The following is an 884,210-nucleotide window of genomic DNA, read 5'->3' as shown; positions in this document are numbered from 1 at the left end:
CGTGGCCTCAACTAGCGGGTAGATCGGTAGTGGAAACCCAATGCATCCCCTGAGTGCCATCTGCGGGGGAGCATGACGCCGGTTGAGGGTCACAAAAACGCCCATCTTCTCCCACAGCGCCGGAGGCGTGTCCCCGGGCGGTTTTATCGTCCTGCCGTTTCTAACGTACTCCTCCACAGCCCTCCTCGCGAGCCTGACGAGGAACTCCCCCCACTCATCCCGGATTTTGTACATTCGCCTCACCCATGACATGTGTGTTGGAGTTATTGTTATTTATCTTTCCCGCAAAGCTTAAAAAATTGCCGAAAAAAGTTAAGTCGGGTGTCGAAGATGGTGATAGTTGAGTTCGTTATCGTCCCCCTCGGCGAGAAGAGTCTCAGCAGGTACGTCGCCGAGGTGGTAAAGCTTTTAGAGAGGAAAGGTGTTAAATACCAATTGACACCGATGGCAACTATAATGGAGGTTTCAACCGTAAGGGAGGCTTTCGAGATCATAGAAGAGGCCCACGAGCTTATGTTCAAACTGGGGGTGGAAAGGGTTTCAACTACGGTGAGAATCGATGACAGGCGCGACAGGCGGGTTCGTATGGAGGACAAGGTAAAATCAGTCCTCGAAAAGGCCAGGGGTGGTTGAGATTAAGGCACTGATTCTCGCTATAGACCGCGATGACGACTTCGGAGAAAAGGCGGGTGTTGAGGGGCCCGTCATAGGGAGAGACGCATGCGTTGAGGCAGCCCTAAAGCTCAGTCTGGCCGACCCCGAGGACAGCGATGCTAACGTTGTTTACGCCGCGGTTAAGCTCTACGACGAGCTGAGGGAGAGCGGGGAGTTCGATGGGGTTGAGGTAGCCCTCATAACCTGCCATCCAAAGGTGGGGGTAAAAAGCGACCTGGAGCTGGCCAGACAGCTTGAGTCAGTCCTTGAGAGGTTCCCCGCCGAGGGCGTGATCACGGTGACCGACGGGGCGGAGGACGAGCAAATATTTCCAATAATAACCTCAAAGGTTCCCATAATAAGCTCCCACCGCGTCGTTGTTAAGCAGAGCGAAGGCATAGAAACGACGTACTACATCATCTACCGCTACCTGAGGGAGATACTCAGCGACCCGGAGGTCGCAAAGGTAGTCCTTGGGATTCCGGGGATGATACTCCTGCTCTACGGCATCGCAAGGCTGATAGGGGTCTGGTATCCGGACAGCGTCAAGATAGTCTCCGCCACGATAACGGGGACAATACTCCTCCTCATAGGCGGATACTTCTTCACCAAGGGCTTCCGGTTCAACCTCAGGGAGACCATCGCAAAGCAGTTCGTGTTCATAATCTCGGTGGTTGCCGGCGTCCTCATAATCAGCGGCGGCGCCATAAACGCCTACTTCCGGCTTGAGGAGTACGCAAAGGAGATAATAGGCGGCTGGCCCGGAACGCCGCTCTTGGCGACCCTCATCTACATAAACGCCATAGGCGCCCCGCTGATAATAGGGATATCCGTGATGATAATGGGAAAAACCATACAGGCCTACCTCCGGAAGGACTACCACATCTGGTACTACGTCTCGGCCCTGCTCCTGATGCCCGCGCTGTGGATAACGATAGACCTGACTACGAGGTACGCAATGGCCATACTCACGATATCCGACATAGATGTCTTTGCGAAGCTCCTCATAGCTATCGCCGACGTTGCCGTGGCGATTCTGGTTGGAATCTACATGAGAGGAAAAGTTAGGGGATGGGAGAGAGTTGAAGCTGGGGCAAGCGCTTGAAGAGTATGAGAAAAGGAGAAAGAGGGCCGAAAAAGAGGTCGAGAAGATAAGGAAGAAGTACAGCAAACGCCTGGAAAAGAAGATACGGGAAGTTCTGAAGAAAATAGATGCGCTGGAGAAAAAAGAGGTCCCCAAAAAGGTAGACGAAAATATAAGAAAAATAGTCACGGCGGAAAAGAAGAACTACGTCACCGCGCTGAGAAACGCGCTGAGCAGTATAGATGACATGGACGACCTCGGAAAACGCCTTCCAGATTTGGCCAAGCTCCACGTGGGGCACGGGAAGTACCTCCTGATAATATTCGAAAAGGACGTTTATGCCATAAACCGACTGCTGAAGGAGCTGAACGAGGATTACGTGAGCTACTACAACGAGCTGAGCAAAAAGGGCCTGCCAGACCTCAGGCTGAAGGAAATCCTCCGGGAAGAGGAAGAAACCCGGGGACACATACAGCAAATTGAACGGGAAAAGCTGGAGCTTGAAAGGAAAATAAAAGCCAAGGAAGAAGAACTTGATGAACTCTACAGCAGACACGGGCTTCGGGAGCTCGAAGAGGACATAAAGCGCCTTTCTTCATTGCTCCGGAGTGCCGAGATGGAGGTTCGCTCAAAGGCGTCAAAGCTCCAGAAGCCCATAAAGAGGATGCGCCTCCACGAGCCGATAGCCGATGAGCTCATAAAGGACAGCGGGGTGGCCCTCAGAAAACCCGACGAGTTCATCTCCCTGCTCCAGAGGATATACCCGAGGCTGGAGGGGAAGTACAAAAAAACCGCCCAGTGGCTGGTAGAGAACCTCAAGGAGAAGTCCGAGGCTATCGGACGGGAGAAAGAAAGGCTCTCAGAGCTTGAGAAGAAAAGGGACGAAATCATAGCCCGGGGAGAGGTCAAAAAGAAGGAGATATGGGAGCTTCAGCGCCTCATCAAGGAAAAGGAGGCAGAGATACGAAAGCTCAGACACCAGCTGGAGCACCTTGAAAAGGATCTGAAGGAAAGCCTCGCGAAACTTGAGGAGATACTCGGGCAGAAGGTTGAGCGATAGGTTTATGAATTAGGCTTCCCTAATTCTTTTGGGTGGTGAGCATGTTTAAAGTTGACAGGCTGCGCTTCGGAACGGCTGGAATACCCATCTCAACCCCAAAGCGCTCAACGCTGGACGGGATAGTCCACGTTAGAAACCTCGGCCTGGATGCCATGGAGCTTGAGTTCGTCCGGGGGGTCAACCTCAAGCCGGAGCTGGCGAAGAAAATAAAATACGTCGCCAGAAAGCACGATATTCTGCTGAGCGCCCATGCGCCGTACTACATAAACCTCAACGCCGCGGAGAAAGCCAAGGTTGAGGCCAGCAAGAGGAGGATAATCCAGAGTGCGGAGAGACTCCATCAGGCCGGAGGCTGGAGCGTCGTCTTTCACGCCGGCTACTACCTCAAGCAGGACCCCGGCAGGGTTTACGAGAAAATACGGGGGGAGATCAAGGACATCGTAAAGAACCTTCAGGATCGGGGCATCGAGGTCTGGGTAAGACCCGAGCTGACGGGCAAGCCGACCCAGTTCGGAGACCTGAGGGAGCTCGTGAAGCTCAGCGAAGAGATTGAGATGGTTCTGCCAACGATAGACTTCGCCCACTGCCACGCCAGGAACATGGGGAAGTTCAACACCGCCGAAGAGTGGCGCGAAATGCTGGGCTTTATGGAGGACAGGCTCGGCCGGGAAGCCCTGGACAACATGCATATCCACATAAGCGGCATAAACTACACATCGAAGGGCGAAAGGAACCACCTGAACCTCCAGGAAAGCGACATGAACTGGGAAGACCTCCTCAAGGTTCTAAAGGAGTTCAGGGTCAGGGGTGTGGTCATAAGCGAGAGCCCGAACATCGAAGGCGATGCCCTCCTGATGAAGAAGAAATACGAGGAGATACGGGTTTAGGCCTTCTCAATCCTCCCGTACCTCTCCATGATTTCCACGAGCCTATCAACCGGAAGGGCGTACCTCACGTGTCCGTTTCTTCCCTCCGTCGTCTTCGCCTGGAGGAGGGAGTTGATTATCGCCTCCTCGGTGGCCTCGGCCGTCCCAACGAAGAGCCTGTTCAGGGCATCGTCGGGGAGGAAGCCTATCGGGTGCACTTCCTTCCCCCGTGGGACCGTCTGTGCCGTCGAGAATGCCAGAACGATGTCGCCGCTGCCGTTGTACGCGTAGCCGCCGGTTCTGGCGAGGCCCACAACCGCCCTCTTTGCGAGCCTCCCTAATTGGCGGGACGTCAGCGGGGCATCAGTCACGACCACTATGGATATGCTCCCGCCGAGGGAAAGGCCCCGCCCCGGGTAGTCCCTCAGCTCGTAACCAACTGGGACCCCGGCAATGGTTAAGTCCTCCCTCTTGCCGAAATTGCTGAGAACCAGGGCGGCAACGGTGTATTCCTCGCCACCGATTTCAACAACCCTCGATGACGAGCCTATCCCTCCCTTGAACTCGAAGGCACTCATCCCTGTGCCGGCGCCAACGGAGCCCTCTTCGAAGTCGAGCGAAGCCTCCTTAACCGCCTCGAAGACGTGCCCCTTCCTCACGGCGCGTCTCTTGATGTCGTTCAGGTAGCCGTCGTTGCACTCCATGACGAGCGGGTTTACAGATATTGCCTCCGGGTTCCCCTCGGCCCAGAGGTCTATAAGGGCATCCGCCACGGTGTAACCGCTTAGGGTGCTGGTCAGGGCCACGGGCGTCTCAATGTAACCCAGCTCCTCGACTTGGGTAAAGCCTATCGGCTTGGAGAAGCCGTTCATGACGAAAGTCGAGGCAAAAAGCCTCTCCCTGTAGGGGTTTTTTACCGGGGGCAGGAGAACGGTAACCCCCGTTCTGATGTCCTCCCCCTCGATTATCGTTGAGTGGCCGACCTTGACCCCCAGGTCAGCGATGGAGTTCCTCTTTCCACGGGCATAGCGGCCGATTTTTATCCCAAGTTCAGGGGCCTTCATGGTATCACCAACACCCCCTACGCTCTCTGGCTTTTAGGGTTTTGGAGGCAATTTTCATGCTGGATTAAAAATCCATCGAATATTTTCTGCTTCCAATTACTACTTATCAAAGTTCGTAGTGATATAATTCAGTTATTACGAAGAAAAGTTTAAAATATATAAACGTGCGTCTAATACGGCGATTCCATGGGCTGGCGTAGGTTTGCTACCTTCGTCTTGATTGTGTTCTTCCTTGGAATGACAGTTAGTGGAGCAAATGCCACTGCGAGCCTCGTCAATTCACCCCCCAACAGCACAGTGAAGCTTCCGTCAGGATTCAACCCAGAGGGAAAACCCGGAGACGAGGTACAGCCGCAAGTAGGCCCAATGCTCATCTTTGTCGGGATGATTCTGCTGGATTTGCTCCTCAGCTGGGCGCTTGAGAAATATGTTTCTCCAGAAGCGGCAATGGTTTATGATGCGGTCTCGCTCTTAATCCCGGACCCCGGAGATGGTCTCAAACTCGGCATCAAAGTCCTGGCCAAGCACGGAGATGAAATTACAAAGTATGCCATTGTAGTAGTTAAAAAGGACTGGTGGCATACCAAAGTCGTCAGAAAGATTACCGATGTAAGTGCCAGCAGTGCCAAGTGGGTAAAGAGCGCCCTCGGCGAGAAGTACATCAAGGAAATCGCGGAGAAATACGTCGTAAAGAAGAGTAAGAACTTCGATGATGTTGTTAATAGCCTCAAGCGAATCCAAAGCCTGGGGATAACCAGCGCAAAAGCCCGGAGACTAATCATTGACAGGAGCTGGGACGTTAAAAAGCTTGAAAGAATACTCAGCGACGCAAAAAGCGTTAAAAAAGGAGGGAGCAAACTAATTAAGAGAATCAATGCAGAGCTGAGAGATTATAAAGAAGGAAGAATAAAAAAGTTAGGTGGGCATCTTTATGAGGCAGAGGTCGTCAGTCACCTCAAGAGGAGCGGGTGGAAGATAAGGGAGGTAGAGAAGGACGCGATAACCTCAGTCGGAAAAACTGAGATTGACATAATCGTCGAAAAGAACGGGAAAGCAGTCTACATCGAGTGCAAGAGGAGCTTTGATGAGATAGATTTTGGACAAATAGCAAAACAGGCCAAATATGCCAAGAACCACGGGGTAAGGACAATAAAAATTTATTATGCAAAGGGTCCGTCATATCCACCTACTTACACCCTCTGGAAGTTTAGGGAAATCAGTTCAAAATACAACGTTGATATAAGCTTGGTTTATCTCGGGTCAAACTTCAACTAACGTTTTTATTTTTCTCCAAACTACAGCAAGGAGGTGAGGACATGGGTGTTGATAACTACATTTACTTCGTGTTTGATGGAAAGCCGGAAGAGGTTGGAGACTTCCTTAAAAAGGAGTTTGAAGTTGAGATTCGAGATGAGGAGTTCGGTGATCCTCGAATGGATTACCTCAGGGAAAAGGGCCTTTTAGGAGAGGATTTTCAGTTAATCACCTCAGGCGAACTGCTCTTTGACCCACCGCTGAGGACTACGGAATGGGGGGTTATAATCAATGCAGACTTCTGGATTTATACCGTCAAGGGCTACACAATCCTCGAAATTCATCCAGTTCTAAGAAGTAGGTGGGGGTTCGTCCTCAGCTCGGAAGTCATCAGGCTCTTAAAACAGTTCATGAAGGAGGAACCCCTCCTAATATGCGGTTACCGAGACGATGTAGAACTGACGGGACTCGGCTTCGAACACGACATGTCGTATCTGTTCATAAACTGGCTTCCAGAGGCAATTAAAACAGGAAAGCTTGAAACCCTACCCTCATCCCTCACAGTAGTGAAGAAGGAATTCATAAGGCTGGGGGAGGGCTTGTATGAGGTTCCGATCCCCTGGCGCCCTAGTGAGAGGGGGTTCCTGTTCGTAGGAGGGTTGGATGGCTATGCTGTTATTTGGTTCTTCGGGATTGTGGACTTCGATGACCCGGAGGACGTTAAGGAGTCCCTAATGGAACCCTGGGAAATGGCGTGGGACTTAGTAATACCGGTTAAACTACCGCTAGAGAATGCCAAGAGAGTGCAGAGCAACAGGTGGCAGGAGATAGTAAGAGAAATATTTAACGCCCACACCTCAGGGGATTATTCCCGGCTCAAATGCATGGGAGATTAACCTCCCAGCCTCCGGGAGGGATGGTAATGGGGACTACGTATTATACACTTGCGTGTTTGATAAGCTCTGGGAGGAAGTGCTTGATAAAGCTCTCTCACGAGTTCAAATACAACTGCACTACGAATTAAAAAACCACTGAGCAGAGCACTGTTGGCTGGTTCGAGGTCGAGACATACCCAAAGGAGAACATGATGCTCCTCCAGATTGGAGTCCCCACCAGCAGTTGGCTGTTCGTCCTGAGCTCCGAACTTATGAAGTTCCTTAGAAAGCTGATGAGGGCTGGGACGGTTCTCATCTGTGGCTACACGGACGACAACGACCTCAGAAAGGCAGGCTTTGAAGAGGACAACCAGTTACTCTTCTACGAGCAGCTGGTTGAGACCATAAAACGGGAAAGCTCGAAGTCCTTCCCTCTAGCGTTACTATTGTGGAGAAAGAACTCTTAGACTTGGAGAATGGTCTTTATACCCTCAAAAAGAGGAATCCGGAAGAATGGGACGCTGACAACTTAACGGAACTAAGCGGGCTCCTTACGTTAACAACTCTTGCCCGATCTCTAAGCGGATAGAAGATGAAAAGCTACTCAAAAAGGCGGAGGAAATTCTCAAGGTGCAGATTACAGCAAGGAGGTGAGTTATGGGCGTTGATAACTACATTTACTTCGTGTTTGGGAAGGTTTTATTGTTAATCAACACTTATAAACCCCCAAAACCGAATTTTGCCCATGAGGATGAGGCCTTCGAAGCTCCTCCTGCTCATTCCTCTGATGTTCCTGCTCATCTTCTTCTACGTCCCGTTAGCCAGTATTCTAAAAGCCGGCCTCTGGGAGAACGGCTTCACCCTCAAACACATCTCAGCAGTCCTGGCCAACGACTACCACAGGCGCGTCATCCTCTTCACGATAGGGCAGGCAATAGCTTCAACCCTCCTTACCCTGGCACTCGGCCTACCCGGCGCGTACATATTCGCCAAGTACGACTTTCCGGGGAAGGGCACGGTAAAGGCGGTTTTGACAGTCCCGTTCGTCATGCCCAGCGTGATGGTCGCGTTGGGCTACATACTCCTCTTCGGAAAGAGCGGGCTCATAACCGGCCTCATCGGCCGTGATCTGAGTATAATCTACTCCTGGAAGGGCATCCTTCTGGCACACGCCTTCTACAACTTTCCGATAGTCATACGCATGGTCTCGTCGCTGTGGCAGCGTGTGAATCCCCACTACGAGGAGGCCGCGATGGCCCTGGGGGCGAGGGGCTGGACGCTCTTCTGGCGCGTTACCCTGCCGATGATTTCCCCGGCGATTTTTGCCTCGGCGATGCTTACCTTCGTGTTCTGCTTCCTGAGCTTCTCTATTCCCCTCATAATCGGCGGCTACCAGTACGCCACGATAGAGGTGGACATCTTCACCTCGATAATGGTGCTCCTGGACTTCAGGACAGGCTCGGCCCTTGCCATAATCCAGATACTCCTCAGCATGGGCTTCATGTACCTCTACCTGAGGGCGCTCGACGCCTACGCCAAGCGCGAGGAGCAGCGCGTGTTTAGAAAGCCCCGTCCCTTCACGAGGCGCGACTGGCTGAGCCTCAAGGGACTGCTCGTTGGGATATACTCCCTGATCGTCTTCCTCTTCATAGTTTCTCCCCTCCTGGCTGTCCTCTACGACTCCCTTCGCTTCAACGACGCCTGGAGCCTCGAATGGTACAGGAGGATATTCTCAACGGAGTACAACCCGATGTTCGGGGCGACGACGCTCGACGCCGTCAGGAACTCACTCACCTTCGGTCTGGCGACGGTGTTCCTTTCGGTTCTCGTGGCACTCCCCATAGCCTACGCCCTCCACCGCTGGAACTTCAAGGGGAAGAGGGTCTTCGACGTCCTGGTGATGCTCCCGCTGGCCAGCTCTGCCATAACCCTCGGTCTGGGATACATAAGGGTCTTCCACACCACGCCCCTGTACTTCACCGCCTGGATAATCATAGCCGCCCACACCGTCATAGCGTATCCCTTCGTGCTCCGCGCCGTTTCGACGTCCCTGAAGAAGATAAGGCCCAACCTGTTCGAGGCGGCGCTGAGCCTGGGAGCCAAGGAGTGGAGGGCCTTCCTGAGGGTGGAGCTCCCGCTGGCTCTGGGAGGGGTCATCGTCGGCGCGATATTCGCCTTCGCCATAAGCATAGCCGAGCTGGGGGCGACCTACATGCTGGCCAAACCGGAGTACACCACGATGACTGTGGCCATATACAAGTTCCTCGGGGCGAGGCAGTTCGGCTCGGCCTCCGCTCTGGCCGTTCTCCTTATGGCTGTCTCAACTCTGAGCTTCCTGGTAATCGAGAGGGTGGGTGAGGATGTATGGTGAGGGTGGAACTGAAGGGGGTCCTCAAAGAGTGGGAGGATTTTCGGCTCGAGATAAGTGAGTTGGCAGTTAAGGACGGCGAGTTTCTCACGCTCCTGGGCCCGAGCGGCTGCGGAAAGACCACAACGCTCAGGATGATAGCGGGCTTTGAAAAGCCGGATAGGGGTGAGATACTCTTCGACGGAAGGCGGGTGAACGATTTACCTCCCTACGAGCGCGGGATAGGCATAGTCTTTCAGGACTACGCGCTGTTTCCCCACATGACGGTCTTCAAGAACATCGCCTTCGGCCTTGAGATGAAGGGACTTCCAAGGGGGGAGGTGGATAGGAGAGTTAGGTGGGCGCTTGAGCTGGTCGGTCTGGAGGGCCTCGAAAACCGCTACCCCGAGCAGCTGAGCGGCGGCCAGCAGCAGCGCGTAGCCCTCGCGAGGGCTTTAGTGGTCGAGCCTGACGTCCTCCTCCTGGACGAACCCCTCAGCAACCTCGACGCCAAGATAAGGGAGCGCCTCAGGGGAGAGATAAAGAGGATACAGCGCGAGCTTGGAATAACGACGATATACGTCACACACGACCAGGAGGAGGCGATGGCGATAAGCGACAGGATAGCCGTCATGAACGTCGGCCACGTTGAGCAGGTGGGAAAACCGCTGGAGCTGTACTACCGCCCGAAGACGGAGTTTGTGGCGCGCTTTCTGGGTTTGAGCAACATACTGGAGCTTGATGCCGAGAATGGAATGGCCTGCATCGGAGGGCTGTGCTTCGACGTCGGAAGAAATGGCAGGGTCAGAATCTTCTTCAGACCGGAGAGCGTGTACGTAAAACCCGGCGGCACCGCGGAGGTTCTCGACTATGAGCTCCTCCCAGGAAGGATACGACTGAGGCTCGGGATTGGGGGAAAGGTAATCCTCGCTGAGCGCTTCCTCGATGAGCTGCCCTTCGGCGTCGAGGCTATGCCCGGGCGGGTAGGTGTCGAGGTGAGGAACTTCTCGGTGCTCGAAGCAAAGTGAAGTGTGGTTTAAATCAACGCTATAATTCATCAAGCCAGGTGGGGCTGAACGCAACCTGCACCCCGACAGAAACCGTTCTTGAAAGTTCACCGCAGTCTATGGCCAGGAACACGGACCTTTGCCTTCCCTGTTCTTCATATTGTCCGCACATTATCCCCCCATATTTTAACATATTTCTGTCAAAAAAACCTTTAAAAAACTAAGTTATTAGCAAAAATCAGTCAACTCAAGGGGTGAAGCTCATGGGATGGTTTGAGAACTACTTCGAGTTTGAGAGGCACGGGACGGACATAAAGACCGAGGTTCTCGCCGGAATGACGACCTTCATGACCATGGCCTACATCCTCTTCGTAAACCCGGCGATACTCAGCGATGCCATGGGGAAGGAGGCCTTCAATTCACTCGTGGCAGTCACTGCCCTGGCCGCGGGCTTTGCGACTATTCTCATGGGTCTCTACGCCAAGAAGCCCTTCGCCCTTGCCCCGGGAATGGGACTGAACGCCTACTTCGCCTACAGCGTGGTCATCGGAATGGGCTACGACTGGCGGGTTGCCCTCGCGGCGGTCTTCGTTGAAGGTTTGATCTTCATAGTCCTCAGCGTCACCAAGGTCAGGAGCGCGATAATCCACGCGATACCGCTCAGCCAGAAGTACGCCGTCGGGGCCGGAATAGGACTCTTCCTGACCTTCATAGGCCTCAACGACGTTGGTCTTCTCACTGCCTTCGTCACGGACACCGGGGTTCTCAAGTTCACCGGTCTCAACACCTCCGCCCTGGCCAGCAAGGAGATAATCCTGTTCTTTTTCGGGCTCTTCCTTGCGGGGGTCCTCATATCCCTCCGCATCAAAGGAGCGCTGCTGATATCGATCATAACCACCAGCATTATCGGCTGGATCACGGGCGCCGCCCCCTGGCCCGACCACCTGTTCTCAACGCCAACCATAAGCTACACCTTCATGCAGATGGACCTCCAGGGACTGCTCAACGTCGGGGCGATAGGGGTGGTCTTCGCCTTCTTCATGGTGGACTTCTTTGACACCCTGGGGACGGTAACAGGCTTAAGCGCCAAGGCGGGGTTCCTGACCAAGGACGGGAAAGTCCCAGACGCCGAGAAGGTGCTCCTCACGGACGCAGTAGGAACTACCGTCGGGGCAGTCCTTGGAACGTCCACAGTCACGACCTACATCGAGAGCGCGGCCGGAATAGAGGAGGGCGGAAGAACCGGAATGACCGCACTTGTTACCGGTCTGCTCTTCCTCGGCATAGGCCTCTTCATAGCACCGCTCGCCCAGTCAATACCGGCCTTCGCAACGGCGCCGGCCCTCGTCATTGTCGGCTACTACATGCTCAGCGCCATCAAGGAAGTTGACTTCACCGACCACACCGAGGCAATTCCGGCTTTCCTCGTCCTCATAACGATACCCTACACCTACTCGATAGCAGACGGAATCGGTGCCGGCTTCATCAGCTATACACTGCTGAAGCTATTCAGCGGCCGCGGAAGGGAGCTCCACCCGCTGATGTACATACTGGCAATAGTATTCGTGGCATACTTCGCATACCTCGGCGGGGTCCTCTAAACCCACCTTTTTATTTCATTCAGAAGGGCAAAAACTTATGGGCTGAGAAATCACTCCGATTCCGCGTTTTCGGCCAGCTTCTCCCTGATGAACTGCTTCAGCACGTAGGGGCACTCATCCTGAATAAACTGCGCAAACTCCCTTATCCTCTTCACGGTTATCTCGCTGACGTAGTGCTCGAACTGGCAGGCATCCCTCTCCGCTATCTCCGGGGGAATCCCGAGGATGTCTATGAAGAACTTCGTGAGGAGCAGGTGCTTCGAGTAGGTTCTCTCGGCGACCTCCCTGCCCTCAGAGGTCAGCAGAATCCTGTCGTACTTCTCGTACTCAACCAGCCCCTTTTCGTTGAGCTTCTTGAGGGCATCCACAACGCTCGGGGGCTTGACCCTCATCATTTTGGCTATGTCCTTGACCCTTATCACGCCCTTGTTCTTGTGGAGGATGTACATCGTCTCAAGATACTCCTCTTCCCTCTTGCTTATCTCCAACGCCCTCACCTGCCGTTAGGTTGGCCAAAAATGTTTAAGTAGTTTTCGCAGCGGGGGAAACTTTTGTCGGGCAAGCCTTTGGGAAAGCTCTACCAAGAAGGGTTTCATTCCATAAATTGCCGGCTGGAAGTGGCGTACACACACGAACTGCCCCTGAACACGGGTCTGAATCCGCTGAAACCCACCAACGGGAGAACGAACCCAAAACGGAGAATTTTTAGAAATGATATTTGTTTTCTGGCGGGCCGGACGGGATTCGAACCCGCGGCCACGGGGTTAAAAGCCCCGCGCTCTAACCAGGCTGAGCTACCGGCCCACACCCGATGGGAAGTTTAAAGGGGATTTTATAAGCTTTGCCCTGAACCCCGCCAGAGGTTAGCCAGAACCACGCCGAAACGGGGCCACTAAATAGAGGGAATTCAAGAATCAAAGACGGTAGAATGGCGCCCGGGTCGGGATTTGAACCCGAGTCACGGGAGTGACAGTCCCGTATGATGGGCCTGGCTACACCACCCGGGCGTTTGAGTGGCCGGCGGCGTCCCCGGCTTCCCGCCCCCTCCCGGAGGGCAGTACAACCGGGATCGCTGGCGGGCTTAACTTCCGGGGTCGAAACGAGACCGGGTGTGACCCCGCCGCTATGACCGCCGTACCGCTGTTAACCTTTCGGGTTGAGTTTATAAAGATTACGGTCGCTGCACAGTCCACACTCACTCCAAAGTCCCCACACAGTAGCCAAAGCTTTTTATAGGAGCAGAACACAAATTAACAGCTGGACACACCGGGAGGGTCAAGATGAACACCACGCTCCTCATGCTGGGCCAGTTCTCCAGCCTCTCCGCCAAACTTGTTGTCTCGGCGGTACTCTTCACCGTCTACCTAAAATCCCGAAGAAGGTCCGCACTCATATGGGCATTCGCATGGCTCGTGGCGGCAATGAGCATACTCTCCGATGCACTGGGCGTACTCCAGCTCATTTCCCTGACGGAGGCTACTTTTTCGTCCATGCTCTTCCTGGGGTCGCTGACTTTCCTCTCGGAGGAGATTGGAAGGGATATCAGGTATCCACTGGTGTGGGCCGCACCACCCCTCGTTGCAGCCATGTACGGGATACTCCTCGGAAAAGACTGGGATTCTGTTGTCGGAATACCTTACGGGGTTGCTGCGTTTTTCATCGTTCTCTCGGGCATCATGATCCTCACGAGCATAAGCGAAGAGTTCACGAACGCCAGGAGGACAGCGTTCGCCCTCTGCCTGCTGGGACTCCACAAGATGGACTACGCGTTCCTCAGGGACGTGGCATGGTTTGCACCCATCGGGTTCACCCTCGGGGCTGTCCTAACAGTCCTCTCAGCGTACTTCATGGCGAAGATGGTTCTGTCCAGCGGGTTCACCCACCTGAAGGGAGGGACGGCGATATCCGTCAAACCCGGCATCGAGCTGGTCACCAGTAAGGATTACCGGAGGGTCAAGGAAGAATTCAACGGCTATCCCGTTTTGGCGTTTATACGGGAACTCAGCGCCCCGGACAAGTGGAAGGCGTACTTCCTGACCAGCCTGCCCGGAAAAGACACGATCCCCCCAACGAGCCTTCCACGGGTGCTCGAACTGTCGGGGAGGTACCTCAGAGAGGCCGAGATGCAGGGCATTACGGGGATCGTGGTGATAGACGGAATCGAGTACCTGATAGTCCACAACGGGATAACGGCGGTTACGAAGTTCCTCGGAACCCTCAGGGACCTTGTCATACTGAGGGACGGCCGGTTAATTGTCGTCGCCGATGAGAACGCGCTGGACAGAAAGGACTACCTGACGATCCGGCGCGTTCTCATGGGAGGGTAAACCCTATAAGAGAGGGCCCCAATTTTCAATGTGGTGGTAATAATGGGACTCCTTGAGGACAAAGCCCTTGTCGAAGCGGCCCTTTTCGTTTCTGGGAGGCCGCTCAGTGTGAAGGAACTTTCAAGGGCACTGGGAATAAGGTCTCTGGACTACCTTGAGAAGCTGATAGAGCTTATAGCAGCCGAGTACGCGGAGAGAAAGAGCGCGATAGAGGTCGTGAAGGTTCTGGGGGATAAGTACGTCATGCAGGTAAAGCAGGAATACAGCCAGCGCGTCGTCCACCTCATGCCAAGACCAGACCTTAGAACCGGCGAGCTGAAGACCCTCGCACTGATAGCCTACCTCCAGCCGATAGAACAGAGCAAGGTGGTGAAGCTCAGGGGCAGCCAGGCATACGAGCACATAAGGAAACTCCTTGAAATGGGCCTTATCTATGCCGAACCCTACGAGAGGACGAAGCTTCTTGGGACGACACCAAAGTTCGCCGAACTCTACGGCTTCCCCGAGAACGACCCCAACATTATAAAGGAGGCCTTTAGAAAGGTCGTCCACGCGGAGTACAGCGACCTGATATCCAAGCTCGACGGCAGGGGAGGGGAGGCGGAGGGTTCAGCCGAGCCGGAGGGAGAGGTCGCTGCGGAAGGCGAGGAGTAATCCCCTGACCCTCCAGCCACCTCATTTCCCCTCAAGAGATGAAATTACGCCTCTTTTCTGAAAACTCGGCCTCCGGAGAGAGTTTGGAGAAAGGTTTAAATAGTCCGAGCTATCATTACCATTAAGGTGAGTGTTATGGGAGTGCTGACAAAGGAGCAGATTATCGAGATGATTGAGGGGCAGAAAGGCCTCTCAAGAGATGAAATCGAGAAAAGGATATCCGAGATAGCCTCACGCGAGGGAATCTCTGAGCACGCCGCCGCGCTCATGCTTGCAGAGGAGCTCGGCGTGAATCTTGAGGGCAGGGAGGAGCTTCTCCACATAGCCGACCTCGTTCCCGGGATGACCGGGGTCAACGTTGTTGTGAGGGTTCTGAGGAAATACCCGCCCAGGGAGTACCAGAAGAGGGACGGCTCCACCGGACAGGTGGCCAACGTAATAATCTACGACGCCACAGGAAAGACGAGGCTCGTTCTGTGGGACGGCCTCGTAACCAAGTACTACAACGAGCTCAACCCGGGAGATGTCATCAAGATCATAGACCCCAGCGTCAGGGAGGGCAGGAGTGGAGTCGAGCTCCACGCCAACTTCAGAACGAGGATAATTCTCAACCCGGAAGACCCGCGCGTGGAGGAAATCCCACCAATAGAGGAGGTCAGGAGCTACAACTACCAGAGAAGGAGGATAGGAGACCTCATGGGCGGGGAGCGCTTCGTCGAAGTCCGCGGAACGATTGCGAGGCTCTACCGCGTCACAGTTTACGATGCCTGCCCTCAGTGCAGGAGGAAGGTCGACTACGACCCCGCAACGAACGCATGGGTATGCCCGGAGCACGGGGAGGTTCAGCCGGTGAAGATAACGATAATCGACTTCGGCCTTGACGACTCCACGGGATACATAAGGACAACCCTCTTTGGGGATGAAGCCGCCGAGCTGGTGGGCAAGGATCCGGAGGAGATAGCCGAAAAGCTCAGGGAGCTCGTCGAGAGCGGTCTGACGCTCAGGGAAGCCGGAAGGAAGCTGGCGGAGTATGAGTACTACTACCTGCTCGGCAGGGAGATAATAGTCAGGGGGAGCGTCGTGGACGACAAATTCCTGGGTCTCATACTGAAGGCATTCGGCTGGGACGATGTCGATCCAAAGCGCGAGATTGCCAGGGTTAGGACCGAGCTGAGGGAGGTTCTCAGGGAGTTCATGTGAGGTGTTGAAAATGGAGGAGGTTAAGTTCAGACGCAGGAAGCCCGCCGTTGAAAGGAAGATCGGAGAGATAAGGGAGGACGACACGAGGGTCTCTCTCATCGGGAAGGCCTTCAAGGTTGACAAGATGGACTACACCTTCTGGATCGACGACGGAACCGGCGTCATACTCATCGAGAGCGAGGAGAACGTCCTTCCAGAGAACGGCCAGATAGTGAGGGTCATCGGCAGGGTCATCCGGAACGAGGAGGGGGTGCACATCTACGGTGAGGTCGTCCAGGACTTCAGCGGTGCAGACCTCCAGGCGCTGGAAGAGATCAGGGAGCTTGAGAAGAAGGTTCTGCCCAAAGTTGAGGGCATCATAGAGTTCTTCGGAGGTGAGGAGCTATGAAGAAGCGCCTCCCAGCGAGCAGGGTCTACATCAAGGACATCATAGATGGCTACTACGTCAAGAGCGAGGGCGACTTCGAGCCGAACTATCTGATAACTAGGGACGCCAGAAAGGTCTACCGTGTCAAGGTCGTTGCCACCGTTGTCAGGGAGCCCATAATGAGTGAAGACGAGACCTATGGGAGGTTCCAGATCGACGACGGCACCGGAACCCTGTGGGTTTTCGGTTTCAGGGAGAACACCCGCTTCATAAACCTCGTGAAGAAGGGAGACCTGGTTCAGATAATCGGGAAGGTGGCAGAGTGGCGCGACGACAAGCAGATACTCGTCGAGGGAGTAGCGAAGGTCGATCCGAACATGTGGATACTCCACCGCTTCGAGACGCTGAAGGAGAAGGCCGAGCACGCCAAGAAGGCCAAGATAGCCTTCGAGATATACGACCGCTACGGAATAACCGCCAAGGCCAAGGTCATAGCCAAAAACAAAGGGGTAAGCGAGGACATGCTCACGACCATAGACGAGCTCTACACCATGATGCTCGAACAGAGAAGCACTGAGGAGGCACTCTTTGAGGAAGAAATCACGGAGGAAGAGCCCAAAGCAGAGAACCCCGAGCTTGAAAGGGCTAAGAAGGCCGTCCTCGACCTGCTCCGCGAGAAGGGAAAAGCTCTATCCCACAAGTTCATAGTCAAGAAGCTCTCGAAGGAAATCGATGAGGAACTTATCGAGGAGGCGATAACACAGCTCCTGGCAGAGGGCGAGATATACGAGCCCGAGATCGGCTATTACGAGCCGCTTTAAGGGCCTCCGCTCTACCTTTTTCCTGAAAAAAGAGAAAAGCTCAGTACTGCTCCCGCATAGTTCTTATGACCGGGTCATAGATCAGCGTCGAGGTTATGCTGTCCACCATGCGGAAGAACTCGTCCTTCCCCTTCTCAAGGGGCATGTTCTCGACACCTATCAGTTCACATTTTGAGCCGAGTATCCACTTCCCGAGCACTATTTTTTCTCTGCCGCCTTTCCGGGCGTCTATTCTCGCGAGCCCGTAGGGTATGTCCGCGGTCCACCAGTTGGCCTTGAAGGTAACGCGCCAGCCGGATCCTTCCACGATTTCAATGAGCTTTTCAAGAGTTTTGGCGGGCCCGTACGGTGTCTTAAATGTAATGACCGTCCAGAGTTCTTCAGATTCAAGGTTTCTCACGAGTTCATCTTTAAACTCCATAAATCCCACCTCCTCACACTATCGCGGCTATTATGAACGCCATAACGGCGAGGAAGATGCTCGCCTTGAGCAGCTTCTGCGCCCTGTGTGCCGATTCCCTGTCCTGGTTCTTAAGCATAATGTATGCGGCGTAGAGTATGATCAGGTCAACCGGCACCATTGCGTAGTAACCGAGGCCGACACCGGCTCTCACCGGCAGAAACGAGGCCGCAACGGTAAGAAGGGCGAAGAGGGCCCCGACGTAAGCTGCCCTTTTCTCTCCCCATATTATGGGGAGCGTTCTGGCACCCTTGGCAACGTCGCCCTCGACGTCCTCTATGTCCTTTATTACCTCCCTGGCGGCGTTCACCAGGAAGGCACAGAGAGCGAGGTAACCGGCCAGGCCGATGTGCTCAACGGCGAGAGCACCGTAGAGCGGCGTCGCACCGGTGAGGCCTGCGACAACGATGTTCCCTATAAACGGAAGCGGCTTGAGCCTCCAGGCGTAGAGAACCATCGCCGCATAGGCGATAACTGCCAGTATGAAGGCCTGAATGTTAATGAAATAAGCGAGAATCAGTCCCACTGTGAGCAGGAACATCGAATAGTAAAGGGCGGTCTTTCTACCCATCGCGCCCCGGGGGAGTGGTCTCTCCGGGCGGTTGATTTTATCTATCTCGTAGTCGAAGTAGTCGTTTATCGTGTTGCCCCCTGCACAGCCAAGCGTAACGACGAGAAACACCAGAACCGCGGTGAGCGGATCCGGGAAGTGCCCTACGGCAACTATCGAACCTAGGACACCCACTATTCCGGCCAGGATGCAGTTGTGGGGCCTGGTAATCTCCACGAAGGCTTTGAGTTCCATTAGGGACACCTAATTCGATTAGGTCATTGCCTTAAAAATCTTTGCTAGAGCTCCTCCCTCCGGAGGAGGCCAAGCTCCTCACCTGTTTCAAGCACCCGTATCCGGCCAAAACGGAGCTCAACCGCTTTATCAACTTCATGGGCAGGGAGGGGCGTCAAAACCTGCGCCTTCATCTCACCGAAGTTTATCCATTTCAACACCCCCACCCCGAGGCAGAGCCCCTCCCCATCGATGAAGCCCACAAGAAGGTTGCTCAGCCTTTCAAAATCGACCGCATGGATGACCTGGCGGTCGTACCCTCTGAGTCCACCCTCAGTCTCCGCCTTGACAACAACGTAGCGCTCTCCCTTCCAGCCGGCTATGACGAGCCACCGGAAGAGCTCCGACAGCAGTTCCCTCTCCTCCAGGGTCAGAGGCCTGCCCCTGAAGAGCTCCGTCCCAGTGGGGATCGTCTTCGAAAGGTCAACCTCAACCTGTGAAGCATTCGAGAAGTATGCCCTCCATTTCTCTCTTCTGACCTCCCTGCGCTCGCCTCTCGAATGCTCCCTCGCCTTCTCACTGATGGAAAGGCTCACAGCCTCCCCATAGGGGGAGAGAATCCTCCGGAGGTAGGAGAGCTCGCCGTTCCTTTCGAGGAAGACAATTAGAGCGGGCCTCACGAGCTCGGCCTTAAGGCGCTTCATCTCAGTCCCCTGGCCGGTGACGAAACCCGTCGTGTCTATGAGGACAACGTCAGCCCTTTCGGCGGCCATATCGGCCAGCCTCTTGACTCCGGCCGCCATCTCTCCAGTATAGCTTCCGGGGGTTATGGTGCCTATGAAGTAGTGGGCATGTGCCTGAAGCTCACCGATCGACTCAAAAGACCCCTCCGGGAAGGCGAGGCTTATCGTTGCGGGAGGCAGTATCCCCTTCTGGCCAACATCGCTGTCAACCACCGCAACCCTGAGGCCCTCCTCAATGAGACGGTTGGCCAGAAAGGTCAGCAAAGTTGTCTTTCCGCTATCGGTCGGGCCTATCAGCATGACCCTTGCAGGTTTCTCCAGGTTCATTATCCGTTCAAGGAGCTCAAACCTATCGGGTGGAACGTCCTCCGTGTAGGTCGCTTTGTTCATGTGAGTTTCTAGGAGGCTGGAATTAAAAAGCTAACTTTTAGAAAGACTTATAAGAGTGGTAGTGGCCATAATTTATGGACTATGAAAAGTTGACATAAGACTTAAAAATAGTTGGTTTAATAAAGTTGTAAACGCTAATCTTGCAAAAAGGAGGTTTCGAAAATGGAAGGGAGGCCGACCCTTACCCCGAGGCAGATAAGGCTGCTCAGGAAGTTCTACGAGGAAGGAAAGACAATTGAGGTGCACACCGTTGAAAAGACTCAGGACGAGCTTGCGGAGGAGCTCGGAATCACCAGACAGGCCCTTAGCAATCACCTCAAGGTGCTTAAAGAGCTCGGCTACATAAGAACCGGAAGGGGCTTTATAGACCTCACAGACAAGGCCCTTGATCTTCTCGGTGAGAAGAAGGGCGACGTCTTCGTCTTCGTGAAGATAGAACCCACAAAGAGGAAGCACGTCTATGAACACATAAAGGAACTCAAGATAAAGAAGATATACCGCGTTACCGGTGACATCGACCTCATCATAGAGGCCGACAAGACCAAGCTCGACGAGATACTCGAGGAGATAGCCTCACTCGACGGCGTCAAGGAGACCATCACCCACATCGTCCTTGAGGTCCTCTGACTCTGGAGAGGGCCTCCTGCCCTCCCTCAGCTTCTTCTCCATGAGCTTTCTGAGTTCTAGGAGGTTCTTCCCGAACTTCGCGGATATCGGGATAAAAGTCCCGTTAATTTCAGAGTAGGGAACGCCGAACTTCTCGGCCAGAAAGTTTATCGTCCTCTGGAGGTTCTTTATCTTGTCCATTTTGTTGACCGCTACTATCGTGGGTATCCCCAGCTCCCTGAGGAACTGGAAGAACTCAACGTCTATCGGTATCTCCCCGCGCTTCTCCCAGCGTTCTATTATCTCCGGAGCGGCTTTGCCGTCAACCACCAGAACTGCCAGCTCGATGTCATCGGCGTTGTTCTCTATGAAGTGCACTATCTCGTCCTTGATCCTCTCCTGCTTCGCCTTTGGGACGCCGCTCATGAACCCAAAGCCCGGCATGTCCACTACCAGCTTCCCGCGCCAGTTTATCTCCACGGGCCTCCTCGTGACCCCCGGCCTCTTGCCCCTCTTGACCCATTTCCCCGTCAGGCGGAAGATGAGCGTGCTCTTGCCAACGTTCGAACGTCCCACGAATATTATCATCCCTCTCACCGTAAGCGATGAAGCTTTTTCGCCTTATAAGCGTTGGCGGAAAAGTTAAGTAGGCGAAGGGATAAGTCTCAACGGTGGTGTTTTATGGTAGAGGGTGGAGAAGCTAAAGCCAACCAGCTCATCAACAAATTCGTCATCTCCCTGACGGACGGGAAGATACTGGGCTTTGTTACAGATATAAACGTCGAAGTTGAGGGCGACCAGTTCTATTTTATCCTCAAGATGAAGGAAGTGGAGAACCTGGGGAAGGGCCAGAGCATGTTCTCCAGCGAGCGGAAGCTCAAGATAAGGCCGGGCGATATAGTCAACGTCGGTCCTGACGTTATAATCCTCGGAAACGGCAAGGTTCCTCCCCTCAGGGAGATAGAGAGGCTCAACCAGATCGCCGAGGAGTACAACTCCCTGGTCAGGGAGCTTGAGGCCAAGGAAAGGCTCATCGAGAAGCTCAAGGAGGAGAACTACGAGCTGACAAAGAAGCTCGACGAGATACAGAGGGAACTGAGAAAGCTCCAGGTGATGAAGGAGGACTTCGAGCACCTCAAGGAACAGCTTGTGAGGCAGGAGGGACAGCTTGAAATGGCTAAGGACTACATAAGGCTCCTCGAAGGGCTCAGGCACGACATAGACAAGATAAAGGACGACGTGGATAAGCTGATCCAGACACAGCTGGAAGAAGTGGTTAGGGCAATAATCAACGAGGAGCTGAACGCAAGAGGGTTAAAGAAGACGAGCTTTATTTAACCGCCGAAAAGCTGCGGGCCGAACGCGTGGAGGAGTATCTCAAGGGCCACCAGGATGAGCGTAACCGCTATAACACCCCTGGGGCTTATCTTTATTGCCCTCGTGTCCTCGTCGAAGAACCTCATGAGACCGGCACCGGTGGGGGGTAGTGTAGTCTTCTCCCTTGCCATCTTTTTCACCTCTCAGGAGATAGGGCTCGCTCAACATATAAAAAAGTTGTGATTGATGTATGCTCCCGTTCCTTCCGCAGGTTTTTTGCCAGTTTTGGCAAGCTTTTTCTTAATGAATAGCAAATAATTTGAGCAAAAATCTTTATATATAATAAACCCAAGACCCGACATAGTAGTTCTAACCGGGTGAACCAAAGAGGGGCACCTAGAGACCAGCGACGGTTTTCACCCTCCGGTGCCCCCTCTGACAGCAACGTATGAAGCTTTATTTATACATCGGAGGTGTTCGCATGCCGATGTACCACATAACCCACCGCTGGTCGGATGAAGAGAGCATCAAAGCCGCCAAGGAGGCGGCGGACTTTTTCGGAAAGCTTCCACTAACGGGAGACGTAGAGTTTGCTGCATCGTACAACTTCGACGGCGGGAGCTACACCATATGGAAAGCCCCCAGCAAGGATGCCCTGGAGCGGTTCCTCAAAAACATAGACGCTCCAACGTTCAGGAAGGACATGGAGATCACCGAGATAGTCCAGAGTTATCCGCCAACGGTCGAGTACATAGTCAGGCTCTGGTACTGGCTATACCGCCTGGGAGGGGACTGAATCCTCCATTTATTTTTAGAGGAAACTTTTTAAAGGCCAAGCCACACCGCTCACTGGATAAGGGGTTTACCCAATGAATCCCGCTAATGACACAGGAGGTGGGAGGAAATGGCTACTTTCAAGCTTGTAATATCCAACCCGAAGACCGGCATAGCAAGGCAGGTCGAGATAAGCGGCGAGGAGGCCGAGAAGCTCGTAGGAAAGCGCATAGGAGAGGAGATACCTGCGAGCGAGCTCGGGCTCAACCTCACCGAGATATTCGGCGAGGAGATACCGGGCAACGTCAAGCTCAGGATAACCGGTGGAACCGACAAGGACGGCTTCGCCATGAGGCCCGACGTCCACGGCCCGAGGAGGGTCAAGATCCTCGTCTCCCGCGGTCCGGGCTTCAGGCCGAAGGAGAAGGGTGAGAGGAGGAAGAAGACCGTCAGGGGCAACACCATCAGCCCCGAGATCGTCCAGATCAACATGAAGCTCGTCTTCTGAGCTTCAAACCTTTTCTTTGACCCTTCTACGGCGTTTGAGTTCTTCCGATTGCATCACTATGCAGCTCTTTTACTCGGGCTTCTTTTGAACTGTTCTAAACGGAAAACTCACGTTAGAATAAATTTATACTTGTAAGAAAGAGAAAGAATTTTTACTTTAGCAAAAGGAAAAGCTTATAAAGGTGGATTGGATAAAAGATAATGCAAAAACCTCAAAGAGGTGAACCTCGTGAAGTGGAAGCCTTTGCTAGCAGTCCTGCTCGGACTGCTGATGGTTGGAGTGACGGCAGGAAGCGCGACAGCAGCACCCCCTGACAATCGGATTGCTCCAACAAGTGGTCTTGGGTTAGGCTCTTATGTATCGATGTCGATAAAAAATGCCAAGCACTATTCCATATCACTAAACGGCCCGATAAGAGTGCTAGATGCCTGGAAAGTTCAAAGAAACAAGTGGTATACTGTGGAGGTTAAGTACTACAGAATCCCCCTCAGTGGCCAGTATCAGTTTGCCGTGATATTCCCTGAAAGTGCCCACGTAAACCTCGAAGAAGCAACAGACCTGGATGGGAAGAGAATACTCTCAGATGAATACAAAAAGGTCGAGTATCTAGGTCCATGGTTAGGAGAAAACAGTTTTCACTTTAAAAAAGAGGGATGGCTAACATGGAAAGTCGGTGTCAGGCTCCCCACAAAGTTCACCAAGAGAGGATGGACAACAATCGGCACAGTCGGAACATCGATGTCATCTTTCGGAGATTCCGGAAGACTCATAGCCAGTTTCTACGGGATCAAGAAGCTAGTTGAATCTCTTGGTACCAAGTTCACATTAAGCGCCCTCAAAAATCTGGCCCTAAGATCAAATTTCGTGGGATTCATTGTCACAATCATCGAAACGGGAGTTAATGCAGATATTGGATTCATCTATGTGGGGTGATCATGTGCGACCCTCAGGCTATTTTTTTGTTTATTCTTTTCTCTCCATAGCACTTCTGAGTGAAGTGACCTTTGGTAAGGGAAACTTGAAGGATATTTTGGGCGATACTCTCGTATACGCTGTGTTAATCCCCTTGGGTGTTGTGGTTATGCTCATGGTCATTGCCATAGCACATGAACGCCGCAACTCCCATAGGATCAAAGAAGACAGAATAAAATGGCCGCTTCTTAACCTACTCAGGACTGCAGGGTTCATAGGAGCGGGGGCATTTCTCTCAATGACCCCTCCCGTGGCTGTTCACTATTTAAAACAGCCCTTAATAGGATGGGCACTGCTCCCCGCTGTGCTCATCTTCCTGTACTTCCTGGACAGAAAACTGGAGGGAAAATAATGTCCAAAGCACGCTACTGGATAAAAATCCCTGTGTATGCGTGGATGTTTTACCTGCCTCAAATATTTTCTATTTCAATGTGGGGTGTGTTGCTGGGCAACGTAGGACTTTTTCTGATGTTTATTGCATCGAGCATTGGGTATCTGATCAGAGGTATTGTATTTCTAACATCCCCCTTGATTCTCTTGAAGATTCTCCTGAGATCCAACCTTAAAATGACTCCAAACGTTGTGGACTACTTTAGACCTCTCGCCTTTTATGGAATCCTCGCATTTCTTATGAGAATCGCCAACATGCTGTTTCCCCAGTTTTTCTTGGTTAGGGGTCTTCTAGAGCAAACATTGCTCTTCCTAGCCCTTGCGTTTTCATATTATAAACTGGGGAGCATCATATCTTACAATTTTCCAGAAAGGCGGATCCCGGTTAAAATAATGGGGTTTATGGTGGGGGCGACAACCTGCTTAATACTCCCCCCGCCACTCTAAACGTCGGAGAATAATGTTGAGTAGCTTTGAACATAAGCTTGAGTGAAATTTATATTGAAGTCTAAGGAGACATGAAAATGAGAGCCGGTACAAAGCGTTTCACTTTATCTTTTTTAGATTTTTTAGAGGGGGCACTAACCGCCTTAAACCCCTGAGTGCCCTGCTCGTGGGAATTTGGGTATACGCAAACAAAAACAAACGCCCATACTATTCAGCCGTGAGCACAAGCGTGTTCTTTTTGCTTGGAGGAACTGCCGGCGTACTCTCTGGGTATTTCCTTCTCAGAGACACGTTTCTAACTTGGTGGGCTCCCTCAAAAGGGATATCCTCAATGATTATCGGCATAAAGCTGTGGGTTCCCGCAGTGCTATTCGGTGCTGCCGTGATTGGAATGTCGAGGGGCAAGTTTCGGAAACGGCACCGAGAACCTCAAAGACAGACAACACAAATGCCACATATTCGGGGGTATAAACATGAATAAAGTTGTTCGAATGGGAGGCCAAAGAATACTGATGATAGTCTTTCTCTCCTTACTTATTTCCTCCTCCGCCCTTGGCTGGACAACGGTCTCCATAGCATTGGGGGAAATGGAAAAAGAAGGAACTTCCATGTTAGCCGGCATCTTAACGGGCCTGTACCTAGACATCCTTATTCCCGCCGCTGTGTTTCTGTCCCTCGGATATCTCCTTGGAAAATTCCTGGGACGGGAGAACCTCGAGGGAATCGGAATACCCGTGCTCGTCGGTTCTTTTCTGGCCTTTCTGGTGCTGATCACACCGCTGGACGCCATCTTGACACCATGGGAGGTCTCCCCCGAAGGGGTATGTCAGAAGGCACCTTATATGCCTGAGGGATATCTCCTCACGATGGCTTTTATGACAACTATCTCAGCGCTTTTCATGGTGGGCTGGGCCTTAGCAGGTGAGAGAGCTCCAGGGAAATAAAGTCAACAGAGGTTGGGAGAAATATTTAACCGGGAGACATCCAGCCCTTCCCCTCCAACGTGAAGGAGCGCCTACATCGGCACGTGAAGAAACCTTAATAAGTGCCGGTCGTTTCTACTTCTTAGGGGTGAGAGAAGATGGCAAAGAAGAAGGAGTTTAGGCAGGCCGAGGTTAACATCGGAATGGTCGGTCACGTTGATCACGGTAAAACGACCCTCACAAAGGCTCTAACCGGAATCTGGACTGACACCCACAGCGAGGAGCTGAGAAGGGGAATTACAATCAAGATAGGCTTTGCCGATGCGGAGATAAGGAAGTGCCCGAACTGCGGCAGGTACTCCAACTCGCCGGTCTGCCCGTACTGTGGAGCGGAGACCGAGTTCGAGAGGCGCGTTTCTTTCATTGACGCCCCCGGCCACGAGGCGCTGATGACCACCATGCTCGCCGGTGCTTCCCTCATGGACGGTGCCGTCCTCGTCATAGCGGCCAACGAGGGGGTCATGCCCCAGACCAGGGAGCACCTGATGGCCCTCCAGATAGTCGGCAACAGGAACATCGTCATAGCCCTCAACAAGATCGAGCTCGTGGACAGGGAAAAGGTCGTGGAGCGCTACCACGAGATAAAGGAGTTCGTCAAGGGGACGGTAGCTGAGAACGCCCCGATAATCCCGATCTCAGCGCTCCACGGGGCCAACGTTGACGTCCTGCTCCACGCCATAGAGGAGTTCATACCAACGCCGGAGCACGACCTCAACAAACCTCCAAAGATGCTGGTTCTGAGGAGCTTTGACGTCAACAAACCCGGAACCAAGCCGGAAAAGCTCGTCGGCGGCGTCATAGGCGGCTCGATAATCCAGGGCAAGCTCAAGGTCGGCGACGAGATAGAGATAAGGCCCGGCATCCCCTACGAGGATCACGGAAGGATAAAGTACGAGCCGATAACCACCGAGATAGTCTCCCTCCAGGCGGGCGGGAGGTTCGTTGATGAGGCTTACCCCGGCGGACTCGTCGGAGTGGGAACCAAGCTCGACCCGTTCCTAACCAAGGGCGACCTCATGGCCGGAAACGTCGTCGGAAAGCCCGGCCAGCTGCCACCGGTCTGGGACGACATAACCCTCGAAGTCCACCTCCTTGAGAGGGTCGTCGGAACCGAGGAGGAGCTCAAGGTTGAGCCGATAAAGAGGCGCGAGGTTCTCCTCCTCAACGTCGGAACCGCCAGAACGATGGGCCTCGTCACCGGCCTTGGAAAGGACGAGGTCGAACTCAAGCTCCAGATACCGATATGTGCGGAAGTCGGCGACAGGGTCGCCATCAGCAGGCAGGTCGGCTCGAGGTGGCGCCTCATCGGCTACGGCTTCATAAGGGAGTGAGCTCTTCTTACCCCTTTAATTTCGGTGAGGTTGATGAGCAAAAGAAGAGAGTGGCTGGTGATTCCGGACACGAATTTCCTCCTCGTCCCGGGGCAGTTCGGCGTGGACATAATCTCCGAACTGAGCAGGATTCTCGATGTGAGGTTTAAAATCACGGTCCCCAACGTCGTCCTTCAGGAGCTTGAGGTCATAGAGAGAAAGGCCAGGGGAAAGGACCTGATGGCCATCAGGATGGCCAAGAAGCTTGCAGAAAGGTTCGAGGTCATCGACATAGGGGAGTTCGGGAAGAGACCGATAGACGACCAGATTTTTGACTTTGCGGTGAAAAACGAGCGAGTTATAGTCTGCACCAACGACAAGGGACTGAAGAAGAGGTTGAGGGAGAGGGGAATTCCCGTCGTCTACCTCCGCTCAAGAAAAATCCTCGAGCTTGAGGGAATGCTGGGGTGAAAATCCTTAAAACCCCTTCCTCCCCACGTCATTGGGTGGAAAAGATGTATACGGAAGAAGAACTGCTGGGTGAGATTAGGGAACTCCTCGAGGATGAGGACCTCTACGAACTCTACGAGAGAACTTTCAGGGAGTACCACTACTATTTCGAGACCACCAACTACATCGTCCTGAACGTCTACGGCTTCAACGACCACGGGCCGATCCACGTCCTCCTCACGACCAGACGCGCGCTGGAGCTTCTGAACATCATCAGAAAGTTCGGGATTCAGACGACAGCGGAGAGGCTCAGCAAGCCCTTCCGCTGGAGCAAGTTTATAGTGGCCTTTGGAGCGCTGTTCCACGACACAGGGAACATGATACACAGGGTAAACCACTACGAGTTCAGCGTTTTCCTCGCGGAGCCGATAATAGAGAAGCTAGTGAGGGAGTTCGGAACCGACGACCCTCTCCTCCTCAAGGCGCTCACACTGAACGCCGTCTACACCCACGATGAGGCAGTCCCCTGTACAACCGTCGAGGGCTCGCTGGTCACAATAGCGGACGGCTGCGACATGGAGGCCGGAAGGAGCAGGCTGGTGCACAAGAAGGACAAGGTCGACATCCACGCAGTTTCAGCTCTGGCCATCGAAAAGGTCGAGATCATGGAGGGGGACGATGAGCAGCCGATACTCATTGAGATATGGATGAAGCACCCTGCAGGAATCTTTCAGGTGGATGAGATACTGACGAAAAAAGTCAAGAGCTCACTCCTCGGTGGGAAGGTGAAGCTGAGGATACACACCGGCACCGAAGTGGTGGAGAAGGTTATTTAACCCTCCACCGTTTCTTTATCCATGCTCGATGAAGCATACCTCGATCTAAAGTACCTCCTCAACAGGGGGTACAGAAAGGCGTATGCCCTTGAATTCGTGGCCAACCACTACCGGCTTACCGGAAGAGAGCGCCATCTCCTGGCGAGGTGCGTCTTTTCCGACGAGTGGATTGAGAAAGTCTCAAAAAAGCTCCTCACTCCGGGCGAGCTCAGGGGCAGGGTTCTTGGAATAGACGGCTTCAACGTCCTGATAACGCTTGAATCACTCCTTGGGGGGCAGGCGATACTCTGCGAGGACGGGCTCGTGAGGGACCTAAAGTACCAGGGAAAATACAGGCTCAGAGAAGAGACCAGAAACCTGCTCCACGGGATAGCCAGGGCCCTCCTTGAGCTGGAGGTCTCGGAGGCGGTTTTCTTCTACGGCAGGAACGTTCCCAAAAGCGGCCTCGTCAAAAAGCTCACCGAAGGGGCACTTGCTAGCGAGGGCGTGGCGGGAGAAGTCAGACTCGTCAGGAGCCCGGACTTCGAGCTCAAGACTTACGAGACCGTTGCGACTGCTGACGTCGGCATCATCGAGAAGGTTCCCTTCGTTTTTGACCTGGCGGCCCACACGGGCCTCCTGCTGGGGAGGAAAGCAGAGCCATTCTTCAGACTTCTCAAATCCCAACCCCACATGAGGTAGGGTCGTATATCCAACTGCTTCAGTTTTGTTTGAAGTCTTAGAAAGTTTTTAATATGACGAGTGACAAGAATATAACATGGCCATGTCTCTACGACCCGCTTTGTTTTTTGCGGGTTCGGAGGGGTTTAGATGAAACGTGCCATAACGGCTGTGCTGGTACTGCTACTCCTCGGGATGGTCGTCGCGAGCGGCTGTCTCGGGGGAGGTGGGGAGACCTCAACCACTTCCGCGTCCCCAACAACCACTCCCGGAACTTCTGCCGAGGTTACATCGCCCCCATCAACCTCCAGCACTTCAGTTCCCTCCGAGACGACCTCTTCTCCTGCCACAGAAACCCAGACAACCGTGACCGAGACCACCTCCGCCACCGAGACCGAAACACAGACCCCCACCGAGGAAGCCTACTGGGAGAACCCGTGGGAGTACGCCCCAATAAACATCAAGGGCGAAACATACTGGATAACCTACTACAAGTACCGCTACAAGGTTCAGCCCGACCAGAACTCACCGGTTTATGAGTACATCATAGAGAAGAGCGTTGACAAGGCCACCGTCAATGTTTGTGGCATGGATCTTATGGGGAACAAGAAGGATCTCGGCGAGCAGCAGGTTTACGCATACAAGACCGTTGTGAATCCCGTCAAGGCCGCGGGGCTTGATGACACCCTCACCATAACGGTCTGGTACCTCTCCAACATGAGCGATGCGTTCATATACCCGTGGGACGTTCTGTGGTTCTCCTACATATCCCCAACCGGAGCTGGAGACAACGTTTTTGTCGGCATTCAGTTCGATTACAAGGGACAGAGCTTCAGGGTGATGAACCCCGCCCCGTTCCAGAGCGGCCTCTTCCCGTGCTTTGAGGGGGACATGAACCTGCCCGATACTGTAAACGAAGACCTTGGGTACCTCTACATGGGCTGGGTTGCCCTCGTCCATCTGGGATTCTGGTACGAATGGAGCAACGTTAACGTTCTGGTTCCACAGTCAGGCGTCTGGAGCGACGGAATGGGACACACCTGGACATGGAGCACAAGTCCGGACGGCGTTACAAGCTACTCCGGCTTCACCTTCAGGCTGGTCAACTACCAGTGGAAGTACGAAGGTACGGTGGAGGGCGTCAAGCTTCAGGGAGAAGGAAAGTTCTCTCCGGACCTTCCCCTAGTAATTGAGAGCGAAGGCTACTACTCCTACAAGGACACTAACACAGACCAGACGACGGTTATTTACGGCTACCTAAAGCTGGAAGACCTGAAGCTGGAGAAAAACCTGCCCTGAGTCTTTTTTACCCCTTTCTTTTAACCCGGGTATGCCAACGTTTAAATATTCCCCAGTTGTATTTGGTGTAAGACAACTTGGAGTTGGACAATATGAACGTTAGGGCCAAGACTGTTTTTGCAATTCTTGTCGTTCTTTTGGTTTTTACAAGCGTGAGCGGATGTCTGGGAGGAGGTGGAAGCACGACAACCCCCGCGACCTCGACCCAAGGGGAATACACGAGCACGGGCGAGTCCACCGAAACGTACAGCGAAAGCGGGACAGGGGAGAAAACAACCACCACATCGGAGTACGCCACTTGGGCCAATCCCTGGGATGCATCCAAGCCCGTCCGCATAGGGGACGGTCTTTACAAGATAACGTATCTCAAGTACAACATCAAGGTCAGGCAGGCCGAGGGAGCACCGGTTTATGAATACGAAGTCGAGAAGAGACGCGGCCCCGGCAAGGTTACAGTTTACGGAACCGAATGGGACATGCAGACGGGGGAGGCCAAGAAGGCCGAACTGGGCGAGTACGATGCCTACGAGTACTACGGAAAGCTGATACCAATAAACGCAGAGCAGCTCGATGCACCTGTGGAGTACTGGCTGTGGGGAACCCAGCCACTGGAGTTCTACGAGGGCTTTTTCCTGTTTCCTATAGCACAAACCTTTGGAATGGGCTACCCCGAGATCATCGGATTCAAGGTCAAGTACAAGGACAACGTCTACGAGGTTTACAACCCGAGTGCCGTTGGAAAGGACGACTATGACTTCTATATGAGCGAGGGCTTCAGTCTCGCCGACATTCCGGACACGGACCTTACGTACACGGCATTTTTCGCAATGACGACGTTCGGCTTCTGGGGAGTGCTGGAGGAAGAAAATCTGATGACGTCTACCGAGGGAAGCTACGGCTTCATGAACTACCAGTACAAGTACAAGATAGAGCCTCAGGGAACCACCAGCATAGGCGGAAAAAACTTCAAGACGGCCAGGGTTGAGTGGTCCTATATCGTTGGAGACGCCAGGGGCAACGGGTGGGCGATAATAGCACCAAACCTGCCGGTCCCTCTGGAAGCGGAGGGCATCTTCGTGGCGGAGGGGACAAACATATATTCCTATATGAAACTTGAGGACATCAGGTTTGAGGAGGAGTGAATCCCCTCTCCCAATTTTAGACAACTTTAAATTTTCTTAGTCCTTACTTTCTCCCATGTTTGGAGAGCACGAGCTAAAGACACAGTTTATCAAAATCATGGACAAAAAAATCCATCTTGTAGAGGGTTCAGAGGACACCGTGATATACCGGCGGGACGATGTTAAGGTGCTTATAAAAAAGGGTGAGACGAAGCTCCGCGTCCTGCCCGCCCCGGCCGAAGGTTACGGTGTGAAGTTCCTAATGATAAAGCTCTCCGAGAGGATAGCCGTGCCTCCAAAGAAGAGATTCACGGGCTACCTGTCGGCACCCGTCGACATCTCCGTCAGAAGTGGAGACATCGAGATAGACCGTTTTGTAATCGGCAGGGAGAAGTACGCCCTCTATGGGGAGAAAACAATAGGCGTCATAGCCCGCTATCACGTGAGTGACTTCTATGACAGGATTCCAGACTCGCTGGGAGTAGTGAAGCTGGTCATAGAGAACCCGACGGACGCGTGGAAGCTCGTGGAGAGAATTGTGCTGCCAATAAGGAGCAGTGTGATGTTTTACTCCAAGGACAAGGCGTACTATCCACTGGTGATACTCACGACAAAGGACGTCTACGAGGTCAACAACACAGGGAACCCACCCGATGGCACGCTGAAGCCCACCCACACGGCAGAGCCGCTTCCAAACTTCAGGATGAGGTGGTAAAAATGGCCGGGACGAACAGCACAATCACCGTTCCCGTACTTCCCGGGGGAATCCCTATACAGGTGACGCTCTGGAACATCGTGGAAGCCGCAGTGGTAATAGTGGGCATGATGATCCTGGGGAGAATCCTGAGGCGGTTCATTCTACGGAAGTCCAAGGAGACCACCCTAACATGGATCATCAACGAGGACACGGCGGAAATAATATTCCGCATGTTCGTCCTCGGCGGCATCATCTGGGCCCTCTACCTACTGGGGATAATGAGCTACCAGCTCGGCCCAACCACCGTCGGGAACATAGCGTTTGCGGTAGGCTTCTTCTACTTCGCGTACCTGATAGCGAAGAAGTCCAAGGACTACATGATAGCCAGCTCCGGAAAGAGGCCCAAGCCGGACGTGATGATACGGGCTAAAGTGTTCTACTACGTCTTCCTCACAATAGCCTTCTTCCTGGCTCTCAACTTCGCTGGGATAAGTGGCGAGCTGAGCACCATAATGGCCGCCATAGGAATAACGGGCATAGTCCTCGGTTTTGCCGCCCAGACGGTTGTGGCCAACTTCATCTCAGGTGTGTTCATGTACTTTGACAAGCCACTCCAGATTGGAGACCAGGTGCGGATAGGGGAGCTGGGAGGGGTGGTGGAGGACATACGAATACTCTCCACAAGGATAAGGGCCTGGGACGGGACTCTGATCAGGATTCCAAACGAAAAGCTCTTCAACAGCAACATCGTCAACCTCATGCACTACCCGGTCAGGCGCGTTGACGTTGACATCGGAATCTCATACAGTGCCGACGCGGAAAGGGCTATCGAGATAATAAAGGGTGTCCTAGATGGAATCCCCCTAGTTCTTGCAGAGCCCGAGCCCATGGTTTATGTAACCGACCTATCCGACAGCGCGGTCATGATAGCCATTAGGGCCTGGGCACCGAGCGAGAAGTGGTTCGACGTCAGGACGAGGATAATAAGGGACGTCAAGGAGGCCCTCGACGAGGCCGGCATAGAGATACCGTTCCCGCAGAGGGTCAACTGGTTCGCCAACGAGCTGAGGGTGAGGGTGGAGGAGCCTTCCCCGGGAGAAGAGGAGGAAACCCAAACCTAACCCCTTTTCTTTTCAATCAGAGCATAGAAAAACCCTATCGTCCTGTGCCTGTGGGGCCAGGCCCTCATCGTGCCCGGCAGAAACCCCTCATCGTAGGGACCGTCTAACGGTATCAGGCTGGCGTCCCCGTGTTTTCTCATGAACCATCTCACAACTTCCTCGTTCTCCTCCGGCAGCATCGAGCAGGTGGAGTAGAGAACTCTCCCGCCGGGCTTCAGGAGCTTCCACGCACTCTCAAGGAGCTCTTTCTGGAGCTCAACTACTCTTGGAATGTTCTTTTCTCTGAGACGCCACCTGAGCTCGGGATTTTTCGCTATCGTCCCATCGCTCGTGCACGGGGCGTCGAGCATCACCCTGTCGGCGATCCCCTCTCCCAGGATATCCGGGGCCTTTCTGCCATCAGCCCTTACCGTCTCGGCTATCTCCACACCAGTGCGTCTGAGCACCTCGTTCATGCGCTTTATTCTGGCCCTATCAACGTCGAAGGCGTATATCCTTCCCCGGTTTTTCATCAGCTCGGCCATGTGGGCGGTCTTTCCTCCCGGTGCTGCCGCCAGATCGACCACCGTTTCGCCTGGCTTGGGAGCTAAAACGAGGGAAGCAACGGCGGCGGCTTCCTCCTGGGCGATGACCCAGCCCTTGTTGAGAAGCCATTCGGGGTTGAAGGGGTCGAGGATTCTGATGACGGTCTCAACTCTCTCGCTCCTTTCGAAGCGGACGTTCTTTTTCCGGAGGTAGGATTCCACTTCTTCAACGCTGCTCTTCAGGAGGTTGACCCTGATGCTCGTCGGGAGGGTCTCGTTGAGCGCCCTCAGGAGGTCTTCCGCCTCGTCCCCCACCAGTTCCCTCACCCTCCCTATTAACCACTCCGGGAACATGTAGTTCCACTTCAGCCTCTTCTCCTCGGTATCGATAACCGGAACGTATTCGAGAACCCTGGGCAGGAGGTCGTAGTAGTAATAGCCAACGTAGGGGTGAGTTTTCCTGGACAGAAACTGGGCGAGCCCTTTAAGGTGCTGCCTCGTCTTCTCGCTTGGGTCGCGGAAGACCGCCACCTCGATGGCCACCCTCAGCGTTGCCCTCAGCCACGGGTCGAGTATCAGCGGAGAGACCCCAACAAGCTCCTCGATAACCTCGTCGATAAGCCCGAGTCTCCGCTGGATGGAGTAGAATATCCCCGTCAGCTTGGAGTTCTCCCAGCCACCGATTTTGTACCTGGCAAAGGCCCTTCTCTTTGCGCCCTGGCTCGGCTTAACTTCTTCTCCGAGCTTGACCGCCTCTATGAGCGCGTAGAGCTGTCTGTCGCTGAGCTTGAGCTTTCCCAAATTGTCTCCCCCCTGCCAGCTGGATTCACGCAGTTTTGAACCTTTCCATTATCCTGGCCGCCACCTTACGTATCTCATCCTCATCTGAGTTAATGAGGCTCTCAAGAATTGGCAGAAAGGTTTCCCTGTCTATTTCAGGGCGTATTCCCCACATTGTTATCGCGTCGAGAACCATGAGAGCGGGAAACCGGAGTTCAGGGTTTGAAAGGGCGCCCTTCAGGAACTCCAGCACCCTGGACACCGCGTCTTCATCCCAGGTGTATACGAAGTAATAGCTGAAGAACTCCAGCGCGGGGACTGGGCTCTCCGCAAGCAGGGAGAGCATTCTCTCAAGGATGTCCCTCCTGCCTCCTTTTGAAGCAAGGATAGCGAGGATTTTTGCCCCTTTGTTTCTCTCCCAGGGGTTTCCGGAACTTACGACGTCAAAGAGCGCGGGGATAAGGGGATACAGCAGTTCAAACTCCCCGTTGTTCATCCTGTCCGCAAGCCTTGAGAGTGTCCAAATGGCGTTTGACCTCTTTCCGGGATCCCCTGAATGGAGAAGACCCTCAATCTCCCGAACGGAATCCGGCCGTGAGCGGAGGATATTAAGCAGCACCTCCGCGTCACCATCTTCCAGCACCCTCTCAAGGGACGGCAGTGAACCCCCATCGGAAAACTCCCCCACAGTGACCTCCACGGATTTTTCGTGCCGTCCCTGTGGAGCCGGAGGCGAGAACTCCACGACTCCCGCAGGGCCGCCGCTTGGACCGCCAACGACCTGAAACCTGGGTGTGAAATCCTCCACCCCCTCCTTCTCCAGGGTCTTTGAGAGCCATTTCAGGAGGAACTCATCGCCGATTGAGATGGCCAGATCCATTGCCATGGCGTACTCCCCGTTCAACACAAGCCTGTGAAGGACGTTTTTGGCCTCATCTGGTCTGGAGCGGTAGTAATTATAGAGCGCTTCCTCCACTCTACGTGTTACTTTTTTCGCCTTTGACCTCATAAAGAAGTCATCGCTCCGGGCGGCAACCCTCTTGACCCTCGAAAGAACCCTGGGGAGCACCTTGATCGCCTCATCAGGGACATCCATCTGAAGTGCCTCGGAGAGCACGTCAAGGACGAAATCCACCAGAATGTCGTCGTCACTCAAGAGGAGCCCCGATGCCTCCTCCAAGAGCGTTTCAAAGCTTCTGGTGTCTCCCGTAAACACAAAGATGTTGAGCAGAAGCCTGAGCCCCATACCCCTGAGGCGGGGGTTGTCCCGGGAGAGCAGCCAGGTGACCTTGGAACGAACCGCAGGAGAAGGATGGGCAACTGTGAGTTTTGTAACCAGTTCCGCCATCTCAAGGGACGCAAACTCCATCCCCGGGTCTTTCACCAGCTCAACCAGGATGTCCACAAGCTCCAGGAACTCCTCCTTCCCCAGGGGGAATCCCTCCGCCAGCGCAGAGAGAACCTTCAGAGATTTCGTTACGAGGCGGGGCTCTTTTGACTTTAGTGAGGAGATCACGGCGTCAAAGCCGTTGTTTATCACAAGAAGCCTCGTCTCCTCGTTTCCTTTCTTCAGAACTTCGTAGAGGGCAAGCAGTGCTCGAACCTTTGTATTCACGTCGTCTTCCCTAACTAAATCCAGAAGCATTAGAAGAACATCGCTGTCCTCCAGAGCCAGCCTAACGGCCTCCTTTATCTGCCACGAGAGCACCATTTCGCGCAGTTCATCCTTGGGTGGAATAGCCCTTTCGAACGGCACAATATGTAGTATAACCAACTTGACATATATCGCTTTCGCTTTTTGGTCATCTGAAGTTAGGGCGCCCTAGACGGCATGAGCAGCTCCATCAGCGTTGGATCAAGACCATCATCCTCCCTCGCCCACAGGCTCAGGAGGAGCGAAGTTCCGCCGAGTATCAACGCCAGGTTAAGAGCCTCCTCAACGCGCTTTTCAAGAAGAAGCTCTTTTATCACCCCCAACGCTTCCTCCTTTCTGGAGCGGTAATACGAAAACAGCACCTTCTCCACTTCGGTTCTCACGTTGGAGGCTCTGGAGCGAATGAGAATATTCTCGGCGCCGTTTTCAATGTTTTTAAGAACGTTCAAGAAACTCACGAGGCGCCTCATCATGTCGGCGGAGAGATGGAACGCAAGAACTTCTTCCAGAAAGTCCAATCCCGCCTCAATGAGCAGGACATTATTACTGGTCAGGAGGTCGGTGATGCACTCCAGCACCGCCTCACTCCTTCCGTCGAGATTTCCGGAGTTGAGGAAGAGGCGCATGCCAAGACCCCGCACGTACATGTTGTCCGCATTGAGCAGCCCGTCTATCCTGGCCCTGCTTCTCCAGCTCAATGGGGGCATCTGGAGTTTGCGGAACAGATCGAGGAGCGACAGATATATGAAAGTGTCCCCTCTCTCTGCCACAGGAACCGAGGCGTCTATCAGCGTCAGGAGCCTTATCTCGTCTATCTGCATCCCATCGAGAAGCCTGAGGAGAACCTCCAGCGTTCTTGACACGATCCTGCTGTCCTTGTCCCCTAAAAGAGCCACTAAACGGTTGAAGCCGTTTCTCAGCACGGCGGACTTTGTCTTACCATCAGGATCCTTGAGGAGTTCCCCAAGGGCTGTAAGTGCCCGCAGACGAGTGGTGGCGTCCTCATCTTCCAGAAGTCGGAGGAGAGATGTGACCACGTATTCGTCTCCGTTGGCGATGTCTATTACATCCATCGCCCGCCAGGACATCACTAGTTCCCTAATTTGATCCATGGGCTCCACCCCTCATTATACCCACGAGATATTGAACTTCATCCAATATATTGTTTTCGCTTTACACACGTTGGAACCGATACACATCGACGGAGATCCTCTCCAGCTTCTTCCGGTGGAAGAAGAACTGTGCTGGAATCTCAAAAGGAAGAGTTACTCTATGCGTTATCGAGAAATGGAAGTCTCCAACAAACGCCTCGATGAAGCGTCTGACCTCGGGCTTGGCCAGATGAATGGAGTAAACAACATCGCTTACCTCAAAGGCCTTAATTAGGAAAGGCCTGTCCGCGTGGGGGTTCTGGCTCCCAAACGGGGGGTTCATAACGACGGTGTCCACACTGCCGGAAAACTCCGAGACGTCGGAGTGCACCACCTCAACGCAGTCCGCAAGGCCATGGGCCAGGATGTTGTGCATCAGAACCTCAAGGGCGGATGCGTCCCTCTCCACTGCATAGACTTTTACGGCCCCCAGCAGACAGGCGCCGACCGTTAACACCCCCGTTCCGGCGCCGAGATCCGCCACGACCTTATCTTCGATGTCCCCCATGGAGTGGGCCAGCCAGAGGAGCTCGGCCGCAACGTTTCCCGGCGTCCTGTACTGTTCAAGTTCGGGTTTGGGGTTTCTGAAACCCTCAAGTCTTGAAAGCACCATCGCAAGATGCTTCTTCCTCAACCTCTCACCCCGTGAAGAGCCATTCCTACGAGTTCGTTGATCTCACGCTTCCCACCAAGTATCTCATCGAAAGCGTAGTCCTCGCGGAGGCCCAGCACTATCTCCACCTCCCTCGGCGTCAGCACGGGCTTCCTCCAGTTCTCGTAGTCGTCTATCGGAACCCTTGGACAGGCGACGACTACATAGGCGTCGAAGTCGAAGCCTTCGAGGGCAGGGTAGTTTATGTGATTCATCGCTATCAGTCTGGCGTACTTCCCGTGCTCCCGGAGGAGTTTAACGATTCTCCTCGCCTCAGCCAGGCGGAGCTGGCCCTTCTTGGTGCTGGTTATGACGCCGAATTTTTGAGCCTCCATCGCCTTCGCTATCTGGGCCCAGCGCTTCCTTACCAGCCTCTCAGCCTCCCGATCCATCCAGATGGCGTCCCCGGAGTAGGGGTTCACCGCCAGTGTGGGTTTTCTGGTTGCTACGGCCACCCCAAGGGGGTGGAAGTAGCCGGCCCCTATGAAGAGAACCCCTCCGGCATCGACCTTAGCCGCGGTAAAATTGCAGCCGAGAACCTGACCGGGCCAGCTCACGCGGGAGTCACCCTCCCCAACGACAACATCAAACCCCTCCTTTTCCAGAAATTCCTTCGCCCTTTCGAGCTGGTGGATGTGCTGGGCGGTCGTAACGAGGGCGATCCTCCTCCCGAGCTTTTTAATCTCCTCAAGGTTCTTCTCCAAGGCCGGGACAACGTCCACCCCGGCAAAGGCCGGCACGAATATCGTCGGGACTTCGAGGTGGAGCGTCATGTAGCTGTGGCCGAGGTGTATCAGCGCATCGCAGCTGAGAAGCTTTGCCTCCCTGTCAGCGGGGTCGCAGGCGCCGTAGTTTATGTCCCCGCTTATTATCGCCTCGATACCGTTCTCCTCAAGGAAATCGGCCAGGGATTGGGCCTCCCCTTTTAGACCTTCGGGCGTCTGGATGAGCACACGTTTAGCGTTGAGCTCTCGAAGGGTTTTCAGTATCTCGCCGCTCGAAACTTCATGCATTGAACCCACCAGAGTCCATAGCAGAGAAGCCTTTAAATGCCCATCGGAGGTTATACCATTGAAAAAAGTTAAAAGCCAAAAATCAAAATAGAAAATGGTGAACAATGTGGTGGAGTTTTTCGGGCTCCTCGGCGAGGCGTGGGGGAAGTTTGAGGAAACCAAGTGGCTCCTTCCAGTACCGGTGGCGATGAGCCTGATGAACTACGGGAAGGTCCTCGAAGTCCTGAACGTCGGGGGCTTCCATTTTGGAATCCAGTTCCCCCTGCCCGAGCCGACGCCCACCCTATGGAGCCTCGTCTCCCTGCCGGCGAGGGCATCCGGTGCCGCCTTTTCCCCCGAAGGCATAACCTTCACGGTGCTCATGGTACTCCTTGGAAGCTACATCGAAGCGGGCTACCTCGGAAGCATAAGGGATGAGGTTCTGATGCGTGAGAGCAGCTTTCTCAAGAACGCGGGGAGGGACTTTCCAGAGTTCCTCAAGTTCAACGCCATGCTCTACACGGTCATGATGCTTCTAATCCTCACACTCTTGGCCTCACCGTTTACCTTCATCCCGGCCTTTGCCGGGCTCCTCATCCTCTACGCGGTCTACGGGACACCGTTTCTGATCTCAATCGGGGGTCTCGGATTCATGGATGCCCTGCGGGTGAGCCTTGGACTCGCGATGAGGGGCGGCGAATACCTCGACTACGCCCTCAAGTACCTCGCTCTGGGAGCATTCATCTCAGTCCCGCTGACGCTGATAGTAGCCAGCATGGGGGTGGTGGGCCTGGTGGCTGGTCTGCTACTCTCCGCTCCAATCTCGCTGACACTGAGCACGGCCACACTTCTTTTCTTCCTGGCGCTTGGGGACCCCGGGACTAAAGGGGACATCGATAGCCACTAATGGTTTTCAGTAAACCTTATCAATCATTAATGCACATATTACTTCTGCCATCCGGAGGTGATCGAATGAAGGGAAGGCTGGGCATAATCGTTGGACTGCTGGTCGTGCTGGCCATGGCAGCGCCCGTCTCTGCCCTTACAGGGAGCGGGGGAAACTACTGGCACCCCTACCCCACCAACGTGATACCCGGAGACATCGTCATAGGGCACGGACAGAAGAGCGACTTCTTCATACCGGGGTACTGGACGCACACCGGAATCGTGGCGTATTATGACCCCTATTACGGCGATTGGGTCGTTATTGAGGCCTGGGAATCAGGGATAAGGATGGTTCTGCTCTCTGACTTCCTCAGCAGGTACGACGCCGTTGCGGTTCTACGCGTTGCTACCAGCGATTACGTGAGGCAGAACGCCGTCTACTTCGCATACCAGCAGCTGGGCAAGCCCTACGACTGGGGCTGGTGGACGAAGCAGGTGTACGGGGACAGCTACTACTGCTCCGAGCTCGTCTGGGCGGCATACACAGCCGCGGGCGGGCCGGACATAGACGCAAACCCCGGCTGGACGTGGACCTATCTCAACGGCGTCGCGCCGCAGGAGGTCTACGACGACGATGACACCTACGTGATATACTACCACTCGGTCTGATTCTTTCCCCCTCTTTCTGCCGGGACAGAAAGCCTTAAATATCCTGAGGCAGATAATACCTCGAAGTTCGATGCATCGAGGTGATAGGTATGGGCGACGTACTCATAACGACCACCGAGAACATCCCCGGCTACCGCGTGGTCGAGGTGAAAGGCCTCGCCAGGGGCGGAATAGTCAGGGCCACCCACGTGGGCAGGGACATCATGGCGTTTTTCAAGAACCTGAAGGGCGGCGAGGTTCAGGAGTACACTCAGATGCTGGCGGAGGCAAGAGAGGAAGCCCTGAGGAGAATGAAGCTCCATGCGGAGGACATGGGGGCCAATGCAGTCATAGGAGTCCGCTTCATGACGTCCGCGGTTGCCTCGGGGATGGCCGAGATATACGCCTACGGCACGGCGGTGGTCGTTGAGAGGATCGAGGAGGAGTGAGCATGTACCTCCTTCCTTTCCCCATACTCGGCGGGCTGCTGGCGTGGGCAACGGTTTACCTGCTCGGCTTCGAAAAGCAGAGGTTGGGGGAGTTCGTCCTCGGCTTGGCCGCGTTTTTCATCGCAATGATAATCCAGAACCCCGTCCAGCAGCTCCCGCTACTGGGAATGGGGATAAAGTCCAACGCCGACGTCATAGCCAGGGGAACAGTCTTTGTCATAGGTGTTTCGGTATGGGTCGGGCTCATCGCGGGTATAGTCCAGGAGGGGGCAAAGTACCTCCTCGTGAAGGGGAAGAGCCTGAACACAGGCCTGTTTATGGGGCTGGGTTTTGGAATAACGGAGGTCTTCGTTGTAGCCGGGATTGCTCTGGCGGGGGCTCTCGCCACGGGAAAACCGCTCGACGTGCCGCTAAGCACGGCGCTCCTTTCGATGGTGGAGCGCTACTTCGTCGTCCTGTTCCACGTCGGAACCGGAATATACCTCGCGTATGCCTACAGGGAGGGCTACGGGAAGACGGGCCTTCTGGCGATGATAGGAGTCCACACGGTCATAGATTCCCTGGCGGCTTACTATCAGCTCACGAAGAGCGAGCCGGTCATGTACGCGGTAGAGTTTATAACCGCCCTCGCCGCACTGGGACTGCTGTACTACATGATTCCAAAGGCAAAGGTGGAACTCCCGAAGGAAGAGGAAGCCCTGTGGTGAGCGACGTGCTGATGGACAGGAAGGAGAAAGCCCTCAAGAAGCTGAGAAAAGACCTTCGCTCAGGCCTCTACTCCTACCTGGTGCTCCTGCTCCTGGAGAGGGAGGAAGAACTCCACGGCTACGCAATACGGAAAAGACTTGAGGAGCTCAGCGACGGCAGAATCGTGCCCAGTGAGGGCGCTCTGTACGACATCCTCAAGAGCCTGAAGAAGATAGGCCTGATCCAGGACGAGTGGGCAGAAGTCGGGGGAAGGCCGAGGAAGTACTATTCCCTGACGAAGCTGGGCAGGGAAGTCCTGAGCGAGATGAAGATGGAGATAGGGGCGATAATGGAGACCCTGGGGCGGATGGAGGGAAGTGGTGATGGACACTAAAAAGGGATCCGTCCTCAATTTCCTTTGGATGGAAGACTCCGTGCGGTTCTATCTCCTGTTGCAACTTGTTTTTATCGGTGCGTATCTTTTTCTGGTGGCGGCTCTGTGGAATAACCTCCCAGAGACCATCGCGGTGCACTTCAAGTCCTCCGGAACGCCGGACACTTTCTCGGACAAGCTGTGGGGCGTGGTCGAACTGCCCACCCTTGTGTGGCTTCTGCCATTTGTCCTGACGCTACTCACGAAAAACCCCGAGTTTTCCCTGCGGATGCGCATCTATCCCGGGAAAATAAAAGCCTGGACTGAGCTCATGACCCTGATGAGCGCCGGAATCATCGTTGTTATATCTACCGCGGTGCTCTACAATGCCGGGTTTACTTCCGGAAAGGCAGTCAGCTACGCGGGGGTTCTTATCATAGCCGCCGTTCTCGTGGGGATTTATCGCTTGATTACAGGTGGCGTGAATGGACGGGTATGAGTTCCTCAGAATCCTGTGGGCAGTATTTCTCGGCCTCGGCATAATTGCCGCGGGAGTTCTCGCCCTCACCTCAAAGGGCGAGCCGGGGATGGGGTTCAGGATAGGCTACACCTACCTTTCAGAGAGGGCGAAAAGGAGGGCGAACCGCGTTTCAGGGGTCGGAACTGTCCTCACAGGGCTTTTTCTCGTGCTTCTCTCCCCGTTTCTGAGGTTTGCATGGCTGGTTGTCGTGCTGCTCGCTGGCCTCGGAACAACGACGCTCCTCGCATACCTGGCCGCAAAGCGCGAGTACGGGCTTGAGGAGCTCTCGGAGGAAGTCCGGGGGAGACCGGGAAGGAGGATAGAACCTCCCAGTGTGGGGATGTGCATTGCCCTCCAGTCGGCCTTCGTCGGCGTCTCCCTTGCCCTCTTAACCAGGAAGCTCCCGGGGGAAGAAGGGACCGCCTTAATAACCTTCGTTCAGCTTTTCCTCCTCGCGCTGACCTTTTTAGTCTCCCGACCTCTCTTTTTCCAGCTCTCCCCGAAGTTCAAAGGGGAGATGGCGCTCGGTTTCGCAAAGGCTATGGCAATTGTCTCAGGCATCATTACCCTCCAGCTGGCGGCTGTAGCACTAAAACCGGACGCGAGCCCCCTCGTTGGAATCATCATGCTCCTCGTTGCACTCGGCGCGGTATTCTATGCGGCATTCATTTCCCTAACGAGTGCCCACGAGGAGGGCTATTACTAGCTCTCCAGAGCCTTTATCAGCTCTTTAACTTCCTTTTTCCCGATAATTCCCAGCTCGACGGCGTGCCCGAGGATGTAATCCGGAAGACTATCCCCGAAGAAAGCCTTAATTCCCTTTCCGGGCAGGTAGAAGGCGTAGACCCTCACTCTTTTGTCTCCAACCTTACCAGTGAAGACGGCAAAGCCCTTCCCGGCGTTGACCCTCACGACGTCCCAGGAGAAGACCTCCGCCAGGCCAAAGAAGGCCTCGAAGAGCTTGACCCTCGCATCCTTCAGTGCCTTGTTGACTGCCTGTCTTGAGATTCCGAGGGCTTCCGCTATCTCGACCTCGCGCATGCCTTTGGCCTTCATGAGCCAGACCCTCTCCATGCCCTCAGGAAGTCTGAGCATCTGCGACCCCCCTAAGCAGGTTCAGGAACTCGCTTCCATCCCTGCAGGAAAGCAGGTAGGACTTCCCGCCCGCCCTAAGCAGTATCAGATCTTCCGCCCGAAAAGCCTTTACCATTCCGAAGATGAGGAGACCGAAGATAAAGCTTGGGATCAGGGTCTTCGGCCCCATCGTGAAGAGGGGATAGAGCAGCAAAAAAGCCAGAGAAAAGGGGGCTGCGATATACACAACGTCCCGCCTTTTCACTGGCAGCGTCAGGGTCAGAAAGAAGACGGTGTAGAGAGCTATTATGAGCGGGGCAAAGTATAGGCCAAGGGGGTTCTTGTCGCCGGGCAGGATCAAGTAGAGAACGGCAAGTGCCACCACCAGACTCCACAGACCCGCGTAGGCCCTGAAGTGCCTCGCCACCGTGCCGTACTCGAGGCGCGAGATGAGAGCTACTTCCTCGATGGAATCAAGGGGGATTCTCTCCTTCATCAAGCCAAAGCCGTAGAGGAAGATGAGCTCCTTTTCCCTGAGCTCAGCACCGAAGGGAACGGAGAAGATGAAGAAGTAGGGGAAGAGCCAAGCGAGATTCCAGCCTCTGGCGGCCTGGAGGAGAACGCCAATGGCACTCCCAACCAGCGATAGGGCCAGGAAGAACAGCGGAAGTCCCCTGACCGGGAAGGGGGAGAGCCTAAGCCTCATGGACACCACCTGCAAAGGCTTTCATCACTTTCTTCGCGTCATAGCACCGGAGCACAACCTTTCCCCCTTGGTTGATACGAGAACGTAATCGAGAGCCGCGAAGAGCGGGAAGTACAGGAGCCCAAGGAACGAGTGCATGGTAACCCATACAGCCCAGTCAGGGACGTATCCCCTGAAAGGAAGGAGCATAAGCCACGGGAGGAGCACCGCGAGGAGGACGAAGAGGTTAGTCCGCTCCTTCAGGAGGTGCAGCGGCAGGAAAACGCTGATGGAGTAAAGAGCGGCAAGGTACAAAACGCTGCCGAGAAGAGGAAGTTCCCCACTCCTGAAAAGCAGGGAAACGGCGAGGACGTAGTACATGGGAACCACCATGTCCCTCCAAACGTACCGGATTAACCTGCCCCTCCGTATTCTACCCAGATCGGCGACCTCCAGAACTTCCCCCATCCCGAACCTGAAAAGGGGCCCGTACCTGAGCACCAATTTTCCATCCCTGAGCTCAACACCAGAGCCCGACACGAGTCCAAAAAGGAGCCCGAGGAGAATCAGTGTTGGGAGGAAATGCTCAGGGGGACGGAGGGCGAGGAGCAGCATTACCATGAGAACGGCAAGTCTCATAACCTCAACTACTGGAGGGGCCGTCACGGGCCATGTGCCTTCAATCTTCACCGGCACCACCCAGATGGGACAGCATTCTATTAACATCCCCCTTGGAGGTATACCTGATATGATAAACACCGTTCTCGGTCACGAGGAATAGCGTGTTCATAACCCCGGGCCCGCCCTCCCAAAAGATGCCAGTGAGAAGGATTCCTATGGCTACCAGCGGAAGGGCCATCTTCACCCCGTAGAAATAACCAACAACACCGACGAGCAGGGTGAGCAGAAAAATCAGCGCGGCTCCTTTCCGTTTCTCTGCATCAGAGTATGTGTACGACGTGAGTTGGACCCCACCGAAAAGAAGCCATGCCAAACCAACCCACCCAAATTCACTAAAGAAAAACGCCAGAATCCCAAAGATCACCGTAAGAACAGGCAGAATTAGAACTTCAGGAGCATAGCGGGCAAAAGCAAGGTACCTGTTTGATGGAACGTCTATAACTTCGATTATCTCGCTGAACTCAACAACCTCCCTGTGTTTGAATATGATGCCCCATTCAAAAACTATGCCTCCTTCATTAACGCGAACCCTACGGCCGTAAAACAAGAGAATCCCCAAAGCCACCAAGATGAAGGAGAGCGCCAACAGAGCACTACTTCTGAATAGCACGCCAGTACTGAAGGTGGCAAACCCCAAACCCACTGTGATCCAGTACCCCCTGGGGGGACCTGCCCTCATGAATCCCACCTTTTGTCAACCTTGGTAAGTTGACAAAATATTTAAGCCTTGCTTAACTGTTCTCTCTGAACGAAAGCTTTAAATATTTTCGTGAATAATTGTGAGTGTATGGTAGTGAAAGAGAAACTCTACACGGTCAAACAAGCGAGCGAAATTCTCGGCGTCCACCCAAAAACAATCCAGAAATGGGATAGAGAAGGGAAAATCAAAACCGTTAGAACACCCGGCGGACGGAGAAGGATACCAGAAAGCGAAATCAAAAGAATTCTCGGCATAAGCGAGGAAAACGGACTAATCATTGGCTATGCAAGAGTCTCAAGCCACACCCAAAAAGACGACTTAGAAAGACAAGTCGAGGCCATCGAGCAATATGCAAAAGAACGTGGCTGGCAAGTCCAAATCCTCAAAGACATTGGCTCAGGATTGAACGAGAACAGGAAGAACTACCGCAAACTTCTCGAACTCGTGGCAGATGGAGAAGTCTCAAAAGTCATCGTCACCTATCCCGACAGGCTCACCCGCTTTGGTTTCAAAACTATCGAATTCTTCTTCAAGGAGAACGGTGCAGAGATAATCATTATCAACGACAAAGAAAAATCCCCACGAGAGGAACTCATTGAAGACTTAATAACCATAATATCGCACTTCGCTGGAAAGCTCTACGGAATGCGCTCCCACAAATACAAAAAGCTCAAGGAAGGCGTGAAAAAATTAATCGAGGAGGTCGAGAATGACTAAAGTCGTTCTCACATACAGAATGCCCCACAACTGGAACATTGATTTGTTCCTCAAAGAATACCAAAGACTACTCCAGAGGGCAATTGATAAAATATGGGATAACACAACTTGGAGAGAGAAGAAGGTCAAGCACAGGTATTCTGTCGGAAGAAAAAATTACAGCTACTATGAGACAACCCGCATAATCCCTTATTTTCTACAAACAAACGAGTTCAAGCGGGAACTGAGGAACGAACTCCTTCGAGAGTGGCCTTTCGCCAAGCACTACGTTGATTCTGCAATAAAGACCGCTTATTCAGTCCTCAAAAGCTGGAGACAGAACTACCTCAAGGGAAAAAGAAAAAGAGCGAAGCCAATCGTTAAGCGGAAGTTCGTGAGGGTTAAAACAACCCTAATGAAAGTCGAAGGCTCGAAGATAAGAGTAACCATCAAGCCGAGAGAAGAATACCTTGAACTGGACTTCTCAAAGGAGTGGTTCTACGAGAGAATCAAGGATTGGAAGGTTGGCGAGCTAATAATCAGGGAGAGCGACGTTCTGCTAACCTTCTCAAAGGAAGTCGAGTTCTCTGGGAGAATTAAAATTGGTATTGACAGTAACCTGACGAGCCTCGACATCTTTCACCCTGAAAAGGGCTGGATTAGAGTGGACTTGAGCGAGCTACACAGGATTGCCGAGACTTATGACAGGATTATTGACGGACTGAAGAGTGTTCAGCGGAAAGCCTCGAAGAGGATTGGAGCGTTGCTCAAGAAATACTGGACGAGGAGAAGGAACAGGATTGAAGATTATTTGAACAAGCTCGCAGTTCAGCTTTCGAGGGAGTTTCCAGATACGGTTTTCGTCTTCGAGGATTTGGACAAGTTCAAAATGCTCCAGAGCGGTTCGAGGAAGTTTAACAGAAAGCTTTCCCGTGCCACTTGGAAGAAGATTGTTGGAAAGCTTTCCTATCGTGTTCCAATCGAGTTTGTTAATCCTGCTTACACTTCGTCCACCTGCCCGGTGTGTGGGAGTAGGTTGGAGTCCCGAAACGGGCTGGTGGAATGTCATAATTGTGGGTTTAAGGCGGATAGACAGTTCGTTGGTGCGTTCAACGTTTTGGTGCGGGGACTTGGGGTCGCCCTAAGCGGGGTTGAGCGTGATGATTTGCTCTCCGATGAACCCAGAGGGGAGCTGAACGTGATGAAACCCAAGTCCGTCGTGAGGGTTGATTTGAATGGGCGTAGGTTTGCTTACACTCACTCATAAAAACTCACGACGGACAGACCCCTTTCGATAGGCTTAAATTATCCCGCTCACTCCATCATGTGGTGATGCCATGTCCCTGGAGGAGCTCTACCGGTACATAAACTGGCGGATGAATCCCAATGATGAGAGGGCAAGGGAAAGATTCGAAAAGATAGAGGAGTTCTTCAGGAGCATAGCAGGCGAGCTGCCGTCAAAAGCCCGGGTTCTGGACATATGCGCCGGAACAGGAATTGCAGGCGTCGCCCTCGCGAAGGTAACCAACGCCAGACTCCTAACGCTCCTCGATGCCAGAAAAGGCGACCTCGACTTGGCGGGGGAGTGGCTTAAGCTGGCCGGGGTAAAGCCCGAGCTCAGACTCGTCCAGGGCGACGCGAGGGAGGTAGCGAGACTTGTGGGCGAGCACGATACAGCCGTTCTCTGGGGCTTCACCATGCCCCACTTTGACCCCTTCGACGCGGTCAGGCTGTTCGCTGGAGTTGCCCTCGCACTCAGCGACGATGGTGTTTTCCTGGTGGAGGACACGGACAGGGTTTACTGGGTAATGTACCGTGCTGGCTACCGGAAGTTCCTGGTGGAGGGCAGGAGGGAAGGGTACACCATCGCCTCCATGCACGAGGGCTACGACTTCGTCAGGGGGACGTTCAGAAGGGGCTACTACATCCTTCCGGGGTTCAAGAAGATAACCGACGTCGATTTCCATTACTGGGACATCTCAACACAGCTCGCAATCGGGAAGGTCTTCTTCAGAGATGCAAAACTCATACCCGGCGAGAGTAGAGGCGTCGAAAATGTCTGGGGCGTACTGTACTTCAAAAAGCCAAGAAAGGACATCGCCGAGCTTGTGCTGGAGGACTTCAGCCGTCCACTTTAAACCTCATCTCTATTTCCTGGCTAACGTTGCCGTTTCTGATCACGAGGTAGTAGTTCCCTGCGGGCACATTGAAATCAAGGTCAACCTCCGTGACGTTTTCCCAGCTGACAACGACGTTGTCCCCGTTAGCGTCCTCAAAGTAGCCGGACTTCGAGACAACCACATAGGCTGAAAACGGGTTCTTGGCTATTATCTGGCCGCGTATATGGGAATTCGCCGGAAGAAGCTCGGCCTGGATGTTGTGGGGCCCGAAGAGTCCCTTCTGATAGGAATAGTCAGCCGGGAACATCTCGGCATTGACCACTAGCCCAATCACGAGGGCAACCGCAACGGGTGCAATCAAAAGGATGTACCTCCTTTTTCTCGCCATCATCTACCATCTATTGCCTTAGTTCTTAAAATACTTTCGGAAGGGTACACCAAACCAGGAATAGAGCCCTCTGGAGCGAGTTTTATGTAGATTTTCCAACGGGTGGTTAATTCCATTGGATGGTATTGAACACCGCCCCACCAATGTTGGCAACATTACAACATGGTTGGTAACGGCCCATAACCGGAGCAAAAAAGATGCAAACATTCCAAAATACAAAAGTGGGGATAAAACAGATATTATCACAGTGAGTAGAACTCAGGTCGTCTGTCCCTGAACACGTCATTGATGTCGTTGAGCCGCTTGTCCCTCGCAAGCTCAAGGTCAACCTCGACGACGGCGACCTCTTCTTTATCCTCGCTCCCCACGGCCAGCACCTCGGCCCTGGGTGATGCTATCGTGCTCTTGCCTATAAAGCGCAGACCCCTTTCCTCACCTATTCTGTTGGCGGTTATAGTGTAAACACGGTTCTCTAGGGCTCTGATCGGCATCGCCATCGGGGCGTAGGGCATCACGAGGTTGCTCGGGTGGGCTATGATGTCAGCCCCCTTCAGGGCAAGGGTTCTGGCGGATTCCGGAAAGAACCAGTCGAAACATATCATCACCCCCACCTTGGCGATGCCGATATTGAAGACGTGGAAGCCGAGGTTGCCCGGCTCGAAGAAGAGCTTCTCTCGGTAGAACAGGTGAACCTTGCGGTACTTGCCTATGTAGCCGCTACCTATCGGGCCCGTCATCACGGCGGAGTTGTAGAGCCTGCCCTTCTCGTCCTTTTCGGCCGTCCCGGCGACTATGAACACGTCAAGCTCACGTGAAAGCTCGGCCAGAAACCGCGTAGTGGGGCCGTCCGGTATCTCCCCTGCCACATCCTCGACCTCACTCCTGCTCTCGAAGTTGTAGCCGGTATCAAAGAGCTCCGGTAAAACCACGAGTTTGGCCCCTCTATCCACCGCCTCGCGGATCATCTCCTCTGCCCTGGAGTAGTTCACCTCGGGCTCAAGGAGAACCGGCTCCATCTGGACGTAGGCCACCTTCATGCTATCACCACTCCAAGTTGCCCTCGGGATAGATAAGGTTAGCGGACAAGCATTCCAAAGTCCATACTGGTCTAATCCGATTGTTTGTAAAGCCACAGGCATTTTTACATTACTGCGATATTCAGGACAACGCATCCACTTTTAAAAGGACATATTAACCAAGCTCAGCCGTAAAAAAGCCTAGAAAACGTGGAAAATCATGAAAGCCAAAACCTCCTTCCACACGGATTTTGGGAGCGGTTGGGGCAGCGGGGCAGCTTTTTGACGGTTCGAAGGTGGCTGACCTTTCCCCATGGAAAAGCTTAAAAAGGAACCGCTGGAGCTATGGCTGGAGAGAAAAGTCAGGGGTGATGATCATGAAGAGGCGCCCAAGGAAGTGGAAGAAGAAGGGAAGGATGAGGTGGAAGTGGATCAAGAAGAGGATCAGGAGACTCAAGAGGCAGCGCAGGAAGGAGCGCGGACTCATCTGATGCTCCTCCTTTTCTCCACCGTTTTGTCCGGTGGTTCCATGTACTCTTTTGAAGCCTTCGAGCGGCTCTCAATGGAGATTGAGACTTCCCGGGGGAGGACTCTTCTAATAGCGGATCCCCACATCGGCTTTGAGCTCCCCCGGGGATTGAGGATACGGACCCACTTTGAGGAGAGGCTCGCGGAGTTCATAGTCGAAAAAGACCCAGACATGCTGATTCTCCTCGGGGACCTCAAGGAACCGATAGGCCTGAGCTTCACGATGAAGCGCCTTCTCATGGGTTTCTTCTCAGACCTCCGGGGGATACCCACGATGATCACCAAAGGGAATCACGACGGCAGGATTGAGGAGGTTGCCGGGAAGTTCCCGCATGTCGAGGTCGTTGAGCACGCGCTTATGGATGGCCTGATATTCCTCCACGGGCATACAAACCTGCCCGACGTTGAGTTTTCGGAGGGCTACATGGGGCACATACACCCCGCATATACATTCAAGAGCGGAGGGGCATCCAGAAAGACCAAGATCTTCTTCCGGGTGGGAAGGTTTCTCATTCTCCCCACGATCAACCCCTTCATCGAGGGCTTTGATGTAAGGCAGGGGATAAAGATGGTACCCTTTCTGAAGGATTCCAGGGAGGGTGAAGCTTTTCTGCCTGAAGGCATTTACTTGGGGCGTGTTCCACTCTAGGGACAATGGAGGGGCGTTTTTATCGCGTCCACGGGCAAAGTTTATTAAGGTATGAAGGGAATACTTCATAGGTGGGATAAAAGTATATCAGGTGACCCAAAGATGAGCGACGTCTACGAGAGGCTTGAGGCACTGCTTCGTTCGCTTGGTGTTAAGAAGACGGAGCTGAGGATATACCGCCTCCTGCTTGAGAAGAGCGAGCCCATGAGGATAACTGAGATACAGAGGGAACTCGGCATAAGCGAGCGCTCGGTTAGGGAGCACGTCCTGAGCCTGTACCGCAAGGGGATACTCAGGAGGAGACTCATCGAGCAGGGGTGGCTGGGCTACGTCTACACCGCGGTCTCACCGAGCGAGGTTCTCGAAAGCATCAAGGAGAGCCTGATAAAGAGGATAAACGAAATCGAAAAGGAGCTCAAGAACACCTCCAAGCAGAGAAACTAGAGCTTTTCTATAACCCCCGTCTTCTCCAGCAGGGCCAGGAGTCTTTCGAGCTTCTCTTCTTCAACATCCCCGAACTCTTCCTTTAGTGCATGCATGGATTCTTCCTTTGGAAGGAGTTCACCGAGCATCAGGAGCTCGTGGAGGTGCACGAGTATCTTTCTGTCCTTTGTCAGCCTCCTGAATTCCTCGTAGGCCTCCTCATCGATGCTCTTTATGAGCTCGCCCGAGACCCTGCCCTTCCGCACCCACCTCATCCACGGCCTTCTCTCAAATGGATGCCCGCTCTTGATACCGAGGAAGCGCGAATCCCTGGCCAGGCCCATCATCACAAGCTTTTCCGCGTTTTCCGTGTCCCTCTCCAGGGAGAGTTCACCGAGGTACTTCATGGCGTAGCCGCGTGCAAAGCGCTGAAGTTCATCCTCAGTAGCCCTGGCAAGTGCCAGAGCGGTGGCCAGAACCGCCCTGCCGATGACCTCTATGCTGGTTTTGCTCACCTTTTCAACGGTGTCCTCGCTGGAGTGATAGAACCTGTCCGGCCAGGTGATGGGCATCACCGACGGAATTCCAAAGAAGTTGAAAACGTCGTGATCGCTGCCCATCTCGTAGGGATAGCTCTTGAGCTTCAAGCGCGGCATCGGACTTCCCGAGAAGCTCTTTCCGGAGGCGTTTGAAAGCCCAAGGAAGTACTCAAGGAGACCCGAAATAACGGAGAAGCGGGAGAGTGGAGTCCTCACGAGCATCACCGTTGAGCCGGCCCTGTCCTCGCTCCCCGCAACCATGTCGAGGTTTATGACCGCGTAGTACTTCTCAAGTTCGGCGTGCCTCTCCACGAAGGCCTGGGTCCCGTAGTACTCTGGAATCCAGAGGAAGGCAAAGCCGAAGCGGAACGAGTCGTCGTATAGCCGGTTGAGAACCCTCGCCAGCTCCATGAGCATCGCACTTCCGCTGGCGTTGTCGTTGGCGCCGGGCTTCGGATGGCAGATGTGGGCGGTGAAGAGGATGAAAGGCTCCCTACCTATCTCGGTGTAGAGAATCGGAAGAACCTGACGCTCGTTTACCTGAACCTCGACCTCGATCCTGGCCTCAACCCTCTCCCCGGAGTTAAGTTTCCCAATTATGCCCCTTGCCAGGCTTTCGGGGATGGCAACGGCCGGGATTCTTGCCCACCCAAGGTCGTCCTTGGTAAGGAACAGGCCGATGTACGGTACGGCCTCCCCAGTCCCCTCGCGGTAGGCCATGAAGCCCACCGCTCCGGCCTCATTGGCCTTCCTGTAGGCGTCGCGCCACTCCTTTCCAACCAGGACTATCTTCCCCCCCGCGTTCTCCCAGTCCTCCGCACGGGCTATGTGAACCACTTCACCCGCAGCATTTCCGCCCGGAGAGTGCGCCATGACGACGAGGGGACTCTGGGAGGTGGTTAGAGTCTTATCCAGAACCTCGACCTTCCCATGCACTAAGTCCCACGCGATGGGGGACTTGAGGGTCAGGAACCAGCTTTTACCGTCGTAGAACTCCTCGTAGAGCTCCGTATTAACCCCCCATATCCTCAGCTCCTCCCTGATAAAGTGAACCGCCTCTGGGAGCTCTTTCGAACCCTGTATCCTGTGGAACTGGCTTATCTCAGCTATGTAGTGGAGAACCTTCGAGGAATCAAAAACCCCGGCTTCTTTTAAAAAGCGCTTCATAAGTATCCCCCAGGGATAGTCTCTCAGGGAATATTTAAGCTGCTCGCATGAAGAGGAGAAATCAGCGACCAATGTGGAGCATCTTCGGAGGCTTCAGGTGCTTCAGAGTGTCCAGAAGGTCGGGGGGAAGGAAAAGCCGGGTAGTTTCAAGGAAGCGTGCAAACTCCACCTCCCCCGTCTCCTCCCTTTCACTCTCTGGGAGGGCCGTCTTCGGTCTCGGGCGCTCCTCGCCTGTAGTCTCTTTTCCCAGCCCCTTTCTTACCTCCTCCTCCCTCTTTTTCGCCCCGTCCACTTTTCCACGGTTGTAGGCATTCTTTACGAGCTCATAAACGCCGAGCTCCCGTGCCCTCGAATAGAGCCTTTCCCTGCGCTCGCGAACCCACTCCGCCCACTCACTGTGTCCCTTGTAGCCCACGAAGTAGCCGAACTTGTAGGCCTCCTGAACGAGCTTCTTCGCATCCTCCATGGTTCCACCTCAGAACGGTGCCTCCGGATAGACCCTGAGCCCCTCCTCAGTGAAGCGGAGCTTCTTGAGGTTGCTGTCGTGGGCAACACCATGCATCTTCAGAACCTGCAGGGCCCGCACCATCTGATAGTTCCTCATGAAGTGGTGGAGGACTATAACGCCGTCGGAGAGATAGTAATCCTCAGTGTAGGTTTCCGAGTTCATCATCTCGGCTATTATGAGGCACGTGATCCCCATCTCGTGGAGCTTTCTTATGAACCTACCCAGGGCCATCCTCTTGTGCTCGGGGTCAAGGACCGAGTACTCCAGCGAGGTGAAAGAGTCTATGACGACCCTCTTGACGCCCTCCGCTTCGATAATGTGGAGGATGTTCTCAAGTATCTCGCTCCAAGTGAACCTCCTTCCAGCACCAAAGATGCTCTCTCCCATGTCGTAGAAGAGTATCCTCTTCGACTGGAGGTGGGTAAGGAGACCAAAGTTGTACCTCAGCATGTCCTGGGTTATTATCTTTGGATGCTCCAGAAGGGACACGAACAGTCCCTTCTCGCCGTTTTTAGCGCCCTCAACAAGAAACTGAATTCCAAAGGTCGTCTTCCCGCTTCCGGGGGGACCGATTATAAGGTAAACCCTGCCCGGGATGAATCCCCCACCGATAAGATCATCAAGTCCCGGAACGCCGGTTGAAACCCTGTCAAGGCTCTTGAGGAGTTCTCCCACGTACATAACCACACCCTCCGTAGTACATAAACGCCCCAAGAGTATTTAAAGGTTGAAGTGTCCACTGATGCCCACATGAACCCACAATGTGAGAAACCGTTCGAAGCATAACGTAACCGAGTGACACACAGAGCATCCAACGCCCCCTTCGGGAGTCCGAAAACGACAGAAAAGCGGTGTGTGACCCAATGGAGCAAACAAACGGATGGTGCCCAAAGGTTTATATCCAGGCATATGTTACTACAGACCATGAGAACCGGAGACTCCGAGAAAATCTTGGGGTTTCTTGCACCATGGATCACCGCGGGCCTCTTTCTGCTGGAGGATTACTTCAATCCCTCATGGTTCTTCAGGAAGCGCCTCTGCCTCGGAATTATGGACATAGAATGGAGCCTGCGGTGCCACGATTTCTTTGAGCTGCTTTTCCTTGTGCTCCCGATCGTCGCTGTAGCCCTGACCACATGGCTTTATAGGAGATGGAGAAACGCCAATGGACACTCACTCTTTGCTTCCACGGTCGTTTTGGGAGTTCCCGGAACGCTGACCTTTTTCATCCTCACCACGGTAGTGATCTCGAAAAAGCTCCCCACCGAAGCCGGAGAGGACTTTGCCCTCGTCATGTTCTTCGCCTACTTCATGACGCTGGCGGGGGTTGTTATAGGGGCGCTAGCCCCACGTCACGTGCCGGTTAACAAGGAAGCGCACCATGAATGAAATCACGATACCAACCATGTTAGCCACGAGGTAGTTCATCCCAAGGAGCACCAGACCGGCATAGATAATCCACTGGACAACCGCGCCGGTCAGAGCCGCGATGTGGAAGTTGACGAGCCTCCTCCACAGGGGCTTTCTCTTGAGGTCCCTGAAGGTCCAGAGGTCGTTCCAGGTGAAGTTGTTCAAGATGGCCAGCTCGGTCGCGGGGATGTTGGCCAGTATTTTGTCCCAGCCGAAACCCGAAACAAAGAGCCACAGAAACCCCTGGTTAACCACGACTCCAGAGAGTCCAACGAGGGTGAACTTAATCAGCCTGTCCAGCTCGCCCTCCCAGCGCATAAGCCTGTACACGTGCCTGAGATAGTTCAGCATGGTCTTCGTTCCGAGCTTGCTCTCTCCAGCCCGTCTCAGGCCAAAGGTAAAGGGAACCTCGACAACCTTCCTGTACCTGCCCTTAATCAGAATCTCCATCAGAATCTTAAACCCGACGGGATTTAGCTCCACCCCTTCAACGACCTCCCTTCTGATGGCAAAGAAGCCGCTCACCGGGTCTTTGACGTCCCTTATCTTGGGAAGTGCGAGACGGCCTATCATAATCGCGCCCCGGGAGATGAGCTTCCGGTACCAGTACCAGTTCTTCACCCCGCCCCCGGCGACGTACCTGCTGGCCACCGCCACATCAGCCCCATCCTCAATGGCATTCAGGAGCTCTGGTATCACCTCCGGCGGATGCTGAAGGTCCGCGTCCATGACGACGAAAACATCACCATCGGCCTCTTTGAACCCCCTGATAACGGCAGAAGAGAGGCCTTTCTCCTCAGTCCTCCGTATGACCCTGACGGGGTACTTTTCCGAAAGCCGCTGGGCGAACTCCCATGTCCCATCCGGAGAATCGTCATCAACAACGATGATTTCATAGTCGCAGTCGCCCAGAGCCCTGCTAATTCTCTCAAAGAGTTCTTCGAGGTTTTCGCGTTCGTTGTATGTGGGGACTATAACGCTGATTTTCAAGGGGCTTCCCTCCACTTCATCAGACTGTTCCGTAAACTTTATAAGTCCTGCGACTGCCCTTATCAGCGGGCATGGGGCCGTGGGGTAGCTTGGCCTATCCTTCCGGCTTCGGGAGCCGGGGACCCGAGTTCGAATCTCGGCGGCCCCACCAGCACAGGCTTTTTCTGGGACAAAGTCAACAGTGAACAGCTGATCTTTGTTCCCCGTATTGAGGAGATGCAATCCCTGAGCGAGGTTTATCTGTCCTCGTTCCAGTCCTCTATGATGTGAGTCTGCCTCATCTTGTGGGCAAAATCCCAGAATCTAGGAACCAACATCAACCCGATGCCCACCGCAAGTGCTATCACGGCCACAACAGCCGCCGCAATGCCGCTACTGCTAAAGGCCCAGAACGTCATCACGAAGGGTGCGAGAAGTATCCCCAGTATCGCGGCACCGAAAACCAGCATTAGAATCCTGTATCCGTACCGCTCCATAAACACCGCAAAGTCCATAGCTATCGCCCGTTGAAGCTTTTGCAGAATGGGGCTATTAAGCTTTATGGGGAGGATAAAATTTATAAATCCAACCCTGAACCTATCAACGGGCACAGCCCCGTGGTGTAGCGGCCAAGCATGCGGGACTCTGGATCCCGCGACCGGGGTTCGAATCCCCGCGGGGCTACCATTCAACCGGGCTCCAGATCCTCGAACCCCACCTTTCCTCCCGTTCTAAGTTTGTCATTCGAATCACACATTATACTCTGAGTAGTATTCTATCAGTGGAAGAGATTCCCATGTAAAGCTCGAAGAAAGCTTGATATTGTAATGCCGGTGGATATTTGTTCGAGTTTTGCTGTATTTTCTCCAATATTATGAAAAATCCACAACAAACTTAAAGGGGGCGAGTGATGAACTCAAAGATAAACGGCGTATTCTATGGATTCGTTTTGGAAATCAGGCCTCCAGACCAGAATAGGCACAAAATTGACGTAAATTCCTAAATCGGACTTTTCAGGAACTTTTAAATACTATGCCCCTAAGTTCTAAAGTGATGTTACATACGTATTGCTTAACACGGAGGGGGTGAGGATGTGAGCAACGTAGTTAGCCTGGAGGTTGAGATTATAAACCTCCTCAGAACCCACGGATCGCTCAGTGTCGCGTTTCTGACTCGGTTCCTCAACGAACGGGGTATTTTCTGCACAAGGCAGAAGGTCGAGAGGACTCTCAGAAAGCTCGTGGAACAGAAAAAGGTAGAAGCATTCTACACAAACGGTAATAAGAGGAAGCATTACAGGCTGCGGTGATATCATGGGTGCAACGACCGCAATACTAGGGAACGACAGAAGAATGCTGATGATAGAGTACCTAAAAGAAAAGGAGGGCAGGGCAGAACTCCGGGAACTCGTGGAATACATAGCCGAAAGGGAAGGGGACACCAACCGGAGGCACAGGAAAAGCGTCTACGTCAGCCTGGTTCAGACGCACATCCCCAAGCTGGAACGGGAGGGCGTCATAACCTTTAACCACGGCGTCGTTACGCTCCTGAAGATTCCGGAAGATGTAACCGTCTACATGGAGGTTGTCAACAAGCACGACATAAGCTGGAGCACCTTCTATATGGGGACATCGATAATTTTCATTATCGCGGGTTGGTATCTCGGTAGCATGCCTTTATTGCTGGCTGCCGTGGTGTATCTGGGCATAAGCGTAGTCCATCACAAGAAGATTAAGAGGCTGTTTTAGCAGATTGCTGCTATAATTCGCCTGTTCTAATCAGATTGAGTTGTTCCCTTCCAGGTAATGAGAGATTACCACCCAGTAAGCCGGAATTTACTATATAGGTTGACTTCACTACACTCAATGAGGCATCCCTATGATGGCCTCTGCCTAGGGTGTCGGTTTGGAAAACATGGAGGAATGTACCATGAAGAAAATTTTGGCCCTCGGTATGCTGGGGCTGATGATCGCGGCGGCCTTTGCACTAGGCACTAGCGCAACCTTCAGGGACTACGAGGCTCAGAGAAGCGTCCATATCAGTGTCGTTTCAGACGATAATGAGCTCATCGACCTGACGCCGGTTCAGCCCTACGCGTACCTTAACGATGGAGGGCAACTTGTTATTGACTTCTCAGCGGACAACCCGAACTGGCCAGGATGGGAAGACGAGAGCTGGTGGGCATGGGACGAAGAGCAGAACATGTCGATCCCAGCAAAGGGACTTGGTATCAGCCCGAAGTCAAGATACAACTTTGACCACGTGTTCAACGTCAGCAACCACCTCTGGGAGAACGAGTACATTGTTGTTAGGGTGACCTCAAGCAACAACAACATCAAGTTCTACAACCCCACCAAGGACGAGGACGGTATGTGGAGGATGTACAAGACCGATGGTAACGGCGCTGCATACAGCTCGGACAGCGCTAAAGTGGATGTCTGCTTCTACCTAGCACCTGGCGAGGCCCTGGGAATCGGCATGGAGTTGGCCGGACCCGACGACGTCAACGATGGCGACCTCTACGGAGTCATAACCATTGAGGCATACCCAGTTGGAGAAGCACCGTTTGAGTGCAACGCAGGGGGCGGACCGCAATGAGAAAAATACTAGGAATGTTCATACTGATAGCGGGAATACTCATAGCCGTTACGGCCAGCAGTGCGCACTTCGCGTACTTTGAGGCCAGCAGAGACGTCCATGTGGCTGTTGTCCCTGACGACGTCGAGTTCATTGATCTGGTTCCCCTTCAGCAGTATGCCTTCATAGACGATGACGGCACCCTTGTTGTTGACCTGAGCACTGGCAACAGCAACTGGATGGAAGGCCTTGGTATGGGTGTGAGCCCGAACAGCACATACGTTTTCAAGGGAGTTTTCGGCGTGAGCAACGACCTCTGGGAGGACATGCCCATCTGTGTTCACATTCAGTACTCGGCAAGCGAGTATGAAGGCGCCGGTGGCAACATACTGTTCTTCACTGGCAACTACACGGGACAGCCGGGAGCAACTGAGTTGACTTTCACCGTGATGCCCGGTGACATGGTCGAGATTGGAATGATCCTTGACAGCACCGACATGGTTGACGGCGACATGTTCGACGGAAAGCTCTCAATAACCGCCTACGCGGGAGCCTGCCCTGAGGTAGACTGAATAGAATGGTTTCATTTCGGAGCATTTGCTCCTTTCCATAAATTATTATGAGGGGGAAAAGAATGGGAACAAGAACCAAAATTATGACTGGAGCTGGACTGGCGATTCTACTGATAATAGGGATTGGTACGATATATCCCGGTGATGCCATACCGGTGGTTGTATACGGTGTTCCCGATGGAGCCGGCATTCCCATTGAGACCCCCCTCCCGCCTTACGCTTACCTGAGTGACGGGTTTTTGAGGGTTGAAATAAGCGACCAGAGTCCTCTCTACCCGGGCTACGGGAAGGGACTCAGCAAGGACAGCGTTTACACCTTCAACAGGATTTTCACCGTGGAAAATAACGAGAGCGAAACCGGCTTCCCTGTGATATGCGTCATGATATCCTCAAACTCAGAGAACATTGGATTTTTTGAAAGCAACTTCAGCGGCAACTGGAGCAGTGAACTCAGGGTAGAAATTCAGGCAAACCAGAGCGTTGACGTAGGGATGCGCTTCGATACCCACGGGCTAGAACTAGGGGACTACGAGACGAGCATTGTAATAACCGCTCAGGGGGGCGGTTGTGAATGAATAAAATAATCGAATACGGAATTCTGGCGTTCGTTGGGGTAATACTCATCGGCTCACTTTTCGGAATGCTCATGAACAGGCCTGTTTTCATCTCGTACGCGTATTCCAGCAGCATGTCGCCCACCATAGACAAGGGAGACGTGTTTTTCATAAACCCCTTTGCGCGCAACCCCCAGGTTGGGGACATAGTCGTGTTTAACGCCGGTGGAACATGGACCGTTCACAGGGTAGTGGGAATAGTGGAGGCGGGATACCTCACGAGAGGGGACAACAACATAGCGACCGACCAGCAGAGCAGAAACATGCCCCCCATAACGAAGGGCCAGATTGGTGGCGAGGTCATAACCATAAACGGAAACCCCGTAACCGTGCCCAAGTTGGGACTGTACCTAAATGACGCCAACTTATCGGATCAAGGAAAAATGATCATAGCAGGCCTGCTGGTGATTTTTGGTGTCTTTGCATTCACCGGGGGAGAGAAGGAAAAAAGGAAACGGGGAAAACGGTTCATCCATATCAAATTTAAAACTCTCTACCTATTATCGGCCGTTCTCCTTCTGGTCATGGTTTCAGCCGCAACCTTTGTATCCTGGCAGATGTTCCCAATTGAATACGCAGTAACATCCGCGGGAGGTGTACGAGAAGGGTGGTATCTGCCCGGGGAGAGCTTTGAGCAGGAGATATCCCTCCAGAACAAGAACTTCTATCCGATGTACTACTACATCTCCGCGAGTTCGCCCGATATTGATTACATAACCGAGACCCAGTTTGAACTCAGTAAAGGGGAGGAGAAGAGCATAGTGGTAGGTGTAACCGCCCCAAAAAGAACCTCAATATACGTGGCCAAGGTCAGGATAAACGCGTACATGCCCCTGCTCCCGAAGTCCGTGATCACGTACCTGTACGGTATCAACCCGGTTATGCCCCTCCTCGCCATTCTGGTAGAACTTTCCCTGTTCCTTGGGGCGTTCTACGTAATCTCAGGCATCGGAAACGAGGATGTTCTTAGAATCAGGAGAAGGAGGACTTCCTTCCGTAGAGGGATATCGGAGGTGTTTAGGATATGAAAGCTCTGTTCTCAATTATTATAACGTTCGCACTGGCATCGCTGATTCTCGTAGGCTCCAGTGGAACCTTTGTAAACTTTGAAGCATCGAGGGAAGTCAAAGTTGCCGTTGTTCCCCATGATAAGGAGTACCTCGGCTTTGACTGTGAAGACGGCTATGCCGCAGTTGTCGAGGTCAGCCCCCACAGCGAGACTGACTTTGATGCACTGACGGTAAGAAACTACCTGAACGAGATGAAGGGCGTATGGATATCGCTCGACCCGGACTACTCCGACCTTCCGGGCAACGCGGAGGTGTTCATAGAAACCGAAGACGGCGCCGAGCGGATGATAGCCTCGGGTGATGAGTACACGTTTACCGGCCACGTTAACGTAAGCGATGTCGCGCCGGGAGAGTACATAGTCCCAATTACAATGCACGCCCGGTGGAATGGCGGGGACGCCGTTGTGGAGACCTGCCCGATAAAAATCGTCGTGACGGGCGATCCAACCATAGAAAAGATACTCCTCCACGGCAACACCAGCGGAATACCCCCGAAAACGTACCAAGAATGGGTCTTCCAGATACTGGTGACAAACCCAACCGGCGATGAGCTCACCCTGACCATAACCGACACCATCCCTGCGGAGTTCAACGTGAGCCTGGGCGGAACCAGCGCAAGTGCCGGCACGTACAGGTTCTGGGCAGCGAACGACGGCAACCAGTGCGGAGGGCACTGTGGAGGAGGGCATGGCGGAAATGACCCCCAGCCAGCCACGAAGATGGAGTGGAACGTAACCGTTCCAGCGGGGGGGAGCGTCCACATGAACATTACAGTATTCACCCGGCTGAATCCTGCAGGACAGCAGGAGTTTACCTCATGCGGCGAGTACAACCTGAACGAAGGGGCGACCATAGTCCAGTACGGCATAACCAGCAACGCACTCGTGGTGAGCGTGGATTGCTGCGACGACCACGATGGATGCTGCCACGATGAATGCGAATGCAATCACGACCACGGTTCCAATCATGAAAACGGCACAGGAGAATGTGAAGGATGAAGAAGGAAAAGTTGATTAGGTTTATGAGAAGAAAGGAAGTCCTGGGAGTATTCCTGGTGTTCTTCCTAGTGTTTGGGTTTTATTCCGTGAAGCTCATGAGCGCAAGCCCGTACGTGGTGAACACCCAGACCCTCGGAACGTTTAAGGAAGAGGGACAGCTGAAGCACGCCGCTTATCTCAAGTCCAACGAGATTTACGGGTACATGGTCTTCAGGGACGAATACCCCATATCCCTCGTTGACAGGTTCCTGCTGACGTACACATACCATTCAAACCCACCGCTCAGCACCGGCACGTACGAGGTAACAGGAAAGGTGGTGTACTACGTTAACAAAGGCAGTGAAGAGGTCATTATGTGGGAGGACACACTCTTTGACAAAAAGGGCAAGCTCCAGGAAGGCGGATTCACGGTGGAGTACACACTCGACATGGAGAAACTCGATGATATGAGCTCAGAAGTATCCAAGGAACTCGGGATTAAGAGGCTTAACAGAAGGATAATCATAACCACAAAAGTCTCTGGAACAGGCGAAGTCAACGGAAAGAAGATAAACGAGAGCTTTGACCACGAAGTTGAACTCATCAGGGACAGCGGGGCCGGGCTTTACTACTTCACCGAGGCAAAAAAGATCTCAAGAAAAACCCTGACAACGACGACCAGGGAAGAAGTCAGCGCAAGCGTCCTGGGAGTAACCAGCGACCTCGATACGGCAAAGGCAGTTACCACACTGCTGGCATTCCTGATGCTGATACCCATCGTGGGCTACGTTTACACCTCAAGGCCCCCCAAGGATGAACTGGCCAAAATAAGGCCGTATATAGTCAAAGGCGCACCCGGGCCTGTCCAGAGGAGGGTCATCTTGAAGACCCCAAAGGATTTGGAGACGACCTTCGAGCTTGTGGACAAGCCGATACTGCACTACATAGACGGTGAGGACGAGGTCTTCGCCATAATAGACGACGGGATATCATACGAGTACCGGAAGCCACTGCCCCAGGAAGGGGATGAGGCCAGCTGAGGGCCCTCCCCTTCCTCCTCCTGCTTTTCTGATTTTCATAACCAACAACTTTAAAAGCCCTATCCGAAAGGCTAACCTAGAAGTTCTACAAGAGGTAAGAGGTGGTTAGAGATGAACCCGTTCCACGAGCTTGAGCCCGGACCGGAGGTTCCAGAGGTCGTTTACGCTCTCATAGAGATTCCAAAGGGGAGCAGGAACAAGTACGAGCTCGACAAGAAGACCGGACTCCTTAAGCTCGACCGCGTCCTTTACAGCCCGTTCTTCTACCCGGTGGACTACGGGATAATCCCGCAGACCTGGTACGACGACGGCGACCCCTTCGACATCATGGTCATCATGCGCGAGCCGGTCTACCCGCTCACCATCATCGAGGCGAGGCCAATAGGCATAATGAAGATGGAGGACAGCGGAGACAAGGACTGGAAGGTCATCGCCGTCCCGGTTGAGGACCCGTACTTCAACGACTGGAAGGACATCAACGACGTCCCGAAGGCCTTCCTCGACGAGATAGCCCACTTCTTCCAGAGGTACAAGGAGCTCCAGGGCAAGGTAACCAAGATAGAGGGCTGGGGCAACGCCGAGGAGGCCAAGAGGGAGATACTCAGAGCAATAGAGATGTACAAGGAGAAGTTCGGCAAGAAGGAGTGATTTTCTCTTTCTATTCCTTACCGCGAGGGAGGTAAAGGCATGTACAAGCTCCTGAAGATTAAGGACGTTGTGAGGATTCCGCCCAGAATGTTCACGATGGATCCCAAGGAGGCCGCAAAGCTCGTCCTCCGTGAGACTTACGAGGGAATATACGACCGTGACGAGGGCGTTATTCTGGCCGTGATGGACGTTGAGGAGATCGGACAGGGGGTCATCGTGCCCGGAGACGGGGCAACCTATCACGAGGTGGTCTTTGACGTCCTCGTCTGGAGGCCCGAGATGCACGAGGTCGTCGAGGGCGAGGTAATCGACGTTGCCCCCTACGGCGCCTTCATCAGGATAGGGCCGATGGACGGTCTCGTCCACATCAGCCAGCTCATGGACGACTACGTCGTCTTTGACGAGAAGAACAAGCAGTTCCTCGGCAAGGAGACCAAGAGAATCCTCAAGCTCGGGGATGAGGTGAGGGCAAGGGTCATCGCAATAAGCATCAAGAGCAGGGTGATCAGAGAGAACAAGATAGGCCTCACGATGCGCCAGCCCGGCCTCGGAAAGAAGGACTGGATAGAGAAGGAGAAGCGCAAGGAGGCTGAGGCATGACGAAGGAGAGGGCATGCCGGCACTGCCACTACATAACGACCGAAGACCGCTGCCCGGTCTGCGGCAGCAGGGACCTCAGCGACGAGTGGTTTGACCTCGTCATAATCACCGAGCCAGAGAGGTCGATGATAGCCCAGAAGCTGGGGGTTAAAGTCCCCGGCAAATACGCTATAAGGGTCAGATGATGCTGTTCGTACTCACCCCCGAACTCAGGAGGGAGCTGAAGGCTCCCCTAGGCGAGCTCGTGGAGGGCGAGATCCCCGAGCCGTACAGAAGGATTAGGGGAGAGCTTGAAAAGGCGCGGTATGTTGTTACAGTCGGCGACGTGGTCACCGAAAACATCCTCAGGCTCGGGATAAAGCCGAGCGTGGCAATATATGACCACAAAACAAAACGCCGGGAGTACAATCCCGATATCGAGACCGGCGCTGTGGTGATGACCGTTCAGAACCCCGCCGGGACAATAACGAAAGCTTTATTAAACGCAATCAGAAAGGGCTTTGGACTGGCCGAAAGGGGCCGGAGGGTTTACATAAAGGTGTGCGGTGAGGAAGACCTGGCGGCCATTCCGGCCGTGCTCTACGCCCCCTACGGAAGCATCGTGCTCTACGGCCAGCCGGACGAGGGAGTAGTGCTTATAAGGGTAACACCCGAATGCAAGCTCAAGTGCGGGAAGCTCATGTCGAAGATGGAGGTGGTTCGCGATGGAGATTAAGGTTACCGAGATAAGGGAGAACAAGCTCCTCGGGAGGAAGGAGATATACTTCGATGTCATCCACGAGGGAGAGCCGACCCCGAGCAGGGCCGACGTCAAGGGCAAGCTCGTCGCCATGCTCGACCTCGACCCGGAGACGGTGGTCATCCAGTACATAAGGTCCTTCTTTGGCAGCAGGGTTTCCAAGGGCTACGCGAAGGCCTATGAGAGCAGGGAGAGGATGCTCTACATCGAGCCGGAATACGTCCTCGTGAGGGACGGAATAATCACGAAGGAGGAGGAGTGAAATGGGGCAGAAGTGGAAGATGTACGAGGTTCAGGGCGGTAAGGTCAGGAGGAAGAACAAGTTCTGCCCGCGCTGCGGTCCGGGAGTCTTCATGGCAGAGCACAAAGACCGCTGGAGCTGCGGCCGCTGCGGCTACACCGAGTGGAAGAGGAAGTGATTTCTCTCCCTTCTCCGGCTTTTCTACATTCCCTTAAGGGCTAACCTCAAAAGGACGTTGTTGTAGGTTGTACCATGCCCACCTACTACGGCATCAAACTCAGGCTCCACCCACAGGTCTACGAACCCGCTGAGGACACATTCCTGCTCGCGGAGAACCTCGCGGTCAAGGAGGGAGAAGTTGCGCTCGACGTCGGCACAGGGACTGGATTGATAGCCCTTCTCATGGCGAGGAAGGCCCGCTTTGTTCTGGGGGTGGACATCAACCCCCTAGCCGTCGAGCTCGCGAGGGAGAACGCAAGGCTGAACGGCATTGAAAACGTCGAGTTCCGCCTTAGCGACCTCTTTGAGCGGGTCGAGGAAAAGTTCAACGTGATAACGTTCAACGCCCCCTATCTGCCCGGTGAGCCGGAGGAGCCGATTGACCTGGCCCTCGTCGGAGGAGAGACCGGGCGGGAGGTCTTAGACAGGTTCATCAAGGAAGTGCCGGAGTATCTAAAACCCTGCGGGATCGTTCAGATAGTCCAGAGCTCAATAACGGGGGTGGAAAAAACCCTGAAACTGCTGGAAAAAGTCGGGCTGAGGGGGAAGATAGCGGCTAGGAGGCACGTATTTTTCGAGGATATCGTCCTGATAAACGCTATGCTGAGCGATTGCGTTTGACCTCGAATAGGAATTTAACCCTTGGCCTCTCAACTGGCTCGACATCGTCCTCAAAGAAGTCAATTTTAATCTCCTTTGCGTTCAGCGCGGATTCTGGCTTTACTCTTTCGAACATGAAGGGAAAAGTGATGCTCGGCTTTTAAAGTTTTCGCACATTGCCGAAGTATTTTTCGACGATAAAATATCCCGCGGGGGCGATTCCACACACCCGACCCATCACCTTTTTAAAGCGCCCGCCCAAGCCAACCCCAGAGAGAGTATTAGGTGAGGCTAATGGCAATAACGTTCAAGTCCAACCCCAACATGCCCGATGAGATTGCGAGACTGTTTAGAAAGCAACACTACGCTTTAGTGGGCAGACACAGCTCGGTCAAGCTCTGTCACTGGCTGAAGGAGAGTATAAAGAGGGACAGGTTCTGCTACAAGCAGAAGTTCTACGGGATACACAGCCACCGCTGCCTGCAGATGACCCCAGTCACAGCGTGGTGCAGCCACAACTGCATATTCTGCTGGCGCCCGATGGAGGGGTTCCTTGGAACGGAACTCCCCGGCCCGTGGGACGACCCGGCTTTCATCGTCGAAGAGAGCATAAAGGCCCAGAGAAAACTCCTCGTCGGCTACAAAGGCATGCCGGGCATAAACATGAAGAAGTTCGAGGAGGCGTGGAACCCAAAGCATGCTGCCATAAGCCTCTCCGGCGAGCCGATGCTCTACCCCTACATGGGCGACCTGGTGGAGGAGTTCCACAAGAGGGGCTTTACCACTTTCATAGTCACCAACGGCACCGTTCCAGAGAGGCTGGAGGAGATGATAAGGGAGGACAAGCTCCCGACCCAGCTCTACGTCTCGCTGACAGCTCCGGACATCGAGACATACAACGCCGTCAACGTCCCCATGGTGCCCGACGGGTGGGACAAGATAAAGGAGTTCCTCGGGCTCATGAGCAGGGCGGACACGAGAACGGTGGTCAGGCTCACCCTCGTTAAGGGGGAGAACATGCACAATCCCAGGGGCTACGCCGAGCTGATCAAGCTGGCGAACCCGATGTTCATTGAGGCCAAGGCCTACATGTTCGTGGGCTTTTCGAGGAACAGGCTGACCATCAACAACATGCCCAGGCACGAGGAGATCAGGGCATTCGCCGAGGAGCTGGTGAAGCACCTGCCCGGCTATCACATCGAGGATGAATACGAACCGAGCCGGGTCGTGCTCATAATGCGCGACGACGTTGATTCTCATGCCTCCGGCAGAGAAGGCAGGTTCATAGAACACTGAATCCCTCTTCTTTCCATTATGGAAAAAGTTTATTTATTCTGGCCCCTTAGAATGAGCTTAGGGGTGTAAGGTGATGAAGAAGGTTCTGGCTCTAGTAATGATTGTTTTCATGCTGATTCCAGCCGTTAGTGCCGGAGCGATAGACGGCTCCGCAAGGTTTCTCAAAGATGCCGCCAAATCCACCCAACAGACGAGGGAGATAAGTCTGGCCATAATGGCCCTCTCGGTGGGGGCCAGCGACCTGGACTGGGACATAACCCCTGACCTCGTTACCCTCGTCAACACCATGCTCCGCTATCAGAACCCGGACGGCGGATGGGGCCTTTATCCCGGGGAGACCAGCAACGTGCTCGACACGGCCTATGCCGTCATAGCCCTCACGAGGGCCTATCCACACCTCAAGACCATGGAGAGGCTGGACGTGAGGCCCGCCATCGACCGCGGCATCTCATACCTTCTCTCGGCCGAAAACGAAATGGGCTGGGGATACGTACCCGGAACGCCGAGCTCGTGCTACCCAACGCTGCTGGCCATCTGGGCCCTCGGCGAGAACGGATACGGCTACAACAGCAGGACCGTCAGAAACGCGGTTGAGTACGTGGAGAACGCCACCTGTGAGATTTCCGAGTACGAGGCGCTCGCCCTCAGGCTCATAGCCTACCACAGCATAGGCTACCCGGTATCAAACGAGACGCTGGAGACCGTAAAGGATCTCCTCCTCCAAGACAGCAACCTGAAGATGAAAGAGCGTGCCATGCTCACGTACGCTCTTGTTCTCTACGCTCCGGTGGATTTTGATACCGCAAGAATACTGATCAAACTCGAATCATACGGAAAGAGCTCAAACGACCTCGTGTACTGGATGAACACCCCCGACCTGTTCTCATCAACGGAGCTAATAGCCACCACTGCTTACGCACTAATGGCTCTTTCGACCACCTTTGAGCTGCCGCCGGCGAAGGAGGTCAAGAACCCCTACGAGATGCCGTGTCAGGAGCTCAAGAACATGCAGAATCCGGACGGCGGATGGGGCCTCGGACTCAACGAGCCCTCAGATGAGAAGGCCACCTATTACGCCCTGACCTCCATTCAGGCGTGCTACCCGGAGAGGGAGAGTATAGAGAGAGCCCTTGCGTGGACGAGAGAAGCCTTCAAAAACGATGCCGCCTGGATGGAAAAGAACCGCAGGATGTCCGTCGGATACTACTACGCCCTCAAAACGCTTCTCATGTACAACAACCTGACGGCGGAGGAGAGAGCCCAGGCGGAGGAACTGATACGGAGTGTCCAGCTCGACTACGGCCTCTGGGGCAACACGGTGCTTGGACCGCAGCCCTACGAGACCGCCCTGGCGATCAAGGCCCTCCGTGAGCTCGGGGTTTCCGCAAACGATTCCCTCATCCAGAAGGCAAAGGAGTGGCTCCTGGGCATAAGCAACGGCGGATGGGGGACGTACGTAACCACCAAGTACTACTCATACATGCTCAAACCGGACGTGCTGACTACCATAACCGTCCTAGAGGCCCTGGACGGTATAGCCACCCCCAACGAGCTCAAACCCCACATCGAGTGGCTCATCGACCAGAGACTCAATGGCGGCTGGCCCTACTGGAAGACGTACTACGTCTGGGAAAAGAACAGGGAGTTCCCGGGAACCCCGACCGTTGAACTCACGGTCAGGGCGACCGACCTCCTCATCGGCTACGGTTACAACTACACCAGCGAGACCCTGGATTTCGTCATGAACGCCAGGGACTCCGGCGCCATAGACAACAGGACGATAGAAGTCGCCAGTGCGATAAACTACCTCTCACGCTTCCAGTACGTTCCCCCCGTGAGCCTTTACGACGTAAGGAGCGCCCTTGACAGCGACGTGTTCGGAATAATCGCGCCCGAGATGGACAACGAGAGCATCGGGGCGATAATAACTACCCTCAACGACCTCTTCAGCGGCGGCTTTATTCCGCTCAACACAACCGTGATTGGCGAAAACAGCTACATAGTGATGGCGAACTTCGGAGACTATACCATCAGACCATACAATCCGTATCTGAAGTTCTACGTGGATGACGGAACCGTCACCGTCGGAAACATTACCGTACCCACCAGCAAAGCCGTAGTCATCGTTCCGGGCAAGACCCCTAAGGGAGTCGTTCTCTTCGTACTTTACGAGCCGGAGAATGCAGAAATTGCCAAAGAAGTCTTCACCACCGGATTCATAAGATACCTGAGAGGCGATGCGATGATCCTCCTCAGCGAGAACGGAAAGGTGAGGGTAATAGTGGTGGGGTGATTAAGAGGTGAGGGCTCTAATCATAGGGGTCGGCCAGTGCGGGACGAAGATAGCCGACCTCTTCGCTCTGGTTGATTTTGAGGCTCTGGCCATAAACACATCAAAGGGAGACTTGGACTACCTCAAGCACGTCCCCCCGGAGCGGAGGATACTCATAGGCGAGAGCCTCACCGGCGGCAAGGGCGTCAACGCGAACCCCATACTCGGCAGGGAAGCCATGAAACGCGACCTGCCGCTGGTTATGCGCAAGATAGGTTCAATAATAGGCTACGAGGACGTCGATATATTCTTCCTGACCTTCGGCTTCGGAGGAGGAACCGGTGCTGGAGGAACGCCCGTCTTGGCGGAAGCGCTCAAAGAGGAGTACCCCGACTCCCTGGTGGTTGCCATCGGCGCACTCCCACTCAGGGAGGAGGGCATACGGCCCACCATAAACGCCGCCATAACCATTGACAAGCTCTCCAAGATCGCCGATTCCATTATAGCCATAGACAACAACAAGCTCAAAGAGGGCGGCGACGACATAACGCGCGCCTACGAAAGGATAAATTACACGATAGTCGAGAGAATAGCCTCCCTTCTGGCGCTGGTAGATGTGCCCGGCGAACAGACCCTCGATGCAAGCGATTTGAAATTTGTCTTAAAGGCCTTTGGGAGCTTTGCAACGGTCGGATACGCGAAGGCCGAGGCAAACAAAGTCAAAAGCCTCTCCAGGCTAATTCTCAAGTCCTTTGAGAGCGAGGGGCTCTACCTAGAGGCGAACATTGAGTCGGCACTCTACGGACTGGTCGCGATCCACGGGGCCCCCGAGACCCTGAAGGCGGCGGAGATTTTTGAGGCGCTCGACTACCTCACCAACAAGATACGGGGCAAACAGATATTCAGGGGGTTCTATCCCGACCCGCGCGAGAGGGAGGTCGAGGTCGTTACGCTCCTCAGCGGCATCTATGAGAGCAGGAGCATAGAGGATATAATCATCACCGCAAAGCGGTACGCCCGGTCATTCATGGAGGCGAAGGAGGAAGCGGAGACCAAAAAGAAGGAGCTCCTGAGCGGTCTGCCCGACTTCGATGACGTGTACGCCAGGGGAGGAAGTGAGCTCAAGGAGATATTCCCCGACGGCGAGTATCCGAACATAGAGGGGATAGGCAGAAAGCTCAGGAGGGAGAAGGATGACTGAACCCATCCGGGACTCGGTAGAGGTTGCCCTGGAACTGGACGAGAAGGAGGTCTACTCCCACATAGCCCACGAGAGCGCCGAGGACATCATCAGGATCATCTCCTCCCTCGATGCGGAGAGGGCAAAGCTCCACGGCGAGGTAATCTACTACAAGGACGACTGGGACGACCTCATCAGGGAGAGGATAGCGAAGGGAAAGCGCCACACCGCATTTGACTTTTACAACCCCTCCCTGCTGGACATCTGGGAGCAGAAGGTCAAGGAGATCAAGGAAGCGAAGAAGAGGGAGAAGATGAGCTATGCCGCAATAGGTGCGCTTATTGCCGCCACCGCAGCCGCGACGGCGATCCTAGGCCAGCCTTATATCATACTGGGACTCGCAATACTCCCCGTGGTTCTTCTGATCAGGGATTCCACCCGGGAAAAGCTTGATTTAGTTTACTACGAGCTAACGCAGTTCTTTATTGACGAACTGAGAGGGCTCATTGAAAAGCACTCCCTTCAGCCGGAGAGGTATAAGTTCAAAATATTCAGCGGCGATTACTTCGGTGTCAGGACAATAAAGGTCGGAACGGGTCTTTTCGCCGTCGTAAACGCCGAAAAGCCCGAGAGTAACGATTAAATAGATGTTCAGAGATATACCATACTGAGGGGAGAAATATGGTGGTAAAAAAGCGTGGTCAGGTTTCACTTGAGTTCATGTTAATCTTCGGAATGATGCTCATCCTCCTGGTGTACTCGGTAAACAACATAACCTTTAGGGAGGGCTCCACATCAACCGAGACCCTGCGCATCCAGATAAGCCTCGAAGAGAAGAACCTCGCCAACGCGATATCGAACACCATATCCCAGGTCTACGCTCAGGGCCCCGGAGCGAAGTCAACAACCTATGTAAGAATCACGTATCTGAGAGACCCTGATATGCTTCTCAAAGGTCTGGGTGTGAATGACCCCAAGGTTTTCATAACCTACGGGAACTACAGCACCGAAGGCAACGGGACGTACGTCACCGTTACCGGAACCAACGTCACCGCTGTTCTCAGTGGTGGGGATAAAAACGTGTTCTGGAGCCGTGCCATGTACCAGGCCGTCCTCTACACCAACTCCTCCGTGTGGTCTCCAGCTGGGAGTACCACGTTCAACGCGACCACCGTTCACGGCCTTGAGATCAATCCAACCGACCTCCCCAGAACCCTTGAGATAGTCGTGGAGTGGAACCCGGACAGCCCCAACTCATGGACCTTCGATTCAACGGCCGGTGAGCTCCACATAAACATAAATCCCGGTGGCTGAAGATGAAGCGGGGACAGATAAGCCTTGACTTCCTCTTTGCAGTGACCCTCATAACCATCACGATGCTCAACCTAGTCTACATTGCCGACAGCGAGAGGGCCCACTCCGAGACCTTTGACACCATCGCGAAGCTGAAGGCGTTCTCCATCGATGTCCGGGACTCCGTTGTCAAGGTTTACACTGCCGGGGATGGGTTTACCGTGAGAAAGGAACTCCCGATAAACCTGGATGCGGGAGATAAGATAACAGTCAGCCTGATCGCCCCGGACAGTGTCGTTGTTAACGCCACGATAGGGGGAAGGGGCTACCGTGTGCTTCAGAGGAGCCCGGTGCCGATATACGAGAACACCTCGGTGACCCTTACGGAGACGGATAGGGATTTCAGCATAGTGGCGACGTACAATGAAACGGAGGGGAGGCTGGATGTCACCCTCTCGCCGTAAGGCACAGACGGCCATAGAGGTTCTCTTCATAACCGCCATAATTCTCGCAGGGATCGTCCTGATAGTGCCCTCTTATCTTGACGAGAACACGGCCGCTTCAATAATATCGTACGTTAGAGGCTCCGCCTCAGATGCCTGCGCCTATCTGAACACCGGAGTCATAATCAACGAGAGCGTTTACACCCCCCTAAACGCGATAATAAACGCCAGCAATTACACGTACAGGGCGTTTCAGCTCGCCGGGGTGCGCACCGCGGAAGTCAACGGCACGATACAGGTTAACGTTACGATAACCTACGCGGGGGCGGGACTCCCCGAAAGCACCGTTGAGGCGAGTATAAAGCAGTACATTGAGGACGACCTGATATCCAAGACCAACGTGGTTAAGCAGAATGGAAAGCTCTACCTAGGCGGGAGAGAGATTGAGATAAACGTGGACGTGGTGAGAGTATGAGGAGGGGTCAGCTGCTCTCGTTCGATGCGATGCTGTCGATGGTCATAATAATCCTGCTACTGGGCACTATCACCACAACATCAAGTGCCCTGAAGGGCGAGATAACAACCGTGCTCGGCTGGTACGAGAGGGCCAACGTGGGAGACAACATGCTGGACATCCTCGTCAAAAACCCAGGAACTCCGGACAACTGGCAGACCGATCCCAGCAATCTGGCCTTCCTGGGTCTTGAGAGTAATCAGTACCCAACCACAATAGACTATGCGAAGATAGAGGCCCTTAACGATGCCGTTGCCGCTAACGATCCAGCTGTGAGGGCGTCGCTGGCAAACATCAGCATGGGGAAGGACTTCACCCTGGGATTTTACCTCACAAGGGTCGAGATTGAGGGAAACGTGACGGTCATACCCCCCCAGACCGAGGGCTCTGTGGACATCCCCTCCGGAGGCCATCTCTCCGTCACTCCTGTTACTGGATACGCATACGGACAGGGACTCATAGCCGAGTGGATAAGCCCCGAGAGAAGAGACGCCCCCGGTGTGGGGAACATAGCAAACGTGACAAATGTAACCGCGGGTGAAAGCTTCGTCTTCAAGCTCGCGGAGGACGGAAGCGTCAGGCTCGATCTCGTCGGTCCCGGAAACCAGGGGGGGCCGGTGAACTACAACATACCAGCCGGCTCAATCGTCCACATAGAAGTTGAGACCGGATACCTCCTCATAGGATGGAACAAACTCGCTGACGGCACCTACGAGCTCTGGATTCCCCTGCACCGTCTGGGACAGCAGATATGGACCACTTGGACGGGAACCGTGTGGTGGGGACAGGGAGGAACAGTCTCCTCGACCAACATGACGATTAAGTACGTCTACGCAACCAAGGTTGTGAACGCAGACTACAACATAACCATGATAAACGGCAGCTTCGTGAGCGACCCCACAACGATAACCGCCTCCCGGGAGCGCTCACCGTGGGTGACCTACACCGAGAGGAGAATCCCCATGACAAAGATGACCTACAACAGGAGCTACACGGTTACCGCCGACTCACTCCCCACCGAGCTCTACGTCGGGACGATATACACCCCAATCCCTGACTACATGGCGCTTAAAGTTGCGTTCAACGGCACCGGCCACGTCGTTGCCGTGGCGTGGATGAGGGGGACCAACATCTCCGGGTACTCCGTCATGGCCGTGTACAAGACCTCCGCAGATTCAAACGTCAAGGCCATCATAAACCAGACGATCAACGGAAACTCCTACATCAAATCCTACTCCTCGGAGAACCCTTACTACGTAATAATCCCCTGGAAGGAGTTCCTTACTCAGATAAGGCCGGGAGAGAGCCTCGACATCTACGTTTGGGTCTACGAGATGAAGGACATAACAACGGTCGAAATAACGGATCTTAACGGGATTGATACCATCATGAGGCCCCAGGCGAGCCTAGCGGTGCTAAAACTGTGGGTGTGGGATGACTCATGAAGAGGCGAGGCTTCATATTCACCCTGGATGCCATACTTGCCCTCCTCCTAGTCACCATGTTCGTGGTCAGCATGACCCAGATCAACCCCAGTGCTCAAGTGTATTCCACGTACATGCGCTCCCAGTCGAAATATGTCGCCGACGACGCGCTGACAATGTTCAGAACCCTTCCCCTAAGGGAACTGGTGCCCCCCGAGACTCTGGAGGAATGGATGACCGGCCCAGACCCAGTTATCAACACAACCCTCGTGACCCCAGACATGTCCCCCATAGATATAGTCGCCACTTACTGGGCGACGGCACCGCTCTTCCCCTCTGCGAACCTGAAGCACAAAGCCGAGATAATCCTCGGGTATGTACTCAACAACACCCTCAAGGACTACAACTACGAGCTGATGATAAACAACTACACCAGCCCGTATCTCCGGAAGGTTGGCTCCAACTACTCGGCAGCCAGGGACGTGACGCCGGCAACGCTGATACTGAGCGGATACGCCTACAACCAGACACCGAGGGGCTACATGGCGAGGGCATTCCTCAGCAAACTTGGAAGTAAAGAGAACACGTACACCATAAGGGGAGGATATATATACGCCAGAACGGACAATCAAAACGACGAGGTCATAATCAGATACATAGTCCCCGCGGATGCCATTCCGCGTGACGCTCAGGTGGAGGAGATAACGTGGTTCTTAGAACCTGCCTGGGTAGGCTCCAACTACGAGATATACCTCAACGGCCAGCTTATCTGGTCCGGATACGTTAACAACAATCAACTGATCCAAGACACAGATCCCAGCGGTGGATACGCCCTCATAGAGAACTTCCGCCCCGGAGAAACCAACGTGTTTGAAGTTAGGGTCTACAAGTCCGGATACGACGGCGGTGAGGACGGTGCCCAGTATATAAGGATCAGATACCGCACGTCCATACCGTCCACACTTAGATTTACCGACAGATTTTACTTCGAGGACGTCACGGCCAAGTATGGGATAACCGCGTGGAAGTACCTCTTCGTTCCGGGCGAGATAAACTCCCTCAGCGTCCAGGTGGCCGTTGGGAACGTATCCCCCACCACTCCGGTTACCCTCTCCTTTATGTTCAACAACGAGGTTTCCGTGCCGCTCAGCGCCCCCTGTCAGTACAACTCCACCACCCAGGTGAAGGTGTGCTACTGGGACAACGCGACGATAGCAAACGCCCTGGCCAGCGCGGGGTACAACTACACCCACATATCCAGCAGGTACACGACACTAATCGTGAGGGCCGGGAATGAGAACACCCGGTACAGCCCGAACATCCATCTCATAGGAAACGAATCGTTCGTTTATGCCGACTACACCCCAGGCGTCCTTCTTACCTCATACACAATAGACGTAACTGAGCCAATAGCCCTCCCCAACCAGGATTGGACGCGCTCAGTGACAATAAACTTCAACGTTCCCCAGGGTGTGACTCCCCTGTGGGTCAAGTTCCAGTTCCCATGGCTGTACTACGTTAACTATGGGGAACCCTCGCAGTCAATCCGCGTTGACAACCCTGTGATAGACCCCACCTACATATACCAGCACCCGCCAAACCCCTTTATCTATGCGCTCGCCAGGGTTGGTTATACCAGAAACACCTTTGACTACCAGTACAACCCGCTTCCCAACGCGATAGCGCCCGGAACCAATACTATAAACATCGACCTCGGTCAGGGGTACTACCTCCAGCCGAGCAACGGAGATGGTGAGCTCACATATGTTATTCAGGGCTTTGCAGGTTATGGAGACGTGTTCCCCGAACTTCTGAGGCCAGGGTGCTCCGGCTACAACATAACGTACTACTGGAGTGGAGACACGTCCCCCCACTATGTGACCGCGGGAGACTCCCCCTACTGTGACGTCACTGCACAGGATCTGCTCGATGGCATGGACAAGTACGCCGTGGACGATGCCATAATCAGACTCTTCCATAACCTGGGTGGAGACGGAACCCAGGCAAACCCCATACTGATAAAACTGCCCCCCACGGTAAACATCGTCTTCGTATCCATGGGCAACATACCCAGCCTGTTCAGACCACTCGCCATAACTCTCAGGGTCTGGAGGGAGAACGGATGAAGAAACGGCGAGCATTCCTGATGAACTCAACGGTCATACTTCTGTTGATACCCCTCATGCTCCTTTTGGCCACGTATGAGGACGTTTCATCCCAGATAATAATGAGTCAGAGCGAGAGAACCCAGGTTGAGAGAACGTACAGGGTGGTATCGTACGTTGAGATGGACTTCCAGAGAACCCTTGAGATATCCGGAAAGAGGGCGATAGTCACCGTTGTAGACTACATCGCAAACACCCGGGACTTTCTGGATCCAAACGACCCAAACGGTATGGCGAACTCCACGATACGTGACCTGGTTCTGTTCGGCCAGTCCCCACAGATTGCAAGCAACTACTCCGAACGGCTTATGAGGAACCAAACTGTCCTGGGTTGGCTAGGCAACATGTCCACCGAACTCATGAGACAGGGATATGATCTCAGGATAGCAAACAGAAGCATTGCCGAAATCGAGGCCATGAGCGTATCCCAGAAGAGCAGTTTTCTCAGGAGCAACATAGAGCTAACCGTTGCCCCCCTGGATGCATTCAGAATCGTCATACGCGCCAGAATAAAGGACGTGACGATTTCAGACGTTTCGGGTAAGGTGGTCTATACCGGCCCAATACCGAGGGAGAACTACGTCTACTCAATAATCTCGATCGAAAACCTTGAAGACCCTCTATTCTCTGCACTCACCTACGGCAGGTACTACCGCTCAATTGAGCCATGTGAATACACCTTCCCCGAACTTATGGACAGGCCCGTTAAGACCCTCTACGGGAACGGCACCAGCACGAGCGACCATGTACTCGGGAAATATTCCTCAACAGCCTGGGACACTGGACACATATTCTACGGCAACTCGTATCCAGGGGATGGGGCAGATGGATACGTACTCCGCAGCGGGGACACGGCCGGCGTTACCGCCCCCATAATCGTCAACACCACAATAAACGGCGTCCCGATATCTCCGCTTGAGATATTCAACGACGATGACGTGGGGGTGCTCGTGTTCGGCAATGTGAGTGCCACCAGTCATTGGTGCGGATCCAACTACAAGTGGAGGGTCAACATCACGATACCCAGCTACACCGACGGAAGTCTTGTGCTCCTAAAGATACCGACCTCGATATTCCCGGGCATATACCACACCGACGGAACGGCCTCAATGATGATCTATGAGCAGTCCACCGTCATGTGCACCCCGGTGCCCTTCTGGATAGAATACTGGGGCACCTCCTACGTCTGGATATGGATAAGGGCCAGCGGCACTGACTACTCGATTTACTTTACGGACAACCCGTCCTACGCCACCGACGGCTACAACAAGGAATACCTGTTCTGGCTCATTGACACCTTCGACGGCACGTCGATAAATCCCGTCCTGTGGAACAGCCTCGCAGACGCGTACCTTGATGGGAACGGCCATCTGGTCGTTCCTGGCGGGACTGAGAAACTCGCCCTCCAGACCGTCGGCTCAATAGACGGCGAGTTCTTCGTGAGGTTCAGGATGAGGCCGAACAGCACCGCTCTGGACTTCGATGGAGGAATCGAGACGGAGTTCAACTACACGGAAACCCAGGCCCTGGGAGACTACCTCAAGATCGTCATAAACTACGATGGGCCCGAACTGACGGACACCACGAACGTCCAGGTGCCTATAAGACTCAGCGCCGCAAACATCAGCGGCATAAACTCAGACCCCGCAACGAACAGGGCGGAGATACTCGTGTACTCTGATCCGCTCCTCCAGAACCAGATACCCTTCTGGATAGAATACTGGGACACGACCGGTGCCCAGGTGTGGGTAAAGACCAACCTCACGTACACCGGAAGAACCTGGAGCAACGGATGGGTGTACCACTACAACGCCACAGTTTACATCAAATACAACACGGGCACACTCACTAGGGGAGACGGAAGCCAGGTCTTTGAGTTCTTCGATGACTTCACGGGTACAACCCTGGACACAGGAAAATGGGACACCCACGGAAACCCCTCCATAAATAACGGCTACCTCCAGCTTCCGAGCAGGAGCTGGATATGGACTAAGGCAACCTTCCCGAGCACATACATAATGGACATCAGAGGGAAGCTCGTCGACAACCCTGGGATCATGTGGAACATCCGCAGGAGCACCGGGTGGGGCCGCATTGAGGACATCAACTACTACGGCGACGGAAGGGGATACCTGTGGTGGTTCAACGTCCTTACAAGCAACTGGATCGGGTGGTATGACTCCAGCACAACGACATACACCCTGAACTCATTCCAGAACATAGAATTAAGGGTAACGTCATTCTGGACTGACATATATCAGTTCTCAGACTGGACCAACAAAGTCCTGAGGAGCTCGTACAACGCAGGGGCCAGCAGCAACCGTGCCGTAGGCCTGGAACAGTGGAACGGAGGCCCCAGTGAGTACGACTGGATATTCATCCGCAAGTACCTGGAGGACGAATACCTGAGCTACACCATAACCCAGGCCGGAGGGGGAACTCAGACCACAACGGAGAGTGAGAGTGTGCAGTTCATCGACGACAACGCGGGGTTCAGCGACCACAACGGGGACACCCTTGCAATACTGGAAGACTGGGGCAACAGCCTTGCATCGGGCAATCCCACAGCGCTGTCCGACTACCACAGGTACCAGATCGTATTCACACCCGTTTCCGGCGGAGTGGAGCTCAAGTTCACAGACGTCGACAACCCCCTGAGGAGCTCTACCGTCAGCATAAACAAAGAGCCCGTGTCAGCAACGAAGGTGGGCATTGTGATAGACAGCCAGCCCCAGGGCATCCTCGTCAACGCCGCGTACTTTGACTGGATAGTCATCGGCAGAATGCCCTACTACACAACCGACTCCATAAGCTCCACCACCGTTGAATCGGCACCCCAAACAAGCAGTGCATACAACGCCCGCGCCTATGACCTCCAGCCCCTGATATCATGCATAATCGATCAGAAGTACTTCGGAATATACAATGGGATATCGTTCTTTGAACGCCTCGAAAACAGCGTTACCAACCACGCCAAATACTTCCAGCTGGCAAAGGAGATGCAGGACGAGCTGGGAATGAAATACGGAGGCGAGTACTACCCCATCGGGCTCGTCAGCTTTATGGTGCCCAACGCCGACTATGACCGCAAGCTCTTCGAGATTTTCAACAACTTTGGAATAACCGTAGAAGAGGGACAGAGCAGCGTGGACTACTACTTCCTCAACTACTATTTTGGCAGGATAGAGAAGATGCCCGCATACCGTGTTTGGGGGATATCCTACGGTACGAGCGCCCTCACAGGTGACTTAAGCGTCGTGCCGTTCTTCCTTGATAATCAAACTGCAGCGGCCATCCTTGGGCCAACCGGAGCAGAAGACCTGCTGAAGAGGTGAAATCATGTCGGTGGAAGACGTCCTCTACGGAATCGGCGAGTCCGTGGACTCAGGAATCAGAAAACTCAGTGATTTTATAAACCCCTCCCCCTCAGAAGAGCCGCCAAGTTTTAGGTATCTCAGCAGACTCGTGAAGAAGAGGTTCACAGCCCATGAATACCTCAGCCTCAAGCTCCAGCTGGCTTTTCTCAGCTACCTTGTTCTCAATCTAATTCTGCTCTTCATCAGGGCCGGCCCACCGTGGCTTGCGGGAGTGGCCGTGGTCTACTTCCTCTACCTACGATACACCCTGGTCAGGAACCGGGAGTTCTTCGTCGAGCACGAGCCGTACAGGTTCTTCTACTACGCAATATCGTTGATTTCTTTCGCCGTTTTCCTGGGATACCTCACAATACGGAGGACAGCCACGAGCATCTACTATTACTACGCATACCTCTTAGTGGCCTTTGCGGCCGTCATGGCATTCCGGTGGTACTTCAAGCAGAGATACGGCAGGGACTATACCTACGGCGTTGTTGAAGAGATCAAGGGCAACGTCGTCAGGGTCTTCGTCCACGACGACATAGCGGCCAATGTCAAGCCCGGCCACTACTGGGTCGACGCCGTGGAGGATCTGGAAGTCGGCAGGGTCGTGAAGCTCATTGTGGAGGACAAAAAACTCAGGGGAGCCGTCCCGGTAAGGATAATAGAGGTCTACCTCACGGATCAATCCTCCCAGAGTTCGACGGAGCCGAAAAATGCAACCGAGTGAAGAATCAGCAGATAGATGGAATGGCAGGGCTCGACGAGGTTCGTCTTGACGAAGCCCTCTCCGTTCTTCCTTATCTCCAGGGGCTCAACACCGTGGCATTCGGGGAAGACCGTTATGGAATCCTCTCCCCCAACAAAACGGAAACCGAGCCCCTCACAAACCGTTTCCAGGAGCTCCTTGAACCCATCCCACCTATCAATCCTGGTTCGGTAGTAGAGCGTGTGCCCCAAGCTATCACCAAAGATAGTAAGAACCGAACTTTAAAAAGTTTTCTGATTTGCAATCTTCAATCGTAACCAGAAAGGCTTTTTCAGAGATGCTCCAACGTGTAGAGGGGCGATGATGAGAGAACCCGCTGCCGAGTAAAATGGGGAGAGGACCGACTAGCTGAGCTCCCCGCAAAGCTCAGCAAAGTTGCGGTAGATATCCGCCCCGCGCTCCGTGTGGGCAACCTCCGGGTGGAACTGGACGCCGTATATTGGAAGGCTCTCGTGCTTCATGGCCTCGACCGGGCAGGTCTCGCTCCTCGCGAGCAGCTTGAAGCCCGGCGGGAGCTCCTTCACTTCGTCCATGTGGCTTTCCCAGACCTTCAGCCTTTTTGGAAGACCCTTGAAAATGTCATCCTCATCTAGGATTTCCACTTCCACGAGGCTGTACTCGGCCTTCTCGCCCCTCCCAACCTTTCCGCCGAAGTGCTTCGCTATGAGCTGGTGGCCGAGGCATATCCCGAGGATGGGAACGCGGAACTCGTCGTAGTGCTCAAGGACGGCGGAGCAGTTTCCAGTTTTGTTTATGTCTGGACCGCCGGAGAATATTATCCCCTTGGGCTTCATCGCCTTTATCTCCTCGAGGGGAGTCGTGTTGGGGATTATCTTCGCCTCGACCCCAAGGTAGCGGAGCGTCCTCCAAATCCTGTGGACGTACTGGCCGCCGTTGTCCATTATGATTATCATACTTCCACCTCACTCGAACTCTATAGTTGCAGGTGGCTTGTTGGTTATGTCGTAGAGCACCCTTCCGACCTCGGGTATCTCGCTCGTTATCCTGAAGGCGATCCTCTGGAGGACATCGAAGGGAACGTTCATGGCGTTGGCCGTCATTCCGTCGAGGCTCTCGACGACACGAACGGCGATGGTTTCCTTGTAGGCCCTTATGTCCCCCTGGACACCGACGGTTTTCACACCAAGCAGGACAGCGAAGGCCTGCCACGGCTTCAGCCCGGCACTCTCGATCTCCTCCTCTACTATGGCGTTGGCCTCTCTTACGATGGCGACCTTCTCCGGCGTGACCTCCCCGAGAACCCTGACGGCCAGCCCAGGACCCGGGAAGGGCATTCTGTTGTATATCTTCTCCGGCAGGCCGAGTTCTCGGCCCAGCTCCCTGACCTCGTCCTTGTAGAGGTCGCGGAGCGGCTCTATCAGCCGGAGGTTGAGCCTCTCCGGCAGACCACCGACGTTGTGGTGGCTCTTTATCTTCCCCCTGCTCTCGATCCAGTCGGGGGCTATGGTGCCCTGGATGAGGAATTGGGCGTCTATCTCCTTCGCGACCTCCTCAAACACCTCGATGAAGACCCTGCCGATTATCTTCCTCTTCTCCTCGGGGTCCGTTACACCTTCAAGCTCGGTAAAGAACCGCTCGCTCGCGTCAACGGAGTGCAGGTTGAGCCCGAACTCGTCTCTGAAGGTCTTAACGACGAATTCGGGTTCACCCTTTCTCATGAAGCCCGTGTTGACAAATACCGCGTGAAGCCTTTCCCCTATGGCCCTGTGAGCGAGCACCGCCGCAACGGAGCTGTCAACGCCGCCGGAGAGCGCTATTATTGCCTTTCCATCGCCGACCGTCTCTCTTATCTCCGCAACCTTCTCCTCGATGAAGCTTTCCCACATAACCATCACCCTCTTTTTGCCACCATTCGGGCGTCAATTTATAAACTTATCCTGGGGGAGATTAGACACATTTATGTTAAAACCTCCCCAAGCCTGTCCTCCTCAAGAGCCCCCCTCAGCTCCATGGCTATCCTCCTTCCGGTGCTGACGGGGAAATCGTAGCGGAGCCAGCTGTAGGGCGAACCGTGGACAAAGGGGTTCGTCCCTGCAACTATTCTGGCCGAGACCTCGAAGACGACGAACTCAAGCTCCTCGGTGAAGACGCCTTCGAGGCAGAATGGGCCCCAGAGGCCGCCCATAAGCTCTTCGGCCGCTTTGACAACCATCTCCCCGGCTTCAATGACGTCCATGAGCAGGCTCTCCCTCAGGACGAGGGGGATGTTGCCTATCACCGTGTAGTTGGTGCCGAGTCCGAGGTCGAGCTGCTCCCTGGCCGGAATCCTGCCTATCGCATCCACGTTGGACTCATATCTGCGGTCAACGCTCATCAGCTCCAGCTCGCGGTTGAGCTTCGAATAGAAGTAGTGGGGGTAAACTGGAACGCCGAGGACGTACTCCTGAATCTGGATTCCACTCAGCTGTTCCTTGTCCCTAACTCCGAGCCTCCCCGCTTTTTCCCAGAAATCTTCGGGGCTCTTCACCAAAAAGTAGCCCTTTCCGCCCTTAGCTCCGTGGGGCTTAACTATGACTGGCCCGTCTATGTCGTCGGGGTCTTCGTAAACCCGCGGAAGCCTCAGCTTTGCCCTTTCAAGCCACTTTCTCTCCAAAGAGCGGTCGCTCTCCCACTTCAGCACCTCTTTGTTGCCGTAGTAGGGAACGCGCATCTTCTCGACCAGCTCGATTCCAAGGTGTGCCACGAAGGAGCCGGTGGGGATAACCACCACCTCAAGCTCAAGCAGTTCTTCCTCCGGATAGGTTCCCTCGATGAAACGATCGGCGACCGGGAAGTACTTCGTGTAGAGCGGTCTGACCCTGCCACTTCCAAAGGCCACCGTTTCAAAGCCCTCTTCCTTTGCCCCCTTTAAAATCTGAAGGGCAGAGTGGGAGGCATAGGTCGCTACCCTCATTCCTCCTCACCTAAAAGCCTCGGTAGGGACTCGTGGACTGCCCTCAGCCCGGAAATCGGTTTTCTGAGAAGCTCCTTTCCGTTCCAGAGGAAGGCCGCGTCGCTTCCTCCAGCCCTTCCGATGACCGTGAAGTGGCTGAAAAGGGCCTTTAGTTCGTCAAGTTTCTCCTCGGTGAAAGCTACGAGGTAGCGCCCATGGCTCTCGCTGAAGGCTACCTCAACCGGATTATCGGTCCCGGAGGGAACCTTCGAGAGGTCAGCGGCGAAGCCCACCTTCCCGGCCACGGCCATTTCCGTTAAAGCAACGGCGATTCCTCCCCTGCCAACGTCGTGGACGGCCCTAACGAGACCTTTCCGTATAGCCCTCAGGATCCCCCCCGCGTTGGCCCTCTCCTCGTCGAGGTTCACGCGAGGGGCAAGACCGCCCTCAACGCCGAGCCTCGCGAACAGCTCCGAGCCGCCGAGTTCAGCCTTCGTTGTCCCGACGACGCCTATAAGCAGTCCACCCTCTAGTCCCATTCCCGGAATTTCCTCAAGCCTGACCTTTCCAACTCCAGCCACCACCGGTGTGGGCTTTATCGGCCTCCCGGCCACTTCATTGTAGAAGCTGACGTTGCCGCTGACATAGGCCAGACCAAAGGCTTTCGCTGCATCGGCCAAACCTTTGACTGTCTCGGCGAAGCTCCAGTAGACCTCGGGCCTTTCGGGCGAGGCAAAGTTGAGGTTGTCGACCAGAGCCAGAGGCTTGGCGCCCACGCTGACAAGGTTTCTCACCACCTCGGCAACGGCCCCCATTGCACCGTGGTATGGGCTGAGGTAGCTGTGGTTCGGATTGCCGTCGGCCACGAAGGCGAGGCCGTGTTCATCGCTGATTTTCAGCACGGCGGCATCAGAGCCGGGCTTGAGAACTGTCCTTCCCTGAACCTCGTGGTCGTACTGCTGCCAGATCCAGCGCTTGCTCAGAATGTTGGGACTGCCCCAGACGAGGGTGAAGGCCCTCTCGAAGGGAACGTCGGGCGTTTCAACCGGCCTCTCGGCGTTATACGGTTTCAGCCCCCATTTTATGGTGGGAACGTCGATGAGCAGGTCAATCGGCAAATCAACAACCTTCTTGCCCTTCCAGTAAACGACGTAGCGCGGCTCCTCGATGACCTCCCCAACTACCGTCCACTCGAGCTCGTACTTCTCAAAAATCCGCCCTATTTCTTCCACGTCCTCGGGTTTAACGGCAAAGAGCATCCTCTCCTGACTCTCTGAAATCATGACCTCGCTTACCGTCATCCCCGGCTCGCGGAGCGGAACCCTGTCGGCGTAGATTATCACCCCAAAGCCCCTCTTTCCGGCCATCTCGGAGGAGGCGCAGGTTAAGCCACCGCCGCCGAGGTCCTTCAGTGCCTTCACCTTTCCGGTGTAGACCGCCTCAAGGGTTGCCTCGATGAGCAGCTTCTCTGTGAACGGGTCGGGAATCTGTACCGCGGAGCGGTCTTCCTCCTCCGCGTTCTCGCTCAACTCCTCGCTCGCGAATGTAACTCCGTGAATGCCGTCCCTGCCAGTTCTGTTGCCGGCGAGGACGAGCCTGAGACCCGCCTCGGTAACGTGGCTGTGGACAAGGTGCCCGGGCCCCATTATCCCAACGCAGGCGACGTTGACGAGCGTGTAGCCTTCAAGGCTCTCATCGAACTCCGTTTCGCCTCCAACGGTTGGAACACCTATCCTGTTGCCGTAGTCAGCGATGCCCTTAACGACCCCCTCAAAGAGGTAGCGGTTTTTCTCGCCTTCCAGCGGGCCGAAGCGTATGGGGTCGAGGAGCGCCATTGGACGGGCGCCCATGCAAAGTACATCCCGCACTATTCCACCAACCCCCGTTGCGGCTCCTCCATAGGGTTCGACAGCGGAGGGGTGGTTGTGGCTCTCGATTCCAACGGCTATCCAGGTGTTCTCATCGAACTTCACTATTCCAGCGTCCTCACCGGGACCGAGAACAACGTGCTCGTTTTCGGTCGGCAAAAGCCTCAGCCAGGGCCTGCTCGACTTGTAGGAGGCGTGTTCACTCCACATGACCTCGAGCATGGCTTTCTCAACTTCGTTGGGCTCCCTGCCGAGCCGTTCACGGATGAGCTTTTCCTCATGGGGGAACATCGTGAACCCTCCTTTATTACCAGAAAAGTGTAAAAATTAGGAGTTTTTAAGGTTTATTTTAACAGAAAAATGTAAAACTCAAATCCTGAACAGCAGGCCCGGAATGTCTCTCACCCTTTCGTCCGTGTAGTTTATGAAGCCCTTGAGGAGCCGGTAGATTTTGAAGAGCCTTTCATCATCGTCGGTTCTTGGACATTCGCCCCTATCCGCACGGGAAAAGGCATCAACAACATTAAACCGTCTTGACAGAATACGAGGAGTTTCCTCTTCCATCATCCAGTTTATGAAGTAGTAGACGTTGAAGGCCTTTTCCTTATCCATTGGATAGAGCTCCCGAACGAGCGAGAAGGCCCTGACAATGACCTTTTCCAGCCCCTCCGGCGAGAGCTCTTCTAGTGCGTTCAGGTACTCCTCTTTCAGCGCCCTCACGATTTCATCTTCTTTGTAGCTTGATTTCCACAGCTCAAACTTTCTCAAGGCTTTCCTCGGGTTCTTCACGTAGACGATTCCCGCGCCCCCGTCAACGATCACTTCGTCACCCTCCATTATCGCCTCAACGTCAACCCCAACGACGCAGGGAATTCCAAGCTCCCTCGCTATTATCGCCGGGTGAGATAGGATGCTGTCCACCTTCGTCACTATCCCAGCGGCTTTCTTGAAAATGCTGTAGTGCTCCGCGTGGAGAATGTAGGTCACTAAAATTCCCCCTTCCGGAAAGAGCTTTTCTGCTTCTTCCGGCGGCTGGTCGTCGAGCACAAAGTACGCCCTTCCGGTCGCCACCCCGGGACTCGCGGGGATGCCCTTTAAGGCGTGCCAGTTCTCGGTTTTTGGACTTATTGCATCCATACTTTGGCCGAGCGTCGTTATATCCCTCGACTGAAGTATCCAGAGCGTTCCATCGTAGGCCCACTCTATGTCCTGCGGTTTACTAAAGAGTTCTTCAATCTCAAGGGCAACAGTAATTAGCTCCCTCATGAGCTCGTCTTGAACTCCGTTGGGATTCCTTGGAAGAAGAACCCGCTCGGCGCTTCTTTTCCCACTCACCAGCTCTTCACTGCTTCCCCCCACAAATTCTACCAAAGCCTTTTCCGGTTCGGTGGGCGAGCGAGTGAATAGCACGCCGGCGAACTGGGGTGCTATCTCCCTCTGGACTATCGCCGCCATCCTCGGCTTCCCTCCAAGACCCATCCGCTCCATGTAAGCCCTGACCCTCCCAGAACTGGCGCTTTTAAAAACCCGCTCTATTCCGTTGATTAGGTCGTCGAAGGAGTTCACTCCAGTAACGCTCTCGAAAACCCCTGCAAAGCTTGCCTTAGAGCCGTCTTCTACTGTTGCGGAACTCCTCACAACCACCGGAAACTCTCCTTCGAGAAGATATGGGGATTTGAAGTACTCCCTTATCTTCTCCAAGACTTCCGGTGGGAGCTTTCCTTTCTCTTTCCAGAGGTCGTAAGCCTTCGTGGTCACCACGAAGCCCGTAGGCACGTTGAAGTACCTCGCGAGTATCGAAAGGCGGTGGGCTTTCCCGCCGATTTCTTCTATTGAGCCTCCCGCGGAAAGCGAGCGGACGAACATTTTGCTCCCTCTTGTCGCTAGTATGCTTGAAATTTACCTTATTATAGCTTTTACATCTTTCAATGGGCGGGTGTTGAGGTTATATCTTCACTCTAATCAGCCATCTGAGCTTGCTTGAGTCGATACTTTTGATCATTAGAACGCCACTATCAAAGACCCAGACTGCTAGTTTCAACACTAGGGCGTTCCAGAGTATCAAATAGAGTAGCGCTCCCAGGGCCATAAAGTAGTTGCCTGTTACCGCACTTAAGAATGCTTGGACTGGCGCGTAGCCGGGGTCTATCTTCACGATTATGCTCCATAGGCTGGAGGGCTCCATTCCAGCGAAGAGGATCATGATGGGGATAAGGTAGACGACTTCAATGAGACCTGTTACGCTGAGAGCGCTTCTCACGTCAAGGGTAAAGAGTGAAACGAGGAGGCTTGTTAACAGCATCAAGAGAAAGAGCAAAAATGTTCCTGCGGAGAGTAAAAGAAGTGGTGTCAGACCGATGGATATACCACTTGGGGTAACGGAACTCGATTTAAATCTGACTAATGCCTCGAATGAGACAATTAGAGAAATGAGAACAAGTAGGCTGAAGACTACCGAGCTGAACACCTTGGCCAGTATTATTGATCTCCTTGACACAGGGAGGGTTAGCAGGGTTTCGAGGGTCTTATTTTCCCGTTCCATGGCGACGGATGCCGCTATTGCTTGGGAAGCGTAGATGGCTATTACAAAGAGAACTAGCGGTGCTACTAGGTATCCCTTGAGAAGTGAGGAGACATACCTGGAAGGTTCGAGGTTAAAAACACTATTCCCCACTTCCATCTGAAATTCTAGTTTTAACGAGGGTAAAACTATACTCCCAAACCTCAGTACGAGAGTTTTTAACGCCTCCGCCGATCTGATTGCCTTGAAGTCTAGGGGAGTTGAAAGATTAACCTGAATTAACAACCTTGGGGAGACCTCCTTTTCTACAGCTCCCGAGAATCCTGGGGGGATCACTAGAGTTAAGGAAGAGCTCTCGTTGATTCTAACACCATTCCTCTGGAGAAATTCTATCAGGGCCAGTGAGTGTTCCCCTTTATCCTCGTTGACGACTCTGACATTTATTGATGTGGAATGCCCCAAAGATCCGACGATCCCTAAGAGAATGGGTATTAAAATAAGTGGCAGCACTATGGCCGTTAAGAGCCGTTTATCCCTGAAAACCTCCATGAGCTCTTTTCGGAACAGGATCAAGAGTTCACCCATTGGCAACCCTCCTCGAGGCCCTCACGAAGACATCTTCAAGGTTTTCGGCGCTGTACTTGGCCTTAAGTTCCTTGGGGGTTCCAACCTCAAATATAACACCTTTGTGGATTATTGCAACTCTGTCACAGAGAAACTCAACCTCAAGCATGTTGTGGCTTGAAATGAGAACAGAAACACCTTTCTCACGTGAGAACTCCTTTATCCTCTTTCTGATTTCGTAAGCATTCATAACGTCCAGACCACTCGTTGGCTCGTCGAGGATGGCTAGCTTTGGGACAACCATTAATGCTCTTGCGAGCAGGAGTTTTCGAGTCATACCCTTTGAGTACGTGGAAACCTTGTTGTCTAACCTCATTCCCAGCCCTGCAATCTCAACCCCGAGCTCGAACATCTCTTCCTCGTCCTTTCCTGTTGCGTTAGAGTAGAGATTTGCAATAAAGCGGAGATACTCCCTCCCCGTTAGGTTCCTGTATGCCCCAGCTTCTTCGGGTAGGTAGCTTATAAGTCTCCTAACTTCAGCGGCATCAGAGACAACATCATAACCCGCTACTTCTGCCCTCCCCCCATCGGGGGGCATCAATGTCGCAAGGATCTTTAGGGTAGTGCTTTTTCCGGCACCGTTTGGACCGATGAGACCGAAGATTTCATTTTCTGCAATGGAAAAACTAACTTTCCTAAGGGCCTTCACATTACCATAGTCCTTTTTAAGATCCAAAACGTTAACAATGACGTTGTGTTTATCCATTGGGATTATCCCTCCTTGCAGTGAACTCTATTCTTATCCATTGGTGTTTTCTTCCTTGGTTTTTTATCGTGATATAGCAGCTCTTATCTGGAATCGTCAAATTGAATCTAATAAAAGTTTGAGTTTCCCAGGATTTAATTGCTCTGAAGTCTTTCCCTGCCTTCAGACTTCTCAAGTTCTCCCCCGTCAGTAGGTACACAGAGAAGTTCCCTTCTGATTCTACAAATCCAGTGACATGATAACCGGAAGGTAGCTTGTAGTATCGGATCTCGCCAGGCCCATAAAGCACATTTTCGTCAGTGTACATAAATGGAACACTCTTCATGAGCTTGTCTCCTAAAAATCCTATTAAGCTCCCGAAAATAATAAAGAAAACAACAAGGCAAACAATTCGCCTCATTGCCTCTGCACCCCCTTACTTTGCTTCTGATGGCGTTGTTTGTACTCATGTACTATCTCCAGGTATTCCATAATATTCTGGGCCAGCGGCATGCATTCCTTGGCTCTCTCCATAGCACGGAGAGGGCATCCCCCCATGCATACCGGTAAAAGTTTGCACTCATTACATTCTTCGAAGATAAACGGCGTGTATGATGTCCATTTGTCAAGGCGTTTGTTGAATCCTTCCTTTACATGCCCCACAGACTTTTCTTTTACCCCAACCTCATGCCAACATTTATAGATGTATCCTTCAGGATCGATGCAGATATTTCCATATTCCCTAACTGCTCCGCAGGGAAGGTACCTGGGAAACGGGTAGACATTAAGTTTAAAGTCCCTCTCAATTAGCTTGCGATAGAGTTTCTTCTCTACCTTACTGTATTCTCTTAGGTCTTTGATGTAACAGCCCCACGTGTCAGAGGAATGCTCGTACTTTTCCAATTTCGAGAAATATATACTTACACTGTCTTTTAGTCCCTCTTCTTCTAATGTGTCAAGAAGTTTATCGATATTTTTAGCAACTTCTGCATCAACATTTACCCTGATATTTACGTTGACATCCTCGTATTTGATCAGTGTTTTTATTGCATTGATGATTTGATTGAATGTTCCTTTCCCATTTTTGTATACTCGTTTTTTATTATGGGTATCCCTATCGCCATCAAGTGTTATCTGGAAGGTTTTAATTTTTAGTTTATATAATTCTTCTGCAATTGTTGGTGTTATTAGTGTTCCATTTGTAATCATACTGGCAGCATAATTGACGTTGAACTCCTTTGCAAGTTCAAGAAAATTTTCAGTAAGTCTCTTTATCACATTGAGCCCCACTAATGGCTCCCCTCCATACCAGAGCACGCTGAGTAACTTTGTACCATTCTCCCTGATGAGACTTCTCACAAAGTTCACTAACGCCCTTTGAATATCATTAGTCATTATTGGAGAGTTATTGAACTCCTTTCTATCTTGATAGCAGTAAATACACGATAGATTGCATTTGAGGGTGGGAGCTATAACTAAGCCTAGAACTTCTGTGTTGTGTTTTAATGTGTTGTATCTCTCTTTTATGTGTTCAAGCTCGTTAAAATCTTTGGGAATAACGAACATGCCTCTTTTTAGGTTCTCTAACAGTCCCTCATCATTTTTGAAATCTAGGAAAAGATACTTTTTGTATTCCTCTGGGGTCAATTTTGCAAACGCTCCTGTTAAGCTATTGTATATCAGCACATTGTCTCTCTTTTCCAGTATAACATTATATTGCGAATGCTTCAACATTTTAAACTTCCCCCTTTGGGATTATGAAAAATTAAATATGAATAAAACTTAAAAACAAAGCATCAGAAAACATCTATTATGCATCCATCGACTGGGCATAGGTCCGCAGGGCAAAGATTAACTAGGCAGCCATCTGCAATGCATCCGTTCCCTCCGCATCCGCGTATTGCACAGCCTTGGGCCCCACAACCTTGGAGGGCGCAACCTTCTCCACCACAGTCTGCGGGCTTAACTCTGTTAACTGGCTTAACAATCCATTCCATTGAACATCACCTCTTAAAGATCTATAACACATACCAATATGCAAGAGTTTCTAGAGCATGTGTCCCATTTGCAGTGATCAAAAGGGCATATATCAACCAGACATCCATCATTCAAAAGGCATTTGAGATCACTAGTGCAGGGGGATATCCTTGTTAGTGTGACTATCCATTCCAAGGCTATCCCCTCAACCAAAGTTAATGAAACAGTCTATGATACATCCCTTGGCACCACATTGGTTTATAAGGCACCATTCCGGTTCTATTTTGTCCTTATATGTGGGCTCAATTAACCATTCCACTTTATCACCCCCTCATGCTTTTGCACTTATTCCTATGTCTGCAACAAATTATAGGTTTTACCGTAACGGATTTATAAACAAGTGAAATATGTTTATAAATTCATTGAAATCAATCTCTAAAAACATCAAAGCAACGTTTATAAGTAATACGTGTATCCCATACCAGGGGTGTCAGAATGATCAGTGCTCGGGGAAGTAGGACGATCAGAGCGTTTGTTTTCATTCAGAGGGAGGCCTTTTTCTCAAGACGCTTTGATATTCTTTTACAATTCATCAGTTTGGGCTTGAATATCCTCTTCATCGGGATTTTCGCAAAGCTCGTCACGATCAACGCAAACATCTCCCAGTACGGTACCGCAAACTACCTCGATTACCTTCTAATAGGCTCAATAATCCACAACCTTGTCTTCCTGCCAAGGGGAAGTATTTCTTCGTTTGTCCTTGGAAGGGTATTCCCCGTTCTTTACAACTCTCCTGCTTCGCTAACTTCAATCTTCATAGGCATAAACGCCTGGAGGATACTCTGGAACTTGGGGCTAACCCTTGTGATAACTCTCATCTACATCTTTTTCTTTGGGCTGGAGGTTCACTTTAGTCTGGGTGTCATTGTCGTCATCCTGAGCGGAATTCTGCTTATTTTCGCACTTGACCTGTTCTCGGCGGGGTTCAGGATAGCGACCAAAGCGAACCAAGACCCATTAAACTGGTTCTTCAATATAACTGCCCAGCTCGTGAGCGGGCTTTACTTTCCGCCAAGTGCGCTACCGGAATGGCTCCAGCCATTATCAAAGATTCATCCGGAAACATACATCCTTCAGATGGGAAGGCTCACGATGGGCGGCGGCTACTCGTTATCTCAAATCCTTCCAAGCTTATTGAACATGCTCACCATCACGGTTGTAATGCTCCTTGTGGGGTACCTTACCTTCAAATGGGGCTTCAATAAAGCCCGGCAACTTGGAACGCTGGGCCACACTTGAGGTGGGCCTTAGGAGGGTGCACATCCTCAAGGAAAAGTGTGAAAACGGAAAACTCGTGTTGCTTCTTAGAGTGGAGATCGAGATAAACAGCCTGCACAAGCATGAACTGAATGAGTTGGAGAGACAAATACTGGACTTTATTCTCGACAACAATGAGGTAACACAAAGCGAACTGGGCCGGCTGTTTGGTAGAACTAAAGTCTGCAAGGCAATAAGGAATCTCGAAAACATTGGATTGGTTCGGCGTGAGAGAAGAGGGAGAACGTACGTGATCAGGGTGGTCTGAGTGATAGAGGCCGTTAATCTGACCAAATACTACCCCCCTCCAATTAAATCTCTCTTCGATTTGAATAGCCTCAAGGACTTTCTTAAAACTCCGCGAGAAGAGATTCCAGCGCTGGTGGACATCACTTTTAAAGTCAGGGAGGGCGAAATATACGGTCTCCTCGGCCCAAACGGGGCTGGAAAAACTACACTGTGCAAGATAGCCAATGGCCTCGTGGTTCCAACCAGGGGTCATCTTTACATAGATGGGTACGATTCAATAAGAGAGCACGATAAGATTAGGGGCAGAATCTTCACTATCTTTGGTGGGGACAGGGATCTTTTCGGCCTCTTCCAGTGGAGGGTTAGCGTTGAGAAGAACCTGAGGTTTCTCGCCGAACTGTGGGATATTCCTAGGAGAGAGGGGGAAAGAAGAATAAATCACGCACTGGAATTGCTTAATCTAAAAGAAAAGAGACACGAGTGGTATCAGAAGCTATCCGCTGGAATGAGACAGAAGGTTTACCTTGCGTTGCCTTTCATTATTCAGCCGGAGGTTCTTATACTGGATGAGCCCACTGTGTATCTGGACGTGTTCACCAGGAGAGAAGTTTGGGATGCTATTAAGGAGCTTTCGAGAGAGCTGGGAACGACGATACTTTTAACAACACACAACCTGAAGGAGGCCGAAATCCTGTGCGACAGGGTTATGCTGTTTAACAAGAGCAAAATCGCCCAGGGAACTCCAAAAGAACTTATCGAGAGAGTTCAGGCCCTCAAAACGGAGCGGAAAATCATAGCCAAAATTAAAGGGAAAATCAATCCAGGGGACTTCGGGAGGATAGCTCAAAAAATCGAGGTTCAAAGTGATGAGAGGTTTACATACCTCAAGATATACTTCAAAACTGAAGATCTTAATGAAATACTCGGTCGCTTGTCTCACTACAATGTTGTTGATATCCACACTTCCCAAGTAACCCTCGAGGAAGTATTCGCACAACTCTGCAAAAAATAGAAAAAAGCTATTGTTTTGCCCACTCCACCATGCTTTTGAAGAGCCTCAGGCCGTCCTCGCTGCCCAAAAACCTGTCGCTCGCCCTCTCCGGATGCGGCATCGTGCCGAGAACGTTGCCTCTCTCGTTCGCTATTGCCGCTATGTTGAGGATTGAACCGTTTGGATTGGCCTCTTCAGTAACGTTGCCGTTCTCGTCGCTGTACTGGAAGACCACTCTGGCCTTCGAGGGGTCGTCAGTGTAGTAGTTACCCTCGGCGTGCGCTATCGGCATTCGTATGACCTCTCCGGGCCCGTAAAGGGTAGTAAAGGGCGTTTCCGTGTCTTCAACGCGGAGGTGCACCCACCTGCAGAGGAAGCGCGGAATCCTGTTCGGTCTCAGTGCCCCCGGAAGGAGGCCGGCCTCGGTGAGAACCTGAAAGCCGTTGCATATCCCGAGGACGGGCCTTCCTTCCTCTGCAAACTCCCTCACCTCTTCCATTATCTCCTGACGGGCGGCTATCGCTCCGGCCCTTAGGTAGTCCGCGTAGCTGAAGCCGCCGGGGAGAACCACGCCGTCGAAGTCCTTTAGGCTGGTTTTATGCCAGACGCGCTCGGCCTCGGCGCCGGCCTTCCTTATGGCCCTCTCGGTCTCGAAGTCGCAGTTCGTTCCTGGGAACACAACGACGGCGAACTTCACCATCTCAGCTCACCGGCTCGATCCTGTACTCCCACTCGTGAATCAGCGGGTTCGCGAGGAGCTTTCTGCACATCTCCTCCACTTCCCGTTCTGGCTCTTCGCTCTCCAGCTCGAACTCGAAGTGCTTGGGGACGTGCAGGTTTTCAACAGCGTACCCGAGGTTCCTGAGGGCGTTCCCTATGACCCTTCCCTCCGGGTCGTTGAGTCCTTCCCTGAGGCGAACGATGACGGTAACCCTCCACCTCATTCCGACCACCTCACGTGACCACCCTCTCAAGCTCGTCGAGCTCTATTGCACGTTTGATCTCGAGGGCAACCCTCCTCCCGGTACTCATTTCCTTCCTCCAGAGGGCGTTGCCGTAGGGGTGGCCCACCGCCATGTGGATGTTCGTTCCGCCGCCTGTCCTCGGGGCGACATCGTAAATGTAGAAGTTGAGATCTTTATCAACGGCAGTCTGAAGGGTGAACGGCCCTATCACGCCGGGCGAATAGTACTTCCTGGCCGCCTCGACATAGCGCTCTGCCATGTCGAAGACCTTCTCAAGCAGGCTCTCCCTCAGCGTTGAGGATGCATGCCCAGTAACGGTGTACTCCGGCTCGAACTGGTGCTCCGGCAGGGTTAACTGTTGACTTGCAGGAAGCCTTACGTGTCCATCTAAGCTCGTCTCAAAGCGCCAGTCTATTCCCAAAAGCTCAATCTCTCCGTCGATCGGCGAGTAGAAGAAGTCAAAGTTGAAGACCGGCCCAATGATGTAGCGCTCGATTCTGGCCTTCGCGAGGTCCTCCTCCGTAATGACGCCGAGCTTAATCAAGCGCTCCGCCTTCTCCCTGAACTCCCTGTAAGACGCGGCTGTGAAAAATCCCCTCTCAAGCCTCTTCTTTGCGTGGGGAAGTTTGACTATTACGAGGCCAACGTCGTTAATTTCCTCCGGCTTAACTGGCTCCGGGTAGGGAAGTTTGGCTTTTTCAAGGAGCCAGTAGTAGCTCTTCTCCTCGCTCCTCTCCTCACTCCGCAGTAGGTTCCTGCTCCCGAAGAGGGGAACGCAAAACTCGTTCTCAACCCTCTCAATACCCGTGTAGACCACGAAGGAGCGGTTCGGAACGAAGATAACGTTTCTCTTCCTCAGCTCTCCCTGGATGTCTATTATCTGGGCGAACTTCTCCAGAACCATGACCTCGTCGATGAAGCCCTTGGTCAGACCGTCTTTCGTCTTCCTGAGTTTGAAGTACTCGGCGTAAGTCCTGTGCCTCCCCCTCTGGGCGACAACGAGGACGGGCAGGCCTTCCTCCTTCGCACCGTCGGCTATGTCCAGGGCGGAGTGGCTCCCGATGACTCCAACTGTGATTTTCTCGGGGTCGTATCTTTCAAGAACACTCAAAACCTCGTCGCGGCTTATCATCCCCACCACCTCAGCATGAATTTGGCTCGAACTCCCTTCCAAACTCCCTCATCAGGCTAATCCTCTTCTCGACGCTCTCCCTCGTGCCCACGTCCCCCCGGTAGAACAGCTCCCCCTTAACGTGGCCGATGGCGCTCTGCGCTATCCTCTCCGCCTCTTCGAGGGTATCGGAGATTCCAACGATGGCTATCGCTCTTGAACCGAGGAGCGTGAAGTTCTCGTCTATGGAGGCGTAGTAGAGCCTTGCACCTGCCTCTGTTACAGCCTTCTCATCCACCTCGACCTTCACGCCCCTAACCGGGCTCAGGGGATATCCCCTCGGGGCGAGGTACTTGACGACCGTCGCCCTGCGCTTGAACTCCGCCCTTTTGAGGTTCCCGTCAGCTATCCCCTCCGCTATCTCGGTAAGCGGGGTCTTGAGGAGGGGAAGAACGTTCATTGCCTCGGGATCGCCGAAGCGGGCGTTGTACTCGATTATGACTGGGCCTTCCTTGGAGAGCATGAACTGGCCGTAGAGGATTCCCCTGTAGGGCGTTCCGTTCTTCCGCATGGCACCAACGGTCGCCTTCAGGGTTTCGAGGGCCTTTTCGTAGTCCTCCTCCGGAACGAAGGGCAACAACCCGCTTGCACACGAGTAGCTACCCATGCCGCCGGTGATGGGGCCCTCGTCGTCCTCGTAGGCGTGGGGGTAGTCCTGGACGAGGGGCATGGGGAGGACGCGCTTCCCGTCCGTGAAGACCTGGAACGTGAACTCAACACCGTCGGTTCTTTCCTCAATGAGAACCCTCCCGTCCTTTCTGATGAGCTCCTCGGCGTAGGCCTTGGCCTCCTCGTTGTCCCTCAGCTGGTAGCCGACCACCTTGACGCCCTTACCGCCGGTGAGCCCGAGGGGCTTCACGACGACAGGCCTTCCAAAGCCGTCTATCCACGAACGCATCTCTGAGACGTCGTCAAAGACGCGGAAGAGCTTCCTGCCGGGGATCTCATACTCCTCCATGAGGGAGCGGGCAAAGGCCTTGTTGGTCTCAAGCTGGGCGGCCTCTTTGGTCGGTCCGACCGCTGGAATGCCCTCGCGCTCAAGGAAATCAACTATGCCCTTCTCAAGCGGTGCCTCCGGCCCTATGAAGGCAAGCTCCACCCCCCATTTTCGGGCGAGTTCGAGGACTTTTTCGGTATCCGTTTCTCTGGCCAGGCCGTATCCCCTGGCGAGCCTCACCAGCCCCGGATTTTTGTGCCTTGAGACGACGTACAGCTCGGCGCCGCTCCTCACGAGCGCCTCGCCGATGGCGTTCTCCCTACCGCCACCACCAACGAGCAGAACCTTCATGAGCTTCACCATATATTTGTCAAAAACTTAAGTTTTTAAGCTTTGTTTTTACATTAAAATGGCAAAACTTATAAAGGTCAAAGCGAACTCCATCCGGTGAAGTCCATGAAGGTGCTCGTGGTGATGGGGAGCAGGAGCGATTCCCATATAGCCGAGAAGGTTACCGGAGTTCTCGACGAGTTCGGCGTTGACTATGACGTCGAGGTCGCCTCGGCCCACAGAAACCCGAAAAAGGTCGAGGAGCTGGCGAAGAAGGACTATGACGTTTTCATAGCGATAGCCGGGCTGAGCGCCGCTCTGCCAGGAGTCATAGCGGCCCACACGGTCAGGCCCGTCATCGGGGTTCCGGTCTCGGCCAAGCTCAACGGCCTCGACGCACTCCTGAGCATAGCACAGCTTCCCCCGGGTGTCCCGGTAGCCACCGTCGGCATAGACAACGGCAAAAACGCTGCGCTCCTGGCAGTGGAGATCCTCGCGGTAAAGGACAGGAAGCTGAGGGAGAAGCTCGAAGATTACAGGGAAAGGATGCGGGCGTAGGCCCGCATCAGGACAATCTCTTATTCAACCACACCATTATTTTAGAAACATCCCTGATTCAAGCACACATTTTGGAACATTTTAGCATTTTTAAGTCTTTCCTTTTTCCGTCGAACTGTAACAATGTGTTAATCAAATCAGGTGTTTTCTCCTCTCGTAGTCCTGAGAGTGCCACCCTGAACTCCGGGTTCTGAGCTCAATCATGTGGGCGGCAGTCTGGGCGCGCTTCTTCGCCTCGGTAACGTTCCTGCCCCAGGCAAGCACGACCCCGAGCCTCCTCCCGGGGTACGCCTCCGGCTTTCCAAAGAGCCTCACCGCTACGTTGGGGACGCTCAATGCCTTAACCAGTCCGCGGAAGCGCGGCGAGTAACCTGAAATGTTGGCCTTGATGACGTGGGTAGCGGCCGGCGTTAGGATTGGGAACAGGCGGTATCCATCAACCCACTCGCCGGGAATGGGAAGCCCCAAAACAGCCCTGAGGTGGAGCCCGAACTCGGAGAAGCCCGTCGGGTGTGAAGCCAGAGTAACCATGCCCGTGTCGTGGGGCCTCGGGGAGACCTCGTTGGCCCAGACTCTATCACCCTTCACGAACATCTCGACGCCAAAGAGTCCCAAACCGCCGAGGACGTCGGTGATGCGCTTTGCTATCCTGTAGACCTCGCGCTCGGCCTTTTCGCTTATCTCAGCCGGCTGCCAGCTGGAATGATAATCCCCCTCGATCTGGTAGTGGCCGACCGGCTTCGGGAAGGTCGTAACTATCTCGCCGTTCTCGTCGTAGTGCCTCACGGCAAGCTCCGTTATCTCGACGTCGAAGTCGATGTGCTCCTCGACTATGAGCTTCTCGGCACTACCGCGGGCCTTCTTCTTGGCCTCTTCCCAGGCCTTCGGGACGTCTTCTGGCCCCCCGACAAAGTAGGAGCCCTTTCCGGAGGAGCTCATTATGGCCTTGGTGTGGCAGGGGTAGCCTATCCTCTCGCAGGCATCGTATAGCTCGTCTAGAGTTTCCGCGTAGGCGTAGCGAGACGTTGGAACTTTGGCTTCCCTCGCGAGGATCTCCCTCGTCCTCTCGCGGTGCATGGCAATCCAGGTCGCTTTCGCGTTGGGGACGACGAAGTAGCCGTCCTTCTCAAGCTCGAAGAGCGCATCGAGGTTTATCGCCTCGATCTCGGGGATTATGGCGTCGGGCTTCTCCCTCTCGACGACCGAGAACAGGAAGTCGGCATCCCTCATATTCCCCACGTAGGAGCGGTGAGAAACCTGCATCGCCGGGGCGCTGGCGTAGCGGTCAACCGCTATCACCTCAACACCGAGGCGCTGGGCCTCAATGGCCATCTCCTTCCCCAGCTCGCCGCTCCCCAGGAGGAGGATTCTCTGGGCGGAGTCGGTCATGGCAGTTCCGAGTTCATCGCGGGGTCTTATCATGAGCACCACCTCATTGATTGACGTTAAAATGTTAAAAATTACAAATATTTAAGCCTTTTTAAGCATAAATATGGCAAAGCTTTTAAGCTCTCCATGAAACTCTCACCGGTGATGCTCATGCTGACCTACGCGCAAGCGGGAGTCGATGACGAGAAAACCGCGAGGGCCCTCGGGGAAATCATAGGCCTTGCAAAGAAGACCTTCGGGTTCAGAAGGGGGAAAGCGGGCGAACCCGTTGAAAACCTCGGCCACTACGCGGCGCTGATGGATTTCGGCGAATTCTATCTCGCTATGACGACGGATGGGGTCGGGACGAAGGTTTTGATAGCTGAAGCCGTCGGCAGGTTCGACACCATCGGTATAGACATGATAGCGATGAACGTGAACGATTTGCTCTGCGTTGGGGCCGAGCCGGTAGCTTTAGTTGACTACCTCGCCGTCAGGGAGCCCGACGAGGGGGTGTTCGATGGGATAGCCAGGGGTCTCTACGAAGGCGCGAGGCAGGCGGGGATAGCGATAGTCGGGGGAGAAACCGCGGTGATGCCCGACCTGATAAACGGCTTCGACCTGGCCGGAACCGCCATAGGCCTCGTTGAGAAGGGAAAGGTGATAACGGGTGAGAAAATCAGACCCGGTGATGCTGTGATAGGAATAGCCAGCTCCGGAATTCATTCCAATGGTCTTACGCTGGCCAGGAAGCTCCTCATCCCCAAATACGGACTGGAGTATGAGTACGAGGGGAGAAAGCTCTGGGAATGGCTTTTAGAGCCGACGAGGATTTATGTTAAGGCCGTTCTCGAACTTCTGGAGGGCGTCGAGGTTCACGGCCTGGCGCACATAACGGGCGGAGGCCTGACCAACCTCAAGCGCCTGACGGACTACGGCTTTTCCCTCCAGATGCCCCCTATCGAGGGAATATTCGAGCTGATCCACGAAAACGGCGTCCCCCTGGAGGAAATGTTCAGGGTCTTCAACATGGGCGTCGGCATGGTGGCCGTAGTGCCGCAGGAGGAGAAGGAGGAAGCCCTGGAAATCCTGGGCAGGCATTTTGAGGCTTTCGAGCTTGGAACCGTCACGGAGGAACGGGGGATAGTGGTGAAGAACTACGGGGTAAGGCTTTAAGCCCCACTCCCAAACTTTTCCCGGTGGTCGCATGGAGCTAACGGTAAAGAAGAAGGCATTCCTTGAGAACCTGCCGGAACTTGTTGAAAAGGCCGTAAGCGAATACGGAATCCGGCTGAGGAAAATAAGTATAGAGGAGGATGAGAAAGGTTGCTACACTGTCCTCATAACCTACGGGGCTAAGCCCCGGTGAGGCGCCTGTAGAGCTCCTCATAGGCGTTTATCAGGTCGCCCCTGTCGAAGCGGAAGACGTCCTTATCGAGGCTCTCCTTTGTTCTGGCGTCCCAGAAGCGGCAGGTGTCCGGGCTTATCTCGTCGCCGAGGACTATCTCGCCCCTCCCGTTCTTCCCGAACTCCAGCTTGAAGTCGACCAGGATTATCCCGCGCTCGGCAAAGTACTTCCTCAGAATCTCGTTCACCCTGAGGGCTATGCGCTCCATCTCCCGTATCTCGCCCTCACTTATCCCGAGAACCCTTGCATGGTGGTGGTTTATCATGGGATCGCCCAGGCTGTCGTCCTTGTAGTAGAGCTCGACTATCGGCTCCGGCAGCTCGGTCCCCTCCTCAAGGGGAAGGCGCCTCTTCAGGCTTCCGGCCACGACGTTTCTAACCACGACCTCGACGGGGTACATCTTCAAGCGCTCGACGATGAGCCTGCTGTCACCCGCGATGCCTATGAAGTGCGTCTTAACGCCCCTCTCCTCAAGGACTTTGAAGAGAACCGCGCTAATCTGGGCATTGAGCCAGCCCTTGCCCTTAAACTGGCCCTTCTTCCTGCCGTCGAAGGCTGTGGCATCGTCCTTGAACTCCATAACGGCCTTTCCATCGTCGAGCGGGATAACCTTCTTGGCCTTACCTTCATAAACCTGCATGGGTTTCACCATCTTTATGTAAAATTTCCCACTATTTAAGGCTTATTTTAACATTTACATGTCAATCAATGGGCAAAGCTTTTAAACACAAAAAGGCTAAAGTATGGCGTCAAAGTTCACACTTATTGACATGTCCAAGTCAAAAACTGGCGGGGTTCCTCATGAGGGAGAAGTGCGGCGTCTTTGCAGCGGTTGCCGGGAATGCTCCGAAAAAAGCCTACTACGCACTGATGGCACTGCAGCACAGGGGACAGGAGAGCGCTGGGATAAGCGTCTGGAGGCACAGGATAAAAACGGTGGCCGGCAGGGGGCTCGTTTCGGAGGTCTTCAGGAACGGGGAGATAGCGAGGCTGAAATCCAGGATGGCAATAGCCCACGTCCGGTACTCGACCTCGGGCTCCCTCACGGAAACCCAGCCGCTGGAGACGGCCTGCTGCGGGAAAACCATCGCGGTGGCCCACAACGGAACCCTCACGAATTTCCTCCCCCTCAGGAGACACTACGAACGGCTGGGAGTTAAGTTCAGGCACTCGGTGGACTCAGAGCTGCTGGGGATTTCTTTTCTCTGGCACCTCCGCGAGACCGGGGACGAGTTCGAGGCCATGCGGGAAGTTTTCGGTGAGGTGAGGGGGGCTTATTCCGTTGCCTTTCTCTTCGACGGGAAGATACTCGTGGCGAGGGACCCGGTCGGCTTCAGGCCGCTCAGCTACGGGGCTGGAGACGGCCACTACTTCGCCTCCGAGGACTCGGCTTTAAGGCTCTTCGTCGATGAGTCTAAGGGAGAAAAGATAAGGGACGTCAAGCCGGGGGAAGTCTTCCTGCTCGACGGGGAGGCCGTGGAAAGCAGGATTCCGACCACAGAGAGGCATCATCACTGCGTTTTTGAATACATCTACTTCGCCCGCCCGGACAGTACCATCGACGGTGTCAGCGTCTATTCCGCGAGGGTCAGGATGGGGCAGGAGCTTGCGCGGGAAAGTCCGGCCAGCGGAGACGTCGTCATAGCCGTGCCGGATTCGGGGAGGGCAGCGGCGCTCGGGTATTCTCATGTCAGCGGCATCCCCTACTCCGAGGGCCTCATAAAGAACCGCTACATAGGAAGGACCTTCATAACCCCCGGCCAGTTCTACCGCGAGCTGAAGGTCAAGCTCAAGCTCTCGCCCGTAAGGGAGGTAATAGAGGGGAAGAGCGTCGTTCTCGTTGATGATTCGATAGTCAGGGGCACGACTATGAGGAGAATCGTCGCGATGCTGAAAAAGGCCGGCGCGAGGGAGGTTCACGTCAGGATCTCATCCCCGCCGATAAGACACCCCTGCTACATGGGAGTGGACATTCCGACGAGACACGAACTCATAGCTGCATTCGGGAGCGTTGAGAAGGTGAGGGAGGCGATAGGTGCCGACAGCCTGGCCTACCTCAGCGTCGAGGGGCTGAAGAGGGCCGTTGGGAGAAAGGATCTCTGTCTGGCATGTCTCACCGGTGAGTATCCGGAGTGGGCTTTCAGGTTCTGAGCTTCCTCACCCTCGCCGCGGAGAACTTGAGCTCCGGCGTTCCGGCCTTGTTTAGGGCCGGACTCGTTATTTTGTTCGCCTTGAAGTGGAAGGGAACCGCAACGACGCCCGGGGGAATGCCGCCGAGCTTGGCCCTCATCCTGATCCTCCCGCGCCTCGTTTCGATTTCCACCCAGTCACCGTCGCTGATCCCAAGCCTCTCGGCGTCGTTCCTGTTTATCAGAACCCTCGGCTCTCCCATCAGCCTTACCAGGGAGGGGCTCCTCAGCGTCATCTCGCCGGTGTTGTAGTGGCTTATCAGCCTGATGGTTGTGAGCACGAAGGGATACTCGTAGTCCGGCCGCTCCCAGGGCTGCACCTGCTCCACCGCGATGAACCTTGCCTTTCCATCGGGGGTTGCGAACTCCCAGGTGTGGAGCCTCTTCTTCGGAAGGAATATGCCGTCACCAGCCTTCAGCTCGTCAACGCTCCTCTCCTCCAGCGAGGGGAAGAGGCGGAAGTACTCGGCGGTTATCTCCTCAACGTTCGAATAGTTGAACCCGGGCAGACCGAGGGCCCTTCCGAGGGTTACCAGTATCTCCCAGTCGGGCTTGGAATCACCCATTGGCTCGCATACCCTGTGGCTCCACTGGATCCTTCTCTCACTGTTCATGTACGAGCCTTCCTTCTCGCAGAAGGCCGCTGCCGGAAGGATGTAGTGGGCGTACCGAGCCGTCCGGCTCATGAAAACGTCCTGAACGACGAGGAGGTCGAGCTTTCTGAGGGCATTCCTTACCCGGAGAAAGTCCGCCTCGCTGACAGCCGGGTTTTCCCCGACTATGTAGAGCGCTCTAACATCGTTGCTCTCTATCGCCTCCCAGAGCTCCGTAAGGTAGAGTCCGCGCTCCGTTGGCAGATCTTCCACACCCCATATCTTGGCCACACGCTTCCTGAACCTCTCATCGGTCAGGGGGACGTAGCCCGGCAGGAACTCACTGAGGGCACCCATGTATGCCGCTCCCTGAACGTTGTTCTGACCGCGCATCGGATAGAGGCCGCCCCTTTCGCCGATGTAGCCGAGGAGCAGGGCAAGGTCTATGATGGCCATAACGTTCTCAACGCCCGAAACGTGCTGGGTCAGGCCCATGCCCCACATTATCGCGCCGCTTCCCGCGAGGGCGAATGTTCTCGCAACTTCTCTGATCGTTTCAGCCGGAATTCCGGTTACCTTCTCCGCGTATTCCGGCGTGTACTTCCTCACCGCCATCCTTACCTCTGAGAAGCCAACGGTTCTGGTCTTTATGAAGTCCCAATCGTAGAGCTCCTCCCGGATTATGACGTTCATCATGGCGTTCGCGAGGGCTATGTCAGTCCCCGGGCGGATGACAAGCCCGTAATCCGCGAAGGCCATCGTTCTGGTTTCCCTGACGTCAACAGCGATTATCTTCGCCCCTTTCTTCTTTGCCCTCAGGATGTAGTCCATGACAACAGGGTGGGTCTCGGCCGGGTTGTAGCCCCAGGTGAGTATGACTTCGAATCCCTCCAAGTCTTCATAGGGGTTGCTCTGTGCCCCGGCTCCAACGGTCATCTTAAGGGCGTGGACGCTCGCCTCGTGGCAGAGACGGGCGCAGTTGTCTATGTTGTTCGTGCCGAAGAGCCTCGCTATCTTCTGGAGGAGGTAGTTCTCCTCGTTGCTGACCTTGGAGGAGGCTATAAACGCCACGGCATCGGGGCCGTAAAGCTCGCGGATTTCGAGAAGCTTGCCAGCTATCTCGTCAATTGCCCTGCCCCAGCTTATCGGCCTTATCCTGGAGCCCTCGCGCTTAAGGGGGCGCTTGAGCCTGTCCCTGGAGAGAACGAACTCCGTCGCGTGGAGACCCTTGGGGCAGAGCTTGCCCCGGTTCGGCTCGCCGCGGTGGGGTTTGACCTTCATCGTCCCGGGATCAACGAGAAGCCTGCAGCCAAAGCCACAGTAGGGACACACGACCGTCCTGGGCTCGCTCACGCTACCACCTGTAAACATTTGAACGGCAAAAATAAAAAGCTTTCTGGCAGAAATTGATGAAAAAATGTTCAGATTATACCGCCTTCTCCAGGAAGTATTCGTGTACCCTCGTGTCCTCGGTCAGCTCCGGGTGGAACTCAAGGCCGATTAAGTTGTCCTGCTCAACTCCGACAACCCTGTCCCCGAGCCAGGCTATTGGTTTCACCTTCTCGCTCAAAAGCTCCACCATCCTCGGGGCGCGGATGAAGACGCCGGGGAATGGCTCATCGCTGAAGGCGAGCTTTATCGACGCCTCGAAGCTGTCAACCTGCCTGCCGTAGGCGTTTCTATTTACCCTGACGTCGAGGAGCCCAAGGAACCTCTGCCCCGGAGTGGCGCCCACTACCTCCTTCGAGAGCATTATCAGGCCAGCGCAGGTGCCCATTATCGGCAGACCGTCCTCACCGAGCCTTTTGAGTGACTCAAACAGGCCGTTCTTCCGCATGAGCCTCGATATCGTCGTGCTCTCGCCGCCGGGGATTATCACGGCGGAGATTCCTTCAAGCTGCCCAGGTCTTCTGAGCCAGACCACCTCGCCGGTGACGCCGAGGTTTTCCAGGGCTTTCTTTGAAGCTTCAATGTGCTCGCTCACGTCACCCTGAAGGCCTATGACGCCTACCCTGACCATGCCATCACCCCGACGAAAACGACAGGGAAGGGAGATCAGAGGCCCCTCTCCTCAAGGCGAACCTCCAGCTCTTCAATGTCCCTGCCGCGCATCGGCTCGCCGATTTCCCTGCTTATCTCTGCCAGAACATCCGGCTCGTCCCAGTGGTTCACCGCTTCAACTATCGCCCTGGCCATCTTCTCGGGATCGGAGCTCTTGAATATTCCAGAACCGACGAAGACGCCGTCCATGCCCATCTGCATCATCAGGGCGGCGTCTGCAGGCGTTGCAATGCCGCCTGCCGCAAAGTTGACAACGGGAAGCCTTCCGAGCTTCTTTATCTCAAGGAGTATCTTGTAAAGCCCTTCGACTATCTCGCCGTAGGTGTAGTGGCCGTAGACCGGCTCGTTCTCAAGAATCTGCTTGGGGATTCCGCTGATGTCCCCTATGCTGACGGTCAGCCTCAGATAGGGCTCGGCGAACCTCTCGGCTATTACATAGACCTGCTCGTCCGTCATCCTCTGGAGGAGCCGTATGTTGTCGGCGACGAGGCGGACGTGCCTGACGGCCTCAACTATGTTGCCTGTCCCGGCCTCGCCCTTGGTCCTGATCATGGCCGAGCCCTCCCAGATCCTCCTCACGGCCTCGCCGAGGTTTCTGGCTCCGCAGACGAAGGGGACGCTGAACTCCCTCTTGTCTATGTGGAAGTACGGGTCGGCGGGTGTCAGGACCTCGCTCTCGTCTATCATGTCGACGCCCAAAGCCTCAAGAATTCTGGCCTCGGCCACGTGGCCGATCCTGACCTTCGCCATGACCGGAATGGTCACCGCGTCCATTATCTCCTGGATCTTCTCAACGGGCGCCATTCTGGCAACGCCGCCGGCCTTTCTTATGTCCGCGGGAACCATGTGGAGCGCCATGACCGAAACTGCACCAGCTTCCTCGGCTATTCTGGCCTGCTCCGCGTTTGTGACGTCCATTATTACTCCGCCCTTAACCATCCTGGCAAAACCACGCTTCAGCCTCTCGGTGCCCTTATCCTGAATAACCTCGAGCTTCCCCATGACCACCACCATTTCAAGTTTTGACTTGCAATTAATCTCAAGGAAAAACTTGAATATAAGTCTTACCCAAGGTGAATTCGCGAGGTTGATCCTCATTCTGTTGGATTTTTCTTACCATTGCTATTACTCTGTAAAACTTTGCATAGTAATATTTTTAAAGTCCTGGATTTATTATCCATTGCATACCGGTGGAGGTGCTTTGGGATGTGGAAGAAGATAATCGCCCTGCTCTTTGGGTTTTTGATTGTGGGACTGACAGTCAGCAGTGCGAGCGCGACGGCGAGCTTTGTCAACGGAACAGTGAACAGCACCGTAACGGTTCCACCAGAATTCAGCCCAGAGAAGAGGCCGGGGGATGAGGTTCAGCCACAATTTGCATGGATCCCAATAATCGTAACAGTTGGCTATCTGATATACTCTTTTACGGTTCACGATGACGTCGTGAAATGGCTGAAAGAACACTTTGGGGAAAAAGTTGCAAAGACTTATGATTTAGCAGTATTTGCAGTGGGATTTGTTATTCCAGATGGAGCCGGAGAACTTCGCTGGGGAGCAGAGGTCATAAAAGACGGGGGTAGATTTTCAAAGATCATAATCAAGGCCAAGAATGCCGCCGGAAGAGTCCTAAAAACCGTATCTTTCTCAAAGGGAGCAATAGATGACTTGGCGAGAGTCGGCCTACTGAAGGAAACTGCAGAAAACAAACAGATATGGATAAACCTTGTAAAGTACTCCGAGAAGTTTGGGCTCTCGACAGACAAAACCGCCAGAATAATAGCAAGGATCTCTGAAAAGGGCATCAAAAAGGGCTACATACGAGCCATGTTACGGAGAGGCACTAATCCACGGGCACTCGAAAAGCTGGCGAACGAATACCTTCCTCGTTGGAGGGGATCCATCTCAGGAGTCCACCAGATTGTAGACGTGTTCGAGGCCAAGGGCATAACCACATACGTCAATGGTTACCCTGTAAGAAACTTTGTTGTTCTAAAGCAAGGCTACCATTCCGGACCCCACAAGGGATTTGGAATTGCCCATATACTCAGTGAACACTCCAGAGACTTTGACTATATTTTTTACACTCAGGATGGAGATGACGTTATAAATCTAATCCGCAAGACAGTTGAGGCTCCAAGCAAAGTCGAATATCTACCCAATGAGATCAAAGTAACCAAGAAATTTGGCACATACTACAAAAAGGGCAAAAGATACATAAAAGAGATCGTAGTTATCCTCGACAGAAACGGAAGTGTAACCACTGCATATCCCAGACTGGTGCCAGCATCGTGATTCGAGGGGATATATCATGGATGAGATAACCAGCAGGCTTTTGCTCATTTCGTTTATCCCTTTTAAAGACACCTTCGGGATTGTCCACTCGGGAGAAGCGAAATTCTATGTAGAGTCCCTGGGAGTCACAATAAGTGTCTTCTTCCCATATGATGAAGATGCTAGGAAACTTATGGGGGAGAAGAACTCCCACGTTGAAGTTATTATTGATCCTCCGTACTTCGAAGTCGGCAACCTAGCCAGAGATGAAAATCCCTCAATCATGCCGGAACCTCCCGCAGAGGGGATAAAATCCCAGCGCTATCGCATAATTGGGCGCCTTAGAAAGGGCGAAAAGGGCTGTGGAGTTTTTGAATGCGGAGCTCTAAGGTTCAAGCTTTGCCCCGGCCAAGAGTGGATTTTCAACTCAAAAGAGAAGGAGTTTTGGATGGAACTCAGGAACGTCCGGTTTTATGGTTACCTCCCAAGAAAGCGTTAAAGGGTGGTACCATGCAGGTAATAGTCAGTAAACTTCGTTTAATATCTCTAATTCCCTTTGAAGACTGCACGGGACACATACACTCAGGCAAGGCCAAATTCCTCGTGGAACCTGTGGGAAAGGTGATAGAAGTCTTTCTCCCAGAGCCAAGAGACGTTCTAAGCCTCGTGGGAAGGGAAAACTCGTACGTTGATGTGGTAATCGATCCGCTTTACTCTGAGGTTGTCGGACCGGCAAATACTGAGGAACCTATGATCCAGGAGGAACCAAAGGTTCGGAAGTTTGAGTCTTCAACATATCGCTTAACCGGGTATCTCCAGAAAATCAGAAACGACTGTGGGGTCTTTGAGTGTGGGAACCTACGGTTCGAGGAGTGCTTTAGTGAGAAAGAAAACTGGATAGAGCTGAAGAACGTAAGATTCTACGGATATCTTCCTGAGACATATCAGCGAATGCTTAGAAAAGAATCGAGATCCTAAAATAGTAGAAACGAAAACCTGGCCTACCTCTCAAACCCTTCCAATCATCTCAAGGCTCACGTCGAAGTTCTTCACCGAGTGTGTTAGATAGCCGAGGCTTATGACGTCGATGTCGAGCTTCGCGTATTCGGTTATGTTCTCGGGCGTTATGCCGCCCGAGACCTCTATCTTGACCCTATCGCGCAGTCCCTCACGCCTGAGGGCCTCGAGGGTCTCTTCAATCTCCCCAGGGCTCATGTTGTCGAGCATTATTACATCGGCCCCAGCCCTTGCCGCTTTGATGGCATCCTCAAGGGTTTCAACCTCCACCTCGACGACCTTGTAGACGCTGAAGGCTTTGGCGCGCCTTATAGCTTCTTCCAGCGAAACCAGAGCGAGGTGGTTGTCCTTTATGAGTATCGCGTCGCTGAGGGAGAAGCGGTGGGGCTCCCCGCCGCCTATGAGTATCGCCCTCTTGTCTATCGGCTTGAGGAGTGTTTTTCTCGTTCCGGCAATGCGAACCTTCGGGTTTACCGCCCTCACCTTCTCGACCAGCTTCCTGACTTCGGTCGCTATGCCGCCCATCCTGCCCATGATGTTCAAAGCCGTCCTCTCCACCAGGAGGATCGCCCTCGCGTTGCCTTCGAGTTCAAGGATAACGTCTCCTTTCTTCACGGCTTCCCCGTCGCTTTTTTTAACCGAAACCTCAACCCCGAAGTGCTCGAAGAGCGCCTTTGCCTCCTCAACGCCGGCTATTATCCCTTCCCCCTTTGCAATGATAACTGCCCTGGCCTTCGTTCCTTCAGGTATGACCGCTTCGCTCGTGACGTCTCCAAAGGGAGCGTCCTCGCAGAGAAACTGGAGAAGGTATGTAAGGGAAATCATGTCATTTCACCCCCGGAAGAGATTTCAGTACGGGCTTTATTTCGTTTTCCATGAGAAGCCAAACAAACCCCTTCATTTCCTTAATCTCCACACCAAGAGAATCGCGATAACCACGATTCCCAGTGCAGCAAGGTATCCCCCATCTAAGGAATACTCTTCTGGAAATCCAACGATGCGGACGCTCTTTCCATCGAAATATATCAAACCCTTTTCATCAGATAACAAACAGCCATTATCACAGTCCGCCATTTTTGGTTTAAACGGCAACTTGAAGACGTTACCTTTGTAGTACAGAAGGCTTCCGTTTATGATAACCTCACTGTTGTTCAGGAACAGTGAATTCTTAACAGGGATTCTTCCTTCAAAGATTAACAGTGGCCAGTTCCGCTTGCATCGTGGCGTCAGGTTGGTGGTATTATCGACTTCGATAACACCTTTAGGGGAGACTAATAAGTAGCTGAGAGTCCTTTTCTCCAGATACCATCCGGTTGAGGAGTTCCAAGAACGCCAGTACCTGTACTTTCGGACAACCCATTTTTCATCGTAGCTTCCGAGAAGTGAAAGGGAGACGTTCTCACCGTCTGGTATTGAATCGAGGGGAATCAGGATGTAATCGCCGGTCATATTGATGATTCCCAAGTAAAACCGCCAGACCGATTCGTTGTAAAAGGCCACACTAACCCCTTTATCGACTAAAGTTGCGAAATGAGTTCCGTTGAAACAAGCACCTTGCCACTCCGCTGAGAAATTTCCAAAGGTTACATTCTTTATTCGAATTCCTGAAGAGGCAAGGATAACAAGGCGAAGACTTGTTATATCGGTGTCAAAATTGGTATAACCCACGAGATAACCGTTAGCAACACTCTGGAGGTTTCCAACGTAGCATTTCAAATTAACACAGAGGGTGGAGCGACCCCTGTCATCATCCAGTATGTGGTAAACCGTGTTGTTCAGTACTGCGTACCAGTCATAGCCCGTCATCTGACAGGCGTCCCAAGGCTGAAATAACATATAAAACTCTCCATTCCAGTACATTGCAAGTGTATCTCCGCAGTCGGATACTCCATTAAAGCCTCCCAGAAAGTGCAACGTATCGTCGTAGGTGTAAAACTGCAGGTCTGGAGCCGAATAAATGCCGGATACGTTCCTGTAAAGGAGTACCCTTTCCCCGTTTGAATGGACGAAGGTTAAGTTTGGGAAAGTAGCATTCAGGAGTTCAAAACCCTTCCCCGGTCTGAAGAACCAGAGTTGGGTGGTGTTGTCCACCGACCCTCGAGTCAAAACTAGGAATCCATCATGATAATGAACAACCCCCGTAATCACTGGAGAGGCTGAAACAGGGGGGACAATGAAGAATGATAAAAGGAAAAGCGACTCTAGGAATCTGCGCATCAGCCTACCACCCTGAGTAGTGCTCTCTCATGTAATCAAATGTGATTTCACTTTTGTCAAAGTAGTATGCCCTGTCTGACCACAAATAACCCAGCGCATCTATCTGGGCGCGTACGTAATCACAAGCATAATTTTCAGCGTCGTCATTAACCCTAACAGTTCCATCGGCCTCCATCTCGATGGAGACGTTTGAAGGCATGTATTCATGTATCGTCTTCAGGATGTCAACGAAAAGAGGGTATGTGTATGGAATTCCTCCATTGATGGTCGTATTCTTTATGTTCATAAAGTAGTAGCCAGGTTGAATGAAAACATTGTTGAAATAGTTCGCTATGTTGGGAACGTCCGTTTCATAAGTTACTGCCTCTAAAATATCTTGCTCCGAGGAGAAGCCTCTGCTCACAAAGAGACTCCTCAAGCTCGGTATCCAGATAAACTGGTAATCCACTCCATATTCTCTCTTGTTTTCCATTATCCTGCCCCAAATGGTTTCTATCGTGTACCTGCTCAGCTTTCCAGCCTGAATGTACCTTATGTTCTCAAGCGACCAGTAGAAGCCCCTCATCCGTGAGCTTCCCCTGCTGGCGGCACCATCGATCCAGCCAAGCCAGTAGTCCAGGGGACGTGCCTTTTTACCACCTTCGGGAGGGACGTAGAAATAAGGTATCTCAACGATGTAGTTTCTGTTATGCAACCACTGGTTCTCTATTATGTCTATTAACTCCCCAGCATCGTTGTAGCCATCATAGTAACCTGGTCCGGAGTACTTGGCAGTTTTTCCTTCAGTACCGTTGTAGCCCCCATCAGTGACAACTATGTAGTTAAACTTCTGCTCATTCCAGTCGCTTATCCTCACGTACTCTGACCCATCCCACCTGTAATACCACAATCCCCAAGTCGCCATTCAAATCACCTGCTGAATTATCATTAAAAACTTCTATCAGTTGCATATAAATTTTTCTGTCAAAGGGTCTCAGGATAGGCACGTTCTACAGATTCTCCGCTTAGGAACAAACATACAGCGAGCCTCAAAAAAGTTATCACAGGAATCGCGTCCAAAGGCTTTAAAAACAAATAACCAATCAAAAGCTCAGCTCATCTCCAGCATTCTCTCTATCGCCCTTCTTGCTTTCTCCGCTATCTCCCTGGGCACCTCGACCTCGTACTTCATGTCTCTGAGGGACTCGTAGATGTGGTTCAGCGTTATGGCCTTCATCCCTATGCAGACGGCGTCCTCCTTGGCCGGGTGGAACTTGATGTCCGGATAGAGCTTCTGGAGCCGGTAGACCATCTCGTGCTCGGTGAAGACGACCCACTCGTTCCACTCCTTCGCACGCCTTATCATCCCGCCCGTGGAGACTATTATGTCCGCTTTCTCCTGCACCTCCGGCTCGCACTCAGGGTGAACCATCAGCCTGGCGTTGGGGTAGAGCCTCCTGGCGCGCTCGACGTCCTCAAGGGTGAACTGTCTGTGGACGTAGCAGTGTCCGTACTCGGGGACGGGGATGACCTTCTTGCCGGTCTGCTTGGCGACGTAATGGGCCAGGTTCTTGTCCGGGCCGAAGATTATGACGTCCGAGTCGAGCTTCTCGACTATCTTGACCGCGTTGGCTGAAGTCACCGTTACATCGGCGTAGGCCTTGGTCTCGGCGGTGGTGTTTACGTAGAGAACCACCGGGGCATCAGGGTACTGCTCCCTGGCCTTGAGGATGTGCTCGACCTTCAGCATGTTAGCCATGGCGCAGGTGGCTCTTTTACTCGGAAGCAGGACGGTCTTCCCGGGATTTAGAATCTTCGCCGTTTCCGCCATGAAGTCGACGCCCGCGAAGACTATAACGTCGGCATCAACGTTGACTGCCTTCCTCGCCAGCTCAAGGCTGTCACCGAGGAAGTCCGCTATGTCCTGAATCTCGGGAAGCTGGTAGTTGTGGGCCATTATTATAGCGTTGCGCTCCTCCTTCAGGCGTTCAATTTCCCTCACGAGCTCCTCCATTTTCATGGTCTCACCCCGCTGGGGGAAAGTAGAAGAAAGAGATTAAAATGATTTTGGACACCGTTGGTTAGAGCCTGCACCTTCCGTCGAAAAAGCTTGGCCTCTCAAATTCCTTTCTCATAACCGGGAAGTCCTCGCGGTAGTGGGCGCCCCTGCTCTCTCCTCTAACTAGGGCACACTCCAAGACTCCCCTCGCGAGCAGTTTTAACCTCGGGTCTGCCTCGATTCCCTCAAGCCCCCTGAGTCCCCCCCTGAGGGTCTTCGCGCTCCTAACGATTCCGGCGTGATTCCACAGGAGTTCCCTCAGCGAGTCAACGTCCCCGGCATCGTAGCCGTGATATGCCAGCTCCTTTACCTCTCCCCGTCTCGGTCCCTCCCTCGCTATGGTTCTTGCGACCTCAAGGCCGGAAACGAGGCACTCAAGGAGGGAGTTGCTGGCGAGTCTGTTTGCCCCGTGGAAGCCGTTGCTCATTGCTTCGCCCACAGCGTAAAGGTTTTTGATTGCCGTCCTGTACCAGAGGTCAACCGCTACCCCGCCGATGGTGTAGTGGGCTATTGGCGAGACGGGAATAAGGTCCCGGGAGGGGTCGATGCCGTCCTTCCTCAGGAAAGCGTATATCTGAGGGAAGCGCCTCTTGAAGTCCTCTATACCCGTTGCATCAAGGAAAACACTCTTGCCCGCCTTCATCTGGCGATAGATAGCTCTCGCCACGATATCCCTCGTGGAGAGCTCGTTGACAAAGCGTTCGCCGTCTTCAGTTACCAGCTTTGCGCCGGCACCCCGAACGGCTTCGCTGACGAGGAAAACACCGTTTTTCCCGATGTAGCCTGTCGGGTGGAACTGGACGAACTCCAGGTCTCTGGCGGGGGCCCCTTTCATCACCGCGTCCCCGATGAGGAGGCCGGTGGTCAGCGGCGAACCGGCGGTGTACTTGAAGAGCGAGGCAAAGCCGCCCGTGGCTATGATAGTGGCGTCAAACTCCAGAAGCTCCCCGTCGAGAAAGACACCGTACGCCCTGCCGTCCCTAACTGCCAGCTCCTCTGCAAAGCCCTCGACGAAGTGAACGCCTGCTTCCTTGGCGGCCATGTGGAGAACCTTCATCATGTGCTTTCCGGTCTCGTTCCTTATCGTGAAGACCCTGTGGAAGGAGTGGCCGCCCTCGGTCTCGTTGGTCTCAAACTCCAGGCCTATTGAAAGGAGGAACTCGTAGGCCTCGCTCGCCTTCGAGATTACGCTCCACACAACCTCCGCGTCGTTGAGATACTTGCCGGCCCTGATGGTGTCGAGAACGTGAGCCCCGGGAGAATCGCCGTCGAGAATGGGAAAGGCTACCCCCGCCTGGGCGAGGTAGGAGTTGGTATCTTTTATTCCTCCACCGATGACCGTCACGTCGAAGCCGCGCCTCGCGAGGGCTATTGCGGCGGTTAGTCCCGCGGCACCGCTTCCGATGATTCCAACGCTGGTCATAGCTCTCCCCAGGCTGGGACTGGGAGAAACGCCTTATAAGGTTTTCAAAAAGAGGGGAGGGAATCACTTCCCGACCGGATAGTTCGGAGCCTCGTTGGTGATGAAGATGTCGTGCGGGTGACTTTCCCTGACGCCTGCCTGGGTTATGATCACGAACTCGCCCTTCTCCTTGAGTTCGGCTATGCTTGAGGCCCCAACGTAGCCCATCCCCGAGCGAAGCCCGCCGACGAGCTGGTAGAGGACGTCGCCCACGCTTCCCTTGTATGGAACGACACCCTCGACCCCCTCCGGGACGAACTTCTTGGTCTTCATGTGGCCCTTCTGGTAGTAGCGCTCCGCTCCTCCCTTCATCATGGCACCGAGGGAGCCCATACCGCGGTACTGCTTGTACCTCCTGCCGTTTATGACGACCTCCTTGCCCGGTGCCTCCTTGGTTCCGGCCAGGAGGGAGCCGAGCATGACAGCATCGGCTCCAGCCGCGAGCGCCTTGACTATGTCACCGGAGTAGCGTATGCCTCCGTCGGCTATGACGTGGATGCCGTATTCCCCGGCCCTGTCCGCCACGAGGGCTATTGCAGTAACCTGAGGAACGCCAACGCCCGCAACAACGCGGGTCGTGCATATGCTCCCGGGCCCTATTCCGACCTTTACCGCGTCGGCAAAGGTGAGGTCGTCGACCGCCTTGGGGTTCGCTATGTTCCCGACTATGAGATCGGCATCTACAGCCTTCCTTATCTCCTTCATGGCCCTTATGGCCTTGAGGTTGTGGGCGTGGGCGGTGTCAACCACTATCACATCGGCCCCAGCTTTGTCGAGTGCCTTTGCCCTCTCGATGTCGAAGGGGCCGACCGCGGCCGCCACCAGCAGGTCGCCGTTTTTATCCCTTACGGCGTTGCGGTACTTCTTCCTCATCATGAGGTCGCTCATCGTGATTATTCCCACGAGGCGGCCGTTCTCATCGACCACCGGGAGGCGGGCTATCCTGTTGGCCACCATTATGTCAAGCGCCTCCTCGACGGAAACGTCTTCCCCGACGGTTATCACATCTCCAGTCATGACGTCCCTCACGAGGCTGCCCTCTTTGGCCGCGATGTCCTTCTTGGTAACGATGCCGACTATCCTGCCGTCCTCACTAACAACAGGGAGGCCGTCGATGTCGTTCCTCTCCATGAGGAAGAGCGCGTAGTCAAGGGTCTCGTCGGGGGCAATGGTTATGACGTCCTCGACTATGAAGCGCTCGGCGCGCTTGACCTTCCTGACCATCTCAGCCTGCTCCTCGATGCTCATGTTCCTGTGAATGACGCCCAGCCCTCCTTCCCTGGCCATCGCGACGGCCATCTCCCATTCGGTGACGGTGTCCATAGCCGCGCTCAGAATCGGAATCTTGAGCCTCACGTTCGGCGTTATTCTGGTTGAGACGTCCACATCCTTCGGCTCGACCTCGGTCGCCTGCGGTATCAGAAGAACGTCGTCGAAGGTGTACCCCTTAATTGCATTAACAAGTTTGTGTTCAAACTTTCCCATTTTCCGCGGACCTCCACGTCCTTTTTAACTTGAACTTGTCAAGGGTTTTTAAGTGTTTCCGGTAAAGAACCCCGAACTTTTTTTGAAGCGGACGCAAAAACTTCGAACTTCCAGATGGATTCATTCAAATTTTACAAATGTAAAACTTTCAAATGAGAAGGCGTGTCCCCCTGCGGTGATGCCCATGAACCCCGCAAAGGCACTCGCACACGTGGCCCCAATAGCCATAGTGCTGGCACTCCTCATGATCGCCTGACGATAATTCATCATCTGGTTTCATTGTTTGACACTCATTCAAAATTTTGTCCCCTTCTTTCCTTATCCTGATAAAATGACAGAGAAACTCAGAAAAAATTAAAATAGCCCAACGCACCTCTTAACCGTGGTGATACCCATGGAGGCCGCTATAAGGTTAGATGCAAGGGGGGAGGGCCAAACCCTCCGCTGAGAGCGCTGTAAGCTTTGGTTTTGAAGAGCTGCTGTACGAAATCCTGAAGGAAGGTCTCTTCTGGGCGGCCCTCGGAAGGCCGTCGGAGGTCATGCCGTTTCTGAGGGGCAAGCTCTTGAGCAACGGCATCGGCGCGGAAAGCGAGCGCAGGGAATACCTTGAGTACCTGCTTGACGACCTGGAAAGGTTCTACAAGAGGGTCTCATGGAGAGACGAGATTGACGAGCGGCACTGGAGGGCGTTAAAGTCCTTCCACAGGGACATAGTCTCGGTGGTTTCTTCTGAGAGGGCTTAACTTTTTAACCCCCCTTCCCTATTCCCTTAGGGATGATGAGGGAAGTTTCGTCCGAGCGGTGAGGAAACTCGCATGGGCTGACCACCCTCTACTTCAGGTCTTTTTCAGTGAAGACCTTCACACAGGTCTCCTCGCAGAGTTTTATGCATAAAATTATAATGCATTATACTTTTATGCACCCGCAACCCTCAACCTTTTAAGCGGCTCTTCTCTTCGCTCATCGGGAGGAAAAATGGAGGAAAAACTGGAGAGGTTCATCTCCCACCTCGGGGTACTCGTGGAGCTTGAGAGAAAGGCAGAGATAGAGGCTATGAGGTCGGAGATGAAAAGGCTGAGCGGACGCGAGAGGGAGAAGGTCGGGAGGGCCATCCTCGGCCTGAACGGAAAAATCGCCGGCGAGGAGCTCGGCTACTTCCTGGTGAAATACGGCCGCGATAGGGAGATAAAGACCGAGATAAGCGTCGGCGATCTTGTGGTGGTCAGCAGGAGAGACCCGCTGAAGAGCGACCTTGTTGGAACGGTGGTGGAGAAAGGGAAGCGGTTCCTGACGGTCGCCCTTGAAACCGTCCCCGAGTGGGCGTTGAAGGGAGTCCGCATCGACCTCTACGCCAACGACATAACCTTCAAGCGCTGGCTGGAGAACCTGAACAACCTTCGGGAAAGTGGGAGGAAAGCGCTGGAGCTCTACCTCGGTCTCCACGAGCCGGAGGAGGGGCAACCCATTGATTTCACGCCCTTTGATGCCGGCCTCAACGCGAGCCAGAGGGAAGCGATAGCGAAGGCCCTGGGCAGTCCAGGCTTCTTCCTGATTCACGGCCCCTTCGGGACCGGCAAGACGAGAACTTTAGCCGAGCTGATAAGGCAGGAAGTTGAACGCGGAAACAAAGTTCTGGCAACGGCCGAGAGCAACGTTGCCGTTGACAACCTCGTGGAGCGTTTGGTGAATTCCGGTCTAAGGGTTGTCCGCGTCGGCCACCCGAGCAGGGTCTCAAAAGCACTGCACGAGACGACCTTAGCTCACCTCATAACCCGGCACGAGCTCTACGGCGAGCTGAGGCAGCTCAGGGTTATCGGCGAGAACCTGAAGGAGAAGCGCGACACGTTCACGAGACCAGCGCCGAAGTACCGGAGGGGTCTGAGCGACCGTGAGATTTTGCGGCTGGCCTCGAAGGGAATCGGTGTTAGGGGCGTTCCGGCAAGGCTGATCCGGGAGATGGCTGAGTGGATTAAAATAAACCAGCAGGTTCAGAAAACCTTCGACGACGCAAGGAAGCTTGAGGAGAGGATAGCAAGGGAGATAATCCGCGAGGCAGATGTCGTTCTGACGACGAACTCCTCAGCGGGGCTCGGGGTGGTTGACTACGGCGACTTTGACGTGGCCATAATCGACGAGGCGACGCAGGCAACGATACCAAGCGTCCTTATTCCGATAAACAGGGCGAGGCGCTTTATCCTGGCCGGCGACCACAGGCAGCTGCCCCCAACGATACTCAGTGAGAAGGCGAAGGAGTTGAGTAAGACACTCTTCGAGGGCCTTATTGAGCGCTATCCAGAAAAGAGCGCCATGCTCACCGTTCAGTACAGGATGAACGAGCGCCTTATGGAGTTCCCGAGCGGGGAGTTCTACGGGGGGAGGGTTAAAGCCGACAGAAGCGTGAAAAACATAACCCTGGCCGACCTCGGGGTTAAAAGCCCCGTGCGCGACGGTTCATGGGCCGAAGTCCTCAGGCCGGAGAACGTGCTCGTCTTCATAGACACCTCGGGGAGAGAAGACCGCTTCGAGAGGCAGCGTTACGGGAGCGAGAGCAGGGAGAACCCGCTGGAGGCGAAGCTCGTTGCCGAAGCGGTTGGAAAACTGCTGGATATGGGGGTAAAGTCCGGGTGGATCGGCGTCATTACGCCCTACGACGACCAGAGGGATTTGATAAGCTCGCTCCTGCCGGAGGAAGTCGAGGTGAAGACTGTCGACGGCTATCAGGGAAGGGAGAAGGAGGTTGTAATACTCTCCCTTGTGCGCTCAAATGAGAAAGGGGAGCTTGGATTTCTGACGGATTTGAGGCGCTTAAACGTTTCGCTGACTAGGGCTAAGAGGAAGCTCATAGCGGTGGGGGATTCATCGACGCTCTCAAACCACCCGACGTACTGGCGGTTCATAGAATTTGTGAGGGAAAGGGGAACTTTCATCGAGCTTCCGCCAGGGAATGAGAAACGTTAAAACATATGGCTGCAAACAATACGAATGGGGAGCAAGATGGGGAAGGTAATCACGATCTCGGTTCCCGATTGGGTCGATGAGAAGAAGTTTCGGGAGGCATTCCTGCGGGCACTTATGGAAAGCTCACCGGACAAGATGAATATTGATGAGCTGAGGAGGCTCATGGGAATCTCCAAAACCGAGGAGAACCTGGAAATCCACCCAGGAATTGAGAAGGTCCGCGAAAAGGACAAAAGGCGGTTGAAATGGCTGTCATAGACACGAACGTTGCCATTGACCGGGTCAGAAATAGGGAAGAGGTAACCGAGGCGATTACCGGAGTCACGTTTGTTGAATTTCCCCAGATAGCCAGGTATTCACACTTTAATGGGGACGTCTTATTTCCTACCCTGGATGACTTTCTCTTGGCTCACCGACTTCAGGAGAAGCTTCTTGAGAGAGGCAAACCCCGCGGATTTGCTGACCTCATAATTGCGGCGATCTGCATAAACCACGGAGAGGAGCTGATAACACGGGATTCAGACTTCGTGGCAATAGCGGAAGTTTCAAACCTGAAGCTGATTCTCCTAGAAGAGTGATTCCAGCACGACGGGGTGATGCCATGTTCCTCTATACGAAGAACTTCGACGAGGGGAAGGAGAAGGCAATGGAAGGACTGAGAAGGGCCCTGGCTGAGGATAAAGTAGATCGCGATATAATCCCTCTCTTGGAGAAGATAAATTCGCTCCCCAACTACTTCACGACCTCCTCCTGCTCCGGCAGGATATCGGTCATGGAGATGCCCCACTTCGGCGATAAAGTCAACTCGGTCTGGCTCGGCAAGTGGCACAGGGAGGTAACCGTCGAGGAAGTTCTTGAGGCAGTCGGAAAGCACCGCTCCGGTCAGCTCTGGTTCCTTGTGAGGAGTCCGATACTCCACGTCGGGGCGAGAACGATGGAGGACGCTGTGAGGCTCCTCAACCTCGCTGCAGGCCTCGGCTTCAAGTACTCCAACATAAAGAGCGTGAGCCACAAGAAGCTCCTCGTTGAGATACGCTCCACCGAGAGGATGGACGTTCCCCTCGGAGAAAACGGCGAGATCTGGGTGAGCGAGGAGTACATCGAGAAAATAGTCGGAATAGCGAACGAGCAGGTGAGGCGCTTCAAGGGGAAGCTGAAGATACTGGAAGAAGAGATTGAAAAGCTCGAATTGAAGTAGGAGAACACAGCAATTAGCAACAAAATGTCCATCATTAGTGCCCTATTTTCTCAAACAATGTTATGATAATCATACTACGGTCGAATCAGATATAATTTAGAAAATCAAAGCTTTCCTCCCCAGCTGAAATATTTACGGAAGTCCCCACTACAAAATCTAAAAACCTCAGATGCATCATCATAAAGAAAATGCGATTCCCCATTATCAGCGAGTGAAAACGTGTCCTTAAGACAAAATAATTAAGGAAAGCCCATCAAAATCATATTGTCTAGTGCATATAATTTCAATGGACTCACTTGTGACTCCTTTAATGCTATACCCCTCCCTTTAGAGTTGTCCACACGCCTAGAATTCCAGTTATGAGTAACCACACTACAGCAATATCTTCTAAAAAACTATTTTCGTATCCCTTGCTTTCACGAAGAAGAATCATTGTTCCAATGAGAAGATATAAGAAAACCGAATTTATAAACCACAGTTTCCAGTTCTTTTCTGCATTGTCTCTTCCTGAAAGGACAATCAACAATGCCGTGATAAGTAAAACCATACCCATAACTGTTATCAAGAGTTTTATCTCGATCATACTACACACCTCCAGCAGTTTATCTTTTGTGAATAAATTTTTAAAGTTATGAATATACTCCACACTTAGTAACTAAAATCACAGTATAGCAAACTTTCCAATATCCACACATCCCTTCCAAAGCTACCGTTGTTAAAAGCGCCGTCCCAATGCAACCAACAAATGCGGTAATTGACGATGCAGCACACGCCGCGATCATGACCATTAACGAACCTGCAACTGTTGCATATATCTTCCAAAGAGGTTCTTGAGGATTTCCACAGTATATCTTTAGATAACCAATTCCCACAGGAGTTCCTATTACAAAATATTCCCCATCTGCCACTGTTGCCATTCCCACTGCTTTTTTCTGGTTGTACTCTGGTAGTTTAAGCCTCACCAAGTGAGAGAGGTGCCTCAGCTCATAAGCACTCCTGCCCCAAATCCAGTTCGTCTCGTCACCCCTCCGAAGCTTCATAAGAACCCTGTTAAGAGTCCAGTAGTACTCTGAAAGAGTCAGGTTATCGGCAGTAACAATCGTGTCCCCAACGGGAACAACTCTGTTTTCGTCATTCGGAGCAATATTCATTCCTGTAACAAAAACATCATGTTGTTTTGTCTCGGGATCTGCAAGGATGTTAGTGATCAAGGTAAAGTTGTACTGGCTCCTCTCAGCCTTGTAAACGAGGGCATACATGGTGTAATTAAAAGTCTCATTGTGAATTGTTATTCCAAAGAACAACAACTGCTCGTGCTTTTCGGTCATGTTGTAAAGCGTGACCACTGAAACGTTAAGGTTTGAAGTCAAGTTCGAAGCATTACAAGAACTTGAGTTGTGACAGGGACAGGAAGTGTTAGTCAAGTTTGCGAAGTCTATAGTCTTGTTAACCCAAGTGACGTTCATCTGAAGCTTACCCTTCTCATCGTACCAAGCAACCACAGCCCTGCGGAAGGTTACGCTGGTGTTGCTGGTGGTCATTGCCGCGGCCTGAGGTGCGGCAATCAATTGAAGACTCAACAGCATGGCGAGCAACAATACGGCCCCAACCTTCTTGATCCACTCCGGCATGAATAACACCTCCGGAGATTATCACCATATTTAACGCTAAAATCCTTAAAAACTTTTCCAATTATCAGTTCGAATTAGTTCCATTTTTTTTCGTAAGGTTTTCAACTTACAACCGTACCAAAACGACGCGAATGAGCCAAAAGAAGCCGGAGTAAAAGAGCGAACAAAAGGATACAACAACCAATAATAACCACTTTTAAGCGTTCAGAGACAATTTTAGGATTCTACTCACAAGAAATTAGTATGGCATCAACCACGATCATCTCCTGTCCTCCTCAAGGAGCTTCGATGGATTCTGAAACTTTGGGAAGGCTTTACTGGCCTCTTCAAGTTTTTCAAGGAAGTTTTTGGTGATGACCTTTTCCTTAACGACTATCACTACCCTCTCCTTGTCTTTGAGATGGGGTTTTTTAAGAGGCTTAAAAACACCGTTCTCGTAAACTGCCTCTATCTCTTCCACTATCTCACCATTCCGAGATTTATTTTGGAACTTAAAAAGGTGTGGAATGCCAGGGCTAAATATTTCAACCCTCAAGCCCCCTGAACCTCCAGAGGAGGAGCGCTCCAAAGGCGGCCCAGAAAAGCGAAATCAGGAAAGCGCTTCCACCCTCTCCAGTCATTAATTGGGCCGCGCTCACCGTTGGAAGAAGGTTCATTACTGCGGCAAGCTTTTCCGGAAGAACGCTGCCCGGATAGTAAACCGGCGGAAAGACCGTCAGTCCCGTAACCAGAAGGTTCGAGAGCCTCATCACCCTGAGCGGTTCCTTTAACTTAACGCCCACCATAAAACCCATCCCAACGTTCCAGAGCCAGAGCGACACCATGCCAAAGACAATTCCAGGGAGGGCATTCAGTCCGAGGCGCCACGATAGCAGGAGCGTCAGCAGAAGGACGTAAGGAAATGCCGGGATGCTCATGCCGATGGATATCCCCAGGGCCTTCCTCCAGTTCCCTCCCGGAAGGGACATTATTACGTCGTAGAACTTCGAGCGAGCCTTCATGCCAACCAGCTCAATGGAGAGATCCGCTATGCCAACACCGGTTATGAAGCTCACGATGGCCCCAGCCAGAGCCCTGTCCAAAAACTCTCCCCCGCTCACGACGTAGACTATGAAGATGAAGGAGAGCGGTTGGACTGCAAAGCTGAGGAGCGCGAACTTCCCCTTGGTCAGGGCCCTCGCGTAGTACTCAACGATCGCCATCATCCAGACCACCCACTAGAAAGACGTCCTCTATAGTCAGGCTTTCCCTTCTGAAGGGAATCCCGAGATCCTCAAGTTTTGCAATTATCTCCCTCTCCTCCGCTCTGGAGCGCGCGTAGATGTAGGCCTTCCTCCCGGCCCTTCTGGAGATGTGGCCCTTCAGAGAGACCCCTTCAAGGGCTATGACCTTCGAGACGAAGCCCTTCAGATACTCCTTCGCTATCTCCTCCGGTTTACCGTCAGCGACGAGCCTTCCCCCGCTAAGGAGAATAACCCTGTCGCAGACGCTCGATATCTCGTTGAGGTAGTGGCTCGTGAGGATTATGGTGGATTCTTCGGCCCTTTCGCGTAGCATCTCCCACAGCTTGAGCCTGTTCTGGACGTCTAAGCTTACAGTCGGCTCGTCGAGGAAGTAAAGCGGAACCTCCGCCGAGAGAACTATCGCGAGGAGGGCCTTCCTCACCATTCCCCCGGAGAGGGTTGAGAGAAGTTCATCCGCATAGTCTATCCCAAAGGCTTCCATTGCTTCATCGGCCTTCTTCATGGCTTCCTTCTTTGAGAGACCGCGCATTCTCAGGTAGTGGTATACGTAATCCCTCGGTGTGAGGGTGTAGAAGTGAGCTTTAACGTCCTGGGGGAGAAGGGCGAAAAGCTCCCGCGCCTTCTCCGGTCTCTTTTCAAAGATTTCAACGTTGCCGGAGTCGGGCCTCAAAAGTCCAGTGAGGATTCTTATCAACGTGGTCTTTCCGGCTCCGTTGGGGCCTATTATTCCGACTATTCCTGGGCCATCGATTGAGAATGAAACCCCCTCAAGGGCGCGTTTTGAGCAGTATGATTTTGAAACATCCTCAGCTTTAACCGGAAGCATACGGATAGAATTATCAATGAGGGTTAAAAATCTTGCCTGAACAACGAAGAATCAAAAGAGGGGAAAGAGACTTCAGTCGAGGTCGCTACCGAAGTCCTCGCTTCCGCCCTTGCTCTCCTTGTCCTTCTCAAGCTTGCTGGCGGCGATGACATCGTCGATCCTGAGGATCATTATGGCAGCCTCGCTGGCGCTCTTGATGGCCTGCTTGGTGACCCTGACCGGCGCTATAACGCCGCGCTCCATCATGTCGGCAGGCTCGCCCTCGAAGACGTCAACGCCGACCGTCGGTCCCTTCTCCTTGTGGGCGGCGATGACCTTCACGAGGGTCTCGATCGGGTCGAGACCGGCGTTCTCTGCCAGGGTCCTCGGGATGACCTTGAGGGCCTCGGCGAAGGCCTCGATGGCGAGCTGCTCCTTTCCGCCGACCTCCTTGGCGTACTCGTCGAGCCTGATGGCGAGCTCGATCTCAGGAGCACCTCCCGCTGCCAGTATCTTGCCGTCCTCGACGATGTCCTTGACGACCTTGACAGCGTCCTCAAGGGCCCTCTCGACCTCGTCGACGACGTGCTCGGTGCCGCCGCGGATGAGTATGGTGACGGCCTTCGGGTTCCTGCAGCCCTCGACGAAGATCATGTTTTCACCGGCGACCTTCCTCTGCTCGACGAGCTCGGCCTCACCGAGATCCTCGCTGGTGAGGTCGCGGACGTTGGTGACGATCTTTGCTCCGGTGGCCTTGGCGAGCTTCTCCATGTCGCTCTTCTTGACGCGCCTGACGGCGAGGATGCCGTACTTGGCCAGGTAGTGCTGGGCGAGGTCGTCAATGCCCTTCTGGACGAAGACGACGTTGGCTCCGACCTCCTTGATCTTCTCGACCATCTCACGGAGCATCTTCTCCTCCTGCTCAAGGAAGGCCTGGAGCTGCTCCGGGCTGGTGATCCTGATCTCGGCGTCGGTTTCAGTCTCCTTGACCTCAAGGGCCTCGTTGATGAGCGCTATCCGGGCGTTCTCAACCCTCTTCGGCATGCCCGGGTGGACGACCTCCTTGTCGATGACGACGCCCTTGATGAGTCTGGTGTCCTTGACGCTGCCTCCCTCCTTCTTCTCGAACTTGATGTTGTCGAGGTCGACCTTGTAGGCCCCCTCGATCTTCTCGGCGACCTGCTTGACGGCCTCAACAGCTATGTTGGCGAGGTACTCGCGCTCCTCCTCGGCGGCCTTTCCGGTGATAGCTGTTATAGCCGCCTTCTTGAGCATCTCGACGTCCTCAACGTCAACGTCCTTGGATATCTCGTCGAGTATCTCCTGGGCCTTCTCCGCAGCGAGGGCGTAACCCTTGATGACTATGCTCGGGTGGATGTTCTGGTCGAGGAGCTCCTCGGCCTTCCTGAGAAGCTCGCCAGCGATGACGACTGCAGTGGTGGTTCCGTCACCAGCCTCCTTGTCCTGGGTCTTGGCAACCTCAACCATCATCTTAGCAGCAGGGTGCTGGATGTCCATCTCGTCGAGTATGGTTGCACCGTCGTTGGTGATGACGATGTCTCCGAGGCTGTCGACGAGCATCTTGTCCATGCCCTTCGGGCCGAGGGTCGTTCTAACAGTCTCCGCGATAATCCTCGCAGCGAGAATGTTGAGCCTCTGGGCGTCCCTACCAACGTACCTCTGAGTCCCCTCAGGCAGAATAACAACCGGCTGTCCAGCGAGCTGGGCCATCTCCTCCCACCTCCGCCCGTTTTTGTTTTTATTGACGGAGGACTTTTAGTTACAATTAGTGTTTCCGCATTATCGTTCCTTTGGATTATTTATAAAATTTTCGGTTAATGGTTCTCCCGAAACCCACGTGACGGGAGTAAGATAGAAAAGAAAAATGGAGTCAGGCTTCCTGGAGGATTGCAACAACGTCTCCGAGGTCGATTATGCCGTTGCCGTCCATGTCTATGGCTCTCTCGATCTCATCATCCACGGTGGCACCGAGGAACAGCCTGAGAACCAGGTAGGCATCCTTCGCATCTACCCTGTGGTCCCCGTTCAGGTCTCCCTCAACGGTGCTGGTGCCCGCAAAGGCGACGTTTATGGTGCCGACACCGTAGACCATCAGCTCAGCGATGAGCCTTCCGGTCTGGATGTGGTGGTGGAAGCCGACGAACTTGCTGGCGCCCGGGCCGTAGGCGAAGAGGGGCACCGGCACGCCGGTGTGCTTGTGGGAGGCGAACCTAACCCCGAGCCTCTCAGCGAGCACCTCGCCTATACCGTTGGAGAGGCCGTACTTCGGATCCTCCTCCGCGCGCTTCTGGATGTATGCCACATCATCGTCGGTCAGCTCGATGCCGGTGTACTTCTTGACGACCTCCTTTATGTCGCCGCCGTTCTTGATCTCCGCCGCCATAGTGCCGGTGCTGGCATTTATGTTCAGAATCCCCTGGACGTCAACGACTTTTCCGTAGTTGGTGCCCACGGCAAGGCCGCCCGTCTCGTGGTCTGCGGTGACCACAACGAGCGTGTCGCCCCTCTGCCTGGCGTACTCAAGGACGTAGCCCACAACATCGTCGAGCTCCTTGGTCTCCGCCAGAGCCGCTGCTATGTCGTTGCCGTGGCTGGCGTGGTCTATCCTTCCGGCCTCTATCATAAGGAAGAAGCCGTTGGGGTTCTTCTCAAGGAGCTCGATTGCCTTCTTGGTCATGTCGAGGAGTCCGACATCATCCTCAGTCCTGTCAAGAACGTACGGTATGTGGCTTGAAGAGAAGAGGCCAAGGACGTGGTCACCGCTGGCGGATTCGAGGCCGGCCCTGTCAAAGACGGCCTGGTAGCCGTAGTCCTTTGCGAGGCTCAGCGTCTCATCGTCGAAGTACTTTTTGCCCCCTCCGAAGAGGACGTTGATCCTGTTCTCAATGAGCTGGCGGGCTATCTCGGCCTCCATGCCCCTGTCCTCAACGTGGGTCCCGAATGCGGCGGGGGTGGCGTGGGTTATCCGGGTCGTGGTGACGAGTCCCGTGGACTTGCCAAGGGCTTTAGCAAGCTCGACAATAGTGGTCAGCTTGTATGTCTTCCCGCCCTCAGTAACGGTTGATATCATGCCGTTGTATGTCATTATTCCCGTTGCAAGGGCCGTTGCGGATGCCGCAGAATCGGTAACTTCGCCTGACAAGGAATAAGTCATCTCAACGCCGCTGTACGGCATCTTCTCGATGTTCAGCGGGCCGTAGACAAGCCTCGTTAGCTGGAGCTGGGCGAAGCCCATGCCGTCCCCGATTATGAGAATGACGTTTTTGACCCCGCGAGGCGCTGTGACGCTGCTTCCTGTCGCAGGAGCCATAGCCGTCCCTGCCTGGGAAAACACCAGGATACCAACAAGCAGTACCAAGCCGACAACCTTCTTCGCGTCCATGGCCACCACCTTCCGGACAACCCCCATACGGGGGTGGGAGTGTGGACAATATCTCCAAACCCCTATTAAAGTATTTCGATTTTCAAGCAGCGAAGGTAGTAAAGATAGCAAGTCCAAACTGCAGTTACTCCAGGATTCGGTTGGCGGATGGAAGGCCTGCCACCATACATTTTTAACCCGTTCGGGGAACCGGAGTCAGGTGATGAAAAATGAGCGATGTTAAATCTGAATGGGAGAAAGCGCTGAGCGAGAAGGACTGTGAGAAGTTGCTCGAGCTCTTTGACGATTACATCGAGAGCATCGAGGACGAAGGGGTTCTCAGGCACGAGCTGGAGAGGCTTGAAGAGGTTGTTGTCGGCTGTGATGACCCCTACGAGCTTGCCCATGAGATAGCCCACGTTTACGCTCACCTCGACGACATCGACGCCGGAATCGGACTGTACAGGAGAATAGCGGAGGGGAGAAGAGACAACCCGGAAGAGTACGCCACCGCTCTCTACCACCTGGCCGATGCTTACGAGCACTTCGGCATGCCGGAGAGGGCGATAGAGACCTATGAGGAGCTGCTCAAGCTCGAGGAGGAAGTCCTCAAGAACGAAAGGGAGATAGCGCTTACACTGGCGAACATAGCGGTGAACTACGACGAGCTGGGCGAGACTGAGAGGGCGATAGAGCTGATGGAGCGCGCGAGGGAGATTTTCGAGAGGCTCAGCGACGAAAAGAACCACATGATAAGCCTCCTCGATCTGGCGCACTTCAGGTACGAGCTCGGCGACTACGAGGCTGCCGAGGCGCTGATAGGTGAAGTTCTCAGCAACCCGAGGGAGGACGAGATAGAGATAAACGCCAGGCTGGTGGAGGCGGAGATATTCGCAGGCAGGGAGGAGTACGCCAAGGCTTTCAGGGCCATACGGGACGCTCTCCTTAAGGCCGTCGACACGAGCGACGAGATCTTCGGCCTCGTCTTCGAGACTCTCGTTGACTTCATAGAGGGGCTCTTCAACGAGGAGGCTTACGATGTCGTAGCTAAAAACATGGAGTCCTTTGCGGAGCTCTTCGAGGACGATACTGCCCACTTCTTCAGGGCGATGGCCGAGCTCGCCCGCTGGAAGGAAGGAGACGAGGCAGCGAGGAAGAGGTTCGACGAGCTTTACGCCAAGGTTCAGAACGAAGAACTGAGAGCGATACTCGACGAGTGGAAGAAGCCAAAGCTGAGCCTGAGTTTGGGGCTTTAGGCTTCCATTTTTCTATTCAACGCCTTCGTATAGCGCTCTATTTCCAAGAGACTTTTTCTGATAACATTCTCCCCAGCGTTCCATATTTCGATCCCGACGACGTTTCCTTCCTCATCGTACTCGAACCACACGTCTTCGTCAACTTCGTCGGTGTCTGCCACCGGGCCCTCTCTGATCAGAATATAGAGGATATCAGCCTTTGGGTCATACCTAACCTTCATACCTCAACCCACCTCCGAGATGATAATCTCCTTTCAATGATTTTATCAAGGCTCTTACTGGTGTCTATAACGGTTATCACTTCAGCAGTGTCCTCTCTTTTATCGTAGGCTATTATCAGCCAGTGCCCGGGAAGCCTCCTTCTGCCAACTGCAATAAAATGACCCGAGCGCAGATCATAGAACTTCCTCTTGGGTGAATCAATGACCGCTTTCACTTCTTTGATGTCAATTTCTCGTTCTTTAAGCCTTTCTTTTGCATGTTCAGTTAAGACAATCTCCATCAAAACTTAATCATCTCAGAAAACTAAAAACATTGTGGTTTTACTTTTTTCTCTCCTAGAAGTCTGCCCTTCAGAGTTGAAAGAGGATCAGGATGACAGTATAGAGAAAAGGAACGAGGATTCAGATCCTCGAAACGGTCTCAACTTCGGCGCTCTCGACGTTCTCGACCTGCCTGAAGAGGTCGGCGACCTCGTCGTAGGAGTAGCCCTCTTCGTCCCTACCGAGGACGTAGAACTTGAGGGCGACGAGACCGAAGGCTATAGGCTCGCGCTCGACCTTGGCGAGGCCGAACTTCTCCGGAATGACGGCCTTGAGCTTCTCCTCGAGCTCGTCGAGGTTGACCTCCGGGTCGGTCGGCATGACCTTTATAACGCCAACAAGGTTGAAGTCAGCCATCTTTTTCACCTCCTAAACTTCACGGCCCCTCCCAGCCGCACTTCGGGCACTTGTAGGGGACTGAGAGGACCCTGCAGCTTTCGCAGCGCCAGATGATTTCCTCGCCACAGTTCGGGCAGACGAAGTGAGTGGCGTGCTCCCTTGGGGTTATCTCCTTTCCGCATGATGTGCATACGGGTATCTCGAACTTGGCTTCCACTGCGAACACCTCCGAGAAAGGTGGTTTTTAATCACTGGTGGGCATTGCGGGGGTTGGCTTATAAACCTTTCTCTGGGGTTCCTTCAGGGCATGAGTTCTCTATTGATTAATGGCGGGATTAATCAGGCTATCAATATAAAATTTCATTAAGGAACTACAGTAACAAAACCACGATATCCTCAGGAGGACAGGACTCGCAGACTTTTCTTCAGAAAGGGCTGTTGTGGTGGGCCCGCGGGGCTTCGAACCCCGGACCTCCCGCTTATCAGGCGGGCGCTCTGACCAGGCTGAGCCACGGGCCCAGGAGAATTCTGGTGCCCCGGCCGGGATTTGAACCCGGGTCGCGGGATCGAGAGTCCCGCATGATTGACCGGGCTACACCACCGGGGCGCGTCCGAGATTAGGGGGGAGAGAGGGTTTAAAAAGATTTCGGTAAACTGCCAACGTCCCAATGGGACAAAGGGCCACCGGACCCATAAAACCTCGGTGGGAATGTTCCAGCCCAGCGAGGAATGCCCAATTTTGTGAAATTATTTCGAAAAGTTGGCATAAAATTTTGCAATAAATAAAAGCAAAGGTTTATATAGTTAAAGCCCCCAACAGTATTTGAGGGGTGCCGTGCGGAGGAGACTGAAGCGAAAGCTTCACCCCGGAGCAAGCCTTACCCGAGCGGTTTCGTGAACCATGACGGAACATGAAACTGCAATTAACAGGGAAAGGTTTGCTAGGAGTGGAACTTCACTCCGGCCTCTTTCGTACGGTGCCCCTCACTATTCTCCAGACTGATGAGCCGACAGAAGTTCCCTAACGGTTCTCCTCACGGCCCCATAGCTGTCCAGCCTCGGCTTCCAGCCCGTTTCCTTCGCCTTCTCTATGCTCAGGCGCATGAACTTGACGTCGCCCTTCCAGCCGCGGCCGCCGTCGACGCCGCCGGTGAACCTGAAGGCCGGATTAAGCCCCATCTCCTCGCTCACTATCTCCGCTATCTCCTTAACGGTTATCCAGTCTTCGTTGCCGAGGTTGTAGAAGTCAACCGTCTTGTTTTCTCCCTTGAAGTGCCCGAAGATGTGGAGCATACCCTCAACGGTGTCGCTCACATGGAGATAGCTCTTCCTCTGCGTCCCATCGCCCAGTATCTCAAGCTCCTCCGGGTTTCTGCGAAGCTTGTTGATGAAGTCGTAGATTACCCCGTGGTTGGAGCGCCCGCCTATTATGTTGGCCAGCCGGAAGATAAGCGCCTTAAAGTCGAAGGTGTGGGCGTAGCCGCTGATCAGAGCCTCGGCCGCGAGCTTCGCCCCGCCGTAGACGCTTATCGGCTCCAGGGGCGCGTAGTCCTCGGGTGTTGGAATAACGCTTGCGTCGCCGTAGACCGTTGAGGAGCTCGTGAAGACAAGGTACTCAACGTCCGAGTCCCTAATGGCATTCAGAAGGTTGTAGGTTATGAGGACGTTGGTCTCATAGAGAAGCTCGGGGCTCTGGGAGCCGATCCTCACTTCGGGATTGGCGGCAAGGTGAAAGACCGCATCGACACCTTCAACGGCGTCCTTTACAGTTTCGGCGTCCCTCATGTCCCCTTTTATAAACTCAAACCTCTCATGGTCCAGCCAGCGTTTGATGTTGTCCAGACTGCCTGCGCTCAGGTCGTCGAGAACCCTGACTTCGCTTCCAGATTCCATCAGTGCATCAACGAGATGGGAGCCTATGAAGCCCGCGCCCCCCGTGATTAGGACTCTCATTTCTACCACCACCGTTGATGAAACGGAATAATTTAAATACATTTGGGGCATATCATCCTTCAGCTTTAGAGATGACCGCGGTGGTGACTATGAAAGTTCTAATCATGGCCGGTGGATATGCCACAAGGTTGTGGCCAATCACGAAAGATAATCCCAAGGCCCTGCTCCCCGTTGGGAACCGTGTGATACTCGACTATATTCTGGAAAAGGTGGGCGAACTGGGACTGGATGCATACATCTCGACGAACCGGTTCTTTGAAGCGCACTTCAGGCATTATGCGGATAAGTACGGGGTAGGGCTGGTAGTCGAGGACACCCTCCACGAGAGCGAGAAGCTCGGAACAATAGGTGCCCTAAAAAACGCGCTGGATGAGCTCGGCCTCGACGACTACCTCGTGATAGCCGGGGACAACCTGTTTTCTTTTTCCCTCCGGGACTTTCTGAACTCCTACAATGGCAGGACGCTCATAGCCGTTTACGACGTCGGCGACCTTGAGCTCGCCAAGCGCTATGGAGTGGTCGCCCTTGAGGGTGACAAAGTTGTCTCGTTCCAGGAAAAACCCGCCGAGCCCAGGTCAACCCTCGTGAGCACCGGTGTCTACGTTTTCCCCGAGTACGTTATGGAGCGCGTGGACGAGTACCTCTCCAACGGCAACAGGGATTCGCCGGGCTACTTCATCCAGTGGCTCCTTGAGAGGGGCGAGGAGATACGGGCCTACCGTTTCTCCGATTACTGGTACGACATAGGATCTGCCGACAGCTACCTTGAGGCACTGAAGACCCTGCTGAAGGAAAGCCACGTGGAGGAGATCCAGATCAGCCCCTACGCGAAGATAATACCGCCGGTTGTCATAAAGCGCGGTGCCAGAATACTGGGGCGGTCGATGATAGGGCCCTACGCTTACATCGGCGAGAACTGTGTGATAGAGAACTCCGACATAAGCGACTCAATAATATTCCGGAGAACAATAATACGCAACTCCACGATATGGCGCTCGATAATAGACGAGAAGTGCGAGATAAGGAACCTTGAGCTGAGGAAGAGCCTCGTCGGCGGACACGCAAAGATACAGAGGGGAGAATGAGGGGGTATGTTAATGGACGTTGACGGGATCAGAGAGAGGCTCTCTGGGGCGTACAGCAGGGTTTTGACACCGAAGTGTGCCGCTGCCCTCCTCATAGTTTTGGCCTCCGCCATCAGGCTCCTCCCGATGCGCTTCAGGTACCTCCTCGGCTACGACCCCTACTTCCACCTCGCATACATCAGGTACGCGCTGGAGAAGGGGGAGTGGGTGAACTTCTTTCCCTATGCCACCGGCCCCTGGGGATCCCAGATACATAGTTTCCACCCCCTCGGCCTCTGGATGACTCCGGCTTACGTGTATAAGTTACTTTCAGTCTTTGGCGTTTCCCTCTACAACGCCTTCAGGATAACGCCCGTTATATTTGGAGTTTTGACCGTGCTGTTCACGTATCTGGCCATTTTGAAGCTCTATGGGAGGAGGGAGGCCTTTCTCTCGGCTTTCTTTCTGGCGGTTCTCTTTGGCCACGTCTTCCGCTCGATGGCCGGCTACTACAGGGGAGACAACTACATGCTCTTCTGGTACAGCGTGGCACTGTTTGGAATCGCACTGGCACTGACCAAGAACGGTGAAGGGTGGAGGTACAGGCGGCTGGCATTCTACCTGATACCTGCCTTCGCCAGTGGTTTTGCGGCGATATTCTGGCAGGCTTACTACCCCATATTTGGCTTTCTTCTCGGAAGCGCCCTGCTTATGGCCATTGGAGCGTTTCTGATGGACGAAAAAGAAGTTCTCATTGATGCCTCGGCTTTAGTGGTGGCAACCGCTTTGGGGGCGTTGTTGGCCAACTCGCTGGGTTCTCGGTTTGGGTACGGCATGACTGCCTCAACTAGGGGGCTTGGACAGGCACTTGCTAAAGAGTTTGGGCTTCAGTTCGGGTTTGTTAAGGACGCTTTTCTTCTGATGTACCTCAAGTACGCGGTGCCCGCTTCCATCGTGGCGATGGCAGTCCTGTTCGGGCTCTCCAGGGTGCTGAGGGAGAGAAAGCAGAGGGCGGTTGTGGTTGGCATAGGGGTTGTACTCGCACTCTGGGTGGGGGTTAGATACTACGGGATACTGAATGAGATACTGCTGAGGCTGTTCCCGGCGGCCCCCATCGTGGAGACTCAGAGGTCTTCCTTGGGCGATCTCTGGGAGGCCTACGGGCCGGCTATCCTCGTCGCACCAGCATTTCTGCTAGGTTTTCGGCCAAACAGAAGCAAGGTAAGGGACTTCGTTGTCCTCGGACTCGCGGTGGTGGCTGTCCCGATGGTTCTCCTCTGGACAAGATTCCTCTTCATAGGCTCTCTCGCGATCGCCGTGATGGCCGGGATAGGCGTTGTAAGAACGTATGATGCAGTGCTGCCGGAAGTGAGCGGCCGGAAATTCGGGGCCACGGCACTGGCCGTGATCCTGCTTTCAGTGCCCCTTGCATCAGCGGTGCATGGGGTCTGGACGACAAAAGGAATCGAGCCGATCGCCAACGAAGCATGGGACAGAGCACTTACCTACCTTGGAGAGCACTCAAACATCAACGATGTCGTCCTGACCTGGTGGGATCAGGGGCACTGGGTGACGTACTTTTCAAAAAGAGCGCCCGTCGCACAGGGGAGCCCAAGTAAGTGGGTGGCGCAGTACTATTTGGGACTCAGAAAAAACGCGGAACTCATGAAGCTGGGGGTTGACTACGTCATCGTTTCCTACGACACCGTAATGAAATTCGGGGCAGTTCTTGAGACGGCCGACGCCTCTCCGGCGGAGTACGCAATGATTCCAATGCCCCTCGTGTCATCCACAGGCGGAATGCTCCTCTTTTCAGCCGGACCGTATTCCATCATGGCGGTCCCCAAAGGGGATTACTGGAGCGTTCAGGCCAGCACGGGTGGAGCGATACTGGTTCCCCGCGAAGTCTTCGTTGAGAGGGGAAAATCCGTGGAGAGCGTGAGCCTCGCCGGCAAGCCGAACGCGGATGCCTACGTCTACATAAACCTGAACTACGGCTATGCAGTACTGATGAACGGGAAGGCCTTTGAAACCCCCCTCGCCAGACTGATGTTTACGGATGACCATCCAAACTTCACGGAGGTTTATTCGGACGGCGGGTACATCAAGATATTCCGGTTTGAACATCCGAACGTGGTCGTCACCGACGAGAACGGCTCTATTGTTCTGAAGTTCGAGAACGCCACCGGAACGGGGATTGGGATATTCGGCTACCTCGACAACGGGACGAGGGTGTTCAAGAAGTGGTACGGGGTTAAGGGGAAGGACGAGTTCGTCCTGCCAGAGAACCTGAACGGCAGCGTGGTTGTTAGGTACACTTACACACGGAAGAGGGCCGTGCTTGACAGGGGGGTCTTCAGGATTTCGGACGTACTATCCGGTACTGGCAGCGGGGATTGATGTTCCAGATTTCATCCGTTTTTCGAAATCTTTATATTCTCCGCTCATCGTTTAATTAAATGTAATTAAATATCATTAAGACAGGAGGTGTTTGTGATGGCTGAGGAGAAGAAGTACACGACCGTTTCCATACCGAAGCCGCTCTACGACAAGATTAAGGCCAGGATAGAGGGCACCGGGTTCACTTCGGTTTCCGACTACGTGACCTACGTCCTCCGCGAGGTTCTGGCGAGCCTCGAAGAGGAGGAGAAGGAGGAAGTCTTCACCGAGGAGGAGGAAGAGAAGGTCAAGGAGAGGCTTCGCGCCCTCGGCTACCTCGACTGAGGTCTTTCCTTTTTGAGGTGATAACATGGTCTCAAAGCCGCACGGTGGCAGACTCGTCAGGAGGCTCGTTGCCGAGAGGACCCGCGAGAGGATTCTAAGCGAGCAGAAGGAATATCCCCGCGTCCAGATTGAGCACGGGAGGGCAATAGACCTTGAGAACATCGCCCACGGCGTCTATTCACCCCTCAAGGGCTTCCTCACGAGCGACGACTTCGAGAGCGTCCTCGACCACATGCGCCTGAGCGACGACACGCCCTGGACTATCCCAATAGTGCTTGACGTGAGGGAGAAGACCTTCGACGAGGGCGATGCGGTGCTGCTGTATTACGATGACCTGCCGGTAGCCAGGATGCACGTCGAGGAGATATACACCTACGACAAGAGGGAATTCGCGGTCAGGGTCTTCAAGACCGACGACCCCAATCACCCGGGTGTGGCTCGCGTTATGGACATGGGAGACTACCTCGTCGGCGGCGAGATAGAGCTCCTCAACGAGCTCCCGAACCCCTTTGCCAAGTACACCCTCAGGCCGGTCGAGACCAGGGTTCTCTTCAAGGAGCGCGGCTGGAAGACGGTGGTCGCCTTCCAGACCAGGAACGTGCCCCACCTCGGCCACGAGTACGTCCAGAAGGCTGCCCTCACCTTTGTGGACGGTCTCTTCATCAACCCAGTCCTGGGGAGGAAGAAGAAGGGCGACTACAGGGACGAGGTCATAATTAAGGCCTACGAGGCGCTCTTCGAACACTACTACCCCAGAGACGCTGCAACCCTCGCCACGGTTCGCTACGAAATGCGCTATGCGGGGCCGAGGGAGGCCATCCACCACGCGATAATGAGGAAGAACTTTGGAGCCACGCACTTCATCGTCGGGAGGGATCACGCCGGAGTCGGCGACTACTACGGTCCCTACGAGGCATGGGATCTCTTCGGAGAGTTCCCCGACCTCGGAATAACCCCGATGTTCATCCGCGAGTCCTTCTACTGCAGGAAGTGCGGCGGCATGGTCAACGCCAAGATCTGTCCGCACGAGGAGGAGTTCCACATCCACATAAGCGGCACCAAGCTCAGGAAGATGATAATGACAGGAGAACAGCCGCCGGAGTACATGATGCGCCCGGAGGTCTTTGAGGTCGTGAGGGGCTTTGAGAACCCCTTCGTCTGATGATCTTCCCCCAAATTTTATCCGCCGGAGGAATGGACATGTACCTGATCGTCCACCACTGGGACGCTGATGGAATTACATCGGCGGCGCTTCTCGTGAAAGCCCTCGGACTGGAGGAGTTCACCAACTTAACGGCGCCGATAGGTGAGTTCAGGTTTGACGAGAGGATATGGGACGCAGTAGAAAAGGCAGAAAAGCTCTATGTCCTCGACTTCAACGTTCCCCACGAGGTCGAGAGGGTCAGAGTCCCGACGCTCTTTATAGACCACCACACCCAGCCGAAGATCAACAACCCTCTCGTGGAGCAGGTAAACCCCTCGCTGAACGGTGGATACTATCCCTCGAATTCCCTCGTCGTCTCGGAGCACTTCGGGATATGGAACGCCTGGAGCGCCCTTGGAGCCGTCGGGGACATCGGGGAGAAGGCCTTTGGGATTGAAAGGGTAAGAGAACTCCTCCGGAAGGCGAACCTCTCGCGGGTGGAAGCCTTAAGGCTGGTTGAACTGATTGACTCCAACTACATCGCGATGGAGAGGGAAGCCGTCGAGGAAGCCGTAAGGGTTCTCCTCGAAAACGACGTTAAAGGCATTCTCGAATACGAACCCTGGGTCAGGAAGGCCGGGGCGATAAGGGAAGCAATAGAGAGTGCCCTTTCGAGCGTCGAGGAGAGGAACGGCTTCGCCTTCGTTGAGTTCGAGAGCCCGTTCAACATAATCTCCAAAGTGGCCAGAAAGCTCGTCTGGGAGATTGGCTACCGCGGTGCTGTCGTGGTCAATAAGAACTTCCACGGGGAGGCCCAGGTGTACTTCCGCATCTCCCGTGAGGAGGCGGAAAGGATAGAGATGGCCGGGGTAATAGCCCGCATTCGCGCCCTCGGCACCAACGCCGGCGGAAAGAGGGAAGTGCTGGGGTGTATCTGCGAGAGGGATAAAATCGGAGAGGTTCTCACAATCATCAACGAGTACCTGGGGTGAGAGTTATGGAGTTTGAGAAGAAAGTTAGGGAAGGGATGGGCGAAACCAAGAAGGTCTTCGTCATAGGCCTGGATTCGGCCCCGCCGGAGCTCCTGTTCAACCGCTTCATCGACGACATGCCCAACGTCAAGAGGCTCCTGGAAAAGTCCGTCCACGGCCCGATGCAGACCGGGATCCCGGCGATAACCATCCCGATGTGGATGGTGATGGTCACGGGAAAAACGCCGGGCGAGCTCGGCCTGTACGGCTTCAGGCACAGGACGGGCTACAGCTACACCGACTACTGGATAGCCCACAGCAAGAAAGTTAAGGAGCCGACCGTGTGGGACTACCTCGGCGAGCGCGGAAAGAAGTCGATAATCGTCGGCGTTCCACCTACCTACCCGCCGAAGCCGATAAGGGGCCACCTCGTGAGCTGCTTCATAACCCCCGATGCCAGCGTCGACTACACCTACCCCAAGGAGCTGAAGGGGGAGATAGAGCGCCTGGTCGGGGAGTACATCTTCGACGTCCCCTTCCGGAAGGAAGCCAAGGACGAGGTGAAAGAGGGCATCTGGGAGATGACGGAGAAGCGCTTTGAGGTGATAAGGTACCTGCTCCAGGAGAAGGAGTGGGACTACTTCCACTTCGTCGAGATAGGCCTCGACAGGCTCCACCACGCCTTCTGGCGCTACTTTGACCCGAACCACCACCTCTACCCCGGTAAGGGCAACGAGTACGAGAACGTCATCCCGGACTACTACAGGCTCCTTGACAAAGAGATAGGGAAAACGCTTGAGCTCATCGACCTCGACGAAACGGCCGTCTTCATCGTTTCTGACCACGGGATAAAGGCCATGCACGGCAACTTCGCGGTCAACCAGTGGCTGGCCGAGGAGGGCCTGCTGAAGGTGAGGAACCCGGAGGTTCTCCACGATGGGAAGGTCAAGCGCTTCGAGAGCTTGGAGGTAGACTGGAAGGAAACCACCGCCTGGGGCTGGGGCGGCTACTACTCCCGCGTCTTCCTCAACGTCCTCGGGAGGGAGAGGGAAGGGAAGATACCTCTCTCGAAGTTCGAGAAAGTCAGAGACGAGGTGGCGGAGCAGATCAAGTCGATCCGCGGCCCGAAGGGCGAGAGGTGGGACACGAAGGTGTTCTACCCCGAGGACATCTACCCGGTGGCGAAGGGAAGCAAGCCGGACATGATGGTCTACTTCGACAACCTCAACTGGCGCGCGGCCGGAACGGTCGGCCACCCGAGCAACTACCTGCCCGAGAACGACACGGGTCCAGATGATGCCAACCACTCCAAGTTCGGAGTGTTCTCGATGTATCTGCCGGGCTTCGACGAAAGCAAAGCCACCCAGCTCACCATATACGACTTCGCGCCGACGGTACTGCGGCTCTTCGGGATAGAGGAGCCTCTGAGGGAGATGCACGGGAGGAGCATCCTCTGAATTTCCCCTTTCCTTTCACCCGAATCAGACCAATGAAACCGGAGGGAGCTGAAATGACCGATCTCAAAAACCTCGAAAGGGGATTCACGATCTGGCTCACGGGACCGAGCGGTGCCGGGAAGACGACTCTGGCCGTCAAGCTCGCCAGGAAGCTCAGGGAGATGGGCTACCGCGTCGAGATACTCGACGGCGACACGATAAGGAAGACCCTCTACCCGGAGCTCGGCTTCTCGAAGGAAGCGAGGGAGATGCACAACCGCGTCGTCATCCACATGGCCAAGCTCCTCAGCAGGAACGGGGTCATAGCGATAGTCTCCCTGATCTCGCCATACAGAGCCGTCCGCGAGTACGCCAGGAGGGAGATAGGGGACTTCATCGAGGTCTACGTCTACGCTCCTTTAGAGGTCAGAATCCAGCGCGACCCCAAGGGACTCTACGCGAGGGCCATCAGGGGAGAGATAAAAGGATTAACGGGCTACGATGGGGTCTACGAGGAGCCTGAAAATCCCGAGGTGAAGGTGGACAGCTCGAAGATGACGCCGGAGGAGGAGGTCGAGGCAGTGATTCAGAAGGCCCGCGAGATGGGCTACCTGCCCTGAACCGGAGGGTGAGGCATTGAACCCGCTGACCTCCGCCGGGCTGGGCTTCCTCGTCGGCTTCCTCGTCGGCCTCACCGGGGTCGGCGGTGGCGCGTTGATGACGCCCTCCCTCATCTTTCTCGGAGTCGAGCCGCTTACCGCTGTGGGAACCGACCTGCTCTACGCGACGATAACGAGGGTTTTCGGCGTCTTCTTCCACGGGAGGAGGGGAAAGATAAGGTACGACATAGCGCTGAGGCTCTTCGTCGGGAGCGTTCCGGCGGTGGTGCTCGGCGGGATACTCCTTAGATGGATAGACAGAAGCACCCTCAACGACCACCTCACGGTACTCCTCGGGCTCATCCTCGTGGTGAGTGCAGTCCTCAGCCTCCTGAAGGGCGAAATTCACATCCCTATCAAGCCAAGGTGGGCCCACGTCTACCTCCTCGGCTTCATAGTCGGCCTGACCGTCCAGTTCACCTCGGTTGGAGCGGGAGTCATAGTGGGCTTCACGCTGATGAACGTGGCGAGACTCGACCCAAGGGACGTGGTAGGGGTTACGATATTCTACGGGCTCGCGCTCTCTGCCTTCAGCTTCCTGAACTACGCGAGCGTCGGGAGCGTGGATTACGGCCTCGCTGGGACGCTGGTTATTGGGACTGTTCCCGGGGTGTACCTCGGTGCCCACGTCAACAGGAGTGCTGACAGGGAGAAGCTTAAGAGGGCGATAAACGTGGTAATACTTATGATTGGGCTGTTTACTCTGCTGAGCGGGTGAGCCCGATGGACGAGGCAAGCCGGACTCTACAGAAGATTGCGAGGGGAACGGGCATCGTCTTCGCCGGGACGGTAATCTCGATGCTCTTCGGGTTCCTGAGCAGGGCGGTTATAGCAAGGGGGTTTTCAAGGGAGGAATACGGAGTTTTTAACCTGGCCCTGACCGTCCTGAGCATTGCCCTCGTCATTGCCACTCTCGGCTTCCAGAACGCCCTGCCGAGAGAGATCGCGTTTTACAGGGAGAAAAGACCCTCAAAACTCACCCCACTGATCTCAACCGCCATAACTCTTTCGATATTGACTGGGTTGACGGTGGCAGTCCTGGTATTTGCCTCCGCCGATAGGGTTGCCATGATCCTTCAGGACGAGCGTCTCGCCTATGCCATCAGGACGGGCGTAGTTGCCCTCCCGTTCTGGAGCCTGACCGCTGTGATGATATCCGTATCAAGGGGCTTTGGAAGGGTCAGGGAGCAGGTGTACTTCCAGAACGTGATTTATCCTGCGGTGTTCCTCATCCTCATAAGCGGGGTCGTGGCATCAGGCAGCGACTTTCATGCTGTGTTCACTGCATACGTGCTCTCTTGGATGACAACCTTTGTCCTGCTTCTGGCGGACATCAGGAAGAGCGGCCTCATTGAATTCAGACCCGGGATCGACCCCAGAATCGGGAGGGAGATTGTAGTATTCTCCCTGCCCCTCCTCTTCTCAGGCATACTGGCATTCGTGATGAACTGGACGGACACCCTGATGCTGGGGTACTACATGGGATCAGACACCGTTGGGCTTTACAACGCCGCCGCCCCCCTGGCGAGGCTCATACCCATCTTCCTGAACTCCGCAGCTTTTCTCTATGCCCCCCTCGTAGCGGGGTTCTGGGCCCTTGGAAAGCTGTCCGAGATGAAGAGGGTTTACCAGATACTGACCAAATGGATATTCCTGCTCACGCTCCCCATATTTTCGCTCCTGTTTCTCTTCCCGGAGCAGACGATAGCATTCTTCTTCGGCCAGAAGTACGTGCAGGCGGCTCTGGCCCTCCAGATACTCTCCCTGGGCTTCATGTTCCACACCTTCCTCGGTCTGAACGGCATGAGCCTGGTGGTCATCGGTGAGCCCAACCTCAACATGGTAGGGAATGTATTTGCAGCCGGCTTCAACGTCCTCCTGAACGCCCTCCTGATACCCGCCTACGGCATGGAGGGGGCGGCCATGGCCACGGCCGGTTCATATCTAGTTGTCAACGCATTCAGGTCGTCCTGGCTCCACAGGAAAACAGGGATACACCCCTTCTCGCGGAGCTACCTCAAACCCCTGGGCATCAGCCTCGTCCTGCTCGGCACGCTGAAGGCCATCCCCCTGAAGGTGTCGAGCATATGGTACGCAGTTCCGATGCTGGTGGCCTTTCTGATGGTTTATTTCCTCCTCGTTCTCCTCAGCGGGAGCGTGGAGAAGGAGGACGTTGAGCTGTTCTTGGCGGTAGAGAAGAAGCTGGGGATTGACCTGAGATGGATGAAGAAGGTGCTGAGGAGGTTTGCCCCATAGCACACTCCACATGGTCCATCTCCATCCGCATGTACACCGTTCGGAGGGTGCATAAATGTTTTTATTACCCAGACAGGGTATTAATCTTTGGTGAAGAATCGTGAAAGCATTGATACTCTCCGGAGGTCACGGTACGAGGTTGAGACCCCTCACCTATTCCCAGCAGAAGCAGCTGATTCCGGTCGCAAACAAGCCAGTCCTGTTCTACGCCATCGAGGACGTTATCGAGGCCGGTATTCACGATATCGGGATTATCGTGGGCCCGAACAAGGATCAGGTGATGGAGACCGTTAAGCGCGTCGATTGGGACGCTGACATAGAGTTCATCTACCAGGGCGAACCGAAGGGACTGGCCCACGCTATTCTAGTTGCGCGGGACTACCTCGGAGATGATGACTTCGTCATGTACCTCGGCGACAACATCCTCAGGGAGGGCATAGTGGAGCACCTGAAGCACTTCAAGGAGGGAAACTTCGACGCCAGCATACTCCTCCAGGAGGTTCCAAACCCCCAGCAGTTCGGCGTTGTGGAGCTGAGCGAGGACGGGAAGACCATAAGGCGGCTTGTCGAGAAGCCCAGGGTGCCTCCGAGCAACCTGGCGCTGGTAGGGATCTACTTCTTCAAGCCCGTCATCCACGAGGCGGTGAGGAACATAAGGCCCTCCTGGAGGAACGAGCTTGAGATAACCGACGCGATCCAGTGGCTGATTGATAATGGATACAAGGTCGGATGGACGAAGGTCACCGGCTGGTGGAAGGACACGGGGAAGCCGGAGGACATCCTCGACGCCAACAGGCTCATCCTGGACGATATCAAAACCGACGTCCGGATACACACCAACGCGCGCATCCACGGGAGGGTCGTCATCGGCGAGGGCACCGTAATAGACGAGGACACTGTGATAAAGGGCCCCGTGGTCATCGGGAAGAACGTCAGGATAATGGACTCCTACATAGGCCCCTACACGAGCATCGGCGACAACGTCGTCATTGAGAACACCGAGATCGAGGACTCGATAAATCCTTGAGGGGAGTGAGATACGGAACGCTGGGAGGATAGTTGAGAGCCTTATCGGACGGGGAGTGAAGATAATAAACGGCACCTCTCACCCCTTCGGCAGGAAGCTGGTCATCGGCGACAACTCAAGGTTGATCCTGTGAGGTGAAACCATGAGGCTTCTGGTAACCGGCGGAATGGGCTTCATAGGGAGCAACTTCATCCGCTATGTTTTGAAAAAGCACCCCGACTGGGAAGTGGTGAACCTCGACAAGCTCGGCTACGGCTCGAATCCAGCCAACCTGAGGGACATAGAAGATTATCCGCGATACACATTTGTTAAGGGGGATATAGCTAATTATGATCTGATAAAGGAGCTTATAACAACGGTTGATGCTGTTGTGAACTTCGCAGCAGAGAGCCACGTGGACAGGAGCATCTCCAGCCCGGAGCACTTCCTAAAGAGCAACGTCATCGGCACCTACACGATTCTCGAAGCGATACGGAAGGAAAACCCCGAAGTAAGGTTCGTCCACATAAGCACCGATGAGGTCTACGGGGACATCCTAAGTGGCTCGTTCACCGAGAAGGACGCGCTGATGCCCTCATCGCCGTACTCCGCCACCAAGGCGGCGAGCGACGTTCTCGTCCTCGGCTGGACGAGGACTTACAAGCTCAACGCATCCATAACGCGCTGCACAAACAACTACGGGCCATACCAGTTCCCGGAGAAGCTCATCCCGAAGACGATCATACGGGCCAGCATGGGGCTGAAGGTTCCAATCTACGGCACCGGCCAGAACGTGAGGGACTGGCTCTACGTCGAAGACCACGTGAGGGCAATTGAGGCCGTCCTGCTCAAGGGGGAACCGAGGGAGGTCTACAACATCTCCGCCGGCGAGGAGAAGACCAACGTTGAGGTCGTCAGGACTGTCCTGAGGATAATGGGCAGGGACGAGTCGCTCATAGAGTTTGTGGAGGACAGGCCTGGCCACGATCTGAGGTATTCGCTCGACTCCTGGAAGATAACGAGGGATTTGAAGTGGCGTCCCAAGTACAGCTTCGAGGACGGCATAGAGAGGACTGTCAAATGGTACCTCGAAAACGAGGAGTGGTGGAGGCCGCTGGTGAACGAGAAGGTTCTTCACCCCACACCGTGGAAGCTGGGGTGGTGAATATGCCCTTTGAGTTCGAGCGACTTGATATTCCTGATGTCATCCTGATAAAGCCGAGAGTCTTTGAGGACGAGAGGGGCTTCTTCATGGAGACCTACAAGAAGTTGGACTTCGAAAAGGCAGGAATCAAAGGGGAGTTCGTCCAGGACAACCACTCCCGCTCCAAGTACGGCGTTTTGAGGGGCCTGCACTTCCAGCGCGAACCCTACGCCCAGGCCAAAATTGTTCGGGCTGTCAGGGGAGTTATCTACGACGTCGCTGTTGATCTGAGGAGGGATTCCCCCACATTTGGCAAGTGGGTCGGCGTCATACTCTCGGAGCACAACAGATACCAGCTCTACATCCCGAGGGGCTTTGCCCACGGGTTCGTCGTGCTGAGCGACGCCGCCGAGGTCGTCTACAAGGTGGACAATGTCTACGCTCCGGAGTACGAGGGAGGCGTTATATGGAACGACCCGGATATAGGCATAGACTGGCCGGTGGATGACCCCATAGTCTCGGAAAAGGACAGAAAATGGCCAACGCTGAAGGAGGCCATCGAAAAGGGATGGGTGTTCTGAGACACTACTATCGCAAAACATTTTATAACGCTATGATAAAAAATACACCGACGGTGGTTGGATATGGGAAAAATCGCCATCGAGCTTAACATCCCTGACGAGATACTGAAGACGATTGACCTCAAGCGGCTGAAACGGATCGTTGAGAGGGAGGTTGTTATAGAGTACAGTGTCCAGAAACTCCACGGAAAGTTCAGGGGAATGGATCTTAAAAAAATCCTGAGAGAGGTCGAAGAGGAATGGGGTCTTTGACGGCCTTTGTGGACACCAACGTGATAATTGAGCATTTAGAGGGTAATGTTGACCTTCTCGATATAAGGGAGAGGTTTGACGTTCTGTATTCCAACAGCATAGTGTTCAGTGAGGCGCTTATGGTGTACCTGAGGGCGTTAACTGGCGAACGCCCGTACACACTCAAACACAGCCCCAATATTATCAGGAACCTGAGGGAGGAACTCCTGGACTTCTCAAGGCTTTTTGAACTTTTCCTTGATCTGGAGATAAACAGGGCTGTTGAAACCCTCGCCGTTGAGTACATGATAAAATACGGCCTGCTGCCGAATGATGCACTCATCCTCGCAACCTGTAAGTTTCACGACGTCAAATATCTAATTTCGTTTGACAGCGATTTTGCCAATGCCTGTGAGAATGAAGGGATATCTCTTCTCAGTGATCCAGAGGAGATAACCAGGCTTGGTGATGTCCCGTGAGGGTTGCGATAATCGGGGCCAGCGGTCAGCTCGGAACCGACCTGGTGAAGGTCTTTGGGGAAGACCCGTCTTTTGAGGTCATCTCGCTGACCCACAAAGACTTAGACGTTACCGTTCCCGAGACCCTGAAGGTGCTGAAAGAGCTGAAGCCCGATGTCATCATCAACACGGCCGCATACGTTAGGGTTGATGACGCCGAGATTTATCCGGAGAAAGCTTTCGCGGTCAACGCCATCGGCGCGCTGAACGTTGCGAGGGTTGCCGAGGAAATCGGCGCGATCAACGTCTACATCAGCACGGACTACGTCTTCGACGGCGGGAAGGGAGAACCATACACCGAGGACGACGTTCCGAACCCGATAAACGTCTACGGGGCGAGCAAGTACGCCGGCGAGGTTTTCACGAGGAATTATTCTGGGAAGTACTACATCATCCGGGTGGCGAGCCTCTACGGGAAGGCAGGGGCGAGCGGAAAGGGCGGGAACTTTGTCGAGTGGGTGATCGAGAAGGCCCGGAAAGGTGAGGAGCTGGGGATAGTGGACGACCAGTTCATGAGCCCCACCTACACGATGGACGCTGCGAGGACTCTGAAGGAGTTCCTGAAGCTGAAGCCGGAGTTTGGGATATACCACATGGTGGACGAGGGCTACTGCTCGTGGTACGAGTTCACCAGAGCGATATTTGAAATCCTGGGCCGGGACGTTGAAGTGAGGCCCATAAAGTCGGGCGAACTCAACAGGCTGGCGAGGAGGCCGGGGTTCTCGGCGCTTGAAAACAAAAAACTTCATGCGCTTGGCCTGAGGATGCCGGACTGGAGGGAAGGACTGCGGGAGTATCTGGCGGAGAAGGGGTGGCTCTAGTTAAGCAGGGCATGGGCATGTGATAACACGTATTTTCTTTTCAAAGGAGGCATCTGAAAAAAGAAAATATATGCTTTGAACAGTTTCTTCCACCTCAGCACCTACGCGCTGTGTGGAGTTATCGGAATCTTTTTATACCCAATAGGTATAATACCTGTGAGGTATAATTATGAGGTTCTATGATAGAGAAAGGGAAATCCGGCTATTGGAAAAGGGAAGGAGAATCGCCATAATTGGCAGAAGGAGGGTCGGGAAGACAAGGCTCGTAGAGGAAGCCTTGAACCCGATAACTCTCTTCATCCCGGCGGAAAAGAACGAGGCCTTGATATGCAGGGATTGGTTGGAGGAGATTAGAGAAAGAAGGTACATCCCAACGCTGAACTCGATGAAGGAGATAGTGGAGTTTCTGATGAGGGAAAACGAAGTTATCTTTATAGACGAGCTCCAAAATGCGCTGAAAGTGAATTCATCCTTCATCTACGATCTCCAGAGGCTCTTGGATAAATACAGGGATTCAAAAGTCATCGTTACGGGCTCGTTAATAAGCATGTCCAAAAAGCTCGTGGAGGATTATAAAAGCCCCCTCTATGGAAGATTCGACTACGTTATAAAGCTTAAAGAGCTGGATTTCAGGACAACCTCTGAAATAACAAGGGATCTGGGATACAGCTTCGAAGACGCGATAACCCTGTGGTCGGTTTTTGGGGGCCTGCCGAAGTATTATGAAACCCTTGAGCGCTTTGGGGTTCCGGTTCAGGAATTCATAGAGGTTATGTTCTTTGAGGAGCCGTATCCGATGTTCAGCGAGGTCATTATGATGCTCAAAGAGGAGCTCGGGAAGGAGTACAAGACCTACTTCAGCATCCTTCAGGCAATAAGCGAGGGCAAGAATACACTCGGTGAAATCTCTTCATACTTGTCAACAAAAAGCACCAGCCTCACCAAATACCTCTCGGCCCTTGAGAAGGAATACGAGCTGGTGGTCAAGAGGAAGGACGTCTTCGATAGGGGAAAGAACAGATACTACATCAGCCAAAACCTGGTAGATTTTTGGTTCCGCTTCGTATGGAGGAACTACGCCAAGCTTGATAGGGGGGGACTGAGGTTTGATAAGAATGAGTTTAACTCTTACACTGGCAAAAAATTTGAAGTCTTGGTCGAAAGCCTCGCTCAAAACTTTGTCCCGTTTAATGTGATAAAGACCGGAAAGCTCTGGGGCAAGTTCAAAGGGAAAGAAAAAGGAAAAGATTCGTTTGAAATCGACGCTGTGGCTTTAGGAAAGGAGGACATTGCTTTCTTTGAAGTTAAGTGGGAAGACCTAAGCTTTGGAGAGGCCAAAAAGGAACTGGAAAAGCTTGGCGAAAAAGCAAGTGCAGTGAAAGACATGAGGAAGAAGCACCTGGTTTTAGTGGCGAAGTCGATCAAGGGGAAAGAGAAATTAGACGCCCTGGTTTACGACTTGAAAGATATTGAGACCAGAGTTTTTGAATGAGGGAGTTGTTATGCGCTGACCTCATCCCCGCTCTAAAGGGTGAGGCTTTCAGAAGAAAAATGTAACCACTATTAGCGGCACTCCACCGGTTATGGCTGGGGTGATTTTGTTAAAACTCATACTCACGATTGAACATTTCATCCCTTGGACTTTTTCACCCGGCTGAACAGAATTGTAGGGACACCCCTTACTGGTAGGTGGGGCCATTTCATATTTGAACATTATCGTCCGTAACTACACCACCCACAGGGTGAGGTTTCCAAGAGAAAAATATAACGGCTACGAGAGATTTAAGCGGGCCTCTTAAGATGGGGTTTTTGGTGAGGTTGGAAAGGGCAAACGGGAATAAAATACGTGATTCAAATGATGCAAAAATGAAGCAATAATGATGCAAAAGATGCAAAAAGGTGAAAAGCCCATGAACAGGGCAACCAGGCGCTGTAGAATATTGCAAGAGGGGGAGAGTTGTTTTTCCCATCGTGCTGGGAAGGGTTATAACCTGACAATCCAGATAAAGTGGGTGCAAACTTTATAAAGGATGGGTGCATATATACTGTCGAGTCTGTGAGAATGATCGGGCTCGGGCCCTTTGAGTGGTGGCCTCGGCGGACCCTCATGAAGCCGGGGATGCACCGTGAGAAGGGCTCATGATTGCTGTCTCCTTTATAATATTCCCTTTCTGCGGAGCTCCTTTTTGAGAGCTGTTAAGTTTGGAGTTTTCTCGTAAATCTCACGGCTAATATATGCAATGTTGTCAGTTAGAAGAACAATGTGACGGAATTCCCTCCTTTTCTTGGCAATACTTTCTTTAAAAACGTTCTTTCTATCTTGATAGTCTCGAAGTTTCTTTGATAACACTACATCGTCAATTATTAAGAGCCTGGCATTATTTTCAAACTTGCTCATTTGATTGTACAGGTCATCAAAATAGGGAGTTACCCATACGTATTCTAAGAGCGGTTTGATGAGGGCAAACCTTTGTGGAAATTTTGAAATATAGTTTCTCTTTTCCTGCTTCCTAAGCTCAGCTATATGTTTAAGCCAACTACCCTTCTCTCTAAGCTCCATCAGATTACCATAATTAACCACAACCAAGGCATAGATTGTCCTTTTTTCTTTGCTTCTATCAACTGAGATCACTAATGTTTTCATTCCATCACCAGTCGCTCGGGTTTCTTTTCCTGTGGAATTAGTGCGGTGATCTCTTTGAGTCCATTTTGAGTGGATAAACCCATTCTCTAAATTCAATCTTAGATGAGATGTAAACTACTTCCTGCCTTATATTATAGATTTTGCCCTTCTTTTTCTGCTTTTTGACTGAGTTGGTGATTTAAAAACAAAGAAACACATTCGGGGCGTTCAAGACAGCCTGCCAGAGCCCGAGTTTAAGGAAGAGGCTGGAGGCTTTGTGGTTCTTTTGGGGAAGACATCTATACGCGAGGACTACCTGAGAAAGCTGGGTTTAAATGACAGACAGATTAAAGCCGTGCTCTACGTGAGGGAGAAGGGGAGGATAGGGAATAAAGAATACCAAGAGCTGTTTGGAGTTTCAAAGCCAACGGCTTCCCGGGAACTGGACGATCTTGTTAAGAAAGAAATTTTAGAGAGAATTGGAGTTACGGGAAGGGGCACCTATTACGTGTTAAAGGTCTCAAAGGCATCATAAAGGGCTCATAAAGGTATCACAGTTCAAGGTGAACCCCATGGGCAAAGCCAGCAAAAATCTGTCCAGAAAACCAAAAGTGTTATATATAATACTTTCTAATTTTTGGACAGTGAAGAGCCATGCTATCAAAAATTGAAGTCAGAATACTTCTGAAGCTCAACGGTGAGAAAACCATAACCGAGTTAGCTAATGCGCTGGGCTTATCCATTTGCCGAACCTCTACTCTCGTTGCATCTCTTGAAAGAAAAGGCCTTGTAAGGACAGAAAAAAGAGGAAAATATAAGATAATCTCGCTGAGTGAGGCAAAGCCCGCGGAGCTTTTTAGAAAATTGACCTCCAGGTTTGGCCACATGCCTCTCGATGAGATCCTGAGCGGAAGGAATCTCGCACTTCTCGCGGTTCTCAAGCGCACTCCGTTAAGTGCCCATGAGCTCTGTATAACGAGCAACCTTTCAAGGAGTACCCTCTATTATGTAATTGATAAGCTTTCGGACTATGGGCTTATCGGGAAAAAAGATGGAGGGTACTTCCTGATGGAGAGATATGAACTGTTCCACGGCTTTGCCGTGGAATTCTACGAATTACAAAACTCCATCAAAGCGAGGAAATTCTCTGAGGATTCTGCCCTGATATGGAGCGGAGTTGGGGAATTTATTCTGTCGACGGGGGAGCACAAAGGGAGGGATGTTGGAAACTTCCACCTAACCGGGCTTGAACGGTTCAGCGATTTTAGAGTGGATATTATTGGAACCGGGCGGCACCACTATTATTATTCTGAAAAAGCAAAGAGACTTTCTTTGGAAGAGGTTATTGTGCATGCGCTGCTTATTGATTTCAGCCCAAGAACAATTTTGTATTCACTCGTCCTGCTGCTGGCGTATAAAGGTAGAATAAACCAAAAGAAGCTTTTTAATCTTGGCAGGAAATACGGCGTTAGCGTGAGCGAACTGCTGGGATATCTTGAGGGTAAAGAGGTTAAAAGATACCCCTATCCTCCTATGGATGAAGTGAGGGAAATCTTCAAAATGTACTTCGGTGAAGGGAAGTGGGTGGGGTAACCAGAGAAAAGATAATATCCGAATTTCATCTGCTGGAGGAGAAGGCGAGGCTACTTAACCTTGAACCCCTGGAAGTTTACCTAATCGGTGGCGGGAATTTGGCCCTCAGAGGACTCAAGAGTGCGACGAAGGACGTTGACGTTGTAATGTTAAGCAAGAAACAGTTTTCCCTTTTGCAGGGCCTTCTGGAAACTCCATTGCCAAAATTGCCCGTCTATGTGAGGCAGTACCGCTCACGGTGGGATTATGACTTGGGCATGAGTGCCAGGTATGTGCATCCCTTACATGGGTTCAGTCTCGATGTTTTTGTGAAGAGAGTTCTCAACAAGCTGTATCTGTCGGAGGGGATGGTTTCGAGGGCTGAAGTTCCTGGAGAGTTTTCCTCACACGAGCTTTTCAGGATACACCTGGTTTCAAAAGAGGACATCTTCTTGTTTAAAAGCGTAACTTCAATGGAAAGAGTGAGGGACCTTGAGGATCTGATTGCACTTGTTGAAACCGGGCTGGATTATGAGATAATCATTCATGAGCTTGAAAACCAGCTCTCTAAGGATGAATCACTCAGGAGCTTAGTTCCGAGGATAATACATCGTGTTGACCTTTTAATGCAACAGATTGGAGCCGTAAAAGGACTTATCCACCTCAGGGGATATTTAAAAGAAATGAGCGGGTGAATTAAATGAGCGAGGCGAACCAGGCCCTTTGTCTTTGCCGGATCCGTTTTGGCGTATCCTTTGTATTCTAAACTTTTACAAAGCATGACATACAAAAGATATAACATGAGAGCTCCAATATTGAAGGAGAAAATACTGAGGGAGCTGGCAGTTAAAGGAGAGGTTTCCGTTAAAGAGCTTTTGGCCAGGTTTAAGGTTAACAGACCTTACCTTTACAGAATCCTCAGGTCACTGGAAAGTAATGGCGCGATAATTTTGGAGACAGGAGAAATATGGCTTGCTGACAAAAAAGCCCTCCTCTATGCCTGGGGGCGGAAAAGAGGAAAATATTCCGGGTTGTTAGGGGAATCACTTATAAAGTAAGGCCAAAAAAGTTAGGGATTTTGTGGTGTTCTCTGGAACGTCAGCATTGTGGGTTCTGGGGAAGGTTTTGGAGCCGAGCTTTGGGACGGCCTACATCAGAAAAGAGGATTTGGACAGGTTAAAGCGGATTGGACTCAGAAGAGAGGGACACCCAATCAGGTTCTACTCTTACGATGAGGATATCTTTAGCTATACGAGGAACGGGAGGGAGTACCGGCTGGCAATAATCGAGCAGGTGATTGCAGACGCCCTGGGAGAAGGAATATATACGAGAGCCATTGAAGAACTGCTGGAGGAGGTAAAGGAAAGACTTAAATATGGAAGGGGCTTCTATATGGAATGGGGTGTCCATGAATGTTTCAAATTCGACCGATAACCGATGAGAAAAACCTTTACGGAAAAAGGCATAGAGAAGCCCTTAAACAGCTGAAGAAGAATGTTGAGGAGAAAACTTTCACGGCAATTCTCGGCCCAAGGAGGGTCGGCAAGACGAGCATCATTAGAGTTTTTTTGAATAAGTACAAGTATCGGTACATATACTATGACCTCTCCCCCTTTATGGGCAGGCAGGGGATCAGCTACACCGAGCTGACCCCTGCAATGATGAACATTGATGTAAAAGAACTCTCGTACCACGCCCAACTCAGTCTGGGTCTTGTGCGGCTTGATGTTAAATCCGAAAATGGAGTGCAGTTCCAAAACGCCCTGATCAACCTCCTCAGGGAGCTGAACGCCAAATACGATGATCTCATCGTGGTGATAGATGAGGCCCAAGTAATGCCCTTCATCAGAGGTATCAACATGCCCGGCCTCCTCCAGTTAATAAGCAACACGATGGACAACACGATCGTGATAATGACGGGCTCGATGCCGGGTCTGCTTGAGAGAATACTCAGTCCCTCTGCCTCGCAGCCGATGTTCGGCAGATACGTTGAGAAGATTCACATACCCCGCTGGGCACCTGAAGAAAGCACAGGTTATCTCAAAAAGGGGCTACGCGAGGCAAAAGTGTCTTACACCAGCACTGAACTTGAAGAAGCCGCAGAAGAGCTCTCAAACGTGCCCGGCTTTCTGGCATACTACGGCAGGCAAAGAGTCAGGGGTAGGGAACATGATGAAGCTCTTATAGAAGCTTCAAATTATGCCGTTGGTGTTTGGGAACAGGATCTGGAGGCATTTCTCAACATCTACAGCACAAAAGCTTATATAACTACACTCTGGGTGTTAGCTCAATCGAGATTTGGACTGACACGGAAAGAAATTGCTGGAGAAGTGCTCCGCAGGGAAGGGATTAGCGACAGGAGTCTTTCCCGCATATTGAAGAACCTCGTTCTCTCAGGGATGGTCGAGCACAGCAAAAAGCGCGGGAAGTACCTTATTGCGGAGAATCCACTTGCAGGGGCAGTCCAGAACATAGCCCATAAGTACGGCATTCATTGATCTGTGGGGAGATGCGGAATATATCCTCCAGTAGGATTCAAAAAACACAACTCAACGAGCGAGACAGCTTATATAAAAAGTTAATTTTGGGTAAAGAGGCTTCGCCCCTTGAACCCATTTCTTTATCCTGGCACTTCGCGCCGCACCTTAAGGACCAAAAAACTGTTAATTTTTTAATTTTCCAGATCGTTTTTATATTTTTCTTTTGAAATCCTCCCCTTCAGGGCGGGGAGGAGGTCAGTAAATGTCCCATTCATGCCGAGAATTCCAGAAACGTAATATTTAAATGCCTGGTCTGAGTATAATATCCGAAGGGACATGGATTTCACCAAGTTCGTGGCCATGTTGAGGTCCAAAAGCATCTCAGATGTCACAGTTACTCCCCACTGTGGATATCGCCTCCAGGTTAGGGGAATACCAAAAGGTTTGGTGAAAGAGCTGCTTTATAACCCCCAGGGACTCAGAGGCGTGATCCAGCAAGCGCCCGAGGGAAGGTTTAAGCTGTATTATGAATATACCGAGGATAAGGACCTGATAATAATAGTAGATGCGAGGCATGTTAAGAGCAAACTAAAATTAACTGTGGTGACGGTATTTCCACAGCCGTCCAAAAGGAGAACGAAGGTGAAAGAATATGGGGGAGAAGAGTGAGTTCAGGCCTGTGGATTATGACCCCCTTGTCGATTCACTCTTTGTGGTGGCGCCGGGGGGGGAGTATGAGCACTCCGTCATGCTCGGGGATGATGTTATTCTGGACTTTGGCCGGCTTTCGGAGGGGGATAAGCTGGACGTCATCGGATTTGAGATACTTGGGGCCTCCAGAAAGTTTGGGTTAGACAAACACCTGCTCAGGAGAATTAAGAGGCTCCATGCGGAGATTAAGATCAGCGAAGACCGCGTTGAAATGATTATTTCGATAGTTGTAGTCCAGAGAAAAAGGGAACGCGAGCGCTCAAGGATACTGGAAATGGCAAACGTCGGCCTTCCCACGGCAGTCACTTCTATCAGTGTTTAGATGGGATTGAAGAGAATCCTGCTCCCGGTTTTCATGATATAATACTTTGTGGTAGAGCAAAATAGTAATAAACTACGTGGATTCAAAGGAGTCAAAAAGGTGAACCCCATGAGCGAGGCGAGCAGCAGAGGAGTACTAGGGAGGAGATTGAGAAAAAACATAACCCGAAAGATTTAACAGGGGGAAATCTCAAAAATATACACCAAAGTTATCAGAACTGTTAACTATGGTGGATAATTATGAGAATTGAACTCCTCAACAAACTCGCAAGAAAAAGAGTCTTCACCATGGGTACCGGTGATTGAACAGATGCCCTGGGGGAGGTACACGAGAGCCATCGAAGAGTTGATATGGGGATAACAACACAGGTGCAACTTAATGATCCGAAATGGGTTTATCTCTTCAAGAGGAGAGCTGATAAGGAGCGATATATTTTTAATATTGCATATTCACAATCTTCATGGTGAGTGTTGTGAATGAGGTTCTGGTTTCTGTTCCTCAAGATCTGGCGAGGATTTTAAGGATTAGCGGGAAGGAGCTCCCGAAGGCGGTCAGGATTTACCTTGCCATTGAGCTTTATCGTGAAGGCGTAATCAGCCTCGGCAAAGCTGCGGAGATTGCAGGTGTGAGCAGGTGGGAAATGATGGAAATTCTGGCATCAAAAGGGGTAAGCATTCAGTATGATGAGGAGGACTTAAGGGAGGACGTTGAGACTCTGGAGAGGTTGCTATGATAGTCGTCTCCGACTCGGGACCGTTAATAGCACTGGCCAAGATTGGAAAGCTGAACATTCTGAGGGAGCTTTTTGGGGAGGTTATAATTCCGAAAGCGGTCTGGGTTGAGGTCGTTGAAAAAGGAGAAGGAAAGCCCGGCTCCGGTGAAGTTAAAAATGCAACCTGGATCAAAGTTGTGGAAGTTGGGGATAAACTGAGCATCGAGATTCTTAGGAAGGAAATTGAAACCGGCGAGGCTGAGGCGATAGTTCTGGCTAAAGAGCTTAATGCCGACTTGATAATTTTGGATGAAAAAATCCCGCGAATTATTGCCAAATCTCTCGGGTTGAACGTTGCTGGGAGTTTAGCTCTTCTCTTTATTGCAAAGAAAAAAGGAATAATAAATGAAGATCTGGAAGTTATGATAGGTGAGTTACGGGCCAAGGGTGTTCGCTTCAGTGATAAAGTTGTTGAAGAGCTGAAAAGAATGTACAATGCCCAGTGATGCAAAAGATGCAAAAGGTGAACCCCATGAGCAAGGCGAGCCAGGCTTTACAGAAGATCACAAGGGGGATTAGAATATTTTTTGACACCTTTCAGGTCTTGAGCAGAATCACGACGAAAAGCTTATTAACAATACCCCCCGAACCGGTTCGGGGGGTATCTACATGAGGTATAAGCCAGGGAGAGGCGTATCATTTTTTGACCAGCGACCGAGAAAAGACAAAAATCGGCTGTTTGGGAGGTCTGAAGAGTTAGACAGACTGATAAATGCTTTCCATGCTGGAAGCTGGGTGGTTATTCTCGGGCCAAGAATGGCGGGAAAAACTAGCCTTGCACTGACCGGTGCCAACTCCTTTGCCAAGGAGATGAACTACCGAGTGGTTTTTGTGGACCTGAGGAATACCGAAACCTCCCGGCAGGCAACGGAGAAAATACTAAGCAGGTTACCAAAATCAGTTCTCGAGACCATCCTGAAGTACATCGAGGATGTCTCCCTTTCCGCAGGGGGGCTGGGTGGCAGTATAAAACTCAGAGAAAATGTCGCCGCCAGAAATGCGCTGGAAGATGCCTTATTCTCCCTGAAAAACACAATACTGATACTTGATGAAGTTCAGAATGTAAAACAGGGTGTGGACAGCTTTCTAAGGGGGCTGGCCGCGGCATTTAATGAAAACGATTCCCTGCTGGTTATGTTCACGGGGTCTTATGCGGGTGTTGTTAAAAAGCTGTTCGATGCCACCCACAGGGACAGCTTTTATGGAAGGCCCCCGATTGAGATACTCCTTCCACCCTGGCCAGAATGGGTGGCGGCTGAGTTTCTGAGGAAGGGCTTTGGGCAGTGCGGAGTAGATGCTACCGACAGAGAGATCCAGGACACGCTCTGGAGGCTCGGGACACTGCCCGGGTGGTTGAATCTCTACGGGCTCAGACGATGCCTTGGAGCATCCCATGAGGAAGCACTGCAGGGGGTATTTGAGAGGGCCGTGAATGAAGCGCTGAGGGAGCTGGAGCACTTCCTTGAGGGGAGAAGCCCAAGGGCTAGGGAAGTGATAAAGAGACTAACCTACGGTGCCACGTGGGGGGAACTGCAAAAAACCGGGATATCAAAGGACACCCTAAGCAGACTCCTGGATGCCCTGACAAGAGAGCTGTTTGCTGTGATTAAGGATGGGTTAGGGGTCTATAAGTTCTCGGACCCCGTTTACAGGTACGCTGCGGAGAAACTGCCCCTATCCCCAAAGTGAATGGACAAAAAGGTGAACCCCATGAGCGAGGCGGGCCAGGCACTGCAGAAGATCGCAAGGGGAACGGGGATCGTCTTCGCCGGGACGGTAATCTCGATGCTCTTTGGGTTTTTGAGCAGGGCGGTGATAGCGAGGTACTTTTCCCCTGGGGAGTACGGTGTTTTTAATTTAGCTTTGACGGTTCTGAACATCGCTCTCGTTGTGGCGACTCTGGGCTTCCAGAACGCCCTGCCGAGGGAGGTGGCGTTCTACCGGGAGAGGGAGCCTTCGAGGGTCGGGGATCTGGTCTCGACGGCTCTGGTTATTGTCGCGGCGAACAGTTTTGTAATCACGGTGCTCCTGGTGCTCGGCTCGGGCTTTGTTGCCCGGGTGTTCAGCGAGGAGAGGCTGATCTACGCATTAAAGATAGCCGCCCTTGCCCTGCCGTTCTGGGCCCTGACGGGTGTGGTGATTGCGGTTTCGAGGGGCTTCGGAAGGGTCAGGGAGCAGGTGTACTTCAGGAGCATAGTTTATCCGATAGTCTGGCTTGTACTCGTTGTGCTCATGGCTGTTCTCGGCCTCCCCTTTGCTTCGGTATTCTGGATGTACATTCTGGCCCAGTCGGCGGTATTTCTGGCTCTAATCTTTGAGGTGCATAGGATCCGGCTTTTTAACGTAAAGGCCTCTTTTGATCCTGCCCTCGGGAAAAAGCTGGTTCTCTTTTCCCTCCCCCTGATGTTCGTTGGGATTCTGAATTTTTTGATGACCTGGACCGACACGCTGATGCTCGGCTATTACAAAGGCTCGGAGGTTGTGGGCCTGTACAATGCGGCCACTCCCCTGGCAAGGTTGATTCCCATTTTCCTGGGTTCTGCGTCTGTTATTTATTCCCCCATAGTCACATCACTGTATGCCCAGGGAAAGATTAAGGAGATGGGAAGGGTCTATCAGATCCTGACGAAGTGGGTGTTCCTTCTGACCCTTCCCATATTTGCCGTCATGTTCCTCTTTCCAGAGACCACCATATCCTTCCTCTTCGGCGAGAAATACGTCTCCGCTTCAACTGCACTCCAGATACTGTCTCTCGGTTTCATGTTCCACACGTTCCTAGGGCTAAACGGCATGACCCTGATCGTTATTGGAAAGCCAAAGCTCAACATGATAGGGGACACCTTTGCCGTGGTGTCAAACGTTTCCTTAAATCTGGCTTTGATACCCAGGTACGGGATGGTCGGTGCCGCCGTCGCCACGGCGGTTTCCTACTTCGTGGCCAATGTTTTCAGGTCTTACTGGCTCTATAAGATGACTGGGATACATCCATTCAGCTGGAACTACGTGAAGCCTCTGGGAATAGGCTTCCTTTTGCTGGGAGTTCTTAAATGGATGAGTCTGGACGTGGAAGACATATGGCACGCGATCCCGGTGCTCGTCATTTTCCTGGCGGTCTACGCCCTGCTGGTGCTTTTAAGCAGGAGCATTGATAGGGAGGATGTTGAACTCCTGCTGGCAGTGGAGAAGAGGCTGGGGATAAACCTGGGGAGAATAAAGAAGATTTTGAGAAAGTTTGTTTAAAATGCTGGTTTCCAATTCTTTAAAGCATCGTAGTCCGGCTCGGGGTCTTCTGTATAGAAATCTAGGCCAAACCACTGGACTACTTTTAATATGTTCTTAACTTGGCGTTCAGATAATTTATTCTTCCACTTCAGGAGCTGTTTGGAAGTTCCTAGATATGATTTGTCGTGCGTGGTTTTACTTGGTCTTTTGAACTTTTCATGAACTTTTTCTGGAACTTCCTCGTTGATATAACCAAAAATTTTCTCAATCTCTTCATCAAAGTTGGTGATCAGTTTTTCATATACCACAGTATACCAAGCATCTGGATGCTCACTCAAATAGGAAAGAGGTATGTAATTGTCTAGGCCCCAAATGGCTGCAAGAACTTCTTCTTGAGTTCTGATTGTGTGGAGCTTCTTCATTAACCATTCGTTTTCTCTTATCTGAGGAATTTGAGAAGCTTCCCCTAGGATCATTTCTTTTGGAGGAGGAACATCTTTGAGTGTGAAATATCCTACAACTCCTGTTTCAAGTTGGGAGGCTATTGTGGCACAGGGGTGGCGTATCATAAAGTATGTTCCTCTAACTTGGAAATTGTTAGCGATCCATGGAAGCAGTCTATTGGCTCGTATGAATTTAACTAATATCTTAGTTGCTGACAAACGCTTATAGATAGTTGTAGGCGTTAATGAAAATAATGGCTTGCGACTTATTATTTGACCCGTGAATACCTGTTTTAGATATTCTTTAAGGTGCTTATTTTCAGCATCAGGTTCGAGATATGGTCGTGGAGATAAATTAAGTCGCTTTACTTGTGGGAACCACTCTTTATGAAATGGCTCAAATATTGATTTATATTCTGGAAGAGTTTCAATAAGTTCCATGAACCAAGTTGTTCCTCCTCTTGGGGTTCCTGAAATTATTATAGTGTCTTGTAGACTTATATTTCTATGAAGTCCTAATGCTAGTAAATCAATACTCCTTTTTAAGAATGTTATCCCCTTGATCCAAATTCCAGAAAGTTGTTTGTTCATCTTACTCACCTAAATTTTGCCCCTTAATTTCAGGTTTTTGATCGCTTTTTTAAGCTTTTTATCTTCTTCTCTCTTGTAGTAGCTCAAATCAACATATTTAGACTTTCTCTTCACAAATTCTGAGTCTTCTTCAAAAATTTCCGTTAAAACTCTCCCGTCTATATCGTTTGGGATTGGCAAGTTGAAGATGTGAAGGACTGTAGGAGTAACATCAAATACGGTTGGCAACTTCTTGAAGGTTATATTACTAGAAATCTCTCCCCCACTCACAGAAAAGATACCGTGTATCTCATGATCCCCCATGTAGGTATCTTCAGTTATATTGTCCGAGAGTCTGTACGAGTACTCAACGCCCTTTTTAGGAACAATAAAGAGTGCTGGGAGGTTATTCAGATATGGGCCACTGTAAAGTTCCTCAGTTCTGATAACCTTTTCTATTTCTTCAAATCCTTGGAGGTATTTAATGACTTCATCAACTATATGTTTATCTCTCACATAGATCCCCCATGTCGTTGTTTCTGTCGGCATAAAGGCTTTTGTTGTTTCCGGGCGTAGAGTCGCCTCAAGAACGTTGGAGGGTGCGTTGGTCTTTTCAACTGCTTTTCTTAGAAGTCTGTCTGGAATCATCTTACTGGCCAACCTAGCAAGTTTTAGCTTTACCACGTTATACTTAATAAAATCCCCTTTAGCTAGTGCTGTGTTAACGTGGAATAACTTGTTTTTGACTTCAAAGCCATGGTCACTAACAATGAACGTGAAATCCGCTGTATTCTGGATCTCTTTGATAAACTTGTGTATTAAGCTGAACGTGGGTTTCACTAGTCTCGTGTCTTTACCTTCCAAGATCTCAGGGTATATATGGGAAAACCAGTCGGTTTCACTGAACACGATGAAGAATAAGTTCCAGTCAACATTTTCATAGAGATCGTAGTACATTTCCATCCGCGTTTCAGTGTACTCTCTGACAATACTGGCATAGTCCCTTTTATCGCTGGCATACTTTATCCAATCATGAGGGGGGTCAATAAGGTATTCCTTATATTTCTGCGAGAGTTTTTCGGGGTAGACAGTCTGTTCTGGAGCCGCCCAGTCTGAGACGATTACGGTGTTTTGCCTGTGTTTTATGCCCGAGAAAGGATAAGTCATCGGAAGGTTCACTATTACACTGTTAAACCCTGTTATATCAAGCATTTCTGAAAGCCTCAAAGCTTTAACATTATGGGAGCTCACGAGTTTGGATTTCATAGTGTTAATGTCAACGTTTTGCCAGCCGATGATTCCATGCTTCGCCGGATTTACTCCAGTGAAAATTGATGTCCATGCCGGTGGTGTGTATGGGGGAATCGTGGATATAAAGTCGTGGATACTGTCATTTTTTAGTCCAACAAGCTGGGCAGTTGTCTTGTTTGCCCCATCGAGGCCGATGATGGCGATTTTTAAGTGCTTGTTCATAGGATCACCCTCTAATAAGTGAGATGTACAAACTTTCTATCTCTTTTGCATGCTCTTTCATACTTTTTGGGGGGGAGATATTTGCTTTAAACTTTTCTATCAGTTCTGGATTCTTGATTATCGCTATAATCTTTTCATATAAGTCTTTTGGGTTATTGGGCTCGAATAATAAGCCTGTTTTCCCATCTTCTACGAATTCTGGGATCGCACCTAAATTAGATGCTATAACTGGTGTCTTAGTAGCTCGTGCTTCTGCTAAAACTAAGGGACAGTTCTCGTATGAAACAGATGGGAATACCAAAATATCAACCTCCGAGAAGGGTACTTTTGGATCGTCATATTTTCCAAGGAAATATATATTACCCTTTCCTCGTATTTTTGAGAATAGCTTTCTAACATAAGACGAGTTTGGATCATAATTTCCGTAGATCCTTAATTCTGCTTTATCTTCGAGTACTTCCAAGAATGCGTCAATTAAGAGATGAACACCTTTAATAGGGATAACACTTCCAGCAAATCCAAAAATAATTTTGTTAGTATCTTTCTTCTTTTTCTTAAATCCCTTGAACTCATCTAGATTGTATCCATTTTCTAAGTATATTATTTTCTCCTCCGGCACACCATATCTAATGAACGTTTCTCTTAAGAATCTTGAAGGTGCTATAATTTTGTCAACAGTTAAAAGCATACGTTTTAAAAATTCGTTCCTTTTTTTGAAGTCTTGGGGAGAGTTAGCAATTTTTAGTGTAAATCTTAAAAAAGGCCTTAATTGTCTAACTGGAGCATTTGCAGTGAGCTTTTCAACCCAACATCTATGGCACTCATTTGGTTCGGGCATACTACAGACATTATTTTTGTAATTAACCATAATAGAGAACGGACACAGGAACCAGTAATCATGGAGAGTAAGGACTGCTGGAATGTTCAATTGATGGGCGACATCAATTAATTTGGCTGATCTAAATCTCCACAAATTGTGAAAATGAATTATATCTGGTTTTATGTAGGTCAAGAACTCCATAAACTTTTGTTCTATGCTTTTGTTAGTATATGTGTTTTTTAGTTGAATTGCCTTAAACGATACGAACTGGGGAATTTGCAGAGTGTGCACATGAAGGTTGCCATATATCCTGCTAACAATCTGAGGTCGTTTAATCGTCTTTGTATATATGGGGTAAAATACATGAACTTCGTGGGACTTACTTAACTCTTTTGCCAAATTATACATATAAATCTCAGCTCCCCCAATGAAGTCTGGAGGAATTCCTGAACCGACTTGTAGAATTTTCATTTCTCTGACCTCCCTAGGCTATATACTACAATAACACCATCATAAATCTTATCCTTATATAACAATTTTCTGTTGATTCTGTCCCTTAAGGTAAATAAAGGGACCGTTCCTTCAGCATACTGAGTATTGGGATCCACCAGAAAGCTACTATCAAGTGCAATATAAGAGAAAATAGCATAGCCTGGGCACTTATCAAGATCTGAAACGTCTTTAACGACCCTTCTATTTATATACATCCACATAGGCACCACGTATCTCGACGTAGTCTTGTAGTCAGAGCAAATAGGAAGTTCTCTGTCGATGCGATTGCTAATGCCCCAAATACTGTATTTCTCTGAAGAAGTGTGGTAATATAAAACAGGGTACTCCCCTCTATAAAAAACAGGATCCAACTGATTGCTAAGATTTGAAGAGATTGACAAAAAGCAAATAAATAGGGCCATAACGAATATCAAAGCATCTCGTAACTTTTCAGTTCTTATCATAGTGATAATTCTCCAAATAGCAATGGAAGATAGTAATCCAAAAATTAATCCTAAAAAGTAGAATATTCTCCTCGGATTAAGCACATACATTCCCATTTTAAGAAGAGGGATAGATAAGACTCCGAGAGAAATCAAGGATAACAGGATTCTCGTATCCTCGGTCGATTTAAAATCAAAAGTTTCAAGGTAAAGAAGACCACCTATTATGGAAAAACTGACATATATCAAGAATGGGAGGTACATAAGAAGCTCGGCTAGTGTAAAATGTGTAGGGGGTATTATTGTCAAATTTTTCAAGCTTCCACCATATAGCACCTTGTAAAATCCCAATACAAAAGGATAAAAAACATCTCGATATATTGAGACTTTGCCAACATAGCTAATAATAGCCAGCATAATTATCCACCTGGATAGTGCTTTGAGATGCTGTGCATTGTTGTTGCTTATTGGCAATGCTACTAGAACAATTAACGGTATGAAGATTAAAATTACGAACACAAGAGAGTAAAAATAGTGGGAATTTAGGATTGAAAACCATGAGAGAATTAATATGATAATATAGGCAGGCGATTTTTCAAAGGAGAGATAGGATATCAAACCAAGCAGCATGAAAATCATAGCAAAACTTCTGCTGTCTTGGACATATGTCCATTTTAAAGTTACAGGGAAAATTAATGAGAGTACCATAGCAACGTAAGCAATTTTTTTGTTAAACCTTTTTTTGAACAGAACATATGATAAAAGAAGAAAATTAACTGTCAATATTACTGTTGAAATTAGTTGCAAATTTACCTCATGGATTTCTGGCACTAACAATAGTATAGCTTGCCATATGTTGTAGTTAGGTATACCATAGTGGCGAGACCACAAAAGAATCGAAGTAACCTTACCATGAGTGATGAGGGATTTAGTCATTACTAAATATGCACCGGGATCGTCTTGGTACTGAATAATTCCCCCTGCATAAAATGTTGAGACGAAACCTGTGAGCAATAGCGTTGTAAGTAGGACATGTCTAAATGTGATAGTGGGGGACACAATTCCATAAAAGATTAAGAGACTGAGTGCTATCGAAAACATAAGGAGAGTAATAGTTCCCCTAGTGATGTTGTCTTGTGCTAATACACGAATTACAAATAGCATAAACAACCCCAAATACATCAAAAGTGAAAAGGACATCTTAAACTTTGCAACTTTTCTTATTCTAAGTATTTCAGAACGTTTGGGTAACATCAAATAACCAAAGCTTCCAATAACGACAGATAAAACTTGGAAAAACATTAAACTAAGTTTACCTCCCTGTTTTATAAATACGTATAGTAAGACAGAAAGAGAAATGACTAAGGTGAATGTGGCTATTTTCTTCGAGAATCTCTGTGAATCCCATTCTGCTCCACCTTCTCTCTTTAATTTGCTTTTGTAAAGGATATAATACAATTTTGCGATTCTTTCCCACCTAAATTTTTTTAGCCCTTTTACCTTGACTTTTCTTTGTGTAGACAATATTCTAATAACCTTGGCAACATCTTTCGGAGTAAGTTCATCAATTGAGAGAATACTCCCAGTAAAATACCCCGCCAGCTCCTTAAGCCCCAGCTTATTGTTGACTATCACAGGTTTGCCAGCTGCTAAGCTTTCAATGACCATTATCCCAAAGGCTTCCATCTCCGAAAGGTTGACAACAATATCAACCGAGTGCAGGAGAGTGTAGAGCCCTTCCTCCGGCAGGAACCCAAAAAACTTCACTCTCTTCTCTAACCCTAACTTCCGTGTTAACTTTTGTAATTCCTTTTCATACGGCCCTCTGCCGACTATGTATAGCACAAAGGTGTCTGGCAGGTACTTCAGGGTCTCAATAGCTATGTGAACATTCTTATACTTTTCAAGCCTGCCAAAATAGAGAATTGAAACTTCGCCCTTCTTTGGAGCTCTTTTGGACTTGAATGATCGTATCTTTTCAATATCTACCCCGTTGTATATAACCTTGATCTTGTCCTTTGGCAGTTTGAACTTGTCTATCAGTATCTCCCTCTCTGTTCTGGAAACACAGATTATTTTATTAGCATTTCTCAGGTATATGGATACTATAAACCGATCGTACACGGGCTTGAGAATCCTGAAGAGCAGGTTGCTCCCAGTGGAATGATAATGGGGCGAAACAACAACTTTCTGCCAGTCTTTAAGGGCAATCAACATCGTGAGGGGGTAAAGGTTGGATGTTCCATGTATGTGAATGATGTTAAATTTTTCCTGTGAATTTTTTAATTCTTTGATCATGGATATACTCAGACTTAATAGCAGAGAGCTGAAGACTTTAACTGTTAATCCCCTCCAAGATTGCATCTCATTCTTGGATCCAGTACACCAGATTTCTATTTTGGGGCCTTTCTTTGATAGGCGTGTTGTGGTTTCCTTAACGACTCTTTCAACTCCTCCAGGCATCCAGGGGGCCTTTGGGGATATTACCAGGGTTGGCATTGTTTTCCCTCCAGTGGTATTTCTACTTTAGGTGTTCATATTGTACTTACTTGTTGTTATTACTTTACTTGCATTGTGCCCGAGCTTTTTCCTTATCTTCGGGCTTTCTATTAACCGTTTGATAGCTTTTACAAACTTATCATTCACGTCATCAACTATTATTGCGTGCTTGCCGTTCACTAATTCCAACCCCTCAGCACCCTTTTTAGTCGTTACTATCGGGAGACCAGCAGCCATATAATCTAACACCTTAAGCTTAACACCTTCGCCCCTGATGAGGGGAACTACGGCTATATCACATTCTCTGAGGATACTGTAAATGTCTTCAACGAATCCAAGGGACACCACATTTTTGTCATCAAATTTTGGCACTCCTTTTCCAAATATGACGAACTTCAAGTTCTTATATTTTCTAAACTGTGGGGCTATATTGTTTATAATAATCTCAATAGCCTCTCTGTTCTGCACTGTCCTGTATATCCCGTGGAACACTGCCCATATCTGAGTTCTGTCCTTTTTCAGTCTATTTTCCATATTTGTTCTTTCTTTCACATTCAAATTAGGTGGAACAACCTTTATCTTCTCGGGGATTGCCCTGTATTCATCAACAAACACTCTTTTATTTTCATAGCTTATCGCCAGTGTTAGATCAGCATACTTCACGGCCATCTTTTCGATCCATTTTATTGTTATCAAGTAAAACAATCTGATCACTTTTGGAATGGTCTTGTCTTTCATAATAATTTTGGCATATTTGCTTTCAACATTGTGTGAATCCTGAATTATTTGGCTTTTATACCTAAATATCATCTTAACTATCAACCACGTGGAGAATAAACCCCACGGCTGGCTTATTAACACAATGGAGGGCTTGTACTTTTTAAGAACTCTGGCCAGTGTTAAGTGATAGAACGGGTTTAAAGATAGGAAATACGAACCGAGCCGCATGTTCTTTATTTTTATGAAATCAAAAGCATAAAAATAGTGTCTGTTGTGATTTTCTTCATTGGTCTCTTTTAGGTCGAGGGGTTCTATAATAACAACATCACCCTTATCCTGTATAGTCTTAGCAAGGGCTGATATTCTGCTCTCTACACCTTCTGTGGGAGCTGTTTTTAGCCTAACTTTAGTGTGTGGCGAGATGATTAGCATCGTTTTTGTCATGTTAACTCCCCTACATAGATGTTGTTCTCCGCGACTATCCTCGCCACCGTGAGGTAGTAGCCCCCAGGTTCAAGACCGAACCTGCTGAGTATCCTTACCTCTTCCCACTTCGAGAGCCTTGAAGGCAGGAGCTCTCTTGCGCCGTAGGCAATGTAGACAACCCTTCTAGGTTTATGTCTCCTTTCTAAATTCTCTTTAATCCCGAGAGAATCTGCAACAACCACATCGGGCAACTTGCATGAAAGGTATTCCATGAGATACATATAGATCATTGTGGCCAGATAAACTGGGAATAGATGGAACGGTACAAACTGGATTCTCCTGACTAACCGTTTCCATTCAATCCCATCGGGGTTTATGAGAATTCGCTTTTTTGATAATCTTCCAAATATCGCCGCCAGAGCACCGTCGGGGGAGACATAATAAAGCACATCAACGTCGTTTGAGTGCTTTGAGAGAAGATACAGTGTTGCAACAACGTCGTTTATTGAGGGTATCGTGACACTTTTGCCCTGGATTGATGGGACATGAACCCTCACTATACCGTTGTATTCGTCTTCAAGAAACCCATCAGATTCGCAGGTAACGTATACTCGAAATTCCTCCCTCACTAGGCGCCTAGAAAGTTCCTCAACAAATGTTTCAGTCCCACCGTACTTGCCGGGTATCCCCCTGGAACCAATTAACGCAATTCTCACGCTGATTCGACCTCCTTTCACTCCCTCACCATCCTTGCCAGCACGTTCAGCGTCAGCCCGGCAACAAAGAGCTGGATCCCGATTATCACGAAGATTCCCGCGCCTATGGCCTGGGTGAGGTAGACGTTCCCACCGGCATAGTATGGTTTCAGCGCCCAGTAGGCCAGGACTCCCGCAACTGCAAAGGATATAAGGCTCAAAACGCTGAACAGCAGCAGGGGTCTCCTGTACCCTATCAGCCCAACGATGGCGGCCAGCACTCCAAACCCGTGGCTCAGAGGGTTCTTCTTGTGCCTTTTTGGGACGTCGTAGCGGACGTTTATCGGGACTTCAGCGATCCTTATCCCCGCCTCCCTTGCCTTCACAACCATGTCGGCCTCTATAGAGTAGTCGGTGCTGTTGAGGTTCAGGACCTTCAGAGCCCGGCAGGTAATCGCCCGGAATCCGCTCTGAGAATCGACGCTGACTTCCGCCGCCATCTGGGTTCCTTTGTTAAGAATCCACAGACCGAGGCGCCGGTAAAGGGGTATCTTCTTTCTGCTCCCGTTGAGGTACCTCGACCCTATTACGAGGTCCGCCTCTCCCCGGACTATGGGCTCCAGAACCAGGGGTATCTCATCGGGGTTGTGCTGTCCGTCCCCGTCTATTGTAACGACTACATCGTAGTTTCTGCTGAGCGCGTATTCGAACCCGGTACCCAGAGCGGCACCCTTCCCCCTGTTGGAGTCATGCCGGATGATAACCGCTCCCGCCTTCTGGGCTATTTCGGATGTCCTATCGCTGCTCCCATCATCAACCACCAGAACGTCCCCGTACTTCCTGGCCAAAGCAACGACTGACCCGATCGTCAGCTCCTCGTTGTAGGCAGGGATGACCACCAGCGTTCTCATCGAAGCCACCGTTACAGTCCGTTATAATTTCAGTGCCCATTATCACGGGTATGGGCAGAGGGCCGCCGATTCATTTCCACCTAAAGGAGTCCACCTTTTTAAGATTTCCCCTGAGCATGGTCATCACGGCTAAGAACGTTGAGAACCCCGCCAGCACTGCGACCTGGTTTGGGACAGACCCCAGGCCGCCCAGGTAGTCCCTGAGCAGAAAGAAAATCGCCGACGCCGCCCCGAGGACTGCCGCCACCCTGACATCCACCCTGAACCCCAGAGCGAAGTAGAACACCGCCCCCGCTATGAAGGCCTCGGGGGCTATGACCCCGAGGAGCATGAGGGGCAGCACCAGGAGCTCAAGCCTCCCTGGCTTGATCTCCCCCCGCAGGGAGTCGTCCAGGAGGAGGATCATGGAGCCAGAGAAGACCAGAGACGTCACGAGGCCGTTGTAGGTGTAGAGGTCTGCCGATGGGAGCCCGCCCCCCGCGTAGAGGGCGAAGATCAGATAGGCAGCCAGGCCCAGGTCCCTGTTCCTCAGGCCCACGAGGTACACTACCGGCGCGAGGAGGAGGGCGCGGTTTCCCGTGATGATGCCCGCTATGACGACCGAGATAACGCCGATCATCTGCCCCACCCGTTGGACGCCTTCATCAGCTCACGGAGGTAGTCGCTCGGCCCGAGGTCGATGGTCGGAGCCAGGAGGCTGAACCTCTTCAGCAGCTCCTCTCTCTGGGTGTATGCCCGGTAGAGCCTTTCAAGGGTTCTCTCGTCGAGTTTTCCGGAGTAGAAGAGGACAGGGTTGGGGGAGAGTACCATGACCCTGTGGGTTCTCCTGGCCAGGGCAACGGCCCGGTAGAGCTCCCTCGGGTTGCTGAGGTCGGTTATGAAGATGATGTAGGAGCTCTGCTTTATCAGGGAGAGCCCCTCGAAGACCCCCGTGCTCCTCCTCCGGCCCTTCTTGAGAGGGAGAACCCTGCCGAGGAACTCCCTCGCCCTCTCACCGAAGCCCGTCTCGAAGTCGAACCTGAGGCTCATCCTGCCCCTCCTGCCGCGTAGGGCGAGCTTCCTCCTCACCGCCTCAAGCTGTGAGGAGCCCCTGCCCGGCCTGACGAGTTCGGCGGTTTCGTCGTCGTAGATGACCATTCCCACCCTGAACCTCCTGACGAGGCTCGCCGCCAGCTGGAGGGCGAGAACCGAGGCGTAGTCTATCTTGGCCATCTTCAGGCCCTTGCGCATCTCCCTCGTGTTGTCCAAGAAGATGTACACGTCGGCGTTGCTCTCCCTCAGAAAGTCCCTGACTATAATCTCGCCCAGCCTGGCGGTGGCCTTCCAGTCTATCCTCTTGAAGTCGTCCCCGTGCTGGTACTCCCTGAGGTCCTTTATCTCAAGGCTCTCGGTGCCGAGGAGGACGCCCCTTTTGTAGGCCTCGGCCAGCTTGAGGTTGTAGTCGAGCCTCGCCGCGTCCCTTATGCTCTCAACGGAGGGGTAAACAGTGACCTCGGTTCTCTCGCCGATCCGGAACTCTTCAAAGTAGAGGCCCCTCGCGTCCTGAACCAGGGCCCGAAGGGGTTCGAGTACGAACCTGCCCCTGGCATTCGGCTTTATTAGGTATGAGCCCCCCCACTCACCACCGGGCTCAAGATAGAGCTCCCCAAGGCCGGAAGCCTCGAATTCCCCATTCGGGTCGGCGAGCCTCACGAAGACCCCGCTCCCCTCGTTTCTTATCCTCACACTGACCTTCGCGGGCTTTCCTTCCTCAAGCTGACCGCTTTCAATAACCCTCTCCCCCGCGATCTTCAGCTCAACGACCGAGCGGAGGCCGTAGACGTAGAGGAGCAGGAAGAACCCCAGTAATGCCGGGGCCGTGCTTTCCCCGAGGTAGCCCTCAAGGATGAGGAGAAAGGAGAGGGTCAGGATTATGTCCTCACGCTTCATCGGCTACACCGGAACCTCCGTGTCCTCGAGCACGTCCTCTATGACGTCCCCAACCCTGACACCTTCCAGCTCGTACTCGGCCCTCAGCATCAGCCTGTGGGCGAGGACGGCGGGGGCGACCTTCTTGACGTCGTCCGGGATGACGTAGTCCCTCCCGTCAAGGAAAGCTGAGGCCTTGGCCGCGTAGAGCAGATGTTCGCCAGCCCTGGGGGACGCGCCAAACAGGAGCCTCTCATCGCTCCTCGTCCTTGAGATGAGGGTGTAGATGTACTCTATCACCTCGTCGCTGACGTCAACGCTCTTCACGTCGGCGATAAGCCCCATGAGCTCTTCGTGGGCTATTATGGGCTCAACGTCGTAGAACTCGCCGAGGCTCTTCCTCTTTAGAAGGGCCACCTCCTCCTCCCTGTCCGGGAAGCCTATCTCTATCTTTAGCAGAAACCTGTCGAGCTGGGCCTCCGGCAGGACGTAGACACCCTCATGCTCAAGGGGGTTCATCGTGGCTATCACCAGGAACGGCTGGGGGAGCCCGTAGGTCGTGCCCTCTATGGTCACCTGCCTCTCCTGCATCGCCTCGAGCAACGCCGACTGGGTCTTCGGCTGCGCCCTGTTGATTTCGTCAGCGAGAACTATGTTGGCGAATACCGGCCCCCGCTTCGTCTTCCACTCGCCGCTCTTCTGGTCGTAGTAGACGACGCCTATTATATCCGCCGGAAGGAGGTCGGGGGTGAGCTGTATCCTCGAAAAGCTCAGCCCTATGGCCCTTGCGAAGGCCTTGGCTATGGTGGTCTTAGCCACCCCGGGGATCCCCTCTATGAGAACGTGACCCTCAGAGAGGAGGGCGATGGTTAGGAGTTCGATTACATCCTCCTTTCCCACAACGGCCTTACCGACCTCTTTTTTAAGACGCTCCATAAACTCCTTACCGTCCATGAGCACCACCTATCCTCGACCCGGTTCTGATTTCCTCGAGTATGGTTTTTAACTTATCCCCATCAAGACCCTTCTCCTCAAGCCTCCGGATGAGTTCTTCCTGGTCTGCCCCCTCTTCCCTGAGGAACCCCGCCACCAGGGACGCGAGCCACGCGAGTATTCTCCCGGCGGCGCCGCTCTCAACGATGAAAGCTATGAACGCCACAAAGAGCACGTAGTAGAACACCAGCTCCCTGTTGACCGCCCTCCTTATGACGACGTTTCCTGAGGAGTAGGGGTTGAAGTCGGCGTGGTGGGCCTCATCGATATAGAAGGTCTTTTTCGGGAGGCTCTCCACGAGGTTCTTCAGGAAGGGCTCGTTCTCCCGGTAGAGCGAGTTCGTGAAGATGTCCGGGTCGGAGACGAGTATTATCGTCCCCTTTCCGTAGGGTATCCTTGCAACGACCGGGAAAGCACCGTATGTACCACCGAGCATCGAGGCGCTGCTGGTGTAGACCAGGGCGTCCTTCACGTTGAGTATAGCCGCCGGCCGGCTCATAAATAGCAGGGGGACCCCCCTGGCAAGCTCCGGGTCCCTTACGTCCATGGTCACCGGGAAATCGGCGTTTTTGGAGTAAGTGAGGCTCAGAACGGGCCTCTTTGACAGCCTGACGTCCAGCCCAAGGCCGGCGAGGATCTGGTTGCCGGTACCGAAGTCGTCCGCAAGGAGGAGGGTGTTCCCCTTCTCCAGGAACCTCTTAAGCTCCCCAATCTCACCCTCCGAAAAGTCGACGTCCGGCCCCACAACAACGAGCGTCCCGTCCAGCTCCCCAAGCCCCACGGAGTCGTAGGGCGCGAGGAGTGGGGTTATCTCCCCGCTCGTGTAGAGGAGCTTCCCAAAGCCAGAGAGGCCGTTCCATTTCGTGTTGAGAACGCTGTAAGGGGCGTCGCTCTTGAGGACCGGAACCGAGAGGGGCATTATTATGAGGCCGATGCCCACTATGAGGAGCACGCCGTAAAACACCCTGTTCACAGCTCATCCCTCACGAAGACACCTATGATCACCAGGGAGGCGTGTTTGATGGCCTTCAGTACGTCCCCCGCGCGCAGGCCCTTCCTCCCGTAGACGTACCTCTCATGGAGCCGCGTTAGGGCGGCGAGGCTGTCCGCAAAGGGCTCGGACTTCAGGAGGGAGAGGAGCTCCCTGGGGGTCGTGGACTTGGGGAGGTCATAGACCCTCTTCAGCAGGCCGTACACGACCCGGTAGGCCTTTCTCAGGTCGGGCTTCCCCTGGAGGGACGTCCCCTCCTCAGCTCTGGGGATCCCGGCCAGAGGCCCTCCAGGTTCTCCACCCGCGGGTTTCCTCTTGGTCATGAGCCTGTAGCCCGCAAACGCTATGAGGAGGAAGAGAACGAAGAGCAGGAGCCTCCGGGTGTAGTCTATCGGAACCGCCTCAAGAACGAGGACGTTTGAGGCCGCCGGGGCCAGCTCATTGCTCCCGCTGAAGTAGACGTACACCTCGTGCCTCCCCCGGGGGAGCCTGACCGTGAACGTAAAGTTCCCCCGGGCATTGAGGCCTGAGTAGGGCCTGCCGTCCACATAGACCGTCAGGGGCAGTTCATGGTCCCCGTAGACGGTTCCCCTTATCGGGACGTCCTCATCGGCCTTGACCCGACTTCCCTCGAAGAACAGCCTTATCACTGGCCTGTCCTTGGCTGGGAAGAGGGTCATAACGAGGGAGCTCTCCATCCTTATCCCGTCACCGGGAAAAACTACCGTCGCGTTCGTCTCCTCTGAGACGTTTCCCACAAAGAACCGGAAGCTCCTGTTTTCGTCGGTTATCCCGTAGTACGTCTCGTTGCCGACGCTGAGCAGTATCCTCCTCCAGGGGATGCCATCGCCGAAGTAGTCCAGGAGGTAGCCCTCGATGGCAACGCCCTGCGAAACGCTCTCGCTGGCCAGTATCTTCGTGGGAATTTTCCCGACCGACACGTTCACGGTGTTTGAAAAGACCTCCCGGGTTCCGTTGAGGCCGAGTGCCGTGGCATGGTAAACGCCAGGCCTCTCGAACGAAACCTCAAGGTGGAACATTCCGTTGGTGACGGTGGCCCTGTAGGCCGTGCCGTTTATCAGGATCCGCACGTCCCTGAGGCCAAGGGTGAAGCCGTAGAAGGTCACGTTTTCGTGGGCGTAGGGGGTCGGATTGGAGACGGAGAGTGTAAAGTTTTCGGGAACCTGGACCCCATCCAGAAGCCTCTCATACTTCCCAACCAGGAGATCAAGCTCCCCCAGCCCAGCGCGCAACTCACCCACGTCAAACGTCAGCCGGGTGCCGTTTGGTCCGGTGAGGGTCGCGGAGGAAATCGAATCGACGGCAGAACGGCACTCCCTCAGGCCCAGCTTCATCCTTATCAGCGCCCTCCTGGCACTGGAGTAGTCACCCTCCGAAAAAGACTCTCTGAATAGCCCGTTCCCGGAGGCTATCTCAAAGGCGCACGAACCCATCTGGACGAAGTATGGGGCTATCTCAAGGGCGCTCTGACCGATTCCGGTGGCCGAGTATGTTAGGAGGGTCTCGTAGGTGGCGTTCAGCCGGGAGTAGAGTTCTGCAGCAGTTTCAACCGTGCCGTTCCCTCCGCCAATAATTCCAGAGAAGAGGAGGTTAAACTCGCTCAAAAAGGAGTTGAAGTAGATGTAAGCCCCGTAATCGTCAGAACCTGCCGTCAGGTAGTCCGACCCCCCGGCGGCAGCGGTGCCATAGTCCAAAACCAGCATGAAGGTGAGCAGGAAGAGTGCCAGCTTCCTCATTTTAATCAACAACTCATGGTAAGACAAATCTTTTAAGGTTAATGGTTGTTGTGAGCCTGGGGGAGAGGATGGAAGCGAAGAACATCGTGGGTGTCTCCTTGCTCGCGGCCGGCGGCTTCCTGGCCGTTTACGGCTTTCTCAACGTCGTGACCGGCTACATAAACCTGGGGATAGCCGGGATGTTCCTGGGGGCCGTTGTGCTCACGTTCAGGTCCTCAGGGTACGTGAAAAGGGAGTCCGCAGGCCTGGTCATGAAATCCTACGAGAGGTTTTCCAGGTCATTCGTTGAGAACCTGAGGCTGGAGGGAAACTCCGTTTACATACCCCCCTTCGAGAACCTGCCTGAAGGAGGTGTGTTCGTCCCCCTCCATGGGGACTTTGAACTCGACCTGGCGAGGATAGACGAGGGTACGGTCTTCCTGACGGAGGTTCCAAACGACAGGGCCATGGGGCTCTTCCTCGGGCCGCTGGGTGTTGATCTTGTAAAGAAGTACGAGGAGCACCTGGAGTACTCCCTGGCCGGCGCAGGGCCCGGAGAGGTTGAAGCGGCCGCAGGCTCCGTGCTCAAGGCCCTTGGACTGGCGGAAAGGGTCTACATAGAGGAAGCCGAGAACTCCTTCAGGGTGATCGTCCAGCCGGCGATTCCCTGCGATGCAGGGGCATGTGAAAAGATGCCCTGCCCGATATGTTCCTCCGTGCTGCTCGCCCTCGCAAAGGCCACGGGGGAGCTACTCCACGTGGAGAAGGTGGAGGAGAAGGACTACGGAATAGAGATATCAGCGAGAAAGCTTGGAGGAGTTGAGGAATGGATGTAGAGGACTACATACTGCTCTTCATTTCCCTCTGGGTGCTCGTCTCGGCCCTCACCGCTGGAAGCGTTGACGTGTTCCTGACGCTGACCCTCATAGGCCTCCTCATAACCCTGGAAGTGGGAGGCCTCTTCATGAGCAGGGAGCAGAAGGAGAGCCTGAAGCCCATGGTCGAACTCCTCATTGTCATATTCGCGATAATCGTCATGAAAAAGGTCTACGAGGTGCTGGGTGCATGAACCTACGCGACTGCTGGGATTTAATAACGATCATGGCACTCTCACTCCTCCTCGACGTCCTTATTGCGCTCTACCCGGACAGCATTCTAAGAAAGGTCCTCGGACTGGCCTTTGTCCTCTTCTTCCCCGGCTACGTCTTTATAACCGCCCTGTTCCCAGAGAGGAAGGAGCTCGACAGCCTTGAGAGGCTCGCCCTCAGCTTCGGACTCAGCATAGCCATCGTTCCGCTCATCGGCCTGGCCCTGAACTACACCCCGTGGGGCATAAGGCTCATCCCAATACTCGTCAGCCTGACGGTCTTTAACTTGGTGCTCTCGCTGGCGGCAGTTTACAGGAGGAAAAACGCGATAAATCCGTGGATACCGTGGGTAACCCTCGACAGAATAAAGGAGGAACTCGAGTGGGAACGCTCAAGCAAGCTCGACAGGGCCCTGACGGTGATCCTGATAATCGCCATACTCACCTCCCTCGGGACTCTCGCCTACGTGGTCACCCACCCGAAACCCGGTGAGGCCTTCACCGAGTTCTACATCCTGGGCCCGGGGGGAAAGGCCGCGGACTACCCGACCGACCTACTTGCGGGAGAGAACGGCACCGTCATCATCGGCATAGTCAACCACGAACACAGGAACGTGACCTACTACGTCCAGATATGGCTGGTAAACCTGACGTGGGACAACAGCACGAACACGACAGTAATCCATGAGATGTACCCCATGCCCGGCTGGTTCAACGTGACCCTGCCCAGCGTCCCGGTGAACATCGAGGGCAACTGGACGCCTCAGTTCGAGACCAACTACACCTTCAGCATCGACAAACCCGGCCAGTGGCAGGTCTGGTTCCTCCTCTTCAAGGACAAACCTCCGGAGCTTCCGCCGGCGCCTCCAGACGGGAACTACGCAGAAACCGATGCCAAAACCCTCATCCTTGATGCGATAAACGGCACGGTGCAGAGCCTCAAGCTCAACGTGAAGGTGACCTCCTGAACCCCATTTCTTACTATTTTGAGAGAAAATTTTATAAGCACATATTACGTAATTCTTCCGACCTACTACGTTAGGTGGTGCTTCATGAAATATACGGGAGTTGTAGCAATCGGCCTCCTCGCTGCCATGCTGGTGCTCGCCGGGTTCTCCAGCTCCCTCTTCACCGACACTGCCCTCTCGAAGAACAACGAGATATCCTCCGGGGAGTTCGATATAGCCATAAGCAAAGATGGAAGCAGGTTCTACAACGACCTCAAGGTCTTCGAGTTCTCGGACCTGAAGCCCGGCGACGAGAGAACCTTTACGTTCTACGTCAAAAACCGCGGCGACATCGACGTCTCCAGGCTGAGCATGGTGCTCAACATCAAAGACCTCGAAGAGGGCTCCATGAGTCCCGCGGAAAAGACCGTCGACAACACCACCGACACGGGAGAGCTCAGCGGCTACCTCATCGTGAAGGAGCTGAAGGTTTACCTCGGGGACGATTCGTGGACGGTCGATTCGGTGGAGGGGAAGAGCCTGAAGGAGCTCAGCGGGAAGGGGATAGAACTCGCAAAGAAACCCCTCAAGGGAGGAGACGTCCTGAGGGTTACGGTGACCCTGAAGTTCTCAGAAAAAGCGGGAAACGAGTGCCAGACCGACAGGGTGGTCGTCGACATGAAGCTCAGTGCCGAGCAGTGAACTTTTAAACCCTCCCTCCATTCTTTTTCCATGCGGAGAAAAATCGGCCTCATCTTCGACATGGACGGTGTCATCTACCGGGGGAGAGAGCCGGTTGAGGGGGCGGGGGAGCTTATACGCTTTCTGAAGGGGAAAGGCATTCCTTTCATCTTCCTAACCAACAACTCGACCAGAGACCCCTCCATGTACCGGGAGAAGCTCCTTTCGATGGGAATCGACGTCCCGGAGGATGTTATAGTCACCTCTGGCCTCGCCACCAGACTCTACATGGAGCGGCACATGGAGCCGGGGAAGGTCTTCGTCATCGGTGGCGATGGTCTTCACCGGGAGATGGAGCGCCTCGGCTGGGGGATCGTTGGCGTTGATGATGCCCGAAGAGGCCTGTGGAGGGAGGTCAGATACGTCGTCGTCGGCCTCGACCCGGCTTTAACCTACGAGAAGCTCAAGTGCGCCACGCTGGCCATAAGAAACGGGGCGCGCTTCATAGGCACCAACCCGGACACAACATATCCCGCCGAGGAGGGCCTCTATCCCGGCGCGGGTTCAATAATAGCCGCGCTGAGAGCCTCAACCGGGGTCGAGCCCCTCATCATAGGAAAACCCAACGAACCGGCCTACGAGGTGGCGAGGAGCAGGCTCAACGCTGATGAGATATGGATGGTCGGCGACAGGCTCGACACCGACATAGCCTTCGCAAAGAGATTTGGAATGAAGGCGGTGATGGTTCTGACCGGGGTGAGCACGCTGGAGGACGTTGAGGAGAGCGGAATAATTCCAGACCTTGCGCTGCCGAGCGTCAGGGAGCTGCTTGAGTACCTCAAGGCGACCATGGAGGGTGGTGAATGAAGCTCCAGGAACTCCTCGAAAGGCTCATATGGCAGGAGAACGAGCTCTACAACCTCCACAAGCTCGGCGAGACCTTTGCCACCTTTGAGAGGCCGGAACTCGCGGAGACCTTCCAGCTGATGGCGGAAGAGGAGCTCAGGCACAGGAAGACCCTTGAAGGGATGCTCTCGGAGGGAGCGCTGGAGGGAACCGCGGTCATAGACTACCTCGACTCCCTCTCCCTCGAACCCATGCTGAGCGACGGGAGGGCTGAGCCGGAAAGCCTTGAAGAGCTGATCCTCGAAGCTCTCGTGAGGGAGAAACACGCCTACGAGCTCTACACGAGGCTTTCGCAGATACTGGAGGGTTCATTGGGGCACATCTTTAAAATGATGGCCGGGGAAGAGCTCAAACATGCGTACAGGCTCAAACTGGTCTACGAGGGCCTTTGACATTTGGATAAATTATCCGACATCCCCCTTTTCTACCCCCTTACATACCAGGCAAAGTTAGGGGCATAAATTCGTCACCCCGGCAACTTCCAACGGGGTAAGGTATATGTAGGGGTGACCGGCATAAAATTTTGCTGATGCTTCTACTAATGGGGGCAACGATAAACAGCTGTATGTCAGGGGTGTTTATATGCCGGTTGAAAAAGTGATGAAAAGGGACGGCAGAATTGTCCCGTTCGATAAAGAGCGTATAAAATGGGCTATACAAAGGGCAATGCTTGAAGTGGGTGTCCGCGACGAGAAGCTCCTCAACAAGGTCGTCAGAAGGGTCGTCAGAAGGGTCAACGAGCTGTATGACGGCCAGGTTCCCCACATAGAGAACATCCAGGACATAGTGGAACTCGAACTCATGCGCGCCGGATTATTCGACGTGGCCAAAGCCTACATCCTCTACCGCAAGAAGAAGGCCGAGATCCGTGAGGAGAAGAAGAAAATCCTCAACAAGGACAAACTGGACGAGATAGACAAGCGCTTCTCCATCAACGCCCTCCGCGTCCTGGCGAGCAGATACCTGATAAAGAACGAGAAGGGGGAGATAGTTGAGAGCCCGAGGGAGCTCTTCGAGCGCGTGGCAGTCCTGTCGGTCATACCCGACCTGCTCTACGATGAGAGGGTCTTTGACAGGGAAGGGGGGCACAGGCAGGACCCCAAGGCGATCGAGAAGTACCTTTCAAAGCTGGACGAGTACGACGGGAGGCTCTCCATCGGAAGGTTCAGGCTCAACAAGTACCACTTTGAGAGGCTCCTCAACCTCTACCGCGAGCTGGCCGAGAAGGGCCAGATGAAGGTTTCAATCGATGAAGTCATTAAAATGCTCGAAAACGGCGCCTTTGACGACTATGAGAGCGAAGTCGAGGAGTACTTCAGGCTCATGACGAGCCAGGTATTCATGCCGAACACACCGGCGCTCATCAACTCCGGCAGACCGCTCGGCATGCTCTCTGCGTGCTTCGTCGTGCCGATAGAGGACGACATGGAGAGCATCATGAAGGCGGCTCACGATGTGGCAATGATACAAAAGGCAGGGGGCGGCACTGGCGTTAATTTTTCGAAGCTCCGCCCAGAGGGCGATTTGGTTGGAACCACCACAGGCGCCGCCAGCGGGCCCATCTCCTTCATGCACCTCATCGACGCCGTCAGCGACGTCATCAAGCAGGGCGGCGTAAGGCGCGGGGCGAACATGGGCATCCTCGAGGTCTGGCACCCAGACATAGAGAAGTTCGTCCACGCCAAGGAGAAGAACGTCGGAACCAACGTGCTCAGCAACTTCAACATCAGTGTGGGCATATGGGATGACTTCTGGAAGGCCCTTAGAGAAGGCAAGCGCTATCCGCTCATCAACCCGAGAACCGGTGAGAAGGTCAAGGAGATAGACCCCAAGAGCCTCTTCGAGGAGCTCGCCTACATGGCCTGGGCGAAGGCCGACCCAGGTGTGGTGTTCTTCGATGTGATTAACAGGAGAAACGTTCTGGAGCCCGCAAAGGGCGAAAAAATCCGTGCTACCAATCCGTGTGTGGTGGGGAACACGAGGATCCTCACGCCTGAGGGGTACATCAGGGCAGATGAACTGTTCAGCCTGGCAAAGGAGCGCGGGGAGAAAGAGGCTGTAGCGGTAGAAGGAATAGCAGAAGGTGGAGAGCCGTACGCATACTCGGTCGAGGTTCTCCTGCCTGGAGAAGAGGAAGTCAAGTATGAGACCGCCCACGGAAGAACCCTCGCAGTTGCCGACCCGATTGCAGTTCCGGCCTACGTCTGGAAGGTTGGAAGGAAGAAGGTGGCAAGGGTTAGGACGAGGGAAGGGTATGAGATCACCGCAACCCTCGACCACAGACTCATGACATCAGAGGGCTGGAAAGAGGTCAGCGAACTCAGGGAAGGCGACAAGATACTCCTCCCGCGCTTTGAAATCGAGGAAGACTTCGGAAGCGAGAGCATAGGAGAGGATTTAGCCTTCGTCCTCGGCTGGTTCATCGGGGACGGCTACCTCAACGTGAACGACAGGAGGGCATGGTTCTACTTCAACGCCGAGAAGGAGGAAGAGACCGCTTGGAAAATTAAGGGGATACTGGCGAAACACTTCGGAACCAAAGCCGAACCACACCGCTACGGCAACCAGATAAAGCTCGGAGTAAGGGGAGAGGCATACAAATGGCTTGAACGCATCGTTGAGAACAACGAGAAGAGGGTTCCGGGGATAGTCTACAGGCTCAAACCGAATGAGATTGCTGCATTCCTCAGAGGCCTCTTCAGCGCCGATGGCTACGTGGACAACGATATGGCGGTAAGGTTCACTTCCAAGAACCGCGAACTGCTCAGAGACGTCCAGGATCTTCTCCTTCTCTTCGGGATACTATCCAAGATCTATGAGAGGCCGTATCCGAGCGAGTTCAAGTACACGACCAGGGAAGGAGAGGAGAAAACCTACAAAGCGGAGGGTTACCACGAGCTCGTCATAGCAAACTACAGCAGGAAGCTCTTCGCGGAGAAGATAGGCTTTGAGGGCTACAAGATGGAGAAGCTCAGCCTCAAGAAGACGAAGATCGACGAGCCAGTCGTGACGGTTGAGAGCGTCGAAGTACTCGGGGAGGAGATCGTCTACGACTTCACAGTCCCGGAGCACCACTCCTACATAAGCAACGGCTTCATGAGCCACAACTGTGGAGAAGAGCCGCTCTACGACTACGAATCGTGCAATCTGGCCTCTATAAACCTCGCAAAGTTCGTCAAGTATGATGACGAAGGAAAGCCCTACTTCGACTGGGACGAGTACGCCTACGTCATCCAGAAGGTCGCCAAGTACCTCGACAACGCCATCGACGTCAACAAGTTCCCGCTGCCGGAGATCGACCACAACACCAAACTGACGAGAAGGATAGGCGTCGGGATGATGGGTTTAGCGGATGCGCTCTTCAAGCTCGGCATAGCGTACAACAGCAAAGAGGGCTTCGACTTCATGAGGAAGGCCACAGAGTACCTCACCTTCTACGCCTACAAGTACAGCGTTGAGGCCGCAAAGAAGCGCGGGCCGTTCCCACTCTACGAGAAGAGCAAATACAAGGACGGCGAACTGCCGGTCGAAGGCTTCTACCACCGCGAGATATGGAACCTCCCCTGGGACGAGCTGGCCGAGGAAATCAAGCGCTACGGTGTGAGGAACGGAATGACCACCACCTGCCCGCCAACGGGCTCGGTCTCAATGATAGCCGACACCTCAAGCGGAATCGAGCCGATATTCGCCCTCGTCTACAAGAAGAGCGTCACAGTTGGTGAGTTCTACTACGTCGACCCGGTCTTTGAGTCCGAGCTGAAGAAGCGCGGCCTCTGGAGCGACGAGATACTCAGGAAGATAAGCGACAACTACGGCTCGGTTCAGGGCCTTGAGGAGATTCCGGAGGACATGCAGCGCGTTTTCGTCACCTCGATGGACATCCACTGGCTCGACCACATCCTGGCGCAGGCCAACATCCAGCTCTGGCTCACCGACAGCGCGAGCAAGACGATAAACATGCCGAACGATGCCACCGTTGAGGACGTCAAGGCCGCCTATCTCCTCGCCTACAAGCTCGGATGTAAGGGAATAACGGTCTACCGCGACGGCTCGCTCTCGGTGCAGGTCTACAGCGTTGAGGGCGAGAAGAAGCAGCGCGTCAAGGCCAAGCCGAGCGCCTACGCGGTTGAGAAGCTGAAGGCAGTGGTGGAGGCCGAGCCGTGGCTGGCGAAGTTCATCAACGTCGAGGGCATACTCAACGGCACCAACGGCAAGGAGAAAACCGAGGGCTCCATCACGTTCTCGATAAGCAGGCCCGTTGCGGCAAAGCCGAAGCGCGAGCACCCGCACCACGCTGAGAAGCCTGATGTGCCGGAGGAGAAGATACAGGAGCTCCTCGGCGTTGCATACTGTCCCGTCTGCTACGAGGGGGACGGTGAACTCGTCGAGCTCAAGATGGAGAGCGGCTGTGCCACCTGCCCAAGATGCGGCTGGAGCAAGTGCGTCATAAGCTGAGCCCCTCCACCTTTTCTTGATTTTGACATTTTCCTGCCAACGGAGGCTTTTTAAGTTGGGGACTTTAACTTCTATCCATCACCCGAAAGCCTTAAGTTGCGGGGATCAAAACTCACGCTATTCGGAGGTGTTGAGATGGACAAGGTTTACCTCACCTGGTGGCAGGTGGACAGGGCGATATTCGCACTCGCCGACGAGCTGAGAAAGAACTTCATGCCCGACGTAATAGTGGGCATAGCGAGAGGCGGGCTCATCCCGGCGGTGAGGCTCAGCCACATCCTCGGCGACGTGGAGGTCAAGGTCATCGACGTCAAGTTCTACAAGGACATCGAGGAGAGGATGGAAAAGCCGCTCATAACGATTCCCCTCCACGGCTCGCTGGAGGGCAAGAAAGTGGTCATAGTCGACGACGTCAGCGACACGGGAAAGACCCTCGAGGTGGTCATCGACGAGGTCAAGAAGGCCGGGGCAAAGGAGGTCAAGGTCGCCTGCCTCAGCATGAAGCCCTGGACTAAAGTGGTTCCGGACTTCTACGTCTTCAGAACCGACAAGTGGATAGTCTTCCCCTGGGAGGAGTTCCCGGTTGTCGTGAGGGAGTAACCCCTTTAACCCCTTTCCCCAACTTTTCTCGGTGGTGCTATGAGGGCGTTTATAGCGATAGAGGTTAATGACGAGGTTCGCGACAGCCTCCTCAAGGCCCAGGAGAGGATAGGTAACAAAGCGGCAAAGATAAAGTTCGTCGAGAGGGAGAACTTCCACGTAACGCTGAAGTTCCTCGGCGAGATAGACGAGACGATGGCAGAGGAGGTCAAGAGGGCCCTGGCTGAGATAGCGAAGAAGCATAAAAAGCACCGCGTTAGGGTCAGGGGAATAGGCGTCTTCCCGAACCCGAACTACGTGAGGGTCATATGGGCCGGAATAGAGAACGACGAGGGCATAAAGGCGATAGCTAAAGACGTCGAGAAGGAGATGAGGAGGCTCGGCTTCAAGAAGGATAAGGACTTCGTTGCCCACATAACCATAGGCAGGGTGAAGTTCGTAAGGGACAAGCTGGAGCTGGCGATGGCATTAAGAGACCTCGCCAACGAGGACTTCGGAGAGTTTGAGGTCAAAGCCATAGAGCTGAAGAAGAGCACGCTCACACCGAAGGGACCGATTTACGAGACCGTTGCAAGGTTCGAGCTGGCGGAGTGAGGTGTAGGAGCCAAAAATATACCGATAATATACCAATCCAGATTTTTCTTTCTGTTGCATCCTCATGCAACTTCTTTACCCGGACTTCTTTTGAACAGTTCCATGAGGAAAACCCAACTCCGAATAAAATTATACTCTAGAAAAAAAGGAAGAATTTTTACTGACATAAAAGGAAAAATTTATAAAGACGAGCTGGTTAATACATAATGCAAAAACATATAGGAGTGGAACTCAGTGAAGTGGAAGCCGTTGTTCGCAGTCCTGTTGGGACTGCTGATAGCTGGAGTGACTGCTGGAGGGGCAATGGCCATATCGTGGCATGGTACTCCTAAAAAACTTCACGAAAACCCCCAGAAACCTGCCTCATGGGGGTTGACCGCACAGATTACCACAATCGTGAAAGTCAATGGGCAAGAATACAAACATCCCCAGCAATTTGAAAACTACCGGGTATACATCGTCCCGAAAAATGAAAAAGGATCGTTCAAGGTAGCTATTGGTAGATTTCCGATAGGCACTTACCATGTGAAAATAGCAACCAACAGAGGGTTCAAAATATATCCCTCACAGGTCAAGTCGCTGGGAAGTGAGGTGTGGGAGTACCAGGGTATCAGGTACAATGCAGGATATCCCTTCTACGAGTTCAGCACCCCTCACCATGGATGGTGGGCCAGTTCTTCATTCGAAGTTCCTGTTGAATTCAACGAGAAAACAGGCGTTCTTGTATATGGGTACCTAGGTGGAGATCCAGTTGAAGCTGCCATAGCCGGCGGACTCGGCGGAACTATTGGCGGGATTCTAGCAGCGGGAGCAGATTTGCCCGCTGCAATTGGGGCATTGATCGGGGCAGTCGCTGGAACAGAGTTCAGCATTGACGTTTTTGTTGTTGCATCATCAGGGTGATGGCAATGACCCGACTAAATCTAAGTACAATCACAATACTAGTGTTTTCTTTTATATTTTTTCCACTTCTATATTGGGAAGGCAATCTAAATGTCGAATTAATCCTCGTTTTAGTTTCTCTAAGCGTCTCGGGTTATTTAACAAGCTCATGGATATTTAATAGGATCGGATCAAAATTAAAAGTCATAGGGTACCCCATAATAACCACGTATGCACTAACAATATATTTTGTACGAACCGAAAGCGCATTCTACACCCAAGTGATTCCACTTTTTATAGGGATGATGTTTGTAGTGCTCCTAATCCACGAAAATACCTCACTAACAGTTTCTCCAAAGTACTTAGCGCTCGCTAATGCAGTTTTGTACATACTCTCCTTGGGCCTAATTATCAAGAAAGACATTTTTGAATCACTCCAAGCACTGATTGGAGCGTACATCCTGGGAACAATCTGGACAAGCACCAACTGGAGCATTAAAGAGCAAAAAGAAAAGGCACTTTACTTCCTCCTCTTAGGATATTCCTATCTCATGGGATACTATCTAGGCAAATATGGAAACGCGCTCGAGGTACTCCTCGGAGGCTTGATTTTAGTTGGGTTCCTTTTCATGTTTTTTATTAAAGGACGCACCTCTATAGGCCTTCAAATATTCATCGTGGGGTTCCTATTCCACTTCCCACAGCTAGTCCCGCTATTGACTGTAAGAGAGTTCCAGATTATTAAACTCCAAATAGTTGTTGGGTCAATCCTTAAAGTATCACTGTGGGTTATGTTGACGATACTGATAACGTGGATATTAATAAAAGTAACAAAATCTCAAAATATTCAAATAAGTCCTTGTGTGAATTTTTACCCACTGGCATATTGGGGATTAGTGGCAATCCCTCTCAAAGCAATCCCATATCTTACCAAGATGAACCTGATGTGGACAATAAAAGTCATCCTAGATGTTGGAACGCTTGCTGCATGGATAATGTCATACTATCTCTTTGCCCGAAATTTGAAAAGACAACTGAAAAACACAAGAACCGCAATAATTTCAGCCTTGATCTCAGGAATAACGAATCTTATATTACTGCCTCCTCCGTTATAACCAGAAAACAGTACCACTGAAAAAGATTGAAAAGAAACATTATCCGTACTAGGTTAAAGCATTTATAGAGAACAATCAATACAGAGTCGGGAAAACTGGTATTGTCTCAAATATGTGTCACATTTAAGAGAGTTAGGTATCTCAAGACCTCAAAAACCAATACTGATGGGTGTAGAGCATGAACATCACTCTCACCATTGAAGAAGTCCTCCAGAGGATAAGGCCCAGCGATGAGGAAAGGGCCTTCGTCAATGAAGTAATGAAAGAACTTGAGCAACTGGCCAATGAGGCCATCAATGAGTTCGGCCTCAACGTCAGGCTATACTTCGTAGGCTCGACCGCGAAGGACACCTATCTAGCTGGAGACCACGACTTCGACCTCTTTCTGGCTTTTCCACTGGAAACTCAGCTTGAGGAGCTCCGGAAGAAGGGACTGGAGCTCGGGAAAACCATCGCCGAGAGGCTCGACTCATATGAAATAGCCTACGCGGAGCACCCCTACGTGAGGGCGCGCTATGAGGGCGTGAAGGTTGATCTCGTCCCCTGCTACGACGTAAAGGACTGGAGGGACGTGAGGACGGCCGTCGACCGCTCGATACTCCACACCCGCTGGGTGCTGAAGAACCTGAAGGGGAGAAACGACGAGGTAAGGCTCCTCAAGCGCTTTTTGAAGGGGGTAAACGCCTACGGGAGCGAGATATACGTTAGGGGCTTTTCGGGTTATCTGGCCGAGATCCTGGTCATCAAATACGGCTCGTTCCTCGAAGTCCTCAAAAACGCCGACTTCATGCTCAGGCAGAAGATAATCGACCCCGGAAACTGGCTCAAGCGCGAGTACGAGACCGCTATGCGAACCATCAGGCGCGAGGCCGATGCCGACAGGCCCCTGATAGTCATCGACCCAGTCGACCCGAGGAGAAACGTGGCCGCCAACTTAAGCTGGGAGCGCTATGGGGTTTTCTACTTCAGGGCGCACCAGTTCCTGGAGAAGCCCTCCGAAGAGTTCTTCTTTGGGAGAGAGGAGAGGAGCGGAAGCTACCTTGAGGAACTCAGGAGGAAGGGCACTCACCTCGTAACGCTGGCCTTCGATGCCCCGAACCTCGTCGAGGACGTCCTCATCCCCCAGCTGGAGAGGAGCGCGCGGGGCTTTGAGAAGGCGCTCTCCAGAGAGGGCTTCAGCGTCCTCGGATGGGACGTTGGACGTAAAGGCGAGAGGGCCTTCATAATGCTGGAGGTGGACAGAAGGGAGCGGGAAAGGGTGAAGATAAAGCCCGGGCCCGAGTTCTTCACGGAGAGGGGCTGGGACTTCTACAGGAAGAACGAGCGGGTGTGGATCATCGGAAAGAGACTCTTCGCGGAAAAGACCGTGAGGGAAGACGTCGCCGAGGTCATCGTTGAACTCATTGAGAAGAACCGGGCTGCCCTGGGGAAGAACGTGAGGGAGGACATCAGAAACGCGGAGATTCTGCTAGATTATGTCCCGAAAGAGCTGGAGAACGAGGCCTACCTCTTCCTGAGCAGAGAGAAGTGGAACCTGAAGGAGTAGAAGGAGCATTCTGTTCCTGCCAATCCACCTTTCAATCTCATCCAGAACACGCCTTATCCTTAGGTACATCGCACCATCAAGGATCCCAAAGATGAGCTCAAGCAGGCACTCTCCATCCCCCTCGAACTCCGGCCTCTTCAAGGACACCACCTCTCCTTGGAAAATACCGCTTGGATTTGTTTATAGGGCAAGAATAGTTTAAAAAGTTATGTACCAGATAGAAAAATTGGATAAAAAGTCCAAAATTGTTGCCCTAACTTCCCCGATGCTCGCACCACTCGCGGTTCTCCCACTCCCCGTGAACCTCGCCCGGTATGTGGCCGGTGTCTGCAACTGCCCAGTCGAGGTTGTAGGGCTCTATTAGAGACCTGAAGTCACCCTTCAGGGCCCTCTTCCCGACGTAGAGTGCCGCCCTCGTCACGACGTTGTAGCCGCTGGTTGGGACTTCCGGCTTTAACGCATCTAGCCACGCTTTCTCACCCGTCTCCCAGCCCTCCAGGGAGGGCATCGCGCCGAGGCTCCAGATGGCGTAGAGGTTCTCGAAGTTGAGGAGCCTCAGGTAGGCCCCGATGAAGAGGCTCTGAAGCTCACTGCCGTCGAAGTGCTCCATCAGCTCGATGATGGCCTTCGCCATGACCGAGACGTTTCCGAAGGCAACCCTAGTGTCGAGGTTCTCCCAGAAGCGGGGGCAGGAGTGGTTGGCGAGGAGCATGAGGTAGTAGATCCTTCCGAGCTTCAAAGCTTTCCTCTCGCCGTTGGCGGGCTCGAGGACGTAGTCGGGCGAAGCCTCCATGCCGAAGTACTCGTAGTAGTCCCTGAAGAAAATCCGCGAGTAGCGGACGAGGAAGTCTTCGGCCTTTGAGGGCCCGACACCGAGGCCTTCAAGGCCCCTCAGTACGCCGAGTCTAACCACCCTGTTCAGCTCCTCAAAAAGACGCGTAAATGCCACCTTCCAGATCTGGGAGACCTTTCTCCCGTTCACCTCCCTTGCGAAAACCCTTCCGTCGGCCCTTCTGTAGCCCAGCCAGCGGGAGTCGCTCGTTTTTCCATCAAGGCTCAGATCGAAGTAGTCGCTCCAGGCGGAGTAGTCCTTAACTCCCATCTCAAAGGAGCACTCGCCGTCGAGGCGCCTGAACCCGCCGGAGAGCTTTTTCCTGACGAACTCAATCGCTGAGACCCTCTCGACGCCGTTACGCTCAAGCCCCTCCATCCAGGCGGTGAAGCGGTCGAGCTGTGCCGGGTTTCCAAGGAGGCTTTCCAAATCGCTGGCGGTGAAGACCAGGTAGGGGACGCCGAGGCCCTCTTTGTGGTCATCGCGGTAGGAGAGGGCCTCTCTAATCAGGCCGGGAACGTCGAGGGTGTTGAAGGCGAAGGCATCGCTTATGCGCCACTCCCTCCCGAAGACGAAGGAATTCCCATAGCGGTTGCAGGAGTGCTTCGCCTGTGGGAAGTCGTAGAGGAGCTGCCTCTCGTCGAGGAGGAAGACCAGCCTTTTGTCCGTTGAAGACTCGACTATAGAGGCGCTCTCCCTCGTTATCACCGCCTCGGGGAGCCAGTAGCCGATGACGTCCTTCCCGCCGATTAAGGGGGAGTAAAAGTCAAAGGAAACCCGCGCGAGGATTCCCTGCTCGAACCCGTCGAGGTGGGGAACTATGGGATGGAACGGCGTTGTCGGAACCGCATCAAACCCACGGAGGAGCCCAACGGCGTCTTCAAAGGCCTTCCTGCGATAGTGGAGGAGCATGAGGAATGTGAAGGGCTCTATGTCCACGCTCACCCCCTTCATGCGCGAGAGGGTGTCGGCTATGTGCTCGTAGGAGTAGAGCATAGCCCTCGTCCAGTTCTCGCCTTTAACTTCCTCGCCGCGGATTTTAACCGCGACCGGGCTCTTCCTCTCCCCGTACTCAATTGGCTTTGAACCGTCACCGTCTTTAACGTAGACTATGTCGCCGGGCTGGTAGGCGTGGAAGTGGTGGGCGTACTTCATCTCCATTGTCTCACCGGGAGTGATACATCTTTTGCCCTTATTTCCCTTTCGGCCTGAAAAAAGAGGGCATCTTTACACAGGAATGCCCGATAGATTAATAAACCTGTGCATTGAAATTCCAGCGGTGGAAAGATGGAGCGCGAATTCAGGCTGATTCTTGGCGAGGACTTGGCCAACTACCTCGAACTCATGAGGGCAAAGCTGGCATTCGCCGAGGAGCTGTACGGGATAAAGATGAACTACGTCCCGCTCATCACCGAGGGAGAGATCGTCATTCTTGACAAGAACGACGGGAAGATAAAATGGCTCAAAACGAAGCGGCCGCTCACCCTTGAGGAGTTCAAGGCACTGGCGGATAAAATAAAGGAGAACCTGGAGTCGGGCTACGTCGAGGTGCTTCTAGCCATGAACATGGAGTGCGTCAACGGGCCGGGCGAGTGACCCGCCGTAGACCACCGGGAGCACCTTGATCCTGTCGCCCTCCCTGAGGGGATGGCTTTCCTCCACCCTTTTCTCGTTCACCAGGATGTGGTGCTCGTCCGTCCCTATTCCCAGCTCCCTGAGCAGCTCGCCCACCCTCTTGCCTTCCTCCACCTCAAGCTCCCTTCGAGGGCCGTGTTTTAGGGCGTGCTCCCCGTAGAGTATCAGGGTTACCTTCATGAGAACCACCAAAAGGAAAATCAGAGGCCGAGGCGCTCCCTTATGCGCTTCACCTCGCGCTTCGCTTCGCTCAGGCCGAGCTCCTCAAGGACTTCCTCCCTTGGAATTCCGTGCTCGTCGTAGCCGACCTGCTCGTAGTACTGGCGAACCTTCTCGCCTATCTCCTCCCTGCTCGGCGCTCTGCCCTTTACCGGCCCGGTCGGAAGGGGCTCGTAGAACCTCGGTGGGTTGTCGTCGTCCTTCCTCGGGTCCCAGTGGACGTCGGGCCCTCCGAGGAGGAGCAGGATTCTCTGGAGGTGGATTATCCTCAGGCCGGTCTCGTTGAACCACTTCTCCGGCGTCAGCTCAAAGCCCGTAACCGCGTTTCCGAACTCGATGATTCTCTCGAAGCCCGGTCTCGTCGTGAACATGCATATAACGGCCGAGTCGTAGAAAGCATTCACCAGCTCGCCCTCGTAGCTCCTCGCGGGCAGACCGGCGGTTGCCGTGTGGTCGCCCCCTTGCACCGAGACGGCGTAGCTTATGTCCCTCGTGTAGTCGAGGTCGCTCCTTATTCCGTGGGCGCCTACGCCAATCCCCTTGACGTGGACGGCGTATTTGGTGGCATCGACGCCCTTCATCTCGGAAATCTTGAGCGCGGCCCTGTAGGTTCCCTCGGCCAGGACTTCTCCTATACCCTCTCTGTTAACTATCAGCTCAAGGAGCCTTGCGAAGGCCTTCTCGTCGCCCCACTCGAGCCTGAAGCCGATGTCCTCCTCCGTGAGGATTCCGCGCTGGTAGAGCTCGGCGGCGAAGCCGAGGACGTTGCCCGCGTTTATTCCGTCGAGCCCGAGTTCGTCAACGAGGTAGGACAGGTAGACGACCTTCTCCGGCTCGAATATCCCGAGGTTGGTCCCCATGTAGGCCATCAGCTCGTAGTCCGGCGCATCCGTTATGGCCCCCTTGTACTCGCCGTAGCGGAGGTAGGATATCTTCATGCAGTTGACGGGACAGCCGTAGTCGGCCCAGTACTTCTTGACCCAGGCCTTGAGCTCAAAGTTCACCACGCTTATCCTCTCGTCGTCGTGGTACTCCTCCTGCCAGTTCCTGACCGGCTGGCTTGAGCGGTCCTTGCCGACGCTGTAGCCGCCGGCACCGGTTCCCCACTGGCGGAAGGTCGTGAGGGTCAAAAGCTCTCTCTGGAACTCCCTGAGGAGGGACTTGAACCTCTCCGGGTCGTGGACTTCCGGCAGAGCTTTATTCCCCTTAACGATGACCGCCTTGAGGTTCTTGCTCCCCATAACTGCCCCAAAGCCGCCATAACCAGCGGCGTGCATCAGCTTGCTCATTATCGCGGCGAACCTCACCTTCTCCTCCCCGCCCCTGCCGATGTACATCATGGCCGGCTCCTTCGGGACGCCCTTCAGCCTGGCCCTCTTCCTCAGCTCGTCGTGGACTTCCTTCAGCAGGGTCTTGTGGAGCTCAAGGCCACCCATTCCCCAGTACTTTGAGGCGTCCCTCACTTCCACCTCGTCGTCGTTGATGAAGAGGTAAACCGGCTCCCTGGCCTTTCCGCGGATTATTATGCCGTCGTAGCCGGCAGCTTTGAGCTCTATTCCCACCTCACTGCTCAGGACGCTTCCCACCACACCGTTGCTCTCCGGGGACTTTGCCACCACAGCGGTCTTTATTCCCGGGTAGTAGCCCGTCAGCGGGCCGGTGAGGATCAGGAGGAGGTTCTCCTCGCCGAGCGGGTCAACCTTTTCCCACCTCTCGCCGAGCTCCTTCCAGAGGATGTAGGTGCCGAGCCCCCTGCCGCCGTAGAAGCGGAGCATGTCTTCATCCAGCTCGACGGTTTTCACGTTTCCCGTGCTCAGATTAACGTCCAGGAGCTTTCCAGCGTAGCCTTTCATCTCCATCACCTCAGAAACTCCTCCCCATACATTTTCCTCGCCAGCTCGGCGCTCTTCTCGACCGGGTCCTTCGCGAATGTCCTGTACACCGAGCGGTACTGGCCCTTCACCAGCGTCAGCGCATCGTGGCCGGCCTCGTGGCAGACCTCGACGCACTTTGGCTGCCCCCCGCAGAGGTCGCAGATCACCACGCTGCCCTTGCCCACCGGAATCCTCGGAACGTTGCCCGGGCATGCCAGAACGCACGCTCCGCACTCGGTGCAGTTATCCTCGTTAACGAGAACGGCACCTGTTTTCTCATCGACGCTCAGCGCATCGAAGTTGCACGCGTTTACACACGGATAATCCGGGCACTGGACGCAGGTGTGGGGGACGTTGACGCCGGGCAGGAGCTCGTATATCCTTATGCGCGATGCCTCCGGCCATATTATTCCCTCGTGCTCCAGTGAACAGGCTATTTCACACAGCCTGCAGCCGCTGCACTTGTCCGGGGTTATCAAAATCCATATCTTCTCTGCCACCTCTTCACCCATGGGGAACACCTGTTGTCCTACTTGGAACTCGGCCTATATAACCCTTATGAAACCACTGTGAAAACGCACAGATGCATGTTTATGCGAGGGGAAGGTCTTATAAACGAGGGGGCACTACACAACGCGATGAACCGCTCCGAGCTCGTACTCCTCGGTATAACCGCGATATGGGGCTTCACCTTCCCGGCCATGAAGGTTAGCCTCGACTACCTGCCTCCGATACTCTTTCTGGCCTACCGCTTCGGCATAGCCTCACTCCTGATGCTCCTCCTCTTCCGGTCGAGGGTTTTGAGGGGGGAGACCTTCAGGGAGGGCTTCGTCCTCGGAGTTACACTCTTCTTCGGCCACGGCTTCCAGATAGTCGGGCTGAAGTACACCACCGCCTCGAATTCGGCCTTCATAACGTCCCTCTACGTGGTATTCACTCCCTTCATAGCGTACTTCCTGCTGGGCGACCGGCTCAAGCTCCGGGACGCGGTTTCGTTGGGGATTGCGCTCATCGGCCTCTACCTGATCTCGGGGGCGAGCCTGAACTTCAACCACGGCGACCTGCTTACGGTACTCTGCGCCCTCAGCTTCGCCTTCCAGATAGTCCTCGTCCAGCGCTTTGGGGAGAAGGACTACCTGAGCCTGGCCTTCTGGCAGATAACCTGGAACTTCGTCTTCTCGCTGGCATTTGCACTCCTCTTCGAGCCATTCGCTATCCCCACGGATCCGCTGCCCTGGGCCGGGGTGCTCTACACCTCGCTGTTCGCAACGGTCATAGCGTTCACCCTCCAGGTGAAGCACCAGAGGAACACGAAGGCCCACAAGGCGGCGCTGATATACTCCGCCGAACCGATATTCGGCCACATAGCGGCGTTCATAACGATAGGGGAAATCCTAAGCGCCAAGGGCTACCTGGGCGCGGCGCTGATAATGGCCGGAATATGGAACGAGGTCCGGAGCAGGGAGTAACCACTACCTTCGAGGGATATTTAAAAACAAAAAGTTAATAAATTTGTAGGACGGATTATTTTCCGGGGGTGGGGGCCATGGTGCACGCGTACATCAAGGAGAGGACCAAGGAGTTCTCGAAGGAGGATAAGGAGAGACGCTACAAGTACCTCGGAAAGGAGGTCATAGACGTCGGCGACCCCGGGCTCGACAGCATCCCGGAGTTCTACGGCATAGCCAACGCCATATGGCACGACTGGAAGGAGGGGGAGATAGGCACCAGAACGGCACTCGGGAGGCTTGCCCTCCTGAAGCTACTGACGTATAAAAGCAAAAACAGGAAAATCCAGGACATACCCGAGGAGGAGCTTGAAGAGGTCAGGAAGTTCATAGACTACGTGATCCAGGTCATAAAGAACGAGAGCAGAAGGAAGGGCGAGCCCGAGGAGGAGCGTCAGGTTTAAATCATCATCACCCTAACTTCAATCGCCCTCCCCCTCACGCCCCTGGGAGAAGTGACCTGGGGTCGGTCGGGGAGGGCACAGCCCCATATCCCACGGGATTTCTATCCAAAAACCTTATAAGGGGAGTTCCCAATTTTGCCCCGATGCCCATGAGGGGGGAGTGTTTTATCCTTCGCTTCGCCCGTTTCGCGGCCTGAGTCCCCCTGTTCTGGGGTAGTCCATCCTAAAGATCATTTCTGGAGGGTTTTGGCATGATAAAGGAACCGGAGTTTAGGGAGTACAACCCAGGGAAGCTTGAGGAAAAGATCGAGCGCTTTTGGAAGGAGAAGGACACCTATGAGAAGGTGAAGGAAAGCAGGGCAAAGGGCCCGAAGTACTACTTCCTCGACGGGCCGCCCTACGTCAGCGGTGCAATACACCTCGGAACGGCGTGGAACAAGATAATCAAGGACATGGTGATAAGGTTCAGGACCATGCAGGGCTACGACGTGCGCAGACAGCCGGGCTTCGACATGCACGGCCTCCCGATAGAGGTCAAGGTCGAGCAGGCCCTCGGGCTGAAGACCAAGAAGGACATAGAGACGGAAATAGGCGTTGACGAGTTCATAAGGAAGTGCAAGGAGTTCGCCCTCAACAACCTCAGGATAATGACCGAGCAGTTCAAGATGCTCGGCGTCTGGATGGACTGGGACAGCCCTTACATGACCATAAAGAACGAGTACATCGAATCAGGCTGGTTCACGCTTAAAAAGGCCTGGGAGAAGGGGCTTCTGGAGAAGGACAAGCGCGTCCTCCACTGGTGCCCGCGCTGTGAGACCGCCCTGGCAGAGCACGAAGTTCGCGGCGAGTACAAGATAAGGGAGGATCCGAGCATATACGTCAAGTTCCCGATAGAGGGCAGGGAGAATGAGTACATCCTCATCTGGACGACCACGCCCTGGACCCTCCCGGCCAACCTCGCCGTCACCGTTCATCCGGAGTACGACTACGCCAAGGTCAGGGTCGAGACAGACTCTGGAGAGGAGTACTGGGTAATAGCGAAGGCCCTCGTGGAGAGGGTTCTGAGCGAGGTCGGCGTCAGGGGCGAGATAGTCGAGGAGTTCAGGGGAGAGGAGCTTGAGGGAGTTAGATACATCCACGTGCTCATGGACGAGTATCCAGCCCAAAAGGAGTTCCGCGAGAGGTACGAGTGGGCGCACCGCGTAATCCTCGGAGAGCACGTGACCCTCGGAGAGGGCACCGGTCTGGTTCACACGGCGCCGGGCCACGGTGAGGAGGACTTCGAGATAGGCAGGGGGTACGGCCTGCCGGTCTACAGCCCGGTCGACGACGAGGGACGCTATACCGAGGGCTACTGGAAGGGAACCTACGTCAAGGACGCCGACAAGGAGATAATAGAGCACCTCAGAGCCAAGGGCTACCTCGTGAAGGCCGGGACTATAGAGCACAAGTACCCGCACTGCTGGCGCTGTAAGACCCCGCTCATATTCCGCGCCACAGACCAGTGGTTCCTCAAGGTCAGCAAGGTCAAGGACAGGATCATCAAGGAGAACGACGAGAAGGTCACCTGGTACCCGGACTGGGTCAAAGTGCGCTACGACAACGGCGTCATGAACAGCGGCGACTGGGTCATAAGCAGGCAGCGCTACTGGGGCATACCCCTCCCGATATGGCAGGCCGAGGACGGCGAGATATACGTCGTCGGATCCTTCAGGGAGCTGGTCGAAAAGAGCGTGGCAATAGAGCTCAACGGCGAGCGCGTTGAACTCCCGGAGGACTACAACGAAAAGTTGAAGGTCATAGAGGGGAAGCTCGGCCCGGAGGACCTGCACAGGCCCTACGTGGATGCGTTTGTCATCAAAGTCAACGGCAAGGAGATGAGGCGCGTCAAGGACGTCGTGGATGTGTGGTTCGACAGCGGAATAGCCAGCTGGGCTTCCCTCGACTACCCAAGGAACAAGGAGCTCTTCGAGAAGCTCTGGCCCGCTGATTTCATAGTTGAGGGAGAAGACCAGGTCACCAAGTGGTTCTACTCCCAGCAGGCTGCCAGCGTTATAGCCTTCGACACCGTCCCATACAGGAAGGTCGCCATGCACGGCTACGTCCTCGACGAGAAGGGCGACAAGATGAGCAAGAGCCTCGGCAACATCATAAGGCCCGAGGAGGTCGTCCAGAAGGAAGGCAGAGACCCATTCAGGTTCTACATGCTCTGGGCAACGAACCCGTGGGAGAACCTCCGCTTCAGCTGGAAGGGACTGGCACAGGTCAAGCGCATGCTCAACATACTCTGGAACGTCTACGTCCTCTCAGCCACATATATGAGCCTGGATAACTTCGACCCGACGAAGCTCAAGCCGGAGGAGCTTCCCTTCAGGGAGGAGGATCGCTGGATACTCAGCAGGGTCAACGGCCTGATCAAAGAGGTCACCGAGGGGGTAGAGACCTTCAGGCTCACGAGGGCCACCAGGGCAATATACCACTTCGTGGTCGAGGACCTCAGCAGGTGGTACGTGAGGCTCATCAGGAAGCGCATGTGGGTCGAGGGCGACGACCCGGACAAGCTTGCCGCTTATTACACGGTCTGGAAGGTCTTTGACGTCCTGCTGAGGCTCATGGCGCCCTTCACGCCCTACATAGCCGAGGAGATATACCAGAACATGCTCAGGCCGTTCGTCGGGGTGGAGAGCGTCCACATGCTCGACTGGCCGGAGGTCGAGGAAGGGGCGAGGGACGAGGAGCTTGAGAGGGAGATGGAGTACGTCAGGAGAATTGTAGAGGCCGGCTCAAGTGCCAGGCAGAGGGCCAGGATAAAGCTCCGCTACCCCGTCAGGAGGATAATCGTCGAGACCGAGGACGAGACGGTCAAGAGCGCCGTCGAGAGACTCAACAGAATACTCCGCGACCAGCTCAACGCCAAGGAGGTCGTCGTCGGCAGGGTCGAGCGCGAGCTTGTCATAAAGCCGAACTTCGCCAGAGTTGGTCCGGAGTTCAAGGGTGACGCGAGGCTCGTGATAGCGTGGATAAGCGAGCACGGCAGGGAGCTCTACGAGAGGGGTGAGATGGACGTCGAGCTCGAAGGAAAGACCTTCCACCTCACGAGGGAGCACCTGACGATCGAGGAGAGGTTGCCTGACTTCTTCGTTGCCGAGGAGTTCGAGGGCGGAAGGGTCTTCATCGACAAGACCCTTACGAGGGAGCTTCTGGCGGAAGGCCTCGCCAGGGAGTTCGTCAGGAGGATACAAGAGATGCGCAAGAGGCTCGACCTCGACGTCAACGACAGAATAGTCGTCACCATAGAGACCACCGACGAGAACCGCGAGCTGCTCAGCGAAAACATAGACTACATCATGAGGGAGACGAGGGCAACGGAGGTAATCTTCGGTGACGCCAAGGGCTACGTCGTCGAGTGGCCGGAGGTTCAGGCGAAGATAGGGATTGAGAAGGTTTAGGGCTGAGGTTACTGTCACCCGGCCCTCTTCCACTCCCTTTCGAACAGTCCAACTGAAACCTCCGGATGCTCGAACCTTCTCAGATTTTGCCTAACCTCCTTCGGCAGGAGATCGCCCACCCAGCTCACCCATCGTAGTTTGATGAGGTGTAGTATACGTAAAACCCGTAGAACATCCCGGTAGGTGTAAAATATCACCCTTCCCCTGGGCCGGCAGGCCCTGATGACGTGGTTAACCACCTCAGGAAGGTCGGCGGGGTGGACGCTGTAGGGATCGAAGAATATGAAGTCGAAGTACTCGTCGGGCATCCTCCTGACGTAGTCCCTGACATTGGCCACTTCAAAGTTTTCCGCGAATTCGGGCAGAACCTCTCGCTTTGCATGCTCTATAGATTCCTCTATGAAGTCCACACCGTAGGGGATTAGCTCATGACTTGAGTTCTCGACGAGATGCCTCAGAAGGAGCCCGTTTCCACAGCCGAGATCAATGACTTTTCCGGGGCGGTTTATGAAGCTCAGAAAGAAGTCGTAAATCTCTTGAGGATACTCTCTAAAGCCGCTCGGTAGGAAAGGGTTTCTCTCCTTCCCCCAGTACATCTCCTTGAGCTTCCGCTTTCTCTGCTCGTACCACTCATCGGTACTCATTTTTCCAGCACCTTCACCTTCAGCCCGTATTCTTTGAAGCGCTCGAATCCGTTATCGCAGGTGAAGAGGACAGAATTGTGGGCTATCGCCGTTGCAGCAATGAGCAAATCTTTCGTCGGAGGTCTCTGCCCCTTTGAGACCAAATCTTTGAATATCTCCCCCGCAACTTCCGCGCTTGCCCTGTCAAAGTTTACAACTGGCATCTTTTCAAGGACAATTCTCTGCCTGGGTTTAAGCCTACCGCAGAGGAGCTCGAAGAGAACTATGGATGGAAGAGCATACTCCCCATCGGGTGGAAGTTGAGTGGAAACCTTCACGTTCCCCTTGAACAGTTCAATCACGACGCTGGTGTCCAGGAGTTGAACCATTCTTCAACCTCCTTCATCTCCTTCTCGAACTCCCTGGCCTCTTCCTCACTCATTGTTCCAAAGGCAATCATGAGCACGTCGAGATTCCCCTTCTTTTTCTTGCCTATCAGCTCCCTGAGGAGTTCTGAAAAGCTCTTCTTGCCCTTCATCTTTACGAGCTCGTAATAGACGTCATCGGCTATGGTTATCGTTTTGCCCAAGGGCACCACCTATAAGTGCATGCATGCACGAAATAGATAAACCTTTCGAAACCCTTATAACTTATGCCCCAGTAAGTTACTTACGGTGGCGTAAGTGCTGTTCGACCTCAGGCCCAAGCAGAGGCGGGAAGACATCTTCGACAGGGAGAGGGAATTTGAAGAGCTTGAAAAAAGCATTGAGACGTATCCGATGACGCTCATTCTCGGGATAAGGAGGGTCGGCAAAAGCTCGATTCTCAGGGCTTATCTCAACGAGAACCCGGGGATACTGATCGACTGCAGGGAGCTCTACGCGGAGAGCGGCCATATCACAAAGGAAGGCCTCATCAGGGAGCTCCAGTCAAAGGGAAGCCTTCTGCAGAAAATATTCTCAAAGTTTAAGGTCTCCCTTGACCCGAAGTTCCTCAAGGCGGAGCCCAGAGAAACATCGCTGAGGGATATTTTCAGGGAACTCAACGGAGTCGGGGAAGAAAGGGGGAAGTTCATTATAGCCTTCGATGAGGCTCAGTACCTCCGTTTTTACGGCTCCAGAGGCGGGAAGGAACTCCTTGCACTCTTCGCCCACGCATACGACTCCCTCCCAAACATCAGGATTATCCTCACCGGCTCCGAGGTCGGCCTCCTCCATGATTTCCTGGGGATAAATGATTACGAGAGTCCACTCTACGGAAGGATTGCGGGAGAGGTTTACGTTGAGCCCTTCACTCCCAGGGTTTCAAAGGAGTTCCTAAGAGCGGGGTTTGATGAGGCCGGTGTTGACGTCCCGGAAGATGCCATAGACCGCGCCGTCGAGACCCTCGACGGTATTCCGGGCTGGCTTGTGCTCTTTGGAGTTGAGTACCTAAGGAGCGGAAACTTTGAAAAGGCCCTGGAGAGGACACTCGAAACGGCCAGGGGATTAATTCTGGGGGAGCTTAGAGAGCTTGAAAGGAGAACGCCCCGCTACGTTGAGATACTCAGGGCAATCGCACTTGGGTACAACAGGTGGAGCCTCATGAGGGACTATCTGGAAGTCAGGGGCGTGAGAACCCCGGAGCCAAGGCTCTACGAGCTCCTCAAAAACCTGAAGAAGATGGGATGGATCACTGAAGAGGACGAAACCTACCGGTTGACCGATCTCCTCACGAAGGCTGTCCTCTTGGACTAACCTATGCCCCCGTAAGTTACTTACGCCCCCATAAGCTGGGTAGTAAAAGCTCACGGCAGTGGAATCCTCTCCACCTCAAGCCTGTCCCAGGTGGGATACTCCTCCACGATAAAGAACTTAACGTCGCCCTCAATCGCGTCGGCGAGCTCAACTGCGACCTCCTCCGGCATCTCTATCCTGCCCCTCCCGCGGTTGATGTAAAGCCACTCCTCGGGAACTTCAGCTTCTTCCACAAGAAAGCTGTAGAGCTCGTCGAGGTTCTCATACTCGGCTATTCCAAAGCGGAGCGTCCCCTCCTCGGTGATCTCCATGTAGGGCTTAGCGACGTTTCTTGCCATCCTCCTCAGCCTGTTCTTGAGCTGGACCGCATCCTTTAGCCTGGCCGTGCACAGGTGGTAGCTCAGCGAGGTGTTCTCCTCGCCCCATTCAAGGAGCTTCAGGCCCAGCTCAAGGGAACCCTTTATGGCGGCGCTCTCATCGCTTATCGGCCTGTACCCCCTGTCGAGAATCGCCCTCAGGTTCGTCTCGCTGAACTCAAGCTCGTTCACGTCGAGGAACTTAGCCCCAAGGTCATCGAGAAACTCCGCGTACCACTTCATTCTCTCGAACTGCCCCGGAATCGATGGAATCTCGCCGCCGATGTCCCAGTCGAAGTCGAAGGCGTTCTTTATGTTCTCGATTTCGACTTTGAAGAGCTTAGAGTCCGGGTTGAACAGGTCGGGGTGGAAGCGTATCTCGTCCAGACCGGCATCGTAGAGCTTTTCGAGGTTCTTCTTGGTCGCCAGGGCGCCGGTGGTGTAGAGGTGGACGTGAAAGTCCTCGCCAAAGGCCTCCTTCAGGGAGCGGATATACTCAACCGTCCTGTCGAGCCTCGCCAGCGGGTCTCCGCCGGTAACGCCGGCACCCTTCGCCTCCATCAGGAGGGCCTCCTCACTGACGTCATCAGGCCTTCTCACCGGTCTCTCGTTGGCGTAGACAACGTCCCCCCTCCGCGTCTCGCTAAGCGGGCAGTAGAAGCAGTTCCTCGGGCAGGCCCCGGTTGTGAAGAGGACGAGCTTCTCACCCCTGACACAGAGCTGGCAGCCCCGGGGAAGCTCTCCCACGGCGTAGGAAAAGTAAGGCGTCTCCCGAACCATCGACTCACCTCGCTAACCCTAAACGCGGGGGAGGGCTTAAAAAGGTTGGCGGGCAAAGTTGTGCAGATGCCTATGAGGGAGAAGCCGAAGTACCTGCCGCCGACACTTAGGGATAAGCACCGCTACATAGCCTTTCAGGTGATCGGGGAGAGGCCGTTTAAGAAGGACGAGATAAAGAGGGCCATATGGGAGGCGAGCCTCTCGACGCTGGGAACCCTCGGCTCGGCGAGGGTGAAGCCCTGGTTCATAAAGTTCGACGAAAAGAGCCAGACCGGGATAGTCAGGGTCGACAGGAAGCACGTGGAGGAGCTCCGCTTTGCCCTGACGCTTGTTACACATATAAATGGGTCAAGGGCAATATTCAGGACCCTAGGTGTTTCCGGGACGATAAAAAGGCTGAAAAAGAAATTCCTGGCCGAGTACGGCTGGCGCTAGTGGAGGAACGGAACGGCCTTGTCAACGGCCCCTTCGTAAACCCTCATGTATCTCCTGCAGGCGTTCTCCCACGTGAAGTCTTTCCTCGCCCTCTTCTTCCCGTTCTCCCTGAGCTTTCTCAGGGTCGAATCATCCAGCTCCTTGGCGAACACCATGGCCCTCGCCAACGCGAAAGCGTCCCTCGGGGGAACGAGCAGTCCTGTGGCGTTTTCCGGATCGGAGTTGAGGTCTATTATGGTGTCCTTTATCCCCCCGACCGAACTGCCTATGGGTATCGCCCCGAGGCACATGGCCTCAAGCTGCACCAGCCCGAAGGGCTCGAAGTACGAGGGGATTATCACGAAGTCCACCGAGCCGTAGAGCTCCCTGACGGTCTCCCTGCTGAGGAGCTCGGTAATCACCCTGACGTTCTCAGGGAAGCGGTTTTGAACGGCTCTGGCCCAGGCCTCAAGCTCCGGGTGACCCTTACCGATTATGACGAACCTCATCTCCTTGAAGGCCGGATCCGCAGAGAGAACCTCTATGGCCCTTAGGAGGGTGTCAACTCCCTTCTGGGCCTTGTCAAAGCGCCCTATGAACATGAAAGCCTTCCCATCGCTCAGGCCAAAGCGCTCCAGAACGAGCCTCCGCCGCTCCGCCCTGGGGAGATCCTTCGTCTCCATGAGCTCCTCGTTCCAGAAGGAGCAGTCTATACCGTTGAAGACGTGCGTAACTTTGCCCTCGAAGTGCTTGAAGAACCCCCATTCCTCCCATAGATAGCTCCTGCTGACGGTCGTTACGGCGTCCGCTATGTACCCGGCGGTGTGCTCGGGGTCTATATCGGGGTACGGTGCGAGTTCCCCGAGGTTTGCGTCGTGGAAGTAGTGCCCCGGAATCTTGGCCTTGTTGAGCCTGTGAACCGTGAAAACACTCCTTATGCCGAAGTACTTCTTTAGAAGGCCAAGGGCAAAGACGGTGTGCCAGTCGTGGGCGTGGATTACATCCGGGGTGAAGGCGTCGATCAGCTCGTTCATGAGCCCCACACTGGCCTTCCCGAAGAGGACAGTCTTCCTGAGCAGACCCTCCCAATTCGGGCCGTAAACATCGGGCTCGCTGAGGAGCCCCCCGCCAAGGGAGTATACAACCACCCCGTTCTGCTCCCTTTTCCTAACGATTATAGGAACCGACTCCCCGAATGCCGAGACCTCAAAGGAACCGACGACTTCGCCGAGGTTTTTCCCGTGGTCAGGGGTGAAAACGACGACCTCGTTTCCGAGCTCGCTCAGCCCCTCCGCTATACTCGTTATCGCCTCGGCGAGGCCACCCACCTTTACGGGCAGGTACTCGAACCCTATGACCAGAACCTTCATTGGCACCACCTCCTCTACTAAGGGGTTCAGCGAATTGAAAAGAAAGGACGGTCTCACTCAAGGAGGATGAACTTCTCCCCCTCAACGTCCTCGAAGTAGCTGCCTATACCCCCGACTTTAAGCTCGTTTCCGTTGTACCTGAACGTTATGTTAGCCGTCAGCGGTGTGTATTCGTAGTCCACTATGGTGCCGTCGAGCGTTACCTTCTCTTTGGTGTCTATCATCCTGCCAACTATTTCCGCTTTTCTCGGCATCCCCGCCATTTTGAGCACCGTGATCAGCGTTCTTATGTTGACGAGGGACAGTGGCTTGGAAAGGGAGCCGTAATCAAGGGCCTTAATGATCTCGCTGTTGTCGAGGTATATCGTATAGAACCAGTGCATGTAGTTCTGGATTATCTTGGGGCTCTTTGCCCAGAAGGAATAGAACTTCTCCTTCCGCCTGTCCTTGGGCAGGGCACCGAAGAAGAGGGCGTAGTTGAGGTCGCCGATTATCCAGCTGGCCATCAGCCAGGGGGCGCCGCCGGTTCTGGCAAGGATTATGTTGTCCCTCTTCAGCCAGTCGGGTATCTCCTCGAAGTTGCTTATGATGACGAAGATTATGTCCTTCCTTGCGCGTATCTCGCCCTTGAGAAGATTGAGAAACTCAAAGGGTGTGTTGATGAGAACCTCGTGCTTGGCCGTTCTTATGACGTACTCGGCGCGCTCGACAGTGTTGTCGAACCCCTGAATCGTCCAGATCTCGGGCAGGTCTTCCCCGTGAACCTCGCGGTAGAGGTCGAGGAAAGCGGCCTTTAGGTTTTCAATGTCCTCTATGAAGTCCTCCTTTATCTTCTCAAGCACCACCTCGGGGTTGACGGGCTTGTAGAGCCTTGGAGACCCGTGCATAACGTCGACAAACCCCTTCCTGTGGAGAGAGCTCAGAACGTCGTAAACCCTGGTGTGGGGGATTCCACTCTCCTTGGTTATGTCCGTGGCCTTGCTGGGGCCGAGCTTGAGGAGGGTTATGTAGGCAAGGCTCTCGTACTTGGTGAGGCCAAGCTTCTGAAGCTTATCAATAATTTCCTCTTCCTTCATGCCGAGACCTCCAAACTTTTAAGTTTCACTCGCAATAGTTTATTCATCAGTAGTGATACTTGGGTGGGGAAGGTGTATAAAATTTTCGGGTTCAATCCCAATGAAAAATTCGGCAGGGTCGCCGAGGTGGAGTTCTCGATACCAGGGAAAGGGAGCTATGCCTACCTCCTTGGAAGCTTCAACGCCTTCAACGAAGGCAGCTTTCGAATGAGGCCGAAGGGAGAAAGGTGGAGCATAAGGCTGGAGCTCCCCGAGGGGATCTGGCACTACGGCTTTTCGGTGGAGGGGGAGTTTCTGCCCGACCCTGAAAACCCGGAGGGCAAAACCTACAGGAGGTTATCGTACAAGTTTGAGAGGAAAGTTAGCGTGGCGAGAATAATCGGGGAAGGCGAGTTCTTCCACAGGCCGAGCGCCACCTACCTCTACTCCCTCGCCGGGAGAACCCACGTGATCTTCCGCTCACTCAGGGGAAAGACCTCAAAGGTCGTCCTAAGGGCCGGAAACAGGGAAGTCGAGATGAGGCCAAAGGCCCACGATGAACTCTTCGAGTACTTCGAGGCAGTCCTTCCCGGCGATGGGCCGGTTGAGTACTCCTTCCTCGTAGAATCTGGAGGGAAGACCATCGAATACGGTCCGTTTGATGCCGAACCCTACAGGCCTGAGACCCCTGACTGGATCTTCGGGAGGGTGTTCTACCAGATAATGCCCGACCGGTTCGAGAAAGGCCTGCCAGGTACTCCTGGGGGGAAGGCCTTCAGGGGCGAGGATTTCCACGGTGGGGATCTGGCGGGAATAATAAAGAGGCTCGACCACGTTGAGGGCCTCGGCGTAAACGCGCTCTACCTCACCCCAATATTCGAGTCCATGACGTACCACCGCTACGACGTTACGGACTACTTCAGGATAGACAGAAAACTCGGTGGTTGGAGGGTTTTCAGAAAGCTCGTTGAGGAGCTCAGAGAGAGGGACATAAGGCTGATCCTCGATGGAGTCTTTCACCACACGAGCTTCTTCCACCCCTACTTCCAGGACGTCATTCTGAAGGGCGAAAGGAGCAGGTATAAGGACTTCTACAGGATCACCGGATTCCCCGTTGTCCATGAAGAGTTCATGGAAGTCCTGAAATCCGAAGAGCCATGGCCGGAGAAATATAGAACGCTTAAGGGGATGAAAAGAAACTACGAGAGCTTTTATTCCGTCTGGCTGATGCCGAGGCTGAACCACGATAATCCCGAGGTGAAACGGTTCATAAAGGACGTGATGGGGTACTGGCTTGGGAGCGCCGACGGCTGGCGTCTCGATGTTGCCCACGGCGTTCCCCCTGACTTCTGGCGGGAAGTAAGGAAAGAGATGCCGGAGAGCGCGTATCTGGTCGGAGAAGTCATGGACGACGCGAGGCTCTGGCTGTTCGACGTCTTTCACGGCACCATGAACTACCCCCTCTACGAGCTCATTCTGAGGTTCTTCGTGGAGGGCGAAATCACCGCGCAGGAGTTCCTCAACGGCCTGGAGCTTCTGAGTGTCCATTATGGGCCAGCAGAGTACACCATGTACAACTTCCTCGACAACCACGACACCGAGCGCTTCATCGATCTGGTCGGGGATGAAAGGAAATACCTCTGCGCGCTGGCGTTTCTGATGACGTACAAGGGGATTCCCTCGATATTCTACGGAGACGAGGTTGGCCTCAACGGTGGAGGTGAAGGCCTGAGCGCGGGAAGAACTCCAATGAAGTGGAGCGAGGAGGAGTGGAACCTCAACCTGCTGGAGGCCACCAAGGAACTGGTCAGACTCAGACGGGGGAGCGGGGCGCTCCAGCTGGGAGAGTTCAGGCCCCTATCTTTCAGGGACGGGCTGCTCCTCTACGAGAGAATCCACCGTAACGAGAGCATTCTCGTCGGGATAAACTATTCCGGAGAGAGAAAAACCATCGACGTGCCCGGAAAGTACCTTCCAGAAGGGCAGGGAAAGGTGGTGCTGGCGCCCTGGTCGTTCACAGTGCTAAAGGGATGAACCCACCTCTTCATCGGAGTCCCATCATGACCATCCACCCAGGGTTGAACAGGAAAGCGCAAGGTATATATATCACTGCCGATGATACTATATCACCCAAAATCCAAGCGGGTGATAAGGATATGAAGAAGGGATTGTTTGCCCTGCTTTTAGTTGGAGTTTTGGTTTTGAGCGTCGTGGCCAGCGGCTGTATTTCTCCTGGAGGGGAGAGCCCGACCACCACTACCACGAGCAGCCCGAGCGAAACCACCTCAACGCCCAGCGAGACGACAACCACACCGAGCGAAACGACCACCACGACAACGCCGCCCGAAACCGAGTGCGGCAGCGGAAAGGTAGTCATCTGGCACGCCATGCAGCCCAACGAGCTCCAGGTCTTCCAGAGCCTGGCCGAGGAGTACATGGCCATGTGCCCCGACGTCGAGATAGTCTTCGAGCAGAAGCCCAACCTTGAGGACGCCCTTAAGGCCGCCATTCCTGCCGGCCAGGGACCGGACCTCTTCATATGGGCCCACGACTGGATTGGAAAGTTCGCGGATGCCGGACTTCTTGAGCCCATTGACGATTACGTTACTGACGACATCCTCAACCAGTTCGCCCCGATGGCCCAGGAGGCCATGCAGTACAAGGGCCACTTCTACGCCATGCCATTTGCCGCCGAGACCGTTGCGATCATCTACAACAAGGACATGGTGAGCGAGCCGCCCAAGAGCTTCGACGAGATGAAGGCCATAATGGAGAAGTACAACGACCCGAACAACGAGAAGTACGGAATAGCGTATCCCGTCAACGCCTACTTCATATCGGCCTGGGCACAGGCCTTTGGAGGCTACTACTTCGACGACAAGACCGAGATGCCCGGTCTCGACAAGCCCGAGACGATAGAGGGCTTCGAGTTCTTCTTCCAGAACATCTGGCCGTACATGGCCCCCACAGCGGACTACAACACCCAGCAGAGCATATTCCTCGAAGGAAGGGCCCCGATGATGGTCAACGGTCCGTGGAGCATAGCCAGCGTTAAGGACGCCGGAATCAACTTCGGCGTCGCCCCGCTTCCGCCCATAACCAAGGACGGCAAGGAGTACTGGCCGAGGCCCTACGGTGGAGTTAAGGACATCTACTTCGCCGCAGGCATAAAGAACAAGGACGCCGCCTGGAAGTTCGTCAAGTGGTTCACCACCAGCCCGGAGGTCATCAAGGAGCTCTCTCTCCAGCTCGGCTACATCCCGGTTCTCACGCCGGTGCTCAACGACCCGGACATCAAGAACGACCCGGTCATCTACGGCTTCGGACAAGCCGTCCAGCACGCCTACCTGATGCCCAAGAGCCCGAAGATGGGAGCCGTCTGGGGCGGCGTTGACGGGGCCATCAACGAGATACTCCAGGACCCGGCCACAGCCGACATACCTGCCATCCTCAAGAAGTACCAGCAGGAGATTCTGAACAACATCGGGGGCTGAAGCCTTTTCCCTTTTCCTACCTTTTTGGAGGGATTGGGATGAAAAAGACCACAACAATCGCCGTGTTTCTGATACTCCCCGGAATAGCAGCGTTCCTGTTCTTCAACCTGTGGCCTATAGTGTACTCCATCTACCTGGCGTTCACCAACGCACAGCTCGGAAACTTCCCGATTCAGGCGCCGCAGGCACCCAAGCTGACCTTCGTGGGGCTTGACAACTTCAGGTGGATACTGAGCGACGAAAAGTTCAGGAGCGCGTTCCTGTGGACGTGGCTGTTCGTGCTGACGAGTGTTACCCTCAAAGTCCTCGCAGGGATCTTCCTCAGCCTGCTCTACAACAGCAAGTACGTTAAGGGGAAGATGGTCTACCGCTCGCTCTTGATAATACCCTGGGCGCTTCCGCTCCTGTTCTCCGTCACCGTGTGGAAGTTTATGTTCGACCCGATTTTCGGCCCCATAAACCAGATGCTAAAATCCCTGGGGGTCCAAACGCTCCCGAACTGGATTAACGACCCGCTCTGGGGCTTTCTGGCCCTGAACATCATCGAGGTATGGCTGGCGTACCCCTTCATGATAACGGTCATAACCGCCGCCCTCCAGTCGGTTCCCGAGACGCTGGTAGAGGCGGCGATAATAGACGGTGCCAGCTACTGGCAGAGGATAAGGCACGTGGTTCTTCCGATAGTTGGAAAGCCGATAGCATTTGCCACGATACTAACCAGCGCGGCCAGCTTCCAGTACTTCATGGTGCCCTATATCTACAACGCGGGCCTCTTCGAGGACAAATTCATACTGCTCTACGGTTTCAGGAAGGCCTTCGGGGCGACGCCCCACTACGGCAGGGCAGCGGCGGTCATGATAATAGCGACCCTCGTGCTGGCGGTCTACATGTACGTCAACGTTAGGATAACCAGGCTCCAGGAGGGTGCTAAAGGATGAGGGGCATGAGAAAGGGTGAGGCTCTGAGGAGCCTCGTGCTCACGGCACTGGCAGTGTTCGTCATGTTCATAATACTCTTCCCGGTCTACTACATCTTCGTGGTCTCAATAACCCCAGGTTCGACCCTCGCGACAACCGAATTCAGTCTCATACCACAGAACGTTAGCCTCGACTCGTACAGGGAGGTGCTCTTTGGATTCAAGGGCAGCAGGATAAGCGAGAACTTCACCGGAACCATCGAGGGCAGCGCACACATCCAGGACGGGAAGCTCTACGTTGTCAACGGCAAGCTCATCGGGAAGGTGAAATACGGGCCATTCACTGGGCTCACGTTTGAAATACCGCTGTCGAATGCCGTCTTTGAGGTCTCGGCCGGCGGAAATGTCCAGGGACAGCTGAAAGGCAGCATCAGAGGTCTGTTCGTCCTCACCAAGGTCAACGAGGACGGGAGCATTGGCTTTGGACTCGTCAGAAACCTCGAAATCACGAGCGGCGAGGTTGGGGGGGCTTCATTCTCCGGGGTACTCCTCCAGGGGCCGACCGGAAGGGACTACATCGTGATCAGGAACTCAGGAAAGGTCGCCTTCACCCACATAGGCATGTTCGTTAATTCAGTGTTCTTCGGCTACCTCAAGAACAGCCTCATAATAGCCGGCCTGGCGGTGCTGCTGACCCTAATATTCGTCGTTCCAGCTGCCTATGCGTTCTCGCGCATGAAGTTCTTCGGCAGGGATCACGTGCTGTACTTCTACCTGATGTTCACTCAGGTGGCAGGGGGTCTTGGAATAGCGGGCTTGATAGCGCTCTACGGTATGGTCGTCAAGCTCGGCCTCTACGACAAGCTGCCGGTGCTGTCCTTCATCTATGCCGCCGGCGGTGTGCCCTTCAACACGTGGCTCCTGAAGGGCTACATCGACTCAATAAGCCCGGACTTCGACGAGGCGGCTCTGGTCGACGGCGCCAGCTACCTCCAGATAATCCGGCACGTGCTCCTCCCGATGGCACTGCCCGGAATAGCGACCGTTGCGATATTCGCCTTCATAGGAGGCTGGACAGAATTCATCCTGGCAAACCTCCTCCTGACGGAGAAGAACCAGCCGCTTTCCGTGTGGATATACCTCCTAATGGGCGGCATCGGCAGGGGCATCGACTGGAGCTACTTCGGGGCCGCTGCTCTGCTCTTCGCCCTGCCGGTGTTCATAATGTTCATGCTCGCCCAGAACTACATAAGGAGCGGCCTCACGATCGGAGGCCTGAAGGAATGAGGTGATAGTATGAGACGGGTAATTGCCCTCTTTATTGCAATTTTGATGCTTGGAAGCATCGTCGGAGCGAACGCTAAAACGGTCGGAGCTGCGGAGCCGAAGCCGCTGAACGTGATAATAGTCTGGCACCAGCACCAGCCCTACTATTACGACCCGATCCAGGGGATATACACGAGGCCGTGGGTCAGGCTTCACGCGGCTAACAACTACTGGAAGATGGCATACTACCTCAGCCAGTACCCGGAGGTTCACGCCACCATCGACCTGTCCGGTTCCCTCATAGCCCAGCTGGCGGACTACATGAACGGTGCCAAGGACAACTACCAGATAGTCACCGAGAAGATAGCCAACGGAGAGCCCCTGACGGTCGACGAGAAGTGGTTCATGCTCCAGGCACCGGGAGGGTTTTTCGACCACACCATACCCTGGAACGGTGAGCCGATAACCGACCCCAACGGCAACCCGATAAGGGACTTCTGGGACCGCTACACCGAGCTGAAGAACAAGATGATGCAGGCCAAGGCCAAGTACGCGAACTTACCGCTCGAGGAGCAGAAGGTTGCCGTGACAAACGAGTTCACCGAGCAGGACTACATAGACCTCGCCGTGCTCTTCAACCTCGCATGGATAGACTACAACTACATAATGACCCATCCCGAGCTCAAGGCCCTCTACGACAAGGTCGACGAGGGAGGCTACACGAGGGACGACGTCAAGACCGTCCTTGACGCCCAGATGTGGCTCCTCAACCACACCTTCGAGGAGCACGAGAAGATAAACCTCCTCCTCGGAAACGGCAACGTTGAAGTCACGGTCGTGCCCTACGCCCACCCGATAGGCCCGATACTCAACGACTTCGGCTGGGAGAGCGACTTCAACGACCAGGTCAAGAAGGCGGACGAGCTGTACAAGCAGTACCTGGGCAACGGAACCGCCGTCCCCCTCGGCGGATGGGCGGCTGAGAGCGCCCTCAACGACAAGACCCTCGAAATACTCGCCGACAACGGCTGGCAGTGGGTCATGACCGACCAGATGGTTCTCCAGAAGCTCGGGATAGAGGGAACCGTTGAGAACTACTACAAGCCCTGGGTGGCCGAGTTCAACGGAAAGAAGATCTACCTCTTCCCGCGCGACCATGCACTCAGCGACCGCGTTGGTTTCACCTACGGCGGAATGAACCAGTATCAGGCCGTCGAGGACTTCGTCAACGAGCTCCTCAAGCTCCAGAAGCAGAACTACGATGGCAGTCTCGTTTACGTGGTGACCCTTGACGGCGAGAACCCGTGGGAGCACTACCCGTACGACGGCAAGCTCTTCCTCACCGAGCTCTACAAGAAGCTGACCGAGCTCCAGGAGCAGGGCCTTATAAGAACCCTCACGCCGAGCGAGTACATCAAGCTCTACGGCGATAAGGCCAACAAGCTCACGCCTCAGATGATGGAGAGGCTGAACCTTACGGGCGACAACGTCAACGCCCTCCTCAAGGCCCAGAGCCTCGGCGAGCTCTACGACATGGCCGGCGTCAGGGAAGAGATGCAGTGGCCCGAGAGCAGCTGGATAGACGGAACCCTCTCCACGTGGATAGGCGAGCCCCAGGAGAACTACGGCTGGTACTGGCTCTACCTGGCCAGAAAGACCCTGATGGAGAACAGGGACAGGATGAACCAGGCCGACTGGGAGAAGGCCTACGAGTACCTGCTCCGCGCCGAGGCGAGCGACTGGTTCTGGTGGTACGGGAGCGACCAGGACAGCGGGCAGGACTACACCTTCGACCGCTACCTGAAGACCTACCTCTACGAGATATACAAGCTGGCGGGAACCGAGCCGCCGAGCTACCTCTTCGGAAACTACTTCCCGGACGGTGAGCCATACACCACCAGGGCCCTCGTCGGGCTTAAGGACGGAGAGATAAAGAACTTCTCCAGCATGTCCCCGACATCAAGCGGTGTGAGCGTTTACTTCGATGGGGACGGACTGCACTTCGTTGTTAGGGGCAACCTTGACGAGTTCGAGGTGAGCATCTGGGAGAAGGGCAAGAGGGTAGGAAACACCTTCACCCTCCTCCAGGAGAAGCCGAGCGAGTTGAGGTACTCACTCTTCCCGTTCTCAAGGGACAGCGTCGGGCTGATGATAACCAAGCACATCGTTTACCGGAACGGCAGGGCGGAAATCTACGGGGCGACCGACTATGAGAACAGTGAGAAGCTCGGAGAGGCCACCGTCAAGGAGACAGGCGAGGGAATCGAAGTCGTTGTTCCCTTCGACTACATAGAGACCCCCGACGACTTCTACTTCGCGGTCTCAACTGTCAAGAACGGAAACCTTGAGGTGATAAGCGCCCCCGTGGAGCTCAGACTTCCGACGGAGGTCAAGGGAGTCCCAATAGTGGATATAACCGACCCCAAGGGGGACGACCACGGGCCAGGAACCTACACCTATCCAACTGACAAGGTCTTCGTTGAGGGTGCCTTCGACCTCCTCCGCTTCAGGATGCTTGAGCAGACGGACAGCTACGTCATGGAGTTCTACTTCAAGAACCTTGGAGGGAACCCGTGGAACGGGCCGAACGGCTTCAGCCTGCAGATAATCGAGGTCTACCTCGACTTCAAGGACGGAGGCAACAGTTCCGCAATAAAGATGTTCCCGGACGGGCCGGGAGCCAACGTTAACCTTGACCCAGACCACCCGTGGGACGTTGCCTTCAGGATAGCCGGCTGGGACTATGGCAACCTCATCGTCCTGCCCAACGGAACTGCACTCCAGGGCGAGATGCAGATCTCAGCCGATCCCGTCAAGAACGCGATAATAGTCAAGGTTCCGAAGAAGTACATCCAGATAAACGAGGATTACGGCCTCTGGGGGGTCGTCCTCACGGGAAGTCAGGACGGCTACGGTCCGGACAAGTGGAGGCCCGTCGCAGTCGAAGCGGAGCAGTGGAAGGTCGGAGGTGCAGACCCGCAGGCGGTGATAAACAACGTTGCTCCACGCGTTATGGATCTGCTCGCACCGGAGGGCTTCAAGCCGACCCAGGAGGAGCAGCTCAGCTCCTACGACGCCAACGAGGTCAAGCTTGCCACGGTCAAGGCACTGCCACTCCTCAAGCAGGGCATAGTCGTGAACGACCCCGAGGGGGACGACCACGGGCCCGGAACCTACACCTACGCCACCGATAAGGTCTTCGTGCCGGGCCACCTCGACCTGCTCAAGTTCAAGATGATCGAGGGAAGCGACGACTGGACGCTGGAGTTCTACTTCAAGGACCTCGGCGGCAACCCGTGGAACGGGCCGAACGGCTTCAGCCTGCAGATAATCGAGGCCTACTTCGACTTCAGGGACGGCGGAAACACGAGCGCCATCAAGATGTTCCCGGACGGGCCGGGGAGCAACGTCCAGCTCGACCCGAACCACCCGTGGGACCTCGCGCTGAGAATAGCCGGCTGGGACTACGGCAACCTTATAGTCCTCCCGGATGGAACCGTTTACCAGGGAGAGATGCAGATTTCGGCTGACCCGGTCAAGAACGCGATAATAGTCAAGGTTCCGAAGAAGTACCTGAGCATCTCCGACTACGGCCTCTACACGGCGGTGCTCGTTGGCTCCCAGGACGGCTACGGTCCGGACAAATGGAGGCCCGTCGCCGTTCAGGCGGAACAGTGGAAGCTTGGCGGGGCAGACCCGCAGGCAGTCATAGACAACCTCGCACCGAGGGTCGTTGACGAGCTCGTTCCCGAGGGCTTCAAGCCGACCCAGGAGGAGCAGCTGAGCAGCTACGACATTGAGAAGAAGACACTCGCGACTGTGCTCATGATACCGCTCATTGAGGGAACCGGCGGCGAGGGGCAGACCCCGACCGAGACCCCAACTGAAACCACCACTACTCCGACCGAGACTACCACCACTTCCAGCCCCAGCGAAACAACCACTACCTCCCCATCAACGACGAGCCCGAGCGAGACCACCACAACGACGACCACCCCTGAGGAAGGCGGTGGAATCTGCGGTCCGGCCCTCATAGTGGCCCTCGCGGCAGTACCGCTCCTCCTCAGGAGGAGGCGCTGACGCCTTCCTTCTTTTTTGAGGTGAGAGCATGGCGGAAGTGAAGCTCATCAACGTGTGGAAGATGTTTGGGGACTTCACGGCAGTGAAGGACATGAACCTGGAAGTCAAGGACGGTGAATTCATGATCCTCCTCGGGCCAAGCGGCTGCGGGAAAACAACCACACTCAGAATGATATCCGGACTGGAAGAACCCACAAAAGGCCAAATCCACATCGGTGACAGACTCGTCGCCGACCCAGAGAAGGGGGTATTCGTCCCCCCAAAGGACAGGGACATCGCCATGGTCTTCCAGAGCTACGCGCTTTACCCACACATGACAGTCTACGACAACATAGCGTTTCCGCTCAAGCTGAGGAAGGTTTCCAAGCAAGAAATCGACCAAAGAGTAAGAGAAGTCGCCGAGATGCTCGGCCTCACCGAATTACTCAAAAGAAAACCCAGGGAGCTGAGCGGAGGCCAGAGGCAGAGAGTCGCCCTCGGAAGAGCAATAGTCAGAAAACCCCAAGTCTTCCTCATGGACGAACCGCTGAGCAACCTGGACGCCAAGCTGAGGGTGAAGATGCGCGCGGAATTGAAAAAACTCCAAAAACAACTCGGGGTTACTACGATCTACGTGACGCACGACCAGGTTGAGGCCATGACCATGGGCGACAGGATCGCAGTCATAAACGCAGGCGTCCTGCAACAAGTCGGCACGCCAGAAGAAGTTTACGATAAACCAGCCAACACTTTCGTCGCGGGATTCATCGGAAGCCCACCAATGAACTTCATGGATGCAAGCATTACGGAAGACGGCTTCGCAGACTTCGGCGACTTCAAACTCAAACTCCTCCCCGACCAAGTTGAAGTGCTTGAAGAAGCCAACCTGGTCGGAAAGGAAGTAATCTTCGGCATAAGGCCGGAAGACCTCTACGACGCAATGTTCGCCCAAGTGAAGATTCCGGGCGAGAACATGGTCAGAGCCATGGTGGACATTATCGAGAACCTCGGAAGCGAGAAGATCGTCCACCTGCACGTTGGCGGAGTAACCTTCCTTGGAGCGTTCAGGTCAGAGTCAAAAGTGAAGGAAGGCCAGGAGATAGACGTCGTCTTCGACATGCGCAAGGCCCACATCTTCAACAAAAACACAGGAAAAGCAATATTCTGAGGTGGTATCCGTGATAGCCGTAGTAACGTTCACCGACCCCCGGCCAACGGCCCTCTCGATTGAGCGCGAGAAGGCCCTGATGGAGAAGCACTCTACCCTCATCGAGGAGCTGAGAAAGGCCGGCTTTGAAGTTCTCGACGTGAACGAGAGGCTTGGAAAATACGAGGCCCTCGAAGCCGGAAGGAACTTCGGGATAGATTCGATGGAGGAGAGCTTCAGGGCCGGGGAGATCATAGCCGGGGGCTCGGCCTCGGGGATAATAGCCGGCCTCTGGCACTGGACGGAGAGCAACCTCGTTACCGCACTCCTCAGGGAAGCCAAGAGGCCAATACTCCTCTACGCCGACGATGACCCGGCCTGGGCCGGAACCACGTGCGTCACCTCGGTAGGGGCCTCCCTCTGGGAGAGTGCCGTGAACGAGTACGCCCTCAACCACGTCCGCCTCAAGGGCGATGTCGAGAAGGTAAAGGCCTGGGCGAGGGCCGTCGAAGCGGTGGACAGGCTCTCCAGGAAGTCCCTGCTCCTCTGGGGTGCACCGTACACCCTCGGGATGGAGCACCTCATGGACGACCTGCCGAGGCTTAAGAGAATCGTTGGCGACTTCATAATGCTCGACCAGTACGTTCTGGTGAGGAAGGCGGAGAAGCTGCTCTCGGACGAAAAGCTGAGGGTCCGCGTGGAGGAGTTCTACGACTGGCTCCTTGAGAGGACGACCGTGGAGTTTGACGACATCATGCTCACACCCGAGGCGTTGAGGAGGCAGATAGCCATCTACCTCGCCGCAAAGGAGAGCTGGGGTGAGCAGGCGGATGTTTCGGCCGTCTCGATAAAGTGCCAGCCGGAGCTGAGCGAGGTATACGGAGTGACGGCCTGCCTGATTCCCGCGCTGTTCCCGTTCAGCCGCGATGCAGAGGGCGAGAAAGAGGTAATCCCCGCCACCTGCGAGGGCGACGTCAAGGGCACGATAAGCTCGGCGCTCCTCTTCTACCTGAGCGGGAAGCCGCCCCTCTTCGGGGACATAAAGTACGTGGACAATGAGGTCGTTATGATAGCCAACTGCGGGGCGTCATCGCTCTACTACGCGAGGCTGAGCGAGAGCCCCGAGGAGAACCTCAAGGCCACCACGATCCAGGGGCAGTGCCAGGGGGCGAGCGGCGGGGCACTGAGGTACAGAACCCCTCCGGCGGAGTTCACAGTGGCGAGGCTCATACGCCGCGGAGGAGAGTACTACCTCCTCTACTTCCTCGCGGAGGGCGTCGAGATAACGGAGGATATGGAATCAAAGCTCAAATGGGGCAAACAGTGGCCGCATACGGCCATAAAGAACCCGCTCGACAAAGAAACCTTCATCTCGGCCATGGGCGCCAACCACCTCTCACTGGTTCCTGGCGACTACACCGAGGAGCTCCGCTTTACCGCGAGGCTCTGGGGGGTAAAGGCAATAAACCTTGAAGACCCAGGGGAGGTAAAGTCCTTCCTTGAGGGGTAGTCCATGAGAACCATCCTGGCCGGCAACGGGGCCTTCGTCCTGAGCGATGAGAGAGGGGACATGCCCTCCCATTACGACGGCTTTTATTTTCTCGACACCCGGTTCGTGAGGAGGGCAGGGCTTGAGACGTTTCCAGAGCCGGACTTCATCGGGGCATCCTCGACGTTCACCCGGGCGGTTTCGCACTTCTCCCTCGGCGAACGTGGAATTCTGGTGAGGCTGAGAACGCTGGACGGGATTTACGAGGAAAGATTCTCCTTCTACAACACCTCTCCCGAACCGCTCAGAGTCGAGGTCAGGTACTCCTACGAGGCGCCCCTCGAGGACATATTCCAGGTCAGGGGCTTCATGGGACTGACGGGCGGAGAGGCGATAGCCCCAGCAGGGGGAGCGCACCTGAGGGAGAGCCCAGCTGGAAGGAGGAGCCTCTTCATTGAGACCAACATGGAACGGGAGGGAAGCGTCCTAAGGGCGAAGCTCACGATACCGCCCCTCGAAAAAGCCGTCCTCTACGTCCGCTTCATCCCGAAAATCGAGGGCAGGGTCTCGGAGATACTCGCTGAGGAAAGGAAAACGATAAAAAACGTTGCCTTCACCGGCTCACCCGCTGTCGACGGGATATTTGAAAGGGCCGTCGAGAACATTAACGCCCTGACGCTCTTCACCCGCTTCGGGCCGGTTCCCCTCGCAGGGATTCCGTACTTCGCCTGTCCCTTCGGAAGGGACGCGATAATAACCTCACTGTTCCTCCTGCCCTACTACCCGGAATACGCCGCCGGCACGTTGAGGCTCTTTGGACGGCTCCAGGGAAGGAAGACCAACCCAAAGAACGAGGAAGAACCCGGAAAGATACCCCACGAGTTCCGCCTTGGGGAGCTCGCCCAGTCCGGGAAGGTTCCCTTCGCCCCTTACTACGGCACTGTCGATGCCACTCCGCTCTACGTGGCGCTGGCGGGCGAGTACCTGCGCTGGACCGGGAAAATCGGGGTGATTAGGGAACTGAGGCCAAACCTTACCGCCGCCGTCGAGTGGATGCTCGGAAAGCTCGATGATGACGGCTACATAACCTACGTTCCGGGGATACTCGGCAACAAGGGGTGGAAGGATTCGAGGGATGCGATAGTTGACGAGGAGGGGAAACTTCCAGAGCCACCGATAGCACTCGTCGAGGTGCAGGGCTACGCCTACTGGGCGCTCAAACTTGCGGGGGAGCTTGAGCTGACAGACCTCGATGAGAAGACCCTCCTCGCGGAGGCGGAGCGGCTCAGAAGAAGGTTCAACCGCGACTTCTGGGTCCGCGGCTACTACGCCCTCGCGCTGGACGGGGAGGGAAGGCCACTCAGGGTCGTCTCCTCGAACATGGGGCACCTGCTCCTGACTGGGATAGCGGAGCACGATGAGGAACTCGCAGAGAGGCTCTTCCAGCCGGACATGCTCTCCCGGTACGGGATAAGAACCCTCAGCTCGAAGGAAAGGGCCTACAACCCGTTCAGCTACCACCGCGGGAGTGTGTGGCCGCACGACAACGCGCTGATAGCCCTCGGACTGTCCAGAATCGGAAGGACCGACCTCGCGAAGGAGCTGGCCGATAGGATTTTTGCGGCCGCGAAGCTTCTGCCGGAGAGGGAGCTTCCGGAGCTGTACAGCGGCCTGAACGAGCTCGTTCCCGTCCCGAGGGCCAACTCCCCCCAGGTGTGGAGCGCGGCGAGTGTTTTTGCATTCGTTACGGCCGCGCTGGGGATGGATGCGGGGGACGAGCTTACCCTCCGGCCGGCGGAGGGAATGAACATCGTCCTGAGGGGTGTTTCATTTGGGGGAAGGAGATACCTCGTAGTTGCTGACGGAGGTGTTAGCGTTGAGCCCCTATGAGTTCAGGTTTGAAAAACTCCCAAAACCCGTGCTTTCCCCGTCAGATGAAGGATTTGACTCAAAGAACGTCTACAACCCCGCAGTGGTCAAGAGGAGGGGAAAGGTGGTCATGCTCTACCGTGCAGAGGCAAAGGGGGAAGAGATAACCGGAAAAATAGGGCTGGCGCTGAGCGAAGACGGCATCAACTTCATCAGACATCCGGAGCCTGTTATGGAGCCTGAATACGAGTGGGAGAGCCTCGGCGTTGAGGATCCCCGCGTCGTGAGAGTCGGAAAGACTTACTACATGACCTACACCGGCTACGATGGGAAGACGGCACGTCTCTGCATCGCCACCTCGAAGAACCTGCTGAACTGGAAGAAGCACGGGGTGGTTTTTGAGGAGTTCCCTGCCCAGAAAAACACCACCGAGAACTGGACCAAGAGCGGGGCGATACTGACGGAAAAAATGAAGTCCGGGCCGTTCAAGGGACACCACATAATGTACTTCGGTGACTCCAATGTCTGGCTTGCCCATTCAAAGGACCTCATCCACTGGGAGTACGAGAGGGAGCCCGTCCTGAGGCCGAGGGGGCACCTCGTTGAGCCCGGGCCAGCGCCAATCCTCACGGAGGACGGGATACTCCTGATACACAGCGAAGCCTTCCACGAGGACGGGAAGCTCGTCTACTACACGCACGCGGCCCTCTTCGACCGTGAATACCCGAGAAGGCTCATCTGGAGAACCAAGAGACCAATCCTCAAGCCGACCTTCGACTGGGAGCTCCACGGATGGGTTGACAACGTGGTGTTCGCGGAGGCCATGATAGAACACGATGGAAAACGCTACCTCTACTACGGCGGCGCCGACAGGTACGTGGGGCTCGCAATCGGCGGATGGAGAAGGGAAGGTGTTTAATCCAGGATTATCAGCTCGACCTCGGCCTCCGTTTCAGGGTTCTTCAGGAGCTCCACTATTTCCCTGTTTATGTCCCTCGCGGCCTTGTTCGCCCTTATCGCGAGGGTTCTGGCGTCAATGTAGTCGCTCTTCCGGACGACCATCGAATAGGGATGGTCAAGCACCAGCCCGGGACTCCCCTCGGCGAGAACCTCGTCCACCAGGTCACCCACGCGGATGCGGATCAGAAGCCGTTTCCCGGATTTAAGGGCTTTTTTGAACTCCTCACTTAAGTCGTTTATCCCCCTATCCGCCGAGACACAGAGTATGCAGTCCCCGCGGGGTGTGAGGTAGTCCTCCTTCGTGAACTCAAGGGTGGACTTATGCGTCGCCCTAACGTTCTTGTGCCCCCTGCAGCGGATGACTTCCCTAAGCATGCCCCTGGATATGTATGGGAGTTTATAAATTTCCGGTCAAACCAATGAAAAACTTTTTAAGTGTGGCAGAGAAATACTACATCGGGTGATAGGATGGACCTGAGGCGTGCCGTTAGGGGCATTGTGAGGGCTCACGCGGGGTTCGCCATTGTGAGGGTGAACTCCATTGGAAAAGTCTATCCCGAAAAAACCAGCGTTGATGTGCCCAGAGTCCTCCGCAGGAGGCTCGGAAAGGAGTGAGGAACCGCTTTATTTTTGCCGGTTCTGGGAAAACTTTTAAAAGGCCTCTTATGATGTGAGTTACGGCTGTCAGAATCAAGCTAACGGGGGGATTGATGATGGGAAACATCAAGCAGACGTTCATCAAGAGGGTTGCCCGCGAGCTGTTTGACCGCTACCCGAACGAGTTCACCAGGGACTTCGAGCACAACAAGAAGAAGGTCGAGGAGCTCACCAACGTCACCAGCAAGACCATCAGGAACAGGATAGCGGGCTACATAACCCGGCTCGTGAGGATGAAGGAAGAGGGCAAGATGCTCTGAGGTCCTTTTCTAGGATTTATTCCCTTCGAGCCGCTTCCTAAAAGCCTTCCAAGTCTTCGAGTATTTTCTTTGGAAGTCTCGTCCTGAACTCCCGTACAAGCCTCTCGAACTCCCTCTCGTTCTCCTGGGCGATGCGGCGGAACAGGTTCTCAATGTAGGTCTCCGTGAGGAGGCGGACTTCCTCTAGCTCCTGCTTCGTCCTGAGCACCTCCTCAATCCTTTCCTGGATCTCGCCCAAGAAGGTCAGCAGTTCGCCGATCTTTGCCTCCGCCGGCTCGGTGGACTTTATGAGCGCTCTGGCCTGAGCGTACTCCTTCGTCTGCCTTGGGGCTTTGGGCTCGTACATCTCCGTGCCGAACGCATATGGCGTGAGCAGAACCTCAAGGCGGAAGCCGCGCTTTATGGTGTAGTACTTCCTAGGCCTGCCGCGCGGTATCTTTTCAGTCCTGCCCTCGATGAGGCCGGCGCTCTCGAGTATTCTGAGATGTTCAAGGACGGCCTTCTGGCCCACTCCAAGCTCCTGGCTGAGCTCGCTCACGAAGTACGGTCTCTTGGTGAGCAGGATGAGTATGCGCCTTCGGGTCTCGTTTCCGAGGATGTCAAGCAACCTTCCCATTTTCTTATTTGACTCCATGCTCTCACCCCCTTTCCCTAACTTGATGTAAGAAAAGATTACTTTAAGCTTTTCGGTCGGCTTCAGGTTTAAAAGGCGTCGTTGAAACCAGTACCGGTGGTAGCCATGTTCGCGGCAAAGATGGTCTGCACAAGGTGCGGTGAGGAATACTCCCCCGCATGTGGGGTTTACAAGTGCAGGAAATGCGGCTCCCCATTGGACGTTCGGTATCACTACGATGATATAGCCGAGATTCTTCAGGATAACGATTCCTGGTTCAGGGAGCACCCCCACATGTGGAAGTACTGGATGTTCCTCCCGGTCTCAAATCTGAGAAAGGTCGTCACCCTGAACGAGGGGGGCACCAGGCTGTACCGCGTAAAACGGCTCGAAGAGAAGCTCGGGATTTCCAGACTGTACATAAAAAACGAGGGTGAAAACCCAACGGGGGCCTTCAAGGACAGGGGTTCGAGCGTCGAGATAACCAAGGCCCTTGAGTTCCACGCCCGGAGGATCATCGTGGCATCAACGGGCAACATGGCAGCGTCGATAAGCGCCTACGGTGCCAAGGCGGGACTTGAGGTTACAATAGTAGTGCCGGAGGGGACGCCGGAGGGCAAGCTCGTCCAGGCGAGGATGTATGGTGCAAGGGTCGAGGTCTTCGGGAAGACCTACGACGAGGCGCTGGCCGAGGCGGAGAGAAGAGCCGCGGAGGAGGGCTACTATCTGACCGGGAACTACCACTTCAGGGTCGAGGGGCAGAAGACCACGGGCTTTGAAATCATCGACCAGTTCCATTTCAAGGTTCCCGACTGGATAGTCGTTCCCATCGGGGCGGGAACTCACCTGAGGGCCATCTGGAAGGGCCTCAAGGAGTTTCAGCGGGTAGGCCTCATAGAAGAGCTTCCCAGGATAGCGGGAGTCCAGATAGAGGGCTACGATGCGGTGGTCAGGGCGTGGAAGACCGGGAAACCCATCGAGAAGATTACCGAGAAAACCCCCACCGTCGCAAGCGCCATAGCCGTCAAGGCCCCCGTGGACGGTGAAAACGTCATAAGGGCAGTGAGGGAGAGTGGCGGGCATCTGGACACGGTGACCAACGGGGAGGCCATAGAAGCCGGCAGGCTCCTCGGAAAGGAGGGCCTGTTCGTCGAGCCATCCTCGGCCACGTCGCTCGCGCTCGCTAGGAAGATGAGGGAGGAAGGTGTAATAGAGAGGGGAGAGAGCGTCGTCGTTGTGGCAACCGGGCACGGGCTCAAGGACATAAACACGTGGAGGGACGTGCTCTCCCATTAGGGCACCTCGTGGTGCTCCCTGCATCTGGCCTCGTAGCTCTCGCTTCCGCCGACGAGGATGACGGGTGAATCCCTCGGGGCGGGCTTTCCGTCTATGAGGCGCTGGCTCCTCGTTGCAGGCCTTCCGCAGACCGTGCACACGGCGGTGAGGTAAACTATGCTGTCCGCCTTGGCGAGGAGCTCCTTCGTAACCGGGAAAGGCTCAGCCTTGAAGTCCAGGTTGAGACCGCTGGCGATGACGTAGACCCCCTCGTCCGCGAGCCTCTCAAGGGCCTCCACGATGGCCATGGGGAAGAACTGAACCTCGTCAACTCCTATGACCTCGTAGCCTTCTCTTTTTGTTATCTCCACTATCCTGCCGACCCCTTCCTCGTCGGTCGGGATGACGAAGGCCTCGTACCGGAGACCATTGTGCGCAACCACCTCGTCCTCGGAATACCTGTTGTCTATCGCGGGCTTGAAGAGTGCCGCCTTCCTTTTTGCGAACATCTGTCTCTCGATGCGCTTTATCAGCTCGGTCGTTTTTCCGGCGAACATCGGTCCGGTGATTACCTCCAAGAATCCTCCCGGGTGAACCATGACTCCCACCACGAAAAGAAGACCCTCAGCCGTTAAATCTCCTCCGGCTGAAAAGTTGAATGGAAGACGAAAATAGAAGAAAAAAGCCGTCAAACCGGTCAGACAGGGGTGACGTGACCCCACTTTTCGAGGGCTCTGGCAAGCTCCTTGTGGCTCTTGGCGTACTCGTCGAGCGGAATGCCCTGCATGTAGGCATCGATTGCCTGCCTGATGGCCCTCGCTCCAGCCGCCGGCCCGTCCGGGTGGCCGAGGGTTCCACCACCGAGCTGGACAACTATGTCGGTTCCAAGGGCGTCGAAGACCATCGGGAGGTTGCCCGGGTGAAGTCCACCGGAGCTGGTCGGGAACGCGGCCTTTATGCCGTAGAACTTCTGCTCAAGGTGGAAGACGTCGTTCTCCTCCGGCGTGTAGTGCTTCTCCCTGAGTATCCTCGCGTTCTGGATGACGTCCCACTTGCCGCCCTCAAGCTTTCCTGCCCCGGCGGTTCCAACGTGGAGCTGGTCTATACCGATGAGCCTGTAGAGCTTGGCCAGGACGAACATCGAGATGCCGTGGTATGGGTTCCTGGTGAAGGCCGCGTGCATTGCCCTGTGGCCGTGGATGGCAAGGCCGTAGTCGGCCGCAAGGTCGCGGATGTACTGGAGCGCTCCCCAGCCGGTGATGACGACGTCCACCATTGCGTGCTTGAGGCCGAGGTCGGCGAGTATCTCTATCCTCTCCTCCATCTCCGGAAGGTTCGAGGTTATGTTGGCGAACCAGGTCTTCTTCTCACCTGTCTCTTTCTCGACCTTCTCGATTATCTTCGCGATAATCTCAGCCCTCTCCTCGAAGCGGTTGTACCACGGGCTGGTGAGGTTCTCGTCGTCCTTCATGTAGTCCGCGCCGTTCATGAGCAGGTCGGTGGCGAGCTTCTCGAACTCCTCCGGCGAGTAGCTGACCTTCGGCTTCGGAACAACACCGTAGATCGGCCTGTCCTTGATATCGAGCATCTTTCTAACGCCCTCGATACCAAAAGCCGGACCGCTGAACTCCCTGATAAGCTTCTCGGGGAAGTACAGATCCTCAAGGCGGAGTGCTTTAGCTCGTCTCATTCCGAAGACGTTTCCCGCTATGCTCGCGAGAAGTCCGGGGAGGTTGGCCTCCTCGAAGGCGTGGAACGGGTAGGCTATTTTGACTATCCAGCTCCCGTCGCCCATATCGTGGAACTCAAAGGCCTTGGCGGACAGGTCAGCCCAGCGCTCCTCCTCGTACCAGGGGTACAGGGTCGTCCATGTCCCGGTCGAGCTCTCTGCCGCCACACCGCCGGCAACAGCCTCTATGGAGTACCCCTCAGCGGGGGTTATGCGGAAAACGGCTATTATGTCCCTCTTCCTGTTTGGCTCGTAGCCTTTGTCCACGTAGTAGTCATATATCTTGTCGAACCTTTCACTCATGCTTTCACCTCCTTGGTAAATTCTGATATCGCATCAATCCCTATAAAAAGGCTACGGTACACAATTGGTACATTCATGGCTTTATGTGGCGATTGGAGACGCTTTTCCCGCTCCAGCGCTCCAAACTCCTGCCCCCCTTTTAAAAATTAAAGCCGTGTCCGGCCGATAAACCCGATTTCAGGGGCAAATAGGCTTTTTCAAAACTTCGCCCTCGGGTTAGCATTGGGCTGTTTATAAGTCAGCAGCCTAAGGATGCCAAATTTCTCAACAACTCACCCGAAAATGGCCGATTATCGCCTCCAGAGCGCCCGGTTTCCGAAAGGTTTATATAGACCTTTGTTCTTAGAATAGAACGCAGATACCTGCAAAACAACGTTTAGGAGGTTGGGAAAATGGCTGAGTTGCCGATTGCCCCGGTTGACAGGTTGATAAGGAAGGCCGGCGCCGCCCGCGTCAGCGAGGACGCCGCCAAGCTCCTGGCCGAGCACCTTGAGGAGAAGGCCATGGAGATCGCCAAGAAGGCGGTCGACCTTGCCCACCACGCCGGCAGGAAGACCGTCAAGGCAGAGGACATCAAGCTCGCGATCAAGAGCTGATGGCCTTTCTTTTCCACCATTTTCTGCTTTTCTGGGAGCTTTGACATTTTCACCAGAAACGTATTCTCTTCACCCTAACGCTCTCGCCGTTGACCTCCAGAAACGCAAAACCGGGCGAGTCCATTCTGGGAAACGTCGGAGAACCGGGATTGAGAAGAACCACGCTTTCGCCGTGAATCGAGTATGAATCGTGGTAGAAACGGTGCGTGTGCCCAAATATCAGAACGCTCACGCCCATGTCCAGTGCCTTGAGCGTTAAAAACTGGGCGTTGAGCGAGAAAAACTGATGGCCGTGGAGGAGGCCGATCCTAACGCCTCCCACCTCGACGACCTCCTCCTCAGGGAGTCTGAGATGGTCGGCGTTTCCCCTGACGGCTACGACCGGTGCGAAATCCTCAAGCCTCTCCAGGAGTTCGTGGGAGGTGACATCGCCCGTGTGGAGTATCAACTCGGGCCTTTTACTCCCAAGGTGTTCGAAAAGAAGGGAGGGGAGGTTTTTCGTCTTGTCGCCGTGATGGGTATCGCCCGTTACCGCTATCAGCAAGGGCATCCCTCATATTGGGACGTTTATGCCGAGCTTCTCGACGAGTTCTTTATACCTGTTCCTCACCGTGACCTCGGTTACGTGGGCTACCTCCGCCACCTCACGCTGGGTCTTCTTCTCCCCCTCCAATAGCGAGGCGACGTACAGCGCAGCGGCGGCCAGTCCCGTCGGACCCTTTCCGCTCGTGATGCCCCTCTTGATGGCCTCCTGAAGTATCTCCTTGGCGCGCTTCTTCGTCCTTTGGCTTACACCGAGTGCATCGCCGAATCTGTCAACGTACTCTATCGGGCTGGTCGGCCTGAGATTCAGGCCGAGTCCCCTCGCGAGGAAGCGGTAGCTCCTGCCTATCTCCTTTTTCGTGACCTTTGAAACGGCCGCAATCTCATCGAGAGTCCTCGGAATGCCCTCCATCCTGCAGGCGGCATAGAGTGCCGCGGAGACCATGCCCTCGATCGACCTTCCGCGGATGAGCTTCTTCATGACCGCCTTCCTGTACAGGGAAGCGGCCACCTCCTTGACGCGCCTCGGCAGCATCATCTGGGCGGCCATCCTGTCCAGCTCGCTGAGGGCAAAGGCAAGGTTCCTCTCGGCGGCGTCGTTTATCCTCATCCTGCGCTGCCACATTCTAAGCCTTCTCATCTTCGTCCTGTACATTCCTGTTATCTGGTTGCCGTGTATATCCCTATCGCGCCAGTCTATGTCCGTGGAGAGGCCCTTATCGTGGATCATCAGGGTCATGGGTGCGCCGGTTCTGGCGCGCTTTGCCCTCTGGTCGGGATCGAAGGCGCGCCACTCGGGACCCTCATCGATGACGTTCTGCTGAACGACGTAACCGCAGACAGAACAGACAATCTCTCCCCTCCGCGGGTCATAAAACAGCTTATCGGAGCCACAGACCGGACAAATATTCTTATCAGCCAAAAGCTCTCACCCCCTCTTTCTGGGGGCAGGGCGTCTAGCCTTTCCGCCCTTGGTGCGTTTTCTGCCGGACTTTCCCGGCTTTGACTTCCTGCGTTTTGTATCAACGTAGAGCAGAGCCCCGATGTAGTCCTCGGGATTCTTTACCCTGGGCTTGACCGCAACGTACGGCCTGCTAACTGGCCCGAAGACATCCTTCACTACCCCAACCACGGTGAGCTTTTTGTCGACCACCGGGTCGTTGAGCGAAGGAACCCAGTCAGTGCGCAGAATAAGGAACCCCTGCTTTGCGTAGTGAGAAACTTTGCCCAGGCGCCTCATAGCCCCACCCCAAAAGGACATATCCTTTTAAGCTTTTCGATTTTGACTTTATAAACTTTTCGCAAAATTTCCAAAAGGTTTTTATTTAAGTGGCCTCTAAAACAGAAGATTAGGTCGGTTAAAATGAAGTGCCTTCTGGTCGGACATCTCGTCGTCGACACAATTGTGAAGGGTTCGAAATTCGAGACCCGGATAGGCGGGGGAGCGTACTACTCGGCAATAGCCCTCTCGAATTTCTGCGACGTTGAGGTTCTGACGAGCGTTGGTGAAGACTTCCCGGAGGGGTGGCTCGATGAGCTGAGGGCCCTCGGGATAAAGCTCCGGATAATACCCTCCGAAGAGAGCACCGCCTATGAGCTCCGCTACCTCGATGCCAACCGGAGGGAGCTGAGCCTCCTGTCAGTTGCCGGGAGGATAGCAGAACTCCCCGAGGGGAGGTACGACATGATAGTCCTCAACCCCGTGGCCGGCGAGATACCGCCCGAAACCGTCGAGGAGGCGAAGACGAGAAGCCCCTTCGTTGCCGCCGATGTTCAGGGGTTCATACGAAGCCCCCGGCCAGGAAAGGTCAGGCTGATCGGGAGGGACGCCTCGTTCCTCAGCGGTCTGAAGGTGCTCCATGCCGATCTCGCGGAGATTGGCTACCTGAGGAACTTTGGGCCGGGGGACGCCGAGGTCCTGCTGGTAACCAACGGGCCACGGCCGGGTTTCGCATACCTCGGGGGAAAGGGGTACACATACAAACCCGTGGAGGTCGATGTTGAAGAATCAACCGGTGCCGGAGACGTTTTTCTCGCAGGCTTTGTGGGCTTTTATGCCAAGTGCCCCTTCATCCAGGCGCTGAAGAGGGCGAACGCATTCACCGCCCTCTTCCTGAAGCATAGAAGCTTCTCCTTCTCCATGGAAGACGTGAACGAGCTGGCGGTGAGCGTCAAGGTCGAGAAGCTTAACGATATAAATCCATGGGAACAACTATAACCGCCGATGATGAAACGTCAGCATGCTGAAGATGATGAGAAGGGACTTCCCTGAGGTGGTGCTATGGATCGCTACGTTCTGCTCGTAAAGGCCCCGAAGGGCTACGATATATCCCCCGTGAGGGAGGAGCTTAGGGACTTTCTCAGGGAGAGGCATCCGGAACTAGCGGTCGAGATGCACAGGTGCATAGGCCTCACCGTCGACATCGTCATTCTCTACAACAACGGAGTGGTTCTCATCAAACGGAAGCACGAGCCGTTTAAGGGCCACTACGCCCTGCCCGGCGGCTTCGTCGAGTACGGCGAGACCGTTGAGGACGCCGCCAGAAGGGAGGCGAAGGAGGAGACCGGCCTCGACGTGAGGCTCATCAGGCTCGTCGGTGTTTACTCCGACCCGAAGCGCGACCCAAGGGGACACACCGTAACGGCGGCCTTTCTTGCCATTGGCTCCGGAGAACTCAGGGCCGGGGACGATGCTGGGGAGGTTCACGTCGTTCCAGTTGAGGAGGCGCTCAAACTGCCGCTCGCCTTCGACCACGGGAAGATTCTGAGGGACGCCCTGAGCCCGAGGTGATACCATGAGGGTAGAGTTTCCGGGATTCGGCAGGATAGTCGTGGACGGGAAGGTCTACGAGGGCGACATCGTGATATATCCGAGCGGAAAGGTGGAGGAGCGCAAGAAGTGGCTCAGCAAGAGGAAGCACGGCACGAGCCATAAGCTCGACCCGGATGAGCTGAGGGAGTACCTCACGGAGGAGTTCGATGCTTTGATAGTCGGAACCGGCGCCTGGGGGAAGCTCTCGCTCCTCCCGGAGAGCAGGGAGCTGGTGGCAAACAAAGAGGTCATCGAAAAGCCGACCGGCGAGGCGGTCGAGCTCTTCAACGGGCTCTATGGAAAGAGGAAAGTCCTTGCGATATTCCACATCACCTGCTGAGGGATTTCTGAACCATCAGAACCCCGAGGAGCGTAAGGGCGAGCGCGTAGGGGTATCCCATAAAATACCACAGGCCCGCGACCACTCCAAGCGCAATCCCGTTTATCACCATGAGCGCAAGGACGTGCCCGAAGTTGGTCTCTGGCACGGATAGCTCGCCCTCGCCGCGATAGAAGAAGGCCATCGCTATGGACGAGGTGAGGAAGGGAAGGAACACCGCCGCGGGCAGCAGGGTGAGAAGGCTGGCATCGAGGTAAGAAGTCATCAAAACCAGCCCAACTCCGGCGGTTACGGGGACTGCGTTCATAACGAGGAGCTTTGCCCTGACGAACTGGCCAACCGTTACGGGAAGACTCCGCAGGAATTCGAACTCCTGGCCGTCTATTTTGAGCACCGTGTCGATTCCCACCGAGGCCACCCAGGCTATCATTAGGAGAACCGATGCAACCGCCCAGTTTTCCACCTTCCCGGACGTGAGAATGCCGAGGGCGCTGGGTAGAATTATGAAGAGGGGGAAGATCAGGCCGACGAGCAGCGCACTCCTTCTAAAGGCTATCCTAAAATCCTTGAGTGCAAGCGCCAGGACGGGATGGTGGGTCTCTGCCTTAAATCTCAGGATTCTCGTGCGGGAAACGGTCACACCCTCCTCCATTCTGCGCCACAGCCTTCCGAGGATAAACCGGTAGAGGGGAACGAGAACCGCGAGGTAGCCCAGGATGAGCAGGAGGGAATGGAAAGGCTCTGTTATCGAGGCCACAGAGAAAGGATAGGCCACCGAATACTTCGAGAAGAAGGGCAGAATCTCCTCGTAGTGCTCGTTGACGTACTGCTGGACATAGTTGATGGCATAGAACATGCTGATGAACAGGATAACCCCCAAGGTTCTGGCGAGGGTCTTGAGCTTCGAGAACCTGCCGCCAACGCTGGCAGAACCAAAGAACGTGAAAACTACCAGCCCGAGGACGTGGCCGAGGAAAGCCCCAGTGAGTATCCAGAACAGGCCGAGTACCCCCAAGACCCCGTATTTTGCTGTCATGGCAACGACCGCAGGCAGGAGTGCGACGACCGCGGGAACGTTATCGATAGCCAGGAGTACGCTGAGGTAGATGGAACTCGTCTTCAGGGGGAGCGGTCTGAGGGGTTCAAAGATTCCCATCGAGACCGCGTAGGATGCGTTTACCGTCGTCGTATAGAGCGCCATGACGAAGGGGAGAAGGGCGTAGGTGGCGAATACCACCGCCGCCCGGGTCTCATCCCCCGCCGCTATCACCGCGCCGGCCATCATAATCCCGAAGAACAGGAACGCAACTGACTGAATCGCCATGCCCCTCTTTATATCGCCCGTGCTCCTCAGCTGCTTCCGGAACTTTTCCGGGTCTGCCGCTACCTGAGGGTTGCTCCTCAAACGCCTGTAGTGGAGCTCCCTGTAAAGTATCCTGACTATCTCGAACATGCTCCCACCCTAGAGGGCCTCTTTAAGCGCCCTGACTATTCCAGCCACCTCGTCCTGGCTCTCGGTGAGCTTGAGGAAGACGTCCTCGAGGCTCTCCTCGTGGGCGAACTCCTTGAGCTGCTCCACGGTTCCCTCCGCGATTATCTCGCCGTTGTAGATGACTCCGACGCGGTCGCATATCGTCTCGGCCAGGGCTAGGACGTGGGTGGAGAAGACTATGCTCCTCTCTTCCTCCCGGAACTGGAGCAAAAGCTCACGCAAAATTCTCGCGCTCTTGGGGTCGAGACCGTTCATGGCCTCATCCAGGACGAGAACCTTCGGGTCGTGGAGCATGGCGGAGATGAGGGAGACCTTCTGCTTGGTTCCGAAGCTGAGCGAGCCTATCATCTCGCCGAGGTACTTCTCTATCCCGAATGCCCTCACAAAGGTCTCCACACGTTCCTGGAGCTCTTCCTCTGGAACTCTCCTCACGCTCCCCACGAAGTTGAAGAACTCAACCGGGGTGAGGCTCTCATAGAGAACCGGCGTTTCGGGGACGTAGCCGACTATCCTCCTCACGCCCAGGGCGTCCCTGCTCACGTCGATACCGTTAACAACGACCCTGCCCGATGTGGGCTTCATTATTCCAGAAAGGATTTTCATGGTGGTGCTCTTCCCGCTTCCGTTGGGGCCGAGGAGGCCATAAATCTCGCCGTCATTGACGGTGAACGTTATCCCCCGCACTGCCTTAGTTGAGCCAAAGTTCTTGATGAGGTTCTCGACCTCGATCATTCTACCACCGCTTGTAATAATCAGAGTTGATTAATAAACTTTATCCTTTGAGTGACTCCCAGCCGGAGAAACTCTTAAATAAAACTAAGGTACAGAAATTGGGTAAAATCCAAACTCCAGTATGCCTTCCAATTTCCTTTTCTGGCTCTGGATTGGATTTGGAGGTATGGGTATGAGAAGACGTTCCAGATTACTGCTCCTCGTTGCACTGAGCCTGCTAGTTTTTCTGAGCGGGTGTATTGGGAGCAGTTCCCCGACCGGGACAAAACCCGTCCAGAGCAGTACGTCCCCAGCCCCAACCGAAACGCCGCGCCAGACGGAAACTGCTGCCGACACGGGGACTCCAACGGAAACTCCGACAGAAACTGACGCTGGGACTTCCACCGGAAGCCCACCTGCCAACGGGAGCGTCCAGTTTGATGAGGACGGGAACGTACTGTGCACAGCGGATATGGACGAAGATTCCGGCTGCGAAGCGAACGAGACCAACGAAGGGAGCGGTCCCGGGTTCTCACTGCCCGACGATGTAATTCTCAACATAACCCTCCAGCCTGTTCTTCAGCTTGCCCCGATAAACCCTCCAAACCTCACTTACATGGGCCCCCTGAGCTCGATGGCGAGCGTCCCCGGAGAAGAGGATACCATCGAATGGATCTCCGTGCTGACCTCCTCGACCGACCCCGGGAGGAACCTTGGGATAACGCTCCACTTCAGGAACGAGAGCCTGATGGGACAGTACATACACGTGCCCTTCATCATAGACCCTGTAACCGGGAAGAAGGTAACCTACGAGCCGACTGTCATCAGCATTGACGAGGGCGACGAGTTCGGAAAGCGCTGGGAAATTCACCTCTACGGGGGGATAAGCGGGGGGAGCTTCACGCTCTACGAAGTCACCAAAAACGGACTGGCAAAGCTTCAGAAGGGGAAGGTTATCCTGAAGGGTTCTTCTGCGAGCTTCACGATAGGGAACTTTTCAGAGACCTTCCCCGGGAAGGTCTTCCTCAGTGTTCACGCGGTGCCGGTGAGCTCCACCATGCCCGAGTTCGAGTATCCCTCAAAGAAGGCCTTCGTGCTCGTAGCCCCCAAGGGGCTGATAGAGTACCAGGACAGTGCATTCTTTGGAATAGACGGTGAACCGGTAAGCATCAGGGCAATAAGCAGCGGTTACGATCTTATTTTGGAGTTCTACCTGACCGAGGACGGCTGGCTCCCGTTTACCGGCTTCATCGACAGCAGCGACGACGGTAAGGCCGACTGGATACTTGAGGTCAGGGAGGGAAGTTATGAGCTGAAGGATGGATCGGGAAGTGTCTTCAGGGAGGGGAACGTAACCGTTGAAGATACACAGGTCGGAAAGAAGGTGAGCGTCAGGATAGAGAACTTCTACAGCCTCGTTCCATGGAGGAAGTTCCGCTTCTGGATGACGAACTGGATCGACCGCTTCCCGGCCAAGAGCAACCTCTGGCTCGATGCCAACGACGGAATGAGCATCGAGAAAGACGTTGACCGCTACTTGGTGGTCGTTGTCGAGGACGTCTTCATAAAGGGCAACAAGGATCAGGCAGAGGGCGAGATACAGCTCTCGTCGTGGGCCTACGGTATGACCTGGCCAGATGGAAAGGTTTATCCCATAGAGCACAGCGAGCTCTACACCTTCGGATATCCAATCGGTCACTGGGTCGAGGCCGAAGACAGAAGCAGGCTACTCTACCACGATGAAATGGCAACCGGAAGTCTCAGCAGGCCCTTCATCAACGGCTACCCGATACTCGCGATGCCTATCGAGGAGGCGAAGGGGTACAAGATTATAGTCCTCGAAACGGCCGGATGGGACAGGGACGAGCCGGGGAGCTACGTTACAAAAACTGCCGGATTCCTAACGGACTTCGCCGTGGGAATGGCAACCGGAGAGATTGGAACCGTTGCCAGCTACGCCTACAAGGGAATTACCTGGATGAACTGGCTGGCAACCGGCCAGAGTGGGGACGAGCTGTGGGGGAGCGTCTTCAACTGGCTGGCCGGAGCGGAGCCGGACAGTGTCGGAGATGCAGTTTACATACTCAAGCCCAACGAGGCGGACTTCACGAGGGGCTACCGTGTAACGGCCGAATCAAAGGACGGCAACATGCGCGTTACCTACGTGATCTACGAGGTGGAGGTGCCGAGGCCTCTTAAGTACGACAACCTCAAGGCGGAGCTCTTGGCGGTAGACTTCACGAAGGACACAGAATGGGGCGATGACGAGTACTACTATTACGCGAGGGCCTGCGCCGGCTTCGAGAGCCTCGGGAAGACGGAGGGGCTGCACAACGTCGAGGTTGAGGTTTTGGCCCCGAGAGGATACGCCTACTCCTATCCCGTCAGCTCAAGCGAGGGGCCAACCTTTAATAGACAGCCCTGCTCGGCGTCAAAGCTCTTCCACAAGCACCTCAGCGGGGACAAGGTTTCTTTAACCCCAAACCTGGCCATGCTGGAACTCGACGACGCGAGGGTTCCCTTCCTGTACATGGAGTACTCGGGCTGGGAAGAGGACAGCGGAAAGTGGGGTAACGACGACGACCCGATGGGCAACGTCGGGATAACGATAGTCTTCGACGACGACTACTTCGACTGGGACGTTACCTCGGGAATCCCGACCAAGTACTGGTCGCTGGACTTCGACGTCTGCGGCGTCTCAGGCGGGTGCTCGAAGGTCTGGTTCGGGCTGGACGTGAGACCCTGACCTTTTTCTTTTTCAAGCCTCGCTCTTCAGGGCGGGGTACGAACGACCGCCCAACGAGCTCTTAAGCGGGAAGCAACACTCTTTTAAAGCCCAAAAACCATGCCATTCTTTGAAATGAAGCGTTCAATAACAGTAAAACTACAACCCTCAAAGGAGCAGGAGAACGCCCTCTTCGAGTTAGCCCAAGCCACGGCAATCATCTGGAACAAGCTGAATTACCAACGCTTAAAACAATTCAAAGAATTCGGCAGGATTGATTTTAACGGGACGGAAAAAGAAGCCTATTACCAGTTCAAAAACTGGATTGGTGGCTCGACACTCCAGCAAATAGCCAGAAAGAACGCTGAAAGCTGGAGGAGTTTCTTCGCACTCAACAGAAAGAAAAAGAGTGGAGAATTGCCGGAGTGGTTCAGGCCAAAACCTCCGGGGTTCGTCGGGAAAGAGAACGGAAAGAAACTGTTCATTATCCCACTCCGAAATGACCAATATAAGATTGACGGGAATGTTATCGAACTGCGAAGACTTGGAAAGTTTGGAAGACTGAAGATTCAATTCAAGGGGAGAATTTACCTCAAGGGCCAGCAGGGGAGACTAGAGATAACTTACGACGAGGTAAAGCGCAAATGGTATGCGAAAATCAACCTCACCGTCGAGGAGAAACTAATTGGAAACGAGTGGATTAAACTTCCAAGAACTCCAATGGGGAACCTCTCTGCTGGCATTGATTTAGGAGTGAACAACTTAATGGCCGTTTACGTCGAGAACGGTGAGAGCTTCTTAGTTAATGGTAGACCATTGAAATCAATAGCCTTCTACTGGCAAAGAAGGATAGCGGAGTACCAGTCAAGAATCAACAAAAGCGGAGCTAAAAAGGGTAGAAGACTCTCAAGAATGCATCAAAAGGCCAAACTCCAGGCGAAGCACTACATTAACACTACTGTAAGGCAGACTGTCGAAAAACTCTACCAGATGGGTGTTTCGAGGATTGTCGTTGGCCGCCCGAAGGGCATTAGTAGAAACTCTAATAGGGGGAGAAAGCAGAATTACCTCCTTTCCCACGTCTGGCGTTTCAATTATGTCCTTAAACGTCTGAAAGAAGTCGCTGAGGAGTATGGTATTCAGGTTTTGATTGTTGGTGAGGCTTTCACTTCCCAGCTTTGCCCTCTCTGCGGCCAACGCCACTCTAATGGTAGAATCTTTAGAGGTTTGTTTAAGTGCCGTGGAGAGGGCGTTGTCATGAACGCTGATCTTGTGGGAGCGTTTAACATTTTGAGGAAGGTTGTGGAAAAGATAACCCCGAGCCTGCCTGCTCTGGCGGGTAGGGGTAATTGGCCGAAGGCCCGGCCAGAGGGATTCTCTGAACCCCCTTCAAAAGGGGTGATGAGGATTACCCCTCAAACCTCTCCGCCCTTGGCGAGAGGTTTCCTCAACGGAAACCCCGCCCTTTAGGACGGGGAGGAGGTCATGCTTATCACATGAGAATAAAACCGCCGAGCTCTTGAACGCGAGCGAGATGTAGTACAAATCCACGGCTCTTCCGTGGATCTTAGGGGCTATTGCTTCGGCAACCTGATAGAACTCTTCCTCCCCTACGAATCTCACTCACTCTCCTATAGCGTTTACGACCTCTACGGCTCTACTCCCGATTTTTCTGCTGAACACACTTAACATTTCTATCTTGGCTATTTTGGGCATTAGTACCTCGATATTGTAGTTTGAAATCTTTTTCAGTACCTCCTTTGCAAGTTTGTGCCTCTCACCGAGCTTTGGAAGCAGTGAATCAACTATGAGGGAAGCATCGAGTACGATCACCTTCTTTCCCTCACGAGGGTTTCTGTAAGGTCCTCATCAACATCCTCGAACTCTTTCTCCAGTGCGGAGATTATTTCGTAGAGTGACCGCTTTATCGTAAGTTGGACCCTTTCACCCTCTTTCAGAGGGATTTTTTCAGGGGTCTCAGTGTTCCGTGGTCATAAACTGCTTCGACCCTTTCCATTCTCCCCACCACACAAATTTTGGAAGAGGAGGTAAATTAAGGTTGTGATTTGAGTTCTAGGTGTGCCTTCTTAACCTCCAGCACGCCCGAATAGCTGCACTCGCTCCACTTCTTCTCGACCTCGTCGAAGACTATTCTCGCCTTGAAGAAAGGCGCGTCCCTGACGAAGGTCTCGAACTCACCGCCCTCACCGGCCACGTGAATCCTGTACTTCTCGTGGAGCTTGATGAGTTCTTCCAGGGCTTTCTCGTCAATCCTCCGCCCGAGCCAGCGCTCGTCGAGGCCGTAGGCGGCCGTTCCTACCATCACGATGTCAAAAATTTCTATCAGCTCGCGCATGTAGTCAACCGGGTCGCGGTGCCAGGCCGGGGCGAAGCTTTTCAAGCCAAGCTCTTTGGCAACCCTGTCCACACGCTTCTTCTGGTACTCGCTCGCTAAAGCGCCGGCGACGACGCCCTCTATTTTCAACCCCTCAAGGACAGCCTTCATGTCATCTACCTCTCTCTCCTTCTCCCCGGATGTGAAGCCCTTGATGAGGGGGATTCCAACGGCCTTGGCCTGGAGCTCGGTGAGGTGGATGTTCGGGACGTGGTACATGTAGCTCTCATCGCTTTCACTCACCATCGAGACGAGGTATTTGACCTCAAACCCCTGCTTCAGCGCCCAGTGGAGGGCGTAGTTGGAGTCCTTCCCGCCGGAGTACAGCACCGCAACGCGCATCTCTCTCACCCGAAAGCTTCAAATCATTGGTCGGATAACCCTCACTGGAGAGTGGCTCGGCGGGGGCTTTAAAAAGGTGATGCCGATGGTGCCAGAAACGGCGGTGATTCTAGCGGCCGGCCTCGGGACGAGGATGGGGGGGAGACCCAAGGGACTCGTAAAGGTGGCCGGAAGGGAGATTCTGTACCGGACGCTCACCCTTCTCATGAAAAACGGTGTTGAGAGGTTCATAATAGTCACAAACGAGCGCTATGGGGGGCTTTACCGCGAGTTCGTTGAGCGGCATGGTTTTCCTGCGGAGATAGTTATCAATCCCGAGCCCGAGAGAGGCAACGGGCATTCCCTTCACATGGCAAGGGGAAAGGTTTCGGGGAAGTTTGTTCTGACGATGAGCGACCACGTTTACGGCGAGGATTTCATCAGGGAGGCCCTGAAGGGGAGCGGCCTTATAGCGGACAGGAAACCAAGATGGACAGACGTAGGCGAGGCGACGAAGATAAGGGTCAGAAACGGCAGGGTCGAGTCGATCGGCAAAAACATTGAAGAGTGGGAAGCGGTAGATACGGGCTTCTTCGTCCTCGATGAGAGCATCTTTGAGACAACGGAGAGCCTGGAAAAGGAGAGAGAAGGGGACTACCCCGTGAGCGAGGTCGTCGAGCGGGCGAAGCTACCGGTCACCTTCATCGACGGCCTTCCCTGGATGGACGTTGACACGCAGGAGGACGTTAAGAGGGCCAGAAGGATGCTCGTCAAGACCGCGGTGAAGGGAACCGGCGACGGTTTCATCAGCAGGCACCTGAACAGGAAAATCTCCACGGAGATAAGCGCCCTGCTCGTTGAGAAAGCAACCCCGAATCAAATGACGGCCCTCACATTTGCCCTCGGCATGGTCTCGGCCCTTCTGACGCTCTTCAGCCTTCCATTGGCCGGGATACTCTACCAGCTGAGCTCAATCCTCGACGGCGTTGATGGTGAACTCGCGAGGGCCCAACTGAGGACGAGCAGGCTCGGGGGATACATAGACTCAATCCTCGACCGCTACGTTGACGGGGCATTTCTTGCACTGCTGGCCTACTCAGCCCTCAACGAGTCGGTCTGGTACCTCACTGCCCTGCTGGCACTCCTCGGCTCGGTGATGGTGAGCTACTCGACGGAGAGGTTTAAAGCGGCCTATGGAAAGGACGCCTACGCCGAGATACCCTCTCTGAGGAAGCTGCCCGGCAAAAGGGACGAGAGAATCTTCCTGACGATGCTCTTCCTCCTGTATCCTGTCGAGACTTCTGTTAAAGCACTCTTTCTCCTGCTCGCCGTAATTACGAACCTGAGGGTCGTCCTGACGGCGTGGATGGTATGGGGAAAGAAAGGCTGAGCTCAGTCCTCAAGGAACTCAAGGGCCTTCTCCGTCCTCCTGTCGAAGAGGACTATTCTCTCTTCCCGGAGCTTCACCGTTACCTGTTCGCCGAAGCTGAAGTGCTCACCCTCCGGGGCGAAGACCTTGACGAACGCTCCGTTGACCGAGACCGTGACTATCTGCTCCCTGCCAAGGGGTTCGAAGGAATATACCGTTCCGGCGAGTCCTTCGGCGCTCCCCTTCACGACCTCCGCGTCGTGGGGCCTGAAGCCGAGGACGACCTCGGTAACCCCGAGCCTCCCAACCAGCTCCCTGTACTGCGCCGGGACCGGAATCCTGCTTCCGCAGACGTCAAGGTGGGATCCCCTAACCTCCGCCTCGACGAAGTTCATGGGTGGACTCCCGAGGAAGCCGCCGACGAAGCGGTACTTCGGCCGGTAATAGACGTCGTCGGGAGCTCCGACCTGGAGTATCACCCCCTCCTTTATCACGGCTATCCTGTCGGCCATTGCCAGCGCCTCGGCCTGGTCGTGTGTGACGTAAACGGCGGTGATTCCAAGCTCCTTCTGGAGCCTCTTGAGCTCAGCCCTCACCTCAAGCCTCAGAAGCGCGTCGAGGTTGCTCAGCGGCTCGTCGAGCAGGAGAACGTCCGGCTCTTTGACCAGAGCCCTCGCTATGGCAACGCGCTGCTGCTGGCCACCGGAGAGCTGCCACGGGTATCTGTCAAGCAAATCCTCTATGTGGAGCATCCCGGCCACTTCCCTGACTTTCCTGGATATCTCATCCTTCGACACCTTCCTCAGCTCAAGCGGAAAGGCTATGTTGTCGAAGACCTTCATATGCGGATAGAGCGCCCAGTTCTGGAAGACCAGCCCGACGTTCCTGTCCTTCGGCGGAACATCCGTAACGTCCCTGCCGTCGAAGTATATCCTTCCGCTCGTCGGCCGGTAGATTCCGGCTATCGTGTAGAGGAGCGTTGACTTCCCGCTTCCCGATGGGCCCAGGAGGGCCATGAACTCCTTATCGGCTATCTCAAGGCTCACCCGCTTGAGGGCCTCAAAGTCGCCGAACCTCTTCGTGATGCTGTCCAGGGTGACCTTGACCATTCCAACCACCTCATCCCTTTATTCCACCGGAGTAGCCCTGGAGGAGGAGCTGCTGGGCGGTGATGAAGAATATTATCGTGGGGAGGAGGTAGAAGGTTCCGGCGGCCGCTATGAGGGGCATGTGGGAGTACTCGGCCTCTATGTTGGCCTCTATGAAGGTCGCGAGCGTGGGGTATACTAAGAAGGTTCTCACGTAGATTATGTCCTGCCAGCCGGCGAGAAAGGCGAATAGGGCAACCGCCAGGATCCCAGGCTTTATGAGGGGCAGCATTATCTTCCTCCAGACAGTTATCCGAGATGCACCGTCTATGATTCCCGACCACTCGAACTCCCAGGGGATTGTGTCAAAGAAGCCCTTCATGAGCCAGACTGACATGGGTATTTCCAGCGCCGCCCTCGCGAGTATGACGTAGGCGAAGGAGTATAGCCCGACGACCTCGTAGTTCTGGGGGAACGTGAGGCGGTAGAGGAGGTAAACGCCTACTATGAGGGCAACGCCCGGAAAAGCATGGAGGACGAGGAGGAGCACCATCATGGTCTTCCTTCCGCGGAAGTCTATCCTTGAGAGGGAGTAGCCGGCGAGGGCGCTTATCCCGGTAACGACGCCTGCCACACCGAGGGCCACTATGAGAGTGTTGAGGGCTATGCGCCATATGTTGACCCTTATTCCACCCGTGGTTGCTATCTTCCCCTGGAAGAGGTTTACCCAGTTCTCAAGCGTTGGGCGGAAGGAGCTGGGGTCGAGGTTTGTGACCATCTCCGTGCTGAAGCTCGAAAGGACGAGGAGGAGAAAGCCCAGGATGAGCGGGAGGCTCGCGAGGAGGAGGGCGAGGATTATAAGCCGCTCGTACCTCTTGGGTCTCGTCTCCACGTCCCTCATCAGAAGTCCCCCCTGGGCTTTTTCATCATCCTTTCAAACTTGAGAACCTTAAGGGTCACGAAGCCGCCGAGGATTCCGATTATGGAGAGTATGACCGCCGCTGCCGCCGCCAACCCCTGATCCTGCTCTCCTCTGCCGAAGGCCGTGTTGAAGACGTAGAGCGCCAAGGTCGTTCCGTAGTCCCTGTTGACCAAATCCCACTGGACGAGCAGGAAGAGGTGCGGATACGTCGTCAGCAGGCTGAGAAATTGCCACGTCAGGACGTAGAGGAGGTGCCACTTAATCATCGGGATCAGAATCCGCCTCGATATCTGCCAGGAAGAGGCACCATCAACCCTCGCGGCTATGACGAGTTCCTTGGGTATCTGATTCAAGGCCGAAGTGAATACTATCATTCCAAAACTTACACCCACCAGACCGTTGACGAAGATTATCACGCTCCACGCCCCCCAGGGCGTCACCTGACCCCAGGGGATGGGCTCCGAGATGAGACCGAGGCTCATGAGGATCGAGTTCAGAGTTCCGATTTCGCTCCCGTGGAAGAAGTAGTACCAGACGAGGCTGTAAACCGCTATCGGCGACATCCTCGGAAGGAGCCACAGGAGTCTGTAGGAAGATGCCGGCCTCTCTCCAATGAAAAAGGTCGCAAGGGCGAGCACAAGGCCGCCAAAGACGTTTATCATGAGCGTTATTCCAACGAAGATTAGGGTGGTCAGAATTACAGCCTTAAACGTCGGGTCGTGCTGGAACATGTAAAAGAGCCTCTCGTAGTTGTAGAGGCCGACGAACTCGGTGAGGTACCTGTCAACGTTCCAGTTCCTCATCCGGGTCATGCTTATGTAGATGGTCATGACTAGGGGCACCAGGTAGAACAGGAACACCATCAGCACCATGGGGGAAAGAAAGAAGGAAAGGTCTCTGAGCTTCCCGCTCGTCATGGCATCACCTCATCCCTGCGGGAACTTCCAGTCCTTGGGTATCTCTCCCTGCACCTCGACGTTCTCCTTGAGCTCCGGATCGGCGTTGACCTTCTGGACGATGTAGTTGACAGCCTCCTCCGGCGTCATCTCTCCCCTCAGAACCTTGTCAACTGCCTCCTTGAAGATGTCGGCCAGAGCGGGATACTTCGGGTGGGCCGGAGCCAGGTGGGTATACTCCAGCATGTAGCTGACGTCCGCTAGGAACTGGGCGTTTATCGGGTTGACCGTAGCCTGCACGATGTCCCTGATGTTGCTCTTCACCTCGTCGCTCAGGTCGAGGCTGAGGGCCTTGAGGTCGCTGAGCCACTTGTCGTCCTTTATCAGCTTCGCCGCCTCCTTCCTAACGGGCAGATGGGCGGAGATGACGCTGTGGATTGCGTTTATGTCCGGGTCGCTGGCCTTTATCAGCATGAGGAAGGCGAGCTTGTGGTAGACGTCCTTCAGCTCGTCATACTTGGGGTTCAGCTGGCCTGCCTTGGAGTTTATCATCCAGACGAAGGGCTGGCTGAGGGTTACCGGCCTGTCCCCCTTCTCGCCCGCAGGGAAGAGGGTGTAGTAGAACCAGTCCCTCACCTCCTCGGGCTTCAGGCCCCTTGGTGTCCCGCCCTTGGCGTAGTACTGCTTGGTCTGCCACTCGGTCCAGTACCAGGTCCCGCCTATGTCGAAGAGCGTCCTGCCCTCGACTATGGCCGGGTGTATCTGCTTGGCCCAGTCCCAGCTCATGATGTCCTTCGGCAGAAGCCCGTCCTGGGCGAACTTCCATTCGACGTAGAGCCACTTGTAAACCGCCGGGACGTCCACCACGAGCTTTCCGGTGTTCTCGTCGTAGAGTTTGCCACCAAAGGCGAAGATGAACTGTATCAGGTCCGGGTGAGCGGAGCCCTTCCTGTGTATGAGGCCCCACTCGGCGGCACCGCTCTCCTTGGCCTTCTTGGCCCAGTAGTAGACGTCGCTCCAGGTGAACTCACCGTTCTTGACCTTCTCATCGAGGCCGTTGAGGTCGAGCCCTATCTTCTGGGCCACGTCCTTCCTTATGTAGAGCGGCCTCGCCTCGGTGTCCTGCGGCAGACCGTAGAGCCTTCCGTTGAACTTGGAGGCCTCTATCAGGGACGGATAGAAGTCGTCGATGACGCTCTGGTAGGCCTTGGCGTAGTCCGTTATGTCTAGTATGTAGCCCTCGTCCGCCAGCGTCGGCAGGAAGGCGTAGCTGTTGACAAAGAAGTCCCCCGCCTGTCCGAGGGGCTGCTTGCTGAGGTACTCCTTGTAGGCATCCTGGAAGGAGGCGACGTAGTGGGTCTCGGTTATAACGATCCTGACGTTGATTCCGTTGTCGGCCCAGATTTTGTTTATCCTCCTCGCGGCCTCCACTATCCCATAGACCCTCATAACGCTGTTAGGATCGCCGGAACCCCAGGCGGTGAACTTAACCTCATTAACCCCGTTCTGCTCCAGAACCTTTCCTATCTCCACAAGGTCCTTTGTAATGTCCCCTGTAAGCTGAACCCCAGCAGAAGAGGTCTTCGCTTCCTCGCCACTTATGCAGCCGCTGGCAATTACTCCGAAAATCACCAGTGCAACCAGCCATAGCGCCGCGGCCCTCATGGCTACCACCCTCCAAAGTTTTCAAAAGCGAGCCCAAAAAGGCCCGGAGGGAGTTATTTTAGAAAGCGGGCAAACGCCATCTTTTATTCAAGTTTTGTTATTTATAAAATTTTTGGACGGATTTCTGTAGCCGGCGATCGGGAAACGGCGGGAGTATAGGATGTTCAAAGATCCATGAAATCGTTTTTTCACCAAAAACTATTTAACTGCTGTAAAATAATTTATCGCAAGCAAAGGAGGTGGAGAAGAATGGTCAGGGTTGTCATACTCGGACAGGGATACGTTGCAAGCATCTTCGCGAGCGGCCTTGAGAAGATAAAGGCCGGCAAGATGGAGCCGTACGGCGTTCCCCTTGCCGATGAGCTTCCAATCAAAATCAAGGAGATTGAGATCGTCGGTTCCTACGATGTGGACGCGAGCAAAGTGGGCAGAGACCTCCACGAGGTCGTTAAGACCTACGATCCAGAGGCGCCGGAGAGCCTCAAGGGCGTAACCATAAGGAAGGGAGTTCACCTGAGGAGCCTCAGGAACCTCCCGATCGAGGCCACTGGCCTTGAGGACGAGATGACGCTCAAGGAGGCCGTCGAGCACCTCGTTAACGAGTGGAAGGGTCTCAAGGCGGAGGTCTTTGTCAACGTCTGCACCACCGAGGCCTTCGTGCCCTTTGGAAGCAGGGAGGAGCTTGAGAAGGCCATAGCCGAGGACAGCAGGGACAGGCTGACCGCGACTCAGGTCTATGCCTACGCGATAGCACAGTACGCCAGGGAAGTCGGCGGGGCCGCCTTCGTCAACGCGATTCCCACTTTAATAGCCAACGACCCGGCCTTCGTTGAGCTCGCGAGGGAGAGCAACATGGCGATCTTCGGCGACGACGGTGCCACGGGAGCAACGCCGCTCACCGCCGACGTCCTTAGCCACCTCGCCCAGAGGAACCGCTATGTCCTCGACATCGCTCAGTTCAACATCGGCGGAAACAACGACTTCCTTGCTTTGACCGACAAGGAGAGGAACAAGAGCAAGGAGTTCACCAAGAGCTCGGTCGTCAAGGAGCTCCTCGGCTACGACGCTCCGCACTACATCAAGCCCACGGGATTCCTCGAACCTCTGGGCGACAAGAAGTTCATCGCGATGCACATCGAGTACGTCAGCTTCAACGGTGCCAGGGATGAGCTCGTCATCACTGGAAGGATAAACGACAGCCCGGCTCTGGCGGGGCTCCTCGTCGACCTCGTCAGACTCGGAAAGATGGCAGTCGAGAAGAGGGCCTTTGGAACCGTCTACGAGGTCAACGCCTTCTACATGAAGAACCCTGGACCAAAGGAGAGGGGCAACATACCGCGCATCATCGCCCACGAGAAGATGAGGATGTGGGCGGGTCTGAAGCCGAGATGGCTCTGATTCTCTAAAACTTTTTAATCTCCTCGCCCTACTTTTCTCGGAGGGAAGCCGATGAGCTGGAAGAGGGGGGCCTATCCTGAGTTCACGCTTGAAGATGCCGTTGCGGTTCTTTTCATGCTCCAGAATCCAACGGGGAGAAAGGCCATATCAGAGGTTTTAGACCTTGGGGAGGGGAGCGTTAGGACGCTCCTGAAAAAGCTTTCAGCGTTGGACGTTATAAGTTCCACCCAGCGCGGGCATTCGCTAAACAAGGAAGGGATGAAGCTCCTTGAGAGATTATCAGAGCATTTTTCCGAGGTTCAGAGAGTCGGGGAGGTTGAGGGTTATCCGGCATACGGTTTGGTGGTCAGAAATCCGCCGGGGTTCAAGAGCATCGAGCTCCGGGACGAGGCAATAAGGTTCTTCGCCAAGGGTGCCATGATCCTCGTCGTGAGGGACGGTGAGCCCGTCTTTCCAGAGGATGGGAGACCCCTGAGCGAAACCATGCCGGCCCTCGCCGAAAGGCTGGGTGGAATGTTCAGGCCGAACGAGGGCGACCTCGTCGTGGTGACCTGGGCGGAAAAAGAGGCCGATGCCATGAAGAGCGCCTACCACGTTGCACTGACCCTCAAGGGCGACGGACTGCCGGAGGAAATAAAGTCCCTCGTGAGGTGAAGGGATGAAGGAGAGCAGGCTCATACTCGCACTTGACGTGTACGACAGGGAGAGGGCACTTGAGATAGCGGAGTGCACGGCGGATTACCTCTGGGCGGTGAAGGTGAACTGGCCGCTGATAATCGGCTCAGGGCTTAGCATCATCACGGAGCTGAAGCAGGTCACGGGGCTGCCGGTCATAGCCGATTTGAAGCTCGCCGATATTCCAAACACCAACAGGCTGATAGCGAGCAAGGTTTTCGAGGCTGGCGCCGACTACATCATCGCCCACGGCTTCGTCGGGAGGGACAGCGTTAGGGCCGTAATGGAGCTCGGGGAGACGATAATCGTCGTGGAGATGAGCCATCCCGGGGCGAGGGAGTTCATCCAGCCGGCAACCGACAGACTGATTGGGCTGGCCAACGAGCTTGAGCCCTTCGGGGTTATAGGACCTGCAACGAGGCCGGGGCGCGTTTCATACATACGCTCCAAGCTGAAGCCGGGAATCAAAATCCTGACCCCCGGCGTTGGAGCCCAGGGCGGCGGGGCGGGAGAGGCTTTAAAGGCCGGTGCCGACTACATCATAGTGGGACGGTCCATATACGCAAGCGAAAACCCACGGGAAAGCGCGAGGATGCTCTATGAGGAAACCCTGGAGGTGTGAGTTGTGGAGCTGAAGGTCAAGCATCCCCTCAGCAAGAAGGAGGTCAAGGAGATAATCCGCGAGATGGGGAATATATTCGGCGAGGAGATAGCGAGGAAGATGCTCAACAAAAAGGACAGGGTCGAGGTCGCCGAATTCGACAGGACAACGGAAATACTTCTCGTCAACGGCAGGCCCTTCTTCATCAGAAGGAAAGACCTCATATTCCCCCTGGTCATAGCCCTCTACGAGCTCTCCAACGAGGAAGACCTGAGGAAGTGGCCGAGAAGGGTGGTGGTCGATGCCGGTGCGGTGCCGTTCATAATAAAGGGGGCCGACGTCATGGCGGCAGGAATAACCGACGCCGACGAGAACATCAGAGAGGGCGACTTCGTCTTCGTGGTCGAGGAGGACTACGGAAGGCCCCTTGCGATAGGCATAGCTCTGATGGACGGTAAGGCCATGAAGGAGAAGCCCAAGGGAAAGGCAGTGAAGAACATCCACCACGCCAAAGACAGGATTTGGGAACTGACGGTGGGCTGAGATGGGGGAAAAAGGAGGAGAAAGAGGAAAAATTCGCGTCCTCGTTGGCGGGGTTTTCGACATCCTTCACGTTGGCCACATCCATTTTCTCAGCCAGGCCAAGGCCCTGGGGGATGAGCTGATAGTGATAGTCGCCCACGATGAGACTGTTAGAAAACAGAAGCGCAGGGAGCCAGTAAACAGCGCCGAGGACAGGGCGGAACTCCTCAGGGCGCTTAAGGTCGTGGACGAGGTCTACATCGGCTCCCCCGGCGGGATAGATTACGAGCTGGTGAAACAGACAAATCCAGACATAGTGGCAATAGGGCCCGATCAGGGGTTCAGCTGCGAGCGCCTCAAGGAGGAGCTGAGGAGGCACGGTATAGACGCCGAGGTCATAAGGATACCCTACCTATACAAAAAGGACAGGGCGAAGACCAGCAAGATAATCCAGAGGATAATAGAAACGTTCTGTGACTGATTTTAGCACCTTATTCCACAGGGATTGAGAGGGAGCCGGGGCGTGATTTTAGGGGCTGATTTTGGGCCTGGATTAAGCGGTCTGGATTAACGTCAGAGTTTGAATCTTCCAATGTACTCCCTAAGGAACTCCGGGTCCTCTCTTTTCACCGCGCTCATCAGTTCATCGAACTTCTTTTCCCCGAGGGCGAGCTTTAGGTAGTAGTAAAGGTTAACCGCGTCCTCAACTATGACGCTCTGCCTCCTCCCCTCTTCTCCGTACAGTTCGATGAGCTTTCTGTTCATGTCTAGGCTGATGTAAAGGGTCTTCTGCTTCTTCTCCCTCTTCATATCCCTTGATCTGGCCTTTCGATCTTTTTTGGGCCTGGACGGCCGCGTGAGCTCGTTAACGGAACCGTCAAAAAGCTTGGGGATTTTATCCTTCGACAATCTCAACCACCTCTCTCGCGAGTTTTAGAAGAGCCTTGGAGGCCCTACCATCCCCGTCAAATTCAAATATGCTCATCCCTTGGCTCTGGGCCTTTTCAAGGGCTATTGCCTTTGGGATGGTCGTCAGAATTGGGGCGTCCGGATAGGTTGCCTTGAGCTCCTTGAGGCGCATCTTCGGTACCTTCGTCTGGCGGGTGAACTTGTTGGGAACGAGGCCGAGTAGCTTGAGGTTCTCGTTGGTCTCCTCGCGGATCATGCGCATGAGGTTGAACATGAGCTGCATCCCTATGACGCCGAAGTAGCTGAGTTCGAGCGGGATGAGCACGTAGTCCGAAGCGGTGAGCGAGTTCACAAGAAATATTCCCATGCTGGGCGGGTTGTCTATGAGGACGTAGTCGTAGTCAGGCAGTATCGGGGTGAGAGCCTTCTCAAGGCGTCTTTCGCGGTTGTAGGCGTTGATGATCTCTATCTCCCTGGCGGAGAGATTGAGATGGCTTGGAATTAAGTGAAGGTTCTCCCTCACCTCGACGATGGTGTCCTCGATATCGCTCTCCCGGGTCATCAGAGTCCCCACGTTGCTGTCCCCGTACTGGAGGACGTCCATACCTATCAGTCCAAAGGTAAGGTTGAACTGGGGGTCTATGTCAACGAGAAGAACCCTCTTGCCCATGGCGGCGAGGGCATGACCGAGGTTCATGGTCAGAGTGGTCTTCCCAACCCCGCCCTTCTGGTTGGCTACGCTGATCACAACGGCCACTGGAACCACCTGCCGGAGGTAAAAGAAAGGGTCAGGTGATGTCTATGAAGTCATCAAGAACCCTTCTCGCGTAGGGCGGGAGCTCCTTCTTCTCCTTCTTGGCAATTGTCGTGAATATCTTGTCGAAGCCGTTGTCCGCCGACTTGAAGGGCTTAACCGGTTCAGGGGTTATGATGTTCTCCTTGAAGGAGGAGCCAACGCGGAGGGCGTGCTCCCCGCCGAGAATGTGCGGGCTTTTAACGCCGGTCATGATGACCATTGCCCTAACGACCTTGCCCATGTCCTCGTCTATCCTCGCTCCCCACTTGATTTCGCTCTTCTCACCGAGCTTCTCGTAGACTATGTTCATTGCGTCGTTTATCTCACCGAGGCTCACATCGGGCCCGACGGTGAAGTGTACCAGCGCCCTGTCGCCGCTGCCGTACTCGACCTCAAGCATCTTGTTCTCAAGGGCGTTCTTGACGGCATCGACCGCCCTGTTGCTGGAGTCGCTCTCACCGATTCCGATGAGTGCCGCACCACCGTTGTGCATGACGCTGTACACATCTGCGAAGTCGATGTTGACCATGGACGGGAGCTTTATGGTCTCTGTGATGCCCTTGACCATCCTGGCGATGATCTCATCGGCGAAGCGGAAGGCGGCATTTATAGGTAGCTTCGGAACGAGTTTGAGGAGCTTGTCGTTCTCGATTATGATGACAGTGTCGGAGTAGTACATGAGGGCCTTTATACCAGCTTTGGCCTTCTCAATCCTTATCTTGCCCTCGTTCTTGAACGGGTAGGTCACGACGCTGACGACGAGCGGTTCCCTAAACCTTCCGTTGTGCCTGGCACGCTCCTTTATGACCTTGGCAACAACGGGAGCAGCGCCCGTACCGGTGCCGTTACCCATACCAGCGGTTATAAACACAAGATCAGCGTCACCAATGGTCTCGGCAATCTCGTGGGCGCTCGCCTCGGCGGCGCGGTAGCCTATCTCAGGGTTTCCACCGGAGCCCTTGCCCTGCGTTATCTCCTTGCCGAGGAGAAGCTTCCTATGTGCCTTCGTCCTGGCAAGGTGCTGGGCATCGGTGTTCATGGCTATGAGCTCCGCACCCTGAACACCAAGCTCGTAGAGCCTGGTTATGGTGTTGTTTCCAGAACCGCCGACGCCGACTATGACGATCCGTATCAAGTCCTCAAGGTTTTCGTCGGAGAATCCATCGAACTTCGCGGTTCTGGGCTCGTCGTCCAAATCAAGTTTTATTCCGGCCTGTTCCAGGAGTTTAAATACCATTGCCCCAACCCCCTCAACACGTCTGGCTTTGGATGATAATGATTTTACGGCATGATTTTAGCGGCTTATTTCAGGATGTAGTCAGGCGTTGAGCGTTCTTCAGTCTCAAGCTGATAAAGTTCCTTCTTCAAAAGCTCGCGAATGGCTTCCCTGATGATCTCGCTCCTGCTGGGGTAAACACCCTTCTTAACCAGCTGATCCATGGCGTTAATCAAGCCCTGGGGAAGCTGTACACTGATGATACGCATTTTGCTCATCCCTGCACCACCCAGTCCAGTAAGCCGCTGAAATAACTAGTGATTTAATTAGTTAAATACTTTGCGGATGCATGGTAATATTATAGTATTATTAATTTCAAAAAATTTTTAGAAAAATTCAAGAATGCAAAAAATGTTTTAGATTTATAAAAATCGGAGGGGAGAAAGGGTTTTAACATCGAATATTTCACCCAACTTCGGGGAGCTCAATGAGAGAGATAAAGGAAAAACTCCACATCGCGAAAGTCCATGTGAAAGATGCCGAGAGCCTTGTCCCAAAGCTCGGGGGAGCCATCCAGATAGTCAGCGCCGAATGCTGGGAGGCAGTGGCATTTGCGGCCCTGATGGCGCTCCGCTCATTTGAGAGAAATACAAACCACGCCAGAACCCTTGGCGGGGAACTGCTCATCCGCCTGGCTGGAACGCTTCAGATAAAAGATGCCATAGCCCGAAACGGCATAAAAAACGGTGAGAACTATCTGGTGGTCTTTGGAACCCGTGAGAGGGCTCTGGAGGTGCTGAGAGAACTCAACCTCAACGAACTTCCAATGACCGACTGTGACGAGGAAAAAGTGAAAACTTTTTTTGAAAAAGCGGCACTCGTTGAAGTTTTGTAGACGTTCCGTGCGCATTTCTGTACCATGTTGAGGATAGGTTTATAAAATCCCTTCCTCATTTTCGAAGTGCCTGAGGTGATGCTTATGAAGTATAAAAAGCGCAAGTATTTCCTTGCTGGCAGGATAAACCTCATTCAGCGCTCAAAAATCAGGGAGCTTTTTGAAAAGGCAAAGAAGATGGACGATGTCATATCCCTAGGCATCGGCGAACCAGACTTTGACACTCCCCAAGTCATCAAGGAGGCCGCGAAAAGGGCGATAGATGAGGGGTACACCCACTACACTCCTAACGCGGGCATTCCCGAGTTCCGCGAGGCCATCGCTGAATACTACAAGACTCACTACAAAGTCGACGTTTCTCCTGGGGATATAATAGTCACGGCAGGCGCTTACGAGGCGACTTATCTGGCCTTTCAGACCCTCCTTGAGCAGGATGATGACGTCATAATCCCCGATCCCGCTTTCGTGTGCTACGTTGAGGATGCCAAGATAGCCGAGGCGGGGATCATCAGGATACCCCTCAGGGAGGAGAACGAGTTCCAGATCGATCCCGATGAGCTCGTCGAGGCCATAACCAAGCGCACAAGGATGCTGGTTCTCAACTATCCCAACAACCCCACCGGTGCTATTCTCAAGAAGAAGACCGTTAAAGCGATTGCTGACATAGCCGAGGACTACAACCTTTACATACTCAGCGATGAGCCCTACGAGCACTTCCTCTACGAGGGGGCCAAGCACTACCCGATGATAAAGTACGCCCCGGACAACACAATTCTGGCGAACAGCTTCTCCAAGACCTTCGCCATGACCGGCTGGCGCCTCGGCTTCACCATAGCCCCAACACAGGTCATCAGGGATATGATAAAGCTCCACGCCTACGTCATCGGTAACGTCACCTCTTTCATCCAGATAGCGGGAATCACCGCCCTCCGGGACAAGCGCAGCTGGGAAGCGGTTGAGAGGATGCGCCAGACCTACGCCGAAAGGAGAAGACTGGTTCTCAAGCACCTCCACAAGATGCCCCACATAACGCCGTTCAAGCCAAAGGGAGCGTTCTACATCTGGGCAAAGATCGATCCAAGCCTGGACATGAGCAGCGAGGACTTCGCTGACTGGCTGCTTGAAAACGCCCGCGTCGTCGTCATTCCGGGAACGGCTTTTGGAAAGGCCGGCGAGGGCTGGATAAGAATAAGCTACGCCACCAAGAAGAGCCAGCTCATTGAGGCAATGCAGAGAATGAACGAGGCCCTGTCAGAGCTCTGAGGGGGAAAGAGATGGACGGTGTCCTGGCCATCTTCTTTGCCATTTTTCTGGCGGAGCTGGGGGACAAGACCCAGCTTGCCACCATGGCCTTTGCGGCCAAATACGGCTGGAAAGTGGCGTTTATTGGGGCCATTCTTGGCCTCGCAGCGGTAAACCTCATCGGGGCACTACTCGGCGACAGGCTCGGCGACATGGTGCCCCTTGATGTTGTCCACAAGTTCGCGGGAGCACTTTTCATTGTTTTCGGTGTTCTCATGATACTCGGAAAGCTCTAGGAGGGATAAACCATGGACAAACGGTGGAGTTCAGTCCTGCTTGACACGCTGGTCATGACCGCCGGCTTTGGAACCCTGACCATGATGGCCGTTGCAAAGCCCGATGTCATGGCCCATTTTGGAATCGACAGCGCCGCCTACGAGTGGCAGCACATAGCCTATGTCTTCGGTCTCTTCATAGCGTTCCTTCTTGGCCACACCAAAATCTATGAGGGCAGCTTTAAGAAAAGCGTGGCCATAGCACTCAGCTGGGCGGCCATAGCTCAGGCACTCATTCCAATCGCCCCCAACTGGTACGTCGTGGTGTTCCTCAGGTTCATACAGGGCTTCGTCGTCACGCTCGTGCCTCTCTTCAGCACGCAGATAGCACACTTCTTCGTTGCCGAGAGGCCCTTCGCCAAGGGTATCATCCTCTCGGGCATCTTCTGGGGAGGCGTCTTTGGGAGCATAAGCGCCAAGTACGCGGTCGGAGCCTTTGGATGGAAGGGCGGCTTCTGGGTTACCGTCCTCATAATGTACGCCGTCCTCGCCATCTGGTGGCTCTTCATCGAGGACTTCGAGATAGTCCACAAAACCGAGGGCAGTGAAAGGATAAACGTCTGGAAGATGCCCTTCACATGGGTGCTCGGTCTTACGTTCTTCCCGGCCCTGTGGATCATATTCACCATTGTGGGCTTCTCGGCGTCCCTGGGCTATGAAATCGGCTGGACAAAGGAGCACGTGGCAACCCTCAGCACCAGCCTCAACATATCAAAGGCACTCTGGAGCATAGGCATGGGATACGTGGGGTACCTCCTATCCAGGAAGAACCCGAGCGCCAGGGGGCTTTTCAAGGCCATCGTCCAGGTCATGATATTCTCCTATGCGGTGGCGTTCGTCGGTCTCCTCATCTACGGAAAGGCGATGCTCGCCGGCGACTACACCATGGCCCTCGCCTCAGTCGTCCTCATTGGAGCCCTTCAGGGAACCGGGCCGGCATTCTGGACCAGCGCCCCGGCAACCTATCCCAAGAGCATCTTCCCGAAGGCCAGCTTTGCCCTTGGACTCATCTCCAACTCTGCCAACGTCATAGCCCCTGGACTCACCGACGCACTGGCAAGGCAGAGCATAGGCCTCGCCCTCGGGGAGCTTGCCATAATGCCGCTCCTTGGAATCCTGACGCTGGTCGTCGTCTCCAGGATGAAGCTCCCGGTGGAGGAGCTGGGCGATGAGGCCTAAACCCCTCATCGTTTCCTTTTTCGTTCTTCTGGCGCTCTTCTTCTACGGGATAGCGGCGATGAGTTTCGGGGAGAAGTACACCTTTCCGGGGTACGTTGTAATCGGGAGCATACACCTCCTATTCGCCTACGGGGTTCGGGTCGGCCACGAGACGATCGTGGACCTGGCGGCGTACATAGCCCTGCTCGACCTGCTCTTCGGACTCCTGTGGGTGATGGTGGGACTCTCCGTTCCAGCGGTAACACTAACCCTCCTCTCAGCCCTGGTTCTCTTCGTCCTGATGGACGAGGATGTGAGAAGCGAGCTCAAAATGCCGTGAGCAAGCTTTGCTTGCGCAAAGCTTGACCAAATGGTTCTGACTCCATTTAATCGTCTTGGAGCAGTTTGTATGTGCTTTGTAGTGGAGAGAGTTTTAGCGAGCTTTCCCGGGGAAATGGCCAATATTTGGCCGGATTTACCTCCCCCGCGCCCTTCGGGCGCTGTTAAAAGCAAACCCTTGCATGAAAGCCCTTTTAGAAGTGAAAGCCCCCAGAGTTACAGCACTTGAAAAGCACGTACGAACTTTGATGAAACTTTGCACAGGCAAAGTTTCCTTCCGTGGGGCGAAGCCCCACTACGGGGGTTTGAGAGTACAGAGAGATAAGGAGGCGAAGCCCCCTTGTCTTTCGTTATGGTGCGGGGGACGGGATTTGAACCCGCGAACCCCTGCGGGACGGGACCCTAAATCCCGCGCCTTTGGCCAGGCTCGGCTACCCCCGCGCGGTCTTGAGTTCCTCCCGGCGCTTTAAAAACTTTGAGGGGCAAGGCTTATAAGGATGTAAAGGAAGCTTTACGTAAAGTGAACTTTACATGGTGGTGAACGTGGAAAGGTGGAGGCTCATTGGATACGCAATTCCCACCACAACGGCCTTGTTACTGGCCGTTGCCCTGTGGATGGGAAACGCTGCACTGGCTTTTGGAGTTCTGGCGGCGGCAATAGCTGTTTCGTTCCTCTATGCCGACTGGCTCAAAAAACGCGGCGAGATAATAAGCGACGAGAGAACGCTCCGCATCGAGGAGATGGCCTCAAGAAGAACCCTTCAAGTGCTGGTGCTGGCGCTGGCATTTGCGGTCGTGGCTCTGTCGGTCATCTCGGAGAGGAACTCCGATCTGAGGAGTGCCTACTACCTGGCCCTCGGCCTGATGGTTCTGGTCTCGATCCTTAAGCTGTATCTGAAGCACCATTACGCGAGGGTGATCTGAGTGAAGCTCCGCTACGAAGGCCTGCTCGCGGGTTTAATTGCCGCGATTGTTATCGGCCTGGCGTACTCCACCAAATCAGGGAAAGCCTCAGCGGCGGTGGGTATCTTCCTTGCGGGCATCCTCTTGGCCTACGCCCTGAACTGGTACTACGACTCCAGGGTGGAGAAAATAGAGGACGAGAGAACCGAGCTGATAAGCGCCAGGAGCACGAGGAACGCCTTTGCCGTTATCAGCTCGGTTCTCTTCGCCGAGTATCTATGGCAGTACTCCAGCGGAAACACCGGAACGGCGACACTGCTCCTCATCCCCCTCGCCCTCGGTGTCCTCGCACTGCTCATCTCCCAGTACTGGTACGGGAGGGTGATGTGAATGAGATACGGATGGATAATCTTCACGGTGCTCTTCGTTGGGATCCTCTCCACCAACTACCTCGCGATGACCGCAAAGGAACCGCTGGCGGCCTCGGCGGCATTTACCCTCATGGTGTTGTCCGTTTACCTCATTGAGAGGGCATACAACGGGGGCACCGAGAAGGTAACCGACGAGAGGGTAGAGCTAATTAGGATGAGGTCCTTTTATTACGGCTCCGTGGGCTTTTTCGTGGCTTTTATGTACGAGCTGATATGGCTGGCCTCGAAGGACTACGAGAGCGCTGTGTTACTCTCGAAGCTCCTCCTCTTTCCGGTGGCAGTGTTCCTCATCCTCCTCGTCGCGTCAAAGGTCTACCTTGAGAAGGTGATGTGATGAAGAACCGCCTCCGCGAGCTGAGGGAGGAGAAAGGCCTCACACAGGAAGAGCTTGCCAAAGCGCTCGGCGTGACGAGGCAGACGATAATAGCCATCGAGAAGGGAAGGTACAACCCATCGCTGAGGCTGGCCTTCAGGATAGCGCACTTTTTCAACAGGCGGATTGAAGAAATCTTTATCTACGAGGAGGGTTAAAAAGACGTGGAGGGCTGAAAATGCCCATGGTTGAAGTTCTGAACCTGGAGAAGGACTACGGAAAGGTAAAGGCCCTCAAAGGGATAAGCTTCTCCATCAGCGAGGGTGAAATATTCGGACTCATCGGCCCGAACGGGGCCGGAAAGAGCACCACCCTGAAGATTCTTGCAACGCTCCTCAAGCCTACAGGAGGGGGTGCAAAGATAGCTGGCCACGACGTCGTTAAGGAAGCCTACAGAGTCAGGGAGCTCATAAGCTACCTGCCGGAGGAGGCCGGCGCTTATAAGAACCTAACGGGCTACGAATACCTCCAGTTCATGGCGCGGCTCTACGCCAAGGACGAGGAGAAGGCGAGGAGGATGCTTGAGCTGGGTGTCGAACTGAGCGGCCTTGGGGACAGGCTGCACGACAAGGTGGCAACCTACTCGAAGGGCATGACAAGGAAGCTTCTCATAGCCAGGGCCCTGATGGTGAGGCCGAAGCTGGCCATTCTGGACGAACCCGCCAGCGGGCTGGACATAATCAACGCCTACGCGATAAGGCAGATGATAAGGCGCTTCGCCAGGAATGAAGGTGTCACCTTCCTGATCTCAAGCCACAACATGCTTGAGGTCGAGTACCTCTGCCACAGGGTCGCCCTGATAAACAAGGGCGAAATCATCGAGGTGGGAACCCCAAAGGAGCTCAAGGAGAAGTACGACGCAGAGAACCTGGAGGAGGTCTTCATGAGGGCCGTGGGGGCAGAGATCGGCGAGCAGATAGGGGGTGAGGGAGCTTGAGCGACTTCTGGGTGATGGCTAAAAAGGAGCTGTGGAACCTCTTCCGGGACAGGAAGCTCGTCTTCGGTCTCGTGGTCGTCCCCCTTATCCTGCTTCCCCTCATGGGGAAGGCCGTGAATATAGGCATGGAGCAAGCACAGGGGGAGACGCAGGTCACGATAGTCAACTTCGACGAAGGTGCCTACGGAAACCTGCTGATAAAGGCCCTGGAGGTCGCCCCCAACGTTACGGTAACGGTGGTCAACGCAACGACGCTTGATGAGGCAATCCAGCAGGCCATTCAAAAGGAGCAGAACGTTCTTGTGGTGATCCCTCCAGACTTCACGGCCAGGCTCCAGGCCAATGAGACGGCCACCGTCGAGATATACGGAATTTTCACCACCATAAGCACCGGCATAAAGGAGAGCGTCAGCGAGGGCAGGATAAACGCCGTCCTTGAGATACTCAGTGATGAAATAGCCCGGATAAAGGTTAAGAAGCTCGGAGCGAGCAACCCCGATGCAGTACTGCAGCCGATAAGAACCGAGAGCAAGTCTGTCATAAACAACCGTGTTGTGGACATCTCCCCAACCGCTGTTTCGACCGTCATAGCAGCCCAGGCGTTCACGATACCCCTCATAGTCTTCATAATGGTCATGGTGACCTCCCAGATGGCGGCCGGGGCGATAGCGAGCGAGAAGGAAAACAAGACCCTCGAAACCCTCCTCACCCTCCCCGTGGCGAGGACGAAGATAGTTGCCGCGAAGATATTCGGAACGGCCATGATGGGCCTCGTTGCGGCTATAGCATACATGATAGGCATGCGCTACTACATGAGTTCCTTTGGCCTGGGCTCCGGCGGGGTGAGCCTTGAAGACCTGGGCCTGGTAGTTACCCCAACGGGGGCACTTATCTTCGCCCTGGTGGTGTTCCTGACGATAATAATTGCCCTCAGCCTGGCAATGATAGTGGCAACCTTCGCCGAGGACGTCCAGAGCGCCACAACGCTTGTCAGCGCGGTGATTCTTCCTCTGGCTTTTCCGGCTTTCCTGCTGATGTACACCGACATCAACGACCTTCCAGCCCTCCTCAGGTACGTCCTGCTGGCCATACCCTTCACGCATCCGGTAATAGACTACCGCTACGTGCTCCTGAGCAACTACACCCCGCTGATCATGAGCACCGTTTACCTGGCGGTGCTGGCGGGTGTCATACTATACGCAACGGCATGGCTGTTCTCCACGGAGAGAATACTCACGGCACAGGTCAGCTGGGGCAGGAGAAAGAAAAAGAAAGCCGCCGAATGAGCTTTCTTTTTTTACTCTATAGGCACGCCGTCCTTCGTCCTCGGCGCGAGCCACTTCATGAGCTTCTGAGGGTCTTTCGTCCTTATGATTATCGTTATCGGGCCCAGGGGCGACTCTTCGTTGAAGTTGACGACGCCCGCGTAGGCGGCCTGCTTGTTCACCTTCACGATTATCTCCTCACCGAAGTAGCCCTCCTCAAGAAAACTCCTGGCTGTGTCGAGTATCGCCTGCCCGCGGAAGAGCTCGTATAGCCTGCTCAGGGCCTTTCTGCTTCTTGTCTTGCCAGTCAGGATGATGTAATCGCCCCTGTCAAAGGCCTCAAACTCAAGCCCCGGAATCAAATTCAGCATCGCCCTCCGGACCTTCTCGATGTCCTCCGTTGGATAAACGTAAGCTTCGACCTCAACTTCCTCAAAGAGCTCCATTTTCCCACCCAGAAGAAGCTCGCGGGAAGGCTTATAAACCCAACCACCCAAATAGTTAGGGTGGCCTAATAGTGTTAGAGAACTTCGTTACCGACCTGGCCAGATGGATAATGGTAATCTCAAACGGCGAAATCATGTGGGTTGCATTCTATGCCGGACTTTTCGTCGCCCTCATGACCTCACTCGGTGCCATGGTGGCGATATTCTCCAAGAGCCTCCCGGAGGGGGGCGTTGACTTTGCCCTCAGCTTTGCCGCTGGAGTTATGATAGTGGCGAGCTTCACCTCCCTCATCCTGCCAGCGATAGAGAGCACCGGCTCATTTGCACCCGCGGGGGTCGGAATAGCCCTCGGGGTGCTGCTCATCTATGCCATAGACCGCTTTCTCCCGCACGAACACCTAGTCCGGGGTTACGAGGGCCCGAAATCTATGAAGGACAAGCTGAGAAAGGTCTGGCTCCTCGTCATAGCGGTGATAATCCACAACCTGCCGGAGGGCCTGGCAGTTGGAACATCCCTGGTCTACAACCTTGAGGTCGGTCTCGTAACCACCCTGGCCATCGGGATTCAGGACTTCCCGGAGGGCACAGTCGTTTCTCTGCCCTTGGCGGCGATACAGAAGAAGCGCCTCCAGCCGATAGCGATGGGCGTGCTGAGCGGCTTCGCCGAAATGGCCATGGTGCTCCTCGGGGCGTATTTCTTCAGCCTCTTCGCCTGGCTTTTACCGTATGGCCTCGGCCTGGCGGGCGGAGCGATGCTCTACGTGACCGTGAAGGAGATGATACCCGAGATATACAGGGGAGAGAAGAGCGAGACCCTAATAACCCTTGGATTCTTCCTGGGCTTCTACGTGATGCTCTTCCTGGACTCAATGCTTGGTTAGAATCCTGTCAACCAGCTCTTTTACCCTTTTATCGTACTCGTCCTTCGTCCCATCGTTCACTATCATGTGATCGGCCATTGCTATGACGTTGCCTATGCCGAACTTCAGCTCCTTCCAGTCGCGCTCCTCGAAGTCCTCCCAGGTCTTCGGGTCGTCGTGCCTTCCACGGGCCTTAAGCCTCTCGAAGCGGGTGTAGGGCGGCGTGTGAACCGCGACTATCACTATCTCCTCACCGGGAAAGGCGCTCCGGAAAGTGCCCACCTCGTCGAGGGAGCGGACGCCGTCTATAACGACGACCCTGCTGCGTCCGAGGAGGTGCTTCACCCTCTCGACCGCCAGCTTTGCAACCGCGTTCTGTCCGAGTTCCTGTCTCAGACGGATGCTAACCTTGGCGACGTTTTCCTTGGTCAGCTCCAGACCGCGCTTTGCCGTCTCTTCCCTCACGACGTCCCCCATAGAAACGCTCGGAAAACCCCTCCTCTCGAACTCCTTAACGATTTTGCTCTTTCCTGAACCGGGCATTCCAGTCACGATGATTATCATAGTGCCCACGCCAGAGTAAAAGGGCGGGATTTAAAAGCTTTGACCTTCACTTAAGAAAGTCGTCGAGGGTCCCCTTCCGAACCCGTTCCGCTTTTTTGGAGGCTCTTTTAGCATCCTTGGGGAGTTCCACGCCAAAGTGTCTGAACAGGCCCTCGATAACCTTCATTCCAATCCCCTCTACCTCCAGGAGCTCCCTCACCTTGGCGCGCATTATATCCTCCTGGCTCTTGAAGCCCGCGTTGTAAAGTGCCCTGGCCCTCTTTCTTCCGATGTTGGGCAGTCTGACCAGTTCGAGAAGCTCCTCCCTAACCCCATGCCTCAGCCTGAGGTGCAGGTCTCTCAGATAACCCAGCACATCCTTCTCCGGATCGAAGAGCTTGTAGAGTTCTATGAGGGAGTACATGAGCCAGTCCGCCAGTTCCAGAATTCTGTAGAGATCGCCGGGGTCTATGCCATATGTCTCGTATATCCTTGCCTCGGGAACCTCGTTTATCCAGTCGAGGAGAACCTTAGCCGTCTTCACCTGGCTGAGGAAGCCCTGGAAGCGCGAGTCCTCATAGTAGGGGATATTCGTGTACAGCTTCTCCTCGAACTCGTAGGCCAGGTCGAGGTAGTCCTCCATCTCCCGCCTCCGGGCGTTCAGCGTTGCCATGTCCGGCGTCGAGGCTATCAGCTGGAAGATTCCGAAGGGGTTGGGGTTCCTCTCAAGCTTCGGGAAGGCATCCCTGAACTTCTTGGCAGTCAGCGGGTCGATGTAGAGCTGGGACGTGCGCTTTCCGAAGGGAAGGGCTATGAAGCGGTCGTTCATGTCCATGTCCACGAACTCGTTTTCGATGAGGAAATAGACAATGTCCTTTGCCTTGTACTCTATCGAGCTGGTGTCCTTCCTCTGGTGGAAATAGAAGGTCTTTTCAAGGAAGCCTATCAGCTCCCTGAAGTTTGAAACGCCGAAGTTCGTTATCAGGGCAAGGACCTGGCTCCTGAAGGCCTGTTCGTTGGCGAGCATCGAGAACAGCTTCTCCGGTTTTCCATGGATGTACTTCTCCATCAGCTTCTTTGGGTCTTCGGTTCTGGCGACCACTATGGCCTCGCCAACCCTGTCGTACTTCGGCCTCCCGGCGCGCCCCATCATCTGCTGGATTTCGAGGACAGGAATATCTGTCCAGCCAAAACCGGCGTAGCGCTTGGTGTCCCTTATAATGACGCGGAACGCGGGGAGGTTTATTCCGGCGCTGAGGGTTGGTGTCGCAGTTATTACTTTAATCAAGCCCTCACGGAAGGCATCCTCTATCATCGTCCTCTCGGTTCTGCTCAGGCCGGCATGATGAAAGGCCACGCCGCCCCTGATGGCCTTTTTGAGCTTCTCGTTGGTCGGATTTTCCTCAAGGGAATCCGCCAGCTCCTTAAGCTGCCTTGTTTCGGGTTTCGTGAGGAGTCTGGCTATCTTGGAGGACAGCGAGACGGCCTCCTTTTCCGCCGAGCGGCGGGTGTTGACGAACACAAGCGCCTGCTTTCCCCTCTTGACAGCATCAACCGCAAGGGATTCCCAGTTCTCCGGGTAGTGCTCTCTCCCTCCGTCCTCCCAGATTAGCTCTCCAAGGTGAAAAACGCCCCTTCTCAGCTCGACCGGCCGCCAGTCACTCACGACTAAAGCGGCATCGAGCCACTCGGCGAGCTCTTCGGCGTTTCCCACCGTGGCGCTCAGAGCCAGGATCTGGGCTTTACCGAGCATGTGGCTGAGGATCATCTCCAGCGTCGCTCCCCTGTCGTAGGAGCCTATGAGGTGAACCTCGTCGGCAACGACGAGCCTGACGTCCCTTATCCAGTTCGAGCCGTGCCTCAAAAGGGAGTCGAACTTCTCGGAGGTGGCAATGATTATATCGTACCTTCCAAGCCACTCATCGGTTGAGTCGTAGTCACCGGTGGTGGCCGCGACGCGAAGGCCCAGAACCTCCCACGCCTTGAACTCCCGGTACTTCTCCTCGGCGAGGGCCTTGAGCGGAACCAGGTATACCGCCTTTCCTCCCTCACGGAGGAGCCTGTTGACCATGACTATCTCGCTGACGAGGGTTTTTCCGCTCGCGGTCGGGATGGCAAGAACCAGGTTCCTTCCCTCAAGAACCCCGCTCTTCAGAGCCTCTGCCTGGGGAGGATACAGCCCCTCTATGCCCCTCTCAATGATGACCCTTTTCACGCGTTCGTCAACCGGGAGTTCTTCGACCCTCATACCAATCACGAAAACTCCGAAGGGCACTTTATAGGTTTTTGGTTTCAGCTTGAAAACCTACCAGAAGGCCCCTACGAAAAGCTTAAATGAGATGGCCGGCTAGATAAAGACGTAAAGCCTTTCAGCAGTGGTGGAAAATGGTTAGGTCGTACGTTTTATTGACTGTGGAGATTGGGAAGGTCGAAAGCGTTATAGACGCCCTCAAGCAGATCCCGGGCGTTACGAGGGCGGACGCCGTCACCGGCCCCTACGACGCGATAGTCCACATCGAGGCCAAGGATCTCGGAGAACTTACCAGAAAGATACTCCACGACATACACAACATCGACGGCGTTATAGACACTACTACCGCAATAGTCGTGGAGATGGAAGAGGAGGAGTGATCACCTCTTTTTCTTCCTGGATTTGTGCTTCTTCTTGCCTTTGGCTTTAGCCTGGATTTTCCTGATTTCCCTGATCTTCTGCCCCAGCATTCTGAGGCTCTTCCCCTTCGGATGTTTGCTCTCGATGCGGAGCATTCCCCTGATGCGGTACTCCTCATCGAGGCCGGCCAGACGTGGGTTGAGCTTTGACTCGTCGATCTCGACTATCCTCATACCCAGTGCCCTGGCGGCGTCGGCTATCTCGTCAATCTTCGGACCTTCAACCGCGAATTCCCTTCCTATCATCCGCCCGTATCGTCTGCTGAGTCTGGAATCCAGCTCGCTGGGCCACACTACGAAGCGCTTCATCCCTTCCACCTAACAAGGTTTAAAAGAGGAGCGGTTAAAAACCCTTTTGGTGAGAGCCCATGGAGACCTCTGTCCTTGAAAAGTACCTCTTCGGAAGGGCTGAGAGGGGAGACACAGTTCTCATCGAGTACCGGCCAACTTATCCGTTCGAGGAGTTCTCATGGGGATACCTGATACCCCGTCTCATCGAGAGGGGGGAGGTTGTAATAGGGGATTTCTTCGGTATAGGCGACCTCATGTTCAGGAACTACATACGCAGGGTTTCCGGAAAGGAGTATTCAGATATAATCGAACTGATAAAGAAGATAAAGGTCGTCAAGATAGGCCCTGGCTCTGCCAGCTACGGGGAGGTCATAGAGGAGGTCGTCCCGGTCTACGACTCCCACAGCTTCCTCAAGAACTATCACACTGTGGTCAACAGGATGACGCACTCCCCGACGAAGCCGGAATACTTCATAACATTCGGGCTCTCATACTACGTCCATTTCGGCGGCGACGAGGCGATGAATGCCATAATAACGGGGATAAGCACCATCCCCATGGAGGACTGGGTCAGCATACACCTTCTCAACGTGGATGTGGTCAGCAGGGCTCACCTGGCCATGCTGGAGGAGATGGCATCGATGGTTTTTCAGTTGTCGAACGAAGGAGTGACTGTAAAAAAGGGCGGTGAGGCGCTTGATTCGGGAGGGAGATAGGGTTCTCCTCATCGATAGAAGGGGAAAGAAATACCTCGTGACGGTCTCCGATAGGGAGTTTCATACCGATCTGGGTATAATCAACCTCGGCGAACTCATCGGAGAAGAATATGGAACCTCGATAACCAGTCATAAGGGAGAGGAGTTCCGCGTTCTGAAACCGGACATCAATAACATCATATCGAAGATGCGGCGCGGCCCTCAAATCGTCCACCCCAAGGACGCTGGAATAATAATCGCCTACGCCGGCATCTCTCCGGGGGACACCGTCATAGAGGCCGGCGTTGGAAGCGGTGCGCTCACGATATTTCTCGCGAACATAGTCGGGCCCCAGGGGAGGGTCATAAGCTACGAGGTCAGGGAGGACTTCGCGGAGATAGCCAGGAAGAACGTCGAGATGGCGGGCTTCGCCGACAGGGTCACGATAAAGCTCAAGAACATCTACGACGGCATTGATGAGGACTACGCCGATCACATCGTCCTCGACCTGCCCCAGCCCGAGAACGTCCTTCCCCATGCAGTCGAGGTGCTCCGGCCCGGGGGCTACTTTGTGGCCTACACGCCGTGCATGAACCAGGTGCACCGCTTCTTCCAAGCGTTTCAGGAGTACAGGGAGCACTTCTACAGGCCGAGGGTCGTTGAGGTTCTCGTCAGGGAGCACGAGGTAAAGAAAGAGTGCATGAGGCCGAAGACAACGATGCTGGCCCACACCGGTTACATAACCTTCCTCAGAAAGCTCTGATTCTGGCGTTTTTCTGAACATTTTTCACAAAAATCCCTGTTGTGTCAAAATACCTTCACAGTATTGAACCAAAGGTTAACAACAGATTTATAAGCACTCAAGGTTGTGAACCTTTAGATGACCAACTTTGAACCCGTGTACGGAGGTGTTCATTGTGTATAAGATCCTGGAGAAGAAAGAAATCGCCATGAGAAACACATGGTTCAAGATTCACGCCCCCCACGTGGCCAGGAAGGTTCAGCCCGGCCAGTTCGTCATAGTCAGGGCATTCAGGAACGGTGAGAGGATCCCCCTCACGCCGGTCATGTGGAGTCCCGAGGAGGGCTGGATAGTCCTCATAGTGTTCACCCGCGGAAAGACCACCGCAAGGATGGCGGCCGAGCTCCGGGAGGGCGACGAGATACCCAACATAGCCGGCCCGCTTGGGAACCCGGCGGAGATGAAGAAGTTTGGAAAAATACTCGCCATCGGTGCCTACACCGGAATAGTCGAGGTGTACCCGATAGCCAAGGCCTGGCAGGAGCTTGGAAACGACGTCACGACGCTCCACGTCACGTTCGAGCCGATGGTCGTCCTCAAGGACGAGATGGAGAAGGCCGTCGGAAGGCACATACTTGAGACCGTCCCGATAGACCCCAACCTCGACTTCCCGGCCAACATGAAGAACGTCACCAGGAGGCTCACCGAGAAGGTGCGGGAGCTTCTCGAAAAGGAGCACTTCGACCTCGTCTTCATGGTCGGCCCCACGGGAGACCAGAAGGCGGTGTTCCAGGTCGTCAAGGAGTTTGGAGTCCCGATGAAGGCAGACCTGCACCCGATAATGGTCGATGGAACCGGCATGTGCGGCGCCTGCCGTGTAACCGTTGGCGGCGAGGTCAGGTTTGCCTGCCTAGACGGGCCGGAGTTCGACGCCTACAAGGTCGCCTGGGACGAGCTGATAGCGAGGAGCGGCTACTACACGGACCTGGAGATGAAGGCGTTCATGGACTACATGAAGGCCCTCCAGGGAGGTGAGCAGTGATGGCCGTCAAGAGGAAGCTCATCAAGGAGCGCGTTCCGACGCCGGAGAGGCCGGTTGAGGAGCGCGTTAAGAGTTTCGTTGAAGTCAACCTCGGATACAACTTTGAGCTGGCCGTGAAGGAAGCCGAGCGCTGCCTGCAGTGTCCCTACGACTACGCGCCCTGTATAAAGGGCTGTCCCGTTCACATTGACATTCCGGGCTTCATAAGCAAGCTCGTGGAGTACCGCGACGATCCCGACAGGGCTGTGAAAGAGGCCCTCAGCGTCATCTGGGCCTGCAACTCCCTGCCGGCCACCACCGGGCGCGTCTGCCCGCAGGAGGATCAGTGTGAGATGAACTGCGTCATGGGCAGGGTCGGCGACAAGATCAACATAGGCAAGCTTGAGAGGTTTGTGGCTGACTACGCGCGCGAGAGGGGCATAGACGAGGAGCTCCTCTTCGAGATGGTGCCGAGGATAGAGAAGAAGGGACAGCGCGTTGCAATCATCGGCGCAGGTCCGGCGGGCCTTACCGCCGCCGGGGAGCTGGCGAAGCTCGGCTACGATGTTACGATTTACGAGGCCCTCCACGAGGCGGGCGGAGTGCTCATGTACGGCATCCCCGAGTTCAGGCTGCCGAAGAGCATCGTCGAGAGCGAGATCGACAAGCTCAGGAAGCTCGGCGTTAAGATACTCACCGACCACATAGTTGGAAAGACCGTCACCATCGAGGAACTCCTGGAGGAATACGACGCGGTCTTCATAGGCTCCGGTGCGGGAACGCCCAAGCTCATCAATGCTCCAGGAATAAACCTCAACGGAATCTACACTGCCAACGAGTTCCTGACGAGGGTCAACCTCATGAAGGCCTACAAGTTCCCCGAGTACGACACCCCAGTCAAGGTCGGGAAGCGCGTTATAGTCATCGGTGCGGGGAACACGGCCATGGACGCGGCACGCTCGGCGAGGCGCTTTGGAGCCGAGGTCATAGTTGCCTACCGCAGGGGAGAAGAGGACGTTTCGGCCAGGATTGAGGAAGTGGAGCACGCCAAGGAGGAGGGCATAAAGTTCGAGTTCTTCCTGAACCCCGTTGAATTCATCGGGGATGGGAAGGGCAACCTCAAGGCCGTTAAGTTCGAGAAGATGCGCCCGCTTGAGGAGCAGGACAGCAGGGGCAAGAGAAAGATAGTCGGAACCGGCGAGTACATAACGATAGAGGCCGAGACGGTGGTCATAGCCATCGGAAAGCACCCGAACAGGCTCATAGTCAGCACTCCGGGCTTAAAGGTCGAGCGCGGAAGGATAGTGGTTGACGAGAACCTCATGACCAGCATTCCGGGAGTTTTCGCCGGCGGAGATGCAATAAGGGGTGAGGCCACCGTCATCCTCGCCATGGGCGACGGAAGGCTGGCCGCAAAGGCCATCCACGAGTATCTCACGAAGAAGAGGCAGGAAAAGGCAAACGCCTGATTGTCTCTCTTTTTCTATTCATCGAAAGGATTTTTAGGTGAAGCTTCTAATTGTCCAACATGGACAAAAGGGCTTCGGCTGAGTACTTCGTGAGGCTACTGCGAGAGAGGTACGGGGATAAGGTGGAGAGGGTCATCCTTTTTGGTTCCGTTGCCCGGGGAAAGTACGAGGAGGACAGTGATGTGGACATCCTTGTAGTAGCCAGGGACGTAAGTCAGAGGGATATTTCTGACCTGACGTGGGAAGTCCTTATGGAAACCGGGGAGCTGATATCTGCCATCGTTGAAAGCCCCGATGAGTTCGATAAACTCAGAGAAAGCTCTTTCCACCGAACCGTGCTGAGAGAGGGGATCCCGATTGGATGAGATTCGCAGAAACCTGGAACTCTCTGAGGAAAACCTGAACGAGGCACGGCTCCTACTTGAGAACGGGTATTACAGGGGCGCCGTTTCCAGGGCCTACTACCCTATGTTCCACGCCGCAAAGGCGCTTCTTCTGTCCAAGAACTACAACCCCAAGAAGCACGCGGGAGTTCTTAAAATACTGGGTCTGGAGTTCGTTAAAGAAGGATACCTAGAGGAAACCTACGCCAAGGCATTCAAGTACGCTTTCGACATGCGGAGCAAGGCGGATTACAGCGTCGTGTTTGATATCGATGAAGAAACCGCGGGCGAAATAGTCTCCGAGGCAGAGAGATTCATTGAGGCAGTGAGAAAGGCCCTTGAAAGACTCATCTAGCTCCTTTTAATTAGCAGGTTCGAACGCTTTAGTAGGCATCGCTTTCTATGTTTCTACCATAACCACTGCCCGGTAACCCCTGGGGCGGAAGTTGCGGCACGTTTTTCAATCACGGAAGCGAATCTTCCTTGGCGATGATGAGCCCTGGAGTGGCTGACCGTGATGATGATGGGCATACTGGCCGAGCCGCTAGGCTTTTAACTCTCTCCCCTAGACCATAGAACGAGCGATGAAGACCTCTAGGGTATCTGAGACCGCACCCTGCGCGGCAAAAATGATGAGGGTCAGAGACTGAGCTCACTCCTCCATCTCCTCAATCTCTTCGAGTACCTCCTCGAACTTCCTGAAGTCCTCGGTCTTCGCCAGAAGCGCGACGAACTCGTCTATCTCAGACTTCTCAAGGAACAGCTCCGCGAGGAGCTTCCCCGTATAGCGGTTGTTCCTGATCTCCCAGAACATGTAGAACTCGGGGAAATTCTCCTTTATTTTCCTGTAGGCCACACCGTACTTTGAATCCTTTAAGGGGTTCTGTTCGAGGTAGAAGTGGCCCGGCTCAAGCTCGATCATGTGGAGAACCGCCCCGCGCTTAGTTTTCACGAGCCTCACCTTAACGTCCCACTCTTTGAGAACCTTCACGGGAACCACCGAAAACCAGTGGACGTCCCAGATACTTAAGGGTTCCGAGCGGGGAAGAGAAAAGTTGGAGGAGCACATCAAAGGCTCTCAAGATACTCGGCGTAGGCCTCGGCATCCATAAGCTCACCGAGCTCCTCGTCGAGGTTGCTCGGCCTGAGCTTGGCGATCCAGTTCTCGTAGGGGTCCTCGTTGATGAGCTCGGGGCTGTCCTCAAGCTCCCCGTTGACCTCGATAACCTCGCCGCTGACGGGAGCGTAGACCTCGGAGACTGCCTTGACGCTCTCCAGCTCACAGAGGACCTCGCCCTTGCTGACCTCCTTCCCGACCTCCGGGAGCTCGACGTAGGCGAGGTCGCCAAGCTCCTTCTGGGCGTAGTCGCTTATTCCGACGAGAACGGTTCCGTCCTCAAGAACCTGAACCCACTCGTGGTCCTTCGTGTAGTAAAGGCCCTCCTTGACCTTGTATTCCCCAACCTCAATCATGAGCATCACCGTTTTCATCTAAAGCCCCCGAGATTTAAACCTTTCCCCGGAAAGAGCTTGGTCGCGGAGCGGGGAAACACCGCCGAGGATGCATGGGTTTGGAGGCCGTTCTTTCGAACTTATTTCACATTTTTGGGCAGTAGTTTTGCATCTGCAAAATCGTTATAACCTCTCCATCCCTAAAATACCACATGAGCCGCGTCCCCTTTTACCTTAAGGAGAGGCTCGAAGGCCTGAGGGAGAGGGTTCTCCACGAACAGTTCGAAGCCTCAAAGCTCCCCCCCTGGGAGAGGGTTATCATAACGTGGGTCGTCCTTATGGCCTTCTGGGTGGTCATATCGGGAAGCTTCAGGGCCAGGGATCTGGCCATGGGCGCGGCTGTTACGCTGATGATAGCGGCTTTCATGCGCGACCTGCTCACGGAGGACATACGCAGAACGGGGCATATCGTCGAAAAGCTCCTGTACTTTGCCTTCATATACCTCCCGCAGTACCTCGTGATAATGGCCTTCAGGCTCATCGAGAGCAACCTGAAGGTTGCAAAGAACGTGATTTTCATGGACATCAACCCGGGGATAGTGAAAATAAAGACCGACCTCCACTCAGATACCGGTGTTACAATCTTGGCAAACTCAATAACGCTCACCCCAGGAACGCTGACGCTAGACGTCAACAAGAAGCTCGGCGAGACATACCTCTACGTTCATTGGATAGATTTGGAGACCCTCAACAGGGAGAAGGCTGGAGAAAAGATAAAGGGGGACATCGAGGAATGGCTCAAGAAAGTCTTCTGGTAAGCGTCTTTTACGTCCTCGTCCTCACGGCCATGCTGATAACATACCGCGTGGTTAGAGGGCCGACACTGCCCGACAGGATAGTGGGGTTGAACACGATAACCACGAAGGTCGTCGTCATAATAGCCGTCGTCTCCGTGATCCGGAAGGAGTACTACCTGATAGACCTGGCGATAGTCCTGCTCATGGTTAACTCCGTCGGCGGGCTTATACTCGCCAAATACATGGAGAGGAGGGCTTCCAATGATTGAGATAGTCCTCACCCTGTTTGGAGAGGCAGTTATGGTCTTCGGGGCCCTTGGGATACTCCGCTTTCCCGACGTTTACACCCGCCTTCACGCTGCAACGAAGTGCGACACTGGTGGGGCCATGAGCATAATCCTCGCCCTGATACTGATAATGGACGCCCCTGCGGTTGTGAGGGCCAAGTTCCTCGTCCTGGCATTCCTGATAGCGATGATAAACCCAATGGTGAGCCATGCCATCGCCAGGGGGGCATACAGGTACGGGGTGAAGCCGAAGGTAGTGGTGGATATGTATGCTTGGGACAGTCCTTAACGTGGTCTTCATAGCGATGATACTGCTGGCCATAGCGGTTGTTGAGGAAAAGAACCTGGTTAGTGCCCTCGTTAAATACTCCCTCCTCAGTCTGCTCTTCGTGTTGGCCCTGTTCGAGCTGAAGGCTCCCGACGTCGCCCTCTCGGCGATAGTCGTCGGCGCGATAGTGATAGGCGTCTTCCTGTTCACGATAGAGGAGGTGACGAGGTGAGGAAGGCCGCCCTGCTCCTCACCCTGGCCCTCGGGGCGTTCCTGCTCGGTCTGAGCTACTCCCCGTCTTACGGCGGGAGCTACACGTACTACGTCACCCACTGGACGGAGATAGGAGTTCCCAACCTGGTCTCGGCCATACTCGCCGGCTGGAGGGCCTACGACAGCCTTGGAGAGGCGAGCCTGCTCTTCACTGCGGTCATAGGCTTCTACCTGCTCCTCGGGGGGAAGAAGAAGTGAAGATGAGCACCGTCGTGAGGAGCACAACCAAGATGATAAGCCCCTTCCTCGTCACTTACGCGGCCTACATTATGCTCTACGGTCATCGAAGCCCGGGGGGCGGCTTCCAGGGCGGAGTTATCCTCGCGGTCGCGGTTATACTCCTCATAACCTCCCATGGATACAAGAAGGTGAGGAAGAGGTTCAAGTTCAACTGGGCGAGCCTGATAGAGAGCTCCGCCGGGGCCCTTCTCGTCCTGCTGGGAATCGCCGGAATAGCCTTTGGGGCGTTCTACTCCAACTTCCTGCCGACGGAGGGTGGTATAATACTGCCATTCAACGTCATCGTCGGCTTTGAGGTCGGGGCAGCGTTCACGTTCGTCTTCTACATCCTGCTGAGGTGGGTTGAAAGTGATTAGTCCTGAGCAGGCAGGAGTGATCATAATGCTCATAGGGATATACGGTCTGATGGCAAAGAGGGAGCCGATAAAGTTAGTGCTCTCCATAAACGTGGTCTCCCTCGGTCTGGTGCTCTTCTTCGTTGGATTGGCGTACTCACCAGGAAAGGATGTGCCGATAATGCCGACGAATCCGGTAGATCCTCTGCCGGCAACCCTGATGCTCACGACCCTCGTTGTTGACGTTGCCATAACGTCGCTCGCCCTGGCGATAATAATCCGCATGCGGAGGGACGGCTCATGATTCCGCTTATGGTGGCCTTCCCGCTCCTGTTTGGATTTATAATCGTCACCCTTGACATCCTGCGGGCAAAGAAGGTGCTAATAAAGGCCGCCTTCGTCCTCGGAGCGGTTTTCCCGGCCGGGGTTTTCCTCGTGGAGAATGGAAGGGAAATCGTGGGTGGCTGGAGCAGGGTGGCGGGGATAGAGGTATGGATCGGTGAAACCAATACCCCCTTCATCGTGGGCGAGCTGATACTCTTCACGGTCGTTGCCCTCTACTCCCTCTCCTACTTTGATTTCAGGGACAAAAAGACCGCCAAAGCCCTCGTCCTGTTCCTCCTAATGCACGCGGGCCTGCTGGGCTCGTTTTTGGCGAGGGATTTCTTCAACTTCTACATTTACATGGAGATCGCCTCCGTCTCGGCCTTTGCCCTGGTGGCCTTCTCCAAAGATCCAGGCTCCAAGAGAGCCGCTTTCAAGTATCTAATACTATCGCTCCTCGCATCATACCTCTTCATCTTTGCGATGGGCCTCATATACATGGAGACCGGCTACCTCAACGTCGACCTCGTCACCGAGAGTGCTACCCCGAGCAGGGAGCTCAGCGCCGCCCTCGGGATGGCCTTTGCGTCACTCCTCCTGAAGGCCGGCATCTTCCCCCTCCACGGATGGCTGCCCGACGCCCACTCCACCGCCCCGACACCCGCCAGTGCTATGCTGAGCGGCCTCGTGGTAAAGGCACCGGCCTACGGGATGATCCTTCTCTTCTCGGCCCTGCCCGTCGGGGAGAGCCTGAAAACCGCCGCACTGGTGGTGGCGGTTGCATCGATCTTCTTCGGGGTAGTCATGATGATCCTCCAGAGGGATGCGAAGCGCCTACTCGCCTACTCCACGGTCTCTCAAATGGGCTACGTGCTCCTCGGGATAGCCACCTTCAACTTTACGGGGGCAGCCTACTACGCCCTGGCACATTCCCTGGCCAAAGGGGGCCTCTTCCTGAGCGTTGGGAGCCTTGGAACGAAGTCGAGAAGACTCGGGGAGTTCGGGTACAGGAATGCCCCGCTCATGGCCTTCTCCGTGCTGATGCTCAGCCTCGCCATAGGCGGGGTCTCGCCCTTCATAGGCTCCTACGCGAAGGGGCTGCTCTCATCCGGCCTTCCCCGGGACTGGCACTGGGCCATCCCCCTTGGAACCATTGGGACTATTACGGCGTTCACAGGGCTGAACTACCACATGCTGAGGGTAGAAAGCCCGGAGGTTAAGCCCTCCTGGAGGCTCTCGGCTCTAGCGCTCGCGCTCCTTGCCCTGGGGGCGGGCATATACCTCGGTGCAGAGCTCAGGCCGGCTGATTTCATCTACATCGCCGCCGCGCTGCTCGGGTTTTTTGTACTGAGGGCGCTGGGCATGTTCGGGAAAGAAACGGGAATAAAAATGAAGGCCGAGGAGGAGATAAACGTTCTGGCGGCGGTCTTTGTGACCTTCATGCTGGCGGTGCTCCTACTCCAGTGGCCTTAGGGTAACCTCCCTCACAACGTCCAGCTCTTCGAGCTCCCTCCTCAGCTCCTCCAGCGTGCCGCTCATCCCGCTTACGTCTATGACCGCAACTATTCCTGCCAGTTCTATCCCCTCAAGCTCTTCGGCCTCGCTGAAGAGTATGTTCGCCCCGTGTTTTCCGAAAAGCCCGCTTATCTTGGCGAGGACGCCGGGCTTGTCCTCCACTATGAGCTCCACCTCCACCAGCCTCTTTCCGGGGAGGGCTATGCGCTCCATGTGAACCTCGTTGAGGTCGGTGTCTATCTCCAGAAGAAAGTACGCTCCCTCAACGATTCCCAGCTCGTACGCATAACCGGGCGGCAGCTCGACCTTGCCGTTCTCCTTTATCCTGACTATCTCATAGTGCCTCATGCTTAGAGCTATCTCCCCACACAATAAAAGCCTTGCCGGGCGGAAGAATTATTAACCCACCGCCGTAATGAACCAGCATGGAAATCATAGGGTACGTCTTCGTGATCATAGCCTTCGCAAGGCTCTTGGCTGAAGGCTTTGAGAGACTGGGCTATCCCGGGTTTCTTGGCGAGATAACGGCAGGAATGATACTCAGCGCCGTCCTACTGGAGATGCCGAGGGATCAGATGCTCCTCATGGCCGAGCTCGGCCTGTTCTTCCTCATGATCTCGGCAGGCCTTGAGGTGACCCCCGAGGAGCTCCACTACGCCGGAAAGAAGACCCTGCCCCTCTACGTGGTCACGTACCTGGTCATGCTGCTTGTGACCCTGCCCTTCACTGGATGGAAGCTCAACTCCGACGCCCTCATCGTTGCCACAATAATTTCAACTGCATCAGCCCCCATAGTCCTGAGACTCAAAAGGTTCTTTGGGGAGGACTTCATCCACGTCGCCCTCTCCTACGCGGTTATAAGCGAGATAATGAGCCTCTTCATAGTCTACGTGATGGTCAGGATACACGAAAATCCCGGGGACTACATGCCCGTTGTCGAGAGCATACTGAAGGATGCGGTCTTCATAGGCGTCCTCATGTACGTCAATTACATAATAGGAATAAAGCACAAGGTCATGATAATACGCTTCCTCCGGAGGCTCAAGAGTGATGAGGCGGTTTTCGGCCTCTTCATGGTGCTTTCAACGTCCCTGGCATTCATCAGCGATGAGATAGGCCTCCACTTCAGTATAGGCGGGTTCATGGCTGGCCTGATGATGCACAGCGACCTGGTCGGAACGAAGCAGTACGACAGGCTTACAACCATCGTCAGCGGCGTTACCTACGGCATCTTCGCCCCGATATTCTTTGCATGGCGCGGCCTTAACTTCGAGACCGAGCTCTCTTTCGTGGTTGTAGAGTTCTTCGTCCTCGTGTACGCGGTGAGGCTGCTCCTTTCCTCGGCCCTCGTGAGGCACAGGGATGTTTCAACCTCAATAGTAAGGGGGGCTGGAATAGCCAGCTTCGGCGTTCTTGGCCTGCTCGTCGGTGAAATAGGCTTCGTTTCGGGTGTTCTGAGCCAGCATATGTACGCAATGGCATCCCTCGCCAGCGTCCTTGGAATCTTCACCTCGGCCACTCTAGGAAGGGCGGTCAGCAATTACCAATCAAAATCATCCGAAAGCGCAGCTTGAGGTGAACTTGGGGATGTGGGCGGCTATTCAACCCCAATAACGCCCGTGCTTCCCCCTTTCCGATATAGCGAAACGTTTTTAAGCCTGGCTCTAATTAGCGAGTAGGCACACCTTCACTTTAGCCTGTAATCGTCTAACGTGTGAGAAAAGAAAGGAGGAAGCTGAGATGAGCTGGACAACCCCCAAGAGAGCTTTTATCGGTGCCGCCGCCGCGGAGGGAGGGACCAAGCTCAACGCCTTTGACAACGCACTCCTCAAGCTCGGCATAGGAAACGTAAATCTCGTCAAGCTGAGCAGCGTGATCCCAGCACACATAGAGTGGATCGACGAGGTTCACGACGTCCCGATAGGGATGCTCCTTCCGACGGTGTATGCCCACATCGAGAGCGACGAGCCGGGCATGACCATCAGCGCGGCGCTCGGAATAGGCATCAGCGAGGGCAACAAGGGCGGCCTCATCTACGAGTACTCCGGCTACTGCACCAAGGAAGAGGCTGAGGAGATGGTCAGAAAGATGGTGGAGGAAGGCTTTGCCATGCGCGGATGGGAGCTGGCTGAGTTCAGGGTCGCAAGCGCGAGCATAACCGTTAAGGACAAGCCGGCTGCTGCAATAGCCGCGGTCGTGATGTTCCCCTACTGAGGCCCACCAATCCTTTTTATATCCTTCAGAACGAACCCTTTCTCCCTCTTCTCAAAGAGAACGTTGTATCTGGTCGTCCCAGAAACCGCCCACACCTGGACGAACTCAGCGCCGTCGAGGAGGTACTCGTTCGTCCACAGGACTTCAAGCCCTATGCCCCCAAGGAACTCCACGGGGGATGCTCTAAGGACGAGCCTGAAGCGTGAATCGCCGAACGTCCTCTCAAAGAAGTTCACAATCTCCAGGAAGGCCACATACGGGTTGGTGTCCTCAACGGGATACATGAATCTGACAGAATCCCCATCGCTAAACGCCAGCGGATGCCTGCTCCCGTTGAAGGTTATAAGGGAAAGCTCAACGTGCGGTTCATCCCCGGAAAACCTTATTTCCCCCACAACATGTGGGACGCCGTACCGCATTTCTTTGTGTATCTCCGACACAGAGTCCTCAAGGAACTCCAGGAGCTCCTGATGGACTTTCTTCCATCGCATCGTCACAACTTCTTAGTACATAACTTACTTATAAAAATATTCCCGGTGTCCCTAAACCTCAAGGTTTAAAACCCCTCATCCTACCTAAGGACGGTGAGATTCATGGGATTCAACGAAAAGGAGAGAGCCTTCATAGAGTGGTACCCTCGCGGTTACGGTGTCGGCTTTAAGGTCAAGGATAGGCTGTTTGAGACCCAGACAAAGTATCAGAGGCTTGAACTGTACGAAACCGAGGGATTCGGCAAGCTCCTCGTTCTCGACGGAACGGTTCAGCTCGTGGAGGTCGGCGAGGAGAGCTACCACGAACCGCTGGTTCATCCGGTCATGCTCGCCCACCCGAACCCGCGGAGGGTTCTCATCATCGGCGGCGGTGACGGCGGGACACTCAGAGAAGTCCTGAGGCACGAGACCGTTGAGAAAGCCACGATGGTCGAGATAGACGACGGCGTGGTTGAAGCCTCCTACCTCTACCTCGATGTCGCCAAAGACCTGCTCGATAGGCTCATAAAGAACGAGGAGCCGAGGGCCGAGCTCATAGTTGGGGACGGTGTGAGGTACCTCCGGGAGACGGAGGAACGCTTTGACGTAATCATAGTCGACTCCACAGACCCCGTTGGCCCGGCGAAGCTCCTCTTCAGCGAAGAGTTTTACCGGGACGCCTACGAGAAGCTGAACGATCCGGGAATCTACATCACCCAGGCCGGGAGCGTCTACCTCTTCACGAACGAGCTCCTCGATGCCTATAAGGCCATGAAGAGGGTCTTTGACCGGGTTTACTACTTCAGCTTCCCGGTGATCGGCTACGCCTCCCCCTGGAGCTTCCTCGTCGGGGTTAGGGGGGACGTTGACTTCACCAGGATAGACATGGAGAGGGCGAAAAAACTGGAGCTGTACTACTACGACCCGGAGAGGCATGAGACGCTCTTCCAGATGCCGAAATACGTAAGGAACCTCCTTGAAGGAACCCAATAACGCCCGTCTCTTTCTTCTCCTTCCCCCTGCATAGAAAAGGCTTATGAGGATTCACGCCCAAGGGCAATAGGGATACTCATGAGGATAGAGGAGCTAACGTGGCCCGAATTCGAGGGCATTAAGGAGCGTGTTGACACCGTTGTGATTCCAGTGGGGAGTGTTGAAGCCCACGGAAGGCATTTGCCCCTTGGAACCGATGTCTTTGCCCCCGTCGAGATAGCAAAGCGGGTCGAGGAGAGACTCCACCGGCTGGGCGTTGAAGTTCTCATAGCACCACCGATATGGTACGGGCATACCTTCGTTCTCGATGTATATCCTGGAACCATAAACGTGGCCGCCGAGGCACTCAAGGCATACGTTCGCGAGATAATGAAAGAGTTCGCCGCCGAAGGGTTCAGGAGGATCGTTCTCCTCAACGGGCACGGTGGGAACTACTCGCCGCTGGTTCTCGCGGCAGAGGAAGTTGCCGGAGAGTTCCCTGAGACCGAGGTCTGGCTCATAAACTGGTGGCTGGACTTCCGCGAGGACATACTGAGCATATGCTCCAGCCAGGGACATGCCGGCCAGGACGAGACGTCTGTGATGCTGGCAATAAGGCCGGAGCTCGTGAAGATGGAAAACGCCCGGGGAGAAAAGAGAGGTTCAAAGGTGAGGGTAATCAAAAAGGACATAGGAAAGGAGCTGTTCCCCGACGGTGTGAACGACGACCCCTCCCTGGCGACGGCGGAGAAGGGGGAGGCGATCCTGAGCGTCGTTAGTGAAAAGATAGCCCGTCTTATGGCGGGGGGTACGTGATGGGACGGGAAGAGGTTCTTGAGGAGGTCGATAGGCGTATAAAGCGTCTGCGGGCGGAGATGGAGCTGGCGGAGGAAAGGCTCCGATACCTTGACCAGATAGGTGCCCCCTCCAAGTACCGGGCACTCCAGAGAAAGGACTACTCGGTTTACTACCTTCTCCTGATGGCAGTGTGGGTTCTCCTCGGATTCCTTGCGCTCATGGCCATCAGCCACCGCCTCCCCTACGGGTTCAACTTCCCCCTTCTCCCGTATCTCCTCATAGTGCTCGTTGTGATCGTCCTTCCACTGGCCTACTACTACCTCAGCAGGAGGGGGGAACCAAAAACACCCATAGACGAGCTTGAGGAGCGGGAAAGACTCGCAAGACTTGTGCTTTCCCTCTTCTACCATCCCCTGCGCGAGGCCGTTGAAAAAGACGACAGAAAGGCCATGGAGAATCTCGCCGAGGAGCTCCTCAACAACCCCCTACTCGCGGAGGCCGTGGAAAAAACGAAGGAGGGAGACCCAAAGGTCATGGCCTACGCCCTGTACCTGTACGCCACATACCGCCCGGAAATGGAAGAGGAGGTGAGGGAAACACTGTCGGTTCTCGGAAACAGGCCCCTGAGGACCCTCCTCTCCACCCTTGTGGAGGGCTAAGGTTATAACCCCTCCCGCCGTTCTTTATCCGGTGAGACGGTTGAGGTTGGAAGTTCTGAGTAAAGATGACATGAACGCCCTCTCGAGGGAACTGAGCAGGGCGGGGATAATGAACAGAACCCGTGAGGAGGTAACCCCCCAGATTTCCCACTACGTCGTTGTGGAGGGCACCTACGCCGAGCTCGTCGAAAATGCCCAGGGGATAGAGCCCCTGCAGGAGAGCCTCGATGAGCTGAAGTTCGCGTTCGAGGAAATAATTGGGGACTGGGAGCCCGGCCAAGAGAAAGCCCTCGACGGACTGTTTGACGAGTCGGATTTGGGAAGGCTCCTTGTACTTACGGCACTGATAGAGAGCGGCGCGGTGGTTGAGGAGGATGGAAAGCTGGTGCTCGTGAAAAAACCAGCCCTGGGGTCCCTTAGGGTGGAGCTCCGCTTCCCTATAGACGAGGTCGAGGAGTACCTCGAAGAGTTTGAGAAGCGCTTTGAAACGGGAATGATAACCGAGTACACGATGGAGAAGAGGTACTTCGTCGAGGTGATGGAGGTCGACAGGGAGCTGGTCGAGGCGGCCCTTGAGATAGCTGGGGAGTACGCCACTGAGGAGAGCATAGTTGAGGCGATGTTCGACGGCATAGCCCGCTCCGTTTTGGCGGACGTAATCCTGGAGCTGGCAAAGAAACACCGGAAGAAGAACGACCTCATAGACGCCCTACTGGAGAGGGAGCCCATAGTCGTCGAGGGCGAGCACGAAAGGCTCAACATATACTTCGATGAGGAGGCCATAGAGGACTTCCTCAAGGAGCTCCAAACACTTGGCTATATGAAGGTTAAGGGCAACAGGATATGGGTTTGATTTCCCTTTCCAGCATTCCTCCTCCGTAAAATTTTAAAAGGGCTTTTCTCACCTAACGCCGGAGGTGGTGGCAGTGGCGGAGCTGAGGGCGGTTATATTCTACGACCGCGACGGCACCCGCTACTACCGCTGCCCGCGCTGTGGTATGCTCTTCAGGAACTCCAAGGACTACACGAGGCACGTGAACAAGTCCCACGGCCATCTCTTCAAGAAGTGACTCTTCCTTTTTCTTCGGGATGAGGAGAACGGCCAGGTCTGAAAAGTGATGAGCGGTTTCGGGCTTGCCGACCGTTACTCCCTGAGGATTATCTCCTTTGTGAGCTTGACAATGAAGGTCTTCCCGACTTTCTCCCTCTCGACGAGCTGCTTCTTTTCAAGCTCCTGAATGATCCTGCTTATAGTCGGTCTGGAGTAGCCCGTGAGTTCCGGCAGCTCCTCCTGCTTGATAACGCCCCCCTTCTCGAGGATTGCCTTGACCACTATGCGCTCCTTCTCGGTCAGCACCTCGATGGGGACCCTGTTGGCCGCCCAGCGCTTCTTTGCGTAGTACAGGGAGACCGGAATTGCAACGGCGAGCGAGAGTATCACCGCCGCTATTATCAGCACCCAGTTGGTCTCCTTGGGCTGCTCCGGAAGCCTTATCTCCAGGTTCTCCTTGACCCAGTAGGTCTGGTAGCCCATCTCCTCTATCTTCTTCTGGACATCCTTGGACATGCCAGCACCCATCAGCTCCACGAGCTCCGGGTTGAGCTTCTTTATCGCGTTGGCCGTCGAATCCGAGAGGGCGTCCTCCTGGGTTAGGAGGAGCGGGTAGCCGTATATCATCGCCCACCTGGCGGCCGCCAGTGCCGAACCGTAGTCGCTGGAGCTGGCGACGACGACTATGTCGGCCCCGTCCGGATAAAAGTGCAGTGCCAGCTTTGCGGCGGTCTCCGTCCTAACCGCACCGCCTATCCTCTCGACGATGAAGCCCATGTTCAGCAGCTCGTCCTGGACGTTGTCGCTGACGGCCTGGGAGTCGCCTATTATGAGCACGTGATTCCATCCGAACTGGGCGTAGCTCTGGAGCTGGACTATGGTGCCAGGATCAAGCTCCTTTGGATTAACGGGGAGAATAGGGACGTCGAGCATCTTCGCGTAGGGAAGTGCAACGATATAATCAATCATGTCATCGTTCCGGACTATGATTAAATCGTATTCGGGCTTCTCGCCCCCCGCCTGCTGGGCGGAGGAGAAGGGAAGCAGGAAAGATGAGAATGCCAGCAGGATGAGCACCAGTGCCAAGGCCCTTTTAATCATTCCATCACCTGAAAAAAGGGTAGGGAAAGCTCCTTAAAAGGTTTTTCAAAGCTCCAGGGTTTCCCCGGGTTTGAGTATTACCACCTCTGCCCTATCCCCAACCAGGTTTCTGAACTCCTCGGGGTCTGCTGCTATTGGGGGCCAGGTGTTGTAGTGCATCGGCACGACCTTCCTTGGCCTGAGGAACTCAACGGCCTTCGCCGCCTCCCTGACGCCCATCGTGAAGTGACCGCCTATCGGGAGCAGGGCAACGTCTATCGGCCCGTAAAGCTCGGCGAAGAGCTCCATGTCCCTGAAGATGTAGGTGTCGCCGGCGTGGTAGATCCTGACGCCGTCGAGCTCAACGATGTAGCCGCAGGCGCTTCCTATGCTGTACTTACCGTCGCTGCTGGAGTGCCAGGCCGGAACCTGGACGATCTTAACCCCGTCAACCTCCGTCGGGCCGTAGTTCATGCCTATGGTGGTTATGCCGCCCTCGCTCTCAACGAGGTAGTTGGCTATGTCGTACATGGCGACTATTTTCGCCCCGGTTCTCCTGGCTATCGCGGCCGCATCGCCGACGTGGTCACCGTGGGCGTGAGTTACGAGTATGAGGTCCGCATCGAGCTCCTCAGGCTTGGCGGCGGCTGCCGGGTTTCCTGTCAGGAACGGGTCTATCAGTATCTTCCTGCTCCCCTCGATCAGAAAGGCAGCGTGGCCCAGAAACTTCACCTTCACCATGATACCACCCCGACGGATATAATAACCAGAACTTACTTAAGTCTTTCGACGGCACAAAATATGCACAGTGGTGTCCTTTTTAGCCCATCAGGGCTTTACTTTTCCTCGTCCGTGCTCATATTTGCCTCGCTGTCCTTTTTAGGAAAGCTTATATAGAATCCCACAGACTTTAGGCCGGTGATGTGATGACGTTTGATTACTTCTTCAAGCCAAAGGGTATAGCGGTTATTGGAGCATCCAACGACCCGCTCAAACTTGGCTACGAGGTCTTCAAGAACCTTAAGGATTACAAAGACGGTAAGGTTTACCCCGTGAACGTCAAGGACGAGGTCGTTCAGGGAGTCAGGGCATATAAGAACGTAAAGGACATCCCGGACGAGGTTGACCTGGCAGTCGTCGTAGTTCCCAAGCGCTTTGTCAAGGGTACCATAGAGGACTGCGGCGAGAAGGGCGTCAAGGGAATAATCCTCATAACGGCCGGCTTCGGTGAGGTCGGCGAGGAGGGCAAGAGGGAAGAGCGCGAGCTCGTTGAGATAGCCCACAGATACGGCATGCGCATAGTCGGCCCCAACTGCGTCGGTATAATGAACACCCACAACTCTATGAACGCGACCTTCGTGACCAACGCGAAGAAGGGGGACATAGCATTCATAAGCCAGAGCGGCGCCCTTGGAGCGGGCATAGTCTACAAGACGGTCAAGGAGGGAATAGGCTTCTCCAAGTTCGTCAGCATAGGCAACATGGCCGATGTGGACTTCGCAGAGTTCATGGAATACCTGGCGGACACGGAGGAGGACAAGGCAATCGCGCTCTACATCGAGGGCCTGAAGAACGGAAGGGCCTTCATGGAGATAGCCAAGCGCGTTACCAAGAAGAAGCCGGTCATCGTTCTCAAGGCGGGCAAGAGCGAGAGCGGGGCCAGGGCCGCTTCGAGCCACACGGGTTCTCTCGCCGGTTCTTACAGGATATACGAGGCGGCCTTCAAGCAGAGCGGTGTCATAGTCGCCGATACGATAGACGACATGCTCAGCATGGCGAGGGCATTCACCCAGCCACTGCCGAAGGGCAGGCGCGTCGCCATAATGACCAACGCCGGTGGCCCGGGAGTCCTCACCGCGGACGAGATAGACAAACGCGGGCTGAAGCTCGCCGACCTTGAGGAAGGGACAGTTGAGGCCCTCAGGTCGTTCCTTCCACCGATGGCCGCCCTGAAGAACCCAGTCGACATGATCGCAAGCGCCAGGGGAGAGGACTACTACAAAACGGCAAAGCTCCTCCTTGAGGATCCCAACGTTGACATGCTCATAAGCATATGCGTCGTCCCGACCTTCGCGGGCATGACGCCAACTGAGCACTCGGAGGGCGTTGTGAGGGCTGTTAAGGAGGTCAACAACGGCAAACCGGTTCTCGGTCTGTTCATGGCAGGCTACGTGAGCGAGCCCGCGAAGGAAGTTCTTGAGAAGGCAGGCATTCCAAGCTACGAGAGGCCGGAGGATGTCGCCGCCGCAGCCTACGCCCTCGTCGAGTTTTCAAAGGCTAGGGGAGTATTGGAGGAAGAGGAATGAGGTGATTTTGGATGGCGAAGGTTACCGACATGGTTTTATGGGACAAGCCGGGGGAGAGGGTTCTGCTCCTCGGCAACCAGGCGATAGCGAGGGGCGCGCTTGAGGCGAACGTAGCAGTCTACGCCGCCTATCCGGGAACCCCGAGCTCGGAGCTGACAGACACAATGGCCATCGTCGCCAAGAAGGCCGGCGTATACATGGAGTACTCGACCAACGAGAAGGTCGCCTTCGAGACGGCTTTAGCAGCTGCCTGGAGCGGTCTCAGGGCAATGACAGCGATGAAGCACGTCGGTCTCAACGTCGCGGCAGACACCTTCCTCAGCTCCGTTGGCATGGGCGTTGAAGGCGGATTCGTCATAATGGTCGCCGACGACCCGAGCATGTGGAGCAGCCAGAACGAGCAGGACACGCGCGTTTACGCGAAGTTCGCCAACGTCCCGGTTCTTGAGCCGAGCTCGCCCCATGAGGCGAAGGAAATGACGAAGTACGCCTTTGAGCTCAGCGAGAAGTTCAAGCACTTCGTTATCCTCAGGACTACCACCAGAACCTCCCACGCGAGGGGCGACGTCGTTCTCGGTGAGCTGCCGGAGGAGATAAAGGCCGGAAAGAGGAAGTTCGGAAAGTTCAAAAAAGACCCCAACAGGTTCGTCGATGTCCCCTCCAACGCGAGGAAGTTCCACCCGGTAATCCTGGAGAAGATCGAGAAGATCAGGGAAGAGTTCAACGACATGCCCTTCAACTGGATAGAGGGAGACGAGAACGCCAAGGTCGGCATTATAGCTCCGGGACTGAGCTATGCGTACGTGAAGGAAGCCCTCCACTGGCTCGGCGTTGAGAACGTCAAGGTTCTCAAGCTCGGAACCCCGTTCCCCGTTCCCTACGGCCTGCTTGAGAAGTTCATGGACGGCCTTGAGAAGGTTCTCATCGTCGAGGAGCTTGAGCCCGTCGTCGAGGAGCAGGTCAAGACCTGGGCCTACGACAAAGGCCTGAGGATACCGATACACGGCAAAGACCTCGTGCCCAGGGTCTACGAGATGACGACCAGGAGGGCCGTGACGGCTATAGCCAAGTTCCTCGGCATTGAGGTGCCACTCAACTATGAAGAGCTCGACGCCAAGTACAGCAAGGCCCTGGAGATAGTCCCGCCGAGGCCGCCGAGCCTCTGTCCGGCCTGTCCGCACAGAAACAGCTTCTACGCAATAAAAAAGGCCACCCGCGCCAGGGGCATCTACCCGAGCGACATTGGCTGTTACACCCTCGGTCTGCTCCCGCCGCTCAACGCGGTTGACACCACCGTCGCGATGGGCGGCTCGATAGGCATCGCCCACGGGCTTGAGATTGCCCAGCACGGTTCCCTGAGCGAGGAGCAGAGAAAGAAGGAGAAGAAGGTCATAGTGGCCACCATAGGTGACTCGACCTTCTACCACACCGGACTTCCGGCACTGGCCAACGCCATCTACAACCGCTCCAACGTGCTCATAGTCGTCCTCGACAACCTCGTCACGGCAATGACGGGCGACCAGCCGAACCCGAGCACCGGCCAGACGCCCCACGGCATGGGTAAGAGGATTCCGATAGAGGACGTCGCCAAGGCGATGGGTGCGGACTTCGTCGAGGTCGTTGACCCCTACGACATAAAGAAGACCTACGAGGTCATGAAGAAGGCCCTTGAGGTCGAGGGGGTCAGCGTCGTCGTGTCGAGGCAGGTGTGTGCCCTCTACAAGATAGGCCAGATGAGGAGGAGGGGCGAGAAGTGGCCGATATACTACGTCGACGAAGATGCATGTACCGGCTGTAAGGTCTGTATCAACGCCTACGGCTGTCCGGCCATCTACTGGGACGAGGAGAAGAAGCAGGCGAGGATAGAGCCCAGCATGTGCTGGGGTTGCGGCGGATGTGCTCAGGTCTGTCCGTTCGGTGCCTTCAAGCCCGTGGAGGAGGGAGAGGAATGAAGGTTAAGGAGTACAACATAGTCATCGCCGGTGTCGGCGGCCAGGGTGTCCTTACGGCCGCCAACATCCTCGGCTGGGCCGCCCTTCACGCCGGCTACAAGGTGAGGATGGGTGAGGTTCACGGCATGAGCCAGCGCTTTGGAAGCGTCGTTTCCTACGTCCGCTTCGGCGAAGAGGTCTACGGCTCGATGGTTCCCGAGGGCAAGGGCGACGTTATACTCGGCTTCGAGCCGGTGGAAGCTCTGAGGTACATCAACCACCTCAGGGAGGGTGGAATGGTCGTCGTCAACACCAAGCCCATCGTTCCCGTCCAGGTCTCGATGGGCAAGGCCCGCTACCCCGAGCTGGAGGAGATAAAGAAGATCGTGGAGGAGGACTTCAGGGCCAAGTGGATCGGCTTCAACGCAGAAGATCTCGCCATAAAGGCCGGCCACGTCGTCACGACCAACACTGTCCTCATCGGCGCGCTGACGCAGATCCCCGAGTTCCCGCTGGATGAAGACCACGTCAGGGAGGTCATAAGGCTCAGCGTCCCGCAGAAGGCCGTCGACATGAACATGAAGGCCTTCGACCTCGGAATAGAGGCGGCCAAGAAGATTCTGGGGCTTTGACGCCCCTCATTTCTCTTGTCCATTTTTGTCCCGTCCAAAACGCTTATTAGTTCTTAGACGGAGTAACGCTTTGGTGCAATCATGAACTGCATTGATGGTAAGTGGTCCCATAACTGGAGAATATTCTCCGCCAAAGACGGCTGTCGGGCATTTAGGGGAACGGACCGAATCTACCTGCTGGAGTGGACGAACTATTACGTGGAGGGCAAAGATAAGGGTATCAAAGCTGTTCTAATCAACGGCAAACCAGCCAGAAGACTCAAAAATGGCCTTTTTCTAGTATCCTTTGGAAACTTCATCGGACTTTCGGAACTGACGCTCCTTTTCGAAGACGGAGGAACGATAAACGTCCCCATTGAGGTGCTCTCCCTTAAAGTCCCGAAGATGTATCCTGCAATTTTCTCATCCCTTGAGGGCCATGGAATTGAGAGGCTCTCCCGTCTTCAAGACATTTTTGTTGATGCGTTAACGGCGGATATACTCCACTACTCAAGTTCCATACCATTCCATCTCGGGTCTCTCACGGGCTTTTCGACAGAAGAAAGCGACGAGCCTATCAACGAGCTCTTCGCCTACCATTATCTTCGCTCGAACGGCGAGAGAATCATCAGCGCCTTTGAGACAGTGCTCCACCGGATGAAGAGAAAGCTGGTCGTTGAAGGGGCGTGGTTACGACCTGATGAGGTTGATGAGGTAACCCCCGAAACCCTTCTCGCCATAATCCAACATCCCGAGTATCTGGCACCGGCGGGGGAAGGCGTCCTGATAGCTGAGCATCTTAACGGCTACGTCCCCACGAGAGTCCTCGGCTTCAGAAAGTATGAGAGTGTTGATACGCCTGAGAACCGCTTTGTCAAGTATTTTCTCAACTTGCTCATAGATTGGAGTGAACGCGTGATTGAATCTTTGGGGGACACGAAGGAAGCAGATATTGGGCCTATTGGGGAACTTCTAGGAGAGCTCGAATTTATAGCAAGCGACGGCGTTTGGGAAGATGTAGGTGAAATGGAGGGCTTCCCGTACACTTCGCAGACGCTCCTAAAGGGGACGGCTACCGCGACCTTCTCGAACTCTACCGTAAGTTCACGGCGTACGTTCCTTTCTTTGAGGAGCTAAAGCAGGCGATTGACAACAAGGACATCCCCAAGCTGTATGAGTACTGGGCGTTTTTCAGGCTCGTTGATGAACTTGGAGAGATTCTTGGAAAGAAAGAGCTCAAAATCCATGTGCTTCCGGCGGGCGAGCTCTCCGAAAGCGGAGACGTTTACGCTGAATTCGACAGCGGATGGAGGCTTTACTACAACAAGCTGCTGACTCCAAGGAGGTGGAGTTACTCGGTGACGCTCAGACCAGACTTCTCGCTATTTAACGGGAACCCATCAAAGAAAAGCACGAAACTCATTGGAGTCTTCGATGCAAAGTTCAAAGTTGAGGTAGTTGACAAAAAGAAGGAAATTGAAGATTTCGCTGACGAGGTCGAGATGGCAGAGAAAACTGACGACTACACCACCTGGGCTAAACTTGAGGATATCTACAAGATGCATACATACCGGGACGCACTTGGGTGCAGGTTCGCGGTTGTGGTTTATCCTGGGGAGAGGAGTGTGTTTTTTGATGTGAACGGGAACAAAGTCGACGGTTTCGCAATTGCCCATATTTTGGCCGGGAATCTAGATGGTGTTGGTTATTTGAGGCTGATTCCGGAGGTGGAAATATGGTAGTCACCAGAGAAGATGCGGAGAATCTCCTAAATGAAATATCCGGGGAATTTTTAAGAAAGGTGCAAGGAGAAACGCCCAAGCCCTCAAAAATAAGGTACTTCGATGAGCACCAGGTTGTTGAGGTTAAATTCGATCTGTGGCACAGGTATGTAAACAGACGGAAGCATGAAGTCTCCTATATGTGGACAATTTATTTAAGAACTCAAAGGATTAGGTACGGACTTGCCGTTTCCTGTTCCTCTGCCGACGCCAGTGAGCGAGCGTTAATTAAACTACTCGGGGAGGACACGATTAAGTCCCTAAAGGAGAGGGGCCTTTCTATCATACGGCTTGACCGCAGGGTGATGCTGGGAAAAGAGATGTCTCTGGATGCTTTTGGGGAAGCCCAGAAAGAGGAAAGCCTGAATCTGATGCTGGGTGTGCACTCGTTCCTTGCCAACAATATCTCCACGTTCGAGGAGAGTTCCTGCTTTGACGGTGGCAATGACTCTCTGGTTCAGGCTCTAAAGGAAATGAAGACTCGTTATGAGATGGAGTGGGAAAATAATGGGAAGCCCCTAATTGATAAAGCCCGGGAAGAGGTAATCAAATTCGCCAAAGGAGAGTCTGATGAATTAAACCTGCCTTCAAAAGGGGATGCTGGGCGTCTGCTCTGGTTTGTTGCAGGAGGAGTTAGTGACAGAGGAGACCCGGATAGGCTCAGAGAGTTCTTGAGGGCGCTAATAGGGACGTCTCCTGAGAATGCAATACAGCTCGTGCGAGAGTACTCCCACAAAATAAAAGGGACCAGCATGCTGGGCATCATAAATCTGGCTACACTGGTCTATCCAGAGGACCTTATGCCCCTATGGGGCAGTGCCAGGGATCCACGGGGTATTTTAAATCCACACAGTTCAAAACTCTTGAGAATCTCAAAATCCGCCTCCGCCCTAAAACCCGAGGAATATGCAGAGCTGCTAAAGCGTGTAAGGGATGCCTCCAGAAGAGCTGGAATCTCAGACCTCTGGGAGACCGCGTTCTATCTCCTAAAAATGGGCTATAACAAAGATACTGAATTATCCAGAGGGATTGAAGAGATCGACCAGTTGGTGCAATCCCTAAACTCATATCTCGCCTCAAAGGGCTACCTCTACCCGGAACACCTTGTCGCCCAGTTCTACACTGCCCTAAAGACAAAGGGCTTTGTCATTCTCTCAGGTTTAACTGGAACTGGAAAGACAAAGATAGCCCAAGAGCTGGCTGAACTTCTCGATCCATCAAAAGAAAACCCCTTATTCCTGCCCGTTAGGCCGGACTGGCGCGATTCCAAGGCACTTCTCGGCTACTACAATCCGTTGACTGGGGAGTATCAAAGAACCAAGCTACTCGACTTTATCCTAAAAGCCATTGAGGACTACAAGAATAACGGTGCCAATGCAAAGCCTTACTTCCTCCTCCTTGACGAGATGAACCTGGCCCACGTTGAATACTACTTCGCCGACTTTCTAAGCGTGCTGGAAAGTGGTAGGGATGATGGAGGTTTCACTAGGGAACCGCTCAGGCTCCACGATAGTGATGAGATTGTCCAGAAGCAGAGGATTCCAAAAGAGCTTTACCTCCCGCCGAACCTCTACATAATCGGCACCGTCAACATGGACGAGACAACTTACGCATTCAGTCCAAAAGTCCTTGACAGGGCCTTCGTTGTGGAGTTCCACGATGTTGACCTTGAGGGCTATCCACCGGCCGGCGAAAGCTCGTCAGGGAACTTTGAAAGTTTGAGAAACGCCGTTCTCGCTGACCTGAAGGGGCCCAATGGAAAGTTTCTCGCCCGTCAAAAAGAGGACATTAACTCTGTGGTAGGAGAGTTTAAGGAAAAGTATGGTGATTACTGGAAACTCCTGAAGAGATTGAACAAGGCTCTTGAGCCATACGATCTCCACTTTGGCTACCGTGTCGTCGATGAGATTGCTTTATTCTTCAGGAGCGCGAAGGAAAGCCAAGAAAAAGAAATCGTCGAGTTCGAAAGTGAGGACGAAATCTTCGACTTGGCACTGCTCATGAAAGTCCTCCCGAAGTTCCACGGAAACAGGAAGAGGCTTGAGAAGCCCTTGAGAGAGGTGCTGAAGCTCTGCCTTGCAGATGGTTCACAAGTCAACGTGAGTGAGTTGAGAGGTAGGGAGATCGTTGATATCATTAGAAACTGGGAGGAACACAACAAAAACTTCCGCTTTAAGCACACAGCTAAAAAAGTCCTCCGCATGCTGCGGCAGCTCTATGAGATAGGCTTTGCGAGCTTCAGCTGACCTTTCCCTCTTTTCGAAACCCTTATAACTTACCCTGGGGTAAGCAGCTTACGGTGGGGTAAGTTGCTGTTCGACCTCCAGCCCAAGACCAAGAGAGAAGACCTGTACGACCGCGAGAAAGAACTTAAGGAGTTCCAGAATGCCATAAACCTAAGCGAAAGGCTGGTTCTGCTCCTCGGGATCAGACGCCTTGGAAAGAGCTCCCTCCTCAACGTCGCTCTTGCTGAGTCAGGGATGCCCTACGCCAAAATCGACGTCCGCTCCCTGTACTTCACTCACGGCTCGATACCCCAGGAGATTCTGGCGAGAAAAATCCTGGGCTCACTGCTATCAACGGTCTCCACAAGGAAATCCCTCCGGCTGAGGCTTGAGAAGATGTTGAACTCGATCAGGGGTCTAAAAGTTTCAGGGCTTCACGTCGAGTTCGAGAGAAAACCCGACCTAGCTGAGATTCTGGAAAAGATCGATTCCTGGGCTGAAAAGGAGGATATCAGGGCTATAATGGCCTTCGATGAGGCCCAGTACTTAAGGCTCTCAGGCATTCAATACGACGGCCTGATAGCCTACGCCGTTGATAACCTTCCAAACGTTACCTTCGTCCTCACCGGATCCGAGATGGGGATGCTCCACGACTTTCTTGGCCTCGACAATCCAAAAAAGCCACTCTTCGGGAGGTACGCAAGGGAGATAATCCTTGAACGGTTCAACAGGAAACAGAGCATGGACTTTCTCAGGAGTGGTTTTGAGGAGCTTGGGACCGAGGTTGACGATGGGGAGATAAAAAGAGCCGTTGAGAGGCTTGACGGAATCGTCGGCTGGCTGACAACCTATGGCTACCTGAGGGGAATAAGGGGACTCCCCGAGAGGGACGCCCTTGAAGAGCTGTTTCAGCGGGCCCAGGCACTGGTCATGGAGGAGCTATCATCCCTTCTCTCTTACAGCAGGAGGTACGGGCTGATACTCAAGGCGGTCGCCCTTGGAAATGAGAGCTGGAGCGACATAAAGGAGTACGTGGAATTCAAAGGAGGGCGAATAAACGATGCAAAGTTCTCCCTCCTATTGAAGAACCTCACAAAGTACGGCTATTTGACAAAGAGCGAGGGGAGCTACTCCATCCCAGACCCCGTTGTCAAGGAGGTGGTCAGGAAGCTCAGCTTACCCCCCGGTAAGCCACTTACCCCGGGGTAAGCTATATCCCCCAGAACTCCCTCTGGATTTCGAGGACAGTTTTCACCGTTCTTACGGCCTCGTAACTGGGCTCGATGCCCCGTTCCTCCACGCTCCCCTCAAGATACCCCCTGACAAAGGCGGGGAGGCCCCTCATCAGCCCGACGGAGTAGCCACCTTCAAAGATGACGGCCAGGGAATAGCGGGAGAGCGTCGCACCGGCGTAGCGGAAGAACCGTTCCGTCAGTCTAAGCGTCGTGAGGAGTTCGCCCTGGAAGCCGTCAAAGCCGGCCGAGACGACCACAGCATCGGGTTTCGTTTCCTCCAGGACTGGAAGGACGATTTCCATCCACGCGAGGATGTAGTCATCGTCGGTGGAGTAGTGGGGCATCGGGAGGTTGACCTTGCTCCCCTCCGCACCCTTTCCTCCGATGTCGTGTTCGTAGCCGCTCCAGGGGTAGATGTCGCGCTCGTGGAGGTCGATGTGGACAACGTCCCCATCGTTCCAGAATATCTCCTGCGTACCGTTGCCGTGGTGGGCGTCGAAGTCAACGACCACAGCCTTTCCCCTGCGCTCCTTGAGGGTGTAAGCCGCAAATGCGCTGTTGTTGAAGATGCAGAAGCCGAGGGTTGAGGCGTTGAAGGCCCTTCCCGACCTGCCAGCATGGTGTCCGGGCGGTCTGACGAGCGCCAGGTAGAGATCCCCATCCTCTACTGCCGCCTCAACTGCAGCCCTCGCCGCACCGACTGCCAAGAGAGCGGCTTCCCACGTGCCGGGGGACACGTAGGTGTCGGGGTCGAGGTACGAGAAGCCCCCTTCGAGCCCCCGAATCCTCTCCACGTACTCCCCATCGTGTATCAGAAAGAGATCCGAAGGCGATGCCGGGCTGGGCTTCAGAATTTTTTCCTCATCCCACAGCCCGTTTTCGGAAAGGCCCCTTATCGCATAGTCCAGCCTGGTCGGGTTCTCGGGATGATAACCCTCGGGTCTGTGCCCCCTGAAAATGGGGGAGTAAAAGATTCTGAGGGACAAGAGGGTTTCACCACTCTTCCTCTTCCTCGATGAGGCCGTACTTCTCCAGCTCGCGGAGGAGCTTTCTGACGGCCTCCCAGGCGTCGTGCTCGCTCTTAGCGCCGGAGCAGACTATCTTTCCGGAGGAGAAGAGCAGTATGACCGCCCTCGGCTCCTTGACGCGGTAGATGACGCCGGGGAACTGCTCGGGCTCGTACTCACAGTTCGGCAAACTGAGCGCAACGGCATCGAGGTTGAAATCCATACCGATGTCGCCGCTGAATACCATGTTCTGGATGTCTATCTGAGGTGCCCTTCCGAACTTGGCGCCTATCTTCTTGAGCATCTGGATGAGCTTGTTGACGGCGCGCTCTATGTCTTCGACGCTCTTGGCGCCGGTTACGACCAGCTTTCCGGAGCTGAAGATCAGAAGTGCAACTTTCGGCTCCTCAAAGCGGCATATTATCCCAGGGAACTCCTCGGGGTTGTACTTGGAGTTGGGACATATCTCTATAACCTTTTCAAGGTTCAGCTGCGTAAAGAGATCCACAGAAGCGACGATATTCTCGATTCTGAGCTTTACATTGCTCATGTCGACCAAGGCTTACACCTCCAGATGGTGGGTTTAAAAACCCTTTATAAATGAGACGGGTTGAGTTTTTAAAGCTTTAGGTAGCTGACCGGACGAAACCACAGGTGAGAAGGCTTAAAAGGTGCCGGCACAAGGAAAGCACGGTGATACCTATGAGAAACACGATGGTTTTAGTAAGGACCGACAACTTTCAGAAGGCCAGCATCGCTCTCGCCGACCTGGTTCGGTACGGCGGCATGCAGATACGCGGTGATCCAAGGATTATCCCCCCCGCACTCTCGGACTGGGCCTTTGAGAAGATAAGCGGTGAAAAGCCCAGGAGGCGCTTCAGGGCGCACGTGATCGCCCAGATAGACCTGCCGCCGGCAAAGGCGATCGGCAGGCTTATGGACATCCACCCACCGGCGCACGTTCTCGTGATCCCGCCGGATACCGAAGTCTGGGAGGAGCTGATACGCCTCTGGAGCACCTTTGAGAAGCTCAAGGGCTTCCACCCTCCAAAGAGAACCAGGACGGAGGAGCTCAGGAAGAAGAGGGAGGAAGAAGAGCCGGGGGGGTTTTAACTCACTTCTTCTTCCGCTTCTTGATCCTGATGTTGGCTATGTCTCCAAGGGTCGGCTCGTAGTCCCTCGGGATGGTCCTCTTCTCAAGAACCTCTTCGCCACTCGTCTCGATGAGCTTTATCTTGAAGTACTTCTCCAGTTTTCGCGCCTCCTTTATCGTCGGCTCACGGTAGCCGTGGGATATTGCCCTCAAATCGTTCATCGAAAGACCAATCTCGTGGGACAGCTCCTCATAGCTCTTCTTTGAGCGCTGTATTGCCTGGTAGACGCGCTCGGCGTAGTCCTCAACTATCTCCTCCGTGTAGAGCGGCCTCTCTGTCCTCGGTCTGGGCGGCCTCGGCCTGGCCGGCCGCGAGTAGGTTCTCCTGACCGGCTGCCTCCCGGTCGGCATGATGCTGAACGTTCCGGGCTTCTTTCCGCCGTATTTCTCATAACAGCGGTTGCAAACGAGAACTTCAGCCCCCTCAAGCCTTATTTTGTGCCCCTGTCCCCTTATTGGGGCCCCACATATCTCGCAGTATCTAGGCTTGGCTTTCCCCATCTCAACCACCTTCTTGCTCCACTTAAGGCTCGAAGTCAGGCTTTTTAAACCCCTCGATGAGCTTATATTGATGAGCGGGGTAAGGATAGAGAGGCTCCAAAGGCTCGACCAGGAAACGCTGGAGAGGCTCATTGAGATATACATGAGGGGATACGAGGGCATGCGTGAGTACGGCGGTGAGGGAGAGAGCTACGCGAAGCGCTACCTCAGGTGGTGCTGGGACAAGGCAGAGGACGGCTTTTTCGTCGCGAAGGTCGGCGACGAGATAGCGGGCTTTATAGTCTGCGACAGCGACTGGTACAGCAAATACGAGGGAAGAACCGTCGGGGCGATCCACGAGTTCGTGGTTGATAAACGGTTCCAGGGGCACGGGATAGGCCACAGGCTCATGGAAAAGTGCCTGGAGTACCTGGGAGAGCACAACGACAGAATAGAGCTGTGGGTCGGGGAGAAGAACGAGAAGGCCATCAGGTTCTACGAGGACTACGGGTTCAAACGCGTTGGTCAGAGCGGGATATGGGTGCGCATGGTCAAAGACCTGCGGAGGAACGACGCACCCCGTGGAAAGGGAAGCAGGTGGTTTGATGCCGTGCATAAGACCGCCCGAGCCCAAGAAGGTGGTGAAGTTGAAGGAAGAGAGTTTCATACGCGAAGGTAAAGGCAGGCTGAAGGTCGTTATAGAGAGCGGGGGAGACAGGATTGAAACCACCATAAAGGGCTCCCTGAAGAGCGTTGGCGAGATAGCGGAGATGCTCGGAGTGGAGGCCAGGGACGGGAAGGCAGAGGCCGTCGTCGATGGAGTGAAGGTCAACGCCGAGCGCGGAAAGCTGGAGATGGAGTTCGAGAACGGGGACAGGCTAAGGATTGAGAAGGTCTGAGCCAAGTTGGGTGTAAAAAGGAAGCAGAAAAAGGCCTTCACTTCACAGGAGGCCTGAACTTGTAGCCGTAGAGGATTATTCCGTCCTCCTCGAACTCCCTTATCTTCTTGGTGACGACCTCGACCTCCATGCCGAAGTCTATCTCCTCGGGGTCAACGTCGGTCAGCTGGGCGAGGACCACGGGGCCCTCCTCAAGCTCTATCAGTGCCAGGGGGAAGGGCTTGTAGTACTCGAAACCGCTCGGCGGGTTCCTGACTATCGTCCAGCTGATGACCTTGCCCTTTCCGCTCAGTTCGATTTTCTCGACGTTTCTTGAGCCGCAGACCGGGCAAATCGACCTCTTCGGGAAGTGAACGTGGCCGTTCTCGCACTTTCCACCTATGAGCCTGTACTTCTCACGGAAGTGCCTCCAGTAGCGGGAAACCTGCATCGGGCGCGCCATTTCAGACCCTCCTAAAGACGTTGACCGTTATGTTCGAACCGGTTCCACCTATGTTCTGGGTCAGGCCGACTTCCGCATCGGGCACCTGGCTCGGCGCCTCGCCGCGGAGCTGGAGCACCGCTTCAACCGTCTGGTAAACGCCGGTGGCACCAACGGGGTGTCCCCTAGCCTTGAGACCACCCATGGTCTGTATCGGATAGTCGGCGTCGATGGCTATCTGTCCCTCCTTCGCCAGCTTGGCCCCCTCTCCCTTCCTGGCGGCACCGAGGGCTTCGAGGCTGAGGGCGGCCATAACCGTGAACGCGTCGTGAACCTCGAAGAAGTCAATGTCCTTCGGCTCGACGCCCGCCATCTTGTAGGCCCTCTCAGCGGCCACTTTGGCAGCCTTGAGGGTGAGCAAATCCTCCCTGCTGGCGAGGCTTATGGTGTCTATGGCGCGCCCCATTCCGGCGACCTCGACCCACTTTTCCTTCGGGACACCAAGCTCCTTGGCTTTCTCCGGTGTGGTAATTATAACCGATGCCGCACCGTCGCAGACCGGCGAGGCGTCGAAGAGCTTGAGCGGATCGGCAACGTAGGGGCTCTTGAGGACTGTCTCAACCTTAATCGGGCGTTTGAACATGGCGTAGGGGTTCTTGGCGCCGTTGGCGTGGGCGTTGACCGCGAAGAGGGCAAGGTCCTCTTCGGTGTAGCCGTAGGTCTTCATGTAGTAGCGCATGACGAGTGCGTTGAGGGCGACGAAGCTCGCCCCGTGGAAGAGCTCCCACTCGGCGTCTGCCGCGTAGGCGAGGTATCTGGTGGCGTCGCTCGGCCAGGCGTCGGTCATCTTCTCGACGCCGACCACGGCAACCACGTCTTCGAGCCCGCTGAGGACTGCCTTGACTCCCTCCTGGACGGCGGCACCGCCGCTGGCACAGGCGGCCTCGATTTTAACGGCTGGAATGTTTCCAAGTCCAGCCCAGTCGGCTATGAGCGCGCCGAGGTTCTCCTGCTCAACGAAGGGCCCGGAAATCATGTTTCCGACGTAGAGCGAGTCTACCCTGTCGATTCCAGCGTCGTCCATCGCGTTGAGAAGCGCCTCAACGGCCAAATCCCTCAATCCGAGCTTCCAGTGCTCACCAACCGGGGTCATACCGGCACCGATTATGACTGCCTTCCTCATCTCAACCACCTCACATGATGAACTTTCTCCTCGCCTTCGCGTAGAGGGCGTAGTCGATGTACTTCTTCCTGTTCACGTAGTCCATGGTCGTCGGTGCCAGATTCCTCTTCTCCTCGATGGCGTCCTGAACAACAACGCTGAAGGCGTCGCTTCCGGCTCCGGAACCGAAGGAAACCCACAGAATCCTGTCACCGGGCTTGGCTATGTCGAGAACGGCAGAGACACCGACCATCGTTGCACCGCTGTAGGTGTTCCCTATGATTCCTGTGAGCAGACCGGGGAGAACCTTCTCCTTCGGAATCCCTAGGATTTTGGCAACGGTGAGCGGGAACTTGACGTTGGGCTGGTGGAAGACGGCGTAGTCGAAGTCGTTGACGGTCAGACCGAGCTCCTCCATGAGGGTCTTGGCGGCGTTGACTATGTGGTGGAAGTAGGCCGGCTCGCCGGTGAACCTGTTCCCGTGCCTCGGGTAGTGCTCGTGCTGCCTCCTCCAGAAGTCCGGCGTGTCCGTAACGTATGAGTAGCTTCCCTCGAAGTATGCAACCGTGTCAGAGCTCTTGGGGCCGACTATGAAGGCGGCTCCACCCGCTCCCGCGGTGAACTCAAGGTGGTCGCCGGGCCTTCCCTGTGCCGTATCTGCTCCAATGGCCATCGCATAGTCGGCCATCTCCGAGCCGACAAAGCCTATTGCAGTCTGAAGCGCCTCGGTTCCTGCCTTACAGGCGAACTCAAAGTCTGCCGTGCTTACATCGGGGGTCGCGCCGATTGCCTCCGCTATGACCGTGCCGGTCGGCTTGACCGCGTAGGGCTTGCTCTCACTTCCAAACCAGACGGCGCGGATAAGCCTTGGGTCTATCCCTGCCCGCCTAAGGGCGTTTCTCGCGGCTTCGATTCCTATCGTGAGCGCGTCCTCATCGAGACCGGGAACGGCCTTTTCCTGTATCGGGAAGCTGGAAACTCCCCAGACCCTTCCTATCTCTTCCGCCTTGATTCTATACATCGGGACGTAGGCACCGTAGCCGACAATGCCGACTTCGCGCCTTGGCTTCAGGAGCTTTTTCATGGTGCATCACCTACAAAAGCTGAACGTAACTTCGGCTAAGGTTCATGAGCGAGTTATAAAAGCCTTTCGGTGAAAGTAAAAGGTTTTTTCGACGATAAACGATAAAAAAGGAAGAAACCTCACGGTTTCCTGACGACGAAGAGCGCGTGGTCCTTCTCGTAGGGCTCGAGCGAAAGCCTCTCAACGACCTCGAAGTAGGTCGAAAGCTCCTTTTCGACCTCCCTGAAGACCTGCTCCGGCTCCTTGGTGACGTCGATGCTCCTGCTCTTGACCGAGATCATGCCGTAGCCGCCGCTCTTGAGGTAGATCTTCGCGTTGTCGATGAGTATCTTTGCCTGCGTGGGCTGGGCAACGTCTTCAAAGATGACGTCGACCTTAGGAACGAGCGCGCGGTAGCCCTCGGGCTTGGTGGCGTCGCCGAGTATCGGCACGATGTTCCTGCGCTCATCAACCAGCGGGACGAGCTCCCTCAGGACGCGCGGCGAGAACTCCACGCCGAAGACCTTCCCTTCCCAGCCCACTATGTCGCTGACGTGGGAAGCAGTTGTCCCGCTCGCGACTCCGAGGTAGAGAACCTTTGAGCCGGGCTTTATCGGGAAGTTTTTGAGGCCGTTGAGTATTGCCGCGGCGAGCTTCGAACGCCGCGGGTTCCAGACCCTGTACTCCTCGCCCTCGGACTTGATCAGCCTCTCGCCGTAGACCCTCTGGCCCGGAACGAGGTTCCTGGTGGCTATCTTCTCGCTACCGTCCTCATCAACGAAGACGTAAACGCCCGGGAACTTATGCTTCTTAATCCTCATCGCCATCACCTCTTGCCCTTACCCTTCTTCTTTTTCTTCCTGCTCTTCTCCTTCTTCTCGAACTTCCTGCCCTTCTCCTGCTTTCCTTTGCCCTTTCTCTTACCCTTGAACTTCTCCTTCTTCTTTTTCTTCTCGGGCTTGGCCTTCCTCTTGGGCGGGTTCGGGTACTTCTGCTTTATCTCCTGAATGCGCTGCTCTATCTCCTGCTTCAGCTCCTCGGCTATGTATTCCCCGGAGAAGTAGTCGACCCTGGCAGCTATGGCGAGCTTTCCAGCCAGGGCCCTCGCTATCTTACCCCTCTGCCACCACGGCGAGCGGTTTATTGCCGGATACTGGAAGATGACACCGTGCTTGGGCGGCTTGGCACCGCTCCTCAGGTGCCTGAAGAGGGCCTTCTCGGCACCGAGAACCTGTATGGTCGAGGCAGGCATCATGGCGAGCTCCTTTAAACCGCCCGCGAGGCTGAGCAGCCTGGCGCCGAGCTTGGCACCGACTAAAGCTTTCAGGTTCGGGGCCACCTCGTCCATTGCCATCTCAAGGTAGTCCTCTATCTGCTCTCTCAGCCTGTAGAGATCGCCTATCTCGCTGGCCAGCTTCATAATGATTTCGGCATCGAACTTCCCGAGGGGAGCGCCCATCGAGGTCTCCGCGGCCTTCATGATCTTCTCGATCTTGCCCTCGGGGAGGCCAAGGCTCTTGAGCTTCTCATCACTGACGTTCTCCCTCGGACCGACTGCCCTGACGAAGGCAACGTACTGCTGGTGCTTGGGGAGGATTTCGTCCAGCTCCGGGAAGTGGAGGCTGTACCACTCCCTCAGCCTGGAAACGAGGAGGTTGATCACCTTGTCGATGTCGTCGAGGGACTCGATGGCCTGGATTATCATCTTGTCCCTTGCCCCGCTCTGCTCCTGTATGCGGAGCCTCGTCAGGGCGACACCAACGCTGAAGTACTCGTCGAACCACTTCTCGCCGAGGAACTCCCCCGGGCTGGAGCGGAGCTTTTCCCCGGCGACGTTCGGGAACTCGGCGGAGGTGTTGTACCCGAGCTCCTTCAGCCTTCTGCTGAGCTCCGGGTCCTCCAGGATGAACTCGTCGTAACCGTCCTCCATGAGCTCCTCCATGAGAGAAACCAACTCATCGGCCGGCTCGCCCTTCAGGAGTTTGTCAAGGCTCACCTCGGGCTTTCCTGCAAAGGGTTTGCTGGCGATGAGGTTGCCGCTCTCGTCAAAGGCATAGATGCCCCTGACGTTTTCAGCGATGTAAGCTTTCATCATCATCACCCTTTCAGTTTTTGCATCCGGAGTATAAAAGGGTTGGGAGTTTTAAACCCTTGCGTGTGTTCAGGTGAACTTTGAAATTGTGAATGTCGCCGACAGCTCCAAAACTGAGGTAGCCCCGTATTTGATTTTCCCATTCTCTATGTTTTCCGTATTCCTTAAGTCTGGCGCGTACAACTATCAAAAACTTGTGGTGGTATAACCTAGTTTTGGACTGATTTTCACTTCTAGTGATAGGAAACTTTAAATAGTTCTAGAGCATATTTTGTAATGCAATCTCCATTGGGGGTGCAGGTCGTGAACTGGAAGACCCCAGTGGTGTTACTCATCGGACTTCTTTTGTTAGGAGGAGTCGTGACGGCGGCACCTGTTGACAAGCCGGAGGCAGTACCCCTATTGACCGTCAAAGCCCTCGCGCTCAGGGAACTCCACAAGTTCCCGGAATTCAACGGGGCAGTTCCAACCAACCCAACACCCCTCTACTTCCCCGACGGCAGGTTGGCAGCCTACGAATTCAGAATGGTCAAGAACGGTAAGACCGTAGGCTACATAATAGTGTCGGCCAACAGGAACCTGCCACCGGCAATCCTGGAGGCGGGCTTTGGCGAGAAGACCCCACGCGACCTGATGAAAGAACTCGCCACGAGAAAAGGAGTGAAAACCTACCGCTTCGCATACTTCAGCGGGTTGAACTACGGCATCTTAGCTGGAGACAAGGTTGTGGATATGAAAGGCAGAGAGTACCGAAAACCAAACACCTACAAACTCTCAATTGAAGGCAATATACCCAAAAATGCTGGAGGCTGGGAAGTGTTGCAAACAAAGATGCTCACGGACAAAAAAGTATCAGAGACATTTACATTTGGGGCTACTGCAACGGCAACAGAATATAAAGTGCTTTATACTGTACCTTCATGGACCTCTACCGATAGTGGTGGAGCTGATCCAAGCCCACCAGGATCCAACAGCATCCTCGTTCCAAAAGTTTTGTCATCAAGTGGATACTACTCATTCGTGGGCCCCAATCCTGATCCCTGGACAGATTACGATGGATGTGCTCCGATAGCTGGTTCAATGATAGTAGCATACTATGAAATCCAGTATCGCGACAGCTGGTATCGCGAAGCGGTTATAGACATACTCCACATGACCATGCAAACGCAAGGGGAGTGGACAAGTACCTCAAATATTGCACCGGGAATTGAGCAGTTTTATGAAAAGGCATTAGAAGTTTACAATGAGGGATCAATATACCGAAAACCCAAATATGACTATGATGCATTCACACTGTATCCCTCTACAAATCTTCAGTTATACACGTATGTCAAAAATGAAATCGATATGAATAGGCCGGCAATATTAACCTCCAGTAGTGGACAAAGTGAAGATGGCACGTTTAGGTGGCCGTCCCAGGGATTTGGTGTATATCATTCAGTCACTGTTACAGGATATAAGGCATACAGTGACGGTTCCAAGTATATTTACGTTCACACCACCGTAGACAGCCCATATACTGCATGGATATATCTCGGAAGCATTAACAATCCGGCATTAACCATAGTCAGACCCATTTACAAGGGGTGAAGGGTACATGAAAAAACTTAAACTCGCTGGAATTTTAATTTTTTTAATTTTTTTAGCTGCATTGGGGGTAATAGTAGCATTAAACACGAGTTTCAACGCTGATGATCCGAACGGGATAAACGGAACATGCAGTCTTAACCTGCAATATGAGAATCTCCAAAAAGAGCATCTCGGGCAGTGGATAGGACAGACAATCATGCTTATTAATGACCCAAAAACAATGTTCAATGATCGTTTCATAATATACCCGCCAATAAACCGCACAACAGGAGAACCAGAGGGCTGGAAAGCTTATCTTGCGTACTGGCCGGAAAAGTTTAACCTGACGGTACCTTGTTCCATAGGAGGTTTCACAACTTACATTGTGTCCGACTCAAATAAAAGCGGAAATAGTTACTACTGGCCCGACCTAGGGAGCGAAACCTTGCCGGTACACCAGCGGAAGTGTTGGCCACAGGCGAGAGAGTTGGAACTGCCGCCTGGGAAGGTCTACTTTGCGATCCAGTACATCCCAATGACCAATGCAACCTGGAAGCTCTCAGTTCTAACGCCTGTAAAGGAATGGACAGACTTTAAGGATTACAACCTATTCAGTGAAGCGCTCGTGGAACTGAACGCGGCATGTACATGCTCCATCGAGAGAGTAATAGGGAGGTTCGATACTTTTGTTAAGGTAAAAGGCTTCGAAGAGACCGAGCCTTGGGCCACACCCAGAGAAAACGAGTGCTTCAATCCGCTCAGTGTCAAACTCTATCACAATGGTGACCAGTACCTCTACGTCGAATTCTCGGAGGTCAAAGGCATGAATCTCGTCAGAGTCCTCATGATAATGGGCGACGAAGAAATCGTCAAAGCCTACGCGAAAGCATTCACCGCAGGAAACATCGAGGGCTGAGGTCTTTCATTTTTCATTATCGAAATGGGAAAAAAGGAGAAAAGCCTCAGTCCTCCCAGGGCTCGGTGTACTTGAGGGCCCAGCCGAACTCCTCCTTGAGGATGTCTATGGCGGCACTCGGCGGGATTATGCCGCGCTCGGTTATGATGACGTCGATGTACTCCGGGGGAGTAACGTCAAAGGCCGGGTTCCAGACCTCTATGTTCTTCGGCCAGGTTTCAAGCTCTTCCCTGGGGATGACCTCGTAGGGGTCGCGCATCTCTATCTCGACCAGCTGGCCGAGCATCGTCTCGGGGTGGAACTTGTAGGTCTCGGCAGCGATCATGGTCCATATCCTGTGCTCCTTTGCCGTAAGGGCTATGAGAGCCGTTCCAATCTTGTTTATGACCGCACCGTTCACCGTTATGCTGTCCGCACCCATGACCACCTTGTCCGTCATCTTCATGTAGTGCCTGGCGGCCGAGTCAACGACGTAGATAACCGGGATGCCGTAGCTGGCCAGCTCCTTGGCGGTGAGCTTGCCCTGCCACTTGGGCCTCGTCTCTGTGACGATGACCTTAATGTCCTTTCCCTGCTCGAAGGCCGTCTTCATGACGCTTATCGCGGCCTTGCTGTGGCAGTGGGTCATTATGACGTCTCCATCCTCTATCCTCTTCGCGCCCATCTCGCCTATCCTCTCGATGGCCTTCTCGGAGTTGTGGATGAACTCCTTCGCGGCGTTTATGATTACGAACTTCAGCTGGTCGAGGTCGGCACCGCCGGCATATGCCACTTTACCGCGGTGCATGACGTAGCGGAGCGCGTTTGGAAGGGAAACCGCAGTCGGCCGGGTCTCGTAGAGTATCTTCGCCGCCTGCTTCATCTCGTTCCAGAAATCGTCGACGTTGGTTGCCTTGCTCTTCTCGGCCTGGAGCTGGAGGGCGTACGCCGCCGAGCGGGCGATTTTGCCTGCCCCCCTAATCTCCATGTTCTTTATCTCCTCGGCTATCTCAAGCACTTCCTTCACTACCGCCATCTCCATCACCCCTCTCCGGTAAACCCAGATTATGGCGGGAGGGTTTATAGAGCTTTTCGTGTTCATCCATGCACGGCTAGGTTCGTTGATGTTTCTAAAAATACTCCCCGGTTATACTTTACAAATGTAAACGGCACTAACGACCATTGCAGAAAGATTTATAACCAATCGCCGCTACCTTTACGTGTATAGACTTGGTGACGTGCTCAAAAGTGTGCATTAAATGGGGGGAACGGAAGTGGAGGAAAAACTTATGCGCAAGCTGAGTTCAGGGTCACTGGATTTTGAGGCGTACTTTTCGGACAAGGCCCAGGGCATGAAGGCCTCGGAGATTAGGGAGCTTCTCAAGCTCGTCGAGTCAGGCAACGTCATATCCCTCGCTGGAGGTCTTCCCGCTCCCGAGACGTTTCCCGTCGAGATCATCAAGGAGATAACCGCGGAGGTTATAACCCACCACGCGGATAAGGCCCTCCAGTACGGGACCACCAAAGGGTTTACCCCGCTCCGCCTCGCGCTGGCGGACTGGATGGAGAAGCGCTACGGCATCCCGACCAGCAAGGTCGAGATAATGATGGTCGCAGGTTCACAGCAGGCTCTCGACCTCATCGGCAGGGTCTTCATAAACCCCGGTGACATAGTCGTCGTTGAGGGGCCCACCTACCTCGCGGCTCTCAACGCCTTCAAGTACTACGATCCGGAGTTCCTCAGCATACCGATGGACGACGACGGTATGATCGTTGACGTACTCGAAGAGAAGCTCAGGAAGCTCAGCGCCGAAGGAAAGAAGGTCAAGTTCGTCTACACCGTCTCCACATTCCAGAATCCCGCGGGAGTCACAATGAGCCTCGAAAGAAGGAAGAGGCTTATAGAGCTCGCCAGGGAGTACGACTTCCTCATCGTTGAGGACAGTCCATACAGCGAGCTCCGCTACTCGGGCGAGCCAATACCACCGATCAAGCACTTCGACGACGAGGGAAGGGTTCTGTACCTCGGAACATTCTCAAAGATATTTGCCCCCGGATTCAGGCTTGGATGGATAGCCGCTCACCCGCACTTCATCAGGAAAATAGAGATAGCCAAGCAGGCCGTTGACCTCTGTGCGAACCCCTTCGGGCAGGTTATCGCCTGGAAGTACGTCGCCGACGGCCACCTGGACAGGCACATTCCAAGGGTCATAGAGTTCTACAGGCCGAGAAGGGACGCGATGCTTGAGGCCCTGGAGGAGTATATGCCAGAGGGGGTCAAGTGGACGAAGCCCGACGGAGGAATGTTCATCTGGGTCACCCTGCCGGAGGGCATAGACACCAAGCTCATGGCGGAGAAGGCCATAAGAAAGGGGGTCGCCTACGTCCCCGGTGAGGCGTTCTTTGCTCACCGCGACGTGAAGAACACGATGCGCCTCAACTTCACCTACGTGCCAGAGGACAAGATACGTGACGGTGTTAAGAGGCTCGCAGAGGTAATAGAGGAAGAGATGAAGGCCCTCAAGGGCTGACGCCCCTTCTTTTTCTTCTCGCAAAGCTTTTTATTCTGGTACAAACACACACCCTAGTGGTGATGCTTATGAAGCCACTGATTGGTATAATCGGGCAGACCGATCCCTCCAAGAACAGGCTTTTTCTGGACAGGCGGCATATTGAAAGGATAGCCGAAGCTGGAGGCGTTCCTGCGGTTTTTAACATCAACTGCTCGCCCGACGAGGTTCTTGAGCACGTGGACGGGATACTCCTCATAGAGGGGCCTGACGTTCATCCCTACTTCTACGGCGAAGACCCCTCAAGCGCCATAAAATACGTCGATGTGGAGAGGGACGAGTTTGAGATAAATCTCGTTAAGAAGGCCGTTGAGAGGGGAGTTCCTATATTGGGAATCTCACGCGGAATGCACGTGATAAACGTTGCCCTCGGTGGAACGCTCTATCAGGACCTAAACGACATTCCCAAGGCAATAAAGCACGACTGGGACGTAAACCTTGTGGGGCCAAGTCAGAGGGTTCACGGCATCAGGATAAAGACCAACTCAAAGCTTTATGAGATACTCAAGGATCAGCTGGACATCGAGGGCACAAACGAGGTGTACCTGAAGGTCAACAGCTTCCACCACCAGGCAACGAAGAGGGTCGGGGAAGGAATAAAACCCGTTGCCTATGCCGTGGACGGGCTTATCGAGGCCATCGAGGGGGTTGAAGGGTTCATACTCGGCCTCCAGTGGCAGCCAGAATACCTGCCTGAGATGAGGAGGGTCTTTGAAGCGTTCGTGCGCGCCGCCGCCGAGTACCGCATCAAAAAGATTGAGCTAGAAAAGACCGAGATAGAGGCCGAACTCAGGGAGGAGCTCACAAGGGAACAAGATGGGAGCCATCACAGCTCGGATACGACCGGTAGCCCTCCCGGCACGAGCCAAACGTGATGCCCCTTTCCAGTATCTTTCTCTCTGCCTCGCGGAGGATTTCGAACCTCACCTCCCCCGGGAGGTAGTGGTAGCCCCCTATCCTTTCACCCCGCTCATAGAGCGGCCACAGCTTCTCCATCAGCTCCGGGAACTTGGCGAACATTCTCCTCTTTGAGTCAGGCCTGAGCTTGAGGGTTGAAACGGTTATGTGGTCAACGAAATCCAGCGCGTCGAGCGTCTCATCGAAGTCTTCCCAGGTGTAGAGCGGTATTATCGGGTCAATGCGGGCGTAGACGGGGATGCCCTCTTCCTTGGCCTTTTTCAGCGCCTTAATCCTCGCCCCCGGCGACGGGGCGTTTGGCTCCAGCAGCCTCGCCTTCCGTTCATCCACTGTGGTCACGGTTATCCCAACGGCGCACTTCAGCTCGCTTAGAACGTCCAGGTCGCGCACAAATATGTCCGACTTCGTGAGGAGCAGACAGCGGACGTCGTGGCGTTTGAAGAGCTTAAGGACGCTCCGGGTTATGCCAAGTTCACGCTCGACCGTTGGGTAGGGGTCAGAGGAGTAGGAGAGCGCTACGATATACTTCCTGTCGAACTTTCTCAGCTCCCGCTCCAGCTTCGGCAGGAGGCCTTCCTTGGTCCTCACCCTGAAGGCGTTGGGGATGTATGCCGTTATGTAGCAGTAAACGCAGGCATGGTCGCAGCCGGTGTAGATGTTCAGCGTGTACTTGAAGGGGCAGGTGCAGAGCTTCGCCTTCCAGGGGTCGAAGGGACGGATGTACATGTTTTTGCCTACGAAAAGGCCTTAAAAGGAATTGCGTTTACACTAACGGGTGAAAAACATGACAGATGAGATCAGGGGACGCGTCAAGTGGGTCGAGAACACTCAGTTCATCGGGAAGATGGATACGGACCAGTGCTCGATAATTCTCGGGGACGGCGGCATAAGCCCCATGAAGCTCCTTCTCCTGAGTGTCGCCGGATGCACTGCCTACGACGTCGTCATTATACTCCAGAAGATGCGCGAGCCGATTGAAGGGCTGGAAGTGGAGATAAGCGGTGAGAGACGCGAGGAACACCCCCGCATATACAGGAAAGTCCACCTTCACTACAAAATCTACGGCAACGTGAGTGAGGAGAAGGCCAGACGCGCCATAGAGCTGAGCCAGGACAAGTACTGCTCGGCCAGCGCGCACGTGAAGCTCAGCGGTGCGGAGGTCACGTACTCCTTCGAGATAGTCAGGGGTTAGGTTTTTAACCCCCTCTTCTTCCCGCCTTCGGGTGATGACGTGATAGAGCTGGTCAAGTACTTCGTGATACTCTACGGAGGGCTGTTCGCAATAACCAACCCGGTCGGTGCGGTTCCGGTTTTCCTGGGGGTTACTCACGACCTCTCAAGGAGTGAAAGGCACGAGATAGCTACCAAGACCGCAATCACAGTTGCCCTGACCCTGATAACATTTGCACTCATCGGCCAGTGGATATTCCGGTTCTTCGGGTCGAGCACAGACGCCTTTGCGATAGCGGGCGGGATACTCCTCTTCAAGATGGCGATGGAGATGCTCTCTGGAAAGCTCTCAACGGTTAAGATAAGCAGGGAGGAAACAGAGGAGTTCAGCGAGGAGGTCGTGACGCTGGAGGAGGTCGCCGTGATTCCGCTGGCGATTCCCCTTATCTCGGGCCCCGGAGCCATAACCACTGTGATGATATACATGGCCAAAAGCCCCTCCATCCCGACAAAGGCCACTGTCATAGCCAGCATCGTGGCGATAGCGGTGACGGTCTGGCTCGTCCTGTGCTCCGCCAACGGGATAAAGGCGAGACTGGGACGGGTCGGCATCAAGGTGATGACGAGGATGATGGGCCTCATACTGACCTCGATGGCGGTGCAGATGATAATCAACGGGATAAAGGGGGCGTTTGGACTCTGAGGAAAAGGTTAATACGTGCGGGCGACAACCTGAGGCCGGTGATACCATGCGCGGTGACCTGATAAGGGTTCTCAGCTCGGTTGAGGAGAAGGCCAACGAGCTGAAGCTCGACGGCTACGAACCTGATGTCGTGCTCGTGGGCAAGAGAGCCTACGAGTTCATAAGGGAGCAGCTCAACGAGGAGTTTGGGGACGAGGAGGAGGTTTTCGAGCTCTCGGGGCTCAAGATACGTGTGGTCGAGGAGCTCGATGGGGATGCCGTCGTCATAGACAGCAGGGCCATCGGCCTGGGTCTGGGAGGGGCAAAGCGCCTCAGGGTCGTCCTATGACCCCCCACACCTTTCCGTTTCTCATCTCTATTCTGAGTCCCCGCAGGGCAAGGAGGCTCAGCGAGACGGCCATTATATCGGCGAGACTGCCAGGATTCCTTAGATCGCCTTTCTCCCGCATGAAGGCGTCGAACTCCTTTAGGGAGAGCTTCCCGTTGAGAACCTCCCTGGCTTTTTTCCTCACGAGCTCTGCCTCCCCCCTTCCCGCCTTCCTCATTATGAGCGTGTCCTCCTTCTCAGCCAGGAGCTCAAGAAATGCCTTCACAACCGCGTCCTTAAGCGGGAGTCCCTTTATCAGCTCGTAGAGCCTGCCGAAGGTCGAATAGCTCAGCTCGTAGCCGTTCAGCCACTCGCAGAATATCAGCTCACGCTCGCAGCTGATCTCGGCAAGTCTGGCGAGGTTGATCCCGTCCTGAAACAGTTCCCTGAAGGACTCATCGCTGTAAACATCGTACTTGACCCCGCTGGGAATCCCCTTGGGGTTGGCCATCCTTATCGCCCGGTAGAACTCCATCGTGTCCCTGACCGTCGATTCCTCTATCAGAAGCCTCGCCTTTTTCCTTGCATCGAGCATGTTGCGGCCCATTGTCAGCCCCATTATGAGGGGGATCGAGAGGGCAACGACACCAAAATTCGGGTTGGCGTCCTGACTCTCGCGCGAGTTCTGAACGGCGCGCTTTATCAGCTCCCCGAGTCCTGCGTCCCTGGGTTCCAGTACACCTTTTCTCAAAAGCCCAGCCGTCTTCACGGCCTCGTAATAGATGCCCAACACAGAGGTCTCCGCGAAGAGAAAGTGGTAGAAGGTGAGGTCGTCGAAGTCCCTGAAGCGGCTTACGTTGCCCGGCTTTGGAACGGCCACCTCAAGGAGCGGGCCCAGCGTGAAGGCACGAATTATCCTCCACCGCTCCATTCACACCACCAGGTAGAGGAGCAGATAGAGCAGGTACAGGAGCAGCACAAGCCTGCGGGCGGTTCTTCTGGTCAGGGCGTAGAGTCCGAAGGCTATGAGAGTGACCCCCCAGAAGGCGTCCTTTATGTACGGGGCGTACGGCCTGAGCCAGTCCAGGAAGGAGGGCTGGAACTCCCTCAGGAGCAAAAGAACGCCAAGGAAAATGAAAATCCAGCCGAGGGTTCTCATCTCAATCACCCCTCGTGAGGAGGATTATGCCGATTACCAGGAACACGGCCGCGAGCAACGTCCTGAAATCAATGGCGGGCAGGAGGAAGGGCATGAACGGCCCGGCCAGCAGTATTGCGCCCAGCAGTATCAGCAGGAGGGCTATTGCCCGGGAGTTTTCGTTGCCCGAGAACACCTTACCCAGTCTCTCCCCCGTCTCGTCTATCAGCTCGTCGATTCTCTCGGAGAGGGGTTCTTCCGTGTCCGTTTCATCCTCGGGTATCACCAGGGCCGCGAGGAAGTAGAGCAACGTCATAGCCACCGGGTTGAACACCAGGAGAACCACGAATATCAGCCTTACGAGGGTGGGGTCAACGTTGAGATGCTCGGCTATTCCACCGAGGACACCGAGGAAGACTCCGTCCTCCTTTGATCTTGTCAGTTTCTTTGCCATCTTATCCACCAAAATCAAGAAAAAGAAAGTCTGCTTAAAAATTATTGCCCTACGGAGACGTCACCAACAACGTCGGAAATTTTGATAGCGATTGGTCTTCCCTGGCCGGAGTGGGTGTTCTCGACCTTTCCAAGGACGTCGTTGAGGGAAAGGCTGACGGTGTAATCGCGGGGCACGCGTATCCTAACCTCACCCACGACGTCGGTGATGGTAACGTCTCCCCCGGCATGGATCACAACGTCGCCAACCACGTCATCAACCAAGTACTCTGCCGGGGCGACCCCATTAAGGTTCCCGACGGCGTCCTCGATCAGGACTTTCGTGACGTTTGCCCCAATAAAAACGTCTCCAACGGTGTCCCGAACCTCCACACTGGCCAGTCCAGTTCCCACCTCGATGATAACCTTTCCGTTCCTGTAGTCCCCGCAGGGGTTGTGGGTGCTGATACCAAACCTGCCCCTCTTCTCTTCAACGGGACAGTAGACCGTCAGAAGGCCGTCCCGGTAGGTTGCGTTTACCGGGAGGTTGCTCTTAACGACCACTCCTTCAATCTTGGATGGAACCAGCTCAACGCTTCCTATCACGTTTTTAACCACTATAGAGCCGGCGTGAAAGCGGCCAATTTCCTTAACCAGGCCTGCGTCCTCTTTGAACGGGCCACCTTCGATGTGGATGTAGCCTCGAAATGCCAAAGCCGTCACCACTATGCCAGCAATGAGAAGGGCCAGAAAGATGCCGGCCAAGATTCCCAGGAGACCGGCCCCTCTTCTCATGGATACCACCTGTGAAAATTTCATCACACGCCGTATAAATGTTACGCTGAGTAGTTAGAGGGTGCAATTCCGCGGAGGTGAAAACAGGAAAAGAAGGGAACTACTTCAAAAGCTTGACGAACTCCCTCATCCAGGCGTATAAATCACCGGGGTGTCTTGAGCTGACCCAGTTGCCGTCGACGACTACCTCCTCGTTCACCCACTCGGCGCCGGCGTTCTTCACGTCGTCCCTGATGGTTACCGTGCTCGTGCCCTTCCTGCCCTTCAGGACACCGGCGGAGATGAGTATCTGCGGCCCGTGGCAGATGCTCGCCACCGGCTTTCCTGCCTCGAACATCTTTCTGGTTATCTCGATGGCCTTCTCGTTGAGCCTGACTATCTCGGGCGCCTTCCCACCGGGCAGGACGAGGGCGTCGAACTCGTCAGGGTCAACCTCCTCAAAGGCAAGGTCAGCGGTGACGGAGTAGCCGTGCTTGCCCGTTATCTTGCCCCTCTCAAAGCTAGCCACGTAGACCTCGTGTCCCTCCTCCTTTATCCTGTGGAGGGGGTAGATAAGCTCCAGGTCTTCAAAACCGTCGGCACTAAGAAACAGCACCTTCATCTCAAACACCTCCATCCAAACGCTTAGAGGGAAATAGAAAGGGGGCACTTATAAGGCTTTTTGGACATAAATGGTCAGAGGGGGAGTTCGGTCGTCTCTTTATGAACCTTGAGGACGACCATCGTGTGGGTCGCCACGACGCCGTCGATTTCACCTATCGTGTCAAGGAACTCGTTAAGCTCCTCGCTTCCCTGGGTTCTTATTTTGACGAGCATGTCGTAATCGCCGGTGGTCTCGAAAATCTCGACGATCTCCGGATACTTTTTGAGCTCACTCGCCACGTAGGAGTACTTCCCGGCCTTGGCCTTTATCAGTATGAACGCCAGGATCTTGAAGCCGAGGGAATCTGGGTCGAGTATCACGGTGAACTTTCTTATTATGCCCCGCTCCTTCAGCTTCTTAATCCTCTCGTAAACGGTCGATTCGGCGAGATTGACCTCTTTGGATATTTCCCTCAGGGGCGTTCTGCTGTTCTTTTGGAGTATGGAGAGGATCTTCCTGTCTATATCGTCCAAACCGGTTCGCATGAGCATCACCGCCGGTAAAAAATTTTCGAAAGGTTTTATAAACTTGCCGATTTCCATGAACCATACTTTTATAAAACGCCTTTCGCCTTTTACTTCAGAACTTCTGGGAGGGTCAGCGATGCCAACCAACGTGACAGCAGAGTACCTTGCGGCGGAAGAGGAATACAGGAACGCCAAGACTATCCCGGAGAAGATAAGGGCCCTCGAAAAGATGTACGCCACAGTCCCCAAACACAAGGGAACGGAAAAGCTCCGGCTCCAGATAAAGAGGAAGCTCGCCGAGCTGAGGAAGGAGCTGGAGAAGCAGAGGCAGATGCGCAAAGGCGGTGGCGGCCCGTCGATGGCAGTCAGAAAAGAGGGCGCAGCACAGATAGTTCTCGCGGGACTTCCGAACGTTGGCAAAAGCTCGCTCATGAAGGCCCTCACCAACGTTGACATAGACGTCGCGGACTACGCGTTCACGACGGTCGAGCCGATTCCGGGCATGATGCACCACAGGGACGTTCAGATACAGCTCGTAGAGGTTCCCGGTCTCGTCGAGGGCGCAGCCCTTGGAAAGGGCATGGGACCGCAGCTGCTGAGCGTCATAAGGAACGCGGACGCGATAGCCATTGTCGTTGACCTCTCCCAGGATCCAGTAAATCAGATGGAGATTCTCCTCAAGGAGTTTGAAAGGGCCGGAATAAAGCTGAACAAGCGCCGCCCGAGGGTGGAGATCAAGAGAACCGCCATGGGCGGAATCGTGATCAACGGCCAGGAGAACATCAAGGGGGACATAAGCGAAGTCATGAAGATGCTCCGAGAGGAGAGGATACACTCGGCCGAGATAACCGTCAAGGAGCCCGTAACGCTGGAGGAGTTCGCGGATGCACTCGATGAGAGCCTCGTCTGGAGGAGGGCGATAATCATCGCCAACAAGGGCGACGCCCCGGGGAGCAAGGAGAACTACGAGAAGCTCGTTGAGGCCTACGGAGAGCGGTTCAAGATAATCCCCGTCTCGGCGAAGAGGAAAATTCAGCTGGACAAGCTCAAGGACGAGCTCTACGAGCTGGCCGGGATAATAAGGGTATTCACCAAAAGCCCCGGAGAGGAGCCGGCCTACCCACCGGTGCCGCTGAAGAAGGGCTCGACGGTCATGGATCTGGCCGAGAGGATACACAAGGACTTCGCCAGGAACTTCCGCTACGCTCGCGTCTGGGGCAGGAGCGTCAAGTTCCCCGGCCAGCGCGTTGGGGCCGATCACGTGCTTGAAGATGGGGACATAGTGGAGATCCACGCCCGTTAGCGGCAGAACGGCCCCCTGCACTTTCTCCCGTTCTTTCCGATGAGGTTCTCAAGGCTGAACTCCCTTCCGTCGAGGCTGTCCATAAGGAACTTCTCGCCGTCCCTCTCGAAAATCCAGAACACCTTGTAGGCCCGGGCATCGCGAACTATCTCTATTCTCGGAAGCCACCAGGAAACAACCCTTGAGTTCCCCCAGGTTATCGCGCTCTCGAAGGCTTTCATCCTGGCCTCCTCGTAGTCGACCAGCGGTTCCATGGTCTTTTTCTCATCCACATCCCATTCTTGGAGGTCTATAAAGCCGTCCCCACGCTCGGCTCCCAGGCGGTAGAGGTCTACGTAGGCGAAGTAGTCAAAAACCCGGTCGCTTCTGCCCAGCCGCCTGTAGAACAGCCTCAAATGGAATATGTGGTACGGGTACAGCACAAAATCTGGATTTGAAACGTCCTCCGGTTTGAATATCGGCCTCATGACCATAACCCTCATATTCCATCCCTGTCATTGTTCATCAAATATGTTATTAACTGTTACCCTTTATTTGTCACAATATCCCAACATCCCGTTCCCAACCGGGAACTGTTAAACCAATATGTTTATATTTTGGTGCACCCATACTGTGGACTGATGTCCCTTAATTCACACCGATGTATCGAGGTGAAGTAAAATGGGCTTGAGTGGTTCGGCCTGGGCAACTCTGCTGGTGCCCACTCTTTTGGGGATTCTGACGATGGTGCTGTACGGCTACTGGGACAGAATAACCGGCAAGGAATACTATGTTGACGACGAGATTCTGGCCTACGACGAAGACCTTATGACAACGCTTAGGGAGGAGGGTAAGGTATGAACAGCGGGATACTTTTAGGTTTTCTGGTGTATCTCGCGCTGCTTGCTTACATAGGCTGGTGGGCCAACAGATACACCAAGACAGAGGATCAGTACTTCGTTGGAGGCAGGAGGGTTCACGTTTTAGCGGCCACCCTCTCGGACAAGGCCAGCGACTTCTCCGGCTGGCTGATGCTCGGTTATCCGGGTGCTGCCTTTTCCAGCGGTCTCGGTGCCTTCTGGGCGGCCATCGGCTGTCTCTTCGGCACCCTCGCGGATTACGTCCTCATAGGCCCGAGGCTGAGAATCTACGCTGGTAAATTCAGGGCAATAACGGTTCCGGACTACCTGGAGGCAAGGCTCAAAGACGACACCAAGCTGATAAGAATCCTGAGCGCACTGATAATAGTCATATTCATGACCGCCTACGTTGCCGCGCAGTTCACCGCCGGAGGAAAGACCTTCGCAGAGGGCTTCGGCATAAGCGACAACATGGGAATCCTCATCACCGTCATCATACTGACGGCCTACGTTATCACGGGTGGATTCTTTGCGGTCGTCTGGACCGACGTCGTTCAGGCAATGTTCATGCTGCTGACCCTGATAATCGTCCCGTTCCTGGCACTCTCCGAGATAGGGGGCTTTGAGAGGGCAACCCAGATAATAGGCAGCGCCGACCCGGCGAAGCTCCACCCGTTTGGTGGCGCCACCGGAATAGCAGCACTGGTCTTCGCAATAGGCTACGCCTCGTGGATAGTCGGCTACCTTGGCCAGCCCCATATAGTCACCCGTTACATGAGCGTTGAGGACCCGAGGAAGCTCAGGAGGCCGGGTATATTCATCAGCGGCACGTGGACGATAATCGTCCTCTGGGGTGCGTTCTTCGCCGGGTTCATAGGTTTCGCCATGTACCAGGCAGGAATACTGCAGGTCAGCGATCCGGAGAAGGTGATCCCCGCCATGGCGGTTGAGCTCATGCCGAGCTGGCTGGCGGGCTTCGTCATTGCCGGCATAATCTCGGCCGTCATGAGTACCGCGGACTCACAGCTACTGGTGGCTTCCTCGGCAATAGCCAGGGACTTCTACCACAAGGTCCTCGGCAAAGAGCTGGGCAAGAAGCAGATGGTGAACATATCAAGGCTCGTCGTTGCCGGCGTCGCCCTCGTCGGCCTGTGGTTCGCCATCAGCGGCCCGAAGGTCATCTACCAGATGGTCGCAACGGCCTGGGGTGGCTTAGCGGTCGGCTTCGGTCCGATACTCACCCTGAGCCTCTGGTGGAAGAGGGCGACCAAGGAGGGAGCAATAATCGGCATGGCCTACGGTCTCATCAGCGAGGTCATCCTTGAGGCCAAGATATACGGCTGGGCGTTCAACCCGGACGCTCCGGGCTTCTTTGGAACGATCGGCGGCTGGTTCAACGGCATACCGGTGTTCTTCATCAACTTCTTCGTGACGCTGGTGGTCATAATAATCGTCAGCCTCCTCACCAAGCCGCCGGAGGACGTGGTCAAGCTCCACGAGGGGATATTCAGGAAGGTTCCCATCGAGACCGGCAAAAAGAGCATCACGGAGACCAGGGCCAAGAGCCAGGTCGAGAACGTCGCCGAGTTCGTCCTCACCAGGGGACTCGCCTGACCCCTCCCCCTTTTTCTCCGCCCTTTCGTGCACCGCTCCATTCCCAAAGGGCAAACCTATGGTTTTAAACTATTTTTGGCCAACCTAACGTTTATAAGCATCTCCGTTCACATATGAACGTACGTCAGAGTTTTTGAGGTGGGAGCATGAGACCGCTCGACCTGACCGAGAAAGACCCTTCTAGGAGGGTTACAATCTACTTTGAAGGCCAACCTCTGGAGGCCTATGAGGGAGAAAAGCTCACCACTGCTCTCCTGGCCAACGGGATATACTGGCTGACGACCAGCACTGAGGGCAGAAAGCGCGGGGCCTTCACCTTCGGCCCGGTCCCTGTGGTTCTCAACGGGGTCAAGAACATCAACGGAAGAAAGACCAAGGTCAAGGACGGCATGAGGATAGAGCGCCAGAACTACGGGGAGTTCCAGGAGACGGTGGAGATCGACGAGGGCAGGCCCGTTGAGAGGCTGGTAGTTGACGTGGCGGTCATCGGTGGCGGCCCTGCCGGAATAGGGGCCGTGCTTGAGGTTCAGGAGCACCTGACTGCTGCAATAATCGAGGAGAAGGGCTGGCTCGGGGGAGACCTGTGGCTCAAGGGCCTGCCCCAGGAGGGGTTCGGCGACCCGAAGAGGGCCGTTAAAGAGCTCACCGGAAAGTTCAACGAGAACGTCAGGGTTTTCAAGGGCACGATAGCCCTCGGTGTCTTTGACAAGGGCGAGTACTTTCTTGTGCCAATAGTCACCGGGAAGAACCAGCTCATCGAGCTGATGGCCAAACGCGTTGTTCTGGCCGTCGGTGCGGTTGACAACATCCTCCTCTTTGAGAACAACGAGTTCCCGGGTGTCTTCAGGCGCGATTTTGCCCTCGAAGTCATGAACGTGTGGGGTGTCGCCCCGGGAAGGAAGGTTGCCGTGGTGGGGAGCAGGCCTGAGGACATCGTTCCCGAGCTGGAGCGCTGGGGAATCGAGTACGTGGTGGTGCCCAATCCAAAGCGTGTTGAAGGGAAGGAGAAAGTTGAGAGGCTCATCGACATGAACGGGCACGTTTACGAGGTCGATGCCGTCATCGTGTCCGATGGGAGGAGGCCGGACATCAACCCGATAACCCAGGCCGGTGGAAAGCTGAAGTTCAAGCGCGGCTACTACATGCCCGTCCTCGACTCCCAGCACAGGATAAGGGACGGCATATACGCCGCCGGGAGTGCGGTCAGCATAAAACCGCACTACGCCAACTACCTGGAGGGAAGGCTCGTCGGGGCGTACATCCTCAGGGAGTTCGGCTTTGATTCAAGCCCGTGCATTTACGAGGAGAGGCTGAGGGAGTACGAACCGATTCCGATGGCCGTCCACAGGATAGATTTTGAGAGCTTCAACCTTGAAGACGTCCAGATATGCGGCTGCGACGTCTCCCTGAAGAAGGTGGACGACGTGGTCATGAGCGGAATAACCGATCTGCAGATAATCAAGCGCCTAACACACCTGGCCATGGGCTTCTGCCAGGGGCGCTTCTGCCTCTTCAACGGAGCCGTGGTGGTCTCGCAGAGGACAGGCTCCGACATGAGCCGCATCGACCTCCCAGTGGCCAGGCCGCCGCTGAAGAACGTCAGGATGAAGGTCGCCGCCGAGGGGGTGGATGAGTATGCCGAGTAAAGAGCTCCCCGAGAGGAGCGAGATAATCATCATCGGCGGAGGGATCGTTGGGGTAACCCTCGCCCACGAGCTGGCCAGGCGCGGTGAGGAGGTTACAGTCATTGAAAAGCGCTTTATCGGGTCCGGCTCTACCTTCCGCTGTGGAACGGGTATAAGGCAGCAGTTCAACGACGAGGCCAACGTCCAGGTTATGAAGCGCTCCGTCGAGCTGTGGAAGCGCTATAGTGAGGAGTACGGCTTCTCCTTCGAGCAGACCGGCTACCTCTTCCTTCTCTACGACGACGATGAGGTCGCGGAGTTTAAGGAGAACATAGCCATACAGAACCGTTTTGGAGTTCCGACCAGGCTCATAACGCCGGAGGAGGGGAAGGAGATAGTGCCGCTCCTCGACACCAGTGAGGTCATCGCGGCATCGTGGAATCCAACGGACGGAAAGGCAGACCCCTTCTACGCCACCGCCGCCTTCGCCCTCAACGCCGAGCGCTTCGGGGCAAGGCTGGTCGAGTACACCGAGGTAAAGGACTTCATAATCGAGAACGGCGAGATAAAGGGCCTCAAGACCAGCAGGGGGGTCATAAAGACGGGGATAGTTATCAACGCCACCAACGCCTGGGCAAAGCTCATCAACGCGATGGCCGGGATAAGGACGAGGATACCAATAGAGCCATACAAGCACCAGGCCGTCATCACGCAGCCCATAAGGAAGGGAGCCATCAGGCCGATGGTCATATCCTTTAAGTACGGACACGCTTACCTCACCCAGACGGCCCACGGCGGTGTCGTCGGCGGCGTCGGCTACGAGCTCGGGCCGACCTACGACCTCAACCCGACCTACGAGTTCATGCGCGAGGTAAGCTACTACTTCACCAAGATAATCCCTGCCCTAAGGGAGCTTCTTATACTCAGAACATGGGCCGGCTACTACGCCAAGACGCCGGACAGCAACCCAGCGATAGGAAAGATAGAGGAGCTGAGCGACTACTACATCGCGGCTGGCTTCAGCGGTCACGGCTTCATGATGGCGCCGGCTGTGGCAGAGATGGTCGCAGACCTGATAACTAAGGGCAAGACGAATCTTCCGGTCGAGTGGTACGACCCGTACCGCTTCGAGAGGGGCGAGCTGCGCGGGGAAGCGCTACAGATGGGGTGATTTCTGCTTTTTCTCCGCTTTTCCAGAGGATTCTTCTTTTCTTCTGTATAGACTCTCCCCAAGCCCGCTTTTGGATACTGTAAAGTTAAACTTTTCATACTTTATAAAGAAGTGTAAAGCCCAAATTAACAATCTTTATAAAGGATTGAAAAGTACCATTTTACATGATGTCCGAGGGCATAATTGAAGAGCAAAATCCTTGGTGGTTCCATGAGAATGACCCCGACTGGGTTGAGTTTGAGGAGCTTGAATACCGGCTCGTGCCAGAGTGGATTTCCAGAGTGTCCCTTGTTCCCTTCGCCCTCAACTTCATTCTCGGGCCCAGACGAGTTGGCAAGACGATGGGGATTAAGCTCCTCATAAGGAACCTCCTCGGGAGAGAGGAAAATCCCTATAGCATATTCTACTTCGACTGCGGTGTTCTTGAGGACTACAGGGAGATAATAGACGTCGTTGATGAGTATATCAAGCTTAAAGAGCGCAGGGGGATAAAAACGGCCTACCTCTTCCTCGATGAGGTGACGCTGATCCCCAACTGGTGGAGGGCCATCAAGTACCTCGTCGACAGGAGAAAGCTGAAGAATGACGTCTTAACGCTCACAGGCTCGGTCACGATAGCCGCGGAGAAGTACATCGGTGCCTTCGGGGGCAGGCAGGGCAACGGGGAGACGATAGAGGTCATGCCCCTCAGCTTCCGCCAGTACTATCACCTCTTCTACGACGAGTTCTTCCCGTCGAAAGGCGAGGAGGTCTTCGAAAGATACCTCGAAACTGGCGGATACTTGGCCTACCTCAACGGGAAACTCAGGGTGAAGGACGTAATATCGGCCGTGAAGGCGGATATAAGGGCCCTGGGGAAGAGCACGAGCATCGCGAGGGACGTCCTCGGGGCGGTTATTGATACCGCTCCCGACCCGGTTTCCTTCAGGAAGCTTGCCGAGAGGGCGGGCGTTTCGGCACCCACCGTCAGGGAGTACTTTGAGCTCTTCGAGGGGCTTCACATGCTCCTACCCGTGCTCTTCATGGACACCGGTGGAAGGATACTCGAGAGGAAGGACAGGAAGTTCGCTATAAGGGACCCGCTCCTGGCGAGGGCGATGGCCCAGTGGGCGGGAAGAGAAGTCGGAAGGGCCGTGCTCTACGAGTGGCTAGTCCAGGAGCATCTCTACCGGAAGTTCGGTGAGGTCTTCTACTTCAGGACGGACAGGTACGAGATAGACGCCGTGACGGGAAAGCTGAGGGTCGAAGTGAAGTCAGGAGTGGGCAAGGGGAGGTATCCCAGAGACGTGATAGTCCTCGAGGGAAGGGACGTGCCGGAGTTTTTGTACAGGGTCTGACCCCCTCCCCGCCCTAAAGGGCGAGGCTTGAAGAAGAAAAAAGTAATGACCCTGTCCATTTCCTCACCCGTTGCCATTTGATTTTAACCCTTAAAACCTTCGCGGAGCGGGAGATTGTTTGGGATTGATCTATTGGAGACCCAGCAGCCATCTCCTTAGGCTGGTTACCTTTACCTCCTTTCCCGATATCTTTATAACATCGTCCTCCTCCAGAGTTACTATCGTCAGCTTCCCGATGCCCAGCTCCCTGCCCGCTTCAATCAAAGCCCTTAACTCTCTTTCACGGTTTTTCTCGTGAAGCTCCGCGGTGACCTGAATGAGTTCATCTCCCCCAACTACAAAGTCAACCTCGCGCCCGTTCCTCGTCACGTAGTAGAACAGCTCCTCGTTTGGTTCATACCCCCGTTTAAGCAGTTCCGTGAAGACGAGGTTTTCCAAGAGCCTGCCCTCGTCCTCGATGCCCATCACCTTAAGCAATCCGTTATCGACGAGGTAGGGCTTGAACCCCATCCGCTCCTGCAACTTGTACGACTTCACGTAGGGCCTCAAAGGATAGAGAATCATCGAGTCCGAGAAGTACTCGATGTAGTTAGCTACGGTTGCCTTACCGACTCTAACGCCGAGGCTCTTCAGATTGCGATAAGCCTTCGACGCCGAGAGGTGGGACGAAAAGGCCAGCATCTTGAGGAGGAGCCTCAGGGCCTTTAAGTTTTCAGCCCCCCACCTCTCCACTATATCGCGGTAGATAGTCATGTCGATTATCTCCCTCAAAATTTCAGCCCTCAGGTGGGGATTTAAAACGACCTCGGGGTAGCCGCCCCAGTGCAGGTACTCGCGGAGGAGTTTGTTTATCCTGGCCCTTTCGTAGGTCGAGTAGAACTTCTCGACCTTGAGCCCGTTGGCCTTGAGGACTTCCCTGAAGGAGAACGGGTAAACTCTGACCCTCAAACTCCTTCCCCGGAGGGACGTTGCGATTTCCTTCGAGAGGAGCTTTGAAGAGGAGCCCGAAACCACAACGCGCTGGTTTCTGTCGAGGAGGAACCTGACGAACCTCTCCCAGCCGGGAACGTTCTGGACCTCATCGAGGAAGAAGTGGCATTCCCCCTTGGAATTTTCGGGGAACATTTCGTAGTACACGTCGAGGAAGGTTAAAAGGTCTTTGAGCTCCGCGCCGACCAATCTGGGGTCTTCAAAGTTCACGTAAACCGTTTTCTCCCTCGGCAGTCCGCGGGAAACCAGCCGGTTTATGAGCTGGAACATGAGGTAAGTTTTGCCGGCCCTTCTCGGCCCGATTATGGAAACCGCCCTCGGCGTTTTCGGGAATTTGACAACCACCTCTCTCTCGATGACCCCAACGCTGTGTTCGAGGTGGTCTTTGATTATCCGTCCCCACACCTCTTTTTCAATCATGTTCCATGAGTAGTCCATTCTATTTATAAATGTTTGGACAGTTCATGGAACATATTTATAAACCGGGCTCGTGGAGAATGCCAGCGTTCTCAAAAACCACCGTAACGCGCCATAAAACGAAACCCATAAATAGCCCCACGCCGTACTAATCCGGGTGGTGTCCGTTGCAGGCCAACGTCAACCTCGACGCTCTTCTTGAGAAGATGAGGGCGGAGCTTGAGCGGTAACAAAGCTCACAGAGGAGCAGGCAAAACGCTTCGCCGAGGTCAAGCCAGTTGAAGTTTCCGTCCATGTTGAGAAGGTCTCTGTATCGGCCGAAGAACCCGAGAAGGAGCTCTACCGCGGTGAGGTTCGCTTCAAGATGGGGGCAGTGAGTCAAGAGCGCGTTGGAACGCTCGTCATAACGAACAGGCGGCTGAAGCTCACCGGGAAATACAGGCTGAGGGGCTACGTTGCTACCGTGGCCATAAAGGCCGCCCTCAGGGCCGCTGGAGTTGGAGAGGTCTACGAGGACATCCCTCTAAGCGAAATCCGATGGCTCGAGCTGAAGAAGGCTATACTTGGCGGCTACTACCTTGAGTTCAGGGTGAGGGGCAAGAAGTTCACCCTCTACACGGATGCCGCACAGCACATCTACAACATCCTGAGGCAGTACAGCAACGCTTGAGCTCGCTACCCTTAAATATTTTCGAGCCTAAAATCCCCCGGTGGAATCATGTACCGCGTTGATTCTCCCGGAAGGGTCAATCTGATTGGGGAGCATACGGATTACGCCCTCGGCTACGTGATGCCGATGGCGATAGACCTCTACACCGTTCTCCACGCCCAGAAGGACGAGGGGGTGAAGGTATACTCCCAGATTTTCAGGGAGGTCAGGGAGTTCGGCCTCGGTGAAATCAGAAAAGCCGGTGACTGGGCGGATTACGTCAGGGGCATTTTCTGGGTTCTGAAGGAGGAAGGCCACGCCATCGGGGGGATGAAGGGAATCCTCGGCGGAGACCTTCCTATAGGTTCCGGATTAAGCTCCTCGGCGAGCCTTGAGCTGGCTGTTTTGGCCTTCCTGAACGAGGCCTACGGGCTGAACCTCCTGCCGGTGGAACTGGCCCTCTTAGCTCAAAAGGCAGAGAACGAGTTCGTCGGTGTTCCCTGCGGCATACTCGACCAGTTCACGGTCGTCCACGGAAAGAGGGGGCACGTCATATTCCTCGATACCGACACGCTGGAGCACGAGTACATCAGGTTTCCCGATGATGTTCAGGTTCTCGTGTTCTACACGGGGGTTAAGCGGGAGCTCGCGGGATCAGCCTACGCCGAAAGGAGGAACGTCGCGGAGGAGACCCTCAGGTTCCTCGGAAGGAGAACCTCCAAGGATGTCGACGAGAGCGACCTCAGGAGCCTTCCCGCACTCTACAGGCGCTTTTTTGGGTACATCGTGAGGGAGAACCGGCGCGTCCTTGAAGCGAGGGATGCCCTGAAGGACGGTGACGTCAGTACCTTCGGCGAGCTGATGACGGCCTCGCACTGGGACTTGGCCAGGAACTACGAGGTATCAAGTGAGGAGCTGGACTTCTTCGTGAGAAAGGCCATAGAGTTCGGTGCCTACGGGGCGAAGCTTACCGGAGCGGGCTTCGGCGGCTCGGCGGTGGCAATAGTCGAAGGGGAAAGGGCCTTAGACGTTGCAATGCGCGTGACGGAAGAGTACATCAGACACTTCAACTGGGAGCCGGACTACCACCTCGTCACCCCGAGCGACGGAGTGAGCGTGAGGAGGGTCTGAGTTGCTCGCTCTCCTCCTCCACGGCAACCTACAGTACGCGGAGATACCGAAGGCGGAGATAGGAAGGGTCATCGAGAAGGCCTACAGACCCGTAATCTCTACCCTTCTCAGAAGGGAAACCCCCTTCGCCCTCAACGTCACCGGCTTCACCCTTGAGCTCCTCCACGAGAACGTCATCGGCATGATAAGGGACGGTATCTCCACCGGGCTGATCGAGATAACCGGGACTGCATACAGCCACGCGATACTGCCCCTCCTGAACCTCGACAGGGTGGATGCCCAAGTGCAGAGGGACAGGGAAGTCAAGGAGGAGCTCCTCGAAGTCTCCCCAAGGCTTTTCTTCCCGCCGGAGCTGGCCTACGACCCGATTCTGCCGGCCATACTCAGGGACAACGGCTACGAGGAGATATTCATCGACGGTGAAGCCCTCGTCCTCTCCGACCACCTCAACAGGGCGATAAAGCCGGTGAAGCCTCTCTATCCCCACCTGATTAAGGCCCAGCGGGGCGAGGGGAACAGGTATATAAGCTACCTCCTTGGATTGAGGGAGCTGAAGCGCTCCCTCAAGCTCGTCTTTCCGGGAAAGGTCACCCTGGAGGCCGTGAAGGAGATAACCGGAATCCCGATCTGGGTGAACGTGAACACCGTCGTGATGCTCTCCGCCGGCAGATTCCCGCTGATGAACCCGAAGAAGGGGGCAAAATGGCTGAAAAACCTCGACGACATCGTCCTCTACGGCACGGATATAGAGTTCCTAGGCTACCGGCCCCTGGCGGACTACCTGATAACCGCAGATTCTTTCCTGGAGGTCTTCGAGGCCCTCGGGAGGGAGGTGAAGCTACCGAGCGAGCTGCCCCACTCCGGGCGGAGGCTCTACCTGAGGACTTCGAGCTGGGCGCCCGATAAGAGCCTTGACATCTGGAAGCTGGACGAGGGCAACGCCAGGCTGAACTTCCTCTCACGGGATCTGGTGGGAGAAGAGGCCTTCCTAGCGGAGAACAGCGATGCCCGGGGCTGGGAGCCCCTGCCCGAGAGGAGGCTCGACGCGTTTAGGGCCATCTACGAAGCCTGGAGGGATGGTGAATGAGGAATCTTAGAAACAGGCTTTCCATACTCCTTCTCGTCCTGATGGCGGCCTTTCTGATGGCCGACCAGAACCTTCTACCTCCCAACTATCAGCAGATAATGGCCGAGTTCGGGATAAGCGAGACCCAGATGGGGCTCGTCTCAACGATATTCGTCGCCACGAGCGCCCTCATAACGATAGTCTGGGGCTTCCTCTCGGACATCAAAGGGAGGAAAAGGCTCCTCGTCATCGGCGTCCTCATCGGCGAGATTCCGTGCTTCCTGACGGCCTTCGTGAGCAACTACTACGAGCTCCTCCTCATGAGGCTCTTCACGGGCATAGGCGTCGGCTCGATAATCCCCATCGGCTACTCGCTGATAGCGGACATGTTCCCGAGTGAGGAGCGCGGCAAGGGATACGCATTCATACAGACCGCCTTCGGCTTTGGAACACTCTTCGGGATGATAATGGCCGGCCTCATAGCCAGCTGGCGGGTTCCCTTCATAATCGCCTCCGTTCCCAACTTCGTACTGGCCCCTCTCTTCTACTTCGTCGCCGAGGAACCGAAGCGCGGCGCGGGCGAGGAGGAGGTCAGGAAGCTCATTGAGCGCGGTGTGGAGTACACCTACAGGATAAGCTGGGAGGCCATCAGGAAGTCCTTCAGAACCAAGACCAACCTCCTGATCTTCCTCCAGGGACTGGCCGGAACCGTCCCCTGGGGGGTTCTCATGTACTGGCTCGTCTCATTCCTCATAGTGACGAGGGGAATGGAAAAGGACACCGCGACATTCGTTCTGCTGATCCTCGGAATAGCGACGGTCATAGGAACCCTCCTCGGAGGCTACGTTGGAGATTACTTCGAGAGGAGAACCCCCGGAGGAAGGGCCCTTGTGACCGGGGCGGCCATCTTCCTCGGCATGCTCGCGGCCATAGGCGTCATCGTCTACCCCCTACCTCCCCAACTCTCCCCAGCGCAGTGGCTGGCCTTAGCGGTTTATTCCCTCCTCTTCCTCCAGCTCGTCAGCTTCGCCGGGCCGAACGTCACCGCCATAATCTCCCAGGTGAACCTCCCCGAGGACAGGGGGACGGTATTCGGGGTCTTCAACATCATAGACAACGTCGGAAAGGCCCTCGGCCCGCTCTTCGGAGGCTTCCTCATCGAGACGCTGAGAAAAGCGGGCTACACCAACGCCCAGGCCTACGAGTACACCCTCATAATTGGCTCGCTCTTCTGGACGCTATGCGCCCTCGTGTGGCTCTGGATAAGGCACCAGTACCCGAGGGACAGGGAAGAGGTAAGGGAGATACTGAGAAAACGAGCCGAGGAGCTTCTCGGGGGTGAAGTGGCTTGAGGCCCCTCCTCCTCGTGAAGGCGAAGCTCCGGGGGGTTTCGCCCGGGGAGTTCAGGGAGGTTCTGAGGGAGACCCTCGGCTTTGACGTGGAAAAGCCCTTTGAAGGGGTCGAGAAAATCCTCTGCATCCAGCCCCACCCGGACGACTGCGAGCTGGCCATCGGCGGAACGCTCTTCAAGCTCTCCCGCTCCGGGAAGGAGATAACATACCTCACCCTCACCGACGGCTCTGCGGGAAGCAGGGAGCTTCCACCCGAGGAGCTGAAGGAGGTAAGGAGGAGGGAACAGGAGAGAGCCGCTGAGATAATAGGCGTCAAAAAGCTCCTCTGGCTCGATTATCCCGACACGAGGCTTCCTTACAGCGAGGAACTTCGGAAAGAGATACTTAGAATCATACGCACCGAGAAACCCGACCTCGTCCTCGCCCCGGATCCGTGGCTGGCATACGACGTTCACCCAGACCACAGGAGGGCGGGCCTTCTGGCCGGTGAAGCGGCCTTCTTCTCCGCCCTTCCGAGCGTTGGAGAGGGAAAACCCTGGGAGGTTACGCTGCTGGGCTTCTACTACACGGACAACCCCAACCACGTGGAAGATATAAGCGACGTCCTCAGGCTCAAGCTGAGGGCACTGAAGGCCCATGGAAGCCAGTTTAAACGGGAGTGGAACTCCTGGGAGGTCTTTGTGAAGAGCGTTGCGCGTTTCTACGGCCAGATGGAGGGCTTCAAGTACGGGGAAGGCGTGAAAATTCTTCCAACCGTTCTCTTCCACGCCAACCCGCTCGCAGGGGTGCTGTGAATGAGGATAGCCTTCATCGGTGCCGGCAGTATATTCACGCCCCTTGGCCTCTACACGATAGCTACGAGCGAGTATCTGAAGAACGCCGACGTTTACCTTGTTGAGGTGGACGAGGAGCGGTTGAAGTTCATAACTGCTCTAGCGGAGAGGATAAGAAAGACCTTCAAGGCGGGTTTTACTGTAACGCCGCTGAAGAACGTCGGGGAGCTGAGGGGTTACGGCGTCGACTATGCGGTCATCTCCGTCGAGAAGGAGCGCTATCCGAGGTGGAGGTTAGACTTCGAGATTCCGCACAGGCACAGCATCATGCAGGTTCTCGGCGAGAACGGCGGGATAGGCGGCCTGAGCCACACCCTCCGCGTCGTTCCCCTGGTTCTGAAGATAGCGAGAACCATCGAGGACATCAACAGGGAGGCGGGGGTTTTCATTTACTCCAACCCCGAGCCGAGGGTGACCTACGCCGTCGGGAACTACACCAGGCTGAAGAACGTCTACGGCCTCTGCACCGGCTATTTGGAAAGAAAGGAGATGCTGGCTCCCCTTCTGAAGGCCGACGAGAGGGAGATAAGCTTCACCGCCGCCGGCCTGAACCACTTCACCTGGATAAAGGAGCTCCTCGTTGACGGTGAGGACGCCTATCCGAGGCTCTATGAGGCCCTGAAAAGGAAACCGAACTTCGAACCTCTGAGCCAGCTCCTGTACAGGGCCTTCGGCCTCTTTCCATCGCCGGACGACAACCACATAGGGGAATACCTCCCCTACGCCTGGCCGCTGGTTCCTGAGGATAAGAAGGGGCTGAACTGGATAGAGCGGACGAGGAAGGAGGGCGAGGAGGTTAGAAAGCTCCTGAGGCTCTTCCTTAGGGGATTGGTGCCGAAGTTCGCCTTCAGCCGCTACATAAAGTTCCCGGACGTGGCCATGAACGTTGTCGAGGGGCTTGAAGGGGCCGAGAAGCTCCAGGAGGCGATAAACGTCCCCAATCGCGATTATATCGACCTTCCTGAAGGCGTCATCGTGGAAGTTCCGGCGGAAGTCTCTTCGGGGGGAGTTAAGCCCCTCCGCGTCGACCTTCCGAGGGAGACGCTGGTTCCCCTCAGGGTTCAGGCCGAGATACAGAGGCTCTCGGCCGAGGCGGCCGCTGAGGGGAACGTTGAGAAGGTGGCCAAAGCGGTTCTCCTCGATCCCGTGGTTCACGATGCGGGGGCTGGGCTGAAGGCGATGGCCGAGCTGATGGAAGCTCACCTTGATACCCTGCCCCAGTTTGACGAGGGGGACGTGAAAACCCTGAGAGGCTGGTTGAAGGCTTAAAGCCCCCTCAGCCCGTACTTCTCAAGGAGTTCGTCGCTTATTTCTCCCCTCTTTTCAGTCTTCTATCGAAGATCTCGTGATGCTCTTTATTCCGCTTTTTCACAATTATCTTTATGTCGGCAAGAACTGAACAACTTTAAACAGTAAGATTTATTAATAATAGGAATCAGAGCAAATTGAGAACTTTGGGAGGCAGACCTATGAAACTCAAAATAGTTGGGGTTTTGTTGCTAACTATATTGTTAACCTCTGCCATCGGCATGGCGGCGACGGAGTTTTTGAGCATCGAGAAAGCTTACTTTCGGGGAGACGCTAAAGTCTTCATATTCCAGCCCACCCCGAAAGGAGGAGTAAGGCTCCTCAAGCAGGGGCATCTCAGCGGCCTCGTGACTCTGAGGACGGAGAGCAGAAAGTGGCGTGAAGCCATGCCCACCAAAAACCTGCATGCTGTACCCACCCCACTGGCAATATACTTCACAAAGGATGGGAAGATTGGAGTGAGAAGTATTCAGCCTGGAAAACCTCTTGAACTGAAGGGGATGTTTCCAATCGAGAAAGTTGCGGAGCCGTCCACGAAGCCGGAGTTGAAACTGCCGATAACGGCGAGATTGAAATACAAGCTGCGCTCGCTTTTTGGTACTTCATCCTGCCCTTGGGGTTATGAGGAGCTCAATTCTAGATACTGCATAATCGAGAACTGGGAGTACCTGAAGGACTCCTACTACGCGGACTCAAGGACCTTCACGGAATGGATTCCATTCATGGGCCTAAAAGTAAGAACCGAAGGGAACAAAAAAATTACCCTTCTGGGGATGGCTTGGGGTATTCAGCTGACGACAAGCACGAGGTCAATGTGGAGCCTAAGCGTGGACGGAATACCCGTACTGGATTTTGGAAGCTCGTACTCGGGTTCTACATTAAAAGTTAGCTACGCTCCGGAGCCATACGTAAGAACGGAGGATGGATATCTTGATAGGTATTTGAATCTCCCGTTGAAGTACGTGGTTGTTATCTATAACATCCCAGTCTATGACAAGTGGCGGAAGCGGTATGATAGTATACCCATTGCCGGGGTTTATCCTCTGGAGATTACAATGAGCGGTTATCACGCCCTCAAAGAAAGCGACTTGAACAGGGGGTATATGCTCACAGACTACCTTTTGAGTTCTCACTTTCCCACGACCGACACGGGAACTAAACTGAAAGTTATAAGAACTACAGGGGAGGGAATTTACAATAATATAGTTTTTGACTTTCAGGGGAGTTCAGGATATAAGTTTTATTCAACTCCCCTCGGGGGTTCTGCCGCCAACTGGCTCTGGAGCAAACTTCCGGTAGTCGGCGCTTTGTCAGTAACGTTCAGCTACTCATCAGCGTCCCAGTCGGTTACCACTTACAATGTGGATATTGAACGCGGGGCACCCGATCAGCTCTACTATGTCTCAATACTCAAGAGGAACCTTGAACTAACTAACAGCAACGACGTGGAGGTGGCAATGTACTTCACCACAATAGACGATGGTCAGGATTCCTCTCCACCATGCGTTGGAAACTTCTGCCCCACCTCTCTCGATCCAAACACTGAGAGACGACTTTCCTTTCTTTTTACACTCGGGGAATCAGGAGCGAGGGAAAACTTTAAGGTTATGTGTGGTGTATCTCTCAAGCATCTCGTCGCTTATTTCTCCCCTCCTCGCTATCTCCCCATAGACATGGGCACTCCCCCTCGGCCTCCTCTCGAAGGTCTCGTAGTCCACCTCTATCAGGCCGAAGCGTGGTCTAAAACCTTCAGCCCACTCGTAGTTGTCCAGCAGAGACCAGTAGAAGTAGCCCCTCACGTCGATGCCCTCTCCGATGGCCTTGTGCACGTACTGGAGGTGCCGGATTATGAACTCTACCCTCCACTCATCGTCGAGGGTCGCTATGCCGTTCTCCGTCACGTAGAGCGGGAGGCCATAGCCCGAGAAGGCCCTCAGCCCCTCATAAATCCCCTTTGGATAGACGCTCCAGCCCATGTCCGTCTTCCTGCTTACCCCCGCGTCCTCAACGGCGAACCTTTTGAGGGGGTTCCTGACAGCTCTGACCTTCATGATGTTGTAGTAGTTCATTCCGAGCCAGTCCAGCCCGCTCGCTGGAACGTCGAAGGTTCTCATGAACCCCCTGAACCTCCCGGTCAGAATCCCATCGAAGATTGAGCGGTTGAAGGTGTAGTCTATATCCTCCGCTGCCTTCCTGTCCCTCTCAGAATCGCTCGCCGGGACGAAGTGGGGACGGTTCTTCACGATTCCGACCCTGAACTTCCCGCGGAGGATTTCGTAGGCTATGGCGTGGGCTTTGATGATGTTCGCCGCGACCCTCTCGGCCTTCAGCGGGTTCTTCCTGAAGGGCGGCCACATACCCTCGACGTAAGAGGCCACAACGTAGACCATCGGCTCGTTAAAGGTCGCCACCAGCTCAACGCCCTCGATGTTGTCAGCTATCAGCTCGACGTAGCCCCTCCAGTGTTCCAGGTTCTCCCCCCTCTCGAAGCCGCCTTTAAGGGCGAACCACGTCGGGAGCGTGAAGTGGTGGAGCGTGAGCATCGGGGTGATGCCCCTCTCGTTGAGGAGGTCGATTATCCCCTGGTAGCGCATCAGGGCTTCCTCGTTGGGTTTGCCTTTCTCCGGAAAGAGCCTGCCCCACTCGATTGAGAAGCGGTAGGCTCTGTAGCCCAGCCTGGCCATCAGGTCGATGTCCCTCTCGTACAGCTCCCACGAGTTGCAGGCCTTGCCGGCGTGGGGGAGCTTTCCCTTCTCAGCCCAGTACCACCAGTCGCTCCACCTGTTGTCGCCCTCTATCTGGTAGGAAGAGGTCGCCGTCCCGAGGAGAAAACCGTCCGGAAACCTGATCATCTCACTCCCCTACCCAGATCTGTCCAGGCATATTAATAAGTTTCTGATGCATATATCGAATAAAGTTAATATGACACACGACAAAGAGCAATGTGAACAGATTTTCGTTTTTATTTAAAGAAACGTTGGAAGTGGCAAACGTGAAAAAAGGTTTGTTGCTGGTGGTCATTCTGACCATCTCGGTAGTGGCGGCGCCCTTTGGAGAAGCCAGGTTTGACCCACCCGGCCCGCCGGCGATAATGGTGAGCGTATGGCTCGTTGGTATAGCCACCACGAAGGACTACGACGACGGGCTGAACGGATACGCCGACTTGAAGGTGAGGTACAAGGTTGAGGGGCACGAAACCAGCACCGGGGAGATGATGCTGTACTACGACTGGGACACCCTTAAGGGCAGGATGGGCTATTTCCAGCCCAAAAAGCTACTTTACAGCCAGAGAGAATGCTCGCCCATGGACAGCATGCTGCTCTACCTCCATGTTAACGAGGTCAGCACTTTCTCGGACAGGTGGATGATGACGATATCGAGAACCATCTCGAAGCCGGGCAGGTACGTGCTATCCTGGAAGGACGTGAAGGTCGAGATAGAGGTCACCATAACCAAACTTTCGCTGGAAGCGGACAAATGTTCCGTCTTCTATGACCAGCCCCCAAGCTATGCGAGTAGCCTCGTTTCGAGCTCTGGGGGCTACATTTACGACTGGCAGCTTACCCACATGATAAAAACGTGGATAGTGCCCAAGGGATACGCAAACATGGTCTTCGTATTCAACCAGTGCTTTGGAGGCGGGATGATAGACGACCTCAAAGAAAAGCTGAGGGGGACGGGGGACGCAGCATTCTTAAGCGCCTCCAAGCACGATGAGCCCGCATGGGGTCTGGCCGATGGATATAGGCCCTCCAGCCGGTCCAGAATAACTAGAGGGGGCTTCCAAAAACCGGAAGGATTCTATCCAAAGGAAGTGGGGGAGGAGATTGAAAAGACAGGAAAAGATGCCCCCACGATGAAGGAAATCGCCAGAAGGGCCGAAATGGAAGATTTGTCCGGCCCCTATGGACTCTGGGAGAAGAACATCGAGCATCCACAGTACACCTCCATTGGGAGGGGAGATAACATAAGGATAGGAAAGAAATCCGACGGCTCTGACGTGGCGAGCAGGCACGCCATCCTCTTTGCAGGGAATGCCAATAAGAAAAGACACTGGAACAACCTCCAGAGGATGTACGACGCCCTCAAGAAGCAGGGTTTCACCGATGGGGACATCATAGTGCTCGTGGGCAATGGAAGAACGACCCCGTGGGGCTCCAATGTCCCAAGCTACGTTGATGGTCCAGGAACCAAAAAGGCCCTCTACGAGGCGATTGTAAACGTCAGCAGGAAAATGAACAAAGACGAGCAGCTCGTATTCTGGGCATCCGACCACGGGAACAGGGAGAGGATAGAGCTCTCCGTTCTCAAGGAGATTCTCGACCCCGTAAAAATGCCGGTTCCGCCGAAAAAGACGGCCAGACGGCCGGAGCAGGTTTCGTGGGATCTTGACGAGGAGTTCCTGAACGTCCTCAGGATGTCCCCGGACAACCAGCCCTACGTGAGCATACTCGTTGAGGCAACCCCGGAAGTGATGGAGTACGGTGACAGGTTCTTTGGAAACGTGGGGCTGTACCTCAACGGAGTCCCAGCCGAACTCGCGCTTGTTGAGCCGATAACGGCCTACGACGAAGACCCCGACCTCGATGCCTTCGAGCTCGTCTACTACGTGGACGAGGAGCTCTTCTCCCGGGAGAACCTCATCGAGGTCTCGTGGCTTGGCGAACCCGGAGGGTTCATCAAGTACTCCATAACGGGACTCATCATAAGCACCGGAGGGGTAAACGAGCTTGAATACTCGGGAGACGGGGACGTTCCACGCCACAAGCCCACACTCTTCGAGCGCCTCAAGGACTATGTGGACGTTTACAATGAAAATCTGGAGGAAATGCCCGGATTCTTCAGAATGCTGGGAGGCAACGAGAGGGTTGAACTTGAGATCGCCCTGGAGAACGGCAGTGTTCTGAACATCGGCGTGGTCACATCCGAGGGCAGGATAACCGAGTTCTCAGAGGGTGAGCTCGAAGACCCGACGCTGAGGGTGTGGACCGACGAAGCCACCGTTAACTCAATCATCACATCGGACGACCCCGCGGGGAGTGCGTTCTATGCCCTCAAGCGCGGGCACATCAGGTACTCAGGCGTTGGGACGATAATGAAGCTCAGAATTGCCGGTGTAAAGGTGGTCATGAGGATCTACCGCATCGCCGAGGTTATAGGGGATATCGTGGGGTGAGGCTACAGTTCAAGCCCCGCCCCCTCGTTGACCTTTTTCCAGGCCCTGCCAAAGAGGAAGGGAAGCCTTCCGGGTTTAAGGATGGCCTCCCACCTTTCGAGGAGGATTTTCTCTTCCCTGAAGGCCCACTCCGTTAGTGCCCTTAGGTCCGCGGGCGTCTTCTCTATCTCCCCCGCCTTCTCGATTATCTCCGCCTGCAGTCTGTCCCTCTCGCGGGCGAAGTCCTTGATATAGGCCCTGTAGTTGGTCAGGAACTTCCTGTGGAAGGCCTCGAAGCGCCACCAGTAGGTTTCCGGGTCGTACCTGTCGGTCGGCTTTCTCCCAAGGCCGGGGAGGCCTCCGGCGAAGGTCACCGGCTTGAAGATGCTGAGGCAGGGGTTTGATGTGCCGGTGAACCAGTGGAGGCTCTTTCCGAGTTCTGATATTTGAGAGGAAGCCGTCTGGGACGGCCTCGTTAGACCGCCGTAGTGCATGCATATGTCCCTCATCGAGCCCTTCTCCGGGCTGTAGGGCTCGAAGGAGTGGGAGCGGAGGAGGGACATCATGTATTCGAGCGTTATCTCACCCTCCTTCTCCTTTAGCTTCCTCAGCGTGAAGGCCCTCCTCTCCCTCCCGTGGGCGAAGTGAGTGTAAAACCTGTCCGAGAAGTGCCTCGCGAAGTTGAAGTTGGGTTTTCTCGCGAGGGCATCTATTCCTTCCGACGCCACCTCCCAGTCGCTTTCTATGGTGAGGGCGTTGGATATCGAGTAAACGCCTTCGATCCTCTTTGCAACCCATTCCTTCCCGACGGTTTCGAGAACCCAGGCCTCCTTTGGGTCGGCTATTATGAAGGAGCTGAAGTAGTAGAGCCTGTGGTTTTTGCTCCCGTTCCCACCCTGCAGACCCTGCTCCACGAGGTTCGTTATGAACTCAAGCGCCTCCCTCGCGCTCTTAGTCCTCTCCAGGGCGAGGCGTATCATGTCCATTCCTGTTATCCCCTTCTCCGGCACCTTCACCTTGGTGAAGACGGCCGTGTTCCCTATCGCGAGTTCAAACTCGTTGACGCCCATCTCGGCCCCCCACATCCACCAGGGGCGTGAGAGGATTACCGCGTAGGTCTCCTTCACCTGCGGGAACTCGACGTAGGTCAGCCTCACTTTCTCCTCATCGTGCCTGGTCCGCGGTATGAACTCAAGGGTCTGGGCCTCGTTCGGCTCGCGATCGCTGTTCTTGGCGAAGAGGGCAAAGCCTTCCTTGGTGGCCTCGGGGGTTGCTATTAGAATATCGCACATGGTTTCACCCCTCAAAGATTGGAAGAAGTTTTATAAGAGGCTTTCCTCGGGGTGCAAGGAGGCGAAAGTTGTGTGCCCGGGGACGGCAGGAGAACCGGCAGTGAATGAACGCAAAGCGAGAGACCACCGTCCAATATCCCTCATACATCCGGCTAGCTACCGGGACACGTTCGCTCGAATTCCCCCCAGCACCCAATAAGTAGGAGAGTTCAGAGATTGTCAGGCGAACTTCCTATGACGACCCTACCCTCGTGTATCTCAAACTCACAGAACCCGGAGCTTCCATTCGGGGACTTCTTCACGCGCATTACAAGGCTTACTTTGAATCCCTTAACGGTCTCGGTGATGTCAATGATATGGGTAGAGAGGTTTTCAAACACCGCCAGATCCCTCTCGCTTACGTTGCGCTTGTCGATGGTGGTAACAAAGATGAGGTTCTTGTTTTGGACGGTGCTGACGATATCTTCCATGAACCTGTAAACCGCTTCCGGGGGACGGAAGAGTAGAAGGGTATCGAACCTGATCCCCACAATCAAAGAACCCCCTGGCAACTTCCGGATCATATGCAGGATCTCATAGAGCCGTTCGGCATGGATGTTTTCACCCATAACAAGGAGATCCACTCCGTCTGTGGGGATTATCCGCCTCTCGGAGGCGCCTTTTGGAAGGACGACCACCACGGCTAACTTCTCCTTATTGTCCCAAATGACCTTGGAAAGTATCTCCACCCCAAGACTGCCCACTGTCTCAATTAGCAGGACATCACCTTCCCTAACCTCACCGAGAACACTATCCAGCTTCTCAATCCCGAGCCTCATACAATCACCTAGCGTACAGACTCTCAGAAGAATAAACTTCAATGCCCCTGTTTGTGAACTGGTAGGGCCTCACATCTTCATCAAAGGGGCTTCCCCTCAACTTCAAAATCTGTATTCCTCTGACCATCCTACCCTTCACACCGTACCTTCTGAGCTCTATCACCCCGCTGGTGAGGTATTCCTCGACCTCGAGGTCTCTCCCCAGAATACTCGACGTTATGAGCACCGTCACATCGTGCCTCGTGAATACTTTCAGGAACTCTAAGAATGCCCGTCTGTACTCGAGCTCGTTTTTTGTCGTCAGCTTCAGCATAGTTATGGGATCAACGGCAACTCTCCGAATTTTGTGTTCCTCTATCTGTTCCTCCACTGCCCTCGAGAACTTTTCAAAGTTCTCCGCAAACTCGTTGTAATATATGCCCTCAAATATGTGGGTCTTCTTACCGACGGGGGTTGCGTCGATGCCATGGAAAGGGGGTTATCCAGATCGAACCCAAACTTTGCCATGTCACTCTTAACCATATCTAGAGATTCCTCCAGGGTTATGTAGAGCACGTTTTCCCCGTTCCTCACGCCTGCCATGAGGAACTGGATCGACATCGTGGTCTTTCCGAGCCCCGGTTCTCCCTTTACAAGGTATGCCCTACCAGGAATCAACCCGCCGTTCAACATCTTATCAAGCCCGGCTATTCCGGTGGATATCCTCATTGAAAACACCTCAGACCTTACATCATGACGTGGGATTTTACATCTTATAAGGTTTTCCTAGTAAAACCGAAAGAAAATACAGAAAATAGCCACATCAGGTAAAGATGTTGAGCAACACCCATATCGGCCTGTGGTCGGAGATTTCAACGTCGCAGAGGCAGCCGTAGTCCTTCACCTCCGCCGGCCAGCCTTTCCTGAGCAGGATATAGTCTATGTTCTCCTCGTCCCTGACGCCGTTGCGCTCCCAGAGGAAAGTGTAGGGCGGCCTCTCCTCGAAGGCATCGCGGTAGTCGCGCGTGAGTATCTCTATTGCCCTCTCGTAAGGCTCGGCGTTGGTGTCGCCGGCTATGATCTGGGCCGCCGGTGAGGCCTCGGCGAACTTTAGAAGCTCTTCCGCCTGCATCGCGCGCTCTTCCTCACTCAGCCCCATGTGGACGTTGACGAGGGTAATTCCGGGCTCCTCTATTGACACCTTCTGGGCCGGCCTCGCCTGGCCGATGCTCTCAAGGTTGAGTTCACCCTCGGTCTTCATGTGCCAGTGGGAGAACACCGCTATGCCGTATGTGCCCTCAACCGCTGGTTTGTACTCGTAGGCGTAGCCGAGGTGGGCAGAAACCAAGAGCGGCACGTCCTGGTAGCCGTTGGCGATCATCCCGCCGACAACCTCCTGCGCCGCCATGATGTCCGGTTTCTGCTCTCTGAGGAGGTTGACAAGCTCATAGCCGTTGAAAGTACCGTCGTAGGAACCGAAGCCCTGGTGGACGTTGTACGCCCAGATCAGGACTCCATCCTTTGCCGGCTCGTAGACTGGAGAAGCGTTGAAGAGCGCCAGCACCACCACGGCCGCCACCGCGAGGCCGGCCAGTGCCCCGGCGATTTCCTTTGCCTCTGGAAGTTTAACCTCAACGCCCTCTCTGTAGGCGCTCAGGGTGTATATTATCGCCGCCGCGAGGATCAGCGCCTCAAGCCTGTCCTCCATGAAGGCCAGACCTATGTCCCTCCCCACGTAGGCGCCTATGCCGAGCGTGGCCGTCAGGAAGAGATAAAATGCCCCGATGAGGCCTCCCCTGCTGCCCTTTGCGCGTTCAATGAGGGCAATGGTCGAGGCGAGGGCCAGAGGAAGGCCAACCAGGGAGAGGGGCCTGAGGAAGAGCGTCGCCGAGCCGAGAACCAGCAGGACGCTGGCCAGCCCAGGCTTCTTCGAGAGGTACGGTCCGAAGAGGATCGCCAGGGCCACTACAAAGGCGAAGCCCACGAACTGGGGCAGGTAGTAGACCGTGATCCCGGAGTAGCGCATGACCGCGTTCGGGTAGATCAATCCCAGCTCAATCAGCGCCGCAAAGGCGTAGAGGCCGAATCCGGGCTTCTTGAGCGTTCCCGGTTCTCTCCAGAGGGCGTAGGCCCCGAGGAGGATTGGAACCGTTAGGAGTATCCGCGTATACGGGAAGTCAGCCGGCTCGCCTCCAACTGCCAGGACGCGGAGGCTCAGGTCAGCGACGAGTCCCGTGGTCAGGTACTTTACATCGAGCTCCTTGACGAGGGAAAGCGCGACCGGCAGTGCAAAGGCCGCTATGAGGTGTGTGTATTCGGTCGCATCGGTTATTAGGACAGCCACAGCGTAGGCGGCCATTACCAGTGCGCCGGCCTTTCTGCTCATCCGTCCGATGAGGAAGGCCGCCAGAATGAAGAGCAGTATCCCGACTCCCGACGGAAAGTTCATCCCGTAGAAGAACGTCTTTTCGAGGCTCGAGTACGCCCCGGCCACGAAGATTCTGAGAGATGAAGCCAGCAGGACACCGGTTCCAAGTCCGAGCAGGATTCTATCCATATCTCTGACCCTCATGTCATCACCTAAAATCCAAGTTGTCGGGAAGACACTTAAACTTTGTTGGGGTTTCAACGGTCTGAAGGAAGAAGAGAGGAGAAAGACTCACCGGAGCCTCCTCAGCGCCATCTCGGCGGCTATGCTTATCGGGTCGATGGTGGGGCTCACCGGCGGGGCGTAGGCCGTCTCAAGGTAGACCACGTCTTCCACCGTTGCGCCCTTCTGCGCCAGGGCTGAGAGCGTCATTATCCTGCCCCACACCCTTTCTCCGCCGACTATCTGCGCTCCGATAAGCTTCCTGTCGGCCTTCCTGAAGATAACCTTGACGGTTATCGGCCTGCCGCCGGGGTAGTATTCGGGCTTGGTCGAGCCCTTGAACCTGCCGACGGCTATCTCAACCCCCTCCTTCTTCGCCTTCTCCTCGGTGATTCCGAAGGTGCCTATCTCAAGCCCGAAGAGCTCCGTTATTGCCGTGTTGAAGACTGGCCTGAACGAAACCTCTTTGCCCGCTATGTGCTCCGCCGCAACTTTTGCCATCCTGACCGCAGAAGTTCCGAGTTGGCTGAGCGTCCTCTCGCCGGTAACGGCGTCGACGACCTCGGCGCAGTCGCCTATCGCGTAGATGTCCGGGTCGCTAGTCTGGAGGTGCTCGTTCACCACTATCCCCCTGTTGACTTCGAGGCCGGCCTTCTTCGCCAAATCAACGTTTGCCCTCACGCCGGTGGCGACGAGAACTATATCGGCTGGAACTTCCTCATCTCCAATTTTGACAGCTTCAACCGGGCTGCCGACTATCTTGCTCACCCCGACGCCAAAGCGGAAGGAAACGCCGTGCCTCTCCATCTCGGCCTGTACGAGCTTCGCGGTGTCCTTGTCGAGCATGGTGGGCATCAGGCGATCCATCAGCTCTACCACAAGAACCTCCATGCCGAGCTTCGCGAATGCCTCTGCCCCTTCGAGACCGATGAGACCGGCGCCGATTACGACGGCCTTCTTCGGCTTCCTCTCCGCGATGTAGGATTTAATTCTGCGCACGTCGTCGAGGCTCTTGAGCGTGAAGACGCCTTCGTTCTCAACGCCCTTTATCGGCGGGACGAAGGCCTTCGAACCGACGGCCAAGACAAGCTTGTCGTAGGGGACTTCGCCCTTGTCGGTGATTACGACCTTCCTCTCGCGGTCTATCTCCCTAACCTCCGTGCCGAGCATGAGTTTAATCTTCTGCCTCTCGTAGAACTCGTTCGGGAAGACGATTACGTCCTCGGGCTTCTCTATTGTGCCGCTTATCACGTGCGGCAGGGCGCACGGGGAGTACTGCATCGTGGGCTCCCTCCCAATGACGGTTATCTCTGCCTTCCTGTCGAGCTTGCGCATGAAGAGGGCGAAGTTGCTTCCGGCCGTACCAGAACCGATGACGACGATTTTCATGGGAACCACCGGAGGAAGAAGGGGAGTGGGGTATAAAAAGTTGGCCTTAACCTTAGGTTCAGGGGTCGAGCTCCCTCTTCAGCTCTCCCCAGTCCTTTCCGTTTTCAAGCGCTTCTTTCTCAAGGGCTTCAATTTCCTCCGGGCTTTCTCCAGCTTCCTCTTCAACGGGCTTTGCCTTGAGCTTCAGAAGTTCCTTCTCCATCTCGTCGAGCCTTTTTCTCATCTCGCGTATGTCGTAAAGGAGGATGTTTATAGGGTCTGCTTCCATCGCTCTCACCGTTTGGATATGTTGGAGGGAAGATTAATTACCTTTCCGCTCACCGCATCCACTTACGAGCTATCACCGCGACGATGAGCGCCATGAAGACGGCCCCGGTGAGGGCTTCGATTGCACTCAACGCTTTGAGCCAGTCAGTCAGGTGCATATCGCCGTAGCCGAGGATGGTGAAGGTGACGAGGGAATAGTAGAGGGCGTTGGCGAAGCGGACAGGGTAATTTGATGTTTGAGGAAATCCCTCAATGTAGGCGCTCCAGAGGGTGTATGGGACTGCCGTTCTGAAGATGACAACGGCGGAAGAAGTTAGAATCCTACGCCAGTTCGTTCCATACTCTGTTATCCAGTCTGCGAGAACTTTCTCCGTCTGGACGCCAATCCAAGTTCCGATGTAATTTATGATGGCTTTCAGCTTGTTCTTAAAGCCTTTGGCGTTAGTGAAGTCCTCTTTTGCCCGTAGCATTCTAAGCCTCCTCTTGGCGCGCATTTCGAGGACGAACATTCTATCCGCATTTTCCCTATCCCCAAGGCGTTCGTATATGCTACGTTGCACTTTAGCTGTCTCTGCTAATGGTTGTGGATGGCAGAATCGTTTTTCACAAACTTTGAAGGAGTTAGTAATATCAATGATTTTCCAGCACTGCCTATCCATACAGTTCTTATCCAGCAGTGAGCTTATATCGTAGGGAGGCTTGGTAATTAATGCTGCTCTCTCGGTGATCATAGCCCCATTAAAATTAAGTTTTTCTACAACTCTTGCCTTTTCAAAGTATAGCTCCCCAAATTTTGCACCGCCAAAATCAGCTTCTTTAAATTCCGTCCATTCATCATAAATAGTCCCAAGGTGCCCGGAATACACTAATGATTCATCAGTAAAATATGCTTTTTTAAATTGGGCCCATGTGAATAAGCCTTTATAAAATTTAGCTCCCATAAATCGTGCTATTTTAAATTTTGAGTCTTCAAATACAGCATCACCTTTAAAAATTGCCCAGTTAAAGTCTGCAATATTAAAAACTGACCACGTAAAGTCAGCATACCCAAACTCAGCAACTTCAAAAATTCCATGGTTAAACTGAGCCCTCATAAATCTGGCCACAGTAAAGATGGCCTTTTCAAAATTTGCCTCCCCTTTTTTGCCTCTCCTTTAAAGTTTGAATTTTGAAAACTTAAAAAATATGAAAGAGGAATGATGTCGTTTATTGTAGTTTTTTCAAGGGCTTTTCTGAAATCAGCATAGCCAAAATCTACTCCATTTTCGAAAACTGCCCACTCAAATGAGAATACTCCTTTCCAACAGTTACCATTGTCATCCTCATATTCAACAATTAGGAATTTCGGGAAATACGAATCCTCTTGCCTCAACTTTTTCCTCGAAAACCAACCTCTTTATCTTCCGCCCATCAACCTCAATCTCCTCAACCCTCGGTTTAAACCTCTCCAGAAACTTCCTGTAGAACTCCACAGCCTCTTCCTCATTCTTGTTCGGCTTATGAAAAATACAGTACTCCTGACCAGCAGTCTCAGGATCGCAGTTCCCGAAGCGCTCCATCTTGCACATGGGTGCCCACTAACCTAACTACGTCCTGAAGTTTTTATCCCTTTCGACGACCTCAAGGAACTCGGCAGGGGTTAAGATTAGAAACTCGTGCCCTTTAAGGGAAAACCTCCTCTCCCCATCCCTCAGCTTCAGCACGTGCCTCTTGTCTAGGCTTATCAGAAAGCCAGCTTTGACCGAATACACCACGTCAAACAACTTGTTGTCGTCTGGATCAGGCGAGACCTCAAAGCGCTCAGCCGGTTCAACGAGGATTGACGAAGCTCGAAATATCCTGTAAATCCAGGTGGCGTAAACCCGGCTCTCAAGGTATCTGAGAACCTTCTCGCTCGTGAGCTTAAAGCGTAGCTCCTCAAGTATGGCCTCGGAGGTGTAGGAAAGAACCCTTTTCCCGACGACTAAGTCCATAACCTTCCCGGAGCTTCCGAACGGGTTTATCGCGGCCGCTATGACGACGTTGGTGTCTAGGACGACCTTGAGCGCTTCCATTCCCCGTCCACTTCCTCAAGGAGCTTTTCGATTTCCTCCTCACTCGGGATTCTTCTGCCCTTGGCGAGCAGCTTGTACTCCTCCCACAGCTCTTCTGGAGATTCGTAGTGCAGGAGGAAGAACCTGACGGCCTCCTTGATGAACTCGCTCCTGCTTGAGAACTCCCCCCTTTCAACCAGCTTGTCTATCTCCCGCATCAGCGCTGGGGGAAAGCGGATGGAAACCTTTTCGGTGGCGGACATGCTCTCACCGTAGGACAATAGTCGGACAAATTATATAAGCGTTTCGAGGGGGAAGAAGAGCAAAGGGCTGAAACCTCAAGGCTCAACAACAGTCCCGCTGTGCTTACCCTTTATCACGTCGAAGAGGTGATACGCGTCCTTCTTTCCGACGATGTAGGTCTTTATTCTGCCGCGCTGGATGAACTTCGCAGCAAGGGCATCGACGACGCCGCTTCCGCCGGCCTTGCTCTCGGCCTGCATCGCTATCTCGACGAGCTGGTCGACGGTTATCCTGTCGAGCTTTTTGGCGTTCGGGTTCTTGCGCGGGTCGCTGTCGTAGACGCCGTCAACGTTGGTTATGACGACGAGGAGGTCGGCCTGGAGGTACTCCGCCAGAAGGGCCGCAACTGCATCCGTGGTGTGGCCCGGATGCGTCCCGCCCATTATCGGTATCTTCTTGAGCTGGATGACCTCCCAGGCCTTCCTGAAGTCCTGGATTATGAACGGATAGGCCTTCTCGCCGAGGGCCGCTATGAGGAGCATCGCGTTGGCCCTCGTGATGTGTATCCCTATGTAGTCCTTGAATGTCTCGTTAGGAGTGAACGTCTTCGCCGCCTGGATGTACTTCCTCGAAACCTTGCCGCCGCCGACGACAACCGCTACCTCGTGATCCTCACTTATCTTAACAAGCTCATACGCTATCGCCTTTATGAAATCGATGTCCGGGTCGTCAGGAACGAGAACCGAACCGCCTATATCGAAGACTATCCTCATGATGACCCTCACGATGCTAATAGGGGCTCCTTTATAACCTTTTTCTTGCCGCGGGGGTGTTAAAAGAAGGTAGGGGGAGTAAATAGACTCACCCTATCTGGAAGGCGCTCGTGCGGAGCTCGCCGCGCTCGAAGCGGTAGGGGTCGTACCACTCCCAGTCGAGCGGAACCTTTGAGCGGCCTTTAGCCATAAGCTCCGCCACCGCCTCCCCAACGGCAGGCGCCATCATGAAGCCGTGACCGCTGAAGCCCGCCGCTATGTAGAAGTTGTCGAGGAGCTTTCCGATGGCAGGATTGCTGTCCGGGGTCTTCGCGTAGAAGCCGGCCCACTGGCGGACGATGTGGGCGTAGCGGAGCGGCGGCGCTATCATCGTCGCGTAGCGGAGGACGCCGCGCAGGAAGTCGTAGGTGGGCTCGTAGTCGTCCAGGCTCTTGGCTCTGTGCTCTATCCCGGCGCCGCAGATTATCCCGCCGTCCTCTCCGTCCTGGATTATGTAGGCGTCGTTCCAGCTCGGCGGGCAGACCAGCGGCTCCGCCTGGCCTGGTTCCAGCGGTTCCGTTTTGACGAGCTGGTGCTTGTAGGCGGTTATCGGCACGAGTTCGCGGCTTAAGCCGGCCATCTCGTTGATGAGCGGCGCCCAGGCGTTGGCGGCATTGAGAACGGCATCGACCTTAACGCTCTCGACATTCCCGTTGCTCCTGAACTTCACGGCGGTTATCTCATCCCCCTCGCGCTCAAGTCCAACCACCTCGGTGTGCTCGCGCGCATCAACGCCGAGTTCCTTAGCCCGGAAGAGGTAGGCGAAGAGCGTCTTGAAGGGGTTCGCCTTGCCGTCCTTCGGGTTCCATGCTCCCGCCAGGAAGGGCTCTGTGTTGAGGATCGGCACTATCTCCCTAGCCTCGTCCATCCCGATTAGCCTCGTCGGGACGCCGAACTTGTTCTGGAGCCTTATGTTCGCCTTGAACCCCTCAACCTCCTCCTCGCTCGTCGCGAGGAACAGATAGCCCGTCTGCCTGAAGTTGATGTCAAAGCCGAGCTCCTCCTCAAGCCTCTCCCAGCGCCCGACGGAGTACTTCATGAGCCTTATGTTGGCCTCGTCCGTGAACTGGGCGCGGATTCCCGTGGCACAGCGGAAGGTGGAGCCCGAGCCGAAGTAGTTCTTCTCGAAGAGTATAACTTCCTCGCCGAGCTTCGCCAGCTCGTAGGCGGTGGCAACGCCAATTATCCCGCCGCCGATGATGGCTATTTTACTCATCGGCACCACCCACTATGACCTCTACGCGAACGGGCCGAGTTGGGACCCTCGCCTTCGGAAGCGGTATTTCCTCCTGCCTCCTTCCGGTCTTTCTGGCGAGTATGCCGAGGACTATGGGGATGCACGTCCTCCCCTGGCAGGGGCCCATCCCTATGCGGAGGAGGCGCTTGAGCTCCTCGATGTCCGTGATGCCCGAGTCTATGAGCGCCTCGACTTCCTCGACGGTGACGTCGTTGCAGCGGCAGACAATAACCTTTCCCGCCATTCTAATCACCTCTCAACCCTCACTGCCCTGACGTCCCAGGCCAGCTCTATTGGCACCTCGACGATTATTATCGGGGTGTCCCCCTTCGTCTTCTCCCTCGGCACGACGGTGAGCACCTTTCCCTTTCCGACGGGCTCCCCCACGCGGTTGAGGAGAACGACCTCATCTCCCTTCCCGGGAACCGGGAGGAGCTCGTGGGGCATGGTTATCCTCGCCTTATCGCCCACGTAGTGCACCATGAAAAAGGCCAGCCCGGGGCATATCTGGACGCAGAGGGAGCAGCCAATGCACTTCTCATAGTCCACTATCGGCAGGTCGTTCGGCGTGGGCATGCTTATCGCTCCTGTGGGGCATATCTCCCTGCACGGGGCGCAGGGTATCTCCTGCGGACACTCCGGGACGGCAACGGGCCTCCTCCTGAGCCTCTCCTCGCTCGGCAGGGGGATGAAGGCCTCAAGCTCCTCCGGCGTGATGTAGCCCTTTCTGAGGTAGGCGGGGATTTCACTCACCGGCGACACCTCCAATAAGGGCCTTCTTTATGCCCTCGAGCACGTGCCTGCCGAAGGGCCCGGAGCGGAACTCCAGGAGGTCTTTCTGGGCTTTCTCCATCTCCATAATCCACTCCTCTCCAGCTATGCCGAGCCTCAGGGCCGCCGCAATGCCCGCTATCTTTCCTTCGAGCATCGCGGTCGTCGCCTCCTCTATCCCCGCGGAATCGCCGGCAACGAATATTCCCCTGACGGTGGTCTCCATCCACTCGTCGCGCACAGCCACGTGCCCGCTGAGCTCGCGGACGTACCGTATCTGACAGCCCGCCTGGTGGAGGAGCTCAATGCTCGGCCTCAGGCCAACCGCGAGGGCTATGACGTCGACCTCAAAGACCTTCTCAGTCCCCGGAATCGGCCTCCAGTTCTCGTCGAGCTGGACTATTACTGCCCTCTCGACCTTCTCCCTCCCCTCGGCGCGCAGGATGGTGTGCCTCGTGAGTATCGGAACGCCCAAGCGTCTGACCTTGGCCGCGTGGACGAAGTAGCCGCCGACCTTCGGCATGGCCTCAACTATCGCCTTCACCTCAACGCCGGCCTGAATGAGCTGGTACGCCAGAATGAGTCCCACGTTCCCAGCACCGACAATTAAAACCCTGTCTCCGGGCTTCACACCGTATGTGTTCATGAGGGTCTGTATCGCCCCGGCACCGTAGATCCCCGGTAAATCGTTGTTCTCAAAGGGTATCATCTTCTCCATCGCTCCGGTTGCCACGATAACCGCCCTTCCGCGGAACTCTATCAGCTCGCTGTTGCTCCTGACGGCCAAAACGAGCTTCTCGTCGCCCTCCTGGAAGATGCCGACGGCGGACGTTTCAAGGAAGATTTCAACGTTCTCCCTCTTCCTGACCTCCTCCTCAAGGATTTTTGCTATCTCCACCCCCCTGACTCCCGCAAACTGCTCCCTCTTTCCGAAGAACTTGTGGGTCTGCTTGACGAGCTGGCCGCCGAGCATCGGGTTTTCGTCCAGGAGAACGACACTCGCCCCGGCATCGGCCGCATGGATGGCCGCCATCAGGCCAGCCGGACCGCCGCCGATTATCACAATGTCAGCCCTCACGACTTTCGCGTCCCTGAACTCCGGGGGCTTTGCCTCCTTCGGTAGCTTCGCCTTCCCGTGCTGGGGCTCGATCCTCATCCCGTCCTCAACGAGGGTTATGCACGTCCTGACGTTGGGAATTCCGTTCACGACCATCAGGCAGGAGGAGCACTTGCCTATCGCGCAGAAGAGACTCCTCGGACGTTTCTCGTTGGCGGAGTAGTTGAGAACCCTGATTCCAGAGGCGTGTAATGCCGTTGCAATGGTCTCCCCTTCGTACGCCCTGATTGGTTGGCCCTTAAAATATATTGTAATCTCCCTGCCGCGCTCAAAACGCAGAACAGGATGCTCAGTTAAGCGCACGGTGTATCACCCATGCACCTATTCGTGCACCCATTTATGAAAATTTTTCAACCCGATGGTGGGCAACCTTTGGTTTCAGGTACTACCAAAGCTTTATATATCGGGCGGCGGATAAGTTAGCTGGCGGCGGGCTAGGCCGGGGGGTTCGGCGTCCCCTGTAACCGGAAACCGTCGATATGCCGGGGCCGAAGCCCGGGGGGCGGTTCCCGAAGCCGTCCCCGGAAGCCGGGGCACAACGGTGATCCCTCGTCCCACGGGGCCGGCGGTGGGAGGGGCGGGGCTGGAGGGCCCCGCTAACTCCCTTTGCCCGCCGAACCCCGCCAGGCCCGGAAGGGAGCAGCGGTAGGCGGGACGTGCGGCGCTCGTGGGGTAGCGGGGGTGAGCGAGCCCCGGTGGAAGGGGACGGTGGAGGGTTCCCACCCCCGGGCGCGCCCGCCGCCACTATAGAAAATTCCCTACCAAAACTGCTGCCTGAAAAGCAAAACCTTATTAGCCAGGACACTTCTTTTGCCTCCGGGGTGTTCATATGGCGAGCCTTGAGGTGGAGCTCTTCGGGATCAAGTTCGAGAACCCGCTCATTCTCGCGTCTGGGATAAACGATAAGGTTCCCGAGCAGTGGATAAGGGCGCACGAGGAAGGGGCGGGCGGAGTGGTCACCAAATCGATCGGAATCGAGCCGAGGGATGGCTACGACAATCCCACGATAGTGGAGCTTCCCTACGGGCTGATAAACGCGATGGGCCTGCCGAACCCAGGCTGGGAGGGCTTCCTTGAGATGGTCGAGGGATACACCTTCGACTTCCCGGTCATAGTCTCGATATTCGGGGGGACGCCGGAGGAGTTCGCCTTCCTCGCAGAGAAGCTGAGCAACGTTGCGGATGCCTTCGAGCTGAACCTGAGCTGTCCCCACGCCGAGGGCTACGGAATGGAGATAGGCCAGAAGCCGGAGAACGTCTATGAGGTCGTCAAAGCCGTCAAGGACGCAACCGACAGGCCGGTTATAGCGAAGCTCACGCCAAACACAGACGACATAGCGAAGCTCGGCCTGGCTGCCGAAAGAGCGGGAGCGGATGCCGTCTCGGCCATAAACACGCTGAAGGCGATAGCGATAGACGTCTACGCAAGGAGACCGATACTGAGCAACCGCGTCGGCGGCTACTCCGGGCCGGGCGTTAAGCCCGTCGCATTAAGGGCGGTCTACGACCTCGCGAGAACACTTGACATCCCTGTCATCGGGATTGGCGGCATAACCACATGGAAAGACGCGGTCGAGTTCCTCCTCGCCGGGGCTTCCGCCCTTCAGATCGGTACAGCGGTCTCTCTACGCGGCTGGAAGGTCTTCCGGGAGATAAACGAGGGGATCGGGAGATACCTTGAAAGCGAGGGCTTTTCGAGCGTGAAGGAGATAGTGGGGTTAGCCCTTGAGTAAGGCATTTATAGGAGAAAACCTACTATACTATGGTGATCTACTATGCCGCTCACAAAGGTCACGCGCAACTACCAGATAACCATTCCTGCAGAGATAAGGAAGGCTCTTGGCATAAAGGAGGGCGAATATCTGAGCGTAGAGCTGAGGGGAGAGGAGATAGTCCTTAGACGGGCGAGGAGGAAGTGGAAAACCTTCAGACTCGGAAGGAAACTAACAGCGGAAGAGCTTGAGAGGATCTCCGAGGAGACCATGGAGGAGGAAATGTCATGGGAGCCGTAATTGACTCCAACGTCTTCATATATGCCGCAGTTGAAGATTCCGAATATCACGAGAGCGCCATGGATATCATCCATTCTCTTGACCGCTGGATTGTACCGACGATAGTAGTTTATGATACCGTCTGGAACTTCAGGAAGCTTGGATTTGGCACTGAAGAAACCAGAGAGCTCATTGAGCAGATACTCTTCGATTCAAGAACTTCCCTTGTGGATGATAGGCAGTACCTCCTCGAAGGCCTTGAACTCCTACAGAACCTCAGTCCGGTGCATTATATTGACTCGGTAATCCTCGCGATAGCTAAGGAAGTTGGAACCCTTGCGACCTACGACAAAAAGCTTAGAAACCGGGCCGAGAAACTTAACGTTAAACTGCTCCCGGAGGTGGTTGAATGAAGCGTGCGGTCGTTCTCTTCAGCGGCGGTCTCGACAGCACCGCCTGCCTCTACTGGGCTAAGGAGAACTACGACGAGGTAATAATGCTCACCGTCAACTACGGCAGCAACGAGGAAAGGGTTACGAACAGGGTCGCCGAGTTCTTCTCGAAGGAGCTGGGTGTGCCCCTGAAGATTGTCAGGCTCGACTTCCTAGAAGAGTTCTCAAAGCTCCGCGGGACGACGCTTGTCGGCGGGGAGACCCCGAAGGTCTCAGCTGAGGAGCTGGAGGACATGAGCGTTGCTCGGGAGACCGCGAAGAGCGTCTGGGTTCCCGCTCGTAACGTCGTCCTCATAAGCGTCGCCGCCTCGCTCCTCGATGCCCTCGGCGGCGGGGACATAGTGGTCGGCTTCAACGCGGAAGAGGGAGCAACCTTCCCGGACAACACCCCCGAGTTCGTCGAGAAAATGAACGAAATGCTCCGCTATGGAACTATGGCTGAGGTTAAGGTCGTTGCACCGCTCATCGACCTCGACAAGAAGGGGATAGCGAGGCTTCTGAAAGAACTGGACGCCAAGTACGAGTACTCAAACTCCTGCTACATGCCGAAGGGCTTCACGGAAGATGGAAAGCCGATACACTGCGGCGAGTGCGAGAGCTGTGTAAGGAGGCACCGCGGGCTTATGGGGGCACTCGGGGAGGACAGGACGGTCTACGCGGTTGAGCCGAGGATCTGACTCCTCCCCCCGAATTCCCTCCTCCAGGGGGTTCCCTTTCGGCCCACCGCAAGATTTATAAATTCGCCTTCTACCCTATCCATTGGGCGTGGGGCGGTAGCTCAGCCTGGGAGAGCGCCGGACTGAAGATCCGGGTGTCGGGGGTTCAAATCCCCCTCGCCCCACCACTTCTCGCGTGCGGTGGTAGTCTAGCCTGGTCTAGGACACCGGCCTTCCAAGCCGGTGACCCGGGTTCAAATCCCGGCCACCGCACCACAACCTGTTCTTGAAGTTCAGTCAAACGGAAGGATTCCGAAGGAGAAGCTCAAGGAACTTGGAATGGAGGAGTTCTGAATCCTCTCTCGTTTTACTTTATTGTACCTTTCAGTTCTGAAACCCGGCGTGCATCCCGTGTCGTAACGTCCCAAAATATGCTCTTTTGTTGCAGTTTTTCCGGCCTACAACTTACGATTTGTTGTGTTTAATATTTACGAATGAGTCCAAAAAAATTTCTCCATCAATAGCATATGCAATAATACGTTTTAAAATCGAAAGGTTTATATTGCCAATGCCCAAGATGGTGCTTCGATGACGGGCACAGTGCCCCGATGCCATAACAAATCAGACCGTGAATTGAGGTGTTCAGGAATGAAGGGATGGAAGGCTGTTGTATTGGCCCTTTTCCTGATAGGCATTATAGCCGGAATGGCAGCCGCAGCACCAACGAAGCCCGTCGTTCGGAATAACGGCATCCAGCAGAAGAACTACGGACTGATGACTCCCGGGCTGTTCAAGAAGGTGCAGGGGATGGACTGGAACCAGCAGGTCAGCACCGTGATAATGTTCGACAGCCCGCGGAGCAGGGACTCCGCCCTCAGAATACTGAAGCTCATGGGCGCTGAAATCAAGTACAGTTACAGGATAATCCCCGCCGTTGCGGTCAAGATGAAGGTCAGGGACCTTCTGCTCATCGCCGGCATGATCGACACCGGGTTCTTCGGCAACACCAAGGTCTCGGGAATAAAGTTCATCCAGGAGGACTACAAGGTCCAGGTTTCGGACGCCACCTCCGTTTCTCAGATACAAGCCGACACCGTCTGGAACTCTCTCGGTTACGATGGCAGCGGTATCGTTGTTGCGGTTATCGATACCGGTATAGACGCGAGCCACCCCGACCTTCAGGGCAAGGTCGTGGCATGGTACGATGTCGTCAACGGCAAGACCACCCCCTACGATGACAACGGCCACGGAACCCACGTCGCCGGCATCATCGCCGGAACCGGCGCTGTCAACTCCCAGTACATCGGCGTCGCCCCCGGAGCGAAGCTCGTCGGCGTCAAGGTTCTCGCCGCCGACGGTTCGGGAAGCATATCCGACATCATAGCCGGCGTCGACTGGGTCGTCCAGAACAAGGACAAGTATGGAATCAAGGTCATCAACCTCTCCCTCGGCTCAAGCCAGAGCTCCGACGGCACGGACTCCCTGAGCCAGGCCGTTAACAACGCCTGGGCGGCTGGCCTCGTCGTCTGTGTCGCCGCCGGAAACAGCGGGCCCAACACCTATACCGTCGGCTCCCCGGCCGCCGCCGACAAGGTCATAACGGTCGGTGCCGTTGACAGCACAGACACCATAGCCAGCTTCTCCAGCAGGGGGCCAACTGCCGACGGCAGGCTCAAGCCGGAAGTCGTCGCCCCGGGTGTTGACATCATCGCCCCGAGGGCCAGCGGAACCAGCATGGGCACCCCCATCGACAACTACTACACCAAGGCCTCAGGTACGAGCATGGCCACCCCGCACGTTGCCGGTGCCGCAGCCCTCGTACTCCAGGCCCACCCGACATGGAGTCCGGACAAGATAAAGACCGCCTTCATCGAGACCGCCGATATAGTGGCCCCGACCGAGATAGCGGACATCGCCTACGGTGCCGGTAGGATAAACGTCTACAAGGCCATAAACTACGACAACTACGCCAAGCTCGTCTTCACCGGTTCGGTCGCCGACAAGGGAAGCGCCACCCACTCCTTCGACGTCAGCGGCGCCACCTTCGTCACGGCCACGCTCTACTGGGACAACAGCGCCAGCGACCTCGACCTCTACCTCTACGATCCCAACGGCAACCAGGTGGACTACTCCTACACCCAGTACTACGGCTTCGAGAAGGTCGGCTACTACAACCCGACCGCCGGAACCTGGACGGTCAAAGTCGTCAGCTACAGCGGTGCGGCAAACTACCAGGTCGACGTCGTCAGTGACGGCACCCTCAGCCAGTCGAGCGGAACCACCCCGGCCCCGAGCCCAAGCCCGACTCCGACCACCGACAGCCAGACCTTCACCGGCTCCGTCCACGACTTCTGGGACACCAGCGACAGCTTCACCATGACCGTCAACAGCGGGGCAACTAAGATAACCGGAGACCTGACCTTCGACACCAGCCTCCACGACCTCGACCTCTACCTCTACGACCCCAACGGCAACCTCGTTGACCGCTCCGAGAGCTACAACAGCTACGAGCACGTCGAATACCTCAACCCGGCACCGGGAACCTGGAAGTTCCTCGTCTACGCCTACAGCACCTCCGGCTGGGCCAGCTACCAGCTCGACGTCGTCGTCTACTACGGATGAAGGTTTTTAACATCTTTTTCTTTTCTTCTTGAGGTGGTTGAAATGAGGAGAATTCTCGGGGCAGCGCTCATCCTGATGATCATCGGATTATCCCTCCCGATGGGGAGTGCTAAAATCGAGCCGTACGTTTACAAGCCCACCGTTCCCGAAACCGCCTTTGCGGTTCTTGCCCTTTATCAAACGGGGGACTACGATAAGGTTCTTGAGGGGTGCGAATGGCTCGTGGCCTTGAAGACGCCCTTCGATTCATGGGGGATGGCCTATGGGGGAGAGCACATGGCGAAGTACACCGCGATGGCCATGCTGGCCCTCATGCGCGGTGAAAACATCGCAAGGGGCCGTTACCGCGATGTTCTCAACGGCGCCGCATACTGGCTGATATACAAGCAGAACCCCGACGGCTCGTGGGAGGACTACACCGGGACGGCGCTTGCGGTCATCGCGCTCAGGAAATTCCTGAACGGCTACATCAACGAAAACCTCACGGGATTCGAAAAGCAGGTGAAGGAGGCCATAAACCGCGGGGAGGGCTGGCTGATAGGGGCCGAGCCAAAGACAGATACAGAGAGGATATTCGGCTACCTGGCCCTTGGAAAAAAGGACGAACTTGAAAAGATGGCCGCCGAAGGCGAGCTGAAAGCCTACCGCGCCTTTGCCCTGGCCTACCTCGGGGAGAAGGTTGAGCTCAGCGGCGATTTTGAATCCACCGTGGCCACGGCCATGGCACTCTACGCAACGGGAGATGAGAAATACCGCAGGGAACTGATCAAAAAGGAGCACTTCGGGTTCTGGGGCGTCCTCCGCTACCGCGTTCTCGACCTGCTGAGCGTCTCCAAGATTGGGGGCTTCGAAGGCCTGAGGGGCGTCGCGTGCCCATACCTTGGGAAGATAACCCCTGGGGACGACTGGGAACGGGTAATCCTGGCCGATTACTACCTGCTCTGCAACATGACCCCAGAGCTCCCCTCCAGCTATTCGGGACTGTTTCCGTGGCAGGTAGCCGAGATCGCCAGGATAAAAGCCCTCCTCGGGGAAGACTACTCGGACGAGGTGGGTTATCTACTAAGCACCGTCAGGAACGGCGTCTGGAAGGACTTCTACAACACCGAGTACGTGGTGTGGGTGCTACGGGAGCTGAACGTCAGCCACGACTACGGCGCCTCCCTGAGCTACCTCTCAAACAACCTCACCTGGATGCTCAAAACGAATGACCCAAAAACCGGAAACCCCGTTTACTACACCATCCCAACGTACTACTTCGCCTATGCCCTCATAGTCTTCAGCGAGTTCGGGATGGAGAATGAACTCAACGAAACCCTGAACCTGCTCGCGGAAAGGCAGTATCCCAACGGCGCGTTCCCCTACACCCAGGGCTCAGTGGCAGGCATAACATCGACGGCGAAGGCAGTGTGGGCACTCCAAGAGGCCGGACTTACTGAAACAGAGCTTTACGAGAAAGGCGTTTCCTTCCTCAGGAACCTCCTCTACGCCAATATACCGGAGCTTGAAGTGAAAGACGGAACCGTCAGGCTGACCAACGCCACCTTCCTGTTGATTCGGGATGGAAGGTACGTCGGAAACATGACGGGCGAGGCCAGGGTGTCCGAACTGGACGGGTACGTGATGATATATCCCCCTCAAAATCCACTGATGATAAAGGCCCATGCAGTTAAAGGCTTTAGGGCGGTAGAACCCAAAGGGAGAAACGAGGGAATAACATACGTCTACATCGGGACCGGGGCAGTGTTGGTAGCCCTTGCGGTCGTTACCGCGTTGAAGGGAAGGCGGGGAAAGAAGTCACGGAAGTGAGTTTCGTTTTTTCATTTTTTCCACCCTGGAGATTATGAACGTTCTCAAAAACTCTTCGCCGAACTCCATTCTCCTTCCGGAGAGATAAGAACGGTAGATTTTGACCGCTTCTTCATCCCCAAGTTCCTCAAGCTTTTTCAGGACGTCCCCCTTTCTCAGGCCCGAGCCTTTTAGAAACGCCATCAGTCTGGCTGTCTCGCCCGCGAGAACGTGGAGCATCTTGGGATTTCCAGAGAAGCACTCAAGATTGCGCAGGATACCCTCCAGCCTCACGGGGAGAATATCCGCAACCCGGTATTCGGGCAAAAGCTCGGCCACGTCTTTGCCGATAATCACGCGGTGGTTCTCCCTGAAATCGGCCTGGTAAATCGTGAGGAACTTGTAGGGGTAGCCGAGGTTGAGGGGGTCGCGGAGGTTGGAGAGCCACTCCCACGCTATGTCGACCTCAACGGGTTTGAGGTGTTCGGTGCACCCCTCTAGAACCGGCCTTATTTTTGAAAGCACATCCTCCGGCTTGACACCGTCTTCAAGGACAGCAAAGAAATCGACATCGCTCGTCCCCGGAAGGAAGTCTCCCCTGGCAAGGGAGCCGTAGAGGATTAGAGAATAAAGGCCGGGAACCCGGCAGAGCTTTTGCCTCACACATTCTATGAGGCCTTCAACCTTCATGTCGTCGAGGCCTCTTCGTCGTTGTAGAGCTCGTCGCCAATCTCTATCTTTTCCTCGAAGCCCTTCGAGCCCTCAAGGGTCTGAATCCTGAACATGTAGCTCTTGTACCAGTTGTAGCTCGGTTTAACCTTGACCGGCAGGAGCTTCCAGGCGCGCGTTTCCTCCTCATAACCCCAGTTGACGTACTCGTTGAAGTTCCTGATGATGTCGGTGATTACAACGCCGAACTCGTTGAGGAGAACCCTCTGGATTTCCCTCCACTTATCGAGGGAGCTCTCACGCCTCGTTATGCCGAAGTAGCCGGCGCAGCCGGGCCCCTTGAGGGTCGCTATTCCCCTGCCGACGAAGGCCCTTATCGCCTCAACCGTCTCGGGCGGGTCGGTGATGAAGGTGTCGAACTTGTGGAGCGCGTAGTCCGGGAGCGGCTCCCTCAGGTCGAAGGTGAACATCTCGATGTCCTCGTATCCGAGCTCGTCTGCCGTCTTCTCGATGAACCTAACGAGCCTCTCATCGATGTCGAGGACGGCTATCCTCTTCGGCAGGCCGCTGAGCATCAGCGCTATGCTCGTGAGGTCGTCGTCGCCGAGGACGAAGACCTCCTTGTTCTCGAGGTCGCCCCTCGTGTGCATCAGGGCGATCCTGGCGACGGTGGTCTCAGGGGTAACGTAGGCCTGGTCAAAGTCGTGCTTCGGCTGCGGGCGGTTCCTGACTATCTCCCTAAACTGCTCAAGGAGGTCGCTGAAGGCTGAGAGCTCGACGGTCTTGCCCTCACAGTGGGCGCAGGTGTAGTCCCTCCTGGCGCCTATTCCATACTTCTCCACCAGCTTCCTGCCGCTCTGGGTGAGGACGACGCTCGGGCCGTCGAAAGTCACGTATCCGAGCTCGTGGAGGGCGGTAATAACAGCAACCACGAGCGGAAGCGGTTCCTCGCTGAGGTCAACTATTCTCCAGACGTCTCCACTCGCCTGGACGGCGCTCAGAACGTTCTCGACGGTTCTCTCGTAAACGGGGATGCTCGTCTTCTCCCTGACCTTTTCCACTATCTCCCTCATCGCAAGCACCTCCAGAAGCATCTTTTGTTCGCGGACGGGGTTAAGGTAGGCCTCTTTTAAGGTTTTCCCAGCGGCAAGTTTAATAAACCATCCACCGATTGTCCCCCGATGATAGGGCCGGTTGGAGAAGACTTCATCAAAAGGTACCGCCTCGGGTACAACCTCGAAGCCCTTGAAAGGGTTAGGGGAGATATCGGCGAAGACGCCTACTCCCGCCTGAGGGCCCTGATAGAGTACCGCCTTTACGGGAAGGAGTTTGACCGTTCACCCATTGACGTGAAGGTAGCCCTCGCCTTTTCTGCAGGTTCCGACAGCACGGCCTCCCTCAAAATCCTCCGCTGGGCCGGCTTCGACGTCGTCCCCGTGATGGCAAAGCTCCCGCAGATGAGGGAGCCGGTTCTTCTCAACGCCATGACGCAGGGTGCGGTTTTCGTCGAGATACCGGGGTACATGGACGAGATGAAGGAACAGATAAGGAAGGGAGCACCCGTCTGCGGCCGCTGTCATACGATGGTAATGCATGCCATCGAGGACTATGCCAGAGAGAAGGGGATAAAGATCGTAGCGAGCGGTGACCTGCTGAGCTCCGGCCTCATATCGATCTACAAAAAGGACGACCTCGTGGTGCTCAACTTTCCGGCGTTTCTCGCCCTCGACAAGGGCGAGGCGATAGCGACCCTCGGGAGAAAGTACGCCCTGGGCTTCGGCTGCACCCTGTGGAAGTCCGCGGCGAAGAACTCACCGGTTCTGAAGAGGTACGGCATCCAGAGGGTTCTGAGGGAGCTGAGGGCGAGGGCACTCACTCCAGAGATGGCGGAGAGACTCATATTCGACATACTATCCCAGTAGTTACCCATTTCTGACCCAAAAGGTTTAAATGTGTCTCTCTGAACTCCACCCAGGTGGTGAAAAATGATCACAAAGGAAGACGTTGAGAGAACCGTTAAGGGGATAGTTGATGAGAAGTTTGTCAAATCCATAGAGGTTGATGAAAAGGGCAATGTGACGGTCACCCTATCAAAGGACACGCCGGACATTGACGAGGTGCTCATAAAGCTCAACACGGAGCTCGGAAAGATCGAGGGAGTCGGCACCATAACGATAAACCGCGAGAGGGAAAAGAAGGCCGAAGAAAACGTCGAGCTGAGCAAGGACATGATACTGGAAAAGCTCAAGGAGGTCATAGACCCCGAGATAGGGGTTGACGTCGTCAACCTCGGCCTCATCTACGAGCTTGAGATAAGACCCGACAACACCGTCTACGTCAAGATGACGATGACCACCCCGGGCTGTCCGCTCACCATGTGGATTCTCCGGGCGGTGGAGGACAAGATACTTGAAGTCCCGGGCGTTAAGGACGCCGAAATCGAGCTTACCTTCGACCCGCCCTGGAATCCCGAGATGATAAGCGAGGAGTACAAAAAAAGGCTGGGGCTTTTCTGACCCATCTTGTCAACTTTTGTTCATCAAAGAGCCTGTTCCCTCTTTTTTCCACGAATCTTCGCCATCCGACGCCCATTTTTCCGACGAAAAGTTTATATTCCTCGGAGTTCATCTAACTCCGGTGATGTTCCATGGCGTGGAAGGTTAGGGTTGACCAGGACGTTTGTATCGGAGATGCCATCTGTGCCAGCCTCTGCCCGGACGTCTTCGAGATGAACGACGAGGGCAAGAGCGTTCCTATCGTCGAGGTTATCGAGGACGAGAACCTCTACAACTGCGCCGTTGAGGCCGCCGAGGCCTGTCCGGTCAGCTGTATCTACATTGAGGAGGCTTGAAGCCTCTTCTTTTTCCTTCTCATTGACCGTGTGCGTTTCTAAAGTGTTCGTGTTATCCCTGCAGGCTGCGCTGACTTCGCCTTTTGCCCCATTGAGGAGAAAAGGAGAAACCCAAAAGGGGATCAATCGAGCGTCAGGTTGAACTTCTTCGCCTGCTCCAGCACGTATTCCCTTATCTCGCGCGCCTTCGGCAGCTCCGCGACTATCTCACCGTTCTCGATGAGCGGCCTGAGGAGGGGTTCGATCTTCGCACCGCAGACCGGACAGCGTTCGAGCTTTTTGTCGGCCGGAACGCGGTGGTAGTGGCCGTTCTCACAGCGGTATATCTGCTTCCTCCCGCTGAGCTTGCCGCGCTTGGTAATGGGCTTCCCCTCAATCTCCACTATGTCGAGCGAGAAGTCCACCGGTTTGGCGCTCGCTATTGAGCCGCCAACTCCGAAGGCGTCCGCGACGTCCACTACCTCCCTTATGCTGTTCTCGTCCAGACCGCCGCTGACGAAGATTTTGACGCGGTTGTGGCCCCTCAGGTCGAGCTCCCAGCGAACCTCCTCGATTATCCTCCTGAAGCTGCCCCTCCTTGAGCTTGGCGTGTCGAGCCTGACTGCCGTCAGCCTCTCGCCGAGGGCCTCGGCCGCCATCAGAGCCTCGAACTTTTCATCGCAGAGGGTATCGACCAGGGCGGTTCTGGGAACCTCCGGTTCAACGACATCGTCGAAGTACTTCCAGGCCCTCACCTGGTCGCCAACGACGAGGATGAGGGCGTGGGGCATCGTACCGACGGGCTTCTCCCCCATCATCTCCGCCCCGAGGACGCCGCTGACACCGTCACAGCCGCCTATGAACGCCGAGCGGTCTATCATAGGTGCTATCGCTGGGTGCATGTGCCTTATGCCGAAGGAGTACACGGGCTTGAAGTCGGCCGCTATCTTTGTCCTGAGTGCGGCGGTGGCTATGCCCGTGGCCTGGCTGAGCATTCCGAGCAAAGCCGTCTCGTAGATCCCGAACTCCTCGTAGTAGCCCTCTATCTGGAGGACAGGCTCGTAGGGGTGGAATACCGTCCCCTCCGGCATCGCGTAGACGTTCACAGGGAGGCCTTCAAGGAGCCTCGCGACCTCCTCTATCCCCGCCAGGACGCCCCACTTCCATCCCTTTGGAAGGCTGGTGGTGGTGACGTCGGCGAAAACCTTCCTGTGGATACCCTTCTCCACGAGTATCTTCCGCGTCCTGATGAAGTAAACGTCCGTGGTCTTTCCGGCTTTGATATCGTCCTCGTGGGCTATGTAGAAGTCCCTCATTTCTCCTCACCTGATAGGGGGTTCTCGGAGGAGAATTTAAGGCTTTCCGGGAAAGGGTTATAAGGTTAAAAAACCGACCAGTCGGTAGGTGAAATGATGAAAGTCTGCATCGTCTATGAGTCCCGAAGAGGGTCCACGGAGAAGGTAGCTAGGGCGATGGCCGAAGCCGTCGGTGAGGGGGCAGATGTCAGGGTCCTCAGAGCCTCTGACAATCCCGATGTTGAGGACTATGACCTTGTAATCGTCGGGGCACCCATCTACTACGAGCGCCCCCTTCCAGAAGTCAAAGAATTCCTGCTCTCAAAGAAGGGCCTGGATGGGAAGCATGTAGCCGTTTTCATACTCTGCATAGCGGACAGGTTTGGAAAGCTCGGAAAGAGGTACACCGAAAGGCGGTACCTGAGGATGATGACGGAGAACATCAGGGGCAGGATAATAGCTGTCAAGGTTCTCGACGGCTGGATACTCGATGAAAATCCGAAGACAGTAGCGGAGGCAAGTGATTGGATAAAACGGGTTCTAGATGCCTTTGAAGAGGGAAGGGAGCTTGGAACAGAGCATCCGGAGGGGGAACGATGAGAAAACTTGGGACCAAAAAACGAATAATAGAGGCCGCCCTTGAACTGTTCAGTGAGAAGTCCTATCACGACGTTTCTATGGAGGAGATAGCAAGAAAAGCCGGTATCTCAAAGGGAGGCCTTTTCCACCACTTTCCGAGCAAATATGATCTCGCAAGGGCGGTTCTGTTTACGCTCCTCGACAAATGGCTGGAGAACCTCAACGGCCGGCTGGAAGGGCTTTCGGGGGAGGAGAAGCTTAGAACCCTGATCGATGCGGCTTTCGGACTGATAACGACCAGCCCAAAGCTTTCACGCTTCTTCCTTGAGCTGTACGAGGAGAGCCTCAAACTCAACAGAACCAGCGACTGGGATGAGTTCTACGAGAGGTACACGGGCCCGGTTTCTGATGTGCTCAGAGAAGCCGGGGTAGATGAGCCGGAAAAGAAAGCACTTCTCCTTGGAGCGCTGGTTGACGGTTTGGCCCTGCATCACCTTCTCTCGGGCGGCAAACTGTTCAACGTCGATGAGATGAAGATGGAGGTTCTAAGGATTATGGGGGTATGAGCATGGAGAAATCGCTGGGTGAGCTCCTCTCCCTGAGGGAAAGGCGGGCCTTGATTACCGGCGCGGCTTCGGGAATAGGCAGGGCGACCGCTTTACGGTTTGCCGAGGCCGGGGCCAACCTTGAGCTGGTTGACCTCAACGAGTCCGGGCTGGAGGAGACGAAGGAACTCGCCGGAAAGTTTGGGGTTGAGATCAACCTCCACCGCATTGACCTCTCCCGGAAGGTCGAGATAGACGCCCTCTGGGAAATCCTTAAGGGCCGGGAGCCGGATATACTGGTCAACAACGCGGGGGTTTACTGGTTCAGGGACTTCACCGAGGTCGATGAGGCCTTTTACGAGAAGGCCATGGCCATCAACCTCCACTCCGTCTTCTGGATGTGCCAGCACTTCGTGAGGGCGAGGAAGGACAGAGGAGGAGTGATAATCAACGTGGGCTCCATAGAGGCCTTCCTGCCCTTTGCGAAGGGCCTCGTCCACTACGATGCCGCCAAGCTTGGCGTGGTCGCGATAACAAGGGCCATAGCAAGGGAGTACGGGAAGAAAATAAGGGCGAACGTCATTGTGCCCGGCGGGATAGAGACAGAGGGCGTGAGGAAGCTCAAGAAGGAGGCCATAATGAGGCTCGACATGGAGAAGATAAGCATCTCCTTCAACTTCAACGCGAGGCTTCCGATGGGTCGCTTCGGTCAGCCCGACGAGGTGGCCAGGGTTATACTCTTTCTGGCAAGCGATCTGGCGAGCTACGTAAACGGGGCTGTAGTTCCTGTGGACGGTGGCTTCCTGTCAACCTGAGGTTTTCCCTGGATTATGGATGAATCCGGAGTTCATTCCCCCTCAAGCCTTCCTCCTCATGAGGAGAACACCGATGACCAGCCCGATCCCGACTCCAATTAGGGCTGCAAAGAGGTTACTCATAGGACTCTGAGTCTGTTGTGCTTTTGTTTGGGAGTATTTACTCCGATACATTTTGCATGGTGAAATTGTAAAAGTCTCAACGCTCTCGTTTAGCCTCAAATGGGGGAGCTGGAATTGAAGGAGCGAAAAGGCCATCATCGTATTGCTCTGAAGGCTGTATCTGGAAACGACGTACTCCGGCTTCCGCGGGGGGTCTATACCGTTCGAGATTACCTCCGCTTTTTCATTCCCGGGTTCGCTGATTACGACGTACCTCATGCGGCCCTTTTCCGGGAACATGACGATTTTGAGGTTTGCTGGATAGGCGTAAACCGCCTCGGGGTTGTCGATCGGGAAGCAGTAGTCCTCCCCCATCTTCCCTTTCGTGCAGTTTATCAGCCTCTGCGATGCCACGGTGATCGAAGTCAGGTTCCCGAGGAGCTTCGTTATCTCCCCTGCTGGAATCCTCCATGAGTAATCGGCCCAGCTGGCGCCGTAGGCAGGATCAACGTAGCTCACCGTGAAATTGGTGAAGAATGAATTTCCCTCCCTCCGGGCTTCAGAGACGATGCTCCAATCTCTGCCTTTCAGGTCTTGCTTTGGTGAAACCCAGATGCAGGAGCCGTTGAAGGCCAGATACGAGTTTTTTAATTTACTCCCGTTGACGTCGTGACCCAGAGAACGGAGGAAGGCTTCAAGCACTGGATTACTCTCTCCAAAGTCGAATCCGAAGTACCAGGTTTTTGACTTATCATCGTACAGAACGGTTGGGCTCCCTTTGCCGCCACCCTCGTAGAGCAGGTACGCCCCGGAGGAGTTGAGATAGAAAATGTAGGCTTCCCTACCTACCAGGTTGGTCTTGTTGTAGTTCCCCAGCATCAGAGCGGAGACATTGAACGCCTCGATGACGGGGAATAGGTACTCGGTGACTTGAACTTCTACGATTGAATCTATAGAGCCCACTAGAACCTTTGAGTGAACGTCAACCATTAACCCATTGCCCTCTGCCAGTGCTGAGGGATATGAGGATACAAGAAGCAAGAGGGACAGGAGAAGTATGGCCATTTTGAATTTCATTGTTTCTAACCCCTCCTCAAAATTATTGTTAAGGCAACTACAACAAGTACGGGGCTCCCCAAGATAACTGTTACTAAAGGGCTGTTACCTTCTGGCCTACCAGACAATGCCGAGGGCATCTTAGGGGTTATGTCATCGAACCTGCCGTTCTTGAAGGAGTACACCCTTTCACCGCTGAATACCAACCATTCCCCACAGCAAAAAGCCACCCGGTACTCGCGACCTTTATTGTGCTCCATGTCCAGCGCTGGGAGGGAGTTTATGAGATGGAGGAAAAGAGAGGAGCGCAGGTCACCACTCGGGGGCATGGGATACCACCCTGGCCTGTCACTTCCTCCGTAGGAAAACGAAGAACGTTACAGCGACTGCAAGAGCCAGAAGAGCGAGTGGTATTAATGATTCCCTGCGTACATGGTTTTTGTAGGACACTGGCTTGCTGGGATTTTCTTTTTCTGGACAGATAGGCACGTGAAAGGACTTGACATTTGGGGCAATGTCTATTGGTTCAGGATGACTTATATTAGTTGCTAAGGTATATTTGATTAGCGGCACGAAGAGAAAGCTTCCGTTTTTGCCGTAGAAGAGGGCGCCATATTCTGGGATATCTTCCTCGCTGGTGAAAGTAGCAACAGCTGAGTAGTAGTCTCCTTGAGTGCTGGGATCGAATCTTGCTGGCTTGATAAGGAAGTATTCCGGACTTTCAGTGTTTTTGAAGGCTCCCTCTATGGGCAAGACTATCAGGGTCTTGCCCCCGATTAGAGAATAGGCAGTCACACCATTGGCCGTTGTGTTCGGTCCGAAATACCTGTTCAAAACCGACTTGGGTACGGTAAAATAAAAACCAACGGACGATTTTTCAGTGGGAATGAATTCGATATATTTTTCATGATCCAGTGGATATGCCCAAGTATCCACCGCTGAAGTGACATTGTACAAAAGCAGAGTTGTGGGGAACAAACAGCGTTTATTAAAACGATAAAGTCCAATTGCCCTTCTCGGAGAGGCGTTAAAAGTAACCGCGCTGTGATCTAGCAGGAGGTACCATGAATCGTTGTAGTAGCCAACGATCGGGAAAATTTGGGACGGCGGGGATGTGTAAGGCAACATGGCCCCGTAAACTAGGTATGCACCGGAGGAGTTAACATAGAAAAGGTATTCGTAGTCAGGGGTGAAGACATCCTTTATGGATAAATTTATCTCTGAAAAGTTCATGTTTGAAGGCAGAGACAGATCGTACACGGAGACAAGGACAAAGGCGTCATCCCTACCAACGAAAGGTTTGGAGAACAGGACGATCCCCTCATAAGATGAGGCGGAACTGACTGGACTGCCTAAGACCAACAGGATAAATGAGAGGAACAGAAAAAGCTTAATTTTTCTAGATTTCATACTCTCACCTCTCAGATATAACCGTTACAATACTCTTTCATTGTTCGCACATTTTCTATGCTAATACCGTAGTAATACGCTTTATGTGGTAAATCCTTGGCGTAGTCCACATATTCACACGCTCGGTTCTTATAATGATCAGCAGTTCCTGTGTCATGTGAATTAACTCTACCATCACACTCGAGTTCCATGTAAAGATTATCCAGATTATACACATTTCTTAAGTGTAGTAGCACTTCGCTGTACCATTCGCCCAAATCTGAGGTTTTCCCCTGGTAATAATTGGGCTGAAGGAACACATAAGTGAAATAGTTGCCAATACTCTTTATATCCGTCCCATCCGGGTTGATACCACCATGAGCATAGGGTATCCAGATGAACTGCTGGCCCCAGTCCTTTATTTTTTCAGAGAGAGCACTGATATCCTCCTCGTAAACCACTGCCCTCACAGCCTGCCATGGAAATTCTAAGTTCCAGTAGAAACCCCTCTGCAGTCCGCCTGTGTTGGTGTATATGCCATCGATCCATCCTTTCCAGTAATCTATACCCCTAACCGCAGGCTTTATGGTGTAACTTGAGTTCTTAAAGAGTTCCCACTGTTCGTTATCGTCTTTAACGAGCACAGGAATTTCAATGAGATAAGGAAGCTCAGGATTCACCTCTTGCTCCAGCCATTGTGTCAGCCTCCTGCCGTCGTTATAGCCATCATCATAGGAGGAACCGCTCATTGGCATCTGTCCATACTTTGCGTTCTCACCGGTAGCGTGGAGGACTATCATGTAGTCGAATCCAAGGTCTCTCAGCCCCGAGAGCGGGATGTTAGTATCGAAAACCGCGTAGTCCCCGTACTGGGGCTTGAAATACCACAGTACATACTTCGCCATGATACCACCCAACTGAGTTGTTACTATTTATCCTCATAAATTTTTTGGATAGGACATTACGATGAGGACATAAAACCATGTTTTAAAAATAGCCTTTTGTGCTATAGTATCAAAACCAGACACAATTCAAAGAAAAGGAAGAGGAAATTTTGATTACAGCCTAAACGGAACCTCGGCTTCCTCCCCATTCTCGATCTTATGAAGCTCCCCCCTGTAGGCCTCAAGGGGTCTATCTTCGACCTTCAGATAGCCCGCAAAGGTCTTTGGCCTTTTCTCCAGCTCCTCGAAGAACTCGGGGTAACGCTTGTCCCTGACTATGTGGTGGTCGAGGACTATCTCGGCGCCCGTTTCCCGGATTATCTCGTTGAGATTTTTGATTCCTCTCTCCCAGCTCCCCTCGGCGCGCTTTCCAAGGTACGTTGGTGGCCCGCCGGTTATGAGGACGTCCGGGTTTTTCTCGACTATCCACTCGACGGCTCTGTGGTTCAAAAGCTGGATGTCGCTGGCGTGGATTACCCTTTTGCTTCCGTCATCAATGAGCGCCATCACAACAAAGCCGAGCTTTGAGCCTTCGCTCCCGTGGGGGACCGCCGGCGAGAACTCCAGGGTAACGCCGCCGAGGTCGAAGCTCCGTCCGTCGGCAAACTCTATTTTCTCGGCTATCGGCTCGGTGTTCTTGAGGAAGGCCCACGACCTCTTCCTCTGACTGAAGTTTATGTTCTCTTTAGGGTGCTTTATGAAGAGGAGCTTTCCTGAGTAAATTTCTCCAGCATACTCCTTGCTGGAGCTCTCGTAGAGTCCCTCAAAGAAAGGTGTATGGTGGTCGTAGTGGTAGTGAGAGATCGTTATCACGTCCGCTCTCCTCGCGTAGCCCTGGAGCTTTCTTCTCATTTTATGGAGGGTCTCAAGCTCGATTTCCGCTGGAGGAAGACCGTAGCGTTTTGGTCCAAGGGCGACACCGGGGTCGATGAGAATTTTTATTCCTCCAGCTTCCACGAAGGTCGCTAAACTTCTCACGCCGAGGCTTTCCGAGGCGAGGGGGATGATGCGCATCATACTCACCGATGTCATGATACAGTTTTTGGGCATAAAATTCTAGTGTCCCCATTACGATGCAATGGTTTTCATTGATCAAAAGTTCGTAGCTTAAGTAACACTATTTCATGAGGGCATAATTTTTTAATGATTTAGAAAGGTATATTCTTTAGTGGGGGGCCACAAAGGAGGTTCCGGATATGATGGAGACAGACCAAAGAAAGGGTATTGATGAGCTGCCTGGGATAGACTCTGTTACTGCCCAAAAGCTTCGTGAGGCAGGATATGATAGCATCGAGGCCATAGCCGTTGCTTCTCCGATGGAACTCAAGGGGATTGCAGGAATAAGTGAAGGTACAGCACTCAAGATAGTCCTGGCCGCCAGAAAGATTGCCTTCGTTGATATTTTTATAAGCGCTGAGGAATATATGAAGAAGCTCCAATCGGTTGACAAAATCTCAACAGGCAGCAATAGTTTGGATTCGATTCTTGGGGGTGGAATATGGACGGAATCAATAACTGAGGTTTTTGGCGGGCACAGAAGTGGCCGGACTCAACTTGCCCACGCTCTTGCGGTGATGGTCCAGCTCCCCAAGGACGAAGGGGGTCTTCGCGGCTCGGTCATATGGATAGACACCGAGAACACCTTTAATCCACACCGTATACGGCAGATTGCAGAAAACCGCGGCCTTGACCCGGAGGAAGTTCTTGAGCATATCTACATCGGCAGGACTTCAACAGTAACCATCAGTTGCTTCTTATTGAGATGGCAGAGGACTTGATCCGTGAGAATGCCAAATCAGATAGGCCTGTCAGGTTATTGGTCGTTGATTCAATTCCAGCGCACTTTCGGAGGGAGTACGTGGGCAGAAGAGTCTTGGCCGAAAGACAGCAGCGGCTGGCAGAGCATTTATCGAACCTTCGTCGTATCTCAGAACTTTACGGGGTGGCGGTGCTGATTACCAACGATGCCTCAATGGGACGACCGTGGGGTGGCCATCTTCTTGAAGCGACCTCGACGTTTAGACTGTATCTGCGTAAAAAGGGGAGTGGAAACTCAAACAGGGTAGTGGCTCGTTTGATAAAGTCGCCTCACTTACCCGAAAACGAGGCGATGTTTAGGATAACCGAAATAGGTATCGAGGATTGATCTGTGCTTCCAAGATTTGAGGAAAGCTTATTAACCCTCTTTTTCCACCACTTCTAGGGGAGTAGGGGTAGTAGGGTCCATTTAACCGGTGATACCCACTCCGCTGAAAATGCCCGTTAGCCGAAAAACAGGTTTGAGAATGCAGATTAAAAACCCACCTGTGATGAGTGTCATTCTATCCGCATTTTTGCATGCATTTTTTGCCAATATTGAAGAATAAATACATACTATTTTTAGCCAAATCCATAATTTAGTTGTATTTTTTAGCAGTTATTTCATCTATATTCCTACTTTAATTGCTCAGTCATAGGTTAAAAGCATGTATTTTATCAATGTTTATAAACTTAAATGCATACAAAATATGTATTGAATATGTGCACGGGGGAACGGATATGATCCGGAAGAGGTTTAGTTCACGTCCCCAGCAAAGCATCCCAACATTTAATCAAAACTACATACTGCTGGATCTTGAAGACCTCGACGAATACAAAGAGAAGCTGGTAGAACTGAAAAATTCAAAACAGCTGAGTCCAGGAACGTTCCAGAACAAATCCTTTGCATTAAACACCTTCGTGGAATACCTGCTCAAAGTGAAAAAGGAGCCTCCAGAAAACGGTTCTATAATAAAGCTGGGTGCAGAGGACATCTACAATGCTTTTTCTGAGTACCTCCGAGACCCTAACCGGAGCAAGTCATATCACACATTTAGCGTTGTGGTCAAATACACCAAGGAAGCTTTACGGCATATCTTATGGCAAAAGTACGGGCTGAGTCTTTCCCAAGTGTTTGGTGAGGAAGTATTTGATCCCCGACTATATCTGAATATCATCTCTCGCTCTGCAATGAGGTCAAAAGCAGTCCAGCTCCAAACGTATCAGAAAAAAGAGGAAGAAAAAGTGGTTTCTGCTGAGAGAGTCCGAGCGGCCCTTAGATGGCTTTCAATTCTTCTCTTAGAACGGCCAACGATTACAATAGAAAAAATCAGACTTGCCGCGCTAATCGCTTTGCTGACTGGAGCTAGAGGGTCTGAAATAAACGATCTTCAGTTCGTAGTTGTAGACGAAAGCGGCAGAAAGACAAAGCAGATCGATTTGGGAAGAGGGATAATCTATTTTAGAAGATCAAAGCTGAGAACAGATACAGGGGGCGTCACACCAGTCTTTATCCACGACATCCTAGTAAACGAGCTTAGGATCTTCAAAAACAGATTTATCCTAGACCCAACCAGTCCAATATTTGGATTCTACTCTCTGGACAAGGTGTTCACCCGCTACTTCATACCCAAGGAGGCATTTAGGAATAAAAACGACCTCGAAAGAGTATACTCCCAGCACCAATGGCTCAGAGAATATCCTCCGGACAGAGCAATAATTACCATCAAGCTGTTCAGGAAGTTCTTTGACAGCCACATCCAAAATGTGATCTATGATCTCGCCGAAAGCAGAAAACTGGGCTTTATGAGGCTTCCGAGTCTTGTTCAGAGGGTTGATGAACTTGGGAGGTACAAAAACTATCTCTTAGGGCGTGCTGAAGGAGTAGACTTCATGCACTACATCTCATTGACTGAGGACAGGAGGTTCAGCGGGAGATACAGAAAGCTTACTAAAATGTTCGTGGACTCCCTGATAGAGGAGGTAATGCCTGATCTCCTTCTGGTACTAAGCGATGATACGGTTCAGAGGTTCTTTCCCAACTCTGTATTTCTTAACCAAAAGGGCAGTAGTACAGCGATCAGCCCTTGAAATTCTCTAACGACAGTTTTTAGGCAATTCGGAAAGCTTGATCCCGAATCCACTGCTTTCTTTAACTCCCGCTGGCTTCCATGAATATGCTCCCTTCTTGACTTTCAGGACTGAGGGATGGTCGTCTTCAGACATCTTGATGTGCCTCACGCTTATCTCTTCAGTCAGGAATACTGCCATTTCTTTAAGGGCAGAGCCGAATTCTCTCTCAATCTTCTCAATTATGGCCCAAAGGGATTCAACATTTTTATTAAGTTCATATATTGCAGACTGGAGCTGAGAAAAGTTTTGATTACCAATCTCTGCTATTTCTGAAACCGCTTTTTCAACGCACTGAAGACTGTTGTGTGCTTTCATTAGATCCCTTTTGACTGAATTGACTTCAGATTCAACGTGGGATATCTTGGGCACTACTTCTGTGTTTACCTGCTCCATCACTTCATCGATTACTTCTTTTTTGAGCTGATTTCTAAGTTCCTCTAGCTCACCGAAAGGTACCAAAAATCCGTTTTCTCCAGCCTCCTTTTCAATTAGTTCACTGACTTCTTTTAGAATCTGGGACTTGAGAGTGATTACCTGCTTGCGTCCCAGTGGTGTTTTTGTTAGAAAACCTCTTTTTTCTAGCCTTTTCAAGAACTTGTAGATCCTCTCATACCTCCGTCTAGACATTTGGGAGAAATCCCTTTTGGGCTCTTGGCCAGTACTTTCCTCAACATATTTTACAATTTCAGGAAGGGACACCGGGCGGCCTTCTAAGAGCTTTCTCATTACCAAATATTTCTCCAGTGAGCTTTCATCTTCCAGCTCTATGCCCCTTCTTCGATATATCTCCATCTCCTTGAGATACATCTTTGCCAGGGAGAGTCTGGCCATTTTAATCACCCAGCATATTTGCCAATTCTATCTTATTATGTAATTATGTAGACTGGAGTATTTAACATTTCCCCTCTGTGGACGGAAATTGGACGTTGAGTTGCCTTTCCCTCTCTATACTATTCTAAGAGACCTCTCTTCCAAACAGCACAAAACACCAGAATTCGCCTAAAAGCTAAAAATCTCGTAATTTAGAATGCACCCTCCAAAATCCAACTTACAAAATCCAAGACCTCACTCCACACAGACTCAAACTCAGGTAGCCTTCCTAACTGATGGCCCAGACTGCTTTTCCAGGCACTGTAATAATATCCTCTTCTACTTGAGAGAGCATCCAGATCGGGCTCAACGCTCTTGGCTTCAAACTTAAATGGGAGTATTTTAGCCACAGTCCTTACATCGGCTCTATCTTTTAGAGCCCATACATCATACAGGTCTCTCGGTCTTGTCCTCTGGAACAGAGACCTTATCTTCTCCGCCAATATCTCCTCTAAACTGTATGCTCGAACGCTTACAACGGAAAACCTCTGTCTGTCGGAGTAGCTGTGCAGAATCCCCCTCTCTTGGAGGGGCAACAGCACTCTCTCATACTTTTCCAGCGTTATGTCCATCTTGATCTTGGGTGGATTTCCCGTTCTGCTCAGAAGTCTAAACGGAACCTTAACCTCAAAGCCAAGAAGCTCCCCCGGAAATAGTTTTACCCCATATCTCGGCTTCAGTTCAAAATCAAAGAACTGGACCGGCCCTTCATTAGCGGCTTCTACGGCATCGGATATCCTTCTCTCCATGTATTCCACATCTGAATCCTCCAAGAGTAGGGTATAATCGAGATCCTCGGAGAATCGATAGTTCTCAAAATACACTTTCTTCAGGCATGTTCCTCCCTTGAAAGCCATTAATTTCCACAGTCTTGACCTCCAGATCCCGTAGAGCATCCAGCTTATTGCATAATCCTTTTCAATAGTTGACACAGGAATTCCAAGGTCCGAACTCAAGGCTTTTAGCTCCTCTTCAATCATTCTATCTCCCCCCAGTAATCCTCCGGAACGTTGATCCTAAGCCCCCACTTATAGCTGAAGCGGCCTGTTGGCGGCATAGATGGATCAAGGAGAGCAAAGCTCTTTCTGTCTTTTTCAGAAAGTTTAATCCTGCTCTCGATTCCTAATCCAAGCTTTTCGCTCAGGAATCCTAAACGCTTCAGAAGAGCCTTATTCTTCATTCTCTCAGCATAGTCCAACAGCTTTTCATAATCCAGTCTAGCATTGGTGAGGGCCTTAACTACCTCAATTATCCCTCCACAGTACTTTGGCTTGTCAAGACAGTCAACAACGGTCTTTTCAGGGTCGGTAATGCGAACATCTCTGCGCCCGATGCGGATAGTGCTGATTCCAAAAAACTTTTCCGGACTGATGACTACTACTCTAAATCTCTTACCGTCCAGAGACAATGGCCTTCGATAGCCTCTTTTTATGGGAGTTTGAACGAAGACCGTTTGGGGAATCTGCTCAGTCATTCCGTAGTAGTTCAGGGCTGACCAGTATGCAACTGCCCCGTTGGGTACCAAAATCTGGGCTAGAACAAACTCATGGGGGGAGGGAAATCTTCCAGGCTCTAAGGAGATGACATAGATACCCTTGGCAATTCTCTTTAGAAGTCCCATCTTGCTTAATGTTCTGAGATAATACTCAAGGAGCTTTGGATCGATACGGAGCTGCCGCTGAGCTTCTTCGATAGTAAAGACATCTCCAAGCTCCGAGAGCTTCTTCATGATTACGAGAGTATTCATTTTTTCTCACCAAACCCTAAATATATTTAGGGTATTTTGAGAATTTTTAAATATAAAAGTTTTGGATGAGGAAAGTTATACTTCAACTTCAGCTAAGTGCCTTAGTTTTAGAATATCTCCAAGCAGTCCGAAGGCCTCCCCAGCCTTCAAGAGCACTCCTGCACTGAGGAGTATTACGGCGAAGATGAGCCTCGCTTCGGCCAAACCCACCCAGTCCACGACGAAACCGTAGAGGAAGTAAAACACGCTCATGGCCAATGAAGACACCATCGAGTAGATTGACAGTATTGTGGCCCTCTTCTCCGTCGGTATCCTGTGCTGGAGTTCAATTCCGAGGTTGAAGCCAAAGGCCGTATGGATTACCGTAACAACGATTCCAAGGGCGATAATCCAAACCGGGTTCTGGTAGAGGACTGAAAAGGCCGTTAAAACTGGGACGATGAGGGGAGCGAGGGAGTAGGCCTTAACGCTCCATGAGTCCCTGAGACGGATTCCAATGAGCCTCGGAGTTATCTTGACGAGGGCCTCTATTATTCCAAGGAGTCCGAGGGTGCCCATTAGAGTCGTCTTGAGGCTCTTAGCGAGTATATCACCCAGATAAGGCTCGAAGAACTGCCTGAACTGGTTTGTGGCCATGACGACGGTTATTGAGAGGATTATTAGCCAGAGGAGTTCGGGCCTCTTTATCTCCTTGAAGCTCTGGAGGGTGTGGCTTAGGTAGGAGCGTTCGGGCTTCTTGAACTCATACTCCGGAATCGTGTAGCCCACTATGAGGGTTCCGACTTCGAGGATGAGGGTTAGAACTAAGGGGAGGATGAACCCGTAGAGTTGGGCGAGGATTCCGCCGATTGCTACGGTTAGGGCTGTGAGGGGGATTGTTATGGTTTTTATGCTTTTCATTAAGGCCCTGTATTCTTTTTCTCTTCCCAAGTGCTTCATGTTGTCGAATAGCCATGCTTGGAGGCTTCCGCTCATGAATGCAACTCCGAGGGGTGTTATTATGGAGTATAGGATTAGCATTGGGAAGTTCTTTAGGAGGATTAGGACGAGGGTTCCTATTGGGTGGAGGGTGAGGCCGATTAGGACGCTGGTTTTTCGGCTTATTTTGTCGCCGACGACTCCGGTGGGGACTTCGAAGAGGAAGGTTCCTATTGTTGCTATGGCCATTGCGGTGCCTATTTGACCGTAGGTGAGGCCTTTGGAGAGGTAGTAGATGACGAGGAGGTTTCCAGCGAAACCAGTATTCATGAGAGCAAAGAACAACTTGTATTTCTTAATCAAGTCCATTGAATTTCACCACAGGGATTATGATTACTGGAAATAAAAAGCTAGCACCCTAAAACTCTCCGCTTAGGTTCTCAGAACTTCTCAATGTTTATAAAGTTGTAATCAGAGAGACTAAGTTTAGAGGGATGCAACATGGCGTATGAAGAGGAGATTATCAACAAGTTTGTTAATTTCTTTGAAGAATATACAAACGACTCTGGGGAGCGGGTATACCTTTCGGAATTACTGAAAACAGTTGAACGCAAACAAAAGTCTATTCAGGTCAATTGGATTGATTTACATGCTTTTGATCCAGAGTTAGCAGAGGACCTCATCAAAAACCCTAGTGAGATCATACCACGTGCAGAAGACGCTGTTCAGATATTACTTCACGAGCATCTTTCTGACTATGAAGCTTTTCCCCGCGTTCACGTTAGGTTCTATAATGTTGGACTTCCCAAGTTGCCTCACGAAGTTGAACTGAGTGATGCAAACCATCTGATTCAAGTAGAGGGTATAATCACAAGAATCAGTGAGACTAAACCATTTGTTGAGAAAGCAGTATTTGTGTGCAAGGACTGTGGAAACGAAATGATACGCCTTCAGAAACCTTACGAACCTCTTGTAAAACCACCCAAATGTGACTTATGCGGATCTAAAAACATCGAACTAGATACTGATAAGAGCAGATTTGTCTATTTTCAGAGTTTCAGACTCCAGGATCCTCCTGAGGTGTCCCGGGAGATATTGCCAAGCTTTCTTGATGGTATTCTCTTAGATGATCTAGCAAACTCTGAAGTACCGGGGCAACGTGTTCGGCTCACGGGGGTTCTAAGGGTGATTCCTGATTATAGAAACAAACATAGTGTGACTTTAAAAGAAATCTTTGAAGTAAACAATATCGAGAGTACACAAAAAGACTGGGATGAAGAAGATATAACAACCGAGGACATACAAAGATTTTACGAAGAGGCCAAACGTCCTGATTTCAAAGAGCGAGTAATTCGGTCAATCGCTCCTAGTGTACATGGGCATGAAAATGTAAAGGAAGGCCTCCTCCTTGCTTTGCTTGGGGGATATATCTCTGAAGAACCATCAGGAGATCTGGGAATACGAGATAGAATCCATGTGCTGATGGCATTTGAAGACCCCACGATAGGAAGCCAGCTCCTGGAGTTTATTTACAAGATAGCGCCTAAACCGCTCTTAGTCAGAGAAGGAACAGGTGCTAATCTTACTATCTTACAAAAGGCCGATAAAATCACAGGTGATAAGGTAATCGAAGCAGGGGGTACTGTTCTTGCAACAGGCGGAACAGTACTTCTTGAGGGATTTGAAAAAATAAGCCACCCAGAATACATTTCCACTGTTATTAAAAATGGGGAAATTGTTCTAACTGGAGAGTTCAATATCGTAATCCCAGCTAAAAGCACGATCATAGCCTCTTCACGGCCAAAATCAGGACGTGTTAACTTAGAAAAAGAGCCACTAAGCCAAATATTCCCAGTACGCGAGTTATCCTCCTACTTTGGTCTTATTTATTTAATACTTGATAGGCCAGAGACTAAACTTGACGGGAAGCTAGCAGACTATGTCCTGAGACTACAAATGGATAGGAATGCTCAAAGAACACCATATGGGATAGACTTCTTGAGAAAGTTCATAGCTTATGCTAAAAATATGAAACCCAAGCTGAGCCAAGAAGCCGCTGAATACCTTAAACAATACTACCTCAAGCTTCGTAGGGAGTATGCGTCTGAGAGAAGAAGTGAGGAAATGCTGATTCCAATTCACATCTCAATCTTGCAACTTTATACGTTGGTAAACTTGACAATTACCCATGCGAAGCTTCATCTTCGGAGCATAGCAACAGCAGAGGATGCTAGAGCCGCTGTAAAGATTTTTGAGAGAGCATATGAGACAATCGGAATTTCCGTTAATCCGGAAGAGAATTTAATGAATCTGATAAAGAGTGCTGGAAGAAAGAGAAGCAAAGAAAATGTTCTAGAGGCTCTAATAGATGTTATCAAGCAACTGGAAAATGAAACTAAATATGGAGCACCTAAAGATTTAGTGATTAACAAGGCTGTGGAACTCAATCTAGATGAAAAGAAGATAACTAATATGCTCGATGAGCTGAAACATGAGGGAAGGATCTATGAACCACGTAGCGGATATTATCGGACATTGTAAGATTGATCAGAAAGGTATGTAGACACACTCTAATTTACATGATCAGGTTTATACCCCCTTGGCGAAGCTATAAAGGAAGGATACGCTGTAAGAACGAATAAAAGGGGTAGTGAAATACTGAAAGAAGAAAATTCAGAGCTGGGAGAAAGCTACAACCAATACATTTCATGCCTTTACTCAGTTATTTGCTAGATCCCCAGCAGGTCAGCGTAGGGTGTACTTAAAGAATTGATATAACTCTCTATTAACCTTGTCTTCACTTTTTAATAACTCCACTCACTTCACAGCTTCTTTAAGTATCCCACCATGTTTACCAGAAGGTTAAATGTTAGGTAACAAAGCTATTAAATTGCTTTAAACTGCTAGAAACAAGATAGTATAGCTTAAGATACGAATCAAAAGCTTAATAAACTATAAGGGCATAAATAAAGGCCATTTCTCAATGTTTAAAAACTTTGAAGTTCAAACTCACACATGAACAGACCTCATTGAATGGGAGGTGATCTCTATGAGGCATTTACATGTAATGATCCCGGACGCGCTTGATAATGAGTTCCGCAAACTCGTGGGTGAGAAGTACGGCTCAAGAAAAGGTTCTCTTGGGAAGGCTGTGGGGGAAGCTCTGATACTCTGGATCAGCAAAAACAAATCCAAAGGAATGCATCTAAAAGAGTGATTAATACCCTCTGATTTAAGCACGGGCCATTAGTTGGGGGATCTAACAATGAGTGAGGTAGCTGAGAATATAAATTTTGCTGAAATAATTCCAGATAGAAAGTATGAGAAAAATCATGTTGCACCCCAACTAGATTCCCAGAATGACACTGCTAATCAGCAACGGCCTCAGGAGTATCCATTAGTGCGTCATCACTATACTTCTTATTTGTCCTATTCAAGTGACTACATCTACAACGTCTTTGCTTATTTAGGTCGAGCACTTATAGCACACAAAGTCACTCATAGAAATACTGATAGATTCAAGGTAAACGATCTCGAAAAATGGAGCTACCTCCGTGAGCTAAGACATAAGGGTCACTTATATTACGAATTTAAAAAAGAGACTTCAAACGGTACCCCAATTATTCTACGTGTTCCCGAGAATAATAAAGATAAGTTGCCAATAGTGATAAAACACCCCAGAGGAACGGTAACTCTCCAGCTTCTTCAAAGAAATACTACCGACAAGAAAGTCGTGTTGGAAGGCTACACTAAGATGGCAGTACGCATTGATACGTACGGCTCTTTTCATGTATTTGACATCCTTCATGATCTAACTGACTTACCAAACAGAAATGTTGATTTTACTTATAACCTGCTCAGAATAAAGCTTCTAGATCCTGAGGTTTATGCGAGGTTTAAAAGATACCACCAAACGAAGGACGGAAGAACTATTGATTACCTCCTGGAGATGGATAGATTGCTGTCCAAACTTCGAGCTTACAGTGGAGTCAAAGAAATAATGCATAGTAAAGGAAAATACTCTAAACTCTCCCAGCACAGTCACATCGTAGAGATAAAATGGAAGGGGTATCCTGTCAAGATCAAAGTCTACACCTCAAAGTACCATCAAGAAAGAGATCCAAAACTGGAAATAATAATGAAGGATGAAATTACCCTAACTCTTGATGAATTTATGGACCTTGAGAAATTTACTAAAAAGGTTAAAGAAGAAGTCCAGAAGCGGATAAAAATTGCTTCTGGAATATTAGGAGCCATTATAGAGTACTGCCACCTTATTCCAATATGGGATGTAGAGGAGGATAGCAAGTATTTTTATCATGAAGCACCAGTGGATAGAGACTTCTTGAGATATCTACGTGGTGTAGATATTTGGGACGTTCTTTACACTCATACTCTTCCCATTGGATTTGATGATCTCGATTTTGAAATCCTGAAAAATGCCGCGGAGAGAACTGTTGTTACAATACCCTGGCTCAGCAAAGCCCTCCCCAAGAGCGAATCCACGATAAGACGGAGAATAAAGAGACTAGTAGAAGCAGGGCTTCTAAACTGGACAAAAAGAAAGAACACCAACTATTACTGGCTTGCCGTGTATGGGGACTTACCCGAACTCTCTCCAGAGGAAAAGAGAACCACTTACATTAACAGAACATTTGTAGAGAAATCTGCAAAGGTGATCAAGAACAAAATTGAAAAGAGTCCCATAACAGAGCTAAATTCCAGCATTGATGACGTAGATCTCATTAACATGGGGGTAATTCTTTGGGGAATAGGAAGCGGATGGAATAAACCGGGACTACTTTTTTCTTTTCTCAAAATCCTCAAGAGAGAATTAGGCCTCAGGAGGCTCTCTGAGAGATACGTTAGGAGGTACATTAAGATTCTAAAATCACTTGGAATAATCCAAACTCGCAAATTTGGCGTGAGATCTAACAAGAAGAATGAGCCTGAAGAACCCGTAAAGCCTGTTGTTCAGTATTATCTTCTAGAACCCGAGATAAAGAAGCTACTTCACAAAGTCGATTACTTCAGTTTCTTTGGGTTCTGATCCTTTGAATTCTAGATGAGGTCGCTGGATTTTCCAACTAGCGCATTGACTTTTTCGATCATTACCGTCAGCTTTCGGCTCAGTTCACTACTTAATATCAGGCTTCCTTCCTTGCCTCGTCCTATTAAGCCTAGACTGACCAACTTTCTTAATGTACGATAGTATAGCCGAATTTCACTAGGGGATTCCGGGGAGGCTATCATCTTCCATTCATCTGGCCACAGTCTTTCATTTGCTTTGATATGCTGGATTATTTTCTCAGCCATCTCGGCTTCCTTCTCCGTTAACAGCAATTCTAAGACTGGTGTTTCATAGAGAACTGTGATATCTTTTGGTATCTTTATGCTCACTTCAGGGGGATATTTTGGTCTTCTCGGCATTTATTTACACCTCAATGTCCTATATATACCTACTACGGTATATATCTCTTTCGAAATACCTAGTGGGAGCAGGAGTCTATTGACACACCTCTGTAAATAAACCATGTTCTGCACTGAATAGGCCAGCCCACACACCAAAGCCAATCCAAAAAGAATTTTTTCCACCCCCACAGGTAGATAACCCCAACATGTTCCCATGCACTTAAGCTCCAGCAAGACTTTAATCATTCACAAGAGATCTCCCCTCAAGTGAGCCATTCTACAAAAAGAAGGAGGTGATGGTGGGAGTATTTGGCGGACCGATTTGGATAATCTCGTATAAATCAAGAAATTTACACGAAGTTACCAGGAATTTTAATCTTCATTATATTGATATCAGAGAATACTACATCATCATGTATACATTCTTCAACATTTTTAAAGCCGTTGGTTCTTCAATATATGAAAACCGAAAGGAGGTGATGAAAAAAAGGTGAACCCCATTGAACTTATCTTCCTGATTGTTTCAGCAATACTAATGGCAAAGAACACACATGAGAGGAACAACAAAGGTTTCTTCATGGCATTTCTTATTGCATTGGTCAGCACCTACATTCCCGCTTCCATCAGCACTGGCCTCAACAAAGACCTTCAACAGCATTTTTCATGGTATAAGGACCTCTCAGAGAAGGTCTCCGTGGAGACAGAGGAATTCCAGCTCTTGACTTATGAGGCCCTCAAAGCGGCAGGAAAGGCAACAGCAAGGCTTACAGTAGAACTCTCAATGAGGCCAGAGTTTCAGGGAATTGAAGTGAGGAGAGTAGAGGACTTCCAAGATGAATGGTTTGAGTGACTCTTTTTCTTTTCCATTTTTTGAGTGCTGCGTGTCAATCAATCACTTTACACGAGCCGCCGAAAAGTTTAACCTCTTCTGTTCACCGCCTCATCTTGAAGTGAACATCTTCTGAAAAACGATCTTGGAGGGTGCGTTATGAGTGAGCTCGTATTTTCGGTGGACTGGACCCTAAACAGGTTTTGGAAAGTAATACCAGAAAACAAAGATTATCTCGAACTCGATGACTTCCTTGATGCCATCGTGAACCCACTTCAGGAAGCTGAAGAGGGCCTTGACCGGGTATGAGGCGAGCCTTATCATGCTCGGAGTCCACCTCATCATTCCACACCACCTCCTTTCTTGTTGTTTTTTGATGAGTCAGCGTCAAGGACGATTAAGCCCCTCTCACCATAAGAGTCCAAAAACGCCTTAACGGCACTCAAAAGGACGTTGATAAACCACTCTTCGGGCACAACGTAGGCGGATACGAAAACGTCCTTGCCGTTAAACTTGCCTGTTAAAACTGCGTAGTTCTCCGCAGCCCTCATCACCATCGCATCCGCGAGAATCCCTCTTTTGTGGCTCTTATCCAGGAGCCCATTGGTAACGGGCATGAAACCCTTGACCCAGTAAAACTCCTGGCCTTCTGCGGTGGAAACTTTGAGAATCTTAACACTGCGAATATCCACGCCAACCATAAGGTCCGGCGTAAAATACCGGTCGGCAATGGTATCCAGGCACAGCTCTTCAAAAGATGCTTCGGCAAGAGTATAATTTTTCATCTCCGAGATAATCCTTGACCACGTTGAAGCATTACTTGACGTCATTTCAACACACCTCATCTCGACCCAGGCATTTCCAAAATAACATAATGGGCACGATGAGGTTAAAAATGTTTTCATGAAAATTATTTATTGTATTTTTGTGGGATAATTCACAATTAAACTGTAACAAAATATAACAAAATGTGCAGACTTAAGTGCAAATAACGCGGAAAATGGAGTCCCAGATGTTACTTGGAAACATATTTTCAATCAAAGGCTTGTGTAAAGTTATTGCTTTACACGAAAAAGTTATAAAGTTCGCAATGGGTACTTTTTGTGCCTCTTCCCTTCGAACAACAAACAGGCGAAACACGAGGTGCCGTGAAATGATTGAGGAGAGGTTCGTGTTCCAGGGCAACTTTGAGGAAGCTGAGGCAAAGGTCAAGGAAGCCATGCCGAAGGCCGGGTTTGGAGTAGTCTGGGAGCAGAACTTTACTGAGGTCGTCAGGAACAAGCTCGGTATTGAAATGCCCAGATACAAGACCCTTGGCCTCTGCAACGCAAAGGTATTCTACGACCTCTACCAGAGGAACAAAAACATCGGCGTCGTTGCCCCCTGCCACCTGCTCCTCTACGAGGATGATGGCAAAGTCCATGCCATCCTCGGAGTTCCAAAAGAGTACTGGGACGAAGAGGTCATGGCCGAACCGTTTAAGAAGGTCATTGAGATCCTCAACGAGATCGGATTCAAACCGTTCACTGCAATGTAAGGCCGCGTTTTCCTTTCTTTTTCTCGGATTTAAAGAAGGACAGAAGGGTGGTTGAATGTTTTTACATATTGAAACAGGGCTGGCAAGTAAGGATTATGACCTTCTCAAGGAGGAAGTTCGCAAGAGATCGGGTGACATCTCAGACAAAATGCTCGAGCTGGGTTTTTCTGAAAACCTCGCGATTGACGCCCTGATTTTCAAAGTCCCGGATTCCACAAAGTATTACTGCAAGCTTTGTCTGGAGACTTTCGAGAGTGAGGACGAGGCGAGGGAGCACGCTTTTAACGCTCATTCTCCCGAGGACGCCCCCAAACTTCGCAATGTCCCAATGGAGAAGAGATTTGATTGTGTAATCAGAGAAATTGAAGTTATTTGAGAATTCTTTCGCTTTTTACAATATCATAATCTCACTTGTGGGAGTGAACCGTTATATTTAATTGACTTTATTTGGCCTCGCGAAGTTGGTGGTATGCCAATGTCCAAGATTGGGCTTGGTTCAGTAACACTGAGGGCCCTGCCCGAGTTCGGGGCAAGACTTGAAGCGCCCAATGGTATTAATAAGGTGGATTCTTATCAGGGGGTAGTGATCATCAGGGACTTTTTTGATGGGGCTGATTGGATCTACCTTCCGCCGAGGTCCGTCTCGGCGATTTTAAGTGCATTGGAAACTCAGGACTTGGCAGAAGTTACCATCTTGAGCATTCGAGGGGGAGCAGTACGCCTCGGCAACACCATTCGAGTAGACGTGTGGAAAATAACAGAAGTCCCAGTAGGAGCAAGATCCAGGAACATCCTCAGATTTTATCCGGAGCCCAGAACAGAGATACTACTGACCCTGCATCTCACAAAGGAAGAAAAAGAGGCAGTTAAGGCAGTGCTCCTTCAATACATCAACACCGGAGTGAAGATCCCATTAAACAAAGACTGACCTGTTTTCACTCTTTTTCTTTTTAACCTGTGATTGTGCTCACTCCATATGATTTCGTTGACGACTGTTTTGAGAGGTACATTCTCACAAGAACACACCTCATCGGGCAGAGAACACGCCTGGTTTCTACCCTGAACCCCACAGGGAGATATTAACACTTCTCCACCCCACAAGCTGGGAAAAGCAGCAGTAAGGGTAGAACTTACCAAATACATATCTACGGGGCTGGAAATCCCAATAATCTACTGATTCCAAGCTCTTTTTCTTTCACGTTTTTGGTGGTCAGTGGGGAGTTATATTTAATTAACGTTTTCCAACTTGGTATTTTGGGTGGACCTGTATGGTGGAAGTGGTAAGTAGTCTGAATGCCAACCTTTGCCAAATCCAGATTGTCAGGAAGGCCCGCGGAGGCACCTACGGAATTCCAGCCAGCGAAGTCGAGAGGTACATCTCCGAACTGAAGGCCAAGGACGTCAGCGAAAAGCACAAGCAGAAGCAGATCAAATGGATACAGGAATTCCTTCAAACTCTCCCCATTACTGGGGGAGACTCAGAACCACTGTACGTGATCAGTGCCAGAATTATCGAGGATTACTTGGAGCACCTGGACTCACTCAAGGGGAAGTATGGCCAGAATCTCGGATACAAGGCCAAAAAGGACAGAATCTCAACGGTCAGAAGGTTCTTAAAGGAGCTGGGAGTTGACAACCCAGAAATCATTGGCAGACTCAAAATGCTGGAAGATGAACTACGACGAAAATGGAAGACTCACATTGCAATGAACCCCAAAACCGTCACAAAAGAAGACGTTGACAGCCTCTTCAATGCGCTCGAAGCAGCCTTCGAAGACGAAGAGATCAGAGAAGAACAGTACTGCAAGGCCCTTGCATTTTTGCTACTGCTGGCAACAACGGGACGTAGAAAGGAGGAAATCGCACGGGCTCACATTGAATGGTTCGATTTCGAGGCCAACATAATGAAGCTTCCACACAGCGTCACTAAGGTTGGACGACAGCTGAAGGAGACTGAAGGCTTTGAAGTGATTCCACTCCACCCTGAAACAGCAGCCTGCCTTAAGAGGTACACCAGGAAGTTCGGGCATTTAATTAAAGCAAATGACGGCTACCTCTTTGCAGTATCTACAAGGAAAGCAGAGAATCCAACGTTTTGGGATGCCATGATTAAGAAGCATCCGCGTCTCAGGGTCCAGCTCCTCTACAGCCCGGGAACTCTCACGCCAAAGTTGCTGAGAAAGTTCTTTATCCAGCACTGGTACGAAAAGAACGGCAATGAGCTTATCCTCAAGAAGATCGTTGGTCACTCCCCTACAGTGGTTCACGATCTTCATTATGCCCGGGGGATTCGTCCAGAGAAAGTCATCGAGGAGTATCAGAAGGTTCTTGGAAAGACGAGCTTCCTCACGAAGAAGCAACGGGCACTGGTCGCCAGGTACCTTCCAAGGAAGCGTGAAAAGAAACGTCGCAAAAGGAAGAAATGACTCCCGGTGACTCTTTTTATTTTTTGCTGCTTTTTATGTGATGGTCAAACAGGGTTTGATTAATTTCGTTATATTTGGGAAACAAATTTAAACATTGGTTGCGAAAATATTCAAGGTGGTTCCCCATGAAGATCTTTCTCAAGCCAGAAGTGTGGCCAATCCAGCAATTTATTGAGAACATAACTGAGAGAGACAATTATTATCTCCCATCTTTCCAGAGGGATTATGTCTGGGACGAAGACGATGTAAAGTCCCTTATTGATTCAATAATCCGAGGATACCCGATTGGTGCAATAATATTATGGAAGCCATCAGATAAAGAGTTCATTAAAGGTGATCCTTTCTCCATTCCACTTATTGATACGGATGGAGACAATGGTGGTGATTACTACTACGTTATTGATGGACAGCAGAGGTTAACGTCATTGTTACTACTTTTTAATGAGTGGAAGATTCAGAGAAACGGAGAAGAGATATCTCTCGAACCAATTTCACTTTATCCAACCCCCCATGGCGGTTACAGATTGTACAAAAGCGACAAACGTGGGATTGATATTTCTCTTTTACTCAAAGTCTTTGCAGAGCCTGGAATGAGCTCCTTGCAGATCTACAATAAGCTTATTGCCAAATACAGTGAAGACTACATCAAAAAAGCGGAACCAATTATCAAGCGGATTCTTGAATACAAGATTCCAGTCTACATCATGAGTACGACCAGAGAAGACCCAGAAACTGTAATGGAAATGGCTCAGGCCTTCATACGAATAAATAAGGAAGGAGTACGCATTGGAAACGTCGAGCTCATGCTTTCCCTTCTTGCTGGAAAAATGGGTGGGCTGATACGGGATACCATATACACGAGCTACAAGGAAATAAGAGATACTGGCTTTGAGATTCAAATTCAGCCACTTATCAGACTGGTTCTCTCAAACTTTGGTTTTGGTCAGTCCCAAATCTCTCATGTTGAAAGATTTGCCTCAAGTCTTGACACACTCGCCAAGTATCCAGCCGATCAAATAAAACCAACACTGGACAAGTCGGTTAATGCGTTTAAACTTGCAGTCAGATTTATACAGAGAGAACTGCCACTACCAAGTGCCCAGCTCCTTCCATCCCAACAAACACTGGTCCCACTCGCAAAGTACTTTTACACTGAAAACATCACCGAGTTTAACAATCTGTCCCCTGAGGAGATTGACAAGATAAAACACTGGTTCATTCTGTTAAACTTCATCGGATACTACTCCACCAGTCCCGACTCAAAACTTGAAGCAGACTTGAGGGTAATCACTGAAAGTAGTGGCGTATTTCCATATCACGAACTCTTAAGGAATGTTGAACAGAGGAAATACCCGACAAAAATTAAGAAAGACCACTTTATGAGGGGCCGCAATGTGAATGTGTTGAAGAGAAGCGGAAGGCAGTATCTGTTCATTCTTTATCTCCTCATGGCTCAGAATGGCGCCGATGATTGGGCCGGCCACCCAATTACAAGAGTTCCTTACAAGGACCTTGCCCGCCACCATATATTCCCGAAGGAATTCCTTAACCAGAATCTGGTGATTGATGATCCAACAGACAAGGAGATTGCAATAAACAATCTGGGCAATATAACCCTCATTGACAAACACATGAACTCTGAAATTGGTGATCTACCTCTTCACAATGAAGACGCACAGAGATACTCCGGAGAAGACAGAGGATACATATCAAAAATCGGTCTGAGCGAGAGCACCCTGGAGAAACACTTCATCCCCCTGGATCCAGACCTCTGGAAACTGGAGAATTATGAAGAATTCCTGAGAGAAAGAATGGAATTAATATACTCCGCTCTGAAGAGAACATACCCCAGGATTACTGGATGAGTTATTGAGGATACTCTCTTGTTTTATATTTTCTCAAAAATGAACAAAACGGAGATTTGCAGTAATCCAGGCTTTTCAGTTATCTGGCGCTTTACCAAAGTGATGATCCACCACTTGTGAGGGGTTGTTCACTACGGTTTCAACATTGATAAAGAAAAAGTCAAAGAGGGCCTACAAAAGCTTCACATTGAATTTTAATTTCCCAAAGACCTTGTCATAAACCCTTTGAAGGCTCTCTGGCGTATGGTGGGAGTAGTGAAAGGCATTTATGTCTCCTCGTATGGAGTGGCCCATGAGGAGTTTTTTGACCGTTGCGTTGCCGTTTCGTCTGTCCCATTCCTGTGAGAAGAACTTTCTCATGTGTTTCGGTCTGATTGGCTGGTTTGCAAGCTCTTGTTTTCGGATAAATGGCTTTTCAAGGCTGAAGTAAGATATGACCGGCTCATTGGGGTTTGGCTCGTATTTTTTAACGTATTTTCTCAGCAGTGCTTGAACTTCGGGAGTGATGAAGGTCACCCTCGGTTGGCCAGTCTTGGCAACTTCTGGTGGGACACTTATTATGCGCTTGGTAATATCAATGTAGGAGAGGGGCAAGCTCGTAAGTTCGTACACTCTTAAACCGCTTGTTGCCATTATCAGAAGTCCGAGAATCATTTTGTTGGCGATCAAGTCTGAGAGCTCTGGATCTCGTGCCAGCTGGAGTTTCTGGATTGTTTTCGCCAAATTCTGGACATCTCTTAATGTGATGACTGTCATATCAACGCCGATGTATCGAGGAGTTTTGAGATGGTTCTCGAGAGGAATTCCTGCAATCCTGAAGAGCTTTTTGAGGTACGTCACATTTTTTCGGTAGAATGATGGCGAATATTGTTTTTGAATCTTCTGAAGGTGCGAAATTAAGTCTTCGACGGTGAAAGACCAGTATTCGCCGTGATTTGTTGTAGTGTCAAGGAATCTCTTTACTGTTCTTGTCACAAAGTTCAGATGATGCTGGGCGACGTTGTTCGCTTTTAATTCCAGTAACAAAAGGTCCACGTGCTTTTTTGTAATGATGTATCTGTCAGACTCGTTGGAATTTCCTTGTATTGTTGCAGGAAGGGAATTCTTTGTTTTTTGGTTTTGTAGCTTTTGAAACTTCTGTTGCCCAAATAAAGCATTCTGAGGCTGTGGATCCCCTAGCCCGGGTTCAAATCCCGGCCCTGGCCCCATAACATCCCTTTGCTTCGCAAAGCGTTGACGGAAAGATGAAGTGCTCTTCTGAAAGTGCCTGTTTTCAAGTGGTTTACTCTTTAATCGGCAGTTTTGCAGTGTTTCACTCTCAACAAGGCGCCCAAAGGACGCCAGAATAAAAGTGAAACGTATAACAAGCCCAGGTTTAATGTTAAACCCGTTTTTGTAGGCAAGTTTAGAGTGCACGCTTGATTCTCTGCCAGTTCAGCAGGAAGGGAGTTCTTTTGGTGAAGCTTTCGGAAAAAGCTTCCTGTACTCTCAAACCCCCGTAGTGGGGCTCCGCTCCACACCCCTAGAACTTTTCCTTCGCAAAGTTTGATTGAGTTAGTGACTCTCTGATTATAAAGTTCGGATTAAAAAGGGCATTTTCCTTAGAAGCTCCATCTGGATGTAAAACCTGTTAGCTTGGATAATTCTCGAGAATTCACTCTAACTATACCATCGGGGGCCCAAGAAGGTGAATCTCCGTTAAGTGATAAATTTGAGAGGTTAGGTGCCTAATTGTCTTGCTCTTGAGAGATGTCTCGCAAATAGAGGTCGAAGGATAATCACAAACTTTAGGAGGTACGATACTCTTTAGAGATAAAACAACTGCCCTTCGTGGATTCTGTGTTTTACTTCTACGCTGATAACTTCGTTGAAGTGCATGTCCAGGACCCACTTATTGCTCTGCAGGAAGTCTCTGAACGCTTCTTCCTCGTCTTCTCCCTCCCCGAATCCTAGAACTTGGAAGTTGTCAACATCAGGAGATAACACTTGGGAGGATGAGTAAGTGAGTCCATCAGGGGTTACAAACATAAACAGTCTTTTTCTCATATTGACACCTCCAGTTTTAGCATCTTCAACAGCTCTTCATAGCTGTACTCCTTGGATGGATCTAAATCTTCAAAGTGGTACCTGACGGGTAGTATCTTGTTATCCTTGAAAGCAAATTTTGAAAAGTCTTTGGCTATCAATATTCCCCCCACAGTTTCATCCCCAAACTCTTTTACATATTTTTTTAGCTGTTCAACGTCTTTTTTCTGAGCTTTCCCCGTTTTGACCTCTGTGAGCAAGTATTTGTTCTTCGTGGAAGGATGTCGTGGCTTAATAAATATGTCCACATAACCTTCGGGGAGAGCCTTTTCGCTGAGTGCCTCAAATTCGCTGGGAGGACTCTCCACTCCAAAAAACTCCAACGCATCTCCAAGGACTGTTTCTTTGATCTTCTTTCTCACCAATGACTGGAGGATAAGCTCCCTGAAATAGAACTTCTCTGGGACTACTTGGTTTTCCCTTTTAAACACAATTTTTGGCTCGAACGTCTCTGTGTTTAGCTCTAGGTGCTCGGACTCCCCAGTAAATGGAGTACCCATCTCCGAAACATTGTAAAGCGTGATTGTATCTGCTTGGAAATGGGTTTTCCTGTAGCCCCCTCTCAAAAGCAGATTCTCTGCGACGTATGAGAATTCCTGCCTAACCATTGGTTCGTTAAATTCTCGCTCCAGCCTTAAGAACAGTCTGAACGGGAAATAATACGTTCGTTTTGATCTGAATGTTATTGGGGGCCAGGGGGAAGCTTCTCTGCATTCTTGTAAGCAACCTTCTTGACGACTCGATACAGATTTCTCACTCTGGCTCCATATAAAAATGAGATGTAATCTCCAACTTCTATGTCAAAAAACGTCCAGAGTCCATTTATACTGTTAGTAAAACCTGCGAGGTTGTACTTTACACACAGCTCTAGGTTTTCCCGGTTTGAGAGCGACACTAGGAAGTAATCTGACACCTGTCCTCACCTAAGCTAAGTCTTGTTTTCTCTCATGATTTAACCTTTGCCCAAACCCCTAAAAACCCTGGCGATTATATCCATCCGGTGAAGCCAACATGTCCTGGAAAGACAAGCTTGGCTTAGTTCACATCTACACCGGCAACGGGAAGGGGAAGACCACCGCAGCATTTGGGCTCGCGGTGAGGATGCTCGGCTCCGGAGGGAAGGTGATGATCCTCCAGTTCATGAAGGCACCCGATGTTTACGGCGAGCAGAAGAGGATACGGGAGTGTGGCGCGGTTATAGAGTCCTTCGGTTTGCCCAAGTTCGTCCACGGAAAGCCCGAACCGGATGACATAGAGGCCGCCAAAAAAGCCCTCCAGCGCGCTAAGGAGGTCGTCTCAAGCGGCGAGTGGGATCTGGTAATCCTCGATGAAATCTGCGTCGCCCTCGGCTTCGGCATGCTCGACGTCGCGGAAGTCAGGGAGCTAATCGAAAACAAAGCACCCCACACCGAGCTAGTCCTGACCGGCCGCTACTGTCCGGAGGAGCTGTTTGAACTTGCCGACTACGTCACGGAGATGAGGGAGGTAAAGCACCCCTACGGGAGGGGGATTCTCGCGAGGAGGGGTGTGGAGTTCTAGTCCGGGCTCTCCCCTCCCTTCGGTTTCGACGTTGACCGAAAAGCTTTTTAGTTAGGAGAGCTTAAGATAATCCGGGAAGGTTTTAGTAACAATTCTTTAGAAAAGGGGGTGATAGAATGAGCGAGCTCATCGGCCAGATCGTGCAGGTTCTCAAGGAGCAGGTCGTTCAGGACACCGTTGTCCCCAGGAACATCAGGCGCGCCGCCGAGCAGGCCATCGAGGCCCTCCTCGACGAGAGCAAGGAGCCCGCCGTCAGGGCGGCCGACGCGATAGCGATCCTCGAGGAGATAAGCGAGGACCCGAACATGCCGATGCACACGAGGACGATCATCTGGGAAGTCCTCGGTGCCCTTGAGCAGGTCAAGTGAGCGTTTTCTTTTTACGCTCATTTCCTGCGCTTTCTTGTGAATAAAAAAAGAAGCGCTATTTTCTGGTGAGGTGCCAGAGCTTTGCGCTCTCCTCCACCAGCTCCGCCTTGTAGAACGCTTCTCTCAGAGTCCTTCCGACGGTCACTACACCGTGCTTCTCCATCAGTACCGCGTCGGACTGGAGCACCGCGTCTGCCACGACGTCGGCCAGCTCCTGTGTCCCGGCCGGTCTGAACGGGGCTATCGGAATTCTCTTCAGGTATATCTCCGCCTCGGGGGTCATTATCGGCAGTTCCCACTCGATTAGGGCGGTGGCCGCTATCGCGTGGGGAGGATGGAGGTGCGCTATCGCCCTAACGTCCGGCCGCCTCCTGTAAACGGCGAGGTGGAGCCTGTACTCCGAGGAGGGCCTTACCCCCGAGACCTGCCTCCCGCCCATGTCCACGACCGCCACCTGCTCCAGGGTCATCTCGTCCATTACTGCCCCGGTGGCCTTGATGAAGACGAGGTTCCCCTTTCTGATGCTCAGGTTTCCACCAAATGCCGCCGTTAATCCCCGCTTATGGGCGAGACGGGAGTATTTAACAAGCTGGGTCTTTATCGCCCTGCTCATCTTTTCACCACCTTTACCCCATAGCCGCAGTCCTGACAGTAGGCCCTCTCCCCCTTCCAGGCGAGCTCGCCGCCGCAGACGGGGCAGGTGTGAACGTCGCCCCCGCCCTTCCAGCGCCCGTAGGTCTCGCGGTCTATGACGAGGAAGAGCCCCCCCTCGTCCTCCTCGAAGTGGCCCAGGACGGGGTTGCTCTCCAGTTCGAGGGTCTTCTCGTCTATTATCACCGGCTCTACCCCTATGTTCCCCTCGTATTCGAGGTCGTTGCTCGGCAGGATCTCGACGACGAATGCCCCGAGCTTTTTGTCGTTATAGGCTATGACCTCCAGCGCATCGCTGAGCTCGCCGCTTGAGGAGATGACGTCAACCACCAGCGTCCCTTCCCTCGGAAAGGCGAGGGCTGTGAGGAACCTGCTCCTGTAGAGGGCCAGCCCCCGGTCGAGGCAGCTCTCGTCCATTCCAAAACTTTTCAGCATCTCGCGGAGCTCGTTACCGCCTGGCAGCCTGCCCTCGCGCCTTATGAACTCTCCGATTCCCTTCGCGAGCGGCATGGCGAGTGTAACAGGTTCATAGAGCTTCATGTTCCCACCCCAATTACCTCGGGAGAAAAATTTATAAACCTACCCGGGGGATTATGGAACGGGCTGCCTGTAGGGTCCCGCGGTAGCCTAGCCTGGGAGCGGCGGCGGACTGTAGATCCGCAGGTCCCCGGTTCAAATCCGGGCCGCGGGACCACCAGAATTTTAACGGCCTTTTCTGAGAGCTTCAAGCCTGCGAGTCCTCTCCGGTTCGGGAGTTCGTCCCTAGTGTTCTCCGGGCGTTTCAACTGTCCCGCTCCAGCTTTTTGAGAAAAACTTTTTAATCTTCAGCACCGTGTTAAACTCTGGTGTTTAAAATGGGGAACCGGAGCTTTCTCACCGAACAGCAGATTAGGATCCTCCGCCTGCGAGCCAGGGGGCTTAAGCAGAGCGAGATAGCGGAGATGCTCGGAACGAGCAGGGCCAACATAAGCATCCTTGAGAGGCGCGCCCTTGAAAAGGTCGAGAAGGCCAGGAACACTCTCCTCATATGGGAGCAGATAAACTCGAAGATAAGTGTCGAGGTGAGGAAGGGGGAGGACATATTCTCGGTTCCCGAGAGGCTCTTCAGGAAGGCCGACGAGCTGAAAATCAAGGTTCCCTACAGCACGGCCGAGATAATAGCCTTCCTCGTGGAGCACGCGCCTGTTGAGGACAGACTCGCGAGACGGGACTTCACGCTCTTCCTCGACGCCAAGGACCGGCTCAGGATAAGTGAGTGCCTACTTGAGGAGTTTGATTAGGTAGGGAAGCAGCAGGGACGTGAAGACCCCGTTTAGGGCCATGGCAAGGCCACTGACCGCTCCGGCGAGCTCGTCCTCCAGTATTATCCTCGCGGTTCCAAGGCCGTGGGAGCTGACCCCCGTCGCCAAGCCCCTGGCTATTCTGTCCCTGACCCTGATGAGGCTGAGCAGCTCCGGGGCGAAGGCGTTGCCGAGGAGTCCGGTGAGTATCACGAGAACCGCGGTTAGAGCTGGAATGCCGCCTATCTTTCCACTTATGCCGATCGCTATGGCCGTGGTGACGCTCTTCGGGGCTATGCTCAGGAGGACTTCCTCACTTCCGCCCAGGAGCCTGGCGATGTAAAATGCGCTCAGGATTGCAGTCGTCCCACCGAGGACGATTCCAACCCCTATCTCCCTTGCGTAGGCTCTTATGGTCTCCCTGCCCTTGTAAACCGGGACGGCGAGGCTCACCACCGCCGGCCCGAGCAGGAATTTGAGGATGACCGCGCTGTCCATGTAGCTCCCGTAGGGGATCCCGAACCACTTCAGGATGACCGCTATCGTGATTATTGAGAGGAGAACCGGGTTCGTGTAGAACGCCCTCTTTCTGGAGTGGAGCTCCGAGAACAGGTAGAAGACAACGAGGGTGAGCGTTATCCCGAGCGGGTTCATTCCTCCCCCCTCCTGAGGAACTCAACGGTCTTCGCTGTTACGACGAGCGTGAGCAGGAAGCTCAGAACTAGGGCGGCGAATATGGGGACGGCCTGACTCCGTATGAGGCCCAGGTAGGTCACTATTCCCACCCCAGGGGGAATGAACATGACGCTCATGTTCCTGACGAAGAGCTCGGCTTCCCCCTCCACCCACTCCAGTTTGACGAGACCCGTGAGCAGTGCGCCCAGGAGAAGCAGCATTCCAAGGACGCTCCCCGGGATCGGCAGGTTGAGGGCAAAGCCCGTGAACTCACCCAGTGCATAGAAGCCGAATATTATCGCCAGTCCGCGGTAGGGCCTCATGCTTTCAGTTAGGGTGAGGTGGTATAAAAGCCTCCCGAAAGCGAAAGACCAATAAGACCGGAGCACATAGCACTACCGGTGATACCATGCTTCTCAGGGACTATAGATTCCCTCCAAGGTACGGCCCGGAGTGGGGCAGCGGCGGCATATTCGGGCTGAAATACCACAACGGGACGCTCTACTTCACGCTGGCCTTTGAGGCCGAGGCGCACTTCGTCGATGTGAACTCCGGTGAAGAGAAGACCTACGACTTCACCCTCCTCGGAGACTCCCCGACGAGCGGCGGCGACACCTACAACGCGGTTGAGACGGTTGACGAGTTCATCTACTTCGGCGGCTGGGTTCATGCCCCGGCCGTTTACAGGGAGGACAGGAGGATACTATTCCACAACAAGTACTCCCACGTCCACGTCTACGACACGGAGAACGGCTCAATAAGGCTCCTCTGGAAGGACTCGATCCACCATGAAACGGACTGGGCGGGGGAGGTTAGCGATATACTCTACGACCCGTACGGCGACAGGCTTTTGCTCGCGAGGGAGGACGGGCACGCAAACCTCGGCGTCTACGCCCTTGACAGGAGAACCGGGAAGGCCGAGCCCCTGATCCACGAGCCTTCCCTCAGGGGGACGGTAGTCCACGACGCGGCCTTCTTCGGCGTCGGCAGCAACTTCACCTCTGGGCTGAGGGAGATAAGGGCCCTCGACCTGATAACCGGGAAGTGGGAATCGTTCAAACCCGGGGAGAGCATTGACGGGAGACCGTACATAAGGCCAGAATACGGCCCGCTGGCGAGCGCGTACAACAGGGCCTTTGCCTTCGTCCGCGGTGGGATAATAGCCGGCAACCCCCTAATGGGCGAAGACTTCCGCTTCTTCCGCCTCTTCGAGTTCTACACCTTCTACGCTCCCTTCAGGGTCAACGCCGTAAACGTCGGCGGTGGGATACTGACGGCCTACAACGCCCACCACGATGTCCTCTACCGGCCGGACGGAAGTCTAACATGGGCAACGACCAACACGATAACCGGCCCCAGCGTTCTCCTCTACATCGCCCCGCCGATGGTCAGGATAGTCGGCGCCTTCGGGGCGAGGGTTACGAGCATCGAAAAGATGGACGGAAGGCTCCTCGTGGCCACCAACACAACCCCGAACACGGGCTCAACCGAGGCGACGCCCTTTGACACGGGGAACAGGGATATAGTCATCCTTGACGAGAAGGTAATCCAGGAAAGGCCGCCGGCGGTGAGCTTCTCACTGCCCCTGGCACTGCCGGGCATGGCGAAGGAGATGGGCGGTGGAACCTTCGGAGGGATTCCGCTGGACGGCTACCGTGAGCCGAGGATGGTTCTCTACCTGAGCGGCGACAACAGGCTGACCGTCTATGAGTACGACCTCTCGCTTCCCGCCGGAGAGGCCGTTGCCGAGACCTTCGACGTCAAGGCCGGCAAGAACATCCTTGAACTGGACTCGTTCAGCGGAATCGTCAGCTTCGAGCTGGAGAAAGAGGACATGAAAGGAAAGGTAAGAATAGAGCTTCGCTGAGCCTTTTCTTTTTATGATTCCATGCTACCCAGGATGTTGTTCCATGAGTAGCTGGATTCCACGAGCTCTTTCACCGCTATGCGCTCCTCTCCGACTATCTCCGGTTCCAGTTCTTTCAGGGTCTCCAGGAGCTCCTCCCTGGGAAGTGCGTTCTCGTCGAATATCACGAAGCCGTTCTTGGAGTATCCGTTGAGGAACGCCCTCCATATCCTCCCGTCCTTCAGAAGCTCGTACTGCTTTGCCGTGGCCTTTTCCCAGTCTATGTTTCCGAACCTGAAGCTGAGCATCGTGAGCATCTTGTCCGGACTGACGCTCATTTCGACCACCTCACTTCCTGCTCTCCATGACCCCAAGGTAGTCCTCGATGTCGATGTATGTCTTCCTGTAGAGCTCGCTGTTCTTCATCCGCTCAACGAACTCCTTCGTCCTGATGTACTTGTCCTTCTGGTACTCCCAGTCAGGGTGCATGGCCTTCCACTCCTCCCAGGTGTAGCTGAACTGGGCCTGCACCTTGTCCCTGTAGAGCTCAGGGATCACGTTGAAGGTACAGAAGGGCACTATCCTTCCGTCCGGCATTGCGTAGTGGATGACGCAGCGCTCAACCCTCTCAACGTCGTAGTTGTACTCGTCCATGAAGTGCATCATTCCAAGGAAGAGGGAGTTTATGTGGAACTTTCCAAGGGCGTCGTAGTTGCCGTGAACGAAGGCGTTCTTTATGAGGTCAAGGACTCCGAGCCCCTCCGGGGCGTACTTCTCGTCGTAGAAGCTCTTGAACTTCATGAATATCTCGGCACCAAGTTTGAGCTTGTGTAGCCTGCTCATGCTCTTCCAGTGCTCTATCTCCTCCGCCTTGCTCTCCAGGTACTCAACAAACCCCTCGACATCGAGGAACCTTCCTATCGGAACGACCCTCTTGTTCTTCCTGTCGAGGAAGACGTAGGTCGCCGCGCCGCAGCCGTAGTGGCTGGTCATGTAGTACTTGCTTCCCGAGAACACTTCAAAGAACCTGGCTATGTGCCCCGCTATCGGGATCGGGTACCAGTCCTCCCTGGCTATTGCACCGTGGGTCTGCTCCTCTATGCGCTTTATGGCCCCGGGGATCGTTATTCTGAAGCGCTGGCGCTCCTTCTTGGGAACCCTTCCGACGAGGGAAATCGGCTGGAAGTTGACGCCCCTGACGATGTCCAGGTGGTTGAGGCCGAAGTTTATTATTGCCCCGAGCTCGTGGTCGTTGACGTTCCTTATGGTGGTGGGCACGAGGACTATGCCCGGCCCGCTGGCCTTCCTGACGTTCTCAAAGATGAGCGGGATCTCCCAGTGGTTCTTCCAGTTGGTCTGGGGGCTCATTCCATCGTAGCTGAGGTACAGCACGTTGACCCCGGCCCTGCGTACTTCTTTGACCAGCTCCGGCTCGAAGGCAAGCTTTATTCCGTCGGTGTTGAGCTGGACGTGGTCGTAGCCTTCCTCCTTGGCGATCCTGATTATCTCTATGAGGTCATCCCTGAGGGTGGGCTCGCCCCCGGTGAGCTGGACGGCGTTGGCACCTATCGGGTGCTCCTTCTTGGCATTGCGGAGCATCATCCTTATCTGCTCAAGGGTGGGCTCGTATATCGGCTGGCCCTCCTTGGCGTAGAAGAAGCAGTTGCTTATTAGTATTCCATCACCGGCAACGAAAGCGTGCTCTCCCGCATCGACCTCGAGGTCGTAAACGTAGCCGCTGTATTCTTCGGTTTCGATCTTCTCTACTGTATCCACGAAGAAGTCTCCAACCTGCTCAACCATTGCAGGCTTCCTTTTTCCGATTTCCCCCAGTCTCTCCCTGTGGCCTCTCCTGAGTTCGAGGAGTTCCACGAGTCTTACCATGTCTTGGCCGGCTATGTAGAGCTTGTAGAGGTTGTGGTTCGCCTTTTTCATTTTTTCTCTTGAAACCGTGTAAACCCTTGCGAAAACTCCAAGAGAAGCCAGTAGATAGAGCATGTCTCTGATCAGTCTCCTTGAGACACTGGCGTAGCCGATACTGAGGTGCTTCTTTCCTCTAACCACATAACCGTCGCCGTTGAAGAGTCCGCTCAGAAGGGCAACTTTAGCCTCGAATGAAAACCTCAGGAAGTCCCTTGGGAGCCTCTTGTTCTCGGCTTTCTCCGGAATTCCAAGGGCATACTTAAAGACTAACCTCATGAGCCTGCTACCGATTACTACCTGCTTCGCTTTGTCATTCCACTCGAGCGAACTGTGCGATAAGCCAAGCCTTTTGAGGATCTCGATTATCTCCTTCTCAACGTCCTCGTGGGCAACGGTTATCCTGAGGTCCTTGTCAGTGTAGTGACCGTCGGCGATGAAGTAGCCGATCAGCTTTGCCAGCTCGGGAGTAACCTTGAGTCTGGACGGGAGCTCATGAGAAGTTCCGTCTTTCCCAAGCCTTAAATCACCACTGATCTTCACGTTGAGTTTGTAGAAGGCATCTAGGGGCATGGAATTGCTGTTCTTCCATCTGTAAACCGCATCGCCGTATTCCTTCTTGAGCGGTGACAGGTCCAGCCCGCTTATCCCCCTCACATAGACCTTTCTCTTTTCCTCGTCAGGGAGCCCTTTGAACGCCTCCAAGAGATCTATCTCGAATTCTTTACCCTCTTCGTTGAAGTTCCAGAGGAGAACCAGCTCGTCACCGGGCCTGAGTTCGTCGGCCCGCTTCTTCACGAGTTTCCCGTTGGAGTAAACGAAGAACTTATGCTCGGGAGTAGTTCTTATGGTTCTTCCTGTATGGGTCACTATCCTGTAAACCTTGCCCTCGTGCTTCCTCCTCAGGAATTTGGTTACCTTGGTCCATTCGGCTTTTCCATTCCTGAAGGTGAGAACCTCAAGCCAGTCTGGCGTTCCATATTCCCCTGAGAAACCGTCTATTTCCACGCTGTACTTGAACTCCACGAGTTCGGCTATCTCTTCCATTTTGACTATCCTCGGTTTTCCATGGACCCTGAAGAGAACTTCCTCGTCCCTTGGGAGACAGTACCAGCAGCTCAGGTTGCAGCGGTTGGTCAGAACTATGTTGAGCAGGCTGGTGTGGGAGCGGTGCCTCGCACAGAGGCCGCAGTCGAGGGGGCAGTTGACGCCCGAGGCGTCAACGTTGGCGCTCATGAGCTTGAAATCGAACTTCCACTTCTGGAACCGGTAATACTGCTCAACGTCCTCATAATAGACGTCGGTTATCATACCTTCCGGACAGCGCTTCGTTATCCATACCTTACCGTCCTTCTCCCAGACGAGTGCGGGGACAACCCTTCTGGTCTCCGGGCAGAGGGAATACGTTCTGTGCGGCAGCGGTGCGCCGTAGGCCCTGCTGGCCTTCCTGAGCATCTCCTCGAACTCCTCCTCGCTGATCTCCGGGAACTCGACTATGTCCCTGATCCTCCTCGTTAGCTGGTCGAATTCTTTCTCACCGCTGGGCACTTCACCAACGCTCTCTGCCATGCTACTCACCTCTTCAACTTTCGCCTTTGGTCATTTATCCAATCATCTGGTATAAAAACTTTTGCGTAAATATGAAGATTTTCCTGCATATCTATGCCCCATACTTGGGTAGAGGGGTAAGGTTAAAAGCAGACCCTCAAACTTAGTCCGGTGGTGAGATGCCGGCGAGGGAAATGAGGATGGAAATGTTCCTCCGTGCCCTGCTGAGGAGGGACTTCACAAAGGCAAAGGCGCACCTGGAGAAGCTCCAGAAGATGGCCGGCTCCGGCGAGTGGGGCAGGGGCTACGGAAAGGCCATAAACGGATTCATGAGCGCCCTGAAGGACAACGACACCGACGCGCTTATAGTCCAGCTGATAAACGAGCACGACCGGGAAAAGGCAGAGAAGCTCCTTGAGCACTTCCAGGGAATACTCGAACACGAGTTCAGAGACGAATACGAGAAGGGCTACTACACCGCCTGGGTCGAGTTCATCAAGGCCTACCTCGCCCAGAAGACTCTCGCACTCAGGAAATGAGGTGTTCCCATGGGCAGGGAAGAGGCGATGAGAAAGCTTGAGGAGCGGATTAGGGCGTGCCAGAGGTGCCCCCTCGGAAAGCTCAGAACGAACGCCGTTCCTGGTTCCGGAAGTTACAGTGCTGAAATAATGTTCGTCGGAGAGGCACCGGGGTACTGGGAAGATCAGAAGGGCCTCCCATTCGTCGGCAGGGCGGGTAAGGTTCTCGACGAGCTATTGGCTGAGATAGGGCTTACCAGGGACGAGGTCTACATCACCAACATAGTGAAGTGCCGCCCCCCCGAAAACCGCGACCCCACCGATGATGAAATCAAGGCCTGCTCCCCGTACCTCGACAGGCAGATAGACATAATCCGGCCCAAGGTGATAGTGCCCCTCGGCAGACACTCGATGCGCTACATCCTCGAAAAGTTTGGCTTCGAAGCCGAACCGATAAGCAAGATACACGGGAAGACCTTCGAGGCAAACACCCTTTTCGGGAAATTCGTCATAATGCCGATGTACCACCCGGCGGTGGCCCTCTACCGTCCCCCGCTGAAGGAGGAACTGCGGAAGGATTTCCTGAAACTGAAGGAGCTCATCGGAGGCTCTCCATGAAATCACCCCAGCTTTTCAATTACTCTTCCGAGTAAGTCGTCCCTACTTAGCGTTTTTTAAGCCCAAAACACTCTTTTCTGAAGCTTTTTCTGGGAAAGATTTTTATGGAATTGGTGCGCATTATTGTACTTGAGAGTATGCATTAATGCAGGGGTACACCAGTATTCACCAGAACGCAGAAAATTCGGTTTAAATGTATGGAAAGGAGCCATGAAATTTTCGAAAATATGTCATTATGTCAAAAAGTCTTCAGGAAAGCTTATAACCCATCCAAGAATTCAAGGCATGATATTTAGGTGGGGGTGAAACCGTGTCGGATTTCGGAATACTGTCTCTGCTGCCACCCCTGGTGGCTATTATACTGGCGATATGGACGAAGAGGGTTATCCTAGCGCTGTTCGCCGGTGTCTGGATTGGAGGCGTCATGGTCTCCGGCTGGAACCCAGTGACCGGAACCACCCAGACCCTCGACTGGATAGTGGCGAACGCCACCGACGACTGGAACGTGAAGATACTGCTGTTCGACTTCCTCATCGGTGCCGGCGTAGGGCTGATCTATAAGTCCGGCGGTGCGTATGCGATAGGCCGCGCCCTCGCAAGCAAGGTTCGCAGCAGTCGCGGCGCCTCTCTGATGGGATGGCTCCTCGGTGTGCTCATATTCTTCGACGACTACACCAACACCATCATCGTCGGTAACACCATGAGGCCCATCACCGACAGGACGAGGGTCTCGCGTGAGATGCTTGCATATATCGACGATTCAACGGCCGCGCCAGTCGCCGGCCTGGCGATAGTCTCGACCTGGATAGGCTACGAAGTCGGCCTGATAGGGGACGCCTTCAGCAAGCTGAACGTTGACCTGGCGTCTGTTGGGGGCGCCTACGGTGCGTGGGCCCACAGCGTTCCCTTCAGGTTCTACTCGATACTGGCGATAATACTCGTCTTCATCGTGGCGCTCACCCACAGGCACTACGGGGCCATGCTCCAGGCCGAGATGCGCGCCAGGACAGAAGGGAAGGTTCTCCGTGACGGTGCGAAGCCGCTCATGACCACGGAAGTTGACCTCGGTATGCCCAAGGAGGGGGGAAGCGTCCACATCTTCATATGGCCCATACTGACGCTCATCTTCGTCACCCTGTACGGCATGTGGTACACCGGCGGTGGGGGCGAGGTCTATGCCACCGATGGACTGATGGGAGTTCTCGGAAACTCTGACTCGGCACTGGCGCTCCTCTGGGGAAGCTTCGCGATGGTTGTCGTGGCCTTCTTCCTCGTGCTCGTCACCAGGCAGATGACGATTGAGGAAGCCGAGGACGCCATAGTCCGCGGCATGAAGCAGATGATCATAGCCAACACCATCCTGCTGCTCGCGTGGAGCATCAAGAGCGCGACAGACGCAGTTGGAACCGCCCCCTACATCGTCGACCTCGCCAAGAGCGCCGGCGTCACCGGGAGCTGGGTGCCGCTGATAGTGTTCCTCATCTCGATGTTCATCTCATTCACGACCGGAACGAGCTGGGGAACCTTCAGCATCATGCTGCCGATAGCGATACCCCTCGCCTACGGCGTTACCGGCTACCTCGGCCCGGAGGTCTTCGCGGCAATCGGTGCTGTCTTCGCAGGAGGAATCTTCGGCGACCACTGCTCCCCGATCAGTGATACGACAATCATGAGCTCGATGTTCAGCGGTTCCGACCACATAGACCACGTCACGACCCAGGTTCCCTACGCAATGACCGCCTCGGGCGTCGGCATAATACTCTACCTCCTCTTCGGACTCGGAGTCCACAGCTGGTGGATCCTCCTGCCGCTCGGTCTGATACTCCTGGTTGGGGCCTGGTACTTCCTCAGCGAGTGGTACGGCAGGAAGTACGGTATACCGCACGGAAAGGTCCCGGTGTACGTGGTAGAGGAATGAGTCTTTCCTTTTTCTTTTCTCGCCACTTTTAAAAGGCAAACGTTCAACCTCTTCTCGGAGGTGAGAGAGTGCTCGTTAGGGCCTTTGTCCCAGCGCATATAACGGCGTTCTTCGTTCCGGCCTTTCACAATGACCCCCTCAAAGCCGGCTCCCTCGGGGCGGGGGTGAACCTCGACAAGGGCGTCAACGTCTTCGCGAGCATAGAGACGGGCACGCTTGAGAGGCACATCCACGTTGCCTTCAACGGTGAGCCTGTTGAAAAGAAACGGGCGATCATAAGCTACTCCGTCGCGGATGAACTCGTTCCCCGGGATTTCCGTGGGGAAGTTGAAATCTGGCAGTACTTCGACTTCCCGAACGGATACGGCTTCGGCAACAGCGCCGGCGGCGCCCTGGGCACGGCCCTGGCTTTGAGCTACACCTTCGGCGGGACCTGGCTTAAAGCTGGCCAGATAGCGCACAAGCATGAGGTCGTCCACAGGGGCGGCCTCGGCGACGTCATAGCCCAGCTCGCCGGAGGGATAGAGGTCCGCGTTAAGGCCGGCGGTCCGGGGATCGGGGTTGTCGACAACCTTTTCTTTGAGGATTATCGGGTTCTCGTAGTCCCTCTTGGAAGGCTCTCGACGAGGAAAGTCCTGGACGGTGACGTTGTGAAGGCTATAGAGCTCTGGGGAAGGGAGGCACTTGGGAAGCTCCTCCGGGAGCCGAGTCCGGAGAGGATGATGGTTCTGGCGAGGGAATTCGCCGAAAAAACAGGCCTCCTGGAGGGAGACCTTCTTGAGCTGGCCAGGGAGCTTGACCGGGTGCTCGGGAATCCCAGTTCCATGATAATGCTGGGGCAGGGTCTCTTTGCCCTCGTAAGGGCGAATGAGCTTGAAAAGGCAAAGGGCCTGCTGGCCGACCTCGGTCTGCCCTACGATGTGACCGGAATCCACGGTGGCAGGCCGGTGGTAGGAAGGTGGGTCGGCTAAACCCTTTTATCTCCCTTCTTCCTAACCTATCCAGGGTGGTGAATATGAAATACGCCGAACTGGCCGACCTTTACAGACGTCTTGAAAAAACGACCCTCAAGACCCTCAAGACGAGATTTGTCTCCGATTTTCTAAAGAAAACCCCCGATGAGCTCCTTGAGATAATACCGTACCTCATTCTTGGAAAGGTTTTCCCTGACTGGGACGAAAGGGAACTCGGTGTCGGCGAGAAGCTCCTCATAAAGGCGGTTTCCATGGCCACCGGTGTCCCCGAGCGGGAGATAGAGAACTCCGTGAGAGACACCGGCGACCTCGGTGAGAGCGTTGCCCTGGCCCTGCGGAAGAAAAGGCAGAAGAGCTTCTTCTCCCAGCCCCTCACGATTAAGCGCGTTTACGGCACGTTCATCAAGATAGCCGAGGCGTCCGGCTCGGGAAGCCAGGACAGAAAGCTGAAGTACCTGGCAAATCTCTTCATGGACGCCCGGCCAGAGGAGGGCAAGTACCTCGCCAGGACGGTTCTCGGAACGATGAGAACAGGCGTTGCCGAGGGGCTCATGAGGGACGCCATAGCGAGCGCCTTTGGCGTCAAGGCCGAGCTCGTCGAAAGGGCCTACATGCTCACGAGCGACTTTGGATACGTCGCCAGGGTGGCCAAGCTTGAGGGCAACGAAGGCCTCTCAAAGGTCAGGATTCAGGTGGGCAAGCCCATAAGGCCGATGCTCGCCCAGAACGCGGCCAACGTGAAGGAAGCACTGACCGAGATGGATGGAAAGGCGGCGTTCGAGATAAAGTACGATGGCGCGCGCGTTCAGGTTCACAAGGACGGTGATAGGGTCGTTATCTATTCCCGCAGGCTGGAGAACGTGACGAAGTCCATCCCCGAGGTCGTTGACGCGGTTCTGGAGAGCATAACGGCTGAAAAGGCCATCGTGGAGGGCGAGCTCGTTGCCGTGGGTGAGGAAGGAAAGCCCAGGCCCTTCCAGTACGTGCTGAGGCGCTTTAGGAGGAAGTACAACATCGAGGAGATGATAGAGAAGATCCCCCTTGAGCTGAACCTCTTCGATGTCCTCTACGTTGACGGTGAGGGGCTGATAGACACCCCCTTCTCCGAGCGCAGGAAGAGGCTGGAGGGGATAATCTCCCAGAATGACCGGATAAAGCTGGCCGAGCAGCTGGTAACGGCAAAGGCCGACGAGGCGGAGGCCTTCTACCAGCGCGCCCTTGAGCTCGGCCACGAGGGGCTGATGGCGAAGCGCCTGGATTCGGTTTACGAGCCCGGAAACAGGGGCAAGAAGTGGCTCAAGATAAAACCGACCATGGAGGACCTCGACCTAGTTATTGTCGGCGCGGAGTGGGGCGAGGGAAGGCGCGCACACCTCCTCGGCTCCTTCCTAGTTGCGGCCTTTGACCCCCACAGCGGCGAGTTCGTGCCGGTTGGAAAGGTCGGGAGCGGCTTCACCGACGAGGACCTGGCCGAGTTCACCAGGATGCTCAAGCCCCTCATAGTCCGCGAGGAGGGCAAGTACGTCGAGATAGAGCCCAAGGTAGTTATCCAGGTCACCTACCAGGAGATACAGAAGAGTCCGAAGTACGAGAGCGGCTTTGCCCTACGCTTCCCGCGCTACGTCGCTTTAAGGGAGGACAAGAGCCCCGAGGAGGCGGACACCATCGAGCGCATAGCCCAGCTCTACGAGTTCCAGGAGAGGTTCAAGGCTAAGAGGTGACCTCTTCTTCCCTCCCTTCAATGTTCTCCGTCACTTCCTCCCGCCCCTCACATCCCCCCGGGGCCAGCCTCCCGGCCAGCTCGGCGGCCTTCTTTGCCATGAGCGGTGTCACGAGGAGAAAGCCAGCTGACAGTCCGGCCAGATACGCCACAACGGTTCCGGAGTAGCCGTCGGCGACGGCCAGCGGTGGGAGGTCGTAGAGGGTGTGGGCGGCCATCGAAAAGGCCAGCCCTATGAAGCGCTTCCAGCCGGTTTCGCCGAGCAGGAAGCCAACGGAAATGGCCGCCCAGATGGTGTGCAGTCCCATGAGGACGATCCTGACCCCAACGAGGTACGCCGGCTGGTTAAGGACGAAGATTCCCGCGGTGTAAAAGACGCCCTCCACGACACCCAGGAATAGTCCAGTTCCTACGACCAGCCTCCACTTCTCCCATTCCGGCGAGCGCCCGAAGAACTTCAGGGGCAGGAGCTTTACGGACTCCTCTACTATCCCCGCCGCGAAGGCCAGCGCAATCCATGTCTTGAGGAACAGGAGGGGCGCCTCTAGGATCGAAGCCATGATAAGGCCGAGCACTCCGAGGGCGAAGGATTGAACCTTCCAGCCGCTCTCTGGAAGGGAACGCCACCTCCGGAGGGTGTACTTGACTGCCAGCAGAACGGAGAGGCCTCCGACCACCGTTATTATTCCGAAGTAGTACTCGATGACCTTTTCCGGTGTGAGCATGGTATTTTCTCCACCGTCCTGCCTTATTAAAGTTGGCATCAACCTTTTTAAACTCCGTGTGTATCTCACCCGTGACTCGCAGGAAAATTTACACAAAGGTGTCCAAAATGGGGGATATGAAAGGCCAGCTCATCGACATGTTCTTCTCGGAGGGGGCCATACTCTTTGGCCGCTTCGTACTCACCTCCGGGCGGGAGAGCGACTACTACATCAACGTCAAGAAGCTCTCCACCAATCCTGAGGCGCTGAGGCTCATCGCGAGGCTGATGGCGGAGAAGGCCAAGGCCCTCGGCATCGAGTTCGACCGCGTCGCCGGCCCGGAACTCGGGGCCGTACCGATAGCGACGGCCCTATCGCTGGAAGCCGGAAAGCCCCTCGTCATAGTCCGCAAGAAGCCCAAGGGACACGGCACAGGGAGCCAGATCGAGGGGGAGGTAAAGCCCGGCGATAGGATACTCCTGGTCGAGGACGTGACGACCACAGGAGGGAGCGTTCTGAGAGCCGCCGAGGTTCTGGAGAATGCCGGGGCTGAGATAGCCGCCATAAGCGTGGTTGTTGACAGGGAAGAGGGGGCCGGCGAGAGAATAGAAAAGAAGTACAGGTTCATACCCCTTGTCACGGTCTCAGAGCTTTTTGCCCGCAGGGACTCTGCCGGGATGGAGAAATGAGATTATTGCCTCGTATAACCTGCGGAGTATGCCCTCTTTCTTCTTTTCGAATATCCACTCGTTCAGAACGTCACCCGCTTCCCGGATGGCCTTCGATGCCGGAGCGTGGGGCGCGTAGTCAAGAACCGGCCGTCCTATGTTCGTCGCTTCCGGAACCTTGTAGTCGTAGGGGATTATCCCAACGACGGGGACGTCGACGCTGTACTCAAGGAAGTCCACAACGTCGTCGATGTTGTGGGACGATTCCCTGACCTTGTTTATTATCACCCCCACCTTAAGCCCGTAGGCCTCGCCAAGGGCCTTGAGCTTGATAACCTCGTTCTCCACCATTCTGTGAATCGAGTGTATCGGGCAGCGCTCTATCTCTAGTATTATAAGCTGATACTGGGCCAGCCGGAAGGTCGATATCGTGTCGAAGGGTATGCCGACGGGCGAGTCTATTATCGTCAGCTGATACCTCGTTGAAATCTCCCTCACGATGTCCCTGAGTCGTTTGTTGTCGAGGTCGATGACGTCGTACAGCCTTGAGCTCCCCGGAAGCACGTCAACCCCTGTGTTGACGTCGTGGTAAACGGCGTTGAGAACGCGCATGTCCGGGTTCTTCAGGAGGGTGTGAAGATTGTAGACCGGGTTGTATATCCCAAAATGAAAGGCAAGCTTGGGCAGGTACAGGTCGCCGTCTATGACGAGCGTCCTGTATCCGTTCTTGGAAAAGTACGTGCTCAGGTTGGCGGTCATCGTGGTCTTTCCAGCGCCGCCCCTACCGGTTATCACCACTGATACCACTGCCCGTGCCTCCGCTCATGTGTTATTTAAAAAATGGCTGGAGGTGTTAGATGAAGTCCTCTATGGTTTTTGCCCTGACCATTATTGAAGCCTTCTCCCGGCCGTAGAAGACCTCCACCAGACCGTCGGATTCAAGCTGTTTAACGGTTTTGAGAACCGCGGACATTGGGGTTTCAAGCTCCGCACTCAGGGCCTGGAGCGCCACGGCCCTTTTTTTGGTGGCAAGGACCTTATAAACAACATCCTTACGCCTGCCGAACATCGGGGGCACCGGTATATAATTACCACGACCACCTAAATAAACCTTCTGTGGACGGGATTGGCACAGGTACAAGGGCAGATTTATAAAGCAACCGCTGAAGAGAGAATCATGCGCGGGGTCGTTGAGAGGCTTGATAGCGAGGGACTGGGAGTCGTGAGACTCGGAAAGAAGGAGGTTCATGTCCCCTTCACCGCACCCGGAGACGAGGTGGAAATAAGGGGATGGCGGAGGAAGAAGAGAACCCTTGTGGCAACCGATTTTGAGGTGGTAAAGCCTTCTCCGGTGAGAACTGAGCCAAAGTGCCCCCACTTCGGTATATGCGGTGGCTGCCTGCTCCAGCACCTCCCCTATGAGGAGCAGATCAGGTTTAAATCCGACAAGTTATCTCAGATTTTGGGTTTTGATGTCGATGTTATCCAGTCACCTGTGATATATGGACATAGAAACCGCATTGATGTTGTCATCTCTACAAAAGGCGTTGGATTCAGACGGCGCGGTACGTGGTGGGACGCGGTTGACATCGAGTGGTGTTCCGTGTTCGGCGAATCCAGCAGGAGGGTTCTCCGCTCCCTGAGGGACTTCATCGAGGACTTTAAACCGAGCCTGTATGAGATCCGCAGGAACGAGGGGTTTTTGAGGTACATAGTTGTCCGGGAGGGCAAGTTTACGGGAGAGCTCATGGTGAACCTTGTTACCTCGGAGGGGAGTCTTCCTGAGGAGTTTCCTGAGTACTTCGACTATGCCACCTCCGTCTACTGGAGCGTTAACAGAACCAAGAGCGACGTCTCCTACGGCGATGTTGAGAGGTTCTGGGGCTCCGAGTTTATACGGGAGAAGCTCGACGACGTTACATACCTGATCCACCCGAACAGCTTTTTCCAGACCAACAGCTATCAGGCAGTCAACCTAGTCCGGCGGGTGGCCGAGCTCGTCGATGGCGAGAGGGTGCTCGACCTGTACTCCGGTGTCGGAACCTTCGGAATATACCTCGCCAAGCGGGGCTTTAGCGTGGAGGGGATAGAGGCCAATCCCTTCGCCGTGGAGATGGCCAATAAAAATGTCCGGCTGAACGGCGTTGAGGCCACCTTCACCGTCGGAGAGGACAGGGATGTCGAAAATCTTTCAAAATACGACACGGTAATCGTGGATCCTCCAAGGGCGGGGCTGCACCCCCGGCTAATAAGGAAAATCTTAAAAGACAAACCGCAAAGCATCGTTTACGTCTCCTGCAACCCAAAGACCCTCAGGGCAAATCTCGATGAGCTGGTAGGGGCTTACTCCCTGGACGCTGCTGTGGGGCTTGACATGTTCCCCCACACGCCTCACGTGGAGATGGTTGTCAAACTTAAACTCAAGGTTTAACTTTAGAACCAATAGGTTCAAAAACTTAATATACTTAGTCTGCATAACATTGAACAGAGGTGATAAAAAATGCTTGATGAAAGAGACAGGATTATAATCGAGATGCTCACCAAGGATGCCCGCACTCCTTTCACGGAGATAGCCAAGGTTCTGGGCATCAGCGAGACGGCCGTCAGGAAGAGGGTCAAGGCCCTTGAGGAGGCCGGGGTTATCAGGCAGTACACCGTTGTCGTTGACCCCTCAAAGCTCGGCTACAACCTCGTCAGCCTGACCGGGGTTGACACCCTTCCCGAGAAGATATTCGACGTTGCCAGCAAGCTCAGGGAGTTTGAGTTCGTCAGGAGCGTCTATCTCACCAGCGGCGACCACATGATAATGGCCGAGGTGTGGGCCAAGGACGGGGAGGATCTCTCCGACATAATCTCCAACAGGATAGGCAAGATAGAGGGTGTTACCAAAGTCTGCCCCGCCATCATCCTTGAGAAGCTGAAGTGAGCTTTTCTCTTTTTACTTCGGGAGCCTGGCAAGAACGGTAGAACGAAGTCCAGTATGCGCCATATCTTGGATTTTTATATTTGGGGATGTTTTGAAACCTTGTCAGCCATGTAGGGGTCACGTCCGCAAGAATAGTATGGTGCGGTGGCCGGGATTCGAACCCGGGTTACCGGCTTGGGAGGCCGGTGTCCTAGACCAGGCTAGACTACCACCGCTCAGCCCAGCCCGTAATATAGGGAACCTTCGAACTTTAAAAGTTTTATCCCTCTTTTCTCCCAACGATAAGCCTCACGACGCCCGCGTAGAGCCTCTCCTCGTGCTCCACATTGAAGTACTTCTCCACGAGCCTGTGCGTCTCCCTCAGGGTGTTGTCCTCTATGAGCCAGCCGAGGAACAGATCAAGGGGCTTGAGGAGGAGCCAGTTAATGAGCCTGCAGTCGCTCTTCGTGTGCTCTAGGAACACAGCCCTTCCGTCGGGCCTCAGGACGCGGTGGATCTCCTTCATGGCTCTCTCCGGATTCGGGATTGTGCAGAAGACGAAGGTGGAAACCACGGTATCGAAGCTCTCGTCCGGAAATTCCAGCCTCTCGGCGTCCATGACGTAGAAGTGTGAGTTCAGGCCGAGTTCTTTGGCCCTCTTCTTCGCCACCTCGAGCATCTCGGGGACGGCGTCTATCGCGTGCAGTTCGATGTCCCGGGGGTAATAGGGCAGCATGAAGCCGGTCCCTACACCTACTTCGAGAACCTTCCCCGAGACGAACCGGGCGGCCTTCCTCCTCAACGGGTCGAAGAACCTCTCCAGAGGGCCGTCTATCCTCTCGTACCTCTCGCCGAGCCTCGCGTACTTTTCCTTGAAGCTCATAGCCCAGACTTCCCGTCGGGGGTTAAAACCATTGCTGGACAGAACCGGGAAGTCGGCAGACTTTTAAGGTTCTCCCCAAAAACGTGCCCGGTGGTGCTCATGCCGTACCTGCTGATAGAACACCTTGAGGAACTGCGCGACTGGGTTCTGCTGGAGTACAGGCACGCGAGCGAGTGGTGGCGGGAGAGGCTGATATTCACCAACGTGGAGCCGCACGAAAGGGAGGAGCTCGCGAAGCTGGGGAGCGTTTTAACCCAGAGCGTAACCGAGTTCCCCTTTGACAGGTCAAAGCTCATAATCCTCGACCCCTTCGCGGAGGAGGAGCTGAAGCCCGAGGACATTGAGGATGACAGCGTAATCGTCGTTGGGGGAATCCTCGGCGACTTCGAGTTCACGGGGAAGACCAAGAAGTTCATAACCGAGAGGATCGAAGGCGCCAAGGCGAGACATATCGGGAGCGTACAGTTCTCCATAGACGGCTCGGCGATAGTGGCGAAGCTCATCGCGGAGGGAAAGCGGCTAGAGGAGATAGAGTACGAGCTCAACCCCACGATAAGGCTCGACGAGTTCAGCGAGATAACGCTCCACTACGCGGTTCCGAAGCTGGACGGAAAGCTTCTCCTGACGCCGGGCCTCATAGACCTCCAGAAAAAGGAACTTGGCTATACTGAGGTCGATGAAGAGATAAGTGACGAGGAGCTTGAGGCCTTCTTCGAGGGGAAGGGGGAGCTTTAGGTCAGTTCCAAATTCAGCGGGTTCACTAAAAGATCCCACTATCCGTATTCTTGTTTCTCATCGCGCGCCTGTATGATCCCGAATCCGTGTTACTATAGTGGGGTAAACGGACGAGTTTATAATCGCCGACTGTAATACGGACTCCAGCATACAGTAAAACTTTTAAGGATTCTGGCGTTATTATTAATGCCCATTTTGGAGGTGCTACCATGAAGCGTGGGGTGCTGCTCGGAGTCCTCCTAGTAGGAGGACTATTGATCGGCCTTGTGAATGCCGCAGGGAGCGTTTCGACCCAAAGCTGCTGGACTCCCACAGACCATAACAGCGACGTCAGGGAGTGGAGTCAGGACGAGTGGGTGTGGGCCGGAATCCACGGACAAGTCCTTGTCTGCGACGGAAAATTCCAGAGGATCCTCACCGACACGGTTCATGGAACAGCCACGGCGAAGGGAATGAAGAACTGGTACAGACAAATTAGGATAACCTCAAAAGTCGCATACGCCAGAGTGGACTACACCAGATACAATGGAGAAACCGGAACTGCACTCGCGGATATTCCAAATTATTTCAGATGACTCGGAGGGAAATCCATGCGAAAACTCTTCGCTTTAATTTTTGTAGTCCTGGTCTCATTGTGGTACCTTCCCTTCGTAAACTCCTTTCCGTATTGGTTTCATGAGGGAGCTTATGTTAAATATGCCCTTCTCTCGCCAGAGGGAAAGGATGACGGGAAGGCCAATATTTTTGAGGTTTATCCGCCTTTGATGCCCCCAAGTGCAAGGAAGAAGCTGTTGGCAATTGAAGAAGTCAGTGAAGATGAACCGGTGTCCATTTTTGTTAGAGGAGACGTGTTCCTGACGTTTAGGGTCGTGTCCATAAAGAATGACTCTGCCAAAATTAACATCACGCTGGAGCTTAACGATGCATGGGTCTACAACAGACATAGAATAGGCGTGCTAAAGCTCAGTAGAGTTCTGTTGCTCAACCGGAGCGACATGAGGTATTATGATGAAAACGGAGCCGCATTTGGAAGACCCATCTTCTTTATGAATCCTTTAAGTCCGCCCCGTCGGGATGAACTTTGGATGAACGTCTCGCCGCTGGTTAAGTTGGGGATATCCACAAAAGATCTTATGGTAAAAAACGTATCCTATTCCTGGATGGCGGATAAAACTCTTCACACGTACTACCGAGATTTTGTTTCGCCATACATCTATATTGAGAGCAACCGGGCACCCTTTTTCTGGAAACTTCCCGATGGATACATCTCAGGAAGCCTCCATATTGGCGCTGTTTACGACTTTGATACCGGGATAATGCTAACCTCTGTGTTTACCAAATCCTCCCCTGAACTCCTCTCATTGGGTATTGTGCTTGGGAGCGACTATGATTATCGGGCAGGCGAAAAACTATCAAAACTTTTTGATGAGGGGAAAACCGACAGGGAATGGTGGCAACCGGGATTTAATCTCTACGACACAAACATCAAGTTTCCAGAGTACAACGTCAGCGACTCCGAATCAACTCCTTCGAAATACTTCTTCCTAGCTGCCCTTCTCGCCCTGTTAATCTCTGCACTCATAAGCTGGAGGTGTAGAGGGGAATGAAAAAGAGCATTATAATTCCAATTTCAATTATTCTAATCACCTCAGTGGCCCCGGTCTCTTCCGCAGCTCCCTATTGGTTCAGGGAAGGAACCTACCTCAGGTACGCCGCAAAAATGCCCGAACACCCAGACCGGCACAAGGTAAACGTATTCCCCGTGTGGCCGCAGCTTCTTCCCAGGGATGCATACTCCAGAATAAAGAAGACCTACGAGGGAACCTCAAACCTGATTAAGATGGACAACAACTCAATGGTACCTCTACTGGTGAGGGGAGATTCGTATTTGACTTTTGAAGTTCTCAACGTGACTAATACAACTGCTCTCGTGAGGGTTACTCTGGAATTGAACAACGTGAGCATGGGGCCAGGAGCAACACTCCCCCGCTTGGTTCTATCGAAGGTTCTCCGCTTAAATCTGACTGACATGATGTACTACGAGGAGGACGGCACACCAATCGGCCCCCCAACTTTCTTCATAGACCCCAGCAATCCCCCAACCAAAGGGGAGCACGTTCTCTCGCCCGAGTTCATGAAAAAACACCGTTTACTGGGAGACGATATTGTTGTAACGAACGTCTCCTTCACGTGGATGGAGGGCAAAATCCTCCACGCGCACTACGGGGATTTTCTGCCTCCTTATCTCTACATCGAGGGGAGAAGCAGGTACCTAGTCTATGACCTAAAAACTGGGGACAGTGTGGAAACCATAACCCAGCTGGTCTACGATATTGACACGGGAATATTGATAACGACGCTGTTCTGTGATGCCACCCCCGAACTCGCCAGCATCGGGGTCATCGACCCATCTCCCCTGGATCGGGTTAACTCCAGGAGGCTTGAAAGACTCGTTGAGGATGGGAAAGCCGACAGGGAGTGGTATGCTCAGGGTTTCAACCTCTATGACACAAATATTAAGTTCCCGGAGACTTCGTCAACAGCAACTCCAAACACGGGAATGAAGTACTTCTTCGCGGTTTCCCTCGTCTGCCTGCTCCTGACCATCACCCTCACCGGGAGGTGGAGAAGAGGATGAGAAAAACCGCCATCATAGTCCTCGCGGTAATAACGCTCCCAATAATAATACCTCCCACCTACTCCCACCCATACTGGTTCAAAGAAGGAGCCTACATCAAATACGCAATGAAAATGCCCGACAACCCCGAGAAAAACGAGGTAAACATCTTTATGATCTGGCCAAGACTCCTTCCAAAGGACACTTACGAGCAGATTAGGGAGATTTATGAGAAGGGCACCAGCCCCATCAAAATTGACAACCGCAGCATGATATCGCTCTTCGTTACGGGAGATTCGTATCTAACTTTTGAAATTTTTAACGTCACTAATGAGAGCGCCCTCGTAAGGGTTACTCTGGAATTGAACAACGTGAGTGTGAGGCCGGGAGCAACGCTCCCCCACCTGGTTCTATCAAAGGTTCTTTACCTGAACCTCAGCGATATGGTGTATTACGAAGAAGATGGTACTCCAATCGGACCCCCAACTTTCTTCATAAACCCCTCACACCCGCCGAAAAAGGGTGATTACCTCCTCACACCAGATTTCCTGAAGAAATACGACATCAAAGGGGACGATATTGTTGTAACGAACGCCTCCTTCACGTGGATGGAAGACAAAATCCTCCACACGCACTACGGGGATTTTATCCCCCCCTATTTGTTTGTCGAGAGCAAGGGTGCGTATGTTATTGATGATCTAACAAGGGGCGGGGGCCATACTATAATAACAGAGCTGGTTTACGAACCGGATACTGGTGTTCTAGTAACAACAATTTTTGCGGATATGACGTCAGAAATGACAAGTCTGGGGATTGTAGGAGCGATTGCCCTTGATAGAGCTAACTCCAGAAAACTGCACAAGCTCATCGATGAGGGGAAGGATGACAGGGAGTGGTACGGGGAGGGTTTCAACCTCTATGACACAAACATCAAGTTCCCAGACTACGGAACAAAACACTCGCCCTCAACTCCCATGAAATACTTCTTTGCCCTGACACTGCTCGTCCTCCTGATGACCTTTGTCTGGAATAAACGGAGGTGGAGACGGTGAGATGGAACGCGCTCTTACTGGCGGTTTTGGTGGCGGGTCTGCTAATTCCCCCCGTGTACTCTACCGGAGAAAACGGTGAGATGGGATATCTCTTCGTTGAGGCACCGGATGGACTGATAGCTGAGATATCGGGAATGGGTTCCTATCCTACCCCGGTGGGCCTGGCGCTTCCTCCCGGGAACTACACCGTCAGGATACCCGGAAACGTCACGGTGGCTGCCCAGGTTTCCGTGGTGGCCGGAACTTCTACAATCGTTCGCGTAGATCCCGACACGATCGGAGATGCCGTCTCGGGCGAGGGAATAGTCTCCATAAGGGCCACCTTCAACGAGAGCGCCAACTACAGTCAGGAAAAGCTGCACCCCACATTCGATCCATTCGCGGTTCCATCGGGAGGATGTGGTGGAGGTTCTCCCTATATCAACATCTCTAAACCCTATCCAATGGGGCTTCTCGTCAGAGGTAGGGAGGAAATATATATTACTCTCAATGGAACCTTTATGCATCTCGGAGATGAGAGTAGTGGAAGGGCCTGCATTGAATATGTGGAGGTACATCCTGGAGTAAGCGATAGAATGGAAAACGTTATAAATGCCACCTACGTCGTCCCGTTGGCACGGCTGGAGATAGACTCAACCCCGGAAAACCTGACGATATACCTCAACGGGGGCCACAACCGCTACATCTTCTACACCCCCATGGGCTTTTACGTCCCCGCGATTCCCCACGACGTCTACAACGCAACTGCCTTTAGTGGTTTCCACGGAACAATACGAATCCCAGTCATCCATAAGCTCGACACCCACACCGTGGGGATAGCCGACTACCACTACCTCGTTGAGAGCGTCGTGAAGGTTGCCCCCAACGAGACGTACCACGTCAACGTGAACATGGAGAAGGTCAAGTCTGGGCTAATGGTGGAGAGGAAGGCGGTGAAAACTGTCCCGCTTGAAATCGGGTCGGAGCCCTCAAACGCATCGGTTATAGTCACGGACGGTGTTCTGAGGGCCTTTGCCACCACTCCGGCTACCCTCTTCCTCCCGCCTGGGAACTACACTGTCATAGCCTCCAGGGGCAATCTCTCCGCCAAGACGCAGGTGGTTCTGCGGGAAAGCTCCAGTGTCCTCCTGAAACTCACCCCCGCCAACGCGACTCTCAGCCTCTCGGTGCATCCGGAGAACGCGACGGTGCTGCTGGACGGGAAGGAAGTTGAAAGCGGAAACCTCACCCTGAACCCCGGACGCTACAACCTCACGGTGAAGGCCCCTGGCCACCTAACGAAGAGCATTGAGATAATCCTGGCACCCAACGAGTCAAAGAGGGTTGAGGTGAGCCTGGAAAAGAAGCCAGCCGTGGAGGATGCTCGGACAGTTATTTCACCACCGCACAGCGGAGCGGACGACTTTAATCCCGGGGAGAATATTCAGAACGAACAAAACGGGGCTTTCAATGACACGCAGACCCTCACCACACCCCCTGCCGGCAGAGCCCCCCGTACGCCCGGAAGGGACAACGGCTCCCTGCTGCTTAAGGGAGGACTGCTCGCGGGAATAATTGCCGCGGTCTATCTCGTGCTTAGAAAGAGATGATGGAGATGATGGGTAATGAGGAGGGGCGGGCAGTGGACCACAAGCACGCATTAGCATTTTTCCTCTTTTCACTTTTTCTGGCACAGCCGGTGTACTCGATTCCCAGCTGGTTCAGAGGAGGAACCTACATCAAATATGCCCTCCCCTCCCCTCAAGATGGAGACGAAAAGAAGGTCAACATCTTCGAGGTTTATCCCCCGTTAATGCCCCCCGATGCAAGGGAGAAGGTGTTGGCAATTAATGAAGTCAGTGAAGACGAGCTAGTGTCTCTGGTCGTTCGGGGAGACGTATTCCTGACTTTTAGGGTATTAAACGTACAAAACGAGACCGCAGTGGTGAACACCACCCTTGAACTCAACGATGTCTGGGTTTACAACAGGTACTACCTGAGAAGAATTGTCATGTCCACCATCCTCACCCTGGATCTTAAACGCATGGTATACATAGATGACAACGGTTCGGTACTTGGAAGACCGACTTTTCTCGTCTCTCCAGTGGATTTACCCTCCAAGAACAGCCTGTTGGTAAACATGAGTGGTGTTAAGAGATTAGGGGCCATGACCAAGGACATTCTGGTGGATAATGTATCATATTCTCCGTGGGAGGATGCAAAGTTGCACACATATTACCGCACTTTTGAGCCCCCGTACATCTACATCTCAAGCTCACAGGTTCCCTTCTACTGGAAACTCAGCGACGGGTACTACTCAACCACGATTTGGGAGTATTACCTCTATGACTTTGACACCGGAGTGATGATAACGGGACTATTTGACGTGACTCCTGAGTTCCTTGCCCTGGGAGTGATAAACGGTGATAGTTACGATTACCTGGCCGCAGAAAAGACGGACGAACTGCAGAAAAAGGGAATAAAGCACGAACTTTGGAATCCTGGTTTCAACCTCTATGACACCAACGTGAAGTTCCCGGACTACGGAACAAAACACTCGCCCCCAACCCCGCTGAGGTACTTCTTTGCCTTCTCCCTTGTGCTGCTCGCGGTGGCATTCATAAAAATCGAACTAACCAAAAGGAGGTGAGTAGATGAGGACCCAGATGAAATGGGAGCTTGAGGATCCCTACAACCTCATAGTGTTTATGTTTGGTTTCGTTATGCTGGGCATCACCTTCTTTTCCGGCCTGACCAGCAACGACGTGACGTTCATGGTAAGCGGGCCGGACGAGATCATAGTTTCAGAAGCGGCCAAGACCCTTGGCCTCACGCTTCCGAGGCTGGGAACCGAGGAGTACACGATATTTGCCCTAACCGGGGCTCTGCTGGTCTCTCTGATGCTAAGATACGACAGGGACACGAGGGTCGCCAAAAGCGTCTACAGCCTGCCGGTCAGGAACTATTCCGTGGTGCTCTCAAAGGCATTATCGGCCATGGTGCTGCTCTTCATAGCATCACTCTTCCCCGCGTTCCTGGCGTTCGTCTACATTCACGGGGACGTTTCGAACCTAATCGGGAAGGCACTCTTCGACGAGGGCTTCCTGGCGGGTTATCTAATCTACTGGGCGGTGATGGTGCTCTACGTGGTCTCGGTGTCGGCCCTTGTGGCGATGCTCTCCCCCAACACCTTCGCCTCCCTCCTGGGGAGCATCACCATCCTCTACGCCCCCCTCGTACTCAGACTGAGGAGCCTCCCACCGGCGGTGATTGACGACGCGTTCTTCAAGGCCTACACAACCCAGTTTTATCCCGCCGATAGGGTAGCGGCGTTCATTGACGGCTCCTTCTATATGGGGATCCTCCTTCCGGCGGTGATGCTGGGGGCGGCCCTCATACTTAGCGAGTGGAGGGATGTCTCATGAGGCTCCTGAAGGCGATACTGCTGTCGATGGTCATCTTGACGCTCCTTGTGTTCCCCATAGAGAAGAACGCGTTGAGCCAGCCGATTTCAGAGGTTGTGCTCGTGGGACAGGGCATCATGGTGCCCTCATCCGGAATCGTCATGTTAAGTTCCAACGCCGATGACGGAACTCAGTACACCGTCAGGGTTTTCGATCCGGAGGATGGAAGAGCAATCCTTGAAAGAAACGTGACCGGCAGTTTCAGGGGCAGGGTTAAACTGGCCCATTCAGGGCCGTACTACTTCTCTGTTCAGACAATGACCCCAGTAACGATGGCGGTGAGGGTCATCAACAGGTACCCTTCGGTGACCACACTCAACATCAGGTACGGTATAGGTGGGATAAACGCCCTCCTTCTGTCGGTTATCCTGCTGTTGGAGGGGAGGAGAAGATGATAACCGCGAAGAATCTCACAAAGCGGTTCGGAAAGCTCGTGGCCCTGGACTCGGTGAACCTGGAGATCGATAAGGGGGTAACGCTGATACTCGGCCCCAACGGCGGCGGCAAGAGCACCTTCCTGAACCTCTGCGCTGGATTATACAGGCCAAGCAGGGGGGAGATCAGGGTTCTGGGTGAGAACCCGTGGAGCAACGACCGCCTGAGGAAGAAAATAGGTGTGTCCTTTGACCCTCCCGCACTTCCCAGACACAGGAGCGGAGAGGAATGGCTCAAATACCTGGCGGAATTCAAGGGGCTCGACGATAGCGAAGTCTTTGAGGCCGCGAAACTCTTCTCCGCTAACGGCTATCTTGATAGAAAGATAGGCGAGTACTCCGCGGGAATGCTGAAAAGGATCAGCCTTGCCCAGGCGTTTCTAGGCAGCCCCGAACTCGTCCTTCTCGATGAACCCCTCGCGAACCTCGATCTCAAGGGGATTAAGGAGGTGGCCGGAATTCTGAAGGAACTGGCGGAGAAAGGCACCAACATGGTGGTAATCTCCCACATATGGCGCCCTCTCGTTGAATTCGCGGACAGGGTGGTCGTCATTGCCGCGGGGAGGGTGGTGCTGGAAGGGACCCCCGACGAGGTGATCCCCAATATCGAGGAGATTTAAGCCTTCCTCCACTCCTCCGCGAGCCTCTCTATCTCCTTTCTCACCATCTCCCTGTCCACTTTACTCACCACTAAAAAGACCTCCTGAACGGAACCGTCGCTCTTCGCTATGAGCTTCAGGCCGGTCTGGGTCTCCCTCGACACCCTTATCTCGAAGCCCCTCGAATCGCTGGCGTATATCCTGCCCGGAATGACCTTCTTGACCCCCGGAATCCGGGCTATCTCTTCGAGGGGCCTCTCAAGCCCCTTGAGGAAGTGGTGCTCCCGCTTGACGCCTTTCTTGAAGTGCTTTGGCATGGAAGAAGAATGGAAAAGAGGTTTTTAGGCGTTACGCCCTCTTCCTCACCTTTACTGCAACACCCTTCCTGGCTCTAACCATCTCCTCTCCAGCGAGAACGGCCTTCCCGACGCCGACGACCTTTCCGTCGCGGACTATGCCGACTATGTCGTCCGGCCTGATGACCGGGTCTGCCTCGTCGACGCCCACGGCGAAGACATCGCCGCGCAGTTCAAAATCGACCTTCACCCAGTAGGCCCTCAGCTTATCGTATATCCTCTGCATTCCGAGGGGCGTGACGCTTATAACTCCGTCCCTGAAGGTTCCCGTCTGCTGGTTATCGACGAAGAGGCGGAGCATCTTTGAACCCTTGACCTTCCCGTTCTCCGGGAGGACGGCCTCTCCGGCACCGGCACCAAAGTGGAAGTCGAAGACCTTCCTTATGCCTTCAAAGTAGCGGTACGTCCTGTCCTCCTTTGTTCCCTCAAGTTCGAACTCCCTCAGGGTCTCCTTGAGCGATTCGAGGCTCTCCCTGCTCGTCGTGCCGTTCTCAACGCGGGTGAAGATTACCTCCCTTCCGGTCATCTCGGAGGCGAGCTTGGCTATCTCGACGTAGGCCTCATCGAGGTGCGCTATTATCGGAACGTCCTCCGGGTACTTCTCAAGGGTTTTTGCCAGAAGCTCCGCCGCGGGCTTTATCTCCTCCTCCCCCCAGTGGCCGGTGACTACTATGTCGTATTTGGCCAGCCACTCCCACTCGCGCGGAACGACGCCGAAGGGCGAAGTTAATATCAGCTCATGGACTTTGGCAACGCCGGAGCCTAAAGCCTCTTTAACCGCCTTCCTGTAGAGGGTGTGTGAGCGGGAGAAGGAGTAGGGCTTTTTGGCGGAGCAGGGGAAGAGTAACACCAGCTCGGTGTTCTTCGGGGGGGTAAAGCGCTCGGCGACGCGCGAGTGCCAGCGCTTAACTTCAGGCCTCCTTATCGAGGCGTCGCTTATGAAGTAGACAGTATCCTTCTGAATCGGCGTGTACTTTTCGAGATAATCGGCGTGCTCCAGGTCGGCTATGCGGAGGATCCCCGCGTGGTACTGGGTCGGGAAGTAGTTCTCAACCAGGTAGCGGAGCTTCCCTCTCTCAAGGGCCTTTCTGACCTCCAGGATGGTCATCCTCGCGAAGTCGATGGAGTTGGGCTCGTCGCTCCAGATGAAGGGGCTGAACCCTGTGAAGCCCTTCCCCTCGAAGTCGTAGAGCTTGAGCGAGCGGGTGTCGAAGGCGTCGACGCCGAGGTAAACGGCGAGGGGATAGAAGAAGGGCTCCAAATCGGTTATTATCATAACGTTCGGGAACCTCTCACGAAGCTCCCTCAGAATTCTCACGAAGTAGCGGTACTCCCGGGTTAGAATCTTTGAGTTGCCGAGGTAGACGGCGTCAAAGTTGTACCTCTCGATTATCTTGAAGAACTCCTCCAGATATTCCGTCCTCCTCAAAGCGGGAAGGTAGAAGGCGTTGAAGCCCTCGTAGTTTACGCTCCAGAGCCTTCCGATCGCCTTCTCTATAACGTCGCCCGGCGTGTAGAAGCCGAGGGGGATTGAGGGGGCGAGGTTGAAGTCATACTCTCCAGGTTCCTTCGGGTGGAAGAAGGAGTTGAAGGGGGATAGAGTAAAGTCTATCCCCGCCAGCGCGGGGGTTCTAAAGGCGTACTCTCCAAGCCTTACGAGGCCCAGCCTTCCAGGCCCCTCGTGTCTGAGCACCTCCATAGCCAGGCCTCAGACGAGGTTGTACCTCTGGAGGAGCAGCAGTTCGTCGAGGGTGAGCTTTTCGCCGCGCTTGAACTTCTCAAGGGCCTCAACGGCCTTTTCGAAGCTCGCATCTTTCTTGGAGCGCATCCTGGCGACGAGCCTGTAGGCTATGAGCTCCTTGTGCCTCTCGTCGTACTCCCTTATCTTCTTCTCGATCTCACGGAGCTCCCTTCTGACCTCCCTTATCTTCTCGCGCAGCTCGACGACCTTGGCGTGGTACTCGTCGGCCTCCTTCTTGACCTCGTCGGCCTGGTTGAAGGCCTTTATCATCTGCTCGTGGAACTGCTGGCTCTGGTTTGCGAGCTTCTGTATCTCCATGCTTATGGCCCTCCTGGCCTTCTTGAGCTGGTCGACCTTCTTCCGGGTCTCCTGGAGCTTGTTGTGGAACCTCTGGGCCTGCTGGATTATCTCAAGCTCGGTCGCCAGAACCTGTATCTGATCGACTATCTGCTTTTCCCTCTCGGGGGTTATGTTCGGGTTGGTCTGGAGCTCCCACTCCAGCTTCTCTATGCGCTCTTGGATCTTCTCGGGCGGCATCTTGAGCCTGCGGAGCTGGTTGTACTCGTCCCTCTTCGTCCTGTACTCGAGTATCTCCTGGTAGAGGAGGTCGAGCTTCGCGTTTATCTCCTCGCGGTTCTTCTTGAGCTCCTGTATCTGCTGGTTGATTTCATCCCTCTTGGCTTTATACTCGCGCCCCTTCTGGCGGAGCTGTTTTACCTCGTTGTTCTTTTCGTCCCTCTTCTGAACCCAGATTTGAAGCTCCTTCTCAAGCTCCTCCAGTTTGGCCCTTATCTCATTTCTCTCCTTTTCAAGGGCCTCAATCTCCCTCTTGATCCTCTTAATTTCCTCTGGATCCACTTTCACTTGCATCTCTCTTCCCCTTCCCTCTTTTTAGAACAGCCCGTGAGCTTACTCCAAACATCTGGACTGAAAACGGTGAGAGTAAATAAAAACTTTTTGGCTGAAATTTTGTGTGCCCTTCAAAAGAAGTGGGAGTAAGGGAAAGATAGACCCTTCAGGAACTCTCGCCCTTCTGGGTGTAAGGCATGAACTCCACCGTGCCCCTCTGCTTTGTTGGCTGCCTGTAGAGTTCCATAAGGGCATAGACTTCCTCCGGGACACTGGTCTCGACGTGGAGGCCGAGCTCTTTGGCGTGTTCGTAGGTTATCGGGTAGTCGTGGGTCCACCGGCCTTCGGTGAGTACCTGGGCAAGCTCTCTGGCCTTCTCCTCGCCGTATCTGTCTTTCAAGATGCCGTAAACGAAGTCCCGAACCTGTTTGATAGCTTTCTCGGCCACATCCGCCAGGATGAGCGTCTGGTCGTCCACCTTGTCAACGCCCTTCCTCTCGACGGCCCTGACGATGCTCGGTCCGGGATACTGGCCGAGTTGCGGGTCAACAGGTCCCAGAACCGCGTGGGGGTCCATTATTATCTTGTCCGCAGCGAGGGCGATGAGTGTTCCGCCGCTCATGGCGTAGTGTGGGACGATGACCCTCGTCTCTGCCGGATGGTCGTGAAGTGCCTTCGCTATCTGTGTGGCGGCCAGGACCAATCCGCCCGGGGTGTGTATTATGAGGTCTATCGGCTTGTCCTTGGGGGCCGCACGGATGGCCCTAAGAACCTCCTCGCTGTCCTCAATGCTTATGAACTTGTAGAAGGGTATGCCGAAGAGCCCGACGCTCTCCTGTCTGTGGATCATCGTTATCACGGTTGAGCCCCGCTTTTCCGAGAGCCTCTTCAGTATTCTGGCCCTGGCCAGCTGCAGGCTCCGGTACTGCATCTGGGGCCAGAGGAGCAGGTACATGAAGAACAGCCACCACAGCAGCGAGCCGAAGAATCCGGTGGTTGCATCAGCCATGTCATCACCAAATAAAGAAGGGGTGGGAGATATTTATAGGCTTTGGTTCAGCCCTTTATGACCTGCGTTCCGGTCTTCCCTTCGAGGGCCTCAACGGCCCTGTCGAGCGCCGCTATGACGGCCCTCTCACCGCCCCACTCGACGAAGCGTATGGCCGCCAAGACCTTCGGCCCCATGCTGCCCTTCTTGAAGTGCCCCTCCTCGTAGTACTTCTTCAGCTCCTCCACCGTGACCTTTCCGAGCCACCTCTCGTCGGGTTTTCCGAAGTTCACCGCGGCCCCGTTCACGTCCGTGAGGATCATGAAGATGTCCGCCTTTACCTCCTCGGCGAGCCTCTCTCCGGCCAGGTCCTTGTCTATAACGGCCTCCACGCCCTTAAGCTGGCCGTCCTCCTCGATGACGGGAACCCCGCCGCCACCGCTGGCTATGACGATGAAGCCCTTTTCCACCAGGTCAACTATGACTGGGGCCTCGACGTGCCCCATCGGGTCAGGACTCGGCACAACGCGCCTCCAGCCCCTGCCCGAGTCCTCGATCACGACCCAGCCCTTCTCCTTTGCGAGCTTCTTCGCCGTTTCTTCGTCGTAGAAGGGCCCAACTGGCTTGCTCGGGTGCTGGAATGCAGGGTCGTTCTTGTCCACGATGGTCTGAGTTACAATAGTCGCCACGGGCTTTTCTATTCCGCGCCTCTTCAGCTCGTTCCTTATCGCCTGCTGTATCATGTATCCTATCTGCCCCTGGGTCATCGCGCCCGCAACGTCCATCGGCTGGGCCGGAATGCCGTGGGCGGCCTGACCGGCGTCCATGTGGAGGAGGAGCGCCCCGACCTGGGGGCCGTTGCCGTGGGTGATCACAACCTCATAGTCACCGTCAAGGATTATATCCACTATCTGCTTGGCCGTCTTCGTGACGTTCTCCATCTGTTCCTCGTAGGTTCCCTTCTGGCCTCGCTGGAGAATGGCGTTGCCGCCAAGGGCGATGACAACTCTCTTCATGAGCATCACCTCCGGGATGTATAGATACACGGGGGAGGATAAAAACGTTCGTTAGAAGCCAGGGCTGTCCACCGAAAAAAGGTTCGGTTATTGGATGGATAAGTTGGCAAAGATAAAGGGTAGAGAAGCGGGCGGATGCGTCAGAGGTACCACTCCGAAAAGTTCCCCAGGCCGAGCTTCTCAAGGGCCCTCATGACTCCCAGGGCTATGCCCTCGACCTCTATCCCTCCGGACGGCTTGTAGGCATCTCCGACGATGTAAACATCGCTTATCGGGAAGTCCTCAACGGTCTGGCCGCTGGCGACCCTGTTTACGGGGTTCCCGTCGAGGTAGGTCTGGATTAGCAGGATCTCCCCCTCCCTATCGAGGTTCGGGAAGATGCGGTGGATGTCATCGATGCCTTTCCTCTGCTCGGCCTTGACGTTCCTGCTCTGGAGCGCGTGGTGGAACATGAGGAGCGTGTAGCCCTTGGGAGCGAGCTCCGGGGAAATACTGGATGGCTCGTTGTAGCCGTTTATCCTCTCAGTATCGAGGGTGAAGACGACGGTGTTGCCTATCCTCGGTTCACCTTTTAAGGCAACGTTGTACTTTATCCCCTCGCTCGGCTTCAGCGAGTCCACCCTTTTGAGGTACTCGCGGTCGAAGTTGTCCCTTCCAATCAGCTCGACGGTCTCCCTGATGCCGATGTTGGAGACGAGCACGTCGTAGTTCAGCTCGTCGCCGTCGGAGGTAAAGGCCTTCTTCGCCTCAGGATCAATTTCGACGACCCTCTTCCCCGTGAGTATCTTCCCGCCGTTCGCTTCCGTTATCCTCGCCAGCTCGCCGGTTATCGCCCTGCAGCCGCCCCTGACCAGTCCGGGCCCGCCCCACCTCAGCGCCGCCTTTATCTCCCTCGCCAGCTCTCCCGCCGGAACGTCTAAGACGCTGTCGGCCCAGCCGAGGAAGCTCTTGATGAAGAGGTCGGCGAACTCGTTGTCGCCTATCCTCTCCTTTATCCACTCGCGGCCGCTCATCTCCGCTTCTTCGCCTGTGGGCAGTTTGTTCCTCTTGATGTCGAGGAGGAGCTTTGTAGCCCTTGCTTTCTCGGTAAAGCTCAGGTACTTCCAGCCGTCGCGGTAGTGGAAGGTTTTACTCCCATAGAATATCATGCCCTTTGGATTGGAGTTGACTATCGTAACTTTCGCACCGAGGAGCCTGAGGAGGTGAGCCAGCGGGCCGTCCTCGCCGTGGGGGAGCATGTGGAAAGCGCCGGTAGAGAGGCCGAAGCCCTTGTAGCTTAAATTCGTGAAGCGGCCGCCGGTGTAGGGGGCCTTCTCAAGAACGGTGACCTCGTAACCGTTTTTGGCCAGGAACGAGGCCGTCAGAAGGCCGCCGATTCCGGAGCCTATTACAACTGCCCTCATTTTTCTCACCCGAAAACCTGAGGAAGGAGGGGAATATAAGGGTTGTTCCTGAAAGGAAGAAAGACTCAGAGGCGCCAGTCAACACCGAGCTCCTCGCTGTACGCTTCAAGAACCTTCTCGAGGTACTCCTTGGCGGTGCCCACCTTATCTATTTTGAACTTCTCGGCCCAGCGCTCGTTTCCGAACTCCTCGCTGCCGGCAGCGACTAGGTCTATTACCCTCATGCTGTCCCAGAAGACCGGCGTGTAGCCCGCTCTTCTGGCGTATTCGATGAGCCTCTTGATCTGCTTCTTGGCGTGCTCCTCCATGTCGACGTTCTCCCCGTATGCGTCCATGAAGAGTGCCTTAAGGACAGGCTTCATCCACCCCCTGTGGAAGCGGCACCAGCCGACGTTGTCGTACCAGAACTCCCAGAGTGCGCTCGCTATTATCTTGCTCGCCAGCTCCTCCGGCTCAAGGAAGACGCCGAACTGGTAGAACGTCCAGTAGCGGCCCTGGATTGGGAGCGGTATGTAGTTGCCTATCGCCCAGTACATCGTCGGCGTCATCTCCCCGTTCTCGCCGAGCGGAACAAAGACGCCGTAGTCCTTGAAGCTCTCGCCGTACTTCAGCCTGTCCTTGAACATTTCGTCGAGGATAACGCTCGCCTTCCTCTTGCCGAGACCGATCACCTTGGCTACCTCGTTCTCGGCGAAGGCCACGCGGTGGGCCAGCTCCGCCACGAGTTTGGCGTTGACCTCGCTCGCCTCGACGGGTCTCTCAAGGAGCGCCTCCTTCGTGAACTCCGGCTTTCCGCTTATGCCCACTTCCTCGGGCCTCAGCAGACCGCGGTGGACGAGCTCAAGAACCCACGCGGCAGTTCCTCCAAACTCTATCGCGTCGAAGCCCATCGCGTCTGCCGCGTGGACGCTTATGTCGCTGGCACGGAGGCTTATGCTTCCGCTCAGCGGGCCGTTGGCCTCGTAGGGCTCGTACTCAACGTGGTGTCCACGCCTGTGCTTCTTGCACACGACCGGACACGGCTCGCCGCAGGTCGTCCAGTTCCTGGGCTTTATAGCCTCTTCGTTGAAGGGCTCCCAGTAGTGCTTCATTATGTTCTCGTGGATTTTTATGCGCTCCTCCTTCGGGATGTAGGGCATCTGCCAGTTCAGGATGGGCACGAAGTCGCCTTCCGCCGGGTAGTTGCCGCCGAAGGTTCCGCCGGTGTTGAGCTTGGGGTTGAAGCGGTACTTAGTCGTCTTCTCGGCTATTATCTCGTTGTAGGGCTTCTTGTGCACTCCCTCGACGATGCCCTTGGAAGTCTTGAAGCTGCCGATGTCCTCGCCAGGGAAGCTTCTCCTCCTCGGCTTTCCGCCGAAGATTATTCCGACAACGTTGTGTGCCCTCATGAGAACGCTTCCGGAGCCTCCCCTTGCAGCCCAGTCCTCGCTGCCCACAAGCCTCTCTCCCCTCCTGAGTGCCTGGGAGAATATGGCGCCGTAGTTGGTGTTGAGTGAAGCGGGCCCGACAACGGCTATGCGGTACTCGAAGTCGAACCTACCGCCAAAGGTATCGATGAGGTACTGAGTGAGGGCATAAACCCCTTCCTCTCCCTTGTAGCCCCTCCAGATTTCAACGACCTTCTCAAGTTCTATCGCGTGGAGCTCCACCCTCACGTTTTCACCGTCGTTGTACAGGAGAACCACTACCGGCTTCTCGGCCCTGCCCTCAAAGGCCACGAAGTCAACCCCGACGTTTTTGAAGGTGTAGGCTGCCCCACCCATGGCCGAGGGAAAGAGCGTTCCGTAGAGGGGGGAACGGAAGAAGAACATGAGCCTGTGGGCCCCGGGCAGGGTTGAGCCTGAGAAGGGCCCCATCCCCATGACGACGACGTTCTTCGGGTCGTAGGGTTCGAGGCTGTGGGTTTCGAGGTTCTCGTGAACCTCTATCCCGTAGTCTATGACCCCGTATATTCCCTCCTTCTCCAGCTCCTCGCTTTCGACCTTTCCTTCGTTCAGGTTGATCCTGAGAACCGTGAACTTCATATCCCTCACCCCGTATCACTCCCAGTGTTATTTACAATTAATGTATTTAAGAGTTTTGAGAGGTTGCGCTGTGTCCTGCCGTTGGGAAAAATAAAACAGCGAATCGGGCGAAAGCTTTGCCGTGCTACGCCTCCCTCGTGGCCACTATGTTTGCCCCGGTTCCGAGGACGTTTTCTATTATGGCCTGTCCCACACTGACCGGCGCCTCGACCTCGACATCCGCGAGCTTTCGCATGATCTCCGGTATGAGATCCTTGGGAACTGGTCTGTCACTCTTGACGGCAACGGTGGGAAACCTCCCCCCCTTCACCCTCACGACACTCATGACGATGCGCTTTGGCTCTCTGACTTCCTGTATCGCGTAGTCCTTCCCCCTTGGACATGTGAAGCCCTCGACTCCGGTTATCCTGTCGCCCTCCATGGTCACCTCCACCGTACAGCCCAGGGGGCAGACGATGCAGGTCAGCCTGAACTTCTTGGTTTCACTCATCCCGAACGACCTCCATCGTGATTCTTCCCTCAGCCAGGGCGATCTCCTCCCTCTTCAGCCTCACCCTTATCATCTCGGAGGGCCTCACGAAGGGCAGCCGTATCTCCTTCCCGATCTCGGGGAAGCGTAGCTTGACGTTCTCCTCTGGCTCGGCCACCCTCGCGTATATCGTGACGTCCTTGGTATCGGCCAGATAGTGCGGCACCGCCAGCCTGATGTTTCTTCCCTTCACGAGCCTTCTCCATTTAAGCGCGGGCAGGCCATCGTTTTTGACGAACTCGTACGCTCCCACGGCGGCCTCCTCTCCCTGCTCGACGACGTAGTCAACGAGGTCATTGATGACGAGGGCGTTCCCTGCGACGAAGATTCCCGGGACGCTGGTTTCCAGGTAGCTGTTGACGACCGGCCCCTTGGTGGCGGGGTCTATCTCCACACCGGCCCTCTCTATGACCCTGAGGTACGGGACAAGGCCCGCCGCTAGAACGACGGTGTCGCAATCTATGCTCTCCTCTGTTCCGGGGATTGGCCTGAGGTTCTCGTCAACCTTCGTCACGATGACCCTCTCGACCCTTCTCTTTCCTTCAACCCTCGTTACGGCGTGGCTCAGGTAGAGTGGGATTCCGAAGTCCTCAAGGCACTGGACGACGTTTCTGGTCAGTCCCCCGGGGTAGGGCATGAGCTCTATAACCGCCTTGACGTGGGCGCCCTCAAGGGCGAACCTTCTCGCCATTATGAGCCCGACGTCGCCCGAACCCACTATGACTATCTCCTTCCCGGGCATTATGCCGTAGATGTCCATCATGGTCTGGGCTTCCCCGGCGGTGTATATCCCGGCAACCCTGTGCCCGGTTATCCCTATCTCGAACATGTGCCTCTCCCTTGCGCCCGCTGCGTAGATGACGGTCTTTGCCCTGACATCGAAGAGCCCCTCCTCCGTCACCACCCGGAGGGTCTTGTGCCTGTAGGAGTACGGCACTATCTCAAGGACGTGGGCGTTCGTGTAGTACTCGATTTCCAGCTCCCTGAACCGCTTGATTATGCGGTGTATGAACTCCGTTCCGGTCAGGTCTTCCTTGAAGTAGTGGAGCCCGAAGCCCGGGTGCACGCACTGCATCGGGACACCGCCGAGGAATTCCCTGTTCTCGATGAGAAGGACGCTCATCCCCAGTTCCTTTGCCTTTATCGCAGCGGCCAGACCTGCTGGTCCGCCTCCAATGACAACGACATCGTACTCACTCCTCATCTTTCTCACCCCTGAGGAGGACCTTTATGTCCCCGATGCCGTACTCCGTTCCCTCTCCCTTCAGGGTAACCTTCCAGAGCGGGGTTCCGGTTTCTCTGGCGATGATGTTGGCTATCCTCACCCTGCAGAAGGAACCTTGACAGGTTCCTGCCATGACGCCGCTCCTCAGCTTGACGCCGTCGAGGCTGATGGTTCTAACGCCCATCCGCTTCATGCGGTGTATTATGTCCACTATGTCGCCCTCCGTTATCGTGCGGCACATGCAGACTATCCTTCCGTAGGCGGGGTTCTTCTTTATCAGCTCCGCCTGCTTCTCCCGCGGCAGAACCTTGAACCAGAAGGCGTCCCTGTAGGGGTTCCAGTGGGGCTTTTTGGTCAGCTTTACGTCCAGTTTGCCCCGAATCAGCTCCTCAACAACGTAGTGCGCTATCGCTGGAGCCGCAGTTAGCCCGGGCGACCTTATTCCAGCAACGTTTATGAAGCCCCAGGGGTCATCGTAGGCCTCTATTATCCACCTGCCGTCCGGTGGCTCCGGTCTCAGGCCAGCAAAGGTCCTTATCACCTTGCTCCTGGGCGGCAGTCCCCTGACCAGCTTCTTCGCCATCTCCCATACGAACTCCAGCCCCTCCCTGGTGGTGGAAGTGTCGTCCTTCGCGTCCTCCGGCAGGTCCTCTGCGGTGGGCCCTATCATAACCCCGTCGTTCATCTCGGTGATGACGTAGACGCCCTTTGTGGTCGGGGTCGGCGTCTGGTGGACTATCCTCCTAACCTTGGGTTCGGCATCGTCGTCGAAGATGTAGTACTCACCCCTCCTCGGGCGTATCGTGAAGTGGTCTATGCCGGCCATGGCCGAGATTCTGTCCGCGTAGAGGCCGGCGGCGTTTATGACGATGTCCGCCTCGATGAATCCCTGGTTTGTTTCAACACCCCTTACCTCTCCGTTCTCCACCTTTATTCCGCGCACTTCGGTCTCCGGGTGGAACTTAACCCCGTTGTCAACGGCGTTCTCGGTGAGGGCCACTGCCGCCATCGGTGAGGACATGACTCCCGCGGTGGGCGCCCACAGCGCTCCCGCAGCGTCTGGGTTGACGTTGGGCTCGAGCCTCAGGAGCTCCTCCCGGTCAACGAGCCTGACACCCGGAACGCCGTTCCTCTGTGCAAGCTCCAGGTAGTACTCGGCAACCCTCATGTCCTCCTCTTCGAGGGCAACCATAAGCTCGCCCGGCCACTTCGCGGGGATGCCGAGCTCCTTTGTCCACTGGTACCAGAGCCTGTTCCCCTCGACGCAGAGCTTCGCCCTCAGGGGGTGCTTTTCGGGGTCGTCCTCGTGTCCGGGGTGGATTATCCCCGTGTTGGCCTTGCTGACGCCCATCCCGGCATCGGCGTGTTTCTCGATTAGATGGACCTCGAACCCCTCGTACTGGCTGAGAACACGTGCTATCGACGCCCCGACGACGCCGGCACCGATTATTGCGATCCGTGTCTTCATTCCATCTCCCTCCTAATTAACTTAAGAAAGGGTTTTTCTTGTTTTAAAGCTTTCTTAAACCTCAAGTTCCTTTCAGCGGCACTCAGAGAACATATCTGGGCACAAAAAGGCCGCACATTGGTGGACATTGGGGCAATGGACTGAAGTGTCCTTCCCAGTTTTCGGCGGCCCGGCGGAACAGCCGGCCATTTCCAGGCCTTCCAAAACGGTAAAGGTGAAGGAACAGATGGTTATCCCGTCAGGCCCCGGTGACCTTCGCCCACCCCATCGCCCTCTTCACGGCCTCCTTCCAGCCGCGGTAGAGCCTCTCGCGGGTCTCCGCGTCCATCTTTGGTTCAAATACCCTCTCGGCCTTCCAGAGGTCCCTTATCTCCTCCATGCCCTCCCAGTAGTCCACGGCCAGTCCTGCAAGGTAGGCCGCCCCGAGGGCAGTGGTTTCCTTGACGACAGGCCTTATGACGGGCTTTCCGAGTATGTCAGCCTGGAACTCCATGAGGAAATCGTTTGCCGTCGCTCCCCCGTCGACGCGCAGTTCCTTTATACCAACGAGCCTCTCCATCTCCTCGATCACGTCGCGGGTCAGGTAGGCTATCGCCTCCAGCGTCGCCCTCGCCAGGTGTTCCCTCCCGGTTCCGCGCGTTATCCCGATTATCAAACCCCTGGCGAACTGGTCCCAGTAGGGCGCCCCGAGGCCAACAAAGGCCGGGACAAAGTAAACGCCCTCGTTGCTTTCGAGCTTTCTTGCGAGCTCTTCGGTCTCCCCGGCACTTCCTATGACCCTTATCCCATCGCGGAGCCACTGGACGGCTGCGCCCGTTATGAAGACACTCCCCTCAAGGGCGTAGGTGACCTTTCCGTTGAGTCCCCACGCTATCGTCGTGAGAAGGTTGTCGGAATAGCGGACGGTTTTGCCGGTGTTTGCCAGGATGAAGTTCCCGGTTCCGTAGGTGGCCTTCACCATTCCCGCTTCAAAAGCGGCCTGACCGAACAGGGGCGCCTGCTGGTCGCCGGCGTCCCCACTCACGGGTATCTCGACTCCGAGGAGCTCCCCCTTTGTATAACCGTACACTTCGCTCGACTCCCTGACCTCGGGGAGGACCTCTTCCGGAATCCCGAAGAGCTCCAGCAGCTCATCGTCCCAGTCGAGCTTCTTGATGTTGAAGAGCATCGTCCTGGAAGCGTTGGAGTAGTCGGTCACGTGCTCCCCTGTGAGGCGGTAGATGAGGAATGTATCCACTGTCCCGAAGAGAACCTCCCCCCTCTCGGCCTTTCCCCTGAGTCCTGGGACGTTGTCGAGGAGCCATTTGAGCTTGCTCGCCGAGAAGTATGCGTCCGGAACCAGACCTGTCTTTTCCTTGATTACGTCGCCGTATTCCCTCTTTATCTCCTCCACCATCTTGGCGGTTCTCCTGCACTGCCAGACGATGGCGTTGTGGAGGGGTTTGCCGTTTCTGTCCCACACTATCGCCGTTTCCCTCTGGTTGGTGACGCCTATCGCCGCTATCTGCTCCGGCCCGATTTTAGCCCTCTCCAGCGCCGTCTTTATCGCCCTGAACTGGGCATCCCATATCTCGTCCGGCCTGTGCTCAACCCAGCCGGGCTTCGGGTAGTGCTGTGGGAACTCGTACTGCCCTATCCCCCTAACGTTACCCTCCCTGTCGAAAACTATCGCCCTGGCGCTTGTGGTTCCCTCGTCGAGGGAGAGAATGAACCTGTCTCCGCCCATTTCAACCACCGGTGTACATTCCCATTCACCCTCCACTGGGGAGTGTATATTGATGGCTATGGTGGTCTGGAGTTATAAGATTTTACGGACAGAAAAGGGGAAAAGGAGATCACTCTACGGGCTCGAATCTGTCCTTGAGCCTCTCCAGGACTCCCGGGAGGGTGGTGTATTCCATGTCCTCCATCGGGAGCCTGTGGGGCTCGAAGGGTCCGTGCCTGCGCATGTACTCTGCGATCTCAAGGGCCTTCTGCCTGGCCCCGTCGAAGGCCGGGTCGTCGAAGAGGTCAACCGGACCGACGAGCTTTCCTTCTGGGCTTATCTGCCAGCCGAGGGCGACGACCCTTGGGGGCCCATCGAACCTGGTCGGGTTGGCCATGTGCATCGGGACGGGCATTATCGGGCCGTTGTGTGAACCTCTCATCCAGCCGCTGACCAGGTGCGGGAATGCGAAGGGCTCAAGAACCTCTCCGAGTGCCGGGAGGCCGCTCTGGGCCCTAACGATGGCTACCGGGTCGTCCTTTCCAACGTACTCGCCGGCTATTTCGTAGAGCTTCTCGGTGCTAATGACGGCGACCGGTTCGTCCTCCGGTATCTTGTGGCCCTCCTTGGGGAAGACCCTCTTGATGACATACCTTGACTTGGCGCCGATGAGGGCGAGGAGGTCGTAGAGCTCCTCGGGAGTGTTGAGGATAACCCTCGTGTGCTCCTTTATGTCCCAGACCTCGAAGCGGAAGCCCATGTGCATGTTCGGGTCGATGACGAGGCCGGCGGTGTTGAACGGGTCCGCGAACATCCTGAATATCGGAAGGTTGAAGGCACCGGGCTCGGTCTTGTCCATGTGGAAGGTAACTACGGGCTCGCTCTTTCTCACGGTTATCTCCATCTCAGCTATTCCGGGACCCATTCCCCTTATGTTGCCGCTGAAGGCGTCCTTCAGGAGGTCCTGTCCGGCACCGTAGAGACCGAGCTCCTTGGCAACCTTTGTGGCCTTCTCAAAGGTCTTCCAGGCGAGACCGTGTATCTCGGAGCTGTCAACACCCTTCCTGTGGGTCATGATGAGCTGAAGGTCGTCTCCACAGGTGGCGACGTAGAAGTCGATTATCGTGCCCTCCTCCCGGGCCTTGGCAAGAACCTCCTCGGCGGTCTCGACAAGCTGGGGATGAACCCTCGAATGTCCGGGCCAGCCGCCGATGTCGGCCTTTATAACGCTGATCGTTATCTTCTCTCCAACTGCCATGGCAATCACCTCGATGGCTTTTAAGCACTTTTATGCTTATAAAACGTTAATATCACCGCCAATGATACTCATGGAGACGGCAAAGCCGGGATTCGGCGGAAAAAAGAGAGATTCACTCGCAGATGTCGGTCCATCCGAACTCCTTTCTGGCGACTTGGATCAGGCGCTTGAGCTCTTCCTTCTTTATGTTGACGCTTGAGCTTGCACCAACGAGGGCTATGATGCCGTGGACCTCTTCCTGGACCTGAATAACCTCGTCGCTAACCTTAACCACGCGGAGCTCCCTCCTGGCGGTTTCGCCCTCGCCGATGTAGAACTTGTCGTGGCCTATCTTTATGGGCTCCTCCATGGTACCACCTCGTAAACTTTTTATGAGTCAAAGTTAATAAAACTTCCGCTGTCGCTGAACCTTTGCAAAGGCCGGCAGTCCTTTTTCTGGAAGTTTGACGGGTACCTTCTGACAAAGGCTAGCGGGGGCTTCAGAAAAGCCTCACCCACCGATCTGTCCGTGCAGTTGCCCAAAAGGTTCCGACCAGCCGGGAGGGCACATGGGGAGTTGCACCCCCTTCAAGTGGTGGGTGGCGGCCGATGGCAAGAAACACAAACAGGAACCCATCGCAAAAGGCACTCCAGCTCCGATGGAACTTCCGTCAGAAGGGTTTCAATGGTGGGGGCGCGGGGATTTGAACCCCGGTCCGCGGGTTTCTCCGGGTCAGAGCTCCAAAGGCTCATCCCCAAATCAGCAAACCCGCAAGTCCTCATACCTCTGGAGCCCGCGATGATGGACCAGGCTACACCACGCCCCCATCCGGCTTAACCTACCCAAGCCGAGTTTATAAGTTTTGCTATCCCTTCCCGAGGATTATACCGCCCACTATCATCCCCAGTCCCAGCACCGTTGCCGGGGCGATGCCTTCCCCGACGACGAGGGAGATGAAGAAGAGGCTCAGGAATGGCACGAGGTAGGCCAGGTTCGAGGCAAAGGCCATGTCGCCCTCCACCGCGCGGTACCAGAGGAGAAACGTAATCCCCATCTCGAAGAGGCCGACGTAAACGGCCCCCGCAAAGCCCTCCACCTGGGGAACGATGAACTCGCCCGAAAGAAAGAGAACCCCCGAGATGTACAGAAATCCGAAGAAAAAGTTCCAGAACATCTTCTCCACGAGCGGCCGACCATCGCGCAGGCTGAGAAGCCAGTAGCTCGCCCATATCACCGCGCTCCCCAGACCGAGGGCGACGCCAACCGGATCCGAAAAGTTCAGGCAGGTTATGTTTCCCTTCGTTGCCACAACCAGTGCTCCAAGGAAGCCTGTGAAGAGTCCCAGCACCGTTCTCACTCCCGGCTTCTTTCCGAGGAGGGGGATCGAGAGCAGGACGAGCATGAGCGGCCAGGTGTAGTTGAGCGCCTGCGCCTCCTGTGCCGGAAGCCTGTCGTAGGCCGAGAAGAGCACGGTGTAGTAGAGGAGGGGATTGATGAGACCGAGGTAAGCCGAGCGGAGGTCTTCTTTCCTCAGTGAGAACTCGCGGGAGTGGAGAACGCCGAAGGTGATGAGCGAGGTCAGGGAGGCGTAGAAGAGCAGCTGGAGGGGACTCATGTAGCGCAGGGAGAGCTTGAAGGCGCTCGCGACGGTTGACCAGAGCAGCACCGCACCGGCGGCGTGTTTTCTGGACATAGCTCCAACTCATTCTCGGGAAATATAAATCCAGCGATTTTGGTTTCCTGAATAAAATTCGGTTCTGCCCCCGTTACCTATAAGCCTCTCGTGTTGAGGGGACATAAGGGAAAGACGAGAAAGAGAAAAGAGGCTCACTCCTCCCTGAAGGCACCGTACTTCTTCGGGTCGTAGAAGGGCGGAGTTACAGTTATTGCCTTCTTGGGCTTGCCCCTTATCTCTATCTCAAGCTCAACTCCCGGCCTGGCGTACTCCTCCTTCACGAAGGCTATTCCAATGCCAATCCCGAGGAGCGGGGAGCTGGTTCCGCTGGTGACCTCCCCTATGGGCTCGCCGTTTGCGTAGACGGCATAGCCCTCCCTCGGGATTCCCCTGTCGACCATCTTGAAGTGCACCATCTTCCTGCCGAGGCCGCGCTCCCTCTGCTTGAGGAGGGCCTCCTTTCCTATGAACTCCTTGTCCCAGAAGAGCGCGAAGTCGAGGTTGGCCTGGAGGGGAGTAACCTCGTCGATGTCCGTGCTGAGGAGCTGGAGCTCCTTGGTCTCGTTGCCGTAGAGCGTGTAGCCGGCCTCAAGCCTGAGGGTGTCCCTGGCGCCGAGTCCGGCCGGCTTTATGCCGTACTTCTCCCCGGCATCGAGGATGGTCTTCCAGACGTGGAGGGCCTTCTCCGGCTCCCCGCGCTTGCCCTCGTCCGGGTGGTACGGGTTGGCGTCCTCGAAGTAAACCTCAAAGCCGTTCTCGCCGGTGTAGCCGCTCCTTGAGAGGAGCATCTTGATCCCGTCGAGCTCGACCTCCTTTGCCTGGAACCACCAGAGGTCGTTGATGTCGATGCCGAAGAGGTCCTTAGCCAAATCCCTCGCCTTTGGCCCCTGTATCGAGAACATTACCATGTCGTAGGTCTTGTTTTCAATCTCAAGGTCAAGGCTACCGAACTTCTCGATGCCCCTCTTAATCGCGTTGAACCAGGCGTCGAGCTTCTCGAAGGCGTCGCTGTCACAGACCATCATGTAGGTGTCGTTCCCCATGTTGAAGACGAGGGTCTCGTCCTTTACAGCGCCCCTCTCGTTGAGGACGAGCGTGTAGGTTCCGCTTATCGCGGGGGGCCTGCTTATGTCGTTCGTTGTTACATACTGGAGGAACTCCAGGGCGTCCTTACCGCGGAAGATGAACTCGCCCATGTGGGAGACGTCGAAGATCCCGACGCCGTTCCTGACGGCGAGGTGCTCCTCCTTTATGCTGGAGTACCAGATGGGCATCTCCCAGCCGGCGAACTCCTCAACCTTCTTCGCGTTTTCCCTGTGCCAGTCAAAGATGTGAACCCTCTTGACCATAGCTATCACCGTTGAGAGTTCGCTCTGAGCGTTATAACCCTTTCCAATTGAATGGATAACGATAATAAGCACCAACGTCCAAATTAATACTGGGGTGATCAAGATGTTTGAGAAGGTTCTGTACCCGACCGACTTTTCGGATGTCTCCATGCACGCCCTGCGCACCTGCATCCCGAAGCTCATCTCCATGGGGGTTAAGGAGCTCCACCTTATCCACGTTGTTGACATAACCATCGCCGAGTTCGAGGCCTTTGAGCTTGAGGACATCTACCGCGAGAAGCTTGAGAAGCTCGCCGGGGAGCTCAGGACTGAGGGTGTGAACGTGAACGCGATAGTCAGAATAGGGATTCCCTCGATAGAGATAGCCGAGGTGGCGGAGGAGAGGGACATAGACCTCGTCGTCATCCCAAGCGTTGGTGAGAACATCTGGAGAACAATGTTCATGGGAAGCACCGCCTCCAACCTCGCCAGGGCCACCAGAAGGCCGGTTCTCCTCCTGAAGTACCAGAAAAAGGACGACGGCTTTGAGCCATCGGTGGACTGTTCGACCATATTCAAGCGCCCCCTGATTGCACTTGACTTCTCGAAGTGCTCGATAAAGATAGTCAAGACCGTGAGGGAGTTCGAGGAGCTCATAGAGCGGGGAATCCTCGTCCACTCCGTGGACTACGGGAAGATGGACGAGCTTGAGCACAACATAGAGGTGGCGAAGGTCAACCTCAGGAAGTCCGCCCGGGGCGTGAAGGCCCACTTTGACTTTGAGGTTCTTGTGGGCAGTGCCAGTCAGGCGATAATAGGGACGGCCATCGCAAAGAACGCCACGCTGATAGTCATAGGCAAGAAGGGCAGGAACTTTCTGAAGGATCTGCTCCTCGGAAGCACCGCGGAGAGAGTCATGAGGGACTCAAAAGTCCCGGTACTGTTGGTGCCGTGCGATTAGCCTCAGACTGGAACGGCTTCCACATCAAGATTCGGTAGCTACCCTGTTGCCATCATCGGCCGTTTCTCTCTTTCTTCGGCTCTCTTATAAACTTACTCCCGGGTGCTTTCTCCACTCATAACGGCGCTCGCTATCATGTGTGCCAGCCTGAGGGGCTCCGGGACGAGCCCGGTTCGGGTCGTGACCCTGACGACTTCGGAGGCTTTGTTTCCCTCGATTCCCACCGCTTGGATGTAGAGCCTCTCCGGGATGAGCTCCAGGAGGGGAGGCGCTTTTCTAAGGAGGTTTATTCTCTCCTCGGCATCACTGAAGTGCTTTCTCAGCGCCCTTTCCATCGCCCCCATGTCCGGCCTCTTCCTGATAACGACTACCACCGGCAGACCCGTCTCCCCGTGGAGTCTCTTCAGGTCAACGACGTTGAAACCCGCGTAGGTTATCCCCTTGAGGAGAATCAGCCTCAGATCTTTGAACCTGGAGGAGTTGACGGCGTCTATCATTGCGTCGGTGGCGTCATTTCCATCAACGGTTATCCAGCGCGAGAGGACTCCCACGACTTCCTGAGAGCCTTTCATGACAACTCCTACTAGAATGGTCTTCTCCCCTCTGAGTTTGGAAGAAAAAGAGAACGTCCCATCGTCAAACCCTACGACGCGGATCTGGGGCTTGACCTTCCTTATCATGTCAGCACCTTCTCAAGCCACTCCGCGTATTCACCGTTCACCTTGTCGACCTCGATGCGGGCTATTATTGGAACGGTGTAGGGGTGCATCTCCTTTATGGCCTCCCTCAACCCCTTCCACTTCTCGACGCTCGTCTTGAGTATGGCGCCGACCTCGGTGTCCTCCTCAATCTTCCCCTGCCACCAGTAGAACGCCCTGTGCTCCCTGAGGTTGGCGCAGGCGATGAGCTTTTTCTCAAGCAGGGCCTTCACTATCCTTTCGGCGCTCTCCCAGTCCGGGAAGGTCGTGTAGACGAATATCATCTCCATGTCCCCCACCCGGTTCTGAACTCGATGGATAAGCTTAAATCGGTTGTGGGGGTATCATCAACGGGATGAGGTATGGAGCGGGTGAGGGCTCACCTTAGAATCTACGGACGCGTTCAGGGGGTTGGCTTCAGGTGGAGCATGCAGAGGGAGGCGAGAAAGCTCGGTCTCAGCGGCTGGGTAAGGAACCTGCCCGATGGAACCGTCGAGGCCGTTATTGAAGGTGACCCCGAAAGGGTGGAAGCGCTCATCGGCTGGGCGCACCAGGGCCCGATGCTCGCCCGGGTAACGAGGGTGGATATAAAATGGGAAGAACCTGAGGGGCTGGAAGGCTTTAAAGTCACGGGGTAGCCTCAAACCTCTCGATAAGAACCCTCTTTGGGCAGTATTTGACCTCGCAGTAGTTGCAGACGAACCTCTCCTTATCCTTCTCGGGCGTGTGGAGGATGAGCTTCCTGAACCCCTCCATCTCCTTGATGCGCATGAAGACATCGACGGGCAGGGTTCCGTCTATCACTATGTAGAGCTTCGTGGGCTCTTCGCGGAGGTTTCTGCTGAACACCTCCATTACCGAAACGCCGTTGTTCGAGAGCAGGGCGAGAACCTCGGAAAAGCCCCTAAGGTAGCCCTCTTTGTCCAGCTCTATCTCCAGAACCTCCCACCCCATCAGGGGGGCGACCTCTATCAGGCTCGGCAGGGGATTGAGCCTCTCAAAGATGAGCTTGAGGGGATAGGTCTTCTCAATGTATTCTATGGTGTGATAGACTATCTTCCTGTTGACCCCTATGACCCTGGCGAGCTCGCTTATGGGAACCTCCACGTTCCGAAGGTATATCTTGCCGTTCTTTACGCTGAGGCCGTTTTCAAAGAGAAACTCGGCTACCTTCCTTCTGGCGGGGTAGTTCTTGAAGTAGGCCTCCAATACAAGCATCATTTTTGTTCACCTCTTACTCATATGTGGGTAGGAATGGATATTTAAATCTTTCCCCTCCCCGTTCTCCGCAAGATTATTAACGAAGTCTGGCGTATCCTCTCACTCAGGGGGTGAGGCCTGTGGTCAGATTCGATGTGGTGGGAATTGGGAATCTAAACTACGACATCATAATGCTACTGGAGCGTTTCCCCGAGTTCCACGAGAAGGTCAACGCCAAAGAAGCTTTCTTCGGTCTGGGCGGCGCAGCCGCAAACACGATAAGCTGGCTGGCCACCTTTGGATTGAAGACGGGCTATATAGGTGCCGTTGGTCGGGATGAGATAGGTGAGGCTCACCTGGCATACTTCAAAAAGCTCGGTGTGGACACCGGCGGCATAAAGGTCGTCGACGTTCCCTCCGGTGTGGCCGTGGCGATGATACGCGGTGAGGACAAGAGGATAGTGAAGTACCCAGGTGCCAACCGGATGAAAGAGGTGGATTTCGAGTACCTCTCCCTGACGAGGCACGTTCACCTCTCCTCGAACCCTCCGGAGACCATAGTTGAGGTCGTGAACTTCGCGAGCGAGAGCGGCATAACGGTCTCCCTCGACATAGGGGAGGCGGAGCTTCCCCCCGAGGTTGAGAGAAAGGTGGACTACCTGATGATGAACGAAGACGAGTACAGGCGGAAGTTCGGTTCTCTAGACCTCTCGCTCTCGAAGGCAAGGAACCTCGTGGTGACCCTCAACGGCGGGGGGGCGCTGGTGAGGGACGAGTATGGAAACGTGCACGAGGTGAGGGGGCTGAGTGCCGAGGTCGTGGACTCAACTGGTGCGGGGGATTCCTTCGACGCGGGCGTAATCTACGGGGTTCTCAACGGCTGGTCGCTGGAGGAAGCCGCAAGGCTGGGCATGGTGCTGGCGTACCTCACCGTCCAGAAGGTCGGAGCGAGGAGTGCCGTGGTTCCACTTGAGAGGGTCATACAGGTTGCTGAGGAGACGGGCATCGAGTTGCCCTTCAGTAGGCCTTGAGGCCGATGATTCTCGCCTGTTTTTCACTCCATTTATACGTCAGGTAGCCGAGAAGGCCGTATGCTACCGAGAGAACCGAGAGGTAGGCTATCTCCCCCGCCGCCGCCCCGTAACCGTGGGCAACGACACTCCTCACGGCCTCGGTTGTGGGTGCGTAGGGGAGTATTCTGGCCAAGAACTGCAGCCCGCCGGGGAGTATTGAGATGGGGTACATTGCACCGCTCAGTGCGAACACCAGCATCTCAAGTATGCTTATGAAAGGTCCTGGATCCCTCAGGTAGAGCACTATTCCCGCGGCGGTCATCCCCATCCCCACCATCCCGACGGCCCCTATCAGGAGCACAGGGATGGCCCTTGAGAACGTCATGATGTCGAAGTTCAGCCCGAACATGAGTACGAAAAGGGGAACGTAAACCGCCATGTACGCGAATGAGAGGAGGAGTCTCGTGAGGACGTTGCCGAGGAAGAAGGTTATCCTCCTCATTGGAGCGGCGAACGAGTACTCCAGGGTTCCGGCGTAGAGCTCGTCGACAACGCTCCAGACGAAACCGCTGAGAAAGGTCAGCCCGAAGCCAAGAACCATGAATCCCAGGACGGCAAAGGTCACGTAGTCTGAGTAGCCGGTCAGCTCGCGGAGGGCCTCAGAGTTCCGCTCCCCGGTGAGGCCTATCCCTATGAGAAGTGCCTGTCCAACGAAGAAGAAGCCAAGGGCTATGTCGCTGATGAACCAGAGCTTGTAGCCGAGGAAGATGCGCCAGCTTTTAACGGCCACCCCCCAGAGGGCCCTGAGCTCAGTAACCACCATACCCGATCACCCTCGTCGTTCTCTCTGCCCACCGGAAGAGCAGGTAGCCAACGGCCCAGTAAGCGGGTATCAGGAACAAGAGCCACGCCACGGAGCTTCCAACGGCGGGGTATCCTTCCCCCGCAAAGAGCGCCCTGACGATTCGTGCTGAATGGGTCAGCGGGAACAGGTTGGAGAGCGCCTGAACGGGCGCTGGCATGACGGTGAGGGGGAAGAAGACTCCGGACAGGAACAGCATTGCGAACTCGAATATCTGGGCGAATGGCCCTATGTTCTTGAGGAGCATTACAAGACCGGCGAAGACAAAGCCGAAGCCCAAAAACGCCAGAAGTGACGCCGCTATGGCAGGTAGGGACTTCAGGACGATGACCGCGGTTATGGGGATGTTGAAGATTACCACACCCATTACAAAGACTATCGCCATGAGGACGGAGTCCATGAGGAGCCAGCTCAGCGAGAGCCCGAAGAGCAGGCTGATGAGCCTCGCCGGGGACAGGACGTTGGTCTCAAAGGTCCCCCTCTGGAGCTCCCTCCTGACGCCCCAGACGTAGGCCTCCATCGGCGAAACCGAGACCCACCAGAGGACGTAGCCTATGAGGGCGTAGGTGGGGTAGTCCCCCATTCCGGTGGAGGCCTCAAGCAGTGCCGAGTACCTGCCCCCGAGAACTGCCTGCCCAAAGTAAACGAACTGGAGGAGGAAGACTATGCCCACGAGGATCGAGCTTATGACTCTCAGGGGGTAGCGGAAGAACATCCGGAACTCTTTCTCCACAACGGCCAGTATCAATCCCTCAGCCCCCTCCCGGTGAGCTTGATGAAGACGTCCTCAAGGGTTGGCTCCATTTTCTCGACCGACAGCACCTTAGCGCCCCGTTTTACGAGCCATTCCACGAGCCGGGGCAGGTCTTCCTCGTCAACCTGGGCCCTGAGCCTCACGGTTCCGGTTGAGGTGTCCTCCTCCACCACGGCCATGCTGAAGGGGCTCTCTCCGAGGCTCTTGGGGTTCAGCTCCCTTACCCTGATCTCGACGGCTTCCTCGTCCTTAATGAGCCTCTTCAGACCCGCGGGGGTGTCCATGGCTATTATCCTCCCATGGTCGATGATCGCTATCCTGTCGCACAGCTCCTCCGCTTCGGCCATGTAGTGGGTCGTGAGAAGAACCGTTTTGCCCTCCTCCTTCACGAGCCTCTTCACGAACTCTCTCACGAATATCGCACTCTGTACGTCGAGGCCCAGGGTGGGCTCGTCCAGAAAGAGTACCTCCGGGTCGTTTATGAGAGCTTTTGTTATGGCCAGGCGCTGCTTCATACCCTGGGAAAAGTTCATCACCAGGTCGTTCCTCCTCTCCCAGAGGCCCACCAGTTTGAGGAGACGTTCTATCCTTTCCTTTTCCTCCCTCTTTGGGACGTAGTATATCCTGGCGAAGTACTTGAGGTTCTCATAGGCGGACAGGCGCCAATAGAGGGTTCTCTCGCCCTCTGCCACGAGGTTTATCCTCCTCCTGATTTCCCTGGTGTCCCTCCGTATGTCCAGCCCCAGAACCCTTGCAGTCCCTCCGCTGGGCTCCAGAAGGGTCGTCAGCATCTTTATCGTGGTGGTCTTCCCCGCACCGTTGGGTCCGAGGAGCCCGAAGAGCTCCCCCCTCTTGACTTTGAAGCTGACGCCCCTTACGGCCTCCACCCACTTCACCTTTCTGAAAGGAAGGGGGATCTTCTTTGGATAGCTTTTTTTAAGCCCCTCGGCCTCTATCGTCCACATAACACAGCCCCTATCGAGTTTGTGAACTTCAATAAAAATCTTGTCTCATAACGTTTAAATAATGGCCGACATCATTTTATCTAAGGGTCCTTTAGGAAACCCTTAAAAATCCGCACCCTAAAAGCTTTAGGGAGACCAAAAAGTCTTTGGGCTGGAGGTGGAGCACTTGGAAATCATAATCGACAACTTTAAGCCGAAAATCACCCGCCCCTTCAAGAGGAAAAACGAGTACTGGGTCAAGCTTATTCTGTCGGATGGTGAGGAGTACATAATGAAGTTTAAGACCCCTCTTGAGGCTGAGGACGCGATATACGGCATGCTTGATGACCTTCAGGTCTACGGTGGTAAGGTGAAGCTGCGTCTTAGGGAGGGCAACGTCATCGAGGACATAGAGGTTTTAGAGCTCTACAAGCCATCCGCAAAGGAGCTCCTCAACGAGTACTTCACCGATTAGTCCATCCAACGTTCTTTTCTGTTCACTGGCGTTGGAAATATGACAAAAACCTATATATACTCCAGCTCACATAGTTTGCTATTGGACAGTATTTATGCGCTAAAAGTCAGTCCCGTTAAATATTCTCTGGAGGTCGTGATTGTGGCAAGGAGGAGGAACAAGGAGCTCCTTGAGCTTGCAATGGACATGGGCGGGGAAGAGGCCGTTGAGGTAATCAAGGCTCTTGAAAAGAAGAAGGAATCCACCGACGAGGAGCTCGCCGAGATAACCGGCATCAGAGTCAACACCGTCAGAAAGGTTCTCTACATGCTCTACGACCAGGGTTTGGCGGAGTTCAAGCGCATAAGGGACAAGGAAACCGGCTGGTATTACTACTACTGGCGCCTTGAGACCAAGCGCCTCCCGGAGATTATCCGGGCAAAGAAGATGGCCGAGCTGAAGAAGCTCAAGGAGATGCTCGATGAAGAGACCAGCGAGATCTACTACCACTGCGGCACGCCGGGACACCCTAAACTGACCTTCGACGAGGCCATGGAGTATGAGTTCCAGTGCCCGATATGCGGTGCCATGCTCATGCAGTACGACAACACCGCCGTCGTCGAGGAGCTTAAGAGACGCATAGAGGAGCTTGAGATAGAACTCGGCCTCAGGAAGAAGCCCAGAAAGAAGAAGTGAGAATGTTTGAATGGCCGTTTGAATGAACTTCGGGGATGGTGAGTATGCAGGAAGTAGTTATTCTTGAGAAGGTTTACGGGGACAGGAGTGGTTTTCTCAAGCTTGATAGGAAGCTGAAAGCCCTCCTTGGAGACCTGGAAGTTGAATGGAAGCTCTCGGCGGTGAAAAAGAACTGGGTCAGGGTTTCCCTGAGCGGTGAGGACGAGGAGATAAGTGCGAACCTCGTCCGTGAGGAGTTTGGGGAAGTCCCCTACAGGCTGAGCGCCGTTAAGGAGGGGGAAACCTATCGGGGCAGGTTCGTTGACCTGGGTAAGGTCGGCTACGGTGCCTACGTGGACATCGGAATATTCACCCCCAGGCCGAAGGACGCCCTGCTACCCCTCTACTACCTGAAGGAGACCTTCGGTGACGTCCCGGTTAGGCAGATGATACGGGACTTCGGCTGGGTGGACAACCTTCCCGTTGAGGTCGTTGTGACCGATGTTGAATTCGGTGCCAGAGAGGTCGAGCTGGTCTTCAGCGACGCCCAGCTGAGGCGCATAAAGGGCTGGATAAGCGACGGCTACGACAAGCTATTCATCACTGGAACGGTAAGCGAGAACGTGGAGAAGGCGCTAATCCGCACTGGCCACGGAAGGGATGTGAGGCGCATAGAAGAGCTGGGCCTTATGGAGACCCTCCTCATACTCAAAAAGGGCACTCAAGCGCCGGGGATAATAAAGGAGATCGGCCCACACCTTCCGGGAACCCTCATCGGTGCGATCAAGTTCCGGGAGTGAAGCCGTAGATCAGCCTGATGGTGAGTGCCGCCAGCAGGATGAAGCAGTACGGGAACATCGGGGGCACGAAGAGGGCTATCGGCAGATACACCACCGTCATCAGTGACAGAAAAGCCGTCTGTCCTTTCATCTTTATTCTTCTCCTGCCCTTTACGGCCGCATAGGCCATTGCGGTTAGTGCAAGGGAGCTGTTAAAGAGGAACCTTTCGAGGTACCTCCATCCGTTGGGGTCTATGCTCCTGGGTATTCCCGGGGGCAGGCCGAACTGCGTGTACATCAGGAAGACTCCGATGCCGGTTATCATCAGGTATGCATAGTTCCGGAGGTGTCTCTTCGGGAACGTCAGGACGAAGATTATTGGGATGAGAACCAGATACGGGTTTGTTGCTATCGCCAGGAGCGTGAAGATCGAGAGGACAAAAGTCTGGAGCAGTGCCTTCCACCTCTCCGGGGAGAACGTCACGTTGCTTATTATTGCGAGGGTTATTGTCAGGGCGGCCAGGCCGAGGGCGCTGCCGTTGATGAGGTACAGGTTCTCCCTGAACATTGGAGAAACAAAGATGAGTCCAAATATCATAAAGCCGAGCTCACGAGCCCGCTTGGGGGCGAGGTAGAACGAGAAGGAGACTATGAGCAGAATGAGGATCCAGTGGATGAACACTATGTTCTCCTCTATCGGGGGTATAACCCTGAACATGGCCCCCATTACCGCGCTCAGCGGTGAGTTTGGCGAGCCCCCCGCGGCGAACTTCAGTCCCTGCAGGAGATGGCGCAGGAACCCCTCGGTCAGGACGGGTCTTTTGGCGGTGAGGTACCAGAGGCCGAAGAGGGAAGAGGCGAGGAGATAAAAGCTCCCGGCGTGGCTGTTATCACGGCTCAGGCAGATGAGGAAGATTATGAATATCAGGATGGAGATGGAAGAAAACGCCACCCCCGAGTTCCTTGGTGGATTCCAGAGCTCTCCGAAGGCCCTTTCCGTCATATAGATGTTGTCCTCGGAGCCGGTTATGAGAACCGTGCCATTGAGGACGATGATAGAGGGGAGAAGGGAGGCGTTTTCGGGAAGGCCTGTTTGATTCCACACCTTCGCCATTATGAGGTTGTTGCGGACGTTGCCGACGAGAACAACGGTATCATTGCCGTGTGGCTTTATCGTGTGGAGCCTCTCATCGATGTAATACGCCCAGCCCTTTGCCCAGCTTTCGTCGCCGGCAACGACCGTGTACGATGAGTTTGAGTCGAGAAACGCCTGAAACGCACTCTGACTGGGATAATAGCTTAACACTTCGGCGGAAACTAGTGGAAGGGCGGCGATGAGGATGAACGCGATTAGAACGAGGGCCCGTTTCATGCTCTCCCTCCCGATGAGATAGAGAGAAGTGGTTAAAAAGTTAATGTAGCCCGGCCCAGCGCGGCCCCATCGCTTCGGCACTTGCCGGCCTGAGCCGCGCCCGTTTAAAATATTGGGGAAGATTTAAAAGGTTCATTCCTCTTCGGAGCTCTCTTCGCCCTTCATCCCTTCGAGCTTCGTGACAAGCTTCTCCACTATCTCCATGAAGGCCTTCGCCGCCACGGTGTCCTCGTAGAGGACTATCGGGATCCCGGCATCGCTCGCTTCCCTGGCCTTGAGGTCTATCGGTATCTCGCCCAGGAAGTCAACACCCTCCTTCTCGGCGAGCTTTTTGCCCCCTCCCTTGCCGAAGAGGTCTATCTCGCTGCCGCAGTGCGGACAGATGAGGTAGCTCATGTTCTCCACAACGGCGATGTAGGGGACTTCCATCTTCTTCATCATGTTTACTGCCTTTCCTGTGTCAAGCAGAGCGACCTCCTGGGGGGTGGTGACTATTATAGCCGCGTCGAGCTTTACCGTCTGGGTGACGGTGAGTATCTGGTCGCCGGTTCCGGGCGGGAAGTCGATTATCATGAAGTCAAGTTCGCCCCACTTTACGTCGCCGAGGAGCTGTTTTATCGCCTTTGTAACGAGAGAGCCGCGCCAGATTATCGGCTGGTCTTCCGGAACCAAAAAGCCCATGCTCATGACCTTTATGGGCGTTGTCTGTCCGAGGAAGTCGTTCATCGGCGGTATCATCTCGAACCTTCCGTCTTCGAGCTTCTCCGCGAGCACTTCCTCCTTATCGACTCCCAGCATCTTGGCGACGTTCGGGCCGTGTATGTCGGCGTCGAGTATCCCGACAAAGTAGCCCTTCTTCGCCAGCGCCGTTGCCAGATTGACGGCGACGGTGCTCTTTCCGACGCCTCCCTTGCCGCTCAGGACGGCTATCTTGTACTTCCACTTCTCCTGTTTCTCGTTTATCCTCTGTGTGAGCGGATCAGCGCCGAGTCCGGCTATGTTGAGTGTTGGGGGAGTCTTTATCGTCATTTTCAACCACCTCTGGGTTAGGTTGGCCTAAGTGCTTAAAAGCTTTGCCTCAAAATATGGCACTCCTGGACAAATCTGTGTAAAAATTTTCAAAAGAAAGCACAAGAGAAAGGGGAAGAAATCACTCCTCCGGCTTCGGGAGGGTGACTTCAACGCCGAGAACCTTCCACATCGCCTTGATCTGCTCGCGGAGCTGGTCAATTGCCTCTGGCTGCTTGAAGAGGTGCTTGAACCTGCCCTGGAGCTTGAGGTACTCCTCGATGGGCTTCTTGAACTCGATGGCTACAACGCGGCCTCCCTCGCGCTTGACCTTTGCCCCTCCTCCGGGAGCCTGTATCTTGATGTTGTGGAAGTCGCCGTTCTCTATCTCGAAGAGCGGCCAGACACCGGTCTCGATGGCGAGTCTTGTTATTTCAATGCTCTTCTCCGGCGGGGCGCGCCAGCCCGGAACACAGGTACACTGGACCTGGATGAACGCCGGACCGTCGATCTTGGCGGCCTTCTTCATCTTCCTGATGTAGTCGTAGGGGTTGGCCACGCTGGCGGTGGCGACATAGGGTATCTGGTGTGCCGCCGCGATGAGGGCGACCCACTTCTTGGGCTTGTCCTCACCGATGGAGTACTTTCCGGGCGGAGAAGTCGTAGTCCAGGCTCCGTAGGGGGTCGAGGAGCTCCTCTGTATTCCGGTGTTCATGTAGGCCTCGTTGTCGTACATGAGGTAAACCACGTTGTGCCAGCGCTCCAGCATACCGCTCAGGGCCTGCATACCGATGTCTGCGGTACCGCCGTCACCGCCTATTGCCAGTATCTTGCCTTTCCTTCCGAGCTTCTTCCAGGCGGCCTCGACACCGCTTGCAGCGGCTGCCGCGTTCTCAAAAGCCACGTGAACCCACGGGGCCTTCCAGGCGGTGTACGGGAAGACGGCTGAAACGACCTCCATACATCCGGTGGCCTGGGCTATGGCGAAGGCGTTTGGATCACCGTACTTCTCCTCCATGGCCTCGCTAAAGGCCTTGGTGGCAAGCCTGAGGGCAGCGGCACAGCCGCAACCGGCACAGGCGGCGTGACCGGGTGCCCAGTACTCGCGAGTGGTAATCGGGGGCTTTCTAACGGCCATCTTCCTCACCTCACAGTATCTCCTTCCTCAGTCCTATCCAGTTGACTTCTTCAAACTCCTCTCCGGCAAGGGCCTTCTTGGATATGCTGAGAACCTCGTCGAGGTCCTTGAAGGTGACGTCCCTTCCTCCAAGGCCGAGGATGAAGTCAACGATCTTGGGCTTGTCCTCAACGTTCACGAGGGCCCTGCTGAAGTCCTGGAAGAGGGCTCCGCCGACGCTGAATGTGATGTTCTTCTCAAGGAGGGCGAGAACCTTCGCCTTCTTGGCAAGCTCCCTGACCTCCTCGGTCGGGAACGGCCTGTAGACTGTGAGCTTGGCGACTCCAACCTTGACGCCCTTCTCGCGGAGCATGTCAACGTACTCCTTGACGGTTCCGGCGAGCGAACCCATGGTGACGAAGATTATCTCCGCGTCCTCGGTGCGGTACTCCTCTATCTTCTGGTACTTTCTACCGAACTTCTTCTCGAACTCGGCGAAGACCTCGTCGATGACCTTCTTGGCGTTCTCGTTGGCCTCCCAGACGGTGTAGCGAGCCTCCATGTAGTGGGCCGGGAAGGCGAGGGTACCCTGTGTGATCGGCCTGCTCGGGTCGAGGTAGGCGTGCTTCGGAACGTACTCTCCGAGGAACTCGTCGACGAGCTCCTGGTCGGGTATCTCGACCGGCTCGACCGTGTGGGTGAGGATGAACGCGTCGAAGCCGACCATGGCCGGGAGAAGAACCCTCTCGTCCTCGGCGACCTTGAAGGCTATCAGTATGAGGTCGAGTGCCTCCTGGTTGTTTTCGGCGTAGAACTGCATCCAGCCGGTGTCGCGCTCGCTGATGGTGTCCTGCCAGTCGTTCCAGATGTTGATCGGGGCGCTGAGTGAGCGGTTTCCAACCGCTATAACTATCGGGAGTCTCATTCCTGCGGCGATGAAGAGTATCTCGTGCATAAGGGCAAGACCCTGGGAAGCGGTCGCGGTGAAGGTTCTGACTCCTGCCGCTGAGGCACCGACACAGGCTGAGATGGCGGAGTGCTCGCTCTCGACCTTTATGAACTCCGCGTCAAGTTCACCGTCGGCGACGAACTCACTGATCTTCTCGGGAACCAGGGTTGACGGTGTAATTGGGAACGCCGCTATGACCTTAGGCTTGGCCAGCTTGGCCGCCCAGGCGGCGGCTTCGTTAGCCTTCATAACCTTCCTAATCGGCATCTTTCACCACCTCACTTGCTCTCCCTAACCATCACGATAGCCTCAACGGGGCACTCGTTTGCACAGATGCCGCAGCCCTTACAGTAGTCGTAGTCGAAAACCGGGTAGTTCTCCTCATCGAGGTAGATAGCCGGCTCCGGGCAGTAGATGTAGCAGAGGTAGCACCTAACGCACTTGTCCCTGTTGAACTCCGGCATGAAAACACGCCAGGAACCCGTCTTGTTCACGACGCTGCTCCCCGGAATTACGGCTATGGCCCCGGGGGTCATCTTTTCGCTATACTCCTTCTGAACCCTCTCAATCTCGGCCTTAAACGGACTCTCGGCCATGCGTATCACCTCGGGTGAATTATCAGATTGGAACTTAAACCTTGCGAGGGATTAAAGATGGAAAGCTCAGCCGAAGACCTCGGCGAGCTTCTTGAGCTTCTCCCATTCGTGGAGAACCCACTGCTGGAGCACCTCAATGTCCTCCCTGGTCATGTACTTGAACCTGCCCTGGTACTTGAGGAACTCCTCGATGGGCTTGGGCTCCTTCTTGGTCGACGGCATGTTGATCTTGTACCTGCCGTTCTCGTACTCGAAGAGCGGGAAGTAGGCGGTCTGGACGGCGAGCCTTGCAAGTTCGATGCTCTTGTCGGTCGGTGAGCGCCAGCCGGTCGGGCACGGGGCAAAGAGCTGTATGAAGCTCGGTCCCGGCGTCTTCTGAGCCTTCTTGAGCTTCCTCATGAAGTCCTCTGGGTAGGCAACGCTGGCGGTCGCGGCGTAGGGAACGTTGTGGGCTATGACGATGTCGATGACCTTCTTCTTCTGCCTCCTCTCAAGGAAGTGCTTCTTTCCACCGGGGGTGTTGGTCGTCCAGGCTCCGTAGGGGGTCGAGGAGCTCCTCTGTATTCCGGTGTTCATGTAGGCCTCGTTGTCGTACATGATGTAGACCGCGTCGTGGCCCCTCTCAAGGAAGCCCGACAGTGCCTGAAGGCCTATGTCCGCGGTACCACCGTCACCGGCCCAGCCGACTACCATTATCCCGTCCTCGCCCTTGACCTTAAAGCCCCTCGCCTTGAGGGCCGCCTCGATACCGCCTATGACGGCGCCGGTGGTCTCGAAGGCGGTGTGGAAGAGGTTCGCCTCGAGGGCGGTGTAGGGCCATGGGCCGGCGATGATGGTGGAACAGCAGGCCGGGATGGCGAAGATGGTCTTCCTTCCGTAAGCCTTAAGGACGTAGCGAAGTCCGAGGGAAGCGGCACAGCCCTGACAGGCCGTGTGACCGGCGTAAAAGTGCTCCTCGGCGGGGATGCTCAACCTCTTTTTAACGTTCTCGGGAATCTCCATCGTTCTCACCTCTTAAGGTGGTACCAGTCCACCTCTACATCAAGCTCTCCCTTCTCGATGATGGCCTTCATGTTCTCGGCTATCTTCCTGACGTCGCTGACGGTGAAGTCCCTTCCTCCAAGACCGACGATGTAGTTCTTCATGAGCGGCTTTGCCTTGGTGTTGTAGAGCGCTCCCTTGGCCTCGGTGAAGAGTATGCCCTCCATACCGAAGGAGTAGTTCCTGTCGAGAACGGCAATGCCCTCAACGTTCTTGGCGAGCTCGTAGAGCTCCTCCTTCGGGAAGGGCCTGAACCAGCGCACCTTAGCAGCTCCAACCCTGTAGCCCTCCTCGCGGAGAACGTCAACGGCCTGCTTGACTGTTCCCATGAGTGAACCCATACCCATGAAGATGAAGTCGGCATCCTCCGTCCTGTACAGCTCGATCATCTGGCTGTAGTCCCTTCCAAAGCGCTCACCGAACTCCTTACCGACCTCGTGGATGGCATCCTTGGCCTCCTCCATGGCCCTCTGTATCTTGTAGCGGAACTCGTAGTAATCCGCTGGGGTTCCGAGGGCGCCTATTGAGAAGGGCTTCTCGAAGTCCGTGAGGTTGTAGAGCGGCTCCCTCGGCGGGAGGAACTCGTCAACGAGCTCCTGTGGAATCATCTCAACTACGTCGTAGGTGTGGCTCAGTATGAACGCGCTCTCGACAACCATCGCCGGAAGGTTGACGGTCTCGGCTATCTTGAACGCCATCAGCACGCCGTCGTAGACCTCCTGGTTGTTCTCGGCGTAGAACTGCATCCAGCCGGTGTCCCTCTGGGCGAGGCTGTCGGTCTGGTCGTCCCAGACGCTCCACGGGGGAGCCATGGCACGGTTAACGTCAACCATCACAACAGGAAGCCTTGCGCCGCTGGCCCAGTGGAGCATCTCGTGCATCAGAGCCAGACCCTGGGCGGAGGTGGCGGTGAAGGTCCTCGCTCCGGCCGCGCTCGCGCCTATACAGGCGGCCATAGCGGAGTGCTCGCTCTCAACGGGGACGTACTCAAGGTTCTCGACTTCACCGTTGGCTATGAACTCGGCTATCTTCTCGATGATGCTCGTCTGGGGAGTGATCGGATAGGCCGCGACGACCTGGACGCGGGCGTGCTTGACGGCGTATGCGGCGGCGTAGTTGCCGCTCACAACCTTCCTAATTGGTTTGTACTCCGCCATCTCACTTCTCCTCCTTCTCCATTGTTATTGCCTTGGTCGGGCACTCGTTCGCACAGATGCCGCAGCCCTTACAGTAGTCGTAGTCCACACCAACGTAGCCGTCCTCGCGGATGAATATGGCCGGCTCCGGGCAGAACTTCCAGCAGATGTAGCACTTGACGCACTTGCTGTCGTCAATGACCGGTATGAAGGTCCTCCAGTCGCCGGTGAAGTTGGAGAGGGTCGTACCCAACGTTACGGGGGCTTCCGGATACTCGTCCACGGATTTGAGGACGATTTTGGTTGCCCCTTCTTTCTTTTCACCAAACAACGTGTTCACGCTTTTCACCCCTTTGAAGGATTATGAAGGAAAGAGAATCAGAGCTCGTAGAGGACGGTCTTGTTGAAAGCTTCCTCTGCGGCCTTGGCGTTCTTCTCGCCAAGTGCCCCTGAGAAGACGTCCTGGATGGCCTTCTGGACGTGCTCCAGCGTAACGACACCGGTGGCCTTGGCAACGGCGCCGAGGATTGCGGTGTTGGTGATGGGCAGGCCAAGAACGTCGAGGGCTATGGTCGTCGCGTCCACCAGGGCCAGCTTGGCCGGCTTCTTCTTGAGCTTGGCAAGAACCTCGTCCTTGCTCTTCTCGGTGTTGACGATGACTATCCCGTCATCCTTGAGACCCGCGGTAACGTCAACGGTGTCAAGAAGGCTCGGGTCAAGAACAACGACGATATCGGGCTCGTAGATCTGGGTCTTTATCCTTATCGGCTTCTCGTCGATCCTGGTGAATGCCGTGACCGGCGCTCCACGCCTCTCAACGCCGAAGAACGGGAACGCCTGGACGTACTTGCCCTCAAGGAAAGCAGCTGAGGCTAGTATGTTGGCGGCAGTAACTGCGCCCTGTCCACCTCTACCGTGAAAACGGATCTCTATCATCATTCCTGCCTCCTTAAGTTTGTCAAACTTTATTCATCCAATGCATTTATTTAAGTTTCGGTATTGGCTTAACCGCCCTTCGGCAGCTGTCTTTGGGTATGCATGAACGTTGTCAGTCGTCAATGGCTTAATTGGGGCATCATTTCTCGAAAAAAGTTCGCCCCCTTTTGGCAAAATTTTTTTAACTTCCCTCCTCAATGGGGAATATATAGACTATATAGGTGGTCTCCATGGACGGCCTGGCGGTGGCGGCGATAGCGGTGGCGTTCTACATTGCATGGAACATAGGTTCTAACGATTCGGCCAACGCCATGGGCACGGCCGTCGGCGCGGGGATACTCAGCTTCCGCCAGGCCACCCTCACGATAGCGGTATTTGTTCTGATGGGGGCCTACCTGAGGGGTTACAAAGTCATGAAGACCGTGGGGAAGGGCATAGTCCCCGAGGGCTACCTCACGATGGAGATGGCGGTTATAGCGCTCTTGGCTGCGGGCGTTTGGGTGACGATAGCGACTGTTAGGGGGCTTCCAGTTTCCACCACCCAGGCAATAGTCGGGGGAGTTATAGGGGTCGGACTCGCCACCCACGCCCCCGTGAACTGGTACACGCTCGTCAAAATAGCCGCCGCCTGGGTGATCTCCCCGATACTCTCCGGAATCCTGGCGATGTTGCTCTTCAGATTTTATTCGTGGGTTATCTCTAGAATCAAAAGCGTCTCGACGATTGAAGCCCTATACAAGGCCCTCGCCATTCTCGGGGGCTCCTATATGGCCTTCAACTTCGGGACGAACGAGGTTGCCAACGCCTCGGGCCCCCTGGTGGGCGCAGGTTTTATGGAGCCGAAGGTCGCGGGCATCTTTGGGGCAATAGCCCTCTCGATGGGAGCACTCACCTTCAGCTACGCCGTGATGCACACCGTCGGAAAGAAGATAACGGCCCTGGGACCGATCTCTGCCTTCGCGGCCCAGTTCGGCTCGGCGATAGCGGTGAGCCTTGCCAACCTTATGGGTCTTCCAGTGAGTTCTAGCCAGTCCATAGTTGGGGGCGTCGTCGGCGTTGGAATACTGGCCGGGGAGGGGGTTGAGAGGTCCGTTATACGGGACATAATCTTCGGCTGGGTGGCGACGCCGCTTACCGCTATAGTGATTTCGCTGGCCATCTTCAAGGCGTTTGCGCTGGCCGGGCTTGTGTAGCATTAGTCCCCGTGTTCTTCGCATTCAACTTTTATCAGGCTCTTTCTCCAGAAAATACAGTGACCGTAGACATCCGCGTTCCCGGTCCATCCGGAGAGGCTGTAAATTACTTTTATCTTCTCATCGCCCACGATGAGGTGCACTCTAACTCCGAGCAAATGCTCCCCGGCGCTCGCCACGAAGACTTTTCTCGTCTCCCTCCCCCTCACGGCGTAGATGAACGCATCCCCACTGAACAGGCTCGCCCCTGCTACGTATAGCTCATTCCCGATAACCCTAACGTCCGTGATGTAGAACTTGTATTCGTCGGGGCAGAATCGGGACTTCTCTTCCCCGTTCGGGGGGTTCAGGAGGTAGACACATCCCCCTGGCTCGTACTCGTCCGAGAGCACGAGGACGATGCTGCCGTTTTGGTAGCCCCGGGGGAGGGCTGGAAGCCTCCGCTTCCACAGGACGCTCAGATTACAGTCCAGAAACGCCCCCTCACCTCCCCTTGACTCCCCGGGGTAGAACGTGTAAACCAGCACCCCATCTGGAGTGCGCATGTACTTCCCCATCGGCCCCTCAAGAGTCAGGTTAACCGTTTTATTTCCACCGCTGAGTGTGAAGTGGGTGAGGTACTCGGCACCTCCGGTGGTCTCAATGGAAATGCCCACAGGATTGGAACATGGGGGAGTCTCTTCTCCACGTGGCGTCGAATCCCCTCCGCTGGTGCGGGAGCTTTCCCTGTCGGGAACTGTGCCAGTGCCGGCCAAAATGAGGAGAAGGATAAGGACGAGGATGAGGGGCCCTTTCATGCCACCACCTCAGGGCGAGATTATCCGGCAGGCCTTAACCTCGTCGAGGATTCTAACATAGACAGCGTCACCATCGACCTTGACGTTTAGGGCAGAGTGCCTGGGGCCTGGCAGGAGAGGGGTCAAGAACGCGGCGAGGGCAGGCACACTGACTGTGGTCTTGAGCTCCACGTCCCTTCCCCGAATTGCTATCTCATGTTTTCCTGAAAAACCTTTCTTACTCGTTTTTAACCGGAAGTCTCTTTATCCCTACCCCGAGCCTCGTCAGCTCCTTTATCATCCCCATCTGGATGTATGCGTTTATCCTGGTCTCTTCCCCGTACTCAACGTCCAGAACCTCGCCGATGGCGTTTATCAGCGCCATAACCTGAGGCACCTTTTCAGGTTCGCCCACGGTTATCTCGAAGGCACCGTACTTGGGCAGTGTTAGTATGACCTCTTCGAGGGCGCTGTAAAGCTCATCCAGCTGACCGAGCTTTGCGGATATGGCCACCACGCGGGAGACGTTTACACCGCGCTCCTCGATTATCTCTCCTATCTTCCTTGCCTTATCTCTCACGTCCTCCTCTGTAGTCAGGTCCATCTTGTTGAGCACGACTATCATGGGCCTGTCGAGGGTCTTCAGCTCCCTGAGGACGTTAAGGGATGCCAGCAATTTCCTCCTTATCTCGCTCCAGGGCTCGCTGACGTCGAGGACGAGGAGTATTATGTCCGCCTTCACGATCTCCTCAAGCGTCGAGTGGAAGGCCTCGACTATGAAGGGCGGGAGTCCGTCTATGAAGCCGACCGTGTCCGTCAGGAGAACCCTCTTCCCTGAGAGCTTGAAGCGCCTGGTGGTGGTGTCCAGGGTTGTGAACATCTGGTTTTTCGCCTCTATGTTCTCCTTTGCGAGGGTGTTGAGGAGCGTTGACTTGCCGGCGTTCGTGTAGCCCGCCAGCGCCAGGAGTATGAACCCGACCTCCTCGCGGCGCTTCCTCTTTACAGCCCGGTCGGCCTTGACCTTCTCCAGCTCCCTTCTGATCCTGCCCATCCTGTACCTGATGTGCTTGAGGTACTGCTGGGTCTGGTACTCACCCATGCCCTTGAAACCGGCCCTGTCGCCGAGCTTTATCCTCCTTATGGCCTCCTTCACGAGAGGAACCTCGTACTGGAGAGATGCAAGTTCAACCTGAAGCTTGGCCTCCTTGGAGTGCGCCCTTCTCTCGAATATCTCAAGGACGAGCTGCCACTTATCGATGATTTCAACCCTCAACTCCTTCCAGAGGTTGTATGCCTGGCTCGGGGTTAGCTTGTTGGCAAACACAACCTTGTCCGGTTCGAGCTCCCGCACGAGCTCCTTCAGCTCCTCCAGCTTGCCCTTTCCGATGTTGTACTTGGGATGCTCCTCCCTGTTCTGCTCCAGAATGGCCACTACCTCGTAGCCGGCACTCCTCAGGAGCTCCTCAAACTCCTCGCGGCTTATCCTCTCCCGCCGCGATTTCCTTATGACGCCTATCGCCCTCATCATCACCGCCTACACGGTGGCCTTTATATCCTTTTGGCATAGTTTCCAACCTGCAGTTGGGGATACGCCTTTAAACCTAAAATGCGAGTTATTCACGGTGGTTCCCGTGGACTACGACGATGTTAACGTTAAACTTATGGAAATAAACGAGCTCCTTCAGAAGCTCGGCAGGCAACACCCCAAGGAGATGGCGGCCTTCTCGAGGTTCCTGAAAGAGGTCATTGAAACGAAAGCTCTAACGACGAGGGAGAAGGAGCTTATAGCTGTCGCCCTTGGCATAGCCCAGGGCTGTGAGTGGTGCATTACCCTCCACACTCAGAAGGCCCTTGAGGCCGGAGCGAAGCCTGAAGAGCTCATGGAAGCTGGCCTCGTTGCAGTGCTCATGGCCGGTGGCCCCGCTTTGATGCACCTGATTCCACTCACGAAGGCTATAGAGGCCTTCAGAAAAGAGCATGGGAGAGAGTAATCTTTTCCTTATTCACCCTTCTGTGAGCTTGAGTATCGCCTCTGCCAGGTCTCCCTTGGCTTCTTCCAGGGCCTTCTTTGCCGTGTCGTAGTCAACGCCAGTCTGCTCCATAACGAGCCTTATGTCCTCCTCAGGGATGCTCACCACGGTCCTGACCTCCTCGGGCCCGATTATCTGGTAGCTCTTCTCGCCCTGTGCGGTGATAACCGTAACCGCAGGTTCCCTTATGATTATCTCCTTGTTTTCGAGCCTAATTATCACTTCCTTAACGCCCTCAAGTTCCTCCATCTTGATGCCCATCTGGCGCATGAGCTTCCTCATCTGCCTGGGGTTCATTCCCATCATCGCTACCACCTGAGGAGAGTTCCACCCGGATTTTAAAAAGGTTGGCAAAGTTTTTTAGGAACTCCGCGAAGTTCCCCTCGGTGGGAGCATGTCCTACATCCCCCACGCGGTCCCCACTGATTTCCAAATTGTGTTTGGTTTTCTGGGTGTGGCCCTCCTACTCCTAGTGCTCTGGTTCTTCTTCGACTGGATGGAGAAGTACGCGGAGAAGAAGGAGGAAATCGAGAGGGAACTTGAGGAGCTGGAGGGAACTGGAAAGCTGTACTAGTTGGACTGCCCCCCCTCTCCCGGGAACTTCGAGGTCTCCTCGTTGGCCTTGATGATCTTCTGCCGGTACTCCTCGTACTTCTTCCTTGCCTCTTCTGCCTTCTCCCTCTCACCCAGATAGTCGTACGCCTCGGCGACGTGCTTCCACCACATCGGGTCTTCCTCGGCCTCCTTCAGGCAGTACTCAAGGAACTTCTGGTACGCTTCTCTGGCGAGCTCCTCCATCCCGAGCTTCCTCGCTATGTTCCCGACATCCTCCCAGAATACGCCCTCTTCCTGGGCCTCCTTGGTGTAGTACTCCAGTGCCTTCTCCCACGCCTCTCTGGCCTTTTCCCCGTTGTCCAGCTCCTCGTAGAGCTTGGCAACGTCCTCCCAGAACCAGGGCTCCTCTTCCGCGTAGCGCTCAAGGGCCTTTGCGGCCCTCTCCATGTTGCCGGCCTTCTTCCAGTACTCGTGGGCCTCCTTGAGGTAGTAGGTGTCCTTCTCCTTCTCGTAGAGTCCCTCATAGATTTCTGCCGCCCTCTCGTACTTCTCTGCCTTCTCATAGGCCCATGCCGCGCTCTCCATCCACCCGAGCTTCTCGTACATCTCAGCGGCCTTCAGGTAGTTGCCTGCCTTCTCGTACTTTCTGGCCGCCGCCTTGTACTTGCCCATCCTTTCGAGCTTCTCCGCCGAGCGGAAGCGGTCGGCCAGGCTTAAGTCAGGTTCGCTGATATACCAGATGCCGAAGGCGACTATCGCGATGAAGAAGACTATTATACCAGCAACGACGTTCAGCTTCTGCCACGTGGCGCTCAGGTAGAGGCCGTAGCCGCTTATGGCGGTGAAGACTGCCAGTACTGTCCCGTACTTCCAGCTCTCCGCGTAGAACGTCAGTCCAGTGAAGAAGAGAAGCATGAGCGTGACTCCAAGGAAGCCGAGAGTGAGAACAACCTGGAGCAGCAGCTTCCAGCCGCCGTACCAGACTATACCCGCTGCTACTGCTATAAGAACCGCCAAAAATCCTATCAGGTACGCCTTGAGCCTGTCCATTCTTTCACCCCCTCAATTTCGAGCAGGAACACCTTTTCCTCAAGTCTCGGAGTGTAGTAACCGATGCCATCGTGGGCAACTACCCTGTGACAGGGGACGACTATCGGATACGGGTTTCTCCTCATGGTACCACCGATGGCCCTTGGTGAGGTCTTGAGAGCCTCAGCAAGGCTACCGTAGGTTATAACGCTCCCTCTTTTAACGTTTTTCGTGAGCCATTCGTAAACCCGTCTCTCAAAGGGTGTAACACCCTTGAAGGACAGCATCGAAAGGAGCTCCTCGTTCTCAAGCCCTCCGGTGATCACCTCCCGCACCAGCGACGGATATTCGCTCTCCCTCCTCGCCGCGTCAACGATAACGCCCCGCCTTTCCAGAAAACCCGCGAGGCGTTTTACGTTGTCATCAAACTGCCCGCTATCCAGGGAAAACGTTATCCCCTGGATTCTCTCGTCGAAGAAGACCCCTATCCAAACCTCTCTTCCGGCTATCTCAAAGCTGTCAACGCTCAGCATCCCCGCATTCCTCCAGCTTCATCACGGCCCTCCTCAGGGGCCCAATGAGGGTGTGGACCTCCCTCCCGTAAAGAAGAGACCTCCCAACGAAGCGCCGGAACACCCTTGCGAAAACCTCCCTTCTCTCAGGGTCTTTGGGATAGTCCAGTGCGTCGAGGAGCCTCTCCCAGGCATTTACCAGCTCCTCCTTCTCCCTCCTCGTGGCGGGCTCAAGGGAGCGGGCTTTTGCCTCCGGCCTCTCCTTTGCCAGCTCGTAGAGGATAACCGCAACCGCCTGGGCGAGGTTCATGACGGGATACGCCTCGCCGGTTGGAATGGTCACGGTAAAGTCGAGCCTCTCCAGCTCCTCGTTTTTCAGGCCGATGCTCTCCCTGCCGAAGAACAGGCCGACCCTTCCTGGGTAGCCCCGTATGGTTTCCCTGAGCTCCCAGGGCATCAGCGGCGCCCTCTCAGGGATGTAGCTCTTTCCGGGCTTTCCGGTCGTTCCAACGGTGAGGTCGAAGAGCTCCAGCGCCTCCTCAAAGCTCCCCACCACCAGCGCTCCTTCGAGAACATCCGCCGCGTGGACGGCGTAGCTGTAGCTCTCCCCGGTGATGTTTGGATTGACGAGGACTAACTTTGAGAACCCGAAGTTCTTCATCGTCCTGGCGACCATCCCTATGTTCGCTGGCCCCTCCGGCTCAACGAGCACTACCGAGATCATCGGTAAGGCTTTAAGGATGGGGCTTTAAACGCTTGCGGTGGTGGGATGAAGGTTTACGTACTTGGGGCCGGGAGCATAGGCTCGCTCTTTGGGGCCCTGCTTGCAAGGGCCGGCAACGACGTAACGCTCATCGGTAGGGAGGAGCAGGTGAGGGCCATAAAGGAGAAAGGGCTGCACGTTTCGGGCTTTGAGGAGTTCACGGTCCATCCGGAAGCGAGCCTCTACGCGCCCGATGAGCCTCCGGAGCTTTTGATACTTGCCACCAAGTCCTATTCGACAAAGACGGCGCTTGAGTGTGCGCGCAACTGCATAGGGCCCGAGACATGGATACTGAGCATCCAGAACGGTCTGGGCAACGAGGAGCTTGCACTGAAGGTCACTCCCAACGTCATGGGGGGGATAACCACGAACGGGGCGATGCTGGTCGAGTGGGGGCACGTGAAGTGGACTGGAAAGGGCATCACGGTCATCGGCAGGTATCCGGCGGGAAGCGACCCCTTCGTCGGAAGGGTGGCGCGGGTCTTCAACGATTCTGGCCTGGAAACCCACGTCACGGAAAACGTGGACGGCTGGAAGTGGGCGAAGACTATAGTGAACTCGGTCATCAACGGCCTGGGAACGGTTCTTGAGGTCAAGAACGGCTTCCTGAAGGAGGACCCTCACCTTGAGGCGATATCGATAGACATAGCCCGCGAGGGCTGCATCGTTGCCCAGCAGCTTGGCGTCCAGTTCGAGATGCATCCCCTGGAGCTCCTGTGGGACACCATTGAACGCACGAGGGAGAACTACAACTCCACCCTCCAGGACATAAGGCGGGGAAAGAGGACGGAGGTTGACTACATCCACGGAAAGATCGTTGAGTACGCGAGGAGTGTGGGCCTCGAAGCCCCGAGGAACGAGCTCCTCTGGGCACTCATCAAGGCGAAGGAGGGGCAAAGTAGATAAACCCCACCGTTTGAAGTTACTCCGGGGGAGGAAAGATGCCCATATTCGGGGGTAAGGAAAGCAACGTCTTTGAGGCGATTGAGAGGCATCTTGAAGTCGTTAAGGAGTCGCTGGTCGCTTTCAGGGAGCTTATGAACGCCTATCTTGACGGTGATCTGGAGAGGGCAAGGGCGTTTGAGAGGGAGGTCGACCAGCTGGAGAGCAAGGCAGATACTCTCAGAAGGAGCATAGAGACCATGCTCTACGAGGGTGCGTTCCTTCCGGCAAACAGGGGAGACTACGTGAGGCTGAGCGAGCTCATAGACCAGGTGGCCGATGCGGCAGAGAGCGCGGCGCACACGCTGATCCTTGCAAAGCCAAAGGCACCGGTTGAGCTTAAGGACGAGATCATGGAGCTGGTTGAGTCGGCGATCGAGAGCTATGCCCTCCTTGAGGAGGCCGTCAACGCCCTTAACTCCGATGTTGACAGGGCGATAGAGCTGGCGAAGGCCGTTGAGGACGCCGAGGAAAAGGCCGATGACGTCGAGTACGACGTCAAGGGTAAGGTTTTCGAGAGCGAGACCGTCACGACCTACGCCAAGCTCATCTGGAACCAGATACTGACGAAAATAGGCGACATAGCCGACAGGGCGGAGGATGCATCTGATCAGGTCATGCTTATGGCTATAAAAAGAAGGGGATGAGGTGATGAGCATGATGAAGGTTCTCGTTGCGGCGCCCCTGCACGAGAAGGCGATAGAGGTTTTGAAGAACGCCGGTTTTGAGGTTCTTTACGAGGAGTACCCCGATGAGGAGAGGCTCATCGAGCTCGTCGGGGATGTTGACGCTATAATCGTCAGGAGCAAGCCCAAGGTGACCCGAAAGGTCATCGAGGCGGCTCCAAAGCTAAAGGTCATCGGAAGGGCCGGCGTTGGCCTTGACAACATAGACCTTGAGGCAGCAAAAGAGAGGGGGATTAAGGTCGTCAACAGCCCCGGTGCTTCCAGCAGAAGCGTCGCGGAGCTCGTCCTTGCCCTGATGTTTAACGTCGCCAGGAAGGTGGCCTTCGCCGACAGGAAGATGAGGGAAGGAACCTGGGCCAAGAAGCAGTGCATGGGGATCGAACTTGAGGGTAAGACCCTCGGAATAGTTGGCTTTGGCAGGATAGGCTACCAGATAGCGAAGATAGCCAGGGCCCTCGGCATGAACATCCTCCTCTACGACCCCTACCCGAACGAGGAAAGGGCCAAGGAAGTCGGTGGAACGTTCGTCGACCTCGAGACCCTCCTGAGGGAGAGCGACGTCGTAACGCTCCACGTCCCGCTCATCGATGCAACCTACCACCTCATAAACGAGGAGAGGCTGAAGCTCATGAAGCCCACCGCCATACTCATCAACGCCGCCAGGGGAGCGGTCGTTGACACAAACGCCCTCGTAAAGGCCCTCCAGGAGGGCTGGATAGCCGGAGCCGGCCTCGACGTCTTCGAGGAGGAGCCCCTGCCGAAGGACCACCCGCTTACCAAACTCGACAACGTGGTTCTGACTCCCCACATCGGAGCCTCAACAGTCGAGGCCCAGATGAGGGCCGGCGTCCAGGTGGCGGAGCAGATAGTTGAGATTCTGAGGGGCTGAGCTTTTCTTTTCCTCTCTTTAGCTTGCCTGTATGGTGGTAGACTTTTCGGGAAAAGTTTACTAGTATGGTGGTATGTTTTGACAGAAAAGTGTTGCAGTATGATGGTAAACTTTATAGGAAGTTTGCCCCAGTTTAGACCATGAACGTTGAGGAACTCAAGAGGGTGCTGGCCGACCAGAGGGAGGTTCTAGATGAAAAACTCGGGAGGGAGAGGATAGTAGAGAGAGAACTGCGGGGGAGAATACTGGAGAACTTTAAACCAACCGCCCACATAATAACCGGGCCGAGACGTTCTGGGAAGTCGGTGCTCTCAGCAACTCTTCCAGGTAGGGCCCTCTATGTGAACTTTGAAGACCCAGCGATGGCGGGCTTTTCCATCGGTGACTACAAAAGGCTCCTCCAGGCGGGATACGAGCTCTTTGGAGAGTTCGACTACGTCGTCCTCGACGAGGTTCAGGAAGTTGAGGGGTGGGAGAGACTGGTCTCAGCCCTGAGGGAAGGTTACCCAACCGTGGTAACCGGGAGCAACGCGCGCCTGCTCTCGCGCGAGTTCTCGACCTACTTAACCGGCAGGTACCTGAGCTACACCCTGCTACCCTTCTCGTTCAGGGAGTTCCTGGCGTATAAAGGGCTGGATTCCAAGGTGACGACGACCAGGGACGAGGCGAGGATAAAGAGGGCCTTACTTGAGTACATTCAGCACGGGGGCTTTCCAGAGGCTCTGCGCTTTGGCAGGGAGTACCTCATGAACCTCTACAACGACATCATCACGAGGGACGTGGTAGTCCGGTACGGCATCAGGAACGTCCGTGAGCTGAAGGAGGCTGCCTTTTACCTCTTCTCGAACTTTGCCGGCCGCTTCACTTACAGCAAGACTAAAAACGCCCTTGGAATCGGGAACGTTAAGACGGTTAAGAACTACGTTGAGTACCTTGAGTCGGCATACCTCATTTTCGAGCTTCCAAAGTTTTCCTTTAAGCCAAAAGAGATTCTGAGGAGTGATAAGAAGGTCTACGCTGTTGATACCGGCATGGTGAACGCTATTGTCCCAAAGGTTTCGGAGAACATTGGCAGACTAACGGAGAACGCCGTTTTCCTTGAGCTCCTCAGGCTCAAGCACTACAGAAAACCTGGCATCGAAATCTACCACTATCGGGACAGCAAAGGCGAGGTGGACTTCGTTGTAAGGGATCAGGAAAAGACGGAACTCATTCAAGTCACATACGCCTCGGAGAGAGATGAGATCGCCCCGAGGGAAGTCAAAAGCCTGTCCAGGGTCATGGAGCTGTTTGGATTGAAGGAGGGGACTCTGGTAACTTGGGACTACTCTGGAGAGGTTGAGCTCAACGGGTTGAGGATCGAGGCGATCCCGCTCTGGAAGTGGCTTTTAAATCCCTACGTCAAACTTTTTAACTCCTCTTCGAACCTTTGACTGGTGTGTGCCGATTGCTGATTGATGCCCTCGTCGATGCCATAAGGCTCGCCGTTACGAGGATTCCTGAAGACACGGTCAGAGCCCTCAGGAGGGCCTACGCGGAGGAGGAAGACGAGATAGCCCGTTTTAATCTCGGGAACATACTGAAGGCCATAGACCTGGGGCTTGGGGACAGAATTCCGGTCTGCCAGGATACAGGAACGATAACCTTCTTCGTCGAGGCCGGCATCGATAGCCCCTACCTCGGGGACGTGAGGGGGTGGCTCATAGAAGCGACGAGAAGGGCGACGGGGGAAATACCCCTGAGGCCCAACGCCGTTGACGTTCTGACGGGTAAAAACTCCGGCGACAACACCGGGAAAGGCGTTCCTGTGATCCACTGGGAGCTCGTCCCGGGAGATAGGATAACCATAGCGGTTCTTCCGAAGGGCGGAGGGAGTGAGAACTGCTCCGCTTTAGCCATGTTCACCCCTGCTGAGGGCTGGGAGGGGGTCAAGAGGTTCGTGGTAGAACGAGTCAATGCCTGTGGCGGAAAGCCCTGTCCCCCGGTTATCCTCGGTATCGGCGTCGGCGGAAGTGCTGATTTGTCCCTAAAGCTGGCCAAAAGGGCCTTGCTGAGGAAGGTGGGTGAGAGAAACCCCGATGGGAGGATAGCCAGGCTCGAAGAGGAAATCCTCGACGAGGTCAACTCCCTGGGGATAGGGCCGATGGGCATGGGAGGGAATACAACCGCGCTCGACGTAAAAATCGAGGTCGCCCACAGACACCCCGCGAGCTTTCCGGTCGGTCTGGTCGTCCAGTGCTGGGCCAACAGGCGGGCCTTCGTGGAGATAAAGCCCGACGGGAGGGTGGACATGTGGCAGTGAGGCTGGAGACCCCTCTGAGCGGGGAGGACATCTTGAACCTCAGGGCAGGGGACGTGGTTTACCTCTCGGGGGTGATCTACACCGCCAGGGATTCTGCCCACAGGAAGATTCTGGAGCTTGCTGGAAGGGGGGAACTCCCCTTCGAGCTTGAGGGGGCGGTGATTTATCACTGCGGACCGGTGGTGAGGAAAACCGCCCGGGGCTATGAGATTGTATCCGCCGGGCCGACGACGAGCGCCAGGATGAACCCCTATCTTGATGGCCTCCTCTCCCTCGGTGTTAAGGGGATAATTGGTAAGGGCGGCATGGAGGTTGCCCCCTTCGAGGGAAGGGCGGTCTATTTCGCCTTCACCGGTGGGGCAGGTTCTCTCGCGGCGAATAGCGTAAAGCAAATCGTTGACGTCCTCTGGTTGGAGGAGCTGGGGATTCCCGAGGCCGTGTGGGTTCTTGAGGTCGAGGACTTCCCCCTGCTGGTTGCGATAGACGTCCATGGAAACTCACTCTACCGCTAAAGCTCCCCTCCAAGTCCCATCGGCTCCTCACGGAAGATCCTTTCGCCCATCTCCCTCAGGCGGGGGCTTATCAGGGGCTCGAACTCCATGTTGCCTATTATGTCCCTCTCGACGTCTATCCCCGGGGCGTACTCCTCAAGCCGGAGGCCTTTTCTGGTCAGCCTGAAGACTGCCCTCTCCGTGATGTAGACCACTTCCTGCCCCTTTTCCAGTCCGAGGCGGGCGTTGTAGACCACCTTGTAAACCTGCCTTACGAACTTCCTGACATTCCCATCACTGACTATCTCCAGGCGTCCGTTTCTCACCCGGAGCTCCTTCTTTCCTGCCGTGAAGTGCCCCGCGAAGAACATCCTCGGTGAGCCGTAGGAAATCACGGGAAATCCGCCTGGGCCCGGGAGCCTGCCGGGAAGAAGGGAGGGGTTTACGTTGCCCCTCTCGTCCACCTGCATGAAGCCTAAGCTGGCGGCGTCTATCACGCCCCCCTCGTAGTTGGCGAACTGGTCAGGCTGGGAGATTATCGCGAAGGGCCCTATGGATGCCCCGAAGTCCGGGCCGCCGAGGGCTATCCCGCCGAAGGGGCCGGATTCGACTGTGGTAAACACCCACTCGGCCACGCCCTCCTCCATGGCAACCCCGGCCACCCTGTCCGGAATGCCTATGCCGAGGTTTACCAGGACGGGCCTTTTGAGCCTCTTCACAAGCTCCAGCATCTCGACCAGTATCCTCCTCGCGATGACCTTCTTGGTGCTCAGCTCCATGATCCCGCCCCCGCTCAGCGGCGGTATGACCTCCCCCGAGATTCTGGGATCGTAGGTTATGTTTGCGCTCTGTCTGTGGTACTCTGGAGGTGCAACCACCACGTAGTCAACGAGGGGGCCGGGAACCCTGACGCCCTGCGGGTTGAGGGAAGGATACCTCGCTATTCTCTCCACCTGGGCTATGACGATTCCCTTGCCCGGCTCGGCCTTCGCGGCCTGGGCCAGGTTGAGTATCTCCGTGAAGGCGCCCTCCTTTTCGGTGGTGATGTTTCCAATCTCGTCCGCCGTGCTCCCTCTGATGAGGGCCACGTTTGGCTTCGGAGCGCGGTAGAACAGGTATTCCTCTCCGTTGATGGTCACGACGTCGATTCTGCACCGCTTTTTCTCCCTGGCCAGCTCGTTGAGGTAGCCCCCGTCCTCCCTGGGGTCGAGGAAGGTTCCAAGCCCAACTTTCGTGAGGACACCCGGAATGCCCCGTGAGACCTCCCTGAAGAACCACGAGGCGGTGCCTATCGACCACGTGTAGCCCTCAACCCGGTTTTCCTCTATTAGCTTCTGGATATACGGGGACCAGCCCGGATAGGTTACGAGCATGCCCGAGAGGAAGTCCTGGTCTTTCTCGTGGTAGATTTCCCCGAGGATCCTGTCGAGAACCCTGTCAGGGGCGGTTGGAATCGGGTTTACCTCAAGGAAGAGCCCCTTTGGATGTCCGGTTTCCTTGTATCTCTCGAAAAGCTTGAGGAGCAGGTACTCCGGGGCAACGAGAAGATTGAAGCCCGAAACCGCTATGACGGCTTTATCGGGAACGGCCTCAACGGCAACCATGGGTTCTACGACCTTCATGGACATACCCCCGCCGCGTATTGTTCCACCTACGGCGGCGGGGCTTATATGGCTACCGCCATCCAAGGGGCGCGATTTTCTCCCGGTAGAACTCCCTCCACCGTCTGAGCTTCCCCTCCACTTCCTCAGGGCTGATCTTGGCCCTTGCCACGCCCTCTCTGAGGGCCTCTTCCGCAACAGCCCTGGCCACCTTCGGGTGGACGTCCTGGTGGAACGGAGAGGGGATTATCTCGTCTTCGCTGGGCTCTATCACCGAGGCCATGGCCTTTGAGGCGGCTATTATCATACCGTCCGTTATCGCCCTCGCCCTGACGTCGAGGGCCCCGCGGAAGATCGCTGGAAAGCCCAAGAGGTTGTTCACCTGATTGGGGTAGTCGCTCCTTCCGGTGGCAACGACCCTCGCTCCGGCCTTCCTCGCCTCCTCGGGGAGTATCTCAGGAACCGGGTTGGCCAGCGGGAAGACCACCGCGTCGTCGGCCATGAGTCTTATCCATTCGGACTTTATCACGCCAGGGCCGGGCTTCGTGAATGAAATGAGAACGTCAGCTCCCTTAACGGCCTCCTCAGGGCCGCCCTCAATGCCCTCGCCGTTCGTCTTCGAGAGGAGCTCACCCCTGTAGGGGAAGAGCCGCTCAAGCGGAAGGTCGGGCGTTAGGACCCTCTGCCTCCCCTCAACGAGCTCAACGACCCTGACGTTCTCAGGCCTCACGCCTGCTTCGGTTGCTATCCTGAGAGTTGCGAAGCCAGCCGCCCCCGCGCCAAAAAGCACGAGGGTTATGTCCCCCATCCTCTTGCCAACGACCTTAAGGGCGTTCATCAAACCGGCCAGGACGACCGACGCGGTCCCCTGCTGGTCGTCGTGGAAAACCGGGATGTCCAGCTCGTTGCGAAGTCTTTCGAGGATGTAGAAGCACTTCGGTGAGGCTATGTCTTCGAGGTTTATCCCTCCGAAGGAGGGGGAAACCGCCTTGACGACCTCGATGAACCCCTCGGGATTCTTCTCGGCCAGGACGAGGGGAAAGGCATCCACTCCACCGAAAACCTTGAAGAGGAGTGCCTTCCCTTCCATGACAGGAAGTGCCGCCGAGGGGCCTATATCGCCGAGGCCTAACACGCGGGTTCCGTCGCTTACAACAGCGACAGTGTTGCACCTGTTGGTGTACTCGCACGGGTCATCTCCGTTGGCTATTGCCCTTGAAACCTCGGCCACACCTGGAGTGTAGGCCAAGCTGAGGGTCCCGTCCGTGAGGGGAACCTTGGGCATCACCTCTATCTTCCCGTTGCCGGGAAAGTTGCCGCGATGAAAGTTCAGGGCGTCCATCAGACCACCGGAGGTTTGTTGGCATGTGGAAGTTAAAAATTATTTGATTCATGACCGAATTTGTCAGCGGCATGGCCATCGAAACGTGCCGGCGATTGTGCCCATTTCCCGACCAAAAGCTTTTAAACCCTCCAGGGGTTCACTAATACCGGGTGTGGGCCGGTAGCTCAGCCTGGTATGAGCGCCGCCCTCGCAAGGCGGAGGCCGCGGGTTCAAATCCCGCCCGGTCCACCACAGCACCTCCCGACCACCTTCCGTTTCTGGCGTCTCGTTGCAGAAACAGTATCGCTTTCTGGAGGGGAAACGCTTTAATCAACATCGCCGTTTTATGAACGGTGGTCTCATGGAGTTCGAGCTCCTCAAGAGGCTGGTTTCCATCAGATCCCCCTTTGGTGAGGAGGGGGAGATATCGCGCTTTATAGCGTCTTTCCTTGAGGAGAGGGGCTTTGACGTGGATCTTCTTCCTGTTGAGGGGTTCGGAGATGATGTGATAGCGCGTCTCCCCGGCCGGAAGACGACGGTTGTTCTGAACGGCCACATGGACACCGTGAACCTATCCCCCGGATGGACACGCAATCCGTGGGGTGAGCTCGATGGCGACAGGTTCTACGGCCTCGGCAGTGCGGACATGAAGGCCGGCCTCGCCGCTCTGATGAGCGCTTTCGTTGAGATGGGGGAGCTCCCCAAACGCGAGAGGCCGGAGATAATATTCACCGCGGTCAGTGACGAGGAGGGCTATTCCCGCGGAACTTGGGAGCTCATAAAGAGCGGAAGGCTCGAGGGGGCGGACGTGGTTCTCGTTGCCGAACCGACGCGGGAGAGGCTCATGCTCGGCGCCAGGGGGAGGTTCGTGATCCGGGTGGAGGCGGTGGGGAAAAAGGCCCACGCCGCCAGACCGCACCTCGGGGTCAACGCCATCGAGGAACTGGGGAAGTTCCTGGGAAGCCTTGACAGGATTCGCTTTAGGCGCCATAGAAAGCTGGGTGTGGGCTCGTACTGCACGCTTCATATCGAGGGCTCCGCCGACGGTCTCAGCGTTCCGGATCGGGCGGTGGCGATACTCGACAGGCACGTAACAATCGGTGAGGACTGGGAGAGGGTTAGGGGCGAGCTGCTTGGACTCGCAGGGAGACTTAATCTTAAGGCAGAGCTGAGGATCGAGAAGTTCAGCCGTCCAACCCCGGAGATGCTCCCCTACGCTGTCAGGGAAAACAGCAGGTTCGTCGGAGCGTTCAAAAGGGTTCACGCTGCGCTCTTTGGGAGGGAGCCGGAGGTGACCTACGGGAAGAGCGTGGGTGATTTCAACTACTTTGGAACCTACCTGGGTAAGCCGACGCTTGTCTACGGCCCGGTAGGCGGGAACTGGCACGCGAGCGACGAATGGGTCAGTGTGGAATCGATGAGAAGGGTGAAGCGGGTCTACGTTGAGTTCCTCAAGAGCCTGGCGTAGCCTCAGGGGGCCGGTTGTCCTCACCTTTCAGGGCAGGGAGTTCTCATCATCGGCGGTCTAGAGTCCGGGCTTCTCCTAAAATCTTTTTTGCTGGGACGCCCGAAGAAGAGAGTGCTGAAGGGATAAAATGAAACCCTCCAGGGGTTCACAGCTTCTTACCAACTGCGGCACCCACGAGGAAAGCTCCAAGGGCTATCAGGATTATTGCCGTCTCGGGAACGCCTCCCGTGCCATCCCCGGGGGCTGGGGTCGTGGTCTCGGTGGCTGATGGTGTTGGGATGATGATCTGGGGAACGTCGGTGGTGGTGTTGGCGACGGGCGTCTGCTGGCTGGGCTTGCTGAGGAAGAGGTTCGCGGTCTCCCTGGCGTACTGGTAGAATATCATGGCCGTCTGGAGGTCTTCCATGCTTCCGTTCTCCTCGGCACTCTGCTCGTAGCTCTCCGCGAACTCGTAGTAGGCTATGGCCAGCACGGGCGTTATGCCCTGGTTCTGGGCCATCGCAATGGCCACCTTGGCGCTCTCCTTCATTCCCGCCAGCTTGTCCTTGAGGACCGTCTGGTTGTCTATCCCCAGCGTGTCCAGAAAGACCTGCGCCCTCACGCGCGCCTCCATCGCGGTGAAGAGCGCCGCAGAGTACTTGCCGTCCTCGTAGTACTGCTCCGCCTGCTGAATGCTCTGACTTAGGTCGCCCCCAACGGTGCCGTACATGGACTCTATGTAGGTCACTATGAGGTTGGACTCGTCTATGTAGTCCCTTGCAGTGGTCTTGACGACGTCCCTGCTTATCACGTCGCCGCTCGCAAACCTCTCACCGAGGCTGGCCCAGAAAATAGCGGTCTTAGCCCGTTCGTAGGCGTAGGCGGCGTCCCCAACGGCATCCCAGTAGTCGCCGTTGTAGTAGTACTTCCACGCCTCGTCCAGAAGGCTCTTTGCCTGTTCAACCCTCTCCTCGGCCGCCGCGATCGCCTGGAGCATAGTCGTGCCCCTGATGGTAATGTTCGAGACCCTTCTCTCGGAGGCGTTTATCTGCGAACTCGTTGTTTTCAGAATCCTCTCAACGTCATCTCCAGACTTCACGCTCAGGTACCAGTCCACGTGCCTTATGATTATCCTGGCCTGAAAGTCCTTGCTCATTGTCGTGTAGTACCTTCCGTCATCCAGGCTCTTCTTGGACTGGTTGAGGATAATGCCTGCCTCGTTCAGTGCCTCCATCAGGGTCGTGTAGGTGGCGTAGTTAACGTCGCTCTTTTTGAGCTTCTCCAGCGTTGACTGATAATATGCGGTGGTATTGTCGTGGTCCCTGCGGGCATCCTCCCTGAGGAACGCCGTGTCTATCTTGATGTACGCCGGGGCCTCCGGGCGGGGTATCTTGTGCCCCGTGAAGTAGTAGACGGCGTCGTAGATGTCCTTGATTTCAATGACCGTCAGTCCCCAGCGCTCCTTGGCGTATTCAACGACGTCAACCTTCTTCGTCTGGGTGTTTATCTCCACTATACCCCCGATCTCCTTTTTCTGGGTCTCCTGGACGTACTGGATGCGCTGTCCCTGGGGGATCAGGAAGAGCTGTGCCCCAACGTCGTGGGCCGCGGAGGCCTTTTCGAGTATTCCACCCACCGGCCCTATGGTTCCGTCCGGGTTTATCATCCCTGTCATCATGACCCTGGGGTTGACCTTCCACCCCTCGAGGGCCGCGATTATTCCAACGGTCATGGTTCCTCCAGCGGATGGGCCTCCTATTATTGGAGAGTCTGCCTTAATCTGGATGAACACGTCGTATTTACTCATATCCACCCCGAGAACCTTGCCCGCTATCTGGGCGGCCAGCCTGGCACTCGCCTGCATATCCACCTCGGCAAGCGGCCAGGTCTCGACGTAAACGTGACCAGTTCCCGGTGCGACGGTGATCACAAAGTCGGTGGCGACACCTATGAGCTGCCCGTCGGCGGTCCTTGAAACCGCGGGCGCCTTAAGGACGACGGTGTGGCCTTCGCTCGGACACTCGGCGGCGGCAGATGATGCGAACGGCAGCAGGAGCATGAGTATCAGCAGCGGTACTAGTGCCCTTTTCATATTTCTCACCCCGATTTTAGCTCGCCGGGCCTTAATAAAGCGTTTGTGGTTCAACCCTCTAAAACGAACCGGCAAAAAGCTTAAATCATCTCCTTATCTTTCCCCTTTGGGGATGGCAATGGACATCTTCAGCAGGCTCATCGCCAGAAAGTTCAGGCACATCGCGGGCGACAGGTACGAGGAGATAACGAAGCGCTACCGTGAGTTCCTTCTCCTCCCCGAGGAGTTCGTTCTTCCGGAGATATCGTCCATCATTATTCCGGTTGACAGGTTTGCCCATGAAATCCCCGGGGAGCTTTACGATACCCTTGAGGCTTACTCTGGAGCATCGGTCACCGTCGTCTACATAACCGACAGAATGGCCTTCCGGATGATAGAGCAGACCCTCGGAAAGCCCGAGGCGGAGAGGCTCAAGATGGCCGAGACGGAGCTTGGTGAAAGGGTTCTCTCCGAGATAGTCGAGGAGTTGAGGGCAATCGGGCTGAGGGCAAAGGGGAGGCACCTCTTTGGGAGCAAGAGCGACGACGTCATTAAACTCGCGGCCGAGTTCGACCTTCTCGTCATATCCCGGGGCTACGGTTCCGAGATAACCAAGATGTCCCCCATGAGCCCCGTGGTTCTTAAGATAGTCCAGCACGTGGACAGACCGACGATAATATATTAGGGTGGTCACTATGACTCCGAACGAGCAAGTGGCAGTCGCCGTTGCAGTATTCATCTTTATATACGCTCTGATAATCAGTGAGAGGGTTCACAGGACGGTTGCCGCTCTGTTTGGGGCATCCATAGTGCTCTTTACGGGGGTCGTCCCCTGGGAAAAGATGCCCGAGTATCTGGATCTCGGTACACTCTTCCTGCTTATAGGCATGATGATGATAGTCAACACGGCCAAGGAAAGCGGTCTCTTTGAGTTCATAGCGATAAAAACGGCGAAGTTTGCAAAAGGCAGCCCCATGAAGGTTCTCATACTGTTCTCCATAGTGACCGCCCTCGTAAGTTCGGTTCTCGACAACGTTACAACCGTCCTCCTCCTGACGCCGATGCTCCTCTACATAACCCGCCTCATGGATGTCAACCCTATTCCCTACCTGCTGGCTGAGATATTCGCCTCCAACATCGGTGGAACTGCAACGCTGATAGGCGATCCCCCCAACATAATGATAGGCTCGGCTGCCGGGCTGAGCTTCACTGAGTTCCTCCTGAACATGGGGCCCATAGCGGCCATAGACCTCCTCATAACCCTTGGGGTAATATACCTCGTCTACAGGGACGCCATGAGGATAACCCCCACCAAGATGGAGAGGATTCAGTCGACCATCCAGATGCTCAGGGAGGACGAGGCCATAAGGGACCGCTCCCTCTTCCGGAAATCGGTCATCGTGATACTCGCCGTTGTGCTCCTGTTCTTCGTCCACGACAGGCTTGAAATACATCCCGCCGTTGTGGCCCTCAGCGGTGCCTCGGTCCTCCTGCTCTGGAGCAGGATGGAGCCCACGGAGGTTCTCGAAAAGATAGAGTGGACCGCGATATTCTTCTTCATGGGGCTCTTCATAATCGTTGGCTCCCTCGTTGAGACGGGGGTCATAGACGATGTTGCCAGGTGGCTCCTCGGCTACGTCAACACAACGGCAGAGGCCATAGTGATGGTCACGTGGTTCTCGGCCATAGCCTCGGCCATAGTTGACAACATACCCCTGACGGCGGCGATGATACCTCTGATAAAATCGATGAGCGCCTCGATGAACGTTTATCCCCTATGGTGGGCGCTCTCCCTCGGGGCCTGCCTCGGTGGAAACGGCACCGCGATAGGTGCGAGCGCCAACATCGTCGTTCTGGGTATCGCCGCCCGGGAGAGGCTCAACATAACCTTCATGGACTTCCTTAAGATAGGCCTTGTGATAATGCTGAGCACGGTTGGTGTGGGTATGGTTCTGATTTGGGTAAGGTACGTAGGGGTGTGACCTATGAGGATACTCGTGCTCGTTGATGGTTCGAAGTGGAGCCAGAAGGCCGCGCTTCACGCGATAGCCATAGCAAAGAAGAAGGGCAGTAAGCTCACGCTCTTCTCCGTCCTCGACAGGAGAGAGGCCAAGGCCCTCGCCTTCAACATGGGGATGCTGAGCCAGGATTTGAAAAACGTGCAGAGGTTCGAGGAGGAGATATGGAGGGAGATGAAGACCAGCATAAAGGACATAATGACTAACCTCCTTGAACTCTGCCACCAGGAGGGTGTGAACTGTTCGATAAGGATCGTGGAGGGCCCGGCCAAGGACACTATACTTGAGGAGGCCAACTCCGGAAAGTACGGGCTCGTGGTCATGGGGGCATATGGAAGAAGCGGAAAAACGAGGATAGGAAGCCTCCTTGAGGAGGTCGTCGGTTCGATAGACCCCCCCGTGATGGTGGTTCGCTAGCGCTTCCAGAGTGCCAGGACGAAGAGTGCCAGAACCATGACCTCCAGCGCGCCAACGGCTATGCCAACGTCTCTCTCTATCCACGCCGCCAGGTGCAGGGTCTCTATGACCTTCTTTATTGCCAGCAGGAGGAAGGCGGCAATCAGATAGAGCGCCGCGCGGAGGTGGCTCTTCTTATAGGCTATCAACGAGATCCCCGCGAGGGCCAGTGCGAGGATCAGTGCCGTGACGGTAAGTATGGTTTCGATCATTCCTCATCACCCACGCTGGTGAGCAGATCTATCAGGTTGTCGGCCAGCTTCTCCCAGAGGCTCGGCCGGTAGTCCTTTATGACGCGCGCTATTATCGCGGGATCGTAGGAGAGGGTGTACACCATGCTCTTTCCCTCCTTTCTGGCATCGACGATGCCGAGCTTAACAAGCTCCCCCATGTGGTAGCTCACGGTGGGCTGGCTGAGCCTTAGCCTTTTGGCTATCTCGCTCTGGATCAGGGGGCCTTCCATGAGGAGCAGGAGGATTCTTCTCCGGGTCTCAGTGGAGATTGCTATGATGAGCCTCTGGCACTCCCTCTCAAAGCCCGCGGGGAATATGTATCGCCTCTTCCCGAGCTTCCTTGAAAACACCTTCTTTTCCTTCTCCAGCCGGTAGAGGTGATACTGCAGGTCGCCTATACCTATCCCGAGCTCCCTCGCCAGCTCCCTGAAGGTTATCCCGGGTCTGCTCTTGATGTATTGGAGTATTTCATTACGCCTCTCCATACCCAACACTTAAACACTTGTGGTTCATTCCTCTATGGGAACCCATATAAACGCATCCCTTTTATGTCCATCGGTGAGAGGATGGAGGCACTGATGCGAAGGGCAGAGGAGCTCGCGCGACGTTACGGTATATCATATTATGAAATACGTGTAAACCGGGTCACCGCATCACACCTCACGATGCAGAACGGCCAGCTGGAAGAGCTGGGGATGAACACCGAGGTGGGCATAGGGGTTAGGGCCTTCAACGGGGCGTGGGGATTTTCGAGTGCCAACGACATGAGCAGGGCTGAGGATGCCATAGAGACCGCCATGAAGATAGCGAAGCTCTCTAAGGGCGATTCGAGGATTTACCTCGGCGACCCCGTGAGGGACAGGGCCGAGATAAGGCCGAAAAGGAGCTTCCTTGACGTGGATGTGGAGGACAAGCTCGCCCTCGTAAAGGAAACTGACTCGCTCCTCCGGGGAGAGGGCATATCCAACAGGAGCGTTTACTACGGTGACGGCCTCAAGGAGGGATTCTACTTCAACTCCCTCGGGAGCGAGATTGAGACGGTCGTCCCGAGGCTGAGGCTGAGCTTCTCCGTGACTGCCAGGGAAAGCGGGGAGATGCAGAGCTACTGGAAGAGCTTCGGCGGCACCGCCGGCTGGGAGCTGGTCGAAGGGATAGACCTTCCTTACTGGACTGAGTTCGTGAAGGAAAAGGCCCTCTCGCTCCTCCACGCCCAATCGCCCCCGTCAGGGGAGTTTCCAGTGATAATGGATCCCGAGCTTACAGGTGTCTTCATCCACGAAGCCCTGGGACACGCGGTTGAGGCCGATTCTGTTAAGAACGGCGACAGCATACTCGCCGGAAAGCTGGGTGAGAGAATAGCCGTCGAGGGGCTGACTGTTGTGGACGACCCAACTCTGCCGGGCAAGTTCGGCTCCTACGTCTACGACGACGAGGGAATACTGGCCAGGAAGGTTGAAATAATAAAGGACGGTGTCCTGATGAGCTACCTCAACGACCGCGAGACGAGCGCCCTGCTCGGCCTCGAACCGAACGGCCACGGCAGGGCCCAGGGCTACAACTACCAGCCCCTCGTGAGGATGAGCAACACCTACGTCGAGCCAGGGGACTGGTCCTTTGAGGAGATGGTCGAGGAGGTCAAAGACGGCCTCTACATGATAGGGGACAAGGGCGGTGAGGTTGACACCGCCAACGGTACCTTTACCTTCGGCGCCAAGGAGGGATACCTAATCGAGAACGGCGAGGTTAAGGCCCAGGTGAGGGACGTCGCGCTCTCGGGCAGAATCCTCGATGTTCTGAGGGACATCCGCGCCATAGGTGACGACCTCAGGATAGAGTTCCCGGGCTACTGCGGAAAGGGGCAGTGGGTTCCGGTCGACGACGGCGGGCCCCACGTTTTGACGAGGGCCCTCGTGGGGGGATTGAGGTGATCGACGAGCTCATCGGCATACTCGAACGGGAGAACGTCGAATGGGAGATTTACTGGGAGAAGGGACGGGGAGGTTCATTCAGGATAGAGAGGGAAAGGCTTGAGCGATCCCAGCGGAAGTTCCACTCCGGTATAGGCCTCCGCGTGGGTTACAGGGGGAAGCTCGGCTTTTCTTACATAACCGGCCTGAACCACAACCGGGAAACCCTTGAGGAGTTTGTGAGGAGGACTGTGAAGCTCGCCAAAGTTAGCGAGGTTCCCTTCCGGGGTTTTCCGACTCCATCCAGGGCGCCCCGGGTGGAGGGGCTCTACGACAGGAGGATAGACGAGATGCCCTTTGAAGAGGCCCACTCCCTCGCGGAGGAGTTTGCCGCCAAGATGCGCGAGCTGAGGGATGATTCGCTGACCCTCTCGGGTTCGATGGCCCTCGCGGTCAGCACTTACGGGATAGCGAACTCCAGCGGGGTTTTCTTTGAGGGAAAAGGGACTGGAATGAGCGTCTCCGCTTACGCCGTGAAGAGGGGCGGGGGGACAGGCTCCGGTTCGTACTACCAGTCTTACCGGTCGCTCCAGCCCTTTGAGGAGCTTGAGAGCGCGGTTATGAGGGCGGTTGAGGAGGCTGAACTGAGCTACCGCGCGGGAAAGGTGGAGTCCCACGCCGGTGAGGTTCTCCTTGAGCCCGAGGCGTTCCGTGCCATCCTGGGGATCTTTCTTGAGAACCTCTTCGGGGACAGTGTTTACCACGAGAGGAGCCGCTTTTCCAAGCTGGGGGAGGAGGTGGCTCCTGAGGGGCTGAAGATAATCGACGACGCAACGATACCCGCTGGCGTGGGGAGCTTTCCCTTTGATGGTGAAGGGAATCCCGGTGAGAGGACGGTTCTGGTCGAGGATGGTGCCATACGTTCGTTCCTTCTCGATGAGACGCACGCACGCCTCTTGGACATGGAGAGCACGGGAAACGCGGTCAGGGACTTCAGGACGATGCCACACATTGGGACGAGCAACGTGGTGGTTGAGGCCGGAAGGGACAACCTGGAGGGGTTTGAGGGCATCGTTGTGAGGAGGGTCTTCGGTGAGCACACCGCCAACCCGGTGAGCGGCGATTTCTCGCTGACCGTGGAGCTCGGCTACATCCTCCGGGGTGGGGAGGTCGTGCCGTTCCGGGACAACATGCTCGTTGGGAACACCTTCGAGTTCCTCCGCTCCGTAGGTGCAATAGGGCGTAAAATCCACCGGAGAGGCTCATTCTATTCGCCGAGGGTCATTGGTACCGCCAAGCTCGTGTAACTTCGATTTTTCCAGGTAAGCTTTTATAGTTCCACGTCTTACAAGCTACTTGGGTGCGTGTGTATGGTATCCCACGGGATTGAGCCTATAATCCTCAAGATTCGACCAGGTGAGACGGTCCTCGTTGAATACAGTTCGGTGTCCTCCCCAGAAATCCTTCTGTATCTGATCAGCAGAAGGTTCATGAAGGCCGGCAACCCGGTTCTCATCGATGACATCTCCGATACCTTCGTTGAATACGTGACCCGGCTTGAGCTGATGGGGCTGGATACTGACGATTTAATTGGAATCCCCGTGATAAAAATAGGGGGCAGCAGGGAGTTTGGCAACGTTGTCGGGAGGGTCGAAGTGGACAAGTACTCCCTCGACTTCAAGTATTACGGCAAGATATACGACAGGGTCGTGCCTGAGAGGGTGGTGTGCAACCCTGTTCTCGGGATACACAAGCTCTTTGTGGCACTTGAGCGGCAGGAAGTGATAAGGCTCGTGCGCAATATCTCGACCTTTGTCGGAAGGAAGAGCCGCTTTGCCCTCTACTTCATAAACCGGGAGGTGCTGGAGAAAAAGACACCGGAGCTCCTGCCCCTTCTTGAAGAGACCGCGAGCACGGTGCTCCGGTGGGAGGCGGAGGGGGGCAAGTACCGTCTGAGGGTGATAAAGGCGGCCAGCGATGAAATCCTCGGGGTGACGGTTTCCCTGAGCTTTAAGGACGTCAAGAAAACGTGAGGTTTTTAAGCACCTTCTCTTATCACTCTTGGTGATATAATGAGGTCGATTCTGGTGACCCTCGTACTCCTGATGCTCCTGGTGCCGATGGTCGGCGCCTACAGGGTTCCCGAGAGGGGGGTTGTTTATCAAATCATGGTTGACCGCTTCTACGACGGCAACGCGAGCAACAACGAGCCCTTCTACGACCCGGCCCATAGAAACTATCGCCTGTACTGGGGCGGCGATATCGAGGGGCTTATCGAGAAGCTCGACTACATACAGAGCCTCGGCGTCTCCATGATATGGGTCTCCCCCCTCAATGACAACATAAACAGGATGGCAGGCGGAAGTGCGCCGTACCACGGCTACTGGACGCGCGACTATAAGCGCATAGAGGAGCACTTTGGAACCTGGAAGGACTTCAGGAGGCTCGTGGAGGAGGCTAAAAAGAGGGGTATCTGCGTAATCGTCGACTACGTCCCCAACCACTCCAACCCGGCGACGGAGGGTGAGTTCGGGGCGCTATACGACAACGGCACCTTCGTGACAGACTACTACAAGGACACCAAAAACGCGACGGTGAACCCCATAACCGGTATCAGGGAGAACATCTACCACCACAACGGCAACATATTCACCTGGGCGGGGATTCCGCTCAAGTACGCCAACCTCTTCGGTCTGGCCGACTTCAACCAGCTCAACCCGTGGGTCGATTCCTACCTGACCGGGGGGGCGGTGCTCTTTACTGGTTCTGGCGCCTGCGGACTCAGGATTGACGCGGTGAAGCACATGGAGCTTGGCTGGCTGGAAGTCTTTTACCTCCGCCTCTACTCCAAAGGGCCTCTCTTCATCTACGGGGAGTACTACTCCCTCTCGCCCGAGAAAAGCGACGACCTCTACGGGCTGTACCGCTACTCCAACGTCTCACCGGTTCTCAACATCCCCATAAGGGAGGACATAGTGAGAACCTTTGGCTTCGTGGGGAGCCTCGAAACCCTCTCCAGAACGCTTGAGGATTACTACTCCTTCTTTGTCTATCCGAACAAGCAGCTCAACTTCCTCGACAGCCACGACCTGGTCCGCTTCCTCAACGCTGCAAAGCGGGAGGACGCCATGCAGCGCTTCCACATGGCACTGGCGTTGACGATGACCCTGCCGGGAATTCCGGTCATCTACTACGGCGACGAGAGCTACCTGGTGAGCAGGGACGGAAAGGGCGACCCGTACAACCGGCCGATGATGGTCTTCAACAACACCACCGAGGCGGCCAGGATAATAAGAACCCTCGCGGGACTGAGAAAGACAAACGACGCTTTGGCCTTTGGTGACTTCAGGACGGTTTACGCCAACTACTCCGTGTGGGCCTTCGAGAGAACCTTTGGAAGCCACAGGCTCCTCGCGGTCATGAACAAGGGTTCACCGGTTCGTTTGACCATCAACATCGACTGGCCCGAGGGAACGTACCGCGATGCCCTCTACGGGGCCGAGATGAGGGTCTCCGGAGGGAAGGCTTCCCTTGAACTTGGCCGCAACAGCTTCTACGTGTTCCACATTGAGCGCGAGCAGGAGAGGCCTTTAATCGGCTCTCTGACGCCATATGCCGCCCAGCCCGGCCAGGAAATCCTCATAGCCGGGGCGGGCTTTGGGAACGGCGGGAAGGTCTTCATCGGCGGCGTCGAGGCGGAGGTTCTCTCCTGGAACTCGACGGAGATACTAGCTGAGGTTCCCGAGGTGAAAACCGGGAATGCCTGGCTCGATGTCGTGGTTGAAACAGGGGAAAGGGCCAGCGAACCGGCAAAGCTCCGCTACTACTCGGGGGACGACGTTCCGGCGCTTATAGCAATCAACGCCACGAACCTTACGGGGAGGCTCTGGATTAGGGGCAACCTGTCGGAGCTGGCGGAGCCGAGGCCCCTGCTCAGGTCTTCAACCGGCTACTACTTCACGGTCGCCCCGCTCCCCAACGGGACGGCATTCTCGGTGGAGCTCTACACCGGTTCCCCGTGGGGGGAGCTTGAACCCCTCAACGTCACCCTCTACGGCTTCGTGAACTCCACGGTGGTGATTTTGAAGAATGAGCCCATTGAGATGTCGCCTACAATCTCCACAGAAACCGAACCCTCGGGGCGGGGCGAGTGGCTCCTCTACGCCGGAACTGCCATCCTCCTGCTGGCCGTTCTGACGGTGTGGAAATGGAAAAACGGTTAAATCTGCTCGAGAAGCTTCTTTCTCTTTTCCTCGTACTCCTCCGCCGTTATGACGCCCATGTCGTAGAGCTCTTTCAGCTTCTTGAGCTTTTCAAGCGGGTCTTCCTCCTTCTCCAGTGCGGGGGGATGCTGAACCGTGGCCCCGGCCGAGACGACCCTGCTCACGAACTCCTTGGGCTTCTTCAGAACCCACGTCTCGTGGGTCAAGCCCTTCTTGACCTCAATCGTCACGGGCTCGACTGCTATCGCGTTGAGGGCGTCCTTTATGGCGTTTATCGTATTCCTCGCCTGCTCCTTGTTCATCCAGCCGAGCTTGAGCCTTATGTCCTCCTCGCCCTTTATGAGGAACTCGGATGATATGACGCCCAGCTCAACGGTGACTTCCTCAAGCTTCTGGTAGGGTATGGCCTTCATGTCGTACCTTCCAAGGATTTTCTCATCGATGTAGATTATTCTTCTGTCCGTTATCACGAGCCACTTCGGCTTTTCGAGGCTGACCTTTTTCCTAACGGTAAACAGAACCTTTTCATCTGGTTCCAAATGCCGGACGACGGCCTTTGGGAGGTTTGTGCCCATGACTCTCACCGTGTTACCCCTTGGAGGCGGGAGTATATTAACCTTCCTTCCTGTAGAGCAGGAAGAGCGTTTCACCGTCAACACTCTCTATGAGGGGGGTCAGGGTCTCCCTTTCCTCCCCCTCCTTCAGGACGACCCGTCTCGGCCTCTTCTTCAGCTCTGCCTCCAGCCGGAGGGTGTCCCACTCGAAGGAGGCGGAACGGCTCAGGGGCATGACCCGGCTCTCGTCGGGCGTCTCTATCACCACCTCGCCGTTAGTGGGGGGAACCTCGACCGCAACTATGACCCGCCTGTAGCTCCCGCTCTCGATTGAAGAATAGGCCATGGCTATGCCGAGGACGAGCAGGAGAACCGGCAGCAGGATTCCCGTTGTTGAAAGCCCCAGGCTCCTCCCGAGCCACAGGAGCCCCAGTGAGAGTGCAAAGGCCAGGAGGATGGCGGGAAGGCCGTAGAGCAGGGTCTTTCCACCGGTTCCCCTCCACCCAAGTCCCCTCAGGACGCTCTCCCACGTCTCGGCGGTCTCGACGTAGTCGGCGAGTATGCTCAGGGCTATCAGGGAAAAGATCGCCAGGGGGTTGGAGAAGTAGGGGCTTGCCAGTATCGCCTCGCTCAGGTTCCTGTAGGCCTCGGGGAATGCTATCGGGAGGAACTGTGAGAGGGCTATCGAGTAGGGCACCGCGTAGAGAACCGTTGAGAGGAAGACCGTCCCGCTGGCTGAACCCCTGGATAGGAACGTCCCCAGGAGGATTATTCCAAGGGCCGCCGCCAGCAGGTAGTCCCCGGGACGGAACACGTCCGAATACGCCAGGGACGTGAGGATTATCGCCGGAAGCACCACCGCAAGCTTTACCGCCCTGAAGTTCATCTTATCTCCCCCAGCAGCCTGCTCAGCACCTCTCCAATCTCCTCCCGTCCGGGAAGCCAGCGGACGACGTAGGCGCCCGTGTTCTCCAGCTCAGAGGTTATCGCCCTCTTCTCCATCTCAATCAGCGTGCCCGTTCTGGGGTCGAGGGTCGGGTAGACCGAGATGTCCACCACCACTGGCTTGGATTTTCCCCTGTGGACTGCCATCACAGTCAGGATTCCCCTCTTTGTCTCCCCGGCCGTTCTGTCGAGCACGTTGGAGACGTATATTACCAGAGGGGTGTACTGGACGAGTATCCTCTTCAGCCTTTCAACCGCGTCCGCAAAGCTTTCCTCCTCTGTCTGGACCCTCTCGAAGTCCATCATAGTCCTGACCATTGTGTGCAGCTGTCTCGGCCCCGTGGCAGGCGGCAGGAACTTCTTTGCCCCGAGGAGGTAGAGTCCCACGTGGTAGTCCTTCCTCAGGAAGCGGTGCGCCATTGATGCGACAAGGTTCATGGCGTGCTCGTAGGGGCTCTCGCTTTCAGTACCTATCTTCATGGCCTCCCTGGCGTCGACTATGAACAGGATCGTTTTCTTGCCCTCCCTCTCGAACTCGTTGACGAGAACCTGCCCCATCCTGGCGGTGGCCTTCCAGTTTATGAGCTTCATCGGGTCGCCGGTCTGGTAGTCCCTTATCTCCTTGAAGTCGGTTGAGATCGGCCCCCTTATCGAAAAGCTCGTCTCGGGGACACTTATCTTGGCCTTCCTGCGTGTTTCCGCTATCGGAACCGTCCTGATGACCTTGGGGACTGCCCGGAGCCTGAGCTCCTCGCCGTAGAGTCCCCAGATGTACCTCGTTCCCAGCGGGTTTCTGGTGGTTACCTCGCTCCTCGGCAGGGTGTAGAATCCCCTGAGCATCGGCCGTATCCTGTAGGTGTAGCTCACCTTCAGCGGCTTCAGCCTCTTGAAGAAGACCCCGACGTTGTTTCCGGATGTGAGGGCGGCGTTCTTTGGAAGCGGGTCCCTGACGACGACCACTCCTATTCCCCTCTCCACGGTAACCTCGACCTTGATCTCGACCTCCTCTCCGAGCCTTATCTCGCGCCTTGAGAGCTTTCTCCTCACCCTCACCTCCCTTGGGGGGTCAACGAGCATCGCCAGGGCCAGCAGGGAGAGCGGCACTATGGCCAGGGCTATCATCCCCGGAGAGAGGAAGGCCGTCCCGAGGAGCAGCGCCCACAGGATGTATCCGGTCAGGCTTTTCCTCATTTTTCCTCCGCCTCTTTGGGTACGGGTGTTTTTTCCAGGGCTTCTTTGATGATTTCTTCGCCGCTTATACCCTCAAAAGCGTACTCGGGCTTAACCACAACCCTGTGCGCCAAAGCATCAACCGCGTAAGCCTTAACATCATCAGGCAGCACAAAATCCCGCCCCTCAAGCAAAGCATTAGCCTTAGCCACCTTCATCAAAGCAATACCCCCACGAGGACTCGGCCCAGCCTCAACCCGCTCATCAGACCGAGCATTCCTAATAAGCTCAGCAATGTACCGCAACAAATCCCTGCTGATGTAAACACCAGTCTCAACCAAATCCTGCATCCTAACAAAAACCTCACGGTCAATCAAAGGCCTCATATCAACCGTCGGATCATCCTTCCGCCAGGACAACCGCGCCTCAAGAATAGCCACCTCATCCTCAAGCGTTCTGGGATACCCAACGCGCAGGCGGAGGAGAAACCTGTCCAGCTGAGCCTCGGGGAGAGGATAAGTCCCCTCGAACTCAATCGGATTCTGAGTCGCAATCACAAAGAACGGCCGCTCCAGCGGGAAGGTTTCACCCTCAATGGTGACCTGCTTCTCCTCCATCGCTTCAAGCAAGGCTGATTGAGTCTTTGGCGGGGCTCGATTAATCTCGTCCGCCAAAAGCACGTGCGTGAATATGGGCCCCCTGATCAACTCGAAGGTTCCGAGGTTTTGCCGCCAGACTTTGGTGCCAAGAATGTCTGCGGGTAGTAAGTCTGGGGTGAATTGAACGCGCGTGTACTTTAAGCCCAGGACTCTTCCAAAGGCTTTTGCGAGGAGCGTTTTCCCCAACCCAGGGTAATCCTCGAAGAGCACGTTCCCGTTCACCAGAGCAGCCGCCAAAGTCTTCCTAACAACCCCAACATTACCAACATACACCCGAGAGATCCCCTCAACGATTTCCTCAAGGGTTTCAAACGCCTCTTCAATACCCATCATGACTCCCACCCCATGAGCGTTCTCAGTTCCTCAAAAACTTCCTCAACGATTTTAGTCCTCCTTTCAAGTTCCCTCCGCTCGTAGGCGTGCCTTATCCAGAGCGGTGTCAGTCGTGAGGTTTGCCTGGCCTTGTAGTCGGCTATCTTCCCGATGAGAGCCTCGAACCTCTTCCTGTCGTCGAAGAGCCGGGAGCCGTAGTAGGCTATGAAAGCCACCAGCGCCGCTTTCTTCCCGCGCACCACGAAGTCCTCAACCGCCTCCATCGCCTCGGAGAGCTCGGGGCCAAGCTTTTTCACGGTCTTTGCCTCGTGCTTTCTCCACTGGGAGAGGAGGTACGCTTCCGGGTCTTTTTCGCTGACGTACGAGTAGACCATGCTCCCAGCCGCTATAACGCCCAGGAGGAGAACCAGCCACTCCCCGTAGAACACGATCTCCGGATGGCTCTGGCTCAGGCTCCCCCTCACCGCCACGTAGAGGCCGAGGATTGCACCGAGGGCACCGAGTCCGAGCAGGTTTCTTTCAATCGGCTCGGTCCACGGATACCTCTCTCCGAGCTCCGCCACTGCGTAGCCGAGGAACAGGAAAAGGCCGGCGTAGCTGAAGACGCTTCCCATCGCTCCGATGGGAGGAAGCCTTGAGACGCCGTACAGGCCAATCAAGAGCCCCGCTCCCCTGATGAACCGGGAATGGCTCTCCAGCTTTGGTGCTATCGCCGCCGTCCCCCCGCCAAACACGATCATGGACGCCGGAATGCTCCATTCGGTTGGCATCAGGAGTGCCGAGAGGGTTACTCCGAGCAGTCTGAGGGCAAAGGCCTCGTTTTCCCCCTTTACCGCTCCGGCAACGTCTCCGGCGATTAAAAACAGGGCCAGGACTGCGGCCGGCATGAGGAGGGCTTCCAGCTCTCCCCTCAGGGTGGAGAGGGCGTACATGAGCGTTAGGGCGCCGATGTATATCGCGATTCTCCCCCAGTTGAGCTTAGACAACACACCCACCTCCTATTACCTCGAGTACCGAGCGGTAGAACCGTATGAACTCGTTCCTTGAAACCCTCCTCCCGCTGTACTTGGCCTTCTCGAATATCCATGTGAGGGTGTCTATGGGCTCCCACGGGTACATCATGTCGGTGAGGGCCTCCGCTATCTCTCTGGGCGTCAGTTCGTCCACGTCCACCCCCACCCCCTTCGCCCAGGGGAGGAAGCACCTCTCGTAGTACTCCACGACGGCATCGTTGTAGCTGGGCAGTATCCTTGCCGTTGCGGTCTCCACGAGGTCGCCGCACCGGGCCTCTATCGTGTGGTCTCCCAGTGGCAGGGTCAGCTTGAAGTCCCGCCCCCTACCGAGGGGCCTCCCATCGACGTAGAGTTCCGGCTCACCGTCGCACTCTATGCTTATCTCCATGGTTTCGCCCTCCTGGAACAGGGGTATGCCGTTGTTGAATATTATCTTTAGAATCCTTTCCCGCCTTTTCTCCTCCGGTTTTCTCCTTACGAGCCGGTATCTGGCCACCAGGGCCCCGATGGCCAGGATCACGCCTATATAGAGCCAGGGGATTTTCCGCTTTCTGGAGATTATGACGTGGAACCTCCCGCTGGCGGGCAGGTAGTACGGGGAGCCGTCGAAGGAAACAACCACCGTTGCGTTGGTCTCTTTTTCAGGCACGGGGACGTCGAGGGTGGCTATCCCGGAGCCGTTGGTCATTACGCGCATCGCAAAGCCGTCCACGCTGACGTTGAGGTATATTCCGCTGACGGGGTCGTTGACCGAGTTCACGACCCGGAACTTCAGCCGGGCGGTTTTCTCGCCCCTCGCCTCCGACGTCAGCAGTTCTATCTTCACCGGGGATACCACCGCGACGGTTATCCGTTTCAGAATGCTGGCGCCGTGCCTGAACTCCACTGACCTCTCGCCGACTGTCTGGAAGGGCTCAACGGTGAAGCCGAAGCTTCCGTTGACGACGTTAAAGGTGTAGGTCTTGCCCGGGAACACGTAGGCATTCAGCGTGGCGTTTTCAATCCCGATGATCCTTCCGCTGATTCTAACTGGCTTTCCGAGCTCGCCGGTCACTCTATCGGGGACGTCGAGCTCAACGGTTGCTACCCTGACGGCCATGGCCGCCGGGGAGTAGTTTGCGCTTCCCGGATACTCAAGGGTCAGCGCGTGTTCCTCTATCCCCGGAATCTCAAGCTTCAGGGAGAACCTGCCGTCCGTGCGGGTCGTTGCGTTTCCGAGGTATCTGCCATCCAGGTAGTAGGCGACGGTGGCGTTGGTTATTGGGCCGCCGGTTCCGTTGACGAGGCTTCCCACCACGGTGACGTTTCCTGGAGGGGCCAAAATCAGGTCGGGAATCGAAAACTTCGCCAGCCCCTTTATCCTGACCGTCACCGTCGTACCTGAGGAGAGGTACGGATACCCGAGGGGTGCGGCGTAGTACACCTTCACCTGGGTCGTCATGGGTCTGATGTATTCCGGGATCTTGATGGGGAGCGAGAACCTGCCGTCCGAGAGGTTGCCGTACCCTATCAGGACGTCCCTCCGGCCGTCACTCAGGAGCGCCACGATGTTTCCCAGCTGTGGGGCACTCCCCGTGGAGATCCCGCGTACGGTGCCGTTTATGATGAGAGAATCCCCCGCTGTCAGGGTGTGGGGGATATCCACACTGATCGAGGTTGATTCCATAACAAAAACCGGGATGTGGAGGGGATACCTCTTTGTGCCGCTCGTCACGGTCATGTTCACGACGTGCCATCCGAGGGGGTATCTGAGCGGCGATGCCAGCCTGACGTATATCCCGGTCTCGCTTCCGGGCGTTCCCCACCAGAACCACGTCTCAACCAGCGGGGAGGTCGTGTTGAGCCTCACGTCCTGGGTGGCGCCCTGTACCGGGAGTCCAAGGACGACCTGGCTCTCTTTGAGGAGGCCAACGGCCGCCTGTTCCGGGATGACGGTTATCCCGCCAGGTACTGTGACCGCTGTGAGACGGAGCACGGAAGCCGGTGTTCCCGCCTTTGTAAATGCCCTCACCATGACGGGATAGTAGCCGGGTTCTTCGAAGGGCCCCACCGTCAGGTTGTATATCCCCGACCCGTTGATGACGGCTATCCTCCCGAGGACTGGAACATCCACGGTGACGCTTGAGTTCGTCCAGCTGGCGACCCTCTCAAACTTTATCGTAACCGTCCCGGAGGAACCGGGGTCGAGGGTCATTTTCGGCGGCGAGACGTTGAGCTCGAATGGGGTGTAAACGTTCTGGTCGGGGTGTAGGGGGTCGAAGACCAGCCAGCCGGCACCGTCGAAGTAGATCTCGGCCCAGAAGTGCCTGTTTTTCTCCGTCACCACCTGGGTCTGGGGAATTGCATCGATGTAGACCCCTTCAACGAGCCTCGCAGGGAGGCCGTTCAGCCTCGCGAGGATCACGAAGGCCGAGGCGAAGTCGTAGGAGCTGCCCTCCTTGGACTGGAACAGGAACCACGTCAACCTGTCCGTCCCCGCAGGGGGGGTCGCGTTCTCTACGTGCCTGTAGTTGTTGGCGAGGTATCTGGCTATGTAGAGGGCCTTTTCGTAGTCAGAGCGCGATCCCAGGGTTATGCCCCTGGCCAGCTCCACGAGAGGGGTGTCGTTGGGGGCGGAGAGGTACTCCGTCTGGTTTCCTGCCGTGAGGTTCATCAGATACGCCCAGTCAAACGTGTAGCTGACGGCGGAGAATGAGTAGGTTGTCACGTTCAGGGCGGTTCTGAATAGGTTGTACTCAGGAATGGCCTCCGCTCCGGCACCGTCGACGCGGGTCGTGTAGAGTGACGTGAACAGGTTGCCCCTGAGGGGCAGAAATGAGACGACGGTTACCCTATCTCTTTCGCTGTGGTGGGGAACCATTATTTCCGGAGGGGCAAGGACGTTGCTCGGGATCTTCGTGGCGTTTCTGGTCAGCCACTGTCCGTCCACGTAGTCGGTGTAGACGTTGAGTCTGAGGTAGTGGGTGTGGGCCGCGCCGGTGACGAGAAGCACAAAGCGCGGGGATACCGGAATCTCGACCGGCGGCCCGGTTTCGTTGGTCTCGTTTCCGGGCGGAAGTTTTGGTGAGAGTATCTCCTCGATGCTTTTGGTTCCGGGAGGTGCCTCGATGATGGCTGGTCCAAGCACGACGGAGGTAAGGAGGAGGGAGAGCAGTGTGAGAGTGAGAAATGAGACGTATTTCCGCCTCGCCATGATAGTTTCTACTTCTTCAGTGGGTTATATAAGGCTTTTCATTGATGTAAAAGTTTGGTCTGTCCGGGACTTAATTGTGCCTTCGCTGAACAATGATGGAGACTCAGGAGGAGGCGCTCCTCCTGAGAAGGATTGGGAGAACCCCCAGCAGTGTCAGAACCCCAACGCCACACGTGGCGCCGGCACTTCCGGAGGTCGGTGAGGGCCTGGACGTTTCAGTGCCCGGGGTTGTTACGGATTCTGGTGGGTCCGTCTGGCTTTCCGTGCGACTTGGTGTTTCCGTTTTGGTCTCTGTTTCCTTCGGCGTGCTTGTGGTCGTTTCCGGGGCCTTTCCCACGAGGATTGCAGTCCTAACTGTGTCCTCCCCGCCCTTATCGTCCCTAACCGTCAGCGTTACCGTGTAGTTGCCGGGGCTGGGATATACGTGAACCGGCTCTGCCTCGCTGGAGGTGGTTCCATCGCCAAAGTCCCAGCTCCAGCTCACGATGCTCCCATCGGGGTCTGTGGAGGTGTCCGTGAAGCTGACCCCCTGACCGGCCTTCGGCTCGGCTGGAGATACCTCAAAGCCCGCAGTCGGCAGCTCGTTCTGAGGCCGGATACTCAGTGTTTTTGAGGCTATGGCCTTAAGACCGGCGTTGTCGCTCACTGTGAGCTTAACCGTGTACGTTCCGGGGGAATCGTAGCGGTGGCCTGGGTTCCTCTCTGTCGAGGTGCTCCCGTCTCCGAAGTCCCAGAACCAGCTGGCTATACTTCCGTCCGGATCGTCGGAGACTTCCGTGAACGTTACGCTCTCCCCGGCTTTCGCTCCATCGGGTGAGTACGTGAAGCCGGCCGTTGGTTTCTCGTTGTACTGGACGTTCACACCGCCTATGCACGTACCGTTGGCGCCCCACGGGTCGTAGACGGTAAGAACCGGGATGTATGTCCCCTCCGAGGTGTAGGTGTGTCTGACCCTCGTGGAGTTGCCCTCCAGGCTTTCCCCGTCCCCGAAGTCCAGAACCCACCTAAAGGTAGGATCCGTGTCGTTCACGGCTATGTCGAACTCCACCTCCAGCGGAAACTGCCCGCTCTCCGGGCTTGTCCTCAGTGTGCATTTGGGCGGGGCGTTCATGCTCAGGAACAGGTCGTAGCTCAGCTGGAAGAGTCCGAGGTCTATGAGGATCGGGCTCCACTTCCTGTTCCAGTAGTAGTCCCCCATGTCGGTGACGACGTAGTCGAGGACGAGGTAGCCCTCCTCAACGTCCCGGTAAATGTACCCTGTAACGGTGTACCTCTTCTCCGGCTCGCCTATCCTTCCCCTGTACTCGACCACTATCTTCGTCTCGTTGGAGAACGAAACCTCGTGGGTAACGACCTTCTCGCTGGAGTACGTGCCCTTGATGTACTGGGTGCCCTGAATGAAGGCCCCTCCCGAGGTCACCAGGCCGGCTGAGACCGTCGTCTTGAAGCTGTTGGTGCTCCTCTCCCAGTTGAGCTGGCGCATGAGCCTCTCGTACCTCTTGCCGACCTCTCCGGCCTCCATCGTAAAGCTCCCGAGGACGGTGTTCACGTCGTAGCCGATGAGGCTCTCTGGTCTCTCGGGATAGGTCGTTATGTCCCCTATCCTGTGTATTGGAGACTCATACTCCAGGAACGAAACCACCGGTGGTCCCCGGGGGACGGTCACGAGTATGTACTGTTGCTCGCCGTCTATCACCGCGAGTTCGGGCGGGTCTATGATGGGGAACTCGTAAACGTCGTAGGCAGTCGTTACGTAGAGCGCCCCATCGCTCATGTCGGCGGTTATCTCGTAGGATATCTCCTCGGTGTAGGCATCTCCCCTCTCCCTCTGCAGGGTCTGCTGTGCTGAGAAGTCGAGGTTGGCCGAGATGCTCAGCCCCGGAATGCCCCCGCTCAGGCTCAGCCCCGTGCTTATGGTGGTGTCCGAGACGGACTTCACGGAGCCTTTAATCGTGGTGCCCGTGGTCGTTCTGTACTGGGAGTAGAAGAGGCCGGTCTCGTTTATGACGTCGTAGTCCACGGGCGGGGCGTTTATGACTGCTATGAGCTTTTTGTCCACGTACATGGTGCCCTTACTGGGCGTTCCGACCTTTATGGAGTTCCCGTCGAGGTCCCCAACGGCCAGACCCGCCCCGTATGTGAACTTGGTGCTGAACCCCTCCGGCCCGTTGAGGATGTCGCCGGCCATGTTGAACACCTTGACCTTCCCGCTCTGTGAGGCCCACACTATCTCTTCGGCCACGTCGGTGTTGACATCCCCGACGGCTATCCTGTCGCCCTTCTTGAAGGTCATCGTGAACTTGCCTATCTCCCCGGCCTTCCCCCTGCCGAGGTCGGCGTAGAATATGTGGACGCCCCGGTTGGTGGTGTCCCGGGTGGCTATGACTATCTCGTCAACCCCGTCCAGGTTAACGTCTCCGGTGGCCATCTCGTCCCTTGGCTTGAGGTCGAAGTAGTCATCTACGGAGAAGCTCATCAGCGCATTGCCGTACATGTCGTAGACGGTGATCAGGTTCTCGCTGTCGTCGGCGTGGATTATCTCCCCCTTCCTGTCCCCGTTTAGATCGCCTATTGCTATCGAATCGCCGTCCGCGAACTGCTCCACCTTGAAGGAGTTGAGGAGGCTCAGCTCTCCGGTGTAGATCTTTATCCAGTTGCTCCTGTCCGCGTGGACTATCTCAGCTCTCCCGTCCCCGTTCAGGTCGCCGACGGCTATGTCGTCTCCAACCTCGAAGTCGGTGCTCCTTTTGCTCAGTACCATCCCGTTGAGGTCGTAGACGTATATCTTGTCGGCGCTCCTGTCGGCGTGGACGATTTCGGCCTTCCCGTCACCGTTGACATCTCCGGCCGCCATCTCGTCCCACTTCTGGAACGCGCGGTCAAAGCTCCTCATGAGCTCTCCCTTTTCGTCCTCATAAACGTACATAACGTCCTTCCGGTCGCCTATGATTATCTCCTCGTCGGCAACCACAGTCCCTCCCCTCAGCCCGGAGATCAGGTCGGCCTGCCACGCACCAGCGCCGGGAACTCCAAGGGAGAACAGCATAACCGCGAGGACAAAAACGCCGAGGAATTCTCTTCTTTTCATAACGCTTCCTCCGTGCCTGCAGGGGCTTGCAGAAGAGCAAACCGGTGCAGTTTAATAAACTCTCCCCGTTTGACGTATATAACCCTTTTTTCTTTCAATTAGCCAATATTATGGTTGAATACCGTCCAGTGTGAAACGGTTTTTAAACTCCTTTCTCCCAGAACTTTCAGAATTGGTCCGTGGAGGCCAAAACCCTTAACTATTTCACAGACGTTCTTTCCCCGGGTGATACAATGGACTTCGAGAGAAAGCCCCTCATCGGGATGGTTCACCTGAAACCACTCCCCGGTTCCTACCTCTACGACGGCGATTTAGATGGAGTGATTGAAGCTGCCTTGAGGGATGCGAAAACGATTGAAAAAGCTGGTTTCGACGCGGTGATGGTCGAGAACTTTGGGGATGTCCCCTTCCCGAAGTACGTGGACAAGACCACTGTTGCCGCTTTTACCGCCGTCGCCAAGGAAATCCGCGACGAGATTTCGCTCCCGCTGGGAATAAACGTCCTCAGGAATGACGGCATCGCCGCTTACTCCATAGCCTACGCGGTAAAGGCGGACTTCATAAGGGTGAACGTCCTGAGTGGAGTTGCCTACACCGACCAGGGTGTTATTGAGGGCATCGCCCACGAGCTCGCCAAGCTCAGAAAGCTCCTGCCGAGCAAAATTCTGGTCTTCGCGGACGTTCACGTCAAGCATGCCGTCCACTTCTTCGACTTCGAGGATGCCATAAGGGACACGGTTGAGAGGGGCCTCGCCGACGCCATCGTCGTGAGCGGGAAGGCGACGGGAAAACCTGTTGACATCGAGAGGCTCGCGCTGGCGAAGGAGGTTTCGCCGGTTCCGGTCATAGTCGGCTCTGGGACGAGCTACGATAACCTCCCGGAGCTGTGGAATCACGCTGATGCCTTCATAGTCGGTACGTGGATAAAGCGCGGGGGGGAGGTGGGGAACGAGGTTTCCCCGGAGAGGGCGAAAAAGCTCGTTGAGCTGGCGAAGGAACTTCGGAGTCAAAAATCCTTTGTTTGACGTATTCCCACTCGAATCTTCTTTTCCAAAAGACTTATTACCCAAGAACACGTAACATTAAGGAAAAAGAAACCTGTCTCGCTTTTCTTTTCCGCGAGATGGTTTTGTCTTGGAAGTGGAAGGTTTGCCATCAATCCTTACGGGATTCAACGTATTCGGTCCCCTTATCGGGGCTATTCTGCTCGTTGCGTTAGCTTTTACTGGCTTTTTCGTTCTCCTCCGCCTTTGGAGGTTAGTTAGAAGGAGGAATGTCGTGTGAAGTTCGCAGCCTTTATCCTGGCGTCGCTCCTGCTGGGTGCCCTCGTTCCGCTTGGTTCTGCGGATTCCGCTGAGGAACTACCCTACCCGATGCCGGTGCTTTCCAAGGAGGAGTACACCTCACTTGGACTGGTTCAGACCTATCTGGAAGTCAACTACACGACGAGCCTCTCTATCCCGGGAAGGAACGTGGAAGGGATAGGAATGGCCCAGTACCTCGAGAAGTGCCCCAGGAGCGAGAAATACGGGAACGGCTACTGGACGACCATCAAGGTTGTCATTCAATACTACCCCGGCAACGCCTCGGAGACGTACTTCCTCCAGAACAGGGAATTCCTACCAACCCAGCTAGAGGACAGGGAATATAAGGAGCCGGAAAGGGAAGAATCTACCACCTACGAAATTCTGGCCTCCTCCAACAGGGTGTTCGGGTACAGGGAGGTCTGGACCTACAGGAACTTCGATAACCAGGGAAAACTCCTCAACGGGCTAAAGGCGGTGTACCTCAATTACTGGATTCTCGGAGGACCCAAGAAAAGGTACCTCATCTACGTTTACGCCACCTACCAGGCCGAAGTTTACGGCATCAGCACGGAGTACGCCGACCAGATCGAGGGGTGCAGTGTCGAGTCGATTCTCCCCCGGTTGATAGAAGCCTACCTCAGCAAGATACCCGGGAGCGACGTTGAAGGCAAAGACCTGGGCTTGGCCGAACCCTCGGAAACGGCCACCCAGAGCACCTCCAGGATAGCATCCACCAGTACGGGAAAGGTCGTGTCCACGCCCCAGGCGGCGGGCAAAAGGATGAAACCACGCTCCTTCGTCCTCGACGGCAGGGCAAAGTCCCGCATGGACGAGACCCTCAAAAGGCTATCCTCCCTCTCCGGGGGAAACGTTGAGATAGAGAGGATAAAAACGCCCGAAGGCGAGATAATAAAGGTCGTTGACAAAGCCGGCGCGGGAGGCTCCGCCCTGGAGTTCAGGCTGAAGTACTACGGCAACAAATACGTCCTGGACAAGGTCGTTGACGGCTCCCTCGACAAGCTGAACGACCTGATAGGGGAGTATTTGCCCGGCGTGAACCTCTGGAAGGACTACGTAAAGGCCTACAAGGACGGCGAGCTCTTCCAGGGGGGAGAGGCGACAGGCAAGACCATGAAGGATCTGCACGTGAGCAAGAGAGCTGCAGAAAACTACAACGAGATGTCGGGCATAGAGGAGAGGGAGCTGAAGCTCTCGCCCTACAAAAACGCGGTTCCTACAGGTATTTTAACGAAGCCCATTGAAAGCACGCTCCAGGTTCTCGGCGTTGCAGTCAAGAAGGCCGTCGCCCAGAACTACGAGTGGGAGTTCAAAAAGACGGCCGAGAGGGCTCTCTTCTACAAAAAGCTGGGCATGAAGTACAGGGACATCATACTCAGAACTATAGCCGATGTTGAGGAGGAAACGAGCGCCTCCCACAGGGTTCAAACACTGAACGCCCAGTCGAAGGGGGACTACAGAGACCAGGAGGCGAGGATAAGGCTTTACATCCAGAAGCTCTTCGAGGAGGGCAGGATATGAAAGGAAAGGCTCTCCTTCTCATCCTCCTCCTGCTCGGGGCCTACCTCTACCTCGGCGGTTACGTCAAAATTCCCCATAGCTTGGGGCCGGACAACAACGGCAATGTCCCCGAGAACTCTCCCACGGGAGAGGCCGCCCAAGGCCTCAGGAAGGCGGTTATGGACATGGGGGCATCGGACGCTTACGTCTCCCTCTCGAGCGGAAGAACCCTCGTCCAGTTCGAGGCTCCCGCGGTGGGGGAAGGGCTGGCGGGCATGGCCTACGAGATAGCCAAGAAGGCCTACGAGGCAAACCCTTCGGACGAGATCAGGGTGGAGGCATACTACCTCGGCGAGCCGGTTCTAGGTCTCGCAATAACCAACGGAGACTTCGACAGTCCGGAGTTCGAGGACATAAGAAGGCCGGAGTTCAGGGTGGAGTCCGACCTCTGGATATTCGACGTTCTCGTTCGGAACGTTACCATCACAAACGAGACCGCGAGGGTAACCCTCGAATACCTCGCCGATAAGGACGGCTTCTGGAAGGACTACTTCGCGATGGGCTTCCTCATCCTTGAAGATGTACCTTGGGTCGAGGAAATCTCGATAACCTATCTAGCTGACAACGGGAGCCTAACCCTCACGACATCAAGCGAAGACCTCCTGAAGCTCCACTCCGGCGAAATAACGGCCGAGGAGTTGCCAGGTATAGTCCGCGTAACCGCTGAGAAGACCAGTGAAGGCGGAACCTTCGCCTGCCCCGACAGCAGGGAAGACGCCTACAGACTCTTCGTCCAGGCCTACAACAACGTCACCTCCCTCCAGGCCTCTGGGGCCAGCGACGAGGAGATCAGCAAAGCCTACGCCAAGTACCAGAAAGCCAAAGCCTGCTACGAGTCCTTCCAGAGTTCGACGACTTCCGCGGCTTCCAGTGGGGGGTAGGCGATATCAAAACTGCCACCCTCGACACCGAGGGCGCGATGGCCCTAAAGTTCTCAACCGGCGAGCTTAGAGGTGGAACCCTGACGTGGGAAGACGTTGACATCATGGCCGAGCCCTGGTGCGTTGATTATCCCGCTTTACTCGGCCATTACATTGACCTCGGCGAGGGGAGCCTTGAGGGCTTAGACCCGAGTGAGATACCGACTTCCGGTTATCCCGTGGACGAGGTGAGGGGAGAGATAAAGCCCGACCACGTTTATGTGAACAGGAACGCCGACGGAACCCTTACCGCCTTCGAGCTGGTCTCCCACGAGAAGACCTTCAACTGCTCCCACAGGATAACGATAAGGTACGCAAACCTCGGTGTTGGTTAAAGTCCGTAGGGGGTGAGAAAATGGGACTCATCAAGAAACTGCTGGTTGGCTTCATCGTGCTCATTGTTCTCGGCGTTGCCGGAATCTTCGGCGTGCAGTACTATTACAACACGGCCTACACCAAGGTGCCGGTCGAGGTGAAGAGTGAAACGGTCAGCGGCGACGTCTTCTACCTCTCGCACGTTCTTGAGCCGGGCAAGTACTACATCAACGCGAGCAGCACCGGAACAGTGGAGAAGATAACGATACTCGACGAGAACGGCAACGTTCTGACGGAATCCGAGACCGAGGGCATGATATACGGCTCAAGCAAGGCCTTCCAGGTCAGGGTGGACTACAAGGCACCGCTTAACGTGGACTCCTACGAGGTCAGCGTTGGGATATACAGGCTGGAGAAAAAGTGACTATCTTCCCCTTTTCTTTCTGCGGAAAGGTTATATTTCTTCCCCGTTACCTTCTCCCATAATTCTCACGGGTGGTCACCATGGGGAAGTACTTCGGAACCAGCGGGATTCGAGAGGTCGTTAATGAAAGGCTCACCCCCGAGCTCGCCCTCAGCGTTGGCAGGGCTTTGGGGACGTATCTCGGTGGAGGAACCGTCGTCGTCGGCATGGACACGAGGACGAGCGGCGAGATGCTGAAGAGGGCCCTGGTGAGCGGGCTCCTGTCGGCTGGAATAGATGTAATAGACATTGGTCTGGCACCAACGCCCCTTACCGGCTTCGCCATCAGGCTTTACGGTGCCGATGCCGGCGTCACTATCACGGCCTCTCACAACCCGCCGGAATACAACGGCATAAAGGTCTGGCAGGCCAACGGCATGGCCTACACCCCCGAGATGGAGAACGAGATTGAGGACATAATGGACTCCGGAAGCTTCAAAAAGGCCCCCTGGAACGAGATTGGAACGCTCAGAAAGGCCGATCCGAGGGAGGAGTACATAAACGAGGCACTGAAGTTCGTCAATCTCGAAAAATCTTACACGGTAGTCCTCGACACCGGAAACGGTGCCGGTTCCATCCTAAGTCCTTACCTCCAGCGCGAGCTTGGGAACAGGGTTATCAGCCTCAACTCCCACCCGAGCGGCTTCTTCGTGAGGGAGCTTGAGCCGAACGCGAAGAGCCTCTCAATGCTGGCCAAGACAGTGAAGGCAATGAAGGCCGACGTTGGAATAGCCCACGACGGGGACGCGGATAGAATCGGTGTGGTTGACGATGGGGGCAACTTCGTGGAGTACGAGGTCATGCTCTCGCTCATAGCCGGCTACATGCTCCGCAAATTTGGAAAGGGCAAGATCGTGACGACGGTCGATGCCGGCTTTGCCCTTGACGACTATGTTAGACCCCTTGGGGGCAGGGTTCTGAGAACCCGCGTGGGGGATGTTGCCGTCGCTGACGAGCTGGCCAGGCACGGTGGAATCTTTGGAGGCGAGCCGAGCGGCACGTGGATAATGCCTCAGTGGAACCTCACCCCGGACGGAATCTTTGCCGGTGCGCTAGTCCTTGAGATGCTCGACAAACTCGGCCCGCTGAGCGAGCTTGCCAAGGAGGTTCCGCGCTACGTGACGTTGAGGGTAAAGATACCCTGCCCCAACGAGAGGAAGGCAAGGGCGATGGAGATTATAATGATGGAAGCGCTCCAGAGCTTCGACTACAAGATGCTCATAGACATAGACGGGATAAGGATAGAGAACGACGACTGGTGGATACTCTTCCGCCCGAGCGGAACCGAGCCGATAATGAGGATAACCCTTGAGGCCCACACTGAGGAGAAGGCCAGAGAACTGATGGGGAAGGCCGAGAGGCTGGTGAGGGAGGCGATAGCGAGGGCCTGATCACTTCAGCCTCTTCAGCTTCTTCCCTATTATCGCGAAGGTCGCGAGGAGCGCTACCAGCAGGACCCAGCCGAGGTTCTGGGCGGTCTGCTCGGGCAGCGTTATGTAGATGAACAGCACCACCGTGGCGAAGGTGACGAGGATCAGGACGAGGCCTTCCCCCTTCGTCCCGGTCTTTATCTTTCCGCGCGGGTGGAAGCTGGAAAAGTGGCTCCACTTTATTCCCGAAACGGTTAGTGTATCGGCGAAGAGGTGCGAGATGTAGCCGATGAAGAACGCCACCGCCGCCCAGTAGCTCTCCGTTATCCAGTATGCTATCCCACCGACGAGGGCCGTGATTATCAAAGCGGCCTCTACCGTGTGCGTCGCTCCCCTGTGCTCGACGAAGCGGGGCATAACCGTCCCGCCGGGCAGTTTCGTTGAAATGTATGACTTGGGGTGGTCTATGTCGGGCATTAAGGCCCCGAAGGCGGCCATGCCGATGTCGAGGGGGTTCATGGGGACTCCGAAGAGAACCGCTGTCAGGTAGAACAGGACTCCAAAAACAACGTGGGTGTACCACATCATCGCGCATCATCTAGGGGCTCTTTGACGCGGGAGGATTTAACACTTTTGTCCTCAGCCCCTCCGCGAACTCCCTGGCCTTTCTCAGGTCTCTATCGTTCGGGTGGCCTTTGTTGAGGCCGCCTATCTTAGCCAGCCAGCCGTTCGTGTCCCAGCCCCTGCAGGAGAACTCCCCGAGGATTTCAAAGCCCTTCTCCTTTAGGGTTTTCTTTAGTTTCCTGTGGTTGTACCACCCGATGTTGAGCCCCGCTGTGGAGAAAATGAATGCCCTCTTGCCGTGAACCTCAGGGAGGCTCTCAACGAGCTTGAAGAGGCTCCAGTGGTGCCTCCACCAGTATATCCCGGAGCCGAAGCCTATGAGGTCGTACTTCAGAAGCTCCTCGGGTTTTACCTTCCAGGGCTTAACCATCTCCGCCCCGAGGACTTCGGCGATGGCCCTCGCGACCTTCTCCGTGTTCCGGTGATGTATCGAGACGTAGACTATCACGGCCCTCATAGGGCCTCCTCCAGCCTTCTGAGGCTTCCCTCTATGTCCTCCTTGTCGAACTCTAGGTAAACCGCCTCGGGGAACCTGGCCATGAGTATCTCGAAGAGTATCCCGGGCAGGTTCACCAGCCTGAAGTTCTGTCCGTCAACTATCTCCTTCGAGCGGCCGAGTCTCTCCTCCTTGCTCATGTAGAAGAACTCCTGCATAGCAGAGTAGGGATAGCCTCCCGGGTCGCTGGAGCTGGTGTGGAAGACGCCGCAGGTCGGGGAGCCTTTGACCCCAACGAAGATGACCTTCTCGGGCTTCTCCTCGGTCAAAACCCTCCCTATGAAGTCCGCTATTACCTTCGCCCTCCCGCGCATGCCGAGCCTCTCGTAGACCTCCCTGCTCGCCGGGGCGCGCGGCCAGCCAATCAGCTCGTATTCGGGACACGGATAGGCAAAGACCTGCCAGTCTTCGTCAAGCTCTCCAATCAGCTCTCTAAGCCTTTTGGCAGTTTTGTACTCCTTCCCCTTCGGCCCGCGGTAGACGTAGAAGGGGCTCAAGAGGCAGGGGGCTATTATCAGGAGCTTCATCCGACCACCTCTTTGATTATCTTCTCCACCCTCTCCCTCAGCTCCTCAAGGGTTCCCTCGTTGACAATGATGCAATCCGCCAGGCTCTTCAGCTCGCCCGTGCGGTATAGCCTTTCCTCGGCGTCGTCCATGGTCTTAAAGTCGGCAAAGCTCTTTATGCCTTTATCCTTGCTCGCCTTCCTCCTCATCAGGCGCTCGAACCTCGTCTCTGGGCTCGCCTCGACGTAGATGACCTTTCCGCCGAGCCTCTTGACGGCGTTGATTTCGCCCTCGGAACGGACGCCGTCTATGACGATGTTTCGGCAGTGTCTCATCTTGTCGACGGCGAGCCTTATGAGTACGTCCTCGCCGTAGGTCTCCTTGAGGTACCTCCCGAACTCTATGAGCCTGTCCCGCGTCGGCTCGGCCTTCTCAGGCAGCTCTGGAATCCACGAATAGTCCGAGACGTTGTGGGTGAGCAGGTCTATCAGCGGGTCGCTGCAGGAAACCCTGCAGAAGCCCCTCTCCTCGAAGAACTTTGCAACCGTCGTCTTTCCGGCGGCTATCTTTCCAACGACGCCCACTATCATTTTCTCCACATCCTCCAGATTAGATTCGCCCCGTCGGTCGATTCCATAAGCCCTTCATAGGTCAGGGAAGTGACGAACCTGATCAACGCCTTTTTGTCGTAGACTGTCGGCATATCGAAGCCGAAGAGGTATTTCAGCTCGAAGAAGCCTATGTGGAGCAGCCGGAAGGGGTTGAGAAGAGCCACTCCCCTCTCGAACCTCAGGCCGAAGGGAAAGTCAGCCAGGACGAGCTCCGCTCCGTACTCCTCCGCGATTTCACGCAGCTTCCCCTCGTCTGGGAAGAACAGTTCCCCGGGTTCGGCCTCTATCGGCTCGTACTCCAGCCTCGGGAACGCGTACCTGATCCCAACGGCATCGCGGGGAAGGTTCATCCTCTCGGCAAAACCGAGCAAAGCTTTCGCGTTGAAGCTCAGAAAGACAAGCGTTTTGACGTCTCCGCTGACGTCAGGCCACTCCCTCGGAGGAAACCTCTTCTCCGCCTCGATTATCGGAAGGAGGAACTCAAGCCCCGTGCCTCTAATCAGGTTCTCGGCCTCCTCTAGCCTCCTCCGCTTTACCTCCAGGTCGAGGTGGGAGTAGACCGTGACCTGCCTGACGCCCAGCCTCTCGCGGAGCTTTCCGATGACGAAGCTGTTGCCTATGACGACGCTCTTGTCGGTTCTGTCGTGGGCTATTATGAAGAGCTTGTCGCCTTTTGAGTCGTAGCGGATCTCGTCTATCCTGAAGGGACTGTCGGGAAAGCCGTTCTCACGCCTTATCTCCCTGACCAGCTCTGATATCTCCTCGACCGTGAACATAGTCCCTCCCAAGGTATCTCCAGGGCTCTGCTTTTAAGGGTTCTTTTTGGGTTCCCTGCCAAATATTCCATATATGGAACAAAAATTTATAAATCATGGAACAAAAGTCCGCACCGGGGTTTGACCATGAGGATGAGTTCAAGGGAGATAGCTGTAATCGGGATGATGCTGGGGCTCTCGCTAATGCTTGAGGTTATTCCCGTGGAGATGCCCACAGTCTGGGGCATGAAAATAGACCTCGTGGCGGTCCCCATAATAATGACCTACCTCCTCACGGGCTTTGCCGGCGGTCTCATCGCGGTGTTCCTGCTGTTCGTGGGGCTGGGCCTTATCTCATCGGCGAGCTGGCTGGGCGGCATGATGAAGGCCACCGCGACCTTCAGCGTTCTCGTCGGGCTGGAAGTGTCAAGGAGGCTCACCCACTTTGACTTCGAGAACGCAGAGGGAAGGAGAACCGTGGCCTTTGCAGTCCTGGCTTTCCTGATAGGCATCGCGGTCAGGGTTCCCCTGATGGTCGCCCTGAACTACTACGTGGCCCTTGAGGTATGGCTGGGCGTTCCGCAGGAGAAGGTCGTTGAGGTGGTCGAGACCTGGACTGGGGTTCCATTCTGGGTCGCCATAGGTCTGCCCAACGTCATCCAGAGTGCCATCGACGTCTTTGTTGGCCTTGCAGCAACGATCCCGGTGTTAAGGCGCGTTCCGCACCTGCTGAAGTGAAAGATGGAAATTTGGAAAAGAGCTCAGAGGTTGCCCAGTATCTCCTCTTCTTCCATCGTTCTCTCGCAGTAGTGGCAGCGCACCTTTAGGGATTCCCGGGAGACGACGTGGAACTTTGAAACGGTGTACTCGTGGTTGCTGACGCAGTTTGGATTGGCACAGCGGAGGATTCCGGTTATCTCGTCGGGAATCTCGACCTTGAACTTCTCGGCCACCCTGTAGTCCCGCACTATGTTAACAGTGGCCGTCGGGGCGATGAGCGCTATCTTGTTGACCTCCTCCTCGCTCAGGAACCTGCCCTCTACCTTGACGATGTCCTTTCTTCCGAGCTTTCCGCTGTGGACGTTCGAGGCGAGAAGGAGGACGCCGCCGTTCGGCCTGTTGAGGCGGAGTATCTCGATGACCTTCAGCCCCTTTCCAGCGGGGATGTGGTCTATGACAGTGCCCTCTCTGATGGCGGTAACCTTTAGCTCGGCCATTCACAGCACCCCCAGAGTCAGTCCGAGGAGGGCCATCCTCACGGGAACTCCGGAGAAGACCTGCCTGAAGTAGAGCGCGTGCTCCGTCCTGTCGACCTCCGGGTGAATTTCATCGACCCTCGGGAGGGGATGCATTATCCTGAGGCTTTCCCTGGCCTTCTCCAGAACCGCGCAGTTGACCTGGTAGCTGCCCTTGACCTTGAGGTACTCCTGCTCGTCAGGGAAGCGCTCACGCTGGATCCTGGTGACGTAGAGAACGTCCAGCTCCGGAATCGTCCCCTCCAGGTCGGTCGTCTCGTGAACCTTCACACCCCTCTCGCGGAGCTCTTCAACTATGTGCCTTGGCATCCGCAGGAGCTCCGGTGAGATCAGGTACAGCTCGACGTCGTAGAAAGCCAGGGCCTCGGCGAGACTGTGGACGGTTCTCCCGTACTTGAGGTCGCCGAGCAGGCCTACCGTGAGGCCGTCGATCCTCCCGAAGGCGCGCTTTATCGTGTAGAGGTCGAGGAGGGTCTGGGTTGGATGCTGGTTGCTGCCGTCCCCTGCGTTGATCACCGGTATCTCGGCAACCTCTGCGGCCAGCCTCGCCGCCCCCTCCATGGAATGGCGTATGACTATTACGTCGCTGTACTGCTCGACGGTCTTTATGGTATCTGCCAAGCTTTCGCCCTTCTTGACACTCGTGCTGGCGGCGGAAGAGAATCCTATGACCGAGCCGCCGAGGCGGTGCATGGCGCTCTCAAAGCTTAAGCGGGTTCTCGTTGATGGCTCGAAGAAGAGCGTTGCGAGGATTTTCCCCCTCGCATGGTCGAGCGAGCCTTTCTCCCTGAGCTCTGTCTCAAGCCTCTCAGCAACTTCCAAAACAAACTCGATGTCCTCCTTCGAGAAATCCCTAACGCTTATCACATCGCGTCCTTTCCAGTCCATAAAAGCCCTCCTGATGTAAAAATCGATGGGTTTTTAAACGTTTTTTGACATAAAATTGTCGACGGTAACGCTTTAAGCATAGGTTCGAAAATTCAATAACCTGGTTTTAGGGTGGTAGCATGAAGACGCCCAGCGTGTACGTAGCCGAGGAGCTGATGCCGTTCCTCAGGGCGAAGATAGCTGAGAGGCTTTACCGTGAAGGGATGAAGCAGTCCCAGATAGCGGGGTACCTGGGTATAACGCAGGCGATGGTTAGCAAGTATCTAGCGGGGAGATATAAAACTCCCCCTGAAGAGGTTACACGAAGGCTGGAGGACATAGCCAACGACGTTTCCAACTTCATCCTGTTTGGAGGGAGCAGGGCGGATGCCGTGCTTCTTGTGGCGAGACGCGTATTCGAGCTCTTTCAGAGCGGTTTTCTGTGCAGGTTCTACGCCGAATACGCCGGGGTGAGCGAGGAGGCGTGTCGCTCGCTCTTCTCTTTGGGTTCCAGCCGCGGCGAGATACTTGAGGTTCTGAACACGGCGCTCAACGAGCTCCTAAAGGATGAAAGCTTTCCCTCCCTCATTCCCGAAGTCAGGAGCAACTTTGCCTACGCCCTTCCGTCCCCGAGGGGCATTGAGGACGTTGCGGCTATCCCCGGGAGGATAACTGCCGTTAAGGGCAAGGCCTTTGCCCTGCCGCCGGAATTTGGGGCGAGTACGTTCACAGCGGGGATACTCGTTAAGCTGGCCGGTATCAGGCCCGAGGTACGGAGCGTCCTCAACATCAGGTACGGGCTGGACGTTGAGAAGGCGATTGAAGCGGCCGGCTTCAAGGTCGCCCGGGTAAAGACAGGGGGGTTGAGTGAGGACGACGCCATAAGGGCAATCGCGGAAGTCTTCCGGGAGGACTCCTACGATGCCGTTATTGACGTTGGAGGCTTTGGCGTGGAGCCCCTCGTGTACCTCTTCGGAAAGCACCCCATAGAGGTCGTTGAGAAGCTCAAGAGGCTGGTGAAGAACCTTTGAGGCGGAGGTTTCTTCCCCCGTACATACTCCTCCTTCTGTTTCTGAACCTCACACCGGTGGCTCCATCGTCCCCTGTACAGAACGGGGACAAGCTCGTGCACTTCTTCGAGTTTTTGCTCCTCGGTTTCATGGGGTGGTCCCTGTGGGCGTACCTGCTCCCACTGCCTGTTCTCCTGGAGTCCCTGCAGCTCTTCGTCCCCGGAAGGACGTTCTCCTTCGCTGACATGGGCGCAAACCTAATAGGCTTTGCCCTTGGAGTTCTGATCGGGTGGTGGCATGAAGGTTCTCACGAGGGAGCTCAGGTTTCAGACCGAGGGGGAGATCGACCTGGTGGACATAACCCGCGATGTTGAGAGGGTCGTGGAGGAGAGTGGAATAGAGAACGGGCAGGCTCTGGTCTTCGTTCCAGGAGCTACTGGCGCGATAGTCACGATAGAGCACGAGTCTGGCTTACTTGAGGACTTCAAGAGAACTTTGATGGAGCTGATACCGAAAGGGAAGGGCTACCTCCACGACAGGATAGACGACAACGCCCACAGCCATCTGCGGGCCACCCTGCTTGGAGCAAGTGAGTGCTTCCCCGTCGTTGACGGCAGGCTCGTGAGGGGGACATGGCAGCAGATTTTCTTCGTCGAGCTGGACGTGCGGCCTAGGCACAGGAGGGTCATCGTGCAGGTTGTTGGGGAGTGAGCTCCAGCAGGAAGAACGGAACGTCTTCCCTCTCCAGCACCTTCACGTCCCTCGGGTACTTTTTATGGGCTTTTCCAGCTTTCACCTCGACTTTCAAGTCACCCGCTACAGCATCAACCTCGTAGCCGTTTCTGAAGTAGTACACCTCCCCGAATTTTCTGTAGAGATGCTCCTGGAGAACCCACTCATAGAGGGCATCCTCCCTAAGCTCCGCCCCGCTCCAGGCCGAGAAAAGTCTGGCCAGCAATGGGTCACGGAAGAAGAACTTCTTCTCACGCTTGTAGAGCACCTGGTTTCCCCCTCTGAGGTACGCTATCCCGAGGATGTAGAGCTCCCTGAAAAGCTCGATGTAGTCCTGTACAACTTTGTATGAGTAGCCTGACGTCATCCCCGCCAGAGCGCGAAAGCTCGTTGCTGAGGGGGCACTCCTTATTAAGGCCCCCAAAGTCTCCTTCGCTATCTCAAGGCTCTTTCCAAAGCGGACGAATTCTCCGATGTACGCGCCTAAAAGGTCTTCCATGGGGAGATCGTTTATTGCCCCCGGAAAGCCGCCCCTTTTGAGGTAGTCTTCAAACAGCCCCAGAACCTTCTCAGTGCTGAGTTCGGGCCTCTTCATGCCCATTACCTCGGCGTATTCCGGAAACGAGAGCGGCATGACCTCAACCGTCTTACCTTTGCCTCTCCTTCCAGGAAAGAGCTCAATGTCCCTTTTAACCCGGAGTGAGCTTGAGCCGGTAACGGTTACGACCTCGTTTTCCAACAGGCCTGCATCTATGAGGGGTTTAACCCCGCGCCACCAGCCTTCAAGCGAGGTAACCTCGTCGAGGAATACATAGCCCCTTTCGATGCCTTCTTTTTCTTTTAGTGTCTGGAACTCCCTCAACAAAGCTGAAAGCTCTCTGTGGCTCGGCAGGACTTCGACGTTGATGTAGAGAACGGCTTCGGGTGGGTTCTCCTTCAGGAGCTCCCGGATGAGGAGCTTTATTCCTGTGGTCTTTCCCACCTGTCTCGGCCCGAGGACGAAGTTGAGGGAGAATGGTTCGAGCGAAAGCTTATCGACCCATCTCGGCCACCAGTGAATTTTCTGCTCTTTCCAACGCCTCACGTGGTAGTCTTCTCTTCCCTCCCACCAGGGGTTCATGTAGGTTAAATCTCCGAGCCTCATATTAACCCCTGAGAAGTTGTAGTTCTCAAGAGTTTATAAAGGTTGAGAAGTGTGAGTTCTCAGGGTTTATAAGCCAAGGGTCTCTGGGAGGTAGAATATTGCCAATTCAATCTTTGAGTTTGTCTCATACCGTGTGGAGATGCTTTCAAATGTCGTCCAGAGTATGGCATAAACCGTGCGTACGTCAGTTCTGCCAATTTTTGGCTCTATTCTGAGGCTGAAAACTAAATCATGATTCTCATTCCTTGCATGCATTCGGACATAATATAATGAAAAGGTGTCATGTGTTATCTGGATTGAGATCTCTCTAATGCCTTTTAAAGGATATGACTTTAGAGAGTTAATTTCAGTAGATTTTCTCCGTAAAAGACCGGATTTGGACGTTTTGAACAGGATTATTCTTTTGTTTGTAATGGCTAAATGGTCATAGACACCATCAACTTTTACGCGATTTAAAATGGTTATCACGTATTCTCCCGGCATTAGGTATTCATGGAGGCTCATTTCCCTCCTCCCTCCGGGTACTTATAGATTTCCCTCCTCCCGGAGGGTAGAATACTGCACAGTTTGGGGTACGTTGTTGTGAGGCAAATTCCCACAAAATTTAAATATTTGATTGACTACTATCAATGTTAATTTAGTGATCTGGTGAAGTATAATGCAAACAGAGATAATTAAACCCACAGCAAAGTTCAAGCTCAAGGAAATACCAGGCGGATTAGATAATCTCTTCTCCACCTATCGGGAGATTGTGAACTACCTCATCTCCTACGCTTTCGAGAATAATATTACGAGCTTTTACAGGCTCAAGAAGGAAACTTACAAAAGCCTTCGAAAGGAGTATCCAGAGTTGCCGAGCCATTATCACTACACAGCAACTCAAATGGCCACAATGATCTACAAGAGCTACCGGAAACTGAAAAGGAAGGGAAAAGCCAAGGGTAGGCCAGTATTTAAGAAGGAAGCCATAATGCTCGACGACCATTTGTTTAAGCTCGACCTTGAGGTTGGAATAATTAAGCTCTCCACTCCGAGTGGAAGGATTAAGCTGGAGTTTTATCCTGCAAAGTATCACGAGAAGTTTAGGAACTGGAAAGTTGGGCAAGCTTGGCTTGTTAGGACGCCGAAGGGTGTCTTCATCAACGTGGTATTTTCCACAGAGGTTGAAATAAGGGAGCCTGAAACCTTCGTTGGCGTGGACTTGAACGAGAACAACGTTACTCTGAGCCTTCCAGATGGAGAATTCGTCCAGATAATCACTCACGAGAGGGAGATTAGGACGGGTTATTACGTGAAGAGGAGAAGAATACAGCAGAAAATCAGAGCTGGAAAGAAGAGAAAAGAGCTTCTCGAAAAATATGGGGAGCGGGAGAGAAACAGGTTGAACGATTTGTATCACAAGCTGGCCAATAAAATTGTTGAACTGGCTGAGAAGTATGGTGGTATTGCTTTGGAAGACTTAACCGAAATCAGGAATTCGATAAGGTATTCGGCTGAAATGAATGGGAGACTTCACCGCTGGAGTTTCAGAAAGCTCCAGAGCATTATTGAATACAAGGCTAAACTGAAGGGTGTTAGGGTTGTTTTCGTTAATCCCGCTTTCACTTCCTCCCTGTGCCCGGTATGTGGGGGGAAACTAAGCCCGAATGGGCACAGGGTCCTGAAGTGTCCGAAGTGTGGGCTTAAGGCCGATAGGGATGTCATCGGCTCTTGGAATATTCGTTTGAAAGCCCTGAAGATGTGGGGAGTTCCCGTTCCCCCCGAAAGCCCCACGATGAAGACGGGAGTGGGGAAGCCGGCTTCTTCCACAACAAAAAGGGAAGGAGTCGGCGGGACGGTACTAACCCGCCCAAGTTCATCGGCTCCGCCTTCGGCGGCACTCCCCGGGCAGAATGAGTTGGGCGTTGTACCTAAAAGGCTTCCGGTCAGTGGATCGGTTCGGTGATTTCTCCCGGGGTCTCCTCGTACTTGTGCTCCCTCTTGACTATGATGTAGTATATTATTGCTCCTATGATCCCCAGGAAGATTGCCACTATAACCCATATGACCTTCTCGATATCGGGCATCCTCTTCTGCTTGGCCAGAACGTCGTAGATTACCCAGACAACGGCAATGAGGCCGAGGATTCCCAGAACCATCACTAAGCCCCACATGGCAAAGAATATCCCTTCTCCAATCATGGCCACCACCAATGAATCATGTGGACTTCTTCTTTATAAAAGGATTACTCACTGTCTGAAGTATAGGAAAGAAAACATGAAATTAAGAGGATCACTTCTTGAGCTTCTCGCACTTCTCGACGAACTCCTTGAGGATGTCCTTGAGCTTCGGCTCGCCGATCTCCTCGAGCTCGTAGCGGACGCGAACGGCCGGCTTGTTGAGCTTCATGACGCGGCGGAGGTCGATGGGGGTACCCATGATGACGACGTCGGCGTCTGCCCTGTTGATGGTTTCCTCAAGCTCCTTGATCTGCCTGGCGCCGTACCCCATGGCCGGCAGGATGACGTCGAGGTGGCTGTACTTCTTGTAGGTGTCGATGATCGAGCCGACGGCGTAGGGCCTCGGATCGATGATCTCAGCCGCTCCGTACTTCTTGGCGGCGATGTAGCCGGCTCCGTACTTCATGCCGCCGTGGGTGAGGGTCGGGCCGTCCTCGACAACCAGAACGCGCTTGCCCTTGATGAGCTCCGGCTTGTCGACGTAGAGCGGTGAAGCGCCGTCGATGACTATAGCCTTCGGGTTGACCTTTTCGATGCTCTCGCGGACCTTCTGGATGTCGTCGCGGTTGGCGGTGTCGATCTTATTGATTATGATGACGTCCGCGGCGCGGAAGTTGGTCTCACCCGGGTGGTATTTCAGTTCATGCCCGGGCCTGTGCGGGTCGGTGACGACTATCCAGAGGTCGGGCTCGTAGAACGGGAAGTCGTTGTTTCCTCCGTCCCAGAGGATGATGTCGGCCTCCTTCTCGGCCTCGCGCAGTATCTTCTCGTAGTCAACGCCGGCGTAAACCACCATGCCCCTGTCGATGTACGGCTCGTACTCCTCGCGCTCCTCGATGGTGCACTCGTGCTTGTCGAGGTCCTCGTAGCTGGCAAAGCGCTGAACGACCTGCTTCCTGAGGTCGCCGTAGGGCATCGGGTGCCTTATGGCGACGACCTTGTAGCCCATCTCCTGGAGGAGCTGGGCGACCTTTCTGCTGGTCTGGCTCTTACCGCAGCCGGTTCTAACGGCGGTGACTGCTATAACCGGCTTGGTGCTCTTAATCATGGTGCTCTTCGGACCGAGGAGCCAGAAGTCCGCTCCGGCGCTGTGGGCCCTGCTCGCGAGGTGCATGACGTGCTCGTGGGAGACGTCGGAGTAGGCGAAGACAACGATGTCGATGTCGTGCTCCTTGATTATCTTCTCAAGGTCGTCCTCGCTCCATATCGGTATCCCGTTCGGGTAGAGCTCTCCGGCAAGCTCGGGCGGGTAGAGCCTGCCCTCGATGTCCGGAATCTGGGTTGCGGTGAACGCAACGACCTCGTACTCGGGATTGTCCCTGAAGAACGTGTTGAAGTTGTGGAAGTCCCTTCCGGCGGCGCCCAAAATGAGAACCCTCTTTCTCTTCTTTTCGGCCATGTTGACCACCTCAAAAGTTTTTAACCTAGCACTGGTGTATCGTTTTTGGCATTTATAACGGTTTTTGTTTAATGGTGCAAACTTCTGGCGGGAATTATTCGGTACGGGCAGCAGAGAACTGAAAAACCTTCAAGCACGGCTGGATAATCCCCGTTTGAATTTACCCGGAGGGTTAATAACCCGCAACCGTTAATAGCCCCTCCCCATAATGTTCAGTGATGCCTATGCCGTCGGTGGGGGTTAGGACACACACCGCCCTGCACGTAGTCAAGGGTGCCGTCGTCAGGGTTCTGGGTGAAAAGGCCAAGTGGACGGCGAGCGTTTACGTGGACGGGAACCATGGGAGGCTGACGGTCAAGTTTGACAGGAAGCCAGCGCCGGAGGAGGTTGCAGAGGTAGAGCGCCTCGCCAACGGGAAGGTAAAGGAAGACGTCCAAGTGAAGGTTTACGAGCTGTCCAGGGAAGAGGCCGAGGAGCGCTTCGGTGAGGACATGTACGACCTCTTCCCGATTCCGCCGGAAGTGAGAACCCTCAGAGTCGTCGTCATAGAGGGCTGGAACGTGAACGCGTGCAACAAGGAGCACACTCGGACGACGGGAGAGATAGGGGGGATAAAGATCAGAAAGGTCCGTTTCAGGAGGAGCAAGGGTTTGCTGGAGATCAGCTTTGATGTCCTCTGAGCAGAAACCTGTACAGGGGCGTCACTTTGATCTCTTTCCCGCTCTCCTCTATGGTATCCTCGGCATCCATGGTCACGATGGTTAAGCTGCTGCACCCGAGCTTTTTGCCCGCCCGCATCAGCCCTTTCACCTCCCGTTCGTAGTTGGAGGCGTTTAGCTCGTAGGTTACCTGGATGAGTTCTTTTACCTGGTTGCCCTCCCTGACCACGAAGTCAACCTCGCTCTCGCCGTCCGCGTAATACGAGAGCTCCATCAGCGGGTTGAAGTAGCTCTTCTCCCGCAGCAGCTCCAGGAAGACTAGGTTCTCGATTCTTCGGCCGAGGTCATCCCCCCTGAAAAAGAGGCCGGCGAAGGAGGTATCCACGATGTAGAGCTTCCGGGGGTTCACCAGGGTTCTCCTGTGCGACGGGCTGAGGAGGGGGAGCTGGAATACCAGGAATGCACTCTCCATCGCGTTAAGGTAGTTTATGATGGTCTTCACGTTGAGCCCTATCCCCATAGCCCCCATGCTCCTCTGCAGGGAGCGGTAGGTGAAGTAGCTCCCGTACAGCGATAACACGTGGTAGAAGACCTCCTTGAACTCGGCGACGTCCCTGAAGGAGAACCTCTCGACTATATCCCTGTAGAGGACGGTTTCCAGAATTGAGACCACCTTCTCCCGCGATTTCGTCCTCCAGACCTCCGGAAAGCCTCCCCATTTGAGGTAATCGCTGAGCGTCTTCTTTAGCTTCCCCCGTTCGCGGAAGGTGTCCGCGTTGAGATTTCCGGTGATTTCCCTGAACGAGAGGGGCAGAACGAGCCGCGAGACGTGCCTTCCCCTGAGCCGGGTCGGTATCTCCGAGGAGAGCAGGGCCGACGATGAGCCCGATACGTAGAGGTCGAAGTCCTTGACGTCGTGGAGCCAGCGGAGCTTCGCGTCCCAGTCTTTCCATTCCTGCACCTCGTCCAGGAACAGGGAGACCCTGCCCTCTGGGTATTCTCTCCTCACTTCCTCCGCCAGCTTCTTGGCGCTCATCTTTCTCAGCTCCGGCTCATCGAGGGGAAGATAGAGAACGTTTTGCCCGCTGTTCAACATAGCGTTGGCCTTTTTCAGCATGAGAAAAGTTTTCCCAGCCCTCCTAGGCCCGATGATGGCTTTTATATCTCCCCCGACCGGCAGGGAAACCTCCCGCGGAATCTCCTCTACGTAGTTGAGAGAGCCAATATATTCGAGGGTTATCTCCTTCAGCCCAATCATGTGTATGTGTAATACACAGTACTATTTAAGTCTTGTGTATTTGAAATAAACAAGAGGGTTGGTCATTCCCTTACCCACAGCGCCCCGGCCATGCCGAAGTAGGTCGGGCAGGCGTAGGCGCTCTCGACGAGTTTCACATCAACGCGGTGCATTACGCCGAGCATTATCAGCATCCCCCAGTAGCTGTCGGGGAGGGCATTCCTTATCAGCTCCTCCGGGACTTCCGGGAGCTCCTCCAGGCGGTTTTCGTTAATCAGCTCCATTATAAGCCTGTCGTACTCCTCGCTCTCCGCTCTATAACCGTAGGGGCCGTTCTCGTCGTGTGCATGCCCGTGGTCGGCACTTATTATTAGGGCGATTTTCTTCTCGCTCCCCTCGAGGACATCCCCGAGCGTCTCCCCGAACTTTATCAGCGTTTCTCTGCTGACTCCCCGTGCAGGAGTTAGAAGGACGAGCGGCTTCCTTTCAAGGAAGTGGAGCGGTATGAGCTCCCCCCAGCTCAGCGGCCAGCGCGAGTACTCACCGCTGAGCGCGGCGAAGTTCAGGTCGACAACTGGCATCCCGGCCTCTTTCTCCACTCTGTAAATCTTCTCAGCTAATTCCCTGTCAGTCTTCCACTCACCAGGCAGTTTCTTTCCCTCGAAGCCGAGCCATGAGACGAGGTGCTCGGCCATGACCATGCCGAGGCGGTCGCTCATCCGGACGTTGTGGGGACTGATGAGGACGTAGGAATCGACGCCGGCAAAGGCTTTCCCGATGTTCCTCAGCACCTCGGCGAGTTTCTCCGTTTCCTCGTCCGGCGGGTCTAAAACAGGGTTCCCGTGGGGCATCAAACCAATCCCGACGAGCATGGTATCACCGTTTCAAATAATAAAAAGAGTTAAAAGGTTCATCCCCACTGCAGGGGAACCTCATAGTAGTTGCCGCTCTCGGAATATTTTGCAAAGTAGAGAACGTTGCCGTGCCAGCTGTTTATTATCACCTTAACAGCAGGTCTGTTGCTTGAGGACTGTCTGTATGTATCTACTGTTCCGGTGAAGCATATCTGGACTCCCTCTCCGGCACATGCCGAGACTGAGGTTGAAAAGTATACCCCACCATCGTCTGATGATTCTTGGAAATACGCCATGAACTCGTCACCCGCATCTCTACTGTGACTGTACCTGATCAAGTTTGAGGGTATTGTTCCCGGATCGTTATCAGTGTCTATTTTTGAGAAATACACTATTTCTTGAGGAATAAGTTCGTAAACCGTCCTGCATATCAGGTACCCACATACATCGTACCTATCAATGCGGTACCTTACCGTGGCGTACACTGTTTTCATTTCCCCATCAGAAGTCGGGACTGGGGCGGCATATCCAAAGGGAGTGCTGACCCTTCCAGAACGCTCCCATCTGTCAGGACTTGGCTGTCCCCATTGGGGTACGGTCTGGGAAAATGAATCAATGGCTAGAGTATCGTCCTCGTTTATTATCAGGCGCTCTTCTACTCCTAGAACGCTGTGAAGCCTGAATATTTTTATGTTCTTCATGAACATATCTCCCACTTTCACGCTAGTGGCTTGGAATTCATTTTTGGGGTTGAGGCTCTGGATTGAGGGTCCTATGTTGTCCCTGTGGAGGGATACTCTTATCTTCACGGAAGTCAATGGTTTCTCGGGATGGAACTCAACGAACTTGGTTCCCCAGTAGTTCTCACCCGAGACGATAACCAGTAGCTTAACCGGCCTGTAGACAGTTCTGTACTCCCTAACAACCTTCCCGTCTTTGATTACTGTCTCCATTTTTGTGCCTTTGGGAATCCTTTGTATCTTGACTGTAGGTGTCAGCATCGATCCTTGATAGAGGATCTTGGGTTCTCCGAGAGTGTAATCCACAACCACAAGGGTCGCTCTTTGAATCTGGTGGCTCATTTCCAAGTTAATTTTCGCCAGCCCCACTGGCTTTCCTTGGAGCCAGTCGAGGTATGCAGAGTACAGCGTTCCGGCATTGTCCGGCTGGACTCCGTAGGCTGAGGGTATTACTATAGTGACCATCACTGCCACAATTACTGCAGCTACTGCAAGTTTCTTTTTACTTCTCAAGGGAGCCACCTCCACTCTTCCTCAAGGGAGCTATCTTTGTGGCTTAAGTGAGTTATTGTTTTTTATCTTATATAAGTATTTCGTGATCTGATGTACTCAGCAACTCATCGTTACATTTTTGGCAGAATTCTCTACTAAAATGACACACAGGTTCCTAGTCCCTCAAGCGTGCACTCCATCACCTTTCCGCCTTCCGCATGGGAGAGCGTCTTCAGGCCGGAACCTGTGAGAATCGAAACCACTTTCGTCCTTTCTTCTATTGTCCCATTCTCCACGAGCTTTTTGAGGGCGGCAATTCCGGTTGCACTCGCCGGCTGGACGAAGAGGCCCTCACCTGCAAGTCTTCTCTGGGCTTCTTGGATTTCTTCATCGCTTACGCTGACGCACTTCCAGCCGAACTCGCGGAGAAGTTTAAGAACCGCGTTCCCGCTCGGCGGATAGGGGTTCGCTATGGCCTTCGCTATCGTGTGCGGATTTTCGAGGCGTTCTATCCTATCTTTCCCTTCTCTAAATGCCCGGCATATCGGGGAACAGCCATCCGCCTGAACCGCGATGAGAGCAGGAAGGTCATCGATTAGACCGCTTTCCTTCAGCTCAAGGAAGCCCTTGGCTACCCCCCTGAAGAGCCCTCCTGAGCTGGTCGGGACTAGAACGTAGTCCGGCGTTATTTCTTCAGCGATCTCGAAGGCGATGCCCTTGTAGCCCTCGACGCGGAAGGGGTTGTCCGAGTTGATGAAATAGATTCCGAGCCTTTCTCCTAACTTCAAACTCTCAAAGTAGAGCCTTCCGTAGTCGCCACGAACCCTAATGACCTCGCCGCCGTAAACCGAAACGGCTTTCAGCTTCTCGTCGCTGGCATTTTCCGAGACGAGGATTTTGGCATCGAGGCCAAAGCGGGAAGCGTAGGCCGAAACACTCGCGGCCATGTTGCCTGTAGATACCGTCCCGACGGCTTTGTAGCCAGCCTTAAGGGCGTAGCTCATCGCCAGAAACGTCCCCCTGTCCTTGAAGCTCCAGGTTGGATTAACCGTCTCGTTCTTGAGGTAGAGTTTTACGCCCAACTCCACCCCGATTTTCGATCTAACGAGCGGTGTGTCGCCCTCGCCGAGGGAGAGCTCCGGGGCAGGTTCCACCGGCCAGAAGTCCCAGAACCGCTCCCAGACGCTCTTCCCTATGTATGGCTCGCCCGTGAATCTTTCGAACTCCACAGGCTGGCCGCATTCACACCTCTGAACCGGTTCGTCGTAGGTTTTCCCGCAGATTGAACAGACCAGCCTCACATCAGTCCCTCCTTTCGGCGATCAGGAGAACGGAGCTTCCATCAATTCTTATCGTGTAGTTCGCGTAGGTGTTGCCCTCCGCGAGCCTGGAGACGGTTTCCCCGAAGGTCTTCGCCGCTTCAGGGGTTGAGAACACCACCTTCCACTGGAGGGTGTAGCCCGTCCCGTTCTGGGTCAGGAGGAGCTCATCCCCGCGCCACTCGCTTGAGACGTTCCAGGCGGTCTCGTTCTCCAGCTTCGCGACGTCCCTGAGGAGCAGGTAAACGTAGTACTCACCGAGCCTGTCTTCCTTAAGGACGCGTGAGTTCGGCGGTGCGTCCAGGGTGACGTTGAGTGGCGTGACGTTTTCGATGTACATCTCGGGGTGCATGACCTGCTGTGCCGAGATGGGGTAGCGGCTGTATGCCACATTAACGAGCTTCCAGCCGCCTTTCTCGTAGAGGTACCTCACGAACCGGTCGCCAAAGACGTAGGGAAAGATATGGAGGTCCGTTAGGGGATTTCCGCTCAGAGAGCGTATCTTGTATATGGGTATCCCGTTACTCTCGCAGTAGAGATCCGCAACGAGGTCGGCGTCGCCCTCGATGAGGGACTGAACCGCTATTGTCCCGTCGTAGGTGTCCGCACCGTACTTCGCGTTGAACCACTGCTTCTGGAGCACGTGGACGCTCTCGTGGGCTATCGTTCTCCGGGCAACATCGGGGTTTGACATGAAGTTCTCCCGGATCACGTAGATGGTATCGCCCACCGTTGCGGCTATCCAGTTGGCGCTTCTCTCCGTCTCCTTTTTGATGTACTGATAGTCTGGTGGAAGGAGGAGGGTCATCTTGTAGGTCAGCTCTTCGATTTTCATCCTCTTGATGTCAGCTTTTCCGGGCTTCCATTTCGCCAGAGCTTCCTGCCTGGTTAGGACAACTATCTTCGGCCTTTCCTTGAAGGTGAGGTTCCTTATATCCTGAACCTGGTCGAGTATCCCGTTTACCTGGGTGAGGACGCTGTTCGGGTTGAAGGTTACATCTTCCGCGATGTAGAAGGCGGGTATGAGAAGGAGTATGAGACCAAGGACGATGAGGATTCTCGAAGGCTTCCGCATGCTATCAACTCGAAAAGGGAATTAAAAAGGGCTTTGGTGCAACCGTTGAACGGTTCACTCCTTAAATTCGACGAACTCTTCCTTCATGCCGTCCTTCGTTATGACGACAACCTGGATCTTCCTGCTGCCCGTGTAGACGTCCCTCTTTCCGGCCGTCCTGACGGCCCTGACGGCGAGCTCCTTGGCCTCTTTGACGCTCATGTCCTTCTTGAAGCTGTCCTCAAGGACTGCTATGGCGAAGGGGCTTCCCGAGCCGGTTGCGGTGTAGTCGTCGAAGATGAGCCCTCCCATCGGGTCGAGGTTGGCCAGCGTCGGCTCTTCAACGTGGCCGCCTATGATTATCTGGACGAGGTAGGGGAACCACTTGTTCTCGTTGAGTATGTTGCTGAGCAGGTTCGCCATGGCCTTGGTGCTCATGGGTCTGTTCCAGGTGAACTGGTAGTAGCGTGCCTCCGCCTCGAGCATTCTCGCCAGGGCCTGGACGTCGCCAACGCTTCCTGCGGTGGTTATCGCTATCCTGTCGGTGATGGGGACTATCTTCCTTATGTTGAGGGTCTCGACCATGTGGTCGAGGGAAGCCTGCGTATCAGCGGCCAGAACGACGCCGTCCTTGGCCTTTATTCCCACGGTGGTGGTGCCGGTTTTCTTCGTTTCCATTCTCTCACCCCTGACCCATCTTCTCACCCGACGTTTTAAACCTTTGCGAGTTCGGGGACGATGACCCGGTGGCCGTTTACCTCAGTTATCTTGCCCTGTGGATTCCTAATTATCAATATTTTCTGACCCCTTGGGGCATCTCTACCGCTCACGGGGTGTGTGGCTGGCTGAGACCTGTAGAGTCCACGCATACACCCGTTCTTGGATCGCAGGGTGGGGACGGGGATCTGCCGTCGGTTATAACGCCAAACACAAGCGGCACGCTGACCTTCGGCCCACCAGTCCTCACCTTCACCCCCAGAACGCTGTACATTGCGTAGCAGCTCTTTTTGGGCTTGACGTCGACGCTGTATTCTGCTATTGAAACTGCATTCATGTACTTGTGGAACCCAAACGTCAGGCTGAGCGCGCTGGCCAGTCTTCCAAGGGTGGGATTTATGCCCGTAAGGTACTTTCCGGCGGCATAGCCTATTGGGATGCTCAGGCTGGAGCTCGATGAGAAGACCTCACTTTGAGATTGTCTAACATAGACGGCACTTTTCCAACTCCCAGCACTTATCCATTTCCTTTTCCACTCCGCTTCTTTTGAGATGCTCCAGATGTTGGGGGTTGTGGTGATCCTTGGAGGGTTGTCCCCTTGAGACTCTGTGAAGTAGATGCCCCCTGTAGGAGACTCCCATATCGTGTACTTTCCGGTGCTGTGAATTTTGATGGGGTAAGTTTGGACTATCTCTATGTCCGTGTACTTTCTTGTGAGCCTGTCGTACGCGGGAACCTTAGCGTGGGCCACAATGTACTCCATCTTGATGTTAAGATACCTCTCCCAAGTGTTTGAATTAACTGTTAAGGGCCCTAATGATTGATAGCTTATATCCAGTGCCCAGCCTTCGAAGCGGTGTCCCTTGGATACGCTAAGCACCGTTAAGGGCCCAACGTCAATTCCAACAGTCCAGTAGCTGTAGGTACTCCTGCTGAGCACGAGATCCCAGTCGAAATCTATCTCTTCTGCGACTTTGTTTTCTGTTTTTAGTCCCATCACTGAAACCCATTCGTTGAAGGTTTTTGCCTTTGCCCTGCTGTCAAAGTACAGGTCCCATTGGGGATTGAGGCAGTACCTTCCTCCAAAGTCTATCCAGTCCCGTGGACACGAACCCTTTGCCTGAACATGATAGTCCCCCTTCAGGTTCAGCGTCTTTTCGCTTTCGAGCTTGATTCTGCTTGAGGTTATGCTTTTCACTCCCAGCTTTCCGTCCTTCGTGATGTAGAGTATTAGGGGAGTTGGGGGGGCGTAGAGGGCTTTCTCGTCTGTTGAGAGTTCCTTTATCCACTCATGCCTGGGTACTTTGACGAAAGTCGGGAAGAAGCCGCCGGCTTTTCCCTTCTTCAGCACTTTAATGCTTCCGTTGGGTAGAGGGTAGTAGATGATGTAGTTGCCTGAGCCTTCTATTTTGTACACGTCGTAACCAAGGATTCTGGTTACGGAGTCTTCGTTGCCTGCCGTGTAGTTTAAGGCCCCTACTGTAGTTCCTCCCAGGAGAATCAGCAGTAATGCCACTAATAAGGGTTTCTTTCTCACCACGACAAATCCCATGTGTTATTTTTTAATACCGACTTATAAAATTTACTCTTAAAGCTTAGAAAACCTGATGGGCCTTTCGTTCGTTTGGAGCCTGAGTAATAGGTAGAAAAAGAACATAACTGACTTCCTCCCGGCCATCTCTTATACTGGCTTTCAAATCCCAGCTAGAAGAACCCGGTGGCCGTCTACCTCTGCTATCCTCGCCTTTACCCCGTAAACTTCCTCAAGAACCTCCGGTTCCAGTTCTTCGGGGGTTCCCTCCCAGTATTTGCCGCCCCTGTGGAGCAGAATCAGCCTGTCCGCGTAGCGGAGGGCTAGGTTGAGGTCGTGGAGAACGGCTATGACTATCCTCTCCCGGCTCAGTTCCTTCAGGAGCTCCATTATCCCAAGGGCGTGGTTTATGTCAAGGTGGCTCGTCGGCTCGTCCAGGAGAACCACCTCGCTTCCCTGCGCCAGCGCCCTCGCTATAAGTGCCAGCTGGTATTCGCCGCCGCTTAATGCAGTTATCTGCTCCCTCCTGCGCTCCCAGAGGCCAACCCTTTTCAGGGCCTCTTCGACGCTCCCCCTCGTCGCGTAGGTGCCGAGCTCGACGAACTCCTCTATGGTGAAGGCGAACTCGGGGAATGAGCTCTGGGGGACGTAGGTTATGAGCTTGGCCCGCTCCCTGGGTCTGAGCTCAAGCAGGTTCGTCCCGTTGAATTTCACGTGACCTGCCGGCCTGAGGATCCCGACCAGGCACTTGAGGAGGGTTGACTTTCCGGCACCGTTGGGGCCGATGATGGCCAAAAGCTCCCCCTTCTCGGCGGTGAACTCAACTCCCTTGAGGACTTCCCTCTCGCCGTAGGCGAAGGAAACTTTGACCTCGAGGGCATTCATGAGTACAGCTCCCCCCTCTTGTGCTTCGTCAGGAGGTACAGGAAGAAGGGTGCCCCCATGAGGGCGGTTATGATGCCGACTGGCAGTTCCGTTGGCTTTGCCACGGTTCTGGCGAGCAGATCGGCAAAAACGAGCAGAACGCCTCCGAAGAGGGCGCTCGCTGGAGTTAGACTCCTGTGGTTCGGCCCGAGGATAAGGCGCATTATGTGCGGACTGACGAGGCCTATGAAGCCAATTATTCCCGCTGTGGAGACGGAGAAGGCAGTTAGAAGGGCTATTGCCCCTATGAAGAGCTTCCGGTAGAGGTGAACGTCCAGACCGAGGGCGATGCTCTCCTCTCCGAAGAGTATCAGGTTCAGCTCCCTCCACTTCCACACAAGAAAACCGACGCCGAGAAGTGCTACGATAAACATCTCTCCAACGTCGCTCCAGCTTGAGCCGTTGAACGTCCCCATGAGCCACATCCACGTTATATGGGCCCTTTCGCCCTGGCTTATTATGAGGTACCACGTAACCGCGCTCGCCAGGAAGCCGTAGGCTATGCCCGCCAGAAGAAGGGTGTCAACCGGGACGTGGCCGTCGACCCTGGAGACGGCGTAGACTATGAGCACCGAAAGAAGGGCCGATACGAGGGCGAAGGTTCCCATGTGTGAGGGCGCGTAGATCGCGCCCAGGGCGGCGCCTACTCCAGCGCCGGCGCTCACACCGATTATGTAGGGGTCAGCCAGGGCGTTCCTGAATAGGGCCTGGCTGGCAACACCCGCCGAGGCAAGGGAGAGTCCCACCAGGTAGGCCAGCAGGACCCTCGGAAGGCGGAGCTCCCACACTATGATGAAGGCCTTCGGCCTCTCGCCGGGGTTTATGGAGGAGAATATCCCCGACAGGACGGATTTTATTCCGTAGGCCACGCTGGCCGTTACGTCCGAGGCGGTCAGGCTGACAGAGCCTATGTAAACGCCGAGGAACCCGGCGATGATCGAGAGGATCGCCAGTACCGGGAGCCACTTCCTCATGGGCATGGATTATTTGTCCAGGCGTTTAAACCTTTCGGGCTAAGTATAAATACTCCGGGAGCGTTACATTATGTTGGTGAGTGCGCATGAATAAGCTCAAAGCGGTTTCTGTAATGCTGTTGCTGTTCGGTATGCTCCTTCCGCCCGCTTCATCAGCCGTAATAGTCTCGGAGCTGAGGCCGCCGATAATAATAGTGGGCAACGTTCCCAAGGATTTTGTCGTTGGCCCCTACGAGGAGTTCACCGTGTACTTCTACATAGCCGATGACTTTGGGGTCACGGTGGGCAATGGCAAGGTCGAGGCATACTACAGGATAAACGACGGCGACTGGAAGCCGGCCTACGTCAGAACCGCCGCTGCCGGTGAGAACTGGTCTCTCTACCAGTCTATAATACGTCGCTTCTACGGTGAGAGCCAGGACTTCTACGTCTTCTACCGCAAGATAAACCTGCCCGGGGCACCGCCGGGTAGCAGGATAGAGTTTAAGATAGTGGTTACCGACGTCGAGGGGCACGTGTCCTACAGTCCGGTCTACTCGTACTACGTTGCCAACCCCGATGGGCCGAGGGTTCTCATAGTTGACCCCTCGGTTGAGGCCGTGGCCTTTGAGAAGTCCCTGGACTCGCTGATGGCGCAGTTTAACGTGTCCAGGAGCTTCTATCACTACAACCTCTCGGACTTCGAGGCCGTTGCGAGGCCTTTGACCGGCCTGAGACCCTGGATGCTCTCCGACCACCACTGGGAGGGCCTGGCCAAGTACTACAACATAAAGATAGTCTCCCCGGATGAGCTCGTCAATGCCCTTCAGAGCTTTCAGCCCCGGGCGGTGATACTCTCGAACCTCTGGCTCCCGGAGTGGGGGCTCTCCGAGGGGCAGATTTCAGCCCTTAAGGACTACATTGAGAACACTCACGCCGGCCTCGTGGTCACGGCGGGAACTCTCTTCGATGCCACGAACCCGCAGCACATAGGGGGTGTGGAAGACTCACCGAGCCTGGCCAAACTCCTCGGCCTTGACTCGCTGGCCATTGCGGGGGTGGCAAGGGGGGAGCTAAACCTCACCCAGGCCTCCGCGATGGTTCCTTACATAAACACCGGCTATTCCCTGGTTCTCTCCGACAGGGGGCCGTTCAACGGCGGTACCATCGATGTTAGCACCTACTCCACCGTTGGCTGGCAGTACGTGCTTTCACCGACCCACTTCGGCATAGCCAGGAGGAGCGTCTCACGCTTTGCCTCGGAAAACGGCCTCAGGATGAGGGAGATGGGTGAATCCATCAAGAACATCACCGGTGTGCAGTTCAACTTCTCGCTCTCGGCGTCAATGGTTCTGCCGGAAGTCCTCGCCTCCATGGACGTTACCGACGGGGGTGTTGTGGTGAGCCGAGACGGCCTGAGGGTTGAGCTCACCGTCGAGAGGAAGCTCCTTGAGCGCGTCAGGCTCCTCCATGCGCTGAGAGGCTACGCCCCAATGCTCCTGGCCCGAACCAGCGACTACAGCGGTGGAATACTGGCCACCGAGGGCAACTACCGTGCCGTTTACAGTTCCCTGGAGCTTGAAGCCGGCAGTGCCGGGGAGCTCTCGGTTCTCAAGGCGCTGGTCGACTGGATTCTGAACTACGAGCCGGTTCAGATGCCTGAGGTCGTTATCCTCGCCAACGGCATAGACTGGGGAATCAAGGGCAACCTGCTGGCTTCGCAGCTGGCGGCACTCGGCCTCTCGGTTAGGCACGTTACCGCCGACGATTTCGAGGCCTACAAGGACTCCAGGATAATCGTGATCCTCGGTGGGCCCGACGCCTACGACGGGGTCGGTGGCTACGTCAGGCAGGTCCTAACTTCCGGCGAGCAGGATGCCGTGAGAAACGGGGAGCGGGGCATGTTCGTCAGGACCAACGTCTGGGCCGAGGGGCAGGTTGTCATAGTCCTCGCTGGACAGGACAGGTGGCAGACCGGAGGAAAAATAAGGGACTACATGAACGGGGTCGACAGCTCGTACCTGAGGATTCTGGCAACCTTCAGTGCCTCGGTCTCCTGAACTTTTTCTTTTTTTACTCCAGCGGGCTTCTTCCGTACTTCAGGAAGACCCTCAGCTCGGGGCTCTCCGCCTTTATTATGTTGAGCAGTGCCTTCAGCTCGGCCTCGAAGGCCTTCTTCTCGATTTTCACCCCCTCATGGGCCCTCTGGAGCGGCCTGAAGTATCCGTTCCTCTCGTGCCAGAGTATCCCGCCCAGCAGTTCGTCGTTTATGTCGTTGTTGCTCTGGAGGAGGTATATGACGCCGCCCTTCATGGTGCGGATGTACGCGGAGGAAACTCCCCGGGAGCTCATTTCTTCAATTTTGGGAAAGAATTCCCTCAGTGATTCTGGGAGGGAATGTTCAACCTTTACAGGTTCGGGGAAGGGCAGATATCCGGGAATCTCCTCACCAAATCTGTTTCTGATGTAGGCATCGAGATATGGCACATCGGGGAGGTCAATACCGGCTTTCTTTGCAAACCTCTTTGTGTAGAAGCTCTTGGCAACATAGATCAGGTTCACGTCCAGATTGAGCAGCTGCTCCAGGGAGTAGAGGTATTCAATGTAACCCAGAACCACGTGGATGGCCTCTCTGATGTCCTCAATCACTATCTCCCTGCAGTATCTCTTCCTCAGGCTCTCAACGGCTTCCTCGACGCTTTTTCCTCTGTATTTCTCAAGGGCATCGAGCGGTATCAATACCTTTTCCGGTGCCGCCTCACAGTTCCTTATCCTGATTCCTCTTGAGTGGGCAATGAGCTTGTTCCTGAAGAACTTTCTGAAGACGTCTCTCATGAGGGACTCCGCGAATATTACCCCCTCATAGCTCCTCTGTTCCTTTTTTAGCCTGGACTCAAGGTTCTGATAGTTTTGACCTAGCCTCTCCAGCACGAACTCTATCATGGAGGTGAACTCGTCTTCCAACACGACCTGAAGGGCGTTTATCCCCCTCACACTCTCCGGATACACCGGCGGCCTCGTGAGCGAGCCGGTCAGCGTTCCGTCCATCATGACGTAGTCAACTTCCCCGAGCTTCGCCGCCAGGAATCCCAGCTTGTTCTCAAGGGTCTCCATCTGGAGGCGGATTATCTGATCGGATATGCCCTGGTTGTAGAGCATGGCGTTGGTGTAGACCAGCCTGTAGGCCGGGCCGTTGCCGAAGGCGTAACTTGAGACGGCGTAGAAAATCGTCCCGCTGAGCCTCTGCTTTCCCTGGCTTCCGTCGATGGCGTAGGCCCTGCTCTGCCTCCTTTCCGGCAGCTCACGCCACTCTATGGTTTTCAGCTTCTCCTGGGCCTCGGCGTATCCCTTCTGGAGCATCCGCTTTATCCTGTCAACGCTCGCCCTGTCTATAAGCCTGTACCCCATAGCTACACCCCCAGCTCGACCTCCTTGACCACCGAGACGCCGTTCTCAAGGCTCACCCGTATCACCCTGTCGGCGGCATCTTTCAGCTCTTCGTCGTGCGAAACGACGATGACCTGCGGTATCTTCCTCAGGTAGCGCTGCATTATGTCGACGAGCCTTCTCCTTCTCTCGTCGTCGAGGTAGGGTGTCGGCTCGTCCAGGATGAGCAGGCTTATCTCTCCCGCGAGATAGAGCGAGAGTGCCAGCCGGAAGGCCAGGCCGAGCGCTATCCTCTCCCCTCCGCTGAGGAATCCGAGACCGTATTCCCTGCCGTTGTACAGCACCCCGAGCCTTATCTTGTTTTCCTCCGCCTTCACCGTGACCCCGGAGTACTTCTCCTCGGTCAGCTCCTCGAATATCTCGCTGGCTATCTCGCCGACCTTCGCCAGTGCCCCCTCCTTGAGCATGGCCTTGTAGCGCCTCACCTTTTCCCTGAGTGCCTGAACCCTCTCGCGGGCTTTTTTAAGCTCCTCAAGTTCCTTTGCCTTCTCCTTTCTCCTCTCCTTCTCCTCCCTGAGCTTCCTGAGGTTCTCCATGGTCTCGTCGCGCTTCTTCTTTTGGGCCTCCAGCTGGGCCCTCTTTCCGGCCAGCTCCTCTCTGAGGGAGGCGAAGGCTTCCCGGGCCTGCTCGTGTTCTTCCCTGCTGTAAAGCTTCTCCTTCTCCGCCAGCTCGTCCATCAGCGCGTTCAGGGCTTTGCTCTCGGCATCGAGGCTCCGCTTTACCTCCTCAAGCTCCAGCCTGAGCCTTTCCAGGTTCTTCTTCTCCCTCTCGAACTCTTTTTCTGAGTTCTTCAGTTCGAGGTAGCGCTTGTAGGACGGTTCAAGCTCGGCAAGCTTTCCGTCGAGCTCCTCCAGCCCGGAGAATCCCATCCCCTCAAGCTCCCCATCGAGCTTCCTCAGCTTTTCCTCGATAGACTTGAGCTTTCCCTCGATGAGTGCCCGCTTCCTTTCGAGGGCCTTCGTCTTCTTAAGCTCGGCCTTCGTGCCCTCCAGTTCGCCTTCGAGCCTGCTCAGCTCGCTCTTCACTCCCTCGTATTCCTCCGCTTTCTTCCTGAGCCCCTCAAGGTCAAACTCCTTCAGCCTCTCTTCAAGGCCGGCTATCTGGTCGAGGAGCTCCTTCTGCCTTATAAGCTCGCGCTCCCCCTTCAGAATCTCGTCTATTTTGGCGAGCTCGCTCCTGAGCTCCCGCTCCCTCTCGTCGAGTTCCCTCAGGGACAGGGAGACTTCCTTGAGCTCGGTCTGGTACCTCTCGATTATCTCCCTGCGGTGCTTCTCGGTCATCTTCCTGCCGCAGACGGGACATTTGCCCTTGGCCTTTTTCAGCTCAGTTATGGCCTTGTTCCTCTCCCTGACAAGGTTTTTCAGTCCACCGCGCTCCTCGTTTATCCCGTTTAGCTCGGCCTGTATCTCTTCCTTCCTCCTCTTTGCAGCCTCGATCTCCTTGAAGAGCTTTTCTATGTCTCCTCTGGAAAGCTTGAGGCGTTTTCTAAGGCCTTCCAGCTGCGACGATACGGATCTGGCATCTTCGTATGTCCGGGCGTCCTTTTCGAGCCTCTTGAGCTTCCTTTCGAGCTTGGCCCTCTCCTTTTCCAGCTTCTTAAGGCGCTTCTCCAGTTCACTCAGCTCTGCGAGGCGCTCCTCTATAGCCGAAATCTGCGCCCTGTAGTTCTCGGCGAGCTTCTCGTTTCTGGCCTTTTCGTCCGTGTACCTCTTCCTGAAGTTCGAGAGCTTCAGGTAGAGCTCCGCCTTCTCTTTCAGCCCGCGGAACTCCTTTACCATCTCCTTCAGCTCGCGCAGGCGCTCCTCGCTCTCGGCTATGCGTTTCTCAAGCCCCTCAAGCTTCGTCTCAAGCTTTTTCCTGTTGCCCTCCCTCTCCTTGACCTCGAGTCTTAGGGAGTTTATCTCCTTCTCCAGGCCGTCGAGCTCCCTGAGCTTTTTCTCCACCCTCTCCAGTTCTCTCTCCAGCTTTGGGATCTGGGGGGACAGCTCGTTTATCTCTTTGAGGGCGTTTGAGAGCTCCTTTTCCATCTCCCCGATCAGCTCGTCGAGGTTTTCCGTGCTCTTCAGGTAGTCCTCCGTCGATTTTATCCTGCGTTCTATCTCCTTTCTCACTTCGAGGAGGTTCTTGTAGGCGTTTTCATATCTCTCAAGGCCGAGAACCTGGCGGACGACCTTCTCCCTGCTCTCGTCGCTCTCAAGGATGGCGTCGATCTCCCCCTGTCTTATGTAAATCGCGTTGAGGAAGACGTCGTACGGAACGAGCTTTTCCATCCAGTCCCTCACGGCCTTCTGGCTCGTCTCCGTAGCGTGCTTCCAGGAGCTTCCGTCGTGGTACTTGGCGAATGCCATCCCCCTGGTTATGTTCCTGTGGAGCTGGTACTTGACGCCGTCCTTCTCGAAGAAGACCGTTATCTCCGTGGACTTTCCGTCCACCCTGAGTATGTCCTCCTTTCTGAGGTCTTTGGGCTTGCTCGGCCAGTAGAGGCCGACGAGGAGCGCATCGAGGAGGGAGCTCTTTCCGGAGCCGTTCTGGCCGATTATGAGGTTTATCCCACTCGTGAAGTTAACCTTGGTCAGCCCGTGGGAGCGGAAGTCCTTGATTATGAGCTTTTCAATCTTCATCTCCACCACCGATCCAGGCGAGAATGCTCGTGGGCCTGCCCTTCGGCCGGTGTTTCTTCACCTTCTGGGCCTTTTCGGGCTTTTTTTCTTTCCTCTGGGGTTTTTCTTCCTTGGCCGGGGCGGACTCTTCACGCGTCTCCCCTGTGTGCTCTTTCGGCTTCTCCTCCCACTCGCCCAGGAACAGCTCGACTACGGTGTCGAGGGCGTCGAACTTCTTTTCGCCTGTCAGCTCTATCGCCCTCAGCTCCGCCGGGGTGAAGTACTCGGCCGGCCTTGGCACCTCTCCACCGCTGGCGGCCTTCAGCTTCCTCTCGAAGCGCGTTCTCAGGTAGAGGTACTTGACCTCCAGGATCTCCTGGAAGTGGGAAACGTCGTAGGGCCTTTCCCAGCGCAGATCGAGCCTCACGAAGGCCTCTCTCGGGATCTTATCCCGCAGACGCTTCAGTTCCCTCTTAGCGGTTTCCTCATCGGCCTTGAGCTTGACGTCTATGAATGGCCTCACCTTCAGCTCGATGAATCTGGGCTTCCAGTCCTCGACTATGTAAAAGCCCTTCCTCGTACCGGCTTCGGGGGTGAAGCTCCTCCCGTTCCAGCGGTACCTGAGCTCGTAGTCCCCGAAGTCCCAGCGCTGGAGCGAGCCGGGGTAGACCAGCGTCCCTATGTCGTAGCTGGTGACGAACTCCCTGTGGATGTGGCCGAGCGCGTAGTAGACGTAGCCCCTTGGCAGGTCTTCCATCCTCAGCTCGAAGTAGTCGCGCTGGCTCTCGGGGATTATCCCCATCATCTTCTCTATGAGCTCCTTTATCCCCTGGTGGAGCATCAGGATAGCGTCCCCCTCCGGCCTGAAGATCTCCGCCGGCCGGTTTCGCTCAAGCCAGGCGGCGCTCATGTACTTCAATCCGTGGATCTCGACGGTCTTTCCGCCCCCCTCAAAGACCCCTCTGACGAGGTACTTGCTCCCAAGCCTCTCGCTCGTCAGGTACTCGTTCTCGACCTTCTCGTCCCTCAGACCGATGAGGTGGAGCAGACCGAGCCCCTCAAGGAGATGGTACGCGGAAACCTTTCTCTGCGTCCTGTCGTGGTTTCCCTCTATCGCAAAGACCGGGATTCCGGCTTCTTTTGGCTTTTCCAGTACCTCTATCGCGGTCTTTATGGTCTCGGGGCTGGGCCTGCTTGAGTGGAACAGGTCACCGGCTATGAGAATGAAGTCCACTCCCTCCGCTACGGCACTCTCCACGGCCTCCCTGAAGGCCTGGGCAAACTCCTCGGCACGGTAGGGAAGGCGGTACTGCTCGAAGCCGAGGTGGACGTCGGCCATATGGGCGAACCTCATCTGGAACACCTCAGAAGTCCAGCTCTATGCCCTCCTCCTCGTACAGCTCCTCCTTCTTCTCCTCTGCCCTCTCGCGCTCCGCCCTTTCCCTCCAGCGCCTCACGACGCCTACGTCCTCGCCCCCGTAGTCGCCGCCGAGGGCCTTGAAGTTGTGGACTTTCACCAGCGCCGGCAGGCTTATGGCCTGGCCGACTATCACCGCCTCGCCCTTTCCTAGGCCGGCTATGTCCCCCATCAGCTCCCCGCTCAGCTGTTCACTGGCTTTTATGACGTAGTTCTGGTCGTTCGGATTTACGATGCGCATTATGATTTTCGTGTTCGTCTGGCTCAGCACGTCCTCGTTGAGCCTGCTAGGCCTCTGGGATACAAGCCCCACGCCGACGCCGAACTTCCTGCCCTCCCTGGCTATCCTTCCAAGTATCCTCACGGTTCCGCCCTTCTCGCCGTGGGGTGCGAAGATGTGGGCCTCCTCTACTATTATGAGTATGGGTTCCGAGAGGGCTGGATAGCTCGCCTCGACAGAGCGGATGAACTTCTCAAGCTCCTCCACCTCCTCCGAAACGGCCGAGATTCTGCTTCCGTACTTCCTCTTAAGGTATTCGAGCCTCTTTCTGGCCTTCTCGTAGTCCATCCTTGTTTCGAACATCTTTTCGAGGAGCTTCGCCGCGACGAGCTTCATCTGGCCCTCGTCCAGGGGGCCGAGGTCTATGACGTTCACCATCCCGGCCCGGATGGAGGCCACTATGTCCTCGCTTGAGAGCAGATGGCCGTAGTTCCTCAGGAAGCGGGATATCTTCATCGTGAGCCTTGTTATCGTTTCCTTCTCTGCGGCCTTTATCTCTCCCAGGTCGCGGTACTTGCCGGCGTGGGGGTCCCAGTAGCTACCGTATCCCTCGCTCGCCCACCGCTGGAGCAGATCGAGGACTGCCTTGACTATCTCCCGCCCACCAAGGTTGGCGTTCTCGTGGAGAACGGTGTCCCAGGCGCGCAGAAGGTACGAGCGCTGTATGGTTGCGTTGCTCTGTATCTCCATGAGGTCTGCCAGCTCCTCCCCGTCCATCGTCTCGGGCTGGATTCTCGCCTCGATGAGGTTGACATACTTCGTGCCTGTGTTGGGGAGGCTCAGGCGCATGTAGTCGCCGTGGGGGTCGAGGACGACGACAGTTCCCCTAAGCTCCTCCACCATCTTCCAGAGCATGACCGAAACGGTGTTGCTCTTGCCCGCCCCGGTAACGGCTAAAACCGCAAAGTGCCTCGAAACCAGCTCGTCGGCGTTGAGGTATATCGGCACGTCCTCCCTCAGAAGCAGGGTCCCCACCTCAATGAAACCGTCTCCCCCGTAGTAGATCGCCCTGAGAAGGTCTGAGCTGGCTATGTAGACCTTGTTTCCGTTGGGAACGGGGACGCGGTTGGGGACTATCTCGGCCCTGCCGCCTCTGAACTCTATCCTCCCCAGCACGTGAACAGTGACTATCAGCGCCTCGTTCTCACCTATGCTCTCCCCGTACTCCCGAAGGTCGAGGTCAAGGCTCGCGAAAGTGCTCTTCCCCTCGCTGAGAAGCCAGTTGATGTTTTTGATACCCCTGATTGTGCCTATCACCCACTCAACTTCGTCGCCCCAGCGGCAGTCCCTGTCCTTCGCCTCCTTGCAGAGCCTTGCGACGACGAAGTCTCCAAACTTGAGGTCGCTATCGGGATGAGCGTAGAACTGGAAGGAGCTGACCGTGGCCTCACCGGTCACGATTCCAACCGGGTTGTTAAGATCTTCGGCTATGCGCATAACATCACCTATCGGTTGACTTGGTTTCCGGGGGCTTTAAACTTTACTCCAGAAAGTAGGGGGAGAATCAGCCAGGAATCCGGTCATCATCCCGCGGTCAGGTTCGAGAGTGCTCATCACGAGGGGTGGCCACCCCGGATGAAGTCCTCCTCAAGTCTTAAAAGCTTTGGCGCGTAGTGTATAACATGAGCGTGTCCGTTAGGGAGGCCGGTGGGAGGATTCCTTTGGCCATGGTCGTTATAAGGCCGGCGAAGCTGTTCGACATACCGGACGTCGTCAGGATAGAACGGCTCTCGTTCCGCGAGGAATACCCGAGGGGGGTTTTCCTGGTTTTTCTTGAGAACAACCCGGACACGTTTCTGGTTGCGGAGTACCGGGGGAAAGTCATCGGCTACGTGATGGCATACCTCCGTCCCGACATGGAAGGCCACATAATGAGCATCGCCGTTGACCCCCAGTATCGGGGCAGCGGCATCGGTTCGGCCCTGCTGGGCGAGGTCATCGAAAGGCTCATAAAGAAGGGCGCCCGCTACATCGGTCTGGAGGTTCGCGTTAGCAACGAAAAGGCCATAAAGCTCTACGAGCGCTTTGGTTTCAAGCGCATTAAGCGCATAATCGGCTACTATGCCGACGGAGAGGACGCGTACTACATGCTCCTCCCAGCAGACGAATGGGGTGGAAGGAATTGAAGGAGCCGGTAATCTTTCAGCTCAGCGGCGACAGGGTCTTCAGCGAGAGGGAGAAGGCGATAAACCAGTTCTACAACAAGAGGTATTTCGGTGAGGTCGTGAACGGAAAGCTCTTCCTCTCGCTCATCGAGGCGGCCTACCTGGTGGAAAAGGGCAGGATCAGGGTCTTCGACGGTGAAAAGGAGCTTTCTTTTAAAGAACTGGTCGAGCTCGGAAGGAAAAGGGACGACCAGTTCGACATAAAACTCCTCGTTTACACGGACCTGAGGGACAGGGGCTACACCGTCAAGTCGGCCCTCAAGTTCGGCTCCCACTTCCGCGTTTACAGGCGCGGAATGGACGAGCACTCCCAGTGGCTGGTATGGGTCGTCCCGGAGAACCTCCGCTTTTCCCCGAACGACATCACCGCCCGCGTGAGGGTTGCCCACGGGGTCAGGAAGAACATGGTGATGGCGGTCGTTGATGAGGACAACGACGTGGTGTACTACAAAATAGAGTGGGTGAAGTTCTGACTTAGATCTAAATAGGCGGTGGAAGCAGGAAAAACACTAAGATAGCAATTAGAACTGCCACCACTATCGGCCACATTGTGGAGTTCTTCTCGGTTTTAAAAAGTGCTCCCAACTTATAGTATGAGAAAAACCATGCCATGATCAATGATACTTGCTCCACGATTATTCTAATTTGTAGAATCTGTGGAACCATCCAATTTATGACTCTTAACAACAAAGACAAAACTCCCCATCCAGATAAGGGCAGAAAATAGTTGAAAACGTCCAGTGAAGGCTTCTTGTGAAATATGACGCACATGATTCCAACGGAAATTCCCATCATAATCAATGCTCTGAGGGTGTATCCAATACTTGCTGTAAAGAATACTGCTAAAAGTCCAGAGATGCCCGCTAAGCCACCTATCATTGAGAGGGTTATTACCTGAGGAAGGTAGAACATCCACCCATAAACAGAAATTTTGAGCAATTTCATTGGCATTCCCACCCTCATAGATGAGCACCTCAACTCTCTGTGATCGCCTGATTTATCCATGTGAGTGCAATTGAGAGGCTGATGACTCCCAACAACGCTAGGAAAGACGTGTCGTGAATCAGCAACAGTGTGCCGACGAAACCAAAAATCCATGTGGAGAGTATTTTGACAAACGCCTGCTTTGAATCTCTTTCTCTGTCTGCAAGTCTACCGAGGTTGTCTATGAATGAACCAACCGCCATAATGCTCGCTAAGAAAATCACCTCCGCAAACCCTGGCTCATTGGTGTGGGTGATGTAGTACCTTGCAAAAAAATAGAAGGAGGTAGCTCCGAGGGTAGAGAGGATAATCTTGGTGGTTTTCATACTTTACACCTCGTTAAATACTAAGATGTCGACATTGGCTCCAGATGCCAACGCGAATGCTACTATGGTAATGACGTTACTCCTTGTTATCTGACCACGTAGCAGGGCTTTTAGTGCCGTAAAAAGCTTTGGTTTTTCTCCATTTACGAGGGATGCCACTGGACCACCAATAAGAACTTCTGGACTTCCCCCGATCGAGATTACTGCGTGATGTCCTCTTCCTGCAGTGAATTTGACGGGGAGCTTTAGCTGGGCCTTCCATACGAACCAACCGCTCTTCCTGAAATGGTATGCTATTCCGACCTTTCCCTCATATTTCATGCCTGATGCTTTGTTCGTGTACACTTTCATGCCCTCTGGGAATGCTATCAAAGTATCATATCCAAAAACTGGGATTCTGTATACGGTCAGCTTGAAGTATCCTTCCGAACCATGTCTCACCTTCTGGTATACAAGCCATCTCTGAAGTTGGGGAATGTATATTGGATACGTTGATGTGGAAATAACACCAGCTCCACCAAACCTGGTGTCGATTACTGAACCTGCACCAACACCGCCCTGGGGCTTTGGTTGGTTATGTATAGGCGTTGCCGCCGCGCTTCCTGCCGTCACTCCAACCATCAGCAGTCCGAGCAGGACTGCGAACAACGGCTTCCACTTCACGAGGTTCACCTCTTTGAGGTTTTTGCATTATGCTTTAATCAACTTATCCTTATAAATTTTTCCTTCTGCTCAATGTAAAAATTCTTTCTTTTTTTTTCGAGTATAAATTTATTCTGAGTTGTGTTTTCCTCTTAGAATGAATCAAAAGAAGCTCAAGTAAAAGAGTTGCATGGTGATGCAATCGAGCATTTATTAACATCCAAGTTGCTAAACTACCTAATGTATAAAACCATGATACAAAAAGAGACAAAGAAAATGAATCACTTCAAAAAGCCGGTCTTCTTTCCGAGATCCTCGAAGGCATCCAGAACGTACTGGAGGTCCTCCCTGCTGTGCGCCGCGGAAGGTTCGAGCCTTATCCTGGCGGTTCCGAGCGGGACGGTCGGGTAGACTATCGCCTGCGCGAATATGTTGTACTCGTCGTACAGGCGCCTTGAGAACTCCTGAGCGGTCTTCTCGTCGTAGAGCATGACGGGGGTAATCGGGTGCTTGGTGTTGCCGAGGTCGTAGCCGAGGTCTCTCAATCCGTTCTGGAGGAAGTGGGTGTTCTCCCAGAGCCTCTTGACGAGCTCGTCGCTGTGCTGGAGTATCTCAACCGCTGCAATGGCCGCGGCAACGTCGGGCGGGTTCGGTGCGCTGGAGAAGAGGAACGGCCTGCCCCTCTGTCTGAGGTACTCGATGGCCTCCTCCGGACCGGCGACGTAGCCGCCGATGACACCGAAGGCCTTGCTGAGCGTTCCCATCTCGAAGTCAACCCTATCGTGGAGGTTGAAGTGGTCGACGATACCCCTTCCGCTGTCTCCGAGGACGCCCTCACCGTGGGCGTCGTCTATGTAGAGCATGGCATCGTACTGCTCGGCCAGCTCGGCCATCTCCGGCAGCGGGGCAAGGTCACCGTCCATCGAGAAGACACCGTCGCTGACGATTATCTTCTTCTCCTTGTCCTTGTTCTCCTCAAGCTTCTTCTTGAGGTCGTCCATGTCGAGGTGCTTGTAGATGACCTTCGGGGCGCCGCTGAGGCGCATTCCGTCTATGATGCTTGCGTGGTTCAGCTCCTCGCTGATGAACACACCGTTGTCCTTCTTGGTGAGGAGGGCGCTCAGCGCTCCGAGGTTGGCGTTGTATCCGCTCTGGAAGAGTATGGCTGCTTCTCTCTTCTTGAACTTTGCCAGCTTCTCCTCAAGCTCCACGTGGAGCTCCATCGTTCCGGCTATGGTTCTAACCGCTCCAGCACCGACGCCGTAGTCGAGGATTGCCCTTATGGCGGCCTCCTTTATCTTGGGGTGGGCGGCCAGGCCGAGGTAGTTGTTCGAACACATGTTCAGAACGCGCTTTCCATCAACGACGACCCAGGGCCCCTGGGCGCTCTCAAGCTTTCTGATGGTCACATAAAGGCCTTTCTCCTTGAGCTCCTTGAGCTCTTCCCTAATCCAGTCGAGCTTCGCCATGAGAACCACCGGTGATTTTTGGACATCGAGGTATAAAAGTTTTGCACATGGCAAAAGGCTTAATACCCCCAAAGCTCATAAGCCCCTTAGGTAGGGTGATAGCTATGCCGGAGGAAGTTAAGGAGGTTAAAATCCTCGAAAAACCGTGGGTTGAGAAGTACAGGCCCCAAAAGCTCGACGACATGGTGGGTCAGGATCACATAGTTAAGAGGCTCAAGCACTACGTTAAAACAGGTTCGATGCCCCATCTGCTATTTGCAGGGCCTCCCGGCGTCGGGAAGTGCCTCACGGGGGATGCAAAGGTTATAGTCAACGGTGAGCTGACTACAATAGGCGGGCTCGTTGAGAGGCTGAGCAACGGCAGATTCGGCCCGACCCCTGTTAAAGGCCTTAGGGTTATCGGCGTTGATGAAGACGGCAAACTCACGGAACTGCCCGTTGAGTACGTTTACAAGGACAAGACGGATGAGCTCGTCAGAATAAGGACGAGGCTCGGTAGGGAGCTCAAGGTTACTCCGTACCACCCGCTCCTCGTGAACAGGAGGGACGGAAGGATAGAATGGGTTAGGGCCGAAGAGCTTAAGCCGGGTGATAGACTGGCCGTTCCGCGCTTCCTCCCGGCGATCCTTGAGGAAGATCCTCTCGCCGAGTGGCTTGGCTACTTCATCGGGGACGGCCACGCGGATTCAACAACAAACGCAATAACCTTCACGAACACTGACGAAAGGCTGAGGAAGCGCTTCATGCAACTCACCGAGAGGCTCTTTCCGGATGCGAGGATTAAGGAGAGAATTCACAAAAACCGCGCTCCTGACGTCTACGTGAACTCAAAGATGGCGAAGGAACTTGTTAAGAGCCTCGGCCTTGCGGGCAGAAAAGCGGACAGGGTTTACATACCCGGACAGGGCTGGAAGGGCCTGCGCTCCTTCCTGAGGGCCTACTTTGACTGCGATGCAGGGGTGGAAAGCAACGGGATAGTCCTCTCGACCGCGAGCAGGGAGATGGCTGAGCAGGTCTCCTACGCACTTGCGGGGCTTGGGGTGGTTGCCAAAGTTAGGAGCAGGGTCACGAAGGGACGCACGTACTACTACGTTGTCATCTCGGGCTCCGAGAACATCTCGCGCTTCCTCTCCAAGGTTGGCTTCTCGGTCGAGGAGAAGGGGAGAAAGGCCAAGGCCTTGATAAAGAGACCGAACCCCAATTTCGGCTCGCTTTATGCCGACAGGGAACTGGTTTCCTACGTCAGGGACAGGCTTAAGCTTAACTTCTACGACGACAAGGCCCGGTGGAGTCCAGAGAGGGCCAAGAGGATAGCTTGGGAGCTCATGAAGGAAATCTATTATCGCCTCGACGAGCTGGAGAGGCTTGAAAAGGCCCTGTCGAGAAGCATCCTTATAGACTGGAACGAGGTCGAGAGAAGAAGGAAGGAAATAGCGGAGAAGACAGGAATAAGGGCCGACCGGATTCTGGAGTACATCCAGGGTAGGCGGAAGCCGAGCTTAAGGAACTACCTCAGGATTGCAAGGGTTCTTGGAGTCGAACTTGAGGAGACAATAGAGGCTATGAGGCTGTTTGCGAGGAAGTACTCCAGCTACGCTGAGATTGGAAGGCTTATCGGCACGTGGAACTCGAGCGTTAGAATAATCCTTGAGAGCAACACGGAGAAGATAGAGGCCCTTGAGGATATCAGAAAAGCCGAGCTGAAGCTTTTGAAGGAGATGCTCAACGACGAAAAGCTCAAAAGGGGCATTGCTTACCTGATCTTCCTTGCCCGGAACGAGCTTCTCTGGGATGAGATAGCAGAGGTCGAGAAGCTAAAGGGCGACTTCGTGATCTATGACCTACACGTGCCGGGTTACCACAACTTCATCGGCGGTAATCTTCCGACGGTTCTCCACAACACAACGGCTGCTCTGGCCCTCGCGAGGGAGCTCTTCGGCGAGGGCTGGAGGCACAACTTCCTTGAGCTGAACGCGAGCGACGAGCGCGGAATAAACGTCATCCGCGAGAAGGTCAAGGAGTTCGCGAGAACCAAGCCGATTGGCGGGGCGAGCTTCAAGATAATATTCCTCGATGAGGCGGACGCTTTGACCCAGGACGCCCAGCAGGCCCTGAGGAGAACGATGGAGATGTTCTCGAACAACGTCCGCTTCATCCTGAGCTGCAACTACTCCTCAAAGATAATAGAGCCCATTCAGAGTCGCTGTGCCATCTTCCGCTTCAGGCCCCTCCGTGACGAGGACATAGCGAGGCGCATAGAGCTTATAGCCGAGAACGAGGGGCTCGAACTAACGGAGGAAGGACTTCAGGCGCTCCTCTACGTGGCTGAGGGTGACCTCAGGAGGGCCATAAACGTTCTGCAGGCCGCTGCAGCCCTTGACACCAAGATAACCGATGAGAACGTCTTCCTCGTTGCCAGCAGGGCAAGGCCCGAGGACGTCAGACAGATGATGCAGCTGGCTCTGGAGGGCAACTTCCTCAAGGCCCGGGAAAAGCTCAGGGAGATACTCCTCAAGCAGGGCCTGAGCGGCGAGGACGTTCTCATCCAGATGCACAAGGAGGTCTTCAACCTGACGATACCAGAGGACAGGAAGGTTGCTCTGGCCGACAAGATAGGCGAGTACAACTTCAGGCTCGTTGAAGGTGCCAACGAGATGATACAGCTTGAGGCCCTGCTGGCCCAGTTCACCCTGATGGGTAAGTGATGGCCATGCCGCGGGACGTTCCTTGGGTCGAGAAGTACCGGCCGAGGCGCCTGGGGGAGCTGATAAACCAGACCAAGGCCCTGGGGCAGGTTAGGGCATGGATAGAGGCGTGGCTCCAGGGCAGCCCGCCGAAGAAGAAGGCGCTGATTCTGGCTGGCCCCCCCGGGACAGGTAAGACGGCGACGGTCTACGCCATAGCCAGGGAGTACGGCTTCGAAATAATCGAGCTCAACGCCAGCGACGAGAGAACCTACGAGAAGGTGGAGCGCTACGTCCAGGCCGCCTACACCCTCGACATCCTCGGGAAGAGGAGGAAGCTCATATTCCTGGACGAGGCCGACAACATGGAGCCGAGCGGGGCCAGGGAGATAGCGAAGCTGATAGACCGGGCCAGGAACCCCATAATAATGAGCGCCAACCACTACTGGGAGGTTCCGAGGGAGGTAAGGAACAAGGCCCAGATAGTCGAGTACAAGCGCCTGACCCAGAGGGACATCATAAAGGGGCTCGTGAGAATCCTCCACGCGGAGGGCTTAACCGTTCCGAAGGAGGTTCTCTATGAGATAGCCAAGCGCGCCAACGGCGACCTTAGGGCGGCGATAAACGACCTCCAGACGGTTGTGTCCGGCGGGATAGAGGATGCCGTCGAGGTTCTCGCCTACCGCGACACGGAAAAGAGCGTCTTCCAGGCTCTGGCCCAGCTCTTCGCAACCGACAACGCCAAGAGGGCCAAGCTGGTCGTTCTCGGCGTTGACATGTTTCCCCACGAACTCCTCCAGTGGATAGACGAGAACCTCCCCTACGTCTACTACAGATCTGAGGACATAGCGAGGGCATATGAGGCGCTCAGCAAGGCGGACATGTACCTCGGCCGGGCGCAGAGGACGGGCAACTACGGCCTCTGGAAGTACGCCACAGACATGATGACCGCGGGTGTCGCTGTTGCGGGGGTTAAGAGAAAGGGCTTCGTGAGGATTTATCCGCCCAGGACCATAAAGCTCCTCACGGAGAGCAAGGCCGAACGCTCGCTCAGGGACTCGGTGCTCAGGAAGATAATGAAGGAGATGCACATGGCGAAGCTCGAAGCCCTGGAGACCCTCAACGTTCTCAGGGCGATATTCGAGTACAACCCGGAAATGGCGGCGCACTTCGTAGTGTACCTCGACCTTGACCTCAAGGAGGTCGAGTTCATAGTGGGGGACGGGGAGAAGGCCAGGACGATATGGGGCAAGAGCATGAACATTGAGAAGAAGCTTAAGGAGCGCGGGGAGCTTGAGGAACACGTGAGGGTTGCGGCTGAGAAAGAGCCTGAAGAAGAGGGTGAAGCTGAGAAAGAAGCTGAGGAAGAGTCGGAAGAGGAGATAACCGAGGAGGAGCTTGAGAAGGCCGAGGAGGAAATGGAAGCCGTCGGAAAAAGCGGGGAGAAGATAGACAAACCCAGGAAGAAGGGCAAGCAAGCGACGCTGTTCGACTTCCTGAAGAAGTGAGGCATTTTTGGTTATTTTTATCCTTCAAGATATGGATTCTCAATGTTTTTGTATTCCGTAAAATATAAAATTGTTGGCATCTTGTATCTTATGGAGATGAACATGCTGACGAGAGAAGAGATCATCGAGGTGCTGGCTCCATACAACCTCTGGGGGGGCAGGGAATGGAAGGCCGTGATGAGGGAGAAGTACATCTCGTCGATTGAGGAGAGACTACCCCACGGAGCTGTGGCACTCATTGGAACCCGACGCTCCGGAAAAACAACCTTGGCTAGACTGTTTTTGATGGGATTCGTGGAAGCGGGGAACTCTCCCGACGCTACGCTTTACGTAAACCTGGAGGATCCGAGGTTTTCCCCCTACCTAAAGCCCGAGCTCCTTGAGGAGATTTTCTCCGCGTACAGAACCTACGTTTACAGTGGCAGAAACCCGATAGTGGTTCTCGACGAGGTTCAAAACGTGCCCGGCTGGGAGAGATGGGTCAGGAAGGTCCTCGACCTCGGTGAGGCTGGGGTTATAGTGACGGGTTCAACGTCTTCCCTCCTCCGCTCCGAGCTTTCAACTCTCCTGACTGGCAGGGTTCTGCCAATTGAGGTGTTTCCCCTCAGTTTTGGGGAATTCTTGGCTTTCAAGGGACTTTCAGGAGACATGAAAAGCATTCTTGGTAAGAAGAGAAGAGTTGAAGCTCTGTTGAGGGAATATCTTGAGTTTGGGGGGTTCCCCCAGGTAGTCCTCACGGAAGACGAATCTCTGAAGGGCGAGCTCCTCAGGGAGCTCTTCGAGGGTGTAGTCCTGAGAGACATAGCGTACAGGCACGGCTTCCGGGACGCTAGGACAGTTAAGATAGTTGCCGAACTAGCCCTGAGCAGGTTTTCATCCCTTGTCAGCGTTTCCAGACTCAGAAACGAGCTTGCCGGGATAGTTGGCAGAAAAGTGTCCCCCAACTTTGTTGACGCAGTCCTCGACGCGATGGACGAGGCCTATCTGAGCTTCCGCGTTCCTGTGCTCTCTCCTAAAGTTAAGGACGCGATGCGCTATCCAAAGAAGCTCTACGCCATCGATACAGGGATCGCTAACATAGTTGGGATCCGTTTTACTGAGAACGTCGGCAGGCTCGCCGAGAACGCTGTGGCAAGGCATCTCCGCCAGCGCTTTGGGGAGGTCTACTATTACCGCGGGAAGAGAGATGTTGACTTCATCGTTAAAGAAGGCACGGGAGTCACGCGGGCGATTCAGGTGAGCTGGGACATTGATGAGAGCTGGGATAGGGAAGTTGAAGGGTTAGTAGAGGCCGCCAAAACCTTTGGACTCAGGGAGGGGACAATAATAACGGGCTGGAAGTCCTGCGAGGAGAAAATTGGGGGAATAGCGGTTAAGTGCATACCTCTGTGGAGGTTTCTGCTCTCCCTAGACACTAATCCACAACCCTCACGTCCGCACAGACCTTGAAAACGTGCGGCTTGAAGTCGCTCACTTTCTTTATCCTCACCCCGCACTCTTTTCCCTGTCTCCTGCACTCCTCAAGGATCCTCCCCCTGAAGTTCCTGATTTCCGTTTCATGCACGAAGTCGTAGTAGTGGAGCCATCTCCCGGCCTTTGAGAGGGTCAGCGCGAGCGCATCAACGCCCCTCGGTGTTGGGCTTATAACGCGGTCGTAGGTCGGAAGCTCCGGGAGAACCTCAAAAACATCGCCGTGGATGAACTCTATCTCCCCCTTCAGCTTTTTCCCGTTTAGCTCGATGTTCTCAAGGCCGAGCTCGTACGCCTCTCTGTTCAGCTCCACTGCGGTAATTTTGACCCTCTTATAGCGCGCTATGACGAGCGCATACGGCAGGACGCCGGCGAAGGGAATCAGGATCCTTTCGCCGTCCCTCACGAGCTGGGCCAGCCGATAACGCTCGCCCTTCATCCTCGGGTTGAAGAAGGCCTTCGAGAGGTCGACCTTTATCTCGACGCCGTTCTCTTTGTGAACCGTGCTCAGTCTCCTCTCACCCCAGATTATCGAGTAGTCCCTTATCCTGAAGGCCCCCTCGTGGAACCCCTTCCTGGCGATGACCCTCAGAAACGGATGGACCTTTCTTAGGGCCCAGACTATGTCCTCAACCCGATGCTCAAGCTCCGGGGGTATCTGGATGACCGCTATGTCGCCTATTATGTCGTAGCGCCTAAGGTGCTTCAGCTCTTCCTCGCCCAGCCTCCCGGCGAGGACGCTCTCAAGGTTCCTGTATATCTGCCTCTCCGGCCGGAGTGGGAGCTCTACAGGGATAACCTCGTAGCCGAGCCCTTCAGTCCGTGGGTCGCTGATAACCGGGAGGAGAACGTACCCCTCCTCCCTCCTCGGCCTCCTCTTCCCATCGTAGAGGCCAAGGCTCTTTAGCCTTCTCTTGACGGGCTCTGCCTCTCTCCTAGGAACTTTAAGTGCCGGCATCTTTCCTCGGTATAAGTTTGGAGGGGGATTAAAAAGCCTTCACTTCCAGTAGGGCTCGCGCATGAGAACGGCCTGCCTCAGGATTTCGGCCAGCTCCTCATCACTCGCCCCGTTTCTCATGGCTGTGGCGAAGTCTATCAGGTCGTTCTTTCTCAGGAGGCACGTCTTGAACTTGCCGTCGGAGGTGACCCTCAGGCGGGTGCAGTTGGCGCAGAAAACCGTGTTGTGCATGGCCCTCACGACCTCGACCTCGGCGATGCCGTAATCGGTGGGGACGAAGTACTTCCTCCTTCTGTGCATCCGCCTCTCGCGGACTTCAACGGCCATTTCCCCAAGCTTCCTCTCGACCGGTTTGAGGGGGTAGAAGTACTTTCTGAAGAACCCCGTCTCCGTGAACTCCCTCGGGGCTTCGAGCTCTATGAGCTGGAGGATCGCCCCGGTCTTTGCCGCAAAGTCCACCATCTCCCATATCTCGTCATCGTTGAGGCCCTTCATCACGGTCATGTTGAGCTTTACCGGGGACAGATACCTGACGGCTTCGTCAATGCCCTCCAGGACGGTGTCCAGCATGTCGGCCCCGGTTATTTTCCTGTAAACGTCCCTTCTGAGGCTGTGGAGCGAGACGTTGACCCGGTCCAGGCCTGCCTCGGCCAGGGGTCTGGCCAGCTCCTTCAAGCGGCTTCCGTTGGTCGTCATGGAGAGGTCTCTGAGGTAGGGCTTTATCCGTCTCACGATTTCAATGATGTCCCCCCTCACCGTTGGCTCGCCGCCGGTAAGCTTGACCTTCTTTATTCCGAGCCTCGACGCTATGCGGACGAGCCTCTCTATCTCCGAGGGCGTCAGCTCCAGCCTCGCGTTGAAGTGCTGCCCCTCCCTGTGGCAGAAGAAGCACGCGTAGTTGCAGTCCTGGGTGAGCGAAATCCTCAGGTTCGTTACTGGCCTGCCGAAGCGGTCGTAGAGGGTCATTAAACCACCGGAATGATTAGTCTTCTGGCTTAAAAAAAGGTTTTGGGTAAGCTCTATTGTTTAACACACCCCCATCGAAAACTACAAGTAGGGGGAAGCGCAAGATTAAGGCCAGGGGGTTTTCCGCATGAACGTTGAGGAGGTTAAGGCCCAACTTTCACACCTCGAGTCGCTTCACTCCACTTTTGAGCGACAGTTTCCAGCCATCTACGAGGAAAGAGATTGGCAGGCTCTTCTGGAAAGGGTGAAGTCCCTGTACAACATATCGAGGGAGAAGCTTGAGATAGCGTCGTCCCTGTACCGTGAGATGGGAAGCTTCGGCGGCCACATAGAGGAGCAGGCAAAGGAGCTGTACCGCAACGAGTATCAGATGAAGTTTCGCCTTGAGGAGATACTTTCCCTTCTCGTCAGAGAGCACGACTACGACACAAAGATAAAGCTCTCGACTGCCCTGGACCGGCTTGTCCAGTTCCACAGGGTTTACGACTACGCAGTCAGGAAGGCACTGGGCGAGATGCTTCGGGAGGTCGAGGGGCTGAGCCTTTTGGCAGGGGGCGAAAAGGAGAAAAAGGTACCCGCTGGTATAATGGGGGAGCTCAGGAAAATTAAGACACTTGAGGCCGAGCTTGAAATCTTAAAGGTTTTCCTGCTCAGGCTTTACACCCATCCGGGCGACGTCCATAAGGTTGAAGAGGCCCTGAGGGACTGGCACTCCAGAGGGCTGCTGTGGGTCGAGGCGAGAAACGTTGAAAAGCTGAGCGGGGTCGAAAATGCCGGGGAGATACTCGAAGGACTCACGCTCATCGGAGTGGTGGAAAAGAAAATGAGGGGTGGTGAAGGTGTCTACAGACACAGGAGTTTCAGTTCGAGTTAGGGGCATCTACTCAACGGCCCTTACAAAGCTCTTCCTCGACAGGGGCTTCGGAATCTCACAGCCCAGCAACAGGATCGTCGAGCGCTTCAACCTCGAAAAGACCTACGACGAGTTTGATGTTGATGTTTACGACAAAAAAGACCACCACGGGGTAATCCTGGTCGGGACGAAGGTTGAGGAGGTAAAGGCAGTCCTTGAGGACGAGCTCATAGACGTTTTCTTTAGGAAGCTCCCCTACCAGCTCTACGGCATCTACAAGGGAATGGTGGTCAAAAGGGACGAGCGCTACGTCTACATAGACATAGGAAGTGCCATCGGAACAGTGGTCGCCAGCGAACTGCCGCGTGCGATGGAGGGCGACGAGGTTCTCGTTCAGGTTAAGAAGCACAACCTCCTTCCCCAGCTGAGCGTTGTCCTGACTATCCCGGGCGACTATGCGGTTCTCATCCCGAAGCCGATAGGTGCACAGAGGCACGTCAAGATATCCAGAAAGATAAGGGAGCAGAGCGAGCGCGAGAGGCTCCGCATCCTCGGACTCAGCATAGACCTGGGCGAATGGGGTATCCTCTGGAGGACGGCCGCGGCCTACAAGGACTGGAACACCCTTCGGGACGAGATAATAAAGCTCTCCAAGCTGGCGGACAGGCTCAAGAAGGCGGACTCCTACACGGCCCCCTCCCTCATCATAGAGGGGAGGAACATATACGAGGTTGAGTTCGGCGGCGGGGCCAAGAAAAAGCTCGACGAGATAAGGAACCGGGTCGTTCCAACGGTGGAGGGCCACCACCAGCTGAAGGCCTACGATCCGGAGCTGAGCTTCGCGGTGGAGATAGCAGAGGGAATCCTTTCGAAGGTTCCCGCCCAGAGGGAGAAGGTAAAGACGGGCTTCTGGGAGGCCCTCATAGCCAACAAGGGCCCCAAGAAGGGCTGGCTCTTCAGCCTTGAGCACTACAAGCCCGACGGGCAGAGGATAAAGATAGGGCCCGGCGAGATACTCGAGGTGTCCCAGAACCCGCTCAGGGTGAGGTTCAAGCGGCACCTCAAGCCCGGGAAGTTCTACGACGGCCTGGACATACCCATAGAGTTCGGAGACTACGTCATAACGGAGATAGAGGCCGGAAAGTGGTGGTTCGTGCACCGCTACTACGACCGCAGCGGCAACCTCAAGGGCGAGTACTACAACATCAACACGCCGGTGGAGATATACCCGGACAGGGCGCGCTACATCGACCTCGAAGTTGACATCGTCAAGTGGCCGGACGGCAAGAAGGAGATAGTAGACAAGGAGAAGCTCACCCAGCACTACGAGGAGGGCGTCATCACGGAGAAGCTCTACAGGGCCGTCCTGAGGATAGTGCAGGAGGTTTACGAGAGGGTTTGACAGCCAAAAGTCTTTAATATTTCACTTCCTTTTCTATCCCCGGTGATAAAATGAAGCCGGGGGTTCTAAGGGGTTACTCCAAGGGCATCAAAAAGGTTCATCGGGCGGGTGCGACTACCGAGTATTCTTACCGCACGGCTTTTCACGAGTTTCTCAGAAGTCTGTTCTCGAAGGAGTACAATGTCAAAATAATCCATGAACCCGGAAGGGAGACATTCGGTGCGCCGGATTTCAAGGTGTTCACTGATTCCGGGATCATCGGATACATCGAGACCAAGGCTCCTGACGTTGACCTTCACAGGCTTCCAAAGAGAGATAAAAGTCAGATCAAGCGCTATTCTGAGAGGCTGGACAACTTCATACTGACCAACTACCGTGACTTCGTTCTCTACCAAAGGGGCAAGAAGGTTGATGAGGTTTCTCTCCTCGATGAGGACTTCAACCTGATTGAGTCGAACGTGGAGAAGTTCAACCGGCTTATCCAGAGGTTTCTGAGCTTTGCAGTCCCCAGTATTAAGGATCCTGAGAGTCTTGCCCACATTCTGGCAAAGAGGGCTATGATCCTGAAGGATGTGGTTCTCGAAAATATGGGCGAGGATGAGCAGCTCCAGTACCTCTACCAGGCATTTAAGGAGCACCTCATGGCGGGAATGAAGAAGAGCGAATTTGCAGATGCATACGCCCAGACCGTTGTCTACGGCCTCTTCATGGCCAGGTTCACGATAAAGGGCCGCCTCACGAGGGAAAACGTTGCCTTCAGAGGCGTTCCTAAGTCTCTCCGCGTCGTCCACGAGATTTTCAAGTACATAGCCTCCGATCTCCCAGACTACCTTGAGTGGATCGTTGAGGAGCTCATTGCAATACTCAACAACGTGGACGTTGAGGAGCTTAAGAGACGCTTCCACTTCGGAAACGGCGAGTTCGACCCGTTCCTGCACTTCTACGAGACTTTTCTGGCCGAGTACAGTCCAAATCTCAGGAAGTCGAAGGGTGTTTATTACACTCCAATTCCGGTGGTTGAGTTCATCGTGAACTCCGTGGATGAAATCCTAAAAGAAAAGTTTGGGAAGAGGCTCCATGATGGGGGCGTTACCATACTCGACCCCGCTACCGGAACTGGAACGTTCTTAGCTGGGGTCCTCGACAGGATACACAGGAACATCAAGGGGACTCTCTTCCAGCTCTACCTCAAGGAACGCCTGTTGAACAACATCTACGGCTTTGAAATCCTAATCTCTCCATACCTTGTCGCCCATCTCAAGCTCTCGATGGTGCTCAACCAGTGGGGCATAAAGCTGAAAGACGATGAGAGGTTCAGGATTTACCTCACCAACGCCCTTGACTTGATGCGGGAGAGGGGACAGGCTGGTCTATTTGAGAGGGCTTTGGACAAGGAGAGCGAGGAAGCCGACAGGGTGAAGAAGGAGGCAAAGATATTCGTGGTCATTGGAAACCCGCCTTATGAAACAAGAAAAGATGAGACTTACATTCAGACTCTCCTAAAAGACTACATGAAAGGCTTGGGGGTTGAGAAGGAGAAATCCAGAAACGCCCTACAGGACGATTACGTTAAGTTCATCCGCTTCGCCCAGTGGAAGATAGATCAGAACGGTAAAGGAATAGTCGGCTTCATCACGAACAACTCGTACCTTGACGGCCTCGTCCACAGGAGGATGAGGCAGAGCCTCATGGAGAGCTTCGATGAAATCTACATTCTCAACCTCCACGGGAACGCGAGGAAGGGTGAAAGCGACGAGAACGTCTTTGACATACAGCAAGGTGTTGCCATAGCGCTCTTCGTGAAGCTAAGGGAAGGAAAGCACAGGGCCGAGGAATGTAAAGTCTATCACTGCTCAATAGTCCACGATAGCGGAAAGACGACGAGAGAAGAGAAGTATAATTTCCTGAGGAGCGAGAGCTGGAAAACGGTTGAGTGGAAGGAACTCAAGCCCAAAGAGCCATACTACTTCTTTGTACCAAAAGACCTCAGCCTTGAGGAAGAGTACAGCAAGTTCCCGAAGCTGGACGAGATTTTTGAGGTTTATAGCACTGGTGTTACGACATTCAGAGATGATCTTACAATACATTTCACTCCTTGGGAACTTGAAGCTGTTGTAAAAGACTTTGTAAGTTTACCCGAGTCGGAACTCCGGAGAAAGTACGGAGTACAAGATTCTAGGGATTGGCAGTTGCACAATGCAGTTATCGGACTGAAAGAAGACTTCGAAACATTGGGTTCTAATTGGGATAGAGTTAGGACGAAACGAATAAAACCCATACTTTACAGGCCTTTTGATATTAGATGGACATATTTCTTCAATAAGTCACGATCGTTTGTTGCATATCCACGGTATGAATCCCTAAAGCACTTAGCTCTCCATGACAATATGGCCCTCGTTACATCAAGGCAGGTTCTTAACGAATTTGATGCCGTCCTTGTCGTTCCAACGGTAACTGTCCACAGAATCTTTGCTGCTCAGAACGTGAACAAGGCTTACCTTTTCCCCACCTACCTATACTCCGACGATGGCAAAACCAGAAGGCCCAACCTAAAGCCGGAGTTCCTCGAAGAGCTTAGAAAACACTACGGCGATATTACTCCAGAAGACTTCCTCTACTACACATACGCAGTCCTTCACGATCCCAAGTACCGGAAGAGATACGCCGAGTTCCTCAAGTTTGACTTTCCGAGGATACCGCTCTACGACAGGGAGACCTTCGAAAAATACAGAGACATCGGCGAGGAACTCGTCAGGCTCCACCTCATGAAGGTAGACTTTCCAATCGAGCCGAAGCTAATCGGCGACGACCTCACAGTCGAGAAGGTGAAATATGATGGTAAGAACTGCGTGGCGATAAACAAGACGACGAAGCTCTGCGGAATTCCGCCGGAGGTCTGGGAGTACACCATAGGCGGTTATCGCGTGATAGAGAAGTACCTCAAGGGCAGGAAGGGAAGGAAGCTGAGCCTTAAAGAGATTGAGCACATCTACAAGGTTGTAGAAATTCTCAAGAGGACGATAGAGCTGGTTAAGGAGCTTGAGAAAATCGAGTCGAGGTTCTAATTTTCCTTTTTCTTGTTTTAGTAATATACTGCCAAGGCAATATTTAGAAACTTCCCTTTTGAGCTTCTGGTTTCCCTTTGGCGGCCTCCTCAATCCCCTTCTCCGTTATCCTGAAGTAGACCATTCCCCCCTCGGGCCTGAATCGGTGCCTCTCAAGGATGGCCACCCTCATTCCGGGAGTGTTGAGCTTGTCGAGCCTGAGGATGTCCTTGGTGCGGTAGTTGAGGGTGTGTTCGGCGACGGGCTTCATCCTCTCCGCCCTGCTGTCGAAGTGAACCTGATTTATGACCACCACGGGGATGCGGTTTCTCCTCGCTATCCACAGGAGAACCTGGAGCTGTTTGCCGAGCTCGGCCGTGAGGTTCTTCCTGTGCTCTTCAACGCGGTAGTGTGCCGTTATTGAATCCACCACCACGAGGGAAAACGACCCATCAACGACCTTTTTCAGGCTTCCTATGGTGCGTCTCTGCTCCTTGAAATCGGAGGGTGTGAAAAGGATGAACCTCTGGAGGGCCTCCTCCGGATTCAGTCCCCGGGATTCGGCCATCTGGCTCAGCCTTTCCGGTGAGAAACCTCCCTCCGTGTCAACGTAGGCGACCTTTCCCGAACTGAGAAGGCCTATCTGCACCGCGAGCGTTGTCTTCCCGGTGGCAAAGCTCCCGTAAATCTGGGTCAGAACTTCCTCGGCTATGCCCCCTCCAAGAAGCTCGTCGAGTGATTTTACCCCCGTGGTGAGCATCAGTCCCACCGCTATAGGGTGAGCTCCTCATAGGGTTCCATGGGGCGAACCATGACCCAGATGCGCCGCTTTCTCAGTTCGTTCTGGAGCTTTTCGACGCTCCCCTGCCCGTAAATCCCGTAGTGCATTGGGATGACGATTCTGGGTCTTATGTCCTCTATTATCTGCGCCGCCTCGCGTTCGTTTGCCGTTGAGCGTCCGCTGATGGGCACCAGGAGAACGTCCACCTTCCCGCGGAGCTTCTGGAGGGCGGGGGTTGAATAGGTATCGCCGGTGTGGAGGAGGGTCTTGTCGCCCTCTATGATGTAGCCCACTGGGTACTGGCTTGACGGGTGCTCCATGTAGACGGCGGTAACCTTGACGCCGTTCCCAAGCTCCAGCGTCTGCCCTTCTTCTATTTCCCTGACCCTGGTCACGCCGTCGCTGATGGCCATCATGTACACCGGCTTCGGCCCTATGACCTCAGCGTTTCTCAGCCTTGAGAGCAGTTCGACCTTGCCGTAGTGGTCAACGTGCTCGTGGGTTATCAGTATGTAGTCCACCTCTCCTATCCTGTCGTCCTCAACCTCTGGGTACGGGTCGATGAGCAGTCTCACACCATTCGTCTCGACCCAAAAGCACGCGTGTCCGTACCAGATAATCTTCATCGGTGATACCTCCTCTGATGGGTTCGGTGAGGTGGACTTAAAGTTTTTCATTGGCGGTTCTTTTTGAAAACTTGCCAGGGCTAGTTTCGGAGAGTCTGGCGTAGATTTTATATACTTCGTTTTCGTCACCATACTGATGTGTGCCGAGAATTCAAACCGCAAAAGGGGTCTGATAGTGCGCGAACCCTTTGCAACGCTCATAGCCGAGGGGAAGAAGGTCTGGGAGATAAGAAAATCCCGGACTAGGATCAGGGGGAGAGTCCTCATAATCAGCGGCGGCAGGGCCGTTGGAAGTGCGGAGCTGGTTGACGTTCTCGGTCCCTTCACCCCCGAGGAACTCGGTGAGCATGCCGACAAGCACCTGGTTGATGTGGATTTTCTCAGGGAGTACTCTGGAGGAAAGCCCCTATACGCCTGGGTCTTCCGCAACGCGGAGAAATTCGATGGGCCGAGGAAAGTTCGCGTCCCCAGAGGCGCCCAGGTGTGGGCCAACGTGGTGGTGGAGGATGAATAAGAGGCGCTTCATAATCCCTCCCGTTTCGCTTCCGGTTCTTTTCCTGATATTCATCATCTTCTTGGCGGTATTCGTCATATTTTCGAGCATAGTCATGGCGGCCTTTGAGAAGCTTGGAATACCCCCCGAGGTCGCGTATGCACTCTTCATTTTCGCACTTCTCGGGAGCTTCATCAACATCCCCATCGCGGAGGAGGTCTCCTACGAGCCGGTCATCGGCCTGAGGGAGGTTCGCTTCTTCGGAATCTCCTACCCAGTCCCCTACTTTGATTGGGCTGAGAGGAGGGTGATAATAGCCATAAACGTCGGCGGGGCGCTGGTTCCTCTGAGTATAGTCCTCTATGAGATCTTCAGGCTGCTCTACCTGGCCCAGTTCGCTCTGCTCTTTAACACGCTTCTGGCCACGGTGATAGCTGCCGTCTTCAGTCACGCCTTTGCCAGGCCCGTCAGGGGTTTGGGGATAGCGATGCCCATGTTCCTTCCTCCGCTGATAGCCATGCTCCTCGGCTGGCTTCTGGGGGACGGCAACCCCAACCTCGTGGCCTACGTCAGCGGAACGATGGGAGTCCTCATCGGCGCGGATATAATGAACTGGGAGCGTATCAAGAACCTGGGTGCACCGATGGTCAGCATAGGGGGTGCCGGCACCTTCGACGGAATCTTCCTCGCGGGTGTTATTGCCGTCCTTCTGGTATGACGGTGGGTTTATAAGTCCCTGATTGAACACTCCAACGGCAAAACGAGGTGGTGCTCATGTTCGTGGTCGGAAGCGGTGCCAGGCATCTGGAGGATGAGCTAAGGGCCCTGGGCGGCGAGGTTCTTGATGTTGAGATAAAGAGATTCCCCGACGGTGAGAAGTACGTCAGGATCCTGGGTTCTTCGGAGGAGGTTACCGTTGTTCAGTCCACGTTCTCTCCCCAAGACGAGCATCTGGTTGAGCTGATTCTAATGGCCGATGCGCTGCGCGAGAGGGGGGTTCAGAAGCTCAGGGCCGTCGTTCCTTACCTGGCGTACTCCAGACAGGACCGGGTCACAAAGGACGGAGAGCCCGTGAGCGTTAGGGCCGTACTCAGAGTCCTGGCCGTTTACTACGATGAGCTCTACGTCTTTGACCTCCACAATCCCGAGACCCTCAGGTTCTTCCCCGGCAAGGCGGTCAACCTTTCTCCGGCGAGGGCCATAGCGGACTATTTCGGGGAGAAGCTCGGTGAGGGCATTGTGCTCGCCCCTGACAAGGGAGCCCTTGCGAGGGCGAAGGCAGTTGCCGAAAGGCTGGGCCTTGAGTACAGCCACTTCCACAAGGTTCGCATCTCCCCAACGGAGGTCCAGATGAAGCCTGTTGACGTTGATGTGAGGGGGAAGAACGTGCTCATAGTCGATGACATCATAAGCACGGGGGGGACGATGGTCAGGGCCGCAAACCTGCTGAGGGACATGGGTGCAGAGAAAGTCTTCGTCGCGGCCACTCACGGAGTTTTCGCCGAGGGGGCAATAGAGAGGGTGGGCAAAGCCGTTGACGAGCTTGCCGTCACGAACACCATACCGACGCCGGTTTCGAAGATAAGCGTAGTGCCTGACATACTGAGCCTTTAGCGGTGGTCTCTTTAAGGGAGAAGCTGGCCGCCCTCGTCCTTTTTCTCTCCTTTGCAGGAGGGGTATGTGCTCCTTGGGTGATGACCCCTGCCATGCCCCTCCGGGTTTTCTTTCTCGGCAGGTTGCTGCCCCTGAGTGATAACCCACGCTCCTTCTGACTTCCCTGTGATCACACTCGGCTGGTACGTGGCCGTGTCTCTCGGCGCCTGTCTGGGGCTGGGTGATGAAGAGTCTCTCACAGTGAGTGCTGTGGTCTCGGTGGTTGCTTTTCTCAGTTCATGTTCCTCTGAATCCTGCAAAAATTTTTGTCATTTTTATGTCTAAAATTGTGCATTTTAGCGGCGTCTTTTGACAGCTTCTTTTTTAAAAATATGCCCGGTGAGGGGTTTTGCAAAAATTTTTCACTGCTGGGGTTCACCCCTATTGGGTGGAGCGCCCGAACAGGGCGCGAAACACCCGGGCGCCAAGACGGCGGCGTCGGGGGGACAGGGTGCAAAGCACCTACTCATGAACCCCGCCCTCCAGCCCGGGTCACAAAAAGGTGCGCTCCCGAGGAAACGCCGAAAGGCGGACCCCTCGGGGGTAAGGCAGGCCCGACATCCCGACTAAACCCCGGACGGATATTTGGTACTTCCCCTTGAGGGAAGTCCCACCGGCCGTACTCCTTGCTCAATTCCGGTTGATCCTGCCGGAGGCCACTGCTATGGGGGTCCGACTAAGCCATGCGAGTCATGGGGCGCGCTCTGCGCGCACCGGCGGACGGCTCAGTAGCACGTCGGTAACCTACCCTCGGGAGGGGGATAACCCCGGGAAACTGGGGCTAATCCCCCATAGGCCTGAGGTACTGGAAGGTCCTCAGGCCGAAAGGGGCATCTGCCCGCCCGAGGATGGGCCGGCGGCCGATTAGGTAGTTGGTGGGGTAACGGCCCACCAAGCCGAAGATCGGTACGGGCCATGAGAGTGGGAGCCCGGAGATGGACACTGAGACACGGGTCCAGGCCCTACGGGGCGCAGCAGGCGCGAAACCTCCGCAATGCGGGCAACCGCGACGGGGGGACCCCCAGTGCCGTGGCATCGCCACGGCTTTTCCGGAGTGTAAAAAGCTCCGGGAATAAGGGCTGGGCAAGGCCGGTGGCAGCCGCCGCGGTAATACCGGCGGCCCGAGTGGTGGCCGCTATTATTGGGCCTAAAGCGTCCGTAGCCGGGCCCGTAAGTCCCTGGCGAAATCCCACGGCTCAACCGTGGGGCTTGCTGGGGATACTGCGGGCCTTGGGACCGGGAGAGGCCGGGGGTACCCCTGGGGTAGGGGTGAAATCCTATAATCCCAGGGGGACCGCCAGTGGCGAAGGCGCCCGGCTGGAACGGGTCCGACGGTGAGGGACGAAGGCCAGGGGAGCGAACCGGATTAGATACCCGGGTAGTCCTGGCTGTAAAGGATGCGGGCTAGGTGTCGGGCGAGCTTCGAGCTCGCCCGGTGCCGAAGGGAAGCCGTTAAGCCCGCCGCCTGGGGAGTACGGCCGCAAGGCTGAAACTTAAAGGAATTGGCGGGGGAGCACTACAAGGGGTGGAGCGTGCGGTTTAATTGGATTCAACGCCGGGAACCTCACCGGGGGCGACGGCAGGATGAAGGCCAGGCTGAAGGTCTTGCCGGACACGCCGAGAGGAGGTGCATGGCCGCCGTCAGCTCGTACCGTGAGGCGTCCACTTAAGTGTGGTAACGAGCGAGACCCGCGCCCCCAGTTGCCAGTCCTCCCCGCTGGGGAGGAGGCACTCTGGGGGGACCGCCGGCGATAAGCCGGAGGAAGGAGCGGGCGACGGTAGGTCAGTATGCCCCGAAACCCCCGGGCTACACGCGCGCTACAATGGGCGGGACAATGGGATCCGACCCCGAAAGGGGAAGGGAATCCCCTAAACCCGCCCCCAGTTCGGATCGCGGGCTGCAACTCGCCCGCGTGAAGCTGGAATCCCTAGTACCCGCGTGTCATCATCGCGCGGCGAATACGTCCCTGCTCCTTGCACACACCGCCCGTCACTCCACCCGAGCGGGGTCTGGATGAGGCCTGATCTCCCTTCGGGGAGGTCGGGTCGAGTCTGGGCTCCGTGAGGGGGGAGAAGTCGTAACAAGGTAGCCGTAGGGGAACCTACGGCTCGATCACCTCCTATCGCCGGAAAATCCGTCCGGGGGGTCTAAGGGATGTCGGGCCTGCCTTCCGTGGGCCGGTAGCTCAGCCTGGGAGAGCGTCGGCTTTGCAAGCCGAAGGCCCCGGGTTCGAATCCCGGCCGGTCCACCACGAAGAGGTGCACATCCCGAGCACGGCTCGGGGTGGAAGGGTCCTAGGCCCCGAACAGGGGTCACGATGAGGACCGTGCACAGGCCGATTGACCCAAAAAATGCCCAGCCCCCTGAGTAGGGGGCAGAAAACCTAAGCCGCCTGGTGGATGGCTCGGCTCGGGGCGCCGACGAAGGGCGTGGCAAGCTGCGATAAGCCCCGGCGAGGCGCAGGCAGCCGTCGAACCGGGGATTCCCGAATGGGACCTCCTGCGGCTCTTGCCGCACTCCCAGTCGGGAGGGGGAACGCGGGGAATTGAAACATCTTAGTACCCGCAGGAAAAGAAAGCAAAAGCGATGCCGTGAGTAGGGGCGACCGAAAGCGGCACAGGGCAAACTGAACCCTTCGGGGAAACCCGGAGGGGATGTGGTGTAGTAGGGCCCTGCGTTGGAGCCTCGAGGGTGAAGCCGAAGTCCGCTGGAACGCGGCGCCGAAGAGGGTGAAAGCCCCGTAGGCGTAAGCCCTCAGGCTCCTGCAGGGTTCCTGAGTACCGTCGGTCGGATATCCGGCGGGAAGCTGGGAGGCATCGGCTCCCAACCCTAAATACGTCCCGAGACCGATAGCGAACTAGTACCGTGAGGGAAAGCTGAAAAGCACCCCTGGCAGGGGGTGAAAAGAGCCTGAAACCAGGCGGCGATAGGTGGGTGCGGCCCGAAAGGGTTGACCCTCCCCGAAGGAAACACGGGCGACCGTGGAGTACGAGGGGAGGCGACCGGGGTTGCACCGTCCGTCTTGGATCACGGGGCAGGGAGTTCACGGCCGTGGCGAGGTTAAGGGGGTCAACCCCGAAGCCACAGGGAAACCGACAGGTCCGCAGCCCGTAAGGGTGAGGGACGGGGTGTGAAAGCGCCCGGAGTCACGGCCGTGAGACCCGAAGCCGGTCGATCTAGCCCGGGGCAGGGTGAAGTCCCTCAACAGAGGGATGGAGGCCCGCTAGGGATGCTGACGTGCAATTCGCTCCCGTGACCTCGGGCTAGGGGTGAAAGGCCAATCGAGGCCGGCGATAGCTGGTTCCCGCCGAATTATCCCTCAGGATAGCCCGGCCGGAGGTAGGCGGTGGGGTAGAGCACTGATTGGGGGTTTAGGGGGAGAAATCCCCCGGCTCCCTGTCAAACTCCGAACCCACTGCCGCCGTAGATGGCCGGAGTAGGGTGGCGGTGTAAGCCGTCAACCGAGAGGGGAACAACCCAGACCGGGGTTAAGGCCCCTAAATGCCGGCTAAGTGTTACTCCAAAGGGTGTCCCTGGCCTTAGACAGCGGGGAGGTAGGCTTAGAAGCAGCCATCCTTTAAAGAGTGCGTAACAGCTCACCCGTCGAGGTCAGGGGCCCCGAAAATGGACGGGGCTTAAGCCGGCTGCCGAGACCCCGGCGCACGGACCGATTGGTCCGTGATCGGGTAGGCGGGCGTGCCGGTGGGGTGGAAGCCGGGCCGTAAGGTCCGGTGGACCCGTCGGTATTGTGGATCCTGCCGGGAGTAGCAGCATAGCCGGGTGAGAATCCCGGCCGCCGAAGGGGCCAGGGTTCCACGGCAATGTTCGTCAGCCGTGGGTTAGTCGGTCCTAAGCGGGCCCGTAACTCGGCGCCCGCGAAAGGGAAACGGGTTTATATTCCCGTACCGCGGTGGTAGGTGCGGCAACGCAAGCCCAGAGGGTGACGCCTCGGGGTAGGCGGACCGGCCCACAAGGCCGGCTAAGCGTATAAGTCCGGGGAGTGCCGTAATGGCGAGAACCGGATGAAAGCGCGAATGGCCTCCCGTAAGGGGGGTTCCGCCGATCCCTGGGGCCCGTGAAAAGCCCTCTGGGAACGATCCACCGCGACCGTACCGAGAACCGACACCGGTGTCCCTGGGTGAGAAGCCTAAGGCGTGTCGGGGGAAACCCAGCCGAGGGAACTCGGCAAATTGGCCCCGTAACTTCGGGAGAAGGGGTGCCTGCGGGTGCGTAACCCGCAGGTCGCAGTGACTAGGGGGGCCCGACTGTTTAGTAAAAACACAGGTCCCAGCTAGCCCGAAAGGGTTTGTACTGGGGCCGACGCCTGCCCAGTGCCGGTATGTGAAGCCCGGGTTCAACCGGGTGAAGCACCGGTAAACGGCGGGGGTAACTATAACCCTCTTAAGGTAGCGAAATTCCTTGTCGGTTAAATGCCGACCTGCATGAATGGCGTAACGAGGTCCCCACTGTCCCCGGCTGGGGCCCGGCGAAACCACTGCCAGGCGCATATGCCTGGGACCTCCGGTGGGAAGCGAAGACCCCATGGAGCTTTACTGCAGCCTGCCGTTGCCGTACGGCGGGGGGTGCGCAGCGTAGGCGGGAGGCGTCGAAGCCCGTCCTCCGGGGCGGGTGGAGCCGTCCATGAGACACCGCCCACCCTCTGCCGTACGGCTAACCCCCGATGGGGGGGACAGCGGTAGGTGGGCAGTTTGGCTGGGGCGGCACACCCTCGAAAAGGTATCGAGGGTGCCCTAAGGTCGGCTCAGGCGGGTCAGGAATCCGCCGTAGAGTGCAAGGGCAAAAGCCGGCCTGACTGGACCCGTAACAGAGGCGGGTCCAGCCGCGAAAGCGTGGCCTAGCGAACCCCTGTGCCTCCCCGGTGGGGGCCAGGGATGACAGAAAAGCTACCCTGGGGATAACAGAGTCGTCTCGGGCGAGAGCCCATATCGACCCCGAGGCTTGCTACCTCGCTGTCGGCTCTTCCCATCCTGGCCCTGCAGCAGGGGCCAAGGGTGGGGGTGTTCACCCATTAAAGGGGAACGTGAGCTGGGTTTAGACCGTCGTGAGACAGGTCGGATGCTATCTACCGGAGGTGTTGGCCGCCTGAGGGGAAGGCTCCCCCAGTACGAGAGGAACAGGGAGCCGCGGCCTCTGGTCTACCGGTTGTCCTACAGGGCACAGCCGGGCAGCTACGCCGCGTCCGATAAGGCCTGAAAGCATCTAAGGCCGAAGCGGTCCCCGAAAATAGGCGGCCACTCCCAGGCGCAGGGGGTCGGGCGACCGGTCCTTTGCCTGGGACGAGGGCTCGGGAAGAAGACCCGTTTGATGGGGCGGGGATGTAAGCGGGAAGGGAAACCGACCCGTTCAGTCTGCCGCTCCCAACAGCCCGAGGTTTCTGTCCCTGAAAGGGGGGCTGGGCATTTGATAGGTCAATCGGCCTGTGCACGGTCCCGGCCCTTAAATCTCACCTGTTCTGCATTCCTGTTGTGCTTGCATCTTTCCAGGCAACTAATCGTCATTATCGTAATGTTTTCGTGCCGCAACCGTTAAAACCCTCCCAGCGGAGCTTTTCCGGTGGTTGAAATGAGACTCCTCGTTCTCGATCTGGACGGCACCCTCTGGGATCATGAGGATGCCTCACGTTTGGTACCACCCTTCGAGTTTCACGGCGATTATCTAGCGGACGCCAACGGTAACGAACTGCATCTTTTTCCCGGCTTCCGCGAATTTCTTGGCTGGGCCAGCGAACGCTTTCTCCTCTCAATCGCCAGCTGGAACGTCGAGGAAAAGGTGAGGCCTATCCTTGAGGGCTTCGGCCTCTGGGACTACTTCCTGTTCCCGAAGATTGAGGGACATCCCAACAAGGCCGATATGATAATGCGGACCCTTGAGGAACTCGCGTCTATCGGCTATGAGATCAGCGATGTCATCTACGTGGACGACAGGGACATCCATATTGATGACATCAAAATGACCCTTCCGGAGGTCGACTTCATCCACATGTGGGTCGATGTAAAGTCTTTTGAGGAGCTTAGACAACTCCTTGACAGGCTGGACTGAGGTGGTTGGAATGGAGCTGCTCATCGTTAGGGACAGGCGCATCGATTACGACGGCTCGGCGATCCAGAGCCACTGGGCCTACAAAAACTTTGGAATCCTCGGGAGCTCTCTCGTCGTCTTCCGCGGGAAGTGCGACGTTAAAGTAGAGGAGATGATTGACATCGAAGACCTCCGCCAAAGCAAAGAGATTAAGAGCGACGACATGGTGCACTACATAGTCGAGGTCTTTGACGTGGTCAACTCCCTCTTCGCATCGACCCTTCAGAAGCTCTTCATAGCGAAGCTGTGTGAGGTTCTCGGTGAATATGGTGTGAAGACCGTCAGAAGGGGTGATGACATCTACGTTAACGGAAAGAAGCTCAGCATCTCGATAGCCACCGTCTCCCCGGTCAGCGTCAAGGTACACATCGGGATAAACGTCGAGGCCAAGGGAATCCCCAAGGGTGTCGAGGCCATAGGTCTCAAAGAAGTCGGCATCACCGACATTGAGGGCTTCATGGAGAAGACGGGGAAAGCACTCGTCGCTGAGTTCAACAAAGTGAAGAAGGACAGCTTAAAGGTCAGATGGGCTCAATAAACGAGAAAGAGAACGCTCCCAACGAGGGGAACGGCTAAGTTGTCATCGAGCCAGGGCTGGTATTCCGCGAGGGTCAGCATCAAGGCCCATCCTATTTTTCCCACTGCACCAGCATCGGGGAGAAGGAAAGATATTATCATGGCCGTCGCCAGGTAGCCGAGGCTTCCGGTCCAGTGTTTCCTCAGCTTCACGTTGAAGCCGTGTCTCCTGAAGTAGTAGTGCCTGATTATTCCCGTTACGCCGTCGCTGACAGCCATCGCGAGCAAAAGGGCCGTTGCGTACTCCCTCGGCAGAACCATCGGGATGACAGAGGCAGAGAAGGCGAAGAAGACTTCCCCGTAGTTGTGCTCTATCTGGTACCATGAGAACTCCCTCTTTTTGAGGTGCGGCCAGAGCTGGAAGAGGCCGAAGAGGAAGGCTGCACCGCTGAAGACCTCAGGGGGTATTTTTCCGTAGTAGAACATCAGAACTGCAGGGGCTATGCTGAAGTGGATTATCTTCCGGTTCACCCAGGCCCATTCCGGCCCGAGCCTTTTCGTGACACATATGGCGATGAGTATGGAGGCAGCGGCGGTGCCAGCGTAGGCAACCCATCCTGGAAGCATTTATTCCACCAAAAAATAAAGAGGGGGTTGGGGTTAATATGAGTTGCTCCCAAAGGCCTCACCAGCGATCTCCAGTGCGGTGATGAAATCGCTCGCGTGGACAACGATGTGCCAGCCTCCGGTTTTCACAAGCTCCCCTCGGGATTTGCCGACAAGCTCCCCATAAAGCCCCTGGATCCTGATCCTGGGTTCGGTCGTTGAGAGCTTGAGCGTTATCTCAACCGGCCTCCCCTTTTCCCAGACCACCCCTACCTTCAAGCCCGCTCTTGTTTCCCTCCTCTTTCTTAGGCCGAGCTTCAGGTAGCGGAGTCTCTCTGTTGGGACATCATTCTCCCCGGCCTTCTCACGGAAGTATTCCTCGGCAAGGGTCAGCCCGTGCAGGCCGAGGGTGTAGCCGAAAACTGGAATCCCGAGGTCTTTTCTGTTTCTCCCCTTGTAGGTGTAGACCTCTATCCTTCCGCCGAAGCCCCTGGAGGCGGTGTAAAAACCGTTCTTCTCGCCTCCATGAAATTCCCTGAGGAATTCAGTGAGCCTTTCATAGGTCGAGAATGGCAACGAAAAGCTCGCCCACGTCCCCCAGATCCCCGGAGGGATGGAGACAAAGCCCATCTCCTCGAGGTGGTACTCGATCAGTTTTGGCCGCAGTATCAGGAAGCCCTTCTCAGTCAGTTCAATCTCCATGATTGCCCTTTCCCCGGGCACCAGAGCGAACTTTCCGTCGCTTTCAAAGTCCTTTGCCTTGAGGAGCCTGTTCCTTCTCAGTCTTCTCTCTTCTTTTGAGCTCACCACGACCGGAACCGGCGTTTTCCTTCCGCTCTCCTTGTCGTAGGGGACTTTGAAGCCCGCCTTCAGGAGCTCCTCCTGGATTTCGAGAGAGGCGGGAAAGAATACCTGCGCCCTCTTCAGTTCAACCTCCATGGTGATTCCCCCTTACGTTCATGAGTAGTTCTTACCATTCATGCTTATAAAATTTTCCATTTCAAAGTTGTTACAAAGGGCCAAGCTTAAGCTTAAAAGCCCATCAGCGGAGCTAAACCCGGTGGTGAAAATGGTTCACTGGGCGGATTACATGGCCGAGAAGATTATCAGGGAGCGCGGTGACAAGGATGAATATGTAGTTGAGAGCGGGATAACGCCGAGCGGTTACGTTCACATAGGGAACTTCAGGGAGTTTTTCACTGCCTATATAGTCGGCCACGCTTTGAGGGACCGGGGAAAGAAGGTGAGACACATCCACATGTGGGACGACTACGACCGCTTTAGGAAGGTTCCGAAGAACGTCCCGCCGGAGTGGAAGGAACACCTCACGAAGCCGGTTAGGGAAGTTCCCGATCCCTGGGGCTGTCACGACAGCTACGCTGAGCACTTCATGGAGCTCTTCGAGAGCGAAGTTGAAAAGCTCGGCATAGAGGTGGACTTCCTCCACGCCTACGAGCTGTACAAGTCCGGCGAGTACGCTGAGGAGATAAAGCGTGCCCTCGAAAAGCGCGGTGAGATAAAGGCCATCCTTGATAAGTACCGTGAGCGGGCCAGGCAGCCGCCGCTCGAGGATTCCTGGCAGCCGGTCATGATCTACTGCCCGGTCTGCAGGAAGGAGGCGGACTTCGTTTCCTGGGACGGCGGGTGGAAGGTCTCCTACAAGTGCCCCCACTGCGGCAGTGAGGGGGAGACGGACATCCGCGAGGGCAACGTCAAGCTCAGGTGGAGGGTTGACTGGCCCATGCGCTGGGCGCACTTCAGGGTCGACTTCGAGCCGGCTGGAAAGGATCACCTCGCCGCCGGCGGCTCCTACGACACTGGGAGGGAGATAGTGGAAAGGGTCTTCGGCTGGCCCGCCCCAATAGACCTGATGTACGAGTTCGTCGGGATCAAGGGACAGAAGGGCAAGATGAGCGGATCAAAGGGCAACGTTATACTCCTCAGTGACCTTTACGAGGTTCTTGAGCCGGGAATAATACGCTTTATCTACGCCAAGGCGAGGCCGAACAAGGAGCTTAAGATAGACCTCGGTCTGGGTCTGCTGAACCTCTATGACGAGTTCGACAAGGTCGAGAGGATTTACTTCGGCCTCGAACGGGCGAAGAACCCGGAGGAGGAAGAGGAGCTCAAGAGAACCTATGAGCTTTCGATGCCTGATGTTCCCGGGAGGCTCACAGCCCAGGCACCCTTCAGGTTCCTGGTTACGCTCGTTCAGATGCCCCACCTCGACGAGGAGGGCATAATCCGCGTCCTCCAGGAACAGGGTCATCTTCCCGAGAAGCTCGGTGAAGAGGACGTCGAACGGGTGAAGCTCCGCATACGCCTGGCTAAAAACTGGGTTGAGAAGTATGCCCCGGACAACGTGAAGTTCAGCATCCTGGAGGAGCCTCCCGAGATTGAACTGGGGCCCAGGATAAGGGATGCCATGCTTGAGGTTGCGGAGTGGGTGGAGTCCCACGAGGTCTTTACCGTTGACGATCTCAACAACGCCATCTTTGACGCGGCGAAGAAGCGCGGAATCCCGAGCAAGGAGTGGTTCAGGGCGCTCTACAACATCTTCATCGGCAAGGATCGCGGGCCAAGACTGGCACCTTTCCTGGCTTCCCTCGATAGGGACTTTGTGATAAGGCGTCTCCGTATGGAGGGCTGATTTCAGTTTTCAACCTTTTCTTGCCTTTCCCCGTGGTATTTTCGGGGCTTTTTCCAGCCAGCCGAATTTTCTCGACAACAGGTTTTTATCGCCTCCCTCCCAAAGCCTTCCGGTGGTGCTCATGGAATTCAACCTGATAATCACCGGCGTCGGTGGACAGGGCGGTTTGACCCTCTCCAGGATAGTGGGAAACGCTGCCATGCACGAGGGCTACAACGTCAGAATAGGTGAAACCCTCGGGATGAGCCAGCGCTATGGGAGCGTTCTCAGCTACCTGAGGTTTGGGGAGGAGGTCTACTCACCCCTAATCGAGGAGGGAAAAGCCAGCCTCATGCTCGCCCTTGAACCCGCCGAGGCTCTGAGAAACGCCCGATTTCTGGGTAAAAACAGCACGGCCGTGATAAACGCCTATCCGATACACACCGCGACGACACTCGTGGGAAAGGAGAAGTACCCGGAGCTGGAGGAGATACGGGAAGCCATCGGCAGAATATGCCCAGTTCACATGCTGGATTTCCAGCGCGAGGCCGAGAAGATAAACCCCAGGACCCTCGGCGTCCTGATGCTCGGCTACTCCCACGGAAAGGGCCTCGTGCCCCTCAGGAAGGAGTCCCTCTACGAGGGGATAAGGCTCACTCTCAGGGAGAGGCTCTGGGAGATCAACTTCAGGGCCCTTGAACGGGGAATCGAGCTCGCCAAGGGCTGACTTTTCTTTTCACTCGTTGTGTTTTATGAAGAATGCGTAGAATATCGCCGTCGCTATGACGTACAGCAGGGCAGTCGCGTAGAACGGATAGCTCAGGGACATCCCGAACAGCAGGCCGCCGACGTAGTTCCCCCCACCGCGCATGAAGGTCGAGAATGCCCTCCTTATCCCCGCCGCGGTGGCCTTCTCCTCGGTCGAGAAGAAGCCCATCATGAAGGAGTCGTTTATGGGCCAGACTATGTTCATGAGGATGGAGCGGACGACGTAGAGCAGTGCCGCTAACAGGAAGGTCTCTATCGAGGGGAATATCGCGAAGAGAAAGGCCGCTATGCTCTGGAAGGACGTTATCACCTTCACCGGCCCTATCCTGTGAACCAGCTTTGGAAGGCCAAAGGAGCCGAGGCCCATCGCCAGCTGCTGGAAGAAGAATATCCCGCTTATGGCCGCGAGCGTCTGCCCGAACTGGAGCTTGAAGTAGAGGCTCATGTAGGGGATGGTTATTCCCGCCCCGAAGCCTATCAGCGCGCTCGGAAGGGAGAACTTGAGTATCTTGATGACAAGCTCACGGTTCCAGTTTATCCGCGGGTTTCTCACGGGAACGTCCCGTATCATCAACAACGCCGGAATGACGAGGACGAACTGAAGGAGCGCAAGCGAGATGACCAGCCGGTAGGCTATCCCCTCCGTCAGCCCGAGCCCCACGAAAAAGCCCGGGGCAAAGCCAGCTATGAGGACTCCCAGGGCGTTGAATATCGTCCCCAGGCCGAAGCTTATCGAGAACGCGTGATGGCGCCTCTCCTCGCCAACCTCCTCGCTGAGCAGGGCGGTGAAGTTTGGCTGTCTCAGCCCCATGTTCGCGCCGACCAGGAAGAAGCCGAGGGCGAGGACGTAGTCGTTTATCGCGGCCACCTGGAGGAGCCTTCCTGCGAGCCCGAGGAGGGCCGAAATGATGAGGGTCCTCCTATAGCCCAGCCTCAGTGAGACCTGCCCGGCCATCAGGAAGAAAAGTCCCCCCGTGAACGTCTGTATTGAGAAGAACGTCCCCATGGCGGTCATATCGTAGCCTAGAACGGCCAGGTAGAAGGGCATTATGAATATCGAGAACTGGAGGAACAGCTGGCCGGCTGCGTTTGCCGCTATGAGTATCTTCGCGTCTCTGCCGTAGCCCTGGAACATGTGCTAACGTTAATCTTAGCGTTTATAAGTCTGTCGAACTGAAGTCTTTTATACCTCTCGGAGTTTCTATATATTGGCGGTGATATCTATGGAGTTCCGGAAAATCCAATTTACCGGCAGGAGTTCATACATAATCTCCCTCCCGAAAAAGTGGGTTCGGGAACACGGCCTCAGCCAGGGTGATGTCGTTCCCCTCTCTATAAACCCCGACGGGAGCATAACCATCTTCCCGAAAGAGCCGAGGGAGGTAAGCGAGAGGAAGATCCTCACCATATCACGCGAGTACTCCCCTGACATGGCAGTCAGGCTCGTTATATCCGCCTATATCCAGGGCTACGACGTCCTTGAGATTCACCTGGTCGAGGAGATGCCGATATACAAGGTCAAGATAAGGAAGGTGCTCCAGAGCCTCCCGGGTGTTGAGATAATACTCGACGAGCCCCAGAGGATAGTCGCCAAGAGCCTCCTCGATGAGGAGGAGGTCAACCTTGCCGAGCTCTTGAACAGGATACGCTCCCTCATAATATCGATGCTGGGCGACCTTGAGCTTCTCATAGCTTCCCCCGGCGATGGGGAGATTCTCCGCGACATAAACGACCTTGAGAACGAGCTGGACAGGTTCTACTTCCTCATAATTCGAGCCGTCAACAGGCTCCTCAGCAAGCGCGGTGTTACGGAGGAGAGCGGCATAATAAGGAGGACCTTTGACCTGCTGGGCATACTGTTCATAGTCCGGAACATTGAACGCATAGGTGACCACATAACGAGAATCGCCGAGAACCCGAGCGAGATAAGCGTGCCGTACCTCAAGGAAAAGTTCAGCCAGATGATGGCACAGATAGAGGAGAGAGACCTGGGCAAGATAGACAGGCTCATGCTTGGGCTGAAGGAGGAGATACGCTCCATCGACTACCGGCAGTCAATAGCCCTTGAGAGCTACAGGAGAATCCTTGAGTACCTTGAGAACATCGGGGAAACGATAATAAACATGGCTCTGAGTTAGGATCCCTTTGTGAAAATCTTTAACCTTTGAGGTGCTTCGTCCAGTATTCCTTTGGCAGGAGTGCAATCCCGAGGACGATCAGCAAGATGATTAGTGGAACAGGATTTTCTTTTTTTACAGTTTCCCAAACTGCCTCGGTTCCAAGAATGCCTAGTATGAGGATCCCCGGATAGGAAAGATTCCTGAGCACATTTGGAATATATTCCTTTCTGTAAATGACAGCTAGAACTTCCAGGATGGCTCCAAACAGTATAAAGGTCTCCACTGTCTCGTCGAATATTGAGATTATGTCGATACCAGTGTACTCCCCCGCAGCTACCATGGAAAGCCCTATGAAAAGTGTCAGTGTCATGATCCTAGTCACGGATCTTTTTCGGAACTCTGGAAACCTGCGGGGGTTCTTGGGCATCGTCGAGAGTTCCATGGTGACTCTTGCTACAAGCTCCCCCAGCGGTATCATGCTTGAGAGGGCAGCAAAAAAGAACGCCGAATACAGGAAATAGAAAGGTACCGTCATATTCATGCGCTTCAGTGTGGTTGGAAGTGTTGAAACAATGATTTCGACTCCCTGGCTTGGGGGGTTTGAAGAGACCGTAAGAACCGTGGTCATTAAGACAACGCCCATAAAGGCGGCTGCTGTGTCGAGGAATGCCCCAACTGTTGCGATCTTCACGGAGCCCATTTCATCGGGCAGAAAGCTCCCAAGCAGTGCATAGAATCCCATTCCAATGCCCACCGAATAAGCTGCCTGTTTTGCCATATCCACTGCCATCTGGCCGGTTATTCCCTTCCAAATGAGTACCTGTCTCAGTTGGGCTTCAACAGTAGCCATTAGTCCAGCGCTTTCGGTCTTGGTATATACAGCCCATATCGCAAGGCTTAGGGATGCAAACGCTAACAGGAGAGAAACGACCATCAGGTCAAGCGTTCTGTTCCCGCCTTTCAGAAGGATCAGTGTCAGCAGAGAGAAGAAGACCAGCAGGGTGACGATGCTCCATCCCTCTGGAGGAAGAACTCCTGAAGGCCCCATTGTTTTTAGAAACCAACCGCTGGCGATGGAGTAATATGAGAGAAGTAATATGTCAAAAAGGAAGAATGCTACTGCGGGGCCGGGGGTGTTGAATTCCCTCTCATAATATTCCACAAGCTCGTGTCTCTTCTTTTTGGTGCTTTCCATGGCTGCTGAGATAAGGGGTATCATGAGAATAACCATGAACAGGTATGAAAGAAGTCCACCAAGCCCGTACTTGAGAATCAGTGCTGGAAACTTCCACAGGTTTGAAATGCCGATCATATATGCGGCAACCACCAGTGAGAGGTACCAGAGCCGGTTTCTTGCAGACATAAAAGACCCTCCGGTTCTTTATAATACACATGGAGATTTAAAACTCTTCTGTCCGGTTCTTCCTCATCTTTCCGTTTCCACAATTCTTTTAACCATTCGAGGACTTTTTATTACGGTGGTTCTCATGGTCGCGATAATAGTTCACGGCGGTGCCGGCACTATACGAAAAGAAGAGCGCATTCCAAAGGTCATCGCGGGTGTTAGGGAGGCAGTTTTAGCGGGCTGGCGCGAACTCAGGCGGGGCTCCGCCCTGGATGCGGTTGAGGAGGCAGTCAAGGTTCTTGAGGACAACCCGCTGTTCAACGCGGGCACCGGAAGCGTCCTCACCCTCGACGGAAAGGTCGAGATGGACGCGGCCATAATGCGCGGCAAAACGCTCGAAGCCGGAGCCGTCGCCGGGATCTGGGGGGTAAAGAACCCGATAAGCGTCGCGAGGAAGGTTATGGAGAAGACCGACCACGTTCTGCTCAACGGTGAGGGGGCGGTAAAGTTCGCCAGGCTCATGGGCTTTGAAGAGTACAACCCCGTTACCGACGAGAGGCTGAAGCAGTGGGAGGAGCTGAGAAAAAAGCTGCTCGAAACGGGTGAGACGAAGCACTGGAAGAAGCTCAACGAGCTGATCAAGGAGTACCCGGAGGTGCTCAGGAGCACGGTCGGAGCGGTCGCCTTCGACGGCGAGGAAGTTGTTGCAGGGACCTCCACAGGCGGTGTCTTCCTCAAGATGTTCGGCCGCGTTGGTGACACCCCGATAATCGGCGGCGGAACCTACGCCAACGAGGTTGCCGGCGCTTCGTGCACCGGCCTCGGCGAAGTGGCGATAAAGCTTTCCCTGGCCAAGAGCGCCACGGACTTCGTCAGGTTCGGGATGGACGCCCAGGCTGCGAGTGATGCGGCCATAAACCTCGCAACGCGCTACTTCGGCAGGGACACCATGGGCGTAATAATGGTCGACGCCAGCGGCAACGTGGGATTCGCGAAGAACACGAAGCACATGAGCCACGCCTTCATTAAGGACGGCATGGATGAACCCATAGCGGGGGTTTGAGCCATCGACAGGACCCTCAGGGACATCTGGCTCCTCAACTTCTCGACCTTCTTTTTCTTCCTGGGCATAAGCGTAGTCAACCCCATAATATCGCCCTTCGCGATAACCCTCGAGGCCACACCTTTTCTCGTGGGTCTGGTGGCAGGGGTTGCCTCCATCGTCTCGCTCTTCTCCAAGCCCATCGGTGGGCTGATTGGGGACAGGGGCTACAGATTCCAGGCTATGATAGCCGGCAACCTTCTCGGCATGCTCGCAGGGATTCTCTACATAGCCTCGGCGCTCCTCGGAAATCTGTGGATATTTGCCTTTGCAAGGGCAATTCACGGCTTTTCAATGGGCATATTCTTCCCCTCCAGCCTCTCAACCGCCGTTGACCTCGCACCTGAGGGACGGATGGGGGAGACCCTCGGATGGCGCGGCATGATGTTCTCTCTGGGCAACATAATAGGCCCCGCCCTCGGCGGCTACCTCTCGGATACGCTCGGCTTTGTGGGGGCATTCTCCTTCACCGTGGTATTTTCCTTCGTTGGGGTCACCCTCGTTGTTCCGGTGTGGCGTGACGGCAGGAAGAAGGCTGTCAGAAGGGAAGAAAGGCGTGAAAAGGTCAGCTACTCGGAGCTCCTCAGGAGCTATTTTCTGGCGGCATCGCTGGCGCTGTTCTTCTTCTCCTTTTCCTATGCGGGTGTTATAACATATCTGCCTGCACTCTACAAGATACTCGGGATGCCCCAGAGCGTGTTCGGCTTCTACATGATGGTCATAGGGATAGCGAGCTTCATAATGAGGCTCTTTGGAGGGAGAAGCGCCGACAGGAGGGGGCCGATTCCGGTCATAAGGGCGGGCATGCTCCTCGTCATACTGGGCTACATCATACTCCTATTCAACAAGCTCCCCCCGTATTCGTACCTCAGCGCCGTGGTCATCGGGACGGGCTTTGGTCTCTCGGTTCCGGCGATGCAGCTCATGGCCCTGGGCAACCTCCCTGCCAGAATTCGGACGATGGGCTCCAGTATCTATACGATGTTCTTTGACCTCGGCATGCTCGGGGGCCAGGTTGTCCTCGGTTATGTTGCGGGATTCAGGGGATACATTGGGGTGTTCCCACTGCTTCCGTTCATAGCGGCCGCATCACTTATAATAGTCCACGCGCCTCTCATCATGGGAGGTAGGAAAAAATGAAGATCAGGGTCTCCTACGGAACCGCCATAGCCATGGGGCTGATAAGGGCCAGGATGCTGGCCAGGCCAACAACGGCGTACCTCATGACGTATCACGACGGCCGCTGCCGGAACAACTGCGCCTTCTGCCCCCAGGCCAGGGGGAGTGGGGCGGATCTCAGGCGGCTATCCCGCATAACCTGGCCAGCCTTTGACGTGGAGGAAGTTGTTAAAAGCCTTCCAGGGGGCGGTTTTGCGAGAATATGCCTCCAGACGGTTGACTATCCCGGCTTAGTCTCAGATGTTATCGAGCTCCTCGATCTTTTCCAGCCCCTGGGCATTCCGGTCTCGGTCTCGATAACGCCCGTGGAGAGGGATACTCTTGAGGAGTTCAAATCACGGGGGGTTGACTACATCGGCGTCGGCCTCGACGTGGCCAGTGAGAGACTATATCCAGAGATCAAGGAATCCCTCTACTCCTGGGACGATATGTGGCGTTTCACGGAAGATGTCATCGACGTCTTTGGTGATGGAAAGGCCCTCGTGCACCTTATAATGGGCCTCGGAGAGACGGACAGGGAGGCCGTGGAGACCATTGGGCGGGCGTATTCGATGGGTGCGTGGGTTTCCCTCTTCGCCTTCACGCCAATACGGGGAACCCGCCTTGAGAACGCAGAGCCCCCGAGCCTCGCCAGGTACAGGAGAATCCAGGTGGCACACTACCTCATAAAGGAGGGGCTCGCCGCGCCGGAGGACTTTGAGTTCGATGAGGGAGGCTCCCTCGTCGGGTTTGGAGCTGACGTTGATGAACTTGCCTCAGTGATTCCGCCAGAGATATTTGCCACCCACGGTTGTCCGGGCTGCAACAGACCGTACTACAATGAAAGACCAAAGAAAGAGCCCTACAACTTCCCCGAAAGCCCGGAGAGGGACTACGTGAGGCGCGTCCTTCAATCTATCCTCTGAGGAACTCCATTATCTCGTTGAACTCGTCGAGCTTGAATCTCTCCTCGACCTTTTCTCCCCTCGCCGTCTTCATGAGCGCCCTGACAAAGCGGTGAAGTTCCTCGTCGTCCTTCACGAGGCTGAGGGTCACCTCCATACCCCCCGAAATGTCCCCGAGCCTGTTCTCCCTTTTCATTATGAACAGGATGTCCCCGAGCCTCTTTATTCCCAGCCTGTACAGTTCTTCACTGGGGGCGCGGTGGATTGCCCGGAGCGCACACTTCACTGCCCCACTGTAGTTGTCCTCCTGGAGAAAAATCTCCGCGAGTCTGAAGCATGCCTCGAAGTAGAACTCCGGCTCCTCGTCTCTGGTCAGCTCCATTATCTCATCGAGCTTTTTCTTCGTCCTCTCAAGGTCTCTGGCGTTTTCGGCCTCTATGGCCTCCCGAAAGAGCCTCATTATCTTTTCGCGTCTGTTCGGGGTTATCATCACCCCTCACCCCGGCTCTCAAGCCAGGCCTTTTCAAAGCCGGGCCACACATCTTCAAACCTTTCCTCCACGCGCCATCTTCTCCTGAAGGCATTGAGGAGCACTGTTATATCCCTTTTGAGAAGCTCGTAGCTGTCCGGGTGGGCGGTTGTGACGTACTGGGCCCAGTCGATTATGAGAACTCCCCCGTCATGGGTCAGAACGACGTTGAACTCGCTCATGTCCGAGTGAACGATGCCGAAGCGGACTATCTTAAGGTACTCGTCCAGAACCATGTCGAGTATCCCCCTCGCCTCCTCCATGGAGAGGTCTGTGTCGCGGAGCTCCGCCAGCTCGGTCCCGTCTATGAACTCCATGACGACCACGTGCCTGTTCCAAGCCACCGGTCTGGGCACCCGGGCTATTGGGCTGAGGAGCGTCAGCGCCTCGTACTCCTTCTTCGCTATGAGCCTCGAGACGTAGAGCCAGCTCGTGTGCCTTTTGTCCTGAAAAACGTGCCCGTGATAGGCAGCCTTTCTTGATGCGGTTCTGCCGCCTATGCGGTTGAACTTGACTGCCACCTTCTCCCCGGCCGGCGTTACTCCCACGTACACATCGGCGTCCTTTCCAACGCCTACCTGTGCCGTGCTTATCGCCTCGACTACCCCCTTCTTCGCCAGCGCCCTTATCGCCAGAACGTCGTAGCCGTGTATCGTGAGCTGGTAGCCAATGTATCCGATATCGCTCCTCCGCCTGACGAGGGACATGTCGTCGAGCTTGCCCAGTCTGAAGGACGCCGTTTCGATGTCAATCCTTGCAAACCTGGCTATGTCCTCCAGGGGAACCCATCTGTGGTGGCGCATGTTCAGCTCTACTCCCCTGAGTATCCTGAAGTCCAGGTCGCGCAGGCTGGGGTATGCCTCCAGTGCCAGCAGCTTGCTTACCATTGCTCCCTCCCTAAATTCCGTTCCTGCCGGCATTTATAAACATAGTTGGCCGGCATTGCCCAACAGACTTTTAAACGCTTAGCCCTTTATCGAAACCATGCGGAGGAGGCTCCTGCTGCTTGTGTCGCTCGGCTGGGTCTTCAACTACGCCCACAGGATGGCCATCCCGCCCCTTATACCGATGATAAAGGCAGAGCTTGGGATAAACAACGCCGAGGCGGGACTCTTGATGACCGCCCTGCTTCTGCCCTACGCCCTCATTCAGGTTCCTGCCGGATACATCGGCGACCGCTTTGGGAGGAAGAGGCTCCTTGTTCTCAGCATAATTGGGTACTCCCTTTCTTCAGCCCTCATAATCCTTGCCCGGGAGTACTGGGAGCTTCTGGCTGTTAGAGCTCTCTACGGCCTTTTCTCGGGTCTGTATTATGCCCCTGCGACGGCCCTGATAAGCGAGGTCTATCGGGAGAGAAAGGGCTCTGCCCTGGGCGTTTTCATGGTCGGTCCGCCCATCGGCAGCGGAATAGCCCCCCTGATAGTCGTTCCCATAGCGGTGAGCCTCCAATGGCGCTACGCCTTTCTGATGCTCTCGGCAATGAGCCTGATAACAGGAATCGCCCTCGCCTTCGCCGTTAGAGGCGAGGTCTCAAAGCCGTCCCGCGTTCGGTTCTCAATTCCCCGGAACGTTTTCCTGCTCAGCACGGCGAACTTCATAGTTCTCGCGGCTTTCTTTGGACTTCTTACCTTCCTGGTCTCTTTCCTGGTTAGCGCGGGCGTTTCCTTCGAAACGGCGTCCCTGTTTTTCTCTCTCCTCTCGGTTATCGGAATCGCCGGCTCGCTCTTCGGCGGCGGCCTCTACGACAGAATTGGGAGGAGGAGCGTGGCGGTGGTCTTTGGCCTCAACGCCCTCCTCACCCTGATCCTTGCCCTCACGGCCGCTCCCTGGGTGATAATCCCCCTGGGACTGACGTTCTACTCCGTGGGGGCCATAGTCACGGCCTACACGTCGGAAAAGGCTGCCGGAGATAACCTCGGTTCCGTCATGGGCTTCGTCAACATGGTCGGGTTCTTTGGCGCAACCGTTGGTCCGTACCTCGTTGGACTCCTCATTGACGGCTTCGGCTATGAGAAGGCCTTTCTGTCGATACCCGCGATGTACCTGGTGGCGTGGGGGATAATCCGGGTGGAAGAAAAGCTGGAAAAGAAGGAAATCAGCCGTACATGACCTCGTGCATGGCTATCTGCTGGGCAAGCTTCTGCTCGGAGCTGAAGACCTTCTCGATTGCCTTGAGGAAGTCGTCCTGGGTAACGTACTCGCGCCTTGCCCTTATGGCGAACATTCCGGCCTCAGTTGCTATCGCCTTCAGGTCGGCCCCGCTGGCCCCTTCCGTCATCTCCGCTATGATGCGCAGGTCTACGCCCTTAAGGTTCATCTTTCTGGTGTGAACCCTGAGTATCTCCAGCCTGCCCTTGAAGTCCGGAAGCGGAACCTCGATAAGCCTGTCAAACCTGCCGGGCCTGAGGAGGGCAGGGTCAAGGATGTCCGGCCTGTTGGTAGCCGCTATTACCTTGACGTTCCCGCTGGGGTCGAAGCCGTCCATCTCCGCCAGGAGCTGCATGAGCGTCCTGTTGACCTCCCTTTCACCGCCGGTCGTCTCGTCCATCCTCTTAGCGCCTATTGCGTCAATTTCGTCGATGAATATTATCGTCGGGGCCTTCTCCTTGGCCAGCTCGAAGAGCTCGTGAACCAGGCGGGCCCCTTCGCCTATGAACTTCCTCACCAGCTCGCTGCCGACGACCTTTATGAATGTGGCGTTGACCTCGTGGGCGAGGGCCTTCGCCATGAGGGTCTTTCCACATCCCGGCGGACCGTAGAGGAGGACTCCCTTCGGCGGCTCAATTCCCACCTTTTCAAAGAGCTCCGGGTGCCTGAGCGGGAGCTCGACAGCCTCCCTCAGCTCCTGTAGCTGTTTGTCCAGGCCGCCGATGTCGTTATAGCTGACCTCAGGCCTTTCGATGACTTCAAAGCCCAGAACGCTCGGGTCTTTCTCGCTGGGAAGGAGTTCCACTATGGCCATGGTTCTCTGGTCGAGGGCGACCCTCGCCCCGGGCCTGAGGTTGTCCCTCTCTATCCAGGGGGCTATTCTGACCACGAAGCGCGGGCCGTTGTAGTTCTGGACTATCGCCCTGTCCTCGTCGAGCAGCTCAAGGAGCGTGCCCGCGAAGGCCGGGGGCTGTCTCAGCCGGGACATCTCCATCCTCAGGCGGGAAAGCTCCCTCTCCAGTCTCTCCTTGTCGGCCTCCAGGGTTCTCACCTGGAGTTCAAGCTGCCTGATCCTCCTCTTGAGGTACATGATGTAATCATCGTACTCGTCCGATGGTTTAATGCCAACGTCTTCAACGCTCATAATCTCTCACCTCTCACAATCCAAACTGTGTAGAAGGGCCTTTTTAACTCTATCCTTTCCATGTATTCTTTGGGACACCCGGCTTTATATACCTTTGGTACGAGATGTGCGGATTTTTCCTGACTTAATTTTGAAGTAATGGATACGTGGTTTATTTGCGAAATTCTTATTAACTTCGAGTACCAATTATAAGGGGGTTATAGCACAGGGGTGGGATGTAATGAGAGTTGAGATAAAGTTCAGGCCCGCAAAGGAGGGCACGATTCTTCCATTCAATTATAACTACGATGTTTATGCTCAACTCCTTGAAAAGATGGCAATAGTCTCTCCGGAGATCGCCCACGAGGCCGAAGTGAGTCACGTTGATTACTTCACCTTCTCCCGTATCATGGTCAGGAAGCGTGAGCTGATCCCGGATAAGGGGATAAGGGTGCTCTCCGATGACGTTTCCCTCTACGTCTCCTCGTCCTCCAGTGAACTCATAAAGGCCGTTGTGGAGGGCTTCATAGACAGTCCGGTTCTTCAGCTGGGTGATGCGGCTTTCATAGCTGACGACATCAAGATCCTCAAGGAACCGCGCATAAAGGACGGGGCGCTCTTCTCAACGCTCAGCCCCATAATGGTCAGAACTGTCAAGCTCAGCGGAAACAGGATGAAGATATGGGATCTCTACCCCAGCGAGGAGGCCTTCTTTGACAAGCTCCGCAAGGTGATGCTGATGAGGTACTCGGCAATAATGGGCACGATGCCCGAGGAAAGGGACTTCACTATTGATGTCATCAAGTTCAAGCCCGTCAGGATTCTAGTCAGGGATACCTATTACCGCGGCTCCCTCATGATATTCCGCTACCACGGCTCCCTTGAGATAGCCCGCTTCGGCTACGAGAACGGCTTCGGAGAGAAGACCCGCTACGGCTTTGGAATGGTCAAAGTAATTGATGAAGAGCCCAGACGAGAAGGCCAAGGCTGAGCTCTATCAGCCACACAATAGCCACAAGCTTGGGCTCAGTAACCCTGATTTTTCTCATTATTGCCCCCAGGAGGCTGGGATAGGGCGGTGCCTGGAGCGTCCCGTCAGGGAGGACCCTCGTTCTCCCGTGCCTCCTCACACCGAAACGGACACTGGTTGCTTTTATGGCGAAGTCAAGGAAGTGAGGGATGAGGAGAAGCGCCGCGTAGACCTCCGCCTTCCCTGTGATGGCGACCAGTCCTATGAGGGCACCGATGCTGAGGGTTCCGGTATCGCCCGGAAAGACCCTTGCGGGGTATCTGTTCCACCACAGGAAGCCCAATGCCGCTCCCATCCCGGCCAGTGCGATGACTCTGGCATTTCCTCCGGTTATCGCGGCCAGAACTCCCAGGATTATGGCGGATGTCCCAACCTCAAGTCCGTTGAACCCAGCCAGCATGTTCACCAGATTCGCCGAGCCGGTAACGAAGAGCACAGCGAAAACTGGATACAGAATGCCCATATTGAGAGTGTGACCGAAGATATCTACCTCCGATGCGATGCCGAAGAACGCCACCGGGACGGAGACCAAGAGCGAGATAACGACCTTGTGGAGCTGTCTCAGGTTAGTCAGGTCGTCTATGATCCCGACGACTCCGAAGAGCAGGAAGACCATGAGAACCTTTACGACTTCCTCGTTCATGAAGGGCGAGAGCGTCAGGGGGATGGCGAGGAGGAGGGCTATGCCCCCCATCTCTGCCACTTCCGGCTGGTTCATTTTGTGGATATCCCTCCCTGTGATTCCAGCCCCCTTCATTCTTGCGGCGACGTAGGGGGTGAGGATGAGCGTTAGGGTTAAACCTATAAGCGGAGCGGCCGCTATCATATCTTAGACACCCAATCTCCTTAGGGCGGGCCAAAAATAAACCCTTCGGTGAGAACATGGACGTGAAACTGGTGGTCTTTGACCTTGATGGAACGCTGGTCGGTGCACCCAGACCCTTCGCTGAAATTAAGGAAGAGCTCAAATCCAGGCTCATTGAAATGGGGATACCCAAAGAAATAATCGGCGATCTGACGCCTATGTACGAGAACCTGCTGAGGATATCGCGCGAGACGGGAAGGGACTTTGAGGAGCTTTACTCGATCCTTGTCGAGCTCGAGTCTGAAAGAATGGAGGACGGCTTTCTGTTTGACGGAGTCCTGGAGGTCTTGGACTTTCTGAGGGAAAGGAACGTCAAGATGGCGATAATGACCAGGAGCTCTCGGGAGGCAACGCTGAAGGCCTTAGAGATGCACGGGATAGGCGACTATTTTGGCGTGGTCTCCACCAGGGACGACGTCCCCCCCGATGAGCTCAAGCCCCGCCCCGGACAGCTCCGGAGGATAATCGAGGCCTTTGACATTGAGCCGACCAATGTTCTGGTGGTTGGTGACCACGGCTACGACGTACTCCCGGCCAGGGAGCTCGGCGCGTTGAGCGTCATGATAACGGGCCACACAGCCGGAAGGATGAGCTTTTCTGTGGACTCGACGCCCCATTTTGAGGTTCCGGACATGAAAGGCCTCCTTGCACTCTTGGAAAACATTCTCAGTACCTGCGTTGTTGTTCCCGCCTACAATGAGGAGGTGACCATCGGCGCCGTCCTCGATGACCTGCTCAGGTATTTTAGACGGGATGAGATAGTCGTCGTCAACGATGGCTCCCGCGACCGAACCCGGGAGATAGCCCGTTCGAAGGGCGTCCACGTCCTCACCCACTTGGTCAACCGCGGTCTCGGCGGCGCACTCGGAACCGGGATAATGTACGCCCTCAGGAGGAACGCCCGCCTCATCATTACCTTCGATGCCGACGGCCAGCATCTCGTAAGCGATGCCATGAGGGTTATGAAGCCCGTCGCCGAGGGAAAGGCGGACTTTGCCGTTGGTTCGAGGCTTAAGGGCGACACCAGCCAGATGCCCTTTGTGAAGCGCTTTGGGAACTTCGTCCTCGATGCCATAACGGCAGTCTTTGCGCGAAAATACGTCAGCGACAGTCAGAGCGGGCTGAGGTGTTTTAGCAGTGATTGCGCCGCAAAGATAAGGATAACCTGCGACCGCTACGCGGTTTCGAGCGAGATCATCATCGAGGCCGCCAGGAACGGCTGTCGCATTGTTGAGGTGCCAATCCGCGCCGTGTACACCGAGTATTCCATGAAAAAGGGGACGAACATCCTGGAGGGTGTTAAGATAGCCCTCAACCTGCTGTTTGATAAGCTGAGGTGATGGTGATGTATGCGGTTCAGTACATAGCCATAGTTGTCGTACTGGCCCTGATGCTCTACGTGCTGGGCAAGTACGGAAAGAAGGAGTTTGAGTGGGGTGATTTTCTCTTTTGGGAGGTCATCCTCCTGGGCCTGCTGCTGGTGGCGATATTCCCCCTCGAAATGGCCAACGAGATCCGGAAGCTCCTCGGTCTTGGGAGGGGCCTCGACGCGCTGTTCGTCCTTGCGATAGGCCTGTCCTACCTCCTGATATTGAGGGTCTATGTTGCGGTGGACAGAACCGAGAGGGAGATAACGGAGCTGACGAGAAAAATCGCAATCGAGATGGAGGAGATAAACAGAAGACTTGAGGAGATAAACGGAAAGCTCTAGTCCACGAACTCTCCAAAAAGCTCCTCCAGGAATGCCTGCACTCTTTCCTTTGAAAGCTTGAACTGTCTTATCCTGACTATCCCCTTCTCCTGCGCCTCTTTTAGCAAAATTTCCGTTGCCTCGTTGGGGTACATCTCCTCGTAGACTATCTCCTTTATTCCAGCGTTTATGACCATCTTGAAGCAGATGTCGCAGGGGAAGTGGGTGACGTAGAGCGTCGCTCCTTCGAGGCTTATGCCCTTTCTAGCGGCCATCGCTATGACGTTCTGCTCGGCATGAACCGCCCTGTGGCAGTGCCCATCGACGATGAGGCACCCCACGTCGATGCAGTGCTCCATGCCCCTGGGTGCACCGTTGTAGCCGGTAGCAAGGATGTAGCCGTCTTTCACGGCCACCGCACCGACCCTGAGGCGGGGACAGGTTGCCCGGAGGGAGACGAGCTTGGCGATAAGCATGAAGTACTCGTCCTTGGTGGGGCGGATGCGCTTTATCCTCTCTGCCTTTTTCCTATCGAGTATTATCTCAACTGTCATAGGCCATCACTGCACGCGCTGGTTGAACATGTTGTTGCCGTTGATCTCCACGAGTATCCTAAATATCCTTTCGTCGTAACTCGGGTGGGTTTCTATTATTGCCGGTTTCTGCTTCCTCTCTATTGCTGGTTCTATGCTCGGCAGGGCATTCAGCCTGACGCCAACCCTCAGGTCTTCGTAGTATTTGAGCTCTTCGAGGGCGTGTTTGAGGTTCATCGGCACATCCAGCAGTCTGAGTGCCGTTTCATCCGCCTGGAACTCCCTGCTCTTAAGGAAGTTGGCCCTGGCGATCTCGTAGAGGGCGTAGAGGAAGAGAGCGGCTATCGTAACGGCTGACCTGTGGGCGAGAAGTATGAGCACGGCCGTGAAGACCATCATGAGGAATCTGCCGTAGGCGAGCACGGGGAATATCTTTGTGTCGCCGTTCTTTATGTGCCCGAGCTCATGGGCGGCAACGGCGAGTATCTCATCGCTGTCGAGAACTTCAAAGAGCCCCAGGGAAAGGACTATCGTGTTCTTGAAGGAGTATGCGTTGGGTATGTAGTCGTCCAGAATATACACCCTGGGCATCGGGAGCCCGGCCTTCTTGGCCATCTCCGCTATGCCGTCGTAGAGCCATGGGATTTCGCTCCTCTGGAGTGTCAGGTAGCTGCCCTTGACGTCCTTAGTTGAGACCCAGAGGTACAGGAGAACTATGGAGCCGAAGGTAGCTAGCGCTATCCTGAGGCCCAGCTCTTTAAGGGCTATCACGGCCAGTATGACTTCAAGGGCCATGATAATGAACAGCATTTCTCATCACTTCTTAATTCTGGAGAGATAGGCGTAGGTCGCCTCCTTGAAGTTTGTCATCAGTGCATCGAGGATGCTCTGGACAACCCTCTCTTCGAACTCTTCGCGGGTCGTTGTTATGGAGTACACGTACCTCATTCCACCCCTTCCCTTCTCAACGCTCCTCTTTAGAAGTCCGCGCTCGCACAGGCGGTTCATGAGGATGCTTATGGTGGAGCGCCTTATGTCCGGGTGCTTCACTTTCATATATTCATAGACCTGTCCTGCCGTCGCCACCTTAACCCTCCACATGTGCTCCATTATCTCGGCCTCAAGGGGCGGAAGAACAGCCTTTATACCTTCCTCGGTGAGCTTGAATTCGTGGGGCTGCATGGTATCACTCCTCCTCTTCCTTGTTCTATGTAGGGTGCCCAAGCTAAAAAGTTTTTGTGCTTTTCGATGCTCTGGTGTACATTTTGAGTCATCAAAAGCGGTGATTAGGTTTTTAAATCCACCCGGGGAATACCTATGGGCGTGGGCCGGTGGCCTAGTCGGGATAGGGCGTCGGCCTCCGGAGCCGAAGGTCGCGGGTTCAAATCCCGCCCGGCCCGCCACAACGAAAGACAAGGGGGCTCCGCTCCCAAACAGACTTTCTTACAAGGGTTTCCACTTCAAGTAGCGCCCGAAGGGCGCAGAAGGGAGAAACCCAATGTATATAGCCGATTCACCTGAGAAAGCCCACTAAAATGCGCCTATATCCTTAGACACGTGCAAATACCCCAAATAAATAAACAGCATGAAACCCGTTGGTCAAGCTTTGCGCAAGCAAGGCCGCTGGCGGGCTAGCACACCCGCACCCCCATAATTCTATCTGTGAGGAGTTTGATCAAAGAGTGGCCTTTCTTTGAGGGGTTCGCCCTCCTCGCTCCTTCGGAGCGCCAAAAACTCGAACCCACTAGAAAACATCCTTGATAAAGAGTCCACTCCTAAATGGTACTTTAAAGAGAAATCCTCCTCATAACGGGGCCCTCGGATAAGACTCATAAATTTTGATGAAACTCTGCCCACCAAAAGTTTGTTTTCTGGTGGGCCCGCGGGGGTTCGAACCCCGGACCTCCGCCGTGTGAGGGCGGCGTCATAACCAGGCTAGACCACGGGCCCTTCCCGGAGATAGTGGGCGGAGGAGAAAATATAAAGGTTTCGCTAGATTCCGTCGAGTATCTCTTTCGGAGCCCCGGCGAAGGCCACCAGGTACTCCGCCTCGACTATGTGGAGCCTGCCCGGAACGACCATCACGTGGGGCTGCCTTCCAAAGTCCTCCCTGATTATGTCCCGAACGTAGCCCGCCCTGAGCGTCGGATTCAGTGAGCCCGCCCTCGCCAGAACCACGACCAGCGTATCGGGGGTGAAAACGTTTTCCTTTTTCATCTCTTCCACCTGGAGCAGTATCTCCATCGCCTCATTTGCCGTCATATAGCGGTTCTGTTCTGACTTTATGTCGAGGAAGAGCATCGTGTGGAGGTTTCTCGCCATGTTCTCCTTTATCACGTCGTAGTGGCTCGTCGGAAACCAGTTCTTCTCGGGGTAGGCAACGGTTGCGCTCTTTCCGAACTTGTATATCTGCAGCCCTGTTATCGCTATCGCCGAGTAGATGCTCGGGGCGTGGATGACGTAGCTCTCGATTCCGAGCTCCTTGGCCCTTATCCTGAGATCGGAGTGAGTCGTCGCCACCATCGGGTCGCCGGCGGTCAGAAAGGCCACGTCTTTCTCTCTGGCTTCGCTCAGCACGATGCGCTCGAAGTGGAGTTCGACCTCTTCCCTGCTGAGTCTCCTGATGGGCTTTCCGATGAGCTCCCCAACCCTGTCCAGCGTTGTTCCGGCCAGAAGGGACGTATAGAACTCGGCAAAGACCACATCGCACTTTCTGGCAACCTCAAGGCCTTTGAGCGTGATGTCCTTCTCGTCGTAAAGGCCGAGCCCTATGAAATATATCGCCATGAGCCTCACCGGGGAGCGTAGGGCGGGGAGTTTTTAAGCTTGAGGGAGGTGATGTTAGGCAATTGCCGAAAAGCTTATAACGATTGACGAACACTTTACCAACATGCTTGAAAAGGAGAAAGAAGCGCTAGCCAAGAGAATAGCGGGGGAAATAACTCTCTCCTCCGACCCCGGCAAGACCATGCGTAAATGGCGTGAAATATTCGGAATCAGCCAGACGGAACTCGCCGAATACCTCGGCGTCTCTTCTTCAGTCATAAGCGACTACGAGGGCGGCAGGAGGAAGAGCCCTGGAGCATCAACTATAAGGAAGTTCGTGGAGGCACTGCTTGAAATCGATGAGCGCCGTGGTGGAAACGTCATAAAGGCCTTCAGCAAGACCATCGGAAGCGAGCTTCCAACGAGTGCCATACTGGACATCAGGGAGTTTGCCCTTCCCCTCACGATTAAGGACCTGGTGAGCGCCGTAAAGGGAGACGTGGTAGCCAACATGCACCTCCTCGACAGGCGCATCTACGGCTACACGGTCGTTGACAGCATAAAGGCGATCCTTGAGATGAGCAGCGAGGAGTTTCTCAAGCTCTACGGCTGGACGACCGAGAGGGCGCTGATATTCACCAAAGTGACAACCGGCAGAAGCCCGATGATAGCGGTTCGCGTCCAAGGCCTCAAGCCTGCCGTTGTTGTCCTTCACGGTGTTAAAAAGCTCGATGAGCTCGCGGTCAAGCTGGCCGAGCACGAGAGGGTGCCCCTGGTGGTCTCCCATGCCTCCAGCGAGGCCGAGCTTATAACCGGCCTTAGAAGGCTCGTCGAAAAAACGGAGAAGGAGCTCTGAGATCACTCCAGCTTTTCCTTCCTCCATACTCCTCCGTGGGCTAGCTTAGTTAGCCTGTCCCGTATGTGGAGGAGCACGTCATTCAGCACTTTTCCGTTGTCGTACCCCTCTATTATCTGGAGGAGCTCCTCCCGGCTGTAGTCTTTCATCTCCCCCGCCAGCTCGGTCATTCTGGGGTACGCCCGGACTATGTTGTCCACTATGGTTATGTCGGCCATCCTGGCGGAGCGTGAAAGGGGGTTGAGGTCAACGGTGATCACGAACTTGCCCATCCTGACGAGGGCCTCCGTCCTGTCGCCGTCCTCCAGCGGAACAACGACAACGTCCGCCTTCCAGATCCCCTCCTCATCGACCTTCCCCCTCTCGTGCTCCAGACCCGGAATGCGCTTTGTGGGATTTATTCCGAGGAGCTCTATTCCGGGGTCGTACTTTCTCAGCTCCTCGGCTATCGCCCTAACGCGCTCCTCCGTGCGGTAGAATAGGTTTATCTCGAGCCTGGCGTCCAGCGCTTTTGCCAGCTCTATCGTCTCCTTTGGAACAAGTGCCGCGACGTTGCCGTTGACCGAGATAACCGGATGTTTGGCCAGAATCAGCTTGGCGACGGCGGCTTTCATTGCCCTCTCTGCGGGTTCTATCGTTTTCTCTCCGATGAGGTAGTCAAAGGCCTCACCGCGGCCGTGGGCTATCAGTCCGGCCTTGGCGGTCATCCCCTTTTCCATCCCCTCGATGATCTTCTCCCTGTAGTACAGGCTCCAGTAGCGCGGATGGCTCTTGGGTATTTCGACCATTTTTATCCCCCCGGTTACTTTGGGTCGGGGCGTAAAAAGCCTTTCTCCTCCTACGGGGCTTATACACCGTCTTTCAAGTACGGCCGTTCTCAACCTTTGGTTTAAAAAATCTATATAAAAGCCATTTGTCCTAAACCAAAGGTGAACAAACTTGAACAAATGTCCAAGGTGGTGCATCCATGTATCGGATAACTGCTAAAGAAGAGCTCGACGTGAGGGACTTTTTTATTGAGGTTGAAGCTCCTCACGTGGCAAAGGCCTGGAAACCCGGTCAGTTTGTTGTTTTACTCATACACGAGAAGGGCGAGAGGATCCCCATGTCCATCTATTACGCCGACAGGGAGACCGGGAGGATAGGGATGTTCATCAGGAGGCACGGGAAGACAACCTTCGACCTGTGGGACAACTTCCACGTTGGTGATTCCCTCTACGCCGTCGCTGGGCCCCTGGGGAGGCCTATAAAGGTCAAGTACTACGGAAGCGTTGCCTTCGTCTCCGACGCCGTCTGCGGTCAGGCCGAGAACTACGCCACCCTAAAGGCCATGAAGGAGGCAGGGAACTACACGATCTCGATTCAGACCTTTGAAGACAAAGCCCACTCCTACCCCGAGAAGTTCCTGGCAAAGCCAGTCGCCGACGAGCACTACCTCACCACCGAGGACGGCTCGCGCGGGATCAGGGGGCACTACCTCGACGTCCTCAGGGAGCTCATAGAGAAGGACAAGGTGGACATGGTTTTCGGCGGAGGGAAGCTCGGCAACCTCAAAAAGCTGGCGGAACTTACCCGGGAGTACGGAATCCCGACCATCGTCACGGTCAGGCAGATAATGGTGGACGGAACGGGAATGTGCGGCTCGTGCAGGATACTATACAACGGTGAGATAAAGTTCGCATGCCGCGACGGCCCGATGTTTGACGCCCACAAGGTGGACTGGGACGACGTCATAAGGCGCGACAGCAGATTCGTTCGCGAGCAGGAGATGGCCAAAAAGCACTACCTTCAGTCCAAGGGGGTGGTCTGAGTGGCGCTCAAACCTAAGCTCATCAAGGAGCGCGTTCCGACTCCGGAGAGGCCGGTTGAAGAGCGCGTTAAGAGCTTCGTTGAAGTGAACCTCGGCTATGACTTCGCCTCTGCTGTGAAGGAGGCCGAGCGCTGCATACAGTGCCCGCCGGAGTATGCACCGTGCATAAAGGGCTGTCCCGTCCACATCAACATCCCCGGCTTCCTTAAGGCCCTCCGCGAGGGTGCGGACAATCCGGACGAAGCTGTCAAGAACGCCCTGCGCGTCATATGGAACGACAACACCCTCCCTGCCGTCACCGGGCGCGTTTGTCCGCAGGAGGAGCAGTGTGAGGCGCCGTGCGTCATGGGGAAGGTCGGGGACCCGATAAACATCGGAAAGCTTGAGAGGTTTGTGGCTGACTACGCGCGCGAGAAGGGCATAGACCGGGAACTCCTCGATGAATTCATAACCGAAGCAAACGGAAGGGGTAAGGTCGCGGTCGTTGGCGCCGGCCCTGCCGGACTTACCTGCGCCCTTGAGCTTGCGAAGCTCGGCTACGATGTTACGATTTACGAGGCCCTCCACGAGGCGGGCGGAGTGCTCATGTACGGCATCCCCGAGTTCAGGCTGCCGAAGAGCATCCTCAAGACCGAGCTTGACAAGCTGGAAAAGCTCGGGGTCGAGGTCAAGACCAACTACATCGTGGGCAAGACGGTTACCATTGAGGAGCTTTTGGAGGAGTACGACGCGGTGTTCATAGGCACCGGGGCTGGAACTCCCAAGCTGCTCAACATACCCGGAATCCTCCTCGACAGGATTTACAGCGCCAACGAGTTCCTCACCAGGGTAAACCTGATGAAGGCCTACCTCTTCCCCGAGTACGACACGCCGATAGCTGTGGGGAAAAAGGTTATCGTCATCGGCGCCGGGAACACTGCCATGGACGCGGCACGCTCCGCGCTCAGGCTCGGCGCGGAGGTTACAATCGCCTACCGCCGCGGAAGGGAGGACATGACTGCAAGAATAGAGGAAATCCACCACGCAGAGGAGGAGGGAGTGAAGTTCGAGTTCTTCCTCACGCCGGTCGAGTTCATAGGCGACGAGAGCGGCAAGGTGAAGGCGGTTAAATTCGAGAAGATGCGCCCGCTTGAGGAGAGGGACAAGCGCGGAAAGAGAAAGATAGTCGGAACCGGGGAATACGTGACCCTTGAAGCCGACACCGTCATCATAGCCATAGGCCTTGAGCCGAACAGGATACTCCTTGAGGAGAGCGGCTTTAAGGCCAACCCGGACGGGACGCTGGTGGTTGATGAGAACCTCATGACCAGCATCCCGGGCGCCTTCGCAGGTGGCGACGCGATAAGGGGGGAGGCAACCGTCATCCTCGCCATGGGCGACGGAAAGAAGGCCGCCAAGGCGATAGACAAGTACGTGAGGGCAAAGAAGGCGAACGCCTGATCCTTTCTTTTTCCCCTCCCTACCACTGCCTCTTCCTGTTGCCGAAGAAGAACTTCATAAAGCCCGAGAAGTCCTCACCGCGGAAGGCCGCGTAGAGGCTCTGGGTTTCCTCAGGCGTCAGCCATTCGATCCTCTCCGGAATCCCCTCCTCGAAGAGGTAGAGTATCTCGTCGTCCTTTCTGGCCACGTCGAGGGTGTAGATTTTCTTTCCGTGCTTCCTGGCTATCTCGATTTCCCTGACGACGAGGGAGGTGAACTTGCCGACTATCGCTACCGCCACAAATATCTCCGCGTCGGGAATCAGATGGTCGGTAGTTCTGAGGCCGTAGTCAGAGGGGATTACAAAGTTGTTGGAGCCGAGCTTTTCCTCAAGTAGCTCAAGGATGACCTTCTCGGTATGGGTGTGGTAGAGTATCGTGGGCTCGCTCAGGTAGACGAGCGGTCCGTAGGTTTCGCGCTTCTTTTTCCTGAAGAACCCAAGCATGAGACCACCTCAGGTGGGGATAATGTCATCATCTCGACATCAGGAGGGATGACACTCATCATCGGTTGGCCACTTAAATCTCCCCTCTCAAGCCTTTTTTCGACCAAAGGGGTCTTTTCAGCGGAGTGGATGTCATCGGTTAAAGGCCCCTTATCATCCCACCCCATCGAAAGTGCTCTAGAAAGGAGGGGTTAAAAGGTTTTGCTGTTAAAAACTAAGAAGAGAAAAGAAGACAAATATACGTCATCGGTTAACCCAAAAGAATTTTCTGACAGTACTTAAGGAAATAATTTTCAAAGGACTTTTACCTTCCGGGAATATACTGTAGCGAGAGCCTTCTTAATACTGTTCAGTGCATTTCTTTCAGTTTTTTTGTCGAGTCTTATATATTCCTGAACCGTGTCCAAAGGTGCGCTAAACACAATATTGATTTCCTCTTTGGGAATGTTCACTTTGTTGCTAAATATTAAAATAAAGAGCCCCTTAAGATGAGACCTGCCAAGACCTCCAGGTGGTTCTCCAATTGTCCAGTATACAGCAGTAGGAGTTAAGCCAGAATTTCTTGCAGCATCTAATATTGCTATCCAGTCTTCCACTTCTTTCCGGTTATAAAAGAGAACTACTCTACCATCTGAAGTTAATACTGAAGAAATATTCCTGAAAACTCGTTCCATAGACTTTTTATATGCCTCCCTATCTCTGGGAATTTCAGACTTTTCCACCTCTGTTAAGTCATCCAATGTTTCATGATTGAGAGACTTCCCAGAAATTTCGTCAAAGATTCTAAGAGCTCCATAATGAACTAAGGATAAAGAAGCATAGCTTTTTACTGTGTCCATATAAGGAGGATCTACTATTGAGATATTGATTCTTGCTGGGGGAGTTAGATTCTCTGAGTTTCCTTTTAATATTTCTACATTAACCTCTGGCCCTATCCTAATGTCTCCAGAGGAAATTTTGACTGCTCGTCTAAGAGAAGAAGGTATTCCATTTCTAGAAAGCGGCCGGAGAGTACCAGGAACTCTCGCAATAGGATTAGTCTCAACTGTATACTCGGGTACCCAATATGTTTTCATTGCTGCTGCAGGAACAGGCTCACCAATTGGGGAATGCCATTTTGCAACTAGATTTGAGGTTTTTGCACTTTCGCTTAGGGCAATAGAGAATATAGTTTTTAAAGAGGGAGAAAGGCTATGAGTGGCCTTTGAGTATGCTACAAATGTCGCAAGTTGGCGTGATGTATACAGACTAGAAAATGCCCTAATCCCTTCCCGGATTAACCGTTTGCCTTCAAGGATCTCCTTAAGATCTATCCTATCTAGAATTGATTTCGCTTCATTGGCAAATTCTCTTGATTTTTCATGACTATCTATAAGCCATTCCTCGATGCTCTCAACTGGTACAAGCTTTTTCTTCCACCGATTTCCACGTTTTTCTCTGACCTCTGCTCCCCAGACTTTCAGTTTCCCGTGATTAGTCTCCCAGTTTCCATCAGGGTCCAAGTTTAGATATGACCCTTTCAATTTGAACTCGGGATTATGAGTTATCTTGAATTCCGAATTACAGTGGGGGCAAACAGCTGTTTTTTCATTGGATGAAGTCTCAAATATATGGCCACACATAGGGCAACGTAAAATTTTGATCTCCCTATTGTTTTCTTGATAACGGCTTACCCATGAGGGGACCTTTCCCCGCGTAACAAACACGTATGAGATTATTAGGCGGTTATAATTCCAGCTCCATCCCAATAATTTTTCTGTATTTTCTAAAACAGATAATGCAATTTTTTCTAGATCCTTAAAGTCTTTCTGCAGAAGAGTAATTGTTGCTTGAGCTATCCTAACTGCTACGGGGTTAATATCTACACCATAAGCATTGTACCCCATTATAGCAGCTTCACTAAGGCCTGTACCTCCTCCCATAAACGGCTCATAGAATGTCTTACCAGAAGTAAATGACCTCAGTGACATTGGGTTTTCAAGAGCTTGATATATTTGTGCTTCATTCTTCGAGACATAAGCAGCCAACATGCCCCTGTAAAGAAGAGCAAATCTTCTTGACCACCATCTATGAAGACTATGGTGTGGTAGCCTTCTAGCTTTCTCTATTAGTGCTTTTTTTGAAATCTCTGATATAACTTCTGGTTTTAGGTCATCTATCAACATTCACAGTCCCTCATTTTAAACAAATTAGTGATCTAATAAAAACATGACGCTGTATGTTTTATACCATCCGCCATATCCCAAAGTCGTTCATAATACTAAGGAGGTTTATGCTCAGAGTTTTTTCTAGTTCATATCCTCTAGTTATGTTTACAGGTAATGGCCTTGTACATGTCCAAGGATACCTTGGATCAGCATCTTCCATTTCAAAAATTAAAACCTGCATGGGGTTTCTCAGGTAGAGTTTATCATCATTAACGACAATAACATCTAGCTGGTCGAGATATTTTTCTAGTAGTCTTGAGTTTAATGAATTTTTGGCTTCAAACTTCTCCTTAAGTTTCTCAAGTGTCCACCAAAGACTTTGCTGAAATTCTCTAAACTTGTCCAGATTAGTTTCAATGAATCTCAAAAGAACAGAATTGATTCTCCGTGTTGTATGGTTCCCAAAATTAGCAAGATAATAGATCTCTGGATGAAAAGCTCCATTAACAATAGGCATTATGAATCCATTTTCTTGCTTTAGGTTAGTGCTAACTTCCCTTGAGAGAGAAACAACAAAACCAACAAAATAATCAATAGTAGGTTCACTAAGATTTAACTCAGATATCCCTTCAATTCTGGGCAAAAACGTCTTAAATGGCCCAAAAAACATAGTTTTCCTTCCATCAGTCCCGATTATTGACGATAGAGTCCAAACACCTTCTAACGGTACATCTAATATCCTCGTGATTCCCTCTCTATGGGAAGGTTTTACTAAAAGAATTCCCGAAAATGGTGTTAGATATACTATATCCCCCTGATTATTAATTAACGAAACTACTGCAAAGGGATTAGGGTAAATAGAAGCAGAGATATATCTCCTATGTTTTTCCCAGAGTATTAGTGGCTTAGCTTTCATGGTAGCATAATACATTGCGAAAGGCAAATACGAGCTTCTTTTGAACTCAGATGCTGCATTCACAAGGTTATATGTCATAAAATTTCCAGGCAGCATCTTATGATGTCCTTTCCATATTTGAAGTTTCTGAATGTAGGTAGGACCAAATGCCGGTTGAAAGTTCTCAACTGAAAATCTAAGACCCCGAGTTATGAATGGGCCAATAATTGAAATAGGAAACACACGATATCTTGAGAAAAACTCTCTGAACATTCTTGGATTTGGATCTAAGTATTTTAATGTGTGAAATACTTGGAAATCATAAATAAATGGGGTAGAAAGAAGACGTACATCTCGATTGAAAGTCTCATCCAGTTTTTTATCAGTTATTTCTATAAGGTCCCAAAGTCTCTGTGCAAAATTCATATAGTTAGCCTCCGTAGCGAGAAGCTATTGTAACTTCCTGACCGGAGGTTAAGGTTTGTACTTGTGTTAATAACTAGGGAGTCATCTATGATATAAGCTTTTCTGTGAACTTTGTCTCGGAGTAGCACATTAATGCCTGTACGTTTGAGATCCTCTAGAAAGTTACTGTTTTCTTGAGTGTTTAATAATTCGATTGTTATGTCCACCCCCCTAGATTTTAGATTTTTCAAAAACTTGACTCCTTCCTCATCAATATATGGGGACAATGCTACAAGTTTTCTCGTAGTTAACTGACTTATTAGTGTTTTGAGTATTACATTCCCCGGGCCTTGGAATTCTCTTTTCTCAGCAATTATGTCCAAGAACACTTTAGTAAGCAATTTTGATGTAATAAATGGCTGTCCGATTCCATGCTGACATCCTTTTGTGAGCATGACACAAGAGGTACACCCATCAATGCAGTAGTTGGGGATGGCTACTGTCAAAAGATCATCAAAGCTATGCCACAACAGGTCCTTATTGGGGGATGATTGAATGAAACCTTCAAATATACCTGATAACAACAGATGAACACTGAACGTGTGAAGATCCAGTACTAATCCATTATTGGCGTATTCCTCATAAAGATTTTTGAGCTTATCTATGACTTTTTTCTTCTCGGAATCATTTATGGGGCTTTCAATTAGTTTAAGATAGCCTTTTATGTCTGTTTCATGCTCAGAAAGCAGAGAAACTGTACCTTCAAGGAACTTTTCAATGAATCTATCTGGTGTCCCCCAGTTTTCTAACGCTGAAACGATATCAATGGCACCTATTGGGCTGTTTTCTGCAACAAGGACTAGGGCTCTCTTCTTATCAACTTTATACATATAAAGAAGTTCGCTTAATTCTACTTGAAGCTCCTCAGAGACATAAGCCATAAATAAATGAGCTAATGTGTGAAGTAACGTCTCCCGAGCCCACTTAATGAATTCAAGAGCTGTGTCTGTGGGGTTGTTCCAAGCGTGGTTTAGGTTTCTCCTAAGATTCTCTCTGAATTCTTGGTAATCTCTCAAAAGCTTGTCCTGACTTTGTTCTACTGCATCATAGAGGCTAAATCCTCTATCGCCCTTCATATAGAAGTAATACTTCGAAATTAAAACATCAGAAATTTTGACTCTAGGGCCTCCCTCCCATAATTCCAACTCTCTATCCAGTCCTAGTTGATCCTTGTTCGCGTTCTCATCCATTATAGAGAGTATTATAATGTTCAGTATGTCTACCGGAATTTCAAATCCTATAACATTAGTCTCAGGAAGTATTCTACCAACAGGCTTTTCAAATTCGATATTAACTGGAAAGTGACTATATGGCATTGTGAATTGAACCGCAGTATAGAGTTCTTGCACATTCACTTTTCTTTGAACAATAGGGGAAATCAGTCCAGCTTTCATGTTCCTGGGAATTCCTATGAACTCACGCTCTATTTTAGGAAATACTTTAGGATGTATTCTTCTGTTCCAGCTCCAGCTTTTACCTTTACAACTTTTTCCAAGAGGACATTCCTCTTTAAATGGACACTTTATATCCCAGGGATTAGTGGAAAACCCAAACCCCCTAGTACAGTACCATATATATGAGAGGTTAGTTGGATCATAAGAAGATCTATTCTTTTTTTGAAGAAGTTGTCTGTACTGAGATTTTATTTGCTGAGGAGTTTTCCCATTTTCAAGAGATAGTTTGAGTTTGTCTGATCCATACCTCAATATGATTTTCCTTGATTTATTTGTACTAGGTATCTTTAGCACAACATCTACAATGCCTTTTTTCGTCTTTAGAGTGTTTATGGGCTCAATGTTTTTGATTGATATGTATCTCCCACTAGGAGATACCTCAGAAGTACCTCTAATCACATAGGTGTTGTTTCTTGTTTTTATCCCTCTAAAGTATCCATTTTTAGGCTTAATAAACCAAATATGAGAACCAAATATATCTCTAAACACTTTGTCCTGGGTGTCAGGTACTATTATCGGCCTAAACGGAGGGTACCTAAAGAAGAGACTCTGGATGTTAGTTTCATGGTCTTCCTCTTTATTTGGTAAGTCAATGCTTATTAGCTCCGAAACTGGTTGAGCAGTGATACTTTCAAGCCCTGAAAAAATGTTAAGTATGTCTGTCACCCATAGTTCTCCATCGTAAAGTCGGTCAGCAGTGGTAATGGCTCTATCGCTATAATTTTCTAATTCTTGGGTGTTGACCACTAAGAGAGCCTGATTGCAAATGTTGGACAGTCCATTGTACATTTTTAAAAGCCTTTCTCTCTCCTCCCTAATTTCTCTTAGATATGCATTTAACTCATTAAGTGTCTTCCCTATTAGCTTTGCCTCTTTATCAAGCCGGGCATTGAGCTTATATCGTCTGAAGGTAGTGCCTAATTCGTTGATTTTTCCTTGTAGATTTTTTGCAAGATTATTTATACCATTCTCTATAATGTCCTCGAGCATCTGCATAATCTGACTGTCATTGAATTCAAGGATATCCTCTACATCCCGTACAAATTCAATACCCTCCAAGGCATTAGCTAGCTCATTTACATTAGAGACCAGACTATCTGGAAGTTCTACATCTTTGGGGGTATTTTCCAAAAGACTCTTTAATCTATAAAGGTCACTTTGAAGATCTCTTATTATCCTGTACATCTCATATGGAAGTTCGTTTAGTTTTCTGAACTCTTCAATTTTCTCACTATCAATAATTGAGGTAACCTCCTCAATAAGATCTACAATTCTTTCTTTCATTCTTCTAACCCCCTGATATACTCTGAAAGATCCCGTAAAAAGCTAACAAGTTCATCATTTCCTTTAATTCTGTATTCTGAGGAATAAGTGTGCTTATTGTTGAGAGCCATAGCAACAACTCCCCGGGTCATCCAATACCTTTCTTCAACTTGAGGATTATTCTTAGAAACTATTAGTCCCTTCTCCCCAGGTTGTTGTAGTGGATTTAGTTTCTTCCAGAGCATAGGGTCATGAAGGAAGAAAGATTCAGTAGGTATCTTTTTAGTTAGGATTATGCCAAGAACTGTTCTCATCGATTCTTCAGAACGTCCCCCTCTGCCTATCCTCTGCCGTAAGGATATTGGGGAATCAATACCTGCATTAAGTATAAAAGACACACCAGCGTAATCTACTCCTAACTCCAAGCTGGAGGTTGTAAACGCGACTGCAGGTTTATCACCACTTTTAAGACCTTTTATAACGTCCTCTCTAGTTTTTGCATCAAGTTCGCTATGCATTTCAGAAACTATTTCTATTAACTCTTCTATTGGCTTAGTCTCAAGACGATTCCGTAATCCGTGCAATAATCCCGGATTCTGGACATAGTTCGCATATGAATACGCCACGTCCTTTGGGATCATATTTTCATTGGTGTCATAGAGCCTATCCTTAGGTTCTCTAAGGGAGATATTCTCTCTAAATCCTGCCATGGCAGATCTTATCTCACTTATATTCTCTATAAAAATTAAAGACTTTGGACGATATTCTTTCTTTAGGTGTGTGTAGACATAGTTCAGGAATGCCATATAAACAGCCCATAGCTGGGCGTACGTAGACCAGGAATACTTAGGCATTATATCATACACTCCCATTATAACGAGGCGTTTTCCTGAGAATGAGATATCCTTTTCTTCTAGTCTCTTGCGATATTCTGTGAAGTCAATGTGATCCGGGTGCTTCTCAGAAATTTTCTTACCAAATTCTACCGGATTAGGAACAGTAGCAGAGGACATCACAATTTCAAAATTACCTCCGATTGTACTCATTTTTCTTATTGCTCTTAAAAGGATAGAAACCAGAGCTCCACTAAGGCCAGTATATTCATGTGTCTCGTCTATTACGACTAGGCCCGTTTTTGTAAAATATTTAGCGTTTATATCCTTGTTTGTGCTATCTAAAAGTCTTCTTTCCAGGGTCCACATATTAGTGATTAACAAATCGGGCTTTTTTCGTCCCATCTCTTCTCTAGTTGGTAATATAAAATCGAGAATCTCGTTAGTATCTTCAATTTCAACGTGGACAGTATTCCTCTTTACTTTGTAAACAAGCTTTTTTTCATTCCAAAGTTCTATCCCTCTGAAGGGGAATGTAAATTCTTCTGAAGGTTGTTCTCCGAGGGCTTTCTGATACAATGTCCTAAGTCCTGAATATCTGTCAGCAACGTTTTTTGGAGTTTCTCCATCTCGTATTCCGATGGTTATAACGTCTTTTTTATACTTTTTAAGGACCTTATTCAAAGTATAAACTGCTGATATAGCCCTTCCAGCTTGATCAATTGCTAGTGCTTTTCTTGGGTATACAAAGACAGCATTTTCCTCTTGACCGCTTATTTTTGCTCTAAGTAACCTAGCTAGAGTATACAAAAGAAAAATCTCAGTTTTTCCTGAACCAGTAGGTGCGGTTATTATTGTTGCTCCATCATAAGAGGGTTTTTTAAGCAGTAGTTCTGTAAGAGCAATAGTCTGAAATGCATCTAATCCCCCACTGTTAAAGTGTTGGTTTAGAAATTCAAGATAGATATCAGTACCATTGTCTATTCCGTCAAAAAAGTGATTTATTGCTTTATAGAAGTCATTTACTATCCCTACAAGATTGGAGGGACAGGCACAGGAAGGTTTTATGAAACGATCATTTGTAGAGGGAATTGGAAACTCATAAAGAGCTAACCTTGGGCTAACAATATACGGGTGCCCTTCGGGGCTAGTTCGTAGAAAAGCGCTTCTCACGGCCACGTCCATGTGCAATGTTCGGTACTTATCTCCATTAACATGAACTTTAACCAAAAATCCCATGTTTTCAAGAGTTTTAATACATTCACGAGATTTAATCTCGTTCACTCCCTGAGTTACAAGAATCCGGATTAATTCCTCTTCTGTACTGCCTTCCAAAGGGGATTCAGGCTTCAGCACTCCGGCAGCATATTCAGACTCTCTATCTTTAACTTCAACTGTCCTCTCAAAATCATGTTTAACAAGCATATGATAACAGTCAACCAATTCATTTTTGTTTATTATTGTCATTGATCCCACCTGTCTAATCTGATAAATTATGATTATTAAATATTTCTGTTATGAACACAATTAACTTTTAGACTTCAAAAATACTAGAAGATATAGTAGAAGAGATAGAGGACTAATCTAGAATTTCTCAGTATCCTTTTGATTAACTTGGCTTTGAGAGGGATACCTATCAGCCATCGCTGCTAATATCTCAAAGCTTAGATGGTTTCTTTCATATTCATCAAACAAGCGGACGTTGTTCATCAATACTTCCATTGCAGCACCAGGGGACCCTCTGTCAATAAGATACTTAATAATGCTGGTGACTGTTTCTTTCAGCATTTCAGAAGAAAGCCTGTCGTAGGTTTCTTCGGTAGACTCCTTGAACAGGGCCTCTATATCAATCTTGGCTTCCCCAGATTTGCTGACAATTCTCGCTTTTTTGAACTTTTTAAGAAGGTCTGAAACAATTTGTCTATGTTCACTACTCAGAGCCTCTAAAAGAACCAATCCAGCGAGTATGATATCTGAGTATGAATAAGATATCTTGGTCAATTCTGATAGCTTTTTCTTTTCATCAGAAAGAATTTTGTAAGCGTCAGTTGTGAGCCTAATAGTTTTTGTGTCTGCTTCATTCATTTGAATCACCAAAATGTATTCAGAGAATTAGGCTATATTATTTTCGCCTACTTTATCACTACTCCACACGATATCTAGAAAAGCTAGTTATTGATATTTCATACCGCCAACTGTATCCCAGTAGTCATCGGCTTCACTGTCCCAGTCTTGGGCTAGTAGAGGCTCAATAATCCGCAACATACCTTTAATGTATTCTTCAGTTTCCTTATCTTCTGGTGGAACATGTTCGGAGAGATTATTATGCCTTGAAACCTTATTTCCAAACATAGAGACGCCTCCATGGCTTTCTTAAACTGTGTTTTATGCTTTCTTCTTGTAAAATTTACCCGCGGATATCTCTTCTCCTATCTGAATTAAAATATCTTGGACCACAGATTCAGACGAAACTTCAATAATTTTTAGCACATGGACTTGTTTTGGATCAGTTATCACGGTCTCTTCCATTAATTTGTCATGGCCATGCTTTGAAGTCTTTTTCCTTATCCTTTTTAGATCGTATTTTAGCTCTGTTTCAATAGTAAATATTGCTAGAGATACTGTTTCAGGACGTTTGTAGAGTAAATAAACCGAGCTCATTATGCCTGGAGTCGTTGAGATCGCATTTTGGAATTGATACCAGAGAGCGTTCTCAAAGTTCTCCCTGCTGACTTTATTTCTAGTTAGTGGGCTGTAAACTGCGTATTTATCCCCTTTATTGTCATGGCTCTCAAAAAGTATTTGGACAAAGCGAGTAAACTCTAGATTTGGAGGATTTTTATCGGGAGGATCACCCTTATTAGTTTTGTAGAGAATATTAAAAGTCCTCACCTCTGGTTTGGGATGTGGGTTGAGAACCCAATCCAAAGAAAAATATGGGAATAAAGAAGCCATTACAATTGAGAGAGTGTACCTAATAACAAAATTAGCGTGCAATCTGTTGTTGGTTGCATTTAATGCTTTTACTAGCGGGGAGAGAAGACCAGTGGTGAATGTTATTAAAATGGTGATAAGGGCATATACAATAAGTCCCGCTCCTAAATTTCTGAACGATGGTTCGAGAATATGGTAAATAACCTCGCTTGATGAGTTCCTCCAGAGATGCACCAATGCTAAAAGGAGGAAATAAATGATTAACGAAGAAAGAATTCTAATGGGGTCAAATATTGATCTTAGCATTTTGTATATTGCCTTAGAAATTGGCATCTCGTTAACTCGGTTTGCTAGCAGATCACTTATTTCTAAAGACACTTTTTCTAGAACGTCTGATGTGATGGTACTGGTTCCCATTAGTTCTCTCCATGAAATCTTTGAGAGGTATTCCTTTATGATCTCATCAGGAGAACTTGAACTCTCACTTTCTTGATGGGGTTTGGAACGTTCTCTCAACCATAGATACACAAGTCCAAATATTATGAATCCCATTGTATACATGATAATTGCACAATCATATCGGCCACAGAAGGATAGCAAAGGCTTGAGTACGAAAATTACCTGCAAAATAATGTAATAACCAATAACTGCTTGAAAGATGCTTAGTACCTTCAGAGACTTTTTGTTCTCTATGATATATGAAGCAACATCGAGGACATCTTTCAGGAGCATTATGATAATAATCCTAGGCTGAGATATTTAATCTTAACTCCCTCAACTTATGACTCAACAAATAGAAATTCGACATATTTTTCAAGAGGCGGGTATTACGTTCTATGACGAATTCTTCCTTCTATCCAGTAGTAACCCTTTGGTTGTTTTTTCCTTTTGACAAAGCTGATTTAAATCACACTTTGGGCAACGTAATAACCCCTCAAGAATATGATGTAACCCTAATGGGAGAGATCTACAAGTGTGAGCATGTTTACCAAAATTTAATGGGTTTAAGGGCTGTACGCATTGTCAAATTTAACCAAATCTAGCCAAGTAATAGCAGCAGTAATAATAAGAATAGATTTTGGCAAAAACTCTTGCGAAATATTGAATCTTTAATTGGAAAACCATAGATATGCCTTTAGAGGAAATACGTACGAGAATATTCTCTTTTTCTTTTAAGTTCCCTTTATACAGCAGTAATATTAGGAATAGGTCTTGGAATTTCGTGGTTTATGGGTTTAATATCGGATATTCTTTCTCGATTTGAGTTCGTTATTATCCATAAATGTGTATTTTAATGACGGATACATCTTCCCTCTACCCAAGCACATTCCGCCATTTTGTGATCATATGTACTAACCGATGAATCTTTGACTACATTAGGTCATTTTTGGGAGTTTAGTTTGTATTACGATATCTTTGTTTGATGTCGAAAACTTTGATGTCTTTTTCGGTAGCGGATATTTGGACTTATTTACACTCTCATGTATATATAGTTTGGATTGAGTTTTGTGTTTTGGATAGGCTGGCCCAAACTGCATACGCCCCCCAATATCTACCCACCAAGGTATCTACACCCCATCCAAGACCAACCACCCAGCAACACTTATATACTCATACAAGTATATAATCTACCCAAAGAGGTAACAAACATGAAAAGGTGGTTCCAATGGGCCGAAGGGCGAAGCTCCCGGACCACGTAAACATCCAAATCCCCAAAGACATCGTAGAACTCTACGAAAAACCAATCCTTGAGGTTTTACTCACTCCAAAAGAGGCCGAGATTGCCGAGCAAATCATCACCCACATCAAGGAGAACGGCCGGCTCTGGCCCAGCGATTGGGTTCTCTTCTGCCCAAACAAAAGCCCCGCTGAGAAGAAGAACTACTACAGGACCCTGAAGAAGCTCCTCGCCCTTGGTATTCTCGGACGTGGGAAAGAAGGCTCGTTCATTCTCAGCGACGAATTTACTCGAAAGCTGACGGTAATGCTGGAGAAAACCCTGGCCCTTATCGGGAAAACCGCCAGGGAAATATGACTTTCATCGAGTTCTTTTTTCTTCTTCCGAACAATACCCAGAGAGGACGAGGTCCACCGATGGTGCATGGGGGAGTTGTCGTGTCAACCAATGCCTTTACACGAACCGCCCACCTGGAGCTTGAGTGTGATAATAACATGAAGCGCCCCAGCTGGTGCGTGTCAACTGATTGATTGACACGGGCTCGTGTCAACCTTTGCCTTTACACGAGCCTCCGGACAACACCCAGAAAAGACTGGGCCATCCGATGGTGCTCCTGGGGGAGAGAAAATAACACTTCTGCGTGTAAACCAATCGATTGACACGAACCGTGCCAGTACACGTGTAAACGTTTGCCTTTACACGCAATCCCCAGAGGGAGTTGGAGAATCGGGACAAAACGTGGGAGAAAAGATCAAAGAGTGAACGGCTTGTCCGTGTTGATAATAAGTAACCCCTTCCGGGCTCTCGTCATCCCCACGAACCATACGCGAGCTTCCGCTTCAACCTCCTCTGGCGTCCGGAGATACTTTCTCCAGTTCCGGGTGGGCATCTCATTAATGAGGAATACTACATCCGCTTCACGACCCTTACTGGCGTGAATTGTGTCCACGTAAAGCTCGTAATCCTCTGGAATGCCCTCCATCGGCTTTATGCCGTCATTGATGATCTTCTCAAGGAACCGCTTCGCCAATCTGCCCCAAATCTCCTGAACTTTATCCAACTGAATATTCCCCTTCCAATTAGGTCTGATATACTCTACGAGCGGCAAGTCTTCGTCGAACTCCTCTTCTGAGATAAGACCTGTAACCCACGCCACTCTCTTGAAATCCTCCCTCGTTGGGGACCCGCTTTCTACCTCAATAATTGAATGGATCACGTCAAAGAAATCCCCAACCTTTGAGACTCTTTTCTTCCATCGGGAAGACCTCTTAAGGGTCTTCGGCTTGAACCCCCTCTTGTAAAGTTCACCGAAAAAGTGCAACGCCTGAGCATTCGTCCTCGTGAGAACAAAGACCGAGTGACCTCTCTTCAACTCGCCAATAATTACCCCTGCCAACAAGTCCAAGTCGGCCTCTTTCTTCGTCGAAACCCGATAAAGGACGCCTACTGCACCCCTCTTTCCTGTGCTCACCATCTCCTTGTAAACACCGTTTCTGAGCTTCTCCTTTGCATAACTGAGAGCCTTTTTGAGCACCCTCTCGGGCAACCTGAACGTCCGCTTTAACATAAGCTCCAGATCCGCTGGGTAATTAATGAGGAACTCTGGGCTTGCACCCATCCATGTGAAAATGGTCTGCCAATCATCGCCTGCAATGACCACCAACTCCTTATCCCTTGCCAACATCTTGAAAATCTCGAACTGGAGCGGGCTTAAATCCTGAAACTCGTCCACGATGAGGACTTTGGTCGGGAGATAAATCTCTCCCGCCTTGAGGGCGTCATAAGCGTCCATCAGCATATCATCGAAGTCCTTTATCCTCTTCTCCTTCTTGAACATCAACCAGTCGAAATAATGGTCGTGCAAACTCGGTGGAAGCTCGTCCAAAATCCTCAGATGAATCTTCTCTCCCTCGAGCTTGTGGTACTCTCTGTTTATTACCCTACTCTTCACCTGCCAGAGATAATTCGCCTTCTCAAACGGGTTCGCCGCCCCCATCGCGTCCGGGTCGAACCTGAAGCTCGGGTCCTTCTTCCTCTGCTGGGCCGCGAAAATCTGGAACCACCTCTCCGGGCCGAGTCCACCCATGCGCCTCGAAACCACCTTCCAATCGCTCACCTCGAAATCTGTAAGGAGCGTCTGGCAAAGCCCGTGCACCGTCCTGAAATACCTCAACGGCTTTCCGGCCCTCCTGTCTTCCTCAAGGCTCATATTGATTCTCTCTTCGACAAACTCCTTAAGGGCTGAATTCTGGAACGTAACGAACGCAATCTCTGAAACATCATACTTCCCGAACACACTTTCCAAGAACTCCTCTGGAAAGCCCTTCTCCATCAGTTCCTCCTTAACCTCTGGATTAATTCCTGTCATCCACTCAACAAGGTTCTTAAGAGCTCTCGTCTTGCCAGTCCCTGGCGGGCCATAAATCTTGACAACATACGGAGTAGAAGGGAGAGCCGAGGCAGTCATTCAACCACCTCCTCGCCGCTCTCATAATAGACCAGCCCGCTGAGGGCAATATCACCTGCCATGATCACATCCTTCACATTCGGCTCTCCCACCACCTTCCTGAACCACTCCAAGCTTACGAGATAACACCGCCTTACGTCCTTCTTCTCACCCACACTCAGCTTTACGGCCTTCTTCGTGTAGTGGAAACCAAGCTTCTTCTCAAGCATCTCCCTGAACTCTGAGCCCTTGATGTTCAACTCGAATCGGTAGAACTCTTCCGCGAGGGCTGGCGGAATACCAATCATATTACCCTTTATGAACAAGTGGTTAAAGTCCGCCTTCTCGTAGGGGAGCACACCCCTTACCGCATTCTCCCTCTTCAACCACTCGACAAACTTCTCATACATGTCTTCGAGCTCGTTGAGCCGGCTCTTAACCACCCTTGCCCTACTCTTCAAAATATCTGTAACCTCTTCCAAGTCCACGTCGAGGTCGTCCGGGGAGACACTGAGATACTCCGTAGCGAACACATCAATGAACCACTCCGCAACCGGATACTTCTCTCTCCTTTCTGTCTTTTTCACCCACTCGACATTCCCCTTCTTAACGAAAGTCCTGACCTCCTTGTCCCCACCTACAATAACCACGAGACCGTCGGACTCGTGCCTCTGCACGTCAATGAGGCTCACCGCGAGTATTTCCTTCTCCTTTGGGATTATGAACGGGCACATTTTTTCATTAAGGTAGAACTGGCAAGTCTTCGTCCCAATGCACGTGAACGGGGGCTCCGCCGCCCCATACTCCTCCTTGAAGACCCTCACCAGCTCTCTGGCCACCTCATCGTCCTCTGCAAAGAACTCGACCAACTTCGCCCAAACCGCCATCCTCATATCTACCTTATACCCTGCACCCACCAGCTTTGTCGTAGTTGTCGAGTGCTTGAGCGGTTTGGCGTACAACTTAATCCACCGGGCGAGGTGGCGAACCTTGTCCTCTGAAAGACTGCCGTTTGCCGCGAACTCCATTATGAACTCCTCAATGCACGGTGGCGTCCTCATGCCTACTGGAGAGAGGAGCGAGAGGGCTGCGTCAATGTAAATCCCCCTTACCTCCTCGTCGGTGATGTTGAATACTTCCACGAGCCTCTCGAAGAGTTCTTCCCTCTCTACTGGAGCACCATACTTGTAGCCGAGCCCGTCCTCAATGAACGACCTGAAGAGAGCCTCATTGAAAAACCGCTTCATCCACTCCCGCTTCCCCTCTTTCATCCACACATCAATGTAAAACGTGCCCGCCTTGGGGAGCTCGTCCGTGAAAAGGTACTCCGCCGTGTTGAACGCCAGCTTCCACACATACCAGCGACCCGTAGCCCTCTTCCGGTCCTCATCCACCTCATCCCAGCTCCTTGGGGCCGTCTTCTTATAAGGAGCAACACCAAACCCCGAAGAGTCAACCTTCTTAACCTCCTTCAAAAACGGTAGTAAGGCCCTCCTGACGGCCATTAAAATCTCAACAACCTCCTCATCGCTCACCGGGAGATACTTCTTGAGATAAGCCCTCGTGCCGAGCGGCTTACCTGCAATGTGCTTCTCGTAAACGTCCTTTATCGTATTCCGCCTGTTCACCCAATCACTCGGATCCTCTGCACTCTTCTCCACGAGCCTCTGGAACACAATCTCCCAAAGCCCGACCACGTGAGTGCCGTCCGGGTTGTCCTTCCCAATAAGGTCCTCAAGCGAGAGGTTCGTGTTCCTCACAACGTAAGCCCCGATGGCATTGACCAAGTGGTGCCAAGACCCGCCTCTCTCCTTGACCTTCTTAAACCAAGGAGTAAGCTCATCGGCAAGATTGAGAGCCAACGTCTCCAGCTCTTCCTTCTTAACCACATACCTGACATTCACGAACCCACGACCGCCTCTCACCTTCTCCTGACCGCCCAACTGAATACCCCTCTCCTTTGCATACACCTCAAGCTTATCAAGGACCTCTGAAAGGGACACTCTCACGTCATTGAACTCAATGAGCCTGCCCTTAACACCAACCCGAGCCCCGTTCGGAGCCTTATACTTGTGGTTCACCGTCAGCGGAGCCCTGACAATCCTCGCCCTGTCGAAAATATTGTCCACCACGAAGCCCTCCGGAAGCAAAGCATTCAACACGTTCGGAACAATGCCTGACGCCCTGTCAATCACCGCAATATCCTCAAGCTTGGGAGCAACAAACCAAAGCTGGAGACCACCTCCCGTGAAGAACACATACCTCGGCAACACACCAAGCTCCTCGAACACCGGCTTAAGGGCAAGCCAGCCCTCTTTCGCCTTCTCAAACACCTTATCAACGTCCTCAACAACCTTCAACTTGTGAACTGCCTCAATGTCCACGTCCACGACCAGCGTAAGCGTGTAGTTGCTCACCGTCGGGTGAACCTTCCCCTTCGCCTCGCCCTGCACGTTCTCAAGCCCGAGCTTGCGAACCTTCCCCTCCTCAACACTCTCCCTGAGCTTCTCCAACTTCTTCTTAACCGCCTCAAAACCGTGGATCGCCATTGACACATACGCTTCCTTCCCCTTAATGAGGTTCTGCTTCGCCAGAACCTTATCAATGTCCCGAGCCTTGTCCTCAATGTCGTTCAAGAGCACCCACTCGGACTTAATCACCGGGTAGAACCTCAGCTCAATCGCGAGCCTGCCAGCCTCCGGGTGGTCTTGGATAACTTTGTAAACATCAGCGAGAACTTTTCCCGGGGTGAGTTCACTCATCTGGCTTCACCCCCGGTTCTACTGTAGTAAACCGGGTCAAGATTCCCCACCTTCAACACTTTGCCTGAGTAAGCTCTACGACCGTCCGCAACATCCTCGTAGAGTCTGATTGCATCATCATAACTTCCGAGAGCAAACACGACCGCATCTCTGCCGAAGGTGGCTCTTGAGGCACTTACTGGAAGGATGTTCATTGAAATCAGACCACCTACCAGGCTTTCCACCTCTCGTGAGAAGTTGATGGAGATTGAGGATGGCACTTTATTGGCACTACCTCGTCTTTCCCTGCAGACCTTACCATCCACCCTGGCCTGAGCCAGAACACCCATACTTGAAGCATTCATTCCATCCAACATCATACCACACCACAAAAGGGGCCCCCATTATGCGACAATATAAACATATCTCTGTGTCATCGTATTTATCCGTAAATTTCTTCGTGTAAACCTTTTGATTGACACGAGCCGCTGGGGTGTGAGCACTCCACTACTTATTACCTCGGGTTTTCCCCACCATATAACGGGCGGTTGCTGGTTGCCAAGGTTGCAAAGGTTGCCAGCACTTTTCCGAGAGTGGGGGGCATGAGTCAGTAATGGGAATATGGTGAAGGTCCGGGGAAATGGTTATTTCGACGGATAAGGGATCTCCGAGGGGATTATGCAGGAGTTGTTTTTGGTGGGACAACTCGACAACTTTGGCAACTGCGACAACCTCAGCAACCTTGGCAACTCTGGCAACCGTGGCAACTCATGAGCTCAAAAACTCAAAGAGATCATGAATCTTTCAATTCTTATAAGTAACGGGCTCGCTTTTATTCTTAATTCCGCACCATGACTGGGGGAGAAGGGACACCTCGGGATTTCCAAAAAAGCGATAACGATTACATATATGGTGAGAGAGGGATTGAGGGTGTGCTTGTCTCAGATTTTTATCCCCGTCCCCAGCCCTCAACCCCCCCAGCTCGGGTAGGCTTGTTTTTATTCCCGCACCATGAGAGGGGTTGAGTACTCTTCCGGAGTTCCCCGAGAAGTAAACAACGGCTTCTTATATGATGTGCTCCCCGCTGAGCGAGATCTCGTGTAAAGGGAAAGGTTTACACGCAAAGTGCCGTTTTCCAACAACCTTTTCCTCCTCATGGTAATGCTTCGGAAGCGTTTCTCGCCCTCGTTCGCCGTGTCAATCAATCCGTTTACACGAGGACATGTAATCCAATGCTCTTTACACGACCCTCCGAACAATACCCAGAAAGACGAGACCCTCCGATGGTGGGGGGCGTGTAAACCAAGTCCTTTACACGAGTGAGTGAATCCCTGCCAGTTGCTGCTTCCATAACCACCAACCCCACGATTTTCCGTAACGCGAAATCGTGAACCCCAAAAACACCCTCTCGATTTTTCATTTTGGAAAATCACGGTTAAAAAAAGCCTTCTCCGAGCTTCTTTTCACCCGCTCATTTTCATTAATTCTTACGTTTAAACCCGATTTTCCAAATCACGAAATCGCAACTTTGTACATTCACCCCACAGGTGAAGGTGAAAAAAGCCCGGAAAAGCCCGTTTTCGGCGGAAAAACACGGTGAAAATTGAAAAGTCTCATCTGGGCCGTGAGAACTCGTAGTCTCATAAAAAACCCGCCAACACCACCCACCCGCTCAACCACGAAAAAACCACAAAACCCACCCCCAGCTCGCCAAAGAGTGGGAAACCCACTCAAAACAGCTTTTTTAAAAAGTTTGTCCTTTTCCAGCGGGCCTGGAGGGGAGAGGAAGTTCTCCTTTGGTAGTATATGGCCGAAGCTTCTGGCGTATAAATAATGAGAGCCCATTTGTGTACATTGGGATGTCTGGTATCTCTCAACTCCCCGTGTAAAGTGAATGCTTTACACGAACAGTAGCTCGACGTGATTAACTTTTGTTGTGAGATTATGGTCGCCGTTACTCCCACTGGGCAAGTGCAGTCAAAATTTTATGAGAGTACAGAACTGCGCACTGGTCTGGTGTGGGAAAGCCTTTTATCTTATTCTCTGGTGGGGTTTTATCCTTTGTACGCCAACAATGCTGCTCATAATCATGAGGGTTGCCACAAACGAAACCCTGAAAACTGTGAAAAAAGCCTGGAGAAACCGTCTTTTTGCATGCCTGGTTTCAATAATTCTTCTGTTTAATCTACAGTTGCCAGTTATTCAACGAACATAATTGAGCATTGAGAATGGGCACAGCATGTTATTCAGTATGTATCTGGGAGTAAGATCAACATTCTGGTTGTAGGCGCCTGGTTCATCTGAGTGTTATCATGCTTCTCAACTGAGCCTCGTGTAAAGCAAAAAGTTTACACGAGACGATGCACAAAAAAGAACATACTCGGGTTGGCAGTCTCCCGCGAACGTGCTGCCCCGAGAAGGTAACCGAAATATTTAACCACCCACTTCCACGGCTCATAAAAACGGTGTGTCCGATGGCCAAAGAACGTATTAATCCGCGAATACTGGTGACCCCAAAGGCCAACAAGGTCATTCAGTATCTTACCGTACTCGAGGATGCGCCTCAGTGGAAACAATATCTGCGGCAGAATGGGGGAGTCTGCTCCAAATGTTCCGCCCCCTGCATGGAGTCAGAACTCTGCATTGCGGCCCTCTCGGAGATTCTTCGGGTGCATAAGGGCACTGTTTCGCGGGAAATCCGGCAGGTGGCAGAATATCTCAATGATGAATTCGAGGATGTGGAATCAATCTACAAGGATGAGGACTTTGTGGAGCCAATTGTAATCAGGCGGATTCAGGAAAACAATGGAAGAGTCCGAAGGGCGCTCGTTCGTTCCAATTACCCAATTGACATGGTGGCACTCTACTTGATGGATGTTGAGAGAAAAAGGCTGAAGGAAAAACATCGGCTGGAGTAGTTACTGGATCTTTTGTAGTTCAATCGCGATTTTTGTACCAGTGTGTTTTGCGAGTTTATGAAGCGTTTCGACAGCCTGCTTGCCACCTTCAGGACCATAAAGGTACCAATCGCCAATCTTTGCCGTATACTGTATGTTTATGGAAAGAGGTTCCTTTGAGAGATACTTTCCGACGTATGGGAAATCCCTGTTGCCCTGATCATAAAGGAACCTTACTGCCATCGCGGTTATGCTACTCCACGCAATCCTTGCTCTCGGCCAGTTTTCAGCGTGAGAAATTGAAATCTCCTGCCATTTTCCTTTGAAGTTTACGAAGAGGCGGGAGGGAACGTATCCTCTGAGGTCTTTCCCTACCAGCTGGTCAACATCAATCGCAGAAGACGGTAAATCCACTTCCCAAGCAGTAACGTACAATGTTCTGAACTTTGTGGTTCCTGTGCTCGATTTGTGCATCTCCCCTGTTGGATGGGGCGGCTCGATGCCTGCTGGAGGTTTCTGGAGAGGTATTTTCCGGTATTCCGCAGGAATTTCATTGTATTGATTGATTTTCTCTTTTGACAGCCACCTTAATCTCTCGGCTGCCCGTGAAGGCTCCTGCGCGTTTAAATCAACGGCGAGAATAACACGCTCTTCGAGGCCTTTCTCTGGCTCAAATGATTTTATCACCACCCACTGGAGGCCATTTGTAAGAATTCCCACGCGGACCCCGCGGTCAAAACAGTAACGTGCAAGCTGTCTGAGGTAACCCATACGGATTTTGCCATCCCTCAGAACCCACTCCTTTACACTCTTCACCTCAAGGAATGCGACTGTTTTGCCATTCAGCTTAAGAGCGTAGTCTGGCCGGCCTTCGCCAGTTTTCTCCTCTGGCATAACTTCATCTGGGTCAAAGACATCCCAGCCGAGAGCCATAAGAATCGGTAGCACCAAATGTTGCTTTGTGGATTCTTCGTTTGGGATTTTATTCTGGGTGGTTTTGATGTGATTAATAACATCCTTTACAGTATTCCAACGGAGCATGAGACTTCCCCCAGAGAATAAATTTTGGTTCGTTATGGGGAGTCCATGAAATCAAACAGATTTTTTCTGGGTTTCTCAACTGTTTTCTTTCTACTTGTTTTGTGTCTCCTTGGCTTGGTGCTTATACTTGCCAGCATTGTTTTGCCTGCTGTGGCAAAGTATTCTCTACTTTCCAGATAATCTTGAATTGTTCCCTCAGACAGGACTTTACTCTTGAGTCTGTTGAGCTCTCTGAGTGTTATGGCATTGCTTATTGAATGGCTTATTTTTTCAGCTACAGATTTTTGTCTGATATTCATTGAAAGGACTTCTTCCCTGAGTCTGTCCAAGATCGAATCGTGGAGATTTATTTTATCCGGATGCAGGTAATAATATGAATTTGTATCGAAGATGCTGGTATCTCGCTTGAACACTGCTTCTTCATACTCCTCCTTGCTCGGAAAACCTTTTTTGATCCAATATTCCTCAGTGTCGGCATCTGATTCTTTGGGTGGCCATACAATTCCCTTCCATGGGATACCTACAATATCCCCATATACGAAGGTACCGAAGATATCTGATGGCTTGAGTTTAACTTCCTTTGGATGTTCTCTCTGTGTCTTTTTGATGTTTGAGATGTAAATGATGACATTTTTGCTTTCCTCTCCGAAAAGATCATCAATAAGTCTTTTAAGAGATCTCATTCTTCCTGAGCGGCTCTTGGTGAATGTGTGACCTTTGAAGTCCACCCAAATGTTGGTATATCCCCTTTTGGCATAATGTGAAATGATTTCCTTTGTAGTTTCTGCGGGGTAATCAATGTCAAGAGGAACAAAGATTGGCTTGGTATTCCACTCGTTCAATACTTCAACGGCTCCATCAACGTATCTCACGAAGGATTGAGCCTCATAATTTACGGCGGTTGCACCGGTTTCACGGGCAAATCTTACATGTGGAACGAACAGTACAGTTGAGTATTCATGAAGATAATCCAGGAACCTCTCAAAGTACTCCATTCCAAAGACCTTCTGGGGGAACTTGGAAAATGAAATCGGAAGAGCAATATTGTAATTGGCCAGTTTTTCACTCAGCTTAAATGTGTCTCTGATATTGTCATCGTCACTTTCTCTGATTGCTTTGATTATTGAGTCATAACTTTTATTCAAGTAAATCGTCCTGTTAACCTCGAAGAGTGTCGCTTTTCGCTCTTTTAAGTCAAGAATCTTACTGCGAGCACGAGCAGATACGTCAGTACCCAAATAAAGAGTTCTTACTGGAGTTTCAAGATGAATTCCTCCGAGATCAATCTTTTTAATGACAAACCCAGGAACATCCTCCGCTGGAACACTCTCCTCAACCTCAGTATGCAATTCAATTTTCACCACTTTGCTCCACCTCTTTACGGAGCTGTTCCACAAGAGTTATTCCAGTTTTGCCCAGATTAAATGGTCGGCCTCCTTTTTCAATTGAGGCGATGACCTTGGAAAGAATATGAAGTACTTCGTCCTTCGTTATTTTTCTGTCCACTTTGTAAGCATTAACCAGGAATCTGAGGCTGTATCGGAGGAATCTCTTCAGCTCTGAAAAATTCTGCTCGACCCACTTTCTCGCCTTTCGGTCATCCATAATAAGAGAGTGAAGACTTCCCTCAATGTACTTGGTATAAGCAATTGCTACACTCTCATATTCCCCCTTTTCGAAAACTTTATCCCCAATTATACTGAGAAGAGCCGAGTAATCATACTCGTCTACAAGCTCCACCAAGTTCTCCAATTTAATCCTCTTGAGAGATTCTGAGTTTTTCCTTGAGATTTCATTGTACACTACCTTCCCCATAAAAAAGTTATATCTTTTCAGGAGTGATGCCAGAAACCCCTCATCATGTATTTCGTCTTCGGAGAGGAATGCAATATAAAACGAACTGTCACCTACTACGGCCTCCCTGCTCTTCATATTATCCACCTTGCGTTTTTCGCCCTTTGGATGAGAGCATCTTTCATGTCCTCGGTTATTACACCCTTCCGAACGAGACGATTGACGATGCTCTCCGCGTTCTTCAGGATGTCCCTTGACAACTCTGATTTAATTGAATACTCTTTGTTTGTCTCGTCAGTATACAGCAAAAAGAGAAGCTCATCCCATGAAAGCTTCGAATAAAGGGGTACAATAAGTTCAACAGCAGAAATCAACGCAAGAGCATCTTTATCTTCCAAAGCCTTTTTTCTCAGCCCCTCGATAAGCTTTTTATAAGTTTCTCTTCCTTTGTCGGTGATAACAAGATACCCACCCTTGGCTCTCTCAGCCTGGGATTTGTTCTTTGGTGGTAGGTATTTCCAGCAGCCTACAACATAAAGGGGATTTTTTATTGAATCATCCAAGTCGTCGGAAAATGGACCTTTCAAATGAGGTACAAATTCAAGAAGTTTTCTTACTTCTGGGTGGAACTTCCAAAGAAAGAAGAATATCTTCTGTAGGTGAAGGACACTGATCTCGCCGCCAGCCTTCCCCAAAATAAGCAGGATAAGGTACTCAATGGTTTTGAGGTCATTCTCGTCATGAAACTCCTGGGCCATCTCCTTCCCCCGCAATACTGGCACATTAATGCAATCTTTTAATCCCCGATTTAAATTTTTTGAATTGATATTGTTAAAACCATGACCTTTCAAAGGCCTGCCTTCCTCAGAATTTCCCTGTACTCCTTCTCCTTGACGTACCTTCCAGAGACGGCGATAAACCTCGGCGGCTTAACCGGCTTCGGGTACTTTCTCACGTTCTTCAGCTTGAGAACCATCCAGGGCCTCGGCCTTCTCCCGCGAGAATGCCACCTCTCCCGCTCCTTCTCATACTGTCTGAGCTCCTTTGGAGTGAGGAAAAGCTCGTCCCCGTATTTCCTGATAATTTCCTCAACGTTCGTGAACTGTTCAACTGCCTCAACTTCGGCCTCTCCAAGCCAGGCTTGGCCTTCCCTGGAGGCATAAAAGACGACCTTCATGCCCGGCTGAACCCTCAGCGTTGAAGGCTTGACGAAAACTGTCTTGTCCCCCTCAAGAATCCTGTCAAGGAACCACTTCGGGACAGGAAAGGTAACACCAACGATTTTCTCTTCCATGCTTTTCACCCATGAAATATGTGAATTGTAATCCTTAAAACAGATTCGTTCCAGAGTTTGATGGAATAACTGCCATTAAAAGGCAGAAAACATTAAAAGACGCCAGAGACCGCCTGCTCCGCCGCCCCTTCACACCCCATTCCGGGGTCGTGAACGGGGAACAGGCGAGAGAGTTCGTTTTTGTTACCAGTGTCATCTCGGCAACTCCCTTAATAAGCATTTCACTTCATGCATTTTATGCTGAATCTCAGGCGTTACCTTATGTATCGCCCGTCATCAAAAGGTATTTATTGCGGGCCGTGTTAAACACCAAGGGTGTGACCAACATGGAGAGGAGATTTATCGAAAGCCCCAGGTTCCCAATCTGGGAGGTTAATTTGAAAAGCTCAAAAGAAAAAGGTCCCGCAAGGCCCCCGTACTGGGAGATGGTGTTTTACTGGACGAGGAAGCCCCTCATCGGAGCGAGGGCAGTCATCGCTGGAGCGCTTCTGCTGGAGGATATTGATGAAAACCGCTTCAAAACCATGATTGGATTGAATGAAAAGACTCCCCATCGCGTTAATCCAAAGATTCCACCCGAATGGGAGAAGTACTTCAGGGGTAAAAAGCTCCTCGACCCGTTTGCCGGGTTTGGGAGCATACCCCTTGAAGGCCTCCGCCTCGGACTGGACGTTACGGCAGTTGAGCTTCTCCCCACGACTTACGTCTTCCTCAAGGCCATCCTCGATTACCCGAAGAAGTTCGGAAAGCCCCTTGTGAAGGACGTTGAGAGGTGGGGCAAGTGGATAACCGAGCAGCTCAAGAACGACCCCGAAATCAGGGAGCTTTACGATGATGACGTCGCCGTTTACATTGGAACTTGGGAGGTGAAGTGTCCCCACTGTGGACGGTGGACTCCTGCAATCGGCAACTACTGGCTCGCTCGCGTTAAGGACGGCAAGGGCTACAAGAGGCTCGCCTACATGAAGCCCGAGAGGAAGGGCGATGAGGTCGAGATAAGGGTGATTGACCTCAACGAAATCCTCGGGGACGTTTCAAAGGCGAAGGTGGACACCAAGAACGGTGAGATCACCTTTGAGGGCGAGGCCTACGTGCGGAAGGTCGAGGAGGCGATAAGGGCCGGAAGGCTGAAGGAGAACGACGTGAGGATAAGCGGAAACAGGGTAGTCTTCAGAGTTCCCTCCGCGAACATTGAGGCGAGAAAGAGTCAGCTCACCTGCCTCGCCTGCGGCAACGTGATTAAGTACGCCGATGAGGAGGGGAGGCACTACACGGAGAGGGTTAAAGGGAACAACAAGTTTTACGTGAAGTTCGCTTTGAAGAAGTACCACGAGGGCGATGAGCGCTTTGCTCGCCAGAGGTTGCTCGTGAAGGTGAAGGTCAAGGAGAGGGATCTGATTTTCGAGCCCGCAACGAGGGAGGACAACGAGAAGCTCTGGAAGGCGAAGGAGAAGGTCAAGGAACTGCTGGAGAAAAAGGACCCGGACGTGCCGACTGAGCCTGTTGCTCCTTGGGGCTCAAGAGGAATGGGAGGAGACATTAAAACGATAACCTGGGGCCTCACCACTTGGGACAAACACTTCAACCCTCGCCAGCTCCTTACGCTGATTAAGATTGTGAGGCTAATAAGGGAAGTGGGCAGAAAGGTCGAGGATGAGAAGCTCGGAGAGGGCTGGAATAAGGAGAGGGCCTTTGAGTACGCAGAGGCCGTGGCGACGTATTTGAGCATGGCACTGGTAAAGTTTGCCGATTACAACGGGATTACTACCGCAGCCCACGTCTCAAATCCCCGTGGCGTTGATTTGGCTCACACCCTGACGAGTAGGGGTATTGCGATGAACTGGAATTTTGTTGAAGAAAACCCCCTCCAGCCAAACGCTACAATCTCAGGAATCTTTGTTAATTCGGGTGCATTTTCAAAAATGTTCAGAGGTCTTTTGAGAGGCCTTACGTATCTCACCTCAGCTCTCTCATCCTCCCAGAGAACCCTCGCGGACTTCACTGACAACTCCATCAAAGTCCTCCAGGGTGATGCAACTTCGCTCAACCTCGGCGAGAAGTTCGACGTCATTGTAACCGACCCACCCTATGCTGACGATGTTCCCTACACGGAGCTTTCCGACTTCTACTACGTCTGGCTCAAGAGGGCTTTGAGCGACGTCGAGAACGGCAAACTCGTCCCGAGGTTCCACAGGAGGGCGTTCTTCAAGAAGATTGGCCCCAAGTGGGTCGAAATAAAGACGCAGTGGGGGGAGTTCGCGAAGAAGGAAGTCTCCACGAACCCGGGTCGCTTTATGGATGAAGAAAACAAAAAGGAGAAAGCTGTCCAGCACTTCGAGAACCTCTTCAGCCAGGCCTTCGTGGCCATGAGAGAACATCTCAAGGATGATGGAATTCTCGTCACCTACTACGCCCACACCGACCCGGAGAGCTGGGCGAACCTCATCGAGGCTGGCTGGAGAAGGGCGAAGCTCCAGATAACGAGGGCGATACCGGTTAACACCGAGTCCGAGACGAGCATTGTAAGCAGAGGAAAGCTGAGCCTCGACACCTCAATCGTCGCCGTCTGGAGGAAGCTCCCAGGAGAAAGGAAGCCCGTCCAGCTCTCAACCCTCAAGAGGGAGATGGAAGAGAAGGCGAAGGCCTCAGCAAAAGAGTTCATCAAGTACGGCTACAACGGCCTCGACCTGCTCTACGGCGTCATGGCCGCTGTGCTTGAGGATGTTACAAAATACTCGGAAGTCCTCTCGCCGAAGGGTCCACTTTCAACGAAGGGGGTCCTCAACGACCACGTTTATCCAGCTACCATAAGGGGCATTATTGAGGCAATTGCAGAGGTTGAGGGTGGAAAGACCGTGAACTCACACGAGGGAGTGTTTTACACGGCCTACAAGGTTCTCTTCGGCAACAGGACGCTCAGTGCCAATGACATTATCCTTCTCAACCTGGCCACATTCACCCGCCCGGAGGAGCTGAAGAAGGCTGGGGTTCTGAAGGAGACCGGTTCAAAGAGCAAGAAGGAGTTCACGCTTTACGGCGTTGACACCCTTGGAAAGAAGGCCCTCGATCCAAAGGAGTTCCAGAAGTTCCTTTATGCGAAGGGCCTCAACCCGCTGGAGCCAGAGCCGAGGAACAGCATTGACGTTCTTCAGCTCCTTGAGTACTACGCCCTCCTCGGAAGATCGAAGGTCGAAGAGGAAATCGAGAGGCTCAGGAAGAGGTGGGCCGTTGAGGTCGAGGAGGCCCTCACGATGGCGAAGCTCATCTCCGACTACTACGCGGCCGTTTACGGACAGATTCTCACGCCCCTTGGAGGGAAGGCGAAGGCTGACGAGAGGACGCTTGAGGCCGAGCTTGAGAAGGATGGTCACTTTGAGGTTCTTCTTATGAGGAGGCTCCTGAGGAGCGTTGGAGGTGGAATGTTATGAGGCTCGGTTCCTTTGAAATCTGGCAGGATGTAATGGACGAGAACCTTGATATGCAGGTTGCGCCGGAGCTCGGCGACATCGTGAGCGGGAGCGCTCCCGAGATTTACACCGATTCCAGAGAGTTCTTCAGGAGGACCTACTTCACGGATTCAATGCTCGAAATCCTGGGCAGGCTCGTGGAGACGTTTGAAGGTGGTGAGAGGCACAACATCTTCCTCATTTACTCCCTCTTCGGTGGCGGTAAGACCCACACCCTTCTCACGGTTTACCACGCCTTCAAAGACCCCGATGCACTACTCGACCCCGAGGTTCTCAGGGGCCATGACCCGGAGAAGCAGGCAAAGATGAGGAAGCTTGCCGAGAGGATAAAGGCCCTTGGGGGAGTTAAGGTCGTCCCGGTTTACGGTAAGGGAAGGCTCGGCCAGCCGAGCAAGCCCCTTGAGGTTGGCCCCTACAGCGTGAAGACGGTCTGGGGCTACATTGCCCACGCCCTCGGAAGGTACTACATCGTTGAGCGCGACGACCAGAACGCCACCGTCCCAGAAGTTGATACATTGAGGGAGCTCTTCAGGGGCGAGAGGGTTCTCCTCCTCGTGGATGAGATCGCGGACTACTTCGACAACCTTTACAATTCCGGAAGCGAGGACGACAGGCGTTATGCGAAGAACGTTGACAACTTCTTCGACAGGCTCTCCACGGCCCTTCTCGGCTCTTCGAGTGCAATGGTCATGACACTCCCGATGGAGAAGAAGGAAGGGGCCTTCGAGGTTGAGGGTGAGTACAACAGGGAGGTAGTCCTTGCGATTTGGAGTGCCGTCACGAGGGTCGGCGGTTCGGAGCTTTACTCCCCACTGAGAACCTCTGGAGCGAGCAACGAGCTCGTTGAGGTTCTCAAGAAGAGGATTTTCAAGAGCGTTGATGAGAACGAGAAGGCGAGGGTTCTCACGAGGATAAGAACGGAGATAAGCAACACCGACGTTTTCGGTCATGCTCCTCACTTCGAGGAGGAGCTGAGGAAGAACTACCCGTTCCACCCGGAGTACGTGGACATTCTCAGGGCGATAATCGAGAGGACTGGCTTGCAGAGGACGAGGGACATGCTCAGGATCACGAGAATCGTCGTCAGGGAGCTTGTGATGAAGTACAGCGAGACCGGCTTCGCTCCCTCGATGATAATGCCCCATCACCTCAACCTCAAGAACGAGAAGATAAGGGGAATGTTCTTTGGCAAGAACGAGACGTTCATGGACTACGCTACAATCGTTGATACTGACCTCGAGGGTGCCAAGTTTAAGGACTTCCAGAACCCGAAGCTGGCCGAGATTGCGTTGAAGTACGTCTTCCTCAAGACCTACCCCTTCGACTCGCCGGTGCCGTTGCCGGGCTTTCCAACTGCTGAGTCAATCGCCCGCGGCGTTTACGAGCCAAACCTCTTCGATGCCGAGAGGTGGCTCCCAACGGATATCAGGGACACGGTGGAGGAGATCAGGGGAAGTGTCCGCTTCGTTTACCTCAACAAGAAGGAGGGGACGTTCTGGTTCTGGCGCGTTGCCAACGTCTCCCAGATGGTCGAGAGCAAGGCGAAGGAACTCCTTGAGATGAGGCTTGGCGAAGTCTGGAACGAGCTTGTTAAGTACTCAAACAGGATGATCAAGGAAAGGAAGAGCCTCACGTCGACGAGGGGCAGGGGTGCCAAAATTGAAGACCACACCACCTTCTTCAAAGAAAATTACATCCTCGTGACGAAGGACCCTCAGGAGTTCCACGATACTCCTGACTACAAGCTCCAGGTTCTCGTGAGGGAAGACGTTGATGAGAGGACGCTCAAGAAGATCATCTACTTCTACGGAACCGGAACGAGAACTTACCGGAACACTGTCGTGGTATGTTACCCCGAGGAGGGCAGTTTCAGACATCTCCTTGAGACGACGGCAAAGGCGATGGCCTGCGATGAAGTGCTCCACGATATCAAAGTCAAATACGGAAAGTTCGGTGAGGAAGTCGTTAAGATTCAGATGCAGATGGTCAACGACATAAGGTCAAAGTCCCTTGAAGACCTTGAGTCCCAAATTGTCAGCTCCTTCAGGAAGGTTGCATATCCAGAGAACGACGAGGTTCGCATCGTAACAGCGCAGTCCAGCTCAAAGTCGGTTGTCGAAAACGTTTACTCCGCCCTCGTTGGCAACGGCAAGATTGTGGACGAGTTCGACTTCGACTGGCTCGTTGACCTCCTCAAAGACGTTGGTATTAACATTCTGAGGCCCGAAGGCTACTCTGTCTCGGAGGTCATCTCAATAATCCGCATGAACACTCGCCTGCCCATGATTGAAGACAAGCACCTCACTGATGCAATAAAGAGGGCCATTCTCGACCTCAAGATCGGTCTGGAGAGAGATGGAGAGATTTTCTTCAAGAAGGTTTACACGGAAGTTCCGGATGTTGAGGAAGAAGGAAACCCACCGAGTGCTGTTAAGCCGAGGGACCTCATTCTGCCGAGAGAGATTGCACTGCACAGGCAGGTCTGCAACCTGCTCAAGAACGAGAAGGACATAATCGTGCCAAAGGGAGACAAGGATTACCGCATAAAGACGTGGTATGAGGTTTATCCGCCTTCATCAAGTGTTGGAATCCCGCTCAGGAGCATCGTTGAGGAAAACGGGGAGTGCAGGGTGAAGGACGAGTTCTTTGATGCGGTACTCTGGGGCTACATCGTGGAGAAGAGGGAAGAGATCGAGATTACCGAGGGAGAGTTTGAGATCAGCATTGATATGCCTCAGGTTAAGGCAAGGCCTGGGGCCCCCGTTGAGGTAAAGGTGCAGATTAAACCTCTTGGACGCGACTCTTTCGACGTTGAGCTTTCGGTAAGCCACGGCGAACTCGACTCCTACGAGGTGCACCTTGAGGACGGAAAGGCCGTGGAGGTCACATGGACACTCATAATGCCGGAGAAGAAGACTGTGGCGACGATTGAGGGGAACAGCCACAAGAGGAAGAGGTACGCGGACGTTACTCTCATTCCACAGCTCGGAGAGTGCACAATCGAAACCAAGACTCTCAAGGAGGAGCATAAGGGCATGCTCCTGACTGCAATACTTGAAATCGAAGGTCTGGAAATCCTCAACATGATTCCGGAGAGTATTAAGGGAACCCTCAGTGGAAGCATGAGAATTGAAAAGCCGCTCTGGGAAGGCCGCTTCGAGGGCATTGACAGGGAAGTACTTTCCTACCTGCTCCAGGAGATGCAGGAGTTCCTTGGGGGCAAGGCAATTCTCGATGTGAACCTTCACATTGAGGAAAAGGTTAAACTGGATGATCTACTCTTTGAGAAGCTGAGGCCTCTGAACGGTAAGGTGATCTTCAGGCTTGAGAAGGAGGAGTGCTGATGGAGGGAGCAGTGGAGTATCAAGTGAATCTTAAGTACATCAAGAAGGCTTTCCTGCCGGTTACTCGCGAACAGAAGCTGGCGGAGTTCATGCCTGTGTTCAATGTGACAGGGGAGGGCGAGCAAAAGAAGGTTCCCGGGAAGGTTGAGGCCCGGGCGAGGGTTTACCTCCCCGAATTTCTTAATTTTGCCAAGAAGTTGGGATTCAAGGTGGAAGCCAGTGAGAGCCTACTCAAGTGGCTGAACCTTCCGCCGTCAAAGAGGGAGAGGCTTGAGTGCAGTGGAAGCAAGAGGATTGTTCTTAAGACGCGCGATGACTACGCCTACCTGAGACTCATGATTTATGGAGTTGTCATGTCAGTTCTCAAAGACCCCAATGACTGGGGACAGCTTGAAGACTACGTGCTCTCAATGGAGCCGATGGCCCTGCGATTCTGGGCTTCAAGGTTCAGGAACACGTATTGGAAATACAAAAACAGGAGAAAGCTTGATTATCTCGCAAGACGCTTCCTGGAGGTGGAGTGGATTTGAGCGAGAAGATCAAAGAGGCCCTCTTACGGGAGGTTCTTATCCACAATCCCGCGCTCTTTTACACTTCTCTTCGGTCTCCAATGGGGCCGCCGATAACCCCCTTTAAACACCAATTCCAGCCCCTTTATCATGCAATGGTGACGAGACCCGTGAGGATTCTTATCGCCGATGAAATCGGGCTTGGGAAAACGATACAAGCCCTTGCAATTGCGAGGTACCTTGAGCTCAGAGGAGAAGCAAAGAGGATTCTCGTTTTGACTCCAAAGATTCTCCGTGAACAGTGGAAGCACGAGATAAGAAGGGTTGGCGGTCGTCCCAATGTTATCAGGAACGGAAGCGATGTTGAGCGGGCCTTGAGAAACACTGCAGGTCATTACACGGTAGTCTCGATTGACCTTGCAAAGCGCTCTCCTCACAGGGAGAAGTTCCTCGATGTTGAGTGGGATCTTGTCATTGTTGATGAGGTTCACAACGTTACGCTTGGCACTCAAAGGTACAAGTTCGTGAAGGATCTCATCAAAAGGCGGGGTAAGAATCTCAACGTCGTGTTCTTGTCGGCAACCCCCCACAGGGGTGACTCGAAGGATTACCTTGCGAGACTGGCCCTTCTTGACACCACTCTCACAAAGGATTATCAAAAGCTTGACAAACCCGCCTTTTACAGGAAGACGCGTGATACTCTTGTTCTGAGAAGGACAAAGAAAGTCGTGAACGAGCTTGAGGGTTATGAGGTTTTCAAGAAGTGTTACTTTGGAGCCGTTGTGGTGAACATAAGCGACGTGGAAAGAGCGTTTTTCAATGAGCTGGATCACGTCCTCTCCGAAATGCTCAAGAATGCTGAAGAAAACTCCCCCGTGGCTCTACTTGCGGTTCTTGTCAGGAAGAGGGCCTCTTCAAGCTACGAGGCAGCTGTAAAAACACTCACAAAGATTGCTGAAAGTGCAAACTCGCGGAGGAGAGGAAGCGCTGAGAAAGTCAAAGAGTACGTTGAGAAAGTGTTCGGGCTGGGATATGACGAACTCGAGCTTGAGGATTTCGACGAAATTGATGATTTTGTTAACAGGATAATTGATGAGTATGCGGCTTTTCTCGATAAGGGGCAGGTAATGGCCCTTGAGAGGATTCTCCGGCTGGGAGAGCAAATCAGGGATAACGACAGCAAACTCAGAATGGTGGCGGAGATTGCCGCGTACCACATAAAGCAAGGAGAGAAAGTAATTCTGTTCACAGAGTTCAAAGATACCCTTGATTACCTGAGGCGCAACCTCCCGAAGATACTCGCAGAGGAACACGGTCTTGAGCTGGGTTCAAGCGAGATTTCGGTTCTGTATGGTGGGATGGGAAGCAACGAGGTAGACTCTGAAATGGGGAAGTTTGAGAAAAGCGGTAAGCTTCTCATATCCACGGACGTTGCTTCAGAGGGATTGAACCTTCAGATTGCCAGCGTTGTGATAAACTACGAGGCTCCTTGGAGCCCAATAAAGCTCGAGCAGAGAGTCGGTAGAGTTTGGAGGCTCAGTCAGACGAGAGAAACCAAGGCCTACACACTCTTCCTCGCCGCTGAGACAGACCTTTACGTGCTGGAGAACCTGTATCGGAAGATTATGAACATAACCGAAGCCATTGGCAGTGGTCCGAGACTTGGTAGGCCGGTGTTTGGTAAGCAAATGCTGGAAGGCGATTTCGAGGCATTGTGGAAGGAAGACACGGAGGGGAGTGGCTCTCTGGAAGAGCAACCTTCAGAATTTGAGCTTGTCATGGCGTCCATAAAGAGGGAACTTTCTGGCTACGCTGGGGCAATTATACAGACCCTCAAGAACCTTCGCAGAAACCTTGAACGGGTAATTCCCGCAGATACTGCAAAGCAAGTCAGAGAAGAACTTCAAGGTATTTTGAACCCTGAGGAGTTCGAGCTGGAGCACGTAAACGAGGTTCTCAGGCGCTACCTTACGGAGGTTCTCGATAAAAGAGACGTTCCGGACATATCCCGTCTTCTCTTTGGGGTCGTGAAGAACGGGCTTGATAACCTGGAACCAGTGAGGATTGGTGTTAAAGGACTGGATGGAGTTGAGCATATTTACCTCGTCAGAGTCATTGATCCTGAGAGTGGCAGTGATCTTCACCGGTATCCTGTGTTGGTAAGGATGAGAAATGGGCGGTGGGAGCTTTTGTATGGCGTCAAACTGCTTGAACACTTGGTAGAACTCTTTTCCAGGGAATTCGTGATAATGGGCAGGCCGAAACCAAACATCGAGAACTTTACAGTCACAGGACAACTTATGAAGCTTGCCCGGGAAGGATTGTACAGTATTCACTCCAAATACAGAGATTATGAAAGTGCATTCACCAGAGGACGATTGAAGAGAGGGCGTCTTTTCAAGAATATAAAAATCGAAGTCGGAAATGTTCTCATGCAAGTGGAGGGCATCAGCGAGCGGGCATTTAATCTCATGAAGTATGTTCCTGGGGAGATTCTCGATATCTACGGGCTGTCTGAAGACGAAGTTGAAGCACCAACAGGGGAATACGAAAGGCTTATGGAGAGGAACTTCGTCCCACTTGAGGATATTCTCAGGAGTGAAAAGAAGGCGATGGAAATCGTCATGGAGCTTGAAAAGCAGAGGTTGGAAGACCAGTATGGCTCGAGCGGTGAGTGGAAAGTCGAGGACGTTTCTCTCCACGAGCACTACGACATACGAGTGGTCGAGCCCTCCGGTGAAAAGTACATTGAGGTGAAGGGCCACAAGCCGCTCTTGCTGAGTGCGGAAGTTACACCTGCAGAATATGAGTTTGCTGTGAGGCACAAGGACCAGTACTGGATTTACATCGTGGCCAACCTTGGTGGGAAAAAGCCGGTTATCCTCAAAATCTTCAGACCTTTCGAGAGCGACACCCAAATTTACGCTGTTATTGACGGGAAGGATGTGGACATTACTGGGACAGTTGGGATTGATGTGAAAACAAAAGTCCGCAGAGTCTTGAAAGTGATTTAAGGTCCTTGTTTTCTTAATTATTGTCTCAAAAACTCAAACGTTTTTATAAAATCATTTGGAAATTTGAGACTGTTGGGTACTCCAGACAAGAAGTGCGGTTTTTGGATACTCTGATCTTGGGGCAGATTAAGCAATGGCCCCTTTCGACAAGGGTTGAAGAGCGTCTTAACGTTTAACGAACCGAAAAGATTATTTACCTTAAGATGGTAAAGTATCTTGGTGAGTTTCGATGGATTTTGGAAAGGCGGTTCATGCCTTTGTTATACTCCTGGTGACACTGTTCGTAACCATCAAGACTCCAAGTGTCGAGCAAGTACTGTATAATGCTTTTACCCCGCTTGTATTCCAAGCTTCTCAAACGATCCAAGCATATGACCTGTTAACTGCCATTCTTCTTTATGCAACTTGGTTCCTCGTGGGCATTGCAGTGGTTGTTGCAATTGTAGCTCCTGTAAGAGATGCGCTTTTGGAGTTCATATCATCATTGGGGTGATGGAATGGACGTATTGGAGCCGCTCGAACAACTTGCGGAAGCTCTTGAAGTTTTTACCAGAGTAATTACTGAGATGGCTCTTCCAAGCGCTGCATTTATTGCAGGTATCATCATGTATGCCTTTGTAGTGTATGTCAAAGACACGTTGGCAAATGCCCTGGGGACTGAGCCATCAAATATCTTTTATCAGCAGGCAAACATCCTTACAACTGAATTTTACTTCTTTGTTATGCTCATTGGGGCATTGGGCAGTGTTTTTGCGTTGAGGCACCTTAAAGACCTGCCATTTTGACTCCAAAATTGTTTTATCTTTTCTTTGCCAATTTGTTCTCGGGTGATCTTTATGACTTACTGGCTCTGCATTACCAACCGTGCGAACTGGAAGGTGATCAAGGAAAAGAACATCTGGGGTGTGCCGAGGAGGCACAGGAATACCATCGCCAAAGTTAAGCCCGGCGACAGGCTCATTATCTACCTCAAGCAGGAGCGCGAAAACAAGGAAATCCTCGAACCAAAAATCGTTGGCATTTTCGAGGTTGTGAGCGAGTCTTATGAGGATTCAAGCAGGATTTTCAAGGCTCACGTGCCAAACGAGACTTACCCGCTGAGAGTAAAGATCAAACCGGTCAAGCTTGGAGAGGTTGACTTCAAGCCGCTCATTCCGAAGCTGAAGTTCATCACCAACAAGAAGAGGTGGAACGGCCACTTGATGGGCAAGGCGATGAGGGAAATCCCGGAGGAGGACTACAAACTCATTGAAAGCCTTCTTTGACTGTCTTTGGTGCTTTCCTCGGTTTTTCAATTGGTCGGATTATCTAGGTCTTGACCGTTATGTTTAATTTCTCGTCTTAACGCTCGGGCCATTGGTGTTGGCCATGAATGGAGGAGTGCAAGTATTAACTACATGGACTGATGCAGGTCCGTTGGATTTTGTGGGCGTCCTTAAGAAAATGGCCGAGGTAATGATTGAGTACTTTAAGGAGTTCAATCTACCCCGGGAATACTGGATGGGGGTTTATTCCCGTCTTCGTGCCCGGGGAGGGGAGAGGTTTTTTGATGCGAGGAGGATCTTTGAAGAGGTAATGGAGGAGTTTATTGAGGCGGGTAAGGTGGAGAGATTGGTAGGAGAAGAAGTGCTTGGGTCCATCAAATTTTTTGAAAGCTACCTCTTTGAGCTGGCGGGGAATTATGCTGTGGTGTTGTCTCCTTTGGGCCTGGAAGTTCTCTCTACACTCGCTCTTGAGCGGTCTGAGAATTCAGACTGACTTTTTACTTTTTTACCACAAATTGTTTAAGTTGGCTTGTCTGAGTGTTTCTGAGGTGCCAGGCCATGGGACCGTGCACAGGCAATTGCACGTGCATTTGCAAGGGCAGTGTACAGAAGCGTGCAGTTACGAAGAATGTTACGTTGAGAATTCGGGCTGATTTGGTGGAGTTTGCGAAGAGAGAAGGCATTAACATGTCGCGTTTGCTGGAAGAAGTTTTAAAAGCGTTTTATTCTGGGAGAAGGGTGGTTCTGGGGCCAGGGCCGGGATTTGAACCCGGGCTAGGGGATCCACAGTCCCCTGTGCTAACCAGGCTACACCACCCTGGCCATTTCCAGCTAAACCTTTTGGGTTAGCTTTATAAAGTTTTCGACAGAAGGGCGTGAAAGAGGGAGCTGAGACCTTTTACATACAATAACTGAGAGCTGGAGCGAGATTTAAGCGGTCAGAAGGCCATGGGAGGTTTAGATATGAAGGCAAAGCGCGAAGCGCTCACCAGCCTCTTCACGGCGATGGGGGAAGGGAGGGTTGACGCCGACATAATGGACCTCCTTCTGCTCATAAACTCCATCGATGGCATCTATACGACCTCCTCCTGCTCCGGCAGGATTGGGATCATCGAGGAGCCCGCCCTGGGAGCGAAGCCCCTCTCAAGGTGGCTTATAAAAGTCCACCGCCCGATAGAGTTCGAGGAGGCAAAGATGGCCCTAAAAAACGCCAGAGACGGCCTCATATTCCTCAAGAGCCAGCCGCCGATATTCCACGTCGTGGCAGAAGACCTGGAGAGGGCCAAGAGGCTCCACGAGCTCGGCCTCGCGAGCGGCTTCAAGTACACGACGTTCAAGGTAATCTCAAAGAGATACCTCGTCGAGATAAACGCCACAGAGTACCTGACCGCCCCGCTCGGGAGGGATGGAAGGGTCCTGGTGGACGACGGATACCTCCATTTCGCCGTTGAACTCGGCAACGACATGCTCAGGCGCTCGAAAGGAAGGCTTCCGCGCCTTGAGGCGAACTTCAGAAAACTGAGGGAAGAGCTCGGTGAGGACGAGCTGTTCTACGAGCTGGCCGAGAAGTACGACCTTAAAATCAGGTGATTTCATGTTGTTTGTGGACGAGAGCGGGGATCTGGTGGTTCCCGAAGCAGAGGGCGTTATTTTCTGCTGGCCGGTGTACTGTGCGAAGAAGAGGATATAGCTCCCGCAATAGGGTCCATTATCCGGGAAATGAAAGTCCCGGAGTTAAAATTTAACAGATTTTCATACCCCGATAAACTGAAGGTTCTACGCAGACTCCCGTCCCTTGATTTTGAGATCCTCTACGTTGTCCTTTCAAAAAACAGCGAGGCACTTAAAGTATGGCTTGATAAATCGGGGAGAAACAAGGGCATCGCCGCCAGAATCCTGTACTCGGAACTGTTCAGGATAACAGGCTTTTCAGAGGCCGTTGTAGACAGGGGCCACTATTCTGAGGACATCTCAAGACATCTGTCCAAATTCGGTGTTAAAATAGCCGCTGAAGAGTCTCACCTGCGCCCGGGCCTCCAGCTTGCCGGCGCAATGGCGAACGTTGGGTACCTGCACTACCAGCACAAAAACGTTGAGCTGTTCGAAGTCATCAGGGACAGAATCCTAACCGAGAGGTTTGTGACCGAGAAGGAGATTCTAAGAAGGAAGTTTAAGTCGGGTGGCTAGTCCCCTTACGGGCGACCCCCACCCTCATTCTCTGTTTATCATTTTGATTCAAGCGTTTATTAACCTTTCCTCTAACGCATCTCGTTCCACTCCGGGTTCCCGTATCTCTCCTCCACCAGCCTCTCGGCCAGTTCGAGCTCGTAGTCCGTCAGCTGGCCCTCCTCCAGCCCAAACGCCGCCGTAAACTTGTCCCTGAGGAGCTCGTAGGCCTCCCAGCGGCCGAGCTTTATCCCCTCGCGCTCCAGCGTTGTAACGCGCTCCCATATCGAGGACACGCCCTTGTCCGCCAGCTTTGCCTTGGAGACCCTCAGAACCTTTCCCAGTACCTCAACCCTCGTTGAGTACATGAAGGTGCCGTGCTGTAAAATAACCCCCTTCCTCCTCGTCTGGGCGGAGCCGCTTATCTTCTTCCCGTTGGCCACGATGTCGTTGAGGCCGGAAAAGCCCGCCTCAAGGCCGAGCTCCTTCAGGGCATCGACGAGGGGGCCTGCGAGGTAGCGGTAGCTCGTCTCGACGTTCCTGAGCGTCGGGTGGTAGTCCTCACCGACGACCACCGAGTAGGTTATCTCCCCGAACTCGTCGTGGAACACCGAGCCACCGCCGGTTATTCTCCTCACGACCGGAACCCCAAGCCTTCTCGCCTCGTCAAGGTTGACGTCGTGGACGACGCTCTGGAAGCGGCCTATTGTCACCGAGCTCGGCGAGAACGCGTAGAGCCTGACTGTGTCGGGAGCTTTCCCCTCGATTCTGGCGCGCATTATGGCCTCGTCTATGGCCATCTGAACCTCGGGTCGGGCAACTATTAACGGAATGAACCTCATGACACCACCAAAGTTAAAAGGTCGCGAGCGTTTTTAAGCCCAGCGATGATGACGCCCAAGCCCTGCTGAGGGTGATGAGAGCGGTCACCACTGAGCAACCTTTGCTTGCGCAAGGCTTGACCAAAAAGGTATTCCTCTTAATCGTCTTGGAGCAGTTCGTACGTGCTTTGTAATGGGAGGAGCTTGGAGGCTTTCTCGCGGGAGAATAGCCAATATTTGCCGGATTTACCTCCCCCGCGCCCTTCGGGCGCTGTTGAAAGCAAACCCCTTAGAAAAATCTACCCAAGGAGGAAAGCCCCCAAATCATGACACCTTAAAAACACGTACGAACTTTGATGAAACTTTGCACAGGCAAAGTTTCCTTCCGTGGGGCGAAGCCCCACTACGGGGGTTTGAGAGTACAGGAAGCTTTTGGAAAAAGCTTCACCAAAAGTCCGTAGCTCCTTATCAAAGGGCAGTGGCTAGTATGGATTTCCACTGAGATATGCGTGTTAACTTAGAGAGCCCCCCATAAAGGACTTTTCATATCACTTGGGGGTTCATTTCGGACGCCCTTTGGGCGTCTATCCAGGTACCCCCTTTCAAGGTAGAGTTTTAGACGAGGCTAAGGGAACGGATTGGCTAAGAGCAATGAAATCAGAACTCAAAATAAAAGGGTAAAAGGAGCTACAAACCTTGATCAAACTTCGGTAGGAGAGTTCTGGGGGCGTGGGGGCATTAGCCCCCCGGAGGATTAAGGAATAAGGAAGGTGGGGAAACGTAGTTTTCCAGGTTTTTAGAGAAAAAGTGGGGTTGCGGGGTGAAACCCCGCATCGGGGGTTTGAGAGTACAGAGAGATAAGGAGGCGAAGCCCCCTTGTCTTTCGTTGGGTCAGGGGCCGATTAGCTCATCATCGGAGCCCTCGGACACCTACCCTCACATCATCCCAGGCCGAGGTGTTCCCTTATGACCAGCGGGATCAGGCCGATCTTGGGAAAGACCAGCAGGGCTTTATCCTCGACGGCGTAGGCAGGCACGCAGGGCACCATGCCGTAGGGAGTTGGGAAGTCCGGATCCGGTGCCCAGTTGTTGTCTCCCCAAGTCAAGAAGCACTTCTCGACCTTCCCCCCAAGCTCGACCGTGTTTATCTCCCTGACGCGGTGGATTATCGGGTATTCATAGCCGGGCCGTTTGTAGACGATAACGTCACCGACGTGGACGTCGTCTATGTTCCCCTCGTTTATCCCCTTGAGCAGGACGACGTCGCCCCGATAAAACACGGGCTCCATGGACTCGCTGACAACTATCACTAAGGGCGAGTCCGTGTGGAGTGCCACCTTAAGGCCCACCTGAAGGGCGAAAACGGCCAGCAGGGCTATCAGTATCCACGCTAAATCCTTTTTCCATGAGTCCTCCATTTCAGCGCCTCCATGAGGGTGCTTATTCTCGCGGGTATGGCACCGATCGCGGTGCAGGTTTCAAGGCTCACTCTCTTTCCAGTGATGTCCATATGGTAGCGGGCGGTCTTAAATATTTCCTTCGGTAGCCCGTGCCTGCCAAGGCCGACCAGGAGGAGGAAACTCTCACCCCTCAAAGCCCTCTCCGCAAGTTCGATGGGAGTTATCTCCTTCTCCTCGCTCGGCTTTCTCGTTGTGGCAACGGGGACGCCAAACTGCGGCGGAAAGCCCCTCCTGGGAAACTCCAGGAGATGAAAGCGGTTCCTCCCGGCCAGCTCAAGGAGGTACCTGCCGCCCTCGCCTATCGTGGTGTGGGAGCCTATCTCCCGGGCAACGTCGAGAGGCTTCCCCTCAAAGGGAAAGCCAACCAGCGCTAGATGGAAGCCGTAGGCATAGGCTATCGGGCCAGCCCTGGCTATTGCCCTGAGATGGGCCCCATGGAGCTTCTTAGGGTCGTATGTGTTGTAAAGGGCCAGAGTCAGCATCTTTCCTCACTTAGAGTGGCCAACAAAGGTTTATAAGGATTTAGAACAGACTAAACAGTTAGGATGACGACGCGAGAGGAGATAGAACTATTAGTTGAGAGAAGGTACTACGAGGAGGCCCTGTCCAAGGTTCACAAGCTGAAGGACCCCCTCGACCAGATAGAGGTTCTCACCGAGATAGCCGTTGCCATATACCAGCACGGGGGGCCTCAGGAATGGATTCCCAGCATAATAGAGGACGCCATGTACATAGCCAAGAAGCTCAAGGATCCTGCCAACAGGGCGGTGGCGTACTCAACGATAGCCTCCTCCCTAGCGATAATGGAGTATGAAGAGGACGCCATGGACTTCTTCAACAGGGCTCTGGATGTGACGGGCAGTATAAAGAGCCCCATCGAGAAGGGGGTCGTTCTCTCGGAGCTTGCATACCACCTGGCCCTCGCGGGTTATCCCGAAAACGCCCTTGAGCTTTTCAACATAGCCTTCGACACGATAATCGGGGCCGAGGTAGGTTACAACCTCAAGGTCGACGGCATAATAAGGATAGGCGAGCTTCTTGAGAAGGCCGGGGACGCACTGCCCTCGGGTAAGGCCCTCGACTTCTACAGGATGGCCTTCGACATATTCGACAAGCTCCACGTCAACCAGCGCGCGGCCATCGTCGAGAAGAAGATAGAGCTGGCCCAGACGGTCTACGATGTCGGCCTTCCATCGATAAGGCGGGCGCTCCTTGAGGGAAGAAACCACTACGCCCTAGCACTCATTGAGAAGAAGTACGCCGGGGTCGTGAGGCTCATAGGGGAGCTCGAAGTGGCGCTCTGGATGAAGAGGGTGAACAACATAGAGTACCTGGAGGTCGTTGACAAGGCCTTCGAGCACTGTGAGAACCCGCGCTTCACTGAGGCCAACGTGCAGAAGATAGCCAGGATCCTGACCGAGCTCGGAAGCCTGAGGAGGGCGCTTGAGTTCGCAAGGGCTATAAAGGACGTCCGCAAGAAGAGTGACGCCCTCCGGGCCATCGCACTTGAGCTGGCCAAGAGAAAGGAGTTTGAGGAGGCCCGGGAAATCGTTGAGAGCATCCCAGACCCCAGAATAAAGACCGAGGCGATGACGGAGATAGTCGCCATAGAGGAGAGCCAGTGAGGGACCATGATATTCGACGCCCATTCGGACCTCCCGACGTTCATCTACGATGAGAGGGGTAGTGGAAAGACTCACGTTCTGGAGGACAACTTCGAGCGCTTTTTTGCCCCGGGAATAGGGGCGCGCGTCATGGCCATCTGGACCCGTCCCGACAGAAGGAGCAACGCAACCGTTTACGGCCTGGAGGTTCTCAACGCCCTCAGAAGGGACATCGAGGAGAGCGAACGCTTCGAACTGGTGACGACGGTGGAGGGAATGAAAAGGGCCATCGAAGAGGGGAGAGTCGCCCTGTGGCTCGGCCTTGAGGGGGGCGAACCGATAGGGGAGAGCATCCACCTCCTTGAGGTCTTCTACCGCCTCGGACTGAGGGTTCTGACTCTCACCTGGAGTCTGCGCAACGCGATAGGTGACGGCGTCTTTGAGAGAACCAACGGCGGCCTGAGCAACTTCGGCAGGGAGGTAGTCGGGAAGGCCGAGGAGCTCGGAATACTGATTGACCTGAGCCACATCAACGAGGCCGGCTTCTGGGATGCCCTTGATGCCACCGCGTTTCCGGTTATAGCGTCGCACTCCAACGCCAGGGCACTGTGCGACCACAGGAGAAACCTCACCGATGAACAGATAAAGGCCATAGCGGAGCGCGACGGTGTCATCGGGGCGGTGGCGATTCCAAGCTTCATCCACAGGGAGCACGCGACGCTGGAAAGGTACGTGGAGCACATAGCGTACATGGTGGACCTAGCCGGTTACAGACACGTCGGCCTTGGCTTCGACTTCGTGTACTACCTCCCCGGCTGGAGCGGGAGGAGCGTCGACGGCTTCGAGGACGAGTCGAGAATACCCGGCCTCCTTGAAAAGCTGGGGGAGAACTTCAGCGAAAGAGAGGTCGAAGCGATAACCTTCAAGAACTTCGGGCGCGTTTTTGAGAGGGTGGTGGGTTAGGTTTTTATTCACCGCCCCCCAGCACGGCACGGTGGAAGTTATGGAGGAACTCTACTTTCTGACCGCGAGAGAGGCAAGGAGGTTACTCCTCACGAAGGGGGGAGCGAGGGTCAACCTCGACCTGCGGAAGACCAGCCGGTCGTGGCTCGTAACCGTTGAGGGGGACGAGTTCATATTCCCGGACGGCACGAGGGTTGGGCGGGAGGTAATGGAGAGGATCGCGAGGGACGAGTCGAGCGTTTACTTCGTCAAAAACGGTGGCGTATACAAGGCCGCCATAGCTGGAGAGCACTTCTACAAGCTTGTGCCGACGATTCCGCCCACGATAGAGATAAACGGAATAAGGATGCACCGGACTAAAGAGGTTAACCCCCTCCAGGACACGAGGAACAAGGTGAACGCTGTTAAACCGAGGGAGGGGGAGACGGTTCTCGACACCTGCATGGGGCTGGGATACACGGCCATAGAGTCGGCCAGGAGGGGGGCGTATGTCATAACCGTCGAGAAAGACCCGCACGTGCTTGAGCTCGCCAGGATAAACCCCTGGAGCAGGGAGCTCTTCACGGGCGGCAGGGTTCAGGTGATACAGGGCGATGCCTTTGAAGTCGTTAGAAAGTTCAACGATAAGACCTTCGACGTCGTGATCCACGACCCGCCGCGCTTTTCTCTCGCGGGCCACCTCTACTCAGAAGAGTTCTACCGCGAGCTGTACCGCGTCCTGAAGCCAGGCGGGAGGCTCTTCCACTACGTTGGCAACCCCGGGAAGAAGTACCGGAAGAAAGACCTTCAGAAAGGGGTCATGGAGCGCTTGAGGAAGGCCGGCTTCGTCGGGGTCAGGCGCGTCGAGAAAGCGCTCGGCCTCGCGGCGAGGAAACCGGAAAGGGAAAAGGGGTGAGGGGGTCAGTTTTTTCCGTTCTCCTCGCCGCCCTTCAGAATCTTCTCCACCTCGAAGCCTTCCTCGTACCTCTTCAGCTTCCTCTCGAAGAACTCGATGAAGAGCCTGTAGCGCTTTGAGCGGTGCTTCGGGCTTCCGCGGATGCTGTGGCCGTGGGCGCCGCGCTTGAACACCGCTATGTACGCCTCCCTGCCCATGTCCCTGAGCACGTTGTAGAACATGAGGCTCTGGTCGAGCGGGCAGCGGTAGTCCTCAAGCGAGTGGATCAGCAGGATTGGAGCATTCACGTTCTCGGCGTAGAACAGCGGGCTTAGCTTCCGGTAGTTCTCGTTCTCCAGGGGGTTAGGTCCGATTACCTCCACGTCGTACCAGAGGCCGATGTCGGAGAAAGCGTAGCTGGTCAGCCAGTAGCTTATGCCGTTCTCACTGATGCCGGCCTTGAAGAGGTCGCTCTGCGTTAAGGCCCAGTTAGTCATGTAGCCGCCGTAGCTTATGCCGGTTATACCAACGCGCTCCTTATCCGCCTGCGGTTCGAGCCTGAAGAACTCCTCTATGCCGGCCATGATGTCCTGAAAGTCTTCCAGACCTGTCCTCTCAAGGACCCTCAGGGCAAAATCCTCGTCGTAGCCGTTGCTTCCCCTCGGATTGACGAAAACGACGTAGTAGCCTTTACTAGTCATGAGCTGCATCTCGTAGACGAACCTGTGCCCGTACATGCCCTTGGGCCCGCCGTGGACGAAGACTATCACCGGGGCCTTCTCCTCCTCGAGTTCCGGTTTGAGGTACCAGCCGTCTATCTCGAGGTCTTTGCTCTTAAACCTGAAGTGCCTCGGCTCGAAGGTCTTCAGCCTTTCGAATATCGGGCCGTTGTAGTCGGTGAGCTGCCTCAGCTCGCCGTCGTAGAGGTAGAGCTCGGCCACCCTCGTGGCGGTGGCTATGAGGAGGACGACCCTGCCGCTGTCCACGTCAAAGCCGTAGACCCAGTGGTCGCCGGCAACGACCCTCTCTGCCCCTCCGTCCCAGAGCCAGAGGTTCACCCTGCCTGCATCAGGAGTTAGGAAGTAGACCCTCCCTCCGTCGAGCTTGGCCGAGTAGACGTCTAACGGCCCCTCGTAGACCGGCTTAAGCTCCCCGTCCCAGAGGTAGAGCCACTCGTGCTCGCTGAGGTACTTCTTCTCCCTCTTCCCGTGGAGGAGAAGGCTTTTTCCGTCGGAATCAACGGCCACAAAGGAGACGCGCTCGAAGAGCCTCTCCTCCTCGCCGTCATTCCAGAGGTATATGTCCCAGAACTTGAAGAGGGCAGGCTTTGAACCCTCGCGGTGGGGGACGCTGACAGCTATTGAATCGCCGTGCCATATCCCGCTGGAGAACCTCGGCTTCTCGAACCGCTCTATGATTTCCTCGCTCTCCGTGTCGAGTATCCAGAAGGTGGCTTTCTCCCCGTCAAAAAAACCCATGCTGTCGAACCAGACCGGGACGTCGTCGTCGAAGACGAAGTCCTCGTCGTCGCGCCTCTTGAAGCCGATCACGAGCAAACGGCGCGAGTCGTCGTTCCACTGCATCGAGCGGACGTTCTTGGCAGACAGAACCCTCTTGGCGCTCAGGGTCTGGACGTCGGCCACCCATATCTCGCTCTCCTTCTTCTCCTCGTTTGGGCGCATGAAGGCGAGCTTTTTGCCGTCGGGTGAGAGCCTCGGCATTGAGGCGTTCTCGATGAAGCGCCTCGCCCCCGTCTTCAGATCCTCAACGACGACGGTGCTCTCGTACTTGTTTTCCTTCAGGTTGGCCTTGGTTAGGGTGTAGGCGACGAGGCTTCCCCTTATCTTCGGGTCGCCCAGATAGGCGAACTTAGAAAAGGTCTTCTCGTCCCATTCGATGCCGCTCATAACGCTATCACCTATTTAGTAGAGAGCCTTAAAAGTATATAAGCATAACTACCCGTCCAGGTGAGAGAATGAAGGAAGAGCACGCCGTTGGAATAATATTGGTGGCTGGAATACTGGTCTCGCTCATTTTCAAGACCTACGTGGGCGTGGCGATGGCCGCCGTTGGAATACCCCTCTATCTGGCATACATTGCGAGGGAGCAGAACGTACTCGCCAAGTCGCGGCTCTACGACAGGGACCTGTTCCTTATGATAGCCATAGCGGTTGTGATCATACTGGTCTTCAACTACCTCTGGGACCCCAGGATGGGCCTCATAGCGATGGCAGTCGCGATACCCCTGCTGGCGATCTATGCCGACAGGCTAAAGGCGAGAAAGGAGACGCAGAAGGCCTGAAAGCCTCCCCGTCCTCTTGTAGGCCCTGACCTCATCCCTCATTTCGTCCAGAAAATCCCCCTCGATGCCGAACCTCCCCCTAACGCGGCGCGAGATGTAGTTATCGTTGAGGAATATCATCGCCATGGCCGAGGTCAGGTTCTTCGGCTTCCTCCAGTTTGCCTTCTCGAAGTCTATGAGGTAAACGCGCTCGCCGACTATTATGTGCTTGCCGCCCTGGATCTGGCCGTGGTCGAGGCCCAGCCTGTCTAGAAGGGCGGTTTTTTCAACTATCTCAAAGAGGTGGCGCTTTTCGAGGTCGGCGTGGAATATCACCTCACCCTCCGCGAACTCCCTGATGAGGTACTCCAGCCCCTCGAAGCTCCCGTAGGCTACGAGTGAAGGGGTTACATCGAATGGCTCCAGCGCCTTGATTATTTTCGCCTCCCTGGCGAAGTTCTGCCTCGGCGAGTCCGGACGCTGGAGCTTTATCATGGCCTTTTTTTCACCCAACTGTGCCCGAAAGATAAGGCTCGTGGTTCCCTTGGCGTAGGGCTCCACTTCGCTCAATCCGAGCGATTTCAGGTGAGAATGAAACCGCTCCAGCCGGGCTCTGCTTATCAGGTGGTCGAACATACGCCTCGATAAGCTTAAATACTCCGCCGATAAAATACTTTTGGTGATAGCCATGGTGACGGCTTTTATTTTGATGGTAACGGCCGCTGGAAAGGAAAGGGAAGTTATGGAGAAGCTTCTGGCCATGCCGGAGGTTAAGGAGGCCTACGTGGTCTATGGCGAATACGACCTCGTTGTTAAGGTCGAGACCGACACGCTCAAGGACCTTGATCAGTTCATCACGGAGAAGATAAGGAAGATGTCCGAGATACAGATGACCTCGACGATGATAGCCATCTGAACCTCTCGTTCTTCCTCTTGATATTCTTCCAGGAATAATTAGAAGGGCAGAAAGGCTCACTTGTTCATCATGAGCCTTATCCTCTCTGCTGCATCTTTCGCCTTGTCCGAGATGTTGCTGAGCGTTCTGGCGATGTTAAGGATGTAGAAGCCGTCGCCCCAGCTCATCGAGTCGGCGTTCTCGAAGACGAGCTGCATGAGCTTCGTGTCGAGGCCGTCTATCTCCTTCTCGACGCTCTCTATCTGCCTGATTATCTCGTACTCCCTCTCTATTTCCCCCTCGGTGAAGCCGCTCTCTATGACGCGATCCATCTGTACTATGGCCTCGTGGACGAGCTTTGCAGCCTTGATGCTCTCCATGCCCATCTGGAGGATCACCTCCTTGACCTCCACAGGAAGATCTCCGGGCTCCTTGATGAGCAGCCACTTGGCGGTGTCCTCGGCGGCATCTGCCACTTTATCCTGCATGTGGAGGTAGATGAGGACGTCCTCCCTCGCGACGGCCATCATGAGCTTCGAGCTGAGGGAGTCGCGGATTTCCTCCTTTATCCTGTCGGCGACGTCCTCAAGGCGGTCGACCTCGACTGCGAGGTTCTTCATCTCGTCGTAGTCGCCCCTCTCCCACGCCTGGAGGGCCCTCTCGAGGGTCTCAACCGTGTTGAGAACGACCTCGGAGTGCTTTATAAGCGGCTTAAAAGGGCTCTTCGCGAATAGCTTTGTCCAGACCTGCATGCTATCACCCCACTATCATAAGGAACTTGAATATGGCCGCGCTTATCAGACCCGCGACCGGGACGGTAACGAACCAGGAGATTATTATGTCCCTAACGATGTTCTTGTTTATTGCCTTTACTCCCCTTGCGAGGCCTATTCCTATGACCGCTCCGACCACAGTGTGGGTCGTCGAAATCGGCAGGCCCATCCAGCTGGCGACCAGAACAACCGTTGCCGCTGAGAAGTCGATGGTGAAGCCTCTCGTATTGGTCAGCTCGGTTATCCTCTTCCCGACGGTCTCCATTACCTTGTATCCATACGTTGCGACACCGACCGCTATTCCCAGACCTCCGAGGGCAAGGATCCACTTGGGGACGGGAACCTGCATGCCGCTCAGCCCCATCGTTGCCACAGCGTACACTGCCGCGACCGGGCCTATCGCGTTGGCGACGTCGTTTGCGCCGTGTGCAAGGGCAACATAGCCCGAGGTGATGACCTGAACCTTCTTGAATATTGCCTCAACGCCGATGAACGGGTCGCTGCTCGGGAAGCGGAGCTTTATGAGAAGGTACGTTACAGCGAACACGACTATACCGAGGGGAACGCCGTACATGAAAACGCCCGTCTTGAGGTCCTTCCCATGGAGAACCTTGATGTAAAACATGGTTCCTATGACCACGAAGGCCAGCCCAATCCAGAAGGGAGACCAGATGCGGGCGCTCCTCACGGGGTCTTTTCTCTCAAAGATGCTCTTGGTCAGGGCCTTAAATATGAAGTATGCCATTATGGCGCCGACTATCGGGGAAAGCATCCAGCTGAGGACGACCTGCGTCATCTTGCCCCAGTTGACTATGGCCGTTCCGGCGTAGACTATTCCATAGCCCGCTATGCCGCCTATGATAGAGTGTGTGGTCGAGACGGGCAGACCGAACTTCGTCGCGATGATGAGCCATATCGTCGCGGCCATGAGAGCAGCCACGGAACCGTAGATGAGAACGTTCGGGTCGGTTATCATGGTCGGGTCAAGGATGCCCTTCCTTATCGTCTCGGTAACGCTCTTTCCGAAGAAGTACGCCCCCGTGAACTCAAGGATTCCGGCTATTATGACGGCCTGCTTCGGGGTTATCGCCTTCGCACCCACCGCGGTGCTCATGGAATTTGCCGCATCGTTCGCACCTATTGCCCAGGCCATTGAAAAGCCCAGGATGATCGTTACCAGCAACCACGGCTCCACCTGCATCACCGGGGAGGGGCTAAGCGGCACCATATAAATATCTTGCCGCAGTAGAATATAGTTGTGTGCGAGTCTCTATATAGCAATAAATAGAATAAATAGAAGAGTGGGGTCAAGTCTCCACCTTCACGGGCTCAGCCGTTATTGTGCCGTTGGAAAGCATGCCGAGTCTGGCGTAGTGGTAGAAGCCACCCTCGTCGGGCTTGGCGTAGAGCGGCGCCCCACCGCCGCCGGTGACTATGTATCTGACGCCCTCAATGGTGCCGTCCCAGAACATGTGTATGTGGCTGAAGACACCAAAGGCGTTGTAGGCCTTCATGAGCTGGAGGAGCTTCTTCCCGTCCATGTAGTTCATACCGTGGTTTCCGCTGGGCCTCGGATCAACGGGTGGAGCGTGCATAACGATGACGGGCTTCTTGTCAAGGGACTTGGCCCTTTCAAGCTCGTTCTGAAGCCAGCCCCACTGCTCGTCGCTCAGCCCGTAGTCGTGGTCTATGTTGTTCATGAAGATGTAGTAGTAATCCCCGAGGACGAAGGAGTAGTCCGTCGGGCCGAAGAGCATGTGGTAGACGTTTATTCCCTCCCCGCGGTACTCGTGGTTTCCGACGGCTATGAAAATTGGCTTGTTCCACTTCCATTCCTTCATCAGCTCGCCCCATTCGTCAACCTTGCCCGAATAGACCAGGTCTCCGCCGTCTATTATGAAGACCCCGTCGTCGGCGTTCATGGCATCCCTCACCTTGAGGAACGCCGGGGGAACCTCCTTTCCACCATCGGATCTGTGGTCGCCGAATGCAAGGACTGTGTAGTTGGCCAGCTTCCCCGCCTCTATCCTGAAAGAGCTCTCCGAGGTGCTGAACCTGACCCATGTGTCACCGGTCTCCGCTCCGGCCGGGATGTTGAGTATGCCGGGGTTGGTGTTCTCTATCACGTAGGTGAGCTCCGCTCCGTTGGGGTTCTCTATCTCCACGCTGACGTTGAAGCCGAGGGAGTATATGTGAACGGTCGAGCCGTTGACGAGCCTTATGAAGCCGCCCTTCACGGTGACGTTCTCCCCATCAACGACGCGCCAGTAGTATATGAAGGGCTCCATCGTCTTAAAGGAGGCCAGATACCAGTGTTCACCCTCATCGGGAATTCCGTTCCAGTTGTTGTCCCCAATGACCTTGAGGAGAACTCCCTCAAACTGGCCGCTCCTCAGGACGTCGTCCGTTTTGATTTTCTTACCTTCCTTGAGTTCCATCGCGTACTCCAGGGCGGCTCCAGCCCCAGCTTTGCTCGTCCCGGTAAATACGATGTAGGCCTTTCCATCACTATTGAAGGCCGCAAAGATGCCCTTATCTTTTCCAGCGAACTTGATGCCGAGCTTGTAGACTATGTAGCCAAAGTAGTCGTTGACCGTTATCAGTATCGGCTTCCCTCTGAGAACCGGACGGGCGTCCTTGGGGGAAAGTATTGCTATTCCACCGTTGTACTGGCTCGCAGGGAATATCCGGGCGTTCGGGAAGTAGTGCCTCGCAAGATCCTCGTAGCCCTCGCTAACGTAAACCGTGGAAGCGTCAGCAAGGCTGCTCCACTGAGCCAGAACCTGTCCCTTCTCGTATCTTCCGAAGTCTATTCCACCCGAGGGCAAGGTAGTTGTGGTGGAAGTCCCTGTTGGGGTACCCTGGCCTATGCACCCCGATGCCAGCACGATGAAAACCAGGATAATTCCAAAAACGGCTTTCTTCATTGCGTTCACCTTCTCGAAATTGGAACGGGAGCTTAAAGCACTTTTGATTGGTATCCCAAACTCGGCAGATTTAAATAGCCCGAGGCCGAAAGTCTTTCGGTGATACTATGTTCGTCGGGCATTACAAGGACGTCCCCGAGAAGGACACCGGTTTTGATGGAGTAACCATCCGCTGGCTCGTTTCTCCGAAGCTCGGGGCAAAGAACTACGCAATGCGCTACTTTGTCCTCAGGAAGGGCGCTGAAATACCGCTCCACCACCACGACTGGGAGCACGAGATATTCATCGTGAAGGGAGAGGGGATAATAACCGGCGGCGGTAAGGAGGCTCACGTCAAGGCCGGTGACTTCCTCTACGTCCCGCCCAACGAGCCGCACGGCTACAAGGCTCTGAGCGAGACCTTCGAGTTCCTCTGCATAATCCCGGCCAAGAAGGAGGCCATACCCGAGGACGAGTGGGCTTAACGACGCCGATAGTGGTAGACCTTTATTTTCTTTCTTCTCAGTGCAATCAGATCCGCTTTCCTGGACTTAGGACGTATTGGTTCTTCTTCCAAAAGGAACCATGCTATATCATACGCGAGAGAGGCTACCACTATCAGCAGCAGGCCGAAGATTATGAGAGGAGTATAGTACCAGAGGATTCCCGCCCTAGGGATAACGAGTACGACCCTACCCACAACCTGACTGGGATAAACCCTCCAAGGGTCAGCATACTCTCTGTTATCACCTTTAGTCACGTAGTAAATGTCCCCAGCCGGGTCAGTCTTTATGTCTACCACCCGATGGGTTATCCGGTACGTTGCATTTCCAATTTCAATACGATAGAGAATCACGTCACCAACATGCACATCTTCAGGAGAAACGGGTCTGGTAATTACCATATCGTTTGGATTTATATTGGGTTTCATGGAGTCCGTTAGGATAACGACATACTGGAAGCCGAAGATAAAGTGCAGAGCAACGATTCCCAACACAAAGACAAGAAGAGAATACGTCAAAATGGAGAGAAAGTCAAAGCGCTTGGCATTCATTCAGGGCCTCCTCTACTTTCAGCCACCCTGGTAGACCACATAGACAGTGTCAAAACTGCTCAGGGCCACCGGTGAGGCAAACGTCAGCGTATAAGTACCGGACCCGTTCAGACTCGCCTGGGCAACGGCCACTAAAGTCGTTCCACTGTAGAGCTTCAGATAGATCGTTCCAGCCCCTGGATCAGTGGTGACCGTAACCGTGGCACCGGTAACGTAGTCCGGGTTAGTAGAGTCAAGCGTCCACGAGACATCCGCATTTGTAACACTGCTTGTTATAACCGTGCTCCCCTGCCCAAGTTCCTGAACGTTCAGGGTAATGGCGGGAACAGCAAGCGCAGCACTGATGAGGGAAAGCGCAAGAGCCAGAGCAAGCGGAATTAACCTCTTCTTATTGTTCCTCCTCATTTTGACCCACCCCGATATAGAGCCTTGTAATTCCTCCCCCTTTAGGGGTATAAATAGTTTTCTAAAGCAAACCGTACAGGTTCACCTTTTGAAATTGTAAGTTCTACAAAAGAACCTAAAAATTGTTGAGAATCCCTCAAGACATCTTGGATACTCCCCAAAGGCGTGCCTCAGTGAAGAGGAGTGCCCCTAAGGTACGTCGAGCCGGCCCATTCAACCCTAACCCGTAGGAATTCTCCGGGTTCACCGGAATCGAGGATTATATCCTTGTAGTTGAAAGTCCGGGCCTCAACGCCGCCCTTCTCTCCGGCCCCGTGGACGAGAACTTCCACCGTCCTGCCAACGTAGGAGCGGTTTATTTCGTGGGCTATCTGGAGCCTGAGTCTGTGGAGGGCCCTTGAGCGTTCCTTAACCTTCCAGCCGGGGAGCTGCTTCCACTTGGCCGCCACCGTACCGGGCCTCGGTGAATAGCGGGAAACGTTTATCTTGTCCGGCCTTACCCTCTTCACGAGCTCAACGGTGTTCTGAAAGGCCCCCTCGCTCTCTCCCGGAAAGCCCACTATGATGTCCGTGTTGAGGTTCAAGTCACGAACTTTTTTGCGGAATGTCCAAACTATCTCCTCGAACTCCTCCACAGTGTACGTTCTTCCCATTCTCCTGAGAACATCATCGTCACCGCTCTGCACGGGCAGGTGGAGGAACTTGTAAACCTTCTCGCTTTGATAGGCCTCAACCAGCTCGTCGAGTATCTTTATAGCGTGGTTGGGGTTCATCATGCCCACCCTAACCCTGAAGTCGGCATCTATGGCCGTTATCTCGTCGAGGAGTTTGGCCAAGTTCGTCCCGATGTCGAAGCCGTAGCAGCCGGTGTCCTCGCTCGACAGCTGGATTTCCTTGTACCCCCTGGCCAGGGCCTCCTTAACCCACTTGACGACAAGCTCCGGCTTGTAGCTCTTCAGAACGCCCCTCGCGAAGCGCGTCGCGCAGTAGGTGCACCCGTTGAGGCAGCCCTCGCTTATGGGCACGACGAAGGCAACCCCGTTTTTCCAGAGGCGGGGGAGTTCGAGCTTGTCTATGCTCCTCTCGCGCCAGCCCTCAACGCCCACCAGCTTCCCGCCGCGCTCTGCCACGCTTATCGCCTCGGCTATTCTGTCGATGCTTTTGACACCAAGTATCCCCGAGACGCGGGGGTCTATCACATCGGGGTTAACGTGGGGAAGGCAGCCGGTGACGATGACCCCTTTGCCGGAATCAAGGAGCTCCTTTATCCTCTCGCGCATGTGTTTCTCCGTGGGGTCCTTGACGGCGCAGGTGTTCACCACGACGTAATCGGCGCTTTCCGGGGTCTCCACTAGACTATACCCAGCCCTAACCAGAAGGGCCTCCATCATCTCCGCATCGGCCCTGTTCCTCGTGCAGCCGTAGGTCTCGACGTGAACCCTTACCATCGGAGCGGGCTAAGGGCAGGGGTTTAAAAAGGGTGCGGTTCAGGTCTGGGAACTCAGGCAAAACCTATCATACTCAGGAGCATGAAGAGAGCCGCGAAAAGAAAAACGGCCAGAAACGTTAGTTTCTTCTTTATCCACCCGTGGGGCCTGTTGTAGTGCCGCATAACGAGGAACGAAAGAGAGCAGACGATCAGGACAGGAACCAATGACGATACCGCCATGAAAAGTGCGCCGGGGAGGTAGCGGTCGATACCCGATGTGTCGAGGAAAGCCACCGTCCAGTAGAGTATAACAGGTGACAGAAGAACCAGAACGCCAACTACAATCCCGATCATCACGGACTCCTCGTCCATAGAACCACCGAGAAACATTTAGCCTAAGGCCTTAAAAACGTCCTGCGACAGGTAAGAATAAGAGGGAAGGGAAATCAACCAATGACTTCCGCGAAAGCGAACTTCCTCTTGACCGAGTTAATGACAATCTCAACCTCGTCTCCGACCTGGGTGTTCGGGACGAAGATAACGAAGCCCTTTATCTTGGCGATACCATCGCCACCCTTTCCAAGGCTCTCGATCCTAACTCTGTACCTTTCTCCAACCTTAACAGGGGCCTCGTAGCCACCGCCAAATCCATCTCCATACATATCTAACACCAACTCTTTCAACTTTCAGGGCTCTTCAGGGAAACCTCCAAGAAGAGTCCCAGTAGTGGGTCACCCCGAGGGTATATAAAGCTTTGGGTAATTTTTACGCCCCTAAGGTCACTAAAAGGCTGTTCTGAACCATAGAAGTCCAGCAATGGAGCACAGAGTCCAGCGAATTTCTTACGGCCACTTTCCACAGTTCGACGCAGGTATTTAACTTTTGGTTAACAACGAGAGGTTACAGACCTTTACTTTCAATTCTAAGCTTCAAAAAACCCTTTTAAAACAAATAACGAAATCTCAACTGAAAAATGACGAAACACAGGGCTGTGGAGCCTGTATCAAGTGAGAGGAGGGAGGAACAATGAGTTTCATCGCTGTATTCATTTGGTCATTCGTGCTCTGGTTGGTACTCACAGCGGGCAGTAAAGGGTTACTCTGGAGCCCCGAAGAGCTCATCGCGGGACTGATCTTCTCGGGAGTAATCGCCTTCACAACCAGGGACGTCATAGGTGAAAAGGCATCCCGCTTCCTCAACCCGGCAAAGTGGGTGGGCTTTGTGGTGTACGCCATCGGCCCGCTCTTCTGGGGCATGGTCAAGGCCAACCTCGACGTTGCATACCGCGTCATAACCGGCAGGATAAAGCCCGGAATCGTCCGCGTCCCGGTTGACCTCGAAAACGACGCCCAGTACACCATTCTGAGCAACTCGATAACTCTCACCCCCGGAACGCTCACGATAGATGCCTGCCCCGAGGAGAAGGCCCTCTACGTCCACTGGATAAACGTGACCGAGAAGGAGCCGGAGAGCTCCGAGGTCATAGCGGGTTCATTTGAAAAATGGGCGAGGAGGCTGGGAAGATGATAGCACCGGAGTTCTTCTATGCCGCGGTCATAGTCATGATCGGAGCATTTCTTGCACTGCTCAGGGTGTTCTTTGGTCCCAGCGTGCCCGACAGGGTCGTCGGAGTCGACACGCTCAACACGTTAATCGTTGCCGGAATGGTTCTCCTCGGAGCGGCCTACGACAGGACGATATACATCGACATCGCCATCGTTTACGCCCTTCTGAGCTACGTGGGAACCCTGGCCATAGCCAAATACCTCCAGGGGGGATTGGAGTGATCGAGTACATCATCTACGCATTCCTCACGATAAACATAGTCTTCAACCTGCTGGGCAGCTTCTCGCTCCACAGGTTCCCCGACGTCTACACGAGACTCCACGGAGCGACCAAGTGCACCACCTTCGGGACGATATTCGCGGTTCTGGCGGTGGTAGTTCACGCCGCCTACCAGCTCCACCTCACCGGCGACCCCAAGTACCTCCAGATGGCGCTTCACAGCCTCGTGGCACTGGTGGCGCTCCTCCTCACGAACCCGACGGGGGCGCACGCGATAGCAAAGGCGGCACACCTCAGCGGATACAAGCCCGCCAAGGCGGTCATCGACGCCTACGAAGAAAAACTAAGGGGTGGTGGGGAATGAACGTACTCTCTGTTGACATGGCGATACAGTTCGGGATACTCCTCGGCGTGCTCATAGCGGCATACATCACGATAACGATGCGTGACCTGCTCAGCGCGGCCATCGCTTCGGCGGCCATGAGCCTGCTCCTCAGCCTGGAGTTCTACATGCTCCACGCTCCGGACGTCGCGATAGCCGAGGCCGCCGTTGGAGCCGGCGTCGTCACGGCCATAGTCGTGTATGGAATCGCCAAAACGGAGAGATGGGAGCGTGAGGGACCATGAACAGGACGTTTGGAGCTTTAGCACTGCTGTTCCTCCTTGGAGTGCTGCTCGTCGTTGCGAGCCCGTCAACGGGGATAAAGTTCGGCCTCGGCGGGGACGAGTGGATGAAGTACCGCTACACCGACCAGTACTACATCGAGCACGGCGTTGAGGAAGTCGGCGGAACCAACATCGTCACCGACATAGTGTTCGACTACCGTGGCTACGATACCCTCGGGGAGGCGACGGTTCTCTTCACCGCCATAGCCGGGGCGGTTGCGCTTCTCAGGCCCTGGAGGAGGGATGAGCATGAAGAGTGACATGGGACTCATCGTCAAGACCACCGCGAGGGCCACCATTCCCCTCATAGGAATCTTCGGCGCCTACGTTGTCTCACACGGTCACCTCACCCCGGGAGGCGGCTTCCAGGGTGGAGCGACCATAGCCGGGGCTGGAATACTGTTCCTAATAGCCTTCGGCTTCGGAGAGATGAGGAAAAGGTACGACCACCACCTCTACTCAGCCCTCGAAGGTCTGGGCGGCCTCGTGTTCCTGGGAGCTGCCATGCTCGGCCTTGGCGTGGCGTTCTTCTACAACACACTGTGGCACAGCGGGCCCTTCTTCAACGGCCAGCCGGGAACGCTGCTCTCGGCCGGATACCTGCCGGTAATGAACCTCGCCGTGGGACTGAAGGTCTTTGCGGGACTGGTCAGCGCGATGGTTGCCATAGCGGCATTCAGGAGGTGGAACGAATGATACCATTCCAGTTCATCACAGCTTTCCTCATGATAGCCATGGGAATCTACGCCCTCCTCTACAAGAGGAACCTCATCAAGCTCATACTTGCCCTCAACGTCATAGACTCGGGCATACACCTGCTCCTCATAAGCTTCGGCTACAGGATAGAACTCGGCCAGATACCGACGGCGCCGATCTACACGGGCTATGAGACGGTAAAGAGCGCAATGGTAGCCCCGATTCCGCAGGCGCTGACCCTCACCAGCATAGTCATCGGCGTCTGTGTGCTTGCCCTCGCCATGGCCCTCACGATAAACGCCTACAGACACTACGGAAGCCTCGACGTTAACAAGCTCAGGAGGTTGAGAGGATGAACGGGCTGATACCATACCTCATAATAGTCCCGCTCTTCGGAGCGTTCTCCCTGCCCATAGTCGGCCTCGCGGGAAGGAAGGCCAGGGAACTGTGGGCGATACTCGTAACCGCCATCACCCTCGGCGTCGCGGCCGGCCTTTTCAACACGGTCTGGAAGAGTGGAGAGATACTGGTATACACCCTCGGAGCGAAGAGCCCCCTCGGAAACGGAGTCTCCTTCCCGATAAGGATAGTCTGGGAGGTAGATCTCCTCAGCGCACTCTTCGTCCTGATGGTGGCGTTCATAGCATTCGTGGCCGTGCTCTACTCCAGCGAGTACATGGGGCACGACACGGGGCTTGAGAAGTACTACGCCCTGGTGCTCGTCCTTGAGGTCGGAATGCTCGGTATAGCAATAACCGGCGACCTCTTCAACTTCTACGTCTTCCTGGAGATAATGGGCATAGCCGGGTACGCCCTCGTCGCCTTCAGGAACGACACCTGGGAGGGCATCGAGGCGGGCATAAAGTACATGTTCGTCGGCTCGCTCGCCAGCTCGTTCATCCTGCTCGGAATAGTGCTGCTCTACGGCCAGTACGGAACGCTGACGATGGCCTACCTCGCGAAGATGATAGCCGAGAACCCGACTTTCACGGCAAAGGTTGCCCTCGGCCTGCTCCTCGGAGGACTGCTCTTCAAGAGCGGTGCCGTTCCGGTGCACATGTGGCTCGCTGATGCCCACCCGGCAGCACCGAGCTCGGTCAGTGCGATGCTCTCCGGCCTCGTCATCAAGATAGGTGGAACCTACGCACTGGCCAGGCTTGCCTTCAGCGTCTTCAGCGCCGGAGTTAACGCCAGAACGATAGGCTGGATAATCATACTCTTTGCCTGCGCGACGCTCATAGTCGGAAACGCGATGGCCATAATCCAGACCGACATGAAGAGGCTCTTTGCATTCTCCAGCGTCGGCCAGATTGGCTACATCCTCCTCGGAACCGGGATAGGCCTCGCCGCGTACGGAAGCGACGTTGGAAACATCGCCCTCGCCGGAGCGATATACCACACCGTCAACCACGCGGTCATCAAGGCCCTCCTCTTCCTGGTCGCCGGAGCGGTCATACACCAGCTGGGAACCAAGAACCTCAACGAGCTGAGCGGCATCGCTAGAAAGATGCCGGTCACGAGCTTCGCCTTCCTTGTCGGCGCCGCGGCCATAATCGGCCTTCCACCGCTCAACGGCTTTGCCAGCAAGTGGCTGATATACGAGAGCTCCGCACTCTTCAACCCGCTGGTGGCGGTTATAGCTGTGATAGGCACCGCGTTCAGCCTTGCGGCCTACGTGAAGGTTCTCTTCACCTTCCTGGGCAGGCCCAGCGAGAGGGTCATGAACGCCAGGGAGCCAGGAAAGGCCATGCTCGTTCCGATGCTCATCCTCGTGGCGGCAATAGTCCTCATGGGGCTCTTCCCGTGGTTCATCAGCGACAGGATCATGATACCAGCCGCAAAGATGCTCGAAAACGCTGGAACGTACATATCAGCCGTGCTGGGGGGTGCGTGAAATGTTCGGCTACTGGGATGCACTCTACTTCGTTTACGTTTTCATCATAGGCCTGCTCATCTCGTACGCGATTTACAAGTGGGCCGAGCGCTCAAGCACTGGAACTAGAAGAGCCGGTGACGGAACCAAGGTGTTCCTCAGCGGTGAGGATCAGGACAAGGTCATCCCGCAGTTCGAGCACTTCCAGGGCTACGTCACCGGAAGGCACGTCATGTGGGGCCTCATAAGGGGAATCCACAGGATGTTCCTCATCTTCCGCAGGGAGCACACCGGACTGCTGAGCGACTACGTGGGCTACCTGCTCGTCACGACGGCGATAATTGTTGGAGCGCTGATAGTGTGGGGGTGAGATGAATGGCCATTAAAGTTCACGCCCACGAAACTCACGTGAGTGGTTCCAGCCCTTCGGAGCGCGAGAGGCTGGAGAAGGAGATATCCAAGCTGTGCAGGTACATAGGCAGGTCACCCTGGGTGTTCCACGTAAACAGCGGCAGCTGCAACGGCTGCGACATTGAAATAATAGCCGCGTTAACGCCGAGGTACGACGCGGAGCGCTTCGGTGTGAAGCTCGTCGGAACGCCGAGGCACGCCGATGTCCTCCTCGTAACAGGCCCGATAACCGACCAGAGCCTTGAGAGGGTCAAGCTAGTTTATGAGCAGACGCCGGACCCCAAGGTCGTGGTGGCCATAGGCGCGTGCCCCACCGGCGGAAGCGTGTTCTTCGAGAGCCCCTTCACCAACGCGCCGCTGGACAGGCACATACCGGTAGACGTCTTCGTACCCGGCTGCCCGCCGAGGCCGGAAGCTATACTCTACGGCGTCGTGCTCGGCCTGCAGAGGCTGATAGAGAAGATTGAGGGGGGTAAAAAATGAACGTTGACGAGTTCGTTAAAGCCTTTGGCGAGAGGTTTCCCGAGGCGGAGATACGGGTGAGCGAGAACAAGATGCCCCACCCGAAGAGGCGCGTCTGGGTCGAGATAGACAGGGAGAAGTTCCACGACGCCATGGGGTTCATCAAAGAGCTCGACCCCAGGGCACAGTTCTCCATCATAATCGGAATGGATGCCGGCGATAAACTGCTCGCCAAGTACCACATGGAGCTGTTCTGGGAGGAGGGCGAGAGTATATCGCTCATCATAGGGACGAGCGTTCCGAAGGACAACCCGAAGCTCCCAACGGTCACCGATGTGTTCCCGAGCGCACTGCCCTACGAGAGGGAGAACCAGGAGTTCCTCGGGCTGTTCTTCGAGGGAATCCCCGACCCAAGGAGGCTCTTCCTGCCCGACGACTTCCCGGAGGGAATCTACCCGCTGAGGCTCGATGAGACCGGAATCAAGCCAGAGATGGTGAAAAACGCAGGCCACCCGTACAAAATGAAGAGGGAGGGCTCAAAATGAACGGAAGGCTTGAGTACTGGGTTAAGATACCCATCGGACCCATTCATCCAGCACTGGAGGAGCCCGAGAAGTTCATCATCACGCTCGACGGTGAGAGGATAATCAACGTCGACGTCAAGCTCGGCTACAACCTCAGGGGCCTCGAATGGATAGCCATGAGGAGGAACTACATCCAGATACTCTACCTGGCGGAGAGAATATGCGGCATCTGCTCCTTTTCCCACAACCACACCTACTCAAGGGCAGTTGAGGAAATGGCCGGCATCCAGGTTCCCGAGAGGGCCGAGTACATCCGCGTCATCGTCGGCGAGCTGGAAAGAATCCACTCCCACCTGCTCAACCTCGGTGTGGTTGGCCACGCCATAGGCTACGACACCGTTTTGCACCTCAGCTGGCTCGCTCGCGAGCGGGTCATGGACATCCTGGAGGCCATCGGCGGCAACAGGGTCAACTACTCCATCAACACCATCGGAGGAGTGAGGAGGGATCTCGAAGAGAAGCACATCAGGGCGATACTTGACATGATAGAGAACTACAGGAATGAGGTCATGCCGAAGATAGAGGAGATATTCCTCTACGACCCGACGGTCGAGGCAAGGCTGAGGGACGCGGGCGTTATTCCCAAGAGGATAGCCATCGAGTACAGCGCCCAGGGCCCCACAGCGAGGGGAAGCGGCGTGAAGAAGGACGTCCGCTACAACGAGAAGCTCGGTGTTTACCCCGACCTTGGCGTGAAGCCGATAACCCCCAAGGAGTTCACCGGTGTCATCAAGGGGGACGTCTTCGACAGGATGGTCGTCAGGGTTGGAGAGCTCTGGCAGAGCATAGAGCTGATTGAGAGGGCAATAGACCAGATGCCAGAGGGTAAGATAAAGGCCGTGCCGAAGGACAACGCACTCCTCTTCCAGCTCAAGAAAGCGGATGGAGAGGGCATCGGAAGGTACGAGGCCCCGAGGGGAGAGCTCATCCACTACGTCATGGGACAGAAGGGCAAGGACGTCCCGGCGAAGTGGAAGATGAGGGAGCCGACCTTCCCGAACCTGTTCGCGATAGCCAGGGCGCTGGTCGGCGAGCAGGTGGCGGACGTTCCAGTGGCGATAGCCTCGATAGACCCGTGCCTGAGCTGTACCGACAGGGTCGCGGTTATCGATGCGAACACGGGGAGGAAAATGGTTCTCACCGAGAAAGACCTCCTGAGGCTCTCCATAGAGAAGACAAAGGAGCTGAACCCGAACGTTAAGGCGAGGCCCGAAGTTGTGGGCGTCGGCTGCCCAAGGGGTGGTGCACCATGAACGTCCTCTACGCTACCCTCGGTTTCATAGGGATTTACGTTTACGTGTCCTCAGCTTCGCTGCTGTGGGGAGGTATAGACAGGAAGCTGGTAGCAAGGATGCAGCGCCGCGTTGGCCCTCCCCTGCTCCAGCCGTTCTACGACTTCCTGAAGCTGGTCAGCAAGGAGTCAATAATACCGAGAGACGCCAACAGGTTCTTCGAGCTGGCCCCTGTCATGGCGCTCGCGACATCAATAGCACTGCTCGCATACACACCGCTCGGCTTTGAGCCCCTCTTCGGAACCAAGGGAGACGTGATACTCTTCATCTACCTGCTGACCCTCATCGGCTTCCTCAGGGTCATCGGTGCGATCAGTTCGGGCTCGCCCTACGCCCAGATAGGTGCCCAGAGGGAGATAATAGTCCTCGTCTCCAGGGAAGGGCCGATGATGCTGGCGCTCTTCACAATACTCTGGCGCCTCAGTGAGCTCGGAGTTACCAAACCATTCAGCATGGGCACCTTCTACGAGCACAGCATATGGGAGCTGGGCACACCCCTCAGCCTCATCGGGACGTTCATACTGCTCGTGGTCTTCCTCGCCTGGCTGGCGAGCGAGATAGAGGTCGGATACTTTGACATTCCTGAGGCGGAGACCGAGCTCGCGGAGGGAACCATGGCCGAGTACAGTGGAAGACACCTGGCCCTCTTCGAGCTCGCCAACGCCATAAAGGCCTTCGTCAGCGCGAGCCTCGTGGTTGCGATATTCTTCCCCTGGGGGATTTCCGGCTACCTTGGGCTTGGCGGAATAGCGGGGATAATCGTTGACCTGCTCTTCCACACGCTCAAGGTCTTCGCGGTTCTCTTCGTGAGCATGAGCGTCTTCAGAGCAATAACGGGGAGGCTCAGGATAACCCAGGCGGTGAACCTGTTCTGGACGAGGCTATTGCCGGCGAGCGTAGTTGGGGCACTGCTCCTCGCCATTGACGCACTGGGGGTGATAGCATGAAGGTTCCACCGACGCTCTCAACGGTGCTCGGCAACCTCCTCAAGAAGCCCGCCACCAACCCCTTCCCTGAGAGCGAGCCAGTGCCGGTTCCGGAGGGCTTCAGGGGCAAGCTCAACTACGACGTCGAGAAGTGCGTCGGCTGCAGGCTCTGCGTCATGGTCTGCCCCGCCGGAGTTATAGAGTACGTCCCGGAGGTCAGGAAGGTCACCTTCTGGCTAGGAAGATGCGTCTTCTGCCAGCAGTGCGTCGATGTCTGCCCCGTCAACGCCCTCTGGATGAGCGACGAGTTCCTGCTGGCAACGACGGACAAGTACGACGACAACCTCCGCTGGTTCAAGGAGGACGAGATTGAAGGGCTCAAGAAGAAGATGGAGGAGCAGAAGAAGGCCAAGGAAGCCGCAAAGAAGGAAGGTTCCAAGTAGTCACATTTCTTTTCTCATGTTTTCCTTCATGAGTTCTGATGCTCTTTTCTGAACATCCGTATCCATGAGCATACTACAGAGAGCCGTTTTTTGTACTTACGTAAAGCATTGTGCTGTTTCTGTTTGTCAAATTTCAGGTTGTTAACCATTTGTTTTAGAAATCCATTTATAAAGATTTAGCCAATGCTCACTTGAGATTTCGGGAAAATACGCCCGATAAGGGTTTAAAACCTAAAGTTGAGGTGGGAAAATGGGGTTTGCCGCACCGTTCCTGTGGTCCCTTATCGTCTATCTGCTCCTCACAGCGGGTTCCGGCGAGGTCATCGCTTGGAGCCCGGGGGAGCTGGTTGCAGGGATTGTAATAGCGGCCATCATCGGCTACGCCACAAAGGACGTCATGGACGAAAAGCTGAGCTACTTCTTCAACCCAAAGAGATGGCTGCTGTTCATAGTCTACGCAATAGGGCCGTTCTTCTTCGCCATGGCCAAGGCCAACCTTGATGTCGCCTACAGGGTCATAACAGGCAAGATACGGCCAGGAATAGTCAAGATATCCCCCGGCCTGACCAGAGACGAGAGCAGGACTCTCCTCGCCAACTCGATAACACTGACACCCGGAACGTTCACGCTTGAGATAGACGAGGAGGGCAACTTCTACGTCCACTGGATAAACGTTCCGCCCGGAAAGGAGAAGCCCACTCCGGAGGAGCTGTGTGGATACCTTCCAAAATGGGCAAGGAGGATTGCGGAATGACGGTCGATGGAATGTTCATGTGGGCCATGATACTGCTCCTGTTCTCAGCCATGCTGACACTTATAAGGCTCCTGGCTGGCCCAACGATTCCGGACAGGGCAGTTGCGCTTGACTCCATGACGACGACAACGGCCGGTGCCATGGTTCTCTACGGCGTCATAACCAGGCAGGCGGTCTTCATAGACGTCGCACTCGTCTACGCGGTTCTGAGCTACATCGCAACGCTCTACATAGCCCGCTATCTGGTAAGAAAGAGAGTGGGAGTAATCTACGAGACCGGGGGGGAGAGCCAGTGATAGAATGGATCATAGGGCTGTTCCTGGTAATAGGAGTCTTCTTCAACCTCCTGGCCAGCGTCGGTATCCTCCGCTTCCCGGACGTGTACACGAGGATACACGCGGCAACGAAGTGCACGACCTTCGGGACGATATTCATAGTGCTCGCAACGGTGAGCTACTCGATATACAACTACTACTGGGTGGCCAAGAACCCGGCATGGGTGACCATAGGAATCCACTCGGCGCTGGTTCTCATATTCCTGGTGCTGACCAACCCGGTTGGAGCTCACGCCCTCGGTAGAGCGGCCAGAAAGTCGGGGATAAGGCCCTACGGGGCCGTTATAGACGAGCTGGAGGGAAGGCTATGAACTTCGAGGAGCTCTTCTGGGTGATCCAGGTTCTGGCCGGGCTGGGGCTTCTGGTCTCGGCGATAGCGGCTATCAGGTTCAAGAACCTGATCTCGGCAGTCATCGCGATGGCCGTCTTCAGCCTGATACTGTCACTGGAGTTCTACATACTCCAAGCGCCGGACGTTGCCATCGCCGAAGCTGGTGTCGGGGCCGGCCTGACGACCGCGATGTACCTGCTGGCGATTAAGAACACCACCGACGAGGAGGTGGTAGAATGAGGAAGGCCCTCGGCCTCTTTGCGTTCATAGGCTTCACGCTGTTCCTTCTGGTAGCGGCGGCGAGCCTCAGGCCCTTCGGAGAGCCGGTTCACAAGGATATGGACTCGTATTTCATCCAGCATGCCCAGGAGGAAGCCTCGGCCAACAACGTGGTCACGAGCATAGTCTTCGACTACAGGGGATTCGATACCCTCGGTGAGGCGACGGTTCTGTTCACGGCCGTTGCCGGCGTACTGATGGCCCTCAGGCGGAGGGAGGTGACGACATGACCACCGTAATCATCAAGACCACCACGAAGTATCTGGCGGCGCTCATACTCACCTTTGGAGCGTATATCATCCTCCACGGTCACCTCACCCCGGGAGGCGGCTTCCAGGGAGGGGCAGTCTTCGCCAGCGGCCTTGCGCTCCTCATCGTGGCCAACAAGTACGACGACATCAGGAGAACCTTCTCCAAGGTTCCGCTCAGTGCCTTCGAGAGCATAGGCGCCCTCGGATTCCTGGGAACGGCCACGCTCGGATTCATGGGGTACACGTTCTTCAAGAACGTCATAGCCAACAGCGGGTTCCCTCTCTTCGGCGAGCCCACCCCGCTCGGAATAAACCCTGGGTACCTGAACACAGGTGGGACGCTGCCGTACATGAACATATTCGTCGGAACAAAGGTTCTGGCAGGATTAACGAGCATAATCCTGATATTCTACCTCCTCCTGGGGGTGAAGAAGAATGAATAACGTGATTTTGGTCAACCTCCCCTTCATAGTCGTGGCGCTCCTGCTGGCGGTGGGGTTCTACACTATAGGCTTCAAGAGGAACCTCATCAAGGTCGTCATAGGCATTGAGATCCTTGAGGGAGCCGTCAACCTGTTCCTGATAGCCCTCGGCTACGTCAAAGGCGCCTACGCCCCGATATACACCATGGCGCCGAAGGAGGCAGCCAACAACATGGTTCTGCCGACTCCCCAGGCGCTCACGCTGACGAGCATCGTCATAGGTGTCGCCGTATCGGCCCTCATGCTCGCCTTCGCGGTTAACATCTACCGCCACTACGGAACCCTTGACGTTACAAAGGTCAGGAGGCTGAAAGGATGATCGAGCACCTACCGGCACTCATGATAGCCGTGCCCCTCTTCGGGGCGTTTGTAGCACCTCTGCTGAAGAAGAAGGGCAGTGCTCCGGCCGTCTGGGCGATAATCATCACCGGCGCAACCCTGGGAATGGCGCTCCTTCTCGTTAGACAGGTGCTCGCCCAGGGCATGATGGTGTACGTCTTCGGAGCGGACAAACCGACTCTCGTCCTGCCCTCAGGGTACAGGGTTCCGGTGAGGATAATCTTCGAGGTCGACGCGATAGGGGCCTTCATGGCACTCTCGGCAACGCTCATGAGCTTCATCGGAGCGATGTACTCCTACAGCCACGTCAGGAACGAGACCGGCCTTGAAAAGTACTACGCGCTGCTCCTCCTGCTGGAGGTCGGAATCCTCGGCATGGTTCTCACGGGAGACCTGTTCAACCTCTTCGTGTTCCTGGAGATAGCGGGAATAGCCGGCTCGGCACTGGTGGGCTTCAGGAACTACAGGGGAGAGGCCAGCGAGGCCGGAATCAAGTACCTCATAGTCAGCGCGGTCGCTTCGCTGATGGTGCTGTTCTCCATAGGCCTGCTCTACGGCCAGTACGGAAACCTCAACATAGCCTACCTGAGCACTCAGATAAGCTTCAACACCGTTGACATGATAGCCCTTGGAATACTCTTCGCGTCCTTCGCGATGAAGTGCGGTTCGGTGCCGACCCACCACTGGGTTCCCGATGCGTACACCGAAGTCCCCTCGGGAATCAACCCAACCCTGCTGGTGGCGACCTACGCGAGCCTCTACGCCCTCTTCAGAGTCAGCTTCAGCCTCTTCGGAAACATCACGGTGAGCATGAGCAGTCTCGGGTGGATAATGAGCATCCTCGGAGTGCTGACCATGTTCATAGGCGTTACCATGGCGCTCGTGCAGAAGGACGTCAAGAGGCTCATGAGCTACCACGCGATTTCTCAGACCGGCTACATGCTCCTCGGAGTCGGCGTTGGCCTGGCAGTCCTCAACGACCCGGCCAAGCTTGCAGCCTTCGGAAGGGACGCCATGGCCGGAGGTATATTCCACATAATCAACCACATCATCTACAAGAGCCTCCTCCTCATGACCGCCGGAGCGCTCTTCTACGTGACCGGGACGAGGAACCTCAACGAGATGGGTGGCCTCGCCAGGAAGATGCCCTACACGACGGTGGCGTTCATAGTAGGTGCGGCGGCAATATCCGGAATACCGCCATTCAACGGCTTCGCGAGCAAGTTCCTCATCTACGAAACATCCTACCAGCTCAGCCCGATATTTGCGGTATTCGCAATGGTCACTAGCGTCCTGACCCTGGCGTCGTTCGTCAAGGTCTTTGCCTCGGCCTTCCTCGGACCGCCGGTCAAGAAGTACGAGGACGTGAAGGAGGTTCCAAGAAGCATGGTGGCGGCAATGCTCATCCTCGCGGCGCTGTGCCTGCTGTTCGGTCTGTTCCCGAACGTGGTGCTGGACAAGCTGGTGTATCCGGCGGTTGACGCGCTGCTGAAGCTGAGCAGCTACCAGACGTGGGGTGGTCTACCATGACCTGGATTGAGAGCCTTACACTGAACTCGCCGTCGGGCTTCTGGAACCCGATAGTCTGGCTGGCGTTCCTGGTGATCTTCGCCATCATCGGTTACCTCATCTATTCGAGGGGCAACAGGAGCTACAAGCCCAACACGGAGCAGGTGAAGCCGTTCATAAGCGGCAACGCCGTGGAGGACGTGGAGGAAATCCGCGTAAGGGCCGGGGACATATACTGGGGCTTCATCGAAGCGCTCAAGGGCTACTACAACGTCCTCATGAGAATGCACAGCGGGGACCTCAGGGACTACATACTCTGGTACCTCGGGCTCGGTGCTGTAATCCTCTTCGTCCTCGTGGGGGGTGTGTGAATGGGAAAGCTCACCAACTTTAAGCGCTCAATATGGGTCTTCCATGCCTCGGGAGGAAGCTGCAACGCGTGCGACATTGAGATAGTCGCCGTGCTTACTCCCCGATACGACGTGGAGCGCTTCGGAATCAAACTCGTCGGAAGTCCGAGGCACGCGGACGTGCTCCTCGTTACCGGGGCCATTCCAAGGGACTTCGCGGACAAGCTCAGGAGAGTCTACGAGCAGATGCCGGACCCGAAGGCTGTCGTGGTGGTCGGGAACTGCGGGACGAGCGGCGGCGTCTTCTACGACTCCTACAACATAGCGGGCCCGATAGACGAGATAATACCCGTGGACGTCTACGTTCCGGGCTGTCCACCGAGGCCAGAGGCGATAATAGACGGCGTGGTTAAGGCCTGGCTCAAGATAGAGAAGCTGGAAAAGGAGCTGGAGGGGAAGAAGGAATGAAGGAGCCTGTGAGCGTGGAAGAGGTACTCAGGAAGCTCCAGGAGACGCTGGGGGAGGCACTGCTCTCCCACGAGATCAGGGAGTACACCAAGGGTGTTAAGAGGAAGAGAACGTACAGGGAGCTGTGGATCACCATAAAGCCCGACGCCTTCAGGAAGACCGTAGAGGCCATATTCGCCCTCGACTACCCCCACCTTCACTTCATCGCGGGAGAGGACCAGGGAGGAGAAACCCTCACCATGATATACTCCTTCGGGGTCTTCCACACGCACCCCTGGGGCGAACTGAGCATCACCATCAAGTTTGACCTCCCCAAGGACAGCCTGGTTCTTCCAACGATAACAGACCTTATGATGGGCGCCGAAACCAACGAACGTGAGATCAGGGAGATGCTCGGCGTTGAGTTCGAGGGGCTGAAGAACAAGAGGCACCTCTTCCTGCCCGACGACTGGCCGGAAGGGAAGTACCCGTGGAGGCGGGACGAGTACGGCGTCGAGGACATGGTGAAGCACACCCACCGGAGCGTGAACGAGATAAGGAAGATGAGGGGTGAGGAGTGATGGCCAAGACCCAGTATTACGTCCCCGTTGGGCCAATTCACCCCGCGCTGAAGGAGCCAATAAGGGTCGAGGCGAGGGTAGAGGGGGAGAAGATAGTAGAGGTCGACGTCAAGAGGGGCTTCGCCCACAGGGGAATAGAGTACATGGGCATGAAGAGGAACGCCATCCAGACGCTCTACCTCTCCGAGAGGATATGCGGAATCTGTTCGATATCGCACCCATACGCCTTCGTGGTTACCGCCGAGAAGGCCCTCGGGATAGAGGCGCCGCCCAGGGCCCAGTACATCAGGACGATAATAGGGGAGCTGGAGAGGATACACAGCCACATCCTGTGGCTCGGCGTCGTGGCGCACGAGATGGGCTTTGACTCCCTCCTCTTCTGGACGTGGAAGGGCAGGGAGAGGCTCCTCGACATACTGGAGCTCCTCACGGGCAACAGGATAAACTACTCCGTCTTCATGATAGGCGGTGTGAGAAGGGACATCAAGGAGAGCCACATAAAGGCCATCAAGGACATGATAAGCTACTACCGCACATTCAACCAGGAGATGAAGGACGTCTTCCTCTCCGATCCGGTTTACAAGGCTAGGACTAGGGGTGTCGCCCAGCTTTCCAAGAAGATGGCGCTCGAACTGAACGCCGTTGGGCCGGTTGCAAGGGCGGCCGGGGTAAGGATGGACATCAGGCAGGACATACCCTACGACGCATACGCCGACATAGACGTCCGCGCGGTGGTTCCCCAGGACATCGTCGGCGAGGCCAGGGGAGACGCCTACGACATCACCATGGTGAGGCTCTACGAGATAGACCAGAGCCTTGACATCATCGAATACTGCATAAACGAACTCCCCGAGGGCAAGCTCATGGCAATCCCGAACTACGTGGCCCTGCTCGCCAAGATAAGGAGAACCCAGGGCGAAGCCATAGGAGCGCACGAGGCACCGCGCGGTGAGGTCATCCACTACCTCAAGTTCGACGGAAAGAGGGACGGGCCGGCGGTGTGGAAGGTCATAGCGCCGAGCTACAACAACATCAACACATGGGCCCCGCTCCTCCTCGGGGCGGAGGTGGCGGACATACCGATAGTGGTTGCCTACATCGACCCGTGCATGTGCTGCAACGACAGGATAGCGGTCGTGAGGGACGAGGACGGCAGGGTAATCGACCCGGCGACTCTCCACAGGAAGGCGGTCGAAAAAACAGAGAGGCTCAAGCGCGAGCTGGGGGTGAGAGAATGAATTTCGAAACACTCATCTACGCCTTCACCTTCCCCGTCCTTGGGGTCTTCCTCGGGCTGGTCTACAAGGGTATAGACAGGCGCTTCTCGGCGAGGCTGACTTCCAGGATAGGCCCGCCCATAAGGCAGCCCTTCTGGGACGTCGGAAAGCTGCTCCTCAAGGAGACCGTCGTTCCGGAGAACGCGGTGGCGTGGATATTCAACGCCATGCCGATAGTTTCCTTCGCGGCCTCGATGACCCTGCTCCTCTACATACCCTTCGGAGTGCTCAAGGCCCCGCTGGAGGGCTACGGAGACCTGGTGGTCATACTCTACCTGCTCACGCTGCAGTCCCTGGCAATGGCCATAGGCGGCTTCGCATCGGGAAGTCCGTTCTCCTCGGTGGGCGCGCAGAGGGAAATGGTGCTCATGATGAGCTACGAGATGCCGCTGGCGACGGTCATCATAGGATTCGCGGTCATATACAGGAGCTTCTCACTGACCACCATAGCGAGCACCCCGGTGTGGGGCGTCGCAGGTCCGCTCGTCGCCATGGGAGTGCTGCTGCTCCTGGTGGCGCTTCTGGCGGTCACACCCGCGGAGCTGGCGAAGCTCCCCTTCGACATCGCGGAGGCGGAGACGGAAATCTGTGAGGGAATGCTCGCGGAGTACAGCGGGAGGAACCTGGCACTGTTCTACCTCTCCGACGCGGTCAGGGGCTTTGCCATGGCGGCGCTGGAGGTAGTGCTGTTCTTCCCGTTCACGCTGACGAGCATACTGAACCTAAGCCTCACAGGGACAGCGTACTACGTCGTCGAGGCGCTGTGGTTCCTGTTCAAGGTTCTGGTGCTCTACCTGCTGGCTATAACGCTCGTCAGGACGTCCTTCGCCAGGTTCAGGATAGAGCAGGCATCCAGGGTGTTCTGGGTCTACGTCAACATAATCGCCCTCGTGGGACTCGTGCTGGTATGGCTGGGGGTGTGAAGCATGGTCAACAAGATGATGTTCGTCCTCCTAAAGCAGCTCGTCAAAAAACCAGCCACAAACCCGTTCCCGGTCAAGCACGCCCCGGCGAACGTAACGGAGCTGATAGAGAAAGTCCAAAGGGGTGAGGTCCAGATAAACCCGCCGGTTCCGGTTCCCGAGGACTTCAGGGGCAAGCTGGTCTACACTCCCGAGAGGTGCATCGGCTGCAGGCTGTGCATAATGGTATGTCCCGCCAACGCCATGGAGTGGGTCCCTGAGCTTAAGAAGATAAGGCACTACGTCAGCAGGTGCATGTTCTGCGCCCTCTGCGTTGACGTCTGTCCCGGCAAGAAGTTCCCGGGAGAGGAGAAAGCGGTGAAGGCCCTAAGGATGAGCGAGGAGTTCCTGCTGGCGGACTACGACAAGTACAGCGACAACCTCATCGAGGAGCCGCCCGAGGCCAGGGAGCTATTCAAAAAAGAAGTGAAGGAGGCAGTGGAGTCCGAAGGCTAGCGTGAGCTAAGCCTTCACACCCTCTTTTATTCCATTGTGGTAGCTGTAATCCCTGATGAGGGATTCCACCGCCCTTTCGTGGAGCCTCTCCGTCGAGCCCAGGTACCGGAACACCGCCTTCATAGTTTCGTCGTCGGCCTTCTCGGCCAGGATGGAGTATACCCTCTCCGAGACCTCCTCAAGCTCAAGAGCACATTTGAGAACCGCAAACACGTCGTTTTCGCTCTCAAGTTCCCTTATGTCGGAGAGCTCCTCCAGGGAGAGCCCACTAACGGCGGGGATATCTTCCTCAAAGTTACGGGCGTAAAGGTTCCTGAGCTTCCTTTCGTGCCGCCTCGCCTCCTGAGAGAGGAGCCTGAACATGTCGCAGACGGCACCCTCAATCTCCATGCCCTTCGCCTTCTCGGACAGCCTCTCGTAGAGAAGAGCCTTGTCCCCTTCAAGGGATATCCAGTAGGCGAGAAGCTCCCTCAGGGGAAGCTCCTCGAGGAGAGAGACGCCCTCAAGATCAACCATCTCACTCACCCCAACCCAATGTACGCGGGGGGTTTTATACAGGCTTTGGCACAACCGTCTATAAAAGGCGTTTGAAATAATCGGCTGCCCCTTAAAGGATATCTCAAAAATGGAAGGCCTTTTGAATCGGATTTCGGGGTTTCAGACTTTTTCCTTTACCAACTCATTGTACCTCTGGCGGAGCAGTTCGTAGTGGCCCCACTCAACATCGGCAAGCTTCCGGTAGAGCCTCCTCAGCCCGGGGTCGTCAACCCTCTCGGAGAGGAGCCTGTAGGACTCGTGGGCTATCAGCTCGCTCTCCATGGCGGCCCGGATGACCTCAGGGAGCTGATCAGCCCGTTCAAGCTTATCGAGAACCGGAAGCACCTCTATGGGAGGAAGGTCGCTCCCCGGAACCTCGCCGTAGGTCTCCCTGAAGCTCATCTCAAGCTCGGACGCATGGTTCAGGGAGTCCTCCGCCAGCCTTTCAAAGGTCTTCACCAGCTCCCCGCCCAGTCCGAGGTTTCTCGCACGTCTGGCGAGTTCGCGGTAGAATTCGGCCTCCTTTTTCTCGCCCTCTATCCAGTAGGCCAGAACCTCCCTGTAGTTCAGCCCTGAGAGGAACTCAACTATCTCATCGACCCCGTACATTTCCATCGGACAGCGATAGGGCGTCCCCCTAAATAAGCTTTGGGTTCATCTAACGAGCCATATCGTCAGGAACATGAGGATGTAGGCGATTATGCTTATGACCACATGAACCTTTATCCATGCGTCCCTGCGCTTGGAGATAAAGATAAACGCCCCGCTCAGCATGGCGAGGCTCATGAGGGCAAAGCTCAGGTAGCCGAGGGTGTAGTGGTCGAAGCTAACCATTTGGAACACCCACCGGGAAGATGTACAGGGGAGCGCCGTCGGTGCCCAGTATCTCCGCCACGCCCTCATCGTAGAAGGCCCCGACGGCGACGGTTCCGAGGTTCAGGGCGGTCGCCTGGAGGTATATGTTCTGGCCTATATGTCCCGCCTCCATGTGCACGTACCTTACCCCGCGCTCCCCGTACCGGGAAGTCGTTCTTCCGTAGAATGCCACGAGGATTATGCTGAGGGGTGCATCTCCAACCCACCGCTGGTCGAGGGCCGCTCTCTGGAGGGCTTTCCTGTAATCCCCCTCCTTCACCAGCACAAGGGTGTGGTTGAAGGGGTCGTAGCGATACACTCCGGGGGCAAGGGCTTCGACGTTCCCGGCCACCACGTAGACCTCGAAGGGATACGTCGCCCCCGCGCTGGGTGAGGCTCGAAACTTGGTTCTCCGGGCCGTTATCCCCTGCGCCGCCCAGAGGAGCTGGGAGAGCTGTTCGAGCGTCACCGGCTCGTCCCGATAGGAGCGGATGCTCCTCCGCCTCGCTATCGCTTCCTCGACGCTGACGTCCGAGTCCAGCCTCGGCTCGGGCAGGGCTATGACCTCACCCGGGAAGGTCTCACCCACTCCCCTCCAGAGGAGGTATGGCTTGAGGACGAGAAGGAGAGACGATGCCACCACCAGGGCCACTACTATGTACGAAACATGCCTGAAGTTCATGCTTATGAATTGGGCGTCATACTATTTTAGGCTTCACTCCTTCACCTCAAAGCGGAGCAGTTCACCTCTCCCCACCAGTCCGATCCCGGCCTTTTTCCCCAGCACCTCGACGGCGACGGTGTAATCCGGGTCGCTGAGGCTGACCCTCAGGCCGAAGGCTTCCACTATAAGCGAACCGAGGCCGATTTCGAGATCCCTCTGGGACAGCCTCCTGTTCCCCCTGACCTTGGCGCGTACCGCGAAGGTGCCGTCTATCCTTTTCGTCAGTTCAAGGACGGCCCTTTCAATCTCCTCCCTCCTAGCGGGGACTATTAGGTCGAGGGGGACGACGCGCTGTATCGCCTGGGTCTCAAAGCTCCTCAGCCGCGCTATGGCCTCCTCCTTCGACAGGCGCGTTTCCGCCAGGAGGACGCCCTTCCAGTCGGTTCCCTTAACCCGAACCTTTTCCAGGGCCCACTCCAGCTCAAGTATCGCATCACCCTCGCGGTTGTATGGTGCCGTAACGAGGAGAATCGTCATCTCCGCTCACCGATGGACAACTTTTTATATTTCGCGTTCCTAAACTATGCGGTGAGTTAAAATGGAAGCCGGCGGCCTTAAGCTTTATCCCTACCAGTCATACGAAGTTTACGGCCTTTCTCGAAACCCCTTTGAGCAGCTTGCGAGTGAGGGGATAACCGACGTTGAGAGCATTCACGTCTATCAGGAGGTGGACATGCGCCTCCAGATGATAATCTCCGAGGTCATCGGAAACAAGAGCTCCATAGCACTCAGCATCGTTGGCCCCCTCGGGATGGGCAAGACCCAGAGGCTCAAGACCATAGCCAGGGCCATAGAGGAGAACCGGGGAAAGGCCATATACGTCAAGGTCGACACGAACGACATCCTCAAGCTCACGCGCGACATCTTCTACGCCCTCAAACCCCCGAGGAGCAGGACCAACATATTCCTCGAAAACCTCTCAAGGAAGCTCGGCTTCATAGACAGGCTTGAGAAGATGCTGAGCAACCGGGACGAGTACAAGAGCAGGGACATAGCCGAACTCCTGACCGAACAGATGGGAAAATACCCCTACTGCGCCCTGCTCCTTGACGAGCTGGAGAACATGCAGACCGCGAGCGAGAGGGAGAAGATACAGTTCTTCGAGATGCTCAGGCACTTCATCAGCAACATGCCCCAGGGCTGTATCGTTGCCTTCGCCTGTGTACCGGAAGCCTACGAGGAGTACTCCAAGATCTTCCCGGCCTTCTTCATGCGCCTCCACTACGAGTTCAAGCTCAGACCGATGAGCATAGACGAGGCCTACGAGCTGGTGAAAAAGAGGCTCAACAGGGTAAGGATAAGGGACACCGACGACCCGCTCTATCCCTTCACCGAGGAGGCCGTCAAGCTCATCCACGAGCTCGGGAAGGGCAACCCCAGACAGATTTTGAGGCTCCTCCACTACGTGCTCAGCGAAGCTGCGAAGCACAAGTTCGACCCGATAGACGACTACGTTGTCACGACCATCCTTGAGGAGCCGAAGAGCCTTGAGGAGTACCTCACGAGGATTCCTAAGGAGTACAAGGATCTGGTGGAGGCAATAGTCCACGAGTTCAACGGCGGGCCGGTGAGCTACATCCAGATAGCCAAGATCGTCAAGAGGCCGGGAATACAGGTCTACGACCAGCTCAACGAGCTCATAAGGCTCGGCTTCCTGGTCGGAGATCCCAAGGGCAACTACAAAGTCCCCGAGTACGTGAGGAAGTTCCTTGAGAAGGGCGAGGATACGGAAGAGGTCGAAGAGTGATAGTCCATGCCGAACTACGACGCCCACCTCCTGAGCGGCATAGTTTCATACCCACTCACCGTTTTTCTCGCCTTCATGCTCAGGGATTACGCGGGAGTCCCCTTCGTCCTCAGCACGGCCGCAATGGTGATAGGCTACGCCCTCTACGTCCTTGGGGCCGATCTGCCGGACATGGATCACCCCAACGCGCTGATACACAGGGGGACGAAGCCCATAGTGGCCGTGGCAGTTGGGAGCGCGGTATTCGTGCAGAGCCTCGGCTCCATAAACCTTGGGGGCGAACCGCTCAACGTTGCCGCCGCGTGGGGAGTGGGGGCGCTGGCCGGGCTCGTAGCCTGGTACGGCTTCACAGCGGTAATGCCCAGGCACAGGGGGATAGTCCATTCCCTCCTCTTCGCGGCCGTATACGGGGTTCTGGGCTACACCCTCGTGAACTTCGGCCTGGGCATGACGACGGGCGAGGGACTCTACGTCGGCTTCGCAGCGTTCAGCGGCTACACCCTGCACCTCATCCTCGACAGGGAGATTTCCCTCCTTTAGCTGACACCTTTTTGTCCGGAATTGACACATGATTGTCCCGCAATGTTTTTAAGTGTTCAACCCAAGGTTAAGAACCGGAGGTGGGAGAGATGTTCAGCCTGGGAGGATTCTCACGCGGAGGCGAATATGAAAACAAGACCTGGGACGTGCTGATCATCGGTGCCGGACCCGCCGGCTTCACCGCGGCTATATACGCGGCGCGCTTCGGCCTTGAGACCCTTATACTCAGCAAGGACCTCGGAGGAAACATGGCGCTGACCGACCTAATAGAGAACTACCCCGGCTTCCCCGAGGGAATCAGCGGTTCGGAGCTGACCAACAGGATGCACGAGCAGGTGAAGAACCTCGGCGTCGATATTGTCTTCGATGAGGTCGAGAGGATAGACCCCACCGAGTGCGCCTACTACGAGGGGCCGTGCAAGTTCGCGGTTAAGACCAAGAACGGCAAGGAGTACAAAGCAAAGACCATAATCATAGCCGTTGGAGCAGCACCGAGGAAGCTCCACGTTCCGGGGGAGGAGGAGCTGACAGGAAGGGGCGTCTCCTACTGCGCCACCTGCGACGGCCCGCTCTTCAAGGGCAAGAAGGTAATAGTCGTCGGCGGAGGGAACACGGCACTCCAGGAGGCGCTGTACCTCAAGAGCATAGGCGTTGACGTGACCCTCGTTCACAGGAGGGACAAGTTCAGGGCGGACAAGATACTCCAAGACAGGTTCAAGGAGAGCGGAATCCCGACGATACTCAACACCGTCGTGACGGAGATTAAAGGAAACGGCAAGGTCGAGGCAGTCAAGCTGAAGAACCGCGTCACCGGCGAGGAGACGGAGATGGCCGTTGACGGAGTGTTTATATTCATCGGCTACGAGCCGAAGACGGACTTCGTCAAGCACCTCGGCATAACCGACGAGTACGGCTACATACCGGTGGATATGCACATGCGCACCAAGGTAAAGGGCATCTTCGCGGCCGGCGATATCACCAACGTCTTCAAGCAGATAGCGGTGGCGGTAGGCCAGGGAGCGATAGCGGCCAACTCCGCCAAGGAGCTCCTCGAGGAGTGGAACTCGAAGGTCGTGGAGTGAGTCAGGCTTTTTTCAGCCTTTCTTTCAACTCCTCCTTTGTTAGGTACTCTATCTCTTTTGAATCACGACTATGTACGGCGTTTTTGACGTCACTTCCTCGGTGGCCACGGCGGAAATCACGGCGGCATAAAGGGCGTTAACAATCAGCAGAGAAAGGCTGATACGCTCGAAGTCAACCCAGTAAAGGAGCAGTAGGAGTAACAGGTTCACCACCAAGGACGCCAGAAAGAGCCTCCTGGTGTCAGCATTCCCCATGCCAACCACTCACCTACCGAAAAACAGAACTCAGATGAGTTTATTAATCTCGCGCCCCCACGGGCGATATGAGTCTAGGGGCTCAACGGTTCACAGCTTTCTGCCGAAAATTCTTCGGTCAAAGATGTTCATTGATGAACATAGGGTTATATAGGAAAAGCTCGATCTTCTCCCGGTGATGCACATGGTGGTTAGACCGAACGTTAAAGAGCTCCCCGGACCCAAGGCCAAGGAGGTCATCAAGAGGAACTTCGAGACCCTCGCAGTTACCACGCAGGACCCGGAGACCCTGCCGATAGTCATCGACCACGGTGACGGAATCCTCGTCTACGACGTCGACGGAAACACCTTCTACGACTTCGGAAGCGGCGTCGGCGTGCTGAACGTCGGCCACGCCCACCCGAGGGTCGTCGAGGCCGTCAAGAGGCAGGCAGAGAAGTTCACCCACTTCGCGCTCAACGACTTCTTCTACGAGAACGCAGTCATACTCGCCGGGAAGCTCGCCGAGCTCGCCCCCGGCGACTTCCCGAAGAAGGTCGTCTACCAGAACAGCGGTGCGGAAGCAAACGAGGCAATGATGAAGCTCGTCAAGTACGGAACCGGAAGGAAGAGGTTCATAGCCTTCTACCACGCCTTCCACGGAAGGAGCCAGGCAGTCCTCTCGCTTACCGCCAGCAAGTGGGTTCAGCAGGACAGGTTCTTCCCGACGATGCCGGGAGTTGAACACATCCCCTACCCGAACCCATACAGGAACCCCTGGCACATCGACGGTTACGCCGAGCCGGACGAGCTGGTTAACAGGGTCATAGAGTTCATCGAGGAGTACGTATTCCGCCACGTCCCGCCGCACGAGGTCGGTGCCATAGTCTTTGAGCCGATACAGGGTGAGGGCGGCTACGTCGTCCCGCCGAGGAACTTCTTCAAGGAGCTCAAGAAGCTCGCCGACAGCTACGGAATCCTCCTTGCCGACGACGAGGTTCAGATGGGAGTCGGAAGGACGGGCAAGTTCTGGGCCATCGAGCACTTCGGCGTTGCACCGGACACCATCCAGTTCGGCAAGGCCATAGGCGGAGGAATTCCGCTCGCCGGTGTCGTCCACAGGGCGGAGATAGCCTTCGACAAGCCGGGCAGGCACGCCTCGACCTTCGGAGGCAACCCCGTCGCCATAGCGGCCGGAATAGAGGTCGTCGAGATCGTCAAGGAGCTCCTCCCGCACGTTCAAGAAGTCGGGGACTACCTCCACAGGTACCTCAAGGAGTTTGAGGAGCGCTATGAAGTCATCGGCGATGCCCGCGGTCTCGGACTGGCCCAGGCCGTCGAGATCGTCAAGAGCAAGGACACCAAGGAGAAGAACCCAGAGCTCAGGGACAGGATCGTCAAGGAGGCCGTCAAGAGGGGCCTTATCCTCCTCGGCTGCGGCGACAACAGCATAAGGTTCATACCGCCGCTGACCATCCAGAAGGAGGAGATCGACGTCGCGATGGAGATATTCGAGGAGAGCCTCAAGAAGGCTCTCGGCTGATTCCCTCCCGTTCCTCATTTTATTGTCCAGTTGTTCTCAGGCCATCGTAAACGGTTACCACCGCAGCAACAAGCTTTTAAAGTTTAAACTTGAAATTCTGGCGGTGGTGAAGGTGGTGGATCTGACAGAGATGCTCAAGCCGTACGGCCACTATGTACTCGGGGGAGCGGTGGTCGTTTTCCTCGCGTACATCTGGGCGAAGAGGAGGGAGTACAAGGCGCCCGCCACGATAGCCCTCTCGGCGATCCTCGCGGCGGTGGTCGCGATAGCCACCAACGTGATAAAGGTGCCGACTCCGGCAACGGGGGGCTACATAAACCTCGGGGACACCATGGTCATGTTCTCGGCCATGGTCTTTGGGCCGGTCGTCGGAGTCTTTGCCGGCGGTGTTGGTTCGGCCCTTGGAGACATCATCGGCGGATACCCGGGATGGGCACCGATAACCCTCGTCGTCAAGGGACTTGAGGGACTGGTCATAGGGTACCTCGCCAGGAGGAGCGACAACGTCTCGACCCTCGTCATAGCCGGAATCGTCGGTGGAATGATAATGGTCTCCGGCTACTTCCTCTTCGAGGCTTACATGTTCGGTGTCCCAGCGGCCCTGACGGAGGTTCCGGGGAACATCGTTCAGGCCGTCACAGGAATAATAGTCGGAACGGGTCTGGCAACGATAATAAAGAAGAGGTATCCCGAGGTCGCGGATCTCATCTAAACTTCCAGCTTTTTCAGTTCTTCCCACAGCTCACTTTCCTTGAGGAGGGGCTCAATCGATATCCTCCTTGAGGCTCTTTTTATCTGACCCAGATACTTGGAATCAGCTACCACGGCATCGTATCCCAGCTCTTCGATCTTGTATATCCTGAGCTTGCAGTCCCTGAGGAGTTCAACGGAGTGCTGAAGAAAAGCAGGGCCGACAAGGAGGATATCCGGTTCAAGGCCCTCCTCCTGGAGCTCTGCTATGGCCTTCGCCAGGATGTCCTTTATCTCATTAATCCCGTGCATCCCGCGCCCCCTCCACGATTTTTACACCGCTCGATGTTCCGATCCTGGTCGCGCCGGCCTCTATCATCGCCAGGGCCTGTTCGTAGGTTCTGATGCCACCGGCGGCCTTGACGCCCATCTCCTCGCCAACGACCTGCCTCATAAGCCTTACGTCCTCGATCGTCGCTCCTCCCGTTCCGAAGCCCGTTGAGGTCTTCACGAAGTCCGCTCCCGCTTCCTTTGCCAGCTCGCAGGCCTTAACCTTCTCCTCCTCGGTGAGGTAGCAGGTCTCGATGATGACCTTGACCATCGCACCCCTCTCGTGGGCGACCTTGACTACCGCCTCGATGTCCCTCTTGACGTACTCGTAGTCCCCGTCCTTCAGAGCGCCGATGTTGATGACCATGTCCAGCTCGTCAGCGCCGTCCTCCAGGGCCTTCTCCGCCTCAAAGACCTTGACCTCAGTCGGTGTTGCGCCGAGGGGGAAGCCTATGACCGTGGCAACCTTCACGTCCGAGCCCCTGAGGACTTCTTTTGCCAGTTTCACCCTGTAGGGGTTCACACAGACGGCATAGAAGCCGTACTCCCTAGCTTCCTCACAGAGCTTAACTATGTCATCGGTGGTGGCGTATGGTTTGAGATTCGTATGGTCGATATATTTAGCAATATCGAAATGATCACCCATAATCATCACCAGTACCTACTTTCCATGAAGGTATTTAGACTTTTTCTCCTCAAAAATGGGCAATTTATCGGAAAATCTGCAGGGTTTCATTGAATTTTCGGCAATTTTTTGAAGTTATCCGTCAGGGAGTGGACAAAAGCCAGCACCATGTGGGACATTCAACCCACATGAAAGGAAATAAAAAGTCACCTCTTCCTGAAGAGAAGGAGGAGCAGCGGCAGTATGACCATAGATGCCGGCCCGCATATTCCCCGAGCGCCCTCGAGGGGCGTTTGAGAGTCCGTCGGCGGCGCCGTTACCGTGGGGCCAAAGTAAGCCGTCCCGTTCGGAAGAGCGTACACGGGCGCCGTCCCCGAGGAGCATCTGACCAGCTCGGGGTTTTTGCTTTCTCCGTACGGCATCCATGCGTAGTCCCCGTTCTCGGTCTCATACCACCCTATCTTCGAGTTGTAGCCCGCAAAGCCCCACTCGGCAACTTTCACAATGGCGTTGATATCCGATTCGCCCACGTTGATTACGCCGCTCTCTGCCAGCCAGCCGAGCTCGGCCAGCAGCGCGGCGGAGGCGTTAACCTCCGACGGGTCGACCGCCGGAGAGGGCCTCACCACCGAGGTCTTGACGAGGGTGAGGGAAACATCGCAGAAAACCCCAAAGGCATTAAGGAAGTCCTTAACGGCGGCGCTTACCTCCCCGTCCGATTTGTTCATCGCTTCGACCTTGAGCTCGAACCCCCCGGCGCGCACCACGTTGGCCGGATCGACGCCGCGTTCCCGCAGGCATGCCTCAAACTGGGGGTTGGGCTTCCATGTGCAGACTCCGTTGACGCAGCCGCAGGTCGTCGTTCCGAGGCAGTCGTACCACGGCTTGTACACGCAGGGCGTCACGACATTGGATGCTATCTCCTTGGGGGCGCAGACCTCACCGGAGCAGCCACCGGCGGCGCAGTCGGCGTCGGAGGTGCACTCGCTTCCCTTAACCTGGGAGAGAACGATCTTAACGCCGTTCCTCTCGAAGGTCGTGTTGTCGGTGACGCTCCAGCCCTCGGCCCTGAGCCTCTCGATCGCGTCTTCCGTAACGAGCAGGGAAACGTTGAGAGACGCAACTGAAACCGATTCCCCTCTCCACTCCACGGGTATCTGAACTCTCAGGTGAAAACCATCGCTCGCGTTCCAGACGAGGACGTAGAGCCTCTTATCGTAGTGAGAACGGAAGATGAATGTACCGTTCTCGGAGAGGACGTTGTGTGCAGCCTCAAAACGCCAGAGGTTGTAATTTATCCCGGGTTTGTTTAGGACGACTTCAACCGCGTACGCATCGGCCGGACTCATGCACGCCCTGACCAGAGGCGTTACCGTGAACATCAGGAGAACAAGGAAAGCCACCACCCGCCTCATAGTCCCACCGGTAAAACTGCGCGGTGGAGATATATACACCTATCCATAGCTTCAGCCGGGATTAAAGCTAAAACCTTTATATGCCCCGGAAAGAATATCACCCGAGGTGATTGAGATGGAGAACCCGTTTGAGATAACCGGAGTCGTTGCCAGGGAGATACTCGACAGCAGGGGCAACCCGACGGTCGAGGTCGAGGTCTACACGCCGGTCAGCATGGGGCGCGCTGCAGTTCCGAGCGGCGCCTCAACCGGCACCCACGAGGCCCTTGAGCTCCGTGACGGCGGGAAGAGGTACCACGGCAAGGGCGTCAGAAGGGCGGTTGAGAACGTCAACAAGATAATCGCGCCCGAACTCATAGGCATGGACGTCACCTGGCAGAGGGACATAGACAGCCTCATGCTTGAGCTCGACGGGACGGAGAACAAGAGCAACCTCGGTGCGAACGCCATTCTGGGCGTTTCTCTGGCTGTTGCCAAGGCCGCCGCCAACGCGCTCGGATTGCCGCTCTACCAGTACATCGGCGGAACCAACGCCTACGTCATGCCCGTTCCGATGAGCAACGTCATCAACGGCGGCGTTCACGCCGGCAACGAGCTCGACTTCCAGGAGTTCATGATAATGCCCGTCGGCGCTGACTCATTCAGGGAGGCCATAAGGTGGGTCTCCGAGACCTACCACGTCCTCAAGGGCGTCATAGCCGAGAAGTACGGAAAGGACGCGGTCAACGTCGGCGACGAGGGCGGTTTCGCCCCGCCGCTGAAGGAGCCGCAGGAGCCTCTTGAGCTCCTCATAAAGGCCATCGAGGAGGCAGGCTACAAGCCCGGCGACGAGATAGCCTTCGCCATGGATCCGGCTTCGAGCGAGTTCTTCCACCCGGACATCGGGAAGTACGTCGTCAACGGCAAGGAGTACACCAACGCCGAGCTTCTCGAACTCTACAGGGAGCTCGTCTCAAGCTACCCGATAGTTTCCATCGAAGACCCGTTCCACGAGGGCGACTGGGAAGGCTTCGTCATGATAACCAGGGAGCTCGGAAACAAGATACAGATAGTCGGCGACGACCTCTTCGTCACCAACCCGAAGAGGATAAGGAAGGGCATAGAGATGGGCGCCGCCAACGCGCTCCTCCTCAAGGTCAACCAGATAGGAACGCTGAGCGAGGCCATCGATGCGGCATACACGGCCTTCAGGGCTGGCTACGGCGTCGTCGTCTCCCACCGCTCGGGAGAGACGGAGGACGCCACCATAGCTGACCTCGCCGTTGCCCTCAACGCCGGCCAGATAAAGACCGGCGCTCCAGCGAGGAGCGACAGGAACGCCAAGTACAACCAGCTCATCCGCATAGAGGAGGAGCTTGAGGGCATAGCGGTCTATCCGGGCAGGAAGTTCAGGAACCCGTTCTTCTGAGCCTCCATTTCTTTTTCCACATTACTGGCCAGTAAGGGTTTTTAATCCCCATCCTCAACGTTTTTTTAAATTGGGGAAGCGGCAGAGTGGTCAGTCGAGGGAGGCTCCGGCCGATGGAGAACGGGTCTCTAACTCTCCAAGACGACTCCGCCCCCCCACAATCCCCAAGTTCTGCAAGGTGGTTGAAATGGTAGAAAGAAAAAAGCTCAAGATCTACATTCCAGGAATCAAGTTTCCATCAATCTCGCTCACGGGCAACTACTGCTCGCTGAAGTGCGCCCACTGCGGGAGGCACTACCTTGAGAGCATGAGAAAGCCCGCCCGAAGAGAGCTGGTTGACTACTGCGTCAGCCTTGAGAGGGAAGGCTACACCGGCTGTCTGCTGAGCGGTGGGCTGGACTCCCGCCTGAAGGTGCCCCTCGACAAGTACGCCGGTGAAATCAGGGAGATAAAGAGGAGGACGAACCTGAAGCTCAACGCCCACGTGGGCTTCATAGACGAGGGCGATTTGGAGTGGGTTAAATACGTCGATGTGGTCTCCCTTGACTTCGTTGGTGATGACGACGTCATAAGACGCGTTTACAGGATAGAACGGACCGCTAAAGACTACCTCAGGATCCTCGACCTGCTCACTGATGCCGGGGTAAGGGTTGCCCCCCACATAACAATAGGCCTCGACTTCGGAAAAATCCACTGGGAGTACGGGGCTATAGACCTGCTGGTGGAGTATCCCATAGACGTTATAGTCCTCGATGTGCTCATCCCAACAAGGGGGACGGAGATGGAGAATGTACCGTCCCCCGGAGTCGAGGAGAGCCTTGAGGTTGTGAGGTACGCCCGGGAGCGTTTCGACGGAGAGATAAGCATAGGCTGCATGCGGCCCTTGGGCAGGTGGCGCCTTGAGTTCGACAGGGGTGCGGTTTTGGCCGGCGTTGACAGGCTGACGAACCCTCCAAGAAAGATCATCGAATGGGCAAAAAGTGTGAGGGATGTCGAGATAATCTACGAGTGCTGCGTGGTGTAGGGCTCAGGAAACCTCGCATCATCATAAAATCAGAAAGGAGAACGCCAATCATCGCCCAGTAGCTTCAAAGCTCCTCCTTCACTGTAACAAAGGACACCATCGTAACCGTCTGGCCGACCCCTTTTATCTCCCGGAGCCTGTCAACGACTATTTTTCCGACCTCCTCTGAGCTCGGAGCACGTACCTTTATGAGGAGGTCCCATTCGCCGGCTATTATGTGGACTTCGTAGACACCCTCAAGGGCCGCTATCCTCTCGGCAACCTCCCTCTGGCTCAGGCCGGAGTCCGGCTCGTAGCGGGCGAGTATAAAAGCTGTCGTCCCAAGGTCGAGCTTCTTGTAGTTAGGCTTGACCGTGAACTTCTCTATCACCCCTTCCTCGACCAGCTTTTTAATGCGGTAGTGAACGGTGGTCCTCGGTATCCCAAGCTTCTTGCTGAGGCTCGCTATGTTCTCCCTGGCGTTTTCCTTCAATTCCTTCAACAGCCTCAAATCGGTGCTATCGAGTGATGCTACCATCGCGACCCCCTTCGTCATCCGTTCAATTATAACTGTTAACTTTGGAACGATGGCCTTATTTAAGGTTTTCCTTTAGCCAATCAGCAAAGGCCTTTAAGGCACGCCCCCTGTGGGAGATCACGTTCTTCTCCTCGGTTGTCATTTCGGCAAAAGTCAGGTTAAATCCCCGAGGTCTGAATATAGGGTCAAAACCGAAGCCGCCGCTTCCCCTCGGAGCCGTGGTTATCTCACCGTCGACCCTTCCGGTAAAGATGTGGGCCTCACCGTCCCAGTAGGCGATGACGCTCCTGAAGTGGGCCTTCCTGTTCTCAACACCCTCCATCAGCTTGAGGATTCCGTCTATCCCGAGAGTTCTGTAAACGTAGGCGGAATACACTCCCGGGAAGCCGCCGAGGGCATCTATAAACAGCCCTGAATCATCCAGGAAGAACGGCCCCTCAAGCTTTCTGGCGAGCCACTCAACGCCGAACAGGGCAACATCCTCCAGACTATCCGCCTGTATCTCGGGATACTCCATCCGGAGCTGATAGACCTCAACACCGAGCGGCTCGAAGTACTTCTTCGCTTCCTCTACCTTTCCGGGGTTAGAAGTGATGAAGGCCAGCCTCATGAAACCACCGGGTGAGAAGGGGAACGGAGAAATAAAAAGGTTTCAGTCTATCCTGTAACCTATCCTCTCAACGAGCTCCCTGCGCTCCTTCTTGAGCTCATCGTCCTCGATCCTGCTGGCGGCTTTGCCGTCAACGACACCGAGAACGCTCCTGCCAAGCTCGGTCTCAGCAACTATTACCTGGAAGGGGTTCTCGCTGGCCCCGTAGACCATGGCAACGGCGGGGTGGTTCTTGACGGCGTTGAGCACGTTTATCGGGAACGCGTTCTTCATCAGTATAACAAAGACGTGGCCGGCTCCGATCTTGAGGGCGTTCTTTGCTGCCAGCTTTTCAAGCTCCGGGTCGTTGCCGGTGAATCTCGTCAGCTGGGGCTTGGCCTCGTTCATCGCTACCCCAAACTTTATGCCCGGAACGGCTGTGAGGAGCGTTTTGGCCAGATCGTCAACCGTGAATATTGAGAAGTTCCCCTGACCGATGATGACCTCAACACCCTCCGGCTTTTCGATATCAACGACGTCTATCTTTACCATGTTCACCACCGGAAGAGTTTAATATACATCGACGATATAACTTTTTCCGTGGGGTATAATGGTGAGGTGAAATGGGCGAGCCTGTCATGGAGGAGCTCGAATTTCTCGTGGAGGTTCTGGTGAGACATCCCACGGACAGCCTGAAAAAAATAGCTGAGGAGGAGGGAATAGACTACTACCGTCTCAAGAGGCTGTACGACAAGTACTACGGCAAGTACCTCTCCGTTAGTGCCGTTTACAACATCAGGATAATAGGTCTCAGGAGCTATCTGGCGTTTCTGAGCGTCCCTTCGGACCGTATACTTGAGATGGGTTATAGAATGACCCAGAATCCTTTTGTGGCGTACGTTAATCCCGCATTCGGGTTCAAGAACGGGCTGTCGGCGATACTCCACATCCCAGACGACCAGAAGGACAGGATAGACGAGATGCTGTCAAAGTACTCCGACGACTATGAGTACTACGAGGTCAGGGCCTACCCCTACAGCGGGGACGACAACTTCGGGGAATGGAACTTGAGCTACGATTATGCTGTACTGATGGACATTTTGAACCTAGACGCGAGAACCCCAATAACCAAGATAGCACGGAGGCTCGGAAAGACCCGCCCCACGGTAAAATTCATGATAAACCGGCTTAAGAGCATGGGCATCCTGGTTGGGTTTGACCCCGCCCTGGAGAACAACATCCACGACAGGAGCGTTCTTGGAATAGCGGAAACGCTCGATGAATCAGTCCTAGAGAGATTCAAGGAATACGAAATCACCATCGGGGTGCTCCCCGGAAGGGGATATGCCATAGAGTGGTTCTTCTCCTCGAAGGAGGACCTGGGAACAAAGATACTTGAGTTCAGCAATTATGTGGACAAGATTCTAATCAACTATTTTGACTCAACTTTCAAGGAACTGAACGATAGGAACGGGATAACCAGGTACTCACGAAGGGTGAGAAAAGACGGAAAGGGCTACCGATCCATACTGGACTTCTAAAACACTATCTGGCAGTATTCCAGGCCGTCTATCTCGCCGGTAGCTTGGTACTCCAGCGCCCTGCAGTCGTGGCAGATGTACCTGAACGGACAGGCGCTGCAGGCCCCTATGTCATCCTTTGTCATCTTCCAGAAGGTCTTGAGCCTCTTCTTCCTTAAAATATTCTTTATTCCCAGCTCCTTCAGGTCCCCAACAACGTAGTTCCTGAGGAGCGGACACGGGAGTGCATAGCCGTCCGCCGTTACTGCCATCGTGCCTGCCAGGCAGTCGTGGTATCTTTCGACGGTGGGATTCAGTATCCTCCTGACCTCTATGACGTTAAAGTCCAGCTTTCTAGCGGAGCCCGGAAAGAGGAGGTCAACGTAAACCTCCCCGGGGAAGGTGGTCTTGAGGCCCATAAGCTCATCCAGCTGTGAACTCTGCACCATTATGAGCGCTCCGTGGAGCCAGCTGTGGGCCTCAAGCCTCTGAACATTCTTCGGCGAGTACTCGAGTTCGGCGATGAAGCGTATCCCCTCGGCAGGTTCAACTGATTCCACATCCTCAAGCTTGACGACTGCGTAGACCTCCGGGACGCCTATTTCCGAGGCGTACATGGCAACGCTGGTCAGGTACTCGACCCTATCATAGTTGGTGAGCCAGAGCTCCTTCCCACCCATCTTCCTGAACTCGCGGATGAGCTCCCTCACCCGTTCGGGACTGAGGGGCTCCCTCCTGAGAATGAAGGAGCTGTTCCCTATACAGCCTATTGAGCGGGGTATGCCTCTAACCTCGGAGAACTTGCCGCTTCCGGCGCCGAGCTGCACAATGAGACGCTCAAGCCTGCCGGTGTGGGCGCTGTTGCTCCAAGGGGGCTTCCCTATAGAAACTATGTTGAGAGCCGTCCCCACATCAACGGTATGAGACGCATCGTAAGCTACCCTCTCCATTGACCCTCACCATAGAAGAAAGGGACAGAACTGTATATATACTTTTTCTATTCCGATTTTGCACACTACTAACAATAGTTTGCAAAAAATGGAAAATCACTTCTCGGGAACCAGGCGGTCACCCTCAATCCAGAACGTCCCCTCATCGGTGACCTCCCTCTTCCAGACCGGGACGCGGCGCTTCACCTCGTCTATGGCCCAGATGCACGCCTCAAAGGCCTCCTTCCTGTGCTTCCCACTCGCGATTATCAGTATGGTGTCCTCACCGACCTCAAGTTCTCCGTAGCGGTGCCATATCAGCATGTCCAGGATTGGGAACCTTTCAACGGCCTCACTTCTGATTTTTTCCATCTCCTTGACGGCCATCTCCTCGTAGGTCTCGTATATGAGCTTCCTCACTTTTCTCCCATGGTTCTCGTTTCTGACCTTGCCAAGGAAGAAGACATAGCCACCGGCCTCGGGGACAACCAAGTAGCTCAGCGCCTCGTTAAGGTCAAAGGGCTCCTTCGTTATCTTGACCTTCATCCTCCATCCCCCTAAGGACTACACCCAACCAAATTAAAACCTGCCGGGTTAACGAAAAGGTTTAAGTGGTCTCCACCAGAGGGTCTGTGGGTGAAAGGCATGAAAAAATATGCCCTCGTTCTCGTTCTGGTTCTGGTCATCGGATTCACCGCGGGCTGCCTTGGAGGCGGCGATACCACGACGTCAAGCACTGAGACCCCTTCCAGCTCCGGAACCACAACTCCAGCAACCACCACGACGAGCGTCCCGACAACCACAAGCCAGCCCCCCACGGAAACCCCCAGGGAGCTTACCACGGACGAGCTCCTCCAGTGGGTCTCAGCTGTTAACCAGTACACCTACGCCAGCAATGCCACGATCTCAATGCTGGTGGTGGTAACGCAGGAAAACATCACCCAGAGGGACAACGTCACTCTGAGGATAATCGAAAGGGGCTACATGGACTTTGAATCCTGGAGCGCCCTCATAAACACAACCACAATCAGCGTCCAGGACGGTGCCTCCACCAACACATCAAGGGTCGTGGTCAACAACGTCACCTACATCCGCACCCCCCTCGGGTGGGTGAAGAGCGACGACCCGACCACAGCGGAGTTCATCTGGAGGTACAACATCGTAAGCCTCGCCAGGGAGTACCTGAAAAGAACCCCCGACGAAAGGGAGAACGGCGGGAGGCTCGTTCTCAGGTACTACCTCAACGGCTACGAGGTAAAGCCCCTGGCAACCATGTACTTTGCCACAACCCCGGACACGGAGATCAGCGTGAAGGGCGGTGTCCTTGAGCTGTACTTTGAGAACGGCAGGCTCATCGGGGGCAGAATAAGCTTCTCAGTCAGCACCAAGACATCAATAGACGACCCCACGATAGGGAAGATGACGATAACCCAGAACGGTTCGTGGAGCGAGACCATACAAATAACGTCCATAAACGAGAAGAGGGAAGTAAACCCCCCTACCTGAGCTCGACAACGTCGAAGGTGTTGAAGGCTAGGTCAACTATGAGCAGCTTGTTTAGGAGGGGCTCACCTATCCCGGTGAGCAGTTTTATTACCTCCATAGCCTGAATGGTGCCGACGACCCCGGCGGTGGCGCCGAGTATTGGGAACTTCTCCCTATTTTCCCTTACGTTCGGGAAGATCTCCCGCAGGCTCTTGGTCTTTCCGGGGACTATGGTCGTCACCTGCCCGTAGGTTCCCTCAACGGCCCCGTGGACGAGGGGAACCCCTGTCTTTCCCGCGTAGTCGTCGAGGAGAAACCTCTCCGGAAGTTGTCGAGGCAGTCAACTACCACATCAACGCCGCCCAGGACGTCCTCAATGTTATCCTCCCCCAGCCTTCCGACGAAGGTCTCTATTTTCACGTCGGAGTTGAAGCGCTCAAGCTTCCACTTCGCGGACACCGCCTTCGGGTTCCTGCCTATATCCTCCTCCCAGTGAAGTATCTGCCTGTTGAGGTTGCTCAGCTCGGGCGTCTGCTCGTCTACAAGGAGAAGAGTCCCAACGCCCGCCGCGGCCAGGTAGTAGGCAACAGGGCTTCCGAGACCCCCGACGCCGACGACCGCGACCTTTGAGCGCTTCAGCTTTTCCTGACCCTCCTCCCCGAAGATCATTATCTGCCTGTCGTAGCGCTCCAGTTCCCTCTCGCTCAGCATATCAACCACCGCTTACCGGAGGGAACAGCGCCACGACGTCTCCATCTTCCAGAACCTCATCAAAGCGGGCGTAACTGCCGTTGCGTGAGATGTTGACATCCGCCAGATCGTCGTCCTCTGCAAAGACCTCCTCCCCGAGAACGGGATGCCTCTCCTTCAGAAGGTCTATCAGATCTCCGACGGTCGTGCCCTCCGGAACTTCGAGTTCCTCCTCCCCGATGCCAACGAGGGAGCGGAACCTGGCGAAGTAGCGAACCTTAATCCTCATCCACACCACCGAAAAAAAGTTGGAGGGGAAGTTAAAAGGGTTGCTGGGCAACTCCTCTACCACGGCACGCTCTTCCAGCCCATGCGATAGGCGAAGTAGTTCGCACCCCAGTGTATGAACGGCGAAACGAGTAGAAGGGATATTATCTGGCCCGAGCCGAGGGTTTTAACCGGATACGCAAGCGCAAGCGCGCTTATGAGGAATCCCAGCTGGTCGAGGCCTATCGCAGGGGCGCCGCGCGGGAGGTTTGCCCTCCTCTTGAAGAAGCTGCCGACCAGATCCCCCAGTAGGGCACCCAGGGCAAGGAGGAAAGCGAGTAAGGCGGCCGTTCTCAGGTCCCCGTAAAACCCTGGCGTGAGGAAGTACTGGACAGGCCCCGTCAGCGTGCCGCACGTCAGGCCACCGAAGAAGCCCCTCCATGTCTTTCCGTCGCCGAGAATCCTCCGTCCGTCCCGCCATTTCCTGCCCCCGTCTATCGGTGAACCCCCTCCCAGCAACACCGGTGAAGCGTTGGCAACGTAGGCGGGCAGTATGTACCAGAACGCCCACAGCAGTGATGAGAGCGACATCGCCATAATTTCACCCGGTCTGATTATCGAAGGCCGGTTTTAAAGCTACCGCTTTCCGCCGGATTCGAGACAGTCGAGGAGCCTCTCCAAGACCTCCTCGTCCTCGTGCTCAATCAGAAACCTCAGAATCCTCTCGGCGAGCGCATTCCTCCGCATTGCAAACTCGATGCTCTGCCTTATTGACTCCGCCTCCTCGCCTTCCTCACCCTCAAGCTCCCGAAGGGCCCGCTCCAGGTTCGCCCTGGTCTGCTGTATGTCCTCCATTATCTTCGCGTAGTAGGCGGCCTGCCTCCAGTCCTTGAGGAGCTTTGTGGCCCGGAAGTAGGCCTTCTTGTCACCGGGCTTCTTGATTCTCATCACGAGCCCTATGCGCTCCATGAACTTGAGGGCGGTGCTCACGTGGGAGAGAGAGTAACCCGTCGCCTCGGCAATCTCGCCCAGACTCATGGGCTCCCTCGCAAGGAACAGGACACCGTAGATGTAACCGTAAAGCTCGTTGAAGCCGAACCTCCTGGCGGCCCCCGCAAAATGATCCATAATTATCCTCTTGGCCTCCTCGATCCCCATCACCAACACCCCGATTTTATACCATCGCCGAAAGGGGCTGCATCAATCAACTGACAAAAGGTTTTTAAGGTTTTGCTTATTTAAAACTTTCGGAAGTTTCCGAAAGTTGGGGGAGAAACTATGAATCCACTGAGAGGTGCCGCAAGGATCATCGTGAGATACAGGGTGGCCTTTGCACTGATAGCGGTGTTTCTGCTGGTCGTTTCGGCATACGGAATACAGAAGCTTCGCTTTGAGAGCGACCTGAGAACCATGCTCCCCGAAAACCACCCCGCCATAACTGACTACACCATCCTCCAGAGCGAGTTCCAGAGCGGGGACAGCACGCTGATAGTCGTCAAGGTGAACTCGATAGAGCCCGGAGGCGTCTACGATATCCGCGACCCGCAGGTCATAGAAGCAATCTACGAACTTGAGCAGAGGCTCAGGGAGAGGGAATACGTAACTGACACCATGAGCATCGCCGATATCTATATGCAGGTTCTGGGGAGGCTTCCAAAGACAGAGGAGGAGGCAAAGTTCGTCCTGGACATGCTCCCGCCGGAGGAGAGGTACGGCCTCGTCAGCAGGGACTACACAACCACGATAATAGCCGTGACGATAAGCAGGGAGAAGAAAACGGAGACCCTCGTGAGGGTCTATAAGGGCATAGAGGAGGACATAAACGACGTCAAGTTCCCGAAGAACGTCGAGGTGATCCAGACCGGGAACATAGGAATAACATACCGCATACTGGAACTCCTCCAGAGCGACCTCAACAAGACCATGGCCATCTCCTTCATCCTCGTCATAGCCCTGCTCCTGTACTTCTACCGCTCCCCGGCAAAGGCCGTCATTCCGCTCATTCCCCTCGTCTTCGGTGTTACGATGACGCTCGGCTTCATGGAACTGATGAACATCCCCCTAGACCTTGCCACAACTACAATAGGCGCGATGCTCATAGGAATGGGAATAGACTACGGAATCCACGTGACCAACCGCTATTATGAGGAGAGGAAGAATGGGAGGAGCATAGAGGAAGCGGCAGAGGAGGCCGTTGCGGAGACCGGAAAGGCCCTTCTGGGGGCGGCGCTTACGACAATAGCGGGCTTTGCCGCGATGTACCTATCAAGCCTCCCGATGCTCCACCACCTGGCCACCGCGCTGATCCTGGGCCTAAGCCTCGCGGCGCTCAACGCGGTCGTGATAACCCCAGCGGTCATAATCCTGGAGGAGGACATGATGAAGCGGCTGAAAGGCCACTACGTGGTTCCGGAGGTTCGCTCGCATTCGGGCGTGGTGGGCAGGATCTTCCACGACCTCGGGGAGGCCATAAGGAGAAAACCCGCAACGTTCCTGGCGGCGGTGTTTCTGATAACCCTCTTCTTCGGCTACGGCATAACTCAGGTGACCACAGAGGTGAGGCTTGAAAAGTTCGTCCCCGAGGGCATGCCGGAGATAGAGGCCCTCATGGACATCAGGAGCGACTTCGGAGGTCAGGACGAGCTGTACGTCCTTGTTAAGGCCGACGACGTCAGGAACCCGACCATAGTCAGGGACATCTACCTCTTCGAGAACCAGATAAAGGCGGACTCCTACTACAACGGCGTCTTTGACTCCGACAGCATCGCGGACGTGGTTCACCGGCAGTACGGCTACATCCCGAACGACGGGGAGAAGATAAAGAGCGCCCTGGAGAAGAGCCAGGGCCCCAGTCTGGTCTCAGGCGACTATTCCATGACCATCATCAAGTTCAAGGGCGACTTCGGGGGAGCCAGCATGGACGATTTCAGGAGGATAATGCGTTATTTTGAGGAGGAAACGGAGAGAGCTCAGAAGACCGAGTTCCCCCCGGGCGTGAGGCTCTCGCTGACCGGGGACATATACCTGAACTACGTACTCGACCAGCTCACGAAGGTCGAGATAAACCGCATCTCGATGTACGGAACCGCCTTTGTCGTGTTGATAGTCCTCCTCCTCTTCAGGAGACCCAAGGTCTCGATGGCGATGATAACACCGATGTTTTTGGGTGCCTTCTGGACGGTCGGCTTCATGGGATGGGCAGGAATACCGTTCACCCAGAGTCTGGCCGGAGTCATCTCAATGATAGTCGGCCTGGGCGTTGACTACGGCATGCACCTCACCCACCGCTTCCTTGAGGAAATGAACGAGGGCAACCCCAGGCCGATAGTCACCTCGGTTGAGAGCGTCGGGCCAGGCATACTTGCCGGAGCCCTGACAACGGCCGGCGGCTTTCTGGCTTTGCTCGCCGGTGAGCTGCCGACCATACACGACTTCGGAACCACGCTCGCATTTGGAATATTCGCATCAATGTTTGCCGCTTACCTCGTAACCCCTGCGCTACTGCAGGTCTTTTACGGGAGAAATATTGGAGGTGGTAGGGAATGAAAAAGACCGGATTGATACTTGCCCTGATGCTCATCACCGCGATGCTCTCCGGGAACGCGAGCGCATCAACCGGGAGTCCCCTCTTCGAGGGCTACCTGAGCAAGGGCGAAGCTGTTCTCGTTGGCCCGCTCATAGTGACCCTCACTGACACCCAGAAGGACTACGGAAGCGGTGACTACTACGCCTTCCTCCTCATAATGAAGGACGGCAGAATACTCAACGCCGAATACAAGACGATACTCGTGCCTGACCCCAACAAGATACAGCGCCTTCTCCTAGACCCGGAGTTCCTGATGGCCATGGCACAGACCATGGGCTACGACGTGACCCAGTGCGAGCAGTACGTGAACAACAGCGCCGAATTCAACGCCTGCCTAATAGCCAACGCCTATGGGTTCTACCAGTGGCTGAACTCGGCATCGCCCGAGGAGATAGGGGATGCCGTCATGAGGACTATCGAGGAACACCCCGAACTTGGAATAAGAAAGGAAGACGTCCTGATGGGGATAACGTACCCCGACGTAACCCCAGTTCGGGAGGGGGAAACGGTGGAGGTCAGCGTTGACAACCAGACGGTTTACGTGACGATCAACGAGGTCTATCCGAACGGTGTCAGGATGAGCATAAGCGGGCCCCCCGAATGGAGGGCCGCAACCGCTCCGGGGATGATAATTTCAAACGTCGAGACGCCGAGCACGGTTCAGCCGGGAGACACGGTTACCGTTAAGGTTCACCTCAGGAACGAGGGAGCCCTGAAGGTGCGCTACATCAACGTCTTCGTTACGCCCGCACCAATGGGCTTCAACGACAGCTCCTCAATAGCGAGCGCAGTTTCGATGGCATTAAGCCAGACAGGCCTCTCGAAGAGCGTCTTCTACCCGGAGGGGAGCGCCGTGCAGTACATTGAGTACCTCGAAGGCAAGGAGAACGCGACTCTGACCTTCAGGATAAAGATAAACCCCAACGCCGACGTTGGGACGTACCCCCTCTACGTTGGGGTCGTCTATTTCACCGGCCTGGGAGCAAACATGCGCATGGTGCAGAGCTACAACTTCGTGGCGCTCACAGTCAAGAAGCCCAGAGAAGCCTTCGTCGAAATAACAAAGGTCGAGACCGAGCCCATGGAGATAAGCCCCGGGGACACCTTCACCGTGCGCTTCACCCTGGAGAACACCGGGGCAGAGCCGGTCAAAGCACTCAGCCTGAAGATAAGCTCCTACAAAGTGCAGGTACAGGGCGAGGTAAAGAACGTCGACCTCTCGGCTCTCTCTCAACTTCCGGTCCAGGGGAGCGAGCAACTGAGCCAGAACCTGCAGGACGCCCTCAACCAGATAATGGCCCAGCTCGCCAAGCAGGACATAGAGGCCTTCCTTCCCATCGGGGAAGACAACGTTAAGTACGTGGCCCAGCTTCAGCCCGGGGAGAAAGCCACCCTTGAGTTCAGAATCAAGGCCAACGACAGGCTGGAGAACGGCATATACCCGCTCAGGATAGAGCTGAAGTACCTCACGGAGCCGAACGAGAAGGAGATAACCGACGAGAGGCTGGTGGGAATAGACGTGACCGGGAGAGCTCAGCTGATCCTCTCAAAGGTCTCAACGTCGCCCGGCAAGATAATTCCCGGAACGGACAACGTCGAAGTCGACTTCCAGGTTGACAACGTCGGAACCGGAACCGCCAGGACGATAATAGTCAGGCCCATGCCCCGCTGGCCCTTCTCGCTCAGCGAGAGCAGTGAGCAGGTCATTGGGCTGGGGAGCCTTGGAAAGGGCGACTCCGCACAGTCATCGTTCAAGATAAACGTCGCAGAGAACGCCAGCTCTGGAACCTACGAGATACCCCTGCTCGTGACCTACACCAACGACCTGGGTATGCAGAAGAACGTCACGCTCAGGGTCCCAATCATAATCGGCACCAAGCCGAACATCGAGGTCGTCGGCGTGCGTTTCGACCCGGAGCCGCTCCAGGGAGAGACCGTCAACGTGTACGTCGAGCTGAAGAACACCGGCGGTGAGAAGGCCACCAGCGTGCTCATCGAGGGGGTTGTGAAGGCGGACCAGCCCTTCAGCCTGGACAAGAGAACGGACTACATCGGCGACCTGGCCCCGGGAGCAACTGGAGAGGGGGTAATCGTGCTCAGGATAGACAGGGACGCGATTCCCAAGGACTACAATATCCAGCTGCGCATAAGGGCCGTCGGAGACCCGACCCAGGGGGACGACAACGTCTACGTCTTCGAGAGAACCGTGACCGTAACAGTGAAGGAGAACACAAAGACCCAGACCAGCCTGAGAAACCTCGCCGTAGTCATTGGCGTGCTCGTGGTTATAGCGGTGCTCTACACCTACAGGAAGAGGTCCAGATGACCCACAGCCCGGCGTTGGAAACCTTTAAACGCACTTCGAAGAATGAAGGGATACGGTGAGAGGAATGAACTGGAAGCTGCTGATACTCGGTGCAGTGCTTATAATCATCGTCTGGGCAGGCTACGTGGCCTATGCCGCCGTGACGGCCAACCCGACGGTTCACGCCAGCTGGGGCTATGTGGACGAGAAGACCACAGAGATATGGGTCGATGCAAAGCTGAGCAAGCCCCTGTTAGTTCCCGCAGAGATAGAGAACCTGAGCCTGAGCTTCATGGGGATACCCGTTGCCAGGGTCGAGAGATTCGACTACGGTGCGACGAAGTCAGACATCGGCATGGCCATAGTTATAGACAACGAGAACTTGGTCCGCTCCATGGTGGCATACCTGGACAACGGCCAGAGGGGGGAGGTCGAGTTCCGCCTCAGGGGGAGCCTCCTCAGGGTGATACCCATCAACGCGGACATAAAGCAGGCTATCAGTGAGGACATCCTCGCGTACCTCAACTTCACGGCTGAGAGCAAGGAACTCGCGGGGGGACTCGTCAAGAGTCCTGCGCTGGTCAAGACAACCTTTGACTGGGCGGGGGAGCGGAACGGAAAGGCAGTACTGATAGCCCACATGAAGTTCTACAACCCCAACCCCTACAGGATACCCCTCGGAAACGTGAGCTTTGACCTGTACGCCAACGACGTGAAAATCGGCCACGGGAAGACCCTCGAAACGGTGGTTCTCCCGCCCAAGGGCTACGCAACGCTTGATGTCGAGACGTTCATAGAGGAGGACGTCCTCCCGAAGGTCTGGGCCACCCACATAAAGAACGGCGAGGTCAGCAAGGTCAGGGCCAACATATACATGGACATAACCGTCCTCGGCAGGAGTTACAGCATCAAGCTGGCAAGCTACGAAGAGACCGTGAAGACAGACATCATGGGCGGCATAAACAACATGCTGGAGAACCTCCTCTCCGGATGAAGGTTTTTAAGGGTCCCGTCTTTTTCATTTTCTGGTGAGAAAAATGAACGTGAGAGAGATTCACGAGTTCCTCAACGAGATGTGGGAGAGCATATTCACACTCAACGAAGAGCTTAAGCTTGAGCTTCCCCGGGAGGGATTCAGGGTAGAGGACGTTGAAGAGGCCTTCGGAGCGTACATCTTCCTCGACGGCGAGTGGAGGCTCATGAAGTACCCGCACCCGGCCTTTGAGGTAAAGCCCCAGATCGAGGTCGGCGCCACGCCGGAGAGCTACTACTTCGTCGTCGCCGTTCCGAAGGAGAGGATAACCGCCGAGTTCATTGAGAGGTTCGTCGGGCTTTTTCCGAGGAGCTTCATATACGGCGCCCAAGACTTTCTGAGCGACATCTACAACTGGCGCAGGGACGGCAGGGTCTCCCCGGAGGGGATACTCAAAAAGATTGCCGCCAGCGACGAAAAGCTGTTCCAGTTCGAAGCCAACTTTGAAAGCGCTGAAGAGCTGAAAAAAGGACTCCTGAAGCTCATAGAGGCCAGCAAGCGCTTCGAAATCTTCGACCTCTGAGGTGTCCCCATGTACGCCGAGGCTTTCCCCCCTGAGCTGAGGGAGTACTACAGGAGGCTCTTCGGGAGCGAGGCCGAGGAGATAATGGCCTCCCTCAGGACGCCGGTGGAGAAGTACTACATCCGCGTGAACACCCTCAAGACGAGCAGGCAGAGGCTGATGAGCATCCTCCGGAGGGAAGGGCTGAAGCCGAAGCGAAGCCCCTACCTCAAGGAGGGGATATACTTCGAGCGCGAGGGCCCGAACTTCTCCGACGACTACGAGCCCGGCCTGCCGGTCGTCCGCGCCAACAAGTTCGCCAGTGAGAGCGTCTACCAGGGCGCCATGCTCTACGCCCCCGGTGTCCTTCAGGCTGACAAAAAAATCAAGCCCGGCGACGAGGTCGAGATAAGGGATCCCAAGGGACTTTTGGTCGGGGTTGGAATAGCCAGAATGAGCGCCAGGGAGATGGTGGTCTCGACGAGGGGACTTGCCGTCGAGGTCACCCTGCCGAAGTTCAAGCTGCCGAGTTTGAGCGAGCTGGAGTCCTTCAGAGAGGGTCTCTTCTACGCCCAGAGCCTGCCCTCCATGGTGGTTGCCCATGTCCTTGAGCCGAGCGAGGAGGAGCTGATAGTTGACATGGCCGCCGCCCCCGGAGGAAAGACAAGCCACATAGCCCAGCTCATGGAAAACAGGGGCGAGATAATAGCGATGGACAAGTCCAGAAACAGGCTGAAAAAAATGGAGGAGGAGCTGAAGAGGCTCGGCGTGAAGAACGTCAAGCTAATCCACATGGATTCCAGAAAGCTTCCGGAGCTGGGAATCGAGGCGGACAAGATACTCCTGGACGCGCCGTGCACCGCTTTAGGAATACGGCCCAAGCTCTGGGAGAGCAGGACGCCGAAGGACATAGAGGCGACCGCACGCTACCAGAGGCATTTCATCAACGCCGCGATAAAGTCCCTCAGGAAAGGCGGCGTTCTCGTTTACTCCACCTGCACGCTGAGCTACGAGGAGAACGAGGCCAACGTGAAGTACATACTCGGCAAAGGTTTAAAGCTCGAAGAGCAGAGCATCTTCATAGGTTCGAGCGGTATGGGCATTGACGAGGTTCAGAGGTTCTACCCGAACAGGCACCTGACCCAGGGCTTCTTCATAGCCAGGTTCAGGAAGGTGTAGCCATGGAGTGGAAGAAGTACTCCCTCCTGGGCCTCGGCCTGCTCATAATACTCCTCCTGATCTGGTGGGCGGGATTAGAGGACGTCATGAAGATACTGAAGGGTGCAAGGCTGGACTACTTCATGCTCGCGATTCTGGCGTATGTTGCGGCGGTCATCATGTGGGCGCTCCGCTGGCGCGTTCTCCTCAAGAACCTCGGGATAGATGCGCCCTTCAGAACCATAATCGGGGGACTTTTCGTGGGCATCTTCATAAACAACGTGACCCCCGGCGCCAGGGGCGGCGGCGAGCCCGTCAGGATGTACTACATCTCAAAGCACACGAGACAGCCCTATGGGCACGTGTTCGCCACCATAATGATGGACAGGATTATGGACGTCATCCCCGTTGTAGTCATGCTCCTCCTCTCGACGGTTTATGTTTACAACCTCGGCTCCCTCTCACTGACCATGACTCTTTTTCTCCTCGACGTCTTCTTCGCCATCATAACCCTTGCCACAGTTGGAATCCTTCTCAGCGAGAAGAAGACCAAGAAAATCCTCTACTGGCTATACAGGCTCTTCGGAAGGATAATGCCCAAAAAAGCCGCCAAATACGAGGAGAAGTTCGTCCACACCGTCGAGGTGAGCGTCCCCCAGTTCCAAGAAAACTTCAAGGTTCTCATACGCCACAAAACCGCCTTCACCCTCTCGCTGATTTACTCCTTCGCGTTCTGGTTCCTCGTCCTGCTCCGCTCGTACTTCATCTTCATGAGCATAAACAACCCGATAAGCCTCCTCGACGTTATGGTTGTCCAGATGATCGGCATAGTGGTGGGCATGTTCATGATAATACCCGGTGGTGCAGGAATAATAGAGGTCATAAACTCCGCCGTTTACGTTCTTCTGGGCATAGACAAGGAGATAGCGGTGACCGCAACGCTTCTTGAGAGGCTTGTCTCGTACTGGGCACCAACGGCCATTGGCGCCGCGGTTATGGCCCACTTCGGCATCAAGATCAGCGAGGAGAAGAAACTCCAGTCAAAAAACGACAACGATATAAACAATAACCCTCAACATAACGGTTAGCGGTGTGCATTATGGACTGGAAAAAGATAGCGTTCTTCATCGGAGCCCTTCTGATAATAGGCGCACTCATAAACTGGGCCGGTGCCCGGGGTATAGCGGATATTCTGATGAATTCGGACATAGAGTACTTCCTCATGGCCGTCATCTTGTATCTCGTTATGTTGCTGGCCTGGGCACTGAGATGGAAAGTCCTCCTGAAGGGCCTAGGGATACACGCTCCCCTGCTAACTGTCTTTAAGGCGATATTCGTCGGAATGTTCTTTAACAACATAAGCCCCGGGACCAAGGGGCTCGGTGAGTTCATCAGGGTTTACTACCTCGCCAAAGAGGTCAAAGAACCCTATGGGCCGATGACCGCGAGCGTGATGATGGACAGAATGCTCGACCTGGTGCCAATAGGCGTGATGATGGTTCTGGCGACCATCTACGTTTATGCCCTCGGAGAGACCGCCCTCACGGTTCTGATAATAATCCTCGACGTTATCATGATAGGCTTTTCAGCCTTCGTGATATGGCTTCTCATGAGCGAGAGGAGAGCCCACTCCGCCGTATGGTGGATTTATCGTCAGTACCACAGGATATCATCAAAGGGTGCTGAAAAACGCCTCGAAGGATTCAAAAAGACAGACGAGGTCACGATACCGAGATTCCAGAGGGACTTCAGGGCCCTCGCGAGGAGCAAGTCTTCCACCTTCGTGGCGGTTCTCTACTCCTTCGCTTACTGGGCCCTGACTATAGCCAGGTATTACTTCATATTCCTCGCAATAAAGCACCCAGTAGCACCAATAGCGATAACAGTAGTCCTCGTGGTCTCAATGGTCGTCGGCATGTTCGCCATAGTCCCCGGTGGGGCGGGAATAATAGAGGCAGTTAACACTGGAGTCTTCATAGCCCTGGGACTGGATCCGGAGTATGCCGTCACCGGCGTCCTGCTGGAGAGGCTGATATCATACTGGGGTCCCACGGTAATAGGCCTCTTTGTGACGGCCGGCTTCAAGCCCGAGGCCGAGGAGGAAATCCCGCTCACTGCCCCGGATAGGCGGGTTCTTGATGAGGATGAGAAGCTTGAGAAAGCCGCAGAAAGGGAGGGGCTATGAAGTTTGGTATAGTTGCCAGACGGGATAAGACCGAGGCCCTCAAGCTGGCTTACAGGGTCTACGACTTCCTGAAGGTCAGCGGATACGAGGTGTGCGTCGACAGCGAGACCCACAGGCATCTCCCCGAGTTTCAGGAAGGGGACGTCTGCCCGCTTGAGGATTTCAACGTTGATTTCATAATCGTCATCGGAGGGGACGGGACGATACTAAGGGTGGAGCACAGAACCAAGAAGGACATACCCATCCTCGGAATCAACATGGGCACGTTAGGATTCCTCACCGAAGTCGAGCCCCACGAGGCGTTCTTTGCCCTCAGCAAGCTTCTGGAAGGGGACTACCACCTAGATGAACGCATAAAGCTGAGAACGTACCTAAACGGCAAGAACACCGTGCCGGATGCGCTCAACGAGGTGGCCGTCCTGACGGGAATCCCCGGAAAGATAATCCACCTTAAGTACTACATAGACGGGGGCCTGGCTGACGAGATAAGGGCCGACGGACTGATAGTCTCAACACCGACGGGCTCCACGGGATACGCAATGAGCGCGGGCGGGCCCTTCGTGGACCCAAGGCTGGACGTGATGGTCATAGCCCCATTGGCACCGATAGCCCTCAGCTCACGGCCTATGATAGTGCCCTCGTACAGCACGATAGACATCAGGAACATCGCAGTAACCAGGGAGGTCATCCTTGCCATCGACGGCCAGTTCTACACGTACCTCGAACCGGAAACCGAGATCACCGTGAAGCTCTCCCCGAGAAGGGCCAAGTTCGTGCGCTTCACCAACGAGGTGTACCCGAAGTACACAATGAAAATCAAAGGGAAGTTTTGAGGAGTTCTTTCAGGCTTTTTACTGGGGCGAACTCCCTTTTCAGTATCATCATCTCCTTTTCATCCAGCGTGGAGCTCCCAACGAGGAGGAGAACCGTGGAACCGGCCCCAATCGCGTAATCCTTGAGCGCTGAGAGGAACCTGAACACCGAGTGGAATTCGTTGTAGAGAACCAGAACCTCAAGACAGTCTATCACGACGAGCTTTCCGCCGCCCTGGAAGAACTTCACGGCACTGTCCAGTATCACGTGGAGCCTCGTTGGGCCGACGCCGCTCCCGCTGGCCTGTGTTATCCAGAGGGCCTGGACATGCTCGCAGAGGCCCTCGTACTTCCACGGACTTCTCGTAACAACCATGGCAGGAACCTCGCATTTCCCGAGGAACTCCAGCACCTCATCCTCCCTCTCCCCCAGGTACATGAAACCACCCGGGGGCAGTTTTCCATCGAGAACCTTCCCGGAGGGAACTGGAAAGATTCTCCTCTCGACACTCCTGATGTAGTTCATCAGCCCGTACGTTATCCCCAGTATCGAGAAAAAGTACATCGCCTGCTCCGCGGACATCAAAAGATTGTGGGGCATCATAAAATCGTCGAGAACGTCTATCGCCCGCCCAATGGATGCCAGGAGAAGTGAAAACGCCGTCACAACTATGAACCGATTGAGGGGACCTTCGTAGCGGTTGATTCTCCTGAAGGCGTAGAGGGCCGCGTATCCTATCACGACGAGCAGAACAACGTCGGCGATGAACACCAAGGGGGGCACCATCAGCTCCATACTACCTCCACCTCATCTGTTCTGAACTTCTGCCTAACCAGTGTGTCCTGAATGCTGAAGCGAGCGCCTCCGCGGTACATCCTCAGCCCGGTGTAGGCGATCATAGCCCCGTTGTCCCTGCAGAGGTCGTAGGGGGGAACAAAGAAGTCTATACCCCTGTCCTCGGTCATTATCTGGAGCATCTCTCTGAGCCTGTTATTGGCGGCAACGCCGCCGACCAAGACGACCTCATCCTTGCCCGTGTGTGCCACCGCCCTCTCCGTCACCTCAACCAGAGCGGCAAAGGCGGTCTCCTGGAAGGAGTAGGCAAGGTCTTCAACGCGGTACTTGCCGGTTCTGTACTTCCTCACGGCCTCCGTGAGTATCCCAGAGAAACTCAAATCCATGCCCTTAACCGCGTAGGGTAGCTCTATGTAGCACTCACCCTTAAGGGCGAGCTTCTCAATCTTTGGCCCGCCCGGAAAGCCCAGGCCTAGCTCCCTCGCAAAGGTGTCTATCGCGTTCCCTATGCCTATGTCGAGCGTCTCGCCGAAGACGCGGTAGCGGCCGCCTTCAAGGGCAAGAACCTGAGTGTTGCCGCCGCTGACGTAGAGACCGACGGGGTCTTTAACGCCGAACATCTTGGTTATCTCCACGTGGGCGATGCAGTGGTTGACGCCGACTATGGGCTTCCGGTACTTTATCGCCAGCGCCCTCGCGGCAGTCGCGACGACGCGGAGGCAGGGACCGAGACCGGGCCCCTGGGAAAAGGCTATCACATCAACGTCTTCCATACCTATTCCAGCCTCGTCAAGGGCTTTCCTTAGAAGGGGCTTCAGGAGGCGGGAGTGGTGTTCAGCTGCCTCCTTCGGGTGTATTCCCCCCTTCTCAGTCGTGAGAGTATGGAATACGTTGGCCAGAACTTCGTTTTCTGTAACGATGCCTATGCCGAGAGTGTGGGCGGTACCCTCCAGACCAAGGGCTATCATCGTGATATGGGTCTGGGGAAGTGTATAAAAAGCTACCGGGCTATCGTCCCGGCCGGTAAACCTTCTTCTCGAAGGTCACGAAGTCCGCCCAGGAAGCGTGGGCGAGAAAGCCCGCCTCAAGGTTCGGGCTGTCCCTCCTAAAGGCGTCCTCTCTGGCGGAGCCGCCAACGACCTCACCGACGAACCACGTGTGGTCGCCGTAGTCCCTTTCGTCAACGAGCCTGCACTCGATGTTTGCCAGCGCGTTCCCGATGCTCGGCGTTTCAATGACCTTCGAGGGGACGAGCTCTATGGACGTCTCCTTCAGCTTTTGAGGCCCGTGCTTCGTCCCAACCACCCAGACGTCATCGAGCATGTCAAGGCCGGGGACGCTTATTACGAACTCGCGGTACTTCCTGACGAGCTTCCAGGTGTGTCTCTGCGGCGCTATGGCAACACCGACCATGAACGGCTTGGCGGAGACTACCGTAACCCAGTCCGCCGCCATGACGTTTGCTTCCTCCCCCCTTCCGGCAACGACGAGGTAAGTCCTCATCGGATAGAGGAGCCTGTACGACTTCATCCCACCACCGAATATGAATCCTGCTTCATGGTATAAAAGGTTAATCAGCGCAGGGAGAGCCAGTGGAGCGCCCTGGCGGCCCTCTCGGACGTTGAGAAGTTCTTGATTCCGTTCATCTCCAGGAGCTTAACCCCTCCCCTCACCAGCTCGCCTGCCATGAAGTTGACAATGACCGGCTTGCTGCAGTCGGCCTCGATTACAGCTTTGGCTATCTCCTCGCTTGGAATGAAAATCGGCGGCACGCAGATTACCAGGAGGGCATCAACGCTCTCGTCCCGACAGACGACTTCAATGGTCTTCTTATATCGCCCATAGTCCGCATCGGCTATCAGGTCGATGGGGTTCTTAACCGAGCACTGGGGCGGGAGGAAGGACTTCAGCCTTTCAACGGTTTCATCGCCCAGCTTGGCCATCACAAGGCCGAGCCTTTCGAGCCTATCCGTCGCCAGGACGCCAGGCCCGCCGGAGTTCGTGATCACCGCGACCCTCCTTCCGGCTCTTGTGTACATCTCGAAGGCCTTTGCAGCGTCGAAGAGCTCCTCCATCTCCTCGACCTCAATCGCCCCGGCCTGCTTAAACGCTGCTCTGTAAATCTCGTAGCTTCCAGCCAGAGAACCGGTGTGGGAGGCGGCCGCTTTAGCTCCGCTCGCGCTCTTCCCGGCCTTGAGGATAATGACGGGCTTTTTGCTCGCAGCATAGTGAAGGGCCTTCAGAAAGCGCCTGCCGTCCTTAACGCCCTCGATGTAGAGGGCTATGACCTTGGTGTTCTCATCGTCGGCGAAGTATTCAAGGAAGTCGCTCTCGTTTAAATCCGCCGCGTTTCCGTAGCTCACGAAGGCGGAAAAGCCTATACCCTCCTCATTGCCCATCGCCAATGCGGCACCGCCGAAGGCTCCGCTCTGACTGATCAAGGCCAGTCCGCCGGGCCTAACGCGGATCTCAAAGGAGCCGAAGAACTTCCCGTGAACACCGAAGATGCCGGCGCAGTTGGGGCCGATTATCCTGACGCCGTGCTTTTTCGCTTTTTCAACCAGCTCACGCTCAAGCCCCTCGTTCCCAACCTCCGAAAAACCGGCACTTATAACCACGGCACCCTTGATGAGGGAGCCAATTTCATCGATGAGGGCGGGAACGAACTTCGCCGGGATCGCTACTATGGCAGTGTCAACGGCTTCATCAAGCCTCTCGCGGATCTCAAAGGTTCTCCCGGCAACCTCGACGGTTCCGCCCTTCGGGTTGACTGGGACTATTCTGCCCTCAAAGCCCCCCTCCACAATGTTTCGGAGAATCTCGTAGGCTATGGCGCCCTCCTTGAAGGAGCCAAATACCGCAACGCTGGAGGGATAAAAGAAGAAGTCCATTCACTCACCCCCGCCGTCCAGTTCCTCCGGCAGCCCTTGCCCTTCCGCTTCCGATGGAGAATTTTCCTCAGATTCCCGTTCGGATATCTTGGGTTCCTTCTTGACCCCCTTCTTCACGATGATGACGGCCGCTATCACGAGCACAACGGCTATCCCGTAGGCGTAGAGCCTGTAGTTTGATTTTTTCTCCGTGACGGTTATTATCAGGGTGTGGTCCGGTGCCAGAACGTAAGTGCCCCTGACGACGGAGATGTTGTCAAACGCACCCGGAAGCTTCACCATGGCCTTCCATATCTTCTCAGAGGACGTCTCCTGATAGGCAACCTCCGGCCGTACAACTCCGATGACAACCAGCGAGCCGTTTTCCTGCCTGGCATCTATGCTCATGACGTCCATTGTGGCCTTGAAGCTCGCCAAGAGCTGGTTTACTATCGAGGGAGTCACGTTGGCGCCGGTGAAGGTCGCGTTGAACTGGACGTAGCCCTCGTTCGGGTCGTAGAGGAGGGAAATCTCCTTCCTAGTCGAGTTCAGGAACAGCACGTAGGAATACACGGGAGTGTACAGTTCTATGATCGGGAGAAAGCTTCCGTCCTTCCACACGGCAACGTTATCGCTCAGGTCGTCGGGAACGGGAGCCAGGTTCTTTATCTGGTAGTCGCGGGGAAGGATCAGGGTGAGCTTGTCCCAGCTGTAGTCGAAGACGTGTCCTTTGTACACGAAGTCCAGAAAACCGCTCACAGGACACCGGAGCACCTTTCCATCGCTCACAAGGAAGTTTGCAACGGCAAATGTCACGACGGCTGACCAGTTGTCGAGAACCCTAACGGGCCCTCCCGAGGGGAGGTATATCGTGCTGTTCATGTTGGCTGCCTCAAACCTCTTCTCAAGGTTGTCCTTCATGTTGTCGTAAACCAGCTGCTTCACAAGGCTCTTGAACTCCTCGTTAGCCTTCGTGCTGTTGTTGGCGGCCAGATAGTCGAAGTACGCCCGATAGCCGGGATCCTTCAGAACCACGTATATCTTGAATGTCCCCATCCAGGTCGAGACGTTCTCAACCTTCACGGGGGCCACGGTAACGGTCATCTCCATCCTGAAAAGGGGCTGCGGGTCGTCGACCGCACTGACCTCACCGATGAGCGGAGTGAGGAGAAAAATCATGAGAATGATTGCCATGAACCGCCTCATTCAACCACCTCCACGGAAATCTTCTCAGAGAATAAAAAAGCTTATTGGTTCGGCCACCTAAGCAATCACCATGGGGAAAAAATACAGGAAGGTCGTCGTCGGCGGAACCTTCGACAGGCTCCACCTCGGCCACAAAGCCCTGCTCAGGAAAGCCTTCGAGGTAGGGGAATACGTTTACGTCGGCCTCACCTCGGACGAGATGATAAGGGAGAAGCCCCACGCCGATAAAATCCTTCCCTATGAAATCCGATTGAAGGATTTAATCAAGTTCTTCGAGGTGAACGGCTATTCCAACTACCGCATAATCAGGATACACACCGCGATAGGCTTCGCCGGCGATATGAAAAGCCTCGAAGCCATAGTCGTGAGCGAGGAGACCTACAAGGGAGCGCTTATCGTTAACCGGGCGAGAAAGGAAAAAGGTCTGAGGCCCCTGGAAATAGTCACCATCGGCCTCGTGAGGAGCCCGTTGGGGCCCAAAATCAGCTCGTCCATGATAAGGGCCGGCCTCATAGACCCCTTCGGAAGGCCCCTCTCCAGTGGAAATAAAGCCCCGAAGGGAAAGGCGTTTAAGGAACAAAAACATAACACCTACGGTGATACCAATGTCGAAGCTGAAGGAGCCGATTATAGCGATTAACTTCAAGAGCTACGCCCAGGCCACGGGCGAGGGCGCTCTGAGGATAGCCAGGGCCGCCGAGAAAGTGTGGAAGGAAACCGGAATAACAATCGTGGTCGCGCCACAGCTGGCCGACCTCTACAGAATAGCCCAGGAGGTAGAGATTCCGGTTTTTGCGCAGCACATCGACCCGATAACGCCCGGAAGCCACACCGGGCACGTCCTTCCGGAGGCCGTTAAAGAAGCTGGAGCCGTTGGAACTCTCCTCAACCACTCTGAGAACAGGATGATTCTCGCAGACCTGGAGGCCAGCATAAGGCGCGCCGAAGAAGTCGGGCTCATGACGATGGTCTGCTCCAACAACCCAGCGGTCAGCGCGGCGGTGGCGGCACTCGGGCCGGACTACGTCGCCGTCGAGCCGCCTGAACTGATAGGTACTGGAATCCCCGTGAGCAAGGCCAAGCCGGAGGTCATCACCGGCACCGTCGAGCTTGTTAAGGGGATCAATCCGGACGTCAAGGTTCTCACGGGCGCGGGAATTTCCACCGGCGAGGACGTCAAGAAGGCCCTTGAGCTCGGAAGTGTCGGCGTTCTCCTCGCGAGCGGGGTTACGAAGGCCAAAGACCCGGAGAAGGCGATAAGGGACCTGGTCTCGTTGATTGTTTGAGTCTTTTTCGCCCCATTTAATTCCTTCTGACGGGGGACTTAAGATTTATAAGCTTGAACAGGCTCTTTCTATCGGGCAGCCCCGTGGTGTAGCGGCCAAGCATGCGGGACTTTGGATCCCGCGACCCGGGTTCGAATCCCGGCGGGGCTACCATAGAAACTTCGCCTGCGCGAAGTTGAAGCCCCGCTTCAACGCACGGGACGATAGTCCCGTTGAGTTTGACCAAGATCCGTAGCCCCTTTTAAAAGGCTAAATTCTGAGTGGTTTTCTACCAGAACGGTTGTTTCAAGTGTGAGAACCTTTCAAGTTGCTCCTTGGTAGGGGTTTAACTTTAAAATCGACGCCCTAAGGGCGTTAAAAGAGAGCAAACCCAGTGCCAATGTCTGTTTAAACGTGTTCTCCTTGAGAAAACGAGTCTTCTGGGTGTAAAATCCTTGTATTATGGTCTTTTTAGAGGGTGAGCTACAAACTTTTGGTCAAGCTTTTTCCAAAAGCTTCAAAACACAAACTCCTCCACGCCAAAGCTCTCCACGACCCTTTCGAAGTCGTGCTCGGGCGCGTAGGTGAAGCCGCAGGAGGAGCACTTTAAGACACCGTTCTCCTCATGGAGCGGAGAGAAGCAGACGGGACAGCGGTACTCGTCGCGGCTCAGCCCCTCGTAAACCTCGTCTTTCATGACGAGAAGGTTGAGCTCGACCTCCCAGTCCTCGTGGAGCATGCCCCAGTAGGGAGTCTCAACGGGGTAGAAGTCCTCAAGGACCAGGGCATTTATCCCGATGCCCCTGATTCCGGGCGGGAGCTTGCCGGTGGGCTCGATTGAAACCACATACTGGTCGTAGAACTCTATGTGCTCAGCTCTGACGGTCAGACCGCGGGATAGCTTAGAGCGGAGCGGTATGAGCTGGAGGAAAAGGTTCTCCCTCTCAACGTCCCAGCTGGCGCTTATTGAAACGCTCCCCCTGGTAAAGAACTGGGTTATGTATCTTTCATCCCTCTCCTCGCCGGCGAGGCGAAAACCAATCTTGCTCATCGCCCTCCCAAGGAAGTTCGGCCTCGGGAGCCGCTGGTAGTTCACCAGATACTCACCTACCCACCCGGCGAGGGGCATAGAATAGCCTATGAACGCCTGCCTCTGAACCCGCAGGTATGCCACGCTGGGGAGCAATTTGAACCCGGGATTCATTCCCATCAAAGAGAGAGCGGCATAATGGTATATATGATTAACGGAAAAGCTAAGAGCCGAAGAACTCGTCGAGGCTTATGCCCTTCTTTTTCTTCTTCATGGAAGACTTTTCCTTCTTGACCGCCCTCTCCAGCCCCTGTGATGGCTTTATTTTTTTCTCCGAGCGCTTGGAAGCCTTGGATTCCTTCTTTTTCTCCATCCTGGACTTCTGCTTGAGCTTTCCGTTCGCCCTCAGCTCGTCGAGGTAGCCGTTTTTGCCGTTGGACTTACCGGTGCGGGCCTTTATCATCTTCTCGCAGACGTCTGCGGAGAAGCCCATCAGCGTCCTCTGCCTTTCAGGGAAGACGTTTTCAAAGAGGGACTTTATGTCCTTCTCGGTCAGGCATATCCTCTGTCTCGTATAATCCAGGACGCTGTACTTCGTAACGAGCATCTTCGCCGTGGGGAGGTACTTTTCTATGGCACCCTTGCTGACGGTCAGCACTATCTTTCCGCCGCACTTGGGACATTTTCCTGTCAGTGGAGGCCTCCTGTACTTGGTGTTGCACTTCACACAGCGGAACTCCTGTCTCGTGAAGCTCCTCAGGTTGCCCCTCAGATCAGGAACGAGGTGGGAGTTGATTATCGTTTCAGCTACGTGGTGTTCGTCAACCGCCCTTATGCGCTCCGCCAAGGCGAGCTGTCTCTCGACCTTCTCCACCATGTCGCCGAGCTGTTTGTACAGGCTCATCTTGGGGCCGAGGCCGATGTCGTCAGTATCGTGTGTGAACTTAAGCCCCTCGTACATCTCCGGTTTGCCGAGCCTGTCCTCGACGCGCTCTATGAACTTAATCTCTTTGGGCGACTTCATCTCGTAGGTGGCGCTGTAGAATTCCAGCGGGTAGTAGCGGACGACGTCCATGTTGTGAACCTCGCTGTCAACCTCCCTTGGATCGAGGCGCGTGGTAACGACCAGAGGTGCATCCATCTTGCCGCCGCGCTTTTCTGGAAGGTAGTACTTGCTGAAGTTGAGGAGCGCATCGAGGAGGAGCATCACTGCGTCCTCGTCGCCGTCGCATTGGTGTGTTACGATACTTTCATTTATTATAACGTTATGATAGGTTTTAGCGTTTAATGAGAACACAAAGTCGCTCTTAGGCTTGAGATAGTTAATGTGCTCGATTTTGAACGGCCTGATAGAACCATTTTCATAAACTCCTATCAACTCGCCCTCCTTAACCTCGAAGGCCCGCTTTTCCACGAACTTTCCGTTATCATAGACGAGAACAGGATGGTCAACTGTCGTTTCAAAGCTCCTCCCGAGTTCAAGCTCGAAGCGAATCAGGTGGTCGGTACTCGGAGCTTTTATCACCTCCTCGATGTCCGTGAGAACGACCTTGCCGCTCTCTGGATCAAAGGAATAGACCTTAACGTCCCTCTTCGGCTTCCTTCTCACATAAACCATGTTTTCATAACGCTCTTCCCCAAACAGCTCGTAAAGCTCGCGAAGGGTTATCCTGGCCAGTTTGCCGTCTATCTGGACGAGGATTCTCGTGTCGCCGGGGAAGCAGTTCCTTCTCTTCGCTGCATGGTAATACGGGTGCGCATAGCCCACAAGAACGTCGGAGAAGCCGATTATCCTGCCGATGATTCCAGCAGAGGTGTGCGGGGCGAGGCCGATGACGAGGTGGCCGACCAAGTCCTCCATCCTCTCGGCGTTGTAGAACCTCGGTAGGCCGTAGAACTTTTCCAGGAGGTCGTCTATGAAGCGGGCCACCTTGAGGAGGTAGCGACCGGCCGCGTAGGGCAGTATGACGTCCTGGACTTTGAGTTCCAGTATCTGGTCGTCCCTCTCAAGCGGTCTGCCCTCGAAGTCGCGGGTGTAGCCGAGCTCCCTCAACTTTTCAACGCTCGTGCCTATCTCCCTCGGCTTGAAGTGGGTTATCGGGGCGTCTGTGGCGTCAAAGCGGATGGTGCCGTCCTTAAAGACGTAAACGTCGTTCTTAGCCCTCAGGAGGCCCTTCTCCAAAGGTTCAGCCATCTTGTAGCCGGAGGTCATGCCCTGGACGCCCTTGAGCCTGTCGATGCCGTAGACCTTCACGTTCTCCATGGCGGCGCGGAGAAGTTCTGAAGGCTTTATGGTTCTCCTCGCGTAGGGCTTCAGCTCCATTCCGCACTTGGGGCAGTGGAAGTCAAAGCTCTCGGCCTCGTTCTGGGGATAGTCAACGTTGCACTTGGCGCAGTGCCAGAGGAGCTCCTTTCTGGTGCCGCAGCGCGGGCAGATGTGCTCCGGGCCGGTGTGACCGCATTCCTGACAGCGGAAAAAGGCTATCTCAACGCTCGTTACCTTTCCTTCCTCGGCGGCCTTCTTGATGTCCCTGCTGGAGCCACCAGCGAGGCCGATCGGGAAGAGAACCTGCACCGGCGGCTTCATCTTCCTCTCCTTGGCCTTCTCAGGTCTGCCCATGCGCGCGCCGATCCAGCTTATTCCCCTGTCGCGAAGCTTTATCCGGTTGTTTTCGTTGATGATGTCTATGACGGTGAAGAACGGCCTGGACTTGAACTCCCATTCGAGGTTGCCGAGGGGTGTTAACAGGGCGGCGCTCCACGGGTAATCGACTACTATGACCTTCTTCCTGTCCCCGGCCTTTTCAAGCCTGTGGGGGAGGCCGAGGAGCTCAAGGTAGCGCTTGATCCGGGGGTCGTTCTCCAGAACAACTTTTCTCGCGAACTTGTTCTTCATGTGTTCGTCCCACTCGATTTGGGCCCCCAGCAAAGCCCTCTGGAGCTCTTCCACTTCCTCCGGTTTGAGCGTGTTCCAGTAGAGGGTGTAGTAGGGGTGAAACGGGATCTCCAGAACCTTTGAGAGGTGTATGGCAACCTCAACGTCCGGCCTCACGCGGAGTGGATCTTTCAGCAGACTTTGGAGAAAGTCCGGGTCAAGTTCAATGTATTCAGCAGCCTCCTCAACGGCCTCTCGCGGGTTGTCGGAGAAGGGTCTGAGCTCGACCTCGTAGGTTTCCGCTATAGCTTTGACGAACTCCTGAATCCACCATTCCTCGACGTAGTTGGCCGGTAAAAGAGTCTGGTTGTTCTCCACGAAATCGCCGAAGTTCACCAAAGCATCGCCGACGTAGAGGATCTCATCGATTTTGTCCCTGATTCTGAGGGCGGTTTTGTAGTCATCCACGCGTATGACGCTTCCGTCCTTGAGCCTGACTATGGGGCCTTCGACGGTGGTTGCCGGTGTCACGATACAGCCCTTGCCGGGCCTCTCCGTCTTCATCTGGGTTCCAATTGCTGTGAACTCGTCCAAGACCAGCATGGTCGCGGGGTTGACGCTCCATGTTGCGAAGCCGGAAACCCTGGAGCGGCCGTATCTGAGCCTGAATCCACCGTTCCTTGAAGGCTCGGCGAAGAGCGGCCTTCCACCGATTATCTCCTTCGTGTACTTCTTGTTGGGGGCGATGTTGGCCTTAAAGCGCTCGTAGAGCTCGTAGTAGAAGCCTTTCTCAACCTTCTCCTTCCCTTCCTCTTTGCCCGCTTCCTCGGCCTTGGAATCCCCGGAGGGCTTTTCCTCGGCAGACTTGCCCTTCTCCTTGGCCTCGACGAACTCCTTTATCCAGTCCCAGCCGTCAACACCCATCTTGTCTATGTACTTGACGAGCTTCTTGGCCTTCTGGAGAACACCCTCGGCGAGAACGAGAATCGCACCGCCGCGCAGGTGGTTGGTCTCAACGCCTGGGACGTCCCTGTGGGAAACCTCTACCTTATCCGTCTCCTCACCGGTTATCTCAATGGGGATGTTCTTCATGGCGAGCCTTACCTCGTCGGCCTCCGGGTGGTACTGGAGGCGTGTAACCGCGCGGTGGTAGAGGTCTATCTCCTCGACCATTCTCTCTATGTGCTTCTCGCTGGGCTTGAAACGGTCGAGGCCGAGCTTCTTCCTGACGTAGTCTCCCACGAGGACGCTCAAAGCCTGCGCCGTTCCGCCGGAGCTCCTTATCGGCCCCGCGTAGTAGAGGGCGAGGTATTCGGAGTTATCTTCCCAGCTGTTGCGTTTGATTTTAACGTCCGCTATTCCCTCCAGGGGGGCGGAAACTATACCCTCCGTGAGAATGGCCAGTGCTGTCCTGACGGCCTGCTCGGCGTAGCGCTCCTTGCTTCCGAGGTCGCCGAACTTACCGTCTATGATCTCATCGACCACCTTCAAGGCGGCCAGTTCTTTACCGTACTCCTTGACGAGCTCCCTGATTCTCTCGGCGACACCCTTGGGTCCGACAAGGCTCTCAACACGGCCGGCCATGTCCGTGGCCTGGGGAACCTCAACCTCCAAGCTGGGATCCTTACCCTGTTCGCGGGCCTTTCTCGCTATCTCGTAGGCCCTGTCTATCTCGCGCTGGAGGGATTCGAAGTAGGCCTTCATCTCGGGAGAGTACAGATTCGACATTTAAACACCCCCAGAATCAGGTATTTCAAATATCAAATTGAAGTACTCCGCTAAGTTGAGAGAACGAAAATTAAGGAAAAAAATTAGTGGATTCTCAACATAAGTCTCTATGAAAGGACACCGCCTGGTCTGGCGGTATCCCCATGAAATTTTGAACACCAGATCCCTAAAAACATTTCGGTCACTCATTGATCATCACCGTACAGTGCCATCAGCTCAGAGGCAGTGATATGAGTCACGGGGAAGCCAAGACTCGTTGAGAGGTACTCCCCCAATCTTTCCCCATATGGCCCAAGCGAAACCACAATCCCCCCTTTAGCAAGCATGGCAAGATCTCCCCCTGCACCCGCCTGCAGGGATAAAAATTTCAAGGAGCCCATTTTATCGGCGGCGTATCTCAACAAATGCTCAAATGCAGGGGATGTTTCGATCAATTTCTGTTCTTTTTCTCCGGGGAGCAGACCCTCTTTAAGAACGTAAATTGCTGGAGAGGGATAGAAAGCAGAGGGATCGACATCGTTGGACACGGATATCGGGACGATCCTTGATAGATGCTTTCCCCCAATATGATACACCCTCAACAGCTCCTTTGGAAATCCAACAGAGCTCAGGTTAGCTTGGAGAGCATCAATGTCAAGCCTCCATCTGGACAGAGAAATCATCTCTTTTATATATCTCAGAAGCAGATCTGCAGTGGAAATAAGCGGATGAACCTTGTCGCCATTCGGAATAACGGCGACCTCGCGGGCACGGGATAGGAGCTCATTCCAAGCAGCGGTAGCAGGGGAGGGGTTGAAGTTGTCAACATAAACCTTGGGCTTAGTGCGAGTCAATCTTGATGCTACAACCCATGCAGGGATATAAGAAAAATAAGACTTGAGAGTCTTTTTTATAAAAGCCATGACACTTTTCTGGTTGCCATCAGGCATGTTTATTTTTTTAACACCAAAAGAGGCAAAAACAAAGTTTGTAATAACCTTATTAGGGACAACAACGTCTTCAATGAACTCTTTCATGAGGAGCAGGTACGCAGTGGGATCGCCATCCTCCTCGACAAGGTATCTTCTTAAATCGGAAGAGGAAAAAATCCATCTCGGAGTCTTCAAGCCTATACCGACTTTCAATTGCTCAAAGAATTCCCTGTAAGTGCGGATGTACTCATCAAAATCAGAATCCCTGACACCAACTGCAACACCAATCCTAGCAATAAACGTTCCGTTTTTTCCGATGAATTTGATATCTCCCTCATCGGAGCCAATGAACACTGCTCAAACCCCCTCGCAGTACTCATCGAATCTGATAACGGCCCTCAGCCGGGCCGTCTCGATGTCTATTATCGGAACCCTCGCCGGGGTGGGCACGATGTTCACCATCTTCTGGAATTCGGTCTGCGCCTGCCATGTTCCAGTGTTTATCAGGAAAACACCGTTGTACATTTTGTACTGCATGACGTGGACGTGGCCGGCCTGGAACAGATCCGGAACGGACTCTATGACGAGCGTATCCTCCGAGTCAGGCGCAATAGGAACCTTCTCCCCAAAGGTCGGGGCGAGGTGGCGGAGCTTGAGCAGGTCCAGCATCGCCTCCGCCGGCCGGTGGTGGCTTCTGTTGGGCAGGGCCGTGACGACGTCCTCTATTCCCCTACCGTGAGCTATGAGAAAATCCCTGCCGTGGAGCCGTATCACGGCCGGATTGCTTATGATGATCGCGTTCTTTAGCTTCAGAAGGGGTCTGGCATACTCTTCATAGAAGCCCGGCTGCGGCAGGGCAGTTCTGGCCGCATCGTGGTTGCCCGGGCCGATGAACATGGTTATGTGATCCGGCACGTTGCTCAGCAGATTCGCGAGTGCCTCGTACTGGTCGAAGATGTCAGGAATGGCGAGCTCGTTGTACTGGCCGGGATAGATGCCGATGCCGTCGACAACGTCGCCGGCGATTATCATGTACTTAATCCTGCTGACGAACTCCTCTTCAGCCCTGTTGTTGACGTCGCCGTTGAGCCACTCCAGGAAGCGCATGAATGCCTTTTCGCAGAACTTGTTTGAACCGACGTGAACGTCGCTGAGAAGAACGGCGTAAACCTTCTCTTCAAGGGGCGGCTTCTCGCGTTTGAACTTGGGGACGTCCGGGAGGTAAATCCTGTTCGCAAAGAATATTCCCCGCCCGGAGTAGCGGCCCCTGAAGGCCACCACTGCATCGGGCATTATCTCAAAGAACTTCTTGCTCTCCTCGTTGTTGCGGTTTATGAAGACCTTGATGACACCGGTATTGTCCTCCACCTCGAACATGAAGCCCTTTGCGGTTTCGCGCTTGCTGTTCACAAGGCCGATTATCGTCACCTCATCGTCGCTCTTCACATAGCCCAGCTTGGCTATGTCTATCACCCCACCGATCTCGGGGTTCTCGCGGAGGATTCTGCGCATCTTCTTGAGCCTGCTCCTGAAGTAGTCGGAGTAGACCTTGATTATGAGGTCACCCTCCTTGCCAGCGGCGTTTTTGGCCTTGGGGAGGGCAAATTTAACGTTCTTCACGTCAAAGGTTATCTCATAATCATCGGGTATTTCCTTTGCCCGGTAGTGGAACCCCTCCCTGGGCGAGATTTTGAAATCGGAGTAGACCGAGTAGCTCTTCTCCTCCTCTGGAACCTCCTCACCCACGTATGCGATGGGCACCCCGTAGTCACCGTAGACCACCTTGGGCTTAACCCCGTTTCCGTTCTCCTCCCCGTTAACGTAGCCGTTATTGTATCCGTTGCCGTTTTCGGGAGGAGCTTCCTCAACGACGGCTTCACTTTCCATGGGAAGGCTTTCATCTGAGGCCTCTGATAATATGGGCTCTTCAACTTTGGTTTCGGATTCGAAGTCTCCCCCGACCTCGGAGGTCTCGACATCTCCAGTGGAAATGAAACTCTCCCCCCTGGAAAAAGTGCCCTCTTCTCCCCCAGATTGTAAAATTTCATGAGTTTCCTCACTGCTTTCAAGGACAGTTCCAGTGGAAATGGACGTTTGAGAAGCACCAACTAAAGAAGGCATTGATTTGTCCATTTCCGTTGAAGAATCAGTCAACACACCAGATTCGCCGAAATCAGATGGCTCCTCCGAGATCTCCACAGTAGGGGCAGACTCTGGCAAGACGTATTCCTCAAGAGAAGGTGCTTCTTGGGGAGAAGACTCTGTGGAACTTTCCATTGGAGAGACACCCTTCCATGACAGGAACTCCTTTGCCAGTGCCGAGTCTATCACAAAGGTTCCCTTTGACTTTGCAAACTTTATGAGCTCCGCGAGCGTGAAGTCTCTCTTATAGGCGTCAACGAGAAGGTAGTAAGCCGAGGGGGTGATTAGATAGTTATTCGACATCAAATCCTCGATCAGACCCATCAGAGCAGCCTCCTCTGGCGGGACATGCTCACGGTGAGCACGGTCTGGAGCTGGTGATCATGGCGATATATGTTTTTCACTTTATAAGGAGTTACGTTCAGGCGGATTTCCTTGGTCCTCCCATAGCGCCCCTTGCTGACGACCTTCGCGTTGATGATGCCCAGCATATCGAGCTCATTGATGAGGTCGCTGACGCGCCTCTGGGTGAGGGGTTCGAGGTCGATGTGGTCGCAGAGGGACTTGTAAACCGAGTAAACGTCACCGGTGTTGGCAGGCAGTTCGCCGTTCTCATCTAGCAGGACTATCGCATAGAGGAGAACCTTCGAGTGGAGCGGGAGCGTCTTTATGACCTCCTCCATGGTGTCCTGCTCTATCTTCTCCTGGGCCTTCCAGACGTGCCTCTCAGTAACCTTGCTGGCTCCCTCGCGCTCGGCTATCTCGCCGGCAACGCGGAGGAGATCCAAAGCGCGCCTAGCGTCGCCGTGCTCCCTCGCGGCCAAAGCCGCACAGAGGGGGACGACCCCATCATCCAGAACGCCCTCGTTAAACGCACTCTCGGCACGCTGCATGAGTATATCTCTGAGCTGGTTGGCGTCGTATGGCGGAAAGACAACCTCCTCCTCGCTCAGGCTTGAGAGGACGCGGGCATCGAGGTACTCCTTGAACTTGAGGTCGTTGGATATGCCGATGATGCTGACCTTTGCCCGGGAAAGCTCCGTGTTTATTCTCGTGAGGGAATACAGTATATCGTCGCCGCTCTTCTTGATGAGCTTGTCTATCTCGTCCAGGACAATTATAACGAAGCGCTCCTTGGCGTCTATAACCTCCTTGAGCTTGGCGTAGACCTCATCAGTCGGCCAGCCGACGAGGGGAACCTCGACACCGCTCTCCAGCTTAAAATAGTTCACGATGTTCGCCAGGACACGGTACTGAGTATCGACTATCTCGCAGTTGACGTAGATAACATCCACTGGAACGTTGTACTTCTGTGATATTTTCTTGAGCTCCTCGGTCACGAACTTGATCGTTACAGTCTTACCAGTCCCGGTTTTTCCATAAACGAAAACGTTGGAGGGAGTCTCACCGCGTAGAACGGGAACCAGAATATGAGCGAGGTTCTCAATCTGCTCACGCCTGTGGGGAAGCTCCTTGGGCGTGTAGCTGTGCCTGAGGACCTCCTTATTCTTAAAGATCTTCTTGGCGTGAAGGTACTTCTCAAAGATTGAATCGAGATAACTGTCGTCCATGGGCACCACCCACTCCACTGGAAATCCAGCCCCATCGTTGATTTTTATTCATGAAATCCCCTATTTGTTGAGCATGTGATAATTCTATATCCCACAGTTGTCAATTAGCCAATTTTATCGAAGAGATCCTGAACATCAAACATGTGCTCCAGAGGAAGCACCGGATGCAGAGGAAAGCATAGATAATCGAGCCGAGGGGTTTATATGCCTTGTTGAACAGGTGGATGTAAAAAGGCAAGCGGAAAATAGAGGAGATAACCAAGGGAAAGAAGGCAAAATCGTCCTTCTTTGTCGCGTAGTTGTCCCATCATAGCACCAAGGACGGCGCCGAGAAGCTCTCTGGCGCCCTTCTCTGCGCCCACGGGCTACTCCCAGGATACCCACCGGAACCATCTTGGGGAGCATGACAGTTGTGCGGCCATAGAGCCGCCCAAGTGCACTAGGAAACCAACAGAAATGTAAAAAAACTCAGAAGTAGCCAACGTCCTTTCTCTGCTCATCCATTTCTTTCTTGGCCGCGAATACCTCGTCGAGCAGGTTCTTGGCGTCCTCAACGCTCATTCCAACTTTGACCGTGAGGAACCTCATCAGCTCATTCCGGCTGGCACCGTGATCAACCCTCTCCATAACCATCCCCACGATGCGATCAAAAATCTCCCTTGCAAATGCCTCCTCAAGACCGAGCTCTGAAACGGCGGACATCAGCCCTATGAGGAGTGATGTTAAGGCGTCGTTGAACTCCTCCTTGCCAAGGGTCTTCTTGTCCAGATCAACGCGAAGGTAAACGTCATCGTCCATGCCCGAGAGTGTGAACTTCATTAGGTTCACCTGGTCGTTGAGACGCAGGAGAGTGTGATACACCTTAAGCTTCTCGTCCTTTGTCATGGAGAACGTCTCCAAACCCAGCGGCACCAGCAGGTGGATAAAGTCCTCCGAGAAGGCCACCAGCAGGGAGAAAGGCATCCTTGGATGCTCCGCCACGTACATGCCGGGCCTCATCTCCTTAACTGACCAGGGGAGGTCAACGATGTCTTCGGCCTTATCGTTGCCGGCCCGCAGCCACTCCAGAACCATATTCTCAATGTCCTCCATGGGAACCACCAACACAAATTGGTCAAAGGGGTTAATAACGTTGCACCCGAAGCGGAGGTTTCCACAGGAAGCAGAGGGGTTCCAAGTACAGCAATGTACATTAGAAGTTTCAATTCGCAAAGGAATCTATGAATACATTTGGCCATTTCAACTGAAGGAGGAATGCACGTTTATGGATATCCACACAAGCACATCGGAGTAATCTTTTGGACATTTTGGGAAAATAGATATGTTAACACCATGGCAAATAAGTTAACAAAAAATGCCCCCAGAGAGTTTCATTTCCTGTGGAGCACGGCTTTAGCTACTCTAGTATCTGTTTCGTATTCTTGGTAAAACTCTCCCGTTCCTTCTACAACTTCTGATATTTATATATTTTCATGAACAATGTTCATAAAAATAATGCAATCATAGATAATGATGAAAATTAGTCCAATGGACATCCACCATTATTTAAAAGCTATAGATTTGGCGTTTGTAATATGCTTTATAAATTCCCCTTTCCATAAACCCTCTGACTAAATCCGTCCATCTCCAAAACTGGGTTCCAGTGGAAATGAAACTCTGGGGGGTCTTTCAGATGGGCATCGAAAAAGACCTCTGTTTCCACTGGAAAAATGAGTCCATCCGTGGATGTGTAAGGGCATGGGTGATAATTTTTTAAAGCAGGCATCGTAGTGTACACCATGATTCCCGTACCTGTGGTCAGGAAGCTTCTCAGGATGAAAGTCAAGGTCAGCAGGAACCGGCTCCTCCAAATAGCGATGCTTGTGCTCCTGCTGGCGGTTGTTTTTGCTTCCCTGTTCATGTACTTTGAGGATGTGGGCTTTTACACGGCTTTTTACTGGGCAGTCATAACGATGGCCACGATAGGGTACGGGGATATAACGCCCCAGACCGAGGCCGGCCGTGCCGTGGCCATGGTCGCTGCCGTTGCCGGAATCTCGACGTTCACGGCTCTCGTTTCAATTCTGGCTGAATACTTCATTTCATCATCTCTGAGGAGGATGATGGGCATGCACAGCGTTAGGTATTCCGGACACTACGTGATAATCGGCCGCGGGAGCAGCATCCCCAGCTGTGTGGATGAACTCATGTCCGCGATTTCCAGTGGAGAGGTGGAGATGCGGCCGATTGTGGTGGTCTTCCCCGATGAGAGCGAGAGGAAGAAGGTTGAGCTTCCAGAGGAAGTGGAGGTTCTTATAGGAGATCCCACGAACCCGGAAACGCTGGAACGCGCCCACGTGAGGGAGGCATCCTACGTCATTCTCGCCCTGGAGGACGACTCGAAGTCAGTGTTCACGACTCTCCTGGTGAAGCGCATGTCCAAGGCTAAGGTCTTCGTCGAGGCCCTCCGCGGCGAGAGCATGGAGCTGCTCAAGGGTGCTGGGGCCGACAGGGTGGTACTCAGCAGAAGTCTCGCCGGAAGGCTCCTCGCAAGCTCCGTTTTCGAACCAGAGGTTGTAGACGTCATAGACGACCTTACCACGGCCACCAGCGGCTACGACATCTCCGTTCTGGAGCGGGAAGAGCTGTGGGGCATTCCATACATTGAGGCAATGAAGCGCCTCCGCAATGAGGGCTACTTCCTCCTCGGTTATTACAAGGAGAAACCCGTTCTCAACCCGGCACTTGAAGAGGAGATTCCTGAAGGATCCAGACTGATCGTAATAAAACCCGGCTCTTCCAGTGGAAGGGAGTGATGGCGTTGCCCCCAGGCTCTGCCATTGAGGGTACATCCGATTTTCACTAAAGCAGCTCGGCAATAGTGTGAATTTGCAGCATGGCCCAGTACTCACCATTCTTATCTTTCGCTCCACCGGAAAGAAAAGTATATAACCCTTCGGCTTTTTACCCCTATGAAAGGTAGTTGTAGCGGGTGAGTGAGATGCCACGAAAGAAGAAGGCTGACGATGAAATAAAAGAGCTCGAAGAGTTTGAGGAGCTCGATGTCGTTGCGGAGTCCCCGTCAAGCTCAACCAAGAAAAAGAAGGAGAAGGAAATAAAGACCCTTGAAGACCTCCCCGGTGTCGGGCCGGCAACCGCCGAGAAGCTCCGCGAGGCCGGCTACGACAGCATCGAGGCCATAGCAGTTGCCTCCCCAATGGAGCTCAAGGAGATAGCGGGAATAAGCGAGGGTGCGGCACTCAAGATAATCCAGGCCGCCAGAGAGGCCGCCAACATCGGAACCTTCATGCGGGCGGACGAGTACATGGAGAAGCGCAGAACCATAGGCAGGATTTCCACTGGAAGCAAGAGCCTCGACAAACTCGTCGGCGGTGGGGTTGAGACCCAGGCGATAACGGAAGTGTTTGGCGAGTTCGGTTCCGGAAAGACCCAGCTGGCTCACACCCTTGCAGTGATGGTTCAGCTCCCCGAGGAGGAGGGGGGCCTTCACGGTTCGGTCATATGGATAGACACCGAGAACACCTTCAGACCTGAGAGGATAAGGCAGATCGCCGAGAACCGCGGCCTTGACCCCGACGAGACCCTTAAGAACATCTATGTCGCCCGCGCTTTCAACAGCAACCACCAGATGCTCCTCATTGAAAAGGCGGAGGAGATAATCAAAGAGAAGGCTGAAACCGACAGGCCGGTAAAGTTGCTCGTCGTCGACTCACTCATGGCCCATTTCAGGAGCGAGTATGTCGGCAGAGGAACGCTCGCGGAGAGGCAGCAGAAGCTGGCCAAGCACCTCTCAGACCTGCACAGGATAGCGGACCTCTACGACATAGCGGTTTTCGTCACCAACCAGGTTCAGGCGAAGCCAGATGCCTTCTTCGGCGACCCAACGAGGCCCGTTGGTGGCCACATCTTGGCGCACAGCGCGACCCTGAGGATCTACCTTAGGAAGGGCAAGGCCGGCAAGCGCGTGGCCAGGCTCATAGACAGCCCCCACCTTCCCGAGGGAGAGGCGATCTTTAGGATAACCGACAAGGGCGTCGAGGACTGAGTTAGCTTTTTAACCCCTCTTCTTTACCCATTTCCATGTCAAAGGTTGAGGCAGTGACGAACCCCTCCCGCGAGGAACTCCTCAGGATAATCGATTCCGCGCTATCAAAGGAGGCCATGCTAACGATTTTTGCCCGTTGTAAGGTTCATTACGACGGCAGGGCCAAGAGTGAACTCGGCTCCGGGGACAGGGTGATAATAATCAAACCGGACGGCGCTTTTCTTATCCACCAGAGCAAGAAGCGGGAACCCGTTAACTGGCAGCCGCCGGGGAGCTTTGTAACTGTTGGTGAGCGTGATGGAGTAATCGTCCTTCGCTCCGTGAGGAGGAAGCCGAGGGAGATACTTGAGGTCGAGCTTGAGGAGGTTTACCTTGTTTCTCTGTTCAAGGCCGAGGACTACGAGGAGCTTGCTTTGACAGGCAGCGAGGCCGAGATGGCGGAGTTCATCTTTAAAAATCCTGAACTCATCGAGCCGGGCTTCAAGCCCCTCTTCAGGGAAAAGCAGATCGGCCACGGCATAGTTGACATCCTCGGACGCGATAGGAACGGCAACCTCGTCGTCCTTGAGCTGAAGCGCAGGAAGGCTGACCTTCATGCCGTCAGCCAGCTCAAGCGCTACGTTGAGGCCTTGAGAAAGGAGCACGACAACGTTAGGGGGATACTCGTTGCACCGTCCATGACCTCCGGTGCGAAGAGGCTCCTCGAAAAGGAGGGCCTTGAGTTCAGAAAGGTTCAGCCGCCAAAGAGGGAAAAGCTCGGAAAAGGCAGGCAAAAGACCCTGTTTTAGCCCATGTCCATCTCCTGCGGCAGCATCTCGCGAACCCTGACCACCAGCACCGTGTTCCTCTTCCTCACCTCGACTATTCTTCCGAGGCCGAGGAGCCTCACCTGGGCCCGGCACACGGTCACTTCCCTCTCGTCGCTCTCCTCCCAAGGGATTCTCTGTTCCATGCTCTCCAGGCGGAGTATCTCCGCTAGGAGTCCCTCAGTGCCCACCGTGACGTCCTGGAAGGTCTCGTAGGTCAGAAAAACCCTCCCGAGCTCGCGGGCCCTTTCGAGCGCAATGACGTTCCTCGCGCTCCTTATCTCCAGGGTTTTGTATGGGCTCCTCAAAAGCTCGTCGAGAACCCGTCTCGCGATTCCGGCGAGGGTTATCGCCTCCATGCTCCCACCTCACAGGTAGATGCTCTCGTACTGCTTCTCAGCTTTTCTCCTGGCCTGCTCCATCTGCTCGTGCATCTTCCTCAGCTGGGCCTCTATCATCTCTGCTTCCTTGAGCAGGGGCTCCGTTGAGACCTCTATCGGCGTCAGCTTCTTCAGGACCTCTATGACGTTTGCTGCCGCCCTCGGGTCGGGTCTGTCCCCGAAGGTCTCCCCCAGGAGAACATAGGCGTCGAGTTTTTCCTTGCTTGCTTCCCAGAGGAGCTTTCCGCTCATCCCCATTATCGAGCCGTACTGGAGGATTTTCACTCCCAGGTTCTCAAGCTCCCTGTTCAGCTCTTCCTTGGCCCCAACTCCCCATACGTCCATCTTCTCCTTGAATAGGCCTATGCCTATGCCCCCTAGGGATACAATCTTCTCCGCCCCCATGTCCTTGAGGTACCTCACGAGCTCCCTGGCTATCTCGCTGACGAGCGTTGGCGGGACGTAGATGTCTGCCACTGCGAGTATTATGTTGTCCCTTCCATAGAACCTGAGGGGAGGGTTTGGCTTTCCATCAAGGATCAGCGCCATTGGGGGGATGAACGGGCTCTCCACGTAGCCTATCATCTCCATTTCCAGCTCCTTGGCAAGAAAGTTGGCCGCTATGTGTCCCACGAGGCCTATCCCGGGATAGCCCTCTATCAGTATGGGGTTCCTGATCTCTGGGAGCACTATCTTGACTGGACTCCCGTTTTCCACGGTACCACCCCCGGAGAAATTTAGTTTCAAAAGGTTATTAAATTTTCGTCCCGCCTACGTGCTCCCCTTCATTTCCTTCTTTATCCTCCACTCGTACCAGATGAACCCTCCGAGCACCCAGCCCACCATAAAGACCACAAGCCAGCCGACAGATAGTTTAACCCCTGAACCCAGAAGATGGAATGCGAGCAGTGTCCCTACGAACCAGCCAAGGGCTCCTGCGAGGGTCCAGGATACGAGCCACCTGGTTCCGGGATCCTGCAGCATGGTCTCCCCACTCTCAGTTGGGCCTCATGCCCTTAAGCTTTATTCCGGGTTGTGTTTCCACTGGAAAAGCAACCCTTAAATAACTGGGGCTTTATTTTTACAGGGTGATGTCTATGGTGAGGATAGGTATCATAGGTGGTTCGGGCGTTTACGGCGTTTTTGAGCCTAAAGAAAGCGTCAAGGTGCACACGCCCTACGGCAGACCTTCGGCTCCAGTGGAAATCGGGGAGATAGAGGGCGTTGAGGTCGCATTCATACCGAGACACGGGAAGAACCACGAGTTCCCGCCGCACGAAGTGCCCTACAGGGCAAACATCTGGGCCCTCAAGGAGCTCGGCGTCGAGAGGGTTATCGGGATCACGGCAGTGGGTTCGCTCCGCGAGGAGTACGAGCCCGGCGACATAGTCATAACCGACCAGTTCATTGACTTCACTAAGAAGAGGGACTACACCTTCTACAACGGTCCGAGGGTCGCCCACGTCTCGATGGCCGACCCATTCTGTCCAGAGATGAGGAAGATTTTCTACGAGACCGCCAAGGAGCTCGGCTTCCCGGTCCATGAAAAGGGCACCTACGTCTGCATCGAGGGGCCGAGGTTCTCAACGAGGGCCGAGAGCCTCATGTTCAGGCAGTACGCCCACATAATCGGTATGACTCTCGTCCCGGAGATAAACCTCGCGCGCGAGCTGGGCATGTGCTACGCGAACATAGCGACGGTTACGGATTACGACGTCTGGGCCGAGGAGCCCGTTGACGCCCAGGAAGTTCTCAAGGTCATGGCCGAGAACAACTACAAGGTGCAGGAGCTTCTAAAGAAGGGTATTCCAAAGATTCCCAAGGAGAGGAAGTGCGGCTGTTCAGGCGTGCTGAAGAGCATGTTCGTGTGAGTTTTTGTAGTACTCTTTTGAATTGTTTTTCTTTTCTACTTTTTTAATCTGCTATGGGATTGGTTTGATACTTTTCAAGTAATCCCTTTTTGTGACGCATTGAAAAAAAAATGATCATGCTATTGTAAAGCGTAAAGCTTAAATATGATTTTGTCTTCATTTATTTTGAGGTGGTTCCCATGAAGACACTACAGTTTGAGAAGCCAAAAATAGTCCCCCTGAAAAGCAAGAAGACCCAGTGGACCATATGGGGACTTTGGGGTAAATTACCACTTTGACATTATGATTTATTGGCTTTCCTTTATCCTTTACCTATTTAGGGGTGTGGAGGTATGGAAAAGGTTTTACTTGACCCGGAATCGGTGGTACAATTGAACCCTAACTATGTTATTAGGCTTGAATATTTTGGTGGAATACTCTATGATAAACAGCATAGGGGCTATTATGGTCTTAACCGAACTGCTTCAGATATTCTTTTTCTTACTCAATATTCATTATCCTTAAGTGATATTGTTAGTTTATTAAGCAGGATATATGAATTGAAACCAAGTGAAATTATGGACGTAGTTTCCGAGTTCTTATACCCTCTTTTGACAAATGGAGTTGTTAAAAAAGGTCATAAAAAGGGTAATCCGAATAATGCATTTAACCAACTGGAAAAAATGCGGAAATTTGTAGATCAATTAAAATACCTATCTGCCCCATTAACTGCATTCCTGTACTTGACTTGGAAGTGTAACATAAAATGTAAGTATTGTTTTTTGAAAGCGCCGAGAAGGCTTTTACGTGAGCCATTGACATTGGAGGAGATTAAAAAGGTTATAGATGAACTATCTGAAATGAGAACTTTTGAGTTATGTATAACAGGTGGTGAACCACTTCTGGATCAAAGGCTCCCGGAGGTTGTTAAATACGCCTGTGAGAGAGGATTTACAGTAAATATTACTACTAATGGTCTTCTTGTTAATAGAGAACTAGCAAAGAAATTAGCAACATGTAATGTTAATGTTCAAGTTCCTCTTCACAGCTCAGATTTTAAAATTCATGATGAACTTACAGGCATGCCTGGCTCTTTTGAGAAAGCGGTAGATACCATTAAACTTCTAGTTAATTTGAATATGAATGTCTCTGTAATAACTATTTTACAGAAAGCGAATAAGGATGATCTTCGTAATATGCTCCCATTAATTAAAGAGTTGGGGGTGCATGTGTGGAATATTGTGGAATTGAAACCAGTAGGGAGAGCAGATAACTCGATGGCAATACCCCTCAAGGAGCGCTTAAAAATCATTGAGGAACTAGAGCGAGAAGCAAATAAATTAGGAATACAAATAATAGCAGAAAAACCCTTCTTCTTTGTCGGTGATAAGGGGTTGTCTCAAACTCTTATCAATGATGAATTCTACAAACTTTTCACTAGATGTGGCGTACGGACTGGACGATATGTAGAAATTACACCAGATGGATTTGTTTATCCATGTGACTTATTGCTGGGAGATACTTTTCCCAATCTTATCGCAGGAGATTTACGCCAAAATACATTCAAGGAGATATGGCATTCTTCAGAGATTTTAAACAAATTCCGGAACCTCAAACAGGAAGATATGCACGGGAAATGTAAATCATGTATATACTTTGATCTCTGTGGAGGAAAATGTAGAGCATTAGCATATAGCTACTATGATGGTGATTTATATGCTCCAGATCCCAGATGCCCGTACGAACCAAAATGAGTATGGTGTGGTGGAGCTTTTAGGGAATCCTACATTAAAATTGATTATAACAGACGCTTGGTTTAGTTTATCAGAAATTGTTAATACTTCTAATAGTATATTGCAATACATGTCCGAGTTCTCAATAAACTTGTGCAGGGGATTTGAGATATCCCTTAGGACGACTTTAAATATTATTGAACAATATCATGGACCACTAATGCCGACACTTCAAGATCCAGAGATAACCTTCTCCTTGCCTTCTCCGGACGTTGTTTTAATGGATTTTAAAACGATCACAAGAGTACTTGTTTTATTCTATGCCCCATCTCCTCCCAATACTGAAGAAGAGTTTATTGTATTATCTAAGATAATCGGACATGAGCTTTTTCACATGTATTTGGATTTAGAGTTTCTTCAAAGGAACTTTCCGAGGGGGGATCCAGGTATATTCGTTGTAGAACCTATTAAGGATGATTTAGTGATGATTGAAGAAAGTGTGGCAGAAGCAATTTCTAACATTGTCTCTCAGAGGATGTTATCAGAAAATATTAAGCCTTCAACTGACTTTTTGAAGTCTTTTGAGTATACCAATAGTTATAACTCACATCTTATAGAGAAAATTAGTAAACTAAAGAAAGTTCCTAGCAATGTTTTGTCTTCACTAATAAACAACAGGAGGGTTACAAAAGTTGAATTCAAACCAGAATGGTTTGAGCTATTTGAGTCTAATGAAAAACAACAATGTTAAGCTTTTGATCATAGCATACTTTATTGACACTATTGCAGTGGCTTATCTTCTCGGTTACTACCTAAATATCACGATAAACGATATTGGGGGACCAGAATTGTTGGGGTTCTTCTCAATGGCGAACAACTTTTTTGCGAGTTTTATACCTATAATAGCCGGTGCGTTTAGTGATGCTCATGGTAGGAAAGGAGTGATAGTAGTCTCAACTGTGTTTGAAGTGCTAAGCCTGTTGGCATTAGGGATTATTATTGAATCTGGGAGTGTTCTAGTAATAATTCCGGCTATTCTTCTTAATGTGGCGTTTATGGCATCCTCTCCTGCTATTGTTTCGTTAATTGGTGAATCTGTCTCAGTGGAGTATCTTGGAAGAGCGTTATCACTTATCTTTTTAGCAAACAATGCTGCGAGTATTATAAGTTATCTGGCATTTGGTTCATTATTGAGTGTCGTGAGTATCTCTAACCTATTCCTTCTCTCTGGATTTGCCGTGTTAGTGGCCATAACATTGTATCTTCGCATTTCAGAGACTTTAAGACCAAATAATGTCCAATCTAATGTTTTGGAGCCTTTAAAAGGCATCTTTAAAGGTGTCAAATTTGTTCGAGAACCCCATTTAAAGCTCTTTCTAATCTACATCTCTTTTGAATTTTTTATTGGCTCAATAGCAACCGCATTTGTTCCCGTGTTTCTTCAAAATGTATATTCTCTAAGTGTTTCGGAAATCTCCTGGCTATATTCTCTAATCACGCTCTTCACGATTGGTGGAACCCTAATGGCCGGTTATGTCGTTGACAAGTATGGAAGTGTAAAGTCCCTCATACTGAAAGACACACTGTCTATCCCCCTTCTGGGGATTTTTGCCCTTGCTCTTTCTCCCGTGGCTCTGTTATCATTAATCTTTTTATCGTTTATTGAACAATTAAAAGTGGCCTCTGAAAGGTATGTGGTAGAAAACACAAATCCAGAATATCGGGGTTTGATATTGGGTGTTAAAAACTCTCTGACAAGAATATTTTCAGTCCCAGGCCCCATGTTAGGGTTTTTCCTGTGGAATGTATCTCCCAAGATGACTTTCTTGGCACCTGCAGGACTTACTCCGTTAGGGATACTCATACTTGTAATGCTGAAAAAGATCCGTGAGAATGAACGGGTGAGTAGGTGTGACGCTATTAGCTGAACTTTTTAGTACATTCATGAGCCTTTCGCAAATTCCACTAAATGTCTTTGAGAACGGCTACGCCTCCATCTGGGACCACTACAACGAGTTCAACCCATACTCCTGGAGCCTCTGGGTTCCGCTCTGATTCTTCTCCGTCACCTTTTTAACTTCCACCGGAAACACACCTCCTTAAAAAAGGGTGATGTCGATGAGCATTCTCATCAGGAACGGCCGGGTTATCTACGGCGAGAACTTCGAGGTTGTCGAGGCTGACGTTCTCATCGAGGGGAACAGGATCGTCAAGGTGGCCAGGGGGGTAAGCGAGGCCGCCGATACGGTGATAGACGCCAAAGGAAGGGTTGTTTCTCCCGCCTTTGTCAACCTGCACACACACTCCCCGATGGGCCTCTTCCGCGGTCTCGCCGACGACCTTCCTCTCATGGACTGGCTCCAGAACCACATATGGCCGAGGGAGGCGAAGCTGACGAGGGAGTACACGAAGGTCGGTGCCTATCTGGGCGCCCTGGAGATGATAAAGACCGGCACCGGAACCTTCCTGGACATGTACTTCTTCATGGACGGCGTTGCCGAGGTGACCCTCGAGAGCGGCCTGCGCGGCTACCTCAGCTACGGCATGATAGACCTCGGCGATCCCGAAAAGACCGGGAAGGAAATAAAGGAAGCCCTCCGCACGATGGAGTTCATAGAGGGGCTTAACTCAGACAGGGTCCACTTCGTCTTCGGGCCGCACGCACCTTACACCTGCTCGATAGCCCTGCTCAGGGAGGTAAGGAAGCTTGCAGACGGGCACAACAAGCTGATAACCATCCACGTGAGCGAGACGATGGCGGAGATAGGCCAGATAAGCGAACGCCATGGAAAGAGCCCGGTGGTTCTCCTCGATGAAATTGGCTTCCTGGGAAGCGATGTTATCATAGCCCACGGCGTCTGGCTCGACAGCAGGGACATACAGATACTCGCGAGGCACGGCGTCACCGTCGCCCACAACCCGGCCAGCAATATGAAGCTTGCCAGCGGGGTAATGCCGCTCCAGAGGCTCCTGAATGCGGGCGTAAACGTCGGCCTCGGCACCGACGGCAGTGCGAGCAACAACAACCTCGACATGCTCGACGAGATGAAGCTGGCCGCTCTGCTCCACAAGGTTCACAACCTCGACCCGACGGTTGCGGATGCCAAAACCGTCTTCAGGATGGCAACTCTAAACGGTGCCAAAGCCCTGCGCCTCAAGGCGGGCGTCATAAAGGAGGGCTACCTCGCGGACATAGCGATAATCAACTTCAACCAGCCCCACCTGAGGCCGGTCAACAACGTGGTCAGCCACCTCGTCTACTCGGCGAACGGAAACGACGTCGAGACAACCATAGTGGACGGAAAAATCCTTATGCTCGACAGGGAAGTGCTCACGCTTGACGAGGAGAGGATAATTGACAAAGCCGAAAAAACGATAGAGAAGCTGGCTTAGAGGCTGGCCAGCAGGTCGGGGTCAACACTTACCTCGTCTCTTTTTCTCCATGTCGGCCGTCCGGTTAGTCTCACGAACATCTCTGCCCCCGAAACGTTTGCCAGGACATTCGCAAGTTCGCTCAGGGCACCGTCTACAAGTCCAATGACAAGTGCTGTGATGGCTCCTCCACCCATCCACGATATCATCATGACGATCCCGCCAGCCGCCGCGACGAGTCCAACAACCGAGAGCATCAGCAGAAAACCGTAGGCCATCGTCTCCTTTTTCTCACTCCATGCCGTCCCTATAATGTCCATTCCCGCGCTGAAGTCTTCAGTCCAGATGTAGGCGGGAACCATCATTGCTATGAGGCCGAGTACAAACAGAACCGCGGGTATCGCTGGTATCGCCGCGACTACGTAGCTTACCGGTTCCGGTAGAATCAGGTAGAGAAAGATCGCCGGGATGAGCAGGAGAAGTGCTATGAAGCCTGCCAGAAGTCCATAGACTATTGAAATCAGAATGACCTTGAGACCTCCGATGAACGATTCCCTGAGGACTCTCCCCTCATTGATGTCCTCCCCATTGAATCGGTGTTTGTATGCCTTTGTTGGGTAATAGAACGTTGGGATTCGCAGCAGCAGAGCCAGCAGGACTAACGGAATCGCTATTTCCCACGCGACATCGGGCCTGTACGCGATTAGTTCAGCATCGTCACCGATACCGAGAACCGTGAGTATGGCCATTGAGATTCCAGCCAGAACCACTGGAACCCGCCAGATTTTATTTTCTTCGGATATGGCCCTGAAGGCTGTTCCAATTGCACTGAATGCGTCCATGTAATCACCCCAATGAATTTTGTCCGGGCCTTTTTAAATGTTACTGTCTGGAGTTGTATCGATAGTAGAGTAAACCATAGTAACGAATCGCGCAAGGGTTAAATCCCTCCTGAGTAATCCCTGAAACGGTGAGTCCGATGGTCTCCTTCGAGATCGTCCGCGGTGACATAACCCGCTTCCCGGCTGAGGCTATAGTCAATGCCGCGAACAAATATCTTGAGCACGGCGGCGGTGTCGCCTACGCGATAGCTAAGGCTGCCGCTGGGGGCGTGGGGGAGTACATTAGGATAAGCAAGGAGGCTATGCGCGAGCAGCTCGGGAAGGACTACATCGAGCACGGGGAGGTCGTCGTAACGCCGGCGTTAAGGCTCGAAAAGTACGGCGTCCGCTACGTCATCCACACGGTTGGGCCTTACTGTGGGGGAGCCTGGGACGACGACAGGAAGGAAAAGCTTAGAAAGGCAATCCTCGGCGCGCTGAGAAAGGCCGAGGAGCTGGGGGTTAAAACGATAGCCTTCCCGGCCATAAGCGCGGGAATATACGGCTGCCCGCTCGGGGAGGTCGTGAGGACGTTCAGGGAAGTCGTTGAGGAGTTCGGAAAGGGAGCGGGGGGCGTTGAGAAGGTCTATTTGGTGCTGTACTCGGAGAGGGATTACGAGAGGGCGTTGGAAGCTGTTTAAATCTCCATATTTTCTATTTTGGATTTCGCAATTCACACCATGGGGGATGGAAAACTATATATACGGCTAATGCCTAATGCCTAATGCCTAATGCCTAATGGTGATGCTCTTGAAACGGGCTGGACTCTTGGTTGGAGTGCTGGTGTTGATTTTTGTTTTTTCGGGATTTGTTAGTGCACGGCCGCAGGCTGACGTTGACAGCTGGACTGCCATTGGTCTTTTTGTCAGGGAGCAGATTGAGGTGGCACATGCCAAAGGAACCATCAACGATCCTCATTTTGTGGAGGGACTCACTGACCTCGTTCTGAAGAAGTTTGGCGGGGGGCTTGATGCTGAGATTGCTGAACATGCTAAAAACCTCACACCTGGGCAGAGGGAAACCCTTAAGCGGTTGCTGGTAAGCGATTATGTCTCCTACCTTTATCAGAAGAGCTTTTACCCCAAGAACGCTAAGGTGTTGGTTGTAAAGCCTATCAATGTTGCATCAGTTAAGACTAACGGTAAGGTCTATGACTATTACTATGCTCCGATGAGCTCTTCGATCCCCTACCCAATTCACTGGTGGGTGCAGGTTAGCGTGGACATTACTGGTGGTAGTGGAGTTGATGACGGTGGGAACGGATATGATGTTGACGGGAAGAATGACCTATTTAGAATAGTGGCGTACTATACATCCAGTAGTGTCCAGTATGAACTTCACTTTTACGACGAGGATCACCCGGATCCGCTTGTGGATGACTGGTACGACGGATACAGATGCGATCATTACCCTGGAAGAGATGATACTTACGGATGTGAGGATGTTGAAAGCATTAAAGTTGAAAATGGAGTTATAGAATTCCCAAGTACTTGGAGTTATATGTATGAATGTCATGGAAACTACTGTTATTGGAGACAGCAGACCTATGGTGAACCCCTACCTACCCATTCAAGCGGGGAGAGAACATATTTTTCCTCGACAGTTATTTACGTGAGCAACACGTGGAACCATCTAATGGATACTGTGGACTCTAACCCGCGTATGAGCAAGAAGGAGTGGTATACATCATGGAGCTGAGAACCCCTTTAAAGATTCTTTTATCTTTACTCCTCCTTTTTCATGTTGTGGTTATCTGGATGATTTTTCCTCTCCTTGTGGATATTTCTCTCTGGCAGACACTCCTGTTCTTAGTTTCTGCGGTGCTTCCGTTTTACAGCGTCTATGAACTTTTCTTGAACGAAAATAGGGGAATCCCCGCATCTCTGCTATGTTTTATTCTCCTTCTCCTGCTGGATATCACTATCGGTTTCAGGGCTCTTTATCCTCTGCCTTTGACAGGAATTGGAGGGAGTGCAATCCTTTGGTTTTTGGGAGAATGTTCTAATGGTGATTTTCATGAAAATGAACAAAGAAGATGCTAGCGAAACTTTAAAGGCTATTTCCCTCCTAATAGCCTTTAGACTTCTCGCAATAGGTGGAGAAACCCGTAGCGGTCAGCCGAGGAGTTGAGTGTATATCTGGTGCTGTACTCCGAGGATGCCTACAGAGCCGCTCTGGGGGCTGTGGGTTAGGCCTGGGGGTCGTTTCCCTTTTGACTTAACACGCCCGCCGATGGAAAATTATATAATCTTTTAACGTTAGATACATTGGGGAATGCCATGTCCTGTAGGGAACTTGAGGAACTCGTGAGAAGCATTGTCCTTGGGTTTGCCGTGCTCTTCGTGTCCGGCCTCCTTGTTCTCTACTACGCGATCAGGAAGGTGGCCTGTGCCCAGGGGCTCTGCGAGTCTAGGGGCTGGAACTCCCCGCCAATTTACAGTGCCGACATGTTGGTCATGGTCTTCTCCGTCTCGGTGCTCTTCTTCGCCCTCCTGTGGTACGTTTCGTCGAGGGAGAAAGAAGAGTAGGGGGTGCTGGCATCCCGGAACTTAGAAAGTCCCTGAAAACGGCCCTTAAGATCCTCGTATCCCTGCTGCTCCTTTGTCAAGCTGTGGTTATCATGGTGATTCTTTCCCTTATCCCCAGCCCATCCCTCTGGTGGACGATTCCATACTTGATCTCCATAGTGCTCTCCTTTTATGGGGTCTATGGGCTTTTCTTGAACGAGAATCTGGGTATCATCGTCTCACTGTCGTCCTTTGCCCTCTTTCTCTTCAACACCCCTCTTGGTTTTGGGACTATTAATCTCTTGCCTGCGATAGGCATCGTGGGAACTGTTTTCCTGTGGCTTGAGAATGGCTTAAACTTCTCTGGTGGTAGAAATGAGAAAGGATAAACCCTTTCTCTGGCTGCCTTTACTTATACTCTTCCGGCTGGGCCTTCGCTTCGTCACGCTCCTCGATCCGGTTCTCGGCATGGTGCTCTTCTACAACGCCCCTCTCATGCTGCGTTTTCCCGGATTCGCTGTCCTCAGCTATCCGCTCATTGTGGGCATCGTTGAGGCTTACCTCGTGGTTGCCCTCAGAAGAGAGAGGTTCCCCTTCGGCCTGCTACTCGCGTATTTTATGACTGCCATCGTTTTTGAGTTCCCCTACGCGGCAGTTAATGGTGGGAAAAGTGGGATTCTCCTCTTCGCCGTGATGTGGTACATAACTGCTCCCATCGGCCTGCTTCTCGTTCTAACCTCGTATCGCTCATGGAAAACCCCTTAACCTTTGAGTTTGAAATTTCCCCGGTGGTGCTCATGAGGATCGAAGACGTCTACATCTGGGATATCAACGCGAAATGGCTCGGCATAACCCCCTACCAGCTCATGGAGAACGCGGGGGCGGGAGTTGCCAGGACGATTGAGGAGAGGTTCGGGAAAGGCCTCAGGATAGTGGTTTTTTCTGGAACCGGCAACAACGGAGGTGACGGCTTCGTCGCTGCAAGGCATCTCAGCTTTGACAACGACGTTACCCTCTTCCTCGTCGGCGACGAGGCAAAGATAAGGAGCGAGGAGGCAAGGCACAACTGGGAGATTCTAAAAAAGCTCGACTTCGTGAAAATCAAGGTTCTCAAGGATTCCTCCCAGGTAAGGCCGCTTGACCTTTCGGGCTTTGACGTAATCGTCGATGCCCTCCTTGGGGCCGGGACGAAGGGCGAACCGAGGGAGCCGATACGCTCCGCGATAGAGAAGATAAATGAGTACGCCGGAAGGGCCAAGATAGTCAGCGTTGACCTGCCGAGCGGCTATCCTAGTGGAATTAGAGTTAAGGCCGACTTCGCGGTGACCTTCCAGTGGGACAAAGAGGAGTATGAGGGCTTCGAGAGGGTGATAGCCAAGATAGGCTATCCGAAGGAGCTCTACCACCTCGTTGGCCCCGGTGATGCGAAGTTCGCCCTGAGGAAGAGGGGCGAGCACAAGGGCCAGAACGGAAAGCTTCTCGTCATAGGGGGAAGCGAGGACTACTTCGGTGCCCCCTACCTCGCTTCCAAGGCCGCCAGCTACTTGGTTGATCTGATCTATCTTGCGATGCCCGAATACCCTGCAAGGAGGATAAGCGACCCCGACCTGATCTTAAGGCCGGTCGGGGGGAGGAACTTCACTCCTGAACACGTTGAGTCCCTTCTAGAACTGGCCAAGAAAGCCGACGCCGTGGTTATCGGTCCCGGAATCGGTCTCAAGGAGGAAACAAAGGCCTTCGTCCGGGAGTTCGTAGAGAGGTGCGAGAGGCCCGTGGTGATAGACGCCGACGGGCTGAAGGCGGTGGCCGAAGATTTGAGCGTTCTAAAGGGCAGCACTTTCGTTTTAACCCCCCATGCCGGCGAATTCAGGCTCCTCTTCGGGGAGAAGCCTGAAGGTTCGCTTGAGGAGAAGGCGGGGCTTGTAATGGGGAAGGCCGACGAAATCGGGGGCACGATACTCCTCAAAGGCCCTTACGACATCATAAGCGACGGAAAAGCCTGGAAGTACAATAAAACCGGAAACAGGGGCATGACCACCGGCGGAACGGGTGACGTTTTGGCCGGCCTCGTCGGGGCTTTACTCGCGCTCGGCAACGAACCGCTGAGGGCCGCTTCCGCCGGGGCGCTCCTCAACGGCCTTGCTGGGGACATGGTGAAGGAAGAGCTCGGCGAGAACTTCACGGCTTTAGCGGTCGCGGAGAAGGTTCCCTGCGCGGTTAAGTGGGCTTTAGAGTTTTGAAGAATTTGGAGTAGGTTTGCTGATGAATTTTTGTCTGGTTATATTTATTGGTTTTCTTAGTTTTTTGCTAGTAATGTCCGAAGAGCTATGATGAACGCTCTTTTACTCCTGCTCCTTTTCGTCAATCGGATTCAAAGGTAGGCAGTTAAAATCTTTTTTTTTCATTAGTTTGTAAGTTACAACTGGGAAGAAAAATTTTTAAAGGCCGAATGGCTATATTCAAGTGAAAACCCTTGGTGGTGGTTCTGTGAAGTGGAAGCCGTTGATGGCCGTCCTGCTGGGACTGCTCCTGCTTGGAGTGACTGCTGGGAGTGCAAGCGCAACTGATGTTCATCAAAAGGACATAACTTCACAAGTTCGAGGAGCATATTCTATTCTGATTCAATATCAGGACCGTATAAACCGAGACTTTATTGAATGGTATGAAGATAATAAAAACAGCCTTCCTCCCTTGGCAGAAGACACGATTGGTGAATTGTTCCAGAAGTTTTTACAGGAGAATCCTTCTGAGATAAGTTACCTTAATACACTGACTCTTGCACAGCAGAAGCTTTACGATTTGAATGTACTTCGTGACAATGTGGTAGTAAAAGAGCTCATGATTACACCTTTAGGTCTATATTCTCCAGAACAAAATTATGTAAAGATCAAGGTTACTATCAAATACTTCAAGATTAAGCTTGTCCGGTGGACTATCAAGTACGGAGAGCAGGACACAATAAATGTCTATTATTCTGGAAAGTATGCTAGGCAGGCATATCTGGAATTTAGTACCAATTATGCGAAAGCCAGCATAGTAGCTTGGATACTCGGACTTCCAGCATTGCCTCTTTCAATGCCAATAGCTATGGCCATATGGTCTGCAGCGGGTGGCATAATGTTTCAAGGGTTTAAACTGAGTGACTATTGGGAATCTACTGATTATCAGTACTTCTGGATAGTTACCAAAAGTAACTACTATTATCCTAATGTGGTAGTGCCGGGGATCACACTTGCGTCCAACTTTGAGATGTATCTATACAACAAAGCAGGTCGCAAATACTATATACTACCGAACACAAGATACGTTTCAATAGTTGCTCCAGGAGTTTCATTATCTGCGTCAGCCGCTGCAGCTAAAATCTCAGATGCTGCCCACAAGTTTGTGGACAGTCACGGACAGTCATGGATCTATGTGAAGAGAGGCTAGCCCCCTTTAGGTTTTTCAATATTTTGATGTCTCGAAACTGTAGGTGATGAAAATGGCCTCCGAAAACGCGGTTCGGGCAATCATATCTGTTCCGGTCGTTATCCTTGCAGTCGCTATCCTTGCGGTCAGGGGGCTCTCCCCTGAAACAATGCTCGTTCTGGTCGTTCTATGGGTCGTGGGTGTTGTCCTCCCTCGCGCCTGGGAGTTTCGGAACGGGAAACTGGATAGGGCATTTTTACTCCAGAACGTCATTCTGTATACTGCTTTAATGCTCCTCGTTGGAGTGGAATACTTGATCCTTGAAGGGAATGTCCACGGCGTTTCCAAGGAGATGGTGATGTTCTTCACGGCCTGGCTTCTCAGTGGAATTTTTGAGTTCCTATGGCCAGGATTCGCGAGAACGGGGGCCAACCAAGTGCCGTTGTCGTAATTCTGAATTTTTGAGCGCATGGGTGTTTAAAACTTTGATTGAAGAATAGAAAACAATGGGAGAGGAGAAAGACTTCAGCCCACCCCACAGTAGCTCCACACGGAGTAGCCGTACTCACCGTTGGCAGGGTCGTGGGCCGGAGCCTCGAGGTAGACCCAGCCGCTTGAGTCCACCCACTTGTCAACCCAGCCGCCGAGGTTTCCGGTGTACTCGTGGATGCACGAGCCGGCGAACTTGGGAACGTAGACCCACCTTCCGACCCTGCTTGAGCCGAGGTTTATGTAGGTTATAAGCCCCGGCTTGCTTCCGTAGCCGTTTCTCACGAATATCAGCTCGTCGCTGTCGTAGTAGACTATGTCGGTGCTTCCTCCGGCGAGGTGGTCGTGTATCCAGATGAGGTTCTTGAGTTTATCCTTGTTGAGCCACTCCTCGTAGTCGCGGTAGAAGATGGTCGGCTGCCCCTCGTAGGTGAGGATGAAGGCGTAGGCCGGATACTTGTTCCAGATTATGTCGGTGTCGTGGTTGGCGACGAAGGTCACCGCCTTGAAGGGATCGCGGGAAACGACGGTCTGACCGTATTTCAGGGCATCCACGAGGGCCGGGATGTTGTTGTTATCGAAGGCCTCGTCCATCTTGTAGTAGAGCGGGAAGTCGAAGACCTTGGCGCCGCTGGAGTAGGCCCAGTTGAGGAGGGCATCAACGTTCGTGTCCCAGTACTCGCCGACGGCCCAGCCGCCCCACCAGCTGAGCCAGTCCTTCACGACCCACGCTCCGTAGCCCTTGACGTAGTCGAAGCGCCATGCATCAACGCCGATGCTCCTGAGGTAGGCAGCGTAGCTCTCCTGGCTGGCCCAGAGCCAGTACTGATCCCAGCTCTTGTCGTGGCATATGTCCGGGTAGCCCCCAAAGGTTCCGGAATCGCCTGCGTGGAGCTCGTTCGGGTGGAAGTCGAGGTAGTTGGCCGTGTATTTGCCCGATGCAACCTTTGAGAAGTCCGTCCAGGTGTAGTCGTTCACGAAGGGGTTCCACTCCAGGTCACCGCCAGCGCGGTGATTGATGACTATGTCCGCTATCACCTTCATGCCGTAGGCGTGGGCGGTGTTTATCATGTTGACGAGCTCGGCCTTTGAGCCGAACCTCGTTTCTACTGTCCCCTTCTGGTAGTACTCACCGAGGTCGAAGTAGTCGTAGGGGTCGTATCCCATCGAATAGCCGCCGCTCATCCCCTTGCTCGCGGGGGGGATCCATATCGCTGAGATTCCGGCGCTCGCCCAGTCGGGTATCTTCTGGGCTATTGTGTCCCACCAGATTCCCCCCATCGGGACGTCCCAGTAGAAGGCCTGCATTATGACGCCGCCGTTCTCAAGGGTTTCTGCCTTTGCAGGAACTGCCGAGACGCTGAGAACCACCAGAAGTACGAGAAGTGCAACCAGCACTTTCCTGGCCATGGCAATCACCACCGGGTGGTCATAATATATCACCGATGGTGAAATATTTAAGCTTTATCGTTAATGTACATTGAAGGGCGTAATTGTTCATCATAATCGAGGCCAAAAACGAAACGTCATGTTTCATAGTAAAGGGGTAAAAAAGTTAGAATCCAACCAGTTTTTTCACTTTCTTGGCCTTTTCACAGAGCTCGCAGCTCTGGAGGAAGACCAGCATGTTGAGGAGATGGAAGAGCTCTATCTCCGTGAGGTCAACGTCGGCCTGAGATATCCTCTTGATTATTGGCTGGGAGTTGATCTCTATCTCGTTTAGGACCTCTTTTGCCAGTTTCTTGAGCGTCTCCCTGTCCTCTATCCTGAACCCTGCCTTCTCCAGAACCTGCACCAGCTTTTCTGCCTCCACCTGGAGGTAGGCCTGCCTGAACTCTTCGATGCGTTCATCGGGATCCGCTTTTATGAGAAATATCCTGGCCGCTCTCCCGTAGACTCTCTCGTTCCCGTGGATTTCCAGCTCCTCCACGAGACCTGCGGCTTCGAGCATCTTCACATGCCGGTATATGGTCGTCCTGTCCTTCCCTATGGCGTCGCTGAGCTCATTGATGGTCATGGGTCTATCTCTGAGCAGTTGGAGAATTTTAAAGCGTGTCTCTTCGGAGAGGACCTTGACCTTCTCTGGTTCGGTGATGATGAGAACTTCCCTCAACTCAATACTCCTCCAGCTTGTCCTGGGGAGTTTCACCCTCCTCGACGATCTTCTTTCCGGCCGCGACCATGTCTATGCTGTGGACGACCCCGCCGAACTCCTCGATGGTCCTGACTATCTCGTCGTAGTCGAGGTTGTCCCCGACCATCGTTATTTTGACGTTCTCGGTCTCCTTGTCTATCTCAACCAGAGTTATGTTGACGCCGTCAACGCCCTCAAGCTCACTGAGCCCGAGCGCCAGCTCCGTCACCATGGGCTGGTGCGGTTTAAGCACGTCCAGCACTAGAAGCCGTATCCCCTTCGCCATATCCCATCGCTTCTCCTTTCTGCATCATTTTTTAAGTATTTCCCCCAGCCTTCTCAGGAGCGCAAGGGCCTCATCATCGCGCCCCATCCTCGCCATAGCGAGCCACTCAATGGCGTGAATTATGTCCTCGTTTGAAAAGTCTTTGAGCTTGTCCTCGTTTTCCTCTATTTCCTGAGAGATTTCAGTCTTGAACTCGTGCTCCTTCTTAAGGAGCTCGTCCATTGTGTTCAGAAGTTCCTCGTCATCGAACTCGTAACCAAGTGCCTTGAAGACTTCAAGCTTTGTCTTCAGCCTTGACCGGGCGAAGTATCTCAGCTCCTCATCGCCCAGGTAGAGGTTGATGTAGAACGCATCGGCCGTTCTCCCGTAGTACTTCTCCACGAGGTTGCCCTTCATCTCCGTCCTCTTGACCTCGACTAAGCCGGCTTCCTTGAGCTTCTCGATGTGGTGGTATATTGTCTGAGGCGTCTTCCCCAGTATCTCGCTGAGCTGGGAGATGGTCATCTCCTTGTTGCGGAGCAGTCCGAGGATCTTTCTCCTCGTGTCCTCGAGCATCAGTTTTATGACCTCTGGGTCTGTTATGACCTTCACTTTCGCCATTTCCACCACCCAATTTAAACGTTCTAATGGTTCTTTGAACGTTATGGCATATAACCCTTTTGCTTCCCGGTAAGTTTATATATGTAAACTCCATGCCCCCTTAGAACACTGCTGGACAAAATATCCAGCCTTCCCGGATGTACCCATCTGTGGAGGAAGGCTTAAATATGGTCTCCCGAAAAACCTTCGGAGGTGGACAAGATGGAGGCTCCAAAGCTCGATTTCCTGTTTTATCCAAGGAGCGTCGCTGTCATCGGGGCGTCAAACGTCCCCGGAAAGATAGGAAACTCAATAATGCGCTCGATAACGCTCAAATTCGATGGAAAGGTCTACGCCGTCAACGTCAAGGGTGGTGAGGTCGAGGTCAACGGAAAGAAGTTCCCGGTTTACAGGAGCATCAGGGATATACCGGACGAGGTCGATGTCGCGGTCATAGCGGTTCCGGCCAGGTTCGTCCCTGATGTTATCGACGAGTGCGGCGAGAAGGGAGTTAAGGGTGCCGTTGTTATCTCCGCGGGCTTCAAGGAGGCAGGGAGGGCCGAACTTGAGGAGGAGCTCGTTAGGAGGGCCAGGAAGTGGGGCATCAGGCTCGTCGGCCCCAACTGTCTCGGCGTCACCAACCTTGAGAACGGCTTCGACTGCAACTTCAACCCGCCGGAGAGGCAGGCAAGGCCGCCCGCTGGAAAGATAGCCTTCATGAGCCAGAGCGGTGCCTTCGGAGCTGCAATCCTCGACTGGGCGGCCAACCACGAGATAGGCATGAGCAAGTTCATCAGCCTCGGCAACATGGCCGACCTCGACGAGAGCGACTTCATAGCCTACCTAGGCCAGGACGAGAGGACCGGCGTCATAACCGGCTACATCGAGGGCGTCAAGGACGGGAGGAAGTTCTTCAACATCGCCAGGCAGGTCACCCTTGAGAAGCCCATCATAATCCTCAAAGCCGGAAGAACCGAGGCCGGGGCAAAGGCCGCCGCGAGCCACACCGGTTCACTCGCCGGTTCGTTCAAGATATACGAGGCCGCCTTTGAGCAGACCGGTGTCCTCTCCGCCAAGAGCATGCGCCAGCTCTTCAACTACGCCAAGGCCCTGGCGATGCAGAAGCCGGCAAAGGACAACCGCGTGGCGATAGTCACCAACGGCGGCGGCGCTGGCGTCATGATGAGCGACGGCCTGCTTGAGCGCGGCATGAAGCTCGCGGAGCTGAGTGAGGAGACCAACGAGAAGTTCAGGAAGGCCGTCGAGGAAGGAAAGCTCCCGGAGCACATGAGCTACAAGAACCCCGTTGACATAATCGGCGACGCCCCGTCGAGCCGCTATGAGCTGGCCATGCGCTACACACTCGAAGATCCAAACGTTGACGTTCTCGTCGTCATAGCCCTCTTCCAGAGCCCGGCCCTGGACGAGGGAATCGTCGAGGCGATGTCCAGAATGAGGGAGTACGGCAAGCCGATAGTCTTCGTGGCCCCCGGTGGAGAGTACCCCCACAGGATGGCCAGGAGAATAGAGAAGGAAGCCGGTGTTCCCGTCTACGAGACCGTTGAGGACGGCGTCGATGCAGTTTATGCGCTCGTCAAGTACGGTGAGTGGCTTAGGGAGAACGGGAAGCTCTGATGTCCCTTTCTCTACCCTTCTTACCTTATTGTTGCTCCCTACCCCCTGTCCCTGTGGGAAGTACTCAACTCACCATGCAAAAGATTAATTAACACCCTTTACAGAGTTGGTATTGGGCGATTCGATGAAGGAGTACGTGCTCGTCCTAATATTGCTCCTCTCCGCCCCGCTCGTGGAGGCGGGCGTCTACTATTCCGGGATCGGGTTCCATTACACCACCAAGATTCTCATGGGGAACCTGTCCGTCATAGAACTCCCCGGTAGGACACCGGTGGTTGAGGACGATTACAACCGCCTTTTTGAGCTCAGCGTTCCATCTGAAAACGCGAGCCAGCTGGTGGGTCTCTCTGTGAACTTCTCGGCCGGGGGCAGGGTCTACGGTGTTGACTGTGCCGTACACATGAACGGAGAGGATTACCTCTCCAATGCCGTCGTGTACCGCACTGCGTCCGGCTATCTGGCATCCTGCGATTTCAGGGGTATATGGAACGAATTTGCCGACATTCTGGGTGAGGACCCCTCCTACGTCCGCTTCATGAAATCCCGGGAGTTCAACATCTCGCTGGAGTTCACGGTTGCGGAGAACGTAACCGTTCACGTGCACGGCATCAGGGCATACCTCTATCACTCGGAACCGCCAACGAACTTCGTTATCCTTGAGACCCCGGACGGTTACGCACTGAAACTGGAGCCCGTCGCTTTCTCGGGTTTTGACCTCCGGATGAGCGCGAGGGGGTTGGTCTCGGTTAAGCTGCTCGGGAGCGATGGGGAAGACGACCGCCTCGGCCTGACCTTCAGGTCGTGTAATGACACTGACTATGGCTACGCCGGCGTTGAGTTCTACTCCCACGATCCCCGCTTCCACTACCGCGGGCCCGGCCTGTTCGTTCGCCAGTTCGCGTGCTCCAATGAAAGCAATCCGAGAACATCCTACGATTTCGACAGGAAATGGGCGGTCATTGAGGGGGTTTACATAGAAAGGCTGGAGGACCTCAGGGCTCTGGTCGTTTGGGGAACTCTCTACGAGCCACCCACACGAAAGGATGAGTCCGGTTACTGGCTTCCGAGGCTGGGCGTTTCCCTCGCCATCGGAACTGCCCTCGGAGCCGGTATCGGGTGGGCCCTCTGGAAGCGCTCCCGCTGATTTTCCTCGGGTTATCCAAAAACTTTAAATCCTCTTTCTCCCTTTCTCCTCCCATGCGCGGTGATCGTTTTTGGCCTTGGTGAAGCCCTGCTATTCTCCCCCGCCTTAGCCTGGAGTTTCGTTTCCACTGGAGATGGAGGTGCTTTGAATGGACGACTTTAAGGTCACCCCATGGGACGTTGAAGGTGTTGTGGACTACGCGAAGCTGATAGAGCAGTTCGGGACCAGCCCGCTCACGGACGAGCTTATAGAGAAGACCGCTCGACTAACGAAGAGTGAACTGCCCATATTCTTCAGGAGGAGGTTCTTCTTCTCCCACAGGGACTACGACAAGGTTCTGGCTGACTACGAGTCTGGCAGAGGCTTCTTCCTCTACACCGGCAGGGGCCCGAGCGGCCCGATGCACATAGGGCACATTATCCCCTTCTACGCCACCAAGTGGCTGCAGGAGAACTTCGGCGTCAACCTCTACGTCCAGATAACCGACGACGAGAAGTTCCTCTTCAAGGAGAAGCTCACCTTCGACGACACGAAGAGATGGGCCTACGACAACATCCTAGACATCATAGCGGTCGGCTTCGACCCAGATAAGACGTTCATCTTCCAGAACAGCGAGTTCACAAAGATATACGAGATGGCCATCCCCATAGCCAAGAAGATAAACTACTCGATGGCAAAAGCTGTGTTCGGCTTCACCGACCAGAGCAAGATTGGAATGATTTTTTACCCAGCGATACAGGCCGCCCCGACCTTCTTCGAGAAGAAGCGCTGTTTAATTCCAGCGGCAATAGACCAGGACCCCTACTGGAGGCTCCAGAGGGACTTTGCGGAGAGCCTGGGCTACTACAAAACCGCCGCGATCCACAGCAAGTTCGTGCCCGGGCTTATGGGCCTTGAGGGCAAGATGAGCGCGAGCAAGCCGGAGACGGCCATCTATCTCACCGACGACCCTGAGGAGGCGGGCAGGAAGATATGGAAGTACGCCCTGACCGGCGGGAGGGCAACCGCCAGGGAGCAGCGCGAGAAGGGCGGCGAACCCGAGAAGTGTGTGGTGTTCAAGTGGCTGGAGATATTCTTCGAGCCGGACGACAAGAAGCTCATGGAGCGCTATCACGCGTGCAAAAGTGGCGAGCTCCTCTGCGGCCAGTGCAAGCGCGAGCTGATTGAGAGGGTTCAGGAGTTCCTCAAGGAGCACCAGAAGAAGCGCAAGGAGGCCGAGAAAAAGGTCGAGAAGTTCAAGTACACCGGCGAACTGGCGAGGGAGCAGTGGGATAAGGCTATTCCGGAGCCGCTCAAGTAAAAGAAAAAATCCAACGATTACCTGTTACTACTGCTTTTATTTTCCCTGTTGTTCCTTAGTTTAATGAGTTTGCTGTACACTCTCTTCGCAATCTCAACCTCTTCCTTCGTTCTTTTTGCGATTTTCTCGTATTCTCCCTGATCGTACAGTTCCCAGACAACAGTCCCTCCTGGCTTCTTTTCCACGTTTCCAATAAGGTGCTTTACCGCCCAGTTCTGAGAAACTGGAGCCAATACTTCTGGATATTCTCTCTCCGGGATCAGTGGCGCCGAAGCAATGCTGAGGTCAAGGGGTCTTAGCTTGAAATACGTTTCGTACAGTTTCTCCGGCTCGGCGATCTCATGCATTAGGCTCCTGACGAAGAGTACTGGAATGTCAAAGCGAGTTATTCCGAATCCAACTATAATAGGCTCAGTTAATCGAGGATCCTTCCCCAGAAGTTCCCACCTTGTCCAGCTTTCCCGGAAATAGTAGTAGATCTTCCTGAGAAGCTCCCTTTCTTTTTCCTGTATGTCCTTTCCGTTCATCTCCCATATCCAGAACTCCTCCTTTTTTTCGAATTTGTTTTCTAGGGGAAAATACCTCTGGAAGACCCCTCCGATGACGAAGCTCCCCTTGAGATACGGGCTGGCCTTTAGTCCCGGCCCCTTCTTGTGTTCTTCCGGAACGTAGTACTCGATATCGAAGAAAATCACGTGGGTAACTCCACGTTTAAACCTCATTTCTAACCCGCCTCCAGTTATAAATCCCTCCGCGGAGAACGAACTTTGATACGTCAAATCTCAGCCCTTCAAATGCCTCATTCAGTTCAACTTCCAGCAGGGAAGGCCGATGATTTTTGGCCTGAGTCTCCTCATCGTAGAACCTTCCGTAGGGATCCATCATCAGATATGAGCCGGTCATCAGCTCGTTGTCCTCTGCTACTGGTTTCAGATCACTGTGGCGTTCAACGAACGCCTGGAATTCCTTCTCTGTAACTGCCAGCTCCCTGCTCTCCTCGTTTATTCCGGGTACTATCTTCAGCTGAAAGACCTTCCACCTGTCGGGCGAGAGCTCCCTAATGATGTCGTGCATGTCCTCCCGCCAGTTCAGTTTAGTGACGACCGTGTTTATTTTAACCCCTATATGGGGATGGAGTTTCCTTATCAGTTCAACCGCCCTGCGAACCCTTTTGACGTGATCACCATAGCCCCTGCCGAGTGCAACTTCAATTTCTTCCTTCCCGCTGTCGAGGCTCATGCCTATCCAGTCGAGGTATTCCCCGTATTTTCTCAAGAATTTTCTTCCAGAGTCTTCCGTGAGGTGGTAGCCGTTGGTGACTATTGAGGTCGCCATTCCCAGTCTCTTGGCGTATTTTACCAGCTCACCAAGGTTCTCACAGAGAAGCGGCTCGCCGCCGGTGAAGTTTATCCTTTCGATTCCACCCCTGTGAAGCCTGCTGAGTATGAGCTTTGATTTCTCAAGGTCCCTGCACAGCTCCGGCACTCCCATGAACTTCGCGAAGCAGAACTTGCACCTGTAATTGCACCTCTCCAGCATGTGCCAGTTGACGGCGAGCTTGGGTTTTGAGGCGTTTTCGAACATGCTATCACCTCCGCTGAAATTGAAAAAAGAAAAGGGGTGAATCACTTCTTCGAGTTCCTCGCGGCTGCCCTAATCGCTCTGGCATTAAAACCGGCGTCGGCTTTAATGGCCCTCCCGCTGTCGACGGCCCTCTGTATCCTTGCGGCCGCTTCGGGCGTCATGGGTTTGGAGCCCTTCTTTCCCATATCATCACCCCCGAGAGCTGCCAGTATAACTTTTGATAATGGTAGTTATTGTAGATTCTCTGATGCAATAATTCAATATTTGATCTACAATATCTTTAACTTGAAAGACGCTAACGTTGAATTGGTGAGTACAATGGATGGGAGAAGAAACAAAAACCCAAGAGAAACCCACTGGAAAACACTAAAGCTTCCAGATGATGTTTTTGATGCGTTTGGAGAGATTAAGGAGACCTTAAAGAAGAAACACAACAAGCCAGTGAGCAACGCAGATACCATGAAATTCCTTCTGTACCTCGCGAAGGTGGCCCTTGAGCTCAACGGAAATCCTAAGCTTGAGGGCATTACCGAGCCCCTTATCTCTGATAAGCTCAGCGAGTTGGAGAACTACTGTCGCTCGGTTTCCGACTACCTTGGAATACCGATTGAATACGTTAGGGGTGGTGTTCTTTTGGGGCTTCTTGAGATTGCGAGTGAGAGCTTGGAGACCAGCTGGAGAAAAAGTGAGTACTACTTGGAGCTTGCTGAAGGGTGGGTTAAGGACTATTCGGTTTACGTTTATGAAGCAGAGGTTTCAAATGCTATTGCGTCAATAATCAGTGGAATCCCTCTGGTAGGACAGGGTAATCCCCGTCGCAGGGAAATACAGGACAGTTTGTTTGAGGAAGTTGAGAATTTGATGTCCCTTTTGTTTCCAAGTCCACCCCTAAGAACTCTCCGGGCCCTCGTGATGGGCGAAGCCCATTCAAACCAATGGGAGAGGGCCCTTGGAATCCTTAGAAGAGCCCTCCGGTACGAGAATTCTCAAAATACCAACGAAATCAGAGAAATGGTCTCTGAGTTTCTAAAGAAGGCATATGTGGCGGTAGATGGTGAGAAATTCAAAGAATTCGTTGAGGGACTCTTAAATAGCTCGCCTTCGCTGTCCCTCGAACTCTTCATAATCGAAACTGCCTCGGATTTCATGGATGTCGGGCCTTTCTATGAGGATGTTTTAAATCGGAATTATCTCCTTCCAGAAGACCGGATAGATGTTACAACATCAATGGTAAGGGCGACCTCGAAGAGAGGCGATGAGGCCCTTCTTTCCCGTGCCATCGAAGTCGCAAAGGTTGAACTCAAGAAGCTCAGGGAAACCTCGACTCCGGACTGGAAATTGATTAGGGAGTCCTTTGCAATGATGCTGATGGGCTTGGGTTTTGGGGATAGAATATCTGATCTGATGTTCCCGGATGAGGCGCCTTCCCTTCAGTACTATCTGTTACTGTCCCTGTCCAAACTCAAGGAAGATTTTGAGAATGGCTGGGAAGAATTTAAGCGACTTCTCTCAAGGGCCTATGCAGTGACCATCCGGAAAGAGTGTGGCTTCCTAAGCTCCACAGAACTCTTCCTTCCGGTGGAAGAGAAGAAGTGGATCGAAGAATGTATGAAAGCCCGTGAGAATGAAAGCATAAATTTCCAAGAGCTGTCGGTTTTTATAGGTGGCATCTGCTGTAAGGAGATAAATGCCGAAGAAATGGTCATATACGCTGAAAACACTCCCATCCTTCGCTTGAGGATTGGTGAACCGTATGGACTCTCCAGAGAAACCGTTGCCCTGCTCTTAAGGGCCATGATTGAGTCTGGAGTCTTTATAGAAGACGATTTCACCAAGATTCTCACCGCCGACCTCTTGAAGGGTTACGATAAATCCCTCGCTAAAGCTCTCCTCGAGGAAGCTATCGCAGGGGGGACTCCACTTTATCGTTTGGGTGATATTGGCTTTCTTAAACTATTGGACGATGTGGGCATAGACCCGCTTGAGGCTCTCCGGATGGTCCTGAGAAAAACTCCACCTAAAAAATCCGAGGTTCAGCGGCTAGCTGAGGTATTCATGAAGACCCTCGTCTTTGTGAAACCGCCTGAGGAAGTTCTTGAACTCATTACAGGGGGTTCCATACTGACAACTTTGGCAGAGCAACTCGGTACGGAGCATGAACGCTCACTTTCGACCGATTTCAGGAGAATTCAAAAAAGGTTACTCGATTCCTTCGTTGAGGCAGTAGCGATTAGGCACGGTTATTCACTCGCTTCAAAACTGGTGATGGATTACGACATCTCTACGTCGTTTCTCCCCAAGCTTATTAGCGGGCTGCTCCGCGAAGGAAACATGAAGAGGGTTGATGAACTGGCATCAAAGTTTGGTTTGGGGTGGTTTGGCAGAGAGGATCTTGAGCCACTTTTGGAGTACAGAATTGAGAAATGCATCGACCGATTGAAGGAATCTAAAGATGGAGGAGATAGTAATGAATTCTGGGGTTGTTACAAAGCTTCCCTCTCACTGCTCAGAAGCTCAAGGAAGAAGTTGGAAAGAAAAGACTATGAACCTCTTGGGGGCAGACTTATTGGAAGACTGCTCGGTAGGAAACCTGAAAAAAGTAATTAAAACTTCCACTCCCTCTTGAACTCCCTTTCCCCGATTCTCTCTGCTTCTCTCCCTCCTAACTCTACCCCAAACTTCTCTTCAAGCTTTAACATCCGGCCTCAGCCTTATATCCAGGATTCCCCTGATTATGAACTTGGGTTCTTCCTGCGGCACTCCTTTTATTAAGGGGTTCGGTTTAGTTTGGCTGGTGGTGGCATGGTCAGGCTTCCGTATATGGACGGCTTTTACGAACTCAGGCCGAGCAAGATAGTAGCGCTGGCCAAAAACTACGCGGAGCACGCAAAGGAGATGGATAGCGACGTTCCAGAAAGGCCGGTCTTCTTCCTCAAGCCGCCGAGCGCCCTAATAGGCCCTGGTGAGCCGATAATCCTCCCCAGGATGAGCAAGCGCGTTGACCACGAGGTCGAGCTGGCTGTCATTATGGGAAAGAGGGCAAAGCGCGTTCCTGCCGAGAAGGCAATGGACTACGTCATGGGCTACACCATAATGCTCGACATAACCGCTCGCGACCTTCAGGCCGAGGCAAGGGAGAGGGGCCTCCCCTGGAGCATGGCTAAGGGCTTCGACACCTTTGCCCCGGTTGGTCCGAGGGTGGTTGATAAGCAAGAGCTTAACATCGAGGATCTAGAGATAGGTCTCAAGGTGAACGGCCAGCTCAGACAGCTCGGACGGACGAGCGAGATGGTCTTCAAGGTCCCGGAGCTGATAGAGTACATAAGCTCGGTAATGACCCTCGAACCCGGGGACATAATAGCGACCGGAACTCCCGCTGGAGTAGGTCCGCTGAGGCACGGGGACAGGGTTGAGGCGTGGATAGAGGGAATTGGAAGGGTCGAGTTCGATGTTCTGGCCGAAGGTTCGATACTCTGCTGAAAAACTTTTTTAAGTTTTTAATCTTTAACTGTCTTAGGTGGTGTCATGAAGCCCGTCCGTTGGCTGGTGGTTGTCGTCATTGTCCTCTCAATCCTGATCGCGGGCTGTCTCGACAACAACTTCGTTTACGCCAGGGGAAAGAGCGTTCCAGCCGGGGAGAGCAGAGAGTGGCCCTTCAGGGGTCCGGCGAATCTGACGGTTGAGATAAGCTCCAGCGTTCCCATTGAGGTGAAGGTTGTCTCCTCCGACGGGACCGTGCTGAGGGACTTTGGAACCGTCAGGGAAGTGAATGCGGTCGTTGAACTTCCGGAGGGCAGGTGGAAGGTCGTGGTGAGGAACCCGGCAAAGAGACCGCGGTCATTGACGTGACCATTAAGGTCTGAGCCTTCGTTTTTCCCAGAACTTTTCCTAAATCGCTTCAGCATTTTCAAGTTTCAACTAACCATCGTTCGGCAGATTAAACGGCACGTTAAACACCCTTCGAGCCTTCAATGTCGTAATGTGCGTTAGTGTTCATCTGTTCATCTTACTGATGAACTTTTATTCATGCCGATACTAAAAACGGCATAAAGGTCTTTTTTGACCCGTTCCTGGTTTTATCTTCGCTTTCTTGACCTTTGCAGGTCTGAAAAACTTTATATTTTGGAAAAGAGCGATATCTAGGGATTACACGTCCTGTAGGCATGTGGACATGAATGCCCATAACCGTACAGGAGGTTGGGAGATGGCGGACGCCAACTGGAAGCTTGGAGACGCGAGCTGGAAGCGTAAGGATTCGGACGAGACCTACCGCGAAGTGACGCCCGCTGCTATAATACTGGGTGTCATCTGGGGCGCCTTCATGGCCGCCAGCTTCACCTACGCGGGAATGATAATGGGCTTCACCTCCGGCGGTTCGGCGATAGCTGCCATCGTCGGCTGGGGAGTCCTCAGGGGAATCCTCAAAAAGGGAACCGTCGTCGAGAACAACATCGTCCAGACCATAGCCTCTGCCGTCAACATCTCGGTCTCGGGAGTCATCTTCACCATCCCGGCGCTCTACATCATGGGCCTGCACCAGGAGATAAACACGACATACTTCTTCCTCGCCACCGCGGCCGGGGCGATACTGGGAATCACCTTCATCATCCCGCTGAGGAAGCAGATGATCGAGATCGACAGGCTTCGCTTCCCGACCGGTACGGCAGTTGCCACCGTCCTCAAGACCCCTGGAAGCGGAATCGAGAAGGCCAGACTGCTCTTCCTCGGCATGGGGATCAGCGCGGCCGTCTACCTCGTCCAGCAGTTCCCGGTGCTCGGCCTCCCGGAGATAATCCCCGAGTACATTGACATCGGCGCCATCCTTCACCTTCCCGAGTGGGTGAGCCTCGCCATGGCCCTCTCGCTCATGGTCTTCGGCATGGGTCTCATCACCGGAAGGAACGGTCTCATAGTCCTTGCCGGTGGAATACTCTCCTACTACATCATAACCCCAATAGTTAAGAGCCTCGGCTGGCTCCCGGGCGACGTCACCGGCGGCGCGATCAGCGGCTTCGTCTACGCCAACATGACCAGGCCCCTCGGCATCGGTATGCTCCTCGGCGGCTCGATAGCCGGCCTCATCCTCTCGATGCCGGTCATCATCGTCGCCCTCAGGAGCATAGCCAGCGCGAGCAAGCTTGGAACGGGCAGGAACGAGGAGCTCCCGATCAAGTACCTCTACGCGGGAATAGCTTTGGCCTTCCTCCTCCTGCTGATCACCACCTACAGGCTCGGCAACCTCGGCATCGGCAGGAGCCTGCTCACAGCCCTCGTCGGCGTCGCCTGGATATTCGTCGCCTCGCTGCTCGTGGCAATGTCCACCGGAATGACCGACTGGAGCCCTGTCTCCGGTCTCTCCCTCGTGTCGGTCATGATACTCCTCTACCTCACTGGCAAGCAGGTGCCGCTGACCATACTCCTCGGAGCCACCGTCGGCGTCGCCATCTCGGGTGCGGCAGACATGATGCAGGATCTCAAGACCGGCCACCTCGTCGGCGGCATTCCCTCCAGGCAGCAGAAGGTCGAGCTGCTCACCGCCTGGATAGGGCCGATAATAGCCCTCACCGTCGTCGGACTCATCTGGAAGGCCTACGGAATAGGAAACGAGGCCGTCCCGGCACCGCAGGCGATGGCCCTCAGGTCTATGGTCGAGGCCATTCTCGGCGGCAACGTTCCGATCGACAAGTTCATCGCCGGCGGAATCCTCGGCTTCGCCCTCTCAATGAGCGGGATACCTGGACTCGGCGTCCTCGTCGGCCTGTCGATGTACCTGCCGATGCTCTACATCCTGCCCTACGGACTCGGCTGTATCGTCCACGAGGTGGCGAAGAGGAAGAAGGGCAACGAGTTCATAACCGAAAAGGTCCTTCCGGTGGCAGCTGGGCTGATGGTCGGTGAGGCCGCGATGACGCTCCTCTTCGCGGTGCTCACCGTTGCAGGAGTCATCCACCCGTGAGGTGATGGGAATGAAGAAGCTCATCGGAAACGTACTCCTCACAGCCGGACTCATCGGGGGCGCCATAACGGCCGCCAGGATACCGCCAATGTGGGGCGGCTTAGCTGCTTCCCTCGCGGTTATGGGCGTCGGAATATTCCTCAGGAGGCAGGGCACTAGGGAGGAGCTCCACAGGGCGGCCGAGAGCGGCACCGGTGGGGTCAGGGAACTTGAGAGGCTCCTTGGGGAGGTCCTGGTCAGGCTCGAGAAGATCCTCGACGCCCCGGCAGAGAAGGCCCACGCAGAGCTCACCAAGATACTTGAAGAACTCGACGAGTTCGCCGAGAAGGCCCAGCCGCTCCGCATTGAGGGCCTTATGACCTACGGAAAGATAATGAGCATCTTCAGCAGGGGCGAGAGGGCTCTCAACAGGGCCTGGAGCGCCTTCGCCGACGGCTACGAGAAGGAGGGAAGGAGGTACCTCCGCTACGGATATGAAGACCTTAAGGAGACCCTCAGTGCAGTTAAGGCCCTGAGGGTCTGAGCCCTGTTTTTTCTTTCTTTCAAGGTTTTTCAGTTCATGAGTTTGTGGTTCTGTGGCAAAAGTCTTAAATAGTTATATGTCGGGTATAATACTATGCCAATAACTTTCGTTGACAGGGAGAGCGAGCTCTCCTTCATGGAGGAGCTCTGGAAGAGGGAGAACTCCTTCCTCCCGATATATGGGCGGAGGAGGGTAGGGAAGACCCGCCTGGTAAAGGAGTTCATCAAGGGCAAGCCAGCCGTATATCACCTTGTCAGAAACAGCACCTATCTTGACAATCTGAGGGACTTCGCGGGGGCGGTTCTTGAGAAGTATCCGAGCCATTATCTGACTTCTGAGTCGTTCTCAAGCTTTGTGGACGTTTTTAGGTACCTGGGCGAGAGGGGGAAGATTTTGGTTGTGATAGACGAGTTCCCCTACCTCATTCAGTCTGACAAGAGGGTTCTCAGTGAGTTCCAGTACATAGTCGACGAGGTCGTGAGGGCTTCCAGGCTTCACCTGATCCTCGTTGGTTCAAGCGTTGGCATGATGGAGGAGCACGTCCTGAGCCAGAGGAGTCCCCTCTACGGCAGGAGGGACGGCCAGATAAGGCTTGAACCCCTCGATTTCTTTAACTCATGGAAGCTCCTCGGAGTCGATGCAGAGGAGGCAGTGAGGATATACGGTATAACGGGTGGAATTCCGGCCTATCTACTCCTATTCAACCGCTTTGAGGACGTGAAGAAGCTCGCGTTCAGCAAACATGGCTTTCTCTACGCAGAGGGGGATTTCCTCCTTTCGAGCGAGCTGAGGGAACCGAGGGTCTACAAGCTCATCCTGAAGGCGATAGCCGAGGGAAGGACGCGCTTTAACGAGATAAGCACCTTCACGGGGATACCCCGCTCGAACCTCTTCAAGTACGTCGAAGTCCTTGAGAGGCTCGGCTTTTTGAGGAGGGAAAGGCCAGTAACGGCTCCGTTGAAAACCAAGAACACCCGCTATAGGATAGCTGACAACTACATCCGCTTTTACTTCCGCTTCGTGGAGCGGTACAGGGACGATGTGGAGCTTGAGAGCCTCGACTTCTGGGGGGAGTTCCTCGAAGAATACAATATCTACCTCGGCAGGATATTCGAAGATGTCGCGAGGCAGTTCTTGGTGGAGCTGAATAGGGCTGGAAAGTTACCGTTCCGATTCACGAAAATCGGGCGCTGGTGGCGTAAGAACCAGGAGATTGACTTAGTGGCTTTGAACGAGCGGGATAAGAAAGCCCTCTTCGTGGAGGTCAAGTGGAAAGACCTGAGCGAGAGGGAAGCGAGGAGAGTTTTGAAGGACCTGGAAAGAAAGGCGGAACTCGTTGGGCTGGAAGGCTGGGAGAAGAGCCATGGGATAGTGGGGAAAAAAGTCGAGGGTAAAGAAGAGCTCGGGAAAAACGGCCTCCTCGCGTGGGATTTAAGCGACTTTGTAGAGTTGCGCCCTTAGTCCCTCATTCTATAACGTATGTGTGCACCATCAGTCCGCCGTGCCCGATGAGCCTGTGATGCTTGATCTCGAAGCCGTTCTCGGTTATGGCTCTCTCTATCGCCCTCTTCTCGGTCGTTATGAAGACGCCGCGCTTCTCAAGGATCTTCGCCAGCTCCGAAAAGAACTCCGCGTAAAGCTTTGGTATCATGCTCTTCCTCCCTATTTTCAGGCCGTAGGGGAGGTTGCTCACCGCAAAGTCCGCGCTTTCAACGTACCCGCTCAGCTTGGTGGCATCGCCGAGGATGAACTCTATTTTGTCGCGAACTCCAGCCGCCAGGGCGTTCATCTCCGCCCCGCGCAGGTGCTTGCGGTACTTCTCAAGGCCGATTATCCGTCCATCGTAGCCCCTCAGGGCCAGCTCTATTGGAATAGTCCCGCTCCCGCAGAATGGGTCTATGAAGGAGCCCCCGTCCGGCTTGGCCAGCTCTATCAGCGCGTTCGCTATGCTGGCCTTGAGGTGCGCCGGGTGGTCGTAAACTCTCCACGGCCTCTTGTGGAGGGAACTGTCTCCTGTCGTATCTATCCCGAGGAAGAAGACCTCGCCTACCAGCTCGGCCCTGAAAATAACTGCAGGGTGGTCGAGATTGACCCTCGGCGTCCCGAAGCGGGAGAGGCGGTCGAAGATTGCCTTTCCAACTGTTTTCGCAATGTCGAGGCTCGTTATCCTGTGCTCGCCCTTTCGGAAGCTCCTCACGGCGAAGCTCTCGCTGGTTTTGACGTATCGCTCCACAGGAAGCCCCGAGACGAACTCCTCTATTCTCCTCAGCGCCTTCTCGGGCTCTTCCTCACCTATCCCCTCAAACCTCTCGCTGGCCATCTCGACTATTACACGGTGGAGGAGCCTTGAGCGCTCGTTGAGGTACGTTGGGACGCTCAGCTCTCTCTTCCGTCCCTTTTCATCGGTGTAGAAGGCCTCGCCTACCTCTGCCAGAACCCTTCCCTCAACGCCGAGCGGCTTTTCCTCCACCCGAGACGGAACTTCCAGCTCGGAGAGCAGACTCTCAACCTCGGCCTTGGCTAAATCCTCAATCCCCTGTGAAGTCGTCAGCAAAAGCCTCATACCGCATCACTCCATTATCACGACTACCCCTTTCCACTTCTTCCCGAAGCACTCACTCGCCAGAACGTGTTTGCCGGTGAGCCTTTCGAGGAGCTTTATCCCGCCGTCGCACTTCTTGAAGCCGGTTGCTATCCCAACTGTGAAGCCCTCTATCTCCCGTATCCCCACGCGTTTCTGGTTGTCGAGCTTTTTCCTTAACTCGTCTCCATACTTCCAGAGGATCCTCCTTGGGTCTAGTAGGAGCTCTCTTTCAATCCCGTCCAGGACGTCCTCGAAGTCCCGCGTAAATTCCTCCTCCCTCTTCTCATCCTTTCCGAAGAGGGTAAAGCGACCCGTCTGCCACTCCCTCAGGAACCACCTCGCCGTCTCCTCGATATCGACCTCACCCCCGGCCTTTATCAGACCCCTTCTCTCGCCGATTTTTCTGAGGATTTCCTCCTCGCTCTCGAACTCATCTATTCCGAACTTCTCGGTTATTGCCTCCTTTCTCGTTTCGAGGATGCGCGAGATGAGCTTCAAAGCGGGTTTTACGGGTTCGTCTATCTTGTCTGCGGGAAAGCCTCCTTTGATGACGAGCTCGTCGAAGTCATCTATTGGAACAACGCCAGGAGAGTCCAAAAGCCATATCTTCTTACTGAGCCGTATCAGCTGCTTTCCCTTCGTGTAGCCCGGTATCGGGGCGGTACCGACGGCCTTCTTGCCCTTCAGGGTGTTGATTATCGTGCTCTTCCCAACGTTGGGGTATCCTATGAGGGCGACCTTAACCTTCTCCCTCTCGTCGAGCAGGGGTTTTGCGAGCTTCCTTATTTCCTTCCTCAGGATTCCCGTCCCTTTCCTCTCCCTGGCGCTTATGAAGACGACCGGAAGGTCGCTCCTTCTCTTGTACTCCTCCGCCCACTCCTTCGGCACCAAATCCGCCTTGTTCATCACTATAAGGAGCGGTTTGCCCTCCTCCTGGACGAGCCTCTCAAGCTTTCTGTTCCTCGTCCCTATCGGGTCCCTCGCGTCGACTACCTCAACGATGATGTCGGCCTCGTCAACTACCTCCCTCACTATCCTCCACGCCTTCCTCTGCTTCATCTCTAACCACCGTTATCTCAAAGATTACCGTACCGCCGTCCGTGTAGGGCGGTCCGGGGTCAAGGCACTGGACGTAGGCTTTCTCTCCCCTGCCAAGCCCTAGTTCACTGGGCTTAATACCCTTTCGCAGAGCAACTATGTAGGGCAGCAGCGATGCAAAGGCATGGGTGCATATGGCGTCGGTTTCGTCCAGGTTGACCTCTGCACCCTCGACCACTATTCTGTCCCCGAGGCTAAAAACGGGACATTTCCCCCGGATTTTTATTACTCTAATCTCTAACCGCTCCATACATCTCACCGAAACCTAAATAAAGATTGAAGTTCAAAAAACTATTCGACATAAGAAGCTGGTTATGATAACGATTGATGGTGGTGCTCAACGTGTCCGAGGATATCGAGGCGAAAATCCGCCGCCTTAGAGAGCTGGGTAAAGCCAGCGTAGAGCCTGAGGCCCCTAAAACGGCCAAGCCCCCTGTCAAGAAACCTCCTAAAAAGCCCCGTCCCGTGGGCAGTATCAGGGAGAGAGAAAGGAGAAAACGTATTCTCATTGGTGCATCAATCGTCATAATCGTGATTTTGATAATTTCTATAGGAGCCTACATTTACATGGAAAACCGCGCCGCCCAGGAACTCAGCCAGGCCAAAAGCAAAAAGCTCGCAGAGGTCAACTATTATTTTAAGCCCGGAAGTGAGCTCATGAACACGACGTTTGGAAAGAACGCCCGCGATGATCTAATCAGAAAGATAAACGCTGCCCAGACTGTTGATGAGGTTCAATCAATAGACGTTAAAGCTGCCTATCAGGAGGCGTGGAACCAGTACCAGGCATATCTCGAGGAACAGAAGCGCCTTGAGATGGAGCGTCAGCTCAACCAGACCAAGAAGGAGAAGATAAGCCAGATCGAGGCCCAGTTCAGCCAGCTTCTCGCCATGCCGCTGCCCGACAACCTTAAGAAGAAGGTCATTGACTCCATGAACAGCCTCGAAGAACAGGTCATGAGCGCCACCAGTGAGCAGCAGGTCAACGCAGTAAACGCCGACCCGTATCTCCTAGAGCTCTGGAGGGAGTACTACTACTACGTCATTGACACAATCCCGACCCAGAACGTCATCCTTGAGAGGGACAACGTCAAGAAGATAGTCACCAAGGCCGAGGCCAAATCCGTCCTCGGAGGTATACTCGACTATAGGGAGCTCATCCAGTACAAGGTTTACAAGGTCGAGTTCGTTGACATCGCCCTCGTCCTCTCAAGGGACAAGATAAACGGCGCTTTCCTTGCTCCGGGAGACAAGATCATGATATTCGCCAAGAACGCGACCAATGCGCCCTTCAAAGAGATAGTCAACGAGGGCTATGTTGAGCTTGTTCTCCTGCCGACCCAGGCCGGAACCATATCCGTCAACGAGGCTCAGAGCCAGACGAGCTCATCGAGCACCACCTCATCCACTCAGTACTCCGAGCAGCACAACACCCAGTACACGCCGGGCGACACTTCCATAACCAACGGACAGGCCATCAGCGACATATACACCAACTCCCAGACTGCCAGCCAGAGCGCATCCGCCAGCTACAGCTACACCGTTGACCTCACCGAGATCCTTAAGGCCATCGCGGCCGGCAAGATACAGGCCAGCGAGGACGTCAGGGAGCAGCTCAGGGCATACGGCTGGGAGATAGTCGACCTTGAGAAGGAATCTGGCATGCTCGTGCTCGACCCGAACACCCAGTTCCTGATAATAGTGAAGGTGCCCTCAATATTCGTGCCGGACATACTCTCCAACCAGCAGTACCTGTACATCGCTAAGGTCGCGACATGAGGTGATCATAATGAAGCGCCTCACAGCATCTCTCTTTATTCTTTTGTTAGCCGCATCTCTAGTCAGTGCAGCTACTTACACCCTCCCCGGTGACACCTACAACAACATCGGGGTTATGGGGGAGGTTCTGATAAACCTAAACGTGACTGTGGTCAACACCGCCCCCTTCCCCAAGTTCATCGTTGTCAACCCTCGCTATGACTTCACCGTTTACAGACTGGATAACAGTGAGAGCGTTCAGGCATTCCTTTTGGGCGATACCGTTGTTCACAACATCTCGAACGTCCAGAGAACAACCCTGAACTACTACACCGGTTTCTGGATAATGCCGTATGAAACCGTTGTTGTCAACTTTAGAATAACGTCCCACTACTCGTACATAATTCCGACCGTCGATTACCAGACGGTGTGCGGCGACTCCGCCAAGATAACCTCCGTGAAGTACAACGGAAGCAGCGTCAGCGGAGTCGTCCAAGACCTTGATGATATCGGCGTTTTGAGCTGCGGTGTGATGTATCCCCAGCTTATAAACACCCCGAAGGTTATCTACATGAGGAGCATGTTCCCGATTATCGATGGGCACATCAAAATCCTCAGATATGAGGGGGACGTCACATTCCGTCTGACCAACGTTCCAAACGATGCCGGGATATTTAACACCTTCTTTGCAGCTGCGATACCTGTCATCTTCGACGGGGCAAACATGACCGACTTCACCCCGAACTACACGATGACCTACAGAGACTATATGGAGGAGTTCATCTGGAAGTACAAGGGCCTCAATCCACCCCAGAAGACCCAGCCACAGCCTCTTCCATCAATGCCCGGGATGTTCCAGCTTTCAAACAGCCTGATAAGCGGGGTGTCGGTTGGAGTCCCGGAGCTTAAACCGCCCGAGCAGGCAGGCTTCGACTTCCCGGTTTGGATAATATTCATGGGCAGAGGTGTTGATATAACCTATCACGTTAGCTGGAAGACTGAGGGGCGGTGAGCGTTGGTGCCGGACGAGAAGAAAAAGAAGAAGGAAACTGTCTCGTGGATTGATGAGATACTGAACGGAGAGGATGACCTCCTTGAGAACGTGCTCAAGAAGGACAAGAAAAAGGAGGAAGAGGAGGAGCATCTTCCTTTTGTGAGGGAAGAGGGAGGTATCGATCTTGAGGAGATCCTCAGCCGTCCTTCCCCGGAGGAAGCAATAACTAGCAGGCCTACTGGGGTAGACATACTGGGCGAGATACTGGTCAAAGAGGAGAAAGCCCCTCCCAAAAAACCCAAGCCTGCTCCCAAGTCAAGACCCCCTTCGACCCTTCAGGACATACTGGGCTCTTCGATTCGCTCGGAGGAGGCCACCTACGCCGGAAAGGCCGAGGTTCTTGATGCATACGGAAATGTTCGCATACTCCGTGTAAAGGGTGAGCCCGTTCCCATATATGAGATACGCCTCCCCAAGCTGAGCCGTGAGGAGGAAGAGCTGTTCAAGAGGATAAAAGACAGGGCGATAACTGAGCTTCAGATAGATCCAAGCGCCTTCCCTGACGTTGAGGAGCGCAGGCGCGTCTTCATGAACGCCGTCAGGCGGATGATCAAGGAAGAGGCCCCCCATTTCTCAGAGGGCAGGATTGAGGTTCTCACGGAGATGATAGTCCAGTCCATGATCGGCTACGGTAAGCTCGATCCTCTCGTCCGCGACGACAACCTTGAGGAAATAATGGTTATCGGAACAAACAGGCCCGTGTACGTCTGGCACAGGCGCTTTAACATGTGCAAGACCAACATAATCTTCCCGGAGGAGAAGGAGATACTCAACATAATAGAGCGCATCGCGAGGGAAGTCGGAAGGAGAATAGACCAGCAGAGTCCGCTCCTCGATGCACGTCTCCCGGACGGAAGCCGTGTAAACGCCACTATACCCCCGATCAGCATAGACGGTCCCACCATAACCATCCGTAAGTTCAAGAAAGACCCGCTCACGATAATTGACCTCATAAAATACGGAACAATGAACACGGACATAGCGGCTCTCCTCTGGATATTCGTCGACGGCCTTGGAGTTAAACCTGCCAACGTTCTCGTGGCGGGGGGCACTGGATCCGGAAAGACGACCACCCTGAACTCCCTGGCGATGTTTATACCTCCAAGCGAGCGTGTTATCACGATAGAGGACACCGCCGAGCTTCAGCTCCCGGTTGAACACTGGATCAGGCTTGAGACGAGACCGCCCAACGTTGAGGGCAGGGGAGAAATCACGATGGACGATCTCGTGAAGAACACCCTCCGTATGCGTCCCGACAGAATCATAGTCGGTGAGGTTCGTGGCCCCGAGGCCAGGACGATGTTCACTGCAATGAACACGGGGCACGATGGATGTATGGGAACCATCCACTCCAACAGTGCGAGGGAAACCATAGTTCGTCTTGAGAGCCCCCCAATGAATGTTCCGAGGATAATGATACCTGCCCTTGACATAATCATAATGCAGGTAAGGTTCCACAGCAGGAAGAAGGGAACCATAAGGCGCATTACTGAGATTGCGGAGATATCTGGTATAGAAGGAGAAAGCGTCCAGCTGAACAAGCTCTATAAATATGATCCTGCGAAGGACGAGCTTATACCCACGGGCGTCCCCAGCAGAACTCTCAATACACTTGCCCACCACACCGGAATGAACATATCCGAACTTGAGTTCGAGAAGGAGAAGCGCAAGATAATCCTCGACTGGATGATAGAAAAGGGTATAAGAAGCATAGAGAAGGTTGGATATTACATAAGGCAGTTCTACATAGATGAAGAGGCGCTGTTCAGGAGAATCCAGGCAGAGAGCAGCATCGAAACCAGCAAACAGGTTAAGAATATAATCTAAGGTGATAATCGTGGGCGTCGTTAAAGCCATCACCGACTTTTTGGAACGCCTAGGCGGAAAGACTGTCGAGGTAGCGGAGAAGCCCATAAGGAGAATTCCACAGGGAAAGAGTGTTCAGGAAAGGCTCAGGGCGCTCAAGGAGCTCCAGAAGGAGGTAGAAAAAGAAAAAGCCACGGAAAAGAAAGAAAAAGAACTTGAGGAACTGCTTGAATGGAGGAAGAAGGAGATACAAAAGCCCTTTTCAGAGAGACTCGCGGAGACCGTGCTCCGCTACTTTAAAGGCCCGGTGGAGACGCTTACGAACTCGCTGAGGGGGCTTGACCAGGATCTCTACAGGGCAAGTATCTTAATGCCTCAGGAAAAGTATGTCGCCCTAATGCTCGCGGTGGCAATTTTTGCCGGCATTTTTGGATTTCTATTTGCATATCTACTGTACGTTCCGGTTGATATGTCTGCCCTGGTGGGATTCCTGGGTTTTGTGGGCGGTTTCATGTACATGAGGTACTACCCGAGGATGGTCTGGAAGCGCAGGGTTGTTGAGGTAGAGAGGGCTATGCCCTACGCCCTGAGGCACATGGCGTCCCTCCTGAGTGCGGGCGTTGGTATCTCCGAGGCCCTGCTCTCGGTTGCCCGTGCAGATTATGGCGTCATCTCCGAAGAGTTCGAGCTCATCCTTAGGGACATGAGGACTGGTTCGTCCTTTGAGGATGCCCTCACAAAGTTTGACGAGAAGATGGCTTCAGAAAACGTCAGCCGCGTCGTCAAGCAGATACTGAGGGCAATTAAGTTCGGTGGAAACCTTTCCGAGATTCTCTACAAGCTGGCGGAGGACTTTGCCTTTGAATACAGAATGAAATTGGTTGAGTATGTCCAGAAGGTCAATGGTATAGCGTTTATCTACATGTTCATGACTATAGTCATGCCCACAATGTTTGTAGTGGGAATACTCGCAGGCTCAGTGATGGCCCAGCAGCTCATACTGCCCCCTGAGACCCTGGCGGTTATACTTCTCTTTGCTTTCCCAGCCCTGTCGTTTATAATCGTTAACATGATCAAGAAGGGAGAGCCGAGGTGACAGTGATGGCCGGTGGATTGTCCTCAGCGCTGATAAAAATCGTCGAGAGAATAGTTCCAAAGCGCTGGATGAGACGGTATGAGGTCTTCATATACTCTTCAGGTATAAACTTCCTTGCCGCCGAGTACCTCATAGTGTCCCTGCTGATCGGGATAATCGGCGGTCTTGTTACTGATCTGTTCCTTCATCCAGTGTATGCCGTTGCAACATTCGTGGCTCTTTTTGCAACAATGGCCTTTGGTTATCCGTACTGGAAAATCAGCAAGCGTATAGAGGAAATGGAGAAAATGCTGCCCGATGCGTTCTTCTATCTGGCCAGTTCTCTTAGGGCGGGAATCTCCTTCTCGGAGGCGCTGGAAGAGCTAACGACCACAAAGTTTGGTGCACTTACAGAAGAATTCAGGAGAACCGTCGCCGAAATAAAGAAAGGCCGTCCAACCGCCGAGGCACTCCGCGCCTTTGCGATCAGGAACATGAAGTCTCCGGTTATCTACCGCTCCATAATGATAATCATTGAGGCCCTTGAAAGGGGTGCACCAATGAGCGACGTTTTGGTTTACGTGGGAAACGATGTGAGGGAAATACTCAGGATAAAGCAGGAGAGGAAAGCCTCAACCGGTATGCAGGTCATGTTCTTCATAATAACCAGCGGATTCATAGGGCCTCTCATCCTGGGGATAGTGGCCCAGGTCATGTTCGCTATGAGCACGGGGAACGTGACTTTCCCGGTCGAGACCGTGAGAACCATACTTCTGGGCTTCGTTGCCCTTCAGGCGATAGTTTCAGGTCTGGGAATAGGGGTCATAAGAGAAGGGAAGTACTCAGCAGGCATCAAATACAGCCTGCTGCTTATGGTGATGGGCATAGCGGTCTTCCAGGGAACTTCAAGCCTCAACATTGGAATCTGAGGCCTCTCCCTCTTTAGCTTTCTGGATGTCAACTATTTCTACCTCAAAGATGAGGGTCTTCCCCGCGAGAGGGTGGTTGAAGTCGAGGGTGACGCTCTCCTCACCGACCTTCGCTATCTTGGCTATTCCCGAGTCGGTCATGACGTACATCCCTTCAACCGGCTCCAGGCCTGCGTTGGTGAACTCGGAGACCGGGACATCAATGACAAGCTCCGGGTTGGGCATTCCGTAGGCCTTCTCCGGGGGTATCGTGACCGTCTTTTTCTCCCCTATTTCCATGCCGATCAGGGCCTCGTCAAGGCCGGGAATTATCTCACCAACGCCGACGTTGACCCCGAGGGGACCGTACTCCCTCTCCTCAACGTATATGTCGTTTTCCTTGGCGATGTCCTCGTAACTGGTATCAAAAACTTCACCGTTCTCAAATCTGCCCACGTAGTGGAACACCACAAAATCTCCAGCTTCGATCTTCATTTTCTTCAACTCCAAAAGTCTCTTCATGGGGGGCTTGACCCAGCGCCTTATAACGGTTTTGGTGTTTTTCCACTTTGAACGATAAACACGGCAACTATATAAAGAACGTCACACCATTTAAAAATGGGTGATATCATGGGACATCTCTCCGAAATTCTCCGGAAGGAATACGGCGACCTCACCGTCAGAGACGTTTATTCCACGAAACTCGGAGATACTGATGTTGAGATAGTCGAGGTCTCAAAGGACGGCGAGAGGTTCATCGCCATGTTCCAGAGCCGTGAGGTGAAGGAAAACCTGTTCAGGTGGTCGCTGATAATAACAAGCGCCAAGCACACCAGAACCCTCAAGGGCATGGATTCCCTGGACGGAATAATCTTGGCCCTCAAGTCAAGCATAGACGCGATGGTTGTTGGGATGGAAGGGTAAAGAAAGAACCTACTCCTCGGGTAGGATGTAGTAAACGTAGTGCGGCCTGTTCGTCACCTCGTCTATGAACACGACCGTCCCGGTCCTGGGGGGCTTGAGGTAGTGTATTTCTCCTTTTCTCGTGGTTACCGCCGCGAAGGCGTCGCCGGTTCTCACCCTGTTCCCGACGTTCGCTATCAGGGTTTTCGTGTATCCCTCCACTGGGAGCAGGAGCAGTTCATCGCCCTTCCTCAGGTATATCCTCGTTCTCCCGTCCGGGAGGACCAGAACCGCATCCGTGAGCAGCTTACCCTCAATCCTGTCAACGTAGAGATAAAACCTGTCGTAAACTTCCTTCGCGAGGAATTTGGCGCCCTCCACATCGATGAAGTCGGGAACCTTTTCACCCCTCTTCAGCCACACCTCAACGTTCCCGCTGATGATAACGCAGTCTTTTATTGCCTCTCTTCCCTCAATGCACTCCTCGGGGGGAGCTTCAACGTAAAGCCTTGGAACCTTCTCCACCGTCATCACCTGACCTTTACCTGGGGGTAAAAGCTTTTAAACCTGCCCTCTCCAAACTCTCTGATAAAAATGTCCACCAGGGTAAAATTCTTGGCCCTCTTTGGACTGCTGTTTTCACTGATGATGCTGATGGTTAACTACAGCACTGCTCTATCCGGGGTCTCGAGGGGCACTCCAGCCCTATGGACGGGTGTTCTCGTGATGATCCTCGCGATAGTCGGCCTGTTCCTTATTGTGGGCGTCCTTCTTGGGTGGAGGGATCCCTTTCGGAGGCTTGACTCTGGGGGCACGGGCTTTCTCGCCCGGTACATCATGATGACCGTGGGGGGACTGGGGATCGCTCTCGTTCTGTACCTGATTCAAACGAATTCTTCCCCGGGATTCCCGTCAAACAACACCACCGCGTTGAACGGCTCGGTGAACGGTTCTCCTCCCATTCAGTCCACCCCCCAATCCCCCGCCTACTACAACAACACCCCGCCGGCATCGACGTTTGGGCGCTTCCTCACTTTCCAGTACATCCTCTATGCGCTTCTCCTTGTGGCAATAGCGGTCTTTGCATACCTTGCCGTGATCCAGTACAGGGATTATCTGCGGAAGAAGGAGCGTAGGGAGATGAAGCTCCGGGCCGAGCTGTTTGATAAAAAACTTGATGAACTCGGCCTTGAAATGTTCGAGAACCCAAGAGAGGCCGTCGTGGGGATATACAAGAACGCCGTTCTCTGGCTCAGCTACCTGGGTGTCCCCTATGAGGAGAGTTGGACACACTGGGAACATGTCAGGCATGTGGAGTACATGCACGACGCTTTCATCGAACTGACCCGGCTTTTCGAAAAGGCAAAATATGCCCCCGAAAAAATAACATGGGAGGATGCCGAGAGGGCACTGGAAGTTTATCGCACGATGCGGAGGGGTGTGAATGAAGTTTAATTATGCCCTCGCGATAGCCGCGATCCCCCTGGTCATCGCTATAATCGCGGGATCGTACATGGTTAGATGGCTGGCCGTCCTGATTCTAGGCAGCTTTTTGGCCTTTATCCTCTTTAATTTTGAGATACGGGTTCCCCTCCCCAAAAGAAAGCGCCAGCTTAGGGTCGAAAGAAAAACCGACATCGAAAGGATGGTGACCCTCATAGAACGCGCCAAGAAAGGGAAGGTCGCCCGTTCCCTTCTTGAGGAGAAGATAGCCGGAATATACGCCATGCTCTCCGATGATTATGACAGGGCCTTTTACTCCCTCACCTCCGAACCCAACGAGGCGATTAAGGCCCTCCGTTCGGATGGGGATTTTCTCGATAACCTTGAAAAGGCTCTAAAAATTGTGGAGGAGGATCTCTATGAAGATAGAAGAGGTAAGCTCCAGGGGTAATGCCGTCCTTGAGGAGGTCAAGAAGGCCATAGTCGGAAAGGACGAGGTGCTGAAGCTCATACTGACGACCATTCTGGCCGATGGACACATACTCCTCGAAGACCTGCCTGGCCTCGCCAAGACTCTCATGGCAAAGAGCTTTGCGACCGCCTTGGGGGTCAGGTTCAAGCGCGTCCAGTTCACGCCGGATCTTCTCCCCAGTGATATTCTGGGCGTCAGCGTTTTCAACCAGAAAACCCTTGAGTTCGAGTTTAAGAAGGGCCCAATCTTCACGAACATACTCCTTGCCGATGAGATCAACCGTGCTCCGCCCAAGACCCAGTCCGCTTTGCTTGAGGCTATGCAGGAAAGGCAGGTTACCGTTGAGGGAAACACCTACGAGCTGGAGCGGCCGTTTATAGTCGTGGCCACCCAGAATCCGATAGAGCAGGAGGGGACTTACCCTCTCCCGGAGGCCCAGCTCGACAGATTCCTCGTCAGGCTCCGCGTTGGATATCCCAGCAGGGGGGAGGAGATTGAAATACTCCGGAGGAGGATGGCCAGAAGGAAGGAGGAGGTCGATATAACCCCCATCCTGACCCCCGATGAGGTCGTCGAGATGCAGAGAACGATAGAGGACGTTTACGTCAGCGACGCTATCTTGGAGTACATAACCGACATAGTCCTAGCAACGAGGGAAGACAAGAAGGAGATAGAGGTTGGGGCATCCCCCAGGGGAAGTCTTGCCCTGCTCAAGCTCTCCAGGGCCTATGCCGCACTTGAGGGCAGGGACTACGTCATTCCCGACGACGTAAAGGCCGTCGCAGTCCCGGCGCTGAGCCACAGGCTCATCCTCAAGAGGGAGCTGTGGTACACGAAGGTCAGCCAGGAGAGTATAATGGCGAAGCTCCTTGAGCGCGTTCCGGTTCCCAAGTTTGAGTGAGGTGAAAGGGTGCAGGCCCAACCCCCTCTCTACGGCACGGCCCCCGTTGAGGAGAAGGAAGAGGCACCCACGGACAAGATGCTCCCAACGGAGAAGGCAGAGGAGATTCTCATAGCCCTCTGGCTCATCGTCATGTTCGCATTCCTTCTCCTGCGCTGGGAGCTGGTGTATCTGACGCTTCCGATAATCTGGCTCATCTTTATAGCGGTGTTCTTCTTCAAACCGCGCCTCAACGTCGAGATAGAGCGCGTAATCCCACACAACCGCTTCCTGGAGGGAACTGAAATTGAAATAGTCCTCAGGGTCAAGTCCCACGAGAGGATACCCACCCTAAAGATCACCGAGGACATCCCACCCGGCCTGGAGCTGGTGGAGGGACACAGGGAGCACGTCCTCTCCCTTCGACCTGGGGAGGAGAGGGAGATAAGATACCGGGTTCGGGTTAAGCGCGGAATCCACGAGTTCAACTGGGTAAGACTGCGCTACCGCGACCCGTTTGGCTTCTTCAGGGTTGACAGGAAGGTGGATGTCTACAGTGAGATAGTGGGCGTTCCAATGATCACTGACGTTCCAACGCCCTACTCCACCAGGGGAACCAAAATAACGGTCGGCCCGCTTCCCTCGCCGAGGGTGGGGGAGGGTGTTGAGTTCCACGCGATCAGGGAGTACCAGCCCGGTGACCCGCTTAAGATAATAAACTGGAAGGCCACCGCGAGAACGGGGAGGATAATGGCCAACGAGTACGAGAGCGAGCGAAAGGTCGATGTCGTCTTCATCGTCGATGCCTCCTACACCGGCAGCCTTGTCTTCGACCACCTGGTTAGGGCGGCCGCTTCACTGATGCTCAACGCCCTCAACAACGGAACCAGCTTTGGCCTCCTGCTTGCGGAAGACGTTCCCCTCTGGGTTCGCGTTGACTACGGCAAGAGGCACTTCTTCAAGTGCATAGACTTCCTGAGCACGGCGAAGCCCGATAAGAACAACATGATAACCTATCAGGTCGAACACCTCATAAAAGCGCGCTTTCCCCCAAAAGCCCAGCTCCTGTACTTCTCCCCCCTCCTAACCGAGGAAAGCCGGGAGGCGCTTAAAATAATGGCCAGGTACGGCTACAGAGTAGTGGTCATAAGCCCGAACCCCTACACCGCTTCCAGGCCAAAGAGCCGCGAGGAGGAGCTGGCAGTGAAGCTCTTAACCCTCCAGAGGAGAGCGATGCTGATGAAAATGTCGGCCTACGGCATCATAATAGACTGGGACGTCAGAAAGCCCCTTGAGGCTGTGGTAGCGGAGGTGGTTGGGCTGTGAAGATCAAGAGAAGGCTCTACTCCCTCGTACCGCTGGTTCCCCTCGTTGTACTCCTCGGGGTGCGTGACGTCAGGACGCTCCTGCTGATCCCCCTGGCGCTCATGGCCGTCCAGTGGTACTTCATGGGTGTGCTTTTCCTGCTGGCAACGTCGGCCTTCCTCCTCTATACGAGAACTGGAGGCCTCTACGGCCTCACGGTGATGGTGCTGGCAGTCCTCGCCATTGAGATGGGCTACCTGGACAGGGAGCGCGCCCCGAGGGAACACTATCTCATCCTGACAGCGGCGGTGGCGATGTCCTTCCCGACCTATCTGCTGATGTCGATGCTCTCCCCGGCACTCCCGAGGTTTGAAGTGACCGCACTGGCGGCGCTGCTCCTTGTGGTGCTGTACCTCTTTATAAGGTCTGCGGCGTCTTAGATGCTCCAGCTCCCCGTTTTTTTCAGCACTTCCCTTGCCATCTCCAGCCCTTTTTTAACGCACTCCTCAACTCCTTTTCCCCTAGAGTACATCGCCAGAAAGCCGCCCGCGAAGGCATCCCCCGCACCGGTGGGATCGACTATCTCATCCTCGCTTATCGGAAGCGCCGGAAACTCCCTGAACTCACCGTCGTAGACGAGGACGCCCCTCTCACCGCGCGTTATCACAACCAGCTTCGCCCCCCACCCGTGCAGGATCCTGGCGGCCTCTTCCACCGTCGGGGCCCTGGTTATCGTCAGCGCTTCCCTCTCGTTGGGGAATATCACCTCGACCCTCGACACTATCTCCCGCATGAGCCTGGTTTTATTCTCGTAGTCCCCCATGTAGGTCGGGTTGAAGTCGAGGCTTACCCTCTTCCCTTCCAGTCTTTTCAGGGCTTTGAGCTGCTCCTCCGGCGGGATGGGGGCTATGTGGAAGATTTCTGCATTGAGGTATTCCTCCGGAAAGGGGGTCTCGCCCATGTTTCGGGCGACGCCCATGTCAACGGGCGCGTCAACACTCCCGTCCTCGTGGTAAATCATGTATATGTGGATCGTTTTACCGGGCAGGATTTGAACGCCCCTGACGTCAAGAACGGATGAGAGCTTTTCGAGCCATTCCTTTGGGAAGTCCTCCCCCACCTTCGTTACCAGGCCGACCCTCGCTCCCGCTAAAGCGGCGGAGGTGGCCACGGCCGCGGCCGCACCTCCGGGGTAGATTATCTCCTCCCTTCCCGGAAACCTGATGTGGTCTATTGAGACGTGACCGAGCACCGCCAGGTCAAGCTTCATGATCATCACCGGCACCTGCTTTTTCACAGACTTGTACCGACCCCTTTAAGCAATTTCCGGTCTGAGTAATCGGCTTCTACCCACACGTTTAGATGAACATCGAAAAGGTTAAAAGCGCCGGAGATGGAGATTTTATCAAAGAATACGGGGTGGTTCTCATGGAAAGCGTGTTCCAGAACGAGACCGTCAGGGAGATACTTGCAAGATACCGCCGCATCTGGGCCCTCGGCCACGCCCAGAGCGTCCTCGGCTGGGACATGGAGGTCAACATGCCAAAGGAGGGGATACTTGAGAGGAGCGTCGCCCAGGGCGAGCTCTCGGTTCTGAGTCAGGAGTTCCTCCTCAGGCCGGAGTTCGTCGAGCTCGTCGAGAAGGCCAAGGGCATCGAAGACCTCAACGAGTACGAGCGCGGTGTCGTCCGCGTCCTCGACCGCTCGATAAGGATAAGCCGCTCGTTCCCGCCCGAGTTCCTCAGGGAGATGAGCGAGGTAACGAGCCAGGCGACCAAAGCCTGGGAGGAGGCCAAGAAGAGGGACGACTTCTCGAAGTTCGAGCCATGGCTGGACAGGATCATAGACCTCGCCAAGAGGGCGGCTGACTACCTCGGCTACGAGGACGAGCCTTACGATGCGCTCCTCGACATGTTCGAGGAGGGGCTGACGACCAAAGAAGTTGAGAGGATGTTTGACAGGCTTGAGAGGGAGCTCAAGCCGCTCCTTGAGAGGATAATGGAGGAGGGGAGGGTCCCCCGGAACCACCCGCTTGAGAGGGAGAAGTACGAGAGGGAGTGGATGGAGCGCGTTAACATCTGGATTCTCCAGAAGTTCGGCTATCCGCTCGGGGTCCGCGCGAGGCTCGACGTCTCTGCCCACCCGTTCACCACAGAGTTCGGTATCCGCGATGTCAGGATAACCACCAGGTATGAGGGCTACGATTTCAGGAGGACGATACTGAGCACCGTCCACGAGTTCGGTCACGCGCTCTACGAGCTCCAGCAGGACGAGAGGTTCATGTTCAGCCCTATCGCAGGGGGCGTCTCCCTCGGAATCCACGAGAGCCAGAGCCGCTTCTGGGAGAACATCGTCGGAAGGAGCATGGAGTTTGCGGAGCTCATACACCCAGTTCTCAGGGAGAACCTGCCCTTCATGGCGAACTACACGCCGGAGGATGTGTACCTGTACTTCAACATGGTCCGCCCGGACTTCATCAGGACTGAGTCCGACGTCGTCACCTACAACTTCCACATCCTGCTCCGCTTCAAGCTGGAGAGGATGATGCTCAACGAGGGCGTCAGGGCGAAGGATCTACCCGAGCTCTGGAACGAGGAGATGGAAAACCTCCTCGGCATAAGGCCGAAGAGCTACGTCGAGGGAATCCTGCAGGACATCCACTGGGCTCATGGGACAGTTGGCTATTTCCCGACCTACAGCATCGGAACACTGCTCTCGGCCCAGCTCTACTACCACATAAAGAGGGACATCCCGGACTTTGAGGAGAAGGTGGCAAAAGCCGAGTTCGAGCCCATAAAGGCCTGGCTCCGTGAGAGGGTTCACAGGTACGGCTCGATCTACCCGCCGAAGGAGCTCTTAAAGAAGGCCATCGGAGAGGAGCTGAACCCTGACTACTTCATCCGCTGGGTGAAGGAGAGGTACCTCTAATCCTCTTTCTCTTCAAAATCCCACTTCATTTTGGGGCCTTAGGAAATTTATTTAAACTTTTGAGGTCTATATGGGGTTTGACTTGTTGGGAGGAATTGAAAATGAAAAGGATATTGTCTTCCTGGATAGTGGTCTTGTACCTCTTCGGCATTGGAAGCTTTTTGGCTTTTAATGGTAGCTTGGCTGGAGCATCGAGTTCCTCGCTCCTCTGGGTAAAAAGCTACGGGGGAAGCGATTTTGATGGTGCCAACGCAGTAGTGGTTGCTTCAAACGGTGATATTATAGTGGTGGGCAACAGTTACAGTTTTGGGGCCGGGAACAGGGACGCTTGGATCCTACGTTTGAACCCTAATGGTAGTGTGAAATGGCAAAAAACTTACGGCGGGAACGGTTTTGATGACGCGGATGATGTGGCAATTGCTCCCAACGGCGACATTGTGGTTGTTGGGGCCACCACGAGCTTCGGTGCTGGCGGCTGGGACCTCTGGGTTCTCAGGCTTGACGAGAACGGCAACGTGAAATGGGCCAAAGCATACGGCGGAAACGGGACGGACTACGGTACCTCAGTTGCCATAGCTCCAAACGGCGACATTATAGTCGGAAGTTATACTGATAGTTTTGGTGCAGGGAGTACCGACTATTGGATTCTCAGGCTTGACGAGAACGGCAACGTGAAATGGGCAAAGACCTACGGTGGTGATCTCTATGATGCTCTAGGGGACATAGCGATAACACCCGAAGGAGACATAGTGGCCGCTGGATACACCTACAGTTTTGGGGATGAGGGTTCGTGGGTTCTCCGTCTTGATGGCAGCGGCAACGTAAAGTGGGAGAAGGTTTACAGCAGCAGTTTCTTCAACTTGGTTAGGAGCGTTGCCATCTCCACGGATGGGAGCATAATCCTTGGGGGTTATATTTATACTCCATCGAATTATCTTATATTTGCCTCTGCAGGGTTGATTATCAGTCTTGAGGACAACGGTAGTTTAAAGTGGGCAAAAGAGTACATTATGGGAGACGATTCATCCATCCAGGGACTAGCAGTATCTGAAAATGGGGATATACTGTCCGTTGGCAGCACACTTAACGTCACAAATGTCATAGAAAAAGCGGTGGTCCTCCGCATCGATAGTGGCGGCAATTTTAAGTGGGGAAAAGCCTACGGAAAGAATGTCTCTGAGAGTGCAACCTTTGCAAACTCTCTTGTCTTGACCGCTGATGGATTGATGGTAATAGCAGGGGAGGCTTACGGCTTCGGGGCTGGAAGGGATGACTACTGGGTTCTTCACCTTGATGAGACGGGTAATCTTCCGCCCGAAGGTGTTATGGACCCCACCTTCTCATGGGGCAATATCACCCCGTCCCAGGTAAGCGTTAACCTGGACGTCCAGGATTCTTCATCTGCTAGTTTTAATACCAACCCTACGGTCACCACTACCAACGTTGTGCCGGGCGATACAAGTGCCATAGTTGAAACTCAGTATTATCTGGTAGTGCAGGCATCACAAACGCAGAGCCAGATTACCCCCTTCAACCGCTACCTTACCCTTGCGTACCTGTGGACCAACTGGTTCCTCAACTACCACGAGGAGCTAACCCAATTCTGCGGAAACACCACCAACGCAACCACTTTGATGGCGGGGAAGGATACCCTGCTTATGGCCTGTGAGCTTGATGAAAACGCAACAGGCCTCGTCCTTAAGGCCTGGGGGAAGGAGTCTCTGGCCGAAGTGAAGCCTCTCCTGTGGAATTCCGGAAACTTCGCCGGAGTTCCAAGGGTATGGCTCATCAGAGAAGCCTTCCTAATGGAGAAAGAGGCTTTGGAACTCATAGAGAAGGCCCTCGAAGCCTCCTGATTTCTCCTCTTTTTATACCCGGGATTGAGACAAAATCAAGTCCTGTGTGGATTGAGGGATTCATCACCGCTGGCTGGATGAAGCCTCTGTGAAGTGTTCTCCCTCCCTTTGACATGCCCTTAAAGGCTTTCGTGGGAATAATGATTATCTCCGCATCAAAGGGGGATAAGTCATTCAGCGAGCTGTTCCGGGAACTTCTGGGGGAGAGAAAGGGCAACGCCGATGCCCTGAGACACATAGCCGGAATTCTGAGCGAGGAGTAGTATAGGGAGGCTAAAAAGCGCATCAATGAGCTTGAGGAGGCGTTCGACGAATGGGGGCAGTCCCTGATACGAACGTGATTATTGAGATTGCTAGAAACGGAGAACTGCTCGATGAAGTGCTTAAACTGGACAAACTTTCTACATAACCTCAATAACGCGCTTCGAACTTCTCGTGGGTCTTCCAAGAAAAGATGAGCTGATATGGTTGAACTCCCTCATTGAACTTCCCTTTGAGAGAAAATCCGCTGAAATAGCCGCTTACCTTCATAAGAAGCTGAGAGGGAAAGGAATCCCTATGGGGTTGAGAGACCTCTTCATCGGTTCCATCTGCCTCGCCAACGACCTGCGGCTGATAACGCTCGATAGTGATTTTAAAGCCCTGGAAGATTTCGGTCTTAGGGTTTTCTCGCCCTGAACAGGAAACCCATGAGAACCCCGGCGAGCAAACCTGCTGCAAAGATGAGGACTTCACGTGGGAGTTCTCCGCGCTCTTTTTGTGGAGTCGGCGTGTTGTCGTCCCATCTTTCACTATAGAGGCTCAGCGCTATCAGCGCGTAGGCATTCCCATCGAAGGTCATGGTGCCCCGCGGACCAGCAAGCTCAAGGAACTTCAAGGCCTCGCCGGTACTTTCACCCCTCTCCCCTGCAAGGTGTAACCATATCAGCGCTATCGCCGTCGAGTATACATCGTGATTCCATGAGCCGTCGAGATTGGGACTTCCGATCACCGCGTAGCTCGTTCCATTGCTGAACTGGAAAAGCTCTCTTTCGGGGTATCCAGTTCCGATGAGACTGATGTAGTTCTCCGGAAGCTCTGGGTAGAGCCTCATTCTTCCCTTGAAGAAGCCGGATTCGCTGTCAAAAAGAGATTTCTCTGAGCGTATGAGAAACCTGCTTCCCGGGCTTGGGCTGACGCTTATTCCAACCCTCTTCCCGGTTCCCTTCCAGGTTTTGACGGTCTCCCAGCCGTTTACGGTGTGGATTATCTCCTCCACGGTGTAGGTTGTAACTCCCTTAAAGTTCAGTCTCAGCCTCGTGTTCCCGACGTACTGTGTCCTCTTGAACAGGGAAGCCATGAAATCGAGCGTTTCTTTTGGCGGGGTTATTTCCTCCTCCCTCAGAAAGAGCAACGGCAGAACTATGCTCTCATACGGTGCCCTCATATCACGGTAGGGCATGGGAAAGAGGAGCCCGGTAAAGAAATTGTCCAAGTAAGGGTTCACGAGCCTCTCCGGCGTCAGCTTCTCCTCCAGCCATTCCCACTCCCGGGAGACGTTGTGGCCGAGCCTTGAAAGGGCAGCGATGGCATAAGCCGTTGCCACGATGCTCGGCGACTCTTTGACCTCGTTGAGTCCCGTCTTCTCCCAGAACAGGTAGACTGTACTCGTCCAGTGGTTCTCGCTCTCGTTCTTCAGCAGGAACTGGGCCGCCTTCTCTATTTCTTTGGAATCTGGACTCTGACCCGCCTCAAGGAGGGCCAAAACGGCCAGGCCGGTTCCGGCGGCCTTTGAAGCCTCCCAGTAGAACCACTCCGAGTCCGGTTTCGGATAGTCGTCGGTTATTATTGCCGGGAATGAGCCACTACTCCCCTGCTGGGATTTTATCCACTCGACGAGCCCTTGAAACTCGGTGGAGTTCCTCGGGTAGCCGCTCCGTGCAAGGGCTATGACCTTGAGGCACGCCAGGTAAAAGCTCTCGTTCTCCATGAAGGCGTCCCATCCGGAGACGCTTTCCGTGCTGTCCCAGGGATAGGAGTAAAGGGTTCTGAGCTGATATTTATCAATGTGATATTTTGCCTCCCTATCGGTTAATGCATTGCTCCCAAGAACTGGAGGCGAGAGGGTTGAGATGACAAAGAGGATGAGAAATAAGGTGATTAATTTTCGGGTCATACCTTCTTGATCCCTCCAGAGTTGTTCTTTAAAGACTGGCATGTCCCTATATCCACCCAACCGGCTCGACCTCTATCGCCGCAACCCCGTACTTTTTCTCCTTCTCCTCGCTGTAGAACCGCCTGTAAACTTTCACTCCCTCCTCAATACTCTCCACACCCGGCAAAACGTTCTCAAGGCCTTCCTTCTCCAGCATCTCCTTGAAAGATGAGTAGATGCGGACGTCCTTCACCACGCACATGAGCTTGTTCTCGAAGATTATCGTGTCCCCGGGCCTTATTCCCTGCCTCTTCTCGTCGTACAGGCGCCCCTCGACCTTCTTTCTTCCCTCCGCTATGGCCTTAAGGTACTCCTCCTGGAGACCCATCCTCCACGTTGCCATCCCACCACCTCACAGGAGGGTTCTGACTATGGCGGGGCTTACCTTTATCAGCCTTGCGAGGAGCTTCGGCCTCTTAAGTATTGCCTTCGCGGTCTTCACGTGGTCATCGAAATCCGCTTGGGTTTCTATTATTTCCCTCGCCTCCGGACTTCCAAGGACTTCGAAGACCTTTTCGATGTCGTCCTGGCTCATGCCTAGGAACACCCTCCTGAAGCGGAGCCCGAAGCTCACCTGCTTCCTGACGAAGGAACAGCCCTTCTCGTAGTCCCGGAGCCTTCCATCGAGGAGGGCCCTCCGGAGGACATGGGCACAGTACATCCCGTAGACTATTCCCCCCGCGGTGGTGGGCTTTATCTGAAGCGCCGCATCGCCGACGAGCGCAACGTTGCCCTTAACCCAGGGCTTTCTCACCCCGAAGCCGACACTTCCGCTCTTGAACTCGACTACAGAAGTTGGTTTGAGCATCCTTACCTTGAGGAACCTGTGGAAGGCGTCGAGGCTTCCGAACGTCCCTACCCTGGCTACGCTCTCGCTAACAGGGGCCACCCAGAAGAAGAACTCGGGGTTTATGTCCCGGTTCACCCAGACCTCGACGAAGTCTCTCTTGAATTCCCCAACCACCTCGGCCTCATAACCGCTCAGAAACTCCGCCTTCGTTTGAGCCCCTATCGCCTTCGCCACCGTGCTGTTCACGCCGTCGGCCCCGATGTAGAAATCCGCCTCTATCTCGATCCTCTCTCCGAGCCTCTGGAGGACGGCCTTTCCATTTTTGAACCCCTGGAACGTGGTTGCCATGTAGTAATCCACACCCTTTTTGACGGCTCTCTCGGCCAGCCACCTCTCAAGGGCTTTTCTGTCCACGAGGTAGGCCTGGGGTGATTTTCTCTCTATCTCGAAGCTCTGTATCCTGGAGTAGAAGACCGCCCCGCGGAGCTTGTTTAAAACTGCACTCTCCGGGAGACCGAGCCTCTCGTAGTTCTCGGCCCCTATTATGCCGGTGCAGGCCTTGCCACCCAGGGAGCCCTTCCTCTCCACAACTGCCACACTAAATTCCCTCGCGAGCAGGTTGGCGAGGTAGCTGCCAACCGGCCCGGCCCCGATGATAAGAACGTCGTACTTCATTCCCACCCACCGGGGGGAGTGCGTTTTAAAACCTAAAAACCTAACCTTTCCGGTGGTACCATGAAAGTGCTCGTGACGGGATTTGAGCCCTTTGGCGGCGAGGAGATAAACCCCTCCTGGGAGGCCGTCAGTGCCCTTCCAGAGGAAATAGAAGGTGCAGAAGTAGTGAAGCGCCAGCTCCCAGTTACTTTCAAGGGAGTCAGGGAAATTCTCCCCAGGCTCATCGTTGAGGAGAGACCCCACGTGATCATCCTGACCGGCCAGGCGGGTGGGAGGCCTAACATAACCGTTGAGCGTGTTGCGATAAACGTCATGGATAGCAAAACGCCCGACAACGAGGGCTTTGCTCCGGAGGACGAGCCGGTCTTTGAGAACGCTCCTGCGGCATACTTCGCAACGCTTCCGATAAAGGCAATTGTAAGGGCTTTGAGAGAGGCGAAAATACCCGCTGGGGTTTCGAACACCGCGGGAACCTACGTCTGCAACACCGCCATGTTCACGGCGCTCCACACGATAGCCGTCGCCGGAATGGAGACCAGGGCAGGCTTCATCCACGTTCCCTTCAGCCACGAGCAGGCTCTTGAAAAGCCGCGGCCTTCAATGGCCGTTGAAACGATAAGGAAGGCCATTGAGGTCGCCATTGAGACTTCCCTGAGGGGCTGATAAGCTTTTTAAGTGGCCCCTCCAACCTTCCTACAGAACCCCCAGAGGGTGAGGCCTATTCTAATCCTCGGAGTGGACATAATAAGCGAGAACCCCAGAAGGTTTGCCGTCGTGAGCTGGTTCAACGGACGGCTTGAGAGAAAGGGTGAGTTCACCCTCTACAGGCTGATCCGCTTCATCCAGAGCAAGAGGCCGGACATCGTGGCCATGGACAGCGTTACCGAGCTCGGTGGCGACCTCAGGAAGTTCCTTCGGGCCCTTCCGGGCGGAACGAAGCTAGTCCAGGTAACTGGAAGGCCGGGCGAGCAGAGAAGCCTCCAGAGCCTCGCGAGAGAGCACGGGATAAGGACAACAGACAGGTTCGACCCCTACGAGGAGGCCAAGCTTTCCGCCCTGCTGGCCAGCAAAGGGGTTGGCTACGAGGTTCTTGCCTTCGAGGACGAGGTGGTTATCAAGGTTACCCGGGGAAGGAGCCACGGCAAGGGCGGCTGGAGCCAGGATCGCTATAGAAAGCGCGTCCACAACCTCGTCCGGGACAAGGTGAGGGAGATAGAGGACAGACTGCGGAGGGCCAACATTCCCTTCGACCTGGAAGTTGAGGAGAAGGACTACGGTCTGGCCAAGGGGGAGTTCAGGGTCTACGCCAGCAGGGAGGAGCTCGCGGGGCTGATAAAGCCCATGCGCGGTGGAGACGTCGAGGTCAGGATACATCCGGTGGAGAGGGCCGAGCTCGGGTTCACCCCCCTGCGGGGTGAGGAGGCTATACACGAGAGGAGGAGCATCATAGTGGGCATAGACCCGGGGATAACGGTCGGTATAGCGGCGATAGACCTGAGCGGTCGCATAGTGGCGCTCCACAGCGAGAGGAACATGCCTGTCGGTGAGGTCTTCCGGTTCATAAGCGACGTTGGCCATCCGGTCATCGTTGCCACCGATGTAAACCCAGCCCCGGGGTTCGTCGAAAAAATAGCCCGCTCCTTCAAGGCCATCCTCTTTGTTCCCAGGGAGAGCCTCCGCGTTGAGGAGAAGAACGAACTCCTGCGGAACCTCGGGATAAGCGTTGACGACGACCACCAGAGGGACGCCCTGGCGGCTGCCTACAAGGCCTATCTCCGCCTGAAGCCCAAGCTGGAGCACGTTGATTCCAAACTCCGCGAGGCGGGGCTCACGAGAAAAGCCGACGAGATAAAAGCTCTGGTCATTCAGGGCTACAACCTCGGGGAGGCCATGCAGAGGGTTACACTGCGCGAAAGGCCGAAGGGGGAAGAAGCGCCCGAGGAGAGGCCGAGTGTCGATGTCACGCCCTACGTAAAGCGCATCCGTGAGCTGGAGAGGAGGATAGAATTCCTTGAGAGGGAAAACGCCGAACTGAGAGAGATAATAAAGGAGCAGAGGAGGACGATAGGCAGGCTTGAGAGACGCATAGCTGACTACGACGAGGAGGTCAGGAAGAAGGTTCTCCGCGAGAGGGAGCTTGAGGCGAAGGTTAAGCGCATAGAGGTTCTTGAGAAGCAGCTCCGCGAGGCCAAGGCCGTCATAGAGCGCCTGAGCAGGGATCTTGTCCACGTGAAGAGGATGAATGTGGTGGAGATAAGGGGCTCTGCCGTCCCCCTGAAGGTCATAAACGTCCTCAGCTGGCGCGAGCTCGAAAAGCTGGAGCGCGAGATAGGCGTAAAGCGGGGCGATGTTCTGTTCGTGGTGAACCCCGCCGGTGCGGGGAGGGCCATAGCGGAGGAGCTGGTTGAGAAGGGAATCCGGGCGTTGATAACGGAAAAACCACTGCCCGAGTCCGTCAGAGAGGTTCTCAGGGGGGCGCACGTCCCATTCTTCACGGGCGATGAACTCGACGTCAAACGTGTTGATGAGTTCGCTGTTGTCGAACGGGAGACCCTTGAGCGGGCCATAGAGGCACTTCTGGCGGAGTGGGAGAAAGAGGACAGGGAAAAGGGGGCCGAGAAGTTTCTGAGGCTCATTGAGGAGTACAGGCTGGAAAGGCTGAAGGAGCTGAAAAGGAAGGCGGAGGAGGAGAGCCGGAAGCCCTGACTGGCCTCATTCTGGAGTTGATGTTACATGGAGACCGAGGTTAAGGTAACCCTGACTGCCACAGGCATCATCTTCGTGGGATTCCTTACCGGGCTCTACTACCGGAGGGTGGATCACGTACTCAGAACCCTGTGGACTACGGGGCTTCTGGTTTTCCTCCTCTGGCTTTCTAAGAGGTATACCAGACCCGAGGGCAGGTTGGGGGCATTGGTGGCGCCCCTCTACAACATGGGAACAATCGCCGTGCTCTCGATATTCCTCGCCGCCCACGTTTCCCTGGTGAACGTCCCCTTCACGAACATCGACCTCTTCAACGTTACCCTGCGGGACGTGGACATGATCAGCCACTTCCTCGGAGGATTAACACTCTGGCTGTTCTTTACCATTGCCATACTTGAACTCAGGCCCTGTATTTCGAGGGAAAGGATTCTCCTCCACTCTTTTTCTGTCCTGCTGGTCGTTGGCATCGCCTGGGAGTTCGCCGAGTGGTATGGCTCCCAATACACGGAAACAATACTCCAAGAGACGACACTCAACAAGCTCAGGGACATCATGATGGAGCAGCTCGGGGCACTCGTCGGCCTCTGGCTGGTGACGAGGAGGGGCTATCCCTTCGGGATTTAGATGCCCGCCCTCTTTCGTCAGCTTTTTAAGGAGGCACTACCAGTTAATTTGGTGGTAGAAGTCAAACGAGAAGAGGGCATCGTTTGGGCGTCAGTGTTCGTTATATTCCTCGGTTTCCTGACTGCCCTCCACAATCACCGACTCGACCACATACTCAGAACCCTGTGGACTATGGGGCTTCTTGTGGGCTTAATGCTGGTTCAGCGCACTTTTAAGCCTCCCCTGGGCGTCATCGGAGCCCTTTTGGAGCCTGTGTTCAACGTCAGGACCGTCATGATACTGGCGATATTCCTGGCCGTTCATGTGAGCCTCGTGAACGTCCCCTTCACCCACTACGACCTGTTTCACAGGGAGTGGAGAAACGCCGACATGATAAGCCACTTCCTCGGAGGGTTGGCCCTCTGGCTGATGATAGCAGAGGTTCTCAGCGGTCTCTCAAGGGAGGGCTTTGGAATATCCCGGAGGGAGGTGATCCTCTACTCCTTTTTGATATTCTACGGCCTTGCCCTTGGGTGGGAAATCGCAGAAAAGCTCAGCGAGGGCAGTATAAGTTTCATACAAGAGAGCACACTCAACAAGCTCAGGGACGTCGTCATGGACACTCTGGGGGCTTTCTCTGGCCTCTGGCTGGTGATGGGAAAAGGGTACCCGTTTGAGCTGTCGAATTAGACCCTGCTCAGGATCTCCCTGAGGGCCCGGAGGTACTCAGCCGTTTCCTCGGTCCCTTTCTCCGTTATCCTCACCGCGGTTCTGGGCCTGTCGGCTATAACCTTGTAGATTTCAACGTAGCCGGCCCTTTCAAGGGTTTTAAGGTGGGAATCCAGGTTGCCGGGGGTGACGTCGAGAACTCCAAGGAGGTCTCTGAAGAGCACCCTCTCCCTGGGCAGGAGGTAGAGCATTATGGCGAGCCGTACTGGATTGCCCAGAGAGTGGTTCTTCGTCAGCTCCCTGATGGCTTCCATGGTCTCACCGCTCTATCGCTTTGAAGGCCGAGTAGATGTAGAGCAACACGGCCAGCGAGAACCCCAGACCAACGAGGAAGCCTGCCCACGCCATTGCCCCGGACTCCATGCCCTTGGCGACGGGCACCCCCATGGCCGGAATGAGGAACGCTGGGACTATCTCACGCTCGATTCCGCCGTATTTAGCAAAGACCAGCCACATCGCGAAGACCGAGAATGCTATGAAGCTCAGGAACCCAACGGCCATGCTTGCTTCAGCGTTGACCCCCAAGTTCATGCCGGGTATGACCCACCATCCGAGGACTATCCCCGTGATCCAGGCCAGGGTTATCAGAATCCCCCCAGTTGTCGAGACCTCTGCTTCCCTCCCCGTAACCCGTCCGAGCCTCTGGAGCTTCTTCCATACCTTTCCGGTAAACCCCATGGCGGAGATGAAGGCAACGGGCCAGTAGACAAGGTTGAACTGCCAGGAAGGCTTGAACACACCTATGATGGCGTAGTAGAACAGCATCACCGAGAGCCATGCCCCAAAGTTCATCGCCCCGTACATCTTTCCGGCCGCTATCAGCCTTCCCTCAACCCTCTCCAGCACGTCCTTCAGCTCCATAACTTCCTCCATATTTCTCACCCGCTGAGAATAGGGCGGCGGATTATTTATAGGGTGGGGTTTCTCTGGGTTTCAGAGTCCCTTGGGTCTTTCCTCGCGGTGGCTTTCGGCGGCGTGCCAGCACTTTCCATGTTAGAACAAATAGAACAACCCGTTCTCTTCGTGGCCCTGCGTCCCCTGTATCCCCTCAACCGTTATTACAGAAAGGCTCAGACTCCAACAGTTAAAGATAAATACCCCTTACAGTTATAATCCTAGGGGTGGCGCTATGGAGCTTCTCAGCACGGGGATCCATGTTCTTGACGAGGCGCTTGGGGGCGGCCTTTTGGAGGACAGCAATCTCCTCATTGTCTACGATAGGTACTCAAAGGGCTGGGCCCTGGCTTTTGAGATACTAAAAAACCGCATAGAGCTGGGAGACTTCGGGGTCATCATCGATTCGGTTCTCCCATTTTCGGCACTGGCTATGGAACTGAAGGCGGTCAATTTTGACGTGGAAGCTGAAGGGAACGGAGGAAATCTTGCCATTATAGACCTGTTCTCTTCTTTCTATGGAGTGGAGTATTCTCAGGGGTTTATTTACACCTCTAACATGGATCCCGGGACGTTCCTTCCAAAGTATGAAAGGATGTACCGCAGACTTCTGGGGGAGCGCATTGGAGACAGACGGCCCGTTGGGGTCGATGTCACCATCGATGGGATCGCATTCCTGCTCGGCACGGAGAACTTCATCTCGACATTTCAGAGGCTCATGGCCGAGAAGGAGAGGGCAAGGATCACCGAGAGAAGAAAGAGGCCTCTCAATATCTTTCTCTTGAACAAGGGCAGGGCCTCCGAAAAGCTGGTCTCTTGGGTATCGCTGTACAGTCAGTACGTGATCGAGTTCGTTTCCCCCGATGCTCCCTTTGAGGAGAGAATGGTGATAAGAAAATCCCCCCTGCCCGACTTCAACCCGCTGAAGAGCCAGTACCGGTTCAGGATTTTAGGGGGACGTGTGGAGCTCGTGCCCCTCTGATTTTTCTTCCACCTGCAGTTTGAATGTGCAGGCCTTGCATATCTCGCCCGTTGTGGGCTGTCCGCAGATTCTGCACCTGTTGAGCTCGCTCGTTTTCTTCGTGTAGGTCTTCGCTATGAGCGGGAAGAGCTTATCGTAGCTCCTCAGTATCTGATATTTCGTCCCAGGGTGCCTCTCCTCCATCTCGTTTATCCAGTCCCGGATCTCGGCACGGAACGCCTCGACTGCATAGGGGCACTCGCTGAAATCAACCTCTATGCCGTTGAGGACAGCGTAGAGGACTATCTCCTTCTCGGGAATCTCGCGCAGGGGCTTTATCCTCGGAACCAGCTCCGGGTGAATCTCCTCGTAGTAGGGGCCCGTCCTGCCTAAGCGTGCTATGTCGCCCCTCATGATGTTCATCAGAAACATCTGAACCTCGTCGTCGAGGTTGTGGCCGACGGCCAGCTTGTCCGCCCCTATGTCCTTAGCCGCATAGTTGAGCAGCCACCTCCTCCAGACGCCGCAGTAGGAGCATGCACCGACCCTCTCGCCCTTCTCAAAGCTCCCCATTATCTCGACCGTTTCATCCAGGGAAAATCCGATGTGGTTTTTGAATGAATATATCCGGTGTTCTATCCCCAGCTTCTCAGCGTTTCTCTTGGCAATCTCGACGCTTGGGGGCCTGTAGCCTGCTATTCCCTCATCGATAGTTATCGCGACCAGCTCGAAGGGGAACTTCTCGCGGAGCTTCGCGAGGAGGTGCATGAGGACGACGCTGTCCTTCCCGCCGCTCACGCCGACGGCTATCCTTTCGCCCTTCTCTATGAGCCGGTACTTTTTGACGGTCTCCCTGAACTTTTTCTCGACCATCTCGTTGAAGTGTCTCCTGCAGTAGTACCTCCCCGTGTAGCGTGCGTGGTAGACGGCTGGTCTTCCGCACTTTGAGCACTTCATTCGCTCACCCATTTAGGCCGGAAAAGGAGGGGTTAAAAAAGTTGGGCTCAGCCCACCAGATTGGCCAGTGCAGGCCACAGGTTGAGGGCTAAAAGGAACAGCCCAACGCCTATTGTGAAGTACCTCACCGGCTTGGCGACCCTCTCCGGGAGGTAGGCCTTAACGACGTCGTCGAGCATCCTGCCGCCGTCGAGGGGCACCAGCGGGAAGAGGTTCATCAGCCCTATCCCCAGGTTAAGGACGTATATCCAGTAGAATGCGAAGAACAGGGGCAGCACCACGTTCTCATGGCCTATCTTCGAGACCACGTGCTGTGCGGGGTATATCCCGATGTAGCCCTTCTCCGGGTTCTCGGGGTGGGCCCCCAGTTTCAGCTGGAGGTTTATCTCCTCCCCGTTTCTGAGCACCGTGAGCGTCACGAGCTGCCCGGGCTTGGTCGCGTTCAGGAAGTTTATGAAGCTCTCCATGTCGGTTATCTGCTCCCCGTCCATGGCTATTATAACGTCACCCTGCTGGAGGACGCCGAAGGCCGGGCTGTCCTCAAGAACGCCGGAGACGAGTATTCCCACCGGCTGGAGAACTGGGGTTATTGAGAAGTTTATTATGAGGAGAGCCAGGATTGCCGTTAGGACGTTTGCCAGCGAACCCGCCCCATAAACGCGAAGCCTTGAGCGGAGGGGCGCCCTTTCAAGTTCTTCCTCATCCGGTTCGACGAATGCCCCGGGTATTACGGCTAGGAGAACCAGACCGACGGATTTCAGGGGCAGGTTTTCTGCCCTTGCAACGATCCCGTGGCTCAGTTCGTGGACGACCATGACGACGGCGAGCCCGATGAGGCCGTACCAGAGGGGTATCGTTACCCCGGGGATTACCAGCTGAACGCCGCTGCTTTCTCCCCCTGTTTGAACGGTCTTCATGGCAGTTTTGAGAAGGGCGTAAAATACATAGGCCATTCCCGCGAAGCCCAGCACTATCCCCACGTCGCCGTAAGCCCTCCAGAAGCGCCTGGCCTTCCCTGCGACGCCATCTATAAAGCCTAGAAGACGTTTTGTGCGCCACATGGCGACGAATAGGTCAACAGTCAATCCCTCTTCCTTCTCCTCTCTCTTACCGAAGAGGGCGTAGAGGATAATCCAGAAGGCGGCGATACCGATGATTACTGTGATGAGGGTACTGTTCATTTGGGTCACCTAATGGGACTTTTCTATGGGGGTTTAAAAATGTACTCTTCTTGAGGTATCAAACTGAAAAAAGAAGATGGTCCTATTGTGTTCTGCCTACTCTTAGATACACGAACCCATGTTTTCGGGCCTCTCTGGGCTTAAGAACATTCCTTCCGTCCACTATAACCCTGTTACGCATTTCCTTGGCTAGTTTTCCGAGGTCCAGCTCCTTGAATTCCTCGTGGTCGGCTGTTATAACAACCGCATCAATCCCCTTGAAGTCCTCCTTCCACTCGGCGCCAAAGCGCTCTGCATCTTCCCTCGTGCAGAGTGGGTCGTAGGCGTAAACTCTGGCCCCCCACTCCTTGAGCTCCTCAATTATTGGCTTTGCCGCCGCCTTCATGAATTCCCTGACACCACCCCTAAAAGTCAGACCGAGTACGAGAACGTTGCTTCCCTTTAGTGGCCTGCCAACCTCGTTAAGGGCCTTCCCAGTCAGCTCGACAACGTGGTGCGGCATTGAGTCGTTGATTTCCCTTGCAGTCTTGATAAGGCGTGGGTTGGTCTTTTTCGCGAGGTTTATCACGAACCACGGGTAAACTGGAATGCAGTGGCCGCCAACACCTGCTCCTGGCATGTGCAGGTGGCAGTAGGGCTGTGTATTGGCCGCCTGAAAGACTTCGAGGGCATCTAACCCGTGTTCCTCGCACCACATGGCGAGCTCATTGGCGAGGGCGATGTTGACGTCCCTATAAACACCCTCGAAGACCTTAACGGCCTCGGCGGCCTTTATCGAGCTCATGGGGATAACACCCTTTCTGTTTATGGTCTCGTAGATGCCGATAACTGCTTCCAGTGTCCTCTCATCGCTCGCGCCAACGATCTTGGGATACTGGCCTGTGATGTCCCTAATGGCAGTTCCGGTCATCGTTCTCTCCGGAGCGTGGGCGAGGCCGAACTCGCCGAGTTTCAAGCCTGACTTTTCGAGGATTTGGATCAGACTTTCCGTTGTCCCAGGGGGCATGGTGGCTTCGGTGATGACTATGTCTCCCTTCTTGAGACCCCGGGAAATTTTCTCAGCGACGTCATAAACCGGGTCAAGCTTGAGATTGCCCCTCTCGTCTGTCAGTGTTGGGACAAGGATTACCATGACGTCAGCCTGTTTGGCCGCCCAGACGCCATCATCGGTGGCTTTTAAGCGCCCAGCTTCAACGTTTCTTCTTACGAGCTCATCCAGTCCGGGTTCTTCCTTAACATGGTTCTCTCCGCGGTTGATCATTTCAACGACTTTCTCGTTGATGTCGACTCCGATTACCTTGGCTCCATGCTCTGCAAAGACTGCGGCCAGAGGGAGGCCCATCTTGCCCATCCCGTAGACGGCTATTGTGACCTTTCCGTTTTTGAGGGCGGCTTTAACTTCCTCCCTATTTAATCCGATGAGCTTCACCCTTCCACCTCCAAAACCTGGCCGGTTCTTGCGCTTTCCTGAGCGAGGAGGGCAACCTGAAGGGCATGGATTCCGGCTTCGCCGTCGACTATTGGGCGCTTTCCTTTCTTGATACATTCCACAAAATGCTTCAATTCATTTCTCAATGGTTCTCTTTTCAGAATTTTGGCTTCTTTTATCCATGCGCTGTTATAGAGTTTGAGACTCTGCTCAATGTAATCTAGATAAGCTATCCCTCCTGTCCCAACGACAGTGAGGGTTCTGGTCTTGTGGGGTGTCAGCCAGTTGGTCTCTACTATACCGCTTCCATCTTCGAATCCGAGTGTTATGAGGGCATGGTCTTCGACACCTGCAGGATGAACCACGTTTTTTGCCCTTGCATAGACGGTTCTGACGGGTTCACCAAAAAGATAGCTTATGATGTCTATATCATGAACCCCAAGGTCTATTATTATGCCCACGTCTCTTATTCTGGCTGCCATTGGGCCAACACGTTTGGCGCTTATTGTGACCAGCTTTCCGAGTTCTCCCTGGGAGATCAGCTCCTTAAGTTTTAGAACAGCCGGATTAAAGCGCTCTATATGTCCCACCATGAGGATTATGCCTTCTCTCTCAGCCGCCTTGATTATTGCCCGGGCGTTTTCAATGTTATCCGCTATCGGCTTTTCCACTAACACGTGGGTGCCCCTTTCAATGAACTCCAGGGCCACTTGTTTGTGGATGGAAGTGGGAACCGCTATGCTAACTGCATCAAGGCCTGCCTTGGCGAGCTCCCGGTAGTCAGAGTACGGAATTGTATCGAATTTTTTGGCAACCTCTTTAGCTCTCTCAAAGTTTGCGTCGGCTATTCCGACGAGCTCAACCCTCCCTTCCTTTGCCAGCTCGGAGTAGACCCTAACGTGATGTTGCCCCATCATGCCAACGCCGACAACTCCAACCCTGAGCATTTTCATCACCGAAATAAGGGAGTTAAGAGGCGAGCTCATTGAGGGTTTCCAGTATGTACGCAATGTCTTCATCGCTCACCGCTGGGTGCACCGGCAGGCTCAGGACTTTTTTGCTAGCCTCTATTGCGTTTGGACAGCAGTCTTTCTCATATCCGAGCTTCTGGAAGAGGGGCTGATGATGGACGGGCATTGGGTAGTGAACAGCAGTTCCAATACCCCTTTCACGGAGCTTTGTCATTAGCTCATCCCTGCTCATTGGGAAGTCATCCTCGATGCGGACAACGTACTGGTGGAAGACGTGGTAAACCCTGGGATCAACGTAGGGCGGAGTTAGACCTTTAATACTCCTAATGCCATTGCTCAGCCTTTCCGCGTTTTCATTTCTCATCCCGTTCCATTCATCCAACTTTTTCAGCTGAATCCTGCCAAGAGCTCCAGCCATATTCGTCATCCTAAGGTTGTAGCCGAGCTCCACGTGGAGGTACTTTTCAGCCTGCCCGTGGCTCCTGATGAGCCTGGCCCTCCTCGCGAGCTCGTCATCGTTCGTAACGACCATTCCTCCCTCTCCAGTCGTCATGTTCTTCGTCGGGTAGAAGCTGAAGGCTGCAATGTGCCCAAAGGTTCCCACTTTCCGTCCTTCGAACTCCGCTCCGTGAGCCTGAGCGCAGTCCTCTATCAAGTAGAGGTTGTAATCCTCGGCAATCTCTGTGAGAACCTTCATGTTGGCTGGCTGGCCGTAGAGGTGGACGACCAGAATGGCCTTGGTTCTGTTCGTTATCTTCTCAAGAACTTCGTTTGGATCAATGTTGTAAGTTCTCGGGTCGATGTCGGCAAAAACTGGCTTTGCGCCCTGGAAGAGGATCGAGGTGGCTGAGGCAATGAACGTGAATGGGGTTGTTATCACCTCATCACCAGGCCCTATCTTGAGAGCTTTCAGGGCGACGTCCAGCGCTGCGGTTCCATTGGCAACCGCTATTCCGCACTTGGCGCCGAGATAGTGGGCGAATTCCTCTTCAAAGGCTTCAACTTCCTTTCCGTGTGCCAGCATTCCGCTCTTTAAGACTTCAACGACGGCGTTTATCTCTTCATCCCCGATGAGGGGCTTGGCGATTGGTATGTTCCTCATTTCCACCGCCTCACAGGTCTTTTTCCTTTAAATAACGCTCATAATCCTCTTTCCTGATTTTAACTTCCCTCCCGCAGTGGGAGCACTTGAATATCACGTGTTCATCCTTTTCTCCGGTTTTTTCTTTTAACTTTCTTCCGCAGTAGCAGACGAAGCCTTTCAAGCGGGCCGGGTTTCCGTAGACAAGGCCGAAGGGCGGGACGTCTTTGGTGACGACTGCTCCAGCGCCAACCATGGCGTACTCGCCTATTGTTACACCGCAGACGATGGTAGCGTGGGCTCCAATGGAGGCGCCTTTTTTGACGAGGGTGGGCACAACCTCCCAGTCTTGGTTGAATGCTCTCGGGTAGAGGTCGTTGGTGAACGTCATGTGCGGGCCGAGGAAGACGTCGTCCTCGACTTTAACGCCGTGATAAACGCTTACGCCGTTCTGGATTTTCACGTTGTTGCCTATCTCGACATCAACGTCAATATAAACGTCCTTTCCGATGTTGCAGTTTTTCCCTATTTTGGCGCCCTTTCGAACATGGGCGAAGTGCCAGATTCTGGTTCCTTCGCCAATTTCAGCATCCTCCTCAACAACAGCCAGGGGATGGACGAAGTATTCTCCGAATTCTTCAGACACTTTAATCACCGATGAGATAGATGAAGCATAATCATATAAGGGTTATGCGTGAATCATAAACGGCTAACCTGTATTAAAATGAAGTATCTTTTTAATGTACTCAATGGAACGCGACTCAAACACTAATCCCATCAGTTTTTTATAGTTTTCAATGTTGAACGGGGCAATCGATATTGAACGGGTCAGATAGTGTATCCCTTTTTGTGGGTCACCCCCAATCAGGAGAATGAGTCCCATTTGACTTAAATGTATGCTGAGAACTTTGGAATTCTTCCATATGTCTTTGTGTTTTCTAATGAATGTTTCCCTCCCGGGTATGTATTTTTTCATGTTGAAAGATATCTGCCTCCCGTGCACGTAGTACTTTGCAACTATCTCGTCTACATAGTCGAACTTGTAGTGTTTAGCTATTCTGAGCCACATATCCCAGTCCTGGGAGCTTGTGAGCTTGGGATCAAAGAGCCCCGCCTTTTTAAAACACTCACGCCTTATGAGGAGAGTTGGACTTCCCACGAAGTTTTCCCTCAGAAATTGCCTGTAAACGTCCCCCCGAAACTGCGGCAACCTCTTCCCAAGTATCCGTCCGTCTTGCTGGGATATGTAGTAGAAGCCGCCGTAAACCACCCCGAACTCCTCATCGAGACTCTCCAGCTTTTTTACCTGAAGCTCAAGCCTGTTCGGAAGCCACTCGTCATCATCGTCCAGAAGGGCTATGAACTTTCCCCTAGCTTTTTTAATGCCTGTGTTTCTCGCCACTGGCCCTCCAGAATTCTTTTTGAGACGTATATATCTGATCCGCCCATCGTCTATGCTCTCAACAACCTCCCGTGTGTTGTCTGGGGATGCATCATCGACTACTATCAGTTCAAAATCACCAAAACTCTGCCTTAATACGCTATATATTGCCCTTTTCAGCAAAGCTGCCCTGTTGTACGTTGGGATTATTACTGACACGATAGGCCTACTCATCCCGAACCTCCTGGAGAATGTTTTCCATGAGTCTGATTATCTTATCCCGTAGCTCTTTCCTTGTGAGGCTTAATTCGATATTAGCCCTTATGAATCCCACCTTACTCCCAATATCATATCTCCTCCCCGCTATCATCCTTGCGAACATCTCTTTCTCATTTAAAAGGGTTCTGAGAGCATCGGTAAGTTGTATTTCATCCCCTTTCCCGGGGGGTATCTCTCTAAGAGCATCAAACACATCTGGTGTTAAAACGTACCTACCGATTATTGCGATGTTGCTTGGTGCTTCTTCCGGAGCGGGTTTTTCCACAAGGTCCTTTATCCTGTAGAGATCATTCCCAATCTTTTCCCCATCAAGGATTCCATATTTACCAACAAGCTCGTGAGGGACGTGTTCTACCCCTACAACCGGTGAGTTCTTCTTTTCTGCGACTTCAATCAGTTGCCTTATCGCGGGTTTGTTGCTTATTATGATATCATCTCCTAGTAGAACTGCAAAGGGCTCGTCGTTCACGTGCTTTTCAGCATGAAGGATAGCATCGCCTAGGCCAAGAGGCTTTTTCTGCCTCACGTAGTAGATGTCTATCATCTCTCCTATTTCCTCGACCTGCTTCAGCGCTCCAACTTTGCCCTTCTCTTGAAGATAATATTCCAGCTCGAAGCTCCGGTCGAAGTAGTCTTCTATGGCACGCTTTCCTTTTCCAGTTATTATCAAGATGTCATCTATCCCGGCCCTGATGGCCTCCTCAACGACGTAATGAATCACCGGTTTATCCACTATCGGGAGCATCTCCTTGGGCATTGATTTGGTTATTGGAAGCATCCTTGTTCCCAGGCCAGCGGCGGGAATGACCGCCTTCTTAACCTTCACCAGCACACCCCCTCGTAAACTCTTGCCGTCCTCTCCGCAGCCCTAACGCGCCTTCCATCGATTACAATCTTCCCTGAGTAGTCTAGTTTCTCAAACTCTGGCCATTCGGTGACTATTAGGATAATGTCAGTGGCTCTTAGAACATCTATAGGCGAGTAAGAGTACTCGATTCTTTTCCCAACGTCGGGATAGAAGCGCTTGAAATTTTCCATGGCCTGGGGGTCATAAACGATGACTTTAGCCCTCTCCTCGAGGAGTTTTTTAAGAACAACGTAAGCCCTCGTCTCACGGACATCATCAGTATTTGGCTTGAATGCTAGACCAAGTATCCCAATCTTTCTCCCATCTAGGTTGGGGACGTGCTTCTTCAAAAGTTCTATCAGCCTGAGCGGTTGTTTTTCATTAACTTCGACTGCGGCTTTAATGATTATGGGATCCTCTCCCAATTCTTCTGCTTTTCTGATTAATGCTTTTGTATCCTTTGGGAAACACGACCCGCCCCATCCGATGCCTGTCCTGAAGAAGTGCGGGCTGATTCTGTGGTCAAGTCCCACCCCCTCAAAGACCTTCCACGAGTCGATTCCAAGTTTCTTACAGATGTTCCCAATCTCGTTCGCAAAGCTTATCTTTGTCGCTAGGAAAGCGTTTGAAGCATACTTAATCATTTCAGCAGTTGTAATGTCAGTAAATAGTTTTGGGGCGTTAATCGGGGCATAAAGCTCGTCAAGAATTCCTCTCGTTTTTTCATCCTTGACCCCTATTACAATCCTGTCTGGGTTGAGAAAGTCCTTCAACGCTACTCCCTCGCGCAGGAATTCAGGGTTCATTGCCAGACCAAAGTCCTCGAAGGCTTTTTTCTTTGAATACTCTTCGAGAATAGGTTTTACAATCCCTTCTGTAGTGCCCGGAAGGACAGTACTCTTGATGACAACCACATGATAGTCTTCCTTCTCTTGGAGGGCTTCTCCAATTGATTTGCTCGCTTCTTTAACGTATTTGAGGTCGATTGAGCCGTCCTCCTTTGAGGGTGTCCCGACGGCTATGAAGGTCACGTCCGAGTTGAGGATTGCATCGCGGTAATCTCTGGTCGCGCGGTATTTTCCTTTAAATTCCTTCATGAGTTCATCGAGGCCTTCCTCATAGATTGGGGGTTTCGCGTTGTTTATCATTTTAACTTTTCTTTCGTCAACGTCCACGAAAATGACTTCATTCCCAAGCTTGACGAAGCCTATCCCCGTGACGAGGCCCACGTAACCCGAGCCAATGACCGAAACCTTCATTATTCTATCACCTGATACCACATAGGGTGTAAACTCAATAAAAAGGTGATGCTAATGAGAAGAAAAAAAGTCTTCATGCTACTCACTAATCCATTTAAACCGGATCCGCGTGTGTACAAGGAGGCTAAAACATTAGTGGAACTTGGTTTTGATGTATCTATAGTGGCATGGGATCGAGAAGGAAAATATCCATCTTATGAAACAGTTGAGGGGATTAATGTCTATAGGGTAATGCTCAACTCAAGATACGCTTCGTTTGTGGATTTTCTATTTAAATTGCCCTTATTTTACCTCAGGGCCTTTAAATACATTGTAAACAATCGAGAGGGAATTTATGCCATCCATGCAAACGATTTTGATACGGCACCTTTAGCTTTCTTTTTATCCCGTCTTCTTAAGGCAAAATTTATTTACGATATCCACGATTTGTATTATACTCGCATTTCCCTACTTGAAGAACGGGAGAAAGATACTCTCCTGAGAAAAATTCTCCGGAGGGCAGAAATCCTATTTGCCAAGCTGTCCGATTCAGTGATAACCGTAAGTAAATCTATAGGCGGAAAACATGGGGGGATTAAGGAGTTTCTCGTAAAGAATGGTGCCCTACCAGATAAGATATACGTGGTATGGAACACTCCTGATCTAAGGTTTTTCCCTCGATTAAAGCGAAAGAAGCATAAGGGAATCGTTGTGGGATATATTGGGACCATACGAAGTATCTCCAACTTCATTCCCCTTTTTGAAGTTGCCAGAAAAAATAGAGCATTAAAACTACTTTTCGTTGGGGGTGGTGCCTCTAAAGACAAGATTCGGGAAGTGGTGTCCAAACAGTATCCGGATATAAGTGTGAAATTTACCGGAGATGTTCCATACGAAAAAGTCTCGGAATATTACTCTCTCTGTGATGTAATTTACTCTGTTTATCCGATGACCGCCAACATTAAAATGGCATTGGCTGTCAAAATGTTTGAAAGCATAGCGGTTGGAGTTCCTGTGATAGTTAATAAGGATACATTGATGGAGGACTTTGTTAATATCTACAGATGCGGGATAGCAGTTGATATTAGGAGTAGTGATATTGAGGAGGCTCTTAATAATGTCGTAAAAATAAGACCTCCTGGGGAGTTAAGGAACAAATGGGGCTGGGGGAGGAATAAAAAGTCGATTAAGAAAGCATATCTTTTGGATTGGAAGAGGACTAACTTTTATTAAGGACTGCTATGTATCTTTTGTTGGGAGATAGGATGGAAGAACTATATAATAAAAGCCTTTTAATACTCACTAACTCATACCCCAACCGGGACAACTCACACTATGGAGGCATATTTGTCAAGGAGCAGGTAGATCACCTGAAAGACTATTTCAAAGAGATCTATGTCATATCACCACGGCCCTTAGGGGTTAACAGAAATCTTTGGGATTATGAATACGAGAATGTAAGGGTGTTCTTCCCAAGATTTTTCCATTTGCCGATTAATTATTTCAGAAGAAGACTCGGGGGGAATTTCTTTAAAGCCGCTTTGAAGGTTATAAAACGCGAAGGGCTTGAGTTTGATATCATTCATGCTCATTTCACGTGGCCGAGCGGGTATGCTGGAGTCAAACTTGCAGAGAAATTTGACATCCCTGTTGTTGTTACTGCTCATGGAAATGATGTTAGAATTCCCCTAACTAATTACATTGAAAGCTTTGATAATTTATTTCTCAGAAAAAAGCTAGAGCATGTAATAAAATCTGCAGATTTGATTTTAACACACCATGAAGAGTTATTTGATTTAATTATTGGTTCATATCCAAACTATAAATCCAAAATCAGGTTTTTGTACAAAGGTATCCCCTTAGAGAAATTTAATCCCTTTTCTTCTACTCTTCAGAAAAAGGCTGATGATCTTAGGAGATCCCTGGGAATAGATGACAGATTTGTAGTTTTATTTTTGGCGAGAATTGATTGGGATAAGGATCCCCTAACATTTGCTGGGGCTAGTAGAATATTAAAGGAATATGATGACATAGCCTTTGTAATGGTCGGAGATGGAAAGCTTAGAAAAGACTGCTTGGAGCTTAAAAATAGGTATGGATTGAATAACTTGTACATCATAGGTGGCCGTTCTGATACGGAAGTATGGTATGCAATGTCTGATATTTTTGTTGCACTATCTCCAGTGGAGAACATATGGTCTACCACGCTTCAAGAGGCGTTTTGCATGGGCTTGCCCTCCATTGTTACTAATGTAGGATACACCCCTAAAATACTAAAACACACAAAAGATGCTTTTTTGATACCTCCAGGAAATCCTCAAGCTCTTGCTGACGCAATTTTAAAATTAAAAACAGACGATGGTCTCAGAAAACAATTATCCGAGAATGTTCTTAAATGGAGAAAAAAATTTGACAACAAACATATTGCCAAAGAAATCGTCGAGATATATGGACAATTAATTTTGAGGTGATTACATGCCACAGAACGTTAAAGTGCTTGTAATAGGCCTTGACGGAGCCACATGGGAGGTAATTCTTCCTTTTGTGAAAGAGGGCAAACTTCCAACTTTCAAAAAGCTTCTCAACGAAGGCTCTTGGGGGATCCTAAAGAGCACTCTTCCTCCCGTTACTGTCCCTGCATGGCCTTCATTTGCCACCGGTAAGAATCCCGCCAAACTGGGTATTTATAATTTTGTAATAGTTGATAACAAAACGGGGAAAGTTCGTATTGTCAGGTCCTCTGATATAAAATCAAAAAAGATATGGGATTATCTAAGTTTCATAGGTAAAAACTCAATAGTACTCAATCACCCCGTTACATATCCACCTGAAAAGATTAACGGTATAATGGTCTCCGGGATGCTCACTCCACCAGATGCTAAAGACTATGTATATCCCCCCGATATCCTAGAAGATCTGGAAAAACTTGAATACATTATAGAACCTGACCCTGAGGTAGTTAAAACCAAATGGGATACTGAAGACTTCATAAGTGAGCTTATAAAAACAATACAAAAGAGAACAGAAGCAGTTGTACATTTAATGAAAAATTATCCCTGGGACTTTTTCTTTGTTTTATTTAGAGCTACGGATGTAGTTCAACACAAACAGTTTCAAAATAAAGAGAAACTGCTCAGAGTGTATACTGAAATAGACAAAAGTCTTAGTACTATACTTGAGGCTGTTCCGAGGAACACCATCGTCATTTTAATGTCCGACCATGGTTTTTGTGAGTTTAAAAAGTCTTTTAACATAACCAAATGGCTCTACGAAATGGGATATGTTAAACTTAAAAAGAAAAGTGTCCATATAGGAGGTGCAAAAGGATCAATTTTAACGAAGCTTGGAATTACCCAAACCTCTGTTCTGAGACTCCTAAGAAAACTTCGACTTGAGTGGATAAGAAAATATCTCCCCGTATCTATCAAATCAAAACTCCCTCCTTCCTCTGTAGAAATAGACCTTGGTGAAAGTGCTGTTTATCCCGGAATCTTGTTTACCGGGGCATCTCAATATCTATCAATTAATCGCGAAAAAGTTCGAGATAAGGAAGAATATGAAAAAATCAAAGAGAAACTAATCTCGAAGCTGTTGGACTTTAAAGATCCCGAAACAGGAGATTCTATTATTGAAGCTGTCTATAAAAAGGAGGAAGTGTATTCCGGCCCATATTTAAATGAAGCTCCGGACATTGTGTTCCTGTTAAAAAGAGGTTACAGTTTAACAACATCATTGGACTTAAATGCCCCAGTGGTTGAGAAAATTTCCTCCCCCTTTGGCACCCACCATACGGATGGCATATTCCTTGCGTATGGTCCTGGGATTAAAAGAGGACATGAGATTGGGCCTACAGAGATAATTGATATTGCTCCGACGATACTCCATATCTTTGGTCTACCCATTCCAAACGACATGGATGGCAGAGCTCTGGTGGAAATCTTTGAAGGGGGCTCAGAGTTTGCAAAAAGAAAGCCAAAATACGTTGATCCTGGTTATTATGGGAAGGAACATGGGGGTGAAAAGTTGAAACGGGTCATCAAAAACCTAAAACTGAAAGGGAAAATTTAACGGTTTTCTGCTTATTTCCATGTTTGAAGTCGTAGATTGTCTCTGTGGTATAAGTTTAAGAAGTTATTTATTTGAATTCCTATTGCGATGATGAGTGATGGGCGAACCGATTGATGAGGAAGGAAAGGTGATCGCTGAGCAACCCTTTTAAGGCCCATCCACTACCTTCCCCGGGATGATGACTTCAGCCTTGCCTGAGGCCCGTGATGATGGAGTGACGGACTGACCGCTCCGCTTATTTTTATGTCTCTTGAATTAGATTAGCCTAACAAAATTGGAAAACCTAATAAAGTTAAAGACCCGAACGGGAGACGGCAAGGTTTAAATATTATGTGCATATGCACAAAATAGTGGTGATACCGTGGAGGAGATATACAGGCCGATATGGGTCAGCATAATTGGGAACGTGGTGCTCTCGCTCATCAAGGTCATCGTGGGGCTCATGTATTCAAGCATAGCCCTAATCTCGGACGGAGTCCACTCCCTCAGCGACGTCATAACAAGCGTCATAGGCTACGCCGGAATAAGGATATCCTCCAAACCGCCGGACAGGAGTCACCCCTTCGGCCACTCCCGTTTTGAGCCTCTGGTGGCGTTCTTAATAGGCGAAGCGCTTCTCATAGTGGCCTACGAGATAGGGAGGGACGCCATCTACCGTATCCTCCACGGGGGCACTATCCAGGTCAATTCCTTGATGCTGGGCGTCACGGTTCTGTCTATCCTCTCCAAAGAGGCCATGTTCAGGTATTCCGTCCACGTCGGAAAAAAGCTCAACAGCCAGATACTCATAGCCGATGCGTACCATCACAGGAGCGACGCGCTGAGCAGCGTGGCCGTTCTCGTGGGGCTTGTCGCCCAGAGGTTTGGGTTTGGCTATGGCGACTCCCTGGCGGGTCTCTTTGTGACCCTGTTCCTCGTGAAGGTCTCGCTGGATATAATCCTGAGGAACCTCGGCTACCTGACCGGGCAGGCTCCGCCCTTTGAGGTATGTGAGACGATAAAGAAGACCGCCCTAAGCGTCCCGAACGTCCTCGGAGTCCACGATTTAAGGGCGCACTACGTTGGAAGCAAGCTCCATATTGAGCTCCACATCGAGGTTCCACCGGAACTCACGCTGAGGGAAGCCCACGACATCAGCGAGGAGGTGAAGCGGCGCATAGAGGATCTGCCCGAGGTGGATGTCGCCTTCGTCCACGTGGATATCAAGGGGGTCACGAAGTAACTTGACCAGCAGCCGGAAGAATCTCTTCACCTGAGTTTTAGTACCGCGATATTAAATACATTAATCCCGCACGACCTCCCTCAGATCCTCCAAGAACTTCTCCAGATGCTCCTTCTTCACGTGGGGCATCATGACTATCCTTATGTAGCCCCTGTGGGCGCTTATGCCCCAGCCGCGCCTCTTCAGCTCCTCCTCAACCTCCTCAAGGTTTTCGGTTCCAAAGGACACTATGTTGAGAACGGGCTCCCTGATGAGATAAACTCCGGGGATTTTTTTCAACTCGGCCGCGAACCATCTGCTCAGTCCCATCGCTTTCCCCACGACCTCCTTGTAGCCTTCGAACCCGAGGTGCTTTATCATCGCCCAGACGGCCAAAGCGCTTGCTCCCGGCCTCGTTCCGGTTATGGTCGCCTGCCACACCTTTCCGCCGGCCAGGTAGGGGGCGGGGACACTTATCGCCTCAAGGAATTTCTTTTCGCGGAAGATTATTCCCCCGGCCGGGATGGGCACCATCCCCATCTTGTGGGGGTCTATGGTTATGCTCTTCACACCCTTCAGCCTGAAGTCAAAGTCGGGGAGATCGTAGCCGAGCTCCTTTGCGAAGGGTATCACGAACCCCCCGAAGGCGGCATCCACGTGGAGCGGAAGGCCATAGTCGAGGGCCAGGTCACTTAAAGCTGGGATGTCGTCGACGACGCCCAGCCCGGTGGTGCCGGCGATGCCGATGATCCCTATGGTGTTGTCAGTGATTTTAGCCTCGACGTCCTTAACATCGACCGAATAGTCCTTCCTCAGCCCCGCCCAGACGAGCTTGACTCCGAGCATCTCGCTCGCCTTCAGGAAGGAGAAGTGGGCGCTCTCTGGGAGTATCAGCTCGGGGTTCTCGGTCCCGGCGATGTTCCTGAAGGCCCGCACCGCCAGGATGTTGGCCTCGGTGCCGCCGGAGACTATGTGCCCGTAGCCCTTTTCCAGACCCAGGAGGTTCGACAGCATCTCAACGGCTTCCTCCTCGACCCTCTGGCTCCCCACGTGGAGGCCGGGATCACCGAGGTTCCTGTCTATGTACCTCCTGACGATTTCAACTGCAAAGGGGTGAGGGTAGGTGCACATCGAGCCAAGGATTCTCCCCGAGTCAAAGGTCAAATCTAAAGACGTTTTTTCCTCAAGCTCCTCCAGAACCTCCTTTTCGCCCGCGCCTTTTCTCGGGAACATCCTCTCACCAGCCTGGCACTACTCCTCGGGGAGGGATTTAAGCTTTTGCCCTCTGGATGTAGGTCTTGAAGAACAGGGGGGTCGTCAGCGCGGTCAGCATCGAGACTGTTATGAAGCTGGCAAAGAGAACCTGATCTATTAAGCCAGCGCTGAGGCCAAAGGTCAGTATGGCCAGCTCCAGGCTCCCCCTCCCGCCCATGCCTATGCCGACGAGTATTGAGTCCCTCCAGCTGAGGCCGAAGATTTTGCTCCCCAGACCGCATCCGAAGAGCTTTCCGAAAACCGCGGAGAGATAGAGTGTCCCTATGAGGGCAAGGCTCATCCCCGCAGTGGGGGGGTTGAACATGAGCCCGACGTAGATGAAGAACAGGGGTATGAAGAACTCAGTGAGAACCACCTGAAGGTCCTCTATCAGCTCGTTCAACTTTATCCTGGTGACCACGAGGGGGTCTTTCCTTTCCCTCAGCCTGCTTATTGTAAGGCCTGCAAGGTAGGCTCCGATTATCTGGTTGAGGCCGGCTTTCTCGGCTATGATTGCAAGTGCAAAGGTTAGGATAAGGGTGAAGGTGAAGAAGACGTTGAGGTTTCTGACGATTGAGTAGAACCACCTCGCCCTCTTGAAAACGTACTCCGAGATTAGCAGTGTGGCCGCTATGAACGCGAATATCTTGACGGTCAGAATCCCAAAGGAGACAGGATCAAGGCCGCCGCCGGCGAGGGCCGTTATGATGCCTATGAGATAGACCGCCATTATATCGTCCGCGAAGGCCGCCCCCATGATAATGGACGAGATCTCCCTCTTGACCCGCTCCTTGGCCAGTACACCGCTCGTCACCTCTATTGCCGTGTTTCCGAGGGTTATTCCAATGAATATTGCCGCCGTCGTGCCCTTGCCGAAGTACATCACGGTGAGAAATCCGAAAATGAACGAGAACGCAACTCCGAGGCTGGCAACCACAACGGCCTTCTTGGTGTTCTGGGCTATCGCGGAGAAGTTGCTGGTGAGCCCCATGTAGAGCATCATCATTATCAGCCCGAACTCCGCCAGAACCCCCAGTTCCTCCGTCGGTTCAATAACGCCCAGTACAAAAGGCCCCAGGAGAACACCTGTGAGGACGTGGGCTATTATCGGGTGTATCCCGACCCTCTCAAAGAGCCATTCAATGCTCTTTGCTACGACCAGCAGAATTGCCAGCGCGGGCAGGAATTCCACGTCATCCCCTCCTCGCCAGCAGGGCGCCTATTATCCAGAGTGCCATCAGTATTATTGCGAGTATTACTGCGATGCCCACACCCCTGCCCGTCCCGAAGATTATCGGTATGGGGCCTATCATTATGACCCCGCCGCCTTCAACTTCGCCATCGCCACCGAGGGCCGATACCGCGGTTCCAATAAAGACTAGCAAGAATCCGAGCAGTATCATCCCCATGCCCGTCAGTATGAGCAGGCTCCCCTTGTCCATACGTTGAAGACTCTCTCCTCATCTTTTAAAACTTAACCCAAAGGGTTTAAATGCCGGGGAGTCAAACTCTCCAACATGCTTGTGCTCGTTGACCTCGACGATACCCTGTGCAATACGTGGGAGGCCGGGAAGTACACGATACTCCGCCTCATTCCTTTCCTGCTGAAACGGAGGAAGTTTAAGGCGTTCTTTTACATACTCACCGCCCGCTACCGCGAGCTGGAGCAGTCCAGGGAGCTCCACATGATGGACCTCGATAAAATCGTTGAGAGGCTCCTCCGGAAGATGTACGCCGGCATCTCGCCCGAGGAGCTCGATCAGATCCAGGAGCTAGTGGACAGAGTCTTTTTCTCGAACCTGAGGCTCTTTCCGGATGCGCTTCCCTTTCTGGAGGGCCTGAAATCCCTTGGTGCCAGGGTGGTCCTGATAACGGACTCCTCGACAAGATGGCAGAGAAAGAAGCTTGAATACCTCGGCATAAAGGACTACTTCGATGCACTTGTAATCAGCGGGGAGACGGGGCACAGCAAGCTCGACCCCCACAACTTCCGCCTGGCGAGGCGGCTCTTTCCCCACGAGGATGAGGTCTACATGGTCGGAGACAGGGACGATACGGATATGCGTGGCGGGAAGGAGATAGGCGCAACCACGATACTCGTCCGCAGGGGGTATTTCAAGGGGAGGCTGGCAAAGCACGCTGATTACGTGGTCAAAGACCTCACGGAGGCCTTGGAGGTGATAAGACGTGAGCATGAAAAACGAGCTGAAGCGTAAATCCCTCCATCTCACAGGGCTGGTGGTCCCCCTTTTCTACGGTTTATTTGGCAGGGAAGTCACCCTCACCCTCATAGGTGTGGCCTTCTTCCTCTTCGTCGTGCTCGAACCCTTCAGGATAATTGAGGAGTTAAGGGACAACATCAAGAGGAGGCTCAAGATATACGTTGACAGCGATGTCATCGAACGCGTTGAGGTTCTGGAGAAGCAGATACGGGAGATAACGAGGGAGCACGAACGCTACCGCGTGGCGGCCCACATATACTTTGCCGCGGCGGCATTCATAGTGGTGTACTTCTTCCCTCCCGAGATAGCCGTGGGTGCAATAACAGTCGCCACGGTTGGGGATGCCCTCGCCGCCATAGTCGGCAAGTCCTTCGGGAGGCACAGGTTCAGCAACGGTAAAAGCCTTGAGGGAAGCCTCTCCTACTTCATCTCCGGACTTCTGATTCTCTGGCCCCTTGTGGGGCCCCTCCTGGCGGTTCTCGGTTCCCTGACTGGCATGCTGGTGGAGTTCTACGGTCTCCCTCCGGGAAAGGATCCCCGAGAACAGCTGGACGACAACTTTTCAAACCAGCTGGCGATAGCGGTTGTGCTGTATCTAGCGGGGCTTTTCATGGCTTGATTCTTTCATTCCATTTCCCGATGGAGCGTATAAATATGTAGAAAAGAACAAGGGAAGTCACTCTATGGTGACCGTGGCGAACTTGGTAAACGTGTCCTCGTCGCCCCACTCCTCGCCGGGTGCTTTGTCCTTGACGGCATCCTGGAGCGGCAGGCTGTCAACGGCAGAATCGCCGGCACCCTGTCCCGTCACGTATGCCACAATACTGAGCTTCTCCGGCTTTCCTCCGAGGGCCTCCCATGGGATGGCTATCTCAAGTGTCTGGAGTCCGTCCTCGGCCCCTCCGGTGTAGGCGTAGAATCCCACCCATTTGAGCTCCTCGTACTTCCATGCCGAGCCGTCCCATACGACGAACTGTGCGCTGGTTATGTTGCTGGTTCCCTTGTCCCCGAAGAACTCGCCGTTCCAGAAGAAGTACAGTTCTGCGTCCACACCCTGGCTGAAGCCGATCTTTCTGCCCCACGCGTCGGTTCCGGCGGTGTAGCCCCCATCCTTGTAGTCCATCGCTATGCCGTAAGCCACCCTCCACGAGGCCTTGTTCTCCGTTGTGAGGGCTATGTAGAGGAACTGGTCGTCGTAGTCAACGTAGAGGGCCTTGAGGTTCGCACCGTCCTGGCCAAAACCGGTATCATCCACGGCCACGGGCTGGACGTCCCAGTCGTCCAGGTTGCCGTCTATGGTCTTTGTGAGGTTCTTGGCTAGCTCCTGCATGTGCTTCTCCTTCTCAAGCTCACCGCTCTTCGCCTTTTCTACCATGCCCTCCATCTCTCTGACTATCTTCTTAAGTCCGGTGTAGGCACGGTATATCTTGAGGGAAGCACCGAACGCATAGCTTGGCTGGTCTATCAGCGCCTTTCCATCGTTGTACAGCTTCAGGAGGTCCATGACCTCGTCTTGGATCTTGTTGAGGCGGTCCTTCATTTCGTCAGTCAGCGGCAGGTTGCTGAGCTCCTTCATGAGGGCGTCGTAGTTCTCGTAGTCTTTCTCGAAGTGCCTTATTCCGTAGAACCTGTTGAGCATCACGAACGAGTTCTGGTACTGGATGAGCCTCTGCATCTTGACGCTGACGAGGTTCGCGCTCTCGATTATGTTCTCCATCCTGATTTTGACGTAGTAGTCCGGAATGTTGTCTGAAAGCTCCGCCGTGGTGCTCGGCTCCTTGGTGATGGTGTCCACTATGTCGCTTATTCCATCGTTTGCGAAGGGGTCTCCAAAGTTCCAGACGGCCGGGCCATAGCTAAACCCGGTAGCCACCTGGAAGCTGAACTCTTTGGCCCCTCCGAAGACGCTCAGCGGGATTCTTACCTCAACGGTATTCTTGCGGAGGTTGACCCCAACGAGTGCGCCGTTGACCTGGACGATGTTTCCGGAGGGATCTACGAAGTACAGCAGGGAGGTCTTGCTGGTCCCGGCGGAGGCCACGGCATAGGTCTGACCTGTGTACTGGCTCCCGCCGAGGTTTACGGCCATCTGGATGTCCCACTGGAGGACTCCGCTGGTGTCCATTTCACCGGCAAACCACGTGGCTCCACCGTCCTTGTAGTCTATCGGAACGGCTATGAAGGTCGCTCCGTTGTCGCCTATCTTTATGTTGCTCATGTTGGCGAACTTGAAGAGGAAGTACACGTAGCGGTCGTCCTTGGTGACACCGACCTCCGTCAGATCTGCGTGGGCTGAAGTTCCGCCCGGCAGGTACTGGTCTTTGTCGTGCCTCTGGTCGTTTGTGGCATCGCGCCAGATGAAGAAGCCGTTCTGAACGATGTATGAGTTTGGAGCGAGGGTGGCCGCCAGCCAGTCGTCCGGATTTCCATCGACGTCTATGTTGCCCACCCAGACAACCTGGACATCCATGGTGAACTCGTTGTTGTTTTCGTTGGCCTCGGGGATTAGGTTGTCCTCGTCAACGACCGCCCTTATGGTGTAAGTTCCGGTGGCGTTCGGAGTCCAGGTAAAGGTGAACCACCTGCTCTCCCCCGGCCCGAGGTCGACCGTCCAGTTCGTGTAGAGGTTGCCGTCGATATAGACCCTAACGCTCGCGTTCTGGGCAGGCAGGGAGCCCTCGTTCCTGACGGTGACGTTGTAAACCGCGTTTCTGTTGAGGCCGACGACTCCCGGCCCCGTGACGCTCGTCGTGAGGTCGGCCATCAAAAACCACTCGCAGACGAGCATGTTGGTGAACACATCGGTGTCTCCCCATTCGTTTCCAATGTTGGTGTAGTCTATGGCCGGATCCACGGGGAGGCTGTCAACGGCAGAGCCGCTGCTACCTGTAACCCAGGCCATAACCGCGAACCTGGAGTGCTTGCCACCGAGGGCGCTCCACGGTATCCTTATCTCCACGGTCTGGAGGCCGGTGGAGGTGTCTCCCGTGTAGGCAAAGCTCCCCCCAACACCGCTTATGCTGTTATATGTCCAGCCGCCTCCTGTCCATGTGTTGAAGTTGTCCGTACCCATTCCGGTATTCCATCCCCACCAGAAGTAAATCTCGTAATCAACCGCAAAACCGTTGGAGAACTCAACACTCCTTCCCCACGAGTCCCCACCGCTGGTATAACCGTTTCCTGTCCCGGGGTCAACGTCTATTCCTATTCCGTAGGCAACGTCCCAGCTTCCGGTGTTGTTGGTCTTTATCGCGATGTAGAGGTACTGGTCGTCCCACGAGACGTAAAGCCTGTCGAGATTCGCTCCAGCCTGCCCGTTGTCCCTTCCGGCCACCATGAGGTCTGCATCGCTCCAGTCACTCAGGTCGCCGTCGATGGTCTTCGTGCCGACGTATATCTCGGCTAGGGTGGTGAACACATCGGTGTCTCCCCATTCGTTTCCAATGTTGGTGTAGTCTATGGCCGGATCCACGGGGAGGCTGTCAACGGCAGAGCCGCCGCTTCCGGTGACCCAAGCCATTATCGCTATCTTGTTGGGCTTTCCGCCGAGGGCAGACCAGGGGATCTTTATCTCAATGGTCTGGAGACCAACTGATGTATCCCCGGTGTAAGCGAAGCTTCCTCCGACACCGCTTATGCTGTTATATGTCCAGCCGCCTCCTGTCCATGTGTTGAAGTTGTCCGTACCCATTCCGGTATTCCATCCCCACCAGAAGTAAATCTCGTAATCAACCGCAAAACCGTTGCTGAAGTTTATCTGCCTGCCCCAGGAGTCGCTCGAACCGGTGTATCCGTTTCCTGTCCCGGGGTCAACGTCTATTCCTATTCCGTAGGCAACGTCCCAGCTTCCGGTGTTGTTGGTCTTTATCGCGATGTAGAGGTACTGGTCGTCCCACGAGACGTAGAGCCTGTCAAGATTCGCCCCTGCGAGTCCTGTATCCTGACCCACGGCCACGAGATCAGAGGAAGTCCAGTCGCTTAGGCTTCCGTCTATGATCTTGGTTCCGTAGAGGGCACTTGCAAACCTGCCAAAAGGCACCAGGCTGAGAACAAGGATGGCTATCAATACAAACGTCGTGGTTTTCCTCACACCACACACCTCCGATGGTGTATAGTCCCCAAGGGTGTACGGTAGTCACCGTTAGTGAATATTTGGAGAAAAAGGTTTATATGCTTTTCTTTCCATATCACCGGTAGTGATAACAGGGGTGGTTGCCATGGTGAACTTCATATTCGGGATCCATAACCATCAGCCTCTCGGTAACTTCGGTTGGGTCTTGGAGAGTGCCTACGAGCGCTCCTACAGGCCATTCATGGAGACACTTGAAGACTACCCGAACATGAAGGTCGCGGTTCACATAAGCGGTCCCCTCCTTGAGTGGCTGGAGGAGAACCGTCCGGAGTATGTTGACCTTCTCCGCTCCCTTGTCCGGAAGGGGCAGCTTGAGATAGTCGTCGCCGGCTTTTACGAACCCGTTCTGGCGGCGATCCCGAAGGAGGACAGAATAGAGCAGATAAGACTTCTGAAGGACTTCGCCAAAAAGCTAGGCTACGAGGCCAGGGGCGTCTGGCTGACCGAGCGCGTGTGGCAGCCCGAGCTGGTCAAGAGCCTCCGCCAGGCCGGTATAGAGTACGTTATCGTTGACGATTACCACTTCATGAGCGCAGGTTTGGCCAAGGAGAAGCTCTTCTGGCCGTACTATACCGAGGATGGTGGGGAAGTAATAGCGGTTTTTCCGATAGACGAGAAGCTGCGCTACCTCATACCATTCCGTCCGGTTGAGAAGACTGTGGAGTACCTCCACTCCCTCGACGACGGCGACGAGAGCAAGGTTGCCGTTTTCCACGATGACGGCGAGAAGTTCGGCGTCTGGCCGGGAACCCACGAGTGGGTATATGAAAAAGGCTGGCTCAGGAAGTTCTTTGATAGAATTTCAAGCGATGAGAGGATAAATCTAACCCTCTACTCCGAGTATCTTTCGAGATTTAAGCCGAGGGGCATAGTGTACCTTCCGATAGCTTCCTACTTCGAGATGAGTGAGTGGTCACTGCCCGCGGAGCAGGCGAAACTCTTCGTCGAATTCGTGGAGACGCTGAAGCAGCATGGAAAGTTTGAGAAATACCGGGTCTTCGTCCGCGGCGGGATCTGGAAGAACTTCTTCTTCAAGTACCCGGAGAGCAACTACATGCACAAGAGGATGCTCATGGTCAGCAGGCTGGTGAGGGAAAACCCGGAGGCCAGGCACTTCCTTCTTAAGGCCCAGTGCAACGATGCCTACTGGCACGGCGTCTTTGGGGGTGTCTATCTCCCCCACCTCAGGAAGGCCGTCTGGGAGAACCTCATCCGGGCGAACAGCTATGTGAAGATTGGAACCCTCTTGAGGGACATAGACTTCGACGGACATGACGAGGTCTTTCTGGAGAACGAGCGCTTTTATGCAGTGTTTAAACCCTCCTACGGTGGGGCGCTCTTCGAGCTGAGTTCAAAGAAAAAGGCGGTCAACTACAACAACGTTCTCGCGAGGCGGTGGGAACACTATCACGAGGTTCCCGAGGCGGCCACCCCGGATGAGGGCGGTGACGAGGGAGTTGCAAGCATACACGAGCTGGGCAAAAAGATTCCCGATGAGATAAGGCGTGAACTGGCCTACGACAGCTATCTAAGGGCGATCCTTCAGGACCACTTCCTCGACCCGGAGACGGATATAGACGAGTACCGCCTTGCGAGATACCTGGAGCTCGGTGACTTCGTGAAGGGGGCGTACGATTACAGAACCTTCGATGGGGGCGTCACCCTCTGGCGCGAGGGAACCGTCTCTGGAAGGGCTGCACGGGTTGAAAAGTCATTCCATCTGGAGGAGGAGGGCTTCAGCGTTGACTACGCAGTAAAGAGTGATGCCAAGGCCATGTTCGGCGTCGAGATCAACTTGGCCGTCCACAGCGTCATGGAGAGGCCCGAGGAGTTCGAGGCGAAGAGCTTTGAGGTGAACGATCCCTACGGCATCGGAAAGGTGGAGATAGAGCTTGACAGGAAGGCGAGGGTCTGGAAGTACCCGATAAAGACCCTCAGTCAGAGCGAAGCCGGATGGGACTTCATCCAGCAGGGCGTCAGCTACACCCTGCTGTTCCCCATGGACGGGGATTTGAGATTCAGGGTTAGATTCAGGGAGCTCTAAGTTTTTAACTCCTTGTTCTTAACAATTTCCAAAATATTTTTAAGGCCGCTTTTCTACTTTAAATGGTGATATGATGATAGAGGACGCCGCGAGGAACGCCGTCATAGGTCAGGTGGTTCTGATATTGGCCGGGCTCGCTGGGGGGCTTCTTGGGTTTTCTGGTCTCTCTATTCGGGTTTGGGGCGTATGCCCTCGGGATGAACGGCTTTGCGGAGGTCTTCGGGGAGAACAGAATATTCAGGTTTGTCGTGTTTGCCGTCGTGACGTCGCTGGCCGCGGCAGTGGTTCTTCTGGCGGGATCATTCAGGGCGGGCATGCTTCTCTTTGCGGTGGCGTATCTTTTCGAGATACTCGCCAACTACTACCTGTACCGCGCCTCGGGCGTTCCCGCGGTGATATGGGGATACGTCCTTATCCTGCTTGGGCTCCCGCTCCTTCTGGTCTACATCGGAGTGCTCCTCATCATCGCGGGCAGGGTCATGGTCATATACGGCTACTATTCGATTCCGGAGATGTACAGAATAAGAAGAAAAGCGAGGCAGCATATGCAGGCCAGCGATTCCCTTACACCCTGACGGTCATTCCCTCCAGCCTGCGGTTTACTGATTTGACCACGTGGAATTCGGTGATCTTGTCTTTCTTTGATACCCTTATCACAGTGGTCGCGATGTCCTCCAGGAGGCTTATGACGGACTGTTTGCTGGGGTCTATGATGCTGGTCTTCACCAGGTGGATCCCCAGCCGTCTCTCATCCCCGACGTATTTGGACATCAGTCTGATTATGGCCTGGACGTTCTTTGATGAGAACTCGGAGGCTATGAAGAGCTTCTCCAGCCCGAGGACGATCGTCAGTATGGGCTCATCTGAGGTCAAAGCCTTTTCGTAGGCTTCCTTGAACTTCTTTATCAGAATTGCGGGCTCGGAGACGTTCTCAATGGTTCCAACGACCCTTCCCGTTCGGATCTTTCCTCCGATTTTGATAACAGCCACTCTGTCGAATATTTCCGTGTTTATGCCCGTGAGCTTTGCTTTGGCCTTTAGGAGGTGGAAGGAGTCGAAGACATCCACCACGATGATTTTATACCCCTTGCCCTCTCCCCAGGTGAGCAGCTGGTACAGTCCGAAGTACTGGTCCCTGCTGTCGGTTCGTTCTATGACGACGAGCTCCCCCATTTTTAGGGACTCCCAGAGACTCGTTATGAGGGTATCTGGCACGTCCATACACATTCCCTCCGAACGTTACTGCATTCACTGGTGCACTATTGTACTTAGTGAACCCTTAAATACCTTCCCTTGTCCTCAGCTTGAAGCTCAGGGGCTCCTCCCTGCGCCAGAACCTGCAGAACGAGCACACCTCTCCGCTCGACGGCATTCCGCATACCCTGCACTCCCTCAGCTCTGCCTCCTGGAGCTCGGCTTCGAAGAGGCCCTTCTTCCTCAGGTAGCCCTTCACGAAGTTGATTTTGGTTCCCGGCCTCTTCTCCTCCATCTCGTTGAGTATGCCCTTGTACTCTATGGTCGGCGCCCCAACCGCGTGGGGACATTCCTCGATGTGGTACTCTATGCCGTTCGCCAGGGCGTAGGCGACCACCTCCCTCTCGGTCAGCTCGTAGAGCGGCTTTATCTTCTTCACGAGCTTTCCGTTGAACTGTTCCGGAGTTATCGGTCCCTGTTTTGCCAGGTACTGCGTGTTCCAGTTCATCAGGTTGGCGAATATGAAGCTCGCCTCGTCGTCGAGGTTGTGGCCGGTGGCAACGACGTCGAAGCCGTTGTCGTAGGCGAACTTGTTGAAGATGTAGCGCTTGGTCAGGCCGCAGTAGGAACAGGTGGGTCTGCGTGTTCTCACTTCCCCGATGCCCTTTCCGAGCAGCTCTTTAACGCGGACGATGTGTAGGGGGACTTCGAGCTTTCCGCACTGTTTTCTCGCGTATTCCTCGCTCTTCTCGGAGTACTCGCCTATCCCCAGGTTGATGTGGAGGCACTCGATGTCGTAGCCGAGCTTCCTGAGGACGTGGGCGGTAACGGCGGAGTCCTTCCCGCCGCTCACCACGACCAGAATCCTCTCGCCCGGTCTGATCAACTTGTAGCGTTCTATCGTCCTCTTCACCTTCCTCTCGAAGTACTCGGTGAAGTGCTCGGGGCAGAGGTAGGTTCTCGGGTAGTGGAGCTTGATGAAGGCCGGTCTCTCGCAGAACTTGCACCTCATTGGCATTTCATCTCACCAAAAATAGAGGAGGTGGTGGCCTTTTAATTTTAATCCCTAAACGCGGTCATATTTCCAGGCTCATGCCCTCCTCTTCCAGATGGGGGGACTTGGCTATTAGAACCCTCCCATCATTTTTGACGATGAGGACGCGTGTAAACGCCTCCTCAAGAAGGGCCAGATACATGCCCTCGACCATCTCTCGGTTGACAAAATAGAAAGTTATCCTTTTGGAGTTTCCGACGAAAGCCGAAGCGAGATTGGATAGGGCAAGTATAAAACGCCTATTGTTGTTTTGGAGTGGTATCAGTCTTTCGGGGTTCAGTATCACCGTAACAGTCTCCGGGTTTTTCGAGTAACGCTCCCGCAACTTCTGGGTAAACCTGCTTAGGAATATTCCGGGATCCTTGTGGGGGTCTACTTCGAGTATTACCCTGCCCCATTGGGAAGTTCCCCCTGCTCTTATCCTGGCGATGTTGTCCGGGACGGAGGTTCCGGAGATGCTGAGCCACCTCAGGATTGGCATGAGGGAGTCTATTATGTCGATTACCAGCATGTTGTTCCAGCCGTAGTTTGTCCCTATGCGGTGGAAGATAACCGGATGTTTTGAGAGTGATGTATGCTCTATGAGGACGCTTTCTCCGGGCTTTATGGTTCCGAGGTACTCCTCAAATCTCATCCTCGCTCACCTCCGGGAATTTCAGCAGTTCCACCCGTCTTCCAGAAACCCGGAGGACATAGTCTGAGTCCTGTTCAAGCCCCTTCCTGAGGTACTCGGAAGCTATGCTGGTGTTCAGGAACAGGAAGTTCATCTTACATCTGATCGGGAGGTATCTCCGGGTTACGGTTTCAAAGTACCTTTCGAGCTTTGGAGGGTCGTCGAGAAAAGTAAATGAGAACTTCTCCATCCCAAGGACTATTGTGTGATTTCTGCTCTTTTCGGGGACGTTCTTCGCCAGCCGTCCGTAGGATGCCAGATGGTGTTCAAAGTCCTCTATGACATCCACCAAGCCGAGTACGTTTCCTATCCTTATTGTCCCCTTCTCCTTTATCACTGGCACGTCATCAAGTTTAAGGCTCAAACCTGCAAACCTGAGGTTCTGCGTGAAGATGTGAAGGGTGTCCCATATGTCGACTATCAGTGGGGTTACTCCCACTTCTCTCCATCCCATTAGTATCTCGTAGAATATCCTCTCGGGATGGTCCGTTGAGCGGTACTCTACCAGGGCAATGCCGTCCTTCTTTCGCAAAAGTCGTTGAATTATCTCGCTCATGCCAAACCACTCATACCAACATCCGCGCTGGATCTAAATATACCTTGTGGGTACAAACGGTGCCCGAGCAGAGGGATAAGAATCCCAAAAGAAAAGATAACCGTTAGTCTGTGGACTCTACTCGTTCCTTCCAGTTCCCCGGCTTCCTGAAGTCCTTCTCGGTGTAGAGGCCCTCCTTCTTGAGTATTCCCCTGGCGGCGAGAATGCCTGTCGCGGCCGCGTTCACTATGTCCCTGCTCAGCCCGGCGCCGTCGCCGGCGGCAAAGATTCCCTCGATGCTCGTCTCAAGGTTTTCATCGACCTCAACCTTCATGGCGTAGTACTTGATCTCCGGCGCGTAGAGCAGGGTGTGGTCGCTTGCAACTCCGGGGAGAACGCGGTCGAGCTTTTCAAGGCCCTCCAGGATGTTGGTAACGACGCGGTGGGGCAGGGCCATCGCTATATCGCCGGGCGTAACGTGCTTTAAGGTTGGCTCGACGTCGCTCCTCCTTATGCGCCCCCACGTGCTCCTCCTTCCTCTCCTGAGGTCGCCGAGCCTCTGGAGGATTGGCTTTCCCCCGCCTATGGTGGTTGCCAGCCGGGCTATGCTCCTGCCGTAGGCGGTCGTGTCTTCAACCGGCTCTGTCAGCTCTATCCTACTCAGGAAGGCGAAGTTCGTGTTGTTGCTCTTCTTTTCGTGCATGGAGTGGCCGTTGACGCCGACGTAGCCGTCGTAGCGCTCCTCGACGACGAAGCCGTTCGGGTTGGTGCAGAAGGTTCTCACAAAATCGTCGTAGGTGTCGGTGTAGATGTGGAACTTGGGGTCGTGGTTTATGCTCGTTATGGGCTCCATGATTATCGCGGGCACTTCAACCCTCACACCGACGTCGATCGGCCCGTGTCTGGCATTGAGGCCCATCCTCTGCGCCACCCCGTGGAACCACTCAGCCCCTCCCCTGCCCGGGGCGGCGATGATATAGCGGGCCTTTATTTCGAAGGTGCCGTTTCCGCGCTTTACTCGTACCCAGCCCTGGCCGAACTCAAGCGCCTTCGTCCAGAGGAGGAACTCAATGCCTTTGCTTTCAAGGTGCCTCTTGATGTCGGCTATAACCTCTGGGGTTCTGTCCGAGCCTATGTGCCTCTGGATTATCGGGATGAACTTTACCCCCGCCTGGGCCGCCCTCTGCTCCCAGTATCTGACCTGTTCGGGGTTGCCCTTGAAGAGGTTCTTTGGTGCTCTGTGCCTGAGGAAAATCCTGTCCACTTCCCAGACGAGCTGCCAGGCGTAGTTCTCGTCGCCGGTGAGCTCGCTCAGGTCGCCTCCGATGTCCGGACGGAGGTTTATCGTCCCGTCGCTCAGTCCTCCGGCACCGCCAACGCCGCTCATTATGTGGCAGGGCTGGCAGCCTATGCAGTAGCCGAGCTCGTACATCGGACAGATCCTCTGATCGATGTCCCCGCCTTCGTCGATTATCAAAATCTTAAAATCGCCCCTTTCCGCCAGCTCGTAGGCCGCAAAAAGTCCAGCCGGGCCGGCGCCGATTATGACGACATCGCAGGTTTTCTCAGAAACCATATTTCCCTTGCCGGGGTTTATGGGCAACCCCTTAAAAACTTTTTGGCAAGTTTTTGGTTAATCTACTTTTTGCATGTCCAAATTTTTAACAATAATATGGTAACAACCTCCCGAAACCTTTAAACAGAATTGGGAACTATGGTTCTCAGTGGGAGCATGCCGGGGGAGAAATCCAAAAACGCCAAGGCGAAGAAGATAAAGATAATCCACAGCAAGAGGAGGCTCCTCCAGCTTAAGAGGAAGGAGGAGATGAGTCACAACATCAGGTACATCTCGAAGGTTCCCGTCAGTGTTGTCATGGATAGGGAGTTTTTGGTTCTTCATCCAGATGATCCCCTCTCCAAGCTCATTCAGAACCTCAAGGATGAGGAGAGTTCTGCCGTCGTGGTTGACGATAATGGAAGGCTGCTTGGCTTTGTAACGATGAAAGACCTTCTTCACTTCTTTGAGCCTCCCAGAAGGTACTCCATAGTGGGCATAGGGCTCCTTAAAAAGTACTCTATAAGTCATGCTTCGCGTGTTAGGGACATCATGGTCAGGAAACCCATAACCATCAATATTGACGACAATCTCGGGCGGGCAATAAAGATAATGATCGAAACTGGAAAGCACCATCTTCCGGTCATTGATGATAATGGCCACGTCCATGGTGTGCTCGAGGTTAAGGATATTATCAGGCTCATCCGGATAGTCTCAGCGTGATCTCGTTAAAAGTGCTAAGGGATGGTAATCATGGACGTCTTCCTGGAGCTGGCCCTGATACTCATAGTTGCAAAGCTCTTTGGATACCTGACCGTTCGCATCGGCTTTCCTGCCGCTCTTGGACAGCTCCTCGGTGGCATTCTCATCGGCCCTTCTGTGCTGGACGTAGTTGCATACGACGAGGGGGTAAAACTTGTCGCGGAACTGGGAGTTGTCATTCTCCTATTCCTCGCGGGCCTGGAGACGGACATAGAGGAATTTAAGAACGTGGGAGTTTCTGCCTTTATAGTTGCGGTGCTCGGTGTTGTTATTCCTTTTATCCTAGGGTATGTGGGGGCCCTTGCATGGGGCTACTCCAACATACAGGCGCTCTTTCTTGGTGGTGTCCTCACGGCGACCAGCGTTGGTCTCACAACAAGTATACTGATGGAAATGAAGAGGTTGAGAACAAGGGTGGGGACGACGATTTTGGCGGCGGCGGTCGTTGATGACGTCCTAGGCATAATAATCCTCACGGTTCTTGTTGCAATGAACACAAAAGGAAGTGTTTACCCTGTAGATGTTCTGATAATTCTTGGAGAGGTCACTTTGTTCTTCCTTATTGGCCTCCTCCTGGGAAGTCCTGCTGTGAAAGAGGCCCTCAGAATCTCTGAACGGATCGGCCTGCCAGAGACCCTCCCTGCGTTTGCAATAGCTATAATGCTGTTCTTTGCATATATCGCCGAACAGTTCCAGCTTGCCGGGATAACCGGAGCTTACCTTGCCGGCCTTCTCATAGCTGGGAGCGCTGAGGCTAGGGAGATAACGGGCAAAACCCTTACGATCGGCTATTCCCTGTTTATTCCCGTCTTCCTTGTGAGCATAGGTGTGGAAACGGATATACATATCCTGGGACACGTTGGATTATTTGCCGCGGTTTACGCCGTTTTTGCAATAGCGGGTAAAGTAGTTGGCTGCGGCATAGGCGGTATAGTTACAAAGTTCCAGCCCAGAGAGGCTCTCCAGATAGGTGTTGGCATGGTTCCCAGGATGGAGGTGGCTTTGATAATGGCCAATATAGGACTTCGCGAAGGTGTCTTTGATAGGGGCACTTTCTCAATACCCGTGAGTATGGTGATAATCACAACACTTGTAACGCCTTTCCTCCTCAAATGGGCGTTTTCGAGGGAGTGATATGGAGATACTGCTCCTCATGGCGCTGATGCTTGCAACAGCAAAGCTGATGGGTTATTTGTTCGAACGGGTTGGTCAGCCTGTGGTTTTGGGCCAGATATTCGGGGGGCTGCTTATCGGCATCTTTTTTGATACGAATCCGATCATTGGCCAGTTCGCGAACCTCGGTGTCCTCCTCCTGCTTTTCATAGCGGGTCTTGAGAGCGAGCTTGAGGAGTTCAAGCGCGTTGGACGACAGAGTGTTGTTGTAGCGGGTATCGGAGTTCTGATGGCGTTCGCCCTTGGTTTCCTTGTAGCGTATACCTTTGTGCCCCTTCACGAGGCGGTACTCTACGGTGCGATGATGACTCCGACTAGCGTCAGCATCACTGTCAAAGTGCTCATGGAACTCAGACGACTCAACACAAGGGAAGGGACCACAATTCTGGCGGCGGCAGTAGTTGATGACGTTCTCGGGATCCTTATACTAACAGTTGCAATCTCGATGATAAAGGGTGGGGAGGTCAACTACACGAGTCTCGCAGAGGTTTTAATCTCTGTCTCCTTCCTGCTGTTCTTTTTCCTGTACTTTGGACCCGGCCTGGCCGACCGGGCGTTTAAACTGATTTCTCGCATCGACCTCCCGGAGGCTGAGACTGCCTTTGCCCTGGTCTTTCTAATAGCCTTTGCCTATCTCGCTGAGCATCTGAATTTGGCCTCAATCCTCGGTGCATACCTGACAGGTCTGGCCCTTGGCCAGAGTGCCAAGAAGAAGGGGATAATGGATCACATGAACGTCATCGGATACTCCCTTTTCATACCGCTTTTCTTCGTGGAGGTGGGAATGAGGATAGAGCTGGACTACATACTCCACGCGGGTCTTTTTGCGGTTCTATACACCGTAGCAGCGATACTGAGCAAGATCCTTGGATGCGGTATCGGTGCTAGGCTGGCCGGTTTTGGGTGGAGCTCCTCTTTGAAGATTGGAGTTGGAATGGTGCCCCGCTTGGGTGTGGAGCTTGCCATGCTCGCCGTTGCAATGGCCAGCGGAATCATTGGGCCGGACGCACTCACTGTTGCAATTCTCATGGTTTTTGTCACAACCGTCATAACCCCTCCGCTCCTCAAGTGGCTCTACTCCAGGTGAGATGCACACTTTAGGGCATAGCTTTATAAAACCCTCGCCGCATTGGTGGACATGGGCGAGTGGCTTTCGATACTCAGTTCGGCGCTCTTCATGCTCATCATGATAGACCCGAGCGACAAGATACTCCTGGTCAGCTTGCTGAGGGAGGACTTCCACATAGAGGACATAAGGACGCTCATAGTGAGGGCGAACCTCATAGGCTTCCTCCTCCTGTTCCTCTTCGCCGTTTCCGGGCAGATAATCCTCCAGCAGATATTTCATATCGACATCAACGCCCTCCGCGTGGCGGGCGGCTTCGTGCTCTTCAAGATCGGCCTTGAGGCCCTCGAGAGCGGGGGCATGATGACCCTCAAAAAGGAGAAGAACATATTGGCTTTGGCCGCCGTCCCGGTGGCGACGCCGCTGATAGCCGGGCCTGCGGCGATAACAACGGCGATAACCCTAACGGCCGAGAAGGGGCTCTACCACGCCACCGCGGCTATATTCATAGCTATACTCCTGACGGCGCTCACAATGTTCGTGACCCTCTACGTGATCAAGAACGTCAGCAAGACGACCCTTGGAGTGTTCATCAGGATAATCGGTATGTTCACGATGGCGATTGGGGCGCAGATGATGGTTCAGGGCGTCGTCGGAATTTACCTGCTCATGACGTCGGCCGCTTAGCAGAACGTCAAAAACTCTTGGGCTAAACTTTTAACCCCTTCCGCTTTTCCCAGGAAAAGGGGGGTTGAAGATGAAAGTTAGGCTTGAAAAGGTTAAGGGAACGCGAGATTTGCTCCCCGAGGAAATGGCCAAGAGGAGATGGGTATTTGAGAGAATACGTGAGGTGTTTGAGAGATACAACTTTCATGAGGTGCTCACGCCGACCTTTGAATACACCACGCTCTTCCAGCTGAGGAGCGGCGAGGAGGTCGTTGAGCAGCTCTACGCCTTCGATGATAAGGGCGGCAGGAACATCTCACTTCGCCCGGACATGACGTCGAGCGTTGCCAGGCTTTACGTCAACTCCTTCCAGAACGCGCCCAAGCCGATAAAGTGGTACTATATGGCGAACATGTTCCGCTATGAAGAGCCGCAGAGCGGCCGCTATAGGGAGTTCTGGCAGGCGGGGGTGGAGCTCCTCGGAAGCGATAGAGTGGAGGCCGATGCCGAGGTCATAGCCCTCTTCGTTGAGAGCTACCTCTCGACCGGCCTTGAGGACTTCACGGTCAACATCGGGGACAGGGTTCTCCTCGACGAGTTCGCCAAGATGCTCGGTGTTGAGGACGACGTTGGGCTCATGAGGCTCATAGACAAGAAGGACAAGATGAGCAGGGAGGACTTCATCGCCGCCCTGAGGGATTTTGGGCTTGGTGATGACGGAGTTGAGAAGGTTCTCTCACTGATCGAGATCAAGGGGGAGCCGGACGAGGTTCTTCCAAAGGCGGAGGAACTCTTTACGAGCGAAGCGGCAAAGGAGGAAATAAAAAGGCTCTACGAGCTGGTTGACCTCCTCGGGGCATACGGCGTTAGGGAGAAGATCCTCATAGACCTCGGAATAGCGCGCGGTTTCGACTACTACACGAGCGTAGTCTTCGAGGCCATAGCTCCGAACGACCTCGGAATAGGCTCGATAGGCGGCGGCGGTCGCTACGACAACCTCATCGAGGTCTTTGGAGGAAGGCCTACCCCCGCCACAGGCTTCGCAATAGGTATCGAAAGGCTCATCCCGATACTCGAGTGGAAGGGCCTTCTTCCGGAGATTAAGCTCAGGCCAGATGTTTACGTAATCCCGATAGGTAGGGAAGTGGTGGTCAAGAAGGCAGCTATCGAGGTAGCTTCCGCCCTCAGGAATGCTGGAATCAGGGCCGACTATGAGCTCACCGGCAGGAAGATCGGGAAGGCCCTCGATTACGCGGGGAGGCTTGGGGTTCCATACGTCATCCTCGTCGGAAAGAAGGATCTCGCCGGGGGCAAGGTAACCGTTAGGGACATGGAAACTGGCGAGCAGAAACTGGTGGAAAAGGAGAGGGTTGCGGAGGCCATCGCCGAGATGCTGGGACTTTAATTCCGCCGGATATCTTGACCATTTTTCAACTCTTGTTCCAGACCGTCGTCCGGAGAGACCTATAAACCTCTCATTCGTCTGTTTTGTCTTGTAACCTTTTCTCCAGCTCTTCTGGAGTTAAATATTCAATTTTGTTCGAGTTGCCAATTATGTAGGGTTCTTTTTGAGTCCTGTTCTTTTTCTGATCCACTATGAATGCGAGAATAAGGATCAAAAAGCCTGCGAAATTCCATGCACTAACTCTCTCTTGGACTATCGTGGCAGAAATATAGAATGTAAAGATGATGATCCAGTATTTGGCCTTCATTGGATCATCCCACTAGGCGTCTAGTACCTTTTCCTCTTTTAAGATACATGCCACTATGGCAAACCCTGAGATTATCAGGCTTAGGATTGGAGCTGTCGCCAGCAGGATTTTCTTCCTCCGAGGATCACCTGTCAGATACTTGGCAGCCATGAGCATGGCCCCAAGAAAGAGGGTTAAAAACCAAAGGATTTCAAGCATCAGTACACCCAGTCTCCACTGTTAATACGTTCAACCCCCTAATAGTATTATTGTTAAGCGTTTCTTGATCCTCAAGCAGTGTGTGGTAGTGTAATACCCATGCCAGTTCTTTACTTCCTTTAACCGTTACTGTCTCAGGTATTCCGATTATCCTGGATTTGGCATCCGTGTGCTTCTCTCTTCAAGTTCCCACTCATAAATCGTTCCCCCTATTGCGATAAAGGTTAGGAGATATATGAGGTTTAGTGGAGCAGGAACTGCTATATAGAGGAATGTTCCAGTTGCAACAAAAATCGTAGGCAAGAGTGTACCACTGTGAGTTCTTAATGTCTTCATGGAATTTTTGATTCTCTCTTCTGCCCTGCCAAGGATCACAAGAATGGAAATCCACACGGCGACACTAATTAAAAACTGTATTCCTGTGCTTGAAAGTGCTGCTCCTATGAAAAGGGCAGAGACTCCTATTATCATGAACAATAGGTACCAAATCTTATCCTCAAACGATATTCCCTTTTTATTGAGAACTTCCCGAGCAAAATGATAGTAATAAACACCCCAGAATATCCCGGGGAGCAAATACAGTAAAGCCTCGTTCATACTGCCCAATTGGAGTCCCTTATAAAAAAGATACAAAGAGGATAGTACTGCCAAAAACCTAAAGGCTTTGGAGATCCACATCTTCACTACCCTCCCACAATATTGTTTCCGTCATTTCCTGTGTTTGGTTCAGGGGCAAACAGCCAGTCATGAAGATCAGTTACTAAGAAAAATCCACTGACAAAAACCATTGCTCCATTGACGATTTTCCCGTATTTTCCGGCTACTGTTACAAACTTTTTACCTGCTCTAGACAATCTTGTAACCTCTGAGACGATAGCTTTGCCCTTAGTTGCGGCATCTACTGCCTTATCAAATCCGGATTGCTCAGCCACTGCAAACACATCTCCAACAGTTACACCATTGCTGAATTTGACATTAACAAGATACGTGTACCCTGCAAACTGGCCAACAAAGCTCTCCTTGAAGATGTATCTGTCAATCGGATCCCAAGGCCTCTCTTCAAAGTAGTAGTTTGCCAGCTCATCATCTATGTTGATGGTTATTGTCAGGTCCTCCTGCATGTTGGGTGGAGTTAAGGTTACAGTTTGTGGGTTCTATGAAACTATATACGTAATGGCGTCCCCCGGGCAATACGTTGCGAGTGCAATCCAAGGTGGGGACAATATCAAACCCTTTACTTCCACTTTTACTTCCCTCCAGTGTTCTTCTCCTGCTCCGTTTGGTTCTCTGTAGTAATTGTCAAGGAAGAGTTTGATTGTGTGAGTGCTGACTCCAATGAGATTATAGGAGAGTGTTAGTATTGAGTCGCCATTAGCATTCACTGGAATATTGGCTTCAATGTTTCTAATCACGTCACCATCAACTTCAATAAAGCCTTTAACTGGGATTAACGACCCATCGTAATTCCACGCCTTCACTTGCAAATACACTTCCCCACCACCCTCAAGCTCATGAGGATATGCAGTCAAAACAACGTTGAATAAGTTGCTAGGGACCCCGCTCACGCTTAATCCTCCGCTCCTCGACGCTTCCAGCTTACCATCCTCCCAGGCTTCTATCCTCCAGTCATGCTCCCCAGCCTGAGCAGTCCAGGTTAAAGTAACGCTCCCCGTGCTCCCACCACCGATCGTGATGGTCTTGCTCGATTTTTTCACACCATCAATGAAAAGCTTTACCGTCACAGTCCTGGACCTCGACACCGGATTCCTCAAGCTCACGTCAAAGCTCACGCTCTCCCCATGAGTTGTGTTGTTTTGTCTCTCTAAATTGCGGTCTGACTATCTCTGAATTATTTGAGATTGTGTTTTGTGATTCAATAATTGAACTCGTCTGACTATGCTCAACTTTAGTTCGTCAACATCATCAAAGAGTGCCCAGGCAAATAACCAGGGTAGTATAAAAACTAGAATCAGTGCAATAAGCCACCCATAAATTTCTGTCTCCACGAGAGTAGGAAAACTCATTGCTACTATACTGGCCAGTATAACACGGTAAACTTTCATAGTTTTCCCTCCAGCTTGTTAATTTCTTCTTCAAGGTTAGTTAGACTTGTTTTTTCAGAGTGAGCTAGGACTCCATATATTAAAAGCGGCACCAAGAGGAGTATGGAATATCCCAAAGATACAATAGAGATTGCAATTGCCGATATGCTGTAAAGGATCATGAAGATCATTTCTCCAGCACTGGGGTGTACCTTAAGCATAATACTTACTGTTAAAACCATGTATGCTAGTACCACGATTGAATTCCATATTGGAATGTAGTTAATCATTTGTCTCCCTCCTGATGTGGTTTTCGAGATTTAATAGTCTGCGATTGATTTCCCTGAGTTCCTTAAGGAGCCTGCGGCGGAAGAAGTACATTAGGAATAAATAAAAGATCCAAGGAAGTACCATCAGCAGGTATGGCTCGGACATATTATTACCCTCCTGGAAGGAACAGGGGCTTTAGGAAATACTCAGCTACCCCTTTGGCTTTCTCCTTTGTTGATTCCTTGGTTTCAATAGTCTCGGCTAGATTATATACTCCTATACTCCCCCCTACGAGTTTGCCATATACTCCAAAAGTGGCTTCTAATGCAACTCTGGCTTTTTGTGTGAGCGTGAGTGTCATTCCTGTTGACGATTCTATGGCAGTTATCTCTGAGAAAGTGGATAGTCCGGATAATAATGCTGGAGAGAATGCCATTGCAGTCCCCTTTATGATGCCATCATTAGCATCTACATTCCAGTACTTACTTCCTGTATACTTTACCACTACTATTCCCTCCAGACTTATGTAATGATCAGACCCTAATCTGACTGTAATCTTTAAGTAATGTGGTGTATCTGCTCTCTTTAAAGTATAGTGGCAAGTTCCATCTTCACACGACCATACATTGATTGGGGGTGTTAAATCCCGCACATCACTAAGCTCGAGAGCCTCAGCCATTCTTTCATCAAATGGGACAAACACTTCTGCTATCTTACTGCTGAATTTTGCTGGAATGACATCCCTGAGGATATTAACGCTGATCGCCATCGAGGTATCTCTGTCATTATCAATCGTCTTGCTTGTTATCGCATAGGGGACATCAGATGAGAGAGTGTTCTTTTTGACTATAATGTCACATACTCCGGTCTCTCCAAGTAACACTGGATCGTTAGGACATTCTAGACTTAAGGCCAGCTCAGGAGGAGTTTTTACTTCAATGGTCTTTGAATATAGGGGAAGGCCATTGACTTTTAACGTTATTCTATATGTGCCTGCATTAATAAATGTATAAGTTGTGTAGTCTTCAAGATGGCTGTCTGGAGTCACAACCACCCCATAATAGGTTTTTTCAAATATCTTCGGACCATTGTCAATTTCAAGTGTGACGGTTGGGTTGTATAATTGTCCATCTGAGGTCGTTACCACGTAGTGGAATGTCACAGTATCTTCAGCATATACCGTTGAAGGAGAGAAACTAAATGCACCGTTCATAGACCTCTCCTCATTTTGATCTGAAGTCACCGTAACGCTTGTTTGGGCGCTCTTCGACTTCCCGTTCCAGTAGATCGAGGCGTGAGTGACGTAAGTGCTGGCATCTGTATAAGTTACAGTTTCGCTGAAAATGACCTGTTCAGTTTTATTGACACTTGCAACCCCGGAGTACGTTCTGGAGTTCGTTGGGGAGTACGGTATTGTGACTGAGTACTCCAGGTCGTCCAAAGGTGCGTCATTCTCGTTCCTCACGACGACCCTGTAAGTTACGCTCTCCCCTTCGGTGATGCTGGTTCTGGAAGCCTCAACACTCAAGTGAACCTTGCTCCAGTCCACGGGTGGAGTCAGGTCTATTACGGCGGAGTACTCTCTGGTTATTGTCCTCTGCCCGCAGCTTTGAGACGTCGACAATGTCTCGGGTTCCCCACTTGAGAGGGGTACTGCCCCACAGGAAGGGGTGTAGGTCACCTCAACTTTTCCGCTCACGTGAAGTTCCCCGTCCATGGTGTGGGTTACTGAAAACCTCCTGCTCTCCCAGGTGTAGGTTTCTTCGGAATTCAGGAACGAGATGCTCCCGCTGTCGGAATCGCCGCTGGTGTAATCGTCAACGCTGATCTTGATATCGTTTATTGCGTTGTTCTCTGCACTAAGCTCGACCTCGACGTGGTACTCCACTTTGCCCGGAGCGTTACTGTCAACCACGACCTTAATGCCGCTGACCTTCAAAATTCCCTCAGTGTTCTCCGGAGTGAGCGCTAGCAGTGTAACTCCCTCTGGCTGGATTCCTGTTGTTGAGATTGAGTTATCCGCAATGGTGCTGGAAGGTTCTTTCGAGGATAGCGTTGCTGGCAGGATTATCGGGTTCTTGATCGGTAGAGGTTTTGGCTCGATGGGTGTTGTATCGGTGTTGCTCTCGATAACAGCAACCCCAAGTGCTTCCTTTAACTCTGCGACTTTCTGATTGAGGATCCAGTCCAATTCAACGTTGGCATTACCGTAGTTTCTTGCATTTATGAGCGTGTAAATGTCTTCAACAAGCTCATAGGCCTCCAGTGCGCTTGGCCAGTAATAAACGGTTGTTGTCGTGGTAACTTGTGTGGGGGTTGTTGAGCGTGAGACTGTCTTGAACATTAAGCCACCATTCTTGACTGGAGTTATGTTCTCGACCTTCCCTTGCAATGTAGTGATTCCTGTTTCTTGGTAGAGCATTAAAGTGGTTGTGCCGGACTGGCCGGTTATGAGCTTGTACGTTGCTTCCCTCAGGTTATTAATAGCAAGCTTCATTTTCTGGTAATCCTTCTGGTAGTATCCCATGTAGAAAAATGTCCATGGATCCGCCAGAACGGGGTTTATCAGTTCTCCATTGTTCGCCGTCGGAGCTTCAGCGGGCTGGTTCCACTTCCACTTCTCTAAGGCCCAAGCTTCATAGTGGTTGTATTTGAATGCCACGTCAATGAACGCCATTGAAAACTTCTCAAGGAAGGCGGTCATGTTGAAGTCCTCGTCGATTTCGTCCGCGTTTTGGACAATATATTCTTTCAGGGCTTGAATCTGTTCGTCAGTCCAGCCCTGCTCTTTGAGGGCCTGAACCGTCTCTTCCGGAAGGCCGTTCTGGCTGATGTTCTGGGCCATTTCTCTAAGTTCTTCGGCCGTGTAGTACGTCTTCACTCCGGAAGCCTTTAGTTCTTCCAGCGCCTGCCAGATTAAGGCTGAAATGTTTGCCGCGTTATCTGCACCAAGGCGGGAGTTTTGAATCAACTCTTGGGCCAGTGTGGTGTTTCCGGTGGTGTTGAACTGAACCACGAGTTCGGCCTCCCTGTTGAGCATCTCCCAGAACGCTTCGTACGGGTCGGTCTGGCTTTCAATGGTGGCGGCGTAGGCCGTGCTTCCGGCTGCCGCCACTATCGACCCCAGCAGGAGGGTTATCATCAGCACTCCTACTGCCTTCCTCATCCGGATTTCACCGAGGTACTAACCAAAGTTAGAACTTAAAAGATTTTTCTATTCAAATTTTGCACACTACTAAAGATAGTATGCAAAAAAACGGAAACATCAGATCAAAGTGCCTCCTTTTCAGCCCTCCCTCAGGAATCTTAAATGATGCGGTAAATGTCCCAAAAAGACTACTTCTTTACCTCCACCCTGAACTTCCTGGCCTTCCTCTTCATCCTCCAGGCCTCGAAGCGCCTTAAGAATGGACACCGGGAGCGCCACTTCCAGTATGCCCTTTTCAGTGACTCAAACATCCCCGACACCGGGTTAGTGTCTGACCCACAGCTTAAATGGTTAGCGGATGAAAAAATATTGAAAAGAATCCCGAGGTACTCAATGCCACGTCACGACCCTGTGGGTCACCTTGCCAGCCAGCGCGTCCTTCAATGCGGTCTCCATTATCTCTAAGCCCCTCTCCGCCAGCTCCTCGGTTATCACGAGCGGCGGTGTTATCCTGATGACGTTGCCGAACATGCCATAGCTCGGCAGGATGAGGCCGAGTTCAAAGGCGCGCCAGCATATCTTGCCCGTCAGCTCGGGGTCGGGCTTTCCATCGGGCTTTACGATCTCCGCTCCTATCATGAGACCCTTCCCTCTGACGTCGCCGATGACCTCGTACTCCTCCCCTATCTCCCTCAGGCGTGCCTTGATGAACTCCCCGACGCGGAGGGCGTTGCCGAGCAGGTCTTCCTCCTCGATTATCTTTAACGTCGCGTAGGCTGCAGCTGAAATCACCGGGTTGGCAGCTGGGGTGAGGAGCGCCGACCCGCTTGTAAGTCCTTCCATCAGTTCCCTTCTCCCGATGACACCGCTGAGGCCCATGCCGCTGGCAACCCCCTTTCCGAAGACTATCAGGTCCGGCTCGACCCCAAACCACTCGCTCGCGAACCACTTCCCGGTTCTTCCTATTCCGGTCTGCACCTCGTCCATAGCCAGAAGTATTCCATGCTCGTCGAGGAGCTTTTTGAGCTCAATGAAAAAGTTCTCGGGAGGGACTACAATGCCTGCGTCTCCCTGTATTGGCTCGGCGATGAGGACGGCGGTCTCGTCCGGCGGGATCACGTGGGCGAAGATGTAGCCCTCAAGATAGTCTAGGAAGCGGTTTATCAGTTCGTCTGGCTCTTCGTAGCCGTTTATTCCCCAGACGTTCCGGTAGGGGTTCGGGTAAGGCACCCACACGACGTTTGGGACGAGCGGGGAGAGCCCCCTCTTCTGAGAGCTCTGGAAGGCCGCTATCGAGGTCGCCCCGTAAGTCTGTCCGTGATAGGCACCTATGAAAGCTATGAGCCACGGCTTCCTCGTTGCAAAGCGAGCCACCTTAATCGTCAGATCCATCGCGTCGCTCCCGCTCAGTCCGAACAGGATCAGGGGGTCTCCGATTGGGGCCCTCTCCGCAAGTATCTCTGCCACTTCGATCGCCCTTTTGCTGTACGTGTAGCCTATCATTGAGTGCTGTATCTTTGCGACCTGCTCCTGAACCTCCTCTACGAGTCTTGGGTGGGCGTAGCCGGTTGAAGCCGCCGCCGCTCCGGCCAGGAAGTCTATGAAGACGTTGCCGTCGACATCCTCTATCAGTGCCCCGTAGCCCCTTTCAGGGACAACGGGGAAGAGCTTGACGCCGAGACCCGGCGAGATGACCCTTTTTTCCCTCTCTATCAGTTCTCTGGCCTTTGGGCCGGGTGGAGTGACAACTATTCGCGGATACTCAGAAGACATAGCTATCGCCCCGGGATGCTAAAGAGAAAAAACGAAAAGGTCACGGGTTGGCCGCGACGAACTCGTCCGTCTTTTCCCTGACGAACCAGAACAGCACAAGCAGGCCTATGAGGTTCGGTATCGCCATCAGCCCGTTCATCATGTCGGAGAACGTCCAGACGGTCTCCAGCTTCGTTACGGCGCCGATGTAGATGAAGACGACGAAGAGCAGGTTGTAGACGAGGTGAAGCCTCGGGTAGAGCCTTGCGAACTTCTCCGGGTCTTGCTCAAGCCACTTGGCGAGGTACATGACGTTCTGCCTGCCGTAGAAAGACCAGGCGAGTATGGTCGAGTAGGCGAAGAGTATGATGCCTATGGCGACCATTATCTCTCCCGCGTGTCCGAAGGCGGCGGCGAAGGCTGCCTGGGTCAGCGGTGCACCGTTGAGGTCAGGATACAGGCTGTAGGCTTCCGTAACAACGATGGAGACACCGGTGAGGGTACAGATTATCAGGGTGTCGATGAACGGGCCGAGCATTGCAACGTGAGCCTGCCTCGACGGGTGATCCGTCTTGGCCGCGGCGTGAGCGAGGGTTGCCGTACCGAGGCCAGCTTCGTTGGAGAACAGTCCCCTCTTGACACCCCAGAGGATTACCTGGCCTATTGCCCCACCGGCGACGGCCTTTCCTGTGAACGCGTCCTGGAATATCAATGCAAACGCTGACGGCAGCTTTCCTGCAAACTTGATCCAGACGCCTATGGCGAAGAGGAAATATATTATTGCCATGAAGGGCACAAGCATCTCGGCGACTTCACCGATCCTCTTGATACCCCCTATGACGACTATGAAAGTCAGTATTGCCAGTATGGCGCCGGATACCCATGTTGGAACGTTGAATGCGGTGTTGACTGCATCCGCGACCGAGTTGGACTGGGTCATGTTGCCTATACCGAAGGCCGCTATGGCCGCGAATACTGCAAACAGCACTGCAAGAACCTTTCCAAGCGTTGGATACGCGTCGTCCTTGAGCAGGAACAGCCCAAGTATCGCAAAGAGGATTGCCACTATTATTGCACCGACCTGAAGCGCACCGCTGAAGCCTGTAGCCGAGTATCCTATGAACACTGCAAAGAGGAGCGTGAATATCGAGGCTATGTACTTGCCTGTCTTGGGGATGTTCTCCATGGCGAAGCCCTTCTCAAGGAAGTTGAAGGTTCCGCCTATCATCGTTCCGTCCGGCAGTTTGTCCCTGAACGCAACACCGAGAAGACCCTCGGAATATCTGGTGGCCATGCCGACCAGGGCAGTGACCCACATCCAGAAGAGGGCTCCGGGGCCACCGTAGTGGATTGCGGTTGCGACACCGGCGATGTTTCCAATACCGACGGTTCCAGATATCGTTGCCATCAGCGCCTGGAACGGGGTGATGTCCCCCTCGCCGCCTTTCTTCCTGCCCTCGAAGAGGGTGAACCTTATTGACCACCCCAGACGCCGGAACTGAATTGCCCTCAGTATTATTGTCAGGAAAAGTCCCGTGCCCACCAGTAGCACTATCATTGGCAGGCCCCAGACTTCCCCATCCAGCCAGTTGATAAAGTCCACCAACATACTCATTGAGGTACCCTCCATATAAGTCCATTCTAGTGCATATAGATGCCTTGTGCCACGTTTACTGACGTCAGTGTACTTTAACGTTAATGGTTATGAACCTCATAGGTTTTAAGGTTTGTGAAGTATAATATGGACATAATCTCATATATTTGGCACGCTTTCAATTGTGTTTGTAAAAGTTGATATAACTGCTGTGGGGCATCCCAGTGAGGCCCCTGACCTGGATAACATTATTAACCCCCAGGACCAACTCCCGCCGGGATGATGAGTCTGGAACATTTTTAACAGAAAAAACAACACAAAACACACAAAAACAACAGTTTCTAGCAAAAATTGTCAGCTTTGACTTCTAATATATAACAGTTATAACAGTATGAATAAAGCATGAGTGTGATGTGAATGCAAAATGAATACAAACATTTCATAAAAAATAGATTATATTAAAAAGACAAAATTTATAAGTACTGAATACAAAAGCAGCAGCTGGTGGTGTGGTGTTGATGGGCACTGATACTGTGCAACTAAGCACTTACACACATGCTAAAATAAACAGACTGTACAATATGCTTGTCAATAAGATTGCAGCTGCTCTTGATACTGACTTTGAAACAGCTGATAACATTGCACAGCTTGTCATCAACAAACAGCTTGTTTTGAGAAAGAAGTACAACAAGAAAATAATCAAGACAGCAAGAATGTATGCAATAAAAATAAGTGCAAGCAAGCTTGTAGAGCTAGAAGATGCAGTCAAGCTCTTAAACAATAAATTTAACTTGAGTGTTGATGATAAAATTGTGTGTAAAGTGTATGTTAACAATGTGCTTCTTACAACACTCACAGCAAAAAAGACAAACAACTTCTACATCTTCAGAGTTGATAGTGATGAAGCAAGAGCACTGCTGAAGCTTAACATCAAAACAGTGTTTGAGCTTGCTGATGTAAAAGTACAGAAGATGATAAGACTGTTTGAGCAGTTCAACACTTTAAAGAACAATCTTCTTCAGCAAGCAACTTCATCATACTCTAGAAACAACAACACTGAAAGTTTTGACTTGAGCAGCATTCTCAGCAGAGCAGACAAGCTCAGCGGTGTCCTGCTGAGCAAAAATATAAAACACAACAGCAGTGCTGTTGTGAACAACAATAATAAAACAAAGCAACAGAAGAAGACACACAAGCAGTCAGTGCAAGTAAGAAGTGATTATTATGCTGAGCTGAGAAGAGAATTCAGTGAGTACATTGACTACATCACAAGAAAGAGACTGATTGAAAACTACAACAGAACTGACATTAAGACATTTGAAGAGTTCAAAAAGCTTGTGAGAGAGAATAGATTCAAGAATGGTGAGGAGAAGCTCATAAAAGACATTTTGATAGCTTATTCACACATCAGAAAGTTCATTGAATTTGTTGAGAAGAACAAGCTTGTGATTGATGAAGACTCAATCTTCAAGTTCTTCACAGAGCTTGAAAAGAAGCAGTACAGCAAAAACACACTGCAAAGATACAAAACTCACTTGAAATACTTTATCAAGTTTCTAGGGGACAGGAGAGCATATAATTTCATAAAAAATCTTGAAACAGGGGGAGTTTCAGCAAAAAATGGCCAGGGAGAATTCTATAGTGCTCAAGAAGTTGCTGAGATGCTCAAAAGAATCTATGAACTTGACAAGTTAACTGAACAAGAAAGAGAAGAGATTGTTGCACTTGTTGCATTGATGTATGTGACTGGACTGAGGTTTTCAGAAGCTGCTAGGCTGAAAGTGAAGGACATTGACCTTGAAAACAGAGTTGGCCTTGTCAGAAAACTATACAGCAAAAAATACTATGCTAGAGTGTTCTTTTTCACTGAAGAAGTCAGAGACATTCTTGTTTACATCATCAACAAGTACAGCAAGAATGCAGATGATTTTCTGTTTGACAGAAAGCTGAGAGTGTTCAGAGACTCAAACAAGACAAGAATAACACAAATACTAAGAAGAAACAACATTGACTTGAAGATGAGTGCTTTGAGAGACAGTTATGCTACAAACTTCAAATACTTAAAAGCAGTTATGATGACTGATGTTTTTGAAAAACTAGAGAATTTGACAGCTGGCCACTCAAAAGAGATTGTTGACAGACATTATGACCAAATCAAGAACAGGATTGAAGAGATTTTTGACAACAGGAACAAGAGAGAGGAATACAAGTACATAATAGCAATGCGAGAACTGTATGACAGTGCAATGAAGTCTATACTTAGAGACACAAAACTGCTCTCATTTTTTAATTTATGCTAAGTAGTTTTTACATTATATATTGTTGAGGTGGTGATGATGAAGAGTAATGATGTCAATGTTAAGAAGCTAATGAACAAGCTGAAAGGCAGGTTTGCTGTCTATGCAGTCAAAGACAAAGCAAATGATGTCATCAGAGTCTTTGTCAAGACAAGAGAATGCTGTTTTTATCTTGCAGATGACTTACACAGCTATGTACTTGAGAACAAGAATTTTGTTATGCTATCAACTCAAATCTATGATTATTATCCAGTAAAGCTTGAAGCAGCCATTGACCTGGGCATGTTTGGCAGAAGAAGGCTGTTTGTGCCTGATATCTTGATTTTGCACTGGGACAGTGCAAAAAAAGTTTATGAGAGAAGATACAATCATGTCAAATATATGTTGTATGAAGTAGACATAAGTGTCAATGAAGCAGTTTCTTACTTGAAAAATCTCAAGAAACTTGTTATAATGAAACTTATAGATTATGCAAAAAAGTTTGAAGAGTATAACATAAGCTGTGCAAAAGAATACTATAAACTAGTGAAAAAGTTTGAGGATTGGGATGATGATGACTTTATGAGAGTAGTTGCAAGCAAGAGCAAAGTGCTCTCACTTGTTCTTGATGAGCTATAGTGCTCTAAAGTCTTACAATTTCTTTACAGCTTTTCTAGCTTTTCCTGTGAGTTTTAACTCAATAGATGCCCCAGCTACAAGCACTGGGGCATCAGGGAACTCAAATTCTTTTTTCTGCATGTTTTCAATCACATCAAATCTGACTGTGTTAAAGTCTCTGAACAGTATTTTGTCTGAATAAACTTCAATTGCAACTCTGTTTGTGAAGAAAAAGAAGGGCAGGAGTCTGAGTGTAACAAAAGACTGATTATTGAAGTTTAGAAAAGAGACTGAAATCTGGCTGCTTTCAACTAAGTGCTCTCTGTTGTCTAAATCAGCAAACACAACTTTTCTCTGCAGTCTGTTCAAGTAGTGAAAAGTGCTGTACTGAAGATATATAACTCTGTTCACTATGTCAACATTGTAAATGCCTGCAAGCCACATCTTCTCACCTCACAAACCTTCAATTTGAATATTGAGAGTTTTAAGAACTCTTATACTCTCTCTGAACTCTATGTGCTTCCCTGGGAGCCTCTTCTCAAGCAAGATGGGGATTGGGCAGGTAAACAGTCCTCTCTGCTCATTTTCACTTTTCTCCTTTCTCAGCTTGTATCTTCTTGAGAAGGGGTTGAAGGGACAGAATTTACAGAAATCCCCCCATATCTTTTGCTCTCCTTGTCCAAAAACCTTTCTCAGTACATTGTAGAGCAGGAAAATGTTTCTTAGCAGTTGTTCTTTATCATCAGTAAAAATGATATTGAGAATGTTTGCAACTGCAAGAAGCAGTTTTGCTCTGCTAACATTATAGTTGACAAATCTGACATCTGTGTATGCTTTTCTGCTGTCAAAAGACTGTATGATGAAGTATATGTAGCCCCTCCACAGCAGATTGCTCTGCAAGCTCAAAGCAGTCATATACAGTGTCAGTTGATTGATTGCATTGTTGAAGAGCTTGATTGTATTGTCATCAAGTTTGTCAATTTTTTGTGACTTGAATGTCTTTATGTCAACAACAATGTTGTTGTCAAAATCAACTAAATCAGCCCTCCCAACAAGCCAATAGCCAGAACTGAGCTTCATAGCCATCCAAACCTCTGAATCAAACTTGAACTGGCTGTTGAGACTCTTTGCAAGTTTTGCTGAGATGTTCATTATCTCATGCACATTTTGTGCAAAACTAAATCTGTCTGAATAATGCTCAATTTCTTTTTTGTGGCCTGTAACAACTAGAAATTTCTTGATGAGGCTGTAGAATGGACAGCTTGCTAAATCAGTGATTGCAACAGCTTGTTTTTTCTGGGTGCTGTCAATCATATCATAACTGTAAGCACTGTTTAGAAAAGTGTTTACTGTTGCATCAATAAACTCTATCACATTGCTTACATTCATAATCTGTTGCTGATATTGCAATATAAACTGCTGAAAAGCTTTAACATCAGTGTAAACTCTCACATCAGTCACAAGCTCACTCAAACTCTTATTGTACAGCTCAATCAGCTTTTTTCTCAAGCTTCTGTAGTCATCATAAAAATCAGCTTGCACAGCTTGTCTTTCTTCTTGCATCTTCATCATCACTAAAATATGCAGTCAATTCTACTTAGTGTAAATTGAAAAACACTAAGCACAAAACACACTTTATTATATTGATGATGAAGATGCAAGTGCAAAATATTGAGATTGAAAAACAGCTGAATGAGTTTTTTAATGAATTCTGGAGGCTCTACTCACTTGAATACAGTAGAACTGAGAACAGAGCACTTGCTTTTGCAAGAGCTTACACAAAAGCACTTAAAAAATTTAGAATCAGCACAATCAAAGTCATTCTTGCTGATTTGAGCAGGGGACAGAGCATTGAGAACACAAGAGATGTTGTGCTGTTGAAGTACTTCACAGAGCTTGCAGTTGCACACAAGCTCAAACTAGTTAAAAACAGTGAAACAGTTGTGCTTGTTGATGAAAACAAGTATTTAATCAAAATATTAAGAAGATGATTGCACACTATCATCTTCATTTTTTCAATTTACACTAAGTAGAAACTGTTGTATATTATATGTGAGTGATTGAGATGATTGTGAAAAGAGCAAAGTCTACAGTTCACAATGACTACAAAGCACTCATTTTAACAAAAGACTGGCTAGGAGATTTTAGAAATGCAGTTGCAGTGATTTGGTTCCCCCTCAAGGGGGAACCAGTCCTTGCAGAGCTTGCTCTGAAGCAAACAGATGATGTTGTGCTTGTTAGAGTCAAAGATTTGCATTTCATAATCACAACAAAGAGTGCTGATGTATACAAGTTTGCTAACAATATAATAATCATCAGAGAAACAGAGCAGATTGATAATGACACTGATGATATTGTCAACTACAAAACAAGAAGTAGTAGAGAAGAGAATGCAGAACAGTCAAAAACAAAGACAGTTGTTGATGATGAGAGATTTAATCTGTTTCAACTTGCAAAAAGCTTGAATGTTGAGGTGATGTGAGATGAGAGTAAGAATAAACTCACAGCTTATTGATGCAGTTCTTGTTAAACTACACACTGATAATAAACAGCAAATAACTGTCTGCTTCACTAACACACAGCTCAAAAAACTTAAAATTGCTGATGAAGATGAGATAACAATTCTCTTTATGATTGACAATAGAATTGTGCTCACACACAATTTCAGACTTCACAACAACAAGAACAAGAAGTGCATCATATTCACTTCACTGTTGACTGAGCTGTTCAGACAGTATGAGTCTGCAATTGTATTTAATTTACAGAACAACATAATATTCAAACTGCTCACAGCAAATGAAGTAAAGAAGATTCAGAGCAAGTCAGTCTGACTTGCTTACTTCACTATTTTTTAACTCAGTCTCTTCTTGTTTAAGCACAACTTTAGAATCCCTCATCAGCTCTTCAAGCAACTTGCTGATGTCAGTTGTTGTTTTTTGCTTAGTTCTGCTCTTCATTTTGATTTTGTTCTCTGACAGCATCAACAAGAACTTTTTCAGTTTCTTGATGTCTTTTATTCTGTTGACTTCATTAAACTTGCCAGCAAGTGATTTTTTGAAGATGTTGACAATTGCAATCTCAAAATCTTTAAACAAACTGTCTTCACACTTCTCAATTAAATCAATGACTTCTTTTGCTCTCTTCTGCAGATATTCAATATCATCACTATAATGCTTAAAAGCTTCAGCATACTTGTATATTTCAATGAAGAGTTCTCTGTTTCTTGTTACTCTGTCAATCAGCTCAAAAAGCTCTTTTTTATTTGTTACACTGTCAATGTTGAATCTTATTGTTTTGTGTGCTAGTGCAGTTGCATATATCACAATCATTACTTCTTCATCAGTTCTTGCTTTCAGTGCTGTTAGAACAGAGTATATAGTGTCACTGTGTGTTAGATTAACTGACAGCTCATCTTCAAGCTCTGCAGTGAACTGCTCAAGCACTAAGGCAGTGTCAGCATGTATTGCAAACTGCTTTCTCTGTTTGAATGTTCTCTTGAACTCTTCAACATCAATGCTGTCTTTCACACTGTTTACATCTGACATTTTGCATCACTCATTGCTGTCTTTTATTGCTTATAAACTTTTTGATGATTGAATACAATGGTTCTAATATATTTAATCAAATATTGTATTCAAAAAGGCAAAATTTATAAGTATTGAATACAAATCAAGTGCAGGTGGTGTGTATGCAGGCTGAAGTTGTTAGAACTGCAAATGAGCTTCCAGTCCTCAGCCCTGCACAGGGTTTGAGCAGGGCTTTTACTGAGGGCATGAGGCAGAACAAGAAGCTGAGGCAGCTGTTCACTGAGCTAGCTAAACAGTGCAGAGGCTATGTGCTGTATGTGACTGCTGAATTCAGCATCATTGACAACTTAATGACTGTTGAGCTGAAGATTGCACACATTTTCAGCAACACTATACAAGAAGAGATTGTTACTGTGATTGCAGTCAGGAATGGGCTTCACTTTAAGATTGATAAAATCAAAAAACAAGTCACAAAGAAGAGCAGTGCTGTTGATACTACAGTTATACAAAGTGCTGATGACATTATCTTGAGTGTGCTTAGAAGTGCACTGAGTGATGTTAGCATAATTTACAATGTTGATGACACTGCAAAAACAAGAATAGTTGATAGCAATCTCAAAATGCAGTGGAGTGTGAAGAAGTGATGCTTGTGCAGTAAGCACATTCATTTTTTCAATTTACACTAAGTGTGTTTTACTATAATATCATATTGAGTGATTGAGATGACTGATTATGAAACTGTTGTTGTAAGAAACAGGAGATTGTACACAACAGAAGCAAGTGACACAGCACAAATATACATTCAGCAGCAGATAGAAGAGATTATTGAGAGCTGGGGCTGGGGAGATGAAGAAGAGATTGACTTGACAATTATAATAACAAAAAACAACAAGATAGTGAGAACATTCAGCTTGATTGCAAAAAGCAGAAAGACAGACAGAAAAGTGAAGAACAGCAGTTACAAGTACAGATTCATATTTATTCCAGCCCCAATCACAAGAATCATCAAAAAAGAGGCTGGGGAAGATGCTGTTGCTGACATTGAGCTTCACAGTGACAGAACAGCAATAATGATTATCAGAGCACAGTGACTCACTTTTTTATTTTACACTAAGTAGAAACTGTTGTATATTATATGTGATGATAAAGATGAGTGTAAAACTGCAAGTGTTTGAAAGCACAGTTGCTAATGAAGAGTTGAAGCATATTGATGTTGAGACAGAAAATGCAAAATATCAACTTCTTTACAGCAAGAACAGTGCTGACTATTTTGCATTCACAGTTTACACTGATAAGAAACTAGATGCAGTGACAAACAAACACAGTGAAGTATACTTCTTCATAAAACAACAGCAAATTGAGATTGAAAAGACAATAATATATTACAACAATACAACACAAACTATAACAACATACAAAAAGTATTTTGAGATTAGTTTGAAACAGACAAGACTAGCAGAAACAATTAATTTGCTGAGAAGGCTTGCTGAGAGCAAATTTGCAACAGCAGAAGAAGCACTGTTTGTTATAAAACTGTTCAGTATATTTGCTGACACTGTAATAAAACACTGCAGTGAGACAAGAGAACTAACAAACTACACAAAGAATGTACAGAAAGAAAAAGCTGTAGTCTTCAAGACTGCAGACAAGCTTGCTGGTGAGTGATTATGCATGTTGAAGTGTACAGACTGCTGACTGAAGATGAAGAGTACACACTGTATGCACAACATGCAGTGCTGAGAGAGTGCAAGATAAAACTGCATGAGAGTGTTAAGATTGATGCAAAGAAGATTCTACTAAAGTTAAAGATTGCTGACAGTGACAGAGTGTTGTTTGAAGCATGCTGTAATATTGTTAGAGACAATAACAGCACTTACATTGACTTGAGTGAGCACAACACAGTGCTTAACTTGTTGAAAAGTATATACAGTGTCAGTTACACTAGTGCTGAGCTTGTGATAAAAAAGAAGTGTGAAGTGTACACAGCAGAACTCAGATTAAAATCAGTGTGAGATAGAATAATAATGTTAAAATCAGCAAGTTGTTAACAAGTTGCTGTGTAATATGTTTAATTTATCATATTTATGTACAAATATTTTGAAGTTATTGTTGTCAAACTTTATAAAAACACTAAGTAGTTTTTAATATATATTAAGATAGGTGGTGAGTATGAGAAGAGTTAAAGAAGAAGTTGTTAAAAAAGATGAAAAGACAACAATTGTTAAAATCAGCAACAGAAGAGTTTACATCAACAATGCAGGCACAGGCATCATTTCAATACCAGCTCACAGTGTTGTGAAGCCACAAAACAGTGAAATAAGCTTTACAATCAATTATCACAACACAAAACTGTACATAACAGCTAGAGTCAGTAAAACACAATATAACATATATTTGACAATCTCAAAAAGCATAATACAACTGTTACAGCAGACATTCAACTTAAAAGAGCTCAAAGGAGACTTGATTCTGAAAGAAGAGCAAGGAAAAGTCACAGCTGAGCTCATACTGAAAACAGAAAGGGGGGATGAAGAATGAGAGTGACAGTAGATGAACTAAAGACTATATTCAGTAAATACACTGAACTGCAAGAAAAACTCAAACAAGCAGCAAATGATATTACAGCAGTTACAGAGTTGACAGAAAAGCTGAAAAAAGTTACAGAAGAGCTTGATGCACTGATAGAGCTGCTGGAAATCAATAATACTGAGCTGTTTGAAAATGCCCTGTTTTACAACAAACTTGTGAAATACAAAAGCTCAAAAATGCCAGTAAACAAGAAACTGCAACAAATAAAGTCAAAACTAGAAGAACTGGGGGCTAATTATGACTTTGAGGGCAAAATAAAGTCTTATGTCAGAGTTGTTGACAAAGAGAACAGCAACAGTGAGGAGGAGATTGATTTTGAAGACATTGCTGATGAGATTATTCAAGACCTTGATGTCAAGTACTCTTACAGGTACTATGGTTCAAGCAAGTCTGGTATTGTTTACTTAGAGCCACTATCAAATGATTACTCTGAACTCTTTCAGATTGACTATGATGTGCTCATTAATGAAGTGTTCAGGAAGTATCCAACAGTCACCATAATTAAGCTCAACTTGAAGGAAGACTTCCCCACACTAACCCTCAATGAAATAATGAGTAATGCCACCAAATTCCTCAACAAGCCAGTCAGAGTTAGAGCAACACTCCTATCAAAGAAAATGACACCAATCAGTGTTTATTTCAAGTATGAAGCTAGAATAAGCTCAGAAGAGCAAGAAATCTTCTACAATCTGCCTCCCCAGCTAAAACTAGCAGAAAAAGCAAGGATTAACTCCAATTCAGAGGAGAACATACTACAGAACTTCTTAGAAGTAGAGCTAGCTGACACTGATACAGTTTTGAGTGCACTTGTTCCAAACCATCTCATTAACAAAATAAAAGATAGATTGGGCTCAGAATTAGAATTCTGGGGCATACTGTACACTTTGAATGACAATTCAAAATCACTGAAAAGAGACTACATAATGCTAATAACAGAGATTAGAGAGACAGAAGAGCAGAGAACAAGACTGACAAAAGAAAGAGAAGAAGAGATAAGAGAATTCTTAAAACAGTTCAGGAATGGTTCAGAACTGCTTGATTGGATGATTGAAAACTATGCTCCCCACATCAAAGCAGACAAAAACAGGAAAGACTTCATTTACAGAATGAAGCTCACACACTTGATTTTAGCACAAAACACTTACATTAACAACAAAGAAATGATTCACAGTCTCCTACTCAGCAAAAAGGGCACTGGGAAGACTACTCTAGCACAACAGTACCTTCCCCTGATTGCAAGAGCTGTAAAATACACTGACAGCTCAAGAATCAGTGTCCCAGGCCTCCTAGGAGGCTTGGATGTCCAAACAAAAGAGGTGAGAACTGGGTTACTAAAAAATGCTGATAAGGGAGTTCTGGTCATTGATGAAGTTGACAAGCTTGAACAAGCTGAAAAGAAAGTTATAACAGCCTTAAACACAGTGATGAGCTCAGGAAAGGTTTCAATCACTTTAGGAAACAGCAGCAGGCACTTAGAGTATGAGACAAGGCCAAATCTCCTCTTGCTGGGCAATTACAGTGAAGAAGAGCTAAAGAAGCAGCTGAGCTATTACAGTGGTGATGAGAGCAGTGTGGTAGAGATAATAAAAGAATTTATCAGCAAGGAGCTCTTAAAAGTCACAAACCACATCAGTACCCTTGACAGGCTTGGAATTGTGGATTCAGACCTGTTTGACAGGGACTTTGACAAGGAAGAGACAGTTGAAGACATCTCAGAGAAAATACTCAGTGTTCTTGACAGAAAAGAGCAAACAATTGACTCAGAAGACAGTATTACAGCAAAAGAGCTTGTAACACTCAGATTAATCAGGGACATACTGATATACAACAGCTACACTGTCAACAGAGAGAAAATACTAAAATCACTGAAGAGAAAAGAGATTATCAATGAAATAGCAAGATTTGTGCAGAAGGAGAATAGAGAAGACAGCTACAGATTTATAAACTATCTCACACACATTATCACCATTATATCAACACTCAGAAGAGAGGATGAAGTTTCAAGGGAAACACTTGATACAGCATTCCTGCTGGTAAGTCAGACCACAAAAATACTTAGATTGATGAAAGAGACAGAGAATGAGCTCAAAGAGATGGTCAAAGAATTCTTTGAAGAGAAAGTGTTCAAAGAAATGCCTATTGATGGTTTTGAAATTGATAGTCTGGAGAAAAAGTTCAGAACAAATATTGTTGCTTTGACAGATGCAGAACAGAGGAAACTGAAAGAAATATTCAGAGAGTACCTTGATGAACTGATAGCAGCAGGAGAACTGAGGAAAGAAGGAACAAGGGTCAACCTTGGGGCAAAAAGAGCAGAGAGGATTGCAGAAACCATCAGAGACAACTACTTCATACACAGCATTGAAAGAGACCAGTATAGCTACTTCATACTCCCAGTCCTGCAGGACAAGTTCAATTTGAGCCAGGTTTGGCTAAAGAAGATTTTAGAGGCAATCTATGGTGAAACAATGGAGACAAAAGTTACAGATGAAGGAAAGAGGATATCAGCAGTTGCTGTGGAGACACAGAAGGTGAAAGAAGTGTTTAATAACTCAAAAAAGCAGCTGGTTGGGATTAAACTCTACATCTGAGTTTTTTGTGTATTTTCCAATATATTGTATATTTTCCAATTCTTGACAAACTACAAAACAGGGCAGAAAGCTTTTCACTCAAGTCTTTATGTTTTACAATATTCAGCACCACAAACACTGAAAAATTTTCTAAATTACTTAATCAAGTAGTTGAAAAGAAGCTCTCTGAAGCTGTCTGTTGTCTGAGACATCCAGCCCACCCCAACACAAAATTTTTCTGAAAATTTTTGCTGGGGGTGGTGTGGATACTGGAGACAAGGGACAGGTGCAGATGGCCCTGTTCAAACTACTTATTAAAGTAAAAAAGGGCTAGAGATATTCATTGATTGCCTTGTTTTTTCTCTTGTTGTATAGTGAATCTGGTAGTATTCCTAAGACCAGTACAGGAATGTCTATGTTTGCTTCCCCCCTGTTCTTTAAGTCCCATACAAACTGCTCAAAAAATGATACTCCTGTGGACATATACTTTTGCATCTCTTTGACAGGCACAATTTCAACCCCTACATCAATAATTCCAAGATTGTGAAATATTGTCATTTTTGCAGCAACATTATAAACCATGAATGCATACTTTCCAAATTGGACTTCTACTCCCACCTTATTCTTTACAAAGTCCATCTCCCTGTATGCATTTTTAAGACTGATAGTTGGTTCATAACCATTAACATAGTATTCTCTATAGTATTTAATTGGAATTTTGTATGGGGACCATCCTTTCTCTATAAACTTTTGTTTGAATGCTTTGTTAAGCTCTGTTGGATTGTATAGCATCTGTCCCTCTTTTGTTTTTTCTCTACTCTCTTTTGTTTTGTAGTTGTCAGCATCTATTGATTCAATTATTTCATATATTTCTTTTAGTGCCTCTGGATATTTTTCTTGAAGCACTTCTTCCCCATTTTTTAATGAAAACTTTCCAACAACTTTCATTTTGTCCCCTCCTCAGTGTTAACCCAGTTTAGAATTGTTGAGGGGATGTTTTTATTTTTTTCTTTATTTTCTTTTCTCTGGACAAGCCATTCTTCTGGAGGTCTTGCAACTTTTTCTCTCCCAGTTGGTGTGTAAACTGGTTTTCCTAATGGCCTTCTTTTGAGTTTTCCAGTCAGTGCATCTATCACTCTCTGATATGCTATATCACAATACTGTTTGATGATGTCAACTCCAGCAACCTTCCTATCATGAAGAACTCCTGCTATTAGAGAGCTTCCAACTCCCATAAATGGGTCAACAACCCAGTCTCCTTCATTTGAGAGTGCTAGCACAATTCTCTCAACAAGTTCAATTGGATATTGGGCTGGATGAGGAGTCTTCTCTGGATGATTTGCTTTGACATTTGGGATATACCATATCTCCTTCTCCCAATCTTGTAAAACAACCTCCCAGACATCTCCAGGATTTTTACCAAGGGGATTAGAAGATGGCTGTCCTTTCTTTGGCCCTTTATATGCCCTTTTTCCTGGATATTTTTGTGGAACTCTGACTGCATCAAGATTGAAGATATACTTGTCTGACTTTGTAAACCACAATATTGTCTCATATCTCCCTGAAAATCTGTATTTTGCATGTAGTCCATGCCCAAAATGCCATATTATCCTATTCCTGAGTCTTAGTCCATGTTGTTTGAATATTTGATAGAAATAGTAATCCAGTGGAAACACTTCCCTATTCTCTATGTAGTTTCCAACTTCCCATGCAATACTCCCCTCTGGTTTTAGAATCCTCACAAGTTCTTCAGCAACTTCTTCCATCCAACTGAGATAGTCTCTGAATTCTTTTCTTTCTTCATAGGGCTTTCCAACATTATATGGGGGAGATGTCACAATAAGTGTGGCAAAATTGTCTGGTATCTGCTCTAAGAACTTCATTACATCATTGTTTACTATTATGACATCCCCATCATCAGTGAATTTTGTGTCATACACAATCTTCTTTCCTTTTATTGTTTTGACCTGGGGAAGTGGAAAATCAGGCACATCAGTATACTTTATTGATTTTGGCATTTGTTATGCCTCCTTTTCTGTTTTTTAGATTATAAGTGCAATCATCACTCTTTCAATTTCTTTAAGAGCTCATCAATATTGACATCTTCTTTCTTTTCAATTTTTTTGTTTCTCTTTTGCAGTGCTCTGACAAAGTGACTAATTACTTGCTCTTCACTGCTCTCAAAATTTTCAACTGCTATACTGATAAGTGCATCAAGTAGTACACTGCTGTTTACTCTTCTCTCAAGCTTGTGTGAAACAAGTTGTCTGAATGTTTTAAACTTTTCAAATGCAGTGTCATCAACAAGAATGTGATGCATGTTCTGTTTGCTGTCTGTTTTTTCAGTCATTATCTCACCTCAGCACTTACTTGTATGAGTACTTGTATGTGTTGAACTTTATAAATTTTGTTGTTTTTACTAACAAAAAACTTATAAACTTGTGTATATACTGCAGATATATGTTGTATTTAGACATTAATATTAACAGTAAACAGAACATTATTGTTGATATTGATAATGTTGACAATGTTGTGCTAGCATATTCTCTACAGCATGCTGAAGAGTCAGCAACATTGAATGCTGTCTCATTCCAGCCTTCAGCCCTGGGACAGGGCTGGGAGGGGCTTTTTGCTGTTGCTGACAAGATATTATACTTCAATAAAGTTGCAATCTCAAACAATTCTATTCTGTATCTGTTCAAGCTTTTTGAGAACAGTGAGCTTGTTGATTATGAAGCACTGCTTGTTACTGTTACTGTTGACTGTTATGAGCTTTTTGATTTCTTTGATTATGATGTTGTGAGTGCTGTAATTCAAGTGACTGACTTGAAGAGAAGAGTGAGCAGACTGTTCAATGTGTTTGTTTGACACTTTTGATTTTTTAGATTATGTTTAGTCACTTGACAAAAACATTTAATTTATTATAAAAACACACTTATTATTGGGGTGGGAAGTATGAAGTCTGGTGTTATTAAGTTTGTTGGAGTAATGTTCATCATCTTCCTCATAGTGGGGAATTTGAGTGCTCCCCCAGAAGTGAGGGGGCCTGAAGTTCAGATTGACAATCCAATCCTCAAGGCCATGTATCATGCTGGAGAATTCATTGTAGTTCCCTTCAAGACAGTCAAGTACAAGCTCTCCAACACTGACATTAACACTCCTGACATTAACACTCAGCCTGACAAGAGTGAACTGGCAATCCCTGAGCCTTTTGACAAGGGTAAGTCCCTCCCTTACAAGTACAAGGTGGTTGAGGGGATTAAGGTTTACTTCATCCCCTACCCCAAGGGAGAAGCATTCAAACCCAAAGAATGGGAGAGGAGGGATGGTAGACATAATTGGCCTTTTGATTACAAACAGCTTTACCAGGATGTTAATTCAGAGTTTGTGAGGAGCATAATCCTAAAGGATTTGAATGAGAGTGTCCTAAACATTCAGAGGTTCTTTAAAGAGGATGTTGAAAAGTGGGGCATTGATGGAGTCCCAATAGAAGACTTGAGGTACATGGTGTCTTGGTGGAGGGGTGAAATGCTCAAGGGGGGTGAGACTAAGAATGCTTTCCTCCCCTCAGAATCATTCAAGAGGAGCATGAACAAGCAGGGGGTTGATTGCAAGTCCAATGCCCTAGTCCAGTATGCTATTATTTACAATGTGAACAAGTACTTTGGGGTGGAGGCTGATTATTACCTTGGGATTATTGATAGTCCAAAAGCTCCAGTGATGCATGATTTCCTCCTAGTGTATTATCCTGATGAGGGACTGTGGGAAGTGTATGATTGGGGTTACATGGGGGATTACTTTGGGTACAGGTTCCCCACTTTGATGGATGCTATAAGGTTTTACATTAGTGAGTACTTTATTGATGATTATTATGGGAAGGGTGGGACTGTGATTCTTTACAGGCTTCCTGATGATGAAGACCCTCACTTGTACTGGGCTGGGAAGTATGAGTACACTCCTGGGGAGTACACTGCTCTAGTCAAGTACCCCATTAATGTTTATCCTGGTGGTAGGAGGGATGTGATTACTGACTATGGTTGGTATCACTATTATGTTAAGTATGAGTGTGGTTGGGTTGTGAGGGATGGCTGTTATGAGGAGTTCCTTGTGTGGTTGAGGGAGGAAGAGGAGAGGGAAAAGAGTGGGGAGTATGGTTCTTCAAACTCTCCTTTGGAGGAGTTTGGGGAGTGGTTGATTAGGGGGCTTGATAAGGTTTTTAGTGTTTTTGGTTGAGTTCTTTTCTTAACCAGTTCTGAAGAAATCTTTATAAAGTACTCTTGTAAAATTTATTGTTGGTGATGTGGTGATGGTGATAAGTGATGAAGAAATAAAGTCTCTTGTTGTTGCAATTAATGAATTGCTTAGAAATACATCACTTGTTGGTGAATCAATAACATTTAAATTGTATGACCTTGAAGATTTGGTGGTTAAAGGGAAGAAGGAAGGAAGAATTTCTGATGATTTTGCTGAGGAGTTAATTAAGCAGATTGAGTTGATTAGAAAATTTGTCACATTTAAGTTGTAAGTTGTTGGTTGTAGATTAAGTTGTGTGGTTGTGGTTTTGGAGTGCTGTGTAGGTTGCTGTTTTTAAATTTATGCTAAGTAGAATTTTCTCTAATTTTTACTGGTGATTCCCTATGGATAGTAAGGTTATCATAACTGCAATCTTCCTGATTTTTGCCATAGTGATTGGCTACTTGCTTGCAACTGACACAGTTGATATAACCAGTATTATTATGAGAAGAGTCAAGCATGAGGCACAGCTTCATTTGCCAAATTGGGGGAGGATATGGATTCTCAAGCCTGCTCCAAACAGCTACTGGCCTGTCTACTACAATGGGGAATACTACTACACTTATATCATCATTGAAACTAATTTTGAGCTGAAATACACTCCTCCAGCCAGCACAAGCTTTCCCCTGCTTGCTCCTCCAGCCCCAACACTTCTTGAGAGTTTTGAAGACAGTCACAGTAACACAATACACTACATTTACAAGATTGAACTCAAAACAAATAAGATAAATGACTATGTTGTAACAATATACATAAAAGTAAATGATTACAACTATCAGACTATTACATTCTATCCTTACATAGTAAATATAGATGACAATCACAATCACAGCAACAGCAACTCTTCAAACAATACAAACAATAACACAGATTCATCACAGTCAAATGATAATTCAAATTCAAGCAACAACAATAGTTCAAACAACAATAATTTAGATAGTAGCTCACAGTCAGACAGCAACAACAGCAACACAAGTGATAACACAACTGACACATCAAACAACAATAACAATATTAGCTTTGTTATTGTTAATAACACACAGTCAGATGACAATACAAATAGTCAAGATAACAACACAAGCAATAACAATTATGTGAGTGATTTGATGAGCTTTGTAGTTGACAGTCAGTACAGTGCATTTCTGCAAGATGAGTCAAGTAGTTTGCTTGCAAGTGATGTGATTGTAACAGACTCAAACAACACAAGTTATATGCTGTACTTGCTGAAAGACTATTATAACAGTACTGACTTCTACAGACTGCTGATTCAACTGAATCAGCAGAACATACTGAGCAATTTTGTTGTTAGCATAAAAGAGTTTAGAGATGCTAACATAATATACTATGATATTTTCACAGTTGACTTCACTGTCTACAGAATTGCATATAATTTGTTCACAAGCACAATCACATCAGTAACAAAGCTCTCAGTGCAGTCACTGCAGTCACAATACACATTTATTGTTGACAGTGTTGCTGAAGATGACAGTTATTATTATGTAACTTACAATCAGTACATAGTCAAACTTGACAAGCAAGACTTGAGTGTTGTGTCAGTCAGCAAGATACAGAACACAGCAAACATAGTTGTAAATGACAATCTAAGTGAGATTGCAACTGTAGTGTACTTGAACAAACTGCTAATGTTCAAGAAAAATGCTGACAATACTTATACACTCAAGGAGTTTGATTCATCAGCAGCTAATTACTTCAGAATAGGGAAGCAGTTCAACACACTGTATGTATTATACTATGATTCAAACACACAAACATACTACATCACAGACTTTGACAGTTTGTTTAACAACAATCAGCAAGCAAGTGTTGCTTCAGTAAAGATGTTGAACAGTAACTACAGATTAACAAATGATAATCAAGACATGCTTACAACTGTAAGAGCACTTACACAGTCAACTGTGCTGACATTTGAAAAGTATGACAGTGTGTTTAATACTTATCTGCAAATTACAGATGTGTTTGCTTATCTATATGATAATAAAGTGTATGTGTGCAGATTTACAAACAATCAGTACAATAATTATGCTGTGATTTATTATGCAATCATAAAACAAAATGACAATCTAGCCACTGCAGACATCTATAGTACAGCAACAGTAGTAAACATATTGAGCAGTGATTTGTTCACATGTACTGCTTATGATGACAGTGCAGTGATTGACTTTGATGAGGATACTGTTGCTGATGCAATTGTCAGTGTTGCCAAGCTGTCTGACATTAACTTGCAAGCAACTGATGTTAATACAGTTGACTTGAATTATTATTTGATTGATGTAAGTGCTGAGTTCAACAGCAACTTTAATGTTGTTTACAGTGACTTCAATCTGTACATGCTCAGCACTGACAACAAGATTGTACAGCTGTCATGATTTTTCTGTCTTTTTCATTCTTTTCACTCAAAAAAAGCAAAATGCTTATAAAGATGACATACTATAACATACTAAAACATACAAGTATGTGTGATGCAGTATGACTGAGAGTGATGATGTTGTGAGAACAACTGTTTATCTGAACAGAAAGCTGTATGAGAGGGCCAAGGAGCTTAACATAAATTTCTCAGATGTGCTGAGGAGGGCTTTGATTATTGAAATATCCATCAGGGAAGAGCTGATGGAGAAATTCAAGCAGGAGTATGCTCTTTTGAGCATGAAGCAAAAGGCTAATATTGCTAGTGATGCTGATTTGTTTTGGGATGATGAGTCTGGAGCCCCCTGAGTGGTGATGAGGTTTCGCGGGGCTGACCACGATGATACGAAAGCGCATCTGTCGCGAGTATCTTGAGGAGATTGAACGTCTCGAACGTTCAGTTCGGGAGCTTGAGGAGGAGATAATCGAACTTCGCATGCAGCTCAACCTGAAAGTTGATGAGGCCAACAGGCTTGCCATAGAGAACGCCAGCCTGAGGCATAAGCTCGAAGTTCAAAAGAGGACCTACAGAAGGATGGTCGAACTGCTGAAGAAGGCCAAGTTCCCAATAATACTGCTAGACGATGATAATCTTGGGGAGTGATCAATTGAACACTGTTCCGTAACCGGGTGGAGTATCTACTTCCGGGAAAAGGGTGCTGAAGGGGAGAAATGAAGTTCAAACGAAAGTCTTTTTTAGCATCACCGTAGGATAGGCTTAGGAGTAAGAAGGTGAGGATCATGAGCATGGACATGACCACTAAAATGTTTGAAGAGGAAGGATGGATACGAAAAACGTGTAAAGTGTGCGGTAAGCCCTTCTGGACGCTCGACCCGGACAGGGAGACCTGCGGCGACCCGCCCTGTGACGAGTACGCCTTCATAGGAAAGCCGGGAATACCGAAGAAGTACACCTTGGAGGAGATGCGCGAGGCCTTCCTTGGGTTTTTCGAGAGGCACGGCCACGGCAGGGTGAAGCGCTACCCAGTTCTGCCGCGCTGGAGAGACGACGTGCTCCTCGTTGGGGCGAGTATAATGGACTTCCAGCCGTGGGTAATCAGCGGCGAGGCAGATCCCCCGGCAAACCCCCTCACAATAAGCCAGCCCTCAATAAGGTTCACCGACATAGACAACGTCGGAATAACCGGCAGGCACTTTACGATATTCGAGATGATGGCGCACCACGCCTTCAACTATCCCGGAAAGCCGATATACTGGATGGACGAGACGGTTGAGCTGGCCTTCGAGTTCTTCACAAAAGACCTCGGGATGAAGGGCGAGGACATCACCTTCAAGGAGAACCCGTGGGCAGGTGGGGGAAACGCGGGACCTGCCTTCGAGGTGCTCTACCGCGGTCTGGAGGTTGCAACCCTCGTCTTCATGCAGTACAAGAAGGCCCCCGAGAACGCCGACCCGAGCCAGGTCGTTGAGATAAAGGGCGACCGCTACGTGCCGATGGAGACGAGGGTAGTCGACACCGGCTACGGCCTTGAGAGGCTCGTCTGGATGAGCCAGGGAACACCGACGGCTTACGATGCCGTCCTCGGCTACGTCGTAGAGCCGCTGAAGAAGGCCGCGGGGATAGAGAAGATAGACGAGCGCATCCTCATGGAGAACTCCCGCCTGGCGGGAATGTTTGACATCGAGGACATGGGAGACCTCAAGGTTCTCCGTCGGGAGGTGGCCAGACGCGTCGGCATAAGCGTTGGGGAGCTTGAAAGGACCGTCAGACCCTACGAGCTCATCTACGCGATAGCGGACCACACGAAGGCGCTGACCTTCATGCTGGCCGACGGCGTCATCCCGTCCAACGTTAAAGCCGGCTACCTGGCGAGGCTCCTCATCAGGAAGAGCATAAGACACCTCCGCGAGCTTGGACTGGAAATGCCGCTGAGCGAAATAATGGCGATGCACATCAAGGCACTCTCCCCGACTTTCCCGGAGTTCAAGGAAATGGAGGAGGTAATCCTCGATATAGTCGACGTCGAGGAGAAGCGCTATCACGAGACCCTCAGGCGCGGAAGCGACCTCGTGAAGCGCGAAATAGCCAAGCTCAAGAAGTCGGGCAGGGAGGAGATACCCCTCGAAAAGCTCATCCTGTTCTACGAGAGCCACGGCCTAACGCCGGAGATAGTCGCGGAAGTCGCCAGGGGCGAGGGGATTAAGGTTCACATCCCTGACAACTTCTACACCCTCGTCGCCAAGGACGCCGAGAAGACCGTCAGGGAGGAGGCCGCCAAATACGTCGTCGACTTCGAGCTCGTCAAGGACCTGCCCGACACGAGGACGCTCTACTACGAAGACCCGTTCATGAAGGAGTTCGACGCAGAGGTTCTCAGGGTCATAGACGACTGGGTGGTTCTCAACCAGACTGCCTTTTACCCAGAGGGCGGCGGTCAGCCCCACGACACCGGCGTTCTGAGCGTTGACGGGGAGGAAATCCAGGTTACGAACGTCCAGAAGATAGGAAAGGTCATTCTCCACCGCGTTGAGAAGCCCGATGCCTTCAGGGAGGGCCAGACCGTCCACGGAAGGATAGACTGGGAGAGAAGAATCCAGCACATGCGCCACCACACGGGAACCCACGTCCTCATGGGTGCCCTTGTGAGGGTTCTCGGCAAGCACGTCTGGCAGGCCGGGAGCCAGCTCCACACCGACTGGGCGAGGCTGGACATTTCCCACTACAAGCGCATAACCGAGGAGGAGCTGAGGGAGATCGAGCGCCTCGCAAACAGGATCGTCATGGAGAACAGGCCGGTGAAGTGGGAGTGGCTGCCGAGGACCGAAGCCGAGATGAAGTACGGCTTCCGCCTGTACCAGGGTGGCGTTGTTCCCGGCAGGGTGATCAGGATACTCAACATCGAGGACTGGGACGTTCAGGCCTGCGGTGGAACCCACCTGCCGAACACCGGGCTTATAGGCCCGATTAAGATCCTACGCACCGAGCGCATACAGGACGGCGTTGAGCGCATAATCTTCGCCGCTGGAGAGGCAGCGGTCAGCTGGATGCAGGAGACGGAGAGGATACTCAAGAGAACGAGCGAGGTCTTCCGCGTGCCGCCGGAGAAGGTTCCCGAGACGGCAGAGAGGTTCTTCAACGAGTGGAAGCAGGCCAGAAAAGAGGTGGAGAAGCTGAGAAAAGAACTCGCAAAGCTCCTCGTCTACGAGCTTGAGAGCGAGACCGAGAAGGTCGGCGAGGTAGAGTTCATCGGAAAGGTCGTCGAGGGAACGATAGACGACCTCCGCGAGGCCGCCAACAAGCTCAGGAAGGACAAGAGGGTCATCGTCCTCATCAGCAGGGAAGGCCACTTCGTCGTTGCTATCGGCGATAACCTCGACCTCAAGGCCGGGGAGCTCGCAAAGGTGATTACCAGTGTTGCCGGCGGCGGTGGCGGCGGACGGAAGGAGCTCGCCCAGGGCAGGATAAAGAACCCGCTGAAGGCGGAGGAGGCTATAGCCGAGGTGAAAAAGCGCCTCGGCTGATTCAAAATCTTTTGGGGTGGTTGAAATCAGGGTGAAGGCTCTGACCAAGGAAGCGGCTGAAATAGCCCGGAGAATGGGGTTGATGGCGGTTCCCGAGTATCGCACGGCCGACGGCACCAGGATCGACCTGGCGATACTGAGCGATGGAAATAAGTTGCTTGCAATCGAGTTCGAGAACTCCTACAAGTGGATCCGCCAGAGGCTCCTTTACAACATCGTCAAGGCTTCCAGGGCCGGTTTCTCGGAGCTCTGGGTAGTGTACCCGTTCCAGGTACCGCCCCTCGGCTGGATAAACGAATACGCCCTGGAGCTGGGAGTGGAGCTGAAGATCCTTGAGCCGGAGGAGTTCAGGGAAAAGATAAGAAGCGTCAGAGCCCAGTAGGCTCGTCTATGAAGAACACATCAACCCCAAACTTTTCTTTTACGACCTCCATCAGGGCCTTAACCCCGAGCGTCTCGGTCCTGTAGTGTCCGGCGACGGCAACGCTTATTCCCAGGTCGAGTGCGGTTAGGTAATCTGCGTGTCCGAACTCGCCGGTTACGAAAAGGTCAACGCCCTTCCTCTTGCCCTCCTCGAGTGCAAAGGCTCCGGCGCCGGTTATTGCTCCAACGACCCCTATCTCCCTCTCCCCGAACTCATAGGTTCTGACGGTCGTGCCGAGCCTCTCGGCCAGAACCCGGACGACCTTTTCTATGGGCTGCGGCTCTTCGAACTCCCCGAGGAAGCCGATGGTTGCCCCCTTGTATTCTCCAAAGGCCTCCTTCGGCTCAAGGCCGAGCAGTTTCAGAAGCTGGACGTTGTTTCCGACCTCGGGGTGGGCGTCGAGGGGAATGTGCGCCGCGTAGAGGTTCATGCCCGCATCGAAGAGCGCCTTCAGGCGCCTGTAATGGATTCCGGTGATGTAGCCCAGCCCGCCCCATATTATGCCGTGGTGGACGATGAGCATGTCCGCCCTTCCCCCGGCGGCACGCTCCATGGTCTTCAGAGTGGCGTCAACCGCAAAGGCGACCCTCTCGACTTCCGCCCTCCCCTCCACCTGGAGGCCGTTGCTCGACTTGTCGGGGTAGGCCGAAATCTGAAGGTATTCATCGAGGAAAGCAACGAGCTCGTCGCGGTTCATTCTCCCACCTCATATTCACTTGGTGAATTATTCACTAACTGAATATGTCCGGCAAACCCTTTTAAAACCGAGCCTCAACTCCAGCCGAGAGGTGTTGGGATGGGTGATGGTGAGTTTGAGAAAGCCGTTGAGGAGCTCGCGAGGGCCGTCATGAACGGCGAGATAAGGAGCCGTGAGGAGCTCAACAGGTACAAGATAGCCGTATCCAGGAAGTATCATCTCTCAAGGATTCCCGGTAACTCGGACATCCTCAAGGCCATCCCGGAGGACAGGCGGGATGAGTTCAGGGATCTGCTCAGGAGAAAGCCGACGAGGACGATAAGCGGCGTCGCTGTGGTCGCCATGATGACAAAGCCCTTCCCGTGCCCGCACGGCCGCTGCATCTACTGCCCCGGGGGGCCGAGCGTCGGCTCCCCCCAGAGCTACACTGGGAAAGAACCTTCCGCCCTTCGCGCCGTCCAGAGCGCTTACCACCCTTACATCATCATGATGCGCCGCCTCAAACAGCTCACGGACATAGGGCACGACGTGGACAAGGTGGAGGTCATAATCCAGGGCGGGACGTTTCCGGCGGTTGACCTGGACTACCAGGAGTGGTTCGTCAAGTGCGCCTTCAAGGCCATGAACGACTTCCCGTACTTCAAAGAGGTCGAAAACCTTGAGGAGAAGCTCGTACGGCTGATAGTCCACAGGGACGAGTCCGTTTTCGATGAGGATCCGAAGTTCAAGGAGGCCTGGGAGAGAACCCACTCAAGGCCCTACTACTACCTCGAAGACGAGCAGAGGAAGAACGAGAGGGCCAAGGTCAGGATGGTCGGCTTGACGATCGAGACGCGCCCGGACTGGGCCTTTGAGAGGCATATAGACAGGATGCTGAAGCTCGGGACCACGAGGGTCGAGCTTGGCGTTCAGACGGTATTCAACTTCATCCACGAGAGGACGAGGCGCGGTCATGGAGTGGAGGAGATAGTTAAGGCGACCCAGCTTCTCCGCGATGCCGGCCTCAAAATCAACTACCACATAATGCCAGGCCTTCCCGGGAGCAACTTCGAGCGCGACCTCTACACTTTCAGAGCCATCTTCGAGGATTCCCGCTTCAGACCCGACATGCTGAAGATATACCCGACGCTTGTTACGGCAGACGCTCCTCTCCACCGTTGGTGGAAGGAGGGTAAATATCGCCCCTACCGTACGGAAGAGGCGGTTGAGCTTCTCGTCGAGGCCTACAGGCTTTTCCCGAAGTGGGTCCGCGTGATGAGAATCCAGCGAGACATACCCGTTCAGCTCATCGTTGACGGCGTCAAGCACTCCAATCTGGGCCAGCTCGTCTTCAACGAACTCGTGAAGCGCGGGATAAGGCCGAGGGAGATTCGTTTCAGGGAAGTCGGCCACATGATGGAGAAGTTTGGAATACAGCCTGAAATAGAGCACATTAAGTTACTCCGCGAGGACTACGAGGCCGCCGGTGGGAAAGAAATCTTCCTGAGCTTTGAAGACGTCAAGAACGACGTCCTGATCGGCTTCCTCCGCCTCAGGATTCCGAGCGAGAAGGCCCACAGGAAGGAGATAAACTGCTGCCCTTCGGCCATAGTCAGGGAGCTCCACATTTACGGCCCGCTCGTTCCCATCGGCGGAAAGCCCCGCTACGAGTGGCAGCACCGCGGCTACGGAAGGGAGCTCCTTGCAGAGGCCGAGAGGATAGCGAGGGAGGAGTTTGACGTCATGAAGATGCTGGTCATCAGCGGCGTCGGCGTTAGGAACTACTACCGGAAGTTCGGCTACCGGAAGAACGGGCCGTACGTGGCTAAGAGGCTGGATAGGGGCTACGCTGACTTCGAAATCCGCGGACACTTCGACGGCCACTTAAACACGTGAAAGGTATTTTCTTCTTCCCCGGCTTTGGTTTATTCCCCTCATCCGGTTCGTTGGAAAAACCTTTTCTCGTCAGTAAAACTTTTAAACACTGATGGACAACTATGTGCTGAGGTGGCCTGAATGGGCAAAAGCCGTAAGCCGCGGATATCCTACGAGACAAGCTTCCGGGCCAAGGTTCTCGTCCTGGCTCTCATATTTGGCATCGTCATATTCATGATAGTGTATTACCCCCTGCTGAGCCATCAGGTCAACCCCTGGGGGGTTGCGGCGCCCAAGGGGCAGATCGTCCTTGCCCAGAACTTTACTCTCGGTTCCGTGAACTACACCAACGCCGTCCCGGTAACGTCCCAGAACAACATACTCGTGCTCAAGGGCAACGACGACGCCGGGGATAAACTGACCATGAAGATGACAACTCCCGGATGGTGCATCGACGTCTGGGTGTGGGGAGGCTCATCGAAAGGCTGGCAGCAGAAGTACGACTGCGCCAGGGAGGTTCAGCTGAGCCAGTATGCCTTCAAGAGGATTCCAACCCACGAGGCGAAGGAAATACTCTACTGGTACCTTGAAACCGGCTACGTTATAGTCTTCCACAAGGAGGGTTCAGTTCAGAACTACGAGCTGGTCAACTTCACGGTCACCTACGGTGGGGAAACCGACTGGGGGGCGTTCAAGGTCTCCCTTGAAAGGTCGTGAGGTGATTCCATGCGGATTTCTTATGAGACGGCGTTCCGGCTCAAGGTTCTCTTCATAGTCCTCGTTTTCGGTATTCTCATCTTCAGGATAGTCTACTACCCGCTCCTCACCCACAAAACCGTGCCCTACGGCGTTGCCGCCCCGAAGGGACAGATTCTCCTGCTTGAGAACATAACACTGGGCAACTACACCTGGGAGAACGCTGTGGACATGCAGAACCACCTCATACTGAAGGGCAGCGAGGACTACGGGGACTCCGTGTTCCTGGAGATTCAGACGCCCGGCTGGTGTGCGGACGTTGCCTTCTGGGATGGACAGAAGTTCATCGTGAGCGAGAGGTGCGTGAGGAAGCTGTCGATCTCCAAGTACTTCTTCGTGGTAACTTCGGCCTTCTACTGGTACGTGGAGCCCGGTTATCACCTGATCTTCTACAAGCCCGATGGAAAGCCTGAGAAGTACGAGCTGGTCAACTTCACGGTGACCTACGGCGAGAAAACCGACTGGGGGGCCTTCAAAGTCGCCTACGGAAAAAGTTAGGGTATTAAAACCTGCTTTCCTATTTTTGCCGGTTCTTCCGATGCATTTTTAACCGGTCTCATAGATGGGATTCCATGAGGTTCGAACCGAGACCTTTCAGTGAGCCGGTGTCCTTCAGGTGCCTCTACTGCCTTGACTGCTGCAGGGGGAGGCACGTGTATCTGACGCTGAGGGACATAGAGGGAATAGCAAAGGCCGGCCACGACCCGCAGGAGTTCGTGACCTTCTCAGTGGAGGGGGGTAAAATCCGCTTCGTTCTCGCGGTCAGGGAGTGGGATCTGGGCTGCGTCTTCCATGACCCGGAAACCGGGAAGTGCAGGATTCACAGGGTCAATCCGATAATCTGCAGGATATATCCTTTCATGGTCTCGCGAAGGCCCCTCGGCGTTGAGGGTGAGAAACCGTTTCACTACAAAGGCCAAGAACTATGGCTCTACTACGACGAGAGCTGTCCCGGAATAAACGCGGAGGAGCCGGAGGTTGAGATAAAACCAGAGGAGATAGCGGAACTCGGCCTGGAGTTCGAGAGAGAGTTTGATAAAACTGACATGGATGGCTTTGTGACGTTGCTTGGTGGACTTGATGGCTAACCTTTTAAGGCCTCCCTCGATGTCTGGAACATGGAGCAGGAACTCCGCTACCGGCGCGCTTCAGCCTGGGAGTACGATTTAATCCTCCGCGAGGCCGAGAAGTACGGCGAGCTCAGGCATCATTTTTTTGCCGTCGTCGAGGGAAAGTTCCGCGACGTTTACGCCGTGAACGAGAGTCTGTGGCGGGAGATTGAGCGAATGGAGGTTAAGCCCTACGCCTACGGAACCTTCATCGGCACGATAAAGGTCGATAAAAATCTCGTGGAGAAGTTCTATCCCAACGTGGAGTTCTTCTACTTCGTGAGGGTTGAGAGGAACTACGCTGTTCTCAGTCCAAAGGCGGGATTCCTCTTCACGACGGGGAAGGACGTCCCGAGGGGCGGTGTGAGGAGATACCTCTGGCAGGGCACGAAGAAGCTGGTGGTCTACGACGAAAACGGTGTTATCCTCGGCATAGGCAGGATAAACCCAGATAGCAAGAGGAAGTTCATCCTGAACGTTACCGATGTTGGGGAGTTCATAAGGAGAAAACGCTAATCGGGCAAGGGAGGTATAAGAGAAAGAATCCGGCTTCAGCCATTCTCGTTGTTCTTCCTTTCGAGCTTCTCCTCCCAGGTGAGTATCATGTGGGTGAATGTCTCGTCTTCCTCCTCTATTCCGCGCTTTATCTCGGAAACGTGGGCGTACTGGGCGCGGAGCTTGTCGAGGATGTAGTCGACGGCCTTCTCCGGATCGGCGGTGGTTCCGCAGGTGTAGACGTCCAGGGCGGCGTAGCCCTTCTCCGGCCAGGTGTGTATCGAGATGTGGCTCTCGGCGACGATGACCATTCCGCTGACGCCGGTGGGAGAGAACTTGAAGAAATAGCTCGCTTTGACCTCCATTTTACCGACCTTGGCTGCTTCCAGGAATATCTCTCTTATCTTGTCAGCGTTACCGAGGATTTCGGGATCGCAACCAGCGGCCTCAACAACGTAATGGAACCCGATCGTCTCTATCTCAGCCATGGCTCTCACCTCTTGTTGCTCCTATTACGAACCCTTTTTAAAGTTAAGCCCTAAAGCGGGGAACTGTGAACAGGCCGTTTTGGTGTTGAACTGCTCTGAATTGGTCTAGAATTTATTGAGCGGTGGTGTCCTTCCCGTTATGAAAATTTTCCAAAAGCTCGTGGAGGATTCTCCACAATTCCGATTTGAAGGCTCTTTCATGGATTAAGCCCCTTCTGCGCCCAGTTTAATCCTGCTCACCGGTGACCTTTTTTAGGCGTGAACCACTAATTTTAAAACTCATACCTCCAACTAACGACAAGTTTACTAAAACTCACGAAGGGGTGAAGGTATGTCGAAGCCTAAATCAAAGGCAAAGCCCACGGCAGGGGATGCCGTGAGGGCGAAGAAACGGGAAAAGCTGAGCTTCCTCGCAAGGATGGAATACAGGAAGATGATAATGTACCCGCTCGCGGTCTTCGTGATAGCCCTGATGCTTCTCGCGGTCAACTTTCCAACGCTGGGGATAGACCTCAGGGGCGGTGTCGTGGTTACCGCCTACGGAGTTAACGCGAATCCCGATGAACTGGCCAAGTACATAGGCGATAAAATCGGCGTGGAGGTTAGGGTCGAGAGCTTCACCGGTGTCGAAACCAGCGGTGTCAGGGTGTACGCTCCCACAGGCACCGACCCGCTCAAAATAATCGACGTCATGAAGGAGAGATACCCGGACGCTGAATACACTCACAGTGAGGTGCAGCCGACCTTTGGAGAGATAGCCCAGCAGCAGGGAATAAGGGCGCTGGTGTTTGCATTCCTCGCCATGGCTGTCGTGGTCTTCCTGTTCTTCAGGAACCTGGTGCCGTCCCTCACGATAATATTCTCCGCACTCTCGGACATGACGATAGCCGTTGCCCTGATGGGCATCTTCGGAATCGAGCTCACCACCGCCACGATAGCGGCACTGCTCATGCTCATAGGTTACACAGTCGACAGCAACATACTCCTGACGACCAAGCTTCTCAGGAGAAAGGAGGACTCAATAGACAAAGCCTACCTCTCGGCCGTTTCGACGGGCTTCACCATGAGCACCACGACGCTCGGTGCCCTGCTGATCCTCTGGATAATCTCGACCTCACAGACCATAGACAACATCGCCATAGTCCTCATCTTCGGTCTGCTCGCCGACTTCATGAACACGTGGATTCTCAACGCGGGCGTGCTCAAGTGGTACCTCACCAGGGAAGCTGTCAGGGGTGGTAAAGCATGAAGAGAAGAACCAAAAAGCTCCTCCTGAACTGGAGGATAATCCTGCTCACGCTCTTCCTCATCGGCTCGATAGCGACCCTTGCCCTCAAGCCTCTTACGTTTGGTATTGACATAAGCGGCGGTGTTGCACTCGTTGCCCAGACAGAACATCCCGTCGACACAAAGACCATGCAGCTCGTCGTTGATTCACTGCAGAAGAGGCTTAACACCCTCGGTCTTAGGGACATAACCGTTGAGGCCCAGGGAGACCAGATAGTCCTCATTAAAGTTGCCAACGTTACCTCCCCGGAGGAGGCGAATCAGATAAAGAGCGTCATCGAAAGCCAGGGTGTCTTCTACATGGAGTTCACGGGTACGATCTTTGGAACTGGCAACGACGTTGAGTACGTTGGCATCTACAAGATAAATCCCGACAACAGCTGGAGTGTTCCATTCAGGATCTCCAAGGCCGCCGCCGAGAAGTTCGCCGAGCTCGCCTACGGCAAGAAGGGCTGGCCAGTTGACATGTTCCTTGACCCACCGGTCAACTCCCTGATGGTCGTTCCTGAGAGCGTTTACAAGGCTATGAACAGCTCGGAGTTCAACGCCGAGGCCCCGGAGGCACCGACGCTTCTGGAGAGGGTCACCAAGGCCTTCAACATAAGCGTCGTCGCCTACGCCAACCAGAGCGCCGACGAGATAGCCAAGCTTGCCCAGGGCAAGGACAAGATCGTTCTCGTTGACGTCCCGCAGGAGCTTCAGACCCAGCTTGAGGGAATGAACCTCACGGTAAGGTACGTTCCGAGGGCCCAGGGTGAGAGCGACCACGCGCTCATAGTCAGGGTTCTTGGCCTCTACGGCCCGTACTCCCTCGGCGAGGGCTTGACCGTTGGACAGCCACAACAGGACGTTCAGATAACCGGAAGCGCCCCCGACAGGCTCACGGCCGAGCAGGAGGCGAGCACCATATACACCGTTCTTAAGAGCGGTTCGCTTCCCGTCAAGCTCAGCGTCGTGGGAATGGAGTTCATATCCCCGAGGCTCGGTGAGGGCTTCAAGAATCAGGCCCTCTACGCCGGAATAGGCGCCCTCATAGCGGTGCTCCTCATCGTCTACTTCCACTACAGGAAGTGGAGGATAGCCATACCGGTCGCCTCTACCAGCCTCTTTGAGGCGATAATCATCCTGGGCTTCGCGGCGCTGATCAAGTGGAACCTCGACCTGCCCAGTATCGCCGGTATTATCGCGGCCATAGGTACTGGTGTCGACCAGCAGATAGTCATAACCGACGAGCTCCTCGGGGGAGAGAAAACCACCAGGATAAGCAGGCGCTCAAGCATGCTCAAGAGAATGGGGAGGGCGTTCTTCGTCATCTTCGCCTCGGCGGCAACGACGATAGCGGCCATGAGCTTCCTGCTGGTCTACTTCGTCGGAACGCTCAAGGGCTTCGCCTTCACGACGATACTCGGAGTGCTCATCGGAATCCTGATAACCAGACCGGCCTACGCTGAAATAGCCAAATACCTCCTCGGTGAGGACTGATGTTCGTCGTGATAATGGGTGCCGGAAGGGTCGGCTTCCTGGTCGCCAAGATGCTTGAGGAGGAGGGACACGACGTAACCATAATAGAGATGGACAAGGAGCGCGCCAAGGAGCTCTCCCTCCTCATCAATGGTCTGGTCATCGAGGGCGATGCGACCGACCCGAAAACGCTGGAAGAGGCCAACATAAAGCAGGCGGATGCCTTTGCAGCCTTAACGGGCAAGGACGACGCCAATCTGCTTGCCTGCATACTGGCGAAGCACCTCAACCCGAAGATCAAGACGTCGCTCAGGATAAGCAACCCTCAGAACAGGCGCATATTCGAGGAGGTCACCGACCTCAAGCGGTACTTCGACTTCGTGATCTCACCAGAGGAAATAGCCGCCGAGTACATCAGCAGGAACATAGTCACGCCGGGCTTCGACCGCGTTTTGTTCCCGAAGGAAGGCGCTGAGATAGTTCGCTTCAACATCAACGGGGACAGCGAGATAGCGGGCAAGCTGGTCAAGGATCTGAAGCTGCCGAGGGACGCGCTCATGGTGGCGGTTTACGACGACAAGGGCAACCTGCTAATCCCATCGGGCGATACCAAGCTTCCGGAGAGGGGACAGGTCATAATCTTCGCCAAGAATAGTGTTCTCGACGACGTGAAGAGGCTTTTGGAGAAGAAAAAACCCAACAATGAAAGTTAATATGACATTTTTTTCAACTTTCGTGTTCATTTTTGTTCCTTCCTCGTCATATCCACGGTTCACAGGCCAAAAACTATTTAAACCGATTAGGGAAGCCAAAGGTGGCGTGAGGATCACCTGTTTTCGGTGTCATTGGGGGGCTAATCATGGAGGACGTCATCAAGCAGATTGTTGACGCGGAGAAACAGGCTGAAGAGAGGATCGAGAGGGCCAAGGAGGAAGCCAGGGAGATAGTCCTCAAGGCCCGTGAGGAGGCCAAACTTCTCGAAAGGAGCATAGTTGAGGAGGCCGAAAAGAACGCCGAATCCCTCATTGAAAAAGCCCGCCTTGAGGGGGAGGAGGAAGCGAAGAAGATACTTGAGGCGGGAGATTCCGAGATTGAGGAGCTCAAGGTCAAAGCCACCAACAACTTCGAGAAGGCCATCTCCGCGGGAATAGCGCTCGTGAGAGGGAGCTGAGATGTTCAAGCCTGAAGAGATGGTCAGGATAGAGGTCATCACCCTTAACCGGTACAAGGACAGTCTTCTGACGTACCTCCACGAGAACGGTGTGGTGGAGATAAGGGAGCTCGACGTCACGATTGCACAGAAGGACTCCCCAAACGAGTACCACAGAAAGGCCGCTTCGTACAGCATAACCATTTCGAGGCTCGCTGACTTTCTTAAGGCCTACAGAAAGTCCACGGGAGGAGGCATCAAGGAGTTCATATTCCCGAAGGAGAAGGAGAGAAAGAGGTACCGGTACGAGGGGATAGAGAGGCTCATAAAGGACGTTGAGCGCTTTCTGTCCACGGTTGAGCCTGAGATAAAGGCCGTTGAGGGCAAGATAACCGCCACCCAGACGGAGATAGAGAGGATAAAGGGCGACATAGCGATACTGGAGCTTCTCTCGGTTCTCAACATCGACGTGTCCTACCTCAAATCAACCGATATGCTCGAAATCGTCGTTGGAACCGTTGACAGGAACAGGTTTAAGCCCCTTGTTGATGAGGTCACAGAGGCCACGGAGAAGAGGGCAGTTATAGTTTCAAAGGAACTGAAGGACAAGGTTTTGGCGGTCTTCGTCTTCCTTAAGGCCGATTACGACAGGGCAAACCCAATCCTGGCCAAGTACTCCCTTGAGAGGCTTGAGGTTCCCGAGGGGGAGGGGACGCCGAGGGAGCTCATAGCCGTCTATGAGGAAAAGCTCCGCGCCAAGGAGGAAGAGCTTGAGAGCGCCAAGAAGGACGCGGAGATGCTGGCGGAGAGGTACTACGAGGACGTTGTCTTCTACCAAGAGCTTATGGAGAACGAGCGCGACAAGTCAACTGTACTGCCGATGCTCGCCAGAACGAACATGACCTTCGCCTTGACCGGCTGGCTTCCCAGGAGCGACGTTCCGGGGGTTCTGGACGGCATCAAGAGGGTGACCAACGGCACGGCCTACATCAACATCAGGGAGCCAACCGAGGAGGAGCTCGATGAGATTCCAATAAAGCTCAAAAACCCCCGCTGGGCCAGGCCCTTCGAGATGCTCACCGAGATGTACGGCGTTCCCAAGTACAACGAGATAGACCCCACCCCGATAATAACGTTCACCTATTCCTTCTTCTTCGGCTTCATGCTCACTGACTTTATGTACGGTCTCATAATAGCGATAATAGCCGCGCTCCTCGTCAAGGGGCACAGGAAGTTCAACGACGGCACCTACAAGTTCGCCTACACCCTGCTGATAAGCTCCTTCTTCACCATGGCGATGGGCGTCATCTTCGGCAGCTACTTCGGCAACGCCCTTGACCTTGCAGGATTCACTGTCCCTCGCGTCTGGGACACCTTCCAGGATGCCCTCGTGGTGCTCCAGCTCGCTCTGGCCATAGGCATAGCCCACCTCTTCACCGGCTACACCGTCGGCTTCATAGTCAAGCTCAGGAACGGCGAGATAAAGGATGCTGTACTCGACCAGCTCTCGTGGATGCTCATAATACTTGGAATAACCTTCCTGTTCCTGGCGGGCAGGGATCCGGCGCTGAGCATGCCAGGTAAGGTGCTCTTCGGCGCTGGTCTGGTGCTGTTCATACTCAGCGAGCTCAAGAACGGTGCACTGGCGGCTCTCCTGGTCATCTCCGACTTCTTCGGCTTCGTGGGCAGCTGGCTCAGCTACGCAAGGCTCATGGCACTCGCTTTGGCGACCGCGGGAATCGCGATGGTCGTCAACATACTCGCCCAGATGGTCTGGGGCGTAAGCATCGGCCCCGTTCCCATAGGCATAGTCATTGGAATCATACTGTTTGCCGGCGGCCAGCTGTTTTCGGTCGCCATCAACGCCCTCGGAGCGTTCGTTCACTCGCTCCGTCTTCAGTACGTTGAATTTTTCGGAACGTTCTACTCAGGTGAAGGTAAACCCTTCCGGCCCTTCAGGGCAAAAAGAGAAGTATCCGAGTTGGAGTTTGAAGCTTAAGGAGGTGCATGAAAGATGGACCCGATAGTTTACGTATCCCTCGGTGCGGCCCTTGCCGCAGGAATAGCTGGAGCAGCTTCGGCCTTTGGTGTCGGTATAGCCGGTGCCGCAGCGGCCGGAGTCGTCGCCGAGGATGAGAGGAACTTTAAGAACGCCCTCATCCTTGAGGGTCTGCCAATGACCCAGAGTATATACGGCCTCATTACCCTGTTCCTCATCCTGATGGTCTCCGGAATCCTCGGTGGCGGCTTCAAGTTCACCGACCCGACCAACATGGACAACATCGTTAAAAGCGCCATCCTCCTCGGTGCAGGATTGACCGTTGGCCTTACCGGCCTCTCGGCAATACCCCAGGGAATCATCGCCAGCGCCAGCATTGGTGCGGTTGCCAAGAACCCGAAGACCTTCACCCAGGGAATCATATTCTCCGCTATGGCGGAGACCATGGCAATCTTCGGTCTCGTCGGCGCTCTGATCATGATAGTTACCGGAGTCGGTTTCTGACTCCCACAAACTTTCTTTATGGCAACGAGGAGGAAGGAAGATGGATGGAGCAGAGCTGATCATTCAGGAGATAAACAGGGAAGCGGAGCAGAAGATACAGTACATACTCAGCGAGGCCCAGAAGGAGGCGGAGAGGATTAAGGAAGAGGCGAGAAAGAGGGCCGAAGCGAGGGCTGAGTGGATACTCAGGAAGGCCCAGACCCAGGCGGAAACGGAAAAGCAGCGCATAATAGCCAACGCAAGGCTTGAGGTCAGAAAGAAGCGCCTTGAGGTTCAGGAAGAGCTCATCCAGGAGGTAATAACCGCCCTCAGGGAAAGGCTCGCGGAGCTTTCCGAGGAGGAGTACTTCCCGATGCTCATCGACCTCACCGTTAAGGCCCTTGAGGAGCTCGGCGGGGAGGCCTGCCTTGTCCGCTCCAACGAGAAGACCTTGAAGCTGCTTGAGAGCAAGCTGGGGGAGTTCAGGAAGTCTGTCGCGGCAAGGCTCGGAAGGGACGTTGAGATAAGCCTCGGTGAGCCGGTATCGACCATAGGCGGCGTCATCGTTGAGGCCCCCGACGGCTCTGTTAGGGTCGACAACACCTTCGAGGCCAGGATAGAGAGGTTTGAGGGTGAACTGAGGGCAGAGATAGCCAAGGCTCTCTTCGGGTGAGGTTAATGGAAGCAGGAGCCGTAAGCGGGATCCTCAACACGACGCTGGCTGTAGTATTCGTGTGGGTGGGATACAAGACGGCCAGGATAGTGTGGAAGTACACCCCCTATTCATACCCCAACGCAAGGATAAAGGCCATGGAGGCGAAGCTCCTCACCGAGCAGCGCTTCAACGAGCTAGCCGAGAGCAGAACGTTGCAGAACTTCGTCGTCAGCCTGGAGGACACCGACTACAAGGACTACCTCACCAACGTTTCGACCTACACCATCGAGGAGATAGAGAGGGCCCTGGAAAAGGCCCTTGCCGGAACCTACGAGCTGATGATTAAGATCCTCCCGAAGAGGGTTAACCCGTTCTTCAGGCTCATGCTTGAGGAGTGGGACGTCAGAAACATAGCCAGCGTGGTCAAGGCCAAGTTCGCAGGCGAAGTTGCGGGCGACTACGTCATGGAGATAGGCCCAATGCTCCCCAAGGTCAAGGCCATGGCAGAGGCAAAGACCATGGAGGAGATACTCGTTATCCTTGAGGGCACTCCCTACGAGGAACCCTACCAGAGGCTGCTCCTCGGGGAGATATCGCTCCAGGAGTTCGAAACCGAGCTCTACAGGATGCACTACGGAAAGCTCCTTCGCTATGCCCTCTCAAAGAAGGACGATGAGCGCGTCATCCTTGAGGAGTTCGTCAGGCTTAAGATCGATAGGACCAACATCCTTACAGTCCTCAGGGCGAAGTCAGCCGGAATGACCGCGGAGGAGATAAGACCGCTGGTAGTTCCGGGGGGGAGCATAAAACTCGACCCGCTCCTCCACGTCGACGACCTGAGCATGGCTTTAGCTGAGCTCGATTCCACCAAGTACGGAAAGGTCATCAGGGACGTCAGGGAGGACGTCGAAAGGGATCTCAGCGTCCTTGAAAAGGCCCTTGAGAGGCACATCCTTGAGAGGATGAACGAGCTCAACAGGTTCTACCCGCTCAGCGTCGCTGCACCGCTCAGCTACGTCCTCCAGAAGGAGAGGGAAGTGCGGAAGCTCAGGGCCATAGCGAAGCTCATCGAGGACGGGGTTCACCCTGAGAGGATAAAGGAGCTCGCGGGTGATGTTGCATGAAGATAGCCGTGCTTGGCGACAAGGACACCGCGCTCGGTTTCAGGCTGGCCGGTGCCCATGAGGTTTATTCCTTTGACGACACCCCGCTTGATATGGAGAGGCTCCGGAACAAGCTGAAGGAGCTCGTCGAGAGGGACGACATAGGAATAATCCTGATAACCGAGAGATTCGTTCAGAAGGTTGAACTTCCGGAGGTTACCCTTCCAATCATCCTTCAGGTGCCGGACAAGTCCGGCTCCAGGCTTGGTGAAGAGGCGATCAAGGAGATAGTTAGAAGGGCAATTGGTGTTGAGCTGAAGAGGTGAAGGGAAATGGGAAGGATAATTCGCGTTACCGGTCCGCTCGTCGTTGCCGACGGAATGAAGGGCTCGAAGATGTACGAGGTCGTCCGCGTCGGCGAAATGGGGCTGATAGGAGAAATCATCCGCCTTGAGGGTGATAAGGCCGTTATCCAGGTCTATGAGGAGACCGCGGGCATAAGACCGGGTGAGCCGGTTGAAGGAACCGGCGCTTCACTGAGCGTCGAGCTCGGTCCCGGACTGCTCACCGCTATGTACGACGGTATTCAGAGGCCGCTTGAGGTTCTCAGGGAACTGAGCGGCGACTTCATAGCGAGGGGTCTCACCGCCCCGGCCCTGCCGAGGGACAAAAAGTGGCACTTCACCCCGAAGGTCAAGGTTGGAGATAAGGTCACCGGCGGCGACATCCTCGGTGTCGTCCCCGAGACCAGCATCATCGAGCACAGGGTTCTCGTTCCCCCGTGGGTCGAGGGAGAGATAGTTGAAATTGTCGAAGAGGGCGACTACACCGTCGAAGAGGTTATAGCCAAGGTCAAGAGGCCCGACGGCAGCATCGAGGAGCTCAAGATGTACCACCGCTGGCCCGTCCGTGTCAAGAGGCCCTACAAGAGGAAGCTTCCGCCCGAGGTTCCGCTCATCACCGGCCAGAGGACGATAGACACCTTCTTCAGCCAGGCCAAGGGTGGAACGGCGGCAATTCCCGGCCCGTTCGGTTCGGGTAAGACCGTCACCCAGCACCAGCTCGCCAAGTGGAGCGACGCACAGGTCGTCGTCTACATCGGCTGCGGCGAGCGCGGTAACGAGATGACGGATGTGCTTGAGGAGTTCCCGAAGCTCAAGGACCCGAAGACAGGAAAGCCGCTCATGGAGAGGACGGTGCTCATAGCAAACACCTCGAACATGCCTGTTGCTGCCCGTGAGGCGTCAATCTACACCGGGATCACCATCGCCGAGTACTTCAGGGACATGGGATACGACGTGGCCCTCATGGCTGACTCAACGAGCAGGTGGGCGGAGGCGCTCCGTGAGATTTCTGGCCGTCTTGAGGAGATGCCCGGTGAGGAGGGTTACCCGGCGTACCTCGCGAGCAAGATAGCTGAGTTCTACGAGCGTGCGGGCCGTGTTGTTACCCTCGGAAGCGACGAGAGGATAGGCAGTGTTTCCGTCATTGGAGCCGTCTCGCCGCCCGGTGGAGACTTCAGCGAGCCGGTCGTTCAGAACACCCTCCGTGTCGTCAAGGTCTTCTGGGCGCTTGATGCCGACCTCGCGAGGAGGAGGCACTTCCCGGCCATCAACTGGCTCAGGAGCTACTCGCTCTACCTCGATGCCATCCAGGACTGGTGGCACAAGAACGTTGACCCCGAGTGGAGGAAGATGCGCGACCAGGCCATGGCGCTCCTCCAGAAGGAGGCGGAACTGCAGGAAATAGTCAGGATAGTCGGTCCCGACGCTTTGCCGGACAGGGAGAAGGCGGTGCTCATAGTCACCAGGATGATACGTGAGGACTACCTCCAGCAGGACGCCTTCGACGAGGTCGACACCTACTGCCCACCGAAGAAGCAGGTAACGATGATGAGGGTCATCCTCAACTTCTACGAGAGGACCATGGAGGCCGTTGACCGCGGTGTTCCCGTCGACGAGATAGCCAAGCTGCCGGTCGGGGAGAAGATAGGCCGTATGAAGTTCGAGCCCGAGATAGAGAAGGTCGCGGCGCTCATCGATGAGACGAACGAGCAGTTTGAGGAGCTCTTTAAGAAGTACGGAGCGTGATGCCGATGCCGGGAATGGAGTACTCAACCGTTAGCAAGATTTACGGGCCGCTCATGATCGTCCAGGGCGTCAAGGGTGTGGCGTACGGCGAGGTCGTTGAGATAGAGACCGAGAGCGGCGAGAAGAGGAAGGGGCAGGTTCTTGAGGCCAGGCAGGACATGGCAATCGTCCAGGTCTTCGAGGGCACCAGGGATCTCGACATAAAGACCACCCGCGTTCGCTTCACCGGTGAGACCCTCAAGGTGCCAGTCAGCATGGACATGCTCGGCAGGGTCTTCAACGGTATCGGGAAGCCGATCGACGGAGGCCCGGATATAATCCCGGAGGACAGGCGCGACGTCCACGGTGCTCCCCTCAACCCGGTCGCGAGGGCCTACCCGAGGGACTTCATCCAGACCGGTGTGAGCGCGATAGACGGAATGAACACCCTCATCCGCGGTCAGAAGCTGCCCATATTCAGCGGTTCAGGTCTCCCCCACAACATGCTCGCGGCCCAGATAGCCAGGCAGGCGAAGGTCCTCGGCGAGGAGGAGCAGTTCGCCGTCGTCTTCGCGGCGATGGGTATCACCTACGAAGAGGCCAACTTCTTTAAGAAGAGCTTCGAGGAGACCGGTGCAATAGAGAGGGCCGTGCTCTTCCTGAACCTTGCAGACGACCCCGCCATCGAGCGCATTATCACCCCGCGTATGGCCCTCACCGTGGCTGAATACCTCGCCTATGACTACGACATGCAGGTTCTGGTTATCCTCACGGACATGACCAACTACGCCGAGGCCCTCCGTGAGATTTCAGCCGCCCGCGAGGAGGTTCCCGGAAGGCGCGGTTATCCGGGTTACATGTACACCGACCTAGCTACCATCTACGAGCGCGCAGGAAGGGTCAGGGGCAGGAAGGGTTCCATCACGCAGGTGCCAATTCTGACGATGCCCGACGATGACATCACCCACCCGATTCCCGACCTGACCGGCTACATCACCGAGGGCCAGATAGTCCTCAGCAGGGAGCTGCACAGGAAGGGCATCTACCCGCCCATCGACGTCCTCCCGTCCCTCAGCCGTCTGATGAAGGACGGTATCGGTAAGGGAATGACCAGGGAGGACCACCCGCAGCTCAGCCAGCAGCTCTACGCGGCCTACGCCGAGGGACGCTCCCTGAGAGACCTCGTGGCGGTCGTCGGTGAGGAAGCCCTCAGCGAGACCGACAGGAAGTACCTCAGGTTCGCCGACAGGTTTGAGCGCGAATTCGTCGCCCAGAGGTATGACGAGGACAGGAGCATCGAAGAGACCCTTGATCTCGGCTGGGAGCTCCTGGCGGAGCTTCCGGAGAGCGAGCTCAAGCGTGTCAGGAAGGAGTACATCCTAAAGTACCACCCCAGGTACAGGAAGAGGGAGGACTGACCTCCCTTCAACCCTTAGGTGGTCGAGATGGCAGAGCTGCTCAACGTCAAACCCACCCGTATGGAGCTCCTGAACCTCAAGAGGCGCATTAAGTTAGCCAAGAAGGGCCACAAGCTCCTGAAGGACAAGCAAGATGCACTGGTCATGGAGTTTTTCACGATATACGATGAGGCTCTGAGCCTCCGTGAGGAGCTGGGCAGGAAGATGGCAGAGGCCTTTGCGAGCCTCCAGGCGGCGGAGATAGACGTCGGAACCCTGCGCCTCAGGGAAATAGGCCTCTCAGTGAAGCCCAACAGGGAGGTCGAGATAAGACGGAGGAACGTAATGGGCGTTCCAGTTCCGCTCATCGAGGCGGAGTCCTTCAAGAGGAGCACGAACGAGCGTGGCTACGCTCTCGTCTCGAGCTCGGCCAAAGTTGACCTCGCCGCCGGGAAGTTTGAGGAAGTTCTTGACCTGGCCATCCGCCTGGCTGAGGTGGAGGAGACCCTCAAGAGGCTCGCGAAGGAAATAGAGGTCACCAAGAGGCGCGTTAATGCCCTTGAGTACATCATAATCCCGCGCATGGAGGCGACGGTGAAGTTCATCAAGCAGCGCCTCGACGAGATGGAGCGCGAGAACTTCTTCAGGCTGAAGAGGGTGAAGGCCCTTATCGAGGCCAGAAGCCAGGCGGAGGGTTCGTAAGCAACAACCCTTTTATTTCCAGCCTCCCTTTTTCTTCCGGTGGTGACATGACGGAAAGACTGTTCTATCAAAACGCCTACCTCTGGGAGGCCGGCGCGAGGATTGAGAGGGTTGAGAAGAGGGACAAGAGGGTAAGAATCCTGCTCGACAGGACTATCTTCTACCCAGAAGGCGGTGGCCAGCCTTCCGACAGGGGAATAATCGCCGGTGAGGGCTTCAGGATAACCGTCGAAAAGGTCGAGGGGAAGGAGGGTATATGGCACGCGGGGAAGCTTGAAGGACGCCTCCCCGAGCCGGGAGAACCTGTGAGGTTAATCCTCGATGCAGAGTGGCGCTACGAGAACATGCGCCAGCACACCGGTCAGCACATCCTCTCGGCGGTCTTCAAGAACCTCTACGACGCCAACACGACCGGCTTCCAGATATTCGAAGGGTACAACAAGATAGAGATAGACTATCCTGGTGAGCTTACGTGGGAAATGGTTTTCGAGGTCGAGAAAACCGCCAACAAAATCGTCTGGTCTGATCTTCCGGTCGAGGTTGAGGTCTACGAGGAGCTCCCTGAGGAGCTGAGGGCAAACCTCAGGAAGGGGCTCTCCGACAAAGTGAAGCCGCCCATAAGGATAGTCTCCATTCCGGGAGTTGACGTCATCCCCTGCGGCGGGACGCACGTGAGAAGTACCGGAGAGGTGGGCATCATAAAGGTCGTCCGCTTTTATAGAAAGAGCAGGAAGCTCTGGCGCGTCGAGTTCGTCTGCGGAAACAGGGCTTTAAGGTACTTGGACGGGCTTATAGCAGACTACTGGCGGAGTCTCGATGAGATGCCGAACAAGAACCGCCCCCTCGTCGAGCGGGTGGGGGAGCTCAAGGCCGAAATCGAAAGACTTGAGGGGGAAAAGGACGGCCTCAGGAGGGAGCTCTGGAGGTGGAAGGCCAGGGCCCTCCTGGACAACGCAGAGGAAATCAACGGGATAAAGCTGGTATCGTACGTCGAGGATGCTCCAATGAAGGACGCCCAGGCTTTTGCTGTTTACCTCGTTGACAAGAACCCCGGCACTGTTGTTCTGGTCGCCGGCGAGAACTACGTGATATTCGCCAAGAACAGGGAAGTTGCGGGCGTTTCGATGAACGAACTGCTCAGGGAAGTTCTCTCAAAGACGGGTGGTGGCGGGGGCGGTAGCGAAGTCCTCGCGAGGGGAGGGGGGTTTAAAGTGGCACCCGGGGATGTCCTAAAGGCCGCCCGCAGGGCTCTGCGTGCTTACCTTGAGTGACGTTTTTCTTTTGGCAGTCTCTCCTTTTGGGACTTGTTGCTGGGGTTTAATTAAAAGTAAAACTTTTTAAAGGTTGTCGGCAATTTTCATCGTTGTGAGTTAGAACCGTGCGTGCCTCCTTGGGGGTGTCCCTTTGTCCTTGAGGCGTATAATAATCAGATACGCGATAGTAACCCTGCTGGTAGCAGTTGTGCTTGGGTATGCCATAAAAGGTGTCGTTGAGAAGAGGGCGTACTACGAGGCGGTTGGTTTCTTCCAGTACAACCCCAACGCGGGAAAGGTAATAGCCGCGGCAGAAAGGCTGGGCATGGACCCAGTTGAGTACTACGTCAGGTACATTGCCCCGAATACCTATCCCGAGCTTGCCAAGTCCTCCCTGCGGGTGGGTTTGGAGTACATGGCCGCAACTGTACTGGACATCCTTGGGCTCTCAGGATCACAGGGCCCGCGGAGCTTTCTCTACGGCATGGTGCGCCCCACGTGGGGGCATATATACCGGACTCTCCTGTTCCTCGTTCTCGCGGATGTCTCTGTCGTTCTCCTTGCGCTCCTCCTGTCGTTTAAGGCCGTGAAAAGCGAGAGGTTCTACACGTCCCTTCAGATGGCGGCCAGGACTTTCAACGGAATCCCGGTGTGGTTCTTCGTTATCCTCTTCTTCCTGCTCATAATATACTCCCCGATACCCTCGGAGCTTGCCAACGGCCTCAAAGGCTCCGGTTGGGAGATGCTCACTTACTTTATCTTTCCCGTTCTCTCGGTGCTCCTCGTGGCATCGTGGGGCCTCGCGGAGGGCATAACCGTTGTTATGAGGGAGGAGTTCGGACAGCCGTACGTTGAAGCAAAGAGGGCCATGGGGCTGCCCGAACGCAGCGTTAAGAGGCACGTTATCAGGGCATCGATAGTGCCGGTCATGCACATCTGGCTTCAGAACTTCATTGAAATTCAAACGCTTGTTCTCGTCGTTGACTACCTCTTCAGGCTCAACGGCCTTGGGACACTGCTGGCCTCGACGCTCATCATAACTCCCGACAACGTGTTTTTCTATGCGATGACGTTTTCCTTCATCGTCACACTGCTCGTTCTCCTGAACTTTGTGGTCTCAATTGCGGTTGAGGTGTTCTCCATAATACTTGAGCCGAGGGGGACGGGATGAGGAGGAGAAAAGTGGGCGCACTGCTGCTGGCGGCGTTCTTCCTGTTCACGGCCGTTTCCTACGCCACACTCGATAAGACCAAGCTCAGAAACTGGGACAACTATCTGTTCTGGGTCAGCTATCCGAGGGGCGCCAAACCCCTGTGGCTGGGTGACTCTTCGAAGTCGGTTCATTTCAGGGGGCAGACCGAGTACATTGTAACAGGGAAGGCTCCCGTCAACATGATTTTCCAGGGAAACGGCGAGGTTTCGGTCACGATATTCCGTCCAGATGGGAAGGTCGTCCGGCTGAGTGGCGAGATAAACGGAACAACCAGCATGAACTCGAACATAGACTTCGTCCTCCAGGCGAGGCGCTTTGCCCTCCGGGTGCTTGGCCTTAGACGGGAGGACCTTGCGTTCATAACCCCCACCCAGGCGCTTTTTATGGATGAAAACCGGAATCCCCTCCCGGGAAACTACACCATTCAGGTTTACCCTTCCAGCGTCGAGGTGCAGCTGATAGGGGACACCTACGGAGTTCTCGGTACCGACTACAAGGGCAGAGACCTCTGGGTCGGCTTCGTCGGTTCGACCGTCAACACGTTGGTTCTGGCGTTTTTGACGACGGTTCTAGTTATACTGATCGGTGTTCTCCTGGGTATCGGTTCCGGCTATTACGAGAGCCGGTTAGGGGATGCCGTCTCCGTTCTGCTTGAGGCCCTGAACTCTATCCCCTACCTCCCCCTGGCGATAGTGATTATATTCGTGCTGTCTTCAACGGGCTTTTATGGAAAGCGTGAGATGGGGACGGCTGAACTGGCGGTCATACTGTCCCTGCTTCTCGTCGGCAGGTTTGCGAGTGCCGTTAGGGGCATAGTCATGCACGAGAAAGTTCAGGAGTACATAGAGTCTGCCAGGGCGCTGGGGGCGGGGGATCTGGCTATAATCCTCAGACATATTATGAAGGCTGTGATTCCGTACGTCCTTTCGTACTCCACGCTCCTCTTCGCTCAGATTATAGCCGTTGTCTCCATACTCGGCCTGTTTGGAATAATTCCCGGAGTCAACTGGGGCTCCTTTGTGGCGGAAGCGTTTACCCAGAACGCCATCTACACCCTCTGGTGGTGGCCGCTCTCCCCCTCGGTTGCAATAGTTCTGGTGAGCATAGGACTGACGCTTCTCTCGGACGATTCACTATGTTAGGAACTCTTTTTTCGTGCTCAGATCTAATGTGAATGTAGCTGAGGCCGAGGATTCATCCAAGACCTAAACGTTGCATCACAATCTTCCTCTGGAGCTCCGGAACACTGGGTTTTGACAGCTCCTTCTCCGCCTTCTCCCCCTCCATGAGACCGTATCTGACGAGCGCCGCTATCCTCCTGTGCTCGAAGCTGTGGCCGTGCTTTTCCCAGTATCTCTCAAGCGCTGGCCCGAGGACGAGGCAGTTGGTGGTATAACCCGGCAACTTTGGGAATTCGAAGGGAAGTCTCTCCAGTATCTCCAGCCTCTCCCTCTCGGTCATCATGGAGAGAAGCCTTATCTGAGTGATCCCCCCTTTCATGGGCCTGTACGGGTGGTGGCCGAAGGGGAGCTCGTGCCCGGTGATGATGTACTTATAGCCGTTTCTGAGGGCGTATTTATGCAGCTTTTTCAGGGTTCTCCTGGAACAGCGCCTGCAGGGGGAGTCCCCTTTGAGAAGAGCCTCGCGGAAAATGTCAGAGTAATCGTAGCGCAGAACCGTGAATTGAACGTCAAGTGCCCTGGCAATCCTCTCCGCGTTTTCTATGGCCTCATTCGCCATAAGCCCGTGGTCGACCATCACCGCCTCCAGTTCCGGCACTTTGTAGACCTCTTTTGCCAGATACAGTGCAACGGTGCTGTCCTTGCCGCCGGAGTAGGCAACGATTGCCCTCTCGACGTTCTTCATAAGCTCCTCAAGTTCGGCGCGGATTTTTTCCCTATTGACGGGATGCTTAAGATAAACCTGGCACTCCCTGCAGATTGGCCTGCCGTCGATTATGTCTATCTTTGCTGTCCTCTCGTCGTGGGTGCAGAGTGAGCACTTGAGCATGGTGAGAGAAAAGAGGCGGATTTTAAAAAGGTTATTTTCTCAGCCTTGGTATCCTGAACTTCAATTTTTCGGCCGTGTTTTTGGCCTTGCCTATTGTCTCGATCGTCTTTTTCTTACCCTTTCTAGTTGCGAAGAATCCGACGACTGCTATGGCATTCTGAAGGAGTATTCCCCGGTTGTTCCTTGCGATAAACCAGCCGAGGAGTGCGCCGAAGGCAAGTCCTGCGAGCCACAGGGAGAGGATGAAGGCGTTCGCGCTCATGCCGTTTGGGCGCAGGGTTACCGACAGGGTCTTGTATGCCAGGGCGAAGGCCACCACTAACACCGTCTCCAAGAGCAGGGAGAGCTTTGTGGCCGTTCCCACTGCCCCCAGAAGCCTGCTGTCCTCGGTGTACTCTTCGATGACCTTCTGGTCGTGGAGGCCGTAGACGAGGGTTCTCGCTATATTCGCCCCGCTCCTGAAGGCGAGGAAGCCGAAGATGGACGCCGCCAGACCGGTTAGGCTCCAGTCCCAGAGTTTCAGAACGGCCCATGTGCCAATGGCCAGCCAGATAAGGGTAAAAGCTCTTTCCCAGCCCTTCTTCTCGTTCTTCGGAATGTCGAGGCGGAGAACCTTTCTCCAGGTCATCCCGGCCAGGCTGCCGAAAACCCGCATGAGCATCAGGGATAGGTTGATGAAGAGAAAGGCCGTCAGAAACACGAGGGCCAGTATCTCACGTATCATCGCCATCCCCAGCTGTAAAAAGTGGGTGAGGGAATATTTAACGCTTCCCTTCTCAGCGTTCCAAAGAGGCTGTGGAGCTGTGTAGTTAGGACTATGGGTTAATCCAAGCTGCCCTTGAAATATCTGCTGTAAATCTCCCTCGCTTTCTCTTCCCCAACGCCCTTTATCAGCACCTTCCCGCTTTTAAAGACCACAACCTCAGCGTTGCCGTCTCTGAACCTGATGATGCCGTTCTTCATCGTGTATCCAACCCTGAGGGCGCTCAGAGTTGAGGCGAGCTCTTCCAGATCTAGCCCCTCGACGCTGGCCCTGAACGCCCCGTCGCAGGTTTCTTCTATCTCCGCCCGCTTCCTCTTTACTATGGGGGCAACGTCCCTCGCGACGCGCCTCGCGCCGAAGAGCGTGAGCGGGTCCATCGTCCTGTATATCGCCAGCTGGCAGCCGCTTATGCGGACGTCTATGTACCTCCCGGCCTCTCTGGCGGCGTTCAGATACTCCCTCACGCTTTCGGCCCGCTCGAAGTCGAGGCCGGTCTTCTTAAGCCTCTCGACGTTGAGTTCGTGGATTGTAAGCGGCTGGAGCATCATCTCGTCCACACCAAGCGAGGCGGCCAGCTTGGCTATCTTTGGTATATCCCCGTCATTGATGCCCGGCATGAATATCGTCCTGACGATCGAGCGGACGCTTTTGTCTGAACCGACTATTCTAAGCGCGTTCACGACGTTTTCAAAGGTGTCGGCGTTGGTTATCATCAGGTGCTTCTCCCTGCTTGCCGCGTCGAGGCTTACCATCACCAGGTCAAAGTCGAGCTTGCCCCACAGCTCCTCGGTCAGGAGGGAGCCGTTCGTCTGGAGGTCGAGCCTCGCCCCCGGGAACCTTTCCCTGAGCATCCTGTTGACCTCGACTATGCGCGGGCTCATGAGGGGCTCCCCGTACTGTGACACAGTTATCGCGTAAGGCCTGTCCCAGCCGTAGTAGCCGGGCTTCGGGGCCTTCCCGAGCTTGACCGCGACGTTCGAGTAGCAGAATATGCAGTCGTGGTTGCATGCTGGAGTCAGCTCGTAGCTCGGGTGGTGGACGGGGTTGGGGTTGCTCAGATCCAGCCCCTGACAGCCTTGACAGTGAGTGGGGAACTTTAAATCCATCACGAACTTCTTTAACAGTCTCGCCTCTCTGTTCTCAAGGATCTGGGGCTCGACACCCATGCTCCTCGCGAACTCCTCCCAGCTCATCCTCTTCATTCTCTCACCGGCCGAAACGGAGAAAAGGGGTTTAAAAAGCTCACTGGTCAGAGCAGTCCCCTCAGCTGGAGGCCGTCGAAGACCGGCCCATCCCTGCAGACGAGGTACTTCCCGAGGTTGCAGCTCCCGCAGACGCCTATACCGCACTTCATGTAGCGCTCCGCGGAAATCTGAACCTTTTTGTAGTCCATAACCCGAAGGACTGCCTTCAGCATCGGCTCCGGGCCGCAGGCGTACACCCCGTCAAATTCGCCCTTTCTTTCGGCGAGAACCTCCGTGGGAAAGCCCTTTCTTCCGGCCGAGCCGTCATCTGTCGTGATAACAACCTCGTCCACGTAGTTCTCGATGTCCATCAGTGCCAGCTCGTCCTTTGAGCGGGCGCCGTATATCAGCGTGACGTGCTTGAATCTCCCTCTATTTTGCCTTGCGAATGCGTACAGCGGTGGAATCCCTACTCCCCCGCCAACGAGGGCCACCCTCTTCCCTTCAGGCTCGAAGCCCCTGCCGTAGGGGCCGCGAATCCAGATGTGGCCCCCCTCCTCAAGCTCGAAGAGCCTCGACGTAAAGGGGCCAACGCGCTTGACCACTATGAGGTCTTTCCAGGCCAGGCTGAAGGGCTTTTCCCCGACGCCGGGAAGCCAGGCCATGATGAACTGGCCTGCGGTGAATTTTAGCCTCCTATCGAAGCGGAAGGCTTTAACGTTCTTAGCAACTTCCCATACTTCCCTGAGCTCAACCCTCTCCAGCATTTATCCTAACCCCCCGGGGCTTTCCGATTACCTCGTCCTCTTCCATAACTATTTCGCCGCGCAGAACCGTCATCACGACCTTCCCCCTGAGTTTTCGCCCCTCCCACGGGCTCCACTTGGCCTTCGTGTAGAACTCCTCCGGTTTGACAACCCACTCCCTCTTGAGGTCGACGATGGTAAAGTCCGCGTCCTTGCCGACCTCCAGCCCTTTGTTCCTTATTCCAAATATCCTAATTGGATTCCCGTGCATCTTTTCCACTATGTCCCGGAGCTCCAGCATGCCCCTGTTTACGGCATCGAGAAGGAGTGCTACCTCTGTCTCAAGACCGGGTATTCCGGCTGAGCCGTTTTCCTTGTCCTCAAGCGTGTGGGGCGCGTGGTCGCTCGCGATTAGCGGGATCCGCGAAAAGTTCTCCCAGAGCGCCCTCCTGTCGCCCTCGCTCCTCAGGGGGGGATACACCTTGAGGAGCGGGTTTCTCTCGTAGTCCTTCTGTGTGAGGAAGAGGTGGTGGGGCGTTACCTCAAAGCTCACCCACGGCAGGCCGGCTTCAAGTATCACCTTTATCCCCTCGGCCGTTGAGACATGGCAGACGTTGAGGGGCTTTTTCAGCCTCTTCGTGGCGTTGAGAGCCCTTTTTATGGCTCTCACCTCGGCCTCCGGCGGTCGCTCCGGCTTCCGCTGGATTACCTCGGGGTCTTCCGCGTGGACGCTCACAACGCCCGGGGCGCAGGAGTAGTCCTCCTCGAAGTCCCCCGAAAAGATGCCGCCCGTCGAGGCTCCCATGAATATCTTGTAGAAGTCTGCCTTAACACTCTTTGCCTCGCCACAGTTGCCGTTCAGGAGAAAACTTAGCGCATAGTCCGTATATGCCCTGCCCCGGAACGCTTCTTCCCTCCTCCTGAATGTCTGTGAGTCGAGTACCGGCGGGTCGGTGTTCGGCATGTCAAAAACCGTCGTTATGCCTCCGTGGAGCGCCGCCATGGTGCCGGTTCGGATGGTCTCTTTAGAACGCTGCCGGAAGTCCCTGAGATGGACGTGGACATCCATGAGACCCGGAAGAATAACCCCTCCGCTTTCAATCTTAATCGTTTCTTCTCCCTTTAATTCGCCGATAGATATTCGGGAAATTTTGCCGTCAAGAACCCCTATGCTCCCGTCTATCAGTTTCCTACCCTTTAAGAATTTCCCTTTCAGGACAAGGTCGTACATAGCGCCCGCACTGGAGTGGATGCTACTCCATTTTAAGTTTTTTGCATACAATTCCTCAACTTGAAGCAAAAAAGTGGATGCTAACGATTTTTACGGCTTTCCTCAACTATCTACGGTCTTCTTAACTCATTAGATGGTTTTTTTCAGTTTGTTTTTCGAATTTAAGCATCGTTGACAACGCAAAATATTATTGAAAGATAAATAGGTGTCATGAAATCTTTCGGAGTCTGTAGGGAGCTTTTTTAAAGCCACTACTTTTACAAGAACGTAACCCTTAAATAGGCTTTCAATGTATATCTTCATGCCATTATACACCATATGTGGCAACATTGCCAAAAAGTGAAGGAGGCAGTGGAGTATGAAGAAGGCTTTGGGATTGTTTATTATGGGCTTGATGTTGTTTAGTATTTTTGCCGTCCATGCAGTCAGCGCGGCTGACTACACCCCCAAGGACATACCCCTGAACAGCGACGAGGCCAAGGCCCGCTTCAAGGCCGACCTCCAGTGGTACCTCAAGTACGGCCACTTCGTTATCAGCAACGGTCCGTACATGCTCGTCATGTACTCCCCGGAGAACCTCTACCTCAAGCTTGAGAAGTTCACCGGCCCGAGGAAGATCTACACCGACACCCTCCCGAAGGACGGCTATGCCGATGTTATCGAGTACCAGGGTGTCCAGAACCCTGAGAACGTTATCCTCCAGATCGCCAAGGGTGAGTACGACCTTGGTATGTTCTCCTTCCCGGCTGGAAAGTACCAGGGTCTTGGTGAGGACGTTCTTGCCAACCTCAACCTGTACAAGAGTGCCAGCTCCTACAACGAGCTGACCTTCAACACTTACCACGACCCGGACAAGGACGCCCCGATCGTCACCGTCGGTGACCAGGTCTACTTCAACCCCTTCGCCATCCGGGAAGTTAGGTTTGCCATGAACTGGCTCATCAGCAGGGACTACATCGTTCAGAACATCTACCAGGGTAGCGGTGCTCCGATGCTTGGCTGCATCAGGCCGAGCCACCCGGCCGACAAGTACTTCGAGCCGGTCTACAAGGCCCTCGGCCTCAGCGGTGCTGGCAACGAGGAGCTCGCCCTTAAGATCATAGCCGGCGCCATGGACAAGGCTGCCCAGGAGGTTGCTAAGTACGGCCACACCCTTGAGAAGAAGAACGGAATGTGGTACTTCGATGGCCAGCCGGTTACCGTCAAGTTCATCATCCGTATCGAGGACGAGAGGAAGGACATCGGTCTCTACGTTGCCGACCTCCTTGAGAAGAAGGTTGGCTTCAAGGTTGACAGGCTCCTTTGGGACAGGCAGAAGGCCGGTCAGGTCGTCTTCGCCAAGCCGCCGAGCAACTACGAGTGGAACATCTACACCGGCGGATGGGGTACCAGCGGTATTCCGAGCGTCTGGATCGACGACTACACTGCCTGGTTCTACGCCGCCTGGTACGGATACGTTCCGGGTGCCGTTGAGCCCAAGCACGTCAACACCGTCACCGTTGAGGAGGCCCTTAAGTACCTCGGCAACGGAGACGTCAGCGCTGGACTCCAGAAGATAGGTGCCGAGTACTACAAGAGCGCCGACAGCCTCGGCCCGATGCTCAAGTGGACCGAGGAGGAGCTTACCTACCTGCTGACCTACTTCGAGATCAGCAAGGAGAAGGCTCAGAACACCCCGCACCTCAACCCCGACCTTGTTCCTGAACAGCCGATCAAGATCACCACCAAGGAGCAGTACTGGGACCTCCAGAAGATAAGCATGCTCATAGGTATCCTTGAGAGCGAGAGGGTCTTCCTCATCGAGACCTGGGAGTTCTACCCGGCCAACAAGCAGAGGGTTGTTAAGATCACCCCGGAGGCCAGCACCGGTATCGGCCAGCGCTGGAGCATCATGACCGCTGAGACCCCGGACAAGCACCTCAAGATCGCCCAGTTCGCCTCAACCGGTGCCATGTTCATGAGCGCCTTCAACCCGGTCGGTGGTCTGAGTGACGTTTACAGCGTCCGTGTCTGGAACCTCATCAGGGACTACGGTGCGACCACCAACTTCGACGGTATCGTCACCCCGTACAGGTGCAAGTGGAACCTTGAGCGCGGTGAGTTCACCGTTCCGGACGATGCGGTCATCTACAACCAGACCCAGGGCTGGATCCCCAAGAACGCTGGCAAGACCGCTAAGGTCAAGGTTACCGTCACCTGTGACTTCGGCGAGTGGCACAACGGCGTTAAGGGCAACATCGACGACCTCAAGTACTACATCGCGTTCCTCTACACCTGGGCCTACAAGGACGGTGCCGACGACCCGTACTACGATGAGAGCCTCGGTGGAACCGCCGGAACCCTCGCCAGCATCCTTGGCTGGCAGTGGACCAACGACGGCTACGTCGTCTACGGTACCTACGAGCACCCGCTCGCCGACGACATGACGGCAGGATTCTACGTGTTCTACCCGACCCTCCCGTGGGAGCTCTACTGGGCCATGGGCGAGCTCGTAGCCAGGAGCAAGGACTACGGCATTGACAAGACCTACTCCTTCAGCAGCGGTGCTGAGGGTGTCCTCTGGCTCGACCTCCTCACCAAGGAGCACGTCGACGACCTCGCCAAGGTCATGCTGAAGATCTCAGGCCTCACCTGGGACGATATAACCAAGACCACCACGACCACCCAGCCGCCCACTACCAGCAGCCCGAGCGAGACCACCAGCAGCCCGAGCCCGAGCGAGACCACGACCACCGCGACACCGGCAGGCGGAGGCAACACGACCACCTACGTCGTTGTCGGCCTGGTGATAATCATCATCGCCGCGGCCGCCTGGTACTTCACCAAGAAGAAGTGAAGTAGTTTCGTTCTTTCCCCTCTTTTTTGAAATTTTGCCCCCAATCCGGGTATCCCTGGTGGAGTTCTGCGGTGCACTTCTATGAAAATGTGCACATCTATGCAGTAAGATATATAAAGTCAGTTTTACAATGCTGAAAAAGATACATTAAACACGAGCAACCTACGTGGGGGTGGAAAAATGGGGTATCTAAAGTACCTGGTGTTTAGGATTCTAAACGCCATTCTCGTCCTGTTGATAGTGACCTTTATTATCTCGGCGCTGTTCGTTAAGGTTGCCGAGCAGAGCAACAGATCCAAGATGTACGAGGAATTGATGCTGTGGGAAAGAACTGAGGGTGCTAAAATCAAGCAGAGTCAGGGTTTGGAGGCCTTTGAACAGGCCAAGGCTGCAAAGCAGGCATCTCTCGAAGAGAAATATGAACTGAACATCCCCTACTGGCAGAAAGTTTACAATAAGGCTTTGCGTACATTGCGGTTGGACTTCGGAACGACGAGCATGCCTATTTTCGGTACAAACAACGTCGCCGATATCATCAAGGTCGCAGTTCCCAGGAGCATCCTGCTTTTCACGACGGCTACGATAATAGTCATCATATTGGGTATCTTCCTTGGCGTCAGGGCTGCGAGGCACGCGGGCAGTGTCTTCGACAGGGGTCTCTCCATCTTCGCACTGCTCACCTACAGTCTGCCGATGTGGTGGACTGGAATGATGTTCCTCCTGATATTCGCATTCAAGCTCGGCTGGTTCCCGCTCAGCTCAATGTTTGACCCGCAGCTCACCGGATTGGAGCACGTCAAGGATGTCCTTTGGAAGCTCGCCCTCCCGGTGTTCACCTACGTCTTCGTCGTCTTCGGTGGCTGGGCGTGGACGACCAGGAACATCATGATAGGAACCCTCCAGGAGGACTTCATCATGGCAGCGAGGGCTAAGGGTGTCCCCGAGCACAAGATCATCTACGGTCACGCTCTCCGTGCCGCCGCTCCGCCGATAGTTACTATGATCATCTTCGCCCTCCTTGGATCACTCGGTGGTGCAATCATCAGTGAGCTCGTCTTTAACTACCCGGGAATGGGCAGGCTCTACTGGGTTGCCCTCCAGCAGAACGAGACCAACCTCCTCATAGGACTGACGTACTTCTTCACGGTGCTCTACCTGAGCGGAGTCGTCCTTGCCGACATGATCTACGGATTCCTCGACCCGCGTGTCAAGGTCGGTGCTTCCGCCAAGATGTGAGGTGATTCACGATGAGATGGGTCGACGTCAAAGAAGGCTTTAAGGAATTCCTTGAGGAATTCAAGAGGGAGAAGACCGGCATAGCCGGTGTCATTCTCCTCGTCATCCTTGTACTGGTTGCACTTACCGCACCATACACAACCATGCCAGACCTCCCGCAGAAGTGGAGGAGCTCCGCATACTGGGAGGACAATCCCAAGAACGTTCCTCCGACCTGGTACAACATGTTTACCTCCCAGAAACTTGTCCCCCAGGAGGTCTACTACTTCAACGACCTCAAGATTACCCACCCGAGCGATACCACAACCATAGTTGAAGCGGACTACACCTTCCCGGACGGCTATCATCTCGGACCGCAGGGTATCATAATAAGGGGCCTGAACGTGACGCTTAATTCGCCGTCCCAGACTCCGGTCATAAACGTTTACCTCCTCAGGCCCGACGGAAAGACCGTGCCGCTCCTCACCAACAAGCCCCTCAGTTCGAGCACCACCATCTCCGTTGGAAGGGACAGCACGATCTCATCCAACATCTACATATGGCTCGTCAACGTCACCGAGGGCAGAGAAATAACGATGTTTGAGGTGCCGCTTCAGACGATACTCATCAGCGACATGGTTGCTCCGCTGTTTGCAAGGGTCGAGCCGGGAATGAACGTAACCCAGATTATCCAGAGCCCACAGCCGCTCTACGGTGACTACAAACTCATCCTCAAGATTGACAACCCCGCCCCCAAGGACAACCAGGTCACCTACGACAACATTAAGGTTGTGTTCCTCGGAAGGAGCTACGGAACCATGGGTACTGACTATCTGGGCAGGGACCTTTGGGCCGGTATCATCTGGGGCAGCAGGGTTTCACTGACCATTGGTATACTCGTCTCAGTTCTGAGCACTGTCATAGGTCTCGTGTATGGAGTTACCAGTGCGTACCTCGGTGGAAACGCCGACGAGTTCATGATGCGTATCAACGAGATATTCGCCTCAATCCCGAGCCTGCCGATACTTATCCTCATTGGAGCCACGATGGGACACATAACCCTAATGTTCATAGTGCTGCTGTTGGTCATCTTCGGATGGATGGGAATAGCGAGGATTTCGAGAAGTATGGCGCTCCAGATCAAGGAGCAGACGTACATCGAGGCCGCCAGGGCCCTCGGTGCCGGTAACGGCAGGATAATCTTCAAGCACATCCTGCCCCAGCTGCTTCCGTATGCCTTTGCGGTTATAGCCCTCAGCGTTCCGGGTGCGGTTATCGCCGAGGCTTCGCTGAGCTTCCTTGGCATCGGTGATCCGACAGCCGTTACGTGGGGCCAGATACTCAACGCGGCTCAGGCACAGGCAGCGACGACCAAGGGATACTGGTGGTGGGTTCTCCCGCCCGGGCTTGGAATCGCTGTCGTCGGCCTTACCTTCGTCCTCATAGGTACGGCCCTCGATAAGATACTCAACCCGAGGCTCAGGAGGCTGTGAGGTGGTATAAATGGCTAGGAACGTACTCGAAGTTAAAGACCTCAAGATGTATTACTTCACCAGCAAGGGTGTCGTCAAGGCCGTCGACAACATCACCTTCAACCTCAGGAAGGGTGAAGTGCTGGGACTTGCCGGTGAGAGTGGATGCGGCAAGTCCTCCCTTGGTTTTACCCTTATGGGAATGCCGACTCCCCCGGGTAAGATAGTCAGCGGCAGTGTGAAGATCGACGGAAGAGAGATAGTCGGCCTTCCGGAGGACGTCCTTAGAAAGGAGATTCGCTGGCAGAAGATATCCATGATATTCCAGGGAGCAATGAACGCCCTGAACCCCGTCTACACCGTCGGTACCCAGATGACCGAACCGCTGATACTCCACAAGGGCATGAGCAAGGATGAAGCCCTCGACAGGGCCCAGAAGTACCTTGAGCTCGTTGGTCTCGACCCCGAGATAGTCTACCGCTATCCACACGAGCTTTCAGGTGGTATGAAGCAGCGTGTCATCATAGCAACGGCGCTCCTCCTTGAGCCCGACGTCGTCATCGCCGACGAGCCAACAACGGCTCTCGACGTTGTTGTTCAGGCCCAGATCATCAACCTCATGAAGAAGCTGAAGAAAGAGCTCGGTCTCTCAATGATATTCATCACCCATGACCTCAGCATCCTCGCCGAGATCAGCGACAGGGTCGCCATAATGTACGCGGGTAAGATCGTTGAGATAGGAGACAGCGAAAAGGTCTACTACGAGCCGGCCCACCCGTACACCCAGAAGCTCCTTGCGGCAATACCGAGGCTGCATGAGGACGTCGAGAAGCTGGAGTTCATCCCAGGACAGCCGCCGAACCTCATTACACCGCCGAAGGGATGCCGCTTCCACCCGAGGTGCCCGTACGCAATGCAGGTTTGTAAGGAGCAGGAACCCGAGCTGAAGGAAGTTGATAAGGACCACTATGCCGCATGCTGGCTGCTGTGAGGTGTGAGAGATGGCGGAGCCAATACTCAAGGTTGAAAACCTCAAGAAGTACTTCCCGATCAAGAGGGGCCTCATTGACACGATCAAGGGTGCTCCCCAGAAGAAGGTTCATGCGGTGGACGGCATTAGCTTTGAGATATACAAGCAGCAGGTCTTTGCCCTCGTCGGTGAGAGCGGCTGTGGTAAGTCCACCACCGGAAAGCTGATCGTCAAGCTCCTTGAGCCTACGGACGGCAGGATATACCTAGAGGGCAAGGATGTGACCGACGTCAGGACTAAAGAGGAGATACTTGACTACAGAAGACACGTGCAGATGATCTTCCAGGATCCGTTCAGTTCGATGAACCCGAGGTTCAGGATATTCGACATCCTGGAGGAGCCGCTCCTCATACACGGCATCGGTGAAACCAAGGCCGAGCGTGAGGAGCTCATCTACAAGGCGCTTGAGATGGTCAAGATAACACCGCCCGAGGACTACGTCGGCAGGTTCCCGCACATGCTGTCCGGCGGTCAGAGGCAGCGTGTGGCAATAGCCCGTGCGCTGATACTCAATCCGACCTTCATTGTCGCCGACGAGCCGGTTTCGATGCTCGACGTTTCAATCCGTGCGGAGATCCTCGAGCTGATGAAGGAGCTCAAGGAGAAGATGGGCGTCACCTACCTCTACATCACCCACGACATGTCCACCGCGAGGTACTTCGCCGACTGGATGGCGGTCATGTACCTCGGAAGGATAGTCGAGATGGGCCCGGTCGAGAAGGTCATCGACAACCCGCTCCACCCGTACACCAGGGCTCTCTTAGCGGCCGTTCCGGAGCCCAAGCCGGAGCGCAGGAACGTAATCAAGGAGCTGCCCATCAGGGGTGAGGTGCCCAACGCTGTCGACATACCGCCGGGATGCCGCTTCCACCCGAGGTGTATCTACGCCCAGAAGGGACTCTGCGACACCAAGCACCCGCAGCTCGTCGAGTACGAGCACAACCACTGGGCCGAGTGCCACCTCGTTGGCAAGTACTGACCTCTCCCTTTTCTTTCTATAGGTGATGGAGATGGGAACGCTCAGGGACGCGATGGGTTATCCTCTTCTGAAGGTCGGGCTGACAATGCTCATTCTGGCATTGCTGATATCTGTTGCCGGTTTCTACCGTGTTAGCAAATCCTACTCCGCCAGCGGGACGCTTGGGGAGGGCATGCACTACCTGGGAGACGATAAGTTTGAAACCGAATACCTCTACCACAACAGAACCCTGATTCTCTCATCATCCGATGCAAACCTCTCGCTTATCCAGGGAACCAAGATGACGAACTACACCCTCGTTAACCGTGAGATAACACTCCATCCCGGGGAGAGACCGGTGATATATGTTTTTAACGGAAGCGTGAATTATACCTATAGGGCGACTGCCGTCGATTACCCCTACGCGGTCTACTCGGTCTTCGCTTTCGTGCTGATGCTGGTGGGGGTTGTTATGGCTTTCATGGGCTACTCCCAGTTCCTGAGGGACGTGAAGGAGGGTAAGAAATGAGGGAGCTTGATTATGGTGCCGCCATCGATAGGATAACCGGGTTCATCCGTGAGAAGGTCGGGGAGGCTGGTGTAGGCGGTGTTGTCGTTGGGGTAAGCGGGGGCATAGACAGCGCTACGGTTGCATACCTCGCCGTGAGGGCGCTTGGGAAGGATAAGGTTCTCGGCCTGATAATGCCGTACTATGAAAACGGCGACGTCGAAGATGCCAAGCTCGTCTGCGAGAGCCTGGGAATCGAGTACAAGATGGTCAGCATAAAGCCCATTGTGGATGAGTTCGAGAGGGCAGTCGGTGAACTTGACGTTAAGAGTAGGGGTAACGTAATGGCGAGAACCCGGATGGTCCTGTTGTACGCTCACGCCAATGCTATGAATCGCCTCGTTCTTGGAACCAGCAACAGGAGCGAGGTCCTTACTGGGTACTTCACCAAGTGGGGGGACGGTGCCAGTGACTACGCCCCGCTCATAAACCTCTACAAGACCGAGGTCTGGGAGATAGCAAAGCTCCTTGGAGTTCCGGAGAGGATAATCAAAAAGAAGCCTACAGCCGGGCTGTGGGAAGGCCAGACCGACGAGGACGAGCTCGGAATAAGCTACCGCCTCCTCGATGAGATACTCTGGCGCATGGTTGATCTGGGGAAGGAAAAGGCTGAAATTGCGGAGGAGCTTAAAATACCTCTGGAGAGGGTCGAATACGTTGAGAAGCTGGTAAAGGGCAGCGAACACAAAAGACGCCTTCCAGTTGGCCCTATTTTTTGAGGTGAGTCCATGAAACGCGGCTATATCTTCGTTTTTTTAGCCGCCTCCATGTGGGGCACTCTCGGCATATTCGCCAAGTACCTCGACGGCTTTGGGTTAACACCTTTTACGATGGTGTTCTACAGGGTTTTTTTCGCCATAGCCCTTCTGGCCGTGTATCTCCGACTGAGGGGCATAGGTTTTTCCCTTGAGCGCTCCCGCCTTAAGTTCTACGCGCTCTACGGCTTCTTCAGCATCTTCCTCTTTTACACCCTCTACTTCTACACGGTAACGATATCGTCGGTTTCATTTGCCGTTCTGCTCCTCTACACCGCTCCGGTATATTCAATAATCCTGGGGAGACTGGTCTTCAACGAGCCGTTGGTGAGGGAGAAGGTCGCCGCCCTTGGGATGGTGATGCTTGGTGTTCTTCTCGTGAACTGGGGGGATGTCCAGTTTTCCACAAAAGCCCTGATCTTCGGGCTTCTGACTGGTCTGACCTACGCCCTTTACGGTGTTCTGGCGAAGTTCGCCGTTAGGGACGATGAACCCGAGAAGGCGCTCTTCTACACTCTGTTCTTTGGTATGCTTTATCTTCTGCCCTTCTCGGACTTCTCGGTGCCCTCCGGTGCGGTTCCGTATCTCTTTGCCCTGGCCTTCTTCCCGACCTTCCTGGGGTACATACTCTACAATCACGCCCTGAGGGAGGTTGAGGTGAGCAGGGCCAGCATAGTTGCCACGATTGAACCTGTCGTGGCGATAACACTGGCGTTCCTTCTATTTGGTGAGACCCTCACCTTTGAACAGCTGGTCGGGGCGGCGCTCGTAATTGGGGGCTCGACCCTGGTACACCTAAGGGAGAAAGAAAAGCCCGGAGAGTCCATTGTTGAAGAAGTGCTTGAAGAGGTTCATTAGACATGGAAGTACCTTTCCAGCTCCCATTCAGTTACCTCTTTGGTATCCTCTGGGAGACCTTTGGCTCCCAGGTACTCGAGATACCTCTCCCACTCAAGCTCCTTGTATGCCAGGAAGTTCCTGTACGCACCTCCTAAGGCTCCCCTGACAACCTTATCCCTCTTCAGCTCTTCGAGGGCCTCGCCAAGGCTTTCTGGCAGTGTGTCTATGCCCATGCTTTCCCTTTTGGAGTCATCCATCTCGTAGACGTTTTCCTCCACGTACGCCTCGGGTTCGATTTTTCTCTTTATCCCGTCAAGCCCGGCCATCAGTATCGCCGCAAACGCCAGATACGGGTTGGCGCTTGGGTCGGGACAGCGGTACTCTATCCTCGCGCCGTTGCCCCAGAAGGCCGGAACCCTTATCAGCGCACTCCTGTTTCTGTAGCCCCAGCTGATGTATACCGGGGCCTCGTATCCCGGAACCAAGCGCTTGTAGCTGTTCACAGTGGGGTTGGTTACGGCTGTCAGCGCCTTTGCATGGTCGAGTATGCCTCCAAGGAAGTGAAGCGCCGTCTCGCTGAGTTCCTCCTCACCAATGAACGCGTTCTCCCCGTCCTTCCAGAGGCTTATGTGGAGGTGCATCCCGTTTCCTGGAAAGCCGTAGATGGGCTTTGGCATGAACGTGGCGTAAAGCCCGTGCATCTCGGAAACAGCCTTCACGATGTACTTGAAGCTGACTATGTTGTCGGCGGTTCTGAGGGCCTCATCATAACGAAAGTCTATCTCGTGCTGTGCCTTTCCGACCTCGTGGTGGAGAACCTCTGGGACGAGTCCAAGGGAGGGCATGTGGAGGGCTATCTCCCTGCGTATTCCCCTGGCCTTGTCGAGGGTCACGAGGTCAAAATAACCGCCGCTGTCGGGTATTTGAAGCTCCCAGGAACCGTTCTTCTTGAAGAGGTAGAACTCCGGTTCTGGCCCTATATACGCCCTGAATCCTGCCTTTTCGAGTTCTTTAAGGGCATCCCTTAAGACACCACGGGGGTCGGCTGGGTAGGACTTTCTGCCCTTGTATATGTATCCGTAGACCCTTGAGATGCCTTCCCACGGGATCTCCGCGTAGGTCGATGGATCCGCTTTAAAAATCAAATCGCTATCTTCTATTCCTTCGAATCCCGGAATCGAGGAGCCATCAAAGGTTATGCCGTCTTCTATTGCCTCGTCGTATCTCCCTATGGGGATCTCCATACCTTTTGGAACCCCGTTCATGTCAACAAAGATAAGCTGGATGAATCTCACCCTCCCGGATTCGAGGGCCTCTACCTTTCCAGACGTGCTCAAGATGTTCATATTTATCACCCTTTATTGTCCTAATGTTCAGTATTAATGCCATTCTATTGAACGATTATTCCAATAAAAGCCTTTTCACTGAATTTTTGTCATTGTGACGATGATGCTGTCTGAACTCCCGCTGGTTGACAAAAGAATGTCATTTTTGCCGTCTATCTTTTCTGATTTTAACAAATATGTGCTAAGCAAAGGTTTATTGGATTCATGAGTAGGCACAAACATGCCAAAGGCTGAGGACATACTCAACAGGGAAATAGCACGGGTAAACCTCCACCTTCCAGCAAACAGGCCTACCCTGAAACAGCTGCTGGAGGCAAGGGAGCCGAAAGTCAGACTGCGCGATGGGAGCTATCACCACTTCAAGCGCTCCGAGCTGGAGTACCTCCGTTCCCTCCTCGATGGGGATGAAGAAGAACGTCTGAGGGTACCAATAGTGCTTGAAATAAGCACCCTGTACAGGGGCTATTTCAGGGTAAGGGGCAGGACGGAGGTTAAGGTCATCGAGAAGATCCTCGGCACTTACGATATTCTGGATGAAAAGATGGAGGAGCTCTACCCGAGATACCTCCTCCCGAAGATCAGAAAAACCCTCCCGACGACAACGACGTATGCGTTTATAACGGAGTGATGGATATGGATGAAGACCTCAAGGTTCTCCGGGACTACCTGATGTTCACCGTTCCCCACGTTACCGTACTCGCCGGTGCTCTCCTGGGTGTTCTCCTGATAATAGGGGTTCGAGTTAACACCGCCCTCGGGATATTCACAGTATTCTACGGGCTCATGCTCTTCGTCCTTGGCCTAGTGATAGGCCCTCACTTTTCCAAAGTGCTCTGGTATCGGCTTATGATGGTCTTTTTCGCCTGTTTGATGCTTCTGGGGGTTGCTCTCCTGTTATATGGAGAGTAGCCTTTATATGGGAAGATGCACAACTAAACATGGTGGGAACGTATGCGGAAGGCAGTGGTCACGTTGATCCTCCTAACTCTGGTCACGGCACTTCTCCCGGGTTCCTCCGCCCAGTTTGTCACTTTTACAACACATGACGAAATTTCCCTGCTTCGTGGGGACTACAGCACCGGGACGATGATGCTGACAAACGCCGGTGGCTTCAGCTTTAAAATCGTCAGCTATCAGAAATTCTGGGTGGAAGATGAGAACGGCAACGTTATCCCTGGCTTTAACCTGACCCTGACACCCACTATTTTCAGCGACTGGTCGTCCCAGAAGACATACTCGGTGTCGTACAACATATCCTGTGCCTCAAATGTCTCAGGCGGGACGTACACGCTCTATCTTCGTTTCCTTGCGTTTACCTCGGACAACTCCATGTACATAGTTCACGCCACCGTGCCGCTCCACGTGATCGAAAAGGCTCTGGATTTTGGGGTAGCTGATGCTTATGTCAAGGAGCGTCCCGGATCCTCCTATGTCCTTAACGGAGAAACCATAGTGGTGTTCTCCCACGTTAACAACATAGGGCACTCAAGCGTCCCCCTTCAGGCCACCGTCTCCTTCTCCCTGGGGGGAAGGTGTACTTCCTCGAAAACAGAACACTCAAAATGGCTCCCGGAGACAACATGGTTCGCTTTGAAGTGCCCGTAGGGTATGAACTGCCTGAGGGAACGTACAGGCTGGAGTACGTGCTCAAATATGACGGCGGGACGTACAGATACTCCAGGGAAATCCCCGTCAAGTTTGGGGTTAATCTTGTGGGGGCTTCCCTTCAGTCGGAGACGGTAAAACTCGGGGAAGAAAACAGGGCCTATCTAACCCTCCTTTCGGAGAGGAACGTTAACCTGAACCTCACCGTGGAAACGTACAGGAACGGGACTTTGGTCGCAAAAACCGTTGAGCCCACAGTGATCAAGGGCGGTACAAACGTCCTTGAGGTGAACCTTCCAACCAACGTATCCGGAGAGCTGACGTCCCTCATAGAGCTGACATTTGATGGGAGGATTATAGGGGAGAGCAACGTCTCGTACAAGGTCCTTGCACCCCCCTTCATAAAAAACGTGACTTACGAGAGGGTCACCACCGATGAGGTCGTCTTCAGAATAGTCATTGACAACCCGAACTATGAACCCTTTGAGGGGCAGCTTTCTTACAGAATAGTGGCCAATGGGAGTGTTCTTTACAAGGACTCTTTGGGGAGCACGATAAGGCCCGGAGTCAACGAGGTCTCCCTGAGGTTCAAGCTCCCGATGAAACAGATCGTCGGGTATGAATTTACCCTCAGCGCGATGGGCGAAACCAGCGTTTCCAGAGGTGAGCTGTATCTGGAGCCTCCCGCCCTACCGACGACAACCACACCAACCACCACAACTGTGTCAAACACCACGACAACGACCCCCGCCGGAACGTCGGCCGGGCTCTGGCTGGGCATTCTCGTAGTGGTGTTCCTCCTGCTGGTTGCCGGGGCGTTCTACTACACCCGTGAGGGCGGAAAATCCAGGAAACGCATCCGGCCCAAACCCAAGAGGCGCTCGCCCCTTGGTAGATTCAAGAGGCCGAAGGAGCCCAAATTCAGGGAGAACAAGGAACTCCCGAAGAAGTGAATACCAAACTTTTTTATCCATCTTTTCTCTACTCCCCTCAGGTGAGGGGGTCGGGGACTCTCGGGGCACTCCCGAGGAAGTTCCGCCCACCGCACCGGGGCCGCGGTGCCGCAAGGCACCTCCCGAGAGGGAGGGCAACGGCGCAGAAACGACACGTCCCGGCGGGTATGGGGATGAAAGCGGCGAAGGGCCCGGCGACGGGTTCCGAGCTAACCCGCAGACGACCCGTCGGGGAGCGGTGAAACGGCCGTCCCGCGGGGTGCAAGGCCAAAGGAGGGGCGATGAGTTCCCGGTGGGAGCCCCGTGGTAGGCCGCTCAGTCGAATGTCCCCTTGAGACAGAAGGCGGGCTACGGCCCCCTCACCTTAACATCCAGCAGGGATGCCAGAAGTATCAGCGCTCCCCCGAGTGCCGTTCTGATCCCCGGAACTTCTCCGAATATCAGGAACGCGTAGACCACCGCGCTCATGGGGTCGAGGTAGCTCAGAAGGGCCGCCTCGTTGACCTCAACCTCCTTCAGCCCATCCATGTACAGGAAGAGCGCCAGTACGGTGTGCACGGTCACGAGAACCAGAACCGCCCACCAAACTGGCTCTCCAACGCCCGATGCGGCAATGAACGGTGCTAATACGACCGATGCTGTGGCAAGCTGGAGGAACGTGAGTGTTTTTCCATCTACATCGCGCAGAAACCGTCCCAGGTTTGGAATCAGCGAGTAGAAAAAAGCCGCTATCGCTGCCAGCAGGATTCCAACGAAGTCCCTGTTCCCGAGGTCGACCTTTTGCCCGCTCATTATCAGGATGAGCCCGGCAAATGCCATCCCTATCAGGAGCCACCTTTTCAGGGTCAGCCTCTCCCCGAGGAATCTCCACGAGATTAGGGTTGCTATTATCGGGGCCATATAATAGACGAGAACCGCGTTTGCTATGGTGGTGTAGTTGAAGGCAGTGAAGAGGAATACCCAGTTTAGGGCCAGGGCGACTCCCAGGGCGAGCAGGGGTTTCCATTTGGCCTTCACAAGTGAAGGAAGCGTTGAGACCCATCCCCTGCTGGCCGCCAGGATGGGCAACAGCAGGATGGCCCCGAATGACACCCTGAAGAACGCAACCCCTAACCCCGACAGGTTTGAGAAGCGGGCGAATATCCCAACGCTTCCCCAGATGAGCATTGAAACAGTGATTTTCAGTCTTCCGTTCACATCTCATCCCCGTGCTCTTCCAGCCATTCCTCGTAGGCTTCCCTGACCTCTTCCTTCCTGAACCCGGGGACGGCGTCCCTGAATGGGTTGAACCTTTCGAGCTTCCTTTCATCCGAGCCGATGTACGTCGCCACGAGGCCCACCTTGGAATGCAGGCTTGAGGGCAGGCGGAGGATCCTCTTGACATCGACCGTAACGCGGCCGTCGAAGTAGGCCTTTGAGAATGTGCTCGACAGTGCGAACAGCCTCATGAGTGTCTTGTATCCAACACCCTGCGGGAACGCCGTTAGCAACCCTTTCCTGACAAAGCCCTCGTAGATGCTTTCTCTCCCCTCGATTATCCTTTCCACCTGTCCTTTCCGCAGGCCTACGTTGAAGAGGTGGTTCTCGTTCACCCGCCTTATGAAGTACCCAAATCTCAGCCGGAAGACCCTGTAATACCCCGAGGACAGCATTATCCTTCTGCTCTGGATATCCTCAAAAGTTATCTCGTCTGCCGCGGAGACGTATGCCAGTATCCTCTCCCTCGCCTTTCCATCGAGGGCCAGCGCCCAGTCGTCGAGAACCCTTATGTGGTACCCCCTCCCCGAGTAAACGACGTGAACGCTCTCGAAACCGAAATCTTCCTTCAGGACTACAAGGGTATCCCTTGCGAGCTCCTTTGCGTCCTCCAGGCATACCGGACACACCCGGCCGTGCTCATGAATGTGCTGGCAGCGCCTCAGGGGCAGGTCCTTCGCGTCTATGTCGAAGACCAGCTCCGCCCCGAGCCAGCCGCCCATGCTTTTCGGCTCCTCGTAGAGCGCAACGCTTGAGTATATCGCGTATGGGGCCGTTGCCCTCACGTAGTCCTCCAGGTCGCGGACGTCCATGAAAACGTTCTTCCTGTCGCTCGGCCCCTCACCGGTGTGGTCGAATCCGAACTCCCTCTCCTCAAGGGTCTTGACTATGAACTCCGGAAGCCTTTTGGCGCTCCATTCCTTTGAATAGTAGCGCTTCCGCTCCTTTTCCGTCGCCTCTCTGAACAGCTCAGCCATCCCCATCACCCTCGGCGTTCTCTTCTCCCTTACCCTTTCTACCCTCGATGTAGAGGCGCCTCAGATAGTACGTCAGTGGATTCTTGATGTTCCTGCAGTGTCTGTCCGGCTTGCAGAGCTGCGGGGCATTCGCCCGTATCTTGGAGCAGTTCGGCGGGAAGTACCACGTGGAGTTCCCGCTGTCCTCAAGGGTTGGCCTGTCGGTTAAGCCAAAGCCGAGGTGGTACCAGATGTTTTTGACCTCATGCGGCTGATCCTCGAAGAGGGGTGGAGAACAGCGGTTTCCGGCCTCGATTATGACGGGCAGTATCTCCCTCTCAACCACACTAAGGTCGCTGACGCAGTCTCTTATTCTGACGTCCCTTCTGGAGGGACTTGGACACAGTCTCGCGTAGCTCAGAAAACTCGTTAGGAGAACCGTTATGGCGTAGTTTCTCAGTCCCGAAGGGACACCCCCGAGGGCGATTTTCACGCACGGAGGGAAGAGTTCAAAGCGCAGTGGCTGAGCCTTTGCGCTCCCCATTCTCTCAAGCCTCTCTTTGAAGTACTCCCTTGCTATCTCGCCCAGCCTCTCGTAGAGCTGAAGGTAGTAGCCTGGAAGCTCATCCCTCACCTCATACAGCAGGTTGACGGCCCTTTCGAAGTTCTTCTCAAAGGACTTCTCCCAGAGCCTCATGGCCTGCTCCGTGGTCAGATACGCATACCCATTCCGGAGGTACACCTCTTTGAGGCTTCCCTCCCACAGCTCCAGGAACCTTCCAAGATGTACCTTGTACCTCAACCTCAGCCTCTCCCTCTCATCGGGGGGAAGTTCGTGGTGGTGGGTTCTCTCAAGTATCGTCCTGTCCCGCGGGGGTATGTCCCCTTCCTCGACGGTTCTCAGCTCGACCGCGGTCCCGCTTATTCTTCCCGCTCTTCTCAGCCTCTCTGAGTATATCTTTGAGTTGGCCTCCTTTACGAGCTCCATCTCAATGCCGTATGGGGAGAATGCGAGGGCACCGAGGAGCGCATAAAACGTCAGCAAATCCTGAACATCCCCCATGTCGAGGACATCCCTTGGTACCTCCCCGGACTTTACCCATGAAACCCTCTCCAAGGCCTGGTCTGTTCCAACGTAGGACGGGATTATCGACAGCAGTTCTGTTATTCCACCAAACTCCTCCTTTACGAGCCTTTTGGCTTTATCACCGAAGGGATCAAGCATGGCTTCACCTCTCATCGATAGGTTTACCTTGGGACATAAAACGGTTTCCGTGGTTGGGGATGTTACTCATGAATCGGGCGAATTTTTCAAAAAGCCTCAGAGAGGCTGTTTATGGTACTTGCAGGCGCAAATAGCGTAAACTTCCGAACAATCGCCCGGTCATATTGATTTAAACTGGAGTGGCGGCTTGCACCCCAAAAGTTTTATATCTCTTTGGTTCCACATGTTATATTAGACATAAAGAGAGAGTTCGCAAAGATTTCACGGGTGATTTGGATGGTCATGAAATACACTGTAGAAAGAGTAAAGAGTGGCATTCCCGGTTTTGATGATCTAATCCAGGGCGGCTTTCCATTGGGAACCACAGTTTTGGTTACCGGCCCAACGGGCAGCGGTAAGACTACTTTTGGAGTTCAGTTCGTCTACAAGGGAGCTGCGGAGTACGATGAACCGGGAGTCATAGTCACCCTTGAGGAAAGGGCACAGGACCTGAGAAGGGAAATGCTGGCCTTTGGGTGGGACCTTGAACAGTACGAGAGGGAGAGAAAGATAGCCATAGTTGACGGAGTGAGCGCTGTCGTGGGTCTCCCATCCGAGGAACAGTATGTCCTGGAGGGCAACCTCAACGCCGAGGACTTCCTCCGCTACGTCTACCGCGTCGTCAAGGCCATAAATGCCAAGAGGCTTGTTATCGACTCGATTCCCTCCATCGCATTCAGGCTCCAGGAGGAGAGCAAGATAAGGGAGGTTCTTCTCCAGCTCAACACGATACTCCTTGAGATGGGCGTCACGTCGATACTCACAACCGAGGCTCCCGACCCCAGCAGGGGCCGGATAAGCCGCTACGGAATGGAAGAGTACATAGCAAGGGGCGTTGTCCTTCTGGACTTCGTGGAAAAGGAAGTCGAACTGAAGCGCTATCTCCTCATCAGGAAAATGCGCGAAACAAAGCACTCGATGAAGAAGTATCCCTTTGAGATCAACGAGGAAGGCATCGTTGTCTATCCGAGCGGCGAAGTCTACTGACCCCTCTTCTTTCTCCCCTTCCAGTTGGGGGTAAGGTTTTTAAGTTCCCGTTCTTACCATCAATCATGGTCACAAGCAAAGAACTTAGAATCGTCCTTTTAATTGGTTCGGCAGTGGTTTTGATTGCGATGGCCACCATAGGTGCCTCGCCGGAGAAACTCGATAAGTTTACAGGGGTCTGTGTGTACTCCTCGGACTCGTTCTCCATCCTGAGCGACGGCAGGATTTCCGTGGGAGTGTATTCATATCTGCAGGTGGGGGTGGTCTATCGGGTGGAGGGGAGGATGTACAACACGAGTTCCGGTCTCAGGATCAGACACGTCCGAATAGAGCGGGCTGAACCAACGTTTTCGCTGTCCACCGTAAGGGGTGCCTACTGGACGTCCTCGGGTCATTACATACTAACGCCGGAGAAGGTAAAGCTGGCCCTCCCCCTGCCGGTTGAAAAAGGAGAAATGGTGGCGGTGGAGGGGATATGGTACCGGAACAGGTTCTACCCCCTCGGCTACAGTGTGTTGGGGTTTTCCGAAAGACCCAGAAACGGTATGCCATGGCGGGTCGAGGGCACGGTGATTTACGGCGGCACCAAGCCGGTGCTCTGGAACGGGAGTGAGGAGGTGGTTCTCTATCTCCCCTACGGGACAGAGGTGGAGGTCGGGAGACGGGTTAGGGTGGTGGGCATAGTCAGGTTCTACTCAAGGCTTTCCCTCATCGTTGACTCTCCAGACGATGTTCTCATCGTGGGACACGGTGAGAGGGTGCCCCTTTCGAAAGCGTCCATCGGGGACATCGCCGTTGGAAACTGCACGGTGGTTGGTGTCGGCCGTTCGCTCAAGCTCGACTGCACGGGGCTAAAGCTCAGCAACTTCAGGGCGAGAGTGGGTGACAGGGTTTACTTTGAGGCGGTCAAAAGAAAATCCTCGCTCTACTGTGTTGATTGCCGCGTTATAAAGCCCAGGGAGTATCTTCCGAATGAGATGTGCTCTTTCTCCGATGGAAAGTTTGCCAGAATATCTGGACAGGTGGAGTGGGTCAAGGTGTACAAAAACGGCTTTGGACTGGCCAACGTTACAGAGGGTAATTGTTGGGTTCTCCTTAAGCTCAGAAAGTCCCTCGACGTTTCCCTGGAGGTCAACGAAACCGTCACCGCCTACGGCTTCTTCACGACCTATCGCGGCATGCCCGCCTTTGAAGTTGCCTCGGGTGATGACCTTTGCTCGGGGAGATGCTGAAGGGCATTGCCGCCGGAACAATCAGCGGCGTTCTCCCGGGAATCCACGTGAATACTCTGGGGGCGTTTCTGGTGGAGGTCGGGACAAGCGGTAACCTGTTGCTGTTTTCGATGGGTCTGACCCACACGTTTCTCGATGTTGTTCCGTCGGCCTTTCTCGGTGTTCCCGATGAGGGAACTGCCCTTGGGATCCTCCCCGCACACAGGCTCGTTCTTCGGGGAAGAGCGATGGAGGTCGTCAGGATAGCACTGTGGGCGAGCCTCCTTGCGGTGCTGATGGCGATACCCCTTTCCCTGCTCTACCCCTTCTTGGCCCGGGCCTACGCTCCCCGGATCGGTAGGATAGCGGTGGGCCTTCTGGCCGTGCTTTTAATCCTCACGGAAAGCGGTTTGAAGAGGATTTACGCGATGCTGGTGTTCCTCCTCTCCGGTCTGCTGGGGATTCTGGCCTTCAGGCTCCCGCTGGAGGAGCCGTACTATCATCTCTTTACGGGTCTCTTTGGCATTCCCGTGCTGGTTACGGCGCTGATAGGCGGGGGCGGAAACATCTCCCCGGGCAGTGGGGAAATTGAGATGGATACAAAGCGCTTCATCGGCTTTTCTCTTCTGGGGACGTTCCTTGGAATGGCAGCCTCACTGATCCCGGCCTTCACCGCCTCCCAGGCGGCCTTAGTGGGCTCTTTTTTCTCAAGGGACGAGCGCTCGTTCCTGACGATTGTCTTTTCCGTCAACACATCCAACTTTCTGTTCTCCTTCGTGAACTTCCTGGAAACTGGGAGGGTAAGAAACGGCATAGTGGCCCTCATGAGTCCCCCGGGCCGGGGTTTTCTGCCGTACTACGCTCTGGCGGCGGTCTTTGTTTCCCTACTCGTTGTGAGCTACGGAGAGGCCTTGGCGGGCGTCGTACTCAAGGCTCTGGCCCGCATACCCTACAGACTGCTGAACGGCGCGGTTGTGGCCCTCCTCGTGTTCATGTCCTTATATTTCGATGGTCCTCTGGGACTTCTTGTCCTGACGGGAGGGAGCATGGTAGGCCTTCTGGCGGTGCTCTTTGGGGTCAAAAGGACGAACTGCATGGGAGTGCTCATGCTCCAAATAATAATCGGATAAGAAGAGAAGGATCAGACGGACTTTTCCTTCAGAATCCTCTGGAGTTCGGCGTAGTCCGTTACTATCCTCCTGTTGTCCAGGGTCGTGAAGTATGCCTTCTTTCGTTTGATCTTTTTAACATCGGTGTACTTCATCTCGGGCGGATCGTAAGAACCCGGTTCGACAACCTCGTCCTCCACCGTGTAGGTCTCAAGGTCTGGCTGTCCGACGTACTTCCAGACCTCGTAGAAGACCTCGGGCTCAAGGTGGATTTCTCCCTCAATCTCTATCCAATCCGCCCCTATCTCCTCAAGAAACTCCTTCACTACCTCGAAGTGCATAGAACCACCGGCATAATATAGGACGCTAAGGGTTATATACCTATCGCCGAACTTCCACCGGTGGTGAGAGATGGCAAGGGTAATCGTTGACGCCCAGGCTGCGAGGGCAATAGGAAAGGGTGCGATGATAGTCTTCAAGAAGGGTGTTGTGAGAACGGAGGGCGAGTTTGAGCCGGGGGACGTGGTTGAGGTCTACACACGGGGCGGCAAGTTCCTCGGAAAGGGCTTCGTCAACCCCAACTCCAACATCATGATCAGGCTGGTGACCAAGGATCGCGAGACTGAGATAAACAAGGAGCTCTTCCGCGAGAGGATAAGGAGGGCCAACGAGTACCGCAAGAAGGTTCTCGGCTACGATAAGGCTTACCGCATGGTCTACGGCGAGGCGGACTACCTGCCGGGCCTCATAGTGGACCGCTTCAACGAGATAGCCTCCATTCAGATTTCAAGCATCGGGATGGAGAGGTTCAAACTCGACCTTGCGGAGGCAATAATGGAGGCCGAGCCGGAGATCGAGACGGTCTTCGAGAAAAACACCGGCCGCTCAAGGAGAAGGGAAGGTCTGCCCGAGATAGAGCGCGTCCTCCTCGGCAAGGAGAAGTACCGGACGGTAATCGAAGAGGGCAGGGCGAGGTTCCTCGTCGACATGCGCGGCCAGAAGACGGGCTTCTTCCTCGACCAGAGGGAGAACAGGATAGCCCTTGAGAAGTACGTCAAGCCGGGGATGAGGGTTCTCGACGTCTTCACGTACACCGGCGGCTTCGCGATACACGCGGCCGTTGCCGGCGCTGACGAGGTTGTGGCGGTGGACAAGTCTCCCTGGGCCATCAACATGGTGAAGGAGAACGCCAAGCTCAACGGCGTTGAAGATAAAATGAAATACGTCGTTGGAAGCGCCTTCCCTGTTATGGAGGAGATGATAAAGCGCGGTGAAAAGTTCGACATAGTAATCCTCGATCCCCCCGCCTTCGTTCAGCACGAGAAGGACCTCAAGAGGGGCCTCCGCGCTTACTTCAACGTGAACTACGCCGGCCTTCAGCTGGTTAAGGAGGGCGGAATACTCGTCACGGCATCATGCTCCCAGCACGTTGACATGCAGGCCTTCAAGGACATGGTGATTGCCGCGGCGGCAAAGGCCGGCAAGTTCCTCAAGCTCCTTGAGCCCTACAGGACGCAGGCCCCGGACCACCCGATACTCATGGCCTCGAAGGACACGGAGTACCTCAAGGCGCTCTTCCTCTACGTGGAGGACATGAAGTGATTAAGCGGGGACGATGACGAAAAAGCACCTCCTCTGAGACCGGCGTGAGTGCTGAAACGCCCACGGTCTGAGTCCCTCAACCGGTCGCTCTGCCGACCAAAATCCTTTTTATTTGGTCGTTTGAATGACCAAAATCGCAGAAGTTATGGTCATTACAACGACTATTACAGCCTGAGTATCAAACTGTGTCTCCACCTCGTCCCGACCTTGAACTTCACGTCCCTGACTTGGTATCCCAGCTCCTCTCCTTTTTCCCTTATGGCCTTTATCAGCGTCTCCTTGTCCGGAATGAAGAGGGCCACTTTTCCATTGGGCTTCAGATATTCCAGAGCCTCCTCGATCAGCCTCACCGAGAAGGCCTCGCCGTGTTTGCCCCCTCCAACGCCTTCCCTCTCGGTCAGGACGCCCCTTGTCGGCCTCTCATAGTAGGGCGGGGCGGAGAAGATGACGTCAAAGCGCTCGCCTTCAGGAATTACTCCCCTGATTATCCCCCCGTTGCTTCTGATGAGCCTAATCCTCGCTCTGTTCCGCTCGATGTTCCTCCTCGCGTACTCGAAGAACTCCCCGTCGAGCTCCGTCGCGGTAACGTCGCAGTTGAAGAATTTAGCCGCCATCAGGGCCATCATGGCAGTGTGCCCCGTCCCAATCTCCAGAACCCTTTCGCCTCCTCTCAAAAAAGTCTTTAGAAAGAGGTAGCGCGAGATTGGGGTAGTTACCAGTCCACGCGGGTGGTACTCGATATCGAGCCCGAAAATGGCTTTTGCTATCGCTTGGTTGTAGAGTATCCTGGCCTTTCTGTTCGAGAAGTCGAGCCTTCCGCGTTCGTCGAGGTATTTCTCCAGTTCGGGAAAGAGTCTGACGGCTTCCCTCACTGGCAGTCCGAGCTTTCCGTCCTTCCAGGTGGGCATGGGAACATATCAGCACAGAAGTTTTTCAGTTTTATGTGTTATTTTGTCTAAAAGTTATAGAAAGACTTAAATAGTATTGTCGTTTAAATACTATTGGCGATCGTTGATGGCAACATTTGGACTGTGGTATTTTAGGTGGAATGGGAAAGAGAATGTCTCCATGCTAGGTGATGCTGAGAATGAGTTTAGGAGATTTTTTGACTATGCAGTGGCCCTTCCAGCTAGAGAAAGGGAAGGGAGTGGTGTCAAAGAACTTGCAGTGTACACTGGAGATGGCTTCAATGATGGGAGAAAATTTGCTGAAAATATCTTCTCAACAATAAAAAGCATCCCGGTATATGTGGCAATTCCTTATTGGAGGAATTATATTCCAGAACCACGAGAGAATCCAAAAGGAGGAAACAAGTACTGGCTTGACTGGATAAACGGCGTACTGAGTGTAAATTCTTCCAACCTCGGGGGATTTTATTGGAGTCTTGAAAGTGCTTGGATGTTTGTAAATTATTATAAAGATGTTCTTTGCAATCAGGGACAAATGCCTTACGTGAACCCTCAAACTATTGATATGTTAAGTGAAAAAATCCACAGCAGAGGTCTTGAGTTTATATGGATTCCCTACGCTAGGACATATGCTCTCCAGAATACTGATATCTGGCCCCGTAATTATCAGGTGTGCGGAAAGGATTGGCCAATTCCCGGAGGTTCAGAATTTTTTGATCTGGTCTTTGTTCAATCAAATTATTATCAATGTATGGATTGGTATAAAAATGTGCGGTGGATAGATGAGGAAGGAAAAGTGAGGACTGGTCTTTCTTTAGAAGAATGGGTGGATATGCTAACTGACATGAATCGTTCCAGAAATACCCGCAATGTCTTCGTCGAATTTGAATGTGATGGCAGAATTTCGACAGGCGGTGATGATAATTGTAGCAGGATTTGGCATTCCTCCGCTGAATACAAAAATAGGGCATGTGAATACGTTGAGTGTGCTGGGCAGTTTATTAACCGAGCGTACTACTTTGACACGAACTTGAATAATATCAGTTTCATGAATAGTTACTGTCAGGAAACTTTGGGTGAAAGGTATGTCTAGCTTCCTTAAAATACTTGGAGTATCCTTGTGTTTCCTTATTTTTACACTACCTCCTGCATCATCTAATGTGGAGATTATAACAACAGGCCTACCTCCAACCAGGGGTATTCACATGTCCGTGGGAGTCCTCCCTAATTCGAAGGTAATATTCATCTCCACCGGAGAGATTGATGCATACGATGATATATGGGTGAATCCCGACACGGAAATTAATTGGTATTACCATGTGGATTCCTCAGGGGCGCGTCTTTTTGGGGTTGAGTGCTATACGGCGGCGTATATTAGGTGTCCCAGGTTAAATCTGAGCGTTTCACGAAATCTGGCACAGTTCAGAACTAAAACAAAATTGGTTAGGGGAGTTCCCGTAAACGGCTCTGTACTGTTCAGTTTTGAGGGGACCGTTTACAAAGTCCCTGTTTCCGAAATATCGCCGTACCTTTGGGATGAAAGCTGGATACAGCATCTGTGGGGATATAGTCTGAATGGGAGTCTGATATTCTTTCCAGAACTAATCATTGAGATAACGGGGGAGGGAGTTGAGTATCACGACTGCTCCATCCAAAACGGCTCTGTATCCGTACTGCACCTTGATCAGAGGTATAACATCACGTATTACGTTAAAGCCTCTTGGAAAAGGTCGAAACTTAAAAATGAGATGGTGGATCAGTCCGAGCTCCTAAATCTCCTTGAGAAGCCAATCTATATCTTCTTTTACAATGGAACCTTTAAAGCCTTCGAAGTTGGTAGGATTAATCTTGAGTATTCTACCGTTCTCTCTACCGAGAACAACAGCACCTCCGTTTTTGTAAGTCCGAGTTTTTACTATTCTAACACGGCACTCCCTTTCATTTCAGCCAATGCCACGTGTTCACCTTCGAATGAAACCAACGTTACATCTCCCAGCCAGGATCAGCGTAAATTCTGGCTGTTGGCTGTGATAGTGTTTGCCGTTGTCATTCCGTACCTGCTGTGCAGAAAGGGAAAGAAGGAGTAATGGCTTAGTCATTCCTCCGGGTTCATAAGCCGCCCGATGAAGAGTATCAGCCCCGTCTTCTTGTCGATGATGAGGAAAAGGAAGGGATGATCTGCCTTAAAGACCTTGTACTTCGGGGTTTCTCCGGGTGCTGAAACCGCTGTGAATATCACCGCTGTCGCCGCTGCCGCCTCCGTCCCGTTCTCGGCAACGCTTATGAAGGTCTTGTGGACGACGTCGCTTATCACCAGGTTGTCCTTCGGCGATATTCCCGAGAAGTCCTGCACTGTGAAGGCCTTTTCCATGCCCATGTCCATCAGGGCATCCTTGAGGTGGTACTCCCCCTCGAACCTGAACTTCGGCAGTGCGACCTTCACCCACTCCATGTCCATGCTCTTCAGGATGTTCCCTATGAACTCGGCGCTCAGGTTGTTTTCCACCCTCTCAAAATTCCCCTCTCTGGGCAGGATTATCAGCATGCTCAGCCTTTCTCCCTCGTAGGGAAGCTCAAGGGCCTGAAAATAGTCGTTTTCGAAGTAGGGGAATCTACCGGCCTGGTGCATCATGGCGACGATGACGGTCGAGTTGGGCGCGTGAAATGTTTCGTTCTTCGTCTCACTTGCCTCAAACCTGCTGGACCAGTTGGCTTTAAAGTAGACCGCGTTCGTTATCACGAGCCTCGTCAGGGGGTTTAAGCCGGATACGATGTTCTTAATCCTCCCGTTCGTCTGATTCTCCACCCATTCGTTTATCTTCCCGGCTGCTCCCTCCGGGTCGCCCTGGAAGTCGACCTCTCTGGCCTTGCCGAGGTAGAACTCCCTCACAATCCAGAGGTACCTTTCACTTACCGGGTAGTCCCTCTGAACCCAGAGGGCGTTGGCGCTCCTGAGGATGAAGGGCGAGCATCAGGTATCTGAAGCCGGTCCACCTCGTGTCGTTGTCCCCGGGGAGATGAGGGACGCTCCCCATCTCCTCCGCGGTTTCACCGCTCGCCCCCTCGTAGGCCATTGCGAGGGCAGTCCCAACGCTGTACGGGGAGAAGAAGACGTTTCCGCCGTCCCTCGCCAGCTCTCCGTAGAGCTCGAAGGCGAAGGCGTTGAGAGCTTTAACCACAGGCTCCTCCTGCCCCTCTTTCAGAACGTCGTACTTCGTCATCGGTGGGGTGAAGTGGGAATCCGTCGAATGCGATGCCTCGGGACCGCCAGTGGGCTTGGGATTCTCTGAAACGCCGAGGCATCCCCCCATCAGGACCGCCAGAACCATGATCACCAGAACCATACGCCTCATGCACTCACCGTGATTACTATTGGGCCGGGAGTATAAATACCTCCCGATAGTTTCAACCGCGATTAAAGTGAAATAAAAGCTCAGAGGAGCGCCAGGGCCGCCATGACCTTCGCGTCCTCGACCATGTTCTCTATCTTCGCGTACTCGTTGGGCTGATGGGCGGTCTCGTCGAGGGTCGCCCACACGACCGCCGGAATCCCGAGCTTCCTGAAGTAAGCCGCAAAGGTTCCGCCGCCTATTCCGCCGACCTTTGCCTCCTTTCCACGGAGTCTCCTCAGGGCTTCCTGGAGGAGCTTCACTATCTCGCTGTTCGGGTCTGTCGGCTCTGGAGCGTCCATGCGCTGGAGAACCTCGAACTCTATCTCGGGCAGAACCTCGCCGTCGAACTCCTTCCGGTATCTCTCCTTGATCTCCTCCGCCAGCCTCTCGGCGTCTTTCAGGATATCGTCTATGCTGTACCTCGGCAGAATCCTGCAGTCAAAAACCACCTCGTGCTCGCCCGGAGCTATGTTCGGGCTGTCGGCCGGGCCGCGAACCATCGTGGGCTCGAAGGTGCTCTCCGCTGGCTCGAAGAGCTCGTCTTTCTCGGAGTACTTCTCGTGGAGGAGTTTATCGAGGTGGTAGGCGAAGTCGAGGGCGACGCGGTGGGCGTTGAGCCCCTTGTCCGGCATGCTGGCGTGAACCTGCTTTCCGCGGACCTTCACCCTGAGCCAGAGGATGCTCTTTTCAGCAACTTCGATGAAAGTACCTTCCTCGTTTCCGCCGTCCGGGACGAGAACCAGGTCGTCCTTGCGGAACAGCTCCGGGTGCTCCCTCATCAGCCACTCGACGCCGTACTTGCTTCCGGTTTCTTCGTCGCTGACGAAGGCGAGGATTACGGTTCTCTTCGGCCTTATCCCGAGGTTCATCATGGCCTTTACGGCGTAAAGGCTCGCGACGAGGCTCTGCCCGTTGTCCTCGCTTCCCCTGCCGTAGACCTTGCCGTCCTTGACGACAGGCTTGAAGGGCTCCGTGACCGTCCACCTGCTCATGTCCCCGGGCGGAACGACGTCTATGTGGGTGAGGATCCATAACCTCGGGCTTTCTTCGCCCTTTTCACCGTAGTAGTAGGCCAAAATGCTCGGCCTCACTCCGTTCTTGGCCCTCTCGTCCGGCGCGTTGTAGACCTCAACCTTGTCGAAGGGCCCGGCCCTGATTATCTCAAGCAGCTTCTGGGCCTTGTCGTACTCGCCCTCGTAACCGTAGTCGGGGCTTATGGCGGGGATTTTTATGAGCTCAACGAGGGTTTCAACCATGTCATCGCGGAGCTCTTCTATCTCCTTGGAGACCTTTTCGAGGGTTTCGCTCATTTCAATCACCACCTAAACTATCTCGTCCGTCCTTTTAAACTCAATCAAATACCTCTTCCCCAGTTCGAGGAGAAAGACTACCAGGCGCTCGTATAGGGGCTCGACTTCATAACCGAAGCGCGCCCGGAGGGCCTTTCCAATGTCCCTGACGGTTCTCCTCCCGTCGCAGAGCTCCCAGATGTACGCTCCGACTTCGTCGAGTTCTATTCTCCTGTACTCTCCGTGGAGCTTTCTCGCGAGAAAGTCAAGCTTCGAGTCCATTGGAATGAGGAGGTAGTACTTGCCCTCCACTTTCCTGAGCTCGACCTTTTCGTTGCGCACTGGGACAAGGTTCAGGTACTCTTCCATGGCAATTCCTCCGGTGTCCAAAATTTAAAGGTTGGGAAGAAAAAACGGGCAGTCACTCCTTCCTGCCCGTCATGTAGAGCCAGACGGCTATTCCTGCCAGGGCAAGGACACCGATGAGGTTGCTGCTGAAGCCGAAGCTCGGTGCGACACCGGCAACTATGAGTGCCGCGAAGAATATGCCCATGAGGGCCTCACCGGCGATGAGTCCAGCCGCACCGAGGACACCGGGGTCGGTCGGCTTCTCTGCACCGCCTCCCCTCGCCTTACCGACGAAGTACCTCAGGAGGCCGCCGATGAATATCGGGACGCCGAGGCTGAGGGGCAGGTAGATGCCGACGGCGACGGGCATTACAGGGGTTCTGAACTTGGAGCCCCTCATGGCGAGTATCTCGTCGAGGATTATGAGGGCTATGGCTATCCCGGCGCCGATGTAGATCATGTTCCACTCAAGGTTGCCGGTGAAAACACCCTCGGTGACCTTGGCCATGAGGAAGGCCTGCGGAGCAGCGAGGGCGTTCTCCTTGGCGGTCGGGGTTCCGGCTATACCGTAGGCCTGGATGAGGAGGTTGAGAACCGGGGCCATGACGAGAGCGGCGAAGAACGTTCCGACTATCTCGAAGACCTGCTGCCTCTTGGGGGTCGCGCCGACGAGGTAGCCGGTGGCGAGGTCCTGCATGGTGTCTCCGGCTATGGCCGCTGCGGTACATATCACAGCGGCGACGAGTATGGTGGCCGCCATGCCCTCCATTCCGCTGAGACCGAGGGCCTTGAGCACAAACGCCGTGAAGAGCAGGCTCATGATGGTGATTCCCGAGACCGGATTGTTGGATGAACCGACGACACCAGCGAGGTAGCCGGCTATCGAGCTTCCGAGGAAGCCGACGATGAGGAGTATCACCGCCATTATTGCCGCGATTCCTATTGATCCGATGATGTGGAAGTACAGCAGGAACAGCGGTATCACGAAGGCCGCTATGAGTATCAGCACGTAGTTGAGCGGGAGGTCTTCCTCGGTTCTGAGTATAACCTCTCCTGACTGCTTCCTCTTTGCCACCTCAAGACCCGCCTTGATGCCCCTCTTGATCGGGTTCCTGAGCTTGATGAGGCTCCAGAGACCACCAACGACCATCGCACCGACACCTATGTAGCGGATCTTGGTGCTCCATATGACCCACGCGAGGTCGATAGGACTGAGGTCGGTGCCGCTCATCTGGCCAGCGTAGAGCGGTATGGCTATGAACCAGGCTATTGCACCACCGAGGAACACGAGGAACGCTATGTTAAGGCCGACGATGTAGCCGACGGCAATGAGCGCCGCTGAAAGGTCGCTTCCGAAGTAGTAGACGCGTGAGCCCACCATCTTCGCTGCCTCAACGGTGCCCTTCCAGAGGCCAGAGCTTCCGAAGAGCTTGAAGAGGCCTCCGAAGATTCCACCGTAGAGAATGGGCTTTGCGTGGCTCCCACCCTTGTCACCCGCTATGAGCACCTCTGCACAGGCGGTACCCTCGGGATAGGGAAGCTTTTCCTCGACGATGAAGGCCCTCCTGAGAACGATGGTGAAGAGCGCACCGAGGGAACCACCGAGCGCTGCTATCAGCGTCACGATGTAGTACGGGAAGGTCGTGTAGTAGCCTAGAACGACCAGCGCCGGGAAGGTGAAGATGACTCCGGCCGCGAGCGACTCACCCGCTGACGCTGCCGTCTGGACCATGTTGTTCTCCAGAATGTTCCTGTCCTTGAAGGCGAAGAGTATCGCCATCGAGATGACCGCCGCCGGGATGCTGGCACTGACGGTCATACCGGCGTACATGCCGAGGTATGCGTTCGCTGCACCCATCACTATCGATAAAACAACACCCAGAACAAAGGCCTTGATGGTGTACTCCGGTAGGGATTTTTCGGGAGGTATGTACGGTTTCAGCTCCATTATTTGCACCCCCTGAATGGTGGCGTAGTAATTGAACACATCTGATGTTAAAAATGTTTTGCTGAATGGGCATTTTTACATATTCTAGAAAAAATTTGGCATTTCTATGTAACATATAGTTGCATTAATAGGGTATTACTGCCCGCCCCTCTGGTCAAGATGTTATAATGTGCCCATCTGTACCTGAGATATATGCCGTCAAATTCATATGTCAAAACGACCCAATGAAGGTAATGCCTTATATACCCTCACTGTGATACCCCTACGTCTGCAAAAGAAAACGGGGGTGTATTGGTGATTGAGATAACGTTCCTTGGCAGCGGGGGCGGCAGGTTCATTACGATAACCCAGTTCCGCTCCACCGGCGGTTTCCACATCCGTGCCAGCAGGAATATATACGTTGACCCGGGGCCGGGTGCGCTGGTTCGTTCCTGGCGCTACAAGCTCGACCCGAGGAGGCTGGATGCGATTTTCGTGTCCCACAGGCACGTTGACCACTGCAACGACGTCGAAGTAATGATAGAGGCCATGACGGGCGGCGCACTGAAAAAGCGCGGCATGCTGATAGCATCGAAGAGCGTCATCTACGGAGATGAGACGCACACCCCTGCGGTGAGCAAGTACCACATGGACGTCCTTGAGAGCATCCACATACCCGAACCCGGAAGCAAGATAGCCATCGGTGAGGAGGAGCTGATAATAACCCCCACCGTCCACTCGGACCCCACGACGATAGGATTCCGCATGAGGACCCACTACGGTGACATATCCTACATCCCGGACACAGCGTACTTCGATGGGCTCATAGAGTGGCACGATGGCTCGAAGCTCCTGATAGCCGCAGTAACGAGACCGAGGGATATGGGCATTCCCTACCACCTGAGCACCGATGATATCGTCATGATGCTCAAGAAAATGAACGAAAAACCGGAAGTGCTCGTGATGAGCCACATAGGGATGAAGATGCACTTCGCGAACCCCTACAAGGAGGCCAAGTACATAGAGACCGTCACCGGCGTCAAGACCTATGTTGCGAAAGAGGGCTTCAAGGTCATGGTGGAAAAGAACGAAATATCGGTGAGGACGCTCAGGCCAGCCAGGTTTGTCTGAGGGGGTTTTGATGGGCAGAAAGGCTCTCGCTCCGGTTTCAATTTTCTCATTTCTGCTCAACCTGTTCTTTGGCGAGTCCCGTCTGTCGCTCGACCTTTTGATTCCCGTGTTCCTTTACTCTTCTTCAAGCCTCGCCCTTTAGGGGCGGGGATGCAGTAATCGAAAAATCAACCCGAGAGCAGGAAAGCAAAACCATTTTAAAGCCAAAAAACAATACCCTACCTCAGTATGAAGCGGACAGTAACGGTAAAACTCCAGCCAAGCAAGGAACAAGAGAAAACCCTCAAAGAATTGGCTACAATCAGCTCCAAAATCTGGAACCGGGTAAACTACCTCAGAAGACAAGAATACTTTGAAGGCAAGCCAATAGACTTCAACAATACTGAAAAAATAGTCTATGAGGAGTTTAAATCCAAAATAGGCTCTGCAACAGTCCAGCAAATTTGCAGGAAGAACGCTGAAAGCTGGAAAAGCTTCTTCTCCCTCGCAGGAGCCAAGAGAAACAAGGAACTACCCAACTGGCTCAAGCCAAAACCACCGAACTACATTAAGGGAGAAGGCTTAATCGTCCTCAGGAACAACCAATACAAAATTGAAGGGAACAAACTAATTCTCAAAGGCCTTGGGAAGTTCAAAAGGCTGGAAGTTCAATTCAAGGGTAGAATACACTTGAAAGGCAAGCAAGGGCGGTTAGAAATAACTTACGACCCCGTAAAGCGGAAGTGGTATGCTCATATTAGCATTACAGTAAAGGAAAGGCTTTATGGCGAAAAATGGGTTGAAACCCCAAGACAGCCTTTAGGCAACCTCTCCGCTGGAATAGACCTTGGAGTGAACAATCTAATGGCCGTCTATGTCGAGAACGGAGAGAGTTTCTTAGTAAACGGGAGACCAATTAAGAGCATTGACTTTTACTTTAGGAAGAGGATTGCAGAGTATCAATCCAAAATCAACAAGTCTGGAGCTAAGAAGAGTAGGAAACTCTCCAGACTGCACGAGAAGGCTAAACTTCAGGCAAAACACTACATTAACACGGCTGTAAGACAGACTATTGAAAAACTCTATCGTCTCGGAGTTTCGAGAATTGTTATTGGCTATCCAAAGGGCATAGCCAGAAACTCTGGTAAGGGTAGAAAGCAGAATTATCTACTCTCTCACGTTTGGCGTTTTAATTACGTTATCAAACGCTTGAAGGAAGTGGCTGAAGAGTATGGCATCCTCGTTGAGGTTGTTAATGAGGCTTTCACTTCTCAAACTTGCCCCGTTTGCGGGAAGCCCCATGAGGGGGCGAGATTTGTTCGGGGGTTGTTTAAGTGTCCCGCAACGGGGCTTATCTTTAACGCAGACTTAGTTGGTGCCTTCAACATTTTGAAGAAAGTTGTGAAAACCATAACCCCGAACTTGGGCGGTTTGTATGCCCAAGGGAGGGGTAACTGGCCGAAGGCCCGGCCTGAGGGGTTGAAAACCCGCTTTGGATTGGGTTTTAATGAGACCCCCCAAACCTCCCCGCCCTTAGATTAGGGGTTAGGCAAACCCCGCCCTTCAAGGCGGGAAGGAGGTCAGTGGCTCTACCTTGCAGGGATGGAAGAAAAGCCCCACGCAAGGATCCTCGCCAGGGATTTTGGAATAATCTTCCTGGCCGGCACAGCGGGCTGGGTGCTCGGAACCCTGGTTTAACGATGGAGTTGATGTCTCAGCCCTTCCTCATGACGTCTTCCACTGCCCTCGTGACGGTTCCGTAGGCGAGCTCAAACAGCTCGTCGCGTCTCCTTTCACTGGGAGCTTCAACGACGACGCGAATCTTCGGCTCCGTCCCGCTTGGCCTCACGAGAACCCATGAACCGTCTTTCAGCTGGAGGCGGTAGCCGGAAATCGTCAGAACCTCCTTCACCTCTTCCCCCAGCTTTTCTTCGAGTGTCCTGTATGCCCTCTCAAGGGCGGCCTTCTTGAACCTGTCCGGGCACTTCACGTTCTTCTTGGTGAGGTGGTAGGTCGGTATCTCCTCCCGGATTATCTGTGAAAGCGGCTTTCCGCGCTCGTCTATGAGCTTTATGAGAAGCCCCATGGTCACGAAGCTGTCTATCCACGGGCCGAACTTCGGATGAACCAGCTTCCACGGCTCCGCTGCGAATATCGCCCCGTACTTCTTTATCCCATCGTGGGGCTGGCCAAGGGGGATTCTTACAACCCTGCCGCCCGCGTTCTCAACGACGTGGTCTATCCTTGAGCCCGTGTCTATGGAAACGACGACCGTTCCCCCTCCGTGCTCCTCCACGTAGAGCTTCGCGAAAAGCGCTATAACCGTGTCCTCGTTCACGTACTGTCCCTTCTCATCGAAGACCGCTATCCTGTCCGCGTCGCCGTCCTGGGCGATGACTAAGTCAACGCCGAGCTCCCTAGCCAGCTCGCCCAGGTAGGCTATGTTCTCGTACCTCGGTTCCGGCTTCCTTCCCGGGAAGTGGCCGTCAACGTGGGCGTTTACGCTTATCACCTTTGCCCCCATCTTGCGGAGCAGATAAGGCGCCAAAACGCTCCCGGCACCGTTGGCACCGTCGTAGAGGACTTTGAGTTCTGTTTCATGGTTCACGAAGTCAAGAACTGCCCCTATGTACTCCTCCCCAATGTCGAGGCTTTTAACGGTTTTTATCTCGTCCCACCTGGCCTTTTTGAACCTTGCCGAGAAGACCAGCTCCTCCAGTTCCCTCTCCTGCTCGACGTAGAACTCCGTCCCATCGCCGTTGAAGACCTTTATCCCGTTGTCGGTCGGCGGGTTGTGGCTCGCTGTGATCATGACCCCACCATCGCCGTACTCCCGCGTCCCCCATGCTAAGGCGGGGGTCGGGGTCAGACCGAAATCAAGAACCTCGGTTCCCGTCGATAGAAGCCCTGAGACAAGCGCGCTCTGGAGCATTACGCTCGACGTCCTGCCGTCCCTCGCGACCGCCACCGTTTCCCCCTCGATGTACGTCCCTACCGCCCTTCCAATGTCCATTGCAAGTTCGGGCGTGACCTTCTCCCACAGGGTGCCCCTAATTCCAGCGGTACCGAAGAGCTTCATATCACCACCGTAACTACTTGGGGATGGCTTTAAATATGTTTGGCGACGTATATGGGCAGCCCTCTGAAGCTTACAAGCCTCATCGTTCGGGGCATAGTGTCCCCCGTCAGGGGGAGGATATAGACGGGGGCGTTGAGTTTTCTCCCGAGCTCCAGAATGGGCCTCACTATCTCCGGGGTTGGCCTTACGGAGTAGAGTGCCTTTACCCCGCGGTAGAGCTCGAGGTTCGGGGCAAATATGTCGTCCCTCACGGCGTTGATGCCCAGCTCCCTGGCCCTCTCCACAGATGATGGGTTCCAGTCAACGGCCAGAACGTCGTATCCGAGCTTCTTCAGTCTCAAAGCCACCTTGAACTGAAAGCCTATCCCAAGTTCTGCCACTTTCCCTTTCGGAACCTCACTGGCCAGAAACTCTGCGAAGTCTTCAACGGGCATGGGAGAAAATGGGGGGAGGAATTTAAAAAGATTCAGAACACTGCCTTTCCGCTCCCCTTCTCGAAGACGTGGGCCTTGCGCATGTCGAAGACGACGTCTATCTCCTGGCCTTCCTTCACTTTTGACTCTGACCTGAACGCTCCAAGGAAGGCCACGTTTCCGACGTGCAGGTGGACGATCTTCTCGCTTCCGAGGTTCTCGATGATGTCGGCCGTTGCCCTCGCCATGTTCTCCCCTGGAACCTTCACCTGGGCGAACATGGCGTCGTAGATATCCTCGGGGCGGATTCCAAAGATCACCTCTTTTCCGATAAGGCTGGCCTCCCTCAGAACTTCCACCTGGTCGGGGAGCAGTTTGAGCTTGAATTCCCCGAAGTCCGCGAAGCCGTCCTCGGTTATCGTTGCGTCTATGAAGTTCATTGGCGGCGAGCCGATGAATCCAGCCACGAAGGTGTTCGCGGGCCTGTCATAGACATCATCCGGTGTCCCGACCTGCTGAAGGACGCCTGCGTTTATGACTGCGATCCTGTCGCCCATGGTCATGGCCTCAACCTGGTCGTGCGTCACGTAGATCGTAGTAACCCCGAGTTGTTTTTGGAGTTTTTTCAATTCCGCGCGCATCTTCACCCTCAGCTTGGCGTCCAGGTTGCTCAGCGGTTCGTCCATGAGGAAGACTTGGGGTTTTCTGACTATTGCTCTTCCGAGGGCGACTCTCTGCCTCTGGCCTCCGCTCAGCTCCCTGGGTTTTCTTTTGAGTAATTCGGTGAGGCCGAGCATCTCGGCGACTTCTCTTACTCTTTGGTCGATTTCTTGCTTGGAAACCTTCCTCAGCTTGAGCGGAAACGCTATGTTGTCGTAGACTGTCATGTGTGGGTAAAGCGCGTAGCTCTGGAAGACCATGGCGATGTCCCTGTCCTTTGGGGGGACGAATACCCCCTTCTCTGGGTCGGCGACGAGTCTGTCACCGATGTGGATTTGGCCTTTTGTGGGTTCTTCCAGTCCGGATATCATTCTGAGTGTGGTTGTTTTCCCGCAGCCGCTTGGCCCGAGGAGGATCATGAATTCACCGTCCTTGACTTCCAGGTTCATGTCCTTCACTGCCGTGAAGTCCCCAAACATCTTCCACACGTTGATGAGCTTCACTTCCGCCATGCTCTCACCTCAAACTACGGTCAGCCGGATCATGGTTGTTTCGTAATCTTCCAAAACCGCAAACATTCCACCGACCTTCACTATTCCCCTCTCCGTCTCAAGGTCGAAGTTGTCTATTCCCTCATCGAGGGCCACCGTGTAGCCCACAACGCGGCCTTCGAGTTCCTCCACCTCTCCCGTGACGAGGTTTCTTCCAAGCACCTTTGCGTAGATGACGCCGTCGTTGAGGTGTCTCCTTATGATGTCCACGGCGTGGAAGCTCGCAAAAAACCGCAGGTCGTCCCTGTTTTTTATCCCCTCAAGTATGAGGCTCGACTCCTTGAAGGCCTCCCTGATGAAGCTGTACTGGGAGAATATTATCTCAGGATAGGTCGCCTTAAAGCTGGGTGGATTCCTCGGTCTGAACCCTATGTTCTGGATGTCTATGACCTCCCTGCCGTCGAACATCCCTATGAAGTGGTTCAGCTTGTGAAACTTCCTCACGTAGAGGTTGCCGAGCCTGACGAAATCCGAAAGGTCTATCTGTTCCTCGGTGTAGAGGGATATCGTGGTTCCCCTCTTGAGGGCGGCCTTTATGTTGTCCTCTATCTTCTCAAGGAACTTCTCGGGGGCCACCAGTATGGCCTCGTATGAGCTGGAGTCTATTGACTCCTTCACCATCTCGACGGCTATGCTGAGGTCCTTCGTGCGCCAGATTCCGGGTCTCTCCTCGGTCTTTACCTTAACCCTCTGGAGCTCCCTCTCAAGCTCCTCCTTGATCCCATCTATGTCCCTTTTGAACTTCAGGAACGCTATCTTCGGGGAGTACGCGATGTACACCTTCGGAGAGCCCTCAACCTCGTTGACGAAGCCCCTCGCCTTCAGCGACGCTATGGTATCATAGACCCTGTTGTAGGGCACACCGCTCCTTTCGGATATCTCCTTCGCCGTGCTCGGCCCGTAGACAAGAAGCGTCCAGTATATCATGACCTCGTACTTCGTGAAGCCGATTCTGGTCAGCATGGTTATGGCCTTCTCGCTGATCTCCATACCTACCCCTCCTCCCCAGAAAATGAGAGGAGGAGGTCTAAATACCTTTCTAGGTGCTTGGTGATGAGGAAGTTCTCCCTTACCCTTTCCCTGGCGCCGATGCCAAGCCTCTCGGCCTCTTCTGGATGCTTCAGCAGATAGAGGGTCTTCTCAACCGCGTCCTCCACGCCCTTCACGAGGAAGCCGGTCTCCCCGTCAACCACCTGGAACCTGATCCCTCCAACGGCCCTGCCGACCACGGGCCTGCCCTTCCACATGGCCTCCGTGACCGTCAGTCCAAATCCCTCCCTGATGGACATCTGCAGGATCACGTCACTCGCCCGCTGGAAGGCGTTGACCTCCCTGGCGTGGACTCCCGTCAGGTTCGTCAGGACTTTCACGTCATAGTCTTCCCCAATCTTCCTCAGAGTTTTCTCGAAGTAGACCCAGCCCTCTGGGTCGTCGGCCGCCATGACTCCGACGAGGAGCAGCTGGACCTCCGGGATCTTCTCCTTAACCCGCTTGTAAACATCAATAACGTCAAACACGCCCTTCCAGGGGTCGAAGCGGGCGACTTGGGTTATAATCGGCCTGTCGGGGTCAACGTCGAACCTTTCGAGGGTTCTGAGAACTTCCGACTCGCTCAGCTCCATGTTCTTCTCGCTCAGCGGGTCGATGGAAGGAGGCATGATGATGGTTTTCTCCGGGTTCAAATCCGGCTGGACGTATTCTGGGAGGTGAAAGATGTACCTGTCGTATCTCTGCACGTACTTCCTCAAGAACGCCCAGAATTCTCTGTTCGGGTCGCTCAGGTCGATGTGGCATCGCCAAATCCAGGGCTGTTTTTTCTCGTAGAAGTCTATGAGGGCCGCCGGCTGCGGGTCGTGGATAAGGACGTAGTCGAATTCTGTCAAGTCCGCTTTTTGAGCATTTTCCTCATTGGTTTTGAGGTAGAGTTCCTTCATTTCCTCGGTGAGTTTGAGGTTTTTGTTGCCCTGGAGGGCGTTGTGGAAGCTTTTGGTGACGTTGAAGAACTCGTCGCTTCCCTCGATGACCAACCACTCCGCTCTTATTCCGACGTCGTTCATGAGGGGCACGAGGTTGTGGAGTATTTCCGCGACACCGCCGCCGTAGGCGGTTGAGTTGACGTGCACGAACTTGGCTCCCGAGAGCTTTTCTGCCTTTTCCATAATCTTCAAGACGGCCTCTTCTCCGGCAACGGGAGAATAGTCCTCAATCCTCTTCTGGGGCAGTTTTTTAACTCGGAACATACGGATACTCCTCCTTTGTATACTTTTAGTATATGGATGTCCGGCAAATGTTTGGTTATCCACATATAAAAAGTTTTTCGAAATATATCCTGGATTTTAATGCACATATTGTAAATAAAGTCAATATTTTCTGTTGTTTATCTAGACATTCTCCGAGATTTTTGGGGAATTATGAACATAAATTAGCAGGGGCTTTCCGAAAAATATAAATATACTAAAAGTATACAGCCCTAGTGAACAGCCTTGGTGAGGTGTCTATCTATGAGGTTTCATGCCAAAAGGTTTGCATTGCTTTTGAGCGTGCTGTTGTTAGCTGCCTTTGTTGCAGGATGCATTTCTGGAGGGGGAACGTCCCCCACGCAGACAACCTCCAGCCCCGGACAGACGACCACCCAGGAGAAGGTTGAGATAGTCGTTTATGGCCAGTGGGGTGGAGTTGAGGGTGAGAACTTCCAAAAGGCTCTGAAAGTTTACGAGCAGGAACACCCCAACGTTAAGATAAAGTATGTGATTCAGTCCAAGCTCAGGGATGCCGTTCTCACGGAGCTTGCGACCGGTTCGCCAGGTTTTGACATCGCGATTCTTCCGTGGCCGGCGCTCATTACCGAGCTCGGTCAGAAGAACCAGCTTGAGCCCATGAACTCCATCGTCGATTCTTACAAGGGCAACATCATGCAGAACCTGCTTGAACCTGTGAAGGTTGGGAACACCTACTATGCCGTTCCCATAAAGGCTTGGGCAAAGCCCGGAATATGGTACAACGTCCACGACTTCGAGAAGTACAACGTAAAGCCGCCTGAGACCATCGATGACCTTAAAGCCGTCTGTAAGGTCTTTGAGCAGAACGGAATTCAGCCCATGGCCAGCGGAGCGGCCGACAAGTGGCCTCTTAGTGATATCTTCGAGGCGGTTCTCATAAGGGTTGGCGGTCCTCAGCTCCACAACGACCTCATGACCCACAAGGTCAAGTGGACCGACCCGCAGGTTCTTGAGGCCTTCAAGGTTCTCAGCGACCTCCTCAAAGAGGGCTGCTACGGTGACCCCAAGGTTGCCATCGGTGAGAAGTGGGAGGTTCAGGTTACCAGGCTCGGCCAGGGGGAGGTTGCCATGTACTTCATGGGCAACTGGATCAACCTCATGCTCCAGAACCAGGGATATCAGCCCGGCACCGACTACGACCTGATTCCGTTCCCCGTCATCAACCCCAACGCCGACTTTGCCATCGTCGCCGGTGGTGACTGGGTCATTATACCCAGAGGGGCTCCGCACAAGGATGCCGCCTTTGAGCTCGCCAAGTGGCTCGCCGGTCCGGAGTACCAGAAGATAATGGTCGAGCAGAAGGGCTACCTCGCCCCCAACCTCCAGGTTCCCAAGACCGCCTACGACCCGGTTGACGCGAAGATAATAGACATGATGGCCAAGTACACCGTGGTTCCTGACCTCGACGACAACGCTCCATCAGGATTCCAGCCGATAATCTGGGACAAGCTCTTCGAGCTCTGGGCCAACCCGGACAACTACCAGCAGATAGCCCAGGAGCTTGAACAGTACGCGGAACAGTACTACGGCTCATGAGGTGCCTGAGATGGGCGGAAGGGGGGACTGGCTCAGCAGGGATTTTCTGATCCTGATGATGCCCGCCTTCATCCTCCTTTTAGTTTTTATACTCTATCCGATTTTCAACACGTTCTACCTGGGGTTCACCAAGTGGGACGGCTTCACCCAGCCCCAGTTCGTTGGACTCGATAACTACCGAACCATGATGGGTGACCCGCTCTTCTGGACGTCGGTGAAGAACAACATATTCATATTCATCGTTTTCCTGCCCTTTGTGACCATGCTCGGCCTTGGTTTTGCGCTCCTCCTCCACAACAGCGCGGTTGTGGGGCGCAATCTGCTCAGGGGCTTCGTCATGCTCGGGATGGTGATGCCCCTTACCGTCGTAGGTATCGTCTGGATGCTGCTCCTGGACCCCAACGCGGGTATCGTCAACCACGTTCTGAGCTTCTTCGGGATTGAGCCCAGGGCATGGATTCAGGATCCCAGTACGGCGATATACTTCGTTATAATAGGCTCCCTGTGGGCGTGGCAGGGCTTCTCGACCACCGTGTTCCTGGCCGGACTGGAGGGGCTCGACGTTGAGGTTCTTGAGGCATCGGTTATTGACGGTGCAAACCCTTGGCAGCGCTTCAGATACGTCATACTGCCCCTGCTGAAGCCCGCCTTGATAGTCGTCGTTACGATGAGCTCCATCTACATACTCAAGGTCTTCGACCTCGTTTACGTGCTCTCCGGCGGCGAATCCGTGCCGATGTACCTCTCGGTGCTGGCGTACATGGTGTACTACGAGATATTCCGCATGTTCAAGTGGGGCTACGCGGCCGCGATAGCGACGTTGCTGACCGTTGCAGTGTTCCTGTTCTCCATAGGGATGCTGAAGAGGATGATAAGTGAAAGGGGAGTGGGCTCATGAAGGTAA

The 884,210-nt window shown here is 53.6% G+C and carries 922 protein-coding genes, 18 tRNA genes, 3 rRNA genes, 2 other RNA genes and 8 pseudogenes (2 of these 953 running past the window's edge); 529 read left to right on the top strand and 424 right to left on the bottom strand.

Annotation, left to right across the window (positions count from 1 at the left end; genetic code table 11):
* Window positions 1–234: the beginning of a TIGR00296 family protein gene (locus ACZ5M3_RS09130; protein ID WP_464839322.1), read on the bottom strand. 381 nt of this gene lie to the left of the window's left edge; the window shows 234 of its 615 coding nt (coding positions 1–234); the start codon lies at window positions 232–234; its stop codon lies beyond the left edge, outside the window.
* A gap of 96 nt (window positions 235–330) precedes the next feature.
* Between ACZ5M3_RS09130 and ACZ5M3_RS09125 the strand changes: the two genes are divergently transcribed.
* The 4 genes from ACZ5M3_RS09125 to ACZ5M3_RS09110 are packed head-to-tail and all read left to right on the top strand — an operon-like array spanning window position 331 to window position 3,685.
* Complete coding sequence (locus ACZ5M3_RS09125; protein WP_464840867.1) at window positions 331–633, top strand: MTH1187 family thiamine-binding protein; 303 nt, start codon at window positions 331–333, stop codon at window positions 631–633.
* Entirely contained in the window at window positions 626–1,759 is a 1,134-nt protein-coding gene (locus tag ACZ5M3_RS09120) for a DUF373 family protein (RefSeq protein WP_464839321.1), read from the top strand. Before ACZ5M3_RS09125 ends, ACZ5M3_RS09120 begins: the two co-directional genes overlap by 8 nt.
* Window positions 1,737–2,798 (top strand): hypothetical protein, encoded by a 1,062-nt coding sequence (locus tag ACZ5M3_RS09115; protein ID WP_464839320.1) that lies wholly within the window; start codon window positions 1,737–1,739, stop codon window positions 2,796–2,798. Before ACZ5M3_RS09120 ends, ACZ5M3_RS09115 begins: the two co-directional genes overlap by 23 nt.
* 41 nt (window positions 2,799–2,839) lie before the next feature.
* Window positions 2,840–3,685 carry a deoxyribonuclease IV gene (locus tag ACZ5M3_RS09110; protein ID WP_464840865.1) on the top strand — a complete coding sequence of 282 codons (846 nt, stop codon included), beginning with the start codon at window positions 2,840–2,842 and terminating at the stop codon, window positions 3,683–3,685.
* On the opposite strand, the gene ACZ5M3_RS09105 is transcribed toward ACZ5M3_RS09110, so the two are convergent.
* Window positions 3,682–4,728: a DmpA family aminopeptidase gene (locus tag ACZ5M3_RS09105; protein ID WP_464839319.1), complete on the bottom strand. Its 1,047-nt coding sequence runs from the start codon at window positions 4,726–4,728 to the stop codon at window positions 3,682–3,684. The two genes, ACZ5M3_RS09110 and ACZ5M3_RS09105, sit on opposite strands and share 4 nt — an antisense overlap.
* A gap of 186 nt (window positions 4,729–4,914) precedes the next feature.
* Between ACZ5M3_RS09105 and ACZ5M3_RS09100 the strand changes: the two genes are divergently transcribed.
* The 6 genes from ACZ5M3_RS09100 (at window position 4,915) to ACZ5M3_RS09075 (ending at window position 11,812) form a co-directional block, all read left to right on the top strand.
* A complete protein-coding gene (locus ACZ5M3_RS09100) occupies window positions 4,915–6,003 on the top strand; it encodes a hypothetical protein (protein WP_464839318.1) in 1,089 nt (362 codons plus the stop codon).
* A 41-nt stretch (window positions 6,004–6,044) separates the two neighbouring features.
* Entirely contained in the window at window positions 6,045–6,878 is an 834-nt protein-coding gene (locus tag ACZ5M3_RS09095; RefSeq protein ID WP_464839317.1) for a hypothetical protein, read from the top strand.
* Between the two features lie 191 nt (window positions 6,879–7,069).
* Window positions 7,070–7,324, top strand: coding sequence for a hypothetical protein (locus ACZ5M3_RS09090; RefSeq protein WP_464839316.1), 255 nt, complete (start codon window positions 7,070–7,072; stop codon window positions 7,322–7,324).
* 278 nt (window positions 7,325–7,602) lie between these two features.
* Window positions 7,603–9,228: an ABC transporter permease gene (locus tag ACZ5M3_RS09085; RefSeq protein ID WP_464839315.1), complete on the top strand. Its 1,626-nt coding sequence runs from the start codon at window positions 7,603–7,605 to the stop codon at window positions 9,226–9,228.
* Window positions 9,222–10,232: an ABC transporter ATP-binding protein gene (locus ACZ5M3_RS09080; RefSeq protein WP_464839314.1), complete on the top strand. Its 1,011-nt coding sequence runs from the start codon at window positions 9,222–9,224 to the stop codon at window positions 10,230–10,232. Before ACZ5M3_RS09085 ends, ACZ5M3_RS09080 begins: the two co-directional genes overlap by 7 nt.
* Window positions 10,233–10,474: 242 nt before the next feature.
* On the top strand, window positions 10,475–11,812 hold the full coding sequence (locus tag ACZ5M3_RS09075) for an NCS2 family permease (protein ID WP_464839313.1): 1,338 nt from the start codon (window positions 10,475–10,477) through the stop codon (window positions 11,810–11,812).
* A gap of 50 nt (window positions 11,813–11,862) precedes the next feature.
* Here ACZ5M3_RS09075 and ACZ5M3_RS09070 read toward each other — a convergent pair whose 3' ends face one another.
* The 4 genes from ACZ5M3_RS09070 to rrf all read right to left on the bottom strand — a co-directional run bounded on the left by ACZ5M3_RS09070 (window position 11,863) and on the right by rrf (window position 12,949).
* On the bottom strand, window positions 11,863–12,300 hold the full coding sequence (locus ACZ5M3_RS09070; RefSeq protein ID WP_464840863.1) for a metal-dependent transcriptional regulator: 438 nt from the start codon (window positions 12,298–12,300) through the stop codon (window positions 11,863–11,865).
* Window positions 12,301–12,538: 238 nt separating this feature from the next.
* Window positions 12,539–12,616: transfer RNA gene (locus ACZ5M3_RS09065), tRNA-Lys, on the bottom strand.
* 125 nt (window positions 12,617–12,741) lie between these two features.
* Window positions 12,742–12,819, bottom strand: a tRNA-Asp gene (locus ACZ5M3_RS09060).
* Between the two features lie 8 nt (window positions 12,820–12,827).
* Window positions 12,828–12,949: ribosomal RNA gene (rrf, locus tag ACZ5M3_RS09055) — 5S ribosomal RNA — on the bottom strand.
* A 143-nt stretch (window positions 12,950–13,092) separates the two neighbouring features.
* On the opposite strand from rrf, the gene ACZ5M3_RS09050 reads away from it, so the two are divergent.
* The 5 genes from ACZ5M3_RS09050 to ACZ5M3_RS09030 all read left to right on the top strand — a co-directional run bounded on the left by ACZ5M3_RS09050 (window position 13,093) and on the right by ACZ5M3_RS09030 (window position 17,181).
* Window positions 13,093–14,139: a DUF835 domain-containing protein gene (locus tag ACZ5M3_RS09050; RefSeq protein WP_464839312.1), complete on the top strand. Its 1,047-nt coding sequence runs from the start codon at window positions 13,093–13,095 to the stop codon at window positions 14,137–14,139.
* Between the two features lie 42 nt (window positions 14,140–14,181).
* The gene (gene scpB / locus ACZ5M3_RS09045) at window positions 14,182–14,793 is read left to right on the top strand and encodes an SMC-Scp complex subunit ScpB (RefSeq protein ID WP_464840861.1); all 612 of its coding nucleotides are present in this window, start codon (window positions 14,182–14,184) and stop codon (window positions 14,791–14,793) included.
* A gap of 135 nt (window positions 14,794–14,928) precedes the next feature.
* The gene (locus ACZ5M3_RS09040) at window positions 14,929–15,993 is read left to right on the top strand and encodes an OB-fold nucleic acid binding domain-containing protein (protein ID WP_464840860.1); all 1,065 of its coding nucleotides are present in this window, start codon (window positions 14,929–14,931) and stop codon (window positions 15,991–15,993) included.
* Between the two features lie 10 nt (window positions 15,994–16,003).
* On the top strand, window positions 16,004–16,381 hold the full coding sequence (locus ACZ5M3_RS09035; RefSeq protein ID WP_464839311.1) for a replication protein RepA: 378 nt from the start codon (window positions 16,004–16,006) through the stop codon (window positions 16,379–16,381).
* Window positions 16,378–17,181: an OB-fold nucleic acid binding domain-containing protein gene (locus tag ACZ5M3_RS09030; RefSeq protein ID WP_464839310.1), complete on the top strand. Its 804-nt coding sequence runs from the start codon at window positions 16,378–16,380 to the stop codon at window positions 17,179–17,181. Before ACZ5M3_RS09035 ends, ACZ5M3_RS09030 begins: the two co-directional genes overlap by 4 nt.
* A gap of 40 nt (window positions 17,182–17,221) precedes the next feature.
* Here the strand turns inward: ACZ5M3_RS09030 and ACZ5M3_RS09025 are convergent, their stop codons facing one another.
* Genes ACZ5M3_RS09025 through ACZ5M3_RS09015 form a run of 3 tightly spaced genes read right to left on the bottom strand, consistent with a single transcriptional unit; the run spans window position 17,222 to window position 19,558 of the window.
* The gene (locus ACZ5M3_RS09025; RefSeq protein WP_464839309.1) at window positions 17,222–17,602 is read right to left on the bottom strand and encodes a ribonucleoside-triphosphate reductase; all 381 of its coding nucleotides are present in this window, start codon (window positions 17,600–17,602) and stop codon (window positions 17,222–17,224) included.
* A gap of 13 nt (window positions 17,603–17,615) precedes the next feature.
* The gene (locus tag ACZ5M3_RS09020; RefSeq protein WP_464840859.1) at window positions 17,616–18,446 is read right to left on the bottom strand and encodes a geranylgeranylglycerol-phosphate geranylgeranyltransferase; all 831 of its coding nucleotides are present in this window, start codon (window positions 18,444–18,446) and stop codon (window positions 17,616–17,618) included.
* A gap of 44 nt (window positions 18,447–18,490) precedes the next feature.
* Window positions 18,491–19,558, bottom strand: coding sequence for a Clp1/GlmU family protein (locus tag ACZ5M3_RS09015; RefSeq protein WP_464839308.1), 1,068 nt, complete (start codon window positions 19,556–19,558; stop codon window positions 18,491–18,493).
* 162 nt (window positions 19,559–19,720) lie between these two features.
* Here ACZ5M3_RS09015 and ACZ5M3_RS09010 point away from each other — a divergent pair, with 162 nt between their 5' ends.
* On the top strand, window positions 19,721–20,185 hold the full coding sequence (locus tag ACZ5M3_RS09010; RefSeq protein ID WP_464839307.1) for an Lrp/AsnC family transcriptional regulator: 465 nt from the start codon (window positions 19,721–19,723) through the stop codon (window positions 20,183–20,185).
* Here the strand turns inward: ACZ5M3_RS09010 and engB are convergent.
* Entirely contained in the window at window positions 20,132–20,752 is a 621-nt protein-coding gene (gene engB / locus ACZ5M3_RS09005) for a GTP-binding protein EngB (protein ID WP_464840858.1), read from the bottom strand. The two genes, ACZ5M3_RS09010 and engB, sit on opposite strands and share 54 nt — an antisense overlap.
* 93 nt (window positions 20,753–20,845) lie before the next feature.
* On the opposite strand from engB, the gene ACZ5M3_RS09000 reads away from it, so the two are divergent.
* A complete protein-coding gene (locus tag ACZ5M3_RS09000) occupies window positions 20,846–21,502 on the top strand; it encodes a hypothetical protein (RefSeq protein WP_464839306.1) in 657 nt (218 codons plus the stop codon).
* Here the strand turns inward: ACZ5M3_RS09000 and ACZ5M3_RS08995 are convergent.
* Window positions 21,499–21,672 (bottom strand): preprotein translocase subunit Sec61beta, encoded by a 174-nt coding sequence (locus tag ACZ5M3_RS08995; RefSeq protein WP_464839305.1) that lies wholly within the window; start codon window positions 21,670–21,672, stop codon window positions 21,499–21,501. The two genes, ACZ5M3_RS09000 and ACZ5M3_RS08995, sit on opposite strands and share 4 nt — an antisense overlap.
* 290 nt (window positions 21,673–21,962) lie before the next feature.
* Here ACZ5M3_RS08995 and ACZ5M3_RS08990 point away from each other — a divergent pair, with 290 nt between their 5' ends.
* From ACZ5M3_RS08990 to ACZ5M3_RS08925, 14 genes are all read left to right on the top strand, one after another.
* Window positions 21,963–22,277, top strand: a complete 315-nt coding sequence (locus ACZ5M3_RS08990) for a hypothetical protein (RefSeq protein WP_464839304.1) — start codon at window positions 21,963–21,965, stop codon at window positions 22,275–22,277.
* Between the two features lie 108 nt (window positions 22,278–22,385).
* Window positions 22,386–22,763 (top strand): 30S ribosomal protein S6e, encoded by a 378-nt coding sequence (locus ACZ5M3_RS08985; protein ID WP_464839303.1) that lies wholly within the window; start codon window positions 22,386–22,388, stop codon window positions 22,761–22,763.
* Between the two features lie 228 nt (window positions 22,764–22,991).
* Complete coding sequence (locus tag ACZ5M3_RS08980; RefSeq protein WP_464839302.1) at window positions 22,992–23,696, top strand: hypothetical protein; 705 nt, start codon at window positions 22,992–22,994, stop codon at window positions 23,694–23,696.
* 4 nt (window positions 23,697–23,700) lie between these two features.
* Window positions 23,701–24,087 carry a hypothetical protein gene (locus ACZ5M3_RS08975; RefSeq protein ID WP_464839301.1) on the top strand — a complete coding sequence of 129 codons (387 nt, stop codon included), beginning with the start codon at window positions 23,701–23,703 and terminating at the stop codon, window positions 24,085–24,087.
* Window positions 24,087–24,572, top strand: coding sequence for a hypothetical protein (locus ACZ5M3_RS08970; protein ID WP_464839300.1), 486 nt, complete (start codon window positions 24,087–24,089; stop codon window positions 24,570–24,572). Before ACZ5M3_RS08975 ends, ACZ5M3_RS08970 begins: the two co-directional genes overlap by 1 nt.
* A 473-nt stretch (window positions 24,573–25,045) precedes the next feature.
* Complete coding sequence (locus ACZ5M3_RS08965) at window positions 25,046–25,516, top strand: hypothetical protein (protein ID WP_464839299.1); 471 nt, start codon at window positions 25,046–25,048, stop codon at window positions 25,514–25,516.
* Between the two features lie 137 nt (window positions 25,517–25,653).
* Window positions 25,654–26,886: a translation initiation factor IF-2 subunit gamma gene (eif2g, locus tag ACZ5M3_RS08960; protein ID WP_464839298.1), complete on the top strand. Its 1,233-nt coding sequence runs from the start codon at window positions 25,654–25,656 to the stop codon at window positions 26,884–26,886.
* 33 nt (window positions 26,887–26,919) lie between these two features.
* A complete protein-coding gene (locus ACZ5M3_RS08955; RefSeq protein WP_464839297.1) occupies window positions 26,920–27,336 on the top strand; it encodes a PIN domain-containing protein in 417 nt (138 codons plus the stop codon).
* A gap of 44 nt (window positions 27,337–27,380) precedes the next feature.
* The gene (locus tag ACZ5M3_RS08950) at window positions 27,381–28,151 is read left to right on the top strand and encodes a metal-dependent phosphohydrolase (protein ID WP_464840856.1); all 771 of its coding nucleotides are present in this window, start codon (window positions 27,381–27,383) and stop codon (window positions 28,149–28,151) included.
* A gap of 21 nt (window positions 28,152–28,172) precedes the next feature.
* Window positions 28,173–28,832, top strand: a complete 660-nt coding sequence (locus ACZ5M3_RS08945) for a DUF434 domain-containing protein (RefSeq protein WP_464839296.1) — start codon at window positions 28,173–28,175, stop codon at window positions 28,830–28,832.
* Between the two features lie 129 nt (window positions 28,833–28,961).
* The gene (locus ACZ5M3_RS08940) at window positions 28,962–30,110 is read left to right on the top strand and encodes a hypothetical protein (protein ID WP_464839295.1); all 1,149 of its coding nucleotides are present in this window, start codon (window positions 28,962–28,964) and stop codon (window positions 30,108–30,110) included.
* 92 nt (window positions 30,111–30,202) lie between these two features.
* Window positions 30,203–31,252 carry a hypothetical protein gene (locus ACZ5M3_RS08935; protein ID WP_464839293.1) on the top strand — a complete coding sequence of 350 codons (1,050 nt, stop codon included), beginning with the start codon at window positions 30,203–30,205 and terminating at the stop codon, window positions 31,250–31,252.
* A gap of 55 nt (window positions 31,253–31,307) precedes the next feature.
* Complete coding sequence (locus ACZ5M3_RS08930; protein ID WP_464839292.1) at window positions 31,308–31,946, top strand: DUF432 domain-containing protein; 639 nt, start codon at window positions 31,308–31,310, stop codon at window positions 31,944–31,946.
* Between the two features lie 2 nt (window positions 31,947–31,948).
* Window positions 31,949–33,049 carry a mechanosensitive ion channel family protein gene (locus ACZ5M3_RS08925; protein WP_464839291.1) on the top strand — a complete coding sequence of 367 codons (1,101 nt, stop codon included), beginning with the start codon at window positions 31,949–31,951 and terminating at the stop codon, window positions 33,047–33,049.
* On the opposite strand, the gene ACZ5M3_RS08920 is transcribed toward ACZ5M3_RS08925, so the two are convergent.
* The 5 genes from ACZ5M3_RS08920 to dph2 form a co-directional block, all read right to left on the bottom strand.
* On the bottom strand, window positions 33,046–34,374 hold the full coding sequence (locus ACZ5M3_RS08920; RefSeq protein ID WP_464839290.1) for an RsmB/NOP family class I SAM-dependent RNA methyltransferase: 1,329 nt from the start codon (window positions 34,372–34,374) through the stop codon (window positions 33,046–33,048). The genes ACZ5M3_RS08925 and ACZ5M3_RS08920 overlap by 4 nt on opposite strands.
* Window positions 34,375–34,399: 25 nt before the next feature.
* Window positions 34,400–36,109: a hypothetical protein gene (locus ACZ5M3_RS08915; protein ID WP_464839289.1), complete on the bottom strand. Its 1,710-nt coding sequence runs from the start codon at window positions 36,107–36,109 to the stop codon at window positions 34,400–34,402.
* A 56-nt stretch (window positions 36,110–36,165) separates the two neighbouring features.
* Entirely contained in the window at window positions 36,166–37,119 is a 954-nt protein-coding gene (locus tag ACZ5M3_RS08910; protein WP_464839288.1) for a HEAT repeat domain-containing protein, read from the bottom strand.
* Window positions 37,120–37,180: 61 nt separating this feature from the next.
* Window positions 37,181–37,792 (bottom strand): METTL5 family protein, encoded by a 612-nt coding sequence (locus ACZ5M3_RS08905; RefSeq protein WP_464839287.1) that lies wholly within the window; start codon window positions 37,790–37,792, stop codon window positions 37,181–37,183.
* A complete protein-coding gene (gene dph2 / locus ACZ5M3_RS08900) occupies window positions 37,789–38,823 on the bottom strand; it encodes a diphthamide biosynthesis enzyme Dph2 (RefSeq protein ID WP_464840854.1) in 1,035 nt (344 codons plus the stop codon). Before dph2 ends, ACZ5M3_RS08905 begins: the two co-directional genes overlap by 4 nt.
* 97 nt (window positions 38,824–38,920) lie before the next feature.
* Between dph2 and ACZ5M3_RS08895 the strand changes: the two genes are divergently transcribed.
* The 7 genes from ACZ5M3_RS08895 (at window position 38,921) to ACZ5M3_RS08865 (ending at window position 43,070) form a co-directional block, all read left to right on the top strand.
* A complete protein-coding gene (locus ACZ5M3_RS08895) occupies window positions 38,921–39,709 on the top strand; it encodes a hypothetical protein (protein WP_464839286.1) in 789 nt (262 codons plus the stop codon).
* A gap of 65 nt (window positions 39,710–39,774) precedes the next feature.
* Complete coding sequence (locus ACZ5M3_RS08890; RefSeq protein ID WP_464839285.1) at window positions 39,775–40,356, top strand: YiiX/YebB-like N1pC/P60 family cysteine hydrolase; 582 nt, start codon at window positions 39,775–39,777, stop codon at window positions 40,354–40,356.
* A gap of 89 nt (window positions 40,357–40,445) precedes the next feature.
* Entirely contained in the window at window positions 40,446–40,784 is a 339-nt protein-coding gene (locus ACZ5M3_RS08885) for a heavy metal-binding domain-containing protein (RefSeq protein WP_297089805.1), read from the top strand.
* 2 nt (window positions 40,785–40,786) lie between these two features.
* Window positions 40,787–41,491 (top strand): YhfC family glutamic-type intramembrane protease, encoded by a 705-nt coding sequence (locus ACZ5M3_RS08880; RefSeq protein ID WP_464839284.1) that lies wholly within the window; start codon window positions 40,787–40,789, stop codon window positions 41,489–41,491.
* A 5-nt stretch (window positions 41,492–41,496) separates the two neighbouring features.
* Window positions 41,497–41,865, top strand: a complete 369-nt coding sequence (locus ACZ5M3_RS08875) for a PadR family transcriptional regulator (protein ID WP_464840852.1) — start codon at window positions 41,497–41,499, stop codon at window positions 41,863–41,865.
* Entirely contained in the window at window positions 41,855–42,343 is a 489-nt protein-coding gene (locus tag ACZ5M3_RS08870; protein WP_464839283.1) for a DUF1648 domain-containing protein, read from the top strand. The genes ACZ5M3_RS08875 and ACZ5M3_RS08870 overlap by 11 nt, the downstream gene beginning before the upstream one ends.
* Window positions 42,330–43,070: an SdpI family protein gene (locus tag ACZ5M3_RS08865; RefSeq protein ID WP_464839282.1), complete on the top strand. Its 741-nt coding sequence runs from the start codon at window positions 42,330–42,332 to the stop codon at window positions 43,068–43,070. Before ACZ5M3_RS08870 ends, ACZ5M3_RS08865 begins: the two co-directional genes overlap by 14 nt.
* Here ACZ5M3_RS08865 and ACZ5M3_RS08860 read toward each other — a convergent pair.
* Genes ACZ5M3_RS08860 through ACZ5M3_RS08845 form a run of 4 tightly spaced genes read right to left on the bottom strand, consistent with a single transcriptional unit; the run spans window position 43,067 to window position 45,483 of the window.
* Window positions 43,067–43,459, bottom strand: coding sequence for a sigma factor-like helix-turn-helix DNA-binding protein (locus ACZ5M3_RS08860; protein ID WP_464839281.1), 393 nt, complete (start codon window positions 43,457–43,459; stop codon window positions 43,067–43,069). The two genes, ACZ5M3_RS08865 and ACZ5M3_RS08860, sit on opposite strands and share 4 nt — an antisense overlap.
* On the bottom strand, window positions 43,443–44,144 hold the full coding sequence (locus tag ACZ5M3_RS08855; RefSeq protein WP_464839280.1) for a hypothetical protein: 702 nt from the start codon (window positions 44,142–44,144) through the stop codon (window positions 43,443–43,445). The genes ACZ5M3_RS08860 and ACZ5M3_RS08855 overlap by 17 nt, the downstream gene beginning before the upstream one ends.
* A gap of 24 nt (window positions 44,145–44,168) precedes the next feature.
* Complete coding sequence (locus tag ACZ5M3_RS08850; RefSeq protein WP_464839279.1) at window positions 44,169–44,813, bottom strand: hypothetical protein; 645 nt, start codon at window positions 44,811–44,813, stop codon at window positions 44,169–44,171.
* Window positions 44,803–45,483: a hypothetical protein gene (locus ACZ5M3_RS08845; RefSeq protein WP_464839278.1), complete on the bottom strand. Its 681-nt coding sequence runs from the start codon at window positions 45,481–45,483 to the stop codon at window positions 44,803–44,805. The genes ACZ5M3_RS08850 and ACZ5M3_RS08845 overlap by 11 nt, the downstream gene beginning before the upstream one ends.
* A 108-nt stretch (window positions 45,484–45,591) precedes the next feature.
* On the opposite strand from ACZ5M3_RS08845, the gene ACZ5M3_RS08840 reads away from it, so the two are divergent.
* The 3 genes from ACZ5M3_RS08840 to ACZ5M3_RS08830 all read left to right on the top strand — a co-directional run bounded on the left by ACZ5M3_RS08840 (window position 45,592) and on the right by ACZ5M3_RS08830 (window position 48,338).
* Entirely contained in the window at window positions 45,592–46,221 is a 630-nt protein-coding gene (locus tag ACZ5M3_RS08840) for an IS607 family transposase (protein WP_464839276.1), read from the top strand.
* Entirely contained in the window at window positions 46,214–47,467 is a 1,254-nt protein-coding gene (locus tag ACZ5M3_RS08835; protein ID WP_464839275.1) for an RNA-guided endonuclease TnpB family protein, read from the top strand. The genes ACZ5M3_RS08840 and ACZ5M3_RS08835 overlap by 8 nt, the downstream gene beginning before the upstream one ends.
* A 70-nt stretch (window positions 47,468–47,537) precedes the next feature.
* Window positions 47,538–48,338, top strand: coding sequence for a class I SAM-dependent methyltransferase (locus tag ACZ5M3_RS08830; protein ID WP_464839274.1), 801 nt, complete (start codon window positions 47,538–47,540; stop codon window positions 48,336–48,338).
* Here ACZ5M3_RS08830 and ACZ5M3_RS08825 read toward each other — a convergent pair.
* Window positions 48,322–48,711 (bottom strand): multidrug transporter, encoded by a 390-nt coding sequence (locus ACZ5M3_RS08825; protein ID WP_464839273.1) that lies wholly within the window; start codon window positions 48,709–48,711, stop codon window positions 48,322–48,324. The genes ACZ5M3_RS08830 and ACZ5M3_RS08825 overlap by 17 nt on opposite strands.
* Before the next feature lie 239 nt (window positions 48,712–48,950).
* Complete coding sequence (locus tag ACZ5M3_RS08820; protein ID WP_464839272.1) at window positions 48,951–49,745, bottom strand: nitrilase; 795 nt, start codon at window positions 49,743–49,745, stop codon at window positions 48,951–48,953.
* Window positions 49,746–50,253: 508 nt separating this feature from the next.
* On the opposite strand from ACZ5M3_RS08820, the gene ACZ5M3_RS08815 reads away from it, so the two are divergent.
* Window positions 50,254–50,901, top strand: coding sequence for a metallophosphoesterase (locus tag ACZ5M3_RS08815; RefSeq protein WP_464839271.1), 648 nt, complete (start codon window positions 50,254–50,256; stop codon window positions 50,899–50,901).
* Window positions 50,902–51,003: 102 nt separating this feature from the next.
* On the top strand, window positions 51,004–51,345 hold the full coding sequence (locus ACZ5M3_RS08810; RefSeq protein WP_464839270.1) for a transcriptional regulator: 342 nt from the start codon (window positions 51,004–51,006) through the stop codon (window positions 51,343–51,345).
* On the opposite strand, the gene ACZ5M3_RS08805 is transcribed toward ACZ5M3_RS08810, so the two are convergent.
* From ACZ5M3_RS08805 to ACZ5M3_RS08795, 3 genes are all read right to left on the bottom strand, one after another.
* Window positions 51,342–53,030, bottom strand: a complete 1,689-nt coding sequence (locus tag ACZ5M3_RS08805; RefSeq protein WP_464839269.1) for a DUF4910 domain-containing protein — start codon at window positions 53,028–53,030, stop codon at window positions 51,342–51,344. The two genes, ACZ5M3_RS08810 and ACZ5M3_RS08805, sit on opposite strands and share 4 nt — an antisense overlap.
* Window positions 53,031–53,091: 61 nt before the next feature.
* Complete coding sequence (locus tag ACZ5M3_RS08800; RefSeq protein WP_464839268.1) at window positions 53,092–53,496, bottom strand: hypothetical protein; 405 nt, start codon at window positions 53,494–53,496, stop codon at window positions 53,092–53,094.
* 9 nt (window positions 53,497–53,505) lie between these two features.
* Window positions 53,506–54,219: an RAD55 family ATPase gene (locus ACZ5M3_RS08795; protein ID WP_464839267.1), complete on the bottom strand. Its 714-nt coding sequence runs from the start codon at window positions 54,217–54,219 to the stop codon at window positions 53,506–53,508.
* Between the two features lie 243 nt (window positions 54,220–54,462).
* Here ACZ5M3_RS08795 and ACZ5M3_RS08790 point away from each other — a divergent pair, with 243 nt between their 5' ends.
* A complete protein-coding gene (locus tag ACZ5M3_RS08790) occupies window positions 54,463–54,927 on the top strand; it encodes a hypothetical protein (RefSeq protein WP_464839266.1) in 465 nt (154 codons plus the stop codon).
* Here ACZ5M3_RS08790 and ACZ5M3_RS08785 read toward each other — a convergent pair.
* The gene (locus ACZ5M3_RS08785; protein ID WP_464840851.1) at window positions 54,880–55,938 is read right to left on the bottom strand and encodes a glycosyltransferase; all 1,059 of its coding nucleotides are present in this window, start codon (window positions 55,936–55,938) and stop codon (window positions 54,880–54,882) included. The genes ACZ5M3_RS08790 and ACZ5M3_RS08785 overlap by 48 nt on opposite strands.
* 73 nt (window positions 55,939–56,011) lie before the next feature.
* On the opposite strand from ACZ5M3_RS08785, the gene ACZ5M3_RS08780 reads away from it, so the two are divergent.
* Window positions 56,012–56,089 (top strand) — tRNA-Pro (locus ACZ5M3_RS08780).
* An 85-nt stretch (window positions 56,090–56,174) separates the two neighbouring features.
* Here ACZ5M3_RS08780 and ACZ5M3_RS08775 read toward each other — a convergent pair.
* On the bottom strand, window positions 56,175–56,414 hold the full coding sequence (locus ACZ5M3_RS08775) for a hypothetical protein (RefSeq protein ID WP_464839265.1): 240 nt from the start codon (window positions 56,412–56,414) through the stop codon (window positions 56,175–56,177).
* Between the two features lie 114 nt (window positions 56,415–56,528).
* On the opposite strand from ACZ5M3_RS08775, the gene ACZ5M3_RS08770 reads away from it, so the two are divergent.
* The 16 genes from ACZ5M3_RS08770 (at window position 56,529) to ACZ5M3_RS08695 (ending at window position 65,835) form a co-directional block, all read left to right on the top strand.
* Window positions 56,529–56,604 (top strand) — tRNA-Gln (locus ACZ5M3_RS08770).
* A gap of 406 nt (window positions 56,605–57,010) precedes the next feature.
* A complete protein-coding gene (locus tag ACZ5M3_RS08765) occupies window positions 57,011–57,226 on the top strand; it encodes a hypothetical protein (protein WP_464839264.1) in 216 nt (71 codons plus the stop codon).
* Between the two features lie 4 nt (window positions 57,227–57,230).
* Window positions 57,231–57,665, top strand: a complete 435-nt coding sequence (locus ACZ5M3_RS08760) for a DUF7344 domain-containing protein (protein WP_464839263.1) — start codon at window positions 57,231–57,233, stop codon at window positions 57,663–57,665.
* A gap of 181 nt (window positions 57,666–57,846) precedes the next feature.
* Window positions 57,847–58,515: a DUF1102 domain-containing protein gene (locus tag ACZ5M3_RS08755; RefSeq protein WP_464839262.1), complete on the top strand. Its 669-nt coding sequence runs from the start codon at window positions 57,847–57,849 to the stop codon at window positions 58,513–58,515.
* Window positions 58,512–59,066: a DUF1102 domain-containing protein gene (locus tag ACZ5M3_RS08750; RefSeq protein WP_464839261.1), complete on the top strand. Its 555-nt coding sequence runs from the start codon at window positions 58,512–58,514 to the stop codon at window positions 59,064–59,066. The genes ACZ5M3_RS08755 and ACZ5M3_RS08750 overlap by 4 nt, the downstream gene beginning before the upstream one ends.
* 62 nt (window positions 59,067–59,128) lie before the next feature.
* Window positions 59,129–59,641: a DUF1102 domain-containing protein gene (locus ACZ5M3_RS08745; RefSeq protein ID WP_464839260.1), complete on the top strand. Its 513-nt coding sequence runs from the start codon at window positions 59,129–59,131 to the stop codon at window positions 59,639–59,641.
* Entirely contained in the window at window positions 59,638–60,708 is a 1,071-nt protein-coding gene (locus tag ACZ5M3_RS08740; protein WP_464839259.1) for a signal peptidase I, read from the top strand. Before ACZ5M3_RS08745 ends, ACZ5M3_RS08740 begins: the two co-directional genes overlap by 4 nt.
* Window positions 60,705–61,748: a hypothetical protein gene (locus ACZ5M3_RS08735; RefSeq protein WP_464839258.1), complete on the top strand. Its 1,044-nt coding sequence runs from the start codon at window positions 60,705–60,707 to the stop codon at window positions 61,746–61,748. Before ACZ5M3_RS08740 ends, ACZ5M3_RS08735 begins: the two co-directional genes overlap by 4 nt.
* A gap of 23 nt (window positions 61,749–61,771) precedes the next feature.
* Window positions 61,772–62,767, top strand: coding sequence for a DUF5305 family protein (locus tag ACZ5M3_RS08730; protein ID WP_464839257.1), 996 nt, complete (start codon window positions 61,772–61,774; stop codon window positions 62,765–62,767).
* Between the two features lie 111 nt (window positions 62,768–62,878).
* Window positions 62,879–63,415 carry an inorganic diphosphatase gene (locus ACZ5M3_RS08725; protein WP_464839256.1) on the top strand — a complete coding sequence of 179 codons (537 nt, stop codon included), beginning with the start codon at window positions 62,879–62,881 and terminating at the stop codon, window positions 63,413–63,415.
* A 39-nt stretch (window positions 63,416–63,454) separates the two neighbouring features.
* Window positions 63,455–64,015: a DNA-directed RNA polymerase gene (locus ACZ5M3_RS08720; protein ID WP_464839255.1), complete on the top strand. Its 561-nt coding sequence runs from the start codon at window positions 63,455–63,457 to the stop codon at window positions 64,013–64,015.
* Window positions 64,012–64,200: a transcription elongation factor subunit Spt4 gene (spt4, locus tag ACZ5M3_RS08715; protein WP_464839254.1), complete on the top strand. Its 189-nt coding sequence runs from the start codon at window positions 64,012–64,014 to the stop codon at window positions 64,198–64,200. The genes ACZ5M3_RS08720 and spt4 overlap by 4 nt, the downstream gene beginning before the upstream one ends.
* Entirely contained in the window at window positions 64,197–64,730 is a 534-nt protein-coding gene (locus ACZ5M3_RS08710; RefSeq protein WP_464839253.1) for a GTP-dependent dephospho-CoA kinase, read from the top strand. The genes spt4 and ACZ5M3_RS08710 overlap by 4 nt, the downstream gene beginning before the upstream one ends.
* Window positions 64,720–65,016, top strand: coding sequence for a 30S ribosomal protein S24e (locus tag ACZ5M3_RS08705; protein WP_464839252.1), 297 nt, complete (start codon window positions 64,720–64,722; stop codon window positions 65,014–65,016). Before ACZ5M3_RS08710 ends, ACZ5M3_RS08705 begins: the two co-directional genes overlap by 11 nt.
* 1 nt (window position 65,017) lies before the next feature.
* Window positions 65,018–65,173: a 30S ribosomal protein S27ae gene (locus tag ACZ5M3_RS08700; RefSeq protein WP_055429196.1), complete on the top strand. Its 156-nt coding sequence runs from the start codon at window positions 65,018–65,020 to the stop codon at window positions 65,171–65,173.
* A gap of 74 nt (window positions 65,174–65,247) precedes the next feature.
* The gene (locus tag ACZ5M3_RS08695; RefSeq protein WP_464839251.1) at window positions 65,248–65,835 is read left to right on the top strand and encodes a HemK2/MTQ2 family protein methyltransferase; all 588 of its coding nucleotides are present in this window, start codon (window positions 65,248–65,250) and stop codon (window positions 65,833–65,835) included.
* On the opposite strand, the gene ACZ5M3_RS08690 is transcribed toward ACZ5M3_RS08695, so the two are convergent.
* Window positions 65,813–65,950 carry a hypothetical protein gene (locus tag ACZ5M3_RS08690; RefSeq protein ID WP_297089738.1) on the bottom strand — a complete coding sequence of 46 codons (138 nt, stop codon included), beginning with the start codon at window positions 65,948–65,950 and terminating at the stop codon, window positions 65,813–65,815. The genes ACZ5M3_RS08695 and ACZ5M3_RS08690 overlap by 23 nt on opposite strands.
* Before the next feature lie 158 nt (window positions 65,951–66,108).
* Between ACZ5M3_RS08690 and twy1 the strand changes: the two genes are divergently transcribed.
* The 11 genes from twy1 (at window position 66,109) to ACZ5M3_RS08635 (ending at window position 80,487) form a co-directional block, all read left to right on the top strand.
* A complete protein-coding gene (twy1, locus tag ACZ5M3_RS08685) occupies window positions 66,109–67,110 on the top strand; it encodes a 4-demethylwyosine synthase TYW1 (protein WP_464839250.1) in 1,002 nt (333 codons plus the stop codon).
* 73 nt (window positions 67,111–67,183) lie between these two features.
* Window positions 67,184–69,403 carry a prenyltransferase/squalene oxidase repeat-containing protein gene (locus ACZ5M3_RS08680; RefSeq protein ID WP_464839249.1) on the top strand — a complete coding sequence of 740 codons (2,220 nt, stop codon included), beginning with the start codon at window positions 67,184–67,186 and terminating at the stop codon, window positions 69,401–69,403.
* A gap of 7 nt (window positions 69,404–69,410) precedes the next feature.
* On the top strand, window positions 69,411–70,583 hold the full coding sequence (locus ACZ5M3_RS08675; RefSeq protein WP_464839248.1) for an FtsZ/tubulin family protein: 1,173 nt from the start codon (window positions 69,411–69,413) through the stop codon (window positions 70,581–70,583).
* Entirely contained in the window at window positions 70,576–71,205 is a 630-nt protein-coding gene (locus ACZ5M3_RS08670) for a hypothetical protein (RefSeq protein WP_464839247.1), read from the top strand. Before ACZ5M3_RS08675 ends, ACZ5M3_RS08670 begins: the two co-directional genes overlap by 8 nt.
* Before the next feature lie 38 nt (window positions 71,206–71,243).
* Entirely contained in the window at window positions 71,244–71,876 is a 633-nt protein-coding gene (locus tag ACZ5M3_RS08665) for a class III signal peptide-containing protein (protein ID WP_464839246.1), read from the top strand.
* 2 nt (window positions 71,877–71,878) lie between these two features.
* Window positions 71,879–72,319 carry a hypothetical protein gene (locus ACZ5M3_RS08660; protein WP_464839245.1) on the top strand — a complete coding sequence of 147 codons (441 nt, stop codon included), beginning with the start codon at window positions 71,879–71,881 and terminating at the stop codon, window positions 72,317–72,319.
* Window positions 72,300–72,773, top strand: a complete 474-nt coding sequence (locus ACZ5M3_RS08655) for a hypothetical protein (RefSeq protein WP_464839244.1) — start codon at window positions 72,300–72,302, stop codon at window positions 72,771–72,773. Before ACZ5M3_RS08660 ends, ACZ5M3_RS08655 begins: the two co-directional genes overlap by 20 nt.
* Window positions 72,770–74,257 (top strand): hypothetical protein, encoded by a 1,488-nt coding sequence (locus ACZ5M3_RS08650; RefSeq protein ID WP_464839243.1) that lies wholly within the window; start codon window positions 72,770–72,772, stop codon window positions 74,255–74,257. Before ACZ5M3_RS08655 ends, ACZ5M3_RS08650 begins: the two co-directional genes overlap by 4 nt.
* Complete coding sequence (locus ACZ5M3_RS08645) at window positions 74,254–76,362, top strand: hydrolase (RefSeq protein WP_464839242.1); 2,109 nt, start codon at window positions 74,254–74,256, stop codon at window positions 76,360–76,362. Before ACZ5M3_RS08650 ends, ACZ5M3_RS08645 begins: the two co-directional genes overlap by 4 nt.
* Window positions 76,359–79,736, top strand: coding sequence for a DUF2341 domain-containing protein (locus ACZ5M3_RS08640; RefSeq protein ID WP_464839241.1), 3,378 nt, complete (start codon window positions 76,359–76,361; stop codon window positions 79,734–79,736). Before ACZ5M3_RS08645 ends, ACZ5M3_RS08640 begins: the two co-directional genes overlap by 4 nt.
* A gap of 4 nt (window positions 79,737–79,740) precedes the next feature.
* Window positions 79,741–80,487 (top strand): DUF2101 family protein, encoded by a 747-nt coding sequence (locus ACZ5M3_RS08635; RefSeq protein WP_464839240.1) that lies wholly within the window; start codon window positions 79,741–79,743, stop codon window positions 80,485–80,487.
* On the opposite strand, the gene ACZ5M3_RS08630 is transcribed toward ACZ5M3_RS08635, so the two are convergent.
* The 11 genes from ACZ5M3_RS08630 to ACZ5M3_RS08580 form a co-directional block, all read right to left on the bottom strand.
* Complete coding sequence (locus tag ACZ5M3_RS08630; protein WP_464839239.1) at window positions 80,442–80,717, bottom strand: TonB-dependent receptor; 276 nt, start codon at window positions 80,715–80,717, stop codon at window positions 80,442–80,444. The two genes, ACZ5M3_RS08635 and ACZ5M3_RS08630, sit on opposite strands and share 46 nt — an antisense overlap.
* Before the next feature lie 153 nt (window positions 80,718–80,870).
* The gene (locus ACZ5M3_RS08625) at window positions 80,871–81,440 is read right to left on the bottom strand and encodes a GMP synthase subunit A (protein WP_464839238.1); all 570 of its coding nucleotides are present in this window, start codon (window positions 81,438–81,440) and stop codon (window positions 80,871–80,873) included.
* 9 nt (window positions 81,441–81,449) lie between these two features.
* Window positions 81,450–82,373 (bottom strand): glutamine-hydrolyzing GMP synthase, encoded by a 924-nt coding sequence (guaA, locus tag ACZ5M3_RS08620; RefSeq protein ID WP_464840850.1) that lies wholly within the window; start codon window positions 82,371–82,373, stop codon window positions 81,450–81,452.
* A gap of 71 nt (window positions 82,374–82,444) precedes the next feature.
* Entirely contained in the window at window positions 82,445–83,440 is a 996-nt protein-coding gene (locus ACZ5M3_RS08615; RefSeq protein ID WP_464839237.1) for a formate--phosphoribosylaminoimidazolecarboxamide ligase, read from the bottom strand.
* Window positions 83,437–85,578 (bottom strand): phosphoribosylformylglycinamidine synthase subunit PurL, encoded by a 2,142-nt coding sequence (gene purL, locus ACZ5M3_RS08610; RefSeq protein ID WP_464839236.1) that lies wholly within the window; start codon window positions 85,576–85,578, stop codon window positions 83,437–83,439. Before purL ends, ACZ5M3_RS08615 begins: the two co-directional genes overlap by 4 nt.
* Before the next feature lie 78 nt (window positions 85,579–85,656).
* Window positions 85,657–87,153 (bottom strand): PEP/pyruvate-binding domain-containing protein, encoded by a 1,497-nt coding sequence (locus tag ACZ5M3_RS08605; RefSeq protein WP_464839235.1) that lies wholly within the window; start codon window positions 87,151–87,153, stop codon window positions 85,657–85,659.
* A gap of 79 nt (window positions 87,154–87,232) precedes the next feature.
* Window positions 87,233–88,393 (bottom strand): ABC transporter permease, encoded by a 1,161-nt coding sequence (locus ACZ5M3_RS08600; RefSeq protein WP_464839234.1) that lies wholly within the window; start codon window positions 88,391–88,393, stop codon window positions 87,233–87,235.
* Window positions 88,386–89,138, bottom strand: a complete 753-nt coding sequence (locus tag ACZ5M3_RS08595; protein ID WP_464839233.1) for an ABC transporter ATP-binding protein — start codon at window positions 89,136–89,138, stop codon at window positions 88,386–88,388. Before ACZ5M3_RS08595 ends, ACZ5M3_RS08600 begins: the two co-directional genes overlap by 8 nt.
* On the bottom strand, window positions 89,131–89,538 hold the full coding sequence (locus ACZ5M3_RS08590; RefSeq protein WP_464839232.1) for a hypothetical protein: 408 nt from the start codon (window positions 89,536–89,538) through the stop codon (window positions 89,131–89,133). The genes ACZ5M3_RS08595 and ACZ5M3_RS08590 overlap by 8 nt, the downstream gene beginning before the upstream one ends.
* Window positions 89,535–90,851: a radical SAM protein gene (locus tag ACZ5M3_RS08585; RefSeq protein WP_464839231.1), complete on the bottom strand. Its 1,317-nt coding sequence runs from the start codon at window positions 90,849–90,851 to the stop codon at window positions 89,535–89,537. The genes ACZ5M3_RS08590 and ACZ5M3_RS08585 overlap by 4 nt, the downstream gene beginning before the upstream one ends.
* 62 nt (window positions 90,852–90,913) lie before the next feature.
* Entirely contained in the window at window positions 90,914–91,114 is a 201-nt protein-coding gene (locus tag ACZ5M3_RS08580; RefSeq protein ID WP_464839230.1) for a Cys-every-fifth RiPP peptide CefA, read from the bottom strand.
* Between the two features lie 475 nt (window positions 91,115–91,589).
* On the opposite strand from ACZ5M3_RS08580, the gene ACZ5M3_RS08575 reads away from it, so the two are divergent.
* From ACZ5M3_RS08575 to ACZ5M3_RS08565, 3 genes are read left to right on the top strand one after another with little or no spacing between them, the layout of a single operon-like run.
* Window positions 91,590–92,393: an ABC transporter permease gene (locus tag ACZ5M3_RS08575; protein WP_464839229.1), complete on the top strand. Its 804-nt coding sequence runs from the start codon at window positions 91,590–91,592 to the stop codon at window positions 92,391–92,393.
* Window positions 92,371–92,679: a helix-turn-helix transcriptional regulator gene (locus tag ACZ5M3_RS08570; protein WP_464839228.1), complete on the top strand. Its 309-nt coding sequence runs from the start codon at window positions 92,371–92,373 to the stop codon at window positions 92,677–92,679. Before ACZ5M3_RS08575 ends, ACZ5M3_RS08570 begins: the two co-directional genes overlap by 23 nt.
* A complete protein-coding gene (locus ACZ5M3_RS08565) occupies window positions 92,680–93,672 on the top strand; it encodes an ABC transporter ATP-binding protein (protein WP_464839227.1) in 993 nt (330 codons plus the stop codon).
* Window positions 93,673–93,679: 7 nt separating this feature from the next.
* Here ACZ5M3_RS08565 and purQ read toward each other — a convergent pair whose 3' ends face one another.
* The 4 genes from purQ to purD are packed head-to-tail and all read right to left on the bottom strand — an operon-like array spanning window position 93,680 to window position 97,075.
* Window positions 93,680–94,351 (bottom strand): phosphoribosylformylglycinamidine synthase I, encoded by a 672-nt coding sequence (purQ, locus tag ACZ5M3_RS08560; RefSeq protein WP_464839226.1) that lies wholly within the window; start codon window positions 94,349–94,351, stop codon window positions 93,680–93,682.
* Between the two features lies 1 nt (window position 94,352).
* Complete coding sequence (gene purS, locus ACZ5M3_RS08555; RefSeq protein WP_464839225.1) at window positions 94,353–94,595, bottom strand: phosphoribosylformylglycinamidine synthase subunit PurS; 243 nt, start codon at window positions 94,593–94,595, stop codon at window positions 94,353–94,355.
* A 10-nt stretch (window positions 94,596–94,605) separates the two neighbouring features.
* Window positions 94,606–95,748 carry a formate--phosphoribosylaminoimidazolecarboxamide ligase family protein gene (locus ACZ5M3_RS08550; RefSeq protein ID WP_464840849.1) on the bottom strand — a complete coding sequence of 381 codons (1,143 nt, stop codon included), beginning with the start codon at window positions 95,746–95,748 and terminating at the stop codon, window positions 94,606–94,608.
* 10 nt (window positions 95,749–95,758) lie between these two features.
* Window positions 95,759–97,075: a phosphoribosylamine--glycine ligase gene (gene purD / locus ACZ5M3_RS08545; RefSeq protein ID WP_464840847.1), complete on the bottom strand. Its 1,317-nt coding sequence runs from the start codon at window positions 97,073–97,075 to the stop codon at window positions 95,759–95,761.
* Window positions 97,076–97,180: 105 nt separating this feature from the next.
* Between purD and purE the strand changes: the two genes are divergently transcribed.
* Window positions 97,181–97,612, top strand: coding sequence for a 5-(carboxyamino)imidazole ribonucleotide mutase (gene purE / locus ACZ5M3_RS08540; RefSeq protein WP_464840845.1), 432 nt, complete (start codon window positions 97,181–97,183; stop codon window positions 97,610–97,612).
* Window positions 97,613–97,744: 132 nt separating this feature from the next.
* Here purE and purT read toward each other — a convergent pair whose 3' ends face one another.
* A complete protein-coding gene (purT, locus tag ACZ5M3_RS08535) occupies window positions 97,745–99,034 on the bottom strand; it encodes a phosphoribosylglycinamide formyltransferase 2 (protein ID WP_464840843.1) in 1,290 nt (429 codons plus the stop codon).
* Window positions 99,035–99,151: 117 nt separating this feature from the next.
* Here purT and purM point away from each other — a divergent pair, with 117 nt between their 5' ends.
* Together purM and ACZ5M3_RS08525 are read left to right on the top strand one after the other, a co-directional pair.
* Window positions 99,152–100,156 (top strand): phosphoribosylformylglycinamidine cyclo-ligase, encoded by a 1,005-nt coding sequence (gene purM / locus ACZ5M3_RS08530; RefSeq protein WP_464840842.1) that lies wholly within the window; start codon window positions 99,152–99,154, stop codon window positions 100,154–100,156.
* Between the two features lie 31 nt (window positions 100,157–100,187).
* Complete coding sequence (locus ACZ5M3_RS08525; protein ID WP_464839224.1) at window positions 100,188–100,349, top strand: hypothetical protein; 162 nt, start codon at window positions 100,188–100,190, stop codon at window positions 100,347–100,349.
* On the opposite strand, the gene purC is transcribed toward ACZ5M3_RS08525, so the two are convergent.
* Window positions 100,336–101,028 (bottom strand): phosphoribosylaminoimidazolesuccinocarboxamide synthase, encoded by a 693-nt coding sequence (purC, locus tag ACZ5M3_RS08520; RefSeq protein WP_464840841.1) that lies wholly within the window; start codon window positions 101,026–101,028, stop codon window positions 100,336–100,338. The two genes, ACZ5M3_RS08525 and purC, sit on opposite strands and share 14 nt — an antisense overlap.
* A 161-nt stretch (window positions 101,029–101,189) precedes the next feature.
* Between purC and purF the strand changes: the two genes are divergently transcribed.
* Window positions 101,190–102,539 (top strand): amidophosphoribosyltransferase, encoded by a 1,350-nt coding sequence (purF, locus tag ACZ5M3_RS08515; protein ID WP_464839223.1) that lies wholly within the window; start codon window positions 101,190–101,192, stop codon window positions 102,537–102,539.
* On the opposite strand, the gene fdhF is transcribed toward purF, so the two are convergent.
* From fdhF to pdxS, 3 genes are read right to left on the bottom strand one after another with little or no spacing between them, the layout of a single operon-like run.
* Window positions 102,529–104,541: a formate dehydrogenase subunit alpha gene (gene fdhF / locus ACZ5M3_RS08510; RefSeq protein ID WP_464839222.1), complete on the bottom strand. Its 2,013-nt coding sequence runs from the start codon at window positions 104,539–104,541 to the stop codon at window positions 102,529–102,531. The two genes, purF and fdhF, sit on opposite strands and share 11 nt — an antisense overlap.
* 55 nt (window positions 104,542–104,596) lie before the next feature.
* Window positions 104,597–105,190, bottom strand: coding sequence for a pyridoxal 5'-phosphate synthase glutaminase subunit PdxT (gene pdxT / locus ACZ5M3_RS08505; protein ID WP_464839221.1), 594 nt, complete (start codon window positions 105,188–105,190; stop codon window positions 104,597–104,599).
* Window positions 105,191–105,225: 35 nt separating this feature from the next.
* The gene (gene pdxS, locus ACZ5M3_RS08500) at window positions 105,226–106,233 is read right to left on the bottom strand and encodes a pyridoxal 5'-phosphate synthase lyase subunit PdxS (protein WP_464839220.1); all 1,008 of its coding nucleotides are present in this window, start codon (window positions 106,231–106,233) and stop codon (window positions 105,226–105,228) included.
* 204 nt (window positions 106,234–106,437) lie between these two features.
* Between pdxS and ACZ5M3_RS08495 the strand changes: the two genes are divergently transcribed.
* The 3 genes from ACZ5M3_RS08495 to ACZ5M3_RS08485 are packed head-to-tail and all read left to right on the top strand — an operon-like array spanning window position 106,438 to window position 108,480.
* Complete coding sequence (locus ACZ5M3_RS08495; protein ID WP_464839219.1) at window positions 106,438–107,523, top strand: hypothetical protein; 1,086 nt, start codon at window positions 106,438–106,440, stop codon at window positions 107,521–107,523.
* 16 nt (window positions 107,524–107,539) lie between these two features.
* The gene (locus tag ACZ5M3_RS08490; RefSeq protein WP_464839218.1) at window positions 107,540–108,001 is read left to right on the top strand and encodes a hypothetical protein; all 462 of its coding nucleotides are present in this window, start codon (window positions 107,540–107,542) and stop codon (window positions 107,999–108,001) included.
* An 11-nt stretch (window positions 108,002–108,012) separates the two neighbouring features.
* Window positions 108,013–108,480 carry a hypothetical protein gene (locus ACZ5M3_RS08485; RefSeq protein WP_464839217.1) on the top strand — a complete coding sequence of 156 codons (468 nt, stop codon included), beginning with the start codon at window positions 108,013–108,015 and terminating at the stop codon, window positions 108,478–108,480.
* Between the two features lie 30 nt (window positions 108,481–108,510).
* Here the strand turns inward: ACZ5M3_RS08485 and nadC are convergent, their stop codons facing one another.
* The 6 genes from nadC to guaB all read right to left on the bottom strand — a co-directional run bounded on the left by nadC (window position 108,511) and on the right by guaB (window position 115,721).
* On the bottom strand, window positions 108,511–109,344 hold the full coding sequence (gene nadC / locus ACZ5M3_RS08480; RefSeq protein ID WP_464839216.1) for a carboxylating nicotinate-nucleotide diphosphorylase: 834 nt from the start codon (window positions 109,342–109,344) through the stop codon (window positions 108,511–108,513).
* Window positions 109,345–109,416: 72 nt separating this feature from the next.
* A complete protein-coding gene (locus ACZ5M3_RS08475) occupies window positions 109,417–110,736 on the bottom strand; it encodes a hypothetical protein (RefSeq protein WP_464839215.1) in 1,320 nt (439 codons plus the stop codon).
* 4 nt (window positions 110,737–110,740) lie between these two features.
* Window positions 110,741–111,640 carry a hypothetical protein gene (locus ACZ5M3_RS08470; protein ID WP_464839214.1) on the bottom strand — a complete coding sequence of 300 codons (900 nt, stop codon included), beginning with the start codon at window positions 111,638–111,640 and terminating at the stop codon, window positions 110,741–110,743.
* 186 nt (window positions 111,641–111,826) lie between these two features.
* A complete protein-coding gene (nadA, locus tag ACZ5M3_RS08465) occupies window positions 111,827–112,735 on the bottom strand; it encodes a quinolinate synthase NadA (protein ID WP_464839213.1) in 909 nt (302 codons plus the stop codon).
* Between the two features lie 61 nt (window positions 112,736–112,796).
* Window positions 112,797–114,197, bottom strand: a complete 1,401-nt coding sequence (locus ACZ5M3_RS08460) for an L-aspartate oxidase (protein WP_464839212.1) — start codon at window positions 114,195–114,197, stop codon at window positions 112,797–112,799.
* A gap of 63 nt (window positions 114,198–114,260) precedes the next feature.
* A complete protein-coding gene (gene guaB / locus ACZ5M3_RS08455; protein WP_464839211.1) occupies window positions 114,261–115,721 on the bottom strand; it encodes an IMP dehydrogenase in 1,461 nt (486 codons plus the stop codon).
* A 52-nt stretch (window positions 115,722–115,773) separates the two neighbouring features.
* Between guaB and ACZ5M3_RS08450 the strand changes: the two genes are divergently transcribed.
* From ACZ5M3_RS08450 to taw3 (ACZ5M3_RS08425), 6 genes are all read left to right on the top strand, one after another.
* Window positions 115,774–115,977, top strand: a complete 204-nt coding sequence (locus ACZ5M3_RS08450) for a hypothetical protein (RefSeq protein ID WP_464839210.1) — start codon at window positions 115,774–115,776, stop codon at window positions 115,975–115,977.
* 160 nt (window positions 115,978–116,137) lie between these two features.
* A complete protein-coding gene (locus ACZ5M3_RS08445; RefSeq protein ID WP_464839209.1) occupies window positions 116,138–116,464 on the top strand; it encodes a hypothetical protein in 327 nt (108 codons plus the stop codon).
* Window positions 116,465–116,696: 232 nt separating this feature from the next.
* Window positions 116,697–118,679 (top strand): IGHMBP2 family helicase, encoded by a 1,983-nt coding sequence (locus ACZ5M3_RS08440; protein WP_464839208.1) that lies wholly within the window; start codon window positions 116,697–116,699, stop codon window positions 118,677–118,679.
* 24 nt (window positions 118,680–118,703) lie between these two features.
* On the top strand, window positions 118,704–118,937 hold the full coding sequence (locus ACZ5M3_RS08435; RefSeq protein ID WP_464839207.1) for a hypothetical protein: 234 nt from the start codon (window positions 118,704–118,706) through the stop codon (window positions 118,935–118,937).
* Entirely contained in the window at window positions 118,925–119,257 is a 333-nt protein-coding gene (locus ACZ5M3_RS08430; RefSeq protein WP_464839206.1) for a PIN domain-containing protein, read from the top strand. Before ACZ5M3_RS08435 ends, ACZ5M3_RS08430 begins: the two co-directional genes overlap by 13 nt.
* Window positions 119,258–119,280: 23 nt before the next feature.
* Window positions 119,281–119,877 (top strand): tRNA(Phe) 7-((3-amino-3-carboxypropyl)-4-demethylwyosine(37)-N(4))-methyltransferase Taw3, encoded by a 597-nt coding sequence (gene taw3, locus ACZ5M3_RS08425; protein ID WP_464839205.1) that lies wholly within the window; start codon window positions 119,281–119,283, stop codon window positions 119,875–119,877.
* Window positions 119,878–120,190: 313 nt separating this feature from the next.
* On the opposite strand, the gene ACZ5M3_RS08420 is transcribed toward taw3 (ACZ5M3_RS08425), so the two are convergent.
* From ACZ5M3_RS08420 to ACZ5M3_RS08390, 7 genes are all read right to left on the bottom strand, one after another.
* Window positions 120,191–120,460: a hypothetical protein gene (locus tag ACZ5M3_RS08420; RefSeq protein WP_464839204.1), complete on the bottom strand. Its 270-nt coding sequence runs from the start codon at window positions 120,458–120,460 to the stop codon at window positions 120,191–120,193.
* A gap of 46 nt (window positions 120,461–120,506) precedes the next feature.
* The gene (locus tag ACZ5M3_RS08415; RefSeq protein WP_464839203.1) at window positions 120,507–121,508 is read right to left on the bottom strand and encodes a hypothetical protein; all 1,002 of its coding nucleotides are present in this window, start codon (window positions 121,506–121,508) and stop codon (window positions 120,507–120,509) included.
* A 259-nt stretch (window positions 121,509–121,767) separates the two neighbouring features.
* On the bottom strand, window positions 121,768–122,043 hold the full coding sequence (locus ACZ5M3_RS08410) for an antitoxin family protein (protein ID WP_464839202.1): 276 nt from the start codon (window positions 122,041–122,043) through the stop codon (window positions 121,768–121,770).
* Window positions 122,033–122,713 carry a multidrug transporter gene (locus tag ACZ5M3_RS08405; RefSeq protein WP_464839201.1) on the bottom strand — a complete coding sequence of 227 codons (681 nt, stop codon included), beginning with the start codon at window positions 122,711–122,713 and terminating at the stop codon, window positions 122,033–122,035. Before ACZ5M3_RS08405 ends, ACZ5M3_RS08410 begins: the two co-directional genes overlap by 11 nt.
* Window positions 122,697–123,578: an ABC transporter ATP-binding protein gene (locus ACZ5M3_RS08400; protein WP_464839200.1), complete on the bottom strand. Its 882-nt coding sequence runs from the start codon at window positions 123,576–123,578 to the stop codon at window positions 122,697–122,699. Before ACZ5M3_RS08400 ends, ACZ5M3_RS08405 begins: the two co-directional genes overlap by 17 nt.
* 72 nt (window positions 123,579–123,650) lie before the next feature.
* The gene (gene thsB, locus ACZ5M3_RS08395; RefSeq protein WP_464839199.1) at window positions 123,651–125,288 is read right to left on the bottom strand and encodes a thermosome subunit beta; all 1,638 of its coding nucleotides are present in this window, start codon (window positions 125,286–125,288) and stop codon (window positions 123,651–123,653) included.
* Between the two features lie 160 nt (window positions 125,289–125,448).
* Window positions 125,449–126,960, bottom strand: coding sequence for an alkaline phosphatase (locus tag ACZ5M3_RS08390; RefSeq protein ID WP_464839198.1), 1,512 nt, complete (start codon window positions 126,958–126,960; stop codon window positions 125,449–125,451).
* Window positions 126,961–127,169: 209 nt separating this feature from the next.
* On the opposite strand from ACZ5M3_RS08390, the gene ACZ5M3_RS08385 reads away from it, so the two are divergent.
* Window positions 127,170–128,195: a tetratricopeptide repeat protein gene (locus ACZ5M3_RS08385; RefSeq protein WP_464839197.1), complete on the top strand. Its 1,026-nt coding sequence runs from the start codon at window positions 127,170–127,172 to the stop codon at window positions 128,193–128,195.
* On the opposite strand, the gene ACZ5M3_RS08380 is transcribed toward ACZ5M3_RS08385, so the two are convergent.
* From ACZ5M3_RS08380 to ACZ5M3_RS08350, 7 genes are all read right to left on the bottom strand, one after another.
* Entirely contained in the window at window positions 128,192–128,416 is a 225-nt protein-coding gene (locus ACZ5M3_RS08380; protein WP_167731092.1) for a DUF2283 domain-containing protein, read from the bottom strand. The genes ACZ5M3_RS08385 and ACZ5M3_RS08380 overlap by 4 nt on opposite strands.
* The gene (locus ACZ5M3_RS08375; protein WP_464839196.1) at window positions 128,413–128,697 is read right to left on the bottom strand and encodes a DUF4258 domain-containing protein; all 285 of its coding nucleotides are present in this window, start codon (window positions 128,695–128,697) and stop codon (window positions 128,413–128,415) included. The genes ACZ5M3_RS08380 and ACZ5M3_RS08375 overlap by 4 nt, the downstream gene beginning before the upstream one ends.
* 121 nt (window positions 128,698–128,818) lie before the next feature.
* Complete coding sequence (locus ACZ5M3_RS08370; RefSeq protein WP_297092699.1) at window positions 128,819–129,094, bottom strand: elongation factor 1-beta; 276 nt, start codon at window positions 129,092–129,094, stop codon at window positions 128,819–128,821.
* Window positions 129,095–129,113: 19 nt separating this feature from the next.
* Complete coding sequence (locus ACZ5M3_RS08365) at window positions 129,114–129,293, bottom strand: zinc finger domain-containing protein (protein WP_012572828.1); 180 nt, start codon at window positions 129,291–129,293, stop codon at window positions 129,114–129,116.
* Window positions 129,294–129,517: 224 nt separating this feature from the next.
* Window positions 129,518–129,595, bottom strand: a tRNA-Ile gene (locus tag ACZ5M3_RS08360).
* A gap of 10 nt (window positions 129,596–129,605) precedes the next feature.
* Window positions 129,606–129,683 (bottom strand) — tRNA-Glu (locus ACZ5M3_RS08355).
* A 380-nt stretch (window positions 129,684–130,063) separates the two neighbouring features.
* The gene (locus ACZ5M3_RS08350) at window positions 130,064–131,029 is read right to left on the bottom strand and encodes an NAD-dependent epimerase/dehydratase family protein (RefSeq protein ID WP_464840840.1); all 966 of its coding nucleotides are present in this window, start codon (window positions 131,027–131,029) and stop codon (window positions 130,064–130,066) included.
* Window positions 131,030–131,118: 89 nt separating this feature from the next.
* Here ACZ5M3_RS08350 and ACZ5M3_RS08345 point away from each other — a divergent pair, with 89 nt between their 5' ends.
* From ACZ5M3_RS08345 to ACZ5M3_RS08270, 16 genes and pseudogenes are all read left to right on the top strand, one after another.
* Entirely contained in the window at window positions 131,119–132,114 is a 996-nt protein-coding gene (locus ACZ5M3_RS08345) for a sugar phosphate nucleotidyltransferase (RefSeq protein ID WP_464840839.1), read from the top strand.
* 12 nt (window positions 132,115–132,126) lie between these two features.
* Entirely contained in the window at window positions 132,127–134,493 is a 2,367-nt protein-coding gene (locus ACZ5M3_RS08340; RefSeq protein WP_464839195.1) for an oligosaccharyl transferase, STT3 subunit, read from the top strand.
* A gap of 96 nt (window positions 134,494–134,589) precedes the next feature.
* A complete protein-coding gene (locus tag ACZ5M3_RS08335) occupies window positions 134,590–134,817 on the top strand; it encodes a ribbon-helix-helix domain-containing protein (RefSeq protein WP_014788819.1) in 228 nt (75 codons plus the stop codon).
* A 25-nt stretch (window positions 134,818–134,842) separates the two neighbouring features.
* Complete coding sequence (sat, locus tag ACZ5M3_RS08330) at window positions 134,843–135,979, top strand: sulfate adenylyltransferase (RefSeq protein WP_464839194.1); 1,137 nt, start codon at window positions 134,843–134,845, stop codon at window positions 135,977–135,979.
* 38 nt (window positions 135,980–136,017) lie between these two features.
* Window positions 136,018–136,953, top strand: coding sequence for a DHH family phosphoesterase (locus ACZ5M3_RS08325; protein WP_464840838.1), 936 nt, complete (start codon window positions 136,018–136,020; stop codon window positions 136,951–136,953).
* A 5-nt stretch (window positions 136,954–136,958) separates the two neighbouring features.
* Window positions 136,959–138,389: an alkaline phosphatase family protein gene (locus tag ACZ5M3_RS08320; protein ID WP_464839193.1), complete on the top strand. Its 1,431-nt coding sequence runs from the start codon at window positions 136,959–136,961 to the stop codon at window positions 138,387–138,389.
* 53 nt (window positions 138,390–138,442) lie between these two features.
* On the top strand, window positions 138,443–138,988 hold the full coding sequence (cysC, locus tag ACZ5M3_RS08315; protein ID WP_464839192.1) for an adenylyl-sulfate kinase: 546 nt from the start codon (window positions 138,443–138,445) through the stop codon (window positions 138,986–138,988).
* Window positions 138,989–139,004: 16 nt separating this feature from the next.
* On the top strand, window positions 139,005–139,745 hold the full coding sequence (locus tag ACZ5M3_RS08310; RefSeq protein WP_464839191.1) for a sulfite exporter TauE/SafE family protein: 741 nt from the start codon (window positions 139,005–139,007) through the stop codon (window positions 139,743–139,745).
* Window positions 139,746–139,750: 5 nt separating this feature from the next.
* Complete coding sequence (locus tag ACZ5M3_RS08305) at window positions 139,751–141,283, top strand: flippase (RefSeq protein ID WP_464839190.1); 1,533 nt, start codon at window positions 139,751–139,753, stop codon at window positions 141,281–141,283.
* 100 nt (window positions 141,284–141,383) lie between these two features.
* A pseudogene (locus ACZ5M3_RS08300) lies at window positions 141,384–142,443 on the top strand (glucose-1-phosphate thymidylyltransferase).
* Between the two features lie 9 nt (window positions 142,444–142,452).
* Window positions 142,453–143,454 (top strand): dTDP-glucose 4,6-dehydratase, encoded by a 1,002-nt coding sequence (gene rfbB, locus ACZ5M3_RS08295; protein ID WP_464839189.1) that lies wholly within the window; start codon window positions 142,453–142,455, stop codon window positions 143,452–143,454.
* 2 nt (window positions 143,455–143,456) lie between these two features.
* Window positions 143,457–144,014: a dTDP-4-dehydrorhamnose 3,5-epimerase gene (rfbC, locus tag ACZ5M3_RS08290; protein WP_464839188.1), complete on the top strand. Its 558-nt coding sequence runs from the start codon at window positions 143,457–143,459 to the stop codon at window positions 144,012–144,014.
* Window positions 144,015–144,077: 63 nt separating this feature from the next.
* Window positions 144,078–144,266, top strand: coding sequence for a hypothetical protein (locus ACZ5M3_RS08285; protein WP_464839187.1), 189 nt, complete (start codon window positions 144,078–144,080; stop codon window positions 144,264–144,266).
* Window positions 144,254–144,724 (top strand): type II toxin-antitoxin system VapC family toxin, encoded by a 471-nt coding sequence (locus ACZ5M3_RS08280; RefSeq protein ID WP_464839186.1) that lies wholly within the window; start codon window positions 144,254–144,256, stop codon window positions 144,722–144,724. Before ACZ5M3_RS08285 ends, ACZ5M3_RS08280 begins: the two co-directional genes overlap by 13 nt.
* Window positions 144,721–145,584, top strand: coding sequence for a dTDP-4-dehydrorhamnose reductase (rfbD, locus tag ACZ5M3_RS08275; RefSeq protein WP_464839185.1), 864 nt, complete (start codon window positions 144,721–144,723; stop codon window positions 145,582–145,584). The genes ACZ5M3_RS08280 and rfbD overlap by 4 nt, the downstream gene beginning before the upstream one ends.
* 169 nt (window positions 145,585–145,753) lie before the next feature.
* Window positions 145,754–147,076: an ATP-binding protein gene (locus tag ACZ5M3_RS08270; protein ID WP_464839184.1), complete on the top strand. Its 1,323-nt coding sequence runs from the start codon at window positions 145,754–145,756 to the stop codon at window positions 147,074–147,076.
* Between the two features lie 663 nt (window positions 147,077–147,739).
* On the opposite strand, the gene ACZ5M3_RS08265 is transcribed toward ACZ5M3_RS08270, so the two are convergent.
* Window positions 147,740–148,228 carry a hypothetical protein gene (locus ACZ5M3_RS08265; protein ID WP_464839183.1) on the bottom strand — a complete coding sequence of 163 codons (489 nt, stop codon included), beginning with the start codon at window positions 148,226–148,228 and terminating at the stop codon, window positions 147,740–147,742.
* A 334-nt stretch (window positions 148,229–148,562) separates the two neighbouring features.
* On the opposite strand from ACZ5M3_RS08265, the gene ACZ5M3_RS08260 reads away from it, so the two are divergent.
* From ACZ5M3_RS08260 to ACZ5M3_RS08235, 6 genes are all read left to right on the top strand, one after another.
* Complete coding sequence (locus ACZ5M3_RS08260; protein ID WP_464839182.1) at window positions 148,563–148,742, top strand: hypothetical protein; 180 nt, start codon at window positions 148,563–148,565, stop codon at window positions 148,740–148,742.
* Window positions 148,743–148,861: 119 nt separating this feature from the next.
* Complete coding sequence (locus ACZ5M3_RS08255) at window positions 148,862–149,800, top strand: hypothetical protein (RefSeq protein ID WP_464839181.1); 939 nt, start codon at window positions 148,862–148,864, stop codon at window positions 149,798–149,800.
* A complete protein-coding gene (locus ACZ5M3_RS08250) occupies window positions 149,788–150,474 on the top strand; it encodes a hypothetical protein (RefSeq protein ID WP_464839180.1) in 687 nt (228 codons plus the stop codon). Before ACZ5M3_RS08255 ends, ACZ5M3_RS08250 begins: the two co-directional genes overlap by 13 nt.
* A 105-nt stretch (window positions 150,475–150,579) precedes the next feature.
* Window positions 150,580–150,837, top strand: a complete 258-nt coding sequence (locus tag ACZ5M3_RS08245; protein ID WP_464839179.1) for a MarR family transcriptional regulator — start codon at window positions 150,580–150,582, stop codon at window positions 150,835–150,837.
* 22 nt (window positions 150,838–150,859) lie between these two features.
* Window positions 150,860–151,213 (top strand): hypothetical protein, encoded by a 354-nt coding sequence (locus ACZ5M3_RS08240; RefSeq protein WP_464839178.1) that lies wholly within the window; start codon window positions 150,860–150,862, stop codon window positions 151,211–151,213.
* Window positions 151,192–152,277, top strand: a complete 1,086-nt coding sequence (locus tag ACZ5M3_RS08235; RefSeq protein ID WP_464839177.1) for an AAA family ATPase — start codon at window positions 151,192–151,194, stop codon at window positions 152,275–152,277. The genes ACZ5M3_RS08240 and ACZ5M3_RS08235 overlap by 22 nt, the downstream gene beginning before the upstream one ends.
* A gap of 173 nt (window positions 152,278–152,450) precedes the next feature.
* On the opposite strand, the gene ACZ5M3_RS08230 is transcribed toward ACZ5M3_RS08235, so the two are convergent.
* On the bottom strand, window positions 152,451–152,597 hold the full coding sequence (locus tag ACZ5M3_RS08230; RefSeq protein WP_464839176.1) for a hypothetical protein: 147 nt from the start codon (window positions 152,595–152,597) through the stop codon (window positions 152,451–152,453).
* Here ACZ5M3_RS08230 and ACZ5M3_RS08225 point away from each other — a divergent pair.
* The 6 genes from ACZ5M3_RS08225 (at window position 152,596) to ACZ5M3_RS08200 (ending at window position 157,304) form a co-directional block, all read left to right on the top strand.
* On the top strand, window positions 152,596–152,928 hold the full coding sequence (locus ACZ5M3_RS08225) for a hypothetical protein (RefSeq protein ID WP_464839175.1): 333 nt from the start codon (window positions 152,596–152,598) through the stop codon (window positions 152,926–152,928). The two genes, ACZ5M3_RS08230 and ACZ5M3_RS08225, sit on opposite strands and share 2 nt — an antisense overlap.
* A complete protein-coding gene (locus ACZ5M3_RS08220; RefSeq protein ID WP_464839174.1) occupies window positions 152,912–153,292 on the top strand; it encodes a DUF2283 domain-containing protein in 381 nt (126 codons plus the stop codon). The genes ACZ5M3_RS08225 and ACZ5M3_RS08220 overlap by 17 nt, the downstream gene beginning before the upstream one ends.
* Window positions 153,293–153,752: 460 nt before the next feature.
* Entirely contained in the window at window positions 153,753–154,025 is a 273-nt protein-coding gene (locus ACZ5M3_RS08215; protein ID WP_464839173.1) for a UPF0175 family protein, read from the top strand.
* Window positions 154,022–154,510, top strand: a complete 489-nt coding sequence (locus ACZ5M3_RS08210; RefSeq protein ID WP_464839172.1) for a PIN domain-containing protein — start codon at window positions 154,022–154,024, stop codon at window positions 154,508–154,510. Before ACZ5M3_RS08215 ends, ACZ5M3_RS08210 begins: the two co-directional genes overlap by 4 nt.
* 163 nt (window positions 154,511–154,673) lie before the next feature.
* Window positions 154,674–155,753: an AAA family ATPase gene (locus tag ACZ5M3_RS08205; protein WP_464839171.1), complete on the top strand. Its 1,080-nt coding sequence runs from the start codon at window positions 154,674–154,676 to the stop codon at window positions 155,751–155,753.
* A gap of 21 nt (window positions 155,754–155,774) precedes the next feature.
* Window positions 155,775–157,304 (top strand): flippase, encoded by a 1,530-nt coding sequence (locus tag ACZ5M3_RS08200; protein ID WP_464839170.1) that lies wholly within the window; start codon window positions 155,775–155,777, stop codon window positions 157,302–157,304.
* Here ACZ5M3_RS08200 and ACZ5M3_RS08195 read toward each other — a convergent pair.
* The 12 genes from ACZ5M3_RS08195 to ACZ5M3_RS08140 form a co-directional block, all read right to left on the bottom strand.
* Window positions 157,301–158,320, bottom strand: coding sequence for a sulfotransferase (locus ACZ5M3_RS08195; protein WP_464839169.1), 1,020 nt, complete (start codon window positions 158,318–158,320; stop codon window positions 157,301–157,303). The two genes, ACZ5M3_RS08200 and ACZ5M3_RS08195, sit on opposite strands and share 4 nt — an antisense overlap.
* Window positions 158,321–158,329: 9 nt before the next feature.
* Window positions 158,330–159,772 (bottom strand): alkaline phosphatase family protein, encoded by a 1,443-nt coding sequence (locus ACZ5M3_RS08190; RefSeq protein ID WP_464839168.1) that lies wholly within the window; start codon window positions 159,770–159,772, stop codon window positions 158,330–158,332.
* Between the two features lie 4 nt (window positions 159,773–159,776).
* Window positions 159,777–161,063: a glycosyltransferase family 4 protein gene (locus ACZ5M3_RS08185; RefSeq protein WP_464839167.1), complete on the bottom strand. Its 1,287-nt coding sequence runs from the start codon at window positions 161,061–161,063 to the stop codon at window positions 159,777–159,779.
* Window positions 161,060–164,026 (bottom strand): glycosyltransferase family 4 protein, encoded by a 2,967-nt coding sequence (locus ACZ5M3_RS08180; RefSeq protein WP_464839166.1) that lies wholly within the window; start codon window positions 164,024–164,026, stop codon window positions 161,060–161,062. Before ACZ5M3_RS08180 ends, ACZ5M3_RS08185 begins: the two co-directional genes overlap by 4 nt.
* Before the next feature lie 27 nt (window positions 164,027–164,053).
* Window positions 164,054–165,190: a glycosyltransferase gene (locus ACZ5M3_RS08175; RefSeq protein ID WP_464839165.1), complete on the bottom strand. Its 1,137-nt coding sequence runs from the start codon at window positions 165,188–165,190 to the stop codon at window positions 164,054–164,056.
* Window positions 165,187–165,888, bottom strand: a complete 702-nt coding sequence (locus ACZ5M3_RS08170; RefSeq protein WP_464839164.1) for a DUF1972 domain-containing protein — start codon at window positions 165,886–165,888, stop codon at window positions 165,187–165,189. The genes ACZ5M3_RS08175 and ACZ5M3_RS08170 overlap by 4 nt, the downstream gene beginning before the upstream one ends.
* A 17-nt stretch (window positions 165,889–165,905) precedes the next feature.
* Entirely contained in the window at window positions 165,906–166,778 is an 873-nt protein-coding gene (locus ACZ5M3_RS08165) for a glycosyltransferase family 2 protein (RefSeq protein ID WP_464839163.1), read from the bottom strand.
* Between the two features lie 70 nt (window positions 166,779–166,848).
* Window positions 166,849–167,397 (bottom strand): hypothetical protein, encoded by a 549-nt coding sequence (locus tag ACZ5M3_RS08160; protein ID WP_464839162.1) that lies wholly within the window; start codon window positions 167,395–167,397, stop codon window positions 166,849–166,851.
* Window positions 167,394–168,707 carry a DUF58 domain-containing protein gene (locus ACZ5M3_RS08155; RefSeq protein ID WP_464839161.1) on the bottom strand — a complete coding sequence of 438 codons (1,314 nt, stop codon included), beginning with the start codon at window positions 168,705–168,707 and terminating at the stop codon, window positions 167,394–167,396. The genes ACZ5M3_RS08160 and ACZ5M3_RS08155 overlap by 4 nt, the downstream gene beginning before the upstream one ends.
* Before the next feature lie 3 nt (window positions 168,708–168,710).
* Window positions 168,711–169,640 carry an AAA family ATPase gene (locus ACZ5M3_RS08150; protein ID WP_464839160.1) on the bottom strand — a complete coding sequence of 310 codons (930 nt, stop codon included), beginning with the start codon at window positions 169,638–169,640 and terminating at the stop codon, window positions 168,711–168,713.
* Window positions 169,630–170,652 carry a DUF4350 domain-containing protein gene (locus ACZ5M3_RS08145; protein ID WP_464839159.1) on the bottom strand — a complete coding sequence of 341 codons (1,023 nt, stop codon included), beginning with the start codon at window positions 170,650–170,652 and terminating at the stop codon, window positions 169,630–169,632. The genes ACZ5M3_RS08150 and ACZ5M3_RS08145 overlap by 11 nt, the downstream gene beginning before the upstream one ends.
* Window positions 170,649–172,427: a DUF4129 domain-containing protein gene (locus ACZ5M3_RS08140; RefSeq protein ID WP_464840837.1), complete on the bottom strand. Its 1,779-nt coding sequence runs from the start codon at window positions 172,425–172,427 to the stop codon at window positions 170,649–170,651. Before ACZ5M3_RS08140 ends, ACZ5M3_RS08145 begins: the two co-directional genes overlap by 4 nt.
* Window positions 172,428–172,468: 41 nt before the next feature.
* Here ACZ5M3_RS08140 and ACZ5M3_RS08135 point away from each other — a divergent pair, with 41 nt between their 5' ends.
* The 12 genes from ACZ5M3_RS08135 to cca all read left to right on the top strand — a co-directional run bounded on the left by ACZ5M3_RS08135 (window position 172,469) and on the right by cca (window position 185,219).
* Window positions 172,469–173,242, top strand: coding sequence for a DUF7982 domain-containing protein (locus ACZ5M3_RS08135; protein WP_464839158.1), 774 nt, complete (start codon window positions 172,469–172,471; stop codon window positions 173,240–173,242).
* Complete coding sequence (locus ACZ5M3_RS08130) at window positions 173,233–173,475, top strand: hypothetical protein (protein ID WP_464839157.1); 243 nt, start codon at window positions 173,233–173,235, stop codon at window positions 173,473–173,475. Before ACZ5M3_RS08135 ends, ACZ5M3_RS08130 begins: the two co-directional genes overlap by 10 nt.
* Window positions 173,472–174,461, top strand: a complete 990-nt coding sequence (locus ACZ5M3_RS08125) for a DUF1616 domain-containing protein (RefSeq protein ID WP_464839156.1) — start codon at window positions 173,472–173,474, stop codon at window positions 174,459–174,461. Before ACZ5M3_RS08130 ends, ACZ5M3_RS08125 begins: the two co-directional genes overlap by 4 nt.
* Window positions 174,462–174,545: 84 nt before the next feature.
* The gene (locus ACZ5M3_RS08120; RefSeq protein WP_464839155.1) at window positions 174,546–175,142 is read left to right on the top strand and encodes a TasA family protein; all 597 of its coding nucleotides are present in this window, start codon (window positions 174,546–174,548) and stop codon (window positions 175,140–175,142) included.
* Window positions 175,143–175,172: 30 nt separating this feature from the next.
* Window positions 175,173–175,988 carry an HAD-IIA family hydrolase gene (locus ACZ5M3_RS08115; RefSeq protein WP_464839154.1) on the top strand — a complete coding sequence of 272 codons (816 nt, stop codon included), beginning with the start codon at window positions 175,173–175,175 and terminating at the stop codon, window positions 175,986–175,988.
* Window positions 175,985–176,419: a ferritin family protein gene (locus ACZ5M3_RS08110; RefSeq protein ID WP_464839153.1), complete on the top strand. Its 435-nt coding sequence runs from the start codon at window positions 175,985–175,987 to the stop codon at window positions 176,417–176,419. Before ACZ5M3_RS08115 ends, ACZ5M3_RS08110 begins: the two co-directional genes overlap by 4 nt.
* Before the next feature lie 190 nt (window positions 176,420–176,609).
* Window positions 176,610–180,482 (top strand): adenosylcobalamin-dependent ribonucleoside-diphosphate reductase, encoded by a 3,873-nt coding sequence (locus ACZ5M3_RS08105; protein WP_464839152.1) that lies wholly within the window; start codon window positions 176,610–176,612, stop codon window positions 180,480–180,482.
* 135 nt (window positions 180,483–180,617) lie between these two features.
* Window positions 180,618–181,082 carry a phosphoribosyltransferase gene (locus ACZ5M3_RS08100; protein ID WP_464839151.1) on the top strand — a complete coding sequence of 155 codons (465 nt, stop codon included), beginning with the start codon at window positions 180,618–180,620 and terminating at the stop codon, window positions 181,080–181,082.
* Window positions 181,083–181,121: 39 nt separating this feature from the next.
* Window positions 181,122–181,676: an RNA 2',3'-cyclic phosphodiesterase gene (gene thpR, locus ACZ5M3_RS08095; RefSeq protein WP_464839150.1), complete on the top strand. Its 555-nt coding sequence runs from the start codon at window positions 181,122–181,124 to the stop codon at window positions 181,674–181,676.
* Between the two features lie 249 nt (window positions 181,677–181,925).
* Window positions 181,926–182,579, top strand: coding sequence for a hypothetical protein (locus ACZ5M3_RS08090; protein WP_464839149.1), 654 nt, complete (start codon window positions 181,926–181,928; stop codon window positions 182,577–182,579).
* Entirely contained in the window at window positions 182,579–183,673 is a 1,095-nt protein-coding gene (locus tag ACZ5M3_RS08085; RefSeq protein ID WP_464839148.1) for a hypothetical protein, read from the top strand. The genes ACZ5M3_RS08090 and ACZ5M3_RS08085 overlap by 1 nt, the downstream gene beginning before the upstream one ends.
* A gap of 178 nt (window positions 183,674–183,851) precedes the next feature.
* The gene (cca, locus tag ACZ5M3_RS08080; protein ID WP_464839147.1) at window positions 183,852–185,219 is read left to right on the top strand and encodes a CCA tRNA nucleotidyltransferase; all 1,368 of its coding nucleotides are present in this window, start codon (window positions 183,852–183,854) and stop codon (window positions 185,217–185,219) included.
* Here the strand turns inward: cca and ACZ5M3_RS08075 are convergent.
* Together ACZ5M3_RS08075 and ACZ5M3_RS08070 are read right to left on the bottom strand one after the other, a co-directional pair.
* Window positions 185,142–185,366: a hypothetical protein gene (locus ACZ5M3_RS08075; RefSeq protein WP_464839146.1), complete on the bottom strand. Its 225-nt coding sequence runs from the start codon at window positions 185,364–185,366 to the stop codon at window positions 185,142–185,144. The two genes, cca and ACZ5M3_RS08075, sit on opposite strands and share 78 nt — an antisense overlap.
* Before the next feature lie 106 nt (window positions 185,367–185,472).
* Complete coding sequence (locus tag ACZ5M3_RS08070; protein ID WP_464839145.1) at window positions 185,473–187,212, bottom strand: glycoside hydrolase; 1,740 nt, start codon at window positions 187,210–187,212, stop codon at window positions 185,473–185,475.
* Between the two features lie 126 nt (window positions 187,213–187,338).
* Here ACZ5M3_RS08070 and ACZ5M3_RS08065 point away from each other — a divergent pair, with 126 nt between their 5' ends.
* On the top strand, window positions 187,339–187,647 hold the full coding sequence (locus ACZ5M3_RS08065; protein WP_464839144.1) for a hypothetical protein: 309 nt from the start codon (window positions 187,339–187,341) through the stop codon (window positions 187,645–187,647).
* Here the strand turns inward: ACZ5M3_RS08065 and ACZ5M3_RS08060 are convergent.
* Genes ACZ5M3_RS08060 through ACZ5M3_RS08050 form a run of 3 tightly spaced genes read right to left on the bottom strand, consistent with a single transcriptional unit; the run spans window position 187,606 to window position 190,291 of the window.
* Window positions 187,606–187,866 (bottom strand): MoaD/ThiS family protein, encoded by a 261-nt coding sequence (locus ACZ5M3_RS08060; protein ID WP_464839143.1) that lies wholly within the window; start codon window positions 187,864–187,866, stop codon window positions 187,606–187,608. The two genes, ACZ5M3_RS08065 and ACZ5M3_RS08060, sit on opposite strands and share 42 nt — an antisense overlap.
* Window positions 187,867–187,886: 20 nt before the next feature.
* Window positions 187,887–189,758 carry an aliphatic sulfonate oxidoreductase WOR-like subunit gene (locus ACZ5M3_RS08055; RefSeq protein ID WP_464840836.1) on the bottom strand — a complete coding sequence of 624 codons (1,872 nt, stop codon included), beginning with the start codon at window positions 189,756–189,758 and terminating at the stop codon, window positions 187,887–187,889.
* A 5-nt stretch (window positions 189,759–189,763) separates the two neighbouring features.
* Window positions 189,764–190,291: an aliphatic sulfonate oxidoreductase polyferredoxin-like subunit gene (locus tag ACZ5M3_RS08050; RefSeq protein ID WP_464839142.1), complete on the bottom strand. Its 528-nt coding sequence runs from the start codon at window positions 190,289–190,291 to the stop codon at window positions 189,764–189,766.
* Between the two features lie 126 nt (window positions 190,292–190,417).
* Here ACZ5M3_RS08050 and ACZ5M3_RS08045 point away from each other — a divergent pair, with 126 nt between their 5' ends.
* The 3 genes from ACZ5M3_RS08045 to ileS all read left to right on the top strand — a co-directional run bounded on the left by ACZ5M3_RS08045 (window position 190,418) and on the right by ileS (window position 195,140).
* Window positions 190,418–191,248, top strand: coding sequence for a DMT family transporter (locus ACZ5M3_RS08045; RefSeq protein WP_464839141.1), 831 nt, complete (start codon window positions 190,418–190,420; stop codon window positions 191,246–191,248).
* Between the two features lie 77 nt (window positions 191,249–191,325).
* Window positions 191,326–191,691 (top strand): hypothetical protein, encoded by a 366-nt coding sequence (locus ACZ5M3_RS08040; RefSeq protein ID WP_464839140.1) that lies wholly within the window; start codon window positions 191,326–191,328, stop codon window positions 191,689–191,691.
* Window positions 191,692–191,942: 251 nt separating this feature from the next.
* Window positions 191,943–195,140 carry an isoleucine--tRNA ligase gene (gene ileS / locus ACZ5M3_RS08035; protein ID WP_464839139.1) on the top strand — a complete coding sequence of 1,066 codons (3,198 nt, stop codon included), beginning with the start codon at window positions 191,943–191,945 and terminating at the stop codon, window positions 195,138–195,140.
* 14 nt (window positions 195,141–195,154) lie between these two features.
* On the opposite strand, the gene ACZ5M3_RS08030 is transcribed toward ileS, so the two are convergent.
* The 3 genes from ACZ5M3_RS08030 to ACZ5M3_RS08020 are packed head-to-tail and all read right to left on the bottom strand — an operon-like array spanning window position 195,155 to window position 196,352.
* Window positions 195,155–195,784 (bottom strand): class I SAM-dependent methyltransferase, encoded by a 630-nt coding sequence (locus tag ACZ5M3_RS08030; protein WP_464839138.1) that lies wholly within the window; start codon window positions 195,782–195,784, stop codon window positions 195,155–195,157.
* Complete coding sequence (locus ACZ5M3_RS08025) at window positions 195,781–196,152, bottom strand: type II toxin-antitoxin system VapC family toxin (RefSeq protein ID WP_464839137.1); 372 nt, start codon at window positions 196,150–196,152, stop codon at window positions 195,781–195,783. The genes ACZ5M3_RS08030 and ACZ5M3_RS08025 overlap by 4 nt, the downstream gene beginning before the upstream one ends.
* A complete protein-coding gene (locus ACZ5M3_RS08020) occupies window positions 196,122–196,352 on the bottom strand; it encodes an antitoxin VapB family protein (protein ID WP_464840835.1) in 231 nt (76 codons plus the stop codon). Before ACZ5M3_RS08020 ends, ACZ5M3_RS08025 begins: the two co-directional genes overlap by 31 nt.
* Window positions 196,353–196,446: 94 nt before the next feature.
* Between ACZ5M3_RS08020 and ACZ5M3_RS08015 the strand changes: the two genes are divergently transcribed.
* Window positions 196,447–197,499: an AAA family ATPase gene (locus ACZ5M3_RS08015; protein ID WP_464839136.1), complete on the top strand. Its 1,053-nt coding sequence runs from the start codon at window positions 196,447–196,449 to the stop codon at window positions 197,497–197,499.
* 50 nt (window positions 197,500–197,549) lie between these two features.
* On the opposite strand, the gene ACZ5M3_RS08010 is transcribed toward ACZ5M3_RS08015, so the two are convergent.
* Window positions 197,550–198,635 carry a radical SAM protein gene (locus ACZ5M3_RS08010; RefSeq protein WP_464839135.1) on the bottom strand — a complete coding sequence of 362 codons (1,086 nt, stop codon included), beginning with the start codon at window positions 198,633–198,635 and terminating at the stop codon, window positions 197,550–197,552.
* Window positions 198,636–198,707: 72 nt separating this feature from the next.
* Here ACZ5M3_RS08010 and ACZ5M3_RS08005 point away from each other — a divergent pair, with 72 nt between their 5' ends.
* The gene (locus tag ACZ5M3_RS08005; protein ID WP_464840834.1) at window positions 198,708–199,070 is read left to right on the top strand and encodes a ribonuclease P protein component 2; all 363 of its coding nucleotides are present in this window, start codon (window positions 198,708–198,710) and stop codon (window positions 199,068–199,070) included.
* Here ACZ5M3_RS08005 and ACZ5M3_RS08000 read toward each other — a convergent pair.
* Window positions 199,067–200,419 (bottom strand): glycogen/starch synthase, encoded by a 1,353-nt coding sequence (locus ACZ5M3_RS08000; protein ID WP_464840833.1) that lies wholly within the window; start codon window positions 200,417–200,419, stop codon window positions 199,067–199,069. The genes ACZ5M3_RS08005 and ACZ5M3_RS08000 overlap by 4 nt on opposite strands.
* A gap of 53 nt (window positions 200,420–200,472) precedes the next feature.
* The gene (gene trmBL1, locus ACZ5M3_RS07995; protein ID WP_464839134.1) at window positions 200,473–201,495 is read right to left on the bottom strand and encodes an HTH-type sugar sensing transcriptional regulator TrmBL1; all 1,023 of its coding nucleotides are present in this window, start codon (window positions 201,493–201,495) and stop codon (window positions 200,473–200,475) included.
* 72 nt (window positions 201,496–201,567) lie between these two features.
* Here trmBL1 and ACZ5M3_RS07990 point away from each other — a divergent pair, with 72 nt between their 5' ends.
* The 9 genes from ACZ5M3_RS07990 (at window position 201,568) to ACZ5M3_RS07950 (ending at window position 216,633) form a co-directional block, all read left to right on the top strand.
* Entirely contained in the window at window positions 201,568–203,508 is a 1,941-nt protein-coding gene (locus tag ACZ5M3_RS07990; protein ID WP_464839133.1) for a glycoside hydrolase family 13 protein, read from the top strand.
* Between the two features lie 122 nt (window positions 203,509–203,630).
* The gene (locus ACZ5M3_RS07985; RefSeq protein WP_464839132.1) at window positions 203,631–204,968 is read left to right on the top strand and encodes an extracellular solute-binding protein; all 1,338 of its coding nucleotides are present in this window, start codon (window positions 203,631–203,633) and stop codon (window positions 204,966–204,968) included.
* Between the two features lie 38 nt (window positions 204,969–205,006).
* Window positions 205,007–205,906 carry a carbohydrate ABC transporter permease gene (locus ACZ5M3_RS07980; RefSeq protein ID WP_464839131.1) on the top strand — a complete coding sequence of 300 codons (900 nt, stop codon included), beginning with the start codon at window positions 205,007–205,009 and terminating at the stop codon, window positions 205,904–205,906.
* Window positions 205,903–207,171: an ABC transporter permease subunit gene (locus tag ACZ5M3_RS07975; protein ID WP_464839130.1), complete on the top strand. Its 1,269-nt coding sequence runs from the start codon at window positions 205,903–205,905 to the stop codon at window positions 207,169–207,171. Before ACZ5M3_RS07980 ends, ACZ5M3_RS07975 begins: the two co-directional genes overlap by 4 nt.
* Window positions 207,172–207,180: 9 nt before the next feature.
* Window positions 207,181–211,230: a glucodextranase DOMON-like domain-containing protein gene (locus ACZ5M3_RS07970; protein ID WP_464839129.1), complete on the top strand. Its 4,050-nt coding sequence runs from the start codon at window positions 207,181–207,183 to the stop codon at window positions 211,228–211,230.
* Window positions 211,231–211,258: 28 nt separating this feature from the next.
* Window positions 211,259–212,377, top strand: coding sequence for an ABC transporter ATP-binding protein (locus ACZ5M3_RS07965; protein ID WP_464839128.1), 1,119 nt, complete (start codon window positions 211,259–211,261; stop codon window positions 212,375–212,377).
* Window positions 212,378–212,387: 10 nt separating this feature from the next.
* Complete coding sequence (locus ACZ5M3_RS07960) at window positions 212,388–213,866, top strand: fucose isomerase (RefSeq protein WP_464839127.1); 1,479 nt, start codon at window positions 212,388–212,390, stop codon at window positions 213,864–213,866.
* 3 nt (window positions 213,867–213,869) lie between these two features.
* Entirely contained in the window at window positions 213,870–215,735 is a 1,866-nt protein-coding gene (locus ACZ5M3_RS07955) for a glycogen debranching N-terminal domain-containing protein (protein WP_464839126.1), read from the top strand.
* Entirely contained in the window at window positions 215,722–216,633 is a 912-nt protein-coding gene (locus ACZ5M3_RS07950) for a glycoside hydrolase family 130 protein (protein WP_464839125.1), read from the top strand. The genes ACZ5M3_RS07955 and ACZ5M3_RS07950 overlap by 14 nt, the downstream gene beginning before the upstream one ends.
* Here ACZ5M3_RS07950 and ACZ5M3_RS07945 read toward each other — a convergent pair.
* Complete coding sequence (locus ACZ5M3_RS07945; protein ID WP_464839124.1) at window positions 216,630–217,049, bottom strand: DUF371 domain-containing protein; 420 nt, start codon at window positions 217,047–217,049, stop codon at window positions 216,630–216,632. The two genes, ACZ5M3_RS07950 and ACZ5M3_RS07945, sit on opposite strands and share 4 nt — an antisense overlap.
* A 93-nt stretch (window positions 217,050–217,142) precedes the next feature.
* Between ACZ5M3_RS07945 and ACZ5M3_RS07940 the strand changes: the two genes are divergently transcribed.
* Both ACZ5M3_RS07940 and ACZ5M3_RS07935 read left to right on the top strand, forming a co-directional pair.
* On the top strand, window positions 217,143–217,289 hold the full coding sequence (locus tag ACZ5M3_RS07940; RefSeq protein WP_464839123.1) for a hypothetical protein: 147 nt from the start codon (window positions 217,143–217,145) through the stop codon (window positions 217,287–217,289).
* 98 nt (window positions 217,290–217,387) lie between these two features.
* A complete protein-coding gene (locus tag ACZ5M3_RS07935; RefSeq protein ID WP_088865793.1) occupies window positions 217,388–217,591 on the top strand; it encodes a 30S ribosomal protein S17e in 204 nt (67 codons plus the stop codon).
* 37 nt (window positions 217,592–217,628) lie between these two features.
* Here ACZ5M3_RS07935 and ACZ5M3_RS07930 read toward each other — a convergent pair whose 3' ends face one another.
* Window positions 217,629–218,225 carry an ArsR/SmtB family transcription factor gene (locus ACZ5M3_RS07930; protein ID WP_464839122.1) on the bottom strand — a complete coding sequence of 199 codons (597 nt, stop codon included), beginning with the start codon at window positions 218,223–218,225 and terminating at the stop codon, window positions 217,629–217,631.
* A 105-nt stretch (window positions 218,226–218,330) separates the two neighbouring features.
* On the opposite strand from ACZ5M3_RS07930, the gene thrC (ACZ5M3_RS07925) reads away from it, so the two are divergent.
* Complete coding sequence (gene thrC / locus ACZ5M3_RS07925) at window positions 218,331–219,500, top strand: threonine synthase (protein WP_464840832.1); 1,170 nt, start codon at window positions 218,331–218,333, stop codon at window positions 219,498–219,500.
* On the opposite strand, the gene ACZ5M3_RS07920 is transcribed toward thrC (ACZ5M3_RS07925), so the two are convergent.
* Together ACZ5M3_RS07920 and rbcL are read right to left on the bottom strand one after the other, a co-directional pair.
* Window positions 219,497–220,078, bottom strand: a complete 582-nt coding sequence (locus ACZ5M3_RS07920; protein ID WP_464840831.1) for a thymidine kinase — start codon at window positions 220,076–220,078, stop codon at window positions 219,497–219,499. The genes thrC (ACZ5M3_RS07925) and ACZ5M3_RS07920 overlap by 4 nt on opposite strands.
* A 98-nt stretch (window positions 220,079–220,176) precedes the next feature.
* Window positions 220,177–221,511 (bottom strand): type III ribulose-bisphosphate carboxylase, encoded by a 1,335-nt coding sequence (rbcL, locus tag ACZ5M3_RS07915; protein ID WP_464839121.1) that lies wholly within the window; start codon window positions 221,509–221,511, stop codon window positions 220,177–220,179.
* A 392-nt stretch (window positions 221,512–221,903) separates the two neighbouring features.
* Here rbcL and hpkB point away from each other — a divergent pair, with 392 nt between their 5' ends.
* Window positions 221,904–222,107, top strand: coding sequence for an archaeal histone HpkB (gene hpkB, locus ACZ5M3_RS07910; RefSeq protein WP_088853105.1), 204 nt, complete (start codon window positions 221,904–221,906; stop codon window positions 222,105–222,107).
* Window positions 222,108–222,156: 49 nt separating this feature from the next.
* Here the strand turns inward: hpkB and ACZ5M3_RS07905 are convergent, their stop codons facing one another.
* From ACZ5M3_RS07905 to ACZ5M3_RS07895, 3 genes are read right to left on the bottom strand one after another with little or no spacing between them, the layout of a single operon-like run.
* Window positions 222,157–222,651 (bottom strand): YfcE family phosphodiesterase, encoded by a 495-nt coding sequence (locus tag ACZ5M3_RS07905; protein ID WP_464840830.1) that lies wholly within the window; start codon window positions 222,649–222,651, stop codon window positions 222,157–222,159.
* Between the two features lie 9 nt (window positions 222,652–222,660).
* Window positions 222,661–223,572 (bottom strand): transcription initiation factor IIB, encoded by a 912-nt coding sequence (locus ACZ5M3_RS07900; protein WP_297092515.1) that lies wholly within the window; start codon window positions 223,570–223,572, stop codon window positions 222,661–222,663.
* A 6-nt stretch (window positions 223,573–223,578) separates the two neighbouring features.
* Entirely contained in the window at window positions 223,579–223,890 is a 312-nt protein-coding gene (locus ACZ5M3_RS07895; RefSeq protein WP_464839120.1) for a Gar1/Naf1 family protein, read from the bottom strand.
* A 123-nt stretch (window positions 223,891–224,013) separates the two neighbouring features.
* Between ACZ5M3_RS07895 and ACZ5M3_RS07890 the strand changes: the two genes are divergently transcribed.
* The 3 genes from ACZ5M3_RS07890 (at window position 224,014) to ACZ5M3_RS07880 (ending at window position 225,802) form a co-directional block, all read left to right on the top strand.
* Window positions 224,014–224,868 carry a PfkB family carbohydrate kinase gene (locus ACZ5M3_RS07890; RefSeq protein WP_464839119.1) on the top strand — a complete coding sequence of 285 codons (855 nt, stop codon included), beginning with the start codon at window positions 224,014–224,016 and terminating at the stop codon, window positions 224,866–224,868.
* Between the two features lie 63 nt (window positions 224,869–224,931).
* Window positions 224,932–225,441 (top strand): NUDIX domain-containing protein, encoded by a 510-nt coding sequence (locus ACZ5M3_RS07885; protein WP_464839118.1) that lies wholly within the window; start codon window positions 224,932–224,934, stop codon window positions 225,439–225,441.
* A 4-nt stretch (window positions 225,442–225,445) separates the two neighbouring features.
* Window positions 225,446–225,802, top strand: a complete 357-nt coding sequence (locus tag ACZ5M3_RS07880; protein ID WP_464839117.1) for an Mth938-like domain-containing protein — start codon at window positions 225,446–225,448, stop codon at window positions 225,800–225,802.
* Here the strand turns inward: ACZ5M3_RS07880 and ACZ5M3_RS07875 are convergent.
* A complete protein-coding gene (locus ACZ5M3_RS07875; RefSeq protein WP_464839116.1) occupies window positions 225,792–227,255 on the bottom strand; it encodes a hypothetical protein in 1,464 nt (487 codons plus the stop codon). The genes ACZ5M3_RS07880 and ACZ5M3_RS07875 overlap by 11 nt on opposite strands.
* Before the next feature lie 9 nt (window positions 227,256–227,264).
* The gene (locus ACZ5M3_RS07870; RefSeq protein WP_464839115.1) at window positions 227,265–228,026 is read right to left on the bottom strand and encodes an ABC transporter ATP-binding protein; all 762 of its coding nucleotides are present in this window, start codon (window positions 228,024–228,026) and stop codon (window positions 227,265–227,267) included.
* A gap of 172 nt (window positions 228,027–228,198) precedes the next feature.
* Between ACZ5M3_RS07870 and ACZ5M3_RS07865 the strand changes: the two genes are divergently transcribed.
* Window positions 228,199–230,751 (top strand): hypothetical protein, encoded by a 2,553-nt coding sequence (locus tag ACZ5M3_RS07865; protein ID WP_464839114.1) that lies wholly within the window; start codon window positions 228,199–228,201, stop codon window positions 230,749–230,751.
* 114 nt (window positions 230,752–230,865) lie between these two features.
* Complete coding sequence (locus tag ACZ5M3_RS07860; RefSeq protein WP_464839113.1) at window positions 230,866–232,200, top strand: RNA-guided endonuclease InsQ/TnpB family protein; 1,335 nt, start codon at window positions 230,866–230,868, stop codon at window positions 232,198–232,200.
* Window positions 232,201–232,353: 153 nt separating this feature from the next.
* Here the strand turns inward: ACZ5M3_RS07860 and ACZ5M3_RS07855 are convergent, their stop codons facing one another.
* The 3 genes from ACZ5M3_RS07855 to ACZ5M3_RS07845 form a co-directional block, all read right to left on the bottom strand.
* Window positions 232,354–232,563 (bottom strand): hypothetical protein, encoded by a 210-nt coding sequence (locus ACZ5M3_RS07855; protein WP_464839112.1) that lies wholly within the window; start codon window positions 232,561–232,563, stop codon window positions 232,354–232,356.
* Window positions 232,560–232,688 carry a hypothetical protein gene (locus tag ACZ5M3_RS07850; RefSeq protein ID WP_464840829.1) on the bottom strand — a complete coding sequence of 43 codons (129 nt, stop codon included), beginning with the start codon at window positions 232,686–232,688 and terminating at the stop codon, window positions 232,560–232,562. Before ACZ5M3_RS07850 ends, ACZ5M3_RS07855 begins: the two co-directional genes overlap by 4 nt.
* 95 nt (window positions 232,689–232,783) lie before the next feature.
* Complete coding sequence (locus ACZ5M3_RS07845; RefSeq protein ID WP_464839111.1) at window positions 232,784–233,467, bottom strand: diphthine--ammonia ligase; 684 nt, start codon at window positions 233,465–233,467, stop codon at window positions 232,784–232,786.
* 85 nt (window positions 233,468–233,552) lie between these two features.
* Here ACZ5M3_RS07845 and ACZ5M3_RS07840 point away from each other — a divergent pair, with 85 nt between their 5' ends.
* Complete coding sequence (locus ACZ5M3_RS07840) at window positions 233,553–234,836, top strand: bifunctional L-myo-inositol-1-phosphate cytidylyltransferase/CDP-L-myo-inositol myo-inositolphosphotransferase (protein ID WP_464840828.1); 1,284 nt, start codon at window positions 233,553–233,555, stop codon at window positions 234,834–234,836.
* 2 nt (window positions 234,837–234,838) lie between these two features.
* Here the strand turns inward: ACZ5M3_RS07840 and ACZ5M3_RS07835 are convergent, their stop codons facing one another.
* From ACZ5M3_RS07835 to ACZ5M3_RS07820, 4 genes are read right to left on the bottom strand one after another with little or no spacing between them, the layout of a single operon-like run.
* The gene (locus ACZ5M3_RS07835; RefSeq protein WP_464839110.1) at window positions 234,839–235,924 is read right to left on the bottom strand and encodes an ABC transporter ATP-binding protein; all 1,086 of its coding nucleotides are present in this window, start codon (window positions 235,922–235,924) and stop codon (window positions 234,839–234,841) included.
* A gap of 10 nt (window positions 235,925–235,934) precedes the next feature.
* Window positions 235,935–236,804, bottom strand: a complete 870-nt coding sequence (locus ACZ5M3_RS07830) for a carbohydrate ABC transporter permease (protein ID WP_464839109.1) — start codon at window positions 236,802–236,804, stop codon at window positions 235,935–235,937.
* Window positions 236,804–237,742 (bottom strand): carbohydrate ABC transporter permease, encoded by a 939-nt coding sequence (locus ACZ5M3_RS07825; RefSeq protein ID WP_464839108.1) that lies wholly within the window; start codon window positions 237,740–237,742, stop codon window positions 236,804–236,806. Before ACZ5M3_RS07825 ends, ACZ5M3_RS07830 begins: the two co-directional genes overlap by 1 nt.
* A 9-nt stretch (window positions 237,743–237,751) precedes the next feature.
* Window positions 237,752–239,386, bottom strand: a complete 1,635-nt coding sequence (locus ACZ5M3_RS07820; RefSeq protein ID WP_464839107.1) for an extracellular solute-binding protein — start codon at window positions 239,384–239,386, stop codon at window positions 237,752–237,754.
* A 249-nt stretch (window positions 239,387–239,635) separates the two neighbouring features.
* On the opposite strand from ACZ5M3_RS07820, the gene ACZ5M3_RS07815 reads away from it, so the two are divergent.
* Genes ACZ5M3_RS07815 through ACZ5M3_RS07795 form a run of 5 tightly spaced genes read left to right on the top strand, consistent with a single transcriptional unit; the run spans window position 239,636 to window position 243,063 of the window.
* Window positions 239,636–240,784 carry an inositol-3-phosphate synthase gene (locus ACZ5M3_RS07815; protein WP_464839106.1) on the top strand — a complete coding sequence of 383 codons (1,149 nt, stop codon included), beginning with the start codon at window positions 239,636–239,638 and terminating at the stop codon, window positions 240,782–240,784.
* A 51-nt stretch (window positions 240,785–240,835) separates the two neighbouring features.
* Window positions 240,836–241,438: a DUF4443 domain-containing protein gene (locus ACZ5M3_RS07810; protein WP_464839105.1), complete on the top strand. Its 603-nt coding sequence runs from the start codon at window positions 240,836–240,838 to the stop codon at window positions 241,436–241,438.
* 4 nt (window positions 241,439–241,442) lie between these two features.
* On the top strand, window positions 241,443–242,081 hold the full coding sequence (pyrF, locus tag ACZ5M3_RS07805) for an orotidine-5'-phosphate decarboxylase (protein WP_464839104.1): 639 nt from the start codon (window positions 241,443–241,445) through the stop codon (window positions 242,079–242,081).
* Between the two features lie 3 nt (window positions 242,082–242,084).
* Window positions 242,085–242,603, top strand: a complete 519-nt coding sequence (locus tag ACZ5M3_RS07800) for an RNA-binding protein (protein ID WP_464839103.1) — start codon at window positions 242,085–242,087, stop codon at window positions 242,601–242,603.
* Window position 242,604: 1 nt separating this feature from the next.
* Window positions 242,605–243,063, top strand: a complete 459-nt coding sequence (locus ACZ5M3_RS07795; protein WP_464839102.1) for an FAD synthase family protein — start codon at window positions 242,605–242,607, stop codon at window positions 243,061–243,063.
* 92 nt (window positions 243,064–243,155) lie between these two features.
* Here ACZ5M3_RS07795 and ACZ5M3_RS07790 read toward each other — a convergent pair whose 3' ends face one another.
* From ACZ5M3_RS07790 to ACZ5M3_RS07775, 4 genes are all read right to left on the bottom strand, one after another.
* A complete protein-coding gene (locus tag ACZ5M3_RS07790) occupies window positions 243,156–243,491 on the bottom strand; it encodes a CopG family transcriptional regulator (protein WP_464839101.1) in 336 nt (111 codons plus the stop codon).
* Window positions 243,478–244,248: a ParA family protein gene (locus tag ACZ5M3_RS07785; protein ID WP_074631120.1), complete on the bottom strand. Its 771-nt coding sequence runs from the start codon at window positions 244,246–244,248 to the stop codon at window positions 243,478–243,480. The genes ACZ5M3_RS07790 and ACZ5M3_RS07785 overlap by 14 nt, the downstream gene beginning before the upstream one ends.
* A gap of 31 nt (window positions 244,249–244,279) precedes the next feature.
* The gene (gene ftsZ, locus ACZ5M3_RS07780; protein WP_464839100.1) at window positions 244,280–245,524 is read right to left on the bottom strand and encodes a cell division protein FtsZ; all 1,245 of its coding nucleotides are present in this window, start codon (window positions 245,522–245,524) and stop codon (window positions 244,280–244,282) included.
* A 65-nt stretch (window positions 245,525–245,589) separates the two neighbouring features.
* Window positions 245,590–245,781, bottom strand: coding sequence for a ribbon-helix-helix domain-containing protein (locus ACZ5M3_RS07775; RefSeq protein ID WP_088180914.1), 192 nt, complete (start codon window positions 245,779–245,781; stop codon window positions 245,590–245,592).
* Window positions 245,782–245,990: 209 nt separating this feature from the next.
* Between ACZ5M3_RS07775 and cgi121 the strand changes: the two genes are divergently transcribed.
* The 5 genes from cgi121 (at window position 245,991) to ACZ5M3_RS07750 (ending at window position 249,473) form a co-directional block, all read left to right on the top strand.
* On the top strand, window positions 245,991–246,398 hold the full coding sequence (gene cgi121 / locus ACZ5M3_RS07770) for a KEOPS complex subunit Cgi121 (RefSeq protein ID WP_464839099.1): 408 nt from the start codon (window positions 245,991–245,993) through the stop codon (window positions 246,396–246,398).
* 84 nt (window positions 246,399–246,482) lie between these two features.
* Window positions 246,483–247,661 carry an aminotransferase class I/II-fold pyridoxal phosphate-dependent enzyme gene (locus tag ACZ5M3_RS07765; RefSeq protein WP_464840827.1) on the top strand — a complete coding sequence of 393 codons (1,179 nt, stop codon included), beginning with the start codon at window positions 246,483–246,485 and terminating at the stop codon, window positions 247,659–247,661.
* An 11-nt stretch (window positions 247,662–247,672) separates the two neighbouring features.
* Window positions 247,673–247,936 (top strand): TMEM165/GDT1 family protein, encoded by a 264-nt coding sequence (locus ACZ5M3_RS07760; RefSeq protein ID WP_464839098.1) that lies wholly within the window; start codon window positions 247,673–247,675, stop codon window positions 247,934–247,936.
* Window positions 247,937–247,948: 12 nt separating this feature from the next.
* A complete protein-coding gene (locus tag ACZ5M3_RS07755) occupies window positions 247,949–249,154 on the top strand; it encodes an MFS transporter (protein WP_464839097.1) in 1,206 nt (401 codons plus the stop codon).
* A complete protein-coding gene (locus tag ACZ5M3_RS07750) occupies window positions 249,144–249,473 on the top strand; it encodes a hypothetical protein (RefSeq protein WP_464839096.1) in 330 nt (109 codons plus the stop codon). The genes ACZ5M3_RS07755 and ACZ5M3_RS07750 overlap by 11 nt, the downstream gene beginning before the upstream one ends.
* Before the next feature lie 352 nt (window positions 249,474–249,825).
* On the opposite strand, the gene ACZ5M3_RS07745 is transcribed toward ACZ5M3_RS07750, so the two are convergent.
* Window positions 249,826–249,913 (bottom strand) — tRNA-Leu (locus ACZ5M3_RS07745).
* A 96-nt stretch (window positions 249,914–250,009) separates the two neighbouring features.
* On the opposite strand from ACZ5M3_RS07745, the gene ACZ5M3_RS07740 reads away from it, so the two are divergent.
* Genes ACZ5M3_RS07740 through ACZ5M3_RS07715 form a run of 6 tightly spaced genes read left to right on the top strand, consistent with a single transcriptional unit; the run spans window position 250,010 to window position 253,402 of the window.
* Window positions 250,010–250,396, top strand: coding sequence for a DUF2178 domain-containing protein (locus tag ACZ5M3_RS07740; RefSeq protein ID WP_464839095.1), 387 nt, complete (start codon window positions 250,010–250,012; stop codon window positions 250,394–250,396).
* A complete protein-coding gene (locus ACZ5M3_RS07735; RefSeq protein WP_464839094.1) occupies window positions 250,397–250,765 on the top strand; it encodes a DUF2178 domain-containing protein in 369 nt (122 codons plus the stop codon).
* A complete protein-coding gene (locus ACZ5M3_RS07730) occupies window positions 250,766–251,140 on the top strand; it encodes a hypothetical protein (protein ID WP_464839093.1) in 375 nt (124 codons plus the stop codon). It begins immediately after the preceding gene.
* Entirely contained in the window at window positions 251,140–251,337 is a 198-nt protein-coding gene (locus ACZ5M3_RS07725; RefSeq protein WP_464839092.1) for a helix-turn-helix transcriptional regulator, read from the top strand. Before ACZ5M3_RS07730 ends, ACZ5M3_RS07725 begins: the two co-directional genes overlap by 1 nt.
* A gap of 20 nt (window positions 251,338–251,357) precedes the next feature.
* Window positions 251,358–252,116 carry an ABC transporter ATP-binding protein gene (locus ACZ5M3_RS07720; protein ID WP_464839091.1) on the top strand — a complete coding sequence of 253 codons (759 nt, stop codon included), beginning with the start codon at window positions 251,358–251,360 and terminating at the stop codon, window positions 252,114–252,116.
* Entirely contained in the window at window positions 252,113–253,402 is a 1,290-nt protein-coding gene (locus ACZ5M3_RS07715; RefSeq protein ID WP_464839090.1) for an ABC transporter permease, read from the top strand. Before ACZ5M3_RS07720 ends, ACZ5M3_RS07715 begins: the two co-directional genes overlap by 4 nt.
* A gap of 11 nt (window positions 253,403–253,413) precedes the next feature.
* On the opposite strand, the gene ACZ5M3_RS07710 is transcribed toward ACZ5M3_RS07715, so the two are convergent.
* Window positions 253,414–253,827 (bottom strand): RNA-binding domain-containing protein, encoded by a 414-nt coding sequence (locus ACZ5M3_RS07710; RefSeq protein ID WP_464839089.1) that lies wholly within the window; start codon window positions 253,825–253,827, stop codon window positions 253,414–253,416.
* Window positions 253,828–253,898: 71 nt separating this feature from the next.
* Here ACZ5M3_RS07710 and ACZ5M3_RS07705 point away from each other — a divergent pair, with 71 nt between their 5' ends.
* Window positions 253,899–254,708: a ZIP family metal transporter gene (locus ACZ5M3_RS07705; RefSeq protein WP_464839088.1), complete on the top strand. Its 810-nt coding sequence runs from the start codon at window positions 253,899–253,901 to the stop codon at window positions 254,706–254,708.
* Here ACZ5M3_RS07705 and ACZ5M3_RS07700 read toward each other — a convergent pair.
* Window positions 254,694–255,251, bottom strand: coding sequence for a dephospho-CoA kinase (locus tag ACZ5M3_RS07700; RefSeq protein ID WP_464840826.1), 558 nt, complete (start codon window positions 255,249–255,251; stop codon window positions 254,694–254,696). The genes ACZ5M3_RS07705 and ACZ5M3_RS07700 overlap by 15 nt on opposite strands.
* 46 nt (window positions 255,252–255,297) lie before the next feature.
* Complete coding sequence (locus ACZ5M3_RS07695; RefSeq protein ID WP_464840825.1) at window positions 255,298–257,478, bottom strand: ATP-dependent DNA helicase; 2,181 nt, start codon at window positions 257,476–257,478, stop codon at window positions 255,298–255,300.
* Between the two features lie 137 nt (window positions 257,479–257,615).
* On the opposite strand from ACZ5M3_RS07695, the gene ACZ5M3_RS07690 reads away from it, so the two are divergent.
* Window positions 257,616–257,861 carry an Lrp/AsnC family transcriptional regulator gene (locus tag ACZ5M3_RS07690; RefSeq protein WP_088180934.1) on the top strand — a complete coding sequence of 82 codons (246 nt, stop codon included), beginning with the start codon at window positions 257,616–257,618 and terminating at the stop codon, window positions 257,859–257,861.
* Here ACZ5M3_RS07690 and ACZ5M3_RS07685 read toward each other — a convergent pair whose 3' ends face one another.
* On the bottom strand, window positions 257,862–258,209 hold the full coding sequence (locus ACZ5M3_RS07685; protein WP_464840824.1) for a signal recognition particle protein Srp19: 348 nt from the start codon (window positions 258,207–258,209) through the stop codon (window positions 257,862–257,864). It abuts the gene before it with no gap.
* A gap of 59 nt (window positions 258,210–258,268) precedes the next feature.
* Here ACZ5M3_RS07685 and ACZ5M3_RS07680 point away from each other — a divergent pair, with 59 nt between their 5' ends.
* From ACZ5M3_RS07680 to ACZ5M3_RS07655, 6 genes are all read left to right on the top strand, one after another.
* Complete coding sequence (locus tag ACZ5M3_RS07680; RefSeq protein WP_464839087.1) at window positions 258,269–258,907, top strand: DUF257 family protein; 639 nt, start codon at window positions 258,269–258,271, stop codon at window positions 258,905–258,907.
* The gene (locus ACZ5M3_RS07675; RefSeq protein ID WP_464839086.1) at window positions 258,888–259,649 is read left to right on the top strand and encodes a tRNA (adenine-N1)-methyltransferase; all 762 of its coding nucleotides are present in this window, start codon (window positions 258,888–258,890) and stop codon (window positions 259,647–259,649) included. The genes ACZ5M3_RS07680 and ACZ5M3_RS07675 overlap by 20 nt, the downstream gene beginning before the upstream one ends.
* A gap of 154 nt (window positions 259,650–259,803) precedes the next feature.
* Complete coding sequence (locus tag ACZ5M3_RS07670) at window positions 259,804–260,670, top strand: sulfide/dihydroorotate dehydrogenase-like FAD/NAD-binding protein (protein WP_464839085.1); 867 nt, start codon at window positions 259,804–259,806, stop codon at window positions 260,668–260,670.
* Window positions 260,670–262,118: an NADPH-dependent glutamate synthase gene (gltA, locus tag ACZ5M3_RS07665; protein WP_464839084.1), complete on the top strand. Its 1,449-nt coding sequence runs from the start codon at window positions 260,670–260,672 to the stop codon at window positions 262,116–262,118. The genes ACZ5M3_RS07670 and gltA (ACZ5M3_RS07665) overlap by 1 nt, the downstream gene beginning before the upstream one ends.
* A 59-nt stretch (window positions 262,119–262,177) precedes the next feature.
* Complete coding sequence (locus ACZ5M3_RS07660) at window positions 262,178–262,483, top strand: nucleotidyltransferase domain-containing protein (RefSeq protein WP_464839083.1); 306 nt, start codon at window positions 262,178–262,180, stop codon at window positions 262,481–262,483.
* A complete protein-coding gene (locus ACZ5M3_RS07655; protein WP_464839082.1) occupies window positions 262,476–262,856 on the top strand; it encodes a HEPN domain-containing protein in 381 nt (126 codons plus the stop codon). Before ACZ5M3_RS07660 ends, ACZ5M3_RS07655 begins: the two co-directional genes overlap by 8 nt.
* A 297-nt stretch (window positions 262,857–263,153) precedes the next feature.
* On the opposite strand, the gene ACZ5M3_RS07650 is transcribed toward ACZ5M3_RS07655, so the two are convergent.
* Window positions 263,154–263,492: a DUF7132 family protein gene (locus tag ACZ5M3_RS07650; RefSeq protein ID WP_464840823.1), complete on the bottom strand. Its 339-nt coding sequence runs from the start codon at window positions 263,490–263,492 to the stop codon at window positions 263,154–263,156.
* Window positions 263,493–263,569: 77 nt separating this feature from the next.
* The gene (gene gcvH / locus ACZ5M3_RS07645; protein WP_464840822.1) at window positions 263,570–263,974 is read right to left on the bottom strand and encodes a glycine cleavage system protein GcvH; all 405 of its coding nucleotides are present in this window, start codon (window positions 263,972–263,974) and stop codon (window positions 263,570–263,572) included.
* 191 nt (window positions 263,975–264,165) lie between these two features.
* On the opposite strand from gcvH, the gene ACZ5M3_RS07640 reads away from it, so the two are divergent.
* The 8 genes from ACZ5M3_RS07640 to ACZ5M3_RS07605 are packed head-to-tail and all read left to right on the top strand — an operon-like array spanning window position 264,166 to window position 267,950.
* Window positions 264,166–264,771, top strand: coding sequence for a monovalent cation/H+ antiporter subunit E (locus tag ACZ5M3_RS07640; protein ID WP_297093121.1), 606 nt, complete (start codon window positions 264,166–264,168; stop codon window positions 264,769–264,771).
* A complete protein-coding gene (locus tag ACZ5M3_RS07635; RefSeq protein ID WP_464839081.1) occupies window positions 264,747–265,019 on the top strand; it encodes a monovalent cation/H+ antiporter complex subunit F in 273 nt (90 codons plus the stop codon). The genes ACZ5M3_RS07640 and ACZ5M3_RS07635 overlap by 25 nt, the downstream gene beginning before the upstream one ends.
* A complete protein-coding gene (mnhG, locus tag ACZ5M3_RS07630) occupies window positions 265,012–265,326 on the top strand; it encodes a monovalent cation/H(+) antiporter subunit G (RefSeq protein ID WP_464839080.1) in 315 nt (104 codons plus the stop codon). The genes ACZ5M3_RS07635 and mnhG (ACZ5M3_RS07630) overlap by 8 nt, the downstream gene beginning before the upstream one ends.
* Window positions 265,307–265,537: a hydrogenase subunit MbhD domain-containing protein gene (locus ACZ5M3_RS07625; protein WP_464839079.1), complete on the top strand. Its 231-nt coding sequence runs from the start codon at window positions 265,307–265,309 to the stop codon at window positions 265,535–265,537. The genes mnhG (ACZ5M3_RS07630) and ACZ5M3_RS07625 overlap by 20 nt, the downstream gene beginning before the upstream one ends.
* A complete protein-coding gene (locus ACZ5M3_RS07620) occupies window positions 265,534–265,776 on the top strand; it encodes a hypothetical protein (protein ID WP_464839078.1) in 243 nt (80 codons plus the stop codon). Before ACZ5M3_RS07625 ends, ACZ5M3_RS07620 begins: the two co-directional genes overlap by 4 nt.
* Entirely contained in the window at window positions 265,773–266,174 is a 402-nt protein-coding gene (locus ACZ5M3_RS07615; protein WP_464839077.1) for a Na(+)/H(+) antiporter subunit B, read from the top strand. The genes ACZ5M3_RS07620 and ACZ5M3_RS07615 overlap by 4 nt, the downstream gene beginning before the upstream one ends.
* On the top strand, window positions 266,167–266,457 hold the full coding sequence (locus ACZ5M3_RS07610) for a cation:proton antiporter subunit C (protein WP_464839076.1): 291 nt from the start codon (window positions 266,167–266,169) through the stop codon (window positions 266,455–266,457). Before ACZ5M3_RS07615 ends, ACZ5M3_RS07610 begins: the two co-directional genes overlap by 8 nt.
* Window positions 266,454–267,950 carry a proton-conducting transporter transmembrane domain-containing protein gene (locus tag ACZ5M3_RS07605; protein ID WP_464839075.1) on the top strand — a complete coding sequence of 499 codons (1,497 nt, stop codon included), beginning with the start codon at window positions 266,454–266,456 and terminating at the stop codon, window positions 267,948–267,950. The genes ACZ5M3_RS07610 and ACZ5M3_RS07605 overlap by 4 nt, the downstream gene beginning before the upstream one ends.
* On the opposite strand, the gene ACZ5M3_RS07600 is transcribed toward ACZ5M3_RS07605, so the two are convergent.
* On the bottom strand, window positions 267,933–268,340 hold the full coding sequence (locus ACZ5M3_RS07600; RefSeq protein ID WP_464839074.1) for an ACT domain-containing protein: 408 nt from the start codon (window positions 268,338–268,340) through the stop codon (window positions 267,933–267,935). The two genes, ACZ5M3_RS07605 and ACZ5M3_RS07600, sit on opposite strands and share 18 nt — an antisense overlap.
* 77 nt (window positions 268,341–268,417) lie before the next feature.
* Between ACZ5M3_RS07600 and ACZ5M3_RS07595 the strand changes: the two genes are divergently transcribed.
* Together ACZ5M3_RS07595 and ACZ5M3_RS07590 are read left to right on the top strand one after the other, a co-directional pair.
* On the top strand, window positions 268,418–269,566 hold the full coding sequence (locus ACZ5M3_RS07595) for a cation:proton antiporter (protein WP_464839073.1): 1,149 nt from the start codon (window positions 268,418–268,420) through the stop codon (window positions 269,564–269,566).
* 166 nt (window positions 269,567–269,732) lie between these two features.
* Window positions 269,733–270,206 (top strand): pyruvoyl-dependent arginine decarboxylase, encoded by a 474-nt coding sequence (locus tag ACZ5M3_RS07590; protein WP_464839072.1) that lies wholly within the window; start codon window positions 269,733–269,735, stop codon window positions 270,204–270,206.
* On the opposite strand, the gene ACZ5M3_RS07585 is transcribed toward ACZ5M3_RS07590, so the two are convergent.
* The gene (locus ACZ5M3_RS07585) at window positions 270,200–270,703 is read right to left on the bottom strand and encodes a hypothetical protein (protein WP_464839071.1); all 504 of its coding nucleotides are present in this window, start codon (window positions 270,701–270,703) and stop codon (window positions 270,200–270,202) included. The genes ACZ5M3_RS07590 and ACZ5M3_RS07585 overlap by 7 nt on opposite strands.
* A 96-nt stretch (window positions 270,704–270,799) precedes the next feature.
* On the opposite strand from ACZ5M3_RS07585, the gene speE reads away from it, so the two are divergent.
* From speE to ACZ5M3_RS07560, 5 genes are all read left to right on the top strand, one after another.
* Complete coding sequence (speE, locus tag ACZ5M3_RS07580; RefSeq protein ID WP_464840820.1) at window positions 270,800–271,669, top strand: polyamine aminopropyltransferase; 870 nt, start codon at window positions 270,800–270,802, stop codon at window positions 271,667–271,669.
* Window positions 271,670–271,747: 78 nt separating this feature from the next.
* A complete protein-coding gene (locus ACZ5M3_RS07575; RefSeq protein WP_464839070.1) occupies window positions 271,748–272,464 on the top strand; it encodes a creatininase family protein in 717 nt (238 codons plus the stop codon).
* On the top strand, window positions 272,464–273,105 hold the full coding sequence (locus tag ACZ5M3_RS07570) for a hypothetical protein (RefSeq protein ID WP_464839069.1): 642 nt from the start codon (window positions 272,464–272,466) through the stop codon (window positions 273,103–273,105). Before ACZ5M3_RS07575 ends, ACZ5M3_RS07570 begins: the two co-directional genes overlap by 1 nt.
* 40 nt (window positions 273,106–273,145) lie before the next feature.
* Entirely contained in the window at window positions 273,146–273,958 is an 813-nt protein-coding gene (locus tag ACZ5M3_RS07565) for a hypothetical protein (protein ID WP_464840818.1), read from the top strand.
* A 67-nt stretch (window positions 273,959–274,025) separates the two neighbouring features.
* Window positions 274,026–274,175 carry a DUF7128 family protein gene (locus ACZ5M3_RS07560; protein WP_297093145.1) on the top strand — a complete coding sequence of 50 codons (150 nt, stop codon included), beginning with the start codon at window positions 274,026–274,028 and terminating at the stop codon, window positions 274,173–274,175.
* A 74-nt stretch (window positions 274,176–274,249) separates the two neighbouring features.
* On the opposite strand, the gene ACZ5M3_RS07555 is transcribed toward ACZ5M3_RS07560, so the two are convergent.
* Complete coding sequence (locus ACZ5M3_RS07555; protein ID WP_464839068.1) at window positions 274,250–275,257, bottom strand: cell wall-binding repeat-containing protein; 1,008 nt, start codon at window positions 275,255–275,257, stop codon at window positions 274,250–274,252.
* A gap of 45 nt (window positions 275,258–275,302) precedes the next feature.
* Window positions 275,303–275,977 (bottom strand): metal-dependent hydrolase, encoded by a 675-nt coding sequence (locus ACZ5M3_RS07550; RefSeq protein WP_464839067.1) that lies wholly within the window; start codon window positions 275,975–275,977, stop codon window positions 275,303–275,305.
* A 185-nt stretch (window positions 275,978–276,162) separates the two neighbouring features.
* Here ACZ5M3_RS07550 and ACZ5M3_RS07545 point away from each other — a divergent pair, with 185 nt between their 5' ends.
* The 7 genes from ACZ5M3_RS07545 to ACZ5M3_RS07515 all read left to right on the top strand — a co-directional run bounded on the left by ACZ5M3_RS07545 (window position 276,163) and on the right by ACZ5M3_RS07515 (window position 285,299).
* Complete coding sequence (locus tag ACZ5M3_RS07545) at window positions 276,163–277,542, top strand: acetate--CoA ligase family protein (protein ID WP_464840816.1); 1,380 nt, start codon at window positions 276,163–276,165, stop codon at window positions 277,540–277,542.
* A gap of 11 nt (window positions 277,543–277,553) precedes the next feature.
* Window positions 277,554–279,494, top strand: coding sequence for an indolepyruvate ferredoxin oxidoreductase subunit alpha (gene iorA, locus ACZ5M3_RS07540; RefSeq protein ID WP_464839066.1), 1,941 nt, complete (start codon window positions 277,554–277,556; stop codon window positions 279,492–279,494).
* Window positions 279,491–280,105, top strand: a complete 615-nt coding sequence (locus ACZ5M3_RS07535) for an indolepyruvate oxidoreductase subunit beta (protein WP_464839065.1) — start codon at window positions 279,491–279,493, stop codon at window positions 280,103–280,105. Before iorA ends, ACZ5M3_RS07535 begins: the two co-directional genes overlap by 4 nt.
* 81 nt (window positions 280,106–280,186) lie before the next feature.
* Window positions 280,187–281,221: a DUF2357 domain-containing protein gene (locus ACZ5M3_RS07530; RefSeq protein WP_464839064.1), complete on the top strand. Its 1,035-nt coding sequence runs from the start codon at window positions 280,187–280,189 to the stop codon at window positions 281,219–281,221.
* An 8-nt stretch (window positions 281,222–281,229) separates the two neighbouring features.
* Window positions 281,230–281,826, top strand: coding sequence for a nuclease domain-containing protein (locus ACZ5M3_RS07525; protein ID WP_464840814.1), 597 nt, complete (start codon window positions 281,230–281,232; stop codon window positions 281,824–281,826).
* The gene (locus ACZ5M3_RS07520) at window positions 281,820–284,111 is read left to right on the top strand and encodes an McrB family protein (protein WP_464839063.1); all 2,292 of its coding nucleotides are present in this window, start codon (window positions 281,820–281,822) and stop codon (window positions 284,109–284,111) included. The genes ACZ5M3_RS07525 and ACZ5M3_RS07520 overlap by 7 nt, the downstream gene beginning before the upstream one ends.
* 63 nt (window positions 284,112–284,174) lie before the next feature.
* A complete protein-coding gene (locus ACZ5M3_RS07515) occupies window positions 284,175–285,299 on the top strand; it encodes an AAA family ATPase (RefSeq protein WP_464839062.1) in 1,125 nt (374 codons plus the stop codon).
* Window position 285,300: 1 nt separating this feature from the next.
* Here the strand turns inward: ACZ5M3_RS07515 and ACZ5M3_RS07510 are convergent, their stop codons facing one another.
* Window positions 285,301–286,311 (bottom strand): histone deacetylase family protein, encoded by a 1,011-nt coding sequence (locus tag ACZ5M3_RS07510; protein ID WP_464839061.1) that lies wholly within the window; start codon window positions 286,309–286,311, stop codon window positions 285,301–285,303.
* A 7-nt stretch (window positions 286,312–286,318) separates the two neighbouring features.
* The gene (locus tag ACZ5M3_RS07505; protein WP_464839060.1) at window positions 286,319–286,891 is read right to left on the bottom strand and encodes a TATA-box-binding protein; all 573 of its coding nucleotides are present in this window, start codon (window positions 286,889–286,891) and stop codon (window positions 286,319–286,321) included.
* Between the two features lie 143 nt (window positions 286,892–287,034).
* On the opposite strand from ACZ5M3_RS07505, the gene ACZ5M3_RS07500 reads away from it, so the two are divergent.
* On the top strand, window positions 287,035–287,445 hold the full coding sequence (locus ACZ5M3_RS07500) for a DUF356 domain-containing protein (protein WP_464840813.1): 411 nt from the start codon (window positions 287,035–287,037) through the stop codon (window positions 287,443–287,445).
* A gap of 1 nt (window position 287,446) precedes the next feature.
* On the opposite strand, the gene ACZ5M3_RS07495 is transcribed toward ACZ5M3_RS07500, so the two are convergent.
* The gene (locus ACZ5M3_RS07495) at window positions 287,447–287,986 is read right to left on the bottom strand and encodes a multiprotein bridging factor aMBF1 (protein ID WP_464839059.1); all 540 of its coding nucleotides are present in this window, start codon (window positions 287,984–287,986) and stop codon (window positions 287,447–287,449) included.
* A gap of 70 nt (window positions 287,987–288,056) precedes the next feature.
* On the opposite strand from ACZ5M3_RS07495, the pseudogene ACZ5M3_RS07490 reads away from it, so the two are divergent.
* Window positions 288,057–288,539: pseudogene (locus ACZ5M3_RS07490) on the top strand (GNAT family N-acetyltransferase); the annotation flags it as partial.
* 67 nt (window positions 288,540–288,606) lie between these two features.
* Entirely contained in the window at window positions 288,607–288,864 is a 258-nt protein-coding gene (locus ACZ5M3_RS07485) for a hypothetical protein (RefSeq protein WP_464839058.1), read from the top strand.
* Between the two features lie 37 nt (window positions 288,865–288,901).
* Here the strand turns inward: ACZ5M3_RS07485 and ACZ5M3_RS07480 are convergent, their stop codons facing one another.
* The 5 genes from ACZ5M3_RS07480 to ACZ5M3_RS07460 all read right to left on the bottom strand — a co-directional run bounded on the left by ACZ5M3_RS07480 (window position 288,902) and on the right by ACZ5M3_RS07460 (window position 293,602).
* A complete protein-coding gene (locus tag ACZ5M3_RS07480; protein WP_464839057.1) occupies window positions 288,902–289,306 on the bottom strand; it encodes a Zn-ribbon domain-containing OB-fold protein in 405 nt (134 codons plus the stop codon).
* 1 nt (window position 289,307) lies between these two features.
* A complete protein-coding gene (locus tag ACZ5M3_RS07475) occupies window positions 289,308–290,468 on the bottom strand; it encodes a thiolase domain-containing protein (protein WP_464839056.1) in 1,161 nt (386 codons plus the stop codon).
* 10 nt (window positions 290,469–290,478) lie between these two features.
* Window positions 290,479–291,531 (bottom strand): hydroxymethylglutaryl-CoA synthase, encoded by a 1,053-nt coding sequence (locus tag ACZ5M3_RS07470; protein WP_464839055.1) that lies wholly within the window; start codon window positions 291,529–291,531, stop codon window positions 290,479–290,481.
* A gap of 119 nt (window positions 291,532–291,650) precedes the next feature.
* Window positions 291,651–292,331, bottom strand: coding sequence for a fibrillarin-like rRNA/tRNA 2'-O-methyltransferase (locus tag ACZ5M3_RS07465; protein WP_464840811.1), 681 nt, complete (start codon window positions 292,329–292,331; stop codon window positions 291,651–291,653).
* A gap of 5 nt (window positions 292,332–292,336) precedes the next feature.
* Window positions 292,337–293,602, bottom strand: a complete 1,266-nt coding sequence (locus ACZ5M3_RS07460; RefSeq protein ID WP_464840809.1) for a C/D box methylation guide ribonucleoprotein complex aNOP56 subunit — start codon at window positions 293,600–293,602, stop codon at window positions 292,337–292,339.
* 303 nt (window positions 293,603–293,905) lie between these two features.
* Between ACZ5M3_RS07460 and ACZ5M3_RS07455 the strand changes: the two genes are divergently transcribed.
* Together ACZ5M3_RS07455 and ACZ5M3_RS07450 are read left to right on the top strand one after the other, a co-directional pair.
* Entirely contained in the window at window positions 293,906–295,192 is a 1,287-nt protein-coding gene (locus tag ACZ5M3_RS07455; RefSeq protein WP_464839054.1) for a cysteine peptidase family C39 domain-containing protein, read from the top strand.
* A 7-nt stretch (window positions 295,193–295,199) separates the two neighbouring features.
* Window positions 295,200–296,087, top strand: a complete 888-nt coding sequence (locus ACZ5M3_RS07450) for a hypothetical protein (RefSeq protein ID WP_464839053.1) — start codon at window positions 295,200–295,202, stop codon at window positions 296,085–296,087.
* Between the two features lie 46 nt (window positions 296,088–296,133).
* On the opposite strand, the gene ACZ5M3_RS07445 is transcribed toward ACZ5M3_RS07450, so the two are convergent.
* Complete coding sequence (locus ACZ5M3_RS07445; RefSeq protein WP_464840807.1) at window positions 296,134–297,102, bottom strand: ribose 1,5-bisphosphate isomerase; 969 nt, start codon at window positions 297,100–297,102, stop codon at window positions 296,134–296,136.
* 238 nt (window positions 297,103–297,340) lie between these two features.
* Between ACZ5M3_RS07445 and ACZ5M3_RS07440 the strand changes: the two genes are divergently transcribed.
* Both ACZ5M3_RS07440 and ACZ5M3_RS07435 read left to right on the top strand, forming a co-directional pair.
* Window positions 297,341–298,597 (top strand): aminotransferase-like domain-containing protein, encoded by a 1,257-nt coding sequence (locus ACZ5M3_RS07440; RefSeq protein WP_464839052.1) that lies wholly within the window; start codon window positions 297,341–297,343, stop codon window positions 298,595–298,597.
* A 68-nt stretch (window positions 298,598–298,665) separates the two neighbouring features.
* A complete protein-coding gene (locus ACZ5M3_RS07435) occupies window positions 298,666–299,511 on the top strand; it encodes a gamma-glutamyl-gamma-aminobutyrate hydrolase family protein (protein ID WP_464840806.1) in 846 nt (281 codons plus the stop codon).
* On the opposite strand, the gene ACZ5M3_RS07430 is transcribed toward ACZ5M3_RS07435, so the two are convergent.
* A complete protein-coding gene (locus ACZ5M3_RS07430; protein ID WP_464839051.1) occupies window positions 299,438–300,280 on the bottom strand; it encodes an SPL family radical SAM protein in 843 nt (280 codons plus the stop codon). The genes ACZ5M3_RS07435 and ACZ5M3_RS07430 overlap by 74 nt on opposite strands.
* A 58-nt stretch (window positions 300,281–300,338) precedes the next feature.
* Between ACZ5M3_RS07430 and ACZ5M3_RS07425 the strand changes: the two genes are divergently transcribed.
* Genes ACZ5M3_RS07425 through ACZ5M3_RS07415 form a run of 3 tightly spaced genes read left to right on the top strand, consistent with a single transcriptional unit; the run spans window position 300,339 to window position 301,755 of the window.
* Window positions 300,339–300,746, top strand: a complete 408-nt coding sequence (locus ACZ5M3_RS07425; RefSeq protein WP_297090526.1) for an OsmC family protein — start codon at window positions 300,339–300,341, stop codon at window positions 300,744–300,746.
* Window positions 300,747–300,785: 39 nt separating this feature from the next.
* Window positions 300,786–301,427, top strand: a complete 642-nt coding sequence (snatA, locus tag ACZ5M3_RS07420; RefSeq protein WP_464839050.1) for a neutral amino acid NAAT transporter SnatA — start codon at window positions 300,786–300,788, stop codon at window positions 301,425–301,427.
* A gap of 46 nt (window positions 301,428–301,473) precedes the next feature.
* The gene (locus ACZ5M3_RS07415) at window positions 301,474–301,755 is read left to right on the top strand and encodes a family 4A encapsulin nanocompartment shell protein (protein ID WP_464839049.1); all 282 of its coding nucleotides are present in this window, start codon (window positions 301,474–301,476) and stop codon (window positions 301,753–301,755) included.
* Here ACZ5M3_RS07415 and ACZ5M3_RS07410 read toward each other — a convergent pair.
* From ACZ5M3_RS07410 to ACZ5M3_RS07385, 6 genes are all read right to left on the bottom strand, one after another.
* Window positions 301,739–302,665, bottom strand: coding sequence for a triphosphoribosyl-dephospho-CoA synthase (locus ACZ5M3_RS07410; protein ID WP_464839048.1), 927 nt, complete (start codon window positions 302,663–302,665; stop codon window positions 301,739–301,741). The two genes, ACZ5M3_RS07415 and ACZ5M3_RS07410, sit on opposite strands and share 17 nt — an antisense overlap.
* Window positions 302,666–302,893 carry a hypothetical protein gene (locus ACZ5M3_RS07405; protein ID WP_464839047.1) on the bottom strand — a complete coding sequence of 76 codons (228 nt, stop codon included), beginning with the start codon at window positions 302,891–302,893 and terminating at the stop codon, window positions 302,666–302,668.
* A 1-nt stretch (window position 302,894) separates the two neighbouring features.
* Window positions 302,895–303,326: a PspC domain-containing protein gene (locus ACZ5M3_RS07400; RefSeq protein WP_464839046.1), complete on the bottom strand. Its 432-nt coding sequence runs from the start codon at window positions 303,324–303,326 to the stop codon at window positions 302,895–302,897.
* A 41-nt stretch (window positions 303,327–303,367) separates the two neighbouring features.
* A complete protein-coding gene (locus ACZ5M3_RS07395; protein WP_464839045.1) occupies window positions 303,368–304,099 on the bottom strand; it encodes a hypothetical protein in 732 nt (243 codons plus the stop codon).
* 100 nt (window positions 304,100–304,199) lie between these two features.
* A complete protein-coding gene (pfpI, locus tag ACZ5M3_RS07390) occupies window positions 304,200–304,700 on the bottom strand; it encodes a deglycase PfpI (protein ID WP_464839044.1) in 501 nt (166 codons plus the stop codon).
* A gap of 74 nt (window positions 304,701–304,774) precedes the next feature.
* The gene (locus tag ACZ5M3_RS07385) at window positions 304,775–305,227 is read right to left on the bottom strand and encodes an Lrp/AsnC family transcriptional regulator (RefSeq protein ID WP_464840805.1); all 453 of its coding nucleotides are present in this window, start codon (window positions 305,225–305,227) and stop codon (window positions 304,775–304,777) included.
* A 118-nt stretch (window positions 305,228–305,345) separates the two neighbouring features.
* On the opposite strand from ACZ5M3_RS07385, the gene ACZ5M3_RS07380 reads away from it, so the two are divergent.
* The gene (locus ACZ5M3_RS07380; RefSeq protein ID WP_464839043.1) at window positions 305,346–306,512 is read left to right on the top strand and encodes an OBG GTPase family GTP-binding protein; all 1,167 of its coding nucleotides are present in this window, start codon (window positions 305,346–305,348) and stop codon (window positions 306,510–306,512) included.
* Here the strand turns inward: ACZ5M3_RS07380 and ACZ5M3_RS07375 are convergent.
* Entirely contained in the window at window positions 306,509–306,994 is a 486-nt protein-coding gene (locus ACZ5M3_RS07375; protein ID WP_464839042.1) for a hypothetical protein, read from the bottom strand. The two genes, ACZ5M3_RS07380 and ACZ5M3_RS07375, sit on opposite strands and share 4 nt — an antisense overlap.
* A 178-nt stretch (window positions 306,995–307,172) precedes the next feature.
* On the opposite strand from ACZ5M3_RS07375, the gene ACZ5M3_RS07370 reads away from it, so the two are divergent.
* The 5 genes from ACZ5M3_RS07370 to ACZ5M3_RS07350 all read left to right on the top strand — a co-directional run bounded on the left by ACZ5M3_RS07370 (window position 307,173) and on the right by ACZ5M3_RS07350 (window position 313,098).
* A complete protein-coding gene (locus tag ACZ5M3_RS07370; RefSeq protein ID WP_464839041.1) occupies window positions 307,173–307,352 on the top strand; it encodes a hypothetical protein in 180 nt (59 codons plus the stop codon).
* Window positions 307,349–308,965, top strand: coding sequence for a sodium/proline symporter (locus ACZ5M3_RS07365; RefSeq protein WP_464839040.1), 1,617 nt, complete (start codon window positions 307,349–307,351; stop codon window positions 308,963–308,965). Before ACZ5M3_RS07370 ends, ACZ5M3_RS07365 begins: the two co-directional genes overlap by 4 nt.
* A gap of 146 nt (window positions 308,966–309,111) precedes the next feature.
* Complete coding sequence (locus ACZ5M3_RS07360) at window positions 309,112–310,611, top strand: FAD-dependent oxidoreductase (protein ID WP_464839039.1); 1,500 nt, start codon at window positions 309,112–309,114, stop codon at window positions 310,609–310,611.
* Entirely contained in the window at window positions 310,601–311,761 is a 1,161-nt protein-coding gene (locus tag ACZ5M3_RS07355) for an NAD(P)/FAD-dependent oxidoreductase (protein WP_464839038.1), read from the top strand. The genes ACZ5M3_RS07360 and ACZ5M3_RS07355 overlap by 11 nt, the downstream gene beginning before the upstream one ends.
* Window positions 311,762–311,925: 164 nt before the next feature.
* On the top strand, window positions 311,926–313,098 hold the full coding sequence (locus ACZ5M3_RS07350; RefSeq protein ID WP_464839037.1) for an ATP-binding protein: 1,173 nt from the start codon (window positions 311,926–311,928) through the stop codon (window positions 313,096–313,098).
* Window positions 313,099–313,227: 129 nt separating this feature from the next.
* Here the strand turns inward: ACZ5M3_RS07350 and ACZ5M3_RS07345 are convergent, their stop codons facing one another.
* The gene (locus ACZ5M3_RS07345) at window positions 313,228–314,508 is read right to left on the bottom strand and encodes an ATP-binding protein (RefSeq protein WP_464839036.1); all 1,281 of its coding nucleotides are present in this window, start codon (window positions 314,506–314,508) and stop codon (window positions 313,228–313,230) included.
* A 361-nt stretch (window positions 314,509–314,869) separates the two neighbouring features.
* Between ACZ5M3_RS07345 and ACZ5M3_RS07340 the strand changes: the two genes are divergently transcribed.
* Genes ACZ5M3_RS07340 through ACZ5M3_RS07315 form a run of 6 tightly spaced genes read left to right on the top strand, consistent with a single transcriptional unit; the run spans window position 314,870 to window position 320,805 of the window.
* Window positions 314,870–315,175, top strand: a complete 306-nt coding sequence (locus ACZ5M3_RS07340; protein ID WP_464839035.1) for a hypothetical protein — start codon at window positions 314,870–314,872, stop codon at window positions 315,173–315,175.
* A 48-nt stretch (window positions 315,176–315,223) separates the two neighbouring features.
* Complete coding sequence (locus ACZ5M3_RS07335) at window positions 315,224–316,285, top strand: galactokinase (protein ID WP_464839034.1); 1,062 nt, start codon at window positions 315,224–315,226, stop codon at window positions 316,283–316,285.
* Window position 316,286: 1 nt separating this feature from the next.
* Window positions 316,287–317,372 (top strand): hydrolase, encoded by a 1,086-nt coding sequence (locus tag ACZ5M3_RS07330; protein WP_464839033.1) that lies wholly within the window; start codon window positions 316,287–316,289, stop codon window positions 317,370–317,372.
* Entirely contained in the window at window positions 317,369–318,703 is a 1,335-nt protein-coding gene (locus ACZ5M3_RS07325; RefSeq protein WP_464839032.1) for an MFS transporter, read from the top strand. Before ACZ5M3_RS07330 ends, ACZ5M3_RS07325 begins: the two co-directional genes overlap by 4 nt.
* Window positions 318,700–319,497 carry a PIG-L deacetylase family protein gene (locus ACZ5M3_RS07320; protein ID WP_464839031.1) on the top strand — a complete coding sequence of 266 codons (798 nt, stop codon included), beginning with the start codon at window positions 318,700–318,702 and terminating at the stop codon, window positions 319,495–319,497. The genes ACZ5M3_RS07325 and ACZ5M3_RS07320 overlap by 4 nt, the downstream gene beginning before the upstream one ends.
* Window positions 319,498–320,805 (top strand): family 4 glycosyl hydrolase, encoded by a 1,308-nt coding sequence (locus ACZ5M3_RS07315; RefSeq protein WP_464839030.1) that lies wholly within the window; start codon window positions 319,498–319,500, stop codon window positions 320,803–320,805.
* A 1,619-nt stretch (window positions 320,806–322,424) separates the two neighbouring features.
* On the opposite strand, the gene ACZ5M3_RS07310 is transcribed toward ACZ5M3_RS07315, so the two are convergent.
* Window positions 322,425–323,696 (bottom strand): glycoside hydrolase family 1 protein, encoded by a 1,272-nt coding sequence (locus ACZ5M3_RS07310; RefSeq protein WP_464839029.1) that lies wholly within the window; start codon window positions 323,694–323,696, stop codon window positions 322,425–322,427.
* Window positions 323,697–323,836: 140 nt separating this feature from the next.
* On the opposite strand from ACZ5M3_RS07310, the gene ACZ5M3_RS07305 reads away from it, so the two are divergent.
* Window positions 323,837–326,020: a hypothetical protein gene (locus tag ACZ5M3_RS07305; protein ID WP_464839028.1), complete on the top strand. Its 2,184-nt coding sequence runs from the start codon at window positions 323,837–323,839 to the stop codon at window positions 326,018–326,020.
* 2 nt (window positions 326,021–326,022) lie between these two features.
* Here ACZ5M3_RS07305 and ACZ5M3_RS07300 read toward each other — a convergent pair whose 3' ends face one another.
* The 17 genes from ACZ5M3_RS07300 to ACZ5M3_RS07220 form a co-directional block, all read right to left on the bottom strand.
* The gene (locus ACZ5M3_RS07300; RefSeq protein ID WP_464839027.1) at window positions 326,023–327,291 is read right to left on the bottom strand and encodes a C69 family dipeptidase; all 1,269 of its coding nucleotides are present in this window, start codon (window positions 327,289–327,291) and stop codon (window positions 326,023–326,025) included.
* Window positions 327,292–327,500: 209 nt separating this feature from the next.
* The gene (locus ACZ5M3_RS07295) at window positions 327,501–328,109 is read right to left on the bottom strand and encodes a hypothetical protein (RefSeq protein WP_464839026.1); all 609 of its coding nucleotides are present in this window, start codon (window positions 328,107–328,109) and stop codon (window positions 327,501–327,503) included.
* A gap of 4 nt (window positions 328,110–328,113) precedes the next feature.
* Window positions 328,114–328,479 (bottom strand): RAD55 family ATPase, encoded by a 366-nt coding sequence (locus tag ACZ5M3_RS07290; RefSeq protein ID WP_464839025.1) that lies wholly within the window; start codon window positions 328,477–328,479, stop codon window positions 328,114–328,116.
* Window positions 328,464–328,817 (bottom strand): RAD55 family ATPase, encoded by a 354-nt coding sequence (locus ACZ5M3_RS07285; protein ID WP_464839024.1) that lies wholly within the window; start codon window positions 328,815–328,817, stop codon window positions 328,464–328,466. The genes ACZ5M3_RS07290 and ACZ5M3_RS07285 overlap by 16 nt, the downstream gene beginning before the upstream one ends.
* A 94-nt stretch (window positions 328,818–328,911) precedes the next feature.
* Window positions 328,912–330,660 (bottom strand): endonuclease/exonuclease/phosphatase family protein, encoded by a 1,749-nt coding sequence (locus ACZ5M3_RS07280; RefSeq protein ID WP_464839023.1) that lies wholly within the window; start codon window positions 330,658–330,660, stop codon window positions 328,912–328,914.
* 87 nt (window positions 330,661–330,747) lie between these two features.
* Entirely contained in the window at window positions 330,748–332,067 is a 1,320-nt protein-coding gene (locus tag ACZ5M3_RS07275; protein WP_464840804.1) for an NAD(P)/FAD-dependent oxidoreductase, read from the bottom strand.
* Between the two features lie 58 nt (window positions 332,068–332,125).
* The gene (locus tag ACZ5M3_RS07270) at window positions 332,126–332,335 is read right to left on the bottom strand and encodes a hypothetical protein (RefSeq protein WP_464840803.1); all 210 of its coding nucleotides are present in this window, start codon (window positions 332,333–332,335) and stop codon (window positions 332,126–332,128) included.
* A 49-nt stretch (window positions 332,336–332,384) separates the two neighbouring features.
* A complete protein-coding gene (locus ACZ5M3_RS07265; RefSeq protein ID WP_464839022.1) occupies window positions 332,385–333,428 on the bottom strand; it encodes an ion channel in 1,044 nt (347 codons plus the stop codon).
* Window positions 333,425–333,706 carry a hypothetical protein gene (locus ACZ5M3_RS07260; RefSeq protein WP_464839021.1) on the bottom strand — a complete coding sequence of 94 codons (282 nt, stop codon included), beginning with the start codon at window positions 333,704–333,706 and terminating at the stop codon, window positions 333,425–333,427. The genes ACZ5M3_RS07265 and ACZ5M3_RS07260 overlap by 4 nt, the downstream gene beginning before the upstream one ends.
* Window positions 333,663–333,902 carry a hypothetical protein gene (locus ACZ5M3_RS07255; RefSeq protein ID WP_464839020.1) on the bottom strand — a complete coding sequence of 80 codons (240 nt, stop codon included), beginning with the start codon at window positions 333,900–333,902 and terminating at the stop codon, window positions 333,663–333,665. Before ACZ5M3_RS07255 ends, ACZ5M3_RS07260 begins: the two co-directional genes overlap by 44 nt.
* Before the next feature lie 18 nt (window positions 333,903–333,920).
* Window positions 333,921–334,388, bottom strand: coding sequence for a putative toxin-antitoxin system toxin component, PIN family (locus ACZ5M3_RS07250; protein ID WP_464839019.1), 468 nt, complete (start codon window positions 334,386–334,388; stop codon window positions 333,921–333,923).
* Complete coding sequence (locus tag ACZ5M3_RS07245; protein ID WP_464839018.1) at window positions 334,364–334,630, bottom strand: ribbon-helix-helix domain-containing protein; 267 nt, start codon at window positions 334,628–334,630, stop codon at window positions 334,364–334,366. Before ACZ5M3_RS07245 ends, ACZ5M3_RS07250 begins: the two co-directional genes overlap by 25 nt.
* 75 nt (window positions 334,631–334,705) lie before the next feature.
* Entirely contained in the window at window positions 334,706–335,383 is a 678-nt protein-coding gene (gene pyrH / locus ACZ5M3_RS07240) for a UMP kinase (protein ID WP_464840802.1), read from the bottom strand.
* A gap of 88 nt (window positions 335,384–335,471) precedes the next feature.
* Window positions 335,472–336,638 carry an NAD(P)/FAD-dependent oxidoreductase gene (locus ACZ5M3_RS07235; RefSeq protein WP_464840801.1) on the bottom strand — a complete coding sequence of 389 codons (1,167 nt, stop codon included), beginning with the start codon at window positions 336,636–336,638 and terminating at the stop codon, window positions 335,472–335,474.
* The gene (locus ACZ5M3_RS07230; RefSeq protein WP_464839017.1) at window positions 336,631–336,903 is read right to left on the bottom strand and encodes a (2Fe-2S)-binding protein; all 273 of its coding nucleotides are present in this window, start codon (window positions 336,901–336,903) and stop codon (window positions 336,631–336,633) included. The genes ACZ5M3_RS07235 and ACZ5M3_RS07230 overlap by 8 nt, the downstream gene beginning before the upstream one ends.
* 5 nt (window positions 336,904–336,908) lie before the next feature.
* Window positions 336,909–337,412, bottom strand: a complete 504-nt coding sequence (locus tag ACZ5M3_RS07225; RefSeq protein WP_464839016.1) for a 4Fe-4S dicluster domain-containing protein — start codon at window positions 337,410–337,412, stop codon at window positions 336,909–336,911.
* Window positions 337,405–338,850 carry an FAD-dependent oxidoreductase gene (locus ACZ5M3_RS07220; RefSeq protein WP_464839015.1) on the bottom strand — a complete coding sequence of 482 codons (1,446 nt, stop codon included), beginning with the start codon at window positions 338,848–338,850 and terminating at the stop codon, window positions 337,405–337,407. Before ACZ5M3_RS07220 ends, ACZ5M3_RS07225 begins: the two co-directional genes overlap by 8 nt.
* A 124-nt stretch (window positions 338,851–338,974) precedes the next feature.
* Here ACZ5M3_RS07220 and ffs point away from each other — a divergent pair.
* From ffs to ACZ5M3_RS07175, 9 genes are all read left to right on the top strand, one after another.
* Window positions 338,975–339,288: signal recognition particle sRNA (gene ffs, locus ACZ5M3_RS07215), an RNA gene on the top strand.
* 88 nt (window positions 339,289–339,376) lie between these two features.
* Window positions 339,377–340,279, top strand: a complete 903-nt coding sequence (locus ACZ5M3_RS07210) for a dihydroorotate dehydrogenase (RefSeq protein WP_464839014.1) — start codon at window positions 339,377–339,379, stop codon at window positions 340,277–340,279.
* Window positions 340,280–340,321: 42 nt separating this feature from the next.
* Window positions 340,322–340,558, top strand: a complete 237-nt coding sequence (locus tag ACZ5M3_RS07205; RefSeq protein ID WP_464839013.1) for an AbrB/MazE/SpoVT family DNA-binding domain-containing protein — start codon at window positions 340,322–340,324, stop codon at window positions 340,556–340,558.
* Window positions 340,546–340,950 carry a PIN domain-containing protein gene (locus ACZ5M3_RS07200; RefSeq protein ID WP_464839012.1) on the top strand — a complete coding sequence of 135 codons (405 nt, stop codon included), beginning with the start codon at window positions 340,546–340,548 and terminating at the stop codon, window positions 340,948–340,950. Before ACZ5M3_RS07205 ends, ACZ5M3_RS07200 begins: the two co-directional genes overlap by 13 nt.
* Window positions 340,947–341,666: a 7-cyano-7-deazaguanine synthase QueC gene (gene queC, locus ACZ5M3_RS07195; protein WP_464839011.1), complete on the top strand. Its 720-nt coding sequence runs from the start codon at window positions 340,947–340,949 to the stop codon at window positions 341,664–341,666. Before ACZ5M3_RS07200 ends, queC begins: the two co-directional genes overlap by 4 nt.
* Window positions 341,667–341,756: 90 nt before the next feature.
* Window positions 341,757–341,833 (top strand) — tRNA-Phe (locus ACZ5M3_RS07190).
* Between the two features lie 10 nt (window positions 341,834–341,843).
* A tRNA-Gly gene (locus ACZ5M3_RS07185) sits at window positions 341,844–341,921 on the top strand.
* Window positions 341,922–342,293: 372 nt separating this feature from the next.
* Window positions 342,294–344,267: a S8 family serine peptidase gene (locus ACZ5M3_RS07180; protein ID WP_464839010.1), complete on the top strand. Its 1,974-nt coding sequence runs from the start codon at window positions 342,294–342,296 to the stop codon at window positions 344,265–344,267.
* A 42-nt stretch (window positions 344,268–344,309) separates the two neighbouring features.
* On the top strand, window positions 344,310–346,076 hold the full coding sequence (locus ACZ5M3_RS07175; protein WP_464840800.1) for a hypothetical protein: 1,767 nt from the start codon (window positions 344,310–344,312) through the stop codon (window positions 346,074–346,076).
* Here the strand turns inward: ACZ5M3_RS07175 and ACZ5M3_RS07170 are convergent.
* Together ACZ5M3_RS07170 and bpsA are read right to left on the bottom strand one after the other, a co-directional pair.
* Window positions 346,065–346,745 (bottom strand): nucleotidyltransferase domain-containing protein, encoded by a 681-nt coding sequence (locus ACZ5M3_RS07170; RefSeq protein ID WP_464839009.1) that lies wholly within the window; start codon window positions 346,743–346,745, stop codon window positions 346,065–346,067. The two genes, ACZ5M3_RS07175 and ACZ5M3_RS07170, sit on opposite strands and share 12 nt — an antisense overlap.
* Complete coding sequence (gene bpsA, locus ACZ5M3_RS07165; RefSeq protein ID WP_464839008.1) at window positions 346,742–347,797, bottom strand: N(4)-bis(aminopropyl)spermidine synthase; 1,056 nt, start codon at window positions 347,795–347,797, stop codon at window positions 346,742–346,744. Before bpsA ends, ACZ5M3_RS07170 begins: the two co-directional genes overlap by 4 nt.
* A 108-nt stretch (window positions 347,798–347,905) precedes the next feature.
* On the opposite strand from bpsA, the gene ACZ5M3_RS07160 reads away from it, so the two are divergent.
* From ACZ5M3_RS07160 to ACZ5M3_RS07150, 3 genes are all read left to right on the top strand, one after another.
* Window positions 347,906–348,646, top strand: coding sequence for an ATPase (locus ACZ5M3_RS07160; RefSeq protein ID WP_464839007.1), 741 nt, complete (start codon window positions 347,906–347,908; stop codon window positions 348,644–348,646).
* 63 nt (window positions 348,647–348,709) lie between these two features.
* On the top strand, window positions 348,710–349,240 hold the full coding sequence (locus ACZ5M3_RS07155) for a metal-sulfur cluster assembly factor (RefSeq protein WP_464839006.1): 531 nt from the start codon (window positions 348,710–348,712) through the stop codon (window positions 349,238–349,240).
* 131 nt (window positions 349,241–349,371) lie between these two features.
* Window positions 349,372–349,575 (top strand): ferredoxin, encoded by a 204-nt coding sequence (locus ACZ5M3_RS07150; protein WP_088865231.1) that lies wholly within the window; start codon window positions 349,372–349,374, stop codon window positions 349,573–349,575.
* Window positions 349,576–349,697: 122 nt separating this feature from the next.
* On the opposite strand, the gene ACZ5M3_RS07145 is transcribed toward ACZ5M3_RS07150, so the two are convergent.
* On the bottom strand, window positions 349,698–350,870 hold the full coding sequence (locus tag ACZ5M3_RS07145; protein ID WP_464839005.1) for a nicotinate phosphoribosyltransferase: 1,173 nt from the start codon (window positions 350,868–350,870) through the stop codon (window positions 349,698–349,700).
* A gap of 93 nt (window positions 350,871–350,963) precedes the next feature.
* On the opposite strand from ACZ5M3_RS07145, the gene ACZ5M3_RS07140 reads away from it, so the two are divergent.
* Genes ACZ5M3_RS07140 through ACZ5M3_RS07130 form a run of 3 tightly spaced genes read left to right on the top strand, consistent with a single transcriptional unit; the run spans window position 350,964 to window position 352,788 of the window.
* Complete coding sequence (locus ACZ5M3_RS07140) at window positions 350,964–351,449, top strand: flavodoxin domain-containing protein (RefSeq protein ID WP_464839004.1); 486 nt, start codon at window positions 350,964–350,966, stop codon at window positions 351,447–351,449.
* Complete coding sequence (locus ACZ5M3_RS07135) at window positions 351,446–351,994, top strand: TetR/AcrR family transcriptional regulator (RefSeq protein ID WP_464839003.1); 549 nt, start codon at window positions 351,446–351,448, stop codon at window positions 351,992–351,994. The genes ACZ5M3_RS07140 and ACZ5M3_RS07135 overlap by 4 nt, the downstream gene beginning before the upstream one ends.
* 2 nt (window positions 351,995–351,996) lie before the next feature.
* Window positions 351,997–352,788 carry an SDR family NAD(P)-dependent oxidoreductase gene (locus tag ACZ5M3_RS07130; RefSeq protein WP_464839002.1) on the top strand — a complete coding sequence of 264 codons (792 nt, stop codon included), beginning with the start codon at window positions 351,997–351,999 and terminating at the stop codon, window positions 352,786–352,788.
* 42 nt (window positions 352,789–352,830) lie between these two features.
* On the opposite strand, the gene ACZ5M3_RS07125 is transcribed toward ACZ5M3_RS07130, so the two are convergent.
* The 5 genes from ACZ5M3_RS07125 to ACZ5M3_RS07105 form a co-directional block, all read right to left on the bottom strand.
* Window positions 352,831–353,880, bottom strand: a complete 1,050-nt coding sequence (locus ACZ5M3_RS07125) for a hypothetical protein (protein ID WP_464839001.1) — start codon at window positions 353,878–353,880, stop codon at window positions 352,831–352,833.
* Between the two features lie 92 nt (window positions 353,881–353,972).
* Window positions 353,973–354,275: a hypothetical protein gene (locus tag ACZ5M3_RS07120; RefSeq protein WP_464839000.1), complete on the bottom strand. Its 303-nt coding sequence runs from the start codon at window positions 354,273–354,275 to the stop codon at window positions 353,973–353,975.
* Between the two features lie 19 nt (window positions 354,276–354,294).
* Entirely contained in the window at window positions 354,295–355,356 is a 1,062-nt protein-coding gene (locus ACZ5M3_RS07115; RefSeq protein WP_464838999.1) for a hypothetical protein, read from the bottom strand.
* Window positions 355,357–355,367: 11 nt separating this feature from the next.
* The gene (locus ACZ5M3_RS07110) at window positions 355,368–356,240 is read right to left on the bottom strand and encodes a DUF4855 domain-containing protein (protein WP_464838998.1); all 873 of its coding nucleotides are present in this window, start codon (window positions 356,238–356,240) and stop codon (window positions 355,368–355,370) included.
* A gap of 153 nt (window positions 356,241–356,393) precedes the next feature.
* A complete protein-coding gene (locus ACZ5M3_RS07105) occupies window positions 356,394–357,293 on the bottom strand; it encodes an MBL fold metallo-hydrolase (protein ID WP_464840799.1) in 900 nt (299 codons plus the stop codon).
* Window positions 357,294–357,454: 161 nt separating this feature from the next.
* Between ACZ5M3_RS07105 and radA (ACZ5M3_RS07100) the strand changes: the two are divergent.
* Window positions 357,455–358,425 (top strand): annotated as a pseudogene (gene radA, locus ACZ5M3_RS07100) (DNA repair and recombination protein RadA); the annotation flags it as partial.
* Between the two features lie 392 nt (window positions 358,426–358,817).
* Window positions 358,818–360,167 carry a hypothetical protein gene (locus ACZ5M3_RS07095; RefSeq protein ID WP_464838997.1) on the top strand — a complete coding sequence of 450 codons (1,350 nt, stop codon included), beginning with the start codon at window positions 358,818–358,820 and terminating at the stop codon, window positions 360,165–360,167.
* 6 nt (window positions 360,168–360,173) lie between these two features.
* Here ACZ5M3_RS07095 and ACZ5M3_RS07090 read toward each other — a convergent pair whose 3' ends face one another.
* The 4 genes from ACZ5M3_RS07090 to ACZ5M3_RS07075 all read right to left on the bottom strand — a co-directional run bounded on the left by ACZ5M3_RS07090 (window position 360,174) and on the right by ACZ5M3_RS07075 (window position 364,113).
* Window positions 360,174–361,040, bottom strand: coding sequence for a hypothetical protein (locus ACZ5M3_RS07090; protein ID WP_464838995.1), 867 nt, complete (start codon window positions 361,038–361,040; stop codon window positions 360,174–360,176).
* Between the two features lie 191 nt (window positions 361,041–361,231).
* A complete protein-coding gene (locus ACZ5M3_RS07085) occupies window positions 361,232–362,059 on the bottom strand; it encodes a nucleotidyl transferase AbiEii/AbiGii toxin family protein (protein WP_464838994.1) in 828 nt (275 codons plus the stop codon).
* Window positions 362,056–362,826: a type IV toxin-antitoxin system AbiEi family antitoxin domain-containing protein gene (locus tag ACZ5M3_RS07080; protein WP_464838993.1), complete on the bottom strand. Its 771-nt coding sequence runs from the start codon at window positions 362,824–362,826 to the stop codon at window positions 362,056–362,058. The genes ACZ5M3_RS07085 and ACZ5M3_RS07080 overlap by 4 nt, the downstream gene beginning before the upstream one ends.
* Window positions 362,827–362,901: 75 nt before the next feature.
* On the bottom strand, window positions 362,902–364,113 hold the full coding sequence (locus ACZ5M3_RS07075; protein WP_464838992.1) for an MFS transporter: 1,212 nt from the start codon (window positions 364,111–364,113) through the stop codon (window positions 362,902–362,904).
* A 132-nt stretch (window positions 364,114–364,245) separates the two neighbouring features.
* Here ACZ5M3_RS07075 and ACZ5M3_RS07070 point away from each other — a divergent pair, with 132 nt between their 5' ends.
* The 3 genes from ACZ5M3_RS07070 (at window position 364,246) to ACZ5M3_RS07060 (ending at window position 368,794) form a co-directional block, all read left to right on the top strand.
* Complete coding sequence (locus tag ACZ5M3_RS07070) at window positions 364,246–366,285, top strand: minichromosome maintenance protein MCM (protein WP_464838991.1); 2,040 nt, start codon at window positions 364,246–364,248, stop codon at window positions 366,283–366,285.
* A 508-nt stretch (window positions 366,286–366,793) separates the two neighbouring features.
* Window positions 366,794–366,961, top strand: coding sequence for a hypothetical protein (locus ACZ5M3_RS07065; protein ID WP_464838990.1), 168 nt, complete (start codon window positions 366,794–366,796; stop codon window positions 366,959–366,961).
* 48 nt (window positions 366,962–367,009) lie between these two features.
* On the top strand, window positions 367,010–368,794 hold the full coding sequence (locus tag ACZ5M3_RS07060) for a winged helix-turn-helix domain-containing protein (RefSeq protein ID WP_464838989.1): 1,785 nt from the start codon (window positions 367,010–367,012) through the stop codon (window positions 368,792–368,794).
* 11 nt (window positions 368,795–368,805) lie between these two features.
* Here ACZ5M3_RS07060 and ACZ5M3_RS07055 read toward each other — a convergent pair whose 3' ends face one another.
* Window positions 368,806–369,174, bottom strand: coding sequence for a hypothetical protein (locus ACZ5M3_RS07055; RefSeq protein ID WP_464838988.1), 369 nt, complete (start codon window positions 369,172–369,174; stop codon window positions 368,806–368,808).
* Window positions 369,175–369,646: 472 nt separating this feature from the next.
* On the opposite strand from ACZ5M3_RS07055, the gene ACZ5M3_RS07050 reads away from it, so the two are divergent.
* The gene (locus ACZ5M3_RS07050; protein ID WP_464838987.1) at window positions 369,647–370,006 is read left to right on the top strand and encodes a hypothetical protein; all 360 of its coding nucleotides are present in this window, start codon (window positions 369,647–369,649) and stop codon (window positions 370,004–370,006) included.
* A gap of 171 nt (window positions 370,007–370,177) precedes the next feature.
* Here ACZ5M3_RS07050 and ACZ5M3_RS07045 read toward each other — a convergent pair whose 3' ends face one another.
* Window positions 370,178–370,330: a hypothetical protein gene (locus ACZ5M3_RS07045; protein ID WP_464838986.1), complete on the bottom strand. Its 153-nt coding sequence runs from the start codon at window positions 370,328–370,330 to the stop codon at window positions 370,178–370,180.
* The gene (locus tag ACZ5M3_RS07040) at window positions 370,327–370,815 is read right to left on the bottom strand and encodes a hypothetical protein (RefSeq protein WP_464838985.1); all 489 of its coding nucleotides are present in this window, start codon (window positions 370,813–370,815) and stop codon (window positions 370,327–370,329) included. The genes ACZ5M3_RS07045 and ACZ5M3_RS07040 overlap by 4 nt, the downstream gene beginning before the upstream one ends.
* 323 nt (window positions 370,816–371,138) lie before the next feature.
* On the opposite strand from ACZ5M3_RS07040, the gene ACZ5M3_RS07035 reads away from it, so the two are divergent.
* The 5 genes from ACZ5M3_RS07035 to ACZ5M3_RS07015 all read left to right on the top strand — a co-directional run bounded on the left by ACZ5M3_RS07035 (window position 371,139) and on the right by ACZ5M3_RS07015 (window position 375,813).
* Window positions 371,139–371,522: a DUF302 domain-containing protein gene (locus ACZ5M3_RS07035; RefSeq protein ID WP_464838984.1), complete on the top strand. Its 384-nt coding sequence runs from the start codon at window positions 371,139–371,141 to the stop codon at window positions 371,520–371,522.
* 148 nt (window positions 371,523–371,670) lie between these two features.
* Entirely contained in the window at window positions 371,671–371,898 is a 228-nt protein-coding gene (locus ACZ5M3_RS07030) for a hypothetical protein (protein WP_464838983.1), read from the top strand.
* A gap of 99 nt (window positions 371,899–371,997) precedes the next feature.
* A complete protein-coding gene (locus ACZ5M3_RS07025) occupies window positions 371,998–372,450 on the top strand; it encodes a hypothetical protein (protein WP_464838982.1) in 453 nt (150 codons plus the stop codon).
* A gap of 340 nt (window positions 372,451–372,790) precedes the next feature.
* Window positions 372,791–373,948, top strand: coding sequence for a tyrosine-type recombinase/integrase (locus ACZ5M3_RS07020; protein WP_464838981.1), 1,158 nt, complete (start codon window positions 372,791–372,793; stop codon window positions 373,946–373,948).
* Between the two features lie 125 nt (window positions 373,949–374,073).
* Complete coding sequence (locus tag ACZ5M3_RS07015; protein ID WP_464838980.1) at window positions 374,074–375,813, top strand: GmrSD restriction endonuclease domain-containing protein; 1,740 nt, start codon at window positions 374,074–374,076, stop codon at window positions 375,811–375,813.
* A 171-nt stretch (window positions 375,814–375,984) separates the two neighbouring features.
* Here the strand turns inward: ACZ5M3_RS07015 and ACZ5M3_RS07010 are convergent, their stop codons facing one another.
* From ACZ5M3_RS07010 to ACZ5M3_RS06995, 4 genes are all read right to left on the bottom strand, one after another.
* A complete protein-coding gene (locus ACZ5M3_RS07010) occupies window positions 375,985–377,022 on the bottom strand; it encodes a tyrosine-type recombinase/integrase (protein ID WP_464838979.1) in 1,038 nt (345 codons plus the stop codon).
* Between the two features lie 597 nt (window positions 377,023–377,619).
* On the bottom strand, window positions 377,620–377,859 hold the full coding sequence (locus ACZ5M3_RS07005) for a hypothetical protein (protein WP_464838978.1): 240 nt from the start codon (window positions 377,857–377,859) through the stop codon (window positions 377,620–377,622).
* Complete coding sequence (locus ACZ5M3_RS07000; RefSeq protein ID WP_464838977.1) at window positions 377,856–378,506, bottom strand: endonuclease NucS domain-containing protein; 651 nt, start codon at window positions 378,504–378,506, stop codon at window positions 377,856–377,858. Before ACZ5M3_RS07000 ends, ACZ5M3_RS07005 begins: the two co-directional genes overlap by 4 nt.
* A 74-nt stretch (window positions 378,507–378,580) precedes the next feature.
* Window positions 378,581–378,811: a hypothetical protein gene (locus tag ACZ5M3_RS06995; RefSeq protein WP_464838976.1), complete on the bottom strand. Its 231-nt coding sequence runs from the start codon at window positions 378,809–378,811 to the stop codon at window positions 378,581–378,583.
* A gap of 98 nt (window positions 378,812–378,909) precedes the next feature.
* On the opposite strand from ACZ5M3_RS06995, the gene cobO reads away from it, so the two are divergent.
* Together cobO and ACZ5M3_RS06985 are read left to right on the top strand one after the other, a co-directional pair.
* Window positions 378,910–379,437 carry a cob(I)yrinic acid a,c-diamide adenosyltransferase gene (gene cobO, locus ACZ5M3_RS06990; RefSeq protein ID WP_464838975.1) on the top strand — a complete coding sequence of 176 codons (528 nt, stop codon included), beginning with the start codon at window positions 378,910–378,912 and terminating at the stop codon, window positions 379,435–379,437.
* A 116-nt stretch (window positions 379,438–379,553) separates the two neighbouring features.
* A complete protein-coding gene (locus ACZ5M3_RS06985; protein ID WP_014013138.1) occupies window positions 379,554–379,805 on the top strand; it encodes a UPF0147 family protein in 252 nt (83 codons plus the stop codon).
* A 55-nt stretch (window positions 379,806–379,860) separates the two neighbouring features.
* On the opposite strand, the gene ACZ5M3_RS06980 is transcribed toward ACZ5M3_RS06985, so the two are convergent.
* Together ACZ5M3_RS06980 and ACZ5M3_RS06975 are read right to left on the bottom strand one after the other, a co-directional pair.
* The gene (locus tag ACZ5M3_RS06980) at window positions 379,861–380,418 is read right to left on the bottom strand and encodes an aldolase (RefSeq protein WP_464838974.1); all 558 of its coding nucleotides are present in this window, start codon (window positions 380,416–380,418) and stop codon (window positions 379,861–379,863) included.
* Entirely contained in the window at window positions 380,415–380,996 is a 582-nt protein-coding gene (locus ACZ5M3_RS06975; RefSeq protein ID WP_464838973.1) for a hypothetical protein, read from the bottom strand. Before ACZ5M3_RS06975 ends, ACZ5M3_RS06980 begins: the two co-directional genes overlap by 4 nt.
* A 76-nt stretch (window positions 380,997–381,072) precedes the next feature.
* On the opposite strand from ACZ5M3_RS06975, the gene ACZ5M3_RS06970 reads away from it, so the two are divergent.
* Together ACZ5M3_RS06970 and enfR are read left to right on the top strand one after the other, a co-directional pair.
* Window positions 381,073–381,150, top strand: a tRNA-Tyr gene (locus ACZ5M3_RS06970).
* Between the two features lie 160 nt (window positions 381,151–381,310).
* The gene (gene enfR, locus ACZ5M3_RS06965) at window positions 381,311–381,736 is read left to right on the top strand and encodes a transcriptional factor EnfR (RefSeq protein ID WP_464840798.1); all 426 of its coding nucleotides are present in this window, start codon (window positions 381,311–381,313) and stop codon (window positions 381,734–381,736) included.
* Here the strand turns inward: enfR and ACZ5M3_RS06960 are convergent.
* The gene (locus ACZ5M3_RS06960; RefSeq protein WP_464838972.1) at window positions 381,716–382,390 is read right to left on the bottom strand and encodes a CidB/LrgB family autolysis modulator; all 675 of its coding nucleotides are present in this window, start codon (window positions 382,388–382,390) and stop codon (window positions 381,716–381,718) included. The two genes, enfR and ACZ5M3_RS06960, sit on opposite strands and share 21 nt — an antisense overlap.
* Window positions 382,387–382,734 carry a CidA/LrgA family protein gene (locus ACZ5M3_RS06955; protein WP_464838971.1) on the bottom strand — a complete coding sequence of 116 codons (348 nt, stop codon included), beginning with the start codon at window positions 382,732–382,734 and terminating at the stop codon, window positions 382,387–382,389. Before ACZ5M3_RS06955 ends, ACZ5M3_RS06960 begins: the two co-directional genes overlap by 4 nt.
* Window positions 382,735–382,820: 86 nt before the next feature.
* Here ACZ5M3_RS06955 and ACZ5M3_RS06950 point away from each other — a divergent pair, with 86 nt between their 5' ends.
* Window positions 382,821–384,278 carry a DUF2139 domain-containing protein gene (locus ACZ5M3_RS06950; RefSeq protein ID WP_464838970.1) on the top strand — a complete coding sequence of 486 codons (1,458 nt, stop codon included), beginning with the start codon at window positions 382,821–382,823 and terminating at the stop codon, window positions 384,276–384,278.
* 11 nt (window positions 384,279–384,289) lie between these two features.
* On the opposite strand, the gene ACZ5M3_RS06945 is transcribed toward ACZ5M3_RS06950, so the two are convergent.
* Both ACZ5M3_RS06945 and tes-int read right to left on the bottom strand, forming a co-directional pair.
* Complete coding sequence (locus tag ACZ5M3_RS06945) at window positions 384,290–384,595, bottom strand: DUF3213 domain-containing protein (RefSeq protein WP_464838968.1); 306 nt, start codon at window positions 384,593–384,595, stop codon at window positions 384,290–384,292.
* Window positions 384,596–384,605: 10 nt separating this feature from the next.
* Window positions 384,606–387,746, bottom strand: coding sequence for a tetraether lipid synthase Tes, intein-containing (gene tes-int, locus ACZ5M3_RS06940; protein WP_464838967.1), 3,141 nt, complete (start codon window positions 387,744–387,746; stop codon window positions 384,606–384,608).
* Window positions 387,747–387,904: 158 nt separating this feature from the next.
* Here tes-int and ACZ5M3_RS06935 point away from each other — a divergent pair, with 158 nt between their 5' ends.
* From ACZ5M3_RS06935 to ACZ5M3_RS06915, 5 genes are all read left to right on the top strand, one after another.
* Window positions 387,905–388,264, top strand: a complete 360-nt coding sequence (locus ACZ5M3_RS06935) for a hypothetical protein (protein ID WP_464838966.1) — start codon at window positions 387,905–387,907, stop codon at window positions 388,262–388,264.
* Window positions 388,265–388,273: 9 nt separating this feature from the next.
* Complete coding sequence (udg, locus tag ACZ5M3_RS06930; protein WP_464838964.1) at window positions 388,274–388,861, top strand: type-4 uracil-DNA glycosylase; 588 nt, start codon at window positions 388,274–388,276, stop codon at window positions 388,859–388,861.
* 310 nt (window positions 388,862–389,171) lie between these two features.
* Window positions 389,172–390,779, top strand: coding sequence for a Na+/H+ antiporter NhaC family protein (locus tag ACZ5M3_RS06925; RefSeq protein ID WP_464838962.1), 1,608 nt, complete (start codon window positions 389,172–389,174; stop codon window positions 390,777–390,779).
* Window positions 390,780–390,847: 68 nt separating this feature from the next.
* Window positions 390,848–391,750 (top strand): pantoate kinase, encoded by a 903-nt coding sequence (locus ACZ5M3_RS06920; protein ID WP_464838961.1) that lies wholly within the window; start codon window positions 390,848–390,850, stop codon window positions 391,748–391,750.
* 44 nt (window positions 391,751–391,794) lie between these two features.
* Window positions 391,795–393,474: an ATP-dependent DNA ligase gene (locus ACZ5M3_RS06915; protein ID WP_464840797.1), complete on the top strand. Its 1,680-nt coding sequence runs from the start codon at window positions 391,795–391,797 to the stop codon at window positions 393,472–393,474.
* Here the strand turns inward: ACZ5M3_RS06915 and ACZ5M3_RS06910 are convergent.
* Window positions 393,464–394,198, bottom strand: coding sequence for a hypothetical protein (locus ACZ5M3_RS06910; protein WP_464838959.1), 735 nt, complete (start codon window positions 394,196–394,198; stop codon window positions 393,464–393,466). The genes ACZ5M3_RS06915 and ACZ5M3_RS06910 overlap by 11 nt on opposite strands.
* Before the next feature lie 107 nt (window positions 394,199–394,305).
* Here ACZ5M3_RS06910 and pyrE point away from each other — a divergent pair, with 107 nt between their 5' ends.
* On the top strand, window positions 394,306–394,866 hold the full coding sequence (gene pyrE / locus ACZ5M3_RS06905; protein WP_464838958.1) for an orotate phosphoribosyltransferase: 561 nt from the start codon (window positions 394,306–394,308) through the stop codon (window positions 394,864–394,866).
* Here pyrE and ACZ5M3_RS06900 read toward each other — a convergent pair.
* Window positions 394,822–395,652 (bottom strand): MinD/ParA family ATP-binding protein, encoded by an 831-nt coding sequence (locus ACZ5M3_RS06900; RefSeq protein ID WP_464838957.1) that lies wholly within the window; start codon window positions 395,650–395,652, stop codon window positions 394,822–394,824. The two genes, pyrE and ACZ5M3_RS06900, sit on opposite strands and share 45 nt — an antisense overlap.
* A 46-nt stretch (window positions 395,653–395,698) precedes the next feature.
* Window positions 395,699–395,914: an ArsR family transcriptional regulator gene (locus ACZ5M3_RS06895; protein ID WP_297092947.1), complete on the bottom strand. Its 216-nt coding sequence runs from the start codon at window positions 395,912–395,914 to the stop codon at window positions 395,699–395,701.
* A gap of 108 nt (window positions 395,915–396,022) precedes the next feature.
* On the opposite strand from ACZ5M3_RS06895, the gene rlmD reads away from it, so the two are divergent.
* Window positions 396,023–397,276, top strand: a complete 1,254-nt coding sequence (rlmD, locus tag ACZ5M3_RS06890; protein WP_464838956.1) for a 23S rRNA (uracil(1939)-C(5))-methyltransferase RlmD — start codon at window positions 396,023–396,025, stop codon at window positions 397,274–397,276.
* Between the two features lie 69 nt (window positions 397,277–397,345).
* Window positions 397,346–397,771 (top strand): HTH-type transcriptional regulator LrpA, encoded by a 426-nt coding sequence (gene lrpA / locus ACZ5M3_RS06885; protein WP_464838955.1) that lies wholly within the window; start codon window positions 397,346–397,348, stop codon window positions 397,769–397,771.
* A 137-nt stretch (window positions 397,772–397,908) separates the two neighbouring features.
* Here lrpA and ACZ5M3_RS06880 read toward each other — a convergent pair.
* Together ACZ5M3_RS06880 and ACZ5M3_RS06875 are read right to left on the bottom strand one after the other, a co-directional pair.
* Window positions 397,909–397,986: transfer RNA gene (locus ACZ5M3_RS06880), tRNA-Gly, on the bottom strand.
* A 44-nt stretch (window positions 397,987–398,030) separates the two neighbouring features.
* Entirely contained in the window at window positions 398,031–398,633 is a 603-nt protein-coding gene (locus tag ACZ5M3_RS06875; RefSeq protein WP_464838954.1) for a class I SAM-dependent methyltransferase, read from the bottom strand.
* 99 nt (window positions 398,634–398,732) lie between these two features.
* On the opposite strand from ACZ5M3_RS06875, the gene ACZ5M3_RS06870 reads away from it, so the two are divergent.
* From ACZ5M3_RS06870 to ACZ5M3_RS06825, 10 genes are all read left to right on the top strand, one after another.
* Window positions 398,733–399,368 carry a hypothetical protein gene (locus ACZ5M3_RS06870; RefSeq protein WP_464840796.1) on the top strand — a complete coding sequence of 212 codons (636 nt, stop codon included), beginning with the start codon at window positions 398,733–398,735 and terminating at the stop codon, window positions 399,366–399,368.
* A gap of 209 nt (window positions 399,369–399,577) precedes the next feature.
* Complete coding sequence (locus ACZ5M3_RS06865; protein WP_464838953.1) at window positions 399,578–399,943, top strand: hypothetical protein; 366 nt, start codon at window positions 399,578–399,580, stop codon at window positions 399,941–399,943.
* 15 nt (window positions 399,944–399,958) lie between these two features.
* Window positions 399,959–400,975 carry a hypothetical protein gene (locus tag ACZ5M3_RS06860; RefSeq protein WP_464838952.1) on the top strand — a complete coding sequence of 339 codons (1,017 nt, stop codon included), beginning with the start codon at window positions 399,959–399,961 and terminating at the stop codon, window positions 400,973–400,975.
* On the top strand, window positions 400,972–402,006 hold the full coding sequence (locus tag ACZ5M3_RS06855; protein WP_464838951.1) for a hypothetical protein: 1,035 nt from the start codon (window positions 400,972–400,974) through the stop codon (window positions 402,004–402,006). Before ACZ5M3_RS06860 ends, ACZ5M3_RS06855 begins: the two co-directional genes overlap by 4 nt.
* Complete coding sequence (locus ACZ5M3_RS06850; RefSeq protein ID WP_464838950.1) at window positions 401,991–403,037, top strand: hypothetical protein; 1,047 nt, start codon at window positions 401,991–401,993, stop codon at window positions 403,035–403,037. The genes ACZ5M3_RS06855 and ACZ5M3_RS06850 overlap by 16 nt, the downstream gene beginning before the upstream one ends.
* The gene (locus ACZ5M3_RS06845) at window positions 403,034–404,626 is read left to right on the top strand and encodes a PEGA domain-containing protein (protein ID WP_464838949.1); all 1,593 of its coding nucleotides are present in this window, start codon (window positions 403,034–403,036) and stop codon (window positions 404,624–404,626) included. The genes ACZ5M3_RS06850 and ACZ5M3_RS06845 overlap by 4 nt, the downstream gene beginning before the upstream one ends.
* Entirely contained in the window at window positions 404,626–405,666 is a 1,041-nt protein-coding gene (locus ACZ5M3_RS06840; RefSeq protein WP_464838948.1) for a hypothetical protein, read from the top strand. Before ACZ5M3_RS06845 ends, ACZ5M3_RS06840 begins: the two co-directional genes overlap by 1 nt.
* Before the next feature lie 4 nt (window positions 405,667–405,670).
* On the top strand, window positions 405,671–406,441 hold the full coding sequence (locus tag ACZ5M3_RS06835; protein ID WP_464838947.1) for an ABC transporter permease: 771 nt from the start codon (window positions 405,671–405,673) through the stop codon (window positions 406,439–406,441).
* Window positions 406,438–406,875 carry a hypothetical protein gene (locus tag ACZ5M3_RS06830; RefSeq protein WP_464838946.1) on the top strand — a complete coding sequence of 146 codons (438 nt, stop codon included), beginning with the start codon at window positions 406,438–406,440 and terminating at the stop codon, window positions 406,873–406,875. The genes ACZ5M3_RS06835 and ACZ5M3_RS06830 overlap by 4 nt, the downstream gene beginning before the upstream one ends.
* Window positions 406,872–407,534, top strand: coding sequence for an ABC transporter ATP-binding protein (locus ACZ5M3_RS06825; protein WP_464838945.1), 663 nt, complete (start codon window positions 406,872–406,874; stop codon window positions 407,532–407,534). The genes ACZ5M3_RS06830 and ACZ5M3_RS06825 overlap by 4 nt, the downstream gene beginning before the upstream one ends.
* Here the strand turns inward: ACZ5M3_RS06825 and ACZ5M3_RS06820 are convergent.
* The 16 genes from ACZ5M3_RS06820 to gcvT all read right to left on the bottom strand — a co-directional run bounded on the left by ACZ5M3_RS06820 (window position 407,531) and on the right by gcvT (window position 425,079).
* Entirely contained in the window at window positions 407,531–407,830 is a 300-nt protein-coding gene (locus tag ACZ5M3_RS06820; protein ID WP_464838944.1) for a DUF2103 domain-containing protein, read from the bottom strand. The two genes, ACZ5M3_RS06825 and ACZ5M3_RS06820, sit on opposite strands and share 4 nt — an antisense overlap.
* A gap of 31 nt (window positions 407,831–407,861) precedes the next feature.
* Complete coding sequence (gene arcS / locus ACZ5M3_RS06815) at window positions 407,862–409,568, bottom strand: archaeosine synthase subunit alpha (protein ID WP_464838943.1); 1,707 nt, start codon at window positions 409,566–409,568, stop codon at window positions 407,862–407,864.
* A gap of 9 nt (window positions 409,569–409,577) precedes the next feature.
* Window positions 409,578–410,480 carry a coiled-coil protein gene (locus tag ACZ5M3_RS06810; protein WP_464838942.1) on the bottom strand — a complete coding sequence of 301 codons (903 nt, stop codon included), beginning with the start codon at window positions 410,478–410,480 and terminating at the stop codon, window positions 409,578–409,580.
* 145 nt (window positions 410,481–410,625) lie between these two features.
* The gene (locus ACZ5M3_RS06805; RefSeq protein ID WP_464838941.1) at window positions 410,626–411,468 is read right to left on the bottom strand and encodes an SDH family Clp fold serine proteinase; all 843 of its coding nucleotides are present in this window, start codon (window positions 411,466–411,468) and stop codon (window positions 410,626–410,628) included.
* Window positions 411,469–411,515: 47 nt separating this feature from the next.
* Entirely contained in the window at window positions 411,516–412,463 is a 948-nt protein-coding gene (arcC, locus tag ACZ5M3_RS06800; protein WP_464840795.1) for a carbamate kinase, read from the bottom strand.
* A gap of 140 nt (window positions 412,464–412,603) precedes the next feature.
* A complete protein-coding gene (locus ACZ5M3_RS06795) occupies window positions 412,604–413,866 on the bottom strand; it encodes a phytoene desaturase family protein (protein WP_464840794.1) in 1,263 nt (420 codons plus the stop codon).
* Window positions 413,867–413,931: 65 nt separating this feature from the next.
* Entirely contained in the window at window positions 413,932–415,890 is a 1,959-nt protein-coding gene (gene gor / locus ACZ5M3_RS06790) for a glyceraldehyde-3-phosphate:ferredoxin oxidoreductase (protein WP_464838940.1), read from the bottom strand.
* Between the two features lie 124 nt (window positions 415,891–416,014).
* A complete protein-coding gene (locus ACZ5M3_RS06785) occupies window positions 416,015–416,380 on the bottom strand; it encodes a DUF1667 domain-containing protein (protein ID WP_464838939.1) in 366 nt (121 codons plus the stop codon).
* Complete coding sequence (locus ACZ5M3_RS06780) at window positions 416,373–417,623, bottom strand: NAD(P)/FAD-dependent oxidoreductase (protein ID WP_464838938.1); 1,251 nt, start codon at window positions 417,621–417,623, stop codon at window positions 416,373–416,375. Before ACZ5M3_RS06780 ends, ACZ5M3_RS06785 begins: the two co-directional genes overlap by 8 nt.
* A complete protein-coding gene (locus tag ACZ5M3_RS06775) occupies window positions 417,613–419,112 on the bottom strand; it encodes an FAD-dependent oxidoreductase (RefSeq protein WP_464838937.1) in 1,500 nt (499 codons plus the stop codon). The genes ACZ5M3_RS06780 and ACZ5M3_RS06775 overlap by 11 nt, the downstream gene beginning before the upstream one ends.
* A gap of 238 nt (window positions 419,113–419,350) precedes the next feature.
* Entirely contained in the window at window positions 419,351–420,838 is a 1,488-nt protein-coding gene (gene glpK, locus ACZ5M3_RS06770) for a glycerol kinase GlpK (protein ID WP_464838936.1), read from the bottom strand.
* Window positions 420,839–420,947: 109 nt separating this feature from the next.
* On the bottom strand, window positions 420,948–422,075 hold the full coding sequence (gene fbp / locus ACZ5M3_RS06765) for a fructose-1,6-bisphosphate aldolase/phosphatase (RefSeq protein WP_464838935.1): 1,128 nt from the start codon (window positions 422,073–422,075) through the stop codon (window positions 420,948–420,950).
* 112 nt (window positions 422,076–422,187) lie between these two features.
* Window positions 422,188–422,424, bottom strand: coding sequence for a hypothetical protein (locus ACZ5M3_RS06760; RefSeq protein WP_464838934.1), 237 nt, complete (start codon window positions 422,422–422,424; stop codon window positions 422,188–422,190).
* A gap of 316 nt (window positions 422,425–422,740) precedes the next feature.
* Window positions 422,741–422,881 (bottom strand) — tRNA-Trp (locus tag ACZ5M3_RS06755).
* A 39-nt stretch (window positions 422,882–422,920) separates the two neighbouring features.
* Window positions 422,921–423,748: a DMT family transporter gene (locus ACZ5M3_RS06750; RefSeq protein ID WP_464838933.1), complete on the bottom strand. Its 828-nt coding sequence runs from the start codon at window positions 423,746–423,748 to the stop codon at window positions 422,921–422,923.
* 134 nt (window positions 423,749–423,882) lie between these two features.
* The gene (gcvT, locus tag ACZ5M3_RS06745) at window positions 423,883–425,079 is read right to left on the bottom strand and encodes a glycine cleavage system aminomethyltransferase GcvT (RefSeq protein ID WP_464840793.1); all 1,197 of its coding nucleotides are present in this window, start codon (window positions 425,077–425,079) and stop codon (window positions 423,883–423,885) included.
* 103 nt (window positions 425,080–425,182) lie between these two features.
* On the opposite strand from gcvT, the gene ACZ5M3_RS06740 reads away from it, so the two are divergent.
* Window positions 425,183–426,019 carry a universal stress protein gene (locus ACZ5M3_RS06740; protein WP_464838932.1) on the top strand — a complete coding sequence of 279 codons (837 nt, stop codon included), beginning with the start codon at window positions 425,183–425,185 and terminating at the stop codon, window positions 426,017–426,019.
* Window positions 426,020–426,111: 92 nt separating this feature from the next.
* Here ACZ5M3_RS06740 and ACZ5M3_RS06735 read toward each other — a convergent pair whose 3' ends face one another.
* Window positions 426,112–426,699 (bottom strand): endonuclease dU, encoded by a 588-nt coding sequence (locus ACZ5M3_RS06735; RefSeq protein WP_464838931.1) that lies wholly within the window; start codon window positions 426,697–426,699, stop codon window positions 426,112–426,114.
* Window positions 426,696–427,007: a divalent-cation tolerance protein CutA gene (gene cutA / locus ACZ5M3_RS06730; protein ID WP_464838930.1), complete on the bottom strand. Its 312-nt coding sequence runs from the start codon at window positions 427,005–427,007 to the stop codon at window positions 426,696–426,698. The genes ACZ5M3_RS06735 and cutA overlap by 4 nt, the downstream gene beginning before the upstream one ends.
* 72 nt (window positions 427,008–427,079) lie before the next feature.
* On the opposite strand from cutA, the gene ACZ5M3_RS06725 reads away from it, so the two are divergent.
* Entirely contained in the window at window positions 427,080–427,355 is a 276-nt protein-coding gene (locus ACZ5M3_RS06725) for an acylphosphatase (protein WP_464838929.1), read from the top strand.
* On the opposite strand, the gene ACZ5M3_RS06720 is transcribed toward ACZ5M3_RS06725, so the two are convergent.
* Window positions 427,345–427,938 (bottom strand): regulator of amino acid metabolism, contains ACT domain protein, encoded by a 594-nt coding sequence (locus ACZ5M3_RS06720; RefSeq protein ID WP_464838928.1) that lies wholly within the window; start codon window positions 427,936–427,938, stop codon window positions 427,345–427,347. The genes ACZ5M3_RS06725 and ACZ5M3_RS06720 overlap by 11 nt on opposite strands.
* A 119-nt stretch (window positions 427,939–428,057) precedes the next feature.
* On the opposite strand from ACZ5M3_RS06720, the gene ACZ5M3_RS06715 reads away from it, so the two are divergent.
* Window positions 428,058–428,948 (top strand): ADP-dependent ribose-1-phosphate kinase, encoded by an 891-nt coding sequence (locus tag ACZ5M3_RS06715; protein ID WP_464838927.1) that lies wholly within the window; start codon window positions 428,058–428,060, stop codon window positions 428,946–428,948.
* Here ACZ5M3_RS06715 and ACZ5M3_RS06710 read toward each other — a convergent pair.
* Genes ACZ5M3_RS06710 through ACZ5M3_RS06700 form a run of 3 tightly spaced genes read right to left on the bottom strand, consistent with a single transcriptional unit; the run spans window position 428,935 to window position 431,511 of the window.
* Window positions 428,935–429,753, bottom strand: a complete 819-nt coding sequence (locus tag ACZ5M3_RS06710) for an ABC transporter permease (protein ID WP_464838926.1) — start codon at window positions 429,751–429,753, stop codon at window positions 428,935–428,937. The two genes, ACZ5M3_RS06715 and ACZ5M3_RS06710, sit on opposite strands and share 14 nt — an antisense overlap.
* A complete protein-coding gene (locus tag ACZ5M3_RS06705) occupies window positions 429,740–430,540 on the bottom strand; it encodes an ABC transporter permease (protein ID WP_464838925.1) in 801 nt (266 codons plus the stop codon). Before ACZ5M3_RS06705 ends, ACZ5M3_RS06710 begins: the two co-directional genes overlap by 14 nt.
* Window positions 430,537–431,511 (bottom strand): ABC transporter ATP-binding protein, encoded by a 975-nt coding sequence (locus tag ACZ5M3_RS06700; protein ID WP_464838924.1) that lies wholly within the window; start codon window positions 431,509–431,511, stop codon window positions 430,537–430,539. Before ACZ5M3_RS06700 ends, ACZ5M3_RS06705 begins: the two co-directional genes overlap by 4 nt.
* 166 nt (window positions 431,512–431,677) lie before the next feature.
* Between ACZ5M3_RS06700 and ACZ5M3_RS06695 the strand changes: the two genes are divergently transcribed.
* From ACZ5M3_RS06695 to ACZ5M3_RS06685, 3 genes are all read left to right on the top strand, one after another.
* Entirely contained in the window at window positions 431,678–431,965 is a 288-nt protein-coding gene (locus tag ACZ5M3_RS06695; protein ID WP_297092804.1) for a hypothetical protein, read from the top strand.
* 141 nt (window positions 431,966–432,106) lie between these two features.
* Window positions 432,107–432,640, top strand: coding sequence for a transcription factor E (tfe, locus tag ACZ5M3_RS06690; protein WP_464840792.1), 534 nt, complete (start codon window positions 432,107–432,109; stop codon window positions 432,638–432,640).
* Between the two features lie 44 nt (window positions 432,641–432,684).
* Window positions 432,685–433,419, top strand: coding sequence for a DUF2110 family protein (locus ACZ5M3_RS06685; RefSeq protein ID WP_464838923.1), 735 nt, complete (start codon window positions 432,685–432,687; stop codon window positions 433,417–433,419).
* Here the strand turns inward: ACZ5M3_RS06685 and ACZ5M3_RS06680 are convergent.
* The 9 genes from ACZ5M3_RS06680 to ACZ5M3_RS06640 form a co-directional block, all read right to left on the bottom strand.
* Window positions 433,403–434,851, bottom strand: a complete 1,449-nt coding sequence (locus tag ACZ5M3_RS06680; protein ID WP_464838922.1) for a hypothetical protein — start codon at window positions 434,849–434,851, stop codon at window positions 433,403–433,405. The genes ACZ5M3_RS06685 and ACZ5M3_RS06680 overlap by 17 nt on opposite strands.
* A 51-nt stretch (window positions 434,852–434,902) precedes the next feature.
* The gene (locus ACZ5M3_RS06675) at window positions 434,903–435,799 is read right to left on the bottom strand and encodes an Mrp/NBP35 family ATP-binding protein (RefSeq protein ID WP_464838921.1); all 897 of its coding nucleotides are present in this window, start codon (window positions 435,797–435,799) and stop codon (window positions 434,903–434,905) included.
* Between the two features lie 121 nt (window positions 435,800–435,920).
* Window positions 435,921–436,916, bottom strand: a complete 996-nt coding sequence (porB, locus tag ACZ5M3_RS06670; RefSeq protein ID WP_464838920.1) for a pyruvate synthase subunit PorB — start codon at window positions 436,914–436,916, stop codon at window positions 435,921–435,923.
* Between the two features lie 10 nt (window positions 436,917–436,926).
* Window positions 436,927–438,111 (bottom strand): pyruvate synthase subunit PorA, encoded by a 1,185-nt coding sequence (porA, locus tag ACZ5M3_RS06665; protein ID WP_464838919.1) that lies wholly within the window; start codon window positions 438,109–438,111, stop codon window positions 436,927–436,929.
* An 11-nt stretch (window positions 438,112–438,122) separates the two neighbouring features.
* Complete coding sequence (porD, locus tag ACZ5M3_RS06660; RefSeq protein ID WP_297092940.1) at window positions 438,123–438,440, bottom strand: pyruvate synthase subunit PorD; 318 nt, start codon at window positions 438,438–438,440, stop codon at window positions 438,123–438,125.
* 66 nt (window positions 438,441–438,506) lie between these two features.
* Complete coding sequence (locus ACZ5M3_RS06655; protein WP_464838918.1) at window positions 438,507–439,442, bottom strand: 3-methyl-2-oxobutanoate dehydrogenase subunit beta; 936 nt, start codon at window positions 439,440–439,442, stop codon at window positions 438,507–438,509.
* A gap of 5 nt (window positions 439,443–439,447) precedes the next feature.
* Window positions 439,448–440,638: a pyruvate ferredoxin oxidoreductase gene (gene porA / locus ACZ5M3_RS06650; protein ID WP_464838917.1), complete on the bottom strand. Its 1,191-nt coding sequence runs from the start codon at window positions 440,636–440,638 to the stop codon at window positions 439,448–439,450.
* A 1-nt stretch (window position 440,639) separates the two neighbouring features.
* Window positions 440,640–440,957: a 3-methyl-2-oxobutanoate dehydrogenase subunit delta gene (locus ACZ5M3_RS06645; protein ID WP_464838916.1), complete on the bottom strand. Its 318-nt coding sequence runs from the start codon at window positions 440,955–440,957 to the stop codon at window positions 440,640–440,642.
* 38 nt (window positions 440,958–440,995) lie between these two features.
* Window positions 440,996–441,553, bottom strand: a complete 558-nt coding sequence (locus tag ACZ5M3_RS06640; protein WP_464840791.1) for a pyruvate/ketoisovalerate ferredoxin oxidoreductase subunit gamma — start codon at window positions 441,551–441,553, stop codon at window positions 440,996–440,998.
* Between the two features lie 230 nt (window positions 441,554–441,783).
* Between ACZ5M3_RS06640 and ACZ5M3_RS06635 the strand changes: the two genes are divergently transcribed.
* The gene (locus tag ACZ5M3_RS06635) at window positions 441,784–442,746 is read left to right on the top strand and encodes an anion permease (RefSeq protein WP_464838915.1); all 963 of its coding nucleotides are present in this window, start codon (window positions 441,784–441,786) and stop codon (window positions 442,744–442,746) included.
* Window positions 442,747–442,748: 2 nt separating this feature from the next.
* Here ACZ5M3_RS06635 and ACZ5M3_RS06630 read toward each other — a convergent pair whose 3' ends face one another.
* From ACZ5M3_RS06630 to hflX, 3 genes are read right to left on the bottom strand one after another with little or no spacing between them, the layout of a single operon-like run.
* Window positions 442,749–443,543, bottom strand: coding sequence for a hypothetical protein (locus ACZ5M3_RS06630; protein WP_464838914.1), 795 nt, complete (start codon window positions 443,541–443,543; stop codon window positions 442,749–442,751).
* 9 nt (window positions 443,544–443,552) lie between these two features.
* Complete coding sequence (locus ACZ5M3_RS06625) at window positions 443,553–443,714, bottom strand: hypothetical protein (RefSeq protein ID WP_464838913.1); 162 nt, start codon at window positions 443,712–443,714, stop codon at window positions 443,553–443,555.
* Window positions 443,715–443,760: 46 nt separating this feature from the next.
* Window positions 443,761–445,047, bottom strand: a complete 1,287-nt coding sequence (gene hflX / locus ACZ5M3_RS06620; RefSeq protein ID WP_464838912.1) for a GTPase HflX — start codon at window positions 445,045–445,047, stop codon at window positions 443,761–443,763.
* Between the two features lie 97 nt (window positions 445,048–445,144).
* Between hflX and ACZ5M3_RS06615 the strand changes: the two genes are divergently transcribed.
* On the top strand, window positions 445,145–445,513 hold the full coding sequence (locus tag ACZ5M3_RS06615; RefSeq protein WP_464838911.1) for a carboxymuconolactone decarboxylase family protein: 369 nt from the start codon (window positions 445,145–445,147) through the stop codon (window positions 445,511–445,513).
* A gap of 12 nt (window positions 445,514–445,525) precedes the next feature.
* Here ACZ5M3_RS06615 and ACZ5M3_RS06610 read toward each other — a convergent pair whose 3' ends face one another.
* Window positions 445,526–445,858 carry a nascent polypeptide-associated complex protein gene (locus tag ACZ5M3_RS06610; protein ID WP_464840790.1) on the bottom strand — a complete coding sequence of 111 codons (333 nt, stop codon included), beginning with the start codon at window positions 445,856–445,858 and terminating at the stop codon, window positions 445,526–445,528.
* A gap of 88 nt (window positions 445,859–445,946) precedes the next feature.
* On the opposite strand from ACZ5M3_RS06610, the gene ACZ5M3_RS06605 reads away from it, so the two are divergent.
* The gene (locus ACZ5M3_RS06605; RefSeq protein ID WP_464838910.1) at window positions 445,947–446,126 is read left to right on the top strand and encodes a hypothetical protein; all 180 of its coding nucleotides are present in this window, start codon (window positions 445,947–445,949) and stop codon (window positions 446,124–446,126) included.
* Here ACZ5M3_RS06605 and ACZ5M3_RS06600 read toward each other — a convergent pair.
* The 3 genes from ACZ5M3_RS06600 to ACZ5M3_RS06590 are packed head-to-tail and all read right to left on the bottom strand — an operon-like array spanning window position 446,123 to window position 448,372.
* Window positions 446,123–447,157: a tetratricopeptide repeat protein gene (locus ACZ5M3_RS06600; protein ID WP_464838909.1), complete on the bottom strand. Its 1,035-nt coding sequence runs from the start codon at window positions 447,155–447,157 to the stop codon at window positions 446,123–446,125. The two genes, ACZ5M3_RS06605 and ACZ5M3_RS06600, sit on opposite strands and share 4 nt — an antisense overlap.
* Window positions 447,133–447,669: a methylated-DNA--protein-cysteine methyltransferase gene (gene otg / locus ACZ5M3_RS06595; RefSeq protein ID WP_464838908.1), complete on the bottom strand. Its 537-nt coding sequence runs from the start codon at window positions 447,667–447,669 to the stop codon at window positions 447,133–447,135. Before otg ends, ACZ5M3_RS06600 begins: the two co-directional genes overlap by 25 nt.
* Window positions 447,656–448,372: an RNA methyltransferase gene (locus ACZ5M3_RS06590; RefSeq protein WP_464838907.1), complete on the bottom strand. Its 717-nt coding sequence runs from the start codon at window positions 448,370–448,372 to the stop codon at window positions 447,656–447,658. The genes otg and ACZ5M3_RS06590 overlap by 14 nt, the downstream gene beginning before the upstream one ends.
* A gap of 45 nt (window positions 448,373–448,417) precedes the next feature.
* Here ACZ5M3_RS06590 and ACZ5M3_RS06585 point away from each other — a divergent pair, with 45 nt between their 5' ends.
* The 6 genes from ACZ5M3_RS06585 (at window position 448,418) to ACZ5M3_RS06560 (ending at window position 453,742) form a co-directional block, all read left to right on the top strand.
* Window positions 448,418–449,317, top strand: a complete 900-nt coding sequence (locus ACZ5M3_RS06585; protein ID WP_464838906.1) for a 2-dehydropantoate 2-reductase — start codon at window positions 448,418–448,420, stop codon at window positions 449,315–449,317.
* A gap of 35 nt (window positions 449,318–449,352) precedes the next feature.
* Window positions 449,353–450,000, top strand: coding sequence for a TIGR00153 family protein (locus ACZ5M3_RS06580; RefSeq protein ID WP_464838905.1), 648 nt, complete (start codon window positions 449,353–449,355; stop codon window positions 449,998–450,000).
* A 13-nt stretch (window positions 450,001–450,013) separates the two neighbouring features.
* Window positions 450,014–450,928 carry a hydroxyacid dehydrogenase gene (locus tag ACZ5M3_RS06575; protein ID WP_464840789.1) on the top strand — a complete coding sequence of 305 codons (915 nt, stop codon included), beginning with the start codon at window positions 450,014–450,016 and terminating at the stop codon, window positions 450,926–450,928.
* Between the two features lie 140 nt (window positions 450,929–451,068).
* Window positions 451,069–452,361 carry an ATP-binding protein gene (locus ACZ5M3_RS06570; RefSeq protein WP_464838904.1) on the top strand — a complete coding sequence of 431 codons (1,293 nt, stop codon included), beginning with the start codon at window positions 451,069–451,071 and terminating at the stop codon, window positions 452,359–452,361.
* Between the two features lie 14 nt (window positions 452,362–452,375).
* The gene (locus ACZ5M3_RS06565; protein WP_464840788.1) at window positions 452,376–453,230 is read left to right on the top strand and encodes a fumarate hydratase; all 855 of its coding nucleotides are present in this window, start codon (window positions 452,376–452,378) and stop codon (window positions 453,228–453,230) included.
* Window positions 453,221–453,742, top strand: a complete 522-nt coding sequence (locus tag ACZ5M3_RS06560; protein WP_464838903.1) for a FumA C-terminus/TtdB family hydratase beta subunit — start codon at window positions 453,221–453,223, stop codon at window positions 453,740–453,742. Before ACZ5M3_RS06565 ends, ACZ5M3_RS06560 begins: the two co-directional genes overlap by 10 nt.
* Here ACZ5M3_RS06560 and ACZ5M3_RS06555 read toward each other — a convergent pair.
* Window positions 453,739–455,343, bottom strand: a complete 1,605-nt coding sequence (locus ACZ5M3_RS06555) for an acyl CoA:acetate/3-ketoacid CoA transferase (protein WP_464838902.1) — start codon at window positions 455,341–455,343, stop codon at window positions 453,739–453,741. The two genes, ACZ5M3_RS06560 and ACZ5M3_RS06555, sit on opposite strands and share 4 nt — an antisense overlap.
* 52 nt (window positions 455,344–455,395) lie before the next feature.
* On the bottom strand, window positions 455,396–456,664 hold the full coding sequence (locus ACZ5M3_RS06550; protein ID WP_464838901.1) for an NAD(P)-dependent malic enzyme: 1,269 nt from the start codon (window positions 456,662–456,664) through the stop codon (window positions 455,396–455,398).
* A gap of 156 nt (window positions 456,665–456,820) precedes the next feature.
* Here ACZ5M3_RS06550 and ACZ5M3_RS06545 point away from each other — a divergent pair.
* Both ACZ5M3_RS06545 and ACZ5M3_RS06540 read left to right on the top strand, forming a co-directional pair.
* Window positions 456,821–456,898, top strand: a tRNA-Ala gene (locus ACZ5M3_RS06545).
* 109 nt (window positions 456,899–457,007) lie between these two features.
* Window positions 457,008–458,114 (top strand): M20 family metallopeptidase, encoded by a 1,107-nt coding sequence (locus tag ACZ5M3_RS06540; RefSeq protein ID WP_464840787.1) that lies wholly within the window; start codon window positions 457,008–457,010, stop codon window positions 458,112–458,114.
* Between the two features lie 145 nt (window positions 458,115–458,259).
* On the opposite strand, the gene ACZ5M3_RS06535 is transcribed toward ACZ5M3_RS06540, so the two are convergent.
* Window positions 458,260–460,185: a S16 family serine protease gene (locus ACZ5M3_RS06535; protein ID WP_464838900.1), complete on the bottom strand. Its 1,926-nt coding sequence runs from the start codon at window positions 460,183–460,185 to the stop codon at window positions 458,260–458,262.
* A gap of 112 nt (window positions 460,186–460,297) precedes the next feature.
* Here ACZ5M3_RS06535 and ACZ5M3_RS06530 point away from each other — a divergent pair, with 112 nt between their 5' ends.
* Genes ACZ5M3_RS06530 through ACZ5M3_RS06520 form a run of 3 tightly spaced genes read left to right on the top strand, consistent with a single transcriptional unit; the run spans window position 460,298 to window position 462,599 of the window.
* The gene (locus ACZ5M3_RS06530) at window positions 460,298–460,849 is read left to right on the top strand and encodes an adenine nucleotide alpha hydrolase family protein (RefSeq protein ID WP_464838899.1); all 552 of its coding nucleotides are present in this window, start codon (window positions 460,298–460,300) and stop codon (window positions 460,847–460,849) included.
* A 10-nt stretch (window positions 460,850–460,859) separates the two neighbouring features.
* Window positions 460,860–462,146 carry an ArsB/NhaD family transporter gene (locus tag ACZ5M3_RS06525; RefSeq protein WP_464838898.1) on the top strand — a complete coding sequence of 429 codons (1,287 nt, stop codon included), beginning with the start codon at window positions 460,860–460,862 and terminating at the stop codon, window positions 462,144–462,146.
* 3 nt (window positions 462,147–462,149) lie between these two features.
* Complete coding sequence (locus ACZ5M3_RS06520; RefSeq protein WP_464838897.1) at window positions 462,150–462,599, top strand: universal stress protein; 450 nt, start codon at window positions 462,150–462,152, stop codon at window positions 462,597–462,599.
* Here ACZ5M3_RS06520 and ACZ5M3_RS06515 read toward each other — a convergent pair.
* Window positions 462,596–462,850 carry a hypothetical protein gene (locus ACZ5M3_RS06515; RefSeq protein WP_464838896.1) on the bottom strand — a complete coding sequence of 85 codons (255 nt, stop codon included), beginning with the start codon at window positions 462,848–462,850 and terminating at the stop codon, window positions 462,596–462,598. The two genes, ACZ5M3_RS06520 and ACZ5M3_RS06515, sit on opposite strands and share 4 nt — an antisense overlap.
* A complete protein-coding gene (locus ACZ5M3_RS06510) occupies window positions 462,847–463,356 on the bottom strand; it encodes a winged helix-turn-helix transcriptional regulator (RefSeq protein ID WP_464838895.1) in 510 nt (169 codons plus the stop codon). Before ACZ5M3_RS06510 ends, ACZ5M3_RS06515 begins: the two co-directional genes overlap by 4 nt.
* An 81-nt stretch (window positions 463,357–463,437) precedes the next feature.
* Between ACZ5M3_RS06510 and ACZ5M3_RS06505 the strand changes: the two genes are divergently transcribed.
* The 4 genes from ACZ5M3_RS06505 to ACZ5M3_RS06490 all read left to right on the top strand — a co-directional run bounded on the left by ACZ5M3_RS06505 (window position 463,438) and on the right by ACZ5M3_RS06490 (window position 469,001).
* Window positions 463,438–464,799, top strand: a complete 1,362-nt coding sequence (locus ACZ5M3_RS06505; RefSeq protein ID WP_464840786.1) for a TldD/PmbA family protein — start codon at window positions 463,438–463,440, stop codon at window positions 464,797–464,799.
* Window positions 464,796–466,085 carry a TldD/PmbA family protein gene (locus tag ACZ5M3_RS06500; RefSeq protein WP_464838894.1) on the top strand — a complete coding sequence of 430 codons (1,290 nt, stop codon included), beginning with the start codon at window positions 464,796–464,798 and terminating at the stop codon, window positions 466,083–466,085. Before ACZ5M3_RS06505 ends, ACZ5M3_RS06500 begins: the two co-directional genes overlap by 4 nt.
* 63 nt (window positions 466,086–466,148) lie before the next feature.
* Window positions 466,149–466,811: a DUF257 family protein gene (locus ACZ5M3_RS06495; protein WP_464838893.1), complete on the top strand. Its 663-nt coding sequence runs from the start codon at window positions 466,149–466,151 to the stop codon at window positions 466,809–466,811.
* Between the two features lie 39 nt (window positions 466,812–466,850).
* A complete protein-coding gene (locus ACZ5M3_RS06490) occupies window positions 466,851–469,001 on the top strand; it encodes an alpha-amylase family glycosyl hydrolase (protein WP_464838892.1) in 2,151 nt (716 codons plus the stop codon).
* Here ACZ5M3_RS06490 and ACZ5M3_RS06485 read toward each other — a convergent pair.
* From ACZ5M3_RS06485 to ACZ5M3_RS06455, 7 genes are all read right to left on the bottom strand, one after another.
* Window positions 468,998–469,576 carry a PH domain-containing protein gene (locus tag ACZ5M3_RS06485; RefSeq protein ID WP_464840785.1) on the bottom strand — a complete coding sequence of 193 codons (579 nt, stop codon included), beginning with the start codon at window positions 469,574–469,576 and terminating at the stop codon, window positions 468,998–469,000. The two genes, ACZ5M3_RS06490 and ACZ5M3_RS06485, sit on opposite strands and share 4 nt — an antisense overlap.
* A gap of 37 nt (window positions 469,577–469,613) precedes the next feature.
* Window positions 469,614–470,441 carry a hypothetical protein gene (locus tag ACZ5M3_RS06480; RefSeq protein ID WP_464838891.1) on the bottom strand — a complete coding sequence of 276 codons (828 nt, stop codon included), beginning with the start codon at window positions 470,439–470,441 and terminating at the stop codon, window positions 469,614–469,616.
* Window positions 470,438–471,691, bottom strand: a complete 1,254-nt coding sequence (locus tag ACZ5M3_RS06475) for a DUF58 domain-containing protein (RefSeq protein ID WP_464838890.1) — start codon at window positions 471,689–471,691, stop codon at window positions 470,438–470,440. The genes ACZ5M3_RS06480 and ACZ5M3_RS06475 overlap by 4 nt, the downstream gene beginning before the upstream one ends.
* Window positions 471,688–472,662: an AAA family ATPase gene (locus tag ACZ5M3_RS06470; RefSeq protein ID WP_464838889.1), complete on the bottom strand. Its 975-nt coding sequence runs from the start codon at window positions 472,660–472,662 to the stop codon at window positions 471,688–471,690. The genes ACZ5M3_RS06475 and ACZ5M3_RS06470 overlap by 4 nt, the downstream gene beginning before the upstream one ends.
* Window positions 472,659–473,651, bottom strand: coding sequence for a hypothetical protein (locus ACZ5M3_RS06465; protein WP_464840784.1), 993 nt, complete (start codon window positions 473,649–473,651; stop codon window positions 472,659–472,661). The genes ACZ5M3_RS06470 and ACZ5M3_RS06465 overlap by 4 nt, the downstream gene beginning before the upstream one ends.
* Window positions 473,641–476,868, bottom strand: a complete 3,228-nt coding sequence (locus tag ACZ5M3_RS06460; RefSeq protein WP_464838888.1) for a transglutaminase domain-containing protein — start codon at window positions 476,866–476,868, stop codon at window positions 473,641–473,643. Before ACZ5M3_RS06460 ends, ACZ5M3_RS06465 begins: the two co-directional genes overlap by 11 nt.
* 103 nt (window positions 476,869–476,971) lie before the next feature.
* Entirely contained in the window at window positions 476,972–479,956 is a 2,985-nt protein-coding gene (locus ACZ5M3_RS06455; protein ID WP_464838887.1) for a PKD domain-containing protein, read from the bottom strand.
* 233 nt (window positions 479,957–480,189) lie between these two features.
* Between ACZ5M3_RS06455 and ACZ5M3_RS06450 the strand changes: the two genes are divergently transcribed.
* The 6 genes from ACZ5M3_RS06450 (at window position 480,190) to glmM (ACZ5M3_RS06425) (ending at window position 485,930) form a co-directional block, all read left to right on the top strand.
* Window positions 480,190–480,981: a BtpA/SgcQ family protein gene (locus tag ACZ5M3_RS06450; RefSeq protein ID WP_464838886.1), complete on the top strand. Its 792-nt coding sequence runs from the start codon at window positions 480,190–480,192 to the stop codon at window positions 480,979–480,981.
* A gap of 255 nt (window positions 480,982–481,236) precedes the next feature.
* Window positions 481,237–482,802, top strand: a complete 1,566-nt coding sequence (locus ACZ5M3_RS06445; protein WP_464838885.1) for a hypothetical protein — start codon at window positions 481,237–481,239, stop codon at window positions 482,800–482,802.
* Window positions 482,799–483,722 (top strand): hypothetical protein, encoded by a 924-nt coding sequence (locus tag ACZ5M3_RS06440; RefSeq protein ID WP_464838884.1) that lies wholly within the window; start codon window positions 482,799–482,801, stop codon window positions 483,720–483,722. The genes ACZ5M3_RS06445 and ACZ5M3_RS06440 overlap by 4 nt, the downstream gene beginning before the upstream one ends.
* A 38-nt stretch (window positions 483,723–483,760) precedes the next feature.
* Window positions 483,761–484,096 carry a hypothetical protein gene (locus ACZ5M3_RS06435; protein ID WP_464838883.1) on the top strand — a complete coding sequence of 112 codons (336 nt, stop codon included), beginning with the start codon at window positions 483,761–483,763 and terminating at the stop codon, window positions 484,094–484,096.
* 20 nt (window positions 484,097–484,116) lie between these two features.
* The gene (locus ACZ5M3_RS06430) at window positions 484,117–484,500 is read left to right on the top strand and encodes a hypothetical protein (protein WP_464838882.1); all 384 of its coding nucleotides are present in this window, start codon (window positions 484,117–484,119) and stop codon (window positions 484,498–484,500) included.
* Window positions 484,501–484,580: 80 nt separating this feature from the next.
* Complete coding sequence (glmM, locus tag ACZ5M3_RS06425) at window positions 484,581–485,930, top strand: phosphoglucosamine mutase (RefSeq protein ID WP_464838881.1); 1,350 nt, start codon at window positions 484,581–484,583, stop codon at window positions 485,928–485,930.
* Here the strand turns inward: glmM (ACZ5M3_RS06425) and ACZ5M3_RS06420 are convergent, their stop codons facing one another.
* Genes ACZ5M3_RS06420 through ACZ5M3_RS06400 form a run of 5 tightly spaced genes read right to left on the bottom strand, consistent with a single transcriptional unit; the run spans window position 485,931 to window position 488,922 of the window.
* Entirely contained in the window at window positions 485,931–486,497 is a 567-nt protein-coding gene (locus ACZ5M3_RS06420; RefSeq protein ID WP_464838880.1) for a metal-dependent hydrolase, read from the bottom strand.
* A 10-nt stretch (window positions 486,498–486,507) separates the two neighbouring features.
* Entirely contained in the window at window positions 486,508–486,990 is a 483-nt protein-coding gene (locus ACZ5M3_RS06415; RefSeq protein WP_464838879.1) for a flavodoxin family protein, read from the bottom strand.
* Window positions 486,987–487,556, bottom strand: a complete 570-nt coding sequence (locus ACZ5M3_RS06410; RefSeq protein WP_464838878.1) for a hypothetical protein — start codon at window positions 487,554–487,556, stop codon at window positions 486,987–486,989. The genes ACZ5M3_RS06415 and ACZ5M3_RS06410 overlap by 4 nt, the downstream gene beginning before the upstream one ends.
* Window positions 487,553–488,125, bottom strand: coding sequence for an AAA family ATPase (locus ACZ5M3_RS06405; protein WP_464840783.1), 573 nt, complete (start codon window positions 488,123–488,125; stop codon window positions 487,553–487,555). Before ACZ5M3_RS06405 ends, ACZ5M3_RS06410 begins: the two co-directional genes overlap by 4 nt.
* Window positions 488,122–488,922, bottom strand: a complete 801-nt coding sequence (locus ACZ5M3_RS06400; RefSeq protein WP_464838877.1) for a hypothetical protein — start codon at window positions 488,920–488,922, stop codon at window positions 488,122–488,124. Before ACZ5M3_RS06400 ends, ACZ5M3_RS06405 begins: the two co-directional genes overlap by 4 nt.
* Before the next feature lie 126 nt (window positions 488,923–489,048).
* On the opposite strand from ACZ5M3_RS06400, the gene ACZ5M3_RS06395 reads away from it, so the two are divergent.
* A complete protein-coding gene (locus ACZ5M3_RS06395) occupies window positions 489,049–489,639 on the top strand; it encodes an ECF transporter S component (RefSeq protein ID WP_464838876.1) in 591 nt (196 codons plus the stop codon).
* Between the two features lie 23 nt (window positions 489,640–489,662).
* Here the strand turns inward: ACZ5M3_RS06395 and pyrI are convergent, their stop codons facing one another.
* Together pyrI and pyrB are read right to left on the bottom strand one after the other, a co-directional pair.
* Window positions 489,663–490,118 carry an aspartate carbamoyltransferase regulatory subunit gene (gene pyrI, locus ACZ5M3_RS06390; protein ID WP_464838875.1) on the bottom strand — a complete coding sequence of 152 codons (456 nt, stop codon included), beginning with the start codon at window positions 490,116–490,118 and terminating at the stop codon, window positions 489,663–489,665.
* Window positions 490,119–491,045: an aspartate carbamoyltransferase gene (pyrB, locus tag ACZ5M3_RS06385; RefSeq protein WP_464838874.1), complete on the bottom strand. Its 927-nt coding sequence runs from the start codon at window positions 491,043–491,045 to the stop codon at window positions 490,119–490,121.
* Between the two features lie 119 nt (window positions 491,046–491,164).
* Between pyrB and ACZ5M3_RS06380 the strand changes: the two genes are divergently transcribed.
* On the top strand, window positions 491,165–492,055 hold the full coding sequence (locus ACZ5M3_RS06380; protein WP_464838873.1) for a thiamine-phosphate synthase family protein: 891 nt from the start codon (window positions 491,165–491,167) through the stop codon (window positions 492,053–492,055).
* Here the strand turns inward: ACZ5M3_RS06380 and ACZ5M3_RS06375 are convergent.
* Window positions 492,030–492,281: a hypothetical protein gene (locus ACZ5M3_RS06375; RefSeq protein ID WP_464841086.1), complete on the bottom strand. Its 252-nt coding sequence runs from the start codon at window positions 492,279–492,281 to the stop codon at window positions 492,030–492,032. The genes ACZ5M3_RS06380 and ACZ5M3_RS06375 overlap by 26 nt on opposite strands.
* On the opposite strand from ACZ5M3_RS06375, the gene ACZ5M3_RS06370 reads away from it, so the two are divergent.
* Window positions 492,184–492,408: a VanZ family protein gene (locus ACZ5M3_RS06370; protein ID WP_464840782.1), complete on the top strand. Its 225-nt coding sequence runs from the start codon at window positions 492,184–492,186 to the stop codon at window positions 492,406–492,408. The two genes, ACZ5M3_RS06375 and ACZ5M3_RS06370, sit on opposite strands and share 98 nt — an antisense overlap.
* Window positions 492,332–492,745: a secondary thiamine-phosphate synthase enzyme YjbQ gene (locus ACZ5M3_RS06365; RefSeq protein WP_464838872.1), complete on the top strand. Its 414-nt coding sequence runs from the start codon at window positions 492,332–492,334 to the stop codon at window positions 492,743–492,745. Before ACZ5M3_RS06370 ends, ACZ5M3_RS06365 begins: the two co-directional genes overlap by 77 nt.
* Here the strand turns inward: ACZ5M3_RS06365 and ACZ5M3_RS06360 are convergent.
* Together ACZ5M3_RS06360 and ACZ5M3_RS06355 are read right to left on the bottom strand one after the other, a co-directional pair.
* The gene (locus tag ACZ5M3_RS06360; protein ID WP_464838871.1) at window positions 492,720–493,910 is read right to left on the bottom strand and encodes an ATP-binding protein; all 1,191 of its coding nucleotides are present in this window, start codon (window positions 493,908–493,910) and stop codon (window positions 492,720–492,722) included. The genes ACZ5M3_RS06365 and ACZ5M3_RS06360 overlap by 26 nt on opposite strands.
* Window positions 493,911–493,976: 66 nt before the next feature.
* Window positions 493,977–494,414, bottom strand: coding sequence for a hypothetical protein (locus tag ACZ5M3_RS06355; protein WP_464838870.1), 438 nt, complete (start codon window positions 494,412–494,414; stop codon window positions 493,977–493,979).
* Window positions 494,415–494,568: 154 nt separating this feature from the next.
* Between ACZ5M3_RS06355 and ACZ5M3_RS06350 the strand changes: the two genes are divergently transcribed.
* Complete coding sequence (locus ACZ5M3_RS06350; RefSeq protein WP_464838869.1) at window positions 494,569–495,855, top strand: RNA-guided endonuclease InsQ/TnpB family protein; 1,287 nt, start codon at window positions 494,569–494,571, stop codon at window positions 495,853–495,855.
* Here the strand turns inward: ACZ5M3_RS06350 and ACZ5M3_RS06345 are convergent.
* Window positions 495,836–496,090: a PLDc N-terminal domain-containing protein gene (locus tag ACZ5M3_RS06345; protein ID WP_464840781.1), complete on the bottom strand. Its 255-nt coding sequence runs from the start codon at window positions 496,088–496,090 to the stop codon at window positions 495,836–495,838. The genes ACZ5M3_RS06350 and ACZ5M3_RS06345 overlap by 20 nt on opposite strands.
* A gap of 91 nt (window positions 496,091–496,181) precedes the next feature.
* Complete coding sequence (locus ACZ5M3_RS06340) at window positions 496,182–497,528, bottom strand: cyclic 2,3-diphosphoglycerate synthase (protein ID WP_464838868.1); 1,347 nt, start codon at window positions 497,526–497,528, stop codon at window positions 496,182–496,184.
* Between the two features lie 224 nt (window positions 497,529–497,752).
* Here ACZ5M3_RS06340 and ACZ5M3_RS06335 point away from each other — a divergent pair, with 224 nt between their 5' ends.
* A complete protein-coding gene (locus ACZ5M3_RS06335; RefSeq protein ID WP_464840780.1) occupies window positions 497,753–498,208 on the top strand; it encodes an alanyl-tRNA editing protein in 456 nt (151 codons plus the stop codon).
* Here the strand turns inward: ACZ5M3_RS06335 and ACZ5M3_RS06330 are convergent.
* The 9 genes from ACZ5M3_RS06330 to ACZ5M3_RS06290 form a co-directional block, all read right to left on the bottom strand.
* Window positions 498,189–499,445: an ATP-binding protein gene (locus ACZ5M3_RS06330; protein WP_464838867.1), complete on the bottom strand. Its 1,257-nt coding sequence runs from the start codon at window positions 499,443–499,445 to the stop codon at window positions 498,189–498,191. The genes ACZ5M3_RS06335 and ACZ5M3_RS06330 overlap by 20 nt on opposite strands.
* A 62-nt stretch (window positions 499,446–499,507) precedes the next feature.
* Window positions 499,508–500,296, bottom strand: a complete 789-nt coding sequence (locus tag ACZ5M3_RS06325; protein ID WP_464838866.1) for a DODA-type extradiol aromatic ring-opening family dioxygenase — start codon at window positions 500,294–500,296, stop codon at window positions 499,508–499,510.
* Between the two features lie 38 nt (window positions 500,297–500,334).
* Window positions 500,335–501,531 carry a hypothetical protein gene (locus ACZ5M3_RS06320; RefSeq protein WP_464838865.1) on the bottom strand — a complete coding sequence of 399 codons (1,197 nt, stop codon included), beginning with the start codon at window positions 501,529–501,531 and terminating at the stop codon, window positions 500,335–500,337.
* Window positions 501,532–501,665: 134 nt separating this feature from the next.
* Window positions 501,666–502,811 (bottom strand): threonine synthase, encoded by a 1,146-nt coding sequence (gene thrC, locus ACZ5M3_RS06315; RefSeq protein WP_464838864.1) that lies wholly within the window; start codon window positions 502,809–502,811, stop codon window positions 501,666–501,668.
* Window position 502,812: 1 nt separating this feature from the next.
* Complete coding sequence (locus ACZ5M3_RS06310; RefSeq protein ID WP_464838863.1) at window positions 502,813–503,904, bottom strand: hypothetical protein; 1,092 nt, start codon at window positions 503,902–503,904, stop codon at window positions 502,813–502,815.
* Window positions 503,905–503,958: 54 nt separating this feature from the next.
* The gene (psmB, locus tag ACZ5M3_RS06305; protein WP_464838862.1) at window positions 503,959–504,561 is read right to left on the bottom strand and encodes an archaeal proteasome endopeptidase complex subunit beta; all 603 of its coding nucleotides are present in this window, start codon (window positions 504,559–504,561) and stop codon (window positions 503,959–503,961) included.
* Window positions 504,562–504,709: 148 nt separating this feature from the next.
* Window positions 504,710–506,152, bottom strand: a complete 1,443-nt coding sequence (locus ACZ5M3_RS06300) for a hypothetical protein (RefSeq protein ID WP_464838861.1) — start codon at window positions 506,150–506,152, stop codon at window positions 504,710–504,712.
* 141 nt (window positions 506,153–506,293) lie between these two features.
* Window positions 506,294–507,016, bottom strand: coding sequence for an ABC transporter ATP-binding protein (locus ACZ5M3_RS06295; protein WP_464838860.1), 723 nt, complete (start codon window positions 507,014–507,016; stop codon window positions 506,294–506,296).
* Window positions 507,013–508,029, bottom strand: coding sequence for a FecCD family ABC transporter permease (locus tag ACZ5M3_RS06290; RefSeq protein ID WP_464838859.1), 1,017 nt, complete (start codon window positions 508,027–508,029; stop codon window positions 507,013–507,015). The genes ACZ5M3_RS06295 and ACZ5M3_RS06290 overlap by 4 nt, the downstream gene beginning before the upstream one ends.
* 86 nt (window positions 508,030–508,115) lie before the next feature.
* On the opposite strand from ACZ5M3_RS06290, the gene ACZ5M3_RS06285 reads away from it, so the two are divergent.
* Window positions 508,116–510,068: a hypothetical protein gene (locus ACZ5M3_RS06285; RefSeq protein WP_464838858.1), complete on the top strand. Its 1,953-nt coding sequence runs from the start codon at window positions 508,116–508,118 to the stop codon at window positions 510,066–510,068.
* Window positions 510,069–510,081: 13 nt separating this feature from the next.
* Here ACZ5M3_RS06285 and nurA read toward each other — a convergent pair whose 3' ends face one another.
* The 4 genes from nurA to herA are packed head-to-tail and all read right to left on the bottom strand — an operon-like array spanning window position 510,082 to window position 517,189.
* Complete coding sequence (gene nurA / locus ACZ5M3_RS06280) at window positions 510,082–511,416, bottom strand: DNA double-strand break repair nuclease NurA (RefSeq protein ID WP_464838857.1); 1,335 nt, start codon at window positions 511,414–511,416, stop codon at window positions 510,082–510,084.
* 2 nt (window positions 511,417–511,418) lie between these two features.
* A complete protein-coding gene (gene rad50, locus ACZ5M3_RS06275; protein ID WP_464840779.1) occupies window positions 511,419–514,076 on the bottom strand; it encodes a DNA double-strand break repair ATPase Rad50 in 2,658 nt (885 codons plus the stop codon).
* Window positions 514,066–515,409 carry a DNA double-strand break repair protein Mre11 gene (gene mre11 / locus ACZ5M3_RS06270; RefSeq protein ID WP_464838856.1) on the bottom strand — a complete coding sequence of 448 codons (1,344 nt, stop codon included), beginning with the start codon at window positions 515,407–515,409 and terminating at the stop codon, window positions 514,066–514,068. Before mre11 ends, rad50 begins: the two co-directional genes overlap by 11 nt.
* 10 nt (window positions 515,410–515,419) lie before the next feature.
* Window positions 515,420–517,189 carry a DNA double-strand break repair helicase HerA gene (gene herA, locus ACZ5M3_RS06265; protein ID WP_464838855.1) on the bottom strand — a complete coding sequence of 590 codons (1,770 nt, stop codon included), beginning with the start codon at window positions 517,187–517,189 and terminating at the stop codon, window positions 515,420–515,422.
* A gap of 185 nt (window positions 517,190–517,374) precedes the next feature.
* Between herA and rimI the strand changes: the two genes are divergently transcribed.
* Window positions 517,375–517,878, top strand: coding sequence for a ribosomal protein S18-alanine N-acetyltransferase (gene rimI / locus ACZ5M3_RS06260; protein ID WP_464838854.1), 504 nt, complete (start codon window positions 517,375–517,377; stop codon window positions 517,876–517,878).
* Complete coding sequence (endA, locus tag ACZ5M3_RS06255; RefSeq protein ID WP_297090595.1) at window positions 517,875–518,390, top strand: tRNA-intron lyase; 516 nt, start codon at window positions 517,875–517,877, stop codon at window positions 518,388–518,390. Before rimI ends, endA begins: the two co-directional genes overlap by 4 nt.
* 7 nt (window positions 518,391–518,397) lie before the next feature.
* Here endA and ACZ5M3_RS06250 read toward each other — a convergent pair whose 3' ends face one another.
* The 4 genes from ACZ5M3_RS06250 to ACZ5M3_RS06235 form a co-directional block, all read right to left on the bottom strand.
* Window positions 518,398–518,880, bottom strand: coding sequence for a hypothetical protein (locus tag ACZ5M3_RS06250; protein ID WP_464838853.1), 483 nt, complete (start codon window positions 518,878–518,880; stop codon window positions 518,398–518,400).
* Window positions 518,881–518,891: 11 nt separating this feature from the next.
* Window positions 518,892–519,227: a hypothetical protein gene (locus ACZ5M3_RS06245; protein WP_464838852.1), complete on the bottom strand. Its 336-nt coding sequence runs from the start codon at window positions 519,225–519,227 to the stop codon at window positions 518,892–518,894.
* A 3-nt stretch (window positions 519,228–519,230) separates the two neighbouring features.
* On the bottom strand, window positions 519,231–519,890 hold the full coding sequence (locus ACZ5M3_RS06240) for a hypothetical protein (protein WP_464838851.1): 660 nt from the start codon (window positions 519,888–519,890) through the stop codon (window positions 519,231–519,233).
* A gap of 260 nt (window positions 519,891–520,150) precedes the next feature.
* A complete protein-coding gene (locus ACZ5M3_RS06235; RefSeq protein ID WP_464840778.1) occupies window positions 520,151–521,338 on the bottom strand; it encodes a glycine C-acetyltransferase in 1,188 nt (395 codons plus the stop codon).
* Between the two features lie 104 nt (window positions 521,339–521,442).
* Between ACZ5M3_RS06235 and ACZ5M3_RS06230 the strand changes: the two genes are divergently transcribed.
* From ACZ5M3_RS06230 to ACZ5M3_RS06220, 3 genes are all read left to right on the top strand, one after another.
* Window positions 521,443–524,043: a replication factor C small subunit gene (locus tag ACZ5M3_RS06230; RefSeq protein WP_464838850.1), complete on the top strand. Its 2,601-nt coding sequence runs from the start codon at window positions 521,443–521,445 to the stop codon at window positions 524,041–524,043.
* Between the two features lie 5 nt (window positions 524,044–524,048).
* Window positions 524,049–525,530, top strand: a complete 1,482-nt coding sequence (locus tag ACZ5M3_RS06225) for a replication factor C large subunit (RefSeq protein WP_464840777.1) — start codon at window positions 524,049–524,051, stop codon at window positions 525,528–525,530.
* 96 nt (window positions 525,531–525,626) lie between these two features.
* Entirely contained in the window at window positions 525,627–526,979 is a 1,353-nt protein-coding gene (locus tag ACZ5M3_RS06220) for an ATP-binding protein (RefSeq protein WP_464838849.1), read from the top strand.
* On the opposite strand, the gene taw22 is transcribed toward ACZ5M3_RS06220, so the two are convergent.
* Window positions 526,945–527,958, bottom strand: a complete 1,014-nt coding sequence (taw22, locus tag ACZ5M3_RS06215) for a tRNA (guanine(37)-N1)/4-demethylwyosine(37)-methyltransferase Taw22 (RefSeq protein WP_464838848.1) — start codon at window positions 527,956–527,958, stop codon at window positions 526,945–526,947. The genes ACZ5M3_RS06220 and taw22 overlap by 35 nt on opposite strands.
* A 39-nt stretch (window positions 527,959–527,997) precedes the next feature.
* Complete coding sequence (gene moaA / locus ACZ5M3_RS06210) at window positions 527,998–528,924, bottom strand: GTP 3',8-cyclase MoaA (RefSeq protein ID WP_464838847.1); 927 nt, start codon at window positions 528,922–528,924, stop codon at window positions 527,998–528,000.
* A 127-nt stretch (window positions 528,925–529,051) separates the two neighbouring features.
* Here moaA and ACZ5M3_RS06205 point away from each other — a divergent pair, with 127 nt between their 5' ends.
* From ACZ5M3_RS06205 to ACZ5M3_RS06195, 3 genes are read left to right on the top strand one after another with little or no spacing between them, the layout of a single operon-like run.
* On the top strand, window positions 529,052–529,798 hold the full coding sequence (locus tag ACZ5M3_RS06205; protein WP_464838846.1) for a hypothetical protein: 747 nt from the start codon (window positions 529,052–529,054) through the stop codon (window positions 529,796–529,798).
* The gene (locus ACZ5M3_RS06200) at window positions 529,764–531,179 is read left to right on the top strand and encodes a ribonuclease FAU-1 family protein (RefSeq protein WP_464840776.1); all 1,416 of its coding nucleotides are present in this window, start codon (window positions 529,764–529,766) and stop codon (window positions 531,177–531,179) included. The genes ACZ5M3_RS06205 and ACZ5M3_RS06200 overlap by 35 nt, the downstream gene beginning before the upstream one ends.
* Window positions 531,180–531,229: 50 nt before the next feature.
* Window positions 531,230–534,244: a type ISP restriction/modification enzyme gene (locus tag ACZ5M3_RS06195; RefSeq protein WP_464838845.1), complete on the top strand. Its 3,015-nt coding sequence runs from the start codon at window positions 531,230–531,232 to the stop codon at window positions 534,242–534,244.
* A gap of 43 nt (window positions 534,245–534,287) precedes the next feature.
* Here ACZ5M3_RS06195 and radB read toward each other — a convergent pair whose 3' ends face one another.
* Both radB and ACZ5M3_RS06185 read right to left on the bottom strand, forming a co-directional pair.
* Window positions 534,288–534,983, bottom strand: coding sequence for a DNA repair and recombination protein RadB (gene radB, locus ACZ5M3_RS06190; protein WP_464838844.1), 696 nt, complete (start codon window positions 534,981–534,983; stop codon window positions 534,288–534,290).
* An 11-nt stretch (window positions 534,984–534,994) separates the two neighbouring features.
* Window positions 534,995–535,630 carry an MBL fold metallo-hydrolase gene (locus tag ACZ5M3_RS06185; RefSeq protein ID WP_464838843.1) on the bottom strand — a complete coding sequence of 212 codons (636 nt, stop codon included), beginning with the start codon at window positions 535,628–535,630 and terminating at the stop codon, window positions 534,995–534,997.
* 136 nt (window positions 535,631–535,766) lie between these two features.
* Here ACZ5M3_RS06185 and ACZ5M3_RS06180 point away from each other — a divergent pair, with 136 nt between their 5' ends.
* The 8 genes from ACZ5M3_RS06180 to ACZ5M3_RS06145 all read left to right on the top strand — a co-directional run bounded on the left by ACZ5M3_RS06180 (window position 535,767) and on the right by ACZ5M3_RS06145 (window position 544,414).
* Window positions 535,767–536,144, top strand: a complete 378-nt coding sequence (locus ACZ5M3_RS06180; RefSeq protein ID WP_464838842.1) for an ASCH domain-containing protein — start codon at window positions 535,767–535,769, stop codon at window positions 536,142–536,144.
* Entirely contained in the window at window positions 536,137–536,841 is a 705-nt protein-coding gene (locus ACZ5M3_RS06175) for a DUF1614 domain-containing protein (protein ID WP_464838841.1), read from the top strand. The genes ACZ5M3_RS06180 and ACZ5M3_RS06175 overlap by 8 nt, the downstream gene beginning before the upstream one ends.
* A 56-nt stretch (window positions 536,842–536,897) precedes the next feature.
* Entirely contained in the window at window positions 536,898–537,737 is an 840-nt protein-coding gene (locus ACZ5M3_RS06170; RefSeq protein WP_464840775.1) for a ribose-phosphate diphosphokinase, read from the top strand.
* 672 nt (window positions 537,738–538,409) lie between these two features.
* Window positions 538,410–539,898 (top strand): 16S ribosomal RNA (locus ACZ5M3_RS06165).
* A gap of 53 nt (window positions 539,899–539,951) precedes the next feature.
* Window positions 539,952–540,028, top strand: a tRNA-Ala gene (locus tag ACZ5M3_RS06160).
* 120 nt (window positions 540,029–540,148) lie between these two features.
* Window positions 540,149–543,179, top strand: a 23S ribosomal RNA gene (locus ACZ5M3_RS06155).
* A gap of 181 nt (window positions 543,180–543,360) precedes the next feature.
* Window positions 543,361–543,837, top strand: coding sequence for a magnesium-dependent phosphatase-1 (locus tag ACZ5M3_RS06150; protein ID WP_464840774.1), 477 nt, complete (start codon window positions 543,361–543,363; stop codon window positions 543,835–543,837).
* Between the two features lie 10 nt (window positions 543,838–543,847).
* On the top strand, window positions 543,848–544,414 hold the full coding sequence (locus ACZ5M3_RS06145) for a DUF366 family protein (RefSeq protein ID WP_464838840.1): 567 nt from the start codon (window positions 543,848–543,850) through the stop codon (window positions 544,412–544,414).
* Here the strand turns inward: ACZ5M3_RS06145 and ACZ5M3_RS06140 are convergent.
* A complete protein-coding gene (locus ACZ5M3_RS06140) occupies window positions 544,408–545,019 on the bottom strand; it encodes a hypothetical protein (protein ID WP_464838839.1) in 612 nt (203 codons plus the stop codon). The genes ACZ5M3_RS06145 and ACZ5M3_RS06140 overlap by 7 nt on opposite strands.
* Before the next feature lie 33 nt (window positions 545,020–545,052).
* Window positions 545,053–545,937 carry a PhoI gene (locus tag ACZ5M3_RS06135; RefSeq protein WP_464838838.1) on the bottom strand — a complete coding sequence of 295 codons (885 nt, stop codon included), beginning with the start codon at window positions 545,935–545,937 and terminating at the stop codon, window positions 545,053–545,055.
* A gap of 130 nt (window positions 545,938–546,067) precedes the next feature.
* On the opposite strand from ACZ5M3_RS06135, the gene lysS reads away from it, so the two are divergent.
* A complete protein-coding gene (gene lysS / locus ACZ5M3_RS06130; RefSeq protein WP_464840773.1) occupies window positions 546,068–547,648 on the top strand; it encodes a lysine--tRNA ligase in 1,581 nt (526 codons plus the stop codon).
* A gap of 121 nt (window positions 547,649–547,769) precedes the next feature.
* A complete protein-coding gene (locus ACZ5M3_RS06125) occupies window positions 547,770–548,354 on the top strand; it encodes an indolepyruvate oxidoreductase subunit beta (RefSeq protein WP_464840772.1) in 585 nt (194 codons plus the stop codon).
* A 9-nt stretch (window positions 548,355–548,363) separates the two neighbouring features.
* On the opposite strand, the gene ACZ5M3_RS06120 is transcribed toward ACZ5M3_RS06125, so the two are convergent.
* A complete protein-coding gene (locus ACZ5M3_RS06120) occupies window positions 548,364–549,530 on the bottom strand; it encodes an MFS transporter (RefSeq protein WP_464838837.1) in 1,167 nt (388 codons plus the stop codon).
* A gap of 88 nt (window positions 549,531–549,618) precedes the next feature.
* Here ACZ5M3_RS06120 and ACZ5M3_RS06115 point away from each other — a divergent pair, with 88 nt between their 5' ends.
* The gene (locus ACZ5M3_RS06115) at window positions 549,619–550,533 is read left to right on the top strand and encodes a PhoU domain-containing protein (RefSeq protein WP_464840771.1); all 915 of its coding nucleotides are present in this window, start codon (window positions 549,619–549,621) and stop codon (window positions 550,531–550,533) included.
* Window positions 550,534–550,552: 19 nt separating this feature from the next.
* Here the strand turns inward: ACZ5M3_RS06115 and ACZ5M3_RS06110 are convergent, their stop codons facing one another.
* A complete protein-coding gene (locus ACZ5M3_RS06110) occupies window positions 550,553–551,878 on the bottom strand; it encodes a sodium-dependent transporter (RefSeq protein WP_464838836.1) in 1,326 nt (441 codons plus the stop codon).
* Window positions 551,879–552,002: 124 nt separating this feature from the next.
* Here ACZ5M3_RS06110 and ACZ5M3_RS06105 point away from each other — a divergent pair, with 124 nt between their 5' ends.
* The 3 genes from ACZ5M3_RS06105 to ACZ5M3_RS06095 are packed head-to-tail and all read left to right on the top strand — an operon-like array spanning window position 552,003 to window position 555,046.
* Entirely contained in the window at window positions 552,003–552,923 is a 921-nt protein-coding gene (locus ACZ5M3_RS06105; protein WP_464840770.1) for an isoaspartyl peptidase/L-asparaginase family protein, read from the top strand.
* A 3-nt stretch (window positions 552,924–552,926) separates the two neighbouring features.
* Window positions 552,927–554,102: an MFS transporter gene (locus ACZ5M3_RS06100; RefSeq protein WP_464840769.1), complete on the top strand. Its 1,176-nt coding sequence runs from the start codon at window positions 552,927–552,929 to the stop codon at window positions 554,100–554,102.
* Window positions 554,099–555,046 (top strand): radical SAM protein, encoded by a 948-nt coding sequence (locus ACZ5M3_RS06095; RefSeq protein ID WP_464838835.1) that lies wholly within the window; start codon window positions 554,099–554,101, stop codon window positions 555,044–555,046. The genes ACZ5M3_RS06100 and ACZ5M3_RS06095 overlap by 4 nt, the downstream gene beginning before the upstream one ends.
* Here the strand turns inward: ACZ5M3_RS06095 and ACZ5M3_RS06090 are convergent.
* Together ACZ5M3_RS06090 and ACZ5M3_RS06085 are read right to left on the bottom strand one after the other, a co-directional pair.
* A complete protein-coding gene (locus ACZ5M3_RS06090; RefSeq protein WP_464838834.1) occupies window positions 555,036–555,515 on the bottom strand; it encodes a hypothetical protein in 480 nt (159 codons plus the stop codon). The two genes, ACZ5M3_RS06095 and ACZ5M3_RS06090, sit on opposite strands and share 11 nt — an antisense overlap.
* Entirely contained in the window at window positions 555,515–556,441 is a 927-nt protein-coding gene (locus tag ACZ5M3_RS06085; RefSeq protein ID WP_464838833.1) for an RIO1 family regulatory kinase/ATPase domain-containing protein, read from the bottom strand. Before ACZ5M3_RS06085 ends, ACZ5M3_RS06090 begins: the two co-directional genes overlap by 1 nt.
* 97 nt (window positions 556,442–556,538) lie before the next feature.
* On the opposite strand from ACZ5M3_RS06085, the gene ACZ5M3_RS06080 reads away from it, so the two are divergent.
* The gene (locus ACZ5M3_RS06080) at window positions 556,539–557,663 is read left to right on the top strand and encodes an MFS transporter (protein ID WP_464838832.1); all 1,125 of its coding nucleotides are present in this window, start codon (window positions 556,539–556,541) and stop codon (window positions 557,661–557,663) included.
* On the opposite strand, the gene ACZ5M3_RS06075 is transcribed toward ACZ5M3_RS06080, so the two are convergent.
* Window positions 557,650–558,846, bottom strand: a complete 1,197-nt coding sequence (locus ACZ5M3_RS06075) for a proteasome-activating nucleotidase (protein WP_464838831.1) — start codon at window positions 558,844–558,846, stop codon at window positions 557,650–557,652. The genes ACZ5M3_RS06080 and ACZ5M3_RS06075 overlap by 14 nt on opposite strands.
* Before the next feature lie 220 nt (window positions 558,847–559,066).
* On the opposite strand from ACZ5M3_RS06075, the gene cas6 reads away from it, so the two are divergent.
* Window positions 559,067–559,816, top strand: coding sequence for a CRISPR-associated endoribonuclease Cas6 (cas6, locus tag ACZ5M3_RS06070; RefSeq protein WP_297090917.1), 750 nt, complete (start codon window positions 559,067–559,069; stop codon window positions 559,814–559,816).
* Here the strand turns inward: cas6 and ACZ5M3_RS06065 are convergent.
* Entirely contained in the window at window positions 559,773–560,681 is a 909-nt protein-coding gene (locus ACZ5M3_RS06065) for an MraY family glycosyltransferase (RefSeq protein WP_464838830.1), read from the bottom strand. The genes cas6 and ACZ5M3_RS06065 overlap by 44 nt on opposite strands.
* A 56-nt stretch (window positions 560,682–560,737) precedes the next feature.
* Here ACZ5M3_RS06065 and ACZ5M3_RS06060 point away from each other — a divergent pair, with 56 nt between their 5' ends.
* Entirely contained in the window at window positions 560,738–562,060 is a 1,323-nt protein-coding gene (locus ACZ5M3_RS06060) for a glycosyltransferase (RefSeq protein WP_464838829.1), read from the top strand.
* A 5-nt stretch (window positions 562,061–562,065) separates the two neighbouring features.
* On the top strand, window positions 562,066–562,431 hold the full coding sequence (locus ACZ5M3_RS06055) for a DUF2304 family protein (RefSeq protein WP_464840768.1): 366 nt from the start codon (window positions 562,066–562,068) through the stop codon (window positions 562,429–562,431).
* Here the strand turns inward: ACZ5M3_RS06055 and ACZ5M3_RS06050 are convergent.
* The 3 genes from ACZ5M3_RS06050 to ACZ5M3_RS06040 are packed head-to-tail and all read right to left on the bottom strand — an operon-like array spanning window position 562,428 to window position 564,125.
* A complete protein-coding gene (locus tag ACZ5M3_RS06050; protein ID WP_464838828.1) occupies window positions 562,428–562,964 on the bottom strand; it encodes a deoxycytidylate deaminase in 537 nt (178 codons plus the stop codon). The genes ACZ5M3_RS06055 and ACZ5M3_RS06050 overlap by 4 nt on opposite strands.
* A 6-nt stretch (window positions 562,965–562,970) precedes the next feature.
* Complete coding sequence (locus tag ACZ5M3_RS06045; protein ID WP_464838827.1) at window positions 562,971–563,753, bottom strand: M48 family metallopeptidase; 783 nt, start codon at window positions 563,751–563,753, stop codon at window positions 562,971–562,973.
* 6 nt (window positions 563,754–563,759) lie between these two features.
* On the bottom strand, window positions 563,760–564,125 hold the full coding sequence (locus ACZ5M3_RS06040) for a BlaI/MecI/CopY family transcriptional regulator (protein WP_297090907.1): 366 nt from the start codon (window positions 564,123–564,125) through the stop codon (window positions 563,760–563,762).
* A gap of 143 nt (window positions 564,126–564,268) precedes the next feature.
* On the opposite strand from ACZ5M3_RS06040, the gene ACZ5M3_RS06035 reads away from it, so the two are divergent.
* A tRNA-Arg gene (locus tag ACZ5M3_RS06035) sits at window positions 564,269–564,346 on the top strand.
* Window positions 564,347–564,815: 469 nt separating this feature from the next.
* Here ACZ5M3_RS06035 and ACZ5M3_RS06030 read toward each other — a convergent pair.
* A tRNA-Val gene (locus tag ACZ5M3_RS06030) sits at window positions 564,816–564,893 on the bottom strand.
* A gap of 42 nt (window positions 564,894–564,935) precedes the next feature.
* Window positions 564,936–565,730 carry a diphthine synthase gene (gene dph5, locus ACZ5M3_RS06025; RefSeq protein ID WP_464840767.1) on the bottom strand — a complete coding sequence of 265 codons (795 nt, stop codon included), beginning with the start codon at window positions 565,728–565,730 and terminating at the stop codon, window positions 564,936–564,938.
* Between the two features lie 103 nt (window positions 565,731–565,833).
* On the opposite strand from dph5, the gene ACZ5M3_RS06020 reads away from it, so the two are divergent.
* On the top strand, window positions 565,834–566,565 hold the full coding sequence (locus ACZ5M3_RS06020) for a helix-turn-helix domain-containing protein (RefSeq protein WP_297090837.1): 732 nt from the start codon (window positions 565,834–565,836) through the stop codon (window positions 566,563–566,565).
* A gap of 2 nt (window positions 566,566–566,567) precedes the next feature.
* Here ACZ5M3_RS06020 and ACZ5M3_RS06015 read toward each other — a convergent pair whose 3' ends face one another.
* Complete coding sequence (locus ACZ5M3_RS06015; RefSeq protein ID WP_464838826.1) at window positions 566,568–567,353, bottom strand: 4-phosphopantoate--beta-alanine ligase; 786 nt, start codon at window positions 567,351–567,353, stop codon at window positions 566,568–566,570.
* A 179-nt stretch (window positions 567,354–567,532) separates the two neighbouring features.
* Between ACZ5M3_RS06015 and ACZ5M3_RS06010 the strand changes: the two genes are divergently transcribed.
* Together ACZ5M3_RS06010 and gltA (ACZ5M3_RS06005) are read left to right on the top strand one after the other, a co-directional pair.
* Window positions 567,533–568,375, top strand: a complete 843-nt coding sequence (locus tag ACZ5M3_RS06010) for a sulfide/dihydroorotate dehydrogenase-like FAD/NAD-binding protein (protein WP_464838825.1) — start codon at window positions 567,533–567,535, stop codon at window positions 568,373–568,375.
* Entirely contained in the window at window positions 568,376–569,815 is a 1,440-nt protein-coding gene (gene gltA, locus ACZ5M3_RS06005; protein ID WP_464838824.1) for an NADPH-dependent glutamate synthase, read from the top strand.
* A gap of 19 nt (window positions 569,816–569,834) precedes the next feature.
* On the opposite strand, the gene ACZ5M3_RS06000 is transcribed toward gltA (ACZ5M3_RS06005), so the two are convergent.
* The 8 genes from ACZ5M3_RS06000 to ACZ5M3_RS05965 all read right to left on the bottom strand — a co-directional run bounded on the left by ACZ5M3_RS06000 (window position 569,835) and on the right by ACZ5M3_RS05965 (window position 581,022).
* Complete coding sequence (locus ACZ5M3_RS06000) at window positions 569,835–570,299, bottom strand: hypothetical protein (protein ID WP_464838823.1); 465 nt, start codon at window positions 570,297–570,299, stop codon at window positions 569,835–569,837.
* A gap of 293 nt (window positions 570,300–570,592) precedes the next feature.
* Window positions 570,593–572,464, bottom strand: a complete 1,872-nt coding sequence (locus tag ACZ5M3_RS05995) for a hypothetical protein (protein ID WP_464838822.1) — start codon at window positions 572,462–572,464, stop codon at window positions 570,593–570,595.
* Window positions 572,465–572,522: 58 nt separating this feature from the next.
* Entirely contained in the window at window positions 572,523–573,767 is a 1,245-nt protein-coding gene (locus ACZ5M3_RS05990) for a hypothetical protein (RefSeq protein WP_464838821.1), read from the bottom strand.
* The gene (locus ACZ5M3_RS05985; protein ID WP_464838820.1) at window positions 573,764–576,544 is read right to left on the bottom strand and encodes a phospholipase D-like domain-containing protein; all 2,781 of its coding nucleotides are present in this window, start codon (window positions 576,542–576,544) and stop codon (window positions 573,764–573,766) included. Before ACZ5M3_RS05985 ends, ACZ5M3_RS05990 begins: the two co-directional genes overlap by 4 nt.
* On the bottom strand, window positions 576,541–578,823 hold the full coding sequence (locus ACZ5M3_RS05980) for a DEAD/DEAH box helicase (protein ID WP_464840766.1): 2,283 nt from the start codon (window positions 578,821–578,823) through the stop codon (window positions 576,541–576,543). The genes ACZ5M3_RS05985 and ACZ5M3_RS05980 overlap by 4 nt, the downstream gene beginning before the upstream one ends.
* A gap of 117 nt (window positions 578,824–578,940) precedes the next feature.
* Window positions 578,941–579,441, bottom strand: coding sequence for a hypothetical protein (locus ACZ5M3_RS05975; RefSeq protein WP_464840700.1), 501 nt, complete (start codon window positions 579,439–579,441; stop codon window positions 578,941–578,943).
* Between the two features lie 87 nt (window positions 579,442–579,528).
* Complete coding sequence (locus ACZ5M3_RS05970; protein ID WP_464840698.1) at window positions 579,529–579,708, bottom strand: hypothetical protein; 180 nt, start codon at window positions 579,706–579,708, stop codon at window positions 579,529–579,531.
* A gap of 33 nt (window positions 579,709–579,741) precedes the next feature.
* A complete protein-coding gene (locus ACZ5M3_RS05965; RefSeq protein ID WP_464840697.1) occupies window positions 579,742–581,022 on the bottom strand; it encodes a hypothetical protein in 1,281 nt (426 codons plus the stop codon).
* 934 nt (window positions 581,023–581,956) lie between these two features.
* On the opposite strand from ACZ5M3_RS05965, the gene ACZ5M3_RS05960 reads away from it, so the two are divergent.
* A complete protein-coding gene (locus ACZ5M3_RS05960) occupies window positions 581,957–582,325 on the top strand; it encodes a hypothetical protein (RefSeq protein WP_058937718.1) in 369 nt (122 codons plus the stop codon).
* A 394-nt stretch (window positions 582,326–582,719) separates the two neighbouring features.
* Here the strand turns inward: ACZ5M3_RS05960 and ACZ5M3_RS05955 are convergent, their stop codons facing one another.
* The 3 genes from ACZ5M3_RS05955 to ACZ5M3_RS05945 are packed head-to-tail and all read right to left on the bottom strand — an operon-like array spanning window position 582,720 to window position 587,532.
* Window positions 582,720–584,435, bottom strand: coding sequence for a UvrD-helicase domain-containing protein (locus tag ACZ5M3_RS05955; RefSeq protein WP_464840696.1), 1,716 nt, complete (start codon window positions 584,433–584,435; stop codon window positions 582,720–582,722).
* Window positions 584,432–587,176 carry a hypothetical protein gene (locus tag ACZ5M3_RS05950; protein ID WP_464840694.1) on the bottom strand — a complete coding sequence of 915 codons (2,745 nt, stop codon included), beginning with the start codon at window positions 587,174–587,176 and terminating at the stop codon, window positions 584,432–584,434. Before ACZ5M3_RS05950 ends, ACZ5M3_RS05955 begins: the two co-directional genes overlap by 4 nt.
* Entirely contained in the window at window positions 587,173–587,532 is a 360-nt protein-coding gene (locus ACZ5M3_RS05945) for a hypothetical protein (protein WP_062389067.1), read from the bottom strand. The genes ACZ5M3_RS05950 and ACZ5M3_RS05945 overlap by 4 nt, the downstream gene beginning before the upstream one ends.
* Before the next feature lie 2,097 nt (window positions 587,533–589,629).
* Here ACZ5M3_RS05945 and ACZ5M3_RS05940 point away from each other — a divergent pair.
* Entirely contained in the window at window positions 589,630–590,073 is a 444-nt protein-coding gene (locus ACZ5M3_RS05940) for a hypothetical protein (protein ID WP_464840693.1), read from the top strand.
* On the opposite strand, the gene ACZ5M3_RS05935 is transcribed toward ACZ5M3_RS05940, so the two are convergent.
* From ACZ5M3_RS05935 to ACZ5M3_RS05915, 5 genes are all read right to left on the bottom strand, one after another.
* Window positions 590,074–591,093, bottom strand: coding sequence for a hypothetical protein (locus tag ACZ5M3_RS05935; RefSeq protein WP_464840692.1), 1,020 nt, complete (start codon window positions 591,091–591,093; stop codon window positions 590,074–590,076). It abuts the gene before it with no gap.
* A gap of 32 nt (window positions 591,094–591,125) precedes the next feature.
* On the bottom strand, window positions 591,126–592,457 hold the full coding sequence (locus ACZ5M3_RS05930) for a hypothetical protein (RefSeq protein ID WP_062389055.1): 1,332 nt from the start codon (window positions 592,455–592,457) through the stop codon (window positions 591,126–591,128).
* Window positions 592,444–593,025: a hypothetical protein gene (locus ACZ5M3_RS05925; protein ID WP_062389052.1), complete on the bottom strand. Its 582-nt coding sequence runs from the start codon at window positions 593,023–593,025 to the stop codon at window positions 592,444–592,446. Before ACZ5M3_RS05925 ends, ACZ5M3_RS05930 begins: the two co-directional genes overlap by 14 nt.
* Complete coding sequence (locus ACZ5M3_RS05920; protein ID WP_156471159.1) at window positions 593,022–593,669, bottom strand: hypothetical protein; 648 nt, start codon at window positions 593,667–593,669, stop codon at window positions 593,022–593,024. Before ACZ5M3_RS05920 ends, ACZ5M3_RS05925 begins: the two co-directional genes overlap by 4 nt.
* A gap of 65 nt (window positions 593,670–593,734) precedes the next feature.
* On the bottom strand, window positions 593,735–594,181 hold the full coding sequence (locus ACZ5M3_RS05915; RefSeq protein WP_464840690.1) for an ASCH domain-containing protein: 447 nt from the start codon (window positions 594,179–594,181) through the stop codon (window positions 593,735–593,737).
* A 326-nt stretch (window positions 594,182–594,507) separates the two neighbouring features.
* Here ACZ5M3_RS05915 and ACZ5M3_RS05910 point away from each other — a divergent pair, with 326 nt between their 5' ends.
* The 9 genes and pseudogenes from ACZ5M3_RS05910 to ACZ5M3_RS05870 all read left to right on the top strand — a co-directional run.
* Entirely contained in the window at window positions 594,508–597,609 is a 3,102-nt protein-coding gene (locus ACZ5M3_RS05910) for a DUF1156 domain-containing protein (RefSeq protein WP_464840689.1), read from the top strand.
* Window positions 597,606–600,992, top strand: a complete 3,387-nt coding sequence (locus ACZ5M3_RS05905; protein WP_464840688.1) for an ATP-binding protein — start codon at window positions 597,606–597,608, stop codon at window positions 600,990–600,992. The genes ACZ5M3_RS05910 and ACZ5M3_RS05905 overlap by 4 nt, the downstream gene beginning before the upstream one ends.
* Window positions 600,992–601,522, top strand: coding sequence for a hypothetical protein (locus ACZ5M3_RS05900; protein ID WP_464840687.1), 531 nt, complete (start codon window positions 600,992–600,994; stop codon window positions 601,520–601,522). The genes ACZ5M3_RS05905 and ACZ5M3_RS05900 overlap by 1 nt, the downstream gene beginning before the upstream one ends.
* On the top strand, window positions 601,519–604,515 hold the full coding sequence (locus tag ACZ5M3_RS05895) for a helicase-related protein (RefSeq protein ID WP_464840686.1): 2,997 nt from the start codon (window positions 601,519–601,521) through the stop codon (window positions 604,513–604,515). The genes ACZ5M3_RS05900 and ACZ5M3_RS05895 overlap by 4 nt, the downstream gene beginning before the upstream one ends.
* Before the next feature lie 229 nt (window positions 604,516–604,744).
* On the top strand, window positions 604,745–605,008 hold the full coding sequence (locus tag ACZ5M3_RS05890) for a hypothetical protein (protein ID WP_464840685.1): 264 nt from the start codon (window positions 604,745–604,747) through the stop codon (window positions 605,006–605,008).
* Window positions 605,009–605,012: 4 nt separating this feature from the next.
* Complete coding sequence (locus ACZ5M3_RS05885; RefSeq protein ID WP_464840684.1) at window positions 605,013–605,300, top strand: hypothetical protein; 288 nt, start codon at window positions 605,013–605,015, stop codon at window positions 605,298–605,300.
* A 51-nt stretch (window positions 605,301–605,351) separates the two neighbouring features.
* Window positions 605,352–605,780, top strand: coding sequence for an EVE domain-containing protein (locus ACZ5M3_RS05880; protein WP_464840683.1), 429 nt, complete (start codon window positions 605,352–605,354; stop codon window positions 605,778–605,780).
* Between the two features lie 97 nt (window positions 605,781–605,877).
* On the top strand, window positions 605,878–606,273 hold the full coding sequence (locus ACZ5M3_RS05875) for a hypothetical protein (RefSeq protein WP_464840682.1): 396 nt from the start codon (window positions 605,878–605,880) through the stop codon (window positions 606,271–606,273).
* A 65-nt stretch (window positions 606,274–606,338) separates the two neighbouring features.
* Window positions 606,339–606,488 (top strand): annotated as a pseudogene (locus ACZ5M3_RS05870) (type II toxin-antitoxin system CcdA family antitoxin); the annotation flags it as partial.
* A gap of 37 nt (window positions 606,489–606,525) precedes the next feature.
* Here ACZ5M3_RS05870 and ACZ5M3_RS05865 read toward each other — a convergent pair.
* A tRNA-His gene (locus ACZ5M3_RS05865) sits at window positions 606,526–606,602 on the bottom strand.
* A 141-nt stretch (window positions 606,603–606,743) separates the two neighbouring features.
* Between ACZ5M3_RS05865 and taw3 (ACZ5M3_RS05860) the strand changes: the two genes are divergently transcribed.
* Both taw3 (ACZ5M3_RS05860) and ACZ5M3_RS05855 read left to right on the top strand, forming a co-directional pair.
* Window positions 606,744–607,370, top strand: coding sequence for a tRNA(Phe) 7-((3-amino-3-carboxypropyl)-4-demethylwyosine(37)-N(4))-methyltransferase Taw3 (gene taw3, locus ACZ5M3_RS05860; protein ID WP_464840681.1), 627 nt, complete (start codon window positions 606,744–606,746; stop codon window positions 607,368–607,370).
* A 129-nt stretch (window positions 607,371–607,499) separates the two neighbouring features.
* The gene (locus ACZ5M3_RS05855) at window positions 607,500–607,967 is read left to right on the top strand and encodes a hypothetical protein (protein WP_464840680.1); all 468 of its coding nucleotides are present in this window, start codon (window positions 607,500–607,502) and stop codon (window positions 607,965–607,967) included.
* A gap of 71 nt (window positions 607,968–608,038) precedes the next feature.
* On the opposite strand, the gene ACZ5M3_RS05850 is transcribed toward ACZ5M3_RS05855, so the two are convergent.
* From ACZ5M3_RS05850 to ACZ5M3_RS05840, 3 genes are all read right to left on the bottom strand, one after another.
* A complete protein-coding gene (locus ACZ5M3_RS05850; protein ID WP_464840679.1) occupies window positions 608,039–608,788 on the bottom strand; it encodes a lipoate--protein ligase family protein in 750 nt (249 codons plus the stop codon).
* Between the two features lie 920 nt (window positions 608,789–609,708).
* Window positions 609,709–610,185 carry a signal peptidase I gene (locus ACZ5M3_RS05845; protein ID WP_464840678.1) on the bottom strand — a complete coding sequence of 159 codons (477 nt, stop codon included), beginning with the start codon at window positions 610,183–610,185 and terminating at the stop codon, window positions 609,709–609,711.
* Window positions 610,158–610,709 (bottom strand): DUF531 family protein, encoded by a 552-nt coding sequence (locus ACZ5M3_RS05840; protein WP_464840677.1) that lies wholly within the window; start codon window positions 610,707–610,709, stop codon window positions 610,158–610,160. The genes ACZ5M3_RS05845 and ACZ5M3_RS05840 overlap by 28 nt, the downstream gene beginning before the upstream one ends.
* A gap of 63 nt (window positions 610,710–610,772) precedes the next feature.
* Between ACZ5M3_RS05840 and ACZ5M3_RS05835 the strand changes: the two genes are divergently transcribed.
* From ACZ5M3_RS05835 to ACZ5M3_RS05825, 3 genes are read left to right on the top strand one after another with little or no spacing between them, the layout of a single operon-like run.
* A complete protein-coding gene (locus ACZ5M3_RS05835; protein WP_464840676.1) occupies window positions 610,773–611,852 on the top strand; it encodes a hypothetical protein in 1,080 nt (359 codons plus the stop codon).
* Window positions 611,853–611,858: 6 nt separating this feature from the next.
* Window positions 611,859–612,794, top strand: a complete 936-nt coding sequence (locus tag ACZ5M3_RS05830; RefSeq protein ID WP_464840675.1) for a dipeptidase — start codon at window positions 611,859–611,861, stop codon at window positions 612,792–612,794.
* Window positions 612,795–612,834: 40 nt separating this feature from the next.
* Window positions 612,835–613,689: a class I SAM-dependent methyltransferase gene (locus ACZ5M3_RS05825; protein WP_464840765.1), complete on the top strand. Its 855-nt coding sequence runs from the start codon at window positions 612,835–612,837 to the stop codon at window positions 613,687–613,689.
* 5 nt (window positions 613,690–613,694) lie between these two features.
* Here ACZ5M3_RS05825 and ACZ5M3_RS05820 read toward each other — a convergent pair whose 3' ends face one another.
* Window positions 613,695–615,575 (bottom strand): S9 family peptidase, encoded by a 1,881-nt coding sequence (locus ACZ5M3_RS05820; RefSeq protein ID WP_464840674.1) that lies wholly within the window; start codon window positions 615,573–615,575, stop codon window positions 613,695–613,697.
* A gap of 68 nt (window positions 615,576–615,643) precedes the next feature.
* On the opposite strand from ACZ5M3_RS05820, the gene ACZ5M3_RS05815 reads away from it, so the two are divergent.
* Window positions 615,644–615,970, top strand: a complete 327-nt coding sequence (locus ACZ5M3_RS05815; RefSeq protein ID WP_464840673.1) for a hypothetical protein — start codon at window positions 615,644–615,646, stop codon at window positions 615,968–615,970.
* On the opposite strand, the gene ACZ5M3_RS05810 is transcribed toward ACZ5M3_RS05815, so the two are convergent.
* A complete protein-coding gene (locus ACZ5M3_RS05810; protein ID WP_464840672.1) occupies window positions 615,938–616,585 on the bottom strand; it encodes a serine/threonine protein kinase in 648 nt (215 codons plus the stop codon). The genes ACZ5M3_RS05815 and ACZ5M3_RS05810 overlap by 33 nt on opposite strands.
* Window positions 616,586–616,637: 52 nt before the next feature.
* Here ACZ5M3_RS05810 and ACZ5M3_RS05805 point away from each other — a divergent pair, with 52 nt between their 5' ends.
* Complete coding sequence (locus ACZ5M3_RS05805) at window positions 616,638–616,865, top strand: Lrp/AsnC family transcriptional regulator (protein WP_012572508.1); 228 nt, start codon at window positions 616,638–616,640, stop codon at window positions 616,863–616,865.
* A 56-nt stretch (window positions 616,866–616,921) separates the two neighbouring features.
* Here the strand turns inward: ACZ5M3_RS05805 and ACZ5M3_RS05800 are convergent, their stop codons facing one another.
* The 3 genes from ACZ5M3_RS05800 to ACZ5M3_RS05790 form a co-directional block, all read right to left on the bottom strand.
* Complete coding sequence (locus ACZ5M3_RS05800; protein ID WP_464840671.1) at window positions 616,922–617,596, bottom strand: TIGR00153 family protein; 675 nt, start codon at window positions 617,594–617,596, stop codon at window positions 616,922–616,924.
* Window positions 617,597–617,600: 4 nt separating this feature from the next.
* On the bottom strand, window positions 617,601–618,818 hold the full coding sequence (locus tag ACZ5M3_RS05795; protein ID WP_464840764.1) for an inorganic phosphate transporter: 1,218 nt from the start codon (window positions 618,816–618,818) through the stop codon (window positions 617,601–617,603).
* A gap of 106 nt (window positions 618,819–618,924) precedes the next feature.
* Entirely contained in the window at window positions 618,925–620,544 is a 1,620-nt protein-coding gene (locus tag ACZ5M3_RS05790; protein ID WP_464840763.1) for a metallophosphoesterase family protein, read from the bottom strand.
* A gap of 107 nt (window positions 620,545–620,651) precedes the next feature.
* Here ACZ5M3_RS05790 and ACZ5M3_RS05785 point away from each other — a divergent pair, with 107 nt between their 5' ends.
* Window positions 620,652–621,008 (top strand): cupin domain-containing protein, encoded by a 357-nt coding sequence (locus ACZ5M3_RS05785; RefSeq protein ID WP_464840670.1) that lies wholly within the window; start codon window positions 620,652–620,654, stop codon window positions 621,006–621,008.
* On the opposite strand, the gene ACZ5M3_RS05780 is transcribed toward ACZ5M3_RS05785, so the two are convergent.
* The 5 genes from ACZ5M3_RS05780 to ACZ5M3_RS05760 all read right to left on the bottom strand — a co-directional run bounded on the left by ACZ5M3_RS05780 (window position 621,005) and on the right by ACZ5M3_RS05760 (window position 624,073).
* Window positions 621,005–621,577: a signal peptidase I gene (locus tag ACZ5M3_RS05780; protein WP_464840669.1), complete on the bottom strand. Its 573-nt coding sequence runs from the start codon at window positions 621,575–621,577 to the stop codon at window positions 621,005–621,007. The genes ACZ5M3_RS05785 and ACZ5M3_RS05780 overlap by 4 nt on opposite strands.
* Window positions 621,578–621,595: 18 nt before the next feature.
* Window positions 621,596–621,982, bottom strand: coding sequence for a hypothetical protein (locus ACZ5M3_RS05775; RefSeq protein WP_464840668.1), 387 nt, complete (start codon window positions 621,980–621,982; stop codon window positions 621,596–621,598).
* Between the two features lie 170 nt (window positions 621,983–622,152).
* Complete coding sequence (locus ACZ5M3_RS05770) at window positions 622,153–623,430, bottom strand: tRNA (N(6)-L-threonylcarbamoyladenosine(37)-C(2))-methylthiotransferase (protein WP_464840667.1); 1,278 nt, start codon at window positions 623,428–623,430, stop codon at window positions 622,153–622,155.
* Between the two features lie 53 nt (window positions 623,431–623,483).
* A complete protein-coding gene (locus ACZ5M3_RS05765; protein WP_464840666.1) occupies window positions 623,484–623,783 on the bottom strand; it encodes a hypothetical protein in 300 nt (99 codons plus the stop codon).
* Window positions 623,784–623,857: 74 nt separating this feature from the next.
* Entirely contained in the window at window positions 623,858–624,073 is a 216-nt protein-coding gene (locus ACZ5M3_RS05760; protein WP_297092864.1) for a TRAM domain-containing protein, read from the bottom strand.
* Between the two features lie 364 nt (window positions 624,074–624,437).
* On the opposite strand from ACZ5M3_RS05760, the gene ACZ5M3_RS05755 reads away from it, so the two are divergent.
* The 28 genes from ACZ5M3_RS05755 to ACZ5M3_RS05620 all read left to right on the top strand — a co-directional run bounded on the left by ACZ5M3_RS05755 (window position 624,438) and on the right by ACZ5M3_RS05620 (window position 640,902).
* Entirely contained in the window at window positions 624,438–624,938 is a 501-nt protein-coding gene (locus ACZ5M3_RS05755) for a monovalent cation/H+ antiporter subunit E (protein WP_464840665.1), read from the top strand.
* Window positions 624,935–625,198 carry a cation:proton antiporter gene (locus ACZ5M3_RS05750; protein WP_048056655.1) on the top strand — a complete coding sequence of 88 codons (264 nt, stop codon included), beginning with the start codon at window positions 624,935–624,937 and terminating at the stop codon, window positions 625,196–625,198. Before ACZ5M3_RS05755 ends, ACZ5M3_RS05750 begins: the two co-directional genes overlap by 4 nt.
* On the top strand, window positions 625,195–625,560 hold the full coding sequence (mnhG, locus tag ACZ5M3_RS05745) for a monovalent cation/H(+) antiporter subunit G (protein WP_464840664.1): 366 nt from the start codon (window positions 625,195–625,197) through the stop codon (window positions 625,558–625,560). The genes ACZ5M3_RS05750 and mnhG (ACZ5M3_RS05745) overlap by 4 nt, the downstream gene beginning before the upstream one ends.
* Window positions 625,557–625,823, top strand: a complete 267-nt coding sequence (locus ACZ5M3_RS05740; RefSeq protein ID WP_464840663.1) for a DUF4040 domain-containing protein — start codon at window positions 625,557–625,559, stop codon at window positions 625,821–625,823. Before mnhG (ACZ5M3_RS05745) ends, ACZ5M3_RS05740 begins: the two co-directional genes overlap by 4 nt.
* On the top strand, window positions 625,820–626,122 hold the full coding sequence (gene mbhE, locus ACZ5M3_RS05735; RefSeq protein WP_464840662.1) for a hydrogen gas-evolving membrane-bound hydrogenase subunit E: 303 nt from the start codon (window positions 625,820–625,822) through the stop codon (window positions 626,120–626,122). Before ACZ5M3_RS05740 ends, mbhE (ACZ5M3_RS05735) begins: the two co-directional genes overlap by 4 nt.
* On the top strand, window positions 626,112–626,558 hold the full coding sequence (locus ACZ5M3_RS05730) for a Na(+)/H(+) antiporter subunit B (protein ID WP_464840762.1): 447 nt from the start codon (window positions 626,112–626,114) through the stop codon (window positions 626,556–626,558). The genes mbhE (ACZ5M3_RS05735) and ACZ5M3_RS05730 overlap by 11 nt, the downstream gene beginning before the upstream one ends.
* Window positions 626,555–626,914 carry an NADH-quinone oxidoreductase subunit K gene (locus ACZ5M3_RS05725; protein WP_464840661.1) on the top strand — a complete coding sequence of 120 codons (360 nt, stop codon included), beginning with the start codon at window positions 626,555–626,557 and terminating at the stop codon, window positions 626,912–626,914. The genes ACZ5M3_RS05730 and ACZ5M3_RS05725 overlap by 4 nt, the downstream gene beginning before the upstream one ends.
* Entirely contained in the window at window positions 626,911–628,452 is a 1,542-nt protein-coding gene (locus ACZ5M3_RS05720) for a proton-conducting transporter transmembrane domain-containing protein (RefSeq protein ID WP_464840660.1), read from the top strand. The genes ACZ5M3_RS05725 and ACZ5M3_RS05720 overlap by 4 nt, the downstream gene beginning before the upstream one ends.
* Window position 628,453: 1 nt before the next feature.
* Window positions 628,454–628,801, top strand: coding sequence for a hydrogenase (locus ACZ5M3_RS05715; protein WP_464840659.1), 348 nt, complete (start codon window positions 628,454–628,456; stop codon window positions 628,799–628,801).
* 5 nt (window positions 628,802–628,806) lie between these two features.
* A complete protein-coding gene (locus tag ACZ5M3_RS05710) occupies window positions 628,807–629,325 on the top strand; it encodes an NADH-quinone oxidoreductase subunit B family protein (protein WP_464840658.1) in 519 nt (172 codons plus the stop codon).
* On the top strand, window positions 629,322–629,849 hold the full coding sequence (locus ACZ5M3_RS05705; RefSeq protein WP_464840657.1) for an NADH-quinone oxidoreductase subunit C: 528 nt from the start codon (window positions 629,322–629,324) through the stop codon (window positions 629,847–629,849). The genes ACZ5M3_RS05710 and ACZ5M3_RS05705 overlap by 4 nt, the downstream gene beginning before the upstream one ends.
* Entirely contained in the window at window positions 629,846–631,141 is a 1,296-nt protein-coding gene (locus ACZ5M3_RS05700; protein WP_464840656.1) for a hydrogenase large subunit, read from the top strand. Before ACZ5M3_RS05705 ends, ACZ5M3_RS05700 begins: the two co-directional genes overlap by 4 nt.
* A complete protein-coding gene (locus ACZ5M3_RS05695; protein WP_464840655.1) occupies window positions 631,138–632,127 on the top strand; it encodes a respiratory chain complex I subunit 1 family protein in 990 nt (329 codons plus the stop codon). Before ACZ5M3_RS05700 ends, ACZ5M3_RS05695 begins: the two co-directional genes overlap by 4 nt.
* A complete protein-coding gene (locus ACZ5M3_RS05690) occupies window positions 632,124–632,549 on the top strand; it encodes a 4Fe-4S binding protein (RefSeq protein WP_464840654.1) in 426 nt (141 codons plus the stop codon). The genes ACZ5M3_RS05695 and ACZ5M3_RS05690 overlap by 4 nt, the downstream gene beginning before the upstream one ends.
* Window positions 632,550–632,799: 250 nt before the next feature.
* Entirely contained in the window at window positions 632,800–633,303 is a 504-nt protein-coding gene (locus tag ACZ5M3_RS05685) for a Na+/H+ antiporter subunit E (protein WP_464840653.1), read from the top strand.
* Window positions 633,300–633,599, top strand: coding sequence for a cation:proton antiporter (locus ACZ5M3_RS05680; RefSeq protein ID WP_297092878.1), 300 nt, complete (start codon window positions 633,300–633,302; stop codon window positions 633,597–633,599). The genes ACZ5M3_RS05685 and ACZ5M3_RS05680 overlap by 4 nt, the downstream gene beginning before the upstream one ends.
* Window positions 633,596–633,949 carry a monovalent cation/H(+) antiporter subunit G gene (mnhG, locus tag ACZ5M3_RS05675; RefSeq protein ID WP_464840652.1) on the top strand — a complete coding sequence of 118 codons (354 nt, stop codon included), beginning with the start codon at window positions 633,596–633,598 and terminating at the stop codon, window positions 633,947–633,949. Before ACZ5M3_RS05680 ends, mnhG (ACZ5M3_RS05675) begins: the two co-directional genes overlap by 4 nt.
* Complete coding sequence (locus ACZ5M3_RS05670) at window positions 633,946–634,209, top strand: hydrogenase subunit MbhD domain-containing protein (protein WP_297092880.1); 264 nt, start codon at window positions 633,946–633,948, stop codon at window positions 634,207–634,209. Before mnhG (ACZ5M3_RS05675) ends, ACZ5M3_RS05670 begins: the two co-directional genes overlap by 4 nt.
* The gene (mbhE, locus tag ACZ5M3_RS05665) at window positions 634,206–634,478 is read left to right on the top strand and encodes a hydrogen gas-evolving membrane-bound hydrogenase subunit E (RefSeq protein ID WP_297092881.1); all 273 of its coding nucleotides are present in this window, start codon (window positions 634,206–634,208) and stop codon (window positions 634,476–634,478) included. The genes ACZ5M3_RS05670 and mbhE (ACZ5M3_RS05665) overlap by 4 nt, the downstream gene beginning before the upstream one ends.
* Window positions 634,475–634,942, top strand: a complete 468-nt coding sequence (locus ACZ5M3_RS05660) for an MnhB domain-containing protein (RefSeq protein ID WP_167889867.1) — start codon at window positions 634,475–634,477, stop codon at window positions 634,940–634,942. The genes mbhE (ACZ5M3_RS05665) and ACZ5M3_RS05660 overlap by 4 nt, the downstream gene beginning before the upstream one ends.
* Window positions 634,935–635,300 carry a sodium:proton antiporter gene (locus ACZ5M3_RS05655; RefSeq protein WP_297092883.1) on the top strand — a complete coding sequence of 122 codons (366 nt, stop codon included), beginning with the start codon at window positions 634,935–634,937 and terminating at the stop codon, window positions 635,298–635,300. The genes ACZ5M3_RS05660 and ACZ5M3_RS05655 overlap by 8 nt, the downstream gene beginning before the upstream one ends.
* Window positions 635,297–636,850 (top strand): proton-conducting transporter transmembrane domain-containing protein, encoded by a 1,554-nt coding sequence (locus ACZ5M3_RS05650; RefSeq protein ID WP_464840651.1) that lies wholly within the window; start codon window positions 635,297–635,299, stop codon window positions 636,848–636,850. Before ACZ5M3_RS05655 ends, ACZ5M3_RS05650 begins: the two co-directional genes overlap by 4 nt.
* Complete coding sequence (locus ACZ5M3_RS05645; protein ID WP_464840650.1) at window positions 636,847–637,200, top strand: hydrogenase; 354 nt, start codon at window positions 636,847–636,849, stop codon at window positions 637,198–637,200. The genes ACZ5M3_RS05650 and ACZ5M3_RS05645 overlap by 4 nt, the downstream gene beginning before the upstream one ends.
* Window positions 637,201–637,647 carry an NADH-quinone oxidoreductase subunit B family protein gene (locus ACZ5M3_RS05640; protein ID WP_055430039.1) on the top strand — a complete coding sequence of 149 codons (447 nt, stop codon included), beginning with the start codon at window positions 637,201–637,203 and terminating at the stop codon, window positions 637,645–637,647.
* The gene (locus ACZ5M3_RS05635) at window positions 637,644–638,207 is read left to right on the top strand and encodes an NADH-quinone oxidoreductase subunit C (protein WP_464840649.1); all 564 of its coding nucleotides are present in this window, start codon (window positions 637,644–637,646) and stop codon (window positions 638,205–638,207) included. Before ACZ5M3_RS05640 ends, ACZ5M3_RS05635 begins: the two co-directional genes overlap by 4 nt.
* The gene (locus ACZ5M3_RS05630) at window positions 638,207–639,445 is read left to right on the top strand and encodes a hydrogenase large subunit (protein ID WP_464840648.1); all 1,239 of its coding nucleotides are present in this window, start codon (window positions 638,207–638,209) and stop codon (window positions 639,443–639,445) included. The genes ACZ5M3_RS05635 and ACZ5M3_RS05630 overlap by 1 nt, the downstream gene beginning before the upstream one ends.
* Entirely contained in the window at window positions 639,442–640,407 is a 966-nt protein-coding gene (locus tag ACZ5M3_RS05625) for a respiratory chain complex I subunit 1 family protein (protein WP_464840647.1), read from the top strand. The genes ACZ5M3_RS05630 and ACZ5M3_RS05625 overlap by 4 nt, the downstream gene beginning before the upstream one ends.
* A gap of 3 nt (window positions 640,408–640,410) precedes the next feature.
* Window positions 640,411–640,902, top strand: a complete 492-nt coding sequence (locus ACZ5M3_RS05620; protein ID WP_464840646.1) for a 4Fe-4S dicluster domain-containing protein — start codon at window positions 640,411–640,413, stop codon at window positions 640,900–640,902.
* Window positions 640,903–640,908: 6 nt separating this feature from the next.
* Here ACZ5M3_RS05620 and ACZ5M3_RS05615 read toward each other — a convergent pair whose 3' ends face one another.
* The 5 genes from ACZ5M3_RS05615 to ACZ5M3_RS05595 all read right to left on the bottom strand — a co-directional run bounded on the left by ACZ5M3_RS05615 (window position 640,909) and on the right by ACZ5M3_RS05595 (window position 643,495).
* Window positions 640,909–641,418, bottom strand: coding sequence for a ferritin-like domain-containing protein (locus tag ACZ5M3_RS05615; RefSeq protein ID WP_464840645.1), 510 nt, complete (start codon window positions 641,416–641,418; stop codon window positions 640,909–640,911).
* A 141-nt stretch (window positions 641,419–641,559) separates the two neighbouring features.
* Complete coding sequence (locus ACZ5M3_RS05610; RefSeq protein ID WP_464840644.1) at window positions 641,560–642,054, bottom strand: ferritin-like domain-containing protein; 495 nt, start codon at window positions 642,052–642,054, stop codon at window positions 641,560–641,562.
* A 39-nt stretch (window positions 642,055–642,093) separates the two neighbouring features.
* The gene (locus ACZ5M3_RS05605) at window positions 642,094–642,273 is read right to left on the bottom strand and encodes a hypothetical protein (RefSeq protein WP_464840643.1); all 180 of its coding nucleotides are present in this window, start codon (window positions 642,271–642,273) and stop codon (window positions 642,094–642,096) included.
* Window positions 642,266–642,976 (bottom strand): SagB/ThcOx family dehydrogenase, encoded by a 711-nt coding sequence (locus ACZ5M3_RS05600; protein ID WP_464840642.1) that lies wholly within the window; start codon window positions 642,974–642,976, stop codon window positions 642,266–642,268. The genes ACZ5M3_RS05605 and ACZ5M3_RS05600 overlap by 8 nt, the downstream gene beginning before the upstream one ends.
* 33 nt (window positions 642,977–643,009) lie before the next feature.
* Window positions 643,010–643,495: a THUMP domain-containing protein gene (locus ACZ5M3_RS05595; RefSeq protein WP_464840641.1), complete on the bottom strand. Its 486-nt coding sequence runs from the start codon at window positions 643,493–643,495 to the stop codon at window positions 643,010–643,012.
* Between the two features lie 61 nt (window positions 643,496–643,556).
* Here ACZ5M3_RS05595 and ACZ5M3_RS05590 point away from each other — a divergent pair, with 61 nt between their 5' ends.
* The 3 genes from ACZ5M3_RS05590 to trxB all read left to right on the top strand — a co-directional run bounded on the left by ACZ5M3_RS05590 (window position 643,557) and on the right by trxB (window position 646,387).
* Window positions 643,557–644,765 carry an ATPase gene (locus ACZ5M3_RS05590; RefSeq protein WP_464840640.1) on the top strand — a complete coding sequence of 403 codons (1,209 nt, stop codon included), beginning with the start codon at window positions 643,557–643,559 and terminating at the stop codon, window positions 644,763–644,765.
* Window positions 644,766–644,771: 6 nt separating this feature from the next.
* Entirely contained in the window at window positions 644,772–645,305 is a 534-nt protein-coding gene (locus ACZ5M3_RS05585) for a metal-dependent hydrolase (protein WP_464840639.1), read from the top strand.
* Window positions 645,306–645,394: 89 nt separating this feature from the next.
* On the top strand, window positions 645,395–646,387 hold the full coding sequence (gene trxB, locus ACZ5M3_RS05580) for a thioredoxin-disulfide reductase (protein WP_464840638.1): 993 nt from the start codon (window positions 645,395–645,397) through the stop codon (window positions 646,385–646,387).
* A 48-nt stretch (window positions 646,388–646,435) separates the two neighbouring features.
* On the opposite strand, the gene ACZ5M3_RS05575 is transcribed toward trxB, so the two are convergent.
* A complete protein-coding gene (locus tag ACZ5M3_RS05575; protein WP_464840637.1) occupies window positions 646,436–646,642 on the bottom strand; it encodes a hypothetical protein in 207 nt (68 codons plus the stop codon).
* A 184-nt stretch (window positions 646,643–646,826) separates the two neighbouring features.
* Between ACZ5M3_RS05575 and ACZ5M3_RS05570 the strand changes: the two genes are divergently transcribed.
* Both ACZ5M3_RS05570 and ACZ5M3_RS05565 read left to right on the top strand, forming a co-directional pair.
* The gene (locus tag ACZ5M3_RS05570; protein WP_464840761.1) at window positions 646,827–648,164 is read left to right on the top strand and encodes an ornithine aminotransferase; all 1,338 of its coding nucleotides are present in this window, start codon (window positions 646,827–646,829) and stop codon (window positions 648,162–648,164) included.
* A gap of 103 nt (window positions 648,165–648,267) precedes the next feature.
* Window positions 648,268–648,876: an ECF transporter S component gene (locus tag ACZ5M3_RS05565; protein WP_464840636.1), complete on the top strand. Its 609-nt coding sequence runs from the start codon at window positions 648,268–648,270 to the stop codon at window positions 648,874–648,876.
* On the opposite strand, the gene ACZ5M3_RS05560 is transcribed toward ACZ5M3_RS05565, so the two are convergent.
* The 3 genes from ACZ5M3_RS05560 to ACZ5M3_RS05550 all read right to left on the bottom strand — a co-directional run bounded on the left by ACZ5M3_RS05560 (window position 648,873) and on the right by ACZ5M3_RS05550 (window position 651,224).
* Window positions 648,873–649,166: a family 4B encapsulin nanocompartment shell protein gene (locus ACZ5M3_RS05560; protein ID WP_464840635.1), complete on the bottom strand. Its 294-nt coding sequence runs from the start codon at window positions 649,164–649,166 to the stop codon at window positions 648,873–648,875. The genes ACZ5M3_RS05565 and ACZ5M3_RS05560 overlap by 4 nt on opposite strands.
* Window positions 649,153–649,830 carry a deoxyribose-phosphate aldolase gene (gene deoC / locus ACZ5M3_RS05555; RefSeq protein WP_464840760.1) on the bottom strand — a complete coding sequence of 226 codons (678 nt, stop codon included), beginning with the start codon at window positions 649,828–649,830 and terminating at the stop codon, window positions 649,153–649,155. Before deoC ends, ACZ5M3_RS05560 begins: the two co-directional genes overlap by 14 nt.
* 185 nt (window positions 649,831–650,015) lie before the next feature.
* On the bottom strand, window positions 650,016–651,224 hold the full coding sequence (locus ACZ5M3_RS05550; protein ID WP_464840634.1) for a CGP-CTERM-anchored Cys-rich protein: 1,209 nt from the start codon (window positions 651,222–651,224) through the stop codon (window positions 650,016–650,018).
* Window positions 651,225–651,339: 115 nt separating this feature from the next.
* Between ACZ5M3_RS05550 and eno the strand changes: the two genes are divergently transcribed.
* Window positions 651,340–652,632, top strand: a complete 1,293-nt coding sequence (eno, locus tag ACZ5M3_RS05545; protein ID WP_464840759.1) for a phosphopyruvate hydratase — start codon at window positions 651,340–651,342, stop codon at window positions 652,630–652,632.
* Window positions 652,633–652,819: 187 nt separating this feature from the next.
* Window positions 652,820–653,656, top strand: coding sequence for a radical SAM protein (locus ACZ5M3_RS05540; protein WP_464840633.1), 837 nt, complete (start codon window positions 652,820–652,822; stop codon window positions 653,654–653,656).
* A 64-nt stretch (window positions 653,657–653,720) separates the two neighbouring features.
* On the opposite strand, the gene ACZ5M3_RS05535 is transcribed toward ACZ5M3_RS05540, so the two are convergent.
* From ACZ5M3_RS05535 to ACZ5M3_RS05525, 3 genes are read right to left on the bottom strand one after another with little or no spacing between them, the layout of a single operon-like run.
* Window positions 653,721–654,173, bottom strand: a complete 453-nt coding sequence (locus tag ACZ5M3_RS05535) for an Lrp/AsnC family transcriptional regulator (protein WP_055430137.1) — start codon at window positions 654,171–654,173, stop codon at window positions 653,721–653,723.
* Between the two features lie 55 nt (window positions 654,174–654,228).
* The gene (locus tag ACZ5M3_RS05530; protein ID WP_464840632.1) at window positions 654,229–654,783 is read right to left on the bottom strand and encodes an XTP/dITP diphosphatase; all 555 of its coding nucleotides are present in this window, start codon (window positions 654,781–654,783) and stop codon (window positions 654,229–654,231) included.
* A gap of 42 nt (window positions 654,784–654,825) precedes the next feature.
* Entirely contained in the window at window positions 654,826–655,314 is a 489-nt protein-coding gene (locus tag ACZ5M3_RS05525) for an adenosine-specific kinase (RefSeq protein WP_464840758.1), read from the bottom strand.
* A gap of 71 nt (window positions 655,315–655,385) precedes the next feature.
* Between ACZ5M3_RS05525 and ACZ5M3_RS05520 the strand changes: the two genes are divergently transcribed.
* On the top strand, window positions 655,386–656,303 hold the full coding sequence (locus tag ACZ5M3_RS05520; RefSeq protein ID WP_464840631.1) for a winged helix-turn-helix transcriptional regulator: 918 nt from the start codon (window positions 655,386–655,388) through the stop codon (window positions 656,301–656,303).
* Here the strand turns inward: ACZ5M3_RS05520 and ACZ5M3_RS05515 are convergent.
* Window positions 656,300–657,232, bottom strand: a complete 933-nt coding sequence (locus tag ACZ5M3_RS05515; protein WP_464840630.1) for an SPASM domain-containing protein — start codon at window positions 657,230–657,232, stop codon at window positions 656,300–656,302. The two genes, ACZ5M3_RS05520 and ACZ5M3_RS05515, sit on opposite strands and share 4 nt — an antisense overlap.
* Before the next feature lie 96 nt (window positions 657,233–657,328).
* The gene (locus ACZ5M3_RS05510; protein ID WP_464840629.1) at window positions 657,329–657,757 is read right to left on the bottom strand and encodes a molybdenum cofactor biosynthesis protein MoaE; all 429 of its coding nucleotides are present in this window, start codon (window positions 657,755–657,757) and stop codon (window positions 657,329–657,331) included.
* Window positions 657,758–657,856: 99 nt separating this feature from the next.
* On the opposite strand from ACZ5M3_RS05510, the gene ACZ5M3_RS05505 reads away from it, so the two are divergent.
* On the top strand, window positions 657,857–658,717 hold the full coding sequence (locus tag ACZ5M3_RS05505; protein WP_464840757.1) for a hypothetical protein: 861 nt from the start codon (window positions 657,857–657,859) through the stop codon (window positions 658,715–658,717).
* On the opposite strand, the pseudogene ACZ5M3_RS05500 reads toward ACZ5M3_RS05505, so the two are convergent.
* From ACZ5M3_RS05500 to ACZ5M3_RS05485, 4 genes and pseudogenes are all read right to left on the bottom strand, one after another.
* Window positions 658,710–659,407: pseudogene (locus tag ACZ5M3_RS05500) on the bottom strand (ThiF family adenylyltransferase). The gene ACZ5M3_RS05505 and the pseudogene ACZ5M3_RS05500 sit on opposite strands and share 8 nt — an antisense overlap.
* Before the next feature lies 1 nt (window position 659,408).
* Window positions 659,409–659,675, bottom strand: coding sequence for a ubiquitin-like small modifier protein 1 (locus ACZ5M3_RS05495; protein ID WP_464840756.1), 267 nt, complete (start codon window positions 659,673–659,675; stop codon window positions 659,409–659,411).
* A gap of 56 nt (window positions 659,676–659,731) precedes the next feature.
* The gene (locus ACZ5M3_RS05490; RefSeq protein WP_464840755.1) at window positions 659,732–660,244 is read right to left on the bottom strand and encodes a CDP-2,3-bis-(O-geranylgeranyl)-sn-glycerol synthase; all 513 of its coding nucleotides are present in this window, start codon (window positions 660,242–660,244) and stop codon (window positions 659,732–659,734) included.
* A gap of 45 nt (window positions 660,245–660,289) precedes the next feature.
* Window positions 660,290–660,811 (bottom strand): GbsR/MarR family transcriptional regulator, encoded by a 522-nt coding sequence (locus ACZ5M3_RS05485; RefSeq protein WP_464840628.1) that lies wholly within the window; start codon window positions 660,809–660,811, stop codon window positions 660,290–660,292.
* 120 nt (window positions 660,812–660,931) lie between these two features.
* Between ACZ5M3_RS05485 and ACZ5M3_RS05480 the strand changes: the two genes are divergently transcribed.
* The 8 genes from ACZ5M3_RS05480 (at window position 660,932) to ACZ5M3_RS05445 (ending at window position 671,255) form a co-directional block, all read left to right on the top strand.
* Window positions 660,932–663,199, top strand: a complete 2,268-nt coding sequence (locus ACZ5M3_RS05480) for a hydrophobe/amphiphile efflux-3 (HAE3) family transporter (protein WP_464840627.1) — start codon at window positions 660,932–660,934, stop codon at window positions 663,197–663,199.
* Entirely contained in the window at window positions 663,196–665,565 is a 2,370-nt protein-coding gene (locus ACZ5M3_RS05475; protein ID WP_464840626.1) for a COG1361 S-layer family protein, read from the top strand. The genes ACZ5M3_RS05480 and ACZ5M3_RS05475 overlap by 4 nt, the downstream gene beginning before the upstream one ends.
* A 64-nt stretch (window positions 665,566–665,629) precedes the next feature.
* On the top strand, window positions 665,630–666,538 hold the full coding sequence (locus ACZ5M3_RS05470; RefSeq protein ID WP_464840625.1) for an LEA/WHy family protein: 909 nt from the start codon (window positions 665,630–665,632) through the stop codon (window positions 666,536–666,538).
* A gap of 43 nt (window positions 666,539–666,581) precedes the next feature.
* Complete coding sequence (locus ACZ5M3_RS05465) at window positions 666,582–667,100, top strand: DUF3201 domain-containing protein (protein ID WP_464840754.1); 519 nt, start codon at window positions 666,582–666,584, stop codon at window positions 667,098–667,100.
* Window positions 667,101–667,109: 9 nt separating this feature from the next.
* Window positions 667,110–668,258 carry an NOL1/NOP2/sun family putative RNA methylase gene (locus ACZ5M3_RS05460; RefSeq protein ID WP_464840624.1) on the top strand — a complete coding sequence of 383 codons (1,149 nt, stop codon included), beginning with the start codon at window positions 667,110–667,112 and terminating at the stop codon, window positions 668,256–668,258.
* Window positions 668,259–668,260: 2 nt separating this feature from the next.
* A complete protein-coding gene (locus ACZ5M3_RS05455) occupies window positions 668,261–669,325 on the top strand; it encodes a lysylphosphatidylglycerol synthase transmembrane domain-containing protein (RefSeq protein WP_464840623.1) in 1,065 nt (354 codons plus the stop codon).
* 11 nt (window positions 669,326–669,336) lie between these two features.
* The gene (locus ACZ5M3_RS05450; RefSeq protein WP_464840622.1) at window positions 669,337–670,422 is read left to right on the top strand and encodes a lysylphosphatidylglycerol synthase transmembrane domain-containing protein; all 1,086 of its coding nucleotides are present in this window, start codon (window positions 669,337–669,339) and stop codon (window positions 670,420–670,422) included.
* A complete protein-coding gene (locus tag ACZ5M3_RS05445) occupies window positions 670,419–671,255 on the top strand; it encodes an NAD(+) kinase (RefSeq protein ID WP_464840621.1) in 837 nt (278 codons plus the stop codon). Before ACZ5M3_RS05450 ends, ACZ5M3_RS05445 begins: the two co-directional genes overlap by 4 nt.
* Here ACZ5M3_RS05445 and ACZ5M3_RS05440 read toward each other — a convergent pair.
* From ACZ5M3_RS05440 to ACZ5M3_RS05420, 5 genes are read right to left on the bottom strand one after another with little or no spacing between them, the layout of a single operon-like run.
* Entirely contained in the window at window positions 671,239–672,030 is a 792-nt protein-coding gene (locus tag ACZ5M3_RS05440) for a DUF835 domain-containing protein (protein WP_464840620.1), read from the bottom strand. The two genes, ACZ5M3_RS05445 and ACZ5M3_RS05440, sit on opposite strands and share 17 nt — an antisense overlap.
* Complete coding sequence (locus tag ACZ5M3_RS05435) at window positions 672,021–672,998, bottom strand: bifunctional N(6)-L-threonylcarbamoyladenine synthase/serine/threonine protein kinase (RefSeq protein WP_464840619.1); 978 nt, start codon at window positions 672,996–672,998, stop codon at window positions 672,021–672,023. The genes ACZ5M3_RS05440 and ACZ5M3_RS05435 overlap by 10 nt, the downstream gene beginning before the upstream one ends.
* A 40-nt stretch (window positions 672,999–673,038) precedes the next feature.
* On the bottom strand, window positions 673,039–673,560 hold the full coding sequence (locus ACZ5M3_RS05430; RefSeq protein WP_464840618.1) for a flavin reductase family protein: 522 nt from the start codon (window positions 673,558–673,560) through the stop codon (window positions 673,039–673,041).
* Between the two features lie 44 nt (window positions 673,561–673,604).
* Entirely contained in the window at window positions 673,605–674,921 is a 1,317-nt protein-coding gene (locus ACZ5M3_RS05425) for an acetate--CoA ligase family protein (protein WP_464840617.1), read from the bottom strand.
* A complete protein-coding gene (locus ACZ5M3_RS05420; RefSeq protein ID WP_464840616.1) occupies window positions 674,922–676,106 on the bottom strand; it encodes a hypothetical protein in 1,185 nt (394 codons plus the stop codon).
* 70 nt (window positions 676,107–676,176) lie between these two features.
* On the opposite strand from ACZ5M3_RS05420, the pseudogene coaD reads away from it, so the two are divergent.
* From coaD to ACZ5M3_RS05405, 3 genes and pseudogenes are all read left to right on the top strand, one after another.
* Window positions 676,177–676,641, top strand: a pseudogene (gene coaD, locus ACZ5M3_RS05415) (phosphopantetheine adenylyltransferase); the annotation flags it as partial.
* Between the two features lie 70 nt (window positions 676,642–676,711).
* The gene (gene tpiA, locus ACZ5M3_RS05410) at window positions 676,712–677,392 is read left to right on the top strand and encodes a triose-phosphate isomerase (protein ID WP_464840615.1); all 681 of its coding nucleotides are present in this window, start codon (window positions 676,712–676,714) and stop codon (window positions 677,390–677,392) included.
* Window positions 677,393–677,469: 77 nt separating this feature from the next.
* Window positions 677,470–677,545 (top strand) — tRNA-Gln (locus tag ACZ5M3_RS05405).
* 343 nt (window positions 677,546–677,888) lie between these two features.
* Here ACZ5M3_RS05405 and ACZ5M3_RS05400 read toward each other — a convergent pair.
* The 6 genes from ACZ5M3_RS05400 to ACZ5M3_RS05375 form a co-directional block, all read right to left on the bottom strand.
* Window positions 677,889–678,575 carry a hypothetical protein gene (locus ACZ5M3_RS05400; protein WP_464840753.1) on the bottom strand — a complete coding sequence of 229 codons (687 nt, stop codon included), beginning with the start codon at window positions 678,573–678,575 and terminating at the stop codon, window positions 677,889–677,891.
* Window positions 678,576–678,624: 49 nt separating this feature from the next.
* Window positions 678,625–683,004: a DNA-directed DNA polymerase II large subunit gene (locus ACZ5M3_RS05395; protein ID WP_464840614.1), complete on the bottom strand. Its 4,380-nt coding sequence runs from the start codon at window positions 683,002–683,004 to the stop codon at window positions 678,625–678,627.
* 185 nt (window positions 683,005–683,189) lie between these two features.
* On the bottom strand, window positions 683,190–684,269 hold the full coding sequence (locus ACZ5M3_RS05390) for a DUF8203 domain-containing protein (RefSeq protein WP_464840613.1): 1,080 nt from the start codon (window positions 684,267–684,269) through the stop codon (window positions 683,190–683,192).
* Window positions 684,270–684,272: 3 nt separating this feature from the next.
* Complete coding sequence (locus ACZ5M3_RS05385; protein ID WP_464840612.1) at window positions 684,273–686,381, bottom strand: DNA-directed DNA polymerase II small subunit; 2,109 nt, start codon at window positions 686,379–686,381, stop codon at window positions 684,273–684,275.
* Window positions 686,381–687,628: an ORC1-type DNA replication protein gene (locus ACZ5M3_RS05380; RefSeq protein WP_464840611.1), complete on the bottom strand. Its 1,248-nt coding sequence runs from the start codon at window positions 687,626–687,628 to the stop codon at window positions 686,381–686,383. Before ACZ5M3_RS05380 ends, ACZ5M3_RS05385 begins: the two co-directional genes overlap by 1 nt.
* Window positions 687,629–688,096: 468 nt before the next feature.
* A complete protein-coding gene (locus tag ACZ5M3_RS05375; protein WP_464840752.1) occupies window positions 688,097–688,720 on the bottom strand; it encodes a DUF8183 domain-containing protein in 624 nt (207 codons plus the stop codon).
* 686 nt (window positions 688,721–689,406) lie between these two features.
* On the opposite strand from ACZ5M3_RS05375, the gene ACZ5M3_RS05370 reads away from it, so the two are divergent.
* The 3 genes from ACZ5M3_RS05370 (at window position 689,407) to nucS (ending at window position 692,461) form a co-directional block, all read left to right on the top strand.
* Window positions 689,407–690,423 (top strand): potassium channel family protein, encoded by a 1,017-nt coding sequence (locus ACZ5M3_RS05370; RefSeq protein ID WP_464840610.1) that lies wholly within the window; start codon window positions 689,407–689,409, stop codon window positions 690,421–690,423.
* A gap of 185 nt (window positions 690,424–690,608) precedes the next feature.
* A complete protein-coding gene (radA, locus tag ACZ5M3_RS05365) occupies window positions 690,609–691,673 on the top strand; it encodes a DNA repair and recombination protein RadA (RefSeq protein WP_297092932.1) in 1,065 nt (354 codons plus the stop codon).
* A gap of 35 nt (window positions 691,674–691,708) precedes the next feature.
* Window positions 691,709–692,461: an endonuclease NucS gene (gene nucS, locus ACZ5M3_RS05360; RefSeq protein ID WP_464840609.1), complete on the top strand. Its 753-nt coding sequence runs from the start codon at window positions 691,709–691,711 to the stop codon at window positions 692,459–692,461.
* Here the strand turns inward: nucS and ACZ5M3_RS05355 are convergent.
* The 3 genes from ACZ5M3_RS05355 to ACZ5M3_RS05345 are packed head-to-tail and all read right to left on the bottom strand — an operon-like array spanning window position 692,458 to window position 693,843.
* Complete coding sequence (locus tag ACZ5M3_RS05355) at window positions 692,458–692,838, bottom strand: DUF473 family protein (protein ID WP_464840608.1); 381 nt, start codon at window positions 692,836–692,838, stop codon at window positions 692,458–692,460. The genes nucS and ACZ5M3_RS05355 overlap by 4 nt on opposite strands.
* 9 nt (window positions 692,839–692,847) lie before the next feature.
* The gene (locus ACZ5M3_RS05350; RefSeq protein WP_464840607.1) at window positions 692,848–693,576 is read right to left on the bottom strand and encodes a proteasome assembly chaperone family protein; all 729 of its coding nucleotides are present in this window, start codon (window positions 693,574–693,576) and stop codon (window positions 692,848–692,850) included.
* Window positions 693,577–693,630: 54 nt separating this feature from the next.
* Window positions 693,631–693,843 (bottom strand): hypothetical protein, encoded by a 213-nt coding sequence (locus ACZ5M3_RS05345; RefSeq protein WP_464840606.1) that lies wholly within the window; start codon window positions 693,841–693,843, stop codon window positions 693,631–693,633.
* Window positions 693,844–693,956: 113 nt separating this feature from the next.
* Between ACZ5M3_RS05345 and ACZ5M3_RS05340 the strand changes: the two genes are divergently transcribed.
* The 5 genes from ACZ5M3_RS05340 (at window position 693,957) to ACZ5M3_RS05320 (ending at window position 699,835) form a co-directional block, all read left to right on the top strand.
* The gene (locus ACZ5M3_RS05340; protein WP_464840751.1) at window positions 693,957–694,730 is read left to right on the top strand and encodes an S-methyl-5'-thioadenosine phosphorylase; all 774 of its coding nucleotides are present in this window, start codon (window positions 693,957–693,959) and stop codon (window positions 694,728–694,730) included.
* A gap of 332 nt (window positions 694,731–695,062) precedes the next feature.
* Window positions 695,063–696,463, top strand: coding sequence for a PqqD family peptide modification chaperone (locus ACZ5M3_RS05335; RefSeq protein WP_464840605.1), 1,401 nt, complete (start codon window positions 695,063–695,065; stop codon window positions 696,461–696,463).
* Window positions 696,426–697,193, top strand: a complete 768-nt coding sequence (locus ACZ5M3_RS05330) for a hypothetical protein (RefSeq protein ID WP_464840604.1) — start codon at window positions 696,426–696,428, stop codon at window positions 697,191–697,193. Before ACZ5M3_RS05335 ends, ACZ5M3_RS05330 begins: the two co-directional genes overlap by 38 nt.
* On the top strand, window positions 697,174–698,370 hold the full coding sequence (locus ACZ5M3_RS05325) for an MFS transporter (protein WP_464840750.1): 1,197 nt from the start codon (window positions 697,174–697,176) through the stop codon (window positions 698,368–698,370). The genes ACZ5M3_RS05330 and ACZ5M3_RS05325 overlap by 20 nt, the downstream gene beginning before the upstream one ends.
* A gap of 190 nt (window positions 698,371–698,560) precedes the next feature.
* Complete coding sequence (locus ACZ5M3_RS05320) at window positions 698,561–699,835, top strand: amidohydrolase family protein (RefSeq protein WP_464840749.1); 1,275 nt, start codon at window positions 698,561–698,563, stop codon at window positions 699,833–699,835.
* Here the strand turns inward: ACZ5M3_RS05320 and ACZ5M3_RS05315 are convergent.
* Window positions 699,832–700,656 carry a hypothetical protein gene (locus ACZ5M3_RS05315; RefSeq protein WP_464840603.1) on the bottom strand — a complete coding sequence of 275 codons (825 nt, stop codon included), beginning with the start codon at window positions 700,654–700,656 and terminating at the stop codon, window positions 699,832–699,834. The genes ACZ5M3_RS05320 and ACZ5M3_RS05315 overlap by 4 nt on opposite strands.
* Before the next feature lie 137 nt (window positions 700,657–700,793).
* Here ACZ5M3_RS05315 and ACZ5M3_RS05310 point away from each other — a divergent pair, with 137 nt between their 5' ends.
* From ACZ5M3_RS05310 to ACZ5M3_RS05270, 9 genes are all read left to right on the top strand, one after another.
* Entirely contained in the window at window positions 700,794–701,336 is a 543-nt protein-coding gene (locus ACZ5M3_RS05310; RefSeq protein ID WP_464840748.1) for a [protein ADP-ribosylglutamate] hydrolase, read from the top strand.
* Window positions 701,337–701,439: 103 nt separating this feature from the next.
* Complete coding sequence (locus tag ACZ5M3_RS05305; RefSeq protein WP_464840602.1) at window positions 701,440–702,393, top strand: hypothetical protein; 954 nt, start codon at window positions 701,440–701,442, stop codon at window positions 702,391–702,393.
* Window positions 702,384–702,737, top strand: coding sequence for a hypothetical protein (locus tag ACZ5M3_RS05300; protein WP_464840601.1), 354 nt, complete (start codon window positions 702,384–702,386; stop codon window positions 702,735–702,737). The genes ACZ5M3_RS05305 and ACZ5M3_RS05300 overlap by 10 nt, the downstream gene beginning before the upstream one ends.
* A 237-nt stretch (window positions 702,738–702,974) precedes the next feature.
* Window positions 702,975–703,223 carry a hypothetical protein gene (locus tag ACZ5M3_RS05295; RefSeq protein WP_464840600.1) on the top strand — a complete coding sequence of 83 codons (249 nt, stop codon included), beginning with the start codon at window positions 702,975–702,977 and terminating at the stop codon, window positions 703,221–703,223.
* Window positions 703,190–703,591: a hypothetical protein gene (locus tag ACZ5M3_RS05290; RefSeq protein WP_464840599.1), complete on the top strand. Its 402-nt coding sequence runs from the start codon at window positions 703,190–703,192 to the stop codon at window positions 703,589–703,591. The genes ACZ5M3_RS05295 and ACZ5M3_RS05290 overlap by 34 nt, the downstream gene beginning before the upstream one ends.
* Window positions 703,578–703,967 carry a hypothetical protein gene (locus tag ACZ5M3_RS05285; RefSeq protein WP_464840598.1) on the top strand — a complete coding sequence of 130 codons (390 nt, stop codon included), beginning with the start codon at window positions 703,578–703,580 and terminating at the stop codon, window positions 703,965–703,967. The genes ACZ5M3_RS05290 and ACZ5M3_RS05285 overlap by 14 nt, the downstream gene beginning before the upstream one ends.
* A 32-nt stretch (window positions 703,968–703,999) precedes the next feature.
* Window positions 704,000–705,442, top strand: a complete 1,443-nt coding sequence (locus ACZ5M3_RS05280; RefSeq protein ID WP_464840747.1) for an NAD(P)H-hydrate dehydratase — start codon at window positions 704,000–704,002, stop codon at window positions 705,440–705,442.
* 223 nt (window positions 705,443–705,665) lie between these two features.
* A complete protein-coding gene (locus tag ACZ5M3_RS05275; protein ID WP_464840597.1) occupies window positions 705,666–706,631 on the top strand; it encodes a hypothetical protein in 966 nt (321 codons plus the stop codon).
* Between the two features lie 46 nt (window positions 706,632–706,677).
* Complete coding sequence (locus ACZ5M3_RS05270) at window positions 706,678–707,061, top strand: hypothetical protein (RefSeq protein ID WP_464840596.1); 384 nt, start codon at window positions 706,678–706,680, stop codon at window positions 707,059–707,061.
* Between the two features lie 74 nt (window positions 707,062–707,135).
* Here ACZ5M3_RS05270 and ACZ5M3_RS05265 read toward each other — a convergent pair whose 3' ends face one another.
* From ACZ5M3_RS05265 to ACZ5M3_RS05250, 4 genes are all read right to left on the bottom strand, one after another.
* Complete coding sequence (locus ACZ5M3_RS05265; RefSeq protein ID WP_464840595.1) at window positions 707,136–708,509, bottom strand: alpha-amylase; 1,374 nt, start codon at window positions 708,507–708,509, stop codon at window positions 707,136–707,138.
* Window positions 708,510–708,654: 145 nt separating this feature from the next.
* Window positions 708,655–709,212, bottom strand: a complete 558-nt coding sequence (locus ACZ5M3_RS05260; protein WP_464840594.1) for an ArsR/SmtB family transcription factor — start codon at window positions 709,210–709,212, stop codon at window positions 708,655–708,657.
* A gap of 1 nt (window position 709,213) precedes the next feature.
* Window positions 709,214–709,519 (bottom strand): DUF211 domain-containing protein, encoded by a 306-nt coding sequence (locus ACZ5M3_RS05255; RefSeq protein ID WP_014788876.1) that lies wholly within the window; start codon window positions 709,517–709,519, stop codon window positions 709,214–709,216.
* A 24-nt stretch (window positions 709,520–709,543) separates the two neighbouring features.
* The gene (locus tag ACZ5M3_RS05250) at window positions 709,544–710,119 is read right to left on the bottom strand and encodes a winged helix-turn-helix domain-containing protein (protein ID WP_464840593.1); all 576 of its coding nucleotides are present in this window, start codon (window positions 710,117–710,119) and stop codon (window positions 709,544–709,546) included.
* Between the two features lie 201 nt (window positions 710,120–710,320).
* On the opposite strand from ACZ5M3_RS05250, the gene ACZ5M3_RS05245 reads away from it, so the two are divergent.
* The 3 genes from ACZ5M3_RS05245 (at window position 710,321) to ACZ5M3_RS05235 (ending at window position 714,177) form a co-directional block, all read left to right on the top strand.
* Entirely contained in the window at window positions 710,321–711,733 is a 1,413-nt protein-coding gene (locus ACZ5M3_RS05245; RefSeq protein WP_464840746.1) for an acetate--CoA ligase family protein, read from the top strand.
* Between the two features lie 124 nt (window positions 711,734–711,857).
* The gene (locus ACZ5M3_RS05240; protein ID WP_464840592.1) at window positions 711,858–712,877 is read left to right on the top strand and encodes a hypothetical protein; all 1,020 of its coding nucleotides are present in this window, start codon (window positions 711,858–711,860) and stop codon (window positions 712,875–712,877) included.
* 148 nt (window positions 712,878–713,025) lie between these two features.
* Window positions 713,026–714,177: a tryptophan--tRNA ligase gene (locus ACZ5M3_RS05235; protein ID WP_464840591.1), complete on the top strand. Its 1,152-nt coding sequence runs from the start codon at window positions 713,026–713,028 to the stop codon at window positions 714,175–714,177.
* 17 nt (window positions 714,178–714,194) lie between these two features.
* On the opposite strand, the gene ACZ5M3_RS05230 is transcribed toward ACZ5M3_RS05235, so the two are convergent.
* The 3 genes from ACZ5M3_RS05230 to ACZ5M3_RS05220 are packed head-to-tail and all read right to left on the bottom strand — an operon-like array spanning window position 714,195 to window position 715,946.
* Complete coding sequence (locus ACZ5M3_RS05230) at window positions 714,195–714,899, bottom strand: 3'-5' exonuclease family protein (protein ID WP_464840590.1); 705 nt, start codon at window positions 714,897–714,899, stop codon at window positions 714,195–714,197.
* A complete protein-coding gene (locus tag ACZ5M3_RS05225) occupies window positions 714,889–715,761 on the bottom strand; it encodes a viperin family antiviral radical SAM protein (RefSeq protein WP_464840589.1) in 873 nt (290 codons plus the stop codon). Before ACZ5M3_RS05225 ends, ACZ5M3_RS05230 begins: the two co-directional genes overlap by 11 nt.
* 41 nt (window positions 715,762–715,802) lie before the next feature.
* Window positions 715,803–715,946, bottom strand: coding sequence for a hypothetical protein (locus ACZ5M3_RS05220; RefSeq protein WP_464840588.1), 144 nt, complete (start codon window positions 715,944–715,946; stop codon window positions 715,803–715,805).
* Between the two features lie 124 nt (window positions 715,947–716,070).
* Between ACZ5M3_RS05220 and ACZ5M3_RS05215 the strand changes: the two genes are divergently transcribed.
* The 6 genes from ACZ5M3_RS05215 (at window position 716,071) to ACZ5M3_RS05190 (ending at window position 723,701) form a co-directional block, all read left to right on the top strand.
* Window positions 716,071–718,368: a hypothetical protein gene (locus ACZ5M3_RS05215; RefSeq protein ID WP_464840587.1), complete on the top strand. Its 2,298-nt coding sequence runs from the start codon at window positions 716,071–716,073 to the stop codon at window positions 718,366–718,368.
* Window positions 718,369–718,563: 195 nt separating this feature from the next.
* On the top strand, window positions 718,564–719,241 hold the full coding sequence (locus ACZ5M3_RS05210; protein ID WP_464840586.1) for a fumarylacetoacetate hydrolase family protein: 678 nt from the start codon (window positions 718,564–718,566) through the stop codon (window positions 719,239–719,241).
* Between the two features lie 45 nt (window positions 719,242–719,286).
* Entirely contained in the window at window positions 719,287–719,610 is a 324-nt protein-coding gene (locus ACZ5M3_RS05205) for a hypothetical protein (RefSeq protein ID WP_464840585.1), read from the top strand.
* A 355-nt stretch (window positions 719,611–719,965) separates the two neighbouring features.
* The gene (locus ACZ5M3_RS05200; protein ID WP_464840584.1) at window positions 719,966–721,717 is read left to right on the top strand and encodes an OPT family oligopeptide transporter; all 1,752 of its coding nucleotides are present in this window, start codon (window positions 719,966–719,968) and stop codon (window positions 721,715–721,717) included.
* A gap of 4 nt (window positions 721,718–721,721) precedes the next feature.
* The gene (locus ACZ5M3_RS05195; RefSeq protein WP_464840583.1) at window positions 721,722–722,240 is read left to right on the top strand and encodes a cell division protein; all 519 of its coding nucleotides are present in this window, start codon (window positions 721,722–721,724) and stop codon (window positions 722,238–722,240) included.
* Window positions 722,241–722,333: 93 nt separating this feature from the next.
* A complete protein-coding gene (locus tag ACZ5M3_RS05190) occupies window positions 722,334–723,701 on the top strand; it encodes an ATP-binding protein (RefSeq protein WP_464840582.1) in 1,368 nt (455 codons plus the stop codon).
* Between the two features lie 4 nt (window positions 723,702–723,705).
* Here ACZ5M3_RS05190 and trm14 read toward each other — a convergent pair whose 3' ends face one another.
* Genes trm14 through ACZ5M3_RS05175 form a run of 3 tightly spaced genes read right to left on the bottom strand, consistent with a single transcriptional unit; the run spans window position 723,706 to window position 726,172 of the window.
* Complete coding sequence (gene trm14 / locus ACZ5M3_RS05185) at window positions 723,706–724,803, bottom strand: tRNA (guanine(6)-N2)-methyltransferase (RefSeq protein ID WP_464840581.1); 1,098 nt, start codon at window positions 724,801–724,803, stop codon at window positions 723,706–723,708.
* 6 nt (window positions 724,804–724,809) lie between these two features.
* Window positions 724,810–725,883 (bottom strand): GTPase, encoded by a 1,074-nt coding sequence (locus ACZ5M3_RS05180; protein WP_464840580.1) that lies wholly within the window; start codon window positions 725,881–725,883, stop codon window positions 724,810–724,812.
* Complete coding sequence (locus ACZ5M3_RS05175) at window positions 725,840–726,172, bottom strand: TIGR04076 family protein (protein WP_464840579.1); 333 nt, start codon at window positions 726,170–726,172, stop codon at window positions 725,840–725,842. The genes ACZ5M3_RS05180 and ACZ5M3_RS05175 overlap by 44 nt, the downstream gene beginning before the upstream one ends.
* 77 nt (window positions 726,173–726,249) lie before the next feature.
* Here ACZ5M3_RS05175 and ACZ5M3_RS05170 point away from each other — a divergent pair, with 77 nt between their 5' ends.
* The 5 genes from ACZ5M3_RS05170 to ACZ5M3_RS05150 are packed head-to-tail and all read left to right on the top strand — an operon-like array spanning window position 726,250 to window position 732,544.
* A complete protein-coding gene (locus tag ACZ5M3_RS05170; RefSeq protein WP_464840578.1) occupies window positions 726,250–727,701 on the top strand; it encodes a DUF515 domain-containing protein in 1,452 nt (483 codons plus the stop codon).
* A 10-nt stretch (window positions 727,702–727,711) separates the two neighbouring features.
* Complete coding sequence (locus ACZ5M3_RS05165) at window positions 727,712–728,692, top strand: hypothetical protein (protein ID WP_464840577.1); 981 nt, start codon at window positions 727,712–727,714, stop codon at window positions 728,690–728,692.
* 6 nt (window positions 728,693–728,698) lie between these two features.
* Window positions 728,699–730,561, top strand: a complete 1,863-nt coding sequence (locus ACZ5M3_RS05160; RefSeq protein WP_464840576.1) for a CpaF family protein — start codon at window positions 728,699–728,701, stop codon at window positions 730,559–730,561.
* 10 nt (window positions 730,562–730,571) lie between these two features.
* A complete protein-coding gene (locus ACZ5M3_RS05155) occupies window positions 730,572–731,636 on the top strand; it encodes a type II secretion system F family protein (RefSeq protein WP_464840575.1) in 1,065 nt (354 codons plus the stop codon).
* A 5-nt stretch (window positions 731,637–731,641) separates the two neighbouring features.
* A complete protein-coding gene (locus ACZ5M3_RS05150) occupies window positions 731,642–732,544 on the top strand; it encodes a type II secretion system F family protein (protein WP_464840574.1) in 903 nt (300 codons plus the stop codon).
* Here ACZ5M3_RS05150 and ACZ5M3_RS05145 read toward each other — a convergent pair.
* Complete coding sequence (locus ACZ5M3_RS05145) at window positions 732,521–733,018, bottom strand: FKBP-type peptidyl-prolyl cis-trans isomerase (protein ID WP_464840573.1); 498 nt, start codon at window positions 733,016–733,018, stop codon at window positions 732,521–732,523. The genes ACZ5M3_RS05150 and ACZ5M3_RS05145 overlap by 24 nt on opposite strands.
* 135 nt (window positions 733,019–733,153) lie before the next feature.
* Here ACZ5M3_RS05145 and ACZ5M3_RS05140 point away from each other — a divergent pair, with 135 nt between their 5' ends.
* Window positions 733,154–733,447 carry a hypothetical protein gene (locus tag ACZ5M3_RS05140; RefSeq protein WP_297090384.1) on the top strand — a complete coding sequence of 98 codons (294 nt, stop codon included), beginning with the start codon at window positions 733,154–733,156 and terminating at the stop codon, window positions 733,445–733,447.
* Between the two features lie 9 nt (window positions 733,448–733,456).
* Here the strand turns inward: ACZ5M3_RS05140 and ACZ5M3_RS05135 are convergent, their stop codons facing one another.
* Window positions 733,457–733,951 (bottom strand): DUF2118 family protein, encoded by a 495-nt coding sequence (locus ACZ5M3_RS05135; protein ID WP_464840745.1) that lies wholly within the window; start codon window positions 733,949–733,951, stop codon window positions 733,457–733,459.
* Between the two features lie 69 nt (window positions 733,952–734,020).
* Here ACZ5M3_RS05135 and ACZ5M3_RS05130 point away from each other — a divergent pair, with 69 nt between their 5' ends.
* The 5 genes from ACZ5M3_RS05130 to ACZ5M3_RS05110 all read left to right on the top strand — a co-directional run bounded on the left by ACZ5M3_RS05130 (window position 734,021) and on the right by ACZ5M3_RS05110 (window position 737,966).
* Window positions 734,021–734,881, top strand: a complete 861-nt coding sequence (locus tag ACZ5M3_RS05130; protein ID WP_464840572.1) for a DUF4129 domain-containing protein — start codon at window positions 734,021–734,023, stop codon at window positions 734,879–734,881.
* Window positions 734,871–735,320, top strand: coding sequence for a hypothetical protein (locus ACZ5M3_RS05125; protein ID WP_464840571.1), 450 nt, complete (start codon window positions 734,871–734,873; stop codon window positions 735,318–735,320). Before ACZ5M3_RS05130 ends, ACZ5M3_RS05125 begins: the two co-directional genes overlap by 11 nt.
* Window positions 735,289–736,242 (top strand): AAA family ATPase, encoded by a 954-nt coding sequence (locus tag ACZ5M3_RS05120; protein ID WP_464840570.1) that lies wholly within the window; start codon window positions 735,289–735,291, stop codon window positions 736,240–736,242. The genes ACZ5M3_RS05125 and ACZ5M3_RS05120 overlap by 32 nt, the downstream gene beginning before the upstream one ends.
* Window positions 736,243–736,320: 78 nt before the next feature.
* On the top strand, window positions 736,321–737,547 hold the full coding sequence (locus tag ACZ5M3_RS05115; protein ID WP_464840744.1) for a DUF58 domain-containing protein: 1,227 nt from the start codon (window positions 736,321–736,323) through the stop codon (window positions 737,545–737,547).
* The gene (locus ACZ5M3_RS05110; protein WP_464840569.1) at window positions 737,544–737,966 is read left to right on the top strand and encodes a hypothetical protein; all 423 of its coding nucleotides are present in this window, start codon (window positions 737,544–737,546) and stop codon (window positions 737,964–737,966) included. Before ACZ5M3_RS05115 ends, ACZ5M3_RS05110 begins: the two co-directional genes overlap by 4 nt.
* On the opposite strand, the gene ACZ5M3_RS05105 is transcribed toward ACZ5M3_RS05110, so the two are convergent.
* Entirely contained in the window at window positions 737,963–738,796 is an 834-nt protein-coding gene (locus ACZ5M3_RS05105) for a carbohydrate kinase family protein (RefSeq protein WP_464840743.1), read from the bottom strand. The genes ACZ5M3_RS05110 and ACZ5M3_RS05105 overlap by 4 nt on opposite strands.
* 158 nt (window positions 738,797–738,954) lie before the next feature.
* Here ACZ5M3_RS05105 and ACZ5M3_RS05100 point away from each other — a divergent pair, with 158 nt between their 5' ends.
* The 4 genes from ACZ5M3_RS05100 to ACZ5M3_RS05085 all read left to right on the top strand — a co-directional run bounded on the left by ACZ5M3_RS05100 (window position 738,955) and on the right by ACZ5M3_RS05085 (window position 742,988).
* The gene (locus ACZ5M3_RS05100; RefSeq protein ID WP_464840568.1) at window positions 738,955–740,454 is read left to right on the top strand and encodes a carboxypeptidase M32; all 1,500 of its coding nucleotides are present in this window, start codon (window positions 738,955–738,957) and stop codon (window positions 740,452–740,454) included.
* A 101-nt stretch (window positions 740,455–740,555) separates the two neighbouring features.
* On the top strand, window positions 740,556–742,310 hold the full coding sequence (locus tag ACZ5M3_RS05095) for an NHL repeat-containing protein (protein WP_464840742.1): 1,755 nt from the start codon (window positions 740,556–740,558) through the stop codon (window positions 742,308–742,310).
* A 140-nt stretch (window positions 742,311–742,450) separates the two neighbouring features.
* Window positions 742,451–742,573, top strand: coding sequence for an antitoxin VapB family protein (locus ACZ5M3_RS05090; protein ID WP_464840740.1), 123 nt, complete (start codon window positions 742,451–742,453; stop codon window positions 742,571–742,573).
* Between the two features lie 172 nt (window positions 742,574–742,745).
* Window positions 742,746–742,988, top strand: coding sequence for a type II toxin-antitoxin system VapC family toxin (locus ACZ5M3_RS05085; RefSeq protein ID WP_464840567.1), 243 nt, complete (start codon window positions 742,746–742,748; stop codon window positions 742,986–742,988).
* Here ACZ5M3_RS05085 and ACZ5M3_RS05080 read toward each other — a convergent pair.
* Genes ACZ5M3_RS05080 through ACZ5M3_RS05070 form a run of 3 tightly spaced genes read right to left on the bottom strand, consistent with a single transcriptional unit; the run spans window position 742,969 to window position 745,969 of the window.
* Window positions 742,969–744,465, bottom strand: a complete 1,497-nt coding sequence (locus tag ACZ5M3_RS05080; RefSeq protein ID WP_464840566.1) for a prenyltransferase/squalene oxidase repeat-containing protein — start codon at window positions 744,463–744,465, stop codon at window positions 742,969–742,971. The two genes, ACZ5M3_RS05085 and ACZ5M3_RS05080, sit on opposite strands and share 20 nt — an antisense overlap.
* A 46-nt stretch (window positions 744,466–744,511) precedes the next feature.
* The gene (locus ACZ5M3_RS05075; RefSeq protein ID WP_464840565.1) at window positions 744,512–744,847 is read right to left on the bottom strand and encodes an ASCH domain-containing protein; all 336 of its coding nucleotides are present in this window, start codon (window positions 744,845–744,847) and stop codon (window positions 744,512–744,514) included.
* A gap of 9 nt (window positions 744,848–744,856) precedes the next feature.
* Window positions 744,857–745,969: a geranylgeranyl reductase family protein gene (locus ACZ5M3_RS05070; RefSeq protein ID WP_464840564.1), complete on the bottom strand. Its 1,113-nt coding sequence runs from the start codon at window positions 745,967–745,969 to the stop codon at window positions 744,857–744,859.
* Between the two features lie 60 nt (window positions 745,970–746,029).
* Here ACZ5M3_RS05070 and pcp point away from each other — a divergent pair, with 60 nt between their 5' ends.
* From pcp to ACZ5M3_RS05050, 4 genes are all read left to right on the top strand, one after another.
* Window positions 746,030–746,632: a pyroglutamyl-peptidase I gene (gene pcp / locus ACZ5M3_RS05065; protein WP_464840563.1), complete on the top strand. Its 603-nt coding sequence runs from the start codon at window positions 746,030–746,032 to the stop codon at window positions 746,630–746,632.
* Between the two features lie 78 nt (window positions 746,633–746,710).
* Window positions 746,711–748,675, top strand: a complete 1,965-nt coding sequence (locus ACZ5M3_RS05060; RefSeq protein WP_464840738.1) for a DUF460 domain-containing protein — start codon at window positions 746,711–746,713, stop codon at window positions 748,673–748,675.
* Between the two features lie 27 nt (window positions 748,676–748,702).
* Window positions 748,703–749,299: a DUF2238 domain-containing protein gene (locus tag ACZ5M3_RS05055; protein WP_464840562.1), complete on the top strand. Its 597-nt coding sequence runs from the start codon at window positions 748,703–748,705 to the stop codon at window positions 749,297–749,299.
* A 51-nt stretch (window positions 749,300–749,350) separates the two neighbouring features.
* The gene (locus ACZ5M3_RS05050; RefSeq protein ID WP_464840561.1) at window positions 749,351–749,968 is read left to right on the top strand and encodes a hypothetical protein; all 618 of its coding nucleotides are present in this window, start codon (window positions 749,351–749,353) and stop codon (window positions 749,966–749,968) included.
* Here the strand turns inward: ACZ5M3_RS05050 and ACZ5M3_RS05045 are convergent.
* Window positions 749,965–750,261, bottom strand: coding sequence for a transcriptional regulator (locus tag ACZ5M3_RS05045; protein ID WP_464840560.1), 297 nt, complete (start codon window positions 750,259–750,261; stop codon window positions 749,965–749,967). The two genes, ACZ5M3_RS05050 and ACZ5M3_RS05045, sit on opposite strands and share 4 nt — an antisense overlap.
* 4 nt (window positions 750,262–750,265) lie before the next feature.
* Window positions 750,266–750,880, bottom strand: coding sequence for a hypothetical protein (locus ACZ5M3_RS05040; RefSeq protein ID WP_464840559.1), 615 nt, complete (start codon window positions 750,878–750,880; stop codon window positions 750,266–750,268).
* A 256-nt stretch (window positions 750,881–751,136) separates the two neighbouring features.
* Here ACZ5M3_RS05040 and ACZ5M3_RS05035 point away from each other — a divergent pair, with 256 nt between their 5' ends.
* On the top strand, window positions 751,137–751,883 hold the full coding sequence (locus ACZ5M3_RS05035; protein ID WP_464840558.1) for a hypothetical protein: 747 nt from the start codon (window positions 751,137–751,139) through the stop codon (window positions 751,881–751,883).
* On the opposite strand, the gene ACZ5M3_RS05030 is transcribed toward ACZ5M3_RS05035, so the two are convergent.
* From ACZ5M3_RS05030 to ACZ5M3_RS04990, 9 genes are all read right to left on the bottom strand, one after another.
* Window positions 751,851–752,819, bottom strand: a complete 969-nt coding sequence (locus ACZ5M3_RS05030; protein ID WP_464840557.1) for a TIGR00269 family protein — start codon at window positions 752,817–752,819, stop codon at window positions 751,851–751,853. The two genes, ACZ5M3_RS05035 and ACZ5M3_RS05030, sit on opposite strands and share 33 nt — an antisense overlap.
* 47 nt (window positions 752,820–752,866) lie before the next feature.
* On the bottom strand, window positions 752,867–754,000 hold the full coding sequence (locus tag ACZ5M3_RS05025) for a site-2 protease family protein (RefSeq protein ID WP_464840736.1): 1,134 nt from the start codon (window positions 753,998–754,000) through the stop codon (window positions 752,867–752,869).
* Window positions 754,001–754,082: 82 nt separating this feature from the next.
* A complete protein-coding gene (locus ACZ5M3_RS05020) occupies window positions 754,083–755,429 on the bottom strand; it encodes a nucleotide sugar dehydrogenase (protein WP_464840556.1) in 1,347 nt (448 codons plus the stop codon).
* Complete coding sequence (locus ACZ5M3_RS05015) at window positions 755,426–756,376, bottom strand: UDP-N-acetylglucosamine 3-dehydrogenase (RefSeq protein ID WP_464840734.1); 951 nt, start codon at window positions 756,374–756,376, stop codon at window positions 755,426–755,428. The genes ACZ5M3_RS05020 and ACZ5M3_RS05015 overlap by 4 nt, the downstream gene beginning before the upstream one ends.
* Window positions 756,377–756,398: 22 nt before the next feature.
* Entirely contained in the window at window positions 756,399–757,502 is a 1,104-nt protein-coding gene (locus ACZ5M3_RS05010; protein WP_464840555.1) for a DegT/DnrJ/EryC1/StrS family aminotransferase, read from the bottom strand.
* A 10-nt stretch (window positions 757,503–757,512) separates the two neighbouring features.
* Window positions 757,513–758,127 carry an acyltransferase gene (locus ACZ5M3_RS05005; protein ID WP_464840732.1) on the bottom strand — a complete coding sequence of 205 codons (615 nt, stop codon included), beginning with the start codon at window positions 758,125–758,127 and terminating at the stop codon, window positions 757,513–757,515.
* 63 nt (window positions 758,128–758,190) lie between these two features.
* Window positions 758,191–759,096, bottom strand: a complete 906-nt coding sequence (locus ACZ5M3_RS05000) for a glycosyltransferase family 2 protein (protein WP_464840554.1) — start codon at window positions 759,094–759,096, stop codon at window positions 758,191–758,193.
* Window positions 759,089–759,967, bottom strand: a complete 879-nt coding sequence (gene galU, locus ACZ5M3_RS04995) for a UTP--glucose-1-phosphate uridylyltransferase GalU (RefSeq protein ID WP_464840553.1) — start codon at window positions 759,965–759,967, stop codon at window positions 759,089–759,091. The genes ACZ5M3_RS05000 and galU overlap by 8 nt, the downstream gene beginning before the upstream one ends.
* Window positions 759,964–761,247 carry a UDP-glucose dehydrogenase family protein gene (locus tag ACZ5M3_RS04990; protein ID WP_464840552.1) on the bottom strand — a complete coding sequence of 428 codons (1,284 nt, stop codon included), beginning with the start codon at window positions 761,245–761,247 and terminating at the stop codon, window positions 759,964–759,966. The genes galU and ACZ5M3_RS04990 overlap by 4 nt, the downstream gene beginning before the upstream one ends.
* Window positions 761,248–761,295: 48 nt before the next feature.
* On the opposite strand from ACZ5M3_RS04990, the gene ACZ5M3_RS04985 reads away from it, so the two are divergent.
* From ACZ5M3_RS04985 to ACZ5M3_RS04970, 4 genes are all read left to right on the top strand, one after another.
* Window positions 761,296–762,459: a glycosyltransferase family 4 protein gene (locus ACZ5M3_RS04985; RefSeq protein ID WP_464840551.1), complete on the top strand. Its 1,164-nt coding sequence runs from the start codon at window positions 761,296–761,298 to the stop codon at window positions 762,457–762,459.
* Between the two features lie 20 nt (window positions 762,460–762,479).
* Complete coding sequence (locus ACZ5M3_RS04980) at window positions 762,480–763,697, top strand: glycosyltransferase family 4 protein (protein WP_464840550.1); 1,218 nt, start codon at window positions 762,480–762,482, stop codon at window positions 763,695–763,697.
* Window positions 763,698–763,701: 4 nt separating this feature from the next.
* Entirely contained in the window at window positions 763,702–765,294 is a 1,593-nt protein-coding gene (locus ACZ5M3_RS04975; protein ID WP_464840549.1) for an alkaline phosphatase family protein, read from the top strand.
* Between the two features lie 361 nt (window positions 765,295–765,655).
* On the top strand, window positions 765,656–766,516 hold the full coding sequence (locus ACZ5M3_RS04970) for a cation diffusion facilitator family transporter (protein ID WP_464840548.1): 861 nt from the start codon (window positions 765,656–765,658) through the stop codon (window positions 766,514–766,516).
* A 60-nt stretch (window positions 766,517–766,576) separates the two neighbouring features.
* Here the strand turns inward: ACZ5M3_RS04970 and mfnA are convergent, their stop codons facing one another.
* The 3 genes from mfnA to ACZ5M3_RS04955 are packed head-to-tail and all read right to left on the bottom strand — an operon-like array spanning window position 766,577 to window position 769,191.
* Window positions 766,577–767,728, bottom strand: coding sequence for a tyrosine decarboxylase MfnA (gene mfnA, locus ACZ5M3_RS04965; protein WP_464840547.1), 1,152 nt, complete (start codon window positions 767,726–767,728; stop codon window positions 766,577–766,579).
* A 37-nt stretch (window positions 767,729–767,765) separates the two neighbouring features.
* A complete protein-coding gene (locus ACZ5M3_RS04960) occupies window positions 767,766–768,941 on the bottom strand; it encodes a cation:proton antiporter (protein WP_464840546.1) in 1,176 nt (391 codons plus the stop codon).
* Window position 768,942: 1 nt separating this feature from the next.
* Complete coding sequence (locus tag ACZ5M3_RS04955; RefSeq protein WP_464840545.1) at window positions 768,943–769,191, bottom strand: TIGR00304 family membrane protein; 249 nt, start codon at window positions 769,189–769,191, stop codon at window positions 768,943–768,945.
* 75 nt (window positions 769,192–769,266) lie between these two features.
* On the opposite strand from ACZ5M3_RS04955, the gene ACZ5M3_RS04950 reads away from it, so the two are divergent.
* Both ACZ5M3_RS04950 and ACZ5M3_RS04945 read left to right on the top strand, forming a co-directional pair.
* Window positions 769,267–769,965 (top strand): HAD family hydrolase, encoded by a 699-nt coding sequence (locus ACZ5M3_RS04950; protein ID WP_464840544.1) that lies wholly within the window; start codon window positions 769,267–769,269, stop codon window positions 769,963–769,965.
* Entirely contained in the window at window positions 769,937–770,590 is a 654-nt protein-coding gene (locus ACZ5M3_RS04945; RefSeq protein ID WP_464840543.1) for a diacylglycerol/polyprenol kinase family protein, read from the top strand. Before ACZ5M3_RS04950 ends, ACZ5M3_RS04945 begins: the two co-directional genes overlap by 29 nt.
* A gap of 57 nt (window positions 770,591–770,647) precedes the next feature.
* Here ACZ5M3_RS04945 and ACZ5M3_RS04940 read toward each other — a convergent pair whose 3' ends face one another.
* On the bottom strand, window positions 770,648–774,061 hold the full coding sequence (locus tag ACZ5M3_RS04940; protein WP_464840542.1) for a CARDB domain-containing protein: 3,414 nt from the start codon (window positions 774,059–774,061) through the stop codon (window positions 770,648–770,650).
* Window positions 774,062–774,188: 127 nt separating this feature from the next.
* Here ACZ5M3_RS04940 and ACZ5M3_RS04935 point away from each other — a divergent pair, with 127 nt between their 5' ends.
* Window positions 774,189–776,147 carry an alpha-amylase/4-alpha-glucanotransferase domain-containing protein gene (locus ACZ5M3_RS04935; protein ID WP_464840730.1) on the top strand — a complete coding sequence of 653 codons (1,959 nt, stop codon included), beginning with the start codon at window positions 774,189–774,191 and terminating at the stop codon, window positions 776,145–776,147.
* A gap of 149 nt (window positions 776,148–776,296) precedes the next feature.
* Window positions 776,297–776,722: a hypothetical protein gene (locus tag ACZ5M3_RS04930; RefSeq protein WP_464840541.1), complete on the top strand. Its 426-nt coding sequence runs from the start codon at window positions 776,297–776,299 to the stop codon at window positions 776,720–776,722.
* On the opposite strand, the gene ACZ5M3_RS04925 is transcribed toward ACZ5M3_RS04930, so the two are convergent.
* The 5 genes from ACZ5M3_RS04925 to ACZ5M3_RS04905 form a co-directional block, all read right to left on the bottom strand.
* The gene (locus ACZ5M3_RS04925; protein ID WP_464840540.1) at window positions 776,712–777,368 is read right to left on the bottom strand and encodes a DUF257 family protein; all 657 of its coding nucleotides are present in this window, start codon (window positions 777,366–777,368) and stop codon (window positions 776,712–776,714) included. The two genes, ACZ5M3_RS04930 and ACZ5M3_RS04925, sit on opposite strands and share 11 nt — an antisense overlap.
* A 58-nt stretch (window positions 777,369–777,426) precedes the next feature.
* Window positions 777,427–778,353, bottom strand: a complete 927-nt coding sequence (ttuA, locus tag ACZ5M3_RS04920; protein WP_464840729.1) for a tRNA-5-methyluridine(54) 2-sulfurtransferase — start codon at window positions 778,351–778,353, stop codon at window positions 777,427–777,429.
* 64 nt (window positions 778,354–778,417) lie between these two features.
* A complete protein-coding gene (locus ACZ5M3_RS04915) occupies window positions 778,418–779,029 on the bottom strand; it encodes a DUF257 family protein (RefSeq protein WP_464840539.1) in 612 nt (203 codons plus the stop codon).
* Complete coding sequence (locus ACZ5M3_RS04910; protein ID WP_464840538.1) at window positions 779,019–779,624, bottom strand: DUF257 family protein; 606 nt, start codon at window positions 779,622–779,624, stop codon at window positions 779,019–779,021. The genes ACZ5M3_RS04915 and ACZ5M3_RS04910 overlap by 11 nt, the downstream gene beginning before the upstream one ends.
* 103 nt (window positions 779,625–779,727) lie before the next feature.
* On the bottom strand, window positions 779,728–781,179 hold the full coding sequence (locus ACZ5M3_RS04905; RefSeq protein WP_464840537.1) for an NAD(P)/FAD-dependent oxidoreductase: 1,452 nt from the start codon (window positions 781,177–781,179) through the stop codon (window positions 779,728–779,730).
* A gap of 138 nt (window positions 781,180–781,317) precedes the next feature.
* Here ACZ5M3_RS04905 and ACZ5M3_RS04900 point away from each other — a divergent pair, with 138 nt between their 5' ends.
* From ACZ5M3_RS04900 to hisS, 5 genes are all read left to right on the top strand, one after another.
* Window positions 781,318–781,881 (top strand): CBS domain-containing protein, encoded by a 564-nt coding sequence (locus tag ACZ5M3_RS04900; RefSeq protein WP_464840728.1) that lies wholly within the window; start codon window positions 781,318–781,320, stop codon window positions 781,879–781,881.
* 30 nt (window positions 781,882–781,911) lie between these two features.
* Window positions 781,912–783,054: a cation:proton antiporter gene (locus ACZ5M3_RS04895; RefSeq protein WP_464840536.1), complete on the top strand. Its 1,143-nt coding sequence runs from the start codon at window positions 781,912–781,914 to the stop codon at window positions 783,052–783,054.
* 1 nt (window position 783,055) lies between these two features.
* Window positions 783,056–784,180 carry a cation:proton antiporter gene (locus ACZ5M3_RS04890; RefSeq protein WP_464840535.1) on the top strand — a complete coding sequence of 375 codons (1,125 nt, stop codon included), beginning with the start codon at window positions 783,056–783,058 and terminating at the stop codon, window positions 784,178–784,180.
* Window positions 784,181–784,231: 51 nt separating this feature from the next.
* Window positions 784,232–784,846, top strand: a complete 615-nt coding sequence (locus ACZ5M3_RS04885; protein WP_464840534.1) for a MarC family protein — start codon at window positions 784,232–784,234, stop codon at window positions 784,844–784,846.
* Between the two features lie 70 nt (window positions 784,847–784,916).
* Window positions 784,917–786,230 (top strand): histidine--tRNA ligase, encoded by a 1,314-nt coding sequence (hisS, locus tag ACZ5M3_RS04880; protein ID WP_464840533.1) that lies wholly within the window; start codon window positions 784,917–784,919, stop codon window positions 786,228–786,230.
* A gap of 70 nt (window positions 786,231–786,300) precedes the next feature.
* On the opposite strand, the gene ACZ5M3_RS04875 is transcribed toward hisS, so the two are convergent.
* The 10 genes from ACZ5M3_RS04875 to ACZ5M3_RS04830 form a co-directional block, all read right to left on the bottom strand.
* Complete coding sequence (locus tag ACZ5M3_RS04875) at window positions 786,301–786,537, bottom strand: hypothetical protein (protein WP_464840532.1); 237 nt, start codon at window positions 786,535–786,537, stop codon at window positions 786,301–786,303.
* 12 nt (window positions 786,538–786,549) lie between these two features.
* Window positions 786,550–786,735 (bottom strand): hypothetical protein, encoded by a 186-nt coding sequence (locus ACZ5M3_RS04870; protein ID WP_464840531.1) that lies wholly within the window; start codon window positions 786,733–786,735, stop codon window positions 786,550–786,552.
* A gap of 147 nt (window positions 786,736–786,882) precedes the next feature.
* Complete coding sequence (locus ACZ5M3_RS04865) at window positions 786,883–787,332, bottom strand: hypothetical protein (protein WP_464840530.1); 450 nt, start codon at window positions 787,330–787,332, stop codon at window positions 786,883–786,885.
* Window positions 787,333–787,418: 86 nt separating this feature from the next.
* Complete coding sequence (locus ACZ5M3_RS04860; RefSeq protein ID WP_464840529.1) at window positions 787,419–787,856, bottom strand: hypothetical protein; 438 nt, start codon at window positions 787,854–787,856, stop codon at window positions 787,419–787,421.
* A gap of 33 nt (window positions 787,857–787,889) precedes the next feature.
* Window positions 787,890–788,525, bottom strand: a complete 636-nt coding sequence (locus tag ACZ5M3_RS04855) for a hypothetical protein (RefSeq protein WP_464840528.1) — start codon at window positions 788,523–788,525, stop codon at window positions 787,890–787,892.
* 269 nt (window positions 788,526–788,794) lie between these two features.
* Window positions 788,795–789,067 (bottom strand): hypothetical protein, encoded by a 273-nt coding sequence (locus tag ACZ5M3_RS04850; protein WP_464840527.1) that lies wholly within the window; start codon window positions 789,065–789,067, stop codon window positions 788,795–788,797.
* A gap of 149 nt (window positions 789,068–789,216) precedes the next feature.
* Window positions 789,217–792,213 carry a hypothetical protein gene (locus ACZ5M3_RS04845; protein WP_464840526.1) on the bottom strand — a complete coding sequence of 999 codons (2,997 nt, stop codon included), beginning with the start codon at window positions 792,211–792,213 and terminating at the stop codon, window positions 789,217–789,219.
* A gap of 170 nt (window positions 792,214–792,383) precedes the next feature.
* Entirely contained in the window at window positions 792,384–792,515 is a 132-nt protein-coding gene (locus ACZ5M3_RS04840) for a hypothetical protein (RefSeq protein WP_464841088.1), read from the bottom strand.
* A 70-nt stretch (window positions 792,516–792,585) separates the two neighbouring features.
* Window positions 792,586–793,968 carry an acetyl ornithine aminotransferase family protein gene (locus tag ACZ5M3_RS04835; protein WP_464840525.1) on the bottom strand — a complete coding sequence of 461 codons (1,383 nt, stop codon included), beginning with the start codon at window positions 793,966–793,968 and terminating at the stop codon, window positions 792,586–792,588.
* 40 nt (window positions 793,969–794,008) lie between these two features.
* On the bottom strand, window positions 794,009–795,562 hold the full coding sequence (locus tag ACZ5M3_RS04830; RefSeq protein WP_464840524.1) for an alanine/glycine:cation symporter family protein: 1,554 nt from the start codon (window positions 795,560–795,562) through the stop codon (window positions 794,009–794,011).
* A 497-nt stretch (window positions 795,563–796,059) separates the two neighbouring features.
* Between ACZ5M3_RS04830 and ACZ5M3_RS04825 the strand changes: the two genes are divergently transcribed.
* Together ACZ5M3_RS04825 and ACZ5M3_RS04820 are read left to right on the top strand one after the other, a co-directional pair.
* A complete protein-coding gene (locus tag ACZ5M3_RS04825) occupies window positions 796,060–797,841 on the top strand; it encodes a tyrosine-type recombinase/integrase (protein WP_464840727.1) in 1,782 nt (593 codons plus the stop codon).
* A 30-nt stretch (window positions 797,842–797,871) separates the two neighbouring features.
* On the top strand, window positions 797,872–798,456 hold the full coding sequence (locus ACZ5M3_RS04820) for a hypothetical protein (protein WP_464840523.1): 585 nt from the start codon (window positions 797,872–797,874) through the stop codon (window positions 798,454–798,456).
* A gap of 12 nt (window positions 798,457–798,468) precedes the next feature.
* Here ACZ5M3_RS04820 and ACZ5M3_RS04815 read toward each other — a convergent pair whose 3' ends face one another.
* Together ACZ5M3_RS04815 and ACZ5M3_RS04810 are read right to left on the bottom strand one after the other, a co-directional pair.
* Entirely contained in the window at window positions 798,469–798,879 is a 411-nt protein-coding gene (locus ACZ5M3_RS04815; RefSeq protein WP_464840522.1) for a hypothetical protein, read from the bottom strand.
* 9 nt (window positions 798,880–798,888) lie between these two features.
* Entirely contained in the window at window positions 798,889–800,007 is a 1,119-nt protein-coding gene (locus tag ACZ5M3_RS04810) for a PD-(D/E)XK nuclease family protein (protein ID WP_464840521.1), read from the bottom strand.
* Window positions 800,008–800,081: 74 nt separating this feature from the next.
* On the opposite strand from ACZ5M3_RS04810, the gene ACZ5M3_RS04805 reads away from it, so the two are divergent.
* From ACZ5M3_RS04805 to ACZ5M3_RS04795, 3 genes are all read left to right on the top strand, one after another.
* Window positions 800,082–800,426: a hypothetical protein gene (locus ACZ5M3_RS04805; protein WP_464840520.1), complete on the top strand. Its 345-nt coding sequence runs from the start codon at window positions 800,082–800,084 to the stop codon at window positions 800,424–800,426.
* 65 nt (window positions 800,427–800,491) lie between these two features.
* The gene (locus tag ACZ5M3_RS04800; RefSeq protein ID WP_464840519.1) at window positions 800,492–800,917 is read left to right on the top strand and encodes a hypothetical protein; all 426 of its coding nucleotides are present in this window, start codon (window positions 800,492–800,494) and stop codon (window positions 800,915–800,917) included.
* A 1-nt stretch (window position 800,918) separates the two neighbouring features.
* Entirely contained in the window at window positions 800,919–801,266 is a 348-nt protein-coding gene (locus ACZ5M3_RS04795) for a hypothetical protein (RefSeq protein WP_464840518.1), read from the top strand.
* Here ACZ5M3_RS04795 and ACZ5M3_RS04790 read toward each other — a convergent pair.
* On the bottom strand, window positions 801,258–801,980 hold the full coding sequence (locus tag ACZ5M3_RS04790; protein WP_464840517.1) for a hypothetical protein: 723 nt from the start codon (window positions 801,978–801,980) through the stop codon (window positions 801,258–801,260). The genes ACZ5M3_RS04795 and ACZ5M3_RS04790 overlap by 9 nt on opposite strands.
* A 134-nt stretch (window positions 801,981–802,114) precedes the next feature.
* Here ACZ5M3_RS04790 and ACZ5M3_RS04785 point away from each other — a divergent pair, with 134 nt between their 5' ends.
* The 6 genes from ACZ5M3_RS04785 to ACZ5M3_RS04760 all read left to right on the top strand — a co-directional run bounded on the left by ACZ5M3_RS04785 (window position 802,115) and on the right by ACZ5M3_RS04760 (window position 807,142).
* Window positions 802,115–802,606, top strand: a complete 492-nt coding sequence (locus ACZ5M3_RS04785) for a hypothetical protein (RefSeq protein ID WP_464840516.1) — start codon at window positions 802,115–802,117, stop codon at window positions 802,604–802,606.
* A 78-nt stretch (window positions 802,607–802,684) separates the two neighbouring features.
* Window positions 802,685–803,053 carry a hypothetical protein gene (locus ACZ5M3_RS04780; RefSeq protein ID WP_464840515.1) on the top strand — a complete coding sequence of 123 codons (369 nt, stop codon included), beginning with the start codon at window positions 802,685–802,687 and terminating at the stop codon, window positions 803,051–803,053.
* 49 nt (window positions 803,054–803,102) lie between these two features.
* The gene (locus ACZ5M3_RS04775; RefSeq protein WP_464840514.1) at window positions 803,103–803,627 is read left to right on the top strand and encodes a hypothetical protein; all 525 of its coding nucleotides are present in this window, start codon (window positions 803,103–803,105) and stop codon (window positions 803,625–803,627) included.
* 2 nt (window positions 803,628–803,629) lie between these two features.
* Window positions 803,630–803,974, top strand: a complete 345-nt coding sequence (locus ACZ5M3_RS04770; protein ID WP_464840513.1) for a hypothetical protein — start codon at window positions 803,630–803,632, stop codon at window positions 803,972–803,974.
* A gap of 157 nt (window positions 803,975–804,131) precedes the next feature.
* Window positions 804,132–804,500, top strand: coding sequence for a hypothetical protein (locus tag ACZ5M3_RS04765; RefSeq protein ID WP_464840512.1), 369 nt, complete (start codon window positions 804,132–804,134; stop codon window positions 804,498–804,500).
* Window positions 804,497–807,142: an AAA family ATPase gene (locus ACZ5M3_RS04760; protein WP_464840511.1), complete on the top strand. Its 2,646-nt coding sequence runs from the start codon at window positions 804,497–804,499 to the stop codon at window positions 807,140–807,142. Before ACZ5M3_RS04765 ends, ACZ5M3_RS04760 begins: the two co-directional genes overlap by 4 nt.
* A 309-nt stretch (window positions 807,143–807,451) precedes the next feature.
* Here ACZ5M3_RS04760 and ACZ5M3_RS04755 read toward each other — a convergent pair whose 3' ends face one another.
* The 3 genes from ACZ5M3_RS04755 to ACZ5M3_RS04745 are packed head-to-tail and all read right to left on the bottom strand — an operon-like array spanning window position 807,452 to window position 809,471.
* Window positions 807,452–808,069, bottom strand: a complete 618-nt coding sequence (locus ACZ5M3_RS04755; protein ID WP_464840510.1) for a BglII/BstYI family type II restriction endonuclease — start codon at window positions 808,067–808,069, stop codon at window positions 807,452–807,454.
* Complete coding sequence (locus ACZ5M3_RS04750; RefSeq protein ID WP_464840509.1) at window positions 808,066–809,139, bottom strand: DNA-methyltransferase; 1,074 nt, start codon at window positions 809,137–809,139, stop codon at window positions 808,066–808,068. Before ACZ5M3_RS04750 ends, ACZ5M3_RS04755 begins: the two co-directional genes overlap by 4 nt.
* 44 nt (window positions 809,140–809,183) lie before the next feature.
* A complete protein-coding gene (locus tag ACZ5M3_RS04745; protein WP_464840508.1) occupies window positions 809,184–809,471 on the bottom strand; it encodes a hypothetical protein in 288 nt (95 codons plus the stop codon).
* A gap of 110 nt (window positions 809,472–809,581) precedes the next feature.
* On the opposite strand from ACZ5M3_RS04745, the gene ACZ5M3_RS04740 reads away from it, so the two are divergent.
* The 8 genes from ACZ5M3_RS04740 to ACZ5M3_RS04705 all read left to right on the top strand — a co-directional run bounded on the left by ACZ5M3_RS04740 (window position 809,582) and on the right by ACZ5M3_RS04705 (window position 817,703).
* The gene (locus ACZ5M3_RS04740) at window positions 809,582–809,989 is read left to right on the top strand and encodes a hypothetical protein (protein WP_464840507.1); all 408 of its coding nucleotides are present in this window, start codon (window positions 809,582–809,584) and stop codon (window positions 809,987–809,989) included.
* A gap of 87 nt (window positions 809,990–810,076) precedes the next feature.
* Window positions 810,077–811,354, top strand: a complete 1,278-nt coding sequence (locus tag ACZ5M3_RS04735; protein WP_464840506.1) for a hypothetical protein — start codon at window positions 810,077–810,079, stop codon at window positions 811,352–811,354.
* A 70-nt stretch (window positions 811,355–811,424) separates the two neighbouring features.
* Window positions 811,425–811,646: a hypothetical protein gene (locus tag ACZ5M3_RS04730; protein ID WP_464840505.1), complete on the top strand. Its 222-nt coding sequence runs from the start codon at window positions 811,425–811,427 to the stop codon at window positions 811,644–811,646.
* A gap of 112 nt (window positions 811,647–811,758) precedes the next feature.
* The gene (locus tag ACZ5M3_RS04725; RefSeq protein ID WP_464840504.1) at window positions 811,759–813,801 is read left to right on the top strand and encodes a hypothetical protein; all 2,043 of its coding nucleotides are present in this window, start codon (window positions 811,759–811,761) and stop codon (window positions 813,799–813,801) included.
* Between the two features lie 100 nt (window positions 813,802–813,901).
* A complete protein-coding gene (locus ACZ5M3_RS04720; RefSeq protein WP_464840503.1) occupies window positions 813,902–814,147 on the top strand; it encodes a type II toxin-antitoxin system CcdA family antitoxin in 246 nt (81 codons plus the stop codon).
* Window positions 814,148–814,178: 31 nt separating this feature from the next.
* A complete protein-coding gene (locus ACZ5M3_RS04715; RefSeq protein ID WP_464840502.1) occupies window positions 814,179–814,442 on the top strand; it encodes a hypothetical protein in 264 nt (87 codons plus the stop codon).
* A 137-nt stretch (window positions 814,443–814,579) separates the two neighbouring features.
* Entirely contained in the window at window positions 814,580–817,321 is a 2,742-nt protein-coding gene (alaS, locus tag ACZ5M3_RS04710) for an alanine--tRNA ligase (protein ID WP_464840501.1), read from the top strand.
* Window positions 817,322–817,352: 31 nt separating this feature from the next.
* Window positions 817,353–817,703, top strand: coding sequence for a WCX domain-containing protein (locus ACZ5M3_RS04705; protein ID WP_464840500.1), 351 nt, complete (start codon window positions 817,353–817,355; stop codon window positions 817,701–817,703).
* Here ACZ5M3_RS04705 and ACZ5M3_RS04700 read toward each other — a convergent pair.
* A complete protein-coding gene (locus ACZ5M3_RS04700; RefSeq protein ID WP_464840499.1) occupies window positions 817,690–818,442 on the bottom strand; it encodes a Nif3-like dinuclear metal center hexameric protein in 753 nt (250 codons plus the stop codon). The two genes, ACZ5M3_RS04705 and ACZ5M3_RS04700, sit on opposite strands and share 14 nt — an antisense overlap.
* Window positions 818,443–818,541: 99 nt before the next feature.
* On the opposite strand from ACZ5M3_RS04700, the gene ACZ5M3_RS04695 reads away from it, so the two are divergent.
* From ACZ5M3_RS04695 to ACZ5M3_RS04675, 5 genes are all read left to right on the top strand, one after another.
* Window positions 818,542–820,317: a tRNA uridine(34) 5-carboxymethylaminomethyl modification radical SAM/GNAT enzyme Elp3 gene (locus ACZ5M3_RS04695; protein WP_464840498.1), complete on the top strand. Its 1,776-nt coding sequence runs from the start codon at window positions 818,542–818,544 to the stop codon at window positions 820,315–820,317.
* Window positions 820,318–820,437: 120 nt separating this feature from the next.
* The gene (locus tag ACZ5M3_RS04690) at window positions 820,438–821,013 is read left to right on the top strand and encodes a hypothetical protein (protein ID WP_464840497.1); all 576 of its coding nucleotides are present in this window, start codon (window positions 820,438–820,440) and stop codon (window positions 821,011–821,013) included.
* A 9-nt stretch (window positions 821,014–821,022) separates the two neighbouring features.
* Window positions 821,023–821,550: a hypothetical protein gene (locus ACZ5M3_RS04685; RefSeq protein WP_464840496.1), complete on the top strand. Its 528-nt coding sequence runs from the start codon at window positions 821,023–821,025 to the stop codon at window positions 821,548–821,550.
* 74 nt (window positions 821,551–821,624) lie between these two features.
* A complete protein-coding gene (locus ACZ5M3_RS04680) occupies window positions 821,625–822,140 on the top strand; it encodes a YkgJ family cysteine cluster protein (RefSeq protein WP_464840495.1) in 516 nt (171 codons plus the stop codon).
* Window positions 822,141–822,170: 30 nt separating this feature from the next.
* Window positions 822,171–822,677 (top strand): PUA domain-containing protein, encoded by a 507-nt coding sequence (locus ACZ5M3_RS04675; protein ID WP_464840494.1) that lies wholly within the window; start codon window positions 822,171–822,173, stop codon window positions 822,675–822,677.
* A 35-nt stretch (window positions 822,678–822,712) separates the two neighbouring features.
* Here the strand turns inward: ACZ5M3_RS04675 and speD are convergent, their stop codons facing one another.
* Window positions 822,713–823,144 (bottom strand): adenosylmethionine decarboxylase, encoded by a 432-nt coding sequence (gene speD, locus ACZ5M3_RS04670; protein WP_464840493.1) that lies wholly within the window; start codon window positions 823,142–823,144, stop codon window positions 822,713–822,715.
* Between the two features lie 331 nt (window positions 823,145–823,475).
* Between speD and ACZ5M3_RS04665 the strand changes: the two genes are divergently transcribed.
* The 15 genes from ACZ5M3_RS04665 (at window position 823,476) to ACZ5M3_RS04595 (ending at window position 839,058) form a co-directional block, all read left to right on the top strand.
* The gene (locus tag ACZ5M3_RS04665) at window positions 823,476–824,393 is read left to right on the top strand and encodes a protein translocase subunit SecF (protein WP_464840492.1); all 918 of its coding nucleotides are present in this window, start codon (window positions 823,476–823,478) and stop codon (window positions 824,391–824,393) included.
* On the top strand, window positions 824,390–825,913 hold the full coding sequence (locus ACZ5M3_RS04660; protein WP_464840491.1) for a preprotein translocase subunit SecD: 1,524 nt from the start codon (window positions 824,390–824,392) through the stop codon (window positions 825,911–825,913). Before ACZ5M3_RS04665 ends, ACZ5M3_RS04660 begins: the two co-directional genes overlap by 4 nt.
* Window positions 825,913–826,605 carry a potassium channel family protein gene (locus ACZ5M3_RS04655; protein WP_464840490.1) on the top strand — a complete coding sequence of 231 codons (693 nt, stop codon included), beginning with the start codon at window positions 825,913–825,915 and terminating at the stop codon, window positions 826,603–826,605. Before ACZ5M3_RS04660 ends, ACZ5M3_RS04655 begins: the two co-directional genes overlap by 1 nt.
* 146 nt (window positions 826,606–826,751) lie before the next feature.
* Window positions 826,752–827,063: a V-type ATP synthase subunit H gene (locus tag ACZ5M3_RS04650; protein ID WP_464840489.1), complete on the top strand. Its 312-nt coding sequence runs from the start codon at window positions 826,752–826,754 to the stop codon at window positions 827,061–827,063.
* A gap of 1 nt (window position 827,064) precedes the next feature.
* On the top strand, window positions 827,065–829,041 hold the full coding sequence (locus ACZ5M3_RS04645) for a V-type ATP synthase subunit I (protein WP_464840488.1): 1,977 nt from the start codon (window positions 827,065–827,067) through the stop codon (window positions 829,039–829,041).
* A 15-nt stretch (window positions 829,042–829,056) separates the two neighbouring features.
* Entirely contained in the window at window positions 829,057–829,545 is a 489-nt protein-coding gene (locus ACZ5M3_RS04640) for a V-type ATP synthase subunit K (protein WP_088181426.1), read from the top strand.
* A gap of 40 nt (window positions 829,546–829,585) precedes the next feature.
* Window positions 829,586–830,197 carry a V-type ATP synthase subunit E gene (locus ACZ5M3_RS04635; RefSeq protein WP_464840487.1) on the top strand — a complete coding sequence of 204 codons (612 nt, stop codon included), beginning with the start codon at window positions 829,586–829,588 and terminating at the stop codon, window positions 830,195–830,197.
* Between the two features lie 5 nt (window positions 830,198–830,202).
* Window positions 830,203–831,303, top strand: a complete 1,101-nt coding sequence (locus tag ACZ5M3_RS04630) for a V-type ATP synthase subunit C (RefSeq protein ID WP_464840486.1) — start codon at window positions 830,203–830,205, stop codon at window positions 831,301–831,303.
* Complete coding sequence (locus ACZ5M3_RS04625; RefSeq protein WP_464840485.1) at window positions 831,300–831,608, top strand: V-type ATP synthase subunit F; 309 nt, start codon at window positions 831,300–831,302, stop codon at window positions 831,606–831,608. The genes ACZ5M3_RS04630 and ACZ5M3_RS04625 overlap by 4 nt, the downstream gene beginning before the upstream one ends.
* 6 nt (window positions 831,609–831,614) lie before the next feature.
* Entirely contained in the window at window positions 831,615–833,372 is a 1,758-nt protein-coding gene (locus ACZ5M3_RS04620; protein ID WP_464840484.1) for an ATP synthase subunit A, read from the top strand.
* A gap of 5 nt (window positions 833,373–833,377) precedes the next feature.
* The gene (locus ACZ5M3_RS04615) at window positions 833,378–834,769 is read left to right on the top strand and encodes an ATP synthase subunit B (RefSeq protein WP_464840483.1); all 1,392 of its coding nucleotides are present in this window, start codon (window positions 833,378–833,380) and stop codon (window positions 834,767–834,769) included.
* Between the two features lie 27 nt (window positions 834,770–834,796).
* A complete protein-coding gene (locus tag ACZ5M3_RS04610; RefSeq protein WP_464840482.1) occupies window positions 834,797–835,450 on the top strand; it encodes a V-type ATP synthase subunit D in 654 nt (217 codons plus the stop codon).
* A 47-nt stretch (window positions 835,451–835,497) separates the two neighbouring features.
* Window positions 835,498–836,721, top strand: coding sequence for an alanyl-tRNA editing protein (locus tag ACZ5M3_RS04605; protein WP_464840481.1), 1,224 nt, complete (start codon window positions 835,498–835,500; stop codon window positions 836,719–836,721).
* A 133-nt stretch (window positions 836,722–836,854) separates the two neighbouring features.
* Window positions 836,855–837,874, top strand: coding sequence for an ABC transporter permease subunit (locus ACZ5M3_RS04600; protein ID WP_464840480.1), 1,020 nt, complete (start codon window positions 836,855–836,857; stop codon window positions 837,872–837,874).
* Window positions 837,871–839,058, top strand: coding sequence for an ABC transporter permease (locus ACZ5M3_RS04595; protein ID WP_464840479.1), 1,188 nt, complete (start codon window positions 837,871–837,873; stop codon window positions 839,056–839,058). The genes ACZ5M3_RS04600 and ACZ5M3_RS04595 overlap by 4 nt, the downstream gene beginning before the upstream one ends.
* Before the next feature lie 52 nt (window positions 839,059–839,110).
* On the opposite strand, the gene ACZ5M3_RS04590 is transcribed toward ACZ5M3_RS04595, so the two are convergent.
* The 5 genes and pseudogenes from ACZ5M3_RS04590 to ACZ5M3_RS04570 form a co-directional block, all read right to left on the bottom strand.
* The gene (locus ACZ5M3_RS04590) at window positions 839,111–839,926 is read right to left on the bottom strand and encodes a 7-cyano-7-deazaguanine synthase (protein ID WP_464840478.1); all 816 of its coding nucleotides are present in this window, start codon (window positions 839,924–839,926) and stop codon (window positions 839,111–839,113) included.
* Window positions 839,927–839,957: 31 nt separating this feature from the next.
* Complete coding sequence (locus ACZ5M3_RS04585; protein WP_464840477.1) at window positions 839,958–840,656, bottom strand: hypothetical protein; 699 nt, start codon at window positions 840,654–840,656, stop codon at window positions 839,958–839,960.
* 338 nt (window positions 840,657–840,994) lie between these two features.
* Window positions 840,995–841,891: pseudogene (locus tag ACZ5M3_RS04580) on the bottom strand (radical SAM protein); the annotation flags it as partial.
* Between the two features lie 47 nt (window positions 841,892–841,938).
* Window positions 841,939–842,640 carry a dihydroorotate dehydrogenase electron transfer subunit gene (locus tag ACZ5M3_RS04575; protein ID WP_464840476.1) on the bottom strand — a complete coding sequence of 234 codons (702 nt, stop codon included), beginning with the start codon at window positions 842,638–842,640 and terminating at the stop codon, window positions 841,939–841,941.
* Complete coding sequence (locus ACZ5M3_RS04570; RefSeq protein WP_464840475.1) at window positions 842,624–843,850, bottom strand: dihydroorotase; 1,227 nt, start codon at window positions 843,848–843,850, stop codon at window positions 842,624–842,626. Before ACZ5M3_RS04570 ends, ACZ5M3_RS04575 begins: the two co-directional genes overlap by 17 nt.
* Window positions 843,851–844,244: 394 nt before the next feature.
* Between ACZ5M3_RS04570 and ACZ5M3_RS04565 the strand changes: the two genes are divergently transcribed.
* The 8 genes from ACZ5M3_RS04565 (at window position 844,245) to ACZ5M3_RS04530 (ending at window position 853,542) form a co-directional block, all read left to right on the top strand.
* Complete coding sequence (locus ACZ5M3_RS04565) at window positions 844,245–846,686, top strand: ABC transporter substrate-binding protein (protein ID WP_464840474.1); 2,442 nt, start codon at window positions 844,245–844,247, stop codon at window positions 846,684–846,686.
* Between the two features lie 180 nt (window positions 846,687–846,866).
* Window positions 846,867–847,922 (top strand): ABC transporter permease, encoded by a 1,056-nt coding sequence (locus ACZ5M3_RS04560; protein ID WP_464840473.1) that lies wholly within the window; start codon window positions 846,867–846,869, stop codon window positions 847,920–847,922.
* An 11-nt stretch (window positions 847,923–847,933) separates the two neighbouring features.
* Complete coding sequence (locus ACZ5M3_RS04555; RefSeq protein ID WP_464840472.1) at window positions 847,934–849,394, top strand: ABC transporter permease; 1,461 nt, start codon at window positions 847,934–847,936, stop codon at window positions 849,392–849,394.
* 10 nt (window positions 849,395–849,404) lie between these two features.
* Entirely contained in the window at window positions 849,405–850,364 is a 960-nt protein-coding gene (locus ACZ5M3_RS04550) for an ABC transporter ATP-binding protein (RefSeq protein ID WP_297091104.1), read from the top strand.
* A 10-nt stretch (window positions 850,365–850,374) separates the two neighbouring features.
* Window positions 850,375–851,382, top strand: coding sequence for an ABC transporter ATP-binding protein (locus tag ACZ5M3_RS04545; RefSeq protein WP_464840471.1), 1,008 nt, complete (start codon window positions 850,375–850,377; stop codon window positions 851,380–851,382).
* A gap of 25 nt (window positions 851,383–851,407) precedes the next feature.
* Window positions 851,408–851,890, top strand: a complete 483-nt coding sequence (locus ACZ5M3_RS04540) for a hypothetical protein (protein ID WP_464840470.1) — start codon at window positions 851,408–851,410, stop codon at window positions 851,888–851,890.
* On the top strand, window positions 851,887–852,648 hold the full coding sequence (locus ACZ5M3_RS04535) for an NAD+ synthase (protein WP_464840469.1): 762 nt from the start codon (window positions 851,887–851,889) through the stop codon (window positions 852,646–852,648). Before ACZ5M3_RS04540 ends, ACZ5M3_RS04535 begins: the two co-directional genes overlap by 4 nt.
* Before the next feature lie 9 nt (window positions 852,649–852,657).
* Window positions 852,658–853,542 (top strand): EamA family transporter, encoded by an 885-nt coding sequence (locus tag ACZ5M3_RS04530; protein ID WP_464840468.1) that lies wholly within the window; start codon window positions 852,658–852,660, stop codon window positions 853,540–853,542.
* Here ACZ5M3_RS04530 and glnA read toward each other — a convergent pair.
* On the bottom strand, window positions 853,539–854,870 hold the full coding sequence (gene glnA, locus ACZ5M3_RS04525; RefSeq protein ID WP_464840467.1) for a type I glutamate--ammonia ligase: 1,332 nt from the start codon (window positions 854,868–854,870) through the stop codon (window positions 853,539–853,541). The genes ACZ5M3_RS04530 and glnA overlap by 4 nt on opposite strands.
* A gap of 220 nt (window positions 854,871–855,090) precedes the next feature.
* On the opposite strand from glnA, the gene ACZ5M3_RS04520 reads away from it, so the two are divergent.
* The 5 genes from ACZ5M3_RS04520 to rnpB all read left to right on the top strand — a co-directional run bounded on the left by ACZ5M3_RS04520 (window position 855,091) and on the right by rnpB (window position 857,791).
* The gene (locus ACZ5M3_RS04520; protein ID WP_464840466.1) at window positions 855,091–855,498 is read left to right on the top strand and encodes a DUF61 family protein; all 408 of its coding nucleotides are present in this window, start codon (window positions 855,091–855,093) and stop codon (window positions 855,496–855,498) included.
* Entirely contained in the window at window positions 855,498–855,779 is a 282-nt protein-coding gene (locus ACZ5M3_RS04515; protein WP_464840465.1) for a hypothetical protein, read from the top strand. The genes ACZ5M3_RS04520 and ACZ5M3_RS04515 overlap by 1 nt, the downstream gene beginning before the upstream one ends.
* Before the next feature lie 42 nt (window positions 855,780–855,821).
* Entirely contained in the window at window positions 855,822–856,475 is a 654-nt protein-coding gene (locus ACZ5M3_RS04510) for a hypothetical protein (RefSeq protein WP_464840464.1), read from the top strand.
* Window positions 856,451–857,428, top strand: a complete 978-nt coding sequence (locus tag ACZ5M3_RS04505; RefSeq protein ID WP_464840463.1) for a COG1361 family protein — start codon at window positions 856,451–856,453, stop codon at window positions 857,426–857,428. The genes ACZ5M3_RS04510 and ACZ5M3_RS04505 overlap by 25 nt, the downstream gene beginning before the upstream one ends.
* A gap of 41 nt (window positions 857,429–857,469) precedes the next feature.
* Window positions 857,470–857,791: RNase P RNA component (gene rnpB, locus ACZ5M3_RS04500), an RNA gene on the top strand.
* Here the strand turns inward: rnpB and ACZ5M3_RS04495 are convergent.
* From ACZ5M3_RS04495 to priL, 3 genes are read right to left on the bottom strand one after another with little or no spacing between them, the layout of a single operon-like run.
* The gene (locus ACZ5M3_RS04495; RefSeq protein WP_464840462.1) at window positions 857,777–858,625 is read right to left on the bottom strand and encodes a DMT family transporter; all 849 of its coding nucleotides are present in this window, start codon (window positions 858,623–858,625) and stop codon (window positions 857,777–857,779) included. The two genes, rnpB and ACZ5M3_RS04495, sit on opposite strands and share 15 nt — an antisense overlap.
* The gene (gene priS / locus ACZ5M3_RS04490) at window positions 858,622–859,662 is read right to left on the bottom strand and encodes a DNA primase catalytic subunit PriS (protein ID WP_464840725.1); all 1,041 of its coding nucleotides are present in this window, start codon (window positions 859,660–859,662) and stop codon (window positions 858,622–858,624) included. Before priS ends, ACZ5M3_RS04495 begins: the two co-directional genes overlap by 4 nt.
* On the bottom strand, window positions 859,655–860,866 hold the full coding sequence (gene priL, locus ACZ5M3_RS04485) for a DNA primase large subunit PriL (protein WP_464840461.1): 1,212 nt from the start codon (window positions 860,864–860,866) through the stop codon (window positions 859,655–859,657). The genes priS and priL overlap by 8 nt, the downstream gene beginning before the upstream one ends.
* 276 nt (window positions 860,867–861,142) lie before the next feature.
* Here priL and ACZ5M3_RS04480 point away from each other — a divergent pair, with 276 nt between their 5' ends.
* The 3 genes from ACZ5M3_RS04480 (at window position 861,143) to ACZ5M3_RS04470 (ending at window position 864,233) form a co-directional block, all read left to right on the top strand.
* Window positions 861,143–861,892 carry an ATPase domain-containing protein gene (locus ACZ5M3_RS04480; RefSeq protein WP_464840460.1) on the top strand — a complete coding sequence of 250 codons (750 nt, stop codon included), beginning with the start codon at window positions 861,143–861,145 and terminating at the stop codon, window positions 861,890–861,892.
* Between the two features lie 65 nt (window positions 861,893–861,957).
* Window positions 861,958–863,124, top strand: a complete 1,167-nt coding sequence (locus tag ACZ5M3_RS04475; protein WP_464840459.1) for a hypothetical protein — start codon at window positions 861,958–861,960, stop codon at window positions 863,122–863,124.
* Window positions 863,106–864,233 (top strand): tripartite tricarboxylate transporter permease, encoded by a 1,128-nt coding sequence (locus ACZ5M3_RS04470; RefSeq protein WP_464840458.1) that lies wholly within the window; start codon window positions 863,106–863,108, stop codon window positions 864,231–864,233. Before ACZ5M3_RS04475 ends, ACZ5M3_RS04470 begins: the two co-directional genes overlap by 19 nt.
* 11 nt (window positions 864,234–864,244) lie before the next feature.
* Here ACZ5M3_RS04470 and ACZ5M3_RS04465 read toward each other — a convergent pair whose 3' ends face one another.
* Window positions 864,245–864,553: a DUF5748 family protein gene (locus ACZ5M3_RS04465; RefSeq protein WP_464840457.1), complete on the bottom strand. Its 309-nt coding sequence runs from the start codon at window positions 864,551–864,553 to the stop codon at window positions 864,245–864,247.
* A 70-nt stretch (window positions 864,554–864,623) separates the two neighbouring features.
* Between ACZ5M3_RS04465 and ACZ5M3_RS04460 the strand changes: the two genes are divergently transcribed.
* Window positions 864,624–865,814 (top strand): class I SAM-dependent rRNA methyltransferase, encoded by a 1,191-nt coding sequence (locus ACZ5M3_RS04460; protein ID WP_464840456.1) that lies wholly within the window; start codon window positions 864,624–864,626, stop codon window positions 865,812–865,814.
* 164 nt (window positions 865,815–865,978) lie between these two features.
* Here the strand turns inward: ACZ5M3_RS04460 and ACZ5M3_RS04455 are convergent, their stop codons facing one another.
* Window positions 865,979–866,722, bottom strand: a complete 744-nt coding sequence (locus ACZ5M3_RS04455) for an RlmF-related methyltransferase (RefSeq protein ID WP_464840455.1) — start codon at window positions 866,720–866,722, stop codon at window positions 865,979–865,981.
* A 106-nt stretch (window positions 866,723–866,828) separates the two neighbouring features.
* Between ACZ5M3_RS04455 and ACZ5M3_RS04450 the strand changes: the two genes are divergently transcribed.
* Window positions 866,829–867,815, top strand: coding sequence for a hypothetical protein (locus ACZ5M3_RS04450; protein ID WP_464840454.1), 987 nt, complete (start codon window positions 866,829–866,831; stop codon window positions 867,813–867,815).
* A complete protein-coding gene (locus ACZ5M3_RS04445; protein WP_464840453.1) occupies window positions 867,808–868,809 on the top strand; it encodes a hypothetical protein in 1,002 nt (333 codons plus the stop codon). Before ACZ5M3_RS04450 ends, ACZ5M3_RS04445 begins: the two co-directional genes overlap by 8 nt.
* Window positions 868,810–868,817: 8 nt before the next feature.
* Here ACZ5M3_RS04445 and ACZ5M3_RS04440 read toward each other — a convergent pair.
* The 4 genes and pseudogenes from ACZ5M3_RS04440 to ACZ5M3_RS04425 form a co-directional block, all read right to left on the bottom strand.
* A pseudogene (locus tag ACZ5M3_RS04440) lies at window positions 868,818–869,943 on the bottom strand (serpin family protein).
* Window positions 869,944–870,155: 212 nt separating this feature from the next.
* A complete protein-coding gene (locus ACZ5M3_RS04435; protein ID WP_464840724.1) occupies window positions 870,156–871,424 on the bottom strand; it encodes a M20 family metallo-hydrolase in 1,269 nt (422 codons plus the stop codon).
* Window positions 871,425–871,436: 12 nt separating this feature from the next.
* Entirely contained in the window at window positions 871,437–871,772 is a 336-nt protein-coding gene (locus ACZ5M3_RS04430; protein WP_464840452.1) for a PqqD family protein, read from the bottom strand.
* 52 nt (window positions 871,773–871,824) lie between these two features.
* Complete coding sequence (locus ACZ5M3_RS04425; protein WP_464840451.1) at window positions 871,825–873,699, bottom strand: OPT family oligopeptide transporter; 1,875 nt, start codon at window positions 873,697–873,699, stop codon at window positions 871,825–871,827.
* Window positions 873,700–873,993: 294 nt separating this feature from the next.
* Between ACZ5M3_RS04425 and ACZ5M3_RS04420 the strand changes: the two genes are divergently transcribed.
* The 3 genes from ACZ5M3_RS04420 (at window position 873,994) to ACZ5M3_RS04410 (ending at window position 876,330) form a co-directional block, all read left to right on the top strand.
* A complete protein-coding gene (locus ACZ5M3_RS04420; protein WP_464840450.1) occupies window positions 873,994–874,809 on the top strand; it encodes an MBL fold metallo-hydrolase in 816 nt (271 codons plus the stop codon).
* 10 nt (window positions 874,810–874,819) lie between these two features.
* Entirely contained in the window at window positions 874,820–874,951 is a 132-nt protein-coding gene (locus ACZ5M3_RS04415) for a hypothetical protein (RefSeq protein ID WP_464840449.1), read from the top strand.
* A gap of 86 nt (window positions 874,952–875,037) precedes the next feature.
* The gene (locus ACZ5M3_RS04410) at window positions 875,038–876,330 is read left to right on the top strand and encodes an RNA-guided endonuclease InsQ/TnpB family protein (RefSeq protein WP_464840448.1); all 1,293 of its coding nucleotides are present in this window, start codon (window positions 875,038–875,040) and stop codon (window positions 876,328–876,330) included.
* 172 nt (window positions 876,331–876,502) lie between these two features.
* Here ACZ5M3_RS04410 and glmM (ACZ5M3_RS04405) read toward each other — a convergent pair whose 3' ends face one another.
* From glmM (ACZ5M3_RS04405) to treT, 5 genes are read right to left on the bottom strand one after another with little or no spacing between them, the layout of a single operon-like run.
* Window positions 876,503–877,867 (bottom strand): phosphoglucosamine mutase, encoded by a 1,365-nt coding sequence (gene glmM / locus ACZ5M3_RS04405; protein WP_464840447.1) that lies wholly within the window; start codon window positions 877,865–877,867, stop codon window positions 876,503–876,505.
* Between the two features lie 29 nt (window positions 877,868–877,896).
* Entirely contained in the window at window positions 877,897–878,301 is a 405-nt protein-coding gene (locus ACZ5M3_RS04400; protein ID WP_464840446.1) for a UPF0146 family protein, read from the bottom strand.
* 32 nt (window positions 878,302–878,333) lie between these two features.
* A complete protein-coding gene (locus ACZ5M3_RS04395; RefSeq protein WP_464840445.1) occupies window positions 878,334–879,452 on the bottom strand; it encodes an ABC transporter ATP-binding protein in 1,119 nt (372 codons plus the stop codon).
* Between the two features lie 9 nt (window positions 879,453–879,461).
* A complete protein-coding gene (trmB, locus tag ACZ5M3_RS04390) occupies window positions 879,462–880,481 on the bottom strand; it encodes an HTH-type sugar-sensing transcriptional regulator TrmB (protein ID WP_464840444.1) in 1,020 nt (339 codons plus the stop codon).
* A 2-nt stretch (window positions 880,482–880,483) separates the two neighbouring features.
* A complete protein-coding gene (treT, locus tag ACZ5M3_RS04385; RefSeq protein ID WP_464840443.1) occupies window positions 880,484–881,731 on the bottom strand; it encodes a trehalose synthase in 1,248 nt (415 codons plus the stop codon).
* Between the two features lie 261 nt (window positions 881,732–881,992).
* Between treT and ACZ5M3_RS04380 the strand changes: the two genes are divergently transcribed.
* The 3 genes in view from ACZ5M3_RS04380 to ACZ5M3_RS04370 are tightly spaced (at most 10 nt apart) and all read left to right on the top strand, a layout consistent with a single transcriptional unit that may run on beyond the window.
* Window positions 881,993–883,306, top strand: coding sequence for an ABC transporter substrate-binding protein (locus tag ACZ5M3_RS04380; protein ID WP_464840442.1), 1,314 nt, complete (start codon window positions 881,993–881,995; stop codon window positions 883,304–883,306).
* 10 nt (window positions 883,307–883,316) lie between these two features.
* The gene (locus tag ACZ5M3_RS04375) at window positions 883,317–884,204 is read left to right on the top strand and encodes a carbohydrate ABC transporter permease (RefSeq protein WP_464840441.1); all 888 of its coding nucleotides are present in this window, start codon (window positions 883,317–883,319) and stop codon (window positions 884,202–884,204) included.
* Window positions 884,201–884,210, top strand: partial view of a carbohydrate ABC transporter permease gene (locus tag ACZ5M3_RS04370; protein ID WP_464840440.1) — the 5' end (the start) only. The gene runs 812 nt beyond the window's last position; only the first 10 of its 822 coding nucleotides appear in the window; the start codon lies at window positions 884,201–884,203; the stop codon falls past the right edge of the window. The genes ACZ5M3_RS04375 and ACZ5M3_RS04370 overlap by 4 nt, the downstream gene beginning before the upstream one ends.

It is taken from the genome of Thermococcus coalescens, assembly GCF_055392585.1.
Note: the sequence above shows the minus strand (reverse complement) of the source record. Positions and strands in the feature narration are given on the sequence as shown.

What these genes read in the sequence shown, in the direction of transcription:
- ACZ5M3_RS04520 (WP_464840466.1), top strand. Translation starts at nt 855,091, where the DNA reads ATGCCAAAGGCTGAGGACATACTCAACAGGGAAATAGCACGGGTAAAC.
- ACZ5M3_RS08815 (WP_464839271.1), top strand. Translation starts at nt 50,254, where the DNA reads ATGTACTCTTTTGAAGCCTTCGAGCGGCTCTCAATGGAGATTGAGACT.
- ACZ5M3_RS08150 (WP_464839160.1), bottom strand. Translation starts at nt 169,640, where the DNA reads ATGGACGGTAAGGAGTTTATGGAGCGTCTTAAAAAAGAGGTCGGTAAG.
- ACZ5M3_RS04760 (WP_464840511.1), top strand. Translation starts at nt 804,497, where the DNA reads ATGAGAGTGACAGTAGATGAACTAAAGACTATATTCAGTAAATACACT.
- ACZ5M3_RS06435 (WP_464838883.1), top strand. Translation starts at nt 483,761, where the DNA reads ATGGCCCTAAAGTTCTCAACCGGCGAGCTTAGAGGTGGAACCCTGACG.
- ACZ5M3_RS08805 (WP_464839269.1), bottom strand. Translation starts at nt 53,030, where the DNA reads ATGAAGCGCTTTTTAAAAGAAGCCGGGGTTTTTGATTCCTCGAAGGTT.
- ttuA (WP_464840729.1), bottom strand. Translation starts at nt 778,353, where the DNA reads ATGAGGTGCAAGTTCTGCGAGAGACCGGCCTTCATCAAGCTCCACTAC.
- ACZ5M3_RS06295 (WP_464838860.1), bottom strand. Translation starts at nt 507,016, where the DNA reads ATGAATGCCCTCGAGGTCAAAGTTTCCTTCGCCTACGGCGAGAGGGAA.
- ACZ5M3_RS08790 (WP_464839266.1), top strand. Translation starts at nt 54,463, where the DNA reads ATGAGAACCGGAGACTCCGAGAAAATCTTGGGGTTTCTTGCACCATGG.
- ACZ5M3_RS07180 (WP_464839010.1), top strand. Translation starts at nt 342,294, where the DNA reads ATGAAGGGATGGAAGGCTGTTGTATTGGCCCTTTTCCTGATAGGCATT.
- ACZ5M3_RS05190 (WP_464840582.1), top strand. Translation starts at nt 722,334, where the DNA reads ATGCCAATAACTTTCGTTGACAGGGAGAGCGAGCTCTCCTTCATGGAG.
- ACZ5M3_RS04450 (WP_464840454.1), top strand. Translation starts at nt 866,829, where the DNA reads ATGGCAACATTTGGACTGTGGTATTTTAGGTGGAATGGGAAAGAGAAT.
- ACZ5M3_RS06480 (WP_464838891.1), bottom strand. Translation starts at nt 470,441, where the DNA reads ATGAACTTCAGGGCGGTAAAGCTTGCGGTGGTGCTTCCGGCGATAATC.
- ACZ5M3_RS06150 (WP_464840774.1), top strand. Translation starts at nt 543,361, where the DNA reads ATGAGACTCCTCGTTCTCGATCTGGACGGCACCCTCTGGGATCATGAG.
- ACZ5M3_RS07005 (WP_464838978.1), bottom strand. Translation starts at nt 377,859, where the DNA reads ATGAGAAAAAGACTGTTTATGTTTGTAACCCCTGATGGACTCACTTAC.
- dph2 (WP_464840854.1), bottom strand. Translation starts at nt 38,823, where the DNA reads ATGCATGAAGTTTCGAGCGGCGAGATACTGAAAACCCTTCGAGAGCTC.
- ACZ5M3_RS08105 (WP_464839152.1), top strand. Translation starts at nt 176,610, where the DNA reads ATGCCGGTTGAAAAAGTGATGAAAAGGGACGGCAGAATTGTCCCGTTC.
- iorA (WP_464839066.1), top strand. Translation starts at nt 277,554, where the DNA reads ATGGCGAAGGTTACCGACATGGTTTTATGGGACAAGCCGGGGGAGAGG.
- priL (WP_464840461.1), bottom strand. Translation starts at nt 860,866, where the DNA reads ATGCTTGATCCCTTCGGTGATAAAGCCAAAAGGCTCGTAAAGGAGGAG.
- ACZ5M3_RS06535 (WP_464838900.1), bottom strand. Translation starts at nt 460,185, where the DNA reads ATGAAAAGGGCACTAGTACCGCTGCTGATACTCATGCTCCTGCTGCCG.
- ACZ5M3_RS06630 (WP_464838914.1), bottom strand. Translation starts at nt 443,543, where the DNA reads ATGAAAGGGCCCCTCATCCTCGTCCTTATCCTTCTCCTCATTTTGGCC.
- ACZ5M3_RS05125 (WP_464840571.1), top strand. Translation starts at nt 734,871, where the DNA reads ATGAAGTTTAATTATGCCCTCGCGATAGCCGCGATCCCCCTGGTCATC.
- ACZ5M3_RS05145 (WP_464840573.1), bottom strand. Translation starts at nt 733,018, where the DNA reads ATGAAGATCGAAGCTGGAGATTTTGTGGTGTTCCACTACGTGGGCAGA.
- ACZ5M3_RS07840 (WP_464840828.1), top strand. Translation starts at nt 233,553, where the DNA reads ATGGTGCCAGAAACGGCGGTGATTCTAGCGGCCGGCCTCGGGACGAGG.
- ACZ5M3_RS05070 (WP_464840564.1), bottom strand. Translation starts at nt 745,969, where the DNA reads ATGAAGTACGACGTTCTTATCATCGGGGCCGGGCCGGTTGGCAGCTAC.
- purS (WP_464839225.1), bottom strand. Translation starts at nt 94,595, where the DNA reads ATGAGGTGGAGGGTTACCGTCATCGTTCGCCTCAGGGAAGGACTCAAC.
- ACZ5M3_RS07685 (WP_464840824.1), bottom strand. Translation starts at nt 258,209, where the DNA reads ATGAAGCGCTTCGTAGTGTGGCCCAGCGAGCTGGATTCCAGACTCAGC.
- ACZ5M3_RS04505 (WP_464840463.1), top strand. Translation starts at nt 856,451, where the DNA reads ATGGTTCGCTTTGAAGTGCCCGTAGGGTATGAACTGCCTGAGGGAACG.
- ACZ5M3_RS08460 (WP_464839212.1), bottom strand. Translation starts at nt 114,197, where the DNA reads ATGACCAGCGTTGGAATCATCGGAAGCGGTGCCGCGGGACTAACCGCC.
- ACZ5M3_RS07575 (WP_464839070.1), top strand. Translation starts at nt 271,748, where the DNA reads ATGAGGATAGAGGAGCTAACGTGGCCCGAATTCGAGGGCATTAAGGAG.
- purC (WP_464840841.1), bottom strand. Translation starts at nt 101,028, where the DNA reads ATGCAGGTTTATGAAGGTAAGGCCAAGAAGGTTATCCCGCTCGACGAT.
- ACZ5M3_RS08965 (WP_464839299.1), top strand. Translation starts at nt 25,046, where the DNA reads ATGAATAAAGTTGTTCGAATGGGAGGCCAAAGAATACTGATGATAGTC.
- ACZ5M3_RS06610 (WP_464840790.1), bottom strand. Translation starts at nt 445,858, where the DNA reads ATGATGGGAATGAACCCCAGGCAGATGAGGAAGCTCATGCGCCAGATG.
- ACZ5M3_RS09050 (WP_464839312.1), top strand. Translation starts at nt 13,093, where the DNA reads ATGAACACCACGCTCCTCATGCTGGGCCAGTTCTCCAGCCTCTCCGCC.
- ACZ5M3_RS04545 (WP_464840471.1), top strand. Translation starts at nt 850,375, where the DNA reads ATGGCGGAGCCAATACTCAAGGTTGAAAACCTCAAGAAGTACTTCCCG.
- ACZ5M3_RS08010 (WP_464839135.1), bottom strand. Translation starts at nt 198,635, where the DNA reads ATGGTTCGGGAGACGCCTTACTTTTCCTACGCCGTGGGAGAGCTTCCC.
- ACZ5M3_RS05205 (WP_464840585.1), top strand. Translation starts at nt 719,287, where the DNA reads ATGAAGCCCGTCCGTTGGCTGGTGGTTGTCGTCATTGTCCTCTCAATC.
- ACZ5M3_RS08870 (WP_464839283.1), top strand. Translation starts at nt 41,855, where the DNA reads ATGGACACTAAAAAGGGATCCGTCCTCAATTTCCTTTGGATGGAAGAC.
- tes-int (WP_464838967.1), bottom strand. Translation starts at nt 387,746, where the DNA reads ATGGCAGAGAGCGTTGGTGAAGTGCCCAGCGGTGAGAAAGAATTCGAC.
- ACZ5M3_RS05475 (WP_464840626.1), top strand. Translation starts at nt 663,196, where the DNA reads ATGAAAAAGACCGGATTGATACTTGCCCTGATGCTCATCACCGCGATG.
- rbcL (WP_464839121.1), bottom strand. Translation starts at nt 221,511, where the DNA reads ATGAGTGAAAGGTTCGACAAGATATATGACTACTACGTGGACAAAGGC.
- twy1 (WP_464839250.1), top strand. Translation starts at nt 66,109, where the DNA reads ATGGCAATAACGTTCAAGTCCAACCCCAACATGCCCGATGAGATTGCG.
- ACZ5M3_RS05585 (WP_464840639.1), top strand. Translation starts at nt 644,772, where the DNA reads ATGCCGAACTACGACGCCCACCTCCTGAGCGGCATAGTTTCATACCCA.
- ACZ5M3_RS05900 (WP_464840687.1), top strand. Translation starts at nt 600,992, where the DNA reads ATGGAGGGAGCAGTGGAGTATCAAGTGAATCTTAAGTACATCAAGAAG.
- ACZ5M3_RS07445 (WP_464840807.1), bottom strand. Translation starts at nt 297,102, where the DNA reads ATGGCGGTAGTGAAGGAAGTGCTTGAGATAGCCGAGGAGATAAAGAAC.
- ACZ5M3_RS05700 (WP_464840656.1), top strand. Translation starts at nt 629,846, where the DNA reads ATGAACGGAAGGCTTGAGTACTGGGTTAAGATACCCATCGGACCCATT.
- ACZ5M3_RS09125 (WP_464840867.1), top strand. Translation starts at nt 331, where the DNA reads ATGGTGATAGTTGAGTTCGTTATCGTCCCCCTCGGCGAGAAGAGTCTC.
- ACZ5M3_RS05265 (WP_464840595.1), bottom strand. Translation starts at nt 708,509, where the DNA reads ATGGCCAGGAAAGTGCTGGTTGCACTTCTCGTACTTCTGGTGGTTCTC.
- ACZ5M3_RS05200 (WP_464840584.1), top strand. Translation starts at nt 719,966, where the DNA reads ATGGCGGACGCCAACTGGAAGCTTGGAGACGCGAGCTGGAAGCGTAAG.
- ACZ5M3_RS07010 (WP_464838979.1), bottom strand. Translation starts at nt 377,022, where the DNA reads ATGGGGCCAGGGCCGGGATTTGAACCCGGGCTAGGGGATCCACAGCCT.
- ACZ5M3_RS05010 (WP_464840555.1), bottom strand. Translation starts at nt 757,502, where the DNA reads ATGAGGAACATACCAATCGCCAAGCCCCTCATCGGGGATGAAGAGATA.
- ACZ5M3_RS08735 (WP_464839258.1), top strand. Translation starts at nt 60,705, where the DNA reads ATGAAAGCTCTGTTCTCAATTATTATAACGTTCGCACTGGCATCGCTG.
- ACZ5M3_RS05670 (WP_297092880.1), top strand. Translation starts at nt 633,946, where the DNA reads ATGAACTTCGAGGAGCTCTTCTGGGTGATCCAGGTTCTGGCCGGGCTG.
- ACZ5M3_RS04865 (WP_464840530.1), bottom strand. Translation starts at nt 787,332, where the DNA reads ATGAACGAGGCTTTACTGTATTTGCTCCCCGGGATATTCTGGGGTGTT.
- ACZ5M3_RS08585 (WP_464839231.1), bottom strand. Translation starts at nt 90,851, where the DNA reads ATGTTGAAGCATTCGCAATATAATGTTATACTGGAAAAGAGAGACAAT.
- ACZ5M3_RS08575 (WP_464839229.1), top strand. Translation starts at nt 91,590, where the DNA reads ATGATCAGTGCTCGGGGAAGTAGGACGATCAGAGCGTTTGTTTTCATT.
- ACZ5M3_RS05790 (WP_464840763.1), bottom strand. Translation starts at nt 620,544, where the DNA reads ATGAAGAAAGCCGTTTTTGGAATTATCCTGGTTTTCATCGTGCTGGCA.
- ACZ5M3_RS07395 (WP_464839045.1), bottom strand. Translation starts at nt 304,099, where the DNA reads ATGAGAAGAGGGGCCGGTCTCCTGGGAATCTTGGCCGGCATCTTTCTG.
- ACZ5M3_RS08405 (WP_464839201.1), bottom strand. Translation starts at nt 122,713, where the DNA reads ATGATGGCGATCGTTGAGTACTACGCGAGGGCCCTGACCAAGGGGAAG.
- ACZ5M3_RS06375 (WP_464841086.1), bottom strand. Translation starts at nt 492,281, where the DNA reads ATGTCAGCGAAGGAGAACGTCCTTCCGGGGACGAAGAGCTGCAGGGAC.
- cca (WP_464839147.1), top strand. Translation starts at nt 183,852, where the DNA reads ATGAACATCACTCTCACCATTGAAGAAGTCCTCCAGAGGATAAGGCCC.
- ACZ5M3_RS07795 (WP_464839102.1), top strand. Translation starts at nt 242,605, where the DNA reads ATGGGGGAAAAAGGAGGAGAAAGAGGAAAAATTCGCGTCCTCGTTGGC.
- ACZ5M3_RS05530 (WP_464840632.1), bottom strand. Translation starts at nt 654,783, where the DNA reads ATGAGGCTGGCCTTCATCACTTCTAACCCCGGAAAGGTAGAGGAAGCG.
- ACZ5M3_RS07755 (WP_464839097.1), top strand. Translation starts at nt 247,949, where the DNA reads ATGGACAAACGGTGGAGTTCAGTCCTGCTTGACACGCTGGTCATGACC.
- ACZ5M3_RS07150 (WP_088865231.1), top strand. Translation starts at nt 349,372, where the DNA reads ATGGCGTGGAAGGTTAGGGTTGACCAGGACGTTTGTATCGGAGATGCC.
- ACZ5M3_RS07235 (WP_464840801.1), bottom strand. Translation starts at nt 336,638, where the DNA reads ATGAGTAAAATAGCCATCATCGGCGGCGGGATAATTGGCGTTGCCACC.
- ACZ5M3_RS08890 (WP_464839285.1), top strand. Translation starts at nt 39,775, where the DNA reads ATGAAGGGAAGGCTGGGCATAATCGTTGGACTGCTGGTCGTGCTGGCC.
- ACZ5M3_RS08665 (WP_464839246.1), top strand. Translation starts at nt 71,244, where the DNA reads ATGGTGGTAAAAAAGCGTGGTCAGGTTTCACTTGAGTTCATGTTAATC.
- ACZ5M3_RS04590 (WP_464840478.1), bottom strand. Translation starts at nt 839,926, where the DNA reads ATGCTCAAGTGCTCACTCTGCACCCACGACGAGAGGACAGCAAAGATA.
- ACZ5M3_RS08120 (WP_464839155.1), top strand. Translation starts at nt 174,546, where the DNA reads ATGAAATATACGGGAGTTGTAGCAATCGGCCTCCTCGCTGCCATGCTG.
- ACZ5M3_RS05235 (WP_464840591.1), top strand. Translation starts at nt 713,026, where the DNA reads ATGGACGACTTTAAGGTCACCCCATGGGACGTTGAAGGTGTTGTGGAC.
- ACZ5M3_RS07880 (WP_464839117.1), top strand. Translation starts at nt 225,446, where the DNA reads ATGAGGGTAGAGTTTCCGGGATTCGGCAGGATAGTCGTGGACGGGAAG.
- ACZ5M3_RS05250 (WP_464840593.1), bottom strand. Translation starts at nt 710,119, where the DNA reads ATGGCGAAAGTGAAGGTCATAACAGACCCAGAGGTCATAAAACTGATG.
- ACZ5M3_RS07425 (WP_297090526.1), top strand. Translation starts at nt 300,339, where the DNA reads ATGACAGATGAGATCAGGGGACGCGTCAAGTGGGTCGAGAACACTCAG.
- ACZ5M3_RS05305 (WP_464840602.1), top strand. Translation starts at nt 701,440, where the DNA reads ATGCTCTTGAAACGGGCTGGACTCTTGGTTGGAGTGCTGGTGTTGATT.
- ACZ5M3_RS05115 (WP_464840744.1), top strand. Translation starts at nt 736,321, where the DNA reads ATGCTCCCAACGGAGAAGGCAGAGGAGATTCTCATAGCCCTCTGGCTC.
- ACZ5M3_RS05490 (WP_464840755.1), bottom strand. Translation starts at nt 660,244, where the DNA reads ATGTCGCTCTCATCACTGCTGTGGGCGTTCTGGTACATACTGCCCGCC.
- ACZ5M3_RS04555 (WP_464840472.1), top strand. Translation starts at nt 847,934, where the DNA reads ATGAGATGGGTCGACGTCAAAGAAGGCTTTAAGGAATTCCTTGAGGAA.
- ACZ5M3_RS07375 (WP_464839042.1), bottom strand. Translation starts at nt 306,994, where the DNA reads ATGAGGGTTATGGTCATGAGGCCGATATTCAAACCGGAGGACGTTTCA.
- ACZ5M3_RS07385 (WP_464840805.1), bottom strand. Translation starts at nt 305,227, where the DNA reads ATGCGAACCGGTTTGGACGATATAGACAGGAAGATCCTCTCCATACTC.
- ACZ5M3_RS07070 (WP_464838991.1), top strand. Translation starts at nt 364,246, where the DNA reads ATGGCGTATGAAGAGGAGATTATCAACAAGTTTGTTAATTTCTTTGAA.
- ACZ5M3_RS04935 (WP_464840730.1), top strand. Translation starts at nt 774,189, where the DNA reads ATGGTGAACTTCATATTCGGGATCCATAACCATCAGCCTCTCGGTAAC.
- ACZ5M3_RS08185 (WP_464839167.1), bottom strand. Translation starts at nt 161,063, where the DNA reads ATGAAAATTCTACAAGTCGGTTCAGGAATTCCTCCAGACTTCATTGGG.
- ACZ5M3_RS06065 (WP_464838830.1), bottom strand. Translation starts at nt 560,681, where the DNA reads ATGATAGCGGCCGCTCCGCTTATAGGTTTAACCCTAACGCTCATCCTC.
- ACZ5M3_RS08475 (WP_464839215.1), bottom strand. Translation starts at nt 110,736, where the DNA reads ATGCGCAGATTCCTAGAGTCGCTTTTCCTTTTATCATTCTTCATTGTC.
- ACZ5M3_RS08140 (WP_464840837.1), bottom strand. Translation starts at nt 172,427, where the DNA reads ATGAGGAAGCTGGCACTCTTCCTGCTCACCTTCATGCTGGTTTTGGAC.
- ACZ5M3_RS04535 (WP_464840469.1), top strand. Translation starts at nt 851,887, where the DNA reads ATGAGGGAGCTTGATTATGGTGCCGCCATCGATAGGATAACCGGGTTC.
- ACZ5M3_RS07265 (WP_464839022.1), bottom strand. Translation starts at nt 333,428, where the DNA reads ATGAGGGCTCAGTTTAACCATGGAATTTTTGAAGTTGCTGAGTTTGGG.
- ACZ5M3_RS08265 (WP_464839183.1), bottom strand. Translation starts at nt 148,228, where the DNA reads ATGAAAACATTAGTGATCTCAGTTGATAGAAGCAAAGAAAAAAGGACA.
- ACZ5M3_RS05040 (WP_464840559.1), bottom strand. Translation starts at nt 750,880, where the DNA reads ATGGAGGAAGTTATGGAGCTGAAGGACGTGCTGGAGAGGGTTGAGGGA.
- ACZ5M3_RS05175 (WP_464840579.1), bottom strand. Translation starts at nt 726,172, where the DNA reads ATGGAGCGGTTAGAGATTAGAGTAATAAAAATCCGGGGGAAATGTCCC.
- ACZ5M3_RS07335 (WP_464839034.1), top strand. Translation starts at nt 315,224, where the DNA reads ATGTACCGCGTTGATTCTCCCGGAAGGGTCAATCTGATTGGGGAGCAT.
- ACZ5M3_RS08940 (WP_464839295.1), top strand. Translation starts at nt 28,962, where the DNA reads ATGAAACGTGCCATAACGGCTGTGCTGGTACTGCTACTCCTCGGGATG.
- taw3 (WP_464839205.1), top strand. Translation starts at nt 119,281, where the DNA reads ATGTTCCTCTATACGAAGAACTTCGACGAGGGGAAGGAGAAGGCAATG.
- ACZ5M3_RS05480 (WP_464840627.1), top strand. Translation starts at nt 660,932, where the DNA reads ATGAATCCACTGAGAGGTGCCGCAAGGATCATCGTGAGATACAGGGTG.
- ACZ5M3_RS04755 (WP_464840510.1), bottom strand. Translation starts at nt 808,069, where the DNA reads ATGAAAGTTGTTGGAAAGTTTTCATTAAAAAATGGGGAAGAAGTGCTT.
- ACZ5M3_RS07410 (WP_464839048.1), bottom strand. Translation starts at nt 302,665, where the DNA reads ATGGAGCGGTGGAGGATAATTCGTGCCTTCACGCTGGGCCCGCTCCTT.
- ACZ5M3_RS07920 (WP_464840831.1), bottom strand. Translation starts at nt 220,078, where the DNA reads ATGGTTCACCCGGGAGGATTCTTGGAGGTAATCACCGGACCGATGTTC.
- ACZ5M3_RS05715 (WP_464840659.1), top strand. Translation starts at nt 628,454, where the DNA reads ATGTTCGGCTACTGGGATGCACTCTACTTCGTTTACGTTTTCATCATA.
- ACZ5M3_RS05770 (WP_464840667.1), bottom strand. Translation starts at nt 623,430, where the DNA reads ATGGTAAGGGTTCACGTCGAGACCTACGGCTGCACGAGGAACAGGGCC.
- ACZ5M3_RS06825 (WP_464838945.1), top strand. Translation starts at nt 406,872, where the DNA reads ATGATAACCGCGAAGAATCTCACAAAGCGGTTCGGAAAGCTCGTGGCC.
- ACZ5M3_RS05330 (WP_464840604.1), top strand. Translation starts at nt 696,426, where the DNA reads ATGCTCCAGATCCCAGATGCCCGTACGAACCAAAATGAGTATGGTGTG.
- ACZ5M3_RS07470 (WP_464839055.1), bottom strand. Translation starts at nt 291,531, where the DNA reads ATGAAAAAGCTCCTGAAGCCAAGGCGCGAAGTCGGCATTGTCGGCTAC.
- ACZ5M3_RS07965 (WP_464839128.1), top strand. Translation starts at nt 211,259, where the DNA reads ATGGCGGAAGTGAAGCTCATCAACGTGTGGAAGATGTTTGGGGACTTC.
- ACZ5M3_RS06415 (WP_464838879.1), bottom strand. Translation starts at nt 486,990, where the DNA reads ATGAGGGCCGTGATAGTCTACGTCTCGATACATCACCGGAACACGGAG.
- ACZ5M3_RS08130 (WP_464839157.1), top strand. Translation starts at nt 173,233, where the DNA reads ATGGATGTAGAGGACTACATACTGCTCTTCATTTCCCTCTGGGTGCTC.
- ACZ5M3_RS05710 (WP_464840658.1), top strand. Translation starts at nt 628,807, where the DNA reads ATGGCCATTAAAGTTCACGCCCACGAAACTCACGTGAGTGGTTCCAGC.
- glmM (WP_464840447.1), bottom strand. Translation starts at nt 877,867, where the DNA reads ATGAAGCTCTTCGGTACCGCTGGAATTAGGGGCACCCTGTGGGAGAAG.
- ACZ5M3_RS07285 (WP_464839024.1), bottom strand. Translation starts at nt 328,817, where the DNA reads ATGAGGATATCCACCGGAATAGCCGGGCTTGATAAGATGTTGAACGGC.
- ACZ5M3_RS08380 (WP_167731092.1), bottom strand. Translation starts at nt 128,416, where the DNA reads ATGAAGGTTAGGTATGACCCAAAGGCTGATATCCTCTATATTCTGATC.
- ACZ5M3_RS09015 (WP_464839308.1), bottom strand. Translation starts at nt 19,558, where the DNA reads ATGAACAAAGCGACCTACACGGAGGACGTTCCACCCGATAGGTTTGAG.
- ACZ5M3_RS07310 (WP_464839029.1), bottom strand. Translation starts at nt 323,696, where the DNA reads ATGATCAGGTTTCCGGACGGTTTTCTCCTCGGGACGGCGACCTCTTCC.
- ACZ5M3_RS06740 (WP_464838932.1), top strand. Translation starts at nt 425,183, where the DNA reads ATGTTTGAGAAGGTTCTGTACCCGACCGACTTTTCGGATGTCTCCATG.
- ACZ5M3_RS05240 (WP_464840592.1), top strand. Translation starts at nt 711,858, where the DNA reads ATGAAGGAGTACGTGCTCGTCCTAATATTGCTCCTCTCCGCCCCGCTC.
- ACZ5M3_RS06335 (WP_464840780.1), top strand. Translation starts at nt 497,753, where the DNA reads ATGCCGTCGGTGGGGGTTAGGACACACACCGCCCTGCACGTAGTCAAG.
- ACZ5M3_RS08375 (WP_464839196.1), bottom strand. Translation starts at nt 128,697, where the DNA reads ATGGAGATTGTCTTAACTGAACATGCAAAAGAAAGGCTTAAAGAACGA.
- ACZ5M3_RS08885 (WP_297089805.1), top strand. Translation starts at nt 40,446, where the DNA reads ATGGGCGACGTACTCATAACGACCACCGAGAACATCCCCGGCTACCGC.
- ACZ5M3_RS08950 (WP_464840856.1), top strand. Translation starts at nt 27,381, where the DNA reads ATGTATACGGAAGAAGAACTGCTGGGTGAGATTAGGGAACTCCTCGAG.
- ACZ5M3_RS08440 (WP_464839208.1), top strand. Translation starts at nt 116,697, where the DNA reads ATGGAGGAAAAACTGGAGAGGTTCATCTCCCACCTCGGGGTACTCGTG.
- ACZ5M3_RS08385 (WP_464839197.1), top strand. Translation starts at nt 127,170, where the DNA reads ATGAGCGATGTTAAATCTGAATGGGAGAAAGCGCTGAGCGAGAAGGAC.
- ACZ5M3_RS07865 (WP_464839114.1), top strand. Translation starts at nt 228,199, where the DNA reads ATGAGAAGACGTTCCAGATTACTGCTCCTCGTTGCACTGAGCCTGCTA.
- ACZ5M3_RS06040 (WP_297090907.1), bottom strand. Translation starts at nt 564,125, where the DNA reads ATGCAGCCCCACGAATTCAAGCTCACCGAGGAAGGTATAAAGGCTGTT.
- glnA (WP_464840467.1), bottom strand. Translation starts at nt 854,870, where the DNA reads ATGAACATCTTGAGCACGTCTGGAAAGGTAGAGGCCCTCGAATCCGGG.
- ACZ5M3_RS08655 (WP_464839244.1), top strand. Translation starts at nt 72,300, where the DNA reads ATGTCACCCTCTCGCCGTAAGGCACAGACGGCCATAGAGGTTCTCTTC.
- ACZ5M3_RS08970 (WP_464839300.1), top strand. Translation starts at nt 24,087, where the DNA reads ATGTCCAAAGCACGCTACTGGATAAAAATCCCTGTGTATGCGTGGATG.
- ACZ5M3_RS04625 (WP_464840485.1), top strand. Translation starts at nt 831,300, where the DNA reads ATGAAGATAGCCGTGCTTGGCGACAAGGACACCGCGCTCGGTTTCAGG.
- ACZ5M3_RS06605 (WP_464838910.1), top strand. Translation starts at nt 445,947, where the DNA reads ATGTCCTACATCCCCCACGCGGTCCCCACTGATTTCCAAATTGTGTTT.
- trmBL1 (WP_464839134.1), bottom strand. Translation starts at nt 201,495, where the DNA reads ATGAAGGAAGAGGAAATTATTGATAAGCTTCAGAAGCTTGGCCTCACC.
- ACZ5M3_RS07125 (WP_464839001.1), bottom strand. Translation starts at nt 353,880, where the DNA reads ATGGTTGACGTTCACTCAAAGGTTCTAGTGGGCTCTATAGATTCAATC.
- ACZ5M3_RS08990 (WP_464839304.1), top strand. Translation starts at nt 21,963, where the DNA reads ATGCCGATGTACCACATAACCCACCGCTGGTCGGATGAAGAGAGCATC.
- ACZ5M3_RS05640 (WP_055430039.1), top strand. Translation starts at nt 637,201, where the DNA reads ATGGGAAAGCTCACCAACTTTAAGCGCTCAATATGGGTCTTCCATGCC.
- ACZ5M3_RS04905 (WP_464840537.1), bottom strand. Translation starts at nt 781,179, where the DNA reads ATGGTTTCTGAGAAAACCTGCGATGTCGTCATAATCGGCGCCGGCCCG.
- ACZ5M3_RS06510 (WP_464838895.1), bottom strand. Translation starts at nt 463,356, where the DNA reads ATGGAGAGGCGTAATGAAATACTCCAATACATCAAGAGCAGACCCGGG.
- ACZ5M3_RS04780 (WP_464840515.1), top strand. Translation starts at nt 802,685, where the DNA reads ATGACTGATTATGAAACTGTTGTTGTAAGAAACAGGAGATTGTACACA.
- ACZ5M3_RS04640 (WP_088181426.1), top strand. Translation starts at nt 829,057, where the DNA reads ATGGACCCGATAGTTTACGTATCCCTCGGTGCGGCCCTTGCCGCAGGA.
- ACZ5M3_RS07045 (WP_464838986.1), bottom strand. Translation starts at nt 370,330, where the DNA reads ATGATGAGGTGGACTCCGAGCATGATAAGGCTCGCCTCATACCCGGTC.
- ACZ5M3_RS05630 (WP_464840648.1), top strand. Translation starts at nt 638,207, where the DNA reads ATGGCCAAGACCCAGTATTACGTCCCCGTTGGGCCAATTCACCCCGCG.
- ACZ5M3_RS08165 (WP_464839163.1), bottom strand. Translation starts at nt 166,778, where the DNA reads ATGAGAACGCTGGTGGTCATCCCTGCCTACAACGAGGAGCTGACGATC.
- ACZ5M3_RS04860 (WP_464840529.1), bottom strand. Translation starts at nt 787,856, where the DNA reads ATGCAGGAGGACCTGACAATAACCATCAACATAGATGATGAGCTGGCA.
- ACZ5M3_RS07000 (WP_464838977.1), bottom strand. Translation starts at nt 378,506, where the DNA reads ATGGTTAGGCAGGAATTCTCATACGTCGCAGAGAATCTGCTTTTGAGA.
- ACZ5M3_RS08435 (WP_464839207.1), top strand. Translation starts at nt 118,704, where the DNA reads ATGGGGAGCAAGATGGGGAAGGTAATCACGATCTCGGTTCCCGATTGG.
- ACZ5M3_RS04475 (WP_464840459.1), top strand. Translation starts at nt 861,958, where the DNA reads ATGGTCACAAGCAAAGAACTTAGAATCGTCCTTTTAATTGGTTCGGCA.
- ACZ5M3_RS05925 (WP_062389052.1), bottom strand. Translation starts at nt 593,025, where the DNA reads ATGAAGAGCAGGGAGGCCGTAGTAGGTGACAGTTCGTTTTATATTGCA.
- ACZ5M3_RS06795 (WP_464840794.1), bottom strand. Translation starts at nt 413,866, where the DNA reads ATGAGGGCAGTTGTAATAGGCTCCGGAATCGGCGGCCTTCTGACGGCC.
- ACZ5M3_RS04455 (WP_464840455.1), bottom strand. Translation starts at nt 866,722, where the DNA reads ATGCCCACCTGGAAGGACGGAAAGCTCGGACTGCCAGTGAGGGAAGCC.
- ACZ5M3_RS06520 (WP_464838897.1), top strand. Translation starts at nt 462,150, where the DNA reads ATGAGGATACTCGTGCTCGTTGATGGTTCGAAGTGGAGCCAGAAGGCC.
- ACZ5M3_RS08420 (WP_464839204.1), bottom strand. Translation starts at nt 120,460, where the DNA reads ATGATCGAGATAAAACTCTTGATAACAGTTATGGGTATGGTTTTACTT.
- ACZ5M3_RS07435 (WP_464840806.1), top strand. Translation starts at nt 298,666, where the DNA reads ATGAAGCCACTGATTGGTATAATCGGGCAGACCGATCCCTCCAAGAAC.
- dph5 (WP_464840767.1), bottom strand. Translation starts at nt 565,730, where the DNA reads ATGGCGATATATTTCATAGGGCTCGGCCTTTACGACGAGAAGGACATC.
- ACZ5M3_RS04790 (WP_464840517.1), bottom strand. Translation starts at nt 801,980, where the DNA reads ATGTCAGATGTAAACAGTGTGAAAGACAGCATTGATGTTGAAGAGTTC.
- trmB (WP_464840444.1), bottom strand. Translation starts at nt 880,481, where the DNA reads ATGGAGATCAGCGAGAAGGCCATAACCATGCTGACCAGAATCGGCTTC.
- mfnA (WP_464840547.1), bottom strand. Translation starts at nt 767,728, where the DNA reads ATGTTCCCGAGAAAAGGCGCGGGCGAAAAGGAGGTTCTGGAGGAGCTT.
- ACZ5M3_RS06300 (WP_464838861.1), bottom strand. Translation starts at nt 506,152, where the DNA reads ATGGGATTTGTCGTGGTGAGAAAGAAACCCTTATTAGTGGCATTACTG.
- ACZ5M3_RS07660 (WP_464839083.1), top strand. Translation starts at nt 262,178, where the DNA reads ATGGACAAAAGGGCTTCGGCTGAGTACTTCGTGAGGCTACTGCGAGAG.
- ACZ5M3_RS04375 (WP_464840441.1), top strand. Translation starts at nt 883,317, where the DNA reads ATGGGCGGAAGGGGGGACTGGCTCAGCAGGGATTTTCTGATCCTGATG.
- ACZ5M3_RS08340 (WP_464839195.1), top strand. Translation starts at nt 132,127, where the DNA reads ATGGACGTTGACGGGATCAGAGAGAGGCTCTCTGGGGCGTACAGCAGG.
- ACZ5M3_RS07250 (WP_464839019.1), bottom strand. Translation starts at nt 334,388, where the DNA reads ATGGAAGCGCTCAAGGTCGTCCTAGACACCAACGTCGTCATAGCGGCC.
- ACZ5M3_RS05605 (WP_464840643.1), bottom strand. Translation starts at nt 642,273, where the DNA reads ATGGTTAGCTTCGACCACTACACCCTCGGCTACCTGAGCTTTGCCCTC.
- ACZ5M3_RS06555 (WP_464838902.1), bottom strand. Translation starts at nt 455,343, where the DNA reads ATGAAGGTCGTAGAACCCATGGTTGCCGTTGAGGCCGTTCCCGATAAA.
- ACZ5M3_RS08305 (WP_464839190.1), top strand. Translation starts at nt 139,751, where the DNA reads ATGGACGAGGCAAGCCGGACTCTACAGAAGATTGCGAGGGGAACGGGC.
- ACZ5M3_RS05680 (WP_297092878.1), top strand. Translation starts at nt 633,300, where the DNA reads ATGACGGTCGATGGAATGTTCATGTGGGCCATGATACTGCTCCTGTTC.
- deoC (WP_464840760.1), bottom strand. Translation starts at nt 649,830, where the DNA reads ATGGGTGATCATTTCGATATTGCTAAATATATCGACCATACGAATCTC.
- glpK (WP_464838936.1), bottom strand. Translation starts at nt 420,838, where the DNA reads ATGGGCGGAGACAGGTTCATTCTCTCCCTCGACGAGGGAACCACAAGC.
- ACZ5M3_RS05845 (WP_464840678.1), bottom strand. Translation starts at nt 610,185, where the DNA reads ATGGAGGACTCATGGAAAAAGGATTTAGCGTGGATACTGATAGCCCTG.
- ACZ5M3_RS07530 (WP_464839064.1), top strand. Translation starts at nt 280,187, where the DNA reads ATGAACTGCATTGATGGTAAGTGGTCCCATAACTGGAGAATATTCTCC.
- ACZ5M3_RS08125 (WP_464839156.1), top strand. Translation starts at nt 173,472, where the DNA reads ATGAACCTACGCGACTGCTGGGATTTAATAACGATCATGGCACTCTCA.
- ACZ5M3_RS06910 (WP_464838959.1), bottom strand. Translation starts at nt 394,198, where the DNA reads ATGCTCACACCGGAAAAGGTCATCGAGTACTACTTCGGAATAATAACG.
- ACZ5M3_RS05975 (WP_464840700.1), bottom strand. Translation starts at nt 579,441, where the DNA reads ATGAATGAAGCAGACACAAAAACTATTAGGCTCACAACTGACGCTTAC.
- eif2g (WP_464839298.1), top strand. Translation starts at nt 25,654, where the DNA reads ATGGCAAAGAAGAAGGAGTTTAGGCAGGCCGAGGTTAACATCGGAATG.
- ACZ5M3_RS05425 (WP_464840617.1), bottom strand. Translation starts at nt 674,921, where the DNA reads ATGGACTTCTTCTTTTATCCCTCCAGCGTTGCGGTATTTGGCTCCTTC.
- ACZ5M3_RS07870 (WP_464839115.1), bottom strand. Translation starts at nt 228,026, where the DNA reads ATGATCGAGGTCGAGAACCTCATCAAGAACTTTGGCTCAACTAAGGCA.
- ACZ5M3_RS05750 (WP_048056655.1), top strand. Translation starts at nt 624,935, where the DNA reads ATGATAGCACCGGAGTTCTTCTATGCCGCGGTCATAGTCATGATCGGA.
- arcC (WP_464840795.1), bottom strand. Translation starts at nt 412,463, where the DNA reads ATGAAGAGAGTTGTCATCGCCCTTGGCGGCAACGCCATTCTCCAGCGA.
- ACZ5M3_RS08040 (WP_464839140.1), top strand. Translation starts at nt 191,326, where the DNA reads ATGGTGCACGCGTACATCAAGGAGAGGACCAAGGAGTTCTCGAAGGAG.
- ACZ5M3_RS06805 (WP_464838941.1), bottom strand. Translation starts at nt 411,468, where the DNA reads ATGGCTGATGCAACCACCGGATTCTTCGGCTCGCTGCTGTGGTGGCTG.
- ACZ5M3_RS06950 (WP_464838970.1), top strand. Translation starts at nt 382,821, where the DNA reads ATGCTTCTCAGGGACTATAGATTCCCTCCAAGGTACGGCCCGGAGTGG.
- ACZ5M3_RS04435 (WP_464840724.1), bottom strand. Translation starts at nt 871,424, where the DNA reads ATGAGCGAAACCCTCGAAAAGGTCTCCAAGGAGATAGAAGAGCTCCGC.
- ACZ5M3_RS05720 (WP_464840660.1), top strand. Translation starts at nt 626,911, where the DNA reads ATGAACGGGCTGATACCATACCTCATAATAGTCCCGCTCTTCGGAGCG.
- ACZ5M3_RS07060 (WP_464838989.1), top strand. Translation starts at nt 367,010, where the DNA reads ATGAGTGAGGTAGCTGAGAATATAAATTTTGCTGAAATAATTCCAGAT.
- ACZ5M3_RS08135 (WP_464839158.1), top strand. Translation starts at nt 172,469, where the DNA reads ATGGTTGTTGTGAGCCTGGGGGAGAGGATGGAAGCGAAGAACATCGTG.
- purL (WP_464839236.1), bottom strand. Translation starts at nt 85,578, where the DNA reads ATGTTCCCCCATGAGGAAAAGCTCATCCGTGAACGGCTCGGCAGGGAG.
- ACZ5M3_RS05850 (WP_464840679.1), bottom strand. Translation starts at nt 608,788, where the DNA reads ATGAGGTTCATTCCGTTAATAGTTGCCCGACCCGAGGTTCAGATGGCC.
- ACZ5M3_RS08550 (WP_464840849.1), bottom strand. Translation starts at nt 95,748, where the DNA reads ATGATAAGCCGCGACGAGGTTTTGAGTGTTCTTGAAAGATACGACCCC.
- ACZ5M3_RS07710 (WP_464839089.1), bottom strand. Translation starts at nt 253,827, where the DNA reads ATGGAGCTCTTTGAGGAAGTTGAGGTCGAAGCTTACGTTTATCCAACG.
- ACZ5M3_RS05345 (WP_464840606.1), bottom strand. Translation starts at nt 693,843, where the DNA reads ATGCTGCAGGATCCCGGAACCAGGTGGCTCGTATCCTGGACCCTCGCA.
- ACZ5M3_RS05980 (WP_464840766.1), bottom strand. Translation starts at nt 578,823, where the DNA reads ATGACAATAATAAACAAAAATGAATTGGTTGACTGTTATCATATGCTT.
- treT (WP_464840443.1), bottom strand. Translation starts at nt 881,731, where the DNA reads ATGTTCCGAGTTAAAAAACTGCCCCAGAAGAGGATTGAGGACTATTCT.
- ACZ5M3_RS05035 (WP_464840558.1), top strand. Translation starts at nt 751,137, where the DNA reads ATGGAGCTTCTCAGCACGGGGATCCATGTTCTTGACGAGGCGCTTGGG.
- ACZ5M3_RS07355 (WP_464839038.1), top strand. Translation starts at nt 310,601, where the DNA reads ATGCCGAGTAAAGAGCTCCCCGAGAGGAGCGAGATAATCATCATCGGC.
- ACZ5M3_RS08470 (WP_464839214.1), bottom strand. Translation starts at nt 111,640, where the DNA reads ATGGCGACTTGGGGATTGTGGTATTACAGGTGGGATGGGTCAGAGTAC.
- ACZ5M3_RS06960 (WP_464838972.1), bottom strand. Translation starts at nt 382,390, where the DNA reads ATGAACCCGCTCGGGATAACGCTCACCCTCGTTGTCTTCTACCTGTTC.
- ACZ5M3_RS05620 (WP_464840646.1), top strand. Translation starts at nt 640,411, where the DNA reads ATGGTCAACAAGATGATGTTCGTCCTCCTAAAGCAGCTCGTCAAAAAA.
- ACZ5M3_RS04900 (WP_464840728.1), top strand. Translation starts at nt 781,318, where the DNA reads ATGGTTCTCAGTGGGAGCATGCCGGGGGAGAAATCCAAAAACGCCAAG.
- ACZ5M3_RS07730 (WP_464839093.1), top strand. Translation starts at nt 250,766, where the DNA reads ATGAGATACGGATGGATAATCTTCACGGTGCTCTTCGTTGGGATCCTC.
- ACZ5M3_RS06710 (WP_464838926.1), bottom strand. Translation starts at nt 429,753, where the DNA reads ATGGTGGTTACTGAGCTCAGGGCCCTCTGGGGGGTGGCCGTTAAAAGC.
- ACZ5M3_RS04830 (WP_464840524.1), bottom strand. Translation starts at nt 795,562, where the DNA reads ATGAGTATGTTGGTGGACTTTATCAACTGGCTGGATGGGGAAGTCTGG.
- ACZ5M3_RS05100 (WP_464840568.1), top strand. Translation starts at nt 738,955, where the DNA reads ATGGAAAGCGTGTTCCAGAACGAGACCGTCAGGGAGATACTTGCAAGA.
- ACZ5M3_RS05280 (WP_464840747.1), top strand. Translation starts at nt 704,000, where the DNA reads ATGAGGATCGAAGACGTCTACATCTGGGATATCAACGCGAAATGGCTC.
- ACZ5M3_RS07275 (WP_464840804.1), bottom strand. Translation starts at nt 332,067, where the DNA reads ATGAAAATCGTCGTCATCGGTTCTGGTACGGCCGGAAGCAACTTCGCC.
- porD (WP_297092940.1), bottom strand. Translation starts at nt 438,440, where the DNA reads ATGGCCGAGAGTCCGTTTAAGGCCGAGATTGAGAGGGTTCAGAAGGAG.
- mnhG (WP_464839080.1), top strand. Translation starts at nt 265,012, where the DNA reads ATGATTGAGATAGTCCTCACCCTGTTTGGAGAGGCAGTTATGGTCTTC.
- ACZ5M3_RS05915 (WP_464840690.1), bottom strand. Translation starts at nt 594,181, where the DNA reads ATGGAAGAGAAAATCGTTGGTGTTACCTTTCCTGTCCCGAAGTGGTTC.
- ACZ5M3_RS09025 (WP_464839309.1), bottom strand. Translation starts at nt 17,602, where the DNA reads ATGGAGTTTAAAGATGAACTCGTGAGAAACCTTGAATCTGAAGAACTC.
- ACZ5M3_RS08860 (WP_464839281.1), bottom strand. Translation starts at nt 43,459, where the DNA reads ATGCTCAGACTTCCTGAGGGCATGGAGAGGGTCTGGCTCATGAAGGCC.
- ACZ5M3_RS05570 (WP_464840761.1), top strand. Translation starts at nt 646,827, where the DNA reads ATGGTGGTTAGACCGAACGTTAAAGAGCTCCCCGGACCCAAGGCCAAG.
- ACZ5M3_RS06975 (WP_464838973.1), bottom strand. Translation starts at nt 380,996, where the DNA reads ATGAAGCTCTATGAACCTGTTACACTCGCCATGCCGCTCGCGAAGGGA.
- purT (WP_464840843.1), bottom strand. Translation starts at nt 99,034, where the DNA reads ATGATAAGACCCCGCGATGAACTCGGAACTGCCATGACCGACTCCGCC.
- ACZ5M3_RS08245 (WP_464839179.1), top strand. Translation starts at nt 150,580, where the DNA reads ATGAGAGCTCCAATATTGAAGGAGAAAATACTGAGGGAGCTGGCAGTT.
- ACZ5M3_RS06440 (WP_464838884.1), top strand. Translation starts at nt 482,799, where the DNA reads ATGAAAGGAAAGGCTCTCCTTCTCATCCTCCTCCTGCTCGGGGCCTAC.
- ACZ5M3_RS05985 (WP_464838820.1), bottom strand. Translation starts at nt 576,544, where the DNA reads ATGAAAGAAAGAATTGTAGATCTTATTGAGGAGGTTACCTCAATTATT.
- ACZ5M3_RS06505 (WP_464840786.1), top strand. Translation starts at nt 463,438, where the DNA reads ATGGAGGCACTGATGCGAAGGGCAGAGGAGCTCGCGCGACGTTACGGT.
- ACZ5M3_RS07635 (WP_464839081.1), top strand. Translation starts at nt 264,747, where the DNA reads ATGGCTCAAGAAAGTCTTCTGGTAAGCGTCTTTTACGTCCTCGTCCTC.
- engB (WP_464840858.1), bottom strand. Translation starts at nt 20,752, where the DNA reads ATGATAATATTCGTGGGACGTTCGAACGTTGGCAAGAGCACGCTCATC.
- ACZ5M3_RS07835 (WP_464839110.1), bottom strand. Translation starts at nt 235,924, where the DNA reads ATGGTCAAGGTCACCCTGGACAGCATCACGAAGAGGTTCGGCGACTTT.
- alaS (WP_464840501.1), top strand. Translation starts at nt 814,580, where the DNA reads ATGAGCATGGACATGACCACTAAAATGTTTGAAGAGGAAGGATGGATA.
- ACZ5M3_RS07095 (WP_464838997.1), top strand. Translation starts at nt 358,818, where the DNA reads ATGATCCGGAAGAGGTTTAGTTCACGTCCCCAGCAAAGCATCCCAACA.
- ACZ5M3_RS04815 (WP_464840522.1), bottom strand. Translation starts at nt 798,879, where the DNA reads ATGTGGCTTGCAGGCATTTACAATGTTGACATAGTGAACAGAGTTATA.
- ACZ5M3_RS07480 (WP_464839057.1), bottom strand. Translation starts at nt 289,306, where the DNA reads ATGGCGCGCCCGATGCAGGTTTCCCGCTACTGGAGGCACTTCCGTGAG.
- ACZ5M3_RS06775 (WP_464838937.1), bottom strand. Translation starts at nt 419,112, where the DNA reads ATGAAGACACGGATCGCAATAATCGGTGCCGGCGTCGTCGGGGCGTCG.
- ACZ5M3_RS07315 (WP_464839030.1), top strand. Translation starts at nt 319,498, where the DNA reads ATGAGGATAGCCTTCATCGGTGCCGGCAGTATATTCACGCCCCTTGGC.
- ACZ5M3_RS06550 (WP_464838901.1), bottom strand. Translation starts at nt 456,664, where the DNA reads ATGGACGCCCTGAACTTTCATCGCGGCAACTTTCCCGGCAACGGGAAG.
- ACZ5M3_RS05435 (WP_464840619.1), bottom strand. Translation starts at nt 672,998, where the DNA reads ATGATAGCCCTTGGTCTGGAGGGTACCGCCCACACTCTCGGCATAGGC.
- ACZ5M3_RS08810 (WP_464839270.1), top strand. Translation starts at nt 51,004, where the DNA reads ATGAGCGACGTCTACGAGAGGCTTGAGGCACTGCTTCGTTCGCTTGGT.
- ACZ5M3_RS04805 (WP_464840520.1), top strand. Translation starts at nt 800,082, where the DNA reads ATGATGAAGATGCAAGTGCAAAATATTGAGATTGAAAAACAGCTGAAT.
- ACZ5M3_RS08640 (WP_464839241.1), top strand. Translation starts at nt 76,359, where the DNA reads ATGAAGAAACGGCGAGCATTCCTGATGAACTCAACGGTCATACTTCTG.
- ACZ5M3_RS04655 (WP_464840490.1), top strand. Translation starts at nt 825,913, where the DNA reads ATGTTCGTCGTGATAATGGGTGCCGGAAGGGTCGGCTTCCTGGTCGCC.
- ACZ5M3_RS07690 (WP_088180934.1), top strand. Translation starts at nt 257,616, where the DNA reads ATGGTTAGGTCGTACGTTTTATTGACTGTGGAGATTGGGAAGGTCGAA.
- ACZ5M3_RS06085 (WP_464838833.1), bottom strand. Translation starts at nt 556,441, where the DNA reads ATGGTAAGCAAGCTGCTGGCACTGGAGGCATACCCCAGCCTGCGCGAC.
- pdxS (WP_464839220.1), bottom strand. Translation starts at nt 106,233, where the DNA reads ATGGGGAAGCTCGAGGTTATTCAGGATAAGGGCACCGAGAGGCTGAAG.
- ACZ5M3_RS08055 (WP_464840836.1), bottom strand. Translation starts at nt 189,758, where the DNA reads ATGAAAGGCTACGCTGGAAAGCTCCTGGACGTTAATCTGAGCACGGGA.
- ACZ5M3_RS07405 (WP_464839047.1), bottom strand. Translation starts at nt 302,893, where the DNA reads ATGAGAACCCTCGGCTGGATTTTCATTTTCCTTGGCGTTCTTTTGCTC.
- ACZ5M3_RS08755 (WP_464839262.1), top strand. Translation starts at nt 57,847, where the DNA reads ATGAAGAAAATTTTGGCCCTCGGTATGCTGGGGCTGATGATCGCGGCG.
- ACZ5M3_RS05130 (WP_464840572.1), top strand. Translation starts at nt 734,021, where the DNA reads ATGTCCACCAGGGTAAAATTCTTGGCCCTCTTTGGACTGCTGTTTTCA.
- ACZ5M3_RS05590 (WP_464840640.1), top strand. Translation starts at nt 643,557, where the DNA reads ATGGAAGCCGGCGGCCTTAAGCTTTATCCCTACCAGTCATACGAAGTT.
- ACZ5M3_RS06835 (WP_464838947.1), top strand. Translation starts at nt 405,671, where the DNA reads ATGAGGACCCAGATGAAATGGGAGCTTGAGGATCCCTACAACCTCATA.
- fdhF (WP_464839222.1), bottom strand. Translation starts at nt 104,541, where the DNA reads ATGTTTACAGGTGGTAGCGTGAGCGAGCCCAGGACGGTCGTGTGTCCC.
- ACZ5M3_RS04915 (WP_464840539.1), bottom strand. Translation starts at nt 779,029, where the DNA reads ATGAGATTTGAGGAGTACCTCGGAACCATAAAGCCCGGAGAAAGCGTC.
- ACZ5M3_RS07135 (WP_464839003.1), top strand. Translation starts at nt 351,446, where the DNA reads ATGAGAAAACTTGGGACCAAAAAACGAATAATAGAGGCCGCCCTTGAA.
- ACZ5M3_RS05315 (WP_464840603.1), bottom strand. Translation starts at nt 700,656, where the DNA reads ATGGACGCATTCAGTGCAATTGGAACAGCCTTCAGGGCCATATCCGAA.
- ACZ5M3_RS05840 (WP_464840677.1), bottom strand. Translation starts at nt 610,709, where the DNA reads ATGCTGACTCTGGCCCTTTACAACACATACGACCCTAAGAAGCTCCAT.
- ACZ5M3_RS08050 (WP_464839142.1), bottom strand. Translation starts at nt 190,291, where the DNA reads ATGGGTGAAGAGGTGGCAGAGAAGATATGGATTTTGATAACCCCGGAC.
- ACZ5M3_RS05090 (WP_464840740.1), top strand. Translation starts at nt 742,451, where the DNA reads ATGATTATCTCCGCATCAAAGGGGGATAAGTCATTCAGCGAGCTGTTC.
- ACZ5M3_RS06325 (WP_464838866.1), bottom strand. Translation starts at nt 500,296, where the DNA reads ATGCTCGTCGGGATTGGTTTGATGCCCCACGGGAACCCTGTTTTAGAC.
- ACZ5M3_RS08740 (WP_464839259.1), top strand. Translation starts at nt 59,638, where the DNA reads ATGAATAAAATAATCGAATACGGAATTCTGGCGTTCGTTGGGGTAATA.
- ACZ5M3_RS06540 (WP_464840787.1), top strand. Translation starts at nt 457,008, where the DNA reads ATGGAGTTCGAGCTCCTCAAGAGGCTGGTTTCCATCAGATCCCCCTTT.
- ACZ5M3_RS09000 (WP_464839306.1), top strand. Translation starts at nt 20,846, where the DNA reads ATGGTAGAGGGTGGAGAAGCTAAAGCCAACCAGCTCATCAACAAATTC.
- ACZ5M3_RS05080 (WP_464840566.1), bottom strand. Translation starts at nt 744,465, where the DNA reads ATGACCCGAAAATTAATCACCTTATTTCTCATCCTCTTTGTCATCTCA.
- ACZ5M3_RS06145 (WP_464838840.1), top strand. Translation starts at nt 543,848, where the DNA reads ATGGAGCTGCTCATCGTTAGGGACAGGCGCATCGATTACGACGGCTCG.
- ACZ5M3_RS05760 (WP_297092864.1), bottom strand. Translation starts at nt 624,073, where the DNA reads ATGTATGGAGATGGATTTGGCGGTGGCTACGAGGCCCCTGTTAAGGTT.
- ACZ5M3_RS07495 (WP_464839059.1), bottom strand. Translation starts at nt 287,986, where the DNA reads ATGGGGAAAGCCAAGCCTAGATACTGCGAGATATGTGGGGCCCCAATA.
- ACZ5M3_RS08825 (WP_464839273.1), bottom strand. Translation starts at nt 48,711, where the DNA reads ATGATGGCGAGAAAAAGGAGGTACATCCTTTTGATTGCACCCGTTGCG.
- ACZ5M3_RS08995 (WP_464839305.1), bottom strand. Translation starts at nt 21,672, where the DNA reads ATGGCAAGGGAGAAGACTACACTACCCCCCACCGGTGCCGGTCTCATG.
- ACZ5M3_RS08000 (WP_464840833.1), bottom strand. Translation starts at nt 200,419, where the DNA reads ATGAAGGTTCTGGTCATAGGGTTCGAGTACCTGCCCGTAAAGGTGGGT.
- ACZ5M3_RS04605 (WP_464840481.1), top strand. Translation starts at nt 835,498, where the DNA reads ATGACGGAAAGACTGTTCTATCAAAACGCCTACCTCTGGGAGGCCGGC.
- ACZ5M3_RS08650 (WP_464839243.1), top strand. Translation starts at nt 72,770, where the DNA reads ATGAGGAGGGGTCAGCTGCTCTCGTTCGATGCGATGCTGTCGATGGTC.
- ACZ5M3_RS05940 (WP_464840693.1), top strand. Translation starts at nt 589,630, where the DNA reads ATGGCCAAAGAACGTATTAATCCGCGAATACTGGTGACCCCAAAGGCC.
- ACZ5M3_RS06410 (WP_464838878.1), bottom strand. Translation starts at nt 487,556, where the DNA reads ATGAAGCTCCTGATAATAGCCCCCTGCCTCTTGAGCCCCTTCTACGTC.
- ACZ5M3_RS06400 (WP_464838877.1), bottom strand. Translation starts at nt 488,922, where the DNA reads ATGTTCACGGTCGAGGAGATATCAGAGCTGGTCAGGGAGATAAGGCGT.
- ACZ5M3_RS08750 (WP_464839261.1), top strand. Translation starts at nt 58,512, where the DNA reads ATGAGAAAAATACTAGGAATGTTCATACTGATAGCGGGAATACTCATA.
- ACZ5M3_RS08600 (WP_464839234.1), bottom strand. Translation starts at nt 88,393, where the DNA reads ATGGGTGAACTCTTGATCCTGTTCCGAAAAGAGCTCATGGAGGTTTTC.
- ACZ5M3_RS06220 (WP_464838849.1), top strand. Translation starts at nt 525,627, where the DNA reads ATGAACATGCTGACGAGAGAAGAGATCATCGAGGTGCTGGCTCCATAC.
- ACZ5M3_RS06230 (WP_464838850.1), top strand. Translation starts at nt 521,443, where the DNA reads ATGCCGGAGGAAGTTAAGGAGGTTAAAATCCTCGAAAAACCGTGGGTT.
- ACZ5M3_RS06590 (WP_464838907.1), bottom strand. Translation starts at nt 448,372, where the DNA reads ATGATCTCGGTAGTGCTCGTTGAGCCGGAGGGGCCAGCGAACATAGGG.
- ACZ5M3_RS07280 (WP_464839023.1), bottom strand. Translation starts at nt 330,660, where the DNA reads ATGAGGGTCAGAGATATGGATAGAATCCTGCTCGGACTTGGAACCGGT.
- pdxT (WP_464839221.1), bottom strand. Translation starts at nt 105,190, where the DNA reads ATGGTCAGGGTAGGCGTCATAGGCCTTCAGGGTGACGTGAGCGAGCAC.
- ACZ5M3_RS07130 (WP_464839002.1), top strand. Translation starts at nt 351,997, where the DNA reads ATGGAGAAATCGCTGGGTGAGCTCCTCTCCCTGAGGGAAAGGCGGGCC.
- ACZ5M3_RS07360 (WP_464839039.1), top strand. Translation starts at nt 309,112, where the DNA reads ATGAGACCGCTCGACCTGACCGAGAAAGACCCTTCTAGGAGGGTTACA.
- ACZ5M3_RS04795 (WP_464840518.1), top strand. Translation starts at nt 800,919, where the DNA reads ATGAGAGTAAGAATAAACTCACAGCTTATTGATGCAGTTCTTGTTAAA.
- thsB (WP_464839199.1), bottom strand. Translation starts at nt 125,288, where the DNA reads ATGGCCCAGCTCGCTGGACAGCCGGTTGTTATTCTGCCTGAGGGGACT.
- ACZ5M3_RS07090 (WP_464838995.1), bottom strand. Translation starts at nt 361,040, where the DNA reads ATGGCCAGACTCTCCCTGGCAAAGATGTATCTCAAGGAGATGGAGATA.
- ACZ5M3_RS08400 (WP_464839200.1), bottom strand. Translation starts at nt 123,578, where the DNA reads ATGCTTCCGGTTAAAGCTGAGGATGTTTCAAAATCATACTGCTCAAAA.
- ACZ5M3_RS05965 (WP_464840697.1), bottom strand. Translation starts at nt 581,022, where the DNA reads ATGCTCCTGAAAGATGTCCTCGATGTTGCTTCATATATCATAGAGAAC.
- ACZ5M3_RS07985 (WP_464839132.1), top strand. Translation starts at nt 203,631, where the DNA reads ATGAAGAAGGGATTGTTTGCCCTGCTTTTAGTTGGAGTTTTGGTTTTG.
- ACZ5M3_RS05705 (WP_464840657.1), top strand. Translation starts at nt 629,322, where the DNA reads ATGAACGTTGACGAGTTCGTTAAAGCCTTTGGCGAGAGGTTTCCCGAG.
- ACZ5M3_RS07930 (WP_464839122.1), bottom strand. Translation starts at nt 218,225, where the DNA reads ATGGAGTCAAATAAGAAAATGGGAAGGTTGCTTGACATCCTCGGAAAC.
- ACZ5M3_RS06310 (WP_464838863.1), bottom strand. Translation starts at nt 503,904, where the DNA reads ATGCGGAAGCCTTCGAGAATCCTCATCGTCCTTGGTCTCATACTCCTT.
- cutA (WP_464838930.1), bottom strand. Translation starts at nt 427,007, where the DNA reads ATGGAGATGATATTCGTCTACACGACCTTCCCGGACTGGGAGAGCGCC.
- ACZ5M3_RS08160 (WP_464839162.1), bottom strand. Translation starts at nt 167,397, where the DNA reads ATGATCGGCGTTATCTCGGTCGTCATAGCGGGCATCATCACGGGAAAC.
- ACZ5M3_RS04465 (WP_464840457.1), bottom strand. Translation starts at nt 864,553, where the DNA reads ATGCACTTCGAGGTAGTGAAGGAGTTTCTTGAGGAGATAGGGGCGGAT.
- thrC (WP_464840832.1), top strand. Translation starts at nt 218,331, where the DNA reads ATGTTCGCGGCAAAGATGGTCTGCACAAGGTGCGGTGAGGAATACTCC.
- ACZ5M3_RS06115 (WP_464840771.1), top strand. Translation starts at nt 549,619, where the DNA reads ATGGAGTTCCGGAAAATCCAATTTACCGGCAGGAGTTCATACATAATC.
- ACZ5M3_RS06635 (WP_464838915.1), top strand. Translation starts at nt 441,784, where the DNA reads ATGGACGGCCTGGCGGTGGCGGCGATAGCGGTGGCGTTCTACATTGCA.
- ACZ5M3_RS04425 (WP_464840451.1), bottom strand. Translation starts at nt 873,699, where the DNA reads ATGGAGCTGAAACCGTACATACCTCCCGAAAAATCCCTACCGGAGTAC.
- thpR (WP_464839150.1), top strand. Translation starts at nt 181,122, where the DNA reads ATGAGGGCGTTTATAGCGATAGAGGTTAATGACGAGGTTCGCGACAGC.
- ACZ5M3_RS05245 (WP_464840746.1), top strand. Translation starts at nt 710,321, where the DNA reads ATGGAGGCTCCAAAGCTCGATTTCCTGTTTTATCCAAGGAGCGTCGCT.
- ACZ5M3_RS08830 (WP_464839274.1), top strand. Translation starts at nt 47,538, where the DNA reads ATGTCCCTGGAGGAGCTCTACCGGTACATAAACTGGCGGATGAATCCC.
- ACZ5M3_RS08660 (WP_464839245.1), top strand. Translation starts at nt 71,879, where the DNA reads ATGAAGCGGGGACAGATAAGCCTTGACTTCCTCTTTGCAGTGACCCTC.
- ACZ5M3_RS05320 (WP_464840749.1), top strand. Translation starts at nt 698,561, where the DNA reads ATGAGCATTCTCATCAGGAACGGCCGGGTTATCTACGGCGAGAACTTC.
- ACZ5M3_RS08680 (WP_464839249.1), top strand. Translation starts at nt 67,184, where the DNA reads ATGAAGAAGGTTCTGGCTCTAGTAATGATTGTTTTCATGCTGATTCCA.
- ACZ5M3_RS05180 (WP_464840580.1), bottom strand. Translation starts at nt 725,883, where the DNA reads ATGAAGCAGAGGAAGGCGTGGAGGATAGTGAGGGAGGTAGTTGACGAG.
- ACZ5M3_RS06490 (WP_464838892.1), top strand. Translation starts at nt 466,851, where the DNA reads ATGAGGTCGATTCTGGTGACCCTCGTACTCCTGATGCTCCTGGTGCCG.
- ACZ5M3_RS04700 (WP_464840499.1), bottom strand. Translation starts at nt 818,442, where the DNA reads ATGAACCGCGACGAGCTCGTTGCTTTCCTCGATGAATACCTTCAGATT.
- ACZ5M3_RS05000 (WP_464840554.1), bottom strand. Translation starts at nt 759,096, where the DNA reads ATGAGTAGGCCTATCGTGTCAGTAATAATCCCAACGTACAACAGGGCA.
- ACZ5M3_RS05990 (WP_464838821.1), bottom strand. Translation starts at nt 573,767, where the DNA reads ATGAATTTTGCACAGAGACTTTGGGACCTTATAGAAATAACTGATAAA.
- guaB (WP_464839211.1), bottom strand. Translation starts at nt 115,721, where the DNA reads ATGGGAAAGTTTGAACACAAACTTGTTAATGCAATTAAGGGGTACACC.
- ACZ5M3_RS04615 (WP_464840483.1), top strand. Translation starts at nt 833,378, where the DNA reads ATGCCGGGAATGGAGTACTCAACCGTTAGCAAGATTTACGGGCCGCTC.
- ACZ5M3_RS07815 (WP_464839106.1), top strand. Translation starts at nt 239,636, where the DNA reads ATGGTCAGGGTTGTCATACTCGGACAGGGATACGTTGCAAGCATCTTC.
- ACZ5M3_RS08945 (WP_464839296.1), top strand. Translation starts at nt 28,173, where the DNA reads ATGCTCGATGAAGCATACCTCGATCTAAAGTACCTCCTCAACAGGGGG.
- ACZ5M3_RS08335 (WP_014788819.1), top strand. Translation starts at nt 134,590, where the DNA reads ATGGCTGAGGAGAAGAAGTACACGACCGTTTCCATACCGAAGCCGCTC.
- ACZ5M3_RS05550 (WP_464840634.1), bottom strand. Translation starts at nt 651,224, where the DNA reads ATGAGGCGGGTGGTGGCTTTCCTTGTTCTCCTGATGTTCACGGTAACG.
- ACZ5M3_RS04745 (WP_464840508.1), bottom strand. Translation starts at nt 809,471, where the DNA reads ATGACTGAAAAAACAGACAGCAAACAGAACATGCATCACATTCTTGTT.
- ACZ5M3_RS08865 (WP_464839282.1), top strand. Translation starts at nt 42,330, where the DNA reads ATGGACGGGTATGAGTTCCTCAGAATCCTGTGGGCAGTATTTCTCGGC.
- ACZ5M3_RS07980 (WP_464839131.1), top strand. Translation starts at nt 205,007, where the DNA reads ATGAAAAAGACCACAACAATCGCCGTGTTTCTGATACTCCCCGGAATA.
- ACZ5M3_RS07945 (WP_464839124.1), bottom strand. Translation starts at nt 217,049, where the DNA reads ATGCTTAGGGAAGTCATCCGCTGCAGGGGGCACAAGAACGTTAGGGCG.
- ACZ5M3_RS06105 (WP_464840770.1), top strand. Translation starts at nt 552,003, where the DNA reads ATGGTCGCGATAATAGTTCACGGCGGTGCCGGCACTATACGAAAAGAA.
- ACZ5M3_RS05635 (WP_464840649.1), top strand. Translation starts at nt 637,644, where the DNA reads ATGAAGGAGCCTGTGAGCGTGGAAGAGGTACTCAGGAAGCTCCAGGAG.
- ACZ5M3_RS06450 (WP_464838886.1), top strand. Translation starts at nt 480,190, where the DNA reads ATGGACTTCGAGAGAAAGCCCCTCATCGGGATGGTTCACCTGAAACCA.
- nurA (WP_464838857.1), bottom strand. Translation starts at nt 511,416, where the DNA reads ATGGGGTACAGGCTTATAGACAGGGCGAGCGTTGACAGGATAAAGCGG.
- ACZ5M3_RS04515 (WP_464840465.1), top strand. Translation starts at nt 855,498, where the DNA reads ATGGATATGGATGAAGACCTCAAGGTTCTCCGGGACTACCTGATGTTC.
- ACZ5M3_RS06530 (WP_464838899.1), top strand. Translation starts at nt 460,298, where the DNA reads ATGGCAATGGACATCTTCAGCAGGCTCATCGCCAGAAAGTTCAGGCAC.
- guaA (WP_464840850.1), bottom strand. Translation starts at nt 82,373, where the DNA reads ATGTGGGAAAGCTTCATCGAGGAGAAGGTTGCGGAGATAAGAGAGACG.
- ACZ5M3_RS05685 (WP_464840653.1), top strand. Translation starts at nt 632,800, where the DNA reads ATGGGGTTTGCCGCACCGTTCCTGTGGTCCCTTATCGTCTATCTGCTC.
- ACZ5M3_RS04725 (WP_464840504.1), top strand. Translation starts at nt 811,759, where the DNA reads ATGGATAGTAAGGTTATCATAACTGCAATCTTCCTGATTTTTGCCATA.
- ACZ5M3_RS08215 (WP_464839173.1), top strand. Translation starts at nt 153,753, where the DNA reads ATGGTGAGTGTTGTGAATGAGGTTCTGGTTTCTGTTCCTCAAGATCTG.
- rimI (WP_464838854.1), top strand. Translation starts at nt 517,375, where the DNA reads ATGAGCGTGTCCGTTAGGGAGGCCGGTGGGAGGATTCCTTTGGCCATG.
- ACZ5M3_RS08255 (WP_464839181.1), top strand. Translation starts at nt 148,862, where the DNA reads ATGCTATCAAAAATTGAAGTCAGAATACTTCTGAAGCTCAACGGTGAG.
- ACZ5M3_RS05430 (WP_464840618.1), bottom strand. Translation starts at nt 673,560, where the DNA reads ATGAAGTCGTACAGGCTCCTCTATCCGATGAGGACTTACCTCGTCGTT.
- ACZ5M3_RS07075 (WP_464838992.1), bottom strand. Translation starts at nt 364,113, where the DNA reads ATGGACTTGATTAAGAAATACAAGTTGTTCTTTGCTCTCATGAATACT.
- moaA (WP_464838847.1), bottom strand. Translation starts at nt 528,924, where the DNA reads ATGACCCTCTACGACCGCTTCGGCAGGCCAGTAACGAACCTGAGGATT.
- ACZ5M3_RS06170 (WP_464840775.1), top strand. Translation starts at nt 536,898, where the DNA reads ATGTTCGTGGTCGGAAGCGGTGCCAGGCATCTGGAGGATGAGCTAAGG.
- purD (WP_464840847.1), bottom strand. Translation starts at nt 97,075, where the DNA reads ATGAAGGTTCTGCTCGTTGGTGGTGGCGGTAGGGAGAACGCCATCGGC.
- ACZ5M3_RS07245 (WP_464839018.1), bottom strand. Translation starts at nt 334,630, where the DNA reads ATGTCCGCCACCGAAAAGGTTTCCATCCGCTTTCCCCCAGCGCTGATG.
- ACZ5M3_RS07555 (WP_464839068.1), bottom strand. Translation starts at nt 275,257, where the DNA reads ATGATTAAAAGGGCCTTGGCACTGGTGCTCATCCTGCTGGCATTCTCA.
- ACZ5M3_RS06985 (WP_014013138.1), top strand. Translation starts at nt 379,554, where the DNA reads ATGAGCGAGCTCATCGGCCAGATCGTGCAGGTTCTCAAGGAGCAGGTC.
- ACZ5M3_RS04445 (WP_464840453.1), top strand. Translation starts at nt 867,808, where the DNA reads ATGTCTAGCTTCCTTAAAATACTTGGAGTATCCTTGTGTTTCCTTATT.
- ACZ5M3_RS06330 (WP_464838867.1), bottom strand. Translation starts at nt 499,445, where the DNA reads ATGATTGGGCTGAAGGAGATAACCCTCGAATATATTGGCTCTCTCAAC.
- ACZ5M3_RS05325 (WP_464840750.1), top strand. Translation starts at nt 697,174, where the DNA reads ATGAAAAACAACAATGTTAAGCTTTTGATCATAGCATACTTTATTGAC.
- ACZ5M3_RS08180 (WP_464839166.1), bottom strand. Translation starts at nt 164,026, where the DNA reads ATGCCAACCCTGGTAATATCCCCAAAGGCCCCCTGGATGCCTGGAGGA.
- ACZ5M3_RS05775 (WP_464840668.1), bottom strand. Translation starts at nt 621,982, where the DNA reads ATGAGGAGGAACAATAAGAAGAGGTTAATTCCGCTTGCTCTGGCTCTT.
- ACZ5M3_RS04480 (WP_464840460.1), top strand. Translation starts at nt 861,143, where the DNA reads ATGGTCATGAAATACACTGTAGAAAGAGTAAAGAGTGGCATTCCCGGT.
- purM (WP_464840842.1), top strand. Translation starts at nt 99,152, where the DNA reads ATGCTGACCTACGCGCAAGCGGGAGTCGATGACGAGAAAACCGCGAGG.
- ACZ5M3_RS08285 (WP_464839187.1), top strand. Translation starts at nt 144,078, where the DNA reads ATGGGAAAAATCGCCATCGAGCTTAACATCCCTGACGAGATACTGAAG.
- ACZ5M3_RS07830 (WP_464839109.1), bottom strand. Translation starts at nt 236,804, where the DNA reads ATGAGGGACGTGGAGACGAGACCCAAGAGGTACGAGCGGCTTATAATC.
- ACZ5M3_RS05255 (WP_014788876.1), bottom strand. Translation starts at nt 709,519, where the DNA reads ATGGCGAAGGGGATACGGCTTCTAGTGCTGGACGTGCTTAAACCGCAC.
- ACZ5M3_RS06285 (WP_464838858.1), top strand. Translation starts at nt 508,116, where the DNA reads ATGAATAAGCTCAAAGCGGTTTCTGTAATGCTGTTGCTGTTCGGTATG.
- ACZ5M3_RS08005 (WP_464840834.1), top strand. Translation starts at nt 198,708, where the DNA reads ATGAGGGAGAAGCCGAAGTACCTGCCGCCGACACTTAGGGATAAGCAC.
- mre11 (WP_464838856.1), bottom strand. Translation starts at nt 515,409, where the DNA reads ATGAGGTTCGCCCATATGGCCGACGTCCACCTCGGCTTCGAGCAGTAC.
- ACZ5M3_RS07015 (WP_464838980.1), top strand. Translation starts at nt 374,074, where the DNA reads ATGAAGATCTTTCTCAAGCCAGAAGTGTGGCCAATCCAGCAATTTATT.
- ACZ5M3_RS07115 (WP_464838999.1), bottom strand. Translation starts at nt 355,356, where the DNA reads ATGAAATCTAGAAAAATTAAGCTTTTTCTGTTCCTCTCATTTATCCTG.
- nadA (WP_464839213.1), bottom strand. Translation starts at nt 112,735, where the DNA reads ATGAAAATGGAGGAGCTCGTGAGGGAAATTGAACGCCTGAAGGAGGAG.
- ACZ5M3_RS09035 (WP_464839311.1), top strand. Translation starts at nt 16,004, where the DNA reads ATGGAGGAGGTTAAGTTCAGACGCAGGAAGCCCGCCGTTGAAAGGAAG.
- ACZ5M3_RS06700 (WP_464838924.1), bottom strand. Translation starts at nt 431,511, where the DNA reads ATGTGGACGATAGAGGCCGAGGGGCTTAAAAAAAGCTATCCAAAGAAG.
- ACZ5M3_RS09105 (WP_464839319.1), bottom strand. Translation starts at nt 4,728, where the DNA reads ATGAAGGCCCCTGAACTTGGGATAAAAATCGGCCGCTATGCCCGTGGA.
- ACZ5M3_RS05220 (WP_464840588.1), bottom strand. Translation starts at nt 715,946, where the DNA reads ATGGGAAAGAAGGGCTCCAAACCCATGACGCCCGAAGCGGCCGCAAGG.
- ACZ5M3_RS04845 (WP_464840526.1), bottom strand. Translation starts at nt 792,213, where the DNA reads ATGAGGAAGGCAGTAGGAGTGCTGATGATAACCCTCCTGCTGGGGTCG.
- ACZ5M3_RS07520 (WP_464839063.1), top strand. Translation starts at nt 281,820, where the DNA reads ATGGTAGTCACCAGAGAAGATGCGGAGAATCTCCTAAATGAAATATCC.
- ACZ5M3_RS06355 (WP_464838870.1), bottom strand. Translation starts at nt 494,414, where the DNA reads ATGAGCCTCCATGAATACCTAATGCCGGGAGAATACGTGATAACCATT.
- ACZ5M3_RS08485 (WP_464839217.1), top strand. Translation starts at nt 108,013, where the DNA reads ATGCAGGTAATAGTCAGTAAACTTCGTTTAATATCTCTAATTCCCTTT.
- ACZ5M3_RS09020 (WP_464840859.1), bottom strand. Translation starts at nt 18,446, where the DNA reads ATGGAACTCAAAGCCTTCGTGGAGATTACCAGGCCCCACAACTGCATC.
- ACZ5M3_RS04910 (WP_464840538.1), bottom strand. Translation starts at nt 779,624, where the DNA reads ATGAGCGAGATAATTCAACGACTTTTGCGAAAGAAGGACGGCATTGCC.
- ACZ5M3_RS08605 (WP_464839235.1), bottom strand. Translation starts at nt 87,153, where the DNA reads ATGTTCGTCCGCTCGCTTTCCGCGGGAGGCTCAATAGAAGAAATCGGC.
- scpB (WP_464840861.1), top strand. Translation starts at nt 14,182, where the DNA reads ATGGGACTCCTTGAGGACAAAGCCCTTGTCGAAGCGGCCCTTTTCGTT.
- radB (WP_464838844.1), bottom strand. Translation starts at nt 534,983, where the DNA reads ATGCTCACCACGGGGGTAAAATCACTCGACGAGCTTCTTGGAGGGGGC.
- ACZ5M3_RS06010 (WP_464838825.1), top strand. Translation starts at nt 567,533, where the DNA reads ATGTATCGGATAACTGCTAAAGAAGAGCTCGACGTGAGGGACTTTTTT.
- ACZ5M3_RS06185 (WP_464838843.1), bottom strand. Translation starts at nt 535,630, where the DNA reads ATGAAGATTATCTGGTACGGACACGCGTGCTTTTGGGTCGAGACGAAT.
- ACZ5M3_RS05170 (WP_464840578.1), top strand. Translation starts at nt 726,250, where the DNA reads ATGGTGGTGCTCAACGTGTCCGAGGATATCGAGGCGAAAATCCGCCGC.
- ACZ5M3_RS07820 (WP_464839107.1), bottom strand. Translation starts at nt 239,386, where the DNA reads ATGAGGGCCGCGGCGCTATGGCTGGTTGCACTGGTGATTTTCGGAGTA.
- ACZ5M3_RS05780 (WP_464840669.1), bottom strand. Translation starts at nt 621,577, where the DNA reads ATGAATGCCAAGCGCTTTGACTTTCTCTCCATTTTGACGTATTCTCTT.
- hflX (WP_464838912.1), bottom strand. Translation starts at nt 445,047, where the DNA reads ATGAGGGCGATAGGCGTCATAAGGAAATCGCGGCGGGAGAGGATAAGC.
- ACZ5M3_RS08690 (WP_297089738.1), bottom strand. Translation starts at nt 65,950, where the DNA reads ATGTTCGAAAGAGTAAAGCCAGAATCCGCGCTGAACGCAAAGGAGATT.
- arcS (WP_464838943.1), bottom strand. Translation starts at nt 409,568, where the DNA reads ATGGAGGTGCTCAGACACGAGGGGCCTGGAAGGCTGGGCCTCGTAAGG.
- ACZ5M3_RS05450 (WP_464840622.1), top strand. Translation starts at nt 669,337, where the DNA reads ATGGACTGGAAAAAGATAGCGTTCTTCATCGGAGCCCTTCTGATAATA.
- speE (WP_464840820.1), top strand. Translation starts at nt 270,800, where the DNA reads ATGGGATTCAACGAAAAGGAGAGAGCCTTCATAGAGTGGTACCCTCGC.
- gcvT (WP_464840793.1), bottom strand. Translation starts at nt 425,079, where the DNA reads ATGGTCAAGAGGGTTCACATCTTTGACTGGCACAGGGAAAACGCGAAG.
- ACZ5M3_RS05820 (WP_464840674.1), bottom strand. Translation starts at nt 615,575, where the DNA reads ATGAGCGGCATCGAATGGGACGAGAAGACCTTTTCTAAGTTCGCCTAT.
- ACZ5M3_RS05825 (WP_464840765.1), top strand. Translation starts at nt 612,835, where the DNA reads ATGGAGGAACTCTACTTTCTGACCGCGAGAGAGGCAAGGAGGTTACTC.
- ACZ5M3_RS06860 (WP_464838952.1), top strand. Translation starts at nt 399,959, where the DNA reads ATGCGAAAACTCTTCGCTTTAATTTTTGTAGTCCTGGTCTCATTGTGG.
- ACZ5M3_RS06365 (WP_464838872.1), top strand. Translation starts at nt 492,332, where the DNA reads ATGAAGGTTCTCACGAGGGAGCTCAGGTTTCAGACCGAGGGGGAGATC.
- ACZ5M3_RS05690 (WP_464840654.1), top strand. Translation starts at nt 632,124, where the DNA reads ATGAAGGTTCCACCGACGCTCTCAACGGTGCTCGGCAACCTCCTCAAG.
- ACZ5M3_RS05335 (WP_464840605.1), top strand. Translation starts at nt 695,063, where the DNA reads ATGGAAAAGGTTTTACTTGACCCGGAATCGGTGGTACAATTGAACCCT.
- ACZ5M3_RS07170 (WP_464839009.1), bottom strand. Translation starts at nt 346,745, where the DNA reads ATGAAGGTTGAAGGCCTCATAGAATGTGTGAGGCAAAAGCTCTGCCGG.
- ACZ5M3_RS06080 (WP_464838832.1), top strand. Translation starts at nt 556,539, where the DNA reads ATGCGGAGGAGGCTCCTGCTGCTTGTGTCGCTCGGCTGGGTCTTCAAC.
- spt4 (WP_464839254.1), top strand. Translation starts at nt 64,012, where the DNA reads ATGACGAAGGAGAGGGCATGCCGGCACTGCCACTACATAACGACCGAA.
- ACZ5M3_RS05725 (WP_464840661.1), top strand. Translation starts at nt 626,555, where the DNA reads ATGATACCATTCCAGTTCATCACAGCTTTCCTCATGATAGCCATGGGA.
- ACZ5M3_RS07465 (WP_464840811.1), bottom strand. Translation starts at nt 292,331, where the DNA reads ATGAGGATTAAGAAGCATAAGTTCCCGGGCGTTTACGTCTTCGTTGAT.
- ACZ5M3_RS06090 (WP_464838834.1), bottom strand. Translation starts at nt 555,515, where the DNA reads ATGATAACCCCGAACAGACGCGAAAAGATAATGAGGCTCTTTCGGGAG.
- ACZ5M3_RS04415 (WP_464840449.1), top strand. Translation starts at nt 874,820, where the DNA reads ATGGGCAGAAAGGCTCTCGCTCCGGTTTCAATTTTCTCATTTCTGCTC.
- ACZ5M3_RS06395 (WP_464838876.1), top strand. Translation starts at nt 489,049, where the DNA reads ATGAGGATGAGTTCAAGGGAGATAGCTGTAATCGGGATGATGCTGGGG.
- ACZ5M3_RS05600 (WP_464840642.1), bottom strand. Translation starts at nt 642,976, where the DNA reads ATGAACTTCAGGCATGTTTCGTACATAGTAGTGGCCCTGGTGGTGGCA.
- ACZ5M3_RS07935 (WP_088865793.1), top strand. Translation starts at nt 217,388, where the DNA reads ATGGGAAACATCAAGCAGACGTTCATCAAGAGGGTTGCCCGCGAGCTG.
- ACZ5M3_RS06225 (WP_464840777.1), top strand. Translation starts at nt 524,049, where the DNA reads ATGCCGCGGGACGTTCCTTGGGTCGAGAAGTACCGGCCGAGGCGCCTG.
- ACZ5M3_RS06870 (WP_464840796.1), top strand. Translation starts at nt 398,733, where the DNA reads ATGCCGTACCTGCTGATAGAACACCTTGAGGAACTGCGCGACTGGGTT.
- ACZ5M3_RS06430 (WP_464838882.1), top strand. Translation starts at nt 484,117, where the DNA reads ATGGGACTCATCAAGAAACTGCTGGTTGGCTTCATCGTGCTCATTGTT.
- ACZ5M3_RS07035 (WP_464838984.1), top strand. Translation starts at nt 371,139, where the DNA reads ATGATTGAGGAGAGGTTCGTGTTCCAGGGCAACTTTGAGGAAGCTGAG.
- ACZ5M3_RS06045 (WP_464838827.1), bottom strand. Translation starts at nt 563,753, where the DNA reads ATGCTGTTCATTATCATGGCCCTTGAAGTCATACTGGCCGTGATAGCC.
- ACZ5M3_RS07760 (WP_464839098.1), top strand. Translation starts at nt 247,673, where the DNA reads ATGGACGGTGTCCTGGCCATCTTCTTTGCCATTTTTCTGGCGGAGCTG.
- fbp (WP_464838935.1), bottom strand. Translation starts at nt 422,075, where the DNA reads ATGGCAGTTGGAGAGAAGATAACGATCAGCGTTATAAAGGCCGACATC.
- ACZ5M3_RS06580 (WP_464838905.1), top strand. Translation starts at nt 449,353, where the DNA reads ATGCCCATATTCGGGGGTAAGGAAAGCAACGTCTTTGAGGCGATTGAG.
- ACZ5M3_RS05045 (WP_464840560.1), bottom strand. Translation starts at nt 750,261, where the DNA reads ATGGAAGCCATCAGGGAGCTGACGAAGAACCACTCTCTGGGCAATCCA.
- ACZ5M3_RS04735 (WP_464840506.1), top strand. Translation starts at nt 810,077, where the DNA reads ATGAAGTCTGGTGTTATTAAGTTTGTTGGAGTAATGTTCATCATCTTC.
- ACZ5M3_RS06945 (WP_464838968.1), bottom strand. Translation starts at nt 384,595, where the DNA reads ATGAGCGTCAGTCCGGACAAGATGCTCACGATGCTCAGCTTCAGGTTC.
- ACZ5M3_RS06810 (WP_464838942.1), bottom strand. Translation starts at nt 410,480, where the DNA reads ATGCAAGTGAAAGTGGATCCAGAGGAAATTAAGAGGATCAAGAGGGAG.
- ACZ5M3_RS04570 (WP_464840475.1), bottom strand. Translation starts at nt 843,850, where the DNA reads ATGTACGACCTTGTCCTGAAAGGGAAATTCTTAAAGGGTAGGAAACTG.
- ACZ5M3_RS06420 (WP_464838880.1), bottom strand. Translation starts at nt 486,497, where the DNA reads ATGATGTGGTACACCCACGTTGTTTTTGGAGTCCTGTTCTACCTGACA.
- ACZ5M3_RS04740 (WP_464840507.1), top strand. Translation starts at nt 809,582, where the DNA reads ATGTTGTATTTAGACATTAATATTAACAGTAAACAGAACATTATTGTT.
- gcvH (WP_464840822.1), bottom strand. Translation starts at nt 263,974, where the DNA reads ATGATTGAGGTTGGGGAATACAAGGTCAAGGAGGGCCTTTACTACACG.
- ACZ5M3_RS07845 (WP_464839111.1), bottom strand. Translation starts at nt 233,467, where the DNA reads ATGCGCGTTGCGGTGCTGTACTCCGGCGGGAAGGACTCCAACTACGCC.
- ACZ5M3_RS04955 (WP_464840545.1), bottom strand. Translation starts at nt 769,191, where the DNA reads ATGGACAAGGGGAGCCTGCTCATACTGACGGGCATGGGGATGATACTG.
- ACZ5M3_RS08115 (WP_464839154.1), top strand. Translation starts at nt 175,173, where the DNA reads ATGCGGAGAAAAATCGGCCTCATCTTCGACATGGACGGTGTCATCTAC.
- ACZ5M3_RS05835 (WP_464840676.1), top strand. Translation starts at nt 610,773, where the DNA reads ATGACGACGCGAGAGGAGATAGAACTATTAGTTGAGAGAAGGTACTAC.
- ACZ5M3_RS05075 (WP_464840565.1), bottom strand. Translation starts at nt 744,847, where the DNA reads ATGGCAACGTGGAGGATGGGTCTCCAGGAGGAGTACCTTAAGGCCATA.
- ACZ5M3_RS05945 (WP_062389067.1), bottom strand. Translation starts at nt 587,532, where the DNA reads ATGTTGGATGGAATGAATGCTTCAAGTATGGGTGTTCTGGCTCAGGCC.
- bpsA (WP_464839008.1), bottom strand. Translation starts at nt 347,797, where the DNA reads ATGAGGGAGATAGTGGAAAAGGTCAGGGAGAAGACGAGCATCCCCGTT.
- ACZ5M3_RS07895 (WP_464839120.1), bottom strand. Translation starts at nt 223,890, where the DNA reads ATGAGGCGCCTGGGCAAAGTTTCTCACTACGCAAAGCAGGGGTTCCTT.
- ACZ5M3_RS07600 (WP_464839074.1), bottom strand. Translation starts at nt 268,340, where the DNA reads ATGAGGCACTATGAGATAGTCAGGATAAAGGAGAACGGCAAGGTCGAG.
- ACZ5M3_RS04530 (WP_464840468.1), top strand. Translation starts at nt 852,658, where the DNA reads ATGAAACGCGGCTATATCTTCGTTTTTTTAGCCGCCTCCATGTGGGGC.
- ACZ5M3_RS08205 (WP_464839171.1), top strand. Translation starts at nt 154,674, where the DNA reads ATGAGGTATAAGCCAGGGAGAGGCGTATCATTTTTTGACCAGCGACCG.
- ACZ5M3_RS08525 (WP_464839224.1), top strand. Translation starts at nt 100,188, where the DNA reads ATGGAGCTAACGGTAAAGAAGAAGGCATTCCTTGAGAACCTGCCGGAA.
- ACZ5M3_RS07535 (WP_464839065.1), top strand. Translation starts at nt 279,491, where the DNA reads ATGAAGGTTAAGGAGTACAACATAGTCATCGCCGGTGTCGGCGGCCAG.
- ACZ5M3_RS07970 (WP_464839129.1), top strand. Translation starts at nt 207,181, where the DNA reads ATGAGACGGGTAATTGCCCTCTTTATTGCAATTTTGATGCTTGGAAGC.
- porB (WP_464838920.1), bottom strand. Translation starts at nt 436,916, where the DNA reads ATGGCCGTTAGAAAGCCCCCGATTACCACTCGCGAGTACTGGGCACCC.
- ACZ5M3_RS07700 (WP_464840826.1), bottom strand. Translation starts at nt 255,251, where the DNA reads ATGATAATCATCGTGACTGGAATGCCCGGTTCAGGAAAGAGCAAAATC.
- ACZ5M3_RS04585 (WP_464840477.1), bottom strand. Translation starts at nt 840,656, where the DNA reads ATGGCGATGATACGTGAGATACTGGCCCTCGTGTTTCTGACGGCCTTT.
- ACZ5M3_RS09040 (WP_464840860.1), top strand. Translation starts at nt 14,929, where the DNA reads ATGGGAGTGCTGACAAAGGAGCAGATTATCGAGATGATTGAGGGGCAG.
- ACZ5M3_RS05150 (WP_464840574.1), top strand. Translation starts at nt 731,642, where the DNA reads ATGGCCGGTGGATTGTCCTCAGCGCTGATAAAAATCGTCGAGAGAATA.
- ACZ5M3_RS07550 (WP_464839067.1), bottom strand. Translation starts at nt 275,977, where the DNA reads ATGGTGAAGGTGAAGTTTCTGGGCCACGCTGCCTTTCTGATCGAGGGG.
- ACZ5M3_RS05055 (WP_464840562.1), top strand. Translation starts at nt 748,703, where the DNA reads ATGGAGACCGAGGTTAAGGTAACCCTGACTGCCACAGGCATCATCTTC.
- ACZ5M3_RS05660 (WP_167889867.1), top strand. Translation starts at nt 634,475, where the DNA reads ATGACCACCGTAATCATCAAGACCACCACGAAGTATCTGGCGGCGCTC.
- ACZ5M3_RS06250 (WP_464838853.1), bottom strand. Translation starts at nt 518,880, where the DNA reads ATGAGGGTGGGAATGCCAATGAAATTGCTCAAAATTTCTGTTTATGGG.
- ACZ5M3_RS06495 (WP_464838893.1), top strand. Translation starts at nt 466,149, where the DNA reads ATGGTATCCCACGGGATTGAGCCTATAATCCTCAAGATTCGACCAGGT.
- ACZ5M3_RS07825 (WP_464839108.1), bottom strand. Translation starts at nt 237,742, where the DNA reads ATGACGAGCGGGAAGCTCAGAGACCTTTCCTTCTTTCTTTCCCCCATG.
- ACZ5M3_RS06655 (WP_464838918.1), bottom strand. Translation starts at nt 439,442, where the DNA reads ATGGAGATTCCCGAGAACGTTAAAAAGAGGTTGAGCATCCCCGCCGAG.
- lrpA (WP_464838955.1), top strand. Translation starts at nt 397,346, where the DNA reads ATGCTTGATGAAAGAGACAGGATTATAATCGAGATGCTCACCAAGGAT.
- ACZ5M3_RS06685 (WP_464838923.1), top strand. Translation starts at nt 432,685, where the DNA reads ATGCAGGAAGTAGTTATTCTTGAGAAGGTTTACGGGGACAGGAGTGGT.
- ACZ5M3_RS07430 (WP_464839051.1), bottom strand. Translation starts at nt 300,280, where the DNA reads ATGTACATCCGTCCCTTCGACCCCTGGAAGGCGAAGCTCTGCACCTGC.
- ACZ5M3_RS05625 (WP_464840647.1), top strand. Translation starts at nt 639,442, where the DNA reads ATGAATTTCGAAACACTCATCTACGCCTTCACCTTCCCCGTCCTTGGG.
- ACZ5M3_RS07450 (WP_464839053.1), top strand. Translation starts at nt 295,200, where the DNA reads ATGAAAAAACTTAAACTCGCTGGAATTTTAATTTTTTTAATTTTTTTA.
- pyrF (WP_464839104.1), top strand. Translation starts at nt 241,443, where the DNA reads ATGAAGGAGAGCAGGCTCATACTCGCACTTGACGTGTACGACAGGGAG.
- ACZ5M3_RS08820 (WP_464839272.1), bottom strand. Translation starts at nt 49,745, where the DNA reads ATGAAGGTGGCCTACGTCCAGATGGAGCCGGTTCTCCTTGAGCCCGAG.
- porA (WP_464838917.1), bottom strand. Translation starts at nt 440,638, where the DNA reads ATGGCGGAGTACAAACCAATTAGGAAGGTTGTGAGCGGCAACTACGCC.
- ACZ5M3_RS05650 (WP_464840651.1), top strand. Translation starts at nt 635,297, where the DNA reads ATGATCGAGCACCTACCGGCACTCATGATAGCCGTGCCCCTCTTCGGG.
- ACZ5M3_RS06895 (WP_297092947.1), bottom strand. Translation starts at nt 395,914, where the DNA reads ATGTTCGGCAGGCGTAAGGATGTTGTTTATAAGGTCCTTGCCACCAAA.
- ACZ5M3_RS06600 (WP_464838909.1), bottom strand. Translation starts at nt 447,157, where the DNA reads ATGGACAGGCTCAAGGCGTACCTGATAGGATTTTTGGCGGTTCTTATA.
- ACZ5M3_RS05595 (WP_464840641.1), bottom strand. Translation starts at nt 643,495, where the DNA reads ATGACGATTCTCCTCGTTACGGCACCATACAACCGCGAGGGTGATGCG.
- ACZ5M3_RS06875 (WP_464838954.1), bottom strand. Translation starts at nt 398,633, where the DNA reads ATGAGCTTCAAGGAAAAGTACGCGAGGCTCGGCGAGAGGTACGAGAGG.
- ACZ5M3_RS07695 (WP_464840825.1), bottom strand. Translation starts at nt 257,478, where the DNA reads ATGAGGGTCGAAGAACTCCCGGTTGACGAACGCGTGAAAAGGGTCATC.
- ACZ5M3_RS07955 (WP_464839126.1), top strand. Translation starts at nt 213,870, where the DNA reads ATGAGAACCATCCTGGCCGGCAACGGGGCCTTCGTCCTGAGCGATGAG.
- ACZ5M3_RS07890 (WP_464839119.1), top strand. Translation starts at nt 224,014, where the DNA reads ATGAAGTGCCTTCTGGTCGGACATCTCGTCGTCGACACAATTGTGAAG.
- ACZ5M3_RS05740 (WP_464840663.1), top strand. Translation starts at nt 625,557, where the DNA reads ATGAACGTACTCTCTGTTGACATGGCGATACAGTTCGGGATACTCCTC.
- ACZ5M3_RS05400 (WP_464840753.1), bottom strand. Translation starts at nt 678,575, where the DNA reads ATGAATCCCGGGTTCAAATTGCTCCCCAGCGTGGCATACCTGCGGGTT.
- ACZ5M3_RS05615 (WP_464840645.1), bottom strand. Translation starts at nt 641,418, where the DNA reads ATGGTTGATCTTGAGGGCGTCTCTCTCCTCGAGGAGCTTCCCCTGAGG.
- ACZ5M3_RS06820 (WP_464838944.1), bottom strand. Translation starts at nt 407,830, where the DNA reads ATGCCAAAGCACTTCAAGAAAGGCGTCAAGCGGGAGCACCACTTCCTC.
- ACZ5M3_RS08645 (WP_464839242.1), top strand. Translation starts at nt 74,254, where the DNA reads ATGAAGAGGCGAGGCTTCATATTCACCCTGGATGCCATACTTGCCCTC.
- ACZ5M3_RS05535 (WP_055430137.1), bottom strand. Translation starts at nt 654,173, where the DNA reads ATGGTAGCATCACTCGATAGCACCGATTTGAGGCTGTTGAAGGAATTG.
- rfbC (WP_464839188.1), top strand. Translation starts at nt 143,457, where the DNA reads ATGCCCTTTGAGTTCGAGCGACTTGATATTCCTGATGTCATCCTGATA.
- ACZ5M3_RS07500 (WP_464840813.1), top strand. Translation starts at nt 287,035, where the DNA reads ATGAGAAACACGATGGTTTTAGTAAGGACCGACAACTTTCAGAAGGCC.
- ACZ5M3_RS05935 (WP_464840692.1), bottom strand. Translation starts at nt 591,093, where the DNA reads ATGCTCCGTTGGAATACTGTAAAGGATGTTATTAATCACATCAAAACC.
- ACZ5M3_RS06360 (WP_464838871.1), bottom strand. Translation starts at nt 493,910, where the DNA reads ATGAGGCTCGGAGATTTAACCTACATGAACCCCTGGTGGGAGGGAAGA.
- ACZ5M3_RS09090 (WP_464839316.1), top strand. Translation starts at nt 7,070, where the DNA reads ATGCTCCTCCAGATTGGAGTCCCCACCAGCAGTTGGCTGTTCGTCCTG.
- ACZ5M3_RS04990 (WP_464840552.1), bottom strand. Translation starts at nt 761,247, where the DNA reads ATGAAGGTTTCGGTCATTGGCTCGGGTTACGTGGGCCTCGTCACGGGG.
- ACZ5M3_RS04750 (WP_464840509.1), bottom strand. Translation starts at nt 809,139, where the DNA reads ATGCCAAAATCAATAAAGTATACTGATGTGCCTGATTTTCCACTTCCC.
- ileS (WP_464839139.1), top strand. Translation starts at nt 191,943, where the DNA reads ATGATAAAGGAACCGGAGTTTAGGGAGTACAACCCAGGGAAGCTTGAG.
- ACZ5M3_RS07940 (WP_464839123.1), top strand. Translation starts at nt 217,143, where the DNA reads ATGGACCTGAGGCGTGCCGTTAGGGGCATTGTGAGGGCTCACGCGGGG.
- cas6 (WP_297090917.1), top strand. Translation starts at nt 559,067, where the DNA reads ATGAGAGTTGAGATAAAGTTCAGGCCCGCAAAGGAGGGCACGATTCTT.
- ACZ5M3_RS07105 (WP_464840799.1), bottom strand. Translation starts at nt 357,293, where the DNA reads ATGCGCATCATCCCCCTCGCCTCGGAAAGCCTCGGCGTGAGAAGTTTA.
- ACZ5M3_RS04540 (WP_464840470.1), top strand. Translation starts at nt 851,408, where the DNA reads ATGGAGATGGGAACGCTCAGGGACGCGATGGGTTATCCTCTTCTGAAG.
- ACZ5M3_RS07860 (WP_464839113.1), top strand. Translation starts at nt 230,866, where the DNA reads ATGAAGCGTTCAATAACAGTAAAACTACAACCCTCAAAGGAGCAGGAG.
- ACZ5M3_RS05695 (WP_464840655.1), top strand. Translation starts at nt 631,138, where the DNA reads ATGAACGTCCTCTACGCTACCCTCGGTTTCATAGGGATTTACGTTTAC.
- pfpI (WP_464839044.1), bottom strand. Translation starts at nt 304,700, where the DNA reads ATGAAGGTGCTGTTTCTTAGTGCCGACGGTTTTGAAGACCTGGAGCTT.
- gltA (WP_464839084.1), top strand. Translation starts at nt 260,670, where the DNA reads ATGGCCGTCAAGAGGAAGCTCATCAAGGAGCGCGTTCCGACGCCGGAG.
- ACZ5M3_RS09085 (WP_464839315.1), top strand. Translation starts at nt 7,603, where the DNA reads ATGAGGATGAGGCCTTCGAAGCTCCTCCTGCTCATTCCTCTGATGTTC.
- ACZ5M3_RS08060 (WP_464839143.1), bottom strand. Translation starts at nt 187,866, where the DNA reads ATGAAGGTAACCCTGATACTCTACGGGGAGCACGCCCTAAAACACGGC.
- ACZ5M3_RS08085 (WP_464839148.1), top strand. Translation starts at nt 182,579, where the DNA reads ATGGCAATGACCCGACTAAATCTAAGTACAATCACAATACTAGTGTTT.
- ACZ5M3_RS05230 (WP_464840590.1), bottom strand. Translation starts at nt 714,899, where the DNA reads ATGAGGTTTAAACGTGGAGTTACCCACGTGATTTTCTTCGATATCGAG.
- sat (WP_464839194.1), top strand. Translation starts at nt 134,843, where the DNA reads ATGGTCTCAAAGCCGCACGGTGGCAGACTCGTCAGGAGGCTCGTTGCC.
- eno (WP_464840759.1), top strand. Translation starts at nt 651,340, where the DNA reads ATGGAGAACCCGTTTGAGATAACCGGAGTCGTTGCCAGGGAGATACTC.
- ACZ5M3_RS07570 (WP_464839069.1), top strand. Translation starts at nt 272,464, where the DNA reads ATGGGACGGGAAGAGGTTCTTGAGGAGGTCGATAGGCGTATAAAGCGT.
- ACZ5M3_RS07300 (WP_464839027.1), bottom strand. Translation starts at nt 327,291, where the DNA reads ATGTGCGATATTCTAATAGCAACCCCCGAGGCCACCAAGGAAGGCTTT.
- ACZ5M3_RS07065 (WP_464838990.1), top strand. Translation starts at nt 366,794, where the DNA reads ATGAGGCATTTACATGTAATGATCCCGGACGCGCTTGATAATGAGTTC.
- ACZ5M3_RS08270 (WP_464839184.1), top strand. Translation starts at nt 145,754, where the DNA reads ATGAGGTTCTATGATAGAGAAAGGGAAATCCGGCTATTGGAAAAGGGA.
- ACZ5M3_RS06760 (WP_464838934.1), bottom strand. Translation starts at nt 422,424, where the DNA reads ATGGAGGAGCCCATAAAGATAGGCCACGACAAGTTCTACATCGGCGAG.
- ACZ5M3_RS07345 (WP_464839036.1), bottom strand. Translation starts at nt 314,508, where the DNA reads ATGATTGAAAAAGAGGTGTGGGGACGGATAATCAAAGACCACCTCGAA.
- ACZ5M3_RS06980 (WP_464838974.1), bottom strand. Translation starts at nt 380,418, where the DNA reads ATGAGCAGGGCGATAAAGACCCAGCTTGTTAAATACTCCCGTCTCGCC.
- ACZ5M3_RS08195 (WP_464839169.1), bottom strand. Translation starts at nt 158,320, where the DNA reads ATGAACAAACAACTTTCTGGAATTTGGATCAAGGGGATAACATTCTTA.
- ACZ5M3_RS06780 (WP_464838938.1), bottom strand. Translation starts at nt 417,623, where the DNA reads ATGAGGAGTGAGTACGATGTCGTTGTCATTGGAGGCGGACCAGCAGGT.
- ACZ5M3_RS05730 (WP_464840762.1), top strand. Translation starts at nt 626,112, where the DNA reads ATGAAGAGTGACATGGGACTCATCGTCAAGACCACCGCGAGGGCCACC.
- ACZ5M3_RS08490 (WP_464839218.1), top strand. Translation starts at nt 107,540, where the DNA reads ATGGATGAGATAACCAGCAGGCTTTTGCTCATTTCGTTTATCCCTTTT.
- ACZ5M3_RS04460 (WP_464840456.1), top strand. Translation starts at nt 864,624, where the DNA reads ATGGCAAGGGTAATCGTTGACGCCCAGGCTGCGAGGGCAATAGGAAAG.
- ACZ5M3_RS05520 (WP_464840631.1), top strand. Translation starts at nt 655,386, where the DNA reads ATGGGCGAGCCTGTCATGGAGGAGCTCGAATTTCTCGTGGAGGTTCTG.
- ACZ5M3_RS07380 (WP_464839043.1), top strand. Translation starts at nt 305,346, where the DNA reads ATGCCAACCAACGTGACAGCAGAGTACCTTGCGGCGGAAGAGGAATAC.
- ACZ5M3_RS06405 (WP_464840783.1), bottom strand. Translation starts at nt 488,125, where the DNA reads ATGATAGTGGGCGTCGTTGGAAAGATAGCCGCCGGAAAGACGACGGTT.
- ACZ5M3_RS04410 (WP_464840448.1), top strand. Translation starts at nt 875,038, where the DNA reads ATGAAGCGGACAGTAACGGTAAAACTCCAGCCAAGCAAGGAACAAGAG.
- ACZ5M3_RS06125 (WP_464840772.1), top strand. Translation starts at nt 547,770, where the DNA reads ATGGAATTCAACCTGATAATCACCGGCGTCGGTGGACAGGGCGGTTTG.
- ACZ5M3_RS04645 (WP_464840488.1), top strand. Translation starts at nt 827,065, where the DNA reads ATGTTCAAGCCTGAAGAGATGGTCAGGATAGAGGTCATCACCCTTAAC.
- ACZ5M3_RS06830 (WP_464838946.1), top strand. Translation starts at nt 406,438, where the DNA reads ATGAGGCTCCTGAAGGCGATACTGCTGTCGATGGTCATCTTGACGCTC.
- ACZ5M3_RS08025 (WP_464839137.1), bottom strand. Translation starts at nt 196,152, where the DNA reads ATGGTTCAACTCCTGGACACCAGCGTCGTGATTGAACTGTTCAAGGGG.
- ACZ5M3_RS04885 (WP_464840534.1), top strand. Translation starts at nt 784,232, where the DNA reads ATGGGCGAGTGGCTTTCGATACTCAGTTCGGCGCTCTTCATGCTCATC.
- ACZ5M3_RS07545 (WP_464840816.1), top strand. Translation starts at nt 276,163, where the DNA reads ATGACGTTTGATTACTTCTTCAAGCCAAAGGGTATAGCGGTTATTGGA.
- ACZ5M3_RS04665 (WP_464840492.1), top strand. Translation starts at nt 823,476, where the DNA reads ATGTCGAAGCCTAAATCAAAGGCAAAGCCCACGGCAGGGGATGCCGTG.
- mbhE (WP_297092881.1), top strand. Translation starts at nt 634,206, where the DNA reads ATGAGGAAGGCCCTCGGCCTCTTTGCGTTCATAGGCTTCACGCTGTTC.
- ACZ5M3_RS04510 (WP_464840464.1), top strand. Translation starts at nt 855,822, where the DNA reads ATGCGGAAGGCAGTGGTCACGTTGATCCTCCTAACTCTGGTCACGGCA.
- ACZ5M3_RS08415 (WP_464839203.1), bottom strand. Translation starts at nt 121,508, where the DNA reads ATGCCGGAGTGGATCAAGAAGGTTGGGGCCGTATTGTTGCTCGCCATG.
- ACZ5M3_RS05195 (WP_464840583.1), top strand. Translation starts at nt 721,722, where the DNA reads ATGGGAATGAAGAAGCTCATCGGAAACGTACTCCTCACAGCCGGACTC.
- ACZ5M3_RS07750 (WP_464839096.1), top strand. Translation starts at nt 249,144, where the DNA reads ATGAGGCCTAAACCCCTCATCGTTTCCTTTTTCGTTCTTCTGGCGCTC.
- ACZ5M3_RS04775 (WP_464840514.1), top strand. Translation starts at nt 803,103, where the DNA reads ATGATAAAGATGAGTGTAAAACTGCAAGTGTTTGAAAGCACAGTTGCT.
- ACZ5M3_RS06720 (WP_464838928.1), bottom strand. Translation starts at nt 427,938, where the DNA reads ATGATGCTTGTATTGGAGGCCTACTTCAAGAACTACCCCGCCAGAAGG.
- ACZ5M3_RS06175 (WP_464838841.1), top strand. Translation starts at nt 536,137, where the DNA reads ATGAATAAGAGGCGCTTCATAATCCCTCCCGTTTCGCTTCCGGTTCTT.
- ACZ5M3_RS05310 (WP_464840748.1), top strand. Translation starts at nt 700,794, where the DNA reads ATGGTCTCCTTCGAGATCGTCCGCGGTGACATAACCCGCTTCCCGGCT.
- ACZ5M3_RS08835 (WP_464839275.1), top strand. Translation starts at nt 46,214, where the DNA reads ATGACTAAAGTCGTTCTCACATACAGAATGCCCCACAACTGGAACATT.
- ACZ5M3_RS07110 (WP_464838998.1), bottom strand. Translation starts at nt 356,240, where the DNA reads ATGGCGAAGTATGTACTGTGGTATTTCAAGCCCCAGTACGGGGACTAC.
- ACZ5M3_RS04690 (WP_464840497.1), top strand. Translation starts at nt 820,438, where the DNA reads ATGGGCAAAAGCCGTAAGCCGCGGATATCCTACGAGACAAGCTTCCGG.
- ACZ5M3_RS04985 (WP_464840551.1), top strand. Translation starts at nt 761,296, where the DNA reads ATGCTAATGAGAAGAAAAAAAGTCTTCATGCTACTCACTAATCCATTT.
- ACZ5M3_RS06340 (WP_464838868.1), bottom strand. Translation starts at nt 497,528, where the DNA reads ATGGCCGAAAAGAAGAGAAAGAGGGTTCTCATTTTGGGCGCCGCCGGA.
- queC (WP_464839011.1), top strand. Translation starts at nt 340,947, where the DNA reads ATGAAGCGTGCGGTCGTTCTCTTCAGCGGCGGTCTCGACAGCACCGCC.
- ACZ5M3_RS08800 (WP_464839268.1), bottom strand. Translation starts at nt 53,496, where the DNA reads ATGGAGGATGCGAAGAAGCTCGTTCAGGAGGCCTACAAGTTCGGCTAC.
- ACZ5M3_RS04610 (WP_464840482.1), top strand. Translation starts at nt 834,797, where the DNA reads ATGGCAGAGCTGCTCAACGTCAAACCCACCCGTATGGAGCTCCTGAAC.
- ACZ5M3_RS06180 (WP_464838842.1), top strand. Translation starts at nt 535,767, where the DNA reads ATGTGTGCCGAGAATTCAAACCGCAAAAGGGGTCTGATAGTGCGCGAA.
- ACZ5M3_RS07775 (WP_088180914.1), bottom strand. Translation starts at nt 245,781, where the DNA reads ATGAGCAAAATGCGTATCATCAGTGTACAGCTTCCCCAGGGCTTGATT.
- ACZ5M3_RS05910 (WP_464840689.1), top strand. Translation starts at nt 594,508, where the DNA reads ATGGAGAGGAGATTTATCGAAAGCCCCAGGTTCCCAATCTGGGAGGTT.
- gor (WP_464838940.1), bottom strand. Translation starts at nt 415,890, where the DNA reads ATGAAGTTCACGGTTCTCAGGATCAACCTGAACGAAGGAAAGGTCGAA.
- ACZ5M3_RS07120 (WP_464839000.1), bottom strand. Translation starts at nt 354,275, where the DNA reads ATGCCCCCGAGTGGTGACCTGCGCTCCTCTCTTTTCCTCCATCTCATA.
- ACZ5M3_RS06575 (WP_464840789.1), top strand. Translation starts at nt 450,014, where the DNA reads ATGAAGGTTCTCGTTGCGGCGCCCCTGCACGAGAAGGCGATAGAGGTT.
- pyrI (WP_464838875.1), bottom strand. Translation starts at nt 490,118, where the DNA reads ATGGCCGAGCTAAAGGTTACCGCCATCAGAGAGGGCACTGTCATAGAC.
- ACZ5M3_RS07085 (WP_464838994.1), bottom strand. Translation starts at nt 362,059, where the DNA reads ATGATTGAAGAGGAGCTAAAAGCCTTGAGTTCGGACCTTGGAATTCCT.
- ACZ5M3_RS08955 (WP_464839297.1), top strand. Translation starts at nt 26,920, where the DNA reads ATGAGCAAAAGAAGAGAGTGGCTGGTGATTCCGGACACGAATTTCCTC.
- ACZ5M3_RS05285 (WP_464840598.1), top strand. Translation starts at nt 703,578, where the DNA reads ATGAGAAAGGATAAACCCTTTCTCTGGCTGCCTTTACTTATACTCTTC.
- ACZ5M3_RS04950 (WP_464840544.1), top strand. Translation starts at nt 769,267, where the DNA reads ATGCTTGTGCTCGTTGACCTCGACGATACCCTGTGCAATACGTGGGAG.
- ACZ5M3_RS05960 (WP_058937718.1), top strand. Translation starts at nt 581,957, where the DNA reads ATGGGCCGAAGGGCGAAGCTCCCGGACCACGTAAACATCCAAATCCCC.
- ACZ5M3_RS08390 (WP_464839198.1), bottom strand. Translation starts at nt 126,960, where the DNA reads ATGGACGCGAAGAAGGTTGTCGGCTTGGTACTGCTTGTTGGTATCCTG.
- ACZ5M3_RS04380 (WP_464840442.1), top strand. Translation starts at nt 881,993, where the DNA reads ATGAGGTTTCATGCCAAAAGGTTTGCATTGCTTTTGAGCGTGCTGTTG.
- ACZ5M3_RS04765 (WP_464840512.1), top strand. Translation starts at nt 804,132, where the DNA reads ATGAGAAGAGTTAAAGAAGAAGTTGTTAAAAAAGATGAAAAGACAACA.
- ACZ5M3_RS04875 (WP_464840532.1), bottom strand. Translation starts at nt 786,537, where the DNA reads ATGAAGGCCAAATACTGGATCATCATCTTTACATTCTATATTTCTGCC.
- lysS (WP_464840773.1), top strand. Translation starts at nt 546,068, where the DNA reads ATGGTTCACTGGGCGGATTACATGGCCGAGAAGATTATCAGGGAGCGC.
- ACZ5M3_RS04975 (WP_464840549.1), top strand. Translation starts at nt 763,702, where the DNA reads ATGCCACAGAACGTTAAAGTGCTTGTAATAGGCCTTGACGGAGCCACA.
- glmM (WP_464838881.1), top strand. Translation starts at nt 484,581, where the DNA reads ATGGGGAAGTACTTCGGAACCAGCGGGATTCGAGAGGTCGTTAATGAA.
- porA (WP_464838919.1), bottom strand. Translation starts at nt 438,111, where the DNA reads ATGCCGATTAGGAAGGTTATGAAGGCTAACGAAGCCGCCGCCTGGGCG.
- ACZ5M3_RS06585 (WP_464838906.1), top strand. Translation starts at nt 448,418, where the DNA reads ATGAAGGTTTACGTACTTGGGGCCGGGAGCATAGGCTCGCTCTTTGGG.
- ACZ5M3_RS08320 (WP_464839193.1), top strand. Translation starts at nt 136,959, where the DNA reads ATGGAGTTTGAGAAGAAAGTTAGGGAAGGGATGGGCGAAACCAAGAAG.
- ACZ5M3_RS07325 (WP_464839032.1), top strand. Translation starts at nt 317,369, where the DNA reads ATGAGGAATCTTAGAAACAGGCTTTCCATACTCCTTCTCGTCCTGATG.
- ACZ5M3_RS04620 (WP_464840484.1), top strand. Translation starts at nt 831,615, where the DNA reads ATGGGAAGGATAATTCGCGTTACCGGTCCGCTCGTCGTTGCCGACGGA.
- ACZ5M3_RS05015 (WP_464840734.1), bottom strand. Translation starts at nt 756,376, where the DNA reads ATGCTCAGGGTTGGAGTTGTCGGCGTTGGCATGATGGGGCAACATCAC.
- ACZ5M3_RS07210 (WP_464839014.1), top strand. Translation starts at nt 339,377, where the DNA reads ATGGCGAGCCTTGAGGTGGAGCTCTTCGGGATCAAGTTCGAGAACCCG.
- pcp (WP_464840563.1), top strand. Translation starts at nt 746,030, where the DNA reads ATGAAAGTGCTCGTGACGGGATTTGAGCCCTTTGGCGGCGAGGAGATA.
- rlmD (WP_464838956.1), top strand. Translation starts at nt 396,023, where the DNA reads ATGCGCGGGGTCGTTGAGAGGCTTGATAGCGAGGGACTGGGAGTCGTG.
- ACZ5M3_RS06195 (WP_464838845.1), top strand. Translation starts at nt 531,230, where the DNA reads ATGAAGCCGGGGGTTCTAAGGGGTTACTCCAAGGGCATCAAAAAGGTT.
- ACZ5M3_RS06380 (WP_464838873.1), top strand. Translation starts at nt 491,165, where the DNA reads ATGAAGACGCCCAGCGTGTACGTAGCCGAGGAGCTGATGCCGTTCCTC.
- ACZ5M3_RS06515 (WP_464838896.1), bottom strand. Translation starts at nt 462,850, where the DNA reads ATGATCGAAACCATACTTACCGTCACGGCACTGATCCTCGCACTGGCC.
- ACZ5M3_RS06485 (WP_464840785.1), bottom strand. Translation starts at nt 469,576, where the DNA reads ATGGGCACAAACCTCCCAAAGGCCGTCGTCCGGCATTTGGAACCAGAT.
- ACZ5M3_RS07025 (WP_464838982.1), top strand. Translation starts at nt 371,998, where the DNA reads ATGTCCAAGATTGGGCTTGGTTCAGTAACACTGAGGGCCCTGCCCGAG.
- ACZ5M3_RS06095 (WP_464838835.1), top strand. Translation starts at nt 554,099, where the DNA reads ATGAAGATCAGGGTCTCCTACGGAACCGCCATAGCCATGGGGCTGATA.
- ACZ5M3_RS04890 (WP_464840535.1), top strand. Translation starts at nt 783,056, where the DNA reads ATGGAGATACTGCTCCTCATGGCGCTGATGCTTGCAACAGCAAAGCTG.
- ACZ5M3_RS08710 (WP_464839253.1), top strand. Translation starts at nt 64,197, where the DNA reads ATGATGCTGTTCGTACTCACCCCCGAACTCAGGAGGGAGCTGAAGGCT.
- ACZ5M3_RS05375 (WP_464840752.1), bottom strand. Translation starts at nt 688,720, where the DNA reads ATGGAGGACATTGAGAATATGGTTCTGGAGTGGCTGCGGGCCGGCAAC.
- ACZ5M3_RS05610 (WP_464840644.1), bottom strand. Translation starts at nt 642,054, where the DNA reads ATGGAAATGTACGGGGTCGATGAGATAGTTGAGTTCCTCTCAGGGCTG.
- ACZ5M3_RS07680 (WP_464839087.1), top strand. Translation starts at nt 258,269, where the DNA reads ATGGAGACCTCTGTCCTTGAAAAGTACCTCTTCGGAAGGGCTGAGAGG.
- ACZ5M3_RS06075 (WP_464838831.1), bottom strand. Translation starts at nt 558,846, where the DNA reads ATGAGCGTTGAAGACGTTGGCATTAAACCATCGGACGAGTACGATGAT.
- ACZ5M3_RS06915 (WP_464840797.1), top strand. Translation starts at nt 391,795, where the DNA reads ATGAAATACGCCGAACTGGCCGACCTTTACAGACGTCTTGAAAAAACG.
- purF (WP_464839223.1), top strand. Translation starts at nt 101,190, where the DNA reads ATGAGGGAGAAGTGCGGCGTCTTTGCAGCGGTTGCCGGGAATGCTCCG.
- rfbB (WP_464839189.1), top strand. Translation starts at nt 142,453, where the DNA reads ATGAGGCTTCTGGTAACCGGCGGAATGGGCTTCATAGGGAGCAACTTC.
- ACZ5M3_RS07140 (WP_464839004.1), top strand. Translation starts at nt 350,964, where the DNA reads ATGATGAAAGTCTGCATCGTCTATGAGTCCCGAAGAGGGTCCACGGAG.
- ACZ5M3_RS04850 (WP_464840527.1), bottom strand. Translation starts at nt 789,067, where the DNA reads ATGATTAACTACATTCCAATATGGAATTCAATCGTGGTACTAGCATAC.
- ACZ5M3_RS08840 (WP_464839276.1), top strand. Translation starts at nt 45,592, where the DNA reads ATGGTAGTGAAAGAGAAACTCTACACGGTCAAACAAGCGAGCGAAATT.
- ACZ5M3_RS08325 (WP_464840838.1), top strand. Translation starts at nt 136,018, where the DNA reads ATGTACCTGATCGTCCACCACTGGGACGCTGATGGAATTACATCGGCG.
- ACZ5M3_RS08745 (WP_464839260.1), top strand. Translation starts at nt 59,129, where the DNA reads ATGGGAACAAGAACCAAAATTATGACTGGAGCTGGACTGGCGATTCTA.
- ACZ5M3_RS08670 (WP_464839247.1), top strand. Translation starts at nt 70,576, where the DNA reads ATGACTGAACCCATCCGGGACTCGGTAGAGGTTGCCCTGGAACTGGAC.
- taw3 (WP_464840681.1), top strand. Translation starts at nt 606,744, where the DNA reads ATGAAGGCAAAGCGCGAAGCGCTCACCAGCCTCTTCACGGCGATGGGG.
- ACZ5M3_RS09010 (WP_464839307.1), top strand. Translation starts at nt 19,721, where the DNA reads ATGGAAGGGAGGCCGACCCTTACCCCGAGGCAGATAAGGCTGCTCAGG.
- ACZ5M3_RS08910 (WP_464839288.1), bottom strand. Translation starts at nt 37,119, where the DNA reads ATGGATCAAATTAGGGAACTAGTGATGTCCTGGCGGGCGATGGATGTA.
- herA (WP_464838855.1), bottom strand. Translation starts at nt 517,189, where the DNA reads ATGCGCATAGCCGAAGATCTTAACAACCCGGTTGGAATCGTGACCGGT.
- ACZ5M3_RS05300 (WP_464840601.1), top strand. Translation starts at nt 702,384, where the DNA reads ATGGAGCTGAGAACCCCTTTAAAGATTCTTTTATCTTTACTCCTCCTT.
- ACZ5M3_RS07720 (WP_464839091.1), top strand. Translation starts at nt 251,358, where the DNA reads ATGCCCATGGTTGAAGTTCTGAACCTGGAGAAGGACTACGGAAAGGTA.
- ACZ5M3_RS06640 (WP_464840791.1), bottom strand. Translation starts at nt 441,553, where the DNA reads ATGATAGAGATCCGTTTTCACGGTAGAGGTGGACAGGGCGCAGTTACT.
- ACZ5M3_RS08590 (WP_464839232.1), bottom strand. Translation starts at nt 89,538, where the DNA reads ATGAGGCGAATTGTTTGCCTTGTTGTTTTCTTTATTATTTTCGGGAGC.
- ACZ5M3_RS09095 (WP_464839317.1), top strand. Translation starts at nt 6,045, where the DNA reads ATGGGTGTTGATAACTACATTTACTTCGTGTTTGATGGAAAGCCGGAA.
- nadC (WP_464839216.1), bottom strand. Translation starts at nt 109,344, where the DNA reads ATGATTTCCCTTACATACCTTCTCCAGTTTCTCTGCGAGGACGCTCCC.
- ACZ5M3_RS07590 (WP_464839072.1), top strand. Translation starts at nt 269,733, where the DNA reads ATGAGCTGGACAACCCCCAAGAGAGCTTTTATCGGTGCCGCCGCCGCG.
- ACZ5M3_RS04595 (WP_464840479.1), top strand. Translation starts at nt 837,871, where the DNA reads ATGAGGAGGAGAAAAGTGGGCGCACTGCTGCTGGCGGCGTTCTTCCTG.
- ACZ5M3_RS04895 (WP_464840536.1), top strand. Translation starts at nt 781,912, where the DNA reads ATGGACGTCTTCCTGGAGCTGGCCCTGATACTCATAGTTGCAAAGCTC.
- ACZ5M3_RS08350 (WP_464840840.1), bottom strand. Translation starts at nt 131,029, where the DNA reads ATGAGAGTCCTAATCACGGGGGGCGCGGGCTTCATAGGCTCCCATCTC.
- ACZ5M3_RS08720 (WP_464839255.1), top strand. Translation starts at nt 63,455, where the DNA reads ATGTACAAGCTCCTGAAGATTAAGGACGTTGTGAGGATTCCGCCCAGA.
- ACZ5M3_RS06470 (WP_464838889.1), bottom strand. Translation starts at nt 472,662, where the DNA reads ATGATGGGTATTGAAGAGGCGTTTGAAACCCTTGAGGAAATCGTTGAG.
- ACZ5M3_RS05295 (WP_464840600.1), top strand. Translation starts at nt 702,975, where the DNA reads ATGTCCTGTAGGGAACTTGAGGAACTCGTGAGAAGCATTGTCCTTGGG.
- ACZ5M3_RS08580 (WP_464839230.1), bottom strand. Translation starts at nt 91,114, where the DNA reads ATGGAATGGATTGTTAAGCCAGTTAACAGAGTTAAGCCCGCAGACTGT.
- ACZ5M3_RS04650 (WP_464840489.1), top strand. Translation starts at nt 826,752, where the DNA reads ATGGAGGACGTCATCAAGCAGATTGTTGACGCGGAGAAACAGGCTGAA.
- ACZ5M3_RS04630 (WP_464840486.1), top strand. Translation starts at nt 830,203, where the DNA reads ATGGAAGCAGGAGCCGTAAGCGGGATCCTCAACACGACGCTGGCTGTA.
- ACZ5M3_RS08985 (WP_464839303.1), top strand. Translation starts at nt 22,386, where the DNA reads ATGGCTACTTTCAAGCTTGTAATATCCAACCCGAAGACCGGCATAGCA.
- radA (WP_297092932.1), top strand. Translation starts at nt 690,609, where the DNA reads ATGCCACGAAAGAAGAAGGCTGACGATGAAATAAAAGAGCTCGAAGAG.
- ACZ5M3_RS09030 (WP_464839310.1), top strand. Translation starts at nt 16,378, where the DNA reads ATGAAGAAGCGCCTCCCAGCGAGCAGGGTCTACATCAAGGACATCATA.
- ACZ5M3_RS05880 (WP_464840683.1), top strand. Translation starts at nt 605,352, where the DNA reads ATGACTTACTGGCTCTGCATTACCAACCGTGCGAACTGGAAGGTGATC.
- pyrE (WP_464838958.1), top strand. Translation starts at nt 394,306, where the DNA reads ATGGGGGATATGAAAGGCCAGCTCATCGACATGTTCTTCTCGGAGGGG.
- ACZ5M3_RS06050 (WP_464838828.1), bottom strand. Translation starts at nt 562,964, where the DNA reads ATGACAGTTGAGATAATACTCGATAGGAAAAAGGCAGAGAGGATAAAG.
- hpkB (WP_088853105.1), top strand. Translation starts at nt 221,904, where the DNA reads ATGGCTGAGTTGCCGATTGCCCCGGTTGACAGGTTGATAAGGAAGGCC.
- ACZ5M3_RS04675 (WP_464840494.1), top strand. Translation starts at nt 822,171, where the DNA reads ATGGAGCAGGAACTCCGCTACCGGCGCGCTTCAGCCTGGGAGTACGAT.
- ACZ5M3_RS08345 (WP_464840839.1), top strand. Translation starts at nt 131,119, where the DNA reads ATGAAAGTTCTAATCATGGCCGGTGGATATGCCACAAGGTTGTGGCCA.
- ACZ5M3_RS06735 (WP_464838931.1), bottom strand. Translation starts at nt 426,699, where the DNA reads ATGATAAGGAAGGTCAAGCCCCAGATCCGCGTCGTAGGGTTTGACGAT.
- ACZ5M3_RS07040 (WP_464838985.1), bottom strand. Translation starts at nt 370,815, where the DNA reads ATGACGTCAAGTAATGCTTCAACGTGGTCAAGGATTATCTCGGAGATG.
- ACZ5M3_RS08100 (WP_464839151.1), top strand. Translation starts at nt 180,618, where the DNA reads ATGGACAAGGTTTACCTCACCTGGTGGCAGGTGGACAGGGCGATATTC.
- ACZ5M3_RS07145 (WP_464839005.1), bottom strand. Translation starts at nt 350,870, where the DNA reads ATGAGGGACTTCTACATAGCCCACGAGGACGATATCAAAGCCGGAAAG.
- ACZ5M3_RS08235 (WP_464839177.1), top strand. Translation starts at nt 151,192, where the DNA reads ATGTTTCAAATTCGACCGATAACCGATGAGAAAAACCTTTACGGAAAA.
- ACZ5M3_RS05995 (WP_464838822.1), bottom strand. Translation starts at nt 572,464, where the DNA reads ATGTTGATAGATGACCTAAAACCAGAAGTTATATCAGAGATTTCAAAA.
- ACZ5M3_RS06060 (WP_464838829.1), top strand. Translation starts at nt 560,738, where the DNA reads ATGGACGTGAAACTGGTGGTCTTTGACCTTGATGGAACGCTGGTCGGT.
- trxB (WP_464840638.1), top strand. Translation starts at nt 645,395, where the DNA reads ATGTTCAGCCTGGGAGGATTCTCACGCGGAGGCGAATATGAAAACAAG.
- cgi121 (WP_464839099.1), top strand. Translation starts at nt 245,991, where the DNA reads ATGAGAGAGATAAAGGAAAAACTCCACATCGCGAAAGTCCATGTGAAA.
- ACZ5M3_RS08200 (WP_464839170.1), top strand. Translation starts at nt 155,775, where the DNA reads ATGAGCGAGGCGGGCCAGGCACTGCAGAAGATCGCAAGGGGAACGGGG.
- ACZ5M3_RS06140 (WP_464838839.1), bottom strand. Translation starts at nt 545,019, where the DNA reads ATGCTTCCAGGATGGGTTGCCTACGCTGGCACCGCCGCTGCCTCCATA.
- ACZ5M3_RS08175 (WP_464839165.1), bottom strand. Translation starts at nt 165,190, where the DNA reads ATGACAAAAACGATGCTAATCATCTCGCCACACACTAAAGTTAGGCTA.
- ACZ5M3_RS04810 (WP_464840521.1), bottom strand. Translation starts at nt 800,007, where the DNA reads ATGATGAAGATGCAAGAAGAAAGACAAGCTGTGCAAGCTGATTTTTAT.
- ACZ5M3_RS07875 (WP_464839116.1), bottom strand. Translation starts at nt 227,255, where the DNA reads ATGTTCGAGATAGTCAGGATACTTTACAGGGAGCTCCACTACAGGCGT.
- ACZ5M3_RS05510 (WP_464840629.1), bottom strand. Translation starts at nt 657,757, where the DNA reads ATGAAGGTCAAGATAACGAAGGAGCCCTTTGACCTTAACGAGGCGCTG.
- ACZ5M3_RS05460 (WP_464840624.1), top strand. Translation starts at nt 667,110, where the DNA reads ATGTACGCCGAGGCTTTCCCCCCTGAGCTGAGGGAGTACTACAGGAGG.
- ACZ5M3_RS04560 (WP_464840473.1), top strand. Translation starts at nt 846,867, where the DNA reads ATGGGGTATCTAAAGTACCTGGTGTTTAGGATTCTAAACGCCATTCTC.
- pyrB (WP_464838874.1), bottom strand. Translation starts at nt 491,045, where the DNA reads ATGGACTGGAAAGGACGCGATGTGATAAGCGTTAGGGATTTCTCGAAG.
- ACZ5M3_RS07460 (WP_464840809.1), bottom strand. Translation starts at nt 293,602, where the DNA reads ATGAAAGCTTACATCGCTGAAAACGTCAGGGGCATCTATGCCTTTGAC.
- ACZ5M3_RS05495 (WP_464840756.1), bottom strand. Translation starts at nt 659,675, where the DNA reads ATGAGGATTAAGGTTCGCTACTTCGCCAGGTTCCGCTCCCTCGTTGGC.
- ACZ5M3_RS05140 (WP_297090384.1), top strand. Translation starts at nt 733,154, where the DNA reads ATGGGACATCTCTCCGAAATTCTCCGGAAGGAATACGGCGACCTCACC.
- ACZ5M3_RS05575 (WP_464840637.1), bottom strand. Translation starts at nt 646,642, where the DNA reads ATGGGGAATGCTGACACCAGGAGGCTCTTTCTGGCGTCCTTGGTGGTG.
- ACZ5M3_RS07595 (WP_464839073.1), top strand. Translation starts at nt 268,418, where the DNA reads ATGGAAATCATAGGGTACGTCTTCGTGATCATAGCCTTCGCAAGGCTC.
- ACZ5M3_RS08230 (WP_464839176.1), bottom strand. Translation starts at nt 152,597, where the DNA reads ATGTCCCTTCGGATATTATACTCAGACCAGGCATTTAAATATTACGTT.
- ACZ5M3_RS07230 (WP_464839017.1), bottom strand. Translation starts at nt 336,903, where the DNA reads ATGGCGGGAAAGGTTATTGTCTGCCGCTGCAACGACGTCACCGTCGAG.
- ACZ5M3_RS06290 (WP_464838859.1), bottom strand. Translation starts at nt 508,029, where the DNA reads ATGAGGAAGTGGCTCCCGGTACTGGCGATCCTCTCGATCATCGCCGGG.
- ACZ5M3_RS07295 (WP_464839026.1), bottom strand. Translation starts at nt 328,109, where the DNA reads ATGAGGCTCGGGATTGAGAAGCTGGATAGTGTTCTCGGTGAGGTTAGG.
- ACZ5M3_RS08855 (WP_464839280.1), bottom strand. Translation starts at nt 44,144, where the DNA reads ATGAGGCTTAGGCTCTCCCCCTTCCCGGTCAGGGGACTTCCGCTGTTC.
- ACZ5M3_RS04695 (WP_464840498.1), top strand. Translation starts at nt 818,542, where the DNA reads ATGGGTGATGGTGAGTTTGAGAAAGCCGTTGAGGAGCTCGCGAGGGCC.
- ACZ5M3_RS05105 (WP_464840743.1), bottom strand. Translation starts at nt 738,796, where the DNA reads ATGAAGCTTGACCTGGCGGTGCTCGGTCACGTCTCAATAGACCACATC.
- ACZ5M3_RS08705 (WP_464839252.1), top strand. Translation starts at nt 64,720, where the DNA reads ATGGAGATTAAGGTTACCGAGATAAGGGAGAACAAGCTCCTCGGGAGG.
- ACZ5M3_RS08880 (WP_464839284.1), top strand. Translation starts at nt 40,787, where the DNA reads ATGTACCTCCTTCCTTTCCCCATACTCGGCGGGCTGCTGGCGTGGGCA.
- ACZ5M3_RS05380 (WP_464840611.1), bottom strand. Translation starts at nt 687,628, where the DNA reads ATGGACGACAGTTATCTCGATTCAATCTTTGAGAAGTACCTTCACGCC.
- ACZ5M3_RS04720 (WP_464840503.1), top strand. Translation starts at nt 813,902, where the DNA reads ATGACTGAGAGTGATGATGTTGTGAGAACAACTGTTTATCTGAACAGA.
- ACZ5M3_RS06725 (WP_464838929.1), top strand. Translation starts at nt 427,080, where the DNA reads ATGGAGCGGGTGAGGGCTCACCTTAGAATCTACGGACGCGTTCAGGGG.
- ACZ5M3_RS08725 (WP_464839256.1), top strand. Translation starts at nt 62,879, where the DNA reads ATGAACCCGTTCCACGAGCTTGAGCCCGGACCGGAGGTTCCAGAGGTC.
- ACZ5M3_RS05515 (WP_464840630.1), bottom strand. Translation starts at nt 657,232, where the DNA reads ATGGAGAGGGTAGCTTACGATGCGTCTCATACCGTTGATGTGGGGACG.
- ACZ5M3_RS06345 (WP_464840781.1), bottom strand. Translation starts at nt 496,090, where the DNA reads ATGATTGGAGAAGGGATATTCTTTGCCATGTGGGGCTTAGTGATGGTT.
- ACZ5M3_RS05465 (WP_464840754.1), top strand. Translation starts at nt 666,582, where the DNA reads ATGAACGTGAGAGAGATTCACGAGTTCCTCAACGAGATGTGGGAGAGC.
- ACZ5M3_RS05505 (WP_464840757.1), top strand. Translation starts at nt 657,857, where the DNA reads ATGAAAAAATATGCCCTCGTTCTCGTTCTGGTTCTGGTCATCGGATTC.
- ACZ5M3_RS06205 (WP_464838846.1), top strand. Translation starts at nt 529,052, where the DNA reads ATGAACGTTGAGGAGGTTAAGGCCCAACTTTCACACCTCGAGTCGCTT.
- ACZ5M3_RS04575 (WP_464840476.1), bottom strand. Translation starts at nt 842,640, where the DNA reads ATGCTGGAGAGGGTTGAGCTCAGGGAAGTATGGGAAGTTGCTAAGAAC.
- ACZ5M3_RS06015 (WP_464838826.1), bottom strand. Translation starts at nt 567,353, where the DNA reads ATGGTCGAAATACCCAAGAGCCATCCGCGCTACTGGAGCCTGTACTAC.
- purQ (WP_464839226.1), bottom strand. Translation starts at nt 94,351, where the DNA reads ATGGTGAAGTTCGCCGTCGTTGTGTTCCCAGGAACGAACTGCGACTTC.
- hisS (WP_464840533.1), top strand. Translation starts at nt 784,917, where the DNA reads ATGAAAGTTAGGCTTGAAAAGGTTAAGGGAACGCGAGATTTGCTCCCC.
- ACZ5M3_RS08430 (WP_464839206.1), top strand. Translation starts at nt 118,925, where the DNA reads ATGGCTGTCATAGACACGAACGTTGCCATTGACCGGGTCAGAAATAGG.
- ACZ5M3_RS08795 (WP_464839267.1), bottom strand. Translation starts at nt 54,219, where the DNA reads ATGTACGTGGGAGAACTCCTCAAGAGCCTTGACAGGGTTTCAACCGGC.
- speD (WP_464840493.1), bottom strand. Translation starts at nt 823,144, where the DNA reads ATGGCTGAGATAGAGACGATCGGGTTCCATTACGTTGTTGAGGCCGCT.
- ACZ5M3_RS05270 (WP_464840596.1), top strand. Translation starts at nt 706,678, where the DNA reads ATGAAAATGGCCTCCGAAAACGCGGTTCGGGCAATCATATCTGTTCCG.
- ACZ5M3_RS06475 (WP_464838890.1), bottom strand. Translation starts at nt 471,691, where the DNA reads ATGAGGAAAAGCCTGACCGGATACATCCTGTGGGCGCTGCTCCTCGGG.
- ACZ5M3_RS07725 (WP_464839092.1), top strand. Translation starts at nt 251,140, where the DNA reads ATGAAGAACCGCCTCCGCGAGCTGAGGGAGGAGAAAGGCCTCACACAG.
- ACZ5M3_RS06785 (WP_464838939.1), bottom strand. Translation starts at nt 416,380, where the DNA reads ATGAGTGAAACCAAGAAGTTCAGGCTGACCTGCATCGTCTGCCCCCTG.
- ACZ5M3_RS06840 (WP_464838948.1), top strand. Translation starts at nt 404,626, where the DNA reads ATGGAGATGATGGGTAATGAGGAGGGGCGGGCAGTGGACCACAAGCAC.
- ACZ5M3_RS05885 (WP_464840684.1), top strand. Translation starts at nt 605,013, where the DNA reads ATGGACGTATTGGAGCCGCTCGAACAACTTGCGGAAGCTCTTGAAGTT.
- ACZ5M3_RS04715 (WP_464840502.1), top strand. Translation starts at nt 814,179, where the DNA reads ATGATACGAAAGCGCATCTGTCGCGAGTATCTTGAGGAGATTGAACGT.
- ACZ5M3_RS04395 (WP_464840445.1), bottom strand. Translation starts at nt 879,452, where the DNA reads ATGGCGGAAGTGAAGCTCATCAACGTGTGGAAGATGTTTGGGGACTTC.
- ACZ5M3_RS08225 (WP_464839175.1), top strand. Translation starts at nt 152,596, where the DNA reads ATGGATTTCACCAAGTTCGTGGCCATGTTGAGGTCCAAAAGCATCTCA.
- ACZ5M3_RS07975 (WP_464839130.1), top strand. Translation starts at nt 205,903, where the DNA reads ATGAGGGGCATGAGAAAGGGTGAGGCTCTGAGGAGCCTCGTGCTCACG.
- ACZ5M3_RS04550 (WP_297091104.1), top strand. Translation starts at nt 849,405, where the DNA reads ATGGCTAGGAACGTACTCGAAGTTAAAGACCTCAAGATGTATTACTTC.
- ACZ5M3_RS05830 (WP_464840675.1), top strand. Translation starts at nt 611,859, where the DNA reads ATGATATTCGACGCCCATTCGGACCTCCCGACGTTCATCTACGATGAG.
- cobO (WP_464838975.1), top strand. Translation starts at nt 378,910, where the DNA reads ATGTCCTGGAAAGACAAGCTTGGCTTAGTTCACATCTACACCGGCAAC.
- ACZ5M3_RS08210 (WP_464839172.1), top strand. Translation starts at nt 154,022, where the DNA reads ATGATAGTCGTCTCCGACTCGGGACCGTTAATAGCACTGGCCAAGATT.
- ACZ5M3_RS08045 (WP_464839141.1), top strand. Translation starts at nt 190,418, where the DNA reads ATGAACCGCTCCGAGCTCGTACTCCTCGGTATAACCGCGATATGGGGC.
- ACZ5M3_RS07020 (WP_464838981.1), top strand. Translation starts at nt 372,791, where the DNA reads ATGGTGGAAGTGGTAAGTAGTCTGAATGCCAACCTTTGCCAAATCCAG.
- ACZ5M3_RS06455 (WP_464838887.1), bottom strand. Translation starts at nt 479,956, where the DNA reads ATGAAAAGAAGAGAATTCCTCGGCGTTTTTGTCCTCGCGGTTATGCTG.
- ACZ5M3_RS04635 (WP_464840487.1), top strand. Translation starts at nt 829,586, where the DNA reads ATGGATGGAGCAGAGCTGATCATTCAGGAGATAAACAGGGAAGCGGAG.
- ACZ5M3_RS06570 (WP_464838904.1), top strand. Translation starts at nt 451,069, where the DNA reads ATGAACGTTGAGGAACTCAAGAGGGTGCTGGCCGACCAGAGGGAGGTT.
- ACZ5M3_RS05810 (WP_464840672.1), bottom strand. Translation starts at nt 616,585, where the DNA reads ATGTTCGACCACCTGATAAGCAGAGCCCGGCTGGAGCGGTTTCATTCT.
- ACZ5M3_RS07415 (WP_464839049.1), top strand. Translation starts at nt 301,474, where the DNA reads ATGCGCGGTGACCTGATAAGGGTTCTCAGCTCGGTTGAGGAGAAGGCC.
- ACZ5M3_RS04565 (WP_464840474.1), top strand. Translation starts at nt 844,245, where the DNA reads ATGTTGTTTAGTATTTTTGCCGTCCATGCAGTCAGCGCGGCTGACTAC.
- priS (WP_464840725.1), bottom strand. Translation starts at nt 859,662, where the DNA reads ATGGCTGAGCTGTTCAGAGAGGCGACGGAAAAGGAGCGGAAGCGCTAC.
- ACZ5M3_RS08775 (WP_464839265.1), bottom strand. Translation starts at nt 56,414, where the DNA reads ATGGAGCGGTACGGATACAGGATTCTAATGCTGGTTTTCGGTGCCGCG.
- ACZ5M3_RS07765 (WP_464840827.1), top strand. Translation starts at nt 246,483, where the DNA reads ATGAAGTATAAAAAGCGCAAGTATTTCCTTGCTGGCAGGATAAACCTC.
- ACZ5M3_RS09080 (WP_464839314.1), top strand. Translation starts at nt 9,222, where the DNA reads ATGGTGAGGGTGGAACTGAAGGGGGTCCTCAAAGAGTGGGAGGATTTT.
- ACZ5M3_RS08730 (WP_464839257.1), top strand. Translation starts at nt 61,772, where the DNA reads ATGAGAAGAAAGGAAGTCCTGGGAGTATTCCTGGTGTTCTTCCTAGTG.
- ACZ5M3_RS07365 (WP_464839040.1), top strand. Translation starts at nt 307,349, where the DNA reads ATGAACAGCGGGATACTTTTAGGTTTTCTGGTGTATCTCGCGCTGCTT.
- ACZ5M3_RS08635 (WP_464839240.1), top strand. Translation starts at nt 79,741, where the DNA reads ATGTCGGTGGAAGACGTCCTCTACGGAATCGGCGAGTCCGTGGACTCA.
- ACZ5M3_RS06370 (WP_464840782.1), top strand. Translation starts at nt 492,184, where the DNA reads ATGGGGTGGTCCCTGTGGGCGTACCTGCTCCCACTGCCTGTTCTCCTG.
- ACZ5M3_RS06525 (WP_464838898.1), top strand. Translation starts at nt 460,860, where the DNA reads ATGACTCCGAACGAGCAAGTGGCAGTCGCCGTTGCAGTATTCATCTTT.
- ACZ5M3_RS08925 (WP_464839291.1), top strand. Translation starts at nt 31,949, where the DNA reads ATGGCCGGGACGAACAGCACAATCACCGTTCCCGTACTTCCCGGGGGA.
- ACZ5M3_RS05795 (WP_464840764.1), bottom strand. Translation starts at nt 618,818, where the DNA reads ATGCAGGTGGAGCCGTGGTTGCTGGTAACGATCATCCTGGGCTTTTCA.
- trm14 (WP_464840581.1), bottom strand. Translation starts at nt 724,803, where the DNA reads ATGAGGCTTTTGCTGACGACTTCACAGGGGATTGAGGATTTAGCCAAG.
- ACZ5M3_RS06935 (WP_464838966.1), top strand. Translation starts at nt 387,905, where the DNA reads ATGCCGGCGAGGGAAATGAGGATGGAAATGTTCCTCCGTGCCCTGCTG.
- psmB (WP_464838862.1), bottom strand. Translation starts at nt 504,561, where the DNA reads ATGGAAACGAAGAAAACCGGCACCACCACCGTGGGAATAAAGGCCAAG.
- ACZ5M3_RS07625 (WP_464839079.1), top strand. Translation starts at nt 265,307, where the DNA reads ATGCTTGGGACAGTCCTTAACGTGGTCTTCATAGCGATGATACTGCTG.
- ACZ5M3_RS05485 (WP_464840628.1), bottom strand. Translation starts at nt 660,811, where the DNA reads ATGGGGATCGAGGAGGCCAAGAGGATAATTATGGATCATTTTGCGGGG.
- ACZ5M3_RS08615 (WP_464839237.1), bottom strand. Translation starts at nt 83,440, where the DNA reads ATGAGGGTAGCGACCTATGCCTCCCACTCTGCCCTTCAGATTTTAAAG.
- ACZ5M3_RS07400 (WP_464839046.1), bottom strand. Translation starts at nt 303,326, where the DNA reads ATGGCAAAGAAACTGACAAGATCAAAGGAGGACGGAGTCTTCCTCGGT.
- ACZ5M3_RS04770 (WP_464840513.1), top strand. Translation starts at nt 803,630, where the DNA reads ATGCATGTTGAAGTGTACAGACTGCTGACTGAAGATGAAGAGTACACA.
- ACZ5M3_RS07160 (WP_464839007.1), top strand. Translation starts at nt 347,906, where the DNA reads ATGATAGGGCCGGTTGGAGAAGACTTCATCAAAAGGTACCGCCTCGGG.
- ACZ5M3_RS05225 (WP_464840589.1), bottom strand. Translation starts at nt 715,761, where the DNA reads ATGTTCGAAAACGCCTCAAAACCCAAGCTCGCCGTCAACTGGCACATG.
- ACZ5M3_RS08110 (WP_464839153.1), top strand. Translation starts at nt 175,985, where the DNA reads ATGAAGCTCCAGGAACTCCTCGAAAGGCTCATATGGCAGGAGAACGAG.
- ACZ5M3_RS05120 (WP_464840570.1), top strand. Translation starts at nt 735,289, where the DNA reads ATGAAGATAGAAGAGGTAAGCTCCAGGGGTAATGCCGTCCTTGAGGAG.
- ACZ5M3_RS08220 (WP_464839174.1), top strand. Translation starts at nt 152,912, where the DNA reads ATGGGGGAGAAGAGTGAGTTCAGGCCTGTGGATTATGACCCCCTTGTC.
- ACZ5M3_RS08030 (WP_464839138.1), bottom strand. Translation starts at nt 195,784, where the DNA reads ATGAGTACCGATGAGTGGTACGAGCAGAGAAAGCGGAAGCTCAAGGAG.
- taw22 (WP_464838848.1), bottom strand. Translation starts at nt 527,958, where the DNA reads ATGCCGGCACTTAAAGTTCCTAGGAGAGAGGCAGAGCCCGTCAAGAGA.
- ACZ5M3_RS06675 (WP_464838921.1), bottom strand. Translation starts at nt 435,799, where the DNA reads ATGACGATAAAGACTCCCCCAACACTCAACATAGCCGGACTCGGCGCT.
- ACZ5M3_RS05455 (WP_464840623.1), top strand. Translation starts at nt 668,261, where the DNA reads ATGGAGTGGAAGAAGTACTCCCTCCTGGGCCTCGGCCTGCTCATAATA.
- ACZ5M3_RS04685 (WP_464840496.1), top strand. Translation starts at nt 821,023, where the DNA reads ATGCGGATTTCTTATGAGACGGCGTTCCGGCTCAAGGTTCTCTTCATA.
- ACZ5M3_RS09110 (WP_464840865.1), top strand. Translation starts at nt 2,840, where the DNA reads ATGTTTAAAGTTGACAGGCTGCGCTTCGGAACGGCTGGAATACCCATC.
- ACZ5M3_RS08625 (WP_464839238.1), bottom strand. Translation starts at nt 81,440, where the DNA reads ATGATAATCATAATGGACAACGGCGGCCAGTACGTCCACAGGATTTGG.
- ACZ5M3_RS07350 (WP_464839037.1), top strand. Translation starts at nt 311,926, where the DNA reads ATGATGTCCGAGGGCATAATTGAAGAGCAAAATCCTTGGTGGTTCCAT.
- nucS (WP_464840609.1), top strand. Translation starts at nt 691,709, where the DNA reads ATGTCAAAGGTTGAGGCAGTGACGAACCCCTCCCGCGAGGAACTCCTC.
- ACZ5M3_RS05645 (WP_464840650.1), top strand. Translation starts at nt 636,847, where the DNA reads ATGACCTGGATTGAGAGCCTTACACTGAACTCGCCGTCGGGCTTCTGG.
- tpiA (WP_464840615.1), top strand. Translation starts at nt 676,712, where the DNA reads ATGTCGAAGCTGAAGGAGCCGATTATAGCGATTAACTTCAAGAGCTAC.
- ACZ5M3_RS08445 (WP_464839209.1), top strand. Translation starts at nt 116,138, where the DNA reads ATGCAAGGGGGGAGGGCCAAACCCTCCGCTGAGAGCGCTGTAAGCTTT.
- ACZ5M3_RS08695 (WP_464839251.1), top strand. Translation starts at nt 65,248, where the DNA reads ATGCCCACCTACTACGGCATCAAACTCAGGCTCCACCCACAGGTCTAC.
- ACZ5M3_RS05370 (WP_464840610.1), top strand. Translation starts at nt 689,407, where the DNA reads ATGATTCCCGTACCTGTGGTCAGGAAGCTTCTCAGGATGAAAGTCAAG.
- ACZ5M3_RS05440 (WP_464840620.1), bottom strand. Translation starts at nt 672,030, where the DNA reads ATGGAGCTGATGGTGCCCCCCTTGGTGTTCATCGCCGACGTTGTTCTG.
- ACZ5M3_RS05540 (WP_464840633.1), top strand. Translation starts at nt 652,820, where the DNA reads ATGGTAGAAAGAAAAAAGCTCAAGATCTACATTCCAGGAATCAAGTTT.
- ACZ5M3_RS07200 (WP_464839012.1), top strand. Translation starts at nt 340,546, where the DNA reads ATGGGAGCCGTAATTGACTCCAACGTCTTCATATATGCCGCAGTTGAA.
- rad50 (WP_464840779.1), bottom strand. Translation starts at nt 514,076, where the DNA reads ATGAAGATTGAAAAGCTCATAATCAAGGACTTCCGCTCCCACGGGCTG.
- ACZ5M3_RS06955 (WP_464838971.1), bottom strand. Translation starts at nt 382,734, where the DNA reads ATGAGGCCCTACCGCGGACTGGCGATAATATTCGGCTTCTATGCACTG.
- ACZ5M3_RS06245 (WP_464838852.1), bottom strand. Translation starts at nt 519,227, where the DNA reads ATGAAAACCACCAAGATTATCCTCTCTACCCTCGGAGCTACCTCCTTC.
- ACZ5M3_RS08280 (WP_464839186.1), top strand. Translation starts at nt 144,254, where the DNA reads ATGGGGTCTTTGACGGCCTTTGTGGACACCAACGTGATAATTGAGCAT.
- ACZ5M3_RS08760 (WP_464839263.1), top strand. Translation starts at nt 57,231, where the DNA reads ATGGGTGCAACGACCGCAATACTAGGGAACGACAGAAGAATGCTGATG.
- cysC (WP_464839192.1), top strand. Translation starts at nt 138,443, where the DNA reads ATGACCGATCTCAAAAACCTCGAAAGGGGATTCACGATCTGGCTCACG.
- ACZ5M3_RS04660 (WP_464840491.1), top strand. Translation starts at nt 824,390, where the DNA reads ATGAAGAGAAGAACCAAAAAGCTCCTCCTGAACTGGAGGATAATCCTG.
- ACZ5M3_RS04430 (WP_464840452.1), bottom strand. Translation starts at nt 871,772, where the DNA reads ATGGAAGAGTACCTGAACCTTGTCCCAGTGCGCAACGAAAAGGTCGAG.
- ACZ5M3_RS07080 (WP_464838993.1), bottom strand. Translation starts at nt 362,826, where the DNA reads ATGAATACTCTCGTAATCATGAAGAAGCTCTCGGAGCTTGGAGATGTC.
- ACZ5M3_RS05815 (WP_464840673.1), top strand. Translation starts at nt 615,644, where the DNA reads ATGAAGGAAGAGCACGCCGTTGGAATAATATTGGTGGCTGGAATACTG.
- ACZ5M3_RS05395 (WP_464840614.1), bottom strand. Translation starts at nt 683,004, where the DNA reads ATGTCGAATCTGTACTCTCCCGAGATGAAGGCCTACTTCGAATCCCTC.
- ACZ5M3_RS05025 (WP_464840736.1), bottom strand. Translation starts at nt 754,000, where the DNA reads ATGAACAGTACCCTCATCACAGTAATCATCGGTATCGCCGCCTTCTGG.
- mbhE (WP_464840662.1), top strand. Translation starts at nt 625,820, where the DNA reads ATGAACAGGACGTTTGGAGCTTTAGCACTGCTGTTCCTCCTTGGAGTG.
- ACZ5M3_RS09100 (WP_464839318.1), top strand. Translation starts at nt 4,915, where the DNA reads ATGGGCTGGCGTAGGTTTGCTACCTTCGTCTTGATTGTGTTCTTCCTT.
- ACZ5M3_RS08065 (WP_464839144.1), top strand. Translation starts at nt 187,339, where the DNA reads ATGGAGCGCGAATTCAGGCTGATTCTTGGCGAGGACTTGGCCAACTAC.
- ACZ5M3_RS05950 (WP_464840694.1), bottom strand. Translation starts at nt 587,176, where the DNA reads ATGAGTGAACTCACCCCGGGAAAAGTTCTCGCTGATGTTTACAAAGTT.
- ACZ5M3_RS06120 (WP_464838837.1), bottom strand. Translation starts at nt 549,530, where the DNA reads ATGTTCCAGGGCTACGGCAGAGACGCGAAGATACTCATAGCGGCAAAC.
- ACZ5M3_RS07605 (WP_464839075.1), top strand. Translation starts at nt 266,454, where the DNA reads ATGATTCCGCTTATGGTGGCCTTCCCGCTCCTGTTTGGATTTATAATC.
- ACZ5M3_RS05445 (WP_464840621.1), top strand. Translation starts at nt 670,419, where the DNA reads ATGAAGTTTGGTATAGTTGCCAGACGGGATAAGACCGAGGCCCTCAAG.
- ACZ5M3_RS08595 (WP_464839233.1), bottom strand. Translation starts at nt 89,138, where the DNA reads ATGGATAAACACAACGTCATTGTTAACGTTTTGGATCTTAAAAAGGAC.
- ACZ5M3_RS08370 (WP_297092699.1), bottom strand. Translation starts at nt 129,094, where the DNA reads ATGGCTGACTTCAACCTTGTTGGCGTTATAAAGGTCATGCCGACCGAC.
- ACZ5M3_RS08495 (WP_464839219.1), top strand. Translation starts at nt 106,438, where the DNA reads ATGTGGAAGAAGATAATCGCCCTGCTCTTTGGGTTTTTGATTGTGGGA.
- ACZ5M3_RS04680 (WP_464840495.1), top strand. Translation starts at nt 821,625, where the DNA reads ATGAGGTTCGAACCGAGACCTTTCAGTGAGCCGGTGTCCTTCAGGTGC.
- ACZ5M3_RS07030 (WP_464838983.1), top strand. Translation starts at nt 371,671, where the DNA reads ATGCTCGAGCTGGGTTTTTCTGAAAACCTCGCGATTGACGCCCTGATT.
- ACZ5M3_RS07270 (WP_464840803.1), bottom strand. Translation starts at nt 332,335, where the DNA reads ATGGAAGCAGACCCTATAAACATCCTCCTTTACGACATACGCGAGATG.
- ACZ5M3_RS08700 (WP_055429196.1), top strand. Translation starts at nt 65,018, where the DNA reads ATGGGGCAGAAGTGGAAGATGTACGAGGTTCAGGGCGGTAAGGTCAGG.
- ACZ5M3_RS05420 (WP_464840616.1), bottom strand. Translation starts at nt 676,106, where the DNA reads ATGAGGCGGTTCATGGCAATCATTCTCATGATTTTTCTCCTCACTCCG.
- ACZ5M3_RS05905 (WP_464840688.1), top strand. Translation starts at nt 597,606, where the DNA reads ATGAGGCTCGGTTCCTTTGAAATCTGGCAGGATGTAATGGACGAGAAC.
- ACZ5M3_RS06350 (WP_464838869.1), top strand. Translation starts at nt 494,569, where the DNA reads ATGCAAACAGAGATAATTAAACCCACAGCAAAGTTCAAGCTCAAGGAA.
- ACZ5M3_RS05525 (WP_464840758.1), bottom strand. Translation starts at nt 655,314, where the DNA reads ATGGTAAAGATAGACGTCGTTGATATCGAAAAGCCGGAGGGTGTTGAG.
- ACZ5M3_RS07340 (WP_464839035.1), top strand. Translation starts at nt 314,870, where the DNA reads ATGGGGGCAGTGAGTCAAGAGCGCGTTGGAACGCTCGTCATAACGAAC.
- ACZ5M3_RS07055 (WP_464838988.1), bottom strand. Translation starts at nt 369,174, where the DNA reads ATGCCGAGAAGACCAAAATATCCCCCTGAAGTGAGCATAAAGATACCA.
- ACZ5M3_RS08155 (WP_464839161.1), bottom strand. Translation starts at nt 168,707, where the DNA reads ATGAAGCGTGAGGACATAATCCTGACCCTCTCCTTTCTCCTCATCCTT.
- ACZ5M3_RS05030 (WP_464840557.1), bottom strand. Translation starts at nt 752,819, where the DNA reads ATGAAGTGCTCAAAGTGCGGAAGACCAGCCGTCTACCACGCACGCTAC.
- ACZ5M3_RS07155 (WP_464839006.1), top strand. Translation starts at nt 348,710, where the DNA reads ATGATCACAAAGGAAGACGTTGAGAGAACCGTTAAGGGGATAGTTGAT.
- ACZ5M3_RS06055 (WP_464840768.1), top strand. Translation starts at nt 562,066, where the DNA reads ATGTATGCGGTTCAGTACATAGCCATAGTTGTCGTACTGGCCCTGATG.
- ACZ5M3_RS05210 (WP_464840586.1), top strand. Translation starts at nt 718,564, where the DNA reads ATGGTCAGGCTTCCGTATATGGACGGCTTTTACGAACTCAGGCCGAGC.
- ACZ5M3_RS07175 (WP_464840800.1), top strand. Translation starts at nt 344,310, where the DNA reads ATGAGGAGAATTCTCGGGGCAGCGCTCATCCTGATGATCATCGGATTA.
- ACZ5M3_RS04925 (WP_464840540.1), bottom strand. Translation starts at nt 777,368, where the DNA reads ATGGACGTGCCAGATACCCTCATAACGAGTCTCTGGGAGTCCCTAAAA.
- ACZ5M3_RS07475 (WP_464839056.1), bottom strand. Translation starts at nt 290,468, where the DNA reads ATGAGGAAGGCAGTCATAATCGGTGCCGGTATGACCCCGGTTGGTGAG.
- ACZ5M3_RS05765 (WP_464840666.1), bottom strand. Translation starts at nt 623,783, where the DNA reads ATGGACGAGGAGTCCGTGATGATCGGGATTGTAGTTGGCGTTCTGGTT.
- ACZ5M3_RS06235 (WP_464840778.1), bottom strand. Translation starts at nt 521,338, where the DNA reads ATGGCGAAGCTCGACTGGATTAGGGAAGAGCTCAAGGAGCTCAAGGAG.
- ACZ5M3_RS05970 (WP_464840698.1), bottom strand. Translation starts at nt 579,708, where the DNA reads ATGTTTGGAAATAAGGTTTCAAGGCATAATAATCTCTCCGAACATGTT.
- ACZ5M3_RS08845 (WP_464839278.1), bottom strand. Translation starts at nt 45,483, where the DNA reads ATGAGGGCAGGTCCCCCCAGGGGGTACTGGATCACAGTGGGTTTGGGG.
- ACZ5M3_RS09075 (WP_464839313.1), top strand. Translation starts at nt 10,475, where the DNA reads ATGGGATGGTTTGAGAACTACTTCGAGTTTGAGAGGCACGGGACGGAC.
- ACZ5M3_RS04870 (WP_464840531.1), bottom strand. Translation starts at nt 786,735, where the DNA reads ATGCTTGAAATCCTTTGGTTTTTAACCCTCTTTCTTGGGGCCATGCTC.
- ACZ5M3_RS06110 (WP_464838836.1), bottom strand. Translation starts at nt 551,878, where the DNA reads ATGTCTGCAAGAAACCGGCTCTGGTACCTCTCACTGGTGGTTGCCGCA.
- ACZ5M3_RS08070 (WP_464839145.1), bottom strand. Translation starts at nt 187,212, where the DNA reads ATGGAGATGAAGTACGCCCACCACTTCCACGCCTACCAGCCCGGCGAC.
- ACZ5M3_RS06460 (WP_464838888.1), bottom strand. Translation starts at nt 476,868, where the DNA reads ATGGCGAGGCGGAAATACGTCTCATTTCTCACTCTCACACTGCTCTCC.
- ACZ5M3_RS05805 (WP_012572508.1), top strand. Translation starts at nt 616,638, where the DNA reads ATGGTGACGGCTTTTATTTTGATGGTAACGGCCGCTGGAAAGGAAAGG.
- ACZ5M3_RS07810 (WP_464839105.1), top strand. Translation starts at nt 240,836, where the DNA reads ATGAGCTGGAAGAGGGGGGCCTATCCTGAGTTCACGCTTGAAGATGCC.
- ACZ5M3_RS06865 (WP_464838953.1), top strand. Translation starts at nt 399,578, where the DNA reads ATGAAGCGTGGGGTGCTGCTCGGAGTCCTCCTAGTAGGAGGACTATTG.
- ACZ5M3_RS07255 (WP_464839020.1), bottom strand. Translation starts at nt 333,902, where the DNA reads ATGTGCAAGATGGAGCGCTTCGGGAACTGCGATCCTGAGACTGCTGGT.
- ACZ5M3_RS04825 (WP_464840727.1), top strand. Translation starts at nt 796,060, where the DNA reads ATGGGCACTGATACTGTGCAACTAAGCACTTACACACATGCTAAAATA.
- ACZ5M3_RS06000 (WP_464838823.1), bottom strand. Translation starts at nt 570,299, where the DNA reads ATGCTTGGGTTCTTCAGGAAAAAGAAGCGCGAAACCTACGGACCGCTC.
- pyrH (WP_464840802.1), bottom strand. Translation starts at nt 335,383, where the DNA reads ATGAGGATAGTCTTCGATATAGGCGGTTCGGTTCTCGTTCCTGACGAC.
- ftsZ (WP_464839100.1), bottom strand. Translation starts at nt 245,524, where the DNA reads ATGGTATTTAAACTCCTGGAACAGGCCGGAATAAAACTTGATTTGGAC.
- ACZ5M3_RS06855 (WP_464838951.1), top strand. Translation starts at nt 400,972, where the DNA reads ATGAAAAAGAGCATTATAATTCCAATTTCAATTATTCTAATCACCTCA.
- udg (WP_464838964.1), top strand. Translation starts at nt 388,274, where the DNA reads ATGGGCAGGGAAGAGGCGATGAGAAAGCTTGAGGAGCGGATTAGGGCG.
- ACZ5M3_RS05355 (WP_464840608.1), bottom strand. Translation starts at nt 692,838, where the DNA reads ATGGAGGCGATAACCCTCGCCGGAATCGCGAGACGGGTTCTCGACGAG.
- ACZ5M3_RS05855 (WP_464840680.1), top strand. Translation starts at nt 607,500, where the DNA reads ATGAAAGTCCCGGAGTTAAAATTTAACAGATTTTCATACCCCGATAAA.
- ACZ5M3_RS05955 (WP_464840696.1), bottom strand. Translation starts at nt 584,435, where the DNA reads ATGACTGCCTCGGCTCTCCCTTCTACTCCGTATGTTGTCAAGATTTAT.
- ACZ5M3_RS05785 (WP_464840670.1), top strand. Translation starts at nt 620,652, where the DNA reads ATGTTCGTCGGGCATTACAAGGACGTCCCCGAGAAGGACACCGGTTTT.
- ACZ5M3_RS06020 (WP_297090837.1), top strand. Translation starts at nt 565,834, where the DNA reads ATGCTTGAAAAGGAGAAAGAAGCGCTAGCCAAGAGAATAGCGGGGGAA.
- ACZ5M3_RS07205 (WP_464839013.1), top strand. Translation starts at nt 340,322, where the DNA reads ATGCCGCTCACAAAGGTCACGCGCAACTACCAGATAACCATTCCTGCA.
- ACZ5M3_RS05560 (WP_464840635.1), bottom strand. Translation starts at nt 649,166, where the DNA reads ATGCACGGGATTAATGAGATAAAGGACATCCTGGCGAAGGCCATAGCA.
- enfR (WP_464840798.1), top strand. Translation starts at nt 381,311, where the DNA reads ATGGGGAACCGGAGCTTTCTCACCGAACAGCAGATTAGGATCCTCCGC.
- ACZ5M3_RS05800 (WP_464840671.1), bottom strand. Translation starts at nt 617,596, where the DNA reads ATGCAGGTCTGGACAAAGCTATTCGCGAAGAGCCCTTTTAAGCCGCTT.
- ACZ5M3_RS07640 (WP_297093121.1), top strand. Translation starts at nt 264,166, where the DNA reads ATGAGCCGCGTCCCCTTTTACCTTAAGGAGAGGCTCGAAGGCCTGAGG.
- ACZ5M3_RS04835 (WP_464840525.1), bottom strand. Translation starts at nt 793,968, where the DNA reads ATGTCTTCTGAGTATCCGCGAATAGTTGTCACTCCACCCGGCCCAAAG.
- ACZ5M3_RS05755 (WP_464840665.1), top strand. Translation starts at nt 624,438, where the DNA reads ATGAGTTTCATCGCTGTATTCATTTGGTCATTCGTGCTCTGGTTGGTA.
- purE (WP_464840845.1), top strand. Translation starts at nt 97,181, where the DNA reads ATGAAGGTGCTCGTGGTGATGGGGAGCAGGAGCGATTCCCATATAGCC.
- ACZ5M3_RS05470 (WP_464840625.1), top strand. Translation starts at nt 665,630, where the DNA reads ATGAACTGGAAGCTGCTGATACTCGGTGCAGTGCTTATAATCATCGTC.
- ACZ5M3_RS07370 (WP_464839041.1), top strand. Translation starts at nt 307,173, where the DNA reads ATGGGCTTGAGTGGTTCGGCCTGGGCAACTCTGCTGGTGCCCACTCTT.
- ACZ5M3_RS05890 (WP_464840685.1), top strand. Translation starts at nt 604,745, where the DNA reads ATGGATTTTGGAAAGGCGGTTCATGCCTTTGTTATACTCCTGGTGACA.
- ACZ5M3_RS04400 (WP_464840446.1), bottom strand. Translation starts at nt 878,301, where the DNA reads ATGCCCGTTGAAGACTTCGCAGAGTTTCTGGCCAGTGAGGTTCCGAAA.
- ACZ5M3_RS08190 (WP_464839168.1), bottom strand. Translation starts at nt 159,772, where the DNA reads ATGAACAAGCACTTAAAAATCGCCATCATCGGCCTCGATGGGGCAAAC.
- ACZ5M3_RS05655 (WP_297092883.1), top strand. Translation starts at nt 634,935, where the DNA reads ATGAATAACGTGATTTTGGTCAACCTCCCCTTCATAGTCGTGGCGCTC.
- ACZ5M3_RS07885 (WP_464839118.1), top strand. Translation starts at nt 224,932, where the DNA reads ATGGATCGCTACGTTCTGCTCGTAAAGGCCCCGAAGGGCTACGATATA.
- otg (WP_464838908.1), bottom strand. Translation starts at nt 447,669, where the DNA reads ATGCTGAGCGTTGACAGCTTTGAGATAGCCGGAAGAGAGGTTTGGATA.
- ACZ5M3_RS06135 (WP_464838838.1), bottom strand. Translation starts at nt 545,937, where the DNA reads ATGGAGGTTGAACTGAAGAGGGCGCAGGTATTCTTTCCCGCCTCTCTC.
- ACZ5M3_RS08935 (WP_464839293.1), top strand. Translation starts at nt 30,203, where the DNA reads ATGAACGTTAGGGCCAAGACTGTTTTTGCAATTCTTGTCGTTCTTTTG.
- ACZ5M3_RS05165 (WP_464840577.1), top strand. Translation starts at nt 727,712, where the DNA reads ATGAAGCGCCTCACAGCATCTCTCTTTATTCTTTTGTTAGCCGCATCT.
- ACZ5M3_RS05385 (WP_464840612.1), bottom strand. Translation starts at nt 686,381, where the DNA reads ATGGGTCTGATCGAGGATTTGATGTCGAATAACTATCTAATCACCCCC.
- ACZ5M3_RS05340 (WP_464840751.1), top strand. Translation starts at nt 693,957, where the DNA reads ATGGTGAGGATAGGTATCATAGGTGGTTCGGGCGTTTACGGCGTTTTT.
- ACZ5M3_RS05095 (WP_464840742.1), top strand. Translation starts at nt 740,556, where the DNA reads ATGAAAAGGATATTGTCTTCCTGGATAGTGGTCTTGTACCTCTTCGGC.
- ACZ5M3_RS08930 (WP_464839292.1), top strand. Translation starts at nt 31,308, where the DNA reads ATGTTTGGAGAGCACGAGCTAAAGACACAGTTTATCAAAATCATGGAC.
- ACZ5M3_RS06750 (WP_464838933.1), bottom strand. Translation starts at nt 423,748, where the DNA reads ATGTCCAGAAAACACGCCGCCGGTGCGGTGCTGCTCTGGTCAACCGTC.